Genomic DNA, 748,081 nt, shown 5'->3' with positions numbered 1-748,081 from the left:
ATGCGTGCAGCGATGACATCAGGTCATCAGTCAGACTGCGAAGAGAAGCGTGACCCGGATGAGTGACAATGGCCCATGAAAAAAGGAAAACGAGCTTGACCCAAACACCCAATTAGAGAAGCCGCCCCTGATCCTTGCGTCATGGCCGGGATGCCGCGCCACTCGGGCTTATCGCCTTCATTTGCGCAACATGCCCGAGCAGGCCACAGGCGCAACTCTCACAGCGCGGTCCAGCCGCCATCCACGCTTAGGGTAGTGCCGGTGATCTGCGCCGCTGCATCAGAACAGAAAAACACAGCTGTACCGCCAAGCTGTTCCACCGTTGCAAACTCCTTCGAGGGCTGGCGTTCCAACATGACCTGCTTGATTACCTCTTCGCGCGACATGTTGTATTTTTCCATGGTATCCGGGATCTGAGCCTCAACCAGCGGCGTCAGCACATAGCCCGGACAAATGGCATTGCAGGTGATCGGCTCTTCTGCGGTTTCCAGCGCCACTGTTTTGGTCAGCCCCACAACCCCATGTTTTGCCGCGACATAAGCCGATTTAAAGGGCGAGGCCGTCAGCCCATGCGCCGAAGCGATATTAATCACCCTACCCCAACCAGTGGCGCGCATCTTGGGCAGGGCAACGGCAGTGGTATGAAAGGCAGAGCTGAGATTGATCGCCAGAATGGCATCCCAAGTTTCTGTCGGGAAGTCATCCACCGGTGCCACATGCTGGATGCCGGCGTTGTTGACCAGGATATCACAGGCGCCCGCCTCTTCGATCAGCCCGCGACAGGCCTCGCCCTTGGACATATCCGCCTGAATATAGCGGGCCTTACCACCGAACTCCGCTGCGATCTGGGCTGCAATCTCGTGATCCTCAGGCCGGTCGGTGAAAGAGTTCAACACTACATCCGCCCCCGCGCGCGCCAGTTCCCGCGCAATCCCTAGGCCAATGCCCGAATTTGATCCGGTGATCACCGCGGTTTTTCCTGTGAGAGTCATCTGCTGTCCCTTTCCTGGTCTCTGTCATAAGGCGTTTTCTCTTCTTGCCATGCTGCAGGCGCAAATGAAACGCGTAGGACTACGTAGCAGCCGCTGCATCTGGTGCAGACAAACCTGGGCCTCAAAGGGCCGCCCAGAACATGATGGGGTCAGGCGGCTCGAAAATCCTTAACAAAAAAAACGCCCGCGCGAAGCGGGCGTAAAGTTATTGAGGCAGGTTTCATACAGGCAAGAAACCTATCGAGCAGTGACCTCTTTATATGCAATTTCTGCCTTTCATCCAAGCTAAAAGTTTGAAATGACAAGAAAGCGCAGATGCGGTGTAGACCCAAGAAAATATGGGCCCGATGGGATTGTTGCCAAAATGACCTCAGTTTTTTTCCAAAAACTTAAACTCGCGACCACAGGAATCCTGCTGCTTGGCGGTGCTGCCCCCCTGTTAGCAGAATCATCTCATGGCATAGCTATGTACGGTGACCCAAGCCTACCACAGGATTTTGTGTCCTTACCATATGCTAACCCTTCGGCGCCCAAAGGGGGCAAAGTTGTCTTTGGCAACACTGGCGGTTTTGATACGCTTAATCCGTTTGCCCAAAAAGGCACGCCACCCTGGCAGCTTCGGTTCTGGGGATACGAGAGCCTGATGGGCCGTTCCTGGGACGAAGCCTTCTCTCTTTACGGTCTGTTGGCCGAATCAGTTGAATTTCCAGAGGACAGATCCTGGGTCGAATTCACCCTCAGACCGGAAGCAAAATTCTCCGATGGCAGCCCGGTCACTGTAGAGGATGTAATCTGGTCCTACGAAACACTCGGCACCCAGGGACACCTGCGCTATCGCGGGTTCTGGAGCAAAGTGGCTGAAATCCGCCAAACCGGACCGTTGAGCCTGCGCATCACCTTCAACACCCAGGACCGAGAGCTTGCCCTGATTGCCGGCATGCGGCCTATTTTGAAACGGTCCCAGTGGGCGGGCAAAGATTTTGCGTCTTCGGGGCTGACAGAGGCCCCCATTGGCACCGGCGCCTATGTGGTCGACAGCTTCGAGGCGGGACGTCAAATCACCCTGCGGCGCAATCCCGACTACTGGGGCAAGGATCTGCCCTTCCGGGTTGGCACCCAGAATTTTGATCAACTGAGGATTGATTTTTTCGGTGATCAGACGGTCTTATTCGAATCTTTTAAAGCAGGCGAGCTGACCGCCTACCGCGAATTCAATGCGGATAAATGGCAGCGCGCTTATGGTTTTGACGCCGTCACAAGCGGGCGCATCGTCAAAAGTGAAATTCCTCATCAGCGCCCCAGCGGCATGACCGGGCTGGCCTTCAACACCCGCCGCGCGCCACTGGATGACTGGCGGGTGCGTGAGGCCCTGATCCTGGCCTTCAACTTTGAATATATCAATGAAACCATTACCGGCGGGACGCAGCAGCGCATCAGTTCTTATTTTTCCAATTCCCACCTCGGGATGCAGCCCGGAGCAGCCAGCGGTCGCGTGGCGCAATATCTGGCACCCTTTGCCGAAGATCTGCCCCCCGGCACCCTCTCCGGGTATCGCCTGCCACAAAGCGACGGCACCAAGCGCAACCGCAAGAACCTGCGTCGCGCCATGGCGCTGCTGCAAGAGGCGGGCCTCAGCGTTCAGGATGGAGTACTGCGCGATGCAAATGGCACCGAGCTGCGCCTGAATGTTCTGCTGCGCCAGGGCGATAGCGAGATGAAGACGGTGATCGAAATCTATGCGCGCGCGCTGAACCGTCTGGGCATCACCCTGACACCGGAAATGGTTGATAACGCGCAATATGTTGGCCGCCAGAGCAGCTTTGACTTTGATCTCACCCGGTTACGCCGTGAGCTGTCATTAAGCCCGGGCAACGAACAGCGCCTCTATTGGGGCAGCGCCGGGGCAGATCAGCCCGGCAGCCGCAATCTGATGGGAATTGCCTCGCCTGCGGTGGATGCAATGATTGATCACATGCTCACGGTAGACGCCCCAGAAGATTTTACCGCCGCCACTCGCGCGTTGGACCGGGTACTGACCGCCGGGCGCTATGTCATTCCCATCTGGTCCTTTGACAAGGGGCGTATCGCCCATGTGAAAGAGCTACATTTTCCGGATGTTTTGCCAATTTACGGCGACCGAACCGGGTTTATGCCAGAGGTCTGGTGGTACCAGGCCACAGAGTGACACTGGCTATCCCGTTAAAAGGCAACAAAACTCCCGTGTTCCCTTGTTTCATAGCTTTTGATATAATTGACATGATGAATGGTTATTGTTTCGATGGGGGTACCAATCATGACGACCCTTCCTTCACCGTGGCGTTGGGAGAGTATGTATCCACGCGCCAAACAGCGTTTCCCGCATCTCTGCGCCGAAACAGTCCCCAGCCTTGCCCAGGACCGAGACGGCTTTGTTGCATATCTGGCTGACACCCATCACCTGACCCTGCGCGAAGCCGAGGAAGAGGTTGACGACTTCCTGTTCACCGAGAGCCTGCATGCAGAGTTGGCGACAGATCAGGCCTAATCAGGAAAGGCCTGCGACTGGTCCGCGACGCGTGTTGCGCCAAACGGGCCCGGTATCGCGCATTTAAAACTTGCAGGATAAAATGAACCCGACCAGATCTAATCGGTTGATTTCAGAAAGATTTCATCGCCGCAACAGCCAACCCCAGACGTTGGCCGATTGCTAGCTAAGTGAGGTGACCCAAAGGATGGTGGCATCATCCTGGCTGACTGAGACCACATTATGGCCCATCGCCGCGTCATAATAGGCGCTATCGCCGCGCCGCATCTCTACTGGTTCGTAAAACTCGGTATAGAGCTTCACCACCCCGGTCAGAACATACATGAATTCTTCGCCGTCGTGCCGCACCCAGCCGTCAAATTCATCCATGGAGCGCGCCCGCACCCGCGCGCGATAAGGCAACATCTGCTTGCGCCGCAGCCCCTCTGCGAGCAGCTCGTGCTCGTAGGTGGCGGTGGCCTGGGCCGATCCTTCGTTATATTTGGTCACCGTCATGCGCCCGTTGACCTGATCCCGCTGCGGCGGGGTGAACAGCTGCGGAACTGAGATTTCCAACCCGACAGCCAGCTTCTTCAGGGCCTCATAGGTCGGCGACATCTGGCCGTTTTCGATCTTTGACAGGGTTGATCGCGCCAGCCCAGCCTGATTGGCCGCATGTTCCAGCGTCCAGTCCCGCGCCTTGCGGAGCTCGCGTACGCGCGCGCCCAGGTCCAACGGTTCTGCGTCACGCTCCTCGCCATTGGCTCGGGCGATGGTGATCAAAGATTTGGGGTCGCGTCCTGTCATGCGGTCTCTATAAGATGCCCGCTGCATGCTTGCAACGCAGCACTTGTCAGGCTAGCCAAAGGATATGGTATCTCTCTTTGATCAAGGCGCCTTTGCGCCCTGCCCCGCGCCCTTCAATCTGGCCGCCCATGTGCTGCGCCAGGCCCCAAACCTGCCCGACAAACCGGCGCTAGAGGTCATTGGCGCCAAGGGGGCGCAGATCTGGACCTTTGCCCAGCTAGAGGCAGCGGTACGTGGCACCGGCACCGGGCTGTTGCAGGCGGGGCTGAAGCCGGGACAAATCCTGTTGATGCGCCTTGGCAATACCGTGGATTTCCCCATTGCCTATCTGGGGGCCATTGCTGCGGGCCTCATACCCGTTCCGACCTCGTCGCAGCTGACCGAGGGCGAAACCGCCAAGATGATCGCAGATCTTGATGCAGCGGCAATTTTTCGTGACCCGACAGTCGCTTGCGCGGCGCACCCGATGCAGATTGAACTGCCCGCTCTGCAGGCAATGCGGGCTTTGCCGCCCTGCGACTATGCCATGGGACCAGCTGATCGGATGGCCTATGCGGTCTATACCTCTGGCACCAGCGGCATGGCCCGCGCTGTTGCCCATGCCCATCGTGCCATCTGGGCGCGCCAAATGATGGTACAGGGGTGGTATGATCTGAAACCCGATGATCGCTTGCTGCATGCCGGCGCTTTCAACTGGACTTTCACGCTGGGCACCGGCTTGATGGATCCCTGGACCATCGGCGCCACCGCGCTGATCCCGGAACCGGGCACCGATCCGATGCATCTGCCCGCCCTGCTGCGCGACCACAAGGCAAGCCTTTTTGCTGCAGCGCCGGGGGTTTACCGAAAGATTCTTAAGTCCAACGCGCCACTGGATCTGCCAGATCTGCGCCACGGGCTTTGCGCCGGAGAAAAACTGTCCGAGCATCTGCATCAGGCCTGGCGCCACGCCACGAGCACCGATCTGTTCGAAGCCTATGGCATGTCGGAATGTTCCACCTTCATTTCCTCCAGCCCGGCGCATCCAGCGCGTGGCCAGGCCCTGGGCCAGCCACAGCCGGGCCGTCGCGTGGCCATACTTGGCCCCGATGGGCCAGTGCCCTATGGCGAAGCCGGTACCATCGCCATTGCCGCCAGCGATCCTGGGTTGATGCTGGGCTATTTGAATGCTCCGGAAGAAACCGCCGCGCGGATGCAGGGAGAGTGGTTCCTGACTGGCGACCAGGGCACCATGGCACCGGATGGTCAGATTAGCTATCTCGGGCGCGATGATGACATGATGAATGCCGGCGGCTTTCGGGTCTCGCCGATCGAGGTGGAAACCCAGCTGCAGGCACATCCCGACATAACCCAGGTTGGCGTCGCCTCGGTCGAGGTCAAAACCGACAGCCATATCATCGTCGCCTTTTACACTGGCCCCACGCCGCTGGACCCAGCCGAATTACACCGCTTTGCCGCCGCGCATCTGGCCCGCTATAAACAGCCCCGTGCCTATGTCCATCTCGACGCTCTGCCCAGTGGCGCCAATGGCAAATTGCTGCGCCGCGCCCTGCCCGCCTATTTCAAAGGATAGCCCATGACCGCTGATCTGCCGCCCGTGAAGCTTGACATTATTTCCGACCCGATCTGCCCCTGGTGCTATATCGGCAAGACCCACCTGGACAAGGCACTGGCCGAAATTCCGGATCATCCCTTTGTCATCGAATGGCACCCCTTCCAGCTGAACCCGGATATGCCAGCCGAGGGCATGGATCGGCGCGCCTATCTGGAGGCCAAGTTTGGCGGCAAAGAGGCTGCGGTGCGGGCCTATGCACCCGTGGTGGAAAATGCCGAAAAGGCCGGATTGAAGATCGATTTTGAGGGCATGCAGCGCACGCCAAACACCATAAACGCACATCGGCTCATCCATTGGGCCGGGATAGAGGCCAAGCAAGGGGCCATGGTGGATGCCCTGTTTGATGCCTATTTTACCCAGGCGCGCGATATCGGCGATACCGACGTCCTGGTAGAGATTGCCGCCAATGTGGGGCTAGAGGCCGACGTGGTGCGCAAACTGCTGTCTGGTGACAGTGACCGAGAAGATATCCGCAACCGCGATGCCCATTCGCGCAAAATGGGGGTGACATCGGTTCCGACCTTTATCATTGCCAACCAGCATGCGGTCCCCGGTGCCCAGCAGCCCGATATGTGGAAGCAGATTATTTCCGATATTATGGAACAACTTCAGAATCCTACGGAAAACGCATGACCCAACTGCGGCGTCTAACCATCTTTGTTGCCCTGCTTGTGGTGCTGGCTTCGGGCACTGTGTTTTTTCACTTTGCCGAAGGCTGGAGCTGGTTGGATTCCTATTTCTTTACCGTGATCACCGTGTCGACGGTTGGCTATGGCAATCTGGTCCCGGTGACCGCAGCCGGCAAGTTGGCGACCACCGCCCTGATTTTTGGCGGGCTTGGGGTCTTTGCCCTTGCGATGAATGAATTTGCCCAGATGCAGTTGGCGAAACGGCAAAAGCACAATGAATGGCTGTTTGCCCGACTGGGAGATGGCACAAAAGATGACGAATCGCCTGCCGCCAATGCGGATGACCCCCCCGTCACGGCACAAACACACCCTCCAAAGAAATAACCCGTCGCAGCCGCGCCATGCCCTGCGGCAGGCCCCCGGCTGCAAGGGGCGACTTCGCGGTGACGGTGCGGGCGCTGAAACTACACAAAACAACAATGCACATAGCACTGTGCACTCTCAAGCATGGTGCTATTTTCACCGCCGTGATAGCGCGAAGCCAAAAGGCCCGGTCAGGATCCAATTTCAGGACCACCGAAGTCTTGCAAAGGATTTCAATGACACCGACACCCCAGCACGCCATGTCAAAGGCAGAATTTATTTCACTGGTTGCGATGATGATGGCAACCATTGCCTTTTCCATTGATGCCATGCTGCCGGCCTTGCCGGAAATCGGTGCGCAACTCAGCCCCGGAGATATCAACCGGGCGCAGCTGATCCTGACCTCCTTTGTCCTGGGGATGGGGCTTGGCACCTTTTTCACCGGCCCGCTGTCTGATGCCTTTGGCCGCAAACCCGTGATCGTTGCAGGGGCTGTAATCTATATCGTCTCGGCCGCAGTGGCCTGGGCCTCTTCTTCGCTTGAACTGGTACTGATTGCGCGGGTGACCATGGGGCTTGGCGCGGCAGGGCCACGGGTTGTGGCGCTGGCCATTGTGCGCGATCTCTATTCGGGCCGTGAAATGGCACGAATGATGTCGATTGCCATGATGATCTTTACCCTGGTGCCGGCCTTTGCACCGATGCTGGGTCAGGGGATTATCCTCTTTGCCGGCTGGCGCGGAATTTTTGCTGCCTTTGCGCTGTTTGCGCTGGTCATCTCTCTTTGGACCATGATCCGTCTGCCAGAACCCCTGGCGGTTGAAAACAGGCGTCCCTTCCGCTTTCCGCTGATGTTGGCGGCGGTGCGCGAGATGATCCTGCACCCGACCGTGCGGCTGTCCATCCTGGTTCAGACCTTCTGCTTGGCCACCCTGTTCACCATGCTGACCATGGTGCAGCAGATCTATGACGTGATTTTTGCCCGCGCCGACAGCTTTCCCTTCTGGTTTGGCTTTGTCGCGCTGATGGCAGGCAGCGCCAGCGTGTTGAACGCAGCGGTTGTTGTGCGCCTTGGTATGCGCCGCATGGTAACCTGGTCCTTGGCCGCGCAGATCCTCTGTTCCGGGCTGATACTGCTCTTTCAAGGGCTGAGCCTGCCTGACACTGTTGCTTTTGGCCTGTTTGTAGCCTGGCAGACCAGCGTGTTCTTTATGGCTGGTACCACCCTCGGCAATCTCAACGCCATGGCGATGGAGCCGATGGGGCATATTGCCGGCATGGCGGCCTCGGTAATTGGGGCGATTTCAACCGTTTGCGCCGCAGCCATTGCCGCGCCCATTGGCCTGCTGTTTGATGGCTCTTTGGTGCCGGTTGCCCTGCCAATCCTGTGCATGTCGCTTATAAGTTTCGGCATCATGCTGCATATGGCGCGTGTTGAAAAGCGACTGTTCTAGCCATCGCACGCTTGCTGCTTTCCTGAAAAACTCCTAACCTCTCCAGATATTTGGAGGGGGTTTCATGGATTATCCATATGATCTTGGCAGCTATTCCTGCCCCATCACCACCACATCGCCACAGGCGCAGCTTTGGTTTGATCGCGGCTTGAACTGGACCTATGGCTTCAACCACCAAGAAGCGATCGCCTGTTTCAAACAGGCCCTATCATGTGATCCGCGCTGTGCCATGGCCCATTGGGGTCTGTCCTATGCGGCGGGGCCAAACTACAATATGCCCTGGGAATTGCACGACGAAACCGGGCGGGCTGAAGCCCTGGGCCTGGCCTATGATGCCAGCCGCGCGGCGCTGGCCCATGTGGAAGGTTGCACCGAGGCCGAAACCTTGCTCATCACCGCCCTACAAGCCCGCTATCCACAACGCGACCTAAGCGATGATATGCAGACCTGGGACCAGGCCTTTGCCGATACGATGCGGGCGGCCTTTGCCCGCTGTTCCGATCATCTGGAGCTGCGCACTGTTTTTGCCGAAAGCCTGCTGAACCTTACGCCCTGGAACATGTGGGACCTGAAGACAGGTACACCAGCCCCCGGGGCCGCCACCACAGAGGCGCAGCAGATACTGGAACAGGCAATGGAAAGACAGCCCGGCGCCATGCAGCACCCAGGCCTGCTGCATCTCTATGTGCATCTGATGGAAATGTCCCCAACCCCAGAGAAAGCGCTGAAAGCCGGTGATGTGCTGCGCCGTCTGGTGCCGGATGCGGGCCATCTGGTGCATATGCCGACCCATATTGATGTGCTCTGCGGCAACTATCACGATGTGGTGCTGTGGAACCAAGAGGCGATCACGGCTGACCTGAAATACTATGACCGCGAAGGCGCCTACAACATCTACACAGGCTACCGCCAGCACAACTATCACTTTGTCATCTATGGTGCGCTGTTTCTGGGTCAAATGGAACCCGCCCTACAGGCAAATCAGGGGTTGTGGGACACCACGCCCGAAGAGATGCTGCGCATCGAAAGCCCGCCAATGGCCGATTACTTTGAATCCTACATGGCGATGCATCCGCATATCCTGATCCGCTTTGGCCGCTGGGAAGACTGCATTGCGCTGGGTCTGCCGCAGGACCAAACTCTCTACTGCACCCTGACTGCGACGGTGCACTATGCCCGCGCAATCGGCTATGCCGCCACGGGGCGTGTGGCAGAGGCCGAAGCAGAGGAGCAGCGCTTTCTTGCCGCCCGCGCGCGCGTGCCCGACAGCCGCCTGATGCACAACAATCGTGTTGTAGACCTGCTTGAAATTGCACGCGAAATGCTGCGCGGCGAGATTGAATACCGCAAGGGCAACTACGCCGAGGCCTACGCCCATCTACGCCGCTCAGTCGCGCTGGATGACACCCTGCCCTATGACGAACCCTGGGGATGGATGCAGCCCACCCGCCATGCGCTGGGGGCGCTGCTGCTGGAACAGGGCCATACAGCCGAGGCCGAAGCGGTCTACCGCGCTGATCTTGGTCTGGATGACACCCTGTCGCGGGCCTCGGTTCATCCAGATAATGTCTGGAGCCTCAAGGGATTACACGACTGTCTTGAAGCGCGTGGCGAAACGGTAGAGATCCGCCACATCAAACAGAAGCTTGACCAGGCGCAGGCGCGTTCGGATGGTGTATTTGCCTCCTGTGGCTGTGCGCAGGTGGCGATGCAATAAAAAGTGCCTTTTAACAAACTAATCTGGTCACCCTAATATCAGTCTAGAGCGTGTCAGTGCATTGCTTCAAAGCCAGGGCATCTGGCGCGGAAACCATTGATCCAGCGGGTTCGACCTGGATCGACTGGTTCCCGTTTGAATCGGTCACCACTGTCAGTTTCTGGGTCAAACCAACTTTCTCTGAACAGCTATCAAGCGCCTGTTGATCTGGAACACTCTGACTTGTCGCGCAGGCGGCCAAAGCAAAAACACCACAAATTGCAGTAATTTCAAAACTGTTTGCATCAAAATATCTCTCAATAAATTACATTTACTTAAAGGCGAGTTTCATTCATCCAAAGCAGCGTCAATGGGCCTTGGCTTTGGCTTTTTTTCGCTCGGCAATCAAACGCTCTGCCAGATCGCGGGCAATGGCAAAGGCCCCTTTGATCTTGTCACTGTCCCTTTTCCAATCGCGGCGCACCACGATCTTGTTGTCCTTGACCTTAGCCAGACCATTTTGCCCCTGGATGAAATCAACCAACCCCTGCGGCGAGGCAAATTTATCGTTGTGAAACTGCAGCGTCGCGCCCTTGGGGCCAGCATCCAGTTTGGAAATGCCCGCCCGTTTGCACATCGCCTTGATCCGAACAACCAGCATCAAGGTATTGACCTCTTTGGGCAATTTACCAAAGCGGTCGATCAGTTCAGCGGCAAATCCTTCCAGTTCCACCTTGGTTGTCAGCCCCGACAGGCGGCGATACAGGCCAAGGCGCACATCCAGGTCGGGCACATAGGCCTCTGGGATCAGCACCGGTACGCCCAGATTGATCTGCGGCGCCCATTGCTCATCAGCGTCAGACAGGCCCTCCAGCTCACCTGATCGGATCTTGGCGATCGCCTCTTCCAGCATGGATTGATAGAGTTCATACCCCACATCGCGCATCTGGCCCGACTGCTCTTCGCCCAGCAGATTGCCGGCTCCGCGAATATCCAGATCCTGGCTGGCCAGGGTAAAGCCGGCTCCCAGCGTATCCAATGACCCCAGCACCCGCAGGCGCTTTTCTGCTGCAGGCGTGAGGCGCTGGCGCGGCTTGGTGGTCAGATAGGCATAGGCACGCGTCTTGGAACGCCCCACCCGGCCCCGGATCTGATAGAGCTGCGACAGGCCAAACATATCCGCCCGGTGCACCACCATGGTGTTTGCCGTGGGAATATCGAGACCGGATTCCACAATGGTCGTGGCCAGCAGGATGTCATACTTCCCGTCATAAAAGGCATTCATCCGGTCATCCAGCTCTCCGGCGGCCATCTGCCCATGCGCCACGATGTAGCTCAGCTCTGGCAGTTGTGCTTTCAGGAAATCTTCGACCTCGGGCAGGTCTGAAATACGCGGCACCACATAAAAGCTCTGCCCGCCGCGATAATGTTCGCGTAGCAAGGCTTCACGCAGGGTGACGGCATCAAATTCGCTAACATAGGTGCGGATGGCCAGGCGATCCACCGGCGGGGTCCCGATAATCGACAGGTCCCGCACGCCCGTCAGGCTGAGCTGCAGGGTACGCGGGATCGGGGTTGCGGTGAGCGTCAGCACATGAATGTCAGAGCGCAGCTGTTTGAGGCGTTCCTTATGGCCAACGCCAAAGTGCTGTTCTTCATCAATGATCAACAGGCCAAGATTGTTAAAGCGGATATTTTTCGCCAGCAAAGCATGGGTGCCGATGACGATATCAACCGTTCCCTTGGCCATACCTTCACGGGTTTTCGCAGCCTCCTTGGCGCTGATAAAGCGCGACAACTGCCTGACTTCCAACGGGAACCCACGAAAACGTTCTGTAAAAGAGGCCGCATGCTGACGGGCCAAAAGAGTGGTCGGTGCAATCACCGCCACCTGCACGCCAGACATCGCGGCCACAAAGGCGGCGCGCATCGCAACCTCGGTTTTACCAAAGCCTACATCGCCGCAGATCAGCCGGTCCATCGGCTGACCAGAGGTAAGATCCGCCATCACATCCTCAATGGCGCGCAGCTGATCATCAGTTTCCTGATAGGGGAAGCGGGCTGAAAATTCCTCCCAGGCGTGCGGTGGCGGATCCATCGCCGGGGCGCGGCGCAGGGCGCGTTCAGCCGCGATGCGGATCAGCTTATCCGCCATTTCGCGAATGCGCTCTTTCAACTTGGCCTTTTTCGCCTGCCAGGCACCACCGCCAAGACGGTCCAGGAAGGCCTCATCATGGCCGTATTTTGACAAGAGCTCGATGTTTTCGACTGGCAGGTAGAGCTTGGACTCTTCGGCATATTCCAGCAGCAGGCATTCATGCGCAGCCCCGGCGGCACGCACCACCTCCATGCCCTGATAGCGGCCAATGCCGTGATCCACATGCACCACCAGATCGCCTGGGCTCAGAGACTGGGTCTCGGTCAGGAAGTTTTCGGCCTTGCGGCGTTTCTTTGGTGCCCGGATCAGGCGATCACCCAGAACATCCTGCTCTGAGATCACCGTCATTTTGTCGGATTGGAACCCATGTTCCAGTGCCCAGACCGCCAGATGCAGACCGGAGTTACCAATACGCGTACCATCCATCACCGGGATGACTTCGGCCAGTCCCTCATCTTCGATCAAGCCGGTCAGACGTTCGCGCGCCCCCTCTGAATAAGAGGCAACAATCACCGGCCCCTCTTGCAGGCGCGCCTTAATATGGTCGGCCAAAGCCCCAAAAAGACTGATGCTTTCCTGCTGACGCTCGGGCGCAAAATTGCGCCCGATGCGCCCGCCCGCATCCACCACCCCAGGCCCAGAGGCCTGCGCCAATGGGTGAAGCTGGATCCGGCGATGGTCAGATACGGCCGCTTCCCAGGCAGCATCATCCAGATAGAGCAGACCGGGGGGCGCGGGTTTGTAGACCGTATCCAACCGCCCCTTTTGGTGCATGGCGATCTTGCGGGTTTCATATTGATCTTCAATACTTTCCCACCGCGCCAGCCGCGCCGGTGTCACCTGATCATCAAGTGTCAGTGTGGCCCCCGGCAGATAGTCAAACAGGGTTTCCAGTTTGTCGTGGAAAAACGGCAGCCAATGCTCGATCCCCTGGTGCTTGCGCCCGGCGCTGACCGCTTCATACAGCGGGTCATCGGTTCCGGCGGCACCAAATTCGATACGATAGTTTTGGCGGAATCTGGTGATCGCCGCCTCATCCAGGATCACCTCGGACACCGGGGCCAGTTCAATCAGATCCAGGGTTTCGGTGGTACGCTGGCTTGCCGGATCAAAGCGGCGCACCCCGTCCAGCACATCGCCAAAGAAGTCGAGCCGCACCGGGCCGCTATCGCCGGGCGGATAGATATCGATAATGCCACCGCGAATGGCATAGTCGCCCGGCTCCATCACTGTTGGGCTTTGTACAAAGCCCATACGCACCAGAAAATTGCGCAGGGCTTTTTCATCGACCCGCTGGTCCACCCTGGCGGAAAAGGCCGCCGCGCGCAGCACATCGCGCGTTGGCACCCGCTGACTGGCAGCATTAAGCGTGGTCAGCAAGATAAACTGCTTTGGCATCTGGTGCACCAACGCCGCCAGACAGGCCATACGCGAGGCCGCCACATTCGGGTTGGGCGAGACCCGATCATAGGGCAGGCAATCCCAGCCCGGAAAGATGATCACCGGCATCTCCGGGGCAAAGAAGGCAAGGGCTGCGCGCATTGCCTCCATGCGTTTGTCATCACGGGCGATATGCAAAACGGGTTGGCCGGATTTAGCCAATTCATCCAGGATCAGCCGGGCATCAAACCCTTCGGGCGCGCCGCCCATGGTGATTGCTCGTTGCGCCATTGTGCGCCTCTCCTTTTAACTGCTGACCGCTTGCCCTGTCTGACCATTTCCCTGCCGCGGGAAGAGCTGTGATGCCAGATAGATGCGTCAAGGCCTGAATGCCAGCCCGGGCGCGGCCTTTCTTAGCCCCCCAAAGGGCCGATATGCAGGTTTTGATACATGCCCCACAAGGCGGTGACAAAAATGCAAAGCATGCCAAGAAACTGCACGCAGACACGACAGATCGAAAGCGCCCGATACAGCGCCTCTTCGCGGTAGTCGTTCTGCGTAATTTTCTGGGCGGTTGCCAGGTTAATCAGCACAACCAGCGACATGGGAAACACCAGCAAGAAAATGGCCTGGGCCGTCTCTACCTTCAGCAGGAACCCAAGGGTTGCTAGCCCGGACAACACAAAACAGGCCAAGCCCAGCAGCCAGACCCCGGTAGAGCGCACCACAAAAAACAAACGGTTCACATTGATGCGCACCATATCGTCCAGATCCTGCGCCGATTGCCCCCCATATTTGCGCGCCCGCTGCACCATATCAAAGGGCACCCCCAGCACCCGATGGCTCAGGGTTGACCACATGATTGCCAGGGCGATCCAATACCAAAGATTGGAAAAAGACCGCAAATCAATCATCTCGGACAGGGTTTCAAACAGACTCAAAGCTCAGACGCCTCTCTTCATGCCGGGGCAGCGGGGCAATCGCCCGCAAGGTATCGTGAAACGCAACACTCGGCCCTTCACCTTCGCGCCTATATCCCCCGATGTCAGGGGCGAAACAAGCCCCACTGCGGCAGGGACCCCAAGCATCCCAACAAAGCGCGGCGATTGTGCCACTTGCCAGCGCCCTGGGTTCCATGCGACCCACAACAGGTATAGAAGAAAAACAAAGAGTTCCCGATGAAGCCGACAGTCGCCCCCTTCCCCGCTGCCCGTTTGCGTCGCACCCGGGTCAGCCCCGCACTCCGTGGCCTGGTACGCGAAAACACCCTGACAACAGAAGATCTGATCTGGCCAGTGTTTGTGCGGTCAGGCCAAGGCATTGAAGAACCGGTGGCCTCTATGCCCGGTGTTATGCGCCGCTCTGTCGACCGGGTGGCCGAGGCTGCCAGCGAGGCGCAGGCGCTGGGTATTCCGGCGATCTGCCTGTTTCCCTATACCGATGCCGATCTGAAAACCGCCGACTGCGCCGAGTCCTGGAATCCCGATAATCTCTGCAACCAGGCCATTCGCGCCATCAAGGCGGCAGCGCCCGAAATCGCGGTGATGACCGATGTGGCTCTGGACCCTTACAATATCAACGGCCATGACGGCTATGTTGTCGATGGTGAAATCCTCAATGACGAAACAGTAGAGGCGCTGGTGAAGATGACCATGGCCCAGGCCGATGCCGGGGCGGATATCATTGGCCCATCCGATATGATGGATGGCCGGATCGGTGCGATGCGCCGCGCGCTAGAGACCGCTGGTCATCGCAATGTCTCAATCCTGTCTTACTCCGCCAAATATGCCTCTGGCTACTATGGGCCTTTCCGCGATGCCGTTGGGGCCTCTGGTGCGCTGCAGGGGGATAAAAAGACCTATCAGATGGATCCCGGAAATTCGGATGAGGCGCTGCGCCTGGTCGAACGCGACCTGCAAGAGGGGGCTGATATGGTCATGGTCAAACCTGGCATCGCCTATCTGGATATCTGCCACCGGGTCAAATCCACCTTTGGCACCCCGACATTTGCCTATCAGGTCTCGGGCGAATACGCGATGATCCAGGCGGCAGCGCAGAACGGCTGGATTGATGGCGAAAAGGTCATGCTGGAAAGCCTGATGGCCTTTAAACGCGCAGGCTGTGACGGGGTGCTGAGCTATTTTGCGCCACAAGCCGCCCGGATCCTGAACGGCTAATCACCGCAAGCAGGGAAATTTCCACCGCAAGGGCAAGAAAACGCCCGCATCATCAGGCGCTGACGTCAAAGTGATGACAGATTGCCGAAATGGGCGTATAATCCTCGCAGAGCCGGAAAACCGGCCTTTTATTGAACCCCGCTTGGGGTGCCATGCGTGATGGGCACTCATATTATTCTTGAGCCCTGCTGCATGACCGCCCCTAGCGCCCCAGGACAGGCAACTGGAAATATGAGCAGCAGATCTTTTGACCGCATGTCGCGTCGCGGTTTCTCCCTGAGTCTTTTGGCCGGAGCAGGCGTCACCGCAGCCTGCGGCAATGGCGTAGGCACCAACAACGGCGCCACCATCGACGCCCGTGTCGATGCAACGCTCAGCCAAATGTATAGTCTATACCCCAACACCGTAACCCTGGCTGAAAAATCCACCGGCATGCTGGTGATGCCACTGGTGACAGAGGCCGGCTTTTTTGTCGGCGGCGCCTATGGGCGCGGTGCCCTGCGCATCAATGGGGCAACGGTTGATTACTATTCGACCATCAAGGGCAACGCCGGCTTGCAGATCGGCGCGCAACAATATGCCCATGTGCTGTTCTTTATGACCCAGGATGCCCTCAGCGGCTTTCGCCGGTCCTCTGGCTGGGCGGCTGGTGCAGATCTTGAATATGTGGTGCGCGATGAGGGAAATTCGATCTCTACCGATACCAACACGCTGACCTCGCCGATACTTGCCGCAGTGTTTGGTCAGGCAGGTCTGCGCATTGGTGCCACACTGGAAGGCACAAAATACACCCGCATCATCCCCTAGGCGACACAATGGGGTATGGGCGGCACAACGCCGCCCATACCCCATCACCAAACAGGGCGGCGCAGATACATCCTGCACCGCCCTATTTTTATGCCGATTTTTGCATTTACCCCGGTAGTCGGGAGTTAGCCCATCGCCCGCAAGCGTTTGATCAGCGACGATGTATCCCAGCGGCCACCGCCCAGTTTCTGGACATCCTTATAGAACTGATCCACCAGCGCCGTGACCGGAAGGCTTGCGCCGGTTTCATTGGCAGTATCCAGGCAGATGCCAAGATCCTTGCGCATCCAGTCCACCGCAAAGCCATGCTCAAAATGATCATCCAACATGGTTTCAGAGCGGTTTGCCATCTGCCAGCTGCCGGCAGCGCCCTGACTAATCACCTCGACCACGGCACGCCCATCAAGGCCAGCTTTTTCCGCAAAATGAAGCGCCTCGCTGAGGCCCTGCACCAGGCCTGCGATGGCAATCTGGTTGCACATCTTGGTCATCTGGCCCGCGCCGCTGTCGCCAATGCGGCGACAGATACGCGCATAAGCGCCGATCACCGGCTCTGCGCGCGCATATGGGGCCTCATCGCCGCCACACATGACCGACAGTACACCGTTTTCCGCCCCGGCCTGACCGCCGGAAATCGGTGCATCCACAAAGGCAATCCCAGCCTGTGCCGCCGCCGCGTAGAGTTCCCGCGTGACCTGGGCCGACACGGTGGTGTGATCCACAAAGACACTGCCCGACGCCATGCCGGCAAAGGCCCCGTCCGGACCCAGGCACACCGCCCGCAGATCATCATCATTGCCGACGCAAGACATGACAAATTCGGCCCCCTCGGCGGCGGCACGCGGAGTGGCGGCAAAGCTGCCGCCATGTTCCTTGGCCCAGGACTCGGCCTTGGCCGTGGTGCGGTTGTAAACGCTGACCTCGTGACCCGCAGCTTGCAGATGCCCGGCCATCGGATGCCCCATAACCCCCAATCCCAAGAATGCGATTTTTGTCATGTGCTTTTCCCTTGTTCTGAACTGGCTTATGTTGGGGATACCCTAACATCGGTCCGGCGGGGTGCAATTGCACCCAAGACGCCAAAGCCACAAAAAACAGGAAAAAAAGCCCCAAATGGCACGTCTTTTTCGCTGGCTCTTTCGGCTTGCCGCCGCACTGATTCTTCTGGCGCTTTTGGCCAGCGGCCTGGCCTACTACCTGGCGGCGCAATCCCTGCCGGACTACGATAAGGAAATCGCCCTGCCAGGCCTGTCTGCGCCGGTGGAAATTGTCCGCGACAATGCCAATGTGCCGCATATTTTTGGCAGCTACGGCGCGAGCGACGAAGACGTCTATTATGGCCTTGGCTACGCCCATGCGCAGGATCGTCTGTGGCAGATGGCGGTGATGCGGCGCACCGCCCAGGGGCGCTTGTCAGAGATTTTTGGCACCCGTACGGTTGAGACTGATATCTTTTTGCGCCGCCTGGATCTTTATGGCCTGGCTCAGCAATCGGTGTCGGCGCAGTCGCCAGAAACCCGTCAGGCCCTAAAGGCCTATTCTGCCGGGGTGAACGCACGTCTTCTGGAAATCAACGAAGAGGCCCTGGGGCGCGGCGCGCCCGAGATGTTCTTGTTTAATATGCCAATGTCGCCCTGGCAGCCCGCCGACAGCATCGCACTGATGAAGCTGATGGCGCTGAAATCTTCCAACCATCTGCAGGAAGAGGTACTGCGGGCGCGCACCTCTCTTGCTCTGACCGATCCTGACCGGCTACGCGATATCCTGCCCGATGCGCCGGGTAAGGGCACCACCGCCCTGCCGGAATATGCCGCGATCTTTCCCGATGTGGCGCGCTATGCCAACCTGACAGCGCCAGACAGCGCCGTATCGCCCGACAGCCAAACCCCATTTGGCAACAGCCTGTTTCCGGTGCCCCCGCGTGGCCATTCAGGGGCCTCCAATGCCTGGGCCGCCGCGCCAAACCGCTCTGCCTCTGGTGGGACTTTGCTGGCCAATGATCCACATCTGACGCTTAGCGCACCGGGCAGCTGGTATCTGGCCCGCATGGAGCTGGCCACCGGTGGCATCATCGGCGGCACCATTCCTGGCATCCCCGCCATCCTGTCGGGCCGCTCCGAAGATCTGGGCTGGGGCATTACCGCTTCGTACCTGGATGATCAGGACCTGTTCATCGAAAAGCTCAACCCTGAAACCCCAGAGGAATATCTGAGCCCGCAGGGCTATCGCAAGTTCACCAGCCGCCCCTCTATCATCAAGATCAAGGATCGTGCCCCCGTCACCCTGACCCTGCGCTGGAGCGAAAACGGCCCCATTCTTCCCGGCTCTTTGTTTGATCTGTCGACCATTACCCCGCCGGGGCATGTGGTCAGCCTCGCCTGGACCGCGCTGGACCCGCAGGATACCTCGATGACGGCGGCAATTGGCTTGATGCGCGCTTCCCGCGTGGCAGAGGCCATTTCTGTGGCAGAGGGTTTCATAGCGCCCTCGCAGAACCTCGTGCTGGCGGATCAGCAGACCATCGCCCAGAAAACCATCGGTGCCTTTCCGGCCCGCGATGCCCGCCATCACAGCAAGGGTCGCCTACCCAGTCAGGGCTGGCTGCGCGAAAACCGCTGGCTAGGGCGGGTCCCCTATGCGGCCAACCCCGAATTCATCAGCCCGCGTGGTGGTATTCTGGGCAATACCAACAACAAGATCCTGGAACGTCCCTTTCCCAACCATGTCTCTTACCTTTGGGGCGATACCCAGCGGATCAATCGTTGGCGCCGCCTTATGCAAAACCGCGAAGTCCATACCCGCGACAGTTTCATGGAGGCACAGCTTGATACGGTTTCCTATACTGCGCGCTCTTTGTTGCCCGTGATCGGTGCGGATCTGTGGTTTACCGGCGAAACCGCTGAAGAAGGCAGCCGCACGCGGCAACGCCAGATCGCCCTGTCGCTCTTGTCGGAATGGAATGGCGAGATGAACGAGCACCTGCCCGAACCGCTGCTCTATGCGGCCTGGCTGCGGGCCTTGCAGACGCGGCTGATTGCCGATGACCTGGGGCCACTGGCCAGCGCCTACAGCCAGGTGGATCCCCTGTTTATCGAACGGGTCTACCGCGATATTGAAGGCGCCGGGATCTGGTGTGATGTGCGCCAAAGCGCGCCACGTGAAACCTGCACTGACATGGCTCGCCTAGCGCTGGATGATGCGCTGATCTGGATCGAGGCACGCTATGGTACCGCACTGGAATCGCTGCGCTGGGGGGATGCGCATCAGGCAACCCATGATCATGAAACCCTAGGAGGGGTGCCGATACTGCGGTTTTTTGTCAATATTCGCCAGTCCACCAGTGGAGGCGACAATACTCTGCAGCGCGGCCTGACCTCGGGTCAGGATCCCACGCCCTTTCGGAACATTCACGCTGCCGGTTATCGCGGGGTCTATGATTTTGCGGACCCTGACAGTTCCTTGTTCATTCTGGCGACGGGGCAATCCGGGCATTTCCTGTCGCGCAATTATGATGACATGGCGCAGCTATGGCGTCGCGGCGAATATGTGCCGATGTCGCTGGATGAAGACCTGGCCCGCGCCGCCGCCGTGGGGGTGACGGTTATTCAACCGCGAAACTGATCCGCCAAGTGCAGCCCCCGCATAACGCAAAAAGAGCGCAGGTTTACCCCTGCGCTCTTTCTTTTCAACATGTCTGGCTGTGCCTAGGGCCTGTCGCATTCATGTGCATTCCTGCGACGGGCCTCGGGATATCATTTTGCATTAGATGGCGTTGAACTGCGCCTTTTGCTTGTCTGTCCAGCGCACAGTCAGGGCAAAGCCCTCTTCGGTTTGTTCTTCGCTGGTAACCACATCCTGACGGAACAGCCAAGCGCGCTTCTTGCCGTCGGAAAAGGGCAGCGTAAAGCTTTCGACATGACGCACCCCTTCCAGTTTGACGGCGACATCCGCAAGCAGGGCGTCGATCCCTTCGCCGGTCAGGGCCGAGATCGCATGGATCCCATCTTCGCGCGCAGCACGCTGGCGGCGAGCTTCGGCCACATCTTCGGGCAGCTGATCCAGTTTGTTCCAGACTTCGATCTGGGCGCGGTTTTCATCCACCCCCAGGGTCGCCAGGATCGCCGCCACATCATTGGCCTGATTCTGGCTGTCCTCGTGGCTGATGTCACGCACATGCAAAATCACATCAGCGGACAGCACCTCTTCCAATGTGGCGCGGAAGGCCGCAACCAGTTCGGTCGGCAGATCCGAGATAAAGCCAACGGTATCAGACAGAATCACCTCTGGCCCATCGGGCATTTCCACCCGGCGCATGGTTGGATCCAGGGTGGCAAACAGCATGTCCTTTGCCATGACATTGGCCCCGGTCAACCGGTTGAACAGCGTTGATTTGCCAGCATTGGTATAGCCCACCAAAGCCACAATCGGGAACGGGATCTTCGCCCGCGCGGCCCGGTGTAGACTGCGGGTTTTCACCACCTTGGCCAGCTGCCTGCGCAGGTTGACCAACTGGTCATCAATCGCGCGCCTGTCCGCTTCGATCTGGGTTTCGCCGGGGCCACCGACAAAGCCAAGCCCACCACGCTGACGTTCCAGGTGGGTCCAGGCCCGCACCAGACGGGTGCGCTGATAGTTGAGCGCTGCCATTTCCACCTGCAACACACCTTCGCGGGTGCGGGCACGATCCGAAAAAATTTCCAGAATCAGCCCGGTCCGGTCAAGGATTTTGACGTCCCAGGCCTTTTCAAGGTTGCGCTGCTGAACCGGCGACACCGGCCCATCAATCAGCACCAGGTCCACCTCGTTGCTTTGCAACAGCCCCTTCAGCTCTTCAATTTTACCAGAGCCAAACAGCATGCCTGCATGGGCCTTGGGCAGCCGCACAACACCGGAACCGACAACATCAAGGTCAGGTAGCGCCTCGGCCAAGGCGACGCCTTCTGCCAGGGCAGGTTCAGCGGGGCGACGCCCCTGATCCGATTTGATATCCGGATGAAGCACCCAAGCTCGGGTGCGAATCCTGTCATGCTCCATCAAGAGGCGTCTTCGCCTTCATATAGGCTGATGGGCTGGGCTGGCATGATGGTGGAAATCGCGTGTTTATACACCAACTGAGACTGGCCATCCCGGCGCAGCAGTACGCAGAAATTGTCAAACCAGGTGATAACCCCTTGCAGCTTGACGCCATTGATCAGGAAAATTGTCACCGGAACCTTGGTTTTGCGAACGTGATTAAGGAAGGCATCCTGCAAATTCTGTCTGTCCGAAGCCATAGTATTTTCTCTCGCCTTTGTTCTTGCACCAGACTGCGGACCAGCCTGGCTAATTGCAAACAACTATGACTGCAGATTTTGCCAGTTTCCACCCGAAAAACACCGTTTTTTGCCCAAGCGACAAGATGGTGCCCTAGCTGCGCCAGAAATTTGGCGACAAAAGTGCAATAATTGCCAGTGTTTCAAGACGCCCAAGGATCATAGCAAAACACAGGATCAGCTTGGCGATGGGCGACAGAATGGTCAGAATGATGGGTTCATTGCCAGCAATTTCCACCAGTGGCCCCGTGGTGGACAGGGATGCAATCGCCAGGATCAGCGAATGCTCAAAATCACTGCCCACCGCCGAGAGCGCAATGCTGATCAACGCCAAAGACAGCGCAAACAGCATAAAGAACACCCAGGCGACAAAGGCCCCATTGCGCTGAATGCGCTTGTTGCCACTGCCTGCACCGCTGACTGACGAGGGATGCACCAGGCGTTCCATCTCGCGCATGCCATTGAGATAGAGCGCATAGACCCGCAGCAGCTTGACCCCGCCGGCGGTAGTGGCAACCCCGCCCCCGATCACCGACAACCCTAGCAGGATCATCCCCGGTGTCTGCAACCCCGACCATTGCTGAGAGGTCTGCCAATCGGCGCTTTCAAAGCCCGTGGTGGACAGAAACGACATGACGGTAAATACCCCACCCCAGAGTGAGCGCAGCGCCTGCAGCGGTTCGGTCTGCCCGCCCACCTCAAAGGTGGATAGCAGGTGCCACAGAAACAACACCATCGGCATGATCAGAACGATCAAGACACCGGTTCTGAATTCTGGATCCTTGTCCAGTCGGCCAGAGCCCACGGTGACCGTATCATTGGAAAAAGTCAGCCGGGACAGGGCAAAGAACATGAACAGGAACATCACCATCTCGCCAGCAATGCCAGACCCGGCGTTTTCAGTGCCGCCCACCGCCGAAATCCCCGAGGTCGACAGCACCGACATCGCATGGGTCAAGCCAACCAACGGTGTCTCTCCGGTGATGATCAACAGGATCCACAGCGCCAGCGTCAGACCAGCATAAACCGGTGCCAGGGTAACGGAGATCAGAATCAACCGCTGCCTGGGGTCGCTGTTCTGGGCCTGCGGAGGAGCATCGCTGCCACCGCCCGGTTCGCCTCTTGCGGTGACCTCAAAGCCACCCAGCGACAGTGGTGCCAGCACCGCCGAGGCAGCGACCCACATCAGTAAGCCACCAAGCCAGGCTACCATCGCGCGCCACAGATGCACACTGTCCGGCAGCCGCCCCGGATCGGCGTAAATATCGGCGCCAGTGGTGGTAACCGCACTCACCATATCAAAATAGGCGTTCAGGAAACTGGTGTTACGCAGGGATTCCTGCACCGGAACCGCCAGAAACAAGGGCAAGACCACAAAGGTCGCCAATAGCGACAGCAACTGCCCTGGCATGCCATAGCGCGGCACCCGATTACCCAGTGACAGGCCCGCCAGCGCAACCAGAAACAGCCCCAGAACACCCGTATAGAAAAACGCCCGAGAGGTCAGATGATCGTTCAGCGCCAGAGCATGCACCGCCGGCACCCACATGGCCAGCGAAGCCAGGCACCAGATCAACAGGAACAGCGGCAAGCGCAAGATCCGATAGGGGGTTTTGTTGCGCCGTCCCATACTAGAAATAGTCGATGGAAACCTGCATCAAACGCTCCACCTCGGGGACGTCATCCGCCATAGCAAAGAGCGCAATGACATCACCCTCTTCAATCTTGAACCCACCTGACGGGCGCAGCACCTCACCGTCCCTCAGAACTGCGCCAACTAGAACGCCTTCGGGGAAGTCGATTTCGCGGATGATCCGCCCGGCCATCGGAGAGGTACCCATGACCTCTGCCTCGATCACCTCTGCCTCGGCATCGCCAATGCTATAGACCTGCCGCACCCGGCCATAGCGGATATGGCGCAGGATCGAACTGACGGTAGTAGCGCGCGGGTTGATAAAAGCATCAATCCCCAAAGGCTTCAGCAGCGGCAACAGCGTGGGGTCATTAATCAACGCAATAACAAAGGGGCAACCCTCGGCCTTGGCGCGCACCGCGGCCAGCATATTGGTTTTGTCATCATCGGTCACCGCCAGCATTGCATCGGCGCGATCAATGCCGGCCTCAATCATCAGCCCGCGATCCAGACCATCGCCATTCAGCACAATGGTACGTTCCAGCGCCTCGGCGGCGATTTCGGCGCACCTGCGGTTTTTCTCGATCATCTTGGCGCGAATGCGGCTGGTGCCACTTTCCAGCGCCTTGGCAACCTCTAGCCCGACGTTGCCGCCGCCAACGATCACCACACGATCCTGACGTTTCTCAACCTTGCCAAAGACTTCGATGGTGCGATTCACATCCTCTGCATGGGCAAAGACATAGCAGCTATCGCCAACGAACAGTTGGTCCCCTGGCTCTGGCGCAAACAGGGTTCCGTCACGCCGCACCCCGACAACAATGGCGCGCAGGGTGGAAAACAGATCCGTCAACTGGCGCAGCGGCGTATTCACCACCGGGCAGTTTTCGTCGATTTGAATACCCAAGAGCTGCGCCTTGCCCCCCATAAAGATCTCGGTATCAAAGGCGGCGGGTGCCGACAGGCGTTGCATCGCCGCAGCGGCCACCTCGCGTTCAGGGCTGATCACCACATCAATGGGCAGATGCTCGCGCCGATACAGATCGGAATAGATTGCATTCAGATAGCTACGGGCACGCAGACGGGCTATTTTGCGCTGGATCGAAAAGACTGAATGGGCCACCTGACATGTGACCATATTCACCTCATCCGAATGGGTCGCTGCGATGATCATATCGGCATCCCGCGCCCCGGCCCGATCCAGCACATCCGGATAAGAAGCAAAGCCCGCGACCCCCTGCACATCCAGCGTATCGGTCGCCCGTCGCACCAGTTCAGGGTTACTATCCACAACCGTCACATCGTTTTGTTCAGCAGAGAGGTGGCGCGCAATCTGCCAGCCGACCTGGCCTGCGCCACAAATAATCACTTTCATGCCATTGTCCCTTGGGCGCCATTTTGCCAGTTTTGCATGACAGAAGCCACCGGAGGGGTCAAATCAATTGTAACTTTGGCGAAGATGGCGCAAAGTACTGGCATGATACATGGAACTCGTGTCACCGCTTTTACACTGCTGCTGCTTGGTCTTACAGCCTGTGGCCCCCTTCCCGTCTATTACAATGCCGGACACAATCAGGCTCAGACTCAGGATGCGACGCTCTCCTGCCAGGTTCAATCCCTGAAACAGGCCCCCGTCGCCAATCAGCTCCGTCAACGCCCACCGGTGTATTATCCCGGCTCCCGGCACTGCGCCAATGGCAGCTGCTGGGCACGACCTGGGTATTGGGTGGATGGCGGCAGCTATACGGTGGATGTAAACCAAGGCCTGCGCCAACAGCTTGAACAGCGCTGCATGGCGACAAGTGGATATCAGAAGATAGAGCTGCCACGCTGTAGCCAGCAGCAAATCGCCAGCCTTCAGGCGCAGCCGAATGGGACAAGACCGGGTCACGGCCTAACGCCTGAATCCTGTGCCCTGCGCCAAAAGGATGGCCGCACCGTGATTTTGCCCGCCCTCTGACACTGCCTCACTGTCCCTGCCGCATTGACGCGGAGACAATAAGGCAACTGATGTCAAAATGCCCCCGAAACCGGGGCCATTTCTCTCTTCTCGCAAGGTCGGCCTTCTCTCTAAGTCGGTGGGGCATTGCCCTGCCTATGCTCTCTGGTCAGCGCAAGAGGGCCCGCCACATTCAATCTGCCCTGAGAGAGTGTCGCGTTCATTTGCATTCACGTGACGGGTTCTCCCTATTGGTGACTGGCTCTCCTTATTTGGTTTCGCATGTTTTTGTTGCGCGAAACCAAGCCCCTCTTTTGCGCATCCTGCCCTAGACGAGGTCCTCTTCCTTTTCGACATGGGCCACACGGGCCCCCGTCTTGTTAGAGGTCACCACCCCAAGCGACTTCAATTTGCGGTGCAGCGCCGAGCGCTCCATCCCGACAAAAGACGCGGTCCGGCTGATATTGCCGCCAAACCGGTTGATCTGCGTCAGCAGGTATTCGCGTTCAAAGGCTTCGCGGGCTTCGCGCAGCGGCAATGTCGCAAGCGCCCCCGAGAGCACCACCCGGCCATCATCAGTTGCTTTTTCTTCTTCACGCGGCAGATCCTTGGCCTCGATCGGGCCAGTGCCTTCGCCCAGGATCAACACCCGTTCCACCATATTCTTCAGCTGGCGCACATTGCCCGGCCAGGTCATGGTCTGCATCAGAGCGACGGCCTCATCCGCCAGCGCCCGCAGCGGCAGGCCCTGGATTTCATTGAACTGAGAGATGAAATACTCTGCCAACTGCGGAATATCTTCGCGCCGATCCGCCAGCGAGGGTACCTCGATCGGCACAACATTCAGGCGATGATACAGTTCCTGGCGAAAGCGGTCAGCGTTGATTTCAGCCTCAAGATCCTTGTTGGTAGCCGAAATCACCCGTAGATCGACGCGCAGCTTGTCGCTGCCCCCAACCCGTTGGAATTGCTGATCCACCAGCACCCGGAGGATTTTGGACTGGGTGCCAAGCGGCATATCCGCCACCTCGTCAAAGAAGATCACCCCGCCATTGGCCTGTTCCAGCAGGCCCGGCTCTATGCCCCGCTCGCTGGATTCACGGCCAAATAGCACCTCTTCCATGCGCTCAGGCTCGATAGCGGCGCAACTGGCGGTGATAAAAGGCGCGGCGGCGCGGGCCGAATGTGTGTGAATATAGCGTGCAGCGATTTCCTTGCCACTGCCGGCCGGACCGCTGAGCATGACGCGACCATTGGATTTGGTCACCTTGTCCAGCTGCGAAATCAACCCGCGGAAGGCAGCAGAAGAACCGACCATTTCAGAACTACCGGTCTCTTTGCGGCGCAGATCGGTATTTTCACGCCGCAGCTGCGAGGCCTCCATTGCGCGTCGGATAACCACCATCAATTGATCAATATTAAAGGGCTTTTCAATGAAGTCATAAGCCCCCTGTTTGATCGCCGCGACAGCGATTTCTATATTCCCATGGCCAGAGATGATCACCACCGGCACCTCGGGGCTATCGCGTTTCACCGTTTTCAGGATATCGATGCCATCCATCTCGCTGTCTTTGAGCCAGATATCCAGGATCAGCAGCGATGGCAGCTCTTGGCTGAGCTGCTCCATGCACTCATCCGAGGTCCCCGCCTTTCGCGTCGCATAGCCTTCATCCTCCAGGATATCGGAAATCAACTCGCGAATGTCACGTTCATCATCAACAATCAGAATGTCACTCATGTCAGACCTGCTTTCACTGTATTCCGGTTTACCTGGCCCGTGCTGGCAGCTGCGGGCAGGCGAATAACTGCCATGGCACCAGCATGCTGGTGCCCTTCAAAAAGCGGCGCATCTTCAAGAGAAAGCGTGCCGCCATGTTCTTCGATGATCTTTTTCACGATAGGAAGCCCCAAGCCGGTACCTTCGTTGCGCGTGGTCACATAGGGTTCAAATAGCCGGGCGCGATCCTCTGGCAGACCAATGCCATTGTCCGCAATCGTTACCTCATAGCCGCCAGTCGGCTGCTGCTGCAGGGCGATGCGAATTTCCGGCACGACCGGGATGTCGGGCTTCTTTTGGCGCAGGGTTACAATGGCTTCGCCTGCGTTCTTGATCAGATTGGTCAGGGCCTGGCCAATCATGGTTGCATCCAGGTCCGCACAAAGCGGCGTATCCGGCAGATCCGCGGTGATCTTGACGTCGGGCTGGCCAGTCTGCTGCAATGTCACAGCATCCCGTACCAGCGTCACCAGGTCTTCCTCGCGCCGCTCTGGTTCCGGCATACGCGCGAATTTTGAAAACTCGTTGACGATACGCCGCAGATCATTGGTCTGGCGTACAATCACATCGGTCATGGATTGAAGCTGGTCGCTATTTTCTTCGCCCAGCATTGGCGCAAACTTACGTTTGATCCGCTCCGCGCTCAGCTGGATAGGGGTCAGCGGATTCTTGATTTCATGCGCGATACGGCGCGCCACATCGCCCCAGGCTGCCATGCGCTGGGCACTGACCAGATCGGTCACATCGTCAAAGGCCACAACATAGCCTTCCAGACGGCCATCATCTGCGCGCCGCCGCGACATGCGCACCAGCAGGTTTTCCAGCTGCCCCTGACGGCTGACCTTGACCTCCCCCTGTTCTGCCTCGCCGCCGCTGGCCAGCAGGGTTGCAAACAATGGGCCGAATTCGGGGATCGCCACCGACAGATCCAGAGATTGCTGGTCTTCGTGCCAGTCAAGCAGCCGCTCGGCCGAACGGTTCACAAAGGTGATCTTACCCGCATCATCCAGCCCCACCACGCCAGAGGTTACCGAAGACAGCACCGAGTCAAACAACCGCCGCCGCCGCTCGATCTGGTTAGTATTTTCCAGCAGGGTGGCGCGTTGAGCCCGCAATTCCCGCGTCATCTGGTTGAAGTAATGACCCAATTGCGAAATTTCATCGCCGCCGTTTTCCTCGGGGACCTGAACATTCAGATCACCACCGCCGACCCGCTGGGCCGCAATGGTCAAGCGCCCCACAGGCCGGGACAGACGTTCAGCAAACCAGATCGCCAGCCACATGGCCGCCAAAATCAATATCACCGCAAAGCCGATATAAAGCAGACCAAATTCAAACAGCACGCGACCGCGCTCTTTCTCCAGCTGCTGGTACAAGAGAGCCGTTTCCTGGGTTTCATCCAGCAAATTCAGTAGGGTGCCATCAACATCGCGGCTGATGTAGAGGAAGCGATCAACAAATGCGCTCAACCTCACCAGGGCGCGGAACTCGTTATTGTCCCAATCCTGAATGATGGCGACGCCTTCGGGATTGCTGCTGGCGCGGGCAAGATCCTCGGCACTGGGACGTTCAAAATCAAATTCATAGGATCGTTCACCACGGGCGCGAATACGACCAGTCCCGTCGATGACATAGGCCTCGCGCAGCCCGCGCTGGATCTGCAGCTGCCCCTGGGTCAAGACCTGACGCAGCTCGGCATCATTGATGTAGAAACTCTGGCTGCGGCTTTGATCAAGAAACCGTGCCAGGGCCTGGGCATCGGTGGCAATATCGCGGCGCTGCTCTTCCTGATAGGCCTCGGCGGCGGACAAAGAGCTGCCGATCACCTGACGCACCCGCTGTGAAAACCAGCCCTCCAGCCCGACATTCACCGTCAGCACAGCAAAAACCGCGACAATCACAGTCGGCCCCAGCGCCAGAAAGCCAAAGGCACCAATCAACCGCAAGTGCAGGCGAGATCCCGCCGATTTAGAGCGCCGAGCCGCAAACAGCCGCACAATCTGGGTCAGCACCAGCACCGCGATGGCCATGATATAGACCATATCCGCCAACAGGATCAGTCGCAGCGGCCGTGACGAGGCCCCATGACCCAGCGGGCCAAAAATGAGAAAGGTCAGCAGTGCCAACAATGGCCCCAGCAGAACCATTCCAAGGGTGCCGATATTGCGAGCCTGGCGCGTCTTACGCCACCGGTCCAAGGCCAAAAATGGCCTATAGCCGCTCCATAGATGTGACCTTTGCGCCACGCGCCACCCTCATTCTGATGTGTGACCGCCGTGGTCAACCGCCATATGTCGTGGTTGCAAACAGGACGAATACCCGCGAACCACAGCTCTGTGGCGATATTACATCAGTTTGCGGCGCCGTGTCACCTCTATATCCAGATCCGTAATCTTCTTTCTCAAAGTATTCCGGTTGATGCCCAGTAACTCGGCGCATTTCGCCTGATTTCCGCCTGTTGCAGACAGGGCAATCTCGATCAAAGGTGCCTCAACCTCGCGCAGGATCCGGGCATAGAGACCCGGTGGGGGCAGGATGTCGCCGTGTAGATCAAAATAGCGCTGCAAATGGCGCGCGATAGAATCGGTCAGCTTTTCATTCACCGCGCCGCCAATGACCGGCCCCGCATCGGTTTTGGGCCCCAGAGCTGCGGCAACTTCGGCGCGCGAAATTTCTTCACTTCGCGCGGTAAGCGCAAGGCGGCGAACGATATTTTCCAATTGCCGCACGTTTCCGGGCCAGGCGCAGTGGCGCATCATCTCGCTTGCTTCATCGCTGAAGTAACGATGCGGCGCGCCGTCATTTTCGGCCTTAACCAGGAAATGTGCCGCCAGCAGAGCAATGTCTTCGACCCTCTCACGCAGGCTGGGAACCCCCAGTTCGGTGCCGGACATCCGATAGTAAAGATCCTGGCGCAGCGTGCCGTTTTCCATCGCAACGGCAGGGTCCTTTTGGCTGGTCGCCATAATGCGTGGCGCATGGGTGCCAGGGGAATCCATCATCCGCACCAAGCGCGCCTGCGCCTCATCCGGCAAATCAACCAGCTCATCAATCAACAGGGTCCCCCCCTTGACCTCGGCCAGCAGCCGCGCCGGCCCTTCCAGCGCCATCAGATCGCTTTCCGACGCGGTCACAAACGGCAGGGTACGGCGATCGGAAAAATCATGCACAGCACGGGCGATCAGTGATTTTCCTGTGCCGCTCTCGCCGGTGATCATCAGCGGCATATCGGTGTTCATCACCCGTGCAATCAGACGGTAGAGCGCCTGCATGACCTCGGTGCGGCCAATCAGCGGCAAATCCTCCGGGCGCTCGTGATCTTCTACGGTGGAGCCGCTGGGAGATTTGCGCGATTCCGCCATAGCCTTGGCGGTGCGCTTCATCAGCTCCGGCAGGTCAAAGGGTTTTGGCAAATAGTCATAGGCCTCTGCTTCGGCGGCCTTGATCGCTGTCATGATAGTGTTTTGCGCCGAAATAACGATAACCGGAAGCCCCGGGCGATCTTGGGCGATCTTGGGCAGCATTTCCAAGCCATTGCCATCAGGCATGACGACATCTGAAATCACCACATCCCCCTTTCCTTCGGCAACCCAGCGCATCAATGTGGTCAGCGAGGAGGTCGCGTGCACCCGACAGCCTGCACGGGTCAGGGCCTGCGTCAATACAGTGCGGATAGTGCGGTCATCATCAGCGACAAGAACTGTGCCGTCCATTGGGTATTTCTCCTAGGGTTCTGCGTCTTTTGGGGTGCGCGACAACGAGAGCCGAAACGCGGTGCGCCCCGGAACCGAGTCGACAGAAATCCAGCCATTGTGATCGGCGATGATCTTGCTCACCAGCGCCAGGCCAAGCCCGGTGCCGTTTTCACGCCCGGAAACAAAGGGATCAAAAACATCGTCTCGAATTGTATCAGGCAGACCGGGACCATCGTCGATCACTTCAATCTGCAGCGGCAAGAGCTTGCCGGTGCCATCGCTGCGCCGCATGCGAAAGGAATGCTCATAATAGCTGTGGATGCGAATGTTGCCACCTTCGGGGGCGGCGGCCTCTGAAGCGTTTTTCAACAGGTTCAACACCACCTGCAACAACTGGTCCGCATCGCCCCAGGCCAGCGGCAAAGAGGGGTCATAGTCTTCGGTGATGGTCATATGCGAGCCAAAGCCCAGCAGAGCAGAGCGCCGCGCCCGATCCAGCACATCATGCAGGTTGACTGGCTTGAAATCAGGTTCGCTCAGATTTCCGAACTGCTCCACCTGGTCCAGAAGCTTAACGATCCGACGGCTCTCACTCACGATAAGATCCGTTAATTCAATATCTTCACCCGACAAGTTCATGCTAAGAAGTTGTGCGGCACCTGTGATGCCGGCCAGTGGGTTCTTGATCTCATGCGCCAGCATTTCCGCCATGCCGATGGCCGATTGCGCGGCGGATTTGGCTGAATGGTTCTGCGTCATCCGCGCCGCCAGTTCACGCGGGGACAACATCAATAGCATCTGCCCCGCGCAGCCCTGCACTGGCGCAATCTGCACCCCGCATTGCAACGGCGCGCGACTACGTAACCCAACGTCGATATCATTCACAAACAACGGTGTGCCCTGTTCCCGCGCCCGCTCGAACGCGGCCTCGATAGGTGATTCAATAGAGATCTGTTGCCAGACCGGCCGCCCCAGCAAGGCCCGCCGTGACGTGTTCAAAAACCCCTCAGCGGCAGAGTTTGCATCCAGAATGCAATCGTCTGCCCCGATCAAAAAGGCAGGAACAGGAAGCGAAGCCCAAAGAGCGGCGTCCGAAATCATAGGGGGGCATCCTCACGATAAGAGGCCAGGGCCAGGGGAAACAACCGCAGCACCTCGCCCGTCGTTTTCTCGGTCAATACATCACGGCGCAGCACGGCTGGGGTCTTGGCCACATCCATGTACCAGCCCAGATGCTTACGCGCGACGCGCAGCCCAAGGTCAGCTCCATAAAAGGACAGGATAGCCTCGTAATGTGCTGATACCATATCAATAAACCCATCAACCCCAGGAACTTCAGGCGCCGCACTGCCCCAAAGATCGCAGGCCACCTGCGCCAGCAGCCAGGGCTTGCCCTGCACCCCGCGCCCAATCATCACCCCATCCGCGCCGGAATGATCAAGCGCCGCGCGCGCCGTTCCGGTACCCAGGATATCACCATTGGCCAACACCGGCACCGATACCGCTTCTTTGATCTCGCGGATCGCCGCCCAGTTGGCGCGCCCCTTGTAAAACTGACAGCGGGTGCGGCCATGGATCGTGACCATCTGCACCCCTGCCCCCTCGGCACGGCGCGCCACCGCAGCAGCATTGAGGCAATCGTTATCCCAGCCCAGCCGGGTTTTCAGGGTCACGGGGATATCAACCGCCGCGACCACCGCCTCTATCAGCGACAGCGCATGGTCTGGTATCTTCAACAAGGCGGAACCGGAATAGCCGTTTGTGACCTTCTTAGCCGGGCAGCCCATATTGATATCAATCATGCGCGCGCCGCGATCTGCCACCTGCCGCGCGGCCTCGGCCATCCATGTGGCTTCGCGGCCGGCCAGCTGCACAGCGGTATTTTCCACATCGGCGCTCAGCTCTGCCCGTTCGCGCACTCCCGGTTTCGCCTGCACCATCTCTTGGCTGGCAACCATTTCGCTGACCATCAGCCCGACGCCAAAAGAGCGCACCAGATCACGAAAGGGGCGATCGGTGATGCCGGCCATCGGGGCCAATGCAATGGGCGGGGTCATAGAGGTGGTTCCGAGGGTGAAGGACAACTGCCTAATCCTTGTGCGAGTGAGTGTTTTGTAACCGAAGCACCGGCTTTTGAACAATGAAAGCGCCCCTCGCAAGCCCACAACTCGACGTCACTGCCTAAATTTTAATCACAACGACGCGGGTGATTGCCACCGGATGCGGCAGAACATAAACATTCCCCAGCATAAAACTTTGCGTCACAGCCGCGATCCGCCAGCGCAAAGCCCCTGACCGTTGCCCCCAGGGCGCAGAGGTCGCAGCGGGCAGACCCCGATCGGATCACAGCCGCCGCTGGCCAGATTATAGAAGAGAGTCCTATGACAACAGCAGCCCTGATCGTTGCAGCAGGTCGCGGCAGCCGCGTCGGCGGTGGACTGCCAAAACAGTGGCGCGACCTCAAAGATCGACGCGTCATCGACTGGACACTCAAAGCCTTTCGCGATGCCCAGGTCAAAACCATTGCTCTGGTCCTGTCGCCTTTGGATCAGCCAGCCTGGGACAGTTTTGCAGATGCGCAAGACATCATCCTGGCCAAGGGCGGTGCAGAGCGGGCGCAATCAGTGCAAAATGGACTGCGCGCCCTTCAGGGGCAGGGTATCACCAAGGTGCTGATCCATGATGCCGCCCGCCCCTGCACAAGCCCGGCCCTGATCAACACAGTGATAGAGGCGTTGGACAGCGCTGCCGCCGCCGCGCCAGCCCTTGCCATCACCGATGCGCTATGGACCGGGGTCAAGGGCCGTGTGAGCGGCACACAGGACCGCACAGCTCTATTTGGGGCGCAGACACCACAGGGGTTTCACTATGATGCAATCCTTGCCGCACATGCGGCCCATCCCGGTGGCGCTGCCGATGATGTCGAGGTCGCCCGCGCAGCCGGGCTTGACGTTGTGATCGTGGCAGGGGATCCAGACAATATCAAGATCACCCGGCCCGAGGATTTTGCCCGCGCCGCCCGAATTTTGGAAACGGAAAACACCATGACGACCAGTGCCACCTCTCTCCCCGACATCCGACTGGGCAATGGCTACGATGTACATCGCTTTGGCCCCGGTGACAGCGTGACCCTCTGTGGCGTGACCGTCCCATATGAGCGCGGGTTGCAGGGCCATTCCGATGCCGACGTTGGCATGCACGCGGTGACGGATGCAATTTATGGCGCGCTGTCGCAGGGCGACATTGGCCAGCATTTCCCCCCATCAGATCCGCAATGGAAAGGTGCTGCCAGTGATATATTCCTGCGCCATGCAGCAGATCTGGCCAAAACCATGGGGTTTCATATCTCCAATGTGGACTGCACCCTTGTTTGCGAATTCCCCAAGATCGGCCCTCATGCTGCAGAGATGCGCGCGGTGATGGCTGAAATCCTTGGCCTTGATCCAACACGAGTATCGATCAAGGCCACCACCTCTGAACGGCTGGGGTTTACCGGTCGCGGCGAAGGTATTGCCTCACTCGCAACTGCTACGCTGGTGAAGCCATGATGTTGGCCAGAATGATCGCCACGGTGGGCGGCATCGGTTATCTGCACCCGGCCCCCGGCACCTGGGGCTCTTTGATTGCCCTGCCCCTGGCCTATGGGCTGCATCAGCTGGGGGGCTTTCCCTTGCTTGCGCTGGCAACAATCTTGGCGACTGGGCTTGGCATCTGGGCCACGGGGGTCATGACCCGCGGCGAGGCCAATCACGACCCGTCTGAAATTGTCATCGACGAGGTCGCCGGGCAATGGCTGGCGCTCTGGGCGCTGTCCTATCCGGCCTGGGCACATGGCATTGCCATCTCGGCGCTTTGGCCCGGCTGGATTGCCGCCTTTGCCCTGTTTCGCCTGTTCGACATCTGGAAGCCCGGGCCGGTGGGCTGGGCGGACCGTCAGGCTGGGCCGGTGGGCGTCATGCTGGACGATGTGATTGCCGGAATGTTCGCCGGTCTTGGCGTCATCGCCCTTGCAGGATTTAGCCACGGGGTACTGGGGCTATGACGCAGCCCGCCGCTCCCGGCACCGATCAGCCACCGCGCCCGGATATGGCCCTGCTGATCGCCCAGGCCCGCAGGCTGGGGATCACCATAGCCACCGCCGAGAGCTGCACCGGCGGAATGGTCTCTGCGGCGCTAACAGATCTGCCGGGGTCTTCTGCGGTATTTGACCGCGGCTTTGTCACCTATTCCAACAGTGCCAAACAGGCGATGCTGGGGGTCCTCCCCGATACCCTGCGCCACTACGGTGCCGTGAGCGAGGCCGTGGCGCGGGAAATGAGCCTCGGCGCCCTGCAGGCCGCGCAGGTAAGCCTTGCCGTTGCCATCACCGGCATCGCCGGCCCCGGCGGGTCAGAACACAAACCCGAGGGACGCGTTTGTTTTGGCCTTGCCCAGACCGGAGAGCCCCCCCTGGTGGAAACCATCGAATTTGGCCCGCTGGGGCGGGACAGGGTTCGCGCCGCCAGCTGTGCCCATGCGCTATGTTTGCTGCAGCGCGCCATTTCGCAAACAGAGCGCAATTTAAGCAAGACACCCCAAGACTAGCCCATTATTTAATCAGTTTAGCAAAAGCCCATGTTTTTAGCGCTTTTGCGCAGGGTGACGCTTTTTTCCTCATCTGCATTCATGTCTTTGAACCCCCAACCATGCAGACGGGATGGAAGGACAACCCATGAATGGAGCTGATACAGCTTGGATCATTGTAGCAACGGCCCTTGTGCTGTTTATGACACTGCCAGGGCTCGCCCTGTTTTACGGCGGTCTGGTGCGTGCGCGAAATGTGCTCAGCGTCTTCATGCAGTGCTACGCCATTGCCTGTCTAATGAGCATTCTTTGGCTGGCCTTTGGCTATACAATCGCCTTTGGCCCCGGTGAAAGCGGCTATTGGGGCGGGTTGGACAAGATGTTCCTGACCGGCGTCACCGCCGAGAGCCTTAGCGGCACACTTCCCGAAGTGCTGTTCTTTGCCTTTCAGATGACCTTCGCCATCATCACCCCGGCGCTGATTGTTGGCGCCTATGTAGAACGGGTCGGTTTTGCCTTTGTGCTGACCTTCTCGGGGCTTTGGATGCTGTTGTGCTATGCGCCTGTGGTACATTGGATCTGGGGCGGCGGCATGATGTCGGATGGCGGCATCTTCGGCGAGATCGGCGTCAAGGATTTTGCCGGAGGCATCGTGGTGCATGAAACTGCAGGTCTGGCGGCGCTGATCCTGGCGATTTTCCTGGGACCACGCAAAAACCGCACCACCCCACCACATAACCCCGGCTATGTGGTCATTGGCGCCGCGATGCTTTGGGTGGGTTGGTTTGGCTTCAACGGTGGCTCGCAACTGGCGGCAGATGGTGGCGCGGCCATGGCGCTGACCGTAACGCATATCTCTGCGGCGGCCGCCTCGCTCAGTTGGGCCTTCTGGGAAAAGATCAAATACGGCACGGCCTCGGTCGTGGGTCTGGTCACCGGCACCATTGCAGGGCTTGCCTCCATCACCCCGGCTAGCGGCTTTGTTGGCCCCATAGAGGCGCTGATCATTGGTGCCATCGCAGGGATCCTGTGCCAGGAACTGGTAAACTTGGTCCGCAACAAGCTGAAGATCGACGACACGCTGGATGTCTTTGCGGTGCACGGGGTCGGCGGCATCTTTGGCACAGTAATGATTGCGGTCTTTGGCCAGGGGGCCTGGCTGGCGCAATTGGGGGCGCTGGCGGTGGTGGGTGTTTTCACCACCCTGGTGACCATCCTTTTGATCAAGATCGTCGGCGCCTTCACATCTTTGCGCGTGGACCTTGAAACAGAGACAAACGGCTTAGATATTACTGTCCATGGCGAGCGTGCCTATGACATGACCAGTTGACGCCGCACCCGGACCAGTTAACGCTGTGCCCGGACCCCGCCGGGCACAGCACCAGATGCCACCACTCTCAAGGCAGAGATGCGGACGATTGCATCAGGCGGGCTTTCCAAATTACTGGAAAGCCCGTTTCATGTTGGCACCTGGCCCGTGCCATCAGCCCCTACGGCCCAGATTTCAGAACTGATCCGTAATCTCGGCCAGCGGCGCCCCAGTCTGCAGCCCCTGCCAAAGCGTCGCCTGGCGGTCCGTGCCGATCAGCGCTGCGACCTTGCCCAAAAGGCGCGCCTCGCGCTGGTCGGGGCTGATCGGCACCTGCAAATCATGGCGGGCCTCAAAGCGCTTGCCGTCGCGACGCAGGGCCTGCACATGGGCCTCGGTTTCTGCCAGGGTCTCGTCTGGCTCTATCTCGATACGGTCGCGCAGCGCGACAAGCTCGGGCAGCGCACAGGTGGCGGCGCTATAGCTATCAAGCGCAGCGGTATCGAGGCCAAGCGCCTGCATCGCCAGAACCGTGCGATAGGAAAATTTCGCCCCCAGGCTGCTTGTCGGGGCCAGTTGGTTGCAGACAGTCATCCAGCGCGGATGGGTGCGCACCACCAGCTGGGCAATCTCTGGCGCGGCCAAATCCAGCGTGGCGGCGGCCTCCAGCGCCGCATGCAACCCATGGCAACAGGCGTGAAACTTGTGGCTTATACCCTCAAACAGCCAGGTCTGCCCCAGACCCTGCAGCGCCAGATCCAGATTGGCTTCGCCGTGATGGGTTGCTCCGAACCCCAGCGCCGCATCAAGCGCCTGCGCATTGGCAGTAAAGCCTATGGCAACCAGACTGCTGACCTCAACCCCGGCGCTGGCCGCCAGACCTGCATTATAGGGTTTGCCCATGGTGCCGAATTGCGCCTTAAGCCCCGCCGCGCGGGTAGCGCAAAGCCCCATCGCCATCGCCATCTGATCCGGGGTAAGCTGCAGCAGTCGCCCCGCCGCTGCCGTGGCACCAAAGGCACCCGCCGTCGCAGTCTGATGAAAGCCCTGCTGATAATGGCTGCGCCCCAGCCACAGCCCCACCCGGATCGACAGCTCCATCCCGGCAAGCGCGGCCTCCAACAGCTGCGGCAGTGATGCGCCCAACTGCTGCCCCAGGGCAAAGGCCGCCGGGAATACTGCCACAGACGGGTGGCCGATATGGGCAAAATGGGTATCATCATAATCCAGCGCATGCGAGGTGGCCCCATTGACCAGCGCTGCCATGCGCGCCGGCACCTGCCCGCCGCCAAAGACCGTAGCCTGCGCCGCACCGCCCTCGGATATTGCCTGGGCGCGCAAGACGCCAGAGACCGGTTCATCAATGCCAGCGATCCCGCAGGCCATCCAATCCAGGGCCGAAAGCCGCACCATCCTTTGCGCCAGCGGGCTGGCCGTGATCTCCCCGGTGGCAAAGCCAACCAAAGCGGCGGTCAAATCCAGAGAGTCAGAGATCGGGCTGGTCATTTCGGTTTGGCTTTCCTGGTTAAGGCAGCCTAGCCATAAAGCTCGGCTGCGCGACGTTCGAATGCCTTGACTATACGCTGCATCGCCTCATTAAAGACAACCCCGATGATCCCCTGCAACACCGCATTCTTGAATTCGAAATCAACAAAAAAAGCAACATCGCAGCTGCCATCATCGCGGGCGACAAAGGACCAGTTGGATTTCATGTAGCGAAACGGCCCATCCAGGTATTCGGTGTCGATCTTCATATCATCACGATAGAGCGTGACCCGACTGCCAAAGCGTTCGCGAAACACCTTGAAAGAGATCACAAGATCCGCCTCCATCACCTCTGCCGGGCCCAGTTGACTGCGGCTACGAATGCGCGCGGCAGCACACCAGGGCAGAAATTTCGGATAGGAGGCCACATCAGCCACCAGCCCGTACATCTGCGCGGCGGTATAGGGCATTTGTCGGGTTTCAGAGTGAACAGGCATAGGTGTCTTCAATTTTCTTGCTATGATCGTGCCGCGTCATGTCCTATGAACGCGCGGAAAATTCAAGGGGTAGCCATGACACAGCGTCCATATGTCATCGATGTGATGATTTCAGCCAAGACCATCGCCGCACGGATCGAAGAGCTTTGCGATGAGATCACGCAAGAGTTCGGCGACACCGACAAGCTGGTTGTGGTGGGGCTGCTGCGCGGCAGCTTTGTCTTTATTGCCGACCTCGTGCGCGAATTGGATCTGCCAATCGAGGTCGATTTCCTAGAGGCATCTTCCTATGGTGACGGCATGGAAAGCAGTCGAGAAGTTCGCATTCTCAAAGACTTGCGTGGCGCAATTGAAGGGCGCGACGTGCTGGTGGTCGAAGATATCGTCGACACCGGCCACACCCTGAACCACGTCACACATCTGTTGGAAAGCCGCAAACCCGCCCGGCTGAAATCCATTGCTCTGCTGGATAAACCCTCACGGCGTGAAGTGGATTTCCGCTCTGACTGGGTGGGCTTTGAAATCCCGGATGAATTTGTTGTCGGCTACGGTATCGATTATGCGCAGCGCAATCGTAACCTGCCCCATATCGGCAAAGTGCGCTTTACCGACGAAGACTGATCCCGCACAGGTCCCCGCAAGCAAAAACCCCGCAAGACCAAAATCTGCGGGGCTTTTTATTATGTATCGGGCCCGTCAGAGAGGTGCCCAACCGCTGGCAGCTATTGTACGCCCAGCTTGGCATTACGGGCCGCACGCAGGCGGGCAAAATCATCGCCCGCGTGGTAGGAAGACCGCGTCAACGGTGTGGCAGAAACCATATGGAAGCCTTTGCCATAGGCGGCTTTTTCGTAGGCTTTGAATTCTTCCGGGGTGACAAAACGATCAACCGCATGGTGTTTGGGCGTGGGTTGTAAATATTGGCCGATGGTCAGGAAATCGATATCCGCTGCACGCATGTCATCCATCACTTGGCGCACCGATTGTTCATCTTCGCCCAGGCCCACCATGATCCCCGATTTGGTGAACATCGACGGGTCCAGCTCTTTCACCCGCTGCAACAGGCGCAGCGAATGGAAATAGCGCGCGCCGGGGCGTACCTCTGGGTAGAGCCCGGGAACGGTTTCAAGATTGTGGTTGAACACATCCGGGCGGGCCTCGACCACGGTTTCCAACACCGACGGATCACATTTGATGAAATCCGGGGTCAGGATTTCAATGGTGGTGTTGGGGCTGCGATGGCGTACGGCACGGATGGTCTGGGCAAAGTGATCCGCCCCGCCATCGGTGATATCATCGCGATCAACCGAGGTGATTACCACATGGTTCAACCCCAGTTTCTGCACCGCATGGGCAACGCGGCCCGGTTCAAAGGCGTCCAGATCCTCAGGCGGTTTGCCGGTGGCGATATTGCAAAAAGTGCAAGCCCGGGTGCAGACCTCGCCCATGATCATCATGGTGGCGTGGCCCTGGCTCCAGCATTCACCGACATTGGGGCAGCCCGCCTCTTCGCAAACCGTGACCAGACCATTGTCGCGCATGATCTTATGCGTTTCCGCATACCCCTTGCCGCCGGGGGCCTTGACCCGAATCCAGCTGGGTTTCTTTGGCTGGGCATTGTCCGGGCGATTTGCCTTTTCGGGGTGCCGTTGCTCGGGAATTTTGAGATCACGCATAGTGGGTCCGCTTCTGGCCTGTCTGTATTTAGGATGACTTAGCACGTTCATTCCTTGGCGTCACCGCGACATTACGATATCGGCAATGCAACGAACGCATACCACGCGCTTGCCGCGATACTCCGGCTCACCTGCCCAGGCGTTCTGGCGTAAAAGATGTGCAACACATCGGGCTGGATCTGCAGCCCTGTGGCCCCTGCCTACAGCCATGTATAAACATGCGAAATACAGGAAAGTCTGCTGCAATATCAGGCAATTCACCGCCTATTTCTGACCTGTGGAAATTGCTTCACCCGAAGCTGTTGCGCTCTATTTAGAACTCTTATAAACGGCTGTGAAATGGTTCCTCATTCATGGAGTTGAAGAAGATGAAAGCTGGCCTGAAACTGCCCAATGTGACCTTTAAGACCCGCGTGCGCGACGAGGCTGTGGGCGGTTCCAACCCGTTCCGCTGGGAAGACAAGACAACTGCGGACTATTTCGCGGGCAAGCGCGTTGTGCTGTTCTCGCTGCCTGGTGCCTTTACGCCGACCTGCTCGACCTATCAGCTGCCCGGTTTTGAAAAAGGCTTTGCCGATTTCCAGGCCGAAGGCATTGATGCGATCTACTGCATGTCGGTCAACGACAGCTTTGTGATGAACAAATGGGCCGAATCGCAAAACCTGGAAAACGTCGGCGTTATTCCTGATGGCTCCGGCGAATTCACCCGCAAGATGGGCATGCTGGTTGCCAAGGATAACCTGGGCTTTGGCGTCCGTTCCTGGCGCTATGCAGCCATTGTCAACGACGGCGTTGTCGAAGCCTGGTTCGAAGAGCCTGGCCTGTCGGACAACCACAGCGATGACCCCTATGGCGTCTCTTCCCCGGAAAACGTGATGAAGCACCTGAAGGGCGAAGAGGCCGCTGCAGCCTAACCCCCTCTATTCATCACGACCATTATAAGATCTCGGGCACGCCAATGGCGGGCCCGAAGTCTTTTCGGGCCTGTTCCAGGATATCCTGGCCAGTTTGGCGGGCCACCTCTGCGAGATCGTGAAACCAACCATCCCCGGCGGTGCTCGCGCGGCGCAACAAGCCAATTCTGCGATGCGGCTGTTCCCCGATAAAGCGTTGAACACACAGATCTTTAGTCGCGCTACATTCGGCCCCGACCGCCAGTTCCGGCATCAAGGTCAGGCCAAAGCCCGCCGCCACCAGCCGCGACAGGGTCGGCAGTGATCCAGCCCCCATATTGATCCCCGAGGCCGATCTGGCGACGCCGCAGACGGCCAGCGCCTGATCGGTCAGGCAGTGACCATCCTCCAGCAACATCAACTGCTCTGCCTTGAGATCCGTTGGCCCCACAGCAGCCTGGCCTGCATTGACCTGCTGCAGGCGCTTGGATGACCCCGCAAGCAAGAAATGATCCGCAAACAGCTCTTCCTCGACCAACCCCGAAACACCGCTGGGCAGGGCCATGATCGCCACATCCAGCGCGCCGGTTTGCAGCGCCTCCAGCAGCCGTTCGGTCCGGGCCTCGCGCACCTGAATTCGCAGATGCAGATCATGGGCGCGCAGCCCCGCCAATAGCCCTGGCAACAGGTAGGGCGCGATGGTTGGAATCACCCCCAAAGAGAGACTGCGTTGGCCACTGCCCTGATCCTGTGCCAGACGATCCAGCTGCCCAGCCGCCTGGAGGATCTGATCGCTCTGGGCCAGAACCGTGCGGCCAAGCGGCGTCAGGATCACATCCCGCGCCCGCCGCTCTACCAGAATGCCGCCCATCAGATCTTCGAGCGCTTTGATCTGAACGGATAAAGCGGGCTGCGAAACATGGCAGGCCTGGGCGGCCCGACCAAAATTTCGGTGTTCACAGAGGGATTTGAAGTAGCTCAACTGGCGCAGGGTAAATTTCATAACCGCAGATTATCACACCGACGCCAAGCTACAATATCCAGTGCAGCAGCCCACGGCATTGCCGCCTGCCCTAGCCGATCATCTGGTTGTTGTGTTTTCCATCGTGGCTTTCATCCATGGTCTCGTAAAAGACCTTCAACTGGGCCAGCGCAATGCGCAGGACGATCTTTCCCGACCGTGCAGACCAGCCAAGCTGGCGCTCTGCCGCCTCCAATCCTTCGAGATGGCAACAACACCGCAGAACAATGTCATTCAGCCCCGACCCCAATGCTGTCAGCGCCGCGCGTGTCCGGTTTTTTGCAGCGCTAGAGGTGGGGCAAACAACGCCCCCACGGGGCTGACCGCAGGCATCGGCAGCGCCAAAATAGGCCTGGCTTTGGGCGAGATGATCCCCCACTTGGGCCAGTTCAAAGTCTTCGCGCAAGCGTCTGCCCGCATTCACCAAATCGCTATCGAGAAAGGGCTTGCCGCTTTTGTCCAGCAGGCGCGCCAGCATATCCAGCGGTGTCTCGCCCAGGCCATAGCGCGACCGGCGCTCCTTGGGCTTTGATCTTGATCCCGGGCTAGACCGGCTCTGCGTTTCGCCAAAGCCGCGCTCCAGCTTGGCCCGTGCCTGATTTTCCCGGCGAGCCATCAGCCGACTGTAGACCGCCCGCCCCGCAGGCGTGATGTGATAGCGCCGCAACCGGCCGGAACGGGTGCAACTGATCCAGCCCAATAGCGCCAGGACCCCCGCCAGCCCCTGCTCAACCGAAAGCTTGCTCATGCTGGTTTCGCCTTCGCGCACCACCACGGCCTTTTCCATCCCTGCGCCCACCGCCAGAACCGCGCCGCTTTGACAGAGGCGGGCCAACACCTCTAATGCGGCATTCTCCAGTATCTCTGTATCGCCCAAGGACCGGGTTCGCGGCGAGGATTGGCGCCCGAAATGCCCTGCCGCCAAAGCACCAAGGGCGCAGTCGACAAGCGGATCATCCCGTCGATTTTCCACCCGACGCACCTGGCGCAAAACCGTAGAGGGATGACATTTCAATTCTCGGGCCAATTGGCGGATCGAGCAGCCACCCTCGGTATGATCCAGGTAGCGCTGCACCTCCTGTGGGACCCATTCGGGAAGATTTTGTGCGGGCTGTCTTTGCATCGTCGCTAACCTCCGGGCGTCAGCCAGGCAAATCCGTCACGTACCGCCCCTGCGGTTACCCACAGGCACAGGGAGTTTACCTACCTGATTTTGAACAGAACTTTTATATATTCATCATTGTTTCCACAGAGTGATCAATCAACCGGGAATAGACCGCACGGTGAACAGCCCCCAGCGGCAACACCCGCAATGGTTGTGTTAGTGGTTGGTCTACACGCTAGAAAAAGGGATCGATCAATGCAGGATGTCCTGAGCCGACTAAAAGCCCTTCACCGTCCCAGATTGTTAATCCGATCGGCCCGCATTGGTGCCGCGAACTACAGTCGTGACCGCGATCTGCGTCGCATACTGGGGGTGCATCGCAGCCCAAGACCCACCGCAGCAATCCTGCGCATAATGGAGCTTGAACAGGAGATGAACCAGCACCGCCTGCGCGGCGAGGCGGCCTATGCGATCACCCGTCATATTGACCTGCTGACCGCCCTGATGGGAGAGGCCGCCTGTCTCTCGGGCTTTGGCCAAACTGCACAAGCCGCCCCCCAAGCCACAGGTCGCTGAGCAGAAAATACGCACATAAAAAGGCGGCGGTAACATCATTTGTCACCGCCGCCAGCACTTCGCCTTAAACGAGTGTGCCAAATACTGAAATCAACTATAGCCCGTTACATGAACGAATCAGGGGCCGCAGCTTTCTTCGCTGCCACATAGGCCTCCAGGGCCTCTTTGATGGCAGGGTCCAATGCAGGGGGCTGATAGTTGGCAAGCAGGTAATCTACCCGACTGCTGGCCAGGGCATAGGTGTCACGCGCGCCTTCTTCTTCCCAGGTTTCAAAAGGCTTGTAATCCAGCAATTCGGATTTCCAGAAAGCGGTTTTGAAGTTCTTCTGGGTATGGGCACAGCCAAGATAGTGACCGCCCGGCCCCACTTCACGGATGGCATCCATCGCCTGATCGTCTTCGGAAACTGGCACACCTTTGGCCAGGCCATGCAACGTGCCCAGCTGATCGGCGTCCATGACGAATTTTTCAAAATCCGCCACCAGGCCACCTTCAAGCCAACCGCAGGAATGCAGCATGAAGTTTACCCCGGACAACAGCCCCATGTTGAGCGAATTTGCGGTCTCATAGGCGGCCTGCGCATCCGGCAATTTGGACCCACAGAAGGACCCGGCAGAGCGGAACGGCAAGTTCAGGCGGCGGGCCAATTGGCCCGCCCCATAGGTGATTAGAGAAGCCTCTGGCGTGCCAAAGGTCGGCGCGCCGGAATTCATGTCAATTGAGGAAACAAAAGCACCAAAGATGGCAGGCGCGCCGGGGCGAACCAGCTGGCTATAGGCAACCCCGGCCATGACCTCGGCCAGCACCTGTGTCAGCGTCCCCGCAACCGAGACTGGTGCCATGGCACCGCCAACGATAAAGGGCGAAATGATGCAGGCCTGATTGTTTGCGGCGTAGACCTCCAGCGAGCCCATCATAACATCGTCAAATGTCATGGGAGAGTTGATATTCGTCAGCGAGGTCATCACGGTATTGTTCTGGACGAACTCTTTGCCAAACAGGATTTCGCACATTTCCACCGAATCCTGCGCCCGGCTCGGCTCGGTGACCGATCCCATGAACGGCTTGTCCGACAAGGTCATATGGGCCAGCAACATATCCAGGTGACGCTTGTTCACCGGAATATCGGTCGGTTCGCAGACCGTGCCGCCAGAATGGTGCAACCATTTGGACATATAGGCCAATTTCACAAACTTGTTGAAATCTTCCATGGTGGCATAGCGGCGTCCGCCCTTGGCATCACGCACAAAGGGCGGGCCATAGACGGGGGCCAGCACCATGTTATTGCCGCCAATCACCACCGATTTTTCAGGATTGCGGGCATGCTGGGTGAATTCCGCAGGCGCGGTAGCGCAGAGTTTGCGCGCCAGGCCACGCGGGATGCGCACCCGCTCGCCCTGCACATCCGCCCCTGCATCGCGCCAGCGCTGCAGCGCGGCCGAGTTATCGACAAAGTTGACGCCAACCTCTTCGAGGATGATATCAGCATTGGTTTCGATAATTTCCAGCGCTTCTTGGGTCAGCACCTCAAAATTCGGGATATTGCGCTGAATATACTTTGCAGTTTCAATATTGATGCTGCTGCGTTCTGCGCGACGGGCGGCGCCACCGCCACCTCGGCTCCGACGACGTGGTGCTTCTTCAGCCATGATCTGCCCTCTTGAAGGAATTACGTTGCAAGATGTTTACCCCGCGCATTGTCCCCTGCGCCGAAGGATAACGGCCTATCCGGTTGGAAAGCGACATGGGCACGCAATTTTTTGCCGCAGTTTTTGCCGAACTGGGCTACCGGATGCATCTGTCCTCTTGCCAGAACCGAATGCAGGGCCTATGAGCCAAACATGAGCCAGACATCCCATGACCGCCTTCTTATCATAGACTTTGGCAGCCAGGTGACGCAGCTGATTGCGCGCCGCCTGCGTGAGCTGAACGTCTATTGTGAAATTCACCCCTACCAGAACGTCACAATGGATTTTGTGCGCCAGTTGGCGCCAAAGGCCGTGATCTTTTCTGGAGGCCCAGATAGCGTGACTCGCGAGGGCAGCCCCCGCGTTCCGCAGGAAATCTTTGACTACGGTGTGCCGATCCTGGGCATTTGCTATGGTCAGCAGGTGATGATGCAGCAACTTGGCGGCCAAGTCGAAAGCGGCCATGGCACCGCCGAATTTGGTCGCGCTTATGTCAAACCCACCGTAGCCACCCTGCCGCTGCTTGACGGCTGGTTCCTTGGCGATGAAGACCGCGAACAGGTCTGGATGTCCCACGGTGACCACGTAAGCAAAATCGCCCCCGGCTTTGAGGTCTATGGCACCTCGCCGAATGCTCCCTGCGCCGTCATCGCCGATGTGGCGCGCAATTTCTATGCCGTGCAGTTTCATCCCGAAGTGCACCACACCCCCAACGGCGCCAAGCTTTATGAAAACTTTGTTCGCCTGGCCGGGTTTACCGGCGACTGGACCATGGGACTGTACCGCGAGCAAGCGATTGCCGCGATCCGCGCACAGGTGGGCGACAAAAAGGTCATCTGCGGATTGTCCGGTGGTGTTGACAGCTCGGTTACGGCGGTGCTGCTGCACGAGGCCATTGGCGATCAGCTGACCTGTGTTTTTGTTGACCACGGCCTGCTGCGCAAAGGTGAGGCCGAAGAGGTCGTCACCATGTTCCGCGACAACTACAACATGCAGTTCATTCACGCCGATGAGCAAGAGCTGTTTCTCGGAGAGCTGGAAGGCCAGTCCGACCCCGAGACCAAGCGCAAGATCATCGGCAGGCTGTTCATCGACGTGTTCCAGAAGCATGCCAACTCCATCGAGGGGGCCGAATTCCTGGCCCAGGGCACGCTTTACCCCGATGTCATCGAATCGGTGAGCTTTTCTGGCGGACCTTCGGTAACGATCAAGAGCCACCACAATGTCGGCGGCCTGCCCGAAAAGATGGGGCTGAAACTGGTCGAACCCCTGCGCGAACTGTTCAAGGACGAAGTCCGTGAACTGGGCCGCGAACTGGGCCTGCCCGCCAGCTTTATCGGCCGCCACCCCTTTCCTGGGCCAGGCCTGGCCATTCGCTGCCCCGGTGAAATCACCCGCGAAAAGCTGGACATCCTGCGCGAAGCCGATGCGGTCTATATCGACCAGATCCGCAAGCATGGTCTGTATGATGAGATCTGGCAGGCCTTTGTTGCCATCCTTCCGGTTCGTACCGTCGGGGTGATGGGCGATGGCCGCACCTATGATTTTGCCTGCGCCCTGCGCGCGGTAACCTCGGTGGACGGCATGACTGCTGATTATTACCCCTTCAGCCATGAGTTCCTGGGCGAAACCTCCACCCGTATTATCAATGAGGTCAAGGGCATCAACCGCTGCACCTATGACATCACTTCAAAGCCTCCGGGCACCATCGAGTGGGAATAGGCTGACCGCTGCTTGGCGGCGATGAAAGCTACTGAAACGAACGAGAAACCCCGGCCCGCAGGCTGGGGTTTTGTTTTTCCACCAAAAGACCGGGCTTAGGTCATGCGCGTCGGTAAATGACGCGGGCCATTGACGCGCGAGAAGAAAAGCGCTTCCTGTGAGAGGCAGCTCCCGCCCAAAGGATCCCCCGATGAACAGTGAAACAAGAATTCTGCCAGCAGCGCTTTGGATGCTGGGCGCGATTGGCTCTTTTTCTGCAATGGCCATTGCAGGGCGCGAGGCCGGGCAGATGCTCGATACCTTTGAAATCATGACCTATCGCAGCCTTGTCGGGCTGGTGATCGTGATCCTGGTGATCACCTTGACGGGCAAATGGCATCAGGTAAAAACAGACCGGCTCAGCAGCCACCTGGTACGAAACCTGGCGCATTTCACCGGCCAGAACCTTTGGTTTTTTGCGGTAACCCTGATCCCGCTCGCTCAGGTTTTTGCGCTTGAGTTCACCTCACCGCTCTGGGTGGTGGTGCTGTCACCGCTTCTGCTGGGCGAAAGGCTGACACGGATCCGCGGGTTTTCCGCCGTGCTGGGCTTTATCGGCATCTTGATTGTTGCGCGCCCCTCGCCCGCAACCCTGAATGCCGGCGTCATCACCGCCGCCAGTTGCGCCATCTTCTTTGCGCTGACGGTGATCTTTACCAAGCGGCTGACCCGGCATGAAGGCATCGCGTCGATCCTGTTCTGGCTCACCGGCATGCAGCTGGTCATGGGGCTGGTCATGGCGGGCTGGGATGGCGATGTCACACTGCCGAGCCTGGCGCTACTGCCCTGGATCTTGCTGATCGGTTGCGCCGGGTTGGCGGCACATTTCTGCTTTACCAATGCCCTGTCGATTGCGCCGGCCACGGTGGTCGTGCCCTTTGATTTTGCCCGCCTGCCCGTGATCGCTGTCTTGGCAATGCTGATCTACGGAGAATCGGTGGTAATCTGGACCTTTGTCGGCGCCGGGCTGATCTTTGTCGCCAATTACCTCAATATCCTGGAGGCTGCCGGGCGTATCGGGACAGCCAGGGCCGACCCGGCCTAATGGTGTGATTGAGGCCAAGAATTGACCAGATCGCGCTGGCACAGTAGCAAGGCCAAAGCACAACAAGAAAGACCGGGCAATGCTCTATCAAACTGCACAAGACTGGCGGGACGCGCCGCAAAAACGCGTATTGTTTTTTGGCATGTCCGGGCTTGGAAAAACCTATATCAGCAATATCTTGCGCGGTTCCGGCAGCTGGTTTCATTACTCAATCGATTACCGCATCGGCACCCGATATATGGGCGAATACATCGCCGATAACGCCAAATTTGAAGCGATGAAAAACCCCTTCCTGCGCGAGCTTCTGCTGTCGGACTCGATATATATCGGTTCCAATATCACCTTTGAAAACCTAACGCCTGTCTCTTCCTATCTAGGCAAGCCTGGCGACCCGACCAAAGGCGGGCTCCGGATGCAGGAATACCGGCACCGGCAAGAACAGTTTCGCCGCGCCGAGATCAATGCCCTGCACGACACCGAATATTTTGCCGAGCGCGCCACCCGGCTCTATGGCTATTCTAATTTCATCTGCGATTCCGGTGGCTCTATCTGTGAATGGGTGGATGCTGAAAACCCGCAAGACCCCATCCTGACCGAGCTGTCCAAAACCTGCCTGATGGTCTGGATCAAGGGCGACGAGGCCCATACCGAGGAATTGATTCGCCGCTTTGACCGCGCCCCAAAGCCGATGTCCTACCAGCCCGAGTTCCTGCAGCGGGCCTGGGAAGACTATCTCAATCAAATGTCGCTATCAGAGGCAGATGTCGACCCCGATGCCTTTATCCGCTGGACCTATGCCCAGGCGCTGGCCCACCGCCAGCCCCGCTATGCCGCCATGGCCCGCAATTGGGGTGTCACGGTCACCGCCGATCAAATCTCTGCCATCACAAGCGAGGATGATTTCAACACCTTGATCGCCCAAGCGCTTGAGACCTAGGCCAGAACTGCCTATCTCTGTGACTTCCTGAACCTTTCATCCCATCGAGGACCTGACATGCCTATCAAGATCCCTTCTGACCTGCCCGCCTATGACGTTCTGACGAACGAAGGCGTCATGGTCATGTCGCCGGATCAGGCGGCACGCCAGGATATTCGCCCGCTGCGCATCGGCTTGCTGAATCTGATGCCCAAAAAGATCCAGACAGAAAACCAGTTTGCCCGGCTGATCGGTGCCACGCCATTGCAGATCGAACTGTCGCTGATCCGCATGACCGAACATCAGACCCGCAACACTGCCGCTGAACATATGGAAGAATTCTACCGATCCTTTCAGGATGTTAAGCACGAGAAATTTGATGGGCTGGTGATCACTGGCGCGCCGATCGAACACCTGCCCTTTGAAGAGGTCACCTACTGGCAAGAGCTGTGCGAGGTGTTTGAATGGACCCAGACCAATGTCCAGTCGACCTTTGGTGTCTGCTGGGGCGGGATGGCCATGATAAACTACTTCAACGACGTCAAGAAACACCTGCTAGAGCACAAGCTCTTTGGCTGTTTCCGCCATCAGAACCTTGCGGACTCCTCCCCCTATTTACGGGGGTTTTCCGATGACTGCGTCATCCCGGTGTCGCGCTGGACGGAAATCCGCCAGGATGAGATCGACGCCCGCCCAGGGCTGACCACGCTCTTGGGTAGCCCCGAGGCAGGCCCCTGTCTGGTGCAGGACCCGGATCATCGCGCGCTCTATATCTTCAATCATTTTGAATATGACAGCGACACCCTGAAACAGGAATATGATCGCGATATCGCCAGCGGCACCGAAATCAATGTGCCGCAAAACTACTATCCTGGCGATGATCCGACCCAGATTCCGCAAAACCGTTGGCGCAGCCACGCGCATCTGCTTTATGGTAATTGGATCAACGAGATATACCAATCCACGCCCTTTGATATGAATGACATCGGCGCATAGAGAGACCGCAAATATCGATGGGAACCGCAGGCCGGATCAACAAAGATCAGGGCCGGGCGCGATGCCAGCCTGGCCTGTGACACCCCGGTGACGGATCGGTATCACATCTCATGGCGCTTTGGCCTATAACAGTTTGAGCAGAGTGGAGGTTTACGCATGACATTGCCCTATGATGGCGCCATCAGTCGCTATTTCAAAACCGAAGCCCCCAAACATGTGGCCAAGCGAATAGCAGTCAGCGATGAAGATGATATCCTAAACCCGGATCATCCCTACAAGACGCGCATGTCCCGCAAGACCTATAAGCGCGAAATCGAAGACCTACAGATTGAACTGGTAAAAATGCAGTCCTGGGTCAAGCAGAACGGCGCGCGCGTTGCCATCCTGTTTGAGGGCCGGGATGCGGCTGGCAAGGGTGGAACGATCAAGCGGTTTCGTGAAAACCTAAATCCACGCGGCGCCCGTGTTGTTGCCCTTGGCAAACCTAGCGAACCAGAGCAAAGCCAATGGTACTTTCAGCGCTATATTGACCACCTGCCCTCTGGTGGCGAGATCACCTTCTTTGATCGCAGCTGGTATAATCGCGGTGTGGTGGAAGATGTCTTTGGCTTCTGCACAGAGGAACAGCGCGAGCGGTTTTTTCACCAGGTCAGCCCCTTTGAAGAAGCGCTGGTTGACGATGGGATCCTCTTGTTCAAATTCTGGCTGGATGTCAGCAGAGAGGAACAATTGCGTCGTTTTCTGTCGCGGGAAAGCGATCCGCTGAAACAATGGAAGCTGAGCCAGATCGACGTACAGGGCCTTGCCCGTTGGGATGATTACTCCAAAGCCATCGCAGAAACCCTGCGCAAAACCCACCGCCCGCATGCCCCCTGGCATGTGATCCACTCAGACGACAAGCGGCGAGCCCGTCTGGCTGCCATCCGTACCGTTCTGCATGCGATTGATTACACAAACAAAGACAAAAAATCCATCGGTCCGGTCAATAGCAAGATCTGCACCGCACCGGATAAACGCGATGTCTAAACGTGGCTATCATCATGGCAACCTGCGCCAAGCCCTGGTCGAGGCCGCGCTGCGCCTGATTGAAGTCAAGGGCCCCACCGGGTTCACCCTTTCAGAGGCGGCCAAGCAGGCGGGTGTCACTCCCGCGGCCGTTTACCGCCATTTTGAAGGGCGCGAAGACCTGATCGCGGAAGCCGCGCGTCAGGGTTTTTTGATGTTCGCCGATCTGATGCAGCACGCCTATGACAAATACCAGCCCTCGGCGCTGGCCGCGTTCGAGGCCACGGGGCGGGCATATCTGGCCTTTGCCCGCAAACACCCAGGCCATTACATCGCCATGTTTGAAAGCGGCATTTCCAGCAATCGCACACCAGAACTGGCCAATGCAGCCCGTCGCGCCCACCAGATTCTAGAACGCGCCGCAGATGATCTGAGCCAGCATATCCCGGCAGAAAGACGGCCGCCTGCCTCGATGTTTTCCGCCCATATCCTAGCGATGAGCCACGGCGTTGTTGAGCTTTATGCCCGCAACACCCCCGGCACCAACTCTCCCTTTCCGCCAGAAGACCTGCTGGAAACCGGCATTGGCATCTATCTGCGCGGCCTGGGCCTGATTGATCCAGACTAGCGACGCCACTGGCCACCTGCCACTTTATCAAAAACACGCGATAGCGGCCTGATCCCTGAAAGCGCGCGCCGCATATTGTGCCAGTGTCCATTCCGGCAACACCGCCAACACCGGCAACTGGGTACGGCGGGGCATTACACGGCACAAACAAAAAGGGCCCGCCAATGGCGAGCCCCGTGATCCAAATGGATCTGTATGATTTAGCGCTTGGAGAACTGGAAGGAACGACGCGCTTTGCGGCGGCCAAACTTCTTACGTTCAACAACACGGCTGTCGCGTGTCAAGAAGCCAGCAGCTTTCAATGCACCGCGCAGCGAGGGATCATAAAGCTGCAGCGCCTTGGAAACACCGTGCTTTACCGCACCGGCCTGACCGGAAAGACCACCACCTTTGACTGTCGCATAGACGTCAAACTGGTCTTCCACGCCTGCAACCGTGAACGGCTGACGCAGAATCATCTGCAGCACCGGACGGGCAAAATAGGCCTTCATTTCTTTGCCATTTACCACGACCTTGCCGGAACCTGGCTTGATCCAGACACGGGCGACCGCATCTTTCCGCTTGCCAGTGGCATAAGAGCGACCCAGTTCGTCACGAACCGGCTCACGCGCGATGATGTCTTCGGCAACTGCTTCAACGCCTGCAACGGCGCTCAGCTCTTCGAGAGTGTTGATCTGATCAGTCATCGATATCAGCTCCGCGTGTTTTTCTTGTTCATGGACTTCACGTCCAGAACTTCGGGCGCCTGGGCTTCATGCCCGTGTTCGGTGCCAGCATAGATGCGCAGGTTTGTCATCTGCTGACGCGACAGGCGGTTGCCTGGCAGCATGCGTTTGACGGCCTGATAGACAACACGCTCGGGGTGCTTGCCTTCCAGGATTTCCTGCTTGGTGCGGGATTTGATGCCACCGGGGTGACCGGTGTGCCAGTAGAAGTGCTCTTCGCGCTTCTTGCCGGTCATCTGGATCTTTTCAGCATTGATCACGATGACGTTGTCACCCATATCCATATGCGGAGTGAATGTGGCTTTGTGCTTACCACGCAGGCGCATGGCAATGATCGATGCGAGACGGCCCAGCACGACGCCTTCGGCGTCAATGATGATCCATTTCTTGTCGATATCTGCCGGGGTAGCAGAGAAGGTTTTCATGGCAGGTCAATCCTGTTTGTCGTGACGACGCAAGGAAAGGCCCTGCGTCCGATTTGATGGATAGGGTTTACGGAGTTCCCAGCCCTAGGTCAATGCCACCAAACATGTTTAAAATGTTTATTATCAACATGTTGTAAAATAGGTATAATAATACCCCACACCAGCTCATCCGAACCACTACCCCCCCCGTGGCCTTTGCGCGCCATCGCAGCGCTATGAACCAATACGCCCCTATACCCACACCCTAAAAGAGATTGGATAAACACAAAACAATCCCTAGGTCATACGTACGAAGGTCATACATTGAAACTTTCTATACCCCTCATTTCGCCATTCGCTTTGATTGTCACAGGCTGCATGCAGGGCGCTCCGGTTAAACAGCCCCCTGTCACGGTCTCCCTCAAAAATGGAACCACAGCCGAGCGTGTCGTTGGCTATACCGAACCGGTGATCCGGACATTTGTTCCAGAAGAGATCTCGGAAGACCTTAAACACCAATACGCGACCAACCCAAACTCCAAACCAGTGGGGGTCCAACGGACAGAGATTTCTGGCGCTACCTGCGCAATTGATACGGCGGAATTCTCGGCGCAGTTTCAGACCCCCGCAATCGTTCGTTTGCCCAAATTCCACGGCAAGCCTTCCAAGCTGCGCATGACCTGTAAAACGCCAGAGCTTTCGACACAGTTTACCCACACCCCAGCCCTTGACGGGGTGATTGTTGGCGGTGCCTCGGTTGCCGGGCTTGTTGCGGCAGCCGTTACTGCGGGAGTTGCCGCCAGTAAAAACAATTGGTCCTATAGCGGCAACGACATTAACGTTTGGGTCAACCTCGCAGAGAAATAATACCCATCAAAATTGCGCCCCTTCAGGCCAGTTGGTCATAGAGGGGCGCAACGCTGGCAGCTCACACGCTAATCTGCTCGGGCGGGTTGTCCAGCAATGTACGCAGTCGCTGCATCGCTTCTTCAAACCGTTTCAGGCTTACATGGCCGTTCACGCCAATGCGCACGGCATTGGGCGCGCGCCCGTCGCGCAGGGCAAATTCATCTGCGGATCGGATCTGCACCCCCTCGGCCTCGGCTGCGCGGGTAAAGGCGGCAGAACGCCAGCCGGCCGGTAGCTTCAGCCAAAGAAACGGCACCTGATCATTCCAGACCAGTTCAAACCCGCCCAGAGCGTTCACCGCAACCCGCACGTATTTGGCCATTTCCGCACGCACCGCTCGGGTCAGCTCTTTGGTGCGCGGATCGCTAAGCAGGAGCCGGGTGATTTCCGCCAGCGGCTGGGCCAGGCCGAAATAGCTGTATTCCGCGGCCCGGCGCAGATCCTGCGCCCGCCCCGTGGGGGCCAGGGCAAAGCCCACCCGCAGCGCAGGCGTCAGGTTTTTCGAAATCGAGAACACATGCCAGGTCATATCCGGGGCCAGCGCCCGATAGCTTGGGGCCTTCGCCTCGCCCATGCGGTAGCAATCATCCTCTAGAATCTGCACCCCGTGACGCCGCGCCACCGCGACAATTTCCTGGCGGCGCTGCAGCGGAGTAAACAGCCCGGTTGGATTGTGTACCTCGGGACTGGTACAAAGCACCTGCGCCCCGGTCTTACGAATGGCCAATTCCAGCGAAGCGGGTACAATTCCATGTTCATCCATGGCCACCCCAACCACCCTGGCGCGCAACAGTTCTGCCGCGCGGCGAAAGCCTGCATAGGACAGATCCTCGACCAGGATCACTGGCTGTGGCTCTTGCAGCACGGTCTGCAGCACGGTGAGAATACCGTTCTGGCCACCATGGGTCAAAACCACCTCTGCCTCGCCAAGCGGCCCCAGCGGCTGCCCGTCGAGCCAGTCGACAACCGCCTGCCGCACCGGCAGATAGGCGTCCCGCGTTGGATAGTTGAGGAACAGCATCGCATCGCTCTTGGCGACTTTCTCCATCACCTGGCGAAGCGCGGCCACCTGCCCTACATCTACCATACGTGGGCTAAACAGGCTGACATGATGCGGATCTTTGGCCTCTTGCAGGTGCAACTGGCGTGACCAGACATCATCCATCACCTGGCTTGGCCGTTCCGCCACAAAGGTGCCACGGCCAACCTCGGCCTGCAGCAATCCTTCATCGGTCAGAATCGTATAGGCCCGTGCCACAGTGCCGGGTGTGATCTTGAGCTGATAGGCCAGCTCTCTCACTGGCGGCAGTTTTGCGCCGCATTGCAAGATCCCGTCATCCACAGCGGTTCGAATGGTATCGGCCACCCGCTGGTATTTTGGACCTGACTTACCAGCAAGATCCGGCGCCCAAATTGTACCCATTACAATCCATCCTTAGACAAGGGTATTTGATCATTGTATCAATTACTCATAACAGACAACTAGGATTGTATCAACACAATAAAGGATCTACCCCATGACGACGCCTGCAACACAAAGCCGCACACATATGTCCTACCTGACCAACCGCGCCGCGCTGCCGGTTCTGGCTCAGGCGGCAGTTGCCTTTGCAGTCTTGGTCACCAAATGGTCCAACCGCCATCGCTCGCGCAAAGACCTGCAAGCGCTGAGCGTCGAACAGCTACGAGATATCGGGATCTCCCGCGAGGAGGCTCATTATCAAGGAACTCTTCCGTTCTGGCGCCCTTGATCCCCTGGGCACAGAGCAACCTTATGGCCGGGGCTTGCCCCGGTCTTTTTTTGTCTGATTGCCAAGCATAGCCCCCACCTTTTGCCCACCAGCTTTTGAAAACCAAGGACCGGGCTAATCCGTCAGGGCCAAACAAGAACGGCCCGGCGCAGGTCGGCCAGGATTTTTCTTGATCAGACGCATCAGCCTGCTTAGATGCGCCCAGGCCCTGCCCCAGCCTCCCCGTCGTCCAGGACTGCCCAACCCGCTGAAGGATACCCGTATGCGCGACGCCCATTCTGCCCCCCAAGGGATCGCCCCCCGCAAGGCAGCACAATCGCAGCGCAGCGACCGTTTGACCCAGCGCGATGGCCGGGTCTTTGCCGGCACTCACCTTATTATCGAAGTCACGCAGGGGCGCGGGCTGGACAGTGAGGCCCGAATCCAGCAGGCATTTTGCGATGTGATTTCCGCCTGCGGTGCCACCCTGCTGCATATGCACACGCATCGCTTTTCCCCCCAAGGTATCTCGGGCGTGGCGGTGCTGGCCGAAAGCCACATATCCGTGCACACTTGGCCCGAAGTTGGCTATGGTGCCTTTGATGTCTTTATGTGTGGCGATGCGGATCCCTGGCGGGCCATCGAGGTGTTGAAGCGCGCGTTTGACACCACCTCCGTCACCGTACGCGAGATCCTGCGCGGGCCGGATCTAGCCGACACGCCGTCCCCTACAGCCTAACATCCCACTGACCTTGCCGCCAAAACCCACGCCCCTGCCAAGGCTGGCGTCAGGCACAATCCGCTTGAGCCCAGGCCACCGGCTCTGCTAGGCGAACAGAATACAGCGGATGCGAGGCAGATCAGATGCAAAATACCCCCATTCAGGTGGTCAATCGTGAAACCGGACTGGTGTTTGACGAGGTCATCCTGGGCGAAAAATGGATCCGTTGGGCCTATCAGGACAGCAGCACCAAGCTGCTGGAGCGGCTGCTGTTTCGCGCCCCTTTGATCAGCCGATTGTTTGGGTGCTGGTTTGACAGCCGTTGGTCGCGCGGCAAGATAAAATCGGTGATCGAAGAGCTGTCGATCGACATGACAGAGGCGGTACGCCCGGCGCAGGACTATGCCTCTTTTAATGACTTTTTTGCCCGCCACCTAAAACCCGAAGCGCGCCCCTATAATCCGGCTCCAGATGAAATCATCGCGCCGGCCGATGGCCGGGTTCTGGTCTTTCCCACGCTAGAGAATGACATCTTTGTGCCGATCAAAGGCCACCCGATGTCAATCAACACCATGCTGCAGGATATGGCCAAGCCCTTTCTGGGCGGTGCCCTGGCCATCGTGCGGCTATGCCCGGCGGATTATCACCGCTACCACTTTCCGATGGCGGGCATGATTGAGCGCTGCCAGGAAATCGACGGGGCGCTGCATTCGGTCAATCCCATAGCCCTGGGCGCGGGTCCCGATGTCTTTGGCGAAAACAAACGCTGCAATACCCTGATAAAAAATGACACGATCGGCCACTACTGCTTTAGCGAAGTGGGGGCCTTTGGGGTTGGCTCCATCCTCAACACCAAGACCACAGGCGCGGTGCAGAAGATGGATGAAAAGGGCTATTTCAAATTTGGCGGGTCAACCGTGGTGGTGGTGTTCCAGCCCGGCACGGTCGCCTTTAGCCCCGACCTAGTTGCCAATAGCGCCGCTGGACGCGAAACCCTGGTCAAGGTAGGCCAGCCCCTCGCACGTGTTACAGCTAGCGCACCGGTGGAATAGAATAAGTCATGGTGGACCGCGCCACCATCTTATCAGATCCCTGTGAAAACATATGCACATCCCCCACGGCCAGGCTGCGCCCCAGTTTAAGCAGCTGACCCTTGGCAATGATGTCACACCCTGCCTCTGGTTTACGCATGAAATCCAGCGATGAATTGGTGGTCACAGCCAGGGCTTTGGCCCCCAATCGTGACAAGACCAGCGCGTATACCGTGACATCCGCAAGGGCAAACATCGACGGCCCCGAAACCGTGCCACCGGGGCGCAGATGACGCTCTGCCACCTTCAACCGCATGGTGATGCCCTCCGCCGATAGCGTATCGATGGCAAAATCCTCTGCCACCTGCGGGAATATCTCCGCCATATAGGCTTCCAGCTCTCTTGCGTCGAATGCCAATCCCATGCTTTTCCTCTCTCTCGTTGCGCCCTAGTGTTCACCCAGAACCCAAGAGGAGAGCAAGATGGCAATTCTGGAACGTGACGACAAAAACGCAATTGCGCATTTGCGAATGAACGCGCCGGATCGGCTGAACGCGTTGTCGGACGAAATGCTGGCAGCCCTGCAACAGCAGATTGACGCGCTGAAAGAAGATCGCAGCATCAAGGCCGTCATCCTGTCTGGCGCGGGCAAGGCCTTTTGCGCCGGCCATGATATTCGCCAGATGACCGCCGGGCGCGCAGCCGACGATGGCGGCAGGGCCTATTTTGACAGTCTCTTTTCGCGCTGCACTCAGGTAATGCTGGGCCTGCAACGCCTCCCCCAGCCGGTCATCGCCCAGGTGCATGGGATTGCCACCGCAGCGGGCTGCCAGTTGGTGGCCTCTTGCGACCTTGCCATCGCCGCCGAGGATTGCCGCTTTGGCGTCAATGGCGTCAACATCGGGTTGTTTTGTTCTACCCCCATGGTCGCCCTATCCCGCAATATCCCCCGCAAACACGCCTTTGAACTGCTCACCACCGGCGAATTCATGTCAGCCCCCCGCGCTGCTGAGCTGGGGCTGATCAACCGCGCCGTCCCGGCAGACCAGCTAGAGGCAGAGACCCGCTCCATGGCAGAAAAGATTGCCGCCAAGCTTGGCGCGGCGGTCAAGATCGGCAAAGAGGCCTACTACCAACAACTGCAGATGCCGATTGAAGAGGCCTATGCCTATACCAGTCAGGTCATCGTCGAAAACCTGATGCAACCCGATACCGCCGAAGGCATGGCAGCCTTTCTTGAAAAACGTACACCCGATTGGGAAAAATCCTGAATTTTGTGAAAATTTTAGTCTTTGTTTACCATTCGGGGTTTATTGTTTCTCTATCGGGCCTTTTAATCGAGGCAAGATAATGGCAAGGATTGGGCACGGGTTACGTCCCGGACACAATTTGGGCCGCTGCAGCGGAAGGTCCCTCCAACCGGGAATCTCTCTCCCCGGTGACATTCCCGCGCAGCGGCCCCAAATTCTCCCCTTATTTACTCTGTAGACACAGCCGTCCTAGGTGTATTTCCGCCTGAATTGATGTAATTACTGCCATATCGGACAGCAGTCACCGGCACGGCGCGGTATTGTTTCCAAAATGGCCACTGCACCCGTTTGCCCATCCACCTGCCAAGCCCAATCTACTCTGCTAGCCCAAGGATGAATCCTGTCGGAGGCCCCCCCCTACTTCCGCCGCCTTCTTGCCACATTTCATCACTGCTGAGCCCATATTCGCACCTAGGCAATATTGCTTAACCCAGCGCACTGCCCTATTTGCCCCCTATGACAAAGACATTGCATATCGTGGGCGGCGGCATGGCCGGGTCCGAGGCAGCCTGGCAGGCTGCGAACATGGGCGTCAAAGTGGTGATCCACGAGATGCGGCCCAAAGTGGAAACCTTTGCCCATCAAACGGGCAATCTGGGCGAGATGGTGTGTTCCAACTCCTTTCGCTCTGATGACGATGAGCAAAACGCCGTGGGGCTGTTGCATTGGGAAATGCGCGCCGCCAACGGGGTGATCATGGCCAGCGCCGAAGAACATCGCCTGCCCGCAGGTGGTGCCCTGGCGGTTGATCGCGACCCCTTTGCCGAAACGGTCACCGCCAAGCTGAAGGCGCATCCCAATATCGAGGTGTCCTACGAGGAGATCACCGCGCTGCCCGAGGACGGCCATTGGATCTTTGCCACAGGTCCTTTAACCTCTGGCACCCTGGGCCAGGCAATCCAGGCTGAGACCGGCGCCGAGGCGCTTGCCTTTTTTGATGCCATCGCCCCGATTATCTATGCCGAGAGCATTGATATGTCGCAGGCCTGGATGCAGTCGCGCTATGATAAGGGCGAAACCGAGGAAGAGCGCACCGCCTACCTGAACTGCCCGATGTCCAAAGATCAGTATGAGGCCTTCATTGATGCCCTGCTGGCAGCGGATAAAACCGAATTCCACGAAGGTGAAACGGCCGGGTATTTCGACGGCTGCCTGCCCATCGAGGTGATGGCAGAGCGCGGTCGCGAGACCCTGCGCTTTGGCCCAATGAAGCCGGTTGGCCTGACCAATCCGCACCAGCCGGATGTAAAGGCCTATGCCGTGGTGCAGCTGCGCCGTGACAATGCGCTTGGCACCCTATTCAACATCGTCGGCTTCCAGACCAAGATGAAATACGGCGCCCAGGCCGAGGTGCTCAAGATGATTCCGGGGCTGGAGAATGCCCGCTTTGCCCGGCTTGGCGGCATTCATCGCAATACCTTCCTCAACTCCCCCACCCTGCTGGACGCCCAGATGCGACTGAAATCAAAGCCACATCTACGCTTTGCCGGCCAGATCACCGGGGTGGAGGGCTATGTGGAAAGCGCCGCCATGGGGCTTTTGGCTGGGCGCATGGCCGCCGCCGAGATCCTTGGGCTAGAGCTACCAGAGGTGCCGCAAGACAGCGCCATGGGCGCCCTGATCCATCACATCACCGGCGGGGCCGAGGCCAAGACCTTTCAACCGATGAATGTGAACTTTGGCCTGTTCCAGCCGGTTGACGGGCTGAAAGGCGGGCGGCGTGGCCGCAAGGACCGCTACAAGGCCTATACTGACCGCGCCAAAACCGCCTGGACCGCCTGGCTGGACCATTTCTCCTGATCTGACAAAGGGGGCAATACCCGTGACCTTCATCACCCGTTTTGCCCCCTCACCCACCGGCCCACTGCATCTAGGGCATGCCTATTCGGCGCTTTTGGCCTATGATATGGCGCAGGCTGCTGGCGGCAGCTTTCTGCTGCGCATCGAAGACATCGACCAATCCCGCGCCCGCCAATCCTGGGAGGCGCAGATCTATGAAGATCTGCACTGGCTGGGCCTATGCTGGCCGGAGCCGGTGATGCGCCAATGCAACCGAATTACGCGCTACCAACAGGCGCTGGCGCAGCTCACGGCGCTTGGCCTGACCTATCCCTGCTGCTGCAACCGGGCCGATATCGAGGCGGCAGCCGGGGCACCGCAGGAAGGGGTGGCGCAGTTTGGCCCTGATGGGCGCATCTATCCCGGCAGCTGTCGCCACCGCGCCGGAGAGACGCCCGGAACAGAGGATGTCATACGCCTTGATATGGCCAAGGCACTGGCGCTGGCCATGCAACAGACCGGGCTGCGTACTTTTGAGGAAACTGGTGCCAAATTTCGCGGATCGCACAGGCTGGACCCGACACAACTGATTGAACGTGTGGGTGACATCATTCTGGTGCGAAAGGGAATGGGCAGCTCATACCATCTGTCGGTTGTGGTGGATGATGCTGATCAGGGCATCACCCATATCATCCGCGGCGCCGATCTGTTTGACGCCACCCAGATCCATGTCTTGCTACAGGTTCTGCTGCGCCTGCCACCCCCCATTTACCACCACCACGATCTGATCCGCGACGAGGCGGGCAAACGGCTCGCCAAACGCGATGACGCCCGCGCCATCGCCAAATACCGGGCCGAGGGGGCCAGCCCAGGCGACATTCGCCGCATGGTAGGCCTCGCGCCCGCCTCGACCTAGATCTGTCTGGTCTAGAGGCTGTCGTCCATCGGGGCCATCAACTCTTGCTCTGCCCCGTCACGAATGGCGGTGTAAAAACAGCTGCGCCGATTGGTGTGACAGGCAGGGCCCACCTGGTCGACCAGGGCCAGCAGGCAATCGCGATCACAATCAAGCCGCAGCTCTACCAGACTCTGCAGATGCCCCGAACTCTCTCCCTTCACCCAAAAGGCCTGACGCGAGCGCGACCAATAGGTCACCTTGCCGGTCTCTAACGTCTTGGCGACGCTTGCCGCATTCATCCAGGCCATCATCAGCACCTCGCCGCTGCTGTGATCCTGGGCGATACAGGGGATCAAGCCGGACGCGTCGTATTGCAGGCTATCGGGAGAGAAAGTCATGGGAAAACCCTTTTGTATCTGCCATCCGCGTCCTATGTATGGGGAAGATACCCCAAGGGAAAGCCCGAGGCCGCCTTATGTCCAGCGAAACGTCCAGCGAAACCGATCTTATCAAGCTCTATTCGGCGCGTATTCTGGCGCTGGCGGCGGATATTCCGCTGCTTGATCGGCTGGACAACCCGGATGCCACCGCAAAGAAACGCGCGCCGCTGTGTGGATCAACCGTCACCGTTGATCTGACCCTGCACGACGGGCAGATTGCCGACTTTGGCCAGGACGTCAAGGCCTGCGCCCTGGGGCAGGCTTCGGCCTCGATTGTGGCCAGCAAGATCATTGGCCGCAGCCTGAGCGAAGTCGAAACCGCCCGCGCAGAGCTGAAAGCCATGCTGACCGCCAACCAACCGCCGCCCGCGCCCCCCTTTGCAGAGCTGGAAGTGCTGATACCGGCGCGCGATTTCAAAAACCGTCATGCCTCTATCCTGCTGTGCCTCGATGCCACGCTCGAGGCATTTCATGAGGCGTCGCAAAAAAACTGCGCTTAACCTTAGCTTTATGTTACTCAAACAGGCAGCCCTCGGTTCATCTGATCTGGGGCACGTCATACGGTAACATGCCGCGCAGCCAAGACAACACCACCGCCGATCGGTGCAGGCGTGCCGCCCGACCTGCCGGATGTATCATCAGCAAAGAAGCAACAATTAAAACCGGCTCCGCCAGCTCTTCTCGCAGCTGTGATATGGGCGGTGCAAGTTTGTCATGATGAAGGGTTTTCTGTACCGATCTTTGTCGCAAACCGCCACTGCGGTGACCTGGCACATGGGGGTAAATCCTGATCGCCCCCAGTCTTGCAGGGCGACGGCAAAAAAAACCGCCACACATCCGGGCAGATGGTGGCGGCAGTATATGCGTCTTCATGCGGGGTCCGGGAACGCAATCCGGTTGATAGGCGCAACCGGTGAAACAAGGACAAGCAAGGTTTCCATCGCAGGTCGGGATAAGACATGCACGTTCCCGTCATAAAGACAGCAGGCAGTATTCAAATTTGCTCGGGGAATAAGTCTCCAGTTTTTGCGGTTACGACGGGCGGGGATAAGGAAACTTCAGGTCGGGCGGTTACAAAAAACCTGGCAGATGCAGCGCAACCACAAGCATGACCACCAAGGATGCAGCGCCAAGCGCGTCCTGCAACAGGGTCGACTGTGTGTTGTTCAGGGTTGTTTTCAATTGGGTCATCATTGGTCTGCGCTCCACTCTTGTCTGTCGGGTTGGCAACCGCTCTCTGGCGATCTTGTTGCCTATTTGTTCTCACTTTACGACGCGCCTGTAAAGAACTTTATGAGAACATTTGCGAACATTTTGGAACATGTGACGGTAAAACAGGCTTAACCCACTGAAATTAAACGGATAGCCTGATCCTGTTTCATCAGCCAAAGCAGAACACGCGCCGCGCGCCCCCGCATGGAAGAGAGCTGAGGGTCGGTGGTCAACAGGGCGCGGGCGTCGCTTTGTGCCACCGCCATCAGGTCGGCCTGGCGTTCCAGATCGGCAATGCGGAATCGCGGCAACCCAGATTGCGCGGTGCCGATCACATCGCCAGCGCCGCGCATCTGCAGGTCGGTTTCGGAAATCACAAAACCGTCTTCGCTTTCGCGCAGCACTTCCAACCGGCGCCGTCCACCCTCGGACAGCGGTGGCTGATACATCAACAGACAGGTCGATTGCGCACTGCCGCGACCCACCCGCCCGCGCAGCTGATGCAGCTGCGCCAGGCCAAAGATCTCGGCCCGCTCGATCACCATGATAGAGGCATTGGGCACATTCACCCCCACCTCGATCACCGTGGTGGCCACCAGCACCTTGCATGCGCCGCTTTGAAACGCCTGCATGGCCGCGTCTTTTTCTGCCGGGGGCATCTGACCATGCACCAGCCCAACGGTGCCCTCGCCCAGCGTGGCGCGCAGGTGTTTAAAGCGCTCTTCCGCAGCGATCAGGTCCATCACTTCGGATTCGCCCACCAGTGGACAGACCCAATAGCACTGTCGCCCCTCGTCAATTGCCTGGCGCAGATGGTCCACTACCTCTGCCATCCGTTCGGTGCTGAGCACTGCGGTTTTCACCGGTTTACGCCCTGGTGGCTTTTCATCCAGAACCGAAACATCCATATCGCCATATTGCGCCAGGGCAAGCGAACGCGGGATCGGTGTTGCCGTCATCACCAACACATCAGCGCCTTTGCCCTTTTCCGCCAGCTCCATCCGCTGACGCACCCCAAAGCGGTGCTGTTCATCCACCACCGCAAGGCGCAGGGCCCGGAACGCCACATCCTGCTGAAACACCGCATGGGTGCCCACCAGAATCTGGATATCCCCCGCCGCCAGCGCCGCCAGCTTGGCGCGCCGTTCGGCCCCCTTATCGCGCCCCGTCAAAAGTTCCAGCACCACGCCGGCCTGCTCGGCCAAGGGGCGCAGCCCTTCATAGTGCTGCTGGGCCAGGATCCCGGTTGGCGCCATCATCACCCCCTGGCCGCCCGCCTCGACAGCGGCCAGAAGCGCCATAAAGGCAACCAAGGTTTTCCCCGACCCTACATCTCCTTGCAGCAATCTGTTCATCCGCCGGTCAGCGGCCATATCTTTGGTAATTTCATCAATCGCGCGCGCCTGCGCTCCGGTCGGCTTATAGGGCAGCGCCGCCAGAACTGGCGCTTGCAACCGCCCTGTTGCAATGCTGACAATACCGCGGCTCTTGCGTTCAACCTGGCGGGCCAGGGCAAGGGTCAGCTGATGGGCAAACAGCTCATCATAGGCGAGGCGCGTGCGGGCCGGTGCTTCGGCTGCCAGATCGTCCAGCCCCTCGGGGTGATGCACAGCCGTCACAGCCGCATTCCAGCCCGGCCAGCCTTCACGTTTGGCCTGCCCCGGATCAATCCATTCGTCTAGCTCTGGGAGCCGCTGTAGCGCGCTCTGCACCGCCTTTCTCATGGTTTTCTGCGTCACCCCATGGGTCAGCGGATAGACCGGCTCAAACAGCGGGATATCTTTCGCCTCGACCAGCGGCAGGATGTGATCAGGATGCACCATCTGCGCCACCCCATCAAACAGCTCTACCTTGCCCGATACCAGGCGTCGGCTGCCTTCGGGGCATTGCGCCTCTAGGTAGCGGCTGCGCCCGTGAAAGAATAAAAGTTGAAATTCAACCTCTTGATCGCTGACATTAATGCGATAGGCGCCGCCGCGATTACGGGCTGGAACATGGCTGCCAATCTCCACTTCCACGGTGGCAATCGCGGGCAGTTCCAACCCCTTGATGCTGGCGCGGCGACGACGGTCCAACACCGAATGGGGCAGCGAAAAGACCAAATCGCGCGGTGTATCCAGCCCGATCTGAGCCAGATTCTGCGCCGTCTTTGGCCCCACCCCCTTGAGCGTGTCTGCCCCCGCAAAAAGCGGAAACAGAATTTCCGGCCGCCCAGTCATGCGCCTGCAATCTCGGCGCGCCAACCATCTTCATCCAGTATCCGGACCCCTAGCTCCTGCGCTTTTTTCTCCTTGGATCCAGCTCCCGGCCCGGCCACCAGGATATCGGTCTTCTTTGACACCGATCCTGAAACCTTGGCGCCAAGCTTTTCAGCCTGCGCCTTGGCTTCGTCCCGGCTCATCTGGAGTTTGCCGGTAAAGACCACGGTCAACCCGGCAACCGGGCTGTCTTGTGCAGGGGCCTCGGGGGCAGTGATTGTCAGGCACTCTACCAGCTCGTCAATGACCGCACGTTCCTCATCATTGGCAAGCGCATCAGACAGGGACAGACCCACGGTGGCACCGATCCCATCGATGCCGATCAGATCCTCCCAGGCCTCCGCCGCCTCGGTCGGGACTGCTGCGCGGGCGACTTCTGTATCGCGGGCCTCTTTGATCTTGCCGCGCCGCCCCTCGGCGGCTGCCGCCTGACGCTCGGCCTCTTCGGCCAGATCAGCGGCGCGATGCGCCAGCGCGGCAGGGCGCGCCCGGTCCAGCGCCTGTGCCAGCTCTGTCCACCCACCAAAATGCAGCGCCAGATCTTTGGCCGCCACCTCGCCCACGTGGCGAATGCCTAGGGCAAAGATCATCCGACCAAGGCTGATCTGGCGCTTTTCCGTGATCGCGGAAAAGAGCTTGGCCGCGCTTTGCGGCCCCCAGCCATGGCGATTTTTCAGCTTGCCAAAATTCGCATTGTCACGCTCTTCCAGCCGGTAGATATCAACCGGGGTACGGATCGGCAGATCCTCGTCCTCATAAAAGGATTCCAACTGTTTGGCACCAAGACCTTCAATGTCAAAGGCCTTGCGAGAGACAAAATGCTTCAGCTTTTCAATGGCCTGCGCCGGACAGATAATGCCCCCGGTACAGCGGCGCACCGCATCGCCTTCTTCGCGCACCGCCTCTGATTTGCACTGCGGGCAGAGATGCGGAAAGGCATAGGGTTCGGTGCCTTCGGGCCGCTTTGACAGGTCAACATCGGCCACCTTGGGGATCACATCGCCCGCGCGGTAGATCTGGACCCAATCACCGATGCGAATATCCTTGCCATCACGGATCAGCGCGCCTTTGGAATCGCGACCGCGGATGTAGTCTTCATTGTGCAGGGTTGCGTTGGACACCACAACGCCGCCGACGGTCACCGGCTGCAGCCGTGCCACAGGGCTGAGCGCACCGGTGCGCCCCACCTGAATGTCGATGGCTTCCAGCCGGGTCCAGGCCAGCTCTGCCGGGAACTTATGCGCGATGGCCCAACGCGGCGTTGTAGCCCTAAAGCCAAGCCGCGCTTGCAGGTTAAGCGCATTGACCTTGTAGACCACCCCGTCAATATCATAGCCAAGCGTGGCGCGTTGCGCTTCGATCTTTCGGTATTGCGCAATCATCTCGTCGATACCGTCGCAGACCTTGGTCAAAGGATTGATTTGGAACCCCAGGTCCTGCAGGCGCGCGATGGCGACGCTTTGCGTATCCCCCAAAGGTTCAGCAATATCACCCCAGCTATAGGCAAAGAAACGCAAAGGACGGGCACGGGTGATTTCAGCATCCAGCTGCCGCAAGGATCCTGCGGCGGCATTGCGCGGATTGGCAAAAATCTTGCCGCCGCGCGCCTCGTGGCGGGCATTCAGATCGGCAAAATCCGCGTGGCTCATATAGACTTCGCCGCGGACCTCCAATACCTCCGGCGCGCCGGAGATCTGCTGGGGAATATCCGCAATGGTACGGGCATTGGCGGTAACGTTTTCCCCTGTTGTACCATCGCCGCGCGTCGCAGCCTGGATCAACTGGCCGTTTTCATAGCGCAATGACAGCGACAACCCGTCAATCTTGGGCTCTGCGGTGAAGGCAAGCGGCGCCTCATCCCCCAATCCAAGGTAGTTGCGGATGCTACGGGTGAAATCAGCGACGTCCTGATCCTCGAAGGCATTACCCAGTGACAGCATTGGAACAACGTGCTGGATCTTGCCAAATCCCGAACTGACAGGTGCGCCAACCGTCTCCAGCTGGGTTGCGCGCGCTTTCAGGGCCGGAAAGTGATCAGCCAATGCGCGGTAGCGGCGCTTGGCATCATCATAGGCGGCATCGCTCAGCTCTGGCGCATCCGCTTGATGATAGGCACGATCTGCGGCGGCAAGCAGGTCTTGCAGCTGCAAAAACTCTGTCTCTGCCTGCGCTGGCGAGAGTGTGCTGGGATCTGATTTCTGAGAATTGTCCACGCCCGGGTCCCCGTCTCTATTTGCCTCCCGGTGATAAGACGCGCGTCGCCTCAGGTCCAGTGACAGGGGGGTAAGAAAATGCAGCAAGCGACAGGGTCAAACATCCTAGGCAAACACCTCAGACAAACAATAAAGACCCCGCCACGGCGGAGTCTTTCTGGCAGGCCGAGATAGATAGCCCGCGTTCACTAAAACTTCACAAAGCCGACATCGCCTGGTTCACCAGCACGCTTTGTTCAGATCAAAAACCGCTAGGATCTTGTAAGAGGTTCCGGATCAGATGCCGTCGCTTGGCGCCATCAGGCCCCAACAGCCATGCGGTGGCCACCGGACATTTGATCATCCTGCGGGTCCCGCAGAACATAGCCCCGCCCCCAAACAGTTTCGATATAGTTGTCACCACCTGTTGCGGTGCTCAGCTTCTTGCGCAACTTGCAGATGAAAACGTCAATAATTTTAAGTTCGGGTTCATCCATACCGCCATAAAGATGATTCAAGAACATCTCTTTGGTCAGGGTGGTACCCTTACGCAGGCTCAGCAGTTCCAGCATCTGGTATTCTTTCCCGGTGAGATGCACAGTCTTGCTGTCCACTTCCACGGTTTTGGCATCCAGATTGACCGCGATTTTACCGGTCTTGATGATGGACTGCGAATGCCCCTTGGAGCGGCGGATAATCGCATGGATCCGGGCCACCAGTTCTTCGCGGTGGAACGGCTTGGTCAGATAGTCATCCGCACCAAATCCGAAACCTTTTATTTTGTTTTCGGTATCATCGGCACCGGATAGGATCAGAATTGGCGTCTCAATACGGGCCATTCGCAGCTGGCGCAGCACCTCATGACCGTTCATATCAGGAAGGCCAAGATCAAGCAGGATCAAATCGTAATCATAAAGCTTGGCCAGATCGATCCCTTCCTCCCCCAGGTCCGTCGAATAGACGTTAAGGTTGGCATGAGTCAGCATCAGTTCGATGCTTTTAGCTGTAGTAGGATCGTCTTCTACGAGAAGAATACGCATGTTTAAAGTCTCCGCCTGTAACTGTTTCCCTTAGGTTGCGTTAACCCTGGTGGAAAAAGGTTAATGGCCCGTTACCATATTGGTTAATTTTCAACTTTGACTCAAGTGGTGCGCTTAATTATTATTCCCTCTTAACGGTACTCTTTCAACCTAGTCGCTTTCAGGGCCTCTTCGCCATGGTCCGCAACTGCGGCAATCCAACTGCGGAACTCTTCTTCGCTCAGCCCGTAACGGCGCAGCGCCTCGGTCTGGGGCAGCAAGCCATAAAGCACTCCGCGCACCACGGCGGCCTTGCGAGAGGCGACCCAGCGACTGGTGGCTGCAGGTGGCAAATCTGCTCGTGTCATCTTGGTACCATCCGGTAAGGTCACTGCGCGTGGCCCTTCAACTTTCTTCAGGAACATTCCTTGACCCCTAGTGGAACTATATTTCTGTTTCCCCGACAGCATTTACTCAGTCTAATTAAAGAGCCGTGAACCTGCCCCCTTGAGAGTCTGTAGGATTTTCATATATTCTGCAGCGCTTGCCCCCTTGATCTAAGGATTTGCCGTATGGCGCTGGATACCGACACTCCGCTCAACTCTCTTGGCTTTGCCAAACCTCCCTCAGACACCCGCGTGGTGGTCGCCATGTCTGGCGGCGTCGACAGCTCTGTTGTGGCCGCCTATCTTGCTGACCAGGGCTATGATGTGGTGGGGGTGACGCTGCAGCTCTATGATCATGGGGCGGCGCTCGCGAAAAAGGGCGCCTGCTGTGCCGGTGTCGACATCCACGATGCGCGCCGGGTCGCCGAAGAACGCGGCTTTCCACACTATGTGCTTGATTATGAAAATATTTTTAAAGACGCGGTGATCGATGAATTTGCCGACAGCTATCTTGCCGGAGCCACACCTGTGCCCTGTATTCGCTGTAACGAGCGGGTGAAATTCAAGGATCTGCTGGAAACCGCCCGCGACCTGGAGGCCGACTGCATGGCCACGGGCCATTATATCCAGCGCAAGATGGGCGAAAATGGCGCCGAGCTGCACAGCGCCGAAGATGCGAATCGCGACCAGAGCTACTTTTTGTTCTCCACCACGGCAGAGCAACTCGACTACCTGCGATTCCCCCTGGGCCACCTGCCCTCCAAGGATGCAACCCGCGAGATGGCGGCCCAATATGGGCTGGCCGTCGCCGATAAACCGGACAGTCAGGACATTTGTTTTGTCCCAGATGGAAACTATACCTCCGTAATCGAGAAATTGCGTCCGGGTGCAGCGGAACCCGGAGAGATTGTGCATGCCGATGGGCGGGTGCTGGGCAGCCACACCGGGGTGATTCACTACACCATTGGTCAGCGGCGCGGCCTGGGCATCGGCGGTTTGACCGAACCATTGTATGTGGTGCGGCTGGATGTGGACAAGAAACAGGTGATTGTTGGCCCCAAAGAGCTGCTGGCGACCCGCACAATCCCCGTGCGCGAAATCAACTGGCTCGGCGATACCCCCTTTGACAGCCGCAAGGAATGGACTGTCATGGTCAAGGTGCGCTCAACCCGGCCACCGCGCGAGGCAATCATTCGCCCACTGTCGCCCACCACCGCCGAGGTAGAGCTACTGACCCCCGAGGAAGGCGTCTCACCGGGGCAGGCCTGCGTATTTTATGACACTGACAGCAGCCGCATCTTTGGTGGTGGCTGGATCTGGCGCGGGTATTAAGCCCCACGGGCACGTAATTCAGACCAGATTTACCGGCGGCATGGGGCCGCCAGGCGGAACCAAAACAACAGCGGTGTGGCTACAGCCGGTTTAAAACCGCGCGGGCCGCCCGCAGGCCGGGGGCCTCGCCGCCCTGCCCCAGACGCTGCATGGTCACGGCCATGGCGGCCTTTTGCAATTCGGGTGCCGCGGCCAGATCGCGCAGACAACGGGCAATGGTGCCGGGGCGGCACTCTGGCCCCAGACACTCTGGTACCACGCGGGTTTCGCTGACCAGGTTCACCAGGGTCACCGTATCAACCAGAGCCATCCGCTTCATGATTTGCCATGTAAGCCACTGAAAACGGTAGGCAATGACCATGGGCGTCGCCGAGGCCGCAAGTTCAAGCGAGACCGTGCCAGAGGCCGCTAGCGCCAGATCGGAGGCCGCAAAGGCTGCGCGTTTCAGCCCGGCGAACTCTGCGGAATCATGCGCGTTAGGGTCCAGGAACAGGGTGCCCGCAGGCCAATCCGCCGCTGCCTCCTGCACAAGGGAAGCAACGGGCCCAGCACAGGGCACTACCACCCGGTGATTGGGGTGAAGGTGCTGAAAGGCCCGCAGAGATTCGCCAAAAATCGGCGCAAGCCGCGTCACCTCGGATCGCCGAGATCCCGGCAAGGCCAGTACCAGCGGAGAATCACCCAGGTTGAAACAGCTGCGAAACGCGTCGATTTCGGCCCGGCTTGCCTGTGGCTCCGCCACAACCGGATGGCCGACAAAATCGCAATCCATGCCTGCCGCCTGCATCAGCGGCGGTTCAAAAGGGAGCAACGCGAGAACCTGATCAATGCTCTTGGCCATCTTGACCGCCCGCTTGGGCCGCCAAGCCCAGACCGAGGGCGCCACATAGTGCACCGTACGGATATCACTGGCCGCCTTGACCAGGCTGGCCACGCGCAGGGAAAAATCAGGGCTGTCGATAGTGATCAGCACATCAGGGCGCCAGGCAAGGATAGCCTCGGCAGTCTCGCGAATGCGACGCTTCAGGTGGCGGTACTTGGGCAGAACCTCGGCCAGGCCCATGACCGACAGCTCTTCCATTGCAAAGCGCGACTGCAGCCCCTGCGCCGCCATCTGGGTCCCACCGATGCCGTCGAACTGAATCTGCGGCTGCAGGGTTTTCAGCCCCTGCATCAAGGCCCCCCCCAGCCGATCGCCCGAGGGTTCCCCAGCCAGGACAAAGACCTTGAGGCTCACGCGGGGCGCAGCCAGAGGAAGAGACCAAGCTGGTCGCAGGCGGCAATCACCGCTTCCTGCTCCAGCACGATCACCCCGCCAGCCTCTAGCACAATGCCCGACAGCCCGGCCTGCGCCGCCAGTTCCACTGTCTGTGGCCCGATGGTCGGCAGATCGGCGCGGCGGTCCTGGCCGGGCTTGGGCGCCTTGAACAGGATCCCTCCCTGCCCATCGGGACGGTCGCGCAGGCTCTGCAGCATCCAGTTGGTGCCAAAGACATTTTCCACCGCAACAGCCTGACGGGCACGAATGGCGCAGCACTGGCCAATGTCGGCGGCGCTCATCGCTGCAACCACTTCGGCACCGCGCTGCGCATCTGCCGTATCCAGCGCGCCCGGTTGCACCTGAGTGGCCACGCCTTCCTGCATCAACAGATCAGGGGCCACCTCATGCGCGGCGCGCAGGGTGAAACCGGCCTGTTCAATCAAGCCCATAACCGCGCGCAAAGCACCGTCATCGCCCGCCCCAAGGGCGGCCTGAATGACCGGAACCATCGGCAGGGTCGCCGCATCAATCGCGGCAGGATCAACTGCGGGTCGGCTGACAGCCCCGGCCAGGCAGACCTCCTGCACGCCAGCTGATTTCAACCGCGCCAGAAAGCTGCCCAGATGTTCGATACGAAAAGATATCTCTGCATCCAGGCAGTCCGGCTCAGAGCCTTCCATGGCACATATCAGCGGTCGCTTGGTCAGACGTGCGGCCACCTCACGTGGCAGCAGCCCGGTTCCGGCAATCAGTGCAAGCATAGGTTCAGCCCCCTGGCGTCAGGAAAGAGCGATCGGTCTCTCCGGTGATAAAGGCTACGATTTCTTCCACATAGGCGCTCTCGGTTTCGTCGCCCAGCCGGCGGGCGCGTTCCTGAAAGGTGCCTTCGCCCTGGGCCAGCATCTGAAAGGCCGCCCGCAGCGCCGTGATGTCGGCCCGTGTCACCCCGCGTCGTTTCAACCCCACAAGGTTGAGTCCATCGAGACCACCGCGAGGAGCCTGAACCAGCCCGTAGGGAATGACATCATTTGTCACCATGGTCACGGCACCAATGATCGCACCGCGGCCGATCCGCACCCATTGGTGAATACCAGACAGCCCACCAATGATTACATCGTCTTCCAGCACACAGTGGCCCGCAATCGCCGCAGAATTCACCACGATCACCCGATCGCCAACAATGGCATCATGGGCAACATGACAGCCGGCCATAAACAGCCCGTCATTACCAATCCGGGTCACGCCGCCGCCACCTTCGGTGCCGGCATTCACCGTGACATGTTCACGAATACGGTTGCGCTGGCCAATCACCGTGCGGCTTTTCTCGCCCTGGAATTTCAGATCTTGCGGGATTTCACCAATCACCGCAAAAGAAAAGACCACCGTATCATCGCCGATCTCGCAGTCGCCCGTCACGACAACATGCGATTTTAGGGTGACACGATCGCCCAGAACCACCTCGGCGCCGATGTGGCAGAACGGGCCGATCTGGCAGCCTTCGCCAAGCTTGGCCCCCTCTTCGATCACCGCGCTGGGATGAATCTGGCTCATCTGGCTCAATCCTTTTGCACGTCAACCATGGCGGTGAACTCGGCTTCGGCGGCGACTTCTCCCTCGACAGTGGCCACGCCCTTGAATTTGAAGACCTTGCCGCCCGCCTTGCCGCGCAGGATTTCTACATTCATTTCCAGCACATCGCCAGGAATGACCTTGCGGCGGAATTTGCATTTGTCGATGTTCATGAAATAGATCAGCAGGTCGCGGTCAACCATATCCAGCGCCACCCCAAGCATAACACCGGAGGTTTGCGCCATGGCCTCGACGATAGTAACGCCTGGCATGATTGGCGTGCCAGGGAAATGGCCCTGAAAATGCGGCTCATTCATGGTCACATTCTTGATCCCACGCGCCGATTTGATGCCGTCGATATCCACCACCTTGTCGACCAACAAGAACGGATAGCGATGCGGCAGGATCCGCTGGATCAGGTGAATATCGGCGCTCTGCAATTCAGCGGTCATGGCATTTTCCTGTCATTATTGATTTGATAAGTCCCTATCAACTGGGCGCTTTTGGAGCAAGCTTTCGCCGCTCTATTGCCCGTCTGGGGATCGGTCTTGATCTTGGCCATCCCCCAGAACCTTGTCGATCCGGCTGATCGCCAGGTCGGTGATATCGACGGCATCTGCGCTTAAGAACACGGTCGAATGGTCAAGAATCGCCCCCGCCCCGGTTTCACGCATGATCTGTTCCAGTATCGGCAAAGAGGCCGCAAAGAATTCGCGCTGCGCAGTTTCATTTAGCTGGCTGATTTCGCGCAGCTTGCGATCTTGGGTCACGCGGGTTTCCTGCACCTTGCGATCAAAGGCATCGGCCAACCGACGAAAAGCCTCTGGCTCCATCCCGCTGCGGCGCTGTGTCAGATCCTGTTCTTCGGCCCGCAATTCAGCCTCAATATTGCGATTTTCTGCAGTCAGAACAGCGCCTTCTGCCTCTATCTCCTGGGCAATCCTCTCGCCAAAGAGACTCTCTGAAAACAGCCGATCAGGTTGGATTGTTAACAACCCGCTTTGAGGAGTTCCGAGCTGAACCTGGCGGCCCAGTTCAAACCCGGCAGGCGGTGGCGTCTGTTGGGCCAAACCCGGTGACGCCCCGCCAAAAGGCACAAAAAGCGCCAGCCCAATGGCCAGCGCTTGTTTGATTTGAAACGGCAATTTTAACGCCACTGGATCGATCACCCGTTTAGAACCGCGCCTGCAAGGTCAGGTCAAAGCTCTGCTCTTGGTCGTAGTCTTCTTTGCTCAGCGCCTTGGTAAAGTTGAACCGCAGCGGGCCAAGACCCGTTGTCCAGAGCAGGGAAACCCCAACCACATGCCGGAAGGACCCGTTGCGCCCCACGATGCTGGTGCTGCCTGAAGTATCAACATCGTTCAAACCCCAGAGGTTGCCGACGTCATAGAACACGCCGCCGCGCAGCCCATATTCTTCGGGCAGGCCAAGGGGGAATTCCGCATCAAACCGGGCCACCGCAAACAGGTTGCCACCAAGGAAGTCATCATAATTGCCACCACCGGCGCGCGCCGAGCGATCCCGCGGACCAATCCCGCCAGGTTCAAACCCACGCATGATGGAGGGAGACAGAACATAGCGGTCGATCGAGCGACTGCTGTCATCGCCAAGCCAATGCAGCGCGCCGGTTTCCAGGGTTGCCCGCAGGGTGACCTCTTCATTGAAGACCAGCTTCTGCGCGACCAGCTTGGTCGAGGTTTTGAAATATTCACTGTCACCACCAAGACCGGCATAATCAGCGCCGACCTGGATCAAGAACCCTGCATTCGGATCAAGCCCGATCAGCCGGGTATCGTAGGAATAGGTCAAGCCAACAATGCTGCTGCTGCGTTCGCCCTGGGCAATTTCATTCTGTACGGTGGGCGCAGCAAGCGGATAGGTGCCGCCAGGGTAGGTTCCGGCGCCCCGCGCGATCATCTCGGAGTTGTTCCAGCTATACCGCAGTTGCAGTGTAGAACTTTCGCTAGTCTTGAAGGTCAGGGCAGGATTCAGAAAAACCCGCTTGGTATCATATTCCGAGAAACTGGAATCAGATTCTGACAGACCCAAATCAAGGCTAAAACGCAGGTCACGCCCCAGCAGGCGCGGTTCAACAAAGCCCAGCACATATTCATCAGACTCTGTCGCCGTCGCGATGGCAAAGGACAGACGCTGACCACGCCCCAAGAAGTTGTTTTCGGTCAAACCAACCGAAATACCAAAGCCGTCATTGACCGAATAAGACCCGCCAAGGTTCAGCGATCCTGTTGGCTGTTCTTCGACATCGACATCAACGACCACCGTGCTGGCAGAGCTGCCTTCGCGCACGTCCACATCCGAATTGGAAAAGAAGCCAAGCGCGCGGATGCGTTCCGCGGTGCGACGAATTTCGCGCGGATTAAACGGATCACCCTCGACAGTGCGGAACTGCTGGCGAATAACCCGATCCAGCGTGGTGGTATTGCCTTCGATGTCGATACGTTCCACAAAAACCCGAGGCCCGCGGGTCAGCACATAGTCGACATCCAGGGTCAGGTTCCGGTCATTTCGGGTGACGCGCGGCTCGACACGCAGGAAATCAATGCCCTGCTTCAGCGCCAATGTCTCCAGCCGCTCGATCTCTCGTTCAACCACCATGGGCGAATAGACCACCCCCGGACGCGACTTGAGCACAGAGCGGAACACATCGGCATCTGCCTCGGACAGCTCGCTTGTAACCGTGATATTGCCAAAGTTAAATTGCTGCCCTTCACTGACATCAACAACCAGGAAGACAGCATCGCGTTCGCGGGTGACTTCGGCATTGGCGCTATTGACCTTAAAGTCGACATAGCCGCGCGACAGGTAGAAATCGCGCAGGACTTGTTTGTCGAACTCAATACGGTCTTCGATCAAGGTGTCTTTGGTGATAAAGGCGCGCAGAAAACCCGCCTGTTTGGTTTCCAAAACCCGGCGCAGCCTGCGATCCGAATAGACCTGGTTGCCCAGGAAAGAAACGCGCTCCACCTCGGTTGTATCACCTTCGGAGATTTCAAAAACCAGATCGACCCGGTTGTCGCTCCGGCGAATGATGCGTGGTGTCACCTGAGAGGCCAAGCGTCCCTGCGCCCCATAAGCGGCTGCAATCGCTGCTGCATCAGCTTCAACCTGTGCCGGATTGAACACGCGCCGCCCGGCTGATTCGATGATTTCCGCCAGATTTTCATCTTTGATCCGGCGATTGCCTTCAAAGTTGATTTTGTTGATGGTCGGGTATTCTGTCACCTTGATGACCAGGGTATTGCCCTGCGGCACCAGCTCGACGCTCTCAAAGACACCGCTGTCGATGATGTTTTGATAAGCATCATTCAATCGCCCGGCAGAAACAGTTTTGCCCCGTTCAATGCCTGTATAGGCGACAATTGTAGAGCTTTGAATGCGTTGATTGCCTTCAACCTGCACCGCGTTGAACCGGTAATTTTGTGCTTCTGCAAACTTGGGTGCAAGCCCAAGTCCGAAGGTCACAGTCAGGGCGATAACTGATACGCCCCGATACAAAATATTGGTACGCGTTGCACGCCCACCGCAGGATATGCCCACGTTCTTGCCCCAAACCATCTGTATGCACCCAAATATTAATAGCCTCTTACAGAACTGCGTACCGGGTTTGAGAGCGGTTGTCAAAACCAACAAAAAGGCACGAAGCCCTCAGCCACGTGCCTTTTGGAGAAAAACCAAAGCTTGTGTTTCCATTAATGTGACACAAGCCAACTCCCAAGACACAATGATAGAAAAATGAAGCTGGACGACAGCACCCGATCAGAGCCCAGTCGCAACAATATTGCCAGCCCGTTTTCACTCTCTGCCTGTTTCAGCATGTAGCGATCCATAACCTTTTCCCCAGTAGATATGCGGCGTTCAGCTGGCGTGCAGCGCCCAGCGAAGATCCGCGTTAGTACAGACTAACAAAAACTTACCGAAAGAATGTGGCATGAGTTGGGCGCAGCGCTGAAAGGCGATGATTGGTGGCCGCGCTTGCCGCACAAAGGGCGAAACACAGGCACGAAACACAGGCAAATGCCCGCCAGGGGTCAGGCTGCAACGCCACGGCAGCCCGCCCCTGGGACTCTGTGCAGGACTAGCAGAAAATATCGTTGCCCAGGGCAAAGACCATCAAGGACAAGATCATCGCGATGCCGATACTCATCAAGATCTGCACCGCCCGATCGTTGGGCGGACGCCCCACCACGGCCTCATAGGCGTAAAACACCAGATGCCCGCCATCCAGCGCTGGAATCGGAAACAGATTCAGCAGGCCCACCGCTGTGGACAGCACCGCGATAAAGCGGATAAAGCTGACCGCCCCCTGACTGGCGGTATCGCCAGAGGCCTTGGCAATGCCAATCGGTCCCGACAGGTTACAGGTGCTGATTGCCCCGGTGATCATATGGCTTAGCCCCGACACAGAGGAGCTCACAACCGCCCAGACCTGGCCTGTCCCGGCCGCAAGGGCCGCGCCGAACCCGGTGCGTTCGGTGGCATAGTCGATAAGGCTGCCACCAGTGATGCCAATCAACCAGCGGCTGGTGAAACCACCATCGGCCTGCGGCATGTCCACATGGCGCGGAGACAGCGTCACCTCGACCGGCTGGCCTGCGCGCATCAGCACCAGATCCAGCGGCTGGCCCTCGGTTTCGGCCACCATTTTGACCAATTGGCGAAAGGCAAAAACCGGCTCTCCGTTCAAGGCGGTAATGAAATCGCCATTCTGGATACCCGCATCGGCAGCCGCGCTGCCGGGCATCACGCTGGAAACGTAGGCTGGCGAGAAATAGGTGTCGGTGACCACCTGTTCGGCCCCATCACGCCGCACCAGGTAATCAAGCTCGGGGCGCACCGGAAGTTGGTCGGTAAACGCCTTCCAACCCGCCGCGTCGTCGCGATCCGGAATCGGCACACCAGCGACCGCCAGCAGCTCATCCCCCGGGCGCAGGGTGTTTTCAACGCCCGGAACCGGCACCAGGGATTCAACCGTCAACGGATCACGCACGGTCCCGACGGCCAGCGCCAATGCCGTGAAGATGACAATCGACATGACAAAGTTGAAAACCGGTCCAGCAACAACCGTGGCAGCACGGGCCCAAAGCGGAGCGCCATGCATTGTGCGCCGCAGCGCAACCGGATCGGCCGCCACTGCATCAATCGCTTCGCTATCCTTGCCAGAGGCCGCATCGGCATCGCCCAGAAACTTTACATAGCCGCCAAAAGGCAAGGCTGCGATCTGCCATTTGGTGCCGCGCTTGTCGCGGCCGCTCCATAACACGGGGCCAAAACCCAAGGAAAACACCTCGGCGTGGATGCCTGACCAGCGCCCGACAATGTAGTGGCCATATTCATGCACCGCAACAATCACCGAAAGCGCGATAACAAAGGTGATGATCGTATAGAAAAAACCGCCAAGCTGCGGGATAAATGAGAGGAGGTCCAAAACTTTAGCCTATGCTGTGAGCGGCAGCCGCATCTGCGGCCCTACGCGCCATGTGGTCAATCTGGGTGACGTTATCAAGGGTCATTGCGGAATCAATAAGGCCACTTTGCGTCTCAATCTCATCAAGAACCCGGGCGGTGACCTCGGCCATATCGGTGAACCGAATGCGGCCGGCTATGAAGTGATCGAGCGCGCGTTCCTTGGCACCGTTGAAAACGGCGCCCATCAACCCGCGGCGCTGCATCACCTGCTGCGCCTGCTGTAACGCGGGATAGCGCTGCACATCGGGAGCACGAAAGGTTAGCTGGCCGATAGCGGCCAGATCCAACCGCGCCACCGGCAGATCACGTCGCTCGGGCCAGTGTAGCGCATAGCCGATGGCATGGCGCATATCAGGCGCGCCAAGATGCGCCATCAGCGCCCCGTCCTTAAAGCCGACCATGGCATGCATCAGGGATTCCGGGTGTATCAGTACTTCGATCTGCTCAGGTGAAACATCAAAATATTCTCGTGTTTCAATAACTTCCAGCGCCTTATTGAACATAGAGGCACTGTCGATGGTGATCCTTTGCCCCATGTCCCAGTTGGGATGCGACGAGGCCTGCGCCAGACTTGCGCCCGGCAGGTCAGCAATTGGCCAGTCGCGAAACGCCCCCCCCGAGGCCGTGATGACAATGCGTTCGACCGCTGAAATATCTTCCCCGACAAGGCCCTGAAACACTGCGGAATGTTCACTATCCACCGGCAAGAGGCGCCCGCCATGCTGCTGGGCCGTTTGCATCAGCAATTGCCCGGCACAGACCAGCGATTCCTTATTGGCAAGCGCCAGTGTCGCGCCCTGCTCCAGTGCTTTCAGCCCCGGCGCCAGCCCGGCGACACCGACAATGGCCGACATCACCCAGTCGGCCGGGCGGGCAGCGGCCTCAATCAGCGCATCGGGGCCCGCGGCGGCCTGCACTCCACTGCCCGCAAGAGCCTGACGCAGCGCAGGCAATTGATCTTCAAAGGCAGTAACCGCCACATCGGCACGCAGTGTAATCGCATCTGCCGCCAGCCGGGCAATATTGCGCCCACCGCTGAGAGCGACAACGTCATAGGCATCAGGGGCACGCACAATCAGATCTATCGTGCTTTGCCCGATAGACCCCGTCGCCCCAAAAATAGAGATTTTCCGCATGGTCTTTCCCCTTTCAGGTTATCCTAGAAAGATAAAGAGAAATAGGAACATTGCCGCAGCGCCAAGCATACCGTCAAAGCGATCTAGCAAGCCGCCATGGCCCGGAATAAGGCCGCTTGAATCCTTGACCCCGGTCTGCCGCTTCAGCGCGCTTTCCGCAATATCTCCGGCCTGGCTTGCCATGGACACCGCCACAGCCGCGATAACAAGACCGAACCCCAAGCCAAAGAATGGCGCCGCACCGGCCCCAACCAAAGCGGCAGCGCCCCAGCCCGCACTGGTCCCTGACCAGGTCTTTTTCGGGCTGATACGCGGCCAGAATTTGGGGCCGCCAAAAGTTTTGCCCGCGAAATACCCGGCCACATCGGTTGCAACCACAACCACCGCCAGCCAGATCAACCAGCCGGCCCCCAGCCCGGTGCGTAACCAGATAAAGCTAAAGCCCGCCAGCACGATCCAGATCGCAAACAGCGCAAAGCGCAGCTTGGCGGCAGGCAGCATCATGGCCCAGCCCAGGGCCACGGGCAGCACCAGCACGGCAAGCCCAAGAACCATCGGCAAAAACCCGGCAAAGAAAACCGTCACTGCCGTCACGACGCCCAGCAGCACAGCGGCACCAAAGCGCCGCGGTGCTAACATCTGGCTCAACTCCCAGACCATGCCGCCACAACACAGCGCAATCACCAGGCCAAAGACCAGGCCGCCGACCCAAATCGCCACAAGCGCAACAGCCACCATGACCAGTGCGGAAATCAACCGTGGGAGCAAATCCCCCCAGCGCCCCGATTGCGCCGAGATCATGTTTTGACCGCCCCAAAGCGGCGATCCCTATTGCCAAACCTCTGACACAGGCGCGCCAGTTCTTCCGACGTGAAATCCGGCCAGAGCGTATCGATGAATTCGTACTCGGAATAGGCCGACTGCCAGAGCAGAAAATTGGAAATTCGCGCTTCGCCACTGGTGCGGATCACCAGATCGGGATCCGGCAGCACATGGGTGTCAAGATAACGGGGCAGTGTTTCTTCGTCGACGTCTTTTGGCAACAGCCGCCCAGAGGCGACATCTGCGGCCAGGCGTTTGGTGGCGCGGGCTACCTCGTCGCGCCCCCCGTAATTGAGGGCGATGGTCAGATGAGTGCCCTCATTCTGCGCTGTTTCATGCTCCAGATCATCCATAAGCTGCACCAGCTTGGCATCCAGCCGCACCCGGTCGCCAATAAAGCGCACCCGCACATTACGCGCAGCAAGCGCCTTCATCTCTTTCGAGATATAGCGGCGGAAAAGGCTCATCAATCCAGAGATTTCGACCTGGGTGCGTTTCCAATTCTCAGTCGAAAAGGCAAAGATCGTCAGGTATTTGATACCCAGGTCAGGGCAGCACTCCACCACCTCACCAACGCGTCGAGCACCGGCATGGTGGCCAAAGAGACGCGGTCTCCCCCGCGCCTGGGCCCAACGGCCATTGCCGTCCATAATGATGGCGACATGCCGGGGGCCGGCCAGGGTTTGCCCGTCAGATGTGCCCTGTTCGGACCCGGCGCTAGACACACGGTTTTTTGAAACTCTGGGCATAAAGCGGATCAGACCTGCATAATTTCGGCCTGCTTGTTCTCAAGCGCCTCATCTACAGCCTTGATCATCGCATCGGTCAACTCTTGCACCTCTGTTTCCCAGAATTTCTGGTCATCTTCAGACATGCCGTCGGCCTTGGCCTTTTTGATCTGATCCATGCCATCGCGCCGCACATTGCGGACAGAAACCCGCGCATGTTCGGCATATTGGCCGGCGACCTTGCCCAGCTCGCGGCGGCGCTCCTCGTTCAGCTCTGGGATCGGCAGCATGATGATGGTGCCGTTTAGCTGTGGATTAATGCCAAGGCCGGAATTGCGGATCGCTTTTTCCACCGGCCCAACCAGGCCTTTATCCCAGACATTGATCGTCACCATGCGTGGTTCGGGCACATTCACGGTGCCAACCTGGTTGATCGGTGTCATCGATCCATAAGCCTCGACCATGATAGGCTCCAGCATAGAGCCAGAGGCACGTCCGGTGCGCAAAGAGGCAAATTCTGTTCGCAGATTTGCCATTGCGCCATCCATGCGGCGTTTCAGATCGTCGGTATCCAGTTCAAAATCGTCAGACATTCTATTGTCTCCCCTGACTTGAGGCCGTCTTTGTTCCGCTCATAAGCCATTGGTCCGCCGATGTATAGAGCGACCATGTCAGGGTTTTGTGCTGCGCCAGCCCCGCACAGCATTCATTTGCGGCGCGGTGCCAGACCAGCCACCCCAAACGAAATTGCGCGTGACAGCCAGGCCGTCACGCGCAGAAATTCACCGGGTCACCACAGACCTGGGCCTGGGCCTGTATCAGGATAGATCAATTCTCCCAACCCACGCCCCTCGCGCTTGGTGCCAATGCAAGAGGGCTATCCGCATCATAGGCGCTAAGTGTAACAGCCAAATGATAGAGCCCGACAATATCGGGTTAGCCTTCGACCTTGGTATAGGTGCCCTTACCGGCCAGAATCCCCCGGAAACCGCCGGGTTCATCCAGCGAGAACACGATGATGGGCAGGTTATTGTCGCGCGCCAGCGCGATGGCAGAAGCATCCATAACGCCGAGCCGTTTTGCCAGAACATCGTCAAAGCTCACGCTGTCATAGCGGACGGCATCGGCGTATTTTTCTGGATCCTTGTCATAGACACCATCAACCTTGGTGCCCTTGAAAATTGCTTCGCAGCCCATTTCATTAGCCCGCAACGTGGCAGCGGTATCGGTGGTGAAATAGGGGTTGCCGGTGCCCGCCGCAAAGATGCAGACCCGCTTTTTTTCTAGGTGGCGCACAGCGCGGCGGCGAATATAGGGTTCACAGACCTGATCCATCGGGATCGCCGAAATCACCCGGCAGAAAACGCCCAGATCCTCTAGCGCGCTTTGCATGGCGAGGGCGTTCATCACGGTTGCCAGCATCCCCATGTAATCGGCAGTTGTACGTTCCATCCCTTGGGCGGCACCAGACAGGCCGCGAAAGATATTGCCGCCGCCAATCACCATGGATATTTCTACGCCCATGTCATGCACGGTCTTCACTTCACGGGCGATGCGCTGAACGGTGGGCGGATGCAGGCCAAAGCCCTGATCCCCCATCAAGGCCTCCCCCGAAATTTTCAGCATGACACGTTTATAGGTAGCGTCTGGAACAGTTTCCAGCGTTTCAAGATTAAGGGGCATGTTGCGCTCCGGCAGATGAGGGGGTTAGTTTGCGCGGCAAAATGAAGCAAAATGGCGCGGGTTTCAATGCAGCGTGGAGGCTTTCGCGCCTGTTTCTGCGCTGCTTGCTCTGCCGCCCCTGGCGCAACACCACAAACCCTGGAACGGACCGCTGATGTTATTGCCCGATATCGACCCGGACAAACCTGTGCTTTTGGCGGGGCCAACCGCCTCGGGAAAATCTGCCCTGGCGATGGAAATCGCAGAAAAACAAGGCGGTGTAATCGTCAATGCCGATGCCAGTCAGATCTACAATTGCTGGCGCGTGGTCACAGCCCGCCCTTCACAGGCAGAGGAAGATCGCCTGCCACATCATCTGTATGGCCATGTCGGTTTTGATCAGCAATATTCCGCAGGCCATTGGTTGCGTGAGGTGGAAACCCTGCTGGCCGGCCCCGAAAGGCTGATCATCGTTGGCGGCACGGGGCTGTATTTTTCAACCCTGACAGAAGGTCTGGCCGAAATTCCACCAACCCCGGCAGAGATTCGCGCACATGGCGATTCCCTCTCGCTGGCTGCACTGCTGTGCCAGCTGGATGACCAGACGGCGGGGCGGATTGATACATTAAACCGGGCCCGGGTGCAGCGCGCCTGGGAAGTGCTGCAGGCCACCGGGCGTTCGCTGGCCAATTGGCAAGACGACACTCCTGCCCCGCCCCTGACGCTGGCGCATTGCAATGCGCTGGTGATGCACAGTCCCAAGGATTGGCTGGAGCCGCGCATTCGCCGCCGCTTTGATCAAATGCTACAACAGGGAGCACTCGAAGAGGTTGAGGCCATGCAGGCGCGGTATGATCCAGCCCTGCCCTCCTGCAAGGCCATCGGTGTGCCAGAGTTGATGGGCTATGTCACCGGCGATTTATCGCTGGATGAAGCCCGTGAACAGGCCGCGATTGCCACCCGGCGCTATGCAAAACGACAGCGCAGCTGGTTTCGCTCAAAGATGAAACACTGGATTCCGATCCAGTCAGGCGCGCTCTGACAGCCGGGGTCTCGGGCCTGCAGCGCCCTGGCGATGCAGGCCCGTGGCTTTTCCCACTTGCTCTGCTAAACAATGGCGCCACAGTATTGAAACACTGGCATTTTCACCCTGGCCTCATATTTCATACGGTCATTTAAATTTTGAAACATAATCTGGCGAAACTTGCCCCGAATCACATTTTCATGCCCTGCTCTGATGACAGATTAACTATTATAGAAGTTCTGATTGCTGAATGCCTTTTGATCCAAATCCCATTGAAGAAATCCAGGTTATCCCCCTGTCCAGATTGGCGGCGGATGGGGCCTGGCAGACAGAGCTGGCACATGACCGCGGCGAACATCTGTTAGTCTGGATTACCCGCGGCCAAGGCCGCTTTCTGATGGAGGGGTACCAACGTGGCTTTAGCCCTCATAGCGCGCTGTTTTTCCCGGCAAGGTCGCTTTGGTCGGTTGAATTTGGCCGCCAATGTCTGGGTCAAGCGCTCAGAATTCCGGTCTCTGCCCCGGTGGCCACCCCGGACATGCCGCTGCACCTGAAAATTTCCGACCCCCGCGAACAGGCCCGCCTGAACGCGCTTTTGGACTCCATCCTGCAGGAACAGACCGGGCATCCCGCGCTGTGGCGCCGGGCTTTGCAATGCTATAGCGAGCTGATCAGCATTCAACTGCGCCGCCTGCCCCCCTCGGGGCCGTTGCCCCCTGCGCGCCCCTCTGCGGCGCGGCGCCTGTCGCAATCCTATTGTCAGCGGGTCTGCGAATATTACGATGCCCGCACCACCATGGCCGATCACGCTGCCGCGCTGAATGTGACGCCAACCCATCTGACCCGGGTGTGTAAAGCGGAAACCGGCAAGACGGCGGCAGCCTTGCTCACCGAACGCCAGCTCTATGCCGCTCGCAGTCTTTTGGTGTTTTCAGAGTTGAGCATGCGCGACATTGCCGAGCGGATCGGATTTGGGAGCCCAGCCTATTTCACCCGCTTCATCACTCTGCACACAGGTCAGACCCCCAGCACCCTGCGAAAATCGGCCCGTATGCGCCGCCCGTGACCCCGTCGAACCACGCGGCCGGGGTTGCGCTGGTCGTTGTGCCGGTGCCCGCCAATCCAGTTGTGCCGTAACAGGCGCAGCACCACAGGCCTGCGCGGCATCCCCCCCACAACCTGTTCATTATTTTAGGGAATACCCGGCCTATCTGTCGAAGTAGACCATTGCGTCCAGGACTGGGCAGATCTGCCCAGTTCAGAGGCCGTCAACCGTCTATTTGCTAAATGCGACACAAAAAATGTCGCTTTTCAACCCAAGACAGCCGATTCTATGCATTGACCTGTCTACAGAACTAGGGCCGAATGAATGCATCAAAAAGCTGCAAGCCAGAACCATACCGCTTCAGGCGCAAGACCAGAAAAATGGCAATGTCCAACTGGGGCCCGTTCCCCATGGAGCACCAAAGGGAGATCCGAATGACCTACGTTTCCACCACTGACCAACAGCCCCACTGGGCGGCAAAAATGCATGCCCAGGAAGTTCTAGACGGGAAACTGGACCGACGCGAGTTTCTGGCCCGTGCCACTGGCCTCGGGGTAAGTGCTGCTGCGGCCTATGGGCTGCTTGGCCTGACTGCACCGGCAGCACAGGCGGCCACCGAAATGAAACAGGGCGGCACCCTGCGGGTACAAATGGGAGTCCGCCCACTGAAAGACCCGCGTACCTATGACTGGTCGGAGATGGGCAACCAGACCCGCGGCACCCTTGAATACCTGGTTGAATATAACAACGATGGCTCTATCCGTGGCATGTTGCTGGACAGCTGGGAGGTCAATGACAACGCAACTGTCTATACCTTGAATGTCCGCAAGGGCGTCACCTGGAGCAATGGCGACGCTTTCACGGCAGAGGATGTGGCGCGCAATATCGCCGGGTGGTGTGACAAGGGGCTTGAGGGCAACTCAATGGCCGGGCGTTTTGCCACCCTGATCGATTCTGAAACAGGGGCGGCGATTGAGGGGGGCATCGAGGTTGTTGATAGCCACACCCTACGACTGAACCTTCCGACATCCGATATCTCGATGATTGCAGGCATGGCCGATTACCCTGCTGCCATTGTGCACTCCAGCTTTCAAACCGACGATTTCACAAAGAACATTGGTACTGGCCCCTATCTGCTGACCAATCTTGAAGTCGGCGTCAAAGCCACGCTAGAGCGCAATACCGAACACACATGGTGGGGCGAAGCGGTCTTTGGCAAGCCCGCGCTGGACCGTATCGAATATACCGATTTTGGCACCGACCCCTCCTCTTGGCTGGCGGCGCTGGAATCTGATGAAGTTGACATGCTCTATGAATCGGTTGGCGAATTCATTGATGTGATGGACGGGCTTGGTTATAAAAAATCCGAAGTTGTCACCATGGCGACCATCGTTGTGCGCCCCAACCAGCTGGCCGAGGTTGATGGCAAGCGCCCCTATGCGGACAAACGCGTTCGTCAGGCAATTCATTTGGCCACCAACAACGCCGTCTGCCTGGAACTGGGCTATGGCAATCGCGGCGAGGTGGCGGAAAACCACCATGTTGGCCCGATCCATCCCGAATATGCCGAACTGCCGCCGCAGAAACACGACCCCGAAGCGGCCCGGGCCCTGATGCTTGAAGCTGGCATGATGGAGTATGAGCATGAAATCGTCTCGATTGACGATGATTGGCGCAAAAACACCACCGACGCCGTCGCGGCACAGTTGCGCGATGCCGGTTTCAAGGTGAAACGGACAGTGCTGCCTGGCTCTACCTTCTGGAATGACTGGGTGAAATATCCCTTCAGTTCGACCAACTGGAACCATCGCCCGCTGGGCGTACAGATCCACGCGCTGGCCTATCGGTCGGGCGAGGCCTGGAATGAATTTGGCTGGTCCAACGCCGAATTCGACGCCCTGCTGACCGAGGCTCTGGCCATCGCCGATGCAGACAAGCGGCGCAAGGTGATGAAAAAGATCCAGATGCTCATCCAGGACGAAGGCGTCACCATCCAGCCCTACTGGCGCTCTCTCTATCGTCACATGAAGGAAGGCGTGGCCAATGCCGATATGCATGTGACCTTTGAACACCACCACTACAAATGGGGCTGGTCGGCCTAACCCGCACCGCCAGGACCCGCCCCCGCGCGCCACTATCTAGCGCGCAGGGGCGCTCTCCCTCAGCCATCAACTATGCGCCGCTCCGACGGTGCCGGTTTTGACGCCAGACAGACAGGGACCTCAATGGGATTGTTCATTTTGCGCCGATCAGGCGTGATGATCCTGACGGCACTATGCCTGACGTTCATCGTTTTTGTATTAACCAACCTCGAACCAAATCTGGAAAAACTGGCCAAGACCCAGGGCAATTTCCGTATGAGCGACGAGGCGGTAAACAGCTGGCTCAACAACAACGGTTACGGGCAGCCGACTGTGGTGAAATACGGCCAATGGCTGGGCGCTTTGCCGGGCTGGACCCGCACCACCGAAGAGGGTGTCACCGGGCGATGCATCACCGGCACGCAGCCCGAGTCCGAGGCAGATCAGGCAGCGCGCTTCTGCGGCATCCTGCAGGGCGGATGGGGCTATTCCACCCGATTCAAAGACGATGTGGCGTCCATTATATCGGTCCGGTTGGGCAATACCGGATATCTAATGCTTTGGGTTCTGGTGATCATGGTCCCATCAGCGCTGATCATCGGGGTGCTGGCAGGCATGCGTGAAGGGTCGGTAACCGACCGCAGCCTATCCACTGTTTCGATCCTGACCACCGCAACGCCGGAATATGTCTCTGGGGTGATTTTGATTGCGATCTTTACCTCTTCGACCGTGGGGCTGAAGTGGTTCAAGGGCACAGCGACATCCGCAATGGAGAACCCGACCTTTGAGAATTTCTTTCTGCCGGTCCTGACTATTGCGCTCTACGGTATGGGATATATCGCGCGGATGACGCGGGCCTCGATGACCGAGGTGATGACGGCGCAATATATCCGCACCGCCAGACTCAAGGGCGTCAGCTTTCACAACATCATCTTGAAACATGCGCTGCGCAATGCGCTGATCGCCCCCTTTACCGTCATCATGCTGCAGTTCCCCTGGTTGCTGAACGGCGTGGTGATCGTGGAAACCCTTTTCAATTACAAAGGCTTTGGCTGGATCCTGGTTGAAGCCGCCGGCAATAACGACATCGAATTGCTCCTGGCGATTTCTGTCGTCTCTGTAGTTGTTGTGCTGGTGACGCAGCTGATTTCAGACATCGGCTATGTCTACCTCAACCCTCGTATTCGTATTTCATAAAGGAAGGAGATAGAGATGGACCCTCTTAGCTGGACCGGCCAAATTGCCTTCCTGAACCCTGTTTTGGCGCTGGGCCTTGGGCTTTTGGGCCTTTCGGTGCTGGCCTGGATTGTGCTTAGCTGTCTGCTGCCGGAAAATCGCGCAATCACCCCGTCTGGCGCGGGCCTCAGCCTGCCAACCGGCCCACGAGAGCTGACTGGCCTTGCGGTGCGCCTGACCTTTCTGCTCACGGCGGCCGTCATTGCGGCCTATCTGATCCTTGGGCTGGTGCTGGGCACCGGCGCCGGCATCATTGGGGCCATTGCGCAGCGGCTTTTGCCGGTCTGGATCGCCTTGGTGCTGCTCTTTGCCCTGTCCGTCAGGTTCAAGCAGCGCATGGGCATGTATGGCAAGCTGTTTGACAGCCCCATCGGCATGATCGGCTTTGGCCTGGTGATGTTCTGGGTTTTTACCGGCATATTCGGGGCCTTTGACCTGATCATCACCCATGATCCATTGGCACAGCTGTCCGGTCTGAAGAACAAAGTGCCCGGCACCCCGCTGCCCAGCCCTGAAGAGGGCGATTTCCAATGGTATCTTTTGGGGGGCGACAACCTGGCCCGCGATGTCTTTAGCCGCATGGTCAAGGGGGCCTGGGAGGTCGTGAAAATTGCGCCGCTGGCAACCATATTTGCCTTTATGGCCGGGATCACCCTGGGCCTGCCAGCCGGGTATTTTGGCGGTCGGATTGATACATTCCTGTCCTTTCTTGCCAACCTGATCTTGGCCTTCCCGGTCATCCTGCTCTTCTATCTTTTGGTGACGCCCGAGATCGTGCAAACTGGCCTGCCACAATATATGGCAGCGGTGCTTTTTGCCTTTCCGCTGATCTTTTTCGCGGTGTGGATCAATGCCCGGTTTCGCACCCAACCGCACCAGAACCGGCTATGGCTGTCCGTGGTGCTAATCCCGCTGGTCTGGGGCTATTTTTCAGTGATCAATCAGACCGAGTCAAAAATTAACTTCCTACCCCAAAGCCTTGATCTTTTTAATATTACAGGCGGAATCCTGGTGGTTTTTGTCTCTGTGGTCTTTGTCAACTCGCCCACCGTGTTTCGTATCGTGCGCGGCCTGACGATGGATATCAAAACCCGCGACTATGTTGCCGCGGCCCAGACCCGGGGCGAAAGGCCTTGGTATATCATGCTGTGGGAGGTTCTTCCCAATGCCCGCGGGCCACTGATCGTCGATTTCTGTCTGCGCATTGGCTATACCACCATCCTGCTGGGGACGCTTGGCTTCTTTGGGCTTGGCCTGCCGCCCGAAAGCCCGGATTGGGGGTCTACCATCAATGAGGGGCGCAAGCTGTTGGCGATCTACCTGCACCCCGCCCTCCCCCCGGCATTTGCGCTGCTGAGCCTGGTTTTGGGATTGAACCTGCTGGCAGACGGACTGCGAGAAGAGAGCATGAAGGATTGATCCGCATTGGTTTTTCCGGGACCGGCATTCCCGGGGGCCAGCCCCCGGCCCCCCGGGATATTTGCAGCCAAATGAAGGGGCACGGTCCCCTCTTGCCCCGATAGGGAGATACAAGATGAGCAAAATGGCAGAATATGACGGCCCGATCCTTGAAATCGACAAGCTGTCGATTTCATTTTTCACCCGGCGGCATGAGATCCCGGCTGTGATGGATTTTTCCGTCTCGGTGCAACCTGGGGAAGCCGTTGGTCTGGTTGGTGAATCCGGCTGTGGCAAGTCAACCGTGGCGCTGGGGGTGATGCAGGACCTGGGCAATAATGGCCGCATCGTCGGCGGCAATATCCGCTTTAAGGGCCGCGATCTGGCGGAGATGAGCGCCGATGAGCTGCGCGACATTCGCGGCAATGAAATTGCGATGATCTATCAAGAGCCCATGGCCAGCCTGAACCCGGCGATGAAGATCGGGCGTCAGTTGATAGAAGTGCCGATGATCCACGAGGGGCTTGGCGAGAAAGACGCCTATGACCGTGCGTTGGAGGTGGTTACAGATGTACGCCTACCTGATCCTGAGAGGATGCTGCAGGCCTATCCGCATCAACTGTCAGGTGGGCAACAGCAGCGGATCGTCATTGCCATGGCCCTGATGTCAAAGCCAGCGCTGCTGATCCTGGATGAGCCGACAACCGCGCTGGATGTCACGGTTGAGGCGGCGGTGGTTGAACTGGTGCGGGATCTGGGCAAGAAATACGGCACTTCGATGCTGTTTATCAGCCACAATCTGGGTTTAATCCTGGAAACCTGCGATCGTCTCTGTGTGATGTATTCCGGTGAGGCGGTGGAGCGGGGCTCTATTGCCGAGGTATTTGACGATATGCAGCACCCCTATACCCAGGCCCTGTTCCGTTCTATTCCCCTGCCTGGGGCTGACAAGAATGCCCATCCCCTGGTGGCGATTCCCGGCAATTTTCCACTGCCGCATGAACGGCCGCAGGGCTGCAATTTTGGCCCTCGCTGTGATTACTTTGAACCAGGGCGCTGTGATCAGGGCGAGATCGAAATGTCGCCCGTGGCGGGCAATGATCGCCATGCGACCCGCTGTCTGAAGCACCTTGAAATCGATTGGGCAGCACCGATCGCGCTGGCCGAGCAGAAGGAAAAGACCCAACCGGGCAAGGTGGTTCTGCAGATCGACAACCTGAAGAAATACTATGAGGTGGCGGCAAATGCGCTGTTTGGCGGCGGTACCAAGAGGGTGGTAAAGGCAAACGAAACCCTGAGTTTTACGGCGCGCGAATCGGAAACTCTTGCAATTGTTGGTGAATCCGGCTGCGGAAAATCGACCTTTGCCAAGGTCTTGATGGGGCTGGAAACTGCAACCGAGGGGGAGATCTTGCTGGATGGCAACAACATCGAGCAGACTGCGATTGAAGATCGCGACACCCGCACCATTTCCGATGTGCAGATGGTGTTCCAGAATCCTTTTGATACGCTCAACCCCTCTATGACGGTTGGTCGCCAGATCATCCGCGCGCTGGAGGTGTTTGATTTTGGCAGCTCTGATCAGGACCGGAAGCAGCGCATGCTAGAGCTGCTAGATCTGGTGAAGCTGCCGCGGGCCTTTGCAAACCGCATGCCGCGCCAATTGTCGGGCGGGCAAAAACAACGCGTTGGCATTGCACGGGCGTTTTCTGGTGGGGCGCGTATTGTGGTAGCGGATGAGCCTGTTTCGGCGCTTGATGTGTCGGTACAGGCGGCGGTGACCGATTTGCTGATGGAAATTCAGCGCAAGGAAAAGACCACCCTGCTGTTCATCAGCCATGATCTATCAATTGTGCGCTATCTCAGCGATCGGGTGATGGTGATGTATCTGGGCCATGTGGTCGAATTGGGCGATACCGATCAGGTCTTTTCCCCGCCCTATCATCCCTATACCGAAGCACTGCTGAGCGCTGTGCCAATTGCCGATACCTCGGTCGAAAAGCAGCATATTGTGCTGGAGGGGGATATTCCCTCGGCGATGGATCCGCCTTCTGGCTGCCCGTTTCAGACCCGCTGCCGCTGGAAGACCGAAGTGCCCGGAGGGCTGTGCGAAACCATTGTGCCGCCCACCCGCCAGCTGCAGGCAGGCCATCAGATCAAATGCCACCTGAGTGATGAAATGCTGGCGCGGATGTCGCCGGTGATCAAGGTTGCCGCAAAATGATCGATAGGTCGAGGAACTGATCCAGCGCCGGAATACCGGCGCTAGTCCTCTAGCAGGGATTCATAGCGCAGATCTGTAAGCGTCTTCAAAAAGGCCACCAGTGCTGCCACCCGGCGTTCATCCAGCGCAGGACCATGGGTGAGTTCCTTTTGCGACAGCGTACCGGGCACCATTGGGTCGCCCCAGGGCTGGCCGGTTTCCGGATTGATCTGCGCTGAGGCGGCCTTGCTGTTATAGCGGTTGTAAAACAGCACGACGCTGCGCAGATCCTGAAACACCCCATTGTGCATATAGGGGCCAGTCACTGCGACATTTCGCAGGGTTGGGGTGCGAAATTTCCCACGCTCGGCCGGATCCGTCACCGCCGGATTGGCCAATAGCCCGTCATCGACATAGTCAGCCGCCAGGCCGAGGTCTTGCTGCACTGCCGGATTTTGCGGCACACCGATATTGTGATAGCTGTAGTCGCTGAAGGTCTCTTGCGCGTCCATTGGGCTTTGGCGCAGCTGATGGCATTGGTTGCAATTGGTGAACTGGTCGGAAAAGAACAGGGTGCGGCCCAGCTCTTCCTCTTTAGAGAACTCTGCCTTTCCAGCAAGGTAACGGTCATACTTACTGTCAAAGGGGGCGAATTCAGCGCTGCGTTCAAAGGCGGCAATTGCTGCAGTCATCGCCGCAACCCCCCGATCAGGATCTTGCAGAACATCTGGCGAAAACAGCCCGGCAAAGGCCGCTTGATAGGCAGGTTTTTCCCGCAGTCGCTGAACCAGAACCGCCCGATCCGGCAACCCCATCTCAACCGGATTCAAAGGGGGGCCACCGGCCTGCTCTTCCAGATCACGCGCCCGGCCATCCCAGAACAGGCCGCCGATCCAGACACCATCTGCGTTTTTCTGAAAGGGCGGGATAAAGCTCGCGTAAGAGGCGGTCGGCGCGTTGCGGTTTCCCAGGGAATGGCCATCATCCCCCAAAGAAAAAGCACCACGCGCCGAACGGCGCGGATCACTAAAGCCCAGGTCGGGCGCGTGGCAACTGGCGCAGGCCTGGGTCCGATTTAGCGACAGATCCTGATCGTGAAACAGCGCCTCTCCCAGCTCTTCCAGGCGCAGCTCTTCCAGGGGGGGCTGCGCCTGAACTGCACTGCTGCTGCACAGGATACAAAGCGCGGCAAGCGTGAAACGGATAGGGGATTGGGCAGGCTTCATCATGGTCTCCGGAATGAGGGTCTATGCCGGTAGTTTCCCCATCCCCATACTGGGATCGTTGATGTCGCGCAATTTCCAATGGTAATATTGGCGCTCAGCTCAACAAAAGCACCACGATCATCAGAAGATTCATCGAAGAAAACTGCATCAACCAGGGGTAACGCCGACTGCGCAGCACGACATAGAGCCCCAGAACAATCGAAACGCCCATCGCTGCAAGCGACAGCCCGCCACCGACCAGCCCCGGAAAACCGGTATCCGGCCCCCAGGGAGACTCGGCGAGCGTTATGCCCTTAACGCCAAACCCAATCATAATGCCAAGAATCGCACCAAACAGGGTTGCCCCGACGCTGCGGGCCTTGGCCAATCCGCGCCCGCCCAATACGCTATCAATCATGTCATGTGTCGGCACCACGCCAGGTACCCATTGAATGCGCTCTAGCCGGTCTTCAAAGCTTCTGCTGGTCACGTCAATTCCTCCTGAAATCGCAGGCAAGATCATAAAAAATTAAGGCCGATTGGTGGCAACGAAGCGGAGTTAACAGGGCGTTAAGCAAGATTACGATCTCGTTAACGCGATCGGTTCAGGTGCAAAGGCATGGCTGCATTGTCTGTGCAGAAAGCGTGTCAGCCCGGTCTACACAATCTGGCCAAACTGCATTAGCTGGCCGGTCTGCATCCTGGTACCGCACTGGTCGCTACGCACTGGCCCCTAGCCTGCGCAGGCGTCAGCTGCCCCAGATGACGGCCACGTAGTTTTGGGTTTCTTTGTAGGGCGGCACTCCGCCATATTTGCGCACCGCTTGCGGCCCGGCATTATAGGCGGCAAGGGCCAGACGCCAGGAGCCAAAGTTGCGGAACTGTTTGGCCAGATAGCGCGCGCCACCCTCGAGATTTTGTTTCGGAACAGCCGGATCCACCCCCAGCCTGCGCGCCGTGGCCGGCATCAACTGCGCCAGCCCCAGGGCCCCTTTGTGGGATTTTGCATTTGGGTTCCAATTGCTTTCCTGCTGTACCAGCCGCAGGAACAACTCTTCCGGCACCCCGTGTTTACGTGCAGCCCGACGCGCCATCGCTAGGTATTCACCGCGATACTTGCCGCTGTAGCGCGGGCTGGCTGAGGTCAGGCCGGGAATGGGCTTTGGCTGCAAACGGACAGAATTTTCATATTGTTCCGCAGCACGGGTATCCAGAATCCGGGTGTGCGAAGCAAATAAGTCGCGTCGGCTCTTGGTACTGAACATATCCGCAGATGCGCTGGTTGCCAGCACAAGCCCGGCTGCAAGACAGGCACATGACATCCCAAATCTCTGTGGCCGCATTTCTGCCCCTCACCCTTAACCCTGCAAATATTTTGCCATACTATAACGAAACGTTTACCAAATGAAAGCGATCCTGCCGACTGGCCTCTGCGGTTTACCGCCATTGCTCCAAGGTGTTGGGGCACAGAAATCCCGTCAGGATCAGAGCAGCGCTTTTCACCCCGCGCCCAGGTCTATAGTCTCCCCCCAACTTCGCGGACGAGATTCGCCAGTAGTCCCGCACGCGTTACAACATAAGATAGAAATAAGGACGGACCCCAATGGCCGGCTCAGTCAACAAAGTCATCCTCATCGGCAACCTGGGCCGCGACCCAGAAGTGCGGTCGTTTCAGAACGGTGGAAAGGTGTGCAATCTGCGCATTGCCACTTCCGAAAACTGGAAAGACCGCAATACCGGAGAACGCCGTGAACGCACCGAATGGCATTCGGTTGCAATCTTCAGCGAAGGTCTGGTCCGGGTCGCGGAGCAATATCTGCGCAAAGGCTCCAAGGTCTATATCGAAGGCCAGTTGCAGACCCGAAAATGGCAGGACCAAAGCGGAAATGACCGCTATTCAACCGAAGTTGTGCTGCAGGGCTTTGGTGCCACGCTGACCATGCTGGACGGTCGTAGCGAAGGCGGCGGTGGCGGCGGTGGTTTTGGTGGTAGCCAAGACAGCGGACAGGGTGGCGACTATGGTGGCGGCAGTGGCGGTGGCTACGACAGCGGCAGCCAGCAGGGTGGTGGCTATGGTGGCGGCAGCAGCAGCGGCCCGTCGCACAACATCGACGACGACGAGATCCCATTTTAAACCAACCAATCGCGCATGTCCGGCTGCAATGGCAAAGAGCCAGGCCGGACAAATACGCGTGAAATTGGCGAGACACTCATCCGTCAAGGCAATCAGAAAAAGGGCCAGCATCCGCTGGCCCTTTTTCTTAGGTTTCTACTATTCCTCTTGGCGCGCCAACTGGCCCAACCCGACCGGCCCAGTCCAGCGGGACCTAAGCCTGTGGGCGATCCGACAAGGCATCCTGCAAGACAGACAAGACCGTCTCTTTGGGCACATCAGCAGTGACAAAGGCCTCGCCAATGCTGCGGGCCAGGATAAAGCGTAACTGGCCATCCACCACCTTCTTGTCCTGGCTCATCAGTTCCAGCAAGGTCTCGGCATCGGGTAAGGGGCCGTCGATATCCGACAGATCAGTTTTCATCCCCATGGCTTTCAAATGGGCGCGTACCCGGCTGGGATCTTCCTGGCTGCACAGGCCCAAACGCGACGACAGTTCAAAGGCCAGCGCGCAGCCAATGGCCACGCCTTCGCCATGCATCAGCCGATTGGAATAGCCGGTTGCGGCCTCTAGCGCGTGGCAAAAGGTATGGCCCAGATTCAAAAGCGCGCGATTGCCCAGTTCGGTTTCATCCTCGACCACGATATCGGCCTTCATCTGCACCGAACGGGCCACTGCCTCGACCCGCGCCTGCATATCGCCCGAGGCCAGATCTGGCCCCTTTTCCTCTAGCCAGGCAAAGAAATCCGCATCGCCCAGCATGCCGTATTTGACCACCTCGCCATAGCCGGCAAGGAAATCGCGCGCGGTAAGCGTGCCCAGCACTGCCGTATCCGCCAGCACCAATGTGGGCTGATGAAAGGCGCCGATCAGGTTCTTGCCCTGGGGTGCGTTGATGCCTGTCTTGCCACCGACAGAGCTGTCGACCTGCGCCAACAGCGAGGTCGGGATCTGCACAAACCTCACGCCACGGCGCAGCACAGAGGCGGCAAATCCGACCAGATCACCAATCACCCCGCCGCCAAGCGCGATAACCACGTCGTTGCGCTCTACCTTTTGCTCTAGCAGCCATTCCACCGCGCGTGAAAACTGCGGCCAGCTCTTTGTTGATTCACCGGCTGGCAAGGCCAGAGAGACCATCTCAATCCCGGCGCTGGCCAGTCCGGCGCGCAGGGCATCCAGATGCAGGCCCGCAACCGTTTCATCCGTGATTACTGCCACACGCGGACGCGTCAGAAAGGGAAGAATTCGCTGCCCCGCCTGCTGCAACAACCCTGGTCCGATCACCACATCATAGGTGCGCCCCTCTAGGGGAACATGCACAATCCGTTCCATATTCAGCACTCCAATACGTCAGGCCGCGCCTGTAGGGCCAGCAGCACCCGGTCTACCATTTGTTCAATCGAGGCCCGCCCATCCGACACCACCGCAATATCTGCCTTGGCATAATATGGCACCCGCTGCTGATAGAGCTCTGCCAGGGTGGCGCGGGGATCAGCAGTCTGCAACAGAGGCCGCGTATCACGGTGGCGGACCCGATTCCACAGCACCTCCAGATCGGCCTGCAGCCAGATCGAGGCACCATTTCGGGTGATGGTTTCACGGTTTTCCGCCGCCAGAAAGGCGCCGCCCCCGGTGGACAGCACACCACATTCCTCGGTCAACAGCCGGGCGATGACCTGGCGTTCTTTCAGGCGAAAGAAGGCCTCGCCATCGCGGGCAAAAATCTCGGGGATGGTCATATTGGCGGCGGCTTCGATTTCGTGATCGCTATCCAGAAAGGGCACCCCCAGCCGCGCGGCCAGGGCGCGGCCAACCGCAGTTTTGCCCGCGCCCATCATGCCAACCATGACAACAGTCTTTTTCAGGCGTCCGGGATCGGGTTTTGAGGCATCTGCCTCGGTCATTTGCTCTTTTTCGCTCATTCTTCAGTGAATGACGTGATATTGCAAAAAAGGCCATATATAACTTGGTCAAAATACAAAGAAGCAGGCAGCAGGTGTGCAATGGTGCGATTGATCAAATATCTTGTCATTTTTGGGGTTCTGGCGGCACTGGCTTTGATAGCCTATGCCTATATCGGCCCCTGGTTCGGGGCTGATTTCAGTGTACCCATCGAAGAAGTCCGAAAACCGGTCGTCCTAGATGCAAACTGACCGGCGCAGAAAACAGCGGCAAAAGAATCGCTCTTTTGCCGCTCTTGCCTGCGTTGTCCTGGCGGTCTCTCTGCCCTTTGGTACGCTAGAGGCCCAGGGGCACAGTCAGGCGCCGCTCACCGTTATTGACTGGCTGGGGCAACCCAGCAGCACCGGACCGCTGCCCAGCACCGTCCTGCTAGAGCCACCGGTGACCGGCAGCGCAAGTCATCCGCATATCACCGTAACGCCCCTGCAGGCGCTGCTGCCCCCGACCGGGCTGGTCGCGCCCTCGGCAACCGGGTTGCCGGTGGATCTGTGGCGCGGCAGCGATCCCGAGGTCATTTCCCGACTGATCCGATCGGTTTCGGTGCGGGGGAATCCGGCGATGCAATCGCTGCTGTTTACCCTGCTGCTGTCGGAAAGTCGGCCGCTGCGCGCCGAGGGCGATGTCGTTTTGCTGGCGCGGCTGGATCGATTGATTAGCCTTGGGGCGTCGGATCCGGCGCAGGCGCTGGTAGAGCAAGCCGGTCCGACAGCCAGCCCGGCGCGGTTTCGGCGCTGGTTCTTTACCGCCCTGCTGAGCGGTGGTGAAGACCGAAGTTGCACCGCCCTGATTGCGGAACCATATCTTGCCCCTGACTACCGGGCGCGCATTTTCTGCGCTGCGCGGCGTGGCGATTGGCCCACTGCGGCGCTGATGCTGGAATCGGCCCATGCACTTGATCTGTTACCAAAGGCGCAGCTTGACCTGCTCGACCGGTTTCTCAACCCCGATATATTTGAGCTGGCACCACCGCTGTCCCGACCTAGCAATCCCGACCCGCTGACCTTTCGATTGTTCGAAGCCATTGGCGAGCCGCTGCCCACAGCGCCGCTGCCACGAGCCTTTGCGGCGGCAGATCTGCGCGATCTGGCCGGCTGGAAGGCCCAGCTGGAGGCGGCCGAGCGTCTGACCCGCGCCGGGGCGCTGAACCCAAATCAGCTCTTGGGGCTTTATACGGATCGCAGCCCTGCCGCCTCCGGCGGGATCTGGGACCGGGTCGCCGCTCTGCAGCATTTCGAGGCAGCCCTGAACAGTGGCAGCAGCGCCGAGGTGGGCAATGCCCTGCCCGCCGTCTGGAAGGCGATGCAACAGGCCGGATTGGAGGTGGGCTTTGCTGATCTGTTTTCGACCCAGCTGGCGCGTTTCAAGCTGAGTGGCCCGGCAGCAGAACTGGCCTGGCGGATCCGCCTGCTGGCCCCCACCTATGAAATCGCCTCTCATAGTCCGCCAAAGGACAGCGACAAAAACAAATTTCTGGCCGCGCTGGCGCAGGGAACCCCCGGCAATCCCGGCAGCAATATCGCGCTGCGCCCCAGCCCCGAGGCACAGAATACAGCAGAAACCACAGAGGAAATGCCCGACGACGGAGCCACGGCGCCGCGGCAGGGATCATCCCTGCGCCACAGCTCCCCCCTGATGCAATCCATCATTCAGGGGTTTGACGAAGACGCCGAGGTGCCGACAGAAATCCGAACCCTGCTGGACAACGGGCAATTGGGCGAAGCGATCCTGCGGACCATGGATCTCTTTGCGCGCGGGGCGCAGGGCAACCTGGGGGCCCTGAGCAAGGCGCTGGCCGCCCTGCGGGCGGTAGGATTGGAAGACACCGCGCGGCGCGCCACCCTGCAATTGATGCTACTGGAGCGCGGTTGAATGGCCGCGCCGCACGATGACCTGCAGTGGATCTCTACCTTCCTGGAGGCCCAGGCCGCCGAGGCGGGCGCGGCGCGCAATACTCTGCTGGCCTATGGGCGCGATCTGAAAGATGCCGCCGCCTGGCTGCAACATCGCAACCAGGCCTTTGGTGCCGCCAGCCGAGACGATATTGAGGCCTATCTGATCAGCTGCGATGCCGAAGGGCTGTCCCGGGCCACCCGGGCCCGACGGCTTTCTGCCATTCGTCAGCTCTATCACTTTGCCTTTGAAGAAGGCTGGCGCGCCGACAATCCGGCAATCCAGATCAAAGGACCGGGACGGACCAAATCGCTACCCAAGACGCTGGAGGTGATCGAGGTCGACCGACTGCTTGACGCCGCCCGCCAGACCGGGCGCAGCCCTGCGGATCGCCTGCGCAACACCTGCCTGATGGAGCTGCTCTATGCCACCGGCATGCGGGTGAGCGAACTGGTCTCGCTGCCGCTGGCGGCGGCGCGTGGGGATCCCAATATGCTGCTGGTCATGGGCAAGGGCAATAAAGAACGCCTGGTGCCGCTATCGCCCCCGGCACGTGCTGCCCTGCGGGCCTGGCTGAAACATCGCGACAGCGAACAGGCCGAGAAACAGACCCGCCCCAATCACGCGGGGTCAAATCACATGGGGTCAAAGTTCCTGTTTCCGTCGCGCGGCAAGTCCGGGCACCTGACGCGCCACTGGTTTTACCTGCTGATCAAAGACCTGGCGGTAAGCGGCGGGGTAGATCCGCAAAAGGTCACGCCTCATACCCTGCGCCACGCCTTTGCCACCCATCTTTTGGCTAATGGCGCCGATCTACGGGCCATTCAGGCGCTGCTGGGCCACGCCGATATTGCAACCACCGAGATCTATACCCATGTGCTGGATGCGCGGCTAAGCGAACTGGTGCTGCAACACCACCCCCTATCGCGCGCGACAGAAACAGAAACCGACGGCACGCAATCAGGCGAAGGTGAGGCAGCGCCGAACGACAGCCAGGACGCGGCGCACTGACAAAGCCTACCCGCCGCCCTGTCTTATTACCTGTATCTCTTGCCTTTGCGCCCGCCTGGACGCCCTGAACGGGACTTGTCTGAAAGACCGCTACGGCCCATAACATCGAACGACACAAACAGAATTTGGACCCACCATGGACACCGCCCAAACCGTTTTGGACAGCGCATTCTGGATCTCAGCCGGGGCCATCCTGCTGCTCTTGGTTCTCTCGGCATTTTTCTCTGGCTCGGAAACTGCCCTGACAGCCGCCTCGCGGGGGAAATTACGGAGCCAGGCCGACAAGGGGTCGCATGGCGCAGAGCGCGCCCTGAAAGTGACCGAAGACAGCGAGCGGCTGATCGGGTCGGTTCTGCTGGGCAACAACCTGGTAAATATCCTAGCGACATCCCTGGCGACGGCCCTGTTGACCCGTGCCTTTGGCGAAAGCGGTGTGGCCTTTGCCACCCTGGTGATGACCCTGCTGGTGCTGATTTTTGCCGAGGTTCTGCCAAAAACCTATGCCATTTCCAACGCAGAGAAGGCCGCCTCGGCGGTGGCCCCGATCATTGGCGCATTGGTGACCATTCTTGCTCCTATCGTGGCGGCTGTGCGCTTTCTGGTGCGGGGCATTCTGCGCCTTTTTGGCGTCCAGATCGACCCCGACAGCCATATCATGGCAGTGCGGGAAGAAATCGCCGGTGCGCTGCAGATTGGCCATTCCGAAGGCGTGGTCGAAAAAGAAGATCGCGACCGTATTCTGGGCGCGCTGGATCTGTCGGATCGCTTTGTCGAAGAGGTCATGCTGCACCGCTCTCATATCGAAATGATTGATGCCGAGGCAAAGCCTGCAGATATTCTGGAACAATGCCTGACCTCGCCGCATACCCGCCTGCCCGTCTTCCAGCGCGAACAGGAAAACATCATCGGCATTGTCCACGCCAAGGATCTGCTGCGTGAAATGTATGCCCAGATCGGTGGCCCCGAAGGCGATGCCAGCGCGTTGCGGGATTTTGAAATCACCACGGTAGCAAAACCGCCCTATTTTGTCCCTGAAACAACCACGCTGGACGATCAGATGCGGCAGTTCCTACGCATGCGCAGCCATTTTGCCCTGGTGGTGGATGAATATGGTGCCCTGCAGGGGCTGATCACACTCGAAGATATTCTGGAAGAGATCGTCGGCGAGATCACCGATGAATTTGACCCAGCCGAAGAGTCACTGGTGCGCAAAGAATCCGATGGAAATTTTATCGTCGAGGGTGCCACCACCATCCGCGATCTGAACCGGGCCACCGATTGGAACCTGCCGGATGAAGAGGCCAATACCATTGCCGGCCTGGTCATCCACGAGGCCCAGATGATCCCCACAAAGGGGCAGGTATTTTCCTTCCACGGCTTCCGATTTGAGGTCACGGGCCGAGAGGGCAACCGGATCACCGCCTTCAAGGTGCGCCCGCTTACATGAACCGGGCCTATATATGGTTCGACCAGGTCTTACTGGACCTGCTGCGGCAATTGAGATGGAGCTTCCTGCCGCCGCTGTTGATCTATTTTGCCTATGGAGTACAGGGCGTCACCTCTGTGGCGGGGACTTTTTTTGTAAAGGAATACCTGGATTTTGACGCCGCATTTCTTGCTGGTTTGGGGTTCTGGGTGGGGCTGCCCTGGGCCCTGAAGATGCCGCTGGGCCATTTGGTCGATCTAATGTGGCGTTGGAAATATCTGCTGATCGTGCTGGGGGCTGCGCTGATGGCGACAAGCTATGGCATTCTTGCCAGCCTGCTTCTCATTCCTGATGTGATGGCTGCGGTGATATCCCCCAATGCCTGGTATGTGACCTCGGCCCTGCTCGCGCCCTGCGGGTTTGTGCTGCAAGATATCGTGGCGGATGCCATGTCTGTCGAAGCCGTTCCCCGCTATGATGCAGAGGGAACCGAGTTGACCACGGCAGAAACCCGCGTCCTTCACACGACGATGCAGACCCTGGGCCGGATTGCCCTGATCGGTGGTTTCAGCGCTGCGGCGGCGCTGAATGTCTGGCTGTTTGATGGCGCCAACGCCCTGGTGCAGGCGGACAAGGGCGCACTTTACGCGCAGGTCTTTCTCTTGGCACAGCTGGTACCACTGCTGTCGCTGACGGGGATCGCCGTGGCGCTGTTTCAGCGCCTGCAGCTTGATGTCAGGCTACGCCGGATGGGGCTATCTGCTGCTGACATAAAAGCCCGCCTGACCCTGCCCCGCGATCCCGTCTCGGTGAACTGGTGGTATTTCATCGGCGGCGGAGCCTTTGTGGCCCTGACCCTTGGCATTGGCCTGAATGATATCGCACAGGGGCAAGAGTTGGTCTTTGCGGGGTCTATGCTGATTGTGCTGTTGCTGATGCGTCAGTTGATCAAGGTTCTGACGCCAGCTCAGGCCCGCGCCCTGATCGGCACCGCGATTATCATCTTTGCCTATCGCGCCACGCCCCAGACCGGGGCCGCTGCCACCTGGTTTGAAATCGACGTGCTGAGCTTTGATCAGCAGTTTCTGTCAGTGCTGTCGCTGATTTCTTCGCTGCTGACGCTCTTTGGCATGGTGGTGCTGCGGCCGCTGATCGCAAATAACACCATTGCCTGGATCATCATATTTCTAGCCCTGAGCGAGGCCATGCTGAGCCTGCCCAATATTAGCCTGTACTACGGCCTACAGGACTGGACCGCCCCGCTGACCGGAGGTGTGGTGGATGCCCGCTTCATTGCGCTGGTCGATACGGCGGTTGAATCCCCCCTGGGACAGGTCGCCATGATCCCGATGCTCGCCTGGATCGCCCGCAACGCGCCCAGCAACCTGAAGGCAACCTTTTTTGCGGTGATGGCCGCCTTTACCAATCTGGCGCTTTCGGCCTCTAGCCTGGGGACAAAATACCTGAACGAATTCTTTGTCGTCACCCGCGAGCTCAGCAATGCCAGTGGTCAGGTTTCAACCCCGGAAGATTACAGCCAGCTTGGCCTTTTGCTAATCACGGTTGCCCTGCTGAAGCTGCTGATCCCGCTATGCGCCGTTGTGCTGGTGCAAATCAGCCCGCTGCGCAGCACCGACTAGCGCAGCGTCCCCCCCCCACTGCCGGACTGCGCCCCGGCCTAACACCACAGGCCTTTGATGATCGGCGCGGTTCGGGCGTGTTTTTGCCCATCCGTCAGCACCCCTGGTCGTTTTTTACTGGACTACTGTTCACATCTGTCCAGAATAAATCTGATACAACCAGGGAGAAGCTTCATGAAGACCACCACCCGCGTGGCTGTGATCGGCGGCGGCGTTGTCGGCTGTTCGGTCCTTTATCACCTGACCAAACTGGGCTGGTCCGATGTGATGCTGCTGGAACGATCCGAACTGACCTCTGGCTCGACCTGGCATGCGGCAGGGGGCTTTCATACCCTGAACAGCGATACCAATATGGCGGCGCTGCAGGGCTATACCATCACGCTCTACCGCGAACTGGAAAAGATCACCGGCATGTCCTGCGGGCTGCATCATGTCGGCGGCGTCACCCTGGCCGACAGCCAGGAACGCTTTGACATGCTCAAGGCAGAGCGCGCGAAACACCGATTCATGGGGCTAAAGACCGAAATCGTCGGCCCCGAGGAAATCGCCAAGATTGCCCCCGTCACCAATATCGATGGCATCCTGGGGGGGCTATATGACCCACTTGATGGTCACCTTGATCCCTCGGGCACCACCCATGCCTATGCCAAGGCGGCCCGCATGGGCGGCGCAACCATTGAAACCCACTGCAAGGTCACCCAGACCAACCAGCGTGCAGATGGCAGCTGGGATGTGGTGACCGACAAGGGCACAATCCATGCCGAACATATCGTCAATGCCGGCGGGCTTTGGGCGCGCGAGGTGGGCGCCATGGCCGGAATCTACTTTCCGCTGCACCCGATGGAACACCAGTACATCGTCACCGATGAGGTGCCAAAGATTGCCGAAATCATCGACAACGGCGGCGAACACCCGCATGTGATGGACCCGGCCGGTGAAAGCTATCTGCGCCAGGAAGGGCGCGGGCTGTGCATCGGCTTCTATGAACAGCCCTGCAAACCCTGGGCTGTGGATGGTACACCCTGGGATTTTGGCCATGAACTTCTGGCCGATAACTTTGACAAGATCGAAGCGTCGATTGATTTTGCCTACAAACGCTTCCCCGCCCTCGCAGAGGCTGGGGTGAAATCCGTCATTCACGGCCCCTTCACCTTTGCCCCCGATGGCAACCCGCTGGTGGGACCGGTGCCAGGGGTGCGCAACTATTGGTCTGCCTGTGGCGTCATGGCCGGGTTCAGTCAGGGGGGCGGCGTCGGGCTGATGCTGGCGCAATGGATGGTTGACGGAGAGCCAGAACGCGACACCATGGCGCTGGACTGTGCCCGCTTTGGCGACTGGATCACCCCTGGATATACCCTCCCCAAGGTGATCGAAAACTATCAAAAGCGTTTCTCCATCGCCTACCCCAACGAAGAGCTGCCCGCAGCCCGGCCGTTTCGCACCACGCCGATGTATGACATCTTTGATCAAATGGGCGCAGTCTGGGGCCAACAATACGGGCTTGAGGTTGCGAATTATTTTGCCAACAGCGATGAACCCCGTTTTGAAACACCATCGTTTCGCCGCTCCAACGCCTTTGCGGCCACCGCCCGTGAGGTCAAGGCAGTACGCGGCAGCGTTGGCATCAATGAGGTGCATAACTTTGGCAAATACCGCATCAGCGGCGCCGGAGCACGGGCCTGGCTCGATCGGATCATGGCAGGCCGGGTGCCACAGCCTAGACGCATCAGTCTCACACCGATGCTGTCGCATCAAGGGCGGCTTATCGGCGATTTCACCATCTCTTGCCTGAGCGAGCATGAATTTCAGCTCACGGCATCTTATGGGGCGCAGGCCTATCACATGCGCTGGTTCCTGCAGCATCAGGTCGCAGGCGTCGATATTCAGAACGTTTCAGACAGCCGCAACGGGTTTCAGATTGCCGGCCCCCAGGCAAGCGCGGTGCTGCAAGCCTGCACCCGGACTGACATTTCTGACATGCGGTTCATGGATCTGCGCCAAATGACCATCGGCGTGGTCGACTGCCTGGTGCAGCGGATCAGCTACACTGGCGATTTGGGCTATGAGATCTACTGCGACCTGCCCAGCCAGCGGGCGCTCTGGTCCTGCCTGTGGCAGGCTGGCAAACCCCATGACATGCGCCCCTTTGGCATGCGGGCAATGATGTCGCTGCGGCTGGACAAATTCTTTGGCTCTTGGATGCGAGAATATTCGCCTGATTATACCGCGGCGGAAACCGGGCTGGACCGATTTATCTCGTTCAAGAAGACCGCTGATTTCATCGGCCGCGCCAAAGCCGAAGCCGAGCAAAAAGCAGGGTCCGCCCGTCGGCTCTGCGCCTTTGAGGTCGCGGCCACGGATGCCGATATCACCGCCTATGAGCCGATCTCTCTGGGCGGTGAAGTGGTGGGGTTCTGCACCTCGGGGGGCTATTCGCATCATGCGCAGAAATCCATCGCCCTGGGGTTTGTCCCGACCAAGCATGCGCAAGAGGGGCTGGAGGTCGAGATTGAAATCCTGGGCCAGATGCACGAGGCGCGGCTGATCACCACAGCGCTGTTTGATCCAGAGGGCACCCGCATGCGCGGCTAACCCTGTCGGCTGCCTTCCGGTGCCATCCCCTTGCCAAGGGGGATGATACCGGGGCATTTTCACTGGTCATTCGCTGGCAATGTTCCCAAACTAGCCCTCAACAAGTCACGGTCATTCGCCAGCCCAGGGGGCACCATGGAAAATATCGCGGTTCTTTTGCTTGCGGCCGGTGCCTCTTCGCGGATGGCGGGGCAGGACAAGCTGATGCAGCGGATCGACGGCAAGCCCCTATTGACGCGGATCTGCCAGCGCGCCGACAACACCGGCTTGCCCTGCTATGTGACCCTGCCAAGCCAGACCCACCCGCGCGCGGCGCATATCGGTGCGGCGCAGATTGTTCCGGTTCCGGATGCGGCAGAGGGCATGGCCGCCTCGATCCGCGCAGGGGTGGCAGCCCTGCCAGACGCGACCGATGCGGTAATGATATTGCCCTGCGATATGCCGGATCTGCAGACCGAGGATCTACTGCATCTGGCGCGCCGGTTTCACGGGCCAGACAGCCCGGTGCTGCGCGCCACCACCAGCACCGGTACCCCCGGTCATCCCGTGCTCTTTCCACGCCGCTGCTTTGCCGATCTGCGCCAGATCACCGGCGATCAAGGGGCCCGTGCCCTGCTGCGCCAGGAAACCGTGCAGCATATCGCCCTGCCCGGCCAGCGCGCGGTGACCGATTTGGACACCCCTGAAGCCTGGGCGCAGTGGCGCGCCGCGCAACGGCAGACGCAGCCTTAAGCCAGGCTGCTGTCCCTACACTCTTGGCAGAAAACAATAAGGGACAGCACCCAACGGTGCCGTCCCTCGTTTCATCCCTGTCACATCACCGATGCGCTTAGTGCACCAAGAGGCGGGCCTCGTGGCGCTTCAACGACCGGCGGGCAGAGCTGTAGGCGACGCGGCCTTGCTCTGACTTCAGCTCTGGAAACAGCTCAAAGACTTCGTTGCGCTGGGTATTATCCAACCCGCGCAGAGTTTGATCCCCGGGCTGGAAGCTCTCTGTCCAGGCACCATCCGACAGGACCACCTCATGCTGATCGAACATAAAGTGGATATAGGTCACCGAACTGGTCTCTACCGCGTCAATGCCCACCAGCCCCGTCAGGTGCTTGGCTGCGACCAGCACTTCACGGTCTTCGAAATACAGCGCGGTCTTATCATTAGCGACCAGCACCCGGTGATTGGGGCTGACCATCATGTCGCGTTCCGGCAGACCATTGCCCAGGGCACCTTCGCGGATCAGGATCGGCTGCAAATGCGCGGCCTGTTTCAGATCAGAACGTTCCAGGCTGCGGCTACCAAGCCAGCGGATCACCTGAATGCCATTGTCGCGGGTTATGACCCGATCGCCAACGACGAGATCTTCCACCCGGCGCTCACCTTCTGGGGTGGCGATCCGGGTTCCCGGTGTGAAACAGGGCACCACAACGGTTTCGATCTCATAGAAATTGGAGGTTCCGGTGATATCGCCGTCAGCGTTGAAGAAGGTCACCACGCCGTTTTCAGGGTTGGTATCGTCCAGTTCGACACTCAGGCTGCCGCCGGGGTTCTGGGCCTCGGCAGCGCCAGTCAGGTCCAAAACATCAACGTCGCTGTCATCGTCATCTTCGCCGCCGTAAACGATGTCGTTCTGGCTCAGCCCGGTGATAGTATCCGACCCGGTGCCGCCCAGGGCGGAATCCGCTCCGTCACCAGCGCCGAGATCGATCTGATCCAGACCTGCGCCACCATCGAGCACATCATCCCCCTGGCCACCCAGGATGGTGTCATCGCCCGTGCCGCCAGTCACACTGTCATCATCGATGCCGGCATCAATCATATCATTGCCAGCGCCACCGGAAATCAGATCGTCGTCGTCCTGGCCATAGATCACATCATCGCCAGCACCGCCGTCGATGGTATCCATGCCATTTGTAGGGTCTGGATCAACCGGCCGCCCATCAGAGCCATCATCAGTGATGTTCAGCCCATCCGGGAAGGCGGGATCAAGACCACCGTAGATGGTATCGTTTCCCGCGCCGCCGATCATACTGTCAGAGCCTTCGCCACCGATGATCAGGTCATCATCATCACCGCCATCAATGGTATCATCGTCGATACCGCCATCAATGGTGTCAAAGCCAGCGCCGCCTGAGATCAGGTCGTTGTCATCGCCGGTGGTGATCAGATCATCGCCGGCACCGCCATCGACGGTATCGCGATCATTGAAGGGATCAGCATCCGCAGGCACAAAAGGAATATTTGGCGTGGTGCCAGTATAACCATCAAACCCCCGGTCCGGCAGAGGTGCGGTGTCATCCGAAGAGGTGTCGATGACATCATCGCCCTCGCCGCCATCAACACTGTCAGAACCATCGCCACCAATCAGAGAGTCATCCCCGTCATTGCCAAGGATGATATCATCGCCATCGCCACCGTCGATTGTGTCATTGCCGGGCACAACAGAAGGCGGAGTACCAAGGGCGTCGAAGAAGACATCGCTAACCACCACGCTGCTAGAGATGTTGCCATCCTGGCTATGGGTGATCACAATCGATGTAACCGGTCCGGGAATGGTTACCAACATGGAGGTATCGGGATTGTCGTCACTGGTGAAGGTGTCGTCATCCTTGGCGGCGGCCGTGTCATAACCGGAAACAGCATCGGTATCTGTCATCGTCAGACCAGGGCCACCCGCCAGGTTCACCACCACCGGGTTTCCGGCCGCATCAAAGGCAGTAATATTGACCACACTGTCAGCATCGATATCGCTGACACGGAAAGAGACGTCACCAACCGGTCCCGAAAAATTCAGCTGATAGTCGGCGGTGCTTGCATCGGCACTGGTTGCAGCATTCAAGCCGCTTTGCGGATCTGCCGCCACACCGCCGGTGTTGATATTGCCAACAAACTGAGGCACATCGGTAAAGTCACTGGTCGGGGTGCCGGTGCTATTGGAAACCGAAAAATCAACGGTAACCGAGCCGGTATCCTGCGAGAATCCCGCCGTCAGGTCATCGCCGGGATCAACCGGGTCGCCACCATCTGGGTCAGGCGCAAGATCCCACTGGAACACTTCGCGGGTGCCACCACCGCCCACACCACCGGGAACATCCGTGTCGCCCTGCAGCACGTCGTCACCTGCGCCGCCGCTCAGGCTGTCTGCCCCGCCGCCACCATGTACGGTATCATCGCCAGCACCTGCAAGCACGGTATCATCGCCGCTACCGGCATTGACCAGATCATCATCGGGCCCATCAGCCGGGTTGATCGCATCGCCATTGTCGATACGGTCACCTTCAGGATCACCCAAGTAGCCGGTATCAATCAGATCATCGCCAGTGCTGCCTTCGACGACACCGTCGAGGCCACCGCCATTGTACTGCACAACATTGTCGTCCAGCACCGCAACATAGTCGATGCTGCCTTCAAAGGCATTGCCACCGTCACCATCGGCCCCAATGACGAAGCTATCTTCGCCATCCGCAGTCACATCAAGGGTCATGCCAACGACATCGTCGCCAGTGGTAAAACTGGTCCCCTGAGTGCTGTTTTCCACCACCAGGCTCACCCCGCCGGGGCTCCAGCCGTAAGAGACGGTCAGCAGATCACCCGCAGCAAAGAAACCGGGATCGGTTGCGAAATTCACTGTCTTGCCATCATCGGCATGACTCAGACTGACAACGCCCTCTTCGCTCACCCGAATGACAAAGCTCTCACCATCCGCATCATCCTGCGATGACAGCCCCCGGCTTACGACGGTTTGCTCACCGCTCCCCGGCATTGCGCTGGCCTTGAAAGAGGTGATCAGGGAACCGGTTGCGAGATCAAACGGAACATCCTGGTTGCCCGCGACGGTGAACTGGCTGCCATCGCCATTGCCCAGCATCCAGCCCCCCGCATAGGTCGTGCCGCCAGACCCGACGCCATCCTGGGCAATCCCATCGCCAAGTCCGCTGTCATCAGTGGTGTATCCCTCGCGAAAATCCCACAGACCAACCAGATTGGCCGAATACGGGTTGTCAAAATTGTCAGCCATCTCGTTCTCCTTATCGGTGTGGTGCCGCGTTAAACGCGCCCCGTCGCTCGAAGCGTTCAATCCGAAATAAAATCAACCGCAAAACCGCAGTTCCAAATTCATGCCCGAAGTTGAGGAGACAGCGCCATCTAGCCACGCGTTACGTGTTCTGTCCTGTACAATAGGACAGAGTGCGCCGGTTCAGGTTGTACGGAAATTGGATCAAACGTGAAGGCAGTTCACGTGGCGCCTTTGATAGCCGGTTGCGCCAGATCAAGTCTCGTAACACCCTAGAGAATATACCCCCCAAATGGGTATTTAATGAATAGCGGATGAATATATTTCAACAAAGAGAAAAAACCGTCAGAAATTTTAATAAATTGCCAGGCGACCCTAAAGCGGGCCCCAAACCGGCAAAGCCAACAGCAGGTAGAATGCCGAGATTGTTTTCAAATCAACACCAATGCAGCGCAAGATCGATAATATCACCCTGAAAAAGAGACAAAAGCCGCCAGGTCAGCGCAGGGCTGTTTCCAAATAGGCAACCTTCAGGCCCGGCCCACTTGCTAGGTCCAGCGAGACGGCGCGATATTCCCCCTAGCAAACGGATCACCAAACTGGAACCAATTCCACAATATACGAGGAACTGTTTCCCCTCAGAGAGACAACGGTTCGGGAATCGCATCACGATCCACATCGGGGGCGCATGGTTAATACCCGGCTTTTGGAAAATATCACTCCAACCGGTTTGCTTTGGTCCTGCCTATGATTAGCGCTTTTCGGTGTTCGGTGTTCGGTTTTATTTACAGGAAACCGGAATACAGGCGACTGCGGAAACCGAAGAAAAAGTAGGTGAGCCGCTGTCATCCTTGCTTGTCTACTGATCTTGCGAGCGACCTGACCGCAATGTCGATTGCTGCTCGTATTCTGACCTCGCCACAACAGGCATGTGCAAACCGGGTCGCTGTAATTCAGGAGAGACCGAAGCCGAAGTGCTTAGTCGCGCGTCAGGAAAATATTTATATACCCGAGGCCAATAACCTGAACACCAAATCGGCACAGTCATCCATATTAGCAAGGCAATGAATGAGGATGGTCAACGTGATTGGGTGAACACAGTTGGTCGTTGGTTGCGCCTGTTGGTTCAGCAAGCATTGACGGTGAATACCCCCACATCCAAATGCGTCTGCTCGCACCGCCTCAGCGTGGACACCGTAGAGATGAGTTTTAAAATGACAAGTGCGTTTGAGCGCCCCCGGCAGAAATGCCATCAACTTTTTAGTGGGCGCACCAAGGACAGCACCGGCGTTGAGTGTGCATACAGCGATTCATCAGGATTTGGGGGGGGGGGGGGGGGGGGGGGCGCGAAAATCAACAATGAGTTGATGTCAAGCGTCCACAAGATCTACGACGTTTCTGCGCTGTGGGCGCAATGAGGCTTGGTCTTGTGGTTCATGAGTGACAACAGTCACATCCGTTCCCGCCAGGCCGTCAGGATATAGCCGCGCACTGCTCCGAACACAGCGGCGAACAGATACCGTCCCAGATCCGAGGCCATGTGTCCGCGCGTCTCATGTTGGGCAACAGCACGCAGGTTCGGCCGCTCGAGCCACCGCAGCAGTTCATCGTTCGAGGTGCCATAGCCATCCGGCAGGCAAGACGCCGTCCGACGGCTCGGCGCGCCCAACTTCATTCGCTTGGCAACGGATGAGAACGCCTCCCTAAGCGGGCCGTCCTCCTTGCCCTTATGGATGCTCGCCAGGAGTTTCGCCGCTTCGACGACCTCGTTTCGCCAAGCCGATGAATCGTCTCGACCACGACTGATGCCGCTGCGCAGGTCCGGCATAGGCCCGATCACGTCACTGACCGTTCGCGTCAGGCCCGAGACGGCAATCTCGGCGCGCGCAGCCTTGCCCGCAAGGTCGGACCGAATTCCGACGATGATCACCCTGTGGCGCCGTTGCGGGACCCCGAACTGCTCGGCCCGCACGATGAAATCAGACGGTCGCCCTGCTTCTTGCAGGCTGGCTTTTCCATCTTCCACCCCGACCGTCATCAGCTCGTAGTGATGACCTTGGCCCGTACCAAGCGACGACAAATCTTCCATCAGCATCTCGAAGACAAGTCGACTTTCGACAGTCGAAGACAGCATGCCCTTGACGTTTTCCATCACGAAAGCGGCGGGACGAAGCCTGTCGAGCACGCGGATGTACTCTCGGAACAGGTAGTGCCGCCCATCCTCTTCAGGCACATAGCCGATCTTGCCCTTCGCCCGGGCGCGCCCCACCAGGGAATAAGCCTGACAGGGCGGTCCGCCGATCACAATCGTATCGTCATAGTTTTTTGCGTAGCTTTTCGATGGCACCGTCAATCGCCGTCGCAGCAGCCTCAGTGCCGAGTTCGAGTGCACGAGCCTCATCAATGGCAAGCTGCCACGCTTCGGCGTCGACTGCTGACCAATCCGGCTCGGGGACAAGCCCTGCATGGAAATCGATGAACTGGTCGGGCAAGGTGCCGTGAAGAGCCTGGTATTCACGAAGGAACGCGCGCAGCTTCAGGGTGCGATGGGCCGATGCCTCCTTCTCGACCGAGATGCCGATCCGGAACGGCGCATGTCCGTCCTCGACGAGGGAGGCAAAGCCCTCGCCAAGTCCGCCTGGACCGGCGAACAGATCGACAATGCCGAAAGTGGCTGACAAATCAGGCTCCTGACGAAATTCATTCAGTCGGTGTATACTAGGTTCCAGATCGAAGACCAGGGTGCATGTGACCGATATCGTAGACAAACAGACCCGCTCCCGGATGATGGCCGGGATCAAGGGGAAGGACACGAAGCCCGAACTGGTGCTTCGGCGGGCACTTCATGCGCGCGGCTTCCGTTACCGGCTGCATTCGAAAAATGTCCCCGGGCGACCTGACCTCGTGTTTCCGAAGCATCACGCAATCGTCTTCGTGCATGGCTGTTTCTGGCACCGCCATGAGGGCTGTCGTTACACAACCACTCCATCGACGCGATCCGAGTTCTGGCAGGCGAAGTTCGACGCGAATGTAATCCGAGACGCCGCCATACGGGACCAGTTGATAGAGGCAGGATGGAGGGTCGCAACGGTGTGGGAGTGTTCACTGCGCAAGACCGACCAATTGGCGGCAACGGTTGGGCTTCTCAGAACCTGGCTGCTCTCGGACAACGGGCAGCTTGAAATTGGCGAAAAGGATATCAAGCATTCTGAGTGATCTATACTCTGCAGACTGCGCTGAAGACCAAGATGCGCTGACTCTATCTGCAGCCGCGCGCCTGATCTCGAAAAACGGCGTAGTCACCCATCATCTCGAGGACGGCCGATCCGTCCGGCAGCATCGCCAATTCTTCGGCCGCCCGCGCCTGTAACTCCCTGCTGTATTCCACGACCGGCGGACATGCCGCCAAGCCGTTCGCTTCAAAACCCGCCGTCGCGCAGCCGGTCAACCAGTTCGTCGCGATTGCGAGGACGACGAGCCGCCGCCTCCAGCATTCGGCGTTGAATATCATTGGCTTTCTCCGTGGTTTCGAGACGTTCAGCAATCCGCCCGACGTGCTCGCCGGAACGGCGGATTGAAAGCAGGAACAGGACGATGGCGACAGCCATAGCTCCATAGCGCAAAGCGGCCCGCGCCGATGAGCTGGCGGCGATCCCGCCGAGAATGCTGGCGATCATCTCTGCCCCCGTTTCCAGTCATCCAAGCGAGCGTAGATCGTGAGCGCGATCCCCCCGAGAGCCACCGCGATGAACACCCAGCGAAGCGTATCGAGGTAGGGCACCAGCGGCAGGACGGCGGACTGGGTCTCGGCCAGGACGCTCTGCGCGACCTCGACCCCGGCTGAAAGGCATGTGGATGGGCGGCGTGCCCCCGCTGGGCTACGAGGTGAAAGACCGCAAACTGATCATTAAGGAGGCCGATGCCGCCAATGTGCGCTGGATCTTCGACCGGTTCATCGAAATCGGCTCGGGCACGGAACTGGCGCGGGAACTGGCGTCACGGGGCATCCAGACCAGCCGTGGCAATCGGATCGACAAGAAATACCTATACCGCCTGCTGAACAACCGCGCCTACATCGGCGAGGCCGTCCACAAGGGCGACAGCTATCCCGGCGAGCATGATGCCATCATCGACCGCGCGAACTGGGACAAGGTCCATCGCATACTTACCGAAAGCCCCCGTAAGCGTGCCGCCCGCACACGCGCCGACACTCCTGCGCTGCTGAAAGGTCTGCTCTTCGGTCCCGATGGCGCCGCCTTCTCGCCGACGCATATACGCGAACTGGCTAGTCATTCACTCGTCGAGATGGCGCCAGTCGAAAAAGAGGGATTTCGTTGGACTGAAGCCGCAGAAATCCGCCCCTCAGAAACTGAATGGAAGCCGAGCAACCTTCGAGTTGGAGAGGAGTTTGAGGCCGTACTATCCAGTGACAAAGTATAGCTCCGGGTGCACCGCACAGGGGTGCCCGGTGGCTTTGACTCAAAGGAGGACGGAACAAGAGAAACTTGCATTTGTGCCGCATGACATAGGTGTTTCGACGACAGTTCCGTTTGGCATCCGCGTGGCCGCTCCAAACGGACCGAAGCTATACCGAGAAGTAGCCATTGGATTTCCGATACTTATAGCTATTCACCGAAACCGTCACAGTCATCAGGTCCGGAGAATATTGGTGCAGAGAGAACGCTTTGAGCACTCTGCCTTCTAGGGCCGGTGCTCAGCCCCTCCCCCATAACCCTTGAATATAACGGAAAAATCCGACCGCAGCCGGATCGGGAGAACGCTTACGCGAGGGCAAGTGGCGGAGAGACAGGGATTCGAACCCTGGAGACGGTCTCCCGCCTACACACTTTCCAGGCGTGCGCCTTCGACCACTCGGCCACCTCTCCGTTGGTCGGACTTTTGACCGATCAGAAACGGAAATGCAAGGCCCGTTCTTGCAAAAATGTCATCTTTTTCAAAACCTTTTTCAATCAACAAGATGCAGGTAGATGCGGCGGTTCTGCTTGCCCTTTTTTTCCATCTTTCCGATGCGGATTTGGCCTATTTCAGCGCTGCGTTTTACATGGGTCCCGCCACAGGGTTGCAGGTCCACCTGCTCGGCACCGCTGCCGATCCGCACCAGACGGATGAGCCCGGCTCCGCGCGGAGGTGAGACTGACATGGTTTTCACCAACTGCGGCTTGGCCTCCAACTCCGCCTCGCTAATCCAGCTTTCGGTGACTTCCAGATTCCGGTTGATCAGCTCTTGCAACTGATCCTGCAGCGCCTGCTTGTCAGCAGAGACTTCGGGCATGTTGAAATCAAGTCGTCCCTTGCTGGCGGTGATCGCCCCGCCCGAGACCTCAAAGGGGACTGCAACCGACAACAGATGCAGTGCTGTATGCACCCGCATATGGCCATAGCGCCGCTGCCAGTCCAGCTGTTGGCTTACCTCGGTGCCAATGGGTGGACGCGGGTCATCGGTGGCGCAGATCAGGACCGCGCCCCCAGCCGTGCCCTTGACAGTGTTGTTAACCCGGCAGGTGCCAGTCGCCCAGCCAAGACGGCCAGTATCGCCCGGCTGGCCGCCGCCGGTTGGGTAAAACAGGTTGCGATCCAGCACCAAGCCGCCATCCGGCAGATGCGCTATCACACGGGCCTGCGCCTCTTGCAGATAGGCATCCTGACCATATAGTGCGGCACTATCGGTCTGCATCTGCCTCTCCATTGCTGTCTGCAGTTTCCTCGGATGGGGTGCCTTGCAGATCGCCCAGATCCGGTTGCACCGCCTGCCCGCCGGCCACAGGGGCGGGCTGACCGCCCGTTGTCTCTGGTGCGCCTGCGCCTCCGGTCAGAACCTCTGGGTTGCGCAGCCACAGATCGCGCTGAGCAAAAGGAATTTCGATCTCTTCTGCCGCAAAGCGGGCCGCAATTTCATAGTTGAGATCAGATTTCACCGTCAAGACCCAGTTCACATCGCGCAGGATGGCACGAATTTCAAAATCAAGACTATCGGCGCCAAACCCCTGAAAGATCACATTGGGCGGCGGGTTCATCAGCACCATCGGATGCGACTGCGCAATCTCCTTCAAGATGGTTTCAACCCGGCGCGGATCGGTGCCATAGGCAACGCCCACCGGTACGATCACCCTGCCAACCGTATTGCCACGGGTATAATTGGTTACCGTCCCGGTGATCAGATCCGAGTTTGGTACAATCACATCGCTGCGGTCAAAGGTCTCAATCCGGGTGGAGCGCACCGAAATATCGCGCACATATCCCATCAGACCGCCAACCTCGATCCAGTCGCCTTTGGAAATCGGGCGTTCCACCAGCAGGATAATCCCAGAGACAAAATTTGACACGATGGTCTGTAGGCCAAAGCCGATCCCGACAGAGAGCGCACCGGCAACAATGGCCAAGGATGATAGATCCAGCCCCGCCATGGAAATGGCCACCAGCGCGGCCAGGAAAACCCCGACATAGCCGACACCGGACACAATGGCATTCTGTCCGCCCGGGTCGATCTTGGTTTTTGGCAGCAAAGATGTGCGCAGGTTGCTTTGCAACAGGCGGGTGGCACCATAGCCGATGGCAAAAACCACCACAAAGCTCAGAAAGACGACAGGGGAAATCCGGGTATCGCCAAGCTGGAACCCCGCCAGAAAGCGCGACCACAGTTCGGTCAAATCAGCAACCCGGCCGCCCCAGATCAGCGCCACAACCGGCACCGCCAGCAACGTCAAAACAAAGCCAATGGCCACAGTCGCCAGGGAGTCATGCGCGGCAGCCCCCTGCCCTGACGCCCAGGCATAGAGATCGGCGAAAAAGCGCCGCAGCAAGACCAGCGCCGCGAACAGAGCCAAGGTTGAGATCGCTGGGTAAATCATGGCTTCGGCGGCATTAACATAGCCCACCGCGGCCAGGATCGGGGCCACGACCCCAAGGAAATGTACAATACGTCTGAGAACAGAAAGTGCACGGTTGGCCCCAACTGCCACCCGTTTTTCTCCGTCCTGATCTACCTCCGCTTCGGAGGTGGCGACATTAGCCCGCCCAATCCAGTTCAACCGGTAGAGCCCCAAGGCGGCCACAAGGATCAGCGGAAAGGACAGAACGGCACGGCTTTCAACCGAGGAATTTTCCAGCAGATAGAACTGGTTCAATGCATCCTGCGACACGAGAACAAATGCCAGAGCATCGACAATCAGACGCGATTCTCCGGGCCGCCCCACTGTGCCAGACACGTCAGAGCTATCCCGTCGGGCAACAAAAACCTGCTCGCCCAACCAGTGAAAGGTCAGAATGAGAAAGGCCCAGCCCGGCACATTCTCCAGCATCAAGGTGCCACGCAGCCCCAGAATACCCGAGATCTCCACCGCCGCTACCAGCACAACGATCCCCAAAAGCGGCAGGATCACCTGCAAGAGCGAGACAACAAAGGTCCAGACACCGGTGCCACGCGCCCCAAGCTGGCGCAGATACTCCCCCATGCGGCGGGCCCAGGGACGACCGCGCAGGATCAGAAAGCCACCTATCAGGACCAGCGCCAGAATGGCCGGCAACCGGTTAGAGATCCGCTCGATCGTGGTATCGTTGCTAATCTGTGCCTTGGTTTCATGCCAAAAGGTAAGCCCGGCATGCGAGAGTGCCAGCAGAGCGCCCGGCCAAAGCTCGGGGTTCAGGGGGGATGGCCCGCGCTCCAATAGGTACCGAGTACGCCGCTCACGAATGATCGTGTCGATTTCGCCGATCAACCCATCCGCCCGGCTATAGGCCTCTTGCGCGATCATGCGGGGCACCTTCAGCGTGTTCAGCTGAACAGTCAGATTTTGTCGCAGATTGGCAATGTCTTCAGGTTCGCTCTCACCCTCTGCCGGGGCGGCCCCCAGGGCCGATATCTGCCCCTCGAGCGTTTCAATACGCTCAACATTATGGCCTTTTACATCCTGGAACTTTTGCCGATACTGGGTCAGTTCCTTGCGCAGTTTTTCAAAGGCCGCACTAGAGGCGCGCCCCGCATCAATGGCCTGTTCGGCCCTCACGGCGGCCTTTTCCCATTGATTAAAATAGCTGCGTTCTTCTGAGCGCACCTGCGCCAAAACCTGCCCGGCGCAGAGCATCAGAATCAGCGCAAGAGCAACAAACCAGCCAATAAAACGCTGTGCACTCGCGGTCCAAAATGTTTGAGGCCGCAAAACTGCGACCTCAGAGATAGAGCGGGGAGATGGGCGGGAAACGCGGGTCATACGTCCTCAAAAACACCTGGAATAGAGGCTGGTATATGGGTCATCCAATCCGGCACCGGCAGCTCTTTTTCCCGCAGGAAATCTGGATTGAACAGCTTGGATTGATAGCGGGTACCATAATCACACAACACGGTCACAATGGTATGCCCCGGCCCCATGTCCTTGGCCATCCGCACAGCCCCGGCGATATTGATCGCCGAAGAGCCGCCAAGCACCAGACCTTCATCATGAAGCAGATCAAAGACAAAGGGCAGCGCCTCGGTGTCGGTAATCTGGTAATTGAAATCGGGCTTGAACCCTTCCAGGTTCTTGGTGATCCGCACCTGGCCAATGCCTTCGGCAATCGAAGACCCCTCCATCGCGATTTCACCAGTGGTATAATAGGAATACAGCCCGGCGCCCATCGGATCTGCCAGGGCAATCTTCACGCCTTTAGGCTGCAGCGCCTCGGCGACGCCCGCCAGGGTGCCACCGGACCCAACCGCACAGGTAAAGCCGTCAACCTTGCCGTCGGTCTGTTCCCAGATTTCGGGGCCGGTGGTTTCAACGTGGGATTGCTTGTTTGCAACGTTATCGAACTGATTGGCCCAGATCGCGCCGTTTGGCTCTGTCTTGGCCAGTTCTTTTGCCAGACGTTCGGAATAGCGCACAAAATTGTTGGGATTGCGATAAGGTGCCGCTGGCACCTGTACCAATTGCGCGCCTGCCAGACGCAGCATATCCTTCTTTTCCTCGGATTGGGTTTCCGGGATCACGATCACGGTCTTGAAGCCCATCGAGGCGCCAACCAGGGCCAGGCCAATACCGGTATTTCCGGCAGTGCCTTCGACAATAGTGCCGCCTGGCTTCAGCTCGCCACGGGCAATGGCATCCCTGATGATATAGAGCGCGGCACGGTCCTTGACCGACTGTCCGGGGTTCATGAACTCCGCCTTGCCGAGAATTTCACATCCGGTCTCTTCGCTGACGCGGTTCAGACGGATCAGCGGAGTGTGGCCAATGGCGTCGGCCAGATCGCGTGCAATGCGCATGGTATCCCTTTCGATCATTCCCCCAAGATGTAACCAAGGGGGCAGGCCTTCACAAGATGCGAAGGTGCCTTAGCGCGCCGCAGCTCGCAGCCTTTCACGGTGGCGTGACAGCCAGAGCGCGGCTGTCACCAGCGGCATGTCCTGGTAGCTATGGTTGTCGACCCCCTGCATCAAGTGGTCAAAATCAAGAATTTCGCTGCGCAGATCTTCGTTTTCACCCGCAACACCGCCACCACCGCGAATGTCAGAAAGGTCCGTAATCCCGACGAATATATGAATAAACTCGCCCGATGCGCCACTAGAGGGATAGGCATGGGTCACCACCTCCAGCCGTGAAATGGTGACGCCGGCCTCTTCGTCCGCCTCGCGCCGGGCGGCCTGCTCGGGCGTCTCTCCGGGATCAATCAACCCGGCGACAGGTTCCCACATCCAGGGGCGCTTTTCCCCTGCGATGTAGGTTGCGGCGCGAAACTGTTCCACCAGCAGCACCTGATCACGCAGCGGATCATAGGGCAGCACCACAGAAGCCCGCCCCACCAGCGCCACCCCCCGGTTCACGACCGGGCTCATGGAACCGTCATAGCGACGGAACTGCAGATCCATTTCCTCCATCGCAAAGAAGTTCACATAGGCGCGCTTATGCGCCTTGACCTGCACATCTCGCAACAGGTCGTGCGCCGGATCCTCGGGCCGGGCCTGCGCCGCCAACCAGGCTGCCGCCCGCCTGCGGATCGCGGGGAACGACCTGCGCATATCCCGCGCCGAGACCCGCCCGCGATAGGCCATCACCTCTTCTGCAGCCCGCAGCGTCAAGGCCCCCGATTGCGCCACCCAGGTCGCCAGATCCCAGGGGGCACCCGGCCGCCACTGCCCCGGCGTCGGGAAATAGACCTGCGCGCTAACCTGTTCGCCGCCGGGTAGGCAGACCGTGATCGACCGAAGCGCATAGTCATAACCGCCCTCGTAATAGTCAAGCGCCGCCAGATTCTGCGCCGTCAGCCCCCGCACCAAGATCCCCTGTGCGCTCTGCCCGGGGGCAGTGGCGATCATCGGAAAGATCTGGTCCTGCACGGCGAAAACCGCGTGATCTGCGAGGGTCACTTCGGTAACGTCAAGGTCACCGCCCACGCGCCCTAAGACCAGTTCCAGCAGCGGCCGATAGCGCAGCGTGCCGTAGAAAAATAGATCAACCACGTCCTTTAACCCATTGTTAAGGTGCATTTATGACCAGCGCTTATGCGCATACTCGGCCAATATCCCCGCCAGACAGCCGCCAATCACCAAGGGCAATAGAACCGCAGGTGTCGCTATCTGAAAGAAAAACTCGATCGATAGGGTGAAGATCGCCAGCAGCGCGTCAAACGGGCCACCATAGCGGTTGCGCATGGCCCGGTCGAACATCTCCCAGGCGCCCTGGATGAACAGCGCCCAAAGCACCATTACCGCCATCCCGGTCAGCCCGTTGTTCAGCGCCGGCACCAACCCATGGCCAACCCGCCGCCCCATGTAGATCCAGCCCGTCAGCAGGCCCAGCACCACGTTGACATGGAAGAAATAGCCAGGGTCGGTTTCCTTTGGCATATCAGCAATCACTTGGTCAGAAACGAGATAGGCGAGCAGCGCCAGAACAATGGCTGCGGTCAGGCGGGCAGTTGTGGGCATTGGCGTCTCTGTCCTTGGAGATCTAAGGTTTCGCTGTTGTCAGGGCAGTTGAACCAGGGGAGCAAAGCGAACCTGTCTCGGCCTCCTGTCTTGGCTCAGCGATGTTTTACTACACTGAAATGAGCCCTGTGATGTTTGGCCCGTTATAGCACCTGATCCAGCACCTCGATCAGTTTAGCAATCTCTTCGACGCTGGTGTAATGGGTGAAGCTCAACCGCAAGACACCCTCGCCGGGGTCCACCCCCATCGCCGAGAGCGCCCGCCCGGCGTAGAAATCGCTGCCGCCTGCCATTATGCCATGCGTGGCCAATTGGGCCGCGACGGCTTCCGCCGGACGGTTCAACGCCAGTGCCACGGTCGGTGCCCGCTGGGCTGCGTCACTTGGGCCAAGCAGCCGCAGATCATTGCGGGATTTCACCGCATCCAACAGCGGTTGCAACAGTGCGATCTCATGGCTGCGCATCAGATCATGGACAAAACCGGCCCGTGCCGCTGCCCCGCTGTTGGGGCCGCCATGATGATCACATAGCGCATCAAAATAATCTGCCATGCCTGCACTGGCCGCCACCTGCGCATGATCCGGCCCTGCCGGGGTGAACCGTTTGTAAAGTACGTCGCCGTTGAAATGATGCGCCTGATTGGGCAGAAATTGCCCCAATTCGCGCCGCATCACCATCAGCCCTTGATGCGGGCCAAAGGTCTTATAGGCAGAAAACAGATAGATATCCGGCCCCAGATCCGCCACATTGGGCAGCCCATGTGGCGCATAGGACACCCCGTCAACACAGACAAAGGCACCTGCAGCATGGGACATTGCAGTGATCTCGGTCACCGGATTTATTTCCCCAACCACGTTGGAACAATGGGGAAAACAGACCAGCCGCACCTTTTCATCCAACAGCACCTCCAGCTTCGCCGGATCCAGGTGCCCGGTCTGCGGGTCGATCTGCCATTCGCGGATCTCGATTCCGTCCTCGGCCAGACGCCGCCAGGGGCCGGTATTTGCTTCGTGATCTTGGTTGGTCACGACAATGGCCTCGCCCGGGCGTAGCATCTGGCGAAAGGCCTGGGCCAGAACATAGGTGTTCTGGGTTGTTGATGGGCCAAAGCTCAGCTCATCTGTTGCCACCCCCAACATTGCCGCCAGCCGCTGACGCGCTTCATCCATTTCGGCACCGGCCGTTATGGACGGTTCATAGGGCGCATAGGGCTGCACCTTGCGCTGAGTGTAATATCGGGTCAGCCGATCAATCACCTGGCAACAGGTATAAGAACCACCTGCATTTTCAAAAAAGGCCTTCCCCCGCAAACTTGGTTCTTGAAAGGCAGGAAACTGCCCGCGTACGAAATCAATATCCAGCGCCATTAATGCTCTCCCACTATTCTTGGCAAAAGAGATGCAGGTCTATGGGCGGGAGGTCAAGGCTGGCGGGAACTCTCTGTCTGGAGATACCGGCATTCTTGCCGTCGGGCGATGAAAGACTGGCCACCGGAGGTCCGGGGCCAATCACAGGCTGGCCAGGGGCAGGCAGCAGCTGCTTCACCTGCCCGACTTGCCCCCCTTTATCTGTAGCCTGTCGCCGCAGTTGCAACTTGCTGCCCCTGCCCGGCCCATATCAGGGTCTACCACTGCGCAGGCCGCTCAGGCATTTACATCCACCACAATGCGCCCCTTGATCTGCCCCTTCAAGATATCTGCGCCCAGTTGTGGCAGATCCGACAGAACGGCCGGTTTCACCATCTCATCCAGCCGGTCCAGCGGCAGATCCGTTGCCAGCCGCGCCCATGCACGGGTCCGATTGCCGTAGGGCTGCAACACGGAATCGATGCCCAGCAAATTCACCCCGCGTAACAGAAAGGGAATCACGGTTGCCGGCAGCGCCGCACCACCGGCCAGCCCCACCGCCGCAACTGACGCACCATATTTCATCTGCCCCAGCACCCGCGCCAGCATCTCCCCCCCCACAGCATCAATGCAACCTGCCCAGGTCTCGCTTTCCAGTGGGCGCTTCACCGTCTCATTCAGCTCTTCGCGTGGCACAATCCGGCTGGCGCCAAGCCCCCGCAGGTAGTCTTCGGTTTCAGGTCGCCCTGTCACCGCCGCCACCTCATAGCCAAGATGGGCCAGAATTGCGGTCGCAACCGATCCAACCCCGCCCGCAGCGCCAGTAACCAGAACCGGCCCCCGCCCCGGTGTAAGCCCGTGGTCCTCCAGCGCCATAATGGCCAGCATGGCCGTGAGCCCAGCCGTACCCACTGCCATGGCCTGGCGGGGGTCCAGCCCAGCGGGCAGCGGCACCAACCAGTCGGCCTTTACCCGCGCCTTCTGGCTGTAGCCGCCCCAGTGGGCCTCTCCGACACGCCAACCGGTCAGGACGACCTTATCCCCCGGCTTGAAGCGTTCATCATCGCTGGCCTCGACAGTGCCAGCAAAATCAATACCCGGCACATGCGGATAGCGACGCACCAATCCGCCCCCCTTCGGGCTCAGACACAGGCCATCCTTGTAGTTCACGGTCGAATATTCCACAGCCACAGTGACCTCCCCCTCGGGCAGCTGATCCAGGCTGATCTGCTCGATCGCAGCGGACCCAAGGCCGCTGTCTGTGTCTTGGCGTAGGATAAGGGCATTGAACATGTGATTTTCTCCTGATTTTTCGCGCCACCTGTACTTGGCAACATAATTGGCATTACAGAGTCTACGGACCAGTCGCATCCGCGCGCATCAATTGTCTGACATTTATTGAAATCTGTGCCATACCCTTTAATGTCTGACAATTGATTTTTGCACGCTGCACCGCTATTTCCTCCCCAACCCCAGCCTCCGCACGCCAAAGAAAAGCCCCCGAAGGAGGCAGCACATGAAGATCAACCCACAAAGCCGCGACGACCTATCGGCCCAGATTGCCAAGGCGATCAAAGATGCCATCATCCAGGGCGATCTGATCGTTGATGCGCGCCTACCTTCAGAGGCCGAGCTCTGCGCGCAGTTTCAGGTCTCTCGCCCCACCGTGCGCGAAGCCCTCAAACGGCTGGCGGCACAGTCGCTGATCCGTACCCAGCGTGGTGCCACCGGGGGGGCCTTTGTCAACCGGCTCAATTTTAAGGATGCCTATGCGCAGCATATCACCACCTCAACCCTACTGCTAAGCATGAACGCCGTCAGCTTTGAAACGGCCTGCGAAGCGCGCTATGCGCTTGAACGGGCCTGCGCCCCACTTGCAGCCCACAGACGCAAGGCAGAGCACCTGGCGATCATGCAGGCAGAAATTCAACACCAAAGCCAGCCAGATCTGTCGGATGCGGCCTTTTGCGCCTCGGATGTCGCCTTTCACCGCGCCCTGGTGGATGCGGCCGCCAACCCGGTGCTCTCCTACCAGCTGGCCGGCGCTGTCGAGGCCATGCAACCCTTGATGAACATTGTAACATTTTCGGCCCGCGACCGGGCAAAAATTATCGCCCTGCATATCCGGATCGCGGATGCCATCGCAGCGGGCAACGGCTTAGCGGCTGACAGTGGTCTTGTTCAGCTTGAACAGGAAACCCTTTTTCTGGCCAAAACAATCTTCGACGCGCGCTCCGCCTGATCGCAGCCGCCCCCCCCCTTTGCCCCCTTGTCTTTCTGCCGTATTCATTTGGCACCAAATATCCCGGGGGCGCCGGTGCTCCGCACCGGCGGGGGCTGGCCCCGTTTCTGCGCGGCCTATTTTTGCTGCAGACAGAAAACCGCAACCGCAAACAAAAAATGCTGCATCCCTACTTCAAATCCCCCCGGTATTGGCCTATATATTAGATGTTCCCTCGGGAACTATGGACATAAATGCGCTCGTAATACACGGATCGGACCCGGGGGCGGTACCCGGCGACTCCACCAAACATGCTTCATTTGGGCATCATGGGGTCGAAACAGGATCGACGGACGTCTAAAGGGGTTAGCTTTGTCTCGGCTGTCTGCCACCGTTATCGGCGAAAACTGTACAATTGCAAATGACAATCGTGCTCCGGTAGCCCTGGCTGCGTAAGCAGTTCGGAAAACCGAAAATTAAGTCCTTATGCCTAGCAGCGTAAGGCGGGGTTCGCAGGTACCTGGCAACAGAAACCTGCACTTCCCCCCAAGAAAAGTTGCTAAATCGGTTTGTACCGCCGACTCTTGCATGGCCTGCCCCCTTTGGTTCAGACCGTGGCAGGCTTTGGGCTGGACTTGACGACAGCGATGTTCTTTACCCAAACGCGATGGGCACTGGGATGAAGAACATGACAACAGTATCTTGGCGGCAGATGTGGCGGGTCTTTGGCCATATCGGCTTGTTGAGCTTTGGTGGCCCGGCCGCCCAGATCGCAGTGATGCACCGAGAACTGGTCGAAGAGCGCCCCTGGCTGGACGAAGACAGCTTCCTGCGCGGACTGTCCTTTTGCATGTTGCTGCCCGGCCCCGAAGCCATGCAGCTGTGTACCTATACAGGCTGGCGGTTGCGCGGCACGGTCGGCGGGCTATTGGCCGGGCTCTTGTTTGTTCTACCCGGTGCCTGTGTCATTGCGCTACTGGTCTGGCTCTACGCTCAGTTTGGCAGTGTCCCAGGTGTGCAGGCCGCCTTTCTTGGCGTCAAAGCCGCAGTTGTGGTCATCGTATTGCAAGCACTGTGGAGATTGAGCCATAAGGCCCTGAAACGGCACCAGGATTGGTGGCTGGCCGGATTGGGCTTTATAGCGCTCTTTGCCTTTGGGCTGCCCTTTCCAGTGGTGATCCTTGCTGCCGCAGTCTGGGGGCTGTGCCGCCCGGCCCCGCCCTTTTCCGCCCCCCCTGCCGCGCCATCCCTTGCCCCTCCTGCCGCGCGCCACAACACAACCACCCAGAGCCTGCGCAGCCTTGTGATCTGGGGCACGCTTTGGCTGCTACCGCTGGTGCTGCTTAGCCTTGCAGGCGCAGAGTTTCTTGCCGGAATCGGCTGGTTCTTCGCCAAGCTCGCCGTGGTCAGTTTTGGCGGCGCTTATGCGGTGCTCGCCTATATGAGCCAGGCGGTGGTGCAACAGCATCACTGGATCAGCGCCGGTGAGATGATTGATGCCCTGGGTTTGGCAGAGACCACGCCGGGACCGCTGATCCTGGTCACCCAGTTTGTCGCCATGCTGGCCGGGTTGAAACAGGGCGGCGTTGCGCTCTTTCTTGCCACGGGGATCACTGCACTCTGGGCAACCTTCATGCCGTGTTTCCTGTGGATTTTTGCCGCAGCGCCGCATGTGGAACGCCTGGCCGCGCAACCACGGCTGGCCTCAGCGTTGGAATCCATCACCGCCGTGGTCACCGGGGTGATCTTCAATCTCATGATCTGGTTCACCCTGCATGTGCTGTTCCAACAGGTCAGTGTGCTGGGCTCCGGCCCGCTTGCCATGCCCTGGCCCAGCCTGCACAGCTGGGATCCGACGGCGGCGTTGCTGGTTCTGGCTGCGCCTCCCCTGGCATATCTGCTCAAAGGGCGCCTGTTCTGGCTCTTGCTGATCATGGCTGGCCTCGGCCTCGTAGTGCACGCGGCCAGCCAGGGATTAGCCGCGCTAGGATGAGCGCGGTATGGGCCGACGGGTTAACGGGTAGATCCAGTCCGGGAACGCCCCCTAGGCCCCCAAAAATATTTACAAAACTAGTAGGGCTGCCCTTTAGTTTCTGCTAGAATTCACTATGCTGGTGCAGCAATTTAACAAGGGTGGCTTTCATGTCGCGTCAAATCGACTACGGAAATCTGATGCACACCGCCATGCGCGGCCTCATTCGCACCGTCCTGCAGGAAGTCGCGGACAAAGGCCTGCCGGGCAACCATCACTTCTTCATCACCTTTGACACCACCCATCCAGACGCCCAACTGGCGGATTGGCTGCGTGATCGCTACCCAGGTGAAATGACCGTGGTGATGCAGCATTGGTATGACAATCTTGAGGTTGGGGAAGATGGTTTTGGCATCACCCTGAACTTTGGGGATGCGCCAGAGCCGCTGTATATTCCCTATGACTCAATCGCGACCTTTGTTGATCCATCGGTGGAATTCGGGCTTCGTTTCGAATCTGCTGAAGATGACGATGATGACGATGACGACCCTCTGGGTGAAACCGGTGAGGATCACGACGACGAGCCGCCCACTTCCTCTGAGGGGGAAGTGGTGTCTTTGGACAGTTTTCGCAAAAACTAATTCCCTACGGCCAGGGCTTGGCGCGCTACAGCGCTGATAATACAAGGCGAAATCACGCCGCCTTGTCACCCCGGACTGCACCATCACCAATTGCGCGGACAATGCCCCATCTGCCTATGAACCATGCCCGCGAGGCATGGTTTTTATTTGCCGGAAAGCGAATTTCTATCGGCAAGTTCCGCCCCAAGATGGGTTCAGCAACCTATTGGCGCAACAAATCAACCTCAATCTGGCGCAGAGCAACCCCATTGCGATGCGACCGGAACACCAGATGCAATCCAGTCTCTGTGAGACTGCGATCATATTGCTGGATCTCGTAGTCGCCATTGGGATGGATGAACATAGAAAACACCGTCAGTACATCCCCCGTTAGGCGGGCCCAGACATAGGGGCGCCCCTTCATTGGGTCGTGCTGTTCGGCATGGCCAAAGAGGTCGCGCTGCATCGCAGCGGCAAAGATCCCTTCGCGATCACTTGGTAGAAAGGAGACGTCATAGGATTTGACCTTGCGCCGCCCGTCTTCCTGTTCACTGATGGTTGTCCACTGGACAGAAAAGCCCTTGCCAGATTCTGCGATTTCAACGGTGATGCCGCGTTCAATCTCTTCACCCGTCGCGGTTTCGAACGTCGCCGTGCCGCTGTAGCGGCCAAAGAAGTCCTCGACCTCATGCGCTGAAAGCGGCGTTGCCAGCAGCAGGACAATAGCGGTAATCCAAGCCAGCCAAGGCCCCAAGGGGCCAGTCACAGCCCGCCCCGGTTCGGACAATAGCCCGGGCCCGACATGCAGCGGAGGATTGGATACAACGGTATGGTTCACATGGATCCCCTGTTTCAAACATACGCAGCTACGCATCACCAGTGTAAAGATCTGCGCCCATCTGGCAATAACCGCAAACCAACAAGACGCCGCATCCGGCGAAACTGGGCGCATTTTTTCTGTTCCCCTGCCGATGATTGGCTATGATGCGCGCAACTGGCCAATTGCGTCGCGCCGATGCAGAGGATAAATGGCATGCAACCGCATACCAGACCACGCATAGACTGCATATAGACTGAGAGAGAGACAAGATGTCCGATACCCGTACCGAAACCGACAGCTTTGGCCCACTAGAAGTCCCCACAGACAAATATTGGGGTGCTCAGACCCAACGCTCTATCATGAATTTCCCCATCGGCTGGGAAAAGCAGCCCACCGCCATAGTGCGCGCGCTGGGAGTGATCAAACAGGCCTGTGCCATGGCCAACAAAGCCTCAGGCAAGATGGAGCCACGCATCGCCGATGCGGTTATTGCCGCTGCTGGCGAAGTCATCGATGGCAAGTTTGACGATAACTTCCCGCTGGTGGTCTGGCAAACCGGCTCTGGCACCCAGTCCAACATGAACTCCAACGAGGTGATTGCCAACCGCGCCATCGAGATGCTGGGCGGCGTAATCGGATCCAAGGACCCCGTCCACCCCAATGACCACTGCAATATGGGGCAATCATCAAACGACACCTTCCCGACCGCGATGCATATCGCGACCGCCATGTCGGTCCGCGACGTGCTGCTGCCCGGCCTGAAAAAACTGGCGGAAGGTCTGGAAGCCAAATCCGACGAATTCAAAGACATCATCAAGATCGGCCGCACCCATACCCAGGATGCCACGCCGCTGACACTGGGCCAGGAATTTGGCGGCTATGCCCACCAGATCCGCCAGGGCATTGCCCGCGTCGAGCTGGCCATGCCCGGCATCTATGAACTGGCGCAGGGCGGCACCGCGGTTGGCACGGGTCTGAACACTCAAAAGGGCTGGAGCGAGACTGTAGCGGCCAATATGGCCGAAATTACAGATCTGCCTTTTGTCACTGCCCCCAACAAATTCGAAGCCCTGGCCGCCCATGATGCCATGGTCTTCCTGTCGGGTGCTCTCGCGACTATCGCAGGCAGCTGCTACAAGATCGCGAGCGACATTCGCTTCCTCGGGTCTGGCCCCCGCTCTGGCCTGGGAGAGCTGATCCTGCCCGAGAATGAGCCCGGGTCTTCGATCATGCCAGGCAAGGTGAACCCAACTCAGGCCGAGGCGCTGACGCAGGTGGCCGCCCATGTCATGGGCAATGACGCCGCGATCAAATTTGCCGGCAGCCAGGGCCATTTTGAACTGAACGTCTATAACCCGATGATGTCCTACAACCTTTTGCAATCGATCCAGCTCTTGGGCGATGCGACCGACAGCTTTACCGAGCGCATGTTGAACGGCATTCAGGCCAATGAGCCGCGCATCGACAAGCTGATGAAGGAAAGCCTGATGCTGGTGACAGCTCTGGCACCCACCATCGGCTATGACAATGCCACCAAGGTCGCCAAGACCGCGCATAAAAACGGAACCACCCTGAAGGAAGAGGCGATCGCACTTGGCTTTGTGGACGAGGCGACCTTTGATGCGGTTGTGCGCCCCGAAGACATGATCGGTCCCAAGGGCTGATGGGCAAACCGGTCAATCTGAACCGGTTTCGAAAAGATAAGGCGCGGGCCGACGACAAGGCCCGCGCTGACAGGAATGCTGTCAAATTTGGCCGCAGAAAATCTGAAAAAGAGCTTGAAAAAGCCCGCAGCCAAAAGGCCAGCCGCGATCTTGACGGCCACAAGGGCGAAGAATGAACAGCCGCCCGCGCAAGCATTCGTTGACCCTGCGCGGTCATCGCACCTCGGTCTCGCTGGAAGATCCGTTTTGGCTGGCCTTTCGCCAGATTGCCGCAAGAACCAAGCGCCCGATCAACGAGCTGGCCGCCGAGATCGACGAGATGCGCGGGGCCGATTGCGGCTTGGCCTCGGCTATTCGCCTATTTGTGCTACGCGATCTGCAGGCACAGCTCTCTGATCAGAACTGATCAGCGCCGTGGCGCGGGGTGATCTGCAGCCAAATCCCATTTTTGGAGCGCACCGTCAGATGTGCCACTGGCACCGGTTCCTTCTCGGCACTGCAGCTCAGCTTAAAATCACGCAGGATCATCGACAGGATCAGCGGGCCCTCGACCATGGCAAAGCCCGCCCCCGGACAGACCCGCGCGCCGCTTGAAAACGGAATATAGGCCTCGCGCTGACATTTCTTGCCATTTTCGCTGTGCCACCGGGTCGGATCAAAGCCATCCGGGTTGTCCCACAGTCGGGTATGACGATGCAGATGCCAGGGGCTTAGTACAATCTGCGCGCCCTTTGGGACGCTGCGATTGCGAAAAGTGACCGGGCAGCTGGCCTCGCGCACCATCATCGGCACTGGCGGATACAGCCGCAGCGCCTCGCGGAACACATCGCGCGACAGGCGCAGTTTCGACATGGCGGCAAAGCCCGGATCCTCCAGAACGGCGGCCTCTTGCGCCAATTTCTCTTGCCAATCAGGGTAGAGCGCCATCAAGTAGAGCGTCCAGGCCAGGGCCGAAGCGCTGGTCTCATGCCCCGCAAGGAAAAAGATCGCCACCTGATCGACCATTTCAGCGGTGTCAAAGCGTTCTGCGGTTTTGGGGTCGCTGGTGGTCATGATCTTGGTCGCAAGATCCTGCGGCGCATCGCCTCGCGCAATTGCCGCCATGCGCGCCTGCGTCAGCTCTGTGATCAGGGCGCGGATCTTATCGGCACTGGCACGGGTGTCGGGGCGAAAGAAGCGCGGCATCCATTTTGGCAGCGGTACAAAGGCCGCAAGATTCAGCAGAGGCTGGCTGCGCTGATAGGCGCGAAACCGACCAAAGACTTCACTTGCAACGGTATTTTCAATCGGAATGGAAAACAGGGTGCGAAAGATAACATCTGCGGCCACATGGCTGGTGACTTCTTCGACCTCAACCACATCGCCCCCCCCTAGCTGCCGATGCAGCCTCTCTACCGCAGCCTCTGCCGCCGCGCGCATCGCCGGATAGGTCTCTTTCAGGCGACCGCCTTCAAAGGCCGGATCAATGATGCGGCGCTGCCGCTTCCAGGTCTCGCCATTGGTCAAGAACACCGAATCCCCCAGCAGCGGCTTCAGCCCTTCGGCGATGCGATCCGATTTGGGGAAGCTATCAGCCTCGTCCTTCAGCACCCGTTTGATCAAATCAGGCTGATTGATCAGAAAAGAACGAAAACTCGGGGCGCGAAATTCCGCCATCCAGGCCCGATAGAGCTTGGCCGGCTGGGCCGACAGGATGTCTTCGCGAAACAGACGCAGATACTGCCAGAAAGAAACCTTGCTGGGGCGCGCCGGGGGTTTTGGCGGCTCTGGCCTTATGCTGCGCTGCGGGGGCGGTGTTTGCGGCGACTGCGCCTTATTATCTGTCATTCAGCCTCCACCGAGGTGAATTTGGAGGCCGCCACATCAATACGAGACATCGAAGCGCGCCGCCCTGCATAGCGCGCCCGCAGGGTCTGCGCCCCGGCCGTAACACAGAAATAATCATAGTCGCCAGGTTGGTCAAAGGCGCAAAGATACTGGAAATGCAGCCGAAAGAACCGCCACCGCAGCGCCGCCCACCGTGCAGGGCTAAGCGTCTGGGTAAAGGCCGCAGAAATCACCAGCGGCCAGCGTTTTTCCGGCGGGGCGACACCGCTTACCGCGACCGGATCACAGAGAGCGAAGGCACAGCCATCACCAGGGGCCGAGACATCAATCCAGGCGATTTCCGCCCGCTGCGAAAGATAGCGCAGATCCGCGCGCAACCGCCCTGCACGCGGCAGAAAGGAGACCATAGGCACCACCTGCCCAAGTGTCAGAAACCCGATTTCAGGCGCATCCGCAGGCAGGCCCTCGCGAATGACATCGGCCAGTACTGAAACCCCCACATGGGCCCCGGATGAATGGCCCACCACCAGCAGTTCGTCCATGGTGCCCTCGGCCAGCGCCCTTTGTATTTCCTGCTTAAAGACGGCGATACGCGCCTCGAGCGCTGGCGGGTTGGCCCCGTGCGAGGCAGCCGAATAGGCGTAGTCATGCATGAGATAGTAGGCGAAAAACTTGCCATCCTGTTCCTTGAACCACCTAAGCAGCGCCACCGAAGCCCAGAGGCCCAGCCCCCAGCCTGGCAGCGGTACCAGCCACCACAGCTGCGGCACAATCTGCGTCATCACTGCCGTGCAGACAGCCGACACAGCGGCAAACAGGATCAATGCCAGTAGCGCCTGCAGCAGCAACATTCCCACAGGGTAAAGCGCTGCAATCACCGGCCCTTTGCGCAGCCACATCAGGCGGCGCAGCGTCCCCGAGGCGATATAGATCCAGGCGGTACGCAGCAGTTGCACATAGGTCGCCGCGATAGATGTCTCCATGCTGTCGCGCACAATATCGGACCAGACCAGCACGCTGAAATCTGTCTTTGTGTCCTGCCCATCGATGCAGGCCGAAACCTGCCAGCCATAGGGGCGGGACTGCCCGGCGGTGCCATGTGGCGCTGTCTCTTGATCTGGGGGCTTGGGCTTGTGCGGCGCAAGCGCGATGTCATAGCCGCTGATCGCGGCCTGAGCGGCGGCTTCCTTGCGGTACAATTCGCGGTAGCGACGCGGGTGAATGGGATCATAGCCGGGAATGTAAAACACCCGCCGCATTCGAACCGGTGCCGCCTGCGCTGCGGCGCTATCGGCCTGCATCTCTGGAGCTGTTGAAAATGCTGCGCTGCGCTCCATGTCCCGGCCTCTTATCCCTGTGGCGCAAGACTAGACCGGATTTTCGGCCAGAGTAAGGCCCGCGCCGAGAAAACGCCCCCTTTTGCAGGGGCGCCCCCAATTCAGGCTGTTAGCCCAGTGTCGCCAGGAAAGGAAAGGCCTCCAGCAGCCACCAGGAAAAGGTCGAAAACAGCCCGGTCACCAGCATAAAGCCCACCAGCAGCAGCAGCGCGCCCATCAGCTTTTCAATCAGCCCCATATGGCGTTTCATCTTGGTCATCAGCACCATAGAACGGTTGATGAAAATCGCCGCCAAGAGGAACGGCAGCCCAAGACCAACGGCATAGACCCCAAGCAATACGGTGCCCCGGCTGACCGAGGCCTCAGAGGCGGCCAGAGACAGGATCGCCCCCAGCTGCGGCCCGATACAAGGGGTCCAGCCAAAGGCAAAGGCCAGGCCCAGCACATAGGCGCCCAGCACCGATCCGCCGGCCTGGCCGGTATCGACCCGTGCTTCGCGGTCCAGGATAGGAATGCGAAACACCGATAGGAAATGCAGGCCGAAGATAATCACCACCACGCCTGAGGCCTTGGCAAAGAGTTCCTGATTCTGCAGCACAAAGGCGCCAAACAGCGAGGCGGTGAAGCCCAGCAGCAAGAAGACGGTCGACAGCCCCATGACAAAGAACAGGGCCGACAGAACCACCTTGCGGCGCGCTGCGGCAGTGCCCTGCATTTCGCCAATAGAAACGCCGCTCATATAGGCCAGATAGGGTGGCACGATCGGCAGCACACAGGGTGACAGAAAGCTGATAAGCCCCCCTAGAAGCGCAACAAACATTGCAGGCAACAGGCCTGCGTCGATGATCTCTATTCCAAACATGTCATTCCCCGGAAACTGACCTCCCGCACCCTTAGACCAGCCACAGGCAAAGGTCACGGGGCACAATGGTCACATCCCTGTGGACAGGCCGTGATTGGCGGATTATCTGATGCCTATGATCAAAAGCGACGCCACCCTCGATGCCCTAGGGCTCCTGTGCCCCCTGCCCGTGCTAAAGGCACGCAAACGGCTTAAATCTCTGGCGCAAGGCGATATTCTTGAGGTGCTGGCAGACGATCCTGCCGCGCTGATTGATATGCCGCATTTCTGTGCGGAGTCCGGGCATGAATTCCTGGGCCAGAGCGCCGGTGACGGGCACCAGATCTATCTGATCCGCAAGGGCGGCCTCCGCTAGAGCACGCAGCGCCTGCCTGCACAGTGATGTAACCTGTGTTCGCGAAAGCAGAGGCTCAGCCGCAAGCCAAGGGCGTGTCTTGGCTAAAGATATTGATCCAGCCCTCACCCTGCCACTGCCAGATGGAAGAGACATACATTTCTTCCGCGTGTTCGCAACCCGGACGGGTGAACCGCGCGCGGTACGACAGGCACTGGCAGGTTGGGCCAAGATCCAGGATCCGGGCGTCGCTCAGGTGATAGCTGGCCACCGATGGCCCCGCATCAAGCTGCGCCACATGATCCTGGCGATTGGCAAAGCCGCTTGGGTAGACGCCCAGAAACTCGGGGTGGAGTGCCGCCGCATCTGCGGCCTGATCACCACGGATCAAGGCCTCCCAAACCAGTCTTTCGCAGTCCAGGATTTCTGGTAACGCCACCGAGGCGGGCAAAGACATCTGTTTTGGCATGGGGTTGAAACCTCAGATTTGTGAGGACGCAACCATCACCGGGGTGGCGACAACTACGGGCAATCTCGCGCAGTGAAAAGCTGAAGCGGAAAAGAGATGAAGAAAGACCCCTACCCCCTTTTGATCGAACAAGAAAAAGGCGGGCACTGCGGCCCGCCTCTCTACATTATCCGATGGACCACCAGCCGCGCCGCTTGGGCTTGGGCTGGCTTGTCGGCTCTGCCGCCGCAGGCTCAGGCTCTGCCCCCGCAGGCTCAGGTTCTACCGCTGCAGGCTCAGGTTCTGCCGCTGCAGGCTCAGGTGTAACTTCAGCCGGAGCCACTGGCGCAGCATCAGCAACAACCGTTTCAGCAACCTGAACCTCCGCAGGTTCAGATGTGATGGCTATCGCCTCGGCCGGGGTGTTCTGCGCAACAGCGGTTTCGACCTCCGTCGGCCTGGATTCGCTCACAGTCTCTGCGGCCTTCGCCTCTGTGATCTCTGCCGCTGTAGCCTCCTGTGCAACAGTGGTTTCCTCCGGGTTGGCTTCAGCTTCGGTAGGCGCAGCAGTGGTCTCTTCGCTCTTCTTGCTGCGGGTGCGGCCACCACGGGTGCGGGTACGGCGCTTGGGCTTCTTGCCCTCGGCATCATCCTCTTGGACGCTGTCAGGCCGGTCCGCACTATCGGATGTCGTCTCGCTGTCGGATTTATCCGCGCCATCCGCAAAGGCACCGGACTCAGACGTGTTTTCGACGCCCTCTTCCCCGCCGTTGCCGGATTTGCGCCGACGCCGACGACGGCGCTTGCGTTTGGGCTTGTCATCACCATTGGTCTCTGCCGCAGCCTCGGGGGCTTCGCGGGTTTCAGCTTCCACGCTGACGCTTTCTTCCGGCAGTTCGTCTTCATCGACCTCGTCGGCGTCAACCTCGGCCATTAGCGAGGTATCGGCAGAGACAACCGGTGCCGCCGATACCGGCACCACGCGAGTGGCGGTCTTGAACTTCTCGAGAGAGAAATTCGGGCTGACCAAAGAGGCATCGCCTTCGATGCGCACCGACAGACCATAACGCGCTTCGATCTGGGCGATATGCTCGCGCTTCTGATTCATCAGATAGTTGGCGATATCGATGGGACAGCGCACCAGAACCTCACGCGAGCGACGGCGGGTGCCCTCTTCCTCGATCTGGCGCAGGATCGACAGCGCCATGCTGTCGTCGGACCGGATCAAGCCTGTGCCGTGGCAATGCGAACAGGGCTGCGTCGTGGCTTCGATCATGCCAGGGCGCAGACGTTGACGCGACATTTCCATCAAGCCAAAGCCAGAAATCCGGCCCACCTGAATGCGGGCGCGATCTGTCTTCAGCTTGTCCTTCATCCGGTTTTCAACGGCAGCGTTATTCTTGCGCTCGTCCATATCGATAAAGTCGATGACGATCAGGCCGGCAAGGTCACGCAGACGCAGCTGACGGGCCACCTCTTCGGCGGCCTCCAGATTGGTGTTGAGCGCGGTTTCTTCGATCGAGGACTGCTTTGTCGCCCGACCCGAGTTCACGTCGATCGCAACCAGAGCCTCGGTGACACCAATCACGATGTAGCCACCAGACTTCAGCTGAACGGTGGGGTTGAACATCCCCGCCAGATAGCTTTCGACCTGGAAACGCGCGAAGAGCGGCAGGGTTTCCTGGTAGTTTTTCACGTTCTTGGCATGGGACGGCATGATCATCTTCATGAAGTCCTTGGCGATGCGGTAGCCGCGTTCGCCTTCCACCAGAACCTCGTCGATCTCGCGGTTATAAAGATCGCGGATCGAGCGTTTGATCAGGTCGCCTTCTTCATAGATCTTGGCGGGGGCAACGCTTTTCAGCGTCAGCTCGCGGATCTGTTCCCAAAGCCGTTGCAGATATTCGTAATCACGCTTGATCTCTGCCTTGGTGCGTTTTGCCCCGGCAGTACGCACGATCAGGCCCGCGCCACTCGGCACGTCCATTTCGGTTGCGATTTCTTTCAGCTTCTTACGGTCAACGGCATTGGTGATCTTGCGGCTGATGCCGCCGCCACGGGCGGTATTGGGCATCAAGACGCAGTAGCGACCGGCCAGCGACAGATAGGTGGTTAGCGCGGCGCCCTTGTTGCCACGCTCTTCCTTGACAACCTGCACCAGAAGAACCTGACGGACCTTGATGACTTCCTGAATTTTGTAGCGCCGGGGGCGTGGCTTGCGAGCTGGCCGAATGTCTTCGCTGTCATCCTCATCGGCGACCGATTCAATGCTCTCGTCCTTGGTGGTGGCATCGGCACGGATGTCAACGTCATCGGCGTCATCACTGCCTTCGGTGTCCTCGTCAGAGGCCGCATCAGCAGACTGCGCCTTGTCAGGCGCATCCACAGCATCCGCGCCGTCTTCGGCATCGGGTTCAGCAACTGGCGCTTCTGCCACACGTTCCATCGGCGACGATCCCTCGGGGACCTCAGCCAGCTTGGTCGCCTCGCGGTCGCTGTCTTCCACCAGATCAATGGTTTCCATGCCAGCGATTTCCGCAGCCGAAGAGTCCGCCGCAGGCGTTTCGTCATTGGCTTCGCTGGCGGCGGGAGCGACCTCTTTGGTTTCTACCGCGTCGTCCGACGTGACCTTGGCCGCCTTCGAGCGCCCAGACTTGCGACCACGCGAGCGCGATCTCGACGGTTTGGAGTCTTCTTCCTCGTCACGCGCGCGCAGGGCTTCTGCATAGGCGCGTTCCTCTTCCATCAGGGCTTCGCGATCAGCAATCGGGATCTGATAGTAGTCGGGGTGAATTTCCGAAAAGGCCAGAAACCCGTGGCGATTGCCGCCATATTCTACAAAAGCAGCCTGCAGCGAGGGTTCAACCCGCGTGACCTTTGCCAGATAAATATTGCCAGCTAGCTGGCGTTTGTTTTCAGATTCAAAGTCGAACTCCTCAACCTTGTTTCCGTCAACCACCACGACGCGGGTTTCTTCCGCGTGGGTGGCATCGATAAGCATCTTCTTTGCCATGTTTCCTTGATGCACCGGCCCTGCGCAGAGGCAAGCCCTCCCGATCCGGGGGGCCGTGTCTGTATTGGGGGGTGTCTTGTCAGGGCGATTTGGGACGGCGCACAGCAGGTGGCGGCCCAGGAACTTGCGTCCGGTCCTCTTGCCTGCATGCTCTTCGCTCGCGCGCGCGTCATCGCGTTACTTCTCCGACAGGTCGGGGATCCCGTTGCCTGCCTTGTTATCCCTCTTCGATTGGTCAAAGAGGCGCTTAGCTGCTCCGCATTACTTCGGAGCCAATCGGTCTGTCTTGCCTTTCTCGGCTCATGTCTTGGTCGGCGCCTGCCGATGTCTGATCATGCCGGACAAAAGGAGAGACAGCGAATCTCAATCACATGGAGCCCCCTTAGCGGGCGCTATTCCATCTTATCACCATAAGACCAGCACTTGGGAAATGACAATGGGCATTCGTCAACAAGGCGCGTCGGCATGGTAAACAATGGGCTTAAAAGGCAAATTGATAAAGTTTCAATGAAGGAAAGCCAGCCGGACAGCAATATATTGCCCGATATGCTGCGCAGAATTGCCAGATATCCCCTGCTTTACCCCCAGGCCAAAGCCCTGGGAGTAAGCACAAAAGAGATCTTACCCACAAGCGAGTCGCACCTGCGGGTAAGACCAGAGAGTTCGTATCAACCGAGGTAGTCAGAGCGCTGCAGTGCGTATTTGGCCATCTTCTCGTTCAAGGTCCGGCGTGGCAGGCAAAGCTCTTCCATCACGCTGGCGATAGAGCCCTTGTGGCGCCGCATGGTATTGTCGATCAACATGCGTTCAAAGGCTTCGACATATTCCTTCAGCGGCTTGCCCTCGGTGGTCATCACCGGTTGCATCTCTTCGTGATCAGACATCAACAAAGAGGCGATGGTGCCAGAGCCACGCCGCGCCTGCAGCACCGCACGTTCCGCCACATTGATCAGCTGACGCACATTGCCTGGCCAGGGGGCCTGCAACAGTTGGGCGGCCTCTTGGGCCGATACCTGCGGCGCGTCGCAGCCGTATTCTTCGGCGAATTGATCGCAGAGCCGGGTAAACAGCGTCAAGATGTCTTCGCCGCGCTGGCGCAGCGGCGGCACAGTGATGCGCAGGGCAGCCAGACGGTAAAACAGATCCGAGCGCAGCGCATCTTCGCAGGTCTTCCCCGCCTCCTGCAGGTTGGAAATCGCAATGATCCGCGTCTCTCCGGGCATGCCCTGCTCATTGATCGCGCTCAGCAGCTTGGCCTGCAGTGTCTCGCTTAGCGCTTCAATCCCTTCCAGCACCAGGGTGCCGCCCCGTGCCTCTTCCAAAGCGGGCAGCAAGCTGTCTTCTGGCTGCATAGGGCCAAACAATCGTTTGGACAGGGCTTCTTCTTCAAGGGCGGCACAGGAGACCAGGACAAATTTCTTGCCCGCGCGGCTGCCAACCGCATGCAGCGCATGGGCCACCAGGGTTTTGCCAGTGCCGGTTTCGCCGTCGATCAGCACATGACCATCCGCCTGCCCCAGATCCAGCAGATCTTCGCGCAGGCGCTCCATCACCGGGCTCATGCCGATGAGTTTTTTCATGATCTGGCCGCCATCCGACAATTCCCGGCGCAGGGCACGGTTGTCCAGAGTCAGACGCCGCGCCCCGGTGGCGCGCTTGGCCAGTTCCGACATGCGATCCGGGTTGAAGGGCTTTTCCAGGAAATCAAAGGCGCCGACCCGCATTGCCTCTACCGCCATGGGCACATCGCCGTGTCCGGTAATCATGATCACTGGCAGGCCGCTATCGCTGCCCATCAGCTTTTTCAAGAACTGCATGCCATCCATGCCGGGCATTTTGATATCGGAAATGACGATGCCGGGATAGTCTGCGCCCAGTTCCTTCAGCGCGTCTTCGGCACTAGCAAAGGTTTCTGTGTCATACCCCGAAAGCGCCAACCACTGGCTGATCGACTGACGCATATCCTGCTCATCATCAACAATCGCGATTTTCATGGCCTGTGCCATCAGACACCCCTTCTCTCGTTTCAAACCACTATTCAGCGGCTTCGATGCCGTCCACCAGGATCGGCAATTGCATTTCAAACACGGCACCGCCCTTTTGCCCATTCCGGGCTGCAAGCCGTCCGCCCAGGTCGTTCACGATCCCAGAGGAGATGGCAAGCCCCAGGCCAACCCCGTCGCCGGCCTGCTTGGTAGTATAAAATGGATCAAACAGACTGCCAAAATCTTCAATTCCCATCCCGTTATCGCGCACCGTCAAGGTGGCGGTTTCGCCCGCCGCCAAGAGGATCTCGACCTCCGGTTCCTCTACTGATTTGGTGGCATCTAGGGCGTTACGCAAGAGGTTGACCATAACCTGTTCCAACCGCATCCGATCTGCCATGACAAAAACCGGATCATCCGGCAGGATCCGGGTGATTTTAACATGGCGCTGGCGCAACTGGGGCTCCATCATCGACAAGCTCGAGGCTAACGCATCGCCAACGTTTACAGGGCTGAAGGCATCGCCCCCCTTGCGCGCATAAGATTTTAGCTGGCGGGTAATGGCGCCCATGCGCTCGATCAGGTCATCAATGCGACCAAAGGAGGCCAGCGCCTCTTCGGGGCGGTTGCGGGTCAGCAAAAGCCGCGCCCCCGCCAGATAGGTTTTCATTGCCGCCAGCGGCTGGTTCAGCTCATGGCTGACAGCGGCGGACATCTCGCCCAAGGCGGCCAGTTTTGAGCTCTGCGCCAGGCTTTGTTCAGCCACCGCGAGGGTCTTTTGCATACGCTCACGTTCGGCGATTTCCCGCTGCAAGCGCGCATTCAATACGCGAAGCTCCGCCGACTCGCGCTGAAACAGCGCCATCCTAATCGCGGTTTTACGGCTCAGCGCATAGAAGGCGAGCGCCAGCAGGATGGCGAATCCCATGATTTCAAGCGCCAAAACCGCATTCACCTTTTCGCGGATTGAGGCAAAGGTGGTGAAGGAGGTCAAGCGCCAGCCCTGAAACGGCACCCGCGTCTCCAGCCGCATCACCGCCTCGCCCTGCAAATAGGCGTCCGGAGGCAGGGTGCTCCAGTCTGCCGTGGCCCGAATGGCACGCTGGATTGCGCTTTCAGGGGTTTGCAGCACCACCGCTTCGCTCTCTGTCAGCCCGCGCCAACGCGCCTCGGTCGACAGGACAACATTGCCCTGACTGTCGGTCACCATGACCGCATCCGACACCCCGGCCCAGGCGCGCTCAAACTTGCGCAGGTCCACCTCGATGACGATGACACCCAGCAATCCCGAGGTATCGACGACGCGGCGCGAATAAGTAAAGCGATAGCCGCCCACCTCGCGCTTGATCACCGAAAAGACCGTTGATCTGGCGCGGGCCGCATCAACAAAATAGGCGGCATTGCGATGGTTTTGGCCTAATCGGTTGCGATTGGTCGCGGCCACGGTACGCCCGTCATTGGCCAGCAGCATGATGGAGTTGGCGCCGATTTCGTCAATGAATGACATCAAGCGCTGCGTTGACAGGGAAAAATCGCGACTTTGCAATGCGGCGATCAGGGTCTGATCCCGCGCCAAAAGCTGCGGAACAATGGCATGGCGGCGCAGCTCGCTCACCAGGTTGCCGGAATATAGCGCCAGACGCAGCTCACCCCGGTTGCGGGTGCTTTCGGTAAAGCGGTGGGTCAATTGCTGGTTGGTCACCCAGATGGTAACGGCAGCCACCGCCATGAACAGCACCAAGGCCAACCTTGCGCCCCAGGGGATGGTGCGCGAGCCAGTTTCTTTGCGGATAATCCGTTTTGGCGTCTGCGGGGCATTCATAGGGAAACCCTATTCCCGCCACCGCAGGAGCTCAAGTCACGCAGGGGCGAGGATCCCGGCCAATGCGCGGAACACTGCCGTTCCATCGGTGCCGCCATGGCCGTCATCTGCGGCGCGTTCAGGATGTGGCATCATACCAAGCACACGCCGGTTTTCCGACAGAATGCCTGCGATGTCGTCAACCGACCCATTGGGGTTGTCGCCATAGGTAAAGGCGATACGGTCCTGATCCTTCAGCGCCGCAAGAGTATCGGCATCGGCAAAATAGTTCCCATCGTGATGCGCAATCGGAATGCCAATCACATCGCCCTTGGCATAGCCTTGGGTAAAGACACTATCCGCAGTGGCAACCTGCAGATCCACCGTGCGGCAGATGTATTTAAGCCCGGCATTGCGCAGCAGCGCCCCCGGCAAAACGCCCGTTTCGGTCAGGATCTGAAAGCCGTTGCACACGCCCATGGCATAGCCGCCACGGTTGGCATGTTCGACGACCGCCTGACAGATCGGAGACTGCGCCGCGATGGCGCCACAGCGCAGGTAATCCCCATAAGAGAACCCACCAGGAACCCCCACGATATCAATACCTTCGGGCAGAACACTATCCTTGTGCCAGACCATTGAGACATCAAAACCAGCCTGTTCAAAGGCAACTGCCAGATCGCGGTCGCAATTGGATCCGGGAAATACGACAACGGCTGCTTTCATCAATTCATCTCGATGCTGTAGGATTCAATCACAGTATTGGCGAGCAGCTTTTCGCACATCTCGGTCACATCCGCCTCGGTGGCGCCTGCGGCCAGATCCAGGTCGATGACCTTGCCCTGACGCACGCCTTCAACCTTGTCGAACCCCATGGCGCCCAGTGCGTGACGCACTGCTTCGCCCTGCGGATCCAGAACCCCGTTCTTCAGCATTACATGCACCCGTGCCTTCATCGTGTCATTCCTCAGCTTCGATGGGAGCCGACCCCTGGTCGCGCCCTTTGCAGAAAAAGTTGTCCCTGCCCCAGTCACAGGACCAGCGCAGGGGAAATCGGTCTCACCAGATCAGTTGACCAGCGTCGGTTTGCTGGGGGCTGGCGGATTGTTCGGCATCACCCCAAGGCGGCGCGCCACTTCGCTATAGGCATCCGTCAGGCTGCCAAGATCACGGCGGAACACATCCTTGTCGAGCTTCTCGCCGGTTTCGATGTCCCAGAGACGGCAGCTGTCGGGGCTGATTTCATCTGCAACCACCAGGCGCTGGAAATCACCGTCATAAACGCGGCCAATTTCAATTTTGAAATCCACCAGGCGAATACCCACCGCCAGCATGACGCCGGACATAAAGTCATTCACCCGCAGTGCCAGGCTCAGGATATCATCCATGTCCTGCTGGCTGGCCCAGCCAAAGGCAGCAATATGCTCTTCGGTGACCAGTGGGTCGCCAAGCGCGTCGTCCTTGTAGCAATATTCCACGATGGGCCGGGGCAACTGGGTGCCCTCATCAATGCCCAGCCGTTTCGACATCGACCCAGCCGCATAGTTGCGCACGATCACTTCCAAGGGAATGATCTCGCAAGAGCGCACCAGCTGTTCGCGCATGTTCAGCCGTTTCAGAAAATGCGTCGGCACACCAATCTGGCCCAACCCCTTCATGAAATATTCGCTCAGCAGGTTGTTGAGCACACCCTTGCCTTCGATCACGTCCTTCTTTTCGGCGTTGAAGGCCGTGGCATCATCCTTGAAATACTGCACAATTGTGCCAGGCTCGGGGCCTTCATACAGTGTTTTGGCTTTGCCTTCGTAGATCTTTTTGCGACGTGCCATGAGGAACCTTTCGAGGTAAAGGCCAGGAATCCCGGCCCGGTTTCTTGCCGCTCTCATAGGGCAAGGGGGGAATTGCTGCAAGTATCGTGGCACATGGCGGCGACCATTGCCCTGATTTGCCGCATTTCGCACAGCTAAATCCTATTTTGCACCAAGATCGCAGCTGCGTCAGGCCGAAAACCACCGCCCCTTGCGGGCCTTTTGCCGCTTGGTTCCCGCCTTTGCGCGGGGTGCAGACACGGCGAAACCTGGCCCATTTCTTGCCCCCGCGCCCCCGCGCCCCATATTCAAAGGGGCAGATCTGTTTCGGTGAAAGGGAAAGGACATGACCACGTTTGACGAACGCGAACAGGCATTTGAAGCCAAGTTTGCCCAGGATGAAGCGAAGCTCTTTGAGGCCCGTGCCCGCTGTCACAAACAGCTTGGCCTTTGGGCAGCGGAAATTTTGGGCCACCATGGCGGTGCGGCACAGGACTACGCCGATGCCCTTGTCTCAGCTGGACTAAAAAGCCACGGCAACCGCGATGTGCTGAATAGAATTGCCGCCGATATGGCCGCCAGCCATAAATCAGCAATCACCCCCGAAATCATCCAGGACAAAATGACAGAGCTTTTGTCGCAGTCCTGAGAGGCCCGTTTGCCAACGACTGACCCATCGCCGGCCGCAATGCCGCAACCCTGATGCTGCCGCGATGCTGTGCCATAGGCGCGGTTAACGCGACAAAAACCAAAAGGCCCTATCCTGCCTTCTATTCCCCTTTTCTCGGGCTGATAGAAAGATCAAGATGCAGGACATTAAACTTCCCGGCGCGGCTGCTCTGGCACTTCATGTGCTACGTCTTTCTACGCCATTTGCCATGGCAGGCCTGTGTCTGTGGGCCTTGTCCGCGCGAATTGTTCTGCCCACGGCGGCTGATATCGGCGGTTTGCTGGGCGGTCTGCATCTGTGGCAATGGCTGGCGGCCTGTGGCGCCACAGGGATCAGTTTCTGGGCGCTGGGGCGCTATGATTCCGTTGCCCATCGCCACCTGCAAACCGGGCTTGATGGCCCCGAGGCCCGCCAGGCCGGCATGGCGGCGATCGCCTTTTCGCAGCTGGTGGGCTTTGGCCTGCTGACCGGAGCCTATGCGCGCTGGCGACTGGTGCCGGGGCTCACCGTGATGCAGGCGGCACAGCTAACCGGTCTGGTCGGGCTGACCTTCATGGCGGCGCTGGCGATGATCTGTGGGCTGGCAATGGTGCTGTTCCCGGTCTTTGCCTGGTTTACCCCGGTTGGGATGCTGCTGGTCGCTGCCGCCCTTGCGGGCACCCTTGTCAGCTTTCTTACGCCCAGCCTCCACCTTGGCACGATAACGCTGCGCTGGCCCTCGATCACCGCCATGGCGGCTCTGTTCGGCTGGGCCCTGATTGATGTGATGGCGGCCGGCAGCGCCCTTTGGGTTCTGTTGCCGCAGGGGCTTGATATCAGCTGGAGCACCCTTTTTGTTGTCTATGCCATGGCGCTAGGGGCTGCGATCATATCCTCGGCCCCCGGTGGCACCGGCCCGCTAGAGTTAACGATTTTCACCCTGTTGCCAGGCCACGACAGCACCGGGCTTTTAGCGGCGCTGCTGGCCTTTCGCCTGATTTACTACGCCCTGCCGGCAGCGCTGTCCTGTGCCATCATGGTAATGCCGCACCGGCTAACAATCATGCGTGCACCGCCGATTGATCCCGACCTACTGGGGGCTCGGCGCAGCCCCGCAAGCCTGCTGCCGCACCAGCGCAGCTGCGCCGAAATCGGCATCATTCACCAGAATGGCGGCCATGTGCAGGCCTTTGGCTTTAACCAGCTGGCCCTGCTGGACAGCCCGCAGATCTCTGTCGTGCTGTTTGACCCGCTGAACGGCGACATGAGCGAAACCCTAAAGCCGCTGCGCCGCTATGCCCATCAGCGCAATGCCAGCGCCTGCTTTTACAAATGCTCTGCCCGCAATGCACTTGCCGCCCGGCAGGCCGGCTGGGCGGTTCTGCGCATCGCCGCCGAAGCAGTCCTGTACCCGCAATCCTTTAACGAGACAGGATCCAGCCATCGCCAATTGCGTCGCAAGCTGCGCCAAGCAGAAAAATCAGGCATCACCGTGACCCCTGCCCCGGCCCAGATGCCATTGGCGCAGATGGCAGCCCTGGACCAAGCCTGGCAGCGCCGTCATCGGGGGGCGCGTGGTACGACCATGGGGCGGTTCGAAGCCAACTACCTGGCTACACAGCAGGTCTATCTGGCCTGGCAAGAGGGGCACCTCATCGGCTTTATCAGCCTGCATTGTTGTGAAACCGAGTGGTGCCTTGATCTGATCCGGATCTGCCCAAAGGCACCGGATGGCACGGGCCACGCCCTGTTGCGTGCCGCCATCGCCGGTGCCAAGCAAGAGGGCATTGCGCAGCTCTCGCTTGCTACGGTGCCCGATCACCGATTTGCCACCCGAATGGACCCCGGCCTGCGCCGCTTCAAGGCCTGTTTTGCGCCGCAGTGGCAGCCGCGCTATATGGCCTGCCCAAACTGGTGGGGGATGGTTTTGGCCGGATTCGAAATGCTCCGCCTGATTCACCGCCCTGGTGCCGTTCTTCCGGCCGTTTTGCCGGCCACCGCGCGCCAGGTTTTCAGCCCGGCAACGGCCTTGGCCAGTTCTCTTGGTGACAGCCCGCAACCAGACACCACCGCAACAGGCTGCTTTGCGGCGCGAAAACCCGAACAGATGCGCGCCTCATAATCAAGTTGAGCAAAAAGCAATTGCCCTCTATTTGCGCCCGTGACACAGCAGACAGCACCATACCTTTGCGCTTTGCGGCCCGAAACCCGGCGTTCTCAACGTCCCCTCTTTGACAGGACATATCCCTATGACCACATTCTTTGCCCAGTTCCTTGCGGAAAAAGACGCCTTGCTGGCCGATGGTGCCACGGGCACCAACCTCTTTAACATGGGGCTGCAATCCGGCGATGCACCAGAGCTGTGGAATACGGATGAGCCCAAAAAGATCATGGCACTGTACCAGGGGGCCGTGGATGCCGGCAGCGATCTGTTTTTGACCAACAGCTTTGGCGGCACCGCTGCCCGTCTGAAACTGCATAAGGCCCAGCGGCGTGTGCGCGAATTGAACCGCGCCGCCGCAGAGCTGGGCCGCGAGGTCGCCGATCGTTCCAGCCGCAAGGTTGCAGTGGCGGGATCCGTGGGGCCAACTGGCGAAATCATGATCCCTGTGGGAGAGCTGAGCCATGAACTGGCGGTGGAGATGTTCCACGAACAGGCCGAGGCCCTGAAAGAGGGCGGCGTTGATGTGCTCTGGCTGGAGACAATTTCTGCCCCCGAAGAATTCCGCGCCGCCGCAGAGGCCTTTGCCCTGGCGGATATGCCCTGGTGCGGCACCATGAGCTTTGACACCGCTGGGCGCACCATGATGGGGGTCACCTCGGCCGATCTGGCGCAGCTGGTCGAGGATCTGCCCAACCCACCGCTGGCCTTTGGCGCGAACTGCGGCACCGGATCGTCAGACATTCTGCGCACTGTTCTGGGCTTTGCCGCGCAGGGCGCCGAACGGCCGATCATCTCCAAAGGCAATGCCGGGATACCGAAATATGTCGAGGGTCATATCCACTATGACGGCACGCCCGCGCTGATGGGCGACTATGCCGTGATGGCGCGCGATGCCGGTGCCAAGATCATCGGCGGTTGCTGTGGCACCATGCCAGAACACCTGCGCCATATGCGCGAAGCCCTGGACTCCCGCCCGCGTGGCGACCGCCCCAGCCTGGAACAGATCGTCGAAGCCCTGGGCCCGTTTTCATCTGCCAGCGATGGCACCGGCGAAGAGGCCACCCCAAGCCGTACCCGCCGTGGGCGCCGCCGCAGCTAACGCACCGAAAGATCTTGCCCCGTCACACATCCATGAGGCAGCGCAATTGCGCTGCCTTTTTCTGTTTAGAGGCCTGCGTTTCACATCTGGGTCAGGCACTGCTGCTGCGCCGCCTAAAACAACGCCATCTGGTCGCCGGGCTGGGCCGGGCGGCCAAACAGATCGCAACGCAGCGGCGTGCTGCCAGTGTTGAGGTGAAGTCGCTTGCAGGCGGCCTTAAATCGACGCCCGATCATGGCGGCATATTCGCCCTCGCCCCGCATCCGCTGCCCCCAACGCGGATCATAATCGCGCCCGCCATGCATTTCGCGCAGCCGCGCCATGACCTTTTCCGCCCGCCCTGGCGCGTGCTCGGCCAGCCATTCTTGCCACAGCGTCGAAACCTCACGTGGCAGCCGCAGCATGATCCAGCTGGCCGCATCCGCCCCTGCCTCGGCCCCTGCCGCCAAAAGCGCCTCCAGCTCGTGATCCGTAAGCCCCGGCACCACCGGAGAGGTCATGATACGCACCGGCACCCCGGCGCTGGTCAACCGATGGATCACCGCCAGCCTGCGCGCCGGGGTTGGCGCCCGAGGCTCCATCCGGCGCGACAGCTCTGCATCCAGCGTCGTTACCGATATACCAACCCGCACCAGGCCGCGCGTTGCCAGATCCGCAAGGATATCAAGATCCCGTTCGATCAAGACACCCTTGGTGACGATGGCCACCGGATGATTGAACTGCTGCAGCACCTCCAGGCAAGCCCGTGTCAGCCCGTGATCGCGCTCACAGGGTTGATAGGGGTCGGTATTGGTGCCCATAGCCAGCGTCGCCACCCGGTAGCGCGGCTTCGACAGCTCTTGGCGCAGCACTGCCGCCACATTGGGCCTGGCGATAAGCCGCGTTTCAAAATCCAAGCCTGGCGACAGCCCCAGATAGGCATGGCTGGGACGGGCAAAACAATAGATGCAACCATGTTCGCATCCCCGATAGGCATTGACCGAGCGATCAAAAGGCAGGTCCGGCGAGCGGTTATAGGAGATCACACTGCGCGCCTGTTCAAGGCGGATTTGGGTGGGAATCACCTCGCACGGCGGCTCCTGCGTCCAGCCATCGTCTATCGCTTCGCGGGCCATATCGTAGCGGCCTGCCGCATTCGTAAGACTGGCACGCCCTTTGCGACGCGGCGGCGCTTTGTGAATCATTTGTTCCATCGGGGCATTGTGGCAGCAACTTTGGAACAAATGAAGAACAAACTCGGGAAATCGAAGATTTGCTTGCGAATTCTTCATTATCAATCTGCATATTTTGCGCCTATAGGTCGGTCTGGACAACGGCAATGTCGCAATTCACGCAGTCTAGACGCGACAAAGTAGCCCAATAATCGGCATAACGATGCCACGCAGGGGACTCCCCGGCCACTCAAGGAATAGGCGCATGTCAGAAGAAGAAGATATCATCCTGGCGGAACTGGACGACGAAGAACTTGTCCAACAGATGTTTGACGATCTCTACGACGGTATGAAGGAAGAGATCGAAGAAGGCGTGAACATCCTTCTGTCGCGCGACTGGGAGCCCTACAAGGTGCTGACCGAAGCGCTGGTTGGCGGTATGACCATTGTCGGCGCCGATTTCCGGGATGGCATCTTGTTTGTGCCAGAGGTGCTGCTGGCGGCAAACGCCATGAAGGGCGGCATGGCCATCCTGAAGCCACTGTTGGCCGCAACAGGCGCGCCGCGCATGGGGTCCATGGTGATTGGCACCGTCAAGGGCGACATTCACGACATCGGCAAGAACCTGGTGTCGATGATGATGGAAGGCGCCGGTTTCGAGGTTGTCGATCTGGGGATCAACAACCCGGTTGAAAACTACCTGGAAGCGCTGGAAGAGCATAAGCCCGACATCCTCGGCATGTCTGCCCTGCTCACCACCACCATGCCCTACATGAAGGTTGTGATCGACACGATGATCGAACAAGGCAAACGCGACGACTATGTTGTTCTGGTTGGCGGCGCGCCGTTGAACGAAGAATTTGGCAAGGCAATCGGGGCTGACGGCTACTGCCGTGATGCCGCTGTTGCAGTGGAAATGGCCAAGGACTTTGTTGCGCGCAAGCACAACCAGATGAGCGCCTAAATTGGCCCGAAAAGGACGTGCAGCCCGCTTGAATGAGCGGGCCGCATTTCGCCCTCCTACAGGGCGAACCCTAGAGGAAAGCTCCCTCACGGAGCGGGGGCTGGCTGCCCCAGAAAAGAAACACAGCCGTATCCTGCTGATCGCCTGTGGTGCCCTCGCGCGCGAGATCCTTGCCATCAAAGAGATCAACGGGCTGGATCATATCGACCTCACCTGCCTGCCTGCCAAGCTGCACCTCTACCCCGACCAGATCACCATTGCGGTTGAGGGCGCGGTGCAAAAACACCGGTCCAGCTATGATCAGATCTGCGTGGTCTATGCCGATTGCGGCACCGGCGGCGAACTGGCACAAAAATGCACCGAGCTGGGGGTAGAGATGGTTCCCGGCCCACATTGCTATTCCTTCTATGAAGGCAATGAGACCTTTGCAAAACACGCCGAATCCGGTGAAATCACCGCCTTTTACCTGACGGATTTTCTGGTCAAACAGTTTGACGCCTTTATCTGGAAACCCATGGGGTTGGATAAACACCCGGAACTGCGCGATATGATTTTTGGCAATTACACCAAGCTTGTGTACCAATCGCAACTGAACGACCCGTCGCTAGTTGCAAAGGCCCGCGACTGCGCCGCCCGCATGGGGCTGGAATTTGAACACCGACATACCGGCTATGGAGAGCTGCAAGAGGTCATGCTGGACTGGAGCGCAGCAACAGACCGCGAGTAAGCCTCGAAACAATCCCCGCCTGTGATCGCTATTGTTTTCCAAGACCCCGCCGAGACCATGCCCATTGCGTGCACAGGTGCCGCTTTGACCGGGCCGCACCCGGCAAGGTTCCGACCCACAGTCGTTATTAATTTCAGTGCATTAACTGCACAAATTGAGGATTCCTGTAGATTTTCATCTGCCACCCCCCTCAAATGAACCGGTGGAAACAGTCTGTTTCCTTTGTATTTTATCTTTTTCCGATTACTTAGCGAAATGTGTCATTTTATGGGCATGGCTCTGACTCGATAGTCCGTCGATATTTTCACAGCAGCTCCTTTGCCTGTTAGAATCGAGTATTCACACAACAAGGATAAGCAAATGCCGGAACCAACAAAGACGTTCAGTTACCAGGTAGATGGTCTTTCTTATACCGTCACCCTTTACGAAGAGAACGGCAGCTATTTTGCCGACATCACCGTCGATGAAGGTGCCATGGATGTAAATGCCATCTATTTTGGCGACGATGACCAATCCGGCACCAGTGAGAGCCTGAACGGACCGCTGAATCTGAACGGAACCAGATTGGATGGCGAGTCCATTCAATGGGACGAGGCTGTCACACTCAGTGATCCCGGTCTGGGGCCTGAAGGGGACGACAAGGACACCTATTTGACCACTGGCGACACTCTCACCGTGTCACTGGATGTCGAGAGCCTCGAAGACATTGACATCTTTGGCATTCGCGCCACCTCAACCTCCACCGATGCAGGTTCGATCAAAGCGGTCTCGGATGACCCGGAAGACCCACCCGAGGAGCCAGAAGACCCGACCTATGAAAAGATTTTCTTTGGGGAGGTCTTCTCTGACGCCGGCGACCCGATTGGTGGCACCTTCATCCTGGATGAAGCGCCGGATCCAAACACCTATTCGATCCCGGCCCTGCCGGAAGGTACAGACCCCACCTTTGAAAACTATCTGTCCTTCTTCCAGTCTGACGAAGTCGGGGGGGATCTGTCGGAGGTCCAGTCCATTGTTTTCTATGGCACTGATGCAGAGGGCAACACAGTCGAGGACTTTCGCCTTGATGCGCCTGACGGTGGCTTTCAAGATGCCGATCAGGTGCTTGCAGCCTATGACGACGCCATCCTGTCAATGGAAGAACAAGCCGCAGAACCGGAAACCAACGAAGGTGAAGACCTTATCTCGGCGCTTAGCCTTGAAGAAACCCCAGAAGAGCCCCCGACCGACCCCGAGTTCGCCGAGGACGACGGCTTTGAGCTGGTCTGAGCCAGCTGCGGTCTTGTTGTCAGACGAGTGCCCCATAAGGTGACCCCTGCGCCCCGAACTTGGGGCGCAGGGACTTTCGACTCGGCCGTTTTTCTACATTCTGTCTTGGTCAGCCCGGCAGGATCAGGCGCGTTTCAGCGCCTGCAAGCCTGTCAGGGCCTCAGCTTCAAAGGCTGCTAGGCGATCGCCGTCCAGCGCATCCGTCACCCGTTGCACCCAGGCCTGAACCACAGCAATATCTGGTGTCAGATTTGGCGCCCACTGAAAGGCCGAGGCCAGCAGGATATCGGCAATCGACAGGCTGTCTCCAAGCAGAAAGTCCCGGCCTTGCAAGGCTCTTTCCAACTCGGCTCCGACCTCTGTCAGGGTGCGGAACGCCCCAACCAGGGCCGGATGCTCAAGACCAGAGAAATGCGCCACCATGGTCGGTTCCACCACGCCGCCGTAATAGGTCATCCAGGCCAGGAAACTACCGCGCTCGGGCTGTCCGGGGCGCGGGCTTAGCGGGTAATCGAACAGCTCATCCAGATACATCATGATGGCGGCGCTCTCGCGCACGGATGTGCCCGTCTCCGTCACCAGAAACGGCACTTTGCCTTCGGGATGCGGGTTTTGGGGGTCATGTCGGCCCGTGCCGTCATTCCTGACGACCTCAACAACGACCACATCAACTGCATCAAGTTTTCCCAGTTGCATCAATTGCGCAATGACACGCGAAGACCGGCTGTGCGGCGAATGATAAAGCGTTGGCATGTATAAGACCTTTCAGGTTCTGCTGTTGAAGATGGGGCCCTTATGACGCTACCCTCCTGCCAATTACTGTCAGGATGAATCTGCGAGACCACCTTATGGCTAAAACTGATCGCCTCTTTCGTTTGCTGCATCTGATCCGGGGTCTGCACCCGCCGGTCACAGCTGCGCGGCTAGCGGCAGCCATGGAGGTATCGGAGCGCACGATTTACCGGGACATCGACAGCCTGCGAGCAGCAGGCGCCCGGATAGAGGGCGAAGCTGGCCTGGGCTATACCATGACCGAGGACCCGGCCCTACCACCCCAGACCTTTACACAGATCGAAATAGAGGCGCTGACGCTTGGCCTGGCAGATGTCGCGCAACGCGGCGACCCGGATCTGGCAGAGGCCGCCGACGACGCCCTGACCAAGATTCTGGCCACCCTGCCAGAGCGCCAGCAGCGACAGGCGATGCATGCCGTCAACCTGGCCCACAGGTTCACCACTCCGATCGCGCCCACAATCGACATGACCCTCTTGCGCGAGGCAATGTGGGCGGAAGAAGCCCTGCAGATCAGCTATAGAGATCTGCAAGACCGCAAGACAGACAGACGCATATATCCCCTGGCCGTCTCGTACCACGATAACGCCGTCATGTTGCTTGCCTGGTGCTGCAAGAGGTCAGATTTTCGCTTTTTCCACGTCACCCGCATTGAGCAGTACGCAAGAACCAGCGAGAGCTTTCGCCCGCGCCGTGTGCCACTTTTGCGGGACTTTCTCGACACTCTGCGGGCGCGCCACAAAGCACGAGACCAATAGCCCAGTTTCACCTTTGCCCGCGCTTTGGGCCGTGCTGGCCAGTTCAGCGGTGGGCGGCTGCGGTCTCGCGGATTCGTTCGATCATGGCGCGCACACCGTTGGAGCGCTGCGCCGACAGATGTTCGTTTAGCCCCAAACGCCCCAGTTCTGCACGGGCATCAACCGTCAGAACCTCATCCAGTGTCAGGCCGTTATACAGGCAGCGCAGCACAGCAATCAGGCCGCGCACGATCAACGCATCACTTTCACCGTCAAAATGAAAGCGTCCCTCTGAAATCACCGGATGCATCCAGACCTGACTGGCACAGCCATCCACCTTGGTTGCAGGCACGCGCAGCGCCTCGTCCAAAGGCTCCATCGCCTTGCCCTGTTCGATCACATGCCGATACCGGTCTTCCCAGTCTTCCAGGAATTCAAAGTCCTCGACGATCTCTTCAAATGCGGCACTGGCCATGACCGGGCGTCCCTTTTGTTGGTGACGAAAATCAGCAGACCAGCACCTATGCCGCCTGCCAGTGGTTTTCAACTGCTTTTCAAGCGCCGCGCAATCGGGTAACCACAATCAACAGACCTAAAAGACGGGCGGGACGACATGCGCAAACCCTTGGCATTATTGATGGCAGGCAGCCTATTGCTGGCCGGTTGTGGCGGCTGGAGCGATTCACGCATAAACCCCGGCAATTGGTTCGGAAAATCAAAATCCGCCCCTGTTGCATCCGCAGCAACGGGCGATGTGAACCCGCTGATCCCCGAAAAAACCGGCCTTGGTATCTTTGATCGCCCCGAAAAAGAAGACATCAGCCTGCCGGCAAGACAGATTAGCGAACTGCGGGTAGAACCTACGCCAAACGGCGCCATCATCTATGCCACCGCCATCGCGGCCCGCCAGGGAGCCTATGATCTGGCACTGAAGCGGGTGCCGGATACCGCCCCCGACACGCTGGAATATACCTTCAACGTTGTCTACCCCGAGGCCGGAACCCCAACAGGTAACGAACATAGTCGCACCCTGCGCGCGGCTGTTACCCTGTCAGAACAGGATCTTCGCGGTATTCGGACCATCCGCGTCAGCGGCGCGGAAAACGCCCGCGAAACCCGCCGCCGCTAACCCGCGCGACCCGCCCGGAACGAATACCCCCGAAAGGGACAAAAGGCGCCGCTTGATTTTACCAGCGGCGCCTTATCATTTCCAGAATCAGATACGTCGAACATCAATCTTCGCGAGGACCTGCCGCCCTATCGGCCAACACTCGGTCAGCCTTGTGGGGCAACAGAGAGCGCATCGCATTCATTCACATTCGGGCGACAGGCCCTCGTTTATTGATTTCGCATGTCGGATAGCTCGAAATAGGAAACCACTTTCGAGCGACAGGCTCTAGCGCTTACCTACAGGGCAACAACCTTCACCGATTGCCCCTTGGCTGACAGGGCGATTTCACCATTGCACAGGCGCAGCGCATCCTCGCCAAAGACTTCCTTGCGCCAGCCCGTCAGGGCGGCAACGTCACGCTGCCCGGATGCAATCGCATCCAGATCCGCGCTGGGGGCAATCAGCTTGGCGGCCACCCCGGCAGATTCGGTCTTGGCCTTCAGCAGCACCCGCAAAAGATCGGCCAAGGCGGGGTTTACCTGCATTTTCTCGCGGCTGCGATCCACTTTGGGATGCTGTTCCGGCGGGCAATCGATACCCTTAGCAACGGCCTGCAGGATGCCTTCGGCAATCGCGCCTTTGCGCGCCTCGCGCAGCAACAGGCGAGAGCCACCAAGATCGGCTGTAGTGCGTGGCTTGGTCGAGGCCAGTTCTACCAAAGCGTCATCCTTGAACACCCGATTGCGCGGCACATTGTTGGTCTGGGCATAGTCTTCGCGAAAGGCGGCCAATTCCCGTACCACCGCCATGAATTTGCCTGAAGACGTCCGGGTTTTCACCCGGCGCCATGCCTCTTGCGGCTGGATTTCATAGGTGGCAGGATCCGTCAGAACCTGCAACTCTTCCGAAACCCAGTGAGACCGTCCACTGCGCTCCAGATCAGCGGCCAGGAATTCATAGACCTGGCGCAGATGCGTCACATCGGCCAACGCATAGGTCTTTTGCGCATCGCTCAGCGGGCGGCGCGACCAGTCAGTAAAGCGAGAGCTCTTGTCAATGCCTTCCTTGACGATCTTACGCACCAGGGTTTCATAGCCAACCTGATCGCCAAAGCCGCAGACCATCGCTGCGACCTGGGTGTCAAACAGGGGTTTAGGAAAGACTGCCGCATCAACCCAAAAAATTTCAAGGTCCTGACGGGCGGCGTGAAACACCTTGACCACGGTTTCATCGCGAAACAGATCATACAGCGGCGCAAGCGACAGCCCTTCGGCCAGCGGATCCACCAGAACCGCGTCACTCTCTCCGTCACCGGAAAAGGCCAGCTGGATGAGGCAGAGTTTGGAATAATAAGTGCGTTCGCGCAGAAACTCGGTATCGACCGTCACGTAGGGGTGGTTCGCAGCCTCTTTGCAAAAGGCATGCAGCGCGTCGGTGGTGGTCAGAGTTTTCATATGTAACGACTTTTCTGGTAATCTAAACGAAGGTGAATATGGTGATACGCCTTTGCCGCCCGCAATGCAAACCGCAGGTCAGCCCGGTTCAACCCTGGAGATACACCGGGCTGCGATCACCGCCAGCAAAGCGGCGCAGCACTTCCGGGTAGAGCCGATGTTCCTGCACCAGAATGCGCGCGGCGAGCGTTTCTGCGGTATCGCCTGCCAAAACGGGGACCCGCGCCTGGCCCAGAATCGGGCCATCATCCAGAGCGGGCGTTACCTCATGCACGGTGCAGCCATGTTCACTGTCTCCAGCCTCCAGCGCCCGCGCATGGGTGTGCAATCCTTTGTATTTAGGCAGTAAAGAGGGGTGAATATTCAGCATACGCCCCTGAAAATGCCCAACAAAGCCTGCGGTCAAAACCCGCATGAACCCGGCCAGACAGACGATATCGGCCCCAGATTCCAGAATGGGTTTGACCAGCTCTGCCTCAAATGCGGCGCGATCGCCCTTAAAGGGGCGGTGATCGACAGCGGCGGTGGCAATCCCGGCCGCCGCCGCCTTTTTCAGCCCGCCTGCCTCGGCGTCGTTTGACAAAACCAGACAGGGGCGGGCCGGATGGTCACCCTGCATGCTCTCGACCAGCGCCACCATGTTGGAACCGCCACCCGAGACCAGAATAGCAACCTTCTTCTTATCGCTCACAGCAGCTTGCCCGTATAGCGCATGCCTTCCCCGGCGGTGACTGTGCCCAGACGGCTGACGGTTTCGCCCTCGGCCTCCAGCACGGCAATCAGATCATCGGCGCGATCGGCTGAAACGGACAGGATCATGCCAATGCCGCAGTTAAAGGTTTTCAGCATCTCGGCCTCGGAAATGCCGCCCACCTCGGCCATCCATTTGAACACGCCGGGCAGATCCCAGGCATTCAGGTCGATATCGGCACCCAGATCTTCGGGCAGAACCCGTGGCAGGTTTTCGGTTAGGCCGCCGCCGGTGATATGGGCCAGCGCATGCACGCCCCCGGCCCGCACCGCTGCAAGGCTTTGTTTTACATAAAGACGGGTTGGGGTCAGCAACGCCTCGCCCAGGGGACCCGCGCCAAAGGGCGATTCCGCGTCCCAGCCCAGACCGGAGAGGTCGACAATCTTGCGCACCAAAGAATAGCCATTGGAATGCACCCCATCCGAGGCCAGCCCCACGAGCACATCGCCCTCGACAACGCCTGCAGGCAGGGCAGTACCGCGTTCCATCGCACCAACCGCAAAGCCGGCCAGATCGAAGTCACCCTTGGGGTACATGCCGGGCATCTCTGCGGTTTCGCCGCCGATCAGGGCACAGCCAGAACGCACGCAGCCCTCGGCGATGCCTTCGATGATGCGGGCGGCGGTTTCGGTTTCCAGCTTGCCGGTGGCAAAGTAATCAAGGAAGAACAAAGGCTCTGCCCCCTGACAGACCAGATCGTTGACGCACATGGCAACCAGATCGATACCCACGCCGTCCACATGGCCGGTATCAATGGCGATGCGCAGCTTGGTGCCCACGCCATCGGTGGCCCCTACTAGGATCGGATCACTATAACCGGCATCTTTCAGGTCAAACAGCGCGCCAAAGCCGCCCAATCCGCTCATCACGCCGGAGCGATTGGTCCGTTTGGCGGCCGGCTTGATGCGGTCCACCAGGGCATTGCCCGCGTCAATGTCCACACCTGCATCCGCATAGGTCAAACCGTTCTTGCCGCTGGTCATCTCTTGGCTCCTTAAAACTGGTTGCGCAGCCTTTAGCGCAAGGCTGACCAGAAAGAAACAAAGGAATCCACCGCGCGCATCTTGTCGCGCGATGGAGGGGCACAATCAGCGCCCTGCTCAGAGACCAAATTGCCAGGGCGCGGGCTGATAGGCATAGCTCTTGCCATGGCGCAGCACCCGGCCAAGTCCAGGAAAGTCGATATGACTGCCAGTCAGCAAGAGGTTATCGGCCACCGCACGATCAAACATCTTGACGCGGGTTTCAGCCGTCAGCGCCGCATCAGTGTCAAAGGCAATGGTCCAGTCCGGATAGGCGAACTGAAGCGCCGTGCTGTGGATGACATCGCCCCAGAACAGCAGCTGTTGCCCGCCGCTGTCCAGCATATAGCCAGTATGACCCGGCGTATGACCCGGCAACGGCATCGCAGTAAACCCATCAATGACAGCGGCTTCGCCTTTAATCAGCCGCAACCGATCCGCATAGGGCGCAACCGTGCCCCGCGCCATCTGAAAGAACCCGCGGCTGCCTTCGGGAACAGAGGCCATGATCGCGTCATCATGCCAAAAGTCCCACTCCACCTGTGACACCACCAGCTCTGCATTGGGATAGGCCGCCTGGCCATTGGCTTTGACCAGCCCCCCCGAGTGATCCGGGTGCATATGCGTCAGCAGAACGGTTGAAATCTCAGAGGGCTTCACGCCCGTGGCGGCCAGAGCGCCCCCCAAGGCACCAAGACTTGGCCCCATCAAATCTGCCGTCCCCGCATCAATAAGAATTTTACGATCCCCCTGCTCTACCAGATAGCCATTCACGGGAATATTCAGCCCTTCAGGGGTCATTTGATGCAGCCCCTTGGCAAGGGCGACCTCTGCCTTCTCTGCGTCATAATCCGTAAACAGCTGCACCCCCAGCGGCAAGTGGCCATCCAGAAGCACAGTCACCTTTGCATCCCCCAGATGGAACTGGTGCAGCACAGGCGGCAGCGCGGTAGGCGCCCCTGCGGTGTCAGCCACTGCCTGGCCAGAAATCAAGGTGGCAGCAGGTGCAGCAGCCAACCCGCCGAGTAAGGTTCTACGATTGATCGTCATAAGAGACTCCAATATGGTTTCGACCAGTATCGGTCACAAATTTCAATAAAGTAGCAGTCTCACCTGGCTGTAGCCAGAATATTGCTATTACAGATATAAGCAGGAATTATAACAGAAATGGATCGCCTTGGATTGCTTGAAAGCTTTGTCATTGCCCTGGATGAAGGCAGCCTGAACCGGGCAGCACAGCGGCGCGGCATCAGCCAGCCTGCGATGAGTCTGCAAATCAAACAACTTGAGGCGCTGTTGGGCCATGAGCTGCTGCATCGCTCTTCCACTGGGGTCAAGCCGACCCGCCCCGGCCAGTTGGTCTACACCCAGGCCCAGGGGCTACTGTCCGGCTATGACCGGATGTCCGCCGAGCTGAGCGCCCTGACGGACAGCATTTCTGGCACCTTTCGCATCAGCACCAGTACGTTTTTTGGCCGCATCATCCTGGGGCCGGTGCTGCTGGAGGTGAACCAAGCCTATCCTGACCTGGATATCGTGATGAAACTGGAAGACCGGCTGGTTGATGTTGTGCGCGAAAACGTGGATCTGGCCATTCGCTCTGGCACGCTGGGCGACAGCGACGGCGCGGCACGCAAAATTGCCCAGATGGAGACCGTGCTTTTTGCCACCTCAACCTACCTAGATCAGGTCGGTCGCCCCAAGGAACCCGAAGAGCTGAAGCGGCTTAAATTCATCCAGCACCACGAGGACCAGACCGGCGGTTTTGTCCCGCTCACCCTAGACGGGGTGGAATATCAGGCACCAGTCCATGTGGGCTTTACCGCGGATGATCCCGATCTGATCATCCGCGCGGTCAGCAACCATACCGGCTATGCCCGCGCCCCGCGCCTATTCCTGGAAGAGGCCCTTTGGGATGGCCGTTTTGAGGAGATCCTGCCGCGGTATCAACCACAACATAAAGAAATCTATGCTGTTTACCCGTCACGCCACAGCTATGACAAACGCCACGAAGTCATCATTTCCAGTCTTCTCGATCGGATGGAAGCCCTGCGTGTCGCGTCAATTGCCCGTCGTCACCCGCCTGCTGCAATCATAGCTTGACCTTCTGGCAAGCATTTTCTAACCACGTCGCAGCGGGCCTGTAGCTCAACGGTTAGAGCAGAGCGCTCATAACGCTTTGGTTGCGGGTTCAAATCCTGCCAGGCCTACCAATCCGCCAAAATTATTCATTAAAATCAACACCCTCGGTGTGCAGCACTCGCATTACCGCAGCTTGTACGTTTCAATGGGTTATGGCGTGAGTGTACCGCAGTTTTCTGAGAGGAACACCGAGAATCTATCCCCGAACGGCAGTTCTGGATGGAATGATGGGTGATGAGAGGCTCGAACTCCCTACATCTTCGATGTGAACAACACGCCCCTGGCACAAGCCATTGGTTCCAGGCAAGGGAACCGCTTTTTACTCAAGCGTTTTTCAACACCTGCGCAAGACAGGTGGGTTCAACCCGGTTCACGGAACCTATGAGGGAGCATATGCAGGCTAGCCGGAGAGCGGTCGTTCGGGACGCAATTCATAGACAGTCGGCGTGCGGATGAATACGCAACCGGTGTGATTGGCCGCCGCAATTCTCTACTCCAGTTTCACGGGAAGTTTCTACCTGAAAACGGCGGCATAGCGGGGCGCGAAGAACTTCGCGAAGGCCTTCACTTCGGGGCGCCGATACGCCTCTGGTGCGATCAACATCAAGTGCTCCGAGTTCATTTCCTCCAGCGGCGCAAAGCATTGGATGAGCGTGTCATCGCTTTCGGCAAGTTTCACGTTCATGATTCCAAGACCATAACCCGACCGGATCGCGGCATGCATCAAATCTATCTCGGAATAGGTTTGCCTGATCTGATCAGGTTCTGCATGGCGGATCAGCCAATCGTGATAGGCTGACGGCACACCTTCACGCAGGAAGCCGACAAACGTATGGTTGAACAGGTCTTCGATCGAGGTCGGCAACCCGTGTTTTTCGGCGTAGGAACGGGATCCGAACAGCGCGTAACGCGCGGTGCTTATCTTGCGGCAGATCAGGTCTGGATGGGGGGGACTTCTTGTCACGCGCAATGCTACATCCGCTTCGCCAGCCGACAGATCCAGGACTTCGACGCTGGGCAGGAATTCGAAGCTGACATCGGGGCGGAGCAAAGAGAACTCGCTGAAGATCGTTGCAACCCGGGGTGAGAAGTTGCCGGAATAGGCCGTGATCCGGATCGGCCTGGTGCTGTGCAGCGTTTCAACCATCTGCGCCAGGCAGGTTGCCGCCGCTTCGATTTCTTCCGCGTTCTGCAGGATCGCTCGTGCTGTTCCGGTCGGCCGGAAGCCGCGCGTGTCCCGCTCGAACAGGGTTACGCCAAGCTCATGCTCAAGCGCCTCAATGCGGCGCGCAACGGTTGGCTGGGCCATGCCGAGCTGGCGCGAGGCAGCCAAGGTGGACCCCGAGCGCACGACGGCAAGAAAGACCCTGATTTCTGACCAGCTCCGGAATTCGTTCTTCATTTTTGTAGAATAGCACATCGCCGCGGCCGATACCGGGAAAATCGCGCAGCCGCTACAGTGGGGGCACCTTCGCAGCAGCAGAAAAGGCCCGAGAGATGAACGCATTCATGACCAGCGCCCGCACCGTCCCGCCGCTTCAAAAGGCTCTTGGCTTCATCCAGCGTGTTTTTAACTTCGCCCCCCGCCTTGAGGAAACGCAGCCCGATGACGCCCGATCCCGGCGGGAATTCATCTGGGAGGTTCTTTCCCGTAACCCGGATGCCTTCTCCAGCGATGCCGACGTCCAAAGCATGATGAGCATGTATCCCGGCAGGTTCTGACTAGTTCGGGGCCGACCTTGGGCGCTAATCCGCCGTCCGCTGCAGACCGTCGAATGGCAGCTTTCGGGCCGGTCGCGCCGATCCGCAATGCCCAGCCGCCTTTGCTTTGCAAAGTCAGGAAACTGCGGGTCGCTTCCACCCGTGCCGAACGCAGCATCATGCACTTTGCCCTTGCAGCTGGCCGGGGCTCCTCACTTCCAGGTCAGGCTTTGCCCGGAAAAACAGGCGGCCAGAGTGTCAGGCGGCATCTGCCCCAGTTGTTCAAACATGCTCAGGCAATCTAGGCTTGAGATGATCTCGGCAATCAGCCCCTCTTCAAACCGCACCATCATCATTCCATCCACCGCAACCGGCGTGACCCGATCCGCACCAGCGGCGCAAACGGTATAGGATACGCAGGCCAAATCACCATCCGTCATGAACTGGTGCATGTCGATTTTGATCGCCCCGAGTAGCGTGTGGAAGACCTCTACCAACAGGGGGATATCGCGCCTTGGCGCCAGCTGGCCGATCAGCATGTCATCCTCCTGCACAGAGGGCGCCAGAAACGAATCCAGTTCAGCCAGATTGCGGTCTTCCCAGATAACGGTGAACCAGCGCGCAATCATGTCTCGTTTACTTATGGTCATTCTCAGATCGAACTTTCAACTTCAAATACAGCGGGCTCATATCGCGCCAGAGGGAAGTACCCCCTGCCGGGCCCTTGGGGGTTAGACTGCAACACACTGATTAACAACCGACAAATTTCTGTCAGGGCGCGATGGAGGTAGCGGATTTTCTCACATGTCCTGAAACGGCAAAGACGGCGACAAGGGGGCCGCTAGCGGCCAATCACGATATCAGCCGACAAGCCGCCAAGCGCCTCGCTCTGCCCCAGCCGCAAGGTACCGCCATGGGCGCGGGCGATGTCGGTGACAATCGCCAGCCCCAGACCAACCCCCGAGCCCAGATCCTGATTCCGCGCCGGGTCCAGCCGCGCAAAGGGCCGCACCGCATCGCCGCGTTGTGACGCGGGAATGCCGGGCCCATCGTCTTCGACACGCAGCCGCAGGGATTTTTCAGTCAAGGCCACCGAGACCCGCGCCCGCGTGCCATAGCGCACCGCATTCGAGACCAGATTTTCGAGCGCGCGGCGCATCGCCTGCGGTCGCAGCAGCACCGTGCCCGCGCCGCTCAACTCTCCCAGCATCACGTCCTTGCCCTGTCGCTGCCAGGCCTCGACCACTGCAATTGCCAGCTGCTGCGGATCCACCGGCTCTGGTTCTCCGGTAGAGGCCCCGCGCGAGAAATCAAGAAAGGCATCCAACAGCGCCTGCATCTCCTCGACATCGCGCAGCATCGGCTCTGCCTCGTCCTCATCGATCATCGCCAGACCCAGCTTGAGCCGGGTCAAGGGCGTGCGCAGATCATGGCTCACCCCCGAAAGCATCAGCGTACGCTGCTCGATCTGGCGCTCTATGCGCGCCCGCATATCGACAAAGGCACTGCCGGCAACCCGCACTTCGGTCGCGCCGCGCGGTGAATAGGAAAGGTGCCGTCCTCGGCCAAAAGCCTGCGCCGCATCGGCCAGTTTCTTGATCGGGCGCAGCTGATTGCGCATGTAAACAAAGGAAATCACCGTCATCAGAAACCCAAAAAACACCATGGTCACGATCAACTGGTGCGGGGCTGCCGCAGTCAGGCGTCGCCGGTCCAGGGCCAGCTCCAGAGTGCCGACCTCGGTGTCAAAATACAGCAAAAAGGCGCGGTCTTCCGGAAATTGCACCGCCACGAACCCCTCCAGCTCGCGCTGCAGCTTCTCTCGCACCACCCGGCCCGAAAACTCGTTCAGGCTAAGGGCGGTCTGCGGCGGCGGCGCATCTGGCGGCAGGAACCGTGCCTGCATGGTCAAGGGGGCCAGATAGGGCGTCAGGCGGCTCAGATATTCCTCGGGAGAGCGCGCCCCCCTGGCCTGTTGCCGCAACAGCGCAATTTCGCGCTGAATGGTGGCGGTCATCTGCGTGGTAAGATCCTCAAGATCGCGTTTGATAAAGACAATCGTGACCAGTAGCTGCAATGCAACCACGGGGACGACAAGGATCAGTGCCGCACGGGCATACAGGCTGCGCGGGACATATTGTTTGAGCCATTGGAAGAACATAGGCTAATACTAGCGGCGCGCGCCCCCCCTGTGAAGGCCGCTAAATCATAGCGCCCACACTGGCAGAGAGACCCGGTCCGCGACAACAGGACCGGGGCGATGTCCTGGCCCGGGTGCGCATAGGTTCACAGCGGCCCCAAGCGGCCCCAATCAAGGCAGAAACACATGCAGGCCCCTGATGATTTCGACCCGATCCCCGGTCAGCCAGAGCAGCTAGAGCCAGGCGTGCGGCGCCTGCTTGCGCCCAACCCCTCTGCGATGACCTATCGTGGCACCAATACCTATCTGGTCGGCACCAGCCAGATCGCAGTGATCGACCCTGGCCCCGATATCCCCGCCCACCTAGAGGCCATCCTGGCGGCGCTGCAGCCTGGGCAAGTGATCAGCCATATCATCGTCACCCATAGCCACCTGGACCACTCACCGCTTGCCGCCGCCCTTTCGGCCCGCTGTGGTGCCCCCACCTATGGGTTTGGCGATGCGAGCGCCGGGCGCAGCCCCATCATGCAAGACCTCGTCTCGGCTGGGATGCGCAGCGGCGGCGAAGGCATCGATATGGGCTTCACCCCCGATATTACCCTGGCGGATGGGCAATGCCTGAACGCGCCGGACTGGCAGCTTGAGGTGATTCACACCCCCGGCCATCTGGGCAACCATATCGCCCTGGCCCTGAATGACGCCTGTTTTACCGCCGATCATGTCATGGGCTGGGCCAGCTCTCTCGTCTCACCACCAGATGGCGATCTGACCGATTTCATGACCTCCTGCACCCGGCTTCGCGATCGGGATTGGCGGGTGTTCTACCCTGGTCACGGCGGCGAAATCACCGATCCACAGGCACGACTGGACTGGCTGATCAGCCACAGGCAAAACCGCGAGGCGGAAATCCTCGCCCATCTGCAACGCGCCCCGGCCACCCCGGCCGAGCTGGCACGCGCAATGTACAGCGACACCCCGGAGGCGCTGCTGCCAGCAGCAGAACGCAATGTCCTTGCCCACCTTGTCGACCTAACCAGCCGGGCAAAAGTCCGTCCCCAGGACGAGCTGACAGAAGGCGCGCTCTTCCATTGGCTTGGTTGACAAAACTTTTTTCAAAAAATCGGCTCCACCCCCTAGACCTCCCCAATCCGCCTCGCTATATCGCACGGACCGTTCCGGCGTAGCTCAGCGGTAGAGCAGTTGACTGTTAATCAATTGGTCGTAGGTTCGATCCCTACCGCCGGAGCCATAAAAAGCCACTAAGCTCAATAGCTTGGTGGCTTTTTTGACTTTAGATCCTTGCGAACACATCCAAGCTAGTAGCCACATAGTAGCCAGCCAAATACTGCATTGACGTACCTCGAACCTCTGGCCAACAAAGTTGAATTCATTGACAGAATGTAAGAAAGCGCCTGTATAATCACGAATGCTCGCATTTTGGGCACAACTAGCAAAATGGACGTATTATGACGAAACCAAAACCGTTCGCGTTCGTGCTGATGCCGTTCGGCAATGAGTTTAATGACATCTATCGGATCGGCATCCAAGAAACGGCAAACAAGCACGGCGTCGTCGCAGAGCGGGTTGACGAGCAGATTTACACTGAGAGCATTCTGGAACGCATCTACCGCCAGATCGATGCGGCGGACTTTATAATCGCCGATATGACGGGAAAAAACCCCAATGTTTTCTACGAAGTCGGATACGCTCATGCGAAGGAAAAGATCTGCACCCTTATCACCCAAGAAGCAAATGACATTCCTTTCGATTTGAAGCATCACCGCCACCTAGTTTACAATGGGTCAATTACGGATCTCCAAAGGATGTTGGGTGAGGACATCGATTGGGTTAAGTCGGAGCTGGAACGTAGAAAAACTGTTACGTTCGAAGTCAATGTGAAAGCCCAGAACGAATTGCTGACTATGAGCGAGTTCGCCCGAACAGGAACTTTCGAGCTTGTAATAGACATCCACAACAGAACGGAAAAGCGTAGCCCTGAGATCGACGCGATATACCTGAATACCTCGGAAAGGTGGGAGATCAAACAAGATGGAAAACGTTGCGGCCATACGAAATCTGACGATGAAAACTTAAAGAGAAGGCACATCCTGGCAACAAGTACGAACCGGCTTGCACCCGGCGCTTGGACCCAAATTAGATGTGAACTGGAAACAAGTTTTTGGCGGAAGTATCGGGATGGAGGTGTCGAACCTAGAGAAATCTATAGGGCACAAGGTTTTATGGTTGTCCAGATATCAACCGCAGAAGGCATGTTTCCAACTCGTGTCGATCTTGATGTAGTGTTTGACGAAATCCCTTTCTAGGTCACAATCTGGCATCTTGGCTCCAACTTGTCTGCGATCTGGCGCAGGGACTGTAGGTCTTCAACAGTACCCTTGCCCGATCTGTACGCAGTGGCCAATCGCCTGAGTTGGAACAATTCCTGATCCGTGAAACCTTGCATCTTTAGAGCGGTCACGCCTTGATCACTTGCGAGGTCTAACAGGTCACCCAGATATTCCCGCCATTCAGCGTCTGTCGCGGTGGCGTGAGGGGCCGTGGGTATCTGAGGATCTGGGGTCAAAGCGTGTCGCTCCGAATATCTGGTATGCTGTCCATCGCGCGGGCGATGTATGACACAGTTGCGCCCAGAGCATCAGCGGCACGCACCTCTTGCGGAACATACCATGTGCTTCCTAGCAGGATGATATGCGAACTATTGGGTGAATTTTCTGTGATCAGTGTCACAACTGTACCGCCCTGATATACTTGCGAAATGGTGAACACAGTTTCCGGTTTCAGATCACGAAACCCGTAGGTGACTTCTCGTAGGTCAAAGCGATATTCCCCACCTGCTGTGATCGGGGCGCCCCCGCCATCCAGAGCATACTCATAAATACGGGCATCCTGCCACACCGGATTGAACCGGGCGGCGCGTTTCAGATTGGCGGCATGGGTCATTCAGTCCACCCCACCAGCTTCATGGCCCGTTCCAGATCAACGCCAGCTTTCACCAGAGCGCCCACAGATCGGGCACGACCTGCCGTGTCCGCACTCATCATGGCGTCAAGGTTCAGACTGGCCACGTTCAGCTTAGCCTGAAACTCTGGCATGAGTTGCCGCCCCATCGGTTCAAGGGTCTGCAAGGCAAACAGACGATAGGCCTCACGCATCGCGCCTGCGTTGCCCTGTTCGGTCACCAGAGCCGGGGGAATGCCCGCTGCGCTCAGAATGCGGTGGTGTAGCCCATCGGTTGCCGGGTTGAGGTCCATCTTTTGCAGATCAGGGGTTAGTTCTACCCGGCGCAGTTCTGAGCGATCCCCGCCTGTCTGGTGGCCGAAGTCTTGCTTGCTCAGCACCGTGGCTAGCGATCCGGTGCGCAGCCCAGACAAAACCTTGCTTTGCTGTTCCTCGGGGATATTGGCTGACATCGGCAACAAGCCCTTACCCACCATCGGCATGGCCCCGGATACAGCAGCTTCAATCTCGGCCATCAACATGGGCGATAGGCCCATGAGCGTAAATGGTGATCGACCACGCCACGGCTTCGAGGGGGCCGGGTTGATCACCAGCTTGAGTACCTCGGGTTCCAAAGCCCTGACTGTTTCTGTAGTGTTCACCCGAGCAATGTGTAGGTGATACCGGCCCTGGCCCAGTTCGTCCCAATAGGCCACGGGCAACAGCTTGGCGACGTTGCCTTCCACCCGGATATGCCAGACGCTTTCACCACGCAGACATAGGTCAAGACCAATGGCCCCCATAGTGTCAGGCGTCAGCAGATCGGCTGGGGCTGGGGTGATCATGGTAAAGCCCCGCGACCACATGCCCACGGCAGTGGCGACGGTTGCAGACAGGGCCGCACTACCATCCGCTTGCAAGGTCTTGCGCCTCGCATCGACGTATGTCTGCGTCATGTTGGAAAAACCGCTGCGCTGTTCCAGATCGGATTTCTTCCGGAATGGCCAAATCATTGGCGCACCTCATTCGCTAAAAGAATGCCCGCTCCAGAAGCCCAAAACAGGCCCTGCAAGTTCTCGCGGGTCAAACTAGTGTCGCCAGCAGATTGACTCTTGAATTCCCGACGCTGGGGCATGTGCACCAGTTGATACAGAGCGAGGTTTCGGACGGCCTGCACCACGTTGGCGGTTGGAGCCGGTGGCGTCACGGTACCCACTTGGGTCAGGCGGTAGAGCGTCCACGGTACCAGTTCGACAAGGCCCGCTTCGGCCAAGTAGGTTTCGGAATGGCTCAGCCAAATGCCGTTCAGATATACCTCAACATCCAAATCTGCAGGGTACGGATAGCGAGGCCAGCGGTATCCGTCTTCACGGTTTACTTTAATGATCACCTTGCCGGCGGTGACCGGACGAAATGCCCGGTTCGTAAAGGTCTCGGCCTGTATCCAGCTTGCGGCGATCATGGCGGCAGCGTCCACCTCTGACACGCCAGCCTCCAATGCGATTTCAGATGCCACCAGATCAGACGGGGCATCGCCATGGGTGAATTCGGTTTCCAGCAGGTCGATCATGGCAGCCATATCCTCGGTTGGGGTTGGTGGCGCTGCGCCCGGTCCATTGCCCGTAATTCGGCCTCGCTAGCCTCATAGGCTGGACGGGTGACAAGGCTCAGTTCGTATAGGAGCAGGGCCCCAAGTTGACGGATCATCACTCCGGGGTTTCCGGGTTCAGGCACCAGCTTTTCGGCATCGGGCACCACGTCCTTGGGCGGCACCCGAAAACCGGGGGACACGCCTTTGATCAGGCCCGCGCCAAGCATCGCCAGCGCATCGGTCACATGGCTGGCACGTTCCGCGCCCTCGGGAATGATGGCGCTAAACTCAAGAAATTCTTCGGTGTCGTTGAATTCAAGACTGCCCGCCTTTTTCGAGGCCAGCGGCTTATCGAAACTGTGACCTACCAGCAAATTCACTTCCCGCGTGTCGTCTTGCAGCGTGAAGTCAAACGCCCCCGGCATGATCCGTTCTTTCCTGATGGTGCCGCGATCTGCGATCACAGCCAATGCTTGATAGGGGAAGCGGCCCACAATCGTGGGTCGCCCTCCCTGTTGCCGCACCTCAAGGGATTGCGCGACCCATGTGGCGCGGCTTTCCATTATGCGCGGTCCTGCACGTTTTCCAGTTTCAGGAAGTGGGTGCTGAGGCGCTGGAACAGCAGATCGACAAAGGCAAACGCAGTTATCGCGATCTTGCCGGATTTGCTTTCGCTGTATGGATCGATCACTAGTTCGACGCCGCCCCATGTCGGCATGAAAGCGTGGCCACCCGTCGCCGACAGGTACACATTCGACGCGCCTTTGCCGGTGGCATCCCGGGCACTCTGCGCGCTTACCTGTTGCGACCAGACGCCACTAAATCCGGCTGATCTAAAGCGGTCGTATTCGCTTACGGCAGTGCCTGTGATCAGGCTGTCAATCAGCGTTTGACGCAGGATAGGCGCACCCGCGAAGTTGATGCCCGAAACGTCCGACAGTTTGGCGCTTTCCCAAAGGGTGGTTGCGCGCAAATGTAGTTCGGTGAAGCTGGCAATGTCCGACACGTTGATCGCCCGCGCCCCGGTCAAGGCGTTCTCTAGGCCAGTTGGCTGTTCATTGGCCCCGGTGCCTTGGAAGGCTGCAAGGTCAATACCCTCGCGCATGACTTCGGCCAGATCGCGACGTAGGATGCTTTCAATCGCCGGGTTCTGTTTGGCCGCTTGGCGGGTCACCACATATCGCGCATTTGCGGTCTTGATAGTCGGCGTTTGGCTGGTCGTGGTGATTGCAGTGGCATCGCTGCCAGCACCTTCAGCCACCCACGACATGGTGCCGCCCCCGGTGATTTCAGGGAATGCGGGGGTGCCGGAAACCTGAATTGCTTTGATACCGAACCGCGCCGCTGCCGACGTTTCAAAGAACCGTTGCAGATGGTTCATCACCGGGCGACTCGCTAATTCTTGGCTGGTGCCTGCACTGGCATCGGTGGCCAGGTCCGCGCGTTCTTCTAAATCGAACACGGCCCACGGCACCTGAATGCCTCCTTTTTGCGACGGCCCGTTGCGCTGTTCTAATTCCTGCGAGATTTCCAGTTCGCGTCCGTCCAGCGGTTTACCTTCGGTCACGCTGGCAGTCAGACCCGATAGGCTGAAATTGCGGCATTCCCGCTCAAAATCGGTTTCAGCCTTCTCCGGTTCCTTTATCTGGTCGCGTTCAGCACCTTCCACTAGATGCGGGCGGTTTTGTGGCTCTTGTCGAGTTGGCAGGCCCCGGTGGTGCTCACCTTTACGTCAGCCTCACCCAATGAGCCCTCCAGCAAAACACTGCGTACCATGTTGACACTGCCAGACAGGAATAGACGGCGGGTGGCGCGAATATCCTGATCACCGTCACGTGGGCCGGTACCGCGATAGATCACGGGCCACGCCAGCTTTTGACGGGCCAGCGCGGTGGAAAATTCGGCTTGCCGGTATCGGTCGCAGGAAACGGACGCCACGGGATGATTACCTACCATATCCACCACGGCAGGCAGGAATTCGTTCAGATCGGACACGCTGCCAGACGTTTCGATCAAATCACTATCAAGAGCAGCGCGGTGCCATAGGTCGCCCACAAGATCTCGCTTACCTCGGGTGATTAAGTCCATATCAGCACCGGGGAAGGCCCCCAGCAACTTGATCAAGCCGGATTGTTCGTATGCCACGACGGCAGCGGTCATTGACGCAGAACCGCCCAGATCAATCCCGATATGCACGGGTTCACCGGGTATCGGCTCGGGGTTGGCGCGATAGGCTTTGGTCAGCGTGGGGTAATCCAGCAGCAATTGCCGTGTTGGTGAAAGTGGCATGTTGAGTTGCCAGACACAGAATTCGGTCAAACTGCCCGAATGCAATGCCTTGTCGTGTGCATCCTTCAAAAACCGCAGTGGCTTAATAGTTCCACCATCCGGATTTGCCTTTGCCCAGGTAGCTGGATCGCTGGGGTCGTCGGTTTTGCTGGCCCCGTAGCAGATCACATGCGTTCGAGGGTCAGGGTTTTCGATCATTTCATTGAAAATCAGGTTGTCGCCACGGGTGCCCAGCCCAATCAATTGGCCATCGCGTGACGACAGGGCATCGTAGTATCCCGTGATCAATTCGTCTTGGCCTTTGGTGATCAGGCCGCATTCATCAATGATTGCGAAGTCGAGACCCAGACCGTGCCCGCCCCAATTGCTGCCGGTGCTGAGATAGACCTTGCAGTTACGCATTTCGAGAATGCCGGGGCGCGGGTCAGAGCGGCGACGTAGTTCGTCTTCACGGCCAGCTGTTTCCAGCAGAGCAAACATGTGATCGGCAACGTAACCGCAGTGCTTTTCTGTAGGCGCGGCGACAGCCCCGACGCAGCCTTCCCTGTAAGCCGGGCTGTCAGGGCACACGAACGCCAGCAGCAAAAACGCCAGCAGCATGGATTTTCCCAGCTTTCGGGGCAGTGTGTAGATCAAGGTTCGGAATGTCGGGCCGTCAATGTCACGGCTGAACAGCGCCACCAGCAATCTTTTCTGGAAGGAGCTTAGGCCAAACGGCTGGCCCTTGTTTATCCCGTGGGGAACAGTGAAGGTCTCGCGGCCCCACTGGTCGAGGCTTTCTACCAAAGCGATAACATCCGCCGAAGCGGTGAAGGTCTTCTTGGTCGATTTCGCCAGCCGTAAAGCCATAGCGCACAAGTCCCAATACTCTGGGAACCGGTGCCCTCCATGGCTTGGTTCGGTGAAAATATGCCCCATTATGCAGAGGGGATGATCAGCATGTCAATCGTCTGGAGTGGTCGTTTCAGGCTGTTTCGTTCAAGTGGTGCCTGTTAGGGTCCAAAACACATTGCTGAATTCCGAAGGAGCCGAGAAAGATGAAGTGGATGCTGGTTTTTGTGTTCGTCCATGCGACGACTGACAAGCTACAGAGTGATAGGCATGTCGAGGTGCTTCCGAGCAATACCATTTTTGATGCTTCTGCTGATTGCTTGGATGCGGCCAAGGCGGCGACCACCGAATGGACGCAGGCCAAAAAGGACACGAGAGCGAACAACGCGGAAGCGGATTTCTACTTCGGGAAATCGGGTAGCCGCTTCGTCTGCATTCCGAAGGTCTAGTCCTGACGCCTAAGCTATTTTCAGAGTGACAAACAACTCCCGCCCTACTCCGATAGATACCCGGGTCTCATCCCTCCCAGCAGGGTTCCCTTGATGTTTGATGGTGTGTCCTACCCGCCAGACGAGACAAGGAGATTACGGATGTCTGGCGCTGCCGTTCGAATTTGATGTTCACAGGCAGCGGGCAGGACGCGGATAGAATAGCGAAAATCCACATGTGCGTCAACGCACATAGAAATAACCTTAACATCACAAGTGTGCAAACAATTGTAGTTCGTTTTGGTTCGGCAACCAAGGTCAGCGGCGAGAAAATTCCCTACGCACACTACTCTCAACACCGATTTCTAACATAGAAACCTCCCCCTGCTCCGCCCGGTCTGCTCGTTGTCTCGCTAGGACTGGCCAAAGGTCAGGCCCCTACTGTCCCTATAACCTTTCTTTTTATCATAACCCCTTGGAAGTAGTTATAGGGATAGTAGGTATTAGTTCAGTTGGTCAGGATAGGAAAAGCAAAGTTCTTAACCCAGCCACAACCTTTCCTTTCGACACTCAGCATCGCCCCCGCATCCCTTACGGGTCAATAAAGTAAGGGTATTCGGGGTCGGAAAAATTTTTCTTTTCCTGCATCGCAGCCTTGTATGCGTCCGCTGCGAACATCCAGAACAGGCGAAGAACCCGTATCGATGAGTGTCGGTAATACCGCTTGAACACGGCCGTGGGTTCGCCCTTTTCTTTGGCCTCGCTAATCATGTGCTGTATCTCAACCGCGTATATCGCCGTGAAGTTATGCCAACCGTCGGTGGTGATCACGTACCGGAAAATGTCGATCTGGTACCCATCAGGCAGATCTTCGGCCAAGCCGTTCAGCATCCCCCATTCACCCTGGGACACGGGCCTACCTGTCTGTTTCCTGAACGCCTTGGCCATGATGTTGGCCATGTCGCGCGTGTCCAACGTGGGTGGTTCTCCGACGCGCAGGGCCATCACCTTCACCGGTTTTCCGGTCTCATCATCCACGCCCATCGTCACCATTTTCTGAATAGGCGCTATGTTCGTCAATTCTGTGAGCGTGGGGGGCGACACGCCAAGCATTGCCGCCCATTCGTTTCGAGACCGCAGCGCCCATTTGTGGCCATTGCACATCTGGCATTCTTTTGCGGTCAGATCGCCTATGAGTTGGCATAGTTGGTCATGCCGCGCTTGCTTGTCCTTACGCATTATCAGCCCACCCTGAGCGTTTCGAGGTAGAACCGCACGTCAGCAGGCTTGTAGCGCACCGTCCTGTAGCCCATGCGATAATAGGGTAGCTTGGGCGCTGTGCCGTTCTGTTCGGCTTCATATCGGTCAGTCTTGAGTTGCCCCGAAGTCAGCGCGCCTCCAGTCATGGCTTCCACCTGCTTGGGCGAAAGGCTAGGCATGTCCAAATCGGTAACGGGTTTGGGGGTGGTCGTGTTCAGTTTCAGGGCCATTCGGGCCTCCATGGAGTAGTGTTTCGCATTGCGCCAGCGGCGCGGTGACTGCGAATGGCGTTCACTGTCTCAGACCCACCGCAGAAGGCGGAGACGGAACGCAGCCCTCCATGGCAGCATTCGATAGTGCAATTATTTGCCTTTGCGGTGCGTTGGTCAACAATCGGTTTCAAAGTGGTGCGTACCCTGCACCATTGCGACTGGAAACGCCCGGTTAATTTTGAAAAATCACGCGATCGCGGCGTCCGTCAATCGGTCAATCTCGTCGCTGATCATCTGCATCTCGTTTCGAAGCCGCTCAGGATCACGACTAGCGAGATAGCCAAGAGTTACATCATTATCGGCATGGTTCATCATCCGACGCAGTTTTGGATAGTTCACGTTCAGCCGTTCGGCCAACACGGCAAACGTCCTGCGTGCATCATGAAAGCTAAACGGCTCGCCTAGCGCTTCTCTCGCCCGCACCAAGGTCTTACGTGGGTCGCCAAGGGGGGCAATCCCCCAGATATAAGCCCCTTCTACATGGCGCTCTCTGAGCCGACGGAACAGCTCCAGCACTTGGAGACTGCATGGCAGAGTCAGAGGTTGGCCATTCTTGCTGCGCTCGGCGGCCACGGTAAAGGTGCGACCCTTGAAATCCACATCAGCCCATTGAAGGTTTGCTGCTTCGGACTTGCGTAAGCCAGAGCGCACCAGCAGTTCGCAAAAATCGCGGAAGTTCTCGCCTGCATTCTTGTGGCGGTGCGATCTTGCCTGACCTGCAGCGACGTCAATAGCCGCGAACCACGCCTGAAAATCGGTGATATGATTTTGCCTGCGGGTGGCCTTCGGCATCAACTTCAAAGCGGTCACGCGGCGCACCGGGCAATCGTGCAGCACCGGAACGCCGTCTTGATCGGCGGTCAGTTCGCGGGCATAGTTCCAGCAACTCCGAAACGTCCTCATGGCAAGAGCGGCACCGCTGGGAGTGCGCTTCATGATCTTGTTGAAACGGTCCAGCGTCATTTGGGGCGTGATGTGCCGCAGCTCCCGTTTATGCCAATCCCCGAAATCCCGACGCAGGGTGTTTCGGTAGTTGGCGGCGGTGCTGGCCTTGTGATCCCTGCCCGACAAGAAAGCGTCAACAGCGTCGCCCAGCGTCATGCCCTTGGCCCGCTGTTCGGCCTTTACCTTGTTCGGATCAGTCCCTCCCACCATCTCGGCAACGGCTTTCTTGGCAAGTTTGCGAGCATCGGCCAAGGTCAGTTGATCGGTGTTGCCCAGCGTGACACGACGTTTCTTGCCACCCACGCGGCCCTCGGCAAAATACGCTTTCTTACGGGTGCCAACGCGAAGCCCCAGCCCCTGCGTCTGAGTGTCGAAATAAAACGCCTGCCCGGCATCGGTCTGCGGCAGATCACGAACCATATCAGCTTTCAGCAATAGTTGGACCATTTGCCCCCCGGAATTCTAACAAAGTAGCCATTTAGTAGCCACCTCACCGCACTATATGGTACCGAACACCTCCAAATCAATGGCAAGGAATTTACATTATTTCCTTAGTTTAAATATAGATAACCAGAATCACGCCAAATAACTCGCAACCATGGACGGACACAACAAGAGACTGTTAATCAATTGGTCGTAGGTTCGATCCCTACCGCCGGAGCCAAAGATTTCAAGGGCCTAGTGTTCATTCGCTAGGCCCTTTTCTTTCGGGAAACGCCCGGGGGAACAAACTCCTAAGCGCTATTCTACACCTTGCCAGACACTGCTGGGGGCCGCATTCGGCAGGCGGTGATCTGCGCAATCGCGCTCTCTACGCTGTATGGGCGGGCTGTATCAGATGCGCCTCCAACAGCGGCTTTACCCTCTGCCAGTTGCTCGCAAGCGCGGCACAGGCGAGAGGGGCGTCTGTTGGTAGCATCTCGATGTCACTCAGGGCGCTGCGCAGCTCTGCGAGCCCAAGAACGGCTGCTGACCCCGCGAGGCGATGGGCCTCTTTGCGCTGCGCCGGTTGTAGCTCTGTGCCGGCCTGAATCTCTGTGATGAACTGCGCAACCTCGGCAATGAAGGACTGCAGAAACCCGAGGGCACGCTCGGGGCCAAGCGTCTCGAAAAACTCGGTAATATCGGATTGTCCGCTAGCTGGATCTGCGTTTGTCGCCTGCGGAGCCGACGTGATCAAAGCGGGTGCCCCCTTCGCGCGACGCACCACGAGCGCTGCCAAATCCGGCCCGCTGATTGGTTTGGTCGCCACCTCTGCAAACCCTGCCGCAAGAATCCGGGCATGGTCCTCTGGCCCGGTATGGGCAGTCAGCGCGACGATCTCTACCCCTTCGGCCAATTGCCCAGCACGAATACGGTGGATTGCTTCGATCCCGTCCACCTCTGGCATGCTGATATCCATCAGGACCAGGTCAAACTGCTGAATGCGGCAGGACTCGACCGCCTGCGCCCCACCAGCAGCGGCGGTAACCTGGTGCCCCTGGTTCTGCAACATCTTCTGAAGCAATTCGCGGTTGATGTCGTTGTCTTCCACCACCAGAATTCTGGCACTGTGCTCCAGCGCAGGCCTGTCCTGTGCGTGCTCTGGCGTTTGCTTGGCCTCCAACGTCAAGGGAAGGGTCAGGGTGAACAGGCTGCCCTCGCCCAATTCGCTCTCGCAGGTGATGGTGCCGCCCAGGGAATCGACAATACGGCGCGTGATGGCCAGGCCAAGGCCGGTTCCCTCAGAGCCGCGCCCAAAGCTGGCATCAAGGGTGATAAAATCCTCAAAGATCCGTTTCTGATCCTGCTCCGCTATCCCTGCACCGGTATCAGAAACATGAAAGGCGATCTGACCGGGGCTTGCGCTGTGCTCAACCTCGACCGTGATCCGCCCATCGTTGGTAAATTTAATCGCATTGCCAATCAGATTTAGCAGCGCCTGCTGCAGCGCACGCATGCGACCCACAACATAATCGCCGTCTTTTATATGGTAGTTCAGGGTCAATTGGTTGCCCCGGTTTGACGCCGCAGCTTTCTGGCTCTCGATCAGGCCATCCAGGATCTGCCGCAGATCAAAGGCGCTGGCCTCTTCGGAGGCGACCCCGGCCTCCAGGCTGGACAGTTGCAAGATATCATTGACGTGGTTCAGCAGCAGCTCTCCGGAAACCTGCATTGCGTTCAAATAGCGCAGCTGCTCTTCATCGGGATCAGTCAGATGCAGCAGATCAACCGCCCCCAGAATACCCGTCAGCGGTGTGCGCATCTCATGGCTCATCACTGTCAGCAGATTTGCCTTGGCCTGTTCGCCCGCCAGGGCATCATCGCGGGCGCGCCGCAGTGCTTCTTCGGCGGCGATCCTATCAGAAATGTCACGAATGTAGCTGACAACCACCAGATCCGCCTGGCTGCGGCTCACCGAGAGAGAGACCTCGACAGGAAAGACCTCGCCCGATTTGCGAAGCCCTTCCAGCTGCACCCTGCCGTTGCCGACCAAGCGCGGCTCGGAGGTTTGCCAATAGCGATCCATGCCCACTCGATGGGCCGCCCGCAAATGCGGCGGAATGATCAGGCGCTCCATGCTGGCACCAATCGCCTCGTCGCGGCTGTAGCCAAAGATCGTCTCGGCAGCGCCATTGAAGGCAAGGATCGTCCCTTCCCGGTCCACCACGAGAATGGCATCCAGCGAGGAAGAGATCATCGCCTCCATCCGGGACAGCGCCTTGCTGCGCTCCCTGGCCAGATCCCGGCCCCGGCGATACATCCCCCCCAAGAGCAAGGCAGTGATGGCCAAGGCCGCAACCAGCGCCACCACGACAAACGCCATACGCGACAGAAGGGCAAAAAGATTCAGGCGTTTGCCTTCGGCACCTTTGACCTGCATTGACACGCCAAGCAGCGCCAGTTCTCGGACCTCATCGCCGTTGTCTTCCAACTGCGCCAGGATCTCAGCACGGTTTTGCATCAACTGTGCATCCGGCACGTCAATCAATTCCACCAGGGTTGCGCGCCGCGCCTGCAGGCGGCGCAGCACCTTGCCCCCCCGATCACTGTCACGCATATCCGCAAAAAGCGGCCCTTCAACAAAGGTATTGATGCGGCTGTAATAGAGATCAAACTGGCGTCGCACATTCGCCAGATCCGCAGGCTCCTCCACCAAGAGCGTTTCGGATTGCAGCTTCAGGTGCTCTACCTCGGCCTGCGACAACACCCATTGCATATTATCGGTGGCTGCGGTGGACAGGCCATCGAGGCGATGCACCACCTCAAGCCCCATCCGTACGGCCTGCACCGCAAGCAGCGGCAAGATCAAAAGAGATAGAAAAAATAGTACCTTGGTGGTGCGAGGCCAGTCCCCTGCCGTCAGAGCGGCAGACCGAGTACCAAAAGGCCACCCCCCAGACAGGGCAGCCCGCCGTCCTACAGGGGCGGCAGTCTCTGTGTCGGGCTTCTGTTGGCCCTGCTGGCCCTGTTGGCTGGTCTGCATCATATCACTCAGCCATCTTGGCCTTTCTTGTCTGGCGCCTTGCTGTCTCACAGCATCCCAGTTCCTGTCGTCACTGCGGCGTCGCCTCGACAATCAGGCGATCCAGTTGCCAGACACTGCGGGAATAGACCGCCTCACTGCGATAGGCGGCGTCGCTGTCATAGGGATAAACCACCCACAAGGGACCCTTATCACGTAAAGACATTAGCTTACCATTGCGTTGAAAGGCAATCATCGCGCCGCCCTCAACGGCATCCGATACTGGCACTTCCACCATATAATCATTCACCGCACGCGCCTTGATACTGGTGGTTTTGAGGCCCTGTTCCTGCTGAAGCCGTGCCAGGATATCCACCAATGGCACCCCGGTAAATTCTTGCGGGCCGGTTGTCCAAATGGTCGCCGTTGTAAAGCTCTCGACGTCAAAGCCCTGCAGATCCTGGAGAGAGAGGCGTAGCAGCGGCGCATCGCCCCCTTCCTGGGTCACTGTCAGCAAAACCGGTTCTTGCCCGGGCTGGGTCTCTGCCCGCGCCATGCCAGTATCACCAGTCGCCAACAGGCCAAGCAGGCCACATAAAAAAGAAAACGAAAATAACATCTTCCAGCGTTTCATATGTCTTTCTCCAATTTTCCAGCAGCCCCGTTTGCGCACCAGCTAATGCCGTACCACAGAAGCGAGCCCTCTATCTGTCACGAACCCTGACACATCTGGCGCGAACTCTCATCCACGCCTCAGGATACCGGGCCTATCCTTCGGTATAGGCCCGGTATCCGACCGCCTAGAAAGACCGGGCAAGGCCCCACCTTCAGCAGATTACAAAGGTCACCGAACACCCCACAATATATGAGCGCCAAGCCCAACACCCCGCTCAACAACCACAGCCAGATCACAGGCTGTCAGCCTTACAAAGAAGCGCAGAGAATTGTCCTGAAAACTTTATGGAATTGAAAGACTTCTAATTGTAGGTTCAAAGTGAACCCAGTTGAACAGGTCACAGAAATTCATGCGTATCCTGCTAGCAGACGACCACGATATGGTCCGCGAAACAATCTCCGCCTATCTCGAAAGCAAAGGCGATGCGACCGTTGCTTTGGCCACCGACATCGACGAGGCTTTACGCACAATTCGCGATGCGGGGCCGTTTGATCTCGTTTTGCTGGATTATCAGATGCCCGGAATGAACGGGCTGGTGGGGCTTAGCGCTGCGATCGAAGCCAATGGCGGCAAGGGTGTCGCCATCCTGTCCGGCAATGCTCCGGCCAAAACCGCACAAGACGCGCTCAAGCTGGGGGCGATTGGCTTTATTCCCAAAACCATGGGGGCGCAGTCCCTGCTCAATGCGGTGCGTTTCATGGTCGCCGGAGAGGTCTATGTTCCGGTTGATCTGATGCGGGAAGAGGCCACACCATCAACCCATCCGCTGGCAGAGAAGCTCAGCCCGCGTGAATTTCAGGTGCTGGAAGGGCTTTGCAAAGGCCAGGCCAACAAGGAAATCGCCCGCGACCTGGATTTACAGGAAGTGACAATCAAGCTGCATATGCGCACCCTATGCCGCAAGCTGGATGCAAAAAACCGCACCCAGGCCGCGATGACTGCCAAAGAGGCCGGCCTGTTCTAGACTCTGGCCCCGACTGCAGGCTTGCCGCTGTCCCTGCTCACCCCGCGGCTGACTGCCCCTCTGTCCCGGACAGGCGCGCTGGCAGGGCTGCGTAGCCGCGAAAACGCATGCGCCCGCCATCCCGCCGCCCTGGTAGAATACTGTAGTCGGGAAAGCTTGCGAGAAAGCGCTCGAGCGCAATTCTGCCTTCCAGCCGAGCCAATGTCAGCCCGACGCAGACATGTGGCCCACCCGCAAAGGCCAGATGGCGATTTGGCTTGCGCGCGATGTCAAATTTTGTGGGCTCGGCAAAAACCTGTGGGTCACGGTTAGCCGCGCCAATCACCAGATGCAGATTGCTGCCCGCCGGGATCGTCACCCCGCCAATCTCTACCTGATCTGTAGTTTCACGATTGCCCAATTGATTGGGGGAGCGATAGCGCAGTACCTCTTCGATCGCAGTTTTCATCAGCTCTGGCTGCGCCAGCAGTCGTGCCTTTTGCACGGGATAATCGTGCAAAAGGGCCAATCCGTTTCCAATCAGATTTGTTGTGGTCTCATGGCCCGCGTTCAGAATGAAAATGCAGTTCTGAATCAATTCTATCTCGCTCAACCCCTCTGCCCCCTCCGGTCCGGTTTCGGCATTGATCAGCCGGGTCAGCACATCGGTTTCGGGATCACCCGGCGCGGCCCGGCGGCGCGCCACCAGATCGCCCAGATAGGCCTTGAACTCGGCAACGGCGCGATTGCCGCGCGCCAGAGTTTCAGCGCTGAGCGCAGGTTCCAGTGCGCCCAGAATGGCCAGCGACCAATCGCGCAGCGGTGCGCGCTCATCCGCGGGGACATCCAGCAGATTGCCAATGATCTCGATTGGAATGCAGGCGGCAAAATCCTCGATCAGGTCCACCTCGCCGCCGCTGTCCATCTGCGCCAGCAACCGGTCTACAGCCACAATCAACCCCGGCTCCATCCGGGCAATGGCACGCGGCGTCAAGGCCGAGGTCATCACCCGGCGTACCCGCGTATGCAACGGCGGGTCGGAAAACACCAAAGAGCTGGTGTGATGCTCAAACAGTTCGGACTCGGGGCCAAACTTGGGGGCAAAGGCCGCCTTTTTATCGGATGAAAACAAGGTCGTATCGCGGTATATCCGGTCAAGATCCGCATGGCGACTGATCACATAGGACCCATCCTTTTGCGGCAGCACCGGCGCCTGCGCCAAAAGCGCATCATAGATGGGAAAAGGATCTTCGACAAAGCCGTCAAAAGGCGCAGCGAGATCAAAATCTCTGACGTCAACCGCCGGTGTGAGATCTGCGGACATGGACAAGGTGGCTCCTCCGATGAAACTGCGCGCAGGGTCCGCCACGAAACCACAACTGTCAATCACATCCGGCGCAGGCAGAGGCTGAAAATTGGCAAAACCTTTGGGTGACAGCCCGGCAAACCCGGTCTATGTTCGCTCTATGTCCACGCCAATTTCAACCATCCGCAATCTCGGCCCCGCCTATGAAGAGGCCTGTAAACGCGCCGGGATTCACAGTGCGGAAGAGCTGCGCAGCCTAGGTGCCGACACTGCCTACTCACGGCTGCTGGCCAATGGCAGCAAGCCGCATTTCATTGGCTATTACGTGCTGGTCATGGCGCTGCAGGGACGGCCCTGGAACGATTGCAAAGGTGAAGAAAAAAAGGCCCTGCGCAAACGGTTTGACGCCATCAAGGCGCGCAGCTTTGACGCGGGGCTTTCAGAGTTTGAGCGTATCCTGGATCAGATTGGCGTGATCGAAAAATCCGCCAGCGCCTAGCGCCGCCCCATGCGCTGACAGCGCCGGGCCGACCTAACCAAAGGGGACATCGCCATAAAAAAGGGCCGCACCGGCACAAGACCGATGCGACCCAATTTCGTTTTCAGATCAAAGCGGTGGCTTAGCCGACCAGCTCCAGACCAGAGAAGAAGTAAGCGATTTCAACAGCAGCTGTTTCAGGTGCGTCGGAACCGTGCACCGAGTTTTCGCCAACGGATTCTGCAAATTCGGCGCGGATGGTACCGGCTGCCGCATCGGCTGGGTTGGTGGCGCCCATGATTTCGCGGTTTTTCGCGATGGCGTTTTCACCTTCCAGAACCTGGCAAACGATAGGCTCGGACGACATGAACTCGCACAGTTCGTCATAGAAGGGACGCTCGGCGTGCACTTCATAGAATTTGCCGGCCTGTGCCTTGGTCAGCTGAATGCGCTTTTGTGCGACGATGCGCAGGCCAGCTTCTTCGAATTTGGCGTTGATCGCGCCGGTCAGGTTGCGGCGGGTAGCATCGGGTTTGATGATCGAAAAAGTGCGTTGCAGAGCCATCGGGTGTTCTCCATTTAAAACCGGCGCCAGAAATTCTGCGCCATATGATCGCGCGCCGCCTACCATGCCTGTAGGCACATGGGAAGAGGGAGAGTTGCGCGCCACGTCAAAAAGGCGACCGCTTTAAGCGGTTTCCTCCAGCGGCTCATGGATATCCAGCCAGCAGACATAAAGGGCCGCAGCCAGGGCGCAGAAACTGGACAGCAGGATAATCGACAAGACCATGAATGGCGCATTGTCAGGCGTCACCAAAAAACCGGTTCCGGTGGTCAGCAGCGCCCCCAGCGCCACCACAACAGCCCCCGACAGGCCCGAGGCACTGCCTGCCAGATGCGGCCGCACCGACATTAGGCCCGTGCTGGCATTGGCCACAGTCAGACCATTGCCAAAGCCCACCGCAATAGCAGAGCCAAAGAACACGAGCGTCGCTCCCTGCCCGGCCAGAAACAGGCTCAATCCAATCAGCGGGCCAATAACCGCTGCCAGCCGCCCCGCAAGGATCAGCGTGATCAGCGGCACCCGCCGCGCCAGCAGGCCGGTGACAAAATTGCCAACCATGAAGCCACAGGTGATGATCCCGATCCCCACCCCCAAGAGCGCCGGGTTCAAATCGAACCAGGCCGCCGCTACCAGCGGCGCCCCAGTGATAAAGGCGTAAAACCCCCCGATGGAAAAGGCGAGACAGAAGCTATAGCCCCAAAACCGGCGCGCGCGCAGCAGCTCTGGGTAGCTGCGCATCTGCGCCCCGAATGTGGCGGCCCGCTGGTGATTGGTTTCGCCCCAATCCCCCCAGCTGAGCAAGAGCACGCTAAGCCCCAGAACCGCATAGAGCACAAAACTGGAGCGCCAGCCAAAGGCAATGTCCAATGCGCCGCCCAGCATCGGCCCCAGCATCGGGGCCAGCGCCATTGCCATGGTGACATAGCCCAGCTTGCTGGCCGCCTCTGCGGTAGAGTACATATCGCGGATGGCCGCACGTGACAGCACCTGCCCTGCCACCACAGCGCCCTGTAACATGCGAAAGCCCAGAAACACCCAGATTGATTCTGCCAGCACGCAGCCCACCGAGGCCAGCGCAAAAACCAGCATCGACACCACCAGAACCGGCCGCCGCCCATAGCGATCCGACAACGGCCCCATGATCAGCTGCAAAACCGCCGACAACGCCAGATACCCGCCAAGCGACAGATTCACCAGACTATAGCTGCTCTCAAAGTCGGCCGCGATCCGCGGCAGCGATGGCAAGAACATGTTCAGCGACAAAACCGCCAGCGCGGTGCTGAAGATCAGCGTCACAAGATGAGGAGCACTCTGCGCAGCCCGCATTATTTCACCAGAAAGTTGTCGCTAGTGCCCCCTGCTATCAGCAAGCCCTGCGCCAGGCCAGCCCCGCCAATCCATTGCTGTTGCGTGACGCAGCGTGCGCCGCACCCCTTTACAAGGTGCCAATCCGCGCCAGGCAGGGCCAAGACGTGACTGAACCCACAAATGCCACCCAAGACGCATTGACAAGGCGCGGACACTGCGACAGTGGATGGCCCCATGCTACGTATTCAGGATATCACCTATTCGGTTGAAGGCCGCCCTCTGTTCGAAGAGGCCAGTGCCACCATTCCCAACGGCCACAAAGTAGGGCTGGTGGGGCGCAACGGCACCGGCAAGACCACCTTGTTCCGCCTTATCCGCGGCGAGCTGGCGCTTGAGACAGGGTCGATCACTCTGCCGTCAAAGGCCCAGATCGGGGGCATCGCGCAAGAGGCCCCCTCGTCCAATGTGTCGCTGATAGACACTGTGCTGGCCGCTGCCACCGAACGGGCCGCCTTGATGGCAGAGGCCGAGACCGCAACAGATCCCACCCGCATCGCCGAGGTGCAGACCCGGCTGGCCGATATCGACGCCTGGTCCGCTGAAGCGCGCGCCGCCTCGATCCTCAAAGGTCTGGGTTTCGACGAAGAGGCACAACAGCGGCCCTGCTCTGACTTTTCAGGTGGCTGGCGGATGCGGGTTGCCCTGGCGGCGGTGCTGTTTTCCGAACCGGATCTGCTGCTGTTGGATGAACCGACCAACTATCTTGATCTGGAAGGTGCGCTCTGGCTTGAGGCCTATCTGGTCAAATACCCCCATACAGTGATCATCATCAGTCACGACCGGGAACTACTGAACCGATCCGTTGGCGGCATCCTGCATCTGGAAGACCGCCAGCTGACCTATTATGGCGGCAACTATGATCAATTCGCCCGCCAGCGTGCTGCCAACCGGGCAAATCAGGCCGCCCAGGCGAAAAAGCAAGACGCCCGCCGCGCCCATTTGCAAAGCTTCGTCGACCGCTTCAAGGCCAAGGCAAGCAAGGCAAAACAGGCGCAAAGCCGCGTCAAAATGCTGGAAAAGATGGAAACCATCCGCGCGCCCGAAGATGCCGCGCGCACCGTTTTCACCTTTCCCACCCCGGAAGAGTTGTCGCCGCCCATCATCGCCACCGAAGGCGTCAAGGTCGGCTATGATGACAAGGTCATCCTGAGCCATCTGGATCTGCGCATCGACCAGGACGACCGCATCGCGCTGCTGGGCAAAAACGGCGAAGGCAAATCGACCCTGTCGAAAATGCTCTCGGCCCGTTTGGCGCCGATGGGGGGCAAGATGGCGCAGTCCAGCAAGCTGCGCATCGGCTTCTTTGCCCAGCATCAGGTGGACGAGCTGTATATCGATGAAACCCCGCTACAGCACCTGATGCGCGAGCGGGCCACCGAGGGCCAGCCGCGCCTGCGTGCGCGCCTAGCTGGATTTGGCCTTGGTGCCGACCAGGCCGATACCGAAGTGGGCCGCCTTTCGGGCGGGCAAAAGGCACGCCTGTCTCTTTTGCTGGCCACCTTGGATGCGCCACATCTGCTGATCCTCGATGAGCCGACCAACCACCTTGATATCGAGAGCCGTGAAGCCCTGGTCGAGGCGCTGACCGCCTATACCGGCGCAGTTATTCTGGTCAGCCACGATATGCACCTGCTCAGCCTGGTGGCCGATCGGCTCTGGCTGGTTTCCAAAGGCACCGTCAAACCCTATGAGGGCGATCTTGCCTCGTACCGGGCGCTGCTGCTGGAGAAAGACAAGCCCGCGCCCAAGCCCAACGCCAAGGCCGCCAAAAAAGAAAAGCCGAAAGCCGCACGCCCCTCGCGCGAGGCAATTCTGGCCCTGCGCAAAGAGGCGCGCAAGTCTGAGGAACGGGTCAACAAGCTCACTCAGATGAAGGACAAGCTGGATGTGAAACTGGCCGATCCAGAGCTTTACGAACCCGAGAAAAAAGACGAAGCTCGGGTTTGGCAGGGCAAACATAGCGAAGTAATCGTAGCGCTGGAACGCGCCGAGCTGCTTTGGATGCGGGCTCTGGAGAAATTGGAAAAAGCCGAGGCCCTATGATCGACACCGCCTTTTTGATCACCTCTTTTGTGACGCTCTTTGTGATCATTGATCCCATTGGCCTTACTCCGATCTTTCTGGCGCTGACACAGGGGGCCACCCCACAGGAACGTCGCTCTATTGCGGTGCGTGCCGCCTTGACCGCCATGGCGCTGCTGGCGCTGTTTGCCGCCTTTGGCGAGGCGGTGCTGGGCTTTGCGGGCATTTCCATGGCTGCCTTTCGCGTAGCGGGCGGTGTGCTGCTATTTCTCACTGCGCTGGACATGTTGTTTGAGCGGCGTACCAAACGGCGCGCAAATCAGGGGGAAGAGGCCACTGCGGCAGAGGATCCATCCGTCTTTCCGCTCTCTATCCCGCTGATTGCAGGCCCTGGTTCGATTGCGACGGTAATCCTGCTATCGGGGCAAAAACCGGGGTTGGAAGGCTTTGCCCTAGTCATGTGCGTGGTGCTGAGCGTATTGATGCTGATGCTGGTGATGTTTCTGGCCTCTGGTCTGTTCGAACGCGCGATTGGCAAGACCGGCATCAATGTGGTGACCCGACTGTTGGGAATGCTGCTGGCAGCGCTCAGCGTGCAATTTGTGCTGGACGGGCTGCGCGATTTTGGCTTTGCCACCTAAGACGCCACAGCAGCCTGCCCCAACCGCCCAACGGCTTGTCACCAAGAAGGATCACACGCGTGGAAAATCTTGATTTTGGTCGCCTGATCTATCTGGTTCTGCTGCTCTGTGCGGTTGGTTCCTGGGTCTTGGTGCAGAACCGCCAAGGCCTAAGCAAAACTGTACAGCAACTGGCAATCTGGGGCTTCATCTTTCTCGGCGTGATTGCGGCCTACGGGCTGTGGGGCGACATCCGCCACACCCTACGCCCGCAGCAATCCGTCGTGGGGGCCGCCGGGCAGATCACGGTTCCGCGGGCGCCGGATGGGCACTATTATCTGACCCTGACCGTCAATGGCGCCGCGATAGAGTTTCTGGTCGATACTGGTGCCTCTGAGGTGGTGCTAAGCGCGCCAGACGCTCGCCGCGCCGGGTTTGAACCGGAAACTCTGGCCTATCTGGGGCGCGCCACGACCGCCAATGGCGAGGTGCGCACCGCTTCGATCCGGATCAAGGAACTGGCCCTGGGCCCCATTCACGACCAAAATCTGCGTGCCTGGGTCAATCAAGGAGAGATGGATAAATCACTTCTGGGAATGACCTACTTGCAACGCTGGTCCAGCATCGAAATCCGCAACGGCGCGCTGGTTTTAACCCGCTAGGCAGTCGCCGGATCGCCAGGCGGGGGCACTGTTCTGTCTGGCACCTGAGGCCTTGAACTTGAGGTATGGGGCCATGCGCCGCTAACGAGAGGCCACTAATTGATCCAGGTATTCCTGTGCCAGCATCTCTCTAAATTCCAATCCCAGATAATCGCCATTTTTCCACAAGACGCGGGCCATAAATGACCATGGATCATAGGTCACCGTGTGGTCAGAAAAGTTCAATCTTTTCTTGGGAAGATGCACTTCCAATTCGGCCCCGACATCACAGGCCAAATCTTCGGACTTAACCTTGGCCCCCAACCGACTGACATCCACAATCTGGCCTTCGGCCATTTCTGCCGAGCCTGCGGTACCGATCGTACAGGCGGCGCGACAGATGAAGCGCTTTTTCCTTCTGGAGTTTGTCTTATGGATCCGATCAAAGATGACAAAGGCCGCCACACCAAGAATAAGAATGCTGATGGCACCAAAGCTAGCGGTCTTGGTTGAGACCAAGAAGTCGCTGCTGGCGGCATCCCCCGCCTTGATCAAGCGGCCATTCACATCCATGCAGGGCAGCACCACCAGTTGCCTGCGATATGTGTCCAGCTTGTCACGCAGGTGCAGTTTACGCGCGGCACTGGCTGCTTTGAACTGGCCGCCTATCGTTTTGATTTTCAGAAAGGTTTTTTGCAGAGCCAAGAATTTGGCAGTTGGGCCACCAATCTTGTCAAAGCCTTGCGCGGCGAGGCGCAGGCGCAGATCCACAACCGGGGTCCTGTTGATGAATTTCGCCAGCCGTACCGACGATTCGGGGTTAGCGCCACTTTCGACGTGATCCAAAAACTGTTCACTCAGGTGAAGCAGGGTTACTAGCTCACTCAAGACGCTACAGTTCCTATCCCGCGAGCCAGCAAAGGTCGTGCTGGGAGTCGCCAGAGCCAGGATCAGCAGCAAAACGGCAGAGGCGCCGCGCCAAGCCGCTGCCATGGGCCCAAATCGCCTGCCGGGGCCGACTTTACTGCAGTTTTTCATCGCATTTTCACCTAAACATCGGACAGTCTGAAGCCATAGTCCTGTCTGATCTCAAACCTGTTATATTTACGTCCTTCGACCGCCCAGACCGAGCCACTGCACGGGTGCTGTTTCAGCCCCTTCTACCATTGGTAAAACTCGCTAAAAATTCCTTACTTTCAACTCAGGCACGAGGGAAATTTTATAACAATGCAATCCAGAGTGGAGGCCTATTTACAGGACCTCCCAGCGGGCAAACCCATTCAAATACCAACAATCAGCCCCAGAAGGTAGCAGCATAGATCGCGGTTTTTGCTGCAAAGGACCCGGTCACAACAAAGGCTGATTTTCAACTTCCCACAGACAGGCACATCGTGCCGGGAGCATTTGCGCATCAACTGTTGGAAAAACCGGGATGGCAAGGCCCGTTCAATAAGGCGTACAGGGCGAGAAAAATTTCTGTCTCTGTCAGAACGGCCGCCGCAGAGTCCGCACAGCGCGCCAATAAGAGAATCACATCTGGCAAATCGTGGGGCGCAGAACCTGCACAGCCGGATCGCCTCGGCGCAGGGTTTGACATCAGGCGCGGTGGCTCGGGATTAGGCCTCTGCCTTCATCTCCCAGCGCCCAGACTCTTCGGACCAATACTGCGCCGAACACCCTGCGCCCGTCAGCGATTTCCATTGCACACGGGCCTGTTGCACGGCGTCTTCGTCGGTACCATCAAACAGGATGCAGACCCGTTGCAGGGCCTGCACCTCTTCTGGGGTCAGCGGCGCGCCATCCACCGTCATCAAACAATCAGGGTGATTTGGGCTTTCTTGGCTGGTGGTCAGCAAAATGGGTTGCAGCGCATCATGGGCACCGCCCGACAGGCCATGCGCCAAAAAGCTGTCATCCCGGCCCTGCCAGAGCGTTTCATCCAGCCAGGCCATGCGCCCAACGTCCTGACCCCGCACTGCAATGCGCCAGCCCACACCGCGCGCCTTTTGCAACAACACTGGCAGTGTCTCTTGCAGCGGGCGGCGGGTCAGGTGGTAGAAATAGGCGGCTCCCATTGTCGGTTATTCTTCGGTCTCGAAGCGGTCCTGCACCAGACGATTCAACGCCATCACACCCCAGCCGGTTGCCCCCTTTGGCGCATAGGAGGTGGCTGATTTCACCGAGGCGACACCGGCGATATCAAGGTGCATCCAGGGCATGTCTTCCTTGATGAACCGCTTCAGGAACTGCGCCGCAGTGATAGAACCCGCCGGACGGCCACCGACGTTTTTCATATCGGCAAGGCGCGATTTCAGCTGATCATCATAGCCCTGCCCCAGAGGTAGGCGCCAAGCCCCTTCATCTGCGGCCTCCGCCGCCTTCAGGAAACCATTGCACAGGCTGTCATCATTCGAAAAGACCCCGGCGTTTTCATGGCCCAGGCCAATGATCACCGCACCAGTCAATGTCGCCAGATCAATGACGCCACAGGGTTTAAAGCGTTCCTGCGCGTACCACAGCACATCACAAAGCACCAAACGCCCCTCGGCATCCGTGTTGATCACCTCGATGGTGTCACCCTTCATGGATTTCACCACATCCCCCGGACGGGTTGCATTGCCCGAGGGCATGTTTTCCACCAGCCCGACCAGGCCGACCACATTGGCACGGGCCTTGCGCAGAGCCAGCGCCTTCATGGTGCCAACCACAACGCCAGCGCCGCCCATATCCATGGTCATCTCTTCCATGCCCGCCGCCGGCTTCAGGGAAATACCGCCCGTGTCAAACACCACTCCCTTGCCCACCAGCGCCAGCGGGGCTGCGGCCTCGGCGCCGCCCTTCCACTGCATCACCGCCACGCTAGAGGGGCTGTCAGAGCCCTGCCCGACACAGAGCAAGGCCCCCATGCCCAGCTCTTCCAGCGCGGCCTCATCCAGAATTTCCACCTCAAGCCCAAGCGCAGACATCTCTTCGATACGCCGCGCGAATTCGACGGTGGTAAGCACATTTGCGGGCTCGTTCACCAGATCACGGGTCATATGCACCCCTTCCGCCACAGCGGCCAAAGGCGCGTAGGCGGAGGCCATGTCATCGACAGATTTATGCGCAACCGTGATCGTTGGCAGATCAGTCGGCGCATCGTCTTTGGGCGATTTGTGACTGTCAAAACCATAGCTGCGCAGGGCGATGCCCATCGCCAGCTCTGCGGCTTTGGACATGGCACCAGCCATCACCGTCAGATTTTTTTCTGGGGCTGCTGCCGCCAGTTTTGCCCCTGCCTTGCGCGCCTCAGTTGGGGAAACGCGCCGTGGCAACACCAGCACATGCAGGGCCTCGGCCATCAAACCGGCCGGCCAGGCAAGGGTAATCACCGTTCCAAGCTTATGCTTGTCAAATCCAGGGGCTGCGATCAACCGGGCCAATGCGCCTTTGGTCAGCCGGTTCGCAGTGCGCGCGGCCTGATCCATAACGCCCCCTGGGGTCACCAGAACGGCAATATGTCCGGTCATGCCCGACAGCTCTTTTGGATCATACTCGGCAAAGCGAATGGCGGGCAAAGTGCTCATGTCTAGGGCTCCTGTCGGGATCAAATCTGGAATTGCTTTGCCAATAGGTAGCTTGCCCCCCGCGCAATGGCCAGCCCCCACAGGCAAGAGCACAAGACGCAGTGGCGATTGGGCTTTGGCATTAAACCTTCGCAGCGGCGGGTGCCGCTCTGCGCTTTGTCGGGGCCGCACCTGAGGCTAAAGCTTCGCCAGAACACGGATTTGCACCAAATTGCAGTTTTCCCCGCAGAACAATTCCTTTATGGTTTGGTAAAATGATAATGGCAGGGTCTGGGGGGATCGAGTGTCACGCTTCGACAGATACGTCCTGTCGCAATATCTGCTGTTATTCAGCTTTTTTGCGCTTATCTTAGTTGCCGTCTTCTGGGTGAACCGGGCGGTTGTCCTGTTTGATCGCCTAATCGGCGACGGTCAGACAGCGCTGGTGTTCTTTGAATTCACCGCCCTGGCGCTGCCCAACCTTATTCGCATGGTGCTGCCAGTGGCGGTCTTTGCCTCGGCGGTCTGGGTCACCAACCGATTACAGGGTGAAAGCGAACTGACGGTTCTGCGGGCCACGGGGACCAGCCCCTGGCAAATGGCGCGACCTGCGCTGGTCTTTGGGCTGATCACCGGGCTGATGATGTCGGTGCTGACCCATTTTCTGCTGCCCAGTTCGATCAATCAGCTGGCGCTGCGCGAACAGGAAGTATCCCGCAATGTGACCGCCAAGCTGCTAACCGAAGGAAATTTTCTGCACCCCGCCAAGGGCGTGACCTTTTATATCCGCCAGATCAACACTGACGGCACCTTGAATGATGTCTTCTTGTCCGATCGGCGAGACCCGAATAACAGCGTCACCTACACCGGTGCCCGCGCCTTTATTGTGCGCGACGGAGAGCGCACCCACCTCATTATGGTTGATGGAATGGCACAGCGTTTGGATCTAGAAAAACGGCAGCTTTCGACCACAAAATTTTCTGATTTTTCCTATGACATCAGCTCTTTGACCGACAAATCCTCTGTATCAAATCGCAGTATCAGGGCGATTCCCAGCTGGGAGCTGTTTCAAAACCGTGACCTGATCCCACAGTCGGACGGCTACACCCCAGGTGCCCTGGCAGAGGAGTTCCACCTGCGCTTTGCCCGCCCCTTGATCTGTGTTGCCGTGGCGCTGATCGGGTTTTCGGCGCTGATGCTGGGGTCCTACTCGCGCTTTGGCGTCTGGCGCCAGGCTCTCTTGGCCTTTTTGCTGCTGATCCTGGTTGAAGGGCTGCGCAGCGTCGTGTCCGAACCCGTAATGAAAAATCCTGACCTTTGGCCGCTGATCTATCTGCCGGCGCTGACCGGGCTTGCAATTGCAATGGGATTCTTGCAGCTGGCGGCGCGGCCGCCGATGCTGCAACGGCGCGGTATCGCAACTGCAGCCAAGCAGGAGACCCGGTCATGAAGCTGGACCTCTACTATGCGCGACGCTTTTTCCAGTGGTTCGCCATCATCTGCAGCGTCCTGATGACCCTGGTCATGCTGATTAACCTGAACGAACAATTCCGCCGTTTTGACAGCGTTGACATTGGCGCCGGGAAGCTCTTGGGCTTAACCCTGCTGAATGCGCCCGCCGCGCTGAGCGAATTTCTACCACTGATCATGATCCTGACCACAATTGTGCTATTTGTCGGGCTGGCCCGCAGCAGCGAACTGGTGGTGACGCGGGCGATTGGGCGCTCTGGCATCCGGGCGCTGGCCGCCCCGGTTTTGGTTGCCGGGCTCTTGGGGCTTTTGGCGGTAAGCACGCTCAACCCGATTGTTGCCGCCACCAGCAACCGGTACAAAACCCTGGCCGATACCTATCGCAACGGCGGGCCTGCTGTGCTGTCGCTCTCTGGCGAGGGCCTGTGGCTGCGCCAGGGCAGCCCATCTGGGCAATCTGTAGTCCATGCCACCTCTTACGGCGGCGGGCAGGATGACATTATTCTTTATGACGTGACCCTTATCGAATATGCGACAGGCAAGGGGCCGGTGCGGCGGATCATCGCCAAGAGCGCCAGGTTGGACGGGGAAGAGTGGCTATTGCGTTCCGCCAAAGCCTGGCAATTGGCAAATGGCGTCAATCCGGAAAAATCGGCCACCACCCATGAAACACTGCGGCTGCCGACCTCGCTGACCCAGGATCGTATCCGTGACCGGCTGGGATCGGCCGATGGCATTTCGATCTATGACCTACCAAGCACCATCCGCGACCTGTCCCAGGCAGGGTTTTCCACCAAACGCTATCAGGTCTGGTACCAGGTAGAACTCGCCCGGCCGCTGTTCCTGATCGCTATGGTCCTGGTGGGGGCTGCCTTCACCATGCGCCATGCGCGCTTTGGTGGCACCGGGCTGGCGGTACTGACCGCTGTGCTCTTGGGGTTTGGGCTGTACTTCATACGCAATTTTGCGCAAATCTTGGGGGAGAACGGCCAGATCCCGGTAGCACTTGCTGCCTGGGCACCGCCGGTGGCCTCTATTCTGCTGACGATGGGACTGCTATTACATGCTGAGGACGGATAATATGCGCCGCGCCCTATTGCTCTCGGTGGTTCTGCCATGGCTGGCCGTTGCCCAGCCTACCGTCGCACAGGGCACAGGCCCCCTGCCCGCCGCAGAACAGCCGGCAGTGCTGGTTGCCGATCATCTCTTCATCACCCCGGAACGCCAGCTGATTGCCAAGGGCAATGTCGAAGCATTCAGGGGCGATGTCCGCCTGCAGGCCCGGCAGATCACTTTTGAAGAAAGCTCTGGCACCCTACAGATCGAAGGACCAATCCGCATTGATCAAGGCGGCGATATCACCATTCTGGCCGATGCCGCCGAGATGGACCGCGATCTGCGCGATGGGCTGCTAACCGGTGCCCGCATGATCTTCAAGCAGCAGCTGCAAATGGCCTCGCTGGAAATGGCCCGTGTTGGCGGCCGTTATACCCAGCTCTACAAGACCTCTGTGACCTCTTGCCATGTCTGCGATGACGGCGAGCCGCCGCTCTGGCAGATCCGGGCCGAGCGGGTGATCCATGATCAGGTCGAACAGCAGCTCTATTTCGAAGGTGCCCAGGTCAGGGTGCTGGATGTACCTGTTTTCTACTTTCCCGCCGTGCGCCTGCCGGACCCTTCGCTGAAACGCAGCACTGGCTTCCTGGTACCTTCGACGCGCAGCACCTCGAACCTGGGAACCGGGATCAAGGTGCCCTATTTCTTTACCCTGGGCGAGAGCCGGGATTTGACCCTGGCGCCCTATATTTCCGGCAGCACCCGCACCCTGGATGCGCGCTACCGCCAGGCTTTTCGCCGCGGCAAGATTGAACTGAACGGGGCCTACACACGCGATGATCTGCAGCCCGGCGATGACCGTGGCTATCTCTTTGCCACCGGCCAGTTTCACCTAAAGAACGATCTACAGCTGGAATTTGATCTCAAATCCGTCTCGGACAATGCCTATATTGCCGATTACGGCCTGCCCGACCTGGATCGCCTGCGGTCTGAGATCACCCTGACCCGCGCAAGACGCGACAGCCTGCTGCGTGCCGGCTTCATCAAGTTTAAGACCCTGCGCGATAGCGAAGACCAGGATCTTCTGCCCTCGAACATTGGTGAAATCTACTACCAGAAACGCTATTTCCCGCTCTCCATCGGCGGCGAAACACGTCTGACACTGGAAGCGCATGGCCACAACCGCACCTCGGACATGGAAGGGAACCAGACCGCAACCAATGGCCGCGATCAGGGCCATATTACTGCCGATGTCGACTGGCGTCGCCACTGGCTGCTGGCAGGCGGGCTAGAGGTCGAGTGGGCCTTGGGGGCCGCAGTAGACGGCTTCACCACCTATGACGATTCTTATTATGATGAACACAGTTCACGGCTTACCCCGCGGTCGCGCCTGACCCTGCGCCTGCCAATGTCCAAAACGGATGCCAGCGGTGCGACGCAGTTCCTGGAACCCATCGTGCAACTGGGCTGGAGCAACACCATCGGCGAGGATACCGCCCACGATGAGAGCAATTTTGTCGAATTTGATCAGGGCAACCTCCTGTCGCTTTCGCGGTTCCCGGCATCGGATGCCCGCGAAGACGGGCTGTCGCTGGCTTACGGGCTAAATTGGGCCCGCTTTGCCAGCACCGGCTGGCAGGCCTATGCCACACTTGGCCAGGTCTTGCGCCAGGACAGCGATCCCCGCTTCACCAAAAGCTCGGGGCTGGGCGGGGTCACGTCGGACTTGCTGCTGGCCGGGCAATTGAAATTCAGCGACGGCATGGCGCTGACGGCACGTGGCTTGCTCAATGATTCCCTCAACTTCTCCAAGGCAGAGGTTCGCGGCGACTGGTATCGCGATGATCTGTCCCTGTCCGGCAGTTATCTCTGGCTTGGCACCGACCCCGCCGAAAGCCGCAGCGCCGAGACCTCTGAAATCTGGCTGGATGGCTCCTACGCGGTCTCAGCCAGCTGGGAGGCCAGTGCCAACCTGCGCTACGATATCTCAGATGCGCGGGCGACCCGGGCCGGCATTGGCCTTGCCTATAGCAATGAATGTGTGACGGTCGACCTTTCGGTAAACCGGCGCTATACCTCAACCACAAGCGTCGATCCCTCAACGGATTTTGGGTTCTCAATCTCCATGAACGGGTTCTCAATCAATAACGGCAGCAAACAGTACAGGCGATCATGCAAACACTCTTGACCCAGGCCTTCTCCGCTTCCCTGATGCGAAGCTTTTCCAGAACCGCAGCCGCCGCCACGCTGGCGCTTGGGCTGGTTTCCGCGGCCACGCCCCTGGTGGCGCAGGGGCTGTTTTCGCCCGCTATTACCGTGGATGGTGCCGTCATCACCAATTACGAATTGAAGCAGCGCGCCTTGTTCATGGGCATCCTGCGCACCCCAGGCAACCCAGAGATCATGGCCCGCAAGGAGCTGATCAATGATCGGCTCAAACTTGCGGAAATGGCCAGGGTTGGCATATCTCCCAGCGAAGAAGAGATCACTGCTGGCATAACGGAACTGGCCGGGCGGGCCAATCTGTCCTTGAATGAATTCCTCAAGGTGCTTGGCGAAAACGGGATCGAGCCGGAAACAGTGCGCGATTTCACCAAGGTAGGCCTGGGCTGGCGGGAATATGTCAGCTCGCGCTTTTTGGGCCGTGCCCGCCCCACCGAGGCAGAGATCGACCGCGCCATGGGCCAGGCCGGAGCGGGCGGGGTACAGGTGCTGCTCTCTGAACTGATCGTGCCGCTCAACGAGCAGAACGTCCAGCAGGTGCAGGAATTGACCGATCAGGTTGGGCAATTGACCAGCCAAGCCGCTTTTTCCGCCGCCGCGACCCAGTACTCCGCCTCGGACAGCCGCGCCAACGGGGGCAAACTGCCTTGGATGAACCTGACCAAACTGCCGCCGCAGTTGCAGCCTGTGGTACTTGCGCTAGATCCCGGCGAAATCACTGAACCGCTGCCGCTGCAAGGCGCCGTTGCCATGTTCCAGATGCGCGGTGTGCGCGAAGTAACAGGCGGCAGCCAGCGGTATTCGGCAATCGAATATGCCGCCTACTACATTCCGGGCGGCCGCAGCCCCGAAGCCCTCGCCCAGGGACAGAAAATTGCCAATTCCATTGACAGCTGTGATGATCTTTACGGTGTTGCAAAGGATCAGGACCCCGCCGTGCTGGATCGCAAGAGCCTGACCCCCAGTGAAATTCCCCAGGACATTGCCATTGAGCTGGCCAAGCTGGACCCAAATGAGACCTCGCTGACCCTGACCCGCAACCAGGGCCAGACGCTGATGCTGCTGATGCTCTGCGGCAGAAACGCCGAACTGGGTGAAGGCGAATCCCGTGAAACAGTCGCAAATGCTCTGACCCAACAGCGGGTTGAATCCTTCGCCGACAGCTTTCTGGAACAGCTGCGGGCGGATGCGCTGATCGTCGAGAAATGACCGCCGCAGCCCAGGGAGAGGCTGCCTCGGCTACGCCAAGAGCGCTGGCCCCTGTGGCGCTTAGCTGTGGCGAACCCGCCGGAATTGGCCCGGAAATCGCCGCCATGGCCTGGCAACAGCTGAAAGACAGTTGCCCGTTCTTTTGGATTGGCGATCCGCGCCATCTGCCTGCGGGTCTGCCAGTGCAACTGATCTCGCACCCACAAGAGGCGCTGGCCCATGCGGCACAGGCGCTGCCGGTTCTGCCGCTGGAATTTGCCGGCGATACCACCAAGGGCCGCGCCGATCCGGCAAATGCGCCTGGAGTGGTGCAATCAATTCAGCGCGGGGTAGAGCTGGTGCAATCGGGACAGGCCGCTGCGCTGTGCACTGCCCCCATTCACAAGAAAGCGCTGATTGACGGCGCTCAGTTTGCCTTTCCCGGCCATACCGAGTTTCTGGCCCATCTGGCAGGTCGCGCCCGCGTGGTGATGATGCTGGCCAGCCCGGCACTGCGGGTGGTGCCTGCCACCATTCATATCGCACTGGCCGATGTGGCAACCGCCCTGACCCCTACGCTGCTACAAGAGGTGATCGAGATCACTGCCCAGGGGCTGCGCCAGCAGTTTGGCATTGCGCAGCCGCGGATTGCCGTCGCCGGGTTGAACCCACATGCCGGCGAAGGCGGGGCCATGGGCCAGGAAGAAATACGCTGGATCAATACGTTGATTGCAAAGCTTGATGCCGAGAGCGAGGCGCTGACCCTCACTGGACCGCATCCGGCGGATACGCTGTTTCACGCCGCCGCCCGCGCCCGCTATGATGCGGCCATCTGCATGTATCATGATCAGGCGCTGATCCCGATCAAGACGCTGGACTTTGATCGCGGCGTCAATGTCACCCTAGGGCTGCCCTTTATCCGCACCTCGCCGGACCATGGCACCGCTTTTGACATCGCGGGCACCGGCCAGGCCAATCCTTCTAGCCTGATCGAGGCGCTGAAACTGGCCCAGAGCATGGCGCAGCGCGCCGCACCGCCCTCTTGACGCGTTACATCCCACTGCCTATTCCGGCCCAACCCTCTCTTTGACTGGCGCCCCGCAAGGTCGCGCGCCCTGGACATATAGATATGAGCGCAATCGACAGCCTGCCTCCGCTGCGCGAGGTCATCGACACCCATCAGCTTCTGGCACGGAAATCACTGGGGCAGAACTTTTTGCTGGATCTCAACCTCACCGCCAAGATCGCCCGTCAGGCCGGCGATTTGAGCGGCTGCGACGTGCTGGAAATCGGCCCCGGCCCCGGTGGGCTGACACGGGGGCTGTTAGCCGAAGGAGCGCGGCGGGTGCTGGCAGTGGAAAAGGACAGCCGCTGCATGCCGGCGCTTGCCGAAATCGCTGCGGCCTATCCGGGCCGGTTGGAGCTGATCAATGGCGACGCGCTAGAGGTCGATCCGCTGCAACATCTGACGCCGCCAGTGCGGGTTGCTGCCAATCTGCCCTACAATGTCGGCACCGAACTTCTGGTGCGCTGGCTCACCCCCAAGGACTGGCCACCGTTCTGGCAAAGCCTGACCTTGATGTTTCAACGCGAAGTGGCCGAACGTATCGTTGCCCAGCCCGGCACCAAGGCCTATGGCCGCCTGGCGCTCTTGGCGCAGTGGCGCGCTGATGCGCGTATCGTGCTGGCCCTGCCCCCCGAGGCCTTTAGCCCGCCACCCAAGGTGCATAGCGCCGTGGTGCATCTGACCGCGCTGCCCAAGCCGCGCTTTCCGGCTGATGCCGCAACCCTGTCGCAGGTGATTGCTGCAGGCTTTAATCAGCGGCGCAAGATGCTGCGCGCCAGCCTCAAAAGCGTAGCCCCCGGCATAGAGGACCACCTGCGCGCAGCAGGCATCGCCCCAACTGAGCGCGCCGAACAGGTCAGCCTAGAGCAATTCTGCGCCCTGGCCCGAAGCCTCAAGCCGCTGGACTAGCCCGCGAACAGGCACAGCACTTGATCCAGCCCCTGTCACTGCAAGCAAACCATCAGACATAAAAAAACCGGTGCCCGAAAGGACGCCGGTTTTTTGTTGGGCTGTTCAAACAGAACAGCAAACAGAAGGGCCCTATTCAGCCGCTTCTGGTGTATCCTCTGGCTTGGCCTTGGGCTTTGCCCGCGCACGTGGCGCGCGTTTGGGCTTGGCTTCCTTGGCCTCCTCCGCAGAAGATGCCTGGGGATCCCCTGCGCCGCTTGCTTCCTGCTTTGGGGCAGGTTTGCGGCTGCGTGGTTTGCGGCTGGCCGGTTTTTTTCCGGCCCCTGCTGGCTCTTGCCCCTGCTGGCCCTGACCATGCTGGCCCTGGCTTTCTGGGGTTTCAACCAGACCGCTCTCCTGTGCCGAAGCATCAACGCCGTCATCGACCGGTGCCCTCGCGGCATCGCGCGGGTCCAGGACCTCGGGCTGCGGCGCGGTGGCCGGATCCGCATTGGTGGTGTCACCAGCCTCCCGGCGGGGGGCTGCAGCAGGCTGTTGCTGCGGCTGCTGTTGATTGGCAGAGGCTTCGCGCTCCTGCCTTTCAAGACGCTCTGCGCGTTCGCGATCGCGCTCTGCCTGGCGTTCGCGGTTTTGCCGTTCCTGATCTTCGCGCCGCGCGTCGATTTCGCGCTGCGCTTCGTTCAACAGCCGCAAGTAATGTTCCGCGTGTTGCTGAAAGTTTTCAGCAGCCACCCGGTCATTGCTGAGCTGCGCATCGCGAGTCAACTGGTTGTATTTATCGATTATTTGTTGCGGGGTCCCGCGCACCTTGCCCTCAGGGCCGGAGCTATCGAAGACCCGATTTACAACATTGACCCCATTGGGGCGGTTCCGGTTCGACTTGGAACGCGAACGTGATTTTGACGATCTCATATGCCTAACGTCAGCCTTAATTTCATGTGTCATGGATCCAATGCAGCGCATCCCGGCGCCGGATGATCGACTATTTTGGGCTTGGTGTCGCTGGGAGGTAGAGTAACCTCGCCGTTATTGAGCGACACTTTGAGTAACCACTTTCTACCGCCCCAGACAAGGGGCGCACCTCATATTTCCTACATTTTCTTTCAAAAATAGAAATTTTCGCGACAAAATGCCACTTTAGGTCGGCCTTTGGGCGGTAACAACGCGGTCACGCCCATCCAGATCCGGGAGAATGCGCAGATCGACTAGGCCTGCCTCTTGCAGCATTTTTGCCACCGCCTGCCCTTGGGTGGGGCCAATTTCAAGGCAGACCCGCCCGCCAGGACGCAGATGCATCATCACCTTGGCGGCAATTGCGCGATAGGCGCCCAAACCATCGCCGCCATCGGTCAACGCCATATCGGGCTCATGACCGCGCACCTCGGGCGACAGGCCTGCCATTTCATCCAGGGCAATATAGGGAGGATTAGCGGTGATCAGATCAAATTCGCCGCTGACATTGGCAAACCAATCCGATTGCTGGATATCAATGCGGGCCTCCACCCGGTGCAGCACCGCATTGGCGCTGGCTTGCAGACAGGCGGCCTCGCTCAGATCCACCCCCAGCCCCGATGCGCGCGGGTTTTCCGCCAGCAGCGTCACCAGAATGCAGCCCGAGCCAAGGCCAAGATCCAGCACCCGCTCAAACGGCTGAGCCAGGGCCACCTCAATCAGGGTTTCAGTTTCCGGGCGCGGATCCAGCACATCTTTGGAAACTTTGAAACGGCGGCCATAAAATTCACGCTCGCCAATCAGATGCGACACCGGCACCCGGACCGCACGCAGGGCTATCAGTTGCTCGTAGCGGTCGGCCACTTCAGGGGCAAGCTCTTCTGGCGCGATCAGGGTGACGCGGCTGGCCTCTATGCGGGCGGCATGCGCCAGCAGAATACGGGCATCGCGTGCCGGATCCTCCACTCCTGCGGCCCGCAACCGCGCCGCAGCGGCGGCCATGGCCTGGGCAGCCGTGCCTGCCATCACTGCCCCATCTCAGCCAAGAGCCGCGCCTGATTGTCTGCCGTCAGCGCATCGATAATTTCATCCAAATCCCCCTGAAGGATTTGGTCCAGCTTATAAAGGGTAAGGTTGATCCGGTGGTCAGACATCCGCCCTTGAGGAAAGTTATAGGTGCGGATCCGTTCTGATCGATCGCCCGAGCCGACCTGGCTGGCGCGATCGGCAGACCGTTCGCCATCAATGCGCTGGCGCTCCAGATCATAAAGCCGGGCGCGCAGAACCTGCATCGCAATCTCGCGGTTTCGGTGCTGCGATTTCTCGGCGCTCACCACCATAACGCCGGTGGGAATATGGGTGATACGCACCGCAGAATCGGTGGTGTTGACGTGCTGCCCACCCGAGCCAGAGGCGCGCATGGTATCAATACGAATGTCGCCCGGATCGATCATCACATCGACCTCCTGGGCTTCGGGCAGCACCGCCACGGTGGCCGCCGAGGTGTGAATCCGGCCACCGCTTTCAGTGACGGGCACCCGCTGCACCCGATGAACGCCGCTTTCGTATTTCATCCGGGCAAAAACGTTTTCGCCTTTGATATGGGCCACCACTTCCTTGATGCCGCCCAGTTCGGTGACCTGTTCTTCGATGATGTCAAACTTCCAGCCGCGCGCTTCGGCGTAGCGCTGGTACATCCGCAGCAAATCACCGGCAAACAGGGCCGCCTCATCGCCACCCGTACCGGGGCGAATTTCCAGCATGGCCGGACGGGTATCGGCTTCATCCTTGGGCAACAGCGCCAGTTGCAGCGCCTGCTCAGCCTCTGGCAGGGCCGCCTGCAGGCTGGGAATTTCTTCTTCCGCCAATTCCTTCATATCCGGATCTGCCAGCATTGCCTTGGCGTCGTCCAGATCAGTCAGCAACTGGCGATAGGCGGTGATCTGTTCGGCCACCGGCTTGATCTCGGAATATTCCCGCGCCAAGTTGGCGATCTCGGCGCCACTTGCCCCCTCTGCCATCACGGCTTCAAGATACTGAAACCGTTGCAGGATCTGCTCTAGCCGCTCTTCGGGGATCATCCGTGCCTCATCCTCTTTGGGGTATCGTCCTGCCGCTTTGGCATAAAGGTCTCTTCTGTGATATGCTAGCCGCATGCAACATGCCAGTGCCCTTATCGCATTCCTGTTCACCTACCTTGCCCTCCCCGCGCTAGCGGATGTTCAGGGGCCAGGGGGCACGGTGATTGATTGCTACTGTACCGACAAAAGCGGCGCCCGGGTGGAGCTGGGCGAACTGCGCTGCCTGAACGTCGATGGGCGCCAGTTCATGGCCCAGTGTCAGATGTCGCTGAATGTGCCGATGTGGCGGGAAGTGCAGACAAATTGTCTCTCGGCGAGCCTGTCGAATCCTGCGCGCAAAACCGCGCTGCAGCACACTGCACCAGACGGGGCCCTGCCTGCCCTGTAGCACAGCTGCTGCGGCAACCAGGCGGCGCGCGCCCTGCGAACAGGCTGAAACCACCTGGATACACGCCCCACCAACCCCAGCTAGCAGCCGACCAGAACATGTTGCGCAAAAGTGCCACCAATCATGAGCAGCTAAAACACGCGAAATCAAATGCGTGGAACCAGTCACGTGACTGCAAATGAACGCGACAGTCTCTAATCTGCAAGCTTGGGCATCAAGGACAGCCAGGCGTCAATCCGCGCCTTGTTGACGCCAAGATCAGAACGGCCAAACCGCAGTCGTGCATAAACCTTGAGCAGATCGCCGTCCTGGCGCGCCGTGGTATAGTCGGGAAAGCCGATGACCTTGGTACGGGTCACATAGGTCGCCTGACCGTCCTCGACCGATCCGGACAGCAGATTGGTGCGCGCCGCGCCCGAGGCAATGCGATCAAACTGGCGCAGCCCATCCGGCCCCGTACGCACCACCCGAAACACGCCGCCGCGAAACTCCTTGTCTTCGGTCAGTTCTGGCTGGGTGTTCCAATCAAAAGGATCAACCGGGGCCAGCCTGATAAAGCCCACAATCACCACGGCTGCGGCCAGCAACACCCAAGCCAGTATCATGATCCTACCCATCGCAGCCCCGCCCTCTTGCCTGATGTGCCCCCCAATGGATGGGCCATGCGCAGCAGCTTAGCGTGATTTCACACCAGGAAGAACGCACATCATCTCATAGAGCAAATTCGCCGCAGTCAGGGCGGTATTCCCTGAGGGATCATAGGGCGGCGAGACCTCGACGAGGTCGCAGCCGACAATGTTCAGCCCCTTCATGGCGCGGATCAGTTCAAGCGCCTGGGGCGTGGTCAGCCCGCCTATCTCTGGCGTGCCGGTGCCGGGCGCATAGGCCGGATCCAGGCTGTCGATATCATAAGAGATATAAACCGGGCGATTGCCGATATCGCGGCGAATTTCCGCGCCCATATTGTGCAGTTGCCGCCCCCACAGCTCTTGCGCGGGGAAGTGCTGAAAACCCCAGCCCTGCGCTTCGGTGAAGTCATCGGCGCCGTAGCCGGTGCCGCGAATGCCGATTTGATAGGTCTTGTCGGCGACGATCAGCCCCTCTTCATAGGCGCGGCGAAACACGGTGCCATGGGTTTCTCGCTCACCAAACATATCGTCATTCACATCCGCATGGGCATCGACATGCACCAAGGCAACGGGGCCGTATTTGGCCGCAATCGCCCGCAGGATAGGCAGGGTGATCGAATGATCCCCGCCCATTGCCATCGGGATCACGCCGCCCGCCAAGATGGCATTGTAGCTATCTTCGATGATGCGCAGCGATTCTTTCAGCGAAAAGGTATTGATCGCCAGATCGCCGATATCCCCGGCATTCAGGCTGTCAAAAGGTGCCGCCCCTGTCGCCATGTTATAAGGGCGCAGCATGGCGCTCTCAGCGCGGATCTGTTTCGGGCCAAAACGGGTGCCAGAACGCCAGGAAGTGCCAATATCGATCGGCACCCCCAGAAAGGCCACATCCAGGCCATCAAGCGAGGTTGCCTGCGGCAGCCGCATAAAGGTGTTTGGCCCGGAAAACCGCGCCAGATCATTGCCACTAATCGGTTGATTAAACTCAGCCATTTTCTCTCATATTCCAGCCCAGAAGGCAGATAATTTCCATTGCCACATGCGCCCCAGCCACTGCGGTCGCCCCTGTGGTATCAAATAGAGGCGAAACCTCCACCACGTCGCCGCCCTTGATATTGATCCCTGCGATCTCGCGCAAGATGCGGGCAGCCTGTGCCGAGGTCAGCCCGCCCCAAACAGGGGTGCCGGTGCCAGGGGCATAGGCCGGGTCCAGCCCGTCGATGTCAAAGCTCAGATAGGTCGGCTTGTCCCCCACGATCGCCTTGATCCGGGCTGCGGTCTCAACCGGGCCAATTTCGTGCACGGTGGGCGCATCAATGATATTGACCCCCAGCGTATCCTCGACCGTGGTGCGAATACCCACCTGCACCGAGGTGGCCGGATCGACAATGCCCGATTTCACCGCCTTGTAGAACATGGTGCCGTGGTCGACGCGGTCGAAATCATCATCCGGCCAGGTATCGGGATGGGCATCAAACTGCACTAATGACAGTGGGCCGTATTTTTCGGCATAGGCCTGCAGGATCGGAAAGCTGATATAGTGATCGCCCCCCAGCGTCACCGAGGCGGTATCGGTGGCCAGAATGCCGCGAATATGGTCACGTAGCGCATCGGGGAAGGCCGCGACATTTGCATAGTCAAAGGCCATATCGCCATAATCGGCAATCGCCAGCTCGCTTAGCGGGTCATAGCCCCAGCCATAGGGCGGATCAAAAGGTTGCAGGCTAGAAGCCTCGCGGATAGCGCGCGGGCCAAGACGGGTGCCGGGGCGATTGGTCACCGCCTGATCAAAGGGCACACCGGTAATGGCAATATCAGCATGCGTCAGGTCTTTGGTATAACTGCGGCGCAGAAATGACAGCGCCCCGCCAAAACTGTTCTCAAAGCTGAGCCCCTTGAGATCATCGCGTGTGAATGCCTGATCCACCTGCGTTTTTGCGTCTTCCAGTGCCATGGGTCTATCCCTCTTGCAGCCGCCTGCCCGGCGTCAAACCCGTGCGAAACCAGGCACGATGCTGGAGTGATCCCCAAAGGCAGGCACAATTTGATCATATTACGGGGGCGGAAATAGCTGCTTTTTCCGCCCCTGTCACCTGTTTCCGTAGATCAGCGCAATGGCAGCGCCCGTTCCACCAGCCGGGCAAAGAAGGAGGCCCCCACCGGCGCGATGTCATCGTTGAAATTATATTTGGGGTGGTGCAGTCCGGCGCTGTCGCCCTGCCCAAGGAACAGATAGGCGCCGGGACGTGCCTTCAGCATGTAAGAGAAATCTTCGGCGCCCATTTCACGCTCGCCGTCTGGTTCGACGTTTTCGGTGCCTGAAATCTCGGCCGCCACGCCAACGGCAAAGGCGGCCTTCTCGGCATTGTTGATGGTCGCAGGATAGCCAAGCTCATAGTCCAGTGCGGCGGTGACACCATAGCTGGCGGCCTGGCCTGCCACGATTTCCTCCATCCGGCGCATCACCATTTTCTGCACCTCGGGGTTAAAGGTCCGCACCGTGCCATTGATATAGGCGGTATCAGGGATCACATTGTCCACCGTGCCCGTGTGGATCTGCGTGACCGAAACCACCAGGTCTTCCAATGTGTGATGATTGCGGCTGATAATGGTCTGAATCGCCTGGGCAATACCACAGGCCGCCATCACAGGATCACGGGTTTCATGCGGCATCGCCCCATGACCGCCCACCCCCTGGATATTGATATGAAACGTATCAACAGCCGCCATCAGCGCGCCGGGCGCGGTCAAAAAGGTGCCAGCAGGCAGGCCGGGCGCGTTGTGCAGCGCATAGACCTCCTGAATGTCGAACCGCTCCATGATGCCCTCTTCCACCATGATGCGGGCGCCACCGATGGCCTCTTCGGCGGGCTGGAAGATCAGTGCCACCCGGCCAGAGAAATTGCGCGTCTCGGCCAGGTACTTCGCCGCCCCCAGCAGCATGGTGGTATGGCCGTCATGACCACAGGCATGCATGTTTCCTGCATGCTGCGAAACGTAGTCTACGCCGGTTTCTTCCGGGATCGGCAGCGCATCCATATCCGCACGCAGGCCGATGGTACCGCCCCCCCCTTGGCCGTTGATGATGGCCACCATGCCCGAGGTCGCAATGCCCTCGTGCAGCTCGTCCACGCCGATCTCGCGCAGGCGTTCGGCCACATAGGCCGCGGTTTTGGGCAAATCCAGCGCCAGTTCGGGGATCTGGTGCAGATGCTGGCGCCATGTCTTCATCTCTGTCGCGTAATCAGCAATGCGGTTCACAACCGGCATGGGGTGGACTCCTGTGTAAGACTCGGGATTGATGCATCAGACACTGGAACAAGAGCCGCCGCAATGCCTGACACACCGCTACACCCCCTCTATGACCCCGCGCTGATCCAGAACGAAAGTGCTGGAATTGAACGACTTCTGGAGATCATGCAAGCCCTTCGCCACCCCGATCACGGCTGTCCCTGGGATATCGAGCAAGATTTTGCATCCATTGCCCCCTATACCATCGAAGAGGCCTATGAGGTCGCCGATGCGATCGAGCGCCAGGCTTGGGATGACCTAAAGGGAGAGCTGGGCGATCTGTTATTCCAATCAGTGTTTCACGCCCAGATGGCCGCCGAAGCCGGGCATTTCAGCTTTCAGGATGTGGTCACCACCATGTCCAACAAAATGGTCTCGCGCCATCCGCATGTCTTTGGCGATGAAAACCGCAACAAAAGCCCCGAACAGCAAACTGCCGACTGGGAGGCGATCAAGGCTGCCGAGCGCGCCGGACAGCAGCAGGATGGCACATTGGACGGGGTGGCAGTAGGGCTGCCAGCGCTGCTGCGCGCCTATAAATTGCAAAAACGCGCCGCGCGTGTGGGCTTTGACTGGCCAGTGATTGATGATGTCATCGCCAAGATCGCCGAAGAAAGCGCCGAACTGGCTGAAGCCCGCGCAGAGCTGAGCCAGGTTGAGGTCGAGGAAGAGTTTGGCGATCTGATGTTTGTCATGGCCAATCTGGGCCGCCACTTGGGCGTCGAACCCGAGGCAGCGCTGCGCAAAGCCAATGCCAAATTCATCCGCCGCTTTGAAGGCGTCGAGGCCAAGCTGGCCACCAAAGGCAAAACCCCAGGCGATAGTGACCTGGCTGAAATGGATGCGCTCTGGGATGAGGTGAAACGTGATGAACGCGCTGCAATCGCTGAAAGAGATTGAATAAATCCCGTATCCCGCGAGACAACCCCTGCACTGGACAAACCCCAGCCAGGCTGCAAGGCTGATAGCTTGAAATTCAGGACAAAGCCTTCATGACCAGCACATCGCCTCGCAAAATCATCATCGACACCGATCCGGGCCAGGATGATGCAATCGCCATCTTGCTGGCGCTGGCCAGCCCAGAGGAGCTGGATCTGCTGGGGATCACCTGCGTGGCCGGTAATGTGCCGCTGGCGCGCACCCAGACCAATGCCCGCATCATCTGCGAGGTGGCTGGCCGCCCCGAGGTCAAGGTCTTTGCCGGCCGTGACGCCCCCCTGTCGCGCCCGCTGGTCACCGCCGAAGCGGTGCATGGCAAGACCGGGCTGGATGGGCCTGACCTGTTTGACCCCAAGATGCCACTACAGACCCAGGCTGGCGTTGACTTCATCATCGACAGCCTGCGCCAAGAACCCGCAGGCACGGTAACCCTGTGTCCGCTGGGTCCGCTGACCAATATCGCCGCAGCCTTTGAGGCAGCGCCCGATATCATAGGCAGGGTGCAAGAAATCGTGCTGATGGGCGGCGCCTATTTTGAGGTGGGGAACATTACTCCCGCCGCGGAATTCAACATCTACGTTGATCCGGAAGCCGCTGATATCGTGATGAAATCGGGCGTAAAAGTCACCATGATGCCACTGGATGTCACCCATAAGGCGCTGATCACCCGCCCCCGCATCGACGCACTGCTTGCGCTGAACAGTCGGGTTGGCCAGTTTGCCGCCGAAATGCTCGACTTCTTTGAACGTTTCGACATGGAAAAATACGGCTCCGAAGGCGGCCCGCTGCACGACCCCTGCGTGATCGCCTATCTGATCCAGCCCGATCTATTCAGCGGCCGCCAGATCAATGTCGAGATCGAAACTCAGTCAGATCTGACCCTTGGCATGACCGTGGCCGATTGGTGGCGGGTGACGGATCGCCCCCCCAATGCGCTGTTCATCGGAGATGTCGATGCCGAAGGGTTCTTTTCCCTGATCACCCAAAGATTGGCCAGACTATGAGCGCCGCACTGCATCTGGCCCGCCCCGAGGATCAAGAGAAGCTCTTACCCATGGTGGCCGCCTTTCACGCCGAGGCCGGGCTGGACACCAGCCCTGCGCAACGCGAGGCAGGCATCGTGCCCTTGCTTGCGGGCATGCCCTACGGGGCGGTTTATATCATTGGCCCCACCCGCGCGCCGATTGGTTATATCGTCGTCACCTTTGGCTGGTCAGTAGAATTTGGCGGCATGGACGGATTTGTCGATGAGATCTACATCCGCCCTGCAGTGCGCGGGCGCGGCCTGGCCACCGAGGTGCTGATTGAACTGCCCAAGACCCTTGGCGCGGCCGGGGTCAAGGCGCTGCATCTGGAGGTCGACCGGGAAAACCAAGAGGCAACCAAGCTGTACCAGCGCACGCGTTTCGAGCCACGCGACCAGTACATGCTGATGACCAAGATCTTATAGCTGTGCGGCCCCTCTGCCGCGTTACAGCAGCAGGCGTAATCTCGGCCCGGTCTCCTGAAAGCCTTCACGCTGATAAAACCGCAGGCTACGCTGCCATTTTGGCTGTGTCGGGGCACCGACTTCCAACCGCGTCCAGCCGCGCGCCCGCCCCAGTTCCTTTGCGGCGTGCAGCAGGGTTTGCGCCACACCCACAGAACGCCGATCTGACTGAACAAAAAGTTCAGTGACCTCGCCAAAAAGACCACCCGCATAAATTGCAGCACATTGGTTGAGCATAATCAGACCGATCGGCGCATCGCCATCATAGGCGAACAGCCCAATCACATCATCGCGCGCCAGCAGGCTGGCGCTGATCTCAAGCAGATCAGACGGATCAGAGTTTTCTGCGCCGCTGAGCTCGGCCAACAGCCTGGTGATAAAATCTGCAACCAGCACACTGTCGGCGGGGGTCGCCTCTATGATTTCCATCTCAACCTCAACAATATGATCAAATTATAAAGGGGTAATTTACCAAAAACCCAGACCGTCTCAAGCCTCACCTGCTGTCCAGCAACAAAAAAGAGGCAGCCCGATGGACTGCCTCTTGTTCAATATGTCTGAAGTCTACTGTCTTAGCTTTTGAGGATCGAACGGCCTGCATATTCGGCCACTTCGCCCAGAACTTCCTCAATCCGGATCAGCTGATTGTATTTCGCCAGCCGGTCAGACCGCGCCAGCGAGCCTGTTTTGATCTGGCCGCAATTGGTGGCAACTGCAAGATCGGCAATGGTGGCATCTTCGGTTTCACCTGAACGGTGCGACATCACATTGGTAAAGCCCGCACGATGCGCCATATCAACCGCCTTCAGGGTCTCTGTCAGGGTGCCAATCTGGTTCACCTTGACCAGCATCGAATTGGCGCTGCCGCGCTTGATGCCTTCGGCCAGACGCGCGGGGTTGGTGACAAAGAGATCGTCCCCCACCAACTGTACCTTGTCGCCAATCTTGTCGGTCAACAGCTTCCAGCCATCCCAGTCATCCTCGGACATGCCATCCTCGATGGAAATGATCGGATAATCTGCAACCAGCGCTGCAAGGTAGTCGGCATTCTCTTCTGAACTCAGCACCTTGTTTTCGCCCGACAGCACGTATTTGCCATCCTTGTAGTATTCGGTCGCGGCACAATCGAGCGCCAGATAGATATCCTCGCCCGGACGGTAGCCTGCTTTTTCGATAGACTTCAGAATGAAATCAAGGGCCTCGCGGGTCGAGGCGATATCGGGGGCAAAGCCGCCCTCATCGCCGATCCCGGTGGACAGCCCCGCCGCCGACAGCTCTTTCTTCAGAGTGTGGAACACCTCTGCGCCCATACGCACCGCCTCGCGGATACTATTCGCAGCCACAGGCATGATCATGAATTCCTGAATGTCGATCGGGTTGTCTGCGTGTTCGCCGCCATTGATGATATTCATCATCGGCACTGGCAGAACCCGTGCAGAGGTACCGCCCACATAGCGAAACAGCGGCTGCGTGGTGAAATCAGCGGCCGCTTTGGCGACAGCCATCGACACACCCAGGATAGCATTGGCACCAAGGCGCGCCTTGTTAGGGGTGCCGTCCAGGTCGATCATCGCCATATCCAGCGCGACCTGATCGGTTGCATCAAAGCCAACCAACTCTTCGGCGATTTCGCCATTGACGGCTGCAACTGCCTCCAGCACGCCCTTGCCCAGATAGCGATCCTTGTCGCCATCGCGGCGTTCAACCGCCTCATGCGCCCCTGTCGAAGCCCCGGACGGCACCGCGGCGCGGCCCATGGTGCCATCTTCAAGGATCACGTCGACCTCGACGGTGGGGTTGCCCCGGCTGTCGAGGATTTCGCGGGCGTGGATGTCGATAATCGTGCTCATTTGGACGGTCCCTGACTGTAACAAAGATGCCTGCGTCATAGCAGCCAGAGGGCAAATGTAAACAGCTCTCGTTACCGCTAACGGCGTTTAATTCACAAGGTTAGGGCTAACATCACACTGTTTGCGCCACCGGTAGCGATGCCAGTTTGGCCTGGGTTGCACGGCCGCGCGCCCCGCATCACCAGACCGTCCCGGTTACCGCGCAACAACAGCCGCGCCATCGCCTGTCGCCGGGCCAGAGGCCCGCGCGAGTTCACGTGCCATCTCGCGGGCCAGCCGACGTTCACGCACAAAGGTGTAAAGCCCAGAGGCAATGATCAGCACAGCACCACCAAGCGTCAGCGCATCGGGACGTTCGCCAAAGACAAGCACCCCGACAAGGATCGAAAACAACAGCCGACTATAGCGAAACGGCGTGATTGCCGAGGCATCGCCAATGCGGGTTGCGATTACGATCGCATAGTAGCCGCCAACGCCAAAGATGATACCGCCCAGCATCATCAGCGCCTGCGATCCGTCCACCGACACCGGCTCTCCGCCTGTAGACAGCAGCAACAGCCCGCCCGCCACAATCAACGAGGCAAATGCCTGAAAGCTGACCACCGCAGAGGAAATCGACACATCCACCAGGCGTGTCAGCAGGTCGCGCGCCGCGATCGCCAGAACCGCAAGCAACACCAGGAAAACAGAAGGGTCAAACCCCGCAAGCCCAGGGCGAACAATCAACAAGACCCCGACAAAGCCGACGCAGATCGCGCTCCAGCGGCGCCAGCCCACCTGTTCGCCCAGAAACAAGGCGGCGCCCATGGTGATGACCAGCGGCAGCGCCTGAAACACCGCCGCAACGGTAGAGATATCCACCAGCGACAGCGCCGTGGCAAAGGCCATCGCCCCGATTGCTTCGGCCAGGGTGCGCAGGATCGCTGGCCCACGCCAGGCAGCGCGCGCAAACAGATTGTCGCGCTTATAAACAGCGGCAACGGCAAAAACCGCCCCCGAGCCCGCGCCCAGCATCATCAGAATCTGGCCCACCGGAATATCCCCGGACAGGCGCTTGATAAACATATCTTCCAGCGTGAAGGCCGCCATCGATGCGATGACCAATAGAATTCCATTGAGATTGTTCATGGGCGTCCTCCTAAATCGGGCAGAACGCAGATGGCCCCTGTGCCACCTGTTCCCAACGCCCACACGCATCTGTCTCCGGGATCTACTCTGTAGAAATTGCCCCGATGACCCAACCGTGGATGCGGCGAAGCAGACCCGGCTGCAAGTCTCTTTGCGACAACGGGCGCAACAAGTTGTTGGATAAGGCATCACATAAATTGATGTGCGTCGCGTGATACCACCGCAACCCTGGGGAGATACAGAAAAATCTCACTCTCGCCGAGCCAAGGTTCGGTGTGCTGGCCATTTTTCCGCGCGCCCCGCCCAAGCAATCTGCCGCGCAATACCGCTGGGCACCGCGCGCATCTGCGCTGCGGCTACTCCTCGTCGAGTGCCGCATCTTTCTTCGTCGGCACACCATAGAGCTCCAGCTTGTGCCCCTTTAGCTGATAGCCCAGCTTTGCGGCGATCTTTTCCTGCAGCGCCTCGATGTCGGGATCGCAGAATTCAATCACCGCACCGGTGTTGATGTCGATCAGGTGATCGTGGTGCTCACGATCCGCGTCTTCATAACGCGCCCGCCCATCGCCAAATTCCAGCCGGTCTAGAATCCCTGCCTCTTCAAACAGTTTGACGGTACGATACACGGTTGCCAGGGAAATCCCCGAATCCAGAGCGCTGGCGCGAGCATAGAGTTCTTCCACATCGGGGTGATCCGGGCTGTCTTCCAAGGCACGGGCAATCACCCGGCGCTGGCCGGTCATCCGCAGGCCCTTGGCCTCACATCGCGCAATAATCGTCATCAGGTATTACTTTCGTCCACTGATCTGGGTTCCCTATGTAGCCAAACAACGCGCCGACGAAAACCGAAATTCCACTCAGACATCGCATTGACTTTGGCGCCAAAACATCCCATGTGGGCTGCAGGTATACTTCCCTGCCGCGTGAGCAGAGACAGCCGAGCGCGCAATATGCGCGACAAACCCGCTGTCTAGTGAAGTTCCAAGGTTCCCAAAATCACGCGTGGGGCACTCGCAAATCCCAGTGGCCGGGCAGTCGCCTGTTGCCGCTCGAGGGCTTTGCCCCAACAAAAAGCCAGCGCCTTTTGCGACTGGCACAGACGGCACATGCCGATGGCTCCGCCATGGCACCGGGCCGCGAAAGGACGATACGTGACTGAATTTTCAACAATGGGCCTGCCCGAACAGGTACTTACTCGACTGGCTGAAATGGGTCTGAAGGATCCAACGCCAATCCAGGCCCGCGCCATTCCCCATGCACTGAACGGCGAAGATGTGCTGGGTCTGGCCCAGACCGGCACCGGCAAAACCGCCGCCTTTGGCGTGCCGCTGATTGCCCGGATGCTGGACTATGGCCGCAAGCCCGCCGCCCATACCGTACGCGGTCTGGTGCTGGCACCCACCCGCGAGTTGGCCAACCAGATCGCTGCCACCCTGAAAGACCTGACCGAAGGCACCCCAATGAAAATTGGCCTGGTGGTTGGCGGTGTTTCGATCAACCCGCAAATCCAGCGGATCTCGCGCGGGACCGACATTCTGGTGGCCACCCCTGGCCGTCTGCTCGACATCCTGGACCGCAAGGCGCTAGATCTTGGATCCTGCGATTTCCTGGTGCTGGACGAGGCCGACCAGATGCTAGATCTGGGCTTTATCCACGCCCTGCGCAAGATTTCCGCCCTGCTGCCCGAAGAGCGCCAGACCATGCTGTTCTCGGCCACTATGCCAAAACAGATGAACGAGATCGCCAATTCCTACCTGCAGCGCCCTGTGCGCATCGAAGTCTCGCCTCCCGGAAAACCCGCCGCCAAGGTGACGCAGTCAGTACACTTTATCGCCAAGGCCGAAAAGCTGAGCCTGCTGAAGGAACTGCTGACAGAACACAAGGATGAGCGCACGCTGATCTTTGGCCGCACCAAACACGGTATGGAAAAGCTGATGAAAACCTTGGAGAAATCCGGTTTTTCAGCCGCGGCGATCCATGGCAACAAAAGCCAGGGCCAGCGCGAGCGCGCCTTGGCCGCGTTCAAATCCGGCCAGATCAAAGTGCTGGTTGCCACCGATGTGGCCGCCCGTGGGCTGGACATTCCTGACGTGAAATATGTCTACAACTACGAGCTGCCCAATGTGGCAGATGCCTATGTACACCGGATCGGCCGGACGGCTCGCGCCGGCAAGGATGGCCAGGCGGTGGCTTTCTGTGCCCCCGATGAGATGGACGAATTGAAGGCAATCCAGAAGGTGATGAAAATCACCATCCCAACGGCCTCTGGCTCCCCCTGGGAGGCAATGCCAGATTCGGCTGGTGCGTCCTCCCGTGGCGGTCGCCCCGGCGGCAAACCCGGTGGTGGCAATCGCCGTCGCGGCGGCGGCGGCGGTGGCGGCGGTGGACGCGGACGCGGCCAATCCCAGGGCGTCGGCGCTGGTGGCGGTGCGCGCTCCGGCGGCAAGCCCGCTGGCCAGCGGCGTCAGGCCACATAGGGCCCCAACCGTATAGGCCTAAGCCAAGTGCAATAACCTGAATTAAAAGGCGCGCTGCTCTGTGCAGCGCGCCTTTCTTGTTGTCAGCGTTATAAAAACAGCCCCTGGATCAGGTGCCGCAAAACGTCGCCGTGACGACCTCGTTCTCCTGAGGTGGACGGCATAAATCCTCGGCCCCCTCTTGCCGCGTATAGGGCCTGGCCAAAACCTGGTTCATCCGTTCAAACAATGCATAATCGCCGACAACCGCGCCTGCGATCATCTCTTCGATCCGGTGATTGCGCGGGATATAGACTGGGTTTGCGGCGCGCATCACCGCCTTTGGATCCTGTTCCTGCGCGCAGCGCTGGCGCCAGCGCCGTTCCCAGGCCTCAAAGGCCTGGGGCTCTTTGAACTGGTCGCCTGCAGTGCCATCGGCTAGGGCAGAAAACAGATTGGTAAAATCCGCATCGCCCTGTTGCATGATCTGCAACAGATCCGAGATCAGATCCATATCCTCGCTGGCCGCCCCCGTCAGACCGATCTTGCGGCGGAACAGACGCAGCCACTCGGCCTCTATAAGGGCGGGCATGGCATGCACAATCTCGGTGGCCTCATCCACTGCCTGCTGCGGATCATCCAACTGCTGAATCAAGGCGGTGGCCAGTTGCGCCAGGTTCCACACCGCAATGCTGGGCTGGTTCGAATAGGCATAGCGCCCCATCCGGTCGATCGAAGAAAACACCTGATCGGCGCGGTAGTGATCCATAAAGGCGCAGGGGCCATAATCAATGGTTTCGCCTGAAATGCTACTGTTATCGGTGTTCATCACCCCATGAATAAAGCCCACCGACATCCAGGCGGCAATCAGCCTGGCCTGCGCATCGCGCACCGCCCGCAGCAACCCCATGGCCCCCTGCGCCTGTGGATAGTGGCGGCTAATGGCATAATCGGTCAGCTGGCGCAGCGCTGCGGTCTGGCCCCGCGCGGCAAACAGCTGAAAGGTGCCCACCCGCAGATGGCTCGCGGCCACGCGCGTTAGCACAGCGCCCGGCATCCCGCCGTCACGCCAGACCGTTTCACCGGTGGCGACCGCCGCCAGCGCCCGGGTGGTTGGGATCCCGAGCGCGTGCATCGCCTCAGAGACCACATATTCGCGCAACACCGGCCCCAGCCAGGCGCGGCCATCGCCCCGGCGCGAATAGGGCGTGCGCCCCGAACCTTTGAGCTGAATGTCATAGCGCCTGCCATCCTGCCCCAGCACTTCGCCCAGCAGGATCGCCCGGCCATCACCAAGCTGCGGATTATAGGTGCCGAACTGATGCCCGGCATAGGCCTGTGCCAGCGGATCAGCACCGCTGGGTATCTGGTTGCCACCAAAGATCTCAGCCTGTTCCTGCACGCTGCTGCCCGACACCTGCAACAGATCCGCCAGCGGCTGATTAAAGGCAATCAGCTGCGGCGCGGTCACCGGTTCCGGCAATTGCTTGCTGTAAAAATTGGGGCCCAGATGGGCATATGTGTTGTCAAAGGGGATGTGCATAGTCATGGCGCAAAGATATGCTGCAAATGCAAAATTGCCAGTGCTAATGTACTACCAGTGTCAATATGAGAGACATCATGACCGCAGATGAAATCATCGCAAAACTTCAACTCAGCCCACACCCCGAAGGCGGCTGGTTCCGTCAGACCTGGGTAGCGAAAAATGCGGGACGTGCCAGCGGCACCTGTATCTATTTTCTGCTACGCAGCGGTGAATCCAGTCATTGGCACCGGATCGATGCCACCGAAATCTGGCTCTACCATGCAGGCGCGCCGCTGGTGTTGTCGATGTCGCCAGACGACACCGGCCCGGCACAGGATCATCTGCTCAGCCCGGATCTGACCAAGGGGCAGCCGCAACTCATCGTGCCAGAGCGGCACTGGCAGGCGGCGCGCAGCACAGGCGACTACAGCCTGGTCAGCTGCACCGTCTCGCCCGGTTTTCAATTCGAAGGCTTTAAGCTTGCCGCGCCGGGTTTTGATATTCCGCGCGGATAAGCCAGCCCCCCCTACATGTCCTCTATGCCCCCTGACGTTCCTGCCCATTGCCTACGCAGGCAGGGCGGCTCAGCGGTCAGGCACACTGACCACGCCGCCACCGACACAGGCGCTGACGCCCGTGGTGCCGGGGGCAGAGGTCGCCAGCCCCCGTGCCACCCGCACTGCCAGATAGGCAAAGGCCTGCGCCTCAAGCATGTCGCCGTCCAGCCCGACCTCTTCGATCTGCTTCACCGGACAATCAAGAGAAACCTCAAGCATCTGCATCAGCACCGGATTATGGCGGCCACCGCCGGTCACCAAAACCACCGAGGGCGGCTCGGGGCAGTGTTCCATCCCCTGCGCCACCGATGCCGCACACATGGCCGTCAGGGTCGCAGTAGCATCCGCATTGCTCAACTCGCCGACAAGATCAATCATTTCAGCGAAATCATTTCGATCCAACGATTTAGGCGGCATCTTGGTGAAATATGGCTCTGCCAGGAATAGTTCTAGCGCACCGGTTTCGACCACGCCCTTGCTGGCGATGCGCCCATCTTTGTCAAAGGGCTGCCCCAGACGGGCCTGCATCAGATCGTTGATCGGCGCATTGGCTGGCCCGGTATCAAATGCCAAGAGCGCGCCTGCCGCTTCGGGGCGGTCAAAGCGGGGATCCACATAGGTCAGATTGCCCACCCCGCCAAGGTTTAGAAAGCAAATCGGACCGCTGGCCTTGATGTATTTGGCGCAGGCAAAGTGGAAAAACGGTGCCAGCGGCGCCCCCTCGCCGCCCAGACGCACGTCATCACTGCGAAAATCCCAGACAATCGGCAGGTTCAGCGCCTCTGCCAGCCGGGAACCATCGCCCACCTGCAGGCTGCCCTGCAAGCGCGGAGCATGGGCCAGAGTCTGACCGTGAAAGCCAATCACATCAATCCCTTCGAACCCGGCAAGCGCAATCTTATGCGCGGCATCGACAACGCGGGTGGCGGCGATGACCTCGGGCCCGTGCCACAGCCCAAGCGCAGCGCGCAGGGTGCTGCGCTCGGCCTCGCTATAGGGGTGATAACGGCAGGGGCCAAAGCCGTGGATCGACAGCCCGTCGGTTTCCACCACCGCCACATCCACCCCATCCAGCGAGGTGCCGCTCATCGCGCCCATTGCGCGCACCACACCCGTCTTGGCGATTGCCTTGCTCATCCTATGCCTCATCCCTATGGCCTGCTGTTCTACCCTGTTCATGCCCCGTCGCCCGCCCTGAAACCACCGATAAATAGTGACGGTTTCGGCTGCTGTACATATCGGCCTGCCGGATCGCTGAACACCGCCTGAAATTAGTCGGTAAAACAGGTTCCATGTAGCCGATTTGCGCCGTATACACCACGGCGCAAACCAAAAACCGAGGCATGTTATGACCTATCACCCAAAATCGGACTTTGTCGCTGTCATGATGGAACGCGGGTTCCTGTCTGATTGCACCGATTATCAAGGCCTGGATGAAGCCCTGATGCAGGGTGTGCGCCCGGCTTATATCGGGTTTGATGCCACAGCAAAATCGCTGCATGTGGGCTCTCTCATCCAGATCATGATGCTGCGCTGGTTCCAAAAGACCGGGCATCAGCCGATCACCCTGATGGGCGGCGGCACCACCAAGGTGGGTGACCCTTCTTTCCGCGCAGATGAACGCCCCCTGCTGACGGATGTGCAGATCGACGACAATATCGCTGGCATCAAAAAAGTGTTCTCGGCCTATATCGACTATGACACAGACTCCCCCAACAAGGCGCTGATGCTGAACAATGCGGAATGGCTGGATGGGTTGAACTACCTTGAATTCCTGCGCGATATTGGCCGCCATTTTTCGGTCAATCGGATGCTGGCTTTTGAATCGGTCAAATCCCGTCTGGACCGCGAGCAAAGCCTGTCCTTCCTGGAATTCAACTACATGATTCTGCAGGCCTATGACTTCCTGGAGCTAAACCGCCGCTATGGCTGCATCCTGCAGATGGGCGGCTCGGATCAATGGGGCAATATCGTCAACGGTATCGACCTGACGCGCCGGGTGCTGGACAATTCGATCTTTGGCCTGACCTCACCGCTGCTCACCACCTCGGATGGCAAGAAGATGGGCAAAACCCAGGACGGGGCCATCTGGCTCAACCCGGATATGCGCTCGCCTTATGAATTCTGGCAATTCTGGCGCAACACCACCGATGCCGATGTGGGCCGTTTCCTCAAGCTCTATACCGAATTGCCGGTGGACGAATGCGAGCGCCTCGGCGCGCTGCAAGGGTCAGAAGTGAACGCCGCCAAGGTGATCCTGGCCAATGAGGTAACAACCCTGCTGCACGGCGCCGAAGCCGCCGAAGCTGCCGAAGCCACTGCGCGCCAGGTCTTTGAGCAGGGCGGCGTCGGAGAAGACCTGCCCAGCTTTGCGCTCAAGCTTGGGGATCTGAACATCATCGACGGCAAGACGTTGGAGCGCGAAGGACAATTCCTCTCTGCCCCGGCACTCTTTGTTGAGGCCAAGCTGGCAAAGACCGGTAAGGATGCCAAACGGCTGATCTCTGAAAACGGCGCGCTGATCAACGACGCGCCCGTGCGCAAGGATTTCCCCTTTGTCGAAATCAACAGCCTGCGCGCCCAAACCAAGCTGAGCGCTGGCAAAAAGCGTCATGCTCTGGTGCAGCTGGTCGATTGATCCCAGTTCCAACGACGCAAACAACACGCGGGGCCTACTGGGCCCCGCTTTTTTGTGCGCCCCCCACAGCGACCGCCTTACCAGAAGAGCAGGTCAACCAATGTCAGAATCACAAACACGGGAATAGACAGCAGCGTCGCCAGCACAAAGGCGGCGGTCAGCGTGGCGCGTGGGTTTGGGGCGACGCGGCCTAGGACAGGGCTTGGCTTTTTCATGGCGCCATTAACCATCATTTAGGTTTCTGATTGGTAAACAGGACTATGCTGGACCACCGCTCGCCCTATCTGCCCTTGGAGGCCAATGCTCTTCCACAGACAGGGGGCGATGCGCCCCAACGGGCGCTGGCACAGTCATCTGCCTTTCATCGCGCCCTTCTGGCGGCAGGACAGTACCCTATGCTGTTGCCAGAGCTGGATAACATGCTGGTCACCCGACGCCGCGTCCTTGGCAGTCTGCCCCTCGCCATGATCAACCGCGGCCGCCATGATGACCCGGCCCAATTGGTGCAGCTGCTGCGGGCAAATGGGCTTGGCCGGACCCCGGTAATTTTGTCGCCAGACCACCCCTGCCCCGAATTAATCGAGATAGGCGCCCTGCCTCTGATCAGCCCGGCTGCGGTTGCGGTGCTCAATCTGCAGAAAACCGCAGCAGAGCGCCAGGCAGCGCTGCATCAGAAATGGCGTAACCGCCTGACCCACGCGCAATCAAACCGCCTCGAAATCCGCCGTCAGACCATGCCACAGGACAAAGATCACTGGCTCTTGACTGCGGATGCCGCACAGCAGCGGCAACGCGGCTATCGTAGCTGGCCCATTGCGCTGACTCTGGCCTATGCCCAGGCGAACAAAGGGCAGGCAAAGCTGTTTCAGGCCTTTGAGGGTGGCACACCCATCGCCGCCATCCTGATCCTGCGCCATGGCCTTCGCGCCAGCTATCACATTGCCCATGCCACGGCGCGAGGCAAGGCACTGTCGGCGCATAACCTGCTGATCTGGGAGGCCATGAGCTGGCTGGCCACCGAGGGGTGCCAACAGCTGGAGCTGGGCGTGATCAACACAGAGGAAGCCCCCGGCCTGGCCCGTTTCAAACTGGGCACCGGGGCAGATCTGCAGCAGCTGGGCGGCACCTGGGTGCTCTGGCCGCCCCTACGGCGGCTGCTCTATCCGCTGGCCCGACTGGACCAGGCCCGGATGAGCGCGACGTCAGACGCATAAGAACAGCGCAGGAAATAGCCCAGACTGGACAGGGCAAATACATCTGATAGTTATTGAACATACGTTCAGATAACCAAGGGACCAGTACTCATGAAACTTGCACAGACCTGCGCCATCATCACCGGAGGGGCCTCAGGCCTGGGAGAGGCGACCGCCCGCCATTTTGCCGAGAATGGTGCCAAGGTCACAATCCTGGATCGTGACGCCGAGCGCGGCGCACTGGTTGCTGGCGAAATTGGTGGGCATTTTGTGCAAACAGATGTCACCAACGAGGACTCTGTCACGGCAGCCATCGCCTTTGCGGTGCAAAAGATGGGGCGGATTTCAGCCTGTGTGAACTGCGCCGGCATCGCATATGGGATCAAGACAATCGGGCGCGACGGTGCGCATCCGCTGGATGCCTATCAACGCACCATCGACATCAACCTGGTTGGCACATTCAATGTGGCCCGCCTGGCCGCGATTGAGATCGCCAAGAACACCCCCGAAGCCGATGGCGCCCGTGGGGTGATCATCAACACCGCCTCTATCGCCGCCTATGATGGGCAAAAGGGCCAGGCTGCCTACGCGGCCTCCAAGGGGGGCGTGGTTGGCATGTGCCTGCCGATGGCGCGTGACCTGGCGTCCTCGGGGATTCGGGTAATGACCATTGCGCCGGGCATCTTCATGACGCCCATGCTGGCAGGCCTGCCCGAAGAGGTGCAGCAGCAACTGGCTGCAGATGTGCCCAACCCGGTGCGCCTGGGCGATCCGGCCGAATATGGCCGCCTGGCCGGCTTTATCACCGAGATGGGTTATCTCAATGGCGAAGTCATCCGCATTGACGGTGCCCTGCGCATGCGCTGAGGCTGAAACAAACCGGCCCAAACAAAATGGGCAGGCCCGGCAATCATTCCCGGCCTGCCCACTGCCCCCACAGGGGTAAATCAAGTTTAAGGTTATTACTTAACGCATTATTAAATAATAACCTTACCCATCAACCTTCTGATTTTTCTTCCAGGATCATCCATTCTTCTTCGGCGGCAGCGAGCTTCTCTTGCCGTTCCACCATGGCCTCTGTCGCCTTTTTGAATTTCACCGGCTCGCGGGTAAAGAGTGCGGGGTCAGCCATCAGCTGTTCCAGCTTGGCAATCTCTTGTTCCAACCGCTCTATCTCTGCTGGCAGCGCCTCTAACCGGTGCTTTTCCTTAAAGGAAAGCTTGTCCTTGCCGCTGGCTTCGCTGCGCGCGGCATCCTCCTTAGCTTTGGCTCTTTGTCCTTTGTTTTTCTGCGACTTCTCGGCCTTTTCCGCCCCAGGCAGGCCGCCGCGCTGACTGATATAATCACTCCAACCACCGGCATAGGCGGTCACCTTGCCCTCGCCTTCCATGGCGATGGTGGTGGTAGCCACCCGGTCCAGAAAATCCCGATCGTGACTGACCAAAAGAACGGTGCCCTCGTAGCTGTCCAGCAGCTCTTGCAGCAGGTCCAGTGTTTCCACATCCAGATCGTTTGTCGGTTCATCCAGCACCAGCAGGTTGCTTTGCCGCGCCATCAGACGCGCCAGCAAGAGACGCGCCTTTTCCCCGCCCGAAAGCGAGCGTACCGGCGCGCGGGCCTGGGCCTCGTCAAAGAGGAATTCCTTAAGATAGCCCACCACATGTTTTGGTACGCCGCGCACCATGACCTGATCGGCCTTGCCGGAAATCCCCAGCAGAGGATCCGAGGTGAGATTTTCCCAGAGCGTCGCATTGGGATCCAGCTGGTCGCGTGTCTGATCGAACAGGGCGATTTCAAGATTGGTTCCCAGCTTAACCGACCCGGCATCCGGTTCCACCTGCCCCAGCATCAGCTTGAGCAAAGTAGTCTTGCCCGCGCCATTTGGCCCGACAAAGGCCACCCGGTCACTGCGCTGAACTTTCAGGGAAAAATCCTGCACGATTTGTTTGTCGCCATAGGCTTTGCTCAGCCCGTCGACTTCGATTACCTTGCGGCCGGATTTAGGCCCGGCCTCCAGCGCCAGCTCTGCCGTGCCCTGGCGTTTGATCTGGCCGGCGCGTTCGTCCTTTAGCTCGTGCAGGGCACGAACACGGCCCATATTGCGCTTGCGGCGGGCCGAAATGCCTTCGACAGCCCAGCGGCTTTCGCTCTTGATCAGGCGATTGAGCTTGTGCCGCTGCTGATCTTCTTCTTCCCAGATCTTGTCGCGCCAGGCCTCAAAACCTTCAAATCCCTTTTCCTGTCGCCGCACCTGGCCCCGATCGACCCACAGCGTTGCCCGCGTCAGCGCCCGCAAGAAAGCCCGGTCGTGGCTAATCAGCACATAGGCGGCGCGGGTGGATTTCAGCTCAGCCTCAAGCCAGGTGATCGCCTCAATGTCCATGTGGTTTGTCGGCTCGTCCAGCAGCATCAGATCCGGCGCTTCAGCCATCAATTTGGCCAAGGCTGCCCGACGCCTCTCGCCGCCAGAGGCGGTGGCAACCGGGCGGTCGGGATCAAATTTCAACCCCTCACCGGCCCGCTCTACCTTGTAGAGTTCGCCAGGATCGAGTTCCGAAGCAGCAAATTCGCCAAGGGTGGCAAAACCGCTCATCTGCGGGTCCTGCTCCATATAGCCAACCGAGCGGCCAGACGGCACCACCAAGCTGCCCTTGTCGGCTTCAACAAGCCCTGCCATCACCTTCATAAGGGTGGATTTTCCCGATCCGTTGCGGCCAACAAGGGCAACACGGTCGCCAGGTTGCACCACCAGATCCAGGTCTGAAAAGATAGGATCGCCGCCAAAGGTGAGGGAGATACCGGTCATCTGTAATAGAGGAATACGTGCCATGACAGCCAGCTAAACCGCGACGGGCCTGAGGTCAACGCTCCGCGCCATTGGTTAGGCCGAAACGCCAGATCAGTGCCCCAGATCAACGCCCCTCTGCGATGGTCCGCAGCAGGCGCTGTCGTACCCGGGGCACCCCGGCGACCTCCAGCCCCGTGAAAACATGGCAGGTGCCCAGGTCATGGTCGACCACCAGATGATCGCTGACTCGTCCGCCCATTGCCAGATAGCTGCGCAACAGCGGCGGCAGTTGCGCCTGCGCCGCTTGCAGATCCACTGCGGCCAGCGCGGCACGGCCCTGCAAGACCTGCGAAAACCCAAGCGCCCAAGGCGATTTCGCCACCGGCCCCCAGGACACCGGCGCCAGATACCGCTGCTGCAAAAGCGAAAAAGCAGCCAGATAGGCGCCAGGGTCGGTGCCAACAAACGAGGTGCAGCCAAAAAGCAGACCAACATCATGGCGATCCACCAACAGCGCCACAGCGCCCCAGGCAAAGCGCACAACATCCGCATCCGGACAATCCGGGTCGATACAAAAGCGCCCCAACTCCATCACTGCGCTTTCTCGGTTGGAAATACCTGCAAGATCATAGAATTGCGCCGAATAGCTCTTGCCGATCCCGGCGCCATTCGGCAGCAGCAGACTGCGAAAATAGCCAACAGGCTCGGCGGCGCGGTCGTGTTCGATCAGGATGTGCTGGCACACAGCATCATAGGCATCGCGGTCCAGCCCATCGGTTTTGAAGCACCGGCTGCGCAGCTGCCGGGCCGCCATCAGATCCTGCGCCCCAATGGCAAAACGCGCACGGTAGCCACCGCGCTGTAACAGAAGATTTTCGTTGGCCCCGCAAACTCCGGCGGGCCGACCCTCACCCGTCTCAACCACCCTGCACGCTCCTTCTGCCAAGGCAAAGCCTGCCGGGGTTGAGGCAAGGTTCAGGCAAAGAATGGCCCAAGATGAGATCCATTCAGTCGCCCCCTAGGCCCAAGATCCTGCCGCTTATTCGACAAACGAGCCAGGCGAGAAATTCCCAAGGCTGCCAAGCAGCTGTCGCAGGAACGTCTTGTCCTGCACGCTGGAACTGGTGACGCGCCGCTCAAGCGGAATCACCCGCCCGTCTTCCAGGCTGTAGTGTTCGACACCGGAAACCACATTCTTGGCATCAAAATTGATCGCCACCAGTGAACGCGACACCGGTTTGGTGGCGCTCACCCCGCGGGTGCGCATCAGGGTCGAGACATAGTAATAGCCGCTATCGTTCAAAACGCCCGATGCGCCTGGCTCACCAATGGTTTCCGCAACCGAATCCTTGGTATCCACGCCAACGACCACTTCGGCCAATTGCTCTGAGGTGGGCACATAGCCGTGTTTCTGGTAGATCGCGGAGCAGGCTGTTAGCGCTGCAGCTGCAAGCACCCAGGCGGCGTATTTCCCCACCGATTTCAGCCTATTTGTCTGTGCACTCATCATCTTCCCCACACCACTGTCTCGCCTCTGGCTTGAACACGCCTTGGAACCCGATTACCTAATGCAAGCCTCCTGTTCAAGAAACGAAAGTTCTAACCATGACTGATAGCACCGCCCTGAGGGTGTCCGAACTGCCACAGAACAGGGCCACCACCTTTGATCTGAGCCCCGATGTAGCAAGCCTGATAGCCCTTGCGGATGAGCTTGATATCAAGACTCTGCGAAAGCTGCGCTTTACCGGCACGATCAGCACCAAGGGGCGGCACGACTGGCAGCTTAGTGCGCATCTGGGTGCCACCGTACTGCAGGACTGTGTTGTGACACTGGAACCGGTCACCACCCGAATCGACGAAAAGGTAGAACGCTTTTTTGTCTCTGACTTCTCTGAACCCGATGATCCAGAGGTCGAAATGGTGGCGGATGAGCGGATTGAGCAGCTCGGCGAGACAATTGATCCCCATGCGGTGATGATCGAGGCTTTGTCGCTGCTGATTCCCGCATATCCGCGCAAGGACGGTGCCGAGCTGGAAGAAACAGTCTATAGTCAACCGGGGGTTACCCCCCTGCGAGACGAAGACACCAAACCTTTTGCCGGGCTTGCATCCCTGAAGAAACAGTTATCCCCAGAAGATAAGGGTTAAAAAACTCGAAAATTGTGGTTTTGCGGGTGGCATCAGCCGCCCGACTGGCCTAAAAAACAGCTTGCGCCGTTGGAGATTCTAAGTATTTTCGCGCGCTCATCGAAATTTTTGGTTGGACATCGGAGAGGCTGCGGCCTAAACGCTCGCCTACCGATCAAGACGATTAAATGTGAAACGCGCCGCGGGCATGACCCCAAGGCCCTAAAATACGAAGGTTGAGACATGGCCGTCCAACAGAATAAAGTATCCAAGTCGCGCCGCAACAACCGCCGCGCGCACGATGCTCTGGTTGCTGCAAATCCAAACGAATGTTCAAGCTGCGGCGAACTGAAGCGTCCCCACCACGTCTGCCCCTCCTGCGGCAACTATGACAGCAAAGAAATTGTTGCCATGAATGACGACGTCGAAATCGACGAAGACGCGGCATAAGATCGCGACGAGCACACATTTTGCGGGGCGGACTTTTGCATGACGGGTAAACCCGATCAATCAGTGACAAAAGCCGACCGCATTGTGATCTCGGTAGACGCCATGGGCGGAGACGCCGGCCCTGCTGTTGTGGTGGCCGGCCTTGCCATGTCTGCAGAAAAGAATCCCCAGATAGGTTTTTTGCTGCATGGCCCCGCTGATGAGCTGACCGCCCTGGTCAGCAAACGTCGCATCCTGCAGGGGCGCGTCGAAGTTCGTGATGCCCAAAAGGTTGTCACGATGGACGACAAACCCAGCCAGGTGATGCGCAACGGCAAGGGCACCTCTATGTGGTCTACCCTTGAGGCGGTCAAACAGGGTGAGGCCGCCGGTGCCGTTTCTTGTGGCAATACCGGGGCGCTGATGGCCCTATCGATGCTGCGGCTGCGCAAGGTTCCAGGCGTCAATCGCCCGGCCATAGCCATCCTGTGGCCCTCGCGCAATCCGCAGGGTTTCAACGTGATGCTGGATGTCGGCGCCGATGTGCGCGCAGATGCGCAGGATCTGTTGCAATATGCCCTGATGGGCACCTCTTACGTGCGCAATTCGATGAATATTCGCCGCCCTCGGGTGGGCCTGCTGAATGTGGGCACCGAGGAACACAAAGGTCACGCCGAGCTGAAAGAGGCCCACGCCCTGATCGCAGCCCAGGCCGACACGGCAGATTATGACTTTGTAGGATTCGTCGAAGGCAGCGATATTCCTGGAGATGCCGTTGATCTGATCGTCACCGATGGGTTCACCGGCAATGTCGCCATCAAGACCGGCGAAGGCACGGCAGGCATGCTGCGCAGCACCCTGCGTGAAGCTTTCGAATATTCGATTCTGTCACGCATTGCTGCGGTACTGGCCTATACATCGCTGGCACGGCTGGCCAAACGGCTGGATCCCCGCCACGTCAATGGCGGCGTCTTTTTGGGCCTGAACGGCACAGTGGTCAAATCCCACGGCGGGGCAGATGCCACAGGCGTTTCCGCAGCGGTCAAACTCGCCTTCCTGCTGGCCCAGCAGGGCTTTGCAGAAAAGCTGGCTGCGCGGGTTGCATCTGCGGTCGAGCTTACCCAAGATGGTGATCTTACCTCGGATGGCGAACATCCCTCCAAATAACTCCAAAAGGCAGGCAAAGAATGACGCGACGTGCAGTAGTGGTTGGCACAGGACATTATCTCCCTGAGCGGGTCGTGGAAAACGCCGAGTTCGAGGCCTCTTTGGATACCAGCGACGAATGGATTCGTTCGCGCTCTGGCATTGAGCGGCGTCATTTTGCTGCCGAAGGTGAAACCACCTCTGATATGGCCACTGCGGCGGCGCTCAATGCGCTGAAAGACGCCGATCTGGATGTGGCGGATGTGGATGCCATTATCCTGGCCACTTCGACGGCGGATCTGACCTTTCCCTCGGCCGCGACAATGGTGCAGGCCAATCTGGGCATGACCAACGGCTTTGCCTTTGATGTGCAGGCAGTCTGCGCCGGTTTTGTCTATGCGCTGACCAATGCCAACGCGCTGATCCTATCCGGCCAGGCAAACCGAGTGCTGGTCATCGGCTCTGAAACCTTCAGCCGCATCATGGATTGGACCGACCGCTCTACCTGCGTGCTGTTTGGCGATGGCGCAGGCGCCTTGGTACTGGAAGCCCAAGACCAGCCAGGCGACACAGGTGATCGCGGCATTCTTGCCACCGATCTCAATTCAGATGGTCGCTACAAAGACCTGCTCTATGTGGATGGCGGCGTCGCGACCCAAAATACCGGCCACCTACGGATGCAGGGCAACCAGGTTTTTCGCCATGCAGTAGAAAAGCTGGCCAAGACAGCCCAGACCGCGCTGGAACGCGCTGATCTGACAACCGCCGATGTCGATTGGATTGTGCCACACCAGGCAAATATACGCATTATTCAAGGCACTGCCAAAAAGATGGGCCTTTCCATGGATAACGTGGTGGTGACCGTACAGGATCACGGGAACACCTCTGCAGCCTCTATTCCACTGGCGCTCTCAGTGGGCAAATCACGCGGCCAAATTAAGCCTGGAGACCTGATCGTCACCGAGGCAATTGGCGGTGGCTTGGCCTGGGGCGCGGTGGTGTTGCGCTGGTAGCCTATAAGGCGGGAAACAGGCCGCCTGCAATTCATTGATATTGACAGGGAAATTCCCCTGCCCCTATGCTTTGACAAACAATGGGGATTAGCATGGGCGAAAAAACTCTTACACGAATGGATCTGAGCGAAGCTGTCTTCCGTGAAGTCGGCCTGTCTCGAAACGAAAGCGCACAGCTGGTAGAGAGCATGTTGCAACATATGTCCGATGCCTTGGTGAAGGGCGAACAAGTCAAGATTTCGTCTTTCGGCACTTTTAGCGTGCGGGATAAGTCTGCCCGCGTTGGCCGTAATCCCAAAACCGGCGAGGAAGTTCCGATTCAGCCCCGCCGCGTGCTGACCTTCCGCCCGTCGCACCTGATGAAGGACCGGGTGGCAGAGGGCAACCGCAAGTAACACGACGCGGCAGCGCCACACGACAGACACGGCCTACCCTGTCTGCTCCGGTACTCCGGGTAGGACAAGGTTAAACATGCTCGTCCCAGAGCAAAGATCAGTGGAACCATCAAAATGTCAAAATCAGCAGACGCCTTTCGCACCATCAGCGAAGTCGCGGACTGGCTCGGCGTGCAGGCCCATGTTTTGCGCTTTTGGGAAAGCAAATTCACACAGATCAAGCCGGTAAAACGAGCCGGCGGGCGACGCTACTACCGGCCTGCCGACATGTTGCTTTTGGGTGGCATTCGAAAACTGCTGCATACCGATGGCCTGTCGATCAAAGAGGTGCAGGCAATCCTGCGTGATCTTGGCATTGGCCATGTCAGCCAGTTGTCCCATGGGCTGGACACAGATGGGCCGCCATCAGAGGACACAGGCTATGGCTCTGCCGCTGCTGAGCGTAGCGCAGAATCAGATATCGCCCCCACCGTAGCCGCAGTAGCCCCCCCCACTGGGGTGGAAAATCTGGACGATGACGCTCAGGCGCTTGCCGTACCGGAGAACGTCGCCCCTTCCTTTGCCCCTCCCACGCATTCAGAATGGGCTCGTCTCTCCGAGGCATCCTCATCGAAGGATACCAAGACCAGCGAAGCCGTGGAACCAAGGCCTGCCGCTGGGATGACGGCCGATGTCACGTCCGCCCCCCTTGCGGCAGAACCAGTATCGTCTGCTGCGGAAACTGCACAGATGGATATGCTGCTCGATACGCCTGCCCCTGCTGCGCCCGCATCGCCAGAGCCAGAGCCCTCCGTCACAGAGCCGCCTGAGCAGCCGCTACACGGCGCGCCAGCAGAACCAGACCCAACCGCAATGGCAGCCGCTGTGGAAGATGCCCCCCTTGAAACGGCGCTACAAGACGACGCCGCAGCGGCAGCAACACCAGACCACCCCGAACCAACCGAAGCCCCCCTGGACAGTACAGTGGTACTGCCCGACGACCTGATGGCCCAACCGAGCCAAGCGCCAGCTGGCGAGACCGTCTTGCCAATGTTTGATGCAGAGCCGGGCTCTGACACTTCACCCCGGCCAGACGGCCCTGTTTTCGACAGCCTGGCTCCTGATGCACCAACGCCAGACAACCTGGCAGCAGATCCAGATCCTGCGGGCCATGACAGCGCCGCCATTGCGGCGGCAACGGATGCGCCTAACCTGGATGCGGTGGCAGAGGCCGAGGCAGCAGTACCAGAGCAAGAGCCTGTTCCATCCCAGGATCAGCCGTCAGCGCAGGGGCTGGATGACACGCCTTTCGATACGCCTCTGCAAGAGGTGGCGCTTGGTGCCGCAACAGAGCAGGTGCCGCCCTCGCCGTTTGCCGATGTGCTGACCTTGCTGGCGCAAACCAAGTCTCTGCCGCCGCAGGTACAAGACGAGGCCGCCGCCTGCCTCGACGAACTGCGCGCAATCGCGTCGCAACGCTAAAATAATCGCCGCACAGGAAAAAAACCGAAATTACCCCCTTGCCCCTGCCGCGAAATACAGTAGAACCCGTCCTCAGCGGGCTATGGCGCAGCCTGGTAGCGCGTCCGTCTGGGGGACGGAAGGTCGCAGGTTCGAGTCCTGCTAGCCCGACCAAAAACCGTCTGAGTGTTCATCACTCAGGCGGTTTTTTGCTTTTACTTTCCTAGCCTTGCAAGGTTTTGCAAAATCTCTTGATTGCTGCTATCGCTTGGCATATCGGCAGCCCCGACCAAAAGGAAGATGGATCATGACCGGCGTTCTCCCCAGCCAAGCCATTGAACAGATGTTTGCCCGAGCTGAGATCACCAGCCCGATCCCGCTGGTTGACGGGCAGATCCAGCCCGCCAGCCTTGATTTGCGGCTGGGTACGGTTGCCTACCGGGTGCGTGCCTCTTTTCTCGCCGGCAAGGACTGCAGCGTTGCCGATCGCATTAGCGAATTTGAAATGCACCGCATTGATCTCTCGGACGGCGCCGTGCTGGAAAAGGGCTGCGTCTATCTGGTGCCCCTAATGGAGGCGCTCTGCCTGCCCGATGGCATTTCGGCGGTAGCCAACGCCAAGAGTTCAACCGGAAGGCTGGACCTTCTGACTCGTACCATCACGGATGGCGGGGTTGAATTTGACCGCATCAAACCGGGCTACTCCGGGCCGCTCTATGCCGAGATCTGCCCGCGCTCTTTCTCAGTGCTGGTCCGCCCTGGCATGCGGCTGAACCAGATCCGGTTCCGCCAGGGCCAGGCCGTCCTGCCGGACGATGAGCTGGCGGCACTGCACGCCCAAAGCCCGCTGGTGGATGGCACAGCAGTGATCGAAGACGGCTTAGGCTTTTCGGTTGATCTGCGGCTGCCGGGCACTGACCTGGTGGGGTACCGTGCCAAGCCCCATACGGGGGTCATTGATCTGGATCGGATCGGCGAATACGATCCGCAGGACTACTGGGAGGAGGTGCACAGCACCTCTGGCCGCATTATCCTCGACCCTGGTGCCTTTTATATTCTGGTCAGCCGCGAATCGGTACAGATTCCCCCTGCCTATGCGGCAGAGATGGCACCCTATCTTGCCATGGTAGGTGAATTCCGGGTGCATTATGCCGGCTTCTTTGATCCCGGCTTTGGCCATGATGCGGCAGGCGGCAGTGGCTCTCGCGGGGTGCTAGAGGTGCGCTGCCACGAGGCCCCCTTTGTGTTGGAACATGGCCAGGTGGTAGGCCGTCTGGTCTATGAACGTATGGCCAGCCTGCCGGAGCAGCTCTATGGTGCGGGCATTGCCTCGAACTATCAGGGCCAGGGGCTGAAACTGTCCAAGCACTTTAAATCACCGCAATAATTTTGCGGCAGCCACCATCATGGCGCCAAAGGCAGGATTACCCCTACTGATTGCGCTTTGCCCGACGCGCCTGCCGGATGGCCCGGATCCGGTCGCGCTCGGCCCGCGCCTCTGCCTCGGCGGGTGTTTCCATCCGGTCATCGGAAGCAGCGTGGCGTGTGCGGCGCCGTTTTCGCCCTGAAAACGCGCCAAGGCCCGCATCAACCCCGGCGTTCACAGCCTTGCCCAGCAGGCGGCGTATCACCATTTTCACGACCATATCGAGGTTCATTCCGGCTCTCCTGTGTTCGGTTCAAGGCCCATGTCGGGGTTGGCTCTGCCCGGCTGCGCTCCCTGACCTAACAAGAAAATCGGGCGATTCCTTGACGCCGCCAAACACCTGTGGGACCGCCTTGAGCCTACAGCAAGTTGCGCAAAGCGGATGCCGTTTTACACGACATGCCCTAATCGCCAAACAGCTCTGGCTGCTCGCCCATCTCGTCGTCCTCATCGCTGCCCTCGCCCAAGGGAAGCGATCCGGGCGGCGGTCTGTTTTCCAACAACCCAGCGGCGCGCAGCTCTTTCAGGCCGGGCAGATCACGGGCACTTTCAAGGCCGAAGTGATCCAGAAACACTGGCGTCACCACAAAGGTGACAGGCCGCCCCGGTGTCATTCTGCGGCGTCCAATGCGGATCCATTCCATCTCGAGCAGTTGATCAACGGTGCCGCGCGACACCGACACACCACGAATCTCTTCGATCTCGGCCCGTGTCACCGGCTGATGATAGGCAATGATCGCCAGGGTCTCGATCGCCGCCCGGCTGAGCTTGCGGGTTTCGACGATCTCTTTTTGCATCAGAAAACCAAGGTCAGGCGCGGTACGGATGGCCCAGGCTTCACCGACGCGAACAACCCGCACACCGCGCCCCTCATACCGTTTGCGCAGATGTTCTAGGGCTGCGCGTGGGTCGCAGCCATGCGGCATCCGCGATTCGAGATCACGCAGGGTGACCGGGGTGGTACTGGCAAACAGCACCGCCTCCACCATGCGTTCCTGTTCGGCAATGGGCGGCGCGTCAAACAGGCTGTCACTGTCCTGCGGCGGCTCTGGCGAATTGTGGGCAGTTGCGGTCTCCATCAGGGGTCCTCATCCAGGCTGCGCAGTTGAATAGGCGCAAAATTATCGCTTTGACGGATTTCCAGCCGCCCCTCTTTGACCAGTTGCAACGAAGCCGCAAAAGTCGCCGCCGTGGCCGAGCGCCGCTTGACCGGATCCTTGTGCCAGCCGTCCGGCAGATAGCTGAGCATATCGGTCCAACTGCCGGTAAAGCCGATCAGGGCGCGCATCCGCTCTAACGCCTCTTCCATGGTAAAGACACTCTCGCGATCCATCACAAAGGGGCGAAAGTCATCCTTCGTGCGGATACGGGCATAGCCCTGCATCAGATCCAGCAGATTGGCAGAATAGGTGACGGTGCGAATACGCTGAACATCCTGATTCTGGCCGCGGGAAAAGAAATCGCGCCCCAACTGATCCCGCCCCATCAACCGGGCCGCCGCATCGCGCATCGCTTGCAGGCGCTCTAGCTGAAAGGCCAGATGCGCCGCCAGTTCAGCCCCGGAAGGCCCCTCTTCGCTGGGGTCAGGCGGCAAAAGCAGCCGGGATTTCAGATAGGCCAGCCAGGCCGCCATCACCAGGTAATCCGCCGCTAGTTCAATCCGCAGTTCCTTGGCGTGGTCTACAAATGTCAGATACTGACGCGCCAATTCCAGTACCGAAATCCGCCGCAGGTCCACCTTTTGGGTGCGCGACAGCGTCAGCAACAGATCAAGCGGGCCCTCATATCCGTCGACATCAACAATAAGCGCCTCTGCCGCCAGCCGTTCTTCGACCGATTGCGCGGTGACCTCGTGAAACAGGTTTTGTTCAGACATAGACCTTTCCGCTCATCAAGGCGGTAAGTTCGGCTTCAACTGCCTCGGTGTCAAGCGGCTTGGGCGGCAGCCGCTGTGCCAGGGCCGCGGCAGCACGGGCCTGCCCCTTGGCATCCATTTCGCCTGCAGCCTCGGCGACCGCGCGGCGGGCCTCCAGCGGGGCATTGCAGTAGAGCACCAGATCGCAGCCTGCGGCACGGGCGGCGGCGGCATTTTCAGCCGGTGCGCCAGCCAGTGCCTTCATAGATATATCATCCGTCATGATCAGCCCGTCAAAGCCAATATCACGCCGGATCATCCCCATCACAGTATCCGAGATCGTCGCAGGCTGACTGTCCAGCGCCTGATAGACCAGATGCGCCGTCATCCCCAGCGGCAGGTCGCGCAGCGCCTGGAAGACGGCAAAATCCTGCGCCTGCAGCTCAGTCAGTGGTGCAGCGACGCGTGGCAGGTCTTTGTGGCTGTCGGCGGTGGCCCGGCCATGGCCGGGAATGTGCTTCAGCACCGGCAACACCCCACCATCCAGATGGGCATTTGCAACCGCGCGCGCCAGACGCGCCACCTGTTCGACACTGTCGCCATAGCAACGGTTCTTGAGGAAAGGATGGGTCTGGGCCGTCAGTAAATCAGCAACCGGGGCGCAGTTGCTGTCAATCCCAAGCGCGTGCAGTTCGGCAGCAATCAGGCGATAACGCAGATAAAGCGCCCGTTCGGCCTCAGCGCCGGCCTGCATCACATGATCCAGTGGAGCAAGCCAATCGCGCGCCAACGGACTGCGCAGGCGCTGCACCCGACCGCCTTCCTGATCAATGGTGATCAGACAGTTCCGGCCCACCGCATCGCGCAGCTCCTGACACAGGGCCCGCAACTGCGGCGCGCTTTCGATGTTACGGGCAAAAAGGATAAAGCCAAAAGGATTGGCATCGCGGAAGAACACCTTCTCCGCCGCTGTCAGTACCAGCCCTTCGGCATCCAGAATGGTTGCGCCCGCCGCCATCAGCGGGTTGTCACAGGAATACAGTCGGCCTTGCCCGCGACCAGAGTGGAACAAAAGCGGCGCGCATCGGACAGCCCCTCAAAGCCCATGGCGCGCAACCGATAGAAGGTGCGCCCACCACTTTCAGCGCGCTGGATCACACGCGTCTTGCCTTCCAGATAGTCTTCAAAGCGGGCATAGATCCGATCCCATTCGGCCCGGGCCACTTCAGCGCTTTCATAAGCACCCAGCTGTGCCAGACGCGTGCCAGGCTCCAGGCTTTTGGGGTCAGCCTCTGGGGTGGCACGTGCGGCCACGGGGCTGGCGGGGGCCGTAGCAGCCGGGCTAAAGCGTGCCGGGCGCAGGTTGGGCCGCAGGGACACCTTGACGCCGGGGGCGTTCAACAGCGCCGAAGACGGCGCAGTGGCCGCACCGATTGCCGCGATTTCGACCGGTTCCAGCGGGGCTGGCTGCACAATCGCAGGTGCCGATACGGCAGCGGTTTCCTGGACAGAGCCAAGCGGCTGAACCCCATCGGTGAGCTCAGCCACCAGGGAATCAATATCGCCATTCCGGTAAGCCGAAACCGATGCTTCTGAAATCTTTGCCTCCGCCGCGGCCTGGTTTATCTCTTGCGGCGGCAGGTCGGCCTCTGGCGCAGTCAGCCGCGACATGGGCTGGTCATCCTGTGCCAGTTCGATGGGTTTCGGCGCCAGCGTCAGCCGGTCAGCGGGGGCTTCGGCAGTACCATTGGCGGCAACCGAATTCACCGCAAGCCCCTGATGATCGGCCTGACGGCCACCGGGATTATCGGGCTGAGCCCGCATCGGGCCTTCGACCGCGCGCACAACCGGCACACCGCTGACATCACGCATCACCAGCTGATAGCCCCAGGTCCCAATCCCGATCACCAGGGCCAATGAGGCCGCCGCGCCAAGCAGGCTGGCGGTGCGGCCCATGCCTGGGTTGGCAGGTGATGTCACATAGTCGGCATCGTCACAGCCGTCTTGCGCGGCCTCTTGTGCATAATCGTAGCCATAGTTTTGGGCTGCCGCGCCACCATAGGCGGCCGCATAGGCTTCGTGGTTGCCACTGTCGGCACCACTATAGGCCTGGTCACGGTAGTCTTGATCCCGCGTGGCGTTTAGCTGGTGCGGGTTTGCCGCCAGGCTATCCTGCAGGGGCGGGTTTTGATTGGGAAAGGTCTGGCTGGCATAACCTTCGCCTGGAAACGCCTGGTCAATGGCATGCTGACCGCCATAGTTTTGCGCGCCAATGCCGGGAACGCTGTAGTCATCGCTGACGTAGTCCTGCAACCTTGGCTGGGCCTGCTGACCCTGACCCGCAGCAAAGGCAACTGGAGCGACAGAGGCCTGCGCCCGCCCCAGATCACGATCAGATTCGCTTGCCGCGTAGTTTGAATAGAGATCGGGACCTTCCGCCGGAAACGGGCTGGCCGCAGAGGCCCGCAGCGCCGCCGGAGCGGCGCGCGTCACCTGCGGCTGCACGGTGACCCTTGGGCCAGGCTGACCACTCGCCCCGGCCGGGGTGCGCGCCTGGTCAAATTGATCAGAAGCCCCCTCATCGCGGGTGCTATCGTGGGAATAGGGCTGGCCAGAACCCGCCTGCGCAAAATACGCCATAATCCGCCTCACTGCCCATGCAATCGGCGCGCCAAAACTCGCCTGATTGCTTTTGGGTCTCTTGAACTGCCTCAGTCCGACGGTTTGGGCGATTTTGTTACCGCATCTCCTGCGCCGGATTCACCCCTAGAATACCAAGACCGGCGGAAATAACAATGGAAACGCTTCGCGCCAGCGCCAAATTGGCATGTGTTGCCGATTGGCTGCTCTCGTTAACAAAGCGTAAACCAGTTTCGCTTTTGCCAAGATGGTACAGCCCGTGCAGTTCTGATGCGAGATCATAGAGGAAGAAGGCAACCCGGTGCGGCTCATGGGTGCGGGCCGCGATCTCGATCTGACGCGGCCATTCTGCCAGTTTCTTGGCCACGGCCAGCTGCGCCGGATGGGTGACCTGCGCCAAATTCGCATCGTCCAACACCGTATCCGTGGTCTCGATCCCGGCCTCGTTGGCCTTGCGCAGGGTCGAACAGATCCGGGCATTGGCGTATTGCACATAAAAAATCGGGTTGTCTTTGGATTGCTCTAGCGCCTTATCCAGGTCAAAATCAAAGCCTTGGTCGTTCTTGCGGGTGAGCAGCATAAAGCGGGTCACATCCGAACCAACCGCATCCACAACATCGCGCAGGGTGACAAAGGTGCCTGCCCGCTTGGACATCTTGAATTCCTGGCCATCCTTGAACAGCTTTACCAACTGGCACAGCTTGATATCCAAGGGTACCCGGCCATCAGACAAGGCTGCGACAGCCGCCTTCATCCGCTTGACATAGCCACCGTGATCGGCGCCCAGAACGTCGATCAGCTCATCAAAGCCACGGCTGACCTTGTCATAGTGATAGGCGATATCAGGGGCAAAATAGGTCCAGGCGCCATCGGATTTCTTGACCGCACGATCAACATCATCGCCATGATCAGTAGATTTGAATAGGGTCTGCTCGCGCGGTTCCCAATCATCGGGCTTCTTGCCTTTTGGCGGCTCCAGCACACCCTGATAGATCAGCCCCTTGCTTTCAAGCTCTGCCAGGGCGGCCTCGATCTTACCGGTGCCGTACAGCGATTTTTCCGAATAGAAGACATCCATCTTGATGCCCAGCATGGCCAGATCTTCGCGGATCAGCGCCATCATCGCATCGGTGGAAAATTTCCGCACATCCGCCAGCCAGACGTCTTCGCCCTTGCCCAAATAGGCGTCACCCACCTTGTCCTTCAGCGCCTGCCCCACCGGCACCAGATAGTCACCGGGATAGGTGCCATCGGCAAAGGCAATCTCTTGCCCGTGAGCCTCTAGGTAGCGCAGGTAGACCGAACGCGCCAACACATCGACCTGACCGCCACCATCGTTGATGTAATATTCACGGGTGACGTCATAGCCGGCATAGGCCAACAGCGAGGCCAGCGCATCACCAAACACCGCACCGCGGGTATGGCCCACATGCAAAGGCCCGGTGGGATTGGCCGAGACATATTCCACGTTGACCTTTTTGCCCGCTCCAACATCGACGCGCCCATAGTCAATCCCGCCCTTCAGCACCGCGCCCAGCACCGACTGCCAGACAACCGGTGCCAAGCGCAGGTTGAGAAACCCCGGGCCTGCGACCTCGGCCGAGGCAACCCGTTCATCCGCATCCAGCTTGGCCGCGAGGGCGCTTGCAATGTCGCGCGGTTTCATCTTGGCCGGCTTGGCCAGCACCATGGCCGCGTTGGTTGCCATATCCCCATGTGCCGCATCGCGGGGCGGTTCAACCGCCACATTGACAAAATCAAGCCCCTCGGGCAGCACGCCCTCAGCGGTCATCGCGGTGAGGCTGTCGATCACCAGTGCGCGGATATCGGAAAAAAGGTTCATCTCGGGGCGTCCCATTGGTTCGGCTTGATGGTTTGACTTTGCGCTTATCATGCCTAGCCCAAGGGTCAACCTTTATGGCATCCGACCAGCCCTGAAGCGGCCTGAAACAGGCGCAACCGGGGGATCCTGACACAAGACCGAACCCAACGGTGGACGCGGGCTACCCGGCCGACGCGCCAACAGCCCCCTCGGCCTGGGCCGCAATCACATAGCGGCGCAGCCCCGCCACATAATAGGGGTCAGAGACGATCAGGCGCTCCACATCTGCGCGGGTCTCGGCACAGACCGTCCAGATCGCCCCAGGGAAATCCTGCATTGGCCGCATCGACAGCGGCCCGCCGATCTGCAACTCAGCCCGGCTGCGCACAAAAGCGATATGCGCAGCGCGGCGCGCCTTGTCGGCCCGGACCCGGCCCATGTCCGGGGAATCCTGAAAGGTCACGCGCCACTGCCTTGTTGCTCTCCCCGTCATTGTGCCCCCTTGGTGCCCCCCTGCCCGATACTATTGCACAAAAAGCGGCAAGCCAGCCGCAGATCATAGGGCCAGTCACCACCAGAGGTAACGCCAGAGCAGCAGGTCGGCCAGGAATCATGCGGTCAGAAATCATGCGGTCAGGATATCAGGCCAGTGGCGCGCAACGCCTTATATTGCTGCAGGGCAAACCGATCAGTCATCCCGGCGATATAATCCGAGGTAATCCGCGCCAGCGTCACTTGATCCGGCGCGGCGGCAATGTCGTCATGCCAACGCCCGGGCATCTGATCGGGATGGGCCAGGAAATAGGGAAACAGCGCCTCGACCACCGCCGCCATGCGCACGCGCACCTCCATCACCGAGGGCGCCCGATACATGCGCCGGAACAGAAAGGCGCGGATTTCTTTCAAATCGCGCCAGATCTCGGGTGAAAAGGCCACCACGGGCCGCCCCAGGGCGCGCACCTCTTCGACGCTGGCCACCCCACTGCTGGCCAGGTTCTGGCGCGTGGTGTCAATCACATCCCCCACCATCACCCCAAAGACCCGGCGCAGGGCCTCGTGGCGGCGGCGCAGCGGATCTAGGCCTGGGTATTTGTGATCGACCGCGCGGTAGGCGGCGCCAATGATCGGCAGATGGGTGATTTCCTCATCCTCAAACAGGCCTGCGCGCAGCCCATCGTGCAGGTCATGATTGTTATAGGCAATATCATCCGACAGGGCTGCAACCTGCGCCTCGGCGCTGGCATGGGTGTGCAGCTCCAGATCCATCGCCGCGTTGCATTCCGCCAGCGCCCAGGGCAGCGGCCCCAGCACCGGACCATTATGTTTGGCAATGGCTTCAAGGGCTTCCCAGGTAAGGTTCAAGCCGTCGAATTCAGCGTAGTGGCGCTCTAGGCAGGTGACGATGCGGATAGCCTGGGCGTTGTGGTCAAAGCCCCCATAGGGCTGCATCAGCGCATGCAGCGCATCCTCGCCGGTGTGGCCAAAGGGCGTGTGCCCCAGATCATGCGCCAGCGCCACCGCCTCGGTCAGTTCCTGATTAAGCCCCAGCGCGGCCGCAATGGTACGTCCCACCTGCCCCACCTCGATCGAATGGGTCAGACGGGTGCGATAGTTGTCACCTTCGTGTTCGACAAAGACCTGGGTCTTGTGTTTCAGGCGGCGAAAAGCGCTGGCATGAATGATACGATCCCGGTCACGCTGATAGGGAGAGCGAAAGCTGCTTTCCTCTTCATCGATCAGCCTGCCCCGGCTTTGGTCAGGCTTAGTGGCATAAGAGGCATGCATGACTAATCTTTCTTTAGTGAAATCTTGTCGTCTGGGCCGCACCTTTCTATATAATAAGATGCGCTGCAATACAGCATCGGGAGAGATCATATGCACCTGCCACCAAAAGTGACCGACCGGGCCTTTGCCCGCCTGACCGAAATTGGCGCTGCAACGCAGGGCCAGGCGCTGCGCATTGCGGTCGAAGGTGGCGGCTGTTCCGGGTTTCAATACGAAATCGGCCTGGACGCGCCCAACCCGGATGATCTGGTGCTGGAAGGCCAGGGAGAAAAAGTTGTGGTTGATACCGTGTCCCTGCCCTTTCTGGAAAATGCCGTCATCGACTTTACAGAAGAGCTGATCGGCGCACGCTTCACCATTGAAAACCCAAATGTCTCCTCCAGTTGCGGCTGTGGCACCTCGTTTTCCATGTAGGCAGCCCCCCTTGCTCCTATCGCACTATTCGGCGATAGATCGGCCAGCCCAATCCCTTTGCCGAGGCAGGAGACGCACCTATGAAGATCGCCAGTTTCAACATCAACGGCATCAAGGCCCGCGCCGCCGCCCTGCCGCAATGGCTGGATGAGGCGCAGCCCGATGTGGTTGTCCTGCAAGAGATCAAGTCGGTAGATGAGGCATTCCCGCGAGAGCTGATTGAAGATCGCGGCTACAATCTGGAAACCCACGGCCAAAAGGGCTTTAACGGGGTGGCGATCCTGTCAAAGCTGCCGCTCGAAGATGTCAGCCGGGGCCTGCCCGGCGATGAGGATGATGTTCAAGCGCGCTGGATCGAGGCCACGGTTGTCGGCCAGCAAGCAATCCGCATCTGCGGCCTTTACCTGCCCAATGGCAACCCGGTTGAACTCACCGACGCGGGCGATCCAGTGCCGGGTGGGAAATACGCCTATAAACTAGCCTGGATGGATCGGCTGAAGGCCCGCGCCGAGGCCTTGCTGGCGGATGAAATGCCCGCATTGATGGCGGGGGACTACAACATCATCCCGCAGGCAGAAGACGCCAAACGCCCCGAGGCCTGGGCAGAGGACGCGCTGCACCGCCCCGAAAGCCGCGCCGCTTATCAGCGGATCCTCAATCTTGGCTTTACCGATGCCTTTCGCGCCCGTCATCAGGGGCCAGGACACTATTCATTCTGGGATTATCAGGCAGGCGCCTGGAGCCGCGATGACGGCATTCGCATCGACCATTTCCTGCTGACACCGCAAGCCGCCGACCTGCTGCTGGATTGTCAGATCGACAAGGAAATTCGCGGTCGCGACAAACCATCGGACCACGTGCCGATCTGGGTTGAATTGGACATCTAGGCAGGCCGTCCCTATTTTGAACCGGCCTTTCAGCCCTGTGTCGCGGCGGCCTGTGTCGCTGTGGCCTGTGCTGTGACATCATGGCGATAAATCCAGTCGAACTGCGCCACCATACGCTGCGGCGCTAGCGCGCCGCCCAGTTTCAGAACCTGATGCGCGGGCCACTGCAGCGGGGCCCGCAGGTGGTATTTCCAGGCATTGCCACTGGCCGCCTGCACCACCCGTTCGGCGCGATTTTGGCGCTGGCTTTGATACGCGGCCAATGCATCTGTCAGATCACGTTGCTGCGTGGCAGCCTCTTCAAGGCAAGCGCCCAGAACCCAGGCATCTTCGAGCGCCAGATTGGCCCCCTGGGCCATAAATGGCAGCGTCGGATGCGCCGCATCACCCAAGAGGGCCACCCCCCCCTGGTGCCAAGACGCCGCAACTGGATGCCGAAACAACCCCCACAGAGCGCAGTCACGCACCTGCGCCAACAACTGCTGCGCCGCCCCGCCAAAGCTGGAAAAAGCCCGTCGCAGATTGTCTGGATCATCCGCAAAATTCCAGCTTTCTTCGGCCCAGGTGCTGCGTTCCTGCACCGCCACCAGATTGACCAAAGATCCATCACGCAATGGATAGGCCACCAGATGCTGCCCCGGCCCCATAAAGACCTGTGCTTCGGGCGGCAGACTGCTGTGATTAGGTACAATCGCCCGCCAAGCCACCTGGCCAGTGAACTGTGGCTTCTGCGGAGTGTTCAGCGCCCGGCGCGCCTGCGAGTGCAGCCCATCGGCACCGATCACCAGATCGCCACCACATTGGGCCCCATTGGCAAGATGGACCACGGGGCGGCCTGCGGTGGCCGTGATGCGATCCACCTTTTGCAACAGACGCACCTGCACACCGGCATCCCGCGCGCCATCCACCAGCAGACCGATCAAATCGGCCCGATGGACGCAATAATAACGCAGATCAGCGGCATACTGGTCCAGATCCAGGCGCAGCACCTCTTGCCCGCGCCGATGCCCGCGCAGCACAACCGCTCGGGCACGCTGTGAACACCAGGCCAGCGCATCATCCAGCTTCAGCGCCCGCAGAACCGCCATGCCATTGGGGGTAATCTGCAGTCCAGCCCCCACTTCCGAGACCGCTTCGCTTTGCTCCAGTACGGTGACCTGCGCCCCAAGCCGCCGCAAAACCAAAGCCGCCGCCAGACCGCCAATGCCGGCCCCAACAATCGTGATATTCAAATGTTCCAGTGTCATTGCGGCCCGCTGCGTTGCGCTTGTACAGGTTCAATAAACGAAAAACGCCGGAGCAACAGGCCCCGGCGCTATGGTTTCTTGACTTTGACGTAATAATCAATCGTCGCGGTGCACTTTTTCGCGCCGTTCATGACGTTCCTGGGCTTCCAGGCTCATGGTGGCATTGGGACGGGCATCCAGCCGCTTCAGCGAAATTGGCTCGCCGGTGACTTCACAGTACCCATACTCGCCTTCGGCAATGCGACGGATCGCAGCGTCAATCTTGGAAACGAGCTTGCGCTGGCGATCCCGCGTGCGCAGTTCCAGTGCCCGGTCGGTTTCTTCGCTGGCGCGATCAGCTACATCTGGAATATTACGAGTGTTGTCTTGCAAGCCCTCAATCGTATCGCGGCTTTCAGCGAGCAGATCCTGCTTCCAGTTCAGAAGTTTGCGACGGAAATACTCAAGCTGCCGATCATTCATGAAAGGCTCATCTTCGGCCGGACGGTAATCTTCCGGCAGAAACATTTCTTGTTTCATTTCGGCTCCTTCGGTCTCGCTCATTCTGTAGGTCTCATTAATTTTCGCCATACATCCTGGCTCCCCATGCCGCTGCGTTTATCCCCTGAAAGGCCAATTGTCACTACACAATCATGCCCCACACGGGTTAAAACCATGCTAAATGCGCCAAATCGCGGCAATGCTAGCAGGGGATCTACTATAACTATGCAATTTCAGGGCACTAAAGACTACGTCGCCACGGATGATCTAAAAATTGCGGTCAATGCCGCTGTCACGCTGGAACGCCCCTTGCTGGTCAAGGGGGAACCGGGCACCGGCAAGACAGAGCTGGCGCGGCAAGTGGCGGATGCCATGGGGCTCAAGATGATCGAGTGGAATGTAAAATCCACCACCCGCGCGCAGCAGGGCCTGTATGAATATGACGCCGTCAGCCGGTTGCGCGATAGCCAATTGGGCGAAGAACGCGTCCATGACGTAAAAAACTACATCAAAAAAGGCAAACTCTGGGAGGCCTTTGAGGCCGATGAGAAAGTGGTCTTGCTGATCGACGAAATCGACAAGGCCGACATCGAATTCCCCAATGATCTGCTGCAAGAGCTCGATAAGATGGAATTCCACGTCTACGAGACCGGCGAAACAATCCGCGCGGTCAATCGCCCGATCATGATCATTACCTCCAACAACGAAAAAGAGCTGCCAGACGCTTTTTTGCGCCGCTGTTTCTTTCACTACATCCAGTTTCCCGATGCCGAAACGATGAAAAAAATCGTTGCGGTGCATCATCCCGATATCAAGGAAGCGCTGCTTACGACGGCCCTGACGCAGTTCTATGAAATTCGCGACACGGCTGGCCTGAAGAAAAAGCCCTCCACCTCAGAGGTGCTGGACTGGCTGAAGCTGCTCTTGGCAGAGGATCTGACCCCGCAGGATCTGGCCCGTGACGGTGCCGATGCCCTGCCGAAACTGCACGGGGCGCTGTTGAAGAACGAACAGGACGTGCATCTTTTTGAACGCCTTGCCTTTATGGCCCGTGGCCGCCGCTAGCGCCAGTCGCAGCGTCAGAGTACATCCTATTTGCAGGGGGGATCAGCCGATTCCCCCTGTGAAACACCGATATCACTGCTACGTCATGGGCACTGTTTTACGCGGGTGACAGCGGTTCGCGCTTCGCCTCTTCAAATCTTGCGCCTCTTGCCCTAACAATTGGAAAAGAGCTTGTCTGTCCGGGGCCTTGCTCGCCGTTTCTGAAGCATTTACCCCTTGAGTGGAGCCCCTGCGGTGATCGCGACATCTCAACCGACCACCCTGATCTTGTCGCCCGACTCGCGGACTTGCGGAATGCTGTGCAGAACAGGCCTCAAACATTGGGCAGTTGGCCTGCGCCGCAGCGCCACAGTTTTGGCGCTCTGCACCCTGGTCGCTGCCTGCGGCCTACCTGCGGGTCAGATGCAAAGTGGCGCAAAACCTGCCAGCCGGTCAGCGCAGAGCGCCAGTAGCCTCCCCCCGGCCAAGGCCTTTACATCCTCTCGCCCGCAGCCGCCGCAGCGGTCCAATCGCGATATCGCGCGTGATTTTCTGGATCTCCATTTTCAGCTGGAAGGCGGCACTGTGCTGCCCGTCTTCACCCGTTTTGAACGCCCCGTTCGGGTGCACGTGACCGGCACCCCAAGCCAGATATTCCTGAAAGATCTCGACCGGCTGTTGGCCCGCCTGCGCCAGGAGGCCGGGATCCGCATCCAGCGCGTCACCACCGGACCGGCAGAGATCACCGTGCAGGCGGTTTCCAGCCGGGACATCCAGCGCGCCCTGCCCAAGGCCGCCTGTTTTGTGGTGCCCAATGTCGGCTCTCTGGCGGAACTGCGGCGCAAGCGGCGCAGCCCGCAAACCGATTGGTCCCGCCTGCGCAGCCGCGAACGACTTGCCGTCTTTGTGCCGATAGACGTCAGCCCGCAGGAAGCCCGCGACTGCCTGCATGAAGAGCTGGCCCAGGCTGTAGGTCCGTTGAACGATCTTTACCGCCTGTCCGACTCTGTCTTTAATGACGACAACGTGCATACGGTGCTCACTGGGTTTGACATGCTGGTGCTGCGCGCCAGCTATGCCCCTGAACTGCGCACCGGCATGAGCCGCAGCGAAGTGGCGGCACAATTGCCCCAGATCTTGGCCCGGCTGAACCCCACTGGAGAAGCGATCGCCGCCCGCCCCCTGCCCGCGACACCGCGCAGCTGGATCGCCGCGATTGAAACGGCGTTGGGACCTGGCAGCAGCATTGGCATGCGCAAACGGGCCGCCAATCAGGCGGTCATCCTGGCGCGCAATGCAGGCTGGTCCGATCACCGCCGCGCCTATAGCCACTATGTCTTGGGGCGGATGATCCAGGCCGATGAACCAGACCTGGCGCAGCGCCATTTTCAGACCGCGCTGACTATGCTAGGCTCGCGGCGCGGTAGCGCGCTGCATCGGGCCATTATCAATCCGCGCATGGCCGCCTATCAGATTGCCCGCGGCGATGGCGCTGCAGCCCTGGCACAGATCACCCCGACGCTGGCGGTTGCCAGCCGCTCGGAAAATGCCGCCCTCTTGGCCACCGCCATGCTGATCAAGGCCGAAGCCCTAGATTTGCTGGGCCAATTTGCCACTGCCAACACGGTCAGACTGGACAGCCTTGGATGGGCGCGCTACGGCTTTGGCCCGGATTGGGCAGTGCAGTCCAAGATCCGCGAAGTCGCGGAGCTGCGCCCCTCGGACAACTGATACAGGCAACAGACATCGGCGCGCCCTTGGCGGCAGAAACAGGCGGAGAAGACATGATCGTAATTGGTGCAGTGCTGCTGGGGATCCTCTTGGGGGTCTATAACGCCCGGAAACGTGGCGGCAATACAGCCGATATGCTGCAATATGGCGCTGCCTATGCCATCGCCTTTGGTATTGTCGGGGTCATTGCCACCATCGTGATCCATCGCGTGCTGGCCTAACCAAACGCCGGAGACCCCAGATGTTTCAGCCCTTTTTCGAAAACCTGCGCCAGGCTGCGGTCCCGGTCTCTCTGCGCGAATACCTTACCTTTCTGGAGGGGATGAAAAAGGGGCTGGTGACCTACGACATCGAAGCCTTCTATTTTCTGGCCCGCACCGCCATGGTCAAGGATGAGCGCAATATCGACAAGTTCGACCGCGCCTTTTCCACCACTTTCAAAGGGTTGGAATCGATCCCGAATTCTGCCGTGATGGAGGCCGTGGACATCCCCGAAGACTGGCTGCGCAAGATGGCCGAAAAGCACATGACGCCTGAAGAAAAGGCCGAGATCGAGGCCATGGGCGGCTTTGACAAGCTGATGGAGACCCTGAAACAGCGACTGGAAGAGCAAAAGGGGCGCCATCAGGGCGGCAGCAAATGGGTTGGCACGGCTGGGACCTCGCCGTTTGGTGCCTATGGCTACAATCCTGAAGGGGTGCGTATCGGCCAAAAGGAAAGCCGTCATCGCCGTGCGGTAAAGGTCTGGGACAAACGCGAATTCAAGAACCTGGACGGCGATGTTGAACTGGGCACCCGCAACATCAAGGTGGCGCTGAAACGACTGCGCCGCTGGGTGCGCGAAGGGGCGCATGAAGAGCTGGATCTGGACAATACCATTCGCTCTACCGCGGAACATGGCTACCTGGATGTCAAAACCCGCCCCGAACGCCACAATGCCGTAAAAGTCTTGTTGTTTCTTGATGTTGGCGGCTCTATGGATCCGCATATCAAGGTGGTGGAAGAGCTGTTTTCAGCCGCCCGCACCGAATTCAAGCATCTGGAATATTTCTACTTTCACAACTGCCTATACGAGGGCGTCTGGCGCGATAACCGCCGCCGTTGGGACGCGCAGATGCCCACCCATGAGGTGCTGCGCACCTATGGCCCCGACTACAAATGTATCTTTGTCGGCGATGCCTCGATGTCGCCCTATGAAATCGCGTATCCCGGCGGGGCCAATGAGCATTGGAATCAAGAGGCCGGTCAGGTCTGGCTGGAACGGGCGCGCGACCAGTGGAAATCGCATCTCTGGATCAACCCCGTAGCGCAGCAGCACTGGGATTACACCCATTCTATTAGCATGGTCCGCGAGATATTCGAGGATCGCATGGTGCCCATGACGCTGGATGGGCTGGAACGCGGCATGCGCGAACTGACCAAATAGGCCAGCCCCCCTCCAATTCTGCCGACCTGCACCCACCGCCCCAACAGGGCGCTGCGGCCAATTGGGCCGCCCGTCCGGATCAATCGGTCCGGATCAGTCAGTCCAGATCAGTCAGTCCAAATCAGTCCAGGGCCAGGGCTTCACATTGCTCGCCACCATCTGATAGCGCGCCGCCTTGGCGATCCAGATTCCCAGATCCGTACCAAAATCGGCCAGCCGCTCGTTTGGCTCTTTGGTGACGGCGAGGACAATGAACTGCAGCACCGTCGCAGTGGCCAGCACCGTCTGGGCCACCGAAATCATCACTGCGATCAGGATCATATAAAGCAACCGGGTCAACAGGCCTTCCTGCTCCTCCGGTTCGAACTGTTCGCCATGCAAACGGCCATTGATATCATCTGGATCAGACACCGGCACCCTCTTGGTTTTGGATTATCCCTGAGCCTACCCTTCCCTACCCAAGGCTACTCTGCAACCGTGAAAACCCCGGCGAGGCTGCGCAATCGGTGCCATTCCCCGCATCCCGCGCGCCATTGCCCGCCCAGTATCGGCCAAACCGCCAAGATCCAGGGTAATTTTCGCGGCGACCGAACCGCACAGGATGCCGCAGCTCTCTTGTCCTGCGCGCATTTTCTGCCCATATCTGGACTATGTTGCGTTTTACCCCCATCCTGCTGGCCGTGATCTATGGCCTTGTCATGTACCGGATTTCTATCTGGCGCACCCACCGCGAGTTGGACGCGCGTTCAACTGAGCTGGCCGATACCAAGCTGCGCCGCCTGACCGATCGCATGGCCGCCGCGCTCGAGATTGATCGCATCCCCGTGTTCATCTACGAGGTTGATCCCGTCAACGGGCTGGCAGCACCGGATGGGCGGATCTTCATCACCCGTGGATTCTACCGCAAATACCAAAGCGGCGAGGTCACCGAGGCCGAGCTTGCCTCGGTCATCGCGCATGAAATGGGCCATGTGGCGCTGGGACATGCCAAGAAACGTATCATTGATTTCTCGGGTCAAAACGCCCTTCGCACCGCATTGATGATGATCCTTGGGCGCTACATCCCCTTTGTTGGCCCCTGGATCGCCGGGTTGCTGGCCAACCTGCTTGCGGCGCGGCTGTCGCGCGGTGACGAATATGAGGCCGATGAATATGCCGCCGCACTTCTGGCCAAGGCTGGCATCGGGCTAGAGCCGCAAAAGAGCCTCTTTGTCAAACTTGAGGCCCTGACCGAATCACGGGCTGGCATGGCTCCGGCCTGGCTGATGTCACACCCCAAAACAGAAGAGCGCATCGCAGCGCTGGAACGGTTGGAGGCAGGCTGGAACAAGCACTAATGACATCTGCCCTCCGGTGCGCCCCTTCCGCCCTGCTCAGCGCCTGCGCGCCAGCTCCCTAGGGGCGGCCCGGATCTAACACCACGTCATTCTTCTCTTGCCCCCTTGTCATTGCGCATCAGGCATCCCAGATCAGACACTCCTGTAACTGGAAGCCTATTGATCCCTGGACGCTGAATTGGACCCCCTCATGCGCTACTCTCTTCTTGATCTTGCCCCGGTACCCGAGGGCAGCGAAATCCAGCAGTCCCTTGCCAATAGCACCGATCTGGCGCAGCAGGCTGAAGGATGGGGCTATCACCGCTACTGGATGGCAGAGCATCACAACATGCCCGGCATCGCCAGCGCCGCCACCGCCGTTTTGATCGGCCATATTGCCAGCCAGACCAAAACCATCCGCGTTGGCGCCGGGGGCATCATGCTGCCCAACCACGCACCCTATATGGTGGCAGAAGCCTTTGGCACCCTAGCAGCCCTACACGGCGACCGGATTGATCTGGGGCTGGGCCGCGCCCCCGGCACCGATATGCAGACCGCCCGCGCCCTGCGTCGCGGCATGGCCAGCGGCGCTGCACTAGGGGACAGTTTCCCGCAGGATGTGGTTGATCTTATAGGGTTTCTTGGTCCGCTAGATCCTGCCGCCAAGGTGCGCGCCTTTCCTGGGCAAGGCAGCAATGTGCCGGTCTGGATCCTTGGCTCCAGCCTCTATGGAGCGCAACTGGCGGCGCAGCTTGGACTTCCCTATGCCTTTGCCTCGCATTTTGCACCGCAGGCGCTTGGGGATGCGCTGGCAATCTATCGCCGCGATTTCCGCCCCTCGGCCTATCTGGACAAACCCCATGCAATGATCGCGGCAAATGTCTTTGCCGCCGAGACCGACGCCGAAGGCATCCGGTTGCGGACCACCATGCAGCAGGCCTTTGCCCGTTTGCGCCTGGGACAGCCCGGCAAACTACCGCGCCCAGTAGATGATATTGCCGACCACCTGTCGCCCCCGGTGCTGGCGGGTGTGAATGAGGCGCTTACCATCTCTGCCACCGGCAGCCCCGAAAGCGTCCGGCAAGAGCTGTCGCAGATCGTTGCGCGCTATGCGCCGGACGAGGTGATCATCACCGGCCAGATCCACGACCATGGTGCCCGGTTGCGCTCTTTTGAAATTGCGGCAGAGGTGCTGGGAACGCTCTAGCTCTAAGCCGAGGCCAGGGCCTTGGCCAGACGCGGCAACCGCGCCTTTTTCAGCAAAGGCCTGATCTCCCAGCCGCCGCCAGACAGGCGGTTGGCCTCGGCCAGAACCCGCGCCCCCAGCGCCTCCATTCCGGCGTTGTCCTTAAGCCAAAGATCATAGAGCAGCTGATCCGGCCCCAACCGCTCCAGCCCTTCTTCCGCCAGGGTATGGCGGGGGAAATCCTTGTTGTTCAGCGTGACAATAGCATCGGCATGGCCCGCAATCGCGGCGGCCAGCACATGTACATCTGCGGAGTCCGGAAGCCAGAGCCGTGCCTCTAGCCCCGGCGCAGGAGGCACCACCGCCTGCGGCCAGGCCGCGCGTATCAGCGCCACCTCCGCCTCTGCCTGGGCCGCGCCTTCCGGGCCAAGTTTCAGCGCTGCACGGCGCCACTCTTCCAGAATGCGGGTCGACCATAGGGGCGTAAACGCCCCCAGCCGCGCCGCGCCGATCAGCATTTCGCGCATCACGGTGGGGTAGAGCACGCAGGTGTCCAGTAGCAGCTTCATGGTGCCGGATCAGTCCAGGCGGAAGAAAACAGACTTGAGATAGCCGCTTTCCGCCAGTTGCGGCAATTGCGGATGATCGGCCCCGGCATAGCCGGTGTGAATCAGCTGCCCGCGCCGCCCCGCGCGGCCGATCCCGCGCGCAGAGGCATTGCGGAACCGCGACAGATCCGCCGCATGCGAACAGGAACACAGCCCCAGATAGCCACCAGGTGCCACCAGCGGCGCCGCCAGCTTGGCGATCCGCTCATAGGCGCGCAAACCCGCCTCCAGCGCCTGTTTCGACGGGGCAAACGCCGGGGGATCACAGATCACCACATCAAACAGTCGGCCTTCTTCGGCCAGGGCGGCAAGCTGATCAAAGGCATCGCCTTGGCGCGCAGTGAAACTGTCACCAAAGCCCGCCGCAGCCGCCCCCTGCGCCGCCAGGTCCAGCGCCGCCGCAGAGCCATCAACACAGGTGACCGTTCCCGCCCCCGCAGCCCGCATCGCCAGACCAAAGCCGCCGACATGGGAAAACACATCCAGCACATCGCTCCCCTGCGGCACCAGACGGGCGGCAAAGGCGTGGTTGTCGCGCTGGTCATAAAACAGCCCGGTCTTTTGCCCGCCGGTCAGATCCGCCATATAGGTGGCCCCGTTCATCTGCACCGGCATTGGCCCCGTCGGGGTCTCGCCCAGCAGAGTCAGGCTCTCATCATCGAGCCCCTCCAGACCACGGGTCCGCCCAGAGGCATTCTTGAGGATCACAGTGCAGCCTGTGACCTCGGCCAGGGCGGCGGTCAGCGCCTCCAGATGAGCCTCGGCCCAGGCGGCGTTGGGCTGCACGACACAGGCGTCGCCAAAGCGGTCGATCACCACTCCTGGCAGCCCATCGGCTTCGGCGTGGATCAGCCGGTAGTATGGCGCATCATAAAGGCGTTCTCGCAGGGAAAGCGCCTGAGAAATTCGTGCCTGGAACCAGGCCTGATCAATCACCGCATCCGGGTCGCGGTCCAGCATCCGGCAGATGATCTTGCTGGTCGGGTTCACCGCCACCGTACCCATCGGCGTCTGGGCTTCGTCCAGCAACACGGCCAGGCTGCCGGGCGCGAGTTTACGCGTGCGCCGGTCGGTGACCAGTTCGTTGGCATAGACCCAGGGAAAGCCATGGCGCAGGGCACGGGCATTGGCTTTGGGCAGGAGTTTTACGCGGGGGCGCTCTGGCGCCGAGGATGAGGCTGTCATGCCCTCTCTTATCGCCATCGTGGCAAGGGGGCAACCGGCGTGACAGCCTGCCGCCACAACCGCCAGATCGGTGGCAGAACGCGGCTGTTTTTTTTGCAGAGCGAAAGACCGGTCTACTGCGCGCCGTCGTCAGCGCTCTGCGGCCCCAGGACATTCATCCCGATGGTCTGTATAATCGACTGCGGGTTCACACCCAACGCTAGGATGTCGATCTCATCCAGATCGGTGCCCTTCTGGACATAGCCATCCAGCGGCGTGTCATAGCTTGCGTTGCGACTTGGGATTTCTGCGCCAGAACAAGCCGAGAGCCAAAAGCCCAGTGCCAGAGAGATACAAACGCGCAGGGTCTTCATCTGTTGCTCCTTGCCAATCACCAAGAGGTTTCGGTGATACGGGTTCAGCATCAGACTGCGGGGCAATCCGGGCGGAATAATGGCAATTTTAGCTCAATTTGACGAAATCTGGACCTGTCAGGTCCCGCCCGGCATAGGCTCTGCCACGCAGGAAAAGATATTCTGGCCTCTGTCAGATCAGTCGCGCGGACGGGTGCGCCAGCCGCCCCGGCGGCGTGGTTCACCCATGTCGGTCAGCCCCTGACGCAGCACCTGCGTCATCGGATGATCCGCCGGGGCCGCACTATAATGATCCAAGATCTGGGTGATGGCACTGCGGTGATCCAGCCCGCTGGGCAGGCTCAGCGCCCAGTCGAGAAAAATACTGCGGCATTGGCTCTCGGTGATGCCTTCGATCCGGTAGGCCTCGCGGATCAACTGCTTATTGTCCAGTCCTGTCAGGCTCTGCATGGTCCACTCCCTCCTGCAAGGTCCGCGCAATAGTTGCGTCACAGCCCCTATACGCCGCCTCCAGCGCCGCTTCCAGATCTTCCAGACTGTCAAAGCCTGCACTGCTGTGCAGAAACTGCGCACCGCCCTCGCCCAGGTTTTCCTGTGACAAGGGGCTTTGTGAAATTAGTCGCGCGGCAGTCTGTACCGACCAGTATAGATCATAAGACTGGCGCAACCGCAGCGCATCTGCGGCATTCAGCCAGCGACGAGCGACCGCCTGCTGCAACCCACCTGCGACATCACGGCTCGGGGCCACCTCGCCACCGGAGACCGGATCCAGGCTGCCCCGCCCCGCCAGCAAGGCCCCGGCTTGCGACAGCAATTCGATATCCATCATCCGCCCCGCCCCGGTTTTGGCATCCCAAACCCCAGAGGGGCGTTTTGCGGCGGCCAGACGCTGGCGCATGGCTGTGACCTCGGCCAATACGGTCGGCACCTCGCGCTCCTGCGCCAGCAAGCCGCGCCGGAAGGTTTCAAAGCGTTGTTGCAAGGCGGGGTCTCCGGCGATGCCCCGTGCCCGCGTCAGGGCCAGGTGCTCCCAGACCCAGGCCTCTGACTGCTGATAGTGGCTATAGCTGGACCAGCTGGTCGCCACCGGCCCCATGTTCCCCGAGGGGCGCAGCCGCATGTCGACCTCATAGAGCCGCCCCTGCGACATCGGGGCCGACAGCCCGGTGATCAACGCCTGGGTCAAGCGCGCGTAATAGGCGCGCGTGCCAAGCGGCTTGCGCCCCTCGGACATCTCCACCTCCTCGGGGTCGTAAATAACGATGATATCAAGATCCGACTGCGCGTTGATCTGCCCCGCCCCCAAAGAACCCATGGCAACCACCACCGGGCCACTGCCCGGCGGGGGGCCGTGCTTGACAGTAAACTGGCGGATCACCCGTGGCAAAAGCGCCTTGATCACCGCTTCGGCCAATTCGCCATACTGCGCCCCCGCAGTTGCCCCATCAATCAAGCCCCGCAGGTGATGCACCCCGATGCGGAAGTGCCATTCCTTGCACCAGCGTCGGGCACCGTCCAGCTGAGCTTCATAGTCCTCTTCCAGATCGAGAATCGCCTCCATTTCCTGGCTAAGCACAGCGCCACCCGGCCAGTCTTCGAAGAAAGAGCCACCAATCACCGCATCAAACACCCCAGAGTTTCGTGACAGAAACCCGGCCAGCGCGGGCGATGTACCGACGATATCAACCAATAGATCCAGCAGTTGCGGGTTTGCCTCAAACAGAGAAAACAACTGCACCCCAGCCGGGAGCCCGGCCAGAAACCCATCCAGCGCCAGCAGCGATTCTGCTGGTTTTGCCGTGCGCGACAGCCGGGCCAGTAGATCCGGTTTCAGCCGCTCAAAGATCTGCGCCCCCCGCTGCGAGCGCAGCGCCGGATAGGTGCGCCAGCGCGTAGTGATGCTTTCGTCCATCTCGACGGGCAGCTCGGGGCGTGGCTGCGCGGCTGCATCCGGGGCAAAGAAATCTTCGGTCAGCTCATGCACCTCTACCAGACGGCGGTGAATGTCGCGCTGCAACTCTGCCGGATCCTGCCCCATCAGACAGGCCACACGGGCGATGCCCTCTTCTGCACTGGGCATTTTATGCGTCTGGGCATCATGTACCATCTGGATACGATGCTCGACATCGCGATGGGCCCGGTAATGATCGCTCAGCCTTCCCGCGACATCATCAGGGATCCAGCCCCTGGCAGCCAGGGCGTGCAGCCCCTCGACCGTGCCGCGCAGACGCAGGCTTTCGTCGCGCCCGCCTGCAATCAGCTGACGGGTCTGGGTGAAGAACTCAATCTCGCGGATACCGCCCCGTCCCAGCTTCATGTCATGGCCCGGCACCGTGATCGGGCCGCCGGTCCCCTTGTTTTCGCGGATACGCAGACGCATGTCATGCGCATCCTGAATGGCGGCAAAATCCAGGTGTCGCCGCCAGACAAAGGGGCGCAGGGTTTTCAAAAAGCCCTCGCCCGCCGCCAGATCACCGGCACAGGGGCGCGCCTTGATATAGGCGGCGCGTTCCCAAGTGCGGCCCAGGCTTTCATAATAGCGCTCTGCCGCCTCCATCGCCAGGCAGACCGGGGTAACGCCCGGATCCGGGCGCAGGCGCAGATCGGTGCGGAATACATAGCCATCAGAGGTGCGATCGCTAAGGGTGGCGCACATATTGCGGGTCGCCCGCACCATGCCCTGGCGCGCCTCAAAGAACGCATCTGGGTCAAACCGGGTTTCATCAAACAGGCAGATGAGATCAATATCAGAACTGTAGTTCAACTCATGCGCGCCCATCTTGCCCATGGCGAGGATGCTCAGCCCGCCTGCGGTTTCAATATCTGCCTCGCCTAGCCCCGGCAATTTCTTACGCCGGATCAGGGCGGCTATTTCCGCCTTGATCGCCACATCCGCGCTCAGCGCGCCAAAATCGGTCAGCGCGCCCGTCACCTCTTCCAGACTCCAACCGCCGCATAGATCACAGAGCGCCGTCAACAGCGCCACTCGGCGCTTGGCCTGACGCAGCCTCGGCTTCAGCTGATCCGGGGCGAGACTGCGACAACTGGCAAAGATCTCTGCCAGGGCGGATTTGGGTGCCTCCAATGCGCCCCCGATCCAGTCGGCTTCCTGTTCGATCAGGCGGCGCAGATAGGGGCTGGATCCGGCGGTGCCAGCAATCAACTCGGCCTCCTCTGGCGTGAGCCCTGCGACCAGATCACGGGTTTCAGCGCCAAGGGCGGTATCATAGGGGCGTGGCAGGCGGGTGATGTGCAAACGATCAGACATGTGCAAACTTGTTCTGCCTGCGCCACCGCGTCAATCCAAGAAGCGCCGCAGCGCGTCAAACTGCACGGTTTGGACAAAATGGTGACCTGCGCCGCCTTCTCTGCCACAGTATGACAATAGCCAGAGGGCAAACAGAAAGGACCGCGATGTTTGGGCTGGGAATGATTGGTCAGGCGATGCATGTCTACAGGCGTTTGGCTGTTTTCATCATCGTGATTTTCACCAGTTGCGCCCCGCTGCAGGCCAAAGACCGCATCGCGCTGGTGATCGGCAACGCCAGCTACGCCCATACCTCACCACTGGCAAATCCCGGCAATGATGCCATAACCATGGCTGCCACCCTGCGCGCAGCCGGTTTTTCCGTCACCCGCCTGATCGATGCGGATCAGACCAGCATGAAGCGGGCCTTGCTGCAATTTGGCAGAGCCTTGCGCGGCCCTGCAGTCGAGGCCGGGTTGCTATACTATGCGGGCCACGGGGTACAGCTACACGGTGAAAACTATCTGGTGCCAGTGAATGCCAACATTGCCAGCGAAGATGAAATCGATTTTGAAGCCATCAATGTGAACAGCTTCTTGCAGGTGATGAACTCCTCCAACGCCGATATAAACATCGTCATTCTGGATGCCTGTCGCAACAACCCCTTTGCCACCAGCGCGCGCTCGGCCGCGCGGGGCTTGGCGCCGGTGGATGCGCCCAAGGGCACCCTGATCGCCTATGCCACCGCGCCCGGAGATGTGGCACTGGATGGTACCCAGGCGAATTCGCCCTATACCCAGGCGCTGAGCGCAGCCATTGCATCGGGTGGCGGGCGCACCATTGAGGCCATTTTCAAGACCGCCCGACGGCAGGTTCTGGCCGCGACCAATGACCAGCAAGTGCCTTGGGAAACCAGCTCCATCATCGGTGATTTCTATTTTCACCAAACCCCCAGCGCGCCCGGTTCAGCCCCGACCACGCCGCAGCAGATCGTCGCCGCGCCTGCGCCGCTGAGCAATCCGGTGCAACCGCTGGACGAAGAAGAGATGGCACGCAAATACGACCTGGCCCTGCGGCTGAACAGTGCGGCAGCCTGGCGCATCTTTGTCAAAGAATATCAGGATTATCCCGATAGTGTTTACATGGCTCTGGCGCTGGAGGCCCTGTCGCAGCTTTCACAGGGGGCGGTTGCAACAGCCCCTACCCAGCAGCCCCCCATCAGGCCGGTAACGCCGAAGCTGCGCCACTGGCCCCTGCCACAGATGCGCATTCGCGACTGCTATGACCGGAAGTTCGGTCCCGCCGCAGCGCCCAATGTCCAGCTCTGCGTCTCCTCGCTGCTGGCCTCGCAGGCCGGCAATAGCTACGTCGGCGGCAATCTGGCGGACAATCGACCCGAAACCGCTTGGATCGAAGGCGAGCGCGGGGATGGTATCGGTCAGACCCTACGTTTTGCCTTTCAGGCCCCAACCCAGATCAACGCGATCCTGCTGGCCAATGGCTACACCAAAAGCCCCAGCGTCTTTGCCAAGAACAGCCGCGTGCGCGCCCTGCGCGTGCAAAGCTCGACAGGCTATGACAGCAGCGTCCGGCTGCTGGATCAGGGGGCCATACAGAGGCTGAATATCCCCGCACTGGGGCCTGTCACCTGGATCACCCTGACCCTGCAGGATGTCTATCCGGGCAGCCGCTACCTCGACACCGCCATCAGCGAGATCCAGTTCAGATAGCAAAGCGCCATCGCCCGAAGACCGCACCCGGGGCCGAAGTGCCGCTGCGGCACGCGCGCAAAACCCCCTATAAAGCCCGAAATTTGCCACCTAAGATCCCTGACAACGGTGCCCCGGCCTTGGAGGGTCAAGGCACCCAGCTGCCGCATCCGCCCCGTCAGCATAGACGGGCGTTGCGGGGGATCATGCAAGCTAGGTGCAAAGGGGCCAATGATGAAGCTTGAACAGGCAATGCAAGAGCGCCGCTCTATCCGTGGATTTACCGGTCAACCCGTCGCAAAAGAACTGCTGCAAGAGGTCATTGCACTGGCTAACCGCGCCCCCTCTTCGATGAACACCCAGCCCTGGCATCTGCATGTGCTGACCGGCGAGCCGCTGGAACAGGTGCGCCGCGGCAATACCGAACGGATGCTGGACGGCACGCCCCCCAGCCGCGACATCGAAGACTATGCTGCCTATGAAGGCGAACATCGTGCCCGCCAGATCGAAATCGCCGTGCAACTGTTTGAGGCCATGGGGATTGAACGCCACGACAAAGAGCGTCGGCAAGACTGGGTCATGCGCGGCTTTCGCCAGTTCGACGCACCGGTTTCAATCGTGGTCTGCTTTGATCGCAGCCTGTTGGACAATACAATTGCCCATTTCGACACCGGCGCCCTGACCTATGGCTTGGTTCTGGCCGCCTGGAGCAAGGGCCTTGGTGCGGTGATCAATGGCCAGGGCATCATGCAAAGCCCGGTGGTGCGCGAGGTTGCCAATATTCCCGAGGATCAGATCATTCTGACCTGCGTAGCCCTTGGCTGGCCAGATGAGGATTTTGTGGCAAATTCCGTGATCTCGCGCAGGCGCCCGGTTGAAAACACCACCCGCTTTCTGGGTTTTGACGACTAAAGCCGCCCGCCTTTAACCTGAAGCGGGCAAAAGACGGGGCACGGCATGACCTCTCAATGATAAGAGTGTCTGCCACAAACCCGTGTTTCAGGTTTATGGCAGAGCGCTTGAGCGCAAGCGCCGCTGCCCCCAGCACCGGGGGCAGTCACAGCAAAACCACAGACCGGGTGGATTAAACGTCCAGTTCTGCGACGAATTTGGCGTTTTCCTGAATGTACTGATAGCGCAGTTCAGGCTTTTTGCCCATCAGACGTTCCACCAGATCGCCTGTCTCGCCTGGTTCATCCTCGTCAATGGTGACGCGGATCAGCTTGCGGGTGGTCGGGTCCATGGTGGTTTCTTTCAGATCCTTGGCATCCATCTCGCCCAGACCTTTAAAGCGCGAGACATCAATCTTGCCCTTGCCCCCCAGGCCCTTTTCCAACCAGGCGTCGCGTTCTGCTTCATCCAGGCAGTAGACCCGGCGCGCGCCCTGCGTCAGGCGAAACAACGGCGGGCAGGCAAGATAAAGATGCCCACTGTCAATCAAGGGCCGCATCTGGGTAAAGAAAAAGGTCATCAACAAAGAGGCAATATGGGCACCGTCAACATCCGCATCCGTCATGATGATGATTTTGTCATAGCGCAGATCATCCAGCACAAATTTGCTGCCCATGCCGACGCCCAGCGCCTCGCAGAGATCATTGATCTCGGCGTTAGAGCCCAGCTTATTCGAGGCCGCGCCCAACACGTTAAGGATCTTGCCCTTCAGCGGCAGCAGAGCCTGGTTCACCCGGTTGCGCGCCCCCTTGCCCGAACCACCAGCCGAGTCACCCTCGACGATGAACAGTTCGGTGCCCGAACGATCCTTGGAGGTACAATCGGTCAGCTTGCCCGGCAGGCGCAGCTTTTTGGTGGCGGTCTTGCGCTGGGTCTCTTTTTCCTGCTTGCGGCGCAGGCGTTCCTCGGCCCGCAGCACCAGAAAATCAAGGATAGCGCCAGCCGATTTGGTATCCGCCGCCAGCCAGTTATCAAAATGGTCGCGCACCGAATTTTCCACCATCTTGGCGGCCACCTCGGTCGACAGGCGATCCTTGGTCTGGCCGACAAAGGCCGGGTCGGCAATAAAGCAAGAGACCAGCGCGCAGCCCCCCACCGTCAGATCTTCACGGGTGATGCTGGCCGCCTTCTTGTTGCCGACCAGCTCACCATAGGCTTTGAGTCCCTTAAGAACCGCCGCCCAGAACCCGGCAACATGGGTGCCGCCTTCGGGGGTGGGCACCGTGTTACAATAGCTTTGCGTGAACCCATCGCGGGATGGCGTCCAGTTGATTGCCCATTCCACATAGCCGGGCGCGTTGAACTTCTCGCGGAACTCTACCTTGCCGGCAAAGGGCGCATCGGCATAGACGGAGGATTTGCCCAGCACCTCGGTCAGATAGTCTTTCAGACCGCCGGGAAAGTGGAAGGTGGCCTCTTGCGGGGTTTCCCCATCATTGATGGCGCTTTTCCAGCGGATTTCAACACCGGAAAACAGATATGCCTTGGAACGCACAAGGGTGAACAGGCGCTTGGGCTTGAACCGGTGTGAGCCAAAGATCTGTTCATCCGCGTGAAATGTGACAAATGTGCCCCGCTTGTTCGGCGCGGCACCGACCTTTTCAACCGGACCCAGCGGCAGGCCGCGGGAAAACCGCTGCTCGTACAGCTCTTTGTTCTTGGCAACCTGCACCACCAGACTATCGGACAGCGCATTCACCACCGAAGAGCCAACCCCGTGCAACCCCCCCGAGGTCTGATAGGCCTTGCCTGAAAATTTGCCCCCTGCATGCAGGGTACAGAGGATCACCTCTAGCGCGGATTTATCGGGAAACTTGGGGTGCGGATCAATTGGAATACCGCGCCCATTGTCCGAAACGGTAATGGAGTAATCGGCATTCAGCGAGACTTCGATCCGGTTGGCATGGCCTGCAACCGCTTCATCCATCGAGTTGTCGAGGATTTCGGCCACCATATGGTGCAGCGCCCTTTCATCGGTGCCGCCAATATACATGCCGGGACGCTGGCGAACCGGTTCCAGCCCCTCCAGCACCTCGATAGAGGAGGCGTCATAGATGTCGGCGTCGGGAGTACTGAGGAGGTCGTTTGCCATCGGCGGGAGCTGCTCTTCATTTGTTTTGGTTGCGCCCATTATGGCAGGTGTTGTGGCCTTGCGAAAGAGGTCCCCTAGGGGCTGTGGATAACCTTTACGGACACTCTTGCAGCCAAGGGCTGTATCCTGACAGGCCAGATCCCCCTGGCGGGAGAATTCCTGCGGCGAAATCCAGGGTGGAGTTGCCCGCCCGGCACAGCTAGGCTTCTGCGCGACCCCACAGAGATGAGACCGAAATGACCCAGCCAGACCAGATGAGCGTCACAAACGCGCAACGCCTGTTGGATGAGAACTTTGCCGAATGGGTGCGCGCCCTGAATTTGACGGTCACCACCTTTTCCCCGACCGAAGCGGTACTGCATATGCCCCTGGCCCCGCATCTGGAGCGAGTCGGCGGTATTGTGTCCGGTCAGGCGCTGACTGCATTGGCCGATACCGCCATGGTGCTGGCCGCCATTGCCCATGCCGGTGCCCTGCGGATGTTTGCCACCACCGATCTGCACACACAGTTCCTGCGTCCGGGCGTTGGATCTGCCATCCTGTGTCAGGCGCAGGTGGTGCGGGCGGGCAAGGCCCTGGTCTTTGCCCGCGCTGATATGCGCGAAGAGACCAGCGACAAGCTGGTCGCCACCGCCACTGCCACCTTCTATGCCACATGAGACTGCGCACCGGCCTGTTCCTCTCTGTGCTTCTTGGGCCGCTTCTGCTGTCCTGCGGCCGTCCGGTCAGCCAAGCGGAACGAGGGTTTCTGGCCGAAATTCACGGCGACAGTGTCGATCTGGACCAGGTGCGGCTGGTGCGGGGTGCGCCGGTCGCTACCGTCACCTTTCGCCGCAAACCGCGCCCGCGCGAAACCTGCCGAGAACGTATCCTGCCCCCCATCGAGGAAGAAACCGTCGTTACCTCTTCGCCTGCCGCCGTCGCCCTGTTCAACCGCATCTTCTTTGTCAAAGACTGGTATACCGAGGATTACATGCCCGCCTACCCAGAGCGGCTCTATCTGGTAGAGGCCATGTTGCTGGCGCATGAGATGACCCATGTCTGGCAATGGCAAAACCGCGCCCAGACTGGCTATCACCCGCTGCGCGCCGCCGCCGAACATCGCACCAGCCCCGATCCCTATCTCTTTGCGCTGGATGGCAGCCCCGATTTTCTCAGCTACGGCTATGAACAGCAGGGCGCCATCGTCGAAGAATATGTTTGCTGTCGCGCCCTAGCGCCGCAGGCCGCCCGCAGCAAACGGCTGCATGCGATGCTCAAAGCGGTCATGCCGGTGTCGGATCTGCCAAGCAGCCGCGAAAGCGACGTCTATCTGCCCTGGAAAGAGGTCGAACTGGCAGGGATCTGCAGCTAGGCGCAGGCCGCACCACTCCCGCCCCTTGGTAGAAACAGGGGCGCGCGCTTTACCGCTTGCCCTCGCGCCGGTTCCGCAGCATGCCCTGGCCAGTATTTGCGACAAGGGCCGATATTTGCGACAAAGGTTGTCCTACCATAGCGCTTGGCGTCTGGATTATCCAACTGGCCTGATCGGGCTAGAAATCCACCAGCCGCCCGTGCTCCAGCTTGACCCGGCGGTCCATCCGGGCCGCCAAGTCGGGGTTGTGGGTCGCCACCAGCGCCGACAGGCCAGTGCCCGAGACCAGATCCATCAGCGCGGCAAAGACCTGATCCGAGGTGCCAGGATCCAGATTGCCTGTGGGTTCGTCCGCCAGCAGCACACGCGGGCTATTGGCCAGGGCACGGCAAAAGGCGACGCGCTGCTGTTCGCCACCCGACAGCGCCGCAGGGCGATGATTGGCGCGGTTCGACAGACCCACCAGCGACAACAGCTCTAACGCGCGCAACCGGGCTGCATCCTGCGGGGTGCCATTGGCAAGCTGCGGCAGTACGATGTTTTCCAGCGCCGAGAACTCGGGCAGCAGATGATGGAACTGATAGACAAACCCCACGTCCTGTCGCCGCAGGGTGGTGCGCTTGCCATCGCCTTTGCCATCCCCCCCCTGCCCGGCCACATGAACAGATCCACCATCCGGCGTATCCAGCAACCCCGCGATATGCAGCAAGGTAGATTTCCCCGCGCCCGAGGGCGCGACCAGGGCCACCATCTCTCCGGCTGCGAGGCGCAGATCAACACCGCGCAGCACGTCAATCTGCGCCGCAGTGCCATGATTGTAGGATTTGGTGACGGATTTCAGTTCCAGAACGGCTTCATTCATAGCGCAGGGCCTCTACCGGGTTCAGCCGGGCTGCGCGCCGGGCGGGAAAGATTGTCACCACAAAGGACAGGCCCAGCGACAGGCCAACAGCCGACAGCACATCGGGCAGGTTCAGTTCGGCCGGCAGCGCATAGATGCCGCGGATCGACGGATCCCAGACACCGCCCCCCATGAGGTAGTTCACAAAAGAGAAAATCGGATCAATATAGCTGGCAAAGAGACAGCCCAGAATGACCCCGAACAGCGTGCCCAACACGCCGGTAAAGGCACCACAGATAAAGAAAATCCGCATGATCGAGCCTTCGCTCAGCCCGATAGTGCGCAGGATTCCGATATCGCGGCCCTTGTTTTTCACCAGCATGATCAGGCCCGAGACGATATTCATCGTCGCAATCAGTACCAGGATCGACAGGATGATGAACATCACGTTGTCTTCGACCTCCAGCGCGCGCAAGAACCCGCCCGAGGCATCGCGCCAGGTCCAGACCCCGATCGACCCTGCCGCAGCGCGCAGCAGCGGCAGCACCATCAGATCCACCTCTTCCGGGGCCTCGACCATGACCTCGATTTCATCGGCCACGCCTTCGCGGTTGAAAAAACTCTGCGCCTCGGTAAAGGGCATGTAAAGGCGGGTGCGGTCAATGTCATAGCGCCCTGCAGTAAAGACATAGACCACCTCATAGGCCTTGACCCGCGGGCTGGTGCCAAAGGCGGTCTTGACGCCATCAGGTGAAATCAACTTGATCCGGTCGCCGGGGCTGACGCCCAGTTCGCGCGCCACCCCCGAGCCAATGGCGACCCCCTCTTCAAAGCGGGCAAGATCCCCCATGGCGCCGTCGCTTTCGGCCACGCCGGGGATGGTCAGAATGCCTTCCTTGGCGATGCCAAAGACTTCGACGCCGGAATTGCGCTGACGGGCACTGGCCATGACCTGCCCCTTGATCAGCGGAGCCGCCCGGATCACACCGGGCACCTTGGCGACCCGCGCAGCCATGGCATCAAAATCTTTCAGGCTGCGCTCCATCTGGCCCGCCGCATTCAGGGCCCCGTGAGAATAGAGCGTCACATGCGCATTGGCCCCCAGAATGGTGCCGACAAATTCTGAGCGAAACCCAGACCGCACCGCCAGGGTGGCAATCAGAGCAAAGACCGCAAGGGTTATGCCGATCAGGCTGATCCAGGTCATCACCGACACGCCCCCTTCAGCCCGGCGGGCCCGCAAGTAGCGCCAGGCAATCATCCATTCAAAGCGCGCAAAAGGTGGGGGGGTCGTGGCCATGCTGGCTCCTGCTCAACGTTTTGCGCCAAAGTGGTCTTTCCCGCCGCGCGGGTCAAGCAACAGCAGGCAGCATCGGCCATTCTGCACCCGGCTGTGTCGGCCTTTACCAGCCTGCGGTGCGAATGCCCCAGACATACAAGACAAAAGTCCGGGCAAAAGTGACCAACGGCAGCGCCGCTGCAAGACATGAAACCACTGCGCGCCTGACCGTTGCAGGGCCCAGCCCAATAAAAGGCGCATAAGGGAAAAAACGCTGGGTCACAGTCCCACGCGACCCAAAGTAACACCTACCCTGCAACCGCAACCTACTGTTTCATATCCTCAACGCCTGGGCGGTCAGAAATCACTTGCCCACACAGAAGCACAAAAGGACATGAACCATGGACCCTATCGAGACCCTGTTTACCCCCGTCACCCTGGGCACGCTCAGCCTGAAGAACAAAATCGCCATGGCGCCGATGACGCGCACCTTTTCGCCCGGCAATGTGCCTGATGACAAAGTGGTCTCCTACTATCGTCGCCGGGCCGAAGGCGGCGTTGGGCTGATCATCACCGAGGGCACCTTTGTCAACCACGAGGCCGCCAGCGGTTATCCAAATGTGCCCGCCTTTTATGGTGATGCCGCCTTGGCAGGATGGAAAAAAGTTGTCGATGCGGTGCATGCCGCGGGTGGCAAGATCGCACCGCAGCTGTGGCATGTAGGCGCCATCCGCCGCCCCGGCGTCAACCCAGGCGGCGACACCCCCGGCTACAGCCCCAGCGGCATGGCCATCCCCGGCAAGGTCACCGGTCACGCCATGACCCAAACCGATATCGACGCTGTGGTCGCCGCCTTTGCCCAGGCCGCAGCCGATGCCAAGAAAATCGGCTTTGACGCGATTGAGCTGCACGGTGCGCATGGCTATCTGATCGACCAGTTCTTTTGGGCAGGCACCAATCAGCGCAGCGATGACTATGGCGGCAATCTCGCGCAGCGGTCCCGCTTTGCGCTGGAAATCATAGGTGCCGTGCGTGCTGCCGTAGGCGAAGATTTCCCGATCATCTTTCGCTATTCCCAGTGGAAACAGCAGGACTATTCCGCCCGCCTCTGCGACACCCCCGAGGCGCTGGAGGCGTTTCTGGCCCCGCTGGTCGAGGCAGGCGTCGACATCTTTCACTGCTCGACCCGCCGTTTCTGGGAGCCCGAATTCGACGGCAGCGACCTGAACCTGGCGGGCTGGACGCGCAAGCTGACGGGCAAGCCTTCGATCACCGTGGGCAGCGTCGGGCTAAACGCCGATTTCCTGCCGGAAGATGGCACCGCCGATTTCAAGGCGGCCGAACCCGCCAGCCTCGACCGTCTGGTGGAGCGCGCCAATCGGAACGAATTTGACCTTGTCGCCGTTGGCCGCGCCCTGATCGCCAATCCCGACTGGCCAAACCAGGTGGCCGCTGGCCAGGGCGATCGGTTGATCGCCTATGAAAAGAAGATGCTGCACGACCTGCGATGACCGCAGCACGGGGCCGCAGCATTGCCGTTATGCGCGTGCCCCGTCTCGCTTCAAGCCCATGCGGACAGTCCCGATTTGAAATGCAACAGTAAAAATCTACATCTGTACCATTCACGGAACACCGGGGGCTTTCACGATGATCAAAATCAGCGATACAGGAACCGCAGGCCTGCTTGAGATGCGCATGAGCGGTACCATTTCATCTGAGGATTATGAATACATACTGGCACCAGCACTTGAAGCGGCACTGACCGAAGTCGATGCGGTGCGCCTGTTGATTGTGGTTTCTGGAGATGTGAATTTTGAAGTCGGAGCCGTCTGGGCCGATATGAAACTTGGCCTTAGTCATTGGCGCGGCTTCGACCGGCTGGCGGTCTGCGCGGGCCCTGGCTGGATTGCAAACTGCTTTCGCGCCTTTGCGCCATTCATGCCCTGCCCGGTACAGGTTTTCGATCTGAAAGACGAAGACTCTGCCCGGCGTTGGCTCAGAGAGTCACTTGGCGCCATTCACCTGCGCACATTGGGCGGCCCAGCCTTGCAGATCGAACTGATTGGCAAAGTGAGCCCCGAGGACTACGCAATCGCGCGGGGCGATCTGGATGCAAAGCTACGCGAAATGGATGGGTTTCGCTTGCTGATCGATCTGCGCGAATTTGATGGCTGGCAGGGGTTGTCGGCCATGGCGGCCCATCTGTCGCTTGCCCGTGGCCACGTCGGGATGCTGGACAAGGCGGCCATCGTCGGCGACCGGGCCTGGCAGAAAATGGCGCAAAAGATTGCTGCGCAGTTCGTAGGGGCAGAGACCCGGTTCTTTGACGCGGAAAATTTTGAAACCGCAAAGAGCTGGCTTATTTCAGTGAACGAAGACACTTGATATTGCAGTAACCGGAAGACCCAGGATGAAGCCGGACTATTGCGGATTGAGCCTTGTAAAAAAGGCCTTTCAGCACTGTTTAAGGGGGATTTTAGGCGAAGACGTTTTGTCTTTCATACCCGGCCACAATGGCCCATACAGGGCCACAAGATGATTTGCGGACACTTCGCCTTTCAAACTCCCCTACCCCATTGCAGCCCCTAAAAATAGGCCTTTGCGACACCGCGAAGTCCGATAAGGTCACTTATGTTAAGTTCCGAACAAGGAACTAACGCTGACTGAGGCGGCCCAGTTCCTAGAATGGGATTATGCGTTTTAGTACAAAGAGTTGAGCAAAATCGGCATGCCGCATCCGCGCTTCGAACTAGGAACAGATTTTGGAACCGATCTCAGGCTTGCCTTCGCGTACTGCGGCGCGGAGAATGGCGGCTATGCGCAGGAAGCGGGCTTTGCAAAGTCGGAACCCGACAAGCATGCTAAGCGCGTGAGCGGCCCTTAGCGGACCTTGACCGATCCCGACCATGCCGCGTTGCAGCTTTCCTGAAGCGGACATTGGCAATGGAGCGCAGCATTTTGGTGGGGCCGATGACTGCAATGCGGTGTGATTTCAAAGGGTCAACGCAACACTTTAATCTTTTTGGAAAGATGGAGTGTTTATCATGAAGTATAGCATCCGAACATGCACATCCACAATTCAGCACTTTCTTGTGGAATGTCAGGATCAACAAACCTGAGGATGTTCAAAACCTCTGTGGCATCAAGCTCCACATCATTGGCGTTAACAAGAGGATCAGACCGAAGCAATTTTTCAATGTTTGCTGCTGTAAGGACCATGCTGGGGAAAGACTCAGCAAGAAAAACAGGTGGAGGAAAATAACCAGTTGAGATGTCCAGATAGAAGACCCGTCCATCTGAATGACCATGGCTTCCCTTGGTAACAAGTAGCGGGTCGGCTTCGAAACTGGCGACCTCCAGCATATTATCTGGCACGTAAGGGTTTGCATTCATCCCGTTCCGGTCCCGCAAAAACTGTTGCAAACTTTCGCTTGGAATAGGACCCAAGTTCAAAAACGAGATCGACACATCTTCAATCTCGTACCTGCAAACAAAATCCAGATAACTCTTGGGTAACCCAAACTCTTTTAGTGAACTACTTTCTTGCTGGTCGGGTCTCAACTTCAAAACCGGAAAGCGATAGTCAGCATCCTCGGCCCTGTTTAGTGTGTCATAAAACTCGATTGCCTCTGACATTGTTTTTAACATTTTCAACCCCTCGGTCTTTGCCTTTATAATGCTTTGGCTTTTGTTCACAAAAAAGCCCGACTTCGCTGCACCGTATTGAATTTGAAGATTGGCTCACAGCCGACCTTCTCTGCTGAGCGCCTAAGGTCTGCTGTGCGCGGTGCGGTTTCAACTGGTCGCTGCAACACAGGCTTCATCGACTGGCGTCAAGAGAACTCGATGGAACAATCATAAATCTCGATCTCCTGTTTTTCATCAACCACAAATTTGTTCCCTTGTATTTTAGCGAGAGAGAAACCGAACTGTGCTGCCCCGAATTCTATGTCCTTTCTCCATCCTTCAATATCCCCATGCGTTGTGAGAGCGTGATAGATTAAGCCATTCGGTGTTTTAATTGAGCAGCCATATTCCGATGCGCCTCCACTTTTTGCGTTTGGCGGATCAGTTGCGCTTATCAGTTTGCGAAAGACTTTCCTTGGCGATTCCGCCTCTGGTACTGCAAAGAAGATAGCCTCATTTCCATGCTTGTCTTTCAGGCCGTCGATGCCAAGTTCGGCGATGCTCTGGATCTTCGCGCCCAGAATTTTTTCCATGAGGCTCTTCACAATTTGTCTCCATCGGCACTCGGCTCGGCTATCTTCATTTTCACATAGCAGATCACCGCGCAAAGCGCAGCATCTGTCACTATGGGCTCACTGCCGCCATTCGCCGCGTTTGCACAACAGAAAAATCGGGCTGATGCCCCGAGCGTCCGCTTTCTTCACGCAGCTGTTTCTATCTCGCACTTGCAGCGAAGGGCCGCTTTCCGCCCTTCGGCTCGGCACCTGCGTTCATGCTGCGGCTTGCGTCAATGTCACGGAAGGGCTGGTAGTCGTCATTGATGCGGACTGGCCAAATAGACTGCAAACGTCAACATAGCGGCCCTTGCCCCCTCTCGCCACAAGCACCCTGCCCTCGTTTTGGGACAGGTGAATCTCCTCATTCTATGTTTAGAACTAGGAACGGATATCGTCGCCGCAGGGAAGCTCTTGGCCTGGGTTGGGAAAGGCCCTCTGAAGCTCTTGCTTTCCGGCGTCAGGCTTGTGGCCGGGGCATTTGTCCGGCTGGGCATTTTGGCCCTGACAAACCCAATCGGCTTGATCATCGCCGCCGTCGCCGCTCTTGCCTATGTCGTCTATGACAACTGGGACAAGATTGTCGCCAAGGTCACCGAAAAGATTGAAGTGGTACGCGCTGCTTTTGACGAAGGGCTGTTAAAGGGCGTTTTCAAGCTGCTCTCGGAGTTCAATCCCTTTACCCTAGCCGTTGAAGGAATGATCGGGCTTGTCGCCTATGTCATGGATCTACTCGGAGTGCCCGAACAGATAATTGCCAAGTTCAAAGAGTTCTCCCTGTTCGCGACTGGCGTCACCCTTATGAAATCCCTCTGGGACGGGATGGCGTCCATTGTCGACCAAGCGGTGAATTTCATCGTCCAGAAGCTGAAGGACCTGAAACCCGATTGGATTTCTGACCTTCAGGCTTGGGTGAGCGGCTCCGGGGATACCCCCGCCGACCCACCGTCTAGCAGCACACGACGACGCACCAGGGGCACCCGCGATCACGGCGGGCCGGTTATGCCGGGCCTGCCCTATCTGGTCGGCGAGCGCGACGCGGAGATCTTTGTGCCGGGCGTAGCGGGCAGCATCCTGCCCACGCGCGTGATGAAGGCGGCCATGGCTGCAACCGTCATGGCAACGCCCAGCTTTGCCGTGCCCACCGGTGCCGAAATCGAACAACGCATCGACCCCAGACCAGCCCTGGCAAAGCCCGCCCCCGCAACGCAGATCCACCGCGCGGGCGACACTATCAGCATTCACATCGCGCCGCCTCCCGGCACCGACGAAGAAACTATCGCCCGCCTGGTCATGCGAGAATTGAACCGCAGAGACAACGAACGGCGCGCCGATTTGCACGACGGGGTAGACTACTGATGCAGCTTGGAATGGTCATGATGGCTCTTGGAATATTCCGCTTTGGAATTTCGAGCGGTTCCTACCAAAACTTCTCCCGCTCAGCGTCCTACAGGTGGGGCAAGGTCAACCGCATTGGTCGCGCGCCGGCTCTCCAGTTTACCGGTCCAGATGCCGAGACCATCAAACTTGATGGCGTCATTTACCCCCACTTTAAGGGCGGTTTAAGACAGGTTGAATTGATGCGTCTACCCGCCAAAGTGGCCAAACCCATGATGATGGTGGACGGCCTCGGCTGGGTCTGGGACCGCTGGGTGATTGACCAGGTGGAAGAGCGCAAAAGCGTATTCCTGAGAGATGGTGCCCCCCGCAAGATCGAATTCACCCTGTCCCTGAAATCCTACGGCAAAGACAACGGCGTCTTGTCGTCCTTCCTTGGGGGGCTGTGATGACCACTTACCGCACCACCGACGGCGATATGGTCGATGAAATCTGCAAAGCCCACTACGGCGACGAGAGCATGACCGTGGCCGTTTACGAGGCTAATCCGGGTCTCGCCGAGCGCGGGTCGATCCTTCCAAAAGGTTTGAAAATCACCCTCCCCGAAAAAGCGCCGGCACCCGTGCGCCAACCTGTTCGGCTGTGGGGTAGGTCATGAAAGTTGCCTTCCAAATCATCGCCGATGGCGAAGACGTCACCGCAAATTTTGCCGACCGGCTCATTGGTCTGACCGTCGTTGACGAAGCGGGCAACAAGTCGGACCGGGCAGACATCCAGGTAGACGACCGGGACTATGCCGTGGCTCTTCCAGAGACCGGGGCAAAGCTGAAAATCTCGCTCGGGTTCAAAGGGGATCTGGTCGAAATCGGTCATTTCGTGGTGGATGAAATAGGCGGCACCATGGCCCCGGACACATTGTCGATCGGGGCGAAGGCTGCGGACATGCTCGGCGGCATTCGCGCCCGCAAATCGCGCGCCTGGCACGACCTCTCGGTGCAAGATATCGTCCAGAAGATCGCTGCCGAACATGGGTTGAAACCCGTCATCAGCGAAAGCCTGAAGGCGCAGAAGTTCGCCTACCTCGCGCAGACGACTGAGAGCGATTTGAACTTCCTAACCCGCATTGCCAAGGACCTGGACGCCGTTGCAAAGCCAGCGGGCGGTGCACTGGTGGTTGCCAAGCGCGGCGAGAACAAGGCGGCTGATGGCTCTGAACTCCCTGTTTTTCAGGTGGATAAATCCCAAATTTCAGAAGGCAGTTGGCAAATCAACGGGCGCGGAAAATATCGCTGCGTAATTGTTGAGTGGACCGATAGAGACACCGCCCAGGTGCAGATCTGCAAAGCCGGTGAAGGCGATCCACAGCTTAAAGTCCGGCACCGCTATCCAAATCGGGCCGAAGCCCAGCGGGCAGCAGACGCCGCCCTGGAACATGGCGGCCGGGCCAGCGGAAAAATTGACATTCGCTTGGGCGGCTTCTGGGGCGACCTGATGGCCGAGGCCAAGGTCAATCTCACCGGCATCAAACCCGAACTTGCAGGCGAATGGCTAATCACCAACGTCACCCACCGCCTCGGCAGTACATTGACCACCAGTTTCAAAGCCGAGCGCGACAATGAGAAAGCGAAAGAGGCGCTATGACTAATCTACAAAATGCCATCCGTTCTACTGCGCCGGGATACAGGCACCGTGCCAAATTCATCTTGTTCAAACCGAAACCCCGATTTGCACACCGGGCATTCACGAAAACCGGAGTGTCCTTGCAGGATCGATTTGCGTTTGCCCTCAACGCATGTCGGGCAAAGAAAATGCAAGGGTTCTTTGCCCTCTGCATTCTGACACAAGCGATACACCAGCGCACCGGTTGGGGTTTCCCAAAGCTCGTAGCTGTCAAGATCGGATCGGAAACTCTGAAGCTGAGCGAGCTCTGCCTGAAGCGCCAAAACCAAGAGCTTCAACTCCGCATTCGTGACCTTCGCATTTGCTACTTGTTCACTGAGCTCGCCCAAAGCGAGTTTGACCTCAGAATCTGCACCCGTCTCAGAAGACTTGAAAAGGCTCTTTACCTTATCGAGACCGGTCGCGATTTTTCCAGTTGCCTGCCCGGCCTCTCCGGTCAGCCTCACTATTTGACCGAAACTATCGAAGTCGAATTCCAAAACTATCTCCAGTGCAATCATAAAATCAGTCAGTACCGCCAGCACACTACAACTGATTTCCAATGACGCCTCCCGGTCACGGGAGGTTAAAGGGTGCTGAAACACCCCTTAACACGGGTCCAAATTCTGACAATGACCCCGCCGACCAGCATAACTTCATGGCCGCTCCCTGTCCTCGAGGACAGAAAGCACCGAAAAACTGAGTGACAAAGCACTTCGAAATACATCAACCTTATCAGGGACTGAGAAAGGCAAAACATGTTTGAGGAAATGGAAAAAATTCTAAATCTAGAAGCTAGCGCATTGGTGACGGTGGCAGTTGGATACTTGGGGTTTCGAGTGGCCTATGCCGAGCGTGCCAATCCCGAGAATACCGCTCAGACCATCTTCCTCAGTATCTGTTTTGCCGCGTTCTTTCAGGTAAGCCTGTCCATGGCAGCAATAGCCTTTTCTGGGGATACCCCACCAGTTTTCCATCAGGTGTCAGCAGCAAGTGCGACCTTGATAGCATCGGTCTTGTGGCGACGAGTTGGAATGAAACAATATGCGCGGTTTTGGCTTGGCACTGGTGGCACCCATCTAGATGGGCTCTCCACTGTTCTTGACACCATACGGACCGATACAGAGTTCAAACCGACTTCTTTGCTCGTGTCTGTAGATGACGGCCCAATCCTTTACTGCGATGACCTGCAGCGCTTTAAGAAGCACCCCTTCGGGCCTTGTCTGATCGGCGGGGATGGCTCAATCGCGCTCTATGTAACTCATACTCAGCCTTCCGGCGTGGATGAATGGGAGGAGACTGAAGAGCATGCTCAAAACCAAATAACTGTTATTCCCGCCGACAGGGTGAAACTGATCGAAACTCGTGTAGGAAAGTAGCTACTTTTTCGGTTTCGGTGGTGGTGGCCGCTGGCCTGTTTCCCCAGGAGAAGGTCTGGTAGAACTCCAAGGTATCGGTCCCACCCCTGTTGTTATGATTGTGGAGCCCGCCGCAGGCTGAGCGGAATTAATAGAGATCGCTTCACCTGAGCTAGGGCTCTGCTTTTTTTCAGTCATATGACACCTCATTGTTCAACCTGTGCAATCTTGAACAACAACTTTCGATTCTGGAAGTCAAAGCCAAGCTTACCACGTAGAAACCGTCTATTCTAACGACCAGTTCTTTGAAAAGTGCGGACTTCCCCAACCGAGAATTCATATTCACTTGGACAATATCAGCATTCCCTGTCAACTTTCAGGTGGACAATCAAAAGTAGTTTTGGAAGGACCTCTTTATGAATGGCATTTACGCAGTGTACTACACTGGAGTTTCAGGCATGGGGAATGGAGTCATCGTTTTGCTCGATGGTGTAGTCTCCGGTGCTGACGTTGCGGGGGGAATATATGACGGAACGTTCTCTTCTATAGAAAACGGAAAAATCTCAATCGAAGTCAATTTTACTGTTCCTGCTGGTGCTACTCTTGTCACAGGGCAAACCCTTCCAAACGCGCTCACTCAGCAGATTTCAGCGCACCTCGAACAGACGTTCGCAAACGGGAATCCAGTGCGGTTGGAAACACAGATGGGCCCCGTCAACGCGATTTTTAAGAAACTTCGGTCCCTGTGATGATTGATGCACCTGTGTTGCTAGGGGTCGTGACCGCCGTTGCTGCGATTGCTGGTCCTGCTATTGCTGTTTGGATTACCCGCCGATCAGACGAAAGAAAGGAAATTCAAGCCCGTCGGATGGATATCTTTCGAACTTTGATGCGGACAAGAAAGATGCCTATTCACGTAGACCACGTCGGGGCTCTCAACCTGGTGGAAGTGGAATTCGCTGATGATGAGAAAGTGATTGGAGCCTGGAGAAACTATCTAAGAAACTTGGGCGAATGTCTTGAGCCAAGTTCCGGAGCTGCTGCAGAGACGGAATTTCTCCAGCGGCGAGAGGCGCTCTTAACAAAACTGATCCATGAGGTATCTCAAGTCCTCAAGTTCAAAGTAGAACAGCTAGATATTCTCGAAGGCAACTACATACCTCAGGGATGGAACGACGAAGATTGGGAGCAACGCGCTGTACGAAAAGCACTGCTCGAAGTTCTCAGCAGTCGTCGCCCGGTGAAAATCCAGTCTTTCACACCAAACGAACAATCTGGCCCATACCCACCTGCGCCAGAGGTGAACCCATCTACACCTTAGCAATAGCCGAACCCATTTCATCATTCATTGCAGGCAAACTTTATCAAATCGGCTGAAACTTCGGGTTTGGTCGGTGACATTCCACCCCGTCATGCAGGGTTTTGAACCAAACATATCAATGGAGAACGTGCCCATGTGGCGCTCTTTCCTACCGGAAGTCGACGCCGTTCTGAGCGCAGCGCTCAGACCCGAATGCTGGGAGGCCTTGAAAGATACCTCTGATGAGCTGGACGCCGAGCACCTTCAAAAGCCTTCAAACACCCTTTAAAGACCTCCGCCGCCCGACGATTTAAACGGTTTGGGCGGCGAATTTTTGGAGTTTGAAACGGGAAGTGTCCCAAACCTCCCTCGCCGCCTCAAACCAGCCGCGCGGCTATGGGCTGGTCAAAGGCTCGATTTGGGGCTAGAAAACAGGGAATTCGCCATAATGTTTTGCTGCAACGGGAAGTGTCCCGTACTGCAACGCGAAGTGTCCCGCTACAACCCGCTACAGTCCCGCTACAACAGCCAGCAAATCCCCGCCAGACGGAGATTTGCCATTTCAGATTAGCAAGTTTGCGAAACCAAGGAAAACTTGCTGCAAAACCCAATTTAATATAGACTTTGCAAAACTTTGCAGCCATTCTTGGCCGTAGGGTGCAAATTTATTGCGTCTCTGTGACGCGGGGTCACTATGATTACTTGCTCCGACGGCGGGCTTGCGCCTAACTCGTTTCAATACAAAACGCGTGGAGGACGCCGATGTCGTATAAAGAGACCTATGCCCAGTGGAAAGCCGACCCAGAAGCCTTTTGGATGCAGGCAGCCAAAGCCATTGATTGGGATACCCCCCCAAGCAAGGCGTTGACAACCAAGGGCGAGGGGCTTTTTGAATGGTTTGCCGATGCCAAGGTCAACACCTGCTACAATGCGGTGGACCGCCATGTAGAAGCCGGGCGGGGCGAGCAGACGGCGATCATCTATGACAGCCCGATCACCCATACCAAGCGCGAAATTTCATATGTGGAGCTACGCAACCGCGTGGCAAATCTGGCCGGTGCCCTGCGTGCAAAGGGCATCGAAAAGGGTGATCGCGTCATCATCTATATGCCGATGATCCCCGAAGCGCTGGAGGCCATGCTCGCCTGTGCCCGTATCGGTGCGGTGCACTCGGTGGTCTTTGGCGGCTTTGCGGCCAATGAACTGGCAGTGCGCATTGATGATGCCACCCCGAAGGCCATCATCGCCGCCTCTTGCGGGGTAGAGCCGGGCCGCGTGGTGCATTACAAGCCACTGCTGGACGGCGCCATTGATCTGGCGACGCATAAACCGGATTTCTGCGTTATCCTGCAGCGCGAACAGGAAGTGGCGCAGCTGGTTGAAGGCCGGGATTTCAACTGGCATGGCTTTCAATACGGGGTCGAACCCGCCGAATGCGTCCCGGTTGAGGGAAATCACCCCTCATATATTCTTTATACCTCTGGCACGACGGGGCAGCCCAAGGGGGTTATTCGCCATACCGCAGGCCAGTTGGTGGCGCTCAACTGGACAATGAAGAACATCTACAACGTCGATCCCGGCGATGTGTTCTGGGCCGCCTCGGATGTGGGCTGGGTCGTGGGCCACAGCTACATCTGCTATGGTCCGCTGATCCACGGCAACACCACCGTTGTGTTTGAAGGCAAGCCAATCGGCACCCCGGATGCCGGTACTTTCTGGCGGGTGATTTCCGAACACAAGGTCAAGAGCTTCTTTACCGCGCCCACCGCCTTTCGCGCGGTGAAGCGGGAAGACCCCAAGGGCGAGTTCGTCGGAAAATACGATCTGAGCTGCCTGGAACAGGTCTATCTGGCAGGCGAGCGCGCCGATCCCGATACCATCACCTGGGCGCAAAACCAGCTTAAGGTGCCGGTGATCGACCACTGGTGGCAAACCGAAACCGGCTGGGCGATTGCCGCCAACCCGCTTGGCATTGAAGAACTGCCAACCAAACTGGGCTCGCCCGCGGTGCCGATGCCCGGCTATGAGGTCGATATTCTGGATGAAGGCGGCCACCCCGTCGCCGCCGGAGAACTGGGCGCCATCGCCATCAAACTCCCCCTGCCCCCCGGCACCCTGCCCAGCCTGTGGAACGCCGAGGCGCGCTTTCGAAAGAGCTACATGACCACCTTCCCCGGTTATTATGAAACGGGGGACGCGGGCATGAAGGACGAAGACGGATATCTCTACATCATGGCGCGTACCGATGACGTGATCAACGTGGCTGGCCATCGCCTGTCAACCGGCGCGATGGAAGAGGTTTTGGCAAGCCACCCGGATGTGGCGGAATGCGCGGTGATTGGCGTGGCCGATGCGCTCAAGGGGCAAATGCCGCTGGGCTTTCTCTGCCTGAACGCAGGGGTCAACCGCGATCCGGATGAGATCACCGCCGAGGTGGTCAAACAGGTGCGCGACACGATTGGCCCGGTGGCGGCCTTCAAGACGGCGGTGATTGTCGACCGCCTGCCCAAGACCCGGTCCGGTAAAATCCTGCGCGGCACCATGGTGAATATCGCCGATGGCACCGCCTGGAAAATGCCCGCAACCATTGATGACCCGGTGATTCTCGATGAAATCACCGAAGCGCTGCAAAGCCTTGGCTTTGCCAAAACCTAGCGCCAGATCCGTGGCCTTTTTTGGGGGGCGGCAACGCCCCCTGACCGCCCCGCAAGCACCGCCACGGCCATGCAGTGGCCGCATGTCGCACAACAGAAGCGAAAACCAGGCAACAGCCGAAAAATCTAACCAACCCGCCCGAACTTTGGGCGGGTTTCCCTTGCAACCGAATTGTGCCGCTCTACCCTGCCGGGCAGGAGATAAGCATTATGAAAACAGACGATATCTGGCGCCTTAGCGCCACCGAACTTTCCACCCTGACACGCGCCGGTGACCTCTCGGCAGAGTCCGCTGTGCAGGCCTCGATTGACCGCATGCAGGCGGTGAACCCCGCGCTGAACGCGGTGGTGGAAGATCTGAGCGCCGAGGCCCTGACCCGGGCCCGTGATCTGGACAAGGCCCGCGCCGCCGGCGCCACGCCGGGGCCCTTGCAGGGGGTGCCCGTGACCATCAAGATCAACGTTGATCAAGCAGGCCATGCCACCTCAAACGGGGTGGTGGCGCTGAAGGATCTGATCGCCCCCGACGATGCGCCGGTGGTGGCAAACCTGCAAAAAGCCGGAGCGGTGGTGATTGGCCGCACCAACACACCCGAGTTTTCCTTTCGCGCGGACACCGACAACCCACTGCATGGCCGCACCCATAACCCCTGGGGTAAACATATCTCTGCTGGCGGTTCTTCTGGCGGCGCGGGTGCCGGTGTCATGGCAGGCATTGGCGCGCTAGCGCATGGCAATGACATTGGTGGCTCGCTACGCTTTCCGGCGGCCGCAAATGGTGCGGTGACGGTAAAACCCGGCCTGGGGCGCGTGCCCGCCTGGAACCCCAGCCAAAAAGCCGAACGCGGTATCCTGGCGCAATCCATGTCGGTGCAGGGTCTGATCACCCGCTCAGCGGCAGATCTACATCTGGCGATGCCCAGCCTGATTGCCCCCGATCACCGCGATCCCTTTCATGTGCCCCTGCCCTGGCGCGGCGCGGCGCTGGACGGCCCGATCAAGGTTGCCTTTACCCGCAACACCTATGGCTATGATCTGCACCCCGAAGTCAATCTGGCGCTGGAAACCGCCCGCGATGCGCTGGCAGATGCAGGCTATGTGGTGGAAGAGGTCGAGACACCGGATGTCTTTGATGCTGGCCGCACCGGTTATCGCGCCTTGATGGGCGAAGTCTACGCCATGATGAAGCAAGATATTGACGCTGCCGGGTCTGACACCGTACGCCAGATTTTTGACGTCTATTTTCAGGAATTCCCGCCCTTTGCCGGAACGGAGTTGCTTCAGATGATGGCCAAACGCAGCCACTACGCCCGCGAATGGGCGCAGTTCATGCAAGTCTACCCGCTGGTGCTGACGCCGTTTTTGCCGCAGCCGTTCTTCAAACCTGATCGCGACACCGAAGGTGCCGAGGGCGTGCATGAAGTGCTGGGCTGTGCGGTCTATTCCTACGCGATGAATTACCTTGGCCTGCCGGCCGGCTGTGTGCCTGCACGACTGGCGCCCCTGGCAACCGGTCCGCAGCCGATCAATGTTCAGATTGTGGCCCGGCGCTGGCGCGAAGACATGGCGGTTGATGCCTGCGCCGAAATCGAACAGCGGGTTGGCCGCTTTAGCCCACAACTGTGGGATCAGATGTCCTAGGCGCCATTGCAGCCGCCAGTGGTGAACCCAACGGTTTTCCGATCACCGGCGGCGCTGTAGGGGCCGCAGGACGGCGTAAACAAAAGAAGACCGGGAGAAGGGTTGCCCCCTCTCCCGGCTCCTTTCAGACCATGAAAACTAGCTGACACACGACTGCCTTCCGCCAAAGGGCCAAAATTGTCGCGCACTACACAGGCAGGCTCCATCCGGAAGACTAGAAATGATCACACAAACTTTGACCTGCCATAGGATCAGAGTGCCTTAGAGACAGGCGACAAGACCAGCCCCATCACGGAAACGTGATCGTATATCGCGCGCACCTGCGCCAAAGAGCAGCCCGGCCAGGCAACACCCTCTTCTAGGTAAACTGCTCTGAAATCAGGCGCTCTTCCAACCCATGGCCAGGATCAAACAGAATCTTGTGACGAATGCTGCGCTCGGTCTGGATTTCAACCCACTGGATATCGGGGCAGGAAATGGAATCCGCATCGGCCATCACCGGACGTTTATCTGCCTCCAGCACATCAAAGCGCACGGTGGCACTGCTGGGCAACAGCGCGCCCTGCCAGCGGCGGGGGCGAAAGGCGGCTATCGCTGTCAGCGCCAAAACATCCGACCCAATTGGCAGGATCGGCCCATGGGCAGAATAGTTATAGGCGGTGGATCCCGCCGGGGTCGAGACCAGCGCCCCGTCGCAGACCAGCTCTGACAGTCTTTGCCGCCCATCCACCGATATTTTCAGCCGCGCCGCCTGCGGACCTGCCCGCAGCAGCGAGACCTCATTGATCGCCAAGGCCTTATGGACGGCACCATCCCTGCCCATGGCTGTCATCGACAGCGGATTGATTATCTCTTCATTGGCGGCCTCTAGCCGGGCGATCAAACCGTCCTCATGGTATTCATTCATCAAGAAACCAACGGTGCCCCGGTTCATGCCATAGACCGGCGCCGCCAGATCGACCATCTCGTGCAGGGTTTTCAGCATGAAGCCATCCCCGCCAAGCGCCACAATCACATCGGCCTCTGTGGCCTCTACCGTACCATGCCGTTTGACCAAGGCATCACGGGCCAATTGCGCCACCGGGGCATCACTGGCCAAAAAGGCGATTCTCATTGTCTCTAAACCCTGTTTCCGGTGTGAGCCATTTTATTCCGAAACAAGCACAGCTGAACCACAAAGACCAGTGTTGCCGCTCTATGTTCGATTATTGCCGCTTTACAGCCTTTAAGATCTGTGATGTTTCCGATAGGAAATCTCACAGATTACCCAACCCTGCCACCTCCTACTTAGCGGAGCCACCATGACAGCGACCACCCGTGATCCCGGTTTCTTCACCGAAGCCCTCTCTGATCGTGACCCAGAACTCTTTGGCGCAATTACCGACGAGCTGCACCGCCAGCGCGACGAGATCGAACTGATTGCCTCCGAGAACATCGTCTCTGCCGCGGTGATGGAAGCGCAGGGCTCTGTGCTCACCAACAAATACGCCGAGGGCTATCCTGGCCGTCGTTACTATGGCGGTTGCCAGCACGTTGACGTGGCTGAAAACCTGGCCATCGACCGCGCCAAGCAGCTGTTTGGCTGTGAGTTTGCCAATGTGCAGCCCAACTCTGGCAGCCAGGCCAACCAGGGTGTGTTTCAGGCGCTGATCCAGCCCGGCGACACCATCCTTGGCATGGACCTCTCTGCCGGCGGTCACCTGACCCATGGCGCGCGGCCCAACCAGTCCGGCAAATGGTTCAACGCGATCCACTATGGCGTGCGCGAAGACAACAACCTGATCGATTATGACCAGATCCAGGCGCTGGCGACCGAACACCAGCCCAAGCTGATCATCGCCGGTGGCTCTGCCATCCCACGTCAGATTGATTTTGCCAAGTTCCGTGAAATCGCCGATTCCGTTGGCGCCTATTTCATGGTCGACATGGCCCATATCGCTGGCCTGATTGCTGCGGGTGAACACCCTTCGCCCTTCCCACATGCGCATGTGGCCACCACCACAACGCACAAAACCCTGCGCGGCCCCCGTGGCGGCATGATCGTGACCAACGATGAAGCCATCGCAAAGAAGGTCAACTCGGCAATCTTCCCCGGTATCCAGGGTGGTCCGCTGATGCATGTGATCGCAGGCAAGGCGGTTGCCTTTGGCGAAGCGCTGCGTCCCGAATTCAAAGAGTATCAAAAGCAGGTGCGCGCCAATGCGGTTGCCCTGGCGGATGAGCTGATCAAAGGCGGTCTTGATATCGTCACTGGCGGCACCGACACCCATGTAATGCTGGTGGATCTGCGTCCCAAAGGCGTGACCGGCAATATCGTCGACAAAGCCCTTGGCCGCGCCCATATCACCACCAACAAAAACGGCATCCCCTTTGACCCGGAAAAACCCACGGTCACTTCCGGAATCCGTCTGGGGACCCCTGCGGGCACCACCCGTGGCTTTGGCGAGGCTGAGTTCCGCGAAATCGCGCAGCTGATTGTCGAAGTGGTTGATGGGCTGGCTGCCAATGGCGAAGAAAACAACGCAGAGGTAGAGGCCGCAGTACGCGGTAAGGTTTCAGCCCTTTGTGAAAAATTCCCTCTGTATCCAAACCTCTAAGGCTGGATCTTAACAAGAACAGAGCCGTCGCCGACACCCCGGCGGCGGCTTTTGCACATCTGTTTTGCCAGTGTTGTGGCCAATGTTGTGGCCCGCATATGGCAGACCGCTTGGCTCCTTCGAATAGAGGGCGCAGCACTGGCCGCATCTATCATCACTGGGTCCAGAACCTAGATAAAGCCACGCCAGCGCAGGACCACAACCAGCAGCACAAAGATCACCAAGAGCGAAAACACCATACCGCCCAGCATCTCTAGCAGGCGTCCCTTGCGTCGATCAGCGATATCAATGGATTTCAGGTGTTTCTTCACTTCGCGCGCGGCCTTTCGCAGGGACTCTTCGTCTTGGATCTGGCGCAGTTTTGGATGTTCCAACAGCGGCAGCGCCTCTGCCAGGCGCATCCCCTGTTTGTAAATCCGACGCGGCAGGCGACGGCGCGCCTTGGCCAGGGCCCCTGCCAGATCGCCAGAGGCCTCGGCACGAAGGTTCAGCAGGTCTTGCACCTCTTTGATATCGGCAAAGATGTCCTGGGCCATGGCTGTGCTCCGCGCTGCGGGGCCACGATGATTTTGCGCCCCAAAAATGTCCTCCCCCCTAGTTAGCGCAAGGGCAGCGCTGTCTCAATGGGGCTGGCGTCGCAAAGCGCGGAGCGCTATCACTGCGCCCATGCTGAACTACATTTTACATGGCCAAGCCACCGAGAAACCGCCCCTGCTGATTGCCCATGGGCTTTATGGCTCTGCCCGCAACTGGGGGGTGATCTGCAAACGGTTGGCAGATGAACGCCAGGTGGTGGCGGTTGATCTGCGCAACCACGGTCAAAGCGTCTGGACCCAAACCCACAGCTACCCCGAGATGGCAGAAGATCTGGCAGAGGTCATCGCACAGTTTGGTGGCCAGATGGATGTGATCGGCCATTCCATGGGGGGCAAGACGGCAATGATGCTGGCCCTGAACCACCCGGCCATGGTGCATCGCCTGATCATCGCCGATATCGCCCCGGTGCCCTATAGCCACAGCCAGATCCAATTCATCGAGGCCATGCGCGCGGTGGATTTCTCGCGGGTAGAGCGCCGCCCAGATGCCGAGGCGCAGCTGGCCGCCGCCGGGGTGGAACCCGCCTTGCAGAGCTTCTTTACCCAATCACTAGACATTGCGAACAAAGGCTGGCGTCTGAACCTGGACACCCTGGCCCGGCACATGCCGGATATCATGTCATTTCCACAGACCGAGGCCCAGTGGACGGGGCCGGTGCTGTTTCTATCAGGGGCCTTGTCTGACTATGTGCGCCGCGAAGACCGCGACACTACCCTGGCCCGGTTTCCCAATGCACGTTTTGCCAAAATTCCCGGCGCGGGCCATTGGCTACATGCAGAAAAGCCGCGCGAATTTGAGGCTAACGCGCGTGCCTTTCTGAACGCCTGACAAAACAGTGCCGGATAAGAAAAGGTCGACTGGGCGACTGCCCAGCAGGCCGCTAGCTATGGGCCGCATCCTGATATAGCTGGCGCGCCACCAACCAAGCGACCGGCAGCCCCAACAGTGCCCCCAGCGCTGCGGCGGTCAGGATTGCTTGGACAGAAACAAATCCAGCAACCAGAACGGCAATAACGCCCGCCCCGGCCAGACTGCTGCCAATGAGAGAATACAAAATGGATGCAAGGCGTAGCATGTGAACCTCCTTTAAGGTCAAGGCATATGTATTGCGCCCTATTTAAAGGCACGGGGCCCTTGCCACTTTGATCAGTATCATCCCGCCGCCAAGAAACCGTCACCAGGATAAACGCCGCAACTCATCGGCAACACAGCCAGGTGCTGCGCCATTTACCACATGGATATCAGCACAGTTTCTGTTAAGGGGTACCAAACCTACCCAGCCAGAGCCACCATGAGGCCCCTTTGAAAAATCTTGATGAAAGCCTGCTGACGGGGCTGCCCCCCTTTCGTCTTTTGCAGCGCGCAGAGATCCGCGAAATTCTGGATCAGGCCACAAGCAAACGGATCGAGGTCGGGGCCGAAGTGTTTCATGAGGGCCACGATGCAGAACGGTTCTACCTACTGCTGGACGGCTTTATCCGGGTGATCAAGAACACGCCGACGGGCGAGCAAATCATCGCGCTGCATATTGCGCCCGGGCAGCTGTTCGGGATTGCCCCCGCGCTTAGCCGTACCACCTATCCGGCAACCGCCGTCGCCGCAGCGGAATCCATCGCCCTGTCATGGCCCGTCCGCCTGTGGGATAACTTCACCAGTCGCTACAACGGGTTTGCCACCGAAAGCTACAAGACACTGGGGCAACGCTTGGAGGAAATGCAAAGCCGGATCACCGAGCTGGCGACACAGGCCGTTGAACAAAGAATTGCAGTCGCTTTGCTGCGCTTGGTCAACCAGTCCGGACGCAAGACCGATCAGGGGCTAGAGATCGCCTTTCCGATCACCCGTCTGAATATTTCGGAAATGACCGGAACAACCCTGCATACGGTCAGCCGCCTGCTGTCCGCTTGGGAGCGTGACGGCGTGGTCAAATCCACCCGCAAGCATATTGTTGTGACCGCCCCGCATCAGCTGATGCTGTTGAGCAAGCCTAAAGGCTAGGCGCCTGTGGCGACTGCGAACAAATGCCCGCCCCCTGCGCATCCCCCATGGTCAGCCGCCTTTCTGGCTGATCTTCTGGCGCAGTTCAGCCCGAAACTCGTCTTCATCCAGGCCGTATTCCTCGCAGGCGTCGATTACCGTGTGAAACGGGGCGATTGGACAGCCCGGGCACAGCATGTTGCGCGCGAGAAACAAATCCACCACATCTGGCCAGTTCGTAAATAGCGCAGAAAGCGGCAGATCCGGGTTTTCCGGATCATGGTCGGCCATGGGCAGATCCTCCTTTTGATGCATTCTGCACTCAAGAACAGATCCAAACTTTGCGCTGGCACAACATTCGACAGGCGCAGCCTTTTATTCATCAGACATCCGCAACTGTACTCAGGACCGCGACATGTCAGAGATACTCACCAAATCGCGGGCCAGGAATGTGTTCTACGGAGGCTCTTTGTTCTTCGTCGTCGTATTCGTGGCCATGACCGTGCATAGCCATCGCTATATCGTCGAAACCTCCACCGCAGGAATGCCACTCACGGACGAGGTGCGCCTCGGCAAACACGTCTGGGAACGTGCCTCCTGTATTAACTGCCACACCCTGCATGGCGAAGGCGCCTATTTCGCGCCGGAAGTGGGCAATGTGATGACCCGCTGGGGCGTTCAGGACGACCCGGAAGGCGCCTATGAAATGCTTGATGGCTGGATGCAAGCCCAGCCCTCCGGCATCGAGGGACGCCGCCAGATGCCCCATTTCGACATCACCGAAGAGGAGATGCGCGGGCTCGCAGAATTCCTGCGGTGGGCCGATCAGACAGACACCCAGGGCTGGCCGCCCAATGATGCGGGCTAAGGGAGAAATAATATGAAATATCAATCACAAAAAGTGGCCTACGCCTATTTTCTCGTGGCAATGGGCCTGTTCGCCATTCAGGTTCTGGGCGGGTTGCTGGCCGGGTGGATCTATGTGTCGCCCAACACGCTAAGCGAGCTATTACCCTTTAATGTTGTGCGTATGCTGCACACCAATGCCCTTATCGTCTGGCTTCTGCTCGGCTTCTTTGGCGCCGCCTATTATCTAGTGCCAGAAGAAAGCGAGCGGGAACTCTTCTCGGTCAAACTGGCCTATATCCAGCTTGCGATCCTGGTCGTCGGCACCCTGGGCGCGGTTGTTTCCTACCTTGTAGGGATCCACGGTGGCCGCGAGTTCCTGGAGCAGCCGCTCTGGGTAAAATTCGGCATTCTGGTCGCCGCGGTGATTTTCCTCGTGAATATCTCGATGACCGTGCTGGCCGGGCGCAAGACCGCGATCACCAATATCCTGTTGATGGGTCTGTGGCTCTTGTCCCTGTTGTGGATCTTTGCCTTCATCAACCCCGACAACCTGTCCCTTGATAAAATGTACTGGTGGTTTGTCGTTCACCTCTGGGTAGAGGCTACCTGGGAACTGGTGATGGCGGCAATCCTTGGCTATCTGATGCTGAAGATGACCGGCGTTGACCGCGAGGTGGTGGAAAAATGGCTCTATGTCATCGTTGCCACCGCGCTGTTCTCCGGCATCCTTGGCACTGGCCACCACTTCTTGTGGATTGGCACCCCCGGCTACTGGCAGTGGGTTGGTTCCATCTTCTCGACCTTTGAGGTAATTCCGTTCTTCGCCATGATGAGCTTTGCCTTTGTCATGGTCTGGAAGGGCCGCAAGAACCACCCCAACAAGGCTGCGCTGCTGTGGTCGCTCGGGGCCTCTACCGTGGCCTTCTTTGGGGCCGGCGTCTGGGGCTTTTTGCACACATTGCACGGGGTGAACTTTTATACCCACGGCACCCAGATCACCGCCGCCCACGGGCACCTGGCCTTCTATGGTGCCTATGTGGCGATGAACCTGGCGATGTTCTCTTATGCGATGCCGCAGCTGCGGGGCCGCGATCCCTATAATCAGGTGCTGAACATGGCCTCTTTCTGGCTGATGACCGGCGGCATGGCCTTCATGACCTTCGTGCTTACCTTTGCCGGCACCATCCAGACCCATATGCAGCGCATTGTCGGGGACTATTACATGGATGTGCAGGACCAGCTTGGCCTCTTTTACTTGATGCGCTTTGGCGCCGGTGCTGCGGTGGTGCTGGGGGCATTGCTCTTTATCTACAGCCAGCTGGTGGTCCGGCGTGAAGTCATCACCCCCGGCCCGGTTGCAACCCCAGGAGAATGAGAAAATGAATGCGATCAACACTCCTGCAGTGCCTTTCTATCAGGCCAGCAAAGACGAAATATCGGTCTTTGAAATGGCCCAAGCCAACGGTTTGCCCCTTCTTCTGAAGGGGCCTACCGGCTGCGGCAAAACCCGCTTTGTGGAACATATGGCAGCCCGGCTTGGGCTGCCACTCCACACCGTTGCCTGCCACGATGATCTGTCGGCGGCCGATCTGATCGGGCGCTACCTTCTGAAGGGCGGCGAAACCGTCTGGGTGGATGGCCCGCTGACACGGGCGGTACGGACCGGCGGCATCTGCTATCTGGACGAGGTGATCGAGGCGCGCAAGGATGTGGCCGTGGTGCTGCACCCCTTGACCGATGATCGCCGCCGTCTGGTGATCGACCGCACCGGCGAAGAGCTGGTGGCGCCCAAATCCTTTATGCTGGTGGCCAGCTACAACCCCGGCTATCAGAACATCCTGAAAAAGCTGAAACCCTCCACCCGGCAACGCTTTCTCTCCATCGGCTTCGATTTCCCCGAGCCAGGTCTGGAAACCGCTGTGGTTGCGGCCGAAAGCGGTCTAGACGAAGGCCGCTCTGCCGCGTTGGTACGGTTGGCGGGCCATATCCGCAAACTTTCGGGCATGGATCTGGAGGAAGGCGTATCGACCCGCCTGCTGATTTATGCAGCCACGCTGATCGCCAAGGGCATGAGCGTGGATCAGGCGCTGGAGGCTGCGATCATTGCACCGCTCAGCGACGAGGACGACGTCTGTCAAGCGCTGCGCGATCTGGCAGCATCGGTTTACGGGTGACATCATGATACATGCGCGCGACCTTCTTGAACCCGAAGAAACCGTGGGAAACCTGTGGCATGACATTTCCACACGTATTGGCGCCGATGGCGCCAATACTGGCGAAGCGGTGTCCTACGATGAGGTCCGAAGCAGTGTCGCCACCCTGTTCCGCGCGCTTGGCGGCCGCAGCGGTGTCGAAATCCAGGAAGCGCCAGCCACTGCGATGGAACACCGCCCGGACCTTCTGCGCCGCCTCGGCACCCCCCGCGAAACCGGCTATCGCGCCAGTTTTGACGGCGAGCGGTTGCGTCTGCCTCCGGTGATGGCCGCCTTTCCCAGCCGCGCGCTCAACCGTCAGGCCTATTTATGGCTGGCCGCCATGGCCGCGCATATCGACCTGCCACAGCCCAACCTGCCCCCCTATCAGGCAGATCAGGCAGAAATCACCGCCAATGCACAGGCCGCCGACCGCGCCTTTGCCGCCTGCCCGGGGCTGCGCCAGGGCTATGGCACCCTATCAGCCCATATTACCGCCAATCGCAAGCGCAGCGGTCTGCCCCGGTTCGAGGCACAGATCGAGCGCCGGATTCTGGATCAGCTCGGCGCGCCCTACGCGCCAGTTTCCCCCTGCACCAACGCCGCACCGCGCGGCTATCTCAGCTATCTGGCGGTGCCGATCTGGCTACGCCTGCCTGCCTGCGGCAACAGCCGCCCCCCTGCCCCCGATGCCGAGGAAAGCGAGGCCCCAAGTCTGGCCATGGCCACCCGCAAGGCCGGCCAGCGCGAAGACCGCGAACAGGCCAACCGCAAGGACAGCTTTATCATTCACCGCTTTGAATCCATCCTGTCCTGGGCCGAAAGCCTGAACATCAACCGCATGGTCGATGACGACGACAATGAACACGCCGAAAAGGCCGCCGAAGATCAGGACAGCATCACCCTGTCGCAGCATATGAAGCGGGCTGCCTCGCGGCTGCGGATCTCGCTGGATCTGTCACCGCAGGACGCCGAACACGAACGGCTGGCGGATCGCTACACCTACCCCGAATGGAACCACCGCCTAGGCCAGCATATGCCCGATCACACCCGCGTGCTGGAGGTCGAGGCCGAACCGGCGATGGATTTCAGCCCTGATGCGCGACTGGTGGCACGGGTACAGCGCCAGTTTGCGCCCTTGATGCCGAAGCGGGTGATACTGCCCCGGCAGTTGGACGGTGACGATCTGGACCTGGATGCAGTGGTGCAGTCCCGCATTGATCTGTCGATGGGTCAGCAGGGCAGCGACCGTGTCTGGCAGGCCAGCCGCCCGATGGCCCGTGACCTCAGCGTTGCGGTGCTAATGGATTGCTCGCGCTCGACCGAGGCCACCGTGGGGGACCGGCCAGTGATCGACACCGCCCGTGAATCCCTGGCCGCCCTGGCTGCGGGCATCGCCACCGCCGGTGATCGCCTGGGCATCTGGGGCTTTTCCTCGCTGCGCCGCGACCGGGTCTTCCTGACCCGCGCCAAAACCTTTGAACAGCCGATGGACCAAAAGGTCACTGCCCGGATCGGCGGCTTCAAACCCGGCCACTACACCCGGCTGGGCACCGCCATCCGCCATGCTTCGGCCCAGCTGGCCGAGGAAGGCAGCGCCCGCCGCCTGCTGCTGGTGCTGACAGATGGCAAACCCAACGACCTGGACCACTATGAAGGCATTCACGGCATCGAAGACAGCCGCATGGCCGTCCGCGAAGCCCGCGCCCTGGGCCATGCGGTGCATGCGGTAGTGATCGACGCGGATGGCCAGGACTGGTTTGCCCGCATCTTTGGCCGCGCAGGCTTTACCCTGCTGCCCGATCCGGCGCGCCTGCCCAGCGCCCTGCCCGAAATCTATCAATCCCTCACCATGGAGCACTGACATGAGACAGATCCTCTGCACGCTTACATTTTGCTTTGCCCCCCTTGCCGCCCTGGCCGAAGCCTTTGAACGCCCGATCCCGCAGCCCCAGACAGATGTTGCCGAGTTCTGGTTTCTGATGGCCTCAATCCTGTTGATCGCGGCGCTGGTTTCTGTGCATATCGTGTTGAAACGGCGATGACATCCCGCCCCTCTTTCAAGCTGTTCGCCTGTCTCTACCCCTTTGGGGCGGGGGCGGCGGCGGTCAATGTCTTCTTTGCCGCTCTGATCGGCAGTTGGCTGGGATGGGAGGTGCTGACCCCGCAGATAAGCGTGCTGATCGGCGCGTTTCTGGGGGTGCCTGTCACCTGGGTCTTTGCCTGCCATATTAAGAAACTGATGGAGCAAGCAGACAGTAAATGACCGGATGGCAAGAATTCGCCCTGGCGCTTGGCGCTTTTATGCTCAGTCACCTTGTCCCGCGGATCGGCGGCCTGCGTGACCGATTGATACAAGCCATGGGCCGACGGGTGTATTTTGCCCTATACGGAGCCCTGTCGCTGGCGCTGCTAGCCTGGGTCATTGCGGCGGCTGGTCGCGCCCCCTATGTCGCACTTTGGGATCAGGCCGCCTGGACCCGCTGGGCACCGTTTTTGCTAACTCCCGTTGTTTTTGTTCTGACCGCCTGTGGAATCGGCAGCCCGCTGCCAGATAGCCTCGGCGGCAGCCGCAAACGCGCCTTTGATCCGGGTTGGCCCGGATTTGCGGCCATCAGTCGCCATCCGCTGCTGTTGGCGCTGGTGCTCTGGGCCGGGGCACATGTGCTGCCAAATGGCGACCTGGCCCATGTGGTGCTGTTTGGTCTGTTTGCCGCCTTCCCGCTGTTGGCGATCTGGGCCTTTGACCGCCGTGCGATGAAAACCTACAGCGCACAGCAGCTGCAATCCGCACCGATCCTATCGCTGCGGCCCCTGGTGACCCTAGACTGGTGGCGCAGCAATGCCCGCTCTGTGTTGATCCGCGCGGCGATCGGGCTGGTGCTTTGGGTCGGGGCGCTGCATCTGCATGGCCCGGTGATTGGCGTCTGGCCCTTTCCGAATTAGGCCCATCCCAAGCAGACTGTCTCAATCAGGCTGTCCCCATGGGCACTGCTGATGACTTCAAGACCACAGGTAAAACAGCACGGGCAGAGGAAACTCTGCCCGCGCTGTTTTGTCAGATCAATTAGGGACGTCGGCCAGATCAGTCGGCCTTTACCTGATTGGCCTTTTTGCGCGCGGCCCGCCCGGATGCCAGCCAGGGAACCAAACGCCAACACAAGAGCGCAAAGGAAGCGGTCCACAACAGCGCCGCCAGATCCAGCCCGGTCAGGCCAGCAGGCAATTCCACATAGCGCCACAGCCGCCCGATCAAGGCCAGCACCAGCCCGGCGAAGGCCAGGTTCAACACCGGACCAGAAACCAGAGCGCGGCCGGTGTGCCCCATGGTCGCCCGCATCATTACCGCAACGGTCATGCCGCCAATGGCACCAATGCCCCAGATATGCAGCCCCAAATCAGCAGAGAGCAGCCCCATAGCCGCAGCAGCATTGACGATCATCCCCAGCGGGGCAAAGAAAAAGGCGATATGCAGCATGGCCAGAATCGGGTTGTGCCGCGTTGCAAACCCACACCAACGCCCCAGCCGGATAAACTGCAGCAACCCGGCCATGAGGATAAATGCCGCGGCCACTGGCGTCTGCGGCCAGATCACCCAGATGACCAGCGCGGGTGCCGATACCAGCAGGCTTAGCTTGTCAAAGCCACCAAAGGGCGCGGGCAGACGGCTGTGACCCGCCTTGTTCAGCCAGTTGCGGGTAAAGCTGGGCAGGATACGCCCGCCAATCAGCAAGACCAGGAATATCAGCAGCGCAAGGCCAAGGCGGCGTCCGACCGCAGCCTCACCGGTCCAGGCGGTCTCGGCGAAAAAGAACAGATTGGCCAGCGACAAGAGGCTGACGGGAATCAGCACCATCAAATTGCGCCAGTTGCGCCCTGCAATGATTTCGCGGGCAATCAGAATGGCCAGCACGATCAAAAAAGCGCTATCGATCAGCGCAACGCCCCACCAGGGCAGCGGCAGCACGCCAAAGACCGCAAAGCGACCACAGAGCCACAGAACCAGCATCAAGAGCAGCGGCCGCCCCCGTGTTGGCATCCCGCCCGTCCAGTTCGGCACGGCCGTAAACAAAAAACCGGCAATCACCGCAGCGCCGTAGCCAAAGATCATTTCGTGACTGTGCCAATCCACCGGCGCCAGCACGCTATTGAGGGTAAGCTCTCCCTGCCAGATCAGCATCCAGAAGGGGATCGCCACCAGCCCAAAGAGGCAGGCCACCATAAAGAAGGGGCGGAACCCATAGGACAAAAAAGCGGGTCCAGTATAGGGTGTTGGGCGGGACATGTTAAACTCCTGCGATTGCGAATGAAAAAGGCGGCCCCATCATGGCGCCGCCTTTCAGAGCAATGGCCGACAATCCTGTGGCCGTTCCCCGGATTACTGCACTTGGGCAAACAGGTCAGCAAAGGCGCCTTTGGCTTTGCCTTTTTGCTTCACCCCCTCGGCTGCCTCTAGGTTTACGGCTTCGCCAACCTGAATAAGCGCAACCATGCCCATACCATAGTGTGGGGTGCATTTGACGCCATAGACGCCTTCAGCATCTACAGTCATCTCAAAGTCAGCGTTGAACTTGGTTTTGAAGGCCTCCACGCCTTCGGGCAACATCCCCTTGATGCTTTCGACGTTGTGGCCTTTGTCGGTGGCGACAAAATGGATCACATCACCGGGCGCGGCTTTGACGAAGGCAGGTTCAAAGACCATCGCCCCTGCTTCGCCCCGATTGAGCATCTTGACCTCAAAGGTCTCGGCCTGGACCAGGGTGGCCACACAAGCAAAGATCGCGGCGCAACCAATTTTCTTGAACATCTGATTTCCTTTCACGGGTTCGGTCTGTGTTTGTTTGTGCCCCGCTTATCAAATGTTTTGGCATGGCGGTCATTGCTCTGGATCAAACTTCCGACTGAACATCTGCCGGTTTTGCTCTTGCGGCTTTCCATCGCTTGGCCTGCCCCCTTAATGCCGAGTCTCGCGCGGGTGACACTGCCTATCCAGCTGTAATCAGTTCGCCAGAGAATGAAGAAAACCGAAAATAATGCGTCCGTATAATGGGGGCGAAAAAAAAGCGGCGAATACGCCATCAATGTTGTTTCAGATCAACCTTTGAATTTTCTGATCTGCTTATCGTCTGGCCAACAAACACATTAATCAAAGGAGAAGAAGACATGCTTACCAGACGCGCAGCACTTATGGCCGCCGCAGGGGCTGCTGCCCTTCCAGCGTTGATCAAAACCGCCAAAGCAGAAGAAATCATGGATACCTCGGGGGCCGCGGCCGTCGATCTGTCAACCCTGAAGCGGATCAAGCATAAACTTGTCCGTCCCCCCATGGTTCACGCACATGAACAGATCGCACCGGCAGAGCCACGGATCGTCGAATTCGAAATGCAGATTGTCGAAAAGGAAGTCGAGGTCGACAGCGGTGCCCATCTGCAGGCGATGACTTTCAATGGCTCGATCCCTGGCCCGATGATGGTGGTCCATGAAGGCGACTATGTCGAGCTGACGCTTTATAACTCGCCTGAAAACCTGATGCAGCACAACATCGACTTCCACTCTGCGACAGGTGCGCTTGGCGGTGGGTCGCTGACACTGGTGAACCCCGGCGAAAAGACCATCCTGCGTTTCAAGGCAACCCGTCCAGGGACATTTGTCTACCACTGCGCCCCAGGTGGTCCCATGATCCCATGGCACGTTGTCAGCGGCATGTCCGGCTGCATTATGGTTCTGCCCCGCGACGGGCTGAAAGATCACAATGGCAAACCAGTCAGCTATGATCGCGTCTACTACATCGGGGAAAACGACTTCTACATCCCCAAAGATGAAAATGGCGACTACAAGCGCTTTGAAGATGTCGGGGCCAGCTATCCTGACACCCTGGAGGTGATGAACGGCCTGATCCCAAGCCACGTTGTCTTTAACGGCAAGGTTGGCGCGCTGACCGGCGACAATGCGCTGCAAGCTTCGCAGGGTGAAAAGGTGCTCTTCGTACACAGCCAGGCGAACCGCGACAGTCGCCCACACCTGATCGGTGGTCATGGCGACCTCGTCTGGGAAACCGGCAAATTCAACAACACACCGGAACGCGATCTGGAAACCTGGTTCATTCGTGGCGGCTCTGCCGGGGCGGCGCTGTATGAATTCCTGCAGCCGGGCGTCTATGCCTATGTAAACCACAACCTGATCGAAGCGGTAAACCTGGGCGCAACCGCGCACGTGGTGGTCGATGGCGACTGGAACAATGACCTGATGGAACAGGTTGAGGCACCAACCGCCTACGACGCCGCCTACGAAGGCAAGTCTGCGCTGCCATAGGGCGCCACGGCACCGCAGAGACAAGATCACCAAAGGCGGCCGGCCCACTGGCCGCCTTTGGACCGCTTAGGAGAGCAAAGATGAAACCAGTCGTGAAAATTATGGCTGTGGCGGGCCTTGGTGTCGGCCTTATCGCCAGTCTTGCAATCGGGCTGGGTTTGACCAGGCCGCAAACAGCTCCCGGCAGCGCCGCATCAGTTGACTTGGTTGATATCCCGGCGGGCACCATCGACTACCGCCCCTTTGGCAATTTTGTCGCCGAGGGGAAATCCCGCTCGCCGCGCGCTTACAAGCTGGAGGTCGCCGGTTTCACCATCATGAAGTACCAGGTCAGCCGCGCCGAATATGCCGCCTGTGTCGCCGATGGACCCTGTGCCACCGTGCCAACCACCGGCGGCGACTACCCTCAGACCTATGTAAATTGGAAAGATGCCAGCGACTACGCCCGGTGGTATTCGCAAAAAACCGGCGAGCACTGGCGCCTACCCAGCGACGCGGAATGGCAATTGGCCGCCGCAGAACGCTATGGCGATGCGGCACCGGATACGCTTGAACTGGATCCCGGTCAGCGGATGCTGGCGCAGTATTCCGCTGGCACGCTGCTGCGCGGCACCGCCAGCCCGGCGCTGCGTCCTGCCGGGGGCTTTGGGGAAAACTCACTGGGCCTTGCCGATATTTCCGGCAACGTCTGGGAATGGACCGATGGCTGCATGCAGAGCGGTTCACTGCGCGCAGATGGAGCCGTCGCCGAGAGCGAACCCTATTGCTGGGTGCGCATTGCCGGAGGCATTCACCGCGCGGCAATCGTGAGTTTCATACGCGATGCCAGCGTTGGCGGCTGTGCCGTTGGCCTGCCTCCAAACCATCTCGGCTTTCGGCTGGTCCGCGACACCCCGCCCGCCCAGTGGTGGCAACTCTTCTGACGTATCGCCCACCGCTGCTCGCCCACTAATCATGGTGCAGGTTTGCGTTTGAACGCGCGCAGGAAAAACATCTGGTGGCTGCTCTCCTTGCTGCGCCGGACATCGGAACACCCGGGCGAAAAGCATCTGATTTCCAGCTGGACACCGCCTCACTGTCGCAGTTTCAAACGCCTGCCGAACGTCCGGTGATAGATCTTCTTGTCCATGGGGTTGAATTGGCTACAATTGTCGCATGACAAATTGGATCCCCTCCCGAAATTCACTAAGCTCACCGCTGCACACCAGCCTTGCCATGTCGATTGCCCAGGCGATCAAAGATGGCGACTTGTCAGTGGGACAGAAGCTCCCGCCCCATCGCAAACTGGCTGACGATCTGAGGCTCAGCGTAAATACAGTGAGCAAAGCCTATGATATTCTGCGTCGCCAGAACCTGATCGAGGGCCAAATCGGGCGTGGGAGCTATGTTGTGGACCCCGGCAAGCCCGATCACCAGCCCTTTAAGCCAGAGGCAGATTCGCAAAATCTGTTCGACATGTCGATTTCGCACCCGCTGTTCAATCGCCTGCATGTCGACGCCATGCAATCAACCCTGAAGTCGATGCAGGCAGATCTCGATCCGGCCCTGTATCTGTCCTCTCGTCCGAACATCGGCCATGAAACCCATCGCAAAACCGGCGTCAAATGGCTGTCGCATTGCGGGCTTGAGACCAGCGTCGGCTCTGTGCTGATGACCAATGGCGTGACCCATGGCCTGTCGGCGGCGCTGTCTGCCATCCTGCGTCCTGGTGATGTCATTTTGTCGGATATGATCACCCACCACCTGCTGGTTTCAAGCGCCGCCTATTTTGGCTACCAACATGTTGGCCTTGAAACCGACGCGCAGGGCATACTGCCTGACGCCCTGGAAAAGGCCTGCGTGGAAAAATCACCTAAGCTGTTGTATTTACTTCCATCACTGGCCAACCCCAACGTCCACATGATGCCCGATGAGCGGCGGCGCCAGATTGCCGCCATCGCCCGTAAACATCGACTGCACATCGTGGAAAACGATGCGTTTGGCCCGGTTGCCGAGGATCGGCAGCGACCCGTTTCGATGTTTGCACCTGAACTGTCCGTCTACCTGACGACCTTCACCAAATGCACGGTCAGCGGCCTGCGCGCAGGCTATGCTGTGGTTCCGGATCATCTATTACCCGCGATGACAGCAAGATTGATCGTGTTCGGTTGGATGGCGACGCCACTGATCTGCGAACTCGCTTCACGCTGGGTAGAGGATGGCACAGCTCAGGCGCTGGCGGACTGGCAGCGCGTCGAAATCGGCAAGCGATATCACATCGCAACGCAAGAGCTTGCAGGTTTCAACTGGACGGGTCACCCGGCGAGTTTGCATCTTTGGTTACACCTCCCGCCCGATTGGGATTCCAACAGCTTTGTTGCCCATGCCCGCGAACTGAATGTGGCAGTATCGCCGGAAAGCCCCTTCCTTCCACCCCAGGCTTTGCCAACAAACGCGGTGCGTATTGCGCTTGGGAGTATCCGCGAAACAGACCGTTTTCGCCAGGCGCTGAGGCTGCTTTCCGGGTTGCTGACACGCCCACGTGAGCCGCTACCGCAGCTCGCTTACTAGGAATGTAGCACAACAATATAACAATTGACTCACAGGTCATTCTTCGGAAAGTGATATGGCATCACAACCCAAAACACTGGAATATCTGGGAGGATATGATGACCGTTTCCACACGTTTCGCCCTGCGCATCGGCGCGCCCCTGGTCGCAGCACTGCTGGCCACAACCGCAGCCCACGCTGACAACTGGCGCTATGCAATGGAAGAGGGCCTGGAAGACCCACAGGGCCTCTATGCGACCAAATTCAAAGAAGAAATCGAGGCCAACTCGGATCACACGGTGCAAATTTACGCTGTCGGCACCCTTGGTGAATCGGCCGATGCGATGGAGCAGGCGCAGGCAGGCTTGCTGCAGTTCATCGACCAATCACCGGGCTTTACCGGTGCGTTGATCCCGGAAGCCGAAGCATTTTTGGTGCCCTATGTACAGCCGACCGACCCCAAGGTGGTGCGCAAGTTCTTCAAGGAAGGCGTCGCAGTAAACGAGATGTTCCACGAGATCTATCGTGAGCAAGGCCTGGAGCTGTTGTCAGTTTTCCCCGAAGGCGAAATGGTTGTCACCACGATGGAGGAATTCCGGACCCCTGCCGATCTGGAAGGCATGAAAATCCGCACCATGACCTCGCCGCTGCTGTTGGAAACCTACACAGCCTTTGGCGCCTCGCCGATTGCCATGCCCTGGGGCGAGCTAATCGGCGGGCTGAAAACCAAAATGGTCGATGGGCAGGAAAACCCTGCGATCTGGATCGAAGCCTATGATCTGGACAACCTGACAAATGTCATGACCTACACAGGCCACGGTCAATACACCACGGCGGTGATGGCCAATGCCGATTTCTACGACGGGCTGAGCGACGCTGACAAAGAGCTTGTGCAAAACGCCTCACAGGCAGCGCTTGACTATATTCTTGATGTTGCCGTCGAGCTGGATGCAACCGGTCTGGCGAAAATCAAGAAAACCAACCCGGACTATGTCATCAACCGTCTAACCACAGAAGAGCGTGCGCCATTCCAGGAACGCGCCAAAGCTGTCGAAGCGGCCTTTGTTGAACGGGCGGGTGAACGTGGGGCGGCCATCTTGGAACAGATGAAAGCGGATCTTGTTACTGCACAGCAGTAACGCGCTTTAGGCGCACGCATAACGACATCTGAGATGCCTCGAAACACCAAGCCATCGCGGACCCTGACCGGGTGTTGGGGGCCGCGTTTCAGCAAATAACAACAAATAAATAATCAGATTTGCGACGATCCTGGGGGAGGACGCATGAGCGATACGCAACTAAAAAAAACGGGCCTGGCCTGGCTAGTTGATGGCATCGACAAAGGCATCGCCGCGCTTGAACGCGCAATCATGGCCATCGGGGTCATTCTGATGGCGGTGAATACCATCGCCAATGTCATCAGCAGATTTGCCTTCAACCATTCCATCATTTTCGCCGAAGAGCTGAACAGTATTTTCATATTGTTGGTGACCTTTGCCGGCATTGGCTACGCCGCGCGCCATGGTCGGCATATCCGGATGTCGGCAATCTCGGACGCGCTGCCGGAACGCGCACGCAAACGGCTCATGCTTTTGATCACCGCTGTAACATCAGTGCTGCTGCTGGTTTTGGCCTGGTACGCCGTGCAGTACATCATGAGCATGTATAGCAAAGGACGGGTCTATCCTGCGCTCGGGATCCCTGTCTATATCAGCTACCTCTGGGTGCCGATTGGCCTGTTCGTGACAGGCATTCAATATGCTTTGACCTTCATCAAAAACCTGCAGCACCGGGAAATTTACCTGTCCACGGATCTGTGTGAAGCAGATGCGCAAGAACTGGAATTGGAGCTTTAACCATGGCACTCGTGATGTTTTCCGCAATGGTTGTCCTGCTGCTTCTCGGGTTTCCAATGATGGTTCCCCTGATCGCCGGAGCCCTAATCGGCGTGATCGAACTGTTTGGTACGGTTGATAAAACCGAATTCATGATCCAGCAGATGCTGGGGGGCATTCGGCCCTCGTCATTGATCGCGGTGCCAATGTTCATTCTGGCCGCTGATATCATGACACGCGGTCAATCCGCTGGACGCTTGATTGATATGGTCATGGCCTTTGTGCGCCATGTGCGCGGCGGATTGGCCGTCAGTACCGCTGCGGCCTGCGCATTGTTCGGGGCGGTTTCCGGCTCTACCCAGGCAACGGTTGTGGCTGTTGGAACGCCCCTAAGGCCCCGTATGCTTAAAGGCGGCTACAAGGATTCCTTTATTCTGGCGCTGATCGTCAACTCAAGCGATATTGCCTTTCTGATCCCCCCCAGCATTGGCATGATCATTTATGGCGTGGTCGCCAAGGCTTCTATCCCAGAACTATTCATCGCCGGCATTGGCCCGGGCCTATTGATCCTTGTGATGTTTTCCATCTACAGCATGATCTACGCCAAGATGAATGATGTGCCAACCGAACCCGCCGCCACATGGAGCGAACGCGCGCATGCGGTCAAACGCGCCCTATGGCCATTGGGCTTTCCGATCCTGATCATCGGCGGCATCTTCTTTGGCATCTTCAGCCCAACCGAAGCAGCGGCAATCAGCGTGGCCTATGCGGTCTTTCTAGAGGTGCTGGTTTTCCGGACGATGAAGATCACCGAGCTATACCAGGTTGCCCTGTCAACCGGCATGGTAACGGCAGTGGTGTTCATTCTGGTGGGCGCTGGGGCCTCCTTTGCCTGGGTTCTATCATTTGCACAGATCCCGCAACAGATATTGGGCGCGCTTGGCATTGATGAAATGGGACAGATCGGCGTGCTGTTTACCATCGCTGTGGCCTTCTTCATCGGCTGCATGTTCGTGGATCCGATTGTGGTCATCCTGATCTTTGTTCCGATCTTTGCCCCCGTGGTCGAAAAAACCGGACTTGATCCAATTCTGGTTGGCACATTGATCACCCTGCAGGCCGCTATCGGCTCAGCGACACCGCCATTCGGATGCGATATCTTCACTGCGGTGGCAGTGTTCAAACGCCCCTATTTGGAAGTGATCAGAGGTACCCCGCCTTTTGTCTTCATGCTTCTGAGTGTCTCAATATTGATGATCTTTTTCCCGCAGGTTGCGCTGTTTCTGCGCGATATCGCTTTTGACAAATAGGAGGCACAGTACATGTTCAAATCCATACTTGCCGCTTTTGACGGTTCCGAAGGATCAGAGGCCGCGCTTTCCAAGGCAGCCGAACTGGCCATACTGTGCGGTGCAGAATTGACGGTTTTGACCATGTACCGCCATCATTCGGTGCTAGAGGGGTCGATGTATGTGACAAATGCCGACCAGCCCGATGATGTTGATGCAATCATGAGCAATCATGCCAAGGCCACCGCCGAACGCGGCGCGGCGCTTGCGCGGCAGGCAGGCTGTGAAAAAATCCGCGCCTTTGTCAAAGGCGGACCGACGGCACGCACAATCGTCGGTTTCGCAAAAGAGCACGACAATGACCTGATCGTCATGGGCAGTCGAGGGCTGGGATCGATTGAGGGATACCTGCTTGGCAGCGTTTCTCATAAAGTCACAAGCCTTGCCCAATGTCCGGTTCTGTTGGTGTGACGAAGGCGATGACGCAAGGCTTGCGATCTTCCGCCTCCTCTGTGACTGCCCAGCTGGATCGGCGCCCCGTTGCCAAGCGCATCGGGCTTGTGACGCTGGCAACGGATCACACCACCGAAACCGATTTTGCCCGCATCTTGCAGGGGCATGATGTCGGCGTTTACGTAAACCGGATCGGATTTGAAAACCCGATAACCCACGAAAGCCTGTTGCAGACCGGCCCCTGTCTGACCGCTGCGGCTGCAGATATCCTACCGGATGAGCCGCTGGATGTGTTGGTCTATGGCTGTACCAGCGCCTCGGCTGTCTTGGGCAATGCCAAGGTGGCCGAGTATATGAACCGCGCCAAGCCGGATACGCCCTGTGTCACCCCCAGTTCAGCGGCACTTGATGCCTTCGCGACACTTGGGATCAAAAAGATAAGCGTTCTGGCACCCTATGCAAAGGATGTGACCGACACTCTGATCCGCTATTTCGCAAAGCAAGGCCCCGTGGTGGTGAGTGCAGAGTGCTTTGGATTGTCCGATGATCGCGACATGGCGCGTGTCTCTCTGGACAGCATTATCGGCGGCGGGGTTGCCGCCTGCGACGCGCAGGCGGATGCGCTTTTTGTCTCCTGCACCGCCTTGCGCGCAGCCAGTTGCGTGGCACAGTTAGAGGCGCGACTGGGCAAGCCGGTGATCACCTCTAATCAGGCGATGGTCTGGCGCTGTATGCGACACCTCGGGCTGACCTGCGATTATCCCGCGGGCGGTAAGCTGTTCAAAACCTAAGAAAACGTCAGGATAACAAGATGAACTCTGAAGTTACATTTCAGGATAGCTTTACTGCGCGAGCACGGATCACCGGGGCTATACGGGTTACACCGACAGTGCCGTCAGACAGGCTCAGCCAGGCCAGTGGCGGCGATATCCGCCTAAAGCTGGAACAGCGCCAGATCACCGGCAGCTTCAAGCTGCGCGGGGCGACAAATGCAATCTTGTCACTCAGCGATGCGCAGCGCGCCAAGGGGGTGGTTGGGGTGTCGACCGGCAACCACGGACGCGGCCTTGCCTATGCGGCTGCAAACGCCGGGATACGCTGCATCATCTGCATGTCCGAACTGGTGCCACAAAACAAGGTAGAGGGCATCAAGGCACAGGGGGCCGAAGTACGTATTGTTGGGCGCAGCCAGGATGATGCACAGACCGAAGTCGATAAGCTGGTGGCAGAGGGCATGGTCATGCTGCCGCCCTTTGATCACCACGACATCATTGCAGGCCAAAGCACGGTGGCGCTAGAGATGCTGGAACAGTTTCCAGAGTTGGAAACCGTCCTGGTGCCCCTGTCAGGCGGCGGGCTGATTTCGGGCGTGGGAATGGTGATGAAGGCGGTAAATCCGTCGATCAGGGTTATCGGTGTCTCGATGGAGCGCGGCGCGGCCATGTATGAAAGCCAGCAGGCGGGCAAACCGATCGTGGTGCCGGAACTGGCAACCCTGGCGGATTCCCTCGGCGGTGGGATTGGCTTGGACAACCAGCACACCTTTGCCATGACGCGCGACTATGTTGATGAATTGGTTCTGGTCAACGAGAGTGAGATCGCCGCCGCCATCCGCCACGCCTATTGGCAGGAACGCCAGATTATCGAAGGGGCTGGCAGCGTGGGCATTGCTGCGCTGCTGGCCGGTAAAATCAAAGATCCGCGGCGGTGTGTTGCCCTGATTTCAGGGCAAAATATCGACATGACCCTGCATCACCGGATCATTTCCGGCGAAGATGTTGATGTAATGGAAGAAACATAAATGCCCGATATCAAGATACTGACCGAAGCCGACCTACGCGATCTGGTGCCGCTGGATGTCGATGCGGTGGACTGCATCGAACAGGGATTCACCACCCTGGCGCAGGGCGGTGTTGTCATGCCGCCGATCATGACACTGATGGTGCCGGATCATAACGGCGAGGTCTGCGTGAAATCCGCCTATGTCCCCGGCATCGACAGTTTTGCCATGAAAATGAGCCCCGGCTTTTTCGACAATCCCAAGCTGGGCCTGCCCAGCACATCAGGGCTAATGGTCCTGTTCTCTAGCAGAACTGGTATGCTAGAGGCCCTGCTACTGGACAATGGGTATTTGACGGATGTGCGCACGGCCGCTGCGGGGGCGGTCTCGGCACGGCATCTTGCCCGCGCAGATGCGACGCGTGTCTGCGTCATCGGGGCTGGCGTTCAGGCGCGGCTTCAGCTCATGGCGCTGACCCTCGTACGCGACATCAACAGCGCCGTGATCTGGGCACGGGACGGGGCCAAGGCCAAAGCCATGGCGGCCAGCCTGAGTGACGAACTGGGCTTTGACGTCACCGCCAGCACAGATGCGGCGGCTGCCGTTGCCTCGGCCGATATTGTTGTCGCGACGACGCCTGCAACCACACCTGTGATCATGGCGGATTGGCTGCATCCCGGACAGCTGGTCATCGCCATGGGATCGGATCAAGAACACAAGGGCGAGCTGGCCCCGGAATGCCTGACCAAAGCAACGCTGTACGTGCCCGATGCGCAGGCCCAATGTGCCATCAAAGGGGAGCTGCGCAGCGCCATTGAAGCGGGCATTGTCCCAGCTGATCGCCGCTTTGCCGAATTGGGTGATGTCACCTCGGGCAAGGCGGCTGGTCGCCAGTCTGACAGCGATATCATCATCGCAGATCTGACTGGCACTGGCGTACAAGACACGGCCATCGCTACTCTTGCCAAACAACGGGCCATGACCGCAGGCAAAGGTTCCAGCTTTACCAGCTGACCCAGCACCAATGCTGCCCGGCGATCCGCCGCAAAATCGGCATCGGCATGACCTGGGCGGCATAATTGGCCAATGTTGCGCGCAGAACCGCCGGTTATTTTCCCAGACTTATCTCTGCGCGTGATTGCACAGCGGTGATCGGGTTGTTAGGTGCTTAATCGCGTTCTCCGGAGGTGACACCATGCGGCTTGATGCCCGCGATCTTGATATTCTGAAGGTCCTGTCAACCGAGGGGCGTATCACCAAAACGGCCCTGGCGACCCGTGTTGGCCTATCGCCCACCCCCTGCTGGGAGCGATTGAAAAAGTTGGAGAAAGCCGGCTTGATCAAAGGGTATCGGGCCGAGATCAGCCTGCAAAAGCTTGGCGCCCATGTGACCATCTTTGTCGCTGCCGAACTCTCGGATCATACCGCCGCCAGCTTTCAGACCTTTGAGGCGGCGATGCAACGCTATGACGAGGTCATGGCCTGCTGGGCGCTTGGCGGCGGGTTTGATTACATCCTGCAGATTGTTACCCGCGATATCGATTCCTATCAGCGCCTGATCGACGAAATGCTCGATTCCCGCATCGGGCTGGCACGGTATTTCACCTATGTGGTCACCAAACCCGTGAAAGGCCATGGCGTACCGCCACTTTCGCTCATCGCGGGGCACCAAGAGTAAATCTCTGCCCGCGACGCGACAGGCAGAGAAAACCTCTGCTTAACCTTTGATATTTGGTCTCTTCCTTGGGTCAAAACGCCAACAATGGCAGACAACAAAGGAGAGCCCGATGACAAACACTGCCCTTTCTGCGCGCGATGATATCGCTGACAAATCCTTGGTGCGCAGTTTTTCCTATGTAAATGGGAAATGGTGTGCTGCTGCCTCGAGTGAAACCATCCGCGTGACCGATCCGGCAACTGGCGCGGTTATCGGCGAGGTGGCCAGCCTCTGTGCAGAGGAATCCTCTGCCGCAGTGGATGCGGCGCAGGCCGCCTTTCCCGCCTGGTCAGGTCTATTGCCGCAAGAGCGCTCTGCCATTCTGCGCCGTTGGTTTGACCTGATCCTGCAGCACAAGGAAGACCTGGCGCGGATCATGGTGCTGGAACAAGGCAAGCCCCTATCGGAAGCACGCGGCGAAATCGACTATGCGGCCTCCTTCGTGGAATTCTACGCAGAAGAAGCCAAGCGTCCGAATATCGAAGGGGTCACCAGCCACCTGCCCGATGCCGAGGTCGAAGTCTGGCTGGAACCGGTCGGAGTGGTGGCCATGATCACCCCCTGGAACTTTCCTGCCGCAATGCTGACCCGTAAAGCCGCTGCCGCCATGGCGGTGGGCTGCACGGTTGTCGCCCACCCGTCCGGGGAAACCCCGCATTCGGCGCTGGCCTTGGCGGAACTGGCCGAAAAGGCAGGCGTTCCGGCGGGCGTGTTCAACGTGGTCACCGGCCGCGCCGCTACCGTGATTGAGCCTTGGACAAAAGACACCCGTGTCCGGGCGCTCTCCTTCACCGGCTCTACCGAGGTCGGGCGGTTGCTTTATCGTCAGTCCGCCGACACCGTGAAAAAACTGGTGATGGAACTGGGCGGGCATGCGCCGGTGATCGTGTTCAAAGGGGCTGATCTGGACGTGGCAGTCGCTGAAACGATAAAAGCCAAATTCGCCACCTCAGGTCAGGACTGCCTGGGCGCCAACCGGATTTTTGTAGAACGCGCCATCTATGATGACTTCTGCGCCCGCTTTACCACCGCAACCCGCACATTGTCGCTGGGCATCGGCATGGATGACCCCGATATCGGGCCACTGATGAATGAAAAGGCCGTGCTAAAGCAGGAAGAGCATGTCGCCGACGCCCTGGCCAAAGGTGCCAAGCTGGCCTGTGGCGGCGCCCGCGATCCGCTGGGATCTCTGTTCTATCAGCCCACAGTTCTGACCGATGTACCCAAAGAGGCCGCCATTATGTCGGACGAGACCTTTGGCCCGGTGGCGGCGATCGCGCCGTTTGACACCGAAGAAGAAGTGATCGCCCGCGCCAATGACACCGAATACGGGCTGGTTGCATATCTGCACAGCCATGATCCGCGCCGCATCTATCGGATGTCCCGTGCGCTGCAATTTGGCATGGTCGCGGTGAACCGCACCAAGGTCACCGGTGCCCCCATTCCCTTTGGCGGCACCAAACAGTCTGGCCTGGGGCGCGAAGGAGCGCGTCGGGGCATGGAAGAGTTTACAGAAATCAAATACGTCTGCCGCGATTGGGCATGAGGAGAGAAAAAATGCTGAGAAACGACCAACTTGATCAATGGGACCGCGAGAACTTCTTCCACCCCTCGACCCACCTGGCCCAGCACGCCCGTGGAGAGAGCCCGAACCGAGTGATCAAAACCGCCAGCGGTGTGCATATTGAAGACCGTGACGGCAACAGGCTGCTCGATGCCTTTGCCGGGCTTTACTGTGTCAATGTCGGCTATGGCCGCCAAGAAATCGCCGAGGCGATTGCCGCGCAGGCGAAAGAACTGGCCTATTATCATTCCTACGTGGGGCATGGCACCGAGGCATCGATCACCCTGTCAAAGATGATCCTGGACCGCGCACCCGCCAATATGTCCAAGGTCTATTTTGGCCTTGGCGGCTCTGATGCGAACGAAACCAACGTCAAATTGATCTGGTATTACAACAACATCCTCGGCCGTCCCGAAAAGAAGAAGATCATCTCGCGCTGGCGTGGCTATCATGGTTCGGGTCTGGTGACCGGGTCGCTGACAGGTCTTGAGCTGTTCCACAAGAAGTTCGACCTGCCGCTGGCCCAGGTGCTGCACACCGAAGCGCCCTATTATTTCCGCCGTGACAATCTGGACCAGACCGAAGAGCAGTTCGTCGCCCATTGCGTGGCCGAGCTGGAAGCCATGATCGAACGCGAAGGCGCCGATACCATTGCCGCCTTTATTGGCGAACCCATTCTGGGTACCGGTGGTATCGTACCGCCCCCCGCAGGCTATTGGCCCGCGATTCAGGCCGTGCTGAAAAAGCACGACATCCTGCTGGTTGCGGATGAGGTCGTCACCGGGTTTGGCCGCCTCGGCACCATGTTCGGCTCGGATCACTATGGGCTTGAGGCCGATATCATCACCATCGCCAAGGGGCTGACCTCGGCCTATGCGCCGCTGTCTGGATCTATTGTGTCGGACAAGGTTTGGAAGGTGCTTGAACAGGGCACGGATGAAAATGGCCCCATCGGCCATGGCTGGACCTATTCCGCCCACCCCATCGGGGCGGCAGCCGGGGTTGCCAACCTCAAGCTGATCGACGAGTTGAACCTAGTGGAAAACGCTGGCAGCACGGGTGCCTACCTGCAGAAATCCATGCAAGAAGCCCTGGGCGACCACGCCCATGTTGGCGATATCCGTGGCGAAGGCATGCTCTGCGCGGTGGAATTCGTCAAGGATCGCGACAGCCGCACATTCTTTGATGCCGCTGACAAGATCGGTCCGCAGGTCTCGGCTACGCTCTTGTCGCAGGACAGCGTCATCGCCCGCGCCATGCCGCAGGGAGATATCCTCGGCTTTGCCCCCCCCTTCTGTCTCAGCCGCGAAGAGGTAGATACCGTCGTCGCCGCCACCAAACGCGCCGTGACGACAGTCTTGGGTTAAGAAACCTAGCTTTGTCCCCCAGGTGAGCAGCGGTCAATCTGGCCGCCACACACCTGGGGGGCGACACACGATGCAGGCTTTTCTTGCTCAACGACTGCTGAACCTGACCGGGGTAGCCGAGGATTGCCGATACCACCCGGCAGCCGCCGATTGTTGAACACGCGAACCGCCGCCTTGGCAGCGTTCTCATCCAACCGCAGACCAGAAATGGACCTCTGCGCGCAAGCTGGAGATGGCCTCCTTTCAGCACGGTCGCCCTACGGTCATGACGCCCCTGAACCGGACATCCAGTTCTGCTTGCCCGTCGTGCTTGATGCTGCGCGCAGCTCAAAGGTCGGCAAAGTGCAGGATAGTGACATTTGAAAAACCAGCGGTTTGACACGATCTGCCGCAGCTTCATGCTGCGGTGCCGCGGGCAGGAACGCCCATTTTGCCAATATTCTGCAACGCAGTGAATGTCCTCTTCTGGGGGGCGAACGAAAAAAAACATTGCTGGACAAGTCTCTGCTGATACTCACGGTGGAGGCTTGCAAACCTTGACCTTTTTTCGTGCAGAGATGGTCGGAGAAATGGAGCCGGATTCACCAACGTTGTATTTCCGGTGCCAAAAGGCTATATGACAGATACGAACATTGCGGTTCTCTCAGGCATAGGCGCAGCAAGCGGCCAGAGCGGACCACAATCCTCTATCATGAAAATTCAGCTGTCACGTCCTGTAGCAGGGATTTGATGTTTGGGAAGGTTGCCGATGTTATCGTGCACGACCACATCGCCTGCGACCGTTGCTTATCCGTGTGTCTTGGCCGGATACGCAGGGGAATTGTCGCCAGGCTGCGATGAGGTCTTTGCAACGGACGAAAGTATGCAGAGCCTCAGGGCTAAGGCTTACCAACGGATCAAAACGCATCTTCTGATCACGCGGGAAACCTGCGGATCCGAACTGCGCCCCATCTGCCATCGCAACTTCAAAATGGTCTGACACCAAGTCAGGCCTGCGCAAAAGAGACACAAATAGTGAGGCGGCGCTTTCTCCGTCAAAGGATCAAAAATGACATTTCCAGAATGGACGAAACCCAGTATTTACGGTGCTTTGGTTGGCGCGATTGCAGTCTCAATCCTTGGCTTCAACTGGGGAGGATGGACAACTTCTGGCACTGCACGGGTAATGGCGCAAACACATGCCGCTGAGGAAGTGACTTTGGCTATGGTCCCGGTCTGTCTGAATGCCTCCGCAGCAGATCCAGAACGCACGGCGAAGCTCTCGACAATTCAGGACGCATCCACCTCCTACAATCGCAGAAAAGCCATGATGGCGACGGGATGGGCAACATTCCCTGGCTCTGACGCGCCAAACCGCGATCTCGCGGGTGCCTGTGTTGAAGGGCTTGGGCTGGATGGGTCATGATCCGAACGTGATGCTCCCACAGACAGAGACATTTCAGCCCGAGACATTTTGTGGCGCAAGGGGATGGTCTGGAATTCAGATGAGGATGCTCCTTTTCTCTCTCTCTGTCAGTGTATTGTTCCTTTTTGCAATGCCCCTATTCGCCCAATCCCTGCCCGCAAATGCCAGTGCAAAGAGCTATGGCGACGGGTGGGAATGCAACATTGGCTACAGGTCTAACGCCACGGCCTGCGAACCTGTAATTGTGCCCGAGAATGCCTATGCAACGAACCGCACCTATGGCCAGGGGTGGGAATGTCTTCATGGCTTTCGCAGCGATGCTCAATCCGACTGCGTTGCCGTAGTGGTCCCAGAGGGTGGGTATCTGGGGCCATCAGGCGAAAGGTGGCTCTGCCTGCGGGGGTTCTTCAAACTCGATGACAGCTGTCAGCAGATCATCTTGCCCGCAAACGCTTATTTGGCAGAGGGGTCATACGGGAGCCCATGGGCCTGCAAACGCGGCTTTGAGGCCAAAGACGACAATTGCGTCATCATTGCAGTTCCTGACAACGCATATCTAAACACATCAAGCTACGGGCAGCCCTGGACATGTGAGCGTGGCTTCTTTGAACAGGCTGGCCTGTGCGAAGCCGTCGCGGTCCCGGAAAATGCATATCTCTCCGACGCAACCCATGACACGGGGTGGAAATGCGAGCGTGGATACGCGGTCTCTGGCGAGACATGCGAATTGATCGACCTTCCAGAACACGCACATCTGAACAGATCAGGTAACGGGTGGGAATGTGACAGGAACTTCCACAATTCAAAGGGTCGATGCGTTCTAAAGAACTAGGCGCACGGCGCAACAACACAGAAGACAACATCTGCTGGGGAGGACGGGCTTGTATTCCGTCACAATCGCAAAAGGGAATTACAATGGAAGTCAAATCTAAACCCGTCGACACCATCCTGCGTCCAGTCAACGGGGCGCAAGCGCCACCAATGACCCAGGTCAAACCCAAACTTTCGGCTACAAACACTCACTTCGCAGCACCGCCATCAGCAGTCATATATTGCGAGGGCAACTTTGCCCAAATCGATGGCAAGACCGCAAACGGCCTTGTGCGCCATTCAGAGGCCTATAGGATTCTGTCAGTCATCGACAGCACCCATAGCGGACAAGACAGCGGACTTATTCTCGACGATGCGGTGAACCACATACCGGTCTTTGGTCATCTGAAGGCCGCAGTTGCCCATGAACCCGTCGTTCCCGACACGCTGATCTATGGCATGGCCCCCTCGACGGGGCGACTCTTGCCTGCGGATCGACGCGTTATCCTGAACGCGATAAAGCTTGGCATGAATATTGTGAGCGGCTTGCATGAATACCTGAGCGACGATTTTGAAATTGCCAACGCCGCATCTGACCGCGATGTCACGATCCGCGATATCCGCAAACCAAAACCGAGCAAGGACATGCGGTTGTTCGATGGCAGTATCGCTGGTGTCAAAGCTTTGCGCATTGCGGTTCTCGGGACCGATTGCGCCATTGGGAAACGGACAACGGCGACCGTTTTGACCCAAGCCCTGAACGCGAAGGGCATCAAGACAGTACTTGTCGGCACGGGGCAAACCGGCCTAATGCAGGGCGCAAAATACGGTGTCGCAATGGATGCCGTCCCCCCCCAGTTCTGCTGTGGCGAGCTGGAAGGTGCGATTGTTGCGGCTGCTGAAGCGGAACAACCCGATGTCATTGTGATCGAAGGCCAGGGCGCCTTAAGCCATCCCGCGTTCTGCACATCCGCGTTTATCCTGCGCGGTAGCCAGCCGGATGCGGTCATCCTTCAGCACGCCCCCAAACGTGCACATCGCTGCGACTTTCCCAATTTTCCAATGCCTGCCCCTGCTAGTGAGATCGCTTTGATCGAAGCCTTTGCCGATACAAAGGTCATCGGCGTCACGCTTAATCACGAGGGGATGACAGACCCCGAAATCACCGATACCATCGCGGCACAATCACACAAACTCGGGGTTCCTGTGACAGATGCGCTGGCCCGACCCGTTGCACATTTGCTTGCGATGGTGGTTGCCGCATACCCCGGTTTGACGCAGAGGTCATCAATGGTAGCGATATGAGCTGCCCGCGCATCGAAGTTGATCTCGGCAAGATACGTCGCAACACACATACGCTCGCTCGACGGTTGAGCCCGCATGGCATCGACATCACAGGCATTATCAAGGCTGTTTGCGGGCATCCAGCAATCGCCCGGGCCATGCTGGACGGTGGCGCCGTGGCGCTTGCGGATGCACGTATCAGCAATGTGCGGCGGTTACGTCAGGCAGGTATCATATGCCCTGTCACTCTGATCCGAACACCGATGTTAAGCCAGGCCGATCAGGTCGTGCAGTTCTGTGAAGCAAGCTACAATACAGAGCTTGTCATTATTGCAGCCCTAGCCTCCGCCGCGATCCGCAAAGGCAGGGTTCACGGTATCATTCTGATGGTCGAGATGGGCGATCAGCGCGATGGGATATTGCCTGAGAACCTAGCTGACATTGCACAGCAGGTTATGAAAATGCCCGGGGTTGCGTTGCAAGGCATCGGCGCAAACTTTGCCTGTTTGAGCGGGGTCGCCCCTACTGCGGCTCAAATGGTCGCGCTTGGCACCCTGGCGAACGAGATCGAGGGGGGGTGCGGCCCAATCCTTAAAACCGTGTCCGGTGGCAATTCTGCCAACCTGCCTTGGGCATTCAAAGAACAATTTACTGGCCGTATCAACGACCTAAGACTGGGTGAGGCCATACTTCTGGGCGTTGAACCCGTGTCTGGCGACCCAATTCACGGGATGCACACGGACGCCTTCACGCTTATCACCGAGGTTATTGAAACGAGTGAAAAACCTGCGCCTTTGCCCATCGCCATAGTTGATCCAGCTCTGGCAAGGTTTCGCATTGCTCCACCCAGCGGGGCCTCCACCCGTCTTATCCTCGCCATAGGGCGTCAAGACACGGATATTTTGGGGCTTTCAATGCCTGCAGGATGCACATTGCTTGGCGCAACCAGCGATCATCTGGTCATTGGGGCGAACCAAGGCATGCTGAAGGTGGGATCCGAAGTGAGATTTCATATGAACTACAATGCGCTTATGCATGCAATGGCAGCACCAGACATTGAGGTAAGACTGATCAATGATCGACAGCGCCAGACAACCGCTAGAGACCCAAGGCTGGTCCGAACACCTGACGCTGGTGTGAGAAGTCTCGCCTAGCCTGGGGGCCATCTGGGGGGCTACCCAATTGCAGTGCGAAAAAGTGAAGCGTTTACAGCGCGGTATCAAAAGGAAATGGTGCGGGCAGTGCGCACAGCAACTAAGTCAGACAAAATCTCTTTCAGTTTGCTTGCTTCTTGTTTTCATATCTAAATCACCCAAGTTGATCCGCCATCCTCTGGAATAATTCTCCTGAAGCGGGATCCAAAATGGGGGCCAGATATGGCTAGAAACAAGCTCACCACTCTTGAAGCAAAGAAGCGTGACCGCAATGACTCTTCGTACCTTGCTCTGCGCTTTAACATTCTGACACTGGTACGATCGTCAGGAATAAGGGGCGAGCGATTTAACGAGATCGACAGCGACATCTGGACCGTCCCCAAAGAGCGGATGAAAGAAACTATCGCATCCGCATCAGATTTTCGAGTTCCCCTGTCCGATGCAGCCCTAGGGATTGTCGCCAGGGCTGAGGAATGGCGGCGTAGCTCATTCATATTTCCCGGCGCTATCCCCGGCGGAATCTCAGATGTGGCAGTCGCCAAGGTGCTGAGAAAGATTGCACCTAATGCCACGCCGCACGGTATGCGAACCAGCTTTCGCACCTGGTTCCAGAATACGGATGCTGCAAACTATGACGTTGCTGAAACCGCATTGTTGGCGGCAAAGTGGAACGCGCCTATGCCCGCTCTGATTTGTTAGACCGCCGCCGAATCTTGATGCAATCATGGGCGGCCTTTGTGACAGACGCAGCATCCTCGGTAGTTCCGCTTTGCAGGAGCGAATGATCTCTAACTCTCGCGACCTAACGCCAAAGTCATCGAATGGCAACTCACAGCCCACACATTGGCACGCGCCAGTATGCGCGGCTGGTTCGCGATTGGGTTGTCGTGCCCAAGCTCGACCGGCTTGCCCGCTCTGTGCCAGATGCCCGCGCCATTTCCGACCAGCTCCAGGAGAAAGGTGTCAAGCTGGCTCTGAGTGCCTCTGTCTACGATCCAACTGATCCCATGGAAAAGATGTTCTTCAACATCTTAGCTACCTTCGCCGAATTCGAAGCCGATCTTATACGCATGCGCACACGCGAAGGCATGGCCATCGCTCGTGCCAAAGGAAAACTTCGCGGCAAAAAGCCAAAGCTATCTGACAAGCAACAGAAAGAACTCTGCCGCATGCACGCCACCGGAGACTACTCAATCAGCGACCTGGCCGAAGTGTTTTCCGTATCTCGCCCAACAATCTACCGAACCCTTAACCGACACCAGACCTGACTTTCGCTGCGCCATAATCGAACTGGAAAGACGCGGTCTTTGCCGCCCCTCGTAGTCTCTCATTAAATGACCGTTTTTACTCGATGAAAGTAACCGCAGACGCCGTGGCTTCACTGATTATTTTGCCAGAGCTCACTGCGGAGTATCGAGACCGAGGCGGTCGCGTCAGGTTGTCAACCTGGCGGCAGACCCAGTTTCTTGTTTCCATCGTTTTCAACGACTGTGACAAGGCGCGATCTGTTATCGGCGAAAGCTCTCGTTTGATCTCTACAAAGTGACGCGGGGAGTGCAAGGATGCCAAAACAGGAAGCGTCCACGACCGACGCAGCAGGTCTTGATCTTCTTCTTTTGAAACGCGGTTGATTTCGCTGGCGAGTTTGGCGGCAGATATTCCCATCTGGGTTAGCCGGAACTCTGGGCGCAATGGATGACCATGGCCAGGATTTCGCTCAACCATTCCTATCGTGATTAGATGATCCATGCTTTGGGCGAAGGCAGTCCTGCCCGCACCGGTTGCAGCCAGTAACGGCGCTTGCCGACCGGAAATGCCAGCGTCCAGTTGCGCAAGAATTGGTAACGCCCAAGCCCTTGAAGTGATGTTGACAAGTAAGCCAATGTACATAATCTATAGTTACTATATTTAGAATGAAAAGGGAAGCCCATGTCGCTCATTTCAGTAGATCAAACGATTACAATTGCCATGTCGGTCAAAGACCGGAACGCAAGCGCGAAGTGGTACGAAGACATGTTAGGATTTGAGCTGATTTACCATGCTGATGAGGCTGGGTGGTCCGAGATGCAGACAAACACACCCGGTGTAACAATCGGTTTTGGGGAACACACCAAACCCGTACCCGGCAACTGTGTGCCAGTTTTTGGGATCGCTGATTTGGATTCTGCGAGGCAAGAGCTGGAACAAGCCGACGTGAAGTTCGATGGCGACACGGGCGTCGTCGAAGGCATGGTCAAAACCGCAACGTTTTATGATCCTGATGGCAATGCGCTGATGCTTGCTGAGGATTTAACCGGTGTGGCCCCATAATGCGTGGATTGATGATAGTCGCCACGGCGAGCGTGTTTTTGACCAGTGCCGCCATGGCCGAGCCCTTCAACGAGGTCACGATTGGGGTGCCCGTCATGTCGATCGAGGATGCCGATCTAGGTACCGCGCCGCCGCATGGCGGCTGTGAGCCCACTGCAACAGTTAGTACTTAGTTTTCATGCTGCAAACACAACGTGATATTTAAAAAGTATGCAGGGCCGAAGAGTAACCTTCCGGTTTATTATCGCCATATAGTTAACTCATTAAGCATAGACGCCTTGTTTCTGGATACGCCTGGCCCCACATCACAAGGCCATGGAACAGCAGCGCGTGTTCCGGCCTTGGCACTGGCCAGCCTCAAATGAAGGTCGCTGCCTCCTTGGCAAGAACAATGTTGCGCGGGAGCCATCCCGATCTTTAAACTGGAGTTAGATATGGGAAATACCAAGTCATTGTTTTTTAAGACCGCATTTATCGGAGCATTGATGACTGCAATCGGCGCCCCTTCTCTCGCTCAGGATTCAGGGGAACCCTCCAATTTCAAGGAACAAATGATCGCTTCTGCAGGTGAGCGCTTCGCTTCAACCCTCAGACAGCTGATCGAGGACCGGGAAAGCCTCTGCGCCGAGTTTGATGGCGGCGAGCTTATTACCAACCCTGGCGGAACCCAGTACGTCGCAGACTTCAACGGCGATGGTATAACAGATCCGATCATTGATGGCGGAGTGTTCAATTGCACAACCTCCGCGACCATGTTCCACGGGTTCTCCGGGGGACGAATGATCGACGTCTTTGTCTCAACCCCGGATCCAGCAGTACCCTACGCGCACTTTTCGTTCACGGGGCTTGGCAATATCACCACCTCTCTTGGAAACAAGGCCATTCTGCTTATGGTTCAGGACGGAACAAGCTGTGACGCCACAGGCAATGAATTCTGCTTCGCGGCCTATAGCTGGCTTGACGGCAAATTTGCGGCCGCAGGTGGTACCGTCAAGCCAGTCGGCAACTACGAATGAGTTCCGGTTAAATGCGCTGCACCCCAACCTTGGACCGCCGGAAGCTGGATTTTTCCGGCGGTATCATGATGGCGGGCTGGTAACGTCACCGGGATAGCCGGCTTTTTCCTCTACTATGCAGCTACCTAGACAGGTGCGATCAAAACTTTATGGGGAATTTCATCCCCACAATCCACAGAAAGGGATATTTGTCCCCCGTATCAATTCTCACATCAACCGATGGAGGATTGATACGGGGGACAAATCAAATACCTTGCTGCGCGATGCCCAGCACATCGCCGGATCGCCCGAAGATCACATTGACGATCCCAAGCTGTTCACCACCGCCTGGGCAACGATGAAGGCCGCGCGCGGTCAGGGGTTCGACCCGCAGCGCCTGCGCCCACAGCATCTGATCGACCGCCCGCAACCGCCGCGCAACCGATGGCAGGCCGGATTGCCCCTACAACGGCCAAGGCATAGCGCCCCGACACACCCGCAGCATGAGCGCTGCAACCAGGGGCGCGGAACTGCAAGACCATCACTTACGGACCACAACCGCGCCCACGGAAGAGCCATTCGGCCTCAGCGCACCCTGGACACATCACGCCACCCCGGAAGAATTTGAACGCCTTGCCCGGCTGCACAGCCGGATCCAGCGTAAGGAAAAAGCGCTCGCATCCATGCGTGACGAACGCGCCGCCATCATGCGCCGCAGTATCCGCCGTATGCGCCGCGCCACAGGAAAAGACTAAGATCCCCATGAAACAATTGAAAGTTCTTATCGGCTGCGAAACCAGCGGCGCGGTGCGACGCGCCTTTCTCGATCGCGGCCATGACGCCTAGTCCTGCGATCTGCTGCCCGCACAGGACCGCAGCAACCCCACATGCAATGCGACGTGCGCGAGGTGCTGGATATGGGCTGGGATCTGCTCGCCGTCATGCACCTGCCCTGCACCCGGCTCTGCAATAGCGGGGTGCGCTGGCTGCACCAGCCCCCAAAGGGGCGTAGTCTGGCCGAAATGTGGGCAGACCTCGATGAAGGTGCCGCGCTGTTTTCAGCCTGCTGGAATGCGCCGATCCCGCGCGTAGCGGTGGAAAACCCAGTGATGCACATACATGCAAAACAGCGGATTGAGAACTTTCAGCCCGCTGCCCAACATTTGCAGCCGCACTGGCTTGGAGAACCGCATTTAAGGCGACCGGCCTTTACCTGCGCGGCCTGCCCAAGCTGATCCCGACAAACAAGCTGACACCGCCCGAGAAAGGCACAGAAGACCACAAGCGCTGGTCTGCCATCCACCGCGCCCCACCGGGCAAGCTGCGCTGGCAGATCCGCAGCAAGACCTTCCCCGGCATTGCCAGCGCTATGGCAACCCAATGGGGCGATCACGCCATGGCTCACAAACTTGCCTCCTAACACAACAACCACCCCAGCTGTTACTGCAGCGCGAACCAGGAACCTAAAATGACACAGCAACTCATTGCAGTAGATGCTGACGCCCTCGCACGTCTTCAGGACGAACTGACCGAGATCAAGAAGCTACTCCTATCGTCCAAAATCAGCCCGCCGGCTAAGTGGATCACAGTCGCGGAATACGCCCAAAAGGCGGGGAAGTCAGAAGCGACAGTCCGCCGCTGGGTCAGAGCTGGAAAGCTGGAACGCAACAAAGGGTTGGTCAAAAACCTCGATATCTAAGTGCTCGCCCCATCCTTCATAATTCTATGCTCGCCACAGATGAATGGCGACTGCCAGCCCAATGCGGACCCACAGACCTTGGCTGGAAATTGCGGTAGCTGATCTTCGCCGCACGGTTGGTGAACTGGTAGGATGCAGATCTTCGTTGCGGTATTCGGCAAAGGTCGAAGTATGATATTTCTCCGCCGCCCGAGGTCGCGCAGCTCAACAAATACTTAGGCTTGCGGCCTCACTGTCCTAGCCCGTTTTCTGAACTGTGCGGGAAAGTTGAGGCGCTTGCTCTGCCGCAAACGGACCTAAACGCAAAAGCATTTGGCTAATGGTCGACTTTCTGGCCTGAATCGAGATATTATGGATGCGACAAAAGAGGAACTTAGAGCTTATGCGCATTCTAGCACTTATATCTGCTTGTCTGATCTCCACCGCGGCATCTGCTGAGTACATTCGAGGCAGTGACTATGGGTACAAGCTTTGGGAAGGTGCCGCTTACACCGACAGCCAGAGCGGTCGGTTCTCACATTGCGTAGTTTCAGCACCATACAAGTCAGGTGATACCCTCTTAATTTCATTTACGAAGGAAAAGAAATTGGTGGTCGGCGTGTCAAACGACGATTTCAATTTTGACATCGCCAGAAACATTCCTGTCACAATATATGTTGATCGCAGGCCACCGATTTATGCAACTGCAACTCCTGTCTCATCAACAATGGTCACGCTGTCGATGCCGAACTTTGACCAAGCGATGCGCTTCATTCAGATGGGTCGCACTATGCAGATTGATGGCCGCCAATTCTCAGGTGTTTATGATCTTACGGGAACAAAGGTGGCTCTTGAACGTACATATAGCTGTGCATCTAACTACTATGATTACGCAGAAGCGCTAAGCCAACAGGGCGGGCTGAGCCAAAGAGCACTGTTCCAAATTGCCAGCAATATGATTACATCAATTGACGTGTCAGATGCTACCTATTTGAGCGATGCGGAGATACAAGACTTGGGCTTTGGGGCGGATTCGGTGTTTTGGGCCTCTGACGATCTTGGAGTTCTGGCTGGCACACTTACGGCGCACCGTCCGACTGGAGACTTAAGGGCGACCGACAGTGAGGACCTGGCATTCATGTCGGGCCTTTGCAAGGGTGATTTTGCCAGTTCATCGCAGAAGGTCTCACATGTTGAAGGTATCAGCCAGCGCGAGTTGCATGGGGTTTGTCGTTTAGATGATGGCGATACGCATATAATCGTGGCAAAGACTGATATTGGCGAGCACACGCTCTACAACGTTGTTTTTTTCTTCGACAGTGAGAAGGCTGGCGAAGTGAAACGTGTAGAAGCGACCGGTAACATCGCTATCCACTCCGCCCGTTACGCCACTGAGTGACCTAGTTTAAGTCACGCTCTTAGCGTTGGTAGCGATTAATGGACTAACTGGGGCAACCGTTGAATGTCCCCAGTTCTGTGTTGATGGTCGCAGAATTATGTGAAAAGCGGCCCGTCTTTCTTTTCTTCATTGATGGCCTTGATGTGATGCTTCGTCCCGGATGTAAGTGTAACTGGCAGAAGCCAATCCTAATGACCTCACCTAGCCTCTCACCCGGGATTCGCTGCACTCAACCCGAAGCGCCTCAACAGCCATTGGCACGGATCTGCATATAGCAGACCTTGTCCATGCACGCCGCGAACTGGTAGTGTGCGGGACAAAGTGTGAATTCGCTGCTGGTGCGCCAAAGTCGGCTCTCGAGAAATCTGGCCGGGAAGAAACGGTTGTTTGTGGCCATTCGCAGATAAGCTCAGGTTTCTGGGCAACGATAACACTTACAAATCATGGTTTTCAGTTGCAAAGTTGATGCCCTACAGTTTTTAACGTCTATAACTGCAAAGGCAGTCGTGATCAGGTTTCAGATAGCTTTTCAAAAAATGAGGTACTTACATACTATGAAACGCATTTTGATGGTTTCAGTTTTGATGCTGGTGACGGGTTGTGAAGTCCAAGACCCACAGACCCCAGAATTTGTCGCCCTACAGCAGGCCTGCCAAAATGGCGATACTCAAACCTGCTTTCAAGTTGAACAGATAAGAGCTGAACGGCAGCGGCAACAGAACGAAATTCTCTTCGGCGGCGATACGGTTATTGTTTATTAGTAACCAAGATCAGATCACTCGAGTTGGCCAATAGCTCACTGCCCAAAACGGTCGTTTTTATCACTCGCTTTATGTCCACATGATACGTTGAAAACGTCTTGTGCTACAAATTCTTGGCAAAACCACCTCAGGTTTTGTCACCTTTTTACCTGCCAATAAAGAGTGGATGTTCGTACATAGCACGGCATTGGTCCAAGTGGCTCACAACCGCCGTTAGCCGCATCTTTGCCCAGTGTCCGCTCTGGCGCAACGGCCAAACTTTGCAAATGTCGCTATCTGCGCAGAGCCGACACAGCTACCCAAATTTCAAACGCCTAATCAAGGCGCTTGGCCAGCTCTTCGGCACTTTCATTATAGTACACCCGCAATTGCCGCAAATCTGTGTGTCCCACCATCCGAGCAAGCGCCAACACATCTAGCTTGGTTGAGAGTGCTGTAATGGCCGCATGGCGGGAATCATGGAAAGTCAGCCCCTTCACACCTGCCCGGTCCCGCAGCTTTCGGAACAACACATCCAACTGACGAGACGACAGGCCAAACACGGGATCCAATTCCGGCAACGCTCTTATGAGCTCAACGGCCCTGGTCGACAAAGGCACCTCGCGCGGCCTGCCGTTCTTTGTGTGGGTCAGCAGAGCCACCCGGCGATCCAGATCGACGCGATCCCACTCCAGCCCTGCGATTTCGCCCGCGCGCATGGCGCATTCCATCGCAAATTTGAACGCATGGAAAGCCCGCGCTGTAGCTTTGCTCAGGTCCTCACCCGCGCAGAACTGCATCGCCTCGATCTCGGCAGGGGTTGGCAATCGATCACGCGGTTGAGGCTTGGCAGGTTTTCGCACATCGCTTAGCGGGTTTATTGAGATCAGCTCCCAATCGCGCCGCGCAACAGTCAGGACCGAAGACATGAGCTGCATTTCTCGAATGACGCTGGCAGGAGCGACCTCCTGCAACCGCTTGTCCCGCCACTTGGCAAAGTCTTTAGCAGACAGATCCTCCAGGCGAATTTGAGCAATAGGATCTCGCCCAAACTTCTCCAGCCTGATGACTTCCCATCGGTGACCACGTTTAGAAGGCGACACCTCTCGGGCATAGCGGTCAAACAGCTCACCCAATGCCAGCTTGGCAGCGATCTTATCGCCGTGCAGTATCTCATATTCTGCCCGCGCGGCCCAATCCTTGGCCTCTTGCTTTGTCGGGAATACCTTTGACTTTCGGATACCCCTGCGGGCAATCTCTGCTCGGTATCCTGATTTGAGCTTACGAATAGAGGCCATGATTTACGCACCGTGCGGAAAATATGCGTAAACGGATACACATTCCTGCACATCATGGGTAGTCACTCAGTTCACAAAAATCCGTAACACTCTTATTTTATAAGGATAAATGTTCAAAACCGTTCACGTCGGTTTAGATGCTGGTGCGGGCGGTGGGACTCGAACCCACACGGGCACAAGGCCCAACAGATTTTAAGTCTGGTATGTCTACCATTCCATCACGCCCGCAACCATAGCACAGAACAGGTCTGCGCCTTGGTTCAAATATCTAACGGCCTAACCCTTGGGGTACAATTCGTTTTTCTCGCAAGATGAGCATTTTTCGCATTGCTGCAAAGCCTATCAGCAAACACTCCGGGCCAGATCAGCGGGCCTGGGCGAAACCCGCGTTCCCTCTTAAAGCTCGCGGTCCTCAGGCGTGACCTTATCGAGAGCTTCCGGTGCCAGGGGGCCGCCTTGCAGGGCCAGGCTGCGCTCTGCCAACCAGGGGTTTAACCGCAGGGCCGCCCCCAGCGCATCCCGCGCCTCTGGCAGACGGGCCAAACCATAGAGAGCCAAGGCGCGACCGCTAAGTGCGGCAACGTGGCGCGATGACAGGGCCAGCGTGCGATCCAGATCCAGCAGGGCAGCGGCAAAATCCTGGCGCAGGAAATGCACAAAGGCCCGCTGGTTGTAGCCTTCGGCATAGGCAGGACAATAGGCGATCAGCCTGTCGAAATCCTCTAGCGCACCGACAAAATCATAGGCAGAGCGCCGCATCATGCCGCGATCCAGGATCGCCTGGGCCTGGGCATCCGGCGCATCCGCCCAAAACGCCCACATCTGATTGAACAGGGCCTGAGCCTCTGCCTCATCAGACGCGCGATGCACCTTTGCAATCAGCGCATCCAAGGCAACGGAATGGTCCTGGGCAGATGGGCAACGGGCAAGCCCTGCCCCCGCAGTTGCCGTCAGCACAGGCACCACAAGAAAGAGAGAGAGGCCGCAGGCCCAACAAGGGTGGTGCCCGCGCGGCGCTGGAAGACAGCGCAGCCACGCTGCTGAACGAGACAACAGAACGGAAAGAACATCAGCACAGGTCATACAGACAGGCTGCAAAACTAAGCCGGGGCTGGCAAATCAACTTTTTGCGCGCAATGCTACAGATCTGCCAGCGGGGCCTGCCCTGGACAGATGGCCGCCCGGGTCGGTCTGCTCGATCAGGCTGCATCCCACCCGCAGGGCGCAGGCAGGCGTTAAATCGGTGCCAGGCCTGCATCTTCCTTGACCGCCTGCATCGCAACATAGGTCGAGGTTGCAGCCACATAGGGCAGAGAGGAAATCTTTTCGCCCAGCACCTGCCGATAGGCCGACATGGACCGCGTACGAACCCGCAGCAGATAGTCAAAATGAGAGGCCATAAGATAGGCCTGTTCAATCTCGGGGATGCGCGTCACGGCCGCGTTGAACTTTGACAGCGCCGCCTCGCGGGTGTCTTCCAGTTTGACCTCCACAAAAGCGATATGATCCAGCCCCAGTCGAATGGGATCAATCTGCGCCCGATACCCGGTGATTATGCCGCCAAGCTCCAGCCGACGCAGCCGGGTTTGCGTCGGCGATTTTGACAGGCCGATCCGGCGCGCTAGATCAGCAATAGAGAGACGCCCATCGCCCCCCAGTACATTGAGAATCTCTCGGTCAAACCGATCCAGATCAGATAAATCCATTCAGCCTGCCTCTGACCAAAATTGCGATACGATTGATCACGTTTTGCCACACCTTCGGGAGATTGTCCCGAATAAAAGACAGTAAAGCTAGCAAAACACCCTCCGCAAAAGATTGGAGCCTCAAGATGAACCTGCACAGCAAATTGCGTGACCGGATTGATGCCGGAACCTATGTCAATCAACAGGATATGTTTGATCAGTTGTGTAGTACCGCCGCGCTAAGCGCGGCCGATCGCGCGGCGATTTGCACCCGTGCCGCTGCCCTTGTGCGCGACATCCGTGGCCATTCCAACCCCGGCCTGATGGAGGTCTTCCTCGCGGAATATGGCCTGTCCACCGACGAAGGTATCGCCCTGATGTGCCTAGCCGAAGCCCTGTTGCGGGTGCCGGATGCCGATACCATTGATGCGCTGATCGAGGACAAGATTGCCCCCTCTGACTGGGGCAAACACCTGGGTCATTCCTCCTCTTCACTGGTCAATGCCTCGACCTGGGCCCTGATGTTGACGGGCAAAGTTCTGGATGAAGATCGCAGCCCGGTGGGGGCCCTGCGCGGCGCCATCAAACGCCTGGGCGAGCCGGTGATCCGCACTGCCGTAGCCCGCGCCATGCGGGAAATGGGCCGCCAGTTCGTTCTGGGAGAAACCATTGAATCGGCAATGAAACGTGCCGCCGGCATGGAGGCAAAGGGCTATACCTATTCCTACGACATGCTGGGAGAAGCCGCCCGGACCGAGGCGGATGCCGCCCGCTATCATCTGGCCTATTCCAAGGCGATTTCGGCCATTGCTGCCGGTTGTGACAGCGATGACATTCGCAAGAACCCCGGCATTTCGATCAAGCTCTCGGCGCTGCACCCCCGGTATGAGCTGGCCCAGGAAGGCCGCGTCATGGAACAATTGGTGCCGCGCGTCAAAGCGCTGGCGCTGCTGGCCAAGGCAGCCAATATGGGGCTGAACATCGATGCCGAAGAGGCCGACCGCCTGTCGCTCTCGCTTGAGGTGATAGAGGCGGTGGTCTCTGAACCATCTCTGAACGGGTGGGAAGGCTTTGGCGTCGTGGTACAGGCCTATGGCCCGCGCACCGGCCTGGTGATTGATGCGCTTTATGATCTCGCGGAAAAACACGACCGCCGCTTTATGGTCCGCCTGGTCAAGGGCGCCTATTGGGATACCGAGATCAAGCTGGCCCAGGTCGAGGGCGTCGATGGCTTTCCGGTCTTCACCAACAAGGCGCTGAGCGATGTGTCCTATATTGCCAATGCCCGCAAATTGATGGGCATGACAGACCGGATCTATCCGCAGTTTGCCACCCATAACGCCCATACTGTCAGCGCCATTCTGCACATGGCAGGTGATGCCGACAGCTATGAATTTCAGCGCCTGCATGGCATGGGCGAAACCCTGCACAATATGGTGCTGGAACAGAACCAGACCCGTTGCCGCATCTATGCCCCCGTGGGGGCGCACCGGGATCTGCTGGCCTATCTGGTACGGCGTCTGCTGGAAAACGGCGCCAACAGCTCTTTTGTCAACCAAATCGTCGATGAAGATGTGGCACCGGAAATCGTCGCGGCCGATCCCTTTCTGGACGCCGCCAACTGCGCCAATACCATTCCCACCGGGCCTGAACTCTACGCGCCGGAACGACCCAATTCCATCGGGTTTGACCTGGGCCATGCCCCTACCCTCGCCCGGATCGAAGAAGACCGCGACCCCTGGCGTCAGCACAGTTGGCTGTCCGAGCCGCTGATTGCCGCCGAGATTACCCCCTCGCAGCCCGAGAACGTGTCCAACCCTGCGGATTTCACCAACGTCGGCCAGGTCACCCCGTCGAGCGCTGCAGACGTAGAGGCCGCCCTTGAGGCCGCCACACCTTGGCAGGCCAGCGCGGCAGAGCGGGCTGCGGTTCTCAATACCGCTGCCGATCTGTTTGAGGAAAACTACGCCGAGCTCTTTGCGATTCTGGCGCGCGAGGCCGGCAAGAGCCTGCCCGACGCCGTGGCCGAACTGCGCGAGGCAGTGGATTTCCTGCGCTACTACGCCGCCCGCATTCCCGATGCGGAACCCGCCGGTGTGTTCACCTGTATCTCGCCCTGGAACTTCCCTCTGGCGATTTTCTCGGGTCAGATCGCGGCGGCGCTGGCCGTTGGCAACGCGGTGCTGGCCAAATCAGCCGAACAAACGCCACTGATTGCCCATCGCGCCATTTCCCTGATGCACGAAGCCGGGGTGCCGCGCACCGCCCTGCAGTTTCTGCCTGGTGCTGGTGCGGTTGTCGGTGCCGCACTGACCTCGGATCGCCGGGTGCATGGCGTCGCCTTTACCGGCTCAACCGCGACCGCCCTGCGCATCCGCTCCAGCATGGCAGAACACATGCAACCGGGCGCACCGCTGATTGCTGAAACTGGCGGGCTGAATGCGATGATCGTCGACAGCACCGCGCTGCCCGAACAGGCGGTGCAGGCCATCGTCGAAAGCGCCTTTCAATCTGCGGGCCAGCGCTGTTCGGCGCTGCGCTGTCTCTACCTGCAGGAAGACATCGCCGACGCTGTGCTGACCATGCTGAAAGGCGCGATGGATCTGCTGCACCTCGGGGACCCCTGGAACCTGGAGGTCGACAGCGGCCCGGTGATCGACGCCAATGCCCGTGCTGTCATCCTGGCCCATATCGACCAGGCCCGCGCCGAGGGCCGGGTGCTCAAGGAGGTGAACACCCCGCAGGCCGGCACCTTTGTCGCCCCGACCCTGATTTCGGTCTCTCGTATTGGCGATCTGGAACAAGAGATCTTTGGCCCGGTGCTGCATGTGGCGCGGTTCAAATCAAAAGATCTGGACCAGGTCATCGCGGATATCAATGCTACCGGCTACGGGCTGACCTTTGGCCTGCACACCCGCATTGACGACCGGGTGCAGCATATCTGCGACAGCATTCACGCCGGTAATATCTATGTGAACCGCAACCAGATCGGCGCCATTGTCGGCAGCCAGCCCTTTGGCGGCGAAGGTCTCTCGGGCACCGGCCCCAAGGCGGGGGGGCCGAACTACCTGGCCCGGTTCTGTGCTCCAGACCGTCAAACCCCAAGTGATGAATGGGAGACGACCGCACCAGTGCCTCTGTCGCGCGCAAAGCCAACTGGCACGCCGGGCCCCAGTGTCACCACCTCCTTGCCGGGTCCCACCGGGGAATCGAACCGGCTGACCACCCTGCCCCGCGCGCCGCTGCTCTGTCTCGGGCCTGGGGTGCAGACCGTGGCTGCACAGGTGCAGGCGGTGATCGACCTTGGCGGTACCGCGCTGCAGGCACAGGGTCCGCTGAACGTGCAAGAGCTGCAACAGGCCGAAGGCATCGCCGGGGTTCTGTGGTGGGGTGACAGCAAAACGGCCACCGAGATCGAGCGTAGTCTGGCCATGCGGGACGGTCCCATTTTGCCCCTGATTCCAGGTCTGCCGGATCGCGCCCGCGTATTGGCGGAACGCCATGTCTGCGTCGACACCACTGCTGCGGGCGGGAATGCGGCGCTGCTGGGCGGCGCAACCTGACCCCCAGTGCTGGGTTGGCTCGCTGATAACCCCTTGACGCTGGGCCAAAATCGGCTCAGCGTCGGGGCATGTTTCCGCTGCGTGACCATAACCCATCAGCCGGTACGCCCTATGTTGTCTACGGGCTGATTGCGGCCAATGTTCTGGCCTATCTGATGTATTCCGGCCTGGGTAATGATCCCCGCGCCCTGATGCAGTTTTATCAGAGCTATGCCATTATCCCAGCCAATCTTGCCCGTGGCGAGGGCTCCACGACACTGCTGACCTCTGTCTTCATTCATGGCGGACTGATGCATCTGGGCGGCAATATGCTGTTTCTCTGGATCTTTGGCGACAATCTCGAGGATGAGATGGGGCACCTGCCCTTTCTGGCCTTTTACCTTGCCTGCGGCATTGGCGCCGGGCTGATCCATGTGCTGGCCGCGCCAGGCTCGCAGGTCCCCACCGTTGGGGCCTCGGGGGCCATTGCCGGGGTGATGGGGGGCTACCTCTTGCTCTTCCCTAAGGCGCGCGTCGATATCCTACTGATCCTAATCATCTTTTTTCGCATCATCACCGTGCCCGCCGCATTGATGCTGGGACTCTGGCTGGCGTTACAGATCTTTGGCGGATTGGGCTCGGATCCCGACCAGGGCGGGGTTGCCTATTGGGCCCATGCCGGCGGGTTTGCGGTGGGGCTGGTGCTGATCCTGCCGCTTTGGTTACGCCGTGGCGGGCCAGCCTTTTGGTCGCGCACCCATGGCCTGCCGCCCAACCCTGCAACCCAGTATACCTATAGCGCCAGTCGCATACCGCGGCTGCCGCACAAACGGCGGCGGCCCGGCCCCTGGGGGAAATAGACCCGGCACCGTATAACGAAAAAGCGCGCCTCAAAGGACGCGCTTTTGTCATAGGTTTCGTCTCTGTATCGCCCGGTTCGGAAGGCTCAGACTATATATCGTCAGGTACAGCCAGTGGCTGGGCAAAAAGCCTATCGATCAGGCGCGTACAACCTTGGCAAAGCTTTCAAAGATCGGCTCGTTGGAGCAGACAACTTCACCGCACTCAACAATGCTGTCGCTTGGATTGATGGCTTCAGCCAGACCGCCAGCCTCTTGCACGATGATGATACCCGCAGCCAGATCCCAGGCATTCAGGCGGCGTTCCCAAAAGCCATCGTAACGGCCGGCAGCCACATAGGCCATGTCCAACGCAGCGGAGCCAAAGCGGCGCACACCGGCACAGGCGGGCAACAGGCGGGCCAGATCCTGCAGGGTATCGGGCAGATCAGCACGGCCCGCAAAAGGCAGCCCGGTGGCAAAGATGGATTCGATCAGACGATGCCGACCCGAGGTACGGATCCGGCTTTCGTTCATCCAGGCACCCGCGCCTTTTTCAGCAAAGAACAGCTCATCCCGGCTGGGGTCATAGACCACACCGGCGATGACCTTGCCCTTGTGTTCCAGCGCGATAGAAATCGACCAATGCGGCAGGCCATGCAAAAAGTTGGTGGTGCCATCCAGCGGATCGACAATCCAGCGACGGGTTGGATCGTCACCAGGGATTTCGCCACCCTCTTCCGCCAGCCAGCCATAGGTGGGGCGCGCGCCCATCAGCTCTTCCTTCAGAATCGCTTCGGCAGCGATATCCGCCTTGGACACAAAGTCTCCAGGGCCCTTGCGGGAGACTTGCAGGTTTTCAACCTCACGAAAGTCTTTTGCCAGGGACCGGCCAGCCTTGCGGGCCGCTTTGATCATCACATTGAGGTTTGCGCTGCCAATCATGTCTGCTGGATCCTGTTGTGCTCGGGGAGATGTCGGTCAAACCGTGCCTATACGCGGCAAGCCTCCATTTGCCAAGGGTCAATAGCGCATCAAATCAAGCCCAGTGGCCCTGGCTGTGTCAGATCCTAGTTGGGCTTTCCGCAGGGTCACAGTAGCTCTACAGTTGTCAAAAGCCAAACTGAACGACAGAGTCCAAAAAACGCCCTCTGCGCAGGCAATGCCTGCGTTGGACCACAATAAGGAGACAGAGATGACCGGTGAAATGCAACAAATCGTTTTGGCCAGCCGCCCCGAGGCCGCACCAGTGGCAGAAAACTTCCGGCTGGAAAAGGTCGCTCTGCCCGAACCCGGTGAAGGCGAAGTGCTTGTAAAGTTGCACTATATGTCGCTGGACCCCTATATGCGCGGCCGTATGGATGATGCGAAATCCTATGCCGCACCAGTGCCCATCGGCGGCCGCATGGAGGCCGGCGCCGTTGGCGAGGTCATTGCCTCAAACAGCCCGCATTTCCAGGTTGGCGATTTTGCCTTTGGCATGTTTGGCTGGGCCAGCCACGGCTGCCTGCCCGCGAAAGAACTGCGCAAAATTGACCCCACACAGGGGCCAATCACGGCGGCGCTTGGCGTTCTGGGCATGCCAGGGTTTACCGGATGGCATGGCTTATCCGCCTATGGGCGCCCGCAGGCAGGTGAAACCCTGGTGGTGGCCGCCGCAACCGGGCCGGTGGGTTCTATGGTGGGTCAACTGGCAAAACAGGCCGGGCTGCGGGTTGTGGGCATCGCAGGTGGTGCCGAAAAATGTAAGCTTGCCGTTGACACCTTTGGCTTTGATGTCTGCCTCGATCACCGCGCCTATGCCGATGCCCGCGCCCTGCGCAAAGACCTGAAAGAGGTCTGCCCCAGAGGCATTGATATCTATTTTGAGAATGTCGGCGGCAAGGTGCTAGAGGCCGTTCTGCCGCTGATGAATCCAAATGGCCGCATTCCGATCTGCGGCATGATTGCCTGGTACAACGCCGGGGGGCTGGGCGAAGGGGCCACGGAAGCAGGGCTTACCGGGCCAAGCATCTGGCGCAATATATTGGTCAAGTTCCTGTCGGTGAACGGTTTTATCATATCAAACCACTTTGACCGCTACCCCGAATTCCTGAAAGAGGTCGCCCCGCTGGTGGCCAAAGGCGAGCTGCGCTTTATCGAGGATGTGGCCGAAGGGCTGGAAAACGCTCCTGCCGCCTTTATGGCCATGCTGAACGGCGGCAACACCGGCAAGCAGATCGTCAAACTGATCTGATACGGGTAATCTCTGCGGGCACCGGGGGATCCCCCGGTATCCGCAGCCAGTTCAAGCGAAGCGCCACCTACTGCTGTTGCAGCTTGCGTGCCTCGACCTTTGCCAGGCGAATAAGTTCCTGCATATAGGGTTTTTCGCGATCTTCGCTGCGGATCGCCGCATAGAGACGGCGGGTAATTCCGCCCTTGGTCAGCGGGCGAGTGACGTAATCGGACGAATATTTCACCTCGCGCACCACCCAATCGGGCAGGACCGAAACCCCGCGGTTTGACGCCACCAGCAGCAAGATCACCGCCGTCAGCTCCACTTGCCGAATGCTCTCGGGTTCGACCCGCGCCGGGATCAGCAGCTGGCTGAACACATCCAACCGCGATTTTTCAACCGGATAGGTGATCAATGTCTGGTCAAGAAAATCCTCGGCCTCGACATAGGTTTTCTGAGCCAGCGGATGCTGCGCAGAGGCGACAAACACCGCTTTGTAATCAAACAGTTCGATAAAATCGACGCCGGGAATATCTTCGGGATCGGAAGAGACCACCAGATCGACCTCTTGTTTTTGCAGGGCTGGCAGTGCGTCAAAGGCAAGACCGGGTCGAATATCCACATCGACATCCGACCAGCTCTTGCGGAAGGCTTCCAGCACAGGGAACAACCACTCGAAACAGGCGTGGCATTCAATGGCGATATGCATCCGTCCAGTGTGGCCGTCGCGCAGAGAGGAAAACTCTGCCAAGGTGGCCTCAACCTGGGGTAGCACTTGTTCGGCCAGCCGCAGCAATCGCAGCCCTGCCGCCGACAGTTTCATCGGCTTGGAGCGGCGTTTGAAAAGTTCGACTCCGGCTTGATCTTCCAGACCTTTGATTTGATGACTCAATGCACTTTGCGTGATGTTGAGCTGCTCGGCCGCGCGTGCCAACCCGCCAGCCTCGTGAATGGCCTTTATCGTACGCAGGTGGCGAAACTCGATGTGCATAACTTCATATCTACTCATGTTGTTCTTGAGAATTATGAAATTGTCTCACAATGCTGCACATGCAACAAGAGGGAAATCCTACGGAGAGCACAGCTATGACGAGCCCTGAGATTTCATTTGAATTTTTCCCACCCCAGTCTCTGGAGGCGTCTTTTCGACTTTGGGATACCGTACAGACCTTGGCACCGCTGGATCCGCGCTTTGTCTCGGTTACCTATGGGGCGGGCGGCACCACCCGCGACCTGACCCGCGATGCCGTGAAGACCCTGCATGGCAGCTCTGGGCTCAATGTGGCAGCGCATCTGACCTGTGTTGATGCAAGTCGCGCCGAAACTCTAGAAATCGCGGAAAACTTTGCCGCAGTGGGTGTCACCGAAATCGTGGCACTGCGCGGTGACCCCCCCAAGGATACCGGAAAATTTGTGCCCCACCCTGATGGATTTGCCAATTCGGTGGAACTGATTGAGGCGCTGGCAGCGACGGGTAAATTTTCCCTGCGCGTTGGTGCCTATCCCGATCCACACCCAGAAGCGGCAAATGCCCAAGCAGATGTCGACTGGCTCAAGCGCAAGCTGGACGCCGGTGCCGATGAGGCCCTGACCCAATTTTTCTTTGAGGCAGATACCTTCCTGCGTTTCCGCGATGCCTGCACCAAGGCCGGCATTGATGGGGATAAGCTGGTGCCAGGCATCCTGCCGATAGAAAACTGGAAAGGTGCGCGCAACTTTGCCAAACGCTGCGGCACTGTGATCCCGGCCTGGATAGATGACGCCTTTGAAAAAGCCACCCGCGACAATCGCGAAGACCTGCTGGCCACGGCGATCTGCAGCGAGCTGTGCTCAGACCTGCTCGACGAAGGGGTGAAGAAACTGCATTTCTACACTCTCAACCGCCCCGAGCTGACCCGCGATGTTTGTTTTGCCCTCGGCCTCTCTCCCAAGGTCTCGCTCGAGAACGTAGCGTAAAGCTTGTTGCGGATCGTTCCTGCCCGGTACTGTCACTAAAAAAGCTATGCACCCTAGGGGATTACCCCTAGGGTGCAGCTTTTTCAGCTGTAAATACAGAGGGCACGCCATGCCGATCGCAAAATCAACTGCCGACCTTCCGACCATGGATCAGATCGTTCAGCTTTCGGGGCTGGAGTTCATGCAAGGCATTCTGGATGGCCGCCTGCCCGGCCCGCCAATTGGCGCCCTGATGGGCTATACCCTGCATGAGGTTAGCGAAGGGCGCGCGGTATTTCGCGGCACGCCCCGGTTTGAGGTCACCAACCCAATGGGCACGGTGCATGGCGGTTGGTACGGCACCCTGCTGGACAGCGCCATGGCCTGTGCGGTGATGACAGCCGTGCCCAAGGGCTCGGCCTATACAACCTTGGAATACAAGATCAATATCCTGCGCTCTGTTCCGCTGGGCACCACAGTGGATTGCATTGGCGTTATCGACCATGTTGGCCGTTCAACCGGGGTCGCCCATGGGGAACTGCGCGGCGTCGACGACGGCAAGCTTTACGCCACCGGATCGACCACCTGCATTGTGATGAATATGACCGGCAAAAAGAGCTGAGCCCACATTGCCTGACAGGCGCCAGCCAGTACGCTGCGGCCTGCGGCAGCGCAGATCAGAATGCAGAGTGCAGAGTGCAGAGTGCAGAGTTTGCCAGGTGATCGGGCGGTGCTAGAGCGTGTCGCGTTCATTCGCATTCAGACGACACGCTCTAGTTTATTGATTTCGCATGTCGAATAGCTCGAAACCGGAATCCACTTTCGAGCGACATGCTCTAAGGCGCGTTTCCAGTCTGCCCGGCGAACCAGCCTGTCGGCTTTTTTGGCAGCGTAACATCGCGCACGCTGTGGTGCAGACGTTCGCTAGGGTCCAGCCCCACCTGCCGTTTGCTCCGCAGCCAAAAGATCTTGCCCCATCCGTTCCAGGTGCCAACCGACGGTGCCTTTGGATCCACCGGAAAGCGCATGCGCCAATCCTGCGGCAGGGGCAAACCGCAATGTTCAGCCCGCTCCAGCATCCAGACCAGCGAAATATTGGCCAAGGGGCGCGCCTCTTCGTACCCGCCTAGCTGACCGCCAATATCCCCATGTGCGCCGTGAAACCAGACCTGTTCGAAATGCCCCTTCCAGCGCTCCGAACCGATCCAGAGCACCGGCTGGAACACATTGCGCGTCTCGTCCAGCGCAAGGGCGTGATAGCCATTTTTGACATGCGCGCCCAATTCGTGGTTATGAAAGGCATGTCGGCTTTTTGCCCAGCGCCACAGCAAGGGCAGCCGCAGGCCCAGAGCCTTGACCGTATCCCAGACACCGATCATTTCGATCTGGGTCTCAGAGTGGCAATATGCCTCACGAAAAGCCTCTGCCACCAGCGGAGAACCCGCCTGTTGATAGTGGCGATAGGCCGTGCGGATATTGCGCACGGTGGCATGTTCTGCCTTGAGCAGGCCAACCTCGCCGATCACCCCGCCAAGCGAACGCACTGCATAGGCGCCGCGCGAATATCCCATCAGATAGATCCTGTCGCCCGGGCGATAGCGCGACGCAAGATAGCCATAAGCCCGGCGGATTTGCCGGTTGATGCCCCGGCCCATCATGACATCTGGCGCGCTGCCCCAGCCAGTCCACTGCACGCCCGCCTCATAGAAAACAGAAACCTCGCCGCTCATTTCAAGGCACATCTGATAGAGACGTCCGGCATGGGTCTCTTGTCCGGGCTCCAGTGTCGACATGGTGCCATCCAGAATGATCACATGGGCCTGCGGCCCGCGCAGCTTTGCCTCGCCAGAATGCTCAGACCGCAGGGGCCGACCAAGCCAGCCAAGCCCCAGCCATCCGCGCAGGTTCTTACTAAGCTGCTTTAATCCCATTCCTCAAAGCTTCCCAAAGTTTCAGTGGGGTGAACGGCATATCCACCTGCCGCAACCCCTGGTCCCAGGTGGCATCCTGCACCGCATTGGCGACAGCGGCCAGGGCACCAACGGTGCCCGCCTCGCCACAGCCCTTCATCCCCATTGGATTCTGGGTGGAGGGCACCGGTTCGGAGGTAAAGTCAATCATGGGCACATCGGCGGCACGCGGCAAGGCATAGTCCATAAATGTTGCAGTAAGCAGCTGGCCGTCTTCATCATAGACCACATGCTCCATCATCGCCTGACCCAGGCCCTGCACGACGCCGCCATGCACCTGACCTTCGGCCAACATCGGGTTGATAAGGTTGCCAAAATCATCAACTACCGTGTAGCGATCGACCACGGAAACCCCGGTTTCAGGATCAATCACCACCTCGGCGATATGGGCCCCGTTTGGAAAGGAACGCCCCGGCAGCTGCGCCCGCGCCGTGTGACGTAGCAAATCAACGCGCCCCTGCGTGCGGGCCATCTCTGCCGCCTCCAGCAACGATGGTGTCAGGTTGGATCCCGGCGCGCGGAAGGTCTCGCCATCAAAGCGGACAGCCTCTTCCTCGACCCCCATTTCATCGGCAAGGAAGGGTGCAAAAGCCGCAACCATCACCTCTACCGTGGCCAGTGTCGCATTGGCCTGTGTCGTCACCGAACGCGAACCACCTGTACCGCCGCCCTTGGCAATACGGTCGCTGTCGCCCTGAATGGTTGTGATTTTGTCGGCCGGAATACCCGTCTGATCCGCAAGGAACTGGGCATAGACAGTTTCATGCCCCTGCCCGTTGCTTTGCGTGCCCACGTAGATATTCACCCCGCCATCCTCCAGAAATTCGACTTCTGCACCTTCGGAAGGGTCGCCCAAAATACTTTCAATATAGTAACACAGGCCAAGACCACGCAGTTTCCCGGCCTCGGCATCGGCAGCACGACGGGCCGCAAACCCTGCAATATCAGCTTCTTCTTCAGCGCGTGTCAGGATCATGCCAAAATCCCCAACATCGTAGCTTTCGCCGGTTACCGTGGCATAGGGGAAATTACCCGGCGCAATAAAGTTGCGACGGTGCAGTTCAAGCGGGTCAACCCCCAGTTCCCGCGCGGCGCGGTCCATCACCCGTTCCAGCACATAAATCGCCTCGGGACGCCCAGCGCCGCGATAGGCATCCACCTGCGTCGTATTGGTATAGATGCCTTCCACCTGCAGCCAGGCTGTTTTGATATCATAGACCCCGGCCAAGACCCGGCTGAACAGCTGGGTCTGAATGGGCTGGCCAAACTGCGAATTATAGGCGCCAAGGTTGCAGCGGGTCTGCACCCGGTAGGCAGTGATCTTGAGATCCGCGTCAAAGGCCAGCTCTGCCAGTGAGGTAAGATCGCGCCCGCCGTTGTCGCTGAGCATTGCCTCGGTACGGTCCGACATCCAGAACACCGGTTTCTCCAGCGTCTTGGCAGCATGGGCGACGACAAAATACTCCGGATAGGTCATCGCCTTCATGCCAAAGCCACCGCCGACATCCGGCGTCACCACATGCACGTCCTCCTCTGCCAAATGCAGCTTGGCCGCCAGCTGGCTTTTGGTGCCCCAGACGCCCTGCCCGCCATAGGTGAAATGCAAACGCCCCTCGTCCCAGGTCGCAAAACAGCCCCGTGGTTCCATGGCATTGACGATAATGCGGTTGTCTTCAACCTGAAGCGACACGGTATGGGCTGCCGCCTCAAAGGCCGCTTGTGTTGCGGCCTCATCCCCCATGCCCCAATCAAAGGCGCTGTTGGTTGGCACCTCCGGGTGCAGCGGTTCACCACCAGCCTGCAGGTCCAGCTTGACCGGCAGATCGTCAATGTCCAGCTCAATAAGCTCACCCGCATCACGGGCCTGATCCAGGGTCTCTGCAATGACAACGGCGATGGGCTCCCCGACAAAGCGCACGCGCCCGTCAGCCAGCATATGGCGTTCAGGTGCGGCGCCGTCGCTGTCGTCGCGATTCTTGACCACGGTGGCATCCATGGTGGTGGTCAGCCCCGCCGCCTTAAGGTCCGCGAGGGTCAGCACCATATGCACCCCCTCGGCGGCGCGGGCCTCCTCCAGATCCAGGGTCGAGATCACCCCATGGGCAACCGGACTGCGCAGAACCCAGGCCCGCAACGCCTCCGCCGGGGCGCAGTCTTCGATATAACGCCCATGCCCGGTCAGAAACCGAACATCTTCGACCCGTTTGACCGGCTGACTTTTTCCAAATTTGTCCATGCTCGCCCCCTGTTCGCGCTTACTCGTGCTTTCAGGGGACCTTAGCCTTAGTGGCGCGCTTGTCCAGAGAGCTCAATCACCGTCGCCACGTCAGACAGCCCATAGCCGTTGAATTGCGTACTCATGGCCGAGGAATAGGCGCCAAGCCCAGGAAACAGCACATAATCGCCCATCTGGCTGTCTGTCGGCAGGGCCAGGCCATCCGGCAAACGGTCCAAGCTGTCGCAGGTTGGGCCAAAGATCACCCTTGGGCGCACCGGGGCGCAGCGGTGTTCGCCCTGGGCGCTGACCACGGCGACCCGCCCCGGCAGCCCCATGTCGCGGATGTCGACCAGCCCGCCATAAATCCCGTCATTGAGGAAAACCACCTCACCGTCCCGGCGCAGGCCTTTGATCCGTGCAGCCAGGGTAAAAGCCTCTGACACCATCGCCCGTCCCGGCTCGCAGATCAGCTGCGGCGCGTCCCTTCCAAAGGCTGCGGCTGTGGCGGCGCGAATGGCGGTAAAAACGGCCTCCAAATCTGGTGCAATCCCATCGCGGTTGGCCGCAAAGCCACCGCCAACATTCAGCCGGGCAACAGGGACCCCCGCCTCGTCAATAATGCGTTTGGCGGCGTGGATATATTCAACCCAGGCCGCCGCATCCTCACATTGGGTGCCGGGGTGAAAGCACAGCGCCGGGGTCCAGCCCTCGGCCGCGACCTGCTGCAACAAGGCGATAGCCTCTTGTGGGGCAGCGCCAAATTTGCTGCCAAAATCATAGGCAGCCCCCCCCACAGGCAGTGCAAAGCGCACCGCGATTTCGCGATCCCGCGGCACCGCATCCAGCTTTTCCAGCTCGGACAGCTCATCCACCGACCAGCTGGTCACGTCATAGGCGATACCGGCCGCGATCTCGGCCTCAGAGCGCATCGGATTATTGTAGTGCAGCACCGCATCAGGGCTGGCTGCACGGACCGCTGCCATCTCGCCGGGGGAGGCCACATCAAAAGCGTTGAGCCCCGCCGCCACCAGATTAGACAATACAGCCGGGTGCGGATTGGCCTTAACCGCATAGGTCACCAACCCGTCAAAGCCCGCCATAAACCGCTTTGCCGTCTGGTGCAGCACCTGGGGGGCAAAATACAGGATCGGGTGATCCGGCTGGCGGCGCGCTAGATGAGTTTCAGGATCAAGCCAAAGCGGGGAAATCTGCTGCATCGGGAAAGCCTCTATTGTTTTGAATATTTTGCGCTGATTTTGCATCGCTTTCACCCGGCAGTTTGCCTAAAGTGACGAAACATTTCGCCAGATCGCAGGCAAAAACATGAAAACCGACGAAACAGACCAGCAGTTATTGGCCCTCTTGCGTGAAAACGCCCGTCGCCCGGTGGCGGAACTGGGCCGCGCCCTGGGACTGGCGCGTACCACGGTGCAGGCACGCATCGAACGGCTGGAACGCAGCGGTGTCATCGCAGGCTATACGCTGCGCCAATCCGCGGTTGAGCGCGCGCCCCTACAGGCCACGGTGCTGATCTCGATCGAGCCGCGCTCTGGTCCCGAGGTACTGTCGCGCCTGCGCAGCCTTTTGGGGGTCGAGGTGGTGCACACCACATCGGGCCGGTTTGATCTTTTGGCCCAGGTGGTTGCCCAGACCACCACCGCACTGGACGAAACCATCGACCGGATCGGCGAGGCCCGAGGCGTGCGCTCCTCCGAAAGCCTGATCCACCTGGCCACCAAGCTGGATCGCAGCCTCTAGCCTGCCCTTAGGCGCCGCCTCCCCTGCACCTCCGCTGCCGGATTTTTCAGGCTGGTTTGCGCGGTCCCTTTCCCTTTGCCCCCCCATTCGTTATTGGAGGCAGCAACCCCGAATTCAATCGACGCAGGACGACCCACATGGCACTGGACAAGACATTCGACGCGGCCACAGCTGAAAGCCGCCTTTACAAGGCCTGGGAAGAGGCTGGCTGTTTCAAGGCAGGCGCCAATGCCAAGCCTGAGGCCTCGACCTATTGCATCATGATCCCGCCCCCCAATGTGACTGGGGTGCTGCACATGGGCCATGCCTTCAACAACACGCTGCAAGATATCCTGATCCGCTGGAAGCGGATGCAGGGGTTTGACACCCTGTGGCAGCCGGGCACCGACCACGCCGGGATTGCGACGCAGATGGTGGTGGAACGCGAGCTGGCCAAAGAGGGCAAGAAACGCACCGATTTTGCACGCCCTGATTTCCTTGCCAAAATCTGGGAATGGAAAGAACAGTCGGGCGGCACCATCATCGAACAGCTGAAACGCCTTGGTGCGTCGTGCGATTTTGACCGCACCGCCTTCACCATGGCGGGCGCTTCCGGTGATACGCGCACGGGGCATGAGAACTCGCCCAACTTCCACGACGCCGTGATCAAGGTCTTTGTGGAGATGTACAACAAGGGCCTGATCTATCGCGGCAAGCGGCTGGTCAACTGGGACCCGCATTTTGAAACCGCGATCTCGGATCTGGAAGTCGAGAATATCGAGACCCCCGGCCATATGTGGCACTTTAAGTATCCACTCGCGGGGGGGGCGACCTATACCTACATCGAAAAGGATGAAGACGGGAACGTCACGCTGGAGGAGACACGCGACTATATCTCCATCGCCACCACCCGCCCCGAAACCATGCTGGGCGATGGCGCGGTTGCGGTGCACCCCTCGGATGAACGCTATGCGCCCATCGTTGGCATGCTGTGCGAAATCCCCGTCGGTCCCAAGGCGCAGCGCCGCCTGATCCCGATCATCACTGATGAGTACCCCGACAAGGACTTTGGCTCTGGCGCGGTGAAGATCACCGGTGCCCATGACTTCAACGACTATCAGGTTGCCAAACGCGGCGGCATTCCGATGTACAACCTGATGGACACCAAGGCCCATATGCGTGCCGATGGTGCCCCCTATGTGAAAGAGGCCGCCACAGCCCAGGCCATCGCCAATGGCGAGGCTGAGTTCACCGAGGCCAGCATCGCCGCAATGAACCTGGTGCCGGAAGAATATCGCGGGCTGGACCGGTTTGAGGCCCGCAAACGCGTGGTGGCAGATATCACCGCCGAAGGCCTTGCCGTGATGCAGACCGTCACCAAGGTAGTGAAGGATGAAGACGGCAATGAGAGCGAGGTCACCGAGACCCTGCCCTATGTCGAGAGCAAGCCGATCATGCAGCCCTTTGGCGACCGCTCCAAAGTGGTAATCGAGCCAATGCTGACCGACCAGTGGTTTGTTGACGCCGAAAAAATCGTCGGCCCCGCACTGGAGGCGGTGAAAGACGGCACCGTCAAGATCCTGCCGGAGTCTGGCGAAAAGACCTATTACCACTGGCTGGAAAACATCGAGCCCTGGTGCATCTCGCGTCAGCTCTGGTGGGGCCACCAGATCCCGGTCTGGTTTGACCAAGCAGGCAACCAATTCTGCGCGCCCACTGAAGCTGAAGCGATTGAAAGTGCCCGCAACTTTTACAAGAAAGAGTATCCAGATCATCAGCTAGATATTCGATGTGAAAACGTTGGTGGGCAGCACCTGAGTCCAGACGACGCAGGACGGCGCGTGGAAGCCGTTGCCAATGTTGAGACCGGTTGGGTCGCTGACCTAGAAAAAGGGACTGCTGGAACGCTCTACGTTGAACTTACCCGCGACCCCGACGTGCTGGACACCTGGTTCTCCTCCGGCCTCTGGCCGATCGGCACCCTGGGCTGGCCGGAATGGACCGAGGACACCTCGAAGTATTTCCCGACCTCCACATTGGTGACCGGGCAGGACATCCTGTTCTTCTGGGTTGCGCGGATGATGATGATGCAGTTGGCGGTTCTGGATCAGGACCTGCCGGTCAAGGAACGCATTCCATTCGACACCGTCTACCTGCATGGCCTCGTGCGTGACGCCAAGGGTAAGAAGATGTCCAAATCCACTGGCAACGTCGTCGACCCACTGGAAATCATTGACGAATACGGCGCCGATGCGCTGCGCTTTACCAATGCGGCGATGGCCTCGCTTGGTGGTGTCCTGAAGCTCGACATGAAGCGGATCGAGGGCTATCGCAACTTTGTCACCAAGATCTGGCAGGCCTGCTCCTATGGCGACAGTCAGATTGATGCCTTCAGCTTTACCCGTGATGCAACGCCGCCCAAGGCGACCCTGCCGCTCAACCGTTGGATCATTGGCGAAATTGCCAAGCTGCGCGACGATGTGCAGGCCGGGTTTGAAAGCTTCCGCTTCAATGACGCCGCCAATGCGATCTATGCCACCTTCTGGAACACCTTCTGCGACCGCTATCTGGAATTCACCAAGCCGGTATTCCAGGGCGATGATGCGGCCGCCAAGGAAGAAACCCGCGCCACCTTTGCCTGGGCGATTGATCAGGCGCTGATCCTGATGCACCCGATCATGCCCTTTGTCACCGAAGAGCTGTGGAATGCCACCGAAGGGCGCGGCGTCAAGATGGGCGAAGCCTCCAAGATGCTGGCCCATGCCGCCTGGCCGAGCTACCGCGCCGCCGATCTGGTAGATGCCGAGGCCGAGGCCGAAATGAACTGGGTCATCGCGGTGATTGGCAATGTGCGCTCGGCCCGCTCGCAGCTGAACGTGCCGTCGGGTTCCATCGTGCCGATGCTGGTCACCGAAATGGACGCCGCGGCCCAGGGCTATTGGGATCGCAATGCAGAGCTGATCCTGAACAAGGCCCGCATTGAAAGCCTGACGCAGGCAAAGGACCTGCCCAAGGGCTGTATTTCAATCGCGGCTCCGGGGGCATCCTTTGCGCTGCCACTGGCCGATATCATTGATGTTGCAGCAGAAAAGGCACGTCAGGAAAAGAACCTCGGCAAATTGACCAAGGAACTGGGCGGGTTGCGTGGGCGGTTGAAAAACCCCAAATTCGCTGCCTCGGCCCCCGAAGAGGTGGTGGCAGAAGCCCGCGAAAACCTGGCTCTGCGCGAAGAGGAAGAAGCCAAGATCAAAGACGCCCTGGCGCGCCTGCAAGAGATCGGCTGACCCGCCAGGATCGGCCGCACCCCGGTCTGTCGCTGCCTCAAACGCCCGCCTTTGCGCGGGCGTTTTTGTTACTCGCGTTCCTGCCACCGTCACAGCCTTGGGTGTTTTCCCTTGGCCAACGGGCCGGGTTTTGCAATAACTCGTGGCAAGATCATTTGCTTACGGGGAAATTCCCTGCCCGCGCAGCATTGCCTTTGCGGTGGTTCTGTATCAGCTTGGCACCAATATATTGAAGGAGCTCACAAAATGCCAAAGGCCTATTGGGTGGCACATGTCGATGTTGACAATATGGAGCGCTACAAAGACTACATTGCCGCCAATGCCGCACCTTTCGCTGAATATGGTGCCCGGTTTCTGGTGCGAGGCGGCACCAAGGAGATCCGCGAAGGGACCATGCGTTCGCGGACCGTGGTGATTGAATTCAAAGATTTCGAAACTGCAAAATCCTGCTATGATAGTGTCGCCTACCAAGATGCCAAGGCGCTGCGGGATCCGGTTGCCAACGGCGATATGGCAATTATCGAAGGCTATGGCGGCTAGCCACAGACTGGCTGGGGCCGTGCCCGGAAAACCGGCCCGGCGTCTTGGCCTACAGCACATGCGCCGCGCCGATCGGACCCGTTGCGCAGCCTGCCCCAAAGGTTCATAACAGTCGGCCCTGCAACATACGACTGCAACTACCGACGCTCAGAGAGATGGAGTATCCAAGCATGCTCAAGAAGTTCTTTCAGGCCTTTCGGCCCACCGATCCGCCAGCCCTGCCTGACCCCGACGCGGAATTGGCCCTGGGCGCCCTGCTGGTGCGGGTGGCGCAGTCTGATCGCGAATATAAACTTGAAGAGATCAGCCTGATTGATCGCATCCTGTCGCGGCTGTACCAGCACGACGCGATTGAGGCTGCAAAGGTGCGTGCCACCTGCGAAAAACTGCACTCGGCGGCGCCAGAAACCGATACCTTTGGCCGACTGATCCGTGAAACCACAGGTCTGGATGAACGGCTTGCCGCGCTCGATGCCCTTTGGGAGGTGGTGCTGGCCGATCACAACGAACATGAAGGCGAAGTGCGCATCATCGAAGAGGCTTACAAGGCCATGGGATTGTCCTTCGCCGATAACGAGGCGGCACGCAGCAAGGCCATGGCGAAACTTGCCGCCAAGCGGGAGACAGAAGAGTAATGTTCAAGGAATTACTTGCCCACCTGCTGACCCCGGCCCCAGCCCCGCTGAACGATGAAGGCGCGCGTCTGGCTCTGACTGCGCTCTTGGTGCGAATTGCCCGGTCTGATCACAATTACTCAGAAGTCGAAAAAGACCGTATCGACCGTATCATCTGCACCCGTTATGGCCAGGACATAGGTGGCGCGATCCTGTTGCGCGAACAGGCCGAAGCCATGGAGGCAGAGGCCCCTGATACCGTCCGCTTCACTCGCGCCATCAAAGAGGCCGTCGCCTATGAAGATCGTATCGGCGTGGTAGAGGCCCTGTGGCAGGTGGTGCTGGCGGATGGCCGCCGCGACCAAGGCGAAGACGCCCTCATGCGGTTGTCGGCAAACCTGCTTGGCGTCAGCGATATCGACAGCGCCCAGGCCCGCAAGCGGGCGGAAACCACTATATGATCGCCTATCTCGGCATGTATGACAGGCCAGAAACCGCAGAGGCCAATGATCTGTTCTGGGCCGCCATTCGCAACAACCTTGATCTGGGACCAGAAAAACCACCAGAGGCCCTGAACCGGGACATCGACCCCTGGGAGGCCTGGAATGCGCCAGATCTACTCTTGGCTCAGACCTGTGGGTGCCCGTTTCGCACCCGGCTTTATGGCGAGGTCGATCTGGTAGGCACCCCGGACTACGGTCTGCCCGACTGCCCGCCGGGATACTATCGCAGTGTCTTTGTTGCCAAGACCGCGACGCCGCTGCCACGGCTGAAAGACTTTGATCGTGCCCGCTTTGCCTATAATGACGGCCTGTCGCAATCGGGCTGGGCCGCGCCCCTGATCCATATGCAGGATCTTGGCATTCTGCCGGGGGAACTGGTCGAGACCGGCGGCCACCGGGCCTCGGCCCTGGCGGTTGCCGAGGGGCGCGCAGACTTTGCCGCGCTGGATATCCTGTCTTGGGAACTGATCCAGAAATACGACGCTTTCGCCGACCAGCTCTGTGTCTTTGAACGGACAGCCCCAACCCCAGGCCTGCCCTTTATTACTGCGCTCTCGCAGGATCCGGTGCAGATCTATCAGGCCATCGCCGATGCGATCGAAGACCTTGACCCGTCGACACGGGCAGCGCTGCATCTGACGGGAATCTTGCAGATTCCAATGAGTGAATATCTCTCTGTCCCAACCCCTCCGGGGCCCGTGCTGACAGGGCTAAAGATCGCCGCTCGCAGCTAGGCCGCCGCGCCTTCCGATTTGACCGTTTTTTCACCCGCTTCGCATGTTCAAGCCCAAAGCTTCCGGTTTTAGCGTTGCATTTAGCCATTTTTTCGGTCCATTTAGAACCAGTTTTTCTTAATCGGGCGAAACCGCTTTGACCAATTCGACACCTGTACTCGAGATCCGCGACCTGCATAAATCCTATGGCGAGTTGGAGGTCATCAAAGGTGTCAGTATCACTGCAAACCGCGGTGATGTTGTGTCGCTGATCGGCTCTTCCGGGTCGGGTAAATCAACCCTTTTGCGCTGCTGCAACCTGCTGGAAAACAGCCAGGAGGGCGAGATCCTGTTCAAGGGAGAGCCTATCAGATGGAGCGGAACCGGGCTGGCACGCCGCCCCTGCGACCCCAAGCAAGTGCTGCGCATACGCACCAATCTGTCGATGGTCTTTCAGCAGTTTAACCTCTGGGCTCATATGTCCATTTTGCAAAATGTGATGGAGGCCCCGGTAACCGTTTTGGGACTGGAGCCAGCCGCCGTCGAGGCCTCGGCCCGCGCCTATCTGGACAAGGTTGGAATTGGCGACAAATGCGATGCCTATCCGGCGCAGCTTTCCGGGGGGCAACAACAGCGCGCCGCCATCGCGCGGGCGCTGTGCATGGAGCCAGAGGCGCTGCTGTTTGACGAACCCACATCGGCGCTGGACCCCGAGCTGGAGCAGGAAGTCATCAAGGTCATCAAGGACCTTGCCGCTGAGGGACGGACCATGATGATCGTGACACATGACATGAACCTGGCGGCGGATGTTTCTGATTCGGTTGTGTTCCTGCATCAAGGCCTGATCGAAGAACAGGGCCCACCGGACGCGGTGTTTGGCAGCACACAATCGGAACGACTGCGCGGTTTCCTGTCGCCAAGCCGAAGTGCGCGCAACAGATAGGCCGACACACCACATTCGGGCTTTGACCTAGGGCGCGCGCGCCTGAAGCAGAGAAAACCACCGGATAAGACCACGACAAGACACCAAAATACCAATCAAAAAACTGGGAGTAACACAATGAAATCACTTATTCTGAGCACCGCAGCCCTGGCGCTGACCGCCAGCATGGGCCTGGCCGACACCGTGCGTCTTGGCACCGAAGGCGCCTACCCTCCCTATAATTTTCTCAACGACAATGGCGAAGTTGACGGGTTTGAGCGCGAGCTGGGCGACGAGCTGTGCAAACGCGCCGAGCTGACCTGCGAGTGGGTTACCAATGACTGGGATTCGATCATTCCCAACCTGCTGTCGGGCAACTACGATGCCATCATCGCCGGCATGTCGATCACCCCAGAGCGCAAGGAAGTTGTGCAGTTCACCCAAGGCTACACGCGCCCATCGCCTTCTGCCTTTGCGGCGCTTTCGGCTGACGTTGATCTTGGGGCCGCCGTGATCGCGGCTCAGGCCTCCACCATTCAGTCGTCGCATGTTGCCGGCACCGGTGCGACCCTGGTTGAATTCCCCACACCGGATGAAACCATTGCTGCAGTAAATTCAGGTGAAGTCGACGCCGTCATGGCCGACAAAGACTTCCTGCTGCCCATCGTTAGCGAAACCGAGCTGCAGTTTGTTGGCGACGACGTATTCCTCGGTGATGGTATCGGCATGGCCTTCCGTCAGTCCGACACCGACGTCATTGCCAAGTTCGACGCCGCGATTGCTTCGATGAAAGAAGACGGCACGTTGAACACGATGCTCGACAAATGGGAAATCGAAGGCAAGTTCTGAAACACGCCTCCCCATTGATCAATAAAGGGGGCGGCAGCCCCCTTTGCCCCTGACCAGACAGCCTTGTTTCTTGTCTCCGGTCCCGATCCCGACGAGGTTCACCATTTTTTCCTTTTGCTCTGACCCGGCCACGCTGGAGGGTATCCAGTGGTATAGCTGCTACCTGACCACCGGAAAGCATCTTGCTTTCTACATGTCCTTTGGCACCGTCTTGCTGTTACTGGCGGTGACGGCACCTGCGGCCCTGCTCTTTGGGTTTGGCGGTGCTATGGCGGCTCGGGCGCGGTTTACCCCGCTTTCTTGGCTCGGCAAGATCTATATATCGGTCGTGCGCGGTGTGCCGGATATCGCCTTTTTTCTGTTCTTCGTCATCGCGCTGGATCAGGGCATCGAATACCTGCGCCACAAGGTAAAATGCCCCGACTGGGATGAACCCATTCGCCAGGGCAGTGATTTCCTTGTCTGCAGCATCGCCAAGATGCCGCTTGGGGATGCACCGCAGTGGCTGCATGAAGCCTATGGGTTTAGCCTGGCGGTGCTGACCTTTGCCATCGTCTTTGGTGCCTTTGCCGCCAATGTGCTGTTTGGGGCGATGCAGGCTGTTCCGCATGCCCAGATCGAAACCGCCGCGGCCTATGGGCTAAGCCATCGGCAGACCTTTTGGCGTATTCTGGTGCCGCAGATGTGGACCTATGCCCTGCCCGGCCTGTCAAACCTGTGGATGGTACTGATCAAGGCAACGCCGCTCTTGTTCCTGCTCGGCGTCGAAGACATCGTCTTTTGGGCCCGCGAGCTTGGCGGCTCCAAAACCGCCAAATTCACCGCCTATCCGCATCCAGACTGGCGCATGTGGTATTTTCTGGGGCTCTTGGTGTTTTATCTGGTCTTTACCCGTGTTTCGGAACTGGTCTTGGACCGGATCACCACCCGCCTGGCCCATGGCCAAGCCACCGTGGATGGTGAAGCGCAAAGGAAAGCCGCATGAGCTGCTATCAAACTCTACAAGACTATGCCTTTCGCGCCTTTGGCTATGGCGAACGCCTGTTGCCGCGCAGCGATTTCACCCTGTGTGAACAGTTCACCCTGATCGGATCGGGGCTGTTGTGGAACATCTACTTTGGCGTCATTGCCGTGACCACCGGGTTTGTCCTTGCCAATTTTCTGGCGCTTGGCAAGAATTCCAAATCGGCCTGGGCGCGCAAACCGGCTGAATGGTTTATCTTTCTGTTCCGCGGTTCGCCGCTGTTTATCCAGTTCTTCTTTGCCTATTTCCTGTTCCTCAGCCTGAAAAGCGTTTCAAGCATCTTCAACCCGCTGTCTTCGGCCTGGGCCGGAGCATTGATCGTATTGTTCCTGAACACAGCTGCCTATTCCGCAGAGATCCTCTATGGTGCGCTGCGGTCGATCCCCAAGGGCGATATCGAGGCGGCCGATGCCTATGGGCTATCCGGCTGGACACGTTTCCGGCGCATCGAATGGCCCACAATGATGCGTCTGGCCTGGCCCGCCTATACCAACGAGGCGATCTTTCTGTTCCATGCCACCACCCTGGTGTTCTTTTCCGGCTTTCCCGCCTGGCAACAAAAGGGCGATGCGCTGTACTATGCGAATTATTTCGCCGACAAGACCTTCAATCCCTTTGTGCCCTACCCGATCCTGGCCTTCTATTTCATCCTGCTAACCCTGGTGATCATCGCCGTCTTTGGCCGGGTCAACACATGGCTGAATCGCCATCTGCCCCAGAGCAAGCGCCCAAAGCTAAAGTTCAAACCGAACCTCATTCGCTAAAAGATCAAATAACTGCAAGAAAAATGGGCCCCTCTGGGGCCTATTTTTATGCAAACTTCGGCGAAAATCAGGCAGGCAATGAAACTTTTGATCAAATTTCCTTGGCTCATTCGCCATCCTGCAGTACAACACTGACATAGCGATCAAGGAGAGCCGATCATGGATCTGTCACAGCTGAAAACCATCCGCATCGCCGCCTGCGATCTGAACGGGCAGATGCGTGGCAAACGGATGCCTGCCTCGCAGATGGCCAAGCTGGCCACGGGCGCGGCCAGAATGCCGCTCTCTGCCTTGAACGTCGATATCTGGGGCCGTGACATCGAAGACAGCCCGCTGGTGTTTGAAACCGGTGATGCCGATGGCATTCTCAAACCCTCCTCGCGGGGGCCGGTGCCGATGCCCTGGCTTGCGACCCCTTCGGCGCTTGTGCCAATGGTGATGGAAACCGAAGCGGGTGCGCCTTTTCTGGGTGACCCCCGGCAGGTGCTCGCCCAGGTGCTGGAACGCTACACCGCACGTGGCTGGCAGGTGATGGCCGCCACTGAAATGGAATTCAATCTGGTTGATGACAGCGGTCCCCAACCTGCCCCCCCAGCGCACCCCCACACCGGGCGCAAACTGGTGCAGCAATCGGTGCTATCGGTCGAAGAACTGGACGCTTTTGATGCCTTTTTCACTGATCTTTACAACGGTGCAGAAGAGATGGGCATCCCCGCCCAATCCGCTATTTCAGAGGCCGGTCTGGGGCAGTTTGAAATCAACCTCAACCATCAGGATGCGCTTCGCGCCGCTGATGACGCCTGGCTGTTTAAGGCGCTGGTAAAAGGACTTGCACGCAAGCACGACCTGGCTGCCACCTTTATGGCCAAGCCCTATGAGGACGAAGCCGGCAATGGCATGCATGTGCATTTTTCGGTGGTCGACAGAGACGGCAACAACGTCTTTGATGATGGCTCGGAGCAGGGATCGGAGCTGTTGCACCAGGCCGTGGCGGGCTGTCTGGCCGCCATGCCAGCCAGCACCCTGATCTTTGCTCCGCATGGCAATTCATATGCGCGGCTGGTGCCCGGTGCCCATGCGCCAACCAGCGCCGCCTGGGCCTACGAAAACCGCACCGCCGCAATCCGCATTCCCGGCGGCAGCCCAAAGGCACGGCGCATCGAACACCGGACCGCCGGGGGCGATATCAACCCCTATCTGATGCTATCAGTTGTACTTGGCGCCGCCCTGCTGGGCATCGAAGACGCCCTGGTGCCGCCGCCTGCATCATGTGGCAATATCTACGATATTCCCGATCTTCCGCAGCTGGCTGGGGATTGGCAAAGCGCCATTTCCCTATTCGAACAAGACCCGCTGATGGCACGGATCCTACCAAAGATGATGATCCGCAACCTGACAATGACCAAGCGACAGGAACTCGCCGGCTTTGCGGCCCTGCCGCCAGAGAAACGTTGGCTCAGCTGGCTGGAAGCGGTATGACATCAGCCAGCCAGGAGCATGGCGCTTTGGGCTTTATATTTTGATCAAATCTGGTGAACTATGAAAATCGGCATCTTGCAAACCGGCCACGCCCCCGAGGATCTTATCCAAGAGGCAGGCGACTATGACCAGATGTTTTGCGACCTTTTGGCGGGCCACGGCTTTGCCTTTGAAACCTTTGCGGTTGTGGATGGGCAATTCCCCAAGGATGCGCTGGCGGCAGAGGGTTGGATCATCACTGGCTCCCGACATGGGGCCTATGAAGATCACGCCTGGATCCCCCCGCTGGAAGATCTGATCCGTGACATTCACGCCAGGCAGCAACCGCTTGCCGGGATCTGCTTTGGTCATCAGATCATTGCCCAGGCTCTGGGTGGCAAGGTGGCCAAATTTGACGGTGGCTGGGCGGTGGGCCATGTCACCTATGAACAGGATGGCAAACCCGTAACCCTGAATGCCTGGCATCAGGATCAGGTGATCGAACGCCCGGCCGAAGCCCGCGTTCTGGCTGGCAATGCCTTTTGTGAAAACGGCATCCTGGCCTATGGTGACCATATCTGGACCCTGCAGCCACATCCCGAATTCAGCAATGCCTTCACCGGCGGGTTGATCGAAAAGCGCGGTCGCGGCGTGGTGCCCGACGCATTGCTTGATCAGGCCCGCCAAGGTCTCGACACCGCTGTAGACGCCCCCGAAATCGCAACCTTCCTCGCAGATTTTATGAAGAAAGAGAGGACTTAATGTCATCCTGGATTGACGACCTTCCCGAAGCGGCAAGAACCTATCTGGAGGGCCGTCGTCTCGACGAAGTTGAATGCGTTATCTCGGACCTCCCCGGTATCGCCCGGGGTAAGGCGGTACCGGCATCCAAATTCGCCAAGCAGGATTTCTTTCACCTGCCGGACAGCATCTTTTATCAGACCATTACCGGAGATTGGGCCGAGGCCGCCGATGATGACGGCTGGATCGAAAAGGACATGACGCTGCATCCCGATATGTCCACCGCAACCGCCGCCCCCTGGACAGGGGACTGGACGCTGCAGGTGATCCATGATGCGCTGGACCGTGACGGCGCGCCGATCCCCTATAGCCCGCGCAATGTGTTGAAACGCGTGGTGCAGCTCTATCATGACAAGGGCTGGCAGCCAGTTGTCGCGCCTGAGATGGAATTCTTCCTGGTCGCACGCAACATTGATCCGGGCAAAAAGATCGAACCGATGATGGGGCGCTCTGGTCGCCCGGCCGCGGCGCGACAGGCCTATTCGATGACTGCGGTGGATGAATTTGGGCCCGTGATCGACGATATCTACGACTTTGCCGAGGCCCAGGGATTTGAGATCGACGGCATCACCCAGGAAGGCGGCGCAGGCCAGCTGGAAATCAACCTGCTGCACGGCGACCCGGTCAAGCTGGCGGATGAGGTCTTTTACTTCAAGCGGCTGATCCGCGAAGCCGCCCTGCGCCATGACTGCTTTGCCACCTTTATGGCCAAGCCGATCGAGAATGAACCCGGCTCGGCGATGCATATTCACCATTCGGTGCTGGATCTGAAAACTGGCAAGAACATCTTTTCAGCCGAAGACGACAGTGAAACGGATGCCTTTTTCCACTTTATCGCCGGGTTGCAGAACCACCTGCCTTCCGGGATTGCGGTGATGGCCCCCTATGTGAATTCCTACCGGCGCTATGTGAAAGACCACGCCGCCCCGATCAATCTGGAATGGGCGCGTGACAACCGCACCACCGGCATTCGCATTCCACTGTCCAGCCCTGCGGCGCGGCGGGTGGAAAACCGCCTTGCCGGGATGGACTGCAACCCCTATCTTGGGATCGCTGTCTCGCTGGCCTGTGGTTATCTTGGCCTGCTGGAACAGCAAAAGCCAGACGCGCAGTTCAAAGGCAACGCCTATGAAGGCGAAGGCGATATTCCCAATGTCATGGGCAGTGCGCTGGATCTGTTTGACGAAGCCACCAAACTGCACGAGGTGCTCGGCCCTGATTTTGCCCGTGTCTACAGCATCGTGAAACGGGCCGAATACGAAGAGTTCCTGCAGGTTATCTCCCCCTGGGAGCGCGAGCATCTGCTGATGAACGTCTAAGGCCATATCTGACCCGCGCCGCTTCCCGCCCCCCCGTTTGCCCAGCAGGCATCGCCGTCAAATATCCCTGCCCAGCCCAGGGCAGGCGCGGCAAAAGGGACCTAAAGACAGCTGACAAGAGAGTGACACAATGGCTTTGAATCTGCTGCATTCCAACGATCAAAAAGGTCGCTACCCCACCAGTTGGTATGCGGCGACAGCAACACTGCAAGCGCCATTTGCGCCGCTGCAGGGCGACCAGCGCGCCGATGTCTGCATCATCGGCGGTGGCTTTACCGGCTTGTCGGCCGCGCTACACTTGGCCGAAGCCGGGATGAAGGTTGTCCTGCTTGAGGCCCACCGGGTGGGCTTTGGTGCCTCGGGGCGCAATGGTGGCCAGCTGGGCAGTGGTCAGCGCCTGGATCAGGAAGGCCTGGAGAGCTTTGTCGGAATGCCGGATGCGCAAAAGCTGTGGCAATTGGGCGAGGACGCCAAGGATCTGGTAAAGTCGCTGATTGCCAAGCATCAGATCGATTGCCACCTACGCCCAGGCGTTGCCTGGACCGCCTCCAACGCCAAGGATGTCGCCCATCTGCATGACTATGGCCGTCACCTGCAAGATCGCTATGGCTATGATCAGATTGACCTTTTATCAGACGAGGCCTGCCAGGAAATCTGCCCCTCACCCGACTACAAGGGCGGCATTCTGGACCATGGCGCTGGCCATCTGCATCCGCTGAATCTTGCCCTTGGTCTGGCCCGCGCGGCCGCCGCAGCCGGGGCCACCCTGCACGAACAAAGCGAAGTGCTGGAGATCAGCGAAGGCGCCGAGGTGCGGGTAAAAACCGCCACCGGCAACCTGCGCGCCGATCACCTGATCCTGGCCTGCAATGGCTATCTTGGCGGGCTGAACCGCCAGGTCGCCAGCAAGGTCATGCCGATCAACAACTTTGTTGTCGCAACCGAACCCTTGGGCGATGATGCCGCCAGGGTGCTGAGCCGCGACATCGCCGTGGCCGATGGCCGGTTCGTGGTCAACTACTTCCGGCTCAGCCATGACAAACGGTTGCTCTTTGGTGGCGGTGAAAGTTACGGCTATCGTTTTCCCGCCGATATCGAGGCCGTGGTGCGCAAGCCCATGACCCAGATCTTTCCGCATCTAAAAAATGTCCGAGTCGACTATGCTTGGGGCGGCACCCTTGGGATCACCATGAAGCGTATGCCCTATCTGGCACGGCTCAGCGCCAATGTGCTGTCGGCCTCGGGCTATTCCGGCCATGGCGTCGGCACCGCCGTCCACGCCGGGCAGCTGATGGCCCATGCAATCCAGGGAGAGGCCGAAGGGTTTAACACCATGGCAAAGGTTCCAGCGCCCAGTTTCCCTGGCGGCCCTACCATGCGCTCGCCGCTGCTGGCCCTCGCCATGAGCTGGTATGCGCTGCGCGACCGGATCGGCATCTAACCACAGGCCGCTTCTGTTCATTTGCCAAATCTCTGACTTTGGATATGCCCCCTTTCGCGCCGCTGGAGGGGGTATTTTCGCCCCTGTGCCCGGTTTTGCCCCCGCCTTGCGTCCCAACACCCCCGCCAGGGGCGCGTCCCTGCGCAACAGATTTGTGAAATTTCACCAAAAGCCGCCGACATACTCCATCTGCGACTTGGCAGAAGGTGCCAATTGTTTTATATTTATCAAATCCATAATTCAGGAATTTGAAATATGACTCAGGCCCCCAATGTTCATGCAGCGGAACCGATCCCCGCAGCAGCCCGCGAGGCAATTGATGCGCTGATGCAATCTGGCGATCTGTTTCGCTACACCGCACCGGAAAATGCCCCGGTTGCCTTGTTGGAGCAAGAATTTGCCAGCCTTCTGGGCAGCAAATATGCGCTGGCGGTTTCCTCCTGTTCGGCGGCCTTGTTTCTCTCTCTCAAAGCGTTGGACCTGCCACGCGATGCACGGGTTTTGATCCCTGGCTTTACCTTTGCCGCTGTGCCCTCTGCCGTGCTCCACGCCGATTGTCTGCCCGTCCTGTGCGAGGTAGGCGACAACTACCGCATTGATCTGGCGGATTTCAAAGCCCGGCTGGATAGCGACATTCAGGCGGTCATCATCAGCCATATGCGCGGCCATACCTCCGACATGGATGCCATTCTGGCGCTCTGTGAGACGCGCAACATCCCGGTGATCGAGGATGCAGCCCATTCGCTGGGCACCACCTGGAATGGTCGCAATATCGGAACTTTGGGCAAGATTGGCTGCTTTTCCTTCCAGTCCTACAAGATGATCAATGCCGGCGAAGGTGGCATACTTATCACCGATGATGCTGATCTGGTGGCCCGCGCCGTCATCATGTCTGGTGCCTATGAACACAACTGGAAAAAGCACAAAGGCCCAATGGGCGACAATAGTACAGATCTGGCTGATGCCTTTGCTAAATGGCAGAACCAGCTGCCACTGTATAATCTGCGGATGAGCAATCTATCCGCCGTGGTCATTCGCCCGCAACTGCCCGAGCTGGCCCACCGGGTGACAGACGGCTTGAAAAACCACGACTATGTCGCAGCGCAGCTGAATGCCTCGCCCTATTTTAATGTACCTGCCCCCCTAGCCCCCGAACAGCGGGCGCCGGATTCGATCCAGTTCAATCTGGTGGGGATGACAGCAGAGCAAATCACCGCCTTTTCCGAAGCCACGGCCCAGGCCGGCGTCAAGGTGCAGATCTTTGGCCGCTCCGCAGACAATGCCCGCGCCTTTTGGAACTGGCAGTTCATTCAGGACCTGCCAGAATTGCCACAGACCCGCGCCATGCTGATGCAGGCCTGTGACGTGCGCCTGCCGGTCCGCCTCACCCAGTCAGAATTGGATCTCGTGGCGGATATTCTGGTGACAGCCGTCACCTCTACCATGGAGCGCGCCGCAGCCTAGGCTCGGCCCGTATCAAAGCCAGACAACAAAAAAAAGCGCCGCCCCCTCTGGAGGTGCCGCTTAATTGTCTATCCCCGAGCCTGCTGTCAGTACCGATCCGGTCTGCAGCTGGTCCCAGCGGGTACCGCTACTTCAATTTGGACAGCTTTTCCTGCAGCTCTGACAGCTGGCGCTTGATTGCATCCAGATCCTCGCCCTCGCCCTTGTCTTTGGCGCTTGTCTCTTCGGCTGCAGCGCCCCAACCGCCGACACCGCCGGGCAGGCCAGAGGTCATGGCCTTCAAGAAAGCCTCTTGCTGGGCCTTCATCGCGTCAAAACCGGGTATCTGCGCCATCGGATTCATCGCTGACATATTTTCCACCATCTGCGATTGGCTGTCGCGCAGCATATCGAAAGAGGCCTGCAGGAATTGCGGCATAACCCCGCCACCGGGCTGCATATAGCTGCGTACCAGATCATTCAGCACATTGACCGGCAGGATGTTTTCCCCACGGCTTTCATGCTCGGCAATGATCTGCAGCAGATATTGGCGCGTCAGATCGTCACCAGATTTCAAATCCACGATCTGGACTTCACGCCCTTCCCGAATGAACCCCGCAATATCTTCAAGCGTGACATAGTCGCTGGTCTCAGTGTTGTACAAACGCCGACTGGCGTAACGCTTGATCAGCAGGGCTTTTTCCTGGTCGGCCATACTGTCCCTCCCCGGACATGATGCATCGCAGAAAAGCCTATGCGAGTGCAGAACAAAAGAAAAGCCTGCAGAATGGTTCCACCACCTTACCTGAATTTCAAGTACCATGAAATAACCTGCAGATTTCGCTTGAGCTAAACCCGACTTGAGGTTTTACAAGGACCCCCTCAGAGCACAGGAGGGATAATGTGAAAATTCTGATCCTTGGGGGCACCGGCTCCATTGGTAGCGCCGTCACCGCAGATCTGGTGGCGCATCACCACCAGGTTATTGGCCTCTGCCGCTCTGAAGTCTCGGCGCGAAAGCTATCAGAGCTTGGCGGCCAGCCCTGGCGCGGGGACCTGCGGGCGCCAAGCAGTTGGCAGGCCGCACTTGCCGGGGTGGATGTTGTCATCCAGCTTGCCAGCACATTTGGCACGGATATGGCGGTGGTGGATGCCGCCGCAGTGGCCTGCCTGCGGGCGGAAGCCAGGGCGCGGCCCAGCAATCAGCCGCTGCGGGTGATCTATACTGGGGGTTGCTGGCTCTATGGTGAAACCGGCGACCACATGGCCTGCGAGACCAGCCCACAGCGCCCCATTCCGGCCTTTTCCTGGATGCAGGACTCTGCCAGTCTTTTGCTCAAGGATCCCAACCTGAACTGCGCAGTGGTCCACCCTGCCATGGTCTATCACAAAGATGGTGGCGGGGTATTTGCCCGAATGCTGGACCAAGCCGCCGCAGGTCTGCCACTCGAAGTCTGGGGCAGCATTCACACCCGCTGGCCGCTGGTGCACCGCCGCGACCTGGCCCGCGCCTATCGCATGCTGGCCGAGCAAGCAGCGCTGACCGGCCATTTCAACGTGGCGGCACAATCCGGTATACCCGTGCGCGACATCCTGGCAGAAATCCTGACACGCCACCCTCATGATGGGGCCTATCTGGTGCGCAACCGCAAATATGTCATGTTCAAATATGGTGCCTGGGCCGAGGGCCCCACCCTGGACCAGCAGATGCGGGCGGAAAAGATCCGGCAAAGCTGCGGCTGGCACCCCGAAGTCGCGGATTTCACCCAGGCGGCCTTTTGACCTGCTGCCCTGCCAGGGCGTGAACGAGCGCTATCACAGCAAGGCCTGGCCGTACAAAAAAGGACAGATCCCGGGGATCTGTCCTTTTTCAACACCGTGGCATAGGTTCAACATCAGGGAGGAGGCGTGTTGATCCCGCGCTTGGTGCTCAGCCTTGCGTCTGCTTATTTTGCAGCGGCTTTTTTCGCAGCAGCGGTCACCTCGGTGGTGGCCTTTTGGACAGCGGCAGTTGCTTCTTCGCCCATGTCCTTACCGGCGGACATCAGCAGTTCAACGGTTTCCATCTGCGCCTTTTTTGCGACTTCAGCAAAAGCTGCCAGGTTCTCAGCAGCAACCTCAGCAGAGGCACTTGCGAAATCGGTGGCGGATTTTGCGTATTCAGCAGGGTCGCTTTGTACTTTGGAAACGCCGGACATTTTGGCCAGGGCGTCTTTTGTCCACTTGCTGGAGATCTCAGAGGACTGCTCAGCAGCACCAAGAACAACAGCGCTCAGCTTTTCATTCAGTGCGGCAGTGTTTTTGAAGACATCTTCCATAGCGGAGGTATCCACCGGAAATGCGCCCATCATGTCTTTCATCATAGCGGTAAAATCTTGGGTCTTAGCCATTGAACTGGTTCCTTACGTTGCCAACTCGGGACCATCCCGCGTTTCAGCATGAGGACAATATACTTTCTGCATCGCAGCATTTCAAGTTTTTTCATGCTGCGATGCAGAAAAACTTCACAGGCCAAAGGAAATCAAACACTTGCCCGACGCAGCACATAGCTGCCCGGTGCCGGTTCTAGCGGAGGATTGTTCGAATCACCCGGTTCCCGCGCGGGCACCTGCTTGCCAGAACGCTTTTTCAGCCAGGCTTCCCAACGGGGCCACCAGGATCCTTCGTGAAAGGCCGCGCCCTCCATCCAGGCTTCGGGCGACAGCTTGAGGTCGTCATTGGTGTAATGACCATATTTGTTGCGGCTGGGCGGATTGATGATCCCCGCGATATGGCCCGACTGGGAGACCACAAAGGTCTTGCTGCGCCCGCCCATGGCCTGCACCCCGCGATAACAATCGCTCCAGCGGGCAATGTGATCTGTCTCGCAGGTCACGGCCATCAGCGGAATATCCACATCCCGTAAATGCAATGTCTCGCCAAACAGTTCAAACCCGTCGGTAGCAAATTCATTGGCCTGACAGAGGCGGCGCAGATACTGCTGCGCCATCTTCCCCGGCAGATTGGCACCATCACCGTTCCAGTAAAGCAAATCAAAGGCCGGCGGGGTTTCCCCCAGCATATAACTGCGAATGGCCGGCCCATAGACAAGATCATTGGCCCGCAGATAGGAAAAGGTTCGCGCCATGATGTAAGAGGGCAGAATACCGTCTTCGCCGATCTCTTCGACGATGGCATCGACAAAATCATTCTGCAGAAAGGGCGTAAAATCCCCCTGATCGGAAAAATCCGTCAGCGCGGTAAACAGCGTGGCCGACTTTACCGATTTATCGCCACGTTTTTTCATCAGCGCCAAGGTCAGGCTTAGCGTGGTGCCTGCGATGCAATAGCCGATGGCATTGACCTGTTTGACCGCGCAGATCTCCTTGGCCTTGTTGATTGCCGTCAGGAAACCTTCTTCGACGTATTCTTCCAGCCCCACATCTGCGTAATCGCCATTGGGGTTGATCCAAGAGACCACAAACAGGGTGTAGCCCTGCTCGGTCACCCATTTGATCAGACTGTTTTGCGCCTTGAGATCAAGAATATAGAATTTGTTGATCCAGGGCGGAAACAGCACGATGGGGGTTTCATGCACGGTTTCTGTGGTAGGGCGATACTGGATCATCTCCATCATTCGGTTGCGAAACACAACCTCGCCCGGGGTTGTGCCGATGTTGCGCCCGATCTCAAAGGCGCTTTCATCCGCCAGACGCACCACCAGCTCGCCATTATTGGCTTCCAGATCATCCACCAGGTTCTGCAGCCCGTCGACAAGCGATTGCCCCTCGGTCGCTAGCGCCTTTTCCAGCGCATCCGGGTTGGTAGGCAGAAAGTTGGTCGGTGCCATCATGTTGATTATCTGATCCGAAAAATAACTGAGCCGACGGCGATCAATAGGAGACAGATCTTCGACCCCTTCAACCGCTGTGCGAATGGTCTGAGCATTGGTCAGATATTGTTGCTTCACATAGTGAAAATAGGGGTTCTTTTCCCACATCGGATTTCCAAAGCGGCGATCCTCCACGCGATCGGCCTCCGGGATTTCAACCTCCTGCGCTGCCAGAATCTGTTGCGCTTCGGCAAAGTTGAGCACCGATTTGCCCCAGAACTCCACCTGTTGCTCCATCAGTTTTGCGGGGTTTTGCAGGATTTCAGCCCAGTACGACGTTGCTGCACGTGCAAAAAGATCTTGATTCGGACCATCCAATCCGGGGTGATGGCCTTTCTTACTTGCCATAATTTCGATCAGTTTCTGCGAGAGCTGCTCTACACGCTCCAGATTTTCCTTAAGCCGTTCAATGTGTTCCGGAGAAGTACCATGGTCCACTGCGTCACTTGTTGTCATCTTAAGGAATCCCCCATACTCTTTCTGCTGTGCAGAATACTGGTTTAGCCATGTTACGCCAAAGCGACGAAAGGTCCGAGGCCCTGTATAATTTACTGCCAAAAGTTGCAGAGTCTTGCGCGAACGCCCCTGCGGCAAACAGTTAAAAAGGAAAGCCTTATGCGTTTTATGATGTCCTACGACCTGATGGAAACGGCCCGAAACATGAACCAATGGCTCGGCGCCAGTGCTCAGTCCATAGGCTCATATCCCATCTTTTCAACGCTTCCCAATCCGGCGCTCAGCTGGATGGCCGCCTGGGGCGAAGTCACCGAGCGCAGCTTTCACCGCATGACGGTAAAGCCTGACTGGGGCATCCACAGCTTCACCTGCGAAGACGGCAAGGACCATCTTGTCGAGGTCACCCCGATTGTGAAGCGCGACTTTGGCGACCTGATCCATTTTCGTGTGTCCGGCCGCAAGGAACAGCCCCGCAAGGTTCTGGTTGTGGCACCGATGTCCGGCCACTACGCAACCCTGCTACGTTCAACCGTCAAGAGCCTACTGGTGAACTGCGAAGTCTATATCACGGATTGGCACAATGCCCGCGACATTCCGGTATCCGCCGGCAAGTTCGATATCGAAGATTATACACTCTATTTGGTTGATTTCATGCGCGAAATGGGACCGGAATCCCATGTCGTCGCCGTCTGCCAACCCGCCCCATTGACCCTGGCCGCCACCGCCTATCTGGCAGAGCAGGATCCAAAGGCGCAGCCCTCATCCTTGACCCTGATCGGCGGGCCAGTGGATCCAGATGCAACCCCAACCGAGGTCACAGATTTTGGCCGCCGCGTCACGATGGGCCAGCTGGAAGAAACCATGATCCAGCGGGTTGGTTTCAAATACAAGGGCGTCGGCCGCAAGGTCTATCCCGGCCTGTTGCAACTGTCCTCTTTCATGTCGATGAACATGGAACGCCACGCCAAGGCCTTCAGCGATCAAATCCAGCGCACCAGCCGCGGCGATGCCTCGGATCATGATCACCACAACCGATTTTACGATGAATATCTGGCCGTTATGGACATGACGGCGGAATTCTACCTCTCGACCGTGGAACGGGTGTTCAAGTCGCGCGAGATTGCGCGCAACGAATTTGTCGTCGATGGCCACAAGGTCGATATCGGGGCAATTACGGATGTGGCGGTCAAAACCGTCGAAGGCGCCAATGACGATATTTCCGCGCCCGGGCAATGCATCGCCGCGCTTGATCTGTGTACAGGCCTGCCCGACAGCAAGAAAGCCAGCCATGTGGAACCCGGCGCCGGTCACTACGGTATCTTTGCCGGCAGCAGCTGGCGCGACAATATCCGCCCCTTGGTAATTGATTTCATGGATGCAAACACCCGCAAACCCACCACGGCAAAGGCACCGGCAGCCGCCAGCACAGCCAAAGCCGCAAGCCAGGCCAAGACCCCAACACAAGCCCGTAAGGCCTAATCCATGAGCGACGGGGCCTGCACGTTTTCCTGCAACTGCGGCCGTCTGGCTGGACATATCTCGGCTGAGGGTCGAAAATCCGGGTTGAGGCTGCTTTGCTTTTGCTCAGATTGCCGCGCCGCAGAACTGTATCATAATCAGCCCGATCCAGTGGATGGGGTTGATCTGTTTCAACTTGCCCCACATGCTATCACCCTGACCCAAGGCGCCGAATATCTGCAACTGATGCGGTTGGGGCCAAAGGGGCTGCATCGCTGGTATGCCGGTTGTTGTGACACGCCGTTTGCCAATACGCTGGCCAAGCCGCAACTGGCCTTTGCTGGGATGCGTTCAGATCTGTTTCAAAACCCAGACTGCCTTGGCAAGGTCCGGGCGCGATCCGCCGTTCCGCAGCCGGGCAAGCCCCCCCGCAACGAAGGAATGATGCGCATGGTCTATGGCATCTTTTCCCGGATGATCACCGCACGCCTCTCTGGCATGTGGCGCCAAACTCCATTTTTTGACAGCGCATCCAGCCAGCCCATGACCAAAGCCAAGGTCTTGAGCAAAGAAGAACGGGCCAGTCTGTACCCCTAACCGGAATGCCAGGAGGGCGGGGCACCGTGCCCGCGCCCTCAGGTCTCCACCAAAGGTTCAACAGGTCGTTCACCGGGACGTTTACCGGGGACAGAGAGCCAGCCAAGCAGCGCCTGAGTGACCTCCTCTGGCTGTTCCAGACTTGGCAAATGCCCTGCCCCTGAAATGATCTTGAGCCCAGCATGGGGGATCAGTTCAGCCAGGAATTCATGCCGCTTTACCGGGGTCAGGCGATCATGTTCGCCGCACAGGATCAAGGTCGGCACCCGACAGCGACGTGCCGTGGCCTGCTGATCGACGCGGCGTTGCAGGGCGCGGCTTTGCGCGACAAACAGCTCTGCCCCCAGATCCAGCCCCATATTGCGCACCAGACTAAGGATCTCGAGCCGCTGCGCCCCCGGTGCCAGCACCTCTGGGGGCAGTGACTGCTGCAGCGCCGTTTCCAGCCCCCCGGTACGGGCGCTGATGATCAGCGGCTCACGCATCGCTGCTTGATCCGGCGTTTCAGCCAGGGGGGTCGTCGCCATAAGACACAGACGAGAAACCCGCGCAGGGGCTCGGCGTAGAATTTCCAGCGCCACAATGCCCCCCATCGACAGCCCCACCAGGGCAAAGCGCGCAGGCAACATCTCCAGAATATGGCTGGCAATCTGCTCCACCGTCTCGCCACCAAACAGCGGTGCAGCCATGACCGGGGCCTGCTTTGACAGCGCCAGGATTTGCGGTGTGAAGATCCGCGCGTCGCACATCATTCCCGGCAGAAAAACCACCGGTTCTGCGCCTAAATTTTCGCCCTGCTCCATGCCTCTGCCCCTTCTCTGCCGGGATTGCATCTGCAAGCCCCTGCCGGATGCAACCCGGCCAAACAATACGGCAGTGCCGATCCTGCACAACTCGCCCTATAGGTGTTTGTGCAGCCTAGGCTTGCCAAGGGCAAGAACCATTTCACGCAAAGCCCCCAGCGGGACCATCAGTATCCATCCCAACGAAAGGCCCCCTGTTTCGACAAGGGCGAAAAAGGGTTATGCGCCACTTCCCAGATGTGGCCATCGGGGGAGCGAAAATAACCAATATAGCCGCCCCAAAAGACCTCACCGGCCGGGCGCAGCACCTCGGCACCCGCCGCCAGCGCAAGCTCCATCACGTCATCGACTTCCTTTGGGCTGCGGGTATTATGGCTCAGGGTCATCGCCCCGGTGCCAAGCGCCTCTATCGGCAATCCGATATCCTCGGCGAGCTTCTCCAGCGGGTATAGCCCTAGGGTCTGTGAGATCAGATCAAAGGCCACCACCCCATCCGGGCTCTCAGTGCGCTGCCACCCCAAAGCCGTATAAAACGCCGCGGCCCGGTCCAGATCCTGCACCCCCAGGGTGATCAGGCTAACGCGTTGCTCCATAGTCATTTTCAAACTCCAACTCATCCAACCAAGCCCCCGCCAAGATCGGCAGGACAGGCGCGGCGAACCTAGAGCAACTCTGCGACAGAAGCCTCTATAAGGGCAAGACAAGTCTCGTCCGAAAACCGGTGATCGGCATCTTTGACCAGGGTCAAACGGATGTCAGCACCGCTGGCATGGTGCAACAGGCGCAGTGCGGTTTCGGTGGAAACAGCCGTATCCGCCGTGCCCTGCAGGCAGCGCACTGGAAAGGGCAGATTCAGCGGCGTGCGCAGCACCAGATGATCGCGACCATCTTCGATCAGCCGTTTGCTGATGCGGAAGGGCTCCATGTAGTCGCTGGGCATTTCAACATAGCCCTGGCTCTCCAACGCGGCTTTCTGCGCTGCGCTAAAGCTCTGCCAATAGCCATCTTCGGTGAAATCGGGGGCCGCCGCGATGGTTACCATACCGCAGATGCGCTCCGGGATGGCCCGCGCCAGCAACAGCGCCTGCCAGCCCCCCATGGAGGACCCCACAATCAGCAACGGTCCGGTCGTCAGCTCCGCAATCGCTGCCAGGCTATCTTGGTGCCAATCGCCAATGCAGCCGGCCTCAAAACTGCCAGAACTCTCCCCATGGCCCGAGTAATCAAAGCGCAAAAACCCAAGGCCACGACCACGGGCCCAGGTCTCCAGATGCAGCGCCTTGGTGCCCTGCATGTCAGATTTCAGCCCGCCCAAAAACACCAGCGTCGGCCCTGCGCCTGCCTGCGTATGATAGGCGATCTGACGCCCCTGCGCGGTCTTCAGAAACTGTGTTCCAGCCATTCATCTGCTCCCCTTCATTACCCAAGATGTGCCATGCAGGAGACAGCGCTGCAATTGCCAAAATCACCTTCGCGCTGACGGGCTTGCCCCCAAACGGACCTCCCCCTAGGCTGCGGCGATTGACCCGCGACCGCCTGGAGGGCCCCATGACACGCATACTGCACCACAGTTTTCTGGCTCTGCTGTCTCTTGTCATTTCCCTCTGCAGCGCCTGGGCCGTGCTGGCCTTGTGGTATCGGCTCCCCTTGGGGGCAGGCCTGCGACTAGGGCTCGCAGTCGGGTTTGCGCTGCTTGGACTGGCGGTGATCTGCGGCCTGTTTCGCCCGCGCCGCCTGCGCGCCCTGGCCACATATTGCCTGGCCCTGGCGGCGGTACTGACCTGGTGGATCAGCCTCACTCCGCCTGTCAACCGCGACTGGGCTCCGGATGTGGCGCGCCAAGTCACCGGAGAAGTCAAGGGATCCCAGCTGACCCTGACCAACCTGCGCAATTTCACCTGGCGCAGCCCAACAGATTTTGACCCCCACTGGGAACAGCGCCACTATGATCTCGATACACTAAACACCGTCGATCTGTTCATGTCCTATTGGGCTGGCAAGACGATCGCGCATATGATCGTCAGCTTTGGTTTCGCCAATGGCGAACAGATCGCCTGGTCCGTAGAGGTCAGGCGCCAAAAAGACGGCGCCTTCTCTCCCCTCGCGGATATGTTCAAGTCCAACACCCTGGCGATCATAGCCGCAGATGAACGCGACCTTGTCGGCACCCGCACCAATGCCCGCGGCGAAGACGTCCAGCTCTACCGCCTCAACTCAAGCCCCAAGCAAGCCCGCGCCCTGTTGCTGCAATATGTGGCCACCTCCAACCAGCTGGCCAAGACGCCGCGCTGGTATAATTCGCTCTCCACCAACTGCACCACCGTGGTGTTTCAACTGATCCGCACCATACTGGGCGAAGTCCCACTGGACTGGCGCGTCATGGCCAATGGCTACCTGCCGGAATACGCCTATGATATGGGCGTTCTGGCCACAGGGCTGCCATTGGCTGAACTCACCCAAAAAGGCAGGATCACCGCCCGCGCCCAGGCGCATGGAATTGCCCCCGACTATTCCCGCATGATCCGCCAAGGTGTCCCCACCCCACAGCCAGACTAAAGCGGCGCAAACCTGTTCCATTTCATTTGGCCGCAAATATCCCGGGGAGCGCGAGGGGCTGGCCCCTCGCCGCCTTGACAGCGGCACGCGCAACTGCGAAAGCAGCCCACAATCACATAACCCGCAACCGGGCGTTCAGTGGGCGCCAAACCGACGAGGAGCAGCCAAACCATGGCCCAAATCTCTCTCACATTCCCCGATGGCAACGCACGCAGCTATGCTGCCGGCATCACCGCCGCCGAAGTGGCTGCCGATATTTCGACCTCTCTGGCCAAAAAAGCCATCTCTGCCACCCTTGATGGCAGGCACTGGGACCTGCAGTGGCCCATCGAGGGTAATGCCGCTATCGCCCTGCACACTCTCAAGGACGAAGCCCAGGCCAATGAGCTGATCCGCCACGATCTGGCCCATGTCATGGCCCGCGCCGTGCAGGAGCTCTGGCCCGACACCAAGGTCACCATTGGCCCGGTGATCGACAACGGCTGGTACTATGATTTTGACCGCGCCGAGCCCTTCACCCCCGAAGACCTCGGCGTGATCGAGAAAAAGATGAAAGAGATCATCAACAAGCGTGAGCCGGTCACCACCGAAGTCTGGGACCGTCAGCGCGCGATTGATTTCTACACCGCCAATGATGAACCCTATAAGGTCGAACTGATCGAGGCCATTCCCGGCGATGAGCCATTGCGGATGTACTGGCATGGCGATTGGCAGGATCTGTGCCGCGGCCCCCACCTGCAACACACCGGCCAGCTGCCCGGCGATGCCTTCAAGCTGATGTCGATTGCTGGCGCCTACTGGCGCGGCGACAGTGACCGCGCCATGCTGCAGCGCATCTACGGCGTTGCCTTCACCGGCAAGGAAAAGCTGAAAGCCCATCTCCACATGCTGGAAGAGGCTGCCAAGCGCGACCACCGCAAGCTGGGCCGCGAGATGGAGCTGTTCCACATGCAGGAAGAGGCTCCCGGCCAGATCTTCTGGCACCCCAATGGCTGGAAAATTTACACCACCTTGCAGGACTACATGCGCCGCATGCAGGAACGCGACGGCTATGTCGAGGTCAACACCCCGCAGGTTGTTGATCGCAAACTCTGGGAGGCCTCTGGCCACTGGGATAAATACCAGGAGAACATGTTCATCGTCGAAGTAGACGAAGACCATGCTCGGGAAAAGGCCGTCAACGCACTGAAGCCGATGAACTGCCCCTGCCATGTGCAGGTCTTCAACCAGGGTCTGAAATCCTACCGCGACCTGCCGCTGCGCATGGCGGAATTCGGCTCCTGCGCCCGCTATGAACCCTCTGGTGCCCTGCACGGAATCATGCGGGTGCGCGGCTTTACCCAGGATGACGGCCATATCTTCTGCGCCGAAGATCAGATCGAGTCTGAAACCGCCAAGTTCATCGCCTTCCTGTCCAAGGTCTATGCCGATCTCGGCTTCCACAACTGGACCATCAAGCTGTCGACCCGCCCCGAAAAACGCATCGGCACCGATGAAAGCTGGGATCTGGTCGAAAAGGCCCTCGGCGATGCCTGCAAGGCCGCTGGTTATGACTATGAGCTATTGGAAGGCGAAGGCGCCTTTTATGGCCCCAAGCTGGAGTTCACCCTCACGGATGCCATTGGCCGCAACTGGCAGTGCGGCACCCTGCAGGTGGACCCCAACCTGCCGGAACGCCTGGAGGCCAACTTCATCGGCACCGATGGCAACAAGCACCGTCCCTTTATGCTGCACCGGGCGACGCTCGGCTCGTTTGAACGTTTCATTGGCATCCTGATCGAAGAACATGCGGGCAAGCTGCCCTTCTGGCTGGCCCCCCGTCAGGTTGTTGTCGCCTCGATCACCTCGGATTCGGATGACTACGTGCAAGAGGTCGTTGCCCAGCTGCAGGCTGTCGGTGTGCGCGCCGAGGCCGATATTCGCAATGAAAAGATCAACTACAAAGTCCGCGAACATTCGGTTGGCAAGGTGCCGGTGATCCTGGCCATTGGCCACCGCGAAGTCGAAGAGCGCACTGTATCGATCCGCCGTCTGGGGGAGAAGCAAACCCGCGTCGACAGTCTCGAGAATGTTACAAAGGCGCTGGCGCTAGAGGCAACCGCCCCAGATTTGCTGTAACATTTGCCAAGTTTTGACCACGAAGCGGCCTCCCATCGGGGGCCGTTTTGCTATTCAGGCCTCAGATTATCCCTGTTTTCAGGGAATAACCTGTTACAATACCCTCACAGTACCTGACGCCGTCGTGAGACACGCTCTCGTGACTTAAGCTCTTTCTCACAACGAGTTAGGCTTTGCATATCACCACCAACCAGAAGGATTTTAAGAGATGTCGAACCCATCCAAGTCTCTCGCCGTCGCCGGAGCCATCGCGGCTGCCCTCACCGCAGCCTCCAGCATGCCTGCAGCGGCTGCTACCAAGGAAAAATGCTATGGCGTCTCGCTTGCCGGTCAAAATGACTGCGCAGCAGGCCCCGGCACCACCTGTGCAGGCACCTCTACTGTCGACTACCAAGGCAACGCCTGGACGCTGGTCGACGCAGGCACCTGCGCAGATATCGACCTGCCCGCAGCACCCGATGGCACCGAACGCAGTGGCTCTCTGGAACCGCAGGAACGGGATCTGCCAGCCTAAGAGGTGGCCCGAACCACATATCACCTGACCAACATACAAAAGAACAGCGCAGGGGGCGGCCCTTTTCACCTGATCGCCCTCTTTCGCGCGTAACAGCCCCCAGCCATCTGCCCCCCGAAGACACGCCCCGGCCCCTGGCCTCGGCCAACACGAGCCCCGCCATGCCAGCTGCCATCTCCCCAGCCCCTGCCCTCAATGCCCTGCCATCTGCCCCCGGTGTCGGGTACAAGCCGCAGCATTTTTCCCAAATTCTGACAGATGCCGCCCCGGTAAAATGGCTGGAAATCCACGCCGAGAACTACATGGGCGATGGCGGGCGGCCAGTGGCGCAACTGCGCCATCTAGCCGAACTATTTCCCATTTCAGTGCATGGGGTTGGTCTGTCGATCGGCGGCGAGGCCGCGCTGGACACAACCCACCTAGCCCGGCTGCAACGACTGCTGGCTTGGCTGGAACCTTCCAGCTTTTCCGAACATCTCGCCTGGTCGACCCATGAGGGGCATTTCTACAATGACCTGCTGCCACTGCCCTATACCGACGCGACCCTAACCCGCGTTTGTGATCATATTGACCAGCTGCAAGCCGCAATTGGTCGGCCGATGCTGCTGGAAAATCCCTCCAGCTACCTCGCTTTTGCCGAGAGCACCTGGTCAGAACCCGAGTTCCTGACAGAGATCAGCCGACGCACTGGCTGCGGGCTGCTGCTGGATGTAAACAACGTCTTTGTTTCGGCCAATAATCTTGGCTTTTCACCACAGGGCTATATTGATGATTTTGCCCTGGAGCGGGTGGGGGAAATTCACCTTGGCGGCCATGACAGCGACACGGATGATCAGGGGCGCCCGCTGCTGATCGACAGTCACGGCTGCGCGGTTGTCGATCCGGTCTGGGCGCTGCTGGATTACACCCTGGAACGCGCTGGCCCAAAACCCGTGCTGATAGAATGGGATACTGATGTACCCGACTGGCCGCTTTTGGCCGCCGAAGCTGAGCGCGCCGCCTTTGCGCTGGGGCATCTTCCCGCCGTGGCCAGCGAACCAGTGGTCCGGGCATGAACCGCTGCAAACAAGCCCACGGCACTGCGTTTGCGGTGTCACAGGATGACTTTACCCGGGCGATGCGGGATGCAAGCCTGCCCATTCCTCTTGGCCTGGTGGATCAGGACGGGAGCAGCGCAGGGCGACGGTTTTCCGTCTATCGCAACAATATCGCCGTCTCGCTTCGCGAGGCGATGCACAGCGCCTTTCCGGTTATCACAAAACTGTTGGGGACCGAAAACATGAACGGACTGTCGCGCCTTTTCCTGCATGCCCATCCGCCAAAATCGCCGCTAATGATGTTTTACGGCGCTGAATTTCCAAATTTTCTTGAGGCCCAACCGCAACTTAGCCATCTTGGCTATCTCGGAGATGTGGCCCGCCTGGAATTGGCCATGCGCCAAGCCTACCACGCTGCCGATGCCACACCAATTGCGCCTGATACCCTGGTCGGCTTGTCAGAAGACGCGCTGCTGACAAGCCGTCTGACCTTTGCCCCGGCCCTGCACCTTCTGCAATCGCCCTGGCCGATAGAGGCGATCTGGCGCTTCAACACAGTACCGCAGGCCCCCGCCCCCCAGGCCGGAGCGCAGGCGGTGATAATCACGCGGCCGGAATTTGATCCGGTACTGCAGCTATTCCCCGCCGCAGGCGCAGTCTGGCTCGACGCCCTGCAACAGGGCGCCAGCATCGGTGCAGCACTGCAGCGCGCCACCGCGACAGATGCCGATTTTGATTTGAGTTTCCCGCTGACCCTGCTGCTGCAGGGCGGTGCCATCACCGGACTAGAAAGAAAAAGGTAAAGACATGCACGCAGTTGTCTCGATATATCAGACCCAGGCTAATCGGCTGGATCGGTCTGCGGATTTTATCCTTCCCACTTTGGCACGCCTGGTGTTTGTCGCGGTTCTGCTGGTCTACTATTGGAATTCAGCCGGTCTTAAGATCGAAGGGTCGATCTTTTCACCATCGGCCGGGGCCTTTGCACAGATTTTCCCCAAGGCAGCCGAGGCGGCGCTCTATGATGTTTCGCAGCTGAACCTGTTACAACGACTGATAATTTTTGTCGGCACACTGGCGGAATATGTGCTGCCAACGCTGATCTTGCTCGGGTTGGTGACCCGTCTTGCCGCGCTTGGCACCCTTGGCTTTATCTGGGTGCAAACCTTGGTGGATGTCACCGGCCATGAGGTCGAGCTGGGCCGCCTATTCGACACCAGCATTGGCTTGGTTGACCAACGCCTGATGTGGAGCTTTCTACTGCTGGTCCTAATGTTCAAAGGTGCGGGTCCCCTGTCACTGGATGCATTCCTGCGCCGCCTGATCCCCGTTACACCAAGCTAAGACCACGCGCAGGTCCACACACAAAAGGCGCCCTGTCTCGCAGCGGCGCCTTTTGCAATATTCGCCTCAGCCCAGGCCCAAGGCCGTCTGAGTGGCTTTGTCCCAGCCAAGGGCCAGATTTGATCTGGATTGAATCAAAGGCCGCTTCATCAGGGTGGGATGCTGTTGCAGCAGTTCCAGCGGGGCACTGGCGCGTTCCTCTGCGCTCAGCCCGCGCCAAGTGGTTGAGCGCGTATTTACAAGCCGCTCACCAAACTGCGCTAGGGCTGCTGCCAGAACCTCGGGCGGCACGCCCTCGGCGCGGACATCAACCAATCTGGCATCCGGGAGCTGTTTCATCGCTTTGCGACAGATATCGCAATTTTTCAATCCGTATAGGATCATAGCTCGGCCTCTCTTTGGTAGGGGGAAGGATCAATCCTAAGCCGCGTGAAACTTACCCACTTGATTTATTTTTTCCACATGCAAAAGTTGCACTCCGGCTTACCTGCAGCACCATTGGCAGAATTACGTGTATTTCGACGTATAGACCGCGGTGCCACGAACGCCGAATTACCTCTGGATCGGTCCTGGGATCGCACCGGAACAGCGCATAAATTAGAAGGAGGCACGGCAAATGCCAAGTGGCACCGTGAAATGGTTTAACACCAGCAAGGGATTTGGCTTTATCGCACCCGAAGACGGCGGCAGTGATGTTTTTGTTCACATCTCGCAGGTCGAACGATCCGGCCTGACTGGTCTCACAGATAATATGAAGGTCGATTATGAACTGACCGAGGGGCGAGACGGTCGGCAAATGGCGGGGGAAATTCGCCCTGCCTAAACACCTGCCTACTCACAACCGGATAAGCAAAGCAGCGCAGCCCGCCCTGCCAGAGTTGCGGTGACACGCAACGCTGGTAGGGATCAGTGGCAAGGATCGGGGCTGCGCGCTTCAAAACACGCATTCGGCCGCTAACCCGTTGTTGTACGGCGCAGGTATTCCACCATGACGCAGGTGGGATCGGCTGGGCGTAGTTTTGTTTCGCCCTGGCGCTGCCAGTCCGCCTCGGCAACCTCGGGAAAGAATGTATCCGCCTCGGCAACCGCCAGATCGACCTCGGTGATCAACAAGCGATCCGCGAGCGACAGCATCTCTTGGTAAATCCGGGCGCCGCCAATACCATAGATCCGGCGATAGCCCTGGGCATAGGCCGCTGCAACCGCGCGTGTGACGCTGTCATGGACCGTATCGGCAGCGGCAGGGTTAGACGACACAACCAAATTCAGCCTATTTTTCAGAGGCTTGACCGGCAGGCTCTGCCATGTATTGCGCCCCATGATCAAGGCGCCACCCAGGGTTTCGCGCTGAAAGGCCTTCAGATCTTCAGGGGCATGCCAGGGAATGGTATTGTCCTTGCCAATGGCGCCATTGCGGTCGCGGGCAACAATCAGGGTAATCATCGTAGTGGTCTGCCTTGCAGCTGAAGCACCCGGCAAAAGCCGGTGCATGATATATGGGACGACGGCAAGACCCCGGCTGGCTGTTACACCGCGACGGGGGCTTTGATCCCTGGATCGGGATCATAGTTCAGCACCTCAAAATCATCATAGGTGAAATCAAAAATAGAGCTGACCTGCCGCTTGATCCGGATCTGCGGCAGTGGCTTGGGCGTACGCGACAGTTGCAGGGCCACCTGTTCTCGGTGATTGGAATAGATATGCGCATCGCCAAGGGTATGAATGAAATCCCCCGGCTCATAGCCGGTGACATGGGCCAGCATCAGCTGCAACAAGGCATAAGAGGCAATATTGAACGGCACCCCAAGGAACATATCCGCCGAGCGCTGATAAAGCTGCAAATGCAGTTTGCCCCCCAGGATACGCACCTGCCACAGGGTATGACAGGGCGGTAGCGCCATATCCGGCACATCCCCCGGGTTCCAGGCCGAAACGATCAGACGGCGGCTATCGGGGCTAGTCTTGATCATCTGCACCAGATCGGCGATCTGATCGACAGACCCCGCCCTGTACACTGGCTCATCCCCGGTGGTGCCCGGGATCAGCTCCAGCTTGGGAAAGCGGCGCCATTGGTGGCCATAGACCGGCCCGAGATCTCCCTGTTCATCGGCCCATTCATCCCAGATCGAAACCCCGTAATCCTTGAGATATTTGATATTCGTATCGCCCGACAGGAACCAAAGCAGCTCATGTATAATAGAGCGTAGATGTAGTTTTTTGGTGGTGACCAGCGGAAAACCATCCTCCAGCGGATAGCGCGCCTGCATGCCAAAACAAGAGATGGTGCCGGTGCCGGTGCGGTCGCTGCTGGACACACCGGTTTCCAGAATTTGCCGCAAGGCCATGTGATATTGCTGCACAGGGATCCCCTTTTCTGACGCTCATCACGAGATGGGCCAGCTATAGCTGCGCCTGTCAACCAAAGGCAAGTTGATTGCCCTGCCAATGCGGCGGCCCGTTTCCAGTCCCGCCCCCCTGCGAATCAATCCGTCTTCGCCTATAGTTATGATAGTGTTAAAAAACTACAGCACACCCCCGGCTCTGTCAGTTCAAGATCAGCTGCAGAAACGGGTGTTCCAACTTGTAAGGATCACCGCATATGGCGCTTACCTATCTGCACGTAATGGTCCGGGTGAAAGACCTGGAAAAATCCATGGCGTTCTACGAATTGCTCGGCCTGCGCGAAACCCGCCGCTATGACAGCGAAAAAGGGCGTTTCACGCTGCTCTATCTGGCGCCTCCGGGTCAGGAAGAAGCCCCGCTGGAGCTGACATACAACTGGGATGGCGATGATGCGCTGCCAAGCGACAGCCGTCATTTTGGCCATCTGGCCTATGGTGTTGATAATATCTATGACACCTGCCAGTTCCTGATGGACAATGGGATCACCATCAACCGTCCGCCGCGCGATGGGCATATGGCCTTTATCCGCTCGCCTGACAATATCTCAATCGAGCTGCTGCAAAACGGCGAATCTCTGGAGCCGGCAGAGCCCTGGGCCAGCATGGAAAACACTGGCCACTGGTAAGCAAGCCACTGGCAAAAGCCCGCCTCGTTGCTGCCGCAGCTATTGGGCGGCAACACCTGCGCTATCGCAGATATGAAAACGCACCGCCGGTCCCGTCAGGACCAAGGCGGTGCGTCTTGTGGTGAACCCGAATTCTTCAAGTCTAGATGCAACTGTTTCCCAGCTGATCCGAGGTCGTATCGCGTGTCGAACGGAGCAATTCTTGCGCCTGCACAATATAACCTTCAGCATGTCGCCATAGGATCTATGCTATTGGACATGTCGCCCAAAAGCCTGTGTTCAGTAGATATAGCGGATCTGATCCGACCAATACCGTTCCACCCGCTTGAGCGAGCTTGTGATGTCAGCAATGCCTTCGCGGCTGATAACATCCTTGCCCTCCAGGCCGTCGGCGTGCCGTGCAAAGAGGCCCGCAACAATATCGCGAATCTCTCGACCGCGCGGTGTCAGGCGAACCCGAACAGAACGACGGTCAATTTCACAGCGCTGATGGTGCATATAGCCCAGCTCAACCAACTTTTTCAGATTATAGCTGACATTGCTGCCCTGATAGTACCCACGGCTCTTAAGTTCACCGGCAGTGACTTCATTGTCACCGACATTGAACAAGAGCAGCGCCTGCACTGCGTTGATTTCCAGAACGCCGACACGTTCAAATTCGTCCTTGATAACATCCAGCAACAACCGGTGAAGACGTTCCACCAGCGCCAGCGCTTCTAGGTAACCAGTCATGAACCCTTTGCGGTCCTGCTGGCCAATTGGTAATTCCATGCTCATACGCGTCTCCGACTCGAGTTTGCTCAGGAAAGAATACAGAAAATTTCCCAAAAATGCGTTAAGCTGGTTTTTTATTTAGTTTGATGCGTTTGGGCGACGTGGTTAATCAAATCTGTATAGGGGCTAGGCGGGGTGACCTGGCCGGTCACCCATTGATAAAGATCCTGATCATTTTCATGCAGAAGCTGGTCATAGAGATCCAACCTCGCGCCATCCATTAAACCCAGATTGGCGTCGGCATAGGCGGTCAAGAGAATGTCCATCTCTTTGATGCCACGACGCATGGAGCGCATTTTCAAGCGCTTCAAGCGATGCTCATGATTTTCAGGCTCTTGTGTCATCACCTTGACCTCATGCACTGGCAGCGCTTTGAATCAGCGTGCGCAGTTTCTTTTCCAACCGAGCGGCGCGCTCAGAGCTGCTGCGCATATCGTTGCGCAGAGCCCGTAGCTCTTGCAGTATACTGGCAAAATCGCCCACCTCAAGCTCAACGTCGCCAGGCTCGGACATGCCTTCACCCTCGCCGGTCAGCAGCCAGGACATAGACACATTCAGCAGGCCCGAAACCATCGACAGTTTATTGGCACGTGGCTCTGACAGGTCCTGTTCCCAACCAATCAGGGTGGATTTCTTCACCCCAAGGCGGCGCGCCAGTTGCGCCTGTGTCATGTCGGCGGCTTCGCGGGCAGCGGCCACGCGGTCGCCGAAGGTTGCAGCCTCTGGCCCGAACCAATCCGTTGTTTCGTCAGACATATGCCATCTCCGTTCCGGTCTTTATCAATGTTGCTTGATCGCGATTTGGTGGCACCCTATGACAGTTGCCAAGAACATTCAAACAGGGGCCAGCCGCCATGTCTTTCCTTTCCAAGACCCTCGAGCGCGTAAAACCGTCGCCAACAATCGCGATCACCGCCATGGCAGCAGAACTGAAGGCAGCTGGCCGCGATGTCATCGGTCTGAGCGCAGGTGAACCCGATTTTGACACGCCGCAGAACATCAAGGATGCAGCGGTGGCCGCGATCGCCGCAGGCAAGACAAAATACACCGCCCCTGATGGAATCATAGAGCTGAAACAAGCGATTTGCGACAAGCTTGAGCGCGAGAATGGCCTGTCCTATGAACCAGCCCAGATCTCTGTCGGCACTGGTGGCAAACAGACGCTATACAATGCGCTGATGGCCACCCTGAACCCCGGCGACGAGGTCATCATTCCAGCCCCCTACTGGGTCAGCTATCCGGACATGGTGCTCTTGGCGGGCGGCACGCCGGTGCCGGTTGAGGCCAGTCTGGAAACAAATTTCAAACTGACCCCACAGCAGTTGGAGGCAGCCATCACCCCCAAAACAAAGTGGTTTATCTTCAACTCGCCCTCCAACCCCAGCGGTGCCGGCTATAGCCGCGCCGAGCTGAAGGCGCTGACCGATGTCTTGATGCGCTATCCCCATGTCTGGGTCATGTCCGATGACATGTATGAACATCTGGTTTTTGACGGCTTTGAATTTGCCTCCCCCGCTCAGGTGGAACCCGGCCTTTATGAACGTACCCTCACTTGCAATGGGGTCTCCAAGGGCTATGCAATGACTGGCTGGCGCATTGGCTATGCCGCCGGGCCGCAGCACCTGATTGCCGCCATGCGCAAGGTACAGTCCCAGTCTACCTCCAACCCCTCGTCCATCAGCCAGTGGGCCGCGGTTGAGGCGTTGAACGGGCCGCAGGATTTTCTTGCAACCAATAACGTCGCCTTCAAACGCCGTCGCGATCTGGTGGTCGAAAAACTGAATGCGATCGACGGCGTGACCTGCCCCACCCCGGAAGGCGCGTTCTATGTCTACCCCTCGATCAAGGGACTGATCGGCAAGACCAGCCCAAAGGGCACCGTGATCGAGGATGACAAAGCCTTTGCAACCGCGCTCTTGGCCGAGGCGGATGTGGCGGTGGTCTTTGGGGCCGCCTTTGGCCTGTCCCCCAACTTCCGCGTCAGCTATGCAACCTCGGACGCTGCCCTTACCGAGGCCTGCAGCCGCATCGCGGATTTCTGCGCCTCCCTTACCTAAGTCAAAGGATCCTGCCTGATGGCTGCATCGCTGCCCGAGTATTTCTTTCGCATCCGTGAAAACGGTGCTTTTGTGTTTCGGGTTGATACCGAAAACCGGCAGCGGCGCATCGATATGGATCAGATCGCAGCAGTGAACATCCGCAACGGAGAGATCAAGCCGCATGGTGGCCGGGCCCTGTCAGACCAGGACCTGGCGGCGATAAAATCCTGGATGACAGAGCGCAGCGCCGTGCTGGCAGCCCGCGACATCGACGATATCAAACGGGCGGTGGATCACCTAAGCCTCACCGCCCATTGGGCCCAGACCAAGGCCAGCCCCGATCAACTGGAGGCTGTGACCGATGGCTTACTGCTGGCGATGCACGATCTGCGCAGCGTGCTGGTGCGCAAGAAGGCAGATCGGCTGATGAAAAAGACCCCAAAAGACGATTAGGTGGCGGCGCTTGGCCTGCGGCTCTGTTTGCCCGTCTGCTTGATCGTATGGCGCCAAAACCGCAGCATCAGGAACACCCCGGCAAAGCTGAGCCCCAGCACCAGCCCCGACCAGATCCCGATACCGCCCCAGCCAAAGGTAAAGCCAAAGAGATATGAGGCAGGCACCCCAATCGCCCAATAGCTGAACGCCGCGATCAACATCGGCCAATTGGTATCCTGCACGCCGCGCAACAGCCCCAGGGCAATAACCTGCATCCCATCGGTCAGCTGGAACAGCGCCGCCATGGCCAGCAGCCCCGCCCCCACCAGCAGGATTTCAGGCTTGTTAGGATCCTCTGCATCCAGGAACAGTGAAATCAACTGATCCGGCAGCAGCAGAAAGGCAGCCATGCCGACAAATGACATGACCAATGACATTACGATCACCACCCGCGCCCCAAGGGCCATGTGCTCTCGGTCGCCCCGCCCATAGGCATTGCCAGCCCGGATCGTCGCCGCGTTGCTGAGCCCCAGATGCACCATGAAGGTCAGCCCCGCCAGAGTGACCGCCACCCCATGCGCCGCCAGCGGAATAGTCCCCAGCCAGCCCATCATCATCGCCGAGGCGGCAAAGAGGCTGACTTCGCTCAGGTTGGTCAGGCCAATCGGCATGCCCAGCTTGAAGACCCGCGCGAACATCTCCCAATCGGGGCGATGAAAGTTCTTCAGGATTTCCTGTTCCGGCAGAACCCAGAGCGCATAGGCACCAACCGCCAGCAAAGAGACCGTCTGCGTGGTGATCGAGGCATAGGCCGCACCGGCGATTCCCAACTCGGGCGCACCCCAATTGCCAAAGATCAGCGCATAGTTCACCAGTCCGTTGACCACGGCGGCAAGAATGGTGATCCACAACACGATCTGCGTGCGCTCCAGCGCCGCCAGATAGGATTTGAACACCATGACCAGCAGTGCAGGAAACAGCCCCCACCCCGCCAGTTGCAGATAGGTCGCGGCCGGACCGGCCACCTCTGGGGGTTGGCCCAGGGTCAGCAAAATCGCCTCAGAAAACAGCAAGAGCGGCATCGCCGCCACGCCATAAAGCAGCGACAGCCACAACCCCATTCGGGTCGCACGACGGATCTGGCGTTCTTCCCCTGCCCCGGCAGCCGCTGCCACCAGCGGCATCACCGCAATGGCGAATCCCGCGCCCATCAGGAAAAACACAAAGAAGTAGGACCCCGCCAGCGTCACCGCAGCCAGCGCTGCCGCGCCATACCACCCCAGCATGACAGAATCCGTCATGCCAATGGCAAATTGCGCCACATGGCCGCCCACCAACGGCAGGCCCAGCACAGAAAGCGCGCGCACATGGCCACCTGTGCTCATCTTCGGGGTGGATTTGGGGGGCGTGAATTGATCTATCATGCAGCAGTCTTAGCAGGTACAGCGCCCCCGGCAAGCGCCGTCAGACAGCCGCTGTGCCCGCGTCGCCCCTGGCGGTGATTATTTATGTCCCCAATCATCAGGGTTGTCGGAATTATTTGGACTCAACCCGAGCGCATCCCCCTTGGTCGAACAGCCAAGCCCCAGAACTGTACGGTTGGCATAGGCAAAATAGGCGCAGACCTGGTTGATCTCCAGGATCTCTCCATCGTCATAGCCAACTGCGCGCAGCGCCTCGACATCGCTTTCGATCAGGCTTGCGGGGGCATCGGTCAATTTGCGCGCATAGCGCAGCGCCACCTGCTGCGCCGCATCCAGCGGAGCCTCCGTCGGACGGCGCGCTTCAATCGCGGCGCGAATGGCCAGGCCGCGCGGCTCATCCTGGAGCAGACGCTGCAGTCCGGAAAAATGGTGTTCAACGCAATAGCCGCAGTTGTTCAGCGACGACACCCAGACACCAAGAACCTCCAGAAACCACTTTGGGATCTTGTTGCCGCTATGGTGCAGCACATTCTTGTAAAGCGCCATATGCCCTTCCATCGAATGCGGCCGCAGGGAATGCACCATCATGATGTTGTCGACATTGTTGTCCGGCCCGGTCACCCGCTGATAGAGTATCTTCAGTTTGCCGGTCGCCTCTTCGAATGGAACTGTCTTGATCCAGGCCATGGTCCTCTCCTCCCTAAATTTGTCACCAAATGATAAGATCACAAAGAGAATAGAAACAATGCCTTAAATCAGTTTCTTTCATCGTGCGATTTGCCCCGATACGGCACATTGCCCGGACAGGGGGGGGGCCGGCATCCAAGGTGGCAAGGTCTTCAGCGGCGGTATCAGCCTGCCTATACGCCCCGCAACTACCACCTGCCAACGTCACGGTTTCGACAACGACCACGGGCGGCAAGATCTGCTCCAACAGGCAACACCATATGCCGGAGAACATGCGCCCCGCAGCAAGCCTTTCATCTTGGTGCAAAGAAACATATAGGGCCGCCCACACCAGACCCTGGCACCAGTGATCCTGGCCGATCTGGTGCGGGCACCGCCCTAGTGGCGTGATTACGCATAAAACAGTCGCAAGGCGGCGTGTTGTCACGCCTTCCAAATGCATCTGTTTCTCAAGGCACCACCCCGCGCGGATGGGGCCCAATTATGAACACTCTCAAGGAGGAGGCACCTGATGTCTGACGACACACCCGCACATGGTATCCCCGCGCCGGAAGGCGTAGCGGATGTCATTGCGACGGACTACGAAATAGGGCAGCATAATGTAGACGGCTCTCTTGGTCCCTTTGGCTATGACATTCACAATCCGGTTTTTGCCATTTCCGGCGCTGCCATTTTGGCCTTTGTCTTCTTTACCCTGGCACTGCCTGAAGAGGCGGAGCAAATCTTTAAGAGCTTGTTCAACTTTACCACCAAGAACTTTGACTGGTTCCTGATCGGAGCTGCCGATCTTGTGGTCATCTTTGCCCTGTGCCTCATCGTCTCCCCCTATGGCAGCGTCCGCCTTGGCGGATCTGGCGCGAAACCAGACTATACCTATATTGGATGGTTCTCGATGCTGTTTGCCGCCGGCATGGGCATCGGGCTGATGTTTTACGGGGTTTCCGAACCGCTCTCCCATTTCTCCTCCTCCTTAGGTGGGACCGCAGGCGAAGCAGGCGCGCGAACAGATTGGGCGCCGCTCTCCGGGGCGCTGGACAATCAGCAAGAGGCGATCCGCCTGGGCATGGCGGCCACGATCTATCACTGGGGCCTGCACCCCTGGGCGATCTATGCTGTTCTCGGCCTGGCGCTAGCCCTGTTCAGCTACAACAAAGGCCTGCCGCTGACGATCCGCTCTGCATTCTATCCAATCTTTGGCGAACGGATCTGGGGATGGCCGGGGCATGTCATCGACATCCTGGCCGTTTTTGCCACGCTGTTTGGCCTGGCGACCTCTTTGGGATTTGGCGCAAAACAGGCCAGCGCAGGGCTGAACGAGCTGTTTGGTGTACCGATGGGCAGCACAACAGAGGTGGTGCTGGTCATCGGCATTACCGCTATTGCCCTGGTCTCGGTGCTGCGCGGGCTGGATGGCGGGGTCAAGATCCTGTCTGAAATCAACATGGGGCTGGCAGGTCTATTGGCCCTGTTTACACTGGTGGTGGGGCCTACCGCATTCTTGTTTACATTTTTCTGGGACAGCCTCGTTGCCTATGTTGAATACCTACCTGCCCTTGCCACCCCATTTGCACGCGAGGACGTGAACTTCAGCCAGGGCTGGACCGCCTTCTATTGGGCCTGGTGGATCAGCTGGTCACCTTTCGTCGGCATGTTCATCGCCCGTGTCAGCCGCGGCCGGACAGTACGCGAATTCATCGTCTGCGTTTTGCTGATCCCCTCTCTGGCCTGCGTAGCCTGGATGTCGATCTTTGGTGGCAGCGCCATCTATCAGGTGATCACCGATAACTTCACCGGAGCGCAGAGCGCCGAACTGCCGCGCCAGCTGTTCCAGATGCTCGGAGAGCTGCCCCTGTCGTCTGTGACCTCGTTCATCGGCATTATTCTGGTGATTGTCTTCTTCGTCACCTCCTCGGACTCTGGCTCTCTGGTGATTGACACAATCACCGCTGGCGGCAAGGTTCACGCCCCGGTGCCGCAGCGTGTGTGCTGGTGCATTTTTGAAGGTGCGGTTGCCGTTGCCTTGCTACTGGGCGGCGGGCTTGCAGCCCTGCAGTCCATGGTGATTTCCACCGGTCTGCTGTTCACCGTGGTGCTGCTGGTCATGTGCTATTGCATCCTACGCGGGCTGCGCAATGAGCACGCCGAAAACCAATAGGTACAGGCCTTAGCCAAAAACAGGGGGCGGATGCTTGGCTGCAAGCATTCGCCCCTTTTTATTCTGCAGCGTCGCTACCATGCCAATGCCCGCAAGGCAGCTGTTGCCAGCTGTGCGATGGGCAGTGCATATTTGCCGCATCGCTGCCTGTTAGATCCCTGGCATAAAGGCCCGCCCCAATGAACATAGACAAACGGATCGCCGATGATCTGGTCGCCAATGATATCTCTTTTGTTACCACCGTGCCCTGCAAACAGCTGGCCGGAGTAATCGAGGAAATCGACCAGCGCGATGATATTTTTCACATCCCCGCCAACAAGGAAGACGAAGGGATGGGCCTGTGCGCGGGCGCCTGGATGGGCGGCAAGCGCCCGGCCATTATCATGCAGAACACCGCCATCGGCGTCACCATCAATACCCTGGCCACCCTGATCCAATACTACCGTATGCCGCTGCCCATGCTTATTTCCTATCGCGGCGAGCTGCGTGAACCGGTCGCCTGTCAGGTGGAAATGGCGCTACACACCAAGGCGCTCTTGGCGCAGCTCAATATCCCCACCTATCACTTTCACCAGCAAAGCGACGTGGCAGAGTTCGACACCATCCTGAAATACACCTTCATGTGCAATAAACCCGTGGCCATCCTGACGGATGCCACCTTCTGGGGAGGCTATGGCGAGCAATGATCCGGTCTGAAATCCTAACCGAAATCGCGCCCATTTTGCGCGACCAGCTGGTTGTCTGCAATATCGGCATCCCCAGTCAGGAACTGCACGCCATCGACGACCAACCAAGCAATTTCTACATGCTCGGCACCATGGGGCTTGCTTCGTCCATTGGACTGGGCCTGGCGCTCGCGCAGCCCAAACCCGTCATCGTGATTGATGGCGATGGCTCGGTGTTGACCAACCTTGGCACCCTGCCCACCATCGGCAACAATGCCCCGGCCAACTACATCCTGATGATCATCGACAATGGCTCATATGGCTCTACCGGGGATCAACCAACCTATACCGGCAAAAAGACCTGCCTGGCAGGCATGGCGCGGGCAGCAGGCTGTGACAACGTGGTCGAGGTCCGCGATCTCGACACAGGCGCAGCACTACAACAAGCGCTAGCAGCGCAGCAGGCCACCGTCCTCGTGGTCAAATGTGACAGCGGCAACGCCAAGATGCCGGTGATCACCATGGATCCAGTGGAAATCCGCGCGCGTTTCATGCAGGCAGTTGCCCGCCGCTGACCTCGCGGCAGAGCAGCAACAAATGCCGCAGAAACACCCAGCAGCATTTGTTGCCACCACAGCAAAATCATGATTAGTCGCGCAGTAATCTTGATGCTGTATCAGCACCTGCATGCTCCGGCTTGGGACAGCACCAAACCCGAGCCGCAGCAGGGCCGATATTGGGCATCTTGCAAAGCGGAACTAAAAAGTATACCACCGCATACAACCAGCTTGTTTCGACTCGCCAGACCATTCTGACAGCCGTCATTCAAGCTATGCGCAACACTCATCGGCGGGACAATCGCATGACCTTGTACACGGACTATCTAGCAGAAATCGAAACACGCAAAGCCCAGGACCTGCACCCCAAGCCCATTGATGACGGCGCGCTTGTGGCAGAGCTGATTACGCAGATCAAAGATCCGGCCAACCCCTACCGCGAAGACAGCCTTAAATTCTTTATTTACAACACCTTGCCTGGAACCACCAGCGCAGCCGACAAGAAGGCAAAGTTCCTGAAAGACATCATCCTGGGAGCGGCTGAAGTGGCCGAAATCACCCCTGATTTTGCCTTTGAACTGCTGTCCCATATGAAGGGTGGCCCCTCGGTTGAGGTGCTGTTGGATCTGGCCCTGGGCACTGATGCAGCCATCGCGCAGCAGGCCGCTGCAGTGCTGAAGACGCAGTTCTTCCTCTATGAGGCCGATACCGATCGGCTGGCCGCCGCCCTGGCTGCGGGCAATGCTGTCGCCCGGGACATTCTCGAAAGCTATGCCAAGGCAGAGTTTTTCACCGCACTTCCCGAGATCGAGGAAGAAATCAAAGTTATCACCTATATCGCCGGCGAAGGTGATATTTCTACCGACCTGCTGTCGCCCGGTAACCAGGCGCATTCGCGTTCCGACCGCGAGCTGCACGGCAAGTGCATGATTACGCCAGAGGCCCAGGCCGAAATCGAAGCGCTGAAGGCTGCCCACCCTGATGCCCGCGTGATGCTGATCGCAGAAAAAGGGACCATGGGTGTTGGGTCTTCGCGCATGTCCGGCGTCAACAACGTTGCCCTATGGACCGGTAAGCCCGCCAGCCCCTATGTGCCCTTCGTGAACTATGCCCCCATCGTGGCCGGTACCAACGGCATTTCGCCGATCTTCCTGACCACCGTTGGCGTGACCGGCGGCATTGGTATCGACCTAAAGAACTGGGTCAAGAAGCTGGACGCAGATGGCAAATCAGTGCTGGATGCCAATGGCGACCCGGTGCTGGAACAGACCTATTCGGTTGAAACCGGCAAGGTGCTGACCATCAACACCAAGACCAAGAAGCTCTATGAAGGCGACAAAGAACTGGTGGATATTTCCGCCTCGCTGACGCCACAAAAGGCCGAATTCATCAAGGCCGGCGGCTCCTACGCTGTGGTCTTTGGCAAAAAACTCCAAACATTTGCCGCCGAGGCCTTGGGCCAGGAGCTGAAGTCCGCCTTTGCCCCCTCGAAAGAGGTTTCGCATGAAGGCCAGGGCCTGACCGCAGTTGAAAAGATCTTCAACAAAAACGCCCGTGGGCTGACGTCGGATGCGCCGCTGCATGCCGGGTCGGATGTGCGCGTTAAGGTCAATATCGTGGGTTCGCAAGACACCACCGGCCTGATGACCTCACAAGAATTGGAAGCCATGGCGGCGACGGTGATCTCTCCGTCGGTGGATGGCGCCTATCAGTCTGGCTGTCATACCGCGTCGGTCTGGGATCTCAAGGCCCAGGCGAACATCCCCAAACTGATGAGCTTTATGAACAAATTCGGCCTGATCACTGCGCGTGACCCCAAGGGCGAATATCATGCCATGACAGATGTGATCCACAAGGTGCTGAACGACATTACCGTGGATGACTGGGCCATCATCATCGGCGGCGACAGCCACACCCGTATGTCCAAGGGCGTCGCCTTTGGCGCCGACTCCGGCACCGTTGCTCTGGCGCTGGCCACCGGTGAGGCCACAATGCCGATCCCGGAATCCGTCAAGGTGACCTTCAAGGGCACCATGAAAGATCACATGGATTTCCGCGATGTGGTGCATGCCACCCAGGCTCAGATGCTCAAGCAGTTTGGCGATAACGTCTTCCAGGGCCGCATCATCGAAGTGCACATTGGCACCCTGCTGGCGGACCAGGCCTTTACCTTCACCGACTGGACAGCGGAAATGAAGGCCAAGGCCTCTATCTGCATCTCCGAAGACGAGACGCTGATCGGATCGCTTGAGATCGCGAAAAGCCGGATCCAGATCATGATCGACAAGGGCATGGACAATGCGGCTGGCACCCTGCAGGGGCTGATCAACATTGCAGACAAGCGGATTGGTGAGATCAAATCCGGTGAAAAGCCCGCCCTGACCCCCGATGACAACGCCAAGTATTTTGCCGAAGTCGTGGTGGATCTGGACGAGGTGGTCGAACCGATGATCGCTGACCCGGATGTGAATAACGCCGATGTGTCAAAACGCTATACCCACGACACAATCCGCCCCGTTTCCTACTACGGTGGCGACAAAAAGGTGGATCTTGGCTTTGTTGGCTCCTGCATGGTGCACAAGGGTGATATCAAGATTGTGGCGCAGATGCTCAAGAACCTGGAAAAGGCAGAAGGCAAAGTCACCTTCAACGCGCCTCTGGTTGTTGCAGCCCCCACCTACAACATCGTGGATGAGCTGAAGGCAGAAGGCGATTGGGAAATTCTGCAAAAGTACTCTGGCTTTGAATTCGACGATTTCATGCCCAAGAACAACGCCCGGACCGAGTATGAGAACATTCTCTATCTTGAACGCCCCGGCTGTAACCTCTGCATGGGCAACCAGGAAAAAGCGGCCAAGGGCGATACCGTTCTGGCCACCTCGACCCGACTGTTCCAGGGCCGTGTGGTAGAAGATACCGCCGAAAAGAAAGGCGAAAGCCTGCTCGCCTCGACCCCGGTTGTTGTGCTGGCGGCCATTCTGGGCCGCACGCCAACAATTGACGAATACAAGGCCGCCGTTGAGGGCATTGACTTGACCAAGTTTGCACCGCCCCTGGCAATCCCATCCGCCACAAAATCGGCCCACTTCTAAGGCACTCTTCGCCTAATACACGGCCGATATGGTAAAATCTGAACAGAGCGCAATGATAGTCATTGCGCTCTTTTTCTTGGCCAAACAACTCTAGGCTGCTAGGCAGGACCCCAAGGCGACAAAACCATATTGAAAGCAATGCATATGCCCCCTTTGGAATTCGGACTGGACCCAAACGGCCTATACCTTGGCCGCCTTTGGCGGCCCGGCATTGGGCCCTGCCTTGTCACCCTACGTGATAAAGAGGTCTGGGATATCACCAGCCCGGCGGCAGCAACGCTCTCGGCGCTACTGGAAGCAGATGATATCGCCGCCTATCTTGACGGCGTGAAAGGCACGCGGGTCTGCACACTGGCAGAGCTGGAATACAGCACCTATAACCAAGATGCGCCGCAGGATCGACTGCGCCTTCTGCCCCCCTGCGACCTACAGGCGGTCAAGGCAGCCGGCGTCACCTTTGCAAGATCCATGATCGAACGGGTGATCGAGGAGCGCGCTGCAGGCGATGCCACCCGCGCCAGTGAAATCCGTACCCAGGTCGCTGGCCTTATTGGCGGCTCTCTGCAAGACATCACCCCTGGATCCGAAGCCGCCGCCCGTGTCAAAGCCCTGCTGGAGGCCGAAAACCTATGGTCACAGTATCTGGAGGTCGGAATCGGCCCCGATGCCGAGGTCTTTACCAAAGCGCAGCCGCTTTCTGCTGTGGGCACCGGCGCCGAGATCGGCCTGCATCCTGACTCTGGGTGGAACAACCCCGAACCAGAGATAGTCCTGGCGGTTTCGTCCACTGGTACGATCTGCGGTGCGACGCTGGGCAATGACGTGAACCTGCGCGATGTCGAAGGGCGTTCGGCGCTATTGCTGGGCAAAGCAAAGGACAACAATGCCTCTGCCGCGATCGGCCCTTTCATCCGAATATTTGATCAGGATTTTGGCCTGGCGGACATCAAACAGGCCGAAATCCTGTTGCAGATCAAGGGCGCCGAAGATGGCTTTAGCTTGGAAGAAAGCTGCGCCATGCGCGAAATCAGCCGACAGCCCGAAAGCATCGTCGCCCAGACCCTAGGGCCGCATCACCAGTACCCAGACGGCATGATGCTCTATCTGGGCAGTATGTTCGCCCCGATCCAGGACCGGGATGAGCCCGGCCAGGGATTCACCCATAAACTGGGCGATCAGGTGACCATCTCAACCCCGCTGCTCGGGACGCTGAGCAATCGGATCAATCTCTCGAACGAATGCCCAGCCTGGAGCTTTGGCATGGGGGCGCTGATGAAAAACCTGGCCAAGCGACAGCTGCTTTAGCCTACCGCGACCCTGTTTCAGCCCCCGCTGGGAACAGGGCAACATCCTAAGCAGGTTATACACATGCTTCATCATCATGATGCGGCCTGAAGCGGCCATCCGTCACATAAAGCGAGGCAATGCGCAGTCGCCCGCTGGTGGCCCCGCCTGCGTTCTGGCGAAGGTGAAAATAGGTCTTGTTGGCGTCTGGTGAGGCCGCAGAAAGGTCGATCAGCGCTGCAGGGTCGGTAATGCCGTAAGCCGAAAAGCCGCCATGTCGCTGGACGCATAGCCTGCGCCTGGGTGTGCTATGAATGCGTTCTTTGTGGGTCTAGGCGATTGTCTCGAAGGCGATGCAATGCACTTCCCGCATGTTTCGAATGCCATCACTGCATGTGTCTAGGCAAGCAAACGACCAAGTTAAAAACTAATGGCCATAGAGGCCCGTATGGTGCGAATTCGCGGGTGCCTTATTTTTGCAACGGTGACGACTGGCCGGACTGGCGCAGCTGAACTGCTGCGATAAGAGCATTGGGGCAAAGGCAGGTCAGGGCCGTCCTTATTGTGACGCAGAACCTGCATCCGAGGGCGGTGGTGAGCCTATTGCAGACAACCCTCCGGTGAACCCAAAGGGCGCGAGTTTGCCACCTACCTCAATTCGGCCTAAGTTTGGTCTGGCGGCAAAGGCCCACGTAAAGGAGAATTTGGATGATACCGGAGACCATGAGGGCCATGCTGCTCACCGGACATGGCGGCCCCGACAAGCTGGTTTTGGATGACCATCATCCAGTCCCTACAATTACGCCGGAGGAAGTGCTGATCAAAGTTGGGGCCTGCGGTATCAACAATACTGACATCTGGGTTCGCGAGGGTGCCTACGGAAGCTCGGACGACCCTGAAGAAGTTACTTCATTCGGTGACGACCCCTTGCGGTTTCCCCTAATTCAGGGGGCTGACATTGTTGGCACGATTGCCGCGTGCGGTGATGCGATCGATCCATCGCGACTTGGGGAACGGGTCATGGTCGATTTCGGAATCTACTCTGGTGAGGGAGCCGATATCGCAAGCCACGACTATATCGGTTCGTACCGACCAGGCGGGTTTGCGGAATATGTGGCAGTTCCTGCAGTGAATGCTCACCAGATTGAAACTGAGTTGAGCGATGCAGAAATGGCGACTTTTTGTTGTGCCTACGTGACTGGAGAGCACATGCTGCGCAGAGCGCGCGTATGCGAAGGCGAACGGGTATTGGTCACCGGGGCATCGGGCGGTGTGGGTTCAGGTGTCGTGCAATTGTGCCGTGCAAGAGGCGCGATCCCATATGGCGTGGTGGGCACCGGAAAAGAAGATCTTGTGCGCTCAATAGGGGCTGAAGAGGTCGTGGAGCGGGGCTGCAAAGACATGGTGGCTGCCGTCAAAGCTGCCACAGGCGGCGCAGTTATTGATGTGATCGTGGACACGGTGGCAGGTCCAATGATGCCCGATCTGATTGAGGTGTTGCGCCCCGGGGGGCGGTATGCGACGTGCGGCGCAATGGGTGGTCCGATCGTTGAACTCGATATGCGTCGCATTTATCTCAAGAACATCGAGATCCACGGTGCCTCACAGGGGGCTCGCCGCGATTTTGTGGCGATTCGCGACTATGCCCTGTCAGACGCGATTAAACCGCTGTTAGCGGGCGTATTTCCGCTCGCGGAACTTGCTTGTGCTCAAGAGAAGTTCGCCAGGAAGGACTTTGTCGGCAAGCTTGTGGTCACCGTAAACTCGTAGCGTCCAAAGGTCTGCTCGGTCCCGCGACCTGTGAAGTCGACGTCTGATCCTCGCTGCGGTGCGCACAAATGGCCATTTTATTTGCCGCCTCGCGGCGTCCAAATTTGCGCAGACGCAGCAATAATTTGGCACTTCCGGTGTGGGCTCGAAGCTGACGTTGGCTCATTGTGTGGCGAAATACTGGTCTGTGGTCGACCATACCGCATTACGGTTTTGCCAGTGCAAATGGAAATTTGTTGCGCTTCGGTAAACAACTTCAATATGCTCCCATCGTTCATTTGTCATCAATTGGAGCCTCAGTCTGGGCGAGAAGTCAGAACCTGCATCCCTTACACAAACATCGGATATCCAACGCCAAACATGGGATCATCTGGCGATAATTCGGGTTCATCTTGAATCCATAAGCCGAATTGTGGATGCGGCCTCGAACGAGAACTTGTATCGCCCCTTAGCTAACACTCGTTGAAAGGCAATCGCAACTCGATATACGCTTAATATGCGAAGAGATGATGCTGCTAGGGTCAGGCCTTCGGTAACGGGTTCGTTCCAGTCAAGGCATTTTTCGCAAGGGGATTGATCCCGCCGAAGCAGGAGGTAGGCGTATTTTTTCGTTTGCGCCTGATCTTCACGCCACCCTTTATTGAGATCCTTCGTGCACATGCTTCGGTCCGTGGTCAGCGCTTGGCTGCCGACATGATGCTGGTTCGGTACAATTCCAATGTGCCAATATCATAGGCGAGCTTGACGGATGACAGCGACGGTCCAGAGCAGACATCATCGGAACCACGTCCCTGCGGAACCTTGAGGGCCTGCGGTCAGGCAGGCAACGGGTTGCGTATCAGGTCGTCGGCGCGGCCTCCATTTGGAATGTTGTGCCGTCTACCCACATGCGATGAAGGATAACTGAGATCCGGCGTGTCAGCGCGACCATAGCCCTTTTCCGGCCCCGGCGTTTTGCAACCTGAGCGCCCCAACTTCTCAGCCATGTCGCTCGCCCCCTACCCGTTTGGCCCCAGACCAACGCTCTGCTTCTGCCCCACCAGAGACACACCATACTTGCGGCGCAGCGCCTCAAAGGTGGCCAGGGTGCCCTCTGACTGGGATTGCTGCCGTCCGGCAATCGCGACACCCCTGGATTGCAGCCCAACAAGTTTGAGCTGCCCTTTCCGATGGGCCACATCATCATTCACCGCATCCCTGAGCGAACCCAGCATGTCCTGCAGCTTTGTCATGGGGCGCGCCAGCCCGCTGGTAGAGGCAACCAGATCGCTGAACACGCGGTCTGCGGTCAGGGTGACGCCGCCGTCAAACGTGAGCTTGCCGCCCGTGCTGCCGATCAGATCCTGCAGCTTGTTCAACCGACCAATGGCCGCATTGCCCTTGTTGGTCAGGGCCACATTCACCTGGTGCGAGAGCGTTGCCGCCTGTGTCAGCAACAGGGACCGCGTGTCGCCATCAAGATCCTGAACCAGCTTCAGCCGCATATCGCGCCGGATGTCCGCATCGGTGGTCAGCGCCAGGCGCCGGGTTCTGGGATCGAGATCCTGCCCCAACACCAGGTCCAGCGTTGCCACATGTTCCGACAGCGCGGTGCTGGCGATCCAGCGATCCGCCGCAGTCAGATCATCACGGCGAATGACAAAATCCAGTGTTGCCTGGATCCCCGTCCCGGCACTATCCACCAGGCGGCGCAGCCAGAGCGGCGCGTTGTCATCGAGCGCGACAGCCACATCAAGACGCCCCACCAGATCATCATAGGAAAAAGCCTCCGCATCCGTGATGGCATCCTCCAGCGCCCCCAATGACGATTGGAACGCCTCGACCGTGCCATCCCAATCCGAGTGCAGCGCCTGCACACGATCCGCCATTCCTGTGCTGTGGCTATGGTTTCAAATGGGGTGCCGCTGGAAAAGGTTGCCCAATACCTCGGGCATTCCAACGTGGCGATCACCTATCAAACCTACGCCAGATTTGCACCGGATCACCTGCAAGATGCCGCAGAGATTCTGGACTTCACTCAGATCCGAAAAGTCCGGTGATACGGATTTAGGTTCAGAGAACACTTTGTAAAGCGATCCCAATTCACGCTGGAAATCATATTTTTCAATAGATTAGATGGTGGGTGATAAGAGATTTGAACTCCTGACATCTTCGATGTGAACGAAGCGCTCTACCACTGAGCTAATCACCCTCAAGGCCGGGTATTACCCTTAGCCCGGGGCTGGCGCAAGAGGGAGGCTGAAAGAAATCGCTGCGCCATTTCATTTTCGTGGGTGGTTTCCTGGGCCTAGCTATCACCCTCGCATGCACATGCACCCTGGCTTTCTGTCCCCTAGAACTGCGGCAGCGCGTCGCGGGAAATCATCGTGCGCAGGGTAAAGCTGGATCGCGTATTGCGAATACCTGACACCCGCATCAGCCGGGTTTCAAGGAAGCGATCAAAATCGGTGAGATCCTGCGCCACCACCCGCAGCAAGATATCGCGGGTGCCGGTCATCAGGTAGCATTCCATCACCTGGTCAAACTTGCTCACCGCGCGCTCAAAACCCTGCAAGGCATCGGTAGACTGGCTTTCCAGTTCAACAGCGACAAAGATTGTGACCGGCAAGCCAAGCTTGGCCTGATCCACCCGAGCCGAATAGCCGCAGATCACCCCGGCCTGTTCAAGCAGGGCAACACGGCGGGCGCAGGGCGTTGGCGACAGGCCAACCCGCTCTGATAGCTCGGCCATCTTAATCCGCCCCTCGGCCTGCAATATCGCGACGATCTTGCGATCCATAGCATCCATAGTGATTTCCCCTACTACTTGCCCCAATGGTAGCAAATAGTACTAACTCGGAACAATCAAACAGTCATATTTAGAGAAAAACACCACCCCCTGTAGGCTAGAATAATGCGTCACCCAGCAGGAGCCAGACACATGACAATCACCGCTATCCCCTCAACGACACATGAAGAGATCTATCGCGTCGAAGAGCGCGCCCTTGGGTTGGTAGGGTTTATTGCCCTGCATTCCACCCAGCTGGGGCCTGCGGCAGGCGGCCTGCGGATGCGCCCCTATGCCAGCGAAGCCGAAGCCCTGCTTGATGTACAACGGCTGAGCGAGGGCATGACCTACAAGAACGCCGCTGCAGGCCTGGCGCTCGGCGGCGGCAAGGCGGTGATCATTGGCGATCCGGCTACCGAAAAGACGCCTGCCCTGCTGCGGGCCTTTGCCCGCGCCATTCACAGCCTTGACGGGCGCTATTACACCGCCGAGGATATGGGCATGAGCCCCGCCGACATGGCTATTCTGGCGGAAGAAACCCCCTATGTTGCCGGTTTGGCCGAGGGGGCCTTTGCCAGTGGCGACCCCTCTCCGATCACCGCGCGCGGTATTTTCAATGCCATTTGCACCAGTCAGGCGCATATCAGCGGCAGCAAGGATCTCTCGGCGTTGACAATCGCGGTGCAGGGGCTGGGCCATGTCGGCTGGAGCCTGTGCGGGCTATTGTCCCAGGCCGGGGCGACCCTGGTGGTAACCGATGTGAACCAGGACCGGCTGGACAAGGCGCAAAAGATCTTTGGTGCCACAGCCGTCGCCCCTGATGAAATTTACAGCGTCGAGGCCGATATCTTTGCCCCCTGCGCCATTGGCGGTATTCTGAATGCCGAGACCATTCCGCAGCTGAAAGTCGCTATCGTTTGTGGTGGGGCGAACAACCAACTGGCCAGCCCGGCCGACGCTGTGGCGCTGCATGATGCAGGTATTCTCTATGCACCGGACTTTATCACCAACGGCGGCGGCATCATCAACGTCGCCACCGAAATCGAACAGATCAGTGACCGAGACACCTTTGTCACGGAAAAACTGCGGGCGCTGGATGTCACGCTGGAAACCATACTGGCCCAGGCCAAGGCAACGGATCAAAGCCCCGATGCGGTGGCAATTAGCACCGTCCAGGCCCATATGGCCGAACAGAGCGCCGCCTGATCTGCGCGCCCCAAACGCGCGGTAGCAACAAAATCGCAACGAAAAAGGGCGACCCTGACGGGCCGCCCTTTCTATTTTTTAGGGGCTATGATGCGCGCCGACCCTATTGGACCCTCGCGCTGCCGAGATTAGCACCGCGACTAATGCGCCGGTGCGCCTGATCTGCGGGCTTCGGTTTCCAGCGCCGCCTTGGCAGCAGCCGCTTCTTCCTCTGCGGCCTCGTCCCATTCAATGGCTTCAGGCTGGCGCACCAACGCGTAGTTCAGAACTTCGGAAACATGGCTGACCGGGATGATTTCCAGCCCTTCCTTCACGTTGTCGGGGATCTCTGGCAGATCCTTGGCGTTCTCCTGCGGGATCAACACGGTCTTGATACCACCGCGCAACGCCGCCAAGAGTTTCTCCTTGAGACCGCCAATCGCCAGCGCATTGCCACGCAGGGTGACTTCGCCAGTCATGGCGATATCCTTGCGCACCGGGATCTTTGTAAGCACCGAAACAATCGAGGTCACCATGGCCAGCCCCGCAGAAGGACCATCCTTTGGGGTGGCGCCTTCGGGCACGTGAACGTGGATGTCCCATTTGTCGAACTTCGGCGGCTTCACCCCGATCTTGGGCGAGATAGAGCGCACGTAGCTGGACGCCGCTTCAATCGACTCTTTCATCACATCGCCCAGCTTGCCGGTGGTCTTCATCCGGCCTTTGCCTGGCAGGCGCAACGCTTCGATCGACAAGAGTTCACCGCCAACAGAGGTATAGGCAAGCCCGGTGACAACACCGATCTGATCTTCTTTTTCGGCCAGCCCATAGCGGTATTTCGCAACGCCGAGGAAATCATCCAGATTATCAGAGGTGACCTTGACGCTCTCGACCTCTTTTTTGACAATCTTGGTCAATGACTTACGAGCGACCTTGGCGATTTCACGCTCTAGGTTCCGCACCCCTGCTTCGCGGGTGTAAACCCGAATTATATCATTCAGGGCTTCGTCGGTCAGTTCAAATTCCTTGGCCTTGAGACCATGGTTTTTCACCTGCTTCGAGATCAGATGTTGCTTGGCAATCTCGCGCTTTTCGTCCTCGGTATAACCAGACAACGGAATGATTTCCATCCGGTCCAGCAGTGGCCCAGGCATGTTGTAGCTGTTCGAGGTGGTCAGGAACATCACGTTAGAGAGGTCATATTCGACCTCCAGATAGTGATCCACAAAGGTGGCGTTCTGTTCCGGATCAAGCACTTCCAGCATGGCGCTGGCCGGATCGCCCCGGAAATCCTGGCCCATCTTGTCGATTTCATCGAGCAGGATAAGCGGGTTGGTGGTCTTGGCTTTTTTCAGCGCCTGAATGATCTTACCAGGCATCGAGCCGATATAGGTCCGGCGGTGACCGCGAATTTCGCTTTCATCGCGCACGCCACCCAGGGAAATGCGAATGAACTCACGTCCCGTTGCCTTGGCCACGGATTTGCCAAGCGAGGTTTTACCGACACCGGGGGGACCAACAAGGCACAGGATCGGGCCTTTCAACTTGGCCGAACGCTGCTGCACTGCGAGGTATTCAACAATGCGTTCCTTGACCTTTTCCAGACCGTAGTGATCCTCATCAAGGATTTTCTCAGCCCGACCCAGGTCTTTCTTGACGCGCGATTTGACACCCCATGGGATTGCCAGCATCCAGTCAAGATAGTTGCGCACCACGGTAGCCTCTGCCGACATGGGCGACATGTTCTTCAGCTTCTTCAGCTCTGCATCAGCCTTTTCACGGGCCTCTTTAGATAGCTTGATAGCGGCGATCTTTTCTTCCAGTTCGGCAATTTCGCCAGCCCCTTCTTCGCCATCGCCCAGCTCCTTCTGAATGGCCTTCATTTGCTCATTCAGGTAGTATTCCCGCTGGGTCTTTTCCATCTGCGATTTGACACGGGTTTTGATCTTTTTCTCAACCTGAAGCACTGACATTTCGCCCTGCATCAGGCCATACACCTTCTCCAGCCGTTCGCTGATCGACAGGGTTTCCAGCAGTTCCTGCTTGCGATCAACCTCGATACCAAGATGACCTGCCACCAGATCCGCCAGTTTGGCGGGCTCTGCGGTTTCGCCAACCGCCGTAAGCGCCTCTTCGGGGATGTTCTTGCGCACTTTGGCGTAGCGCTCGAACTCATCGCTTACGGTGCGCACCAGTGCCTCGATGGTGGTGGCATCGCCGGGAATTTCAGTCAGGTACTCAGCGCTGGCCTCAAAGTAATTCTCGTTTTCCAGGAACTCAGTAATCTTGACCCGCGCGTGCCCCTCCACCAGCACCTTGACGGTGCCATCGGGAAGTTTCAGCAGTTGCAGCACATTCGCGAGAACGCCTGCCGGGTAGATGCCATCGGATTGCGGTTCGTCCTCGGCTGGATCAATCTGGCTGGACAGCAGGATCTGCTTGTCATCGGCCATCACCTCTTCGAGGGCGCGCACAGATTTCTCCCGTCCGACAAACAGCGGCACAATCATATGTGGAAAGACCACAATATCGCGCAGCGGCAGTACAGGGTAGGAGGAATTAAGCGGCTCGTTCATACTTCGTCCTTTATTTAGCAAGTCCACCAGGCCCCATCATCGGCAGCCGCAGCAGTCTCCTCTTTGGTGGTTATTATCTGGTGCAGCGGTTAACATTTTTCAACCACCGTGCCTGAAATTTGGGGTCCACATTGCCCCCAGCACCGCCGAACCACAAGAGCGCTTTTGGCAAATGCAGTGCAAATCACCACATGAAGAACAAAGCCTGTTTTTCGGGCTCTGTTTGCGGGTATATTCGTCAGTGATCGCGCAGCGCAGCCGCAATCTGGCCTGGCCAAAGGTGGCCAAAGTTGACCACGGGCTGACCAATTGCCTGCCGCAGGCCGCCATGTTCTTGTTGGCGGGGCCATCCTTCAGATGGGAAAGTACTGCAAACTCGGCCTCTTGTACCGTATCCCTCTGCATGAACCCGATCAAGGCCACACCAGACCGCAGGGCCGTAAAAGCGCAACCTAGGCCATATACGCAGAAACCCTGCTTTACTTCGTATTACTGATTTTACCAGTTCAGGATGCAAACCACCGCATTTTATCGGCCATGATCGGGCAAATCGCGCCCCACATAAGGGGCGAGCCCTTCAAATTCGACAAAAACCAAACATAGTTTATCCCCGGCACCATAGCCGCGATCCGCCATATCAGGCCCGCATATCAGGCGGGAGCGCAGGCAGCGCCCAAAGACAAAACCTCAGAGCGGTGCAATATCGCCCTCGGCCCGTTTGGCATGGAAATCCTGCTGCCAGGCATCAAAACTGCCCACCGCGATGGCACCGCGCATGCCCTCCATGATGTCCTGGAAATAGTGCAGGTTGTGCCAGGTCAGCAGCATACCAGAGATCATTTCGTTGCTGCGGAACACATGGTGCAGATAGGCACGGCTGTATTTGGAACAGGCCGGACAGCTGCAGCTCTCATCCAACGGTCGCGGATCATCCGCATGGCGCGCGTTCTTGATATTGACCACACCGTGGCGGGTGAAGGCCTGACCGGTGCGTCCCGACCGCGAGGGCAGCACACAGTCCATCATGTCGATGCCGCGCGCCACCGCACCAACGATATCGTCAGGTTTGCCAACGCCCATCAGATAGCGCGGCTTGTCCTGCGGCAGCATGTCGGGCGCATAGTCGAGACAGTCAAACATCGCCTCCTGCCCCTCGCCCACGGCAAGCCCCCCCACCGCGTAGCCATCAAAGCCAATCTGTTTCAATGCTTCTGCGCTTTCTTCGCGCAGGTCCTGTTCCAGACCGCCCTGCATGATGCCAAACAGCGCATGCCCCGGTCGATCGCCAAAGGCTGCCTTTGATCGGTCCGCCCAGCGCATCGACAGCTGCATGCTTTCGGCGATACGGTCGCGGGTGGCAGGCAGGGCTGGGCATTCGTCAAAACACATCACAATGTCAGACCCCAAGAGCTTCTGAATCTCCATCGAACGTTCCGGCGTCAGCTCGTGCTTGGAACCATCGATATGGCTTTTGAACGTGACCCCCTGTTCGGTCAGCTTGCGCAGCCCCGCCAGCGACATCACCTGAAAGCCACCGGAATCCGTCAGAATGGGCCGGTCCCAGTTCATGAACTTGTGCAAACCACCAAGGCGGTCAATCCGCTCGGCTGTGGGGCGCAGCATCAAATGATAGGTATTGCCCAGCAAGATGTCGGCGCCGGTCTCGCGCACGCTTTCCGGCATCATCGCCTTGACCGTAGCTGCAGTACCAACCGGCATAAAGGCCGGGGTGCGGATATCGCCACGCGGAGTCGAGATGACCCCGGTGCGGGCCTTGCCATCGCGGGCTTTCAAATCAAAGGTGATTTTTGGTGCCATTGTTTGCTATCCTTCGCCTGCCAAAGCCATTGCATTTGCCTGAGTGCGCGCCTTTTGGCACGTCTCAAGCCGTCTTGCCAGCCCGCAAGGCACAGCCCATAAGATCCGGTAAGCCCACCCCCTGCCCGCAGCGCCTTGAAACGGTCTCTGGGTGGTTACATCTGTATTCAATAGCACACATTGCTTTAGGAGCCCCCGATGAATGAAGACATCCTCATTGGATTGATTTCCCAAAACGCCATCTACCTGCTTGGCGCTATCTTCCTGATCGTCATTATCTTCAAGGGGGTTCATATCGTCCCCCAATCCGAAAAATTTGTCGTCGAACGCTTTGGCCGCCTGCATTCGGTTCTGGGGCCTGGCATCAACTTTATCGTGCCGCTGCTGGATAATGTCGCGCATCGCATTTCGGTTCTGGAACGCCAACTGCCCAATGCCGCCCAGGATGCAATCACCAAAGACAACGTGCTGGTGCAGATTGATACCTCTGTTTTTTATCGCATTCTTGAGCCCGAAAAAACCGTCTACCGGATCCGCGATGTGGATGGCGCCATTGCGACCACCGTTGCGGGGATTGTCCGTGCCGAGATCGGCAAGATGGACCTGGACGAGGTCCAATCCAACCGCGCCCAGCTGATTGGCCAAATTCAGACCGCGGTTGAAGACGCTGTTGATGACTGGGGCATCCAGGTCACCCGCGCAGAAATCCTAGATGTGAACCTTGACCAGGCCACCCGCGACGCCATGCTGCAACAGCTGAATGCAGAACGCGCCCGCCGCGCCCAGGTGACCGAGGCCGAAGGCACCAAACGCGCCGTTGAACTGGCCGCCGAAGGGGAGCTTTACGCCGCAGAACAGATTGCCAAGGCCCGCCGCATTCAGGCCGATGCCGAGGCCTATGCCACCGAAGTTGTTGCCAAGGCGATCCAGGAAAATGGCCTCGAAGCCGCGCAATATCAGGTTGCCCTGAAACAGGTCGAAGCCCTGAACGCGCTTGGCAATGGCGCTGGCAAGCAAACCATCCTTCTGCCCGCCCATGCACTCGAAGCCTTTGGCGATGCCTTCAAACTGCTGAAAGGTGGCAAATGATAGAGCTCGCAACACCCTTCTGGGCGCTTTGGTGGGTCTGGTGCGCTGGCGCATTGATCCTGGCGATCCTCGAGGTGCTGGTCCCCGGCTTTGTCTTTCTGGGCTTTGCCCTGGGCGCCCTGGCATGTGGCATATTGCTGGCGATCCTTGGTAGCGCCGGGCCGGGCCTACCTGCCCTGTTGTTTCTGTTTGCCGGACTATCGCTAATCTCCTGGCTGCTGATGCGTCGTTATTTTTCCCTGCCGTCGGGCCAGGTGAAGAACTTCGATCACGACATCAACGATTGACAAAAAACACCCCGCCCAGGCATCAGACCAACCTTTGACGATGCACGGAACCTCAAAAAACATAAAGGCCTGCGCATAAAACCGCAGGCCTTTATCGTTGATCTATCCGTCTTTGGCCTGCGGTTTTTCGCCCGCCGCCTGACGGCCCCCCTTGCCGGGCAAGAAAGGGGCTGCCAGGCTTCCCCCCCTCTCGCCTCGTTTGGCCTTCGGCAATCTTGATTACCTGTAGGATGCTTTGATATCAGCGGCCCGCCCACTGGCGATCAGCGCATCAAGGCTTGCTTGGATACTGGCGATTGTTGCGTCATCCACGCTAAGGTTGCAGGCAACCCCGGCCACTGTTTCATCCACCATGAAGACCTCAACGAGGTCAGGATCGTTCAGCAGGTTCAGACGCTCGCGGAAGGTCACCCATAGATCAATCCGACCGGCCTTGAGCTTCTTGATATTCAGCTCTTCCTTAGCGGTCGACACGGTATTCATGCCCGCGTCCTTCATATGGGTTTCGGCAACATCGTCCGTATAGGTACCGATTGTATAGGCACGGGCATCCTCCAGCGAATTGATCGTGATCGGGTTGCTTGCGCTGGCAACCAGAACCATTTGGTTGGCAAGCAGCGGTGAAATCCATTTGAACAGGGGCCGACGTTTTTCAGTGATGTTAGTTGTAAACACGCAGGTGCCGGGATCCTTTTGCGCATTTGAAAACGCACGGGCCCAGGGCAAGGACTTTATGGTGTATCCCACCCCTGCTGCATCCATGGCTTCGCGGACCAGATCTGTGGCTGAGCCAACAATCTCACCGTTTTCAGTGAAATTGTACGGTGGGTATTCCTCAGTCAAGAGCGTCAGCGTGGTGCCCGCCATGGAAACTGAGGCAAAGCTGGCAAACGCCGCGCTACAAATCAAGGCTTTCAAAGATGTCATATTGGGTGTCCGTCCTAGGAGAAAAAGATGCGCCACACTAACACCCCAGCCTTAAATCGGTCTTAAAGTGCGCTATGTGATCACCCCCTGCCCGGTTCGACTGATAGCGCTATATGCACGGGGGCACGTAGAAACAGACATGGCACCACAGTTTATCGATGACTTTAGATGGCGCTTCAGACGCGACCTGCGCCCGGTTCAAATTGTCGCCAGGCCCGCACAGGCTCTGGACCTTCCCTGCTTGGTTCCCTATATAAACAGTCGGATTAACAGTCAGGGACCGATATGACCAACGCTTCCGAACCGCTTGAAGGTACCCCCCTCATCGCACCGTCTTCTGTCGAGCATCCGCTGTTCGATCAGATCGCGGATGCCTGCAAGTCAGTCTATGACCCTGAAATTCCAGTCAACATCTATGAACTGGGGCTGATCTACACCATCGACATCAATGCCGAGAACGAGGTCAAGATCATCATGACCCTCACCGCTCCGGGCTGCCCTGTTGCGGGTGAAATGCCCGGCTGGATTGTCGATGCGGTCTCGCCGGTGCCCGGGGTCAAGGATGTCGACGTGGAAATCACCTGGGAGCCACCCTGGGGCATGGAAATGATGTCCGATGAAGCCCGGCTTGAGCTTGGCTTTATGTAGCGGCCTCCCGGCAGCAAAGAGATCATAAAAACGTCACAGGATCGCGGCAAAGGGGTTACCTTTTGTCGCGATTTTTCTTTTGTATTTCATTTTATTGGAGATCACCTTTGCGCTACACTCTTGCCCCCGCTCTTGCCCTGTCGCTGCCGCTTCTAGGCGCCTTTGCTCCGGTCACTGCCGCCACCCCAGAGGCAGATTCGAACGCTGGCCTCAGCTATGGCCCCCGCCCCGCCCATCTGATTGAGATGCTGCCCGAGGGCGATTTGAAGGCAAAGTTGCAGTCCTGCGCGGCGCAGCCCCCGCGCCGCAGCGATTTTTCGATCGGGCACCGGGGCGCACCCTTGATGTTTCCTGAACATACAGTGCAGTCCAACCAGGCCGCCGCGCGCATGGGGGCGGGTATTCTGGAATGCGATGTCACCTTCACCAAGGACCTGGAGCTGATCTGCCGCCACGCGCAAAACGATCTTCACACAACCACAAATATCCTGACCACCGATCTGGCCGAGACCTGCATCCAGCCCTTTACCCCCGCGACGCCAGACAGCCCCGCGAAGGCAGAGTGCCGCAGCAGCGATATCACCCTGGCACAGTTTCAAAGCCTCACCCCCAAGATGGACAGCTTTGACAAGACCGCCACCAGTGCCGCCGCCTCACAGGGCGGGGTCGCGCCCTGGCGCAGCACGCAATATGGGGATGGCGCCACCGCCATGACCCATGCGCAATCTATCGCGTTGTTCAAATCCCTGGGTACAAAGTTCACTCCCGAACTCAAATCCCCCGTGGTCGAGATGCCCTTTAACGGCTTCACCTTGCAGAACTATGCCCAGAAATTGATCGCCGACTACAAGGCAGCAGGTATTCCTGCAGCCGACGTCTGGCCACAGAGTTTTGACCTGGAGGTGGTGAAATACTGGATCGACAGTGAACCCGAGTTCGGCCGCCAGGCGGTCTATCTTGATGGGCGCAACCAGGGCAGCGCGCCGCTTGACCCCAACGCGCCCGACAGCTTTCAGCCCTTGAGGCCAAGGCCGCCGGGTTGCAGCTGATTACCTGGACGCTCGAACGCTCTGGCCCGCTGAACGATGGCGGCGGCTGGTACTTCCAGTCCGTGCGGCCTGCGGTGCAGAATGCCTCCAGCTACTACGAAGTTCTTGATGTGCTGGCGCAGGACGTGAAAATCGACGGGATCTTCTCCGACTGGCCTGCAACCGTCACCTACTACGCCAACTGCATGGGGCTATAAACCCCTGCCGCACGCCGGATCATCGCGGGCCACACCCGCGGCCTCCCCCCTCGCTGTGGCACGCGATTTCACGCCCCCCTCTTGAGCCTGCGCCCTAGCCGCCCTAGATAGGGTGTAACGCGCGTATTGGAGACACTCATGTTCGGCATTCCTGGCAAACAGGCTGTGACAATCACCCCAAAGGCTGCGGCCCAGATCAGCAAGCTGATGGCCAGTGGTGGCCATGCAGGCCTGCGCATTGGCGTCAAAAAGGGCGGCTGTGCCGGAATGGAATACACCATGGAATATGTCGACGACCCCGACACCAACGACGAGGTGGTCGAACAGGATGGCGCTCGGGTACTGATTGCCCCCATGGCACAGATGTTCCTCTTTGGCACTGAAATCGACTATGAGATCTCGCTGCTGGAAAGCGGCTTCAAATTCAACAACCCCAATGTGTCTGAGGCTTGCGGCTGTGGCGAATCCATCAGCTTCAAGGATGTGCCGAACCTCTAACCTCCGCTTTGCCTGACACACGATAAGCGCGGTCAGAGGCTGCCTGCCTCTCTTTGTCTGATTGCCCCGCACAGCTGCGGATGTTACCACGTGGCCAGAAACCATAAAAGGAACGGCACATGCGGCAAAAAATGGCAGTGGGTAACTGGAAAATGAACGGAACAGGCGCGGCTTTGGCCGAGCTTCAGGCCTTGGCAGCGGCACAGGGTGCAGCACGCGCCGAAGTCCTGATCTGCCCAGCCGCCACCCTGCTGTCGCGCGCCGCAGATGTGGTTAAAGACAGCACAGTTGCCATTGGTGGCCAAAACTGCCACGCCGCAACCGCCGGCGCGCATACCGGGGACATTTCGGCAGAGATGCTCAAGGATGCCGGCGCCAATGCCGTGATCCTGGGCCATTCGGAACGCCGCGCCGACCACGCAGAAAGCAGCGAAGAAGTGGGCGCCAAGGTCTGCGCCGCTTGGGAGGCTGGCCTCATGACCGTGATCTGCGTCGGCGAAACCCTGACAGAGCGCGAAGCAGGCGATACCCTGAATGTCGTGGCGGCCCAACTCAAGGCCTCTTTGCCTGATGGGGCCACCAGTGAAAACACGGTTCTTGCCTATGAACCGGTCTGGTCCATTGGCACCGGCAAGGTGCCAAGCTTGGCGCAGATCGCCAAGGTGCATAATTTCATCCGCGCCGAGCTCACCACCCGCTTCGGCGCTGAAATGGCAGAGGCCACCCGGCTGCTCTACGGTGGCTCGGTCAAACCCAGCAATGCCGCGCAAATCTTTGCCGTTTCCAATGTTGACGGTGCTCTGGTCGGCGGTGCCAGCCTCACAGCAGAGGAATTTGTCCCGATCATTTCCGCCCTCGACGCCAGCTGACACCCGCGCCTCCTGGCGCCTCGCCAAAATGGCTTCATCTTACCCCAAAAACCTCGGGGTGAATTGGCCAGAGGCCAAGAGGGGCAGCGCCCCTTGCGTACCTAATATCTATCCCGCAATGACAAAACGCCCCGGTAAAACCGGGGCGTTTCTTATTTCTCGTATCCTGCGGGATCGCTCCCATGCGGGCTAGTTGGTGATGATCTCAGGCCCCATCAGCGCATTGGGGATCATCGTGCTCAGCCAGGGAATGTATGTCACCATGATCAGGAACACGAAGAGCACCGCGAGGAAGGGCAAAGCCGCCCGCACCACCGACATCATCGGCATGCCCGCAACCCCGGAGGTCACAAAGAGGTTGAGCCCAACCGGCGGGGTGATCATGCCAATTTCCATATTGACCACCATGATGATGCCGAGGTGGATAGGGTCAATGCCCAACTCGATTGCAATCGGAAACACCAGTGGCGCCACGATCACCAACAGCCCCGACGGTTCCATGAACTGGCCGCCGATCAGCAAGATCACATTTACCACCACCAGAAACATCACCGGGCCAAAACCAGCCGACAGCATTGCATTGGCGATATGTTGTGGCACCTGCTCATCCGTCAGCACATGCTTCAGGATCAGCGCATTGGCGATCACAAACATCAGCGTCACTGTCAGCTTACCGGCATCAAACAGCGCCTTCTTGGTGTCTTTATGCCCCCAGACCGATAGCAATGCCATCGGTGCCTGCAACACAGAACGCCGCTTCCGTCCCTCGGTTTCTGCCAATGGTCCCATGTCGCGATAGACAAAGCTGGCCACAAAGAACGCATAGACAGAGGCCACAGCTGCCGCCTCAGTTGGCGTAAAGATGGCGGCTTCCTTGTACAGCCCCAGCTCTGCCGAGTACCAGGGATAGCCGTAGATGCCGACCATGATGATCACGATCAGGAACAAGCCCCAGAAAGCCTCGCGGAAAGAGGCACCAACCTCGCCCCAACCTGCCCACTGCCCCTTGGGCATGTTCTTGATCCGGGCGATCACATAGATCGTCACCATCAGCATCAAACCAGCCAAAAGCCCCGGAATGATCCCCGCCAGGAACATCCGACCAACCGAAACATCAACCGAGGCCGCATAGACCACCATGACGATCGACGGCGGGATCAAAATGCCCAGCGTGCCGGCATTACAGATGACCCCGGCGGCGAACTCCTTGGTATAGCCCGCCTGGCGCATGGCTGCGATAACGATGGAGCCAATGGCCACAACAGTTGCAGGCGACGATCCCGACAGGGCGGCAAACATCATGCAGGCAAAGACGCCCGCAATGGCCAGCCCCCCCTGAAAATGGCCGACACAGGCGATGGAAAAGCGAATGATCCGCTGCGCCACCCCGCCAGTGGACATGAAGGTAGAAGCCAGAATGAAAAACGGAATGGCCAGCAGGGTGAAGTGCCCTTCAAAGGCTTCGAACAGGGTGCCGGCGACGCTCGCCAGTGAACTGTCCGAATAGATCAGCAAAAACAGAACCGAGCTAAGCCCCAGAGAGATCGCAATCGGCACACCGATCAGCATCAGGCCAATGACCATGGCAAACAGGAAAATCACGTCCATTAATTTTCTCCCTCGGTCGCGCGGGCCCGGGCTTCGTCCAGCTCATCTTCGACCTCATGGCTGGCCACCAGCCGGTCTGCCTCACCGCGCCACATCTGCAGCGCCGCCTGGGCAAACCGCAAAACAAGCAACAGCATCGACAGCGGCAGCACCACATAGGGCACCGCCTTTGGCAGCTTCTCATAGGAATCGCCGTAGTTGATCAATTCCTCCAGAAAACGGAAGACCCCGACCATTGGCACATCCTGCACCTCATAAAAACTCTGCGAGCGCGCGCTGAAATCAAACCCGGTGGGGAACCAGCGTCCCGAAGTCGGCGGCAGATCAGCAAAAACCGCCCAGTAGTCATAGGCACCCTTGAGCAGCAACAGCGAAAACACCAGACAGCAGCCGGAAGCAATCAGCCCGACCACCCTGCGCACCCTTGGGTTTAGAATATTGACAATGGCATCCACGCCCAGATGGGCATGGGTCTTTACGGCATAGGCTGCACCCAGAAGCACCAACCAGGCAAAAAGGAATACCGTCAGCTCTAGGGCCCACAGAATATTAGAATTAAAGACGAAACGCGCGATCACATTGGCAAATGTAATAACGGTCATCAGTCCCAGAAGCAGCGCAATCAGCGTTTCTTCCAGGGTGTTGATAAACCCAGACGGGCCGGTTCTTGCCCCCGACATATTGGTCACCCCGATGATTTTGAGAAAAGAGTAAACGCAGGCTGCGGATCCACACCCCACCTGGACTTCGGGGCGCAGATCATCTGGATCAGCGCCCCGGAAGGCACCCGCTCACAAAGAGACGGGTGCCTGTTTCAGGTCCAATCAGTGATTGGCGTTGATCGCCTGTGCTGCGTCGATCTTGTCCTGACCAACGTCGCCAGCGAACTGCTGCCAGACCGGCATCATGGTTTCAACCCAAGCCTGACGCTGGTCGGCATCCAGGCTGCGCACTTCACCACCTGCGGCGATAATGGCCTCTTTGGCCTCTTGGTTCACCTGTGTGGATTCTGCGTTGCGGGTAGCGGTCACTTCACCAAGAATGGTGAGAAACTGTTCCCGCACGGCGGGCTCCAGGCTTTCCAGCCAATCCACGTTGGTCACCACCAGATAGTCGATGATACCGTGGTTGGTTTCGGTCACCCCGTCCTGCACTTCAAAGAACTTTTTGCCATAGATGTTGGACCAGGTGTTTTCCTGTCCATCCACAACCCCCTGTTGCAATGCGCCGTAAACCTCCGAGAAGGCCATTTTCTGCGGGCTGCCACCGATGGCTTCCATCTGGGCGACCAGAACATCAGAAGACTGCACCCGGAACTTCAGACCATTGGCATCGCTAGGTGCCACCAGCGGCTTGTTGGCGGACATCTGCTTCATGCCGTTGTGCCAATAGGCTAGCCCCTGCAGGCCGCGACGCTGCATGCTGTCAAGCAGGGCCTGCCCGTTTTCCGAGGCCTGGAATTCATCAACCGCGTCGATGTTCTTGAACATGAATGGCAGATCAAACAGGCGGAATTCTTTGGTGAACTTTTCGAACTTGGACAGCGAAGGCGCGGCCAGTTGCACATCGCCCTGCAACATGGCTTCCAGCACCTTGTTGTCGTTATACAGGGTCGAGTTGGGATAGACCTCTAGGCACATGGTGCCATTCATCTCGTCGTTGATCCGCTGTTCCAGCAACGACGCCGCAATCCCCTTGGGGTGCTTGTCGGTGTTGGTGACATGGCTGAACTTGACGACAATCTCGCCCTCATCACAGGCCGCCTGTGCGGCACCAGCGGTTACGGTCAGCGCCATCGCGGTGGCAGCAGCAGTTACATATTTCATTTCAATCCTCCCAGAATTGGTAATGTCCCCACCTGCGGCGGGGCCTCTGCCATAGAATTGCCAGTTGTGCGGGGGCACTCAAGATTTGTTTCAAATTTAGGCGGATTTCAAGTTTCTGCATTTTTCTGCAATGACTTACATCGACATAAACGCCCCCATCACATCCCGCCGCTGGGATGTTGTGCGAAATCTCGCACATGGTTTCTGGGGTGTTGTGCGAAAATCCGCACAGAGTTTGGCAACTTGGCAGCCGTGATGCGCAAAGAATCGCCGACGTGTACCCCCGCCCGATCGCACTGCACACAGGCCCGCCAGAGCCGTTACGGCCGCCGGTAGTCTTCCGGCCGGATGCCGTAGCGGGCCAATTTATCATAAAATGTTTTGCGCGGCAGTTTCAACGCCTCTGCTGCTGCGGCGGCCCGGCCGTTCTGTCGTCCCAGGGCCGCAATCAACAAAGAGCGTTCCACCTGGGCCATCTGCTCGGCCAGACCAAGATCGGTTGCCGCGCTCACCTCATCTGGCATGCCCAGCACAAAGCGCATGGCCGCCGACATCAAGGATCGCGCATTGCCCGGCCAATCCTGCGCCATCAACCCGGCGAGATGCTCTTGGCTGATTTCCGGCGGCTCTATTCCGGCCTGTTCAGCAGCCTGGGCCACATAAAGACGGAACAGAACAGGGATATCGCCGGGGCGTTCAGCCAGCGAAGGAATGCGTACCCGCATGCCCTCAAGGCGGTAATACAGATCGGCGCCAAAGCTGCCCGCCGCGACAAGAGCGGCCAGATCGGCGGTACTGCCAACAATAAGGCGCGGCCCATCCCCCTGTTCGATCCGCTCCAAAACGGCATACTGCAGCGCCTCGGACAGCGCCGAGACTTCGTCCAAGAACAGCGAGCCACCTGCCGCCTGCTGACAGAGTGCAGCCAGATCCGCGACGCTAAGCCCGGCAGAGGGGGATTTGACAAAGGGCGCCTGGGCGCGCGGCGACATCAGGTGAATGACCTCTGCCACCTTGGGAACGCCGCTGCCCGCCGGACCGGACACCAGGACTTCGGCCAGGGTTGGCGCCACACTGCGCACCCGCGCACGCAAAGCATCTGACTGCGGCGAGGTCCCAAATAACATGCGTGCCGCCGGGTCGCCCTCTTCCAGCTTCTGCTTGAAACTGCGGTTTTCCAACACCAGGCGGCGGGTCTTGAGCGCCCGCTGCAGCGCAGTAAGCAAGTCCGCTGTCACGCAGGGTTTTTCCAGAAAACCAAAGGCCCCCTGCGACATCGCCTTAACCGCCATGGGAATATCCCCCTCGCCAGTCAGCAGGATCACCGGCAGGTCCTCATCAGTACCGCGCACATAATCAAGCAGGTAAAACCCATCCCGCCCCGGCATGCGGATATCCGACAGGACCACCCCGTCAAATTCAGCGGTGATCAGATCCTTGGCCGCCACAAAAGAGCCTGCCGTGATGGGCTCCAAATCGTTAAGTTCGAGTGTCTGCGCCAGGGCTTCGCGCAGCGCCGCATCATCATCTACCACCAGAACCTTGCGAGTTGTCATGTCGCGCCACCTTCGTTCCACCGCTCCAGCTCTACGGTAAAGACCGCGCCGCGTTCCATATTTCTACCATGGATATTGCCACCAAAACTCTGCACCAGACCGTAGGAAATCGACAGCCCCAGCCCCATGCCCTCGGAGCTGCTAACCACCTTGGTAGAGTAGAACGGATCAAACATCTTCTCCGGTTCCTTGATGCCAGGACCAATGTCGCGCACCGCCACCGAAAGCCGATCACCAGCCTCTAGGGTGATGTTGATGGACCGCGTATTCTGATCCAGCATGGCATCAGCTGAATTATTGATAAGGTTAACAAAAACCTGGGTAAGTCGGACTTCTCCACCCCAGACATAAATTGGCTCGTTGCCGTCAGGCGGTTGCCAGCTTAGCGCCACCTCATCCGTCTCCAGACGCGAGGCGGTCAACTCTACCGCGGTATTGATCACCTGCACCAGATCCACCCGCGCCATGGGCTCGTTCTCATTGCGCGAAAAGGCCCGCAGGTTTTTGATGATGCGGGCCATGCGCGCCGACATGCCAGCAATCCGCGTCAGGTTCTCGCCAACCCGGTCCACCTGGCCACGCCGCAAAAAGGCATCGCCGTTTTCGGCATATTGCTGGATCGCCATCAAGGGCTGGTTCAGCTCGTGGCTGATCCCGGCAGACATCTGCCCCAGGGCCGACAGCTTGCCCGCCTGTACCAGTTCCTCTTGCGCCTTCTTCAGGGCCGCCTCGGCATCCTCGCGCTCGCTCACTTCGCGGCGCAACTGGCTGTTTGTCGCCTGCAGGGCACGGGTGCGGGTCGCAACCCGGCTTTCCAGTACCGCATTGGCCTTGGCCAGGGTGCGACGGCGTTCGAGCGCCAGAAAGAGAAAGGTGCCAAAGGCCAGGCACAGCGCCGCCAAGGCAAAAGCCTGCAGTGTCGCCAGCCGCCAGGCCGAGGCAACATCAACCAGGATTTGCCCGGTCAAACCGATCACCGGCAAACCCACCGTCAAATGCAGCGCGCGCCGGGGCAGATAGGGCCGTTCAGACAAATGCCAGATTTCATGTTCACCAGTTGTGGACACCCGGTAGGACAAAGAGCTGCCATCGCGCAGCACGCCACCAGTTCCCCCCGTGCCTGCCGCGCCCCAAACAGACCCCGTCTGTTGCCAAAACAGCAGCTCTGGCCGGTTGGAAATAAAGACCTCTCCTGTTGCCTTGGTGAAAAAGACCGCCGGCAAAGACCCGCGCCAAGTCTGTTCGACATCTTCGACATCAGCAACAACCACCAGCACACCAGAGATACCACCCTCAGGCGAGAAATCCGGCGCGGCGTAAAAATAGGCGCGCTGACCATTGTCCGCCAGCACGGCCGCCCCCGTGCCCAATGCCCCCTGCAAGGCGCGGCGGAAATACCCCTCCGCCGCAATGTTTTCGCCAAGCACACCTGAGGCAGCGGTAAGCACCCGGCCATCGACATCAGCATAAAGCACATCCAAAGCCGCAGTCTTGTCGGCCACCCCGCGCAGCAGATGCTGTGCCGCGCGACGCCCCGCAGGGCTGTCCAACTGTTCAAGTGCAGGGTGATCCGCCATCAATACCGCAAGTTCTTGATATATCTGCAATTGTGTACTGACGCGATCAGAGGCCAGCGCCAGATCAGCAACGCTGCGCTCGGCCAGGGAATCCAACGCCTGCCGGTACCCATAGACCCATGTTGCCCCACCAATTGCGATCACCGCCAGAGCGAACCCCAGCAACCCTGCCCATCTTTGCATTCCTGTACCAGTCTCCTTGCACTTATGTTTTTTCCCAGTCTAGCAAGACTGGACTTGCAAAGGCCAGTCATCGCGGCAAAGTCAGCCCATGCAAACAGTCATCCAATCCCCGACCGATCCTGCCTTTGTGCAAGACCCCTATCGCTTTTACCAAAACTGCCGCAGCCTCGGCGGTCTGTGCTACTGGCAGGATTATGGCATGCCAGCCGCCTTTCGCCGCGCCGCAGTGCATGCCATCCTCCGCGATCGCAGATTTGGCCGCGAAGTGCCACCAGAAATTGCCACAGCAGCCCCGGCGCATCTGACCCCCTTTCTCGCGGTCGAAGCTCATTCGATGCTAGAGGCAGAGCCGCCCCGCCATACCCGCCTGCGCCGACTGGTGATGCGGGCCTTCACCTCGCGCGAAATCAAGGCACAGCAAGCCGATCTCACGGCCCTGTGCCACAGCTTGATTGATGCCTTCCCGGCCGAACCCTTTGATCTGCTTCCGGCCTATTGCACCCAGGTTCCCGTTATCACCATCTGCCGTCTGCTTGGCGTGCCCTGCGAAATGGCACCGCAACTCTTGGACTGGTCCCATGCGATGGTCGCCATGTATCAGGCCGGCAAGACCCATGCGGATGAACTGGCCGCCGCCACGGCAGCGCAGGACTTTAGCGATTTCCTTGCAGGCTACATCGCCAAACGCCGCTCGGATCCGCGGGATGATCTGATCACCCGGCTGATCCTGGCTGAAGAAGAAGGCGACAGCCTCAGCACGGATGAGTTGATCGGCACCTGCATCCTGTTGCTGAATGCCGGGCACGAGGCCACGGTACACGCCCTGGGCAATGGGGTGAAAACGCTGCTGCAACAGGGCTGGGATCCCGCCTGGCTGGCACCAGCAGGCATCGAAAACCTGGTCGAAGAAATCCTGCGCTATGATCCGCCGCTGCATATGTTCACCCGCTACGCCTACGAAGAGATCGAGGTCATGGGCCATCTATTTCAGCCTGGCGATCAGGTCGCCTTGCTGCTGGCGGCTGCCAATCGCGACCCTGCCGCCGAAGACGAACCGGAGCGTTTTGATCCAACCCGCCCGGCCCGCACCAATGCGGCCTTTGGTGGTGGCCTGCATTTCTGCGTTGGCGCGCCGCTTGCGCGACTGGAAATGCAGGTCGCTCTGCCGATCCTGTTTGACCGCTGCCCGCAGCTGAAACTCGCCGCCGCGCCGCGCTATAGCAACAGCTATCATTTCCACGGGCTGACAGGGCTGCAGGTCACAGGCTAACCTGCGGGTCAAGGAGGGCCAAAGCCCCCCCTGCATCGCAGGGCTTGTCCTTTACGCGCCAAACCTAGTCAAACTTGTTCAGGCATCTTTGGGGCAGACCTGCCGTCACGCCGCACCTGTCGGATCAAGGCGCGCGGCAGCGCTCCTTTGTCCTACGCCTTTTGCATATGCCTCAGCCCTCCAGCGGCAGCATAGTGGTGGATTTGATCTCTTCCATCGACAAGAGCGCGGTAACATTATGCACCCGCACCTCTGAAATCAGCGCCTGGTAAAACTTGTCATAGGCCCGCGCGTTCTGCACCCGCACCTTCAGGATATAGTCGATATCCCCGGCCAGCCGATGCGCCTCCTGCACTTCGGGGCGGTCGTGCAGCGCCTTCAGGAAGGATTGCTGCCACTCGGCCTCATGCTCCGAGGTACGGATCAGCACAAAGAAACAAGCCTCAAAGCCCAGAGCCTCGGCGTCCAGCACCACAGTCTGCTGACCAATGACACCCGCCTCGCGCAGTTTTCGGATCCGATTCCACACCGGCGTCTTGGAACTGCCCACCTGACGGGCGATTTCATCCAAGGATTGCCCGGCATCCCGCTGAAGCTCTGCCAGAATTTTCCGGTCCGTCGCATCGATCCGAACTGTCATTCTCATTTTCCCTCTGTTTCAGGACCATCCTATCCGGGCACGACGCCAGATGGAACAAACAACCTTATTTGGTTCTGCATATAGCGTAACGGCGGGAATATTTCCTATATCTACAGTCAAGTCAAACAACAGAAAGCCGCCGCCATGACCGGTCCCATGACACAGAACACCACAGTCCCCGCGCCCAGCCGCAGCGGCATGTGCTGCCTTGTCAGCGGCGATGTGGCCTTTGCAGGCTCTGGCCCGGGCGATCCGGACCTGTTGACGCTAAAGGTCGCCAAGGCACTGCAAGAGGCCGATGTGGTCCTGTATGATCGCCTGGTCAGCGCCGAGATCCTCGCCCTGGCGGGGGCACAGGCACAGCTGGAAGACGTCGGCAAAGAGGGCTTTGGCCCCTCCATGAGCCAGCAAGAGATCTGCGCCCGGATGGTGGCCCATGCCCAGGCAGGCAAAAAGGTGCTGCGCCTGAAATCCGGTGACCCAACCGTCTTTGGCCGCCTGGATGAGGAACTGACCGCCTGTGAAGAGGCTGGCATCGCCTATCAGATCATGCCCGGCATCACCGCCGCCTCGGCTGCGGTGGCTGGCATCGGCCAGAGCTTGACCCAGCGCGGGCGCAATTCTTCGGTGCGCTTTCTGACCGGGCATGACATGCGCGGCTTTGCCGATCAGGACTGGGCCGCCCTCGCCCGCCCCGGCGAGGTTGCCGCGATCTACATGGGCAAGAAATCAGCCCGTTTCGTACAGGGCCGCCTGATCATGCACGGCGCCAGCCGGGCAACGCCGGTGACCCTGGTCGAAAATGCCTCACGTCGCAATCAGCGGGTTCTGGAAACCACGCTGGACCGCCTGCCAACCGATCTTGCCACTGCGGGTTTTGACGGACCCGCCCTCACATTTCTGGGGCTTGCCCCGCGCCACAGCGCAGCCGCCCTCACCGCATTGAACATGGAGCTTGCATAATGGCCCGCCCCTTTACCCCCAAAGTCATCACCGCCAACGATCTACTGGAAGGCGATGTCATCTACTTCATGGCGGACGACAGCTGGACCCGTGATCTGGCCCAGGCCGAATTGATCGAAGACGAAGCCGAAGCCCAGCTGCGCCTGCTGGCGGCGGAGAAGCAGAACATCCGCATCGTCGGGGCCTATCTGGCCGATGCCAAGGCCGGTCCCAGCGGTCCAGAACCGGTGCATTTCCGCGAAGATTTCCGCCGCAAAGGCCCATCCAACTACAGCCACGGCAAACAGGAGGCCGAAGCCCATGTATAAATACAACGCCTTTGACGCCGCCTTTCTGGCAGAGCGCAACGCCCAGTTCCGTGCCCAGGTTGGACGCCGCATTGACGGCTCTCTCACCGAGGATGAATTCAAGCCGCTGCGGCTGATGAATGGTGTTTACCTGCAGCTGCACGCCTATATGCTGCGGGTCGCCATCCCCTATGGCACGCTCAATTCCGCCCAGATGCGCGCCTTGGCGCTGCTGGCCGAAAAGTGGGACAAGGGCTATGGCCACTTCACCACCCGCCAGAACATCCAGTACAACTGGCCCAAGCTCAACGATATCCCTGATATGCTGGATGCCCTGGGTGAAGTCGGATTGCACGCGATCCAGACCTCGGGCAACACCATCCGCAACACCACCGCCGACCACTTTGCCGGCGCCGCCGCGGATGAGCTGACAGACCCGCGCCCCTATGCAGAACTGATCCGGCAGTGGTCGACAGATCACCCCGAGTTCCAGTTTCTGGGGCGCAAGTTCAAGATTGGCATCACCGGCAGCCCCAATGACCGCGCCGTGGTCAAGGCGCATGACGTCGGTCTTCGCATGGTGGAACAGAATGGCGAGATCGGCTTTGAGGTCATCGTTGGTGGTGGCCTGGGTCGTACGCCTATGGTCGGCAAAGTCATTTGCGACTTCCTGCCCCAGGCCGATCTGCTGCCTTACCTTGAGGCAGTGCTGAGCGTCTACAACGTGCTGGGACGGCGCGACAACAAGTACAAGGCCCGCATCAAGATTACGGTGCAGGAAAACGGCATCGAAAAGATCCGTGATCTAGTCGAGGCCCGCTTTGCCGAGCGTCGGCGCGAATTTGATGGCACCGATCAGGCGCTTCTGGCCGAGATCAAGACCCATTTCACCCCGCCCGCCCTGCGCACTGGCAACACCGATGCCTATCAGGCGGCCTATGATGCCGACCCGGTGTTCCGGGCCTGGGCCGATACCAACCTGGCCGAACACCGCAACAGCGCCCATGCCATCGTCACCATCTCGATCAAGGCACATGGCGCCACCCCCGGCGATGCCAGCGCCGCGCAGATGCGCGCCATGGCCGATCTTGCCGAAGAGTTGGGCTACGATGAGCTGCGCATCAGCCATCAGCAGAACGTGATTCTGCCGCATGTGCATAAATCCGACCTGCCCGCGCTGCACGCCCGATTAAAGGAACAGGGCCTGGCCACCGCCAATATCGGCCTGATTTCAGACATTATCGCCTGCCCTGGCATGGACTACTGCGCCCTGGCAACAGCGCGTTCGATCCCGGTAGCGCAAGAGATTGCCAGCCGCTTTGACGATCTGAAGCTGGAGCACGACATCGGCCATCTGCAGATCAAGATCTCCGGCTGCATCAATGCCTGTGGCCACCACCACGTGGCCCATATCGGCATTCTTGGGCTGGATCGCGCCGGGGTGGAAAACTACCAGATCACTCTGGGCGGCGACGCCACTGAAACCGCCGCGATTGGCAAACGCACCGGACCGGGCTTTGCCTATGATGAAATCGTACCTGCGGTGGAACGGCTGATCGAGGCCTATCTCACCCTGCGCAGCGACGCAGAGGAGACCTTCCTGGAAACCTATCGTCGTCTCGGCATGGAGCCCTTCAAGACCGTGCTCTATCCTGAGGCCCAGAAAAAGGTGGCATAGCCCCATGGTGAACCTAGAATCCGACAGCTTTGAGCCAGACAGATCCGCTGCGGCACAGAGCGCCCTGTTTGACAAGGTGGCAGGACTGAATGCCCGCTACCGGCATCATTCGGCCACGGCGGTGATGCAGGGCGCGCTGCAGGATGCCGGCCATATCGCGCTGGTGTCCAGCTTTGGCGCGGAATCGGTTGTGCTGTTGCATATGGCCGCCGTCATCGACCCGATGGTGCCTGTGCTGTTTGTCGATACCGAACTGCTGTTCACCGAAACGCTGGTCTACCAGCAAGAGGTGAGCGAACGACTTGGCCTGCGCAATGTGCAGATCGTCAAGGCGGCGGATATCGCAGCCAAAGATCCCTATGGCGCGCTGCGCTTCAGCGATACCGATGCCTGCTGTGCCCTGCGCAAGACCGCGCCCCTGCAGGCGGCATTGGACGGATTTGATGGCTGGATCACCGGGCGCAAACGCTTTCAGGCCGGCAGCCGCGCGGCGCTTGATTTCTTTGAGGTGGAAACCACCGGAACCGGATCAACCGGGCGTATCAAGATCAACCCGCTGGCCCATTGGGCACCGCAGGATGTGCGCGCCTATATGGACGAAAACCGCCTGCCGCGTCACCCGCTGGTGGCCAAGGGCTATCCCTCGATCGGCTGCGCGCCCTGCACCTCGCCCGTTGCAGCAGGCGAAGATCCCCGCGCCGGACGCTGGCGTGACCAGACCAAGGAAGAATGCGGCATCCACATTGTGAATGGCCAATTCATCCGCACAGGAGCATGAATGATATGACTGTAATCGTGACTGACGCGGGCTTTGGCCCCGAAACCTGGACCAAGGGCTTTGAAGGCGAAACCGCCCTTGATCTTACCTCTGATGCGGATCCCTCGGCACTGGTAAATCTGACCCAAGGGGTGGAAATCATCCGCATTGATTTCCCCAGCTTTGCCGATGGCCGGGGCTTTACCCTGGCGCGACAGCTGCGCCTCATGGGCTATGGCGGGCGTCTGCGTGCCCATGGGCATGTGCTGGCGGATCAATATGCCATGGCGCGCCGCTGTGGATTTGACGAGGTGGAAATCAACGATGAGCTTGCCGCCCGGCAACCTCAGGATCAATGGCTTGCCCGCGCCAAGTGGAACGCCCATAATTATCAGGCCCGCCTGCGTGGCAGCCCCGCTGCCGGCTAAAGCTAGCGCCGCAAGATCCGCCAGGACGGCCCCAAAATGCATGCCCAGCGCAACTGACGCTACGGGCTTGCACATTCCGGGGCTTCCCCTGACCTATATCAAAGATTAATCAGAGGTGCCGGTGATACCACCTGGCAGAACAACCGATGAATGAGATTACACCTGTGACAGATTCTGCGACCGACGCTGCGGCCCAGCCCGCACCCGCGCCTGTAAAGGCCGCCCCTGCCCTGCCCGATGCCCAGACTGTAACAGAGGTCAAGCATTGGACAGACAAGCTGTTTTCCTTCCGGGTGACCCGGCCCGCCTCTTTGCGCTTTCGCTCGGGCGAGTTTGTGATGATCGGCCTAATGGGCGAGGTGAACGAAAAAACCGGCAAGCAAAAGCCGCTGCTGCGCGCCTATTCCATTGCCTCGCCCAGCTGGGACGAAGAAATGGAGTTCTATTCCATCAAGGTGGAAGACGGCCCGCTGACCTCACGGCTGCAGCATATTCAGCCCGGCGATGAAATCATCCTGCGCCCCAAACCCGTTGGCACCCTGGTGCATGACGCGCTGATCCCCGGCAAGCGGATCTGGTTCTTTGCCACCGGCACCGGCTTTGCCCCCTTTGCCTCACTGCTACGCGAACCGCAGACCTACGAGGACTACGACGAGATCATCATCACCCATACCTGCCGCACCGCCGGAGAGCTGACCTATGGCGCCGAGCTGATCGAAGGGCTCAAGACCGATGAGCTGCTGAACGAGGTGATTGGCGAGGGGTTCTGGAAAAAAATCAAATATTACCCCACAACCACCCGCGAAGAGAGCCCGAAGATGGGCCGCATCACCGACCTGATCAACTCCGGCGAGGCCTACAAGGATCTGGGCGTCGAGCCGCTCAACCCCGAGACCGACCGGGCAATGATCTGCGGTAATCTGGCCTTCAACCTGGAACTCAAAGCCATGCTGGAAGCAGCCGGACTGGAAGAAGGCGCCAATTCCAAACCTGCGCAATATGTCGTCGAGAAAGCCTTTCTGGACTGAGCCAGAGACCGCCCCCATGCAGACCATAGCCACGGGATTGCCCCTGGCATTGGCCAAAGCAGGACGCGCCCCATGCAAAAAGGGCAGCCTCGGGAATGAGGCTGCCCTTTTTTATGTCCGGATGTAACAGGCGGGCCGGTCAGGCCTGACAGAACAGAACCAACCTGACCTGCAAGATAGGCTGGCCAGATCGGAACAGGGTCATTCTCAGAGCCCCAGTGCAGTCTTGATTTGGCTCAGCACCCCTGCCAGCAGCTCTGGGCTGTCCTTAGCCTGGGTAACGGCACTGCCCAGCACGGATTTTGTGGCGGCATCCAGATCGGACTCTTCGATCATCGCCATCACCTTGTCATGGTCGAACCCGTCCAGGCTCAGGTACTGCGCCATACCTTCTGTCGTGGTGCTGGCGTCCTCACTGGCCGCTGTCACCGCCTGTGAAACCGCCTCGGTAGTGGCATTTGCCGCGTCAGCTACCGTGTCAGCTGCGCCCTCTGCTACTTCGGCCGCAACCTCGCCCGCCTCGGTGGCCGCCCCTGCAACCGCCCCTACAGCACTCTCGCCACCTTCGACGGCGGCGCTCACCGCTTCATTGGCCGCTGCGCCAACCTCACTGGCAACTTCACCAACCTCTTCCGCGACAGACTCGGCCGCCTCGCTCGCAGCCTCACTGGCGGTCTCGACGGCCTCTTCCACCGCAGTGGTCTCCTCCTCGACGCGCTCCTCTGTCGATGGCTCTGCGGTGTTCTCTTCCTCGACGACTGCCTCTGGGGCCACCTCAACAACGCCCTCTACCACGGTCGTCGGCTGCTGGCTCTGGACGTAGAAATAGCCCCCTGCGGCAACCACACCCAAACCCAAAATAACAAAAATAGGCTTCATGACCCGTCTCCTTTTAATATGCTGCATTCTGCGCAGACTTGATGGCTGGCAGGTGCGCGTTTGTGTCGGCCATCACAAGGGGGAATAACCCGCGCGCCACCTCATCAGCCAATGCTCGCCGACAGACTCACCCCGGAACGGGCGCGTTTCAGCCAGTTGCGCCAAGCACAAAATAATCACTTTGACATTGCAAATTGGGGGCCAATCCAGTGTCAATCCGGGCCCGAGCCCCGACCAACCGCCCCAAAACCAGATCTGCGACCAGCAAAAGCGACAATCCAGCAGGAATTCACCCCCTTCCTCTCGTTGCGACTTGAAACCTTGCCGGGTTACGTTTAGGTTTCGAGCTCGAAATTCGGCAACAATCAAAGGATCAAAGCCATAGCCCGCAGACCTCATAATGCGCCGCCGCAACGTGACACCGGCCCGCGCACGAACGAAAAAATTCGCGCCTCTGAGATTCGCCTGATTGGCGCTGATGGCGAAAATGTCGGGGTCGTGCACCCTGCCAAGGCTATGGACATGGCACATGAGGCCGGTCTTGATCTGGTTGAAATTTCGCCAAATGCAACGCCTCCGGTCTGTAAGATCATGGATTTCGGCAAGTTCAAATATGAACAGCAGAAACGCGAAAGCGAAGCCCGCAAAAAGCAAAAGATCATTGAGGTCAAAGAGGTCAAATTCCGACCAAATACCGACACCAATGACTACGAAGTCAAAATGCGTAACGTCTACAAATTCCTGGAGACGGGCGACAAGGTGAAAATCACCCTGCGATTCCGTGGCCGTGAAATGGCGCACCAGAACTTGGGCCGCCAGTTGCTGGAACGCGTCGCCGAAGACGTCAAAGATCTGGGCAAAGTCGAAAACATGCCCAAGATGGAAGGCCGCCAAATGGTCATGATGATCGGCCCGCTTCCACAGAAATAGCACCAAACCTCGTTTTGCTGAAACGCTCCACCCCATCCGGGCTGGGGCGTTTTTTTTTGCACGCTCACCTCTAACAGGGGCCTGGACAGGGTTTCCCCACCCAGGCCCCGCGCTATTCCTGAAGACATGCTCTAGGCAGCAGCGGCAACCGCGCGCTTTGTCAAAACACCAAGCAAATGGGCGCGGTAGGCCTTGGAGCCATGTATATCCGCCATCATGCCCTCAGGCGCAACTGACAACCCTTCCAGCGCATCGGCGCTGAAATTACTGCTCAACGCCGCCTCGGCCTCACTCCAGCGGAATACCCCCTCCTCAGAGGCCCCAGTCACCGCAACCCGCACAGCATTGGCGAACTTGGCTACAAAGACCCCCACCAGCGCAAAACGCGACGCAGGCTGCACAAACTTCTGATAGTTGGCCGCCTCCGGCACCTGCAGGCGCACCTCGGTAACAATCTCGCCCTCCTCCAGCACCGTCGTGAAAAGCCCATCAAAAAAGTCATCAGCCGCAATCTCGCGCGCATTGGTGACAATAACGGCCCCACTAGCCAAAGCAGCAGCCGGATAGCAAGCCGCCGGATCGTTATTGGCAAGCGAGCCTCCGATCGTGCCGCGATTACGGACCGCCGGATCGCCGATACCGCCCGCCAGCGCCGCAAGCGCCGGATAAGACCCCGTCGCCTCAGCCGCGACAGTTGCATGCGATGTCGCTCCGCCAATGCACAGGCTGCCCGCCGCGAGTCTCATCCCCTGCATCTCAGCAATGCCACTCAAAGAGACAAGCTTTGACGGGCTGGCCAAACGCTGCTTCAGCGTTGGGATCAATGTCTGCCCGCCCCCCAGCGCCTGCGCCTCATCTGCACTCAGCGCCGCAACCGCATCCGCAATACTGGTGGGTTTTTCGACCTCGAAATTATACATTTCGCATTTCCTTCCCAGAACCGGCTCGCCCGGCCCTTTCATCTTTCCAAAAATACCTCGGGGAGCGCGAGGGGAAGCGCCCCTCGCCCGTCACGTCACTGCCCCGCACTCAGCCATTCATCGCCGCCCAGACCCGCGCGGGGCTCAACGGCATGTCAACATGGGTGACATCCTTGCCCATCGATTGCAGCGCATCGACCACCGCATTGACCACCGCCGGCGGCGAGCCAATGGCCCCCGCCTCGCCGCAGCCCTTTACCCCCAGGGGGTTATGGGTGCAGGGCGTCTGACAGGAATGATCGACCTGATAGAACGGCAGATCATCCGCCCGTGGCATGGCGTAGTCCATATATGACGCCGATAGCAGCTGCCCGTCCTCATTATAGACCGCCGCCTCCAGCAGCGCCTGGCCGATGCCCTGGCCAATGCCACCATGAACCTGACCATCCACGATCATCGGGTTCACAATATTGCCAAAATCATCCGCCGCCGCAAAGCGTTCAATGCTGACCTTACCGGTCTCCGGATCCAGCTCGACCTCGCAGGCATAGGCCCCCGACGGATAGGTAAAGTTCGCTGGATCATAAAAGGCGGTTTCTTCCAGCCCCGGCTCGATGTCTTCCAGCGGATAGTTGTGCGGCACATAGGCCGCCAGGGTCACATCCCCCCAGGCAAGGGATTTATCCGTGCCCGCAATCGAAAACTGACCGTCTTTCAGCTCGATGTCCGCATCCGAGGCTTCCAGGATATGGGCGGCGATCTTCTTGGCCTTGGCGATGATCTTCTCGGTGGCGCGCACCATGGCAGAACCGCCAACCGCCAGCGAGCGGGAGCCATAGGTGCCCATGCCCATCGGTGTATTGGCGGTATCGCCATGCACAATCTCCACCATGCTCTCGTCGATCCCGATCATCTCGGCAATCACCTGCGGGAACGAGGTCTCATGCCCCTGGCCATGGCTGTGAGACCCGGTCATCACCACCAGACCACCAGTGGCGTTGACCCGCACGGTTGCGCTCTCATATAGGCCAGCCCGCGCGCCCAGCTGCCCAACAAGGTTGCTGGGGGCAATGCCGCAGGCCTCAATATAGCAGTTCACGCCCAGACCACGTACCAGGCCCCTGGCCTCGCTCTTGGCGCGGCGCGCGGCAAAGCCCGCAAGATCGGCGATCTCTTCCAGCTTGTCCATGGTGGCGTTGTAATCGCCGGTGTCATATTCCACCGCCACTGGCGTGGCATAGGGGAATTCGGTGATAAAGTTCTGCCGCCGCAGCGCGATCGGGTCGACCCCCAGCTCGCGCGCGGCCTTGTCGATGACGCGCTCCAGCTGAAAGGTCGCCTCGGGGCGGCCCGCGCCGCGATAGGCATCCACTGGCACCGTATTGGTAAAGACCGCCTTGACGTTCACATAGATCAGCGGCGTCTTGTAATTGCCGGCCATCAGGGTGCCATGCAGCCAGGTCGGAACCGACGGGGCAAAGGTCGACAGGTAAGCCCCCATATTGGCATGGGTATCGGTGCGCAGCGCAGTAAAGTTGTTGTCGCTGTCCAGCGCCAGTTGAATGGTGGTCACATGATCGCGCCCATGCGCATCGGAAATAAAGGCCTCAGCCCGGCTCGAGGTCCATTTCACCGCCCGGTTCAGCGCCTTAGCGGCAAAGGTGCAAAAGGCCTCTTCGGCGTAGTGAAAGATCTTGGTGCCAAAGCCACCGCCCACATCTGGGGCAATCACCCGCAGCTTGTGTTCCGGGATACCCAGCACAAAAGCCCCCATCAACAGCCGGATCACATGCGGGTTCTGCGAGGTGGTATAAAGCGTGCTGTCGCCAGTGGCGCGGTTGAAATCCCCCAGCGCCACGCGCGGCTCCATCGGGTTGGCGATCAGCCGGTTGTTGACCAGCTCCAGCGTGGTGACATGCGCGGCCTTGGCAAAGGCCTCTTCCACTGCGGGTTTGTTTTCTTCAACAAAACCCCAGTCATAGCAGAGGTTCGAGGTCAGATCGTCATGTACCTTGGTGGCACCCTCCTTGAGGGCGGCCTTCATATTGATGACGGCGGGCAGTTCCTCGATATCCAGCACGATCGCTTCGGCGGCATCGCGGGCCTGGTCGAGACTGTCGGCGACAACGGCGGCAATGGCGTCCCCCACATAGCGCACCTTGCCCTGGGCCAGCACCGGATGGGCTGGCTCCTGCATTACTTCGCCATGTTTGTCGGTGATCTGCCAGCCGCAGGGAATCCCGCCCACGGCTTCAAAATCGGCACCGGTGAAAATCTGTACCACACCTGGCATCGCGGCGGCATCGCTGGTGTCAATGGAAATAATCCGGCCATGCGCCATATCCGAGCGCAGAAAATACACATAGGCCTGACCGTTTAGGTTGATGTCATCTGTATAATTGCCCGCCCCGGTCAGGAACCGGACATCTTCGCGACGTTTGGGGCTGGCCCCAATTCCGCTTTCAATTTGGTCACTATCTTTTGGCATATTCAAATCTCCTCCCTGGAGGGTGCACCCAATGGCGCACCTCTTGGTTCTGCAGTTTGATCTTTGCCGGGGCCACACCTCCCAATGAGGCCCAGGAGGGGGCGGCTTATTCCGCCGCGATGGCGGATACATCCTGACCGGAGGCAGCCATGATCGCCTTGACGATATTATGGTACCCGGTGCAACGGCAGATATTGCCTTCGAGATACTCGCGGATCTCTTGCTCGCTGGGCTTGGGGTTTTCTTGCAGCAGCGCCGCCGTCGACATCACCATGCCGGGCGTACAGAAACCACATTGCAGCCCGTGATGATCCTGGAAGGCCTGCTGAATGATATTGAGCGTACCATCCGCAGCCGCCTGGCCTTCGATGGTTGCCACGTCTGCGCCTTCGGCCTCAATGGCCAGCATGGTGCAGGATTTGACCGCAACACCATTCACATGGACCACACAGGCCCCGCATTGGCTGGTATCACAGCCGACATGCGTGCCGGTCAGGCCCAGTTCTTCACGCAGGAACGAGGATAGCAACGTGCGGCCCTCGGCCTCGGCTTGCGCAGGCTTGCCGTTCACGGTCATTGAGACCTTGGTCATGTATTCCTCCCATTTTTGCTACTTTTGTTGGCTAAGCGAAGTTAAGCACGGGATTGCGTCGCCGCGAACCCCTTTTTTAGCGCGCCATCACAAACAATCTTGCCGCTTGGCAAGCTTTTGCCTTCGCTTTCCGAGGTACCGCGCGCAGGGTCCAACCCGCGCCGCCCTCAGCCTGCCCCAGAGTAAAAGGCGGAAAAGTCTCGCATGAATTCATTAAAATCAAGACGTAACGCCCAGCTCCTAATCCGAACGACGCGGCATGGGCCGGGTGGGGATCTCCTTCAGCAGGCCGCCGACACCCATTGCGGCAATATCGGCGCTGCTCACCCGACAGCCACATAGAACCCGCTCCAACACCCAATCCGCGCCATTCAGCGCCGGAGAACGCGCGCAGCCCGGCAGGCCAATCACCGGCTTGCCCTGCAGCGCCCCGATAAACAGCAGGTTGCCAGGGTCCACAGGCATGCCAAAGCGGGTCATGCTGCCCCCGGCCCGGCGCAGCGCCTCTGGCGCCACATCCAAAGGGTCCGAGGTGGCAGAGCCTGTGAGGATCAGCAAGACCTCCCCCGGTGCCTCGGCCAGCGCCGTGGCCAGTTCCGCCTCGCGGTGAGGCACCACAACCCGGTCGGTCAGGCTCAACCCCATACGGTGCAACCGTCCGGCCATCGCGCGCCGCCCCTTATCTGACGGGATATCCCGGCTAACGCGGGTTTCAATCAGGCTGGCCGTAGCAAAGACCGGTGGCAAAACACGCAAGGCGCCCTCCACACCGGCACTGGCGCGGTCCAGCGCCGCAGCCTCGACCCCGTAGGAGATAATCTTGATGGTGGCGATCATCCCATCAGCATCAACCCGGTGATAATCGGGCACCGTGGCGATGGTGATCATTGGATCGACGCCATTCAGGGCTTCAAGTGCCGCGCGGTCCAGCCGAACCAGCCCGGCGCCCAGCGCATAAAGATTGACCCGTCCCGCCCCAGCACCAGAGATGCGAATACCCTGCCCCGCCTCATCCGGCACCAAGGCCTGCGCGAGCGTCAGGGCAGCCGCATCTTCGTGGAGATCGCCCGCTTCCAGCCGGGCAACCGTGATCTGGTCGTGGCCTTCTGCTGCCAGATCCGCCAGATGCTGCGCCGTAAGAAAAGTGCCCTTGGCAAGGCGATAGCACAGACCGGTGTCATAGGGGGGCTGAGCGGCCTGCATCGAATGGGCCAGGATTGCGCCCTCGGCCTGTGCGACCTGAACAGCGCCGAACTTCATCTGGCCTTACCGCGCAGTACCGCTGTCATCTCTGCCAGGATCGCAATCGCGATCTCTGCCGGGCCTGCGGCGCCGATATCCAGCCCCACTGGGCCATGAATACGCGCGGTATCCTGTTCACCAAAGCCTGCCGCCACCATCCGCTCAACCCGTTGGGCATGGGTGCGCTTGGAGCCCAGAGCGCCGATGTAGAAACACTTCTCACGCAGCCCCGCCGCCAGTGCGGGATCGTCCAGCTTTGGATCATGGGTCAGCAGCACCAGCGCGGTGCGCGCATCCAGCCCCAGCGCCGCCACGGCCTCATCCGGCCAATCCTCCAGCAGGGTCACACTAGGAAAGCGTTCTGGCGAGGCAAAGGCTGCGCGGGGATCGATCACCACCGGATCATAGCCCGCCAGCACCGCCATCGGCACCAGAGCCTGGGCGATATGCACCGCCCCCACCACAACCAGCCGCAGCGGCGGGTTGTGCACCGCCACAAAGGTCTCTCCGTCTTCTTCGACCCCGGAGCGGTCCAATCGCATCCGCTCGGGGTAGACACCGCGCAGCACCGCGCCATTTCCAGTGGTTAGGTTCACCTCATAGGCCACCTGGGCGCGCGCCTTCTGCGCCGCAACCAAATTCGCCAGCAGGTCCACAGGCATGGAACCACCCACAGGTTCAACCAGAATGCGAATGGTGCCACCACAGGCTAGTCCAACGGCAAAGGCATCGCCATCGCTGACTCCATACTCCAGCACCCGGTGTCTGCCATCCGCCAGCGCCTCTTGCGCTTCCAGCACCACGGCACCTTCGACACAGCCGCCAGAAACCGAGCCCTCGATCTGCCCGTCGCCGCTGACCACCAGCTGCGCCCCCACCCGGCGCGGTGCCGAACCCCAGGTTTGCACCACGGTGGCAAGGGCTGCCCCGCGACCAGCGCGGTGCCACGCCAGCGCGGTTTGCGCCGCACTGGCTATCGAGGGTGGAACGCCTGCGGAGACGGGTGAGCTGTCATCGGTCTGGGTCATTTATCCTCCGGTCGGGCAGATCCTGCCCGCGTGGATACCAGCTTTGCGCGTCATCCTTTCGGTTTCAAGCCGCAAATCGGGACGCCCGGCACCGCCTCTGGCAAAAGACAAAACCGGTGGCCACCAGCGGCGCAGGGTCCGCGCATCACATATCGCGCAGCAAGCGGGCTTTTTCACCGCTCTCCTCGGGGCGCGAAATCACCTCAGCCAGATCCTGAAGCGCGGCGATGGAATGTCCGGCACGAAAGCTATCAACATACGGTAACATGGCGCGAATGCCCTGCGCCTTGGCGGCAAAACCATCCCAGCGCAACAGCGGGTTCAGCCAAATCAGACGCCGCGCCGAAAGCTGCAAGCGCTGCATTTCCCTTTCCAGCGCCGCCGGGTCATCGCGATCAAGCCCATCGGTGATCAGCAGCACCACAGCGCCCTGCCCCATAACACGGCGCGACCAGTCCCGGTTGAAGTCATGCAGGCAGGCACCAATCCGGGTGCCGCCCTCCCAGTCTTGCGCTTCGGCACCTGCGGCGGCCAGGGCAGCATCGACATCGCGGGTGGCCAGATGGCGGGTGATATTGGTCAGCCGGGTGCCAAAGGTAAAACCATGCACCCGGGCCCAGCCCGCCCCCTTGGCATTGCTGACCGCGTGCAGGAAATGCAGTACGATACGGCTGTATTGGCTCATCGAGCCGGAAATATCACAGATCACCACCAGGTTGGGCCAGCGGGTGCGGCGTTTGGCGCGGGCAATGGACTGGATATCGCCCCCCCGGCGGGCCGCCTCGCGGAAGGTGCGACGCCAATCCGGCCTGCTGCCCCGCTGCGCCGCCATCAGGCGACGGGACTGCAGCGGCGATACCGGCAATTTCAACTGCGCCAGAATACGCTTGGCCTGCGCCACCTCATCGGTGCTCATCTGTTCAAAATCCAGGCTGCGCAGCCGTTCCTCGGCCGAGATGGTCAAGCTGGCATCCACCTCGATCTCGGTGCCCTCATCCTCCGGGTGATCGGGGGCATCAAGCTGTGGATTGGCACCGTCCAGCAAGGCTTCGGCAGCGCGTTTTTCACCTGGTTTTGCCGCCTGTTCCTCTTGCGCGCCGCGGATGGCAGGCAAGAGCGCGGCCATCATCCGTTCCAGAAAACGCGGATCGCGCCAATAGAGCCGAAAGACCTGGGCAAAGATCACCCGGTGTTCAGGTTTGGAGACAAAACAGGCATGCAGCGCCCAGTAGAAATCTTGCCGCGAGGTAAAGCCCGCCGCCGCCACCGCTGTCACCGCATCAACCACCCGCCCCGGCCCGATGGGCAGCCCCGCCTTGCGCAGGGCACGGGCAAAATGGGTGATATTCTGCGCCAGCTTGGGATCATCCGGCAGGGTGAGATCCGGCAATTCAACCATCAGCCAGCGTCCAGGCTGGCCCGCGCCTGATCCAGAATGCGCTTGGCCTCGGACCCCTGCACCTTCGATATATCATCCTGATATTTCAGGATCGCCCCCAGGGTATCCGCGATCACCGCCGGCGACAGGTCAATGACATCCAGTGCCAGCAGGCAATTGGCCCAGTCAATGGTTTCGGCAACGCCGGGCTTCTTGAACAGATCCTCGGTTCGCAGGCTTTGCACAAAGGCCACCACCTCCCGGCTAAGCTGCGCCGCCAAAGCAGGCGCGCGTGCATTCAGGATCTCTACCTCGCGGTCAAAATCGGGATAATCCACCCAGTGATACAGGCAACGGCGTTTTAATGCGTCGTGTACCTCGCGGGTTCGGTTGGAGGTCAGCACCACAATAGGCGGCACTGGCGCCTTGATGGTGCCCAGTTCGGGGATAGTGACCTGAAAATCCGACAGCGCCTCAAGCAGGAAGGCCTCAAAGGGTTCATCGGTTCGGTCAAGTTCATCAATCAACAGCACCGGCGGGCCGTTCGCATCCGGACGCATCGCCTCAAGCAGCGGCCGTTCGATCAGAAATTCATCCGAGAACAGCTCTCCTTGCAGGGTTGCGCGATCGGCACCGCCTGCTGCTTCGGCGGTGCGAATGGCCACCATCTGGGCGGCAAAGTTCCATTCATAAACCGCCGAAGATGCATCCAGCCCTTCGTAGCATTGCAGCCGGATCAGCCGCCGCCCAAAGGCCGCCGCCAGCGCCTTGGCGATTTCGGTCTTGCCCACCCCGGCTTCGCCTTCCAGAAACAGCGGGCGGCCCAGTTTCAGCGATAGAAACACCACCGTCGCCAAGGCGCGATCACAGACATAGCCCTGTTCGCCCAGCGCAGTCTGCACCTGCTCGATTGTCGCTACCTGCATCATTCGTGGCATCCTTCCTTGGGCTGTTTGCCGGGGTCGCTTTACCGGGGTCCCTTTAGGTTTCAACCAAGAGGCCACGGACATGGCACCGGGTCAAGCCACAGCACCGTTGTAACTGGGGCACGGGGCAAGGCCCCGGCGCAACACTCTTGCAACAGCACAGGCCAGAGTAAAGGCGCCAAGGCCTGCAACGATTGACCCAGAGGGACGGCAATGCAAAGCTGCCGCCAATAAGAACACGCGCCCGACAAACCGGGGCATAGAGGCAGACAGGTCGATGCACCGAACATCCAGCTCCAGGCCTTCAGGCTCCGGGCCACCCAGTTCTTGGGGGGACTGCGGGGGGCCTGCACTTGGCTGTTCTGGCGCAGCCTTGGGAAATCCCTCGCGCTGCGGTCTGCACCGGCTGAAAGAGGATGTGACATGCGCATCACTGCAGTAACCTGCGTCAAGAACGAAGGCCCGTTTCTGCTGGAATGGATCGCCTATAACCGGCTGATTGGCGTCACCGATTTCCTTTTCTATTCAAACGACTGCACCGATGGCACGGCTGAATTGCTGGATGCCTTGGCCGCGCGTGGCCTGCTGACCCATCTGCCCAATCCGGCGCAGGGGCGCAATTACCAAATGGAAGCGCTGAAAGATGCCGCCCATCAGCCGCTGGTACAGGAGGCAGATTGGGTCTGGATTGCAGATGTGGATGAATTCCTCAATATCCACACCGGGGATCATACCATTCCTGCCCTGATCACGGCCTGTGGCAACCCCGGTGCAATTTCCGTTAGCTTTCAGTTCTTTGCCAACAACGGGATAGAGGCATTTGTTGATGAGCCGGTGATCGCACAGTTCAGCCGCTCTCATAATCCCGATATCTGGTGCGCCGAAACCGCAATTGAAGTCAAAACCCTGGTGCGTCAGGATTTTCCGCTGAAATACTACGGCGCGCACCGGCCTTTCTTCAAGAAAGGTCTGCCACCACGCAGGTTCCCCCATTGGTGCGATGGATCCGGCCGCGATGTACCGCCCAAGTTTCTGGTGGCGGACAATCCCCGCCGCATCCGCAAATTCCCCGCCAAGGGCAGCCGCGATCTGGCCACCCTCAACCACTATGCGCTGCGCTCGCTTGACAGCTATCTGGTCAAGAATGACCGCGGCGATGTCAACCGCGAGCACCGCGCCTTTGACGACAGCTATTGGCGCGAACGCAATGACCCCTCATATGAGGATCGCTCTATCCAGCGCTATCTGCCCGGTCTGCAACAGGCGCTGAAGGCGCTGAAATCTGACGTCGAAATCGCCACCCTGCACGAGATCTGCCTGCAGCGACACCGGGACAAGCGCGATCAGCTGTTGGCGCAGCCGGCCTATCAGAAAATGCGTCGGCAACTCTTGGCCACCCCAACCCTGCCACCGCAGGAAGAGGCCTTGCTGACCGATCTGGGCCTGTTGCCTGCACTGGGATACTGAGGCGCACCATGGTTCTGAAAGTCATCAACCTCGGCCTGCCGAAGTCCGGTACCACCACCCTGAACCGGGCGCTGTCGCAGGCGGGTTATCATGTCGCAGATCACCGCCTGAAAGAGCGCGAGCAAGACCGCCCCGGCAAGCGCCGCGTCTTTGTCGGCTCGCTGCTCTATAAGGGGCTTTATGAGGTCGGCGACCCGATGGCATATATGCAGGACTATGACGCGGTCAGCGAGATCAGCTTTATACATGGCAAATTCTCGATCTGGCCGCAGTTCGATTTTGCCATGATCAAGGCGTTGCAAGACCTTTACCCAGAGGCGCGTTTCATCGCCACCAGGCGCGATGCTGAAAGCCATTCAAAATCAATCATGGCCTGGAACAATCTTGGCACCACCCGGCTGCCCGCCAGTACGGTGCCAGGGCTGCCGATTGGCTATGGCAAAACCGCCGATCAGCAGATGCGGTGGATTGATGGCCACTACGAGGCGCTGGCCCATTGGTTTCGCGACGATTCCAGGTATCTGGAGCTCGACATCGCCAGCCCGGATGCCCAGGCCCAGGTGGGCCGCCATCTGAACCGTGATCTGCCCTGGTGGGGCAAGGCCAATGTCAACAAAAAGGCACAGGACAGCTGATGCGGATCTATCTACATATCGGGCTGGAGCAGGCTGGCGCGGATCATCTGCAACGCATCATGGCCGACAAGCGGTCCCAATTGCAGGCCAAGGGCATCCTGTTTCCTCGCGCGCCCGGTTCCAGCAACCATACGCGCCTGTTCATGGCGGTCACCGATGCGGATCATATTGATCCCCTGCGCTACAACCGCGGCTTTATCACAGCGGAAAAACAGGCGCGCCTGCGCGAGAAGCTGATCGAAGATCTGCACCGAGAGGTGGACAGGGCCCAGCCGGACAGGCTGATCCTCTCGGCCTCACAGCTTGGGGCAAAACTGCACCGCAAAAGCGAGCTGGAGCGGTTGAAGGCCCTGCTGACGCCGCTGTCGGATGACATCCGGATCGTCGCCCATATCGACAGCCCCGCCTGCGCGCTGGCACATCACTACGGTGCTCAGATTCTAGAGGGACGCGACCGTACGCTAGACCAGGAGCTGGCGCTGATAGCCAGGCTCGCGCAGGACCAGAACATGAGTTGGTGGCAGGCCGCGCTTGCCACTCTGCCACAGCCAGATCCGCAGGCCGGGCAGTTTGAAGAGACCCAAGCCGCGCCTTTCTGGCTCGATTACATGGCTTTGCAACAGCACTGGGAGGCCACATTTGGCACCAGCGCATTGTCGTTTCGCCCCTTTGACGCCGCAAGCATCTATGGCACCGAGGCCCCCCACGAGATCTGCGCCGCCTTTGACATTGACGGCCAGATTGGACGCAGCCCGGAGACCAAGGTGCCGCAACAGCCCTCTGCCGCCTGGCTGGCGCGCAGCCGACAGCTTAATACCTTACTGTTGCAGCTGCTGGCCCAGCGCGAGATGATTCTGCCGCGGCCGCTCTGGCGCAGTTTTCTGAACGAGATCGCCATCGAAGGCGCGCCAATCGACCCCTGCAGCCTGACCGCAGTCTCACAGTATTTTTCCGCTGCCAATCAGGCTCTTGCCCGCCAGCACCCGGCGCTGCAGGCCGCCAACTTCGGGGCCATTTCCGCCGAAACCAAGCCCAGCCCCCCCTGGGAGGAGGCCGCGACAACACGCGGATATCGCGCCTCACAGTATCTGCTGACCTTCATGCGCCGCATCACCAAGGCCACCAAGGAAGAAAGACGCGGCAAGGCAGCGGATTTGAAGGATCTGGACCAGACCGAAACGGCCCCGCGCCCCCGACCCAGCAAAGACGCCCTTGCCGTGATGAGCCCGCTGGCGATGGAAAATTTCGACATGCTGCAAAACTCTGCCTTCAAGCCACACAACACGCTGGGCCAAAAAGGCGAAGACCAGCCGCAATCGCCCTATCGCGCAATACCGCCCCGGCAACTGGCCCATGGATCCAGCGGCAATGTCATTGTCGGCTGCATGAAAAACGAAGCCCCCTATATCCTGGAATGGATCGCCTATCACCGCGCCATTGGGGTTGATAACTTCCTCATCTACACCAATGGCTGCGAAGATGGTACCAGCGAACTGCTGGACCGCCTACAGGATCTGGGCATCGTGCAGCATCGGAACAATGACAACTGGAAGGGCAACTCGCCGCAGCAACATGCGCTAAACCAATCCCTGAAAGAGCCGCTGATCCGCGATGCGGATTGGGTGATCCATATTGATGTGGATGAATTCATCAACGTGCGCTGCGGCAATGGCACGCTGCAGGATCTGTTCGATCAGGTGCCGGACGCCAGCAATATCGCGATGACCTGGCGGCTGTTTGGCTCAAACGGGGTGGACCGCCTGGCCGACAGGTTCGTAATTGGCCAGTTTGACGCCTGCGCACCGAAATACTGCCCCAAGCCGCATACGGTCTGGGGGTTTAAGACCATGTTCAAGAACATCGGTGCCTATCAAAAAATCAGCTGCCACCGCCCCAACAAACTGACAGAGCCGATGCGCGATCAGGTGAAATGGGTCAATGGTTCAGGCAGCGACATGACCCGGGAAGCCGTTGACAATGGCTGGCGCAACTCGCGCAAATCCATCGGCTATGACCTGGTCCAGCTCAACCACTATGCGCTACGCTCTGCCGAAAGTTTTCTGGTCAAACGCCAGCGCGGGCGCGCCCTTCATGTGGATCGCTCTATCGGGATCAACTATTGGATCCGCATGGATTGGAACGATCACCGCGATGTCACTATCCAGCGCAACCTGTTGCGGTTGCAGGCTGAATATGATCGCCTGCTACAGGACAAGGCGCTACGCAGCTGGCACCAAAAGGGGCTGGACTGGCACCGCGCCAAGGCCGATGAATTGCATGATATGGCCGAATTTGAAGACCTGTATCAACAGGCGCTGCGCCTCAAACTGACCGCAACCGAACGCGTCGCCTATGCGCTGGCGCTTGATCTGGAGAGCTAAGACATGAGCGAGACGCCCACCGCCCCCCAGGCAGATACAGCAGGATCCGTCCCGTCTGATGTGGCCAAGCCGCAAAAGATCCTGAAATGCCGTGGCATGCGCTTTCCATTGGACCGCAACGTCCTGCCGCCGCGCATCCGCACCTTGCTGCGCAACGATGCCTATGAGGCGAAAGAGGCCACCGCTGCCAAAAAACTGATAAAGCCGCAGGATGTGGTGATGGAATTGGGTGCCGGCATTGGCTTCATGTCCACCCTGGTGGCCACCCAGACTCCGGCGAAATCGGTCCATTCCTACGAAGCCAACCCGCAGCTTTTGCCCTATATTGCCCAAGTGCATGCGCTCAACAATGTGACCAACGCCCATGTCACCCATGCGGTTCTGGGTGAGCGCGACGGCTCCGCCCCCTTTTATATCCGCAAGAATTTTCTGGCGTCCTCTCTAGATCCAATGGAAGACAGCGAAGACTGCACCAAGGTCGATGTGCCGACCCGAAACGTCAATGCGGTGATCCGCGATCTGGCCCCCACAGTGCTGATCTGCGACATAGAGGGCGCCGAGGCGGATCTTTTGCCCAAGATGGATCTGACCGGGCTACGGGCAGTCGTCATCGAAACCCACCCGCAATGGATCGGCAAGACCGGCATGCAAAACGTGTTTCGCTGCCTGGATGCGGCTGGTCTGGTGTTTTTCCCGCGCTGGTCCCACGGCAAGGTCGCCGTGTTCCGATCTGATTGGTAAGACATGCGCTGTCTCGCCATCCTGACTGTCCGCAACGAAGGCGCTTTTCTGTTGGAATGGCTGGCGCATCACCGGGCCGTGGGATTCACTGATTTCCTGGTGTTTTCCAATGATTGCCAAGATGGCACCGATGCCATGCTGGACCGCTTAGAGGCGCTTGGCCAGCTGACCCATCTGCGCAACGATGGCCCCTATGGCAAGGGCGGTATCCAGTTCACCGCAATGAAACGTGCCGATGCCCACCCCCTGGTGCAACAGGCCGACTGGATCTTGGCGCTGGATGTCGATGAATTTGTCAACATCAAGACCGGCGACGGCACCCTGGCAGACCTGCTGACCGCCCTGCCAGAAGCCGATGCGATCACCCTGACCTGGCGGTTGTTTGGCAATAATGATGTGCTGCGCTTTGAAGACAGCCCAATAAGCGCGCAGTTCCGCCGCTGCGCCCCAGAGGTGATCCACTGGCCCTGGCGCGCCTCGATGTTCAAGACGCTGTATCGCAATAATGGCACCTATCAAAAAATTGGCATCCACCGCCCCCGGTCAGTCAAGGATCCGCACCGGCTGGACCAGTTCCGCTGGTTCGATTGCTGCGGGCGCGAACTGGGGGAGGCCTTCAAATCCCGGCGTCTGTTCTCCGACTTTGGCCGCCGCAACTATGATCTGGCCCAGCTGAACCACTATCCCTTGGGCGCAATGGAAAGCTACGTCCTGAAAGCCGCACGCGGACGGGCCGTTCATGCGCAGGATATGCTGGGGGTCGACTATTGGGTTGAGCGCAATTTCAACACCGCAACCGATCACTCGGTCGAACGCTACGCCAGCGCCCGCCGCAGCCTGGAAAAGACCCTCTTGCAGGATCATGCGCTGGCAGGTTTGCGCGCTAGTTCAGTGACCTGGCGACATGAACACTTTCGCGCGCTGATGCAGCAAGAACCCTATCGGGCCCTGTTCGCCCGTCTGCTGATGACGCCCCCCTCGCGCCCCATAAATGCCGTCACCGCCAAGACATTGACCAAATTCGCCAATATGGGCCGCGCCGCAGAGAGTTCTGCCAAGGATGCGCCCTGACAGGCCGCCGGACTGCGCCCAGACGCGCAGGCAAAACTCCGACACAGGTCCTGGTGCAGGGATCAGCAAGCTGTGCAGGGGTCAGCAAAGCGACTAGAGTTTTTCCTAATTTAGCCGCATTCCGGGCCTAAATCTTAGAGATATCCACCGCTGCCGCGGCCTGAGTAAGGGATTATGGCGATGCAAGAGAACCTTGAGATCTTGAATGAAGACCTGTCCGGTCTGAAACCCGCCCAGTGGCAGGACCGCCTTGCTGCCCTCACCGAAGAGCTGGGCATGTTCCAGCCCCTGGGTGAAAAGCACTGCGCCACCTTTCTAGATCAGGGCGACACGCTGCTGGTTACCTTTGAAACCCAAGAGGGCCTGCACAATCTCTCGCCTCTAGCCCAACCGCTTGGCTTTGAAATGGTGAAGCAAGAAGGCTGGTCGCATCTTGGCCTTATTTCCAGGGGTGACACCTGGTTCCGCGACCAGCAGGTCTTTGGCTTTTTTGACCAACTGATCGACGATGGTTTCTTTGAAGAATTTGACAAGGTGATCTTTTATGGCGCAGGCCCCTGTGGCTATGCGGCGACGGCCTTTTCTGTGGCGTCCCCCGGCGCAACTGTGGTGGCAATCCAGCCCCAGGCGACTCTGGACCCGCGCGTAACGGAATGGGACGATCGCTTTGTCGAAATGCGCCGCACCTCCTTTACTGATCGCTATGGCTATGCCCCCGATATGCTGGATGGTGCCAAAGAGGCCTTTGTCTTTTATGACCCCTACGAACGATTGGACGCCATGCATGCGGCGTTGTTCCACCGCCCCTGCGTTACCCGCCTGCGGGTGCCCAACCTCGGCGCGGCAGTGCAGACGCGACTGGTCAAAATGGGCCTGCTGAACCAGATTCTGCATCTGGCCGCCGACGGCCAGTTTGATTCCATGGCATTTGCCCGGCTGTTCCGGGCACGGCGCGATGATTCCTCTTACCTGCGGGCCTTAATGGGGCGGCTTGACCTATTGGATCGCCCCTATCTGCAAACTCTCTTGTGCCGCAATGTTCTGGGGCGGCTCAGCGCCCCGCGCTTTCGCCGCCGCCTGAACACCCTGGAACAACGCGCCGCCGAGGGCGATTTCAAACTGCCCTCCCCCCTGTAGCAACCAGGGCAAAACTACCTTTTACAGCCCCGCAGATGGCACCGGCATCTTTTCCTTTGCGCCCAGCTGTGCTAACGCGAGGCCATGACCCAGCCCCCGTTTCAGACGCTCACCCTGACCCGCCCCGATGACTGGCATCTGCACCTGCGCGACGGCGCAATGCTGCAGGCCGTCTTGCCAGAAACCGCCCGCGATTTTGGCCGCGCCATCATCATGCCTAACCTGGTGCCGCCCGTGGTCACCGGCGCGCAGGCCAGCGCCTACCGCGACCGCATCATGGCGGCCCTGCCTGATGGCATGGATTTCACCCCCCTGATGACGCTCTACCTGACCGAAGACACCGATCCCGCAGATATTGCCGCCGCCCATGCCTCTGGCCTGGTAAAGGCCGTCAAACTCTATCCTGCCGGGGCCACTACAAATTCCAGCAGCGGCGTCAGCAACTTTGACAAGGTGCGACCTGTGCTGGACAAAATGGCCGAGATCGGCCTGCCGCTCTGTGTGCATGGCGAAGTCACCGACGCCGAGATCGATATCTTCGACCGCGAAGCCGTGTTTATTGACCGCGTGCTCGACCCCATCCGCAAGGCAACACCTGGGCTGAAGGTGGTGATGGAACATATCACCACCCGCGACGGCGTCGACTATGTGAAATCCAATGCCCGCGACCTTGGCGCAACGATCACCACCCACCACCTGATCATCAACCGCAACCACCTGCTGGTGGGCGGGATCAAGCCACATTACTACTGCCTGCCCGTGGCCAAACGCGAGGAGCACCGTCTGGCCCTGCGCGCCGCCGCGACCTCTGGGGATTCTCGCTTTTTCCTCGGCACTGATTCAGCCCCGCATACCGACCCGAATAAAGAGAGCGGCTGCGGCTGTGCCGGCTGTTTCACCGCCACCAATACCATGGCGCTGCTTGCCCATGTCTTTGACGAAGATGGTGCCTTGGATCAGTTGCAGCACTTTGCCAGCAAAAACGGCCCCGCCTTTTACGGACTGCCCGAAAACCAAAATACCCTCACCCTGGTAAAGTCCGACCAGCCCAGTCAGTTCCCCGCCAAAATCAACAGCGATGACGGCCCCGTCACCGTCTTTGACCCCGGCTTCCCGATCTTCTGGTCCGTTGCCTGACCCGCGCCCGCCTGAGCGCCCCCAAAGGGGGCAGGCACCCGGTTTCATCTTACTCTAAATACCTCCGCCGGAGGCTCCTGCCCGCGCCACGGGTCCCCAAGTTCCCAAAGGATACGCCATGATCCCAACCGCCTACCCCACCCGTGAAGAAATCGCTCGCCTGTCGGCGCGCATGCTGCTGGAAATCGGCGCGGTAAACTTCAACACCGACACGCCCTATATCCTGGCCTCTGGTCTACCCTCGCCCAGCTATATCGACTGCCGCAAGCTCATCTCCTACCCACGGATCCGCGCCACCCTGATGGATTTCATGACCGTGACGGTCATGCGCAACGCTGGTTTCGAAGCCTTTGATAATATCGCTGGCGGCGAAACTGCGGGCATTCCCTTCTCCGCCCTGGTGGCCGAGCGCATGGCCCTGCCGATGACCTATGTGCGCAAAAAGCCCAAAGGCTATGGCCGCAATGCCCGGATCGAAGGCGTAATGTCAGAGGGCCAGAGGGTTCTGCTGGTGGAAGACATGACAACCGATGGCGGCTCCAAACTGTCTTTTGTCGATGCCATCCGCGAAACCGGTGCCAGCTGTGGCCACACCGCAGTGATCTTCTACTATGATATCTTCCCGGAAACCACCAAACGCCTGGGCGACCATGGGGTAGAACTGCATTACCTGTGCACCTGGTGGGATGTGCTGGCCGAAGCCAAGGCGCAAGAGGCTTTTGACCCGGCCACCTTGGATGAGGTGGAGAACTTTCTACGTGACCCCCGCGCCTGGCAAGAGACCAATAAACCCGGCTAACACGGCCCCCTTGCCACAATGACCAAGGCCGCCTGACAGCAAGGGCGGCCTTTTGTGGTCTTTGGTTTCAGACTTCTTTCTAAGACGACCCAGACCTTGGTCAGCGACCGGGTCCATTGACCCCTTGCGCAGTTATCCACAGGCTAGCCGTGCTTACCCACAAGATTTCCCGATACCCAAACCGGGCAGAAAACTCTATCACTGGCGCCAATAGCGAAGAGAGCAGCAATGAACGAAACCCCGCCCTATGATGGCGGCGCCCCCAGTGCGCCGATGCCGGATGAAATGCCTGATCACATCTCAAGCGAGATGCCAGAGGAGATGTCGCCCGACATGATCGCAGGCGCTGCTGATCCCGGCGCCATCACAGGTGGCCAGGCGTTGGCACCTCTGGGGCAAACGGGAATGGCCGTCGCCCTGGCCGCCAAACCCGCCGAAGCGGTTGAGCTACCGCACTCGGTCGAAGCCGAGCAGCAGCTTTTGGGCGCGATCCTGACCAACAATGACGTCTACGACCGGATCGCCTCGATCATCAACGCCAGCCATTTCTATGATCCGGTCCATACCCGCATCTATGAAATCGCAGCAGCGCGGATCTCCAAGAACGCGCTTGCCTCTCCCGTGACGCTCAAGGCCTTTATGGAAGACGACGAAGGGCTGAAGGAACTGGGCGGTCCGGCCTATCTGGCCAAATTGGCGGGTTCCTCCATTTCTGCCTTTGCGGTGCGCGACTATGCACAGATGATCTATGATCTGGCGATCCGGCGCGAGTTGATCGCCCTAGGCCAGAGCATCTCTGACAAGGCGCGCCGGGTGGATGTGGCCTCGGAACCAAAGGAACAGATCGTCGAAGCCGAGCAGTCGCTCTATCAACTGGCGGAACAGGGCCAGACCGAAAGCGGCTTCAAATCCTTTCTGAAGGCGGTCACCGAAGCGGTAAATGTCACCAATGAAGCCTATCAGCGCGGCGGCGGCATGGCCGGGATTTCAACCGGGCTTGCCGATCTTGACAAACAGCTAGGCGGCCTGCACCCCTCCGACCTGTTGATCCTGGCCGGGCGCCCCTCGATGGGGAAGACCTCGCTGGCGACCAATATCGCGTTCAATGTCGCCAAGGCCTATAAGAAGGGCACCAAACCAGACGGCAGCGAAGGCGCGATCGACGGCGGGGTGGTGGGCTTTTTCTCGCTCGAAATGTCAGCGGAACAACTCGCAGGCCGGGTCCTTGCCGAAGCCTCGGAAATCAGCTCTCACAAGATTCGCCAGGGCGACATGACCGAAGGTGAATTCCGCCGCTTTGTCCAGGCCGCCAAGGATCTGGAAAGCTGTCCGCTGTTCATCGACGACACGCCTGCCCTGCCGATTTCGCAGCTGGCGGCGCGGGCGCGGCGGCTGAAACGAACCCATGGGCTAGACGTTCTGGTTATTGACTATCTGCAGCTCTGTCGCGGCATGGCCGAAAACCGGGTAAACGAAATTGCCGAGATCTCCATGGGGATGAAAGCCATCGCCAAGGAATTGCAAATCCCGGTGATCGCCCTGTCGCAGTTGTCGCGTCAGGTGGAAAACCGCGATGACAAACGCCCGCAGCTGTCGGACCTTCGGGAATCCGGATCGATCGAACAGGATGCCGATGTGGTAATGTTTGTGTTCCGCGAAGAATACTACAAGGAACGCGAAAAACCCGGCGACCATGAGCTCGACAAGATGGAAGAATGGAAAACCGCGATGGAGCGCCTGCACGCCAAGGCCGAAGTCATCGTCGGCAAGCAGCGTCACGGCCCAATCGGCACGGTTGAACTGTCCTTCACCGCCGAATTCACTCGTTTTGGCAACCTGGCCAAGGCCTGGCAAAACGGCCCACGTGAAGACGAATATTAGGCATCCCCGCCCCTGCCAGGCAATCTGAGCGGGGGCGCGTTCCCGACCAGTCCGGCCGACTTCGCTATCGGCCACGACACTGCTGGTGCCTTTGCTTTGGTGCGATGACTCGCATCGGGCGACTTGACAAAACCATATTTGTAGTTTTATTAGTTCCTATGATGAAACATAGCTCCGCTGCTCAATCGCTTGCCGCACTTGGCCACGACGCCCGCCTGACAATCTTTCGGTTGCTGGTGCGGGCTGGTCACGATGGTCTCAACATCGGTGATATCGGACAGCACTTGGGAATGGCGGCATCGACGCTTGCCTATCATCTCAAGACGCTGGTGGACGCCGGGCTGGTGACACAGGAACGACAGGGGCGGCAAATCATCAACCGTGTTGATTTTGATGTCATGCATCAAACCGTGTCGTTCCTCACCTCGGAATGTTGTTCAGGGATAAAGTTGGCACACAAGGGGGCTGCCTGATGCAAAGGCCCGCTTTTCTATCGGTAAAAATAACTATAAAATTAAGGATATAGACATGACTGACCTTTCTCTCACTGTCCGATCCCGGACGATTGACGTTCTCCACCGGCTCTGGACAAAGGAACGGATCTGGCTGATCTCGGCAGCTATTCTTGCGCTGTTGTTCATCTTTGCCATGCCCCTTGGTGTCACCACGGCAGGATTCGTGGCGCAGAACCTCGCCAATGTCGCGCCTTTCCTTGCGCTTTCCGTCGCAATCGCGGCCTATGCAGGGGCAACGGGCGCTGACGGGCTGATCGCGCGGGCCTTTACCGGATCGCCCGTTGTCATGATCCTTATCGCTGCGGCGATCGGCGGGCTTTCCCCGTTTTGTTCTTGCGGCGTGATCCCCCTGATCGCCGCGCTTCTGGCAATGGGCGTGCCGCTTTCGGCGGTCATGGCCTTCTGGCTGGCCTCACCGGTGATGGACCCTTCGATGTTCTTTCTGACCACCGGCGTGCTGGGGTTTGAGTTTGCAGTTGCAAAAACGCTGGCGGCGCTGGGGCTGGGTATTCTTGGCGGTTTTACCGTTCACATCCTGTCCCATGCAGGGGGCCTGTCCGATCCGCTGCGCGATGGCGTCGGCAATGGCGGCTGCGGCGGTGCCAAGGTTCGCACGGTGCAGCCAGTCGTCTGGAAATTCTGGCGCGATGAGACGCGTGTTGCAAAATTCTGGCGCGAAGGCATCAAGACCACGCTTTTTCTAGCCAAATGGCTGACCCTCGCCTTCCTCCTTGAAAGCCTGATGCTGGCCTGGTTGCCTGCAGATCTGGTTGCACGTTCGCTTGGCGGCACCGGCCTTGCGCCAATCGCAATCGCAACGCTTGTGGGTGTGCCTGCATATCTTAATGGTTATGCAGCCCTGCCACTGGTCGGCGGCCTAATGGGGCAAGGCATGGCCCCGGGTGCAGGCATGGCGTTTCTGGTTGCAGGCGGGGTCAGTTCGCTCCCGGCAGCGATCGCGGTCTGGGCCTTGGTCAAAAGAGAAGTGTTCGCCCTCTATCTCACCATTGCGCTGACCGGTTCATTTGCCATCGGACTGCTGTTTCAGCTCTGGACTGCGCTCTAGCTCGCAATTGATTTCATACACGGCTTTGCAGGCCTTCGGTGAAGGTCTGCATGATGCGCCGGGCCTGAAAACAGCCATTCTCTCTCCTGTCGCCAATCTTTTTTTCCTGCTCAATGCCCTCGCAGATTTGAGAAACAAGCCACAAGCGGCCGATCCTTGCCACAAGGTACAGAATTCCCCGCGAATTTCACTTGACCCCTGCCCCGCGCATGTCAAGAACAGGGGCATGAGCACGGCTAAACTGACAATCAATCTTGATGCGCTGGTGACTAACTGGCAAAATCTGAACGCGATGACCAACTGCGAGACTGCAGCGGTCGTCAAGGCAAATGGCTATGGGCTAGATGCAGGCCGTGTGGCCAAGGCATTGATGCGCGCGGGCGCACGTAACTTTTTTGTTGCAGCCGCCGAAGAAGGCGTGGCGCTACGCCGTGCTCTTGGCCCCGGCCCCGGAATTTCGGTGTTTTCCGGCCATATGGAAGGCGACGCAAAGTTGCTGAAAGAATTCCAGCTGGCCCCGATGCTGAACTCGCTGGATCAGATGCTACGCCATTTTGAAACCCTGCCGGGCCATATCTTTGGTGTGCAACTGGACAGCGGTATGAATCGTCTGGGTATGGAGCCCGCCGAATGGGCTGCGGTGCGGGATATCGCGTTGGGGCAAAACCCGGTTTTGCTGATGTCGCATCTGGCCTGCAGCGACGACGCAAACCATGCAATGAATCGCCACCAGTTGCAGTGCTTTCATGAGATGACAGCCGGCATTGAAGTGCCGCGCTCGCTCTCCGCAACGGGGGGCATATTGCTGGGGCGTGACTATCACTTTGACCTATGCCGCCCTGGTGTCGGCCTCTATGGCGGGGCGCCCTATGACGATGCCCTGCCTGTGGTGCAGCTTGACCTGCCGGTGATCCAGACCCGTGAGGTGGATGCCGGTGAAACCGTGGGCTATGGCAATAGCTGGACTGCGCCGGGTCCGCGCCGCATCGCCACTGTTGCCGCAGGCTATGCTGATGGGCTGCAACGTGCGTTGATGAACCACGGAATTTCGCTCTATGCCGGGGCACAAGCCTGCCCGGTTGTGGGGCGCGTGTCGATGGATCTGATCACCGTTGATATCAGCGCGCTGGAAGAAATTCCTGCCAGCCTGTCATTGTTGAACGAGGCGCAGACGGTCGACCATCTGGCCGCAGCCGCCGATACCATCGGCTATGAGATCCTGACCTCGCTGGGCCATCGCTACGCGCGGACCTATCAGGGATGAGCCCGCTGTCTCTTCTGGCCCGGCTAGGTCGCCTCGCCCTGGGGGCGCTAGCTGCGGTGGGGCGGGTCGCGCTGTTTGCGATCAGCACCTTCACCCATATGCTGCGCCCGCCGTACTATCCGCGTGAATTTGCCCTGTCTCTGCTGCAGATCGGCTGGTTGTCACTGCCAGTGGTTGGGCTGACAGCGGTCTTTACCGGCGGTGCCCTGGCCCTGCAGATCTATGCCGGGGGCGCACGTTTCAACGCCGAGGCGGTGGTGCCGCAAATCGTCGCCATTGGCATGGTGCGGGAACTGGGCCCGGTGCTGGTAGGCCTGATGATCGCCGCCCGCGTGACCTCTTCCATCGCGGCCGAAATCGCCACCATGAAGGTGACCGAGCAAATCGACGCGCTGGTGACGCTTTCGACCAACCCGATGCAATATCTGGTCGCACCGCGGGTGCTGGCCGCCCTGATCACGGTGCCACTTCTGGTCGGCATCGGCGATATCATCGGCATTGCCGGTGGCTATGCGGTTGCCGTGCATAACCTTGATTTCAACGCGGCCGCCTATCTGAAAAACACCGTCGATTTCCTAGAGCCTCTGGATGTGATTTCCTCGCTGGTCAAAGGTGCCTTCTTTGGGGTGATCGCCGCCACCATGGGCTGCTACTACGGCATGCAATCGGGCCGCGGTGCCCAGGGGGTTGGCAGCGCAACAAAATCCTCGGTCGAAGCCGCCGCGGTGCTGATCTTGGCAGCCAACTTTATCCTCACAGGGGTGTTCTTTTCGCTATGACCCAGGACCAATCCCCCCCTCCAATGATCAAGATGGATGGTGTCTACAAGGCCTTTGGCTCTAACCGCGTCCTGCGGGGCATGAATCTGTCGATCCCCAGAGGCTCTTCGATGGTGATCATCGGCGGCTCTGGCACCGGTAAATCCGTCGCACTCAAGAGCGTATTAGGCCTGATAAAACCAGACGCAGGCGAGATCTATGTCGATGGCAAGCCCGCCGGATCAGGGGACCGAGATGCCTTTCTGGCGCGATTTGGCATGCTGTTTCAAGGCGGTGCACTGTTTGATTCCCTACCCGTCTGGCAAAATGTCGCCTTTCGCCTGCAACGCGGCTCCCTAAAACGCCCCGCCGACGAGGCCCGCGCGATTGCCATCGAAAAACTGCGCCGGGTGGGCCTGAAACCTGATGTCGCCGACCGCCTGCCCGCAGAGCTGTCGGGCGGGATGCAAAAACGTGTCGGGCTGGCCCGCGCAATCGCCGCCGACCCCGAGATCATCTTTTTTGACGAACCAACCACAGGTCTCGACCCGATAATGTCCGGGGTGATCAATGATCTGATCCGTGAAATCGTCGTCGAGATGGGTGCCACGGCGATGACTATCACCCATGATATGTCTTCGGTGCGCGCCATCGCCGACAATGTCGCCATGCTGCACGACGGCGTGATCCAATGGGCCGGCCCGGTGGCCGATCTGGACCAGTCCGGCGATCCATATCTCGACCAATTCATCCATGGTCGCGCCGAAGGCCCGATCGAGGCAGTGCGGTGACAAAGGCGCTGTCAACTAACTTCGCGGAAGTTAGCCCCAAGCACCTAGCCGCCCATAGGGCCTTGGTGGACGTAACAGCCTCACAAGGCTCATCCAGTGCCTACTGGTCGTCCAATTTTACCAAAACCTAGGGATGGTACCAGAACGCGCGTGCAAAACCGTTCTGATGGCAAAAAAAGGTCCGGAAGAGACATCAAGAGCGACTATCTCCGGACACCTCATTCCGCAACTCCTTGCCTTGGGAGCTGAACGCATCCTAGAGTCACGGGGCGACTCCATAAGCCGCGAATAACACAAAGAGATATCCTATAATGGCAGTTCGCCTCGCCACCCTCTCACTGCTGATCCTCTACCCGGTGGCCTGGTTCGCGCCATTGATGCGGGCAGGTCTTTTGCCAATTTTTGGCCTTTCGGAAATCTCGGTTATCACCGGGTTGCAAAGCCTCTGGGGCAGTGACGTGTTCTTGGCCCTCACGGTCACCTTCTTTGCGATTTTTGCCCCATACCTCAAAACCATCGGCCAGGCATTGGTCCAGTGGAACTTGTTAGATCCGCGCGCCCGCCCCGTTCTACATGTCCTGGGGAAGCTTGCCATGGCCGATATATTTTTGATCGCTCTCTACATTACTGTCGCTAAGGGCGTCTCATATGCAACAATCGAAGTCGCCTGGGGGCTTTATATGTTCACAGCCTGCATTCTTGCCTCTCTGGTCCTCGGCTTGATGGCGAAACACAGGATAAGCAAGGCATGACAAGGGGGCCTTGCACCCTCGCGCCTATAGCGCTCACCCCCAGGATATTTCCAGCCAAATGAAGGCAGGGATTGCTTCATTTGGCTATAAATATCCCGGAGCGCGAGGCAGAGCCTCGCACCCCTTGAACAAATATAGAACATGGGGCAGAAGGCATTATGGCAAAATCAAATACCTTCTCCTGTTCCGCCTGCGGCGCGAGCTTTTCCAAATGGTCCGGCCGGTGCGAAGGCTGCGGCGAATGGAACACTATTGTCGAAGACAAAGGCCTCTCCTCAGCTGGCCCCTCAAAAAAGTCACTTGGTATTCGACGCGGCAAGACGATCCCGCTGTCTGATCTTTCCACCGAAGAGACTCCACCGCCACGCGCCACCAGTGGTGTGGCGGAGCTGGACCGGGTGCTTGGTGGTGGCCTGGTTGCGGCCTCTGCCATCCTGGTTGGGGGTGATCCTGGGATCGGTAAATCGACCCTCCTGTTGCAGGCGGCTGCGCGCTTTGCCCAGGCTGGGGTTAAAACCATCTATGTCAGCGGCGAAGAGGCCTCGGCGCAGGTGCGGATGCGGGCGCAGCGGCTGGGGCTGGCGCAGGCGCCGGTGAAACTGGCTGCAGAAACCAACCTGCGCGATATCCTGACCACGCTGGAAGCAGAAAGACCACAGCTGGCGATCATCGATTCGATTCAAACCATGTGGGCCGATCATGTCGACAGCGCGCCTGGTTCGGTCAGTCAGGTTCGTGCCGCAGCTCATGAACTGACAACCTTTGCCAAAAGCCAGGGCATCTCCATCATCATGGTTGGCCATGTCACCAAGGACGGCCAGATTGCCGGGCCGCGTGTCGTGGAGCATATGGTTGATACAGTGCTGTATTTTGAGGGCGAGCGCGGTCATCAGTTTCGCATCTTGCGGGCGGTTAAGAACCGGTTTGGCCCCTCGGATGAAATTGGCGTCTTTGAGATGACCGGCGCCGGGCTTGCCGAAGTCACCAATCCGTCGGCCCTGTTCCTGTCCGGGCGCGGCGAGCCCTCTCCCGGGTCGGTGGTCTTTGCCGGTATCGAAGGCACCCGCCCGGTATTGGTGGAGATGCAGGCGCTGGTGGCACCCTCGCCGCATTCGCAACCGCGCCGCGCGGTTGTGGGGTGGGATTCATCGCGGCTGGCGATGATTCTGGCGGTTCTTGAAGCGCGCTGTGGCATCCCTTTTGCGGGTTTGGATGTCTATCTCAATGTCGCGGGTGGAATGAAGATTACCGAACCCGCTGCCGATCTTGCCGTGGCGGCAGCGCTGCTCAGCGCCCGCGAAGATGTGGCACTTCCGGCAGATACGGCAGTTTTTGGAGAAATATCGCTCTCAGGGGCGCTTCGACCTGCTCCACAGACCGAAAACCGGTTGAAAGAAGCGCAAAAACTTGGTTTCACCTCTGCAATAGCTCCAAGTGGTGGCAAATCCGTTTCGATCAGAGGTCTTGGCCTGCGCCAGGCTTCGGATCTCGCCGGATTTGTTGGCGAATTCTTTGGAGCCGGCTAGGGTTGCCAAAACAATTTACAGGCTAACGGGCGAGGGTCATGGAAGGTTTCACTATTATTGACGGGGTTGTGGCCCTGGTCATCGTATTATCGGCGCTTCTGGCCTATTCGCGCGGCTTCGTGCGCGAGGCCATGGCGATTGCAGGCTGGATTGCTGCTGGCATCCTTGCCTTTATGTTCGCACCGCAGGTGGAACCGCTGATGGCAGAGATCCCCGTGATTGGGGAATTCATCTCTGACAGCTGTGAATTGTCGATCATTGCAGCCTTTGCCGCAGTCTTTGCCATCGCACTGATCGTGGTGTCGTTCTTCACCCCGCTGTTTTCCTCTTTGGTGCAGCGTTCTGCGCTTGGCGGGTTGGACCAGGGGGCTGGATTCTTCTTTGGTGTGCTGCGCGGCATCCTTCTCGTGGCGATTGCCTTCTTCCTTTATAATGTGGTGATGACCGGCCAGAACTTTACCATTGTCGATGAAAGCCGTTCTGCCGTGGTGTTTGAGCGGATGATCGGCAAGATCGAAGACCGCAATCCAGAGCAGGCCCTTGGCTGGGTCACCCAGCAGTACGAGGCGCTGATCGGCACCTGCGAGAGCTGAGCCCGGTATCTGTTTACCAAGGTAGACCACCGACAAGTACAGAGACAAAGCAAGGGCGCCTCACGGGCGCCCTTTTTTTATCGCTTAATGCTCTGTGCAACCGCACAGGCGTCCATAGTGATCGCGATAAGTTCGCGCGGCTCGCCAACTATTATGATCTGAAGCGCCAAGTAGAATCACTGGCTGATGCGGTAATTCAAAATAGGGCGAATTTTCGGAAATATATTAACAAAGCCCCAAAGCCCCCTGGCGACCGGTAAACAAAACAGCAAAAAACCCGCTTTTATCGCCTCAAAATGACCCGGGCGCGGAATTGGCCGCACCCCTGCCCCATTTTCGGCCCAATTCCGGGGCCAGATAGGATCAACACAGACGAACACGCCCTGCGCTCAGAAGGAACGCCATCATGCTCCTGGATCATTTCAACGCTTTTGCCGATTTCCAACCTGTTGGACTTCTGTTGGATTCTCCCATGGTGTGCCGAGAAGCGGAAGCCCCAGCCGCACCGCGCAGAAAAACCGGCGGCTTTCTGCCAGACACTCTGGTTGAGACCGATCGTGGCTTTCTTCAGGCCCGCGATCTCAAGCCCGGAGATATGGTCTACACCTTTGATGGCGGCAGCCAAGAAGTTGTCTCTCTGCGCCACGCGGTTCCACGCCTCACCACTTTGATGCATGTGCCTGCCGGGGCCCTTGGCAATGACTGCGACCTGCGCCTGCCGGCCGATCAGATGGTTGCCCTTGAACTCGACGCGGTTGAACGCCTGTTCGGCCTGCCTCTGGCCTTGGTAAAGCTAATCTCGCTGGCTGGATACAAGGGGATCAAGCCCGAATGCCCCGAACGTCTGGGCCGTATTCACATTGAATGCGCCGAGGAAGAGCTGATTTGGGCCGAAAGCGGCATGCTGATGCAAGCTGGTACCGGTGGCCCTGATGGCGCCTTCAAAGAACTGTCGCTGGCGGAAACCCGCCAGGTTCTGGCCAGCGAAGAGACCCGCCCCCTGACCGAGGCGGTCGAGCAGGAAGACGAACTGGCCGACGCGCCCTTCCCAGATCTGCTGAACGATCTGCTCGCCGCCGCCAAAGCGGCATAAAGACAGCCCCCCCACCCCTGTGGCCATCCGCACCCGGTTTCACTGATCTGCCGTGACCCATCTGTACCTGTGGTTGCAGCGATATTCCTGCCATTGTGACCGGAACAGAAAATGACACAGCAAAACCCTGCTTTCTTCTGTATTCTACCGGCCATCCAAGCTAGGAAGCCTCAGCAGTGTCCAGGCAGCGTCCCGGCCCTGCAGCAACCGAACAGCAACGCTACAGTGAAATTGGAGCTATTCAATGTGCGGGATTTTGGGGATCGCGAGCCGACAGGACGAGGTTTTTGCCGAACTATATGACGGGTTGCTTATGCTGCAACACCGTGGGCAGGACGCCTCTGGCATTGTGACCTACAACGGCGAATTCTTTCGCGAGCGTAAAGCCAATGGTCTGGTCAAAGACGTGTTTAACGCAGCAGATGCAGAAACTCTGCGTGGCAAAGTTGGAATCGGCCATGTCCGTTATCCCACTGCCGGATCGCTGAGTGCCGCAGAAGCGCAGCCATTCTTTGTCAATGCACCCTATGGTATCTATCTGGTACACAACGGGAATATTACAAACACTGCAGAACAGCGTGCCAAGGTTACCGCCAAATACAGCCGCCATCTGCGCACCACTTCGGATTCGGAAATCCTGCTGAACGTGCTGGCCGACAAAATTTCTGACAGCATCAAGGTCAACGGCACAGTCGATCCGATTCGCAACCTCTTTGCCGGGGTGAAGATGACGATGGAGCGTATTCAGGGCGCCTATTCGGTGATCTGCATGGTGGCCGGGGTTGGCATGCTGGCCTTTCGCGACCCGCATGGCATCCGCCCGCTCTCTGTTGCCCGCCGCGACGCCAAAGGCGATGGCGACGACTATGCCTTTGCCTCTGAAGATGTGGCCTTTGGCATCAATGGCTTTGAAAAACTGCGCGACGTAAACCCCGGAGAGGCGATTCTCATCGATCTTGACGGCAATATGCACAGCTTCCAAGCCGTCGAAGGCAGCCTGACTCCCTGCATCTTTGAATATGTCTATCTGGCACGCCCCGACTCGATGCTGGATGGTATTTCGGTCTACAAAACCCAGCTGCGCATGGGCCAAACCCTTGCCAAGCAGATCATCGAGGCCGATCTGGATATCGACTGCATCATTCCAGTGCCTGATTCTGCCCGTCCCGTGGCACTGGAAGTGGCCAATTCCATGGGCATTCGCTACCGCGAAGGCCTGGTCAAGAATCGCTACATCGGCCGTACCTTTATTATGCCCGGCCAAGCCGAGCGGCAAAAATCGGTGCGCCGCAAGCTGAACGCCATCCCGCTTGAGATGAAGGGGCTCAATCTCTTGCTGATTGATGATTCCATCGTGCGCGGCAATACCATTCAGAAAATCGTTCAGATGTGCCGCGATGCAGGGGCCAAAAAAGTCTATATCGCCAGCGCCTCGCCGCCAGTGAAATACCCCAATGTCTATGGCATCGACATGCCCACCAAGCATGAACTGATCGCCGATGGTCGCACCACAGAAGAGATCCGCCAAGAGCTGGGCGCCGATGCGCTTATTTATCAACGTCTTGAAGATCTGGTCTGGGCCGCGAAAGAGGGCAACAAGGATATCACTGACTTTGATTGTTCCTGCTTTGACGGCAAATATGTCACTGGCAGCGTCAGCCAAGACTACCTGGAAGGACTGGAGAGCAGCGGCCGGGTCAGCCAGAAAATCAAGGACATGCCAGCCCCCGGGGAATCCTGGAACAGCATGAAACTGGCCGACTGATTCCGCTCAGGCCGCCTGTTTGGACCGCCGCCCCGCCCGGAACTATCCCAGTGCAGTGCCTGCTGATCCACCACCAGCGGGTCGACATACGAGGGTTTGAATTCGCGCCGCAAGCAGGATAAGAGGGCCCCAACGTCATAGGGGAGAGGCGCTGATCACGCAGATCGGCGCCTTTCCTTTGTTCTGCTCTCCCGCCCCTGACCGGGCCATATGAAAGATCCGCCCTTTGGATGCCCATCTCGCCCGTATGCTGACCTCCTCGCGCCGTTGCCGTTGTTGCGGGGCGACCTTTGCGCAATTGCTCAGCCTCAGCTGCGACCGCCCAGATCTGTGCCCCGATGATCTTGTGGTACAGGATAACGCTGCCATTCTGGCCCAGACAGGCGACGTGCTGACCGATGATTTCTGCCGCCTTGGAGATCTGCGTTTTGTGCGCGCGGTGCTGGCAGTGCCGCTGGCCGATAGTGACGGGCAGGAATTTATCCTGGGTACCTGGGCCAATCTTGGGGTGGATGACTTTGACGCCTATCTTGATCTGTTGGATATGCAAGACACCGAAAGCCTGGGCAGCCGCCCGGCCTGGCTGGCAAATGCGATCCCGCCGGACAATACCACCCCCGTTGCCTGCATGCTGCATATGCGTCCCGAAGGCCAATACCCAGAGCTGCAGATTTCCGAAGCGAAGCATCCGCTCTCGACGCTGCAGCACACCGGAGCCCAGTTGGAAGAGCTGTTTGAGCTCCTGCATACCTATGGGCATGATTTGGCTTCGCTGGTCTATGATTCCTGACCAGCCTGATGCTGCCCGAACACCGCCAGCCTGCCGCTAGGACAGCCCAGACAGGCGAAAGCTTGCCACTGTGCCATGCCGATCCGCAAGGCTCCGCCTATCTACGGCCCGGTGAGCGCGATGCCCGCACTTTTGCCTCGCACTTTGCGCCCACCCGGCCTATGCCCACCTCGGCAGGTGCCCAGACCATGGGGCGATGCCTGAACGACCACCGCAGTTCTCTCTCCTCGCCGCCTGCGCAGGCCTCACCGGGTCTGGCGGGCTGATCCCGAATTGCCTGTCTAAACAAGTCGCCTGTCTCAAGTCGCATGGCTACCAGGCATGGCACGGCGGGCTTGAAACCGTTTTTTGCCACCGCCCCAAATCAAAGTTGACCATGACAAATTCCCTCACCTCTTCCAAAACTCCTGCGCGTGTCGCCCAGACCGCCACTCAGAATTCGGCCCTCCCGCACCATGGCCTCAGCCTGCTGGGCCTGTTCGGCGCGAAGGACAACCTGCAAGCCATGGTACGTCTGCCCAGTGGCCGGATCAAAACGGTCTCTGCCGGTGAACGCGTATCGTCTAGCCGTGTTCTGGGCATAGATGCCCAAGGAATCGTGTTGGAAAAATCGGGCCGCACCCAGCGCATTGAAATGCCCGGCAGCTAAGCTCCGGTCCGACCGTCCCGGCCTTTGGCGGCAGCTCTGCTTGCTGAAAGCGGCGCGCTCTGCCCCCTGCGCCAGAATGGAGACTTGACCCTCTGCGCCAAGCGGATCACAAGGCTGTCCATGACACAGAAAATCGCTCTTATCACCGGCGCCTCCCGCGGACTCGGGGCTGCCCTGGCCGAAGCCCTGGCCCCCACGCATCACATCCTGGCTGTCGCCCGTACCACTGGCGCGCTCGAAGAGCTGGATGATCGAATTCAGGCGGCGGGCGGTTCTGCCACCCTGGCGCCAATGGACATCACCCAGCCCGAGGCCATGGCCACCCTGTGCCGCGGTATCCATGATCGCTGGGGCCAGCTTGACCTCTGGCTGCACAGCGCCATCCATGCTGCGACGCTTAGCCCCGCATCATCGGTGGCAGTTAAGGACTGGACCAAATCCATTGCCATCAACGCCACGGCCCCCTCGGTGCTGATCCCCTATGTGGCGCCACTGCTCGGCCAGAGCGGCCGTGCCGTCTTCTTTGATGACCCACAGGCGGGCGAAAAATTCTTTGGCACTTATGGTGCCAGCAAAGCCGCCCAGATGGCTCTGGCCCGCAGCTGGCAGGCGGAAACGATCAAAACCGGACCCCAGGTCAAGATCCTGACGCCGCAGCCCATGCCCACTGCCCTGCGCGCCCGCTTCTTCCCCGGAGAGGACCGCGCCCCCTTGAACGACTGCCAGGCCGAAGCCGCCCGCCTGCTGCCGCAGATTCTGGCCTAGGCCAGCAACCTCAGAGGCTGGCCAGTCACAGGCTAGGCACTGGTCAGCGCCTTTGCCACGCGGCATGCCAGATCACGCAACCGCAGGCGTCAGCCTGCCGGGCCCAAGGGGAGAGGGGCTTTGTCAAAAGCCCTGATCCGCGCGGGAGCCCCCCTTTTTATGCTGACATGCCTTGGCTTCCCCCTCCAAAGCGCACCGTAACCGCCAAGCATAGGCGACCTTGATCTCGGCCCAACGCCCCCAGTAGAGGGTCGATTGGCCCCGACCTGTGGCACAGCTACCCAAGCTGGCACCAGATCCTTTCTCCGATTGGATCGAAACGCTTGCCCCCTTTGATGCCAATGCCTATTCAGATCAAAACAGCGACCAGGGGACAAAATGCGCATTCTCATCACCAATGACGACGGTATCAGCGCCCCCGGCCTTGCGGTGCTGGAACAGATTGCCCAGACACTGGCCGGCCCCTCAGGCGAAGTCTGGACCGTCGCCCCCGCGTTTGAGCAATCCGGCGTTGGCCATTGCATCAGCTACACCCGTCCTTCCATGCTCAGCCAGTTGGGGCCAAGGCGCTTTGCGGCCGAAGGCTCCCCGGCGGATTGCATTCTGGCCGGCATCCATGTTGCCATGCAGGATCGCCGCCCCGATCTGGTCTTGTCCGGGGTCAACCGAGGCAATAACTCGGCGGAAAATGCGCTCTACTCTGGCACCCTTGGCGGCGCGATGGAGGCCGCTTTGCAGGGCATTCCCGCTATGGGGCTGTCGCAGTATTATGGCCCGCTGAACAAAGATATCGACAACCCATTCGAGGCCGCAGCCCATCATGGTGCCGAGGTCGTCCGCAAGATCCTGTCAGCAGAGCCGCAGGACCAGCAGGATTACCGACTGTTTTACAACATCAACTTCCCGCCCGTCCCCGCCGCATCGGTCAAGGGCACCCGCGTGGTGCGCCAGGGCTTTCGCCGGGGCAGCCATTTCTCGGCACAGGAACAACTCTCGCCGAATGGGCGGCGCTATCTTTGGATCAAGGGGGGCGACCAGCATATCCAGACCGCCCCCGACAGCGATGCCAGCGTCAACCTGGAAGGCTATGTCTCGGTCACCCCGATGCGCGCCGATCTAACCGCCCACGAGATGCTCGACGGGTTCAAAGTGATCGAATGAACAGCCCTGACCCGGAAACTAAAATGCAGTTTCTCTTTGCCCTGCGCTCGCGCGGCGTGACCGATACCAAAGTGCTTGAGGCGATGGAGCAAATTGATCGCGGCCCCTTTGTGCGTGGGATCTTCGCAGATCGTGCCTATGAGGACACCCCGCTGCCGATTGCCTGTGGCCAGACCATCTCGCAGCCCTCGGTGGTGGGGTTGATGACGCAGGCGCTGCAGATTTCGCCGCGCGACACCGTGCTAGAGGTTGGCACCGGCTCCGGCTATCAGGCGGCCATCCTCGCCAAGCTGGCGCGCCGGGTCTATACCATCGATCGTCATACCCGCCTGGTGCGCGAGGCCCGGATGATCTTTGAGGCGCTGCAACTGCCCAATATCACCTCGCTGGTTGGCGATGGCAGCTTTGGCCTGCCGGATCAGGCCCCCTTTGATCGCATCATTGTCACCGCCGCTGCCGAAGACCCCCCCGGCCCGCTGTTGGCGCAGCTCAAACCTGGTGGCATAATGGTGGTGCCGGTGGGACAGTCCGATACGGTGCAAACCCTGATCCGGGTACGCAAAACCGATGATGGGCTTGACTATGACGAATTGCGCCCGGTACGTTTTGTGCCGCTGCTCGAAGGTTTGGGCAAAGACACCTGAAAAACAGGCAAAGCTGCGCCGATTAGGACAGGACGTGCAAATAACCATTGACCCAGGCGCAGGTCCCAGCACAACAGGCGCAAAGCCCGGCGCTCCGTTCGGCGCGTCAAAAAACGACAAAAACGAGGACAGCATGCTGACTGGTCGCCCAAGTACCCGCCCCACGCGCCGCCCAAACCCGAAATCCGCCCCAATCGCCGCACGCCTCTCCCTGGTTGCGGTTCCTCTGTTTCTTGCGGCCTGCGAGGGGCCGTTGGATTATGATCTGCGCGGGCAGATTGGCGGTTTCAACACCACCCAGGCCGCCCAGACAGCAACCGCGAACCGCCCCGCCCCCGATAGCCGGGGCTTGATCACCTACCCCTCTTATCAGGTGGCTGTCGCCGAACGCGGCGACAAGGTTGCGGATGTTGCTGCACGCATCGGATTACCCGCAGTTGAAATCGCCCGCTTCAACGGCATGCAGACCAATGACAGCCTGCGCAAAGGCGAGGTGCTTGTTCTGCCCCGCCGTGCCCCTGACAGCCTGCCTGCCACTGGCGGCACTGCCAGTGCTGGTGGCGTCGACATCGCGTCGCTGGCAGGCAATGCCATTGATACCGCGCCGACCACCTCGCCCAACGCCGGCTCTGTGACCACAACCGAGATCCAGCCGACGCCGCAGACCAAGCCGATCGCGGTACAGGACGGGCCAGAGCCAGTACGCCACAAGGTAGTGCGCGGCGAGACCGCCTATACCATTTCCCGGCTTTATCAGGTGCCCGTGAAATCCCTGGCAGACTGGAACGGATTGGGCAGCGACTTTGCAATCCGTGAAGGCCAGCAACTGTTGATCCCCCTCAAGGACCAAAGCCGCCCCTCGCACACACCAGCAGCGGTAGTCACCACCGCCCCCGGCCAGGGCTCGGCCACGCCAACGCCGCCCAGTGCGACCAAACCTCTGCCCACAGAAAATCTGGCCCCGGCCAGCGTTGCTGCGGAAAACCTGCCTTCGGTCGATGTGCCCACCCCCACACGGCCCAACCAGGCCGCCATGGCCTATCCGGTACGGGGCAAGATCGTCAAAACATACGCCAAGGGGCGCAACGATGGCATTGATATCTCTGCCGCGGCAGGCGCCCAGGTCACGGCGGCTGAGGCCGGCACAGTTGCCGCCATCACCAAGGATTCAAAAAACATCCCGATCATTGTGATCCGCCACGATCCAAAACTGCTGACCATCTATGCCAATGTTGACAAAATTTTGGTGAGCAAGGGCGATCAGGTCAGCCGGGGCCAGGCCATTGGCAATCTGCAAGAGGTCCCGGGCGCGACGCTGCATTTTGAGGTGCGCAACGGCTATGACAGCCTCGATCCGCTGTCCTATCTGAACTAGACATATACTGGCTGAAACCAGCGCGGCCGCCGCAGCAGTAGCAGCAGGCCAGAACATACAGCAGGGGCGGGATGTGGTTGAAATCACATCCCGCCCCTGTTCATTTGGCCGGTATCCTGTCTCGCCGCCCTAGGTCAGCGAGACCCCATGCCGCCCAGCCAGATCGGTAAAGAACTGCCAGGCCACCCGACCAGAACGCGCCCCGCGTGTGGCCTGCCATTCAATCGCCTCTGCCCGCATGACATCTGCGTCGACATTGACACCATAGGCCTTGCAATAGCCTGAAATCATTTCGAGGTACTCATCCTGATCACAGGGATGAAAGCCCAGCCACAGGCCAAAACGATCCGAGAGAGAGACCTTTTCCTCAACCGCCTCAGAGGGGTTGATAGCGCTTGAGCGCTCATTCTCGATCATCTCGCGCGGCATCAGATGCCGCCGGTTAGAGGTGGCAAAGAACACCACATTCTCGGGCCGCCCCTCGATACCGCCATCCAGCACCGCCTTCAGGCTTTTGTAGTGCTGGTCGTCATGACTGAAGGACAGGTCATCGCAAAACAGGATAAAGCGATGCGGTGCCTGGCGCAGATGGTTCAGCAGACGCGCCACCGAGGGAAGATCCTCGCGCTGCAATTCTATCAGTTTCAAATCGGGATGATCCACCAAGAGCCCGCCATGAATGGCCTTTACCAGGCTGGATTTTCCCATGCCCCGCGCCCCCCACAGGAGAGCGTTGTTCGCGGCCTCACCACGGGCAAAGCGGCGCGTGTTTTCCAACAGGGTATCGCGCGACCGCCCAATCCCCACCAGCAGATCCAGATCAATCCGGTTGACCTGTGCCACCGGCTCCAGCCGATCTGGCGCCACATGCCAGACAAAAGCGGCAGCAGCATCAAAATCGGGCGCTGCCAGCGGCGCGGGCGACATCCGTTCCAGTGCCTCGGCAATGCGGGTCAATAGGATCTGGTCCATTGGGGATCTCCGGTCTTTTAGGGCTGACAGGTTTCAACCACGTTCCGCTGGGGCGGACAAGTCCTGACAGGTCAGGGGAAATCAACACATCAAAAAGGGGCGCGCCCTGCTGGACACGCCCCCGGTTCTGTTTTGCAGACAGGGTTATCTGTCGTCTTCACCCTCATCGGCTTCGAATTCTGCCATCAGCGGGTCTTCATCCTCGTCGTCGTAGTACCCTTCGGCGCGCAACTTTTCTTCGCGCTTGGCCTCGACCCGGCGCACCAGGAAGATCGACATCTCATAAAGCCCATAGACCACCACAAACAGGATCATCTGGGTAATCACATCCGGCGGCGTTACCAACGCGGCCAGAACCAGAATGGCGACAACCGCATATTTGCGCATGGCACCCAGCCCATCGGCACTGACCAGCCCAGCCTTGCCCATCAGGGTCAAAAGAACCGGCAGCTGAAAGCACAAGCCAAAGGCCATGATAAATTTCAGCGTGATATCAAGGCTTTCATTCACCTTACCAAAGAAGGTGATTTTCACCCCATTCGCGGTTTCCGGCACAATCGCAGTATCTACCATCACCCCATTCGGCACATCGTTCGCCGCCTGCGACAGCAGGTTGGCAAAGATAGAGCTGACATCGGCAAAGCCCAGAAAGAACTGCATCGCCAGCGGTGTCACCACCAGTTGCGCAAAGGTCGCCCCCAGCAGAAACATGAAGGGCGAGGCAATCAGGAACGGCAAAAAGGCGCCTTTTTCCGTTTTATACAGCCCCGGTGCCACAAATCGCCAAAGCTGATAGCCAATCATCGGAAAGGACAGGGCAAAACCAAAGACCATCGAGATGCGGAACAGCGTGAACAGATATTCCTGCGGCGAGGTATATTGCAGCGTCGGGGAAGGATCCCCCAGCGCCCGCAGCGTTTCCTCGATAGGCTTTACCAGGAACTGCAAAATAGGCTCGGCCACGACAAAGGCCAGAATGACCCCCACCGCAAAGGCCAGAACCGCCCGGATCAATCGGGTGCGCAGCTCTGCCAGATGTTCGATCAGGGGGGCGGTTGAATCCTCAACCTCTTCGCTCTGGCTCATGTCTTGGCCTCACTTCCTTCGGAGGGCGCGCTGTCTGCCTGTTCTGATCCTGCCTCAATTGCCGCTTCTGCGGCCTCGGCATGGGCCAGGGCGTCTTTTGCCTCGCGGGCTTTGCGTTCTGCGGCGCTGCGCGCGGTGGCCGCCTGGATCTTCTTGGCCTCTAGCGCGCGTTCCACCGCCATTTTCCCGGTTTCAGTGCCGGGCTTAAAGGCGGTCGGGTCGATGGATTTGGTCGGATCAATAGATTTGGCCATATCCTGCGCCGCCTCTTTCACCCCGTCCATCGCGGTGCTGACCGGATTGGTCGCAGCCTTCAGCCCCTTGGCCACATCCCGAACGCCGCTTTCATCAGCAGCCTCGTTCATGGCGCTACTGAATTCGCGCGCCATTCCCTTGGCCTTACCTACGAAACGCCCCACGTTGCGAAACATCACGGGCAGGTCTTTGGGCCCGACAACAATCAGCGCCACGACGCCAACCACCAGAAGTTCGGTTAGCCCAAGATCAAACATGCCCCGTTACGCCTTGTCTGTTTCAGAGGCAGACCCGGCGGCAGGGGTGACGTCTTTGGCCTCGACAGTTTTTTCTTCTTCCAGCTCTGCGGTGCCTTCATTCACGCCCTTCTTGAACGAGGTAATGCCTTTGCCAACTTCACCCATAAGCGAGCTGATCTTGCCGCGTCCAAACAGCACCAGAACCACAACAGCGATGAGCAGCAGGCCGGGAAGGCCGATATTATTAAGCATGTGAATCTCTCCTTCACTTTTGCCAATGCGCGCTGCATCGGCTGACTATTCTCTGACCACAGGTTTTAGGCTCCTCCCGCGCCCGAGCAAAGAGGCGGCAGCAGTCTTGGGACGAGAGACAGCCGCAAAAACGCTTTTTTTCGCTCACTCAAGCACCCAACTGACAGGTTTATGTCAGTTGCCCTCTGCTAGAGCTACCACATCAACACAACAGGAGATTGATATGACCAAAAACGTCGCTGAGACCGTGACCTTCAAGCTGAACCCAGGTGTCACCCCCGAAGAGTTTGTCAAGATCAGCCAAACCAGCGAAGCTTTTGTGCGCGCCAACCCCGGCTTTATCTTTCGCCGCCTCAGCTGTGGCGCGGATGGAAGGTGGACAGATACCGTGATCTGGAAAGATATGGAAACCGCGCAGCAGGTGGCCGAGAGCTTTGGCAAACAGGATTTCGCCCCGGCGCTGATGGCGGCCATTGCGCCAGAAACGGTCACCCTGCGCCATGAAACCATTCACTGGACCGTTGCACCCAACTAACCGCCCGACGATGCGGCGCAATATCAAGCCGCCAATAAAGACGGCCGGGGCACCGCACTTGCGTGCCCTGGCTTGACGCCCCCCCTGTCTCTGCGCCAAGGGTAGCCCCATGCGCCGCACCGACCGCCTTTTTGAGATCATCCAGATCCTGCGTGATGGGAAACTCCATCGGGCACAGGACATTGCGGCCCGGCTCGAGGTTTCTACCCGCACCATCTACCGCGACATGGATACATTGGTTGCCTCGGGTGTGCCGGTGGAAGGCGAACGCGGTCTTGGCTATATGGTGCGTGAACAAATCACCCTGCCGCCGTTGACGCTCACCGCAGAAGAGCTGGAGGCATTGAACCTTGGCATGGCGATCGTCGCCGAGGCCGCAGATGCCGATCTGAAGGCCGCCGCTCAGTCGCTGGCTGCCAAGGTGGATGCGGTCTTGCCGACCGAGACCATCGCCGCAGCGGACGCCTGGAAATTTGCCGTCTACCCCTTTGCCGATGTGGCGCGTGGCTTTGCCCATATGCCCACCCTGCGCGCGGCCATCAAATCGCGCCAAAAGCTGGGGCTGCAGTACCGGCGCATAGATGGCACCCTGACAGAGCGCACCATCCGGCCCTTGCATATGGAATATTGGGGCCGCGTCTGGACCCTGACCGCTTGGTGCGAAACCAGGGCGGATTTCCGGGTCTTTCGTGTCGATCTGATCAAAGAGGTGCGCGCCCTGCCCGAGTTGTTCCTGGATGAACCCGGCAAGACCCTGGCGGATTATGACCCGCATCGCGACACGCGTTAGCAGCACCTATGCCACCTTGGAACACGTCCCCCGCATCAGCCCGGCTGGGCCAGGCAGGCCGCAGTCTGATAGCTTGCCGTCAGGCGGGAAAGACGAAACAACGGTTGCGCGGCACCGTTAGCCACATCACCCGGCCCACCTCTGGTAGGAAAACGCGTGGCACCGTAACCTTGAGAACAGAGCCGTCATAATCCATCTGGAACTCTACCAGGCTCTCATGGCCGAGATAGCGCGCCCGTTTCACCACTGCGCGGGCTGGCACGCCATCCGTGGCGGTTGGCAGCGGCCCCCTGCCCCCACGGTCAAAATCGATCCGCACATGCTGCGGGCGAAAAACGATGTCGACATCGGTGCGATCGGCAATGCCCGGCGCCAGAAACTGGCCAAAGGGTGTTTCCGCCAGCGCGCCATTCACTTGCGAATGCAACACGTTGATATCACTGAAAAAGGCAACGGCAGCCTTGTCGGACGGGCGGGTGTAGACGTTATAGGGCGCGCCTTGCTGGACGATTTTGCCGCCGCGCATCAGGGCAATTTCATCGGCCATCCGCATAGCTTCTTCCGGCTCATGGGTGACCAGTAAAACCGCCGCATCTTCTTCTTTCAGCAGGGTCAGTGTTTCGTCGCGAATCCCATCGCGCAGCCGGTTATCGAGCCCGGAAAAGGGTTCATCCATCAGCATGATGCGCGGACGCGGTGCCAGGGCACGGGCAAGGGCGACGCGCTGCTGCTCTCCACCTGACAGCTGGTGGGGAAATTCATCAATAAACCGCGACAAGGAAACCTTTTGCAGCAATTCTTCAACGCGGGCGCGTTTGGCCTCTTTGCTGCCCTTCAGGCCAAAGGCAACGTTATCCGCCACGTTAAGATGCGGGAACAGGGCAAAATCCTGAAACATCAGCCCGATCTCGCGCCGTTCTGGCGGCACCCGGAATACCGTGTCGCAGACCAGCTTGCCATCGACATAGATTTCGCCACTGTCCTGCATTTCCACCCCGGCGATCATCCGCAGCGTGGTGGATTTACCGCAGCCAGAGGGCCCAAGCAGGCAGGTCACCTGCCCGGCCTGAATTTGCAGCGAAACATCATCCACCACCGCACGGCCATCAAAATAGCGATGGAGATTACGGATCTCGAGCCGCGGATGCTGCGCGGCCTCAGACTGGGGCGCGCTGGGGGATGTTGTGCTCATTCTGCCTCACAAGCTTTGCCGATTGTGCAATCGGTCCTTGCGGCAAATACCAACCCGGCGGGCGCCGTGCAAGTCCTCAGCCCCGGCCCGCCAAAACCCGTCATTTTCTCTATAATACCCCCAAAGCAGCCTTTGATCAGGCGATCAGATCAAACCCCGCCTGCGCACCAACGCGGCCATTGACCAGAATTTCAATCTGGTGTCGGCCAGGGTACAGTTTGAAGGTGGTGGCATCGCCTTTGAACCGATGCAGTTTGGCCAGGGTCAGCGCCGCTCCGCGCAGTTTCGTTTGCTTCAGCTTGAACACCTTTTGCGCGGTCTTGCCACCAGCCCGCGCAAAACTGACACGGTAGTCGACAATCACCGGCAAATCCGCCGGGGCGGCAAGCGTAACCTCAAAATTAAGCGCCCCGCCAATGCGTGCGGCCGACGCCCCCAGCTGCAAATCAACCGAGACCTCGGCCTCTGGGTCATAGCCAAGCAGGCGCAGTGCCCGCGGATAGCCGGATTTCACCAGGCCGCGACAGGCATGGCTGATCAGCCAGGTCAATTCTTTTTCCTGCTGTGCCCCATTTGCGCGCCAGGCCTCTAGCCGGTCCAGGACCAGATCCGGGTCTTTCTTGCTGATGTCATTCAGGTGATTGGCAACCGATCGCGTCACATAGCGGGTGGGATCCTGATGCAGATGGTCCAGAAATGGCAGCGGATCAGCCAGCGCCAAAGCAACCCCCTGCCCCCAGGGCAGGCGCGGCCTGGTGCCTTCGCTGACCAGGCGACGCACATGATAGCTGGGATGTTGTATCCACTGCTGCATCCGCGCCAGCGTCAGATCCTGATGCGTATTCAAGAACGGACGAATGGCCCACTCCATGGAAAACCGCTGGGTCAGCTCCGCCAAGAGATCCAGCGCCAGCTCGGGGTCGCTGTGCACCCCCCGTGCCAAGACGAATTCGCCCACCGGCGCAAAGATGAAATCGCCGAAATCATCGTCCGTCTTCCCCGGGTCCAGCGGTGGCGGCAGCGCCTGCAAGAGCAGTGGTGCTACCTCGGGTAGCGCTCCGGGCAGATGCTGGCCGAGAACCTCGGCGATCCAGCTGATACGCGCCTTCAGTTCCAGCGGTAGCAGGCCCGCCATCACATCCGCTTCAAATTGGTCAGCCTGAAACCCCGGCACGGCAGGGGCAAAAAGACCCGCCAGATAGCGGGTCTTTTGCTGATTGAACAATTGGTCCTTAAGGGAAAACCCGCTGGCCATTCAATGCTCCGTGTCTTGCGTCAGGACACTGCTTACAGTGTCATATTGGTGGCCCCACCATCCAACAGAATGTTCTGCCCGACAATGAATCCCGCATGTTGCGAGCACAAAAACGCACAGGCGGCGCCAAACTCCTGCCGGGTGCCGTAGCGCCCTGCGGGAATGGTGGCCGCGCGCTGTGCCTTGGCCTCTTCCATAGAGATGCCCTGCTGGCTGCTGACGCCGCTGTCCAGTGAAACCGCGCGGTCTGTGGCATGGATACCGGGCAGCAGGTTATTGATGGCAACACCGCTGCCTGCCACCTGCCGCGAGGTACCGGCCACATAACCGGTCAACCCGGCGCGGGCAGAGTTTGACAGGCCCAGCACCGCAATTGGAGCCTTGACGGATTGCGAGGTGATATTGACCACCCGGCCCCAGCCGCGCTCCATCATGCCCGGCAGCAGCGCCTTCATCAGGGCAATCGGCGCCAGCATATTGGCATCCAGCGCCTTGATGAAATCCTCACGCTCCCAGTCGGACCACAGCCCCGGAGGCGGGCCACCAGCGTTATTGACCAGGATATCAGCGCCTGCCGCAGCGGCGATCAGCTTTGCCTGTCCGTCTTGCGTGGTGACATCAACCGCCACGGTTTCGACCTCAACGCCGTAGCGGTCGCGGATGGCCTGCGCGGCCTGCAAGAGGGGCTCTTCGCCGCGCGCGTTCATCACCAGGTTAACCCCTGCTTCGGCCAATGCTTCCGCGCAACCCAGACCCAGTCCCTTGCTGCTGGCGCATACCAATGCGCGTTTTCCAGTAATCCCGAGATCCATAGCTTTGCTCCCTGCGTCGTGCTTGAAATTTTCCCAAGACTGCACCGCATGGGCGGCAATGGCCAGCCCAGAAACGTAGGGGTGGCCTGCCGGATTTTGCCGATACATTTGGCCGCTGCTGCCATCTGGTTCGCCCCGGCTGGATGGGTCGATGGCCTACGCCACCACAACAGGATAGGTAAAATTAATGGCTTGTCAGGATTTCTGCCCGTATTTGTCGGTATCGTGCCATAATTCGCGGCTATATCCCTGTGCCAGGGGCATGCCATTGCGCTTGCGGCGCGCCCAGGCAGGGGACTGTTCCCTGCCTCGCAACAGCTAAATCAGAATGGGGGCTTCAGTGCCAACAGTAGAACACGCCATTCAGTCCATCCCGGCCTACCCGGCCGAACAGTTCCTGGTGGAAATTGGCGCCAATATGGGTGATCCGATTGGCCTGTTCCAGGATATGATGCTGGATGACATCTACCAGCTTAGCCCACCGGCGCACCCACAACGGCTGGCCCTGGCCAGCACAGCAGAGGGACAGTTCTGCATCGCTGAAGGCACAGCGCTTGGCACCCCCGGTGCTCGGCTGCATCTGGACTGCGCCCTGACCCTGATGCCGCAGGCAGGCGATAACGTCGAAGCCCTGGTGATGGTCGAAGTCGACGAGGACGGGCTGATCGCCGCAATCTATCTATTGCCCATGGCACCACTAAACCTGCAACACAGCTATACGCTGGTGCGAGCCGAACAGGACGGTGCGCGCCGCAAACTGGCGCAGATGGCCTGTGTTTCATTCACCCGTGGCACCCGGATTACTCTGGCCACCGGTGCCCAGAAACCTATCGAAGACCTCGTGCCCGGCGACCGGGTTCTGACCCGCGACGAAGGGGTGCAGGACCTGCGCTGGATAGGCCAGACCACCTCGCGCGCGGTGGGGCGCATGGCCCCGGTACTGATCCGGGCCGGCGTCTTGAACAATGCCGCTGATCTTCTGGTCAGCCCCGATCACCGCCTGATGGTCTATCAACGCCGCGATGAGCTGGGCACCGGCTGCCCGGAACTTCTGGTGCGGGCGCGTGACCTAGTCAATGGCACAACGGTTGTGGTGCAGGATGGCGGCTTTGTCGACTACTTCCAGCTTCTGTTTGACCGGCATCACATCATCTATGCTGAAGGCATCGCCGCAGAGAGCCTGTTTCTGGATCCCCTTACCCAGCCTGCACTGCCCGATGACCTGCTGCGCCGCATCGGCCCTGGCCTTGCAACAGGTCAGCGCCGCGACAGCCACGGGTTGGAGGTACAGAAAAACCTGCTGAATCATCCCGATGCAGTTGAAATGCTACGCCGCTCTTCGCTGCGCTAACCGACGCCAGGCCGGACCAATCGTCCGTGGCACATAATCGGGGCGATACCTGCGCAGGCCCCTGGCCGCTCTGTTCCGCAGCTTTCTGCGAGGCAGGGGGGCTTTTTCTTGCCAGTCTCTGCAATCCAACCTATACGCGCGCTCATGTTGGATACCGCTGCAAACCGCCCAGACCTGCCGCCCGAAATCGCGCGGCGCCGCACCTTTGCGATCATTTCGCACCCGGATGCGGGCAAAACCACGCTGACTGAAAAGTTCCTGCTTTATGGCGGCGCGATTCAGATGGCTGGGCAGGTGCGCGCAAAAGGCGAAGCACGGCGCACCAGATCCGATTTCATGCAGATGGAAAAGGACCGCGGTATTTCGGTCTCGGCCTCGGCAATGTCCTTTGATTTTGACGGCTTCCGCTTCAATCTGGTGGATACGCCCGGCCACTCGGACTTTTCCGAAGATACCTATCGCACCCTCACGGCGGTGGATGCGGCGGTAATGGTGATCGACGGCGCCAAGGGCGTGGAAAGCCAGACGCAGAAGCTGTTCGAGGTCTGCCGCCTGCGCGATCTGCCGATCCTGACCTTCTGTAACAAGATGGACCGCGAAAGCCGCGATACCTTTGATATTATTGATGAGATCCAGGAGAACCTGGCCATTGACGTGACGCCAGCCGCCTGGCCCATCGGGGTGGGACGCGATTTCATCGGCTGCTATGACATGCTGCGCGACCGGCTGGAACTGATGGATCGCGCCGACCGCAACAAGGTGGCCGAAAGCATCGCGATTGAGGGCCTGGATGACCCCAAGCTGGCCGAACATGTGCCCGCACATCTGCTGGAAAAGCTGCTGGAAGAGGTCGAGATGGCCCGCGAACTGCTGCCCAAGCTGGACCCACAGGCGGTGCTGGAAGGCCATATGACCCCGATCTGGTTTGGCTCAGCCATCAACTCCTTTGGCGTCAAAGAGCTGATGGACGGCATTGGCCACTACGGCCCAGAACCGCAGATACAAAAGGCGCTGCCGCGAAATATTGCCCCCGAGGAGAAAAAGGTCGCCGGCTTTGTCTTCAAGGTGCAGGCCAATATGGACCCCAAGCACCGCGACCGGGTGGCCTTTGTGCGGATGGCAAGCGGCCACTTTAAACGCGGTATGAAGCTGACCCATGTGCGCACCAAGAAACCGATGGCCGTTTCCAACCCGGTGCTGTTCCTCGCCTCTGACCGCGAATTGGCCGAAGAGGCCTGGGCCGGCGATATCATTGGTATCCCGAACCACGGCCAGCTGCGCATCGGTGACACCTTGACCGAAGGCGAAGCCCTGCGCGTTGCCGGCATTCCCTCCTTTGCGCCGGAACTGCTGCAGGGTGTGCGCGCAGGCGATCCGATGAAGGCCAAGCATCTGGAAAAGGCGCTGATGCAGTTTGCAGAAGAAGGCGCTGCCAAGGTGTTCAAACCCTCAATTGGGTCCGGCTTTATTGTTGGGGTTGTCGGTGCGCTGCAGTTTGAGGTTTTGGCCAGCCGGATCGAGCTGGAATACGGCCTGCCGGTACGGTTTGACAGCTCTCAATTCACCTCGGCCCGTTGGGTCAATGGTGACAAATCGGCGATGGACAAGTTTGTAAACGCCAACAAACAGCACATCGCCTATGACCATGATGGCGACGTCGTCTATCTGACCCGCCTGCAGTGGGATATCGACCGGGTCGAGCGGGATTACCCCGACCTGCAACTGACCGCGACCAAGGAAATGATGGTCTGAGCCACGGCGCTACGGCCCTCGACGCCTTATAGACAAGTGCAAATAATCTGGGCGCGCCATCATCGGCGCGCCCTTTTGCGTTTCTTCGTCGGCGTCACGGCCCGCCGCTTGGCCGCAGTCTGATCCACATTTTGAGCTTTTGCACTCTTCTGTCCGCTGCGCTCTGGACCAATGGGGGGATCCCTGTGCAGTATCCCGCCACGTGACACCGCGCACGCACCACTACAGAGATACCCCTGCCCCGCAACCGGGGCAGAGCAAGGATACAGAGAGCAGCGCATCAATGGACACAAACGCAAAATGGGGCATTGTTGCCACCATCAAGGCCCCGGCCCAAGACATCCTCGACTTTGCCGCCTACCATCTGGAGGCAGGTGCCCATCGTCTGTTTCTATATCTCGACACCCCCTGCCCCAGCGCCCGCCCCCTGCTAAAGGCGCATCCAAAGATCCGCGTCTTTGATTGCGACGATGCCTCCTGGCAAAAGCGGCGCAAAGGCGGCAAGCCCGCCAAGCATCAGGTTCGCCAAAGCCTGAATGCCACCCGCGCCTATCGTCGCCAAGCTGCTGATCTGGACTGGCTGGCCCATATTGACGTGGATGAATTCCTCTGGGCAGACTGCTCGATTGGCGCGCTGCTTGCTGCCCTGCCGCAAACCACCCTGGCAGCCCGTGCCCGCCCCATCGAGGCGCTTGCAGGCGATGCGACCGCCTTCAAGGGTCATATCCCCAAAGGGCCTGAACGCGGCGCAATCGTCGGCCGCCTGTATCCGCACTACGGCGAACATATGCATGGCGGCTTTCTCAGCCATGTGCAGGGCAAGATCTTCGTACGCACCGGACTGCCCGACATCAGCTTTCGCATACATAACTTTTTCCAAGACATCGGCGAAAGCCCAGAGGACCGTCGGGAAAACCCCGCCACGACAGAGCTGCCTGCGCTTGATCTGTGCCACCTGCATGCGCGGGATTGGTCCCACTGGCTGGCGCACTACCGGTTTCGCCTAGAGCGCGGCTCTTACCGCGCCGACCTTTCGCCTGCACGACCTAGGGATAAGGGCGGCATCAACCTGCATGAACTCCTCTCGGCAATAGAGGCCGAAGAGGGCGAAACAGGCCTGCGCGCCTTTTATGATGAAGTCTGCGGCGACAGTCCGGCCCTGCGCCAGCGGCTGGAGCGGGAAGGGCTGTTGCGGATTCGCATGCTCAACCGTGCCGCGACCCGGCAAAAGCACTTCCCCGGCTTTGACAGCACGGAGGGGTGATCCCCGCGCGACGATTCGGCACCTCTGAAGGGGGGGACCGGTATTTTGACACGCCAGCAGGGGCGGATAGCAGCCAGGTAAGCCCAGCCAATAATTGACCGCAGGACTAGATTTTGCTATGTCCCGCCAAAAGCTGGACGTTGTCACACCGCTTGTTCTCGCGGACCCGGCTTTGTCAAAACACGCGCGGGCCAAATTAGTGTCCGCAAAAACGGACGCATATGACAAAATTTACCGATCTGAACCTGAACCCCAAGGTCCTCAAAGCGATTGAAGAAGCGGGTTACGAGACACCAACGCCGATCCAGGCTGGTGCCATCCCACCCGCGCTTGAAGGTCGTGATGTGCTGGGCATCGCCCAAACCGGCACCGGCAAAACTGCCTCTTTCACCCTGCCAATGATCACCATGCTGGCCCGTGGCCGCGCCCGCGCCCGCATGCCGCGCAGCCTGGTCCTGTGCCCCACCCGCGAATTGGCAGCCCAAGTTGCAGAGAATTTTGACACTTATACCAAACACTTAAAGCTTACAAAGGCCCTATTGATTGGCGGTGTCAGCTTTAAGGAGCAGGATCAGCTGATCGACAAAGGGGTGGATGTTCTGATTGCCACGCCAGGTCGCCTGCTGGATCATTTCGAGCGCGGCAAACTATTGCTGACCGGCGTGCAGATCATGGTTGTCGATGAGGCAGACCGGATGCTCGACATGGGGTTTATTCCGGATATCGAGCGGATCTTCTCGCTCACGCCCTTTACCCGCCAGACGCTGTTCTTCTCGGCCACCATGGCCCCCGAAATCGAGCGGATCACCAATACCTTCCTTTCTGCGCCTGAGCGAATCGAAGTTGCCCGCCAGGCCAGCGCCTCTGAAACCATCGAGCAACAAGTGGTGCAGTTCAAAGCCTCGCGCAAAGATCGCGAAGCTAGCGAAAAACGCACTGCCCTGCGTGCCCTGATCGACGGCGAAGGCGACAAGCTGACCAACGCGATCATCTTCTGCAACCGCAAGACGGATGTGGATATCGTGTCCAAGTCACTGAAAAAGTACGGCTATGATGCCGCGCCAATTCATGGCGATCTAGACCAGAGCCAACGCACCAAGACCCTAGACGGGTTCCGCGACGGACAGCTCCGTATTCTCGTGGCCTCTGATGTAGCGGCGCGCGGCCTGGATGTGCCCAGCGTCAGCCATGTGTTCAACTATGATGTGCCCGGCCACCCCGAAGACTATGTCCACCGGATTGGCCGCACCGGCCGCGCGGGCCGTGAAGGCAAGGCAATCACCATTTGCTCTGTCCGCGATGAAAAGGCTCTGGCCGCTGTTGAAAACCTGCTGCAAAAAGAAATCAGCCGGATGGACAACCCCGTCAAAAAAGCAGAGCCCGTCAAGCGCAGCGCTGCCAAGAAACCCACTGACACACCGGATCAGAACACCGAAAATGCCGGTGGCAAGCCCACACGCAGCCGCCGGGGGGCTACATCGCGCAAGTCGGCGGACGCCGCCGCGCCTCTGGATGCGGCTACTCCACAGGAGCAGGGCACCGCAACTCAGGCAAATGATGATCAGACTGGCGCCAACCAGACATCTGAGGATCTGCAAGCTCAGGCACCGACTGAAACGGGCAAACCCGAAGCAAACAGATCTGCCCCCCGCAAGGCAGACAGCGCCCAATCCGAAGGTCGCGTACGGACGCGCAAGGCACCGGCCAAGGCAGACGATAAGCCAGCCGTCGAGGAAAACGCTGCAGCGCAGCAACAATCCGCCCCCAAGAACAACCGGGGCCGTGGTGGCAAACAGGGCGGGCGTCGTGACGATCGTACGGTTGTTGGCATGGGCGATCACATGCCAAGCTTTATCGCGCTCTCTTTTGCAGAGCGTCGAGCCGGGTAATTTACCAATAAAATCAACATCATTACGGTCGCCTCTTTGGCGGCCGTTTTGCATTTTACGCTATAGAGATTCTGAGACAGGTCTTGAATTGACAGCCGGCCGGTCTGCCCAGCCCGGCGCGTCACGCGGTATTGCCGAATTCCCAGGTAGCGACCCTTGCACTTGCAGCATGGCGGAATTGACGGATTGGCCAATGTCACCGCACCCAAAGCTCGCTACATGTAGCTCATCCGAAAACGCAATAGACCGAGAACGTTATGACCGAGCACCAGCCTGTTATCCTCACCGCTGATGAAATCCATGCCATCCAGCGCCGTGCAGAAGCCCTGCGCGCCCGGGCTTTGGCTGACGGGATGAGCGCCCTTGGCCGTGGCCTGCGCGCCCTACCCCACAAAATCGTCGCTCTGCTACAACGCCCCCGCACCGCGTAAGGGCAGCCCGCCTCTGTTTTGCGCAGTGACGGTTTTCCCTGTCAGCGCCCACAAAAAAGCCTCGGCAAGATCTGCCGAGGCTTTTTCTGTTCAGGATATCAGCGCAGTGCTTATCGCATACGGCTGATCACTACTGTGACCTCGGGCTTTTTGCCAATTTCGTTGTTGCAGGTCTGACGCGCAATCCGGCGCAGCTCGCCTTCCAGCTTGTCGTCATCCTTCAGCGTCTTGGCCCCAGCCCGCATCAAAAACTGATTCAGGTCTTCTTCCAAAACCTCTGTCAGCGCCGCGTTAGAGCTGCCGTTATCTGTCAGCCCCTTGATATCACACCAGGGCTCACCCAGGGGCTCATCTTCCTCGTCCAGAATAAGGGTGACGACCAGATGGCCATTCAGCGCCATGCGGATCCGGTCGCGCACCACGCCATCCATCGCGCCAATCTTGGTGGTGCCATCCAGATAGGTGCGGCCCGTGTCGATATATTCCAGCACCGAAGGACGGTTGCCCGACAGGTTCAGCATCATGCCATTCACCGCCACAATGCTGGGAATACCCCTGGCCTCGCCCAGACGGGCATGCAGGCGCAGGTGGCGATGTTCACCATGCATTGGCACCAGCATCGCAGGTTGCAGCAGCGCATGGAGCGCCTCAAGATCCGGCCCATTGGCATGGCCAGAAACGTGATACAGACCAGAGCTGTCATCCACCACATCAACACCCCGTTCCGAGAACTGGTTGATGATGCGGATCACACCGCGTTCATTGCCCGGAATCGTCTTAGATGAAAACAGGAACAGATCGCCCTCTTTCAGCTCTAGCCCACGGTATTTGCCGCGCGCCATCTGCGCCGAGGCGGCCCGCCGTTCGCCTTGGCTACCAGTGGTAATCAGCATCAAGCTATTGCGCGGCAGGTCGCGGGCCTCTTCTGGCGTATAAACTTGGGGGAAATTCGTCAGCACGCCGGTTTCCTTGGCGGCCTCGACCATGCGCAGCATTGCGCGGCCCAACAAGACAACCGAACGCCCCGCCCGCGTGCCCGCATCCGCTAGGGTCTTTACCCGTGCTACGTTCGAGGCAAAGGTGGTTGCCGCCACCATACCACTGGCCTCGCCGATCAGGCGGGTAATTTCCTCGGGCAGATCCGATTCAGAACGGCCAGGTGTTTTGGAAAACACATTGGTGGAATCGCAGACCAGGGCCTTGATGCTCGGCTTGGCGATCTCGGCCCACATCTCAGGGTCAAAGGCTTCGCCCACCAGCGGTGTGCGGTCCAGTTTGAAGTCGCCAGTGTGCACCACGCGGCCACCGGGGCTGTCGATCACCAGGCCAGCGCTTTCGGGGATCGAATGCGCCATAGGGGCAAAGCCCACGGTGAAGGGGCCCAGCTTGGTCACTTCGGGCCAGGCGCCAACGGTTTTCACCACCAGCGGATCATGGCCGTGCTCTTCCATCTTGCGGCGGGCCAGATTGGCGGTAAAGGCACGGGCATAGATCGGCACGTTCAGTTGACGATACAGATGCGAGACCGCGCCGATGTGGTCCTCATGGCCATGGGTGATAAAGATCGCCTCCAGCTGGTCAACGCGGTCACGCAGCCAGGTGATATCAGGCATGATCAAGTCAACACCGGGGGTGCTGTCCATATCGGGGAAGGCAACGCCCAGATCCACCAGGATCAGCCGTTCCTTGCCGGGGCGGCCATAGCCGTAAACATAGGCATTCATGCCAATTTCGCCTGCACCACCAAGGGGCAGATAGATCAAACGTTCATCAGTGCTCATATAGGAGTACCGTTATCCTTATTATATTTATGGATGATCTGCAGTCCATGCATCGTGAGATCATCCTCATATGCGTCAAACAGATCAGCAGCTTGCTGGAAAAGAGGCGCCAGCCCGCCTGTTGAGATAATCTTCATCGGGACATTGCGCTCGGCTTTGATCTGGGCGCAGATCTCGCGCACCAGGCCGACGTAGCCCCAAAACACTCCCGATTGCATGCAAGCCACCGTATTGGTGCCGATCACATGCTCGGGTTTGGAAATATCCACATGTGGCAGCGCCGCCGCTGCCTGATGCAGCGCCTCCAGGCTGAGGTTCACCCCAGGCGCAATCACGCCACCCAGATAGGCACCATCTGCGGCCACCACATCAAAGGTCGTGGCAGTGCCAAAATCAACCATCACCAGATCACCGCCATAGTGATCGAACCCCGCCACCGTGTTGACCAGCCGATCCGGCCCCACTGCGGTGCCCTCGTCCACCCGGACATCCACCGGCAACAGGCAATCCGGTTTGCCCACTACCAATGGGCGGGTGTTGTAATAGCGATCAGCCAGAACCCGCAGATTGAACACAACGCGCGGCACGGTGGAAGAGATGATCACATCGGTGATATCCGTCTCAATGCCCTGCGCCTGAATCAATGTGTTGAGCCAGACAAAATACTGATCCGCCGTACGCCGCCAATCGGTTGCCGTGCGCCAGGTGCCAACAAATTTTTCGCCATCCCAGATAGAGAAGACGGTATTGGTATTGCCACAATCAACAGCCAGAAGCATGGAATGCCCTTTTGCGCTCAGAAAAAGATGTCGGCGGCGGGGATCGATACCCGACCGTTGGCGCTGTTTAGGACAAGGTTGCCCTCCGCGTCTACCGTCTCGAAGGTGCCTTCTACCTCGGAATGACTGGTTCTTGCAATTATCACCTCGCCAAGCTTGGCGGCGCGTGCCAACCAGGCGGTGCGGATCGGGTCAAACCCATAGGTGGTGAACTGCAGTTCATAGCGGGCATAGGCCGCCGCCAGCGCGGTTAAAAAGACCTCGGGTGTGACCTGCACCCCGGTTTCAGACAGCAGTGATACCGGCCAGACCGCCCCCGGCTCAAGCCATTCTTTCATCGGTGTTTCCACCAAATTGACGCCAATGCCAATGGCCAGGTAGTTCAGCCCCTGCCCCGCCCCCGAGCTTTCCAGCAAAATACCAGACAGCTTGCCGCCGTTGAACAAGACGTCATTGGGCCATTTCAGCGCCAGACCAACGGTGCGCCCGGTCAGGGATTCGCAGGCGTCATAGACCGCTAGCGCGGCGACAAAACTACGCAGCGCCACCTGCTGTGGTGGCTCGCTTGGGCGCATTACCAGTGTGGCGGCAAAATTACCCTGCGGTTCCTTCCAGTCACGGCCCCGACGGCCACGCCCTTTGGTCTGGCGCTTGGCCAGGATCCATTCCGGCCCCGTCAGTTCGGCCGCGATCCGCCTGGCCTCGTCCAGGGTGCTGTCCACCTCTTGCAAGATCCGCTTTCCGTAACCGTCAGGCCAATCCGTCATTGTCTCATTCCTTGAAAGGCAAAAAGGCCCGGTCCGCTGGACCAGGCCCTTTGTCAGAGATGTTAAACCGTTCAGTGGACCAGAGCCGCAGCCGCAGCAGCCGCTGCGCCATCGACACCAAACATATTGATAATCCCCAGAACCATCACTGCAGCCGACCCCATAAGGAAGACCCAGAGCACAGGCGAACCCGTGCGATCCAGCTCTTCGCCTTCTTCGCCGAAATACATGTAGTAGACGATACGCAGATAATAGAAGGCACCGATCACCGAGGCAACCACACCAGCAATCGCCAGCCAGGCCAGATCGGCCTCATAGGCGGCGCGCAGCACGTAGAACTTGCCAAAGAAGCCCAGCATCGGCGGTACACCCGCAAGCGAGAATAGCAGCATCAGAACCGCCAGCGCCTTGCCGGGTTCACGGCGGGCATATTGGTTCAGCGCCTGAATATCGGTGACAGGCTGGCCATCCTTTTGCAGCATCAGGATAAAGGCAAAGGTGCCGATGTTCATGGAAACATAGATCGCCATATAGACCAGCATCGCCTCGATACCAAGCTGAGTGCCCGCGGCCAGCCCCATCAGCGCATAGCCCATATGGGCAATTGAGGAATAGGCCATCAGACGTTTGATATTGCGCTGGCCAATCGCCGCCACCGCACCAAGAAACATCGACAAAACGGACAGCAGCGCGACAACCTGGCTCCAATCGCTGATCGCATGGCCAAAGGCATCATGCATCACCCGGGCAAACAGGCCCATCGCGGCGACTTTGGGGGCCGAGGCAAAGAAAGCCGTCACCGGTGTTGGCGCGCCTTCATAGACATCCGGTGTCCACATGTGGAAGGGCACGGCAGAGACCTTGAAGCCAAGGCCCGAAATCAGCATCACCAGACCAAAGAGCAAGCCCACAGAGACCTCGCCATGCTGGGCAACCTCAATGATGCCCGAGAATTTAGTGGTACCGGCAAAGCCGTAGACAAGCGAGGCACCGTATAGCAGCAGCCCCGAGGACAACGCGCCCAGAACAAAGTACTTCAGGCCTGCCTCCGTCGATTTGACACTGTCGCGGCGCATCGAGGCCACAACGTAGAGCGCCAGCGACTGCAGCTCCAACCCCATGTACAGTGACATCAGATCACCGGCGGAAACCATGACCATCATGCCGACCGCGCTCAGCGCGACCAGGATCGGGTATTCAAAGCGCAGCATGCCACGGCGCGACATATACTCCTGCCCCATCACCAGAACAGCGGCTGCCGCCAGCAGGATTGTCACCTTGGCAAAACGGGCAAAGCCGTCATCGACAAACATACCGCCAAAAGCCGTGGTGCTGCCGCTGCCGCTGGTGCCAATCCACAAGGCCAGCACCACCATCAGGCCCGATGTCGCCCAGGTGATCGCCGAGGCCAGCTTGTCTTTGCCAGTGTAGACTGCGCCCAAAAGCGCCGCCATTGCGTAAAGTGCCAGGATAATCTCTGGCAGAATTACGGAGAGATCAGCTTGGATCATCTGCCCATGCTCCCTTAGTGCGACGCAGTCTGGATTACAGCGGAGGTATCCGCCGCAGCCAGAGACTGGTTAAAGTTTGCGATCAGCGCTTCAGTCGATGGACTGATGATATCGGTGACCAGCGACGGATAGACGCCCAGAAGGATGGTCATCACAACCAGTGGCGCAAAGATAAAGCGTTCACGCGCGTCCATGTCCTGAATGGTTTTCAGACTGCCCTTGATCAGATCGCCAAAGACCACCCGACGATAGAGCCAGAGCGCATAGGCCGCCGAGAAAATCACGCCGGAGGCCGCAACCGCTGCCACCCAGGTGTTTTTCTGGAAGGTGCCCATCAGGGTCAGGAATTCACCAACAAAGCCAGAGGTGCCCGGCAAGCCAACGTTGCCCATGGTGAAGAACATGAAGACTAGCGCGTAGGCGGGCATACGCACCACCAGACCGCCATAGGCACTGATGTCGCGGGTATGCATCCGGTCGTAGATCACGCCCACACAGAGGAACAGCGCCGCCGAGATAAAGCCGTGGCTAAGCATCTGGAAGATGGCCCCATCAACCCCCTGCTGGTTGGCCGCAAAGATCCCCATGGTGACAAAGCCCATATGCGCGACGGATGAATAGGCGATCAGCTTTTTCATGTCTTCCTGCACCATTGCAACCAGCGAGGTATAGACCACCGCAATAGCCGACATCCACAGGATCACATCAGTCATCACATCCGCACCCACTGGGAACATCGGCAGCGAGAACCGCAGGAAGCCATAGCCGCCCATCTTGAGCAGAATTGCCGCCAGCACGACAGACCCAGCCGTTGGCGCCTGCACGTGGGCATCTGGCAGCCAGGTGTGCACCGGCCACATCGGCATCTTCACCGCAAAGCTGGCAAAGAAGGCGAGGAACATCAGCGTCTGCATACCGCCAACCACATGAATGCCAAACACGTCAAAGCTGCTGGCTGAGAAACTATGCGTCAGCAGGGTTTCGATATCGGTGGTGCCCGCATCGGCATACATTGCCACCATGGCCACCAGCATCAAGACAGAGCCGAGGAAGGTATAGAGAAAGAACTTGAAGGAGGCGTAGATGCGTTCCTTGCCGCCCCAGATGCCGATGATCAGGAACATCGGAATGAGGCCTGCCTCAAAGAACATGTAAAACAGCACCAGATCCAGCGCCATGAAAACACCCAACATCAGGGTTTCCAGCAGCAGGAAGGCAATCATGTATTCCTTGACGCGGGTCGTCACCTTCCAGCTGGCCAGAATGGTCAGCGGCATCACAAAGGTGGTCAGCAGGACAAACAGCACCGAAATGCCGTCGACACCCATCTTGTACTTCAAGCCAAAGACCCAGTCGTGCTCTTCGACGAACTGAAAGCCGGTATTGGTAGGGTCAAACTGGGTGTAGATCCCCAGGCTGACCAAAAAGGTAAGGCTGGTGGTAATCAGCGCAAGCCGCTTGGCATTGCGCTGCGCCGCTTCATCCTCGCCGCGCATCAGCAGTGCCATAACAGCAGCCGCTACAGCAGGGATGAAAGTGACAATTGATAGAAGGTTGTCCATCAGTGGGCTCCTCCGCCGATCGACATCCAGGTGATCAGGGCTGCAATGCCCAGCACCATCCAGAAGGCATAGGTAAAGATGAAACCGGACTGCGCGCGGCCGGCAAGTTTGGTGAAGAAGGGAACAATCCCCATGGCAACCCCATTCAGGAAGCCATCAATTACATTGCCGTCGCCACGCTTCCAGAAGAAGCGGCCAATGGCCAAGGCTGGTTTGACAAAGATCGCGTCATACAGCTCGTCAAAGTACCACTTGTTCTTGAGGAACAGGTAGAGCGGCTGGAAGTTGTTGGCCAAGCGCCCCGGCAGGCTGGGGTTCACGATGTAGAACCAAACAGCCAGCAGCAGCCCCAGGGACATCGCGATAAAGGGCGAGACCTTGACCCATTTTGGCGCGGCATGGGCATCGTCCAACACATGGTTGTCGGCGGCAAAGTACAGCGCGCCCTCTCCTGGTTGGCCGTCAAAGACATAGTGATGCTCGCCTGCCTCGGCGGAGGTGCCATGCGTATCGCTTTCGCCATGACCCTCTGCTGCCTCGCCGTGGACCTCTGCAGCTTCGCCATGGGCATCAGCCGAGGCTTCGGCCACGGGGATGCCGTAGAATTTTCCAACCTTGTCGGCATGCCCAAAGAAGCTGCCGTACCAGATCATGCCAGAGAAGACCGCACCCAGCGCCAGCACTCCAAGCGGGATCAGCATGGTCATCGGGCTCTCATGTGCGTGATCATGGGTATGTTTGTCGCCACGTGGCTTGCCAAAGAAGGTCAGGAACATCAGGCGCCAGCTGTAGAAGGAGGTCATGAATGCAGCAATCACCAGCAGCCAGAACCCATAGTTGGATCCACCGGCAAAGGCGCTCTCGATGATGGCATCCTTGGACAGGAAGCCGGCAAAACCGATCTGTGTCAGCGGGATGCCAACACCGGTGATGGCCAGGGTGCCGATCATCATCGCCCAATAGGTATAGGGGATCTTTTTGCGCAGCCCGCCGTAGTTCATCATGTCCTGCTCATGGTGCATGGCGTGGATGACCGAACCGGCGCCCAGGAACAGCATCGCCTTGAAAAAGGCATGCGTGAACAGGTGGAACATCGCCGCCGAATACATGCCGACGCCAGCAGCCACGAACATGTAGCCCAGCTGCGAACAGGTGGAATAGGCGATGACGCGTTTGATGTCGGTCTGAACCAGGCCCACCGTTGCGGCAAAGAAAGCCGTAGAGGCACCAATCACCGTGATGAACATGGTTGCCTGCGGCGCAAACTCCATCAGCGGCGACATGCGGCAGACCAGAAAGACGCCGGCGGTAACCATGGTCGCCGCATGGATCAACGCCGAAACAGGTGTCGGGCCTTCCATCGCATCTGGTAGCCAGGTGTGCAGGAACAGCTGCGCCGATTTCCCCATCGCGCCGATAAACAGCAGAACCGCCAACAGGTTCGCCGCGTCCCATTCGCCCCAAAGGAAGGAAATCTGCTGCCCGGAAACCTCGGTGGGAATGGCAGCAAAAATATCAGAGAAGTTGATGCTGTCGGTCATCAGGAACAGACCAAAGATCCCCAGCGCAAAGCCAAAGTCCCCAACCCGGTTGACGATAAAGGCCTTCATCGCAGCGGCATTTGCGCTTGGCTTGCGGTAGTAGAAGCCGATCAACAGGTAAGAGGCTACGCCAACACCTTCCCAGCCGAAGAACATCTGCACCAGGTTATCCGAGGTCACCAGCATCAGCATGGCAAAGGTAAAGAAGGACAGATAGGCAAAGAAGCGCGGCTTGTAGCTCTCGCCCTCTTTCCACTGCGGGTCATCCGCCATGTAGCCAAAGCTGTAGAGGTGAACCAGGCTGGACACCGAGGTGACAACAATCAGCATCAGGGCGGTCAGCCGGTCCAGCCGGATCCCCCAAGACGTAGACAGTGAACCACTTTCAATCCAGGTCATGACCTCGATCTGGCGGGTAACCCCGTCAAATCCAAGAAAGGTAATCCAGGACAAGAGCGCCGAGAGGAACAACAGGCCCGTCGCCGTCACCATGGCGGCTTTCTCGCCGATATATTTATGGCCAAAGCCACAAATCAGCGCGCCCATCAGAGGGGCAAAGAGAAGGATGGTTTCCATGATGCTTTAGCCCTTCATCATATTGATGTCTTCCACGGCGATGGAGCCGCGGTTTCGGAAGAAGCAGACCAGGATCGCCAAACCAATGGCGGCCTCGGCGGCGGCGACGGTCAGCACGAACAGGGTAAAGACCTGCCCCACCAGATCCCCAAGGAAGCTGGAGAAGGCCACAAGGTTGATATTCACCGCCAGCAGCATCAACTCGATGCTCATCAGCAGGATGATCACGTTCTTGCGGTTCAGGAACAGCCCGAAAATGCCAATGACGAACAATGTCGCCGCAACGGTGAGGTAATGCTCGATACCAATCATTATTAAAGCCCCTGCCCCGGTTTGATGTCTTTCAGTTCCATGGCCTTGGCCGGATCACGCGACATTTGCAGCATCACGTCCTGGCGTTTGACATCTTTGCGATGGCGCAGGGTCAGGGTGATGGCGCCAATCATGGCAACCAGCAGGATCAAACCCGAAAGCTGGAACAGAAGGAAATATTGATCATAAATGATAAGGCCCAGGGCCTCGGTGTTGTGCCGGTCTGTCGGAATTGGCTGCGCCAGTTGTTCGGCGGCGCCATGCGCACTTTCCCAGCTGCCATAGGCCATGACAAACTGCATCAGAATGACCAGGCCGATCAGCAGGGCCAGCGGCATATACTGCGCCATCTCGGCCTTGAGGGCGGCAAAATCCACATCCAGCATCATCACCACAAAGAGGAAGAGTACCGCAACCGCCCCCACGTAGACGATGACCAGCAGCATGGCGACGAATTCCGCCCCCAGCAGCACAAACAACCCGGCCGAAGAGATAAAGGCCAGGATCAGCCACAGCACCGAATGCACCGGCTGGCGGCTGATCACAGTGAACAGCCCGCCGGTGATGGCGCTGATGGCGAAGAGGTAGAAGGCAAAAACGCTCATGTCTCATCGTCCCTTTTTTCGGCCATGACTTCCTGCGCCAGTTCCAGCGCCCGGTTCATGGCCGGAATGCCGGCAAAAACCGACATCTGTCCGATCGTTTCAACGATCTCTTGTTTCTTTGCACCCGCTTCAACAGCGTGGCGCACGGTTTGACGCACAGCAGAATCCGCCTGCGCGCCCTGACAGGTTAGCCCGGCCAATGTGAGCAAAAGCCGGGTCTTGGCATCCAGACCATCCTTGTTGATGGTCCTGCCAAACATCATTTCCATGACCTCTTTGGGCATGGTCGGCCACAGGGCCTCGAACCCTTTCATCGACATCGGATCCAGACCAGCCGCCATATCCGGGTTCATGGCCTTGACCATGTCCTTATACTGTGCCTGCGCCTGGGCCATCATGGCCTCAAAGGGGTTCTTTGCATCGCTCATCTGTAGGGGGCATCCAGTTCGAGGTTGCGGGCAATCTCGGCTTCCCAGCGTTCGCCATTCGCAAGCAGCTTATCCTTGTCATAGAACAGCTCTTCGCGGGTCTCGGTGGCGAATTCAAAGTTCGGGCCTTCGACAATAGCATCCACCGGGCAGGCTTCCTGGCAGAACCCGCAGTAGATGCATTTGGTCATGTCGATGTCATAGCGCGTGGTGCGACGCGAGCCATCTTCGCGGGGCTCCGCGTCAATGGTGATCGCCTGCGCCGGGCAGACCGCTTCACACAGCTTGCAGGCAATGCAGCGCTCTTCGCCATTGGGATAACGCCGCAGCGCGTGCTCACCACGGAACCGCGGTGACAGAGGCCCCTTTTCATGCGGGTAGTTGATGGTCGCCTTGGGGGCAAAGAAGTATTTCATCCCCAGTTTGAAGCCGACCCAGAAATCCTGCAGCAGGAAGTACTTGGCGGCACGGGTGTAATCGATCTGGTTTGTCATGATCAGCCTCCCACGGTCCAGCGGGCAAAGATGCCCCAGAACCAGTCAAATTTGGCAGCAAAGGACACAAAGACCACCCAGAACAGCGAGAAGGGCAGAAAGACCTTCCAGCCAAGGCGCATCAGCTGGTCATAGCGGTAGCGCGGGGTGATGGCTTTCACCATTGCAAAGAGGAAGAAGAAGAAGGCCATCTTGCCGATCATCCACAGCACGCCATCCGGCAGGCCGGGGATTGGCGAGAGCCAGCCACCAAAGAACAAGAGCGAGGTCAGCGCGCACATCAGGAAGATGGCGATATATTCACCAGCCATGAACAGAAGGAAAGGCGTGGCGGAATATTCCACCTGGTAGCCCGCCACCAGCTCCGATTCAGCTTCGGGCAGGTCAAAGGGCGGGCGGTTAGTTTCCGCCAGGCAAGAGATGAAGAACAGGAAGACCATGGGGAAATGCGGGATCCAGTACCAGTTCAGCAGGCCCAAGTTGCCGTCCTGTGCGCGGACGATATCGCCAAAGTTCATGCTGCCGGTAGAGATGATCACCCCGACAATGATCAACCCGATCGAAACCTCGTAGGAAATCATCTGCGCCGCCGAGCGCAGGGCGCCAAGGAAGGGGTATTTCGAGTTCGAAGCCCAGCCCCCCATGATCACGCCGTAGACCTCCAGCGAGGAAACGGCAAAGACATAAAGGATGGCGACGTTGATGTCTGAGAGCACCCAGCCATCGTTGAACGGGATCACCGCCCAGGCCACCATCGCCAGCACAAAGGAGGTCAGCGGTGCCATGATAAAGACGGTGCGATCGGCACCCGCCGGGATCACCACCTCTTTGACCACATATTTCAGCGCATCCGCCACCGATTGCAGCAGGCCAAAGACGCCCACGACATTGGGACCACGGCGCATCTGCACCGCCGCCCAGATCTTGCGGTCCCCGTAGACGAGGAACAACAGAGAGATCATAACAAATGCAACAACAGCAAGCACTTGCGCCAGGATCAGTACAGCAATGCCGCCTGGGGTGTTAAAGAATTCAGCCATAGGTCCTCACACCGTAGGTATTCCGTTAGCCTCGCAATTGGCGACCACGACTTCTGCATCGATGGTGCGCAAACCGCGCGGAAGGGAGGGCGAGATCGTGTAGACAGCATCGGCCATCTGATTGCCACCCTCTTGTTTCATTTTTGTGCGCACGTGGCGCGCAAACCCATAACCGCGGATCAGCGCATATTGTGCTGCGGCACATTCGGCATAGTTGTCCAGATCCGCACCTGCGGCGACACCAGACATAGAGACGTGAAATTGCACCAGATCGCCGTCCAGCAGGCTGGTGCCGACCCCGTTGTACTGGGGGGCAACGCCATCCACTGAACCGCCGGGGATCGGCGCACAGGCCGCCAGCGTCAGAAACGATATGAGTGCAGCGCGGATCACTCGGCCGCCATCTTTTCGGCCCGGCGGGCCTTTGCACTGGCCGAGAGTTCTGCCATCAGTTTGGAAGCTCGGGCAATCGGGTTGCTCAGGTAGAAATCCTTGACCGCAGGCAGGAATGCCGCCTTGCCCAGCGGACCCAGTTCCAGCGGCGTGCCCTCATTCTCGATCACCTGATCGACCTGTGCCAGATGCGGCACCTGCTTGACCAGGGCCTGACGCAGCTGCGCCAGCGAGTCATACTGCAAAGTTGCGTCCACCTCGGCGCTAAGCGCGCGCAAAATGGCCCAGTTTTCCTTGGCTTCACCGGGGGCAAAGCCCGCGCGCATCGCCAGCTGGGGCCGTCCTTCGGTATTGACAAAAAGGCCGTTTTCTTCGGTATAGGCAGCGCCTGGCAGGATCACGTCAGCACGATGTGCGCCGCGATCACCATGGCTGCCCTGATAGATCACAAAGGCACCGGCGTCGATTTCCACCTCGTCCGCGCCCAGGTTGTAGATCACCTCGGCCCCCTCGATGGCGGCGGCCATGCCGCCTTCGGTCACCGCGCCGATATCCATCGCGCCAACCCGTGCCGCCGCAGTATGCAGCACCAAGAGTTTTGATCCGGTATCAGCGGCAAATTTCTGGGCATGGGCCAGGACTGCAAGACCATCGGCCTCACGCAGGGCGCCCTGCCCCACAATCACCAGGGTTTCCTTGCCCTCAGCGCCAGAGTGATCGCCAGACTGCAGCGCTTCCAGCGCGGCGCGATCAGTGCCCAGATGGGTATAGTCATAGGTCAGATCGACAGGCTGGCCGATCAGGCCGATAGTGGCCCCATTGATCCAGGCCCGGCGCAGGCGCGCGTTCAGCACCGGCGATTCATTGCGCGGATCGGTGCCGATCAACATGATTGCCTTGGCGTTGTCGATATCCTCAATGGCTGCGGTGCCGACATAGCCAGCCCGGTCTCCGATCGGCAGGCGCGCATTATCGGTCCGGCATTCGACCTGGCCGCCCTGGGCTTCAACCAGCTGCTTCAGTGCAAAAGCCGCTTCAACCGGGACCAGATCACCGATCAAACCAGCAATCTTCTTGCCCTTCATCGCCTCGGCAGCCACATCAAGCGCCTCGGGCCAGCTGGCTTTGCGCAGTTTGCCGTTCTCACGCACATAAGGCGTGTCCAGACGCTGACGACGCAGGCCATCCCAGACAAAGCGAGTCTTGTCGGAGATCCACTCCTCGTTCACGCCATCATGGTTGCGCGGCAGGATGCGCATCACTTCGCGGCCCTTGGTGTCAACCCGGATGTTGGAGCCAAGCGCGTCCATTACGTCGATGGTTTCGGTCTTGGTGAGCTCCCAAGGGCGGGCGGTAAACGCATAAGGCTTCGAGGTCAGCGCGCCAACCGGGCACAGATCAATGATGTTGCCCTGCAGGTTGCTGTCCAAGGTTTCGTTCAGATAGGAGGTGATCTCTGCATCCTCGCCGCGTCCGGTCTGGCCCATCTGGGTGATGCCGGCCACCTCGGTGGTGAAGCGTACGCAGCGGGTGCAAGAAATGCAGCGGGTCATCGCGGTGCCGACAAGCGGGCCAAGGTCCAGATCGTCCACCGCGCGCTTGGGTTCGCGAAAGCGCGAAAAATCAACGCCATAGGCCATAGCCTGATCCTGCAGATCACATTCGCCGCCCTGATCGCAGATCGGGCAATCCAGCGGGTGGTTGATCAGGAGGAACTCCATCACCCCTTCGCGCGCCTTTTTCACCATCGGCGAATTGGTCTTCACCTGTGGTGCCTGACCTTCCGGCCCAGGACGCAAGTCACGCACCTGCATCGCGCAGGAAGCGGCAGGTTTGGGCGGGCCGCCCACGACTTCTACCAGACACATCCGGCAGTTGCCGGCGATCGACAGACGCTCATGATAGCAGAAGCGCGGGATTTCCACCCCCGCCTCTTCACAGGCCTGGATCAGGGTCATCGCCCCGTCCACCTCAACCTCGGTTCCGTCAATGTTGATCTTGCGGAGGTCTGCCATGGTCTATTTCGCCCTCAGTAACGCGCCGATCGCGCTGTTTTTCTTGATTTCCGCACGACCGAACGCACAGAATGTTTCTGGATTGCCATAAGAGACGCCGCGCGCCGCCAGCAGTCTTTCGCCCTTGGCCCGCATCCGGGCCTTTTCAACGTCGGATTCGATATAGGCGCGGATTTCGCCATCAGCGTAGCCAAGGTTATTGGCCCGCGCCCGCAATCGACGCAATTCGCCCACGCCTTTAAAGAAGCGCGCGCCGAGGCTGTCACAATGATCCGCCACCTCTTTTGCCATCGCAACGGCAAACAGCGGGTTTTCGATTTCCGGCACATCCCGCAGGGACGGTTTTGCCGCCGCAGTCAAAGGACCGGCAAACGCCGCTGCCGCCATCAATGGTGCAATCCAGGCCAGTTTCATCTGAGCATATTTCATCGGTCTCTCCTGAAGTATGGAGAGGCAGAAGGCCCAAAAACGGCTGCGTTATGCAATAACGCCGCCGCCAATTGGCCAGAATATGCCCGGGTCATGCTCACGACTTGCAGACCCCCTGCAGCACGGCATTGTCGCCATCACGCGGCAGTGGCACCTCTGGGTCGTCCAGATCCAGCGGCCAGTCGATACGGGAGGTGCCGTAGTTCTGGATGCAATAGGTGGTGCCCGCATAGCGCATCGCCTCGCGCGCGCCCAGAGGCGAGGCCGCAACGTCGTAGACCTCCGCCTCGAATCGCGCCCGCGTGACTTTCTTATCGACAACAGAGGCCTTGGTGCGGAACGGCACACCATCAAACACAGGCCGCATGTCCTTATCGCTGCACGCCGCCAAAAGCGCGGTTGCGACAAGCGTCGCCGTCATCAATTTGACATGTCCCATCAACATTGGTCCCTTACGCCCCATCATTCGGCAGCGATGGCGCTTTTGCGGCCAGTTTTCTGCGCTTTGATGCGGTCTTCGATTTCATCGCGGAAGTTGCGGATCAACCCCTGAATGGGCCAGGCCGCCGCATCGCCCAAGGCGCAGATGGTGTGGCCTTCGACCTGCTTGGTCACATCCCACAGCATGTCGATTTCTTCTAGATCCGCCTCGCCTTTGACCAGACGTTCCATAACCCGCATCATCCAGCCGGTGCCTTCGCGGCAAGGCGTACACTGGCCGCAGCTTTCGTGTTTGTAGAATTTCGCCAGACGCCAGATCGCCTTGATGATATCGGTCTGCTTGTCCATCACGATGACCGCAGCGGTACCAAGGCCCGAACCAAGTTCGCCGCGCAGGTAATCAAAATCCATGATTGCATCGCGCATGTTTTCACCGCGAACACAAGGCACAGAGGAGCCACCGGGGATCACTGCCAGCAGATTGTCCCAGCCGCCGCGAATACCACCGCAGTGCTTTTCGATCAGCTCCTCAAAAGAGATGCTCATCGCCTCTTCCACCACACAAGGGTTGTTGACGTGCCCCGAAATGGCAAAGAGTTTGGTGCCGGCATTATTGGGGCGGCCAAAGCCTGCAAACCAATCCGCACCGCGGCGCAGGATGGTGGGCACAACGGCAATCGACTCCACGTTATTAACCGTGGTGGGGCAGCCATAGAGACCCGCCCCCGCCGGGAAAGGCGGCTTCATCCGGGGCATGCCTTTTTTGCCTTCCAGGCTTTCGATCAGGGCGGTTTCCTCGCCGCAGATATAGGCCCCAGCCCCATGGTGCAGGAAGACGTCGAAATCCCAGCCGGAGCCAGCGGCGTTCTTGCCCAGCAGCCCCTTGTCGTAGCATTCGTCGATGGCCGCCTGCAGCGCCTCGCGCTCGCGGATATATTCGCCGCGCAGGTAGATGTAGCAGGTATGCGCGTTCATCGCGAAGCTGGCAATCAGCGCGCCCTCGATCAGCGTATGCGGATCATGGCGCATGATTTCGCGGTCTTTGCAGGTGCCAGGTTCGGATTCATCGGCGTTGATAACCAGATAGGATGGACGCCCGTCGCTCTCTTTCGGCATGAAAGACCATTTCAGCCCGGTGGGGAAACCCGCACCGCCACGGCCACGCAGGCCGGAATCCTTCATCGTCTGGACGATCCAGTCCCGACCCTTGTCGATGATCCCCGATGTCCCATCCCAATGGCCGCGCGCCTGGGCACCTTTCAGGCTGCGCTCATGCATACCGTATAGGTTGGTAAAGATCCGGTCCTGGTCCTTCAGCATGTCTGCCTACCCTTGGTTGTCGTTTTTACTGGCCTGACGCATGCGCCAGAGTTGCACTATATTGACCCCTGCATAGACCATCGCGGCCAAAGCGGCGAAATCAAACAAGAGCGCAAAGCGGCCAGGCAATCCAACTGCCGGGCCAATGATCAGATTCAAGGCCAACCAGGCCAGCATGGTTCCGGCAATCACCAATGAGATGTGCCGCCCCTTTGCTGCGATCGCCCTATCCAGATCTGCGCTCATTCAGGTCCTCATGTCTGTTCCCTGCCCGCCCCGGAATAGGGCGGTCAGTACTATTATTCGTCGTCGTAGCGGCCGTCTTTTTTGGCCTTCGTGGCAAATTCAGTCTCATCGCCCACCGCCAGCTTGGCAGCCTGTGCGATCCAGCCGTCACGTTCGATACGACCCTTGAATTTCAAGCGGTTGTCGACCCAGGCCACTTCGGCCTCGCCCCACTCGGCAATCTGGTCAAAGTGAAAAAAGCCCAGATCGTTCAGGGTTGCCTCCAGCTTTGGACCAACGCCCTTCAGCAGTTTCAGATCATCCGGCAGTCCGCCGCGCGCTTCTTTCAGCGTCTTGGGTTCCTGTTCCACGGTGACCATGGCCGCCGCCCCTTCAGGTGAAGCAGGCTCTAGCGCTGCGGATTTTTTCACCGGTGCCTTTGCGGCCTCTTTGGCCTGCTTGGCGGCTGGTTTCGCGGCCTCGGGTGCCTTGGGGGGCTGATCGGCTGCGGCGCGGCCTGCGACCACACCATCCTTGCCAATCCAGGGGGTTAGCAGCGGAACTTCATCGCCCTGAATCCGCTTGATACTGTCGCCAATATCAGTCGCCAGCTGTGCCGATGCGTTATACGGCGCCTTGCCGCTCTCAAAATCCTGCAGCGAGGTCAGGCCCGACTTTGGCTCTGCCGCATAGCGGCCATTCTGCGGTCCGGGCACAACAGGTTTACCTGCCGCCAGATCATCCAGCATCTGACCAAATCCTGCGGCGGTGAGATCTTCAAAATAGTCCTTGCCGATCTGGGCCATCGGCGCATTGGCGCAGGCGCCCAGGCACTCGACCTCTTCCCAGCTGAATTTGCCATCTGCGGACAGGGTATGCGGCTTCTCGGCAATCTTGTCCTTGCAGACCGCGATCAGATCTTCGGCGCCACAGATCATGCAGGACAGGGTGCCACAGACCTGCACATGCGCCACCGATCCGGTGGGCTGCATCTGGAACATGAAGTAAAAGGAGGTGACCTCGAGCACACGAATATAGGCCATGCCCAACATATCGGCGACATATTCAATCGCCGGCTTGGAGACCCAGCCTTCCTGCTCTTGTGCCCGCCACAACAGCGGGATCACAGCCGAGGCCTGACGGCCTTCGGGGAATTTGGTCAGTTGCGCCTCGGCCCATTTCTGGTTGGCAGGCGTGAAAGCAAAGCTTTCGGGCTGTTCGGAATGAAGGCGACGAAGCATTAGCGGTCAATCTCTCCAAATACGACGTCCATGGTGCCGATGATGGCAGCGACGTCGGCCAGCTGGTGGCCTTTTGCAACGTGGTCCATGGCTTGCAGGTGCAAAAAGCCCGGCGCGCGGATTTTACTGCGGTAGGGTTTGTTCGACCCATCTGCCACCAGATAGACGCCAAATTCGCCCTTGGGGGCCTCAACGGCGGCATAGACCTCACCGGCGGGCACGTGAAAGCCTTCGGTGTAGAGTTTGAAGTGGTGAATGAGGCTCTCCATCGAGGTCTTCATGTCACCGCGTTTTGGCGGGCTCAGCTTGCCGCGCGCAATCACATCGCCGGTGGCCTCGCGCAGTTTGACAATGGCCTGACGGATGATCGACAGCGACTGGCGCATCTCTTCCATGCGCACCAGATAGCGATCATAGCAGTCACCGTTCTTGCCCACAGGGATTTGGAAGTCGAACTCATCATAGCATTCGTAGGGCTGCGCACGGCGCAGATCCCAGGCCATGCCCGATCCACGCACCATCACGCCGGAAAAGCCGTATTCCAGGATCTCTTGCTCAGTCACCACGCCAATATCGCAATTGCGCTGCTTGAAGATACGGTTTTCGGTCAACAACCCGTCGATATCAGCCAGGACCTTGGGGAATTCCATCGCCCAGAGGTCGATATCGTCAAGAAGATCATCGGGGATGTCCTGATGCACGCCACCGGGACGGAAATAGGCGGCATGCAGACGCGCACCACAGGCGCGCTCATAGAACACCATCAGCTTTTCGCGTTCCTCAAACCCCCAGAGCGGCGGCGTCAGCGCGCCAACGTCCATCGCCTGCGTAGTCACGTTCAGCAGGTGGTTCAAAATACGGCCGATCTCAGAGTACAAAACCCGGATAAGCGAGCCACGGCGCGGCACTTCAACGCCAGTCAGCTTTTCGATCGCCAAGCACCAGGCATGCTCTTGGTTCATCGGTGCCACATAGTCCAGCCGGTCAAAATACGGCAGGTTCTGCAGGTAGGTGCGGCTTTCCATCAGCTTTTCGGTGCCACGGTGCAGCAGGCCGATGTGTGGGTCGCAGCGCTCTACAATCTCGCCGTCCAGCTCCAGCACCAGACGCAACACCCCGTGGGCCGCAGGGTGCTGCGGGCCAAAGTTGATGTTAAAATTGCGGATCTTCTGCTCGCCGGTCTGGGCGTCATCGAATTTGGAGCCGTCCATCATAGCGATTATCCCTTTTCATTCATGCACAGGGCGGTCGTCGTGGTCGGATCCTTGGCCGACCCCACCGCGTCTACCCTGTACATATCCTTGCAGATCACTCTCATTTCACATTCTCCGCAACCTTTGACAGGTCAACATCGCCATCAATGTGCATTTTCCACGCCTGTGGCAAATGATCGCCAAACCTTGCCTTCATCAGGTCGTAGACATCTCCGACATGCTCCAAGGCCAACGCCCGGAATGCCGGATCAAATTCTCTTTCGCGCGGGTTACCGACGTTCACCTTGGTATCAAAATCGCCCGGCTTGCGGGCAATCCCCAGAAAGTCGCAGATATCGTCAACATTGCGCTTTTCGAACATATCTTCGTAAAAGAAATATCCGATTTTCTCTGGTGCCACAGCCGCTTCCAGATTGGCAATTGTCAGATTGTAGCGCGAGCGGCGCAGGGCCGTAGAATTCTTGCGCCCAAGCATTGTCTTCAGCTCGTTCAGGATTTCCTCATTGCCGATTTTGCGCGAGCGGTCGCCATTATCGCGCGCCCGCAACTGCTTGCGCATGGCTGAATGCAGACGTTCGATAGGATCGCGCATCAAAAACACGAACCTTGTGTCAGCGTTCAAAGCCGCCATCTGCGCAAATGTGTCAACGCTCAAATTTGAATAGTCCGGCGTGATTTCACCCACCAGTTTCTGGCCTTTAAAGCGCTCGAATACGATATCAGCATAAAGCCCATGCATCGGATCCCGGGTTTCACGCATGGTGATACTTCGTTGCAGAAACTCCGGAGGCTGTTCGCCAGCCTCGCGAAGCCCCGCCAGTCTTTTCTTCTGCACATCATGGTGGAACGACAAACCGGTTTGCCAATAGCTCCAGTAATGCATCTCCTTGCCGGGCGGCACGCAGGCCTCCGGGTGCTGGTTCAGGTAGGCATGCAACCAGCTTGTCCCTGCCTTCTGGGCTCCGACACCAAAAAACAGGGTCGTGGGTTCCGAGAACCGGTGATCTATCTGTGCCGCGCTCATGCCTCAGCCCTCTTGCTTTTCATCGCCCGGCAGGATGTATTCCGCACCCTCCCAGGGGGACATGAAATCAAACTGGCGATATTCCTGCACCAGATTCACCGGCTCATAGACAACGCGTTTTTCAGCCTCGTCGTACCGTACTTCAGTATAGCCCGTGGTGGGGAAATCCTTGCGTAGCGGATAGCCGCGAAAGCCATAGTCGGTAAGGATGCGGCGCAAATCGGGATGGCCCGAAAACAGGATGCCGAACATGTCGAAAACTTCGCGTTCAAACCAGTTGGCCGAAGGGTGCACAGCAACAATCGACGGCACCATGTCATCTTCGCGAATGGAGACCCGCAGGCGGATACGCTGGTTCCGGTACATCGACAGGAAGTGATAAACCACTTCGAACCGCTTGCCGCGTTCGGGGTAATCCACCGCCGTAATATCCACCAAGGATGAAAACCTGCAGTTACTGTCGGTTTTCAGAAATTCAACCAGACCGGCGATATTGGCCGGGGCCACATCAACGTTCAGCTCGTCGTAAGCCACATCCCAGGACAAAACGCAGTCCGGGCGCTTGGCGGCGATCTGGGTCCCGAGTTCTTGCAGTGCTTCAGTCATTTATTTCTCTCCAGCCAGATCGCTTAGCGCACCAGGGTGCCGGTACGGCGGATTTTACGCTGCAGCTGCATCAGCCCATAAAGCAGGGCCTCCGCCGTGGGCGGACAGCCTGGCACGTAGATATCCACCGGAACGATACGATCACAGCCGCGCACCACCGAATAGCTATAGTGATAATAGCCGCCGCCATTGGCGCAGGACCCCATGGAGATCACGTAGCGCGGCTCCGGCATTTGGTCGTAGACCTTGCGCAGGGCGGGCGCCATCTTGTTGGTCAGGGTCCCGGCCACAATCATAACATCCGATTGGCGCGGCGAGGCACGCGGCGCAATGCCAAAACGTTCGGCATCATAGCGCGGCATCGACGTATGCATCATCTCAACCGCGCAGCAGGCCAGACCAAAGGTCATCCAGTGCAAACTACCGGTGCGGGCCCAGTTGATGATATCTTCGGCAGAGGTCAGCAAAAACCCCTTGTCCTGCAACTCTGCATTCAGCGCCTGCGTCACAACTTCCTTGTCAACGCCAGCGGTATTGCCCCCGGTCATCACTCCCATTCCAGAGCTCCCTTTTTCCACTCATAGGCAAAGCCGATGGTCAGAACCCCCAGAAACACCATCATCGACCAGAAACCGGTATCGCTCATATCCTTGAAACCAACGGCCCAGGGAAACAGAAAAGCGATTTCCAGATCAAAAATAATGAAAAGAATCGACACTAGGTAAAACCGAACGTCAAATTTCATGCGCGCGTCATCGAAGGCGTTGAAACCGCATTCATAGGCACTTACTTTTTCGGGGTCAGGATTGCGCACGGCAAGCACAACTGCTGCCAGAATAAGAACAATTCCTAGGCCGACCGCGACGACTAGAAACACCAAGATCGGGAGATATTCCCGCAACATCTCTTCCACGAGTGGCTCCTTTCCGAGCGCGCGGATTCTCGCGCGCCGTCAATTGGCATGTTGACTTGCGCATGTGTCTACTCGCCGCCCCCCCTATCGTCAACCGAACCAATGCGGATGAATCGGGCTTTCTACATGCGCCGAGCCCCTGCAGCATCACTTGACGCTATTTGGGCCGCTCCAGGTTGATTTCTTATTATTTCCATAAGGAAAGGTGCCGCGAGGTTTCGCGGCACCCGACAAATCACACATTCAAAATGCAGGTTAAGCTGGTGCTGATATCAGCTTTGCCAACGCGGCTTGCGCTTGTCAAAGAAGGCGCCGATGCCTTCAGGGGCTTCATCGCCCTCCCAACGCTCCACCAGGGCAGAAATGGTCATATCGATCACCGTATCATCCAGGCGCGGTCCCAGATCTCGCGCCAGTTTTTTCGCCGCAGCAACCGCCCCTGGCGCGCAGGACAGATAGGGCTCTACCTCAAACTCCACCGCAGCCGCCAGATCAGCCGCAGGGACCGCTTTGGCCAACAGCCCCAGATCGACAGCTTCCGCAGCGCCAAACAGACGTGCCGACATAAAGACCCGCCGCGCCCGCGCCTCGCCCATACGCGCAACCACATAGGGGCCGATGGTGGCGGGGATCAGGCCCAGCCGGGTTTCCGTCAGCCCCATTTTCAGATGATCCACTCCAATGGCCACATCACAGACTGATGCCATGCCGACGCCGCCACCAAAGGCATTGCCCTGAATCGCCCCGATGAGCGGCTTCGGCAGAGTATTCAGCAGCATCAGGGCCTCGGCCAGAATGCGCGCTTCGGCGGCGCGCGTTGCCGCATCGGCTTGCATCTGCTGCTGCATCCAGCCCAGATCACCGCCTGCGCAAAAACTCTTGCCCGCACCGGTCAAGACCACAACACGCACCCGGTCATCCGCCGCCAACTCGGCAGCGGCCGTCTTGATCTCCAGCAGCATCTCGCCAGACATCGCATTATGCTTTTCCGGCCGGTTCAGGGTCAGCTTTGCAACCCCGCGCGCATCCGTCTCCAACAATACCGTCTTGTACATCACTTTCCCTCTTCCTCGCTGGCCCCGCGCCGGGGCCTGCCCGGGCAGCCAGCCCTGTTCAGTCAGTTCCGCGCATCCTGCGCGCCAAAGTGGCAGCTTCGGCCAAAATCCCACGATCCAGCCCGGTTTCATATCCCAACGCCACCAGATGATCCTGCAGCGCTTCGGTGGCAACATTGCCAGCGGCGCCCGGCGCATAAGGACAACCACCCAGACCGCCAACTGCGGCATCGAACACCCGCACCCCCAGCGCCAGCGAAGCCTCGACATTGACCAAGGCGCGCCCCGCCGTGTCATGATAATGGCCCGCCAGTTGCGACACCGGCACCCGCGCCTTCACCGCCTCCAGCATCTTGCTGATGGCCTCTGGCGTTGCCTGGCCGATGGTATCGCCCAGCGAGACCTCATAACAGCCCATCTCATGTAGCTGCTGCGCCACCCGCGCCACCTGCTTTGGGGCCGTCGCGCCATCAAAGGGGCAATCCGTCACACAGGACACATAGCCCCGTACTGGCAGATTGATCGCCGCTGCCGCTGCCATGATCGGCTCAAACCGCTCCAGGCTTTCAGCAATGGTCGCATTGATATTTGCCCGCGAAAACCCTTCAGAGGCAGAGGCAAAGACTGCTATCTCATCTGCCCCTGCCGCCACCGCATCCCGGTAGCCGCGCATATTCGGGGTCAAAGCTGCATAAGAAACCCCGGCGATCCGGCCAATTCCGGCGAGGACCTCGGCGCTGCCCGCCATCTGCGGCACCCATTTAGGCGAGACAAAACTCGCCACCTCGATACGGCGAAACCCGGCCCGCGACAGGCAGTCGACCAAGGCAATCTTTTCCGCCACCGGAATGGCCCGCGTTTCGTTCTGCAGCCCGTCGCGCGGCCCCATCTCAAAGATCTCGACAGTCCGTTGCACGCTCCGCCCCTCCTTCATCTTACTCTAAATACCTAAACTCCGGACCGCGCCCCAGAGCGCGCGGCTCGCACCTGACGCGGCCTAGCTCTCTTCCAGGCGCACCAGCGCAGCACCAGCCTCAACCTGATCGCCCTCGGCAGCCAGAACCTCGGCTACCGTGCCGTCGCGGGCGGCCAACAGGGAATGTTCCATTTTCATCGCTTCCAGGATGGCCAGTCGGTCGCCCTCTTTGACCTCAGCCCCCGCCTTGGCGAATACCGCCTTGACCAAGCCCGGCATCGGCGCTTCCACCACATTGAGATCGCCGCCCGCCGTGGCGTCGCGCTCCAGCGGGTCGATGACCTCAAAGCGGAGCCCATAATCGGCATAGACGGTGATGACCGGCCCCGCCTGCGACAGGTTCGGCAGGCTATGCCCCCCCAGATCCCAGATACCGCCGCGGCGGTTGGCCACCAGCTCAACGCTGCCGCTGTCACTTTGCAGGGTCCAAACCTGCCGGTCCGGACCGGCAACCTCGACCATGGCCTCAATCAGCGCGCCATCCTGCGACAAGTGCACCGAGCGGTGCAGATCAGCCCAAAGCGAAAAGCCGCTGTCCCAGGAGGTGTTGATCAGCCCCAGCGCCTGCATGGCAGCGGCAACCTGATGATGAGGCTGCATCTCGGGCGCCGCAACCAGGCTCTCCAGATCGCGCGCGATCAACCCGGTATCGACCTCGCCTCTCGAAAATCCGGCGTGGCCGGCCAGCCCCCCCAGAAAGGCCAGGTTGGTCACGGTGCCGCCCACCTCGGTTTCGGCCAGGGCCTGCGACAGGCGCGACAGGGCAATGGCGCGGGTGGGGCCATGCACGATGACCTTGGCAATCATCGGATCATACCAAGGGCTGATGGTATCGCCTGCGCGTACCCCGCTGTCGGCGCGACAGCCTGCGGGAAATTGCAGATGTGTCAGGGTGCCGGTGGCTGGCAAAAACCCCTTTGGCACATCTTCAGCATAAAGCCGCGCCTCAAAGGCGTGGCCCGAAATCGCCAGATCCTCTTGCTGGGCTGGCAGGCTTTCGCCTGCAGCGACGCGCAGCTGCCATTCAACCAGATCCACACCGGTGATCAACTCTGATACCGGATGCTCCACCTGCAGTCGGGTGTTCATCTCCATGAACCAGAAGCCATCGGCGCGCAGACCATCGGAGCCATCAACGATGAATTCCACCGTGCCAGCCCCCTTGTAGCCAATGGCCTCGGCGGCGCGCACGCCGGCCGCGCCCATGGCGGCGCGCATCTCGTCGCTCATGCCCGGAGCCGGAGCCTCTTCGATCACCTTTTGGTGGCGACGCTGCAACGAGCAGTCTCGCTCAAACAGATGTACCGCGTGGGTGCCATCGCCAAAGACCTGGATTTCGATATGTCGGGGCTGCTGGATGTATTTTTCGATCAGGACATCCGCATTGCCAAAGGCGGTTGTCGCCTCGCCCCGGGCGCTGGCAAGCGCTTCGGCAAATTCACTGCCAGCCTCAACCAGGCGCATGCCCTTGCCACCGCCACCGGCTACGGCCTTGATCAATACCGGGTAGCCAATTTTATCGGCCTCGGCTTTCAGGAAGTCAGCCTGCTGATTGGCGCCGTGATAGCCAGGGACCACGGGCACACCGGCCGCCTCCATCAGGACCTTTGCGGCGTCTTTCAGCCCCATTTTGCGGATCGCATCCGCCGAGGGGCCAATAAAGGTAAGGCCAGCCGCCTCAACCGCCTCGACAAAATCGGGGTTCTCAGAGAGAAAGCCATAGCCAGGATGAATGGCCTTTGCCCCGGATTGTTTTGCCAGGGCAATGATCTCGTCGCCCAGCAGGTAACTGTCCGCCGGAGCAGAGCCATGGCCAATATGCAATGCCTCATCCGCAAGCGCCACATGTTTGGCGGCGCGGTCGGCATCGGAATAGAGCGCAATGGTTTTGACACCCAGCGCGCGGGCGGTTTCTATCACACGGCAGGCAATTTCACCGCGATTGGCAATCAGAATTTTATCGAACATGGGGATGGTCCTTTGTCTGCAACGTCGGACCGAGGGCTCTGCCCCCGGACCCCCGAGGTATTTTTGGCAAGATGAATGACAGGCATTTACATGCGGAAGACGCCAAAGCGGGTTTCATCGATTTCTGCATTGAGCGCGGCCTGCAGCGACAGGGCCAGCACCTCCCGGCTCTTGCGGGGGTCGATGATACCATCGTCCCAGAGCCGTGCTGCGGCATAGAGCGGGTGGCTTTGTTCTTCGAACATATCAATGGTGGGCTGCTTGAACTCGGCTTCGTCTGATGCTGACCAGCTGCCTCCCTGGCGCTCGATCGCGTCACGTTTCACCGTGGCCAGCACGCCTGCCGCCTGTTCACCGCCCATGACCGAGATGCGCGAGTTGGGCCAGGTCCAGAGGAAACGCGGCTGATAGGCCCGCCCCGCCATGCCGTAGTTGCCCGCGCCAAAGGAGCCGCCGACCAGCATGGTGATCTTGGGGACATTGGTTGAAGCCACTGCCGTCACCATCTTGGCACCGTGGCGAGCGATGCCTTCGTTTTCATATTTGCGGCCCACCATGAAGCCGGTGATGTTTTGTAAAAAGACCAGTGGGATTTTGCGCTGTGAGCAAAGTTCTACAAAATGCGCGCCTTTTTGGGCGGCTTCGGAGAACAATACGCCGTTGTTCGCGATGATCCCCACAGGGCAGCCTTTGACATGGGCAAAGCCGGTGACCAGGGTTTCGCCGTAGCGCGGCTTGAATTCATCAAAGCGCGAGCCGTCCACCAGACGCGCAATCACTTCGCGGATATCATAGGGGGTACGCAGATCACCGGGCACCACTCCGAGGATTTCTTCGGGATCATAGGCGGGCTCTTCGGGAGAGGCCCAGTTCACCGTCTGCGGTTTGATGATGTTGAGCGACTGCACCGCACGGCGCGCCAGAGCCAGGGCGTGGGCATCATCTTCTGCCAGATAATCGGCCACACCAGACAGGCGGGTGTGCACATCGCCCCCCCCCAGATCTTCGGCCGAGACAACCTCGCCCGTGGCGGCTTTGACCAGGGGCGGACCAGCCAGGAAAATCGTGCCCTGTTCCTTGACGATGATGGTGACATCGGACATCGCAGGTACATAGGCGCCCCCGGCCGTGCAAGAGCCCATGACAACGGCAATCTGCGGGATGCCCTTGGAGGACATGCGCGCTTGGTTGTAAAAGATCCGGCCAAAGTGGTCGCGATCTGGAAAGACCTCGTCCTGTTGCGGCAGATTGGCACCGCCACTATCCACCAGATAGATGCAGGGGAGGCGGTTCTCTTCTGCGATCTCTTGCGCGCGCAGGTGTTTTTTCACCGTCATCGGGTAGTAGGTACCGCCCTTTACCGTGGCATCATTGCAGACCACCATGACCTCTTGTCCGTGGACCCGGCCAATACCGGCGATTACCCCGGCTGCGGGGGCGGCACCGTCATACATATTGTGGGCGGCAGTGGCACCAATTTCCAGAAATGGCGAACCGGGATCCAGCAGATTTGCCACCCGGCGGCGCGGCAGCATCTTGCCCCGGCTTTCATGGCGGGCGCGAGATTTTTCGCCCCCCCCCAGGCGCGCGGCCTCGGCCACTGCAGAAATCTGCGCCAGCGCATCGAGATGCGCGGCCTGGTTTGCCTTGAAACCTTCGGAGGAAGGCATCGCCTTGGATTTGAGTTTCATGTGTGCGTCCTTCTCACCTGTTACGGTTTGATTGGTGGCGTTCAACCACGCGGAGTTTGAACCATTTCAAAAGCGCCGTTTGATAAGCGCAGAGTTCGGTGGCGTTCAGGTCTGCAACCTGGGTCGTGGAGCAATCCGCCTGCGGTGTCGCCTGTGGCAACAGATCGGCAAACGCAGAAGGGGCTTCAGCCTGCTCGGAGGCCTCAGGATAGGTCCTTCCAATACGAGCGCTGTCCTGTTCCAGCCAGGAGGTCACCTCAGCGAGACAATCTCCCTGAGACTGCATCTCCCGACTCATGTTGCAAAGTTCTCTCGCTGTAGAGACACAAAGCTGGAGCATTGGAGGTTGCAGAGGAACATCGAGGATACGACTGCTGCAGGCCACGAGATACCCCTGAGTATCAAAACCCGGGCTTGGGTGCCTGTCCGCCGCAGCCAAGATGGGGGCCAAAACCAGTGCTAGGGTGGCAACACAGGATTGATTGTTTCTCATGCCCTTACCTCGCCAGCAGCCCTTGCTTTGAGTTCCTTGCGGATCACCTTACCGGTCACGGTCATCGGCAGGGCGTCCAGAAAGGCGATTTCGCGGGGGTAGGAATACTGGGCAAGGCGCGCCTTGACGTAGTCCTGCAGCTCTTTTTCGGTGGCTTCAGCGCCGTCTTTCAACACCACATAGGCCTTGACGATCTCTGTGCGCATCGGGTCAGGCTTGCCGACGACGCCCACGGTAGCGACGCTGGGGTGGGTCATCAGGCAGTCTTCGATCTCGGCCGGGCCGATGCGATAACCAGAGGAGGTGATCACGTCGTCCTCACGACCAACAAAGCGCAGGAAGTCGTCTTCCCAAATGCCGCGGTCGCCGGTGACCAGCCAGTCACCGCAGAATTTGGCGGCGGTTTCGGCGGGGCGGTTCCAGTATTCCAGCATCATCGAAGCAGACCCGCGCCGTACCGCGACATCTCCCTCTTCGGAGGTGGGATGGCCATCGCCGTCGAGAACGGCCAGTTCATGGCCCGGCACTGGCTTGCCAATGCAACCGGGGCGCGGCGCATAGTCCACACCGCAGGATGAGGCCACCATATTGCATTCGGTCTGACCGTAGAATTCATTGATGGTCAGACCGAAATGCGCCTGGCCCCAGGCGAGCATCTCTGCGCCCAGGGGCTCTCCACCACTGGCAACAGAGCGCAGACCGTCGAGCCCCTGCCCCGCCGCTTTCAGCATGCGCAACGCTGTGGGGGGAAAGAAAACATTGCGTATATCGCCGCGCCGCACCAGATCAGCGCAGGCCTCGGGGCTGAACTTATCCAGCCGCGCCGCCACCACCGGCACGCCCAGCGCCAGCCCCGGCATCAAGACATCAAACAGGCCGCCAATCCAGGCCCAATCTGCCGGGGTCCACAGGCAGTCTCCGGGATGGCCCAGATGATCATGGCTGACAGACACACCGGGCAAATGGCCGGTCAGCACCCGATGACCATGCAGCGCCCCCTTGGGGCTTCCCGTGGTACCCGAGGTATAGATCAGCACCGCTGGCGTTTCTGGCCTCGTCGCGGCAAAGGCAACCGGGTCACCGGATCGCCCGGCCTGGTCCACCAGCACCGCCTCGGCCAGATCCCCCAAGAGTTCTGCCCCGTCGGCATCGGTCAGGACAAAGGCGACGCCAGCGTCCCCGGAACGCGACGCCAGCGCATCGCGTTTGAACAGCTTGAACAATGGGACTGAAACCGCCCCCAGCTTCCAGATTGCCAGATGCGCGGCGGCACACCAAGGCGACTGGCTAAGCAAGACGCCAACCCGGTCACCCGCCTGGATGCGCGGCTGCATATAACGCGCCAAGCCGTCAACCATTTCGGCCAATTGCCCATGGCTGATGTCCCGGCGCTCTGGCCCTGTCAGATCAATGATCGCCAGCGCCGCTGGCGCATGCGCCATGGCCTGGGCCGCCATATTCAGCTCTGCAGGCAGAGACCAAGACCCGTCTGAGGTTAAACCCGGATATTTTCTCATCAGCAGCCACTCTCAAATTGCATAGCAGGTATGCAGGATTTTCCTGCAAACCCAAGGGGAAAGCGAGCTCTCCCTTGATCCAGATCAGAGTATTCATCTGGGCAAGGGCGCAAAGAGGAGGCGCAAATACAAGAAAAGGGATTCCCCCCATGAAACGCTCTGCTTCCATTCTCGCCCTGGCAACCGCCTGCACTGTTGTGGCTGCCCCGGCTTTTGCCCAGTCTCAAGGCGACTGGACCTTTGGTGTCGGTGTCATCAACGTCAACCCCAAGTCGGATAACGGCACCCTGGCCGGTGGTGCGACCACAATGTCCGACGACACCCAGCTCTCTTTGACCGCAGAGTACTTCATCCGCGACAACCTTGGCATCGAGTTGCTGGCGGCAAGCCCCTTTGAGCACGACATCAATATCGGTGGTGCCCTTGCAGGGACATCCAAGCAGCTTCCACCCACCCTGTCGATCAACTACCACTTCCCCACCAATGGCAAAATCAAACCCTTCATCGGGGCCGGGATCAACTACACCACCTTCTTTGAAGAACAGTCTTCCCTTGGTGTGCTGGAACTTGAAGACAGCTGGGGCTTTGCGATCCAGGCAGGGGCTGACTGGCAGGTTTCGGACAAGGGCGCGCTGCGTCTGAATGTACGCTACATGGACATCGAATCCGACGCCTACCTGAACGGCGCCTCTATCGGCACAGCCGAAATTGACCCGGTCACCATTGGTGTCAGCTACGTTCACAGGTTCTGATCCCTTGATCTAACATCAACTGGCGGGCCCGCAGGGGCCTGCCAAACGCCGCAATCCCCCCGGCTGGCCTCCCTCGGACAGCTGGGGGTTTGTTGGTTTACATGGTGCTCATCAGCTCACGGCCGATCAGCATCCGGCGGATCTCCGAGGTGCCCGCGCCAATTTCCATCAGTTTTGCATCGCGGAAGATCCGACCTACGGGGTTATCGGACAGATAGCCTGCCCCGCCCAGCGCCTGCACCGCTTGGTGCGCTTGGGTCATTGCCTGTTCAGAGGCAAACAGGCAGCAGGCAGCCGCATCCTGGCGGGTCACGGTGCCCTTGTCGCAGGCCTTTGCCACCTCATAAACATATGAGCGTGCTGCGTTCATTGCCGTATACATATCGGCAATCTTGCCCTGCATCAGCTGGAAGTTCCCGATCGGTTGGCCAAACTGCTTGCGCTCTTTCAGGTAGGGCATCATCTCGTCCATACAGGCGGCCATGATCCCGGTGCCGATGCCGGCCAGCACAACGCGTTCGTAATCCAGCCCGGACATCAAGACCTTGACGCCCTTGCCCTCTTCGCCCAGCACGTTTTCAAACGGCACTTCGCAATCATCAAAGATCAGCTCGGCCGTGTTGGATCCGCGCATACCCAGCTTGTCGAAATGCGGCGAGGTCGAAAAACCTGTCATGCTCTTCTCGACGATAAAGGCGGTGATGCCCTTGGAGCCAGCATCAGGATCGGTCTTGGCATAGACCACCAGTGTATCGGCATCCGGGCCATTGGTGATCCAGTATTTATTGCCGTTCAGGCGGTAGTGATCGTTCCGCTTTTCCGCCCGCAGCGACATCGACACCACATCCGACCCGGCGCCCGCTTCGGACATGGCAAGGGCCCCGACATGTTGACCGGACACCAGACCGGGCAGATATTTTTTCTTTTGCTCATCGCTGCCGTTCAGCTTGATCTGATTGACGCAAAGATTTGAATGCGCGCCATAAGACAACGAGACCGAGGCGCTGGCCCGCGCCACTTCCTCAACCGCGACCGTGTGGGCCAGATACGACATGCCCGCACCGCCGAACTCTTCCGGCACAGTGATGCCCAGCAGGCCAAGCTCGCCCATCTCCCCCCAGAGTTCGGCTGGGAATTCATTTTTCTGGTCGATGTCTTGCGCCATGGGTTTGACGCGATCCTGCGCCCAACGATGCACCATGTCGCGCAGCGCATTTACCTCATCTCCAAGATCGAATTGCATGCTCGCATTGAACATTTCCCGCTCCCTTTCCCACAGTCATAGCCAACTTATCTGAACACTTGTTCATTTCATAGAGTGCAACCTTGATTCGGGTCAATCCCTGCCCTGTGATAGCGACTGCCCGCCAAATCGTCGAAACTGGGATTATCAAGTAAAACCAAGGATTAGATCGGAAAGTCAAAAAAGCACGGGGGTACAAAAAAGGGGACGCCAAACTGGCCCCCCCCCCGCTGCAATACTGTTTCACTCTGGCAAAACTGCTGCCGTCCTAGCCGCCCTGGCGCCCGCAGAGCTGCGCCTCAGACTGGAAGACTGTTCCCACTTCTTCCCGAATGATCCGCGCAATTTGGGCGCAGTCTTCCAAGCTAAAGGTCAGGGGCACCCGCATATCGACAATCCCGGCCAGGATGCGGTCGCTTTTAGGCAGGCTCTGCGCCTCAACATAGCGCCAGCTGTCATAGCGCGAGGTAAAGGCCACTGGTTCCGGGGTGCCAAACCACTTCAGCTCCACCCCCCGCGCGCCACAACGGGCGATCACCTCTTGCAGCGCTTCATCGCGCCAATCAAGCAGAAGGAACTGGATCGACGACCCGACATAGCTTTCGGCCTCGGGGCGTTCGACAATGGTCAGGCCGGGGGTCTCGCGCAGCCCGGATTCAATAACACGGTAGCGTTCATTCCAACGTGCCACCTGCGCGTCAAGATCGTACAGTTGGGGGCGTAAAATAGCGGCCCGCAGATTATCCATGCGGCCGGAAATATTCGGGGTCTCGTATTTCACCTGTTCAAATGCCTCGGGCGGGGGCGCTGCCAGATGGCGTTCATACAGCATGTAGGACCCCGACAGCATGATCGCACGGGCGGCGATTTCGGTATCATCGGTGACGAGCAGGCCACCTTCACCGGAATTTACATGCTTATAGGTCTGACAAGAATAGCAGCCCACCGCGCCCTGTCGGCCCGAGGCCTGCCCCTTCCAGGCCGCCCCCATGGTATGGGCGCAGTCCTCGATCACGATGATGCCAGCGTTATCACAAATCTGCATCAGGCGATCCATATCACACAGATGCCCGCGCATATGGCTCAGCATCAGGACGCGCGCCTGATCTGCCTTGGCCGCCAGATCATCCAGATCAATGGTCAGATCCTCGCTGACGCCAACAAAGACCGGAGAAGCGCCCACCGCAGCAATCGCCCCCGGCACGGGCGCCAGGGTAAAGGCATTGGTCAGCACCCAGTCGCCATGCTGCACCCCGACGGCGCGCAGCGCGGTGGCCAGCGCATAACCGCCCGAAGCCACCGCCAGGCAATATTTGGCACCGATCTGGGCCGCGAACTCCTGCTCCAGCAGGGCCGTCTCGCCATGTTCCCCCTCGGTGACGTTATAGCGATGCAGGCGCCCATGGCGCAGAACCTGCAGTGCGGCCTCGATCGCCGCCTCAGAGAGTGCTTCTTGCTGGGTGAAGCTGCCAGTAAATTTCTCGCTCATAAGGGGTTTGTGAGCCGCACTTTCGCGGCGGTCAAGGGGGAACAAACCCCTGGCAAGCCCCCAAACCCTTGGCAAGCCCCCCCTGGCGTGCCACCGCCAAGCCGCCAGCCCCTAGCCAATCAGCCGGGCGACCATCTCGGGCAGGTCTTCGTAGCGCTGCAACAAGGCCTCAGGCTTGAGCGCCGCCATATCACCACCCGCCGGACCAAAGGTTACCAGCACCGACGGCACCCCGGCATTGGCCGCCGTGTTGCGGTCAGTATCACTGTCGCCGATCAGAATGGTTTTAGCCGGATCCCCGCCAGCCCGCCGCGCGGCCTCGAACAGGGGCTCGGGGTCAGGTTTGCGTACCGGCAGGGTATCCGCACCCACCAAAGAGGCAAAAGCCGCCCGCACCCCCAAAGAGCGCATCAGCTGTTCGGCCAGGGCCTCTGGCTTGTTGGTGCAGATGCCAACGCCATAACCCGCCAGTTTCAGGGCCTCCACCGCCTCCATCGCGCCGGGATACAGGAAAGTGTGGTGATCTATGGCGTCGCGGTAGGCCGTCAGCAGGACCGGGTAGTAATCTTCGACCTTCGCCGCATCATAGACGCCTGCCCGTTTCATCCCTGCCGTCAGCATCATCTTGCCACCGCGCAGGGCCGTGGCCGCATCCTGCGGCTGGGTCAGCACATCCCCAAGCCCCATCTGGCGAAAACAGGAATTTGCCGCCGCCAAAAGATCACCCGAAGTATCCGCCAGTGTTCCATCCAGATCAAAGATAACTGTTCGCATTTTGCCCCCACTCGGCGTTTTTTTGCTGGCCTTTATTGCAAGTCGCAACCATCTTTGATGGCTCTTTAGCTTGCACCCTTGCTGTTAGCCGATAGAACGGGGGCAATAAAGTCAAAGAGAAAACTGATTATGAGCATAGCCCTTGTCGTGCTTGCCGCTGGCAAAGGCACACGCATGAATTCGGATCTCCCCAAGGTTCTACACCCCATTGCTCAGGCGTCAATGCTAGAGCACGCGCTGGCTGCAGGCCGCGCCCTGGATCCAGAACGGGTGATCGTTGTCGCTGGTCACGGTGCCGAGGCGGTGCAGGCCACCGTTGCCGACATCGATGAAAGCGCCGAGGTGGTCTTGCAGCAGGAACAGCTTGGCACCGCCCATGCGGTAGATCAGGCCCGCGCCGCCCTAAAGGGGTTCAGCGGCGATGTTGTGGTGCTATACGGCGATACGCCCTTTGTCAGCCCCGAAACCCTGGAACGCATGATTGCCGCCCGCGCCAGCGCCGATCTGGTGGTGCTGGGCTTTCAGGCTGCGGACCCAGCCCGCTATGGCCGATTGGTGATGCAGGGTGACAGCCTGGAGCGCATTGTCGAATACAAAGACGCCTCTGAGGCAGAGCGCGCCTTGAACTTCTGTAACTCGGGCCTAATGACCTGTAACGCAGGGCTGATGTTTGACCTGATCGCCCAGATCGGCAATGACAATGCTTCGGGGGAATACTACCTCACCGATCTGGTAGAGGGCGCGCGCAAATCGGGCCGCAGCGTCACTGCTGTTGCCTGTGATGAAAGCGAAACCCTTGGCGTGAATTCACGCAGCGATCTGGCTGCTGCCGATGCGGTATTTCAGGCGAAAGCGCGGGCAGAGTTGATGGATCTGGGCGTCACCCTGATGGCACCGGATACCGTCTATCTGGCCTTTGATACCGTGATTGGCCGCGACACGGTGATCGAACCCAATGTGGTCTTTGGCCCCGGCGTCACGATCGAAAGCGGTGCGCTGATCCGTGCCTTTTCCCATCTAGAAGGCTGCCATGTCAGCCGCGGCGCCAAGGTCGGCCCCTATGCCCGCCTGCGCCCCGGTGCGGAACTGGCTGAAGACACCCATATCGGCAACTTTGTCGAAATCAAGAACGCTGAAATCGCCGAAGGTGCCAAGGTCAACCACTTGAGCTATATCGGCGATGCCTCGATCGGCAAGGACACCAACATTGGGGCCGGCACCATCACCTGCAACTATGACGGGGTGATGAAACACCGCACCAAGATTGGCGCGCGCAGCTTCATTGGCTCTAACACCTTGCTGGTGGCCCCCGTGACACTGGGTCATGAAACCATGACGGCCTCGGGCACCGTGGTCACAAAGGATGTCGAAGACGGCGCGCTGGCCATTTCCCGTACTCGGCAAGAAAACAAACCTGGCTACGCCGAGAAGCTGATGGACATGCTGCGCGCCAAAAAGACCCGTCTGAAAAAAGGATCCGAATAATGTGTGGCATCGTAGGCGTCCTTGGCAAACATGAAGCCGCGCCCATTCTGGTAGAGGCGCTCAAGCGGCTGGAATATCGTGGCTACGACAGTGCCGGCATTGCAACCGTCAATAACGGAGTTCTGGCGCGACGGCGTGCGCTGGGGAAACTGGTCAACCTGAGCGACCAGCTGGTGCATGAACCGCTGCCCGGAAAATCCGGTATCGGCCATACCCGCTGGGCCACCCATGGGGTGCCTTCGGTGGGCAATGCCCACCCGCATCGTGCAGGCGCGGTTGCTGTTGTGCACAATGGCATCATCGAAAACTACCGCGATTTGCGCGCCGAACTGGCCAGCTGCGGTATCGAGTTTCAGACCGAAACCGACACCGAAACCGTTGCCCTGCTGACCCAGCACCACCTGGCCCAGGGGCTGTCGCCCATCGCGGCGGCCAACAAAACCCTGGACCGGCTGGAGGGGGCCTTTGCCCTCGCCTTTCTTTTCGAAGGCGAAGACGATCTGATGATTGCCGCGCGCAAGGGATCTCCGCTGGCGGTGGGGCATGGCGATGGCGAAATGTTCGTCGGCAGCGATGCCATCGCTCTGGCGCCGCTCACCCATCGCGTCACCTATCTGGAGGAAGGCGACCGGGTCTATCTGACCCGCACCAGCCTGGAAATCCGCGACGCCCAGGGCGCGCTGGCCAACCGAGCGATGAAGACCATCCAGATCGATGTGGCGCAGGTCGACAAGGCCGGCCACAAACACTTCATGGCGAAAGAGATCGCCGAACAGCCCACCGTCATCGCAGAGGCCATCCGCCACTATCTGCCTGTCGGCGAAGATGCGGTGCATCTGCCGGGTGATGGCATCGATTTCTCGCAGATCGAACGGTTGACGCTGGTGGCCTGCGGCACCGCCTTTTATGCCTGCCTGACCGCCAAATACTGGTTTGAGCAGATCGCCCGTATTCCGGTGGAAGTCGATATCGCCTCTGAGTTCCGCTACCGCGAGCCGCCCATCCCCGGCAAGACAGCGGCGCTGTTTGTCTCACAATCCGGCGAAACCGCTGATACCCTGGCGGCCCTGCGCTACTGCGTCGGCAAGGCGGATAAGATCCTGTCGGTGGTCAATGTCCCCGAAAGCTCTATCGCGCGCGAAAGCGACCTGGCCCTGCCCATTCACGCAGGTGTTGAGATCGGCGTAGCATCGACCAAGGCCTTTACCTGCCAGCTGAGCGTTTTGCTGATGCTGGCACTCAAGGCGGCAACGGATCGCGGCGAAATCTCGGCTGAGGATCTGCAGGTGCATATCTCGGCCCTGCGCGGTCTGCCCAATGTGCTTGCCGCTGGGCTGGAACAGAACGACACCATCCGCCAAGCAGCGCAAAAGCTGAGCGAAGCCCGCGACGTGTTGTTCCTGGGCCGTGGCTTGATGTTCCCGCTGGCGCTGGAAGGCGCACTGAAACTCAAGGAAATCAGCTACATACACGCCGAAGCCTATGCATCCGGAGAGTTGAAGCACGGCCCCATTGCCCTGATTGACAAACAGATGCCCGTGGTGGTGCTGGCCCCACGGGACGCTCTTTTTGATAAATCCGTTTCCAATATGCAAGAGGTCATGGCACGCAAGGGCAAGGTGTTGTTGATCTCGGATGCGGCGGGCCTTAAGGAGGGGGGAGACGGCACCTGGCAAACCATCCAGATGCCACAGGTGCATGACAGCCTGACACCTATTCTCTATGCGCTGCCGGCCCAGATGCTGGCCTATCACACCGCGGTTGCCAAAGGCACCGATGTGGATCAGCCGCGCAATCTCGCAAAATCCGTCACGGTGGAGTAACCTGATGATCCTTGAAGATGCCCTGGCCGAATTGAACGCCGCAAATGAACCCGGCCGCGCCGAACAGATGGTGAGCTATCACAAGCAAAAGCGCATCGTTCTGGGCATCCCCAACACCGCGATCAACGATATCACCAAGGCCTGGCGCCAGGCCTTGAACCTGCAAGAGCGTGTCACCCTGGCGGATGAACTGTGGAAAAGCGACGTCTTTGAGGCCCGCCTGGCCGCAGCGAAACTGCTAACCCAAGCCCGCATCAAAGACGATGCCGCGGTCTGGGATCTGCTGCAAAGCTGGCTGCCGGATTTCGACAGCTGGGCGATTGCCGATCACGCCGCCATGGCCATGCAGAAACGGCTTACCGCCGATCCAACGCGCCTTGACGAGGTCGAAGCCTGGACAACAAGCGACAATATGTGGACCCGGCGCGCCGCCCTTGTTGCCTGTCTGCCCTGGGCCAAGCTGAACAACCTCAAACCCGAAGATCAGGCGCGGCGCGACCGCATCCTGGGCTGGGCCGCCTCCTATGTGCCGGATCGCAACTGGTTCCTGCAAAAGGCCATCGCCTGGTGGGTCCGCGACCTGAGCAAACATGACGCTGCCGCCAGCCGGGAGTTTCTGATTGCCAATGGCGCAGCTATGAAGCCCTTTGCCCGCAAGGAAGCGGCGAAATACCTGAAAGAACCAATCATCTATCCCAACCTGCCCCAACCCGAGCCTGCACAGGATCAAGTGGATCAGGAAGCGCCAGATCAAGTGAGAGCTGACAAAGCAGATAGCTAAAAGCTAGGCCAGCCCCGCCTTGGGGCGTGCCTGCAGGCCGGTCTTCGCCAGAAGATCAGCCTGCGGGGGGGAGGACCTGGACCTCAACCAGCTCGCTCAAGGGGGCGCCAAGGGCGCGCATGGCACCTATTGATAGGCGCCCACCGCCGGAACTGCCCGCCGCTGCAGGTTTCAGCGTCACCGCCACTTCTTTGCCATTGGCACTGCGCAGACGCGCGGTCTGCGGCGTGGTCACCAGGTCAGTCTGCATCCACATGCCAGGGATCGCCGGATCCCCCAGCGAGGCCACCGTGCTGGCGCGTCCCTGAAAGGCATCCGCCGGGGCGGTTGAGGGCACAGCAACCAGGCTATCCGTCAGATCCGCCGGGGCCAGGGCGTCCTCGGTTGAAATCGCCGAGAGCGGCGCGCCGGGATCTGCAACTGCCGTTTGGCCAGCCCCCTGGGCTGCGTCGGGCCGCGCCCCACCAAGAATATCGGAATTCCACTGCAAGGTATTGCAAGCAGTCAGCAAAACGGCGGGCGCAAAGGCAAGGATCAGCTTTTTCATACCGCTAGCCTAGCCCTGGCACAGCGCCATGACCAGCACCAAAACGCAGTCTCTTCTTGCCCTGGGCAAGACTGCGCCTTAGCTATAGGGCATGAATGCTCCATTGATTGATCCCTTCGCCCGCACCATCACCTATCTGCGCGTCTCGGTCACCGACCGTTGTGATTTCCGCTGCGTCTATTGCATGTCGGAAAATATGACCTTTCTGCCCAAGAAAGAACTGCTGACCCTGGAAGAACTGGATCGACTATGCTCCACCTTTGTCAAATTGGGGGTGCGAAAACTGCGCATCACCGGCGGAGAGCCCCTGGTGCGGCGCGGCATTATGACCTTCTTTCAGTCCATGTCCCGGCATCTGGACAGCGGTGCCCTGCAAGAGCTGACCCTGACCACCAATGGATCGCAGCTGGAAAAATACGCCAAAGATCTGTTTGCCGCCGGGGTGCGCCGGGTGAATATCTCGCTTGATACCCTGGATGAAGAAAAATTCGCCCGCGTCACCCGCTGGGGCCGCCTGCCCCAGGTGCTGCGCGGCATTGATGCGGCGCAAAAGGCGGGGCTGCGGGTAAAGATCAACGCCGTCGCCCTAAAGGGGTTCAACGAGGCAGAGCTGCCGGACATCACCCGCTGGTGCGCCAGCCGCGACATCGACCTGACCTGGATCGAGGTGATGCCCATGGGCGAAGACATCGGCGATGCCAATCGCATCGGCCAGTTCTGGTCCCTGAAAGAGCTGCGCGCGGAATATGAAAAACACTATACCGTCAGTGATCTGGCGGAACGCTCTGGCGGCCCGGCGCGCTATGTGCGCCTGGAAGAAAGCGGCCAGAAGATCGGCTTTATCACCCCGCTCAGCCATAACTTCTGCGAAAGCTGCAACCGGGTGCGCATCACCTGCACTGGCGAAATCTATACCTGCCTCGGCCAGGAAGGATCGGCTGATCTGCGCAGCCCACTACGGGCCAGCCCCGAGGGCTCTGACCTGCTGGAAAATGCCATTCGTGCCGCCATTGGCGACAAACCAAAAGGCCATGATTTTGACTATTCCCGGCAAGAAGTCGGCGGCACCATGTCCCGCCACATGAGCCATACCGGCGGTTAAGCGAAGACCATGTCAAAACCTGCAAAAACAGCACCGCCAACGCTGCTGTTTCACAGTTATCGTGCCCTGACCGCGATGCTCTTGCCCTTTGTTTATCGCAAAGTTGCCGCAAAACTGGACGCCGAAGGCATTCCCAAACTGCGCCAGCGAGAACGACTTGGCCGGGCCAGCCAGCCCCGCCCTGATCTTGCACCGGGCGCCGCGCTGATCTGGTTTCACGGGGCCTCTGTTGGCGAAAGCCAGGCGGCGCTGACCCTCATCAACCGCCTGCGCCCGCAGCTGCCCGAGGCACGTTTTTTGCTGACCTCCGGCACGGCGACATCTGCGGTGATGGCAGCCAAACGTCTGCCCGAGGGCTGCCAGCACCAGTTTGCACCGCTGGACAGCGCCAGGGCAGTACGGCGGTTTCTGGACCATTGGCGCCCCGACGCCGGGATCTTTGTCGAAAGTGAGCTGTGGCCAGTCACCCTGGCAAGCGCCAAGGCGCGTGGTATCCGGCTGGCGCTGGTCAATGCCCGCCTGTCTGCGCGCTCGGTTGTCGGCTGGCGCAAGAAGCTGCCAACGGCGCGTTTCATCCTCGGGCTGTTTGATCTGCTGCTGGCACAGAACCCTGCGGTGGCGCAGGATTTGGTCTCCCTTGGCGGCAATGCGGACCGGGTATTTCCCAGTGGCAATCTCAAAGCCGCTGCTGCTGCGCTGCCGCAAGACACCGCCCTCGTGGCCGAAATGCGCGCCGCGCTAGCTGGACGTCCGGTCTGGATTGCCAGCTCAACCCACAAAGGCGAAGAAGAGATCATCCTGGCCGCCCATCGTGTCCTGCTGCGCGATCACCCGGATCTTTGCCTGCTTCTGGCACCGCGTCATCCGGCACGCGCCGCCGAGGTCAGCGACAAGATCACCAAGGCTGGCCTGACCTTTGCACAACGCAGCAGCGGTGCCCCCCTGGCCCGCGAAACCCAGGTCTATCTGGCCGACACATTGGGAGAGCTGGGCAGTTGGTACGCGCTGAGCGAGATTGTCTTTCTTGGGGGATCATTGCTGCCGATTGGCGGCCATAACCCCTTTGAGGTGGCCCAGGCCAAAGCCGCGGTGCTGACCGGCCCGGGCTATAGCAATTTCAGCGAGACCTTTCCGCCGCTGATCGCCGTCGGCGGCGCAGTCGAGGTGGCGAATGCCGACAGTTTGGCTATAGCAGTGGATCATTGGCTTACTCAGCCAGAGGCGCTGCACGCCGCCCGCGACGCCGCAGGCGACTATCTTGCAGCGCAATCCGGCCAACTGGATCAGGTGGTCACCCGGCTGATCGCCGGCCTCAACCTAGGAGACCCGGCGTGAATGAGCTTTATGTCACCAACTTCAACAAGAACTTCACCGGGGTCTCGGCCACTGCCGCCAATGTTCTGCGCCAGCAGATGGCGTTGCATGAGGTGCGGCTCATCGGGCGTGCCTTGCCCGCCTGCCCGGCGCCGATGTCGCTCCAGACCGCGCGCCGCCTAGCGGCAAAGCCGCCGCAGAACTACCCCTTTTCCATCTGGCATGTACGTCGCAATACCGAAATGCGCGCCGCCATCTGGAGCCGCGATATCCTGCGGCTGCCAATCCGCATTGTCTTTACCTCGGCTGCACAGCGCCGCCATTCAGTGCTGCCGCGCTGGCTGATTTCGCGCATGGATGCAGTTGTCGCCACCACCGAAAAGGCTGCGGATTTTGTGCCCCATGTGCGCGCCGTGGTACCGCACGGGGTTGATACAGATCTCTACTGCCCCGCCGAAAATCGCGCCACGGCCTGGCAGGCACTTGGCTATGGCGGTACGCTGGGGCTTGCTAGTATTGGCCGAATCCGACCGGAAAAAGGCACCGATCTCTTTGTCGAGGCGATGCTGCAGTTGCTGCCCGACCTACCTGGCGCAACCGCCCTGGTTCTGGGCCGCGCGGCACCCGAACATCAGCGATTTTTGCAGGGGCTTCAGGCCCGTATCAAGGCAGCTGGCTTAAGCGATCGCATTCTGTTTCCGGGCGAGGTTGCCCCACAGGACCTGCCGCAGATCATGCGCGCCCTGTCCCTTGTGGTGCAGCTGCCGCGCTATGAGGGCTATGGCATGGTGCCGCTGGAAGGCATGGCCAGTGGTGTGCCCTTCATCGGTTCACAAGCAGGCTATTACAGCGCCTTTTCCGCCCAGGGGACCACCGGCCAGATTGTCCCGCTAGAGGCCGCCGCCGCCGCCGCAGAGGCCGCCCTGGCGCTGTTGTCAAACCCGGACCGCCACCAGACCATGTGCGCCCGCGCCCGTGACGTTGCGACCGAGAGCTTTAGCGCCGCCCGCGAGGCCGAAGGCATCGAAACAGTCTACCAAGAGCTGTGGAACAAGGGCTAAGCCCTTGTTCAAGCCGAGATATACGCCCAGCGGCACAGCCTGACAGACAAAAGGCCCGGCACGCGCCAGGCCTTTTGCTCACGTGTAACCGCTTGGGTTGACTGCGGGATCAGGCCGCAGGCATGCGCTGTTCGACAATTTCCGCCCACCAGCTGCAGCCGGCCGGGATGGCCTCGTCGTTGAAGTTATATTCCGGATGGTGCACATCGGCACTGTCGCCATTGCCAACCAGAATATAGGCACCGGGGCGCTCTTCCAACAGGAAGGCAAAGTCTTCGCCGCCCATCACCAGCGGCGCGTCATCGCAGCCTCCGGAAATACCGCTGGCCACCTTGGCCGCGAATTCAGTCTGCTCTTCGTGATTCACCATCACCGGGTAGCCGCGATGATAGGTCACTTCTGCGCTGCCACCAAAAGTCGCCGCAACACCGGCGCAGATTTCCTTGATCCGCTTTTCGGCGAGATCGCGCATTTCTGTCGACATGGTACGCACGGTGCCTTTGATCTGAACCCGCTGCGGGATCACGTTGAACGCCTTGGAAGAGGTTTCGAACGAGGTCACCGACACAACAACCCGGTCCACCGGGTCCGCATTGCGCGATGCGATGGTCTGTAATGCCAGAACCGCCTGCGCAGACATCACGGTGGTGTCGATGGTCTCATGCGGTTTTGCCGCATGGCCGCCGCGCCCCTCAAAGGTAATGTCAAACTGGTCGGTCGCGGCAAAAAAGGCACCGGAACGGATTGCAAAGCTGCCAATCGGTTGCCCAGGCCAGTTGTGCATGCCGTAGACTTCCTGAATGCCCCAGCGTTCCATCATGCCATCGTCGCACATTTCTTTGCCGCCGCCGCCGCCTTCTTCGGCGGGCTGAAAGATCAGAACCACGGTGCCGTCAAAATTGCGGGTCTCGGACAGGTATTTCGCTGCACCCAACAGCATGGCGGTATGGCCGTCATGGCCGCAGGCATGCATCGCATCAGGGGTCTTAGAGGCATAGTCCAGCCCGGTTGCCTCGTGGATGGGCAGCGCGTCCATATCGGCGCGCAGGCCGATGACCTTGCCCGAGGTATCCGTCTTGCCCTTGATCACGCCAACAACCCCGGTGCGACCAATGCCGGTGGTGATTTCATCACAGCCAAAGCCCTTGAGCTTATCCGCCACCAGCGCAGAGGTACGGTGGGTTTCAAACAGGATCTCAGGGTTTTCGTGAATGTCACGGCGCCATTCGGTGATTTCTTTTTGCAATTCGGCAAAGCGGTTTTTGACCGGCATGGAAGCTCTCCTTTGGAAGTAACACCCCCGGCACCTTGTCCGAGGGAGGCTATTGAATCGTGGTCTCTGTCGGGCGCAGATTGCCTGTCAGGCGACAGGCATGCGTTGTTCGATAATTTCGGCAAACCAGCTGATACCGGCTGGGATCGCCGCATCGTTGAAATCATATTCCGGGTGGTGCAGCCCCGCAGAGGGGCCGTTGCCCAGCCGGATCATCGCGCCGGGGCGTTCCTGCAGCATAAAGGAAAAATCCTCTCCGCCCATGGCCAATGGCACCTCTTCACAGGCGCCCACCCCCGAGACAGTTTCTGCCGCCACGCGGGCCAGATCTGCCGCCGCCGCATCATTGATGGTAACCGGTACGCCAAGGTGAAAGGACAGGTCTGCCGATCCGCCAAAGCTCTGGGTAATGCCATTAACGATGGACTGCAGCCGCTCTGGGATCAGGGCGCGCACCTGCGGCGAATGGGTGCGAATGGTGCCCCGCACCTCGGCCCGATCCGGGATCACGTTAAACGCCTTGGAAGAGGTCTCAGCCGAGGTGATCGACAGCACGCCCTGCAAGACCGGGTCGACATTGCGCGACATCACCGTTTGCAGTGCACAGATGATATGCGCCATCATCACCGTGGTATCGACGGTTTCATGTGGTTTGGCAGCATGGCCACCGCGCCCCTGCAGCTGCAGGGTGAATTCATCCACCGAGGCCAGGATCGGGCCGGGACGAATGGCAAATTTGCCCAGCTCCAGCCCCGGCGCATTATGAATGGCATAGACTTCATCAATGCCAAAACGGTCCATCAGACCATCCTTGCACATGGCTTCGGCGCCATTGCCGCCCTCTTCGGCGGGCTGAAAAATCACCACGGCAGTGCCATCAAAATTGCGGGTCTCGGCCAAGTATTTGGCAGCGCCCAGCAGCATCGCCGTGTGACCATCATGACCACAGGCATGCATGGCCCCATCAATCTTTGAAGCATGCGGCAGCCCGGTTTGTTCCTGCATGGGCAGGGCGTCCATATCGGCGCGCAGCCCGATGGCGCGGCCAACAGTGTCGCTGCGCCCCCGGATCACCGCAACAACACCGGTGCGGCCAATGCCAGACACCACCTCATCGCAGCCAAAGCTTTTCAGCCTGTCCGCCACCAGCGCAGAGGTGCGATGGGTTTCATACAGGATTTCAGGGTTTTCATGGATATCGCGACGCCAGGCAGCCACCTCGTCGTGCAGATCGGCAATTCGGTTCTTAACGGGCATCGCGCCTGTCCTTCCCTGTTGAGGTTACGCAGCGGGCATACGTCGTTCGACCAGTTCGGCAAACCAGCTGCAGCCCAGCGGAATGGCCTCGTCGTCAAAGACATAAGCCGGGTGGTGGCACATTGGCGTATCGCCATTGCCGAGGAAGATATAGGCGCCGGGGCGCTCTTCCAGCATATAGGAAAAATCCTCTGACGGCATGATCGGCGATGTATCCTCATCGACAGCGACCCCCACAGCACGCGCCGCCTCGATGGCATGGCCCGTCTCGGTTTCGGTGTTGAATGTCACCGGATAACCCGGTGACCAGATCACCTCGGCACTGGCTCCAAAGGCTTCGGCCGTGCTCGTTGCGACCCGGCGCACCCAATCTTCCGCCTGGGCGCGGTATTCGGTATCCAGCGTGCGCACCGTGCCCTGCAATTTGGCGGTATGGGCAATCACATTCGACGCGGTACTATCGGTTTCGAAGGTCCCCACCGTCAGCACCACCCGTTTCACCGGGTCTACATTGCGCGACACGATCGCATTGAGCGAGACAACAATCTGCGCGGCCACAAGGGTGGTGTCGATGGCATCATGCGGCGCGGCGGCATGCCCCCCCTTGCCGGTGACAGTGATCTCAAATTCATCCGAAGAGGCCAACAAAGCCCCGGAACGAATGGCAAATTCGCCAACTGGCTTGCCCGGCATATTGTGCAACCCATAGACTTCCTGAATGCCCCAACGCTCCATCAGGCCATCCTGGCACATGGCCAGCGCACCTGCGCCCCCCTCTTCGGCGGGCTGAAAAATCAGAACGACCTTGCCGTCGAAATTGCGGGTCTCGGCAAGGTATTTTGCTGCCCCCAGCAGGATTGCCGTGTGCCCATCATGGCCACAGGCATGCATTACCCCCGGCGTTTTGGACGCATAGTCCACCCCCGAAGCCTCGTGAATTGGCAGGGCATCCATATCGGCGCGCAGGCCAATCACCCGCCCCGAGGTATTGGTCTTACCCTCGATCACCGCCACAACACCCGTCTTGCCAATGCCCGGCGTCACATCGGTGATTCCAAAGCCGTGCAAACGCTGCTGAACAAAAGCCGCTGTTTCATGCAGCTCATACATCAGCTCGGGGTTTTCATGCAGATGACGCCGCCAGGAGGTCACCTCTTGCTGCATTTCGGCAAATCTATTCTTGATGGGCACAGGCTCAACTCCTCTCACTTGAGATGATTGGTACGAAAATAAAAAACGCTTGTCTACGGGTCTTGCTGATCCCGCCCCTGCGCCGACAGAAAGACGACAAGTTTTTCCTGCAAAAGAGAAATATCATCCTCTTGCAGTCCGCATGTCACCTCAGAGCGAACCTGTGCCAGACGGGATTTGACGGTCAGAATGTAATCCTGCCCAGGCTGCGTCAGCGTCAGGCGCACGGTGCGCCGATCCCCGTCACAGCGCCCCCGCAGGACCAGCCCGTGGTCCTCCAGTTTGTCGACATAGCGCCCCAGGGTGGCGTCATTGATGGCCAGGATTGTCCCATAAACATTCTGCACCAGCCCCGGCTTGCGGAGAATCATCCCCAAAACGCTGAGATGCCCAGCAGAGAGCCCGGATTCCTTGCCGATCAGCTCTACGTGCTGGGCAATCATCCGCCCGGCGATCTGTATCAGCACGGAAAAATCAACGTCTTGATAGACCTCTTGCAAAAGGTCGCTTTCGGTATTGGGCATAGCTACCTTTCGCCGGTGCCAAGAGGAAAGAAGAAGATGTCCGGCCGCACAGGATTCATCCGCCGCTATTGCGCCAGCCGCGCGACCAGCTTTTTCATAAAGTCATGGCCTGCCTCGAACTGTGCCACAGTGACATATTCATTGGGCTGATGCGCCTGGGCAATATCGCCGGGGCCACAGATCACCGCCGAATAGCCTGCTGCCTGGAATTGCCCGGCCTCGGTTCCATAGGTTACCACGTGGGTTGCGTTATCACCGGTCAGGCTGCGCACCAGTGTTTCGGCCTCGCCTGCCTCTTCGGGCACCAATCCTGGCACATGGAAAGCCTGGGTCACATCAATGCGCGCCTCGGGGTGGATCGCCTGCATTCCGGCCTCGACCTTTTTGACCTCGGCCAGATAGGCCTTTTCCCAATCCTTGCCGTTTTCGCCCGGAACCACCCGAAAGCCCATCATGAAATGACAGTCCTTGGCGGTGATGTTATTGGCCGTGCCACCCGCAATCGTGCCGACGTGGCAGGTGGTAAAGGGCGGGTTGAACAGCGCCTGCACCTCGCCCGGCTCTTGCGCCTGGTTTTCCGCGTTGCGCTGATTGGCCCAATCGATCAGCTTGGCGCCTTCCATTATGGCGCTGACCCCAGTGGGCAGCAGCGAGGAATGCACCTCAAAGCCGATCACATGCGTGTCGTAAGCATAGGCCCCGTTGTGGCCTGTGACCGCTTGCATCATCGAGGGTTCGCCAACAATCACCGCCGATCCCTTGGGCAGCAGCGGCTGCATGGCTTCGATCATCGGCGGCGCACCGGTGCAGCCGATCTCTTCGTCAAAGCTCAAGCCCAGTTGTAGCGGACGTTTCACGCCGCGGTGATGTGCCTCAACCAATGCCCAGATCGCCAAGGCGTCAAAGCCCTTCATGTCGCAGGTGCCCCGGCCAAAATATTTGCCGTCGCGTTCCACCACGGTAAACGGATCACTATCCCAGGGCTGGCCATCCACAGGCACCACATCAGTATGCCCCGACAGCACGACCGCGCCCTCGATCTCTGGGCCGACATGAGCAAAGAGCGCCGCCTTATGGGGCTGAGCCGGATCCACCCAGCGATGCGCGGTGATGCCCTGCCCCTGCAGATAGTCCTGCACCCAATCGACCAGCGGCAGGTTGGTGTCACGGCTAACGGTTGGAAAGCTGACCAGATGCTGCATGATTTCCAGCGGTGTCAAAATAGTCGCCATGCACTCAGTACCCGCTATCGGTGGTCAGCACAAAATGGCCTGGCTCGACCTCCAGGTACTGCGAAGGCTCGGGCTTATAGTCCAGCCCGTGAATCGGCGATGGGATGGGTTTGAAATTCAGATCTTTTTCGCTCTTGCGGCGATGCGGGTCAGCAATGGGAACCGCCTTCATCAAGGCCTGGGTATAGGCATGCTGCGGGTTTTCAAACACCCGTGCCCGTGGCCCCAGTTCAACGATACGCCCCAGATACATCACCCCAACCTGATGGCTGACCCGCTCTACCACAGCCATGTCATGGCTGATGAACAGGAAGGAGAGGCCAAGATCCGCCTGTAATTCCATCATCAGGTTCAGCACCTGCGCCTGTACAGAAACATCCAGCGCCGAAACGGCTTCATCGGCGACAATGAGTTTGGGATTCAGCGCCAGAGCGCGAGCAATGGCAATACGCTGGCGCTGACCGCCCGACATTTCATGCGGATAGCGACGCATGAAACTGCGCGGCAGCTGTACCCGGTCAAACAGATTAGCAACCCTATCCTGCAGCTCGGATCCAGAGGCCAGGCCATAGTTGCGCAGGGGTTCTGCCACCTGATCCAGCAACTGCATCTGCGGGTTGAGAGAGGCAAAGGGATCCTGAAAGATCATCTGCATATCAAGCCGCGCCTTGTGCAGTTCCGAATGATTCAGTCCCAGCACATCGCGGCCCTCAAACTCGACCTTGCCCGACAGCGGTTCAACCAGCCGCAACAGCGACCGCCCCGCCGTGGATTTTCCGCAACCCGATTCGCCCACCAGCGACAGGGTCTGTCCTTTGAAAACCTTGAAAGAGACATCTTCCACCGCATGCACATTTGCGACGGTCCGGCGCAGCAAGCCGCCTTTGACAGCGAATCGCGTGGTCAGGTTTTCAACATTCAACAGCACCTCATCGGTGCCCTTGATCGGGGCAATCTTCTGATTGTCGACGCCCATCAGCTTCATCGGTTCAGGATAGGCCTTGCCCTGCATTTCCCCCAGCTTCGGCACCGCTGCCAAAAGCGCCTTGGTGTAATCGTGCTGCGGGTTTTCAAAGATCTCTTCGACGGTGCCCTCTTCGACCTTGTTGCCGCGGAACATGACGACGACGCGGTCCGCCATCTGCGCCACCACGGCCATGTCATGGGTAATGAACATGACAGCGGTGCCGGTGTCACGTTTTAGCCGATCCATCAGCGCCAGGATCTCGGCCTGAATGGTCACATCCAGCGCGGTTGTCGGCTCATCCGCGATCAGCAGGCGCGGTTCGCAGGCCATGGCCATGGCGATCACCACGCGCTGGCGCATGCCGCCCGACAATTCATGCGGATATTGCTTAAGGCGGCGTTCTGGCTCGGGGATTCGAACCTCGCGCAGCAACTCCAGGGCGCGTTCTTCGGCCTGGGGTTGTGACATATTCTTGTGCACCCGCAGCCCTTCGGTGAGCTGGCGACCAACGGTGAACACCGGATTCAGCGCCGTCATCGGCTCTTGAAAAATCATCCCGATTTCGTTGCCCCGGATATCCTTCATCACCTCACTAGAGGCCTGGGCCAGATCCATCATGCCACCGTCGCGGCGATCAAACATCAGCGCCCCGCTAGAGATCTCTCCGCCGCCAAATTCCACCAGACGCATCAGTGACAGCGAGGAGACGGATTTTCCCGACCCCGACTCGCCCACGACGCAGACGGTCTCTCCGGGGTTCACATCAAAGGAAACATTCTCGACGCCAACAACCGGGCCATCCTTGGTTTGAAATTCAACCCGCAGGCCTTTGATTTGCGCAATAGGTTGATCAAGCACCTGGCGCCCCCCTGTATTTATTATGTTATGCGGCCCGGTTTCGGGCCTGGCCGAAATCTACGTCGATCTTGGTCCTGTCGTCAAATCTGCCTTTAATAATCTCGAATGGAAAGCCTTGCCGGAAAAATCCTCTGGTAAGGCTTGCATTTTCCTCAAACTCTGTTTCGATACGCCCAGTATCTGCCCATCTTGACGGGTCAGCATAGACCCCGTGATTTGAAAAGCGACTGTTTTTCAAATTGTTCCGTGCAATATGAGGTAGAGCGACATCGTATCCGCAGCTTTGCGGCAACAAGCCAGGCCCTGGTTGCCTGGCACAAAAAGACACGTAACGTGTTCGACAAGGAGAGTGTAATGAAACTCAAAACCCTTTTGATGGGTGCCATCGCTTCGGCAGCCGTCGCTCCGGCAGCTTTTGCCGAGCGTGGCGCCGATGGCCAAGTAAATATTATTTACTGGCAGGCCCCTTCGATCATGAACCCCTTTCTGTCCGGTGGGACCAAAGACGTCGAGGCCGCCTCGCTGGTGATCGAACCTCTGGCCCGCTACAATGAAGTTGGCGAAATGGTGCCTTTCCTGGCATCCGAAGTTCCCTCCGTGGAAAATGGCGGCGTCAGCGAAGACCTGACCACCATCACCTGGAAAATTTCCCCCGGCATTAAATGGTCCGATGGCACGCCATTCACCTCGAAAGACGTGAAATTCACCGCAGACTACTGCATGGATCCCGAAGGTGGCTGCGCCCAGGTCACCAAATTCGAAGGTGTGAGTTCGGTTGAAGCGCTGGATGATCTGACAGTCAAGGTCACCTTTGCCCAGCCAACGCCCTTTCCCTATGGCCCCTTTGTTGGCGGCGAGAGCCCCATCATTCAGGCCGCTCAGTTTGCGGATTGCATGGGTGCCAAGGCCCCCGAATGCACCGAGGCCAACTTTGCGCCACTGGGCACCGGCCCCTTTGTTGTGGATGAATTCAAGCCCAACGATGTGATCACCCTGTCGGCCAACCCCAACTTCCGCGACCCGGCCAAGCCTGCCTTTGCCAAGGTCCTGTTCAAAGGCGGCGGTGATGCAACCGCAGCTGGTCGTGCGGTGATGGAAACCGGCGAATTCGACTATGCCTGGAACCTGCAGCTGGCCCCCGAAGTCGTGGCCCGGATGGAAGCCGCCGGCAAGGGCACGCCCGTCGCTGGCTTTGGCCCGCTGGTTGAACGCATCATGCTGAACAACACCAACCCCGATCCGGCGCTTGGGCCTGATGAACGTTCGGTGATCCGCCCGCACCCCTTCTTGGGCGACCCGGCCGTTTACAACGCGATGTCGCTGGCGATCGACCGTCCTTTGCTGGTTGAAATCGGCTATGGCAAAGCGGGTAAAGTCACCTGCAACTGGGTCCCGGCCCCTGCTGCTGTGAACTCTGACACCATGACCTGCGACAAGCAGGACATTGCAGCCGCAAACGCGATGCTGGAGGAAGCGGGCTACAAAGACACCGATGGTGACGGCGTCCGCGAAACCCCATCGGGTGTTCCGATGAAGATCCTGTACCAGACCTCGACCAATGCCGTGCGTCAGGATTTCCAGGCTCTGATCAAACAGTGGTGGAGCGAAATTGGTATCGAATCCGAGCTGCGTAACCTCAGCGGTTCCGTGTTCTTTGGTGGTGATCCCGGCTCGCCCGACACCTTCCAGAAGTTCTATGCCGATGTTGAAATGTATGCCAATACCTTCAACGGTACCGACCCCCAGTCCTACCTGGCCAACGGTCTGTGCGACAAGGCACCTTCGCCAGCAAGCCAGTGGCAGGGTGAGAACATCTCGCGTTTCTGCAATGAAGAGTATGACGCCCTGCATGCGGAGCTGGCAAAAACAGCTGGTGCCGAAGCACGTGCTGAAATCTCCAAGCGCCTAAACGACATCATTGTAACCAACGGAGGTATGATCCCACTGGTTCACCGTGGTCGTCTTTCGGCCCATGCCACTAGCCTGGGTGGCGTTAAGCTCAACGTCTGGGACAGCGAACTTTGGAATGCCGCTGACTGGTACCGCATCAAATAAGCGGATCTTGTAGAAACGGGGCCCCGGTGATTTCATCGGGGCCTCTTGCCATCCGCGCCACGTTCCGTTCTATCGCGGACACGCTGGACAGGCCGCACCCCAAGGGCTGCGCGCCCTTTCCGGATCAACAATAACACATTGCAAAAGGCGCACGCTCTATGCTGACCTTTACAATCAGGCGACTGGTCCTGTCGATTCCGACATTGCTGTTCATCAGTCTCGTGATTTTCCTGCTGCTCGAACTCGCCCCTGGCGACCCCATGGCGCAGGTTCCTCTCACAGTTCCCCCCGAAGTCAAAGAAAAAATGCGCGAGGCCCTGGGCCTTGGCCAACCCGCCCCGATCCGGTTCTGGAAATGGCTGGTGCAATTCTTCTGGATCGAACCCCAGGTGATGATTGACCACTATTTTGGCACCACCTTCTCGCAGGGGGATCTGCGGGTGATTTCCTGGCAGACCCGTTCGCCAGTGATGGACATCGTAATCCAGCGGATGCCACAGACCCTATGGGTTGTCGGCACCGCCTATGTGGTCGCCATCTTCATCGCCCTGCCCATTGGCATCTATTCGGCCTATCGCCAGTATAGCTGGTTCGATCAGCTGGGGACCTTCATATCAATGGTTGGCTTTTCGGTACCGCCCTTCTTTTCGGGTGTGCTGGTCATCGTGATCTTTTCGGTGCAACTGGGCTGGTTCCCTTCGATCTATGACACCACACATGTGGTGAATAGCTGGGACAGTTTTGTCTATCAACTGCAACAGATGATCATGCCGGTCATGGTGCTGGCGCTGCAGATCACTGCCCAGCTCAGCCGCTTTATGCGGGCCTCGATGCTGGACAACCTGAACCAAGACTATGTGCGCACCGCCCGCGCCAAGGGGCTGAGCGAATATGTCGTGGTCATGGTGCATGTGCTGCGCAATTCGATGATCCCGGTGGTCACGGTGATTGCCCTGGGCATCCCGGCGATCTTTGGCGGCGCCATCATCACCGAACAGGTGTTCAAGGTGAATGGCATCGGCCAGCTGCTGATTGGTGCGATCCAGGCCAATGACCTGCCGATGGTGCAGACGCTTACCTTTATCTTTGCCGTGCTCATCGTGCTGTTCAACCTGATCGCTGATGTGCTCTATGGCATTCTAGACCCGAGGATCCGCTATGACTGAGCTGAGCAATCCGATCCCCAGCAAACCACCGCGCAGCCAGTGGCTGGATGTCTGGGACCAGTTCAAATCGCACCGCGGCGCCCTGATGGGCGGGATTTTGTTCCTGCTGATCGTCGCCACGGTTTATCTGGGGCCGTTCTTCTGGGATATCGACGCAACCCATATCGACATCCGGGCGCGCAACCAGGGGCCCAGCTGGGCGCATCCCTTTGGCACCGACCAGCTAGGCCGCGATATGCTGGCGCGGATGATGGCCGGGGGCTCTACCTCGGTCTCTGTTGGGCTGACGGCGATGATGCTGGCGTTGTTTCTCGGCTCCTTCATCGGCGTTGTCGCGGGCTTTTTCAAACGGCTTGATGGGCCTTTGATGCGGCTCACCGATCTGTTTCTGGCGCTGCCCCTCCTGCCGCTGCTGCTGGTGATGATGCTTTTGTTCCGAGAGCCACTGAATGCGGCCTTTGGGCCTGAGCAGGGCATTTTCATCCTGATCGTCTGCGCCATTGGCATCACCTCCTGGATGCCCACTGCGCGAATCGTGCGCGGCGATGTGCTGGCCATCAAGGAACGTGAGTTCGTGCTGGCGGCCCGCTCCATCGGCACCGCAGACAACAAGCTGATCACCCGGCATATCCTGCCCAATGTGTTGTCACCCATCATGGTCTCGGCCACCCTGGGCATCGCCACCGCGATCATCACTGAAAGCTCGCTTTCGTTCCTGGGCCTTGGCTTTCCACCGGATTTCCCGACCTGGGGACGGCTGCTGTTTGATGCCACCGACTATCTGCAACAGCATCCCGAGCGGGTGTTCTGGCCCGGCATCGCGATTTCGCTGACAGTGCTGAGCGTGAACTACCTAGGCGACGGGCTGCGTGACGCGCTGGATCCACGGATTCGCGGCCGCTAAGATCGGCGGGCAGCAAGGCCTTTGCGGCAGCAATCGCTGAGACATATTCAAATAAGAAAATAAATATCGGCCGTCCCCTGGGGCGGCCGATATTTATTTTATCGCGCCGGACTTTGCGGGACAGGGTCCTGCCGAAATCACCATTAACAGAACGTCTCTCCTGCCTATTCTGATGAATGCGCCGCTGTCCCCCTTGTCCTGGGGCGCATTTGGCCTCATTTCGGAAAATCATTCCAGTTCAGCTCCACACTATCGGGAGAGACCCATGTTCGAGACCCTCGGCTTTGAAGAGACCGGACCGCGCGCGGTATCAGTATATTTTGCCATTCTGCTTGGCCTAGGCTTTGGCGGCCTGGCACAGCTGACCCGGTTTTGCTTTCGTCGCGCCCTGGTTGGCGAGGATCGTCGCCAGGCTTCCGGGATCTGGGCACTGGCACTGGCGGTTTCCGTGCTAGGCACCCAGGCGGCGGTTGCACAGGGCTGGATCAGCTTTGACGATCACCGGCTCTGGGCAGCAGAGCTGCCGATTGTCGCCATCGTTCTGGGCGGGGTGATGTTTGGTCTGGGCATGGTACTGACACGCGGCTGCATTTCGCGCCTGACCGTGCTGAGTGGTACTGGCAATCTGCGGGCCCTGCTTTGCCTTGTCGTCTTTGCCATCACCGCCCATGCGACGCTGAAGGGCGTGTTGGCACCGCTGCGCACAGGCCTGGGCGGGGTGACCCTGCAGCTGGGCGACTATGCGAGCCTAGCCTCCCTGCCCGGCGGTGCGCTGTTGTGGAGCGCCCTTATCGCCCTGCCGACGCTCTGGCTGGCGCTGCGATCGCAAAACTCTAGCCTCGCCCTCCTCGGTGGGGCCATGATAGGTGCGCTGGTGCCTCTGGCCTGGGTCACAACCGGCTTTTTGCTCTATGATGAATTCGACCCGATCCCGATGGAGAGCCTGTCTTTCACCGCGCCAATGTCCGAAGCCCTGCTCTACACGGTCGCCGCAAGTGCCGTGCCTGCGAGCTTTGGCCCCGGCCTGGTGGGCGGTGTGCTGATCGGTGCCCTGCTCGTCGCTTTGCTGCGGGGGGATTTCACCTGGCAAAGCTTTGACAGCCCGCACCAGACCCTGCGCTACCTGCTGGGGGCCGTACTGATGGGCTTTGGCGGGGTTCTGGCGGGGGGCTGCACCCTTGGGGCCGGGTTGGCTGGGATTTCCACCCTTGGCCTCGCCGCGCCGATGGCCCTGGGTGCCATTGCCCTGGGCGGCGTCACCAGCCACCATCTGCTGCAAAAGGCGCAGCGCGCCGATGATTCTAGTGAAGCCGCTTCTTCACCCGCCGCACCCCAAGCCACACCAGGCCCACAACAGGCAGCGTGATCATAGCTGTCATCATCCCCTTGCTCAGCCCCAGCGCCAGGGCAAGGGGATAGGCCAGATAGGCCGCCAGCGAGACCGCATAGTAGCTGATCGCCACCACCGAGAGCCCTTCGACCGTATGTTGCAGCTGGAGCGCCTGATCGGCGCGCCGATCCATGCTGGCCAACAGCGCCTGATTCTGGCCGCTGCGCTCTACATCGACCCGAGTCCGCAGCAACTCGCCTCCGCGACGGGCCCTATCTGCCAGCCTGGCGATGCGCTTCTCGGTGGATTTCACCGTACGCATGGCAGGCTCGTAGCGGCGCAGCATGAACTCTGCAAAAAGCTGAAACCCGCCATGGCGCTGCTCTCGCAACAGGCCGATGCGTTGATTGACCAGCGCCTCATAGGCACCCGTGGCCCCGAAGCGAAATTCACACTGTGCCGCCATCGCTTCCAATTCTGCCGAAACCGTCAAGAGCTGCGTCAGCGTCTGTTCCGGTGGTGCAGTGTCAGAAGCCATCTCAGCCATCATGCCGCTGAGGTTGCTATCCAAGCGCGCAATCGGCGGCGCAAGGCTACGGGAACGGGAAAACCCCAGCATCGACATCGCCCGGTAGGTTTCTATCTCGCAGACACGCTGCACCAGACGGCCGATGCGCTGTGCCCCCGTCGTGCCATTGGCAAAAAGCGCAAACCGCATATGTCCAGCCGGATCAATGCGAAAATCACCCGCGATCACCGCGCTGTCTTCCAGCACCTCGGCCACGGCCAGGCTCTCGGGTACGAACCAATCCTGCAGGGCGGTCTTGATTTCGCTATCCTGCGGCCGGGGCAACACCCGGATCATCAGCGAGGTCACCCGCTGCCCCGGTAGCTGTTCTAGCCAGTCCTTGGGAAAAACATCAAAATCCGCCGGGTCAAAGGCACGGGCGCTGACCCCATCGCCATAGAGTGTATAGCTGACGAATTCGGTGTGCTGTTCCCACTTCAGCGCATGGCGCCCCAGCTGTGCGGAATGATGGGTGGCACCCGGCTTTGGATGCGCCGCACCGTGCCGATCTAGCAACGCCGTCAGATGCGCCATATCAAGCCCACGATCCCGGTGCACCGCCTGACGCGGCTGCTTTACCGCAAGGTAGATCACCGTGCTGGGACTTTGCATCGCCGGAAAGGGACGCGCGTGCAACTCATTCGCCAGTTCATAGCGCAGTGGGTGGTCTTGGATCGGGGGCATGAAACGGGGTCTCCATTAACTGCCGAGACCATAGCGACCGCGAAAGAACCTGTACAGAATTCTTTTATTTCAATATGTTACCGGGGTACAATGGTATACAGCGCACCCGTCACCACAGGAAACCAGCTGTCATTTGAGGGGGCTCTGCCCCCGGCCTACGGCCTCCCCCGGGATATTTATTGCCAAATGAAACCATGGCGGGCACTCCAATCTGGAGCAGAAAAGAAGAAGGCGCGTCGGATTTCTCCGCCGCGCCTATTCAGGGTGAAACCAGGTGTTATCCCTACTGGATCAAGCCAAGGAGTTGATCCAAGGAGGCCTTGGCATCGCCGTAGAACATCCGGGTATTCTCTTTGAAGAACAGTGGGTTCTCGATACCGGAGTAGCCAGTGCCCTGACCCCGTTTGGAGACGAAGACCTGTTTTGCTTTCCAGCATTCCAGAACCGGCATCCCAGCGATGGGAGAATTGGGATCTTCCTGCGCCGCCGGGTTGACGATGTCATTGGAGCCAATGACGATTGCCACATCGGTTTCGAGAAAGTCCTCGTTGATTTCATCCATCTCCATGACGATGTCATAGGGCACTTTGGCTTCAGCCAGCAGCACGTTCATGTGACCGGGCAGACGACCGGCAACCGGGTGGATGGCAAAGCGCACGGTTTTGCCTTTGGCACGCAGGCGCCGGGTCAGTTCGGCCACATTCTGCTGCGCCTGCGCCACCGCCATGCCGTAGCCGGGGATGATGATGACACTGTCAGCTTCTTCCAGTGCGGTTGCAACGCCATCGGCATCAATGGCCACCTGCTCGCCCTCGACCTCCATCGCGGGACCGGTGCTGCCACCAAAACCGCCAAGGATAACGCTGATGAACGAGCGGTTCATCGCCTTACACATGATGTAGCTGAGGATGGCACCAGAGGAGCCGACAAGCGCGCCGACCACGATCAGCAGGTCATTGCCAAGGCTGAAACCAATCGCCGCAGCCGCCCAACCAGAGTAGCTGTTCAGCATGGAGACAACCACCGGCATATCGGCACCGCCGATACCCATGATCAGATGGTAGCCGATGAACAATGCCGCCAGTGTCATCAGCAACAGTGGGACAACGCCACCTGTGTTGAAGTACCAGATCAGTGCAATCAGAGAAATCGCAGCTGCGCCCGCGTTCAGCATATGACCACCCGGCAGTTTGACCGCAGCAGAGGTCACCCGACCTGCCAGTTTGCCATAGGCCACAACCGACCCGGTGAAGGTCACCGCGCCAATGAAGATGCCGAGGAAGAGCTCAATCCTCAGGATGGCCACTTCGACGCTGTCTTTCTTGGCCAAGAGCTTGGCAAAGCCGTCCAGCGCCTGTTTTTGTTCGGCATCCATGGCCATGACGCGGCCCAGTTCGATATGGGCGATCACGCCCACAAAAACCGCTGCCAGGCCAACCAGAGAGTGCATCGCCGCAACGAGTTCGGGCATCTGGGTCATCTGCACCCGTGTTGCCAACTGGTAGCCGATGACCCCGCCGCCTGCGATCAACAGAATCGACAGCAACCACAGCCCGGAGCCCGGCCCGACAAGCGTTGCAAAGACAGCCAGCGCCATACCGGCAATGCCATACCAGACCGCGCGCTTGGCGCTTTCCTGGCCCGACAGCCCGCCGAGGCTGAGGATAAAGAGAACAGCCGCAACCACATAGGCGGCAGTGGTAAATCCATATTCCATCTCTGTAACCTCCTTAAGATTTCTGGAACATGGCAAGCATGCGCCGGGTGACGAGGAAGCCACCAAAGATGTTGATACCAGCCATAAAAACCGACAGGGCTGCCAGCAGGATCACTAGGAAGCTACCCGAACCGATCTGCATCAGGGCCCCCAAAATGATGATCGAGGAAATTGCATTGGTCACAGCCATCAGCGGCGTGTGCAAGCTGTGCGCCACCCCCCAGATCACCTGGAAGCCAATAAAGACCGACAGCACAAAGACGATAAAGTGCTGCATGAAGGAGGCAGGCGCGACCAGACCAACCGCAAGCAGCAAAGCCCCGCCAACGGCCAGCAGGGTCACCTGGTTTTTGGTCTGCGCCTTGAAGGCGGCCACTTCTTCGGCACGCTTTTGTTCTGGCGTCAGCTCTGGTGCTACCTCTTTGGGCTTGGCGGCAATCGCCTGCACCTTGGGCGGCGGCGGTGGGAAGGTGATTTCGCCGGCATAGGTGACGGTGGCACCGCGAATGACGTCATCCTCCATGTTGTGATTGATCTGCCCGTCCTTTTCAGGCGTCAGATCTGTCATCATATGGCGGATATTGGTGGCATAAAGCGTCGAAGACTGCGCCGCCATCCGACTGGGGAAGTCGGTATAGCCGATGATGGTCACGCCATTTTCTGTGACGATCTTTTCGTCCATCACGGTGAGCTTGCAGTTGCCGCCCTTTTCCGCAGCAAGGTCAACGATGACCGAACCAGGCTTCATCGCCGCGACCATCTCTTCGGTCCACAGCTCTGGCGCTTCGCGGTTGGGGATCAACGCGGTGGTGATGACGATATCGACCTCTGGCGCCAGTTCCAGGAACTTGGCCAGCTGGGCCTCGCGGAATTCGGGGCTGGAAACCGAGGCATAACCGCCGGAAGAAGCACCATCCGCCTGGTCTTCTTCGAAATCGAGATAAACAAATTCGGCCCCCATGCTTTCGACCTGCTCGGCCACTTCGGGGCGCACGTCAAAGGCCAGGGTAATCGCGCCGAGGCTGGTCGAGGTGCCAATGGCGGCCAGACCGGCAACACCGGCACCCACCACCAGAACCTTGGCTGGGGGCACCTTGCCCGCCGCCGTGATCTGACCGGTGAAGAAGCGACCAAAGTTGTTGCCTGCCTCGATCACGGCGCGATAGCCCGCGATATTGGCCATCGACGACAGCGCGTCCATCTTTTGTGCCCGGCTGATACGCGGCACCATTTCCATGGCGACAACGCTGGCGCCCTTGGATTTGGCCTGTTCCAGACCCTCTTCATTGCCGCCTGGGTTAAAGAAGGAAATCAGCGTCTTTTTTGAGTTCAGCCGCTTCAGCTCAACCTCGTTTGGCTGGCGCACCTTGGCAATGATGTCAGCAGTTTTCCACAAGCCGGCGGCGGTTTTGATGATTTCGACACCAGCCTCGGCATAGGTTTCATCGCTGAATCCTGCCAGTAGCCCCGCGCCGCTTTCGATGGCACAGTCGTAGCCTAGTTTCTGCAGCTGACGCGCAGAGTCTGGCGTCATCGCAACCCGCGCCTCGCCGTTGATCACCTCTTTGGGTGTTCCAATTTTCACCTTTACGGTCCCCCTCGTCCTGCCCGTCTCGGCACTTGCTGAGTACGGATCGAAAAAATAATGACTATCCTGCGCAATATATTTGCGCAACCGTTACGCCGCGACGCCGCATATCGCTGCCGCGCTGCCGCATTTCTGCACCACTCAACGAAAGTGGCACGGATTCTTCAACCCGCCCAGATAATTCACCGCGAGACCTGGCCGGAATGTTCGCCCTTGCCTGACCTGCAAATCGCCCGACCGCGACCCGGATCATACCCAGCGCCGGACCTTTTGCTCGTAGCGCGCCCAATCGGCGCGAAAGGCGCGGCGCATTCTGTTTTCTTCTGGCAGGATAAAGCGTTTTTCCAGGATCCAGGTCAGCACCGGGATCAAGGGCAGCGCCAGCACCGCATCAAAGTAGAGGATAAGCCCTGCCAGCACCATCACATCGCCCAGGTAAATCGGGTTCCGAGTGCGGCTGAAAATCCCCGATTGCACCAGCTTGGCAGGGGTCGCATGGGGCAGCACCGTGGTTTTCTGGCGGCGCAGTTCCACCACGGCCAAGACCATCAACACCAATCCGCCACCAACCAAGAGCCCGCCCAGCAGATCCGCCAGGACCGGCCCAAAGCCGAGCCCCATGGGCAAAAACCGCGCCTGCCCCCAAGCCAAGGCGATACCGGCACCCAGCCAGACTGGCGGCAGATCAATCAACTTCATTTCATCCTCTTTCGAAGAGGGGCAAGGCCCGCTAGATTAACGATAACTTTGCCGCCACCCTCCCCGTATCGCGCGGGAAGGTCCAGCATTTCGCCTTGGGCTGACACAATAAAAGAACAGGTTGCCGATTTTTGGGGCGATATCACAACGCCGTTCCCGGCTGGCGGCATCTTCACGCGACCGGCGGGCCTTATGTCCCTGTATCGCGGCAAAACCTCACTATTCCCATTCCATTTCTTCAAAGACACGGCCCGCATTTTTTGTTGCCAGTTCGTCAAAGGTATCCAGCCCGCGCCAGGCCTCTTGGTCAACATAATAGGCGCCCGCCAGATCGCCACCCTCGTCGATATGCGCGCCAACTTTCGCTCGTAGATCAGCCAGATAGTCATAGGTATAGCGCCGCAACTGCGCCAGGTTGGTTGGGTGGCCATGGCCCGGGATCATATAGGTCGGCGCCATAGGTTCCAGCTTGTCGACCCAGGTTTCCATCCAGCAGCTGGTGCAGGTATGAGGAAAGATCGGCAGCATACGTTCATGAAAGGCAATATCGCCGGCAATCATGATCTGCCACTGCGGGATCCAGACCTGGGTGTCCCCCGGATCATGGGCCGGACCAAGATGCAGCACCTGGATATCAACCCCGCCAAGGGTGATCTCATAGCTGTCACTAAAGCTTAGGTTCGCAGGCTCTACCCGGGTGTCGCCCGCGCGATCGCCGTTGTAGGACTGCATGCCCTGCAAGATGAAATCGCCGTTTTTCTGCACCTCGGCAATCGCATCGGCATGGGCCAGAACATCAACCCCCAGATCGCGCCAATAGCCATTGCCCAGCATCGCATGGCCTTGGCCATTTTCATTGATGACCAGCACCACCGGCTGATCCGTCTGCGCCTTGATCTCGGCATGCAGCGCCGCCGCCAGCGCATCCGAGGCCCCGGCATTGATCACCACAACACCTTCGCTGGTCACAATAAAGGAGAGGTTGTTGTTATGGCCTGCATTGTCATACCCGGGTGGTGCAGTGGCACCGATGGCCGAAAACACATGCGGGATGACCTCAACCGGTTTGGAGTAAAGCTCTGACTGCGGGTATTGATCCGCGATATTTTCGCTGGCCAGAACCGAACTGGCCAGGCTGGCAACGGCCAGCGCCGCAAGCAACGGTGTTTTCATAAAGGACCTCCCAAGGGTTTAACCTGATACACTCAAATTATTCACACTTATGAATATGATTGTAAATGCCAAAATCCCCGCCCCAACAAAGGCAGATCCGCACTTTGACGGAACGGCGCACTTGCGTACCCAGACTCCCCCGATAACCTGCCCCAAACAGGAGGAGAACAATATGGATCTGAACGGAAAACACGCGTTGGTCACAGGCGGTGGCACTGGTATCGGGCTGGCCATCGCCAAGGCCCTTGCCGCCCAAGGCGCCCAGGTCACCATCACCGGACGTCGCCAAGAGGTGTTGGAAGAGGTCGCCACTAAAGGCCTGCACCCCATGGCCATGGATGTGCGCGACGAGGATGACATCATCGCCAAGGTCGCCGCAGCCGTCGACGCCCGCGGCCCCATTCAAATTTGTGTCGCCAATGCCGGTGTCGCAGAGGGCAAGTCGCTGCACAAGACATCGCTCGCGTTTTGGCGCAACATGATGTCGACCAATCTCGACGGTGCCTTTCTGACCATACGTGAATGCCTGAAATCCATGCACCAGACCGACTGGGGCCGCATCATCACCGTGGCCTCTATTGCCGGGCTGCGCGGCCTGAAAGGCGGTGCCTGCTACAGCGCCAGCAAACATGGCATGATCGGTCTGACCCGCGCCCTAAGCGAAGATTACATGGGCAGCCAGATCACCGCCAACGCGCTCTGCCCCGGCTATGTCGACACCCCGATCGTGGACCGCAATATCAGCTCTATCGCCACCCGCGCCGGCATCAGCGAAGAAGAAGCCCTGAAGGTCATGGTCAATGCCAACCGCCACCAGCGCCTGATTGAACCAGAGGAAGTCTCGGCGGCGGCTCTGTGGCTCTGTGGTCCCGGATCGCAGTCAATCAACGGCCAGACCATCGAGATTGCCGGTGGGCAGACCTGATGAACCGCGCAGAATTCAATCGATTCTGCGCAACCTTTCCGGCCGCTGAACATGTGGTTCAATGGGGCAATTCCGATGTCTGGAAAGCAGGCGGCAAGCTTTTTGCCGTCTGCGGCTGGGCTGATGGGCGCGATGCCTTCACCTTCAAAGCCGGCGAGATTGCCTATGAGGTCCTGCAAGCGCGCCCCGGCGTTCGCCCCGCGCCCTATCTGGCCTCGCGCGGGATGAAGTGGCTGCAGCAGTTTGATGAAAACGGGCTGAGCGAGGCCGAGCTGCGCGACTGCATTGCCCTATCCTATCAGCTGGTGACGGTCGGCCTGTCAAAACGCAAACGCGCCGAGCTGGGAATTCCGGACCCGCAGCCTGCCAGACTACAGAACGACCCCTAGTATCTGGGCACTGGACAGTCTCATTTTGATCGGATACGAAATATAAAAGCTTTAAGCTTGAAGCATTAATATCAGCCCCGGGGTTTCCGATGACCGATTTTGCCGCCACCAAAAAAATGTTCGATCTGCCCGAAGGGGTGATCTACCTTGATGGGAACTCTCTGGGCCCGCTGCCAAAGGCAACCAAAGACCGCGTCGCCTCGATGATCGAGGACGAATGGGGCAAGCTGCTGATCACCGGCTGGAACAAGGCGGGCTGGATGCAGCAGCCTAATTCCATCGGTGATCGCATCGGACGGCTGATCGGGGCTGAAGCGGGTCATGTGATGATGGGCGATACCCTGTCAATCAAGGTCTATCAGGCCGTCGCCTCGGCGCTGGAACTGAACCCCGGCCGCCGGGTGGTACTGTCGGACAGTGGCAACTTCCCCTCGGATCTCTATATCGTGCAGGGGCTGCTGAAATCGCTGGGCGATGACTATGAATTGCGTGTGGTGCCGCCGGAAGAGGTGGCCGACAATATCACCGATGACCTGGCTGTTTTGATGCTGACCGAAGTGGACTACCGCTCGGGGCGCAAGCACGACATGAAGGCGCTGACCGCAAAGGCCCATGCACAGGGCGTGGTGACAGTGTGGGATCTGGCCCATTCGGCAGGCGCGCTGCCGGTGGATCTTGCCGGGTGCAAGGCAGATTTTGCTGTGGGCTGTTCCTATAAATACCTCAACTCTGGCCCCGGTGGCCCCGCCTTCATCTATGTGGCTCCGCGTCATGTGGACAAGGCCCGCCCCGCCCTATCGGGCTGGCTGGGACATGAGGCACCTTTTGCCTTCGATCTTGACTACCGTCCCGGCACTGGCATTGAACGCATGCGCGTTGGCACCCCGCCGATGATACAGCTGGCGGCGCTTGATGCCTCTATGGATATCTGGGATCAGGTCGACATGCAGGCGCTGCGGGCGCGCTCCATTGCGCTGTGTGATCGCTTTATCGCTGGGATCGAGGCCAGCTGCCCCGAGCTGGCGCTGGCCTCGCCGCGCGATGGCGCTGGTCGCGGCAGCCAGGTCTCTTTTGCATTTGAGCATGGCTATGCGGCAATGCAGGCGGTGATCGCACGCGGCGTGATTGGCGATTTCCGCGCCCCCGATATCATGCGCTTTGGCTTTACCCCGCTGTATATCGACGAGGGGGATGTCGATGCAGCCATCGCCATCATTGCCGATGTGATGAACAACCGCCTGTGGGATGCGCCTGAATACAAAATCCGCGCGGCCGTCACCTGATGATCGCGCCCCTAACACAGGCCCTGCCCCTGTGCCGCCCCTTTGGTTGGGTGGCGCTTTGGCGTCGCCTGGCCCAATGTGGCACGCTGAACAAGCGGGCTTTCTCCCTTTCCTGAGCTAGTATTCAATTCAGAAAAAGGAAGAATCCCATGAGCGATTCCAAGACACAGACCCCCGGCTGCCCCTTCAACCCTGCAGAAGATGGCGCCCAGATGGATTTTGATGGCCGCATGTCCTATGGCGACTACCTGTCGCTGGACGCGCTGCTGAACGCGCAAAACCCCAATAGCGACACCCATGATGAAATGCTCTTCATCATCCAGCATCAGACCTCTGAGCTGTGGATGCGGCTGGCCATTCACGAATTGCAGGCGGCGCGCGATCGCCTGTTGAAGGGCGAGATGCGCCCTGCCTTCAAGATGCTGGCGCGGGTGGCGCGTATTTTTGAGCAGCTCAATTCCGCCTGGGATGTGCTGCGCACCATGACGCCGTCGGATTACACCGCCTTTCGCGATGCCCTGGGGCAGAGTTCCGGCTTTCAGTCGCATCAGTACCGGCTGATCGAGTTCATGCTGGGCAATCGCAACACGGCAATGCTGAAGCCACACGCCCATCGCCCCGATCTGGTGGCGCTGCTGGAGGCCGAGCTGGCGCAGCCCTCGCTGTATGACGTGGCGCTGCGGGCGCTGAATGCACGTTTTGCCTTGCCTGAGACGGTGATCAATCGCGATCTTTCGGCCCCCTATCAGCCCTCGCCCGAGGTAGAGACCGCCTGGTCCGAAGTCTACCGCGCCACGGAAACCCATTGGGAGCTTTATGAACTGGCCGAGAAACTGGTTGATTTTGAAGACTATTTCCGCCGCTGGCGGTTCAACCATGTCACCACGGTGGAACGGGTGATCGGTTTCAAGCGCGGTACTGGCGGCACCGGCGGGGTGAACTACCTCAAACGGATGCTGGAGGTGGAACTCTTCCCTGAGCTTTGGCACCTGCGCACCAGCCTGTAGGACACCAGCTGCGACGGGGGGCGGCTCCCGCCCGTCTTGCGGCATCAAGATGCCGTATCCCGTTGGGCCCGGCGCCGCGCTTTGTGCGGCGCTGCAGCGCAAGATCAGATGGGGGCGCCAGGCGGAGCCAGTGCCTGGGCACAAAGCGCCGCATAGTTCTGCACGCCGGTGCGATAGGCCTCATAGCTCAGGGAGGTGTGTTTGATGCCTTTGAGGCAGGCGCAAAACAGCTGCGCCACCGCATCGGGGCCACTGGTCAGAACCACACGCCCCTGCCCGGCCTCACCGGTCAGCCAGGCGGCATACAGCGCCTGCAACTGCGCCTCGCCCTCTTGGATCATATCCCCCGCCACGTTCATGCCCGCCTCGAACAGCTCCATCCCATGCGCCGAGGACATCATGGCCTCCATCGTAGCACCGCCATGGGCAGCAAAGGCGCGGGCCAGCCTGTGATGCAGGCTGCCTTCCCCTTCCAGGGCGGCGCGGATATCGCGCCGCGCCTCTGCATAGTAGCTATCGACCAGCGCGCGAAAGATCGCTTCTTTGTTCTTGAAGTGCAGATAGAGCGCCGGACGTGACATGCCGGCGCCGCGCGCTATGTCATCCATCGACGTCTTACGAAACCCATAGGCAGAGAACCCCGCCCAGGCTGCCAAGAGTATGGCCTGTGTTTTGGTATCAGCAGCTGAAATTTTCATAGGCGTGGTTCTGACAGTCGCACGCCTTTTTGTCAATTGACATACTGACAGAACATATGCATTTTGTCATCACGTCAATAGGATCCAGCAAGAGGCCAGGCCCATGTCAAAAACGCTCCATATCAATGGCAAGACCCACCAGGTGGATCTGCCCGATGATGTACCTCTGCTTTGGGTGCTGCGCGATGAACTTGGCCTTACCGGCACCAAATTCGGCTGTGGCATCGCCGCTTGTGGTGCCTGCACGGTGCAGGTGGACGGGGTGGCGCTGCGCTCCTGCCAGCTGAGCCTGGGCGATATCGACGGCGAGGTCACCACAATCGAGGGGCTTGGCACTCCGGAGAACCTGGCCATGATTCAGACCGCCTGGGTGCAACATCAGGTGGCGCAATGTGGTTATTGTCAGTCCGGCCAGATCATGCAGGCCGCCAGTCTGCTGGCAGACAACCCAGCCCCCACCGACGAAGACATTGACGACGCGATGCAGGGCAATCTGTGCCGCTGCGGCACCTATCCGCGCATCCGCGCTGCTATCCATTCCGCCGCCAAAATGATGCAGGAGGCCTAACCCCATGGCCAGATTGAAAAAAATCGCCCGCCGCAGTTTTCTTGTCGGCTCTGCCGCGATTGTCGGGGGCGTGGCCTTTGGCACCTACAAATACCACCAGCCCGCCCCTAACCCACTGCAACCGGGCGCGGGCAAAGCCATCCTGAACCCCTTTGTTTTTGTGGATCAATCCGGGGTGACCCTGATCGCACCACGGGCAGAAATGGGCCAGGGGGTGCGTACCTCCTGGGCGGCACTGATAGCGGAAGAGCTGGATGTAGATCCCGCCGCCGTCACCGTGCTGCATGGCCCTGCGGCCAAGGCCTATTACAACAGCGCCATGATGGCCGAAGCCCTGCCTGGGCGCGGCTACGACGCCAGCGATTTCCAGCACTCTCTGGGGCAGATTGTCGGAAATTTCTCCAAATTCCTCGACCTGCAGGTGACCGGGGGGTCGTCGTCGATGAAGGACGGGTTCACCCGGATGCGTCTGGCAGGCGCCAGTGCGCGTGAAACCCTGAAAGAGGCAGCAGCGCAGCAGCTTGGCATCGCCCGCGCCCTGCTGGAAACCAAAGACGGGTTTGTGCTGGCACCGGGCGGGGTCAAGCTGGCCTATAGTGAACTGGCAATGGCCGCCGCTAATGTTGAAACCCAAGAGGCAGAGCTGCGCCCCGCAGCGCAGTGGAAATACATCGGCAAGCCGGTTGCCCGGATTGATATGGTGGAAAAGGTCACCGGCACCGCCACCTTTGGCCTTGATACCCGGATCGAGGGGATGAAATTTGCCGCCATCCGGCAAAACCCACATTATGGCGCCGCGATGCGCAGCTTTGACGCCTCGGCCGCCAAGAGCATGGCCGGTGTCGAGGAGGTCCTTGATCTTGGCGATGCGGTGGCGGTGGTTGGCACCAACACCTGGCTGGCGCAACAGGCAGTGGATGCCATCGAGGTCGACTGGGCACCTGCGAGCCACCCAGAGACTACCGAAGCAATCTTTGCCGAAATCGCCGCTGCCTTTGACGATAGCCCCAATTCAACCCTGCGCGACGATGGCGATGTGGATGACCTGCCCGAGGGCGCGGAGTTTCTGGAGGTTGAGTACCGCCTGCCCTATCTGGCCCATGCCACCATGGAGCCGATGAATGCCACTGCGCTCTATTCCGGCGACAGGCTGGAAATCTGGGCTCCAAACCAGGGCCCCACCGTGGTGCAAAAAGCCGCCGCCGATCTTAGCGGGCTGGAAGCCGAGGCAATCACCGTCAATACCACCTATCTGGGGGGCGGCTTTGGGCGGCGCATCGAAGTGGACTATTCCAACCGGGCGGTGCAGATTGCCCTACAGCTGCGCGGCACCCCCGTGCAACTGACATGGTCGCGCGAAGAAGATATGCGCCACGACTATTTCCGCCCCGGTGCCATTGCCCGCTACCGTGCCGCCGTCAAGGATGGCAAGGCCCTGATGGTGCATGGTAAAATCGCCGCGCAATCCACCACCCAGGAAGGCGCTGGTCGGATGCTGGGCCTGCCCATGTCCGGCCCCGACAAGGGCCATGTGGATGCCGCCTTCAACCAACCGCTGGCAATCCCCAATTTCCGCGTCGAAGGCTATCTTGCGAAACCGATGATCCCGGTTGGCTTCTGGCGCTCTGTTGCGGCCTCTTTCAACGGCTTCTTTTCCGACACAATCATCGACGAAATGGCGCATACGGCGAGGCGTGACCCGCTGGAATTCCGCCTGGAGCTGGCCCGCGCCGAATGGGAACCCGCAGCCCAGGTGCTAGAGCGCGTGCGCGACATGTCAGGCTGGAGCGGCCAAACCCCTGCAGGCGTAGGGCGCGGTGTCGCTCTGGCTTACAGTTTTGGCACCCCGGTGGCGCAGGCCATCGAGGTGATCGACCGAGGCGGCGACATCGCCATCACCAAGGCCTGGATTGCCGCAGATCTTGGCCTTGCCATTGATCCGCGCAACATCGAGGCGCAGCTGTTTGGTGGTCTTGCCTATGGGCTCTCGGCAGCCTGTTTTGGTGAAATCACCTTTGCCGACGGTATGGTCGAGCAGGAAAACTTCCCTGATTACGACGCCCTGCGCATGCCCAGCATGCCGCGTGTCGAGGTCGCCGTACTGGAAAATCAGAAACACATGGGCGGCGCGGGCGAACCCGGCACCCCACCAGCGGCCCCCGCACTGGCCAATGCGATTTTTGATCTCACGGGCAGCCGCGCCCGCGAATTGCCCCTGAACAAGCGCTTCAGCTTCGTGTAAGCCACCTCCCCCACCGGCACGCTCGGGGGGGGGCCGCCGGTGGTGTGTGGGGGCACCAGTTCCCAACCAGGCCCGCGTCAGGTCTTATCCGGTGGCAGAGTGCTGGGGCGGCAACAGACTGTTAGCCTGCCAGCTGCGCACCGCTTCACCAAAGGCCTGAAACAGTGGTCGCGAGACCGGATCATTGGCCGCATCCCATTCGGGATGCCATTGCACTGCCAGGGCGAAACCCGGCGCATCCTGTACATAGATCGCTTCGGGGGTGCCATCGGGGGCATGCCCCTCAACCACGATCCGCGCGCCCGGCGTCTTGATCCCCTGACCGTGCAGGCTGTTGGTCATCACTTCGGCAGCGCCAAAGATTCCGTTGAATACCCCGCCTGGGGTCATCTTGACCGGATGGCGCAGGGCGAATTTTTCCTCTAGCGAACCATCAGGGGGCATACGATGGTTCATCCGCCCCGGCAAATCTCGAATTTCGGGATATAGCGTGCCACCCATGGCCACATTCACTTCTTGAAAGCCGCGACAAATGCCCAGAAAGGGCTGACCCCGTTCAACGCAGGCACGCACCAGCGGCAGCACGATGGCATCACGCGCCCGATCAAAGGCCCCATGCGCCGCCGTTTCATCCTCGCCATATTCGTTGGGGTGCACATTGGGGCGCCCACCGGTCAGCAGAAAGCCGTCAAAACTATCAAGCAGTTCATCAACCGACAGAAAGCGCGGGTCAGAAGGAATCAACAGCGGCATGCAGCCCGCGACTTCAGCCACAGCTTCGGAATTCATCGTCCCGCCTGCATGGGCCGGATACTGATCATTGAGCAGATAGGAATTACCGATAATACCGACTTTGGGACGCGCCATGAGGACTCCGAAATAAGATGCAACAGCGTAAAACTACGGCCTCCCCCCAGATCCCGCAAGCGCGCAGAGCGCTGGTGCCCGCGCAGGCGGTTGTTCAATTATACACGATCCACCCCTTCCAGTCGGCTTTTGCGCATTCCAGCACCGGAGAAATTTGTCCAGACGGGACCCACAGACACGCAAACAGAGCGCCGCATGCCGCAACGCCCTGTCTCTTTCTGCTTGCTCTGGATCAGCTTTCTCCGGTCAGGCCCGCCGCCGCGATCCCAGCCATGGCCGCAACCACATCATTATCAGAGGTATCACCAGTGACACCAACAGCGCCGATCACCGCACCGCTGTCGTCGCGTAGCAAAACGCCACCGGGCACCGGAATGACCTGGCCGCCGTAGACGCCGTTCACCGCGGCCATGAAATAGGGCTGCGCCTCGGCCCGCGCCATCTGGGCGCTGCCCGGCATGCCCAGCATAACCGCGCCATAGGCCTTGCCATGGGCGATGGCAAAACGCCCGGGCGCCGCGCCGTCTTCGCGGGCAAAGGCCTGTGCATGGCCACCGGCATCCAGCACCAGAACAGAGAGCGGTTTGAAATTCATCTCGCGTCCCTTGGCCAGGGTGGCATCAATAATTGTCTGGGCTGATTTCAGCGAAATTGTCATTGTCTTGTCCCTCTTGTGATCAGGCCTATGGCTCAATTGAAACAGGGGCAGGATCACGCCCTGCCCCTGCTGTTCTGTCAGATCGACCGCCCTAGCTTGCCGCCGCCTTCAACTCCAGGCGGCGGGCATGCAACACCGGTTCGGTATAGCCCGAGGGCTGCACCCGGCCCTTGAACACCAGATCGCAGGCAGCCTGAAAGGCAATGCCGTCAAAGCCGGGGGCCATCGGGGTATAGCTGGCATCGCCTGCATTCTGTTCATCCACCACCGCAGCCATTTTTTGCATTGCCGCCATCACGCGAGACTCGTCCACCACCTCGTGATGCAGCCAGTTGGCCAGCGCCTGAGAGGAGATCCGGCAGGTGGCGCGGTCTTCCATCAGACCGATATTATTGAGGTCCGGCACCTTGGAGCAGCCAACGCCCTGGTCCACCCAGCGCACCACATAGCCCAGAATGCCCTGCGCATTGTTTTCAACCTCGTGGCTGATTTCGTCCTTCGACAGGTTCTGCCCCTGCATCACCGGAATAGTGAGCAGATCTTCCAGCGTGCCACGCGGGCCAGCGGCGCGCAGCGCATCCTGCTGCGCCAGCACGTCAAACTGGTGATAGTGGGTGGCATGCAGCGTCGCGGCCGTTGGTGAGGGCACCCAGGCGCAGGTAGCACCCGCCTTTGGATGGCCGATCTTGGTGGCCAGCATTTCGCCCATCAGATCAGGCATGGCCCACATGCCCTTGCCGATCTGGGCCCGCCCCTTCAGGCCACAGGCCAGCCCAATATCCACGTTGCGATCCTCATAGGACGCGATCCAGGCCGTGCCCTTCATCTCTCCCTTGGGCAGCATCGGCCCTGCCTCCATCGAGGTATGGATTTCATCGCCAGTGCGATCCAGGAAGCCCGTGTTGATAAAGGCCACCCGCGATTTGGCAGCGCGGATACATTCCTTGAGGTTCACACTGGTGCGGCGCTCTTCATCCATGATACCGATCTTGACGGTATTGGCCGGCAGGCCCAGCGCCGTCTCGACGTGATCAAAGATACGGCAGGCAAAGGCCACTTCTTCGGGACCGTGCATCTTTGGTTTGACCACATAGACAGATCCCTGCACCGAATTGCCACCCTGCGCCTGCAGGTCATGCATCGCGATCATCACGGTGATCATCGCATCCAGAAAGCCCTCGCCGGCTTCGCGACCTTCGCTGTCCAGAACTGCCGGGTTGGTCATCAGATGGCCAACGTTGCGCACCAGCAGCAGGGACCGCCCCTTGAGGCTCGCAGCCTCGCCCCTGGCGGTGGTGTAGTCGAGATCGCTGTTCAGCACCCGGGTGAAACTCTTGCCGCCCTTGGTGACCTCTTCGGCCAGATCTCGCTTCATCAGGCCCAGCCAGTTGCGATATGCGACAACCTTGTCTGCAGCATCCACACAGGCAACGGAATCTTCGCAATCCATGATGGTGGATAGCGCGGATTCCAGCGTGATGTCGTTGATCCCCGCCTGATCGGTCGCGCCGATATTGCCAGCCGCATCAATTTCGACAATCGCATGCAACCCGTTGTTCTTCAAAATCACCCGCGTCGGGGCCTCGGCCGCGCCGACGTGACCGGAAAATTGGTCGGCCGCCTTCAATGCAGGCACCAGTGCGCCACCAGCAACAGACAGGCCGGTGATGTCGCTCCATGAGCCGGTTTCAAGCGGGAAAGTTTCATCCAGAAAGCGGCGCCCCCAGGCAATCACCCGATCACCACGTGCCGCATCATAGCCGCCGCCGCCAGGCAGATCGCCCATGGCATCCGTGCCGTAGAGCGCATCATAAAGCGAGCCCCAGCGCGCATTGGCGGCATTCAGCGCAAAACGGGCATTGGTGATCGGCACAACCAGCTGTGGCCCCGGCGTTGCGGCGATCTCGGCATCCACATTTGATGTGTCGATCTCAAAATCATCGCCCTCGGGCAGCAGATAGCCGATTTGACGCAGAAATTCCGTATAGGCAGCGGCATCCTGCGGCGCGCCCAGATGGGCGATGTGCCAGGCATCAATCTGCCCCTGAAGATCCTCGCGTTTGGCCAGCAGGGCGCGATTTTCATCCCCCATGCCATTGACCAGCCCAGACAGCCCGGCCCAAAAATCCGCCGCGGTGACACCGGTCCCCGGCAGGGCCTGGCCTTCAATGAACTCTGCCAGCTCGGATGCGACCTGCATCCCCTCGATATTACGCATGTTGTTCATCAAATCCTCCTTCACGGGTTATCACTGCGGTTTCCCGGATACAGGAAAAGTTTCCTATCGGCAACAGATGCGGTAATAATACTTTACCAATTAAGGGGAGACTGTTTCAAATTATTATTGCAAATCGCAACCAGCTTCAAAAGCGACAGGTAAATTCTGCTGGGTTTTGCAGCGATTTGGCCCGACATCTGCTTGCCCGGCTCTGCGCCATTGCCTACCACTGGAACAAGCTATGACCACAGGCGCCGCCCTGGCTGCCCCTGGTCCCGACAGATGAGGACAGCACGATGACGGCCGATTTGACCCAGACCCCGCAACAGACCGCCGAAACCTTCTACCTGAAGGATTACACCCCCTTTGGGTTTGAGGTGGAAAGCGTTGAACTGACCTTCAAACTGGCGCCCAGCGCCACGCGGGTTGTCAGCAAGATTTGCTTTATCCCCAAACCCGGTGCGCCAGACCCACGGTTCTTTCTACATGGCGAAAAGCTCAAGCTGATTTCGGCCAGGATCGACGGCGTTGATGTTGCCCCGGTCGTTACCCCCGAAGGTCTGACCTGCGATGTGCCGCAACAGCGCTTTGTCTGGGAGGCAGAGGTCGAAATCGACCCGGCTGGCAATACCGCACTAGAGGGGCTGTATATGTCAGGTGGCATGTATTGCACCCAGTGCGAAGCCGAAGGCTTTCGCAAGATCACCTATTACCCAGACCGCCCCGATGTGATGTCCATCTTCACTGTGCGGATCGAAGGCGATGAAGAGGTGATGCTATCCAACGGCAACCCGGTTTCCAAATCTGATGGCCTTGCCGTTTGGCAGGATCCCTGGCCCAAACCGGCCTATCTCTTTGCGCTGGTTGCCGGTGATCTGGTCAATCACCCTGACAGGTTCATCACCAAATCCGGCCGCAAGGTAGAGCTGAACATCTGGGTCCGCCACGGCGACCAGGATAAATGCGCCTTTGGCATGGAGGCGCTGAAGAAATCCATGACCTGGGATGAACAGGCCTATGGGCGCGAATATGACCTCGATATCTTCAACATCGTGGCGGTAGATGATTTCAACATGGGCGCGATGGAAAACAAGGGGTTGAACATCTTCAACTCCTCCTGCGTGCTGGCCTCGCCCGAAACCTCGACGGATGCCAATTTCGAACGGATCGAAGCGATCATCGCGCATGAGTATTTCCACAACTGGACCGGCAACCGCATCACCTGCCGCGACTGGTTCCAGCTCTGCCTGAAGGAAGGGCTGACAGTGTTTCGCGACTCGCAGTTCACATCCGATATGCGCTCTGCCCCGGTAAAGCGGATCTCGGATGTCATCGACCTGCGCGCCCGCCAGTTCCCCGAGGACCAAGGCCCGCTGTCGCACCCGGTACGCCCCGAAGAGTTTCAGGAAATCAACAACTTCTATACCGCCACCGTCTATGAAAAAGGCGCCGAGGTGATCGGCATGCTGAAACGCCTAGTGGGTGATGCGGACTATTCAAAAGCCGTGAATCTCTACTTTGAGCGTCACGATGGGCAGGCCTGCACGATCGAAGACTGGCTGCAGGTTTTCGAAGACGCCACGGGCCGCGACTTGGGCCAGTTCAAACGCTGGTACAGCCAGGCCGGCACGCCGCGCCTGAAGGTGGCAGAGAGCTTCGCGGATGGCACCTATACGCTGACCTTTGAACAAAACACCGCGCCGACGCCCGGCCAGCCGAACAAGGACCCGCGCGTCATCCCCATTGCGGTGGGCCTGCTGGGGGCCAATGGCGACGAGATCCGGCCGACCCAGGTTCTGGAAATGAGTGAAGCCAAGCAAAGCTTCACCTTCGAGGGGCTCGCCACGAAACCCGTTCCGTCCATTCTGCGCGAATTTTCGGCACCGGTGATCCTTGAGCGTGAGACATCAAATGCCGAACGTGCCTTCCTGCTGGCCCATGACACCGACCCGTTCAACCGTTGGGAAGCGGGCAATGCGCTGGCCCGCGAGGCGCGTGTTGCCATGGTCCTGGAGGGGGCAGCCCCCGATGCAGACTATCTGGATGCGCTGACCAAACTGCTGCGCGACGATACACTGGATCCCGCCTTTCGCGCCCTGATCCTGCAGCCGCCCAGCCAATCCGACATCGCCCAAACCCTACACGAGCGCGGCCATATCCCCGATCCGCAAAAGATCTACGATGCCGCCGAAACTCTGGCGCAGACCCTGGCGCAGCAACTGGCCGATAACCTGCCCCGGCTCTATGCTGACACCACCGTGACCGCGGCCTACACCCCAGATGCAGTCAGCGCTGGCAAACGGGCCTTGAACGCCCGCATCCTGACCCTGCTGACCCGGCTGGATGGCGGCGAACAGGCCGCGCGCCAGTATGAGGCGGCCGACAATATGACCCAGCAATACAGCGCCCTGGCCAATCTGATGAAGGCGGAAAAAGGCACGGTGCAGTCCCAGGCCTTTTTTGACCAATGGCAGGGTGACCGGCTGGTGATGGACAAATGGTTTGCGCTGCAAATCGCCATGGCCGCGCCAGAGGCAACCACGCGAACGGCAGCGCAGTTGACCCGGCATCCGCTGTTCACGCTGAAAAACCCCAACAGATTCCGGGCGGTGATGGGCGCGCTTGCAGGCAATCACGCGGGCTTTCACCACGCCAACGGTGCAGGCTACCGGCTTTTGGCCGACAATCTGATCGCGCTGGATGGCCTGAACCCGCAGACCACCGCCCGCATGTGTACCGCCTTCCAGAGCTGGAAGCGCTATGACAACAACCGCCAAGCCTTGATCGCGGCGCAGTTGCAGCGCATTCAGACCACCGCCGGGCTGAGCCGCGACACCAATGAGATGGTCAGCCGTATCCTGGATGCCTGACCGCTGCGCCCCAGCCCCCAGCCCGCCACAGCAGGCCAAGGCCTCGTCCCTGCAGCCACCCGCGTTTCACTTTCAACGGCAGGGGCGATCCTTGGGGCTGGCACTGGCGCTTGCTGGCTGGCTGGCATTGCTGGGTGTTGGGGGCGTTGCGGCGCAGGTCTCACCCTGGATTTTGGGCGGTCTCGCCCTGCCCTGCCTGCCGGGCCTTTGGGATCTGTGGCGCAATCCCAGCTCGGGGCTGACGGTTGGCGCGGACGAGATCCGCTGGCATATCGCGCAACAGGCCACTGGGGTTGCCCTGTCAGAGATCGCCCTGCTGCGGCTGGATCGGCGCTGGGACCTGTCCTACCGCGCCACTCTGGTGCTGCACAGCGGGGCCAAGCTGCGCCTGCCGCAACCCGCCCTCCCGCCTATTCAGGCGCTGGAAACCAGCCTTGCGGCCCATGGCACCCCCTGCCAGCGCCACCCTTTCAGCATATTCTAGACCAGCCTCTTGCGGGCAGGCAGCCCTGCGCGATCCCCCATCCGCTGCGCCTGCCTCCCTCCCCCGGGTGGGGGCCTGCCGCAGCATTTTCCCAATTCGTGGCAGCAATCTCCCCATCCCTGCCACGATTGCGCCGCATTACACTTGCAAGTTGCCTGCCTAAGGATCAGTCGCCAACCTGCAGGATGTTGCATGTTCAAACCTCACGACCTCATGTGGACGCGCCTGTCCAGGCTGCAACGCGAATTCCCCGCTTGGATCTCCTCTCGCCTGACACCCAAGCCCCCCCCCCATGCTGGCATGCTCCCCCCGCACCAGAGCGAGACAGAGCAGCAGAAAATCCTGCAACGGGCATGTGCTCAGTCCTGCGAAACCGGCGACCAACCAGCCCCGCTAGAGGCCGATAGTCCCGACACCCCTGTAGAAGGCCTGCAAGACCCCGCAGCCGATCTGGCCGCCTTTGCCGAGGTCCTCTTGATCCCGGTTCGCACCGACAGCCCCGCCACCCGCAGCCGCCTTGCACTACAGGACAAGGGCCAGTTCCTGGCCCGGCAGGAACGATGGGCCGAATTGTCCAAAATGATCCGCAGCGCAGATCAACAGCACCGCCGCACCGAAGGTGGCCTGCCCGAGGCCGATCTTCTGGCCTATGGCGCCCGCGCCGATGTGGTCAACGCGGTGGATCACGCCCTGCAAGAACTCAGCGACAAGACCGGCCCCAACGGTGAAGACCGCATCCTCATAGAGGGGGTTATGGCGCTGGAAGCCCTGCGGCGCGAACATCGCCATGACGCCTATCTAACCGCGATTGTTGCTCTGGCCCATATCGACATTGCCTGGGTCTGGCGCAGAACCATCACGCCAGCCGCGCCCCAGGGCGACAACGGTCCCGCTTCGGGCCTGACTGTGGACAATACCGAGGCTGCGCCCCTCTCTGGCCTCAGCTCAGAGGCCCACCTGCGCCGTGCCACGGCCCATTTTGAACGCGCTGCCACTCTGCTGGCCCCCCTGCAAGCGCAGATGCAGAACAGCGCCTTTTTATCGGCGGCCCACTGCGCGCTGTTTGCCGGCCAGAGCGCCGCGACGCTGCAGGTGGCGGATGCCTATGCAGCGCTCATTGACCAGGACCCGAACAATCCGCGCCCAATGCGCGCGCTTGGGGCGCAGATGCTGCCACGCGCCAACGGATCCTACGCGGCGCTAGAGCTTGAAGCCCGGCGCACCGCCGCACGCACCCACGAGATCTGGGGCGCTGGCAGCTATACTTGGGTCTATTTTGATGCCATGGCGATTGACGATCGAGCCTGCGCCCGCGTCGATACCAAGTTTTTCCTGAAGGGGTTGCAGGACATCCTGAATGTAGATCCCAGCCAGGAAATGGTAAACCTGCTTTCAGCCTATTGCGCCATCACCCTGTCGCAGGATGCAGGCCAGAAATCAGATCAAAACGCCAAAAACAACCGGGCGCAGATTGCCAAGGCGGCGCGCTGGCTGATCCGCTCTCACCTGCATGAGCTGCACCCGCTGATCTGGGCCCATGCCTGTGCAGGTTTTGACAACAACGCCCATATCACCTCCCTGCGCCGCTTTGCCGCCCAGGGCCAGGCAAGGGCCCTACACTGCATTGCCGAGATGTTCCGCGATGAGTTGGACTGCGGTCACAAGATCGCCTTCACCCCGGATGGCATTGACCTGCTGACCTGAAAACCACCCGAACACCCCAACCCCCGCCCAAAAACGGCCCTCCCGAATAGGCGGGGTCGGTTGAACCAGGCAAAAAGGCCGGGACTCTCCCGGCCTTTGTTCTGTCTGCCTGGTCAGACCAGTCGCTGGTGCATCCTTCTGGCCCGGTCCAGGCCCATTTTGGCGCGCGGCAACCGCACCGCGATCCCGATATATCAGGTCTTCTTAAACGCATCCATCAAGGCAGCCCCCAGGGCGCCAGTCTGCCCCCCCTGCGAAGCGCCGCCCCCCTTTGGGCCCGCAGACATGCTGCCGTCCTTGCCGCCGCTGCCTCGGTGTCCACCGCCCTTGCCACCGCTGCCTTTGGCGCCACGACCCTGAAACCCGCGCTTGGCCCCATCCTCGGCACCGCGGGCATTGCGCTCTTCGCGGGCCGAGGCACCGCCATCCTTGCGCATGGTCAGGGCAATCCGTTTGCGCGCCACATCGACTTCGGTCACGGTCACCTTGACCACCTGGCCGGTTTTCACCACATCATGTGGGTCTTTGACAAATTTATCGGCCAGCTGGCTAACATGCACCAGCCCATCCTGATGCACCCCGACATCCACAAAGGCCCCAAAGGCCGCCACATTTGTGACCGTGCCCTCCAGCACCATCCCCGGCTTCAGATCCTTCATCGTCTCGACCCCTTCGGCAAAGGTCGCCGTGACAAAGGACGGGCGCGGGTCACGCCCCGGCTTTTCCAGCTCGCTGAAGATATCGCGCACCGTGGGCAGACCAAAACTCGCATCGACGAACTGCTCGGCCCGCAGCGTTTTCAGCGCGCTGCTGTCGCCCATGATCTGGCGAATATCACGCCCACAGGCCGCAACCACCTGGCGGGCCACACTATAGGCCTCGGGGTGAACAGAGGAGGCATCAAGCGGCTCTTTCCCGTCGCGAATACGCAAGAAACCGGCACATTGTTCAAAGGCCTTGGGGCCAAGGCGCGCCACCTTCAACAGGTCTTTGCGGGTGGCAAAGGCACCGTTCATATCGCGGTGCGCCACGATGGCCTCGGCCAAGCCAGGCCCCAGTCCAGAGACATGCGCCAAGAGCGGCGCCGACGCCATGTTGAGATCAACCCCCACGGCGTTCACCACATCCTCGATCACCGCCTCCAGCGATTTCGACAGGCGATGCTGGTCGACGTCGTGCTGGTACTGGCCAACGCCAATGCTCTTGGGTTCGATCTTGACCAGCTCAGCCAGCGGATCCTGCAGACGCCGGGCAATCGACACCGCACCGCGCAGGGATACATCCAGATCGGGGAATTCACGCGCCGCCAGTTCCGATGCGGAATAGACCGAGGCCCCGGCCTCGGAAACCACGACCTTGGTGGGCGCCTTCACCTTGGCAGGCAGGTGTTTGATAACCTCTGCCACCATGCGTTCCGTTTCACGGCTGGCGGTGCCGTTGCCAATGGCGATCAGTTCGACGCCATGTTCCGCGATCAGTTTCAGCACCGAGACCTGCGCCCCGCGCAGATCATTCTTTGGCTGAAAGGGATATATCGTTTCAGTGGCGAGCACTTTCCCGGTGGCATCGACCACTGCCGCCTTGACGCCGGTGCGAATGCCCGGATCCAGCCCGAGCGTCGGTCGCGCACCGGCAGGCGCGGCAAACAACAGATCGCGCAGGTTGCGGGCAAAGACCTGAATGGCATCCTCCTGCGCCCGGGCGCGCAGATCCGCCATCAGTTCCAGCATCATCGACAGGCTCAGCTTTACCCGCCAGGTCCAGCCCGCCACCTTACGCAGCCATTTATCCCCGGGGCCGCTGCCGCTGGCGCCCAGCTCTGCCGCCACCATGGATTCGGCCCGCGCCACGCCCTCTTCCGGTTCCGGCCCTATATCCAGCGTCAGCACCCCCTCGTTGGCGCCGCGCAGCATCGCCAGCGCCCGATGCGAGGGCACATCGGCCCAGCGTTCATTATGGTCAAAATAGTCGGAAAACTTGGCGCCCTCTTGTTGCTTCCCCTCAACAACCCGCGCGGTGAGGCGTGCCTCGGCCTGCAGGAACTGACGCAGCCGCCCCAGCAGGCCTGCGTTTTCGGTCAGCCGCTCGGTCAGAATATCGCGCGCGCCGTTCAGCGCCTCCTTGGTGCCGGGCACCGCCTCGCACAGATAGCCCTGAGCCAGCGCCTCCGGGTCGGCGCCGTGATCCCCCAGGATCGCATCGACCAGCGGCTCCAGCCCGTTCTCCCGCGCGATCATCGCCTTGGTCCGGCGCTTGGGCTTGTAGGGCAGATAGATATCTTCCAACTGCGCCTTGGTTTCGGCCTTGGCGATCGAAGCCGCCAGATCATCGGTCAGCTTGTCCTGAGATTTGATCGCGTCAAAAATCGTCGCGCGGCGCGATTCCAGTTCCCGTAGATAGGTCAGACGCTCTGCCAGGGTGCGCAGCTGGCTGTCGTCCAGCCCACCTGTCACCTCTTTCCGGTAGCGCGCCACAAAGGGGACTGTCGCGCCCTCATCCAACAGCGTCACAGCGCTGTTCACCTGGTTCGGGGCGGCGCCGATTTCACGGGCAATCGTCTGGGCAATGCGGGCTGCGGTTTCCAAGAATGCGTCCTCTTCGTTCTGCTCGGGCGATCTTCATAGCTCTGTCGCGCGGTCGCGCCAAGGGTGCGCGTGCGCTCGGCTGCGCCGGAGTGCCGATCAATCGCAGGATTTCATCGCCCAATTCGCCAACGGCAAGGCAGAATCTCTGCTGCCTCTTGCCCCGCATGGCCCGCTGGCCTAGAACGCCTGCTAAACGCGATCAAAGGAGCCGATGCGAGATGCTCGACCTGACATATGAACTGCCCAAGCCCAAGGTGATTTCGGGTGCCAAACATGACTGGGAACTGGTCATCGGCATGGAAGTGCATGCCCAGGTCAGCTCCAATGCCAAGCTGTTTTCCGGCGCGTCGACCAAATTCGGTGCCGAGCCAAACTCCAACGTCTCTTTCGTGGATGCGGCGATGCCAGGCATGTTGCCGGTGATCAACGAATACTGCGTTGAACAGGCTGTGCGTACGGGGCTCGGCCTGAACGCGGAAATCAACCTCTGGTCGGCCTTTGACCGCAAGAACTATTTCTACCCGGATCTGCCGCAGGGCTATCAGATTTCGCAGCTCTACCACCCCATCGTTGGCGAAGGCGAAGTGCTGGTGGAAATGGGCGATGGCACTGCGCGCACCGTCGGGGTGGAACGCATCCATATGGAACAGGACGCGGGCAAGTCGATCCACGACATGGATCCCAATATGTCCTTTGTCGATCTCAACCGGACCGGCGTCTGCCTGATGGAGATCGTCAGCCGCCCCGACATCCGTGGCCCGGAAGAGGCCGCCGCCTATATCGCCAAGATCCGTCAGATCCTGAAGTACCTCGGCACCTGCGATGGCAATATGCAGAACGGCAACCTGCGTGCCGATGTGAACGTCTCTATCTGCCTGCCTGGCCAGTATGAAAAATACCAGGAAAGCAAAGACTTTTCCCATCTGGGCACCCGCTGCGAGATCAAGAACATGAACTCCATGCGCTTTATCCAGCAGGCTATCGAGGTCGAAGCACGCCGCCAGATCGCCATTGTCGAAGCCGGCGGTGAGGTCGATCAGGAAACCCGCCTTTACGACCCGGACAAGGGCGAAACACGGTCGATGCGATCCAAGGAAGAAGCGCATGACTACCGCTACTTCCCCGACCCCGATCTGCTGCCGCTGGAAATCGAACAGGCTTGGGTCGATGAAATCGCCGCCACCCTGCCGGAACTGCCCGACGCCAAAAAGGCCCGTTTCATCGCAGATTTTGGCCTGTCGGACTATGATGCCTCGGTGCTGACTGCCGATGTGGCATCCGCTGCCTATTTCGAAGCCGTGGCCGAAGGGCGTAACGGCAAGCTGGCGGCCAACTGGGTGATCAACGAATTGTTTGGCCGCCTGAAGGCAGACGAGGCAGATATCGCCAATAGCCCGGTCACACCGGAACAGCTGGGCGGCATCGTCGAACTGATCTCGGCCGAGACCATTTCCGGCAAGATCGCCAAAGATCTGTTTGAAATCGTCTACACAACAGGCGGCGACCCGGCGCAGATCGTCGAAGAGCGCGGCATGAAGCAGGTGACAGACACCGGTGCCATCGAGGCCGCCCTGGACCAGATCATCGCCGACAACCCCGCCCAGGTGGAAAAAGCCAAACAAAACCCCAAACTGGCAGGCTGGTTTGTTGGTCAGGTGATGAAAGCCACCGGCGGCAAGGCCAACCCCAAGGCTGTAAACCAGCTGGTTGCCCAGAAACTTGGTGGGTAAACGCCCCTAGACATTACGAAAAAAGGCGGCCCCAGCATATATGCAGGGCCGCCTTTTCTATTGGTGACCAGAGTACCGCAAACCCGCCCCACCCGCCGGGGCAAAGCCCGGGCACACAGGCGGCAAACAGGCGGCAAACCGAAACCCGCGCCTCCCTGCGCTTGACGCTCCGCCTGCATCGGGTAAACCTGCGCTCCAAGTCAGGAGACCAGCATGCAAGCTTTCGAGTACAAAGTTGTTCCCGCCCCACACAAGGGCACCAAGGCCAAGGGCATCAAGACCCCTGAAAGCCGCTTTGCCAATTCGGTTGAGATGATCCTCAACGAAATGGCCTCCGAGGGCTGGGAATATCAGCGCGCGGAACTGCTCCCCTCGGAAGAACGCTCGGGCCTGACCGGCTCGACCACAAACTGGCGCAATGTACTGGTGTTTCGCCGTGCGCTTGCCCCGGCAACAACACAAGCCGCGCCGCAGCCCCTGGCCGAAGCAGCAGCGCCGCAGGGCGCCGCACCGGCGGTTGCCACCCCTGTTGCCGCGACAGACACACCCGTAAACACAGCCCCCGTCCTGACAGCCACGGCGGGCGATCCCGAAGCGCCAGAGAATGCCACCCTCGTCCCAGGCCTGGGCGCGGCCAAGATGCAGGCCGATGATGGCGTTGAAGAACTCAGCCCGGTCTCTGGCATGACAACGGCGCTGAAAGCACGCGCCGAACGCCGCACAGCGGACGAAACCTGACCCCCGCCATAGAACAGACATCACGCCGCAATTATCAGGTGCCCCCTTCCTGAGTGAGAAGGGAGGCACCCACTATTCGTTCTTCATTGGTCAGTCACTGCCGATGTCCAGCGCCAGCGCGTGAATGCGCGGCACGATGTCCCCCAGCGCCTTGTGCACCATCCGGTGCCGCTGCACCCGACTTTGCCCGGCAAAGGCTGCGGCGCGGATCATCACGTTAAAGTGGCTCTCGCCGCTGCCATCATGGCCGGCGTGGCCGATATGACTGTTGCTATCATCTACCACCTCTAGGGCAGTGGGATTAAAGGCGGCCCGCAGCCGCTGTTCCATTTCCGTATTTATACTCATATTCTGCCTATCCTCATATTTATTTCTCTGCCCCCCTTCAATCTGACGCCCCTTAGACTAAACTGCTGCCTCCGAGTCGAACAGCTGCGTCTAGAAAGTGCCCCACATGAGCAAATCAGATCCCTTCGGTTTCGATATGTCCGTCAGCTCTGCCAAAAAGAAAAATCCACGTGGCCGCCGCAGCATGTCTGGCGCCTCAGAGACCTCTGTCCGTGTCTGCGACAAAGAGGGCTGCGAGGAGGCCGGCAAGTTCCGCGCCCCCAAGGCCCCCGATGTATTGGATGATTTCTTCTGGTTCTGCCAGGAACATGTCCGCGAATACAACAACCACTGGAACTTTTTCCAGGGTACAACCGAGGCCGAACTGAACGCCCAACAGTCTAAGGACAAAGTCTGGGAACGCCAAACCAAGCCCATGGGCGACCCCGAGGCCCGCGCCTGGGCCAGGCTGGGCATTGAAGACCCGCATCAGGTACTGGGTGGTAACGCCACGCAGAATCCGGGCCGTTCAGCCGCAACCGGGCGCCGCCTGCCCGCAACCGAACGCCGCGCCATCGAAGTGCTGGAGGCCAAGGATGACTGGTCCAAGGCTGACATTCGCAAGGCCTACAAAAAGCTGATCAAGGTGCTGCACCCCGACATGAACGGCGGCGACCGCAGCCAGGAAGAACAGCTGCAAGAGGTTCGCTGGGCCTGGGAACAGATCAAGGACAGCCGCAGCTTTAAATAGGCCATGGGGCCAGCGCTGAAAATTCATGCGTAAAAGGGCAGCACGGGCTGCCCTTTTTGTTGCGCCTCCGCCGCCCAACCGATCCCGTGCCCAAGCCAGTTCTGGTTCACATATTTCAACCTCGATAAGGCCAGTTTCACCGCAACACCACGTTATTTGGCTCCCACCTACTCTGCCCCTTGCCCTTCATCGCAAGATCAGGCACCAATCCCCCGGATTGGCCCCGCAGCCGCGGGAGAGGAACAAGGATCGACGACGATGACCGATGGCATGCTGGATATGAATACAAAACCGACCGATACTATTTCGGTCCGCGATGTCTTTGGCATCGACACCGACATGACTATCAAGGGCTTTGCCGACGGATCGGACCGTGTACCAGCCATCGACAACACCTACAAATTTGATCCCGACACCACCATGGCCATTCTGGCGGGCTTTTCGCACAATCGCCGGGTGATGATCCAAGGCTACCACGGCACAGGCAAATCGACCCATATCGAACAGGTCGCCGCCCGGCTGAACTGGCCCTCTGTTCGGGTAAACCTCGACAGCCATATCAGCCGGATCGACCTGATCGGCAAGGATGCGATCAAGCTGCGAGATGGTAAGCAGGTCACCGAATTCCACGAAGGCATTCTGCCCTGGGCCCTGCGCAACCCGGTTGCGATTGTGTTTGATGAATATGATGCCGGCCGCGCCGACGTGATGTTTGTAATCCAGCGAGTACTGGAACATGACGGCAAGCTGACACTGCTGGACCAGAACGAGATCATCACCCCGAACCCCTACTTCCGCCTGTTTGCAACCGCCAACACCGTTGGCTTGGGCGATACCACGGGCCTGTACCATGGCACCCAGCAGATCAACCAGGCCCAGATGGACCGCTGGTCGCTGGTGGCAACGCTGAACTATCTCAGCCATGATGCCGAAACAGCCATCGTGCTGTCCAAGGCACCACATTACAACACCGACAAGGGCCGCAAGAACATCAGCCAGATGGTCACCGTGGCCGACCTGACCCGGACCGCATTCATGAACGGTGATCTGTCGACGGTGATGTCGCCCCGAACCGTGATCAACTGGGCGCAAAACGCAGAGATTTTCCGCGACGTGGGCTATGCTTTCCGTCTGTCATTCTTGAACAAATGTGACGAGCTGGAGCGCCAGACGGTGGCTGAGTTCTACCAGCGTTGCTTTGACGAAGAGCTGCCCGAAAGCGCAGCCAGCGTTTCGCTGGGCTAATTTGTGACGTGCCGCCTGGCCGCAAGGCCGGGCAGCGCCCATCCCGTCCCCCACGGGGCGGGCGCTTCGCTTCCTCCCCGCCGGATCGGGTGCTGCCCTTTTCGCTGCCGCTCGACTGGACTTTCGCCAAAAGAGGGGGGATGCTCATCAGGGACAAGGTGCGACCATGAGAAAACAAAACGACAATCCCGCTGATCCGTTCAAAAAAGCCCTGGCCGAGGCCACCAAAGTCATGGCCGATGATCCGGAGCTGAGCGTTTCCTACACCGTTGACCCCTCGGGCGTGTCCGGTGACAATATGCGCCTGCCGCAGGTCAGCCGCCGCATGACCCGCGAAGAGGTGCTGCTGGCACGCGGCACCGCCGATGCGCTGGCGCTGCGTCGCAAATTCCACGACGATGCCACCCACGCAAAATATACCCCCCAGGGGGAAATGGCGCGCGACCTTTATGAGGCAATGGAAACCGCGCGTTGCGAGGCCATGGGCGCGCGGCATATGCCCGGTACCGCCAGCAATATCGACGTCAAGATCCGCAACGAAGCCATCCGGCGCGGCTATGACCAGATGAAAAGCTCATCCGAGGCACCACTGGCGGCCTCGGCAGGCTACCTGGTGCGCCATTTGGCCACTGGCCGCCCCCTGCCCGAGGGCGCCGACAATGTGATGGAGCTGTGGCGCGGCTTTATTGAAGCTCAGGCCGGGGAAACACTCGAAAATCTTGACGACAAGATCGCCGATCAGTCCGAATTTGCCAAATTCGCCCGTAAGATCATTGCTGACCTTGGCTATGGCGACCAGCTGGGCGATGACCCGGATGAACTGGACGACAATCAGGATGACGAGGCCGAGGACGACGCCGAAGAGCAGCCCGACCCCGATAGCAACGGCGAAGACGATTCCGACGACGAGCAATCCGAAGCCGACGCCGAACAGGCCCAGGAACAGCAGCAAGACGAAAGCCAGGCCCAGGTCTCTATGGATGAGATGGCCGAGGAAGAGCTGACGGAAGAAACCGAAATGCCCGACGGTGAGGCACCGCTGGACCCACCTCCGCCACCCGCCGCGTCAGAGGCGGACCCGGATTACAAGGTGTTTCTCGACACCAATGACGAAGAAATCGCTGCCGAAGATCTGGCGGAACCGGCCGAACTAGAGCGCCTGCGCGCCTATCTTGACCAGCAACTGGAACCGCTGAAAGGTGCCGTGTCGCGTCTGGCGAACAAATTGCAGCGCCGCCTGCAGGCCCAGCAAAACCGGTCATGGGAATTTGACCTGGAAGAAGGCATTCTGGATGCCGGGCGTCTGGCGCGGGTGATTGCCAACCCGACAACGCCCCTGTCCTTCAAGCGCGAAAAAGACACCGAATTCCGCGATACCGTGGTGACGCTGCTGCTGGACAACTCCGGTTCGATGCGGGGACGGCCCATTTCCATCGCCGCGATCTGCGCCGATGTTCTGGCCCGCACTTTGGAACGTTGCAACGTCAAGGTCGAGATTCTCGGCTTTACCACCCGCGCCTGGAAGGGCGGGCTGGCCCGCGAGGCCTGGCTCAATGACGGGCGGCCGCAGATGCCGGGGCGCCTGAATGATCTGCGCCACATCATCTATAAGTCCGCCGACAGCCCCTGGCGCCGGGTGCGCCCCAATCTGGGACTGATGATGAAAGAAGGCCTGCTGAAGGAAAACATCGACGGCGAGGCGCTGGAATGGGCCCACCGCCGGATGCTGGGCCGCCAAGAGGCCCGCAAGATCCTGATGGTGATTTCCGATGGCGCGCCCGTTGATGACAGCACCCTGTCGGTGAACCCGGCCAACTATCTGGAAAAGCATCTGCGCGATGTGATCGCCATGGTGGAAAAGCGCAAACAGGTAGAGCTGCTGGCGATTGGTATTGGCCATGATGTGACCCGCTATTATGACCGCGCGGTCACGATCACCGATGTTGAACAGCTGGCCGGCGCCATGACCGAACAGCTTGCCGCGCTGTTTGACAGCGACCCCCGCGCCCGCGCGCGGGTCATGGGCATGCGCAACGTCGGCTAGCCCCTGCAAAACATCCGCCAACAGCGGCCTGCCCTGTCGGCTGGGGTTGCTGTTGGCGTGAAACCTAATCCCGGGCCTGCCGCATTTGGCAGGCCCCCGGCGTTCTGTACCAACGCCCGCCCAGCCTGAGCCCAGATAAAACCGTCGAGGAGACCGCCATGTTTCAGAATTTTGACGTCACCGCGCGCCCCGAACAGGGGCCTCCCCGCCTGCAAGCCCTGCGCGCAGAGCTGTCCCGTGATGGATTGAACGGTTTTCTTGTCCCCCGTGCCGATGCCCATCAAGGCGAATATGTCGCCCCGCGTGACGAACGGCTCAGCTGGCTGACGGGGTTTACCGGGTCAGCCGGGTTCTGCGCCGTGCTCGATACCATAGCCGGCGTTTTTATTGATGGCCGCTACCGCACCCAGGTCAAACGTCAGGTCGCCGCGGATTTCACCCCGGTACCCTGGCCCGAGGTATCCCTTGCCAGCTGGTTGAAAGAGCAGCTGCCACAGGGCGGCAAGGTCGGCTATGATGCCTGGCTACACGCCAGCGACCAGATCTCTCGCCTGGTGCAAGACCTGGCAGGAACCGGGATCGAACTCGTGCAGTGCGACAACCTTGTTGACAGGATCTGGCAGGACCAACCCGCGCCGCCGCTACAGCCTGCCCTGCCCCATGCGCTGAGCTATGCAGGCGAAGCCGCGGCTGACAAATGCACCCGGCTGGCAGCGGATCTGCGCGCCGCCGGTCACAGCGCTGCCGTGATCACCCTACCCGACAGCATCATGTGGCTGCTGAATATTCGCGGTGGCGACATTCCCCGCAACCCGGTGGCACATGGCTTTGCCATTCTACATAACGATGCGCGGGTTGATTTGTTCATGGCAACTGAAAAGCTGCATCAAATCACCGATCACCTGCCCGACAGCGTCGCCTGCCACCCGCCCCGCGACTTTCTCGACGCGGTTCAGGCGCTTGACGGTATGGTCAGTGCCGATGCCACCAGCCTGCCACAGATCGTGGCAGATGCGCTTGGGGATCATCTGGTTGGTGCGGGCGACCCCTGCGCCCTGCCCAAGGCCCGCAAGAATGCCGCTGAGATCGCCGGCTCCGCTGCCGCCCACCTGCGCGATGGGGCCGCCGTGGTAGAACTGCTCGCCTGGCTGGATGCCCAGCCAAGCGGCACGGTGACCGAGATCGAGGTTGCCAAACGCCTGGAAGAGCAGCGCCGCCGTGACCCTGCTCTGCGCGACATCAGCTTTGAAACCATTTCCGGCACCGGTGAAAACGGTGCGGTGATGCACTACCGGGTCACCGAAGAGACCAACAGCCGCCTGGAAGAGGGCCATCTACTGGTGCTCGACAGTGGCGGGCAATATCTGGACGGCACCACCGATATCACCCGCACCATCGCCATTGGCACGCCTGGTAACGAGGAAAGCGCCGCCTTTACACGGGTGCTGCAAGGGATGATCGCCATCTCGCGCCTGCGCTGGCCAAAGGGGCTGGCAGGCCGCGATATTGAAGCCATCGGCCGAATGCCGCTCTGGCTGGCCGGGCAGGATTTCAATCATGGGCTGGGCCATGGCGTTGGTGCCTATCTCAGCGTGCACGAAGGCCCGCAACGCTTGAGCCGGATTTCTACCGTACCGCTGGAAGTGGGGATGATCCTATCGAATGAACCCGGCTATTACCGCGAAGGGGCGTTTGGTATTCGCATCGAAAACCTGCTGGTGGTCGAACCGGCCTCGGCGCTGGACGGCGCTGACCCGGATCGCGAGATGCTGAGTTGGCGCGGGCTGACCTATGCCCCAATCGACCGTCGGCTAATCTGCCTCGACATGCTGACTGCGACAGAACGCGACTGGATCAACGCCTATCACCGTGAAACCGCAGAAAAACTGCGCCCCTACGTTAGTGAAGATGCACGCGCTTGGCTGGATGACGTCACCCGGCCAATCTGATATCAGCTTGTTACATTTTTAGGGCATACAAATATGCCAAGAGACGCAATCAGGGGGAAGACTATGAGCACAATCCGTATTCGCAAAGCAGGAGGCACCTGGGTTGTTCGTTCTGGTGGTGCGGTGCTTGGTGAAAGCACCCGTGCGCTGGAACTGGACGAAGAGGGCCATGCGCCAGTGATATACTTCCCCCGCGAAGACATCGCCGTTGCCTTTCTTGACCCCAGCAAAAAGACCACCCATTGCCCACGAAAGGGCGATGCGACCTATTATTCGATCGTCAATAAATCCTCGGTCACGGAAAATGTGGTCTGGAGCTATGAAGCTCCGAATGAGGCGCTCGCGGAGATCAAAGGCTATCTTGCCTTTCACACCGGCGAATCCGTCAAAGTAGAACAGATCTGAGGCCGCGATGGCTGCCGGGCAATGCCTGGCAGTCCGGTTGCCGCCCTTCGGCCCGACAACAGCGCGTCCTTCTGCGGGCAAAACAGCTGGGTGATCATCGCCACGCCAGCCGATGCCACAGCGATGCAGCCCAGCCCCACTATAGTCCCAATTGCCGTCAGGAAACGAGCAGCACAAGCTTAGCCTGGCACCAAACTGGCACCTGACAGCCGCACATAGGGCGACGGCTCTTAGCTTCGGGTGCAATAGTTGCACCCGACAGAACCCTAGCCAAATATTTTGATATGGTTCACTCGTTAAAACCGGCAGCCCTGTGCACATCCTTTGCACACCGACGCGCGGAAACCCTACTAAAGAATTAGAGAACAGCGCGGCACAGATTACGCCGCATATCCTCCAACCGATCATCAGAGCTAAAGACATTGGTCTCTAGCGCGCATTGGATCGTGTAATCAATCAGTGCTTCCAAAGAAGCCTTTTCTTTTTCCCGCTCGCCTACAACACGGTCTTGAGCGGCCTCTTCTGGGCCGTTTTCTAAAGTACGCATATTGTTCCTTCCGCACTTTTGTAACTTTTATTACCGTTCTGCCAGATTCCGTTAGTTGAAGCGGTTAATCAATAGAAAGTAAAAATTAACCTATTTGTGAAGCAGATAGCGAAAAAATGATGGGGATTTGCAACAGATTGCGCCTCTTTCCCATTGACTCCCCGCCGTGTCAGCCGGTTTTTTTGGGGTACCCGGCACGATCAAAAACTGATTCTACAACGCCATGCACAGGTCAATGCTCTGCTAACTATGCTCTTCGGCAGCGACCGCAATCAAAGCGCGATTATAAGATTTCAACGCATCTACATGGTAGATTGCCCCCAGTATGCTCTTGTCGCCGTCATCCACGCCTATGACCGGTAGAAACGGCTGATCAGAGCGATCAAAGAGCGGCAGCGCCGCCTCCAGCGTGGCATCAACCCGCAGGCAGAGGTCCTGTTCGCATAGCGCCTCGCAAGCCTCCAGGCTGGGGGCGCGCGGATCCTCTAGCGGGCGCATCACCGCGCCGACTCTCAGCATCGTCAACAGATAGGCCTGCGGCCCTGCCGCACAGTGCACATTGCGCTTCTCCAGCTGGGTCAGAAAGAAGGAGCGATCCACCAACCGCGAGGCCAGAGCGGTGGAAATCGACACTGCCACCATCACCGCCAGACCAATCTGCCAATCCCCAGTCAATTCAAACACGATTAGGGTGGTGGAAATCGGTGCGCCCAACACGGCTGCCGCCACCGCGCCCATTCCCGCAAAAGCATAGAGCGTATGGGTGCCAGACACATCCGGCAGGAAAGAGGTGGCCACCAGCCCAAAGGCAAGGCCGGTGATGGCGCCAATCATCAAAGAGGGAGAAAACACGCCGCCGCCCATCCGGCCGCCCATGGTGATTGCCACGGCGACGGTTTTGGCCACAACAAAGATCAGCGCCTGTGACAGCACCAGCCCGCCTGTCAGCGCCAGTTCGGTGGTCTCATAGCCCACACCAATGATATGCGGATACCAGATGGCAATGCAGCCCAGCATCAGGCCGGAAATTGCCGGGCGCAGCCAGCGCGGGATGCGCAGCCGCTGTTGCACCACATCGCCGACATGATCGGCAAAAAAGATCGCCCGCATCAGCACGACAGCAACCAGCCCACAAATCACCCCCAGCATCAGAAAGGCCGGCAATTCCACATAGAACTGCAAGGCCCCCGGGGTCGTCATCGAAAATTCCGCCACATCGCCATAGGCAAGGCGGTTGATCACGGTGCCCGCTACCGAGGCAATCACAATCGGCGCAAAAGCATGCACGGCAAAATGACGCAACACCACCTCTAGCGCAAAAAGCGCCCCTGCGATTGGTGCATTGAAACTGGCAGATACTGCCGCCGCCACAGCGCAGCCCAGCAGGTCACGCCCAGTGATACCATCAGCGCGGATCTTGTCACTAACCCAGCTTGACATCACCCCGGCCAGATGAACCACGGGCCCTTCTCGCCCAGTGGAACCGCCCGTTGACAGCGTCAGAAACGACGCCACTGCCGAGGCCAGGCCAGAGCGCGCCTCAAGCCGACCCTCGTTCAGGGCAGCGCCTTCAATCACATCCGCAACGGATCGCACCCGACCATCGGGGGTAAAGCGATCCAACAGCAGCCCTACCACCAGCCCGCCGACACCTGCAATCAGCACCAGCCAGTACCAGGGAAGATCGGCGGCAAAACTATGCAGGTATTTCACGTCATCCGCGCCATAGACCCAGGCCTGCAGGGCGGAAATTCCCTTGCGAAACAGCAGCGCGGCAAAGCCCGCACCGATCCCGATCAGCAGCGCGATCACCCAGAACTGAAACTGGCTGGGGCCTCGGTGCAGCAGAACCCGCCACAGATCACGCGCCGCAGACCGGCCCTGGGCAATAACGGACGTGACAGAAAGGCCTGACTGCTGGGGCATGGGAACCTGTAGGGGCTGATATATGCGCGGATTAGTTCAAAATATGGCTGATATCGTAAATATTTAATTGGGATTTCACCATAGCCCAGGTTTTTCTGGCCCCGCTGTGCCAGTACCCCCAGCACCCTGGGAATCCAAATTTAGCTAGCCAATAGCGCGCGGGCCGCGGCGCGGGCTTCTGGTGTGATGGTATCGCCCGAAACCATTCGGGCAATTTCGTCCACGCGCTCACCCGCGTCCAGCGGTACGACTTCGGAGAGGGTGCTGCCTGCCTCAACCCGTTTTTGCACCCGCCAGTGAAAACCGCCCTGGGCCGCGACCTGCGGCGAATGAGTCACCACCAGCACCTGGCCTGACCCGGCCAGGGATTTTAGCCGACGCCCCACCGCATCTGCGGTCGCGCCGCCGACGCCGCGATCAATTTCGTCAAAAATCAGTGTCTTGCTTTGATCACTGCCACGCAGGCAGACTTTCAGCGCCAGCAAAAACCGGCTTAGCTCTCCGCCCGAGGCAATCTTGTTCAACGGCCCAGAAGGCGCCCCAGGATTGGTCGCCACGGTAAAGGCCACCGCGTCCTGACCATCGGGGCCGGGTTCGGCGGGCTCTACATTGGTCTTGAAAACGGCGCGCTCCATCTTCAGCGGTGCCAGCTCTGCCATCACCGCCTGATCCAGCGCATCTGCTGAGGCCAGACGCGCAGCGCTCAAGGCCTCGGCGGCGGCCTGATAATCGGCTTCGGCCAGACGCAGCGACGCCTCTTGATCGGCCAGATCGCGATCGCCGGCATCCAGATCGGCCAGTTTGCCGCGCAGGACATCCGCATGCGCGGCCAGATCATCCGGCTGCACCGCATATTTGCGCGCCAGCGCCCGAATTTCGAACAGGCGCGCTTCGCAGTCTTCCAGATCGCCGGGGTTGAAGTCCAACCCCTCGAGAATGCGTGTCACCCCATCCTGAGCCTCGCCCAACTCGACCATGGCGCGGCTCAGCGCGCTCAGCGGTGCATTCAGCCCGGTTTCCTCGGCCCGTTCCACCCCTTCCAGCCAGCGCTGCGCCTCTCCCAAAGAGGCCTCGGCGCCGTCACTCAGCAAGGCATGGGCCCGGGCGATATCCCCCCGGATCCGCTCGGCCTGCTGCATCTGGCGGCGGCGTTCATCAAGTGCTTCATCCTCGCCAGCCTCGGGGTTAAGCTTATCTAGCTCGGCCACCGCATGGCGCAGGAATTCTTCTTCGGCCCGTACAGCATCCAACGCGTCGCGCGTCGATTGCACCCGCTGCTGCGCCTTGGCCAGCGCCCGCCAAGCCCGGCGCGTCTGCGCCAGCAGATCGCCAGCTGCGGCAAAGGCATCCAGCAATGTTCGGTGGCCGCGCGGGTTCAAAAGCCCGCGATCATCATGCTGGCCGTGCAGCTCTACCAGAGTTTCAGACAGGCGCCGCAACACCTCACCAGAACAGCGCCGATCATTGACCCAGGCCGTCTTGCGCCCCTCAGCGGTATTAATCCGGCGCAGCACCAATTCCGCCCCACCGGGCAGCCCGGCCTCGTCCAGAATGGCATGGGCAGGATGATCCGGAGCAAGGTCGAATTCAGCGATCACCTCGCCCTGGGCCGCACCCTGACGCACCAGATCGGCACGCCCGCGCCAACCAAGCACAAAGCCCAGAGAATCCAGCAGGATCGACTTGCCCGCGCCGGTTTCCCCGGTGAGCACATTCAGCCCCGGCTGAAACGCCAGTTCAAGGTGGTCGATGATCAGCAGATCACGAATATCAAGTGCGCGCAGCATAGCCGATTTATCGCCTGTTCCGTCGTCTGGAAAGTTACAGCCAGCGCCCTTTGATCGACTGGCGGTAGATCTGGCTCAGCCAGTTATTGCCACGATCTTTAAGCTTGAGCCCCTGTGATGTCAGCAGTTTATAGCTGTCTTCATACCATTCGCTCGATTGGTAGTTGTGGCCAAGAATGGCGCCAGCGGTCTGTGCCTCTTCGGTCAAGCCCAGCGACAGATAGGCCTCTACTAGGCGATGCAGCGCTTCGGCGGTATGGCTTGTGGTCTGGAAATCCTCGACCACCACGCGGAATCGGCTGATCGCCGATGTATAATGGCCCCGGCGCAGGTAATAGCGGCCGATTTCCATTTCCTTGCCGGCAAGGTGATCAAAGGCCAGGTCAAACTTCAGAATGGCCGAAGTGGCATACTCGCTATCGGGATAGACCTCGATTACGGTGCGCAGCGCTTGCAGTGCCTGAAATGTCAGCCCCTGGTCACGGCCGACTTCGTCAATCTGGTCATAATAGCTGAGCGCAAGAAGATACTGCGCATAGGCCGCATCTTCATCGGTGGGGTAGAAATCAATATAACGCTGAGCCGCAGACCGGCTGCCTTCGTAGTCTTTGGAGCGGTGATTGGCAAAGGCCTGCATGATCAGGGCCTGTTTGGCATATTCCGAATAGGGATAGAGCCGCTCAATTTCAGAGAAATAGTAGGCGGCATCCTCGGTGCGATTGCGGGCCAGCTCAAATTCACCGCGCTCAAAAATCTGCTGGGGGGTGTAGGTTTCCAACGGCACTGCCTGTTCAGAGGCGCCACCGTCCCCACCACATCCAGAAAGTGCTGCCATCAAAAGAGCCGCGCCGATGATTTTGGCTCCTGCCTTGATGCCGATCATATTGCCTAAACCTCACCGTCTTTGACTGTCGGGTGTCATGCGCCCCGGTTCTGCCCCGTTTAGCACATTCATCCGGCGTGCAAAACGCCTTTCACCCACTTCGCCCCCACTTGGCAGAGAATGTTTGGCAGGGTCAAGCCTGACAAGCGTGCAACAGCCACCTGCCGAGAGCAGAACAGGCAAAAGCCCCGCCGAAACGGGGCCATAGGCAGAGAGGTAAGCAAAGTAAGAGTGCAGCTTTAGACGACTGATAAATGGATCCAGGACGCCGTGGCCAACAAAAATCACACTGGAAAAATCACACTGGGATGTATCAGGCGACCCGACGGCTGAGGCTGGGGATTTCAGAGCGCACCAGGCCCTGGCCCGGCAGGCGGGATGCCATCGCCACATCGCATTCAACGCGGCGCACGGCCCCAGGCGTCGCAAAGAGCGCCCGCAGCAGAGTGTTGGTGAGCGCGTGGCCGGCCCGATCACCTGTATAATGCCCCAGCAATGGCCCACCGGCCAGCGCCAGATCGCCAAGCGCATCCAGCATCTTGTGGCGCACCGGCTCATCCGAGTGACGCAGGCCTTCGCCGCTTTCAACCCGGCTGCCATCAAAGACGATAGCGTTTTCACCCGGTACACCCCCCAGGGCCAAGCCATTTGCCTGCATGGCCTCGACATCGGCGCGACGGCAGAAGGTGCGGCTGTCGCAAAGTTCGCGCACAAAGGCACCGTTGCGCAGGTCCAAGGCGCGGCTTTGACGGCCAATGGCCTGCTCTGCAAAGTCGATGTGAAATTCAATCATCAGGCGATCACAGGGAACCAGGGTGGCAGTGGCGCCATCCTTTTCAACCGTGACCGGCTTCAGCACTTCGATGGCGGTCACGGGTTTTGTCAGGCGGCGAATGCCCTGCCCCATGATCCCGCGCACAAACTGCGCGGAAGACCCATCAAGGATCGGCACTTCAGGGCCATCCAGTTCGATCAGCGCATTGTGCACGCCGCAGCCCGCCAGGGCCGCCATCAGATGTTCCACAGTGGAGATGCTGACACCAGCGCCATTGACTAGGCGGGTGCACAGCGCAGTGCGTTCCACATGATCCCAAAGAGCCGGAACAATACGATTGCCCAAAGCAATGTCAGTGCGTTTGAAAACGATGCCATGGTCGGCAGCGGCCGGTTTGATCACCAGACGAGCGGATCGACCTGAATGCAGACCAACCCCTTCAAATGTCACCGATGCTTTAAGCGTATTCTGCACCTTGTGCTCCTACTGACCATGTCCGGCGACTGGCACCGTGTTGACTGAACAGGTAAGGATTTCACGAAAAAGCCACAACTCAATCTTTGTAACGGATTGAAACATCCCTGTAACAGATCGGCAAAACACTGCTTAGACATATACAAGTCACTGTATCAAAAGCAAAAAAGGCCACCCGAAGGCGGCCTCTTAATCTTGATTAGTGAAAGATTAATTTGCTTGGCGGCGCAGGAACGCGGGAATTTCGATCCGTTCTTGCTCTGCGTCGGGCTCGTGCTGCTGCATCGGCTGCGGCGCGGCCTGCTGCTGTGGCGCAACGGCATGCTGCTGCATGGGGGGTTGCTGGCGCACGGGCTGCGGTTTGGCAGCCTGCCCCTCGGCGGCACTGCCGGTCATCCGGTGGATCAGCGAATTCAGGCCAAACCGGCGCTGTTCAGACTGCGCCTCTGCATGGTGCCCACCGGGGGCGGCCATTGGACGCTGCTGCATCTGCGGCTGAGATGCCGGTTGCTGCTGTACCGGCGCGGATTGCTGCCCCTGCTGGGCCCGCGCGGCGGCCGCCTGCAAACGCACGATTGCATCGGCAGAAGGTGTTCCTGGCGCGGGGGCCTTGGGGGCCACAAAAGAGGCCTCTGGCTGTGCATGAGCTGCCGGGGCCTGTGGCTGATAGGCGGGCTGTGGCTGATAGGCCGGCTGTGGCAGACCATCCTGGCCCAGATCCTCTACCTGTTCAAAGACCTCTTCCACAGGGGCCTGGGCGGCGTGCTGCCCTTCCATGCCTTCAAAAAGCGATGGCTCCTGCGGTGCAGGCGCGGCTTCTGCGATTGCAACCTGTGGCTGTTCCACCGGAGTGCTCAGCTCTAGCGGTGCCGGGCGCGCATCTTCAACGCTGACAGATTTTTTCAGCGGCGCTGACATCGGCCGACGCGGGACCGGAATTTCGGTCATGACGTCGGTGGCATCAATGCCTGTTGCAACAACAGAAACCCGCATCTTGCCTTCCATCGCCGTATCAAGCGTTGAACCAACGATAATATTTGCCTCTGGGTCCACCTCTTCGCGGATCCGGTTGGCAGCTTCATCCAGTTCAAACAGCGTAAGATCATGCGCGCCGGTGATATTGATGAGAACACCCTTGGCGCCGCGCAGGCTGATTTCGTCCAGCAGCGGATTGGCAATGGCTTTTTCGGCGGCCTGAACCGCGCGATCTTCGCCCTCAGCCTCGCCGGTGCCCATCATCGCCTTGCCCATTTCGTCCATTACGGCGCGCACATCGGCAAAGTCGAGGTTGATCAGGCCAGGACGAACCATCAGATCGGTGACACCTTTGACGCCCTGATACAGCACGTCATCCGCCATCGAGAAGGCCTCGGTGAAGGTGGTCTTTTCATTGGCCAGGCGAAACAGGTTCTGGTTTGGAATGATGATCAGCGTATCCACGACCTTTTGCAGGGCTTCGACACCCTCTTCGGCCTGCTTCATCCGTTTGTTGCCTTCAAACTGGAACGGCTTGGTAACAACACCAACCGTCAGAACGCCCAGCTCTCTTGCGGCCTGCGCGATGATCGGGGCCGCACCTGTCCCGGTGCCTCCGCCCATCCCGGCCGTGATGAAGCACATATGCGCCCCGGCCAGGTGATCAACGATCTGCTCGATACTTTCTTCTGCCGAGGCAGAGCCAACAGAAGGCCGCGCGCCAGCGCCAAGCCCTTCGGTGACTTTCACCCCCAACTGGATGCGGCTTTTGGCGGCATTCTGCTGCAGCGCTTGCGCATCGGTATTGGCGACAACAAAGTCGACGCCTTCCAATTCTTTGGCGATCATATTGTTGACCGCGTTACCACCTGCACCACCAACACCGAACACGGTGATTTTAGGGCTCAGTTCTTCCTGCCCGGGCATCGAAAGGTTCAATGTCATGCTCTTTCCGCCTATCTATAAGCCCTCCCGCAAGGGCTATTCCTGTCTAAATCCGCCTCAATCATACCGTGATGGCAGAGTCTCGTCATCCTAAAAAACGAAAACCACCACAAAATATGGCTATCATACTGGGTGAAATCCGCAAAATTTCGCTCATCCCGGCAGATTTGGTGGAATTTGATTCACCCACCACAACAGGCGCAGCGCCCCGGCAAAATGCCAGGGGCGAAACCTTGAAAGTTATGGCTGCACACTGCTCGTTATGCCTATGTCGCTTTTGCGACAGTTAAATCTTTGTTAGCCGGTTTTTTCGGCCCTGTCACCCAGACGCTTCAAGTTTTCCACAGGCTGGGGATATTTTTTTCACTGCCCTACCAATTGTCCTTGAACCAGCGCACAGCGCGGCTGAAAGTGCGGCCGGAATTGCGATCAACCGGCGTTTCAAAATCCCACCATTCGTCCTGGGGATGCGCAGCAAAGAGGCTAAGCCCAACCGCAGCGGCAAAGCCAGGGCCAGTCGCCGATTGCGGCAGGCCGTGTACCCGCAGCGGACGCCCCAGCCGCACCTGCTGCCCCAGAATGCGCGTTGCCAGCCCATCAAGACCCAGGATCTGGCTAGAGCCGCCGGTCAGCACGATCTGTTGGCTGGGCAGATATTCAAACCCGGCCGCATCCAGGCGCGTGCGCACCTCTTCGAGGATTTCCTCAACCCGTGGCCGCATGATGCCAATCAATTCCGCCCGGCTGACGCTGCGCCGATCATGTTCCCAATCGCCGGTATCCCCACCGATATCGATCATGTCGCGATCATCGACCCCGGTGGCATGCACCCCGCCACAAAAGGTCTTGATCCGCTCGGCATTGGCCATCGGCACGCCCAGCCCCATCGAGATATCGCTGGTGATGTGATCGCCGCCCATGCGCACCGCATCGGCATAGATCATGTGTTTCTTCATAAAGATCGAAATCGAGGTGGACCCGCCGCCCATATCGATGCAGGCGGCCCCCAGTTCCTGTTCATCTTCCACCAGGGCCGCATAGCCCGACGCATAGGCAGAAGATGCAATTCCCGCCAGCTCAAGATCGCAGCGTTGAACGCAGCGCACCAGATTCTGCACCGTGCCAGTGTCGACGGTAAGCATATGCATATCCACCGCCAGGGTCTGGCCCAACTGGCCACGTGGATCTTCCAGACCGCTGCGATTGTCGAGCGCAAAATTCACCGGCTGCGCATGCAGCACCTCACGCCCGGCACCATATTCCGGCACCTCGCAGGCCGCCAGAACCTGGGCGATTTCCGACTCTGAAACCTCCTGCCCATCAAGATCCAGCTTGGCATCCAGTCCGTAAGAGCGCGGATTGGCACCGGAAAAGCTGGCGATAACGTGGTCAACCCGCAGCCCGGCCATCTTTTGCGCCGCCTGTACGGCGGTACGGATGGCGCGTTCGGTTTCCTGCATGGCGGTGATTTCGCCAAATTGCACCCCGCGCGACCGAGTGGTCGCCGCGCCAATCACCCGGAACCCCGACTGCCCGGCCAGAGAGCCGATGGAGTTATCCTCGCTCAGCCGGTTGGTGCCATCAAAGCGCAGGACCAGACAGGCAATTTTTGAGCTGCCAATATCCAAAATCGCCACAACACCGCGCTGCAGCGCCTGTCGGCGCATCTGCCGCATCGCCCGCTGGGACTGATAAAGATCCGTCATCCTAGAACCCACCCTCGTTCAACTCTCTGATGCGCCACCAGTTTTCCACTGCATGGTCTGTCATGCGCACGGTTGGCCGTGCTGCAATCCGCATATCCACCACCGCGACATCGCGCTCCAGCAGATCCTGTACTTCGCTCACCACAATCACCCGCTCCAGCGCCTGAACCGGCTGTTCCTGTGGCAACAAGATGCGCTGCCCCCGGTCAAGAACCAGGTCCCAGCGACGTTCGCCAATGCGCACCAACCCGCGCAACCGCCCACCAAGCGGGCGCGCCGTTTCTATCAACTCCAGCGCTTCGACCGCCACGACATCGGCAGAACGCCCCGCAATCAGCGGCAGATCCGGGTGCATGGCGCGGCGGCCCAGTTCAGCCACATGGGCGCCGCTCTCATCCAATAACGCCAGCCCCTCATGGCTGCGCCAAATCAGGGCGGGTGTGCGCTCTTCCACGTCGATCTGCAGAACGCCGCCCGGGCGAATACGCACATTCGCAGACTTGATGGGTGCCAGGGATTCGATCTCAGCGCGGATCTGCGCCAAATCCAGATCAAAAGAACTGATCGGGAAATCAATTGGCATTACTTCGCGCACATCCTGCGCCACCGAAGGCCCTGCCCCGTCCACCGCCATGACATTGACCATGAATTCAGGGCGCTCTTCGATCGCGGCCCGAAAAGACGCCAGAGTGTCAGATACCATCTCGCGCCGCGCCGCATCCGCCAAAAAGGCACCGCCCGCCGCCAGGGTAAGACAGAGGGGCACGCCAAATTTCAGGCCAAAGCGAATGCCGGGCGTCAACATCCAGCGCTGCAGCCGATACTTCAGCCGAGATGGCGCTGGGTCAGCATGGCTGTGCGTGTTGCGGGCCGAGCCGGTGATCCGATCCTTCAGCGTCCGCATGATGCATCCTCGACCAACCAGGTACAGAGCGCACCAAAAGAGATGCCGCACTGGGCGGCCTGTTCCGGCGCCAGCGAGGTTGGCGTCATGCCGGGCTGATTATTGGTTTCCAACAGGATCAGCCCATCGGTGCCTTTTGTCTCGTCCCAGCGGATATCAGTCCGGCTCAGTCCTCGACAGCCCAGGGCCTGATGCGCCCGCAGCGCATAGTCCAGGCATAGGTCGCGGATCTCGGTTGGGATCTCAGCTGGCACCACATGGCGCGAGCCACCGGGCTTGTACTTCGCATCATAGTCGTACCAGCCATCGGTCAGGATATCGGTCACCTCCAGCGCGCGATCCCCCAGCACCGAAACGCTCAGCTCGCGGCCCGGCGCAAAGGCTTCGACCAAGACCTCTTCGGGCATATCCGCCGAGAGGCTCGGCGGGCCGTTGGCCGCCTCATGCACCAGATAGATGCCGACGCTGGAGCCTTCGTTATTGGGTTTGACCACATAGGGCGGCACCATCACATGATCCGCCATCACCGCTTGCTTGGGAAAAAGGCCGCTTGCCATCACCGGCAGGCCTGCCTCTTGAAACACCATCTTGCTGCGCTGCTTGTCCATCGCCAGGGCCGAGGCCAGCACACCAGAATGGGTATAAGGCAAACCCATCCATTCCAGCAGGCCCTGAACACAGCCGTCTTCGCCCCAGCGTCCATGTAGGGCATTAAAGACCACATCCGGCTTGATCACATTCAGCTGTGCGGCCAGGTCTGGCCCCGCGTCAAGCTCTGTGACTTTAAATCCTTCGCCCCGTAGCGCGGCTGCGCATTCGCGCCCACTCGACAGAGAGACCTCACGTTCTGCAGAGGGTCCGCCCAGTAGTACCGCCACTTTCGGGAGTGTTCTGCTCGACTCACCCACGATAGCGCCTCAAAATTATCGGGCTTTTGCCCTTGGTTATTGGAGCCTGAAACCGGCCCGCATAGTCTTTGGGTCATTGCCCGTCTGTACCAGGGCTGATCGCCCCTGTTCTTGGTGTCAGATCTTTAATCCGCCACCGCCGCAAACAACTGCCTAGGCTGCCTGCCGCTATATTTTCGCGCCCATCTGTGGGGCTGTTTTCGCCATCATAACGCCGCAAATATTACCGGGGCATTAACGGCCGCTTTACCATGTTCAGATCCGGACCCGCCTGTTAGGGCCTGCAACGGTCCAGACCTTCTATCAAACTATAATTGTTTGAAAAGACAGGATTACCAAAATGTCTCGACGTTGTTACTTTTGCTCGAACAGGGGGTCTCCGACCCTCATGATTTCCCACTCTAGCGTCAGCCCGGAATTGGCGTAAACCTTTTTTCTGACATTTTCGCCCAAAGTTTCCAAATCTGCGGCAGATGCGCCACCCATGTTAATCATAAAATTCGAATGCTTCTCACTCATCTGGGCACCACCGATGCATGCCCCGCGCAGCCCGGCATCGTCAATCACCTTCCAGGCCTTCAAATCCTGCACATCGTCAGCCTGCCCTGTCGATGAAAACCCAGCCGGATTGCGAAAGGTCGACCCGGCCGAACGTTCCTTGGTCGGCTGGGTTTCATCGCGTTTTTTCAACTGCTCAGCCATGCGGGCCTGCAGCGCCTCGGGCTCTGCCGCAGCCGCGCGCAGGGTAGCCGAGACCAGAACAGCGCCCTCCGGCAGGGTCGTCTGGCGGTACTGGAACTGCAAATCCTCGGCGGTGATGTCCCGCAGCACACCATCGCGGGTGACCATCTGGGCCGAGACAAAGTGATCCGCCACATAAGAGCCATAGCAGCCCGCGTTCATTCGAACCGCGCCACCAATGGAGCCAGGAATGGTACGCAGAAATGTCAGGTCACGCCCCGCATCTGCCGCGCGCTTGGCCACATGCGCATCCAGCGCCGCTGCGCCAGCGGTCACCCGATCACCGTCGATTTCAATCCCATTGAAGCCGCGCCCCAGACGGATCACCACCGCCCGCAGCCCCCCGTCGCGGACGATCAGGTTCGAGCCAACCCCCATTGGGAAGATCGCTACATCCCTTGGTAGATGCGACAAGAAATGCTGCAGGTCTTGGACATCAGCAGGCTGGAAAAGATAGTCGGCAGCACCGCCCACCCGCAGCCATGTCAGCTCGGACAGATCACGGTTTTGCGTCAGCCTGCCACGGATCCCTTCGATAATCATCAAACGCTCTTTCCTCTGTCCGACCCTGTGGGACCATCTTCTTCACTTTCAGTCGCCTGTATCCCGTCAGCGGGGAGGAAGACAACGGTTCTGTGGTGCCAAACCGCGCGCCGGATCGATCAAAGGCGGCTTTTAGCCGAAATGACCCTGCATCAGCCTAGTCGGCATCCACGTCCTCTGCCGCCGCAGCATCGCGGGACGGGACATCGCGGGACGGGGCAATTCCCAGCCACCGCAGCAGATAGATGACCGGCCAGCGCAGCAGGCTCATGCCAGCAAAAAACACAGCCAGCCCCCACCATGGGCCGTTTTCATACGTCACATAGCCAAGCAGCGGAATGCCAGTGGCCAGCAGGAAATAGGCGCGCCGCCAGTGATTGTCACGGCTGGGCAGCATTGCAAGCAGATTGGCCAGCAAGGCCCACAGGGCCGCAAGTGTCAATGAAACGGTCATTCCTTTGCTCCCTTCGGCTGGCGCCATTTAGTCCAATAATAGCGGATCGGACGCCGATAGATTGATACCACCGCAAACAGCCCAAAGACCACCAGACCCCAGCCCTGAGTGATCCCCAGCCAGATCAGCAGCACCGGCGCCAGCGCCAACAGGATGCGCCCCGGTACAAAATGCCGCTCGACCGGCAGCATGGCAACTGCCGTGCTGGCAAAAACCCAGAGGATGGCGGCAAGAATGCTCATCGCGCAGGGCTTTGCCAGGGCCACCCAATTTGCCACCCGATCTGCCGCCTTGGCCGTGCCAACCGGCCCTGCTGTCTGCGCGCCGACCTATCCGCAGGCCACAACATCAACAGGCGCGGCGCAGCCGGTCCGGCAAGCCAATTGCCCAGGTGCTGATGGTGCCCGCCCCCAGACAGACCACCATATCCCCTGGACGGGCCTTCTCGCGCACCAGGCTTTCCAGGTCGTCCTCGCTCAGCAGTGCCTGGGCGTGACGGTGCCCATGGCGGATCATCCCCGCCACCAGATCGTCGCGGCTGGCACCGGGGATCGGGTCTTCGCCGGCGGCAAAAACCTCGGCGATGGCAACCACATCGGCCTCGTTGAAGCAAAGGCAGAAATCTTCGAAAAGATCAGCCAGGCGCGAATAGCGGTGCGGCTGATGCACCGCTATCACCTGCGCGCCTGGGGTATCGGCGATGGCCTGACGTGCCGCCTTCAGCACCGCCGCAATCTCTACCGGGTGGTGGCCATAGTCATCAATGATGGTGACGCCGTCTACCTCTCCGACCTTGGTAAAGCGGCGATTGACGCCGCCAAAATTGGCCAGCGCTTCGCGGATTTCGCTGCTGTTCATGCCCAGATGCCGCGCCACCGCCACAGCAGAGAGCGCGTTGGAAACATTGTGATCCCCCGGCATCGGCAGGCTGCAGCCCTCGATCATCCGGTCTTCGGCCTGCAGGTGAATGTCAAAATGCGCAATCCCTGCCTTATAGGTCAGATTGATGGCGCGCACATCGGCCTGGGCGTTGAACCCATAGGTCACCACCCGGCGGTCGGTAATGCGCCCAACCAGCGCCTGCACCTCGGCGTGATCGGTGCAGCAGACCGCAACGCCGTAAAAGGGAATGTTAGAGACAAATTCGTAAAAGCCATCGCGCAGGGTATCAAAATCACCCCAGTGCTCCATGTGCTCGGGGTCGATATTGGTGACCACGGCGATAGTGGCCGGCAGACGGTTGAAGGTGCCGTCGCTTTCATCCGCCTCGACCACCATCCATTCGCCCTGCCCCATGCGGGCATTGGACCCATAGGCATGAATGATACCGCCATTGACCACGGTGGGATCGAATTTTCCCGCGACCATCAGCTCTGCCATCATGGTGGTGGTGGTGGTTTTGCCATGGGTACCACCAATGGCAATATTGGATTTCAGCCGCATCAATTCCGCCAGCATTTCTGCACGGCGCACCACCGGCAGCCCGCGACGGCGCGCTTCGTCCAGTTCCGGGTTGCCGGGCTTGATCGCAGAAGAGATCACAACCACTGCAGCGCCTTCCAGGTTTTTTGTCTCTTGGCCGACAAAGACCAGAGCCCCCAGCTTTTCCAGCCGCTGGGTGATCTTGGAGCTTTTCAGATCAGAGCCCTGCACCACATAGCCAAGGTTCAGCAGCACTTCGGCAATGCCGGACATGCCAATACCGCCGATGCCGACAAAATGAATGGGGCCAACGTCGCCGGGCAGTTTGGTTGCAGGGTTCATGCTTATCCTTCCTCTGCCAGCTGCTCGACCAGGGCCACCAATCTTTGGGTGGCATCGGGAACACCGGCGCTCAATGCGGCAAGCGACATTTGCTGTGCCGCTTCTGGGTTGCTCAAAACAGCGCTGATTTGCGCGGTTAGCGATGCGACGTCAAGGGCGCTTTCCGGAATCAGAATGGCGCCACCCGCATCAACCAGCCCACGGGCATTGGCGGTTTGGTGATCGCCAGTGGCCGCAGCATAGGGCACCAGGATCGATGGGCGGCCAATGACAGATATATCCGCCACCGAAGACGCCCCAGCGCGCGAGATCACCAACTGCGCTTCGGACATACGCGCGGGCACATCCTTGAAGAAGCTCTGCACATCGGCGCTGATGCCATGGCTGTCATAAAAGGCGCGCACCCGCTCCATGTCTTCGGATCGGGCTTGATGCGAAATGCGCAGAAACCTGCGCATGGCCTCTGGCAGGGCAGCAATGGCGGCCGGGACCACATCAGACAGGATGCGCGCGCCCTGGCTGCCGCCCATCACCAGAATCGACATCGGGTAATCCCCCGGCGCGATATAGCCCGCACCGGCGCGTTCCATCACTGCAGCGCGCACCGGATTGCCCACATGTTCGTGCGGTACCGTATCAGGCAGATTGGTCGGCCAGGTGCCGCAGGCAACCCCGGCAACGCGGCTGGCAAACAGCTGGTTCACCCGGCCCAGCACACCGTTTTGTTCGTGGATCATCCGCGGGCGTTTCAACAGGGTCGCCGCCCCCAGCGCTGGAATTGACGGATAGCCACCAAAGCCGATCACCACATCGGGGCGATCACCGCGCATCTGCAGTGCCATCGACACAACACCAGCGGCAATCTTTGGCCCCACCAGTGCCTTGGCCAGGATCCCGCCCCGGGCAAAGGTCGCCGAAGACACCTGGGAAATTTCAGTACTATGGGGAAAGCCGCCTGTGTAGCGCGCCCCACGTGCATCGGTCGACAGTTTCACCCGCCAGCCTTTGCGGAGCATGGCCTCGGCCAGGGCCTGGGCCGGAAACATATGGCCACCGGTGCCACCGGCGGCCATCAACAGCAGTTTCTGTGTCATATCAATCGCGCTTCTATATCTGCGGCTGGTCCGCCACCTCGGGCAGCGGCCAGCTCTTGGGTCTTTGCTCAGCCGCGCCCGCGTCCGCGCAGGAAATCGGCGATCTCACCCTGCGGTCTTGCACGGGTAAAAGACAAGAGCATCCCCAGCGCGATCCCGCCGGCGATCAGCGAAGACCCGCCGTAACTGACAAAGGGCAGCGTCATACCCTTGGCCGGCAAGAGCCGCACCGCAACCCCCATGTTGATCATCGCCTGCACGCCAAACATGCAGACAAGCCCAGTGCCCGCAAGGCGGATAAAGATATCGCGCTCACGCATCAGCCGAAACAGCGACCGCACCACCACCAAGGCGTAAAGCCCGATCAGCACCAGCACCAGGATAAGCCCGTATTCTTCGGCTGCGACCGCAACGATGAAATCGGTATGGGCATCCGGCAGCGACCACTTCACCTGGCCTTCGCCGACGCCGACGCCAAACAGCCCGCCTTCGCGGATCGCATTGGTGGCATAGCCCATCTGGGTGGTCGGGTCGATTTCCGGGTTCAAGAACCCATCAATACGGCGGGCGAAATGTTCGGAACTGGAATAGGCAAAGACCCCCCCCATGACCACAACCGCCGCCATGCCGACCAGCAGCAGCATGGGCGCACCAGCGACAAAATACATCACGCCCCAGCCAAACAGGATCAGACAGGCCTGACCAAAATCGGGCTGCAGCACCAGCATCATCACCACTGCCATGCAGATCCCAAAGGAAATCAGGGTACCAGGCGGTCCGTTGATCTGCTGGCTCGAGGCAATCATCCAGGCCGCCACCACCACAAATCCCGGCTTCAGAAACTCCGAAGGCTGCAAGGATGCAAAGCCGAGTGAATACCAGCGCACAGCCCCCTTGCCGAAATCGGTGCCCAGAACCGGCAGAAAGGCCAGGGCCACAAAGGCACAGATAAAGCCGATGACCGCCAGCCGTCGCACCAGCTGCGGCGACATCATCGAGGTGAGGATCATCGCGGTCAGCGCCGTGGTGCCAAAAATGGCCTGGCGCTGCACATAATGGAAATTGTCAAATCCGTTGCGCTCTGCCAGCGGCACCGAGGCCGCAAGCCCCAGTAAAAGCCCCAAGACAAAGAGCGCCAGAATGCAGGACATGGACCACTTGTCCAGAGTCCGCCACCATTTGGGAAGGATCGGTTCACCTGTGGATACAGGAACCGCGCCATAGACCATCTCAGTCATGGGAACACCGCCAGAAATTTTGCCTCGAGAAAGCCCCATTTTGGGGTCATTGATGCCAGACTAGCCGAAAAACGCTGTTCAGGCCAGTCCCTTGATGCCCGCGGCGCGGCAAAATCGCCGCCAGTCAACCCGCAGACCGAGCGCCCATAGAGCAGACCGCCACTAGCCAGGCACCCAGACAGGTAAACCGACGGGCCAGCGACGGGCCGACGGAGGGACCAACAGGCAGGTCAACAGACGCGCCGCGCCCCTTGCACCGCTCGGGCATCCATGGTGGATGCGGTCCATGTATGTAAACACCGTGATTCTTGGGGCTGGCGCTGCCGGCATGATGTGCGCCATCCAGGCGGGCGGCGATTGCCTGGTGGTAGATCACGCCAAGGCGCCAGGCGAAAAAATCCGCATCTCCGGCGGCGGCCGGTGCAATTTCACCAATCTGGACACCACACCGGAAAACTACCTGTCGCAGAACCCGCATTTCTGCAAATCCGCCTTGGCGCGCTATACCCAATGGGATTTTATCTCGCTGGTGGATCGCCACGGCATCGCCTGGCATGAAAAAACCCTGGGCCAGCTGTTCTGCGACGGGTCCGCCAAGCAGATCGTCGCCATGCTGGTGGCCGAGATGGCCCAGGTCGGCGCCGAGCTCTGGCTGCAGACCACAGTGCAACAGGTGCAGGCGCGCGGCGACGGCTATCAGCTGACGCTGCTGCGTGACGGGGCGCAGCAGTGCATTGACTGCAAAAACCTGGTGCTGGCCACTGGCGGCAAAAGCATCCCCAAGATGGGTGCCACAGGCCTCGCCTATGACATTGCCCGCCAGTTTGACCTACCAGTGCTCGACACGCGCCCCGGGCTGGTGCCCTTCACCTTTCCCGAGGGGCGCTTTACCGCCCTGGCCGGCACCGCCCTGCCCGCGCGCCTGTCCAATCCCCGCGCCAGCTTTGACGAAGCGCTGCTGTTCACCCATCGCGGCCTCTCCGGCCCATCGGTGCTGCAACTGTCGTCCTATTGGCACGAAGGCGAAGCAATCAGCCTCGACCTGATCCCCGAGATCGACCTCTTTACCCTGCTGCGCGAGCAGCGCCAGACCCAGGGCCGCCGCGCCCTCACCACTGAACTCGCCCGCCACCTACCGGGCCGCCTGGTGGATTTCCTTGCCACCGAATTCAACATCTCAGGTCGCCTGGCCGACCAATCCGACAGCGCCTTACAAAGCCTCACCACCGCGCTGTCCCACTGGGCGCTCACCCCGGGCGGCAGCGAAGGCTACCGCACCGCCGAGGTCACGCTTGGCGGTATCGACACCGATGCGCTCTCCTCCAAAACCCTACAGGCAAAATCCCGCCCGGGCCTCTATGCCATTGGCGAAGCCGTGGATGTCACGGGCTGGCTGGGTGGCTACAACTTTCAGTGGGCCTGGGCCTCGGGCCATGCCGCAGGCTGCGCCATCGCCGCCCGGCGCTAGCACCGCCGCTGCGGATCCGACATCTGAACCTCCGTTTCGGAGCCACCCTTGCCGTGCCCGGATCAGGACAGACCGCAAGCTGCAGGGTCAAGACAAATCGCCGAGGGGCTCCGCCCTGAGGGGAGACGGCTATTTGTCTTGACCCTGTGGCGCGGTCTGTGATCACAGGGAAAAAGGCAGGGGAGGCCTCTGAAACGGTTTTCCGTTTTGGTGAACCTGCAGCCTGACACTCTTGCTGTCACACACCGCGATCAGATCAAATCGAAACCGCGACCACGCCGCGATCAACCCAGACCCGCCGTAACCTGCGCAATGAAATCATCGCCACGTTGCTCGAAATTGTCATATTGATCAAAACTGGCGGCCGCTGGTGCCAACAGAACCACGTCCCCCGGCTCGGCCTCTGCCATGGCGCGCTCTACCGCCCTGGCCATCGTGGTGCAAACCTCGGCCTCGACAGCCAGCTGCAGGGCAAAGCCCGCCGCCTCTCGGCCGATCACATAGGCCTTGCGCACCGCGCCAGTTTGACCAGCCAGCGCCGCCAGCCCACCCTCTTTTTCCAACCCGCCGCAGATCCAGCGAATGTTCTTAAAAGCGCTCAGCGCTTTTGCAGCGCTGTCCAGATTGGTGGCCTTGCTGTCATTGACATAACGCACGCCTGCCACCTCGGCGATGGTCTGGCTGCGATGCGGCAGGCCCGGATAATCGGCCAGTGCCGCCTCAATCACCCGTGGCGCCAGCCCCAGTACCCGCGCCGCAGCATAGGCAGCACAGGCATTCTGATGATTGTGCTGACCCGGCAGCCCGGTGATCTGCCGCAAATCTACCGAGGCCACCTGACGCCCCTTGCGCATCTCGCTGAGAAAACCTTTGCGGGCAAAGACCTGCCAGCCCGGCCCAGTCAGCTTACGCCCAGAGGCCACCCGGATTACCCGGTCATCGCTGGCCGCCTGCGCCATCTGCCCGGCCAGAAACAGCCCCTCATCCTCATCAACACCGATAATGGCCCGATCCGGGCCGCCCTCGGCAAACAGGCGACGTTTGGCGGCAAAATATCCCCCAAGCCCGGCATGGCGATCTAAGTGATCGGGCGATAGATTGGTCAAAATTGCCACATCCGGGGTCAGCGCCCGGGCCAGCTCTGTCTGATAGCTGGATAGCTCCAGCACCACTATGCCGGCGTTTCCCGGTGGATCAATATCCAGCACACCGCGGCCAATATTGCCTGCCATCTGGCTGTCACGCCCGACAGACTCCAGAATGTGATGCAACAGCGCCACCGTGGTTGATTTGCCGTTGGATCCGGTGACCGCCACCACTTTGGGCGGCTGATCCAGCATATCCCATCCCTGGGCCGGCAACGATGCAAAGAAAAGTCCGATGTCATTGTCCACCGGCACCCCCGCCTCCAGAGCGGCACGGATCACCGGGTTGGGCTGCGGGTAAAGATGCGGGATGCCCGGCGAGGTGATCAACACTGCGACATCATCAAAGGCCCCGCTCCTATGCAGATCCCTCAGCTCAAAGCCCTCTGCCTCGGCGGCAGCGCGCGCCTGCGGCTGGTCATCCCAGCACACCGCTGTAGCGCCCCCCGCCAGCAGCGCCCGCGCCGTGGCAAGACCAGACCGCCCCAACCCCAAAACGGCGACAGTTGCGCCTTCAAACCCTTGAACCGGGATCATCGCCCACCTCACCTAATTGATCAAATTTGCGCCGCACAGTGCACCGCCCCCCCCCCACTTGCAAGAGGTCAGAGGCTCGGCGAGAACCTCCATCCATGCGCCCCCTGCAGAGGCCCAAGGGGCCTCTGCCATCCCCAACAATTGCCAGAGCGGCAGCGCCGCTCGAAATTGGCGGGAGCGCCGCCCTTGTTGCTAGGTGCCACGCATGAAAAAGGAGGCCACAGCCCCCTTTTACGTCCCATCACGCAGCAGGAAACCCTGCAAAGGCCTATCGCACCTTGAGCGTAGCCAGGCCGACCATCGCCAGGATCAGTGCAATGATCCAGAACCGGATCACAATTGTCGGCTCTGCCCAGCCCTTTTTCTCATAGTGGTGGTGGATTGGCGCCATCAGGAAAATCCGCTTACCGGTACGTTTGAAATACAACACCTGCAGGATCACAGAAAGCGCCTCCAGCACAAACAGCCCACCAACGATGGCCCAGACCAGCTCATGTTTGGTGACAACCGCAATCGCCCCCAGCGCGCCCCCCAGGGCCAGCGATCCGGTATCGCCCATAAAGACGGCAGCAGGCGGCGCATTATACCACAAGAAGCCGAGGCCGCCGCCAAACAGCGCTGCGGTAAAGATCAGGATCTCGCCGGTGCCGGGCACATAGTGCACATCCAGATAGTCAGTGAAATCGACCCGGCCCACCGCATAGGCGATCACCCCCAGGGTGCCCGCCGCAATCATTACCGGCATGATGGCCAGCCCATCCAGACCATCCGTCAGGTTCACCGCATTGGCCGATCCCACGATAACGCAGATCACAAAGGGCACATAGAAATACCCCAGGTTCAGCAGGGTATCCTTGAACACCGGCAGCGCCAGCTCGCTCTGCAGCGCCTCTGGGTGATAGGCCCTGGCCCAGACCGCCGCGATCACCGCAATCAAGATCCCCAACAGCAGCCGCACCTTGCCGGACACCCCGGCCGTATTCTGCTTTGACACCTTGGCATAGTCATCGGCAAAGCCGATCAGGGCAAAGGACATGGTGACAAAAAGCACCAGCCAGACAAAGGGATTATCCAGACGCGCCCAGATCAGCGTGGCACTGAGAACCGCGCCAACAATCAGCAGCCCGCCCATGGTCGGGGTACCGGCCTTGGCCATATGCGCCTCTGGGCCGTCATCGCGGATCGGCTGCCCCTTGCCCTGACGGCGGCGAAGCACATTGATCAGCGGATTGCCGAACAAGAAGCCAAACACAAGCGCGGTCATGAAGGCGCCGCCTGCCCGGAAGGTGATATAGCGGAAGAGGTTGAAAAAGTCACCGCCATCCGACAGGGCCGTCAGCCAATAGAGCATCTTGAAGCGATCCTCGCCTTTAGTTGTGGTTTAAGAAGTGCGCTTGCCATGACCCAATTCCCGGATGCCGTCAACGATCTTGGCCAGTCCAGCGCTCAAAGATCCCTTGGCCAGCACAATATCGCCACAGCCCAACTGCGCCGCCAGATCGGGGCGCGCATCGCTTGCACTGGCATAGTGTTTGCCCCGTTTGGCCTCGGGCAGGGCCGCATGCAGATGCGCCATCAATGGGCCGATGCAGTGGATCTCATCAATTGCCTGCAGCGCCGCCAGATCAGCAAGACCTGCGTGTAGCGCCGCCTCCTGTGGGCCAAGCTCGCCCATATCGCCCAGATAGGCGATCCTGCGCCCCGGGTTCTGGGCCTGGGCACCTGCTGGCAGCGGCGTAGCCGCAAGCACATCCAGTGCCGCCGCCATTGATGTCGGGTTGGCATTATAGCTGTCGTCCAGCAGCAGCAATTTTCCACCCTGCAGCGGCACGTCAACCCGCGCACCGCGCCCCTTGACCGGCGACCAGAGCGCCAGAACCCGCGCCGCCCGCGCCAGATCGGCGCCAGCGACCTCTACCGCGGCCAATGCCCCCAGCGCGTTCATGGCAAAATGGGCCCCCAGCGACTGGATATGCAGCTGCAGCTTGGTCGCGTTGCAACGCACCTCAGCCAAGGTTTCGCCGCCACTGATCCGGGTAGAGACCAGGTGATAGGCATCAGCCGTTTGACCAAACCAAACAGCGCGCGCGCCCAACCGCTGGGCCTCCTGCGCCAGGACCTGCGCCTCGGCGATATCGGCGTTCAGCACCGCAGTACCGCCCGGCTCCAACCCTTCCAGGATGGCCGCCTTTTCGCGGGCAATACCCGCCACATCATCAAAGGCCTCCAGATGCACCGCCGCCACTGTGGTCACCAGGGCCACATGCGGACGGGCCTGGCGGGCCAATGGCGCGATCTCGCCGGGGTGATTCATGCCAATTTCGATCACCGCATATTCTGAATCCCGCGGCATCCGCGCCAGGGTAAGCGGCACCCCCCAGTGATTGTTATAGCTGGCCACTGCCGCATGGCAGCGCCCCTGATCGGCCAACATGCAGGCCAGCATTTCCTTGGTCGAGGTCTTGCCAACAGAGCCAGTGACGGCAATCACCTTGGCACTGCTGCGCGCCCGCGCCGCCCGGCCCAGAGCCTCTAGCGCCGCCTGGACATCCGCCACAATCAGCAGCGGCGCATCGGGTGCCACGCCTTGCGGGCGACGCGTAACCAGGGCAGCGCTTGCGCCCAGTGCCAGCGCCTGCGCGACAAAGTCATGGCCGTCGCGCGCGGCCTTCAGCGCCACAAACATATCCCCCGGTGCTAGCGTCCGGGTGTCGATCGACAGGCCCGTCGCCTGCCAGTCACCACTGGCCTCGCCACCTGTTGCCTGCGCGGCCTCTGCCGCACTCCAGAGCGCTGTCATACTGCTTTCCCATCCAAAACGGCCACGGCCAGGCTGGCCTGTTCCACATCATCAAAGGGCAACACATCGGTGCCGATGGTCTGGCCGCTTTCATGGCCCTTGCCACAGATCAGCAAGACATCCCCCGTCCCCAGCATATCAACCCCGCGCAGAATTGCCTCGGCGCGGTCGCCGACCTCCAGGGCCGCTGGCGCCCCCTTTTTGACCTGCGCCCGAATCAGGCCCGGATCTTCGGTGCGCGGATTGTCATCCGTGACAATGACCAGATCGGCATTGTCCTGTGCGGCCTGCCCCATCAAGGGGCGTTTGCCTGCGTCGCGATCCCCTCCGGCGCCAACAATAGCGATCAGCCGTCCCAACACATGTGGCCGCAGGGCCTTGATCGCAGTGGCCACCGCATCGGGGGTATGGGCGTAATCGACAAAGACCGCCGCCCCATTGTCACGGGTCGCGGCATGTTCCATACGGCCGCGCACCGTGGTCAGATGCGGCAGGGTTGCAAAGACCGCTGCCGGGTCTTCGCCACTGGCAATCACCAGACCGCAGGCCAAGAGCACATTCTCCGCCTGAAAGCCGCCGATGAGGTTGAGCCGCACCTGATAGGGCTGGTCATGCCAGCTAAAACGCATCTCCTGGCCGGTATCATCATAGCGCAGCCCGCTAAGGCTGATATCGCCCAGGCCGCGCCCGACGCTCAGCACCTCTTGGCCACGGGCTGCCGCCACCGCACGCATTTCCGACCCCCGCGGATCATTCATATTGATCACCGCAACGCCATCCTCTGGCAGGACGCGGCGGAACAATCCGGCCTTGGCGGCAAAATAGGCCTCGAAGGTTTCGTGATAATCCAGATGATCCTGGGTGAAATTGGTAAAGCCTGCCGCCGCCAGTTGCACGCCATCAAGGCGGCATTGATCCAGCCCATGCGAAGAGGCCTCCATCGCGGCATGGGTCACCCCCGCTGCCGCCGCCTTGGCCAGGGCCGCATGCAGAGTGATCGGTTCAGGCGTGGTATGGGCCAGCGGGTGGCTCCAGGCGCCTTCGATGCCGGTGGTGCCAAGGTTGACGGCGGCATGGCCCAACTCGCACCAGATCTGGCGCACAAATGTCGCAACAGAGGTTTTGCCATTGGTGCCGGTTACCGCGACCATGGTGGCTGGCTGGGGGCCAAACCACAGGGCAGCGGCATAGGCCAGCGCCTGGCGCGGATCTTCGGCAATTACCAGCGCCGCATGGCTGTCGGCCAGCGGCTGGGCAGCGATCCTGGCCCCGGCGGCATCGGTCAGGATGGCCGTTGCCCCCCTCTCCAGCGCGGCTGGGATGAATTTCGCCCCATGGACCAGGCTGCCCGGCAGCGCCGCAAAAAGGCAGCCCTCGGCCACCTTGCGGCTGTCGACTGCGATGCCCGCAATCAGCGGATCGGCACCGCCACGGGCCGTCAGGCCCAGCTCGCTTAGCGGGCGGGTTTCGGGGGTCTCTTCGGGGTTGCTGCGCATCTGCGGCCCTCACCAGGGGTTAGGCCCGGGAGTCGGCCCCGGGGTCAGTTGGAGGTCAGGGTTATACCAGTCACCTCGGCGGGTTCAACTTGTGGTCTCAACCCAAGGAGCGGTGCCAGACGGCCAATCATTTCTGCCGCCACCGGCACAGCCGTCCAACCGGCAGTGCGGCGTTCCTCCCCATAGGCAAAGACAGAGGGTTCATCCAGGGTAACCACCAGCACATATTTGGGATCATGCGCCGGAAACATCGAGGCAAAGGTGGCGATCACCTTATCCTCATAATACCCGCCGCGGGGTCTTGGCTTATCCGCGGTACCAGTCTTGCCACCCACCTGATAGCCGGGAACGCGGGCAAAGCTGGCGGTGCCTTCAGTCACCACCTTGCGCAGCATAAGACGTGCCGCCTTGGCCGATTCTTCGGTCATGATGCGCCGCCCCATCTGCGGGCCATCCTGTTTAAGGATGGTCGGGCTGACATAGCGCCCGCCATTGGCGATGGCAGCATAACCTGCCGCCAGATGCATTGGCGTGGTGGATATCCCATGACCGTAAGAGATGGTCATGGCTGAAAGCTCAGACCAGTTCTTGGGCAGCAGTGGCTTGCCTCCTTGCGCCTCGACGATTTCAAATGGCGTGGCCTCCAGCATCCCCAGATCATCCAGAAAATCACGCTGGCGTTCAGCCCCAATTTGCTGGGCCAGGCGTGCGGTCCCGATGTTAGAGGATTTCACAATGATCTTTGTCACCGACAAGGCGTTGCCATAGTTGCGGAAATCCCGGATGGCAAATTTCCCCCAGCGCAGCGGGCCACGGGTATCAATCACCGTCTCCGGCGTCGCCAGCCCCAGATCCATTGCCTGGGCAACCGCAAAAATCTTGAAGGTAGAGCCCAGTTCGTAAACCCCCTGCACCGCGCGGTTGAACAGCGGGCTGACCGATGGGTCAAAGCCAGAGGTCGGCGGCTGCGGGCGTTCATTGGGGTCAAAATCCGGCAGCGACACCACCGAAATCACCTCGCCGCTGTGCACATCCATCAAGATAGAGGTGGCACCCTTGGCATTCATCAGCTTCATGCCACCATCCAGCACCCGCTCGGCCGCGGCCTGCACGGTCAGATCCAGCGAAAGAGTCAGCGGCTTACTGCCATTACCGGGATCGCGCAGATAGCTGTCAAACTGCTTTTCCACGCCGGCAACACCGATCACCTCGGCGGCGCTGACGCCCTCTTTGCCAAAGCCAGCACCGCCCAGAACATGGGCGGCAACACTGCCATTGGGATAAAGACGCATCTCACGCGGGCCAAACATCAGGCCGGGATCACCAATATCGTGCACCGCCTGTTTTTGTTCCGGGCTGATTTTCTTTTTGATCCACAAGAACTTGCGCGCGCCGGTAAAATCGGCCAGCAGGCGCTCAGGGTCCAGATCCGGAAAGATCTCGACCAGCCGCGCGGCGGTGGCTTCCGGGTCGATCAGCTGCGGAGGCTGCGCATAGAGCGAATGGGTCTCAAAATTGGTGGCCAGAATGCGCCCCTGACGATCAACAATATCGGCACGCTGCATGGCAATGGCGCTGCCTGCAGTGCTGGCCACTGGTTCGCGCGGTTCCGAGGTCGCCATAACCCCCATACGCCCTGCCACGGCCGCATAGGCACAGAGGAAGAAAACCCCCAAAACCAGCAGGCGGCCCTCGGCGCGTTGGCGCGATTTGACCTGCATCTCGTCATGGCGCTGCCGGATGTTTTCTTTTTCGATCGCATCGGGGTTTTCGCCCTTGGCACGGGCATCAAGAATACGGGCAAGCGGACGCAGCGGTCTGCGGGTCATTGGCTCTGCTCCGACTGGGACCGCGCATTGAGGCCAGAAACCTCGACGCCTTCGGTAATCGTCAATTCGGGTTGCAGCGGATATGTGACCTCATCCACCCGACCAAACTGGTCCGGGCGCAGCGGCAAAAGGCCAAGGCTGGCAAAGTTCAGCTCGGCCAGTTCCAGCAACCGGTCCGGCCGGTTCAGATAGGCCCATTCGGCCCGCAGGACGTTCAGCCGGATCTGGGCCGCACCAATCTGGCGCTGCAGCCCGCGGGTTTCTTTCAGGACCTGCTGAGTTGCATAGTTTTCACGGTAGGCCCAGAAAGCCAGACCAAAGACCGCCAGAGCGGTGATCACATACAACAACGACTTCATTTGCGCCCCTCTTTCAGCTGCGGCATGCTCAGATCCTTGGCGCTGATGGGCACCGGCTCTGCGGCAGTGCGCCGCCCCACCCGCAGCCGTGCCGAGCGCGACCGAGGGTTTTGTGCCAGTTCGTCATCATCCGGACCAACCGCCTTGCGGGTGACCTGTTCAAACTGCGCTGCCAGTTCTTCCTGTTCCGGCGCATAGCGATTGGCGCGGCCCGTCTTGCCGGCGCGATGCTGAAAGAAGCGCTTGACCATGCGATCTTCGACCGAATGAAAGGTCACAACGGCCAACAGGCCACCCGGTTTCAAGGCGCGTTCAGCCGCCAAAAGCCCGTTGAACAGCTCTTCGTATTCTGCATTCACCGCGATGCGCAGCGCCTGAAAGCTGCGGGTGGCGGGATGCGATTTGCCCTGTTTGGCGCGGGGCAGGCAGCCCTCGATCAGCTTGGCCAGTTGCAGCGTGGTGGTGATCGGCTCCAGCGCACGCGCCTTGACGATGGATTTGGCGATGCGGCGGCTGGCGCGTTCTTCGCCAAAATGAAACAGGATATCGGCAAGCTGCACTTCGCTCAGCTCGGCCACCAGGTCCGCTGCAGATGGCCCGGTCTGCGACATCCGCATATCCAGCGGCCCGTCGCGCATAAAGGAAAAACCACGTTCGGCCAGATCCAACTGCATGGAAGAGACCCCAAGGTCCAGCACCACACCGTCCAGGTCTTGCGCATATTCATCCATGCGCGAAAAGACGCCCTCTTGCAGTACCAGCCGGTCGCCATAGTCAGCCGCCCAGGGCTGGGCCAGTTCAAAGGCAAGCGGATCGCGGTCGACACCGATCACCTGTTCGGCCCCGGCCTGCAACAATCCACGCGTATAGCCCCCAGCACCAAAGGTGCCATCCAGCCAGCGCCCGGAAACCGGCGCGACCGCCTGCAACAGCGGGCGCAACAGCACCGGAACATGCGGCCCGGTCGAGGTGTCGCGATCCGTTGTCATAGCCTATGCGCCTCCGGCGTTATCTAGGAACTCCAGCGGGTCAAAACCCTCTGGCAGTTCATCCATCCATTTCTCGGTTTGGGCCAGCTCTTCTTCTTCATAGGTCTCGGGCTTCCAGATCTGGAAGGTATCCCCGGCGGCCATAAAGAAGGCTTCTTTTTCGAGATCGATCTTGTTGCGCAGCTTGGCAGGCAACACCAGGCGGCCGGTCTCATCCACCGTTGTCGGGAAAGACTGACCATGAAACATGCGCTGCAACATCTTGCGCTGCATAGAGCCGCGCGGCAAGGCATCAATTTTGGCGTCGACCTCTTCGATCGCCTCCATCGTATAGCATTCCAGGTAATTGCGGCGCTGATCGCCGTAGACGATTACCAATTCGGGGCTTTCACCGGACTTCCAGTTGGGATCGCTTGCCTCGATCACACGACGAAAGGAGGCCGGAATGGATACCCGCCCCTTTGTGTCCACCTTGTGGTGGCTTTCGCCTCTGAACCTGCGGCCCAAATCTCAGCCCTCTATCCCGGCGCTTACGCGCTCTGTTCCCCGAAATTAAAAGAGGCGAGTTGATCTGCTGCCACTGATCAACTCGCCTCCTGTTTCCCGCTTGGCGGGTTGTCCGACTGCGCGCGCCACCTGGGGGGATGTCTGCTCGCCCGCGCGCCGGATCTCTCGTTGTTCGGAAGAAGCGAAGGCCTGTATGAACCTGCTTATTATTATGAGCTTGGGGTCTTTGGCGCCCCGATGTGCTCTCCACTGCGTCCGATGTAAAAGGGATACTATGGGAATTCATGGTCTGGCAACCCAGAAAGAATAAAAGCTTCGCCCAAATAGCTTTCACCACCCAGAAGTTGCGGCAACTCCTGGTCAATATCATGGGTGAATTCGCACAAATTGTTAATCAAATCCAGATAGGCACCATATGTAGAGAGTGAAAAAAGTCACACCCTGCGGCCCACAACGCCCATAAATTCCCATTGATATGAATTGCATTTCCCTCCTCATTAAGGAGTTCCACTAATGTTCCGCACCCTACCTGTGCATAACCCTGTGGGTAATTAGGTTTTCACCCTGCGAACCTACCGATTCGGGGGTGAAAAACGAATCACCGCTCTTAATTCATCGACTTCGGGGTGGGCGTAGCGCGTATTCAGCCCATGATTTCCCATTTATCCCATAATTTCCCGTATAGTCACAAAACGGGCGAGATCAGCTGCTGGTTGCGAACAGAAGCTGCCCCTGCTCGCCCGGCTGATCAGGACAGGCCACCCTAAGGGAACGATCGCCGAACAGCCCACCCTCCAGACAGATGAACGGGTGGGCACCACAAAGCGCACCCTCCTGCGAAATCCCGAAACACCACGCAGAGAAACCCAGCCGCGTACCTATCGGCAAAGGCTATCCAGCGACCGGAACAGGGCCTAGGCCATGCCGCCCGCAATCAGCCCCTTGGCGATCTGCCCATAGGCCTGGGCAATCGCGCCGTCTCCAGCAGCAACGGGCTGACCTGCATCCCCGGCCAGCCGGGTTTCAAGATCAATTGGCAAAGCCCCCAGCAGAGGCAGGCCAAGCGCCTTGGCCTCGGCCGCGACCCCGCCATGGCCAAAGATATGGTGCTCCCCGCCGCAATCAGGGCAGGTAAAGAATGACATGTTTTCGATCAGCCCCAGAACCGGCGTCTTGAGCGTCTTGAACATATCCAGGGCTTTTCGCGCATCAATCAGCGCCACATCCTGCGGGGTGCTGACCACAATTGCGCCGCTCAGCTCGCTCTTGGTGCAGAGCGTCAGCTGCACATCCCCGGTTCCAGGCGGCAGATCCACAATCAGAACATCCAGCTCGCCCCAGTTCACCTGGCCCAGCATCTGCTGCAGCGCCCCCATCAACATAGGGCCGCGCCAGACAATCGCCTTATCCTCGGGCACCATCAGACCAATCGACATCACCGTGACCCCATGCGCCTGCAAGGGTTCAATCACCTTGCCATCGGCGCTGCCGGGACGGCCCGTGATTCCCATCATGCGCGGCTGGCTGGGACCATATATATCAGCATCCAGCAGCCCCACCCGGCGTCCCTGCCGCGACAGGGCCACCGCCAGATTGGCGCTGACCGTGGATTTCCCCACGCCGCCTTTGCCAGAGGCAACCGCCAGGATACGCGCGACACCGGCAGGCTTTATCGGCCCGGCCTGCGGCTTGGCATGGCCACCGAACTTGAAACTTGGGGCACCCGACGCCCCCTTAGCGGACGGCGCGGTGCTAGCCGGGCCATGCGCCGTCAGCGCCGCAGAGACAGAGCCAACCCCGGCAAGCGCCAGAACGGCGGCCTCGGCCGCGCGGCGCAATGGCTCCATATGTTGGGCGATCTCAGGGCTTGGCGCCTCGATGACAAAGCTGACCTTTACAGCGCTTGGCTCTGCGGCATCCGGCTGAAGCGTCAGGGCACGGATCATATCCCGCGAGATCAGCGTACCCCCATCTGGCAGGGCAAGCCGCGCCAGTGCCTCTTTGATCTGCGCCTCTTTGATCTGGTTCTCACTCACCGACATATGTTGCAGGCCTCTTCTTGCTACAGGGGCGAAAGACCACCCTGCGGTGCCCCTATCGCTGGCGCCAGAGAGTGCTCTTAACCGGGGATGTCCGCAAGGGTAGGCATCACCAGGCCATGCCAATCTTTCCCTAGCGGAAAGTAGATTTGGATAAGTTTGCTCAAAAAACAGTCTGTTTACAAACGAATAGGGGTGACCCATGCAAATGCTGCATAGCAGAAATGCCGATACGGGGGATTGTGCAGATGCAGCAATTCGCTATTTTAATCTCAACAGACGCCGATACAGGCACAACGCAAATAACCAGTTTCAAGGATCTATCCGATGGCCCTCGTACAGCATATCGCCCCGTCCAAAGCCCTCTCTGCGGCACTGCCCTTGGCTTGGTTTGACGCGCTGAGCACCAAACTGGCTCGCTACCGCTTGTATCGCCAAACCTACAACGAACTCTCTGCGCTGTCCGGTCGCGACCTGGCCGATCTGGGCCTGCACCGTTCGATGATCCAGCGCATCGCCTATCAGGCGGCATACGAAAACAACTAATAGAGATCAGGCTCTTTTCTCCTCCTCCCTAGAGAGCCTGTCCTACGCGGTGACATCCTCCTCCTCCCTGATGTCACCGCACCCTAATTCCGGCCTTTGCCGGACCAGAATGCATCCGGGTCTCCTCCTCCCTTGGTCCTGATGTTGTAATGAACGGCGGTGCCCCTCCTCCTCCCTGGGCGCCGCCGTTTTATGTTTCTGCCCACCAAAAAACACAGCAACGCGCAGTCGCAGGCCGTGCAGATGCAAGTGTCACGGGCCAATCAACAGCAAAATATGAAAATCGCGGGTCGGAACCTTTGCCCGGGTCGGAACCTTTGCCCCATGCCGCCAGGCACGCCGTTCTATCGGCGTAACATAGAGAAAGAGAGCCGCCACGCGGACGCCCCTCTAAGTTTGGCTACACAGTTGAGCCGTACAGTTGGGTGAGCCGGAAGTTGGGCCACAGGGTGGTGGCCGAATCGCTGCGCGCCTGACTGTCGCAGGCTGCCAGGTCAAAGTCCTGGCCACAGTCATACCCGTTTCAACCTTGCCCGTTTAAGCCCAGACGATCGCCGCTAAAACGGAACATCATCAACCGATGCGCCACTTGCAGAGCTGCTGGCGGTGATGAAACGCGCCAGCACCTTTTTGCTGCCCGCTTTTTCAAAGGCCACTTCCAGCTTGTCGCCTTCAATCCCGGTAATCTCGCCATAGCCGAATTTTTGGTGAAACACCCGCTCACCCAGGGTAAAGCTGGCAACGGCTGTTAGGTCGATGACCGGGGCCGATTTGGCTTGCGCGTTGCCGCGTTGGCCCGCCCGCGCCTGCATCCGCTTCCAGCCGGGCGAATTATAGCCATCCGCCTGCGCCACCTTGGCATCAATTGTAGAACGCACAGCATCCTGGCTGCCCGCAGCAGCGCCATACCCCCCGCCATATAGGCCGGGTGGTGTCAGCACCTCTACATGGTCCTCGGGCAGTTCATCAACAAAGCGCGACGGCAGCTGCGATTGCCACTGGCCAAAGACCCGACGGTTGCCGGCAAAGGAAATGGTGCAGACCTCTTCGGCGCGGGTGATGCCGACATAGGCAAGGCGGCGCTCTTCCTCTAGACCTTTCAGGCCGGTTTCATCCATGGACCGCTGCGAGGGAAACAATCCGTCTTCCCAGCCGGGCAAAAACACGGCAGGGAATTCCAGCCCCTTGGCGCCGTGCAGCGTCATGATCGAAACCTTCTGGTCCGAATCCTGTTTGTCATTGTCCATGACCAGGCTGACATGCTCCAGAAACCCTTGCAGGTTTTCAAAGTTCTCCAGCGCTTTGACCAGTTCTTTCAGGTTTTCAAGACGACCGGGGGAATCAGGGTTCTTGTCGGCCTGCCACATGCCCGTATAGCCGCTTTCATCCAAGATGATTTCGGCCAGTTCGATATGCGATATATCCGCATCCTCAACCATACGACCCCAGCGGGTGAGGTTATCGACCAACCGCCCCAGTGCCGCGCCGCCCTTGCCCTTGATCGCGCCGGATTGCACCGCAAGGCGCGCGCCTTCAAACAAAGAGACCCCATTTTCACGGGCAAACCCCTGAATGGTCTGCTGCGCCTTGTCGCCAAGGCCACGTTTTGGCGTATTCACAATCCGTTCAAAGGCCAGATCGTCATCCACCGAGGTCACCATACGGAAATAGCCCATGGCATCGCGGATTTCGAGCCGCTCATAAAAGCGCGGGCCACCAATGACGCGATAAGGCAGGCCAATGGTCAAAAACCGGTCTTCAAAGGCGCGCATCTGATGCGAGGCCCGCACCAGAATCGCCATCTCGTTCAGATCAATCGGGCGCTGGCCACGGGTGCCGCGCTGCATCGCCTCGATCTCTTCTCCGATCCAGCGGGCCTCTTCCTCGCCATCCCAATGGCCGATCAGCCGAACTTTTTCGCCGCCCTTTTCCGCAGTCCACAGTTCTTTGCCCAAGCGGCCCGAATTGCCGCTGATCACGCCGGAGGCCGCAGCCAGAATATGTTCGGTCGAGCGGTAATTCTGCTCTAGCCGGACCACCTTGGCCCCAGGAAAATCCTTTTCAAACCGCAGGATATTGCCCACCTCGGCACCGCGCCAGCCATAGATCGACTGGTCGTCATCGCCAACGCAGCAGATGTTTTTGTGCCCGCCCGCCAGCAGCCGCAGCCACAGATATTGGGCGATATTGGTATCCTGGTATTCGTCCACCATGATGTAACGGAACCAGCGCTGATACTGCGCCAGAATATCGCCATGGGTCTGAAAGATCGTCACCACATGCAGCAGCAAATCGCCAAAATCGACGGCGTTCAACTCGCGCAGGCGTGTTTGATACTGGGCATAGAATTCAGGGCCACGGTGATTGTAAGCGCCCGCCTCGGCAGCAGAAAGCTTGTCCGGCGTCAGGGCGCGGTTCTTCCAGTCATCAATGATTCCGGCCAGCATGCGCGGCGGCCAGCGCTTTTCGTCGATATCCGCAGCGCGGATCAATTGTTTGAGCAACCGCAACTGATCGTCACTATCCAGAATGGTGAAATTCGATTTCAAACCAACAAGTTCGGCATGACGTCGCAGCAGTTTCACACAGACCGAATGAAAGGTGCCCAGCCATTGCATGCCCTCGGCGGGCTGGCCCAGCAACTTGCCGACCCGTTCTTTCATTTCGCGCGCGGCCTTGTTGGTAAAGGTTACTGCCAAGATTTCATTAGTGCGGGCAGACTGCGTGTTCAGCAGATGCACGATGCGCGCCGTCAGCGCCTTGGTTTTGCCGGTTCCCGCCCCTGCCAGCATCAGGACCGGCCCGTCCAGACATTCAACCGCCTCGCGTTGGGCAGGATTCAGCCCCTCAAGATAGGGACTGGGACGGGCGGCCATGGCCCGCGACGACAGGGAGGCGCCTTCAAAGGCGTCCATTTCATCAAAACTGCTCATGTCCGTAATACTAGCGTGATTCAATCTGCGAGAAAAGAGGACGTTCGCATTATGTTCGCAGACCTTGCCGCTGCCAGCCAAACCCGGTTTTCAAGGCGGCGTCAGGGCGCGATTGCCCCTTGCTCTTGCCAAATGCGCGCCACCGCCTATCAATGCCGCATGGATCTGCATCAAACATACCCCGGCCTTGAGGATCTGCGCGCCGCAGCCCAGCGCCGCTTGCCCGAATTCGTCTGGGAATACCTCGACAGCGCCACCGGCCAAGAGGCCACGAAACGACGCAATCGCAGTGCCTTGGATCAGATCGGCTTCATGCCCTCTATCCTGCACGGGGAACAAGAGGTGGCGCTGAACACCCGCTTTATGGGCCGCGACCTGCCGCTGCCCTTTGGCATAGCACCGCTTGGCATGTCGGGGCTGATTTGGCCCGATGCCGAGGGCCACCTGGCGCGCTGTGCCGGGGCGGCAGGCATTCCCTATTCCCTCTCTACCGTGGCCAGCCAATCCCCCGAGGATCTGGCACCGCATCTGGGGCCAGAGGCCTGGTTTCAGCTATATCCGCCCAAGGACGAGACCATTCGCAGCGATATGCTGGATCGGGCGCGCCGGGCGGGGTTCTCGACCCTGGTGCTGACTGTCGATGTGCCAGTGGCCTCGCGGCGCGAACGCCAGGTGCGTTCAGGCCTGACGCAGCCGCCGCGCCTGACACCACGCTTGCTGGCGCAGGTGGTCCGCAAACCTCGCTGGGCCCTTGGCATGGCCCACCAACACCGACATGAGGGCGGCATGCCCCATATGCGCACATTGGATAAATATGTCACCGAAAACGGCGGCGGCCTGTCTTCAACGGCACATATTGGCTATCTGCTGCGCACCTCGCCCGACTGGGACTATGTGAAATGGCTGCGCGACGCCTGGCAGGGATCGTTTGTCATCAAGGGCGTGCTGCGGGCCGAAGATGCCGCGCCGCTGGAACAGATCGGCGTCGATGCGCTTTGGGTCTCTAACCATGCCGGGCGCCAGTTTGACGCCGCCCCCGCCAGCATCGAAGCCCTGCCAGAACTGCGCGCCACAACGCAACTGCCGCTGATCTTTGACAGTGGTATTGAGGGCGGGCTGGATATCCTGCGTGCCCTGGCGCTTGGGGCCGATTTTGTCATGCTGGGTCGGGCTTTTCATTTCGCACTTGCAGCATTAGGCTCCGGTGGACCGCAGCATCTGATTGAGATTCTGTCCAAAGACCTTGAAGCAAACATGGGGCAACTGGGATTGCAAAACCTTGCCGAGCTGCGCAAACTGAAAGTCCGCAGGCTTCCTGCGTTGACCGGGCTGCCCTGATATCAGCCTGCCGCCCCATCTGATGTGGCAGGCTGCCAGAGCCATCTCTGGAATTTCCCGATGCCCTGGCCCAAGGCGCTTGCGGGGCTGGCGGCCAAATGCCGCAGCTGCAGCAAAAGAGACGGAAATTGACCGCATGAGAGCGCAATCAGGCCGCAGATACCCAGAACTACGTCTATACCAACCGCTAAGAAGCCCCTAACACTTCGCCAAACACCACTTGCCCACAACACCGCCCAAGGAGCCACAATGCCTGACTTCAAAAAGATCCTGATTGCGAACCGAGGCGAAATCGCCATCCGCGTCATGCGAGCAGCCAATGAAATGGGCAAGCGCACGGTTGCCATCTATGCCGAAGAGGACAAGCTGGGCCTGCACCGCTTTAAAGCGGATGAAGCCTACCGCATTGGCGAGGGCATGGGTCCCGTCGCCGCCTATCTGAGCATTGACGAGATCATTCGCGTTGCCAAGGCATGCGGCGCCGATGCGATCCACCCCGGCTATGGCCTCTTGTCCGAGAACCCCGATTTTGTCGATGCCTGCGCCCGCAACGGCATCACCTTCATCGGCCCCAAGGCCGAAACCATGCGCGCACTTGGCGACAAGGCCTCGGCGCGGCGCGTCGCGATCGAGGCAGGCGTGCCGGTCATTCCAGCAACCGAAGTGCTGGGAGATGATATGGCGGCCATCGCCAAAGAGGCCGAAGAGGTCGGCTATCCCTTGATGCTCAAGGCGTCCTGGGGCGGCGGTGGGCGCGGCATGCGGCCCATTCACGGCCCTGACGAGCTGGTAGAAAAAGTGCTGGAAGGTCGGCGCGAGGCCGAAGCCGCCTTTGGCAATGGCGAAGGCTACCTGGAAAAGATGATCACCCGCGCCCGCCACGTCGAGGTGCAGATCCTGGGCGACAAGCACGGTGAAATCTATCACCTATTCGAGCGGGATTGCTCCGTGCAGCGCCGCAACCAAAAGGTGGTGGAGCGCGCGCCCGCGCCCTATCTGACCGAGGCGCAGCGCGCGGAAATCTGCGATCTGGGGCGCAAGATCTGCCAGCACGTGAACTATGAATGCGCTGGCACCGTCGAATTCCTGATGGATATGGAGACCGATAAGTTCTACTTCATCGAGGTGAACCCGCGGGTGCAGGTGGAACATACCGTCACCGAGGAAGTCACCGGCATCGACATCGTGCAGGCGCAGATCCTGATTGCCGAGGGCAAGACCCTGGCAGAGGCCACCGGCAAGGCCAGCCAGGATGAAATCCGCCTCAACGGTCATGCGCTGCAAACCCGCGTCACCACCGAGGATCCGCTGAACAACTTTATTCCCGACTATGGCCGCATCACCGCCTACCGGTCAGCCACCGGCATGGGGATCCGTCTGGATGGCGGCACGGCCTATGCCGGCGGTGTCATCACCCGCTATTATGACAGCCTGCTGACCAAGGTCACCGCCTGGGCACCAACGCCCGAAAAAGCCATCGCCCGCATGGACCGCGCCCTGCGCGAATTCCGGGTGCGCGGTGTCAGCACCAATATCGCCTTTGTCGAAAATCTTCTGAAGCATCCGACCTTCCTCGACAACAGCTATACCACCACTTTCATCGACAACACGCCCGACCTGTTCCAGTTTGCCAAGCGCCGCGACCGCGGCACCAAGGTGCTGACCTATCTGGCCGATATCAGCGTCAACGGGCACCCGGAAACCGAAGGCCGCGCCGCGCCCCCGGCCGATCTGAAAGAGCCCCGCGCACCACATTTGGATCCGGCGCCCCTGCCCTCTGGCACCCGCAACCTGCTGGAACAAAAAGGTGCCCAGGCGGTGGCCGATTGGATGAAGGCACAGCGCCAGCTCTTGCTGACCGATACCACCATGCGCGATGGACACCAGTCGCTACTGGCCACGCGGATGCGCAGCCATGACATGATCAAGGTGGCCCCCGCCTATGCGCAGAACCTCAGCCAGCTGTTTTCCGTCGAATGCTGGGGTGGTGCGACATTTGATGTGGCCTATCGCTTCCTACAGGAATGCCCCTGGCAGCGGTTGCGCGACCTGCGCGAAGCCATGCCCAACGTGATGACCCAGATGCTGCTGCGCGCCTCCAACGGTGTGGGCTACACAAACTACCCCGATAATGTGGTGCAGGAATTTGTCCGTCAGGCGGCGGTAACCGGCGTTGATGTCTTCCGGGTCTTTGACAGCCTCAACTGGGTGGAAAACATGCGCGTCGCCATGGATGCGGTGAATGAGTCCGGCAAGCTCTGTGAAGGCACCATCTGCTACACTGGCGATATCCAGGACCCCAACCGCGCCAAGTATGACCTGAAGTACTATGTCGGCATGGCCCGCGAACTGGAGGCCGCAGGTGCCCATGTGCTGGGGCTGAAGGACATGGCAGGGTTGATGAAGCCTGCCGCTGCCCGCCAGCTGATCAAGGCTCTGAAAGAAGAGGTCGGCCTGCCGGTGCACTTCCACACCCATGATACATCGGGCATTGCGGGGGCCACCATTCTGGCCGCAGCCGATGCCGGGGTTGATGCCGTGGATGTGGCGATGGACGCCTTCTCTGGCGGCACCTCGCAGCCCTGCTTTGGTTCCATCGTGGAAGGTCTGCGCAATACCGACCGCGACACCGGTCTGGACATCAAGGCAATCCGCGAGATTTCTGACTACTGGGAACAGGTTCGGGCGCAATATGCCGCCTTTGAAAGCGGATTGCAGGCCCCCGCCTCTGAGGTCTACCTGCACGAGATGCCCGGCGGACAGTTCACCAACCTCAAGGCCCAGGCGCGCAGCCTCGGGCTGGAAGAGCGCTGGCATGAGGTCGCCCAGACCTATGCGGATGTGAACCAGATGTTTGGCGATATCGTCAAGGTAACCCCCTCTTCCAAGGTGGTTGGCGATATGGCGCTGATGATGGTCAGCCAGAACCTGACCCGCGCCCAGGTGGAAGACCCCGCAACCGAGGTTTCTTTCCCCGATAGTGTCGTCGACATGATGCGCGGCAACCTGGGCCAGCCTCCCGGTGGTTTCCCCGCAGGTATCACCGCCAAGGTGCTGAAGGGCGAAGCCCCCAACCTCAGCCGCCCCGGCGCCCATCTGCCCCCCGTCGATCTGGAGGAAACCCGCAGCGAGCTGAGCCAGCAACTGGAAGGCAAAGAGGTCGATGACGAGGATCTCAACGGCTACCTGATGTATCCAAAGGTCTTTCTCGACTATATGGGCCGCCACCGCCAGTACGGGCCAGTCCGCGCCCTGCCCACGCGGGCCTTCTTTTACGGGATGGAACCCGGCGAGGAAATCACCGCCGAAATCGACCCCGGCAAGACGCTGGAAATCCGCCTGCAGGCGCTGGGGGAAACCGATGAAAAGGGCGAGGTCAAAGTCTTCTTTGAACTGAACGGCCAGCCCCGCGTCATCCGCGTGCCCAATCGTCTGGTCAAGGCCACCACCGAAAGCCGCCCCAAGGCAGAGCTGGGCAATGCCAACCACATCGGCGCCCCGATGCCCGGCGTTGTCGCCTCTGTTGCGGTGCAGCTTGGCCAAGAGGTGCACGAAGGCGATATGCTGCTGACCATCGAGGCGATGAAAATGGAAACCGGCCTGCACGCCGAGCGCAGCGCCCGCGTAAAGGCGCTGCATGTTCAGCCGGGCACCCAGATCGACGCCAAGGATCTGCTGGTTGAACTGGAAGATCTGGACTGATCCGCCGCGAAACGAACAGCTGCCTCCGCCTTGCCTGCGGGGGCGGCAGATCTATCGGGCAGAGCCCTAGCCCAGATAGGGCGCGAGCGTTTCAACCGTAACCGGAGAGGCCAGCCAATGCGGCTGCTGCTCAGGAAGGTTCAAAGCCGCGCGCGGATCCCATGGCCCGCCCGGACTTGCCAGGTGTTGCACGCAAAGCCCCAGAGTGATCGCCGCCACTAAGGCTGTGAGCCGCAGGGTTTCTTTGGTTTTACGCATGTCCCTCTCCACTTTCGACATCTTGTCTTGTCGCGCCCCTGCGACAGGGCGCAGGATTTCCCCCTGTCGCAGGGCACCCTCTGAACCAAACGCAGGTCTGCCCAGCTTCCGTCGCGGGATTTGACTTTTTTCGCCCCGAAGCGGAATTTTTAACTTGCGGGCGGGGGCAGGAATGCATAGTTCGGCTTCACCAAATGTTGCGCGGGCGTAGCTCAGGGGTAGAGCATAACCTTGCCAAGGTTAGGGTCGGGCGTTCGAATCGCCTCGCCCGCTCCATTTGGAAACGAAAAGGCCATCCCATCTTGGGGTGGCCTTTCGCGTTGCGATAAGAGACCCTAGCAAGAGCTTGCGCGGAATCAGCTTTCCGCCTAGGAACAGATCCAGAACGCAAAACAGAAACAGGCAGGCAAGACGACATGCTCACATCCGTGGAACTTTGCGCCGGGGCTGGCGGCCAGGCGCTTGGGCTGGAACGAGCCGGTTTTGATCACACTGCCTTGGTGGAAATAGACAAGCATTGCTGTGCCACCCTGCGCCACAACCGCCCCAACTGGAACGTGCTGGAAGAAGACGTGCGGCTGTTCAAAGAAGACGCCAGTGCCTACAGGGGTATTGATCTATTGGCTGGCGGCCTGCCCTGCCCGCCCTTTTCCGTGGCTGGCAAACAGCTGGGCGAAAAGGACGAACGCAACCTGTTTGACGACGCCATCCATATCGTTGATGCCACCCGCCCCCGCGCGGTGATGATCGAAAATGTGCGCGGCTTTCTGGATGCTGCCTTTCACGACTACCGCGAAAAGCTGAAACGGCAGCTGGCCAAACTGGGCTATGAAACCGACTGGCGGCTGCTGAATGCGTCGGATTACGGCGTGCCACAGCTGCGACCACGCGTGGCGATCATTGCCCTGCGGCGCGAATTTGCTGGCGATTTTGCCTGGCCCGAACCACTGCCCCATAATCCGCGTACCGTAGGGGAAACCCTGCTGGACCTGATGCAGGCGCGTGGCTGGCGCGGAGCCAAAGACTGGGCCGCCCAGGCAGATGAGATCGCGCCGACAATTGTGGGTGGGTCAAAAAAACACGGCGGGCCAGACCTCGGCCCAACACGGGCCCGGCGCGCCTGGGCGTCACTGGGGGTTGAGGGGCGCACCATCGCCGTTGAGGCGCCGGATCCATTCCACAACGACATGCCACGGCTGACCGTGCGCATGGTGGCGCGCATTCAGGGCTTTCCCGATGCCTGGCACTTCACCGGCGCCAAGACCAATGCCTACCGCCAGGTCGGCAATGCCTTCCCGCCGCCGGTGGCCGAGGCCGTGGCCCTGCAACTAAAAACTGCCATCGCCAAGCCCAAGCTCCATGCTGTGCGCGCCTGATACCCCGCACCACGCCCCTGGGGACGGAAACGGCCCAAGATGAAGCAGAAACTGCCCGATAGCCTGATTGCGCCCGGACATGCGGATTATGATCTGCTGACCGCGCTGGCAAGTGAGATCACCGCCCGAGTCGGCGGCGCCTTGGTGCTGGAAGAGCGCTTTCCGGCGATGTTGCGCCGCTGCATTGATGATGTGATCATGACGCCCAAAACCGGACGGCGCGCCTATGAAGAGCTGGAGAAAACCGAAAAGACCTATATCGGCACCCGCGTCGAGATCGAGTTGCGCGCCCTGCTGCGCCTGCCCCGCGGGCGGCTGGATACCCAGATCCTGGGCCGCGATGTCGATATCAAGAACACGATGGGCAGCAATTGGATGATTCCTACCGAAGCGCTGGATCAGCCCTGCCTGCTGGTGGCCGCCGATGAACAGCGCGCCCGCTGCTATCTGGGCCTGATTGTCGCCCGCCCGGCCTATCTGACCCAGGGCAAGAACAAGGATGGCAAGGGCGCGATCTCGGCCGCAGGATTCGCCAATATCCTCTGGCTGCTCTGTGATCACCCCTATCCGGCCAACTTCTGGCGCTGTCAGGACCCCGATTTGGTGGCGGATATTTTTTCCCACAGCACTGGCAACGCCCGCATGGCCAGTCTGTTTCGCCTGATCCAGAACAGCCCCATCGCCCGCGATGTGGTCGAGGCTGTGGCGCAGCAAAAGGATTTCATGCGCCGGATCCGATCCGACAACGGGCGCGGCACCCGCGACCAGCTAGAGCAGGAGGGCATTCTGCTGCTCTCGGGTCACTATGACAGCCAGCTGATCAAGGCGCTGGGTCTGGCCAGTTGCAGCAGCTCTGAGTTCATCTCCTGCCGCCCGCGCACCGTGCAGCAGCACCGGCTGGCGCAGCAGGCCGGGTTTCGGCTGCCCCCCCTGCCGCACAACACCAGGACAGAATAAATCTCTGCCCTTGGCGCATTTTTCCTCTTGCGGCCCCGCTCGGCTTTGCCTAAATACCGCCTCACCAAATGCAGCGCGGGCGTAGCTCAGGGGTAGAGCATAACCTTGCCAAGGTTAGGGTCGGGCGTTCGAATCGCCTCGCCCGCTCCATTTGGATCAAAAAGGCCGCCAGATGCATCCGCATCGGCGGCCTTTTTTGTGGCGCCTGTTTGTTGCCCGCCTGGTTGCTGACCGCCTGGCATCTGATACGCCGCGTCTTGTTGCTCCGCTGCAGACAAAAACTCTTCTCGGTGGCGCATTTTACCCTTGCGGCCCCGCCCGGCTTTGCCTAAATACCGCCTCACCAAATGTAGCGCGGGCGTAGCTCAGGGGTAGAGCATAACCTTGCCAAGGTTAGGGTCGGGCGTTCGAATCGCCTCGCCCGCTCCATTTGGATCAAACAGGCCGCTTGATGCATCCCGCATCGGCGGCCTTTTGTTTGGCGCATTCCCTTTGCAGGACAGCTCCAGACCTGCGGACAACCCAGGCAACCGGCAGACCGCCCAACTCACCCAGCGCACCCAGACGAGCTGAGCATCGTGCAGACGGCCTGAGAAGAATATTTGATCAAATCCCTTTGACCTCCCCCGCAAAACAAGACAATGCTAGCCACAGTTGCTCGGTTTACAATCATACCGCGCCCCTTGTTTGTCTTCGCCCATGTCCCAGATACATGCGCCCTACCAGAGGAATTCCGCAATGGCTCCAGTCGTTTACCCTACAACCAACCTCACAGCGACCGAACAGATGTGCCTGGAACGTGGCGAGGGAATCTATGTCTTTGACAAAGAAGGCAACAAATACATCGAAGGCCTGGCCGGGCTGTGGTGCACCTCTCTGGGGTATAGCAACACAGAGGTGATCGAGGCCATCACCGACCAGCTGAACACCCTGCCCTTTAGCCACACCTTTGGCGGCAAGACCCACCAGCCGCTGATTGATCTGGCCGAGAAACTCGCAGCCATGGTGCCGGTGGAAGATGCCTATATCTTTTTTGGCAACTCCGGCTCGGACGCCAATGACAGCCACTACAAGATGCTGCGCTATTACTTCAACGCCATCGGCAAGCCGGAAAAGCGCAAGATCATCACCCGCGAGCGCGGCTATCACGGCGTTACCGTGGCGGCAGGGTCGCTGACCTCGCTGCCTGCCAATCTGGCGCATTTTGACGCCCCCGTAGAGGCGCTGCACATCCTGCGCACCGATGCGCCACATTATTACACCGGCCGCAAAGGCAACGAGACCGAAGCGCAGTTTGTCGATCGCATCCTGCAAAACCTCGAAGACCAGATCCTGGCTGAAGACCCCGACACCATCGCCGCGATGATCATGGAGCCCATCACCGGCGCCTCGGGCGTGATTGTGCCACCAGAGGGCTATTACGAGAAGCTGCAGGCGCTGCTGCGCAAACATGGCATTCTGGTCTGGGCCGATGAGGTCATCACCGGCTTTGGCCGTACCGGGGCCGATTTTGGCTGTACCACCATGGGCATCAAGCCCGATCTGATGACCTTTGCCAAACAGCTGTCTTCGGCCTATTTCCCGATCTCGGCCAGTGTCATCCCCGGCTGGATGTACAAGGAAATGGTGGCGCCCTCGAATGAGGTTGGCGTCTTTGGCCATGGCTATACCTATTCCGGCCACCCCGCTGCCTGTGCTGCCGCGCTGAAAACGCTGGAAATCTACGAGCGCGACAACCTGTTTGGTCACGCCGCCGACGTGGGAGCCTACATGCAGGCGGAGCTGCGCCGCATCTTTACCGACCACCCGCTGGTGGGAGAAGTGCGCGGCAAGGGGTTGATCGCCGCCCTGGAGCTGGTGTCGAACAAAACCACAGGCGCGACAATTGCCGGTGGCAGGGGCGGTGCAGTCGCCGTGAAGGCCTGTCAGGACAACGGCGTGATCCTGCGCGCGGTTGCCGGCAATGCCCTGGCCTTTTGCCCACCGCTGATCATCACCAAGCCCGAGATTGATGATATGCTGGCTCGGGTCAAAATCGCCCTGGATGACAGCTATGACAGCCTCAAGGCCGCTGGCCACCTGGAGAACTGATCGCCCACGGCTGAAAACAACAAAAAACGCCCCGGATCACTCTGGGGCGTTTTCACATTACGGGGCGGATTTACCCGCCGTCAAAAGACCTTATAGGTCATGGTGGTCAGCGACCGTTCAATATTGGGGATGACCAGCAAGTGATCGTTGATATATTTCCCCACATCGGCATCCGTTGGAATATACAGCTTCATCAGCAGGTCATATTCGCCACTGGTGGAATAAAGTTCAGAGTGAATTTCGCGCAGGGCGATATCCTCGGCCACCTTGTAGGTGGAACCGGGTTTACAACGGATCTGAATGAATACGCAGGTCGACATGGGCGCCCCTTTGATCTGGTGTGAGCAACTGATTTCCCGCCCAAGCTGGCACGCACAGCCGCCCGGCGCAATGGCCTGCCCGTGGCAAACAGCCCTCAATCCGCAGGCCATCGCAAAGCCCTTGAGCCAGCCCCCTCTCCGCCCTATAAGTGCCGCGCAGACAGCAAGGAATAACCTCATGCGTAGCGCCAAGATCAGCCGCCAGACCGCCGAAACCGAAATCTCGGTCGAGATCAATCTCGACGGGTCGGGCTCATATGACAACCAGACCGGAGTTGGCTTTTTCGACCACATGCTGGACCAGCTGTCGCGCCATTCGCTGATCGACATGACCATCCGGGCCAAGGGTGATTATCACATTGATGATCACCACACGGTCGAAGATACCGGTATTGCCCTCGGTCAGGCTCTGGCCCAGGCGCTTGGCGACAAGAAAGGCATCCGACGGTATGGCGAGTGCCACCTGCCCATGGATGACGCCCAGGTGCGCTGCGCGCTGGATCTGTCCGCCCGCCCCTATCTGGTCTGGAATGTTGACATCCCAACCCAGAAGATCGGCACCTTTGACACCGAGCTGGTGCGCGAGTTTTTTACTGCCTTTGCCACCCACGGCGGCATCACCCTGCATATTGAACAGCTGCATGGCTTTAACAGCCACCACATCGTCGAAGCCGCCTTTAAGGCTGTCGCCCGCGCCCTGCGACTGGCGGTGGAAACGGATCCGCGCAAATCAGATGCCATCCCCTCCACCAAAGGGGCGCTCTAGCCCCTGGTTCACAACGGCGAATGACGGCGGCGGGGAGATCCCGCCGTCAGATCAGGCGGCGGACAGCAGTGACCGGTTACGCCGCAAGACCCATTCCGCCACCGCAAGATTCGGCAGCCAGCAGGCCCAGGCCACCAGGCTATAGCCCGCCGTTTCACCCAGAGAGACAAACAGCAGCGGCAGATAGAGCCGTAGCGTCACCGCCGCAAATGTCAAAGCGGCAGAACGGATCATCCAGGCCCGGTGCTCTGCGATGCGCCCCTGCCAGGCCAGCCAGATGCCACGGCCGGTGCTCCCCAGCCAGGCAATCGCCAACAGGCCAAACCCCAGCCCCGCAACCGGCCCCGCCGTGGTGCCAAATGCCATCTGCAAACCGCCCAGACCCGCCAGCAGGATCGCCAGGCCATAGATGCGGCCTATCCAGCGATGCAGCTGCGGACGGTGCTGACGCAGCCCGGTCCAGACCTGAAACGGCATCAAAGCCAGCGCCACCGGTGCAAGGCCGATATGGGCATAGAACTCCAGCGGCCGCACCTGCGCGTGATAGGCAACAAAGGGCATCGAAAGCTCTACCCCCAGCAACAAGAATCGCCAAGACGCCAGGGCAACCAAAATCGACAAGCCCCAAAAGGCGGCGCTGCGCAAACGGATCAGGGAAGGTGGGACAGGCATGTTCTCTCCAATTTGACACTGTAAACTTTACATAGTCAAAATCACAACACCTTGACGCTGTCAAGGTGACTGCTACCCTCACCAAATGAACAACCAGACAGACAAGAAACCGCACCATCACGGCGATCTCGCCGCCGCGCTGATCCAGAGCGGCATCGAAATCCTGACCGAATCGGGGCTAGACCAGCTGACCCTGCGGCGCTGCGCTGCCCGCGCCGGGGTCTCTCATGCGGCCCCGGCCCATCACTTTGACGGCCTGGCCGGGCTGCGCGCCGCCATCGCCCAGGAAGGCTTTGACCGCTTTCGCCGCCACCTGCTGCACAGTCGCGCACAGGGCCCCCAGGACCCCGAAGGCCGCATATTCTCGCTCTGCCGGGGGTATCTCGATTTTGCCGTGGAAAACCCGGCGCTTTTTGCGCTGATCTTCTCTTGTGGGGCGCTGCCGCAGAACCAGGACAGCCTGAACGCGGGCGAGGCCACTGCCTATGGCCTGCTGCGCGAAACCTGCGCGCCCTTTGTGCCCGACGGCACGGACCCCCAGATCGTCGAAACCCAGGTCTGGTCTCTGATCCACGGCTTTTCGCATCTGTTTCTGGCAGGCATCTTTGGCCGCGGAAACGGGCAGTCCGATCACCATGCTCTCTTTGCGCCTGTTATGGCCCTGCTCAACCAGCTTGGCGCCGCCGCGCCAGATCCAGACTGACAGAGTGCAGCGCCAAATCACCAGCTCCATCGCACCACTCTTGACCTTTGGCACAAATAAAGAGAGGTCAAAGGCCTCTCATCAAGGAAGCCCCCATGCTGACAGCCATCATCGACTATGAATCCGGCAATCTTCATTCCGCCGAAAAAGCCTTTCAACGGATGGCACGGGAAATGGATGCCGGAGAGGTCATCGTCACCTCGGATGCCGATGTGGTGGCGCGCGCCGACCGCCTGGTCCTGCCCGGTGACGGCGCCTTCCCGGCCTGCGCCGCAGAACTGCGCGGCCATAAAGGCATCTACGAGGCCATGCTCGAAGCAGTAGAACAAAAGGGCCGCCCCTTCCTGGGAATCTGTGTTGGCATGCAGCTGATGGCCACCACGGGCCATGAATACAGCGACACCCCCGGCCTCGACTGGGTCGCGGGCGACGTAGTGAAAATCACCCCGGAAGATGCCAGCCTCAAGGTGCCCCACATGGGCTGGAATGATCTTGTACTTGACCATCCCCACCCGGTTTTTGAAGGTATTACCTCGGGGGATCACGTCTATTTTGTGCATTCCTACCATTTCCGCGCCAGCGCCGATGCCCAACGGCTGGCTCATGTGGACTACGGCGGCGACGTCACCGCCGTAATTGGCCGCGACACCATGCTAGGCATGCAGTTCCACCCGGAAAAAAGCCAAGCGGTCGGGCTGCGGATGATTGGCAACTTTCTGCGCTGGACCCCGTGAAGCCACCACCGTCTTAAGGCCCTACCGCAAAGACACCGATGGCAATTGGTCCCTGCGCTGATTTCATCTTACCCTAAATACCTAATTGCACGAATACATCCCAAGGACGCAGCGTCGGCGCTCTTGCCCAACTGGCCCCAGACCGTGGCTCACAACACTGCGCGATCTCAGCAATGGACAGGGGGCACCTTTGCGGGCATAGGTAAATTCCCGCAAATCACAGGTTCAAATCTCGCCCGTGCAGACCCGACTTGAAAAATTCGACTATGTGGATGGCCGCCACCGCTACTGCATTCTCAGGCTCAGCCAGACGCTGTTTGGCGAATGGTGCCTGGAACAGGCCAAGGGCCCGATTGGCGCCCCGGGCGGACAGGAAAGCCGCGCCTATTACCTACAACAGCAAGAGGCGCAGCAGCGCTTTGACGCGCAACGTGATGCCCTGCTCAAGCGCGGTTTTGTGCCATTGCCGGTACAGCTGGGGCTGCTTTAGCCCCAGCCCAGGTGTGCACAGGTCACGTCTCCCCCTGGGCATGGTTCGCCGCCCGGCCTGAGCTGCCGCCTATTTTACCCGTGTCCAGTCCTGTTTGGAACAGATCAACCCGCCCGCAACACAGCCGCGCAGCGCCAGGGAATTCCCGTCCAGATCCATCTTGCCCGTATAGATCTTGTCATTTGACGGCCGCCAGACTTCGCCTCTGTAGTGGCCATCCCCCTGCGCCACCATATCAATCACCAGGGTCTTGCCGATATTGGGCGATGCATATTCGCCACTATCGTTAAAGGTGCGCGCGATCTTGCCACAGATCGCCGCGCCACAGGGGGCCATCTCAATATGCGCATAGGCGCCATCATCCGGCTGGGTCTTCCAGGTGCCTAAAACCGGATCCGCCAGGGCCGTTCCGGCAGTGGTCAGCGTGGCCAGGGCCAGGCTGGTCAATACAGTTGCCATAAACCGTTTCATCGCGTCTCTCCCATTTCTTGTCTGCCTCTGATGTCGTATAGGTCCGGGTGCAGCACAAAACCGCCCCTTTGATCTCTACAGTGACGCAGAGACTGCTTTTCAGGCAAGCCTGACTTTAGGTCGCGTTGCATTTCACAGCCAGCCCGTGCAAAACACCGCCCAACAGGCGTGGCCAGCACAGGCGGCGCCCCAGATCACAAAGGCTGCGCATATGATCCTCTATCCCGCAATCGATCTCAAAGATGGTCAGGCCGTGCGCCTGCTGCATGGCGACATGGACAAGACCACCGTCTTCAACGACAACCCCGCCGCCCAGGCACTGGAATTCGTCAACGCGGGCTGCGACTGGCTGCATCTGGTTGATCTGAACGGTGCCTTTGCCGGAGAGCCGGTCAATGCCGCCCCGGTCGAGGAAATTCTGAAACAATGCAAGGTGCCAGCCCAGCTGGGCGGCGGCATTCGCGACATGAAAACCATTGAACGCTGGATCGACAAGGGGCTGGCGCGGGTCATCCTGGGCACTGTCGCGGTGGAAAACCCCGATCTGGTGCGCCAGGCCGCGCGCGAATTCCCCGGCAAAGTCGCCGTCGGCATTGACGCGCGCAATGGCCGCGTCGCCACCAAGGGCTGGGCAACAGAAACCGATGTCATGGTCACCGATCTGGCCCGCAGCTTTGAAGACGCAGGCGTCGCGGCCATCATCTATACCGACATCATGCGCGACGGCGCGATGAAAGGCCCCAATGTGGCGGCCACCGCCGATCTGGCCAATGCGGTCTCGATCCCGGTGATCGCGTCCGGCGGGGTGTCATCCTTGCAGGACCTGAAAGATCTGAAAACCTGCGGCGCACCGCTGAACGGGGCCATCTCAGGCCGGGCACTTTATGATGGTGCCATCGATCTGGCTGCGGCCCTCGCCGTCTTAAAGGATTGATCCACATGGGACATGTCACGGCAATGGCGCTACCGGCATCCAGCCTGCTGTTCCAGCAGCCCGCAGGCATTCAGCCGGGGGATTTTATCGATTGCTACGCCTCTTCCACTGACCGCCCTCTGGAAGAGGCCGCCGAACGTGCCTTCAAATTTCCCGTCTGGGTTTCCGCGCTGATGCGCCTGCGCAATCTGCTGGTTACCCCCTTTGGCCTGAACACCAAGGTGACCAGCCCCCAAAAAGTCGGGTTTTTCCCGCTTGTGTGCCGGTCGGATGATGAATTGATCCTGGGGCTGGACGACAGCCATCTGGATTTTCGCATCTCGGTGCTCAAACAGGATGGCCTGATTTATTTTGCCACCTGGGTGCGGACCAAAAACCGCTTTGGCCGCCTCTATCTGCGCCTGATCATGCCCTTTCATGTGCTGATTGTCCGCAATGCGGTGAAACGCGTCTGAACCGACCAAGCGGCCCGCCCCTGATCTGCGCAGGGATCTGCTTGCACTAGCCTTTTTCCGCAGGGCGTGGCATTGACCACAAGACCAGCAAAAGGAAGTCATGACGTGCTGAAAACCCGCATCATTCCCTGCCTGGATGTGGCCGACGGCCGCGTCGTCAAAGGCGTCAATTTTGTCGGCCTGCGCGATGCGGGCGATCCGGTGGAATCAGCCAAGGCCTATGACGCCGCCGGTGCAGATGAAATCACCTTTCTCGACATCCATGCCACCCATGAAAACCGCGGCACCATGTTTGATGTGGTGCGCCGCACCGCCGAACAATGCTTTGTGCCACTGACCGTTGGGGGCGGTGTGCGAACCAAGGAAGACGTGCGTGCCTTGCTACTGGCAGGTGCCGACAAGGTCTCTTTCAACTCTGCCGCCGTAGCCCGCCCCGAAGTGATTGCCGAGGCCGCCGATCAGTTTGGCAGCCAGTGCATCGTCTGCGCCATAGACGCCAAGACCGTCAGCCCCGGCAAGTGGGAAATCTTCACCCATGGCGGACGTCGCGCAACCGGCATTGATGCGGTCAACTTTGCCCGCACCGTGGTGGCCAAGGGGGCGGGGGAAATCCTGCTGACCTCGATGGATCGCGACGGTACCAAATCCGGTTTTAATCTGCCGCTGACCCGTGCAATTTCCGATGCGGTCAATGTGCCGGTGATTGCCTCTGGCGGCGTGGGCACCCTTGATCACCTGGTCGAAGGCGTCACCAAGGGCGGTGCCAGCGCAGTGCTGGCCGCGTCAATCTTTCACTTTGGCGAATTCACCATCCAGCAGGCGAAACACCACATGGCCGCCGCCGGTATCCCCATGAGGCTGACATGAGCATCCTGCACGATCTAGAAGCCACCATCCAGGCGCGAAAATCCGCAGATCCCAACAGCAGCTGGACCGCCAAACTGCTGGCCAAGGGGCCGGAAAAATGCGCTGAAAAATTTGGCGAAGAGGCCATCGAGGCCCTGATCGAGGCCGTCAAGGGCGACACCGACAAACTGGCCAGCGAAGGCGCCGATGTGCTCTACCACTTCCTGGTCATGCTCGCCGCGCGAGATGTCACACTGGATGCGGTCCTGGATGAGCTCGCCAAACGCCAGAACATCAGCGGCCTGGCCGAAAAAGCCGCCCGCCCCCAGACCTAAGCCTGCCATTTCCGCCGCCTTGGCAGTTATACGGCTGGGTCAAGGGCCGCCCCTGGGCGGCCGCGCTCCCGCGCGGTTCACCCTTGAGGCAGCAGATTTCACAGACTCGGACCAGCGCTCTGAGGGGCAGATCTGCCCCTCAGACGCTTCTCAGCCGCTTTTTCCTGTCTTGCCGGGCCCCAGGCCCGGCTGGACCCAACGGGAGGTCGGCATCCATGATGCCAGCCGACGGGCGGGAGCCCCCGCCGCGGCTGGATGTTACAGTTTTGAGGAAATGATCCCGGTGGCAAAACCACCCATGCGCAACTCGCCAAAGAGGCGCTGATATTCGATCTTGGGGCAGCGGTTTTGCACCACATCGACGCCACGCGCCGCCGCCATGGCGGCGGCAGCGGCATGTTCCACCCCGATCTGCATCCAGATGCACTTCAATGCCGAAAAATGCTCAAGCGCCTCTTCGACAATGGCCGGCACCGCCTCAGAGCGGCGAAAGATATCCACCATGTCAACCGGATCCACAATCGCCGAAAGGCTAGGCTGCACCAGTTCACCAAACAGACGTTTGCCTGTATGGGCTGGATTAACCGGGATCACCCGATATCCTTTCAGGCCAAGATAGCGCGCCACATAATAACTGGGGCGCACCGGGTTCATCGAGACCCCAACCACCGCAATGGTGCGGTTGCGTTGCAGAATCGCTTTCAAATGGCTGTCGCTATACTCTGTCATCCAACAGACCTAGCGCACCCGCCGCGCATCGCCTAGGCCCTGGGCCGACGCCCTGGACAAAAAAAGCGCCCAGACCACAGAGATCCAGGCGCAAGGTATGGAACGAGGGACATTAAAAAGATCTACGGAAGTTCCACTCCGCAGTCCCAATAGATGTAGTATGGCAACAGTGAAAAAAAAGATGTCGGTGGATCTTTTTTTAATTCCGGATCGAATCCGCCTTAGTCGCGCAACACCATCGGCCAATGCTCCTGTGCCGCCAGCAATAGCTGCGGTGCCGCCTCCAGCCAGATGTCCCGCACCGATGGATTGTTCAATAAATACAGCCGCCCATTGCGCATCAAGGACAGATGCGGATCGCCTGTCGCCAGATGGCCCTGCGACATTGCATAGGCGCAATAGCCACCAAAAACGGGCGCATAGGCCCTTGGGTTGGCCTCAAACCTGGCCTGATTCTGCGATGTCGCAAAGCGCCAGACAACGCCTTTCCACATCAGGGCAAAGTCCTGCAGCCCGGCAATGGTGCCTCTGTCCTCGACCAGGGCCACAACATCATATCCCCCGAGAGCAAGACCATCGCGGTTAGAAAAAATCGGCGAATCCGCCCGCAGCGGTAGCGGAGCAGTCAGTACAAAAACGGCCAGGGCCGCAAATATCTGGCGAAACACCAAGAGAGCCTCCAAAGGCAGGATATGGAACGTTTCAAACCTGCCTCAGAACCGTGGCTTTGCAAAGCCCGGTTACACAGATGTGATCACGCGGCAAACCCGGCGGTAGATTGACCATGCGCCCGGATCAGCCAGGCATCAGTCGAAAATATCTTCTACAAGATCCACCGCCTCGGAGAGCAGTTTTTCAAACAGGCCCCTGCGCTTTTTGGCCGCCTTCCCCCTGCGCGGCAAGGGCTGCGCATATTTAGCCTGCTGGGCTTTCTTCTTGCTGCTTTTCTTTGCCTTGCATTTCTTCTGCGGCTTGCTTCTGCCAGGGGGCAGGCCGGGGTGGTCAAGGCCAGAGCCTGCCGCTGTGGACGAAACAGGGGCCGACCTTGTCGTTCTTGGCAGGCTGGCGCCCTTGCCGGGGGTCAGGGGGCGTGCTTTCTGGGCGGCCAGCGGCGCGCCGCAGGTGCTGCAGATCAGCGCCGACACCCCGGATCGCTGCGCGGCAGCAACCGGCAAAAAGGCCGACTGCACGCCGCAATAACAACAGCTTAATATCTTGCCGCCATGGCTACCGCATTGTGACATTGCCTAGACCTACCCTTCCACCTCAACGCTGGCGGCTTCTCAGGACCGCTCTAGGGATGCATATAGGGCAATTGCCGCCGCATTTGAGACGTTGAGCGAGCCAAACCCGCCGGCTGCGTCAATTTTCACCAGGTGATCAACTGTTTCCTTGGTTTTTTGCCGCAGCCCCGGACCTTCGGCCCCCAGGACCAGTGCCACAGGCAAATCCTTGCGGCCGTCCAGGCAGCTCTCGATTGTCTGCTCTGCCTCGCCGTCCAACCCCAGCACCACATAGCCCATGTTCTGCAGCTCTGTGATGGTATCGGCCAAGTTGCGCATCCGCAGATAGGGCTGGCGCTCCAGCGCACCGCTGGCGGTTTTGGCCAGGGCACCGGTTTCCGGCGCCGAATGGTGCCGGGTGCCGATGACGGCGCTGGCCCCAAAGACTTCGGCAGAGCGCAAAATGGCGCCCACATTATGCGGGTCGGTCACCCGATCCAGCAACACCACCCGCGGCAACTCGGCACCGATACAGTTTTCCGACAGCGAGCCCCAGTTCAGCGGCTTCACCTCCAGCGCAGCCCCCTGATGCACCGAGTTCGGATCCAGCGGTGCGTTGAATTTACGCGGCTCAACCAATTCCGGCTCTATCCCCGCCTCGGCGATGGCCTCTTCCAATTTGTTCTGGGCATTCAAGGTCACGATCAGGCGCAGCTTTTCCCGCTTTGGGTTCAGCAAGGCATCGCGCACCGCGTGCAGCCCAAAGAGCCAGACGGTCTCTTCTCCGCTGGCCTTCTTGTTCTGCTCCTTTTCAATCACCCACTGGGGCTTTTTGGTGGGTTTCTTGGACATAGATCTCTCCGGCAAAAGGAATTTCAGGTCAGGGCAAAAAAACTTGTGATTTTCGGTTGACGCCCCTCGGTGGCGCTAGTAATCACGCCTTCACGTTAGGTGCAACACTCACCTGACAGTGGGCGACAGGCCGCAAGGTGTGGCAGGGGACTGTAACTCCCTCGCGGAGACGCACGCCTGGTTCGATTCCAGGGTCGCCCACCATTTCCTCCCAAACTGTGGATGGAAATGGCGATATATTCAACGCAGATAATCCGAAAAATGCCCCCGGTTTCAGCGGTATAAGATCCGCATTCCTGGCGATAAGCCCCGATCTGCGCCCTCCCACTCTCTTCTATCTTGGACGCCTGCCCGACCAATAGGTCAGACAGGCCAAGTCACCAAAAAAAATCAGAAAACAGGCCCGGTGATCGCGCTGCCCCGATCATGCCGCGTCTTTTGCCAGTGCGGTCTCAACCCAGGCCACCAGCCCGTCAAGATCGGCTGCGCCCTGCACTGCCATACCATCCGAGAAGGCTTTGAAGGCCTCAACATTCATCCGATTCACCCCTGACACCACCACCAGTCCCTGCGACAGGGCCTCGGCGATCACCGGGCGCATACCGCGGCCATCGGCTTCGTGTTTGCCAAATTTATTGACGATCAGAACCTGTGGGCGGGGCTCCTGTTGCAGGCTGCTGCTGACCTGTCCGACGGCGCGCTCCAGGGCCTCGGGGTTCAACCGGCACCCCCGTGCGCCCGCGCCCAAAGACTGCGATATGCGGATGGTTTCGCCAGTCGGCAGCACCCGCACATCCATGTCGCACAGGGTGTCATCGCTACATTCGGTATTGGTTTGCACAATGCCCGCCAGCGCAATGCCTTTGGCGTCCAGCGCCTCGGCCAAGCTGCTGATCAGCCGGTCGGTGCCGCCACGGGTTTCGGTCATGACATAGGCCAGATGCATCAAAAGCCCTCTCATCAGTGGTTTGAAATTGTGCCTGAAGTGCTACCCGCAATTTCCCGCTGATACCAGAGGCGGAATTGCCGCGCCGCCCGGTGCGAATGCTGGGGCGGCGCGGATAGGCTGGCTACTCAGGCTAAAGCCCCAGCGCCTTTTTGCGTTCTTCGGCAAAGCCCTGAACGATCCGGTCGGCAATCAGCGCCAGGATCGCCATGGCGGCCCCCGCAGAAATGCCCAGTCCGACATCCGCCTGCCCAAGCGCCAGATAGATCGACTGGCCCAGACCGGTGGTGCCGATCAGCGCCGCAATCACCAGCATGGCGAAGGCATAGAGAATAGTCTGGTTCAGCCCCAGCAGGATGGTGGGCGCCGCATAGGGCGCACGCACATCGCGCATCATCTGCCAACGCGTCGCGCCGGATGCAGTCGCCGCCTCGATCATCTCATCCGGGGTGGCGATCAGCCCCTGTCTTGTGTAGCGGATCATTGGCACGATGGCATACGCGATGATCGCCAGAAAGGCCGAGAACTCGCCAATCTGAAACACCATCAGAACCGGGATCAGAAAGACAAACAACGGGATGGTCTGCAGCATGTCGCAGATTGGTCGCACCAGCCGCCAGGCCATGGGGGAAACCGCGCTGAGCACGCCGACACCGCCGCCCAGCACCGCACAGGCAAAGACCGCAGCCCCCGACAGATAGAGCGAGAGCAAGGCCCGGTCCCACAGGCCCGAAACCAGTATGGTCGAGAGCAGGACCACCGAGAGCAGTGCCAGACGATAGCCGCCTGCCACCCAGGACAGGGTGCCAATACCGATCAACACAAAGGGCCAGGGCAGTTGTGACACACCGGTCTCCAGAATGCCGGCGGCGATCAAGACCACCACCCCCAGGGTAAGCTGCCCCCGCAGCGCCAGCCCCAAGGCCACAAGTGCTGCCACCGCATAAAATCCAAGGCTCATCCCAGAGGTCCACTGAAACCCCCAGGTGAAGGGCAGGATCGCCTGATCCAGGCCAATGCGCAGCGGTAACAGCACATAGAACATCACGCCATTCTTGAAGCTGGTCAGCAATTCAGCATTGGCACGGGTGAAATCGGTCAGCCAACTGTCCAGTCCATTCGCCACTGGATCCAGCAGCTGATAGCTGTCCGGATCGCCAAGCGAGCGCCAGAAGACCAGGCTGACAACCAGCCCCAGCAGCAGGATCGCCAGCGAGATACGCCCATCCCAAAGCCGACGGCGCTCCTGCGCCAGGGTGGCGCTCATCCGGTCGATCAGGATGGCAAAGATCACAATCACCGAGCCCGCCAGCATCGCCGGGCCAAACTGCGCCTTGCGCATGGTCAGCAGCACTTCCCAGCCGATGTCATTGAACCCGCCAATGACGGCAGCAATGATCACCATCGACAGGGCCGCCATCAGACATTGATTGACCCCCACCATGATCTGCACCTTGGCCGCCGGAATCTCTACCTGGAACAGCTGCTGCATCCGGGTGCCCCCGGACATCACCCCTGCTTCTTTTACCTCGGCTTCAACCCGTTGCAGCCCAAGCAGAACATTGCGCGCCATGGGGGGCGCCGCATAGATCGCCGAGGCAATGAGGCCAACAACAGGGCCAAAGCCAAAGAGCACCAGCAAAGGCGTCAGATAGGCAAAGGTCGGCACCGTCTGCATCACATCCAGCAGCGCCTGTACCGGCGCGCGAAAGCGCGGGAATTCATTGGCAAAGATGCCAATCATAGCGCCCGCCAACAGCGCCAGAGGCACCGAGACGGCAACCAGCGCCAGGGTGTTCATCCCCTGCTGCCAATAACCAGAGGCCAGCACCAGCCCCAGCCCGATCGCTGCCATGGCCGCCATTTTGCCCCCTCCCAACCGCCAGCCAAGCGCCACGGTCGCGGCAATCAGCAGCGGCCAGGGTAGAACCGCCAGAACGGTATTGGCCGCCGTCATCGGATAGGCCATCAGGGTTGAAAACACCCGCGCAGCGGGTTTGACATAGTCGAGCCCGCTTTTGACCGCGGTGCCAACAGCATCACTGGCCGGCAGCACCCAATCGTTCGGATAGCTGCTCAACCAGGGCCAAAGCCCCTCGAACAGCAGACAGAACGCCCCGACGACACCCGCGATCAGCGCCGCCAGGGCGCCTTTGCCAAGCCCTCTGGCCGCAAGCGCATTAGACATGATCTGTTTCCACCTGCAGGGCTGCTGCCAGGTCAGCCGGGTTGATAACCCCAACCAATGTGCCATTGCTGTCGCGCACCGGCACAGGGTCGTAAAGCTCCATACAGCGGGCCAGCGCCGCATCCAACGTCATGTCGCGGCGCAGCCCCGGGTCATCGACGCCATAGCTGTTGCCTTCTGGGCTTTGCATGACCGAGGCCACATTGGCATGACGCCCCTTGGCAACATCCTTGGAAAACTCACGCACGTAATCGTCCACCGGATTCAGCACGATATCAGCGGGCGTGCCAATCTGCACGATCTTGCCATCGCGCATGATGGCGATACGATCCGCCAGTTTCAGCGCCTCGTTGATATCATGGGTAATAAAGACGATGGTGGTCTTCAGCTTGGCCTGAATATCAAGGAATTCATCCTGCAACTGGCGGCGGATCAGCGGATCCAGCGCCGAGAAGGGTTCATCCAGAAACCAGACCGAACAATCGGTCACCAGCGATCGGGCGATGCCAACCCGCTGACGCTGCCCGCCCGACAATTCCCGCGGATAGCGATCTTCGCGCCCCGCCAGCCCCACCAGTTCAATGACCTCCTGCGCCTTGGCGCGCCGCGTCTTGCGCTTGATGCCCTGCACCCGCAGCGGATAGGCCACATTGTCGGCCACCGTCATATGGGGAAACAGGCCAAAATGCTGAAACACCATGCCCAGCGTCTTGCGCCGCAGCGCGATCAGCCGTGCCTTGCTGGCAGAGACGATGTCTTCGCCTTCGATGCGGATTTCCCCACCCGAGGCCGGCAGCAACTGCGAAATGCAGCGGATCAGGGTAGATTTCCCAGAACCGGACAGGCCCATGATCACGAAGAGCTCGCCTTCCTTGACCTCGAAATTGACGTCCTGCACCGCAGGAACCAGCCCTTTGGCACGCAGCGCCTGCGAAACCTCATCGGCATTATTATGGTGTGACAGCGCCTGTTTCAGGGCGCTATCGGCATTGTCGCCAAAGACCTGCCAGAGATTCCGGCAGGAAATGGCGGGAGTTTCAGACCCGGTCACGGCAGTCGCCTCGCTCACTTGATCGCAGCGTCGACGATGGGGCGCCAGCTGTCTTCATTGGCAGACATCCAGGTTGCGACCACCTCTGTGACCTCCCCCCCGTCGACATCAATCGCGCCCATCATGGGCTGCTGATCGTCCACCGCGAGAGTATAGTTCGACAGGATTTCAAAGGCTGCAGGCCAGGTTTCGGCCGTGCCGGACCAGGCGGCCTTGAAGATGCGCGACGGTGCAAAATCACAGTCATTCACCGCATCGGGGTTTGGTCCCCAGGCCGGATCGGTAAAGCAGGCCTCTTCACCAACCGGCAGGTCGACAAATTTCACATCATAGGCAGACATCGCCCAATGGGGCTGCCAAAAGGTAATCAGTAGCGGGGATTTGCGCTCGGTCGAGGCGCGCAGCTCGGCAATCAATGCCCCTTCAGAGCCCGCAGGCACCGCCTTGAAGGGCAGCGCCAGGCCGGTCATACGATCGGCACCGGGGGTTCCCCAATCAGCAGGGTAATCCACCAGGCGACCCGCTGGCAGGGTTTCCGCCGAAGCAAACAGCGGCGCGCAGTCTTTCAGTGCCTCCCAGGCGGGCAGACCCGGGCACAGTTCTGCCACATGGGCCGGATAGGCGATGCCTTCCTTGGCCGCCAGTTCCAGATCGCCCAGCTCGACGATGGTGCCCTCGGTGATTTTTTCGGCATATTGGTCCGACACATTGGAAGACCAGATCTCCATTGTGGCGTGGATTTCACCATCGGCGATGGCCTGGAACTGGTTCATCATGCCTGCGGTGACATATTCCACCTGATAGCCCGCCGCCTTGAGCATTTCACCCGCGATATGGGTCGAAATATGCTGGCCGGTCCATTCATTGATTGCCAGTTTGATCGGCTTGTCGACCGCGCCCAATTCAGCCGCGTGCCCCATGCCAGCGGCCAATGATGCCGCGCTCAAAACACATGCAAATGTCGTCGTTTTCATTGTTGATTTCCCTGTTTTTGCCCGCCGATCGCAAGGATAGGCCGGGCGCAGTTTGATGGAACCCAGTGGTTCACACGCCCCAAGGATTGCAGTGGCGCCGCAGCGGTGCCTCGTGACCTCGGGGAGCGGCCCTCGGCATTGCACCAAGTGTGACCGGGTCTGCCACAAGTGTTTGACCAGTTTGCGACGCTTTGTCGAGGTTTTACGGCGTGACCTGTTATTTTTTTGATTGATCATTCAATTTCTTGAACGAAGGAACAATTCAACTCCGATCATTCACCGGGCAAGCCGCCTCGACACCGCCGCGCCACGGCAAGCGCCGACTCGATTCTTGGCCAGACTGTCGGCAACCTATGGGCCAATCCCCCGCGCCACAACAGGGCAGCAACAAAGGGGCAAAGGCCATCGCCCCCGGCGCGACGCTACAGATCCTGCGCCAGCCGCAGCATGCCTGCGGTGATCTTGCTCAGCTGCGCGGGCGTGGTGATAAAGGGGGGCATGGTGTAGATATTCTTGCCAAAGGGGCGCAGAAACACCCCCATTTCAGGTGCCAGCGCATGGGCCGCATCCGCCGAAACAGGCTGCTGCATCTCGATCACACCAATCGCCCCCAGCACCCGCACATCGCGGACATTGGGCAGCGCGTGGGCCAGTGCCAGTTCTTGCTGTAACTGATCCGAAATCGCCGCGACCCGGCCGCGCCAGTCCTGCCCTGTCAGCACATTCAGCGCCGCCAGGGCCGCTGCGCAGGCCAAGGGGTTGGCCATATAGGTTGGCCCATGCATAAAGATACCCGGATTACCGCCCCCAATACCCAGCGCCACCCGGTCATTGGTCAGGGTACAGGCAAAGGAGATATGGCCACCGGTCAACCCCTTGCCAAGGCAGATGATATCCGGCTCCACCGAGCAGAAATCAGTCGCAAACAGCTCTCCGGTGCGGGCAAATCCGGTGGCGATCTCGTCAAAGATCAGCAAGATCCCCAGTTCATCACAAAGCGCACGGGCCTGGTTCAGATATTCGGGATGATAGAAATACATACCGCCGGTGCCCTGCACCACGGGTTCCAGAATAAAGCCGGCGATCTTTTCTGCCCCGGCCTCTAGCAGCGCCCGCAGCGCGCCGATACCATTCAGCGCCGGGTCCTCGATCCAGTCTTCGCCCAGCCGGATGGGCGGTCGCGGGGTGAAATGCTGCACGCTCAGCGCCCCCTGAAACAGGTGGTGCATGCCGGTGTCCGGGTCGCAGACGCTCATCGCCTTCCAGGTGTCACCGTGATAGCCGGACCGCACGGTGGCGAACTGGCTGCGCCCGTCAAACCCCATGGCGTGCTGGTATTGCACCGCCATCTTCATTGCCACCTCAACCGAGACCGATCCAGAGTCGCAATAGAAGATCCGCGTCAGGCTGTCCGGTGTGACCTCCAGCAGTTTGCGCCCCAGATCAATTGCCGGATCATGGGTCAGCCCGCCAAACATCACATGCGGCAGACGGTCCAGCTGGTTGTGAATGGCCTGCGTGATCACAGGGTGGCGGTGGCCATGCATCATGCACCACCAGGACGACATGGCATCAATCAGCCGGGTGCCATCCTCCAGCGTCAGATAGACGCCTTCGCTTTCTTTCACCACAAATGTCGGGCCGGGTTTGGCCACATTGGTATAGGGATGCCAAAGGTGCTGCTGGTCGAACTCCAGCTGCGTAAGATCAGATCCCCCCATCACAGAACCGCCCGGATCAGATCAAGCTTGATATGGGCTGCAAAGGCCGCAGCCAGAGCGTCATCCCCTGCCGCATTGGCCGACGGGGGTACAGCCGCCCCCAACTCGGGGATCATCGGCAGCCGCCCCAGATGCACCAGCTTGCCAAACAGGCAGATACTATCCTCGACCTCCCGTTCGGGCGCACCAATGAAGACCACACCCAGAACCCTGCAGCCCGCCGCCCGCAACGCCTGCACCGACAAGAGCGTATGGTTGATGGTGCCCAGTTGGGTGCGCGCGCAAAGGATCACCGGCGCCCCCCACTTGGCAAAAAGGTCCAGATAGAGCATCCGACGGTTGAGCGGCACCATCACCCCGCCAGCGCCTTCGACCACCAGCGGGCCGTCCAGCTGCGGCAGCGTCAGGCTCTCCGGGTCGATCTCCACCCCTTCGGCCTCGGCCGACAGATGTGGCGAGGCGGGATGTTGCAGCCGATAGGCCTCAGCCAGGACTGCCCCGCCTGAGAGCCGCTCCACGGTCTCGCTGTCGGTTTCCTCTTCCAGGCCCGACTGCACCGGCTTCCAGTAGCTGGCCTGCAGCGCCTGAACCAAACCCGCAGAAAATATGGTTTTGCCGATACCGGTATCGGTTCCGGTCACCACCACTGTCCTCATGCCACCTGCTCCAGGCCCGCAGGCTGTTGTTCCAACCGCGCAAGCTCGGGGGCCAGGGCTTCAAACAGCGCGGTGATGAGCTCTTTGGTCAGCGTGCCAGTCAGCGAGATCCGCAGCCGTGACGTGCCCTTGGGCACTGTCGGTGGGCGAATGCCGCGGATGTCAAAGCCCTGCCCCTGCAAACGCTCAGCCAGCGCCATGGTCAGCTTGTCATCGCCAATGATCACCGGCAGGATCTGGCTTTGGAAGCCGGTGATGCCGCACAGCCGCGCCGCCTCGCCGTGGGCATGGGTGATATGGTCCCAGGCCCGGTTGCGCCGCTCGGGGTTCTGCGCCAGATCGCGCAGCGCCACCCGCACCAGGGCCGCATTCAGCGGCGAGGGCGCGGTGGCAAAGATAAAGCCACGCCCGCGATTGACCAGGAAGTCAATCAGCACCTGAGCACCGCAAATCAAGGCACCGGAAACCCCCAGCCCCTTGCCGCAGGTGTGCAGCGTCAGAACGGCCGGGTTCTGGGCATAGTCATGCGCCAGCCCCCGCCCCAGATCGCCAAACAGCCCGGTAGCATGGGCTTCATCCACCACCAGAACCGCCCCTTCGCGCGCGGCCAAAGCGGCAAATTCCGCCAGCGGCGCCAGGGTGCCCTCCATGGAATAGACCGACTCGATGGCGATCCAGACCTGACCACTGCCGCCTGTTGCGCGCCACTCAGCGATCTGTACAGCCGCATCACTGGGGTCATTGTGGCTGAATTTGCGCGTCTCAGCCCGGCCCAACCGCATGCCATCATGGGTGCTGGCGTGGATCAGCGCATCATAGAGCACCAAATCACCGCGCTGCGGCAGGGTTGAGAAAATCGCCTGATTGGCATTAAAGCCGCCGCCCATAAACAACGCGGCCTCGGTGCAAAAAAACGCAGCCGCCTCGGCTTCAAGCAGGAGATGCTCATCGGCATTGCCGCGCAGCAGCCGTGAACCACCGGCGCCAACGGGAACGCCACGCTCCAGCGCCTCCAGTGCCGCCGTTTGCAACAGCTGGCTCTGCGCCAACCCAAGGTAATCGTTGGAGGAAAAGTCATGCCCGGCCTGTGGGATCAAGCGGCGAAACCGCCCCTGATCGCGAAGGTCCTGAAGCCCGGCGGCATGGCGTGGAAAAATCTGACTCATGCCGAGACCTCTGCGCGGGTTTCATTTGCGCTGGCGGAGCCTGTTTTGCTCTGGTTTGCGCTATGGCTGCCGTCGCAGCCCACGCCCATGGCCGTGATGCCCAGACGATCAAACAGCATCTGATCCTTGTCCTCTTCGGGATTGTCAGCAGTCAGCAAAGTGTCACCGACAAAGATCGAATTGGCCCCGGCAAAGAAGCACATGGCCTGCAGCTCATCCGACATATCGCTGCGCCCGGCGGACAGGCGCACATGGGATTTTGGCATCAGGATCCGCGCCAGCGCGATGGTGCGGACAAATTCAATCGGGTCGAGCTTGGGCACATCCGCCAGCGGCGTATCCGGCATGGGGATCAGCATGTTGACCGGCACCGAATCCGGGTGTTCCTCAAGCGTGGCCAGCGCCAGGATCATGTCGATGCGGTCCATCTGCTGTTCACCCATGCCAACGATGCCACCGGCGCAGACCTTCATGCCAGCCTCGCGCACCCGGTTCAGGGTGTCGATCCGGTCGGCAAAGGTGCGGGTGGTGATGATCTCGGAATAGTAGCGTTCCGAGGTGTCGATATTGTGGTTGTAATAATCCAGCCCGGCGTCGCGCAGGCGAAAGACCTGGCTGTCGTCCAGCATGCCCAGGGTCATGCAGGTCTCCATCCCCAGATCCTTGACGCCTTCGATCATCGCCTCAAGCGCGGCCATGTCGCGATCCTTGGGCGAGCGCCAGGCCGCGCCCATGCAATAGCGCGTGGCGCCGCCTGCCTTGGCTTTGCGCGCCTCTGCCAGAACCCGCTCCACCTCGATCAGCTTGCTGGCAGAGAGTTTCGCGCCGTTGCGGGCGGACTGGGAGCAATAGGCGCAATCCTCGGCGCAGCCGCCGGTCTTGATGCTCAGCAGTTTGGATTTCTGCACCTGATTGGGATCATAGTGCTGACGATGCACCGACTGGGCCTCAAACAACAGATCCATGAAGGGCTTGTTGTAGATCTCTTCCGCCTCTGCGCGGGTCCAGTTGGTTCGAATTGGGGCGGCGTCCAGCATGGGCTCTCCTGAAGATCGGGTGTTGCGGTCTTGGGCCAGATGGCTTGATGTTTTATAGATAATTTTACAATCAGCACAAAGGGTTTATGCCGCAACGCGGAATTATCCCGCAAAATACAAACTAATGTACTGAATTATAATGTTATATTTTATCTATCAAATTTCTGATTGACGCCATGCCACTGCGCACCTTAGGTCTACCCCTACGCAGGGGAGTCCCACCAAGGGGACTGAGAGGCTGACAGAGCAGAGCAATCTGCCCGGTGACGCGACCCTTAGAACCTGACCCAGTTGACACTGGCGTAGGAAGCTAGGACGCGCCGCGACAGGGACTGTACCCCCTTTGGCTGTGCGCCCGAACCGGGAGGGCCGTACACCTTCCCCGCGCCTCCCAGCCAAGCCTCATCTGGTGACTTTTTTGAGTATTGGCTCGAGGAGCACCAAAATGAACGTAGCGACCCCAAAGATCACCCCAAAGGTAACCACCGGTGCCCTGCCCGCATCGCGCAAAATCTATGTGCCCGGTGAAATCCACCCCGAGATTCGCGTGCCCATGCGCGAGATTTCCACCCATCCCACCGCAGGTGAAGCGCCGCTGCCGGTCTATGACAGCTCTGGCCCCTATACCGATCCGGATCAGCAGACCGATATCCGCCAGGGCCTCGCGCAGCTGCGCCGCAATTGGATTCTGGCGCGTGATGACGTCGAAGAATATCAGGGCCGCGAAATCACCGACGCCGACAACGGCTTTGTATCTGGTGAGCGCCTGACGCCGGAATTCCCGGTCAAACCCACGCCCCTGCGCGCCAAGGACGGCAAGGCGGTGACCCAGCTGGCCTATGCCCGCGCTGGCATCATCACGCCGGAAATGGAATTCATCGCCATTCGTGAAAACCAGCTGCGCGAGACATCGCCCTGTCACCGGGACGGCCACGACTGGGGCGCCAATATCCCCGATTATGTGACGCCTGAATTTGTCCGCCAGGAGGTTGCCGAAGGCCGCGCCATCATCCCCGCCAATATCAACCACCCCGAAATCGAGCCGATGATCATTGGCCGTAACTTTCTGGTGAAGATCAACGCCAATATGGGCACCTCTGCGGTTTCGTCCTCGATGGAAGAGGAAGTGGACAAGCTGGTCTGGTCAATCCGCTGGGGCGCTGACACGGTGATGGATCTGTCCACAGGCCGCAACATCCACAACACCCGCGAATGGATTGTACGCAACTCCCCCGTCCCCATCGGCACGGTGCCGATGTATCAGGCGCTGGAAAAGGTGAACGGCATTGCCGAGGATCTGACCTGGGAGGTCTTTCGCGACACCTTGATCGAACAGGCAGAACAGGGCGTGGATTACTTCACCATCCATGCCGGCGTGCGGCTGCATATGGTGCCGATGACCGTCAACCGGGTGACCGGCATCGTGTCGCGCGGTGGCTCGATCATGGCAAAATGGTGCCTGCATCATCACAAGGAGAGCTTCCTCTATGAGCACTTCGAGGAGATCTGCGACATCTGCCGCAAATACGACGTCTCCTTCAGCCTTGGCGATGGCCTGCGCCCCGGTTCAATCGCAGATGCCAATGACGCGGCGCAGTTTGCCGAGCTGGAAACCCTGGGCGAGCTGACCAAAATCGCCTGGGCCAAGGATTGCCAGGTGATGATCGAAGGCCCCGGCCATGTGGCCATGCACAAGATCAAGGAAAACATGGACAAGCAGCTGGAATGCTGCGACGAGGCGCCGTTTTACACGCTTGGCCCCCTCACCACCGATATCGCGCCAGGCTATGACCATATTACCTCGGGTATCGGCGCGGCGATGATCGGTTGGTTTGGCTGTGCCATGCTGTGCTATGTGACGCCCAAGGAACATCTCGGCCTGCCCGACCGCGATGACGTCAAGGTCGGTGTGATCACCTATAAGATCGCCGCCCATGCCGCCGATCTGGCCAAGGGCATGCCCGGTGCCCAGCGGCGCGATGATGCCCTGTCGCGTGCCCGGTTCGAATTCCGCTGGGAAGATCAATTCAACCTGTCGCTGGACCCAGATACTGCCCGCGACTTCCACGACCAGACCCTGCCGAAAGAGGCCCATAAGGTGGCGCATTTCTGTTCCATGTGCGGGCCAAGATTCTGCTCGATGCGGATCAGCCACGACATCCGCGCCGAGGCACAGAAGGAAGGCATGGAGGCCATGGCCGCAAAATTCCGCCAGGGCGGCGAGCTCTATGTGCCCGCAGCCGAGACAAAGGCGGAACCGGCAGAATGATCACTATTGCCGGCGCCGGAGTCGCCGGGCTTGCCAGCGCCTATGAGCTGGCAAGCCGTGGCGCAGAGGTGACCCTCTACGAGACCGGGGAAAATCCTGCGGACAACCCCTGTTCCTGGTACGCCGGCGGCATGCTGGCCCCCTGGTGCGAAGGCGAAAGCGCCGCGCCAGAGGTGGTCCGCCTTGGCATCGGCGCCAAGGCCTGGTGGCGCCAGTTCACCAAGATCGAGGACCGCGGCACCCTGGTGCTGACCCCGCCACGCGACCGGGCAGAGCTGACCCGCTTTGCCCGCCGCACCACCAATCATCGCCTGATCGAGGCGGCCGAACTGACCCAGCTAGAGCCCGCGCTGGCCGGGCGCTTTGCCCAGGCGCTGTTCTTCGAAGACGAAGCCCATCTTGACCCGCGTCAGGCCCTCATCGACCTTAGCAAGGCGGTGCAGGCGCTTGGGGTAGAGATCCGCTATGGCACCCCCGCGCCCGGCCATGTGGATGTGGATTGTCGCGGCATGGCCGCCCCTTTGCCGGGGCTGCGGCCAGTACGCGGCGAGATGGCGCTGATCGAGGCCCCAGAGGTCGAAATCACCCGCACCCTGCGCCTGCTACACCCGCGCGTCCCCGTCTATCTGGTGCCCCGAGGCAAGGGCATCTACATGATCGGCGCCACCATGATCGAGAGCAGCTCCTGGCGTCAGATCACCGTGCGCTCTCTGCTAGAGCTGCTGGGGGCCTGTTTTGCCCTGCATCCCGCCCTGGGAGAGGCCAGCGTGATCGAGACCGGTACCGGGCTGCGCCCGGCCTTTGCCGACAATATGCCCCGCCTGACCCAGCAGGGCGAGACCACCCATGTCAACGGGCTCTACCGCCACGGCTACCTTCTGGCACCGGCCCTGGCGCAACAGCTGGCCGCCCAGTTCTTTCAGGAGACCGCAGATGCAGATCATCGTGAACGCACAAGCGCATGAGGTGCGCGCCCAGACCCTTGAGGCCGCGCTCTGTGAATTGGGCTTTACCAGCCCGGCAATTGCCACCGCCCTCAACGGGGTCTTTGTTTCGCGCGCGAAACGCAGTGATGTTTTGTTAACCAATGGCGACCGGCTGGAAGTGCTCGCCCCGATGCAGGGAGGCTGAAATGCAAGTCTACGGCACAGAAATCACCTCGCGACTGCTGCTCGGCACCGCGCAATACCCCGCGCCCTCGGTGCTGGCAGAGGCGATAGCGTCCAGCGGTACAGAAATCATCACCCTCTCGCTGCGCCGGGAAACCGCCGATGGCTCCGGTGCCGGTTTCTGGCAAGGATTGCAACAGGCCGGCTGCCATATCCTGCCCAACACGGCCGGCTGCCATTCAGTACAAGAGGCAGTGACCACCGCCCATATGGCGCGTGATCTGTTCAACACCGCCTGGATCAAGCTGGAGGTGGTCGGCCATGCCGACACGCTGCAGCCGGATGTTTTTGGCCTGGTGGAAGCGGCCCGGATCCTGGCTGAGGACGGATTCCAGGTTTTCCCTTACACCACGGATGACCTGGTGGTGGGAGAGAAGCTCTTGGAGGCGGGCTGCGAAGTGCTGATGCCCTGGGGCGCGCCGATTGGCTCTGGCCAGGGGCTGCGCAACCCGGATGCGCTGCGGGCAATGCGGGCGCATTTCCCAAAGGTGCCCCTGATCGTCGACGCCGGCATCGGCCGACCCTCGGATGCGGCGCAGGCAATGGAGCTGGGCATGGATGCGGTGCTGCTCAACACGGCGGTCGCCAAGGCAGGCGATCCGGCAACGATGGGCCGCGCGATGGCATTGGCGGTTGAGGCCGGCCACCTTGGATATGCGGCAGACCCGATGCCACGCCGCGACATGGCGGTGCCCTCGACCCCGGTTCTGGGACTGGCAGAGCTAACATGAAAGAGCAAAACCCGATGCAACGTTTCTATCTGATCGTCGGCCATGTGGGCCGGTTGGAGCTTTTGGTGCCGCAGGGGGCCAAGCTGGTACAGCTGCGGATCAAGGATGCACCAGAGGCAGAGCTGCGCCGCCAGATCGCCCGCGCCCGCGATTTCTGCGCGGTGCATGATGCCCAGCTGGTAATCAATGATCACTGGGAAATCGCGCTGGATCTTAACTGCAACTTTGTCCACCTCGGCCAGGAAGACATGGCGCAGGCCGATTTTGCCGCCCTGCGCCGCGCCGAGGTGCGCTATGGGCTCTCCACCCATGACGAAGCCGAGCTGGAGCGCGCGCTCTCGCATGATCCTGCCTATGTGGCGCTGGGGCCGGTCTATCCGACGCTGCTGAAACAGATGAAATGGGCACCACAGGGGCTGGCGCGTGTCAGCCGCTGGAAAGCCCAGGCAGGGGCAACGCCGCTGGTGGCCATCGGTGGCCTGACACCCGAGCGCCTGCCGGGGGTCTTTGCCGCCGGGGCTGACAGCGCCGCCGTGGTCACCGATATTCAACAGGCCGAAGACCCCGAAGCCCGCTGCCGCCAATGGGCAAAGGCCTGCGCCTGATGTCGCGCTATGCCCGCCAGATGATGCTGCCCGAAGTCGGCCCGCAGGGCCAGGCGATGCTGGCGCGCACCCATGTCCTGGTGGTTGGGGCCGGCGGGCTGGCGGCACCGGCGCTGCAATATCTGGCAGGCGCTGGCATCGGCCGCATTACCCTGCTGGATCCCGACCACGTGGAGCAAAGCAATCTACACCGGCAGACCCTGTTCACCATGCAGGACATCGGCCGCCCCAAGGTGGCAGCCGCACGTGATCATCTGATAGCGCGCAACCCAGAGCTGGTGCTGCAGGTGCAGAAAACCGCCCTGACCGCCGACACTGTTGATCAGCATCTGACAGAGGTGGATCTTGTGCTGGACGGCGCGGATAATTTTGCCACTTCCTATATTCTGTCCGATGCCTGCCTGCGGCAGACCCTGCCGCTGATCTCTGCCTCGGTGCTGGGGCAGCGCGGCTATGTCGGCGGCTTTTGCGCTGGCGCGCCCTCGCTGCGGGCGCTGTTCCCGGACCTGCCCGAGACCGCCGCCAGCTGCGCCAGCGGTGGTGTGATGGGGCCGGTGGTTGGCATGATTGGCGCGCTGCAGGCGCAGATGGCACTGAAGGTTCTGCTGCATCACGCCCCTTCGCCCTTGGGGCAGCTGATGCAGATGGACATGGCTAATCTGAGCCTGGGCAGCTTTCGCTTTGACGGCGCCGACGAACCCGCAGCCCCCCTGCGTTTTACCAGCCCGGCCCTGATCGCCCCAGAGGCGCAGGTCATCGACCTGCGCCCCAAAGCAGAGGCCCCGGATCTGATCACCACCCAGGCCCGCCGCATCCTGCCTGCAGAGATCGCGGCGGCTGACCTTTGTCCCAAGCGCCCGATTGTCCTGTGCTGTCGCTCGGGACTGCGCGCCTGGCGGGTGGCGCGTGATCTGCAGGCGCGCGGCTTTGCACAGATCGAAATTATTGCTGCCGGAGCCATCGCATGAACCGCATTCTGGTCATCGCTGGCACCGATAGCAGCGGTGGTGCCGGGTTGAGCCGCGACACGGCCATGGCCACCACCCTGGGCTGCGAGGTCGCGCCGGTGGTAACGGCCGTGACGGTACAAACCGATCAGGCGCTGCAGGCCATCCACCCGGTGCCGCCGCAGATTATCTCTGCCCAGATCCGCGCCGCCTTTGAAGACAAAAGCACCGCTCCGAGAGCGGTGAAAATCGGCATGATCGGCAGTGCCGAGGCAGCGCGGCATCTGGCAGACGCCCTGCCCGAGGGCCTGCCCATTGTGCTGGATCCGGTGCTCAAGAGCAGCTCTGGCGGCACATTGATGTCGCTGGACAGCCTGACACCGCTACTGCGCCGGGTCACGCTTCTGACCCCCAATCTGGAGGAAAGCGCCCGGCTGAGCGGGCTGGCGTCAATCCCGCAAGACGATCTGGCACTCTTGCGGTGCCAAGCACAGGTCATGCAGGCCAAAGGGGTTGCTGCGGTGCTGATTAAAGGCGGCCATGCAGGTGGCGATCGCAGCATTGACCACCTGTTCAGCCCCCAGGCCCCGCAGGGCCATCGCGCCTATGCCGCGCCACGTCTACCCCTGGAAAAGCGTGGCACCGGCTGCAGCCTGGCCACGGCGCTGGCCTGTTCCCTGGCCGCAGGCGCCAGCCTTGACCAGGCCTGCAAAGAGGCCAAGGCCGCAGTCAGCGCCAGGCTAGCGCAGTGAGGGCGTGACAGGCAAAGAATGGGGCGGGCAGCAAGACTATGGGCTAACCTGAAAGACCATGCCGGGTTTCCTGGCCGATCCGCAGCATGCTGAGGCTTTGCAGCAGCAGAGATTTGGAAATGGGCTTTTGCAGGAAATAATCCATACCAGCCGCCAGACAGGCGTCGCGATCTGTATCAAAGGCATTGGCGGTCAAGGCAACAATCTGCGGCTGCGCGATATCAAGCGCGCGAATTTCACGGGTGGCGGCCAGACCGTCTAGCTCTGGCATCGACATATCCATCAGGATGATATCCGGCATAATTTGTTGGCACAGGGTCACCGCTTCTCGGCCATTGTGGGCCTCGGTCAGATGGATCCCCAACCCTTCCAGATATTTGCGCACCAACAGGCGGTTGGTTTTATTGTCCTCAGCCAAAAGCACCCGACAGCCCGCCAAGATCGCAGTATCCAGCAGGGCTTCGACGGTAGAGTTGCTTTTCGGTCCAATTGGTTTGTCAAAATTCACCGCAACCCGAAAGCAAGAGCCTTTCTCCTTTTGGCGGCACAGCTCTATGCCACCGCCCATACGCTGCGCCAGAATACTGGAAATCGTCAGCCCCAGCCCGGTGCCGCCAAAGGCGCGAGTGATGGCCGCATCCGCCTGTGAAAAGCGATCAAAGATATGTTCCGCCTGGCTATCAGAGATGCCGATTCCGGTGTCGTCGACCGAGATTTGCAGCTGATAGGGATCCTCTTTCTGGCAGCTGACTTTAATGTCCACCCCGCCCTGCGCGGTGAATTTCACCGCATTGCCAACAAGGTTGACCAGAATTTGCCGTAGTCGTCCATCGTCGCCACGCACCCGGTCCGGCAGATCATCGGAAAACTCAACCGAGACCCACAGCCCCTTTTCGCGGGCCTTGGGGCGCAGTAGGTTGACCGCCCCGGCCACACAGTGGCGCAGATCGAAATCAACCGGATTGATCGCCAGTTGGCCGGATTCAAGGCGCGACAGATCCAGGATATCATTGATGATCTTGAGCAGCGCATCAGAGGAATCTCTGATCGTATCAAGGTATTGTCGTTCCTGTGGGCCAAGGTCCGAATTTGCCATCAAATCCGCCATGCCCAAAACGCCGTTCATCGGCGTACGGATTTCATGGCTCATATTGGCCAGGAATTCCGATTTGGCACGGTCCGCCCGTTCGGCAGCGATTTTGGCGTCATTCAGTTCATTGTTGCGTTGCAAAAGGGCTGAATTCGCCTCGATCAGCCTTTCACGCAGATGCACATCGCTGGTCACATCCAGATTGACGCCAATCATGCGCAGCCAGCCATCCCCATCCACATAGGCGGTGCCCATGGCGCGGATATGCTTTACCTCATTCGTGGGCAGCAGAATGCGAAATTCCGATGCGTAGCTGCCCCCCGCATGGGACGAATCCCTGTGCTCTTGGACGGCCCGTTTTTGGTCATCGGGATGCAGATGGACTTCCCAGGTGCCAAAGCGGACAGGCTCATCAGCACTGAGACCATACATCTTGCGCAGGTTCGCATCCCAGATCACCTCGCCTGTTTTGGTGTTCACCTCCCAAATGCCAATCTTCGATATCTCCACCGCAACCTCGAGCCGCCGAGAGATGGTCTCCAGCTCATGCTCGCGGCCGCGCAGAGTGCGAATGATGGCGTGCCGCGCAGCAGACAAGCGCCCGGCGGTATAGATCGGAACCAGAATCAGGGTTCCCGCCACAAACAGTACCGCGCGCCAGGGCCAGGGATTGTTTCGCCTTGCCTCCCAGCCGCCCTTTGGCCGCGCCGCAATCTGCCAGGACCCACCTGGCAAAAAGACATCCACCCGCACCGGCCTGTCCGTCACGATATCGGGGTCTCCGAAAAACTGCTCGCCCTTGGCCCCCGTGCCATCCCGCCCGATGAGCGCCACCTCGATCCCAAGGTCCTCTGCCTCCAGACCATGTCTGGCAAAAAAGGGTTCCGTCTTGATCACAGAGGACACGATCCCCCAGAAGTGCCGCGCCTCACCCGTGCCAGTAAAAACCGGAAAGCGCCCAAGCAGCGCATTGCCGCCCTGTACCAGCGGGACGGGACCGGTCAAGATCAGCTCTTCCGTGTCTCGCACCCGCATGACGACCGCGCGTTGGCTTTCGGTATGATTGTAGTCCAGGCCAAGCGCTTCCTCATTGCCCGCAAGCGGGTAGATCATTGACACCACCATATCAGGGGCGGCAGCAATATGGCTGATGCTGGTATTTTCGCCAATTACCCGCTCGGACAGCTCAGAAAACCTCTCCTGCGTCATCTCTGGTTCGGTCGAGAGCACTGCAACCAGGCCGCGCGCCACCTGGATATCGCTGTTCAAGGCGCCTTCAAAATTTGATTTTATTCGATTTGCCTCACGCCGCACCTCGGCGCGCAAAGCCCGGTCATGGACCTCGGCATTCTTTTGCTCGGAATAATATCCGCCAGCCAAGATCACCAAAAATGCAACTAGAATAAGAGTGTAAGTGGCCCTTACCAGCCCCCAAACGGGTTTTTCAGAAGCTTCTACCACAGAGTCATACCACCACACCCAAAAGCGTACATTTGAAATACTAGGGAAAAGATGTTAATTTTTTCCCCTGTTTTTACAAACCTGCATACCGCGAACAATACCGCAACCTAGCAAGGCTGCATTTCAATAAACACCCCCGTGCGTAATACGAGAATCGCGTCGCCGCAGGTAGCCCTGAATTTTGGCAGGGTTAAAGCCAACTTAAAGGCGAGGTCAAGAGAGAGGAGGCCACGACAGGCGGGCTGGCCAGGCTAGTTTCGCCGTATTTCCAGCCGTGCACGCAGCCCCTGGCTGCCACGTTCAAACCGAAGGTTGCCGCCATGCTGGGTCGCAACGGTGGCGACGATGGTCAGCCCCAAGCCAAACCCGTCGATGGCAGTGCTGTTGGCACCACGCTGAAAGGGGGCCAGCACCGCTTCGATTTCAGCGACGCTCAGCTCCGATCCCTCGTCCTCAACCGTGATGATCGCCCAGTCCGCACTCGCCTCTAGCTGAACCTCGGCGCGGCGGCCATATTTCAAGGCGTTGTCGACCAGATTGGCCAGCGCGCGTTGCAGCAAGATGGGCCGGGCCGTCACCAGAACCCGGCGGGCATCAGGCAGCCCGCCCTGACCGCTGCGGGCCGAAAACAGCGATTGCGCCCCCAGGACCACGTCCGGAACCGGGCTGACATAGGTCACCGGGCGACCAAGATCCTGATAATCCGCCACCAGGGCCTCGACCAGCGCGCTGAGCGATATTTGGCGCGGCACCTCGAGGCTCAGCTCTGAGCGGGTATAGGTCAGCACGCTTTCGATCATGCCGGTCATACTGTCGATATCGGCCTCCAGCTTCTGGCGCAGCGTCGGATCCGCGATCAACGCCGCCCGCAACCGCAGCCGGGTGGCCGGCGTGCCCAGATCATGACTTACCGCAGAAAGCACCGTGGCGCGCTTGGCAATCTGCGCCCGGGCCGCCGCCAGATGGGCGTTCACTGCCGCAACGATCTGCTGCAATTCAACTGGCCCCTGGGTGGAATAGCTGTCTGGCCCGCCCAGGGTTCGGCGCTGGCGCAACAGCTGGGCAAAGGTACCAAAGCGCGCCACGGTCTCGCCGCTCTGGCTGAGCAATATGGCCAGCCCCACCGCCGCCACAATCACCGCCAGCAGGCGCAGATCCCGTGGTGCCGCGTCGCAACCCCAGACCTCGGCACCATTGATCCGCCGCCAGCCCTGTTCGCCAAACTGGGCAAAAACCACCGGATCACTGCAATGGGTCGCAAGCAGACGGGTCACCGCCCCCAGCTTGGCCGCAGCGCTTTGCCCTGCGGCGGTTGCAAGATCGGCCACCGCATAGCGCAGCGCGGGCGATACGATCACCAGGCGCAGCCCCGCCCCTGCCTGCCCCGGCCCCCCGGCGGCAAAGCCGGGCTTGATCGAAACCTCGGTGACAAAACCCCGCGCGGTGCTTGAATCCACCCCTGCCCCGGCCCCTTGCTGACGCACCCATTGTCGCGCCCACTGTCGCGCCCCCGTGACCGGGATCTGCGGCATCGCAGTGATCTGCACCCCCTGTGGTGGCTGAGCTTCGCCCTTCAGGGCATCAAACAGCAAAATCCCCGTTACCTCGCTGCGGGCCAGGTGCTGTTGCCAGCTCTGCACCGACTGCAGCCAGAGCACCGTTGCGCCAGCGCCCAGCAGGAATGCGGCCAGGATCCACAGGCGCGCCAGCGCTTTCAACCCGATGCGCCAGTTCACTCTGGCGGCCCTTCGCTGACATCCACCGCCAGCACATAGCCCAGCCCCCGTGCGGTACGCAGCATCTGCGGCTCTTTTGGGTCGCTTTCAATCTTGGAACGCAGCCGCCCCACCAGCATGTCAATCGCCCGCCCCGACCCTTCACCTTCGCCGGCCACCGGGGCCGAGGTCTGCCCCTCTTGCAGGGAGGCCTGGATTTCTTCCCGCGTGAGGGGAATATGCGGATTGGCCAGAAACACCTTGAGCAGGCTGGTCTCGCGTTGGGACAGCGCCACCTGAAAGCCCTGCGGCGACAGCACCTCGTTGCGTTTGCCATCATAGGTCCAGCCGCCAAACCGAAACAGGGCCAAGCGACGACGATAGACCAGTGATGCACTGCGACTGGCCCGCTGCAACACCGCCCGAAGCCGCGCCAGCAGCAGATCAGGGTTAAAGGGCTTGGCGATATAGTCATCTGCCCCCACCTCGTAGCCAGCCATGCGCTGATGATCCTGCGACAGGGCGGAAACCAGGATGATCGGCACATCCTGTTCTGCCCGCAGCCGGGCGCAGATCTCGACGCCGTTTTCATCCCCCAGCATCACATCCAGCAGGATCAAGTCGATACGCCCGGCCCGCATATGGCTGCGGATCTCTGCCTCGCTGCTGGCGGCCAGGGCGATAAATCCGTTTTGCTGCAGAAATTGTGTCAACATGCTGCGGGTTTCCGCATCATCATCCACCACCAAGAGCCGGGAGATTGCCATTGCCTCTGTCTGTGCCTCCGTTTTTGCAGCCGTAGTGCAGCCTCGCCTCTGCGGCCCGTATCGCCCTCCGGGCCATGGGTCAGCCCCCGAGGTCAGGCCAGACTGCCCAATTTCAACGCCGGTGATAACTGCTTGGTAACAAGATGTAACGAAACCGCCGTTTTTTTGCCCGCTGTGCCCGCCACTGCGCGCTTGGCCCATTGCTCCGGCGGCAACTGCCAGCGCAGGCTGTCCACAGGACTGTCACCCAGGCGGTGGCATCTGCGGGACTCGCCTCAGGAGGAGGGAGCGGGCCCTGCATAAAGGGGTCAGCATCGGCCCCGCATCAACTATGGGAGGAAGACACCATGAAAAGATCCGTATTTGCGGCCAGTTCAACCCTGGCCTTTGTCGCCGCAACCCTGGCCCAGGCCGGCCCCGAGGCCGAAGTACTGCATTGGTGGACATCCGGCGGCGAGGCAAAATCCGTTGCCGTGCTGCAGCAAGAATTCGCGGCCAATGGCGGCACCTGGACCGATATGCCAGTGGCGGGCGGCGGTGGCGATGCCGCCATGACGGCGCTGCGGGCGCGGGTGCTGTCTGGCAACGCCCCCACTGCGGTGCAGCTGAAAGGCCCTGCCATTCAGGAATGGTACGAAGAAGGTGTGCTGGCCGATATTTCTGCCGTCGCCGAAGCCGAGGGCTGGGACAAGGTCCTGCCCGCCTCGATTGCGGCGCATATGAAGTGCGAAGGCCAATGGTGCGCCGCGCCGGTCAATGTCCACCGGGTTGACTGGCTTTGGGCCAATGCCGAAATCCTGGCCGCCAATGACATCGCCATGCCAACCAGCTGGGACGCGTTCAACGCCGCCGCTGACAAGCTGATGGCGGCGGGGGTGATCCCGCTGGCCCATGGCGGCCAGGCCTGGCAGGATGCCACCATTTTTGAAGTTGTCGCGCTTGGGCTGTTGGGGGCAGAAGATTTTGACAAGGCCTTTGTCGACCTGGACCCAGAGGTTCTGGCCTCTGACAAGATGGTCGCGGTCTTTGACCAGATGCGCAAGATGCGCGGCTATGTGGACAGTAACTTCCCCGGCCGCGACTGGAACCTGGCCACCTCTATGGTGATGAATGGCGAAGCCGCCTTTCAGATCATGGGCGATTGGGCCAAGGGCGAATTCCTGGCCGCTGGCAAGGTGCCGGGTGAGGATTTCCTCTGCGCCTCGGCACCGGGAGAGGGATTCCTGTATAATGTCGACAGCTTTGCCATGTTCGATGTCACTGGCAGCGACAAACAAGAGGGTCAGGCGCTCTTGGCCAAGCTGATCGTCGGCCAGAATTTCCAGAAGGTCTTTAACCTCAACAAGGGCTCGATCCCGGCCCGCACCGATGTCGAAATGGATGCGTTTGACTCCTGCGCCCATCTGTCGGCAGCCGAAATGAAGACCAGTTCCGAAGAGGGGACACTGCTGCCCAGCTATGCCCATGGCATGGCGATGCGCGGCGCCCAGTCCGGGGCCATCACCGATGTGGTCACCGCGCATTTCAACTCTGACATGTCCTCTGCGGATGCGGTCGAGATGCTGGTCGCAGCCGTGGCAAACTCGCTCTGATCTGAACGATCCACGCCCCCTCTGATCCGTTTGCGCTCTGCCCGTATTTGGCAGGGCGCAGGCGACCAATAAAGGCAAAACCTCATGCATGCATGGTTGGAACGCCAGATCCCCAAGATGGTTCTGGCCCCCTCTTTTGTGGCGATCCTTATCTTTGTGTACGGCTTTATCGGCTGGACCGCCTGGATTTCGCTGACCCGATCTAAACTGCTGCCCAGATATGATCTGCACGGGCTGATCCAGTACAAGCGCCTGCTGGCGGCGCCGCGCTGGGATACTGCGATGGACAATCTGTTCCTGTTTGGCAGCCTCTTTATCGGCATCTCCATGCTGTTGGGGCTGGGGCTGGCGATCCTGCTGGATCAGCGCATCCGCATCGAAGGGGTGCTGCGCACCATCTACCTCTATCCCATGGCGCTTTCGATGATCGTGACCGGCACCGCCTGGAAATGGATCATGAATCCCGGCCTAGGGTTGGAGGCCATGGTGCGCGGCTGGGGGTTTGACAGCTTTCGCTTTAGCTGGATCATTGATCCTGACATGGCGATCTATGCGGTGGTGGTTGCCGGCGTCTGGCAGGCCTCGGGCTTTGTGATGGCGCTGTTTCTAGCAGGCCTGCGCAGCGTCGATGGCGAGATCATCAAGGCGGCCCAGGTCGATGGCATCCCAGGTTGGCGGATCTATTCCGCCATCATCCTGCCCTCTATGGCGCCGATCTTCCTGTCTGCCTTTATCGTACTGGCGCATCTGGCCATCAAGAGCTTTGATCTGGTGGTCGCCCTGACCGGCGGCGGGCCTGGCTATGCCACTGATCTACCTGCGACCTATATGTATGCCATGGCGTTTTCGCGCGGCGATATTGGCCAGGCGGCCAGCTCTGCCATGGTGATGATGGCTGTCGTCTTTGCCATCGTTGTTCCCTATCTCTATTCTGAATTGCGGGCAAAACATGACTGATTTCACCGCCTCTCCCCCTGGCCCGGCACCGCGTGCCCCCGGCAGGATTGCCCTGCGCTGGCTCCTGTTCATCCTGCTAGGCCTATTTGCGCTGTTCTACCTGATGCCGCTGTTTGTCATGGTGACCACCTCGCTGAAAAGCCTGGAGGAAATCCGCAGCGGCAGCCTGGTGGCCTTCCCGCGAGAGCTAACCTTTGATGCCTGGCGCACCGCCTGGTCGGGGGCCTGTACCGGCATCCAGTGCGAAGGGCTACGCCCCTATTTCTGGAACTCGGTCCTGCTGGCAGTGCCTGCGGTCCTGATTTCCACCTTTTTGGGGGCCGCCAATGGTTATATCATCGCCCAGTGGAATTTTCGCGGTGCCAATCTGATCTTTTCTGCCATGCTCTTTGGCTGTTTCATCCCCTTTCAGGTGGTGCTGCTTCCCATGGCCAGGATGCTGGGAATGATGGGGCTGGCTGGCACCATTCCGGGGCTGATCTTTGCCCATGTGGTCTATGGGATCGGCTTTACCACTTTGTTTTTCCGAAACTTCTACGTCACCATCCCCAGTGATCTGGTCAAGGCCGCCAAGGTCGATGGCGCCGGTTTTTTCCGCATCTTCTGGTCGATCTTTCTACCGCTGAGCCTGCCAATCATTGTGGTGACGGTGATCTGGCAGTTCACCCAGATCTGGAACGACTTTCTGTTTGGCGTCAGCTTCAGCCAGGCCGGAACCCAGCCGGTGACCGTGGCACTGAACAATATCGTCAACTCCACCACTGGCGTCAAAGAATACAACGTCGACATGGCCGCCGCGATCATCGCCGGCCTGCCCACCCTGCTGGTCTATGTGGTTGCAGGAAAATACTTCATTCGCGGCCTCACCGCCGGCTCTGTAAAAGGCTAACTGACATGCTTCCCATCCTCGACATCCAGTCCCTCAACAAGAGCTTCGGGTCGGTAGAGATCCTCAAGGACATCAATGTCGCCATCCAACCCGGAGATTTCCTAGTGCTGGTCGGCCCCTCTGGCTGTGGCAAATCCACCCTGCTGAACTGCATCGCCGGGCTAGAGCCAATTTCAGGCGGCGCGATCAGCATTGGTGGGCGCGACATGACCCAGGTCAGCCCCAAGGACCGCGACATCGCCATGGTGTTCCAGTCCTACGCGCTCTACCCGACCATGTCGGTGGCCAAAAACATCACCTTTGGCATGAAGGTGCGCGGCATCGATGCCGCAACCCAGGCCCGCAAACTGGCCGAGGTTGCCCGGCAATTGCAGATCGAACCGCTGCTGGATCGCCGCCCGGGGCAGTTGTCCGGTGGTCAACGCCAACGGGTCGCCATGGGGCGGGCGCTGGTGCGCGACCCCAAGCTGTTCCTGTTTGATGAACCCCTGTCAAACCTGGACGCCAAACTGCGGGTCAGCATGCGTAGCGAGATCAAGAAACTGCACCAGAACCTTGGTGCCACCATGGTCTATGTGACGCATGACCAGATCGAGGCGATGACCCTGGCAACCAAGATCGTGGTGATGAAGGGCGGCGTGGTGCAGCAGGTTGGCACCCCGGCTGAAATCTACAACCACCCGGCCAATCTGTTTGTCGCCGATTTCATGGGCTCGCCAGCAATGAACCTGATCCCGGCCCGCACCCGCCGCGACAAGAATGGGCTGCAGATCGAAATTGCCCGCCCAGACGGCAGCCCGATGATCCTGCACAGCGAGCTGCAGCGCGAGCTGCCCGAAGATGTCATTCTGGGCCTACGCCCCGAAGACATTGCCGAGGCCGGGTTTCACAGTGGCCGCGCCGTTCAGGCTTCCCCCTGTCGCATTGATCTGGTAGAACCCGCCGGTGCTGATACCTATGTGGTCTCACAACTGGGTGGCAAACAGGTCACGGCGCGACTACATGCAGAAACCAAGGCGCAACCCGGCGCAATGCTGGATCTGGCCTTTGATCTGGCCAAGGTTTCGTTCTTTGCCCCCGACACAGGTGAGCGCTTGAATTGACGACACAAAGATTGATTGCAGATCTGGGCGGGACAAACTGCCGGTTGGCGCTGGTTTCCGACACAGCGCTGGGGCAACCGCCAGAGAGGCTGCGCAGATATCGCAATGATGATTTTGCCAGTTTCACTGCGCTGTTGCGCCACTATCTGGCGGATCAGGGCCAGCCAAAAATCCGCGAAATCGTCCTGGCCGCTGCCGGGCCAGTGGCTGATCAGTCCGTAAGGATCACCAATCGCGACTGGCATATATCCGCCCAGGGTCTGCGGCAGGAATTTCATCAGGATAGGGTGCATTTGTTCAATGACCTCAGCGCTTTGGGCCATAGCCTGCCGGGGTTGCAAGGCGCGGATCTGGTGCAGATCCTTCCCAGCGCAGACGCCCGCACCCAGGAACAGAGGCTGGTCATCGGCATTGGCACCGGCTTCAATATCAGCCCGGTTATTGCCAGCAACACCGGCGTGATCTGCCCCAGGGCAGAATATGGCCATGTAGCGCTGCCACTGGATCTCTATCAGGCCATGGTTGCGGAAATCGGCCCGCGGGCGGCACCGTTCAAAACCGTAGAATGCTGCTTTTCCGGCCGGGGCCTTGCCGCGCTCTTTGCAGCCTTTGCCCCAGATAGCCCCCCCCGGAGCGGGCCTGAGATCATGCAGGCGCAGGACGATGCAATCTGCACCGCCTTTTTGCGCTTTTATGGCCGGCTACTGGCGCTGCTGTGCCGCAATCTGCTGAAAGGGTTCTTGCCACGTGGCGGGCTGTTCTTTGCCGGAACCGTGGCGCGCAATCTGCTGACCAGCCCGGCCCAGAGCGATTTTCTGACAGAATTCACCCGCCCGGACCTGCAGTTCCCCGAGATCACCGCCCCGGTGTTTTGCATCCTCGACGATGGTGCTGCCCTGAAGGGCTGCGCCGCGTTTCGCTTCCTCGCCGCCTAGGCGCAGGCCGCAGAACCTGTCAGCCTTCAACCGCCTGCACCGCACGGGCCAGCCAGGTTTGCACCTCTTTATTGACCTTGGGGGCAACGGCCGCCCGCTGCAACAGCGGCAAGGCCTTGGCATAGTGCTCTTGTTTTGCCAAGCTCAGGCCCAGCAGCCGCCAGATCCTGGGCGTATAGCCATATTGGTCAGCGGCAGTTTCCAGCACCACACTTGCCGCTTCAAACCGACCAAGCTGTTGCAGCACATCGCCATAACAGACCTCAAGATTGCGGATCATCGCGCCGGATGGTGCCGCAGTGCGCGCATCGCCCCGCCCCGCCGCTTTGACCGCAGCGGCGACGCAGGCCCGCGCCGCCTGCAGCGTACGTAGCGCTGCTTCCCTAGCCCCCAGCCGCAGTTGCACCTCGGCACGACCCGCGTGCCAGGCCAGATCCGGCACCCCCGGCGGAACCACCTCGGGGACCATTTCAATCCAGTCTGACAACAGCCTCTCTGGATCCTGCCCCAGCTGCCTACCCAATCGATCCGCCATCAGAACCGACCAGGGGTGGTGCGCATGTTCACGGCTAACCCCACAGATCACATCATGCGCCGTTTTGAATTGCCTCTGTGCGATCAGACGCACCACCCGCCGCCGATCGGCCGCACCCGGTAGGCTGACAATCATGAACTCTGGCTGCACCTGCCCTTCGATCACCTGCATGGTTTGCGCTGCCTGCGCATGCAGCATGTCGTCATGCGTGCCGGGCAGCACATGCACGGCCACCTCGCCACTGACAAAATCCTCCCAGCCAAGGGCGATCATTGCCAGTGACACCAGGCCCGGGCGCTCTGCCCGCACCAGGGTCATATTTGCGTCCAGCAGTCGCAGCCCATGCGCCCGACGCCGGGTTTCCGCCGCAATCGAAGCGGCCGCCCAGGTGGGATTGATCGGCTGGGGTCTGTGAAAGCGCAGCCCGTGATCGATCACCGTCAGCCCGACAGGCGGCGCCTTGAGCGCCACCAGCTGGCGTGCCGTTTCAAAAGCCTCGACACCGCCATAGGAAAACCCGGCCAGATGCAGCCCATCCGCCGGAAAGCCCTGATGCAAGACCTTGGCAAAATAGCGGGTGTGATCGGAAAAACTGACTTTTGCATCAGACACAAGGGTTGCTGAACGCTGCAGCTGATAAACGCTGCGATCCGGCGGCGCATGGCCCAAAAGATCCGTCAGGTTTGGCCCGGTATCCACCAGACCTGGCAGCATCACCAGCGGATCTGCCGCGCCCCCCTGCTTGGCACAAATCAGCGCCGCATGCAGATCAAGCGGCACAGCCCTGTCCAACAGGGCCGTCAACCCCGCCGGGGTCGGATCGCCAAAGGCTTCGGCCACCGGCAGGTGGCAGGCGGTGCGCGCACGGATCACCGCCAACAGCCGGATCATCAACAGAGAGGTCCCGCCGCAGGCAAAGAAATCCTGTCTGTCGCTTGTGGGCATACTGCCCAGAACCTGCTTCCAGGCCTGGATCACCACAGGGGCCAAATCACGGTTCAGAGACAGGCTTTGCCCCTGCCCCTTCAGGGCCTCCTGCGCCTGGTGCAACAGCCCGGCACGGTCGATTTTACCCGAAGCATTCAGCGGCAGACTGGCGCAGGGCTGCAGTAGCCCCGGCACCCAGGTCGAGGGCAGATTGGCCTGAAGATAGCGCCGCAGGGCTGCGCTTGCATCGCTGGCCCGGCTCGCATCCATATCGGCGCTGCTGTTCTTGGTGACATAAAAGGCAACCAGAACCCTGCGCCCGGTCTCTCCGGCGGCGACGACCGCCGCTTGCGGGGTCAGGCCGCTGGTCTGGATCAGATTTTCAACCTCTGCGGGTTCGACCCGCTGGCCGCTAATTTTCACTTGATCATCCAGCCGCCCCAGATAGGCAAGCTGCTGCCGACCAGAACCCGGGTCCAGCTGCAGCCGCCCCAAATCGCCACTGCGATACCAGCGGCGCCCCGGCACATCCTGACCCTGTACAGGGCTAAGTGCTGGGCCAGGATGTGCGCCTGTCGAGACAAAGCTCTGGGTGGTACGTTCTGCATCCCCATAATACCCGGTTGCGACACCGGCGCCTGAAATCCAGATCTCCCCCATGGCACCCGGCCAGGCTGGCTGGCCATTTTCACCCATGATGGTAACAGTATAGCCTGGAAAGGGCTGTCCCAAATCAGACCCGACGGGACGCCTGTCCGCGCCCTCACAGGCCTCAGGCAGCACCTGTTTCCAGGTGGTAAAGACCGTGGCCTCGGTCGGGCCATAGACGTTATAAAGCCGCCCCACCTGTGGCAGGATCCGTGCCGCCAGCGCCGGGCTCATCCTCTCGCCGCCGATCAGCGCCTGCAGGTGCGGCAGGCTCGGCAACCCGGCCTCTAGCAGCATGCGCCACAGCGAAGGGGTGGCAAAGAAATGATGCGGCGCGATGCGTTTCAAGCAATCGCACAGGTGCCAGGGATCGCGGCGAAGCGCCTCTGGCACCATCACCAGTTCACCGCCGCTCACCAATGGGAACAGCACCTCATGGAGGATGCTGTCAAAGGTCGTGCTGCTGACAGAAAGCAGGCGATCCCCCGGCTGGGGGGCAAAGACGGCGCAGGTTCCCGCCAGGTGGTTGGCCAGGGCGCGATGTGGGATGGCCACGCCTTTTGGCACCCCGGTAGAGCCGGAGGTGAACATAACATAGGCCAGATCCTCGGGTTGGCGGGGGACAAAGGGCACCGCCATCGCCGCCCCCTCTGCCGCTGGCGGCAGGGGCAATAAGGGCGCGACCCCCAGCGTTTGCGCCAGCGCCGCCTCGGCAATCACGTGGCTGGGTTGGGCGTTGTGCATAATGCGTTTCAACCGCTCTGGCGGATCCTGCGGTGACAGGGGCAAAAAGGCGCGCCCGCTGCGCAGGATACCAATCAGCGCCGCCACAAATTCCTGCCCCCGTGGCAGCGCCAGCGCCACCAGGTCGCCAGGCCCACCCGGAGCCCGCAAAAGAGCATTGGCCCAGGCGGCACTGGCAAGATCCAGATCGCGGTAGCGCCAGGGCTGCGCGACGGGATCATCGCCTGTCATGCGTATCGAGCGGCGCTCTGGCCACCGGGCGAAGGCCTGCTCTAGCAGCTGCCCCACTGCTGGGGCCAGGCCGTCAGGCATCGCAGCAGACGGCTGGCTGGACGACGGGCTGGGCAAGGCATCGCAGGAAGCAGCGGCAGCCATTTCAGTCACATCCTCGCCAATCGCCGCGTCTGGTGCCTTTAGCCCAGCGGCAAGGCTGGCCAGGATCTGCGCCACGATCCGCCTGCAGGTTTCCGCCTCAAAGCGCGCCGTATGCCACAGCAACTCGCCACTATAGCCTGTCGCAGTGTTTTCAAGGTTGAGCACCAGCGCAAAGGGGCTGGCACCGCTGGCCTGCGCGTATGGGCTGACCTCACAGCCCGCAAGAGCCAGCCTACCAGTGGCAAAGCCACGATAGTTCAACAGCACGTCACAGGGGGTTTCGCCGGGGGGCTGCGCCCCGTTATTATCCCCGTCCTGTTTGCGGTCTTCTACCCCTGTCAGGGCCTCGGTCAGAGAGACTTGTTCCCCCTGGCAAAGCTGCGCAAAACTGATCCCCTGCGGCAAGGCATTGCGAATTGGCAGGCTTTGAACAAAGGCACCAAGCATGGATTGCAGGCCCGGCGCATTGCGGTTCATCATTGTATTGGCAAGGCAAAAATCGCGCTGACCCGAAATTCGGAACAGGGCCAGACGCAGAGCCGCCATCAGCACCGCCCCCGGCGAGAGGCTCAGTTCTGCGGCCAGGGTCTCTACGGCGGCACGGCTGGCGGCATCAATGGTGACCGGCGTGGATTTGCAACGATAGCTTAGCACTGCAAGCGGTGCGTAGTCATAGGGCAGTTGCAGGTCTGATTGGGATGCCAACCGCGCTGGCGGGATTTTTCCCACCTGGCCCGCCGCCTTGGCGTAATCGGCAAAATCATAGGCCGGGCGCTGGGGCACCAGATCCGCCTGGGCATAGAGCTGCCCCAGCTCTTGGCAGAATTGGGTCAGCGACCAGCCATCCAGGATGGCGTGGTGATAGACCAGATGCAGCAGCCAGCGCTGATCCGTCAAGCGATAGGCGCGCAGGCGCAGCAATGGCCCGCCCCCATCCGCAAAGGGGCGCTGGCTTTCAGCCGCCATACGCGCCGCCAGCTCCGTCTCATTCTGGCGCAGATCGACCAGGGCAAAATCTGGCTCTTGGTGTTCCTTGATGATCATCTGCAATTCTTCGCCCTGTTCGAACAGGTTGCATCGCAGGCAATCGTATTGGGAGGTCAGGCGCTGCAGCGCGGATTGGCAGGCCTCTGGCTGAAACGCCCCTTCAACCTGCCAGGCGCGGTTCACGTTTGCCAGCCCCTGACCGGGCGCGAACTGATCCAGGCACCAGAAGTTTTGCTGCACCAGCGGCGCAGGCACCACCACATCACCGGCGGGGCGACGGATCTGCTGTGCCAATGGCCGCCGGGACTGGCGCAACACTCCGCGCAGCCGTTGGCGCAAAGAGCCCTGTACGTCACCCATTGGCCTGTTCCTCTGTCTGCTCCTGTGGGAAACATTTTTCCATCGGCACCGAAATCACCGTCGGACCCTCGGCCACCAGCGCGCTGCTCAGCGCCTGCCGCAGGGCCCGTGGCGTCGGGGTGACCACAGCACGCGCGCCCCAACCGCGCGCAATGGCGGCATAATCCACCTGCTGATGATAGCGCAGCACATCCGGGCCGCCTTCGCCCGGGAACCAGTTGTCCTGAAAAACGCGGCCATTGATGCCGCCATTATCCGCGACCACAACAACCAGACGGGCGCCATGTCGGCGGGCGGTTTCCAACTCGCTTGACGACAGCCCAAAGCCGACGTCCCCCACCAGCGCCACAACCAGGCGATCTGCATCCTGGTCCCGCTGCGCCATAGCGCTGCCCAAGGCAAAGGGAATGCCTAGGCCAATGGTGCCATTCTGCCCCAGGGTCATCCGCGAAAAGGGCTGCTGCACCGGCCAGAGCAGATGCCCCGCCGCCAGCCCGTCACGCGCGGTGAGCCGCACCACCGCCTTGCAGCTGGCAATGGCGATCTCTGCACCATCAAAATCCTGGAAATTGGCCCCCGGCCCGGCGACACGTGCAGCGGCACCTGGCCCAGAGTCGCCATCATCGCTGGTGCGATCATCGGGGGCATTCTCGTACAGGGCCGTAATCAACACCATGGGCCAGTGGTTGCTTTTGGCGTCACAGAGGCCCGTGATCGAATTGGTCACCCCCGGCGCGGGCGAGCACAGCGCCACTGCCCGAAACGCCCCACAGCGATAGTTATGCGCCAGCGCCGCGCTCAGCGCGCCTGACCGAGTTCGACAGCCAATGACCTGCAGCCCGCTTTCGGCACAGGCGCCAAGGGTGGCATACATCGGGTAGCCCGGCAGCGCGTATATATGGGTGATCCCTGCAGTCCAGAAGGCCTGCGTAATGGCCTGATGTCCACTGGGAGCCTGCCGCTGCTGCAACCGGGTCCGCAACAATGCCGCCCGCGACCCAGCAGTTTCAGCCCGGTGCCCCGACGCGGCTCCGTCGATCCTGACCGTCATGTCCCTGCTGCTCCCTCCACCTCGGCGAGGCTGCGCACCACCTGATCCAGCTGTGCCAGATCCTGATCGCTCAGCCGTCCAAGCACAAATGCGGACAGGCCTGCGGGGGTGGGATGGCGAAAGATCACTATCGGCGGGATATAGCAACCCAGCAGCTCTCCGAGGGTGATGGAAAGTTCAACACCCAGAATGGAATTACCGCCTAGATTAAAGAAGTTATCATCCAGCCCCATGCGCTCTTGCCCCAGGATCTCGGCGGTAAATTCGCACAGGATAATTTCAACAGAAGTCACAGGGGCCCGCATCGGCGCAGAGAAATACCCCTGCAGAGCAGACCACATCTGCAGGCGCTGTCGCTTGCCGGTGGCCCCGACGGGGATCGCATCAACCAGGGCAATCTGACTAGGCACCTTGTAATCCGCCAGCCGTTCAAACAGGCGCAACCGGATCGCTTCGCCTGTCAGATCCGCGCCCGGCGCAAGACAGACCGCCGCCAACAGATCTTCACCAAGGCTGGCATGGGGCTGCGCAAAGGCCACCGCATCGGTGATGCCGGGGATTGCAATCAGCGCTTCGTCGATTTCGCGCGGAGAGATCTTTTGCCCGCCACGGTTGACGATTTCCTTGCACCGCCCGGTCAGGCGAAGATAGCCATCCTTATCCAGGGAGCCAAGGTCACCGGTCCAGAAGCCTGTCGGCTGAAAGGCCTCTAGGTTGGCGCTTGGGTTTTCCACATAGCCGGGCGTGACCCCCGCGCCGGTGATCACCACATTGCCCACCGCACCGGGGGCGCAGGCGGTGCCATGGTCATTCAGAATGGCAATAGATGTCCCAAAGGCCTGCCCCACGGTGCCGGGTTTGCGTACTGCGGGCGGCAAGGGGTTGCTGGCGATCTGATGGCTTGCCTCGGTCATGCCATAGGCCTCGATCACCGGCGCATCAAAATAGCCTTCCAGCCGGGCGATGATCGAGGGCGGCAGCGGCGCCGAAGAAGAGCGGATAAAGCGCAGGGCATGATCCATCGGCGCGGCGCGCTGCTCAAGATGATGCATCAGCGCCAGATGCAGGGTTGGCACGGCCGAAAACCAGGTGGGCCTGTGCCGCAGCAGACAGTCAACAAAGCGCTCTGGCTGAAACCGCCCGGCCAGGACCACAGCGCCCCCCGCCACCAGCGCCGCCCCTAAACAGGCCATCAGGCCATGGATGTGAAACAGCGGCATGGCACAAAGCGAAATATCTTCTTCGCCCAGCCGCAAGGACCCTGCGATATTGGTGCCAGAGCAGGCAAGGTTTTCCTGGGACAGGGCCACCATCTTGGGGCGAGCAGTCGTGCCAGAGGTATGCAGGATCAACCCCGGAGCAGCAGCCGCCGAGAGCGCAGGCAGGCGGCCCCCCACAACCCCGAGCTGGCTGGCCTTTTGCGCGGCTTGAAACACCTCATCCCCGAGGCGCAGGCTGGGCAGGCCACAGCTTGCAACGGCCGCCTCGGCTGCCGCAGTTGCCCCCGCGCCAAGCAGTACCAGACCAGGCTGCAGGTCATTGAGATAAAATAGAAATTCATCGCGCGTATAGTCGGGATTCAGCGGCGCTGCCACATGGCTCTGCAGGCAGGCCACAAAGGCAAGGGCCGCATGGCGCGGCTGGGGGGCAATTATGGCAATACGGCTGCCTGCTGGCAGATCGGCAGCGGCAAGACCTGCGCGCAACTGATCCATTGCCACAAGGCAAGTGGTGCCGCTCAGCGGGCCAAGGTCGTCACAAATAAGGGCTGGCAGGTCGGCCCGCAGCTTCAGCCCCGCCCGTAATTGGGCTCCAAAATGTGTCACGGGCATCCCTCAAAAGTCCGGTACAATGCTAAACCAATAGTCTAATTTAAACAAAAATGAGAAATATTCTTCCCGTCCAGATAAAGCAAGACGCAGGTTGGCTGCCGCCAGGGGGCCGCCCCTAGCCTGTGGTGGGTTACCGCGCGATCCTGCCTGTCATCACCGCCGCAAAAATCCGGGGCGCGTACCGGTTGAGCAGCACCGAGAGGCGGGCGACGCGGCCAACGGGAATGAAATCGCGCCGCCGGTCCAGCCCTGTCAGAATATGCTGCGCCGCGCTTTCCGGGCTCATATAATCGAGTCCATCCGCCGCCGATCCGGGGCGGGCGATGCCACTCTGGCCTGCCGCTGCTGTCTGCGCCTGTGCATCCGCGATCTCTGGGCGGCCAAGGTTGGTGGCAATAAAGCTGGGTGCGGCAATCACGACCCGCACGCCAAATGGCTTCTCCTCGCAGCGCAGGGATTTGAAAAATCCCTCTAGCGCGTGTTTGCTGGCGGCATAGGCGGTGCGGTGGTGCAGCGGGCAAAACCCCGCCACAGAGGAAATCGCCAGATGGGTGCCGCCTGCGCGCCGCAGATCTGCCTGCAACGCTTGCGCCATATCAGTGGCAGCAAAATAATTGATATCAAACACTTTTCTATGGTCCGCATCGCTGAGATCGGCGCTGGCACCAATCCAGGTGATGCCTGCATTATAGATCACCAGATCAATCGAGGCCTGGGTGCTGCTGATCTCTTGGCACAGGCGGCGCAGCGCCGCCCGATTGGTCAGATCGCAGCCATAGGTCCGGCGGTTGGGCAATGGTTTCAGCGCCTGCAATTGCGGCCCCGGCAGATCAATCAGCACCGTCGACCAGCCGCGCGCCCGCAGCCCCGCGTCCAGCGCCAGCCCCAGCCCGCCAGCCCCGCCCGTGATGAGGGCGGTCTTTCCCCGCCCACCCGGCGGCACGCTCATAACCCGGCTGCCTTTTGCCACAACGCAAAAACCTCGGCGCTTGTCAGTTCTGGCACATAGCCAAAATCCCGCTTCAGCTTGGTATTGTCCAGCACCGGCCGGTATTGCAAGAAGCGCACCTGCGCCGGGCCATAGCGTGATAGACCCAACGGGTGCGCAATCGCCAGCGCCAGTTTCACCCCCCAGGCAGGCAAGCGCAGAACCGGCTTTTTCAAGGCCCGCGCCAGATCGGAAACGCCCATGGTTCCATCGCCAGCGACGTTGAAGATCCCCTGCGGGGCAGCCTCGATCGCGCGTTTCAGGATCCGAGCCAGATCTCGGGTCCAAATGAAGACAAAGGGGCTCTCGCTGCCAAAAAGCGCCAGCAAGCGCGGTTTGTGAAACAGCGCGGTGATCTGGTTTTCCATACCCGCGCCCAGCACAGTTCCCACCCGCAGCACCACCTGCTCCAGCTCTGGTGTTTCGGCGCGGGCCTTGGCCAGCATCTCTTCGACCTGGCGCTTGTGGTCGGAATAGGCGAATTCCATATTGCCGCGCAGCGGGTCGCTTTCGACCAGCGGCACAGGGTTATCTGCGTGATAGCCATAGGCCGCCCCCGAGGAGGTCACCACCAGGCGCTTAACCCGGTGGAAGAGACAAGCATTCAACACATTGCGCGTGCCCTCGACATCCACCGAATAGGCAAAGGTGCGGCTGGTTGGTGTCACAATCGAGGCCAGGTGAATCACCACATCCGGCTGTTCATTACCGAGAATCAGCCCCGGCGCTCCGGCGCGGACATCCATGGGAACAAAGCGCATGCCTGCAGGCAGGTTGGCGGGGCGGTGCAGATCGGTTGCGACCACGTCATAGGGGCTTGCGGCCAGTTCCTGCAACAGGGCCGACCCCACATCCCCGGCGGCACCGGTAATCAAAATCTTGGTCATAGCTGCGCCTCTGTACGGGAAATGACATGGGCCAGGCATAGGCCAGAGACAGCATGCCAGATCCCCCAAAGGGCCGCCACCACTGCCATGCCACCCAGCCCGTTGAAAAAGCCAAAGATCAACACCAGCCCCAGGCCCGAATTCTGGATGCCGGTTTCAATGGTGATCGCGCGCCGGTCATAGGCCGACAGCCCAGCCAGCCGCGCTGCGCCATAGCCCGTCGCCAGCGCAAGGGCATTATGCACCACAACCAAGGCACCGACATATTGCGCATAGTCCAGAAAAAACCCCCAGTTTGCCGCCAGCGCCAGCACCACGAAGGCCAGAAAAATCAGCATCGACAGGTTCTGCAGCGGGTGCCTGACCCGGTTGGCCAGCGCAGGACGGCGGTTGTTCAGCACCATCCCCAGCACCAGCGGCAGGATCAACATCAAAGAGACAGTCACACCCACCTGCACCGGATCAATATGCACCCGCTGCAAAATCGCCTGCGCCGGGGCATAGAGCTGCCCCCAAAAGGCAATATTCAGCGGCGTGATCACAATGGCCCCAACCGTGGCAAAGGCAGTCAGCGACACCGACAGCGCCGCATTGCCCCCGGCCCTATGGGTGATGAAATTAGAGATATTGCCCCCCGGACAGGCCGCCACCAGGATCAGCCCCAGCGCAATCGACGCCTGCGGCTGCAACACCAGGATAAGCAGATAGGTCAGGCCCGGCAGCAGGATAAACTGCGCAATCAACCCGGTCAGGACCGGCCTTGGTGCCCGCAACAGGCGGTGAAAATCACTGGTTTTCAGATCCAGGGCAATCGAGAACATGATAATCGCCAGGATGGCATTCATCAGCAGCAGGCTAGAGGCGCTGAAGTTCAAGACGACGGCGTCAAGATCCTTCATGTGCCCCCCTGCGTCAACGCCGAGATCCAGCCGGTGACGGATTTGCGGTAGGTCGCCTTGTCGACGTAATAGGCCATCCGGGCAAGCTTGAGATACTGCATACCGCCTGTTGCCCGCGTAAAATCGGCGGCTTTGGTGGCCTGCAACCGCTGCGCTGCGGGTGCCTTATCGCCAAGCCCGGTGATGTAGCGCGCCACCATCTCGGCCTGTTCATGGCGCCCCTGCCACCCCAGCCCCGAGGCCTCGACCATGCCCAGCACAAACAGGTCATCGCGTTCTGGATGCATACAGTTGAGATAGAGATGCGGTGCCGCCCCCTGCCAGTTCAGCAGCTCCTTGTCGATAAATGGGTAGTGCAGCAAATATCCGGTGGCCGTCAGAATCATGTCATAGTCACCCTGGCTGCCATCGGTGAAATAGACGGTCTTGCCGCTGACCCGATCAATATCGGGGCGCACCGTCAGATCGCCATGACCAGCATGAAACAGGATAAGCGAATTCACCACCGGGTGGCTCTCGTAGAGAGCGTAATCGGGCTTGGGGAAGCCGTATTTCTGCGCATCCCCCACGAACCATTTCAGGATCATGCCATCCACCCGACGTTTGAGCCACATCGGCAGGCGAATGGCTCCTCCCAAGGTATCGGCTGGCTTGCCAAAAACGTATTTGGGCACAAAGTAATAGCCCCGCCGCATAGAAATATCGCAGCTTTTGCCATGGTGGATCGCATCAACAGCAATGTCGCAGCCGGAATTGCCTGCGCCGACGATCAGCACCCGTTTATCGGCAAACTGGCGCGGATCACGATACTGGGCAGAATGGATCTGGCTGCCGCTGAACTCGCCCTTGAACTGCACGGTATTGGGTTCGGCCAGGGTGCCATTGGCGATAAGAACACCGGCGAAAACATCGCTATGATCTGACCCGGCGCCATCGCGCCAGGTCAGGCGCCAGCCCGCCCCCGAGGCCCCAAGCGGAACACAGGACAGCACTTCGCAGGAAAACGCATAGTGCTGATAGAGATCAAAATGACGTGCGAAATCGCGAAAATACCGGCGCATTTCGCGGTGCGACGGGTAGTCGGCCACATTATCAGCCATTGGGAAATCGGCAAACTCCGTCATCGTTTTGGACGAAATCAGATGCGCGCTGTCATACATGGTAGAGCGCGGTGCCGTGATATCCCACAGGCCACCCACATCTGAATGCAGTTCAAATCCCTGAAAGGGAATGCCTTGTTGCTTCAGCACCTTGGCCATGGCCAGCCCCATTGGCCCGGCCCCGATCAGCGCATATTTTGCTCTGACAGCGCTGTCCTGCGCTGCCTCTGGCCCTGCCGTCATTCATCATCCTCCCAAATGGTACCCGCTGGATACCCATTTAAATTGAACGACTGTTAAAAATAGGGCAAGGTAATTCTGACATGACAGAAAAACTACACAAAAATCAGAGGCAACGCGCGCCAAGCCAGCGCTCTCTTGCTACCCGAGACCGAATATTTGACGCGGCAGAACAACTCTTTGCCGACCGTGGCTTTGAAGGCGCGTCGATTCGTGACATCGCCCGCGCCGCCGGTGTGCAGGGGGCGCTGGTCAGCCATCACGGTGGCAGCAAAGAGGCGCTGTTTGCCACCGTGGTGGCCCGGCGTGCCGAAGAGTTGTCCACCCTCAGACTACAGGCGCTGGCAGCTGCAAAAGCACAGGCGCAATCAGACGCAGAGTCGGCATTGCCCCTGCGCCAGGTGCTGCACTGCTTCCTTGCGCCCTTCATCCATCAAACCCTGCATGGCGGTGCCAACTGGTCGGCCTATGGGCGCCTGATTGCACATGTGTCGTCGAATCCGCGCTGGCAACAGATCGCCCAGCGCTGTTTTGACCCAACCGCCAGGGTATTTCTGGAAGAAATCGCAAAGGCCCTGCCCGAAGCCGATACACAGAAAATCAGCGCCTGCTTTGTCTTTATGGTCTCTGCCATGCTGTCTCTGTGCACCTCACGCTGGCGCATCGTCGGCTTGTCCCAGGCCGAAACCGCCGAGGACCTGACGGCAGAGCTGCTCGACTTTTGCGAGGCGGGGTTTCGCGCCTAACCCACCTTGCCCAACGCGGCCTTAAGTAAAAGGTTTCAAAGTGGTATGTGACAAATGATGCCCAGTGCAGAGCGCGAAACGCTGTAAGATCAGACAGCAGGCCCCGCGCCCCACCCCAGCCCATGCGCCAAGAGCCTACGCTGTACCCGACCGGGATAGTCCGAAATGATGGCATCGACGCCCAGGGCGATCATCCGATCGATATCCGCCGCCCCGTTCACCGTCCACACAGCCACAAGCAGCCCCAATGCCTGCGCCCGCAGCACATCCGCCGCCGTCACATCCAGATAATGGGGACACCACAGCGCCCCGCCGGCCTTGGCGACCAGATCAGGCGGGCTGATCCCCGGAGCGGTCAAATCCGGGCTATCCGGCATGGCGCTGTCGTCGTCAGCATCGATGGCATCGGCGGCATTCTGCGGCAATTGGGTCAGGAAAGAGGTCGGCATTTCCGGCGCAAGCCGGGCGCATTCTGCCAAAAGCGACCAGTCAAAACTATGCATCAAGGTCCGCTCTGCCAGGTCAAAGGCACGCACCTCTTGCACCACGGAGTCCACAACCCTGGCCCGCGCGGCCGCGTCTTTCAGCTCGGCCGGGTCCGACTTGATCTCAAGCATCAGATGCACATCCTGATATCCCGGCTGGGCAATCCGCGCGCAAAGATCGCGCAGACGCGGGATATGCGCACCATATAGAAAGGCCTGGTCCGGAAAGTGCTGACCATAGTCACTGCTGCCATCCAGCCCCCCCACATCCAGCCGGGCCAGATCTGCCCAGTCGAGATCTGCAACTTTGGGTTCATCACCGCGCAGCCACTGCCCCGCTGCATCGCGCACAATAGAGCGCGTCAGCCGGTGATTATGGGTGATCACTGGTACATTGTCGCGGGTGACCACCACGTCGAACTCCAACAGGCGCACGCCGCAGCTCAGGGTGAAGTCAAACCCCTCCATGGTGTTTTCCGGCATGACCCCACGCGCGCCCCGGTGGCCCACCACGCGAATGATGCCCTCCTGGCGCGAAAAAGCCGCAAGCTGGGGATAGCGCATCAGGCCTCCAATCGCTTTTGGGTTTCAGGGTCAAACAGATGCAGCAGCTCTGGTGTCACCGAAAAGCGGTGGGCCGTACCCATTTCGGCGCTGACATGACCAGAGACCGAGGCAACCATGGCATGATCTGTGCCGCTCAGCTTGCCATGCAACAGGGTATTTGCCCCCAGCTGTTCGACCATCTCGACCTCGATCGCAATCGGGCCGGCCGCATCCGGGATCAGGTGTTCCGGGCGCATGCCCAACAAAACCGGTCCACGCTGCCCCACGCCCGCAATCAGTTTGATGCCCGAGGGCAGCAACATGCCCTCTTCTTCGGCGGTGGCGGGCAGGAAATTCATCGCCGGGCTACCGATGAAGCCGGCCACAAAGACCGAAGCAGGACGATCATAAAGTTCGATCGGGGTGCCAAACTGTTCCACGTACCCGCCGTTCAACACCATAAGACGATCACCAAGCGTCATCGCTTCGACCTGATCATGGGTCACATAGATCGAGGTCACGCCAAGGCGCTGTTGCAGTTTACGGATTTCCAGCCGCATCTGCACCCGAAGCTTGGCATCCAGGTTGGACAGGGGTTCATCAAACAGGAACACCTGCGGATCACGCACGATGGCCCGCCCCATGGCAACCCGCTGACGCTGGCCACCCGACAATTGCCGGGGTTTGCGGTCAAGGTACTGGCGGATTTCCAGAATATCCGCAGCCTCTTCCACCCGTCTGTTGATTTCCGCCTTGGAGAGTTTGCGGATCTTCAGGCCATAGGCCATGTTTTCCCGCACGCTCATATGCGGGTAAAGCGCGTAATTCTGGAACACCATGGCGATATCACGCGCTGATGGTTCCAGTTCATTCACCCGGCGATCCGCGATGCGGATTTCGCCCGAGGTCACGGTTTCCAGGCCTGCAACCATGCGCAACAGGGTCGACTTGCCGCAGCCAGAGGGGCCAACAATGACGATGAATTCGCCATCGCGGATCTCGCCCGCGACATGGTGCAGCACTTCGGTGGGACCGTAGGATTTGGTCAGGTCGGTTAGTTTAATTTCAGCCATTGAGGGCGTCCTATTTATCGGTTTCCGTCAAGCCCTGCACAAAGAGCTTTTGCATCGAGATGACGACAAAGATCGGTGGGACCATCGCCAAAAGCGCTGTCGTCATGATGATATTCCATTGCGGGCTTTGCTCGGCCGCCTCCAGCATCTGCTTGATCGACATGACGATGGTGGTCATCGAGGTGTCGGTGGTGATCAGCAGCGGCCAGAGATACTGGTTCCAGCCAAAGATGAAGAGGATCACAAAAAGCGCCGCGATATTGGTGCGCGACAGCGGCAGCAGGATGTCAAAGAAGAACCGCATCGGCCCGGCCCCGTCAATACGGGCACTTTCCAGCATTTCATCCGGTACCGTCAGGAACACCTGACGGAACATGAATGTCGCAGTGGCCGAGGCAATCAGCGGGATCGACAGCCCCCAATAACTGTTCAGCATTCCCAGATTGGCCACCACCTCAAAGGTCGGCAGGATCCGCACCTCAACCGGCAGCATCAGGGTGATAAAGATCATCCAGAAGCAGGTCATGCGGAAGGGAAAGCGGAAATAGACAATGGCAAAGGCCGAGAGCAGCGAGATGCCGATCTTGCCCAGCGAAATCATCATCGCCATCGCCAGACTGTTGAACAGCATCAGCCAGACAGGCGCGCCTTCAGTGCCGCTGAGGCCAGAGCCAAACAGCGTCTGTTTCAGATTGGCCCACAGGTGGGTGCCCGGCCAGAGCGGCAGCGGCACCTGGGTCATGCGTGCCGCATCATGGGTGGCGGCAACAAATGTGATCCAGATCGGCAATGCGATGGCGATCACCCCCAGCATCAGCATGAAATGGGTCAGGATCGCGGTCAGAGGACGATTTTCAACCATCAGTATTCCACCTTTCTTTCAACATAGCGGAATTGGACAACGGTCATGGCAATCACCAGCACCATCAAAATGACCGACTGCGCCGCTGAACCGCCAAGGTCGAGACCGACAAAACCGTCATTAAAGACCTTGTAGACCAGAATGGTGGTCGAGGACCCTGGTCCCCCCTGCGTCACCGCATGGATGATGCCAAAGGTTTCAAAGAAGGCGTAGACCATATTGATCACCAGCAGGAAAAACGTCGTCGGCGAGATCAGCGGCAGAATGATCGAAAAGAACCGCCGCCCCGGCCCCGCCCCATCAATGGCGGCGGCTTCGATTACACTGTTGGGGATCGACTGCATCGCGGCCAGATAGAACAAAAAGTTATAGGCAACCTGTTTCCAGGCCGCCGCCAGAATAACCAGCGCCATGGCCTGATTGCCATTTAGGTAATGATTCCAGTCAATGCCAAAGAAATCCAGAAAGTAGGGAAAGATCCCCAGGGTTGGGTTGAACATGAACACCCAAAGCGCACCCGCCAGAACCGGCGCCACCGCATAGGGCCAGATCAACAGGGTCCGGTAGAACATGGCACCGCGCACCACGCGCTGCGCAAACCCCGCCAGAAGCAGGGCCACCCCCATCGACAGCGCCGCCACCAAAAGCGAAAACACCGCCGTGCGCAAAAAGGCATCCAAATAGTGCTGATCCGCCCAGAGGGCCTCAAAGTTTTCAAACCAGACAAATTCAGACCCAAGCCCAAAGGCGTCTTCAATCAGAAACGACTGGTACATGGCCTGGCTGGCGGGCCAGATGAAAAACACCAGGGTGATGGCCAGCTGCGGTGCGACCAACAGATATGGCAAGGGAGAGGAAGGAAAGTGGACGCGTTTCAGCATGTAGTGCCCCGTTCGTACCGCGTGTAAAACGAAACCATGCCGCCAAGACAGGCGGCATGGTTCAGATCATGTAAGGGTGGCTTATTTCACTGAGCGCTCGAACTTGCGCAGCAGGGTGTTGCCACGCTCGGCCGCTGCATCCAGCGCCTCGGTCGCCGTTTTGTCACCCGCCCAGAGCGCTTCAAGCTCTTCGTTGATCACATCACGCACCTGCACAAAGTTGCCAAAGCGCAGACCGCGGCTGTTTGGCGTTGGTGTGTTCAGGCTCAGCTGTTTGATGGCGATGTCGGTGCCGGGGTTAGCGTCATAGAAACCCTGCTCCTTGGACAGCTCATAGGCGGCTGTGGTGATCGGCACATAGCCGGTTTCCTGGTGCCACCAGGCCTGTACTTCGGGCGAAGACAGATAGCTCAGGAACTGCGCGGTACCTTTGTACTCTTCGTCCTCATGACCGGCCAGAACCCAGAGGGTAGCGCCACCGATAACAGAGTTCTGCGGTGCATCCGCCACAGCAGTATCCAGCGGCAGCATGGTCTGACCAAATTCAAAACCAGCCTGATCCTTGATCGAACCGTAATAGGCAGAAGAGTTCATCCACATGCCGCATTCGCCATTGGTGAACATGGGCAGGCTGTCACCGCGACGACCGCCATATTTGAACAGGTTGCCTTCGGTCATCGAGGCAATGTCGTCCAGACGGGCTGCAACCGCGGGGTTGTTAAAGTTGAACTCGGTGTCGAACCCGGCAAAGCCGTTTTCCTTGCTGCCCATTTCCATGTTGTGCCAAGCCGAGAAGTTCTCGATCATGACCCAGGACTGCCAGCCAAAGGAGACGCCGCATTCCATGCCGTTGTCGACCAGCTTTTGCGCTGCAACCTTCACATCATCCCAGGTTTCTGGAACCGCGGCACCAGCCGCGTCCAGCGCGTCTTTGTTGTACCACATGACCGGGGTCGAGCTGTTGAAAGGCATCGACAGCAGCTCACCTTCGGGGGTTTCATAGTAGGACACAACCGCAGGCAGGAAGGCGTCGCCATCAAAGGGCTCGCCGGCGTCTTTCATCAGTTGTTCAACTGGATAGATCGCACCCTTGGCGGCCATCATGGTGGCGGTGCCCACTTCGAAAACCTGCACGATCTGCGGGTGCTCTTTAGCGCGGAAAGCCGCAATCGCGGCGGTCATTGTTTCGGTGTAGTTGCCTTTATAAACCGGCACCACCTTGTAGTCGCTCTGCGTTGCGTTGAAATCTTCAGCGATCTTGTTGACGCGTTCGCCGTTGGCGCCGCCCATGGCGTGCCACCACTGAACCTCGGTTTCGGCGTAGGCCATCGACACGGTGGTCGCCAGCATGGCCGATGTGCACAAAAGTGATTTGATAGACATATGAGTTTTCCCCGTTCATTTGATGCCCAAAGAATGAGCAGAAGAAATCATAATGCAAGTGAAAGTTTTTTGACACATCACATAACATGATGTTATACAGCGCAGCGAATTCTGTGCGAAACCGGGGCTAAGCCATTGAAATTCAAGCTGAGACAGTTGGAAGCCTTTCAGGCCGTTGCGCAAACCGGATCGGTCACGCGGGCGGCAAAAACACTGGGCATTTCGCAACCAGCCACCAGCCGCCTCTTGTCGGATTTTTCCAACTCTGTCGCGATTGACCTGTTTCGCCGCAAGGATGGCATGCTGATTCCCACCAGCGAAGCCCGCTATCTGTTGTCAGAGGTTGGCCGGGTCTTTGACAGCCTGCGCCATCTGGAAGAGCTCAACCGGGACTTGACGGATCGGACGGCTGGCCATCTGCGTATTGCCTGCCTGCCGGGGTTTGCCAGTTCCCATTTGCCGCAGCTGCTTGCTCAGTTCCTCCAACAGCGTCCGGGTGTGAACCTCACGCTTGAGCCGGACCGCCCGGAGCGGATCCTTGAGTGGATCATAGGAGAGCAATATGACTGTGGCATAACAGATGGGTTTTCCGGCCATCCGGCGGTTGAACATATTGATATTGCGGTCAAAACCGTCTGTATTTTTCCACGCGGTCATCGGCTGTCAAAACAGGGAACAGTATCGCCGCTGGATCTGGTGGATGAAAAGATCATCCACACCCGCAAGGGTAGCCCGTTTTTCAACAGCCTGTCGCAGGCGTTTTCTGACTATGGTGTCTTGCTGAATTCCTGGGTCGAGGTGCGGCAGTTTTCGACAGCCTGCATCATGGTGGCCCAGGGTCAGGGGGTGTCGGTGGTCAGCACTCTGGATGCGGATCACTTCAAGTCACAGGGCTTTGAGATGCGCCCCTTTGAGCCGGAGATCTATCACTGGCTGTCGATCCTGCGGCCTGCCTCTGGCAGTCGTTCGCTGCTCTCGCTGGATTTTGTCGATACCTTTCTGGAAAGCCTGCAACCCTACGCCGTAGAGCCGCCGCCGCAGCAACACAGCTAGCGATCGGCCGCCTGTCGGGCCTCTTCCGAATGGGCCTGCATATCATCCCAAAGCTTGTTCAGGCTGGGCTTGCTGTTGTCCTTCTCGCGGTACAACCGGATCTGCAAATCCTGCTGATGGCCCTGCCCGCCCACGATCTGCATCTGCCCCTCGGACAGCTCTGTTTTGCACAGTTTATGCGGCAGCCAGCCCAGGCCGAACCCTTCCATCACCATCGCCTTGACCGAACTGGCCAGGGCGCTTTGGTTGACCACTAGGATCTTCGGCCCCGTGGGATCCATCCGCAGAGCGTAGTCGACCACCGGGCGTAGCGCCGACACCGTGCCATAGGACAGCAGCGAGACGGGCTTTTTACTGCCGCTCTCCAGCCCGTACAGCGGCCCGTCTGCGCCGGTTTTAGACACTGGAACCAATCGGTCTGTGGTCAGGGTAATATACTCGCAATTGCCCAGCTCTAGCGGCGCCAGGGCATCCATCGCCGGGTGCCAATAGGTCAGGATCACATCGCAATAGCGCTGCTGCAGGGCCGACACAAACTGGTCCGCAGCCCAGCCAGTGGAATTCAGGTCGATCTCTAGCCCGCCCTCATTAACCAAGGGGGCGATATGGGTTTTGTAATGCGTCATATAAAGCGACTGTGACGTGGCAAAGCGAATAACGTTTTCGCCGGCCGCGTCAATGATCTGGCAGCGTTCCAGCGTTTCATCATAGGTGCGCAGCATGACGCGGGACTGAGCCAGAAACACCTCTCCTGCCGGGGTCAGTGACAGCGGCAGGGTCTGACGATTGATCAGCTTGACGCCGAACTCTTCCTCTAGGGCACGAATGCGCCGGGAAAAGGCCGGTTGGCTGACATTACGGTCTTCGGCCGCGCGCGAGAAATTCTTCTGCGCGACCAAAGCCTCAAAATCTCGGAGCCAGGCTATGTCCACTGTGTCAATCCAATCCCAACCTGGCCGAGATTACCCGTCCAGGCGCCCCTCTTCAACCGCATGGCAGGCGACCAGCGCGCCATCAGGTTGCAGTAGCGGGCGGGGCTGTTCGCTTTGACAGCGGCTGTTGGCATGGGCGCAGCGGCTTTCAAACGGGCAGCCCGGTGGCAGGTTGATCGGCGTCGGGATCTCGCCACGCAGGCGGATGTGATTGGGGTGATCATCCTTTAACTGTGGCACCGCCGACAGCAAAGCCTGCGTATAGGGGTGCTTGGGGTTTTCAAATAGGGTTGCCGTATCGGACAGTTCACAGACAGAACCCAAATACAACACTGCAACCTTGGTGCCAAAGTGCTGCACCACGCTCAGATCATGGGTAATGAACAGATAGGTGAGGCCGCGCTCTTCCTTGGCCTCGAGCATCAGGTTCAGCACCTGCGCCTGGATCGACACATCCAGTGCCGAAATCGGTTCATCCGCGATGATGAATTCGGGATCCACCGTCAGGGCGCGCGCAATGGCGATCCGCTGCCGCTGACCACCGGAAAATTCATGCGGATAGCGCCCGGCCCAGCTGGGATCGACGCCAACGGCACGCATCACATCCGCCACCTTGTCGCGCACCTCGCCCTGCGACAGGGTCGGGTTGTGATAGCGCACGGGTTCTTCCAGCGCCTGCTGGATGGTCATGCGCGGATTCAGCGATGCATAGGGGTTCTGAAAGATCATCTGCATCTTCTTGCGCAGCGGCATCATCGCCCGACGCGAGCGATTGTCGATGCGGTCCCCGCCATAGTGGATTTCCCCAGCGCTGGGGGTCAGCAGACCGGCAATCAACCGCGCCACCGTGGATTTACCACAACCGCTTTCGCCCACCACACAGAGCGCCTCTCCCGGGGCGACCTGCAGCGAGATATCGTTGACGGCATGCACTTCGCGCTTTTCCTGCACCAGCTTGCCGCCGCGCAGTTTCAGGGTTTCCAGAAACCCGCGATCCAGTTCAAACCGTTTTTCAAGATTGCGAATGTCCAACAAGGGCTGAGGCGCAGTCATCGAGTCATCTCCTCGGCTTTGTCGCTATGCAAGCGGTTGACCTCATGGCAGGCCACCTCGACATGGGTATATTTCACCGTTTCTGGCGCGTCGGTGCGGCAGTGGTCCTGCACATATTCACAGCGCGGCGCAAAGGGGCAGCCGCTGGGAATGGCGGTCAGCGAGGGCATATTGCCCGGGATCTGTTTCAGCCGCTGGCCCGGTGCCGTCTGTTGCGGCAGCGCATTGATCAACCCCTGAGTATAGGGGTGCTGCGGGTCGTTGATAATTTCCCGCGTGCGCCCGGCCTCGATAATGCGCCCGGCATACATCACCAGCGTGCGTTCCGTCATCTGGCTGACCACGCCCAGATCATGCGTGATCAGGATCAGGCCAACCTTGTTGGTTTCGCAAAGCTCCAGCAAGAGCTCCATGATATCGGCCTGAATGGTTACATCCAGCGCCGTGGTGGGTTCATCCGCGATGATCAGCTGCGGGTCCAGCAGCAGGGCAATCGCGATGATGATCCGCTGCCGCATCCCGCCAGAAAGTTCATGCGGATATTGTTTCAGCCGCTCTGCCGGCGAGGGGATATAAACCTCGCGCAGCTTGACGATGGCGATCTGCTCGGCCTCGGATTTGCTGAGCTTGCGATGGGCCATCAGGGTTTCCACCATCTGCTGGCCGATGGTCAGAACCGGGTTCAGCGTGACCATGGGATCCTGAAAGATCATCGCCATGCGATTGCCGCGAATACGGCGCATCTGGGCATCGGACATCTGGGCGATATCATCGCCCTGAAACAGAATATTACCACTATCCACAAAGCCAGGGCGGCTTAGCAGGTTCATCAGGGCAAAACCGGTAATGGACTTACCAGCCCCGGATTCACCAACGATGCCAAGGCGTTCCCCCTTTGCCAGATCAAAGCTGATCTGGTTGAGGGCGGTGACGGTATTGTCGCGCATAGCAAATTTCACGCAGAGATCGCGCACGGAAAGCAAAGACATTGTGCTTATCCCTTATACAGTTTGGGGTTCAGGGCATCGCGTAGCCAGTCGCCCAACAGATTGATCACCAGAACCAGAACCACCAGCACGATGCCGGGAATGGCGGTGATCCACCAGCTTCCCGAAAAGATATAGTCGAACCCGGATGAGATCAGCGACCCGAGCGAGGGCTGGCTGGGCGGCATGCCCAGGCCCAGAAAGGACAGCGAGGCCTCGGAGATGATCGCATTGGCCACCTGCACGGTGGAGATCACAAAGATCGGCGACAGCGAATTGGGCAGGATATGGCGCACCATGATGCGCATCGGGCCAAAGCCCAGCACCCGGGCACTGTCGACATATTCCTTCTTTTTCTCGGCCAGAACGGTGGCCCGCACGGTCCGGGCATATTGCGGCCATTCGGCCACGCCAATCACCGCAATCAGGAAATAGACCGCATATTGGTTGAAGGTTTCAGACCCAAACATCGCCTGGGTCACCGCCAGAAAGATGATCGCCACCATCAAGGTGGAAAACGACAGCTGGATATCGGCCATCCGCATCAGCAGGCTGTCAACCCGGCCGCCGACATAGCCAGCGATCAGCCCGATCGAGATCCCCAGGATGGCCTGCAGCCCCACGGCACAGATGCCGATCAGCAGCGACAGCCGCGTACCATAGAGAATGGTGGACCACAGATCGCGGCCCTGATCGTCGGTGCCCAGCATGAACTGGGGATCGGCGCCATCGACCCAGAGCGGCGGGTATTCGCTGTTCATGATGTCGATCTGCCCCGGATCATAGGGATCAAAGGGCGCAATCAGCGGCGCGCAGAATGACATCACTGCAATCAGCAGAAAAATCGCCAGCGATACGATGGCAACCGGATTTTTCCGGAAGCTATAGCCGATGTTGGAGTTCCAGATCAGCGACCAGCGCGTAGGTTCGGAAGTGGTGCTCAGGCTGCTCATGCGCCCATCCTCGCAAGATTGACGGTGGGATTGACCAGCCCGTAGATCAGGTCAACGATTGTATTGGTGACAACAAAGATAAAGCCGACCACGATCAGATAGGCCACGATCAATGGGGTATCGACGCGGTTCACAGCCTCCAGGAACATAAAGCCCATGCCCGGCCACTGGAACACCGTTTCGGTCAGGATGGTATAGGCCACCATGGTGCCGATCTGCACCCCACCCACGGTGATCACCGGCAAAAGCGTGTTCTTCAGCGCGTGAACAAAATAGATCCGCCAGGGCCGGATGCCCTTGGCCTTGGCATATTTGACATATTCGCTCTGCAGCACTTCCATCATTTCGGCCCGGATCAGACGGACAAACAGCGGCAGCATGATCGAGGCCAGCGCGATGGAAGGCAGCATGATATGCATCCAGCCGTCAACCGTGGCAAAATTGGTCTCCCAGGGGCCAAAAACATGCACCAAATCGCCGCGCCCGTAAGAGGGGAACCAGCCATATTCAACGGAAAAGACAAAGATCATCAGGATTGCGGTCAGGAATACTGGCACCGAAATCCCAATGATAGAAATCCCCATGACCAGGCGACTCAGGATCGTGTTGGGATAGATGGCGGTATAAACGCCCACCGGGATCGACAGGCCGATAATGATGATGGTGGCACCAAAGACCAGCTCCATCGTAGCGGGCAGTTTCTTCAGGATCACATCCAGCGCGGGTTCTTTGAAGAAATAGCTGGTGCCCAGATCCCCCTGCAGGGCATTGCCCGCAAAGCGCAGATACTGGGTGACAAAGCTGTCATTCAGCCCCAGTTCATCGCGCAGCTCCTGTCTGACTTCTTCGCTGACGGATTGTCCGACAAGCTCGCGCAGCGGATCGCCGAGATTGTCCTGAATGGCAAAACCGATCAGCGAGATAACGAACATCACCGCGATCGCTTGAAACACGCGTTTCACAAGGTAAGCAAACATGCTTTTACACCTTCCTGGGGCAAGTAAATGGGCCTGGGGGAGTAGAGAATAGAGAGATGGCCTGCGGCCGATTTCAGCAACGGTTCTTGGCGGGTGCCGGATCTGCCCTCCCCAGCGCGGGAAGCACACCCATCAAGGCTTTGCAGAAAAGAAGAGCCGGAGCGGGTCAAACATGACCCGCTCCGGCCGCAAGCGAGGACGCCCCCTTAGTCGACGACGAGGTCACCGAAGTAAGGGAAGTTCAGCGCGTTCACGATGGCTTCAGCGTGGACACCTTTGCGGGCACCCCAAGCCAGGTTCTGCCAATGCAGCGGGATGAAAGCCGCCTCGTTATAGAGGATGGTTTCCATCTGCGTCAGCAGGGCTGCGCGCTTGTCGACATCGGTTTCCGCATTGGCCTGGGCCATCAGTTTATCAGCTTCTGGGTTGCAGAAATTGCCCGAGTTATACTGACCATTGCCGGTTGCCTCATCTGGGCAGTGGCTCAGGAACTGGTGGAAGTTTGCCGAGTCTTCGGTATCCGAGTGCCAGCCGATCATCATCATGTCTGCTGCGCGCTCGTCAAAGGCGGGCCAGTACTGGGCCTTTGGCATGGTTTGCAGGTCAACTTTGATGTTGATTTTTGCCAGCATCGAGGCAACCGCCTGAGCGATTTTGTCATCGTTCACATAGCGATTGTTTGGTGCCATCATGGTCAGTTCAAACCCGTCGGCATAGCCTGCTTCAGCCATCAGTTCCTTGGCTTTTGCAACGTCAAAACGCGGGGCCAGATCAGCGTTGTGACCAAGATAGCCAGCCGGGCTTGCCTGGGCGCCAACGGTGCCAAAACCACGCATGATACGATCTACGATACCGGCATTATTGACAGCATAGTCGATGGCCTTGCGGACGCGGGCATCTTTCAGCGCTTCGACACGGTTCTGGTTCATCTGGAAAGTGATGATCCGGGTGCCGGGCATGGTGATCAGATTGGTGCCTTCGTTTTCTTCGACGCGGGCCAGATCGGTGGGGGGCACGGGGGCGATGAAATCAACGTCACCGGACAACAGCGCCGCCACACGGGTGGGGCTTTCCTTGATCGGGGTCAGGATGATCTGGTCAACGTTCCCGGCAGTTTCGGTGTCCCAGTAGCCATCAAAACGGTCAAAGACCATTTTCACGCCCTGCTCACGCTCGGTCACAACAAAGGGGCCGGTGCCAGAGACATTGCGCGAGGCAAAGCTGTCGCCGTGCTTGACCAGCTCGGCGCGGTCCTTGCCGTCTTCGGTGGTGCCGGAGTAAAACTGGCTGTCCATCGGGAAGATATAGGTCGCCGTGTGCAGCACCAGCGGATAGGGTTCCGAGGTGATCAGATCAAAGGTGTGATCGTCAACCACCTTCACATCCGTGAACAGGCTGAAGATCCCCTTGAAATCAGGGCTTTCTTTCAGGCGATCAAAGGTCCAGTCGACATCGGCCGCAGTCAGCGGGTTGCCCGAATGGAAGCTCACACCTTCGCGCAGATGGAAACGGGTGGTGGTCTCGTCGATCTGTTCCCAGCTGGTCGCTAGGCGGGGTTCAAACTGAAGATCCTGGGTCCAACGGACCAGCGGGTCAAAGGCCATATGCGAAAACTGCAACGTGCCGCCGGACAGTTGCTCATGCGGGTCCAAAGACACCGGGTCGGCGTCATAGGCAACCTTCACCGTGACTTCGGCCTGCGCCACTGCACCAAAGGTGAGCGACATCACGCCAGCCGCAGCGATGCGGATAAAATTATTCATTTTCCCTCCTTGTCGGGAACCTTGGTGGCCCCCTTTACATCTGTGCAAGCTACCTAATGCATCGTGCCGACCAGCGGCCAATGCCAATTTCAAATTGCCCATGCAAATCAGGAATAGAGCGGATACCGATCCACGCACAAACAAAAACAGCGGCGCGCAGAATGCCTGCAAGCCGCTGTAATATGGTCATTTTCAACAAGGCACCCCAAACTGCAGCACCGCCCGGCCCGCTAGCAGCGCGCTTTCACATGCCCAAGTTTACCCTGCGACGCCCAGGGCCGTGCCGCCAAAGATGGTCCTAGACCGAGACCAGCGGCAGCACTTCGGCGCGCGGACTATCAGCCCTGGCACCGTCAAAGATCACCTCGCCGCGGCGCAACACAACGATGTGGTCCGCAAGATCATAGGCAAAATCGAAATACTGTTCGACCAGCACAATCGCCATCTCGCCACGGCCACGCAGCAGGCGGATGACCTCGCCGATCTGCTGAATTACATTGGGCTGGATGCCTTCGGTGGGTTCGTCCAGCAGCAGCAATTTGGGTCGGGTGATCAGCGCCCGCGCAATGGCCAGCTGCTGCTGTTGCCCGCCCGACAAATCGCCGCCACGCCGATCGATGAAATCCTTCAGGACCGGGAACAGGTCAAACACCTCATCCGGGATATGATGTTCGGATTTGGCCAGGCAGGAAAAGCCGGTTTCCATGTTTTCGCGCACGGTCAGTTGCGGAAAGATCTCGCGCCCCTGCGGCACCACTGCGACGCCTTTTTGCGCCAGCTTATGCGCCGGCAGCGCAGGCAGGTCTTCGCCATCCAGAACCATGCGCCCACCCGAGCGCAGATGCTGGCCGCAGATCGCCCGGATCAGGCTCGTCTTGCCCACGCCATTGGTGCCCATCACACAGGTCACCGCCCCCGCCTGCGCCGACAGGGACACCCCATGCAGGATTTGCGAGTGACCATAGTGCAGGGTGAAATCTTCAAGTGTCAGCATCTGTCAGCGCCCCAGATAAACGTCAATGACCTGGCTGTTTGCGGTCACGTGATCCAGAGAGCCTTCAGCCAGAACAGCCCCTTCGTGCAGCACCGTCACGCGGCAGTCCAGCCGCCGGACAAATTCCATGTCATGTTCCACCACCACAACCGCGCGGGTCTTGGCGGCCTCGACCAGAATGGCGGTGGTATGCTCGCGTTCGGCCGGGGTCATGCCAGCTGCGGGTTCATCCACCAGCAACAAACGCGGCTCTTGTGCCAGTAGCATGCCGATTTCCAGCCACTGTTTCTGGCCATGGCTCAGCTCGCCGGATTTGCGCTGCAAGGCCTCCAGGAGGCCAATTTCACTGGCCAGTTCTTCCACCCGCGTCAGATCAACCGGGCTGGGCCGGTAGAACATCACCGCCAGCGGCCCACGCGGCGCGCGCAAGGCCATCAGCAGGTTTTCCAGCACCGTCTGGTCCTCAAACACCGTGGGTTTCTGAAACTTGCGCCCGACCCCTTCGCGGGCGATGCGCGCTTCGCTCATGCCCAAGAGCGAAATATTTCGTTCGCCCCAGATCACCCGGCCCGCGTCCGGTTTTGTCTTGCCGGTGACGATATCCATAAAGGTGGTCTTGCCCGCGCCGTTGGGGCCAATGATTGCGCGCATTTCCGCCGCGCCAATGGCAAAGCTGAGGTTGTTGATCGCCTTGAACCCATCAAAGCTGACCGACACGCCAGAGACTTCCAGAAGCATGCTCATTGCTCCGCCTCCTTTTCGCGCAGGGCGCCGACGCCCGGTCCCAGATCCGCACCGTGGCGGTCGGGCTGGCGGCGGTCGCTCCACAGATCCACCAGGCCACCAATGCCGCGCGGCGCAAAGAGCGTCACCAGGACAAAGCTGAGCCCCAGTACGATCAGCCACCAATCCACCCATTTCAGGGTATAAAAGCCAAGGTTTACATCCGGCGCCTGCCCGCCGGTAAACCACGACGACACCAGGCTGACAAAGACCGCGCCAATCACCGCACCATAAAGCCGCCCTCGGCCACCAATGGCGACCCAGACCGCCAGATAGATCGAGGCCACCGGGGCAATTTCCGCCGGGTTGATGATACCCGCCTGCGGATAATACAGCGCCCCTGCAATACCTGCGATAATCGCCGTGACGGTAAAGATGAACAGTTTGTAGCCTTCAACTGAATAGCCAAGAAAGCGCACGCGGGCCTCGTTGTCGCGAATGCCACGCAGCACGGATCCAAACTTGCCCGACACAATCCAGGCCGCAAACAGATAGCCCAGCGCCAGCGCCAGCCCCGAGGCCCAGAAGAACCAGATCGACAGGGTCGCCTGTGGCACGTGATCCAGCCCCGGCAGGTTTTGCAGCCCCGACAGCCCGTTGTTGCCCCGCAACCCACTGTCATTCTGAAACAGATAGAGCGCCAGCCCCAATGTCATCGCCTGCGTCAGGATCGACAGGTAAACGCCGGTCACCCGCGAGCGGAACGCCAGCCAGCCAAAGACCAGCGCCAACAGCCCCGGCACCGCCACCACCAGCACGAGCTGCATCAGCAGACTGTCGGCGAACATCCAGACAAGGGGAAACTCGCTTGATCCCACCACGCCAAAGATCTGATTGCCAATGGCATCGACAATTTCGCTCTCGGTGGCGGGGATCGGTGCCTCAGACAGTGACGAGACAACAATCGCCTGGGTGCGGGCATACATCAGCCACATGCCGATCATATAGCCGCCCAGGCCAAAAAAGGCGAAATGGCCCAGCGACAGGATGCCCGTGTAGCCCCAGACCAGATCCATCGCCAGCGCCACCAGCGCCAGGCACAGCGTCTTGCCCAGTGTTTTGACAAAGCTGGTCGAGATCACCCCGGCCCCGGCGCCATCGGCCAACAGGGTCACGCCCAGCACGAACAGCGCCAGCACAGCCAGAAACACCAGCGTCGACGGGTTTCGTTTGAGGAATGTGTCGGACATGGGTTCAGTCTCCTGCCGCCCGGCCTTTGAGAGCGATAATCCCTCGTGGGCGAAATTGAATGAAGACGATGATAAAGACGATCATATAGGTCTGCGCCGCCAGGGTGTTCGACGGGTTCAGCCACTCGACGCCTTTTTGGAAAAAGCCAATCATGGTAGCCCCAGCAAGGGTGCCCCAGATATTGCCAACCCCGCCGACAACCACGGTCATGAAGCTCTGGACGATGTAGTCCGAGCCCAGTTCCGAGGTCACCTTGGCAAACAGCCCGATGGCGACGCCGGCAATCCCCGCGATGCCCGACCCCAGACCAAAGGTCAGCATATTGACCCGCTCCGGGTTGATCCCCATTGACGCGGCCATGCCGCGGTTCTGCGTCACTGCACGGGTTTCCAGCCCCAGCCGGGTGCGGCGCATGATGAACAGGAACACACCCAGAAAGATCAAAGCCAGCATGAAGATCGCGATGCGGATATAGCTGATCGACACCACATCATTGATGATCCAAGCCCCATCCAGCCAGCCCGGCGCGGTCAGCGGACGCGCCTGGGTGCCAAAGATGTTCTTGGCCAGCTGTTGCAGCGCAATCGAGATGCCAAAGGTGGCCAGCAGGGTTTCCAGCGGGCGGTTATACAGCCAGCGAATGACCAGCCGCTCCATCGCCACCCCGGCGGCAAATGTCACCGCAAAGGCCAGGGGCACCGCCACCAGGATCGACACCGTATGGTTGGGGATGACCTGCTGCACCACATATCCAGTATAGGCCCCCATCATGATGAATTCCCCATGGGCCATATTGATCACCCCCATCACCCCAAAGGTAATGGCAAGGCCAATGGCGGCGAGGAAATAGATCGAGGCCAGCGACAGCGCATCCAGCGTCAGATCTACCGCCTGACCAACTGCCACCTGAGTGGCAATGGTTTTGAGCGCCGCCTGCGCAGCATGGGTCATGACCGCCGAGGGTTCATCGTAGATTTCGGCAAAAACATGTGCATTCAGGCGCGCGGAAATCTGTGCAGCGCTGACCAGCGCCGGGGCCTGTCCGGCCTTGACCAACGCAGCATAAGCGCGTGTACGGGCGTCTTCCTTGTTTAACTGCGCCAGCGGAACACCTCCGACCCGGCCACCCTCGATATGGGCAGCCAGCGTCGTGCGGATCTCATCGCTGGATAGACGCGCCGGGGCCAGTTTGGCCGCAACCAGGATGTCATAGGCCGCATCCTGCGACAGCGCGCCCGCCCCCGGTTCCACCCTGCGCGCGACATTCAGCCCTTCGGGGATCTGCCCCGCAAAGGCCTGCAACCCTGTCGTCACCAAGGGGTTGAGCGTGCCGCGCAAATCCAGCCCCAGATCCCCAGACATCTGCTCAATCGTCGCAACCCTGCGCGGAACGTCACTGTCATAGGCGATGGTCAGGAGCTGCGCGATACGGCGCTTGCGCGCCTGCAGAACAGGGTCGACCTCCCCTTCGATAGAGGCACGCAGCGGGGCCAGCAGATCAGCCCCCGGCGCGCGTTCAATAGCCAGCAGCGCATCAGCGCGCCGAGCGGGGTCCGGGTCGCTCAGTTGGAATTGCACCAGAGCGGTGGCGATCAGCGCCCGAATGCCGCTGTTGGGTTTGATCTGTTTCAGGTCCGATTTGGCCACATCACCAACCGCCTGCCCGGTATCAAAATCAAAAAGGCGATAGTTTTTGCTATCCAGCTTTTCGCCGCGAAAGAACATTCCGTCAGATATGCGCATCCACAGGGCCTTGACCTGCCAGGCCTCCAGCACGGCCTGTGCCTCAGGCAACCCGCTGTCGGCCAGCGCCGCAATCGCCGGGGAAATGGTCTTGCGAGAGCTTTTCAGGATCAGCGCCCCCTGCTCTTGCAAAACCGCCTGCATGGGGCTTGGGTCTGCGGTGCCTGGGTTGGCCAGAGGCGTCTGGGCCTGTTGCGACAGGGCAGCAAGGCTCGACAGAAGGACCAGAAGGCCCGCCAAAAGGGTAGTTCTCATGATACTGGTGCCTTCAATGTCCCGCAGAGACACGGCCCTGCGGGACTGTTACGATCAGTAGTTAGAGTTCAGCTGAACGCAGGATTTGGTTTCGGTGTTGTACATGCCGCAGCCAATGTCTTTCCAATCGGACATCAAGACCGCACTTTCGGGCAGGAAGTCGGTCCAGGCGTCGCCGGGGACTTCTGTGGTCTGGCTGATGATGTCGAACTGGCCGTCTTCCTGAATTTCGCCAATCAGCACCGGCTTGGCCAGGTGGTGGTTGGGCAGCATCACGGCGGTGCCGCCGGTCAGGTTGGGGAACTCCTGGCCATACATGGCGCTGCGCACCGCATCCACATCAGCGGTTTTTGCCGCTTCCACCGCGTTTACCCACATGTTGAAGCCGATGTAATGAGCTTCCATTGGGTCATTGGTGACGCGCTCATCGCCCATGGTGGTTTTCCAGGCGTCGATAAACGCCGTGTTGGCTTCGCTTTCAGCCGATTGGAAGTAGTTCCAGGCCGCCAGATGGCCCACCAGGTTGGATGTATCCAGACCAGAGAGTTCTTCTTCGCCAACCGAGAAGGCGACAACAGGGATATCATCGGCGGAAATGCCCGCTGCGGCCAGTTCCTTGTAGAAACCAATGTTGGCATCGCCATTGATGGTGGAAATCACCCCAACCTTTTTGCCATCTGCGGCCAGGGCAACAACATCTGCCACGATCTTGGACCAGTCAGAGTGACCAAAGGGGGTGTAGTTCACAAAGATATCTTCGCTCGCAATGCCCTTGGACTGCAGGTAGCTTTCCAGGATATTGTTGGTGGTGCGGGGATAGACATAATCGGTGCCGAGCAGCGCGAATTTTTCAACACCCAGCTCTTCGAGGAAGTAATCTGTCGCCGGGATTGCCTGCTGATTGGGTGAGGCACCGGTGTAGAACACATTCTTGGAGCTTTCCTCGCCCTCATACTGCACCGGGTAGAACAGCAGGCCGTTCAGCTCTTCGATCACGGGCAGAACCGATTTGCGGCTGACGCTGGTCCAGTTGCCAAAGATCACATCGACATCATGTACGGTCAGCAATTCACGCGCCTTTTCGGCAAACAGCGGCCAGTCAGAGGCCGGATCGACAACAACCGCTTCCAGCTCACAGCCCAAAACTCCACCGGCGGCGTTCTGCTGGTCGATCAGCATCAGCATGGTATCTTTCAGCGTGGTCTCGGAAATCGCCATGGTCCCGGATAACGAATGCAGGACGCCAACCTTGATGGAACAGTCACCGGCGAATGCCGGTGCGCTCAGGGCGGCGACAGCAGCGGTGGCTGCCAATGTGGTTTTTAGATCGATCATATATATCTCCCGGCGGAGGGGGTCGGGGGTGCTTGCGTCAATGCGCATCTTTCCGTACCCAGTCCCCGCAACCTTTGTTGCACCCGTGTGGCGACCGTTCAGAGCTGCAATTCGTCTGGTCGTCACACACCCAATCCAGAGCATCCACTCGTCTCGGGCCTCTATAGTGCTTCTGCATTGCGACATTTGAAGCAACGCGCAGGGCAGAGAAACCCGATGCCATGCTCAGAATTGATCAAAACTTGCGCATCCATCCCGCCCAAGACCCAAAAAATAGGCAGTTGGATTTTCCCGGCCTGATTTTTGCAGGTTTTTGTAGAGCCCCAGGCCAGAACTGCCGAAAAAAGTGGCAGCTGAATTGCAGCCCGCCACTTTGCGCATGAGGAGACCGGCATTACCCTGACAGCCGACATATCGCAGCAAACTGCCCAGCCGGTTCAGCCCGGCCAGCCCCGCACACGCGGTACTGTCAGCCTGTCTGCAAAACTGACGGCACGGGGTACGGCCCTGCAGGGGCTGCGCCAGTCCGGCTCGTTCAGGTGCCTGTTTCCGCGCCCCAAGACCACAACGCTAGAGGCGGTGCTGATCAACACAGCCGGCGGCATAACCGGCGGCGACGATATGCGTATCAACGCCGTGGTCGGAATTGATGCTGCCCTGACCCTGACCACACAGACGGCCGAGCGCGCCTATCGCGCCCAGCCCGGTGAAGTAGGACAGCTGCGGACAAAACTGACTGTTGCCGCTGGTGGCCATGTAAACTGGCTGCCGCAGGAAACCATTCTGTTCCAAAGCTGCGCCCTGTCGCGTCGGCTCGATGTGGATCTCGCTCCGGATGCCAGCGCCCTGCTGGTGGAACCACTGATCTTTGGCCGTATGGCCATGGGCGAAGTGGTGACACAGGGGCTGTTTCACGACCACATTTCCATACGCCGCGACGGGCAGATGCTCTATCGCGACGGGCTGCGATTTAACGGCAATATGCAGGCGCAGCTGGATCGCCCGCATGTGGCAGCTGGTGCCCGGGCCATGGCAACACTGATCTATGTGGCCCCGGATGCGCCGGGGCAGCTGGCTCCGTTGCGAAGGCTGTTGCCCGACAAAGCCGGTGCTTCGGTGATTGGGGATGATCTGTTGCTGCTGCGCCTTCTGGCCACTGACGCCCATGATCTGCGCCTCAGCCTGATCCCTGTTCTGAACCGCTTAACCCGCGATACCCTTCCCCGATGCTGGATGATCTGACATGAACCTGACCCCCCGAGAAAAAGACAAACTGCTGATTGCCATGGCCGCCGAAGTGGCCCGCCGCCGTCTGGCGCGCGGCGTCAAGCTGAACCACCCCGAGGCCATCGCCCTGATCACCGATGCTGTGGTGGAAGGCGCCCGCGATGGCCGTTCCGTCGCTGACATGATGGAGGCAGGCGCCGAGGTCATCAGCCGTGACCAGTGCATGGCGGGCATCGCCGAGATGATCCATGACGTCCAGGTCGAAGCCACCTTTCCCGATGGCACCAAGCTGGTGACCGTTCACAACCCCATCCGCTAAAGGAAATCCCCTATGAAAACTCTGTCTTTTGCTGCCGCCTCCGGTCTGTCTCTTGCGCTACTGAGCACGCCAGTGCTGGCCCATGGCGCGGTAGAAATCCACACCCACCCCAAAGACATGCTGGGCCTTGCGGCGCTTGTCGCGCTGGTCATCGTCGGTGGCTATATTGCCTGGAAGACGCGCACATGATCCCCGGAGAGCTGTTCCCTGCGCCCGGCAATCTGACGCTGAATGCGGATCGTGAGGCGCAGGTTCTGATGGTGGCGAACACCGGCGACCGCCCGGTGCAGGTGGGCTCGCACTATCATTTCGCCGAGGCCAACCCGGCGCTGGAATTTGACCGAGACGCCGCACATGGCTGCCGCCTGGACATCGCCGCCGGGACTGCCGTGCGGTTTGAACCCGGCCAGCGCCGCGAGGTGCAGCTGGTGCCCTTTTCCGGTGCCCGGCGGGTCTTTGGCTTTAACCAAAAGGTCATGGGCGCGCTCTGACCGCCGCTGTCACCCTCGGGGCGCATACAACTGCGCCCCAATACCAAACTGTTTTGCCGAGGTTTCAACCGCATGCCCACCCAGATTTCCCGCGCTGATTATGCCGCCATGTTTGGCCCGACCACTGGTGACAGGCTGCGCCTTGCCGATACGGACCTGATCATCGAGGTCGAACGCGACCTCACCGCCGAGCGCGCTGCGGGCTCAAGAAGTGCGGCGCTCTATGGCGAAGAGGTCAAATTTGGCGGCGGCAAGGTGATCCGCGACGGTATGGGGCAATCTCAGGCCACCCGCGCCGCTGGGGCGGTGGACACGGTGATCACCAATGCGCTGATTGTCGATCACTCTGGCATCTACAAGGCCGACGTGGGCCTGCGGGACGGGCGCATTGCCAAGATCGGCAAGGCAGGCAACCCAGATACCCAGCCCGGCGTTGATGTCATTGTTGGCCCCGGCACCGAGGTCATCGCCGGTGAAGGGCGCATTCTGACCGCAGGGGGATTTGACAGCCATATCCATTTCATCTGCCCGCAGCAGATCGAAGACGCGCTGCATTCCGGCCTCACCACCATGCTGGGCGGAGGCACCGGGCCAGCCCATGGGACTTTGGCCACCACCTGTACCCCCGGTGCCTGGCACCTTGGTCGCATGATGCAGGCGGCGGATGCGTTTCCGATGAACCTGGCCTTTGCCGGCAAGGGCAACGCATCGCTGCCCGCAGCCCTGGAAGAGCAGATTCTGGGCGGCGCCTGCGCTTTGAAACTGCATGAAGACTGGGGCTCGACCCCGGCCGCCATCGACTGCTGCCTGTCGGTGGCAGACGCCATGGACGTTCAGGTGATGATCCACACAGATACCCTGAATGAAAGCGGCTTTGTCGAACATACTGTCGGCGCCATCAAGGGCCGCACCATCCATGCCTTCCACACCGAGGGCGCCGGTGGCGGCCATGCGCCGGATATCATCAAGATCTGCGGCGAAGAGCATGTGCTGCCCTCCTCGACCAACCCGACACGGCCCTTCACCGTGAACACGCTGGAAGAGCATCTGGACATGCTTATGGTCTGCCATCACCTGGACAAATCTATCCCCGAAGACGTCGCCTTTGCTGAAAGCCGCATCCGCCGCGAGACCATCGCCGCCGAGGACATCCTGCACGATATGGGCGCATTCAGCATCATCGCCTCTGACAGCCAGGCCATGGGCCGGGTGGGCGAAGTGCTGATCCGCACCTGGCAGACGGCTGATAAGATGAAGAAACAGCGCGGTCGTCTGGCCGAGGAAACCGGCGACAACGACAATTACCGGGTGCGGCGTTACATCGCTAAATACACCATCAACCCCGCGATCGCCCATGGCATCAGCCATGAAATCGGTAGCATCACCGAAGGAAAGCGCGCTGATCTGGTGCTTTGGGATCCGGCGTTTTTTGGCATCAAACCGGAAATGGTATTGCTGGGCGGATCCATCGTGATGGCACAGATGGGCGATCCCAACGCATCGATCCCGACGCCACAGCCAGTCTATTCGCGCCCCATGTTCGGTGCCTATGGCCGGGCGGTGGAAAACAATGCCGTCACCTTTGTGTCAGAGGCGGCGCAGGCCGCTGGCATCAGCAAGACACTGGGATTGGCCAAACAGACCGTAGCGGTGCGAAACACCCGCAACATCGGCAAGAAAGATCTGGTTCTGAACGATGCTACCCCGGTGATGGAGGTCAATCCCGAAACCTATGAGGTACGCGCCGATGGAGAGCTGCTCACCTGTCAGCCTGCCGAGGTTCTGCCCATGGCGCAACGTTATTTCCTGTTCTGAGGAGACCCGCATGGAACTGCCAACTGCTCGCGAAATTCTGCACAGTCATCACAGCGACGATGAGGTCACGCTGACCTATGACGCCCGCTTCCTGCGCCGCAAGGTGCTGACCACCACCAGCGGTGCCCAGTTCCTGGTGGATCTGGCCCAGACCACCTCTGTTTCCGGGGGCGATGCCTTCAAATTGTCGGATGGGCGGCTGGTCGCTGTGGTGCCCGCCAGCGAAGCCCTGCTGGAGGTCACCGGCGATCTGGTGCGGCTGGCCTGGCACATCGGCAACCGCCACACCCCCTGCCAGATCGAAGACACCCGCCTGTTGATCCAACGCGATCATGTGCTGCGCGATATGTTGCAGAAACTTGGGGCGGACCTGCACGAGGTCGAAGCCCCCTTTTGCCCCGAAGGCGGTGCCTACGGGCACGGACGCACCCATGGCCACAGCCACTAACGCCCAGATCCTACTGCTGAGCCAATGGCTCAGCCCTGCCTATCCGGTTGGGGCCTTTGCCTATAGCCATGGGCTGGAAGCGGCGGTGGATCAGGGCTGGGTCCGCAATGGCAGCGATCTGCAAGACTGGCTTGATGACCTGCTGGAGCATGGCGCTGGGCGCTCGGATGCGCTGTTTCTGGCCGCCGCCTGGCGCGCCAAAACCCGCAAAACCCTGATTGACACAGACACCACCGCCCGCGCCTTTGCCGCCAGCAAAGAGCGCCTGTTCGAAACCTGCCAACAAGGCGGAAGTTTTTCCAGGGTAACCCAGGCTGTCTGGGGGACCGAGCTGACCAATCCGCCTGGGCAGCCTGGGCTGACCTATCCGGTTGCGCTGGGGGCAGCGGCCGCCGCTCAGGCCCTGCCACTGGACCTGACCCTGTCGATGTATCTGCAGGCCTTTGTGTCCAATCTGATCGCCGCTGGCCAGCGGCTGTTGCCGGTTGGTCAGACCGAAGGCCAAGAAATCTTGCACCGGCTCACTCAACGCCTGCCCGAAATCGCGGAACACAGCGCGGATGGTGATCTGACGCGGTTGTCGGCCACCGCCTTTCTTGGCGATATTGCCGCAATGAAACATGAAACCCAACGTTCAAGGATTTTTCGCACATGATGAGCCCCAATGGCCCCCTTCGTATCGGCATCGGCGGCCCGGTTGGCGCCGGCAAGACCACGCTGACCGCCGCCCTGGCCGAAACCCTGCGCGGGCGTCATTCGATAGGGGTCATCACCAATGACATCTACACCCAGGAAGACGCCGAAGCGCTGGTGCGGATGCAGGTGCTGCCCTCGGATCGGATCATCGGGGTTGAAACAGGTGGCTGCCCCCACACGGCCATCCGCGAAGATGCCTCGATCAATCTGGCGGCCGTGGCTGAAATGGTCAGCCGCCACCCCGAGGTTGAAATCATACTGATCGAAAGCGGCGGCGACAATCTGTCGGCCACCTTCAGCCCCGAGCTGGCAGACCTGACCATCTATGTGATTGATGTGGCCGCCGGCGAGGAAATCCCCCGCAAGGGCGGGCCGGCCGTGACCCGGTCAGATATTCTGGTCATCAACAAAACCGACCTGGCACCCCATGTTGGGGCCAACCTGGATGTCATGGCGCGCGATGCCGCCCGGATGCGGCCAGACCTGCCCAGCTATTTCACCAATCTCAAGGCCCGGACCGGGGTTGATCAGGTCTGGAACCGGATCCGTGAAATCGGTGGCCTGCCCGGCATGGATTAGCATCAACCACATTGTTGACAAAACTGGTAGGGATAAATATGGATCCTTCACATTGAATTTCAGCAAGGTGTCAGAGAGTCCCCTCCTCTCTTTGCCCAGCCATATCTTTAAGCCCTGTTCAGGCCTCTGCCTGCAACAGCGCAGTGGAGCAGTATGGTGGCGAAGAGTCTGGTTGCGCGTGTCTCTCCCCCTTGGGGGCAGCTAATATCCGTATGGTGCAGGCCTTGGCTCCGGTCCCATACGGGCCGGGCGGCCTGGCCGCTGCTGACGGCACAGGTGATGCTCGTCCTGCTGCTCATGCTGCCCGGCAGGGCCGTGGCAGATACCGACGCTTTCCCGGTTACAATTGATCACCAATATGGCAGCAGCCTGATCCCGGCCAAGCCACGCCGCATCGTCTCTCTGAGCTATATCGGCCATGACTTTCTGCTGGCACTGGGAGAGCCCCCCTATGCGCTACGCAAATGGTTTGGCGCCTATCCCTATGGGGTTTGGCCCTGGGCGCAAGCGACCCTGGGCACGGCAAAGCCCATCGTCATGCAAGGCGAAATCGACATCGAATCCATTGCCGTGATGGCCCCCGATCTAATCGTCGGCCAATGGTCCGGCATGACGCAGGCCGAATACCGCCTGCTGTCACGCATTGCCCCCACCATCCCGGCCCAGGCCAAGCACGGCCCCTATGGCACCCCCTGGCAAGATATGCTGCGTGTTCTTGGGCGGGCCACCGGGAAGCACCAGATGGCGCAGCAGATCATTGCCGATCTGGAAAACCGCTTTGACACGCTGCGCGCCAGCCATCCCACCTGGCAGGGCGCCAGCGCCGTCATGGTCTGGGGTGGGCAAACCGGGGCCTATACCGCCCGAGACATTCGCGGGCAATTCATCGAAGCTCTTGGCTTCAAGGTGCCCGAGGTGATCAACTCCAGTGCGGCGCTGAACAGCTATTACGCCCTGATCCCGGCGGAAGACCTGTCACCAATTGATGTGGATGCGCTGATCTGGCTGGACGCCGGCGGTTCTGTCAGCCGGTTGCAGCGCATGCCGTTGCGCCCGACCCTGCGGGCCTATGCCGAAGGGCGCGAGATTTACGCCGACCTGCTGCTTTCGGCAGCCCTGTCCCATTCCAGCCCTCTCAGCCTCGACTACGCGCTTGATCGGCTGGTGCCGCTGATCGAGGCGGCGATGGACGGCGATCCCGCCACGCCGGTGCCCAGCATGGTCGCGGCTGATCTCTTGCCAAAGGCGCGGTAACATGACCCTGATCACAACAACTGCCTCGCGACCACAGCGCAAGCGCATCCCGGATCGGCACCTCTGGCTGCTATTGGCGCTCGTGGGCTTGGCGCTGCTGTCTTGCCTGTCGCTGCGGTTGGGGCTGCGCCCCATTGGCTGGAACGAAATCTGGGCCTCTTTTGTTGCCTATTCGCCAGAGACCGCAAATCATATCGTCATTCAGCAAATGCGGCTACCAAGGCTGCTGGCGGCCTGGCTGGGTGGGGCGGCGCTGGCGACCTCGGGTATGCTGATCCAGGGGCTGACCCGCAATCCTCTGGCCGATCCCGGCCTGCTAGGCATCAACGCGGGCGCGGCCCTGGGCGTGATCCTGTGCATCTTTCTGTTGGGCATCTCTGATCCTGCCGCATTTGTCTGGGTTGCCATGGCGGGCGGGCTGGTGAGTACCATTCTGGTCTTTCTGCTTGGCGGCGGGCAACGGGGGTCCAACCTGCGCCTGATCCTGGCCGGGGCGGCGCTTAGCGCGCTGTTCCTGGCATTGGGGCGCAGTCTGCTGCTGGTCAGCCAGCGCAGCCTGGATGTTTATCGGTTCTGGGTTCTGGGCGGGCTGGACGGTATTGAGATGCAGACCATTTTTGCCCTGCTCCCCATCTTTGGCTTTGGCGCGGCGCTGGCGCTGATCAGCGCATTTCATCTGAACGCGATGATCCTGGGCGAAGACACCGCCCGCGGGCTGGGGTTGCGCACCGCCGGCACCCGGACCCTGGCGGTGGCGGCAATCCTGTGTCTCTGTGCCGCCACGGTTTCCATGGCTGGACCAATTGCCTTTGTCGGCCTTGTGGTGCCGCATATGGCGCGGCGCTTTTCTGGTGCGGATATGCGCTGGTGCACCCTGTTTTCCGCCCTCCTGGGGGCTGGCCTTTTGATGCTGGCGGACCTTGTCGGACGCCTGCCTTTCTTTGGCGGTAATATGCAGGCCGGGGTCATGGTGGCCCTGATTGGCGGCCCCGCCTTTGTCTGGCTGTTGCGCCGAAACGAAAGGGGGCTGCGATGACCCACTGGACCCTGCGCCTGCCCTTTATATCGCTACGCCTGTCTGCGCGGGGCAGTGCGGTTGCGCTTGCACTGGCGCTGATGATCGCAGCCGGGGCGCTGCTGGCGCTACGCCTTGGCACCTATCCGCTGGTAGCGGGAACCTGGGTGGCCATCCTGGGCGGGGGTGGCAGCGATATCGAACAGATGATCCTGCTGGATCACCGCCTGCCCCGCATTCTGACCGCGCTTGGGGCCGGGGCCTGTTTTGGCCTGTCTGGGGCCATGTTCCAGACCATGTTGCGTAACCCACTGGCCTCGCCGGATGTGATTGGTTTCAACGCTGGTGCCAGCTGTGGTGCGCTAGTGGCGATCATTACCGCTGGCAGCGCTGCAACCGGGGGCACGGTATTGCTGGGGGCGCTGCTGGGGGCATTTTGCACCGCAGTGCTGGTGGTCGGGTTGGCCTGGCGAAACGGGCTGCAGGCTGAGCGGCTGGTGCTGATCGGGCTGGGGGGGGGCTTTGCCCTTGCCGCCCTGTCCGACCTGTTGCTGAGCCGCACGGATGCGCGCACCGCCGCTGATATGACCAAATGGCTGATCGGCACTCTGAACGCCCGCGACTGGCAGGATGTCACCCTGGTCTGGGCCGGGCTTGCGCTGCTGTCACCGGTGCTTGTCTGGCTGCATTTCCCGCTGGCGCGCCTGGGGCTGCCAGAGGATCTGGCCAGCGGGCTGGGGCTGCGGCTGTCGCCACTGCGGCTGACCATCACCGCCCTGGGCATTGTCCTGGCGACCCTGGCGGTCTGCAGCGCCGGGCCGCTGCCCTTTGTGGCCTTTGCCGCTGGCCCGATTGCCCGCTCCCTGCTGCGCAATGGCCAGCCTGCCCTGCTGGGCGCATCCGCGATTGGCGCGCTGCTGGTGCTGGCCGCAGATACTGCTGCCCGCATGATCGTGACCCTTCACCTGCCCGCCGGCGTCTTCACCGCATTGATCGGCGGCCCGGTGATGATCTGGCTGCTTGTCACCCAGCTTCGCAAAGGAAAACTCTGAATGACCCATCCCGCCTGCCAGTCCCCTGGCCTGTCCGCCCACCAGCCCGCCAGCCGAGATGTACGCCTGCGCGCGCAGGCGCTGTCGGTCGCCTATGCACAGGCCCCCATCCTCAGCGATCTGACGCTCGACATTCCCGATGGGGAAATCACCGTGATTGTCGGCCCCAATGCCTGTGGCAAATCCACCCTGCTGCGATCTCTGGCGCGGCTGCAGCGGCTCTCGGCCGGGCAGGTGCTGCTGGATGGCAAGAATATTCACCACCAGCGCAGCCGGGGCGTGGCGCAGCGGCTGGCGATCTTGCCGCAATCTCCCACCGCCCCCGAGGGCCTGACGGTGCACGATCTGGTCAGCCGTGGCCGCACCCCGCATCAATCCGCCCTAAAGCAGTGGTCGCGCCAGGATGCCCGCGCCGTAGAGCAGGCGCTTGAGCGCACCAGCATGGGCCCCCTGGCCCAGCGCAACCTGGAAGCCCTGTCTGGTGGCCAACGCCAGCGCGCCTGGATTGCCATGGCCCTGGCACAAGAAACCGACATCCTGCTGCTGGACGAGCCAACGACCTATCTGGATCTGCCACATCAGATCGAGCTGCTGACCCTGGTACAATCGCTGAACCAGGACAGCGGACAGACCGTGGCGATGGTGCTGCATGACATCAATCTGGCAGCCCGCTTCGCCAACCACATGATCGCCCTGCGCGCCGGAGAGGTCTTTGCCAAGGGGCGGCCAGAGCAGGTGGTAACCCGCGAAAACATGGCCCAGGTCTTTGGCCTGAAATGCCAGATCATCTCCGACCCGGTGCACGCCACCCCTCATGTCATTCCAGAATAGGACCGCAGCATGTCGATATCCACAGGTTTCCCCTTAGAGGCCAGAGCCGAGCTCTGTGATGTTGGTTTTTCCCCGCTGCGTGCGGTCATGCTGCAGCAGGCACGCGCGCATGAACTAGCGATCCTGGAGGACAGCGACAGCGCGATCAGCATCGAGGTCACCGCCTTTGGCCAGTACCGCTTTGAGGCCTGCGGCAATGGCACTGTGGTGACCATCACTGCCACCCTGCCGGATCGATTGTTCATGCTGCAGGATGGGTTTTGCGACACGCTGGCACAGCTGCTGCCCGAGGCCGCTGAAAGTCTTCGCTGGACACAGAGTGCCAGCCCCTCGCAGACAGAGGTAGGGGCACCCCTTCGGACGGGAGAACCGCCGCAGGCCCAACTGCCGCCAAACCTGCATTTCACTACGGTGCAATCCATCACCCCCATCGGCACAAGCTTCCTACGGGTGCAGGTGAAAGCCGATGATCTCAGCAGCTTTCAGGACGATGCGATACACTTCCGACTGGTTCTGCCACCGGAAGGTTGCAGCACGCCAGAATGGCCAAGCGTTTCCGCCAGTGGCGCAACTCTCTGGCCAAAGGGGGACAAGGCGCTGCATCGCCCGGTCTATACCACCCGCTGGATCAACCGGGCGGCCGGGCTGATGGCGTTTGACATCTTTCTGCACGCGGGCGGGCGCGCCACCAATTGGGTGTGCGGTGCAACGGTTGGCGATCAACTGGCCATCGCAGGCCCCGGCGGCGGCGGGTTGGTGCAGAGCAACAAAATTGTGCTGTTCGCCGATGAAACCGCCTTTCCTGCAGCAGCACGCATTCTGGAAAACCTCTCGGCAGACAGCCAGGGACAGGTCACCCTTGTGGCCGATCAGGGCGCCGCCTGCGGGTATCCTGTCGCGCCCCCCAAAGGGGTAGAGGTGACCTGGCTGACCCGCTCCGAAGCCGGGGATCTTGCAAAGCGTGCCCTGACGGCCCGCGCAGCCCTGCCCGATCACTTCTTCTGGTTTGCCGGTGAAAAAAGCGCCGTCACCCCCGTACGCGCCGCCATCAAGGCGGGCGACCCAGCCCCCGGAACCACCTATATCGCCGCCTACTGGAGCCAGCAATGATCCGCTATATGACCCTGCCTTCCATTGCATTGCTTGCACTGGGCACCCTGGCCACCGCGCAAGACTCCCAGCAGCCCGCCCTCTCTGCCACCCCCTCGGCGCGCAGTTCGGCCCCCGTTATGACAGCGCCCAGTGTCGACAGCACCGGCACGGACCTGGCACCAGCGGCCCCGACAGCTGCGACTGACGCACCGGCTGCCCCGCAAGGCACCGCCCTGCCGGACGCGACCGCCGCAAACACCCCCGACACCGCCCCTCTGGGTCAGGATCAGGCGTTTTTGCAACTGGCCGAGGCAAGCACTGACAAAGCACTGAAATTCCTGCGTGATGGCGGCCCCTCCATCTGGGCGATTGCCGCGCTCTCGGTGATTACCCTGGCCCTGATCCTGTGGAAGATCTGGCGCTTGGCGCTCATTGGGGCTTGGTCCAAGGGCAAGGCAAGACAGGCCCTCGCCGCCTATGAGTCAGGTCATCCCAACGCAGCCCTGGCCATCGTCAAGGGCCGCATGGGTATTCGTTCCAAAGTGGTCAGCGCCGGATTGGTCGCCCTGCAGCAACGCCCCGAAGCCCGCGCCCGCGAAGAGGTTGCACGGGTGGCCAAAAAGCATCTGGCCCAGGCAGCCACCGGGCTTGGCGCGCTGGAACTGATTGCCACCATCGCGCCGTTGCTTGGGCTGCTGGGCACGGTTCTGGGCATGATCGCCGCCTTTCAGGCCCTGCAGCAGGCCGGTTCCAAGGCCGACCCAGCGCTGCTGGCCGGCGGGATCTGGGAGGCGCTTTTGACCACGGCGGCCGGCATGGCGGTGGCGATCCCCGCCTCGGCTGCGCTGACCTGGTTTGAGGCCGTCCTCACCCGGATCCGCCAGGACATTGAAGACAGCGCCACCCGCCTGTTTGTCTCCCAAACCCCGCCAGAGCTGCAGATCGCGGCAGAGTAATCAGATGCATTTCAGCGATCCCCCAAGACGCCGACGCAAGCCAAGCCTGACGCCAATGATCGACGTGGTCTTTTTGTTGCTGGTCTTCTTCATGCTGGCCTCGCGCTTTGGCACCGAAGCAGTCCTGGAGCTGCCTTTGGCGGGCGGAGGCGGTAGCTATAGTGGTCCGCCACGGCTAGTGGGCATCGGTGCCAAGAACCTGGATCTCAACGGTGTGCCCATTGCAGAAACCCATCTGGGCGAAGCCCTGGCACCCTTGATGGCCAAACCCGAAGACCTGGTGATCCTGCGCGGTCGCGATGCTGCCGATGTGCAGCGCATCATTGATATCACGACCCTGCTGCGCGCCGTCGGCTACAGCAATGTCGTCTTGGTAGAGTAAGGTCACAGATGGATTTTTCATCGCCCCCCCGTCGGCCACGCGCTGAATCCATCGTGCCGATGATCAACGTGGTGTTTCTGCTGCTGATCTTTTTTCTGATGACATCGCGCCTGGCGCAGCCCGACCCGTTTGAGATCGTGCCCCCCAGCGCCGCGCTGGAAGCCGAAGCCGAGGCTGATCCGGTGCTGTATATCGACGCTGCGGGGCGCATGCATTTTGACGGCAGCGAAGGAAAGGCCGCGCTGGTGCGCCTGTCGCAGATTGGCGGCGAGGCCCCGATGGTGCTGTTGCGCGCTGATGCCAAACTAGAGGCCAAGGCGCTGGCCGGCATTCTGCGCCAACTGGCCGCCGCCGGGCTTGGCCGGGCCGAACTGGTGGTGACGCCCCAATGAAACGCAGCGCCGAAGTCACCGTCTTTGCCGGGCTTGCCGCCCTGATCCATGTCAGCCTGTTTGCCACGGCACCGCCGTCGGGCGTCCAGTCCAGCGGTGCTGGTGGCGAGGCCATGGTCTCTCTCACTGCGGCAAGCGCCACGGTTGCCGAGATGGTGGAAACCTGGGAACGCCCGCCGCCGCCCCCGGTTACCACCGCAGATCTCGACACACCAGAGGCGCCGAAAATGCCCGAATTTGAACTGGCAGAGGCACCGCAGGTTGCGGTGCAGATGGCCCTGCCCCAACCTGGCAGCGCCACCGTGGTAGAGGTTGACCTGTCAACGCCCCCGCCGCCACCCGAGCCGGAACCTGAACCCCAGCCTGAGCCAGAGCCTGAGCCGAAACCCAGGCCAAATCCCGCGCCCACGCCGCCCCCAAAACCGACCCAGGCGACGATCTCTGATCAGACGGTGGAATACCGCGCTGCCCAGCGCGCAGCCGGGTCTGGTGGCGGTACGCAGACCGGGGTTTCTGGTCGCAGTGCAACGGCAACAATATCCGCCGGGCGGCAGGCAAAGCTGAGGGCCCTTTGGGGGGCAAAGATCCGCTCTCGTATTGAACGGCGCAAGCGCTACCCCTCGGATGGGCGTGGCAATGGCCGGGTGGTTGTTCAGATTACCGTTGCGGCCAGCGGCGCGCTGGTCAATGTGCGCGTCGTCAAATCCTCTGGCTCTGCTGCTTTTGACCGGGCGGCGCTGAAAGCGGTCAGCCGGGCGGGCAAGTTTCCCAAGATGCCAAAGCAGCTGGGCGGTGGTCACTCCAAGTTTTCCCTGCCGATAAGCTTTAGCAAATAGCCCCCGCTTGGGATTTGTAAGAGACGGGCCCATATGCATCGGCGCTGCGCCGCCCCCGGTCTGCGCGCATCTGGGCGCGTTAATCTAGACAGAGACCTTCCCAGGCAACAAAAGCCCCGCACCCATCGTTCATGGGCACAGGGGCAAGTCGTTGTCAGGTTTGGGGGATTGCGGGGGCAGGCTTCGATATTCGCCCCCGCAGACCATCTGCTTGTTCGATCAGAACTTCGAGGTCAGGGTCAGGGCCAGATTGCGCCCTTCGCCAAAGTAGCAGGCCCCCGACTGACAGGTGGTTACATAGCGCTCATCCGTGAGGTTACGGACATTCAGCGCCACCAGCCAGTTGTCCCGCCCATAAGAAACTGCCGCATCATACAGCGTATAGGACGGGGTCAGATAGGTATTGGATCCCCCCCAGGCGGCCCCATTGTAGCGCGCACCTGCGCCCAGGTTCCAACCTGCCAAGGCCCCATCAACGGGTGCATAACTCAGCCAGAGCGAGGCGGCGTTCTGAGGCACCTGCGCGATATGATCACCATCGGCGTCTTCGGTATCGAGATAGGTATAGGCCAGGTTCACAGACAGATCGCCAAAGCGGTGGAAGGCTTCAAATTCAAAGCCCTTGGCGCTGGCCTCTCCGGTCTGCACCTGGAAACCCGGATTGGCGGCATCAGCAACCGTCATGTTAGATTTGGTCAGATCAAACACCGCAGCGGTCAGCAGGGTATCAGTGCCAACGGGTTGATATTTCAGACCCAGTTCGACCTGCTCGCCGCGGGTTGGTTCAAAGGGTCTGCCGTTGACATCCGCGCCAATTGCATCCTGACGGAAACTTTCCGCATAGCTGAGATAGGGCGCCAACCCATTGTCAAAGCGGTAGAGGACCGCCGCGTTCCCGGTCCAAGCGCTGTCTGTGGCAGCCACGGTTGTCGCCCCAAAACTGCCGTTGCTGGTGCCCGTCTCGATATCGCTATAGCGCAGCCCCAGATCCACAAACAAACGGTCCTGGAACACTGCGCGCTGCTGCACATACAGGCCCCATTCGGTGATGGTATTGCCTGCCGTGTCGGTCACTGTGATCGGGTTGTAGCCAGTGTAAGACGGGTTGAAGGGATCAATCGGCCCAACCTGCGCGCCGTACCCCGTATCGCTGTCATAATAGCCTTGGGTATAGCTGGCGCCGATGATGGTGCGCATCTCGGCCCCGCCAAGCGCGTATTCAGCGGTGGCATAGCTGTCCAGCCCCCAGGTTTTCAGCTCATTCTCGGCCCGGTAAAAGGTGCGATTGATGGTGCCATCGGGATTGTAGCGGCCAGTTCCAGTGTTATCAAAGGCCCACCAGGCGTGCTGATACAGCGCTTCACCTTCCAGATAGCGCGCGCTTGCGTTGACGCTCCATGTTGCGTTGAAACGGTGCTTGAACATCGCGGTCAAAGAACGCTGCTCGGAATTGTACATATCAAATCCGGGTTCACCGACAAAGGTGTCGCTGTCCAGGAAAGTGCCATTGCCAAAGCCTGTGGCAGGCAGCAGCGTGCCGTAGAGCGAGGCAAACTGGATCAGCGGACTGCCATCGTTTTTCTGATAATTGGCGAGGACTGTCAGCTCGGTATCATCATTCGGCCGCCAGGTGATCGAGGGCGCAAGCGCAAGGGCATCATCGGTTGAGAAATCAACCGGACCGTCTGAATCGCGCAGCAGACCGACAAAGCGATAGCGCAGCGTGCCGTCGGCGTTCAAATTGCCACTGACATCAACCCCCAACTGGGCGCGGCTGTTCGACCCGGCCTGCAGCTGAATCATGTTATCGCTATCCTGTGCGGCGGTTTTAGAGGTGGTATTGACCACCCCGCCCACAGAACCGCTGCCATAAAGCCCAGAGGCCGGACCTTTCAGCACTTCAACACTGTTCAGCAAAAATGGTTCGGGGCTGGTGTCATTGTAATTGCCATAGCGCGACGGCAGCCCATCATGCAGTGTGCTGGGCCTAAAGCCGCGCACCAGGGACCAGTTGGCGCGGGCATCCTGGCCCCACTGCCCGCCCAGAACGCCGGCCGAATACTGCAGCGCCTGTTCGACGTTTTGCGCACCACGTTCAGCGATCTGCTGGGCGGTGATCACCGCAACAGAGCGCGGCGTTTCGACAATCGCATCACCAGTCTTGGAGGTGCTGCCAGTGTCCAGCGCGACACTCTCGCCAAAATAGGCATCGGCACTATCGCCGGAAACAAGGATTTCTTCGAGTTGTACAACCTGGGAAATGGCTGGCGTGGCCGCCATCAAAGCCCAAAGTGATACGGTGGTTCGGTGCAAAAACATGTCAGGTTTCCGCCTCTTCTTGCGGTTTCGATTTTTGCCTGACATTTCGCTGGGTATCTGCGCGCTACCTCTTGACGTCGACCGGGTCAAGGCAGGTGCGCGCAAGGCGCTGCTATGTTGCCATTTCGCATCTAGCCCGCGCCCCCGATGGCAGCCTGTTCTGCCCTCGGGGGCGCAGGGAGCGTTCAGGAAATCTGGCGATCCTGATCCTGCCAGTAGGGTTTGCGTAGATCGGTCTTGAGCACCTTGTTTGCCCCCGACAGCGGGAAAGGTTCTTGCCGGAATTCAACACTGCGAGGACATTTGTAGCCGGCAATCAGCCCATGGCAATGGGCCTGCAGTTCCTCGGCGGTGACCCGCGCGCCAGGGTGCAGGATGACGATGGCATGCACGCTTTCGCCCCATTGGTTACTGGGGATGCCGATGACCGCGCTGGTGGCCACATCCGGGTGCTGGCTCAGGGCGTTTTCAACCTCGGCGGAATAGACATTTTCGCCGCCTGATACGATCATGTCCTTCACCCGGTCCATCAAGAAGACAAAGCCGTCTGCATCCATATAGCCGGCATCGCCCGTCATCACCCAGCCATCTATGATGGTTTTTGCCGTCACCTCGGGCTGGTTCCAATAGCCCAACATGGTAACCGGCCCCTTGACCGCGATCTGCCCGACCTCGCCAACGGGCAGGGGCTGATGCGTGTCATCAACAATGCGGATTTCACAGACCCGCGTTGCCCGCCCTGCCGATCGCAGCTTGCCCGCCTTTGGCCCGTCAAAGACGTGGTAATCCGTGGGCAGGATCGTCGCCACCGGGCTCAGCTCTGTCTGGCCAAAGGCCTGCAGGAAGGCCACATTCGGGAACTTTTCAAAGGCCTCTTTCAGCACTCCCTCGGTGATGGGGGATGCGCCATAAGCGATCTGGCGCAGTGAGGAAATATCGGTCTGCGCCAGTTTGTCGCTTTGCAGGATCATCTGCAACATGACCGGCACCAGCAGGGTCTGGTCGGGGCGGTGTTTCTCAATCGCCTCCAGCGCGGCCTCTGGGGTGAAGGCGGGGATCACCACATGGGTGCCCCCCATAAAGGTCAGCGCAGAAAACCAGATCAGATCGGCAATATGGAACATTGGGGCCGCATGAAGATAGATGGTGCCATCGGTCATGTTGATATCGTGGGCGTTGGACACGCCGCCCACATAGAAATTGGTATGCGACAGCATCACCCCCTTGGGAAAGCCAGTTGTGCCACCGGTATAAAACACCCCGGCCAGATCATCGCCACCGCGCCCTGCATCGGCCACAGGATCGGCTGCCGCGATCAGGTCTTCATAGTTTGCCATGCCTGCAGGCGTTGCCGCATCGCCGCAATAGATCAGGGTTTTCAAGCCAGGCACCTGCGGCTTTATCTCTTCGGCCAGCGTCTTGAAGGCCTCGTCACAGATCAGGATTTCGGCCCCGGCATCCTTTAGCGCATAAGCACATTCAGCGGCACTCCAGCGGATATTCATCGGCATCATGGCGCCGCCGCCCCAGACCACAGCGAAATAATACTCGATGAATCTGTCAGAGTTCAGCGAAACCAGCGCCACCCGGTCCCCCGGCTTCATCCCCTGGGCTTGCAAGGCCCCTGCCAGACGTTGGACCCGCTCCAACATCTCGCTCCAGCTTTGCTGACGCGCGCCAAATATCGTGGCAATCCCGTTTGGGTTGATCTGCGCGGCGCGCCGAAGGATGGAAGAGATCTGCATGATGCGAACTTTCGGTTAGTGATGCAATATTTGCGACAGATTGGGCGGAGGTCTCTAGCCCGTCAACGCCTTTGCTGGGCTCAATAAAGCGCCGCAGCCAAAGTGACGGCACGTCCTTTGCACAAGCCCGCGCAACTGGCGCATGCTTGCCCCTGCGAACAGCCACAACCCTAGGGAGGGATCAGGTGAAAACGATCACAGCCGAAAATGCCGCAATCGTCTCGGAACTGCGCGTAGCGGTGGGAGATGAAGTTGCGGTGGGCACGGTGTTGCTCGTCACTGAATTGATGAAGATGCAGCAGGATATCTGTGCGCCCTGCAGCGGCGTGGTGACCCAGGTGCATGTCAGCGCGGGCGATGAATTGCGCGGCGCAGACCCTCTGATCAGCCTTGCCCCCGCCGAGGTCCGCGCCGCGCCACCGCCCAGCCAGGACAATAGCCCGCGCGCAGATTTTGCCGCCTTTGAGGCGCGTATCTCCCTGCTGCGCGATGACAGCCGCCCCAAGGCCGTGACCCGGCGACATGCCAGCAGTGGCCGCACCGCACGCGAAAACATCGACGATCTATTCGATCCCGGCTCTTTCACCGAATATGGGGCCCTGGCAGTGGCGGCGCAGCGCAGCACTCGCGCGTTGGATGATTTGCAGGCCCGGACCCAAGGCGATGGCATCATCTGCGGCACTGGCACCATCGCGGGGCGCCCCGTTGCAGCAATGGCCGTTGACTACATGGTCATGGCCGGCACCCAGGGCTATAACCACCACCGCAAGATGGATCGTCTGATCGCGCTGGCCGGGCGGGACAATCTGCCCATCGTTCTGTTTGCCGAAGGCGGCGGCGGGCGACCCAATGATCATGATGTGGCACCGCTGGTGGTCGCCGGGCTGAACGTGCCCTCCTTTCGTCAGTTTGCCGCCCATCGCGGCCCCAAAATCGGCATCGCTTCGGGTCTGTGCTTTGCCGGCAATGCCGCCCTGTTTGGCGTCTGCGATCTGCGGATCGCCACCCGGAACAGCCAGATCGGCATGGGCGGCCCTGCCATGATCGAAGGCGGCGGCCTTGGCGTTTTCAAACCGCAAGAGATCGGCCCCTGCGACGTGCAGGCGGCAAACGGCGTAATCGATCTGCTGACAGCCGATGAAGCCGAGGCCGTCGCCCAAACCAAGACCCTGCTGTCCCTGCCAGTCTTGACCAAAACGCAGGTGGAAGATCCGCCGGTTGCTGCCCTGCGATCGGTGGTGCCAGCCGACCGTACCCGCGCCTATGATATGCGCGATGCCCTTGGCGCGCTACTTGACCCGGACACCTTGCTAGAGCTGCGCCGGGACTTTGGCACTGGGATGATCACCGGCTTTGGCCGCATCAATGGCCGCGCGGTTGGCTTCCTGGCCAATAACCCGCTGCATCTGGGCGGTGCCATCGACGCCCCTGCCACCGACAAAGGCGCGCGGTTCCTGCAGCTCTGCGACAGCTGGGGGCTGCCGGTTGTGACGCTTTGCGATACCCCCGGTTTCATGGTCGGCCCCGAGACCGAGGCCACCGGCCAGGTGGCGCATGTGTCGCGCCTGTTTCTGGCTGGGGCGCATTTCTCGCAACCGCTGGTCACCCTGATTCTGCGCAAGGCCTATGGGCTGGGGGCAATGGCCATGGCAGGCGGCGGGTTTGACCGACCGCATTACTGCTGTGCCTGGCCCAGCGGCGAAGTGGGTGCCATGGGGTTAGAGGGCGCGGTCAAACTGGGCCAGCGTGCCCATCTGGAGGCCATCCAGGACCCGGTGGCGCGCGAGGCGGAATACCGGCGTCTGGTTGATGCGCTTTATGAAAACGGCACGGCGCTGAATGCCGCCAGCCTGTTGGAATTTGATGCAGTGATTGATCCGGGCGAGAGCCGGGCCGAAATCAGTCGCGCCCTGGCCTGCGCCGGACCCTGCATCCCCGCACCGCGCTATGTCGATGCCTGGTAAACCGGGGCGCATCACCACAGGGCCAGGCGTTAGGTGGTGGCGACAATCCAGTCCGGCCGAATGCCCGACTTGGCAATATAGGGCGCAACATCATGGCCGCGAAACAGCCCATGATCGGTGATCAGGATGGTGCCGATCCCCGCTGCTGCGCCGCCCAGAACGTCGGTATGCAGGGTGTCCCCCACCATGGCGATCCGCGCGCGCGGCAGATCCCCCAACCGGGCCAGAGCCCTGTCAAAGGCATTGCCAAAAGGTTTGCCGAAAAAATCAGCCCGCCCGCCGGTGGCCTCGGTCACCTCATGGGCAAACAGGCCCGGTTCCAGCGACAGGCCCTCTTCGCGCGGGGCCACAAGATCAGGATTGGCCACCACCAGCGGCCGCGGGTTGTCGCGCAGCGCCTGGGTCAGCATCGCGGTGTTATCCGCGCTCCAACGGGCATTCGACAACAGTAGAATGCCCCCTGCCCGATGCAGCAAATCAGGATCATCCGACAGATGTTCAATCTGCACCCCCGCAGGGGCATCGCTGAAATCATCCTCTGGCGCGGCCGCCGCGCCCCAGACCAGCTCGGCAGGCAGTTGCGGCAGCCCGGCAAAGGCCACATCACGGCTCGACACCACCTCATCAGCGGTAAAATCGAACCCAAGCCGATGATATTTGGCCAGAACCTCGGCGCGGGTGTAACTGGCCGCATTGGTCAGAACCATCAGCCGCTTGCCTTGGGCGCGCAGGCTGGCCATGCGCTCTACCGCGCCTTCAATGGCGGTTTCACCACGGTTGAGCACGCCAAAAGCATCCAACACATAGGCATCGTAATCCGCGACCGTATCGCCCAGATCCCGCCCCTGCTGGCTGCTAAGCCCAAAGCGCGCCTGCGGCAGCAGGCCCCGCACGCTCTCATATCGGTCAAAGGCCCAATCTGTGTCGATCATCCTGCTCACGTCTTTCGTTGCCTGCTGTTTTGTTTGGTTTTGCCAGATCATCTGCCCCGGATCGGCCTGCAGGCACAAGCCCGCAAACGCATAAGGCCCGGCGGTGCGCATGATAGCGCACCGCCGGGCCCAGGGTCAGTTTGCGTCGCAGGTGATCACAGGATCTTTTTGCGCAGATAGGAAGAAACCACCTCGCCAAAGACCACCAGTGCCAGAATGGTCAGCAAGACCATAGAGACCTCGGGCCAGTTGAAGGTATCAATGGCACCTTGCAGGATCATGCCAATGCCGCCCGCGCCAACCAGGCCCAGCACGGTGGATTCCCGCAGGTTGATGTCCCAGCGCAGAATGGCCACCGCAAAGAAGGCCGGCATCACCTGCGGCACGATGGCATAGAGCACAATCTTGAACCGCGAGGCACCGCAGGCCTCTAGGGCCTCAACCGGTTTGTGGTCGATTTCCTCGATGGCTTCGCCCAGGAGTTTGCCCAGAAACCCGATAGAGCGGAACATGATCGCCACGATACCCGCCACGATGCCGGGGCCAAAGATCGCCACAAAAAGAAGCGCCCAGATGATGGTATTCACCGACCGAGACGACACCAGGATAAACCGGCCAATCCACAGGGCAACACGGTTGGGCGTGGTATTCTGCGCGGAAATATAGGCCACCGGTAAAGAGACAACCACCGCGACCATGGTCGCCAGGGTGGCGATATTCACGGTCTGCCAGATCGCTTCCAGGATTGAGGGCAGATTGCTGGGGTCTGGCGGCATCATGCGGCCAAACAAATCGCCCATCTGCCGGGGCGAATCCCAGACCCATTCCCAGATGACATCAATGCTGCCCAGCGCCCAGCCAACCAACAACAGGGTCAAGGCCAGACCGCCATAGCGCATCAGGCGCTGGCGCAGGGTGAAACGGGACCAGTGATCCAGTGTGTCTTGCAAAGGTTGAGTGCTCATCATGCAATCCGCTTCCTGACAAATCCGCTCACCGCTTCAGAGATGAGGATGACGCCAACGATGACCATGGTGATCGCCAGGGCAAAATCGTAGTCATAGCGACCAAAGGCATTGGCCAGCGTGGCACCAATGCCGCCCGCGCCCACAATGCCCACAACGGCCGAGGCCCGAAGGTTGCTGTCCAGCTGATAGATCCCCAGGCCCACAAGGCGCGGCATGATCTGCGGCAGCACCGCATAGACCAGCGTCGCAATGAAACCCGCCCCGGCAGAGCGCATCGCCTCTACCTGGCCAAAGTCGATCTCTTCGATCCGTTCGGCCAGCAGTTTGGCAACAAAACCGATGGAATAGACCACCAGCGTCAGCGCCCCGGCAAAGGGACCAAAGCCAACCGCCTTTACAAAGATGATCGCCACGATCACCGGGTGGAAACTGCGCGCCACGATGATGATGGCACGCCCCAGAAAATAAACTGGTTTGATGGCGATATTGCCCGCCGCCATAAAGGCCAGCGGCACCGAAAGCGCAACGCCGCCCACCGTGGCCAGGATGGCAATTTTCAGGCTTTCAAGAAAGCCGTCGATCAGCAGGCCAGAGCGTTCAAAATTGGGCGGGAAGGCACCGTTGAAAATCCGCTGCGCGCGGGTCATGCCATCGGCTACCCGGTCCCAGTCGATCGGCAAGGTGGCCAGGGTGGCGACAAAGTAAATCAATACCGCGCCGTACAGGCCATAGCGCAGCACCGGATTGGCGATAAAGGGCGGCTTGCGCCAGCAGTCTTTTGCTCCGCTCATGCCCCTGCTCCAACCGAGGCACCAACCGCGGCACGATCCATCGCCGGAACCCCGGCATAGATTTCGTCCATTTCTGCCGTGGTCAGCTTTTCTGGCAGATCGTCAAAGATAATCCGGCCGTAACGCATTCCGACGATGCGGTCGCTGTATTCCTTGGCCTCGGTCACGTTGTGGATATTGATGATCACCGGCAACTTCAGCTCGCTGGCCAGATCGCGCAGCAGCGACATGATCTGCTCCGATGTCTTGGGGTCAAGCGAAGCCGTGGGTTCATCCGCCAGCAGAATTTCTGGCCGTTGCATCAAAGCACGCACCACGCCAACCCGCTGACGTTCCCCGCCCGACAGCTCATCCGCGCGTTTGTTGGCATAATGGGCAATGCCAACCCGCTCCATCAGCTCATAGGCGTGGCGGATGTCGTCGCGTGGATAGCGCCGGGTCAGCGCCGACCAGGTCGAGATATAGCCCAGTCGGCCGGACTGGACATTTTCCATGACCGTGAGGCGGTCGATCAGGTTAAACCCCTGGAACACCATACCAATACGGCGGCGCGCGGCGCGCAGCTCCCGGCGGTTCAGGGTGGTGAATTCGGTGCCGTTCAGATCAATGGACCCAGAGGTCGGTTCAACCAGCCGGTTGATACAGCGCAACAGCGTGCTTTTGCCCGCCCCGGAAGAGCCAATGACAGAGGTCAGCTGGTCGCCCTCTACGGTCAGGTCCAGCTCTTTCAGCACAGGATCGCCGGATCCATAGTGTTTGGTCAGTTTGGAGATTTTTAGCATGATGGTCTTTCGGACAAGAGCCAGCCGCCCCCGCAAGGGGGATCCAAGCGGCGCAGAGTTGAAATGGCAAAAACGGGTAAAGGGGCGAAACAGGCCTGAGGCAGTGTCACCCGGTCGGCGCTGTCTTGGCCGACCGGGTGGATGGTTTGTGCAGGATTACTTCCCGGCAAGACCCTGTGGCGTGTATTCCACACCGTTGGATCCCTGGATCTGACGGATCACGGCCCACTGATCTTTGTAAGTGATCGGGATGAACTTGCTGACGCCTGCGAACTCATCGCCCAGCTTGGTGCCAGCGAAATCAAAGGTGAAGAAGGCTTCCTTGATCTTTTCAGCCAGCGCCGGGTCGAGGTTATGCGCAAGGTTGAAAGACGTCGTGGGGAAGGGGTCGCTTTCCCAGATCTTGCGTACATCAGCGGTGTCATAGAGACCGCGCTCCGCCATGCGGTCCACCACTTCCGACGCCACAGGTGCCGCGTCATAGTCGCCTGCTACCACGCCCAGCATCGACTGATCGTGCGAGCCGGAATAAACCACCTCATAATCCTTGTCTGGTTCGACACCCAGACCTGGGAACAGGGCGCGCGGCGCCTGGTTGCCAGAGTTGGAGGTGGGCGAAGTATGCGCCACCCGACGACCTGCCAGATCGGCAACGGTTTTGATGTCGCTATCGGCCTGGGTAAAGACCTGCAGCTTATAGCCAAACTGGCCGTCTTCCGCGCCCATGATGGCAAAGGGAACCGCGCCCGCAAGGTTCACCGCAAAGGGGGTCGGCCCGGTGGAGAAACCCGCAACATGCAGACGGCCAGAGCGCATGGCCTCGACCTCGGCGGAGTTGGACTGCACCGCAAAGAACTGAACGTCCTTGCCAGTGGTCTCCTCCAGATGCGTAATGAACGGTGCCCAGATATCGGCGTAAACCGCCGGATCTTCGACCGGTGTATAGGCAAAGACCAGGGTGTCCGGGTCGCTCAGCTTGGCGGGATCGGTGGGAGTGTCCGCAACCAGATCGCCATTAGCATCGCAATACAGCACATCAAGCGCGCCACGGGTTTCACAGTCTTCGGCAGCTGCTGCAGCGATTGCGCTCACTGACAGGATGCCCAGCGCCGTTACGGCACGGGTGATAAATTTCGTCATGGTGTCCTCCCTTTATACGCCGGACCCACCATGCGACGAAGCAAGCGGGATCCAACGCTGACGCCTCACGATAGAAGTGCGGCCACATCAGAGGCGAGGCGTCTTCTGTTAATGGAACAGCCGAAACCGCGGTTTCATGTTAACAGTATTACAATCGCTGCCGGATGGTCTTAATATTTGGCTGGATTTACGGCACTCAGGTAGAGGTGCCAGTTTACTGCGGCGCCAGAGGGGGCGCATCGTCACAGGAACGCCGGCAACAACAAAGGAAACGCGCAATGCAGGCAGACAGAGCCGAGCCGCTGATTGCCATTGTCGATGACGACGCCAATGTGCGCGACACGCTGTCTGCCCTGATGCATGAGAGCGGCTTTGATGCGGTCTGTTGCCCGGATATCCCTGCCTTTCTGGCGCTTGGTGATCCGCCGCAGGTGGATCTGGCGCTGATAGACCTGCGACTGCGCGGTGAAAGCGGCCTGACCCTGGCGATCCATATCCGCGAACGCTATGAGATCCCGATTGTGATGCTGACCGGTGTTGGTGATGAGATCGACAAGATCATCGGGCTGGAGACCGGCGCCGACGACTATATGATAAAGCCCTTCAACCCGCGCGAGCTGGTTGCCCGCATCCGCGCCGTGCTGCGCCGCTATGGCCATGGGACCACCAGGCCCAGCGCCGCCCCGGATCAGGAAATCGCCTTTGGCACCATGCGTCTGGACGTGCAATCACGCCGCCTGCTGGATGGTCGGGGTGAAGAAATCCCCCTGACCAATGCTGAATACCGCCTGCTGGAATATTTTGCCCAGCATCCCGACCGGGTGATCCCGCGTCCCGAACTGCTGGAAAAGCTGGGCTCTGACATGCAGCGCTATGTCGACCGCACCATTGATGTGCTGATCCTGCGCCTGCGCCGCAAGATCGAGGCGGTGCCTTCCAAGCCGGTGCATCTGCAGACCCGCCGTGCCCAGGGCTATATTTTCCAACTCTCGCCGGTCTGACCCTATGATGCCAGCCTTCCCCCGCCTTAGCGTCCGCTTTCGTCTCTCGGCAGCGATTGCCCTGCTTTTTGGCCTGATCCTGCTGGTCAGCCTGATTGGTATCCGGGTGTTAAACCGCACGGAATTCTGGATGAACGTTTTGCATCAGGACACCCTGGCAGAGGTCTCTGATGCGCTGGATCTATCGCGGGTCTCGGCGGATCTGGCGAGCTCGGCCCCGTTTCTCTATGCGCTGTTCCCGCCCTTTCAGCTGGAGCAAGAAGCCCAGAGCGTGCTGGAAAACCTGGAAAACATCGAAAAGCACGCGCGGGACGACCCGGAATTGGCCTTGCCTCTGGCGCGGCTGCGGCTGGCGATTGACGATCTGACCACGGCGCTGGTGCCACAGACCGCCCGCAAGGCCACCCTTACCGCGATTGATCGCGATCTGGTGCGGCTGAACCAGCGCATCCGCCGCCTGGCCCGCGATACAACCCGTCCACTGGCAGAACGCGAAGTCTGGGCCGGGCTGCAAGAGATGACCACCAGCGCACTAGGAGCCGGGCGGGCAAGCGCCCTGATCGAACTGGGCGATTTCAACCAACGCTATACCAAGGATCGCAGCTATATTGCGCAGCGTCTACGGCCCCCACACCAGGCGACCTTTGATGAAATTCAGGATGTTATCCAGCGCGACGACAGCCTGTTTGCCCTGAAACATCGCGAAATCGCCGCCCGGCTTGATGCCGAAAACGCGCTGTTTCGCATCCGCCAAGAGACCAGCCGGATCACCCGTTTTGCCGAAGGCAAGGTCGCTCAGGCAGAGGCCCGCCTATCACAGGCCCGCGCTGAGACCTCCGATAACCTTGGGATCGCCAAGAACACCTTTCTGGCTCTCACCCTGATGAGCCTGCTGGTGGCGGTGACCTCGTCGCTCTATGTCTCGCGCTATGTGGCGCGCAACCTGCACCGCATTGCCGATGCCATGCGCCGGTTGGCTGCCGGCAACCACAGTGCCGCCCTGCCTCGCGGCCCCAGCTCCGAAGATGAAATCGGTCAGCTGTTTGCCGCCTTTCGCGTCTTTCGTGAAAATGCCCGTAAGCTGGATCGACGCACCAACCAGATCCGCCACCAGAACGCCCTGTTTTCACGGGTGTTTCGTAATATCACAGACGGGGTGGCGATTGCCTCGGCGACCGGTTGGATTGAGGCGGAAAACGACAATCTGCGCCACTTGCTGCGGCTGGAACGGGCCGCCCCCGATGCGCATGACCGGATGCAGGATCTGATCGCGCAGTCTTCCTTTGTACGTCAGGCCAGCGCCGGAGAGCGCGGCGGCTTTGAGGAATATGTCGATCCCGCCGGCAATGTGCTGGAGATGCGCCATTCCCCCCTGCCCGATGGTGGCGTGGTCTGGTTGCTGTCGGAAACCACCGAACGCAAGAAGGTCGAGGAACGGTTGGAAGAAATCCGCCGGATCGAAACCCTGGGCAAGGTTTCGGGTGAAATCGCCCATGATTTTGGCAATATCCTATCGAGCATTTCCGGCAACCTACACCTGCTGGAGGGGGCGGATTCGCAACAGGCGCGCCATTTCCGCGCCCGCATCCGTTCAGCTGTGGATCTGGGCGTCTCCCTGACGGAACGGTTGCTGGCCTTTGCCCGCAAGCAGCATCTGGAACCCCAGGTGACAGATATCGGCCTGCTGATCGATGGCATGGTTGATCTGTTGGAAATCGCCCTGCCCAGCACCGTGACCATCCAGCTAGAGCGCAGCGACAGCCCGGTTCTGGCCCGCATTGATCCAGGCCAGCTGGAAAGTGCGGTGCTTAACCTCTGCGTCAATGCCGGTCAGGCGATCAGCGGGGCTGGGACCATCAGTCTGCGGGTGGATGAAAGCACAGATGGCGGCGCGCGGCTCACCATGCGCGACAGCGGTTCTGGCATGCCGCCAGAGGTGCTGCGGCGCGCAACAGAGCCGTTTTTCACCCATCGCGATGGTGGCAATGGCACCGGGCTCGGGCTGTCCATGGTGGATGGTTTTGTGCATCAATCCGGCGGTAGTCTGACCCTGACATCACGCACGGCCCCGCCCGAGCAGGGCACCACCGTCACCCTGTGCTTTCCGCCCCTGGCCGACGAAACTCCGCGCGCAGATCCGCTGCCAACACCGCGCAGCGCCCTGGTGGTGGATGACGACCCGGCCTATCTCGCCTCGACCGCCACCAGCCTAGAGGCTCTCGGCTATCAGGTGATCCGCGCGACCTCTTTTGCGGATGGCACCGCCCAGCTGCGCCAGCAGGATCAGCTCGATCTGATTGTCAGCGATCTCAACCTCGACAGCGGTGCCTCGGGATGGGAGATTTTGCAGCTTGGCCATCAGCTGTTTCCCGACTGCCAGCTGGCGCTGATGTCCACCCGCGAAACCAGCCGCACCCCCAAGGCTCTGGCGAATGCGCCGCACCTGACAAGGCTGACCAAACCTGTAAGCGACACCCGGATGCGCGATCTTGTTGCTGCGCGCTAGCCTCTGTTGCCAGAGGGGCGTAGTTCACGATCATAGGCGTAGCGCGCCTGATCCGGCTGGCCTGCGCTGATCCACCAAACCGCACGCCATCCGCGCGATCAAGCCAGGCGGCTGTTTCCACGTCGCAATTTCCACTGACCCAACAGCAAAGAGCCCCCTGCCGCGCTCGATGCCTTCAACTTAGCGACGCTCTGCTCCGGATCGCCCCCGGAAAACGCATGATCGCACGCGGCCCGGTGCGCATCCCCCCCAGAGAAAGTTGGTTTTCCCCACGACCGATATCTGCTACAAACACCGCGTTCACACAGTGTGGGCGCCGGTCGTAGCCAACCCGGCAAACAAAACATGGATCTGAAAAATGAAGACAATCGTTATCTGCTCAGGCGGTCTCGATTCGGTGTCTTTGGCGCATAAGGTTGCGGCAGAGCACGAATTGACAGGCCTGATTTCCTTTGATTATGGCCAGCGCCACAGCAAGGAAACCGACTTTGCCGCGCTCTGCGCCAAACGTCTGGATGCCCCCTTTGACTTGATCGACATGCGCCATATCGGTGCCCATCTGTCGGGCTCGGCCCTGACCGACGATGTAGATGTCCCCGACGGCCACTATGCCGAAGAAACCATGAAGGCCACCGTGGTGCCAAACCGCAATGCCATCATGCTTGCCATTGCCTTTGGCGTGGCGGCGGCCAAACAGGCCGATGCGGTGGCCACCGCCGTCCACGGGGGGGATCACTTCATCTACCCCGATTGCCGCCCCGAGTTCACCGAGGCCTTTGAGGCAATGCAGGCCAAGGCTCTGGATGGCTATGCCGATGTCAAACTTTATACGCCATTTGTGCATGTCCCCAAATCAGCCATCGTAACCGAAGGCGCCCGGCACGGCACGCCCTTTGCTGAAACCTGGTCCTGCTACAAGGGCGGCAGCGATCACTGTGGACGTTGCGGCACCTGTGTCGAACGGCGCGAAGCCTTCCATATCGCCGGGATCACGGATCCCACCACCTACAGCGATCCAGACTACTGGAAATCCGTGGTGGGGGCCGCTTGATGTACCGGATCACCAAAGAGTTCCACTTTTCCGCCAGCCACCAGCTTTGTGCCCTGCATCAGGACCACCCCTGCGCCCGCCTGCATGGGCACAACTATATTGTCGAGGTGGAATTGGCAGCACCAGAGCTGGATGAGCATGGCTTTGTTCTCGACTACCGCGAGCTGAAACCGCTGAAGGCCTGGATCGACGACGCACTGGATCACCGCCATCTGAACGAGGTCTTCGACCACGATATGGTCACCTCGGAATATCTGGCCAAGGCAATCTTCGATTTCTGCCGGGCACGCTGGCCACAAACCAGCGCCGTGCGGATCAGCGAGACCCCCAAAACCTGGGCCGAGTACCGCCCATGAAGCCGCTACGTATCGCAGAGATATTTGGCCCCACCATACAGGGGGAAGGCGCCGTCATCGGGGTTCCCACCGTCTTTGTGCGGGCGGGTGGATGTGACTATCGCTGCAGCTGGTGTGATAGCCTGCATGCGGTGGACAACAAGTTCCGCCATGACTGGAAAGCCATGAGCCCATCAGAGGTTTTTGCTGCGGTAGAGCGCCTGTCCGGAGGGGTGCCGCTGGCCGTCTCTCTATCCGGTGGCAACCCGGCAATTCAGGACTTTGCACCGCTGATCGAACTGGGGCGGGCCAAGGGCTACAGCTTTGTGATGGAAACCCAGGGATCCATTGCGCAGGATTGGTTCAGCGCGCTGTCCACATTGATCCTAAGCCCAAAGCCGCCCTCCTCGGGCGAGACGGTTGATTGGGCCAGGTTCGACGCCTGCATCGCAGCTGCGCAAGACAGGCAAACCGTGATGAAAATCGTGATCTTTGACGAGATCGATTATGCCTGGGCACGCGGCGTCGCCGCGGAATACCCCCGCCTGCCGCTCTATCTGCAACCGGGCAATCATACCCCCCCGCCCCCCGAGGCAGAAGATGCCGAAATCGACATGGATGGCATCATGGACCGCTACGAATGGTTGATCGATAAAACTCTGGGGGATCGCTGGTACACCCCTACCATCCTGCCACAGCTGCATGTGCTCGTCTGGGGCAACAAACGCGGCGTTTGAAGGACTAAAACAATGGAAAACAAAGACATCTATGCAAACCTGACCCAGCTTGGCGGCAAGACCGAGCTGCCCGGCTCGCCAGAAGAGGCGGTGCTGGAACGCGTTCCCAACCCCCAGGCCGGAACCGACTACGCGGTGCGCTTTACAGCGCCTGAATTCACCTCACTCTGCCCGATGACCGGGCAACCGGATTTTGCCCATATCGTGCTGGACTACGTGCCCGGTGACTGGCTTGTGGAAAGCAAATCGCTGAAGCTCTTTCTTGGCGCGTTCCGCAATCATGGCGCCTTTCACGAAGACTGCACCGTCACCATTGGCAAGCGGCTCGTGGATTTGCTGAGCCCCAAGTGGCTGCGTGTCGGGGGCTACTGGTATCCGCGTGGTGGCATTCCCATTGATATTTTCTACCAGACAGGCGCGCAGCCTGCGACTGTCTGGATCCCGGATCAGGGCGTACCGACATATCGTGGTCGCGGATGATTACAGCCGGAGCAGTGATATTGCATAATTGACGCACCGGCTGGGACGATAGAAGAGGCCACGCCGCTTGCGGCAGCGCAGGCGGCTGGCATATCCGCGACTGATGCCAACCCGTTTGCAATGCTGCATCAACACGACGTCGCAGCAAAGCTGAACGAACAATTGCAGCGCCTCGCCCGCAATCCGGTCAGTGAGCTTTCGCTGTGATTGCGCCGACCTCTGCTTTCCGTACAGGTCAAAAATGGCGGATATTGGCACATGGGGTCTGGCAACAGGTTATTGCCCATCGCGCGGCACTGACTTAGGTGTTCTTTTGCCACTGGTCTTTCGGAGTTCGCCAGAGCATTGTTCCCTGAAATCAGGAAAGGTTTGAACACCAAGTGACCGAGAAGAGCGACATTGAGAGCATGATCTTGCAGGTGGGTCTTGGTGACCGTGCTGCATTTTCTGCGCTCTATGATGCAACTTCTGCGAAACTTTTTGGCGTGTGCCTGCGTGTATTGAACAATAGGGCCGAAGCCGAAGACGCGCTCCAGAACGTATTTGTGAAGGTCTGGCAGAAGGCCAGTCTTTATAGTGCGAACGGATATAGCCCGATGACCTGGCTGATTACCTTGGCCCGCAATACGGCAATCGACAAGCTACGCACCCGGCGGGACGGCCATGTGGATATCGACGATGTCCACGATCTCTCTGACGGGGCGCCGACGCCCGAGGCAGAGGCTGTCGCCTCGTCCGAGCGCGCGCAGTTGAACCGATGCCTGCAAGAGCTGGAGGCACAGAAATCAGAGGCTGTGCGTCGCGCTTATCTGGACGGTGACAGCTACCAGGACCTAGCGGTACGATACGATGTGCCGCTCAATACAATGCGTACATGGCTGCGACGCAGCCTTTTGAAACTGAGGGAATGCCTAAGCCGATGAGCCCGGAAGAAGACCATAGCGACGATACCGCCCTTGCGGGCGAGTATGTGCTGCATCTTCTTGATGATGCCGAGCGCGCAGCGTTCGAGCAGCGTATGGCTGTTGAGCCGGCCCTGCGCGATCTGGTGCGCGATTGGGACGAACAGTTTTCCCTCATGACGCAGGATATTGCACCTGTTACGCCACCAGCCGCTGTGAAAGCCCGGCTGCAAAACTCGCTCTTTTCGGACAACACAGCGCCACGCAGCCGCTGGTGGGGCTGGCTGATGGGCGGTGTCGCTGCTGCTGGCATTGGTATCGGGGCCATTCTGTTGGTGCCTAACCTTATCCCGGATGCCGGTCCCGACCCGACATACACGGCAAGTATTGCTGCTGAAGACGGCTCGCTTATTGTTGCTGCGCGCTTCATTGCCGAAACGAACACACTTCAGGTGTCGCGCCAAACCGGGAACGCCCTACCGGGGCGCGTACTGGAATTGTGGCTGATTGCAGACGGCGCGGATGCGCCGGTGTCACTGGGCGTTCTGCCTGACGATCTCGAGGCACGCATCAAAGTGCCAAGCGCCCTGGCGACGCAAATGGCCAAGGCGGTGCTGGCCATCAGTGACGAGCCAGTCGGAGGCTCGCCCACGGGTGCACCGACGGGTGCGGTACTTGCGGTTGGATCTGTGGCTGACGCCTAGGCATCTGCCCTAAAACAGGGTTTCGAAAAAACTCAAAAAACTTTGAAACTTTATCTCGGAACGCCCCGTGTCTCCTTCATCGCCGGCCCACAAAGGGCCAACGCAACGAAGGAGACTACCCATGACTATCAAGACATTCATTGCCGCTTCCACTGCTGCTCTGGCGCTTGGCACCGCTGCATTTGCTGACAACCCAACCGTTGGCGGCGCGCCGATGCTGGAAAATCGCAATATCATTGAAAATGCCGTGAACTCCCCCATCCACACGACGCTTGTCGCGGCTGTGAAGGCCGCTGATCTGGTGGACACGTTGCAAGGCGAAGGCCCCTTCACAGTATTCGCCCCGGTTAACGATGCATTCGCGGCGCTGCCCGCCGGCACGGTCGAAACACTGCTGAAGCCCGAAAACAAGGGAATGCTGCAAAAGGTCCTGACGGCGCATGTTGTGGCCGGTGACTGGTCGGCCGCCGATATCGTTTCCGCAGCGCGCGCCAGCAGCGATGGGTTCTACCACTTCAACGCCGTGTCCGGTGATGCGCTTTCGGCACAGGTGAAGGGCAGCAATGTCTACCTCATCGATGAAAACGGCAATGCCAGCAAGGTCATCGTTGCTGATGTCGATCAATCCAATGGCGTGATCCACGTCGTCAATAGCGTGCTTGTTCCCAAGTAATTCCGCGCGTTCGCTCCCCCCTCCGCTTCGGCGGAGGGGCACGTCCAATTGAAAGGAGACTTCCAAATGAACCGCCGTACGCTTCTGACCGGGATCATTGCCTTTGCCGGAACCCGTCTTCACGCCCAGGAAGGACCCTTTGAGATCACCCGAACGCAGGTCGAGTGGCGCGCCATGCTGACAAATGCGGAATACGCCGTCATGCGGGAGGAAGAGACCGAGCCCCCTTATTCCAGCCCGCTGCTTACCCTGACGCGCGCGGGAACATACCATTGCAAGGGCTGCGATCTGCCAGTCTATTCCTCGCAGCACAAATACGACAGTGAAACCGGCTGGCCCAGCTTCTGGAAAAGCTTGCCCGGGGCTGTGCGTACCAAGCCGGACAACAGCCTGTTTGCCACCCGCACCGAGGTCCATTGCAGGCGCTGCGGATCACATCTGGGACATATCTTCGACGACGGGCCGGCCCCCACCGGCAAACGCCACTGTCTCAATGGTGTCAGCCTGACATTCAAAACCTGAAACAAACATGCGCCGTGCGACCAGCGCTGCGCGATCCCGAACGGGATTCATGAAAGGAAACCTCATGCTACGCTCTACATCCCTCACCGCTGCCATCGCCCTGCTCGCCGTCCCCGCCTTTGCGGATAGCCATGCAGGCACCATGGGCTATATGCTGTCCGCCGATGGCACAGGCCTGACGATCATCGATAGCATCTCGACCCCCGAAGAGGCACGCATGGTGGAGCTGTCCACGCCGGTCCGGTCCATCGCGTGGCGTCCTGTCACCGGCGACCTCATCGGCTATGCAGATGGTATGATAGTGACCATCGACACAGTAACCGGCAAAACCATGGATCAGGGCGCAACCTTCATGAACGACGCCATGATCGCGGACGATGCGGTGGTTGCGTTTGATTTCAACAACAAGATCGACGCCGTGCGCGCCGTCTCATCGATGAGCGATAACCTCGTCTACTTCCCGACCGACTTTGGCGGTGACAAGGCCAATTCCGTTCGGCGCTTTACCGATCTGTTCTACGCCGCAGGCGACATGTTCGAAAGCGAGAAGCCGTTGATCTTTGCCAATGCCTACACCAACGCGATCAACAGTGCGAAGGCCAGCGGCACGTTCCAATACGCCCTGGATGCGCGCACCAATGCGCTGGTGAGCTTGGCGAACAACGCAGGGACGCTTGAGACGATCGGTCTTGTGACCATCAACGGCGAACCGGCCGATATCCTACCCGTCGGCGGGTTCGACATCGTCTCACCCGAGGAAGGCAGCGATGCCGCCTATGCCGTGCTTCAGATTGATGGACAGGACAGCGCAGGACTGTATGCCATCGACTTGATGACGGGCGCCGCAACACTTCTGTCGGATTTGGGGACCGCAGAGGTTTCCAGCTTTGCAGCGTCATCCGGAATGTGACCTGCCAATCGTTCGTAACGAGTAACAGGCGGCGCTCTTTTGAGTGCCGCCTTTTTCTATTCATCCACGCAGTCCAGCGCTTCACGCTTCGGGGCGCGATAACAAGGCGCACTCTGCAAAGAACTTAACAGGCGGTTATGCTGCTTTCGAAGATCAGTGGTTTACTTTAGCACTGCGGCATACTTTCAGGACTGGTCCTACAGCCCCTCAGTTTGCTCTTCACAAGGGCCAAGCATTTAGTGAAATTCATAATCCTTGCGCATTCCGCGCAGCACAAAGTATTGCCTTGCCGTTTCCTCCATCTGGCAAAACGCGGAAGCAGCGGAGGCACGAGACCCAAAAGGCTTGGCAAGCGCCACGGCATTTGCGCAGCGCGCATCACGGTAAACAATCCAAGACCGTTGCATGCCACGCAACGTATTAACCAACACCCCCGTCTCCCACCCACTATCCGAACTTTCGAGATCATGAGCAAGGGACATCAAATCCCGGTAGGCTTCGTTCAGAAAGTCATCCCAAACTGCAGCTTCCGCTTCGTAGCAAGCGCCGAGAACCATGTTTGGCCCACCGCCATTTCTGAAAATGCAATCATAGGCTTCGCGCCCCACACAAAGCATCGGGTCGTCCACAATGGGAAAACAGCGGTCAATCAAGTGTGGATCAATTTTGAAATCCTGTGCGAAGACAGGTGTCGCGCAAATTGCATATAATATTGCAATAATTAGTCGCATGTTCTCGTATACTCCAAATTCGGTCGTATAGCCCCTTGTGAATGCATAGATTCTGATATTTGTAATTCACTGGTTTTTAATCGCCCTTTTGAAAAGTAGATGTTTAGACGTTCTGGCAGCGTGCTTGCCAAGATCGGGTGATCATGCTCTATGCTTCTACATGACATCTATTGCGCTCCTACCTCCAATCATAATGCTAATTGTTGCGGCCATTTGCCTATTGGGGGCTCTCTTTCCGTCTTCGCTGACGCGCCTGCTATTGGTTGCAACCGGATGCATGCTGCTAGTATTCACGGCCTGGTATGTTGCCGTCTTTATCCTAGGCATTTAGAGACAACCCAAAAGGGACCATGCAGATTGAATAGAAGACGGGCAAATCCCGCATCTCTTCCGTTCCAGCTTGATTTGATGCTGCCTGTGCAGCGAAGGCCAGCTTTTTCCAGTGCCTATGCGGCAACGATCGTCCGTCATGTCGCCAGATCCCACGACTTTGCAAATGGTGTTTTATGCGCAGGTCGTCCAAAACAAGCGCCGAGCACGGCCATTCGCCGCGGTCCAAACTGGCCGAGTTCCGGCAGTCAACCGGCCCAGCTTCATTCGGCACTTCGCCGCGCCGCAAGAAATCTCCGGACCCGAATTTCCGAGCCCCGGCTCAAGGCCCTTCAGTCCCGGATCACTGCCATGCGCCTTCAGGCTCCTTCAAGGCTTTCCAGTTCCGACATCAGCCAAACGCGAAAGGTCTCGATTAAAGAACCCGGGGTATTCCGCCCTGCCCCGCAGATGAATTTATAGGAGATTTCCGGTTCAACCGATTTTTCAGACACGACACAGACGCGCCCCCGCTCGACGTCCTCGGAAATCAAGGCCCGGTCGGCCAACCCAACGCCCTGACCAGATCGCACCGCCGCAAGAATGGTATGCTGATCGTCAAAGATCAGGTTGGAATTAGCAGACGCCGCGCCAAGGTCCGTGCCGTCCAGCCATGCCTGCCACTCAGCTAAATCCCTGTAATGCAGACGGGGCATCTTCGGGTCTTCCAGCAACTCCACCGGATTGCGCACGGTTTGCAGCAACTCAGGACTACACACCGGGACCTGACGCTCGCGGAACACCTCTATCGCGGGACACCCCGCAGGCGGCTCAAGGCAATACTTGATCTGAATATCCCCGGCGCCGGGCGGCGGCGCGTCGGCCTCAAGATTGGTGAGATGCAGTTGAACACCGGGATTTTTCTCCAGAAAGCCCGCCACTCTTGGGGCAATAACCTTCATGGCAAAGAACGGACCGACACGTACCCGTAGCACCCGGTCCTTGCGATCGCGGCGGATCAGGGCAGTGCTCTCTGCGATCTCGTCAAAGCCGCGTTCACTGGCCTCCTGCAGCACCTTGCCTTCCTGTGTCAGGGAAACTCCTCTTGCACCGCGCAGAAACAGAGAAACGCCGAGGTTCTCTTCCAGTTGTCGCACCTGATGGCTGACCGCCCCCTGACTGACAGCCAGTTCGTCAGCGGCGCGGGTAAAACTGCCGTGGAACGCCACCGCCTCGAATGCCCGAAGAGCCTTAAGATTGGGAAGTTGACGCCGCTGCGGTCTAGAAAGCGCCTCGGTATTATTTTTTCTCATACCACAAATACTTCTTTTGCATTGTTTGCGAACGCCCTTTGATCCTAATTCTTAAGCAATGTGGACGTGGTGGTGCAATATCACCAAACGTTCCAAAAAACTAATACATTGCCCAAACTAGCGCCACCCGCTACGGGCTCAACAGGTGAGACACGAAAACATGACAGCCTTTGCCCCCTTCAAGCTGCCCTGCGCAGTTTTCCTGACTGCAAGTCTGGCCCTCCCAGCTGCTGCCGAGACCCTGCGGATTGGCACAGAAGGTGCCTACGCACCCTTCAATTTTGTGACTGAAGACGGCTCTCTCAAAGGGTTCGACGTGGATATCGGCAACGCTTTGTGCATGCAGATGCAGGTAGAGTGTGAATGGAGCACCCACGAATGGGGCGGCATCATACCCGCTCTCAACGCGAAAAAATTCGATGTGATGGTGGCCTCCATGGCCATCACCGAGAAGCGCCAGGAAAAGGTCCGTTTTTCCTCGCCCTATTATTTCAACGCCATGCGCTTTGCCGCGCTGAAAGAACTGGAACTGGACACTGCCACCCCTGCCAGCCTTGAAGGCATGGTCATTGGCACACAGTCCGGATCGGTTGCTGTGACTGTTCTGCAGGAGTATTTCCCGGAGAATGAAATCAAGCTTTATCCGAAGCTGGGCGAAGCCTTACTTGATATGGAAAGCGGTCGGCTAGATCTGGTTTTGGAAAGTAAATTCAGCATCGGGGACTGGATGGCGGACGGTACCGATTGCTGCGCTTTCGTGGGCGAAGACTTCCTGATGGACGGTACCATCGGGGCGGGTATTGCCATGCGATTGGAGGATGAAAAGCTGCAAACACGCATTGACGACGCTCTGGCCGCGATCATCGCCAACGGCACCTATGACGACATCCGCGCCAAATACTTTGGATTCGACATCCGCTCGCAACCCCGCATGGTCAGCGATCTATTCGAAGGCTGAACAGAAAGGCCTCAGTCGCCATAGCACAGAAACCGGCGACAGGGCCTGAAACTTCCCCCACCTGGATGACTCCATGGAATTACTTTCCCTTCTGACCCCCGGTCCCACCGGTTGGGGGGACGAACTTCTTATCGGTCTCAGCATGACTCTTGGGCTGGCTCTGGCCACCTTTCCGGTCTCGATCATGTTGTCGTTCCTGATTCACTGGGCGCGCAGCTCCCGGAGGCGACCGCTGCGGTATCTGGCGCAGATGCATGTTTCGATCTTCAAAAGCCTGCCCGAGATTCTGACATTGCTGATCATCTACTACCAATCGCAGGTCGTAATCAGCTGGGTAGCGGATTATGCCGGGCTCGACAGCACGCTGTCGATCAGCCCCTTTCTGGCCGGTCTGATCGCACTAAGCCTGGTCATCAGCGCCTATGGCAGCGAAGTGGTGCGCGGCGCCCTTCAGGCCATTGGCAAAGGTCAGGTCGAGGCGGCTCAGGCGCTTGGGCTGTCACGGTTCCACTGTTTTTGGAAGGTTGTCCTGCCTCAGTTCTGGCGCCATGCCCTGCCTGGGCTTGGCAATCTCTGGGTGATCCTACTGAAGGACACCTCGCTGGTATCCGTGATCGCGCTCAGCGACCTGACCCATGTGGCCGCCCTGGCCATCAACACCACCCGGGAGCCGTTCTTCTTCTACCTTGTGATTGCGGCCATCTACATTAGCCTGGTGATCTTTTCGTCCTGGATCCAGAAACGGCTTGAGAGGCGTGCCGCGCGCGGCTTTGTCGCCGGAGGGCGCGCCCATGCTTGACCTTTGGTTCGATTACAAAGACTTGTGGCTTTCGGGGCTCAAGGTCACTGCCAGCCTGACCCTCCTTGCCATCCTGCTGGGATTTGTGCTGGCCCTTCCCATCGGCGTCGCCCGGGCGCGCAACCGGGGCCTCAGCGGCGTTCTGGCCTACGGCTATGTGATTTTTTTCCGGGGCATGCCGCTGCTGGTGCTGCTGTTCCTGGTCTACTATGGCGCCGGCGAGTTCAGCCGGGACCTGCGGTCGCTTGGCCTTTGGTGGTTCTTCCGGGACGCCTACTACTGCGGCCTGCTGGCGCTCGTGCTGAACACCGCCGCCTATCAGGCAGAAATCATTCGCGGCAGTCTCAACGGTATTCCCAGTTCCATCAGGGAAGCCAATGCGGCGCTTAACCTGACGCGCTGGACGGCCTTCCGCCGCGTTCTGTTTCCGATTGCCATCGCCCGCGCTCTTCCCGGGCTTGGCAATGAATTCATCCTGCTGCTCAAAGCCACCTCTCTGCTGGCCATCATCACTATCTTTGATCTGATGGGACAAGCCCGTTTCATCTTCTCCGAAACCTTTGATCTGCGTGCCTATTACGTTGCCGCCCTGCATTACCTCGTACTGGTGCTGGTGCTGGAATGGCTCTTGCGCCGGATCGAAAGGCGCAACGCCTGGGCAGCCTGAGCCCCCAGAGAAAGGACACGCTTTATGGCTGACACCCGCGCTATATCCATTCAAGCCCTGAACAAGTACTACGGCAGCTTCCACGCGTTGAAGAACGTGACACTGACCGTGGAAAAGGGCGAACGGATCGTCATTTGCGGCCCATCCGGATCCGGGAAATCCACCCTGATCCGGTGCATCAACGGGCTAGAGGATCATCAGTCCGGTAGTCTCACGGTTGACGGCGTCACCCTTTCGGACGAAGCCGCAGTGCTGCGTCAGGTTCGGGCCCGGGCGGGCATGGTCTTCCAGCATTTCAATCTGTACCCGCACCTCTCAGTGCTCGACAACTGCACGCTTTCGCCGACCTGCACGCTGCGCCTCGACAAGGCGACAGCAAGACGGCAGGCGATGGAACTCCTGTCACGGGTGGGCATGGTGGATCACGCAGGGAAATTCCCGTCACAGTTGTCCGGTGGTCAGCAACAGCGCGCCGCGATTGCGCGCAGCCTGTGCATGATGCCCGACATCATGCTGTTCGACGAACCAACCTCGGCGCTGGATCCGGAATCGATTGGCGAGGTTCTGGACGTCATGACCGATCTTGCCCGCGACGGGATGACAATGGTCTGCGTCACGCACGAGATGGGATTTGCCCGCAAGGCGGCGGATCGCATCGTTTTCATGGATGCCGGGCAGATACTGGAGATCAACACCCCCGAGGCCTTTTTCGCAACCCCGGAAACCGACCGGGCGCGCACATTCATCAACCAGGTGATCGGCCACTAAGAACCGGTCACTGCATTCTGAGCCGGGCCACCGCCCGGCACATTTCCCCTTTTGGCACAAAGGATAAAAGACATGAGCTTCCGTGTCGCCATTATAGAATTCATAAACGAAAGCAACACCTTCACGGTCATGCGCACGGATATGAACGATTTCCATGCCAGCCATTATTTCAAGGGCGATGAAATCCTTGCAAAGTTCAAGGGCACCGGGTCCGAGGTCGGCGGTTGCATCGACGCCGCCGAAGACCACGGCTGGACACCTGTCTTCATCACTGCGGCCCATGCCGAACCAGGTGGCATCGTGACCGAGGAGACCCGCAGGGAAATCACCACGGAGTGCCTGCGCCGTCTGAAGGAACATGGCCCCTTTGACGGCGTATTCGCGGCGTTGCACGGCGCCATGGTCACGGAAACCGATCAGGATGGCGATAGCCAGTTTCTGCGCGAGATCCGATCGGTTGTCGGACCGCAGGTGCCCTTGGCCATCACCCTGGACCTGCATGCCAATATCTTTGATGAGATGGCAGACCTGGCACAGATTGCCGTCTCCTTCCGCACCTATCCGCATGTGGATATGCATAAAGTGGGCCACGAGGCAGCAGGCCTGCTTCACAGGGCCATGACCGGGGATATAACACCCAAACTGACCATTGAACGCCCTGCGATGCTGCTGGGCTGCGACGACGGGCGTACCACCGAAGGCGGACCAATGTGCCGCCTGTTGGAAAACGCCGCTGAAGAAATGAAGGCCCCGGGAGTCCTGAATGTTGCGATCAATGCCGGGTTCACGGATGCAGACGTCTGGGCCGCTGGGCCAAGCGTTCTGGTCACCCATGACACCGCCAGGGTCGACGCCGCAACCGCTGCCGGGATTGGCTCCCGTATCTGTGACCAGATCTGGGCTTTTCGCGACGAATGGAACCTGCCGGTTTCCCTGCCTGAGTGCATCACCCAGGTTCAAGAGCAGTTACAGCAAAAGCCGACGCCGCAAGGCCCGATTGTCGTAGCTGATTATTCTGACAATCCGGGTTCCGGTGCCTATAGTGACTGCACGGCGATGATCGCCGCCCTGCTGGACGCCGGGATCACCAACGCGGCCGCTGGCGCGCTGTGGGATCCTGCGGCGGCCACGGAACTGGCGGAGGCCGGGATTGGAGCACAGGTCACGCTCAGTATCGGGGGGAAATGCGACCCTTCGGTCGGCGGCGGTCCGCTTGAACTCACCGGAGAGGTGCGCGCCATCAGCGACGGTGCCTTCACGTTCGAAGGGCCGATGTTCACCGGGTTGCCCGGCTCGACCGGGATAAGCGTGTGTTTCCGGGTCGAGGGGATCGACATCATGATCGTCACGGACCGCATGCAGATGCTGGATCAGAATATCTTTCGCCTGATCGGCATCGAACCGGCAAGCAAATCGGTCCTCGCCGTGAAGTCGATGCAGCATTTCAAGGGCGCCTTCGCTCCCATCGCCTCAGCGATCATCACCGCCGACGCAGGCGGGCTTTGCACCCCGGATGTCAGCAAGCGCAGATACACCCGCCTGCGCCGCCCGGTTTTTCCTCTGGAGACGCTTCATGCCTGAAATTCATGACATCGCAATTATTGGCGGCGGCATTGCCGGAGCTTCACTTGCCTATTTTTGAACGATCGGCGTTTCGAAGGTGGTGTTCAGTTCTTCGACAGCGCGCAAGAGTGCGGTCTCGATCCAAACCAGCAGGCCGTTTGGTTGATAACATGCTTTCGTCGCGATCATTTATCGCCAGACAGTGGCCAGCTGTTCGAATAGGGCTGCGATGGTAGGCGCGGATTTGCGGGCCTCTAGTGAAAGCATCACCAGACAGGCCGGTATGCTTTGGGTCTCGCACAGGCTCAGGCTGTAGGAGTGCTGCTGATCGAGCGCGATGTTTTCGCGGCACAGGCACAGGCCAACCCCGGCGCGGACCATCTCCAGCATCGACGCCTCATGATCGACCAGCGCGACAGTGTTCTGCGTACAGCCGTGGTCCTGAAAGATCCTGCTCAATAGACGATTATGAACAGAAACCGCGCTGGTCCCGATCCACGGCAGCTGCGCCAGGTCGCACCAGTCGGCGCGGGCGACCCGGGCCTCCCAGCCGACGGGGGCGATGATGCGGTAGTTGAAGGTGGCGAGCAGCTGCACCTGCAAGGGGACCCCTGCCGCGAGATCGTCGACCGCGCCGGGATCTGTCAGGTAGAACCCCGCGTCGATCTGGCCGCGGCGCAGCTTTTCGAGGATATCGCCACTAATACCATGCACCAGTTCCGTGGCAATGCCGGGGTAAGTTTCGCCCAAGTGGCTCAACAGGCGACCCAAGCGGATGAACTCAGGGTCCACGATCGTTCCGATCCGCAGCGTGCCCAAGACCTGACCGACTTGGCTGCTTGCACTTTGCTGGAACTCTGCCATGGCACTCAAGACGGCCTCAGCCTTTGGCAGCAGCGCCTTGCCGTCCGGCGTCAAGTTCAGCCCGTGCGGCGCACGCTTGAAAAAGGTCACCCCAGTTTCTTCGCTCAGACGCCTGATCTGGTGACTAAGCGCCGGCTGCGTCAGGTTCAGCACCTCCGCCGCGCGGGACACGCTGCCCTCACGGGCGACCGTGATAAAGGCGAGGATACTGTTGAGATTGGAGAATCTTTCCATATTACCAATTTTAATATCAGTCAGTGATATATGTCATTAGGATTGTTCCGCGCGCCTCTCTACACCGGGATGTGTTGATGGGCAGGGAGGAGCCTTCGACCCGAAAGCCCCCAGATAGGATGGGGCCGCGGGGAGACCTCGGTTGCCCGGCAGATCGAGGGGGAAGACATGGCCGACGCCGCAACAGAGTTCGATTTCATCGTCATTGGTGGCGGGTCTGCTGGCTGCCTTCTGGCCAACAGGCTCAGCGCCGATCCGGGCAACCGTGTCCTGTTGCTGGAAGCCGGCAAGAGGGATACCTATCCGTGGATCCACGTGCCGGTGGGCTACCTATATTGTATCGGCAATCCGCGCACCGATTGGATGTACAACACCGAGGCCGACAAGGGGCTGAACGGGCGCAGCCTGCGCTACCCGCGCGGCAAGACGCTGGGCGGCTGTTCGTCTATCAACGGCATGATCTACATGCGCGGTCAGGCCCGCGACTACGAAAACTGGGCCGCGCTAACCGGCGAAGACGACTGGTCCTGGGACGGCGCGCTGCGCGATTTCAAGGCACATGAAGACCATTACAAGCTGGATGACGGGGCCGACCCCAAGGTGGGGAACAACGAGCGTTTCTCCGATATGCATGGCCATGGCGGCGAATGGCGAGTGGAAAAGCAGCGCCTGCGCTGGGACGTGCTGGACAGCTTTGCCGATGCAGCCGAAGAGGCCGGGATCGACAAGACCGATGATTTCAACAGCGGCGACAATGCGGGAGTCGGCTATTTCGACGTAAACCAGCGGTCGGGCTGGCGTTGGAACACCTCCAAGGCCTTCCTGAAGCCCGCCAGAGCGCGGCGCAACCTGACGACCTGGACCGAGGCGCAGGTCGAAAAACTGACCTTCGAGAAGGACGCCAGCGGTGCACTGCGCTGTTCCGGCGCGCTGGTTAATCACAAGAGCCGAACCGTCACCGTGACGGCCCGACGCGAGACGGTGCTGTCGGCCGGGGCGATCAACTCGCCGCAGATCCTGCAATTGTCGGGGATCGGCCCGTCGGCTCTACTGCGTGAGCATGGCATCAAAGTGCTGAAAGACACCCCCGTGGGCGAAAACCTGCAAGATCACCTGCAAATTCGTACGGTCTTCAAGGTGAGCGGCACCCGCACGCTCAACGCGCTGACCAGCACCCTTTTCGGCAAGGCGATGATCGGCGCGGAATATGCGCTGAAACGATCCGGCCCGATGAGCATGGCGCCCAGCCAGTTGGGGGCCTTTACCCGCTCTGACCCGAACCAGCCCCATGCCAATCTTGAATACCACGTGCAGCCGCTCAGCCTTGATGCATTTGGAGAGCCGCTGCACGACTTCCCGGCCATCACGGTCAGCGTCTGCAACCTGAACCCCACCAGCCGGGGCCATGTGCGCATCCGGTCCGCCAACTTCCGCGACACACCGATGATTTCGCCCAACTACCTGACGACCGAGGAGGACCGGAAGGTCGCCGCCGACAGCCTGCGGCAGGTCCGCCGGATCATGTCGCAGCCCGCGATGGCAAGCTACCAGCCTGAGGAATTCAAACCGGGCGTCCAGTACCAGAGCGACGAGGAGCTCGCCAAGCTGGCCGGAGACATCGCCAACACGATCTTTCACCCTGTAGGGACCGTGAAGATGGGGCGCGAGGGTGATGACAGTGCCGTTCTGGACCCTCACCTGCGGCTGAAGGGCGTGGCCGGGCTGCGCGTCATTGATGCCAGCATCATGCCCGAGATCACCAGTGGCAACACCAATTCCCCGACGCTCATGATAGCAGAAAAGGCGGCCCGCTGGATCCTGTCCGACCGATGACACGCCTGTCCGAAATATCATGCACAATTCATTCTCAAAACTGCCTCTACCAAGGTCAAAGCAGTTGATTTCGGGCAATAATATATAGCCGAGCCTGCCGTGACGATGTTGTTGGGGGATCTGGGCGCAACGGTCGTGCATATTGCCCCGCCAGACGGCCCGGTGTTGGACAGCCCGGCCAATGCGATCCTGATGCGCAACAAGCTCATCGTGAATCTTGACCTCAAGTCCGACGACGGGCTGGCCAAGGCACGCGCGCTCTGCGCCGAAGCCGACATTATCGTCGAGAACCTCCGCCCCGGCAAACTCGACGCGCTAGGGATCGACTTTGCCGCCATGCGCAAAGAGTCCCCCTCACGATCCTCGGCTTTGCGTCGGACGATCTGGAACGACGCGAGCAGCGCGCCTTTGAAAGCGCCGTCGCGGCCAGTTCCGGCGTGTTCACCGACATGGGGCTACACGAGTAATCCAAGGAGGGAATTCAGATGGCCTTACAGACACTGAACTCTAGCGTGATCCATCTATGTTCCGCAAACACGCCATGCCGGGGCTGAGCGGCTCTTCATTTGGTTTAGCAACAATAAACTTACAGCCTCACTTAACGGCCCCTCTTTCACAGCTACCCCTTCGCTTTCTTTCCCTAGGGATCAACCAGAAAGGCTTTTGGATGGAACTGGCCACGATCCGCATGGGCTAACATCTTTCGGGGTCAGGTTGGCGTTCAAATAGGCTGAGGAGTTTACTTTGACTTATGAAAGAGAGAAGGCGCTGCAGGTCATAACGCTCAGGTAAGTGCTCTTACTGGCATTAATCTGTTTGGCCGCTGGTTGAAACTACCTGTAGAATGTAAAAAAGTGCCCCTCAACTTGGGGCACTTCCCAGTTTTTGTGGGTCACCTAGGGCACCTTTTGGTACCCGGTTCAGATGCCACAAAAGGCGATCTCAAACCCAGTTGGTTTCCATGACGAACCCCAGTCTGGCAATGATCACATCTCTGTCTCTTCGAAAGAAGTCCCCCCATAAGCCAATGAAATAAAATACATATATCCTAAATTCTCTTGCTCTCTCCGACCTTACAAGACACGACGATGAAGGGGGCATGTATTTAACCTCCGCTTTGGAAACTGGAGGGTTGAATGTTCCTAGAAGACGTTTTCTTGGAAAAGACAAAAAGTGACCTGAGCGAATAGCCGTTGGCCGGTCGTTTTCTTTGCTTGACCGCTCCTTCGACTGGGACCCGTACGTCGCGAAGCCCTAACGTGCTCTCCAGCGATTGCGGGAACTGAAAAGCGGCTCATTGGCCCCGGCTGGCCTGCGTTGGCCACACATCTACGCCTTGAGACGGACCGGCTCGCCGATCTGTTAGTTGAGCTCGGGACACAGGGGAAACCGACGCTCTTCATTGATGGATTAGCGCGCTTAATCCGGCGCACCGTGCCCGTCCTCCCCCATGCCCCCCCCGGGGGGGGGGGGGCGGACATGCTTTTGATAACGATCAGGCCGGGGCCTAAGCGCCCAGCACTAACAGCAAAGCCGGGCACCAGCCCGGCCCCAAAACACAAGCTGCCCCGCCGGAGGCGCTAATCACGGCGGGCAGCCCCCCAGCAGCTTTCCAAAATTCACAGCACAACGCGGCATCCGCCGAAAAAGGGGGGTGATTGTAGCACCCCCCTCTGGAAATACAGCCCCCACAAGGAACCACACCAATGCATATCGTCCATCGCGGATTTGATACAATCGCCCTGTCCATCCAAGCCAATATCTCAGCAGACCTGTTTAAGATTTTGGACGCAGAGCGCGAGAAGGCCGAGGAAGTCAGAAAACCTATCCCCTTCACTTATGGAGGCGCAGAATTTGACGTCCTTCCCCATGGCGGCAACGGCTACCGTTTCATTCTCAAAGGCGGCCCTCTGGATGTTACATGGTTTTTAAAGAAGCCCAATGCCCGTGATCCATGGGGCATTCGCGTCTCGGTTGGATCAACACTTCTGGCAACACAAGGCTTGGGCTTTGCTCGTGCCTACATCGACAAAATGTTAGAACGGCTCGGAGTTTCTTTTGAAAACCATCAGGTAAGTATCGCGCGCGTGGATTTCTGCATTGATATCCTTGCACCAGATTTCGAACTGACACCTGAACATTTTGTCATTCACAGCCATGCCAATCGAGGCGACTATCTCGCTGCAGATGACGACACGCGCAGCAATGGGAAATCAGGTCGTTTCACGTCTGTCACGATTGGCAAAATGCCCGGACGACAAGTGATCATCTACGACAAGCGCCGTGAAGTGATAGACAAGCACAAACCAATCTGGTGGGATATCTGGAATGCTAATCTTGAACGGGACGCCCTACCATCGCTGGACCCCACGCAGGCCAGCACAAGCCGTGTATGGCGTATCGAGGTACGTGCAGGCAAAGACCTTCTCAAAGACCGCTGGCAGGTCCGCACATGGGCGCAGCTTGATGCCATGTTTGGCGACATCGTGGCCGAAGCTTTTGAAAAAATCCGCTACTGTGAACCCTCTGATGACGGCAACCGCGCTCGCTGGCCCAATCACGAGATTTGGGATTTGGCGGCGGTGTCATCTGATGATGACCTCATGGAAATGCGAAGCCACATTGACCCAACCCAAATCAAATACGTTCACCGCCAAGAATATATCCGCTTGATCCTCGCCCAAGTCGTCGGCAACGCGACCACTCTAGCCGCCCTAGAAGGCGTCGACGATATCGAACTGGTCGACTACATGGAGCAGATTGGCGACCGCTTGGCGAGCATGGTTGAAGGCGACCGTGAAAAGGCTTTTCGCAAGCTAGACGAAGCCAAAGAACGCTATCGGTTTATTGGATAAAATGAAACTAGATCATCGCCGCGCAAATGTTGTTACGCACAGACCCGAACCCTTACATAGCGGTGGGAACGGCCCTGAGCTGTCGATCGTCACCGGCGTCAGAAGCATTATCTGATCTACGGGTTAGCCTAGCGAACAATGCTGGCTGTCGACGCATAACCTTCATCCAATTTCTGTACGTTGATTAAGTGCGGGCGGTCGGGTATTCCTAAACGGTGAGCGACACTCATCCTGTGCTGAGAGAATGGCACATCAAATTGTATTTTGATCAGGAACTTTGATGCACCATCGATTTTCGTTTGTATTTTTGCTTGGTCTGGCGGCTTGCTCGACAACGGCAAACTTGTACCCAATCTCAGGACCACTGACAGAAGAAAACCCAATTCCAACATTGATTGCGACGGTTGACGGGATAACTGGAAATACCGGAAACTTTAACTTTACAATGCCAAATGGCTCTGCTTGTTCGGGCAAGTGGTCTTCTGTTGCACCCCAATTTGCGAGCGTCACAACTGGAACGCTCTTCGCAGAATATGGTTCAGTAGCTGGCTATTCCACGACTGTAGGAAACCTGCCGGGTGTGAATAGAGGGCAGGCATTCTCTACCTGCTCTGATAATACGCGGTTTGATATTGAGTTTTTCACTGGTAGCGGCACCGCCAATGGGTATGGGATCGCCAAGGATACAAGAGGTAATGTGTACAAGATGTTATTCTAGCTAAAAGGCGTTGCAGGAAAGTGTAACTTGGATCGAAGCGGGCCTTCGCCGCAGCTAGTAGTGATGGCGGCGTCTGACAGTCATTCTCAAAGGTGCTCTAACGCGGCCGATTTATTGCAATGGCAGCAAACTACGTAGAGCCGACGGTCTTGCCGGTCGCTCCGCCTATGCGCGCGCTTGGTGCCACCGACATCAACGGCCCATTCCGGACCTTCATCGTTGGTTCTTGATGCTGCGGCGCGGCCCGTCGAACCCGCCGTTCGCCGTAAATGCGAACCCCGGCAATAATCGGAGCTCGGCAACGCGGACAAAAGAGCCGATCGCTAGATCAACACAGTTGGTTGCTCCCAGCCTATATAGACACTGTTCGAGTTCCAACCTAAGGTTCTCCTTATTGAGATATACCTCAAAGGAGATAGTTTTTTTGCGAATAGCTCTTCTTACCACCCTGCTAATTGCGGGCTGTGCAACGGTTTCAGCGCCGATTGCCGCCAAACGTTTTGAAAGCCTGTCAACGTCTCATCTCTGGAGTCTGCACTACACAACTTCCGAGCCACTTGAGCTAAGTCTTATCGAGGTTGAACTCGCTACTCGAGGAGAGACGAACACCTATAGTGACTTTCTAGGCCGAACTACTGGATCAGCATATGGCCGCCAATTGTACGCCCGAGAAGTTGACGAAGCAGGTGATAGGGATTGTTCGGACTTCGCAAGTGCGGCTGCTGCGCAGAAATTCTTCTTGACGTCAGGCGGCCCTGTCGGAGACAGGAATGGCCTCGATCGTGATGGTGATGGACTGGCTTGTGAGTGGGGCGCGCAGCTCAAACGCGTCGCTTCAAAAGGGAGTAAAACAACGCGATCAATTCGCAGATCAAGCCGATGCTATGTCGGGCCACGAGGCGGAACCTATACGATCACCGCCAGCGGTCGGAAAAACTATGGTGGCTGCTAGATAGGAGCCGCGTCACAACGACGATGGGCCGTTAGCTGACGTAGAGCCCGAGGCCGCGTCCTATATTTCGGTCGATGCGTCTCAGCCCAGTCACGACATTCACGCGAGGTGCAGCACAGGCACGCTGCAGTCGCGAAGGTTTTCCGGAGAGCGGACCTTCGAACCGCTCAGATGACCAAGGTGACGCTGCACCTGCCAGACATGGTCATTAAACGAGGGCAAGTTCATCTTGTTACCCAAAAAATGTTCATGGATATTCTCAACGATTCTATGAACAAATGTCGGTATGAAGAATTATGTCTCAAGCACTTTCACAAACTCAAATAATTCGTTCACTTGGACAGGCTCTTGAGTGGTTTGAAAAAGAAATCGGATGGGGCGTCCCTCCAGGTGAGTTAGGCCACTTGACAGGTAGGATTGGAGAACTTTACGCGGCAATGGTGACGCGAGGGCAAATGGCTCTGGCCACAAACCAACGTGGCTACGATGTTGTGTCGATGGAGGGGGAGTACATTTCGGTCAAAACGGTCACCAGCTCGAATCATGTAAAGTTTCGTGCCAGCACTTTCGATATCGTGCAGCGCGTGATTATCCTCCGACTGGTGGTTGAAGATGATGCAGTTTCTATTGAAGAAATACTCGACTGTCCCGCAGATGAAATCCGCAAGAGGGGTGCAAGCGGAGATGGCAACTATATTGTGCCTATCAGCGGTTGGCGGGCGGAAGGAGGTGCCGAGCAGGCGTCTAACACAGGGCGCCAACGTCTATCTGTCTCAGAGCTTAAAAGACTTAAAGAGACCGGGAGTGCAAATTTTAAATCACACCGGATTGTTCAGTATGAGAACGGTTCAATTTTGGTGGAGACAGATGGCATGGTTCAGGAAGTCACAAAGCCTGTTCTTCGGGACATTGCCAAGCAAGTTGGTGTCGATATTCTCAATGGATCTGGGAACATGAAGAACACTCGATCACTTGGCGCGGACATAATCAATAGCCTGTCATAGCCTCACGGTAACGGTCCGCGAGGAAGCGCTGGCGGCCTATTGGTCCTGCAACGCTTATTTAGGTCCCATGTGCGGCTGACAGCAATCAGCCCAAAGCAGACATGACGTTCCGACACCACGGGCGGAAACCGTGCTTTCGCTGCGAACGAGATTTTTTGTTCCTGCCCTCTTAAAGCGGCCATTCACTTCAAGTCCTGATCCAAATAGCGTTGTTTGACAAGAGTGTGTTCTTGGCTCATCGCAACCTCTGAGGAGTGGAAGGTGAGAAAGGCGACTGGAACACGCAAAAGTCCTGGCTAGAGACGCGTAGAGGTTGTAACCCCTTAGCCTCTAAGTCTAGTGTTCTTTATTGCAAGTTATATTGGAATTTCTATGAGCAAAATCGGCATGTACGTATATCAGCTTTGCCTTAGCCACGCGCACAATCACCAGCCAGTCCAGTTGGCCACCGAAGGTTTAGGGTCAGAACTCAACGAATTTTTACCGCTTTTTGTGCGCGGAAAACGAACGTCGATGCAAAACAATAACATTGAGCGTAGCTGGCGGCTCGTTCCAGAGGACGACGACGGGAGAAGTCGTCATGGGATAGTCCGCTACGGAACCTATGGATTTAGCTCAGACATTATCGATCCCGAGGGTGAAGAAGGGAGAGAGATTCTCTTTAACCGAAGTGCGAACCATGTTGAAGAAATTCCACTCTATTACAAGTTTTGGGTTCCTGAGAACGGCAACTTCGGCTTCGCTGCATTCCAATCGTTCAGAGACCGTTCTTGCGTTGGCCAAGTTCTTGGCGAACTAGCACGAGAGTTCAATCAGAGGTATGACAATGTCAAACTTACGCCTCGAAAAGTAATGCCTGCAAATGACGCTGTTTACCGAAACTCTCCTGTTAAGAAATTGATATTGTCAAAGAAACGTGTCCCTAAGGATCGTGCTGAAATCCTTCGAAACCTGCCGCCGGAAGAATTGAATGTCGAACTGTCTTTTTCGGTTCTCAGAAATGGCCGTTTCGGCGTATTCTCAGATGTTGCACCGCAAATAAGAGGGGCGCGAGGCGGAGCGGCTTTTGTTTTTGACGGGATAGAGTTTGATGAGGCCAGTGCAATGGTGGCAATCGGGGGCACCTATATGAAGGTGGGTATAGTAGGTCCGTCTAACAATGCGGGCGTTATTGACATAAGCGACGATGTAATTTTGGGCGCAAATCAGCACCCGACTCTTGCATCGGTTGCGGAAGTGACTACCCGTGTTATTGGTGACTTCCGCGAGCAATACGGAATGCGGTGATGAAAATTGGATTGACTTCGGTCTTAAAGGCTCACTTCGAAACACTCCGAAATCTTGGCGATGCAAAGGTGAGCTGTCTGGATATTCTTGTTTTCTATGGCTTTCCAATTGCTTTGGGTATTGCTAGCTGGTTCGCCTGTTTGAAACTTTCCTCAGAGGTGTATTCAGCCTCTATCTCGGTATTCGCGATTTTTTCGGCTTTGCTTTTTAGCGTTCAAGTCGCCATGTACGGAGTATTTCGGTCTGATCGTAAAGTAACTGGCGACGCTATTTTGGATCGCGATCAACGCGAAAAGGCTGAAGATACTCGCAAACTCTTAAGGGAAATCAACGCTAACGTTTCCTACTTGATTTTTGTTTCGTGTGTTGCCGTCACGGTATTTCTTGTTTTTTTTGCGGCACCTATCCCGGAAGTAGTGGAGGCGGGTATCCTAATTGCGCTCTATGTGCATTTTCTCCTGACTGTCGCGATGGTCTTGAAACGCGCTCATGAAGTATTCGACGCAGAATATGCGAAACCACTGATTTTCAAAAAGGATGATCCTTAGACACAGGCTTCGGAAATGCCCACAATAAATTGGTTGGCCTCGGGGTCAGCGCCCGCAGCAAGGGCCGCGTCACGCAATGTCTGGCCTTCAGCGACAGCGAATAACATGACAGACTGGAAAGCCCCGCATGGGGACGCGAATGGAAGCTCTAGGCCGCTCGCAATATTGAACGTTTCAAGCACCTTGTGAAATTACTACATGTCTGCCGGATAGGTGACTATGAGGAGATACGCCTTTGAATTGGGAGCGAGTGAACTCGTGGACATCGACTCTGTATACTGTCCTCTATGCATTAGATGTGGCGAAGAATAATGGATTTTCCAATAGGGAAAATTTAGGTGAAACCATCATCTCGTGCGGAAATTGGTTCGAACCAAAATGCTCGTTCTCTTCTCCTCTCTTGGATGAGGATTTTGGGCGCGCAAAAGTAACATTTCGACGTGACCCGGCTAAAAATTTTGAGCCAATCGCTCAAAATGTAGTCAAGATGTTGCTTCAAGACCTAGTTGTAATTTTCGATGAGATGATGTCGGAAGCGCTGCTGGAGCTGTCGACAAAGGCTGGTGAATACCCGCAATCCAAAGTCGAGAAACTTTACACTTACGTGGATGATAGGTTCGAGTGGTCGCGTGACGCCTGCTTGGAAATGATTGCTGTTCGGAATGTGCTTTGCCATGCTGGGGGGCAATGGAACGAGCGGTCAATCAATATCGTGAAAGATTTTGTATCTCCTCCACCCGAATTTGGAGATCGGTTGATTATTGGGACACCCATGTTGTTCAGGTACCGCAAGGCTATGCGTACTTTCCTGAACGAAGTAAAGAAGTCGTTCGGTCAATAGTCTGTGGAGGCTTAACCCAGTCTCGCCTCGATGAACGTCACAATCAGCAGGTGCCATATTTGGGGAGACTGGAAACTCAGTCAAAGTCTGCTTCGGGCAAGCTTCGCAGCAGAAAACTTGCAATAGGGACACGCCAGCTCAGGGCCGGTCGCCACACTTTGCAAATGTCACTATCTGATTTCAACGGCATTCTCTCCATTTCCGGTGATTGCAATGAAAATCCGCTGGAGCCATGTTGGGACTGGCTCCTTTGTTCGCTGAGCCGCCATCGCATAACATCCTACGGCTGCAGCTGCGGTAAAGGTCGGCTTATGGGGGCGGCGGTGATCACTTGGGGTCATGGGAAGGCTGGGTTTGCAAAGGTCGCTCTCTGCGCACAGCCGACCTTGGTGCGCAGCGCAGCATAGGGGCTTCGATCGCTACAGCTTGAATGGCCGCTTTTGCAATTCTGGCACATTACCTTCGCTGACGCAGCTAAGGTCCGGTTTCCGCCCATCTTATCGACCCATAGTGGTCAACTTGGGCCAATTGCAGGCCTACATGTTAGTCACTTGCACTGGCTCAGAGCGGCCTTAACTAGCTTCTCAAGCCTCACATTGCGGCTAGCACGCCTTCAGAAGCAGCCGCTTTCCGTTTGGCGCGGGCGGCAGCGCTGCGCTTTCCAAGCTCAGACATTGCCTGACGGATCATCAGTTTCCGCTCAGCCTCATCGGCACACTCATCCGAAATTGACTGCGGTTCGTCCTCATCACTGACTTCGCAAGCGGCTTCCTGTGTGGTCGTTTGGGACCCCTCCGGCACTGTACCTGTGGTTTCTGTTTTGACCACATCGGGTTTCGCGAGCGGTTTCTGAGCGGTGTCTGACGGTTCCTCGCAACCGTCTTCTTCACCGCGCAGAAGGTTGAAAAGTCCCCAGCCAACCGCTCCGATAGCAACAACGCCGAGGGCTGCCGGGTTTAACAGTAGAGGGATTGCGGCTCCTATGCCTGCCTTTTGAATAGTCATACTTTAGTGCTCCTTTGTAAATTTGACCGCTGATCAACCGTTGCAAGCCGTTGTTTGAACGGTTCGGAACGGTTCAGCTGATCAAACAAATGAGTCACGCAAAATTCTGCGTCAACATGGCGAGCTAGGCTCTGATGACGATTTGACCTGATGGCGTAGTGCAACGATGCAACAGTGAAACTATTGGTTCTGTTGCTTCCGGTATGCTTCCGGCAACGGCACGAAACTTCACGACCTGCGAAGGTTGGTTCTTAATGTGTTGATTTTAAACTAAAAACTGGTGCCCCCACACGGACTCGAACCGCGGACCTACTGATTACAAATCAGTTGCTCTACCAGCTGAGCTATAGGGGCACTCTTACTGCAAGACCGCGTTGAGACCGGATCAGATCGGCACTTCGCAGTTGCAGCGTCCTTCTACACCAACAGAAACTGTTTGCAAGACCCCCGAGAAAGAAAATGCGCGGAATTTCTGCGGCTCCTGCTTACCCCCATACCAGGGGCTGAGCCCGACTGCAAAGGGCATGTCGCGCGCGGAATGGTCCTAGGTGGCCCCACAGCCCCCCGATCCAGCCGGTTTGACCCTGGTAGGTTAGCAGAGTAAGCCTGACGCATCCAAGACGCCCGGAGACCCTACATGCAGGTCATTTTTCACTGCGGAGCACATGGCACCGAAGAGGATCGACTGGTCAAGACATTGCAGCGCAACCAGGAACGGTTTCGCGCCCATGGAACGGCTGTGCCGCTGCCGGGGAAATACCGCTATCTGCTAAAGGACTGCATCGCCGCGCTGCAGGATGGCACGGCCACGGCAGGATCAGGCGATGTTCTGTGGGACGCGATTCTGGAGGAGGAAGAGGTCCAGCGTGTCTTGCTGTCGAATGCCCATTTCTTCGGTTCGCCGCGGCAATCCATTGACGGCAGTCGCTTCTACCCCGAGGCCGAGGAACGCCTACGCTCGCTGCAGCAGCTGTTTGCGCAGGACCAGATTGAACTGTTCATCGGGTTGCGCAACCCCGCCACCCTGCTGCCTGTCCTACTGGAAAACGCCCACCCAGATCGAAGAGCGCAGGTGCTGCAAGCGCTAGATCCCTATCGTCTGCGCTGGTCTGACCTGCTGTTTCGGCTGCGCCAAGCGGTGCCCGAGGTGAAGATCACCACCTTCTGCTTTGAGGACATGCCGCTTATCTGGGCTGAAATCATCCGCGACATGTCCGGAATAGCTGCTGATGAACGCTTGAACGGCGGCATGGATCTGCTCTCGGCGATCATGGACCGCGAAGGCATGCGACGCCTGCGTCAATATCTGGCGCAGCATCCCGACCTGTCCCAGCCCCAACGCCATCGCGTCTTTGCTGCCTTTCTGGACAAATACGTCGATGAAGACGCGCTGGTAGAGGAAATCGACCTGCCCGGCTGGAACGACACCTTGGTTGAGGATGTGACTGCGCTTTATGAAGCGGACATGGGGAGAATCCGCAGCATTCCCGGCGTTACCCTGCTCACGCCCTGATGGATCAGCTTAGCGACCCTAGGGCGCGACTGGCTGGCCTGTGCGATCGACGGTCAGGCTCTCTACCGTTTGATCATCATAAAACAGATCAATAGAAATCTGCTCAATCGACTGTAACGGATAGCTTTTATAGGGCATCCCGTCTTCCTCCAAGATGGCATTGGGGGCGGGCTGGTCCTCATGGCATGGCGGCAGAGGCCAGTTTTCAGGCGCAGCGCCATTGATGCTGATGCGGATCCCCGACAGCCCACAGCGCCAGGACCACAGATGCGTCACATAGAGCAAATCCTGCCCCTGAAATTCCCGCACAGAGATCCAGTTTGCCTTGGTTGCTGCCAGTATCGGCTTTACCTCAGCAGCAGTGGTAAAGGGCGCCGCCTGCGCCAGGGCTGGCACCGTGCCCAAGACTAGGCAGATAGGTAACGCATATGGAACTCTCAACATCCTCAATCCCTCGCTGAAACTGATACAAACAAGTCGCGGCGCGGCGCCATGAGACGCCCCCCTTTGCAGAGTGGGTTTTGGCCCCGCCCAAGTTGGACTATAGAGCAAAAGACCCCCAAGCCCCAACCGCGCGCGGCAGGCAGCAGACAGGAACAGCGATGGCGCAGCAATCTTTCAACGTCATGATCATCGGCCAGTCCGGCCGCCTGCAATATGAGGCCCTGCTTTTCGCCGCCTCTCTGCGCCACAGTTGCCCTGATTTTTCAGGGCGCCTGTTTGTCGCCGTGCCGCAGCCCGGACCGCTCTGGCAGAAAGATCCCAGCCTGCGCAATGCGGCGGTGCTGGCGGCGCTGACCCGTCTGGATGTTGAATTGCTCCCCTTTGAGAGCAAGCTTTTTGGCGAAAGCTACCCCTATGGAAACAAGATCGAGGCCCTGCAGGCCATGCCCGAGGGGGAGCCCTTTGTCTTCTTTGACAGCGACACCCTAATCACCGGCGATCTGCAGGCAGTGCCATTCGATTTTTCCCGCCCCTCGGCGTCTTTGCGGCGCGAAGGCACCTGGCCCAAGCCAACCCTGTACGGGCCTGGCTATGACGCGATCTGGCGCGCCCTGTATCGACGTTTTGATCTTGATATCGAACCAACGCTGGATCACAGCCAGCCAGATGAATATTGGAAACGCTATCTCTATTTCAATGCCGGGTTCTTTTATGGCGCCTGTCCGCAGGCCTTTGGCGCAAGGTTTGCCAGCTATGCGCAGTCTATCCTGACAGATCCGCCCATTGAACTGGTTGGCCAGTCGCTGGATCCCTGGCTGGATCAGGTGGCACTGCCGCTGGTAATCCACTCCTTTGGTGGTGGGCGCGACACGTTGCCTGACGGCTATCTTGATGGCGACACCAGCTGTCACTACCGCCTTTTCCCGCTGCTCTATGCCCGTGAAAGCGATGCGGTCATTGCACTGTTGGAAGAGATCGCGGCGCCAAACTGGTTGAAAAAAGTACTAAAAACCTATGAGCCGATCAAGCGTCTGGTCTATCAGAACCGAGGCGCGAAGGTGCGGGCCCTGTTTGAACAAGACAACCTGCCCCGGCGCGAACAGGCCATCCGCAACAAGATCAAATCCGCAGGGTACTGGCTGCGCTAAGGTCGGCTGCCCCGCAGCCGCCCCCCATGCGGGTTTTGCGGCAGCCATTAGACACCAAGGCGGGGCCTTGGAACAATATTCTTCCTGTGGTGGCAAAAGACGCCAAGGCGTTCCAAACTGCAACGCCTGCGTTGTACTGCGCGGCAAGCTGTCCTAGACATTTGCCAAGAGTATTGATCAGGGAGAGACCAAAATGAGCGATGCACCAGCCTATGGCTTTGACACCTTGCAGATCCATGCAGGCGCCAAGCCCGACCCGGCAACCGGGGCCCGGCAGACACCGATCTACCAGACAACCGGCTATGTCTTTCGCGATGCCGATCATGCCGCTGCCCTGTTCAATCTGCAGGAAGTCGGCTTTATCTATTCCCGCCTGACCAACCCCACGGTTGCGGTGTTGCAGGAACGCCTGGCGACGCTCGAAGGCGGCGTTGGGGCGGTATGCTGCTCCTCTGGTCACGCGGCGCAGATCATGGCGCTGTTCCCGTTGATGGCACCGGGCTGCAATGTCATTGCCTCGACCCGTCTTTATGGCGGTACGGTTACCCAGTTCAGCCAGACGATCAAACGGTTTGGCTGGTCGGCCAAATTTGTTGATACCGATGATCTGGCTGCGGTTGCGGCGGCAATTGATGAAAACACCCGCGCGGTATTCTGCGAATCCATCGCCAACCCCGGCGGCTATGTCACCGATGTACGCGCCATTGCCGATCTGGCAGATGCCGCAGGTGTGCCGCTGATTGTCGACAACACCACCGCCACCCCCTATCTGTGCAACCCCATTGCCCAGGGCGCGACCCTGGTGGTGCATTCAACCACCAAATATCTGACCGGTAATGGCACCGTTACGGGTGGCGCAGTGATCGACAGCGGTAAATTCGACTGGTCCGCCAGCGATAAATTCCCCTCGCTTTCCGCGCCAGAGCCCGCCTACCACGGGCTGAAATTTCATGAAACCTTTGGCGGATTGGCCTTTACCTTCCATGGCATCGCCATTGGGCTGCGGGACCTGGGAATGACGATGAACCCACAGGCGGCGCATTACACACTGATGGGGGTTGAAACCCTGTCGCTGCGGATGCAGCGCCACTGCGAAAACGCCATAACCGTCGCCAGCTGGCTAGAGCAGGACGATCGGGTCGACTATGTGACCTACGCCGGACTGGAAAGCTCTCCCTACTATGAACGGGCGCAGAAATGCTTCCCCAAGGGCACCAGTGGGCTGTTCACCTTTGCAGTGAAGGGCGGCTATGACGCCTGCATCAAACTGGTCGATTCATTGGAGATCTTCAGCCATGTGGCCAACCTTGGCGACACCCGGTCGCTGATCATCCACTCTGCCTCGACCACCCACCGCCAGCTTTCGCCGGAACAGCAAGAGGCCGCTGGCGCGGGTGCCAATGTGGTGCGGATTTCCATCGGCCTGGAAGATTCTGCCGATCTGATCCGCGATCTGGATCAGGCCCTGACCAAAGCCTGCGGCTGAGTCTGGCCCCCAGCCGTCACTGACAAGAAAAGAGGCCGGGCAATTGCCCGGCCTTTTGATCACGAGAGCTTGTCGTGTTCACTTGCAGTCATGCAGAAATACACAATTATTTAATTTCGCATGATTTAGTTGCGCAGAACCGGCAGCCGCTTTTGCACAACACGCCCTAAGATCTGGCAACTGCGCTACTTCGTTTCCGGCACCTGCAGATCAAAGACCACATCGACACTATGGGTAAAGCTCAACTCACCCGCTTCGATTGGCATGGCTCCGCCGCGCGCCATTTCCATTGCCATCATCGGATGCCCACCGCCGGGTCGGCGATCGGTGATGCTGCGCACCGGGCCCAATGTCACCCCAGCGGCCCTGGCCAACTGTTCAGCTTTGTCTCTGGCATCCGCAACCGCATCGGAGCGCAGCTGAACCTCTAGGCCCGCGTGATCCGCCACATCAAAGCGCAGCCCCTGGAACTGATTGGCCCCTGCCCGCAGAACTTGGTCCAGCACGGTGCCCAGCTGATCTAGATCGCGCACCCGCAGGTTCAGGGTATTGCTGGCCGAAAACCCGGTGATCTTGCGTGGCTCCTCTGTGCCCTGCCCCCGCGGGTTGGACCAGACCGGATGTAAAGAGATCTGCTGTGTCTGCATATCCGTGGCAGCGATCCCCGCGTCACGCAGCGCGGCCACTACCGCCGCCATATCCTGCGAGACAGCCGCCATGGCCGCGCCTGCCTCGACGTCTTCTTTGCGCACGCCAAGAGTGATAACCGCCATATCCGGCGAGACCTCGACCTGGCCCTCTCCGGTAACCACGATATTGCGATCTACTGGGGTCTCCGCTTTGGCTGCGCTACCCAGGGACAACCCCAATGCCAGGGCGGTGATCAAAAATTTCTTTGTTTTCATTGCTAAGGCTCCTTTGTTCTCGCCTAACATGGGGGTGGCAGATCACCGCTGACAAGGGCTGGTTGCGCTCTTTTCCTTTCACTCGGCGGAGTCCTGCTTTATGGTCTGCCTTGACAGCCTGATTGGACTCCTCGCGGTCCGGGCACTTAAGATTTGGGTGGTTTGACCGCATTATGAAACCGGGGTTTGCTCTTTCTCTTTCCGCTGAGGGTATTGTTCTGCTGCATCGTGCCGCCGGGGGCTGGCGCAATGTGGGGTCTGTACCGCTTGGCGGTGACAATATGGCTGCTGATCTTGCCGCCCTGCGCGCCAAGGGCGACGCGCTGGACAGCAATGGTCTGTGCAAGCTGATTATTCCAAATGACCAGATCCGCTATCTGACCATTGAAACCGAGGTCTCGGATTCCGCGCGCCGCCGCGACATGGCGCGTGCCGCGCTGGAGGGGGCCACACCCTATGCCGTGTCTGACCTGGCGTTTGATCTGTCAGAAGACGGCAGCCAGACCCATATTGCCGCCGTGGCCCATGAAACCCTGGCAGAGGCCGAAAGCTTTGCGCTGGAAAACGGCTTTACGCCAGCCTCCTTTGTGGCGGCGCCCGGAGGGGCCGACTTCCTCGGAGAGCCGTTCTTTGGTGCTGCCACATCGCTGGGCGATCAAGAGATAGAGCCAGACGGCATTGCCGTGGTTGATATCGGCCCCGCAAAACCGCCCCAGCCGCAGGATAAGACGCCACGGATATCAGAGACAAAGGCGCCAGCCCCCCAAGAGCCAGAGGGCAAAGACAAGATCAGCCATACCAAGACACCTGCGGCCAAAGCGGTGCTCACCCTGCCCGAGGCACCGGCAGAACTGGACCCGGATGCCCCTGCTTCGGGATCTGGCCTGTCGGACAAGGCCGTGCAGGCAGACAGCGGTCCAATCGCCGGGTTTAGCAGTCGTCGCCGCAAACCCACGGGCGCGCCACCCAGCCGCCCCGATGCTGGTGCCGCGACATCAAAAACAGCAAAGATCGCAGCCACGGTTGAAGCGCCGCATGTCAAACCGGCACCTGCCGCCACCGCCAATCCCAAGAACGAAGCGACAAAACCGATTGGCCCGGCCCGCGCCGCAACTGTCGCTGGCAAGACTGGCAGCGGTGGAAAATTTGACGCCTCAGCCGCCAACCCCAAAGAGGGCGGCGCATTCGCCCCTGTTGTTGCACCGCCACGCCCCGCAAACGGTACAGGCGCAGCAAACCCCGTACAGGCCAGCCACAAGCCCCTGCCCGCCGAAGACCGCGCGGCAACCACCCGCCCCGCCATCAGCCCTGCCGCCGCTCAGGCGGCAAACAGCCTCGGAACCGAAGGCACCAAGGGCAAACCCCGGCACCTGGGGCTGATCCTGACTGCGGCGCTGTTGCTGACTATGGCCGCGATCGCTGCCTTTGCGCTGTTCTCCGAGGGTGGATCTTTCTTTGCCTCTGAACGCGCACCACTGGAAGTGTCTGAAGAAGAACCGCCGCTCGATCCCCCTGCCGAACGTTCAGCCCCCACGCCAGAGCCAGCAGAAAATATTGCCCCCGCCGAGGCCGACGTGACCCAGCCTGCGGCAATCCCGCTCAGCGAAAATGAAACGGAACCTGTCAGCATCGCCCCACAGGTGAGCGTAATCCCTGACCAACCCGACCCCGGCATTGTCGAGCAGGCTGCCCCAGAATCGCAAGAAACAGAGGCGCAATTGCATGCAAGCACGGGCAAGCCCGTGCTTGATACGTTAGACGAGGAGAGCACGCCGCAGGAGGCTGAGGCCACAGAAGATCAGACAGAACGAGAAGCAGCGCGCAGCGCAGCTGCGCTCTATGCGGCGACAGGCATCTGGCAGCAGGTGCCCCAGATCACCCAGCCGCCTGCGCTGGTCTCACTGGATGACATGTATATTGCCTCTATCGACAATAGTAATCTGTCGCAGGATGCGATTGCCCTGTCCCTGTCCCCCGGTTTGGAGCACGATACAGTGCCAAATGCGCTGAGCGACCCGGCAGCGGCGGGACGCGGATTCGAACTGGACAATCGCGGACTCGTAACCGCCAGCCCGGACGGCACATTGAACCCGGATGGGGTGATGGTCTATCTGGGCCGTCCAAAGGTGGTGCCGCCGGCCACGCCCGCCCGCGCCGCGCTTGACGCCGCCGACACCGAGGCGGAAAATGCCCGCATTGCGACCCTGTCGCAAACACGCCCCCGCCCCCGCCCGTCTGATCTGGTAGAACAGGCAGAGCGTGCGATCCTGGGCGGGCTAAGCCGGGCAGAATTGGCCCGTGTCAGACCCCGCGCCCGCCCGGCCAGCCTGAAGACAGAAGAACAGGAAAACCAGCCCGTCAGCAGCCTGGCTGTGGCCTCGTCCACTGCGCCGCGCAGCAGGCCTGCTAACTTTGCCAATCTGGTAGACCGTGCGACCCGGCAGCACGCCACTGCCGCAGCAAGCAGCGCGACGGCAGCAACAGCAGCCCCGCCCACCGTCTCTCCCAGTATCCCCAGCTCTGCTTCGGTGGCCCGCCAGGCCACGATCAATAATGCCATCAACCTACGGCGAGTGAACCTGATCGGGATCTTCGGCAAACCCTCTAACCGGCAGGCGCTGATCCGGTTGCCCAGCGGCCGCACCCGCCAGGTCAGTACCGGGGATCGCCTGGATGGGGGCACCGTTCTGGCCATTGGCGAAAGCCAGTTGCAGTATCAAAAACGAAGTAAAAACATCATGTTGGAACTTCCTGGCAACTGATCCCTGCTCCCCAACTGGCCACAGGCGTCAAAGGGCTGCAAAAGCCTGAAATCTAACGACAAAAGCCGAACCTCACGCAAGAGGCCCGGCTTTTTCTTAGCCTGATAAACTGTCTGGCCTATTCCGCCGCGTCCAGTTCTCCATTGGCAATCTGTTCGCGCTCGATCGATTCAAACAATGCTTTGAAATTCCCCTCGCCAAAGCCATCGTCGCCCTTACGCTGAATGAATTCAAAGAAGATCGGCCCGATCACTGTTTTAGAGAAGATCTGCAACAGAATTTTGGTCTCGCCACCATCCACGACACCTTCACCATCAATCAAGATGCCGTGTTTCTGCATCTTGTCCAGCGGTTCTTCATGGCCCACGACGCGCTCATGGCTCAGCTCATAATAGGCGGCCGGTGGCGGCGGCATATAGGTGATGCCGCGATCCGCGATTTCGTCGGTTGCACTGTAGATATCTTCGGTGCCAACTGCGATGTGCTGGATGCCCTCGCCTTTGTATTTCTTCAGATAGGCAACAATCTGGCCGGTCTCGCCACGGTCTTCGTTGATTGGAATGCGAATGCGGCCACAGGGCGAGGTCAACGCGCGGCTCAGCAACCCGGTGAACTTGCCTTCGATATCGAAAAAGCGGATTTCCTTGAAGTTGAACAGCTCACCATAGAAATTGAACCACTTGTCCATGTTGCCTTTGTAGACGTTGTGAGTGAGGTGATCGAGATAGTAAAACCCAACGCCACGCGGCTTGGATTGCTTGGTCCACTCAAATTCCTCGTTATAGGGCGAGGTTTCATAATACTGGTCGATGAAATAGATCAGCGAACCGCCAATGCCCTTGATCGCGGGCACATCCATCGTCTTGTCGTCACCTTCATAGGCTTCGGCACCTTTGGAAACCGCATGTTCAAAGGCCTTTTGCGCATCCACAACACGCCAGCCCATCGAGGGGGCACAGGGGCCATGCTCGGCTACGAACTTATCGGCAAAGCTGTCTTTTTCGGCGTTGAGGATATAGGTGATATCGCCCTGCTGCCACAGCTCTACCCCGGTTTTGGTCTTGTGATGGCCAACTTGTTCATAGCCCATCTTGGTGAAAAGATCGCGCAGCTCTTGCGGGTTCGGGCTGGCGAATTCAACAAATTCAAAACCGTCGGTACCGGCGGGGTTTTCTTCGCTGATAACTGTTTTTGGCGCGTTATGCGGAAATGGACCCATGGTGGTTTCCTCCAATTGTCGCGGGATGCGGGCTTAGGTGTCTGTTCCCCTTGATAATAGCGCACATGAGATGCTTGTTTTGCGCGTTCTTCATGAGATACCCCTTTCCATATGCGGGATATTAGCGCAATATTACGAAAAATCAGGAAAACACCGCATATGATTGACGCCACCGACACCAAGTTGCTCGCGGCATTGCAGAAAAATGCACATCTCACCGCGCAGGATCTGGGAGAGTTGCTGAACCTCTCCCCCAGCCAGGCAGGCCGGCGACGCCAGCGTCTAGAGGCCGAAGGCTATATCCAAGCCTATTGCGCCCGGCTGGATCCGGTCAAGATCGGCCTTACGGTTCAGGGGTTTGTACATGTCAATCTGGGCAGCCATGGCCCGGAACAATCCGCCAGCTTCAGCCGCCTGGTCAGCACCCGCCCCGAAATCACTTCCGCCTGGACCATGACCGGCGAGGCCGATTACCTGCTGCGGGTCTATTGCCATGACCTGCAGGCGCTAAATCAGCTGATCCACGAGATCCTTTTGCCGCATCCCGCCGTGGCCCGCGTGCAAAGCCAGATTGTCATGGCGCAACTAAAACACGACGCCCCCCTGCCGACTTAACAATAAATGAAGGTTTGCGGTGTAGGAATCATGCTTGAATGATTTAGAAGTGGAACCCTCCCTTGTCCTTTGTAGACCGTCGCATCGAAGTTCGCCCCTCGACAGGCGCCGCCCCCTTTGCTCTGAACGAGGTATTCTTTTCCCGTACCGACGAGCGAGGCGTTATCCAAGCGGGTAACTATGTATTCAAACGTGTCGCCCATTACAGCTGGGAAGAGCTGCTCGGCGCACCACATAAGATTATCCGCCACCCTGATACGCCAAAGGGTGTTTTCCAGCTATTCTGGGATACCCTGAACTCAGGCGACAGCATTGGCGCCTACATCAAGAACAAGGCAAAAGACGGGCTGTATTACTGGGTTTTTGCAGTTGTCGTGCCCTGCAAGAGTGGCTACCTGTCGGCACGGATTTCCCCCAGCAGCACCCTGTTTGAGGAAGTCAAAGCCGCCTATAGCGACATGCACGATGCGGAAGTCAACGAAGGTCTAAGCCCGGCAGACAGCGCCCAAAGGATGATGGATTGGATCCATAGCAAGGGGTTCGAAAACTATCATCAGTTTGCCACCCATGCGCTGAGCGAAGAACTGCTGTCCCGTGATGCAGGGCTGGAACGCCCCAAAGACGCCAAGATCTCTGATCTGCGCCGGATGATGGCCAATGCTGAAACGCTGGTCGAAGAAACCCAGGGCCTGGTCAAGGATTTTGACGCCATGCACACGATCCCGCATAATCTGCGGGTCATTGCCTCTCGCATCGAACCCTCGGGCGGCCCGGTCACTGTTCTGTCCCAGAACTATGGCGCGATGTCGCGCGAGATGTCGGATTGGTTTGCAGCCCATGTGATGGGCGAAAACAGCAATTTCAACACCATCAAACTGGCCGTCACCAATAGCCTCTTTGTCGAAGGCATGGCCCGCATCCTGAATGAATGCGATGCGCAGCTTCAGACCGAACGACGGGGCCTGGGCAATATCGATATGGAAGCCGAACGCGGTATCCTAACTGATCTGGTGCAAGTGGAAACAGATCGGGCCAGAAAAGGCGTGGAAGAGGTGGATCTTGAGGCAGACCGTATCATGCGCGCCTGCCAGGTCATGCATCGCCAGTTCCTGGGGCTGAGTTCAACCCGCGTCCTGTGTAAGATTGAAAGCGCACGCCTGCCAGAATCAGGCGAGACCCTTTCGGATATCATCGACCAGCTTGGGGTCTTCCAGGAACGGATTTCGCGTCGCCTCGACAATATTACCAAGCTCAGCAATGAAATCCGCATGATGGATCAGTAACCCAGCCCCCAAACCGGGAGATGCAGGGCAGCACAGGCGGCGGCGGGGAAACCTGGCCGCCGTTTCCCATTTGACGCTGCCCTTTCCCCCCTATTCGCTTGGCGGGGATGCGCCGGACGGCGATTTGGCTTTACCGCTCGACCGCTTAAACCGTTGCCAAGTCGTGGAACGCTTGCGATACCATTTGCTATGGACGCATTTTTGTATCAAGCAACAATCTATCTCGCAGCTGCCGTCATCGCCGTGCCCCTCGCGGCGCGGCTTGGGCTGGGCTCTGTTCTGGGCTATCTAGCAGCCGGCATCATTATCGGACCAGTGCTAGGTCTTGTCGGCGCCGAAACCGAAGACCTGCAGCATTTTGCCGAATTTGGCGTTGTCATGATGCTGTTTCTGATCGGGCTTGAGCTTGATCCCCGCGCTCTCTGGGCGATGCGCCATAAACTGGTCGGGCTGGGCGGGCTACAGGTCCTGACCAGTACCCTAGCGCTGATGGCGGCCGCGCTGATGGCCGGGGAAACCTGGCAAGTAAGCCTGGCGATCGGACTGGCGCTGTCGCTGTCCTCTACCGCGATTGTGCTGCAAACCCTGTCAGAAAAGGGGTTGATGCAAACCGGTGGTGGTCGGGCCTCTTTCTCGGTGCTGCTGACGCAGGATATTGCCGTCATTCCCATTCTCGCCTTTCTGCCCCTGTTGGCTGTGAACAACGGGCTGCAACTTGGTGAAGACGGGACTATTGAACGCGGCCTTGAAGGCGCGGCAAATAGTGCTGCGGGCCATGACAGCCTGTCACTTGTTGCCGGGCTGCCCGGCTGGGCCGTGACGCTGACAACCCTCGGGGTGATCGGGGCTGTGGTCCTGGCTGGCATCTATCTGACCCAACCGGTGTTCCGCTTCATCCATGCCAGCAAACTGCGTGAAATGTATACCGCGCTGGCGCTGCTTATCGTGGTTGGGATCTCTTTCCTGATGACCCTGGTGGGCCTGTCCCCGGCGCTTGGCGCCTTTCTGGCCGGGGTGGTGCTGGCCAACTCTGAATTCCGTCACGAGCTGGAAAGCGATCTCAGCCCCTTCAAGGGGTTGTTGCTTGGTCTGTTTTTCATCACCGTGGGGGCCGGCATCAATTACAAGCTGTTTCTGGCCAACCCTGGCGATCTGCTTGGGCTGGCGCTGCTCGTCATCGTGGCCAAGGGAACCATTCTATATTTCATTGGCCGGGCCTTTGGTCTGAAACAGCGTAATCACTGGCTGTTCACGCTAAGCTTGGCGCAGGCAGGCGAATTTGGTTTTGTGCTGCTGGCCTTTTCCCGGCAGCAAAATGTAATCCCCGGACCGCTGGCGGAAAAGCTGTTGCTGGTCATTGCGCTCTCGATGCTGATCACCCCGCTGCTGTTCATTCTCTATGATTTACTGTCCCATTTCGTAAAGGATCCGCGGGTCGAACATGAACCGGATGAAATCGACGAACAGGGGCCCGTGATCATTGCCGGCATCGGCCGCTTTGGCCAGATCGTCAACCGGCTGGTACGGGCAAGCGGGTTCAAGACCGTATTGCTGGACAATGACATGCGGGCGGTACAGCTGATGCGCCGCTTCGGATTCAAGAGCTTTCTAGGCGATCCGACCCGCCCAGAACTGCTCAAGGCGGCCGGGATTGCCAAGGCGCATGTGCTGGTGGTGGCGCTGGATGACACGGAAAGAAGCGTCAAGCTGGTCAGCTATGTGCGGCGCACCTATCCGGATCTGCATATCATCGCCCGCGCCTATGATCGCAACCATGTCTTTGCGCTCTACCAGGCGGGTGCGGATGATATCGTACGCGAAATGTTCGATAGCTCACTGCGGGCCGGGCGCTATGTTCTGGAAAAAATCGGGCTGAGCGAATACGAAGCCGCCCAGGCAGAACAGACCTTTTACGCCCATGATCGCAAAAGCCTGCGCGAGCTGGCAACGTTCTGGCGGGCCGACACCCCGACCAGCGAAAACCAAGCCTATATCGAACGCGCCCGCGAGATGGAAAAGGATCTGGAAATCGCCCTGCAGGACCTGGCCGAGAAAAAGGACAAGGGCTAGGGCTAGGGCTAGGGCTAGGACATGGCGCGCAAAAGAGGCCGCAGATCTTGCGCCTCTAAAACATGCGAGATCAAATAAGCAGAGCAAGTTACGTGACTGCGAATGAGCGCGACGCACCCTAGAGGCCGCGCCTGCGGTCTTTGAAACGAAAAGCCCCCAAGGCATGCGCCGGGGGCTTCTTCTAATCACGCAACACCTCTTGGGCTAACCCTCGGCGACCCCCGCCTCGGCAAAGGTCGCCATGCCGCTGTGGCACGCAACCGCCCCCTTCAGCACTTGGATTGCCAGCGCCGCACCAGAGCCTTCACCAAGGCGCAGGCCCAAGGACAGCAGTGGTGCCTTGCCAAGCTGCTTCAGCAGGGCGGGATGCGCGCTCTCGGCGCTTTCATGGCCTGCCACGGCGTGGTCCAGCGCGCCTGGATCGGTGCGCATCAGGCAGGCCGCCGCGGCGCAACAGATAAAGCCATCCAGGATCACCGGAATATGCAAAACACGGGCAGCGGCAATCGCCCCCGCCATAGCGGCAATTTCGCGCCCGCCCAGGCATCCCAGCGCATCCAACCCATCGCTGATCGCCGCCTGGTGCAGCGCCACGCCTTCGGCGACAACCCGGCTCTTGTTCGCAAGCCCCGCATCGTCGACGCCGGTACCTCGGCCGGTCCAGTCTGCCGCGTCGCCGCCAAACAACGCATAGGCCAGGGCCGCCGCCGAGGTGGTATTGCCAATACCCATCTCGCCGACGACCAGCAGATCCGCCGCCGGATCAACTGCGTTCCAGCCCGCCTGCAAGGCGGCCAGCAGCTCTGCCTCGGGCAGGGCTGGCCCCGTGGTGAAATCCTGCACCGGGGTATCCAGCTCCAGCGCATGAACATCCATGCGCGCGTCGGCCAGTTTGGCCAGCTGGTTGATTGCCGCGCCGCCATGTTCAAAGTTGAGCACCATCTGGGCGGTCACCTCAGCCGGGAAGGCGGAAACCCCCTGCGCCGTCACCCCGTGATTGCCTGCAAAGACAATGACCTGCGGCGATGTGATCTCTGGCCGGTCCGTCCCGCGCCATCCGCCGTACCAGATCGCCAGATCCTCTAGCCGCCCCAGTGCGCCGGGGGGTTTGGTCAACTGGGTATTGCGCAGACCAGCCGCATCAAGCGCCATCTGGTCTGCACCGCTGGCCTGCGCCAACTGGCGGCGCATATCATCAAGGGAAGAAAGTGTTGGCAGCATTGACTAAAGCCTCGTTGCATCTGAACCGCAGGTGCGGGTAAATCTGGTTCGTCCTGTTTAGCGGCTTATCGCGGCTTCACAAGTCCTGCATGAGGCCCGCAAATGCGAAAAAACGACACATCTCTGGTGGATATCCCCTTGGCGCTGGTGCTGCTGACCCGGTTGCCGCTGCCGCGTCTGAAAGCGGCCAGCTTTCATCGGCAGGCGCGCGCCACATGGGCCTTTGCGCTGGCCGGAGTGGCCGTTACCCTGCCCGCCTGCCTGCTGGCGCTTTTGGCCCTGGCGCTTGGCCTGCCAGCCCCCCTGGCCGCCGGGATCTTGCTGATGGTTCAGCTGCTGTTGACCGGCGCGATGCACGAAGACGGGCTGGCGGATTGCGCCGATGGGTTCTGGGGTGGATTTGATCCCGCGCGTCGGCTTGAGATCATGAAGGACAGCCAGATCGGCAGCTACGGCGTTTTGGCGCTGGTGCTCTCACTCGGGCTGCGCTGGCAGGCCATTGCGCTGCTAATCGAACTGGAGCAGATCTGGAGCCTGCTGGCCCTGGCAGCCCTTAGCCGGGCGGCGATGCCCGTAGTGATGCTTTGGCTTCCCAATGCCCGCCAGTCGGGCCTTTCGCAAAGCCTCGGGCGGCCGCCCCGGTGGGCCGTCGGCCTTGGCGTTTGCCTCGCCGTTGCACTGGCGCTGCCATTGCTTGGGGCGCATATGCTGGCCGTTCTAGCCATACTGATGCTGACTTGTCTGGGGCTGGGGGCCTTGGCGCACCAAAAGATCGGCGGCCAGACCGGTGATGTACTGGGCGCCTGCCAACAACTCTGTGAAATGGTGGGAGTACTTACCCTGGTAGCGATCTTCAGCTGACCTGCCACCACAAAAAGGCCCGCAGCCGATACGACTGCGGGCCTCTTCACTACCCTTGTCATGCCCCTTCCTGGTTCGGTGAGAACCGTTTTAAAGGGGCGACAGTCGGATCAGGCGGCAACCCGTGAGGTCAGCACATCGCCGACCTGTTTTGCGGCCAGAATTTCATCACCGCCAGCCACTGCGGCAACTTCACGGGTCAACCGCTCCAGAGCGGCTTCATAAAGCTGGCGCTCAGAATAGCTTTGCTCGCGCTGATCATCGGTGCGGTGCAGGTCGCGCACCACTTCGGCAATAGCGATCAGATCGCCCGAATTGATCTTTTGCTCATATTCCTGGGCCCGACGGGACCACATGGCGCGCTTGACCTTCGCCTTGCCCTTCAGGGTTTTCATCGCCTGATTGATCACATCCGGAGAGCTGAGCGAGCGCATGCCCACTTCGATCGCCTTGTTGGTTGGCACCCGCAGGGTCATCTTGTCTTTTTCGAAGGTGATTACAAAAAGTTCCAGCGCAAAGCCGGCCACTTCCTGTTCCTCGATCGAGATGATCTGTCCAACCCCATGGGCGGGATAAACCACAAATTCGTCAGGACGGAATGCGAGCTTCTTCGATTTTGTCATACAGGTCTTTCCTTGCACTTGAGGCCGGCATAGTCCCCGAGGGGATACCCGACACAACAACGGCAACGCTTTCGCCCCGGCCCCGCAACAGTGCGGTACCAGAGATCAATCGTCACCGTGATTCAATCCCCCAGCCCGCGCGCGACAGCAGCTGTGCTGCGTGAGGTGAGTTCCAGTTTCATATACATCTGATGGTTATCATATCACAAAAACCCCCTCACCGAAAGGCGAGCAAGGGCGTGAACTGGCGCCGGGCAGACAAAATTCGGCCATTTTAAGCGATTTCAGCAGGATAGCAGCCGAAAATTATCCAAATTTCCCCGGATTACCCGCCTTCGCCGGGGGCTTCGGAAAAATATTTCTCCAACTTGCCCTCTTCTCCGTCGCGCTCTTCTGCGTCGGGCAGCGGGTCTTTCTTGGAAACGATCACCGGCCACATTTCGGAATACTTGCGGTTGAATTCAACCCATTTATCCATGTCTGGCTCGGTATCTGGGCGGATAGCATCCGCCGGGCATTCCGGTTCACAGACGCCGCAATCGATACATTCGTCCGGGTGAATCACCAGAGTGTTTTCACCTTCATAGAAACAATCTACCGGGCAAACCTCGACACAGTCGGTGTATTTGCAGGCAATGCAGTTATCCGTAACGACATAGGTCATGTGGGTGCGGTCCCATTTGTTGTTTGGCCACTAGCTAAATCAGACTCGCCCCAGCTTCAAGCCATCACGTGAAGTCCCGCTGGCGGGAAAGGTCAAGCGCTCTGCGAGTCTTCTTGTCAGGACGCCCTTTTCCCTCAAACCCGGGGTTTAAAGGTACAATGTCCTGTTTTGGCGTTTTATCAAGATAAAGCGCCTGTGCCTCGGAGGCCGGACCACGACGATTACCGATAGCGAGGACTTCGACCACTCGGGTTTGTCGCCCCTGTGGAAAGCTCAGAACATCGCCTGGGGTGATGCTCTGAGCCGTTTTTGTGATCTTGGTGCCGTTGAGCCGCAGATGCCCGGCGCTGACCTGTTTGGCCGCAAGGCTGCGGGTTTTGAAAAACCGCGCATACCAAAGCCATTTGTCGACCCGGAGTTTAGCGTCCTGCGGCTCCATGCCGGGTCAATCGCCCTGTTTCAGCCCCATGAGAGCTGCTGCAAAGGGATTGTCCGGATCGATCTGCTTTTCCTTTTTGGGCGGGCGGGCGGAATAGGTCTTGCCACCCTGCTGCTGCGGACGACCGGCCTTTTTTCCGCCTGGCTTCCCACCGGGGCGGCCACCGGGTTTACCAGCCGTGCGCTCACCAGAAGAGCCGGCCTGCCCAGACCGTGCATTGCCACCAGCGCCTCGCGGCTTGCCACTGCGGCGTTCCTGACCATCCTGACCGTAAGCATCGCTGCGCCGCGCGCCACGGTTGCCACCCTGGCGACCACGACCGCCCCAGGCAAAGGTATAAAAAACCTCCATCTCAGCCGGGGCCTCGGCAGCGGTGTCAGCAGCCCCCTCTACGGGGGCCTCGGCCGGTGCTTCTGTCGGGGTCTCGGCAGGAACTTCGGCTGGAGGGGTTGTTGGGGTCTCTGTTGGAGACTCAATCGGCGCTTCAACAGGTGTTTCGGCTGGAGTCTCAGCTGGCGCGTCTGCGGCTGTGTCGCTCGATATCTCAGCTGCGGGCTCTTTGGCAGCCTCGGCTGTGGCCTTCACCTTGGCACGTTCGCCCTTTTCGGCACGGTAGCCAAGCCCCTGCATCAGGTCGGCAAACTGCTCTAGAGTCATGCCGGTGATCGACAGCATATCGGCCTTGGCTTCAAAACCGCCGCGGCTGTCTTCGGCGCGCAACATATCGGCCAGACGTTCCAGCATGTCGATGCGGATCATCCGCTCGCCTGCTTCGCGGTAGCCGGACATGGTATCATAGCCCTTTGGCGCGTCTTTGGCGGCCGGCACGGTGACCAGACCGGGGGGCGGTGCTTCAGGGAATTCCTGCACACCGTTTGCCAGGGACCACAGCACCAGACGCAGACGCGTCGGAGCAGGCTTCAGCAGCAGCGGCATGAAGATGGTGAACTGACCAAAGCGAATACCGTGTTTGCGCAGCGCGCCACGGGCATCCTGGTCCAGCTCTTTGACTTCCTGCATCACGGTATGACGCGGCAGCAGGCCAAGAGATTCGACCAGACGGAAGGCAAAGCCACGGGCCAGGCCAGTCAGATCTTCGTCTTTTTGCAGATTAATCAGCGGCTCAAACAGCGCCTGCACCTTGCGAGAGATGAAATGCTGCAAGCGGCGTTCAACCTTTTGCGCAACATCGGCACCGGCGGCATCGTCAACAAAGACTTCAACCTTCGGGTTCATCGGGTCAGCGCCCGCCACCAGTTTACCAACCGCAGCGTCGCCCCACATCAGGCCACCCTGTTCGGTAAAGTCGATCTCGGTATCGGGTGCATTATAGAACCGATCGGCGCGCAGATGGAATTGCGGCGCCAGCGCCTGCAGCGAGGCAGACTTCAATGTCTTTGCCTCGGCGCCCTGTGCACTTTTGTCCGGCGTAAACCGAAACCCGTCCAACCGTCCGACGAATTCGCCCTCGACGGTCACTTCACCCTTGTCATTCACTTCGGCCAAAAGGGCCTCCTTCTGTTTGAGCCGGCGCAGAAGCACGGATGTGCGCCGGTCCACAAATCGCTGAGTCAAGCGCTCGTGCAGCGCATCTGACAACCTGTCTTCTACAGCGCGAGTCACCCCGCGCCAATGGCTTTCGTCATGCAGCCAATTTTTACGCTGTGAGACATAGGTCCATGTACGAATAAAGGCCAGTCTCTTGGAAAGTGTATCAATATCACCATCCGTGCGGTCAATTCGCTTGATCTGGCGGGCCAGCCAATCATCCGGGACCACGCCGCCGCCATGCAGATATTCGAATATACCCCCAATCAGCGCTGCATGTTCCCCATGAGAGATACCACGAAAATCCGGAATCCGGCAAACATCCCACAGCAAACGCACCGATTGCGGGTTGGTCGTGCGCGAGATTATGCCGCTATCGCGGGACAGAAACTTCAATGCCCCCAGATCATCAGCCTCACGCGCGCGCATCAGCACTTCGTCCTCGGGGATTGATTCGAGCGAACGGATCAGCGCCTCGACAGTGCCGAACTGCAGATCAGACGACCGCCAGTTGAGCTTTTTCAGCGGCTCAAAACGGTGTTCCATGATGGCCTCGGCCACATGATCGTCCAGCGGGCGGGCATCCCCGGTAACGCCAAAGCTGCCATGGCTCATGCCGCGCCCGGCCCGGCCCGCGATCTGCGCCAGTTCCGCAGGCATTAGGGGGCGCATCCGACGGCCATCAAATTTTGCGGTGGCCGAAAAGGCCACATGGTCGATATCCAGGTTCAGCCCCATACCGATGGCATCAGTGGCCACCAGATAATCGACCTCGCCATTTTGATACAGCGCCACCTGGGCATTGCGGGTGCGCGGGCTCAGCGCCCCCATGACCACCGCCGCACCGCCTTTTTGCCGTTTCAGCAACTCCGCGATGGCATAGACGTTATCAACTGAAAACCCCACGATCGCAGTGCGCGGCGGCATCCGGCTGATCTTTTTGGAGCCGCCATAAACCAGCTCTGACATCCGCTCGCGGCGCAGAAACTCCACCCCCGGCACCAGCGCTGCAATCGGTCCGCGCATGGTGTCGGCTCCCAGAAACAGGGTCTCGTTGGTGCCGCGCGATTTCAACAGCCGCTCGGTAAAGACATGGCCGCGTTCCGGATCGGCACAGAGCTGGATTTCATCAATGGCCAGAAAATCGCAACCCATGCCCGGCGGCATCGCTTCGACCGTGCAGATCCAGTATTTTGCCCGCGGCGGCACGATCCGCTCTTCGCCGGTGACCAGCGCCACCACTGAAGGACCGCGAATGGCGACGATCTTGTCATAGACCTCGCGCGCCAAAAGCCGCAGCGGAAAGCCCATGATGCCAGTGCGGTGGCCCAGCATCCGTTCAATCGCGTAATGCGTCTTGCCAGTATTGGTCGGCCCCAAAACTGCAAGGACCCGTGATCCGCCTGCCATCTGTTCAGCCCTTATTCTGCCCCACCCCTACAGGTCAATTGTGACACTTCGGGGACCAGGTCGGCTAAAGATCCTCGCCTGCCACCTGTGGCTGCAGACGTTCCAGCGCGTTGAGTACTTCCTCGTGATGGGGATGTATAGCCTTGGCCCGCAAATAGGCTGCATAGGCACGCTTGGGCCTGCGAAACTGCTCAAACACAGTGCCCAGTGCATAGATTGCATTGTAATCATTTGGATTCAGCGCCAGGGCGCGTTCCAGATCGGCAACCGCAGGACCATAAAGCCCGGCCGCATGATAGGCTCGCGCCCGCAGATACCAGCCCCGGGCAAAATCCGGCGCGTGATCAGTCAGCGCCGTCAGATGTTCAATGGCCGCAGCAAGATCGCCTGCCTCCAGCGCGCGATTGGCCCGCGATTGCAAAAGATCCATCGCTGCCGATCCGCTCTTGCGCCACAGGGCCTGCAACTCGCGGTCCAGTGCCGAGGCCGCCTTGGCATCGGCAGAAACCAGCGCGGCCAAGAGCGCAGATTCGTCGGGTTTTTCATCCGCCGATATTGCCATGGGCAGCGAAATAGTGACTGTAAACAGCGTTGCCGCCACGATAGCTTTGAGGTTCAGGTGATTTGCGATCATGATGGCTTAGTGTAACCCTGCGCAACATATTTTCCAGTACTGGAAATCGCTGCGTCACATAAAATTGCGCAAAGCGCCAAATTTCAGTTTTGGTGCCACCCGGCGCACCGATGATCAAAGGACGTAAAAATGAGCGAAACACTCGAACAGGCCGCCGCCGCCATGAACGAAAAATTGGCCGGAAGCGATTTCTCAGCCTCAGCAAAATTCCAGATCGAAGGCATGGGGGCCATTGTCCTGGACAGCTCCGGTGCCCGCGTCAGCGATGACGAAGCCGACGTGACCCTCTCGGCGGATGCCGAAACCTTTCAGGATATTCTGTCCGGGGAAATGAACCCCACCAGCGCCTTTATGTCCGGCAAACTGACCATTGACGGTGACATGGGCACCGCAATGCAACTGGCGTCGGCGCTGGCCTGATGGACAAGAGCCTGATGGACCTGACCCCGGCGCCCTATTTTGCCGAGATCGCGCAAGGACCCGACACAGGGCAGGCCCATTGGGCAACCACCGAGGACGGGCTGCGTATCCGGGTTGGCCACTGGCTGACCCGCGATGGCACCGCCGCCAAAGGCACCGTGCTGATCTTTCCCGGCCGTACTGAATATATTGAAAAATACGGCCCCGCCGCTATCGAACTTGGCGCGCGCGGCTATGCAACACTGGCCATTGACTGGCGCGGCCAGGGCTTGGCGGATCGCATGTTGCCGGACAGTCGCCTGGGCCATGTAGATGAATTTGATGATTTTCAAAAAGATGTCGCCGCGACGGTCAAAATTGCCAAGCAGCTGCGCCTGCCTGAGCCCTGGTTCCTGCTTGGCCATTCCATGGGCGGTGCCATTGGTCTGCGCGCCCTGATGGAAGGGCTGCCCGTCAAGGCCTGCGCCTTTTCCGCACCCATGTGGGGGATCCTGATTCCGCCAGCGCTAAAACCCGTTGCCCGCATCCTGGGCGGCCTTGCCCCCAGTCTGGGCCTTGGCGACAAGCGGGTGCCCACCACCACAGTCGGCCACTATGTGGAAACGGCCCCCTTCAAGAACAACACCCTGACCAATGACCCGGCGATGTATCAACTGATGATTGACCAGCTAAGCGAGCAACCCGCGCTGGTGTTGGGCGGGCCAACGATCAATTGGCTGACCCAGGGATTGAAAGAATGCGAATCCCTCGCGAAACGTCCCTCTCCGGCACTGCCCTGCATTACATTTCTTGGCGGGCAGGAGCAGATCGTCAACAGCGCCGCGGTGCAGGACCGCATGGCCCGCTGGCCCGGCGGCGAGCTGGATCTGATTGACCCGGCACAGCATGAAATCGTAATGGAAGCTCCCGAAATTCGCGCCCGAGCCTTTGACAAGATGACCCGGCTGTTTGATCAGTACCGGTAGCCGTTTCCGACGCGTCCTGCGGCCAATATGCGAATGCACGGGCAAAATCACGTCAGGCCAAACCTGCACCAAATACCGCGCATAAATTCCGCCCCGCCCCGAATTTCGGCGCGGGGCTTTGCTTGTGATCCGGCCATGTGGCGCTTAGATGTTGTGCAACGCTGAAACAAACATGCCCGCCAAGGAGGCCCCATGTTGCCACTCCCCTTCCCTGTCCGTGACGCCAATGCCAGCTCTGGCTCTGATGAGCTGGGCAACCTGCCCGAATGGGATCTGACCGACCTTTACACAGCAGATGACGCACCCGAGTTACGCCGCGATCTGGACTGGCTGGAGCAGGAATGCACCGCTTTTGCCGCCGATTACGAGGGCAACCTGGCCGGGCTGGATGCCGATGGCCTGCTGGCCTGTGTGCTGCGCAATGAAAAGATCAATGCCATTGCCGGGCGCATCATGTCCTATGCCGGCCTGCGCTATTACCAGCTGACCACCGATGCTGACCGCGCCAAGTTCATGTCCGACATGCAGGAAAAGATCACCGTCTTCACCACACCACTGGTGTTTTTCACGCTGGAAATCAACCGCATTGAAGACACCGCGCTTGAGGCCCATTTTGCCGCCAATGCCGATCTGGCCCGCTACAGGCCAGTGTTTGATCGCATCCGAGCCATGAAACCCTATCAGCTATCAGACGAGTTGGAGAAATTCCTGCATGATCTGGGGGTTGTTGGCGACGCCTGGGAGCGCCTGTTTGATGAAACCATTGCCGGGCTCACCTTTACCATCGACGGCCAAGAGCTGAACATCGAAGGCACCCTCAACCTGCTGACCGAACAGGATCGCAGCAAACGCGAGGCCGCCTCGCGCGCATTGGCAGCGGTGTTTCAGGACAACATCAAAACCTTTGCGCGGGTCCACAACACCCAGGCCAAGGAAAAAGAGGTGGTTGATCGCTGGCGTGGCATGCCAACGCCACAGACTGGGCGTCACCTGTCAAACCATGTCGAACCCGAAGTGGTCGAGGCCCTGCGCGAAGCCGTGGTCGCCGCCTACCCCAAGCTGAGCCATCGCTATTATGAGCTAAAGCGCAAATGGCTGGGGCTGGAACGCATGCAGGTCTGGGATCGCAACGCGCCCCTACCGATGGAAGACAGCCGCGTGGTTGACTGGGCGCAGGCCGAAAAAACCGTGATGGAGGCCTATGAGGCCTTTGATCCGCGCATGGGTGAAATCGCCGCGCCATTCTTTTCCAAGGGCTGGATTGATGCCGCTGTCAAACCCGGCAAGGCCCCGGGTGCCTTTGCCCATCCCACCGTCACGGATGTGCACCCCTATGTGATGCTGAACTACCTTGGCAAACCGCGCGACGTAATGACCCTGGCGCATGAGCTGGGCCACGGCGTGCATCAGGTACTGGCCGCCGATCAGGGTGAAATGCTATCCTCTACCCCGCTGACCCTGGCCGAAACCGCAAGCGTCTTTGGCGAAATGCTGACCTTCCGCAAGATGCTGGAGAAAGCTGAAACCAAAGAACAGCGCAGGATCCTGCTGGCAGGCAAGGTCGAGGATATGATCAATACCGTGGTGCGCCAGATCGCGTTCTACGATTTTGAATGCAAACTGCATGCGGCCCGCGCACAAGGAGAGCTGACCCCCGATGACATCAATGCGCTGTGGATGTCGGTACAGGCCGAATCCCTGGGCGACGCCTTTGACTTCATGGAAGGCTATGAAACCTTCTGGGTCTATATCCCGCATTTTGTCCATTCACCCTTTTATGTTTACGCCTATGCCTTTGGCGACGGCTTGGTAAATGCGCTCTATTCCGTCTATGCCGAGGGCGAAGAAGGCTTTGAGGACAAGTATTTCGACATGCTCAAGGCCGGTGGATCCAAACACCACAAAGAACTGCTTGCCCCCTTTGGCCTTGATGCCTCGGACCCCAAGTTCTGGGACAAGGGCCTGTCGATGATCTCTGGCATGATTGATGAGCTGGAAGCCATGGAGGACTGATGGCGCTGAACCTGCGCCCAATCCCCGCGCGCGACTATGATCTTGCGCACCACATCGCGGTGGCGCCGGATCCGGTTCTGTTTTCGGGTACCACGGCGCAGGCCTTTGAAACCGCTGAGGATGGCGTGGATTTCCACGCCATCTTTTTTTATGATGATGCTGTTGGCTTTTTCAAAATCGACCGGGCCTTTGGCCTCGCCCAGGGGCCTGAGCTGGGACTGCGGGAGACCGAGAGTTTGGATTTTGGGACAAGGGAACCAGAATGAACCGCCCGCCACCGCCCGCCATTCCAGCCGACCTGATTTCGACCTTCCAAATCATCCGGACCCTTTCGCTTCAAGAGGTGCCCAGGGCACAGATCTGGCATGTCGAAACACGGCAGTATGGTCAGGCGGCTTTGAAACACTACGCGGCAGGGCATATGGGCAACGAGGCCAGTGGCTTTCCCTTCCTGGCGGCGTTACAGGGGCCGGTGGCACAGATCTACCAGGTCACGCAAAATGCAGTGCTGATGGAATGGTTGCCGGGGCCTTCGCTGGGGGATATCGCCCGCAGCGGCGGACAGGCTGATGCAGATAAAACTCTGGCGCAGGTTGCCGCAGGAATTCACTCCCAAACCAGCGCGCTAAAGCTCACCGGCATGATGCCTCTTGTCGCCTGGTTCGAAGCCTTGCGGGCCCCTCTCCCCACTGACCTGAACCTGACATCCCACCAGCGCAGCAATTTGCAACAGGCACAGAGCCTGACAAAGACCCTGCTGGCCAGCCAAGAAGACATCCGCCCCCTGCATGGGGATCTGCATCACGATAACATTCGCCAGGGCGCTGGCGGCTATTGTGCTTTTGACGCCAAGGGCATGATTGGCGAGCGCTGCTATGAATTGGCCAATGCCTTTCGCCACCCCAAGGGTCTGGAGAAAGACTCATTTGGCGCCGATCTGATAGGGCAGCGCGCCAAGCTTTGGGGGCAAATCTTCGACGTCTCACCAAAACGCCTACTACAATGGGCGAGTGCAAAATGCGCTTTGTCCCTTGTGTGGCGCCGGGGGGCGGATCTGCAACGCGATCCGGACCTGACCTTGTTGGACCACCTGTTGATCCAGCAGTCCAGGTTTTAAGGATGGGACGCCACTTCCCGTCTTTAAGAGCTCCGCGCGTGGAAGCGCCAATTTGATTACCCGACTATTACTGTCAACTAATTGAATTCACACGGTTTTTCCAAAAAACCTGTTGACGACTCGCTGAGGCAACCCTATCCATAAGACAGGAACTGTAGCTAGCCAGATCGTCAGGCAGCAAGCAGCAAGCTACTCCAGCCAGTCCGGGTCTTACCAGGACACGCCAGACAGCCAGCCAAGCCAGCAACTTATCGATCTTAGCAAGCCGTTCCTCACTGTTCAGCTTCTACAGTGTTCGGTTTCCGGATATCTTGCGATTTGGACACCTCTCATCTGCAACCTTACCTGCAGATTGTTAGGTAACACCCTATGCAGTCCAGCACGCCAGGTCTCTCGCCCGCCAGCCTTATGGCCAGCACGCAAGGCTCTGCCCCAGCTGGGCTGAACATCTCTGCCTTTTCCGGGCGTCCGGCCCAGCCAGCCTCCATGCAACCACGCAGGGCGCCAGCCCCCCGCCAGATGCACCGCAGCCCCACCAAAAACGGGCGGCCCCCGATGGGTCCGCCCGCTTATGAACTCACTTGTCAAAACCGATCGAAACCGGCGGCAGTTAATGTGCTGCCAGCATCCCCTTGGCCGCAGCCAGTTCACGCATCTTCTTTTGCAGCTTTTCAAATGCACGCACCTCGATCTGCCGGATCCGCTCGCGGCTGACACCATACTGTGTGCTCAGTTCCTCCAGAGTATGCACCTTTTCTGCCAAGCGCCGCTGGGTGAGAATATCCTTCTCGCGGTCGTTCAGCACATCCAAGGCCTGACCCAGAAGCTCACGGCGGGCTTCCAGCTCATCGCGAGCTTCATAGTCACCGGCCTGGTCGGCATCTTCATCTTCCAACCAATCCTGCCACTGCATGGTGCCTTCGCCTTCGCTGCCAACCGTGGCATTGAGAGAGGCATCGCCACCGGACATCCGGCGGTTCATCGAAACCACCTCATCCTCGGTCACGCCGAGATCATGGGCGATCCGCTTGACGTTTTCAGGCCGCAGGTCGCCCTCTTCCAGCGCGCCGATACGGGCCTTGGCCTTGCGCAGGTTGAAGAACAGCTTTTTCTGCGCCGAGGTGGTGCCCAGTTTCACCATCGACCAGGAGCGCAGCACATATTCCTGGATCGAGGCACGGATCCACCACATCGCATAGGTCGCAAGACGAAAGCCTTTTTCGGGATCAAAGCGCTTTACCGCCTGCATCAGGCCAACATTGGCTTCCGAGATCACCTCGGCCTGTGGCAGGCCATAGCCTCGGTATCCCATAGCGATCTTGGCGGCCAGACGCAGGTGCGAGGTCACCATCCGGTGCGCAGCACTGGAATCTTCCTTCTCCACCCAGGCCTTGGCCAGCATGTATTCTTCTTCCGGCTCCAAGAGCGGGAATTTACGAATTTCTTGCATATAGCGGTTGAGACCGCCTTCAGGTGTTGGCGCAGGCAGATTTGCATAATTAGCCATTCAACGGTCCCTCCCAAGATGTTTATAGGTTTAACATTAGGTTATATGGGTCAGCGATTGCACCCTTTCAAGGGGGCGCTAACATGAAACACCATAGACTGTGCTGGCGCAACTATCTGTGACGCATATCACAGATAGTTGTAAAACTAGTTATTACTTTTCAACGGGTTGAGATAGAGCATCAATCAAGCCTGCCATATCATCGGGCAACGGGGCCTCAAATCGCAGCGCCGCACCGCTGACAGGGTGGACAAAACCCAACACCGCCGCATGCAGCGCCTGACGGGGAAACCCCTGCACTGCAGCAATGGCCGCAGGGGTCAGTGATTTGGCTGCCAGCTTGCGTTTGCCGCCATAGGTCGGGTCGCCCACCAGGCTGTGACCGGCATGGGTCATATGCACCCTGATCTGATGAGTGCGCCCGGTTTCCAGCCAGCATTCGATCAAGGCTGCCACGGGCGGTGTGCCAAAGGGTTGCACAATGCGCGCCCGTGTCACTGCATGGCGACCGCCCTGAAACAGCACTGCCTGACGCTGGCGGTCAAATTTATGCCGTGCCAGCTGCGTTGTCAGCTTCAAGATGTTGCCGGGTTCAAAACTGGTGCCCTTGACCCCGCGCAGCCGCGGATCATTGGCATCTGGCACCCCATAGCAGATGGCCCGGTAATAGCGTTCTACCGTATGCTTTTCAAACTGCGCTGCCAGCCCCTGATGCGCCACATCGGATTTGGCCACCACCAAGAGGCCAGAGGTCTCTTTATCAATACGGTGCACAATTCCGGGGCGTTTGACGCCACCGACACCGGACAGCTTGTCCCCGCAATGATGTAGCAATGCATTGACCAACGTACCCGATGGCGTCCCCGGTGCGGGATGCACCACCATGCCCGCAGGTTTGTTGATCACGATCAGATCATCGTCTTCAAAAATCACATTCAGTGTGATGTCTTCAGGGCCGATATGGCTGTCCTCGGCCTCTTCCACCGTGATGGAGACCTGCGCGCCCTCGGCGACACGGGCCTTGGCATCCTGCACAACCACGCCGTCGATTTGCACACTGCCGGCCTCGATCAGGCGCGCCAGCCGGGTCCGAGAAAGCGTCGCTTCCTCTGGCACATCACGTGAAACCGCTTTATCAAGCCGTTTAGGCGGGTTTTCCGCAATGACAAACTCAATCTGGCGGCTGCCCATGACTGATCCTTCCAAGCCTGAAATTCTAGAAGAGCCTGCGCAGCTCAGATTTCTGCGTCGACTGGTGACCACCCTGACCGTGGTGATGATTGGCGGGCTTGTAGTGGTAATTAGCCTGCTTGTCATCCGCTTGTCTGCCGATGGGCCCCGCCTGCCCGCCGAAATTACCCTGCCCACAGGCACAACCGCGCAGGCAGTGACCTTCGGGACTGGCTGGATTGCCGTGATCACAACACAGAATCAGATCCTGATCCTCGACCCTGAAAGCCATGAAGTGCGCCAGAAGATCAACATTAAATAGCGCCACCAGCCTCAAGGCCCAACAGAGGCGCCCCCACAGCCCCGGGCAAAGGCCTGCAGGCAAGGCCGCGCCTCACATGCGCGGCTGAAATTCAGGATAGACAAACTCAATATCCAGCTCGAACAACCGGGCAAGCTCTTTCAAAAACCCCGGTGATTGCGAAACAATGACCCTGGCGGTCAATGCCGCATAAATGACGTCAAGAAAGGCAGCGCTGCTTTCGCCGATAATTTCCCGGCTTGCCCCAAGCATCAACGGGCGTAATTCGTTTTCAAACGCCTTTTCCAACGCTCCAACCGACAGGCTGCCATCAACAAGCAGATCGGCATGTTGTTCACCCACAACGCGGGCGATCTTGCTGAACCCATCTGAAATCAGCACATGGCTTCCTGCCCCCTGTTGTTCCTTAGCTAAATTCAGCGCCTGCAGATAGGACGGCACACTGGCAAACCTGCGCCGGTTGCTATAGGGGAGATCCTCTCGCAAAGAGGCTGCATCAAACAGCCCCCGACAATGCAGGACCTTTCCCGCAACGGAATTTTCATCAAATATATCAGTAAATTCTCTGAGACATACCTGCGCAACATCCCCCCGCCTGACATGCACAACGATACGGTTCTTGTTGCCCTCTTGCCGCTTTGCAATCTCGGCATACAGGCTGCTTTGCAGCGCTAACGCGCGCAGCTTGGGGTGTCTTTCCTGCGCCCTTTCCCCCAGTACTCTGGCGAAATCAGAGCTATTGTAGCAGCGCGCATCAAATCTATATGCGCCCTCTACCCGGGATGATATATCAGCAAGGCTGCCCACCTGCTCCCGAGGCAAACCCGGGCCGTGGGCAGTTATGTCCGCGAACCCCACCTCTTTGAAGAGCGTCGCATTCCCCAGACTGTTTCTATTGTTGTTGCGAGGAAAGCATATCGTGGGGTTGAACGAATAAATATCAGCCAAATGAAAGAAGACATTTATCTGGCGCAGCATGTCCCCAAAACCTGAGTTGCGAACATAAAGAACCGAATTCGGCATAGTCAAATCCCACGATCAATAGCAAAGTCAGAAAGCACAGGAATACACCGCACCCCATCAAAGATAACAGCCTATCAATCGCCTGGTACAAGCGGTGATGCCATATCTCATTATGCATATAGAGCGGTAAATGGTACCACCTGCCCGGTTCGAACGGGCGACCTCCTGATCCACAATCAAATGATTTCCATTTATTTTCAATGTGGTTTGGAGATTGGGTATACCTGATTCGGAGTGATACTAACGGCTATGTGCGACTTCAAAATCGCCCTTAGCCCCGACTTTGTTGCCCATGTCGCCCAGGCGATGCCGCGTGAGAAGCGGTCATTGATGAGAGGTGCAGCGAAATTTTGGGGCCAACGGCGGCAGAGCGGTACGAAGCGGTCGTCTGCCATGATCTACAGAGTGTCGCGCAGACCAGACCAAGAAATTTCCCGACGAGGTCATAGTGTTTAGGCTCAGGACTCATAACCAAAACATGACCGTAGCTGCGAGAGCGATGGCGGATAGGAAGACTTCGGGGCAGCGGTCGTATCGCGTGGCGACCCGCCGCCAATCCTTCAGGCGCCCGAACATGATCTCGATGCGATTGCGGCGCTTGTAGCGGCGTTTGTCGTATTTGACGGGTTTCTTTCGTGCCTTTCGGCCCGGGATGCAGGGCCTGATCCCCATATCCTGCAGGGCTTCGCGGAACCAGTCGGCATCATATCCGCGATCTCCCAGAAGCCACTGGGCTTTCGGCATGTAGCCCAGAAGAGCCGCCGCACCTGTATAGTCGCTGATCTGGCCAGCCGTTATGAAGAAGCGGATGGGCCGCCCGTCGGTGTCGGTGATGGCATGCAACTTGGTGTTCATGCCACCTTTGGTCCGCCCGATCAGGCGCCCACGCCCCCCTTTTTACCCCGCAGGCTTGATGCCGTGCGATGGGCTTTGAGATAGGTCGCGTCGATCAAGATTGTCGTCGGGGCCGTCGCCTCTGCGGCCAACCCTTCAAACATCCTGGCAAAAACACCCATCTCGCTCCAGCGTTTCCAGCGATTATAGAGCGTCTTCGGCGGGCCATATTCTTTCGGTGCATCGCACCACCGTAAGCCATTGCGATTGATGAAAATTATCCCACTTAACACCCGCCGATCATCGACCCTCGGCTTGCAATGGCTCTTGGGGAAGAACGGACGCAGACGCGCCATCTGTTCGTCGGTCAGCCAAAAAAGATTGCTCATGATACCCCCCTGAAAGTTTGGGGATTTGAATCATGCAACCAATGCGATCTCAAGCCGATTAATAGGTCCTGAGCCTAGAGGATTTTGCAAAAGGGCTTGCAAGAGAGAAGGCGGGGTCTGTTATTCTATAGATGAGTCTTGGCAGGATTTCCCCTACAGTAGTGCCGACAAGTTGCCGGCATTTAGTGGCCGCTTTCCAAAGAATGCTAATGGTATTCCTCCTGGATTTTACAGATAAGGATTTTGGATGAAATGGATATTCTAGTACGCTTAGTACCGATTGTGGCCTTTGGTCTTTGGTATTTGCTTCGTGAACTACACATCTATACCGACATTATGGTTCCGATTTCTCTCTCTTGTGTTGTGCTGTTTTGGATGTTCATGCGCTCAGGCAAGGGAAAGTAAATCGGAACAGCATTTAGACCCCGTGGGGGTAGGATTAGTGTGATTGCAAGGGCCATGATGGATGCCTATAGCACCCCTAGGTTCAGGACTCATAACCAATAAATGACAGTTGCGGCGAGGGCGATTGCCGAAAGGAAGACTTTGGGGCAGGGGTCATATCGGGTTGCGACCCGTCGCCAGTCTTTCAGCCTGCCGAACATGATCTCGATCCGGTTGCGACGCTTGTACCGTCGCTTGTCGTATTTCACTGTCGTCTTGAGTTGCTTTCGCCCCGGGATGCATGGCCGTATGCACTTGTCTTGCAGGGCTTCTCTGAACCAGTCAGCGTCATAGCCCCTGTCACCAAGTAACCAATCGACGTTCGGCAGACTGCTGAGCAAAGCCCGTGCGCCGATATAGTCGCTGACCTGACCAGCCGTGACGAAAAGGTTCAGCGGACGCCCCTGGCTGTCACAGACGGCATGCAATTTGGTGTTCATACCACCCTTGGTCCGACCGATCAAACGTCCACGCCCCCTTTTTTGACGCCCATACTGGTCGCGGTGCGGTGGGCCTTCAAATAGGTAGCGTCAATCATGACGGTCTTTTCCTCGCTATGCTCGGCGACCAGACCCATCATGATCTGGGCAAAGACCCCTTTGTCGCTCCATCGCTTCCAGCGATTGTACAGGGTCTTGTGCGAACCATACTCCTTGGGGGCATCTCGCCAGCGCAAGCCATTGCGATTGATGAAGATAATGCCACTCAGCACACGCCGATCATCCACACGTGGTTTGCCATGGGGCTTCGGAAAGTAGGGCTCCAAACGCGCCATCTGCGCGTCCGTCAGCCAGAAAAGATCGCTCATATCATCGCTCAATTTTCGACCGATGAATCACGCCGCCATACGGAAATTAATGGGTCCTGACCCTAGGGAACCGACCGCAACATTGAGGCGGGGACGGCCCAGAACCGACGTCCAGCCAAATTTTGGATGCTGCGGTGCGGCCCATCAGACCGGACTTCCGCCGCAGTTGCAAAATCAAAACCTATGCGAACTAGCACTGTACGGGACTTCCCTAAGAATTCGATATTTGGTTCTGGCTCTGAAGGACTGACCCAAATTTTCCTTAACATCTTCTAATCTCCCCAGATTTGGTCGAGCTGAACGTCGCCACTGTCGGGCTCTCGGTTGGCGGGGAGTTTGTCGATTTGCATAAGCATCGGTATGTCGAACGTGGTGCCAGTCACGACACACGCTCCCTGTGGGAGCGAAGGGATTTGGCTGCGGGAAACACTGTCGAGGGTCGAAATGGTATTTTCGAGTAAGGCTAGGTCCCGGTCATTCACCAATCGGTGGATGAAGTAATTGTGGAGCTGAGACACGATTGTAGGTGATATGTCCGCAGGCCTCTGGCTTGCAAGCGTGATGAATACTCCAAACTTTCGTCCTTCTTTGACAATCTCCTCAAAAAGTTCGAGTCGATAGTCCTTCCAGCTTTCTGCTTCTCGGTTCGACTGCTGCGATAAAATGTTGTGTGCTTCGTCAATTACAAGATGGAGTGTTGTTGTAGGCGGAGAACCAACAACCGCTTTGTGTTGTTCATAGTGATGTTTGGCAATCAGAATAGGCAGTATCTTTTTTACTTCCTGCTTGCATTCTCTAAGCGAAATGACAGTTATCAACTTTGGATCGACCTCTACACTGTCCACAACGGACAGCACTCTGGAAAAATCGCTTTTCAAAGCTTCTATTCGGCGTAGAAGGGGGTTGATATGATCGTACTGTGCTGAACCTGACAGGACATCTCGAATGACTTGAAGGGTTGAACGTATCAATAGCTCGTTAAAACCAGATACTTCGGACAGGTTGATATTGTTGAGTTTTACTTCAAACTCAGAGTTATAGAAGTTGTCATCGTTAGCCAGAAAACGCCAGTCGCCGGGGCCGATTACATGGTGAAATGTGCTTGTATTGTTACCACTTTGTCGGGCGACCTTTCCAAGTGAGTCCATTAGACCTTGGTCATAAGTAACATTTCTGGCTAGTGTTTTTAAGAGTTCTAGAGCTTCTAGGTTCGGGTCGGATGAAGTCAGAACGTTCCGAAAAGTCTTTCGTAAATAGGTATTCAGACTGTTAGGAATATTTGCAAACCTCTTCCTTCCTGATGTGACTCTGCGCAGAAATGGTCTTTGCGTATTCGCTGTTGCTTGAAAAAGAATGCCCAGTGTTTCAGCGTCCCAAAACTCATCCTCGTGCAAGACGAACTTGTCACCATCATCGGTTCGCGTTTTTAACCTAATTACCCTCTTATGGTTCTCGCTTGCCAACTGGTTGCCAGTGTATTCTCCGTTGAAGTCCAGAAACACAAACTTGCTACGGCCTCCCATAGCTTCAATCTTATTGTCAAACAAAACTGTGTAGAGCTTAGTCAAAGTGTTTGACTTGCCGCTTCCAGTGTTCCCAAAAATTCCAAGATGAGAGTTGAAAAGTCGTCCCCACGGAAGGGATACCGCTAGTTCCTCTTTGAGGAGCTTTCCGATGATATAGCTCTCAACAGTATTGCGTTCAAATATGTTACTTACTTGTTCTTCGGACAACAGCCTAGCGATGTCTCCGATTTTGGGTAGGAACTTTATCCCATCTTTGAACGCCCCATCTTCAAAGTAGCCAATCGGTTTGACCTTCAATTTTCGCGTAAAGGTCTTGATTGTCCCTTCTGTCTCGTAGTTCTTCTCGTCCAGAAATTCGCCCTCTACGGTGCAAACTATTTCGCGAAAACCATGTTCGATTGCAATAAACTCTCGTATCGAGATGCCTTTATAGCGTTTACCGCCATGAAAGTGTGTTTCATGGTTAGAGTTCTCGAAGGCCTTCACCGCCACCTCGACCCCCATTACAGATATTACTGCGCCTATTGGGATGCTCATTCTACAGCAAGCCCCTCGCTGCTAACGTTGAACACTTCCTTGTTAAACGAAGTAAAGTCGAGGTCACCATCGACGGTAATAAATTCTACGTTGTCAAAACCCTTGAACTTTCCCTTCATCTCACTTACTGTCTCGCCGGAAAAACAGCAGATAAAGAGCTGCAAAGAAGGATTAGACAAAGAGCGTTTGACTAGATTTAGGATGTGCTCATCTGCAAAAGAGAAGCCGAAGGCGATAAAGACTGAGTCGGGTTTTTCTAGCTCATAGCTCAGCAGCCGAAGCATTTGATAATAGTGCTCTTCGAACACAGTCTCATGAAATTTCCACTTGGTCGGATTCACTACGGGCAAAGTTTCGTAACTGCTTTGAAAACTCAAATTTGCCTGCGGATCTTCTGAAGTAAGGTTAAGTGCTGCCAAGCCTAAATCTGTTTTGGTTTCATCTGACAGGATAGCTTTAAAAGCTTCGCTCTCTCTACATGGTACTTCATTAACTCTCTTTGACGCACGCTTGAGGTCGTAAGATATCTCGATATTTTCTTCGTCTTTGTACCAATAGACGCTTCCGTGGAGTTGGATTAAATTGATTTGTGGTACGCTCTTGGCGTGCCGATCGAACACCCCGTGGTCTTGATAGTATCGACTAAAGTTTCTAGCGTTCAGGGTTCGTTTGACAAATCCAGCCCCCCCGTCGTTCAGATGAAAGTCATATGCGCCGATGCGAAGTAACTGCTCACCAGTGTGAGCAATCATCCCATCATAGTTTGTAGTAAAAATATTCGCCCTATTTTTGTCCTTCTTCTTGGCGAGAAACTTGAGAACCGTGCTGAGAAAAATTTGATAATTCTCAATTGCTTTGTCTTGCTCTGCAGTATTAAAGATCACATCGTCGGGATCGTATTGTGCTGCGGGCGATATGACTTCTTGAACATACCATGAGAATAGGTGTGCCAGTATATCTGGGCTGCCTGCATACTTTGTTGCCAGCGTTTCTACAGTGTGAGCAATTTCGGTCCCATCCACCTTTAACTTTAAAGCTAACGTCGGCAAGAGGCCATGTGATGCTCCCGACCCTAGCAAAAAGTTCAAATTCTTATCGTAAATATCGGACTTGTTGATTTTTGACAAAATGCTCTCGCCTCTACGTTAATGCTTATCAACCAAGCACATCGGGTTCGAATATGCACGCTACTTCGAGAGGTTGAACGTGTTTTTAGCCTAATCTGCAACCGAAGCAGCGGACTGGAAGACCGAGGCAGAGCAACGCGCGCTCAGGTTTGAGGCTGCCCAGAGTGATCTGCGTCTGCTTTACGTCCAACAGGCTCGTCGTTTCATACCCGCAGCGAATGTCTGCAATCCGCCCTTTGCGTCGGTGACTGGCGCAATGCCACACCTTGCACGGATGTCGAGTTTGGGCTGGAAGCAGCCCCACGCTTGCATGACTAGGCCCAGGGGATGTGCCTACTGGAAAGGGCGGGAGTCGGCCTTCGCTGCAAGAACTGCATTATTCGTATCCACAGAGTAATGCAGACATTCACAATGACGCATTGATACTTTCACCGAAATCACGACTGCCGAGGAAAAGTGCCGCTGAGGTTTGAGTATCAAACCACAACTTTAGAGAGATCTCAAGATCGTTAAAATAATGTGATCAAATTGCTGCAGTCTAAAGGATAAACGCTTCAACCTCAGACAAGGACTCAACAAATATCGCTTCAGGGCAGTACGAGTTCCGACGAAAATGTTTTTTTATGGTGAGGCCATGGTCGCTTTTATTGAATCAATTCGTTTCCGGGTTTTTCTTGGTTTTGTGTCGTCGGTGTTATGGATCCTTGCGAGCGTTAGCGTCGGCCATGCGCAAAGCGTGTCTGTTTCAAGCTTCCGGCTTCAGTCGGACGGAACTTGCGGCGCAGGTGGATCTACGACCTCATTCCTTGCACAGGCAACGGGTCCAACGGGTCCTTCTGATGGAACGGATGCTTTTGGGAGTTCCGTCGATTGGATAGCATTCTACCTGACAGATTCAGCCAATGTGATCCTCGGTAGTTCAACGTTTAACGCACCTGCAAACAGCTATCTGGCGAACGACTTTGCCGGTAATGTCCAAACTCAGCCAACTGCGCTCGGAGATTTTACCTTTTACGTCTATGATGTTGACACCAACGCTCCCGACCAGTCGATCGGTGCGACTTATACTGCGAATGGCCGACAACTTGGTTCGGGTTCTTTTGATGCTGCTGCATTGGACAATGATTGCACGAACATTGTTAGCGCTGATCCTCCTCCGAATTTTACATCGGCTTTTGCGCCCAGCACAATTGTCGAGGGCGGCACTTCAACCTTGACTTTTACCATCGACAACACCGCCAGTTCCAGTGCAGCGACAGGGTTGAGTTTCACCAACAACCTACCTGCGAATGTTACGGCGGCCACACCAGCTAACGCCTCGACGACCTGCACGGGTGGAACGATCACTGCCACGAATGGATCGGGTACAATAAGTTATTCGGGCGGTACAGTTGGCGCGGGTGCAAGCTGCACAATTTCAGCAGATGTAACATCGGTGGCCGGAGGCTCTTTTTTCAACGCTTCAGGTGATTTGACGTCCAGTCTTGGCAATTCTGGTACAGCAAGTGCTACTATTAACGTGACGGCTGTTCCCCCAACGATCACCATCGGCGCTCTATCGGGTCCGACTGCTGGCAGCTACACCGCGTCGATCACCCTGTCAGAAGCAAGCACCAACTTCGTCGTTGGAGATCTCTCCCTGACCAATGCTACCGCGACGCTGACGGGATCCGGCACCAGCTACACCGCAACATTGACGCCCGTGGCCGATGGCCAGATCGCGCTGTCGGTCGGGGCGGGTAGCTTCACCGATGCGGGGGGCAACGACAATACGGCGTCGAATGAGGTGACGGCAGTCTTTGACGGTACGCCGCCGACTGTCACCATCGGCGCTCTATCGGGGCCGACTGCTGGCAGCTACACCGCGTCGATCACCCTGTCAGAAGCAAGCACCAACTTCGTCGTTGGAGATCTCTCCCTGACCAATGCCACCGCGACGCTGACGGGATCCGGCACCAGCTACACC

General features: G+C 59.1%; 687 protein-coding genes, 12 tRNA genes, 1 other RNA gene and 6 pseudogenes. 365 read left to right on the top strand and 341 right to left on the bottom strand.

Going from position 1 to position 748,081, the window contains the following annotated elements; all coding sequences use genetic code 11:
- Positions 1 to 218 precede the first annotated feature (218 nt).
- The gene (locus LRK71_RS03525; protein ID WP_232401104.1) at positions 219 to 992 is read right to left on the bottom strand and encodes a 3-hydroxybutyrate dehydrogenase; all 774 of its coding nucleotides are present in this window, start codon (positions 990 to 992) and stop codon (positions 219 to 221) included.
- Positions 993 to 1,356: 364 nt separating this feature from the next.
- Between LRK71_RS03525 and LRK71_RS03520 the strand changes: the two genes are divergently transcribed.
- On the top strand, positions 1,357 to 3,177 hold the full coding sequence (locus LRK71_RS03520; protein ID WP_232401103.1) for an extracellular solute-binding protein: 1,821 nt from the start codon (positions 1,357 to 1,359) through the stop codon (positions 3,175 to 3,177).
- A 108-nt stretch (positions 3,178 to 3,285) separates the two neighbouring features.
- Positions 3,286 to 3,516 carry a hypothetical protein gene (locus LRK71_RS03515; protein ID WP_232401102.1) on the top strand — a complete coding sequence of 77 codons (231 nt, stop codon included), beginning with the start codon at positions 3,286 to 3,288 and terminating at the stop codon, positions 3,514 to 3,516.
- 162 nt (positions 3,517 to 3,678) lie between these two features.
- Here LRK71_RS03515 and LRK71_RS03510 read toward each other — a convergent pair whose 3' ends face one another.
- Positions 3,679 to 4,302, bottom strand: coding sequence for a helix-turn-helix domain-containing protein (locus LRK71_RS03510; RefSeq protein ID WP_232401101.1), 624 nt, complete (start codon positions 4,300 to 4,302; stop codon positions 3,679 to 3,681).
- 64 nt (positions 4,303 to 4,366) lie between these two features.
- Between LRK71_RS03510 and LRK71_RS03505 the strand changes: the two genes are divergently transcribed.
- The 5 genes from LRK71_RS03505 (at position 4,367) to LRK71_RS03485 (ending at position 10,080) form a co-directional block, all read left to right on the top strand.
- The gene (locus tag LRK71_RS03505) at positions 4,367 to 5,875 is read left to right on the top strand and encodes a class I adenylate-forming enzyme family protein (protein ID WP_232401100.1); all 1,509 of its coding nucleotides are present in this window, start codon (positions 4,367 to 4,369) and stop codon (positions 5,873 to 5,875) included.
- 3 nt (positions 5,876 to 5,878) lie between these two features.
- Positions 5,879 to 6,550: a DsbA family oxidoreductase gene (locus LRK71_RS03500; RefSeq protein WP_232401099.1), complete on the top strand. Its 672-nt coding sequence runs from the start codon at positions 5,879 to 5,881 to the stop codon at positions 6,548 to 6,550.
- A complete protein-coding gene (locus LRK71_RS03495; RefSeq protein ID WP_232401098.1) occupies positions 6,547 to 6,930 on the top strand; it encodes a potassium channel family protein in 384 nt (127 codons plus the stop codon). Before LRK71_RS03500 ends, LRK71_RS03495 begins: the two co-directional genes overlap by 4 nt.
- A 215-nt stretch (positions 6,931 to 7,145) precedes the next feature.
- Positions 7,146 to 8,363: an MFS transporter gene (locus LRK71_RS03490; protein ID WP_232401097.1), complete on the top strand. Its 1,218-nt coding sequence runs from the start codon at positions 7,146 to 7,148 to the stop codon at positions 8,361 to 8,363.
- A gap of 64 nt (positions 8,364 to 8,427) precedes the next feature.
- On the top strand, positions 8,428 to 10,080 hold the full coding sequence (locus LRK71_RS03485; RefSeq protein WP_232401096.1) for a tetratricopeptide repeat protein: 1,653 nt from the start codon (positions 8,428 to 8,430) through the stop codon (positions 10,078 to 10,080).
- 346 nt (positions 10,081 to 10,426) lie between these two features.
- Here LRK71_RS03485 and mfd read toward each other — a convergent pair whose 3' ends face one another.
- Together mfd and LRK71_RS03475 are read right to left on the bottom strand one after the other, a co-directional pair.
- Complete coding sequence (gene mfd, locus LRK71_RS03480) at positions 10,427 to 13,888, bottom strand: transcription-repair coupling factor (protein ID WP_232401094.1); 3,462 nt, start codon at positions 13,886 to 13,888, stop codon at positions 10,427 to 10,429.
- A 122-nt stretch (positions 13,889 to 14,010) separates the two neighbouring features.
- Entirely contained in the window at positions 14,011 to 14,538 is a 528-nt protein-coding gene (locus LRK71_RS03475) for a component of SufBCD complex (protein WP_232401092.1), read from the bottom strand.
- Between the two features lie 237 nt (positions 14,539 to 14,775).
- Here LRK71_RS03475 and hemB point away from each other — a divergent pair, with 237 nt between their 5' ends.
- Together hemB and LRK71_RS03465 are read left to right on the top strand one after the other, a co-directional pair.
- Positions 14,776 to 15,774, top strand: coding sequence for a porphobilinogen synthase (gene hemB, locus LRK71_RS03470; RefSeq protein WP_232401090.1), 999 nt, complete (start codon positions 14,776 to 14,778; stop codon positions 15,772 to 15,774).
- Between the two features lie 231 nt (positions 15,775 to 16,005).
- On the top strand, positions 16,006 to 16,581 hold the full coding sequence (locus LRK71_RS03465; RefSeq protein WP_232401088.1) for a lipid-binding SYLF domain-containing protein: 576 nt from the start codon (positions 16,006 to 16,008) through the stop codon (positions 16,579 to 16,581).
- A 125-nt stretch (positions 16,582 to 16,706) separates the two neighbouring features.
- On the opposite strand, the gene LRK71_RS03460 is transcribed toward LRK71_RS03465, so the two are convergent.
- Positions 16,707 to 17,579, bottom strand: coding sequence for an NAD(P)-dependent oxidoreductase (locus LRK71_RS03460; RefSeq protein WP_232401086.1), 873 nt, complete (start codon positions 17,577 to 17,579; stop codon positions 16,707 to 16,709).
- 115 nt (positions 17,580 to 17,694) lie between these two features.
- On the opposite strand from LRK71_RS03460, the gene LRK71_RS03455 reads away from it, so the two are divergent.
- The gene (locus tag LRK71_RS03455; RefSeq protein WP_232401084.1) at positions 17,695 to 20,202 is read left to right on the top strand and encodes a penicillin acylase family protein; all 2,508 of its coding nucleotides are present in this window, start codon (positions 17,695 to 17,697) and stop codon (positions 20,200 to 20,202) included.
- 141 nt (positions 20,203 to 20,343) lie between these two features.
- On the opposite strand, the gene hflX is transcribed toward LRK71_RS03455, so the two are convergent.
- The 4 genes from hflX to trkA all read right to left on the bottom strand — a co-directional run bounded on the left by hflX (position 20,344) and on the right by trkA (position 24,901).
- Positions 20,344 to 21,615 (bottom strand): GTPase HflX, encoded by a 1,272-nt coding sequence (gene hflX / locus LRK71_RS03450; protein ID WP_232401082.1) that lies wholly within the window; start codon positions 21,613 to 21,615, stop codon positions 20,344 to 20,346.
- Positions 21,615 to 21,854 carry an RNA chaperone Hfq gene (hfq, locus tag LRK71_RS03445; protein WP_008204623.1) on the bottom strand — a complete coding sequence of 80 codons (240 nt, stop codon included), beginning with the start codon at positions 21,852 to 21,854 and terminating at the stop codon, positions 21,615 to 21,617. Before hfq ends, hflX begins: the two co-directional genes overlap by 1 nt.
- 133 nt (positions 21,855 to 21,987) lie before the next feature.
- Positions 21,988 to 23,523, bottom strand: coding sequence for a TrkH family potassium uptake protein (locus tag LRK71_RS03440; RefSeq protein ID WP_232401080.1), 1,536 nt, complete (start codon positions 23,521 to 23,523; stop codon positions 21,988 to 21,990).
- 1 nt (position 23,524) lies between these two features.
- Positions 23,525 to 24,901: a Trk system potassium transporter TrkA gene (gene trkA, locus LRK71_RS03435; protein ID WP_232401078.1), complete on the bottom strand. Its 1,377-nt coding sequence runs from the start codon at positions 24,899 to 24,901 to the stop codon at positions 23,525 to 23,527.
- Between the two features lie 102 nt (positions 24,902 to 25,003).
- On the opposite strand from trkA, the gene LRK71_RS03430 reads away from it, so the two are divergent.
- Positions 25,004 to 25,486 (top strand): hypothetical protein, encoded by a 483-nt coding sequence (locus tag LRK71_RS03430; RefSeq protein ID WP_232401075.1) that lies wholly within the window; start codon positions 25,004 to 25,006, stop codon positions 25,484 to 25,486.
- Positions 25,487 to 25,793: 307 nt separating this feature from the next.
- Here the strand turns inward: LRK71_RS03430 and ntrX are convergent, their stop codons facing one another.
- From ntrX to dusB, 5 genes are all read right to left on the bottom strand, one after another.
- Entirely contained in the window at positions 25,794 to 27,203 is a 1,410-nt protein-coding gene (ntrX, locus tag LRK71_RS03425) for a nitrogen assimilation response regulator NtrX (RefSeq protein WP_232401073.1), read from the bottom strand.
- Entirely contained in the window at positions 27,200 to 29,488 is a 2,289-nt protein-coding gene (locus LRK71_RS03420; RefSeq protein WP_232401072.1) for a sensor histidine kinase NtrY-like, read from the bottom strand. The genes ntrX and LRK71_RS03420 overlap by 4 nt, the downstream gene beginning before the upstream one ends.
- 99 nt (positions 29,489 to 29,587) lie before the next feature.
- A complete protein-coding gene (locus LRK71_RS03415) occupies positions 29,588 to 30,955 on the bottom strand; it encodes a response regulator (protein ID WP_232401069.1) in 1,368 nt (455 codons plus the stop codon).
- A 12-nt stretch (positions 30,956 to 30,967) separates the two neighbouring features.
- Entirely contained in the window at positions 30,968 to 32,038 is a 1,071-nt protein-coding gene (locus LRK71_RS03410) for a two-component system sensor histidine kinase NtrB (RefSeq protein ID WP_232401068.1), read from the bottom strand.
- Positions 32,035 to 33,021 carry a tRNA dihydrouridine synthase DusB gene (dusB, locus tag LRK71_RS03405; protein WP_232401067.1) on the bottom strand — a complete coding sequence of 329 codons (987 nt, stop codon included), beginning with the start codon at positions 33,019 to 33,021 and terminating at the stop codon, positions 32,035 to 32,037. Before dusB ends, LRK71_RS03410 begins: the two co-directional genes overlap by 4 nt.
- Before the next feature lie 297 nt (positions 33,022 to 33,318).
- On the opposite strand from dusB, the gene LRK71_RS03400 reads away from it, so the two are divergent.
- The 4 genes from LRK71_RS03400 (at position 33,319) to LRK71_RS03385 (ending at position 36,830) form a co-directional block, all read left to right on the top strand.
- Positions 33,319 to 34,485 (top strand): bifunctional 2-C-methyl-D-erythritol 4-phosphate cytidylyltransferase/2-C-methyl-D-erythritol 2,4-cyclodiphosphate synthase, encoded by a 1,167-nt coding sequence (locus tag LRK71_RS03400; RefSeq protein ID WP_232401066.1) that lies wholly within the window; start codon positions 33,319 to 33,321, stop codon positions 34,483 to 34,485.
- Positions 34,482 to 34,979, top strand: coding sequence for a phosphatidylglycerophosphatase A family protein (locus LRK71_RS03395; protein WP_232401065.1), 498 nt, complete (start codon positions 34,482 to 34,484; stop codon positions 34,977 to 34,979). Before LRK71_RS03400 ends, LRK71_RS03395 begins: the two co-directional genes overlap by 4 nt.
- The gene (locus LRK71_RS03390) at positions 34,976 to 35,521 is read left to right on the top strand and encodes a CinA family protein (protein ID WP_408635965.1); all 546 of its coding nucleotides are present in this window, start codon (positions 34,976 to 34,978) and stop codon (positions 35,519 to 35,521) included. The genes LRK71_RS03395 and LRK71_RS03390 overlap by 4 nt, the downstream gene beginning before the upstream one ends.
- Positions 35,522 to 35,648: 127 nt before the next feature.
- Positions 35,649 to 36,830 (top strand): ammonium transporter, encoded by a 1,182-nt coding sequence (locus LRK71_RS03385; protein ID WP_232401064.1) that lies wholly within the window; start codon positions 35,649 to 35,651, stop codon positions 36,828 to 36,830.
- 174 nt (positions 36,831 to 37,004) lie between these two features.
- On the opposite strand, the gene LRK71_RS03380 is transcribed toward LRK71_RS03385, so the two are convergent.
- Together LRK71_RS03380 and LRK71_RS03375 are read right to left on the bottom strand one after the other, a co-directional pair.
- The gene (locus LRK71_RS03380; RefSeq protein WP_232401063.1) at positions 37,005 to 38,315 is read right to left on the bottom strand and encodes an MmgE/PrpD family protein; all 1,311 of its coding nucleotides are present in this window, start codon (positions 38,313 to 38,315) and stop codon (positions 37,005 to 37,007) included.
- A gap of 29 nt (positions 38,316 to 38,344) precedes the next feature.
- The gene (locus LRK71_RS03375) at positions 38,345 to 38,791 is read right to left on the bottom strand and encodes a type II toxin-antitoxin system RatA family toxin (protein WP_232401061.1); all 447 of its coding nucleotides are present in this window, start codon (positions 38,789 to 38,791) and stop codon (positions 38,345 to 38,347) included.
- A 75-nt stretch (positions 38,792 to 38,866) separates the two neighbouring features.
- Here LRK71_RS03375 and hpt point away from each other — a divergent pair, with 75 nt between their 5' ends.
- Positions 38,867 to 39,412, top strand: a complete 546-nt coding sequence (gene hpt, locus LRK71_RS03370) for a hypoxanthine phosphoribosyltransferase (RefSeq protein ID WP_232401060.1) — start codon at positions 38,867 to 38,869, stop codon at positions 39,410 to 39,412.
- A 101-nt stretch (positions 39,413 to 39,513) separates the two neighbouring features.
- Here the strand turns inward: hpt and lipA are convergent, their stop codons facing one another.
- Entirely contained in the window at positions 39,514 to 40,467 is a 954-nt protein-coding gene (lipA, locus tag LRK71_RS03365; protein ID WP_232401059.1) for a lipoyl synthase, read from the bottom strand.
- Between the two features lie 368 nt (positions 40,468 to 40,835).
- Here lipA and LRK71_RS03360 point away from each other — a divergent pair, with 368 nt between their 5' ends.
- A complete protein-coding gene (locus LRK71_RS03360) occupies positions 40,836 to 41,381 on the top strand; it encodes a peroxiredoxin (protein ID WP_232401058.1) in 546 nt (181 codons plus the stop codon).
- Positions 41,382 to 41,403: 22 nt separating this feature from the next.
- Here the strand turns inward: LRK71_RS03360 and LRK71_RS03355 are convergent, their stop codons facing one another.
- Complete coding sequence (locus LRK71_RS03355; RefSeq protein ID WP_232401057.1) at positions 41,404 to 42,363, bottom strand: LysR substrate-binding domain-containing protein; 960 nt, start codon at positions 42,361 to 42,363, stop codon at positions 41,404 to 41,406.
- Positions 42,364 to 42,433: 70 nt separating this feature from the next.
- A complete protein-coding gene (locus tag LRK71_RS03350) occupies positions 42,434 to 43,504 on the bottom strand; it encodes a DUF6456 domain-containing protein (protein WP_232401056.1) in 1,071 nt (356 codons plus the stop codon).
- A gap of 237 nt (positions 43,505 to 43,741) precedes the next feature.
- Here LRK71_RS03350 and LRK71_RS03345 point away from each other — a divergent pair, with 237 nt between their 5' ends.
- Positions 43,742 to 44,062, top strand: coding sequence for a DUF6477 family protein (locus tag LRK71_RS03345; protein ID WP_232401055.1), 321 nt, complete (start codon positions 43,742 to 43,744; stop codon positions 44,060 to 44,062).
- Positions 44,063 to 44,166: 104 nt separating this feature from the next.
- Here LRK71_RS03345 and LRK71_RS03340 read toward each other — a convergent pair whose 3' ends face one another.
- A complete protein-coding gene (locus tag LRK71_RS03340) occupies positions 44,167 to 45,711 on the bottom strand; it encodes a trimethylamine methyltransferase family protein (RefSeq protein ID WP_232401054.1) in 1,545 nt (514 codons plus the stop codon).
- A gap of 192 nt (positions 45,712 to 45,903) precedes the next feature.
- Between LRK71_RS03340 and guaA the strand changes: the two genes are divergently transcribed.
- The 6 genes from guaA to LRK71_RS03310 all read left to right on the top strand — a co-directional run bounded on the left by guaA (position 45,904) and on the right by LRK71_RS03310 (position 52,101).
- Positions 45,904 to 47,472, top strand: coding sequence for a glutamine-hydrolyzing GMP synthase (gene guaA / locus LRK71_RS03335; RefSeq protein ID WP_232401053.1), 1,569 nt, complete (start codon positions 45,904 to 45,906; stop codon positions 47,470 to 47,472).
- Between the two features lie 190 nt (positions 47,473 to 47,662).
- Positions 47,663 to 48,556, top strand: coding sequence for a DMT family transporter (locus LRK71_RS03330; RefSeq protein ID WP_232401052.1), 894 nt, complete (start codon positions 47,663 to 47,665; stop codon positions 48,554 to 48,556).
- A gap of 79 nt (positions 48,557 to 48,635) precedes the next feature.
- Positions 48,636 to 49,493, top strand: coding sequence for an ATPase (locus LRK71_RS03325; RefSeq protein ID WP_232401050.1), 858 nt, complete (start codon positions 48,636 to 48,638; stop codon positions 49,491 to 49,493).
- A gap of 57 nt (positions 49,494 to 49,550) precedes the next feature.
- Entirely contained in the window at positions 49,551 to 50,468 is a 918-nt protein-coding gene (gene metA / locus LRK71_RS03320) for a homoserine O-acetyltransferase MetA (protein ID WP_232401048.1), read from the top strand.
- Positions 50,469 to 50,624: 156 nt separating this feature from the next.
- A complete protein-coding gene (ppk2, locus tag LRK71_RS03315; protein ID WP_232401046.1) occupies positions 50,625 to 51,494 on the top strand; it encodes a polyphosphate kinase 2 in 870 nt (289 codons plus the stop codon).
- On the top strand, positions 51,487 to 52,101 hold the full coding sequence (locus LRK71_RS03310; RefSeq protein WP_232401044.1) for a TetR/AcrR family transcriptional regulator: 615 nt from the start codon (positions 51,487 to 51,489) through the stop codon (positions 52,099 to 52,101). Before ppk2 ends, LRK71_RS03310 begins: the two co-directional genes overlap by 8 nt.
- Positions 52,102 to 52,301: 200 nt before the next feature.
- Here the strand turns inward: LRK71_RS03310 and rpsI are convergent, their stop codons facing one another.
- Positions 52,302 to 52,787 (bottom strand): 30S ribosomal protein S9, encoded by a 486-nt coding sequence (rpsI, locus tag LRK71_RS03305; RefSeq protein ID WP_232401041.1) that lies wholly within the window; start codon positions 52,785 to 52,787, stop codon positions 52,302 to 52,304.
- Between the two features lie 5 nt (positions 52,788 to 52,792).
- A complete protein-coding gene (gene rplM / locus LRK71_RS03300) occupies positions 52,793 to 53,251 on the bottom strand; it encodes a 50S ribosomal protein L13 (protein ID WP_009808474.1) in 459 nt (152 codons plus the stop codon).
- A gap of 357 nt (positions 53,252 to 53,608) precedes the next feature.
- Between rplM and LRK71_RS03295 the strand changes: the two genes are divergently transcribed.
- The gene (locus LRK71_RS03295) at positions 53,609 to 54,097 is read left to right on the top strand and encodes a hypothetical protein (protein WP_232401039.1); all 489 of its coding nucleotides are present in this window, start codon (positions 53,609 to 53,611) and stop codon (positions 54,095 to 54,097) included.
- A gap of 61 nt (positions 54,098 to 54,158) precedes the next feature.
- On the opposite strand, the gene LRK71_RS03290 is transcribed toward LRK71_RS03295, so the two are convergent.
- A complete protein-coding gene (locus LRK71_RS03290) occupies positions 54,159 to 55,562 on the bottom strand; it encodes an aminotransferase-like domain-containing protein (RefSeq protein ID WP_232401037.1) in 1,404 nt (467 codons plus the stop codon).
- Positions 55,563 to 55,656: 94 nt separating this feature from the next.
- Here LRK71_RS03290 and LRK71_RS03285 point away from each other — a divergent pair, with 94 nt between their 5' ends.
- From LRK71_RS03285 to asd, 3 genes are all read left to right on the top strand, one after another.
- Positions 55,657 to 55,890, top strand: coding sequence for a DUF1127 domain-containing protein (locus tag LRK71_RS03285; protein ID WP_232401036.1), 234 nt, complete (start codon positions 55,657 to 55,659; stop codon positions 55,888 to 55,890).
- Between the two features lie 262 nt (positions 55,891 to 56,152).
- A complete protein-coding gene (gene speD / locus LRK71_RS03280) occupies positions 56,153 to 56,608 on the top strand; it encodes an adenosylmethionine decarboxylase (RefSeq protein ID WP_232401034.1) in 456 nt (151 codons plus the stop codon).
- A 125-nt stretch (positions 56,609 to 56,733) separates the two neighbouring features.
- On the top strand, positions 56,734 to 57,642 hold the full coding sequence (gene asd / locus LRK71_RS03275; RefSeq protein WP_232401033.1) for an archaetidylserine decarboxylase: 909 nt from the start codon (positions 56,734 to 56,736) through the stop codon (positions 57,640 to 57,642).
- Here the strand turns inward: asd and LRK71_RS03270 are convergent.
- Complete coding sequence (locus tag LRK71_RS03270) at positions 57,623 to 58,045, bottom strand: PaaI family thioesterase (RefSeq protein WP_232401032.1); 423 nt, start codon at positions 58,043 to 58,045, stop codon at positions 57,623 to 57,625. The genes asd and LRK71_RS03270 overlap by 20 nt on opposite strands.
- Positions 58,046 to 58,097: 52 nt before the next feature.
- Here LRK71_RS03270 and LRK71_RS03265 point away from each other — a divergent pair.
- The 3 genes and pseudogenes from LRK71_RS03265 to gluQRS form a co-directional block, all read left to right on the top strand.
- A pseudogene (locus tag LRK71_RS03265) lies at positions 58,098 to 58,892 on the top strand (enoyl-CoA hydratase); the annotation flags it as partial.
- Between the two features lie 495 nt (positions 58,893 to 59,387).
- Positions 59,388 to 60,731, top strand: a complete 1,344-nt coding sequence (gene trmFO / locus LRK71_RS03260; RefSeq protein WP_232401030.1) for a methylenetetrahydrofolate--tRNA-(uracil(54)-C(5))-methyltransferase (FADH(2)-oxidizing) TrmFO — start codon at positions 59,388 to 59,390, stop codon at positions 60,729 to 60,731.
- A 22-nt stretch (positions 60,732 to 60,753) separates the two neighbouring features.
- Positions 60,754 to 61,626: a tRNA glutamyl-Q(34) synthetase GluQRS gene (gluQRS, locus tag LRK71_RS03255; RefSeq protein WP_232401029.1), complete on the top strand. Its 873-nt coding sequence runs from the start codon at positions 60,754 to 60,756 to the stop codon at positions 61,624 to 61,626.
- An 11-nt stretch (positions 61,627 to 61,637) separates the two neighbouring features.
- Here the strand turns inward: gluQRS and hisI are convergent, their stop codons facing one another.
- Positions 61,638 to 62,006 (bottom strand): phosphoribosyl-AMP cyclohydrolase, encoded by a 369-nt coding sequence (gene hisI, locus LRK71_RS03250; RefSeq protein ID WP_232401028.1) that lies wholly within the window; start codon positions 62,004 to 62,006, stop codon positions 61,638 to 61,640.
- Between the two features lie 77 nt (positions 62,007 to 62,083).
- On the opposite strand from hisI, the gene LRK71_RS03245 reads away from it, so the two are divergent.
- Positions 62,084 to 62,548: an iron-sulfur cluster assembly scaffold protein gene (locus LRK71_RS03245; protein ID WP_232401026.1), complete on the top strand. Its 465-nt coding sequence runs from the start codon at positions 62,084 to 62,086 to the stop codon at positions 62,546 to 62,548.
- Positions 62,549 to 63,119: 571 nt separating this feature from the next.
- Here the strand turns inward: LRK71_RS03245 and LRK71_RS20445 are convergent.
- The 5 genes from LRK71_RS20445 to sciP form a co-directional block, all read right to left on the bottom strand.
- On the bottom strand, positions 63,120 to 63,242 hold the full coding sequence (locus tag LRK71_RS20445) for a hypothetical protein (protein ID WP_269751604.1): 123 nt from the start codon (positions 63,240 to 63,242) through the stop codon (positions 63,120 to 63,122).
- A 146-nt stretch (positions 63,243 to 63,388) separates the two neighbouring features.
- The gene (gene recG, locus LRK71_RS03240) at positions 63,389 to 65,479 is read right to left on the bottom strand and encodes an ATP-dependent DNA helicase RecG (protein WP_232401024.1); all 2,091 of its coding nucleotides are present in this window, start codon (positions 65,477 to 65,479) and stop codon (positions 63,389 to 63,391) included.
- Positions 65,476 to 67,731: an NAD-dependent DNA ligase LigA gene (gene ligA, locus LRK71_RS03235; RefSeq protein WP_232401022.1), complete on the bottom strand. Its 2,256-nt coding sequence runs from the start codon at positions 67,729 to 67,731 to the stop codon at positions 65,476 to 65,478. The genes recG and ligA overlap by 4 nt, the downstream gene beginning before the upstream one ends.
- Positions 67,732 to 68,030: 299 nt before the next feature.
- Positions 68,031 to 68,750 carry a response regulator transcription factor CtrA gene (gene ctrA / locus LRK71_RS03230; RefSeq protein WP_232401021.1) on the bottom strand — a complete coding sequence of 240 codons (720 nt, stop codon included), beginning with the start codon at positions 68,748 to 68,750 and terminating at the stop codon, positions 68,031 to 68,033.
- A gap of 131 nt (positions 68,751 to 68,881) precedes the next feature.
- Positions 68,882 to 69,154 carry a CtrA inhibitor SciP gene (gene sciP, locus LRK71_RS03225; protein WP_232401020.1) on the bottom strand — a complete coding sequence of 91 codons (273 nt, stop codon included), beginning with the start codon at positions 69,152 to 69,154 and terminating at the stop codon, positions 68,882 to 68,884.
- Between the two features lie 147 nt (positions 69,155 to 69,301).
- Here sciP and mnmA point away from each other — a divergent pair, with 147 nt between their 5' ends.
- The gene (gene mnmA / locus LRK71_RS03220; protein ID WP_232401019.1) at positions 69,302 to 70,447 is read left to right on the top strand and encodes a tRNA 2-thiouridine(34) synthase MnmA; all 1,146 of its coding nucleotides are present in this window, start codon (positions 69,302 to 69,304) and stop codon (positions 70,445 to 70,447) included.
- Positions 70,448 to 70,526: 79 nt separating this feature from the next.
- On the opposite strand, the gene lpxB is transcribed toward mnmA, so the two are convergent.
- From lpxB to pyrH, 12 genes are all read right to left on the bottom strand, one after another.
- Complete coding sequence (lpxB, locus tag LRK71_RS03215; RefSeq protein ID WP_232401018.1) at positions 70,527 to 71,684, bottom strand: lipid-A-disaccharide synthase; 1,158 nt, start codon at positions 71,682 to 71,684, stop codon at positions 70,527 to 70,529.
- Entirely contained in the window at positions 71,681 to 72,469 is a 789-nt protein-coding gene (locus LRK71_RS03210; RefSeq protein ID WP_232401017.1) for an LpxI family protein, read from the bottom strand. Before LRK71_RS03210 ends, lpxB begins: the two co-directional genes overlap by 4 nt.
- Before the next feature lie 4 nt (positions 72,470 to 72,473).
- Positions 72,474 to 73,259: an acyl-ACP--UDP-N-acetylglucosamine O-acyltransferase gene (gene lpxA / locus LRK71_RS03205; RefSeq protein ID WP_232401016.1), complete on the bottom strand. Its 786-nt coding sequence runs from the start codon at positions 73,257 to 73,259 to the stop codon at positions 72,474 to 72,476.
- A 5-nt stretch (positions 73,260 to 73,264) separates the two neighbouring features.
- Positions 73,265 to 73,729 (bottom strand): 3-hydroxyacyl-ACP dehydratase FabZ, encoded by a 465-nt coding sequence (gene fabZ / locus LRK71_RS03200; protein ID WP_232401015.1) that lies wholly within the window; start codon positions 73,727 to 73,729, stop codon positions 73,265 to 73,267.
- Positions 73,730 to 73,801: 72 nt separating this feature from the next.
- Positions 73,802 to 74,392, bottom strand: coding sequence for an OmpH/Skp family outer membrane protein (locus LRK71_RS03195; protein ID WP_408635967.1), 591 nt, complete (start codon positions 74,390 to 74,392; stop codon positions 73,802 to 73,804).
- A gap of 58 nt (positions 74,393 to 74,450) precedes the next feature.
- Positions 74,451 to 76,853, bottom strand: a complete 2,403-nt coding sequence (gene bamA, locus LRK71_RS03190) for an outer membrane protein assembly factor BamA (protein WP_232401013.1) — start codon at positions 76,851 to 76,853, stop codon at positions 74,451 to 74,453.
- A 520-nt stretch (positions 76,854 to 77,373) separates the two neighbouring features.
- The gene (gene rseP, locus LRK71_RS03185) at positions 77,374 to 78,723 is read right to left on the bottom strand and encodes an RIP metalloprotease RseP (protein WP_232401011.1); all 1,350 of its coding nucleotides are present in this window, start codon (positions 78,721 to 78,723) and stop codon (positions 77,374 to 77,376) included.
- A 4-nt stretch (positions 78,724 to 78,727) separates the two neighbouring features.
- Positions 78,728 to 79,900 carry a 1-deoxy-D-xylulose-5-phosphate reductoisomerase gene (dxr, locus tag LRK71_RS03180; RefSeq protein ID WP_232401009.1) on the bottom strand — a complete coding sequence of 391 codons (1,173 nt, stop codon included), beginning with the start codon at positions 79,898 to 79,900 and terminating at the stop codon, positions 78,728 to 78,730.
- Between the two features lie 18 nt (positions 79,901 to 79,918).
- Positions 79,919 to 80,701, bottom strand: coding sequence for a phosphatidate cytidylyltransferase (locus LRK71_RS03175; protein WP_232401007.1), 783 nt, complete (start codon positions 80,699 to 80,701; stop codon positions 79,919 to 79,921).
- On the bottom strand, positions 80,698 to 81,471 hold the full coding sequence (gene uppS, locus LRK71_RS03170) for an undecaprenyl pyrophosphate synthase (protein ID WP_269751603.1): 774 nt from the start codon (positions 81,469 to 81,471) through the stop codon (positions 80,698 to 80,700). The genes LRK71_RS03175 and uppS overlap by 4 nt, the downstream gene beginning before the upstream one ends.
- A gap of 8 nt (positions 81,472 to 81,479) precedes the next feature.
- Positions 81,480 to 82,043, bottom strand: a complete 564-nt coding sequence (gene frr / locus LRK71_RS03165; RefSeq protein ID WP_232401005.1) for a ribosome recycling factor — start codon at positions 82,041 to 82,043, stop codon at positions 81,480 to 81,482.
- Between the two features lie 343 nt (positions 82,044 to 82,386).
- On the bottom strand, positions 82,387 to 83,133 hold the full coding sequence (gene pyrH / locus LRK71_RS03160; protein WP_232401004.1) for a UMP kinase: 747 nt from the start codon (positions 83,131 to 83,133) through the stop codon (positions 82,387 to 82,389).
- A 154-nt stretch (positions 83,134 to 83,287) separates the two neighbouring features.
- On the opposite strand from pyrH, the gene miaA reads away from it, so the two are divergent.
- The 6 genes from miaA to LRK71_RS03130 all read left to right on the top strand — a co-directional run bounded on the left by miaA (position 83,288) and on the right by LRK71_RS03130 (position 92,120).
- Positions 83,288 to 84,154 carry a tRNA (adenosine(37)-N6)-dimethylallyltransferase MiaA gene (gene miaA, locus LRK71_RS03155; protein WP_232401003.1) on the top strand — a complete coding sequence of 289 codons (867 nt, stop codon included), beginning with the start codon at positions 83,288 to 83,290 and terminating at the stop codon, positions 84,152 to 84,154.
- Positions 84,155 to 84,386: 232 nt separating this feature from the next.
- Positions 84,387 to 85,202, top strand: a complete 816-nt coding sequence (locus LRK71_RS03150; RefSeq protein ID WP_232401002.1) for a helix-turn-helix transcriptional regulator — start codon at positions 84,387 to 84,389, stop codon at positions 85,200 to 85,202.
- Positions 85,203 to 85,615: 413 nt separating this feature from the next.
- On the top strand, positions 85,616 to 87,283 hold the full coding sequence (locus LRK71_RS03145; RefSeq protein WP_232401001.1) for an ABC transporter substrate-binding protein: 1,668 nt from the start codon (positions 85,616 to 85,618) through the stop codon (positions 87,281 to 87,283).
- A gap of 123 nt (positions 87,284 to 87,406) precedes the next feature.
- Positions 87,407 to 88,459 carry an ABC transporter permease gene (locus LRK71_RS03140; RefSeq protein WP_232401000.1) on the top strand — a complete coding sequence of 351 codons (1,053 nt, stop codon included), beginning with the start codon at positions 87,407 to 87,409 and terminating at the stop codon, positions 88,457 to 88,459.
- Positions 88,460 to 88,474: 15 nt separating this feature from the next.
- The gene (locus LRK71_RS03135; RefSeq protein WP_232400999.1) at positions 88,475 to 89,917 is read left to right on the top strand and encodes an ABC transporter permease; all 1,443 of its coding nucleotides are present in this window, start codon (positions 88,475 to 88,477) and stop codon (positions 89,915 to 89,917) included.
- Positions 89,918 to 90,032: 115 nt separating this feature from the next.
- Positions 90,033 to 92,120, top strand: a complete 2,088-nt coding sequence (locus LRK71_RS03130; protein ID WP_232400998.1) for a dipeptide ABC transporter ATP-binding protein — start codon at positions 90,033 to 90,035, stop codon at positions 92,118 to 92,120.
- A 41-nt stretch (positions 92,121 to 92,161) separates the two neighbouring features.
- On the opposite strand, the gene LRK71_RS03125 is transcribed toward LRK71_RS03130, so the two are convergent.
- The 3 genes from LRK71_RS03125 to LRK71_RS03115 form a co-directional block, all read right to left on the bottom strand.
- Positions 92,162 to 93,325, bottom strand: a complete 1,164-nt coding sequence (locus LRK71_RS03125) for a cytochrome-c peroxidase (protein ID WP_232400997.1) — start codon at positions 93,323 to 93,325, stop codon at positions 92,162 to 92,164.
- 94 nt (positions 93,326 to 93,419) lie between these two features.
- On the bottom strand, positions 93,420 to 93,794 hold the full coding sequence (locus LRK71_RS03120; protein ID WP_232400995.1) for a hypothetical protein: 375 nt from the start codon (positions 93,792 to 93,794) through the stop codon (positions 93,420 to 93,422).
- A 259-nt stretch (positions 93,795 to 94,053) separates the two neighbouring features.
- Positions 94,054 to 94,626: a lytic transglycosylase domain-containing protein gene (locus tag LRK71_RS03115; protein ID WP_232400993.1), complete on the bottom strand. Its 573-nt coding sequence runs from the start codon at positions 94,624 to 94,626 to the stop codon at positions 94,054 to 94,056.
- Positions 94,627 to 94,907: 281 nt separating this feature from the next.
- On the opposite strand from LRK71_RS03115, the gene ssb reads away from it, so the two are divergent.
- Positions 94,908 to 95,438: a single-stranded DNA-binding protein gene (gene ssb, locus LRK71_RS03110; protein ID WP_232400991.1), complete on the top strand. Its 531-nt coding sequence runs from the start codon at positions 94,908 to 94,910 to the stop codon at positions 95,436 to 95,438.
- A gap of 193 nt (positions 95,439 to 95,631) precedes the next feature.
- Here ssb and aroB read toward each other — a convergent pair whose 3' ends face one another.
- Together aroB and LRK71_RS03100 are read right to left on the bottom strand one after the other, a co-directional pair.
- Complete coding sequence (gene aroB, locus LRK71_RS03105) at positions 95,632 to 96,753, bottom strand: 3-dehydroquinate synthase (RefSeq protein ID WP_232400988.1); 1,122 nt, start codon at positions 96,751 to 96,753, stop codon at positions 95,632 to 95,634.
- A 2-nt stretch (positions 96,754 to 96,755) separates the two neighbouring features.
- Entirely contained in the window at positions 96,756 to 97,343 is a 588-nt protein-coding gene (locus LRK71_RS03100; RefSeq protein WP_232400986.1) for a shikimate kinase, read from the bottom strand.
- A gap of 81 nt (positions 97,344 to 97,424) precedes the next feature.
- Here LRK71_RS03100 and LRK71_RS03095 point away from each other — a divergent pair, with 81 nt between their 5' ends.
- The 7 genes from LRK71_RS03095 (at position 97,425) to LRK71_RS03065 (ending at position 106,674) form a co-directional block, all read left to right on the top strand.
- Positions 97,425 to 97,574, top strand: a complete 150-nt coding sequence (locus tag LRK71_RS03095) for a hypothetical protein (RefSeq protein WP_232400984.1) — start codon at positions 97,425 to 97,427, stop codon at positions 97,572 to 97,574.
- Positions 97,564 to 99,252: a hypothetical protein gene (locus LRK71_RS03090; RefSeq protein WP_232400982.1), complete on the top strand. Its 1,689-nt coding sequence runs from the start codon at positions 97,564 to 97,566 to the stop codon at positions 99,250 to 99,252. The genes LRK71_RS03095 and LRK71_RS03090 overlap by 11 nt, the downstream gene beginning before the upstream one ends.
- Entirely contained in the window at positions 99,253 to 100,284 is a 1,032-nt protein-coding gene (locus LRK71_RS03085) for a tyrosine recombinase (protein WP_232400980.1), read from the top strand.
- 136 nt (positions 100,285 to 100,420) lie between these two features.
- Entirely contained in the window at positions 100,421 to 101,731 is a 1,311-nt protein-coding gene (locus LRK71_RS03080) for an HlyC/CorC family transporter (protein ID WP_232400978.1), read from the top strand.
- Positions 101,728 to 103,350, top strand: a complete 1,623-nt coding sequence (locus LRK71_RS03075; RefSeq protein ID WP_232400977.1) for an MFS transporter — start codon at positions 101,728 to 101,730, stop codon at positions 103,348 to 103,350. Before LRK71_RS03080 ends, LRK71_RS03075 begins: the two co-directional genes overlap by 4 nt.
- Before the next feature lie 174 nt (positions 103,351 to 103,524).
- Positions 103,525 to 105,942: a GcvT family protein gene (locus LRK71_RS03070; RefSeq protein ID WP_232400976.1), complete on the top strand. Its 2,418-nt coding sequence runs from the start codon at positions 103,525 to 103,527 to the stop codon at positions 105,940 to 105,942.
- A gap of 135 nt (positions 105,943 to 106,077) precedes the next feature.
- Positions 106,078 to 106,674: a nucleotidyltransferase family protein gene (locus LRK71_RS03065; RefSeq protein ID WP_232400975.1), complete on the top strand. Its 597-nt coding sequence runs from the start codon at positions 106,078 to 106,080 to the stop codon at positions 106,672 to 106,674.
- Positions 106,675 to 106,771: 97 nt separating this feature from the next.
- Here the strand turns inward: LRK71_RS03065 and LRK71_RS03060 are convergent, their stop codons facing one another.
- The 3 genes from LRK71_RS03060 to LRK71_RS03050 all read right to left on the bottom strand — a co-directional run bounded on the left by LRK71_RS03060 (position 106,772) and on the right by LRK71_RS03050 (position 112,632).
- Positions 106,772 to 109,954: a Hint domain-containing protein gene (locus LRK71_RS03060; protein WP_232400974.1), complete on the bottom strand. Its 3,183-nt coding sequence runs from the start codon at positions 109,952 to 109,954 to the stop codon at positions 106,772 to 106,774.
- Positions 109,955 to 111,401: 1,447 nt separating this feature from the next.
- A complete protein-coding gene (locus LRK71_RS03055; RefSeq protein WP_232400973.1) occupies positions 111,402 to 112,298 on the bottom strand; it encodes a DNA cytosine methyltransferase in 897 nt (298 codons plus the stop codon).
- Positions 112,267 to 112,632 carry a hypothetical protein gene (locus tag LRK71_RS03050; RefSeq protein ID WP_232400972.1) on the bottom strand — a complete coding sequence of 122 codons (366 nt, stop codon included), beginning with the start codon at positions 112,630 to 112,632 and terminating at the stop codon, positions 112,267 to 112,269. The genes LRK71_RS03055 and LRK71_RS03050 overlap by 32 nt, the downstream gene beginning before the upstream one ends.
- A 67-nt stretch (positions 112,633 to 112,699) precedes the next feature.
- On the opposite strand from LRK71_RS03050, the gene LRK71_RS03045 reads away from it, so the two are divergent.
- The gene (locus tag LRK71_RS03045) at positions 112,700 to 113,167 is read left to right on the top strand and encodes a very short patch repair endonuclease (RefSeq protein ID WP_232400969.1); all 468 of its coding nucleotides are present in this window, start codon (positions 112,700 to 112,702) and stop codon (positions 113,165 to 113,167) included.
- Positions 113,168 to 113,370: 203 nt separating this feature from the next.
- On the opposite strand, the gene LRK71_RS03035 is transcribed toward LRK71_RS03045, so the two are convergent.
- Together LRK71_RS03035 and LRK71_RS20500 are read right to left on the bottom strand one after the other, a co-directional pair.
- Positions 113,371 to 113,628 (bottom strand): hypothetical protein, encoded by a 258-nt coding sequence (locus LRK71_RS03035; RefSeq protein ID WP_232400965.1) that lies wholly within the window; start codon positions 113,626 to 113,628, stop codon positions 113,371 to 113,373.
- A pseudogene (locus LRK71_RS20500) lies at positions 113,625 to 113,798 on the bottom strand (YcbK family protein); the annotation flags it as partial. The gene LRK71_RS03035 and the pseudogene LRK71_RS20500, both read right to left, overlap by 4 nt.
- Between LRK71_RS20500 and LRK71_RS03030 the strand changes: the two are divergent.
- Positions 113,789 to 114,232: pseudogene (locus LRK71_RS03030) on the top strand (recombinase family protein); the annotation flags it as partial. The pseudogenes LRK71_RS20500 and LRK71_RS03030 overlap by 10 nt on opposite strands.
- 515 nt (positions 114,233 to 114,747) lie before the next feature.
- On the opposite strand, the gene LRK71_RS03025 reads toward LRK71_RS03030, so the two are convergent.
- The 8 genes from LRK71_RS03025 to acuI form a co-directional block, all read right to left on the bottom strand.
- A tRNA-Ser gene (locus LRK71_RS03025) sits at positions 114,748 to 114,837 on the bottom strand.
- Between the two features lie 80 nt (positions 114,838 to 114,917).
- Positions 114,918 to 115,646, bottom strand: a complete 729-nt coding sequence (locus LRK71_RS03020; protein WP_232400964.1) for an alanyl-tRNA editing protein — start codon at positions 115,644 to 115,646, stop codon at positions 114,918 to 114,920.
- Positions 115,633 to 118,053, bottom strand: coding sequence for a DUF3772 domain-containing protein (locus LRK71_RS03015; protein ID WP_232401140.1), 2,421 nt, complete (start codon positions 118,051 to 118,053; stop codon positions 115,633 to 115,635). The genes LRK71_RS03020 and LRK71_RS03015 overlap by 14 nt, the downstream gene beginning before the upstream one ends.
- Positions 118,054 to 118,175: 122 nt before the next feature.
- Positions 118,176 to 119,210, bottom strand: a complete 1,035-nt coding sequence (locus LRK71_RS03010) for a cysteine synthase A (protein WP_232400963.1) — start codon at positions 119,208 to 119,210, stop codon at positions 118,176 to 118,178.
- A gap of 69 nt (positions 119,211 to 119,279) precedes the next feature.
- The gene (locus LRK71_RS03005) at positions 119,280 to 120,404 is read right to left on the bottom strand and encodes an NUDIX domain-containing protein (protein WP_232400962.1); all 1,125 of its coding nucleotides are present in this window, start codon (positions 120,402 to 120,404) and stop codon (positions 119,280 to 119,282) included.
- A gap of 27 nt (positions 120,405 to 120,431) precedes the next feature.
- Positions 120,432 to 120,872, bottom strand: a complete 441-nt coding sequence (locus LRK71_RS03000; protein WP_232400961.1) for a TrgA family protein — start codon at positions 120,870 to 120,872, stop codon at positions 120,432 to 120,434.
- Between the two features lie 143 nt (positions 120,873 to 121,015).
- Positions 121,016 to 122,239, bottom strand: coding sequence for an aminotransferase class V-fold PLP-dependent enzyme (locus tag LRK71_RS02995; protein WP_232400960.1), 1,224 nt, complete (start codon positions 122,237 to 122,239; stop codon positions 121,016 to 121,018).
- Between the two features lie 276 nt (positions 122,240 to 122,515).
- Positions 122,516 to 123,511 carry an acryloyl-CoA reductase gene (gene acuI, locus LRK71_RS02990; RefSeq protein ID WP_232400959.1) on the bottom strand — a complete coding sequence of 332 codons (996 nt, stop codon included), beginning with the start codon at positions 123,509 to 123,511 and terminating at the stop codon, positions 122,516 to 122,518.
- Positions 123,512 to 123,734: 223 nt separating this feature from the next.
- Here acuI and LRK71_RS02985 point away from each other — a divergent pair, with 223 nt between their 5' ends.
- The 4 genes from LRK71_RS02985 (at position 123,735) to LRK71_RS02970 (ending at position 127,052) form a co-directional block, all read left to right on the top strand.
- Positions 123,735 to 124,460, top strand: a complete 726-nt coding sequence (locus tag LRK71_RS02985) for a FadR/GntR family transcriptional regulator (protein ID WP_232400958.1) — start codon at positions 123,735 to 123,737, stop codon at positions 124,458 to 124,460.
- A gap of 169 nt (positions 124,461 to 124,629) precedes the next feature.
- Positions 124,630 to 124,980, top strand: a transfer-messenger RNA (tmRNA) gene (gene ssrA, locus LRK71_RS02980).
- 147 nt (positions 124,981 to 125,127) lie between these two features.
- Positions 125,128 to 126,432: a chromate efflux transporter gene (gene chrA / locus LRK71_RS02975; protein ID WP_232400956.1), complete on the top strand. Its 1,305-nt coding sequence runs from the start codon at positions 125,128 to 125,130 to the stop codon at positions 126,430 to 126,432.
- A gap of 149 nt (positions 126,433 to 126,581) precedes the next feature.
- A complete protein-coding gene (locus tag LRK71_RS02970; protein ID WP_232400953.1) occupies positions 126,582 to 127,052 on the top strand; it encodes an SspB family protein in 471 nt (156 codons plus the stop codon).
- A 202-nt stretch (positions 127,053 to 127,254) separates the two neighbouring features.
- Here the strand turns inward: LRK71_RS02970 and LRK71_RS02965 are convergent, their stop codons facing one another.
- Complete coding sequence (locus LRK71_RS02965; RefSeq protein WP_232400951.1) at positions 127,255 to 127,869, bottom strand: hypothetical protein; 615 nt, start codon at positions 127,867 to 127,869, stop codon at positions 127,255 to 127,257.
- A gap of 251 nt (positions 127,870 to 128,120) precedes the next feature.
- On the opposite strand from LRK71_RS02965, the gene fumC reads away from it, so the two are divergent.
- Genes fumC through LRK71_RS02950 form a run of 3 tightly spaced genes read left to right on the top strand, consistent with a single transcriptional unit; the run spans position 128,121 to position 129,921 of the window.
- Positions 128,121 to 129,515, top strand: coding sequence for a class II fumarate hydratase (fumC, locus tag LRK71_RS02960; RefSeq protein WP_232400949.1), 1,395 nt, complete (start codon positions 128,121 to 128,123; stop codon positions 129,513 to 129,515).
- Complete coding sequence (locus tag LRK71_RS02955) at positions 129,515 to 129,691, top strand: DUF4169 family protein (RefSeq protein ID WP_232400947.1); 177 nt, start codon at positions 129,515 to 129,517, stop codon at positions 129,689 to 129,691. The genes fumC and LRK71_RS02955 overlap by 1 nt, the downstream gene beginning before the upstream one ends.
- Positions 129,688 to 129,921: a ribbon-helix-helix domain-containing protein gene (locus LRK71_RS02950; RefSeq protein WP_232400946.1), complete on the top strand. Its 234-nt coding sequence runs from the start codon at positions 129,688 to 129,690 to the stop codon at positions 129,919 to 129,921. The genes LRK71_RS02955 and LRK71_RS02950 overlap by 4 nt, the downstream gene beginning before the upstream one ends.
- Here LRK71_RS02950 and LRK71_RS02945 read toward each other — a convergent pair.
- The 3 genes from LRK71_RS02945 to LRK71_RS02935 all read right to left on the bottom strand — a co-directional run bounded on the left by LRK71_RS02945 (position 129,912) and on the right by LRK71_RS02935 (position 133,541).
- Positions 129,912 to 131,342, bottom strand: coding sequence for a cytochrome P450 (locus tag LRK71_RS02945; protein WP_232400945.1), 1,431 nt, complete (start codon positions 131,340 to 131,342; stop codon positions 129,912 to 129,914). The genes LRK71_RS02950 and LRK71_RS02945 overlap by 10 nt on opposite strands.
- Positions 131,339 to 132,643 (bottom strand): hypothetical protein, encoded by a 1,305-nt coding sequence (locus LRK71_RS02940; protein WP_232401139.1) that lies wholly within the window; start codon positions 132,641 to 132,643, stop codon positions 131,339 to 131,341. Before LRK71_RS02940 ends, LRK71_RS02945 begins: the two co-directional genes overlap by 4 nt.
- A 145-nt stretch (positions 132,644 to 132,788) precedes the next feature.
- Entirely contained in the window at positions 132,789 to 133,541 is a 753-nt protein-coding gene (locus LRK71_RS02935) for a cytochrome c biogenesis CcdA family protein (protein WP_232400944.1), read from the bottom strand.
- A 115-nt stretch (positions 133,542 to 133,656) separates the two neighbouring features.
- Here LRK71_RS02935 and LRK71_RS02930 point away from each other — a divergent pair, with 115 nt between their 5' ends.
- The gene (locus LRK71_RS02930; protein WP_232401138.1) at positions 133,657 to 133,896 is read left to right on the top strand and encodes a sulfurtransferase TusA family protein; all 240 of its coding nucleotides are present in this window, start codon (positions 133,657 to 133,659) and stop codon (positions 133,894 to 133,896) included.
- A 55-nt stretch (positions 133,897 to 133,951) separates the two neighbouring features.
- On the opposite strand, the gene LRK71_RS02925 is transcribed toward LRK71_RS02930, so the two are convergent.
- The 7 genes from LRK71_RS02925 to purC all read right to left on the bottom strand — a co-directional run bounded on the left by LRK71_RS02925 (position 133,952) and on the right by purC (position 142,951).
- Positions 133,952 to 134,344: a nuclear transport factor 2 family protein gene (locus tag LRK71_RS02925; protein ID WP_232400943.1), complete on the bottom strand. Its 393-nt coding sequence runs from the start codon at positions 134,342 to 134,344 to the stop codon at positions 133,952 to 133,954.
- 166 nt (positions 134,345 to 134,510) lie between these two features.
- The gene (locus tag LRK71_RS02920; RefSeq protein WP_232400942.1) at positions 134,511 to 137,336 is read right to left on the bottom strand and encodes an Rne/Rng family ribonuclease; all 2,826 of its coding nucleotides are present in this window, start codon (positions 137,334 to 137,336) and stop codon (positions 134,511 to 134,513) included.
- A 668-nt stretch (positions 137,337 to 138,004) separates the two neighbouring features.
- Entirely contained in the window at positions 138,005 to 139,342 is a 1,338-nt protein-coding gene (locus LRK71_RS02915; RefSeq protein ID WP_232400941.1) for a sigma-54-dependent transcriptional regulator, read from the bottom strand.
- A 28-nt stretch (positions 139,343 to 139,370) separates the two neighbouring features.
- Positions 139,371 to 141,143 (bottom strand): sensor histidine kinase, encoded by a 1,773-nt coding sequence (locus LRK71_RS02910; RefSeq protein WP_232400940.1) that lies wholly within the window; start codon positions 141,141 to 141,143, stop codon positions 139,371 to 139,373.
- 36 nt (positions 141,144 to 141,179) lie between these two features.
- The gene (gene purQ / locus LRK71_RS02905) at positions 141,180 to 141,848 is read right to left on the bottom strand and encodes a phosphoribosylformylglycinamidine synthase subunit PurQ (protein ID WP_232400939.1); all 669 of its coding nucleotides are present in this window, start codon (positions 141,846 to 141,848) and stop codon (positions 141,180 to 141,182) included.
- The gene (gene purS / locus LRK71_RS02900; protein WP_232400937.1) at positions 141,848 to 142,078 is read right to left on the bottom strand and encodes a phosphoribosylformylglycinamidine synthase subunit PurS; all 231 of its coding nucleotides are present in this window, start codon (positions 142,076 to 142,078) and stop codon (positions 141,848 to 141,850) included. The genes purQ and purS overlap by 1 nt, the downstream gene beginning before the upstream one ends.
- 111 nt (positions 142,079 to 142,189) lie before the next feature.
- On the bottom strand, positions 142,190 to 142,951 hold the full coding sequence (gene purC / locus LRK71_RS02895; RefSeq protein WP_232400934.1) for a phosphoribosylaminoimidazolesuccinocarboxamide synthase: 762 nt from the start codon (positions 142,949 to 142,951) through the stop codon (positions 142,190 to 142,192).
- Positions 142,952 to 143,276: 325 nt separating this feature from the next.
- On the opposite strand from purC, the gene LRK71_RS02890 reads away from it, so the two are divergent.
- The 3 genes from LRK71_RS02890 (at position 143,277) to bmt (ending at position 146,842) form a co-directional block, all read left to right on the top strand.
- Complete coding sequence (locus LRK71_RS02890) at positions 143,277 to 143,579, top strand: DUF1476 domain-containing protein (RefSeq protein ID WP_232400932.1); 303 nt, start codon at positions 143,277 to 143,279, stop codon at positions 143,577 to 143,579.
- Positions 143,580 to 143,736: 157 nt separating this feature from the next.
- Positions 143,737 to 145,701 carry a phosphatidylglycerol lysyltransferase domain-containing protein gene (locus tag LRK71_RS02885; protein WP_232400930.1) on the top strand — a complete coding sequence of 655 codons (1,965 nt, stop codon included), beginning with the start codon at positions 143,737 to 143,739 and terminating at the stop codon, positions 145,699 to 145,701.
- Positions 145,702 to 145,828: 127 nt separating this feature from the next.
- Positions 145,829 to 146,842, top strand: a complete 1,014-nt coding sequence (bmt, locus tag LRK71_RS02880; RefSeq protein ID WP_232400928.1) for a betaine--homocysteine S-methyltransferase — start codon at positions 145,829 to 145,831, stop codon at positions 146,840 to 146,842.
- Positions 146,843 to 146,955: 113 nt separating this feature from the next.
- On the opposite strand, the gene LRK71_RS02875 is transcribed toward bmt, so the two are convergent.
- A complete protein-coding gene (locus LRK71_RS02875) occupies positions 146,956 to 148,035 on the bottom strand; it encodes a PA0069 family radical SAM protein (protein ID WP_232400926.1) in 1,080 nt (359 codons plus the stop codon).
- A gap of 223 nt (positions 148,036 to 148,258) precedes the next feature.
- Between LRK71_RS02875 and LRK71_RS02870 the strand changes: the two genes are divergently transcribed.
- The 3 genes from LRK71_RS02870 (at position 148,259) to LRK71_RS02860 (ending at position 150,953) form a co-directional block, all read left to right on the top strand.
- Positions 148,259 to 148,957, top strand: a complete 699-nt coding sequence (locus LRK71_RS02870) for a corrinoid protein (RefSeq protein ID WP_232400924.1) — start codon at positions 148,259 to 148,261, stop codon at positions 148,955 to 148,957.
- Position 148,958: 1 nt separating this feature from the next.
- Entirely contained in the window at positions 148,959 to 149,684 is a 726-nt protein-coding gene (locus LRK71_RS02865; RefSeq protein ID WP_232400922.1) for a DUF1638 domain-containing protein, read from the top strand.
- Between the two features lie 360 nt (positions 149,685 to 150,044).
- Entirely contained in the window at positions 150,045 to 150,953 is a 909-nt protein-coding gene (locus tag LRK71_RS02860; RefSeq protein WP_232400920.1) for a hypothetical protein, read from the top strand.
- 123 nt (positions 150,954 to 151,076) lie between these two features.
- Here the strand turns inward: LRK71_RS02860 and LRK71_RS02855 are convergent, their stop codons facing one another.
- On the bottom strand, positions 151,077 to 151,706 hold the full coding sequence (locus LRK71_RS02855; RefSeq protein WP_232400918.1) for a glutathione S-transferase family protein: 630 nt from the start codon (positions 151,704 to 151,706) through the stop codon (positions 151,077 to 151,079).
- A gap of 95 nt (positions 151,707 to 151,801) precedes the next feature.
- On the opposite strand from LRK71_RS02855, the gene LRK71_RS02850 reads away from it, so the two are divergent.
- The gene (locus tag LRK71_RS02850) at positions 151,802 to 152,503 is read left to right on the top strand and encodes a helix-turn-helix transcriptional regulator (RefSeq protein WP_232400917.1); all 702 of its coding nucleotides are present in this window, start codon (positions 151,802 to 151,804) and stop codon (positions 152,501 to 152,503) included.
- Between the two features lie 43 nt (positions 152,504 to 152,546).
- On the opposite strand, the gene LRK71_RS02845 is transcribed toward LRK71_RS02850, so the two are convergent.
- Positions 152,547 to 152,957, bottom strand: a complete 411-nt coding sequence (locus LRK71_RS02845; RefSeq protein WP_232400914.1) for a SufE family protein — start codon at positions 152,955 to 152,957, stop codon at positions 152,547 to 152,549.
- Between the two features lie 138 nt (positions 152,958 to 153,095).
- Between LRK71_RS02845 and LRK71_RS02840 the strand changes: the two genes are divergently transcribed.
- Positions 153,096 to 153,611 carry a hypothetical protein gene (locus LRK71_RS02840; RefSeq protein ID WP_232400912.1) on the top strand — a complete coding sequence of 172 codons (516 nt, stop codon included), beginning with the start codon at positions 153,096 to 153,098 and terminating at the stop codon, positions 153,609 to 153,611.
- Positions 153,612 to 153,889: 278 nt separating this feature from the next.
- Here the strand turns inward: LRK71_RS02840 and rnd are convergent, their stop codons facing one another.
- The 4 genes from rnd to LRK71_RS02820 form a co-directional block, all read right to left on the bottom strand.
- A complete protein-coding gene (rnd, locus tag LRK71_RS02835) occupies positions 153,890 to 155,047 on the bottom strand; it encodes a ribonuclease D (RefSeq protein ID WP_232400911.1) in 1,158 nt (385 codons plus the stop codon).
- A gap of 88 nt (positions 155,048 to 155,135) precedes the next feature.
- Positions 155,136 to 155,738 (bottom strand): phosphoribosylglycinamide formyltransferase, encoded by a 603-nt coding sequence (gene purN, locus LRK71_RS02830; RefSeq protein ID WP_332460236.1) that lies wholly within the window; start codon positions 155,736 to 155,738, stop codon positions 155,136 to 155,138.
- A complete protein-coding gene (gene purM, locus LRK71_RS02825) occupies positions 155,735 to 156,781 on the bottom strand; it encodes a phosphoribosylformylglycinamidine cyclo-ligase (protein WP_232400910.1) in 1,047 nt (348 codons plus the stop codon). Before purM ends, purN begins: the two co-directional genes overlap by 4 nt.
- Before the next feature lie 117 nt (positions 156,782 to 156,898).
- Positions 156,899 to 157,870 (bottom strand): MBL fold metallo-hydrolase, encoded by a 972-nt coding sequence (locus LRK71_RS02820; protein WP_232400909.1) that lies wholly within the window; start codon positions 157,868 to 157,870, stop codon positions 156,899 to 156,901.
- Between the two features lie 117 nt (positions 157,871 to 157,987).
- Here LRK71_RS02820 and LRK71_RS02815 point away from each other — a divergent pair, with 117 nt between their 5' ends.
- Positions 157,988 to 158,923, top strand: coding sequence for a LysR family transcriptional regulator (locus tag LRK71_RS02815; protein ID WP_232400908.1), 936 nt, complete (start codon positions 157,988 to 157,990; stop codon positions 158,921 to 158,923).
- 34 nt (positions 158,924 to 158,957) lie between these two features.
- Positions 158,958 to 159,033 (top strand) — tRNA-Ile (locus LRK71_RS02810).
- Between the two features lie 443 nt (positions 159,034 to 159,476).
- Here the strand turns inward: LRK71_RS02810 and LRK71_RS02805 are convergent.
- A complete protein-coding gene (locus LRK71_RS02805) occupies positions 159,477 to 160,364 on the bottom strand; it encodes a LysR family transcriptional regulator (protein ID WP_232400907.1) in 888 nt (295 codons plus the stop codon).
- A 107-nt stretch (positions 160,365 to 160,471) separates the two neighbouring features.
- On the opposite strand from LRK71_RS02805, the gene LRK71_RS02800 reads away from it, so the two are divergent.
- On the top strand, positions 160,472 to 160,684 hold the full coding sequence (locus LRK71_RS02800; protein WP_232400906.1) for a hypothetical protein: 213 nt from the start codon (positions 160,472 to 160,474) through the stop codon (positions 160,682 to 160,684).
- 191 nt (positions 160,685 to 160,875) lie between these two features.
- Here the strand turns inward: LRK71_RS02800 and LRK71_RS02795 are convergent, their stop codons facing one another.
- Together LRK71_RS02795 and LRK71_RS02790 are read right to left on the bottom strand one after the other, a co-directional pair.
- The gene (locus LRK71_RS02795; RefSeq protein ID WP_232400905.1) at positions 160,876 to 161,313 is read right to left on the bottom strand and encodes a nuclear transport factor 2 family protein; all 438 of its coding nucleotides are present in this window, start codon (positions 161,311 to 161,313) and stop codon (positions 160,876 to 160,878) included.
- A gap of 191 nt (positions 161,314 to 161,504) precedes the next feature.
- A complete protein-coding gene (locus LRK71_RS02790) occupies positions 161,505 to 162,824 on the bottom strand; it encodes an ATP-binding protein (RefSeq protein WP_232400904.1) in 1,320 nt (439 codons plus the stop codon).
- Positions 162,825 to 162,989: 165 nt separating this feature from the next.
- On the opposite strand from LRK71_RS02790, the gene LRK71_RS02785 reads away from it, so the two are divergent.
- The 3 genes from LRK71_RS02785 (at position 162,990) to LRK71_RS02775 (ending at position 165,127) form a co-directional block, all read left to right on the top strand.
- Positions 162,990 to 163,904, top strand: a complete 915-nt coding sequence (locus tag LRK71_RS02785; protein ID WP_232400902.1) for an MBL fold metallo-hydrolase — start codon at positions 162,990 to 162,992, stop codon at positions 163,902 to 163,904.
- A gap of 73 nt (positions 163,905 to 163,977) precedes the next feature.
- Positions 163,978 to 164,052 (top strand) — tRNA-Asn (locus tag LRK71_RS02780).
- Positions 164,053 to 164,269: 217 nt separating this feature from the next.
- Positions 164,270 to 165,127 (top strand): hypothetical protein, encoded by an 858-nt coding sequence (locus LRK71_RS02775; RefSeq protein WP_232400900.1) that lies wholly within the window; start codon positions 164,270 to 164,272, stop codon positions 165,125 to 165,127.
- A gap of 256 nt (positions 165,128 to 165,383) precedes the next feature.
- Here the strand turns inward: LRK71_RS02775 and LRK71_RS02770 are convergent, their stop codons facing one another.
- From LRK71_RS02770 to LRK71_RS02745, 6 genes are read right to left on the bottom strand one after another with little or no spacing between them, the layout of a single operon-like run.
- Positions 165,384 to 165,764: a hypothetical protein gene (locus LRK71_RS02770; RefSeq protein ID WP_232400899.1), complete on the bottom strand. Its 381-nt coding sequence runs from the start codon at positions 165,762 to 165,764 to the stop codon at positions 165,384 to 165,386.
- Complete coding sequence (locus tag LRK71_RS02765) at positions 165,761 to 166,774, bottom strand: phage portal protein (RefSeq protein ID WP_232400897.1); 1,014 nt, start codon at positions 166,772 to 166,774, stop codon at positions 165,761 to 165,763. The genes LRK71_RS02770 and LRK71_RS02765 overlap by 4 nt, the downstream gene beginning before the upstream one ends.
- A complete protein-coding gene (locus tag LRK71_RS02760; RefSeq protein WP_232400896.1) occupies positions 166,771 to 167,331 on the bottom strand; it encodes a hypothetical protein in 561 nt (186 codons plus the stop codon). Before LRK71_RS02760 ends, LRK71_RS02765 begins: the two co-directional genes overlap by 4 nt.
- A complete protein-coding gene (locus LRK71_RS02755) occupies positions 167,328 to 167,915 on the bottom strand; it encodes an HK97 family phage prohead protease (protein WP_232400895.1) in 588 nt (195 codons plus the stop codon). Before LRK71_RS02755 ends, LRK71_RS02760 begins: the two co-directional genes overlap by 4 nt.
- Complete coding sequence (locus LRK71_RS02750; RefSeq protein WP_232400894.1) at positions 167,915 to 169,021, bottom strand: phage major capsid protein; 1,107 nt, start codon at positions 169,019 to 169,021, stop codon at positions 167,915 to 167,917. Before LRK71_RS02750 ends, LRK71_RS02755 begins: the two co-directional genes overlap by 1 nt.
- Positions 169,021 to 170,559, bottom strand: coding sequence for a terminase TerL endonuclease subunit (locus LRK71_RS02745; RefSeq protein WP_232400893.1), 1,539 nt, complete (start codon positions 170,557 to 170,559; stop codon positions 169,021 to 169,023). The genes LRK71_RS02750 and LRK71_RS02745 overlap by 1 nt, the downstream gene beginning before the upstream one ends.
- Before the next feature lie 119 nt (positions 170,560 to 170,678).
- Between LRK71_RS02745 and LRK71_RS02740 the strand changes: the two genes are divergently transcribed.
- Complete coding sequence (locus LRK71_RS02740) at positions 170,679 to 170,921, top strand: hypothetical protein (protein WP_232400892.1); 243 nt, start codon at positions 170,679 to 170,681, stop codon at positions 170,919 to 170,921.
- 570 nt (positions 170,922 to 171,491) lie between these two features.
- Here LRK71_RS02740 and LRK71_RS02735 read toward each other — a convergent pair.
- From LRK71_RS02735 to LRK71_RS02715, 5 genes are all read right to left on the bottom strand, one after another.
- Positions 171,492 to 172,139: a hypothetical protein gene (locus tag LRK71_RS02735; RefSeq protein ID WP_232400891.1), complete on the bottom strand. Its 648-nt coding sequence runs from the start codon at positions 172,137 to 172,139 to the stop codon at positions 171,492 to 171,494.
- Between the two features lie 2 nt (positions 172,140 to 172,141).
- Positions 172,142 to 172,390, bottom strand: a complete 249-nt coding sequence (locus LRK71_RS02730) for a hypothetical protein (RefSeq protein WP_232400889.1) — start codon at positions 172,388 to 172,390, stop codon at positions 172,142 to 172,144.
- 228 nt (positions 172,391 to 172,618) lie between these two features.
- Complete coding sequence (locus LRK71_RS02725) at positions 172,619 to 173,824, bottom strand: tyrosine-type recombinase/integrase (RefSeq protein WP_232400888.1); 1,206 nt, start codon at positions 173,822 to 173,824, stop codon at positions 172,619 to 172,621.
- A 364-nt stretch (positions 173,825 to 174,188) separates the two neighbouring features.
- Positions 174,189 to 176,846 (bottom strand): hybrid sensor histidine kinase/response regulator, encoded by a 2,658-nt coding sequence (locus LRK71_RS02720; RefSeq protein ID WP_232400887.1) that lies wholly within the window; start codon positions 176,844 to 176,846, stop codon positions 174,189 to 174,191.
- A gap of 67 nt (positions 176,847 to 176,913) precedes the next feature.
- Complete coding sequence (locus LRK71_RS02715) at positions 176,914 to 177,456, bottom strand: putative pterin-binding protein (RefSeq protein WP_232400886.1); 543 nt, start codon at positions 177,454 to 177,456, stop codon at positions 176,914 to 176,916.
- A gap of 391 nt (positions 177,457 to 177,847) precedes the next feature.
- On the opposite strand from LRK71_RS02715, the gene LRK71_RS02710 reads away from it, so the two are divergent.
- Positions 177,848 to 178,462: a response regulator transcription factor gene (locus LRK71_RS02710; protein WP_232400885.1), complete on the top strand. Its 615-nt coding sequence runs from the start codon at positions 177,848 to 177,850 to the stop codon at positions 178,460 to 178,462.
- Positions 178,463 to 178,499: 37 nt separating this feature from the next.
- On the opposite strand, the gene LRK71_RS02705 is transcribed toward LRK71_RS02710, so the two are convergent.
- On the bottom strand, positions 178,500 to 179,765 hold the full coding sequence (locus tag LRK71_RS02705; protein ID WP_232400884.1) for a cytochrome P450: 1,266 nt from the start codon (positions 179,763 to 179,765) through the stop codon (positions 178,500 to 178,502).
- A gap of 142 nt (positions 179,766 to 179,907) precedes the next feature.
- On the opposite strand from LRK71_RS02705, the gene LRK71_RS02700 reads away from it, so the two are divergent.
- Positions 179,908 to 180,246 carry a TfoX/Sxy family protein gene (locus LRK71_RS02700; protein WP_232401136.1) on the top strand — a complete coding sequence of 113 codons (339 nt, stop codon included), beginning with the start codon at positions 179,908 to 179,910 and terminating at the stop codon, positions 180,244 to 180,246.
- A gap of 121 nt (positions 180,247 to 180,367) precedes the next feature.
- Here LRK71_RS02700 and ndk read toward each other — a convergent pair whose 3' ends face one another.
- Together ndk and LRK71_RS02690 are read right to left on the bottom strand one after the other, a co-directional pair.
- Positions 180,368 to 180,790, bottom strand: coding sequence for a nucleoside-diphosphate kinase (ndk, locus tag LRK71_RS02695; RefSeq protein WP_232400883.1), 423 nt, complete (start codon positions 180,788 to 180,790; stop codon positions 180,368 to 180,370).
- 123 nt (positions 180,791 to 180,913) lie between these two features.
- Positions 180,914 to 182,116 carry a multidrug effflux MFS transporter gene (locus tag LRK71_RS02690; protein ID WP_232400882.1) on the bottom strand — a complete coding sequence of 401 codons (1,203 nt, stop codon included), beginning with the start codon at positions 182,114 to 182,116 and terminating at the stop codon, positions 180,914 to 180,916.
- A 216-nt stretch (positions 182,117 to 182,332) separates the two neighbouring features.
- Here LRK71_RS02690 and LRK71_RS02685 point away from each other — a divergent pair, with 216 nt between their 5' ends.
- From LRK71_RS02685 to LRK71_RS02675, 3 genes are read left to right on the top strand one after another with little or no spacing between them, the layout of a single operon-like run.
- On the top strand, positions 182,333 to 184,201 hold the full coding sequence (locus LRK71_RS02685; protein WP_232400881.1) for an ABC-F family ATP-binding cassette domain-containing protein: 1,869 nt from the start codon (positions 182,333 to 182,335) through the stop codon (positions 184,199 to 184,201).
- Positions 184,198 to 184,821 carry a MarC family protein gene (locus tag LRK71_RS02680; RefSeq protein WP_232400880.1) on the top strand — a complete coding sequence of 208 codons (624 nt, stop codon included), beginning with the start codon at positions 184,198 to 184,200 and terminating at the stop codon, positions 184,819 to 184,821. Before LRK71_RS02685 ends, LRK71_RS02680 begins: the two co-directional genes overlap by 4 nt.
- 59 nt (positions 184,822 to 184,880) lie before the next feature.
- Positions 184,881 to 185,462: a retropepsin-like aspartic protease family protein gene (locus tag LRK71_RS02675; RefSeq protein WP_232400878.1), complete on the top strand. Its 582-nt coding sequence runs from the start codon at positions 184,881 to 184,883 to the stop codon at positions 185,460 to 185,462.
- Between the two features lie 81 nt (positions 185,463 to 185,543).
- On the opposite strand, the gene LRK71_RS02670 is transcribed toward LRK71_RS02675, so the two are convergent.
- The 3 genes from LRK71_RS02670 to LRK71_RS02660 all read right to left on the bottom strand — a co-directional run bounded on the left by LRK71_RS02670 (position 185,544) and on the right by LRK71_RS02660 (position 189,007).
- The gene (locus LRK71_RS02670; protein ID WP_232400875.1) at positions 185,544 to 186,329 is read right to left on the bottom strand and encodes a PilZ domain-containing protein; all 786 of its coding nucleotides are present in this window, start codon (positions 186,327 to 186,329) and stop codon (positions 185,544 to 185,546) included.
- A gap of 728 nt (positions 186,330 to 187,057) precedes the next feature.
- Positions 187,058 to 187,516, bottom strand: a complete 459-nt coding sequence (locus LRK71_RS02665) for a DNA polymerase III subunit chi (RefSeq protein WP_232400873.1) — start codon at positions 187,514 to 187,516, stop codon at positions 187,058 to 187,060.
- A 6-nt stretch (positions 187,517 to 187,522) separates the two neighbouring features.
- On the bottom strand, positions 187,523 to 189,007 hold the full coding sequence (locus LRK71_RS02660; RefSeq protein WP_232400871.1) for a leucyl aminopeptidase: 1,485 nt from the start codon (positions 189,005 to 189,007) through the stop codon (positions 187,523 to 187,525).
- 283 nt (positions 189,008 to 189,290) lie between these two features.
- Between LRK71_RS02660 and lptF the strand changes: the two genes are divergently transcribed.
- The 6 genes from lptF to rsmA all read left to right on the top strand — a co-directional run bounded on the left by lptF (position 189,291) and on the right by rsmA (position 196,898).
- Positions 189,291 to 190,436: an LPS export ABC transporter permease LptF gene (gene lptF, locus LRK71_RS02655; RefSeq protein WP_232400870.1), complete on the top strand. Its 1,146-nt coding sequence runs from the start codon at positions 189,291 to 189,293 to the stop codon at positions 190,434 to 190,436.
- Positions 190,433 to 191,536, top strand: a complete 1,104-nt coding sequence (lptG, locus tag LRK71_RS02650) for an LPS export ABC transporter permease LptG (RefSeq protein ID WP_232400867.1) — start codon at positions 190,433 to 190,435, stop codon at positions 191,534 to 191,536. Before lptF ends, lptG begins: the two co-directional genes overlap by 4 nt.
- Before the next feature lies 1 nt (position 191,537).
- Complete coding sequence (locus tag LRK71_RS02645) at positions 191,538 to 193,700, top strand: LPS-assembly protein LptD (RefSeq protein WP_232400865.1); 2,163 nt, start codon at positions 191,538 to 191,540, stop codon at positions 193,698 to 193,700.
- The gene (locus LRK71_RS02640) at positions 193,685 to 194,944 is read left to right on the top strand and encodes a peptidylprolyl isomerase (RefSeq protein WP_232400864.1); all 1,260 of its coding nucleotides are present in this window, start codon (positions 193,685 to 193,687) and stop codon (positions 194,942 to 194,944) included. The genes LRK71_RS02645 and LRK71_RS02640 overlap by 16 nt, the downstream gene beginning before the upstream one ends.
- Positions 194,941 to 195,969: a 4-hydroxythreonine-4-phosphate dehydrogenase PdxA gene (gene pdxA / locus LRK71_RS02635; RefSeq protein WP_232400863.1), complete on the top strand. Its 1,029-nt coding sequence runs from the start codon at positions 194,941 to 194,943 to the stop codon at positions 195,967 to 195,969. Before LRK71_RS02640 ends, pdxA begins: the two co-directional genes overlap by 4 nt.
- Before the next feature lie 83 nt (positions 195,970 to 196,052).
- Positions 196,053 to 196,898 carry a 16S rRNA (adenine(1518)-N(6)/adenine(1519)-N(6))-dimethyltransferase RsmA gene (gene rsmA / locus LRK71_RS02630; protein WP_232400862.1) on the top strand — a complete coding sequence of 282 codons (846 nt, stop codon included), beginning with the start codon at positions 196,053 to 196,055 and terminating at the stop codon, positions 196,896 to 196,898.
- Between the two features lie 132 nt (positions 196,899 to 197,030).
- Here rsmA and LRK71_RS02625 read toward each other — a convergent pair whose 3' ends face one another.
- The 3 genes from LRK71_RS02625 to prfA all read right to left on the bottom strand — a co-directional run bounded on the left by LRK71_RS02625 (position 197,031) and on the right by prfA (position 199,930).
- On the bottom strand, positions 197,031 to 197,810 hold the full coding sequence (locus LRK71_RS02625) for a DUF4167 domain-containing protein (RefSeq protein ID WP_232401135.1): 780 nt from the start codon (positions 197,808 to 197,810) through the stop codon (positions 197,031 to 197,033).
- Between the two features lie 225 nt (positions 197,811 to 198,035).
- Positions 198,036 to 198,875: a peptide chain release factor N(5)-glutamine methyltransferase gene (gene prmC, locus LRK71_RS02620; protein WP_232400861.1), complete on the bottom strand. Its 840-nt coding sequence runs from the start codon at positions 198,873 to 198,875 to the stop codon at positions 198,036 to 198,038.
- A complete protein-coding gene (gene prfA / locus LRK71_RS02615; protein ID WP_232400860.1) occupies positions 198,875 to 199,930 on the bottom strand; it encodes a peptide chain release factor 1 in 1,056 nt (351 codons plus the stop codon). Before prfA ends, prmC begins: the two co-directional genes overlap by 1 nt.
- A gap of 73 nt (positions 199,931 to 200,003) precedes the next feature.
- Here prfA and LRK71_RS02610 point away from each other — a divergent pair, with 73 nt between their 5' ends.
- The gene (locus LRK71_RS02610; protein ID WP_232400859.1) at positions 200,004 to 200,318 is read left to right on the top strand and encodes a hypothetical protein; all 315 of its coding nucleotides are present in this window, start codon (positions 200,004 to 200,006) and stop codon (positions 200,316 to 200,318) included.
- A 194-nt stretch (positions 200,319 to 200,512) separates the two neighbouring features.
- On the opposite strand, the gene LRK71_RS02605 is transcribed toward LRK71_RS02610, so the two are convergent.
- The 4 genes from LRK71_RS02605 to LRK71_RS02590 all read right to left on the bottom strand — a co-directional run bounded on the left by LRK71_RS02605 (position 200,513) and on the right by LRK71_RS02590 (position 204,217).
- Positions 200,513 to 200,935, bottom strand: a complete 423-nt coding sequence (locus LRK71_RS02605) for a DUF1499 domain-containing protein (RefSeq protein ID WP_232400858.1) — start codon at positions 200,933 to 200,935, stop codon at positions 200,513 to 200,515.
- Between the two features lie 57 nt (positions 200,936 to 200,992).
- Positions 200,993 to 201,940, bottom strand: a complete 948-nt coding sequence (speB, locus tag LRK71_RS02600) for an agmatinase (protein WP_232400857.1) — start codon at positions 201,938 to 201,940, stop codon at positions 200,993 to 200,995.
- Positions 201,933 to 202,901 (bottom strand): agmatinase, encoded by a 969-nt coding sequence (gene speB, locus LRK71_RS02595; protein WP_232400854.1) that lies wholly within the window; start codon positions 202,899 to 202,901, stop codon positions 201,933 to 201,935. The genes speB (LRK71_RS02600) and speB (LRK71_RS02595) overlap by 8 nt, the downstream gene beginning before the upstream one ends.
- A 152-nt stretch (positions 202,902 to 203,053) precedes the next feature.
- Positions 203,054 to 204,217 (bottom strand): M20 aminoacylase family protein, encoded by a 1,164-nt coding sequence (locus LRK71_RS02590; protein ID WP_232400853.1) that lies wholly within the window; start codon positions 204,215 to 204,217, stop codon positions 203,054 to 203,056.
- Positions 204,218 to 204,280: 63 nt separating this feature from the next.
- On the opposite strand from LRK71_RS02590, the gene mazG reads away from it, so the two are divergent.
- The 3 genes from mazG (at position 204,281) to LRK71_RS02575 (ending at position 206,627) form a co-directional block, all read left to right on the top strand.
- Positions 204,281 to 205,138, top strand: a complete 858-nt coding sequence (gene mazG, locus LRK71_RS02585; protein WP_232400852.1) for a nucleoside triphosphate pyrophosphohydrolase — start codon at positions 204,281 to 204,283, stop codon at positions 205,136 to 205,138.
- Between the two features lie 92 nt (positions 205,139 to 205,230).
- Complete coding sequence (locus LRK71_RS02580) at positions 205,231 to 206,181, top strand: nucleoside hydrolase (protein ID WP_232400851.1); 951 nt, start codon at positions 205,231 to 205,233, stop codon at positions 206,179 to 206,181.
- Positions 206,178 to 206,627, top strand: coding sequence for a GNAT family N-acetyltransferase (locus tag LRK71_RS02575; RefSeq protein ID WP_232400850.1), 450 nt, complete (start codon positions 206,178 to 206,180; stop codon positions 206,625 to 206,627). Before LRK71_RS02580 ends, LRK71_RS02575 begins: the two co-directional genes overlap by 4 nt.
- Before the next feature lie 21 nt (positions 206,628 to 206,648).
- Here the strand turns inward: LRK71_RS02575 and LRK71_RS02570 are convergent, their stop codons facing one another.
- The 4 genes from LRK71_RS02570 to LRK71_RS02555 form a co-directional block, all read right to left on the bottom strand.
- Entirely contained in the window at positions 206,649 to 207,095 is a 447-nt protein-coding gene (locus LRK71_RS02570) for a GNAT family N-acetyltransferase (RefSeq protein ID WP_232400849.1), read from the bottom strand.
- A gap of 143 nt (positions 207,096 to 207,238) precedes the next feature.
- Positions 207,239 to 208,516, bottom strand: a complete 1,278-nt coding sequence (gene eno / locus LRK71_RS02565; RefSeq protein WP_232400848.1) for a phosphopyruvate hydratase — start codon at positions 208,514 to 208,516, stop codon at positions 207,239 to 207,241.
- A 195-nt stretch (positions 208,517 to 208,711) separates the two neighbouring features.
- Positions 208,712 to 209,644, bottom strand: coding sequence for a DMT family transporter (locus LRK71_RS02560; RefSeq protein WP_232400846.1), 933 nt, complete (start codon positions 209,642 to 209,644; stop codon positions 208,712 to 208,714).
- Between the two features lie 356 nt (positions 209,645 to 210,000).
- Positions 210,001 to 210,426, bottom strand: coding sequence for a Fur family transcriptional regulator (locus LRK71_RS02555; RefSeq protein ID WP_232400844.1), 426 nt, complete (start codon positions 210,424 to 210,426; stop codon positions 210,001 to 210,003).
- 369 nt (positions 210,427 to 210,795) lie between these two features.
- Here LRK71_RS02555 and LRK71_RS02550 point away from each other — a divergent pair, with 369 nt between their 5' ends.
- Entirely contained in the window at positions 210,796 to 212,121 is a 1,326-nt protein-coding gene (locus LRK71_RS02550) for a DEAD/DEAH box helicase (RefSeq protein ID WP_232400843.1), read from the top strand.
- 109 nt (positions 212,122 to 212,230) lie between these two features.
- Here the strand turns inward: LRK71_RS02550 and LRK71_RS02545 are convergent, their stop codons facing one another.
- On the bottom strand, positions 212,231 to 213,649 hold the full coding sequence (locus LRK71_RS02545; protein WP_232400842.1) for a protein adenylyltransferase SelO: 1,419 nt from the start codon (positions 213,647 to 213,649) through the stop codon (positions 212,231 to 212,233).
- Positions 213,650 to 213,720: 71 nt separating this feature from the next.
- On the opposite strand from LRK71_RS02545, the gene LRK71_RS02540 reads away from it, so the two are divergent.
- On the top strand, positions 213,721 to 214,140 hold the full coding sequence (locus tag LRK71_RS02540; RefSeq protein ID WP_232400841.1) for a cupin domain-containing protein: 420 nt from the start codon (positions 213,721 to 213,723) through the stop codon (positions 214,138 to 214,140).
- Between the two features lie 69 nt (positions 214,141 to 214,209).
- Here LRK71_RS02540 and LRK71_RS02535 read toward each other — a convergent pair whose 3' ends face one another.
- Positions 214,210 to 215,319, bottom strand: coding sequence for an anhydro-N-acetylmuramic acid kinase (locus LRK71_RS02535; protein ID WP_232400840.1), 1,110 nt, complete (start codon positions 215,317 to 215,319; stop codon positions 214,210 to 214,212).
- A 211-nt stretch (positions 215,320 to 215,530) separates the two neighbouring features.
- Here LRK71_RS02535 and tyrS point away from each other — a divergent pair, with 211 nt between their 5' ends.
- Complete coding sequence (tyrS, locus tag LRK71_RS02530; RefSeq protein WP_232400839.1) at positions 215,531 to 216,820, top strand: tyrosine--tRNA ligase; 1,290 nt, start codon at positions 215,531 to 215,533, stop codon at positions 216,818 to 216,820.
- A 77-nt stretch (positions 216,821 to 216,897) separates the two neighbouring features.
- Here tyrS and LRK71_RS02525 read toward each other — a convergent pair whose 3' ends face one another.
- Positions 216,898 to 217,053, bottom strand: coding sequence for a hypothetical protein (locus tag LRK71_RS02525; protein WP_232400838.1), 156 nt, complete (start codon positions 217,051 to 217,053; stop codon positions 216,898 to 216,900).
- A 27-nt stretch (positions 217,054 to 217,080) separates the two neighbouring features.
- Here LRK71_RS02525 and LRK71_RS02520 point away from each other — a divergent pair, with 27 nt between their 5' ends.
- Both LRK71_RS02520 and LRK71_RS02515 read left to right on the top strand, forming a co-directional pair.
- Positions 217,081 to 218,034: a GNAT family N-acetyltransferase gene (locus tag LRK71_RS02520; protein ID WP_232400837.1), complete on the top strand. Its 954-nt coding sequence runs from the start codon at positions 217,081 to 217,083 to the stop codon at positions 218,032 to 218,034.
- Between the two features lie 90 nt (positions 218,035 to 218,124).
- A complete protein-coding gene (locus tag LRK71_RS02515; protein ID WP_232400836.1) occupies positions 218,125 to 218,880 on the top strand; it encodes an SDR family NAD(P)-dependent oxidoreductase in 756 nt (251 codons plus the stop codon).
- Positions 218,881 to 219,010: 130 nt separating this feature from the next.
- Here the strand turns inward: LRK71_RS02515 and LRK71_RS02510 are convergent, their stop codons facing one another.
- The 3 genes from LRK71_RS02510 to LRK71_RS02500 all read right to left on the bottom strand — a co-directional run bounded on the left by LRK71_RS02510 (position 219,011) and on the right by LRK71_RS02500 (position 222,308).
- Positions 219,011 to 220,843: an ABC-F family ATP-binding cassette domain-containing protein gene (locus LRK71_RS02510; protein ID WP_456300278.1), complete on the bottom strand. Its 1,833-nt coding sequence runs from the start codon at positions 220,841 to 220,843 to the stop codon at positions 219,011 to 219,013.
- A gap of 82 nt (positions 220,844 to 220,925) precedes the next feature.
- Positions 220,926 to 221,726: a GNAT family N-acetyltransferase gene (locus LRK71_RS02505; RefSeq protein ID WP_232400835.1), complete on the bottom strand. Its 801-nt coding sequence runs from the start codon at positions 221,724 to 221,726 to the stop codon at positions 220,926 to 220,928.
- 114 nt (positions 221,727 to 221,840) lie between these two features.
- Positions 221,841 to 222,308 carry an outer membrane protein assembly factor BamE gene (locus tag LRK71_RS02500; protein ID WP_232400833.1) on the bottom strand — a complete coding sequence of 156 codons (468 nt, stop codon included), beginning with the start codon at positions 222,306 to 222,308 and terminating at the stop codon, positions 221,841 to 221,843.
- A 98-nt stretch (positions 222,309 to 222,406) separates the two neighbouring features.
- On the opposite strand from LRK71_RS02500, the gene LRK71_RS02495 reads away from it, so the two are divergent.
- From LRK71_RS02495 to LRK71_RS02460, 8 genes are all read left to right on the top strand, one after another.
- Positions 222,407 to 222,949, top strand: a complete 543-nt coding sequence (locus LRK71_RS02495) for a YceD family protein (RefSeq protein WP_232400831.1) — start codon at positions 222,407 to 222,409, stop codon at positions 222,947 to 222,949.
- Between the two features lie 222 nt (positions 222,950 to 223,171).
- On the top strand, positions 223,172 to 223,378 hold the full coding sequence (gene rpmF / locus LRK71_RS02490) for a 50S ribosomal protein L32 (protein WP_027240639.1): 207 nt from the start codon (positions 223,172 to 223,174) through the stop codon (positions 223,376 to 223,378).
- Positions 223,379 to 223,417: 39 nt separating this feature from the next.
- The gene (plsX, locus tag LRK71_RS02485; RefSeq protein ID WP_232400830.1) at positions 223,418 to 224,524 is read left to right on the top strand and encodes a phosphate acyltransferase PlsX; all 1,107 of its coding nucleotides are present in this window, start codon (positions 223,418 to 223,420) and stop codon (positions 224,522 to 224,524) included.
- 20 nt (positions 224,525 to 224,544) lie between these two features.
- Positions 224,545 to 225,516: a beta-ketoacyl-ACP synthase III gene (locus LRK71_RS02480; protein ID WP_232400829.1), complete on the top strand. Its 972-nt coding sequence runs from the start codon at positions 224,545 to 224,547 to the stop codon at positions 225,514 to 225,516.
- A 92-nt stretch (positions 225,517 to 225,608) separates the two neighbouring features.
- Complete coding sequence (gene ihfA / locus LRK71_RS02475; protein WP_232400828.1) at positions 225,609 to 225,911, top strand: integration host factor subunit alpha; 303 nt, start codon at positions 225,609 to 225,611, stop codon at positions 225,909 to 225,911.
- Between the two features lie 114 nt (positions 225,912 to 226,025).
- Complete coding sequence (locus LRK71_RS02470; RefSeq protein WP_232400827.1) at positions 226,026 to 227,372, top strand: MerR family transcriptional regulator; 1,347 nt, start codon at positions 226,026 to 226,028, stop codon at positions 227,370 to 227,372.
- A 76-nt stretch (positions 227,373 to 227,448) separates the two neighbouring features.
- A tRNA-Pro gene (locus LRK71_RS02465) sits at positions 227,449 to 227,525 on the top strand.
- A 133-nt stretch (positions 227,526 to 227,658) separates the two neighbouring features.
- Complete coding sequence (locus LRK71_RS02460; RefSeq protein ID WP_232400826.1) at positions 227,659 to 228,738, top strand: 2'-deoxycytidine 5'-triphosphate deaminase; 1,080 nt, start codon at positions 227,659 to 227,661, stop codon at positions 228,736 to 228,738.
- 43 nt (positions 228,739 to 228,781) lie between these two features.
- Here the strand turns inward: LRK71_RS02460 and LRK71_RS02455 are convergent, their stop codons facing one another.
- The 8 genes from LRK71_RS02455 to LRK71_RS02420 all read right to left on the bottom strand — a co-directional run bounded on the left by LRK71_RS02455 (position 228,782) and on the right by LRK71_RS02420 (position 236,879).
- Positions 228,782 to 229,009: a hypothetical protein gene (locus LRK71_RS02455; RefSeq protein ID WP_232400825.1), complete on the bottom strand. Its 228-nt coding sequence runs from the start codon at positions 229,007 to 229,009 to the stop codon at positions 228,782 to 228,784.
- A gap of 172 nt (positions 229,010 to 229,181) precedes the next feature.
- Positions 229,182 to 229,856: an SMC-Scp complex subunit ScpB gene (scpB, locus tag LRK71_RS02450; RefSeq protein ID WP_232400824.1), complete on the bottom strand. Its 675-nt coding sequence runs from the start codon at positions 229,854 to 229,856 to the stop codon at positions 229,182 to 229,184.
- Positions 229,856 to 230,653: a segregation and condensation protein A gene (locus LRK71_RS02445; protein WP_232400823.1), complete on the bottom strand. Its 798-nt coding sequence runs from the start codon at positions 230,651 to 230,653 to the stop codon at positions 229,856 to 229,858. The genes scpB and LRK71_RS02445 overlap by 1 nt, the downstream gene beginning before the upstream one ends.
- Positions 230,646 to 231,650 (bottom strand): beta-N-acetylhexosaminidase, encoded by a 1,005-nt coding sequence (gene nagZ / locus LRK71_RS02440; protein WP_232400822.1) that lies wholly within the window; start codon positions 231,648 to 231,650, stop codon positions 230,646 to 230,648. The genes LRK71_RS02445 and nagZ overlap by 8 nt, the downstream gene beginning before the upstream one ends.
- Positions 231,650 to 233,272 (bottom strand): SPOR domain-containing protein, encoded by a 1,623-nt coding sequence (locus LRK71_RS02435; protein WP_232400821.1) that lies wholly within the window; start codon positions 233,270 to 233,272, stop codon positions 231,650 to 231,652. The genes nagZ and LRK71_RS02435 overlap by 1 nt, the downstream gene beginning before the upstream one ends.
- A 97-nt stretch (positions 233,273 to 233,369) precedes the next feature.
- Positions 233,370 to 235,115, bottom strand: coding sequence for an arginine--tRNA ligase (gene argS / locus LRK71_RS02430; RefSeq protein ID WP_232400819.1), 1,746 nt, complete (start codon positions 235,113 to 235,115; stop codon positions 233,370 to 233,372).
- Between the two features lie 160 nt (positions 235,116 to 235,275).
- The gene (locus tag LRK71_RS02425; RefSeq protein WP_232400817.1) at positions 235,276 to 235,587 is read right to left on the bottom strand and encodes a YciI family protein; all 312 of its coding nucleotides are present in this window, start codon (positions 235,585 to 235,587) and stop codon (positions 235,276 to 235,278) included.
- A 140-nt stretch (positions 235,588 to 235,727) separates the two neighbouring features.
- Positions 235,728 to 236,879, bottom strand: coding sequence for a deoxyguanosinetriphosphate triphosphohydrolase (locus tag LRK71_RS02420; RefSeq protein WP_232400815.1), 1,152 nt, complete (start codon positions 236,877 to 236,879; stop codon positions 235,728 to 235,730).
- 90 nt (positions 236,880 to 236,969) lie between these two features.
- Between LRK71_RS02420 and LRK71_RS02415 the strand changes: the two genes are divergently transcribed.
- Both LRK71_RS02415 and xth read left to right on the top strand, forming a co-directional pair.
- Positions 236,970 to 237,293 (top strand): HesB/IscA family protein, encoded by a 324-nt coding sequence (locus LRK71_RS02415; RefSeq protein WP_232400813.1) that lies wholly within the window; start codon positions 236,970 to 236,972, stop codon positions 237,291 to 237,293.
- Positions 237,294 to 237,373: 80 nt separating this feature from the next.
- Positions 237,374 to 238,180 (top strand): exodeoxyribonuclease III, encoded by an 807-nt coding sequence (xth, locus tag LRK71_RS02410; RefSeq protein ID WP_232400812.1) that lies wholly within the window; start codon positions 237,374 to 237,376, stop codon positions 238,178 to 238,180.
- A gap of 29 nt (positions 238,181 to 238,209) precedes the next feature.
- On the opposite strand, the gene LRK71_RS02405 is transcribed toward xth, so the two are convergent.
- Positions 238,210 to 239,427: an FAD-dependent monooxygenase gene (locus tag LRK71_RS02405; protein WP_232400811.1), complete on the bottom strand. Its 1,218-nt coding sequence runs from the start codon at positions 239,425 to 239,427 to the stop codon at positions 238,210 to 238,212.
- Positions 239,428 to 239,523: 96 nt separating this feature from the next.
- On the bottom strand, positions 239,524 to 239,946 hold the full coding sequence (gene dksA, locus LRK71_RS02400; protein ID WP_232401133.1) for an RNA polymerase-binding protein DksA: 423 nt from the start codon (positions 239,944 to 239,946) through the stop codon (positions 239,524 to 239,526).
- A gap of 186 nt (positions 239,947 to 240,132) precedes the next feature.
- Between dksA and LRK71_RS02395 the strand changes: the two genes are divergently transcribed.
- The 4 genes from LRK71_RS02395 to LRK71_RS02380 all read left to right on the top strand — a co-directional run bounded on the left by LRK71_RS02395 (position 240,133) and on the right by LRK71_RS02380 (position 244,108).
- Positions 240,133 to 240,972: an AAA family ATPase gene (locus LRK71_RS02395; RefSeq protein ID WP_232400810.1), complete on the top strand. Its 840-nt coding sequence runs from the start codon at positions 240,133 to 240,135 to the stop codon at positions 240,970 to 240,972.
- Positions 240,973 to 241,266: 294 nt separating this feature from the next.
- Positions 241,267 to 242,682: a DUF2927 domain-containing protein gene (locus LRK71_RS02390; RefSeq protein ID WP_232400809.1), complete on the top strand. Its 1,416-nt coding sequence runs from the start codon at positions 241,267 to 241,269 to the stop codon at positions 242,680 to 242,682.
- Positions 242,683 to 242,735: 53 nt separating this feature from the next.
- The gene (locus tag LRK71_RS02385) at positions 242,736 to 242,903 is read left to right on the top strand and encodes a hypothetical protein (protein WP_232400808.1); all 168 of its coding nucleotides are present in this window, start codon (positions 242,736 to 242,738) and stop codon (positions 242,901 to 242,903) included.
- 20 nt (positions 242,904 to 242,923) lie between these two features.
- Entirely contained in the window at positions 242,924 to 244,108 is a 1,185-nt protein-coding gene (locus LRK71_RS02380) for a vWA domain-containing protein (protein WP_232400807.1), read from the top strand.
- A gap of 111 nt (positions 244,109 to 244,219) precedes the next feature.
- On the opposite strand, the gene LRK71_RS02375 is transcribed toward LRK71_RS02380, so the two are convergent.
- On the bottom strand, positions 244,220 to 244,519 hold the full coding sequence (locus LRK71_RS02375; protein ID WP_232400806.1) for a DUF4389 domain-containing protein: 300 nt from the start codon (positions 244,517 to 244,519) through the stop codon (positions 244,220 to 244,222).
- Between the two features lie 239 nt (positions 244,520 to 244,758).
- Here LRK71_RS02375 and LRK71_RS02370 point away from each other — a divergent pair, with 239 nt between their 5' ends.
- Positions 244,759 to 245,445: a M48 family metallopeptidase gene (locus tag LRK71_RS02370; protein WP_232400805.1), complete on the top strand. Its 687-nt coding sequence runs from the start codon at positions 244,759 to 244,761 to the stop codon at positions 245,443 to 245,445.
- 190 nt (positions 245,446 to 245,635) lie between these two features.
- Positions 245,636 to 246,631, top strand: a complete 996-nt coding sequence (locus LRK71_RS02365) for an LLM class flavin-dependent oxidoreductase (RefSeq protein WP_232400804.1) — start codon at positions 245,636 to 245,638, stop codon at positions 246,629 to 246,631.
- 2 nt (positions 246,632 to 246,633) lie between these two features.
- Here the strand turns inward: LRK71_RS02365 and LRK71_RS02360 are convergent, their stop codons facing one another.
- The 5 genes from LRK71_RS02360 to LRK71_RS02340 all read right to left on the bottom strand — a co-directional run bounded on the left by LRK71_RS02360 (position 246,634) and on the right by LRK71_RS02340 (position 252,024).
- A complete protein-coding gene (locus LRK71_RS02360; RefSeq protein ID WP_232400802.1) occupies positions 246,634 to 247,179 on the bottom strand; it encodes an RSP_2648 family PIN domain-containing protein in 546 nt (181 codons plus the stop codon).
- 9 nt (positions 247,180 to 247,188) lie between these two features.
- Positions 247,189 to 248,403 (bottom strand): RSP_2647 family RNA methyltransferase, encoded by a 1,215-nt coding sequence (locus tag LRK71_RS02355; protein ID WP_232400801.1) that lies wholly within the window; start codon positions 248,401 to 248,403, stop codon positions 247,189 to 247,191.
- Between the two features lie 113 nt (positions 248,404 to 248,516).
- The gene (locus LRK71_RS02350; RefSeq protein ID WP_232400800.1) at positions 248,517 to 248,756 is read right to left on the bottom strand and encodes a hypothetical protein; all 240 of its coding nucleotides are present in this window, start codon (positions 248,754 to 248,756) and stop codon (positions 248,517 to 248,519) included.
- Positions 248,757 to 248,933: 177 nt separating this feature from the next.
- A complete protein-coding gene (locus tag LRK71_RS02345) occupies positions 248,934 to 249,206 on the bottom strand; it encodes a hypothetical protein (protein WP_232400799.1) in 273 nt (90 codons plus the stop codon).
- Entirely contained in the window at positions 249,178 to 252,024 is a 2,847-nt protein-coding gene (locus tag LRK71_RS02340) for a [protein-PII] uridylyltransferase family protein (RefSeq protein ID WP_232400798.1), read from the bottom strand. The genes LRK71_RS02345 and LRK71_RS02340 overlap by 29 nt, the downstream gene beginning before the upstream one ends.
- A gap of 146 nt (positions 252,025 to 252,170) precedes the next feature.
- Here LRK71_RS02340 and LRK71_RS02335 point away from each other — a divergent pair, with 146 nt between their 5' ends.
- Together LRK71_RS02335 and LRK71_RS02330 are read left to right on the top strand one after the other, a co-directional pair.
- The gene (locus LRK71_RS02335) at positions 252,171 to 253,733 is read left to right on the top strand and encodes a caspase family protein (RefSeq protein WP_232400797.1); all 1,563 of its coding nucleotides are present in this window, start codon (positions 252,171 to 252,173) and stop codon (positions 253,731 to 253,733) included.
- A gap of 213 nt (positions 253,734 to 253,946) precedes the next feature.
- Positions 253,947 to 254,624, top strand: a complete 678-nt coding sequence (locus LRK71_RS02330; RefSeq protein WP_232400796.1) for a nitroreductase — start codon at positions 253,947 to 253,949, stop codon at positions 254,622 to 254,624.
- A 172-nt stretch (positions 254,625 to 254,796) separates the two neighbouring features.
- On the opposite strand, the gene parE is transcribed toward LRK71_RS02330, so the two are convergent.
- Entirely contained in the window at positions 254,797 to 256,755 is a 1,959-nt protein-coding gene (gene parE, locus LRK71_RS02325; protein ID WP_232400795.1) for a DNA topoisomerase IV subunit B, read from the bottom strand.
- Between the two features lie 236 nt (positions 256,756 to 256,991).
- Here parE and LRK71_RS02320 point away from each other — a divergent pair, with 236 nt between their 5' ends.
- On the top strand, positions 256,992 to 257,414 hold the full coding sequence (locus LRK71_RS02320) for a PaaI family thioesterase (protein ID WP_232400794.1): 423 nt from the start codon (positions 256,992 to 256,994) through the stop codon (positions 257,412 to 257,414).
- Positions 257,411 to 258,109, top strand: a complete 699-nt coding sequence (locus tag LRK71_RS02315; RefSeq protein ID WP_232400792.1) for a hypothetical protein — start codon at positions 257,411 to 257,413, stop codon at positions 258,107 to 258,109. Before LRK71_RS02320 ends, LRK71_RS02315 begins: the two co-directional genes overlap by 4 nt.
- A 178-nt stretch (positions 258,110 to 258,287) precedes the next feature.
- On the opposite strand, the gene LRK71_RS02310 is transcribed toward LRK71_RS02315, so the two are convergent.
- Together LRK71_RS02310 and LRK71_RS02305 are read right to left on the bottom strand one after the other, a co-directional pair.
- A complete protein-coding gene (locus LRK71_RS02310) occupies positions 258,288 to 258,971 on the bottom strand; it encodes an ABC transporter ATP-binding protein (protein WP_232400790.1) in 684 nt (227 codons plus the stop codon).
- Positions 258,964 to 260,250, bottom strand: a complete 1,287-nt coding sequence (locus LRK71_RS02305; RefSeq protein ID WP_232400788.1) for a lipoprotein-releasing ABC transporter permease subunit — start codon at positions 260,248 to 260,250, stop codon at positions 258,964 to 258,966. The genes LRK71_RS02310 and LRK71_RS02305 overlap by 8 nt, the downstream gene beginning before the upstream one ends.
- Positions 260,251 to 260,630: 380 nt before the next feature.
- On the opposite strand from LRK71_RS02305, the gene LRK71_RS02300 reads away from it, so the two are divergent.
- Both LRK71_RS02300 and LRK71_RS02295 read left to right on the top strand, forming a co-directional pair.
- The gene (locus tag LRK71_RS02300; RefSeq protein ID WP_232400787.1) at positions 260,631 to 261,740 is read left to right on the top strand and encodes an NADH:flavin oxidoreductase; all 1,110 of its coding nucleotides are present in this window, start codon (positions 260,631 to 260,633) and stop codon (positions 261,738 to 261,740) included.
- A gap of 136 nt (positions 261,741 to 261,876) precedes the next feature.
- Positions 261,877 to 262,614 carry a SpoIIAA family protein gene (locus tag LRK71_RS02295; RefSeq protein ID WP_232400786.1) on the top strand — a complete coding sequence of 246 codons (738 nt, stop codon included), beginning with the start codon at positions 261,877 to 261,879 and terminating at the stop codon, positions 262,612 to 262,614.
- Between the two features lie 657 nt (positions 262,615 to 263,271).
- Here the strand turns inward: LRK71_RS02295 and LRK71_RS02290 are convergent.
- Together LRK71_RS02290 and LRK71_RS02285 are read right to left on the bottom strand one after the other, a co-directional pair.
- Complete coding sequence (locus LRK71_RS02290) at positions 263,272 to 263,877, bottom strand: hypothetical protein (protein WP_232400785.1); 606 nt, start codon at positions 263,875 to 263,877, stop codon at positions 263,272 to 263,274.
- 185 nt (positions 263,878 to 264,062) lie between these two features.
- Complete coding sequence (locus LRK71_RS02285; protein WP_232400784.1) at positions 264,063 to 264,449, bottom strand: hypothetical protein; 387 nt, start codon at positions 264,447 to 264,449, stop codon at positions 264,063 to 264,065.
- Positions 264,450 to 264,815: 366 nt separating this feature from the next.
- Here LRK71_RS02285 and LRK71_RS02280 point away from each other — a divergent pair, with 366 nt between their 5' ends.
- From LRK71_RS02280 to LRK71_RS02265, 4 genes are read left to right on the top strand one after another with little or no spacing between them, the layout of a single operon-like run.
- Positions 264,816 to 265,829 (top strand): hypothetical protein, encoded by a 1,014-nt coding sequence (locus LRK71_RS02280; protein WP_232400783.1) that lies wholly within the window; start codon positions 264,816 to 264,818, stop codon positions 265,827 to 265,829.
- A complete protein-coding gene (locus LRK71_RS02275; protein WP_232400782.1) occupies positions 265,829 to 266,257 on the top strand; it encodes a phage tail protein in 429 nt (142 codons plus the stop codon). The genes LRK71_RS02280 and LRK71_RS02275 overlap by 1 nt, the downstream gene beginning before the upstream one ends.
- Positions 266,257 to 266,466 carry a tail protein X gene (locus LRK71_RS02270; protein WP_232400781.1) on the top strand — a complete coding sequence of 70 codons (210 nt, stop codon included), beginning with the start codon at positions 266,257 to 266,259 and terminating at the stop codon, positions 266,464 to 266,466. Before LRK71_RS02275 ends, LRK71_RS02270 begins: the two co-directional genes overlap by 1 nt.
- Positions 266,463 to 267,449, top strand: coding sequence for a phage late control D family protein (locus LRK71_RS02265; RefSeq protein ID WP_232400780.1), 987 nt, complete (start codon positions 266,463 to 266,465; stop codon positions 267,447 to 267,449). Before LRK71_RS02270 ends, LRK71_RS02265 begins: the two co-directional genes overlap by 4 nt.
- A gap of 5 nt (positions 267,450 to 267,454) precedes the next feature.
- Here the strand turns inward: LRK71_RS02265 and LRK71_RS02260 are convergent, their stop codons facing one another.
- A complete protein-coding gene (locus tag LRK71_RS02260; protein WP_232400778.1) occupies positions 267,455 to 268,030 on the bottom strand; it encodes a hypothetical protein in 576 nt (191 codons plus the stop codon).
- Between the two features lie 195 nt (positions 268,031 to 268,225).
- On the opposite strand from LRK71_RS02260, the gene LRK71_RS02255 reads away from it, so the two are divergent.
- The 5 genes from LRK71_RS02255 (at position 268,226) to LRK71_RS02235 (ending at position 274,420) form a co-directional block, all read left to right on the top strand.
- Positions 268,226 to 268,846 (top strand): hypothetical protein, encoded by a 621-nt coding sequence (locus LRK71_RS02255; protein ID WP_232400776.1) that lies wholly within the window; start codon positions 268,226 to 268,228, stop codon positions 268,844 to 268,846.
- Between the two features lie 395 nt (positions 268,847 to 269,241).
- Positions 269,242 to 269,574, top strand: a complete 333-nt coding sequence (locus tag LRK71_RS02250; RefSeq protein ID WP_232400775.1) for a TOBE domain-containing protein — start codon at positions 269,242 to 269,244, stop codon at positions 269,572 to 269,574.
- A complete protein-coding gene (locus LRK71_RS02245; protein WP_232400774.1) occupies positions 269,574 to 270,146 on the top strand; it encodes a DUF6680 family protein in 573 nt (190 codons plus the stop codon). The genes LRK71_RS02250 and LRK71_RS02245 overlap by 1 nt, the downstream gene beginning before the upstream one ends.
- 741 nt (positions 270,147 to 270,887) lie before the next feature.
- Positions 270,888 to 272,780: a propionate-CoA ligase PrpE gene (gene prpE, locus LRK71_RS02240; RefSeq protein ID WP_232400773.1), complete on the top strand. Its 1,893-nt coding sequence runs from the start codon at positions 270,888 to 270,890 to the stop codon at positions 272,778 to 272,780.
- Between the two features lie 209 nt (positions 272,781 to 272,989).
- Positions 272,990 to 274,420 carry an amidase family protein gene (locus tag LRK71_RS02235; RefSeq protein ID WP_232400772.1) on the top strand — a complete coding sequence of 477 codons (1,431 nt, stop codon included), beginning with the start codon at positions 272,990 to 272,992 and terminating at the stop codon, positions 274,418 to 274,420.
- A gap of 358 nt (positions 274,421 to 274,778) precedes the next feature.
- Here the strand turns inward: LRK71_RS02235 and LRK71_RS02230 are convergent, their stop codons facing one another.
- A complete protein-coding gene (locus LRK71_RS02230) occupies positions 274,779 to 275,534 on the bottom strand; it encodes an NAD kinase (protein WP_232400771.1) in 756 nt (251 codons plus the stop codon).
- 187 nt (positions 275,535 to 275,721) lie between these two features.
- Between LRK71_RS02230 and glyA the strand changes: the two genes are divergently transcribed.
- Positions 275,722 to 277,017 carry a serine hydroxymethyltransferase gene (glyA, locus tag LRK71_RS02225; protein WP_232400770.1) on the top strand — a complete coding sequence of 432 codons (1,296 nt, stop codon included), beginning with the start codon at positions 275,722 to 275,724 and terminating at the stop codon, positions 277,015 to 277,017.
- 170 nt (positions 277,018 to 277,187) lie between these two features.
- Here the strand turns inward: glyA and LRK71_RS02220 are convergent, their stop codons facing one another.
- On the bottom strand, positions 277,188 to 277,553 hold the full coding sequence (locus LRK71_RS02220; RefSeq protein ID WP_232400769.1) for a hypothetical protein: 366 nt from the start codon (positions 277,551 to 277,553) through the stop codon (positions 277,188 to 277,190).
- Between the two features lie 130 nt (positions 277,554 to 277,683).
- On the opposite strand from LRK71_RS02220, the gene LRK71_RS02215 reads away from it, so the two are divergent.
- Positions 277,684 to 278,442: an alpha/beta fold hydrolase gene (locus tag LRK71_RS02215; protein WP_232400768.1), complete on the top strand. Its 759-nt coding sequence runs from the start codon at positions 277,684 to 277,686 to the stop codon at positions 278,440 to 278,442.
- Between the two features lie 52 nt (positions 278,443 to 278,494).
- On the opposite strand, the gene LRK71_RS02210 is transcribed toward LRK71_RS02215, so the two are convergent.
- Positions 278,495 to 278,689 (bottom strand): hypothetical protein, encoded by a 195-nt coding sequence (locus LRK71_RS02210; RefSeq protein WP_232400767.1) that lies wholly within the window; start codon positions 278,687 to 278,689, stop codon positions 278,495 to 278,497.
- A 227-nt stretch (positions 278,690 to 278,916) separates the two neighbouring features.
- Here LRK71_RS02210 and LRK71_RS02205 point away from each other — a divergent pair, with 227 nt between their 5' ends.
- A complete protein-coding gene (locus tag LRK71_RS02205) occupies positions 278,917 to 279,612 on the top strand; it encodes a Crp/Fnr family transcriptional regulator (protein WP_232400766.1) in 696 nt (231 codons plus the stop codon).
- Positions 279,613 to 279,663: 51 nt separating this feature from the next.
- On the opposite strand, the gene LRK71_RS02200 is transcribed toward LRK71_RS02205, so the two are convergent.
- Positions 279,664 to 279,882: a DUF1858 domain-containing protein gene (locus tag LRK71_RS02200; protein ID WP_232400764.1), complete on the bottom strand. Its 219-nt coding sequence runs from the start codon at positions 279,880 to 279,882 to the stop codon at positions 279,664 to 279,666.
- Positions 279,883 to 280,006: 124 nt separating this feature from the next.
- Here LRK71_RS02200 and LRK71_RS02195 point away from each other — a divergent pair, with 124 nt between their 5' ends.
- From LRK71_RS02195 to LRK71_RS02165, 7 genes are read left to right on the top strand one after another with little or no spacing between them, the layout of a single operon-like run.
- The gene (locus LRK71_RS02195; RefSeq protein WP_232400762.1) at positions 280,007 to 280,459 is read left to right on the top strand and encodes a c-type cytochrome; all 453 of its coding nucleotides are present in this window, start codon (positions 280,007 to 280,009) and stop codon (positions 280,457 to 280,459) included.
- 12 nt (positions 280,460 to 280,471) lie between these two features.
- On the top strand, positions 280,472 to 281,815 hold the full coding sequence (locus tag LRK71_RS02190) for a cbb3-type cytochrome c oxidase subunit I (protein WP_232400760.1): 1,344 nt from the start codon (positions 280,472 to 280,474) through the stop codon (positions 281,813 to 281,815).
- A 4-nt stretch (positions 281,816 to 281,819) separates the two neighbouring features.
- Complete coding sequence (locus tag LRK71_RS02185; RefSeq protein ID WP_232400759.1) at positions 281,820 to 282,614, top strand: CbbQ/NirQ/NorQ/GpvN family protein; 795 nt, start codon at positions 281,820 to 281,822, stop codon at positions 282,612 to 282,614.
- Between the two features lie 4 nt (positions 282,615 to 282,618).
- Positions 282,619 to 284,496, top strand: a complete 1,878-nt coding sequence (locus tag LRK71_RS02180) for a nitric oxide reductase activation protein NorD (RefSeq protein ID WP_232400758.1) — start codon at positions 282,619 to 282,621, stop codon at positions 284,494 to 284,496.
- Position 284,497: 1 nt separating this feature from the next.
- Positions 284,498 to 284,677, top strand: a complete 180-nt coding sequence (locus LRK71_RS02175; protein WP_232400757.1) for a hypothetical protein — start codon at positions 284,498 to 284,500, stop codon at positions 284,675 to 284,677.
- Positions 284,674 to 284,898 carry an NnrT protein gene (locus tag LRK71_RS02170; RefSeq protein WP_232400756.1) on the top strand — a complete coding sequence of 75 codons (225 nt, stop codon included), beginning with the start codon at positions 284,674 to 284,676 and terminating at the stop codon, positions 284,896 to 284,898. The genes LRK71_RS02175 and LRK71_RS02170 overlap by 4 nt, the downstream gene beginning before the upstream one ends.
- Positions 284,895 to 285,578, top strand: coding sequence for an NnrU family protein (locus LRK71_RS02165; RefSeq protein WP_232400755.1), 684 nt, complete (start codon positions 284,895 to 284,897; stop codon positions 285,576 to 285,578). The genes LRK71_RS02170 and LRK71_RS02165 overlap by 4 nt, the downstream gene beginning before the upstream one ends.
- A gap of 139 nt (positions 285,579 to 285,717) precedes the next feature.
- Here the strand turns inward: LRK71_RS02165 and LRK71_RS02160 are convergent, their stop codons facing one another.
- Positions 285,718 to 286,917 (bottom strand): NnrS family protein, encoded by a 1,200-nt coding sequence (locus LRK71_RS02160; protein WP_232400754.1) that lies wholly within the window; start codon positions 286,915 to 286,917, stop codon positions 285,718 to 285,720.
- A gap of 93 nt (positions 286,918 to 287,010) precedes the next feature.
- Positions 287,011 to 287,439 (bottom strand): pseudoazurin, encoded by a 429-nt coding sequence (locus LRK71_RS02155; protein WP_232400753.1) that lies wholly within the window; start codon positions 287,437 to 287,439, stop codon positions 287,011 to 287,013.
- A 356-nt stretch (positions 287,440 to 287,795) separates the two neighbouring features.
- Here LRK71_RS02155 and nirK point away from each other — a divergent pair, with 356 nt between their 5' ends.
- The 18 genes from nirK (at position 287,796) to LRK71_RS02065 (ending at position 307,399) form a co-directional block, all read left to right on the top strand.
- Positions 287,796 to 288,944, top strand: a complete 1,149-nt coding sequence (nirK, locus tag LRK71_RS02150; RefSeq protein ID WP_232400752.1) for a copper-containing nitrite reductase — start codon at positions 287,796 to 287,798, stop codon at positions 288,942 to 288,944.
- An 80-nt stretch (positions 288,945 to 289,024) separates the two neighbouring features.
- Complete coding sequence (locus LRK71_RS02145) at positions 289,025 to 289,867, top strand: formylglycine-generating enzyme family protein (RefSeq protein WP_232400751.1); 843 nt, start codon at positions 289,025 to 289,027, stop codon at positions 289,865 to 289,867.
- A 232-nt stretch (positions 289,868 to 290,099) separates the two neighbouring features.
- A complete protein-coding gene (ehuR, locus tag LRK71_RS02140) occupies positions 290,100 to 291,494 on the top strand; it encodes a MocR-like ectoine utilization transcription factor EhuR (RefSeq protein WP_232400749.1) in 1,395 nt (464 codons plus the stop codon).
- A gap of 98 nt (positions 291,495 to 291,592) precedes the next feature.
- Positions 291,593 to 292,612, top strand: a complete 1,020-nt coding sequence (gene dctP / locus LRK71_RS02135; RefSeq protein ID WP_232400747.1) for a TRAP transporter substrate-binding protein DctP — start codon at positions 291,593 to 291,595, stop codon at positions 292,610 to 292,612.
- 144 nt (positions 292,613 to 292,756) lie between these two features.
- The gene (locus LRK71_RS02130) at positions 292,757 to 293,329 is read left to right on the top strand and encodes a TRAP transporter small permease (RefSeq protein WP_232400745.1); all 573 of its coding nucleotides are present in this window, start codon (positions 292,757 to 292,759) and stop codon (positions 293,327 to 293,329) included.
- Between the two features lie 2 nt (positions 293,330 to 293,331).
- Positions 293,332 to 294,618, top strand: coding sequence for a TRAP transporter large permease (locus LRK71_RS02125; RefSeq protein WP_232400744.1), 1,287 nt, complete (start codon positions 293,332 to 293,334; stop codon positions 294,616 to 294,618).
- A 12-nt stretch (positions 294,619 to 294,630) separates the two neighbouring features.
- Positions 294,631 to 295,068, top strand: coding sequence for a universal stress protein (locus LRK71_RS02120; protein ID WP_232400743.1), 438 nt, complete (start codon positions 294,631 to 294,633; stop codon positions 295,066 to 295,068).
- A gap of 8 nt (positions 295,069 to 295,076) precedes the next feature.
- Positions 295,077 to 295,841, top strand: a complete 765-nt coding sequence (gene eutA / locus LRK71_RS02115) for an ectoine utilization protein EutA (RefSeq protein ID WP_232400741.1) — start codon at positions 295,077 to 295,079, stop codon at positions 295,839 to 295,841.
- A 20-nt stretch (positions 295,842 to 295,861) separates the two neighbouring features.
- A complete protein-coding gene (eutB, locus tag LRK71_RS02110; RefSeq protein ID WP_232400738.1) occupies positions 295,862 to 296,851 on the top strand; it encodes a hydroxyectoine utilization dehydratase EutB in 990 nt (329 codons plus the stop codon).
- On the top strand, positions 296,852 to 297,844 hold the full coding sequence (gene eutC, locus LRK71_RS02105) for an ectoine utilization protein EutC (protein ID WP_232400737.1): 993 nt from the start codon (positions 296,852 to 296,854) through the stop codon (positions 297,842 to 297,844). It abuts the gene before it with no gap.
- A gap of 181 nt (positions 297,845 to 298,025) precedes the next feature.
- A complete protein-coding gene (locus tag LRK71_RS02100) occupies positions 298,026 to 298,508 on the top strand; it encodes an Lrp/AsnC family transcriptional regulator (RefSeq protein ID WP_232400736.1) in 483 nt (160 codons plus the stop codon).
- 109 nt (positions 298,509 to 298,617) lie between these two features.
- Positions 298,618 to 300,093, top strand: a complete 1,476-nt coding sequence (locus LRK71_RS02095; RefSeq protein WP_232400735.1) for an NAD-dependent succinate-semialdehyde dehydrogenase — start codon at positions 298,618 to 298,620, stop codon at positions 300,091 to 300,093.
- Between the two features lie 11 nt (positions 300,094 to 300,104).
- The gene (locus LRK71_RS02090) at positions 300,105 to 301,478 is read left to right on the top strand and encodes an aspartate aminotransferase family protein (RefSeq protein WP_232400734.1); all 1,374 of its coding nucleotides are present in this window, start codon (positions 300,105 to 300,107) and stop codon (positions 301,476 to 301,478) included.
- A gap of 1,048 nt (positions 301,479 to 302,526) precedes the next feature.
- Positions 302,527 to 302,883 (top strand): hypothetical protein, encoded by a 357-nt coding sequence (locus LRK71_RS02085; protein WP_232400733.1) that lies wholly within the window; start codon positions 302,527 to 302,529, stop codon positions 302,881 to 302,883.
- Between the two features lie 915 nt (positions 302,884 to 303,798).
- Complete coding sequence (locus tag LRK71_RS02080) at positions 303,799 to 304,998, top strand: N-acetyltransferase DgcN family protein (RefSeq protein ID WP_232400732.1); 1,200 nt, start codon at positions 303,799 to 303,801, stop codon at positions 304,996 to 304,998.
- Positions 304,995 to 306,131, top strand: a complete 1,137-nt coding sequence (locus LRK71_RS02075) for an alanine/ornithine racemase family PLP-dependent enzyme (RefSeq protein WP_232400731.1) — start codon at positions 304,995 to 304,997, stop codon at positions 306,129 to 306,131. Before LRK71_RS02080 ends, LRK71_RS02075 begins: the two co-directional genes overlap by 4 nt.
- A 222-nt stretch (positions 306,132 to 306,353) precedes the next feature.
- Positions 306,354 to 306,830: a site-specific integrase gene (locus LRK71_RS02070; protein WP_232400730.1), complete on the top strand. Its 477-nt coding sequence runs from the start codon at positions 306,354 to 306,356 to the stop codon at positions 306,828 to 306,830.
- 122 nt (positions 306,831 to 306,952) lie between these two features.
- Complete coding sequence (locus LRK71_RS02065) at positions 306,953 to 307,399, top strand: recombinase family protein (protein ID WP_232400729.1); 447 nt, start codon at positions 306,953 to 306,955, stop codon at positions 307,397 to 307,399.
- Positions 307,400 to 307,475: 76 nt separating this feature from the next.
- On the opposite strand, the gene LRK71_RS02060 is transcribed toward LRK71_RS02065, so the two are convergent.
- The gene (locus LRK71_RS02060; protein WP_232400727.1) at positions 307,476 to 308,021 is read right to left on the bottom strand and encodes a winged helix-turn-helix transcriptional regulator; all 546 of its coding nucleotides are present in this window, start codon (positions 308,019 to 308,021) and stop codon (positions 307,476 to 307,478) included.
- Positions 308,022 to 308,060: 39 nt separating this feature from the next.
- On the opposite strand from LRK71_RS02060, the gene LRK71_RS02055 reads away from it, so the two are divergent.
- The 3 genes from LRK71_RS02055 (at position 308,061) to LRK71_RS02045 (ending at position 309,457) form a co-directional block, all read left to right on the top strand.
- Positions 308,061 to 308,441 (top strand): VOC family protein, encoded by a 381-nt coding sequence (locus LRK71_RS02055; RefSeq protein WP_232400725.1) that lies wholly within the window; start codon positions 308,061 to 308,063, stop codon positions 308,439 to 308,441.
- Entirely contained in the window at positions 308,441 to 308,614 is a 174-nt protein-coding gene (locus LRK71_RS02050) for a hypothetical protein (RefSeq protein WP_232400723.1), read from the top strand. The genes LRK71_RS02055 and LRK71_RS02050 overlap by 1 nt, the downstream gene beginning before the upstream one ends.
- 261 nt (positions 308,615 to 308,875) lie before the next feature.
- The gene (locus LRK71_RS02045; RefSeq protein ID WP_232400722.1) at positions 308,876 to 309,457 is read left to right on the top strand and encodes a hypothetical protein; all 582 of its coding nucleotides are present in this window, start codon (positions 308,876 to 308,878) and stop codon (positions 309,455 to 309,457) included.
- 244 nt (positions 309,458 to 309,701) lie between these two features.
- On the opposite strand, the gene LRK71_RS02040 is transcribed toward LRK71_RS02045, so the two are convergent.
- A complete protein-coding gene (locus LRK71_RS02040; protein ID WP_232400721.1) occupies positions 309,702 to 309,848 on the bottom strand; it encodes a hypothetical protein in 147 nt (48 codons plus the stop codon).
- A gap of 91 nt (positions 309,849 to 309,939) precedes the next feature.
- Between LRK71_RS02040 and LRK71_RS02035 the strand changes: the two genes are divergently transcribed.
- The 5 genes and pseudogenes from LRK71_RS02035 (at position 309,940) to LRK71_RS02015 (ending at position 313,274) form a co-directional block, all read left to right on the top strand.
- Positions 309,940 to 310,191 (top strand): hypothetical protein, encoded by a 252-nt coding sequence (locus LRK71_RS02035; RefSeq protein WP_232400720.1) that lies wholly within the window; start codon positions 309,940 to 309,942, stop codon positions 310,189 to 310,191.
- Positions 310,192 to 310,291: 100 nt separating this feature from the next.
- Positions 310,292 to 310,856, top strand: a pseudogene (locus tag LRK71_RS02030) (hypothetical protein).
- 48 nt (positions 310,857 to 310,904) lie between these two features.
- On the top strand, positions 310,905 to 311,135 hold the full coding sequence (locus LRK71_RS02025; RefSeq protein WP_232400719.1) for a helix-turn-helix domain-containing protein: 231 nt from the start codon (positions 310,905 to 310,907) through the stop codon (positions 311,133 to 311,135).
- A 382-nt stretch (positions 311,136 to 311,517) separates the two neighbouring features.
- Positions 311,518 to 312,513 (top strand): hypothetical protein, encoded by a 996-nt coding sequence (locus tag LRK71_RS02020; RefSeq protein WP_232400718.1) that lies wholly within the window; start codon positions 311,518 to 311,520, stop codon positions 312,511 to 312,513.
- 554 nt (positions 312,514 to 313,067) lie between these two features.
- A complete protein-coding gene (locus LRK71_RS02015; RefSeq protein ID WP_232400717.1) occupies positions 313,068 to 313,274 on the top strand; it encodes a hypothetical protein in 207 nt (68 codons plus the stop codon).
- 314 nt (positions 313,275 to 313,588) lie between these two features.
- Here LRK71_RS02015 and LRK71_RS02010 read toward each other — a convergent pair whose 3' ends face one another.
- The 4 genes from LRK71_RS02010 to LRK71_RS01995 form a co-directional block, all read right to left on the bottom strand.
- Positions 313,589 to 314,551: a tyrosine-type recombinase/integrase gene (locus LRK71_RS02010; protein WP_232400716.1), complete on the bottom strand. Its 963-nt coding sequence runs from the start codon at positions 314,549 to 314,551 to the stop codon at positions 313,589 to 313,591.
- A gap of 141 nt (positions 314,552 to 314,692) precedes the next feature.
- Positions 314,693 to 314,779 (bottom strand) — tRNA-Leu (locus LRK71_RS02005).
- Positions 314,780 to 314,947: 168 nt separating this feature from the next.
- A complete protein-coding gene (locus LRK71_RS02000) occupies positions 314,948 to 315,508 on the bottom strand; it encodes a tetratricopeptide repeat protein (RefSeq protein ID WP_232400715.1) in 561 nt (186 codons plus the stop codon).
- A gap of 278 nt (positions 315,509 to 315,786) precedes the next feature.
- A complete protein-coding gene (locus LRK71_RS01995; RefSeq protein WP_232400714.1) occupies positions 315,787 to 316,257 on the bottom strand; it encodes an Lrp/AsnC family transcriptional regulator in 471 nt (156 codons plus the stop codon).
- A 125-nt stretch (positions 316,258 to 316,382) separates the two neighbouring features.
- On the opposite strand from LRK71_RS01995, the gene putA reads away from it, so the two are divergent.
- Together putA and LRK71_RS01985 are read left to right on the top strand one after the other, a co-directional pair.
- Positions 316,383 to 319,799, top strand: a complete 3,417-nt coding sequence (gene putA, locus LRK71_RS01990) for a bifunctional proline dehydrogenase/L-glutamate gamma-semialdehyde dehydrogenase PutA (RefSeq protein ID WP_232400713.1) — start codon at positions 316,383 to 316,385, stop codon at positions 319,797 to 319,799.
- Between the two features lie 68 nt (positions 319,800 to 319,867).
- Complete coding sequence (locus LRK71_RS01985) at positions 319,868 to 320,638, top strand: rhomboid family intramembrane serine protease (protein WP_232400712.1); 771 nt, start codon at positions 319,868 to 319,870, stop codon at positions 320,636 to 320,638.
- A 138-nt stretch (positions 320,639 to 320,776) separates the two neighbouring features.
- On the opposite strand, the gene LRK71_RS01980 is transcribed toward LRK71_RS01985, so the two are convergent.
- Positions 320,777 to 321,562 (bottom strand): inositol monophosphatase family protein, encoded by a 786-nt coding sequence (locus LRK71_RS01980; protein ID WP_232400710.1) that lies wholly within the window; start codon positions 321,560 to 321,562, stop codon positions 320,777 to 320,779.
- A gap of 250 nt (positions 321,563 to 321,812) precedes the next feature.
- Here LRK71_RS01980 and LRK71_RS01975 point away from each other — a divergent pair, with 250 nt between their 5' ends.
- Complete coding sequence (locus LRK71_RS01975) at positions 321,813 to 322,853, top strand: NADP-dependent oxidoreductase (protein WP_232400708.1); 1,041 nt, start codon at positions 321,813 to 321,815, stop codon at positions 322,851 to 322,853.
- 67 nt (positions 322,854 to 322,920) lie between these two features.
- On the opposite strand, the gene LRK71_RS01970 is transcribed toward LRK71_RS01975, so the two are convergent.
- On the bottom strand, positions 322,921 to 323,826 hold the full coding sequence (locus tag LRK71_RS01970; RefSeq protein WP_232401132.1) for a LysR family transcriptional regulator: 906 nt from the start codon (positions 323,824 to 323,826) through the stop codon (positions 322,921 to 322,923).
- Positions 323,827 to 323,921: 95 nt separating this feature from the next.
- Here LRK71_RS01970 and metF point away from each other — a divergent pair, with 95 nt between their 5' ends.
- Complete coding sequence (gene metF, locus LRK71_RS01965; RefSeq protein WP_232400706.1) at positions 323,922 to 324,791, top strand: methylenetetrahydrofolate reductase [NAD(P)H]; 870 nt, start codon at positions 323,922 to 323,924, stop codon at positions 324,789 to 324,791.
- A 109-nt stretch (positions 324,792 to 324,900) separates the two neighbouring features.
- A complete protein-coding gene (locus LRK71_RS01960) occupies positions 324,901 to 325,392 on the top strand; it encodes a PaaI family thioesterase (protein WP_232400705.1) in 492 nt (163 codons plus the stop codon).
- 214 nt (positions 325,393 to 325,606) lie between these two features.
- Here LRK71_RS01960 and LRK71_RS01955 read toward each other — a convergent pair whose 3' ends face one another.
- The 3 genes from LRK71_RS01955 to LRK71_RS01945 are packed head-to-tail and all read right to left on the bottom strand — an operon-like array spanning position 325,607 to position 330,175.
- On the bottom strand, positions 325,607 to 326,701 hold the full coding sequence (locus tag LRK71_RS01955; protein ID WP_232400703.1) for a T6SS phospholipase effector Tle1-like catalytic domain-containing protein: 1,095 nt from the start codon (positions 326,699 to 326,701) through the stop codon (positions 325,607 to 325,609).
- Positions 326,682 to 328,976, bottom strand: a complete 2,295-nt coding sequence (locus tag LRK71_RS01950) for a xanthine dehydrogenase family protein molybdopterin-binding subunit (protein ID WP_232400701.1) — start codon at positions 328,974 to 328,976, stop codon at positions 326,682 to 326,684. Before LRK71_RS01950 ends, LRK71_RS01955 begins: the two co-directional genes overlap by 20 nt.
- A 47-nt stretch (positions 328,977 to 329,023) precedes the next feature.
- Positions 329,024 to 330,175: a type III PLP-dependent enzyme gene (locus LRK71_RS01945; RefSeq protein ID WP_232400699.1), complete on the bottom strand. Its 1,152-nt coding sequence runs from the start codon at positions 330,173 to 330,175 to the stop codon at positions 329,024 to 329,026.
- Positions 330,176 to 330,281: 106 nt separating this feature from the next.
- Here LRK71_RS01945 and LRK71_RS01940 point away from each other — a divergent pair, with 106 nt between their 5' ends.
- From LRK71_RS01940 to LRK71_RS01870, 15 genes are all read left to right on the top strand, one after another.
- The gene (locus tag LRK71_RS01940) at positions 330,282 to 330,716 is read left to right on the top strand and encodes an Lrp/AsnC family transcriptional regulator (protein ID WP_232400697.1); all 435 of its coding nucleotides are present in this window, start codon (positions 330,282 to 330,284) and stop codon (positions 330,714 to 330,716) included.
- A 137-nt stretch (positions 330,717 to 330,853) separates the two neighbouring features.
- Positions 330,854 to 333,979, top strand: a complete 3,126-nt coding sequence (locus tag LRK71_RS01935; RefSeq protein WP_232400695.1) for a valine--tRNA ligase — start codon at positions 330,854 to 330,856, stop codon at positions 333,977 to 333,979.
- A 246-nt stretch (positions 333,980 to 334,225) separates the two neighbouring features.
- Positions 334,226 to 334,519, top strand: a complete 294-nt coding sequence (locus LRK71_RS01930) for a DUF1330 domain-containing protein (protein WP_232400694.1) — start codon at positions 334,226 to 334,228, stop codon at positions 334,517 to 334,519.
- 170 nt (positions 334,520 to 334,689) lie between these two features.
- Complete coding sequence (locus LRK71_RS01925) at positions 334,690 to 335,154, top strand: tellurite resistance TerB family protein (protein ID WP_232400693.1); 465 nt, start codon at positions 334,690 to 334,692, stop codon at positions 335,152 to 335,154.
- Positions 335,154 to 335,594, top strand: a complete 441-nt coding sequence (locus tag LRK71_RS01920) for a tellurite resistance TerB family protein (RefSeq protein ID WP_232400692.1) — start codon at positions 335,154 to 335,156, stop codon at positions 335,592 to 335,594. The genes LRK71_RS01925 and LRK71_RS01920 overlap by 1 nt, the downstream gene beginning before the upstream one ends.
- On the top strand, positions 335,591 to 336,370 hold the full coding sequence (locus LRK71_RS01915; RefSeq protein WP_232400691.1) for a phosphate/phosphite/phosphonate ABC transporter substrate-binding protein: 780 nt from the start codon (positions 335,591 to 335,593) through the stop codon (positions 336,368 to 336,370). Before LRK71_RS01920 ends, LRK71_RS01915 begins: the two co-directional genes overlap by 4 nt.
- A gap of 136 nt (positions 336,371 to 336,506) precedes the next feature.
- The gene (locus LRK71_RS01910) at positions 336,507 to 337,292 is read left to right on the top strand and encodes an ABC transporter ATP-binding protein (RefSeq protein ID WP_232400690.1); all 786 of its coding nucleotides are present in this window, start codon (positions 336,507 to 336,509) and stop codon (positions 337,290 to 337,292) included.
- A gap of 117 nt (positions 337,293 to 337,409) precedes the next feature.
- The gene (locus LRK71_RS01905) at positions 337,410 to 338,120 is read left to right on the top strand and encodes a transporter substrate-binding domain-containing protein (RefSeq protein WP_232400689.1); all 711 of its coding nucleotides are present in this window, start codon (positions 337,410 to 337,412) and stop codon (positions 338,118 to 338,120) included.
- Between the two features lie 103 nt (positions 338,121 to 338,223).
- Positions 338,224 to 339,105, top strand: coding sequence for an ABC transporter permease (locus tag LRK71_RS01900; protein ID WP_232401131.1), 882 nt, complete (start codon positions 338,224 to 338,226; stop codon positions 339,103 to 339,105).
- Positions 339,102 to 339,908 (top strand): ABC transporter permease, encoded by an 807-nt coding sequence (locus tag LRK71_RS01895; RefSeq protein WP_232400688.1) that lies wholly within the window; start codon positions 339,102 to 339,104, stop codon positions 339,906 to 339,908. The genes LRK71_RS01900 and LRK71_RS01895 overlap by 4 nt, the downstream gene beginning before the upstream one ends.
- A gap of 159 nt (positions 339,909 to 340,067) precedes the next feature.
- Positions 340,068 to 341,387: a glutamine synthetase family protein gene (locus LRK71_RS01890; RefSeq protein ID WP_232400687.1), complete on the top strand. Its 1,320-nt coding sequence runs from the start codon at positions 340,068 to 340,070 to the stop codon at positions 341,385 to 341,387.
- Positions 341,388 to 341,447: 60 nt separating this feature from the next.
- The gene (locus LRK71_RS01885; protein ID WP_232400686.1) at positions 341,448 to 342,128 is read left to right on the top strand and encodes a type 1 glutamine amidotransferase; all 681 of its coding nucleotides are present in this window, start codon (positions 341,448 to 341,450) and stop codon (positions 342,126 to 342,128) included.
- The gene (locus LRK71_RS01880) at positions 342,128 to 343,486 is read left to right on the top strand and encodes a glutamine synthetase family protein (protein ID WP_232400683.1); all 1,359 of its coding nucleotides are present in this window, start codon (positions 342,128 to 342,130) and stop codon (positions 343,484 to 343,486) included. The genes LRK71_RS01885 and LRK71_RS01880 overlap by 1 nt, the downstream gene beginning before the upstream one ends.
- A gap of 130 nt (positions 343,487 to 343,616) precedes the next feature.
- Entirely contained in the window at positions 343,617 to 344,927 is a 1,311-nt protein-coding gene (locus LRK71_RS01875) for an NAD(P)/FAD-dependent oxidoreductase (protein ID WP_232400682.1), read from the top strand.
- A gap of 255 nt (positions 344,928 to 345,182) precedes the next feature.
- Positions 345,183 to 346,391: a DegT/DnrJ/EryC1/StrS family aminotransferase gene (locus LRK71_RS01870; protein WP_232400680.1), complete on the top strand. Its 1,209-nt coding sequence runs from the start codon at positions 345,183 to 345,185 to the stop codon at positions 346,389 to 346,391.
- Between the two features lie 127 nt (positions 346,392 to 346,518).
- Here LRK71_RS01870 and phaR read toward each other — a convergent pair whose 3' ends face one another.
- Positions 346,519 to 347,085, bottom strand: coding sequence for a polyhydroxyalkanoate synthesis repressor PhaR (phaR, locus tag LRK71_RS01865; RefSeq protein WP_232400677.1), 567 nt, complete (start codon positions 347,083 to 347,085; stop codon positions 346,519 to 346,521).
- Between the two features lie 188 nt (positions 347,086 to 347,273).
- Here phaR and LRK71_RS01860 point away from each other — a divergent pair, with 188 nt between their 5' ends.
- On the top strand, positions 347,274 to 348,152 hold the full coding sequence (locus LRK71_RS01860) for an NAD-dependent epimerase/dehydratase family protein (RefSeq protein ID WP_232400675.1): 879 nt from the start codon (positions 347,274 to 347,276) through the stop codon (positions 348,150 to 348,152).
- A 164-nt stretch (positions 348,153 to 348,316) separates the two neighbouring features.
- Here the strand turns inward: LRK71_RS01860 and LRK71_RS01855 are convergent, their stop codons facing one another.
- Together LRK71_RS01855 and phaC are read right to left on the bottom strand one after the other, a co-directional pair.
- Entirely contained in the window at positions 348,317 to 348,760 is a 444-nt protein-coding gene (locus LRK71_RS01855; protein ID WP_232400673.1) for a phasin, PhaP, read from the bottom strand.
- A gap of 131 nt (positions 348,761 to 348,891) precedes the next feature.
- Positions 348,892 to 350,697, bottom strand: coding sequence for a class I poly(R)-hydroxyalkanoic acid synthase (phaC, locus tag LRK71_RS01850; RefSeq protein ID WP_232400671.1), 1,806 nt, complete (start codon positions 350,695 to 350,697; stop codon positions 348,892 to 348,894).
- 159 nt (positions 350,698 to 350,856) lie between these two features.
- Between phaC and phaZ the strand changes: the two genes are divergently transcribed.
- Together phaZ and LRK71_RS01840 are read left to right on the top strand one after the other, a co-directional pair.
- Positions 350,857 to 352,176 carry a polyhydroxyalkanoate depolymerase gene (gene phaZ, locus LRK71_RS01845; RefSeq protein WP_232400668.1) on the top strand — a complete coding sequence of 440 codons (1,320 nt, stop codon included), beginning with the start codon at positions 350,857 to 350,859 and terminating at the stop codon, positions 352,174 to 352,176.
- A 3-nt stretch (positions 352,177 to 352,179) separates the two neighbouring features.
- On the top strand, positions 352,180 to 352,752 hold the full coding sequence (locus LRK71_RS01840) for a DUF6151 family protein (protein WP_232400666.1): 573 nt from the start codon (positions 352,180 to 352,182) through the stop codon (positions 352,750 to 352,752).
- A 38-nt stretch (positions 352,753 to 352,790) separates the two neighbouring features.
- On the opposite strand, the gene LRK71_RS01835 is transcribed toward LRK71_RS01840, so the two are convergent.
- The 3 genes from LRK71_RS01835 to LRK71_RS01825 form a co-directional block, all read right to left on the bottom strand.
- Positions 352,791 to 353,555, bottom strand: a complete 765-nt coding sequence (locus LRK71_RS01835) for an alpha/beta fold hydrolase (protein ID WP_232400665.1) — start codon at positions 353,553 to 353,555, stop codon at positions 352,791 to 352,793.
- Between the two features lie 167 nt (positions 353,556 to 353,722).
- Entirely contained in the window at positions 353,723 to 354,148 is a 426-nt protein-coding gene (locus tag LRK71_RS01830) for a VOC family protein (protein ID WP_232401129.1), read from the bottom strand.
- 68 nt (positions 354,149 to 354,216) lie between these two features.
- Positions 354,217 to 354,957, bottom strand: coding sequence for an alpha/beta fold hydrolase (locus LRK71_RS01825; RefSeq protein WP_232400663.1), 741 nt, complete (start codon positions 354,955 to 354,957; stop codon positions 354,217 to 354,219).
- Between the two features lie 146 nt (positions 354,958 to 355,103).
- Between LRK71_RS01825 and LRK71_RS01820 the strand changes: the two genes are divergently transcribed.
- The 6 genes from LRK71_RS01820 (at position 355,104) to LRK71_RS01795 (ending at position 361,124) form a co-directional block, all read left to right on the top strand.
- A complete protein-coding gene (locus LRK71_RS01820; protein ID WP_232400661.1) occupies positions 355,104 to 356,111 on the top strand; it encodes an Lnb N-terminal periplasmic domain-containing protein in 1,008 nt (335 codons plus the stop codon).
- A gap of 171 nt (positions 356,112 to 356,282) precedes the next feature.
- Positions 356,283 to 358,229 carry a threonine--tRNA ligase gene (thrS, locus tag LRK71_RS01815; RefSeq protein WP_232400659.1) on the top strand — a complete coding sequence of 649 codons (1,947 nt, stop codon included), beginning with the start codon at positions 356,283 to 356,285 and terminating at the stop codon, positions 358,227 to 358,229.
- Between the two features lie 208 nt (positions 358,230 to 358,437).
- On the top strand, positions 358,438 to 358,743 hold the full coding sequence (locus LRK71_RS01810) for a BufA1 family periplasmic bufferin-type metallophore (protein ID WP_232400658.1): 306 nt from the start codon (positions 358,438 to 358,440) through the stop codon (positions 358,741 to 358,743).
- Positions 358,744 to 358,904: 161 nt separating this feature from the next.
- Entirely contained in the window at positions 358,905 to 359,798 is an 894-nt protein-coding gene (bufB, locus tag LRK71_RS01805) for an MNIO family bufferin maturase (protein ID WP_232400656.1), read from the top strand.
- Positions 359,795 to 360,583: an HvfC/BufC N-terminal domain-containing protein gene (locus tag LRK71_RS01800; protein WP_232400654.1), complete on the top strand. Its 789-nt coding sequence runs from the start codon at positions 359,795 to 359,797 to the stop codon at positions 360,581 to 360,583. The genes bufB and LRK71_RS01800 overlap by 4 nt, the downstream gene beginning before the upstream one ends.
- A gap of 4 nt (positions 360,584 to 360,587) precedes the next feature.
- Entirely contained in the window at positions 360,588 to 361,124 is a 537-nt protein-coding gene (locus tag LRK71_RS01795; protein ID WP_232400652.1) for a DoxX family protein, read from the top strand.
- A gap of 66 nt (positions 361,125 to 361,190) precedes the next feature.
- Here LRK71_RS01795 and LRK71_RS01790 read toward each other — a convergent pair whose 3' ends face one another.
- A complete protein-coding gene (locus tag LRK71_RS01790) occupies positions 361,191 to 361,508 on the bottom strand; it encodes an ArsC/Spx/MgsR family protein (RefSeq protein WP_232400650.1) in 318 nt (105 codons plus the stop codon).
- Positions 361,509 to 361,740: 232 nt separating this feature from the next.
- Here LRK71_RS01790 and LRK71_RS01785 point away from each other — a divergent pair, with 232 nt between their 5' ends.
- Complete coding sequence (locus tag LRK71_RS01785) at positions 361,741 to 361,947, top strand: cold-shock protein (protein ID WP_232400649.1); 207 nt, start codon at positions 361,741 to 361,743, stop codon at positions 361,945 to 361,947.
- 131 nt (positions 361,948 to 362,078) lie between these two features.
- Here the strand turns inward: LRK71_RS01785 and LRK71_RS01780 are convergent, their stop codons facing one another.
- Together LRK71_RS01780 and LRK71_RS01775 are read right to left on the bottom strand one after the other, a co-directional pair.
- Positions 362,079 to 362,567: a dihydrofolate reductase gene (locus tag LRK71_RS01780; RefSeq protein WP_232400647.1), complete on the bottom strand. Its 489-nt coding sequence runs from the start codon at positions 362,565 to 362,567 to the stop codon at positions 362,079 to 362,081.
- 83 nt (positions 362,568 to 362,650) lie between these two features.
- Complete coding sequence (locus LRK71_RS01775) at positions 362,651 to 363,484, bottom strand: thymidylate synthase (RefSeq protein WP_332460234.1); 834 nt, start codon at positions 363,482 to 363,484, stop codon at positions 362,651 to 362,653.
- 239 nt (positions 363,485 to 363,723) lie between these two features.
- Between LRK71_RS01775 and LRK71_RS01770 the strand changes: the two genes are divergently transcribed.
- The gene (locus LRK71_RS01770) at positions 363,724 to 364,152 is read left to right on the top strand and encodes a VOC family protein (protein WP_232400645.1); all 429 of its coding nucleotides are present in this window, start codon (positions 363,724 to 363,726) and stop codon (positions 364,150 to 364,152) included.
- 279 nt (positions 364,153 to 364,431) lie between these two features.
- On the opposite strand, the gene LRK71_RS01765 is transcribed toward LRK71_RS01770, so the two are convergent.
- The 3 genes from LRK71_RS01765 to LRK71_RS01755 all read right to left on the bottom strand — a co-directional run bounded on the left by LRK71_RS01765 (position 364,432) and on the right by LRK71_RS01755 (position 365,682).
- Positions 364,432 to 364,929, bottom strand: coding sequence for a MarR family winged helix-turn-helix transcriptional regulator (locus LRK71_RS01765; RefSeq protein ID WP_232400642.1), 498 nt, complete (start codon positions 364,927 to 364,929; stop codon positions 364,432 to 364,434).
- Between the two features lie 71 nt (positions 364,930 to 365,000).
- Positions 365,001 to 365,270 carry an FAD assembly factor SdhE gene (locus LRK71_RS01760; RefSeq protein WP_232400641.1) on the bottom strand — a complete coding sequence of 90 codons (270 nt, stop codon included), beginning with the start codon at positions 365,268 to 365,270 and terminating at the stop codon, positions 365,001 to 365,003.
- A 10-nt stretch (positions 365,271 to 365,280) separates the two neighbouring features.
- The gene (locus LRK71_RS01755) at positions 365,281 to 365,682 is read right to left on the bottom strand and encodes a helix-turn-helix domain-containing protein (RefSeq protein ID WP_232400640.1); all 402 of its coding nucleotides are present in this window, start codon (positions 365,680 to 365,682) and stop codon (positions 365,281 to 365,283) included.
- Positions 365,683 to 365,780: 98 nt separating this feature from the next.
- Here LRK71_RS01755 and LRK71_RS01750 point away from each other — a divergent pair, with 98 nt between their 5' ends.
- Both LRK71_RS01750 and LRK71_RS01745 read left to right on the top strand, forming a co-directional pair.
- A complete protein-coding gene (locus LRK71_RS01750; RefSeq protein ID WP_232400639.1) occupies positions 365,781 to 366,983 on the top strand; it encodes a pyridoxal phosphate-dependent aminotransferase in 1,203 nt (400 codons plus the stop codon).
- Positions 366,984 to 367,001: 18 nt separating this feature from the next.
- A complete protein-coding gene (locus tag LRK71_RS01745; RefSeq protein ID WP_232400638.1) occupies positions 367,002 to 367,418 on the top strand; it encodes a hypothetical protein in 417 nt (138 codons plus the stop codon).
- On the opposite strand, the gene LRK71_RS01740 is transcribed toward LRK71_RS01745, so the two are convergent.
- Entirely contained in the window at positions 367,415 to 368,824 is a 1,410-nt protein-coding gene (locus LRK71_RS01740; protein ID WP_232400637.1) for an MATE family efflux transporter, read from the bottom strand. The two genes, LRK71_RS01745 and LRK71_RS01740, sit on opposite strands and share 4 nt — an antisense overlap.
- Before the next feature lie 78 nt (positions 368,825 to 368,902).
- Positions 368,903 to 369,511, bottom strand: coding sequence for a carboxymuconolactone decarboxylase family protein (locus tag LRK71_RS01735; RefSeq protein ID WP_232400636.1), 609 nt, complete (start codon positions 369,509 to 369,511; stop codon positions 368,903 to 368,905).
- Between the two features lie 511 nt (positions 369,512 to 370,022).
- Between LRK71_RS01735 and LRK71_RS01730 the strand changes: the two genes are divergently transcribed.
- The 6 genes from LRK71_RS01730 (at position 370,023) to LRK71_RS01705 (ending at position 379,034) form a co-directional block, all read left to right on the top strand.
- Positions 370,023 to 371,666 carry a BCCT family transporter gene (locus LRK71_RS01730; protein WP_232400635.1) on the top strand — a complete coding sequence of 548 codons (1,644 nt, stop codon included), beginning with the start codon at positions 370,023 to 370,025 and terminating at the stop codon, positions 371,664 to 371,666.
- Positions 371,667 to 371,845: 179 nt separating this feature from the next.
- The gene (comD, locus tag LRK71_RS01725; protein ID WP_232400634.1) at positions 371,846 to 372,352 is read left to right on the top strand and encodes a sulfopyruvate decarboxylase subunit alpha; all 507 of its coding nucleotides are present in this window, start codon (positions 371,846 to 371,848) and stop codon (positions 372,350 to 372,352) included.
- On the top strand, positions 372,349 to 372,906 hold the full coding sequence (comE, locus tag LRK71_RS01720) for a sulfopyruvate decarboxylase subunit beta (protein ID WP_232400632.1): 558 nt from the start codon (positions 372,349 to 372,351) through the stop codon (positions 372,904 to 372,906). Before comD ends, comE begins: the two co-directional genes overlap by 4 nt.
- A gap of 287 nt (positions 372,907 to 373,193) precedes the next feature.
- Positions 373,194 to 375,980: a bifunctional aconitate hydratase 2/2-methylisocitrate dehydratase gene (locus LRK71_RS01715; RefSeq protein ID WP_232400631.1), complete on the top strand. Its 2,787-nt coding sequence runs from the start codon at positions 373,194 to 373,196 to the stop codon at positions 375,978 to 375,980.
- Between the two features lie 144 nt (positions 375,981 to 376,124).
- Positions 376,125 to 377,285 (top strand): fumarylacetoacetate hydrolase family protein, encoded by a 1,161-nt coding sequence (locus LRK71_RS01710; protein WP_232400630.1) that lies wholly within the window; start codon positions 376,125 to 376,127, stop codon positions 377,283 to 377,285.
- A 687-nt stretch (positions 377,286 to 377,972) separates the two neighbouring features.
- Positions 377,973 to 379,034 carry a zinc-binding dehydrogenase gene (locus tag LRK71_RS01705; protein WP_232400629.1) on the top strand — a complete coding sequence of 354 codons (1,062 nt, stop codon included), beginning with the start codon at positions 377,973 to 377,975 and terminating at the stop codon, positions 379,032 to 379,034.
- A gap of 838 nt (positions 379,035 to 379,872) precedes the next feature.
- Here the strand turns inward: LRK71_RS01705 and LRK71_RS01700 are convergent.
- Together LRK71_RS01700 and LRK71_RS01695 are read right to left on the bottom strand one after the other, a co-directional pair.
- Positions 379,873 to 380,001, bottom strand: a pseudogene (locus LRK71_RS01700) (IS110 family transposase); the annotation flags it as partial.
- A 31-nt stretch (positions 380,002 to 380,032) separates the two neighbouring features.
- Positions 380,033 to 380,902, bottom strand: a complete 870-nt coding sequence (locus tag LRK71_RS01695) for a hypothetical protein (protein ID WP_232400628.1) — start codon at positions 380,900 to 380,902, stop codon at positions 380,033 to 380,035.
- 15 nt (positions 380,903 to 380,917) lie between these two features.
- Here LRK71_RS01695 and LRK71_RS01690 point away from each other — a divergent pair, with 15 nt between their 5' ends.
- Positions 380,918 to 381,073: a hypothetical protein gene (locus LRK71_RS01690; RefSeq protein WP_232400627.1), complete on the top strand. Its 156-nt coding sequence runs from the start codon at positions 380,918 to 380,920 to the stop codon at positions 381,071 to 381,073.
- A gap of 77 nt (positions 381,074 to 381,150) precedes the next feature.
- On the opposite strand, the gene LRK71_RS01685 is transcribed toward LRK71_RS01690, so the two are convergent.
- Positions 381,151 to 381,225, bottom strand: a tRNA-Val gene (locus tag LRK71_RS01685).
- 141 nt (positions 381,226 to 381,366) lie between these two features.
- Positions 381,367 to 381,822 carry an Lrp/AsnC family transcriptional regulator gene (locus LRK71_RS01680; RefSeq protein ID WP_232400626.1) on the bottom strand — a complete coding sequence of 152 codons (456 nt, stop codon included), beginning with the start codon at positions 381,820 to 381,822 and terminating at the stop codon, positions 381,367 to 381,369.
- A 132-nt stretch (positions 381,823 to 381,954) separates the two neighbouring features.
- Here LRK71_RS01680 and LRK71_RS01675 point away from each other — a divergent pair, with 132 nt between their 5' ends.
- Positions 381,955 to 383,007, top strand: coding sequence for a Leu/Phe/Val dehydrogenase (locus tag LRK71_RS01675; RefSeq protein WP_232400625.1), 1,053 nt, complete (start codon positions 381,955 to 381,957; stop codon positions 383,005 to 383,007).
- A 140-nt stretch (positions 383,008 to 383,147) separates the two neighbouring features.
- Here LRK71_RS01675 and lon read toward each other — a convergent pair whose 3' ends face one another.
- A complete protein-coding gene (gene lon, locus LRK71_RS01670; protein WP_232400624.1) occupies positions 383,148 to 385,562 on the bottom strand; it encodes an endopeptidase La in 2,415 nt (804 codons plus the stop codon).
- Between the two features lie 687 nt (positions 385,563 to 386,249).
- Positions 386,250 to 387,380: a tRNA guanosine(34) transglycosylase Tgt gene (tgt, locus tag LRK71_RS01665; protein ID WP_232400623.1), complete on the bottom strand. Its 1,131-nt coding sequence runs from the start codon at positions 387,378 to 387,380 to the stop codon at positions 386,250 to 386,252.
- A 198-nt stretch (positions 387,381 to 387,578) separates the two neighbouring features.
- On the opposite strand from tgt, the gene LRK71_RS01660 reads away from it, so the two are divergent.
- Positions 387,579 to 388,469, top strand: coding sequence for an SPFH domain-containing protein (locus LRK71_RS01660; protein ID WP_232400622.1), 891 nt, complete (start codon positions 387,579 to 387,581; stop codon positions 388,467 to 388,469).
- Complete coding sequence (locus LRK71_RS01655; protein ID WP_232400620.1) at positions 388,466 to 388,756, top strand: NfeD family protein; 291 nt, start codon at positions 388,466 to 388,468, stop codon at positions 388,754 to 388,756. The genes LRK71_RS01660 and LRK71_RS01655 overlap by 4 nt, the downstream gene beginning before the upstream one ends.
- 219 nt (positions 388,757 to 388,975) lie before the next feature.
- On the opposite strand, the gene LRK71_RS01650 is transcribed toward LRK71_RS01655, so the two are convergent.
- Positions 388,976 to 389,683 (bottom strand): substrate-binding periplasmic protein, encoded by a 708-nt coding sequence (locus LRK71_RS01650; RefSeq protein ID WP_232400618.1) that lies wholly within the window; start codon positions 389,681 to 389,683, stop codon positions 388,976 to 388,978.
- Positions 389,684 to 389,968: 285 nt separating this feature from the next.
- On the opposite strand from LRK71_RS01650, the gene LRK71_RS01645 reads away from it, so the two are divergent.
- From LRK71_RS01645 to tpiA, 4 genes and pseudogenes are all read left to right on the top strand, one after another.
- Complete coding sequence (locus LRK71_RS01645) at positions 389,969 to 390,331, top strand: SUF system Fe-S cluster assembly protein (protein ID WP_232400616.1); 363 nt, start codon at positions 389,969 to 389,971, stop codon at positions 390,329 to 390,331.
- Between the two features lie 107 nt (positions 390,332 to 390,438).
- A pseudogene (locus LRK71_RS01640) lies at positions 390,439 to 391,577 on the top strand (glycerophosphodiester phosphodiesterase family protein).
- Positions 391,578 to 391,715: 138 nt separating this feature from the next.
- Positions 391,716 to 392,075 carry a HesB/IscA family protein gene (locus tag LRK71_RS01635; protein ID WP_232400615.1) on the top strand — a complete coding sequence of 120 codons (360 nt, stop codon included), beginning with the start codon at positions 391,716 to 391,718 and terminating at the stop codon, positions 392,073 to 392,075.
- A 119-nt stretch (positions 392,076 to 392,194) separates the two neighbouring features.
- Positions 392,195 to 392,944, top strand: a complete 750-nt coding sequence (gene tpiA, locus LRK71_RS01630; RefSeq protein WP_232400613.1) for a triose-phosphate isomerase — start codon at positions 392,195 to 392,197, stop codon at positions 392,942 to 392,944.
- A 189-nt stretch (positions 392,945 to 393,133) separates the two neighbouring features.
- Here the strand turns inward: tpiA and LRK71_RS01625 are convergent, their stop codons facing one another.
- The 5 genes from LRK71_RS01625 to LRK71_RS01605 all read right to left on the bottom strand — a co-directional run bounded on the left by LRK71_RS01625 (position 393,134) and on the right by LRK71_RS01605 (position 399,694).
- Positions 393,134 to 394,552: a TRAP transporter large permease gene (locus tag LRK71_RS01625; RefSeq protein ID WP_232400612.1), complete on the bottom strand. Its 1,419-nt coding sequence runs from the start codon at positions 394,550 to 394,552 to the stop codon at positions 393,134 to 393,136.
- Positions 394,552 to 395,232, bottom strand: a complete 681-nt coding sequence (locus tag LRK71_RS01620; protein ID WP_232400610.1) for a TRAP transporter small permease — start codon at positions 395,230 to 395,232, stop codon at positions 394,552 to 394,554. The genes LRK71_RS01625 and LRK71_RS01620 overlap by 1 nt, the downstream gene beginning before the upstream one ends.
- A 144-nt stretch (positions 395,233 to 395,376) precedes the next feature.
- Entirely contained in the window at positions 395,377 to 396,378 is a 1,002-nt protein-coding gene (locus tag LRK71_RS01615) for a DctP family TRAP transporter solute-binding subunit (protein ID WP_232400608.1), read from the bottom strand.
- Between the two features lie 320 nt (positions 396,379 to 396,698).
- Complete coding sequence (locus tag LRK71_RS01610) at positions 396,699 to 397,934, bottom strand: sigma-54-dependent transcriptional regulator (RefSeq protein WP_232400607.1); 1,236 nt, start codon at positions 397,932 to 397,934, stop codon at positions 396,699 to 396,701.
- Positions 397,931 to 399,694: an ATP-binding protein gene (locus LRK71_RS01605; RefSeq protein WP_232400606.1), complete on the bottom strand. Its 1,764-nt coding sequence runs from the start codon at positions 399,692 to 399,694 to the stop codon at positions 397,931 to 397,933. The genes LRK71_RS01610 and LRK71_RS01605 overlap by 4 nt, the downstream gene beginning before the upstream one ends.
- An 88-nt stretch (positions 399,695 to 399,782) precedes the next feature.
- On the opposite strand from LRK71_RS01605, the gene LRK71_RS01600 reads away from it, so the two are divergent.
- Positions 399,783 to 400,964 (top strand): cytochrome P450, encoded by a 1,182-nt coding sequence (locus tag LRK71_RS01600; RefSeq protein ID WP_232400605.1) that lies wholly within the window; start codon positions 399,783 to 399,785, stop codon positions 400,962 to 400,964.
- 172 nt (positions 400,965 to 401,136) lie between these two features.
- On the opposite strand, the gene LRK71_RS01595 is transcribed toward LRK71_RS01600, so the two are convergent.
- Positions 401,137 to 401,604, bottom strand: coding sequence for an Lrp/AsnC family transcriptional regulator (locus LRK71_RS01595; RefSeq protein WP_232400602.1), 468 nt, complete (start codon positions 401,602 to 401,604; stop codon positions 401,137 to 401,139).
- A 156-nt stretch (positions 401,605 to 401,760) separates the two neighbouring features.
- Between LRK71_RS01595 and cobA the strand changes: the two genes are divergently transcribed.
- From cobA to LRK71_RS01565, 6 genes are all read left to right on the top strand, one after another.
- Positions 401,761 to 402,567 carry a uroporphyrinogen-III C-methyltransferase gene (gene cobA / locus LRK71_RS01590; RefSeq protein ID WP_232400601.1) on the top strand — a complete coding sequence of 269 codons (807 nt, stop codon included), beginning with the start codon at positions 401,761 to 401,763 and terminating at the stop codon, positions 402,565 to 402,567.
- Positions 402,567 to 402,875 carry a DUF2849 domain-containing protein gene (locus tag LRK71_RS01585; RefSeq protein WP_232400599.1) on the top strand — a complete coding sequence of 103 codons (309 nt, stop codon included), beginning with the start codon at positions 402,567 to 402,569 and terminating at the stop codon, positions 402,873 to 402,875. The genes cobA and LRK71_RS01585 overlap by 1 nt, the downstream gene beginning before the upstream one ends.
- Entirely contained in the window at positions 402,868 to 404,532 is a 1,665-nt protein-coding gene (locus LRK71_RS01580) for a nitrite/sulfite reductase (RefSeq protein ID WP_232400597.1), read from the top strand. Before LRK71_RS01585 ends, LRK71_RS01580 begins: the two co-directional genes overlap by 8 nt.
- 4 nt (positions 404,533 to 404,536) lie before the next feature.
- Positions 404,537 to 405,310 (top strand): phosphoadenylyl-sulfate reductase, encoded by a 774-nt coding sequence (locus tag LRK71_RS01575; RefSeq protein WP_232400595.1) that lies wholly within the window; start codon positions 404,537 to 404,539, stop codon positions 405,308 to 405,310.
- Between the two features lie 5 nt (positions 405,311 to 405,315).
- A complete protein-coding gene (locus LRK71_RS01570) occupies positions 405,316 to 405,717 on the top strand; it encodes a DUF934 domain-containing protein (protein ID WP_232400593.1) in 402 nt (133 codons plus the stop codon).
- A 146-nt stretch (positions 405,718 to 405,863) separates the two neighbouring features.
- Entirely contained in the window at positions 405,864 to 406,745 is an 882-nt protein-coding gene (locus tag LRK71_RS01565) for a ferredoxin--NADP reductase (protein ID WP_232400591.1), read from the top strand.
- Between the two features lie 207 nt (positions 406,746 to 406,952).
- Here the strand turns inward: LRK71_RS01565 and LRK71_RS01560 are convergent, their stop codons facing one another.
- Positions 406,953 to 407,624: a hypothetical protein gene (locus tag LRK71_RS01560; protein ID WP_232400588.1), complete on the bottom strand. Its 672-nt coding sequence runs from the start codon at positions 407,622 to 407,624 to the stop codon at positions 406,953 to 406,955.
- A 372-nt stretch (positions 407,625 to 407,996) separates the two neighbouring features.
- On the opposite strand from LRK71_RS01560, the gene infC reads away from it, so the two are divergent.
- Positions 407,997 to 408,554 (top strand): translation initiation factor IF-3, encoded by a 558-nt coding sequence (gene infC / locus LRK71_RS01555; protein ID WP_332460243.1) that lies wholly within the window; start codon positions 407,997 to 407,999, stop codon positions 408,552 to 408,554.
- 131 nt (positions 408,555 to 408,685) lie between these two features.
- On the opposite strand, the gene LRK71_RS01550 is transcribed toward infC, so the two are convergent.
- The 7 genes from LRK71_RS01550 to LRK71_RS01520 all read right to left on the bottom strand — a co-directional run bounded on the left by LRK71_RS01550 (position 408,686) and on the right by LRK71_RS01520 (position 417,128).
- Complete coding sequence (locus LRK71_RS01550; protein WP_232400586.1) at positions 408,686 to 409,474, bottom strand: FAD binding domain-containing protein; 789 nt, start codon at positions 409,472 to 409,474, stop codon at positions 408,686 to 408,688.
- A gap of 109 nt (positions 409,475 to 409,583) precedes the next feature.
- A complete protein-coding gene (locus tag LRK71_RS01545; protein WP_232400584.1) occupies positions 409,584 to 411,962 on the bottom strand; it encodes a xanthine dehydrogenase family protein molybdopterin-binding subunit in 2,379 nt (792 codons plus the stop codon).
- A gap of 106 nt (positions 411,963 to 412,068) precedes the next feature.
- Entirely contained in the window at positions 412,069 to 412,554 is a 486-nt protein-coding gene (locus LRK71_RS01540; protein ID WP_232400582.1) for a (2Fe-2S)-binding protein, read from the bottom strand.
- Between the two features lie 240 nt (positions 412,555 to 412,794).
- Positions 412,795 to 413,814 carry a molybdopterin-binding protein gene (locus LRK71_RS01535; RefSeq protein ID WP_232400580.1) on the bottom strand — a complete coding sequence of 340 codons (1,020 nt, stop codon included), beginning with the start codon at positions 413,812 to 413,814 and terminating at the stop codon, positions 412,795 to 412,797.
- Complete coding sequence (locus LRK71_RS01530; protein WP_232400578.1) at positions 413,811 to 414,824, bottom strand: XdhC family protein; 1,014 nt, start codon at positions 414,822 to 414,824, stop codon at positions 413,811 to 413,813. The genes LRK71_RS01535 and LRK71_RS01530 overlap by 4 nt, the downstream gene beginning before the upstream one ends.
- A 145-nt stretch (positions 414,825 to 414,969) precedes the next feature.
- Complete coding sequence (locus LRK71_RS01525; protein WP_232400576.1) at positions 414,970 to 416,223, bottom strand: vWA domain-containing protein; 1,254 nt, start codon at positions 416,221 to 416,223, stop codon at positions 414,970 to 414,972.
- Entirely contained in the window at positions 416,223 to 417,128 is a 906-nt protein-coding gene (locus LRK71_RS01520) for an AAA family ATPase (RefSeq protein WP_408635962.1), read from the bottom strand. The genes LRK71_RS01525 and LRK71_RS01520 overlap by 1 nt, the downstream gene beginning before the upstream one ends.
- A 423-nt stretch (positions 417,129 to 417,551) precedes the next feature.
- On the opposite strand from LRK71_RS01520, the gene LRK71_RS01515 reads away from it, so the two are divergent.
- The 25 genes from LRK71_RS01515 (at position 417,552) to LRK71_RS01395 (ending at position 443,884) form a co-directional block, all read left to right on the top strand.
- Entirely contained in the window at positions 417,552 to 418,595 is a 1,044-nt protein-coding gene (locus LRK71_RS01515) for a glycosyltransferase family 2 protein (protein ID WP_232400573.1), read from the top strand.
- 8 nt (positions 418,596 to 418,603) lie between these two features.
- The gene (locus LRK71_RS01510; RefSeq protein WP_232400572.1) at positions 418,604 to 419,230 is read left to right on the top strand and encodes a sulfotransferase; all 627 of its coding nucleotides are present in this window, start codon (positions 418,604 to 418,606) and stop codon (positions 419,228 to 419,230) included.
- Positions 419,230 to 421,611: a glycosyltransferase family 2 protein gene (locus LRK71_RS01505; protein ID WP_232400571.1), complete on the top strand. Its 2,382-nt coding sequence runs from the start codon at positions 419,230 to 419,232 to the stop codon at positions 421,609 to 421,611. Before LRK71_RS01510 ends, LRK71_RS01505 begins: the two co-directional genes overlap by 1 nt.
- A gap of 3 nt (positions 421,612 to 421,614) precedes the next feature.
- The gene (locus LRK71_RS01500; protein WP_232400570.1) at positions 421,615 to 422,352 is read left to right on the top strand and encodes an FkbM family methyltransferase; all 738 of its coding nucleotides are present in this window, start codon (positions 421,615 to 421,617) and stop codon (positions 422,350 to 422,352) included.
- A 3-nt stretch (positions 422,353 to 422,355) separates the two neighbouring features.
- Entirely contained in the window at positions 422,356 to 423,423 is a 1,068-nt protein-coding gene (locus LRK71_RS01495) for a glycosyltransferase family 2 protein (protein WP_232400569.1), read from the top strand.
- A gap of 180 nt (positions 423,424 to 423,603) precedes the next feature.
- The gene (locus LRK71_RS01490; protein ID WP_232400568.1) at positions 423,604 to 424,560 is read left to right on the top strand and encodes a phosphoadenosine phosphosulfate reductase; all 957 of its coding nucleotides are present in this window, start codon (positions 423,604 to 423,606) and stop codon (positions 424,558 to 424,560) included.
- Positions 424,561 to 424,644: 84 nt separating this feature from the next.
- The gene (gene pyrC, locus LRK71_RS01485; RefSeq protein ID WP_232400567.1) at positions 424,645 to 425,697 is read left to right on the top strand and encodes a dihydroorotase; all 1,053 of its coding nucleotides are present in this window, start codon (positions 424,645 to 424,647) and stop codon (positions 425,695 to 425,697) included.
- A 118-nt stretch (positions 425,698 to 425,815) separates the two neighbouring features.
- Positions 425,816 to 426,496 carry an orotate phosphoribosyltransferase gene (locus tag LRK71_RS01480; RefSeq protein ID WP_232400566.1) on the top strand — a complete coding sequence of 227 codons (681 nt, stop codon included), beginning with the start codon at positions 425,816 to 425,818 and terminating at the stop codon, positions 426,494 to 426,496.
- 405 nt (positions 426,497 to 426,901) lie between these two features.
- The gene (locus LRK71_RS01475; protein WP_232401122.1) at positions 426,902 to 428,377 is read left to right on the top strand and encodes a replicative DNA helicase; all 1,476 of its coding nucleotides are present in this window, start codon (positions 426,902 to 426,904) and stop codon (positions 428,375 to 428,377) included.
- Positions 428,378 to 428,535: 158 nt separating this feature from the next.
- A complete protein-coding gene (locus tag LRK71_RS01470) occupies positions 428,536 to 428,850 on the top strand; it encodes an ArsR/SmtB family transcription factor (protein WP_232401120.1) in 315 nt (104 codons plus the stop codon).
- A 55-nt stretch (positions 428,851 to 428,905) separates the two neighbouring features.
- On the top strand, positions 428,906 to 429,958 hold the full coding sequence (locus LRK71_RS01465; protein WP_232400565.1) for a permease: 1,053 nt from the start codon (positions 428,906 to 428,908) through the stop codon (positions 429,956 to 429,958).
- 226 nt (positions 429,959 to 430,184) lie between these two features.
- Positions 430,185 to 431,222 carry an alanine racemase gene (gene alr / locus LRK71_RS01460; protein ID WP_232400564.1) on the top strand — a complete coding sequence of 346 codons (1,038 nt, stop codon included), beginning with the start codon at positions 430,185 to 430,187 and terminating at the stop codon, positions 431,220 to 431,222.
- Complete coding sequence (locus LRK71_RS01455; protein ID WP_232400563.1) at positions 431,219 to 432,001, top strand: MlaE family ABC transporter permease; 783 nt, start codon at positions 431,219 to 431,221, stop codon at positions 431,999 to 432,001. Before alr ends, LRK71_RS01455 begins: the two co-directional genes overlap by 4 nt.
- A gap of 23 nt (positions 432,002 to 432,024) precedes the next feature.
- Entirely contained in the window at positions 432,025 to 432,771 is a 747-nt protein-coding gene (locus tag LRK71_RS01450; RefSeq protein WP_232401118.1) for an ABC transporter ATP-binding protein, read from the top strand.
- Positions 432,772 to 433,082: 311 nt separating this feature from the next.
- Positions 433,083 to 433,523, top strand: a complete 441-nt coding sequence (locus tag LRK71_RS01445; RefSeq protein WP_232400562.1) for a paraquat-inducible protein A — start codon at positions 433,083 to 433,085, stop codon at positions 433,521 to 433,523.
- A gap of 158 nt (positions 433,524 to 433,681) precedes the next feature.
- A complete protein-coding gene (radA, locus tag LRK71_RS01440; protein ID WP_232400561.1) occupies positions 433,682 to 435,049 on the top strand; it encodes a DNA repair protein RadA in 1,368 nt (455 codons plus the stop codon).
- 38 nt (positions 435,050 to 435,087) lie between these two features.
- Positions 435,088 to 435,642 (top strand): CvpA family protein, encoded by a 555-nt coding sequence (locus LRK71_RS01435; RefSeq protein ID WP_232400560.1) that lies wholly within the window; start codon positions 435,088 to 435,090, stop codon positions 435,640 to 435,642.
- 406 nt (positions 435,643 to 436,048) lie between these two features.
- Positions 436,049 to 436,735 carry a Hint domain-containing protein gene (locus tag LRK71_RS01430; protein ID WP_232400559.1) on the top strand — a complete coding sequence of 229 codons (687 nt, stop codon included), beginning with the start codon at positions 436,049 to 436,051 and terminating at the stop codon, positions 436,733 to 436,735.
- Between the two features lie 244 nt (positions 436,736 to 436,979).
- The gene (gene purF, locus LRK71_RS01425) at positions 436,980 to 438,500 is read left to right on the top strand and encodes an amidophosphoribosyltransferase (RefSeq protein WP_232400557.1); all 1,521 of its coding nucleotides are present in this window, start codon (positions 436,980 to 436,982) and stop codon (positions 438,498 to 438,500) included.
- Between the two features lie 247 nt (positions 438,501 to 438,747).
- On the top strand, positions 438,748 to 439,290 hold the full coding sequence (locus tag LRK71_RS01420) for a DUF2199 domain-containing protein (RefSeq protein WP_232401116.1): 543 nt from the start codon (positions 438,748 to 438,750) through the stop codon (positions 439,288 to 439,290).
- A gap of 376 nt (positions 439,291 to 439,666) precedes the next feature.
- Positions 439,667 to 439,939 carry a hypothetical protein gene (locus tag LRK71_RS01415; protein ID WP_232400555.1) on the top strand — a complete coding sequence of 91 codons (273 nt, stop codon included), beginning with the start codon at positions 439,667 to 439,669 and terminating at the stop codon, positions 439,937 to 439,939.
- 120 nt (positions 439,940 to 440,059) lie between these two features.
- Positions 440,060 to 440,704 carry an SDR family NAD(P)-dependent oxidoreductase gene (locus LRK71_RS01410; RefSeq protein ID WP_232400553.1) on the top strand — a complete coding sequence of 215 codons (645 nt, stop codon included), beginning with the start codon at positions 440,060 to 440,062 and terminating at the stop codon, positions 440,702 to 440,704.
- 378 nt (positions 440,705 to 441,082) lie between these two features.
- Entirely contained in the window at positions 441,083 to 441,865 is a 783-nt protein-coding gene (gene surE / locus LRK71_RS01405; protein ID WP_232400552.1) for a 5'/3'-nucleotidase SurE, read from the top strand.
- Positions 441,862 to 442,509 (top strand): protein-L-isoaspartate(D-aspartate) O-methyltransferase, encoded by a 648-nt coding sequence (locus tag LRK71_RS01400; protein ID WP_232400550.1) that lies wholly within the window; start codon positions 441,862 to 441,864, stop codon positions 442,507 to 442,509. Before surE ends, LRK71_RS01400 begins: the two co-directional genes overlap by 4 nt.
- A 133-nt stretch (positions 442,510 to 442,642) precedes the next feature.
- Positions 442,643 to 443,884, top strand: a complete 1,242-nt coding sequence (locus LRK71_RS01395) for a M23 family metallopeptidase (protein ID WP_232400549.1) — start codon at positions 442,643 to 442,645, stop codon at positions 443,882 to 443,884.
- Between the two features lie 129 nt (positions 443,885 to 444,013).
- Here the strand turns inward: LRK71_RS01395 and LRK71_RS01390 are convergent, their stop codons facing one another.
- The 4 genes from LRK71_RS01390 to LRK71_RS01375 form a co-directional block, all read right to left on the bottom strand.
- The gene (locus LRK71_RS01390; protein ID WP_232400548.1) at positions 444,014 to 444,856 is read right to left on the bottom strand and encodes an ATP-binding protein; all 843 of its coding nucleotides are present in this window, start codon (positions 444,854 to 444,856) and stop codon (positions 444,014 to 444,016) included.
- 144 nt (positions 444,857 to 445,000) lie between these two features.
- Complete coding sequence (gene tatC, locus LRK71_RS01385) at positions 445,001 to 445,942, bottom strand: twin-arginine translocase subunit TatC (protein WP_232400547.1); 942 nt, start codon at positions 445,940 to 445,942, stop codon at positions 445,001 to 445,003.
- Positions 445,939 to 446,454, bottom strand: coding sequence for a Sec-independent protein translocase protein TatB (gene tatB, locus LRK71_RS01380; RefSeq protein ID WP_232400546.1), 516 nt, complete (start codon positions 446,452 to 446,454; stop codon positions 445,939 to 445,941). The genes tatC and tatB overlap by 4 nt, the downstream gene beginning before the upstream one ends.
- Positions 446,455 to 446,460: 6 nt before the next feature.
- On the bottom strand, positions 446,461 to 446,688 hold the full coding sequence (locus LRK71_RS01375; RefSeq protein WP_232400545.1) for a twin-arginine translocase TatA/TatE family subunit: 228 nt from the start codon (positions 446,686 to 446,688) through the stop codon (positions 446,461 to 446,463).
- A 223-nt stretch (positions 446,689 to 446,911) separates the two neighbouring features.
- Between LRK71_RS01375 and LRK71_RS01370 the strand changes: the two genes are divergently transcribed.
- Entirely contained in the window at positions 446,912 to 447,223 is a 312-nt protein-coding gene (locus LRK71_RS01370; RefSeq protein WP_232400544.1) for a hypothetical protein, read from the top strand.
- A gap of 109 nt (positions 447,224 to 447,332) precedes the next feature.
- The gene (locus tag LRK71_RS01365; protein WP_232400542.1) at positions 447,333 to 448,013 is read left to right on the top strand and encodes a helix-turn-helix transcriptional regulator; all 681 of its coding nucleotides are present in this window, start codon (positions 447,333 to 447,335) and stop codon (positions 448,011 to 448,013) included.
- Between the two features lie 79 nt (positions 448,014 to 448,092).
- Here the strand turns inward: LRK71_RS01365 and LRK71_RS01360 are convergent, their stop codons facing one another.
- The 3 genes from LRK71_RS01360 to LRK71_RS01350 all read right to left on the bottom strand — a co-directional run bounded on the left by LRK71_RS01360 (position 448,093) and on the right by LRK71_RS01350 (position 451,272).
- Positions 448,093 to 449,205, bottom strand: a complete 1,113-nt coding sequence (locus LRK71_RS01360) for an ABC transporter ATP-binding protein (protein ID WP_232400540.1) — start codon at positions 449,203 to 449,205, stop codon at positions 448,093 to 448,095.
- A gap of 136 nt (positions 449,206 to 449,341) precedes the next feature.
- Positions 449,342 to 450,460, bottom strand: a complete 1,119-nt coding sequence (locus tag LRK71_RS01355) for a YhaZ family DNA alkylation repair protein (protein ID WP_232400538.1) — start codon at positions 450,458 to 450,460, stop codon at positions 449,342 to 449,344.
- Positions 450,461 to 450,492: 32 nt separating this feature from the next.
- Positions 450,493 to 451,272, bottom strand: coding sequence for an SDR family oxidoreductase (locus LRK71_RS01350; protein WP_232401114.1), 780 nt, complete (start codon positions 451,270 to 451,272; stop codon positions 450,493 to 450,495).
- Between the two features lie 340 nt (positions 451,273 to 451,612).
- Between LRK71_RS01350 and LRK71_RS01345 the strand changes: the two genes are divergently transcribed.
- From LRK71_RS01345 to LRK71_RS01325, 5 genes are all read left to right on the top strand, one after another.
- Positions 451,613 to 452,623, top strand: a complete 1,011-nt coding sequence (locus LRK71_RS01345) for a Hint domain-containing protein (protein ID WP_232400536.1) — start codon at positions 451,613 to 451,615, stop codon at positions 452,621 to 452,623.
- Positions 452,624 to 452,767: 144 nt separating this feature from the next.
- Positions 452,768 to 454,375, top strand: a complete 1,608-nt coding sequence (locus LRK71_RS01340) for a peptide chain release factor 3 (protein ID WP_232401112.1) — start codon at positions 452,768 to 452,770, stop codon at positions 454,373 to 454,375.
- Positions 454,376 to 454,658: 283 nt separating this feature from the next.
- Positions 454,659 to 455,639, top strand: a complete 981-nt coding sequence (locus LRK71_RS01335) for a glycosyltransferase family 2 protein (RefSeq protein ID WP_232400535.1) — start codon at positions 454,659 to 454,661, stop codon at positions 455,637 to 455,639.
- A gap of 221 nt (positions 455,640 to 455,860) precedes the next feature.
- The gene (locus LRK71_RS01330; RefSeq protein ID WP_232400534.1) at positions 455,861 to 457,528 is read left to right on the top strand and encodes a DEAD/DEAH box helicase; all 1,668 of its coding nucleotides are present in this window, start codon (positions 455,861 to 455,863) and stop codon (positions 457,526 to 457,528) included.
- A 257-nt stretch (positions 457,529 to 457,785) separates the two neighbouring features.
- Complete coding sequence (locus LRK71_RS01325) at positions 457,786 to 457,959, top strand: RSP_7527 family protein (protein WP_232400533.1); 174 nt, start codon at positions 457,786 to 457,788, stop codon at positions 457,957 to 457,959.
- A gap of 110 nt (positions 457,960 to 458,069) precedes the next feature.
- Here the strand turns inward: LRK71_RS01325 and LRK71_RS01320 are convergent, their stop codons facing one another.
- The 29 genes from LRK71_RS01320 to LRK71_RS01180 all read right to left on the bottom strand — a co-directional run bounded on the left by LRK71_RS01320 (position 458,070) and on the right by LRK71_RS01180 (position 486,876).
- Positions 458,070 to 459,740 (bottom strand): ribonuclease J, encoded by a 1,671-nt coding sequence (locus tag LRK71_RS01320; RefSeq protein WP_232400532.1) that lies wholly within the window; start codon positions 459,738 to 459,740, stop codon positions 458,070 to 458,072.
- Positions 459,737 to 460,519, bottom strand: coding sequence for a type III pantothenate kinase (locus tag LRK71_RS01315; protein ID WP_232400531.1), 783 nt, complete (start codon positions 460,517 to 460,519; stop codon positions 459,737 to 459,739). Before LRK71_RS01315 ends, LRK71_RS01320 begins: the two co-directional genes overlap by 4 nt.
- 17 nt (positions 460,520 to 460,536) lie before the next feature.
- Positions 460,537 to 461,286 (bottom strand): biotin--[acetyl-CoA-carboxylase] ligase, encoded by a 750-nt coding sequence (locus LRK71_RS01310; protein ID WP_232400530.1) that lies wholly within the window; start codon positions 461,284 to 461,286, stop codon positions 460,537 to 460,539.
- Positions 461,287 to 461,357: 71 nt separating this feature from the next.
- Entirely contained in the window at positions 461,358 to 462,797 is a 1,440-nt protein-coding gene (gene nuoN / locus LRK71_RS01305) for an NADH-quinone oxidoreductase subunit NuoN (protein ID WP_232400529.1), read from the bottom strand.
- Positions 462,798 to 462,811: 14 nt separating this feature from the next.
- A complete protein-coding gene (locus LRK71_RS01300; protein ID WP_232400528.1) occupies positions 462,812 to 464,359 on the bottom strand; it encodes an NADH-quinone oxidoreductase subunit M in 1,548 nt (515 codons plus the stop codon).
- Positions 464,359 to 466,476, bottom strand: coding sequence for an NADH-quinone oxidoreductase subunit L (gene nuoL / locus LRK71_RS01295; protein ID WP_232400527.1), 2,118 nt, complete (start codon positions 466,474 to 466,476; stop codon positions 464,359 to 464,361). The genes LRK71_RS01300 and nuoL overlap by 1 nt, the downstream gene beginning before the upstream one ends.
- 6 nt (positions 466,477 to 466,482) lie before the next feature.
- Positions 466,483 to 466,788, bottom strand: a complete 306-nt coding sequence (gene nuoK, locus LRK71_RS01290; RefSeq protein ID WP_232400525.1) for an NADH-quinone oxidoreductase subunit NuoK — start codon at positions 466,786 to 466,788, stop codon at positions 466,483 to 466,485.
- Positions 466,789 to 466,790: 2 nt separating this feature from the next.
- Positions 466,791 to 467,393, bottom strand: a complete 603-nt coding sequence (locus LRK71_RS01285; RefSeq protein WP_232400523.1) for an NADH-quinone oxidoreductase subunit J — start codon at positions 467,391 to 467,393, stop codon at positions 466,791 to 466,793.
- Positions 467,390 to 467,821, bottom strand: coding sequence for a carboxymuconolactone decarboxylase family protein (locus LRK71_RS01280; RefSeq protein ID WP_232400521.1), 432 nt, complete (start codon positions 467,819 to 467,821; stop codon positions 467,390 to 467,392). The genes LRK71_RS01285 and LRK71_RS01280 overlap by 4 nt, the downstream gene beginning before the upstream one ends.
- A complete protein-coding gene (gene nuoI, locus LRK71_RS01275) occupies positions 467,818 to 468,315 on the bottom strand; it encodes an NADH-quinone oxidoreductase subunit NuoI (RefSeq protein ID WP_232400519.1) in 498 nt (165 codons plus the stop codon). The genes LRK71_RS01280 and nuoI overlap by 4 nt, the downstream gene beginning before the upstream one ends.
- Before the next feature lie 2 nt (positions 468,316 to 468,317).
- Positions 468,318 to 469,355 carry an NADH-quinone oxidoreductase subunit NuoH gene (gene nuoH / locus LRK71_RS01270; RefSeq protein ID WP_232400517.1) on the bottom strand — a complete coding sequence of 346 codons (1,038 nt, stop codon included), beginning with the start codon at positions 469,353 to 469,355 and terminating at the stop codon, positions 468,318 to 468,320.
- Positions 469,356 to 469,361: 6 nt separating this feature from the next.
- Entirely contained in the window at positions 469,362 to 469,748 is a 387-nt protein-coding gene (locus tag LRK71_RS01265) for a YNQ4 family lipoprotein (RefSeq protein ID WP_232400516.1), read from the bottom strand.
- The gene (gene nuoG, locus LRK71_RS01260) at positions 469,745 to 471,763 is read right to left on the bottom strand and encodes an NADH-quinone oxidoreductase subunit NuoG (RefSeq protein ID WP_232400515.1); all 2,019 of its coding nucleotides are present in this window, start codon (positions 471,761 to 471,763) and stop codon (positions 469,745 to 469,747) included. The genes LRK71_RS01265 and nuoG overlap by 4 nt, the downstream gene beginning before the upstream one ends.
- Before the next feature lie 3 nt (positions 471,764 to 471,766).
- On the bottom strand, positions 471,767 to 472,150 hold the full coding sequence (locus LRK71_RS01255) for a DUF5333 domain-containing protein (RefSeq protein ID WP_232401110.1): 384 nt from the start codon (positions 472,148 to 472,150) through the stop codon (positions 471,767 to 471,769).
- Positions 472,151 to 472,289: 139 nt separating this feature from the next.
- On the bottom strand, positions 472,290 to 472,631 hold the full coding sequence (locus LRK71_RS01250) for a hypothetical protein (RefSeq protein ID WP_232400514.1): 342 nt from the start codon (positions 472,629 to 472,631) through the stop codon (positions 472,290 to 472,292).
- A 23-nt stretch (positions 472,632 to 472,654) separates the two neighbouring features.
- Positions 472,655 to 473,953, bottom strand: coding sequence for an NADH-quinone oxidoreductase subunit NuoF (nuoF, locus tag LRK71_RS01245; protein WP_232400512.1), 1,299 nt, complete (start codon positions 473,951 to 473,953; stop codon positions 472,655 to 472,657).
- A 6-nt stretch (positions 473,954 to 473,959) separates the two neighbouring features.
- Positions 473,960 to 474,199: a DUF5337 domain-containing protein gene (locus LRK71_RS01240; protein WP_232400510.1), complete on the bottom strand. Its 240-nt coding sequence runs from the start codon at positions 474,197 to 474,199 to the stop codon at positions 473,960 to 473,962.
- A gap of 53 nt (positions 474,200 to 474,252) precedes the next feature.
- The gene (locus LRK71_RS01235; RefSeq protein WP_232400508.1) at positions 474,253 to 475,419 is read right to left on the bottom strand and encodes an NADH-quinone oxidoreductase subunit E; all 1,167 of its coding nucleotides are present in this window, start codon (positions 475,417 to 475,419) and stop codon (positions 474,253 to 474,255) included.
- Complete coding sequence (locus LRK71_RS01230) at positions 475,419 to 476,630, bottom strand: NADH-quinone oxidoreductase subunit D (RefSeq protein ID WP_232401109.1); 1,212 nt, start codon at positions 476,628 to 476,630, stop codon at positions 475,419 to 475,421. The genes LRK71_RS01235 and LRK71_RS01230 overlap by 1 nt, the downstream gene beginning before the upstream one ends.
- Before the next feature lie 103 nt (positions 476,631 to 476,733).
- Complete coding sequence (locus LRK71_RS01225) at positions 476,734 to 477,657, bottom strand: sulfotransferase (RefSeq protein ID WP_232400506.1); 924 nt, start codon at positions 477,655 to 477,657, stop codon at positions 476,734 to 476,736.
- A 3-nt stretch (positions 477,658 to 477,660) separates the two neighbouring features.
- Entirely contained in the window at positions 477,661 to 478,263 is a 603-nt protein-coding gene (locus LRK71_RS01220; protein ID WP_232400505.1) for an NADH-quinone oxidoreductase subunit C, read from the bottom strand.
- A gap of 23 nt (positions 478,264 to 478,286) precedes the next feature.
- Positions 478,287 to 478,820, bottom strand: coding sequence for a NuoB/complex I 20 kDa subunit family protein (locus LRK71_RS01215; protein WP_269751596.1), 534 nt, complete (start codon positions 478,818 to 478,820; stop codon positions 478,287 to 478,289).
- A complete protein-coding gene (locus LRK71_RS01210) occupies positions 478,811 to 479,176 on the bottom strand; it encodes an NADH-quinone oxidoreductase subunit A (RefSeq protein WP_009808934.1) in 366 nt (121 codons plus the stop codon). The genes LRK71_RS01215 and LRK71_RS01210 overlap by 10 nt, the downstream gene beginning before the upstream one ends.
- A 272-nt stretch (positions 479,177 to 479,448) precedes the next feature.
- Positions 479,449 to 480,231: a crotonase/enoyl-CoA hydratase family protein gene (locus tag LRK71_RS01205; protein WP_232400504.1), complete on the bottom strand. Its 783-nt coding sequence runs from the start codon at positions 480,229 to 480,231 to the stop codon at positions 479,449 to 479,451.
- Between the two features lie 58 nt (positions 480,232 to 480,289).
- The gene (locus LRK71_RS01200) at positions 480,290 to 481,147 is read right to left on the bottom strand and encodes a hydroxymethylglutaryl-CoA lyase (RefSeq protein ID WP_232400503.1); all 858 of its coding nucleotides are present in this window, start codon (positions 481,145 to 481,147) and stop codon (positions 480,290 to 480,292) included.
- 81 nt (positions 481,148 to 481,228) lie between these two features.
- Positions 481,229 to 483,175, bottom strand: a complete 1,947-nt coding sequence (locus tag LRK71_RS01195) for an acetyl/propionyl/methylcrotonyl-CoA carboxylase subunit alpha (RefSeq protein WP_232400502.1) — start codon at positions 483,173 to 483,175, stop codon at positions 481,229 to 481,231.
- A gap of 86 nt (positions 483,176 to 483,261) precedes the next feature.
- A complete protein-coding gene (locus tag LRK71_RS01190; protein WP_232400501.1) occupies positions 483,262 to 484,866 on the bottom strand; it encodes a carboxyl transferase domain-containing protein in 1,605 nt (534 codons plus the stop codon).
- 13 nt (positions 484,867 to 484,879) lie between these two features.
- Entirely contained in the window at positions 484,880 to 485,152 is a 273-nt protein-coding gene (locus tag LRK71_RS01185; protein WP_232400500.1) for a hypothetical protein, read from the bottom strand.
- Between the two features lie 203 nt (positions 485,153 to 485,355).
- Entirely contained in the window at positions 485,356 to 486,876 is a 1,521-nt protein-coding gene (locus tag LRK71_RS01180; RefSeq protein WP_232400499.1) for an AMP-binding protein, read from the bottom strand.
- Positions 486,877 to 487,025: 149 nt separating this feature from the next.
- Between LRK71_RS01180 and LRK71_RS01175 the strand changes: the two genes are divergently transcribed.
- Positions 487,026 to 487,628 carry an OmpW/AlkL family protein gene (locus LRK71_RS01175; protein ID WP_232400497.1) on the top strand — a complete coding sequence of 201 codons (603 nt, stop codon included), beginning with the start codon at positions 487,026 to 487,028 and terminating at the stop codon, positions 487,626 to 487,628.
- A gap of 97 nt (positions 487,629 to 487,725) precedes the next feature.
- On the opposite strand, the gene LRK71_RS01170 is transcribed toward LRK71_RS01175, so the two are convergent.
- The 3 genes from LRK71_RS01170 to LRK71_RS01160 all read right to left on the bottom strand — a co-directional run bounded on the left by LRK71_RS01170 (position 487,726) and on the right by LRK71_RS01160 (position 491,134).
- Positions 487,726 to 488,886: an isovaleryl-CoA dehydrogenase gene (locus LRK71_RS01170; protein ID WP_232400496.1), complete on the bottom strand. Its 1,161-nt coding sequence runs from the start codon at positions 488,884 to 488,886 to the stop codon at positions 487,726 to 487,728.
- 253 nt (positions 488,887 to 489,139) lie between these two features.
- The gene (locus LRK71_RS01165; protein WP_232400495.1) at positions 489,140 to 490,360 is read right to left on the bottom strand and encodes a DegT/DnrJ/EryC1/StrS family aminotransferase; all 1,221 of its coding nucleotides are present in this window, start codon (positions 490,358 to 490,360) and stop codon (positions 489,140 to 489,142) included.
- A 111-nt stretch (positions 490,361 to 490,471) separates the two neighbouring features.
- Complete coding sequence (locus tag LRK71_RS01160) at positions 490,472 to 491,134, bottom strand: HAD-IA family hydrolase (RefSeq protein WP_232400494.1); 663 nt, start codon at positions 491,132 to 491,134, stop codon at positions 490,472 to 490,474.
- A gap of 129 nt (positions 491,135 to 491,263) precedes the next feature.
- Between LRK71_RS01160 and glmU the strand changes: the two genes are divergently transcribed.
- Genes glmU through LRK71_RS01145 form a run of 3 tightly spaced genes read left to right on the top strand, consistent with a single transcriptional unit; the run spans position 491,264 to position 495,223 of the window.
- Positions 491,264 to 492,619, top strand: a complete 1,356-nt coding sequence (glmU, locus tag LRK71_RS01155; RefSeq protein ID WP_232400493.1) for a bifunctional UDP-N-acetylglucosamine diphosphorylase/glucosamine-1-phosphate N-acetyltransferase GlmU — start codon at positions 491,264 to 491,266, stop codon at positions 492,617 to 492,619.
- Complete coding sequence (gene glmS / locus LRK71_RS01150) at positions 492,619 to 494,442, top strand: glutamine--fructose-6-phosphate transaminase (isomerizing) (protein ID WP_232400492.1); 1,824 nt, start codon at positions 492,619 to 492,621, stop codon at positions 494,440 to 494,442. Before glmU ends, glmS begins: the two co-directional genes overlap by 1 nt.
- A 4-nt stretch (positions 494,443 to 494,446) precedes the next feature.
- Positions 494,447 to 495,223, top strand: a complete 777-nt coding sequence (locus LRK71_RS01145; protein ID WP_232400491.1) for a DNA alkylation repair protein — start codon at positions 494,447 to 494,449, stop codon at positions 495,221 to 495,223.
- A 55-nt stretch (positions 495,224 to 495,278) separates the two neighbouring features.
- On the opposite strand, the gene LRK71_RS01140 is transcribed toward LRK71_RS01145, so the two are convergent.
- A complete protein-coding gene (locus LRK71_RS01140) occupies positions 495,279 to 495,770 on the bottom strand; it encodes a hypothetical protein (RefSeq protein ID WP_232400490.1) in 492 nt (163 codons plus the stop codon).
- Between the two features lie 91 nt (positions 495,771 to 495,861).
- On the opposite strand from LRK71_RS01140, the gene moaA reads away from it, so the two are divergent.
- From moaA to LRK71_RS01125, 3 genes are read left to right on the top strand one after another with little or no spacing between them, the layout of a single operon-like run.
- Entirely contained in the window at positions 495,862 to 496,872 is a 1,011-nt protein-coding gene (gene moaA, locus LRK71_RS01135; RefSeq protein WP_232400489.1) for a GTP 3',8-cyclase MoaA, read from the top strand.
- A gap of 9 nt (positions 496,873 to 496,881) precedes the next feature.
- Positions 496,882 to 498,207 carry a 3-deoxy-D-manno-octulosonic acid transferase gene (locus tag LRK71_RS01130; RefSeq protein WP_232400488.1) on the top strand — a complete coding sequence of 442 codons (1,326 nt, stop codon included), beginning with the start codon at positions 496,882 to 496,884 and terminating at the stop codon, positions 498,205 to 498,207.
- Complete coding sequence (locus tag LRK71_RS01125) at positions 498,204 to 499,247, top strand: glycosyltransferase family 4 protein (protein WP_232400487.1); 1,044 nt, start codon at positions 498,204 to 498,206, stop codon at positions 499,245 to 499,247. Before LRK71_RS01130 ends, LRK71_RS01125 begins: the two co-directional genes overlap by 4 nt.
- A gap of 109 nt (positions 499,248 to 499,356) precedes the next feature.
- Here LRK71_RS01125 and LRK71_RS01120 read toward each other — a convergent pair whose 3' ends face one another.
- The 6 genes from LRK71_RS01120 to LRK71_RS01095 form a co-directional block, all read right to left on the bottom strand.
- Positions 499,357 to 500,520, bottom strand: coding sequence for a M20 aminoacylase family protein (locus LRK71_RS01120; RefSeq protein ID WP_232400486.1), 1,164 nt, complete (start codon positions 500,518 to 500,520; stop codon positions 499,357 to 499,359).
- An 87-nt stretch (positions 500,521 to 500,607) separates the two neighbouring features.
- Complete coding sequence (locus LRK71_RS01115; protein ID WP_232400485.1) at positions 500,608 to 501,777, bottom strand: M20 aminoacylase family protein; 1,170 nt, start codon at positions 501,775 to 501,777, stop codon at positions 500,608 to 500,610.
- Between the two features lie 24 nt (positions 501,778 to 501,801).
- Positions 501,802 to 502,968, bottom strand: a complete 1,167-nt coding sequence (locus LRK71_RS01110; protein WP_232400484.1) for a M20 aminoacylase family protein — start codon at positions 502,966 to 502,968, stop codon at positions 501,802 to 501,804.
- A 53-nt stretch (positions 502,969 to 503,021) separates the two neighbouring features.
- Positions 503,022 to 503,492, bottom strand: a complete 471-nt coding sequence (locus LRK71_RS01105) for a MarR family winged helix-turn-helix transcriptional regulator (RefSeq protein ID WP_232400483.1) — start codon at positions 503,490 to 503,492, stop codon at positions 503,022 to 503,024.
- A 65-nt stretch (positions 503,493 to 503,557) separates the two neighbouring features.
- Positions 503,558 to 504,724 carry an acetylornithine deacetylase gene (argE, locus tag LRK71_RS01100; RefSeq protein WP_232400482.1) on the bottom strand — a complete coding sequence of 389 codons (1,167 nt, stop codon included), beginning with the start codon at positions 504,722 to 504,724 and terminating at the stop codon, positions 503,558 to 503,560.
- A 4-nt stretch (positions 504,725 to 504,728) separates the two neighbouring features.
- Entirely contained in the window at positions 504,729 to 506,549 is a 1,821-nt protein-coding gene (locus tag LRK71_RS01095; protein ID WP_232400481.1) for an ABC transporter ATP-binding protein, read from the bottom strand.
- A 354-nt stretch (positions 506,550 to 506,903) separates the two neighbouring features.
- Between LRK71_RS01095 and LRK71_RS01090 the strand changes: the two genes are divergently transcribed.
- The 4 genes from LRK71_RS01090 to LRK71_RS01075 all read left to right on the top strand — a co-directional run bounded on the left by LRK71_RS01090 (position 506,904) and on the right by LRK71_RS01075 (position 512,040).
- A complete protein-coding gene (locus tag LRK71_RS01090; RefSeq protein ID WP_232400480.1) occupies positions 506,904 to 508,604 on the top strand; it encodes a peptide ABC transporter substrate-binding protein in 1,701 nt (566 codons plus the stop codon).
- 158 nt (positions 508,605 to 508,762) lie between these two features.
- Positions 508,763 to 509,770 (top strand): ABC transporter permease, encoded by a 1,008-nt coding sequence (locus LRK71_RS01085; RefSeq protein ID WP_232400478.1) that lies wholly within the window; start codon positions 508,763 to 508,765, stop codon positions 509,768 to 509,770.
- Positions 509,763 to 510,674 carry an ABC transporter permease gene (locus LRK71_RS01080; protein ID WP_232400476.1) on the top strand — a complete coding sequence of 304 codons (912 nt, stop codon included), beginning with the start codon at positions 509,763 to 509,765 and terminating at the stop codon, positions 510,672 to 510,674. The genes LRK71_RS01085 and LRK71_RS01080 overlap by 8 nt, the downstream gene beginning before the upstream one ends.
- A gap of 265 nt (positions 510,675 to 510,939) precedes the next feature.
- Positions 510,940 to 512,040, top strand: coding sequence for a YeeE/YedE family protein (locus tag LRK71_RS01075; RefSeq protein ID WP_232400475.1), 1,101 nt, complete (start codon positions 510,940 to 510,942; stop codon positions 512,038 to 512,040).
- Here the strand turns inward: LRK71_RS01075 and LRK71_RS01070 are convergent.
- From LRK71_RS01070 to LRK71_RS01050, 5 genes are all read right to left on the bottom strand, one after another.
- On the bottom strand, positions 511,976 to 513,256 hold the full coding sequence (locus tag LRK71_RS01070) for a DUF3422 family protein (RefSeq protein WP_232400473.1): 1,281 nt from the start codon (positions 513,254 to 513,256) through the stop codon (positions 511,976 to 511,978). The two genes, LRK71_RS01075 and LRK71_RS01070, sit on opposite strands and share 65 nt — an antisense overlap.
- Positions 513,257 to 513,539: 283 nt before the next feature.
- Entirely contained in the window at positions 513,540 to 514,973 is a 1,434-nt protein-coding gene (locus tag LRK71_RS01065) for an NAD(P)(+) transhydrogenase (Re/Si-specific) subunit beta (protein WP_232400471.1), read from the bottom strand.
- Positions 514,974 to 514,986: 13 nt separating this feature from the next.
- On the bottom strand, positions 514,987 to 516,558 hold the full coding sequence (locus LRK71_RS01060) for a Re/Si-specific NAD(P)(+) transhydrogenase subunit alpha (protein ID WP_232400469.1): 1,572 nt from the start codon (positions 516,556 to 516,558) through the stop codon (positions 514,987 to 514,989).
- Between the two features lie 252 nt (positions 516,559 to 516,810).
- Positions 516,811 to 517,260, bottom strand: a complete 450-nt coding sequence (locus LRK71_RS01055) for a methyltransferase family protein (protein ID WP_232400467.1) — start codon at positions 517,258 to 517,260, stop codon at positions 516,811 to 516,813.
- A 219-nt stretch (positions 517,261 to 517,479) separates the two neighbouring features.
- Positions 517,480 to 518,433 carry an MBL fold metallo-hydrolase gene (locus tag LRK71_RS01050; protein WP_232400465.1) on the bottom strand — a complete coding sequence of 318 codons (954 nt, stop codon included), beginning with the start codon at positions 518,431 to 518,433 and terminating at the stop codon, positions 517,480 to 517,482.
- Between the two features lie 172 nt (positions 518,434 to 518,605).
- Between LRK71_RS01050 and LRK71_RS01045 the strand changes: the two genes are divergently transcribed.
- The 4 genes from LRK71_RS01045 to kynA all read left to right on the top strand — a co-directional run bounded on the left by LRK71_RS01045 (position 518,606) and on the right by kynA (position 522,037).
- Entirely contained in the window at positions 518,606 to 519,358 is a 753-nt protein-coding gene (locus LRK71_RS01045) for an SDR family NAD(P)-dependent oxidoreductase (protein WP_232400464.1), read from the top strand.
- Entirely contained in the window at positions 519,358 to 519,747 is a 390-nt protein-coding gene (locus LRK71_RS01040) for an MmcQ/YjbR family DNA-binding protein (RefSeq protein WP_232400462.1), read from the top strand. Before LRK71_RS01045 ends, LRK71_RS01040 begins: the two co-directional genes overlap by 1 nt.
- An 89-nt stretch (positions 519,748 to 519,836) precedes the next feature.
- Entirely contained in the window at positions 519,837 to 521,030 is a 1,194-nt protein-coding gene (kynU, locus tag LRK71_RS01035; RefSeq protein ID WP_232400460.1) for a kynureninase, read from the top strand.
- A gap of 149 nt (positions 521,031 to 521,179) precedes the next feature.
- On the top strand, positions 521,180 to 522,037 hold the full coding sequence (gene kynA, locus LRK71_RS01030) for a tryptophan 2,3-dioxygenase (RefSeq protein ID WP_232400458.1): 858 nt from the start codon (positions 521,180 to 521,182) through the stop codon (positions 522,035 to 522,037).
- Positions 522,038 to 522,141: 104 nt separating this feature from the next.
- Here the strand turns inward: kynA and LRK71_RS01025 are convergent, their stop codons facing one another.
- Positions 522,142 to 522,735 carry a TetR/AcrR family transcriptional regulator gene (locus LRK71_RS01025; protein WP_232400456.1) on the bottom strand — a complete coding sequence of 198 codons (594 nt, stop codon included), beginning with the start codon at positions 522,733 to 522,735 and terminating at the stop codon, positions 522,142 to 522,144.
- A gap of 103 nt (positions 522,736 to 522,838) precedes the next feature.
- Here LRK71_RS01025 and LRK71_RS01020 point away from each other — a divergent pair, with 103 nt between their 5' ends.
- Together LRK71_RS01020 and LRK71_RS01015 are read left to right on the top strand one after the other, a co-directional pair.
- Positions 522,839 to 523,303, top strand: a complete 465-nt coding sequence (locus LRK71_RS01020) for a (2Fe-2S)-binding protein (RefSeq protein WP_232400455.1) — start codon at positions 522,839 to 522,841, stop codon at positions 523,301 to 523,303.
- A 4-nt stretch (positions 523,304 to 523,307) separates the two neighbouring features.
- Positions 523,308 to 525,545 (top strand): xanthine dehydrogenase family protein molybdopterin-binding subunit, encoded by a 2,238-nt coding sequence (locus LRK71_RS01015; protein WP_232400454.1) that lies wholly within the window; start codon positions 523,308 to 523,310, stop codon positions 525,543 to 525,545.
- An 84-nt stretch (positions 525,546 to 525,629) separates the two neighbouring features.
- Here LRK71_RS01015 and LRK71_RS01010 read toward each other — a convergent pair whose 3' ends face one another.
- The 3 genes from LRK71_RS01010 to LRK71_RS01000 all read right to left on the bottom strand — a co-directional run bounded on the left by LRK71_RS01010 (position 525,630) and on the right by LRK71_RS01000 (position 529,297).
- A complete protein-coding gene (locus tag LRK71_RS01010; RefSeq protein WP_232400453.1) occupies positions 525,630 to 526,412 on the bottom strand; it encodes a gamma-glutamyl-gamma-aminobutyrate hydrolase family protein in 783 nt (260 codons plus the stop codon).
- Between the two features lie 232 nt (positions 526,413 to 526,644).
- A complete protein-coding gene (locus LRK71_RS01005) occupies positions 526,645 to 527,070 on the bottom strand; it encodes a GlcG/HbpS family heme-binding protein (RefSeq protein WP_232400452.1) in 426 nt (141 codons plus the stop codon).
- A gap of 91 nt (positions 527,071 to 527,161) precedes the next feature.
- A complete protein-coding gene (locus tag LRK71_RS01000) occupies positions 527,162 to 529,297 on the bottom strand; it encodes a malate synthase G (RefSeq protein ID WP_232400451.1) in 2,136 nt (711 codons plus the stop codon).
- Positions 529,298 to 529,584: 287 nt separating this feature from the next.
- Here LRK71_RS01000 and pepN point away from each other — a divergent pair, with 287 nt between their 5' ends.
- The 3 genes from pepN (at position 529,585) to LRK71_RS00985 (ending at position 534,346) form a co-directional block, all read left to right on the top strand.
- A complete protein-coding gene (gene pepN / locus LRK71_RS00995) occupies positions 529,585 to 532,158 on the top strand; it encodes an aminopeptidase N (protein WP_232400450.1) in 2,574 nt (857 codons plus the stop codon).
- Positions 532,151 to 532,642, top strand: coding sequence for a hypothetical protein (locus tag LRK71_RS00990; RefSeq protein WP_232400449.1), 492 nt, complete (start codon positions 532,151 to 532,153; stop codon positions 532,640 to 532,642). Before pepN ends, LRK71_RS00990 begins: the two co-directional genes overlap by 8 nt.
- A gap of 192 nt (positions 532,643 to 532,834) precedes the next feature.
- Entirely contained in the window at positions 532,835 to 534,346 is a 1,512-nt protein-coding gene (locus tag LRK71_RS00985; RefSeq protein WP_232400448.1) for a hypothetical protein, read from the top strand.
- 194 nt (positions 534,347 to 534,540) lie between these two features.
- Here the strand turns inward: LRK71_RS00985 and LRK71_RS00980 are convergent, their stop codons facing one another.
- Positions 534,541 to 536,931, bottom strand: a complete 2,391-nt coding sequence (locus LRK71_RS00980) for a Tex family protein (protein WP_232400446.1) — start codon at positions 536,929 to 536,931, stop codon at positions 534,541 to 534,543.
- 218 nt (positions 536,932 to 537,149) lie between these two features.
- On the opposite strand from LRK71_RS00980, the gene gatB reads away from it, so the two are divergent.
- Together gatB and LRK71_RS00970 are read left to right on the top strand one after the other, a co-directional pair.
- Positions 537,150 to 538,661 carry an Asp-tRNA(Asn)/Glu-tRNA(Gln) amidotransferase subunit GatB gene (gene gatB, locus LRK71_RS00975; protein ID WP_232400445.1) on the top strand — a complete coding sequence of 504 codons (1,512 nt, stop codon included), beginning with the start codon at positions 537,150 to 537,152 and terminating at the stop codon, positions 538,659 to 538,661.
- A 213-nt stretch (positions 538,662 to 538,874) separates the two neighbouring features.
- Complete coding sequence (locus LRK71_RS00970) at positions 538,875 to 539,399, top strand: DUF4177 domain-containing protein (RefSeq protein ID WP_232400444.1); 525 nt, start codon at positions 538,875 to 538,877, stop codon at positions 539,397 to 539,399.
- A 90-nt stretch (positions 539,400 to 539,489) separates the two neighbouring features.
- Here LRK71_RS00970 and LRK71_RS00965 read toward each other — a convergent pair whose 3' ends face one another.
- Complete coding sequence (locus LRK71_RS00965; RefSeq protein WP_232400443.1) at positions 539,490 to 539,747, bottom strand: BolA family protein; 258 nt, start codon at positions 539,745 to 539,747, stop codon at positions 539,490 to 539,492.
- 106 nt (positions 539,748 to 539,853) lie between these two features.
- On the opposite strand from LRK71_RS00965, the gene LRK71_RS00960 reads away from it, so the two are divergent.
- The 5 genes from LRK71_RS00960 to LRK71_RS00940 all read left to right on the top strand — a co-directional run bounded on the left by LRK71_RS00960 (position 539,854) and on the right by LRK71_RS00940 (position 546,120).
- The gene (locus tag LRK71_RS00960; RefSeq protein WP_232400442.1) at positions 539,854 to 540,477 is read left to right on the top strand and encodes a DnaJ domain-containing protein; all 624 of its coding nucleotides are present in this window, start codon (positions 539,854 to 539,856) and stop codon (positions 540,475 to 540,477) included.
- Positions 540,478 to 540,735: 258 nt separating this feature from the next.
- Positions 540,736 to 541,722 carry a cobaltochelatase subunit CobS gene (gene cobS, locus LRK71_RS00955; RefSeq protein WP_232400441.1) on the top strand — a complete coding sequence of 329 codons (987 nt, stop codon included), beginning with the start codon at positions 540,736 to 540,738 and terminating at the stop codon, positions 541,720 to 541,722.
- Positions 541,723 to 541,888: 166 nt separating this feature from the next.
- Positions 541,889 to 543,766 (top strand): cobaltochelatase subunit CobT, encoded by a 1,878-nt coding sequence (gene cobT, locus LRK71_RS00950; protein ID WP_232400440.1) that lies wholly within the window; start codon positions 541,889 to 541,891, stop codon positions 543,764 to 543,766.
- A gap of 158 nt (positions 543,767 to 543,924) precedes the next feature.
- A complete protein-coding gene (locus LRK71_RS00945) occupies positions 543,925 to 545,715 on the top strand; it encodes an aminopeptidase P family protein (RefSeq protein ID WP_232400439.1) in 1,791 nt (596 codons plus the stop codon).
- 63 nt (positions 545,716 to 545,778) lie between these two features.
- Positions 545,779 to 546,120 carry a DUF427 domain-containing protein gene (locus tag LRK71_RS00940; protein WP_232400438.1) on the top strand — a complete coding sequence of 114 codons (342 nt, stop codon included), beginning with the start codon at positions 545,779 to 545,781 and terminating at the stop codon, positions 546,118 to 546,120.
- A 358-nt stretch (positions 546,121 to 546,478) separates the two neighbouring features.
- Here the strand turns inward: LRK71_RS00940 and LRK71_RS00935 are convergent, their stop codons facing one another.
- The 15 genes from LRK71_RS00935 to ftsW all read right to left on the bottom strand — a co-directional run bounded on the left by LRK71_RS00935 (position 546,479) and on the right by ftsW (position 563,784).
- A complete protein-coding gene (locus LRK71_RS00935) occupies positions 546,479 to 546,667 on the bottom strand; it encodes a hypothetical protein (protein ID WP_232400437.1) in 189 nt (62 codons plus the stop codon).
- Positions 546,668 to 546,910: 243 nt separating this feature from the next.
- Entirely contained in the window at positions 546,911 to 548,593 is a 1,683-nt protein-coding gene (locus LRK71_RS00930; RefSeq protein WP_232400435.1) for a chloride channel protein, read from the bottom strand.
- A 140-nt stretch (positions 548,594 to 548,733) separates the two neighbouring features.
- Entirely contained in the window at positions 548,734 to 550,380 is a 1,647-nt protein-coding gene (recN, locus tag LRK71_RS00925; protein ID WP_232400432.1) for a DNA repair protein RecN, read from the bottom strand.
- 34 nt (positions 550,381 to 550,414) lie between these two features.
- Entirely contained in the window at positions 550,415 to 551,263 is an 849-nt protein-coding gene (locus LRK71_RS00920) for an outer membrane protein assembly factor BamD (RefSeq protein ID WP_232400431.1), read from the bottom strand.
- A 313-nt stretch (positions 551,264 to 551,576) separates the two neighbouring features.
- Positions 551,577 to 552,512, bottom strand: a complete 936-nt coding sequence (gene lpxC / locus LRK71_RS00915; RefSeq protein WP_232400429.1) for a UDP-3-O-acyl-N-acetylglucosamine deacetylase — start codon at positions 552,510 to 552,512, stop codon at positions 551,577 to 551,579.
- A 210-nt stretch (positions 552,513 to 552,722) separates the two neighbouring features.
- Entirely contained in the window at positions 552,723 to 554,432 is a 1,710-nt protein-coding gene (ftsZ, locus tag LRK71_RS00910) for a cell division protein FtsZ (RefSeq protein WP_232400428.1), read from the bottom strand.
- Positions 554,433 to 554,803: 371 nt separating this feature from the next.
- Positions 554,804 to 556,138, bottom strand: coding sequence for a cell division protein FtsA (gene ftsA / locus LRK71_RS00905; protein WP_232400427.1), 1,335 nt, complete (start codon positions 556,136 to 556,138; stop codon positions 554,804 to 554,806).
- A gap of 1 nt (position 556,139) precedes the next feature.
- A complete protein-coding gene (locus LRK71_RS00900) occupies positions 556,140 to 557,042 on the bottom strand; it encodes a cell division protein FtsQ/DivIB (RefSeq protein ID WP_232400426.1) in 903 nt (300 codons plus the stop codon).
- A complete protein-coding gene (locus tag LRK71_RS00895) occupies positions 557,030 to 557,950 on the bottom strand; it encodes a D-alanine--D-alanine ligase (RefSeq protein WP_232400425.1) in 921 nt (306 codons plus the stop codon). The genes LRK71_RS00900 and LRK71_RS00895 overlap by 13 nt, the downstream gene beginning before the upstream one ends.
- A gap of 354 nt (positions 557,951 to 558,304) precedes the next feature.
- Positions 558,305 to 559,234, bottom strand: coding sequence for a UDP-N-acetylmuramate dehydrogenase (murB, locus tag LRK71_RS00890; protein WP_232400424.1), 930 nt, complete (start codon positions 559,232 to 559,234; stop codon positions 558,305 to 558,307).
- A gap of 157 nt (positions 559,235 to 559,391) precedes the next feature.
- Positions 559,392 to 559,688, bottom strand: a complete 297-nt coding sequence (locus LRK71_RS00885; RefSeq protein WP_232400423.1) for a DUF2484 family protein — start codon at positions 559,686 to 559,688, stop codon at positions 559,392 to 559,394.
- Positions 559,685 to 559,930: a DUF2484 family protein gene (locus tag LRK71_RS00880; protein WP_232400422.1), complete on the bottom strand. Its 246-nt coding sequence runs from the start codon at positions 559,928 to 559,930 to the stop codon at positions 559,685 to 559,687. Before LRK71_RS00880 ends, LRK71_RS00885 begins: the two co-directional genes overlap by 4 nt.
- 106 nt (positions 559,931 to 560,036) lie before the next feature.
- Positions 560,037 to 561,452, bottom strand: coding sequence for a UDP-N-acetylmuramate--L-alanine ligase (gene murC, locus LRK71_RS00875; RefSeq protein WP_232400420.1), 1,416 nt, complete (start codon positions 561,450 to 561,452; stop codon positions 560,037 to 560,039).
- A 2-nt stretch (positions 561,453 to 561,454) separates the two neighbouring features.
- Positions 561,455 to 562,546, bottom strand: a complete 1,092-nt coding sequence (locus LRK71_RS00870) for a UDP-N-acetylglucosamine--N-acetylmuramyl-(pentapeptide) pyrophosphoryl-undecaprenol N-acetylglucosamine transferase (RefSeq protein ID WP_232400418.1) — start codon at positions 562,544 to 562,546, stop codon at positions 561,455 to 561,457.
- A 68-nt stretch (positions 562,547 to 562,614) separates the two neighbouring features.
- Entirely contained in the window at positions 562,615 to 563,784 is a 1,170-nt protein-coding gene (ftsW, locus tag LRK71_RS00865; RefSeq protein ID WP_232400416.1) for a putative lipid II flippase FtsW, read from the bottom strand.
- A 286-nt stretch (positions 563,785 to 564,070) separates the two neighbouring features.
- Here ftsW and LRK71_RS00860 point away from each other — a divergent pair, with 286 nt between their 5' ends.
- Positions 564,071 to 565,252: a BaiN/RdsA family NAD(P)/FAD-dependent oxidoreductase gene (locus LRK71_RS00860; protein ID WP_232400415.1), complete on the top strand. Its 1,182-nt coding sequence runs from the start codon at positions 564,071 to 564,073 to the stop codon at positions 565,250 to 565,252.
- 284 nt (positions 565,253 to 565,536) lie between these two features.
- Here the strand turns inward: LRK71_RS00860 and murD are convergent, their stop codons facing one another.
- From murD to LRK71_RS00815, 9 genes are all read right to left on the bottom strand, one after another.
- Complete coding sequence (murD, locus tag LRK71_RS00855; RefSeq protein ID WP_232400414.1) at positions 565,537 to 566,934, bottom strand: UDP-N-acetylmuramoyl-L-alanine--D-glutamate ligase; 1,398 nt, start codon at positions 566,932 to 566,934, stop codon at positions 565,537 to 565,539.
- 268 nt (positions 566,935 to 567,202) lie between these two features.
- Complete coding sequence (gene mraY / locus LRK71_RS00850) at positions 567,203 to 568,285, bottom strand: phospho-N-acetylmuramoyl-pentapeptide-transferase (protein ID WP_232400413.1); 1,083 nt, start codon at positions 568,283 to 568,285, stop codon at positions 567,203 to 567,205.
- 30 nt (positions 568,286 to 568,315) lie between these two features.
- The gene (locus tag LRK71_RS00845; RefSeq protein ID WP_232400412.1) at positions 568,316 to 569,734 is read right to left on the bottom strand and encodes a UDP-N-acetylmuramoyl-tripeptide--D-alanyl-D-alanine ligase; all 1,419 of its coding nucleotides are present in this window, start codon (positions 569,732 to 569,734) and stop codon (positions 568,316 to 568,318) included.
- Entirely contained in the window at positions 569,731 to 571,230 is a 1,500-nt protein-coding gene (locus tag LRK71_RS00840) for a UDP-N-acetylmuramoyl-L-alanyl-D-glutamate--2,6-diaminopimelate ligase (RefSeq protein WP_232400411.1), read from the bottom strand. The genes LRK71_RS00845 and LRK71_RS00840 overlap by 4 nt, the downstream gene beginning before the upstream one ends.
- A gap of 44 nt (positions 571,231 to 571,274) precedes the next feature.
- Entirely contained in the window at positions 571,275 to 573,059 is a 1,785-nt protein-coding gene (locus tag LRK71_RS00835; protein WP_232400410.1) for a peptidoglycan D,D-transpeptidase FtsI family protein, read from the bottom strand.
- Positions 573,056 to 573,418, bottom strand: a complete 363-nt coding sequence (gene ftsL, locus LRK71_RS00830; protein WP_232400409.1) for a cell division protein FtsL — start codon at positions 573,416 to 573,418, stop codon at positions 573,056 to 573,058. Before ftsL ends, LRK71_RS00835 begins: the two co-directional genes overlap by 4 nt.
- Positions 573,415 to 574,407 carry a 16S rRNA (cytosine(1402)-N(4))-methyltransferase RsmH gene (gene rsmH, locus LRK71_RS00825; protein WP_232400407.1) on the bottom strand — a complete coding sequence of 331 codons (993 nt, stop codon included), beginning with the start codon at positions 574,405 to 574,407 and terminating at the stop codon, positions 573,415 to 573,417. The genes ftsL and rsmH overlap by 4 nt, the downstream gene beginning before the upstream one ends.
- Before the next feature lie 3 nt (positions 574,408 to 574,410).
- On the bottom strand, positions 574,411 to 574,878 hold the full coding sequence (mraZ, locus tag LRK71_RS00820) for a division/cell wall cluster transcriptional repressor MraZ (protein ID WP_232400406.1): 468 nt from the start codon (positions 574,876 to 574,878) through the stop codon (positions 574,411 to 574,413).
- Positions 574,879 to 575,828: 950 nt separating this feature from the next.
- Positions 575,829 to 576,956 carry an Mrp/NBP35 family ATP-binding protein gene (locus LRK71_RS00815; RefSeq protein ID WP_232400405.1) on the bottom strand — a complete coding sequence of 376 codons (1,128 nt, stop codon included), beginning with the start codon at positions 576,954 to 576,956 and terminating at the stop codon, positions 575,829 to 575,831.
- Between the two features lie 324 nt (positions 576,957 to 577,280).
- Here LRK71_RS00815 and LRK71_RS00810 point away from each other — a divergent pair, with 324 nt between their 5' ends.
- Complete coding sequence (locus LRK71_RS00810; RefSeq protein WP_232400404.1) at positions 577,281 to 577,499, top strand: DUF1127 domain-containing protein; 219 nt, start codon at positions 577,281 to 577,283, stop codon at positions 577,497 to 577,499.
- Positions 577,500 to 578,056: 557 nt separating this feature from the next.
- Here the strand turns inward: LRK71_RS00810 and LRK71_RS00805 are convergent.
- A complete protein-coding gene (locus LRK71_RS00805; protein ID WP_232400403.1) occupies positions 578,057 to 580,432 on the bottom strand; it encodes an ATP-dependent helicase in 2,376 nt (791 codons plus the stop codon).
- A gap of 159 nt (positions 580,433 to 580,591) precedes the next feature.
- On the opposite strand from LRK71_RS00805, the gene LRK71_RS00800 reads away from it, so the two are divergent.
- Both LRK71_RS00800 and LRK71_RS00795 read left to right on the top strand, forming a co-directional pair.
- A complete protein-coding gene (locus tag LRK71_RS00800) occupies positions 580,592 to 581,770 on the top strand; it encodes an alpha-hydroxy acid oxidase (RefSeq protein WP_232401107.1) in 1,179 nt (392 codons plus the stop codon).
- A gap of 249 nt (positions 581,771 to 582,019) precedes the next feature.
- Positions 582,020 to 585,472 (top strand): pyruvate carboxylase, encoded by a 3,453-nt coding sequence (locus LRK71_RS00795; protein ID WP_232400402.1) that lies wholly within the window; start codon positions 582,020 to 582,022, stop codon positions 585,470 to 585,472.
- A 66-nt stretch (positions 585,473 to 585,538) separates the two neighbouring features.
- On the opposite strand, the gene LRK71_RS00790 is transcribed toward LRK71_RS00795, so the two are convergent.
- Positions 585,539 to 585,730, bottom strand: a complete 192-nt coding sequence (locus tag LRK71_RS00790) for a hypothetical protein (protein ID WP_232400401.1) — start codon at positions 585,728 to 585,730, stop codon at positions 585,539 to 585,541.
- Positions 585,731 to 585,931: 201 nt separating this feature from the next.
- Between LRK71_RS00790 and LRK71_RS00785 the strand changes: the two genes are divergently transcribed.
- From LRK71_RS00785 to LRK71_RS00760, 6 genes are all read left to right on the top strand, one after another.
- Positions 585,932 to 586,006: transfer RNA gene (locus tag LRK71_RS00785), tRNA-Gly, on the top strand.
- 140 nt (positions 586,007 to 586,146) lie between these two features.
- Entirely contained in the window at positions 586,147 to 587,106 is a 960-nt protein-coding gene (locus LRK71_RS00780) for a DNA cytosine methyltransferase (RefSeq protein ID WP_232400400.1), read from the top strand.
- Positions 587,107 to 587,145: 39 nt separating this feature from the next.
- Positions 587,146 to 588,063 carry a NaeI family type II restriction endonuclease gene (locus tag LRK71_RS00775; protein WP_232400399.1) on the top strand — a complete coding sequence of 306 codons (918 nt, stop codon included), beginning with the start codon at positions 587,146 to 587,148 and terminating at the stop codon, positions 588,061 to 588,063.
- Between the two features lie 75 nt (positions 588,064 to 588,138).
- Positions 588,139 to 588,213, top strand: a tRNA-Gly gene (locus LRK71_RS00770).
- A gap of 204 nt (positions 588,214 to 588,417) precedes the next feature.
- Positions 588,418 to 588,492 (top strand) — tRNA-Gly (locus LRK71_RS00765).
- Positions 588,493 to 588,801: 309 nt separating this feature from the next.
- Positions 588,802 to 590,154: an aminotransferase gene (locus LRK71_RS00760; protein WP_232400397.1), complete on the top strand. Its 1,353-nt coding sequence runs from the start codon at positions 588,802 to 588,804 to the stop codon at positions 590,152 to 590,154.
- Between the two features lie 80 nt (positions 590,155 to 590,234).
- Here LRK71_RS00760 and LRK71_RS00755 read toward each other — a convergent pair whose 3' ends face one another.
- On the bottom strand, positions 590,235 to 590,474 hold the full coding sequence (locus LRK71_RS00755) for an Lrp/AsnC ligand binding domain-containing protein (protein WP_232400394.1): 240 nt from the start codon (positions 590,472 to 590,474) through the stop codon (positions 590,235 to 590,237).
- A 178-nt stretch (positions 590,475 to 590,652) separates the two neighbouring features.
- Here LRK71_RS00755 and hisB point away from each other — a divergent pair, with 178 nt between their 5' ends.
- Positions 590,653 to 591,240 (top strand): imidazoleglycerol-phosphate dehydratase HisB, encoded by a 588-nt coding sequence (gene hisB, locus LRK71_RS00750; RefSeq protein WP_232400392.1) that lies wholly within the window; start codon positions 590,653 to 590,655, stop codon positions 591,238 to 591,240.
- Positions 591,241 to 591,291: 51 nt separating this feature from the next.
- Here the strand turns inward: hisB and LRK71_RS00745 are convergent, their stop codons facing one another.
- Positions 591,292 to 591,912 carry a DUF2306 domain-containing protein gene (locus LRK71_RS00745; RefSeq protein WP_232400391.1) on the bottom strand — a complete coding sequence of 207 codons (621 nt, stop codon included), beginning with the start codon at positions 591,910 to 591,912 and terminating at the stop codon, positions 591,292 to 591,294.
- Between the two features lie 85 nt (positions 591,913 to 591,997).
- Here LRK71_RS00745 and LRK71_RS00740 point away from each other — a divergent pair, with 85 nt between their 5' ends.
- From LRK71_RS00740 to LRK71_RS00730, 3 genes are all read left to right on the top strand, one after another.
- The gene (locus LRK71_RS00740) at positions 591,998 to 592,615 is read left to right on the top strand and encodes a TetR/AcrR family transcriptional regulator (RefSeq protein ID WP_232400389.1); all 618 of its coding nucleotides are present in this window, start codon (positions 591,998 to 592,000) and stop codon (positions 592,613 to 592,615) included.
- Positions 592,616 to 592,710: 95 nt separating this feature from the next.
- Positions 592,711 to 593,349 carry an imidazole glycerol phosphate synthase subunit HisH gene (hisH, locus tag LRK71_RS00735; protein WP_232400388.1) on the top strand — a complete coding sequence of 213 codons (639 nt, stop codon included), beginning with the start codon at positions 592,711 to 592,713 and terminating at the stop codon, positions 593,347 to 593,349.
- A 238-nt stretch (positions 593,350 to 593,587) separates the two neighbouring features.
- The gene (locus LRK71_RS00730) at positions 593,588 to 593,839 is read left to right on the top strand and encodes a WGR domain-containing protein (RefSeq protein WP_232400387.1); all 252 of its coding nucleotides are present in this window, start codon (positions 593,588 to 593,590) and stop codon (positions 593,837 to 593,839) included.
- A 69-nt stretch (positions 593,840 to 593,908) separates the two neighbouring features.
- Here the strand turns inward: LRK71_RS00730 and LRK71_RS00725 are convergent, their stop codons facing one another.
- Complete coding sequence (locus LRK71_RS00725) at positions 593,909 to 594,310, bottom strand: DUF2147 domain-containing protein (RefSeq protein WP_232400386.1); 402 nt, start codon at positions 594,308 to 594,310, stop codon at positions 593,909 to 593,911.
- A 211-nt stretch (positions 594,311 to 594,521) separates the two neighbouring features.
- On the opposite strand from LRK71_RS00725, the gene hisA reads away from it, so the two are divergent.
- The 4 genes from hisA to LRK71_RS00705 all read left to right on the top strand — a co-directional run bounded on the left by hisA (position 594,522) and on the right by LRK71_RS00705 (position 596,880).
- Positions 594,522 to 595,244 carry a 1-(5-phosphoribosyl)-5-[(5-phosphoribosylamino)methylideneamino]imidazole-4-carboxamide isomerase gene (gene hisA / locus LRK71_RS00720; protein WP_232400385.1) on the top strand — a complete coding sequence of 241 codons (723 nt, stop codon included), beginning with the start codon at positions 594,522 to 594,524 and terminating at the stop codon, positions 595,242 to 595,244.
- A gap of 5 nt (positions 595,245 to 595,249) precedes the next feature.
- Entirely contained in the window at positions 595,250 to 595,699 is a 450-nt protein-coding gene (locus LRK71_RS00715; RefSeq protein ID WP_232400383.1) for a DUF2867 domain-containing protein, read from the top strand.
- A 105-nt stretch (positions 595,700 to 595,804) separates the two neighbouring features.
- Positions 595,805 to 596,566 carry an imidazole glycerol phosphate synthase subunit HisF gene (hisF, locus tag LRK71_RS00710; RefSeq protein WP_232400382.1) on the top strand — a complete coding sequence of 254 codons (762 nt, stop codon included), beginning with the start codon at positions 595,805 to 595,807 and terminating at the stop codon, positions 596,564 to 596,566.
- The gene (locus LRK71_RS00705; RefSeq protein ID WP_232400381.1) at positions 596,563 to 596,880 is read left to right on the top strand and encodes a phosphoribosyl-ATP diphosphatase; all 318 of its coding nucleotides are present in this window, start codon (positions 596,563 to 596,565) and stop codon (positions 596,878 to 596,880) included. The genes hisF and LRK71_RS00705 overlap by 4 nt, the downstream gene beginning before the upstream one ends.
- Before the next feature lie 258 nt (positions 596,881 to 597,138).
- Here the strand turns inward: LRK71_RS00705 and LRK71_RS00700 are convergent, their stop codons facing one another.
- Both LRK71_RS00700 and LRK71_RS00695 read right to left on the bottom strand, forming a co-directional pair.
- A complete protein-coding gene (locus LRK71_RS00700) occupies positions 597,139 to 597,609 on the bottom strand; it encodes a CoA-binding protein (protein WP_232400380.1) in 471 nt (156 codons plus the stop codon).
- A 221-nt stretch (positions 597,610 to 597,830) separates the two neighbouring features.
- Positions 597,831 to 598,277, bottom strand: coding sequence for a YHS domain-containing (seleno)protein (locus LRK71_RS00695; RefSeq protein WP_232400379.1), 447 nt, complete (start codon positions 598,275 to 598,277; stop codon positions 597,831 to 597,833).
- Positions 598,278 to 598,632: 355 nt separating this feature from the next.
- On the opposite strand from LRK71_RS00695, the gene LRK71_RS00690 reads away from it, so the two are divergent.
- Complete coding sequence (locus LRK71_RS00690) at positions 598,633 to 598,809, top strand: hypothetical protein (protein ID WP_232400378.1); 177 nt, start codon at positions 598,633 to 598,635, stop codon at positions 598,807 to 598,809.
- A gap of 83 nt (positions 598,810 to 598,892) precedes the next feature.
- Here the strand turns inward: LRK71_RS00690 and rlmB are convergent, their stop codons facing one another.
- The gene (rlmB, locus tag LRK71_RS00685; RefSeq protein WP_232400377.1) at positions 598,893 to 599,684 is read right to left on the bottom strand and encodes a 23S rRNA (guanosine(2251)-2'-O)-methyltransferase RlmB; all 792 of its coding nucleotides are present in this window, start codon (positions 599,682 to 599,684) and stop codon (positions 598,893 to 598,895) included.
- 120 nt (positions 599,685 to 599,804) lie between these two features.
- Here rlmB and LRK71_RS00680 point away from each other — a divergent pair.
- Positions 599,805 to 599,888, top strand: a tRNA-Tyr gene (locus LRK71_RS00680).
- 220 nt (positions 599,889 to 600,108) lie between these two features.
- On the opposite strand, the gene LRK71_RS00675 is transcribed toward LRK71_RS00680, so the two are convergent.
- From LRK71_RS00675 to bioB, 8 genes are all read right to left on the bottom strand, one after another.
- A complete protein-coding gene (locus LRK71_RS00675) occupies positions 600,109 to 600,630 on the bottom strand; it encodes a DUF2478 domain-containing protein (RefSeq protein WP_232400376.1) in 522 nt (173 codons plus the stop codon).
- 133 nt (positions 600,631 to 600,763) lie between these two features.
- Complete coding sequence (locus LRK71_RS00670) at positions 600,764 to 602,818, bottom strand: ABC transporter permease (protein ID WP_232400375.1); 2,055 nt, start codon at positions 602,816 to 602,818, stop codon at positions 600,764 to 600,766.
- Complete coding sequence (locus tag LRK71_RS00665) at positions 602,811 to 603,869, bottom strand: quaternary amine ABC transporter ATP-binding protein (RefSeq protein WP_232400374.1); 1,059 nt, start codon at positions 603,867 to 603,869, stop codon at positions 602,811 to 602,813. The genes LRK71_RS00670 and LRK71_RS00665 overlap by 8 nt, the downstream gene beginning before the upstream one ends.
- A gap of 14 nt (positions 603,870 to 603,883) precedes the next feature.
- Positions 603,884 to 604,843 carry an ABC transporter substrate-binding protein gene (locus LRK71_RS00660; protein ID WP_232400373.1) on the bottom strand — a complete coding sequence of 320 codons (960 nt, stop codon included), beginning with the start codon at positions 604,841 to 604,843 and terminating at the stop codon, positions 603,884 to 603,886.
- Positions 604,844 to 605,265: 422 nt separating this feature from the next.
- The gene (gene bioA / locus LRK71_RS00655; RefSeq protein WP_232400371.1) at positions 605,266 to 606,564 is read right to left on the bottom strand and encodes an adenosylmethionine--8-amino-7-oxononanoate transaminase; all 1,299 of its coding nucleotides are present in this window, start codon (positions 606,562 to 606,564) and stop codon (positions 605,266 to 605,268) included.
- On the bottom strand, positions 606,564 to 607,220 hold the full coding sequence (bioD, locus tag LRK71_RS00650; protein ID WP_232400369.1) for a dethiobiotin synthase: 657 nt from the start codon (positions 607,218 to 607,220) through the stop codon (positions 606,564 to 606,566). The genes bioA and bioD overlap by 1 nt, the downstream gene beginning before the upstream one ends.
- Complete coding sequence (locus tag LRK71_RS00645) at positions 607,217 to 608,386, bottom strand: 8-amino-7-oxononanoate synthase (RefSeq protein ID WP_232400368.1); 1,170 nt, start codon at positions 608,384 to 608,386, stop codon at positions 607,217 to 607,219. The genes bioD and LRK71_RS00645 overlap by 4 nt, the downstream gene beginning before the upstream one ends.
- On the bottom strand, positions 608,383 to 609,423 hold the full coding sequence (bioB, locus tag LRK71_RS00640) for a biotin synthase BioB (RefSeq protein WP_232400367.1): 1,041 nt from the start codon (positions 609,421 to 609,423) through the stop codon (positions 608,383 to 608,385). Before bioB ends, LRK71_RS00645 begins: the two co-directional genes overlap by 4 nt.
- Positions 609,424 to 609,868: 445 nt before the next feature.
- Between bioB and thiC the strand changes: the two genes are divergently transcribed.
- The 7 genes from thiC to thiD are packed head-to-tail and all read left to right on the top strand — an operon-like array spanning position 609,869 to position 615,896.
- On the top strand, positions 609,869 to 611,692 hold the full coding sequence (gene thiC / locus LRK71_RS00635; protein WP_232400366.1) for a phosphomethylpyrimidine synthase ThiC: 1,824 nt from the start codon (positions 609,869 to 609,871) through the stop codon (positions 611,690 to 611,692).
- Entirely contained in the window at positions 611,689 to 612,657 is a 969-nt protein-coding gene (locus LRK71_RS00630; RefSeq protein ID WP_232400365.1) for an FAD-dependent oxidoreductase, read from the top strand. The genes thiC and LRK71_RS00630 overlap by 4 nt, the downstream gene beginning before the upstream one ends.
- A complete protein-coding gene (thiS, locus tag LRK71_RS00625) occupies positions 612,626 to 612,823 on the top strand; it encodes a sulfur carrier protein ThiS (protein ID WP_232400364.1) in 198 nt (65 codons plus the stop codon). The genes LRK71_RS00630 and thiS overlap by 32 nt, the downstream gene beginning before the upstream one ends.
- A gap of 1 nt (position 612,824) precedes the next feature.
- A complete protein-coding gene (locus LRK71_RS00620) occupies positions 612,825 to 613,592 on the top strand; it encodes a thiazole synthase (protein ID WP_232400363.1) in 768 nt (255 codons plus the stop codon).
- A 14-nt stretch (positions 613,593 to 613,606) separates the two neighbouring features.
- The gene (locus tag LRK71_RS00615; RefSeq protein ID WP_232400362.1) at positions 613,607 to 614,197 is read left to right on the top strand and encodes a thiamine phosphate synthase; all 591 of its coding nucleotides are present in this window, start codon (positions 613,607 to 613,609) and stop codon (positions 614,195 to 614,197) included.
- Positions 614,197 to 615,165 (top strand): HesA/MoeB/ThiF family protein, encoded by a 969-nt coding sequence (locus LRK71_RS00610; RefSeq protein ID WP_232400361.1) that lies wholly within the window; start codon positions 614,197 to 614,199, stop codon positions 615,163 to 615,165. The genes LRK71_RS00615 and LRK71_RS00610 overlap by 1 nt, the downstream gene beginning before the upstream one ends.
- Positions 615,162 to 615,896, top strand: coding sequence for a bifunctional hydroxymethylpyrimidine kinase/phosphomethylpyrimidine kinase (gene thiD / locus LRK71_RS00605; RefSeq protein ID WP_232400360.1), 735 nt, complete (start codon positions 615,162 to 615,164; stop codon positions 615,894 to 615,896). Before LRK71_RS00610 ends, thiD begins: the two co-directional genes overlap by 4 nt.
- A 43-nt stretch (positions 615,897 to 615,939) precedes the next feature.
- Here thiD and LRK71_RS00600 read toward each other — a convergent pair whose 3' ends face one another.
- From LRK71_RS00600 to LRK71_RS00590, 3 genes are all read right to left on the bottom strand, one after another.
- The gene (locus tag LRK71_RS00600; protein WP_232400359.1) at positions 615,940 to 618,372 is read right to left on the bottom strand and encodes an ATP-binding protein; all 2,433 of its coding nucleotides are present in this window, start codon (positions 618,370 to 618,372) and stop codon (positions 615,940 to 615,942) included.
- A gap of 326 nt (positions 618,373 to 618,698) precedes the next feature.
- Complete coding sequence (locus LRK71_RS00595; RefSeq protein WP_232400358.1) at positions 618,699 to 620,183, bottom strand: sensor histidine kinase; 1,485 nt, start codon at positions 620,181 to 620,183, stop codon at positions 618,699 to 618,701.
- Positions 620,180 to 620,929: a response regulator transcription factor gene (locus LRK71_RS00590; protein WP_232400357.1), complete on the bottom strand. Its 750-nt coding sequence runs from the start codon at positions 620,927 to 620,929 to the stop codon at positions 620,180 to 620,182. The genes LRK71_RS00595 and LRK71_RS00590 overlap by 4 nt, the downstream gene beginning before the upstream one ends.
- A gap of 347 nt (positions 620,930 to 621,276) precedes the next feature.
- Between LRK71_RS00590 and LRK71_RS00585 the strand changes: the two genes are divergently transcribed.
- The 5 genes from LRK71_RS00585 (at position 621,277) to LRK71_RS00565 (ending at position 626,405) form a co-directional block, all read left to right on the top strand.
- Positions 621,277 to 622,521: an ABC transporter substrate-binding protein gene (locus LRK71_RS00585; RefSeq protein WP_232400356.1), complete on the top strand. Its 1,245-nt coding sequence runs from the start codon at positions 621,277 to 621,279 to the stop codon at positions 622,519 to 622,521.
- A gap of 84 nt (positions 622,522 to 622,605) precedes the next feature.
- Entirely contained in the window at positions 622,606 to 623,478 is an 873-nt protein-coding gene (locus tag LRK71_RS00580) for a carbohydrate ABC transporter permease (RefSeq protein ID WP_232400355.1), read from the top strand.
- Positions 623,471 to 624,367 carry a carbohydrate ABC transporter permease gene (locus LRK71_RS00575; RefSeq protein WP_232400354.1) on the top strand — a complete coding sequence of 299 codons (897 nt, stop codon included), beginning with the start codon at positions 623,471 to 623,473 and terminating at the stop codon, positions 624,365 to 624,367. Before LRK71_RS00580 ends, LRK71_RS00575 begins: the two co-directional genes overlap by 8 nt.
- A 5-nt stretch (positions 624,368 to 624,372) precedes the next feature.
- A complete protein-coding gene (locus LRK71_RS00570; protein WP_232400353.1) occupies positions 624,373 to 625,470 on the top strand; it encodes an ABC transporter ATP-binding protein in 1,098 nt (365 codons plus the stop codon).
- The gene (locus LRK71_RS00565; RefSeq protein ID WP_232400351.1) at positions 625,467 to 626,405 is read left to right on the top strand and encodes a glucokinase; all 939 of its coding nucleotides are present in this window, start codon (positions 625,467 to 625,469) and stop codon (positions 626,403 to 626,405) included. The genes LRK71_RS00570 and LRK71_RS00565 overlap by 4 nt, the downstream gene beginning before the upstream one ends.
- Positions 626,406 to 626,424: 19 nt before the next feature.
- Here the strand turns inward: LRK71_RS00565 and LRK71_RS00560 are convergent, their stop codons facing one another.
- The 7 genes from LRK71_RS00560 to LRK71_RS00530 all read right to left on the bottom strand — a co-directional run bounded on the left by LRK71_RS00560 (position 626,425) and on the right by LRK71_RS00530 (position 637,981).
- The gene (locus LRK71_RS00560; RefSeq protein ID WP_232400349.1) at positions 626,425 to 630,981 is read right to left on the bottom strand and encodes a non-ribosomal peptide synthetase; all 4,557 of its coding nucleotides are present in this window, start codon (positions 630,979 to 630,981) and stop codon (positions 626,425 to 626,427) included.
- Positions 630,974 to 632,032: a thiamine pyrophosphate-dependent enzyme gene (locus LRK71_RS00555; RefSeq protein ID WP_232400347.1), complete on the bottom strand. Its 1,059-nt coding sequence runs from the start codon at positions 632,030 to 632,032 to the stop codon at positions 630,974 to 630,976. Before LRK71_RS00555 ends, LRK71_RS00560 begins: the two co-directional genes overlap by 8 nt.
- Positions 632,029 to 633,858: a non-ribosomal peptide synthetase gene (locus LRK71_RS00550; RefSeq protein WP_232400345.1), complete on the bottom strand. Its 1,830-nt coding sequence runs from the start codon at positions 633,856 to 633,858 to the stop codon at positions 632,029 to 632,031. Before LRK71_RS00550 ends, LRK71_RS00555 begins: the two co-directional genes overlap by 4 nt.
- Before the next feature lie 136 nt (positions 633,859 to 633,994).
- Entirely contained in the window at positions 633,995 to 634,813 is an 819-nt protein-coding gene (locus LRK71_RS00545; protein ID WP_232400342.1) for an SDR family NAD(P)-dependent oxidoreductase, read from the bottom strand.
- Positions 634,810 to 635,739, bottom strand: coding sequence for an SDR family oxidoreductase (locus LRK71_RS00540; protein WP_232400341.1), 930 nt, complete (start codon positions 635,737 to 635,739; stop codon positions 634,810 to 634,812). Before LRK71_RS00540 ends, LRK71_RS00545 begins: the two co-directional genes overlap by 4 nt.
- A complete protein-coding gene (locus LRK71_RS00535) occupies positions 635,736 to 636,638 on the bottom strand; it encodes a bile acid:sodium symporter family protein (protein WP_232400340.1) in 903 nt (300 codons plus the stop codon). The genes LRK71_RS00540 and LRK71_RS00535 overlap by 4 nt, the downstream gene beginning before the upstream one ends.
- Positions 636,635 to 637,981, bottom strand: coding sequence for a flavin-containing monooxygenase (locus LRK71_RS00530; protein WP_232400339.1), 1,347 nt, complete (start codon positions 637,979 to 637,981; stop codon positions 636,635 to 636,637). The genes LRK71_RS00535 and LRK71_RS00530 overlap by 4 nt, the downstream gene beginning before the upstream one ends.
- 80 nt (positions 637,982 to 638,061) lie before the next feature.
- Between LRK71_RS00530 and LRK71_RS00525 the strand changes: the two genes are divergently transcribed.
- The gene (locus tag LRK71_RS00525) at positions 638,062 to 638,724 is read left to right on the top strand and encodes a TetR/AcrR family transcriptional regulator (RefSeq protein WP_232400338.1); all 663 of its coding nucleotides are present in this window, start codon (positions 638,062 to 638,064) and stop codon (positions 638,722 to 638,724) included.
- Positions 638,725 to 638,813: 89 nt separating this feature from the next.
- On the opposite strand, the gene LRK71_RS00520 is transcribed toward LRK71_RS00525, so the two are convergent.
- From LRK71_RS00520 to ugpB, 5 genes are all read right to left on the bottom strand, one after another.
- Positions 638,814 to 639,773 carry a glycerophosphodiester phosphodiesterase family protein gene (locus LRK71_RS00520; protein WP_232400337.1) on the bottom strand — a complete coding sequence of 320 codons (960 nt, stop codon included), beginning with the start codon at positions 639,771 to 639,773 and terminating at the stop codon, positions 638,814 to 638,816.
- Positions 639,773 to 640,828 (bottom strand): sn-glycerol-3-phosphate import ATP-binding protein UgpC, encoded by a 1,056-nt coding sequence (locus LRK71_RS00515; protein ID WP_232400336.1) that lies wholly within the window; start codon positions 640,826 to 640,828, stop codon positions 639,773 to 639,775. Before LRK71_RS00515 ends, LRK71_RS00520 begins: the two co-directional genes overlap by 1 nt.
- A 10-nt stretch (positions 640,829 to 640,838) precedes the next feature.
- Positions 640,839 to 641,690 (bottom strand): sn-glycerol-3-phosphate ABC transporter permease UgpE, encoded by an 852-nt coding sequence (gene ugpE / locus LRK71_RS00510; protein WP_232400335.1) that lies wholly within the window; start codon positions 641,688 to 641,690, stop codon positions 640,839 to 640,841.
- Complete coding sequence (gene ugpA, locus LRK71_RS00505; RefSeq protein WP_232400334.1) at positions 641,690 to 642,571, bottom strand: sn-glycerol-3-phosphate ABC transporter permease UgpA; 882 nt, start codon at positions 642,569 to 642,571, stop codon at positions 641,690 to 641,692. The genes ugpE and ugpA overlap by 1 nt, the downstream gene beginning before the upstream one ends.
- 81 nt (positions 642,572 to 642,652) lie before the next feature.
- Positions 642,653 to 643,954, bottom strand: a complete 1,302-nt coding sequence (gene ugpB / locus LRK71_RS00500; protein ID WP_232400333.1) for a sn-glycerol-3-phosphate ABC transporter substrate-binding protein UgpB — start codon at positions 643,952 to 643,954, stop codon at positions 642,653 to 642,655.
- Positions 643,955 to 644,089: 135 nt separating this feature from the next.
- Here ugpB and LRK71_RS00495 point away from each other — a divergent pair, with 135 nt between their 5' ends.
- Positions 644,090 to 645,007, top strand: coding sequence for a LysR substrate-binding domain-containing protein (locus tag LRK71_RS00495; RefSeq protein WP_232400332.1), 918 nt, complete (start codon positions 644,090 to 644,092; stop codon positions 645,005 to 645,007).
- Here LRK71_RS00495 and LRK71_RS00490 read toward each other — a convergent pair.
- The 11 genes from LRK71_RS00490 to urtA all read right to left on the bottom strand — a co-directional run bounded on the left by LRK71_RS00490 (position 645,004) and on the right by urtA (position 657,972).
- Positions 645,004 to 645,939, bottom strand: a complete 936-nt coding sequence (locus LRK71_RS00490; protein ID WP_232400331.1) for a LysR family transcriptional regulator — start codon at positions 645,937 to 645,939, stop codon at positions 645,004 to 645,006. The genes LRK71_RS00495 and LRK71_RS00490 overlap by 4 nt on opposite strands.
- Before the next feature lie 30 nt (positions 645,940 to 645,969).
- Positions 645,970 to 646,992 (bottom strand): ABC transporter ATP-binding protein, encoded by a 1,023-nt coding sequence (locus tag LRK71_RS00485; protein WP_232400330.1) that lies wholly within the window; start codon positions 646,990 to 646,992, stop codon positions 645,970 to 645,972.
- On the bottom strand, positions 646,989 to 647,981 hold the full coding sequence (locus LRK71_RS00480) for an ABC transporter ATP-binding protein (RefSeq protein WP_232400329.1): 993 nt from the start codon (positions 647,979 to 647,981) through the stop codon (positions 646,989 to 646,991). The genes LRK71_RS00485 and LRK71_RS00480 overlap by 4 nt, the downstream gene beginning before the upstream one ends.
- A 5-nt stretch (positions 647,982 to 647,986) precedes the next feature.
- On the bottom strand, positions 647,987 to 648,931 hold the full coding sequence (locus tag LRK71_RS00475) for an ABC transporter permease (RefSeq protein ID WP_232400328.1): 945 nt from the start codon (positions 648,929 to 648,931) through the stop codon (positions 647,987 to 647,989).
- Complete coding sequence (locus tag LRK71_RS00470) at positions 648,928 to 649,908, bottom strand: ABC transporter permease (protein ID WP_232400327.1); 981 nt, start codon at positions 649,906 to 649,908, stop codon at positions 648,928 to 648,930. The genes LRK71_RS00475 and LRK71_RS00470 overlap by 4 nt, the downstream gene beginning before the upstream one ends.
- Positions 649,909 to 650,114: 206 nt before the next feature.
- The gene (locus LRK71_RS00465; RefSeq protein ID WP_232400326.1) at positions 650,115 to 651,671 is read right to left on the bottom strand and encodes an ABC transporter substrate-binding protein; all 1,557 of its coding nucleotides are present in this window, start codon (positions 651,669 to 651,671) and stop codon (positions 650,115 to 650,117) included.
- A 298-nt stretch (positions 651,672 to 651,969) separates the two neighbouring features.
- Complete coding sequence (gene urtE, locus LRK71_RS00460) at positions 651,970 to 652,665, bottom strand: urea ABC transporter ATP-binding subunit UrtE (protein ID WP_232400325.1); 696 nt, start codon at positions 652,663 to 652,665, stop codon at positions 651,970 to 651,972.
- 3 nt (positions 652,666 to 652,668) lie between these two features.
- Positions 652,669 to 653,409, bottom strand: coding sequence for an urea ABC transporter ATP-binding protein UrtD (gene urtD / locus LRK71_RS00455; protein ID WP_232400323.1), 741 nt, complete (start codon positions 653,407 to 653,409; stop codon positions 652,669 to 652,671).
- Positions 653,406 to 654,638, bottom strand: a complete 1,233-nt coding sequence (urtC, locus tag LRK71_RS00450; RefSeq protein ID WP_232400321.1) for an urea ABC transporter permease subunit UrtC — start codon at positions 654,636 to 654,638, stop codon at positions 653,406 to 653,408. Before urtC ends, urtD begins: the two co-directional genes overlap by 4 nt.
- A 4-nt stretch (positions 654,639 to 654,642) precedes the next feature.
- The gene (gene urtB / locus LRK71_RS00445) at positions 654,643 to 656,637 is read right to left on the bottom strand and encodes an urea ABC transporter permease subunit UrtB (RefSeq protein WP_232400319.1); all 1,995 of its coding nucleotides are present in this window, start codon (positions 656,635 to 656,637) and stop codon (positions 654,643 to 654,645) included.
- 54 nt (positions 656,638 to 656,691) lie between these two features.
- The gene (gene urtA, locus LRK71_RS00440) at positions 656,692 to 657,972 is read right to left on the bottom strand and encodes an urea ABC transporter substrate-binding protein (RefSeq protein ID WP_232400318.1); all 1,281 of its coding nucleotides are present in this window, start codon (positions 657,970 to 657,972) and stop codon (positions 656,692 to 656,694) included.
- A 393-nt stretch (positions 657,973 to 658,365) separates the two neighbouring features.
- Between urtA and LRK71_RS00435 the strand changes: the two genes are divergently transcribed.
- From LRK71_RS00435 to LRK71_RS00355, 17 genes are all read left to right on the top strand, one after another.
- Positions 658,366 to 659,214, top strand: coding sequence for an urease accessory protein UreD (locus tag LRK71_RS00435; RefSeq protein WP_490363245.1), 849 nt, complete (start codon positions 658,366 to 658,368; stop codon positions 659,212 to 659,214).
- Between the two features lies 1 nt (position 659,215).
- Positions 659,216 to 659,518: an urease subunit gamma gene (locus LRK71_RS00430; protein ID WP_232400316.1), complete on the top strand. Its 303-nt coding sequence runs from the start codon at positions 659,216 to 659,218 to the stop codon at positions 659,516 to 659,518.
- Positions 659,519 to 659,530: 12 nt separating this feature from the next.
- Positions 659,531 to 659,707 carry a hypothetical protein gene (locus LRK71_RS00425; protein WP_232400315.1) on the top strand — a complete coding sequence of 59 codons (177 nt, stop codon included), beginning with the start codon at positions 659,531 to 659,533 and terminating at the stop codon, positions 659,705 to 659,707.
- Entirely contained in the window at positions 659,704 to 660,009 is a 306-nt protein-coding gene (locus LRK71_RS00420) for an urease subunit beta (RefSeq protein ID WP_232400314.1), read from the top strand. The genes LRK71_RS00425 and LRK71_RS00420 overlap by 4 nt, the downstream gene beginning before the upstream one ends.
- 72 nt (positions 660,010 to 660,081) lie before the next feature.
- The gene (ureC, locus tag LRK71_RS00415) at positions 660,082 to 661,824 is read left to right on the top strand and encodes an urease subunit alpha (protein WP_232400313.1); all 1,743 of its coding nucleotides are present in this window, start codon (positions 660,082 to 660,084) and stop codon (positions 661,822 to 661,824) included.
- Positions 661,825 to 661,834: 10 nt separating this feature from the next.
- Entirely contained in the window at positions 661,835 to 662,272 is a 438-nt protein-coding gene (locus LRK71_RS00410; protein ID WP_232400312.1) for an urease accessory protein UreE, read from the top strand.
- Positions 662,256 to 662,927, top strand: coding sequence for an urease accessory protein UreF (locus tag LRK71_RS00405; RefSeq protein WP_232400311.1), 672 nt, complete (start codon positions 662,256 to 662,258; stop codon positions 662,925 to 662,927). The genes LRK71_RS00410 and LRK71_RS00405 overlap by 17 nt, the downstream gene beginning before the upstream one ends.
- The gene (ureG, locus tag LRK71_RS00400; RefSeq protein ID WP_232400310.1) at positions 662,924 to 663,547 is read left to right on the top strand and encodes an urease accessory protein UreG; all 624 of its coding nucleotides are present in this window, start codon (positions 662,924 to 662,926) and stop codon (positions 663,545 to 663,547) included. Before LRK71_RS00405 ends, ureG begins: the two co-directional genes overlap by 4 nt.
- Positions 663,548 to 663,826: 279 nt before the next feature.
- Complete coding sequence (locus LRK71_RS00395) at positions 663,827 to 664,801, top strand: ABC transporter substrate-binding protein (RefSeq protein ID WP_232400309.1); 975 nt, start codon at positions 663,827 to 663,829, stop codon at positions 664,799 to 664,801.
- Between the two features lies 1 nt (position 664,802).
- The gene (locus LRK71_RS00390) at positions 664,803 to 665,837 is read left to right on the top strand and encodes a FecCD family ABC transporter permease (RefSeq protein ID WP_232400308.1); all 1,035 of its coding nucleotides are present in this window, start codon (positions 664,803 to 664,805) and stop codon (positions 665,835 to 665,837) included.
- On the top strand, positions 665,834 to 666,868 hold the full coding sequence (locus tag LRK71_RS00385; RefSeq protein ID WP_232400307.1) for a FecCD family ABC transporter permease: 1,035 nt from the start codon (positions 665,834 to 665,836) through the stop codon (positions 666,866 to 666,868). Before LRK71_RS00390 ends, LRK71_RS00385 begins: the two co-directional genes overlap by 4 nt.
- Complete coding sequence (locus LRK71_RS00380) at positions 666,869 to 667,699, top strand: ABC transporter ATP-binding protein (protein WP_232400306.1); 831 nt, start codon at positions 666,869 to 666,871, stop codon at positions 667,697 to 667,699.
- 9 nt (positions 667,700 to 667,708) lie between these two features.
- Positions 667,709 to 668,809: a siderophore-interacting protein gene (locus tag LRK71_RS00375; protein ID WP_232400305.1), complete on the top strand. Its 1,101-nt coding sequence runs from the start codon at positions 667,709 to 667,711 to the stop codon at positions 668,807 to 668,809.
- The gene (locus tag LRK71_RS00370; protein ID WP_232400304.1) at positions 668,806 to 669,747 is read left to right on the top strand and encodes a MotA/TolQ/ExbB proton channel family protein; all 942 of its coding nucleotides are present in this window, start codon (positions 668,806 to 668,808) and stop codon (positions 669,745 to 669,747) included. The genes LRK71_RS00375 and LRK71_RS00370 overlap by 4 nt, the downstream gene beginning before the upstream one ends.
- Before the next feature lie 4 nt (positions 669,748 to 669,751).
- Positions 669,752 to 670,129, top strand: coding sequence for an ExbD/TolR family protein (locus LRK71_RS00365; protein ID WP_232400303.1), 378 nt, complete (start codon positions 669,752 to 669,754; stop codon positions 670,127 to 670,129).
- 8 nt (positions 670,130 to 670,137) lie between these two features.
- Complete coding sequence (locus LRK71_RS00360; RefSeq protein WP_232400302.1) at positions 670,138 to 670,521, top strand: ExbD/TolR family protein; 384 nt, start codon at positions 670,138 to 670,140, stop codon at positions 670,519 to 670,521.
- Positions 670,518 to 671,357: an energy transducer TonB gene (locus LRK71_RS00355; protein ID WP_232400301.1), complete on the top strand. Its 840-nt coding sequence runs from the start codon at positions 670,518 to 670,520 to the stop codon at positions 671,355 to 671,357. The genes LRK71_RS00360 and LRK71_RS00355 overlap by 4 nt, the downstream gene beginning before the upstream one ends.
- Positions 671,358 to 671,576: 219 nt before the next feature.
- On the opposite strand, the gene LRK71_RS00350 is transcribed toward LRK71_RS00355, so the two are convergent.
- Entirely contained in the window at positions 671,577 to 673,676 is a 2,100-nt protein-coding gene (locus tag LRK71_RS00350) for a TonB-dependent siderophore receptor (RefSeq protein ID WP_232400299.1), read from the bottom strand.
- Positions 673,677 to 673,861: 185 nt separating this feature from the next.
- Positions 673,862 to 675,421, bottom strand: a complete 1,560-nt coding sequence (locus tag LRK71_RS00345; RefSeq protein ID WP_232400298.1) for an acyl-CoA synthetase — start codon at positions 675,419 to 675,421, stop codon at positions 673,862 to 673,864.
- A 185-nt stretch (positions 675,422 to 675,606) separates the two neighbouring features.
- Between LRK71_RS00345 and LRK71_RS00340 the strand changes: the two genes are divergently transcribed.
- Positions 675,607 to 677,385 carry a carboxyl transferase domain-containing protein gene (locus LRK71_RS00340; protein ID WP_232400297.1) on the top strand — a complete coding sequence of 593 codons (1,779 nt, stop codon included), beginning with the start codon at positions 675,607 to 675,609 and terminating at the stop codon, positions 677,383 to 677,385.
- Between the two features lie 29 nt (positions 677,386 to 677,414).
- Here LRK71_RS00340 and LRK71_RS00335 read toward each other — a convergent pair whose 3' ends face one another.
- The 5 genes from LRK71_RS00335 to phnD form a co-directional block, all read right to left on the bottom strand.
- Complete coding sequence (locus tag LRK71_RS00335) at positions 677,415 to 678,317, bottom strand: HAD-IIA family hydrolase (protein WP_232400296.1); 903 nt, start codon at positions 678,315 to 678,317, stop codon at positions 677,415 to 677,417.
- Between the two features lie 155 nt (positions 678,318 to 678,472).
- Positions 678,473 to 679,285 (bottom strand): phosphonate ABC transporter, permease protein PhnE, encoded by an 813-nt coding sequence (phnE, locus tag LRK71_RS00330; protein WP_408635955.1) that lies wholly within the window; start codon positions 679,283 to 679,285, stop codon positions 678,473 to 678,475.
- Entirely contained in the window at positions 679,282 to 680,076 is a 795-nt protein-coding gene (gene phnE / locus LRK71_RS00325; RefSeq protein WP_232400293.1) for a phosphonate ABC transporter, permease protein PhnE, read from the bottom strand. Before phnE (LRK71_RS00325) ends, phnE (LRK71_RS00330) begins: the two co-directional genes overlap by 4 nt.
- A complete protein-coding gene (gene phnC, locus LRK71_RS00320; protein WP_232400292.1) occupies positions 680,073 to 680,858 on the bottom strand; it encodes a phosphonate ABC transporter ATP-binding protein in 786 nt (261 codons plus the stop codon). The genes phnE (LRK71_RS00325) and phnC overlap by 4 nt, the downstream gene beginning before the upstream one ends.
- Before the next feature lie 156 nt (positions 680,859 to 681,014).
- On the bottom strand, positions 681,015 to 681,998 hold the full coding sequence (gene phnD, locus LRK71_RS00315) for a phosphate/phosphite/phosphonate ABC transporter substrate-binding protein (protein ID WP_232400291.1): 984 nt from the start codon (positions 681,996 to 681,998) through the stop codon (positions 681,015 to 681,017).
- Between the two features lie 278 nt (positions 681,999 to 682,276).
- Between phnD and LRK71_RS00310 the strand changes: the two genes are divergently transcribed.
- From LRK71_RS00310 to LRK71_RS00260, 11 genes are all read left to right on the top strand, one after another.
- The gene (locus LRK71_RS00310) at positions 682,277 to 682,999 is read left to right on the top strand and encodes a winged helix-turn-helix domain-containing protein (RefSeq protein WP_232400290.1); all 723 of its coding nucleotides are present in this window, start codon (positions 682,277 to 682,279) and stop codon (positions 682,997 to 682,999) included.
- A 7-nt stretch (positions 683,000 to 683,006) separates the two neighbouring features.
- Positions 683,007 to 685,505 carry an ATP-binding protein gene (locus LRK71_RS00305; protein ID WP_232400289.1) on the top strand — a complete coding sequence of 833 codons (2,499 nt, stop codon included), beginning with the start codon at positions 683,007 to 683,009 and terminating at the stop codon, positions 685,503 to 685,505.
- Positions 685,506 to 685,863: 358 nt separating this feature from the next.
- Positions 685,864 to 686,556: a 7-cyano-7-deazaguanine synthase QueC gene (gene queC / locus LRK71_RS00300; protein ID WP_232400288.1), complete on the top strand. Its 693-nt coding sequence runs from the start codon at positions 685,864 to 685,866 to the stop codon at positions 686,554 to 686,556.
- Complete coding sequence (gene queD / locus LRK71_RS00295) at positions 686,556 to 686,912, top strand: 6-carboxytetrahydropterin synthase QueD (RefSeq protein WP_232400287.1); 357 nt, start codon at positions 686,556 to 686,558, stop codon at positions 686,910 to 686,912. The genes queC and queD overlap by 1 nt, the downstream gene beginning before the upstream one ends.
- Positions 686,909 to 687,628 (top strand): 7-carboxy-7-deazaguanine synthase QueE, encoded by a 720-nt coding sequence (gene queE / locus LRK71_RS00290; RefSeq protein ID WP_232400286.1) that lies wholly within the window; start codon positions 686,909 to 686,911, stop codon positions 687,626 to 687,628. The genes queD and queE overlap by 4 nt, the downstream gene beginning before the upstream one ends.
- A 12-nt stretch (positions 687,629 to 687,640) precedes the next feature.
- Positions 687,641 to 688,108, top strand: a complete 468-nt coding sequence (gene queF, locus LRK71_RS00285) for a preQ(1) synthase (RefSeq protein WP_232400285.1) — start codon at positions 687,641 to 687,643, stop codon at positions 688,106 to 688,108.
- A gap of 407 nt (positions 688,109 to 688,515) precedes the next feature.
- Entirely contained in the window at positions 688,516 to 689,031 is a 516-nt protein-coding gene (locus tag LRK71_RS00280; protein ID WP_232401106.1) for a sigma-70 family RNA polymerase sigma factor, read from the top strand.
- Entirely contained in the window at positions 689,028 to 689,714 is a 687-nt protein-coding gene (locus LRK71_RS00275; protein ID WP_232400284.1) for an anti-sigma factor, read from the top strand. Before LRK71_RS00280 ends, LRK71_RS00275 begins: the two co-directional genes overlap by 4 nt.
- Positions 689,715 to 689,835: 121 nt before the next feature.
- Positions 689,836 to 690,387: a fasciclin domain-containing protein gene (locus LRK71_RS00270; RefSeq protein WP_232400283.1), complete on the top strand. Its 552-nt coding sequence runs from the start codon at positions 689,836 to 689,838 to the stop codon at positions 690,385 to 690,387.
- A gap of 66 nt (positions 690,388 to 690,453) precedes the next feature.
- On the top strand, positions 690,454 to 690,909 hold the full coding sequence (gene msrB, locus LRK71_RS00265; RefSeq protein WP_232400282.1) for a peptide-methionine (R)-S-oxide reductase MsrB: 456 nt from the start codon (positions 690,454 to 690,456) through the stop codon (positions 690,907 to 690,909).
- Between the two features lie 64 nt (positions 690,910 to 690,973).
- Positions 690,974 to 691,819 (top strand): DUF4394 domain-containing protein, encoded by an 846-nt coding sequence (locus LRK71_RS00260; protein WP_232400281.1) that lies wholly within the window; start codon positions 690,974 to 690,976, stop codon positions 691,817 to 691,819.
- Between the two features lie 236 nt (positions 691,820 to 692,055).
- Here LRK71_RS00260 and LRK71_RS00255 read toward each other — a convergent pair whose 3' ends face one another.
- Positions 692,056 to 692,550: a lysozyme inhibitor LprI family protein gene (locus tag LRK71_RS00255; RefSeq protein WP_232400280.1), complete on the bottom strand. Its 495-nt coding sequence runs from the start codon at positions 692,548 to 692,550 to the stop codon at positions 692,056 to 692,058.
- A 689-nt stretch (positions 692,551 to 693,239) separates the two neighbouring features.
- Positions 693,240 to 694,172 carry a LysR family transcriptional regulator gene (locus LRK71_RS00250; protein WP_232400279.1) on the bottom strand — a complete coding sequence of 311 codons (933 nt, stop codon included), beginning with the start codon at positions 694,170 to 694,172 and terminating at the stop codon, positions 693,240 to 693,242.
- Positions 694,173 to 694,332: 160 nt separating this feature from the next.
- Between LRK71_RS00250 and LRK71_RS00245 the strand changes: the two genes are divergently transcribed.
- The 5 genes from LRK71_RS00245 to LRK71_RS00225 all read left to right on the top strand — a co-directional run bounded on the left by LRK71_RS00245 (position 694,333) and on the right by LRK71_RS00225 (position 698,945).
- Positions 694,333 to 695,130: a transporter substrate-binding domain-containing protein gene (locus LRK71_RS00245; protein ID WP_232400278.1), complete on the top strand. Its 798-nt coding sequence runs from the start codon at positions 694,333 to 694,335 to the stop codon at positions 695,128 to 695,130.
- Positions 695,131 to 695,203: 73 nt separating this feature from the next.
- Entirely contained in the window at positions 695,204 to 695,929 is a 726-nt protein-coding gene (locus LRK71_RS00240; RefSeq protein WP_232400277.1) for an ABC transporter permease, read from the top strand.
- On the top strand, positions 695,922 to 696,596 hold the full coding sequence (locus LRK71_RS00235; RefSeq protein ID WP_232400276.1) for an ABC transporter permease subunit: 675 nt from the start codon (positions 695,922 to 695,924) through the stop codon (positions 696,594 to 696,596). Before LRK71_RS00240 ends, LRK71_RS00235 begins: the two co-directional genes overlap by 8 nt.
- Before the next feature lie 24 nt (positions 696,597 to 696,620).
- Positions 696,621 to 697,364 (top strand): amino acid ABC transporter ATP-binding protein, encoded by a 744-nt coding sequence (locus LRK71_RS00230; RefSeq protein WP_232400274.1) that lies wholly within the window; start codon positions 696,621 to 696,623, stop codon positions 697,362 to 697,364.
- A gap of 72 nt (positions 697,365 to 697,436) precedes the next feature.
- Entirely contained in the window at positions 697,437 to 698,945 is a 1,509-nt protein-coding gene (locus LRK71_RS00225) for a M81 family metallopeptidase (protein ID WP_232400272.1), read from the top strand.
- A 171-nt stretch (positions 698,946 to 699,116) separates the two neighbouring features.
- On the opposite strand, the gene LRK71_RS00220 is transcribed toward LRK71_RS00225, so the two are convergent.
- A complete protein-coding gene (locus LRK71_RS00220) occupies positions 699,117 to 700,025 on the bottom strand; it encodes a LysR family transcriptional regulator (protein WP_232400270.1) in 909 nt (302 codons plus the stop codon).
- 168 nt (positions 700,026 to 700,193) lie between these two features.
- Here LRK71_RS00220 and LRK71_RS00215 point away from each other — a divergent pair, with 168 nt between their 5' ends.
- From LRK71_RS00215 to LRK71_RS00175, 9 genes are all read left to right on the top strand, one after another.
- Positions 700,194 to 701,858 carry a GMC family oxidoreductase gene (locus LRK71_RS00215; protein WP_232400268.1) on the top strand — a complete coding sequence of 555 codons (1,665 nt, stop codon included), beginning with the start codon at positions 700,194 to 700,196 and terminating at the stop codon, positions 701,856 to 701,858.
- Between the two features lie 105 nt (positions 701,859 to 701,963).
- Positions 701,964 to 702,362, top strand: a complete 399-nt coding sequence (locus LRK71_RS00210) for a CoA transferase (protein ID WP_232401105.1) — start codon at positions 701,964 to 701,966, stop codon at positions 702,360 to 702,362.
- Between the two features lie 1,202 nt (positions 702,363 to 703,564).
- Positions 703,565 to 704,713: a replication initiation factor domain-containing protein gene (locus tag LRK71_RS00205; protein ID WP_232400266.1), complete on the top strand. Its 1,149-nt coding sequence runs from the start codon at positions 703,565 to 703,567 to the stop codon at positions 704,711 to 704,713.
- Between the two features lie 280 nt (positions 704,714 to 704,993).
- On the top strand, positions 704,994 to 705,431 hold the full coding sequence (locus tag LRK71_RS00200; protein ID WP_232400264.1) for a hypothetical protein: 438 nt from the start codon (positions 704,994 to 704,996) through the stop codon (positions 705,429 to 705,431).
- Positions 705,432 to 705,660: 229 nt separating this feature from the next.
- Positions 705,661 to 706,383, top strand: coding sequence for an excalibur calcium-binding domain-containing protein (locus LRK71_RS00195; protein WP_232400262.1), 723 nt, complete (start codon positions 705,661 to 705,663; stop codon positions 706,381 to 706,383).
- 296 nt (positions 706,384 to 706,679) lie between these two features.
- Positions 706,680 to 707,387 carry a DUF6998 domain-containing protein gene (locus LRK71_RS00190; RefSeq protein ID WP_232400261.1) on the top strand — a complete coding sequence of 236 codons (708 nt, stop codon included), beginning with the start codon at positions 706,680 to 706,682 and terminating at the stop codon, positions 707,385 to 707,387.
- Positions 707,388 to 707,759: 372 nt separating this feature from the next.
- Positions 707,760 to 708,674: a hypothetical protein gene (locus LRK71_RS00185; RefSeq protein WP_232400260.1), complete on the top strand. Its 915-nt coding sequence runs from the start codon at positions 707,760 to 707,762 to the stop codon at positions 708,672 to 708,674.
- Positions 708,674 to 709,222, top strand: coding sequence for a hypothetical protein (locus LRK71_RS00180; RefSeq protein WP_232400259.1), 549 nt, complete (start codon positions 708,674 to 708,676; stop codon positions 709,220 to 709,222). The genes LRK71_RS00185 and LRK71_RS00180 overlap by 1 nt, the downstream gene beginning before the upstream one ends.
- Positions 709,223 to 709,457: 235 nt before the next feature.
- Entirely contained in the window at positions 709,458 to 710,063 is a 606-nt protein-coding gene (locus tag LRK71_RS00175; protein WP_232400258.1) for a hypothetical protein, read from the top strand.
- Between the two features lie 591 nt (positions 710,064 to 710,654).
- On the opposite strand, the gene LRK71_RS00170 is transcribed toward LRK71_RS00175, so the two are convergent.
- Both LRK71_RS00170 and LRK71_RS00165 read right to left on the bottom strand, forming a co-directional pair.
- Positions 710,655 to 711,068 (bottom strand): hypothetical protein, encoded by a 414-nt coding sequence (locus tag LRK71_RS00170; protein ID WP_232400257.1) that lies wholly within the window; start codon positions 711,066 to 711,068, stop codon positions 710,655 to 710,657.
- 278 nt (positions 711,069 to 711,346) lie between these two features.
- A tRNA-Thr gene (locus LRK71_RS00165) sits at positions 711,347 to 711,422 on the bottom strand.
- Between the two features lie 283 nt (positions 711,423 to 711,705).
- Here LRK71_RS00165 and LRK71_RS00160 point away from each other — a divergent pair.
- The gene (locus tag LRK71_RS00160) at positions 711,706 to 712,581 is read left to right on the top strand and encodes a hypothetical protein (RefSeq protein WP_232400256.1); all 876 of its coding nucleotides are present in this window, start codon (positions 711,706 to 711,708) and stop codon (positions 712,579 to 712,581) included.
- Between the two features lie 18 nt (positions 712,582 to 712,599).
- On the opposite strand, the gene LRK71_RS00155 is transcribed toward LRK71_RS00160, so the two are convergent.
- Positions 712,600 to 713,025, bottom strand: a complete 426-nt coding sequence (locus LRK71_RS00155) for a hypothetical protein (protein ID WP_232400255.1) — start codon at positions 713,023 to 713,025, stop codon at positions 712,600 to 712,602.
- 158 nt (positions 713,026 to 713,183) lie between these two features.
- On the opposite strand from LRK71_RS00155, the gene LRK71_RS00150 reads away from it, so the two are divergent.
- Together LRK71_RS00150 and LRK71_RS00145 are read left to right on the top strand one after the other, a co-directional pair.
- On the top strand, positions 713,184 to 714,173 hold the full coding sequence (locus tag LRK71_RS00150) for a GT-B fold glycosyltransferase domain-containing protein (RefSeq protein ID WP_232400253.1): 990 nt from the start codon (positions 713,184 to 713,186) through the stop codon (positions 714,171 to 714,173).
- Positions 714,174 to 714,366: 193 nt separating this feature from the next.
- On the top strand, positions 714,367 to 715,659 hold the full coding sequence (locus LRK71_RS00145) for an O-acetylhomoserine aminocarboxypropyltransferase/cysteine synthase family protein (RefSeq protein ID WP_232400252.1): 1,293 nt from the start codon (positions 714,367 to 714,369) through the stop codon (positions 715,657 to 715,659).
- 185 nt (positions 715,660 to 715,844) lie between these two features.
- On the opposite strand, the gene LRK71_RS00140 is transcribed toward LRK71_RS00145, so the two are convergent.
- Positions 715,845 to 716,564, bottom strand: a complete 720-nt coding sequence (locus tag LRK71_RS00140) for an SIMPL domain-containing protein (RefSeq protein ID WP_232400251.1) — start codon at positions 716,562 to 716,564, stop codon at positions 715,845 to 715,847.
- Between the two features lie 281 nt (positions 716,565 to 716,845).
- Here LRK71_RS00140 and LRK71_RS00135 point away from each other — a divergent pair, with 281 nt between their 5' ends.
- Positions 716,846 to 719,326, top strand: a complete 2,481-nt coding sequence (locus LRK71_RS00135) for a hypothetical protein (RefSeq protein ID WP_232400250.1) — start codon at positions 716,846 to 716,848, stop codon at positions 719,324 to 719,326.
- Positions 719,327 to 719,444: 118 nt separating this feature from the next.
- Here the strand turns inward: LRK71_RS00135 and hppD are convergent, their stop codons facing one another.
- On the bottom strand, positions 719,445 to 720,545 hold the full coding sequence (hppD, locus tag LRK71_RS00130) for a 4-hydroxyphenylpyruvate dioxygenase (RefSeq protein ID WP_232400249.1): 1,101 nt from the start codon (positions 720,543 to 720,545) through the stop codon (positions 719,445 to 719,447).
- A gap of 159 nt (positions 720,546 to 720,704) precedes the next feature.
- Here hppD and LRK71_RS00125 point away from each other — a divergent pair, with 159 nt between their 5' ends.
- The 3 genes from LRK71_RS00125 (at position 720,705) to LRK71_RS00115 (ending at position 724,513) form a co-directional block, all read left to right on the top strand.
- A complete protein-coding gene (locus LRK71_RS00125; protein ID WP_232400248.1) occupies positions 720,705 to 721,160 on the top strand; it encodes an Lrp/AsnC family transcriptional regulator in 456 nt (151 codons plus the stop codon).
- Between the two features lie 62 nt (positions 721,161 to 721,222).
- Complete coding sequence (locus tag LRK71_RS00120; RefSeq protein WP_232400247.1) at positions 721,223 to 722,443, top strand: PAS domain-containing protein; 1,221 nt, start codon at positions 721,223 to 721,225, stop codon at positions 722,441 to 722,443.
- A 189-nt stretch (positions 722,444 to 722,632) separates the two neighbouring features.
- Positions 722,633 to 724,513 (top strand): monovalent cation:proton antiporter-2 (CPA2) family protein, encoded by a 1,881-nt coding sequence (locus tag LRK71_RS00115; protein ID WP_232400246.1) that lies wholly within the window; start codon positions 722,633 to 722,635, stop codon positions 724,511 to 724,513.
- Between the two features lie 204 nt (positions 724,514 to 724,717).
- Here LRK71_RS00115 and cobT (LRK71_RS00110) read toward each other — a convergent pair whose 3' ends face one another.
- The gene (cobT, locus tag LRK71_RS00110; protein ID WP_232400244.1) at positions 724,718 to 725,734 is read right to left on the bottom strand and encodes a nicotinate-nucleotide--dimethylbenzimidazole phosphoribosyltransferase; all 1,017 of its coding nucleotides are present in this window, start codon (positions 725,732 to 725,734) and stop codon (positions 724,718 to 724,720) included.
- A 102-nt stretch (positions 725,735 to 725,836) separates the two neighbouring features.
- Here cobT (LRK71_RS00110) and cobS (LRK71_RS00105) point away from each other — a divergent pair, with 102 nt between their 5' ends.
- Complete coding sequence (gene cobS, locus LRK71_RS00105; RefSeq protein ID WP_232400242.1) at positions 725,837 to 726,595, top strand: adenosylcobinamide-GDP ribazoletransferase; 759 nt, start codon at positions 725,837 to 725,839, stop codon at positions 726,593 to 726,595.
- A 110-nt stretch (positions 726,596 to 726,705) separates the two neighbouring features.
- Here cobS (LRK71_RS00105) and LRK71_RS00100 read toward each other — a convergent pair whose 3' ends face one another.
- The 5 genes from LRK71_RS00100 to LRK71_RS00080 all read right to left on the bottom strand — a co-directional run bounded on the left by LRK71_RS00100 (position 726,706) and on the right by LRK71_RS00080 (position 731,913).
- Positions 726,706 to 727,218, bottom strand: coding sequence for a CarD family transcriptional regulator (locus tag LRK71_RS00100; protein WP_232400241.1), 513 nt, complete (start codon positions 727,216 to 727,218; stop codon positions 726,706 to 726,708).
- Positions 727,219 to 727,543: 325 nt separating this feature from the next.
- On the bottom strand, positions 727,544 to 727,882 hold the full coding sequence (fdxA, locus tag LRK71_RS00095; RefSeq protein ID WP_008559821.1) for a ferredoxin FdxA: 339 nt from the start codon (positions 727,880 to 727,882) through the stop codon (positions 727,544 to 727,546).
- Positions 727,883 to 727,946: 64 nt separating this feature from the next.
- Positions 727,947 to 728,321: an RNA-binding S4 domain-containing protein gene (locus LRK71_RS00090; RefSeq protein WP_232400240.1), complete on the bottom strand. Its 375-nt coding sequence runs from the start codon at positions 728,319 to 728,321 to the stop codon at positions 727,947 to 727,949.
- Positions 728,322 to 728,327: 6 nt separating this feature from the next.
- The gene (locus LRK71_RS00085; RefSeq protein ID WP_232400239.1) at positions 728,328 to 731,279 is read right to left on the bottom strand and encodes a helicase-related protein; all 2,952 of its coding nucleotides are present in this window, start codon (positions 731,277 to 731,279) and stop codon (positions 728,328 to 728,330) included.
- 64 nt (positions 731,280 to 731,343) lie between these two features.
- Positions 731,344 to 731,913 (bottom strand): tetratricopeptide repeat protein, encoded by a 570-nt coding sequence (locus LRK71_RS00080; protein WP_232400238.1) that lies wholly within the window; start codon positions 731,911 to 731,913, stop codon positions 731,344 to 731,346.
- A gap of 129 nt (positions 731,914 to 732,042) precedes the next feature.
- Here LRK71_RS00080 and LRK71_RS00075 point away from each other — a divergent pair, with 129 nt between their 5' ends.
- The 5 genes from LRK71_RS00075 to LRK71_RS00055 all read left to right on the top strand — a co-directional run bounded on the left by LRK71_RS00075 (position 732,043) and on the right by LRK71_RS00055 (position 736,428).
- The gene (locus LRK71_RS00075; RefSeq protein WP_232400237.1) at positions 732,043 to 732,333 is read left to right on the top strand and encodes an SCP2 sterol-binding domain-containing protein; all 291 of its coding nucleotides are present in this window, start codon (positions 732,043 to 732,045) and stop codon (positions 732,331 to 732,333) included.
- The gene (locus tag LRK71_RS00070; RefSeq protein WP_232400236.1) at positions 732,333 to 733,298 is read left to right on the top strand and encodes an alpha/beta fold hydrolase; all 966 of its coding nucleotides are present in this window, start codon (positions 732,333 to 732,335) and stop codon (positions 733,296 to 733,298) included. Before LRK71_RS00075 ends, LRK71_RS00070 begins: the two co-directional genes overlap by 1 nt.
- Before the next feature lie 192 nt (positions 733,299 to 733,490).
- Positions 733,491 to 735,311: a M3 family oligoendopeptidase gene (locus LRK71_RS00065; RefSeq protein ID WP_232400235.1), complete on the top strand. Its 1,821-nt coding sequence runs from the start codon at positions 733,491 to 733,493 to the stop codon at positions 735,309 to 735,311.
- Complete coding sequence (locus LRK71_RS00060; protein WP_232400234.1) at positions 735,311 to 735,577, top strand: hypothetical protein; 267 nt, start codon at positions 735,311 to 735,313, stop codon at positions 735,575 to 735,577. The genes LRK71_RS00065 and LRK71_RS00060 overlap by 1 nt, the downstream gene beginning before the upstream one ends.
- Entirely contained in the window at positions 735,574 to 736,428 is an 855-nt protein-coding gene (locus LRK71_RS00055; RefSeq protein ID WP_232400233.1) for an aminoglycoside phosphotransferase family protein, read from the top strand. Before LRK71_RS00060 ends, LRK71_RS00055 begins: the two co-directional genes overlap by 4 nt.
- A 610-nt stretch (positions 736,429 to 737,038) precedes the next feature.
- Here the strand turns inward: LRK71_RS00055 and rpoH are convergent.
- Entirely contained in the window at positions 737,039 to 737,935 is an 897-nt protein-coding gene (rpoH, locus tag LRK71_RS00050) for an RNA polymerase sigma factor RpoH (protein WP_232400231.1), read from the bottom strand.
- A 153-nt stretch (positions 737,936 to 738,088) separates the two neighbouring features.
- Complete coding sequence (locus LRK71_RS00045) at positions 738,089 to 739,126, bottom strand: RluA family pseudouridine synthase (RefSeq protein WP_232400230.1); 1,038 nt, start codon at positions 739,124 to 739,126, stop codon at positions 738,089 to 738,091.
- On the opposite strand from LRK71_RS00045, the gene LRK71_RS00040 reads away from it, so the two are divergent.
- Entirely contained in the window at positions 739,125 to 739,427 is a 303-nt protein-coding gene (locus LRK71_RS00040; RefSeq protein ID WP_232400229.1) for a DUF6476 family protein, read from the top strand. The genes LRK71_RS00045 and LRK71_RS00040 overlap by 2 nt on opposite strands.
- 72 nt (positions 739,428 to 739,499) lie before the next feature.
- On the opposite strand, the gene LRK71_RS00035 is transcribed toward LRK71_RS00040, so the two are convergent.
- From LRK71_RS00035 to LRK71_RS00010, 6 genes are all read right to left on the bottom strand, one after another.
- The gene (locus tag LRK71_RS00035) at positions 739,500 to 740,450 is read right to left on the bottom strand and encodes a hypothetical protein (RefSeq protein WP_232400228.1); all 951 of its coding nucleotides are present in this window, start codon (positions 740,448 to 740,450) and stop codon (positions 739,500 to 739,502) included.
- 131 nt (positions 740,451 to 740,581) lie between these two features.
- A tRNA-Ser gene (locus tag LRK71_RS00030) sits at positions 740,582 to 740,657 on the bottom strand.
- Between the two features lie 258 nt (positions 740,658 to 740,915).
- A protein-coding gene (locus LRK71_RS00025) for an IS5 family transposase (protein WP_232400227.1) occupies positions 740,916 to 741,673 on the bottom strand; the annotation gives its coding sequence in 2 pieces (ribosomal slippage) (positions 740,916 to 741,349 and positions 741,349 to 741,673; 759 coding nt in all).
- A 494-nt stretch (positions 741,674 to 742,167) separates the two neighbouring features.
- A protein-coding gene (locus tag LRK71_RS00020) for an IS5 family transposase (protein WP_269751589.1) occupies positions 742,168 to 742,925 on the bottom strand; the annotation gives its coding sequence in 2 pieces (ribosomal slippage) (positions 742,168 to 742,589 and positions 742,589 to 742,925; 759 coding nt in all).
- 272 nt (positions 742,926 to 743,197) lie between these two features.
- On the bottom strand, positions 743,198 to 744,988 hold the full coding sequence (locus LRK71_RS00015) for an ATP-binding protein (protein ID WP_232400226.1): 1,791 nt from the start codon (positions 744,986 to 744,988) through the stop codon (positions 743,198 to 743,200).
- A complete protein-coding gene (locus LRK71_RS00010) occupies positions 744,985 to 746,115 on the bottom strand; it encodes an SIR2 family protein (protein WP_232400225.1) in 1,131 nt (376 codons plus the stop codon). Before LRK71_RS00010 ends, LRK71_RS00015 begins: the two co-directional genes overlap by 4 nt.
- 613 nt (positions 746,116 to 746,728) lie before the next feature.
- Between LRK71_RS00010 and LRK71_RS00005 the strand changes: the two genes are divergently transcribed.
- On the top strand, positions 746,729 to 748,081 hold a 1,353-nt coding region (locus tag LRK71_RS00005; RefSeq protein WP_232400224.1), incomplete at its 3' end, for a DUF7933 domain-containing protein.

It is taken from the genome of Pseudophaeobacter flagellatus, from assembly GCF_021228235.1.
Taxonomy (GTDB): Bacteria; Pseudomonadota; Alphaproteobacteria; order Rhodobacterales; family Rhodobacteraceae; genus Pseudophaeobacter; species Pseudophaeobacter flagellatus.
The sequence above is the reverse complement of the archived record's forward strand: the minus strand, read 5'-3'. Positions and strand labels throughout refer to the sequence as shown.

Bases quoted from the DNA above. Each gene is read 5' to 3' on its own strand.
- thiC (WP_232400366.1), top strand. From the start codon at position 609,869: ATGAACGTAGCGACCCCAAAGATCACCCCAAAGGTAACCACCGGTGCC.
- LRK71_RS02090 (WP_232400734.1), top strand. From the start codon at position 300,105: ATGCTGAGAAACGACCAACTTGATCAATGGGACCGCGAGAACTTCTTC.
- phaZ (WP_232400668.1), top strand. From the start codon at position 350,857: ATGCGTTTTATGATGTCCTACGACCTGATGGAAACGGCCCGAAACATG.
- LRK71_RS00040 (WP_232400229.1), top strand. From the start codon at position 739,125: ATGACTGATCCTTCCAAGCCTGAAATTCTAGAAGAGCCTGCGCAGCTC.
- LRK71_RS01085 (WP_232400478.1), top strand. From the start codon at position 508,763: ATGCTGACCTTTACAATCAGGCGACTGGTCCTGTCGATTCCGACATTG.
- LRK71_RS00725 (WP_232400386.1), bottom strand. From the start codon at position 594,310: ATGAAACGGTTTATGGCAACTGTATTGACCAGCCTGGCCCTGGCCACG.
- LRK71_RS02765 (WP_232400897.1), bottom strand. From the start codon at position 166,774: ATGATTTGGCCATTCCGGAAGAAATCCGATCTGGAACAGCGCAGCGGT.
- LRK71_RS02060 (WP_232400727.1), bottom strand. From the start codon at position 308,021: ATGTACATTGGCTTACTTGTCAACATCACTTCAAGGGCTTGGGCGTTA.
- rpoH (WP_232400231.1), bottom strand. From the start codon at position 737,935: ATGGCTAATTATGCAAATCTGCCTGCGCCAACACCTGAAGGCGGTCTC.
- LRK71_RS03465 (WP_232401088.1), top strand. From the start codon at position 16,006: ATGAGCAGCAGATCTTTTGACCGCATGTCGCGTCGCGGTTTCTCCCTG.
- LRK71_RS02080 (WP_232400732.1), top strand. From the start codon at position 303,799: ATGGAAGTCAAATCTAAACCCGTCGACACCATCCTGCGTCCAGTCAAC.
- hisI (WP_232401028.1), bottom strand. From the start codon at position 62,006: ATGACTTTCTCTCCCGATAGCCTGCAATACGACGCGTCCGGCTTGATC.
- LRK71_RS01895 (WP_232400688.1), top strand. From the start codon at position 339,102: ATGAGCTGCTATCAAACTCTACAAGACTATGCCTTTCGCGCCTTTGGC.
- ihfA (WP_232400828.1), top strand. From the start codon at position 225,609: ATGGGCGAAAAAACTCTTACACGAATGGATCTGAGCGAAGCTGTCTTC.
- LRK71_RS01920 (WP_232400692.1), top strand. From the start codon at position 335,154: ATGTTCAAGGAATTACTTGCCCACCTGCTGACCCCGGCCCCAGCCCCG.
- LRK71_RS01400 (WP_232400550.1), top strand. From the start codon at position 441,862: ATGAACAGCCCTGACCCGGAAACTAAAATGCAGTTTCTCTTTGCCCTG.
- LRK71_RS01875 (WP_232400682.1), top strand. From the start codon at position 343,617: ATGGCTTTGAATCTGCTGCATTCCAACGATCAAAAAGGTCGCTACCCC.
- LRK71_RS01710 (WP_232400630.1), top strand. From the start codon at position 376,125: ATGCCCCCTTTGGAATTCGGACTGGACCCAAACGGCCTATACCTTGGC.
- LRK71_RS01490 (WP_232400568.1), top strand. From the start codon at position 423,604: ATGCAAGAGAACCTTGAGATCTTGAATGAAGACCTGTCCGGTCTGAAA.
- LRK71_RS02845 (WP_232400914.1), bottom strand. From the start codon at position 152,957: ATGGCCAGTGCCGCATTTGAAGAGATCGTCGAGGACTTTGAATTCCTG.
- LRK71_RS01045 (WP_232400464.1), top strand. From the start codon at position 518,606: ATGGATCTGAACGGAAAACACGCGTTGGTCACAGGCGGTGGCACTGGT.
- LRK71_RS01800 (WP_232400654.1), top strand. From the start codon at position 359,795: ATGAACCGCTGCAAACAAGCCCACGGCACTGCGTTTGCGGTGTCACAG.
- xth (WP_232400812.1), top strand. From the start codon at position 237,374: ATGAAGATCGCCAGTTTCAACATCAACGGCATCAAGGCCCGCGCCGCC.
- LRK71_RS01115 (WP_232400485.1), bottom strand. From the start codon at position 501,777: ATGCCCGTTAAGAACCGAATTGCCGATCTGCACGACGAGGTGGCTGCC.
- LRK71_RS00845 (WP_232400412.1), bottom strand. From the start codon at position 569,734: ATGACAGCGCTCTGGAGTGCGGCAGAGGCCGCGCAGGCAACAGGTGGC.
- LRK71_RS02815 (WP_232400908.1), top strand. From the start codon at position 157,988: ATGGATCGCCTTGGATTGCTTGAAAGCTTTGTCATTGCCCTGGATGAA.
- bamA (WP_232401013.1), bottom strand. From the start codon at position 76,853: ATGGTTTGGGGCAAGAACGTGGGCATATCCTGCGGTGGGCGTGCAACG.
- LRK71_RS00810 (WP_232400404.1), top strand. From the start codon at position 577,281: ATGGCCCTCGTACAGCATATCGCCCCGTCCAAAGCCCTCTCTGCGGCA.
- LRK71_RS01010 (WP_232400453.1), bottom strand. From the start codon at position 526,412: ATGGCGCGTCCCAAAGTCGGTATTATCGGTAATTCCTATCTGCTCAAT.
- plsX (WP_232400830.1), top strand. From the start codon at position 223,418: ATGACGGGTAAACCCGATCAATCAGTGACAAAAGCCGACCGCATTGTG.
- LRK71_RS00740 (WP_232400389.1), top strand. From the start codon at position 591,998: ATGAACAACCAGACAGACAAGAAACCGCACCATCACGGCGATCTCGCC.
- LRK71_RS00235 (WP_232400276.1), top strand. From the start codon at position 695,922: ATGCTTGACCTTTGGTTCGATTACAAAGACTTGTGGCTTTCGGGGCTC.
- LRK71_RS02480 (WP_232400829.1), top strand. From the start codon at position 224,545: ATGACGCGACGTGCAGTAGTGGTTGGCACAGGACATTATCTCCCTGAG.
- LRK71_RS01570 (WP_232400593.1), top strand. From the start codon at position 405,316: ATGACTGTAATCGTGACTGACGCGGGCTTTGGCCCCGAAACCTGGACC.
- LRK71_RS01170 (WP_232400496.1), bottom strand. From the start codon at position 488,886: ATGTTCAATGCGAGCATGCAATTCGATCTTGGAGATGAGGTAAATGCG.
- LRK71_RS02435 (WP_232400821.1), bottom strand. From the start codon at position 233,272: ATGGCGTATTTTGCGCAGGCGGGTTCTGGCCAGCCCTATTCCCACGAT.
- hflX (WP_232401082.1), bottom strand. From the start codon at position 21,615: ATGGAGCATGACAGGATTCGCACCCGAGCTTGGGTGCTTCATCCGGAT.
- LRK71_RS00585 (WP_232400356.1), top strand. From the start codon at position 621,277: ATGAAAAGATCCGTATTTGCGGCCAGTTCAACCCTGGCCTTTGTCGCC.
- LRK71_RS03440 (WP_232401080.1), bottom strand. From the start codon at position 23,523: ATGGGACGGCGCAACAAAACCCCCTATCGGATCTTGCGCTTGCCGCTG.
- nuoN (WP_232400529.1), bottom strand. From the start codon at position 462,797: ATGATCCAAGCTGATCTCTCCGTAATTCTGCCAGAGATTATCCTGGCA.
- LRK71_RS00675 (WP_232400376.1), bottom strand. From the start codon at position 600,630: ATGCATCTGGCCTATGTCATGACCGAAACCCGTGGCGGCACCGACCGG.
- prpE (WP_232400773.1), top strand. From the start codon at position 270,888: ATGTCGTATAAAGAGACCTATGCCCAGTGGAAAGCCGACCCAGAAGCC.
- LRK71_RS01825 (WP_232400663.1), bottom strand. From the start codon at position 354,957: ATGGCTGGAACACAGTTTCTGAAGACCGCGCAGGGGCGTCAGATCGCC.
- tatB (WP_232400546.1), bottom strand. From the start codon at position 446,454: ATGTTTGATCTTGGGCTAACCGAACTTCTGGTGGTTGGCGTCGTGGCG.
- LRK71_RS00015 (WP_232400226.1), bottom strand. From the start codon at position 744,988: ATGAGCATCCCAATAGGCGCAGTAATATCTGTAATGGGGGTCGAGGTG.
- LRK71_RS00365 (WP_232400303.1), top strand. From the start codon at position 669,752: ATGCATTTCAGCGATCCCCCAAGACGCCGACGCAAGCCAAGCCTGACG.
- LRK71_RS02970 (WP_232400953.1), top strand. From the start codon at position 126,582: ATGTCGCGTCAAATCGACTACGGAAATCTGATGCACACCGCCATGCGC.
- urtA (WP_232400318.1), bottom strand. From the start codon at position 657,972: ATGATCGATCTAAAAACCACATTGGCAGCCACCGCTGCTGTCGCCGCC.
- bioA (WP_232400371.1), bottom strand. From the start codon at position 606,564: ATGGGGGGATCTGATCTTACGCAGCTGGAGTTCGACCAGCAGCACCTT.
- LRK71_RS00570 (WP_232400353.1), top strand. From the start codon at position 624,373: ATGCTTCCCATCCTCGACATCCAGTCCCTCAACAAGAGCTTCGGGTCG.
- LRK71_RS00395 (WP_232400309.1), top strand. From the start codon at position 663,827: ATGCTCGTCCTGCTGCTCATGCTGCCCGGCAGGGCCGTGGCAGATACC.
- LRK71_RS03495 (WP_232401098.1), top strand. From the start codon at position 6,547: ATGACCCAACTGCGGCGTCTAACCATCTTTGTTGCCCTGCTTGTGGTG.
- LRK71_RS02185 (WP_232400759.1), top strand. From the start codon at position 281,820: ATGAATGCGATCAACACTCCTGCAGTGCCTTTCTATCAGGCCAGCAAA.
- thiD (WP_232400360.1), top strand. From the start codon at position 615,162: ATGAACCGCATTCTGGTCATCGCTGGCACCGATAGCAGCGGTGGTGCC.
- ftsZ (WP_232400428.1), bottom strand. From the start codon at position 554,432: ATGACATTGAACCTTTCGATGCCCGGGCAGGAAGAACTGAGCCCTAAA.
- alr (WP_232400564.1), top strand. From the start codon at position 430,185: ATGAGCACGGCTAAACTGACAATCAATCTTGATGCGCTGGTGACTAAC.
- LRK71_RS01195 (WP_232400502.1), bottom strand. From the start codon at position 483,175: ATGTTCGATAAAATTCTGATTGCCAATCGCGGTGAAATTGCCTGCCGT.
- LRK71_RS00515 (WP_232400336.1), bottom strand. From the start codon at position 640,828: ATGGCTGAAATTAAACTAACCGACCTGACCAAATCCTACGGTCCCACC.
- LRK71_RS01140 (WP_232400490.1), bottom strand. From the start codon at position 495,770: ATGAAAAAGCTGATCCTTGCCTTTGCGCCCGCCGTTTTGCTGACTGCT.
- LRK71_RS01320 (WP_232400532.1), bottom strand. From the start codon at position 459,740: ATGAGCACTGATGAACGTTTGATCTATCTGCCCCTTGGTGGTGCAGGC.
- LRK71_RS01945 (WP_232400699.1), bottom strand. From the start codon at position 330,175: ATGCAGCAGATTTCCCCGCTTTGGCTTGATCCTGAAACTCATCTAGCG.
- moaA (WP_232400489.1), top strand. From the start codon at position 495,862: ATGAATGCTCCATTGATTGATCCCTTCGCCCGCACCATCACCTATCTG.
- LRK71_RS02945 (WP_232400945.1), bottom strand. From the start codon at position 131,342: ATGACAGATAATAAGGCGCAGTCGCCGCAAACACCGCCCCCGCAGCGC.
- LRK71_RS02350 (WP_232400800.1), bottom strand. From the start codon at position 248,756: ATGAAGACCCTGCGCGTTTGTATCTCTCTGGCACTGGGCTTTTGGCTC.
- LRK71_RS03085 (WP_232400980.1), top strand. From the start codon at position 99,253: ATGGCCGCGCCGCACGATGACCTGCAGTGGATCTCTACCTTCCTGGAG.
- ugpB (WP_232400333.1), bottom strand. From the start codon at position 643,954: ATGTCTATCAAATCACTTTTGTGCACATCGGCCATGCTGGCGACCACC.
- LRK71_RS03510 (WP_232401101.1), bottom strand. From the start codon at position 4,302: ATGACAGGACGCGACCCCAAATCTTTGATCACCATCGCCCGAGCCAAT.
- LRK71_RS02555 (WP_232400844.1), bottom strand. From the start codon at position 210,426: ATGACGATTATTGCGCGATGTGAGGCCAAGGGCCTGCGGATGACCGGC.
- LRK71_RS02230 (WP_232400771.1), bottom strand. From the start codon at position 275,534: ATGAGAATCGCCTTTTTGGCCAGTGATGCCCCGGTGGCGCAATTGGCC.
- LRK71_RS02455 (WP_232400825.1), bottom strand. From the start codon at position 229,009: ATGAACCTCGATATGGTCGTGAAAATGGTGATACGCCGCCTGCTGGGC.
- LRK71_RS00530 (WP_232400339.1), bottom strand. From the start codon at position 637,981: ATGACGGCAGGGCCAGAGGCAGCGCAGGACAGCGCTGTCAGAGCAAAA.
- LRK71_RS01540 (WP_232400582.1), bottom strand. From the start codon at position 412,554: ATGACCAAGGTCTCAATGACCGTGAACGGCAAGCCTGCGCAAGCCGAG.
- LRK71_RS02870 (WP_232400924.1), top strand. From the start codon at position 148,259: ATGTCAGAAGAAGAAGATATCATCCTGGCGGAACTGGACGACGAAGAA.
- LRK71_RS01840 (WP_232400666.1), top strand. From the start codon at position 352,180: ATGAGCGACGGGGCCTGCACGTTTTCCTGCAACTGCGGCCGTCTGGCT.
- LRK71_RS00035 (WP_232400228.1), bottom strand. From the start codon at position 740,450: ATGCCGAATTCGGTTCTTTATGTTCGCAACTCAGGTTTTGGGGACATG.
- LRK71_RS03500 (WP_232401099.1), top strand. From the start codon at position 5,879: ATGACCGCTGATCTGCCGCCCGTGAAGCTTGACATTATTTCCGACCCG.
- LRK71_RS02680 (WP_232400880.1), top strand. From the start codon at position 184,198: ATGATCGACACCGCCTTTTTGATCACCTCTTTTGTGACGCTCTTTGTG.
- pyrC (WP_232400567.1), top strand. From the start codon at position 424,645: ATGACCCAGCCCCCGTTTCAGACGCTCACCCTGACCCGCCCCGATGAC.
- chrA (WP_232400956.1), top strand. From the start codon at position 125,128: ATGACAACAGTATCTTGGCGGCAGATGTGGCGGGTCTTTGGCCATATC.
- LRK71_RS01175 (WP_232400497.1), top strand. From the start codon at position 487,026: ATGAAACGCTCTGCTTCCATTCTCGCCCTGGCAACCGCCTGCACTGTT.
- LRK71_RS03285 (WP_232401036.1), top strand. From the start codon at position 55,657: ATGACGACGCCTGCAACACAAAGCCGCACACATATGTCCTACCTGACC.
- LRK71_RS01370 (WP_232400544.1), top strand. From the start codon at position 446,912: ATGACCAAAAACGTCGCTGAGACCGTGACCTTCAAGCTGAACCCAGGT.
- comE (WP_232400632.1), top strand. From the start codon at position 372,349: ATGATCCGGTCTGAAATCCTAACCGAAATCGCGCCCATTTTGCGCGAC.
- LRK71_RS00545 (WP_232400342.1), bottom strand. From the start codon at position 634,813: ATGAGCGTGCCGCCGGGTGGGCGGGGAAAGACCGCCCTCATCACGGGC.
- ureG (WP_232400310.1), top strand. From the start codon at position 662,924: ATGATGAGCCCCAATGGCCCCCTTCGTATCGGCATCGGCGGCCCGGTT.
- rsmH (WP_232400407.1), bottom strand. From the start codon at position 574,407: ATGACAACGGATCGCGACACCTCGACCGGGCCGCATGTTCCGGTGCTG.
- LRK71_RS02785 (WP_232400902.1), top strand. From the start codon at position 162,990: ATGCAGGCCCCTGATGATTTCGACCCGATCCCCGGTCAGCCAGAGCAG.
- radA (WP_232400561.1), top strand. From the start codon at position 433,682: ATGGCAAAATCAAATACCTTCTCCTGTTCCGCCTGCGGCGCGAGCTTT.
- LRK71_RS03395 (WP_232401065.1), top strand. From the start codon at position 34,482: ATGATGTTGGCCAGAATGATCGCCACGGTGGGCGGCATCGGTTATCTG.
- LRK71_RS02715 (WP_232400886.1), bottom strand. From the start codon at position 177,456: ATGAAACGCTGGAAGATGTTATTTTCGTTTTCTTTTTTATGTGGCCTG.
- kynA (WP_232400458.1), top strand. From the start codon at position 521,180: ATGAGCGATTCCAAGACACAGACCCCCGGCTGCCCCTTCAACCCTGCA.
- LRK71_RS03350 (WP_232401056.1), bottom strand. From the start codon at position 43,504: ATGCAAAGACAGCCCGCACAAAATCTTCCCGAATGGGTCCCACAGGAG.
- LRK71_RS00345 (WP_232400298.1), bottom strand. From the start codon at position 675,421: ATGCAGATCTCTTCCATCCTTCGGCGCGCCGCGCAGATCAACCCAAAC.
- LRK71_RS01065 (WP_232400471.1), bottom strand. From the start codon at position 514,973: ATGGAATATGGATTTACCACTGCCGCCTATGTGGTTGCGGCTGTTCTC.
- LRK71_RS02315 (WP_232400792.1), top strand. From the start codon at position 257,411: ATGAGACTGCGCACCGGCCTGTTCCTCTCTGTGCTTCTTGGGCCGCTT.
- LRK71_RS02015 (WP_232400717.1), top strand. From the start codon at position 313,068: ATGAAACGCATTTTGATGGTTTCAGTTTTGATGCTGGTGACGGGTTGT.
- LRK71_RS02665 (WP_232400873.1), bottom strand. From the start codon at position 187,516: ATGGGAGCCGCCTATTTCTACCACCTGACCCGCCGCCCGCTGCAAGAG.
- LRK71_RS02370 (WP_232400805.1), top strand. From the start codon at position 244,759: ATGTTGCGTTTTACCCCCATCCTGCTGGCCGTGATCTATGGCCTTGTC.
- LRK71_RS00405 (WP_232400311.1), top strand. From the start codon at position 662,256: ATGGCCACAGCCACTAACGCCCAGATCCTACTGCTGAGCCAATGGCTC.
- LRK71_RS00250 (WP_232400279.1), bottom strand. From the start codon at position 694,172: ATGAGAAAAAATAATACCGAGGCGCTTTCTAGACCGCAGCGGCGTCAA.
- LRK71_RS02460 (WP_232400826.1), top strand. From the start codon at position 227,659: ATGACCGGCGTTCTCCCCAGCCAAGCCATTGAACAGATGTTTGCCCGA.
- dksA (WP_232401133.1), bottom strand. From the start codon at position 239,946: ATGAAACAAGAAATGTTTCTGCCGGAAGATTACCGTCCGGCCGAAGAT.
- LRK71_RS00425 (WP_232400315.1), top strand. From the start codon at position 659,531: ATGAAAACTCTGTCTTTTGCTGCCGCCTCCGGTCTGTCTCTTGCGCTA.
- LRK71_RS00225 (WP_232400272.1), top strand. From the start codon at position 697,437: ATGAGCTTCCGTGTCGCCATTATAGAATTCATAAACGAAAGCAACACC.
- LRK71_RS01975 (WP_232400708.1), top strand. From the start codon at position 321,813: ATGACCGGTGAAATGCAACAAATCGTTTTGGCCAGCCGCCCCGAGGCC.
- LRK71_RS00155 (WP_232400255.1), bottom strand. From the start codon at position 713,025: ATGTTGAGAGTTCCATATGCGTTACCTATCTGCCTAGTCTTGGGCACG.
- LRK71_RS01645 (WP_232400616.1), top strand. From the start codon at position 389,969: ATGACCAACGCTTCCGAACCGCTTGAAGGTACCCCCCTCATCGCACCG.
- LRK71_RS01050 (WP_232400465.1), bottom strand. From the start codon at position 518,433: ATGAAAACACCGTTGCTTGCGGCGCTGGCCGTTGCCAGCCTGGCCAGT.
- LRK71_RS02795 (WP_232400905.1), bottom strand. From the start codon at position 161,313: ATGACCATAAGTAAACGAGACATGATTGCGCGCTGGTTCACCGTTATC.
- LRK71_RS02055 (WP_232400725.1), top strand. From the start codon at position 308,061: ATGTCGCTCATTTCAGTAGATCAAACGATTACAATTGCCATGTCGGTC.
- LRK71_RS00255 (WP_232400280.1), bottom strand. From the start codon at position 692,550: ATGCGACTAATTATTGCAATATTATATGCAATTTGCGCGACACCTGTC.
- LRK71_RS02195 (WP_232400762.1), top strand. From the start codon at position 280,007: ATGTCAGAGATACTCACCAAATCGCGGGCCAGGAATGTGTTCTACGGA.
- bufB (WP_232400656.1), top strand. From the start codon at position 358,905: ATGCCAGCTGCCATCTCCCCAGCCCCTGCCCTCAATGCCCTGCCATCT.
- LRK71_RS02010 (WP_232400716.1), bottom strand. From the start codon at position 314,551: ATGGCCTCTATTCGTAAGCTCAAATCAGGATACCGAGCAGAGATTGCC.
- LRK71_RS00200 (WP_232400264.1), top strand. From the start codon at position 704,994: ATGCACCATCGATTTTCGTTTGTATTTTTGCTTGGTCTGGCGGCTTGC.
- phnD (WP_232400291.1), bottom strand. From the start codon at position 681,998: ATGACGAAATTTATCACCCGTGCCGTAACGGCGCTGGGCATCCTGTCA.
- LRK71_RS02920 (WP_232400942.1), bottom strand. From the start codon at position 137,336: ATGGCAAAGAAGATGCTTATCGATGCCACCCACGCGGAAGAAACCCGC.
- LRK71_RS01435 (WP_232400560.1), top strand. From the start codon at position 435,088: ATGGAAGGTTTCACTATTATTGACGGGGTTGTGGCCCTGGTCATCGTA.
- LRK71_RS01225 (WP_232400506.1), bottom strand. From the start codon at position 477,657: ATGAGCGCGGCACAGATAGATCACCGGTTCTCGGAACCCACGACCCTG.
- LRK71_RS00885 (WP_232400423.1), bottom strand. From the start codon at position 559,688: ATGACCGTTTCATTGACACTTGCGGCCCTGTGGGCCTTGCTGGCCAAT.
- LRK71_RS00670 (WP_232400375.1), bottom strand. From the start codon at position 602,818: ATGTCTAATGCGCTTGCGGCCAGAGGGCTTGGCAAAGGCGCCCTGGCG.
- LRK71_RS02840 (WP_232400912.1), top strand. From the start codon at position 153,096: ATGCGCAAACCCTTGGCATTATTGATGGCAGGCAGCCTATTGCTGGCC.
- rnd (WP_232400911.1), bottom strand. From the start codon at position 155,047: ATGAAAACTCTGACCACCACCGACGCGCTGCATGCCTTTTGCAAAGAG.
- LRK71_RS00470 (WP_232400327.1), bottom strand. From the start codon at position 649,908: ATGTTTGCTTACCTTGTGAAACGCGTGTTTCAAGCGATCGCGGTGATG.
- LRK71_RS03360 (WP_232401058.1), top strand. From the start codon at position 40,836: ATGAAAGCTGGCCTGAAACTGCCCAATGTGACCTTTAAGACCCGCGTG.
- LRK71_RS00390 (WP_232400308.1), top strand. From the start codon at position 664,803: ATGACCCTGATCACAACAACTGCCTCGCGACCACAGCGCAAGCGCATC.
- LRK71_RS01330 (WP_232400534.1), top strand. From the start codon at position 455,861: ATGACAAAATTTACCGATCTGAACCTGAACCCCAAGGTCCTCAAAGCG.
- LRK71_RS03455 (WP_232401084.1), top strand. From the start codon at position 17,695: ATGGCACGTCTTTTTCGCTGGCTCTTTCGGCTTGCCGCCGCACTGATT.
- LRK71_RS02605 (WP_232400858.1), bottom strand. From the start codon at position 200,935: ATGGGTAGGATCATGATACTGGCTTGGGTGTTGCTGGCCGCAGCCGTG.
- LRK71_RS03080 (WP_232400978.1), top strand. From the start codon at position 100,421: ATGGACACCGCCCAAACCGTTTTGGACAGCGCATTCTGGATCTCAGCC.
- hpt (WP_232401060.1), top strand. From the start codon at position 38,867: ATGACACAGCGTCCATATGTCATCGATGTGATGATTTCAGCCAAGACC.
- LRK71_RS01980 (WP_232400710.1), bottom strand. From the start codon at position 321,562: ATGATTGGCAGCGCAAACCTCAATGTGATGATCAAAGCGGCCCGCAAG.
- LRK71_RS01520 (WP_408635962.1), bottom strand. From the start codon at position 417,128: ATGCAGGTAGCGACAATCGAGCAGGTGCAGACTGCGCTGGGCGAACAG.
- LRK71_RS00790 (WP_232400401.1), bottom strand. From the start codon at position 585,730: ATGCGTAAAACCAAAGAAACCCTGCGGCTCACAGCCTTAGTGGCGGCG.
- LRK71_RS00860 (WP_232400415.1), top strand. From the start codon at position 564,071: ATGTATGTAAACACCGTGATTCTTGGGGCTGGCGCTGCCGGCATGATG.
- hppD (WP_232400249.1), bottom strand. From the start codon at position 720,545: ATGGGTCCATTTCCGCATAACGCGCCAAAAACAGTTATCAGCGAAGAA.
- LRK71_RS02885 (WP_232400930.1), top strand. From the start codon at position 143,737: ATGCAGGACATTAAACTTCCCGGCGCGGCTGCTCTGGCACTTCATGTG.
- LRK71_RS00215 (WP_232400268.1), top strand. From the start codon at position 700,194: ATGGCCGACGCCGCAACAGAGTTCGATTTCATCGTCATTGGTGGCGGG.
- LRK71_RS02535 (WP_232400840.1), bottom strand. From the start codon at position 215,319: ATGAGCAAGGCAATCGCCAAGACGGGTGTGGTGCGCGCAATGGGCGCG.
- phaC (WP_232400671.1), bottom strand. From the start codon at position 350,697: ATGACAACAAGTGACGCAGTGGACCATGGTACTTCTCCGGAACACATT.
- LRK71_RS01905 (WP_232400689.1), top strand. From the start codon at position 337,410: ATGAAATCACTTATTCTGAGCACCGCAGCCCTGGCGCTGACCGCCAGC.
- thrS (WP_232400659.1), top strand. From the start codon at position 356,283: ATGGCCCAAATCTCTCTCACATTCCCCGATGGCAACGCACGCAGCTAT.
- LRK71_RS00180 (WP_232400259.1), top strand. From the start codon at position 708,674: ATGAAAATTGGATTGACTTCGGTCTTAAAGGCTCACTTCGAAACACTC.
- fabZ (WP_232401015.1), bottom strand. From the start codon at position 73,729: ATGACCGCTGAATTGCAGAGCGCCGATATTCACCTGATCCAGCGGATC.
- LRK71_RS02310 (WP_232400790.1), bottom strand. From the start codon at position 258,971: ATGAATGAAGCCGTTCTGGAACTGAAATCCGTCACCAAATCCTACAAT.
- prfA (WP_232400860.1), bottom strand. From the start codon at position 199,930: ATGATCCCCGAAGAGCGGCTAGAGCAGATCCTGCAACGGTTTCAGTAT.
- LRK71_RS01705 (WP_232400629.1), top strand. From the start codon at position 377,973: ATGATACCGGAGACCATGAGGGCCATGCTGCTCACCGGACATGGCGGC.
- LRK71_RS02940 (WP_232401139.1), bottom strand. From the start codon at position 132,643: ATGCAGGCCGATAGCGCCGCAGCGCAGGCGGCACCGGTTCGAATGCGG.
- LRK71_RS02915 (WP_232400941.1), bottom strand. From the start codon at position 139,342: ATGGCACAGGCCATGAAAATCGCGATTGTTGATGATGAGCAGGATATG.
- purC (WP_232400934.1), bottom strand. From the start codon at position 142,951: ATGGCACGTCGCAAAAAGATCTACGAAGGCAAAGCCAAAACACTGTAT.
- queD (WP_232400287.1), top strand. From the start codon at position 686,556: ATGTACCGGATCACCAAAGAGTTCCACTTTTCCGCCAGCCACCAGCTT.
- LRK71_RS03400 (WP_232401066.1), top strand. From the start codon at position 33,319: ATGACAACAGCAGCCCTGATCGTTGCAGCAGGTCGCGGCAGCCGCGTC.
- LRK71_RS00420 (WP_232400314.1), top strand. From the start codon at position 659,704: ATGATCCCCGGAGAGCTGTTCCCTGCGCCCGGCAATCTGACGCTGAAT.
- LRK71_RS03340 (WP_232401054.1), bottom strand. From the start codon at position 45,711: ATGGCTGAAGAAGCACCACGTCGTCGGAGCCGAGGTGGCGGTGGCGCC.
- LRK71_RS01770 (WP_232400645.1), top strand. From the start codon at position 363,724: ATGGCGCTTACCTATCTGCACGTAATGGTCCGGGTGAAAGACCTGGAA.
- LRK71_RS01000 (WP_232400451.1), bottom strand. From the start codon at position 529,297: ATGAACAACATGCGTAATATCGAGGGGATGCAGGTCGCATCCGAGCTG.
- LRK71_RS01020 (WP_232400455.1), top strand. From the start codon at position 522,839: ATGTCAAAAACGCTCCATATCAATGGCAAGACCCACCAGGTGGATCTG.
- LRK71_RS00880 (WP_232400422.1), bottom strand. From the start codon at position 559,930: ATGAGCATTCTTGCCGCCATCCTCTGGGTTTTTGCCAGCACGGCAGTT.
- LRK71_RS01740 (WP_232400637.1), bottom strand. From the start codon at position 368,824: ATGATAGATCAATTCACGCCCCCCAAATCCACCCCGAAGATGAGCACA.
- putA (WP_232400713.1), top strand. From the start codon at position 316,383: ATGAACCTGCACAGCAAATTGCGTGACCGGATTGATGCCGGAACCTAT.
- LRK71_RS00370 (WP_232400304.1), top strand. From the start codon at position 668,806: ATGATCCGCTATATGACCCTGCCTTCCATTGCATTGCTTGCACTGGGC.
- cobT (WP_232400244.1), bottom strand. From the start codon at position 725,734: ATGCTGCCAACACTTTCTTCCCTTGATGATATGCGCCGCCAGTTGGCG.
- argS (WP_232400819.1), bottom strand. From the start codon at position 235,115: ATGAACCTTTTTTCCGATATCCGCGCACTGGTGATCGACAGCCTCACC.
- LRK71_RS01680 (WP_232400626.1), bottom strand. From the start codon at position 381,822: ATGGATGCTATGGATCGCAAGATCGTCGCGATATTGCAGGCCGAGGGG.
- LRK71_RS02220 (WP_232400769.1), bottom strand. From the start codon at position 277,553: ATGGCCCAGGACATCTTTGCCGATATCAAAGAGGTGCAAGACCTGCTG.
- LRK71_RS02800 (WP_232400906.1), top strand. From the start codon at position 160,472: ATGACCAGCGCCCGCACCGTCCCGCCGCTTCAAAAGGCTCTTGGCTTC.
- LRK71_RS00270 (WP_232400283.1), top strand. From the start codon at position 689,836: ATGACTATCAAGACATTCATTGCCGCTTCCACTGCTGCTCTGGCGCTT.
- LRK71_RS01675 (WP_232400625.1), top strand. From the start codon at position 381,955: ATGACAATCACCGCTATCCCCTCAACGACACATGAAGAGATCTATCGC.
- LRK71_RS00815 (WP_232400405.1), bottom strand. From the start codon at position 576,956: ATGTCGGTGAGTGAGAACCAGATCAAAGAGGCGCAGATCAAAGAGGCA.
- pepN (WP_232400450.1), top strand. From the start codon at position 529,585: ATGACGGCCGATTTGACCCAGACCCCGCAACAGACCGCCGAAACCTTC.
- LRK71_RS03505 (WP_232401100.1), top strand. From the start codon at position 4,367: ATGGTATCTCTCTTTGATCAAGGCGCCTTTGCGCCCTGCCCCGCGCCC.
- LRK71_RS01995 (WP_232400714.1), bottom strand. From the start codon at position 316,257: ATGGATTTATCTGATCTGGATCGGTTTGACCGAGAGATTCTCAATGTA.
- LRK71_RS02610 (WP_232400859.1), top strand. From the start codon at position 200,004: ATGCAACATGCCAGTGCCCTTATCGCATTCCTGTTCACCTACCTTGCC.
- LRK71_RS00645 (WP_232400368.1), bottom strand. From the start codon at position 608,386: ATGAGTCAGATTTTTCCACGCCATGCCGCCGGGCTTCAGGACCTTCGC.
- LRK71_RS02570 (WP_232400849.1), bottom strand. From the start codon at position 207,095: ATGGAAATCATAGAGGCGACCCCCGCCGACAGTGTGCTGGTTGCAGAT.
- LRK71_RS00075 (WP_232400237.1), top strand. From the start codon at position 732,043: ATGAGCGAAACACTCGAACAGGCCGCCGCCGCCATGAACGAAAAATTG.
- LRK71_RS00090 (WP_232400240.1), bottom strand. From the start codon at position 728,321: ATGGAGCCGCAGGACGCTAAACTCCGGGTCGACAAATGGCTTTGGTAT.
- LRK71_RS00715 (WP_232400383.1), top strand. From the start codon at position 595,250: ATGGGACATGTCACGGCAATGGCGCTACCGGCATCCAGCCTGCTGTTC.
- LRK71_RS02930 (WP_232401138.1), top strand. From the start codon at position 133,657: ATGATCAAAAGCGACGCCACCCTCGATGCCCTAGGGCTCCTGTGCCCC.
- LRK71_RS00100 (WP_232400241.1), bottom strand. From the start codon at position 727,218: ATGACAAAATCGAAGAAGCTCGCATTCCGTCCTGACGAATTTGTGGTT.
- argE (WP_232400482.1), bottom strand. From the start codon at position 504,724: ATGGCGACTATTTTGACACCGCTGGAAATCATGCAGCATCTGGTCAGC.
- glmS (WP_232400492.1), top strand. From the start codon at position 492,619: ATGTGTGGCATCGTAGGCGTCCTTGGCAAACATGAAGCCGCGCCCATT.
- LRK71_RS02855 (WP_232400918.1), bottom strand. From the start codon at position 151,706: ATGCCAACGCTTTATCATTCGCCGCACAGCCGGTCTTCGCGTGTCATT.
- LRK71_RS01765 (WP_232400642.1), bottom strand. From the start codon at position 364,929: ATGAGCATGGAATTACCAATTGGCCAGCAGGACCGCAAAGGGTTCATG.
- LRK71_RS01430 (WP_232400559.1), top strand. From the start codon at position 436,049: ATGCTCCTGGATCATTTCAACGCTTTTGCCGATTTCCAACCTGTTGGA.
- LRK71_RS02160 (WP_232400754.1), bottom strand. From the start codon at position 286,917: ATGTCCCGCCCAACACCCTATACTGGACCCGCTTTTTTGTCCTATGGG.
- tatC (WP_232400547.1), bottom strand. From the start codon at position 445,942: ATGAGCCAGAGCGAAGAGGTTGAGGATTCAACCGCCCCCCTGATCGAA.
- LRK71_RS00070 (WP_232400236.1), top strand. From the start codon at position 732,333: ATGGACAAGAGCCTGATGGACCTGACCCCGGCGCCCTATTTTGCCGAG.
- LRK71_RS00115 (WP_232400246.1), top strand. From the start codon at position 722,633: ATGGACGCATTTTTGTATCAAGCAACAATCTATCTCGCAGCTGCCGTC.
- LRK71_RS02255 (WP_232400776.1), top strand. From the start codon at position 268,226: ATGTTTGAGGAAATGGAAAAAATTCTAAATCTAGAAGCTAGCGCATTG.
- LRK71_RS01080 (WP_232400476.1), top strand. From the start codon at position 509,763: ATGACTGAGCTGAGCAATCCGATCCCCAGCAAACCACCGCGCAGCCAG.
- LRK71_RS01040 (WP_232400462.1), top strand. From the start codon at position 519,358: ATGAACCGCGCAGAATTCAATCGATTCTGCGCAACCTTTCCGGCCGCT.
- LRK71_RS02245 (WP_232400774.1), top strand. From the start codon at position 269,574: ATGATTGATGCACCTGTGTTGCTAGGGGTCGTGACCGCCGTTGCTGCG.
- LRK71_RS01545 (WP_232400584.1), bottom strand. From the start codon at position 411,962: ATGCCAAAAGATAGTGACCAAATTGAAAGCGGAATTGGGGCCAGCCCC.
- LRK71_RS02890 (WP_232400932.1), top strand. From the start codon at position 143,277: ATGACCACGTTTGACGAACGCGAACAGGCATTTGAAGCCAAGTTTGCC.
- LRK71_RS03345 (WP_232401055.1), top strand. From the start codon at position 43,742: ATGCAGGATGTCCTGAGCCGACTAAAAGCCCTTCACCGTCCCAGATTG.
- LRK71_RS02575 (WP_232400850.1), top strand. From the start codon at position 206,178: ATGAGCGCCGCACTGCATCTGGCCCGCCCCGAGGATCAAGAGAAGCTC.
- mnmA (WP_232401019.1), top strand. From the start codon at position 69,302: ATGGCGCTGGATACCGACACTCCGCTCAACTCTCTTGGCTTTGCCAAA.
- LRK71_RS00195 (WP_232400262.1), top strand. From the start codon at position 705,661: ATGCTGCGGCGCGGCCCGTCGAACCCGCCGTTCGCCGTAAATGCGAAC.
- LRK71_RS01220 (WP_232400505.1), bottom strand. From the start codon at position 478,263: ATGACTGAAGCACTGCAAGAACTCGGGACCCAGATCGCCGCCAAGCGC.
- LRK71_RS00930 (WP_232400435.1), bottom strand. From the start codon at position 548,593: ATGCCCCAGCAGTCAGGCCTTTCTGTCACGTCCGTTATTGCCCAGGGC.
- LRK71_RS01515 (WP_232400573.1), top strand. From the start codon at position 417,552: ATGCGCATCACTGCAGTAACCTGCGTCAAGAACGAAGGCCCGTTTCTG.
- parE (WP_232400795.1), bottom strand. From the start codon at position 256,755: ATGGCAAACGACCTCCTCAGTACTCCCGACGCCGACATCTATGACGCC.
- dctP (WP_232400747.1), top strand. From the start codon at position 291,593: ATGACCGTTTCCACACGTTTCGCCCTGCGCATCGGCGCGCCCCTGGTC.
- LRK71_RS00780 (WP_232400400.1), top strand. From the start codon at position 586,147: ATGCTCACATCCGTGGAACTTTGCGCCGGGGCTGGCGGCCAGGCGCTT.
- ssb (WP_232400991.1), top strand. From the start codon at position 94,908: ATGGCCGGCTCAGTCAACAAAGTCATCCTCATCGGCAACCTGGGCCGC.
- uppS (WP_269751603.1), bottom strand. From the start codon at position 81,471: ATGCCCAGAGTTTCAAAAAACCGTGTGTCTAGCGCCGGGTCCGAACAG.
- glyA (WP_232400770.1), top strand. From the start codon at position 275,722: ATGACAGCGACCACCCGTGATCCCGGTTTCTTCACCGAAGCCCTCTCT.
- urtB (WP_232400319.1), bottom strand. From the start codon at position 656,637: ATGAGAACTACCCTTTTGGCGGGCCTTCTGGTCCTTCTGTCGAGCCTT.
- pdxA (WP_232400863.1), top strand. From the start codon at position 194,941: ATGACCGCCGCAGCCCAGGGAGAGGCTGCCTCGGCTACGCCAAGAGCG.
- LRK71_RS00755 (WP_232400394.1), bottom strand. From the start codon at position 590,474: ATGTCGACCTGCGTATTCATTCAGATCCGTTGTAAACCCGGTTCCACC.
- LRK71_RS02820 (WP_232400909.1), bottom strand. From the start codon at position 157,870: ATGACGATCAATCGTAGAACCTTACTCGGCGGGTTGGCTGCTGCACCT.
- LRK71_RS02925 (WP_232400943.1), bottom strand. From the start codon at position 134,344: ATGCCAAAACAGATGTCTTTGCCCGCCTCGGTGGCGTTACCAGAAATC.
- LRK71_RS01575 (WP_232400595.1), top strand. From the start codon at position 404,537: ATGGTGAACCTAGAATCCGACAGCTTTGAGCCAGACAGATCCGCTGCG.
- LRK71_RS02050 (WP_232400723.1), top strand. From the start codon at position 308,441: ATGCGTGGATTGATGATAGTCGCCACGGCGAGCGTGTTTTTGACCAGT.
- LRK71_RS01610 (WP_232400607.1), bottom strand. From the start codon at position 397,934: ATGACAACTCGCAAGGTTCTGGTGGTAGATGATGATGCGGCGCTGCGC.
- LRK71_RS00760 (WP_232400397.1), top strand. From the start codon at position 588,802: ATGGCTCCAGTCGTTTACCCTACAACCAACCTCACAGCGACCGAACAG.
- LRK71_RS01890 (WP_232400687.1), top strand. From the start codon at position 340,068: ATGGATCTGTCACAGCTGAAAACCATCCGCATCGCCGCCTGCGATCTG.
- LRK71_RS00085 (WP_232400239.1), bottom strand. From the start codon at position 731,279: ATGGCAGGCGGATCACGGGTCCTTGCAGTTTTGGGGCCGACCAATACT.
- LRK71_RS00480 (WP_232400329.1), bottom strand. From the start codon at position 647,981: ATGTCTTTGCTTTCCGTGCGCGATCTCTGCGTGAAATTTGCTATGCGC.
- mazG (WP_232400852.1), top strand. From the start codon at position 204,281: ATGCCTGACACACCGCTACACCCCCTCTATGACCCCGCGCTGATCCAG.
- LRK71_RS02040 (WP_232400721.1), bottom strand. From the start codon at position 309,848: ATGCTGTGGGCGCAGGCGCTGCGGGTCGAACCCCTGACCGCGCGCGGC.
- LRK71_RS01410 (WP_232400553.1), top strand. From the start codon at position 440,060: ATGACACAGAAAATCGCTCTTATCACCGGCGCCTCCCGCGGACTCGGG.
- LRK71_RS01215 (WP_269751596.1), bottom strand. From the start codon at position 478,820: ATGGGAGTGATGACCGGGGGCAATACCGCTGGCGTTGACAAGGAAGTT.
- LRK71_RS01190 (WP_232400501.1), bottom strand. From the start codon at position 484,866: ATGAAACTCAAATCCAAGGCGATGCCTTCCTCCGAAGGTTTCAAGGCA.
- LRK71_RS00360 (WP_232400302.1), top strand. From the start codon at position 670,138: ATGGATTTTTCATCGCCCCCCCGTCGGCCACGCGCTGAATCCATCGTG.
- aroB (WP_232400988.1), bottom strand. From the start codon at position 96,753: ATGGAACGGATTGTGCATGTTCCCCTAGAGGGGCGCACCTATGATGTG.
- LRK71_RS02740 (WP_232400892.1), top strand. From the start codon at position 170,679: ATGAAGTGGATGCTGGTTTTTGTGTTCGTCCATGCGACGACTGACAAG.
- LRK71_RS02735 (WP_232400891.1), bottom strand. From the start codon at position 172,139: ATGCGTAAGGACAAGCAAGCGCGGCATGACCAACTATGCCAACTCATA.
- thiS (WP_232400364.1), top strand. From the start codon at position 612,626: ATGCAGATCATCGTGAACGCACAAGCGCATGAGGTGCGCGCCCAGACC.
- LRK71_RS03385 (WP_232401064.1), top strand. From the start codon at position 35,649: ATGAATGGAGCTGATACAGCTTGGATCATTGTAGCAACGGCCCTTGTG.
- LRK71_RS01350 (WP_232401114.1), bottom strand. From the start codon at position 451,272: ATGGATCTCGGGATTACTGGAAAACGCGCATTGGTATGCGCCAGCAGC.
- LRK71_RS02910 (WP_232400940.1), bottom strand. From the start codon at position 141,143: ATGAATGCCCCGCAGACGCCAAAACGGATTATCCGCAAAGAAACTGGC.
- LRK71_RS02290 (WP_232400785.1), bottom strand. From the start codon at position 263,877: ATGTTAAAAACAATGTCAGAGGCAATCGAGTTTTATGACACACTAAAC.
- gatB (WP_232400445.1), top strand. From the start codon at position 537,150: ATGCTCGACCTGACATATGAACTGCCCAAGCCCAAGGTGATTTCGGGT.
- LRK71_RS01415 (WP_232400555.1), top strand. From the start codon at position 439,667: ATGACAAATTCCCTCACCTCTTCCAAAACTCCTGCGCGTGTCGCCCAG.
- eutC (WP_232400737.1), top strand. From the start codon at position 296,852: ATGCCCGATATCAAGATACTGACCGAAGCCGACCTACGCGATCTGGTG.
- LRK71_RS01835 (WP_232400665.1), bottom strand. From the start codon at position 353,555: ATGGAGCAGGGCGAAAATTTAGGCGCAGAACCGGTGGTTTTTCTGCCG.
- LRK71_RS00800 (WP_232401107.1), top strand. From the start codon at position 580,592: ATGGATCTGCATCAAACATACCCCGGCCTTGAGGATCTGCGCGCCGCA.
- LRK71_RS01885 (WP_232400686.1), top strand. From the start codon at position 341,448: ATGAAAATCGGCATCTTGCAAACCGGCCACGCCCCCGAGGATCTTATC.
- lon (WP_232400624.1), bottom strand. From the start codon at position 385,562: ATGAACGAGCCGCTTAATTCCTCCTACCCTGTACTGCCGCTGCGCGAT.
- LRK71_RS00745 (WP_232400391.1), bottom strand. From the start codon at position 591,912: ATGCCTGTCCCACCTTCCCTGATCCGTTTGCGCAGCGCCGCCTTTTGG.
- ntrX (WP_232401073.1), bottom strand. From the start codon at position 27,203: ATGAGTGACATTCTGATTGTTGATGATGAACGTGACATTCGCGAGTTG.
- LRK71_RS02560 (WP_232400846.1), bottom strand. From the start codon at position 209,644: ATGAACAATCTCAATGGAATTCTATTGGTCATCGCATCGATGGCGGCC.
- LRK71_RS01820 (WP_232400661.1), top strand. From the start codon at position 355,104: ATGACACGCATACTGCACCACAGTTTTCTGGCTCTGCTGTCTCTTGTC.
- LRK71_RS00465 (WP_232400326.1), bottom strand. From the start codon at position 651,671: ATGAATAATTTTATCCGCATCGCTGCGGCTGGCGTGATGTCGCTCACC.
- eutB (WP_232400738.1), top strand. From the start codon at position 295,862: ATGAACTCTGAAGTTACATTTCAGGATAGCTTTACTGCGCGAGCACGG.
- cobS (WP_232400441.1), top strand. From the start codon at position 540,736: ATGACCGATGGCATGCTGGATATGAATACAAAACCGACCGATACTATT.
- LRK71_RS01925 (WP_232400693.1), top strand. From the start codon at position 334,690: ATGCTCAAGAAGTTCTTTCAGGCCTTTCGGCCCACCGATCCGCCAGCC.
- LRK71_RS03245 (WP_232401026.1), top strand. From the start codon at position 62,084: ATGTCCAGCGAAACGTCCAGCGAAACCGATCTTATCAAGCTCTATTCG.
- LRK71_RS02265 (WP_232400780.1), top strand. From the start codon at position 266,463: ATGAAAGTTGCCTTCCAAATCATCGCCGATGGCGAAGACGTCACCGCA.
- LRK71_RS00170 (WP_232400257.1), bottom strand. From the start codon at position 711,068: ATGACTATTCAAAAGGCAGGCATAGGAGCCGCAATCCCTCTACTGTTA.
- LRK71_RS01880 (WP_232400683.1), top strand. From the start codon at position 342,128: ATGTCATCCTGGATTGACGACCTTCCCGAAGCGGCAAGAACCTATCTG.
- LRK71_RS01315 (WP_232400531.1), bottom strand. From the start codon at position 460,519: ATGCTTCTGGCTGTTGATTGTGGCAATACCAATACCGTCTTCTCTATC.
- tyrS (WP_232400839.1), top strand. From the start codon at position 215,531: ATGACCTATCACCCAAAATCGGACTTTGTCGCTGTCATGATGGAACGC.
- LRK71_RS00350 (WP_232400299.1), bottom strand. From the start codon at position 673,676: ATGTTTTTGCACCGAACCACCGTATCACTTTGGGCTTTGATGGCGGCC.
- LRK71_RS01335 (WP_232400535.1), top strand. From the start codon at position 454,659: ATGGACACAAACGCAAAATGGGGCATTGTTGCCACCATCAAGGCCCCG.
- speB (WP_232400857.1), bottom strand. From the start codon at position 201,940: ATGGCTGAGTTTAATCAACCGATTAGTGGCAATGATCTGGCGCGGTTT.
- LRK71_RS00140 (WP_232400251.1), bottom strand. From the start codon at position 716,564: ATGAAAACAAAGAAATTTTTGATCACCGCCCTGGCATTGGGGTTGTCC.
- LRK71_RS01625 (WP_232400612.1), bottom strand. From the start codon at position 394,552: ATGGACGTGATTTTCCTGTTTGCCATGGTCATTGGCCTGATGCTGATC.
- LRK71_RS02725 (WP_232400888.1), bottom strand. From the start codon at position 173,824: ATGGTCCAACTATTGCTGAAAGCTGATATGGTTCGTGATCTGCCGCAG.
- LRK71_RS02775 (WP_232400900.1), top strand. From the start codon at position 164,270: ATGACGAAACCAAAACCGTTCGCGTTCGTGCTGATGCCGTTCGGCAAT.
- urtC (WP_232400321.1), bottom strand. From the start codon at position 654,638: ATGTCCGACACATTCCTCAAACGAAACCCGTCGACGCTGGTGTTTCTG.
- purS (WP_232400937.1), bottom strand. From the start codon at position 142,078: ATGAAGGCACGGGTGCATGTAATGCTGAAGAACGGGGTTCTGGATCCG.
- LRK71_RS00965 (WP_232400443.1), bottom strand. From the start codon at position 539,747: ATGAGTATAAATACGGAAATGGAACAGCGGCTGCGGGCCGCCTTTAAT.
- LRK71_RS02625 (WP_232401135.1), bottom strand. From the start codon at position 197,810: ATGAGATCGTCAAAATCACGTTCGCGTTCCAAGTCGAACCGGAACCGC.
- LRK71_RS03355 (WP_232401057.1), bottom strand. From the start codon at position 42,363: ATGAAATTTACCCTGCGCCAGTTGAGCTACTTCAAATCCCTCTGTGAA.
- LRK71_RS01465 (WP_232400565.1), top strand. From the start codon at position 428,906: ATGACTGACCTTTCTCTCACTGTCCGATCCCGGACGATTGACGTTCTC.
- LRK71_RS03020 (WP_232400964.1), bottom strand. From the start codon at position 115,646: ATGCAGACCGATAGTGCCGCACTATATGGTCAGGATGCCTATCTGCAA.
- LRK71_RS03125 (WP_232400997.1), bottom strand. From the start codon at position 93,325: ATGAAGCCTGCCCAATCCCCTATCCGTTTCACGCTTGCCGCGCTTTGT.
- LRK71_RS01735 (WP_232400636.1), bottom strand. From the start codon at position 369,511: ATGGCCTGGATCAAGACAGTTCCATTCGAAGAGGCGACCGGCAAACTG.
- LRK71_RS01955 (WP_232400703.1), bottom strand. From the start codon at position 326,701: ATGGGATTAAAGCAGCTTAGTAAGAACCTGCGCGGATGGCTGGGGCTT.
- LRK71_RS03065 (WP_232400975.1), top strand. From the start codon at position 106,078: ATGGAAAATATCGCGGTTCTTTTGCTTGCGGCCGGTGCCTCTTCGCGG.
- LRK71_RS02985 (WP_232400958.1), top strand. From the start codon at position 123,735: ATGAAGATCAACCCACAAAGCCGCGACGACCTATCGGCCCAGATTGCC.
- LRK71_RS02405 (WP_232400811.1), bottom strand. From the start codon at position 239,427: ATGACACTGGAACATTTGAATATCACGATTGTTGGGGCCGGCATTGGC.
- metA (WP_232401048.1), top strand. From the start codon at position 49,551: ATGCCTATCAAGATCCCTTCTGACCTGCCCGCCTATGACGTTCTGACG.
- LRK71_RS02215 (WP_232400768.1), top strand. From the start codon at position 277,684: ATGCTGAACTACATTTTACATGGCCAAGCCACCGAGAAACCGCCCCTG.
- mfd (WP_232401094.1), bottom strand. From the start codon at position 13,888: ATGGCGCAACGAGCAATCACCATGGGCGGCGCGCCCGAAGGGTTTGAT.
- LRK71_RS03070 (WP_232400976.1), top strand. From the start codon at position 103,525: ATGAAGACCACCACCCGCGTGGCTGTGATCGGCGGCGGCGTTGTCGGC.
- LRK71_RS02425 (WP_232400817.1), bottom strand. From the start codon at position 235,587: ATGACGGGGAGAGCAACAAGGCAGTGGCGCGTGACCTTTCAGGATTCC.
- LRK71_RS03380 (WP_232401063.1), bottom strand. From the start codon at position 38,315: ATGACCAGCCCGATCTCTGACTCTCTGGATTTGACCGCCGCTTTGGTT.
- rpsI (WP_232401041.1), bottom strand. From the start codon at position 52,787: ATGACTGATCAGATCAACACTCTCGAAGAGCTGAGCGCCGTTGCAGGC.
- LRK71_RS02345 (WP_232400799.1), bottom strand. From the start codon at position 249,206: ATGCAGAGCCTGACAGGACTGGACAATAAGCAGTTGATCCGCGAGGCC.
- LRK71_RS01365 (WP_232400542.1), top strand. From the start codon at position 447,333: ATGCGCCGCACCGACCGCCTTTTTGAGATCATCCAGATCCTGCGTGAT.
- LRK71_RS00945 (WP_232400439.1), top strand. From the start codon at position 543,925: ATGTTTCAGAATTTTGACGTCACCGCGCGCCCCGAACAGGGGCCTCCC.
- LRK71_RS00375 (WP_232400305.1), top strand. From the start codon at position 667,709: ATGTCGATATCCACAGGTTTCCCCTTAGAGGCCAGAGCCGAGCTCTGT.
- LRK71_RS03010 (WP_232400963.1), bottom strand. From the start codon at position 119,210: ATGCGCATTGCACGCGATCTGGCCGACGCCATTGGCCACACTCCGCTG.
- LRK71_RS01750 (WP_232400639.1), top strand. From the start codon at position 365,781: ATGTCTTTCCTTTCCAAGACCCTCGAGCGCGTAAAACCGTCGCCAACA.
- nagZ (WP_232400822.1), bottom strand. From the start codon at position 231,650: ATGGCGGCGGGCGCAACCATTCTGGATGCCGAAGGGCTGGTACTGACA.
- LRK71_RS00355 (WP_232400301.1), top strand. From the start codon at position 670,518: ATGAAACGCAGCGCCGAAGTCACCGTCTTTGCCGGGCTTGCCGCCCTG.
- LRK71_RS00940 (WP_232400438.1), top strand. From the start codon at position 545,779: ATGAGCACAATCCGTATTCGCAAAGCAGGAGGCACCTGGGTTGTTCGT.
- LRK71_RS02760 (WP_232400896.1), bottom strand. From the start codon at position 167,331: ATGATCGACCTGCTGGAAACCGAATTCACCCATGGCGATGCCCCGTCT.
- LRK71_RS01795 (WP_232400652.1), top strand. From the start codon at position 360,588: ATGCACGCAGTTGTCTCGATATATCAGACCCAGGCTAATCGGCTGGAT.
- LRK71_RS02360 (WP_232400802.1), bottom strand. From the start codon at position 247,179: ATGAAGCTGCTACTGGACACCTGCGTGCTCTACCCCACCGTGATGCGC.
- cobT (WP_232400440.1), top strand. From the start codon at position 541,889: ATGAGAAAACAAAACGACAATCCCGCTGATCCGTTCAAAAAAGCCCTG.
- LRK71_RS00525 (WP_232400338.1), top strand. From the start codon at position 638,062: ATGACAGAAAAACTACACAAAAATCAGAGGCAACGCGCGCCAAGCCAG.
- LRK71_RS02380 (WP_232400807.1), top strand. From the start codon at position 242,924: ATGTTTCAGCCCTTTTTCGAAAACCTGCGCCAGGCTGCGGTCCCGGTC.
- LRK71_RS01025 (WP_232400456.1), bottom strand. From the start codon at position 522,735: ATGAAAATTTCAGCTGCTGATACCAAAACACAGGCCATACTCTTGGCA.
- LRK71_RS01830 (WP_232401129.1), bottom strand. From the start codon at position 354,148: ATGGAGCAACGCGTTAGCCTGATCACCCTGGGGGTGCAGGATCTGGAC.
- LRK71_RS01240 (WP_232400510.1), bottom strand. From the start codon at position 474,199: ATGAGCGCAGATCTGGATAGGGCGATCGCAGCAAAGGGGCGGCACATC.
- LRK71_RS02860 (WP_232400920.1), top strand. From the start codon at position 150,045: ATGCCGGAACCAACAAAGACGTTCAGTTACCAGGTAGATGGTCTTTCT.
- queE (WP_232400286.1), top strand. From the start codon at position 686,909: ATGAAGCCGCTACGTATCGCAGAGATATTTGGCCCCACCATACAGGGG.
- hisA (WP_232400385.1), top strand. From the start codon at position 594,522: ATGATCCTCTATCCCGCAATCGATCTCAAAGATGGTCAGGCCGTGCGC.
- ureC (WP_232400313.1), top strand. From the start codon at position 660,082: ATGCCCACCCAGATTTCCCGCGCTGATTATGCCGCCATGTTTGGCCCG.
- LRK71_RS00775 (WP_232400399.1), top strand. From the start codon at position 587,146: ATGAAGCAGAAACTGCCCGATAGCCTGATTGCGCCCGGACATGCGGAT.
- LRK71_RS01760 (WP_232400641.1), bottom strand. From the start codon at position 365,270: ATGACACAAGAGCCTGAAAATCATGAGCATCGCTTGAAGCGCTTGAAA.
- LRK71_RS01235 (WP_232400508.1), bottom strand. From the start codon at position 475,419: ATGCTTCGTCGCCTTCATTCCGAACAGCCCGAAAGCTTTGCTTTCACG.
- LRK71_RS01075 (WP_232400475.1), top strand. From the start codon at position 510,940: ATGTTCGAGACCCTCGGCTTTGAAGAGACCGGACCGCGCGCGGTATCA.
- dxr (WP_232401009.1), bottom strand. From the start codon at position 79,900: ATGCGGAAAATCTCTATTTTTGGGGCGACGGGGTCTATCGGGCAAAGC.
- LRK71_RS00960 (WP_232400442.1), top strand. From the start codon at position 539,854: ATGAGCAAATCAGATCCCTTCGGTTTCGATATGTCCGTCAGCTCTGCC.
- LRK71_RS00615 (WP_232400362.1), top strand. From the start codon at position 613,607: ATGCAACGTTTCTATCTGATCGTCGGCCATGTGGGCCGGTTGGAGCTT.
- LRK71_RS00210 (WP_232401105.1), top strand. From the start codon at position 701,964: ATGTTGTTGGGGGATCTGGGCGCAACGGTCGTGCATATTGCCCCGCCA.
- LRK71_RS02035 (WP_232400720.1), top strand. From the start codon at position 309,940: ATGAGCGCTGCAACCAGGGGCGCGGAACTGCAAGACCATCACTTACGG.
- LRK71_RS02130 (WP_232400745.1), top strand. From the start codon at position 292,757: ATGAGCGATACGCAACTAAAAAAAACGGGCCTGGCCTGGCTAGTTGAT.
- LRK71_RS01145 (WP_232400491.1), top strand. From the start codon at position 494,447: ATGATCCTTGAAGATGCCCTGGCCGAATTGAACGCCGCAAATGAACCC.
- LRK71_RS00045 (WP_232400230.1), bottom strand. From the start codon at position 739,126: ATGGGCAGCCGCCAGATTGAGTTTGTCATTGCGGAAAACCCGCCTAAA.
- LRK71_RS00610 (WP_232400361.1), top strand. From the start codon at position 614,197: ATGTCGCGCTATGCCCGCCAGATGATGCTGCCCGAAGTCGGCCCGCAG.
- LRK71_RS02180 (WP_232400758.1), top strand. From the start codon at position 282,619: ATGATACATGCGCGCGACCTTCTTGAACCCGAAGAAACCGTGGGAAAC.
- LRK71_RS01715 (WP_232400631.1), top strand. From the start codon at position 373,194: ATGACCTTGTACACGGACTATCTAGCAGAAATCGAAACACGCAAAGCC.
- LRK71_RS02755 (WP_232400895.1), bottom strand. From the start codon at position 167,915: ATGGAAAGCCGCGCCACATGGGTCGCGCAATCCCTTGAGGTGCGGCAA.
- ppk2 (WP_232401046.1), top strand. From the start codon at position 50,625: ATGACATTGCCCTATGATGGCGCCATCAGTCGCTATTTCAAAACCGAA.
- ftsA (WP_232400427.1), bottom strand. From the start codon at position 556,138: ATGACGGATCTTTATCAGTCCCAGCGGGCGATGCGGCAGATGCGCCGA.
- ftsW (WP_232400416.1), bottom strand. From the start codon at position 563,784: ATGACTGAGATGGTCTATGGCGCGGTTCCTGTATCCACAGGTGAACCG.
- LRK71_RS01755 (WP_232400640.1), bottom strand. From the start codon at position 365,682: ATGTCTGACGAAACAACGGATTGGTTCGGGCCAGAGGCTGCAACCTTC.
- LRK71_RS01185 (WP_232400500.1), bottom strand. From the start codon at position 485,152: ATGCAGTCTCAGGGAGATTGTCTCGCTGAGGTGACCTCCTGGCTGGAA.
- LRK71_RS01960 (WP_232400705.1), top strand. From the start codon at position 324,901: ATGCCGATCGCAAAATCAACTGCCGACCTTCCGACCATGGATCAGATC.
- LRK71_RS01255 (WP_232401110.1), bottom strand. From the start codon at position 472,150: ATGGCGGCAGCGGCGTTTGCCGGTCCTTTGACTGCGGCGGCAAAACCG.
- LRK71_RS00520 (WP_232400337.1), bottom strand. From the start codon at position 639,773: ATGCGCTATCCCCAGCTTGCGGCTTTTTCGCGCCAGGAGGGCATCATT.
- LRK71_RS02210 (WP_232400767.1), bottom strand. From the start codon at position 278,689: ATGCTACGCCTTGCATCCATTTTGTATTCTCTCATTGGCAGCAGTCTG.
- LRK71_RS00125 (WP_232400248.1), top strand. From the start codon at position 720,705: ATGATTGACGCCACCGACACCAAGTTGCTCGCGGCATTGCAGAAAAAT.
- LRK71_RS00055 (WP_232400233.1), top strand. From the start codon at position 735,574: ATGAACCGCCCGCCACCGCCCGCCATTCCAGCCGACCTGATTTCGACC.
- LRK71_RS02445 (WP_232400823.1), bottom strand. From the start codon at position 230,653: ATGTCTGAACAAAACCTGTTTCACGAGGTCACCGCGCAATCGGTCGAA.
- LRK71_RS02545 (WP_232400842.1), bottom strand. From the start codon at position 213,649: ATGACTATGCACATCCCCTTTGACAACACATATGCCCATCTGGGCCCC.
- LRK71_RS01130 (WP_232400488.1), top strand. From the start codon at position 496,882: ATGTCAAAACCTGCAAAAACAGCACCGCCAACGCTGCTGTTTCACAGT.
- lpxA (WP_232401016.1), bottom strand. From the start codon at position 73,259: ATGAGCCAGATTCATCCCAGCGCGGTGATCGAAGAGGGGGCCAAGCTT.
- LRK71_RS02710 (WP_232400885.1), top strand. From the start codon at position 177,848: ATGCGTATCCTGCTAGCAGACGACCACGATATGGTCCGCGAAACAATC.
- LRK71_RS03410 (WP_232401068.1), bottom strand. From the start codon at position 32,038: ATGATTTCGGACGCCGCTCTTTGGGCTTCGCTTCCTGTTCCTGCCTTT.
- LRK71_RS03015 (WP_232401140.1), bottom strand. From the start codon at position 118,053: ATGCTCTGCGCCGGGCAGGTTTTGGCGCAGGTGCGCTCAGAAGAACGC.
- LRK71_RS01935 (WP_232400695.1), top strand. From the start codon at position 330,854: ATGGCACTGGACAAGACATTCGACGCGGCCACAGCTGAAAGCCGCCTT.
- acuI (WP_232400959.1), bottom strand. From the start codon at position 123,511: ATGTTCAATGCCCTTATCCTACGCCAAGACACAGACAGCGGCCTTGGG.
- LRK71_RS00590 (WP_232400357.1), bottom strand. From the start codon at position 620,929: ATGGCAATCTCCCGGCTCTTGGTGGTGGATGATGATGCGGAAACCCGC.
- hfq (WP_008204623.1), bottom strand. From the start codon at position 21,854: ATGGCTTCGGACAGACAGAATTTGCAGGATGCCTTCCTTAATCACGTT.
- LRK71_RS02275 (WP_232400782.1), top strand. From the start codon at position 265,829: ATGCAGCTTGGAATGGTCATGATGGCTCTTGGAATATTCCGCTTTGGA.
- bioB (WP_232400367.1), bottom strand. From the start codon at position 609,423: ATGCTGGACGCCGCCCCAATTCGAACCAACTGGACCCGCGCAGAGGCG.
- bmt (WP_232400928.1), top strand. From the start codon at position 145,829: ATGACCACATTCTTTGCCCAGTTCCTTGCGGAAAAAGACGCCTTGCTG.
- mraY (WP_232400413.1), bottom strand. From the start codon at position 568,285: ATGCTCTATTGGCTGACGGCCCTGTCGGATGGCGGTGACTTTTTCAAC.
- LRK71_RS01205 (WP_232400504.1), bottom strand. From the start codon at position 480,231: ATGTACAAGACGGTATTGTTGGAGACGGATGCGCGCGGGGTTGCAAAG.
- LRK71_RS02355 (WP_232400801.1), bottom strand. From the start codon at position 248,403: ATGACAGCCTCATCCTCGGCGCCAGAGCGCCCCCGCGTAAAACTCCTG.
- LRK71_RS01180 (WP_232400499.1), bottom strand. From the start codon at position 486,876: ATGAGAAAATATCCGGGTTTAACCTCAGACGGGTCTTGGTCTCTGCCT.
- LRK71_RS03490 (WP_232401097.1), top strand. From the start codon at position 7,146: ATGACACCGACACCCCAGCACGCCATGTCAAAGGCAGAATTTATTTCA.
- LRK71_RS01420 (WP_232401116.1), top strand. From the start codon at position 438,748: ATGCTGACCTCCTCGCGCCGTTGCCGTTGTTGCGGGGCGACCTTTGCG.
- LRK71_RS00410 (WP_232400312.1), top strand. From the start codon at position 661,835: ATGGAACTGCCAACTGCTCGCGAAATTCTGCACAGTCATCACAGCGAC.
- LRK71_RS00560 (WP_232400349.1), bottom strand. From the start codon at position 630,981: ATGGGTGACGTACAGGGCTCTTTGCGCCAACGGCTGCGCGGAGTGTTG.
- LRK71_RS02790 (WP_232400904.1), bottom strand. From the start codon at position 162,824: ATGTTCTTCCAATGGCTCAAACAATATGTCCCGCGCAGCCTGTATGCC.
- glmU (WP_232400493.1), top strand. From the start codon at position 491,264: ATGAGCATAGCCCTTGTCGTGCTTGCCGCTGGCAAAGGCACACGCATG.
- phaR (WP_232400677.1), bottom strand. From the start codon at position 347,085: ATGGCCGACCAGGAAAAAGCCCTGCTGATCAAGCGTTACGCCAGTCGG.
- queF (WP_232400285.1), top strand. From the start codon at position 687,641: ATGGAAAACAAAGACATCTATGCAAACCTGACCCAGCTTGGCGGCAAG.
- LRK71_RS01950 (WP_232400701.1), bottom strand. From the start codon at position 328,976: ATGGACAAATTTGGAAAAAGTCAGCCGGTCAAACGGGTCGAAGATGTT.
- speD (WP_232401034.1), top strand. From the start codon at position 56,153: ATGCGCGACGCCCATTCTGCCCCCCAAGGGATCGCCCCCCGCAAGGCA.
- LRK71_RS02395 (WP_232400810.1), top strand. From the start codon at position 240,133: ATGCAATTTCAGGGCACTAAAGACTACGTCGCCACGGATGATCTAAAA.
- LRK71_RS02950 (WP_232400946.1), top strand. From the start codon at position 129,688: ATGAACAGCCGCCCGCGCAAGCATTCGTTGACCCTGCGCGGTCATCGC.
- LRK71_RS01055 (WP_232400467.1), bottom strand. From the start codon at position 517,260: ATGAAGTTGATTGATCTGCCGCCAGTCTGGCTGGGTGCCGGTATCGCC.
- LRK71_RS00485 (WP_232400330.1), bottom strand. From the start codon at position 646,992: ATGACTGCGCCTCAGCCCTTGTTGGACATTCGCAATCTTGAAAAACGG.
- urtD (WP_232400323.1), bottom strand. From the start codon at position 653,409: ATGAGCATGCTTCTGGAAGTCTCTGGCGTGTCGGTCAGCTTTGATGGG.
- LRK71_RS00305 (WP_232400289.1), top strand. From the start codon at position 683,007: ATGCCAGCCTTCCCCCGCCTTAGCGTCCGCTTTCGTCTCTCGGCAGCG.
- LRK71_RS02250 (WP_232400775.1), top strand. From the start codon at position 269,242: ATGAATGGCATTTACGCAGTGTACTACACTGGAGTTTCAGGCATGGGG.
- LRK71_RS01285 (WP_232400523.1), bottom strand. From the start codon at position 467,393: ATGAGCGTTTTTGCCTTCTACCTCTTCGCCATCAGCGCCATCACCGGC.
- phnE (WP_232400293.1), bottom strand. From the start codon at position 680,076: ATGAGCGGAGCAAAAGACTGCTGGCGCAAGCCGCCCTTTATCGCCAAT.
- LRK71_RS02085 (WP_232400733.1), top strand. From the start codon at position 302,527: ATGACATTTCCAGAATGGACGAAACCCAGTATTTACGGTGCTTTGGTT.
- LRK71_RS01600 (WP_232400605.1), top strand. From the start codon at position 399,783: ATGCAAACAGTCATCCAATCCCCGACCGATCCTGCCTTTGTGCAAGAC.
- LRK71_RS02365 (WP_232400804.1), top strand. From the start codon at position 245,636: ATGCGCTACTCTCTTCTTGATCTTGCCCCGGTACCCGAGGGCAGCGAA.
- murD (WP_232400414.1), bottom strand. From the start codon at position 566,934: ATGATCCCGGTTCAAGGGTTTGAAGGCGCAACTGTCGCCGTTTTGGGG.
- LRK71_RS01230 (WP_232401109.1), bottom strand. From the start codon at position 476,630: ATGGACGGCTCCAAATTCGATGACGCCCAGACCGGCGAGCAGAAGATC.
- phnC (WP_232400292.1), bottom strand. From the start codon at position 680,858: ATGCTAAAAATCTCCAAACTGACCAAACACTATGGATCCGGCGATCCT.
- prmC (WP_232400861.1), bottom strand. From the start codon at position 198,875: ATGGCAGGCACGGCTGCCCAGGCCATGGCCGCCGCTGCGGCGCGGTTG.
- LRK71_RS01595 (WP_232400602.1), bottom strand. From the start codon at position 401,604: ATGACAGTTCGGATCGATGCGACGGACCGGAAAATTCTGGCAGAGCTT.
- rplM (WP_009808474.1), bottom strand. From the start codon at position 53,251: ATGAAAACCTTCTCTGCTACCCCGGCAGATATCGACAAGAAATGGATC.
- LRK71_RS02285 (WP_232400784.1), bottom strand. From the start codon at position 264,449: ATGGAAAAAATTCTGGGCGCGAAGATCCAGAGCATCGCCGAACTTGGC.
- bioD (WP_232400369.1), bottom strand. From the start codon at position 607,220: ATGAGGACAGTGGTGGTGACCGGAACCGATACCGGTATCGGCAAAACC.
- LRK71_RS02700 (WP_232401136.1), top strand. From the start codon at position 179,908: ATGTCCACGCCAATTTCAACCATCCGCAATCTCGGCCCCGCCTATGAA.
- trkA (WP_232401078.1), bottom strand. From the start codon at position 24,901: ATGAAAGTGATTATTTGTGGCGCAGGCCAGGTCGGCTGGCAGATTGCG.
- LRK71_RS02340 (WP_232400798.1), bottom strand. From the start codon at position 252,024: ATGTCTGATCGTTTGCACATCACCCGCCTGCCACGCCCCTATGATACC.
- LRK71_RS02690 (WP_232400882.1), bottom strand. From the start codon at position 182,116: ATGCGGGCTGCGCAGAGTGCTCCTCATCTTGTGACGCTGATCTTCAGC.
- LRK71_RS02805 (WP_232400907.1), bottom strand. From the start codon at position 160,364: ATGAAGAACGAATTCCGGAGCTGGTCAGAAATCAGGGTCTTTCTTGCC.
- LRK71_RS01495 (WP_232400569.1), top strand. From the start codon at position 422,356: ATGCGCTGTCTCGCCATCCTGACTGTCCGCAACGAAGGCGCTTTTCTG.
- LRK71_RS02165 (WP_232400755.1), top strand. From the start codon at position 284,895: ATGACCGGATGGCAAGAATTCGCCCTGGCGCTTGGCGCTTTTATGCTC.
- LRK71_RS00540 (WP_232400341.1), bottom strand. From the start codon at position 635,739: ATGACCAAGATTTTGATTACCGGTGCCGCCGGGGATGTGGGGTCGGCC.
- LRK71_RS01105 (WP_232400483.1), bottom strand. From the start codon at position 503,492: ATGCCCAATACCGAAAGCGACCTTTTGCAAGAGGTCTATCAAGACGTT.
- LRK71_RS01455 (WP_232400563.1), top strand. From the start codon at position 431,219: ATGAGCCCGCTGTCTCTTCTGGCCCGGCTAGGTCGCCTCGCCCTGGGG.
- rlmB (WP_232400377.1), bottom strand. From the start codon at position 599,684: ATGTCCAAGAAACCCACCAAAAAGCCCCAGTGGGTGATTGAAAAGGAG.
- LRK71_RS03485 (WP_232401096.1), top strand. From the start codon at position 8,428: ATGGATTATCCATATGATCTTGGCAGCTATTCCTGCCCCATCACCACC.
- LRK71_RS00335 (WP_232400296.1), bottom strand. From the start codon at position 678,317: ATGATCGACACAGATTGGGCCTTTGACCGATATGAGAGCGTGCGGGGC.
- LRK71_RS03310 (WP_232401044.1), top strand. From the start codon at position 51,487: ATGTCTAAACGTGGCTATCATCATGGCAACCTGCGCCAAGCCCTGGTC.
- LRK71_RS01970 (WP_232401132.1), bottom strand. From the start codon at position 323,826: ATGCACATCGAGTTTCGCCACCTGCGTACGATAAAGGCCATTCACGAG.
- ugpA (WP_232400334.1), bottom strand. From the start codon at position 642,571: ATGCTGAAACGCGTCCACTTTCCTTCCTCTCCCTTGCCATATCTGTTG.
- LRK71_RS01280 (WP_232400521.1), bottom strand. From the start codon at position 467,821: ATGAGCGATGCAAAGAACCCCTTTGAGGCCATGATGGCCCAGGCGCAG.
- LRK71_RS01635 (WP_232400615.1), top strand. From the start codon at position 391,716: ATGTTCGGCATTCCTGGCAAACAGGCTGTGACAATCACCCCAAAGGCT.
- LRK71_RS01655 (WP_232400620.1), top strand. From the start codon at position 388,466: ATGATAGAGCTCGCAACACCCTTCTGGGCGCTTTGGTGGGTCTGGTGC.
- LRK71_RS02175 (WP_232400757.1), top strand. From the start codon at position 284,498: ATGAGACAGATCCTCTGCACGCTTACATTTTGCTTTGCCCCCCTTGCC.
- frr (WP_232401005.1), bottom strand. From the start codon at position 82,043: ATGTCTGACGATTTTGAACTGGATACCGACGATCTGAAACGCCGCATG.
- LRK71_RS02850 (WP_232400917.1), top strand. From the start codon at position 151,802: ATGGCTAAAACTGATCGCCTCTTTCGTTTGCTGCATCTGATCCGGGGT.
- ugpE (WP_232400335.1), bottom strand. From the start codon at position 641,690: ATGGTTGAAAATCGTCCTCTGACCGCGATCCTGACCCATTTCATGCTG.
- LRK71_RS02070 (WP_232400730.1), top strand. From the start codon at position 306,354: ATGGCTAGAAACAAGCTCACCACTCTTGAAGCAAAGAAGCGTGACCGC.
- LRK71_RS00835 (WP_232400410.1), bottom strand. From the start codon at position 573,059: ATGACCCGCAGACCGCTGCGTCCGCTTGCCCGTATTCTTGATGCCCGT.
- LRK71_RS01785 (WP_232400649.1), top strand. From the start codon at position 361,741: ATGCCAAGTGGCACCGTGAAATGGTTTAACACCAGCAAGGGATTTGGC.
- LRK71_RS01690 (WP_232400627.1), top strand. From the start codon at position 380,918: ATGGTTTCAAATGGGGTGCCGCTGGAAAAGGTTGCCCAATACCTCGGG.
- LRK71_RS03145 (WP_232401001.1), top strand. From the start codon at position 85,616: ATGACCTACGTTTCCACCACTGACCAACAGCCCCACTGGGCGGCAAAA.
- LRK71_RS02200 (WP_232400764.1), bottom strand. From the start codon at position 279,882: ATGGCCGACCATGATCCGGAAAACCCGGATCTGCCGCTTTCTGCGCTA.
- LRK71_RS02170 (WP_232400756.1), top strand. From the start codon at position 284,674: ATGACATCCCGCCCCTCTTTCAAGCTGTTCGCCTGTCTCTACCCCTTT.
- LRK71_RS00240 (WP_232400277.1), top strand. From the start codon at position 695,204: ATGGAATTACTTTCCCTTCTGACCCCCGGTCCCACCGGTTGGGGGGAC.
- LRK71_RS01300 (WP_232400528.1), bottom strand. From the start codon at position 464,359: ATGGACAACCTTCTATCAATTGTCACTTTCATCCCTGCTGTAGCGGCT.
- LRK71_RS00205 (WP_232400266.1), top strand. From the start codon at position 703,565: ATGCATATCGTCCATCGCGGATTTGATACAATCGCCCTGTCCATCCAA.
- purM (WP_232400910.1), bottom strand. From the start codon at position 156,781: ATGACCAGCGGCAAGAACGGTTTGACCTATGCGGATGCAGGTGTGGAC.
- LRK71_RS02145 (WP_232400751.1), top strand. From the start codon at position 289,025: ATGAAACCAGTCGTGAAAATTATGGCTGTGGCGGGCCTTGGTGTCGGC.
- LRK71_RS03095 (WP_232400984.1), top strand. From the start codon at position 97,425: ATGGTGCGATTGATCAAATATCTTGTCATTTTTGGGGTTCTGGCGGCA.
- LRK71_RS01535 (WP_232400580.1), bottom strand. From the start codon at position 413,814: ATGAAGTTCGGCGCTGTTCAGGTCGCACAGGCCGAGGGCGCAATCCTG.
- LRK71_RS01395 (WP_232400549.1), top strand. From the start codon at position 442,643: ATGCTGACTGGTCGCCCAAGTACCCGCCCCACGCGCCGCCCAAACCCG.
- LRK71_RS03130 (WP_232400998.1), top strand. From the start codon at position 90,033: ATGAGCAAAATGGCAGAATATGACGGCCCGATCCTTGAAATCGACAAG.
- LRK71_RS01360 (WP_232400540.1), bottom strand. From the start codon at position 449,205: ATGAGCACAACATCCCCCAGCGCGCCCCAGTCTGAGGCCGCGCAGCAT.
- LRK71_RS02745 (WP_232400893.1), bottom strand. From the start codon at position 170,559: ATGGGGCATATTTTCACCGAACCAAGCCATGGAGGGCACCGGTTCCCA.
- LRK71_RS02720 (WP_232400887.1), bottom strand. From the start codon at position 176,846: ATGATGCAGACCAGCCAACAGGGCCAGCAGGGCCAACAGAAGCCCGAC.
- LRK71_RS03390 (WP_408635965.1), top strand. From the start codon at position 34,976: ATGACGCAGCCCGCCGCTCCCGGCACCGATCAGCCACCGCGCCCGGAT.
- eno (WP_232400848.1), bottom strand. From the start codon at position 208,516: ATGAGCACGATTATCGACATCCACGCCCGCGAAATCCTCGACAGCCGG.
- LRK71_RS01120 (WP_232400486.1), bottom strand. From the start codon at position 500,520: ATGCCGGTCAAAAACCGCTTTGCCGAATTGCAAAAAGAAATCACCGAA.
- hisH (WP_232400388.1), top strand. From the start codon at position 592,711: ATGCTGACAGCCATCATCGACTATGAATCCGGCAATCTTCATTCCGCC.
- LRK71_RS00535 (WP_232400340.1), bottom strand. From the start codon at position 636,638: ATGAAGGATCTTGACGCCGTCGTCTTGAACTTCAGCGCCTCTAGCCTG.
- LRK71_RS03525 (WP_232401104.1), bottom strand. From the start codon at position 992: ATGACTCTCACAGGAAAAACCGCGGTGATCACCGGATCAAATTCGGGC.
- LRK71_RS03295 (WP_232401039.1), top strand. From the start codon at position 53,609: ATGCAGGGCGCTCCGGTTAAACAGCCCCCTGTCACGGTCTCCCTCAAA.
- recG (WP_232401024.1), bottom strand. From the start codon at position 65,479: ATGACTGGGCGGCCGGAAATTCTGTTTCCGCTTTTTGCGGGGGCAGAC.
- guaA (WP_232401053.1), top strand. From the start codon at position 45,904: ATGAGCCAGACATCCCATGACCGCCTTCTTATCATAGACTTTGGCAGC.
- LRK71_RS01660 (WP_232400622.1), top strand. From the start codon at position 387,579: ATGAATGAAGACATCCTCATTGGATTGATTTCCCAAAACGCCATCTAC.
- LRK71_RS01525 (WP_232400576.1), bottom strand. From the start codon at position 416,223: ATGGTTGAATTGCCGGATCTCACCCTGCCGGATGATCCCAAGCTGGCG.
- LRK71_RS03075 (WP_232400977.1), top strand. From the start codon at position 101,728: ATGAACCGGGCCTATATATGGTTCGACCAGGTCTTACTGGACCTGCTG.
- LRK71_RS01250 (WP_232400514.1), bottom strand. From the start codon at position 472,631: ATGGGACATGTCAAATTGATGACGGCGACGCTTGTCGCAACCGCGCTT.
- LRK71_RS02155 (WP_232400753.1), bottom strand. From the start codon at position 287,439: ATGTTCAAGAAAATTGGTTGCGCCGCGATCTTTGCTTGTGTGGCCACC.
- LRK71_RS01375 (WP_232400545.1), bottom strand. From the start codon at position 446,688: ATGCTTAATAATATCGGCCTTCCCGGCCTGCTGCTCATCGCTGTTGTG.
- LRK71_RS02270 (WP_232400781.1), top strand. From the start codon at position 266,257: ATGACCACTTACCGCACCACCGACGGCGATATGGTCGATGAAATCTGC.
- LRK71_RS00705 (WP_232400381.1), top strand. From the start codon at position 596,563: ATGAGCATCCTGCACGATCTAGAAGCCACCATCCAGGCGCGAAAATCC.
- LRK71_RS00065 (WP_232400235.1), top strand. From the start codon at position 733,491: ATGTTGCCACTCCCCTTCCCTGTCCGTGACGCCAATGCCAGCTCTGGC.
- LRK71_RS01390 (WP_232400548.1), bottom strand. From the start codon at position 444,856: ATGGACCAGATCCTATTGACCCGCATTGCCGAGGCACTGGAACGGATG.
- LRK71_RS01790 (WP_232400650.1), bottom strand. From the start codon at position 361,508: ATGATCCTATACGGATTGAAAAATTGCGATATCTGTCGCAAAGCGATG.
- LRK71_RS03460 (WP_232401086.1), bottom strand. From the start codon at position 17,579: ATGACAAAAATCGCATTCTTGGGATTGGGGGTTATGGGGCATCCGATG.
- hemB (WP_232401090.1), top strand. From the start codon at position 14,776: ATGAAGCCGACAGTCGCCCCCTTCCCCGCTGCCCGTTTGCGTCGCACC.
- LRK71_RS01870 (WP_232400680.1), top strand. From the start codon at position 345,183: ATGACTCAGGCCCCCAATGTTCATGCAGCGGAACCGATCCCCGCAGCA.
- nuoG (WP_232400515.1), bottom strand. From the start codon at position 471,763: ATGGCAGACCTCCGCAAGATCAACATTGACGGAACCGAGGTTGAGGTG.
- murC (WP_232400420.1), bottom strand. From the start codon at position 561,452: ATGAACCCTGCAACCAAACTGCCCGGCGACGTTGGCCCCATTCATTTT.
- LRK71_RS03000 (WP_232400961.1), bottom strand. From the start codon at position 120,872: ATGCCCACAACTGCCCGCCTGACCGCAGCCATTGTTCTGGCGCTGCTC.
- phnE (WP_408635955.1), bottom strand. From the start codon at position 679,285: ATGATGAGCACTCAACCTTTGCAAGACACACTGGATCACTGGTCCCGT.
- LRK71_RS03515 (WP_232401102.1), top strand. From the start codon at position 3,286: ATGACGACCCTTCCTTCACCGTGGCGTTGGGAGAGTATGTATCCACGC.
- LRK71_RS00700 (WP_232400380.1), bottom strand. From the start codon at position 597,609: ATGACAGAGTATAGCGACAGCCATTTGAAAGCGATTCTGCAACGCAAC.
- LRK71_RS01620 (WP_232400610.1), bottom strand. From the start codon at position 395,232: ATGTCGGGGGCAAGAACCGGCCCGTCTGGGTTTATCAACACCCTGGAA.
- LRK71_RS03430 (WP_232401075.1), top strand. From the start codon at position 25,004: ATGATACATGGAACTCGTGTCACCGCTTTTACACTGCTGCTGCTTGGT.
- nuoL (WP_232400527.1), bottom strand. From the start codon at position 466,476: ATGGAAACCATCCTTCTCTTTGCCCCTCTGATGGGCGCGCTGATTTGT.
- scpB (WP_232400824.1), bottom strand. From the start codon at position 229,856: ATGGAGACCGCAACTGCCCACAATTCGCCAGAGCCGCCGCAGGACAGT.
- cobS (WP_232400242.1), top strand. From the start codon at position 725,837: ATGCGAAAAAACGACACATCTCTGGTGGATATCCCCTTGGCGCTGGTG.
- LRK71_RS02120 (WP_232400743.1), top strand. From the start codon at position 294,631: ATGTTCAAATCCATACTTGCCGCTTTTGACGGTTCCGAAGGATCAGAG.
- eutA (WP_232400741.1), top strand. From the start codon at position 295,077: ATGACGCAAGGCTTGCGATCTTCCGCCTCCTCTGTGACTGCCCAGCTG.
- LRK71_RS01070 (WP_232400473.1), bottom strand. From the start codon at position 513,256: ATGCCCCCGATCCAAGACCACCCACTGCGCTATGAACTGGCGAATGAG.
- LRK71_RS03090 (WP_232400982.1), top strand. From the start codon at position 97,564: ATGCAAACTGACCGGCGCAGAAAACAGCGGCAAAAGAATCGCTCTTTT.
- LRK71_RS01985 (WP_232400712.1), top strand. From the start codon at position 319,868: ATGTTTCCGCTGCGTGACCATAACCCATCAGCCGGTACGCCCTATGTT.
- LRK71_RS01585 (WP_232400599.1), top strand. From the start codon at position 402,567: ATGGCCCGCCCCTTTACCCCCAAAGTCATCACCGCCAACGATCTACTG.
- tgt (WP_232400623.1), bottom strand. From the start codon at position 387,380: ATGGCACCAAAAATCACCTTTGATTTGAAAGCCCGCGATGGCAAGGCC.
- cobA (WP_232400601.1), top strand. From the start codon at position 401,761: ATGACACAGAACACCACAGTCCCCGCGCCCAGCCGCAGCGGCATGTGC.
- queC (WP_232400288.1), top strand. From the start codon at position 685,864: ATGAAGACAATCGTTATCTGCTCAGGCGGTCTCGATTCGGTGTCTTTG.
- nirK (WP_232400752.1), top strand. From the start codon at position 287,796: ATGCTTACCAGACGCGCAGCACTTATGGCCGCCGCAGGGGCTGCTGCC.
- LRK71_RS03415 (WP_232401069.1), bottom strand. From the start codon at position 30,955: ATGGACGGCACAGTTCTTGTCGCTGATGATGACCGCACTATCCGCACT.
- LRK71_RS00230 (WP_232400274.1), top strand. From the start codon at position 696,621: ATGGCTGACACCCGCGCTATATCCATTCAAGCCCTGAACAAGTACTAC.
- LRK71_RS02235 (WP_232400772.1), top strand. From the start codon at position 272,990: ATGAAAACAGACGATATCTGGCGCCTTAGCGCCACCGAACTTTCCACC.
- LRK71_RS02685 (WP_232400881.1), top strand. From the start codon at position 182,333: ATGCTACGTATTCAGGATATCACCTATTCGGTTGAAGGCCGCCCTCTG.
- LRK71_RS02420 (WP_232400815.1), bottom strand. From the start codon at position 236,879: ATGCATGCCTCTTATGCCACTAAGCCTGACCAAAGCCGGGGCAGGCTG.
- purQ (WP_232400939.1), bottom strand. From the start codon at position 141,848: ATGAAAGCAGCCGTTGTCGTATTTCCCGGATCCAATTGCGACCGCGAT.
- fdxA (WP_008559821.1), bottom strand. From the start codon at position 727,882: ATGACCTATGTCGTTACGGATAACTGCATTGCCTGCAAATACACCGAC.
- LRK71_RS02300 (WP_232400787.1), top strand. From the start codon at position 260,631: ATGGACCCTATCGAGACCCTGTTTACCCCCGTCACCCTGGGCACGCTC.
- LRK71_RS02935 (WP_232400944.1), bottom strand. From the start codon at position 133,541: ATGTTTGGAATAGAGATCATCGACGCAGGCCTGTTGCCTGCAATGTTT.
- LRK71_RS01445 (WP_232400562.1), top strand. From the start codon at position 433,083: ATGGCAGTTCGCCTCGCCACCCTCTCACTGCTGATCCTCTACCCGGTG.
- LRK71_RS02335 (WP_232400797.1), top strand. From the start codon at position 252,171: ATGTTTGGGCTGGGAATGATTGGTCAGGCGATGCATGTCTACAGGCGT.
- LRK71_RS00150 (WP_232400253.1), top strand. From the start codon at position 713,184: ATGGCGCAGCAATCTTTCAACGTCATGATCATCGGCCAGTCCGGCCGC.
- LRK71_RS03175 (WP_232401007.1), bottom strand. From the start codon at position 80,701: ATGATCTCGGCGCAATCGGGGCGCTGGGGGGATTTGCTCCCACGGTTG.
- LRK71_RS02730 (WP_232400889.1), bottom strand. From the start codon at position 172,390: ATGGCCCTGAAACTGAACACGACCACCCCCAAACCCGTTACCGATTTG.
- LRK71_RS02415 (WP_232400813.1), top strand. From the start codon at position 236,970: ATGCACCTGCCACCAAAAGTGACCGACCGGGCCTTTGCCCGCCTGACC.
- LRK71_RS02305 (WP_232400788.1), bottom strand. From the start codon at position 260,250: ATGGCCACGACCCCCCCACCTTTTGCGCGCTTTGAATGGATGATTGCC.
- LRK71_RS02540 (WP_232400841.1), top strand. From the start codon at position 213,721: ATGACCGCAGATGAAATCATCGCAAAACTTCAACTCAGCCCACACCCC.
- hisB (WP_232400392.1), top strand. From the start codon at position 590,653: ATGCGTAGCGCCAAGATCAGCCGCCAGACCGCCGAAACCGAAATCTCG.
- rsmA (WP_232400862.1), top strand. From the start codon at position 196,053: ATGAGCGCAATCGACAGCCTGCCTCCGCTGCGCGAGGTCATCGACACC.
- sciP (WP_232401020.1), bottom strand. From the start codon at position 69,154: ATGTTCCTGAAGAAAGTTGAAGGGCCACGCGCAGTGACCTTACCGGAT.
- LRK71_RS02580 (WP_232400851.1), top strand. From the start codon at position 205,231: ATGACCAGCACATCGCCTCGCAAAATCATCATCGACACCGATCCGGGC.
- LRK71_RS00580 (WP_232400355.1), top strand. From the start codon at position 622,606: ATGCATGCATGGTTGGAACGCCAGATCCCCAAGATGGTTCTGGCCCCC.
- LRK71_RS00935 (WP_232400437.1), bottom strand. From the start codon at position 546,667: ATGCGTACTTTAGAAAACGGCCCAGAAGAGGCCGCTCAAGACCGTGTT.
- LRK71_RS01550 (WP_232400586.1), bottom strand. From the start codon at position 409,474: ATGTATAATTTCGAGGTCGAAAAACCCACCAGTATTGCGGATGCGGTT.
- LRK71_RS01510 (WP_232400572.1), top strand. From the start codon at position 418,604: ATGGTTCTGAAAGTCATCAACCTCGGCCTGCCGAAGTCCGGTACCACC.
- LRK71_RS01355 (WP_232400538.1), bottom strand. From the start codon at position 450,460: ATGGCCAGCGGGTTTTCCCTTAAGGACCAATTGTTCAATCAGCAAAAG.
- LRK71_RS00970 (WP_232400444.1), top strand. From the start codon at position 538,875: ATGCAAGCTTTCGAGTACAAAGTTGTTCCCGCCCCACACAAGGGCACC.
- LRK71_RS01475 (WP_232401122.1), top strand. From the start codon at position 426,902: ATGGCCGTCGCCCTGGCCGCCAAACCCGCCGAAGCGGTTGAGCTACCG.
- LRK71_RS03210 (WP_232401017.1), bottom strand. From the start codon at position 72,469: ATGCTTGCACTGATTGCCGGAACCGGGCTGCTGCCACGTGAGGTGGCC.
- LRK71_RS00555 (WP_232400347.1), bottom strand. From the start codon at position 632,032: ATGACGGTCAGGATCGACGGAGCCGCGTCGGGGCACCGGGCTGAAACT.
- LRK71_RS00620 (WP_232400363.1), top strand. From the start codon at position 612,825: ATGCAAGTCTACGGCACAGAAATCACCTCGCGACTGCTGCTCGGCACC.
- LRK71_RS02330 (WP_232400796.1), top strand. From the start codon at position 253,947: ATGAAGCTTGAACAGGCAATGCAAGAGCGCCGCTCTATCCGTGGATTT.
- LRK71_RS03135 (WP_232400999.1), top strand. From the start codon at position 88,475: ATGGACCCTCTTAGCTGGACCGGCCAAATTGCCTTCCTGAACCCTGTT.
- LRK71_RS00160 (WP_232400256.1), top strand. From the start codon at position 711,706: ATGCAGGTCATTTTTCACTGCGGAGCACATGGCACCGAAGAGGATCGA.
- LRK71_RS03035 (WP_232400965.1), bottom strand. From the start codon at position 113,628: ATGATCGCCAGCATTCTCGGCGGGATCGCCGCCAGCTCATCGGCGCGG.
- LRK71_RS01500 (WP_232400570.1), top strand. From the start codon at position 421,615: ATGAGCGAGACGCCCACCGCCCCCCAGGCAGATACAGCAGGATCCGTC.
- LRK71_RS01340 (WP_232401112.1), top strand. From the start codon at position 452,768: ATGTTGGATACCGCTGCAAACCGCCCAGACCTGCCGCCCGAAATCGCG.
- LRK71_RS00310 (WP_232400290.1), top strand. From the start codon at position 682,277: ATGCAGGCAGACAGAGCCGAGCCGCTGATTGCCATTGTCGATGACGAC.
- LRK71_RS00575 (WP_232400354.1), top strand. From the start codon at position 623,471: ATGACTGATTTCACCGCCTCTCCCCCTGGCCCGGCACCGCGTGCCCCC.
- LRK71_RS20445 (WP_269751604.1), bottom strand. From the start codon at position 63,242: ATGATGACCCAATTGAAAACAACCCTGAACAACACACAGTCGACCCTG.
- LRK71_RS03325 (WP_232401050.1), top strand. From the start codon at position 48,636: ATGCTCTATCAAACTGCACAAGACTGGCGGGACGCGCCGCAAAAACGC.
- LRK71_RS01470 (WP_232401120.1), top strand. From the start codon at position 428,536: ATGATGAAACATAGCTCCGCTGCTCAATCGCTTGCCGCACTTGGCCAC.
- tpiA (WP_232400613.1), top strand. From the start codon at position 392,195: ATGCGGCAAAAAATGGCAGTGGGTAACTGGAAAATGAACGGAACAGGC.
- LRK71_RS01565 (WP_232400591.1), top strand. From the start codon at position 405,864: ATGAATGAGATTACACCTGTGACAGATTCTGCGACCGACGCTGCGGCC.
- lptG (WP_232400867.1), top strand. From the start codon at position 190,433: ATGAAGCTGGACCTCTACTATGCGCGACGCTTTTTCCAGTGGTTCGCC.
- LRK71_RS00990 (WP_232400449.1), top strand. From the start codon at position 532,151: ATGCCTGACCGCTGCGCCCCAGCCCCCAGCCCGCCACAGCAGGCCAAG.
- metF (WP_232400706.1), top strand. From the start codon at position 323,922: ATGACGAGCCCTGAGATTTCATTTGAATTTTTCCCACCCCAGTCTCTG.
- LRK71_RS00380 (WP_232400306.1), top strand. From the start codon at position 666,869: ATGACCCATCCCGCCTGCCAGTCCCCTGGCCTGTCCGCCCACCAGCCC.
- LRK71_RS02045 (WP_232400722.1), top strand. From the start codon at position 308,876: ATGGGAAATACCAAGTCATTGTTTTTTAAGACCGCATTTATCGGAGCA.
- LRK71_RS03270 (WP_232401032.1), bottom strand. From the start codon at position 58,045: ATGGGATTGGCATTCGACGCAAGAGAGCTGGAAGCCTATATGGCGGAG.
- LRK71_RS01015 (WP_232400454.1), top strand. From the start codon at position 523,308: ATGGCCAGATTGAAAAAAATCGCCCGCCGCAGTTTTCTTGTCGGCTCT.
- LRK71_RS00660 (WP_232400373.1), bottom strand. From the start codon at position 604,843: ATGAAAACGACGACATTTGCATGTGTTTTGAGCGCGGCATCATTGGCC.
- ehuR (WP_232400749.1), top strand. From the start codon at position 290,100: ATGACAAATTGGATCCCCTCCCGAAATTCACTAAGCTCACCGCTGCAC.
- LRK71_RS02590 (WP_232400853.1), bottom strand. From the start codon at position 204,217: ATGCCGGTTGTGAACCGCATTGCTGATTACGCGACAGAGATGAAGACA.
- LRK71_RS03150 (WP_232401002.1), top strand. From the start codon at position 84,387: ATGCCTTTTGATCCAAATCCCATTGAAGAAATCCAGGTTATCCCCCTG.
- LRK71_RS01560 (WP_232400588.1), bottom strand. From the start codon at position 407,624: ATGAAGCCTATTTTTGTTATTTTGGGTTTGGGTGTGGTTGCCGCAGGG.
- LRK71_RS03520 (WP_232401103.1), top strand. From the start codon at position 1,357: ATGACCTCAGTTTTTTTCCAAAAACTTAAACTCGCGACCACAGGAATC.
- miaA (WP_232401003.1), top strand. From the start codon at position 83,288: ATGTTATTGCCCGATATCGACCCGGACAAACCTGTGCTTTTGGCGGGG.
- LRK71_RS02390 (WP_232400809.1), top strand. From the start codon at position 241,267: ATGCTGTGCAGAACAGGCCTCAAACATTGGGCAGTTGGCCTGCGCCGC.
- fumC (WP_232400949.1), top strand. From the start codon at position 128,121: ATGTCCGATACCCGTACCGAAACCGACAGCTTTGGCCCACTAGAAGTC.
- LRK71_RS00060 (WP_232400234.1), top strand. From the start codon at position 735,311: ATGGCGCTGAACCTGCGCCCAATCCCCGCGCGCGACTATGATCTTGCG.
- LRK71_RS02660 (WP_232400871.1), bottom strand. From the start codon at position 189,007: ATGAGCACTTTGCCCGCCATTCGCTTTGCCGAGTATGATCCAAAAGAG.
- LRK71_RS00080 (WP_232400238.1), bottom strand. From the start codon at position 731,913: ATGATCGCAAATCACCTGAACCTCAAAGCTATCGTGGCGGCAACGCTG.
- LRK71_RS00245 (WP_232400278.1), top strand. From the start codon at position 694,333: ATGACAGCCTTTGCCCCCTTCAAGCTGCCCTGCGCAGTTTTCCTGACT.
- LRK71_RS01915 (WP_232400691.1), top strand. From the start codon at position 335,591: ATGATCGCCTATCTCGGCATGTATGACAGGCCAGAAACCGCAGAGGCC.
- LRK71_RS00385 (WP_232400307.1), top strand. From the start codon at position 665,834: ATGACCCACTGGACCCTGCGCCTGCCCTTTATATCGCTACGCCTGTCT.
- LRK71_RS00920 (WP_232400431.1), bottom strand. From the start codon at position 551,263: ATGATCGGCATCAAGGCAGGAGCCAAAATCATCGGCGCGGCTCTTTTG.
- recN (WP_232400432.1), bottom strand. From the start codon at position 550,380: ATGCTGCGCGCACTTGATATTCGTGATCTGCTGATCATCGACCACCTT.
- murB (WP_232400424.1), bottom strand. From the start codon at position 559,234: ATGATTATCGAAGGGATCCGTGGCAGGCTGACGCAAAACCGTGATCTG.
- LRK71_RS02495 (WP_232400831.1), top strand. From the start codon at position 222,407: ATGACTGATAGCACCGCCCTGAGGGTGTCCGAACTGCCACAGAACAGG.
- LRK71_RS00220 (WP_232400270.1), bottom strand. From the start codon at position 700,025: ATGGAAAGATTCTCCAATCTCAACAGTATCCTCGCCTTTATCACGGTC.
- purF (WP_232400557.1), top strand. From the start codon at position 436,980: ATGTGCGGGATTTTGGGGATCGCGAGCCGACAGGACGAGGTTTTTGCC.
- LRK71_RS02705 (WP_232400884.1), bottom strand. From the start codon at position 179,765: ATGTCCGCAGATCTCACACCGGCGGTTGACGTCAGAGATTTTGATCTC.
- LRK71_RS01940 (WP_232400697.1), top strand. From the start codon at position 330,282: ATGAAAACCGACGAAACAGACCAGCAGTTATTGGCCCTCTTGCGTGAA.
- LRK71_RS02385 (WP_232400808.1), top strand. From the start codon at position 242,736: ATGATCGTAATTGGTGCAGTGCTGCTGGGGATCCTCTTGGGGGTCTAT.
- LRK71_RS01325 (WP_232400533.1), top strand. From the start codon at position 457,786: ATGACCGAGCACCAGCCTGTTATCCTCACCGCTGATGAAATCCATGCC.
- LRK71_RS01160 (WP_232400494.1), bottom strand. From the start codon at position 491,134: ATGCGAACAGTTATCTTTGATCTGGATGGAACACTGGCGGATACTTCG.
- LRK71_RS01695 (WP_232400628.1), bottom strand. From the start codon at position 380,902: ATGGCGGATCGTGTGCAGGCGCTGCACTCGGATTGGGATGGCACGGTC.
- LRK71_RS00870 (WP_232400418.1), bottom strand. From the start codon at position 562,546: ATGACACAGAAACTGCTGTTGATGGCCGCCGGTGGCACCGGTGGCCAT.
- LRK71_RS02065 (WP_232400729.1), top strand. From the start codon at position 306,953: ATGGCAACTCACAGCCCACACATTGGCACGCGCCAGTATGCGCGGCTG.
- LRK71_RS02640 (WP_232400864.1), top strand. From the start codon at position 193,685: ATGCAAACACTCTTGACCCAGGCCTTCTCCGCTTCCCTGATGCGAAGC.
- LRK71_RS01005 (WP_232400452.1), bottom strand. From the start codon at position 527,070: ATGACAATTTCGCTGAAATCAGCCCAGACAATTATTGATGCCACCCTG.
- LRK71_RS03375 (WP_232401061.1), bottom strand. From the start codon at position 38,791: ATGCCTGTTCACTCTGAAACCCGACAAATGCCCTATACCGCCGCGCAG.
- msrB (WP_232400282.1), top strand. From the start codon at position 690,454: ATGAACCGCCGTACGCTTCTGACCGGGATCATTGCCTTTGCCGGAACC.
- LRK71_RS00805 (WP_232400403.1), bottom strand. From the start codon at position 580,432: ATGAGCAGTTTTGATGAAATGGACGCCTTTGAAGGCGCCTCCCTGTCG.
- LRK71_RS00795 (WP_232400402.1), top strand. From the start codon at position 582,020: ATGCCTGACTTCAAAAAGATCCTGATTGCGAACCGAGGCGAAATCGCC.
- LRK71_RS03290 (WP_232401037.1), bottom strand. From the start codon at position 55,562: ATGGGTACAATTTGGGCGCCGGATCTTGCTGGTAAGTCAGGTCCAAAA.
- LRK71_RS01650 (WP_232400618.1), bottom strand. From the start codon at position 389,683: ATGACATCTTTGAAAGCCTTGATTTGTAGCGCGGCGTTTGCCAGCTTT.
- LRK71_RS00900 (WP_232400426.1), bottom strand. From the start codon at position 557,042: ATGCGGACGCTGAAGGATCGGATCACCGGCTCGGCCCGCAACACGCAC.
- LRK71_RS01165 (WP_232400495.1), bottom strand. From the start codon at position 490,360: ATGAGCGAGAAATTTACTGGCAGCTTCACCCAGCAAGAAGCACTCTCT.
- LRK71_RS00430 (WP_232400316.1), top strand. From the start codon at position 659,216: ATGAACCTGACCCCCCGAGAAAAAGACAAACTGCTGATTGCCATGGCC.
- LRK71_RS01090 (WP_232400480.1), top strand. From the start codon at position 506,904: ATGAAACTCAAAACCCTTTTGATGGGTGCCATCGCTTCGGCAGCCGTC.
- comD (WP_232400634.1), top strand. From the start codon at position 371,846: ATGAACATAGACAAACGGATCGCCGATGATCTGGTCGCCAATGATATC.
- urtE (WP_232400325.1), bottom strand. From the start codon at position 652,665: ATGCTGACACTTGAAGATTTCACCCTGCACTATGGTCACTCGCAAATC.
- rpmF (WP_027240639.1), top strand. From the start codon at position 223,172: ATGGCCGTCCAACAGAATAAAGTATCCAAGTCGCGCCGCAACAACCGC.
- pyrH (WP_232401004.1), bottom strand. From the start codon at position 83,133: ATGCCCCTTAATCTTGAAACGCTGGAAACTGTTCCAGACGCTACCTAT.
- LRK71_RS01450 (WP_232401118.1), top strand. From the start codon at position 432,025: ATGATCAAGATGGATGGTGTCTACAAGGCCTTTGGCTCTAACCGCGTC.
- LRK71_RS00190 (WP_232400261.1), top strand. From the start codon at position 706,680: ATGTCTCAAGCACTTTCACAAACTCAAATAATTCGTTCACTTGGACAG.
- LRK71_RS02520 (WP_232400837.1), top strand. From the start codon at position 217,081: ATGCTGGACCACCGCTCGCCCTATCTGCCCTTGGAGGCCAATGCTCTT.
- LRK71_RS01530 (WP_232400578.1), bottom strand. From the start codon at position 414,824: ATGACCCAGACCGATGACAGCTCACCCGTCTCCGCAGGCGTTCCACCC.
- asd (WP_232401033.1), top strand. From the start codon at position 56,734: ATGCAAAATACCCCCATTCAGGTGGTCAATCGTGAAACCGGACTGGTG.
- LRK71_RS03060 (WP_232400974.1), bottom strand. From the start codon at position 109,954: ATGGCTGACAATTTTGACAACCCGTATTCGGCCAATCTGGTTGGTCTG.
- LRK71_RS01615 (WP_232400608.1), bottom strand. From the start codon at position 396,378: ATGAAATATGTAACTGCTGCTGCCACCGCGATGGCGCTGACCGTAACC.
- nuoK (WP_232400525.1), bottom strand. From the start codon at position 466,788: ATGATTGGTATCGAGCATTACCTCACCGTTGCGGCGACATTGTTCGTC.
- LRK71_RS02500 (WP_232400833.1), bottom strand. From the start codon at position 222,308: ATGAGTGCACAGACAAATAGGCTGAAATCGGTGGGGAAATACGCCGCC.
- nuoF (WP_232400512.1), bottom strand. From the start codon at position 473,953: ATGCTGAAGGACCAGGACCGGATCTTTACCAACCTATACGGTATGCAT.
- LRK71_RS01930 (WP_232400694.1), top strand. From the start codon at position 334,226: ATGCCAAAGGCCTATTGGGTGGCACATGTCGATGTTGACAATATGGAG.
- nuoH (WP_232400517.1), bottom strand. From the start codon at position 469,355: ATGGCTGAATTCTTTAACACCCCAGGCGGCATTGCTGTACTGATCCTG.
- LRK71_RS01780 (WP_232400647.1), bottom strand. From the start codon at position 362,567: ATGATTACCCTGATTGTTGCCCGCGACCGCAATGGCGCCATTGGCAAG.
- LRK71_RS02510 (WP_456300278.1), bottom strand. From the start codon at position 220,843: ATGGCACGTATTCCTCTATTACAGATGACCGGTATCTCCCTCACCTTT.
- LRK71_RS02770 (WP_232400899.1), bottom strand. From the start codon at position 165,764: ATGACCCATGCCGCCAATCTGAAACGCGCCGCCCGGTTCAATCCGGTG.
- LRK71_RS01505 (WP_232400571.1), top strand. From the start codon at position 419,230: ATGCGGATCTATCTACATATCGGGCTGGAGCAGGCTGGCGCGGATCAT.
- LRK71_RS00135 (WP_232400250.1), top strand. From the start codon at position 716,846: ATGGCTGCTGATCTTGCCGCCCTGCGCGCCAAGGGCGACGCGCTGGAC.
- LRK71_RS02295 (WP_232400786.1), top strand. From the start codon at position 261,877: ATGATCAAAATCAGCGATACAGGAACCGCAGGCCTGCTTGAGATGCGC.
- LRK71_RS00275 (WP_232400284.1), top strand. From the start codon at position 689,028: ATGAGCCCGGAAGAAGACCATAGCGACGATACCGCCCTTGCGGGCGAG.
- LRK71_RS02525 (WP_232400838.1), bottom strand. From the start codon at position 217,053: ATGATGGTTAATGGCGCCATGAAAAAGCCAAGCCCTGTCCTAGGCCGC.
- LRK71_RS02075 (WP_232400731.1), top strand. From the start codon at position 304,995: ATGAGCTGCCCGCGCATCGAAGTTGATCTCGGCAAGATACGTCGCAAC.
- lipA (WP_232401059.1), bottom strand. From the start codon at position 40,467: ATGCGTGATCTCAAAATTCCCGAGCAACGGCACCCCGAAAAGGCAAAT.
- LRK71_RS02995 (WP_232400960.1), bottom strand. From the start codon at position 122,239: ATGGCGCTGGATATTGATTTCGTACGCGGGCAGTTTCCTGCCTTTCAA.
- LRK71_RS02645 (WP_232400865.1), top strand. From the start codon at position 191,538: ATGCGCCGCGCCCTATTGCTCTCGGTGGTTCTGCCATGGCTGGCCGTT.
- LRK71_RS02020 (WP_232400718.1), top strand. From the start codon at position 311,518: ATGCGCATTCTAGCACTTATATCTGCTTGTCTGATCTCCACCGCGGCA.
- LRK71_RS00840 (WP_232400411.1), bottom strand. From the start codon at position 571,230: ATGCGCAGCAACCCCGAAGAGACCCCCGAAACCCGCCCGCTAAGCGAG.
- LRK71_RS02190 (WP_232400760.1), top strand. From the start codon at position 280,472: ATGAAATATCAATCACAAAAAGTGGCCTACGCCTATTTTCTCGTGGCA.
- LRK71_RS01730 (WP_232400635.1), top strand. From the start codon at position 370,023: ATGTCTGACGACACACCCGCACATGGTATCCCCGCGCCGGAAGGCGTA.
- LRK71_RS00280 (WP_232401106.1), top strand. From the start codon at position 688,516: ATGATCTTGCAGGTGGGTCTTGGTGACCGTGCTGCATTTTCTGCGCTC.
- nuoI (WP_232400519.1), bottom strand. From the start codon at position 468,315: ATGACAAACCAGATCGATTACACCCGTGCCGCCAAGTACTTCCTGCTG.
- LRK71_RS01810 (WP_232400658.1), top strand. From the start codon at position 358,438: ATGTCGAACCCATCCAAGTCTCTCGCCGTCGCCGGAGCCATCGCGGCT.
- LRK71_RS03115 (WP_232400993.1), bottom strand. From the start codon at position 94,626: ATGTCATGTGCCTGTCTTGCAGCCGGGCTTGTGCTGGCAACCAGCGCA.
- LRK71_RS00260 (WP_232400281.1), top strand. From the start codon at position 690,974: ATGCTACGCTCTACATCCCTCACCGCTGCCATCGCCCTGCTCGCCGTC.
- LRK71_RS00145 (WP_232400252.1), top strand. From the start codon at position 714,367: ATGAGCGATGCACCAGCCTATGGCTTTGACACCTTGCAGATCCATGCA.
- kynU (WP_232400460.1), top strand. From the start codon at position 519,837: ATGACCGATTTTGCCGCCACCAAAAAAATGTTCGATCTGCCCGAAGGG.
- LRK71_RS00185 (WP_232400260.1), top strand. From the start codon at position 707,760: ATGAGCAAAATCGGCATGTACGTATATCAGCTTTGCCTTAGCCACGCG.
- LRK71_RS02470 (WP_232400827.1), top strand. From the start codon at position 226,026: ATGTCAAAATCAGCAGACGCCTTTCGCACCATCAGCGAAGTCGCGGAC.
- LRK71_RS02955 (WP_232400947.1), top strand. From the start codon at position 129,515: ATGGGCAAACCGGTCAATCTGAACCGGTTTCGAAAAGATAAGGCGCGG.
- LRK71_RS03100 (WP_232400986.1), bottom strand. From the start codon at position 97,343: ATGAGCGAAAAAGAGCAAATGACCGAGGCAGATGCCTCAAAACCCGAT.
- LRK71_RS01605 (WP_232400606.1), bottom strand. From the start codon at position 399,694: ATGCAAAGATGGGCAGGGTTGCTGGGGTTCGCTCTGGCGGTGATCGCA.
- LRK71_RS01855 (WP_232400673.1), bottom strand. From the start codon at position 348,760: ATGGCTAAGACCCAAGATTTTACCGCTATGATGAAAGACATGATGGGC.
- LRK71_RS02875 (WP_232400926.1), bottom strand. From the start codon at position 148,035: ATGGAACAAATGATTCACAAAGCGCCGCCGCGTCGCAAAGGGCGTGCC.
- LRK71_RS01480 (WP_232400566.1), top strand. From the start codon at position 425,816: ATGATCCCAACCGCCTACCCCACCCGTGAAGAAATCGCTCGCCTGTCG.
- ftsL (WP_232400409.1), bottom strand. From the start codon at position 573,418: ATGAAGTCGTTGTTGTATGTGATCACCGCTCTGGCGGTCTTTGGTCTG.
- surE (WP_232400552.1), top strand. From the start codon at position 441,083: ATGCGCATTCTCATCACCAATGACGACGGTATCAGCGCCCCCGGCCTT.
- LRK71_RS00630 (WP_232400365.1), top strand. From the start codon at position 611,689: ATGATCACTATTGCCGGCGCCGGAGTCGCCGGGCTTGCCAGCGCCTAT.
- LRK71_RS02100 (WP_232400736.1), top strand. From the start codon at position 298,026: ATGCGGCTTGATGCCCGCGATCTTGATATTCTGAAGGTCCTGTCAACC.
- LRK71_RS00985 (WP_232400448.1), top strand. From the start codon at position 532,835: ATGTTCAAACCTCACGACCTCATGTGGACGCGCCTGTCCAGGCTGCAA.
- LRK71_RS02515 (WP_232400836.1), top strand. From the start codon at position 218,125: ATGAAACTTGCACAGACCTGCGCCATCATCACCGGAGGGGCCTCAGGC.
- LRK71_RS02125 (WP_232400744.1), top strand. From the start codon at position 293,332: ATGGCACTCGTGATGTTTTCCGCAATGGTTGTCCTGCTGCTTCTCGGG.
- ndk (WP_232400883.1), bottom strand. From the start codon at position 180,790: ATGGCTCTGCAACGCACTTTTTCGATCATCAAACCCGATGCTACCCGC.
- LRK71_RS03330 (WP_232401052.1), top strand. From the start codon at position 47,663: ATGAACAGTGAAACAAGAATTCTGCCAGCAGCGCTTTGGATGCTGGGC.
- speB (WP_232400854.1), bottom strand. From the start codon at position 202,901: ATGGCACTGGAAGACGCAAAAACGCAGGTGGATCAGGCATTCACACGC.
- LRK71_RS01580 (WP_232400597.1), top strand. From the start codon at position 402,868: ATGTATAAATACAACGCCTTTGACGCCGCCTTTCTGGCAGAGCGCAAC.
- LRK71_RS01745 (WP_232400638.1), top strand. From the start codon at position 367,002: ATGGCTGCATCGCTGCCCGAGTATTTCTTTCGCATCCGTGAAAACGGT.
- LRK71_RS02320 (WP_232400794.1), top strand. From the start codon at position 256,992: ATGACCCAGCCAGACCAGATGAGCGTCACAAACGCGCAACGCCTGTTG.
- LRK71_RS02025 (WP_232400719.1), top strand. From the start codon at position 310,905: ATGACACAGCAACTCATTGCAGTAGATGCTGACGCCCTCGCACGTCTT.
- trmFO (WP_232401030.1), top strand. From the start codon at position 59,388: ATGACAAAGACATTGCATATCGTGGGCGGCGGCATGGCCGGGTCCGAG.
- LRK71_RS02095 (WP_232400735.1), top strand. From the start codon at position 298,618: ATGACAAACACTGCCCTTTCTGCGCGCGATGATATCGCTGACAAATCC.
- LRK71_RS03140 (WP_232401000.1), top strand. From the start codon at position 87,407: ATGGGATTGTTCATTTTGCGCCGATCAGGCGTGATGATCCTGACGGCA.
- LRK71_RS00475 (WP_232400328.1), bottom strand. From the start codon at position 648,931: ATGAGCAGCCTGAGCACCACTTCCGAACCTACGCGCTGGTCGCTGATC.
- ctrA (WP_232401021.1), bottom strand. From the start codon at position 68,750: ATGCGTATTCTTCTCGTAGAAGACGATCCTACTACAGCTAAAAGCATC.
- LRK71_RS01310 (WP_232400530.1), bottom strand. From the start codon at position 461,286: ATGACGGATTGGCCTGACGGTTACGGAAAGCGGATCTTGCAAGAGGTG.